Source organism: Paraburkholderia sp. SECH2, assembly GCF_030464795.1.
Taxonomy (GTDB): Bacteria; Pseudomonadota; Gammaproteobacteria; order Burkholderiales; family Burkholderiaceae; genus Paraburkholderia; species Paraburkholderia aspalathi.
On sequence record NZ_JALPRH010000001.1, the window covers coordinates 55,798 to 940,953 of the forward strand.

Genomic DNA, 885,156 nt, shown 5'->3' on the forward strand with positions numbered 1-885,156 from the left:
TCCTGACGATCCCGTTCGGCGAGACGCGCAGCTACTCGGACATCGCGACGCAAATCGGAAACATCAACGCGGTGCGCGCCGTGGGCGCGGCGAACGGCAAAAATCCGATCTCGATCGTGGCGCCGTGTCATCGCGTGATCGGCGCGTCCGGCGATCTGACCGGCTTTGCCGGCGGACTCGTGAACAAGATGTTTCTTCTGTCGCTGGAAGCCGGGCAGACCTCGCTGGAAGCGGCTGCGGATTCGAATGACGCTGCGGCTACTGCAACGGCTGCGACTTCAAGCGCGACTCCGGGAACTGGCGTCAGAGAAACGGCTGTGAAACCAGCACGCCCGGCGCCAAGCCGTGGGACCCAGCACTCGTTGTTCGGCAACTGAGCGGGTTGGATGCAACGGTCGTGACATTACGAGGCGGCGTTCAACGCCGCCTAACGCACCACATCACCAATGCAACAGGTTCTGCTCGCACATACGCTCATCGGCGATATCATTTCAACAATACTTGAAATATGAAAACGATGGGCGTATCGTTCGGCCATGGACTCGAACCTTGTTGTACGCGCCCTTGGCGCGCTCGCTCATGAATCGCGGCTGGCGATCTTCCGTTTGCTGGTCGTCGCGGGGCCGGATGGCATCGCCGCCGGTGAAATCGCGCAGCAGCTCGGACTGTCCCCATCGAGCCTCTCCTTTCACCTCAAAGACCTGTCGCATGCCGGGTTGGTGACACCCCGGCAGGACGGGCGCTTCATCATCTATTCGGCGAATTTCGACGCGATGACGGGCCTGATCGGCTTCCTGACCGAAAACTGCTGCGCCGGCGCACCGTGCGCCGCGAGCGACCTCCCCGGCTGCTGCGAAAAATGAGCACCGGTAGCACAGTGGCGCGTGGCGCACGGCCGGCGATCGGATTCTTCGAGCGCTATATGACCGTCTGGGTAGCGCTGTGCATCGTAGTCGGCATCCTGGTCGGGCAACTGCTTCCGCAACTCTTCCAGGCGATCGGCCTGTTTGGATTTCATTCGGGTGCAGCGCTTGCCACGGTGGTCGGCGTGCTGATCGAAGTGCCGGTGATGCTGTTAGTGGTCAGCGTCGTCAATCGTTCGCAGCATTGGTACGAGGCAAAAACACAGCGTTAAAGGACAATGAGGACAACGTGTATGAGCGTTACGATCTATCACAACCCCGACTGCGGCACCTCGCGCAATACGCTTGCAATGATTCGCAATGCCGGCATCGAGCCGGAGGTCATCGAGTATCTGAAGAACCCACCTGATCGGGCCACACTGAAGGACCTGATCGAACGCGCCGGGCTCACCGTGCGCGCCACGCTGCGCGAGAAAGGCACGCCATATGCCGAACTCGGTCTCGCGGACGCATCCTTGAGCGATGAACAATTGCTCGATGCGATGCTGGCGCATCCGATCCTCATCAATCGCCCCATTGTGGTCACCCCGCTCGGCGTACGCCTATGCAGACCGTCCGAGGTGGTCCTCGATATCCTGCCCGCAGCGCAACAGGGGGCGTTTATCAAAGAGGACGGCGAGCATGTGATCGACAGCGCGGGACGGAGGGTTCGTTGATGTTCGGGAATCTGCCTAACATCAGCGCCCCACATTTCCACGCGCCGGATCCGCAAAAACTCGAACCGCACGCGATTTCGCAACACGCCCCGCGAATTCTGCTGCTGTACGGGTCGTTGCGTCCCACTTCATTCAGCAAACTGCTTACTTTCGAAGCCGAACGCATCCTGCGCCAATTCGGCGCCGAAACACGCATCTTCGATCCGCACGGCCTGCCGATCACGGACAGCGTAGCGGCCGATCATCCGAAGGTCGTCGAACTACGCAAACTGTCGGAATGGTCGGAGGGACAGGTGTGGTGCAGCCCGGAGCGTCACGGTACGCTCACGGCGGTGTTCAAGAATCAGATCGACTGGCTGCCGCTCGAAAGCGGTGGCGTGCGCCCCACACAAGGACGCACGCTCGCGGTGATGCAGGTATGCGGCGGATCGCAATCGTTCAACGCCGTCAACGCCTTGCGCGTGCTGGGCCGATGGATGCGCATGGTGACGATCCCCAATCAGTCGTCGGTGGCAAAGGCGTATCAGGAATTCGACGCCGACGGCCGGATGAAACCCTCCGCCTACTACGATCGCGTCGTTGACGTGATGGAGGAGTTGTACAAGTTCACGTTGCTGGTACGCGACCGTTCAGATTACCTGACCAATCGCTACAGCGAACGCAAGGAAGCGCATCCGGAACTGGCGAGCGCGTTGGCGGCCAACGCGATGGTTCATGAAACAGCGAGCGCCAATGCAAACAGCAACGACAGCGACGATAGCGAAACAGAATGACGACGACGGCACTCGGCAGTGCTAACCCTGGCGCTCGCAGCGCATAAAGCTCCTATCCTTAAGATGCCCTTTGGGCATCAACCAGGAGGATGACATGCGCATGCTACTCAACATACGTATTCCGCACGAACCGTTCAACACGCTAGTGCGCGATGGCACTGTCGGCGAAGTGATAGGGCGAATACTTGAAGACATCAAACCAGAAGCTGCCTACTTCACCGAGCAGAACGGAACACGTGGCGCGGTACTCATCGTGAACCTCGATGAACCATCGGGAATTCCCGCACTCGCAGAACCATTTTTTCTGAAGCTTAACGCCGACTGCGAGTTTCGCGTCGTCATGTTGCCGCAGGACCTCATGAAAGCCGGACTGGAGAATCTCGGCTCAAAATGGAAGTAGCGCATACGTTCGTATCAAACGATGAACTTGCCGTCTGCGGTTCATAAGACGCACCCCAGACGGCATCGCGCGCAAAGGCGCAGACGTGTGCTCCGCTCACCCGAGTTCGAATGAGGTCACGCCAAATACGCGTTCGATTTGAATAGCAGGCGAGTCCTGTGTATACATCCGCGCGGTTTCAAAAACGCTTGTCATGCCATGCCGTTCCGCCAGCGCGACGGCAGCGGGATTAGTCTCCGGCACATCGAGCACGATGACCTCGTCCGGCATGCGCGCCACCAACGCATCGAACAGATCGCTCGCGATCTCGTCGCTATCAGCAAAGAGCGGACCGACCTTGCAACCCGTTCTGCAACGACGCACTACGCCGCAGCCCGCAACCTGACCGTCACGAACTACGGCCAGCGCCGTGGCGTCACGCTGGCCGAGCCAAGTCGCGAGAAAACGCTCACGCGCGGCGGGAAAGCACTGGCGATCGTAGTCGAGTAGTTGCTCGAACGGCAGCGCCGACGCATTCAAAATGTTCGAACGGATGTTCGAACCCGTCACGTTTTGGGCGGATGCCTGAACGACACCCTGAAAGCGAATGTTGCGATACGCAAGCCGAAAGCCGGACTTCCTGTAATTCGCCTGCTGAGCGACAACGCCGTCCAATCCGACATTGCGCTTACCCAGATAGTCCATGCCGTGCTGCCAGACGCGCATACCGAAGCCTTTGCCGCGAAACGCCGGCTTCACGATATATAGACCGATAAAGCCGAAGTGCTCGCCGTACGCGATCGCGGAAATGCAGGCAACCGGTTCGCCGCGCCACTCTCCGATAAAAAACCCGTTAGGGTCGCCGGCGCGAAAGCATTCGGCATCGTGCAGGCCGGGGTTCCATCCTTCCGCTGCGGCCCATTCGACCGCCAACGCCACATCGTTGGCCGACATGGTGCGCACGATAAAGTCACGGTGCTCGTCCGGGTTCATCACGATCGCCTCGCCCACTGCGCCTGAAGCATAGCGGCCGCCGCAGTAGCCGCCACCTGGTTTCGTTTGATGTTTGCCTATGCCGGCGGCATGTTTGCCGACATGCATCGACAGATTACACGGCCCGGCGACGGACGATTCTGTCAATCGCTTCCGCCCGCCCCTAAGCTTCTCCTAAGCCTGGCCCGCTAAGATTGGGGGCACGATTCATCACACGCCCCTCAAAAACCTCACCGCATGAATACACTCGAAGCGTTCAATCAGGCGCTCTTTCTGATGATCAACGCCACGCCATCGACACCCGCCTGGCAAATCGACATGGCGCGAATGATTGCCGATTACGTCATTTATCTCGTGCCGCTGTCGCTGATCGCGATATGGCTCTTCGGCGATGCGCGTCAGCGTGAAGTCGCCGTGCGCGCATTTTGCGTAGCCATGCTCGCCCTCGGGATCAGTCAGATTATCGGTCTGGTTTGGCCGCACCCTCGGCCATTCGTGATCGGAATCGGCCATACGTTCCTGGAGCATGCGCCCGACTCGTCGTTCCCCAGCGACCACGGGACCCTCTTCGCCACCATCGCGCTGACCTTGTTGCTGGGCGGAGTAAGGCGGTACGGCATGGCGATCCTGCTGTCCGGACTTGCCGTGGCTTGGGCGCGCGTGTTTGTCGGCGTCCACTTCCCGCTTGACATGGTTGGCGCCGTCGCCGTGGCGTGCGTGGCGTTCCTGCTGATCGCGCCGCTGTGGCGGCTGGGCGGCGCCACGGTGACAGGCAGCCTTGTCAAGGTGTACCGCAAGCTGCTGGCGTGGCCAATCGAGCGCGGCTGGTTGTCCTCATAGGGCTTTGCGAAACCGCGTCTACCGGGTCAACGCCCGAAAATCACTCGGCGACATCTCGTACGCACGACGAAACGCGCGATTGAAATCCGACGCGCTATTGAAGCCCACGCCATAAGCGATTTCGACGATCGCCTTCTCCGGATAGCGATGCAGTTCATCTGCCGCCTCACGCAGCCGCCGGTTGCGAATATAGGCGACCAGTCCGCCTTCGGGTTCGAAGAGACGATACAACGTGGGCCGCGAAAGTTGCGACGCGGCGAGCACGCTCTCCGGCGTGAGATCCGCCTGCCCCAGATTGGCTTCGATATAGCGGCGCGCCGTCGCGAACATAGCGGTACGAGCGGCCGCGCGTGCGTTGCCGGTCAGACGCGCCTCCTTGCCGAAGGCCGCCGCAATCAACAACGCACAGGTGCGCATCGCGCGATACGCTTCCTGCCCATTCATCTTGTGCAGGTTCTGGGTAAGGTCGGCGAGATGGCCCGGAATCATACGCGCGAGCGGCGAGTCGTATTCGATCGCGCTGCCATGAATCGACTCCGCTTCCGGCAAGACGGATTCAACCAGCGCACGCGGCAGGAAAAAAGCCTGCACTCGGCACGCACTACGCACCATCTGCATCGGCTGGTTCATATCCAGCGCGAGAATGCCCGGCCTCGTTTGCAGCGCTTTGCGCTTCGGATACAGACCCGTCCCGGTCTCGATGCTGCCCTCCACGGCGACATGAAAGACGAACTGGCGGACCGAATCGGTGGAAATGCGAGCGACGGATCGCGCCTGCGAAACCGGGTCCGTGCGGCAATCCATGAATGTCAGATCGGCGGCCTTGTAGCTGTCGATCGTGCCGCTAAAGCCATCGGCCAGTTGCCAGCGCGAGATCGGCACGTCGAGAAAGTGGCCGAGCCGGTCCCGCCATGCGGGCAGTTGCTCGCGCGGCGCTTCGCGGTGCGTATCAAAGTGACTGTAAATGCACGCCGAAGGCGCCGCGTCCCTAGGCACGGAATCGGTGGTCAAAGCTTTCCCCTGCGCAGTCTCGTTGTCTGCGCATGATAGCCGCAGATGCCAGCGCTCAAAAGTTCGTGAAGAAGGCCCGGGCGGCGACCATGCAGAACGACGCCACCAGTTCTCCGTGATAGGCCTGAAGCACAGCCGAGGCGCCGCCGTCAGTCGCGCCGCCCGCTACAGCCTGATTCGCGAGCGTCGCCTTCGCGCTCGCGAAACCCTGCTTGATGGGCGCGTACGGATCGTTGGGCCCGGAGATCGGAGAGTCCACGTCCAGCACTGACGTGAGCCCTGCCGGCACTTTGGCGTTCTGCCAGTAGGCCTGCTCGATGCGCGCGTTGAAGAAAAACACGGTGGGATCCGAGCCGCCGCCGCACAGCAGAACCGGCGCGCGCGGCAGCCAGTTGCGCAAGTCATTGCGCTTGAACGCCTGGCGCAACGGATGCATCGGATTCGCGGCCGGCGTCAAGGCCACCGTGCTGTTGGGAAACGCGCCATCGGGATTGGCGGAAGCATCTTCCAGAAGACTCAGCCGATAGGCGTTGCGCACGAGATTGGCGTTGCCGAATCCGGCAGCAAACACTGGCGTCAGCGAGGGCGGGGTGAGGGGCGGCGAAGTCGGCGGTGTCATCGAAGCATATTGCGGCGCGGGCGGAACGCTGCTGAAGAGTTGCGTCGAGGGCAGTTTCCCATTCGAAAATAGCGTATTGAGCGGCTGCAGGCTCGGCAGGAGATTCTCGATGCCCGGGGCATAGGCCGCTTCATAGAAGTCGCCGGGCTTGCGGTAGATGTTCTCGTAGGCATGCTGGTAGCCCGTCACGATCAAGGTCGTGAACAGCGTCGACCCCAGGTTCACCTCGCCTTCGATGAGCGCGTCCGCAGTGGCGGCAAGCGCATACGGACCCGATCCCGGCGCGGATGCCGTGACCTTGACACCGGCCGCCTGCAAAGCACGATGCGTCGCGAGAGCCACGAAGCCGCCTTGCGAATAGCCGGTAACGAAGAGTTTGCCGTTCTCACGAGTCTTTCTCTCCGCTTTCACTGCACTCAGTGCGGTCCGCGCCGCCCGCAGCGAATCGATCACATCGGCGGATTGCTGGTCGGCGTTCAGGTACGGGTGATACGTAAGGTCGGAGCCGGCATAGCCCGCGTAGTTGGTCGCCACCACGATATACCCCTGAGCCGCATACATGGCGGCCACGCTGATGCCCTCCCCGGCGCCGTCGCCGTTGCCCGGATCGGTTTGCGTGATATCGGCAATGTTGTAGTTGCGGTACGCGGTCGTGCCGTGCGCGTAGAGCATCAGCGGACGCGGCCCGCTACATGCCGCCGACCGTCCGCCCGGAATCATCAGCGCGCCACTGGAGGTGGTAGGCTCGCCCGCGCCGCCGATGGTGCGGTAGCGGAAGGTCACGATCTCCACCCCGCAAGCGGGCGCACCGGCGATCTGCGCGAGTTGCTGACCGGATGCGTTCGATGCAAGCAGTTTCGAAAACGCCGCGGCGCTGAGCCGTAGCGTGACGCGCTGTTCGAGTAGCTGGCCGCGGGCCTTGCATCCCTCATCGCAGCCGGAGCCGGCCTGCACATAAGCACTGCCGTCCAACGTGAAACATGTCAGCAGCACGAGGGCCGCGTTCCGCATCGCTACAGGCATGTGAGGCTCCGTCTTGTTGGCTTTTGTTTGCGCTTGTTGGTATTACGGCGACTGGGCTGCCTTACAGAGTGAGGGGAGTATAGGTAAACAGATTGGCGCGCCGCCACCCTCATCCTTCACGAGTTTTGCAATGGAATACTTCATGAGGTGTCCGGCCGCGAGAGCCGGTCGGCATAAGAAACGCCGACCGGGCTCGCTGCTGGCTGACGGGATCAGGTCGCGGCTTGCGTCCACCTTTCAATGCGGGTCCGCGCTTGCCGCTTACTTCCAGAGCGTGCGGCCGAAGAAGGTCAGCGTGCGGTCCCAGGCCTGCTGCGCCCAGACCGGATCGAACTGGGTCCTGGAGATGCGGCCCGGCCCGACTGCCGTTTCGTTCGCGAACGCGTGGTACGCAAGATAGCGATGGAACTCGACGTCGACATTGGCCGCGCTGAGCTTGGACTCCAATGCGTCGACCGTTTCAGCCGGGAAGAATTCGTCTTGCGTCGCCCAGTGACCGAGCACCGGAACCTTGATTTTCGATGCGTCGATGTACTCGAGCGGAGGGAAGCCGTACCACACCACCCCGGCCGATACTTCAGGGATATTGCATAGCGCGAGCCAAGTCAGCGCGCCGCCCATGCAATAGCCGGTCACGCCGACATTTGCCGAGTGCTGCTTCAGATACTGGACGGCGCCCCGCACGTCCTGTGTCGCGGCATCGCCGAAATCGAGTGCGCTCAGCAAATGGTTCGCCTCAGCCTCTTCAACCGTCGACTTGCCGCGGAAGAGATCGGGCACCAGCGCCAGATAGCCGGCCTGCGCAAGCCGGTCCGCCACGCCGCGAATCTGGTCGTTCAAGCCCCACCATTCCTGAATCACGACGATGGCAGGCGCGCCTTCCAGCTTCTGCGGCTTGGCCAGATAACCCTGAACGTCTTTGCCGTCAGGGCGGTTAAACGTGATCATCGATCCTGCAGTCCGTTGCATCATTGCTCCTCGAAGTAGCCGAAGCCGCTAGCATAGCGCCAGAGTGGCAAGGTCTGCTGGGCCCCCGGCAACCCGATCAATACGACCTGTGCACCCCGACTTTGTGGCGACGATCCTGTTCATCACCTCATTGCGATCGATGGCCCAGTTCCTTATTGAATTTGGCCAAAGCCGCCCCTCGAACCCATACTGCGGCTTACCCGTCGTTTCCGGTTCAGGCTACTCATGTCCGTCCTCGATCACATTGATGGAATCCGCCGCGCCAGATTCCGCGGACGCTTCAAACCATCAGTGGTGCTCCCCCTCATTGCCGGCGCCTTATTGAGCCCGGCCTTCGGCAGCGCCGGCTCGCCCGTCCCGTCGACCGCCGTCGTCACTCATGTGCGAATTCTTCGCCTATCCGGGGACGTGGTGAGGGAGGGCCGCTGGGCCTTTCTTATCTCCGCGCTGAACCACACCGTAGCGGCCTACGGCCCGTACATCATCGACGCCTATTTTTCACCGATGTCGGCCCAGCGCGAGATCGACGAGGTGATATCGGGCCGCCTGATCAACGTCCTGGCAAGCGAGCCCGGACACCCGGAACTCGACGCCTCGGCAATTCCGGTGCCGATTCCCATCGACCGGGGCCTGCTCGGCTATCGCGTGGCGCTGATCAATCAAGGCGAGCAGGCTAAGCTCGACAGCATCCACGACCTCCAGGGTCTTCGCACACTCAGCGTTGGCCAGGGCCAGGGTTGGGGCGATGTCCCGATCTACCGCGCGGCCGGCGTTCCACTCGTCACTGCCAGCCGTTACGATCTGCTTTTTCCGATGCTGGCTGACCACCGCTTCGACATGTTCCCGCGCGGCGTAGTCGAGATCACGCGTGAAATCAAAGCCTTTCAGCCGAGTTACCCTAATATGAGGATCGACTCCCACCTGCTCATCCGCTACCCGTACGCGCAGTTCTTCTATGTCAGCCAAAGCGAGCCGTTGCTGGCGCAGCGGATTCGCGACGGCCTCGAAGCCATGCTGAAGGACGGGAGTTTCGAGGCGCTATTCCGCGAACACTTCGCGCAAGGCATCGCCGATCTGCACCTCGAGCGCCGCGTGCTGATCGATTTGAAGAATCCACTGCTGCCGTCATGGGTGCCTCTCGATCGCAAAGAACTCTGGCTCGATCCGTTCGACGGCAAGAAACGGCATTGATGCGCGGGACGATAGGCGTTAAGGATTTCCTGACCCAAAAATCAGGAAACCACCAGCCTATAGTCCGGACTACCTGACGGCGACACTCAAGCGCTGAGTTTAAAGTGGTTCTTTACATACCATCGCCGGATCACCGTTATGAACGACTACTTTTTGCCGAGCGAGAAAACAGTCGAACGCATTGACGAGCTGTGCGTACGTCTATTCGAGCTTTGGTGTGAAGAAAGAAAACTGGTACCGCTCGCCTATCTTTTGCATTGCTGGCCGTTGACCGGTCACGATACGGTTGTGGTCAAGCGTCTGGCTGACGCCATGTCGGATCTGTGCCAGTTCCAGGCGGCGAAACTCAGTGCTCGTGAGTCGACCTTGGTGCGCGAAATCATCGGCAACGCCCGCGAAATCATCGGCGAGCCATTGCCGCGCGGCGCCACTGCCGCGAACGGTGCCGGCATTATGTGGGCGCGAGTGCGGCTCGCGAAGGCAGCGGGTCAAGTGCCGGCATTTGCCGCGGCGGACTTCCTCGACGGCCCCTTATAGACCGCAATTCGGCGACGAGTGCAGAATACCCAAACAAGAATCACAGCACTCGCGGGGAAATATGCTGGCGAATAGCGTTGGTTCAATCTTTGTCTCGCCCGGCCGATTCAGGCACAGCGTGGTTTTCCGCCTGCTGGCCACCGTGCTGCTGTTCAGTTGCGCGGTCACGTTATTGCTCACCGCACTACAGCTCTATCGCGACTATAGCCGCGGCGTCGAACTGATCGAAACACGTTTATCCGATATTGACCGAAGCAATCGCGACAGCCTCGGCGAAGGTCTGTGGCAGCTCAACCGCACAGAACTCCAGCTTCAACTGAACGGCATCCTGAGGCTCGCCGACATGTGCGCCGCCGAGGTACGAGAGACCGGCGCGAGCGCGACGCCATTGGTGGTGACGGCAGGCGAGCGCAGGACAGGCGCCGTGATATCCCGCGAATTTCCGATCTTTTATCGCATCCACGGCGCCCAGCAGAAGATCGGCACCCTCTATGTGCAAGCGACGCTTGCCAATCTCTATCAGGCGCTAGCGCAAACCGCGCTGGTCATTCTGATCAGTCAGGCTACCTATACGTTCATCGTGGCGCTGTTCACCATCTACATCTTCTCGCGCCTCGTTACGCGGCATCTCGCCACGATTGCCCGACTCGTCGGCGAATACGACTTCCGTGCGGCGCCGAAGCCGTTCGTCCTGCCGCGCCGCCAGCCGCGCTGGCCAGACGAACTCGATCGCGTGGTCGCCGCGTTCAACAGCATGGGCGCGCGGCTGCATGACGCCTATCTCGCCGAGCGTGACGCCACTGCGCAGCGGGAAGCGCGGTACCTTGCCGAAGCCGCCAACCGGGCCAAGAGCGAGTTCCTCGCGAACATGAGCCACGAGCTGCGCACGCCGCTGAACGGCATCCTCGGCTATACGCAGATTCTGCTGCGCGACGGCAGCCAGAGCGAGCGCCAACGCAACGCGGTCGAAGTGATTCACCGTAGCGGCGAGCATCTACTGACGCTGATCGACGACACACTCGATTTCGCGCGCATCGAGGCTGGCAAAATGCGCATCGAAATGGCCGACGTATCGCTGCCGGGCGTCCTCGATACAATCCGCGACATCATCAGTGTGAAGGCGGAGCAAAAACGCCTGCGATTCCTATGCGAGCTGGCCCCCGACCTGGGCTGCGCCGTGCGGGCGGACGAGCGCCGCTTACGGCAGGTGCTGCTTAATCTGCTGGCGAACGCCGTCAGATTCACGGACACAGGCTGCGTCAGCCTGCAAGTCAGCCGTGCGCCCTCCGGCGCCGTGCGCTTCTGCGTGCGTGACTCGGGAATCGGCATCGCGGCCGACAAGCTCGGCGCGATTTTCGAGCCTTTCGAGCAGGCCGGCGCCCCCGAACGACGCGCCGGCGGCGCCGGGCTCGGTCTTGCGATCAGCCAGCAGTTCGTGCGCGCAATGGGTAGCGAAATCCACGCGGAAAGCACGGTCGCGCATGGGAGCGTCTTCTGGTTCGATCTTGCTCCGGCCGTCGCCGATGCGTCCGCGGCGCGCACCGACCCGGTAACGCCGGCCGCGCCGCGCGTGACGGGCTACACCGGTCCGCGCCACAAAGTGCTGGTGATCGACGACGAGCCCGTCAATCGGGCGGTCCTGGTCGAGCTTCTGGATCAACTGGGCTTCGACACCATCGAGGCCGCCAGCGGCCATGAGGGGCTCGCAAAGGCGCGCAGCGAGGCGCCGTCGCTCATCATGACCGACATCCTGATGCCGGAAATGGACGGACTCGAAACAACACGCAGATTGCGCCGCTTGCCGGGACACAGCGATATTCCGATCATTGCCGTGTCGGCGAATCCTTCCTGGAGCGATGCGAAACGAAGCACCGACGCAGGCGCGAATGCCTTCCTGCCCAAGCCGGTCGACTTCGAACGGCTGCAAGCCCATCTGGCGGATTTGCTGGCGCTCAAGTGGACTGACTCGCCGGCGACTCACTCGCCGCATCCTGACGCATCGCGCACGCACGCCCCCGTGTTGCCCGATGACGAACTCGACAAGCTGCATCGTCTCGCCCGTCTCGGCGACATGCGTGCCATCGCCGAATGGGCCGACAGGATGGCGGCCCTCGACGAGCGCAATCTGGTATTCACAACAGAGTTGCGTGCACTCGTGAAAGGCTATCAGTCAAAGGCCATCCTGCTGCTCGCGGAGGAATATCTCGAGAGGAAGGCCAGCCATGAATGACATAACGAGCCCGGCAGAGCCGGCCACCATTCTGGTTGTGGACGACGCGCCGATCAACATCGGTGTCGTGGCCGATAGTCTCGAGGACAAGGGCTTTCGCGTGTTCGTTGCACTCGACGGCGAGGAGGCGCTCGAACGGGCGCAATTTTCGCAGCCTGACCTGATCCTCCTCGACGTGAAAATGCCGGGCATAGACGGCTTCGAAACCTGTCGCCGGCTCAAGCGCAATGAGTTGACCCGCGAAATTCCGGTGATCTTCATGACGTCGCTCGCCGATCCTGACGACCTCGTCGAAGGATTCTCGGCGGGTGGCATCGACTACGTCACCAAGCCGTTTCAGATCGCCGAAATGTTGGCGCGCATTCGCACCCACCTCGCGCTGCGTGCCATGCACAAGGCACTTCGTTCGCAAAACGAAAGTCTCTCGAGCGAGGTGGCGGTTCGCCAGCAGGCGCAAGAAGCCCTCTCTCGCGTGCGCGACGAACTCGAAGACCGCGTCGCCGAACGAACCGGCCAGCTCGCGCGCGCGAATGCGAGTCTGCTGGTCGAAATCGACGAACGCATACGGACCGAAACGAAACTCGTGGCGAGCGAAGCGCGCTTTCGCACGATCGTCGAGACGAGCCCGGTGCCGTTGTGTATTACGTCCATGGACGACGGGCAGGTCCTCTACATGAACGGGCCGTTCCGCTGGCTGTTCGGCTTCGGCGTGGACGATTGCGGCACCACCTACATGAGCGACTTCTATGTCGACCCGACGGAGCGCGACAGAGCGGTCGAACTTCTGCGCCACGAAGGCGGATTCACCAACAACGAGATCCAGTTCAGGAATTCGGAAGGCGAGCATTTCTGGGCCGTGGCGACCGCTCGCATCGCGACGTTCGCCGACGCCCCGGCAATCTATGTCGGTCTTAACGACGTCACCGCGCGCAAACAGGCAGAAGAGAAATTGCGCGCCAGCGAAGCCAGTCTGGCGAACGCTCAGCGGCTGGCCAAGCTTGGCGACTGGGAATGGACCGCGGCCGCCGGCGTGACGCACTGGTCGTATGAGATGTACCGGATCCTCGGTTTGGAGCCGAACGGCGTGCGGCCCAGCTATCGCACACTGCGCGCGGCGATTCACCCTGAAGATCGGGCCGCTGTACGGCGGGCCGTGCGCGCGGTGCTCGCTGACCGGCAGCCGCACTTTCTCGATTGCCGCCTGACCGGTGGAGACGGCGCGCCACGCATCGTACAGCTTCACGCCGAAGCGGCACACGAAGGGCCTGGCCATCCGCTCAAGCTGGTCGGTACGATTCAGGACATGACGGAACGTAAGCGGGTCGAACAGGAACTGCTCGAATCGCGCGAGCGTTTGCGCGAATTGTCCGCGTACATGGAGGCGGTTCGCGAAGAAGAGCGAAAGTGGATCGCCATGGAAATTCACGACGAACTCGGGCAATTGCTGACCGCACTGAAAATGGACGTGTCGTTGTTGCGGATGCGGCTCGACAGCGATTCGGAAGCAGCCAGAAAAACCGAGGACATGCGTGAGTTGGTCGAGAAGACCATCTGGATGGTCCGCAACGTGGCCAGCCACCTCAGGCCGGCTGCGCTAAACTTTGGCATCCTGTCGGCACTCGAGTGGCTCGTGGACGACTTCGTTCGACGTAATCGCATGCCGTGCCAGTTGTCGATCCATGGCAGCGAACCGGTTCTGCCGGATGCGCATGCAACGGCCGTGTTCCGTATCGCGCAGGCCTCGTTGACCAATGTTGCGCGCCACGCCGACGCTTCGCGCGTCGACGTCACGCTCGCCGCGAGCAACGGCTCATTGACACTCCATATCAGCGACAACGGATGCGGCTTCGATCTGCCCGCGGCGCGCCGGCGCTATTCCTATGGATTACTAGGCATGAGCGAACGCGCGCGGCTGATTGGCGGCACGTTGCAGATCGAAAGCACGCCCGGCGCGGGCACAACCGTCTCTATTCACATCCCGCTCAGGACCGACGAGAAAAGCACATGATAAAGATCCTCATTGCAGACGACCATGCGATCGTGCGAGGTGGGCTGAAGCAGATCATCGCGACCACCACCGACCTGATCGTAGCCGACGAGGCGGCCGAAGGCGCCGAAGTACTCGAGAAACTACGCGCCCGGTGTCCCGACCTGTTGCTGCTCGACATGACCATGCCGGGCATTAGCGGCATCGATCTGATCCGGCGCATCAGGGCCGAGTACACCGCCCTCCCCGTGCTCGTGCTGAGCATTCACAACGAGGCCCAGGTCGTCTCGCGTGCGCTGCGGGCCGGCGCAACCGGCTATCTCACCAAAGACAGCGACCCGGAGATCCTGCTGGCCGCGATCCGCAAGCTGGCCGAAGGCGGCAGATTCATCGATCCGAAACTGGTGGACTCGATGATCTTCGGCACTCACTCCGGCGACACCCCGCCGCACGACATGCTGTCCGATCGCGAATTCCAGGTGTTACAAGCTTTGGCCGCCGGAAAGAGCATCAACGATATTGCTGAAGCGTTCGCGCTCAGTGCGAAGACTATCAGCACACATAAAATGCGCCTCATGCAAAAACTGGGGATCACTAATAATTCAGAATTGATTCGCTATGCGATCAGGCATCACATTAGTACGGAATAAATTCAATTAAGGAAATCCCTACACGGACATCCGCATTCCCCGATGTCGGATTGGGCGAAGGCCGATCGACAAATTTTTTTGACGTCCTTATGCTTGGCCAAAGCTTTTCGTTTATGATCACTCCCCAGTGAAGTCGGCACGCTAAAATAACCCTGTTCTGAGAAAACACGCCGCCCAATTGTTAAATCCTGGTATGTGGCAATAATGCCCGCACCCAGTACCGTGATCCGTAAAATTGACTGATTAACGTCTCTCAGGTTCTGGCATGCATTCCTCGGACGCCAGAGTCTTTCCGGCCGACACAATGTGTCGGCCTTTTTTTGCCGATTACTTATTGAAATAGAAATCCGGCCGATTCCCAAGTCATTAATTCAATAGAGAATTTAATTCTTTCGCAAACCTTTGCTGAATTAAACCCTTTGCGAAAAATCGCCGTTAGACAGACCAGATAGCTGATCCTGCCATGACAGACAGAACGAGGTGCCGGAATTGAGAGAAAAGATCATTAACTCTCTCGTATAAGATATCCGAAATCTATTTGTATGAACAATATCCGGATGTCGGCAAAACAGTATGCGACGCAGCCGTCGCGCTGCCGGTGCCCGGCGGTATCAAAAGGAACCAGCCGCACGTTTTACCGGCCATCGCTATACTGATCCAGTCCCTTGGAAATCCCGTTGTCCGATCGATTCGATGCGATTTCGCCCGCGTTCTTTCGCGCGATATAACGCTCGATCCGCAGCCTCAACGATCTGGTGCACGGATCCCGTACCGGCCGATCCGAAAACAGCGATCCCGATACTCACCGTCACAAAGTCGCCAAGCGACGTCTCATTCCTGATATGCATCGAGCTGACGGCAGCCAGCATTTTCGCTGCCACCAGACGTGCTCCGTCTTCGTCCGTCGCAGGCAGAATCGCAGCGAACTCTTCGCCACCATAGCGTGCAAGCAGATCGCCACTGCGCGGCAGAGCCGCTTGCAAAGCGCTTGCAACCGCAACGAGACACTTGTCTCCCGTTGGGTGGCCGTAGCGGTCGTTTAACTTCTTGAAGTGGTCGATATCGATAAGCAGCAAGCCAAGCGGAAGCTGGTTGCGAGCCGCGCGGTTCCATTCAAGTGCGAGCCTTTGGTCGAAGCAACGACGATTCGCCGCATTAGTCAACGCGTCCGTGAGTGCAATCTTCTCGAGGCGGTCTCTTGCATCGCGCAACTCATGCTGAGTCCGCAACAACCGGCTTTGCAAAGCTGCCGTCCGTATGGTGTGCACGACTAATGCGGTGACTATGCCAACCGTCCCGACATAAAAGTGTTCGCGCATCAGCGGAATGCTCAACGCGAGCAATGCCAACGTATAAAAAATTGGACTACCGTTCTCAATGACAACGGCGAGGGGCGGCTTCTCTTCATCGAGATCGGCTTCACTCTCTTGCGGTGAGCGCATCATGCACGCCACGCCCAATAGCAGAAAAGGAACGTCGACTATCACGTCGATCACAGCATGACCGTCTGAAGAGGCGGCCCAACTGTTGTACACGCCGGCCACGATTGCATAGATCCACAAGTAGCCGCATAGGAGTTTGTAAAATCCGCGGTCCTTTTCTCGTGGCAAAAGACGGAGACGCAGCGTCGCCGCCATAGCAAGAACAACGTTCTCGACGTTGTAGGTCAGCAATAGGACCGAAGCCGAGATTGGCTTGAGCGCAGTGTCGGAAAACGGCACTACGGTAAATATGGTGATGTAGGCAAGATAGGCGGTCAATACTGCCTGGATGCCATCCATCCACACGAAGAGCGGAATTCGCTGCCTGCTTGAAACGGACGAGACGGCGAGAAGTATCGGCACGCCATAGAGAAAAAAGCAAAAGTCGGAGAACCACGCAATGCCCACCGGCATCTGTTGAAACAGATCTTCCCAGGCGCTGAGACCAATGCCGCAGGTCCACAAAAACAGGCCGGCAGCGAGCAGAATCCATGGCGTGCGTGATTGCCGCTCCACGGCGCGGGCGCGCCAGCAAGTGGCCGCAAACGCGAACGACGGAGCAAGTATGAGGAACGGATAAGTGACCAGCGTCGCCCGGGATCGAAACAGCATCAGGCAAACTGCATGCACGCCCAGGAAAGACAAGGCGAACCATGCGAGATGTATCGATTTTGGCGAGCGGTGCAAGATTTCACCCCGAACTTGAGGAAGCCAGGTGAAAGCCATCGTGAAGCCGATGGCGGTTCAGCTTCTCTTGTGTAAGCCGACAATGTCGATAATCTTAGCTGATGGCATGTCAGGCGAACACCCGAAAGTGATCAGGGTTCGCCCCCTTTCACTAGTGGCGGCAAATGGGCGGCAATTCAGGCACTGACCAACGGAGGTACGTTGGACCGCATCAGAAATTGCGGGTCTCTGCGCCACTGGGTCGCCTGCTCGAACGCATAACCCAATGCCAATAACCGCGCTTCAGTCCAGGCGGGCCCAACAAACGACAAACCGACCGGCAAACCGCGCACTTGCCCGGCCGGCACCGTCAGATGCGGATACCCGGCCACGGCTGCCGGCGTCGAGAAGCCGCCATTACTGCTGTCGCCGTTGATAAAGTCGGTCAGCCATGCGGTCCCGCCCGTCGGCGCGACGATCGCATCCAGACCATGCTGAACGAGTACGCGGTCCAATCCTTCGTCGCGAGATTGCGTACGGCACGTTGCCAACGCGCGCTTATACGCATCGCTATCGAGATCACCCAGCGCCTGGGCTTGAGTGAAAAGTTCCTGGCCGAAGTAAGGCTGCTCGAGATTGCGATGCGCGTTGTTGAAAGCCATCACATCGGCAAGATTACGAACCTGTGCATGCGGCGCGAACGTATCGAGCCACAGCGGTAGGTCGTGTTTGAATTCATGCAGCAATACGGAGAGCTCTTCCTTGTCGTAACTGACTCGCGGTAAATCGACGGGATCAATCACGTCCGCGCCGAGCAGCCGCAGTTGCGCAATAGCCAGCTCTATCTGCCGGTCGACTTCGTCGTGGCCCGTGAAAAACTCTCGTGCGACGCCAATCCGGGCGCCCTTCAACGCGTCTTTGTTCAACGTGCGCAGGTAGTCGTCCGGTGCGGGCGCCGCCGACGTTTGCGGATCGTGCGAGTCCACGCCGGCAATCGCCGAAAGCAGCAACGCCGCGTCGTGGACCGATCGGGTAATGGGACCGGGCGTGTCCTGCGTGTGTGAAATCGGAATGATGCCGTCACGGCTTACCCGTCCGACAGTCGGCTTGAGTCCGACCAACCCGCAGATCGATGCAGGAGACACAATCGACCCGTCTGTCTCAGTACCGATCGCCATGGCCACCAACCCCGCGGCGACCGCCGCCGCCGAGCCGGAGCTCGACCCGCTCGTGTTCCGGTCTAGCGCATAAGGGTTGCGCGTCAGGCCACCGCGCGCGCTCCAGCCGCTAGTCGCGCGCGTGGAGCGGATGTTCGCCCATTCGCTCAAATTCGTCTTGCCGATGATGACCGCGCCGGCTTCACGCAGGCGGCGCACGAGGTCGGCATCGCGGGTTGCGCGAATGCCGTCGAGGGCAAGCGAACCTGCCGTTGTTGCCATTCTGTCGCCGGTCGCGATGTTGTCCTTGATAACGACGGGCACGCCATGCAATAGGCCGCGGCGCTTACCCTCGCGGCGCTCGGCATCCAGCGCGGCCGCGATCTGCATGGCGTCGGGATTCAGTTCGATCATGCTGCGCAACCGCGGGCCACGCCGGTCGATCGCTTCGATGCGGCCTAGAGCGTGACGCACGGCCTGCGTGGCGCTTGCCTCGCCGGCCGGTTTGAACGGCGGGTGTCCGGCAGGCACCGATGTCGGCGAAGCGGCGCTGGCGCCTTTTGACAATAACCCGGCTGCTAGTAAACCAACTGATTCAAAGAATCTGCGTCGTCGCATGGAGTAATTTGAATTGACGTTTGCTGTAGCGATCCGCGAGGCATGACACGTTGGCGAGGCGGTCCGAAGGTGGCGAGATTATCCCGCCAAAATTCTTTGAGATGTTCGCGTTCCGATCTTTCAAACTCACGCCGGGGCTCGTTGCAGGGTAACGCGAATTGCGCCTGGACCTCGCATGAAGTCGACAAAGCGCGCGCACTCTCCCAGCCGCTCACATCTTGTGCGTCGATAGGAAGATGCTCGTCTCGGTACTCGCGATTCCGTCGATCAAGCGAATCGCACCGAGCACCCGATCGAAGTTCTCCAGCGAGTCCGCCCTCAACTCCGCGACAAGGTCCCACCTGCCATTGGTGCTGTGAATCGTCGCGACATTGGGATGGCCACGCAGCACCTTGAGCACGTCAGCCGCGCGGTTGCCTTCTACAGCAATCGACATCAGCGCCCGAATCCGATGCGCCTCGGCGGCCGGTTTCAGCCGCACCGTATAGCCGACGATCACGCCACTTTCTTCGAGGCGGGTGAGCCGGTTCTGCACCGTTGCACGCGCCACGCGCAGTTGCTTCGCCAGTGTCACCACCGACATGCGTGCGTTGTCACGCAACAGCGAAATGAGCTGCCTGTCGATGTCATCGAGATTGATCATGGTGGTTACCTGAGTGGCGGGCGACGGTGCTCCGCCGTTCGCACGTTACCTGGCGAGGCCTTCATGCGGAACTATACAAAATGCCATTTCAACTGCGCATTTTGCCATCTTATCTGTGAAATTTGTGATGTTTGCTGTCTTTTTGTTGGCGCGGGCCAAAGGAATAATTCCGTCATTGCTCCCACACGGGAGCCCACGTGAATCACGGAGACATGACCATGACCCGCTTTCTCGACGTACCCGCCACGTACCGACTCGTCGCCGATATCGGCGTACCGCGATTCCTGAGCGAACTCGCCGACACCATCCGGGCGGACTATCTTCGATGGCGCGAATTCGACAAGTCGCCACGCATTGCATGCCACTCCCTGGTAGGCGTCATCGAATTGATGCCAGTCGCCGATTCGAACCTGTTCGCCTTCAAATACGTAAACGGCCATCCGATCAACGCCGAACGCGGCATTCACACCGTGATGGCGTTCGGTGCGCTCGCATCCGTCGATACCGGCTACCCGTTGTTCCTCTCCGAACTCACGCTGACCACTGCCCTGCGCACCGCGGCAACGTCCGCACTCGTCGCACGCAGCCTGGCCCGTCCCGACTCGCGACGCATGGCCTTGATCGGCAACGGCGCGCAAAGCGAATTTCAGGCGATCGCGTTTCACACACTGCTCGGCATCAATGAGATTCGCGTGTTCGATGTCGATGCGCGCGCAACCGATAAACTGGCGCGCAATCTTGCCGGGTGGCCAGCCCTGCGTATCGTCCGCGCGGCATCGACAGCCGACGCGGTACGCAGCGCCGATATCGTCACGACCGTCACCGCCGACAAAGCCTATGCAACGATCGTCACGCCGGACATGATCGAGCCCGGCATGCATCTGAACGCAGTCGGCGGCGACTGCCCCGGCAAGACCGAGTTGCATGCGGACGTGCTGCGTATGAGCCGCGTGATTGTCGAATATGAGCCGCAGACGCGCATCGAAGGTGACATCCAGCAACTCCCGGTCGATTCGCCCGTCACCGAACTGTGGCGCGTGCTTGCCGGAGAGGTTGCGGGCCGGGAAAGCGCGGAGCAGGTCACCGTGTTCGACTCCGTCGGCTTCGCACTCGAGGACTACTCGGCGCTGCGCTACCTCCACGCACTGGCACAGCGCCACGACGCGGGCATCGACGTCGCACTGATCCCGACAGTCAGTGATCCCAAAGACCTGTTTGGCGGCCTGATAGAGACAGCAATCACACCGGCCGCCTTCACCCCGGCACCCGCCGACGCATTCGCCTTCGCGCGCTGATCGAGTCCGCCATCCGGCCATTTCGTCCCATCTTTCCGCAACCCGCTAACGAACCCCATGAGCCTTATGTCGATGCAGGCGCCCGCCGCCGTTGTCATGATTCGCCCTCACCGCTTTCATCCGAATCCGGAAACGGCTGCCGACAACGCCTTCCAGCGTGCCGGCCACACCCTTAATCTCACAGAAGCGACGGCGCTCGCCGCCGCAGCACGTGACGAAGTCAGTGCTGCGGCCGTCAGCCTGGAAGCGGCCGGCGTACGCGTTCATGTGTTCGACGATTGCGGGAAGAACGAGACACCCGATTCGGTTTTTCCGAACAACTGGTTCTCGACGCACGCGGGCGGCCACGTGGCGCTCTTTCCGATGCACTCGGTCAACCGCCGACGCGAGCGCAGGCTCGACGTGGTCGAGATGCTCAAGACCGCGTACCGCGTGCAGGACGTGATCGACTATTCCGGGCTGGAGCAAGACGAAGTCTTTCTGGAAGGCACGGGGGCCATGGTGCTCGACCACGTCGCACGCGTTGCGTATACGGCGCGTTCGCATCGCGCCGACCCAGTGGCGCTCGAGCGCTTCTGTACGCATTTCAACTTCGAACCAATGTGCTTCGATACCGCCGACGCGGACGGCCGTGCGGTCTACCACACCAACGTCATGATGAGCGTTGCAACCGAATTTTCATTGATCGGGCTGGACCTTATTCGCGACGAACGACGCCGCGGCGAGGTACACACACGCCTGCTCGAGAGCGGCCGGACTGTTATCGCGCTCACGCATGCGCAGATCGGCAATTTTGCCGGGAATGCACTGGAATTGTCGGGGAAGGATGGCCGCGTTCTAGCGTTGTCTGAACGGGCGATGTCGTGCCTGACGGCACAACAGAAAACGCTCATTGAGCGTTCCGCGCAGTTGCTGCCGCTGCGCGTGCCGACCATCGAGCTGGCTGGCGGCTCGGTGCGTTGCATGCTCGCCGGGATCCACCTGGCCCGACGTTAAGACAATCGTTGCCGCAAAGCCGGAGATAACCTTGCGCTTGCTGATCGTTGCGTTCACAACGGGTTAAGCGTCCGGCTTCTGACCGGGCAACGGCAAGAACGGGTTGATCGACGCGCCGCTGCTCTCATCAGCGGCGCGTCGGTACGACTCGGGCCTTATTGGCCCGTATACCCGACCGGAACAGTCGCATTGGCCTTGGCGACCGTTGCGTTGTTCGAGACGATGTACTGCGGCACCTCGGTGAGGGTCAGCGTGACTTTACCGTTGGTGTAAGCAAGCGTGCTGGTATTGCCGTAACCATCGATCTTCGTCACATTGCCCGACGTACCGGCACCGTCGACCTGAAGCGAATAGCTCGTCGAGTAGGTCTGGCTATAGAGACCACTGCTCGCGGGCCACTGCGCGTTGCTGTGCGCCCATGCGGCAGTCACCACCTTGCCGTTGCCAAGCTGCTGGAACGCATATGCAAACGTTCCAGACGGCGTACCCGTAACCCGGCCCAATGTGTTCGTGCCGTCCAGCACACGTGTCATCGTCGCGAAGGCCATCGCTTCAGGTTTCGGCGAGAGGTTCGTCGCGCCGTAGGCCCCTTGCGCGTCATTCAGATCGAAGAACGAGCCGTATCCCACTTCGCCCGGATAGTCAGGACCATAGAAAAGCGTCGTCAACTGTGCGCCACCGCCAAGCACAATGATGTGCGACCGCACGCCAACCGCAGCGTGGGCGAACAACTGGTTCTGCGACGGCACCGTGGGGCCGTAGTTGAGACCCGGATCGTAGCTCGTGCCTGCTTCGGTGAAGAAGAGTTTCATGTTCGGCTTACCCGCCTGCATCACCGAACGCAATTGCGTCATCTGGTTGTCGAGCGCGTTCGCCTGGTTCGCCGGATCCGGATCGGAGTCCTGCAATTCCGGCGGATGGGCCGGATAGGTGCCCGCATTCCAGTAGCCATGCGTCGAGACTGCGTCGATGTAATTCCACAGGCCAAGCGCACCGAACTTCTGCAGATAGCCGGTGGTGCAGGTGTCGCAATTCGAAGGGAACGGGTTGCCGGTTCCCATCACAATGGCATTCGGATCGGTCGAGTGAATGCCCTGATACGCGGCCTTATACATCGCGACGAAGTTCGCGTCGCTATCCGCCCAGCCCAGGCTCGGTTCCCACGTCACCTGATAATAGTTGCTTTGCTGGTTCGGATAGTTGGCAGCGCGAATCAGGCTCGTATCGGTACCGACTTTGGCCATGAAGCTCTGGAACTCAGGCATGTTCGACGGCGCATAGTAGCTGTCGTTGAATTGCCCCGTCTTCGAATCCCATGCAGGCAGTCCATCGAGACGCACAATGCGCATCTGATCAGGGTTGGCCTTGTAGAACGGATCGAGGTCGTTCACGTTCGGCGTGTAGGTGTTGGGGCCATTGGGTTCCATGGCCGATACCTCACGGTCGTCAATGGTCCACGAGATGCCCAGATCATGCAGCGCCGCGATGTTGCCGTTGAAGCCCTGCATGCCGAAGCGGTGCTGATCCTGATGGGCATACGTTACGGTACCCAGTACCGACGTCAGGTTCGGCAACACGCCGAACGTTGCAATGCCCACCGGACGCGTACCGGTGTTGGGCAACGTGCCGCCGTTCGAGCGCAACGTCGCCGTCAGCGCGCCATAGCCTGACCACGTCGACGTACATGGAATCGAGTTGGTCTGCACACCGCTGCTAACCGCAAAGCTGCCCTGCGCCTTGATCGCGCCGGTCGAGTCCGCCACGGACCAGACGACCGTATCCGCGCTCGGCGCGTTCGTCGTAATCGCGAGCTTGAACGCCGCGTTGTTCTGGAAAATGCGCATGCCGTCGGTGGTGGGCGTGTCGGCGCTGATCACGCCATTGGCGGTTCCGCCGGCTGTGTGTGTGGGCGTGCCGCACGAGAGGGTCGAACTGGACGGTGACGGAGTGGGAGCTGGCGTCGGAGTCGGAGTCGGAGTCGGAGCAGGAGTTGGCGTCGGGGTCGGAGCTGGTGTCGGAGCAGGTGTCGGAGCAGGTGTCGGAGTCGGAGTCGGAGTCGGAGTCGGAGTTGGAGTCGGAGTTGGAGTTGGAGTCGGAGTTGGAGTTGGAGTCGGAGTTGGCGTTGGTGCCGGCGTTGGCGTGGGCGTCGGAGCCGGAGTTGGGCTCGCGGCAACCGCCTTCACCCAACATGATTTGCCGTAACCGTATGCGGGATCTGTCTGCGAAACCGCGCCGACATAGCATCCGACGCCGTTGCTAAAGGTTGCTGGGGCCGTAAGCATAACCGACGGCGAGGTGGGCGGCACTGCACCGAACACCACCGAGCCAGTTCCGAGGAATTTGCAGGTGCCGTTCTCTTGTGCGCACAACTTGTATTGCTGTCCTGCGACGGTGATGGTGCTCGTAGCAGCCTGCGCGTTCTCCGCACCAAACCATGCAAACACTGTTGCTGCCGCAACTCCCAAAAGTTTGAAGTTTCTCGTCATTGTCCGTATGTATCCCTAAAAATCAGGTTGTCCCCGAGGATTGAGCAAGATCGATCTAAGCCGTCCCGCTTTGGCGTTCTTTGAGTACTGAGAGAGTTGAAGCGGCGAACGCGACGATCGCGGTCATTGCTGATGAAACTGGCGCTTCCGATGTGCCGGTAGCCGCTCGCAGATACCGTTACGCATTCGAACGCACACCGAGCGCCGCCTGGCGGCAGTACGCCCAGCATCTTGATCTGTCACCCTTCAACAGATAATAATTACGTCATCCTTACTATTAACCAAGAATGTTTGCGTGATGAGGTTCTATCAGTGATTGACGGCGCACCCGGCATCCTCGATGTCAGTCGAGTCAAATCCAGGGCGTGACAAGGCCCGTCCGGAACCTAAATCTAATTAGGTTTCGAGCCCAATTCCCGAAAAGGAAAAGCTATGAAAACCGCTGACAGGTAGCGTTAAAGTCGCTCGACTCCTTCGCAACCCATTCGTATGAGAGACGCTGGTCCAGCGCCTTTAAACCGCCTACCCGCGCAAGCTTTACTTGATTGATGCCGTTCCCGGCACGTGCCCGGCATTACTTACAGCCAGTGTTTTGGCAGACGAATTATAAACGTTTCATCTGTGTAACGTGGGCACGACCAGGGACGATAAGTAGTAGTTCAAAGAATCTTTCTGGAAACGCTCCCGATGGTTTTCCAAAGCAGTGGAAATGGAAAATCTCTGCCTCACCGGGGGCGGAAAACGCAGGTCTTTGACTTTCCCTCGAAGAAAAATAAATCGACCGGAGCAAAGAATAACGCGGGCCGTTTTTATATTATTAATATCAATACGCCCGCGTATCAAATGCGTAGGCGGAGAGAACTGAACGATGCGAATTCAACGAGGCGTAGAACGCGCACCGCATGTTTTCTCGTCTGATCATAGACTCAAAGTAAACCGATCAAGGCGTCCAGCGATAAACAATAATGCTGGAGCCGTTGTAGTTGTCTTTCGTGATCACGTACTCGCCGGCCGCTCTCAGGTATGCCCTCAGGCCATACATCGAATCCACGTCGTTGCCCACATCCACCGCGCCCGCACTCGAGTTGATCAAGGTCGTATCGAGGTTACCCGTGGTGAGATTGAAGGCGTCGATGTTGGGCACCGTATGCACATAGCCGACGAACAAATAATTGCCCACGGCCGTGATTGACTTCGGATTGGCGCTAGTGAGGTTGATCACCGGATTGGGCTTCGTGGTGTTGCCCGCGCTCCAGCCGTGATACACCTCGATCCTCGATTGAATCGCCGTCCAGTCCCAGCTCCCGGCGATGCCTTGCGCGAGAATCATGGTATCGCTCTCCGGCAGATAGATGATGCGTGTCAACGGACGGATGCTCTGCGGAATGGAGATGGCGATGCCCGGTCCCCATGTCGGCTTACCGCTGCCGTCGAAGCTGATCAGCGGGTAATGATAGATGTGATTCGTTCTGTCCAGACCGGCCCATACGTCTCCCCTGCTATCGATGCAGAATCCGCCCGTGATCTGTAGCGTCGTATTGAACGCAGTGCCTGGAATCGACGCATCCGGAATCGCGATATAGCCGCTCGCCGGATTGAAATGGTAGAAATAAAAGATGCCAGGGTTCTGACCGGACGCGACGAGGATCCGGTTTCCACCCACGCTAACGAACTGACCGAAATGCTCGTCGCGCTCCGTATCGTTCATGTTGAGACGTGGATCGGACGGGTAAGTAAACGGGTCGACGGTATTCGCGACGAAGGTGCCGCCCGCAGTGCCGGTGTAAATGTTGGTGCCACCATAGAAGTAGGCGCCGTCCGTAACCGGGTCTGGTGCGGCGACCGCCTCGAAGTTGAGCGACTGAAGTTTCCATTGCAGATTGCCGGCACTGTCATACGCGTGAATGTCGGTGCTGCCGTTGCGGCCGAGGTCCCAGCCGCCTCCCCACGGATTGTTGAGCACATACAGGGTGCCGGTTGCATCTTTGCCGATGCCGACAACACGGGTGAAGCGCTTGTCGCCAACCTGGCCTTTGATGCCTGTGGTGCTGTCGAGATAGCCGCCCTGAATGCCGAATGTGCCGACCAGAGTCGGCGTGCCCGAGATGTTGTAGAGCTTGATATTCATGTCGGGACCTTGGTCGCCGACCATGAGCTGTCCTGATGACGCGTCGAAATACAGCGCGGACGGTCGTGACGTCGCGGGCATCTGGATCGTGTTCAGCGGAGCGCCGGCCGGACTGAATTCAACGATCGTGGCCGCGCTTTGCTGCGCTACCCAGAGATTTCCCGCGCCATCCAACGCGAGTGCGCCGGGACCGGAGATGTTGATGTCCTGCTGCCACACGCCGTCGGTGGTGTAGACACGGACGCGATTGCCCGGGAAATCGCTCGCATAAAGGAGCGTGCCGGTCGTGGCGAGCCCGGTGATGACATCGGCGTGCTTGACCGCGTTCCAGACGCTCACGGGGATGAGGACATCGCGTTTCTGGGTCGCTCTGTTATATCGCCCTACCGCCCCGCTGCCGTACACGGTGCTGTACTGCAAGGCGGCGAAAATCGATGTGGCATTACCCGTTATCGCCCCACCCTGAAACTCGCTGTTAATTCCAATAGAACCGATGCTCTTGCCGTTCTGATAGATCGCGACGCCACCCTCGTTTTCATCCCATAGGGAAGCCGTATAGATCACGCCTTCAGGCGCGACCCACATCGAACGCGCTCCGTTGCCCACATGCGTGGCAAGCGTTCCGAATGTGTTCGCCAGCCAGTCGGTGGTGTATTGCGCCTGACACGCCGGCGCAATCACGGTGATCAGTGCGCCAAGCAGTGCAGCACGTATTCGTTTTTTAAACATGGGCGATGCTCTCCTGACGATTATCCCTCGTTAACATAAATCACCGTAAATCACCCTAAATCATTGAATAAAACGTAATAAATTCAGCAAGCATATTTATTACCGGTCATTCGCAAATTCGCGAGTATCGCTCAAGTTGATGTCATTAAGGATCGCATACGCATAAGACCAGCGAGCATGACTAAAGGCGGAAGAAAGATGTGCGTGGCGCCAGCGTGTTTGGTGAGCTTCTGCGCGCTTGCCCTGTTCAAACAACAGCCATCAGAACCTGACTGAGTCGGGTTTCAGCATGTCCATAAACGCGCGCACCTTCGCGCTCAGCAAACGGCGCGAACTATAGAGCGCCCAGATTTCCACCGGCGGCCCTGCCTCTGCGCCCCAACAAACCAGCCGCCCCGTCGCCACATCCTGTTCGACCAGCAGGCGAGGCAGGAGCGCCGCACCCACACCTTGCAGCACGGCCTCGCGCACCATCAGCAGCGATGACATCCGCAACATCGGCGTCGGCTTGATGACCCTCACGCCGTCTTCCGTGCGCATGTTCCAGAGCAAGTCGGCATGGGCCGCTATCGACACGACCGCCGGTACCTGCAGCTCGTCGGCTTCGCTTGCGGGCATCGACGGTATCGACAAAGTCGGCGCAGCGACCACCAGGCGCTCGTCACCGAGAATGCGCCGCCCGACGAGCTGCTCGTCATGCGGTGGATTGATGCGGACCACCAGGTCGTAACCGTCCTCTACCGGATCCGCGACGCGGTCTTCCGCGATGATTTCGAGCTCGACCTGCGGATAGGCCAGCGCAAAGCGCGCAGCGATCTGGCATAACAAGACATGCGCGAACACGACCGGCGCGCTGATGCGCAAGCGCCCGCGCGGCACCGGCGCACGCGACGCGACCGCTTCCCCCGCCTCCTGAATCTCCGTCATGAGCCCCCGCGTGCGCTCGTGGAGTGCGAGACCTTCCTCGGTCAAACGCAGCCTGCGGGCGCCCCGCTCGATCAGCCGCACGCCGAGGTCTTCTTCCAGCTCGGCCACGCGCCGCGACAGCGTGGCCTTGGGACGGTCGAGCGCGCGACTGGCCGGCCCGAAACCGCCATGCAGTGCAACGGCGTTGAAATCCGCCAGTGACGTCAAATCCATGATCGTTCCATATACGAGACGAGATGTCTCGATTCTGGCACTTTCGGTCACCCAGTGGAACGACTATTGTTCGTCTCACGGACTCACGCAGTCCATTCAACCCCAGGAGAAAATCATGGCAATCCTCGTAACTGGCAGCACAGGCGTAGTCGGCAAGCAGGTTCTCGACCATCTGAACGGCAGCGGCGTCGAAGTGCGGGCACTGACCCGCTCGCCGGAAAAAGCGCAATTCCCCGCTGGCGTCACCGCGGTCAAGGGCGACCTGTCCGACATCGATGCAGTGCGGCACGCACTGAGCGGCGTCAGCACGGTGTTCCTGCTGGCCCCCAACGCCGCGGACGAACTGACACAGGCACTGCAGACGCTGAGCATCGCGCGGGAGGCCGGTGTGAAAGGCATTGTTTATCTGTCGGTTTTCAAGGGCGCGGAGTATGTCGACGTGCCTCACTTCACCGGCAAGCACACGGTCGAGCGCATGATCGAACACTGCGATCTGCCCGCGACGGTGCTGCGCCCCGCCTATTTCATCCAGAACGACGTCAGGCAGAAAGACCCGTTACTGACGCACGGTGTCTACGGCATGCCGATTGGCAGCAAAGGTATTTCAATGGTCGATGTCCGCGATATCGGCGAAGCCGCGGCACGCGAACTCCTGCGCCGCGAGCGCGCCGCCAATGCGCTACCGCGTGAAACATACGAACTCGTCGGTCCTGACGCGCTGACTTCGGAGAGCATCGCTGCGATCTGGGCCGAAGCGCTGGGACGTCCGGTTCGCTACGGCGGCGACGATCTCGACACCCTCGAACAGCGTCTCAAGGCGGTCGCACCGGGTTGGCTCGCCTACGATATGCGCCTGATGATGCAGCGGTATCAACAGGACGGCGCGGTCGCTTCGAAAGCGGAAGTCGATCGCCTGGCTACGCTGCTCGGGCGGCAGCCGCGATCCTACCGGGACTTCGCGGTTGCCATGGCCGCTGCGTGGGCGAAAGGTTGATCGAACAGGCTGGGGAAAATAGAAGGATGCGCGTTCAACGAATGTGGCTTCCGAACAGCCCCAGCAGTCCAATCACGATCAGATAGATCGCGACGATGTAGTTCAAGAGGCGCGGCACGACAAGAATCAGAATGCCTGCGATCAATGAAACCAGCGGACCGGCATTGGTGAGCATATGCATGATTGTCTCCTCGCTTCTCGTGCGCACGCAGCACAGCCGTCAATGCCCATTGCAGAAGACGGCTGTGAGAAAAAGTGGAACGACGTCGCGAATGGCCGCATCGCTGCCGGCCCGCCGTACGCTTGCCTCAACCGCTGCGGCAGAGCCGGTCACCACCACGCCGTATGTCGGGGGCGTAACCGGTTGGCCGGTGCCTTGTTTGAAGATGGGATCGTTTTGCTCATACCCGAAGACGGCATAGACATGAAAGCCGAATGCCGTCAGGTTACTGCCGCGCGTGGGACGAAATGCGTTGACCGAATTTGCTTCAATGCGCATTGGCTTGGCATCGATCGACTGCTCGTCCAGAAGCGGAGCGATGAAATCATGCGGGCTCGACTGGCAGTCCAGTTTTGCATCGAGCGCATAAGCATTGCAAACGGCTGCAGAGAATCCCACGCCCAGCGACGGAATGGCGATCAGCATGCGGAGAACGGACAGTTTCATCGTAGTAGCGCGATCGTTCTGCTGGATTGCCCGCAAAGCCCGAGGACATGAGGCAGCAGATCGTTGAGATCCCAGAATCGTACGGCTGACCCGGCAAGTCTGTACGGTGACGCTCAGATCAGTCAAAGCATAAACGCACTGCACACGGTGTCCCGTATGCCTCGACGCCACGTGGCGTTCACTGGAGCAGATAATAAATCACAACGAAAATCCGCATACGGCTGCACAACAACTGTGCAAGTCGAAACACAGGCGGGTAAAGGTAGTCATGCCGCTTAAATCCGCTGCGAAGCGCCTCCCCTATCGCAGCGTTCAGCAACGTCCAGCACTGCCCAGACCGGCAGCGCCCCGCTCCCTGCTATGCTTCACACGAAGTCAGCCCGCCACGCCGGGCCAGGACCCGACGCGCAGGCTATCGACTTCCAATCGCGCTAAACGCCATACACCCATGACCAGTTCCTCTCACTACGACCTGCAATCGCTGCGCCTTTTCATCGTCGTAGCAGAACTCGGCAGCCTGACGAAAGCGGCTGAGCGTACTTGCATGACGTTGTCAGCGGTCAGCAAACGCATGGCCGACCTGGAGCGCAGCATCGATTGCACGCTCATGCTGCGGCAGCCGCGTGGCATCGAGCTGACGGCCGCCGGCAAGGGCCTGCTCGCGCATGCCCGGCAAGTCGCCGACCGCGTGAACCGCATGGCCAACGAGATGAGCGACTACGCCGCCGGCGTGCGCGGCCACGTGCGAGTCTGGGCCAACACTTCATCGATCATCCAGTTCCTGCCTCACGACGTGCAGGCTTTTCTCTCCGACAACCCCAGCGTAAAGATATCGCTCGAAGAGCGCCTGAGCGACGAAGTCGTCGCGGCTATCCGCAGCGGCACCGCCGACATCGGCATCTTTGCGGACAACGTGCTGGCACCTGGTATCGAGAAGGCGGTCTATCGTCAGGACAAGCTCGTGCTGCTGGTGCCGCAAGACCATCCCCTCGCGTCCCTCGAAGAAGTCGCCTTCGCCGATACGCTCGACTTCGAGTACGTCGGCCTGAACGAAGGCAGTTCACTGCTCGCGCGGCTGCTCGATGCCGCATTCAGCGCGGACCGGGCCCTCAAGCTACGCATCCAGGTGCACAGCTTCGACGGCATCTGCCGGATGATCGAGCACGGGCTCGGCATCGGCATATTGCCCGAGGGCGCCGTGCGCACCGAAATTCTCGCGACCGGCCTGCGCGCCGTGAACCTCACCGACGCGTGGGCGCAGCGCACCTTGTGGATCGGTACACTCTCGCGCGAAACACTGTCGCCCGAAGCGTTGCGTCTCCTCGACTTCATGTCCGGCCGAACAGACGGCACCGACAGTTAAGCGCGCCGACCCTTTCCAGAACGGAAAGGGTCGTTGAGAATCCATTGATTTTCAGCACGTGCGGGTTGTCGCAAAGTAAGCGTCAAGAGAACGACGTTTGCAAGGAGACAACCATGACGAAGCCGCTGGAAGGCGTTCGCGTGCTTGAAATGGGCCAGCTCATCGCCGGTCCCTTCGCTGGAAAAATGCTCGCCGAGTTCGGTGCGCATGTCATCAAGATCGAACCACCCGGCACAGGCGACCCGCTGCGCAAATGGCGTCTGCTGCATGAAGGCACGTCCGTCTGGTGGGCAGCGCAATCGCGCAACAAGGAATCCGTCACGCTCGATCTTCGCTCGCCCGAAGGCCAGGACGTGGTTCGCCAGCTGGTCGCGCAAAGCGATGTGCTGATCGAAAACTTTCGTCCCGGCACGCTCGAGAAATGGGGCCTCGGCTGGGAAGAATTGCATGCCTTAAATCCGGGCCTCGTAATGCTGCGCGTGTCCGGCTATGGGCAGACCGGCCCCTACCGCGACCGCCCTGGCTTCGGCGTCATCGGCGAAGCGATGGGCGGCTTGCGACATCTGAGTGGCGAAACCGACCGCACCCCCGTGCGCGTGGGCATCTCCATCGGCGATTCCCTCTCGGCTTTGCACGGCGTGATCGGCATCCTGCTCGCGCTGCGCCATCGAGATCAGAACGGCGGTGCGGGCCAGATGATCGACGTCGCGCTCTACGAGTCGGTCTTCAACATGATGGAAAGCCTGCTGCCCGAGTACTCCGCGTTCGGCGCCGTGCGTCAACCGGCGGGCAGCAGCTTGCCCGGGATCGCGCCATCGAATGCGTATCGCTGCAGCGACGGCAAATATGCGCTGATCGCGGGCAATGGCGACAGCATCTTCCGGCGTCTGATGGAACTGATCGGCCGTCAGGATCTGGCCGACGATCCCGCACTCGCTCAAAACGATGGCCGCGTAAAGAACGTCGAGCAGCTGGACGCCGCGATCGCCGAATGGACTCTTCGCCACACGCTCGACGACGTGCTCGCTGCGCTCAACGAAGCCCGCATTCCCGCCGGAAAAATCTACGACGTCGCCGACATTGCGAGCGACCCGCATTACCACGCACGCGACATGATTCTTGACGGCCAGCTCCCCGACGGTACGCCCGTGCAACTGCCCGGCATCGTCCCGAAGCTGAGCGCGACGCCGGGTACGGTGAACACCCAGGCGCCCACGCTCGGCCAGCACACCGACGAAGTGCTTGAAAACCTCGGCATCGACACGACGACCCGCGACGCCTGGCGCGCACGCGGCATCATCTGAACAGGAGCACGACATGAGCAGCAAGCGTCTGTACATCCAGGAGGTCGCCACCCGCGACGGCTTCCAGAACGAGGCCCGCTTCATCGACACCGACGCCAAGATCGAACTGATCGATCGTCTGAGTGCGTGCGGTTACGCCAAGATCGAAGTGACCTCGTTCACGTCGCCGAAAGCGATTCCCGCCTTGCGTGACGCCGAAGCAGTGATGCAACGGATCGTGCGACGTGAAGGCGTCGTCTATACCGTGCTCGTTCCGAATCTGCGCGGCGCAGAGCGCGCGCTGTCGTGCGGCGTCGATGAAGTCAATCTCGTGATGTCGGTCAGCGAAAGTCACAACCGCGCGAACTTGCGCATGAGCCGCGAGCAGTCGTTCGCCCAGTTACGCGACGTGATCGGCGTGGTCAGTCAAACGAAGGTGGCGATCAACGTGTCGCTGTCCACGGCGATGGGCTGCCCCATGGAAGGCGATATCGACCAGGCTGAAGTGCTGGAGTGGATGCAGCGCTTCGCGGATCTGGGCGTGCATGGCGTGACGTTGTGCGACACCACCGGCATGGCTTACCCGTCGCAGGTCGGCGGGCTGTGCGCCGCCGCGCGCGAGCGCTTCGCCGCGCTCGAACTCACGCTGCATTTTCATAACACGCGTGGCATGGCGCTCGCCAACACGCTCGCCGCGCTGGATGCCGGCATCGACCGCTTCGACGCATCGCTCGGCGGTCTCGGCGGATGCCCCTACGCGCCAGGTGCAACGGGCAACGTCTGCACCGAGGAACTGGTGCACATGCTCGAGCTCGACGGCTACGACACCGGCGTGGATCTCGCTGCCGTGCTATCCGCCTCCGCCCTGCTTCCTGGACTGATCGGCCACGACGTACCGAGCCAGTTGCTGAAGGCAGGACGGCGCCTGGATCTGCATTCGATGCCTTGCAGCACCGCTGACGGCCTGCCGGAACAACACGCATTTTCATAAGGAGCAGGACGTGGCATTCATCGACCACCTTGATCACCTCGTACTCACTTGCGTCGATTTCGCTGCGACGAAGCGGTTCTATACCGAGGTCATGCAGATGCAACTCGAGACGTTTGGCGAAGGACGTATTGCATTTCGTTTCGGCAATCAGAAGATCAACGTCCATGTGCGTGGCGCTGAGTTTGAGCCGAAGGCCCACGTTCCCGTGCCGGGCGCGCTCGACCTGTGCTTCATCGCCACGGTACCGCTCGACGAAGTAATTGCGCATCTGGCCCGTTGCGAATGGCCAATTGTCGAAGGCCCAGTTGCGCGCACCGGTGCCACGCAGAAGATTCGTTCGGTGTATGTGCGGGACCCCGACCTGAATCTGATCGAGATATCCGAACTGATGGCTTGATGGAATGACACCCTGCTATCCAAGATCCGGCGATTTATACGCGCCGATCAACGTGGTGAACGGCGCATAAGCCGACCCGAAAGCGAAGAAACGGAGACAAACATGAACACCAGAAATCTGCACGTGAGCGGCAATGCGACCGCTCATTCGCGCATTGCTTCACCCGAACCGAGCGCGGCCGACGATACACACGCCCTTCATGCCAAAGCCACGACGCTGGGCGGCTGGATGGATAACATGCCTGCGGGTTCGCTGCATCGATTTGTGGTGTGGGTGATCGGCATAGGCTTGTTCTTCGACATGTTCGAGATTTTCCTTGTCAGCTCGATCGGCACGGCGTTGCAGGGGGAATACGGTATCGACAGACACAGCATGGCCCTCAAGCTGCTGCTTGCCTCAGCATTTATCGGCATGTTCTTTGGTTCGTTTTTTCTCGGCAGCATGGCCGACCGAATTGGGCGGCGCAAAGCCTTCCTGTTCAACCTGATCTGGTACAGCGCCTTTTCGCTGATCGGCGCATTCTCGGTCAACGCCGAGATGCTGGTGATCTGCCGCTTCCTCACCGGCATTGGCGTAGGTGCGATCTACCCCGTTGCCGATAGCTTTCTGTCCGAGATTCTGCCCAAGGAACGTCGCGGGCGAATGGCCGCATGGGCGTACACCACGTCGTATGTCGCCGTGCCACTGGTCGGATTCCTGGCGCTTTGGCTCAACCCTCTGCACTTCGGCGCCGTGGCAGGCTGGCGCGTTATTCTGGTGATCGGCAGCCTGGGCGCGGTACTGGTTCTGCTCGTGCAACATAAGTTGCCCGAAAGCCCGCGCTGGCTACTGGCTCAGGGCCGCGTCGAAGAGGCTCATGCGATGCTTCGGCGCTTTGCCGCCAGTGCAGGAGTGACGGTATCGGTCATCTCACCTGAAGCCAACGTCAAGCGGAATCCCATGACGTTGGCCGAGCGTATTGCACTGCTGCGCCGCCCTCCCTATGACAAGCGCTACCTGATGTTGACCATCTTCCATCTGCTTCAGGGATTTGGCTACTATGGTTTCGGCACGCTCGCCAGCACCGTGGTGAAAAGCCGTGGTTTTGACGTGACGGACGGCACGCTTTTTATCGCTCTGTCGTTTCTCGGCTACCCGGTTGGATCCCTGCTTTCTATTCCGCTGCTCAACTGGATTGAACGCCGCACACTGGTGATCGGCGCCATATTGTCCATTGCGGTTTTTGGCCTGGGTTTTGCCTATTCCAACAGCTCGGCGCTGATCGTTCTCTTTGGTGTGTTGACAACATGCGCTTCGAACGTATTCAGCAACGCGTATCACGTCTACCAGTCTGAGATCTTTCCGGCGAGTGTGCGCTCAACCGCAATCGGCAGTACATACTCGTTGTCCCGCATCGTTAGTGGCATGCTGCCTTTCGTATTGCTCCCCGTGTTGAACCAGCAAGGAGCAGGCGCTATGTTCGGCATCATCGCCGCTGCGCTGATCGTCGTGGCTATCACAGTGCGAGTCTTTGGACCTCGCACTACGCGCCGCAGCCAGGATGAAATCAATCCGGGTTGAGCCGCTCATCGACGCGCGTCGCGACCCTAGCCAGTGCTCCTGGCATTGGAACGAAGGGACGACGCGCATCGACCACACACCGACTTCAGGAAAGGTGATGCACTTCCTGCAGGCCATAAACCGGCGTCGCAATTCCCTCCATGCGTGCCTTCAATTGCAGAGATAAATACTGCGAGTAGTGGCGCGACTGATGCAGGTTACCGCCATGGAACCACAAGGCCGGTTGCTGCGTGGGCTTCCACATGTTGCGTTGCTCGCCTTCCCACGGCCCCGGGTCCTTCGTCGTATTCGAGCCCAGCCCCCACACCTTGCCCACTCTATCCGCCACTTCACGCGAGATGAGATCGGCGGCCCAGCCGTTCATCGATCCGTAACCGGTTGCATAGACGACGAGATCCGCCTCCAACTCGGTGCCGTCGCTTAGCAGGACAGAGTGCTCTTTCAGTTCGACCACATCGACACCGCTCTTCAGCTTGATCTTGCCATCCGCTACAAGATCGGCGGCGCCAACATCAATGTAGTAACCCGACCCGCGCCGGAGATACTTCATGAAGAGCCCTGAGTCGTCATCCCCGAAGTCGAGCATGAAGCCGCGCTTTTCCAGACGCTGGTAGAACTCCGCGTCGCGCTCTCTGATCGCGTCGCATACGGGCTTTTGAAACGTGTGCAGGATTTTGTACGGAATCGATGCAAACGTCAGATCAGCCTTCGACGTCGTCATACCAGAGGCTACCGCGCGCTCAGAATAGAGATCTCCAAGAGCAAGTTCCATCAGCGAATCTGACTTCACGATATGCGTGGACGACCGTTGAACCATCGTGACGTCGACGCCCGCTTCCCACAACGCCGCGCAAATATCATGCGCCGAATTGTTCGCACCGATCACGACCACTTTCTTGCCCTTATACGCATCGGGTCCCGGATGTTTCGACGAATGATGCTGCTCGCCCTTGAACACATCCATGCCTTTGAATGATGGGATATTCGGCTTACCCGACATGCCCGTGGCAAGCACAAGCTGCTTTGGCCGCAGCGTCAGCGTTTCGCCGTCGTGCTCGACCTCGACCACCCATTCCGCCTTCGCTTCGTCATAGCGCGCGGACTTGCAAGTAGTCGATCCCCAATAGTTCAACTCCATGACCTTGGTGTACATCTCGAGCCAGTCGCCGATCTTGTCCTTGGGCGTGAAAACCGGCCAGTTATCCGGGAACGGCAAGTAAGGCATATGGTCGTACCACACCGGATCATGCAGACAAAGTGACTTGTAGCGGTTGCGCCACTGGTCGCCAGGACGCGGATTCTTATCGACGATGATCGTCGGCACACCCAGTTGCCGCAAACGCGCGCCCAGTCCAATCCCACCCTGCCCGCCGCCCACGATCAAGCAGTAGGGTTGCTCCGCGCGGCCCAACGCCTGCGCTTCGGCTTCCCGACGTTCCTTCCAGCTCGTTCGGTCCATACGTGCGCCATGTTCCGCACCCATCGGACGACGGTTGCCCTTGGGTTCCTCATGGCCTTTCAGCTCACCCATGGTGGTCAGCAAAGTCCAGATCAGGCCATCCTTCACGCGGATAAAACCGCTGCCGCGGGCAACTTCCGTTTCGAAGGTGATCCACGCCTGCGCCAAACCGTCGGCTTCAGTCGGTACTTCATTTTCGGCGATCCGCAGTCTGGTCGGCTTGATGGCGCCGAGTTGTGCGTCGAGCATGGCGCCGATCTGGTCCCGGCCCTCCATGGTTTTGATATTCCAGGTGAACGCAACCAGATCGCGCCAATAACACTCAGGCTGAAACAACGCGACGGCCGCGGCGGTATCACCGCGTTTAAGCGCCGATTCCAGAGATTCCAGAACATTTCCAATAATCTTGCTTGCATTATTTTCAGGCATGGTTGCTCCTCCATTCGATACGGATTGGTAAAACGTCGAAGTAATACGCGGGTTCTTTGCCCGCTGGATAAGCGTGGACCGCTAGCGCCGGTGCGGCGGGACTATGCCGAACTTCGCGATCCGTCTGTAAAGCGTCGCACGTGAGATGCCCAAGGTTCTGGCCGTCTCGTCCGGATGCCATTTCGCATCCGTCAGAGCGGCGACGATGCGGTCACGCTCCAGGGCGTCGATATCAGTGAGTGTGGGTTGCGCCTGAGGCGCGGGGTTGCGAGGCTTCGATACAGCTCGCCGTTGCGCACGAATGACGGGCGGACGAACGCGAGCATAAAGCGGTGAGCCGTTGCCCGCGAGTTTGATCGAAACCATGTCGCGGCCTGGCCTGACATCCAGAAGACGCTCAGCGCGTACATCGAATAGCTCTGAGACAGATCGCGGCAGCCGATCGAGGCCAGGCACGCACTCTTTTGCCCGGCGATTTGCCGCGACTGCGTTGCCGTGCGCATCGAAGGCGATCAGAATCTCCGGCTGGGCCTCCACGTAGTGGCGATTGCGGTGCGCCAGCAAAACCCAGTAATGCGTGGTCGCGTTGAGAAAGAAGCTGTCCTCGATCAACATCGCACTATGACGCACGATGTGGTTGACCAGACGCTGGCTTTCGCGCTCGTCAGGCGAGCGAATCGCCGATGCGTCCAGCACGCCGATCAGTTCGCCTTCCAGCCCGAAGATGGGCGAGGCGCTGCAGGTCAACGTGGTGAAGGCGGCACGAAAATGATCGGTCTTATGAACCGTGATCGGTTGCGAATCGAGCAGCACGGTCGCGACGCCGCAGGTTCCCTCTTCCTCCTCGGACCAGCACGAGCCTAAATACAATCCCGCTCGTTTGAAGTCGTGGCGCCGATCCCTGTCAACGCGATAATCGATCGTCACGCCCTGCGCATCGGTGAGCATCACGCAGTAGTCCGCTTCGCGAACCGTCTCATGCAGACGCGAAAGACATTCTCCCGACGCCCGCAAAACCGATTCTTCCCGATGCTGTACGTCACGCAGTTCCGGCGCGCTCAGAATCCGCGGCCCCTTTGTCAGGCCAGGATCGAGATGATATTGCTCGAGCGAGCGCCAATACGATGAAGTCAGCCGCGTGGCATCACCGCCGCGATCAGGCGTTCGGCCTTCGATCAACCTGCGGATCCGATCGATGTGTCTCACTTGCGGAACATAGGGCATGAATGTCTCCGGTCGGCTCGGCGCGCATCATCATTCAGTGGCACGCTTAGGATGACTTTTAGCATGCGGGTTCCAGAACAGCACATTGCAGTGCACCATCATTCCGGATGAGACTTTTGTCTCAGTCTTTTTTATTGTTGTGGGGCCTGAGCGCAACTCGATTTCCTGAGCGAGGAAAACGCGGATGCGTTACGCCCACTGCTAGAATACTTGCCTTTTTCCTTGGAGACGCACATGTCCTGGTTCATCTATGAAGTGCCCGAGTACAACGAAGACGGGGCGCGCATCGAACCGTTCAGCGACCTGCGTAGCCGCGTGCTGAAAGTAAGTGGTCAGGCAATGGTCGACGAACTGGAAAGCGTCCGCGAGAACGCCGCGACGACGGCGAACACGCCCGCCCACCCGCTGCGCACGGCGGAAAATCCTCAGGTATTCCCGATCCCGTATGCCGACTCCATGATTCTGGTCGGATTCATCTTCGAGCTGAAACGGGAATCCCGGCATCTCGTGGTGTCGCCCGTGGAAATGCCCTGGCTGAAAGACGCGTAAGACGGGTTATTGGGGTTAGAAACGGGTTAAAAACAGACGCGGTCAGGTGCGTTTAGCCAGATACGCGTCGACCAGCTCAAGCAGTCGTTCCCGCCCGAAGCTCCCGTCGTGCCCGGCGTGAACTACTTGCACGGGCAATTCGCGCAGCCGCTTCATGGTGCGCACATAGGTCGGAATATCCGCGCCTCCAATCTCATCCAGCAGCGGGCCGTCGTAAATCGCATCGCCCGAAAACAGCGTGCCGGATGCCGCTTCCCATAGGCCAATGCTGCCCGGTGAGTGGCCGGGCAGATGCAGCACCTCAAAATGCCGGTTGCCGAGATCGACGATGTTCCCTTCCTTGACGATCTCCGTGACCGTTGCGGCCCGCACGTGATAGTCGGACATCGAGTAATCGGCGCTAGGTAGCGCCGTGATCAGATCGCCGTCGAACGGATAGCCGACTTCACGATACCGGCGAATGGCCGCCTCGCCCAATACCGATGCCAGCAGGGTGCCTCGCTCACGTGGCGCACGCAGGTTATCCGCCTCCAGTTCGTGGACCAGCGTGTGTTCGAACTCATGATGTCCGCCGATATGGTCCGAGTGCGTATGCGTCGCAACGGCGGTGACGTTCTTCTGCAGCAGGTGCTTCGCGGCATCCTGAAGACTGGCAATGCCCATCCCCGTGTCGATCATCAGATCCCGGTCACGGCCACGCACATGCCAGATATTGCAACGCATCAGCGGGACAACATGAGGCTCCCAAAGCAGCGTGATGTCGTCGCTGATGCGTTTGAGTTCGAACCATCGGTCGGCAATTGGTAAGGTAGTCATGCGCGCGCTCCACGAGTGAGAGTCGTTACTCTGACATACTCTGCGTCAATGGGCGACATGAGCGCCTCCGTCCCACGTCGCTTACCCTTTCTTTTCAATGCGTCCGGCCATGTCGAATTTGCAGTACTGGCGCGCCTGGCGTAACCGGCAACAAGTGAATTCATGACCATAATGAAATTCGATACCGTCGTGCTCGGCGCGGGCATTATCGGCGTGAGCGTTGCCGTGCATCTCCAGAAACGCGGCCGCAGCGTCGCCCTGGTGGACCGCAAGCAACCCGGCAACGAAACGTCGTTCGGTAACGCAGGGTTGATCCAGCGCGAAGGCGTGTATCCCCATGCCTTTCCTCGCGACTTCGGCACCTTGCTTCGGTACGCGCGCAACCAGTCGCCGGACGTTCGCTACCATGCCGACGCCATACTCAAGGCCGCACCATTTCTTTGGCAATACTGGCGCAATTCTCATCCAGCCAAACACGCGGCCATCGCGAAGTCGTACGCGACGCTGATCGAGCATTGCCTGGACGAGCATCGCGCGCTGGCCGCCGCGGCCGGTGCGAGCGCGTTATTTCGCCCCACCGGGTGGATCAAGGTGTTTCGCACCGAAAAAGCATGGGACGCGGAAACCCGGCTCGCCGAACGGTGGCTTCAGGAATATGGTGTCGAGTCCGAATCGCTGGATGCGGGCCGCCTGCAACAGAAGGAGCCCGATCTCGACAAGGCGCTGCTGGGCGGTTTGCGCTATCTGGCATCCAATTCCGTGAGTGACCCTAACGCGCTCGTCACCGCCTACGCGAAATATTTCGAAGCGCTCGGCGGACGGTTTTTCATCGGCGATGCGGACTCGTTTCGTGAGGGTTGGGCGGTCGATACGCAAGCGGGAACGATCACGGCTTCATCAGCGGTCGTCGCATTAGGGCCGTGGTCGGATCGCGTAACTTCGCGACTCGGTTATCGCTTGCCGCTCGCCGTGAAACGCGGCTACCACATGCACTACGCGCCCGAGACAGGGGCTCGCCTGAATCATCCGATTCTGGACGTCGAGAAGGGCTACGTGCTGGCTCCCATGGCAAAAGGCATCCGCTTGACCACGGGAGCGGAAATCGCCCACTGCGATGCGCCCAAAACACCCACGCAGCTCGCCGCGGTCGAGCCGATTGCGCGCACGCTGTTTCCATTGGGCAAGCGTCTCGACGCTGAGCCCTGGATGGGACGGCGCCCCTGTACGCCCGACATGATGCCGATCATCGGCCCCGCGCCACATCACAAAGACTTGTGGTTCGCGTTTGGCCACGCGCACCACGGGCTGACACTCGGCCCGGTGACGGGCCGGCTGATCGCCGAGATGATGACCCACGAGGAAACGCTCGTGGACCCCCAGCCGTTCCGGGTGGAGCGGTTCTAGCGCCTGACCGCGCAGCGAGCGGCCGATATCACCGTCTTCGGACCGAACACGCCCGCCACCGGCGTAGCAACGCCTTTTTTTCCTGCGCCCACAATATTCCTGATCCTGAACCGTCTACAGACGTATGGAACCGCCGCGCACCCCGAAATCGATGATCGAACGAGACACGGACATCACTGCAACTGTGTTGCGTGAGCGTACGAAGCTCGGGAATTTCATCCGGCGTCGCGTGCACGATCAGGGCGACGCTGAAGACATCTTGCAGGATGTCTTCCACGAGTTCGTGCAAGCCTACCGTCTCCCTGCGCCGATCGAACAGGTTAGCGCGTGGCTGTTCCGCGTGGCGCGAAACCGCATCATCGACCGCTTTCGCAAGCGCCGCGAGCAGCCGCTGGCCGAAATAGCCGACGACTCCGATGACGTCGAGTATCGACTGGATCTCGCCCTCCCGGCAACGGACGCCGGCCCGGAAGCCCTCTATGCAAGGTCGGTGCTGCTGGAAGCCCTGCAAGAGGCGCTCAACGAATTGCCGGCGGATCAGCGCGACGTGTTTGTCGCTCATGAACTGGAAGGGCGCAGCTTCAAGGAGCTCGCAGCCGAGAGCGGTGTCGGCGTGAACACGTTATTGGCACGCAAGCGTTACGCGGTTCTGCATCTGCGCGTTCGCTTGCAAGCCGTGTATGACGAACTGGATATCTAAAGGAGCAGATAGATGAGATTCAAACTGAGATGCTTCGGCATGGCACTGCTGGTTCTGGTGGGCATTGTCGTGCTGGGATGGATGGTGATGACGCTATGGAATTGGGTTATCCCGGCGCTGTTCATCGGTGGCCGTGCGATCGATTTTCCGCACGCATTGGGCCTGTTGATTCTGAGCCGGATTCTGTTTGGCGGATTCCGAGGGCGCGGCGGTTGCCACGGACGCCGGCATTGGCGCCGGTGGGAACGGATGACGCCCGAGGAGCGCGAAAATTTCCAGAAGAACCGGTCGTCCGGTGACGGCAAGCGTCCGGAGGATCTCGCATGAGCACCGCTTCGACATCCGCATGCAAACAGGCCCCGGGCGTGATTGTTCCCGTGGTCAATCTGAAACGGTGCGAAGGCAAAGGCGATTGTGCGGTAGTCTGTCCCGAGAATGTTTTCGACATCCGCCGGATCGATACGGCCGACTACCAGCAATTGGGCGCGCTGAACAAATTCAAGCTGCGCGTGCACGGAATGAAAGTCGCATACACGCCGAACGCCGATGCGTGTCGGGCATGTGGCTTGTGCGTGACTGCATGCCCCGAGCGTGCCATTACGTTAGCCAGGATCGGGGCGCAATAAAGTAGCGTATTGCTTCGCATCGATCGGACAGACGCACAACGTTTTCGCCCACGTTGCCCATGGACTAACGTTGTGTGTCATACAGCCGGTCTGGAATAAAAAACGCGGTAACGCCGCTTAGAAAGAAAACCCCACCAACCACCAGAAATCCGATACCGATAGAGAACTGGGTGGCAATGTAGCCAATAATAATGGGCGCGGCGCCCGAGCAGAAACGACCGATGTTATAGGATCCGCCCACGGCGGTTCCACGGATGGCGGTAGCGAAACTCTCGGACATGAAGGTGCCGATCGTCCCCAGCGGCACACCATACAAAAACCCGAAGGCAAGCATCAGGTACACGATGTTGTCGCGCGTATGCCAGAAAATGATCGCAGGCAAAAAGAGCGCGGCGCCCACACAGCCAAGCACATAAACACCACGCCGACTCCAGCGGTCACCCAGCCATCCCGCAAAGATCTTGCCAATGAATGCGACCACGTACGTGCCAATCATGTACCCGGCCATTGCACCGAATTTGATGTGCAGTTCCTTTTCCAGGTAAGTCGGCAACCAGTTGTTCAAACCGTAAAAGCCGGACAGCGCGAATAACGAGGCCAAGGTCCACAGAATGAATAAGGTTCGCGACTGCCGGTTACTGAAAATCTGATAGTAGCGGTTGGTGCGATGCCCACGTTCGCCCTTGCGGCTGGCTGCGCGGCTTGCCTGCCATGCTGCCGGTTCGGGCACGGCAAATTTTATCGCCAGCGCCAGCAACACAGGAATTGCCGACACGTAGTAGAGCGTGCGCCAGCCGTAGTGCGGCAAAATCCAATTGCTGAGCGAAATGACAACGATATAGCCCGCGGAAATGCCGGTTTGCAATACGCCCAGAATCAGTGAACGCCGCTCCGTGGGTACGTATTCGGCAACCAGCGTGGTGACCAGCACCATGCAACCGATGCCCATCGAACTGATAAACCGCACGACCGCAAATTCCAGAAAACTGTGAGTGAGACCCAGCAGCCCTGCTCCGAGCGAAAACAGAGCCAATGCCCAGACCACGACCCGCACCCGCCCCAGGCGATCGCTGGCCCAGCCGCCGAGAATGCCGCCAATGGCCATGCCAACCAGAGTCAAGCTGCCCAACGCCCCCGCTTCGACATTGCTCAAACCGAATTCGTCCTTGATTCGCGTGAGCGTCAGGCCGTACATCATCACGTCCGCGCCATCGGCCAGTAATGCAAGGTAGCCGAGGATGAAGACAAGCACCCAGGTGTTTTGGGACTCAGCGGATCGGGTCAAAGTTGTTCTTGTATTCATTTGATCGTAGTGACGTCAGAGACGCGTTGCGCTATCGGCGTGCATCATGTTGCACCTGATGAGCGCGGGTGCGAGGAAGGCGCCAATCAGCACGCCCATTTCCTCGTGCCTGCCCGTGTACCAGCCTTCCTTGTGTGTCATGTTCATCGTGCCGACGCATACCCCGTCGTACGCAACCGGAATGTTCAGTATCGATCCGAGCCCCATGCCGGTCATCACCGCGTGGTCGTCGAACGCCTCGCGGATGCCTTGCGTCGTTTCAGCGCGAAATGGCTTGAGATCCTGCAATACCTGATTTGCCCACGCAGTGCCGCGTTTTTCCTTACGACCTCCAATTGGGTACACCTCCGGCATGTTTGTATAAACACGCTCGACCTCCTCGCGTTGCGCGTCATAGGACATGATCGTGAAGAGGCCAAAACCTATCGCGCTCGCAGCCAACGCGTGAACCGCACGGAAAATCTCGTCGGGCTGATTTCTCAGCCGCATGACTATTGCTAGTCGTTCGAGGTCTGAAATATCCAACGCTTGCAGGACTGGATCGATCGGATTGCCTGGCATTATCTGTCTGTGTAGTTGGGACATCATGCACGCTCAGCCGCGCATTTCGGTCGAGCTGAGCGGGACGCGCAGGTCCTGGGGCTGGCCGGCGCCGCCCTCCTCGATATCTTCTAGCGACCGGTTGCGAGTCTCGACACCCAGGAAGAACACCACGCAGGCCCCCACCAGCAAGACCGTGGTGGTCATTGCAAACACGCCGAGAAATCCGAGCACCGGATAGACAAGGCCGACCAGAATGGGGGCGCTCACCGAACCAATCCGGCCGAAAGACGAGGACGATCCAGTGCCGGTTGCTCGCACTGCGGTCGGAAAAACTTCAGGGGTATACGCATACACGCCTGCGAACGCGCCATTCATGAAGAACGACAGGCAAATGCCTGCGGCCATGATCTGCAAACCGGTATGAGAAAACGCCAGCGTGATCGCGGCAATCCCGCCCAACAGCATGTACGAGGCCACCACGCCCTTTCGGCCGAGTCGTTCATTGAGCCATGCCGCCGTGAAGTATCCGGGGATCTGCGCCCCATAAATTGCGATCGAATAACCAAAGCTTTTCGTCATGGTGAGCCCCTCCTTGAGGAGCAGGCTCGGAATCCAGGAGAAAAACGAGTAATACGCGAACGCGACCGAGAACCACATCAGCCAACTCACTGCCGTCGTACGCGCCAGCCGCGGCGACCACAGCGTCAGCACGTTCTGTAACGCGTTGCCCTTGGCAGGCGCCGATGCAGATGCAGACATGGCGCCGAGCGATGCAACTGGCGCCAGGCTGATGCCCTTGCCTGCGAACCACGACTCGATTGCGCTCACGATGCCCTCCGCTTCAGAGGCTCGCCCCTGGCTCTCAAGCCAGCGCGGCGACTCGGGCAAGGTTCTTCGCCACCAGAGGAGCATGACAACGGGCAATGACGTCGCCACCGCCAGATATCGCCAGCCTTCGGCAAAGTTACGCACAACGGTGAAACCGAGAATCGATGAACCCAGATAGCCGAACGACATGAAGCCGACCAGTGCGCCGCAAAAGATGCCCCGGTAACGCCGTGGCACGAACTCAGCCAGAAACGGCGCGATCACCACGGTTTCGGCGCCGGATCCAAAACCTGCGACGATACGCAACGCGAAAAACGTGTGCCAGTCGGTGGCGGTGGCGCTCGCAAGTGATGCGCAGCAATAGATTGCAAGCGCGCTCATCATGATGCGACGACGCCCGATCACATCCGCGAGCACACCCGACAGAAAGGCCCCGAAAAAATAGCCGATGTAGGTGCTGCTCGCGACGAGACCCGTCTCGGCACTCGTCAGGTGCCATAGCTTGCTCACGACGGGCAGCAGGAATGCAAGCGACGACGAATCGAGTCCGTCGAACATGTACCCCAACCCGCCGATCAGCAGGAGCTTGCGATGGAAACCTGATAACGGCAGTCGCTCGAGTCGGGCGGCAATAGCAGACACGGCATGTTCTCCCTGACGGAAATGGATACGGTTTCTGGGCGGCGAAACTTATCGCCCGATTGCGTATGCCTGCATTTGACGAGGTGTTGCTGCGCCACGCATCAGACCGTTTCTGATCCCAACCGCGCAGACGCGTCCCAGCGACCAGGGTTCGGCCACGGTCAGGTCATGTCCACGCGCACGTAACGCGGCAAGCGTGTGTTCCGGAAAATTGGACTCGGCGGACATCTTGCCCAGTTGCATCGAACGCGGGTAAAACGAGCCGGGGAAATGCGCCGTCTGGAACGAGGGCGAATCCACCGCGGCCTGGAAGTTCATGCCGGCATGCACGTGCCGGAGAAACAGCTGGATCGACCACTGATCCTGCTGGTCGCCACCCGGCGTGCCGAATGCCGCATAGGGTCTGCCATCGCGGGTAACGAGCGTGGGCGAGAGCGTCGTGCGGGGGCGGCGCCCCGGGCCGAGCGAGGACGGCAGCCCCTCCTCCATCCAGAACATCTGCGCGCGCGTGGTCACGTTAAAGCCGAGACCGGGCACGGCCGGCGAGGCCTGCAGCCATCCACCCGACGGTGTTGCTGAAACCATATTGCCCCAGCGATCGACCACGTCGAGATGAACCGTATCGCCGCGCAGTTCAGGCAGCGGCGCAAACGTCGGCTCACCCTGGCCGAAGCCGCCGGACTGCTGCCTTCCCGCATTGGCCATGATCAGCGCGGCACGCTGTTCACTGTCGCCCAACATGCCGGGACGGAATTCGAACGACGCATGACCGGGATCGATCAGCCGGCGACGTTCGTCGTTGTAGGCGTCGCTCAGCAGCACATCCATGGGCACATGTGCAAACGCGGGGTCGCCGTAAAACACCTCGCGATCGGCGAACGCGAGCTTCGAGCATTCGATTATCGTGTGCACGAAATCGGGGCCCATCGGGTCCATCGCACTGAGATCGAAACCCTTAAGGAGCGCGAGCTGCTGCAGGAACATCGGTCCCTGGCCCCAAGGACCCGTCTTGTGAACGCGGAAACCCTCATAGTCGTATGAAACCGGGTCTTCATAGGACGGCTCCCAACGCGCGAGATCATCCGCGTTGAGCAGACCGTAGTTGCGCTGACCGGAAGTATCGAGAACGGCAGTTGAGCGGAAGTACTTATCAATCGCTTCGGCCACGAATCCACGATAAAAGACCTTGCGGGCAACTTCGCACTGCTCCGCACGATCACTCTGGGTATTCGCCTCCGCGAGGATGCGCCTGTACGACTGCGCAATCGCCGGATTGGCGAACAGCTGGTTCGGCATCGGTGCGTCGCCGTTGCGCAGCCATTGCTCAGCCGACGTGGGCCATTCAGTCTTGAAGAAATCCTTGATTGCGAGGATCGACGACGTCATGCGCGGGAGTACCGGATAGCCGTTCTCCGCATAACCGATCGCGTAGCTCAGGACGTCTTCGAGCGGCAGTTGGCCATAGTCGCGCAGCATGGCCATCCAGGCGCCAAATGCGCCAGGTACTACGGCCGGCAGCAAGCCCGTGCCGGGAACGACTTCGAGACCCAGCTCACGCATGCGCGCTATCGTCATTCCCGCCGGCGTCACGCCCTGCCCGCACAGAACGCGAACGCGTTCTTCGCGCGCACAGTAGAACACAACCGGCAACTCGCCGCCCAGACCATTCAGATGCGGCTCAACGATCTGCAGAACAAAGCCGGCAGCGGCTGCCGCATCGAACGCATTGCCCCCTTTCTCCAGTACGGCCATCGCCGACGCGCTCGCCAGCCAGTGCGTGGAGGCCACCATGCCGAATGTGCCAATCAGCTCCGGGCGGGTTGTAAACGACATGCGTGACTCCTTTTGCGATGACCAATGATTGGTTTCTTATGAACCAATAAGTATTGGTACAAAATCTATAAGCTAAGAGATTACGGCGAACATTGCCCGGTTGCACCAAGCGTTAACCCGAAATTTCGCACACAATAGCAGATCAAAAAAAGCTGTGAATCTCACCCCAGTTGATTTGACTATGGTAGATTTTGAACCAATGAGTATTGGTTCACGAAAAAGACAATGGAAAATTCGATACTGGACAGGCTGCTGGACTACATTGCCGAGCATCAACTCAAGGACGGCGACGCACTGCCTCCTGAAAGAACGCTCGCCGAAGCCCTCAATGTCAGTCGAAGGGAACTGCGTTCGTCGCTTGCTTCGCTGGAGGCATCAGGACGTGTATGGCGCGGCGTCGGTCGCGGCACCTATCTAGGCGCGAGACCATTGAAGTTCGCCCCGACGCTACGCGGACTTCGAGCGGGAGCCAGTCCGGCAGACATCGCGGAAATGCGCCTGTTGTTCGAGCCCGCGCTCGCACAGCTAGCCGCGACGAAAGCCAGTCGGGACGATTTGCTGGAACTTGAAAAGTGCGCGCGGAAGAACGCCGCGGCAAAAAACGACGAAGAGTGGCAACAATGGGATCATCGATTCCATTTGCTGATCGGACAGGCCACCCGCAATCCCGCGCTCATCTCCCTTATGGAGGTGATCAACGGGATGCGCGTCAAACCCGACGTACGCGAGAAGACGTCAGCGCAGGAAACACGCAGCTATTTCGCCGCGCAGCACCAGGAGATCGTCAGCGCCATGAAGGCACGTGATGGCGAAGCCGCGGCTCGGTGTATGCGCGAGCACCTGCTCAGCGTTCAGTGGCGCGCATCAGCCAAAAGCGACGAAGCGGCCCTTCGTCACGAGTGAGGAGCATGCACGTCTGTCTTCGATACCGATTGATCAGCTTACCGTACCCGAACCGACGTTTCTCTCGTCGCTCCCCGTCGACCGAACGTCTCTCCGGCTCCGCGAACTGAACAGGCTCACAAACTGTTCAAAACCCTGAATCGGCAGCGGCTTGCAAAAGAGGAAACCTTGATAGGCGTGGCACCCTGCTACGGCAAGGAAATCTCGCTGCGCTTCAGTTTCGACGCCCTCGGCAATGACACCCAGGTTAAAACTTCGGGCGAGCGCCACGATCGTTCTCGCGATGTCGGCGTCGTTGGAGTCGACCAGGATGTCGCGCACAAACGACCGATCAATCTTCAACTGGTCCAACGGCAATCGTTTCAGGTAAGACAGCGAAGAGTAGCCAGTGCCGAAGTCATCCAGCGAGAAAGTCACGCCTCGAGCGCGAAGGGCGGTCATCTTTTCGATAATGTCCTGCACGTTCTCAACGAGAACGCTCTCGGTGAGCTCGAGCTTCAACCTGTCCGCCCTCGCCCCAGTCCGGTTGATGACCTCAAGCACACTGTCCACGAAGTCCGGCTCGCGAAATTGCCTGGCACTCACGTTCACAGCCATCGACAGATGCGCCATCGATGGCCGCGTCGCCCATACGGCCAACTGGGTGCATGCGGACGCCAGCACCGTTCGCCCCATCTCGAGAATCAGCCCAGACTCCTCAGCGAGCGGAATAAACTCTCCGGGCGGTATCAGGCCGCGCTCGGGATGCTCCCAGCGCACCAGCGCTTCCGCACCGGTTATGTGATTGCCGTCGACGACCTGCGCCTGATAGTGCAGAACAAACCGGTTCTGCTCGATAGCGTTGCGCAGCCCCACCTCCAGTTCGGCACGCTTGAGCACTGCCGTCTGCATCGCAGGATCGAAGAAACACATGGCATTGCGGCCACGCTCCTTCGATTTATACATGGCGAGATCGGCCTGTTTGAAAAGCTCGTCGGTGGACGTCTGCTCCCCATTGAATACGGTGACCCCTATGCTGGCGGTGCTGCGAAACTGAACACCGTTGAGCTCGTAAGCGTTCCCCAGCACGGCGAGAATTTTTTCTCCCACCGCCACGGTTTCCATGGTCGCATCAGCCACGTCCAGACTCAGATTGCCCACCACTACAACGAACTCGTCACCACCGACCCGGGCAACCGTGTCGCCCTCATTGACACTACTCGACAGGCGATACGCGACCTGTCGCAGGAGCAGATCGCCCTTGTCGTGCCCAAGCGTATCGTTCAGCGTTTTGAAGTGGTCGAGATCGATGAACATGAGGGCGGCGCAGACCTTGTTCTGCCGGCTGGCCACCATTGACTGCCTCAGCCGATCCAGAAGCAGCGCGCGATTAGGCAGGCGCGTTAGCGTGTCATAGAAGGCAAGTTCCCGGATCTTCTCCTCCGACTTCTTGCGCTCGGTGATATCGCGGCCGCTGGTCCGAAAACCGATGAAGTCGCCCCTCTGATTGCTGATCGGCACCCAGGAGATCGAGAGCCAGAGGAGCGATCCATCCTTGCGCACGCAACGAAACTCGAGATCGTCGCCGCGAGAACCCTGAAGCCCCTTTTTAAATTCCGGCGCAACGCGCGGGATGTCTTCCGGGTGGATGAGCGTGCGGGCGAAATCAGGCATTGCCATGCATTCGGCAACTGTATAGCCCGTGTAGTACTCAACCGAGGGATTGATCCAGCGCGGTTGGCCGTCCGGTCCCCACCAGATTTCCAGGTTCACCGTGCAGTCGGCAATGGCGCGAAATTTCTCCTCGTTCTCGCGCAACTCCCGCGTCATTGCCGAGGCGAGGCGCATGGCACGCTCCCGCCCTGTCATCATGAGCCAGGTCAGAAGCGCCAGCAGGAGACTCAACCCCGTGCCAGTTCCTGCGATTAACACCTCGGCATTACGCCCCATCCGGGATCGAAACTCGTCGGAGGCGCTCATCGACAGCATCCAGTCGTGTCCGTCCACAACCAGATATTCGTTTGCGGAGATGAGCGCCGGCGCATGCCGGTTGTTTGCATCTGACGTGCGATGCAACAGCGCGGCCTCCAAGGGCTCGACGCCATCGTAAATGGCAAGCGAAATGCCGGGGGGCTGTTCGCCGTAGAGACTGGCCATCACATCGTGCATACGGAACGATGCATAGACCCAACCAACAATGTTCGCTCGACGCTGCGCAACATTGTCCTGCGGTCTGCCGGCAGCGTAGATCGGCAGATACAGGATGAAGCCCGGCCGGGGGTCCGCATCCATGTCGACCGACAGGCGCACCTTTCCCGAGAGAACCGCGAGGCCAGAGTCGCGGGCTTTCTCCAACGCCGAGCGACGCACCGGTTCGTTCCAGGCGTCAAAACCGGGCGAGCTGCGTGCAAGGCCAACAAAGGGCTCGCGCTGAACGATCGGGGCATATTCCCCGCGCAACCCGTCGGGATGAATCGTGTAGCCTGGAACGCCGCCCTCGCGCATGTCCGCTATGTGGGCCGCTTTACGCGCCGCGGGCACCCATTCGACCACACCCACGGCGTGGACCCCGGAAAAGTTCGCATCAAGATTGAGCGCGCTTACGTAGCGCCGGAACCTGCCGCGATCGAACTCTCCGTTCGCGGCAAACATGCTCTGCACGCCTCGCAGCATCAGCTCGTAGGTCGCCATCCGCTGTTCGATGCGGCCTACCGCGTCACTCAGGGTGTAATCGAACTGCGTCTGAAACTCCTTGCGTGTCGCCTGACGTTCGTGATCCCACACTACCCAGGTCACGCCAAGCGACGCGGATAACACCAGCAACGGCAGCAGGACGGAGCGCAGCCGGATCACGGTGACGCCTTGAAGTTGACCATGGCATCGGCCAGATCCGGCCTGAAGTACTTTTCGAAGATCCGGCGCACCGTTCCGTCAGCACGCATTTCGTCCACCAGCGCCCGCCACTTCTCCCGCTCGGCGGCCGGAAGCGCTTTCTTCGACATGATCAGACCGTGCGGTACCGAAGGATCGTTAAACTCAACGATCGTTGTGACGTCGCGGATCTTTTTCTCATCCAGCGCGGGGTAATCGAAGGGCTCGATAATCATGCCCTGAATCTGTCGAAGAATCAGCGCCTGGTAGAGCGGTTCGAGCCCGCCCGCGAGGCTCACCCGGTTTTCCGACGTCAGTCTGTCGACCAGTTCGTTGGCCGAGGTGCTGTAGCGGAAACTGCGGATCACGCCGAGCTGCGCGTGTTTACTGTTTTCGAAGTCCGCGACGTTCTGGATGCCGGCATCCTTGCGCACGAGCAGATAGTATTTATTGCTGAAGTACCACGCGAACGAAGCATATTGATTGCGTTCGTCATTTGCGATTCCAGAAAGACTGAAGTCGAGCGCGCCTGACTCGATCAGTTTCCAGATACGCGCGCGTGACATCAGACTGACCTTGATCTGGCAACCGCTACGCCGGATCAACTCGTCGGCGAAGTCCTTGTCGATACCGCTATCGGTATCGAGCGAATAGAGCAGCCCGTGGTCGTGCAATCCAAGCGTAAACGGCCGGGAACAATCCGGTCCGCCCGCGAACGCATTGCTGATGGAACACACTGCAAACAGCACCCCGGTAAGCCAGCTTCGAATCACAACGCCTCCGTAGCGGAACGACGCCCAGTTAAATTCTTATCAGTGATCACAATCTGACGGCCTGTTCAGACAGGCTTTTTTTAAATATCTGACTTTTATCACAGATTCCGGGAAATTTTCCCGCTTCGACGCGTCGCCGATGTGCTGCGAGCCCGCAAGATTTTCTTCCGCAAAACTTCCGTACGCATTGTCGAGACTATGTCGTCGTTTTTGAAGGCCTCCTGCCGGCGTCTCGAGATCGGTCGAGAATAGTTTCTCTTAAGGGAAAACCCGTATAATCGCTCGACGAGAGGTCAGACAACTATAGGACACAATAGTGGTCGAGACCCTGGCCGCGCCCTGCCGCGCAGCGCCTACCCTGACAAGCCCTTCTTTCCCAGCCCCGTGAATCCGACTGCGACTGCCCTGCCTTTCCGAAACGCCCTCTTCGCGATGCTCGGCATCGGCCTCGTCAACATGCTGGTCGCACTCGACCAGACCGTCGTCAGCACCGCGTTGCCCTCGATTGTCGCCGAACTGCATGGCTTCGAGTACTACGCATGGATTGCCAGCGCGTACCTGTTGGCGTCGGTGGTGACGGTTCCCGTGTTCGGCCGTCTCGGCGATTATTTCGGCCGCAAGCGTTTCGTGATCGCCGCGGTCATCACGTTCACGGTGGCGTCGGTGCTTTGCGGCGTGGCGAACGACATGCTGTTCCTCGTCATCGCGCGCGGCCTGCAAGGGGTCGGCGGCGGGATGATGGTGGGCACGGCGTTCGCGTCGATCCCGGATCTTTTCCCCGATCCGCGCGCACGGGTGCGCTGGCAAGTGGTGATGGCGGCTGCCTACGGAATCGGCACCGCGGCGGGTCCGTCGCTGGGTGGCTGGATGAGTGAGCATTGGGGCTGGCGCTCCACCTTCCTGATCAACCTGCCGGTGGGCGCCGCAGCGCTCTATTTTATCTGGGCGCATCTGCCCAACTTCCAGCGTCCGCACGAGGGTGAGGTCAAGATCGACTGGCTCGGCGCGGCGCTGGTCGCCGCCGTGTTGGGCGGCCTGCAGGCTTTTATCGAAGCCGTGCCGAAAGACGGCCTGACACCCGGCAACCTGGCGCTGGCGGCCTTCGTGATCGTGGGGGCCGTTGCGTTGCTGGTGTGCGAGAAACGCGCCACGCATCCGATCATTCCGCTCGACCTGTTCAAGGACGCGCAACTCGTCACGCTCTTCGTACTCGGCTTCCTGTCCGGCTTCGTGATGTTCTCGCTGATCTTCTTCGCACCGCTGCTGTTGCAAGGCGGTTTCGGACTCTCGCCGCAACAGGCCGGTCTGCTCGCGACGCCGATCGCCGCCTGCATCGCGCTCGGCAGCCTGCTGAATACGCGCATCGTCATTCATCTGAAGAAGCCCACGCGGATTCTGTCGATCGGATTCGCGCTGCTGCTGTTCGCATCGATCGCATTGGCGTTTGCCAATCCGGAGACACCGCACGTATGGATCGAATTGCCGATGGCGGCCGTCGGCATCGGCCTGGGTTTCATCCTGAACAATCTGAATGTGTTCGGCCAGGAGATTGCCGGGCGTGAACGCTTCGGCATCACGACCGCACTGCTGCAGTCCACGCGCATGGTGGGTGGGATGCTCGGCACCAGCATTGTGGCAACCGTCGTGCAGCACCACTACCGCAACGTGGTCACGCGCACGATGAGCGTGCTCGGCGAGCCGGCAGTATCGCAATGGCAGCCGCGTTTTGTCGATCTACGCATCCTGATCGACGAAACGGTGCGCCTGAAACTGATTGCGGATATGAAGACGTCGGGGCTCAATACACTGGCGTTGATCGACACGGCACGCGATGCGCTGGTGCAGTCGATTCATATCGGGGTGTGGCTGACGGCAGTGGCGGCACTTGCGGCCGCACTGCTCGTACAACGCATCTCGCACGTTGTGTTTCGCCGGAGTTGAGGTGAGGGCGGCGAAACCGCCGCCACTACCTGCACCACTTATTACGCTACTTATTGCGCGCCGAGCTTCTTGATCAGCACGTCGAGTTGCGCCATTTCTTCTGCGGTCAGATCGGTCAGCGGTGCGCGCACCGGACCTGCGCTGCGGCCGACCAGCTTCGCGCCAGCCTTCACGATACTCACCGCATAACCCTGACGACGATTGCGGATCGCCAGATACGGCAGGAAGAATTCGTCGATCAGCTTGCCGACGGTCGCATGATCATCCGCGGCAATCGCGCGATAAAACTCCATTGCCGTCTTCGGAATGAAGTTGAACACGGCCGACGAATACACGGGCACACCCAGCGCCTTATATGCCGCGGCGTAAACTTCCGCGGTCGGCAGGCCGCCGAGATACGAGAAGCGGTCGCCGAGACGGCGGCGAATCGTCACCATCGCCTCGATTTCACCCACGCCGTCCTTGAAGCCGATCAGGTTCGGGCAACTGTCAGCAAGGCGTTCGAGCATGTCCGCATTCAGCTTCGAGTTCGCGCGGTTATAAACGATCACGCCGATGTTCTTCACGGCCTTGCAGACCTGTTCGACGTGCGCGGCAATCCCTTCCTGCGACGCCTCGGTCAGATAGTGCGGCATCAGCAGCACGCCGCTCGCGCCCAGGCGCTCGGCTTCCTGTGCGTAGTCGATCGCCACGCGCGTCGGACCACCCGCGCCGGCAAGAATCGGCACCTTGCCCCGGCAGGTCTCGGTCGCCGTGCGAATCACGTTCGTGTAGTCGCTTTTGGTCAGCGAGAAAAATTCGCCCGTGCCACCGGCCGCAAACAGCGCGGTCGCTCCATAGGGGGCGAGCCATTCGAGGCGCGCAGCATAGGTATCGGCGCGGAAATCGCCTTGTTCGTCGAAGTCGGTCACCGGAAAGGACAGCAGGCCTTCAGAAACGATCGCTTTGAGTTCTTGAGGTGAGGTCATAGCGTGACAGCGTGAATGGTGGGTAAAAGCGGGCGGCCGCACGAAGCGCCGCTCAGATCAGGAGGAAACTCAGCGCACCAGACACGGACGCTTGTTATCGAACTTCCAGTTCGGAATCAGGTACTGCATGGCCACGCCGTCGTCGCGCGCGCCGAGGCCATGTTGCAGATACAGCGCGTGCGCCTTCTCGATCTCGTCCATATCCAGCTCGACACCGAGGCCGGCGGCCTGAGGCACCTTGACCTTGCCGCCCACGATCTGCAGCGGCTCGCGCGTCAGGCGCTGACCGTCCTGCCAGATCCAGTGCGTGTCGATCGCCGTGATCTTGCCCGGCGCCGCTGCCGCGACATGCGTGAACATCGCGAGCGAAATGTCGAAGTGATTGTTCGAATGCGAGCCCCAGGTCAGGCCCCACTCGTTGCACATCTGCGCCACGCGCACCGAGCCCTGCATGGTCCAGAAGTGTGGATCGGCAAGCGGAATATCCACGGACTGCAACTGGATCGCGTGACCCATCTGACGCCAGTCGGTCGCGATCATGTTGGTCGCCGTCGCCAAACCGGTCGCACGGCGGAATTCGGCCATCACCTCGCGGCCCGAGTAGCCGTTTTCCGCGCCGCACGGATCTTCTGCGTAAGCCAGCACGTCGTGTTGGTCGCGGCACAGGCGCACCGCTTCCGCGAGCGACCATGCGCCGTTCGGGTCGAGCGTGACGCGGGCATTGGGAAAGCGTTCGGCGAGCGCCGTCACCGCTTCGATTTCGGCGTCGCCGGCCAGCACGCCGCCCTTGAGCTTGAAATCGTTGAATCCATAGCGTGCTTGCGCTGCCTCGGCAAGCCGCACTACCGCCTCGGGTGTCATCGCTTCTTCGGTACGCACGCGCTCCCAGTCGTCGCGCCCTTCCGCGCCACTGTCATAGGGCAGATCGGTTTTCTTGCGGTCGCCGATATAGAACAGATAACCGAGCATTTCCACTTCGTCGCGTTGCTGGCCTTCGCCGAGCAGTGCCGCAACAGGGACACCCAGATGCTGTCCGAGCAGATCGAGCAGCGCGGCTTCGAGTGCGGTCACTGCGTGAATGGTGGTGCGCAGATCGAAAGTCTGCAGGCCGCGACCGCCGGCGTCGCGGTCGGCGAACTGCGTACGCGCCTTGTTCAGGATAGCCTGGAGATTGCCGATCGACTGACCGACAACCAGCGGACGCGCGTCGTCGATCGTCTTGCGGATGCTCTCGCCGCCCGGCACTTCGCCGACACCGGTGTGTCCCGCGCTGTCGCGCAGAATGACGATATTGCGCGTGAAGAACGGGCCATGCGCGCCGCTCAGATTCATCAGCATGCTGTCACGGCCGGCGACGGGCACGACGCGCAGCTCGGTCACGATCGGCGTGGCGTTCGATTGGGGTGAGTTCGTGGACATGATAGTGGGACCAGGTAAGTGAATAAGCCGACTGGCGGCGGTCGATCGAAATTCAATGCGCTTTGCTATGGAGTGGCTCAGGCAACGCGTCGCGGTTCACACGGCGATTGCGGGTCAGGAAGCCGGCCGCCGCCGCGATCAGCGAAGCCACGCCCAAGGCGTACAGACCACCGGTGATCGAGCCGGTGTGCTGCTGCAGATAGCCGAAAGCAGCCGGCGCGAAGAACCCGCCCAAGTTGCCGATCGAATTGATCAGCGCGATGACGGCAGCGGCCACGCGTGCGTCCAGATAACCCTGCGGGATCGGCCAGAAGAGCGAAGACGCGGCCTTGAAACCGATCGCTGAGAAGCAGATTGCCACAAACGACAGCACCGGATTACCCGACGTCGAAGCGAACAGCCCGCACGCTGCGATAACAAGCGCTACCGCCAGCCACGCTTGCTGAAAACGCCATTTCGCGGACAACACCGCGAAGCAGTACATCGCGACCATGGCGATGAGCCACGGGATGGTATTGAACATGCCGACTTCGAAGTCCGAGAGTCCGCCCATCTTGCGGATGATCGTCGGCAGCCAGAAAGTGGCCGCGTAAATGGTCAATTGAATCGCGAAGTACAGGAAGCAGAACAGCAGGATCTGCGGGTCCTTCAGCAGCTTCACGGCCGGTAGATGCGCGCCGCCGTGCGCCACGCGTTCGGCCTGTTCCGCCGCGATCGCGCTTTCGAGAACGGTCTGCTCTTCAGCCGTCAGCCAGGAGGCATCGCGAATGCGCGACTTCAGCAGCAGCCAGCTCACACCGCACAGCAGGATCGAGAAGCCGCCCTCAATGAGAAACATCCATTGCCAGCCGTGCAGGCCAAGACCGCGAATCGACAACAGACTGCCTGTGATCGGACCGGACAGCACCGACGCAAGCGCGGAACCCGAGAGAAAAACCGCCACAGCCTTGCCGCGCTCTTTCTGCGGCAGCCATTGAGTGAAGTAAAACACTACACCCGGGAAGAAGCCGGCTTCGGCGATACCGAGCAGGAATCGCAGCACATAGAAGGACGTATCGTTCCAGACGAACGCCATGGCCGCCGCGACCAACCCCCAGGTGCCCATGATGCGGGTCAGCCAGGCGCGCGCGCCGTACTTCTGCATCAACACGTTCGACGGCACCTCGAACAACGCGTAGCCGACAAAGAACAACCCGCTCCCGAGGCCATAGGCGGCAGCGCCGATGCCGAGGTCCGTCTGCATGTGGGAATTGACGAAGCCGATGTTCACGCGATCGATGTAGTTCGCAATGAACATGATCAGGAAAAGCGGCAGCACGTGCCGCTTGACCTTCGAGACCGCGGACTCTAACGGGTCAGCAGCGGCGGTGAGAGCAGATGTCAAGGTTGTCTCCAGTTCCGGTCACTCCGGCGGCCTGATCGAACGCACGCGGCACATTCGAGCAGGCCGGGCGATTCGGTCCTAAAATGCGTGATACGTTGTCTGACGACAGTCTACCCCGTTCCAATCACCGATTCCAATGGGGTGTTTACCCTGCCATGCACACCATATACGCTGGGATGCGGACGCCACGATACCGCTGTAGCCGTTGAAACTGTAGAATCGAATTAAGACGTCTGATGACATGATAAAAGACTGGCGAGCTATGCAGGCCATGTTCGGTCAACGAGCCGTCGTCGTATGCATCGGCAGCAAGAGATTCAAATCGGCGCCTTTCGGACAGACGCTATGATGGCTATGTCGAGACGACACGCGATGTCACTCGCCCACGCAACGTGTAAATTTCCAGCCGATTAGTCAATAAGCAACAGAGATGAGCAGCCTAACTGAGAAGGTGGTGGCCACCCTTTCCGATGAAATCCGCCGCGGCAGCCTGCGGCCCGGAGACCGTATCCCGACTGAAGTCGCGATGATGAAGCAGCTCTCGGTGAGCCGCTCCGTGGTCCGCGAGGCCATCTCGCGCCTGCAGGCGGCCAAAGTGGTCGAGACGCGTCACGGCATCGGCACGTTCGTTCTGGAGCCGGCCACGGAACAGTCCATGCAGCTGCCCGCCGCCGACCTCTCCAGCATGCTGGACGTCATGGCGATCATCGAATTCCGCATCGACGTCGAAGCGGCCTCGGCCGCGCTCGCGGCAGCGCGACGCACCGAGCAGAATCTCAAGCAGATTCGCGCCGCACTGGAGCGCTTTGAATCCGAACTCGAACGGGGAAGCACCGACACGTTGGCGCACGACATCGAGTTTCATCTGCAGATCGCGCGCGCCAGCGGCAACCGCTACTTCTTCGATGTGCTCAGCCAACTCGGCCGCGCGGTGAGCCCGCGCACGCGGCTCGGCACCGCCGAGATCGCGGAGCTCGACCATATCGAGATCCTGCGCAATGTGCTCAGCGAGCATCAGATGATCTATCGGGCCATTGAACGCCAGGACGCGGACGATGCGCGCGCCGCGATGCGCATGCATTTGAGCAACAGCCGCGAGAGACTTCGGCGCGCGCATGAGTTGAGCAAGGCGAGCGGCTGAGCCGGATAACCGGCGAGCTCTCTTAGCTTCACGCTTCGGGCTGCCTTACAGCACCAGCTAACAAGAACAAGAAGCCGGCTAAGGGACCGCAGCCGGATCCTCCACCTCCAGCCCCATCAAAGCCGAACTCAACGATTTGCCGTGCGCGTCGAGCGCAAGCGAGCGCGTCACGCCCCCGCCGAGCGCATGGCCGAGCACGAAGTTGAATGCGGCGATGCCAGGCAGTTCATAACGCACGACTTCGCCGCGCACTACGTCGTTCAGATGCGCCTTGACCCGCTCCACGGTCAACACCGCCCGCAGATGCTCATAGTGCTTCGCGTCATAACAGATGACGGAGATATTCAGCGTATTGCCTTTGTCGCCGGTCCGCGAATGAGCAAGCTCACGTAGTTTCATGTCACGCCTCCACCAGCGAGAATGCCGGCTTGACATGCGCGCGCGGCAACAAGACCGATTGCACCGCGACGACTTCGCGCGCTGACTTGGTCACGCCGCCACCGCCCGCCGGGCCGTTCGTGTAAAGCGTCTCTACCTCGTTGCCGATCTTCACTGCTTGCGCCAACGATTCAGTGCGCCCCGCGACCCGTACTCGCACTTCATAAGGCTCAGCGTGACCGGCAGCCGCCGCATCGCCATGCAATGCGTTCACACCGATCAGATCGAAGCGTAGTTCACGCGTTTTGACGCCCGTCAGGGCAAGCCTTTCCCGCACGATATCGAGTGCAAGCCGGGCACGCGCCAGCGCGCCGGGACCGCCGTATGAAATCTGCCCTTCGCCGATATAGCCATCGAAGTAAGCGACCGACACCTTCAACGTATCGGTACGCGGCGTGCCGCGCCCGCCGCTCACGCGAATGCGATCCGGCGCTTCCTGCATGACACGAACTTGCGTGAAATCGGCGACCACGTCCGGTTGCAGATAACGCTGCGGATCGTGAATCTCATACATCAGTTGCTCTTTGCAGGTTGCTTCGGTTACCCGGCCACCGGCCTGTGGGAGCTTGGTGATGAGCACCGTGCCATCCGCCGCGACTTCGGCGATTGGAAAGCCGAGCCTCGCGAGATTGGGCACGTCCTTGAAACCCGGATCGGCAAAATACCCGCCGGTGATCTGTCCAGCGCATTCGAGCAGATGGCCGGTCACAGTCGCCTGGCCAAGGGTCTGCCAGTCGTCCATCTGCCAGCCGAATTCGTGGATCAGTGGCGCGACGAACAGCGACGGATCGGCGACACGTCCGGTCAAGACGATTTGCGCGCCGGCCGCAAGCGCCTCGACAATCGCCGCCGCGCCAAGGTAGGCGTTCGCGGACACGAGGCGATCACTATACGAAGCAACGCTTTCCCCGGACTCTTCGAAACGGAAATTGCCCTGCCGCACGACGTCGAGTACATCGTCGCCGGTGACGGCAGCAATCTTCACGTCGCCGAGACCGAGCGAGCGCGCGATCTCGGCAGTCTTTCGCGCCGCAGCAAGCGGATTGGCCGCGCCCATGTTCGAAATGATCCGCACGCCGTTGCGAATCGCTGCGGGAAGCACGGCCGCCATGCGTGTTTCGAGCAACGGGTCGTAGCCCAGTTCCGAGTCTTTGCTGCGCGCCTGCTGCGCGATCGCAATGGTGCGTTCGGCGAGGCACTCGAACACGAGGTAATCGAGCGCGCCGTGTTCCGCCAGTTCGACCGCGGGTTCAATACGGTCGCCGGAATATCCCGCGCCCGCGCCGATTCGGACCGGCTGCCTATGTGGAGTCGCTATCATGCTGGTCGCTTCCATTCAGTCAAACAGTCAAGCTCACAACGAGAATATCCCCAGCACGACGCAGGCGATCGTCATGACGATCGACGCGCCGAACAGCAGGGGGAACGTGAATTTTTGGTGATCGGCGAGATCGATACCGCACAGGCCAACCACAAGGAAAGTCGCCGGCGTCAGCGGGCTGACCGGAAAGCCGGTGGTCATCTGGCCAAGCAGCGCGGCCTGGCCGACATGCACGGCGGGCACGCCGAGTTGGCCGGCCACTTCGGCAATCACCGGCAGCACGCCAAAGTAAAACGAGTCCGGATCGAACAGCATGCTCAACGGCATCGACACCAACCCGAGCGCGACGGGAATGTGGCCCGCCATGGCGGGCGGCACGAAGCCGACTGCCGCCTGCGCCATGGCTTTCAGCATACCGCTGCCCTGCATCACGCCGGTGAACACGCCGGCCGCCAGCAGAATGCCGGCCATCATCAACGCGGCGCGCGCGTGAGCGTCGATCCGCTTACGCTGCATGTCGACGTTCGGATAGTTCACCATCAACGCGATGCATAGTCCGACCATGAACATGATGGCCGGCGGAATCTTCTCGCCCATCACGACCATCGTGCCGAGCACGACGAGCGTCAGGACGATGTTGAACCAGAAGTTTTTCGGCCGGCGCAAGGCTTGCTCTTCGGGCGTCAATTCGCGTTTTGGCATCGGCGCGGAACCGTTCGCGGCGGTGAGGCCGAGCCGCTTTTCTTCGCGCCGCCCAAGCCAGAACGCCACGCTGAAGACGAACACCAGGCCGATCAATTGCACGGGAATCAGCGGATTGAACAACGCCGAAATCGGCAGATGCAGCGAGGCCGACGCGCGGATCATCGGCCCCGTCCACGGCAGAAAATTGATGCCGGCGGCCATCGAAACGGCCGCGGCCAGCACGCGCCGGTCCATCTTCAGACGATCGTAGAGCGGCAGCATCGCGGGAATCGTGACAAGAAAGCACACCGCGCCGGAACCGTCGAGGTGAATCAGCAGCGCAAGCAACGTGGTACCCATCACGATCCGCGTGGGCCGCGTGCCGACAGCACGCAGAATGCGGTCGATGATCGGATCGAGCGTGCCGGCATCGGTGATCGTGCCGAAGTAGAGAATCGCAAACACGAACATGCCGACGACGGGCGCGAGGCTCTTGAGCCCGTCGATCACGAATTTGCTTGTCTGAAAACCGAACCCGCCGATCAGCGACGCGGCGAGCGGCACGATGATGAGCGCCACCAGTGGCGACATCCGTTTCGACAGAATCGCGCCAAGTAGCACGACGATGGTGGCTAGCCCCAGCAATGGCAGCATGTCCTTGTCTCCGATGTTGTTTTTTACTGTGATCCAGCGTAAGTTCGAGGCGGCGATAAATCAATTGAAATGAATTGATCGCAGCTATTACAAACCATCATGGATCTGAACCTTCGGGACATTCGCGCGTTTATCGCCGTGGCGCAAACCGGCAGTTTCACGCGCGCGGCCACGCGCCTGCATCTCTCTCAACCGGCCTTGACGGTGCAAATACGCCGCCTCGAGGAGACGGTCGGGCTGCGCCTGTTCGATCGCAACAGCCGCAACGTCGCACTCACGCCGACCGGCCGCGAACTGTTGCCGCTCCTGCAAAAGTCCCTGCATGACATGGAGCACGTGCTGATCGACGCACGTGCGCTCGGTGAGGGCTCGAGCGGCACGGTCCGGATCGCGTGCTTGCCCACTTTCGCGGCGAGCGTATTGCCGGAACTCGTGCAGGACGTGAAGAAGACCGTGCCGCGCGTGAGCTTTCATGTGCGCGACGTGGTCGCCAGCATGGTCAACACGCTGGTGCGCAACGAAGAAGTGGATATCGGCCTGACCGGCGGCGAACTGGGCGACGCCAGCTTCGAGGTGCTGCATGCGGGCATCGACCGGTTGGTGGCGGTGTTTCCGAAACGCCATGCACTGGCGCGCCGCAAGCGCATCACGCTGGCCGACCTTGCCAGTGTCCCGCTCGTGCTCACCGCGCAGGGCACGAGCGTGCGGGCGGTAGTCGACAGCGCGTTTGCCGACGCGCAGGCCATGCCGGAGATCGCGTGCGAGCCGACCTACATGATGAGTGCGGTCGCAATGGTCCGCGCGGGGCTCGGTGTGACCATCCTGCCGGCGTCGGCCCGCGAGGTCAGAGCGGAACCTGAACTGATCGTCCGACCCATCGACGATCCCGCGTTCACCCGCCCTATCGCCCTTATCAAGAAGCGCGGCAGGACCCTGCCGCCTGTCACGGAAACCTTCGTTGCGGTGCTGATCGAAAAGCTCGGCAGGATTGAAGTGGGCGGCCAGGCTTGAGATTACGCGTATTCAATGATTCAATCGACAGCACAACCAGACAGAGACAAAGTCTAGCGCCGCATGCCGGATAAAGCGGCCACACTGGGGAGTCAGGCACGTGTCGAAAGGACAGGTTCTTACCTTGCGCTACCGGTTGGGCAGACGGCTAGCCGGGATCCGAATATCAGCGCGGCGTGGTCACGCAGGCCATTGATTATCTATCGCGCATTAGCTTTCAATTTCAAATAGAACCCGATTCGCCTCGCTATTCATCTGATTTAATCAAAGAGCAGCGCGCTAGTATTTACATCGCGTGGGCGCGAGGAAACGTTCGCGCGTATTTTCCAAAAACGTCGAAAACCAAAAAATGATAATCAGCCAATTTCGAATGCTCGTGGTGGCTGCGGCCTCGGTCGCCACGATTGCTCCGGCGTATGCAGGATTAGGCGGCGCACCGACCTACCCCGTGACCGCCAGCAGTACCAGCGCAGGGGCGGCCAGCCAGGGCGGCACTGCCGTGGCCCGCTTTGCCGCCAGCGGCAATGCAGCTTCGTCCACTTACACCGTGAGTCAGACCACGCTTGCGTCGGGCACGGTCGTGAACGAGTACATCACGGCAGGCAACACCGTGTTCGCGTTGAGCTGGGAAGGCCCTACCATGCCGCCGCTCAACACGCTGCTCGCCACTTACTTCCCGTCTTACGTGCAGGGACTCACTGACGCGCACGCAGCGCAAGGCGGCGGCTATGGCTCAGCGGTCGTGCGTCAGTCGGCTCTGGTCGTTGAAACGGGCGGCCATATGGGCGCCTTCGCGGGTCGAGCCTACCTGCCGCAAGCGTTGCCGCAAGGCGTTAGCGCTGACGACATCAAGTAAGTCTTTAAAAATCAATCGAGAGAATAAAAGTGCGCAAAATCGCATGGATCATTGCCGCAGCGCTCGGCCTGAGTCTGGCTGGCTGCGGTGGCGGTAGCGGGGGCAGCAACAGTGGAACCAACAGCAACACATCGATAAACGCACCAGGGGGTTCGCCGGCGACACCGAGTGGAACGAGTTCGTCGTCCAACGTCCTCGCGGTGGACGCTTCGGCGGTGCCTACTGCGGTCGGTCCTGGCAATACGATGGCCGTGACGGTCAGCAAAACGGGCATCCACAATCAGCCCATGGTCAGCGTCACGATCTGCGCCCCAGGATCTAGCGCCGGCACCAGCTGCTCGACGATCCCGAACGTGATCGTCGATACCGAATCGTTCGGGCTGCGTCTGGTTCGCTCAGCGATTCCGGCCGCCACCTTCAGCGCGCTGACAGCCGAAACCGCCCAGTCGGGAGGTCTCCCGCTCGCCGAATGCGCATTGTTCGGCAGCGGCTATGCATGGGGTTCCGTCCATCTTGCGGACATTGCGATGTCGGGTGAGGTTGCCTCGAGCGTGCCGATCCACGTGATCGGCGATTCGGACCTGACCGTGGCTGCGCCGACGGAGTGCCAGGTTGGCCGCTCATTGACCACCACGACCGATCTCGGCGCAAACGGCATTCTCGGCATCGGTGTGAGCCCGAATGACTGCGGCTCGGCATGCGCGAATGCGGCGGTGTCGACGTTCTACTACACCAACGCGGGCGTGGGCACCTCGGTGCCCGTAAGCGGACAGATCACCAATCCGGTCACCAAGTTCGCGCTGGATAACAACGGTGTCATTCTGGAGATGGCGCAGGTTTCCGACAGCGGCAGCGCGACGGCTCAGGGCACGCTGGTGTTCGGAATCGACACGCAGACCAACAATACGTTGTCAGGCACGGGCGCCACGCTGATCAGGACGAACGGGAACGGCGACTTCGCGTCGACCTACGGTGGCTCGACGCTGACGAAGACGTTCTTCGATTCCGGATCGACGGTGCTGTTCTTCCCTGACTTGACGATCCCGGTTGATAGCGCGACCGGCTACTACATCCCGACGGCCACAGTGGGGCGGACGTCGACGCTGGTGGCAACCAGTCCGGCGAGTGTCTCACTCGGCTTCAATATCGCGAATGGGGCGACACTGAACGCGTCGGGGAATTCCGCGTTCAACAACCTCGGCATTTATATCTCGCGGCAGTTCGACTTTGGTATGCCGTTCTTCTACGGCCGGCACGTGTACTACGGCATTTCGGGTAAGACGTCCACGGGTGGGGGTACGGGGCCTTATGTGGCTTATGTTTCGAGTTGAGGGGTAGTGGTTCTGTAAACAAGCCCGGCCTGTGCGCCGGGTTTGTTTTTAGTAGCGTCGATCGTGTTGATGCTGGTCGTATTTCCCGCGCCGAGGAGAGAAGTCGCGCCACCCACCCACCATCCCAGGCGCGAAAATTCGTAGCTTTGTTGATTTTCTGGTGGCGGCGCCGGCAACCTGGTGGATCCTTGCATTACTGAGCTCACCAGGAAGGCACCCCTCATGCAATCCCACGACGACGACCTCACCCATTTCGCAGCCCACGGCGCAGCCCCGCTGCCTGTCCCGAACGACCACGGCTACGTCGAGCACGATGGCGCTCGAATCTGGTACGCGTCATATGGAACAGGCAAACCGGTGATCCTGCTGCACGGCGGCCTGGGGCACAGCGGCAACTGGGGCTATCAGGTCCCTGCGCTGGTCGGCTCGGGGCATCGCGTGATAGTCATCGACAGCCGCGGCCATGGCCGCAGCACCCGCGACGCGCGTCCCTATATGTATGAGCTGATGGCCTCCGACGTGCTGGCCGTGATGGACACACTGCAGCTCGACCGCGCCGCAATAGCCGGTTGGAGCGACGGCGCGTGCGTCGCCCTGGTGCTGGGCCGCCAGGTCCCTGAGCGGGTTGCAGGCGTGTTTTTCTTCGGCTGCAATATGGATCCGAGCGGGACGAAGGAATTCGTGCCGACGCCGATCATCGATCGCTGCTTCGGACGGCATGCCAAAGACTACGCGCAACTCTCGGCAACGCCCGACGACTTCGACGCATTTGTCGGCGCGGTCAGCGAAATGATGAGAACCCAGCCCAACTACTCCGCGCGCGATCTGGCCGGGATTCGAGTGCCGGTTGCGATCGTCCAGAGCGAGCACGACGAATTCATCAAGCCGGAACACGCCGACTACCTCGCCCGCACCATTCCCGGCGCGAAGTTGATTCTTTTGCCTGGCGTGAGCCATTTCGCCCCGCTGCAACGGCCGGACGAATTCAACCGCGTGTTGTTGGCGTTCCTAGGCCAGGTTCTTTCCTGAACAGAACGCTCACGGGCGAAGCCGCGCTCCGCCCTGAATGCACCCCGCCCCACTATTTGGCCGATCCGCCAAAATTTCACGATGTGGAACGAGTCCTTGCTTCGTAAAAAATCGTGGTGCGTGGCACAAATTCGCCATTTCGCAATGCCGCCCCACGTTGCACATCGCAAAATGACGGCGACAAGTCTTTATTTTTAAACGATATTTTTTGATCGAATGAACTGTCTAACAGCCCCTTGCGCCGAGACCCGCTGACGTAGACTCTTTTACAAGAGCCGGCGCTTCATGTGGTGCAGCGAAATAGACGGGACGAAAACGCAGTCGCAGTATGTCCTCCGCTCCATGCATGAAGCCATCGCGGCACAGCGGTTTTTAAATGGCAATTGGGAGACTAAAAATGAAAGGCTTTCGCTTTGGATCGACCCAGGGAGCGTTCTACATTTTGCCGGGCCAGGGCGGTTGGGAGGCAACCTACGGCAACGAGACGCTCGGTGAATTTTCCAGCCCGCAACAGGCAGCCGATGAAGTCGCACGCGGCCTGACCTGCCCGCAGTTGACCGAAGTCGACACGTCGACGCTCGAAATTCCAGAAAAACTCAGCGATTGGGAAATCGTTCACGTGTGAGGGCGAGGCATGACCGCCACCCACGTAAGCGTAGAAACGACGATGGCGCTCCTCGGGAGCGCCATCGTTTTGTTTGCTGCTTACTTCGGTGCCTGCTTCGGTACTTTCAGGAACGGCCTAAGTACCTCATTCGGCACGTCACTCAGCACGTCATTCCAACCATTAAGCGACCGCGTCCACAATCTTGTTCAGCGTCGCGCTCGGGCGCATGGCCTTGCTCGTCAGTTCGACATTCGGACGGTAGTAACCGCCGATATCCACCGGCTTGCCTTGCGCTGCACCCAGCTCTTCGATGATCTTCGCTTCGTTGTCGGCCATCGCCTTCGCCACGCCAGCAAACTGCGCCTGCAAGGCAGCGTCGTCGGTTTGCGCAGCCAGAGCTTCCGCCCAGTACATCGCCAGATAGAAGTGGCTACCGCGGTTGTCGATACCGCCAATCTTGCGCGCCGGCGACTTGTCGTTGTCGAGGAACTTGCCCGTTGCCTGATCCAGCGTCTTGGCCAGAACCTGCGCCTTCGGGTTGTGATACGCGCCGCTCAGGTGTTCGAGCGAAGCCGCCAACGCCAGGAATTCGCCGAGCGAGTCCCAACGCAGGAAACCTTCTTCGACCAATTGCTGAACGTGCTTCGGCGCCGAACCGCCCGCGCCCGTTTCGAACATGCCGCCACCTGCCATCAGCGGAACGATCGACAGCATCTTCGCGCTGGTGCCCAGCTCCATGATCGGGAACAGGTCGGTCAGGTAGTCGCGCAGCACGTTGCCGGTGACCGAGATGGTGTCCTTGCCGGCGCGGATGCGCTCGATCGAGAACTTGGTCGCTTCAACCGGCGTCATGACGCGGATATCCAGACCGTTGGTGTCGTGGTCCTTCAGGTATTGCTCGACCTTTTTGATGATCTGGGCGTCGTGCGCACGTGCCGCGTCCAGCCAGAAAATAGCCGGCGTGTTGGTGGCGCGTGCGCGGTTCACCGCGAGCTTGACCCAATCCTGGACCGGCGCATCTTTGGTCTGGCACATGCGCCAGATGTCGCCCGCTTCAACCGCCTGCTCGATCAGCACCGTACCGGCTGCGTCGGTCACGCGAACCACGCCGTTTGCCGGGATCTGGAACGTCTTGTCATGTGAACCGTATTCTTCAGCGGCTTGTGCCATCAGGCCGACGTTCGGCACCGTGCCCATGGTGACCGGGTCGAATGCACCGTTCTTCTTGCAGTCTTCGATCACTGCCTGGTAGACGCCGGCGTAGCAACGGTCCGGAATCACTGCCTTGGCGTCGTGCAGTGCACCGTCCGCGCCCCACATCTTGCCCGACTCGCGAATCATGGCCGGCATGGAAGCGTCGACGATCACGTCGCTCGGCACGTGCAGGCTGGTGATGCCCTTGTCCGAGTTGACCATGGCCAGTTGCGGGCGTTGCGCGTATTGAGCCTTGATGTCGGCTTCAATCGCTTCGCGCGTTTCAGTCGGCAAATCCTTCAGGCGCGCGTACAGGTCGCCGATACCGTTGTTCGGGTTGAAGCCGGCTTGCGCCAGCGCGTCGGCGTGCTTGGTCAGCACGTCTTTGTAGAACACCGAGACCACGTGACCGAAGATGATCGGATCCGACACCTTCATCATGGTGGCCTTCAGGTGCACCGAGAACAGCACGCCCTTCGCTTTCGCATCGGCGATTTCTGCTTCGATGAAGCTGCGCAGCGCGTTCTTCGAGAGCACCGAAGCGTCGATGATCTCGCCCGCTTGCACGGCCGTCTTTTCTTTCAGGACCTTCGCCGAACCGTCGGCGGCGATCAGTTCGATTTTCACGGCGCCGGCTGCTGCGATCAGCGCCGATTTTTCGCTGCCGTAGAAATCGCCGCCGCTCATATGCGCCACGTGCGACTTCGAGTCCGCGCTCCACGCGCCCATCTTGTGCGGGTGCTTGCGTGCGTAGTTCTTCACCGACAACGGCGCGCGGCGATCCGAATTGCCTTCGCGCAGCACCGGGTTCACCGCGCTGCCCTTGATCTTGTCGTAACGCGCCTTGACGTCTTTTTCAGTGTCGGTATTCGCCACGTCCGGATACGGCGGCAGTTTGAAACCCTGATCGCGCAGCTCGGTAATCGCGGCCTTCAGTTGCGGCACCGACGCGCTGATGTTCGGCAGCTTGATGATGTTCGCTTCCGGACGCGTGGTGAGTCCACCCAGTTCCGCCAGATCGTCGGAGCCCTTCTGTTCCGCGGTCAGGTAGTCGGGAAATGCAGCGATGATCCGGCCGGCGAGCGAGATATCGCGCGTTTCAACGATCACGTCGGACGAGCGCGTGAACGCCTTGACGATCGGCAGCAGCGAATAAGTCGCCAGAGCAGGCGCTTCGTCGGTCAGGGTGTAGATGATCTTCGGCGATGTGGACATGTTTGATGCTTTGCTAGGTGAAGTGTTAGACAGAGCGTTGGTGGCGCTGAGCCACAAGGTGGCGACAGAGCAGCAAGAACGCAGCGCGACCCACGGCACTACTTTTTACGGCACGGACGTGAGTATATGCGTGTTTTCCAGTACTCGCTGCTAAACAAACATGCCGCCGTGACGCCCCACAGAGGGGCAAGCCCCGCCAGATAAGGCTTTTAGCCGATTGCCCTATGTCTTAAGACAGATGTCTTATAGATGACTTACCGTTTGAAATTAACGATTGTGAATGCGAATCAGATGCATTAACATTCGTAAGCTTTGTAGGTTGAACCGTCCGCTTAATCACCACTCGCTCGACCGACGCCATCCCGCACTTTTTGGTGCGCGGCGTCGTGCTGCCTAATTCAAACAACATGCAGAATTCATCTATCACCGGACGCCCAGCGCACCCAATCGTTTTGCGCGGCCACCGCCGTACCCCGTCGTTACTCAGTGCAGGGCTCCTCGTCAGCGTCGGCTTATCGTTGTCGACTTTGTCATCATCGGGATGGGCGCAAGTCGCGGCAAGCGATACGGCCGCCACGCTGCCCGCGGTGAGTGTGTCGGCCACGAAAGATACGACCGTGGCGCAGGCCGACACCGTCAGCGCCGGCGCGCTAGGTTCGCGCAAGCAGGTGGACACGCCGTTTTCGACACGCGTAGTCACGAGCGACGAAGCGCAGGACCTGATGGCGGCAACCGCCAACGATCTGTTCAAGTACGACCCGGCGGTATCGGCCATCAGCGAAAACGGGATCAGCGAAAACTCCATGTTCACCGTGCGCGGCATGCCGATCGACACGCTGAACAGCATCAAGGTGGATGGCCAGACCTTCCCCTCGTGGGACACCGATCTCTCGCTCGAACCATTTGAGCAGGTCGAATTGCTCAAGGGTCTGTCCGGTTTCATGTACGGCTTCGGTTCGCCGGGCGGCATCGTCAACTACGTGCTGAAGCGCCCGACCGACGATCCCTACCGCAGCATCTCGATCGGCTACAAGTCAGCTGGCGTGTTCAGCGAAGCGGTCGATTTGGGTGGCCGCTTTGGCAATGACAATCGCTTCGGCTACCGCCTGAACCTCGTCAACGAAGACGGCAATACTGCTGAGGACCACGGCCACATCCGCCGCAAGGTGGCCTCGCTTGCGTTCGACTTCCGCATTACGCCGGACCTGACCTTTACCGCCGACGCCTTCTATCAGAAGCGCAAAACCAACGGCACGCTATTCGGCCTGATGTTCGGCAGCGGACTCAGCATTCCCGACGCAAGCACCGTCACCCACGCGCTGACGCAACCGCAGAATTACTACCAGACCGAGATGGCCTCGTTCGGCACGGGCCTGGATTACCGCCTCTCCGAGAACTGGCATGCGAGCGTGAAGTACCGCTTCGCGAAGGAAAACCGCACCAATTCGGACAGCTTCCTGTATGTCACCGATAGCGCGGGTAACTACTCGAACACGCTCTACGCAGCGATGACGCGTTACTTCTATCAGAACGTCGACGTGATGGTGCAGGGCAAATTCAACACCGGCAGCATCAAGCACGACGTCGTGGTCGGCGCGGGTTTCCAGACGCAAACCAGCGAGTACAGCAACAGCGAAGGCTGGAATAGCGGCTACTTCCTCGGCAACGGCAATCTGTACAACAGCACGCTGTTGACCAATGCTGAGGTCAGCATCGGCTCAGACCTGTATCGTCAGCAGCGCACCACGCAGGCCGCCCTGTACGCGAGCGATACGGTGCAACTCACGTCGCGTCTGTCCGCCCTGGTTGGCGTGCGTTACACGCAATATCGCGAGCACGTGTACAACACGAGCGGCGCCGTCTCGTCACAGTACAGCGCGGATCCGGTCACGCCGACCTTCGCGCTGATGTTCAAGACCGACCCGTATTCGACGGTATACGCGAGCTATGTCGAATCGTTGGAACAGGGCGGCGCGGCATCGAACACCAACCTCAATTACCCGGACACGTTCGGTCCGCTGAAGAGCAAGCAGTACGAAGTCGGCTTCAAAACGGACCACAGCAAGTGGGGCGCCAATCTTGCGCTGTTCCGTGTCGATCAGGGCTACAACTATACGAACTCGGCCAACATCTTCGTGCAGGACGGCACGAAGCGCTATACCGGCGTCGATGCGAGCGGCTGGCTTGCGCTGACGAGCGAATGGCGCGTGATGGGCGGCGTGATGTGGCTCGACGCAAAGGCGGTCGATGTGGACGACGCCAGCGTCGAAGGCAAGCGTGTGTATGGCGCGCCGAGATTCACCGTGACTGGCCGGATCGAATACAACCCGTCGTATCTGCGTCCGCTGACGCTGGCGTTCGGCGGCAAGTACGTCGGCAACCAGGCGGTCGACGCGGCCAACACGCAGTTCGTGCCGGCTTATGTCACGTACGATCTGAGTGGCCGCTACGAGACGAAAATCGCCGGCAAGGACGTGACGTTCCGTGCGGGGATCAACAATCTGTTCAACCGCCGCTACTGGACCACGGCATGGGGCTACTACGTGGCGCCGTCGCCGACACGGACTGCCGTGGCGAGCGCTACGTTGCAGTTCTAAGCATTACGTAGGAACGGAAGCGCGCCCACCGTAGCAGCGGGGGCACGCCTCCTCATCAGTTCGCTGGGGGCGCTCCAAGCATCCCAGGAATCTCGGCAACGAGCGCATCAATCGCGCAGCGCGTCTTCAACGCGAGATACCGGCTCTTCGGCCACACGACGTTGATCTCCTGTGAAGGTCGAAAACAGTTCTCCATCACGGTCTGCAACTGACCTGTTGCCTCAAAACGCGTGAGCAGCCAGCTTGGTAGCCACGCCAGCCCGAAGCCCGCAATCGCGGCATCCACGATCCCCTGCATATCGTCAAAGCTAAGCTGCGGCACGACATCCGCGCGGCGGATTTGCCCATCGACATCGAGCACATTCCACGGCTCGATAACCCCGTTGCGTGAATAAGCAATGATCGTGTGCCCGTGGAATTCAGCCACGCGGCCCGGCGTGCCGCAGCGCGCGAGATACGCCGGCGCGGCGCCAATACTTGCGTACTGAACACCGAGCCGCCGCGCCGCGAGACTCACGCTATCGACCAGTGGACCAATCCGCACGACGAGATCGAAGCCCTCTTCCACGACATCCACAAAGCGGTCCGTGACCGAAATGTCGATCTTCAATTGCGGATGCCTGCGCGCAAGCCCGAGCAGCACCGGCGCCACGCAATGATGGCCGAAGGCCTGTGGCACGCTTACCCGCAGACGTCCTTTCGGCTCGCGCCGCCCCGAGTCCAGATCGGCTTCGGCGGCCTCGAGTTCAGCCAACGCGCGCACGCAACGGTCGTAGTACGCTTGCCCGGCCTCGGTGAGACTCTGGCTGCGCGTCGTGCGATTGAGCAGGCGTACACCAAGACGCTTTTCGAGCCGCACGATGACCTTGCCGACCGCCGAGCGTGTCACGTCCATGCGCTCGGCAGCCAACGCGAAACTGCCGGTCTCAACCACCCGCACGAACGTTGTCACGCCGTCGAGAATGTCGCTCATACCCTTACCTTATTGGTTCCGTACAGGACGCATTTCTGGGATTTGCTCGCGTCAATCGGGACTTTAATTCCCTCTATATTACACAGTCCATGGTGGCCAAAGCCATCGACTATCGAGGTGAATTCCTATGTCCAGGTCCAGAAACGCGCCGCCGTCCTACGACGAAGGCTCGCAGGCGGTTATTGCGGAAGAACATCCATCAAGCTCGTCGGACACGCGAGCAGCAGACGCCCCTTCGAGCGGCGCCGCGCAACCGACCACTCGCTTCTCCATCAGCAAGAACACCTTGGCCTTGGGCGCCGTGTGCCTGGCTTCGCTGATGTTCGGCCTCGAAATCTCCAGCGTGCCGGTGATCCTGCCGACGCTCGAGCGCGTCCTGCACGGCGACTTCAAGGGCATGCAGTGGATCATGAATGCCTACACACTCGGCGTGACTACGGTGCTGATGGCAACCGGCGCGCTGGCGGACCGCTTCGGCCGCAGACGTATTTTTGTCGTCGGGATCGCGCTGTTCGGCCTCACCTCGCTGATCTGCGGTTTCGCGCAGAGCGTGCCGACGTTGATCGTCGCGCGCCTGCTGCAAGGCGCGAGTGGCGGTGCGATGCTGATATGCCAGGTCGCCGTGCTCTCGCATCAATTTAACGAGGGACCTGAGCGCGTCCGGGCCTTCAGCGCGTGGGGCATCATTCTCGGCATCGGGCTTGGTTTTGGACCGATCATCGGCGGGATGATCGTTGCGGTATCGGGGTGGCAATGGGTCTTCTGGATTCACGCGCTGCTTGCCGCCATCACGTTGACACTCGTTTTCGGCGGCGTCCAGGAATCGCGCGATCCGCACGCACACACGCTCGATGTTGCCGGCATCGTCACGCTTTCGCTGGCGGTGTTCGGACTCACGTACTACATCACACAGGGCTCGGATCTTGGTTTCGCGAGTCTTCGCGCGATCCTGATTCTGGTGGCAACGGTCGTCGCCTTCGTGGCTTTTCTATGCGCTGAGCGACTCAGTGCGCGCCCGATGTTCGACTTCTCCGTATTCAGGATCCGGAAATTTTCCGGCGCGTTGATGGGTTCCGCGGGCATGAACTTCAGCTTCTGGCCGTTCATGATCTATCTGCCGATCTATTTCCAGATCGGCCTCGGCTACGACAGCGTGAACGCCGGTCTTGCGCTGCTCGCATACACGCTGCCGACACTGTTATTTCCGCCGCTCGGTGAACGTCTTGCGTTGCGTTACGGATCAGGAATCGCGATACCTGCAGGCCTGTTTACGATCGGCCTCGGCTTCATGTTGATGAAATACGGCAGTCACGTCCCGCATCCCGGCGTGTGGACGATGCTGCCCGGTTGCATCCTCGCCGGCGCCGGCCTCGGCCTCACCAACACGCCTGTCACCAATACGACGACCGGTGCGGTTCCGGCGGAGCGGGCGGGCATGGCATCCGGGATCGATATGAGCGCGCGCATGATTACGCTTGCGATCAACATCGCGTTGATGGGCGCGATCCTGGTTGGTGGCATCCTCGTCAATCTGAGGGCGCGACTGCCTGCGACGCTCGACACCGCCCCACTCGGACGACTGGCGGAGAAGATTGCCGCAGGAGACGTCGAAGCGGTCAGACAGGGAATCCCAGCACTAGCCACACTCGACCCATCCGGAACCGCCGTTCACGCCGCGCTAATAGACGGCTTTGGCTGGGTGATGCTCTATGGCGGCGTCGGGGTCTGGGTACTCGCCGCGTTGAGTTTTGTGATTTCGGGAAGCGCTTCGAGAAGGCTGAGGAAAATAGAAACGGCCCCAACACCGCACGCCGTTCGATGCGATTCCTGCTAAATGCCAACGGCCATTTGACGTTCGATGCGCATTTTTTTGCCTCCGGCGTCAAAGTGCGCCGCTGGCACCTTGATAAGGTCGAGAAGCAGTTCGCAACGCTCAGCGCAACCGCAAAGCGGTTTTGCATTTCCACAAGGCCACAAGACTCAGCGCACCGAGAAATGCCAGGTACAACGCAGGCGAAAGCTTGTTGCCGGTGAGTTGAATTAGCGAATCAACGATCAACGGCGCGAACCCGCCGAAGACCGTTACACCAATGTTGTAGCTGACTGCCATGCCGGTAGCGCGCGTCTCTTTCGGAAAGGCGTCTGCCATCAACGCGGGCAGCGCCCCAAAATACACGGCCTTCAGCAGACCGATCCACGCCATCATTGCCATTAACGCGCCCAGGCTCGGATGACGGATCAATGCGGCAAATACCGGGTAGATCGACAACGTGAAGATCACGCCAGAGGCCGCCATCAAGCGAATTCGGCCCACCCGATCGGAGAGGAGACCAATGAACGGCGGTACGAACATCAGAATTGCACCCGTCAATACGGTCGCGGTGAATCCGAAACTCGCCGGCATATGAAGCTGCTTGACCGCGTAGGTCGGGATATAAAGAATCACGTAGCTCGTGCCAGTTGACACGGCCAACACGCCGATCGAAAGCAGCATGCGCAGCTTCTGTTGCGCGAGAACAGTCCTGACAGGCGTAAGCGCGACAGGCGATTTGCCCAGGGTATGAAGGTCATGCTCCTCCTTCATCTGTCTGCGAAGGTACAGCCCGATTGGCCCGATCAGAATTCCAAAGAAAAACGGAACGCGCCAGCCCCATGATTCCATGGATGCCGTGTCCAGGGTGCTGGTCAGCACCGCACCGAACGCAGCGGCCAGTAGATAACTGAGCCCCTGACTCGCGAACTGGAAGCTCGCCATGAAGCCGCTTCTGTGCGGCGCCTGCTCGACCAGAAACGCGGTCGTGCTGCCAAACTCGCCGCCTGCGGAAAAGCCCTGCAACAGCCGTGCAGCAAGCACGGCGATAGGCGCAGCCATGCCGATTGACGCGTATGACGGCATGACGGCGATCGTGAGTGTGCCGACCATCATCATCATGATCGATACCAGCATCGACGCTTTCCGGCCGTGCCGGTCGGCGTAGGAGCCGAGTGCCAGAGCACCAATGGGTCGCACAAGATAGGAAATACCGAAGGTGCCAAGCGTGACCAACAGCGATACCGCGGGACTGGATGCTGGAAAGAACGTCTTCGCAATGGTTGTGGCAAAGAATCCATAGATCAGGATATCAAACCATTCCAAAGCGTTTCCGATAGTCGCGGCAAATATGGTGAGATAGAAGCGGGTCCTCTTCGGCTGGGAAAGGAGATTGGCGCTCACACTTGCGGATGTATCCATGACATGCTCCATAAGGGCTTAGCAGTGAACCTGCGGGCCATACACCCGATGTGGTCAATAACCGGTCGCTACGTTGCGTAGGACGACTGCGCGGAGAACAGCAAAGACTCGCTCGATCCCGATCGGTACTGCCGACGCCTCGTCCGTATCGATTCGATAGCGCATGTGCAAGACGGACTGCCCGTGAACACCGCCGAGCCAATCCAGTTCCTCCGGCACGCTGGACCAAAGCAACAGTTGCACGGCCCGGGATAACTGCCGCATCGATTTTTCGGCATCCCCCGTCACCGTGGCCCCGGAGAATGTCTCGCGTTCGCTGGATTCGATCCATGCTCGATGCAGAGACACAGGCTCGGGAATTCGCAGCATCGAGACCTGAGACACGGCGGTGAAGCGCTTCGCCAGCGCGTGTGCAACCGAAGTCGGAATGCTCCCGTCGACGACGATGCACAGTTGCGTGAATTCCGATGCCCGCAGTATCCAATCCCAATCCGCGCTCGACACATCATGCGAATCCAGGCTACCCATTGCACCCTCCGGAAAGGTCAACGTCGCTTCAAAACACCAGACAAGCCTGACCCGCGCTCTGATTCAAATTCTAAAGAATTTGATCCGAAATCAAATTGCGAAGAAAATTTCCCGTACTTACTTTAAGAAATATCGTCGCGGTGTTTATGCGTGAGAATTTTGTATAGGCCCATATTGGCGCAATAAAAAGACACGAGCCCCTGGACCCGTGCCACTCACACATGCCCGCATGCGGTTTCGCGCGACGGTCGTCGCATCTCCCTCAACCCAGCGACATGGCGAGACTCGCGCCGCCGTCGAGCTTGAAGATCGAGACGACTTGCACCAGTTCGTGGGACTGGTTGCGCAGACTGTTGGCCGCGGCGGTCATTTGTTCCACCAGCGCGGCGTTCTGCTGGGTGGTCTCGTCCATCTGGGTGACAGCCTCACCGACCTGAGCCACGCCCAGGGATTGTTCGTTGCTGGCAGCGCTGATCTCGCCCATGGTGTCGGTGACGCGGCGGATGGAGCGAACAACTTCTGTCATGGCGACGCCGGCCTGCTCGACCTGGGCCGAACCCTGAGCGACGCGTTCCACGCTGGCGCTGATGAGTTTTTTAATTTCCTTGGCTGCATCAGCGGAACGTGCGGCCAGACTGCGCACTTCATTGGCCACCACCGCGAAGCCGCGGCCCTGTTCACCGGCACGGGCTGATTCCACCGCAGCGTTCAAGGCGAGGATGTTGGTCTGGAAGGCGATGCCGTCGATGACACCAATGATGTCGGCGATTTTCCTGGAGCTGTCGTTGATGCCCTTCATGGTTTCCACGACCTGATTGACGACTTCACCACACTGGATGGCGACCTCAGACGTGTTCATGGCCAACTGGTTCGCCTGGCGGGCATTGTCGGCGTTCTGACGCACGGTGGAGCTTAGCTCTTCCATGGAGGCGGCGGTTTCTTCCAGGGCACTGGCCTGGCTTTCTGTGCGGGCGCTGAGATCGTCGTTACCCTGGGCGATTTCGGCACTGGCGGTGGCCACGTTTTCCGAGCCGGAACGTACGTTGGAGACAACGCGCACGAGGCTGGTCTGCATGTCTCTCAGGCTGTTGAGCAACTGGCCGACTTCGTCGGTGTGGCGGTTATCGATACGGGCGGTCAAATCGCCTTCGGCGACCTGGCGGGCTACCCCGGTGGCTTTGACCAGCGGCCTCGTGATGCTGCCGGAGATCAGCCACGCACACACCACGCTCAGCAGCAGGCTGACCACGCCAAGAGCGATCATCAGCGTGCGGCTGTATTCGTAGTTGGCCTCAATCTGCGTGGCCACCCTGTCGATTTCTTCGCGCTGCTGCTTCACTAAAGCGTCGACCTTCGCCACGAAGAGTCTGGAAGCGGGGATGAACTGTTGCTCCAGCAACTGGTTCGCCTCCTCGGCTTTACCCGACTTTTTCAGTGCATAAATCTGGTCGCGGGTAGCGATAAAAGCTTTGCGCTGTTCACCGATTGCGGCAAACAAGGATTTTTCCTCGTCAGAGGTCATCAATGCTTCGATCGACTTTTGCAACGCTCCCGACACCTTGGACGAAGCCACGGCTTCTTCCACAAAGTAACTGGCAAGGCCAGGGTCAGCGCTCTTGGCAATCGCGGTCGTGCGGGTGACTGCGGTATTGATATTGCGCGACCAGTCGTTGACAAGACGCTCAGTCTGGATTGGATTGGCAACCAGATTGCGGGTTGCCTGCGCTACAGAGGACAGGCGCGCAAGCCCTATGACGATGCTGATCATCGACATGATCAATACCAGAACAAAGCCCGCCCCCAGTCGCTTGGCGATGGGCAGATTGGAAATAAACGTTGGCATAGTCGGTTTCTTCAATAACCAAAGGGAAAAATACCCGCTGACAATACGGACTATCGGAGTTCGCTCACTACACGTATACGGCTGCGAACGCCAACCCTGAAGACGCTATTCCGTGGGCCATTCCTGAAACAGAGGTAGGGATATCCTTATAAGATGTCTGCCTGTCCGCCCGCGATAGCGAATGGTGGAGTCCGGACTCCGAACGTTGGAAGTACCGATCTTGCTGGCGTAATCAATGACCAGTACCGACCTGCAGGTGAAAAGATGAACGCATTCCAGTTTCAAACCGTGCCGACGATGGTCGTTGAATTTGGCGCAGCGCGCCGTCTCGGCGCTTTGCTGCGCGCGCAATTTCCGTTGCTTACACGCCTGTGCGTGGTGACGGATGGGTTTCTTCACCAGAGTGGCCTGCTGAATCCGGCGCTCGCCGATCTCGCGGCGCACGGCTGGAACGCCACCGTGATCGACGATGTGATCGCCGATCCGCCCGAGCACATCGTGCTCGAGGCGACCTCGCGCGCGCGTGAGGCCGGCGCTGAGATCGTGCTGGGGCTCGGCGGCGGTTCGTCGATGGACGTGGCCAAGTTGATCGCCGTACTGGCGCCGCAGGATCAACAAGCGCTCAGCGAGATGTACGGTGTGAACAAGGTGACGGTGTCGCGCCTGCCGCTCGTGCAGATGCCGACCACCGCGGGCACCGGCTCGGAAGTCACGGCCGTATCGATCGTGACGGTGGGCGAGGCGAAGAAGATGGGCGTGGTCGCGCCGCAACTGGTCGCCGATCTGGCGATTCTCGACGCGGAACTCACGCTCGGACTACCGGTTGCCGCAACCGCTGCAACCGGCGTCGACGCGATGGTTCACGCGATCGAGGCGTACACGTCCGCGCATTTGAAAAACCCGGTGTCCGACATGCTGGCGGTGAAGGCGCTAGAACTTCTGTCGCGCAATCTGTTGCCCGCGTGTGAGAACGGCCAGAACCGCGCGGCGCGCGAAGCGATGTTGCTCGGCGCGGCGTTCGCTGGCCAGGCGTTCGCCAATTCACCGGTGGCCGCCGTGCATGCGCTCGCCTATCCGATCGGTGGCATCTATCACGTCCCGCACGGTCTTTCGAATGCGCTCGTGCTGCCGCACGTGTTGCGGTTCAACGCCGAGGCGGCGGCGCATCTGTACGCGGAACTCGCGGACGTAGTCGTGCCTGGCATCACGGGCAGCGCCGAAAGCCGGACGCAGGCGTTGATCGAACGGCTCGAACAGATGATTGCCGCGACCGCGATTCCGGCCAGGTTGCGCGATGTCGGCATTGAACGTAGTGGGCTCGAACGGATGGCGAGCGACGCGATGCTGCAAACGCGGCTTCTGGTGAACAACCCGCGGCCTGTTACCGAGGCCGATGCATTGGCGATTTATAGCGCTGCGTTTTAATCGGCGACGCGCGTAATTGAGGGCGGGAGTCGCCGAGATGTTTGGCGACGACTCCGCGCCGTTACGGCCGGCGGACACGTTACGTAGCATGCTACGTGGAACACGGCATCGCGCCTTTAGACAGAATCGCGTTTATGACGCGATAAATTCTTCATATCATAGTTTCTTTAACCACTTATGCGCTGAATTACTGAGATGAAGCGATAAATGGCATTTGGCGTGCAACTTGCAGTGTTGGCCCCACCAATAGTCGTTCAACGGGGACCATCATGCAAAAATTCGCCGGTCGGACAGCCATCGCTGTTGCGACATCCGCATTACTCGCGCTCTACGGTTGTGGAACCAGTAACATCGGTACTCCCAAAACCGGGCTTAGTGGCGGTGGGCTAGGCGGCACTTCGGGCTCTAGCTCGGGTAGCTCCGGCAGTTCGGGTAGCTCTGGTAGCTCGGGCAGCTCTGGTAGCTCGGGCACTTCAGGTAGCTCTGGTTCTAGCAGCTCCGGTACTAGCTCTGGTACTAGCTCTGGTACCAGCTCTGGTACTAGCTCTGGTACCAGCTCCGGTACGAGCTCTGGTACAAGCTCAGGCACTAGCTCAGGCACTAGCTCAGGCACGAGCTCCGGTACCAGCTCAGGTACCAGCTCAGGTACCAGCTCAGGCACGAGCTCCGGTACCAGCTCAGGCACCAGCTCCGGTACGAGCTCAGGCACCAGCTCCGGCACCAGTTCCGGTACGAGCTCTGGTACCAGTTCCGGTACGAGCTCTGGTACCAGTTCCGGTACGAGCTCCGGCACCAGCTCCGGCACCAGTTCCGGTACGAGCTCCGGTACGAGCTCCGGTACGAGCTCCGGCACCTCAGGCACCTCCTCCACCCCTATCGGCAACATCGTCACGCAAGGCGGCAACCTCATCACTGCCGTGGGCACGACCGTCGCTGATACGGGTTCCAAGATCACCGGCACTTCAGTCCCTGGCGTCAACGGCGCAACGACTGCGAATCTCGGCGCCGCGATCACCGATCTCGGCAACGGCGTCAAGGTACTCGGCAACGGCACGGCCGCAGGCCTCGGCACGCTGGGCAGTTCGACCAATCCGCTTGGCCCGACCCTGACCTCCACATCGGGCCTCGTTACTAATGCAGGCGCGGCCGTTACGGCGGTGGGCGGTGTGGTGACAAGTCTCGGAACCGGGCCGCTTGCGCCGCTCGCACCCGTCACGTCGACGGTGGGTACCGTTGTCGCCGGTGTGGGCGCCGGCGTCATCAAAGTGGGCGCGGGATTGAACTCGGCGCTGACCAGCTCGCCGGTTCAACAGGTCGAGACCCAACTGAGCACGGTCATCAACCCGATCACCCTCGTCGTCTCGAATACGACGCAGACCATCGGCAACACCACGGGTCTCGGCGCGCCGCTCAACGGCTTGCTGAGCACCATCGGCAACGGACTCGATTCGGCCGGCCAGAAGGTGTCCGGCGCGACGGGTGATCAGGTCGGCAAAGATATCGGCGGCGTAGTGAGCCAGCTTGGCAAGACGGTCACGAGCACCGGCGGACTGCTGACGGGCGCGACGACCAACCCGCTGGCGCCGATCGCCGGCCTGGTGGGCCCGCTCGGAGGACTGGGCGGATCGACTGGATCGGGTGGCGGCCTCAGCATCCCGCCGCTGACCGGCCTGATCGGCAACCTGGGTTCGCTCGGTGGGACCGGTAGCAGCGGTAATCCGCTCGCGCCGATCACCGGACTCCTCGGCGGCCTGGGTTCGCTCGGTGGCACCTCGGGCGGCAATGGCGGCCCGCTCGCACCGGTCACCGGACTTCTCGGCAACCTGGGTTCGCTCGGCGGCACTTCCGGCGGCAACGGCGGCCCGCTCGCACCGGTCACGGGTCTTGTCACGACGTTGACCTCGACGCTGGGCGGCGCCGCAGGCCAAAGCTCACCGCTCGCGCCCGTCACCGGTCTCGTCACGACGCTGACTTCGACGCTGAGCGGCGCATCGTCCGGTAAAGCCTCGCCGCTCGCGCCAGTCACTGGCCTCGTGAGCGGCCTGACCGGTGGCGCGGGCAGTGCCGGGAGTGGTTCGTCCAGCACGAATCCGCTGGCGCCGGTGACGAACCTTGTCACCGGATTGCTGGGTGGCGTCGCAGGTAAATAAGCGGTAATCAGCACAGCGGCCGGGACTTAAAAAATCAAAAGCCCGGCCGCTATCAATGTCATGACTACGAGGATGACATGAACTCCACTCTGGATAACGTGGCGCACGTGCAGGAGCAGCGGCCGCGTTCGGCGACGCCGTTTTCCGTCGGCCTGCTTGGCATCGCCGTCGGCCTTCTAACACTCTGGCTGCTGCGCGACAGTACCGCGCTGGATGGCGCGCGCCGCAGCACCGCCGCCTGCCTCGCGATCATCGCAACGATCGCTCTATACGAACTGTTCGTCGCACGCGTGTATCTACGCCCAAGCGCCGGCCTTACGGGTCAGGCGGTTCGACCACTCAGCATCGCGCGTGTAGGCTTGCGTCTTGCCGCGCTGGCTTCCGTGTATGTCAGCATCGGTGTGCTCTACTGGCTCTTGCCCGAGTATCACGGCACCTTCTATAACCCCTTCTGGTCTCTGATCCGCACGCTCGCACCGTACCTGATCGTGGCCGCGCCGTTTTACTTTGCGTGGATGGACAGACGTCAACGCGAAGTCGACGATGCCTATATGTTGTGGGGCCGCCTCGTATTCCTCGGGCAGCGTCCAGGCAACTGGAAGCCGGTGCGTGAAATGCTCGCCGGATGGATGGTGAAAGCGTTCTTCCTGCCGCTGATGATCACCTATCTTTCCACCGATGCGGACCATATCGGCGCCTCGCTTGCGACCGCCATGAACGCGCCGTTCTCGCTTGCGACGTTCAGGTTCATGTACGACCTGTCCTTCACGATGGACCTGATGTTCGGCACGGTGGGTTATCTGTGCACACTGCGCATTCTCGATACCCACGTGCGTAGCGCGGAGCCGACCACGCTCGGCTGGCTGGTTGCACTTCTCTGTTATCAGCCGTTCTGGTCGGTGATCTCGGCCCAGTACATGCACTACCAGGGCGCGATGTTCTGGGACAGCTGGTTGATATCCGTGCCCATTGTTCGAATCATCTGGGGCACCGTGATTATCGCGTTGGTCTTCTGCTACGCGCTTTCCACCATCGCGTTCGGATTGCGGTTTTCGAACCTGACCAATCGCGGCATCATCACGTCAGGCCCTTATCGCTTCACGAAGCATCCCGCCTACATCACGAAGAATCTCTCGTTCTGGATGGTCTCGGTGCCGTTCATCGAACCCATGGGCTGGCAAGTCGGGCTCACGCACTGCTTCGCGCTGGCGTGCGTCAATCTGCTGTATTTCATGCGCGCTAAAACCGAGGAGCGGCATCTGATGAACGATCCCGACTACCGGGCGTACGCAGAATGGATCGCGAGGAACGGGCTGTTCGCCAGGATCACACGTGCGTTTGAATGAGATGTTTATGCTACGAACGCGGCCGAGTGCATTTATTGCAGCGCACCATTCTTTAGCGGCGTGAAGATGGTGATGAGTATCTTTGACCGCCTGTAGGCAGTCACCGGTGGATGCAGACGAGCGCGCCCGTTGCCAATTTTCCGCGAGCAGTGGGTGCGCGTCTCAATGACATCGCAGGCAGGACGTTACGTAACGTCCTCTGCCGTGTTCACGACTCGCAGCTTGGCGCCAGCACATTGGCCAGCCCGGCCTTCGGGCGAGAGAACAGAAAGCCTTGCACCAACGCTTGCGGCCATGACGCGCTCAACCATTGCAACTGTGCTTTGGTCTCGACGCCATTCACCACGATCTGCACGTCGAGCGCATGAAGCAGATCCAGCAACGCCGACATCACTACGCAGGCACGAGGATCGCGTGGAACCGCTGCCATCAACTCAGGCGCAATCGTGAAGGTGTCCACGTCGAGCGCGCCGAGCAGTGCGAGCGAAGACGCGCCATTGCCCCACTTGCCCAGCGAGACGCCGGTTCCCGCAGACCGAAGGCCAGCCGTCAAAGTACGCAAAGACAAGAGACGTGCTGCATCTGCGCTATCGGGCACTTCGATTTCAAGCAGGTTGCCCGGCACGCCATACGATCGCGCGATGCGCGTGAGGTCGTCGGCAAACGATTCGAGCACGGCTACCTGCGCCGGCACCGTGATCGCGACCGGCAGCAACGCCATCTTCGACGACAGGCAATCGCGCAGTTCACGGCACACGCCATCGATGACGAACAAGGCCATCTCCAGCGCAACCTGCGGGTGCTCGAGCGGCATCATGAAAATACCGGGTAGCAGCAACCCGTAGTCGGGATGCGTCCATCGAACCTGCGCTTCGAGGCGAGCCAGCGCGCCACCTGCCGCGCGATAAGCCCCCTGAAACACGAGATGAAATTCACCCGCGTGCAGACCCTGGTGGACGCGGCTTTCGAGTTCGCTCAGTTCCATGGGATCGTCGCGTGAGTCATCCCAATTGGTCTGTTCAACGCAAACGTTACGCATGCCGAATGTCGTTGCGAGCGATACAGGCTTGTCATAGTCGAGCGATAGCATGGCGTAGGCGCAATTTTTTAACCTGACTAACGCATGCACATGTCGTGCCAAGCGGCACGTTCACTGCGCGACTATCCGCGGCCTTGGCCAACAAGCCCTTTAGTTCAATGGTTTACGGCCATCCGATCAAATCTGTCGAAGCGTAATTTCAATCGCCAAACGTTTGTATGAACGCGGATGTTACGTAGCGTTTCGCATCGACGTTACGGGGCCGCACAAAACGTCGAACGCGCCGGCTACCACAAGTCCATCGCTTCAAACGGCGAAACCATGTCATGCGTCGTGAATAAGATCGCTAAACAACAAGCGATAAATGAAGGCGTCGCACCGCAACAATAAAATTTGACCGAGAAAAAAAGATTTACTAGTATCGGCAGCAAACGCAGCATGTAACGACTGCGCATTCCCTACACAGTCATTCAAGGCGGCAGATGCTTCAGATCCCCCTCACCGACGCCGATTGGGCGCGTGTTCAGAGTCTTTTTCCCGTGGTTTCGTCAGGGCGCGGGCGCCCTCGCCGCAGTGATCGCGAGATCCTCAACGCGATACTCTGGGTGCTGCAGACGAAAGAAAAGTGGCACAGGCTGCCGGCCACTTTTCCGCCGCAACAGACTTGTTATCTTCGATACATGGCTTGGAAAAAAACGGGCGTTCTTGACCAGGTGAACGAGCGCCTGCCACTGTGCGACCACGAGCTTTCAACTTGCTGAATCAGCGGTAATAATTGTTTTGCATACCGTATCGATTCAAAGGCGAACATGTGTTTCACAGATGGTCGCAGTGATCGCTCGCACCCTTCAGCGCGTCAGGCCTTCCCATTCATTCGATCCATCACCGCCAGCAGATCAGCGAGCGCCTGCTTGCATTCCGCTGCGTTCGGCGTGCCGGCGCGCAACGCACTCAGCGCGCGGTCGATCGCTTTGTCGACGGTATGCCAGTCAGCTGCGGCTCGAGGCTTCAGCGAAGGCTCGGCGTCGTCCCATGCGAGTTCCAGATCCTTGATGCGCGCCTTACCGCCCGCGAGATTGCCTTGGTCGACGAGTACCGCGGTGTCAGCGGCGATCTTGCGGAACGGCGAGAGGTCGCCGAGCTTTGATGCCTTGACGGGCTCGGCAGCCGCAGCCGACGGAAAGCCGATCCCACCTGCCTCGCGATGCCCGAAGCTAACGGCGCTGAGGGCAATGAAAGAAGCGATGACGGCTTTGTTGAGCGTGCGTTGGTTCATGATTGTTCACTTCCGTTTGATTCAACATACGATTGAAAAGGGCTACGTCTACGACCTGTCGAGCGACACGCGCTCAAGGCTCACGTGTGGCGATCGCGCGCGTGGAGCGCTGTTCGACTGCGCTCGCGAAGACGACCAGAACGACAATGGCACTCAGAAAGAGCACGCTCGTATTGATCGTGCCGAGGCCGATACCGCCGTATGCGCGTGACTGCGAGAGCAGATCGCCGAACGAGGCGCCCAACGGCCGCGTCAGAATGTAGGCGAGCCAGAACGTCAGCACCGGATTCCCGCCGACGTAGTAGATGGCGCACACCAATGCGATTAGCGCGCCGAATACCACCACGCCGATCATGAAGCCGAGTCCCAACGCTTCTGTCGCGAGATCACCGGCAGCGGTGCCCAGCGCGAAGGTGAACAACACGGCGGCCCAATAGAAAAGCTCCCGCCGCGTCGTGTAGATGGTGTGAATCGACAGTGTCCGTTCACTGCGATACCAGAGCGCGAACACCACAGCCAGCGCGAGTGCAAACGCGATCGTGCTGGCATAGAGACTGATGCCGAGCTTGTCGGTCAGCGCATCGGTAATCTGCGTGCCGACCACACTGACCAGCACCACGGTCAGCCAGTAAATCCACGGCACGTACTTGCGCATGCGAAGCTGCACGGCCAACGCGGCAATCAGCAACGTGAGCATCATTGCGCCGGTGAGCGCGGTGCCGAGCCCCACGTGAACGGCCAGATAGTCCGCGCCGGTCTCGCCGACGGTGGTCGCCATGATCTTGATCGCCCAGAAGACAAGTGTTGCCTCGGGCACTTTGTTGCGCATCTCGGCAACACGATAAGTCGAGGTCTCTAGCAAGCGGGTTCTCCCATCAATAGGCATTCAATTCGACGTTGCGAGCAGGCGCGCTTGCGCTCGCTCGATGCGGCGAATAGTGCAATGGGGAACCTTAGGAAAGCCTTACGGAGTGATCTGCTGCGCTATAACGACTCGGCAAACGCTTCGCACGGCACTTCTTCGCGCAGGATGTAGCCAAGCCCGCGCAAGGTCATGATCTTCGCGCTGGAACTCGCCAGATGTTTGCGCAGGCGGTGAATGTAAATGTCGATGGCATCGGCGCTGGGTTCGTCGTCGAGCGTGAACACCTTGTCCATCAGGGTGGACTTCGAGACGGTCTTGCCCTGCTTCAGCATTAGCGTTTCGAGGATGGCGTGTTCGCGCCGCCGTAACGGCAAGGGCTCGTTTTGCAAGACGAATTCGCGGGAATCGAACAGATAGCGCAGATCGCCGCAGTCGATCGACTGACCCTTATCGCCGGCCGCCTGACGGCGGATCAGCGCCTTGATGCGCGCCACCAACTCGCGCGCATCGAAAGGTTTGACGACGTAATCGTCCGCGCCGGCCGAGAAGCAGGCCACTTTGTCGTCGGTCGAGCCGTTGGCGGTGAGCATCAGCACCGGCACGTTGTCGCGTTTACGCCGTAGACGCGCCAGCACGTCCTTGCCGCCAATGCCGGGCAAGCGCAGATCGAGCAACACTGCGTCGTAGCACCGCATGCCGAGCAGCGTCTCCGCACGCTCGCCGTCCTGCGCCCAGTCAACCACGAAATTCTCGACCTGCATCAGGTTCATCACCCAGCGCGCGAGGTCAGCGTCGTCTTCAACGAGCAGCAGTTTCATAGGTTTCCCCTGATTTGGCGGCGCATCACACCACCGCCGACCATAGTCGCATCTCGACGGTGGCGACCAGGCCGACACCGCCCTCACCCGGCTCGAGCGTAACCGTGCCGCCTTGCCGGCAGGCGATCTCGCGCACGATCGGCAAACCGAGCCCGGTTCCGTCAGCGTGGCTCGACGCGCGATAGAAACGTTCGAACACACGCACTCTCGCCTCGGCTTTGATACCTGGCCCGTTGTCGATCACCCGCACGATCGCCCTGTCATTACCGCGCTGCGTGTGCACAGTGACGCGACCACCGGGTTGCGTATAGCGCAGCGCGTTATCGACGAGATTGGTCACCAACGCCGCGGTCAGCGCCTCGTCGCCGGTTACGTACAGACCGTCTTCCAACTCGGCGCCCAGGTCGATTTCACGCGACTGCGCGAACGCTATCAACTCCTCCAGCACCCCCGCGATCAACGCGCTCAGATCGACCCGTTCGCGCGTACTGGAAGGCGCGGCGGATTCGGCTTGAGCGAGCAGCAACAGTTTGTTGGTCAAGGTGGTCAGCTTGCGGCTGCTTTTATGCATGCCGGCCAGTGCCTCGCTGAGCGGCGCGTCCCGATTCTCACGTTGCCGCGCGAACTGGATCTGCGCCACCAGCAGCGCGAGCGGTGTACGCAACTGATGCGCCGCGTCGGAGATGAATTGCCGCTGCGTCGCGGCCTGCTGGCCCATGCGCGCGATGCACTGGTTGATCGCTTCGACAATGGGTCTTAATTCGACATGCAAGCGCGCCACGCGTATCGGTTCAAGTTGCGACGCGTTACGATCGGCGACGTCGTCTTTCACCTTCATCAACGGCCGCAATTCGAAAGTCAGCCCGAGATAGACGAACACCATCGCGAGCACCAGCGTGAGCACTTCGCCGAACAGTTGCGGCCGCAGCAGGCGCCACACCATGGCGTCGCGCGAACCTTCCGTTTTCGCGACCGCGACGACAACTTCTTCGGTGCGGCCCGAGTCGTATAGCTGCCGCACGTAAGTAGCCGCGCGCACGGCACGGCCGTCTTCGAGATGGGTGGAATAGAGCATCGGCACGTCGCTCACGCCGCGCGGCAACGGTAACTCGGGACTGCCGGCCAGCAGGCGGTGGCCGCTTGCTTCGACGCGATAGAACACACTGTCCTGTTCCGGCGACTCGAACAGCTCGAGCGCGGCCGGCGGAATCTGGACCGACACGTTGCCGTTATCCCAGTCGATGTCCTCGCCAATGATGCGTATCGACGATAGCAACGCGTTATTCTGAACCAGGTCGGCCGTGGTCTGCGCGTTGCGATACGAAATCATGCCTGAAATGGAAACGAACGCCGCCAGCGGCAGCAAGAGCCACCACAACAAGCGTCCGCGCAGACTGCCTGAAAACACGATTCTTCGTTCCTCTCTGCTGGATGTCTCCGCTATGTCCCGCGTGCGCGGTTGGCGTTCGATGAATCGCCTGCTTCAAATTCTAGGGGTACAAATCCTTCTACAGGCTTTCGATCACGCGTTTCCTGTGCCGATTGCGGGTTTGTCCCGAGTACTTTTGAAGCTGCCGATTTGAAGCGGCCGAGTTAACCGGCCTGAGATTCTTCCGTCGGTGCGCGCGGAAACGAGACGGTCACATGCACGCCTTTACCGCCCTCACCCGGCTTAAGCACAATCTCCCCATGATGGGCGTCCGCGATTTCACGCACGATGGCGAGGCCCAGCCCGGTCCCTTCAGTATCTGTCGACGCCCGAAAGAACGGCTCGAACACGCGGGTGCGCGATTCGGCGGGAATGCCGGGACCATCGTCCAGCACCGTCACGGTAACTGTATCGGCTTGACCGCTGACCGCCACCGTGACGTGGCCGCCGCTGCCGGTATAGCGGATCGCGTTCTCCGCAAGGTTGGCGATCAACGCCTGAAGCAAGCCGCGATGCCCTGCCACCGGCGCGGGGCCGTTCAGTTCCGCGCCCAGATCGATGTCCCGGGCCTGCGCGAGCAACGCCAGATCCTCCACCACTTCCATCGCCAGCGGCACCAGATCGACCGTTTCCACCGCCAGTTGCTTGTTGTCGGCAGCCTCGGCCTGCGCGAGCAACAGCAGCTTGTTCGTGAGTCCGACCATCGAACGATTACTGCGGTGCATCGCGGCGAGCGCCTCGTCGAGCGCGGGATTCAGGCCGTCCTGCTGGCGTGCAAACTGCAACTGCGTGCCGAGCAGCGTGAGCGGCGTGCGCAACTGGTGCGCGGCGTCGGCGATAAAACGCCGCTGTGCGGCCACCTGCACGCCGAGCCGCGCGATACATTGATTGATCGCTTCGACGATCGGCCGCAACTCGGTATGCAGGCGCTCGACGCGAATCGGTTCGAGCTGCATGGGGTCACGGTCGGCGACCTCTTCCTTCACTTTCATCAGCGGCCGCAATTCGAAGGTAAGGCCGATGCAGGCCAGCGCGACCGCCAGCACGATCATCTCGATCTGCCGCACGAGTTGCGGTTGCCACAATTGCTGAGCCATCGCGTCGCGCGAGCGTACGGTCTTGCCCACCGTCACGCGTACGCGGCGCGTCGCACCGTTGTCGTACATCAGGCGCACGAGGCCGACCGCGCGTACGGGTTGCCCGTGGAGTTCGGTGTCGTAGTGATCGGCCGTGTCGGGCGAGCGCGCCGAGCGCTGCGGAAAATCCGGCGTGCCCGCCAGCAGGCGGCCATCGTCGACCAGCACGCTGTAGAACACCTGATCGCGATAGGGTGACACGAACACTTCAAGCGCGGCGGGTGGCACATCCACGCGCAGAAACCCATCTACCCACTCCACTTCACCGGCGATCATCCGCGCCGATGAGATAAGTTGATTGTCCTGCACCAGGTCCGCCGTGCGCCGCGCGTTGTCGTATTCCGCTTTGCCCGTGACGAACACGTACAACGCAAGCGGCACCAGCAGCCACCACAGCAGACGCATGCGCAGGCTATTGGTCATCTTCTTTCTTGCGCAGCAGATAACCGAGTCCGCGCAACGTGACGATCGCGGCCGAGCTGCCGTCGAGTTTCTTACGCAGCCGCGAAATGTAGATTTCGACCGCGTCCTCGCTCGGCTCGTCCGCGAGCGTGAAGATCGCATCGACCAGGGCGGGCTTGGTTACCGTCTTGCCCAAACGCAGGATCAGCGTTTCGAGCACCGAGCGCTCGCGCGGCGTCACGTTCAGCGGCGCGCCCTTCAGCGTGAACTGGCGCGTGTCGATGTCGAACGCGAGATCGCCGCACACCACCTCGCTCGCCTTCGAGGGCGACTGGCGGCGGATCGCCACCTTGATGCGCGCGATCAGCTCGCGTACTTCAAAAGGCTTGACCAGGTAGTCGTCCGCGCCGGCGCCGAGCAGTTCCACTTTTTCGTCGATCGAACCGCTCGCCGTCAGGATCAGCACCGGCGTGGCGTCACCGCGCTGGCGCAAACGGCGCAGCACGTTCTTGCCCGACAGCTTCGGCAGATTCAGGTCGAGCAGGATCACGTCGTAGTGATTGGTGCGCAGCAAGCGGTCGGCGGCGTCGCCGTCCTGCACGGCGTCGAGCGCGAACGCCTCCTGCTCCAGCATCTTCGCGAGCCAGTGCGCCAGCGTGGGGTTGTCTTCGATGAGCAGCAGCTTCATGGGGAGAACGGCGAAATAGGCAACTTAATGCGCGGCAAAAGTCAGGACGCCGATTGTGCCGTAAAACAAGGGCTTTGCGCGCGGCTTGGGTGCTTTGTGGCGCACGTTATGGGGTTTGCCAGGGGGCGCCCCAAAGATTACGGAGGATTTTCGGGTTAACACCCATGATTTGCTCGCAGCCCCGAAAGCTGCCAGAAGGTTTCAGATTTCTATAATCGCCGTCATTCGTCCAGAAAGCGCCGTATCCGCACAGGGCGGCGAATAAACCTCAGGAGACTGCTTCATGCGTACCTTGCGCCAGATTGCCGCCGTGTCAGGTGTTGCGTTTACCCTTGCCGCCGCTTCGGCCGCGGCCCATGCGGAGAAGCTGACGATCATGGTCGGCGGCGCCACCAAGATCATCTATCTGCCGGCCAAGCTCACGGAGCAGCTCGGCTACTTCAAGGACGAAGGCCTCGACGTCGAAATCCTTTCGCAACCGGCCGGCGTGGATGCGGAAAACGAACTGCTGGCGGGCGCGGTGCAAGGCGTGGTGGGCTTCTACGACCACACCATCGACTTGCAGAGCAAGGGCAAGGAAGTCCAGGCGCTGGTGATTTTCGGCCAGGTGCCGGGTGAAGTGGAAATGGTCGCCACCAAATCGGCCGAGACCTTCAAGAGCATGGCCGACTCGAAGGGCAAGACGCTCGGCGTGACCGGCCTCGGCTCGTCGACCAGCTTCCTCACGCAATACCTCGCGCAACGCGCGGGCGTGCCGTCTACGCAGTACACGCTGCTGCCGGTTGGCGCGGACAACAGCTTTATCGCCGCCATCAAGCAGAACCGTATCGACGCGGGCATGACTACCGAGCCGACCGTCTCGCAGTTGCTGAAGACGGGCGATGCCAAGGTGCTGGTTGATATGCGCACGCTGGAAGGCACGCGCGCTGCGCTCGGCGGCACATATCCGGCTTCGAGCTTCTACGTGCAGCGCGCATGGGCCGAGTCGCATAAGGATGACGCCACGAAGCTCTCGCACGCCTTCGCGAAGACGCTGAACTTCATCGCGACCCACAGCGCGGAAGAGATCGCCGCGAAGATGCCGAAGGACTACTACGGCAACAACAAGGATCTGTACGTCGGCGCGCTGAAAGCGTCGCTGCCGATGTTCACGAAGGACGGCAAGATGCCCGCCGACGGCCCGGAAACTGTCCTGAAGGTGCTGTCGGCGTTCAATCCTTCGGTGAAGGGCAAGCATATCGACCTCGCCAAGACCTACAGCAACGACTACGTGTCGGCACCGGTCAAGACCGCGGCGAAGTAACGCCCTCGAAGCAAAGCCCTTTCAACATCAAGAGAACTGCGAGGCACCAGCCGATGAATCAACCTATGTCACGCGATACGCCCGCCATCGAGATGCGCAACGTATCGTGCCGTTTCATCTCTCCGGATGGCAAAGCGACGATCGCGTTGCGCGACTTCAGCATGTCGGTGGCGCGCGGCGAGTTCGTCGCGGTTGTCGGCCCGACGGGTTGCGGCAAGTCGACCACGCTCAGCATGATCACCGGCTTGCTGAAGCCCACCACCGGCGAAGTGCGCGTAATGGGCGCACCGGTAGACGGCATCGACCCGCGCATCGGCTTCGTGTTTCAGGCGGACGCCGTGTTTCCGTGGCGCTCGGTCATCGACAACGTGGCGGCCGGCCCGCTCTATCGCGGCCGCTCGAAATCCGCCGCGTACGACGAAGCCAACGAATGGCTGCGCCGCGTGGGCCTCGACAAGTTCGGCAAGCACTACCCGCATCAACTGTCCGGCGGTATGAGAAAGCGCGTAGCGCTGGCGCAGACCTTCATCAACAAGCCGGAAATCCTGCTGATGGACGAGCCCTTCTCGGCGCTCGACATGCAGACGCGCACGCTGATGCAGGACGAACTGCTGCAGCTGTGGGGCGGCGCCGGTTCGGTGGTGTTCGTCACGCATGATCTGGAAGAAGCGATTGCGCTTGCGGATCGCGTGTTCGTGCTGACCGCGCGTCCGGCGACGCTGAAGAAGGTGTACGAAATCGATCTGCCGCGTCCGCGCGTCACGTCGGAAGTTCGCTACGACCCACGCTTTATCGAAATCTCGCGCGACATCTGGCACGACCTGCGCGAAGAAGTGCAGATCGGATAACCCAAGGAACGGCAAACATGTCTACTACCCCTCAACAGACGATGCCTTCGGGCATCGATCCCGCGTCGCTCGCGCAAGTCGAACGCGTCGCGCAAAAACGTATCCGCCAACGTCATGCGCTGGTGATCACGCTGCGTATTGTCGTGCTGGTGGTTGTGCTCGGCGGATGGGAATTGTCCGCGCGCCTGAAGTGGATCGATCCGTTCTTCTTTTCGATGCCGAGTGCGATCTTCGATCAGATCATCGACTGGTTCGTGAACGGCACGTCGCAAGGACCGCTCCTGACGCAGGTGTGGGTCACGCTCGAAGAAACCGGGCTCGGCTTCATTATCGGTTCGGTGGCGGGCGTGTTCTGCGGCATCGTGCTCGGGCGCAACAAGCTGCTCTCCGATGTGTTCAGCCTCTACATCAAGATCGCCAACTCGATTCCGCGCGTGGTGCTCGGCTCGGTATTCGTGATTGCGCTCGGTCTTGGCATGGCTTCGAAGGTGGCGCTGGCGGTGGTGATGGTGTTCTTCGTCGTGTTCGCCAATGCGTTCCAGGGTGTGCGTGAAGCTGACCGCTACATGATCGCGAATGCGCAGATTCTGGGTGCGTCGCGCCGTCAGGTGACGACCTCGGTGGTGATCCCGTCGGCATTGAGCTGGATTCTCGCCAGCTTGCACGTGAGCTTCGGCTTTGCGCTGGTCGGCGCGGTGGTGGGCGAGTTCCTCGGCTCGAAGCAAGGTATCGGTCTCTTGATCTCCACTGCGCAAGGCGCGTTCAACGCAAGCGGCGTGTTCGCGGCGATGATCGTGTTGGCGGTGGTCGCGCTGGCCGCAGACTACCTGCTGACTGCGGTCGAACAGCGGCTGTTGAAGTGGCGGCCCGCAGCGGTTTGAGTTGAACGTCAGGTCGTAAAGGGAGAAAGGGCGCCGTCGGCGCCCTTTTTTTCGCGATGCGCACAAGAGCGCATTAACCAAAGCACTCTTCTTTTGTTGCAAATCTCGCAACAAACATTAGCTGAATTGATGATTACTCCGGTCAGATCGCAAAACTACAATGGAATCACTGACTACGAACAACACCGCTCGTAGCAAGATAAAGACCGAACTGGAGGTAGTTCATCATGAAATCGCTCATTCAAGCCGTTGTTGTCGCCGCTGTGCTGGCCGCTCCTGTTGCCTCGTTTGCGCAGTCCAACCAGCCCGTGACCCGCGCCGAAGTCCGCGCGCAACTGATTCAACTCGAAAAAGCCGGCTACCAGCCGGGCCGTTCCGACCCGTACTACCCGGCTGACATCCAGGCTGCGCAAGCCCGTGTCGCCCAGCAAAACGGTACCGCAGAAAGCAGCTACGGCGGTGTGGCGAACGGCTCGTCGCAGTCGAGCCAGCCGGTTCCGATGAGCGGTTCGAAGTCGGTTTATTTCGGTAACTAAGCTGGTAACTGAGTTGCCAACCAGGCCGTCCAGCGGATCGAGGCAGAGGCCACGCCGTCTGCCCTGATCGACCGCTAAGCCCGCAACACAGCCGCACGCTCTGATTCAAACGAACTGGCCCGCGACCGAGTATCCCCGATCGCGGGCCAGTTCTGTATTCGATACCTCCGTCATCGGGCTCCCGATGACTTCGCCTGGACCTTCAAGGTCTGGGCGCTTTTTGTTTATGTCGTGCTACGTCTGGCCTGAGCCTTAGCGGCGCCAGGCTGCTTGCGTTATTCGCGAGCGATCAGATCGCCCACCTGGCCACGACCCGTGACGAGACAACTCGACAGGAAATTTTCACCCTGGCTGCTGGCCCCGGCGTCACCGAAACCCTTTTTCAACGCATTCGCTTTGACCAGCTCCGCGCCCTGGTGGCACGTAATTGTCCCCATCTCTCCGGCTTGGGCGCGCATTAGCGCTCTATCCGCCATCAAATAGCCAAGCAACAACACCACTGCAATATTGAACGCTTGTCTCATGAATCGTCTCCTCTTTTGAAGAGACTAACGCGAACCATCAATGCAGGGTGCCAGGGGTTTCCCGATTGCTGGCGATTCAATAATGCGGATTAAGTTGAAAGGCAATGCCGCGTAAATCGGCTATGCGGCATGACTGAATCCACGTTAAAACCATCGCAACCCGCGCTCAGAATCGAGCTTCGATTTGCTTGATCCGCTTTTCAACCGACGCCCGCACCAGACCATTCGAAGGCACCAGCAGCAGTGAAGACGCAATGATTTGATACACCTGATTGCGCCGCACTTTAGAGACCTTGGCCGGGTCGAGCCAGTCATTGTTATCCACCAGCAACAGCAGCGTGTCGAGGCCAATCAGGATCGGCCACAAGCAGGCGAGGCGCAAACGCACTGAAAACGCGGGAATCGCCAGCGTGTAGTCCAACGCTTCGCGAAAATGATCCAGCGACTTGCGCACGAGTTCGACCATCAGCGGCCGGGCGCGAACGGAATTTGCCGGCTGCAGGAGGTCTTGTGCGCTCAGACCAGATTGATCGAGCATCGTCTGCGGAAGGTAGCAGCGGCCGATCCGCAGATCCTTGCCGCAATCGCGCAGCACGTTGGTCATCTGCAGCGCTTTGCCGAAACGCACGCCGCGGCGCGCCATGATCTCAGGCCGCTCTTTCAGTGTGCCGGGCATGTGCGCGTAGGTCATGGTGGTCCAGAATTCGCCGACGCAGCCGGCCACCAGGTAGGTATAGCGGTCGAGTTCTTCGTACTCGCAGAGCGCGGCGATCTGGCCGGAACGTTCGTCGGGGAACGTGCGAAGGTCGAATTCCATGCCCTCGGTCAGCGTCGACACGATCTCGCGCACGGCCTTACGGTCGGACTCGCTCAGTTGCGACAGCACCTCGAGCGCAGGTCCTAGCGACTCGAGCAGCACCTTTTCATCGGACTGGATCTGTTGGCCCGCCACTTCAGTGGCCATGCGCTGGAGCAGCGCGCCGTCGTTCGGGGCGCCGTTGATCTGGTCGCGCAGCGACAGCAGCATTGCAAGGCGTTGCTCGGGCGAGATCAGCGAGGTATCCGCAATCGTGTCGGCCGCGCGCGCGAGCAGGTACGCGAGGCCGATCGGATCGCGCATCCCCGCGGGCAGCACGCGCAGGGTGAGATAGAAGGAGCGTGAAACGCCTTTCAGGAGCGGGCCGAGAAGAAAGGCCCGGGTCGGATTCGGCATGAGTGGGATTAGGTCAGTATTGGGCAAGAATCAGGCGCTGCCGAATTGTATACGGCGAAGCGCCTTTGCCGTGCGACGAGAGACCCAGGGTTAGCGAACGATGCGTGCCTTACGTCGCGCCACACGCAGCCGCGTAAATCACGGCGGGGTCGCGCTGTGCCGCGTCGTACATCGCTTCGACGAGCGCCGCCCGATGCGTGAGCACCGCGCGCTGATTGATCGACCCTTTGTCGGTGATCTCGCCGAGATCGAGCGAAGGGGCGACGTCCATCAGCCGGATACGGGCGATCGTCGTCGCGCCGCCAGTCGCACCGCGATTGAGCGTTGCCAACAAGGCTGCAAAATGCGCGCGCACGGCGGGTGCTTCGATCACCTCACGCGCGCTGGCCGACAAAGGCAAACCAGCCAGTCGCCGGCAATCGTCGAGCCGCGGAAACACCAGCAAACCCACGTCGTCGCGATTCATCCCGGTAACGACCACGTCCTGCACGTACGGCGCGCCTTCGGAAATCACGCGAGCCCGCATCGGGCCGACGCTGACGAAGGTGCCTGAACTCAGCTTGAAGTCCTCGGCGATGCGACCGTCGAACAGCAGCCCGAGTTCCGGTCGTTCGATATCGACAAAGCGCAACGCGTCGCCGCTGCAAAAGTAGCCTTCTTCGTCGAAGACGCTGTCCAACTCCGCGGAATTCGCGCGCCAATAGCCGGCCATCACATGCGGTCCGCGATAACGCGCTTCCAGTTTGTCGCCGACCGGCGCGAGTTTGACCTCACAGCCAGGCGCCGGTGAGCCGACATAGCCGGCGCGCATGATCGGACCTGTGGTGAACAGACAAGACGGCGAGGTCTCGGTCATGCCGAGTCCGGCCATGATGCGAATGCGCTCGCCGCAATATTGTTCGGTGACGCGTTCGAGCCGGTCCCACGCCGCCTGCGAAAGCCCCGCGCCCGCGAAGAAATACACCTTCACGCGCGAGAAAAACGTCTCACGCAATTGCGCGTCCTGCTCCAGCGCGATGGCCAGTTCTTCCCAGCCCTTCGGCACGTTGAAGTAGATCGTCGGTGCGATTTCACGCAGGTTGCGCAGCGTTTCTTCGAACTTGCCGTTAACCGGTTTGCCGTCGTCGATATAGAGCGTGCCGCCGTTGTAGAGCGCGATGCCCGCATTATGGCTGCCGCCGAAGGTGTGATTCCACGGCAACCAGTCAACCAGCACCGGCGGCACGTTCGCGAACTCAGGAAACGTTTCGAGCAGCATCTGCTGGTTGCTGCACAGCATGCGGTGCGTGGTCGGCACGGCCTTAGGCAGTTTGGTCGAGCCTGACGTGAACAGAAACTTGGCGATGGCGTCCGGACTCAACGCCGCCTGAACGGAATCGACTGTGGTGGGCGTTGTATTCAGCAGGTCGCCGAATGAAGTCACGCTGCGCGCCGCCTGCGGTTCTTTGGGTTCTGTTGCAGCGACGACTTCGACGTCGGCTGGCACCACGGCATCGATCGCCCTCGCAAAGGTGTCGTAGCCCGTTGCGAAGACCAGGCCCGGCGTCAGCAGATCGATCGTATGGCGCAGCTTGCCGAAGTCGCCGGAAGCGAGCGCATACGCCGGGGAGATTGCCGCATACGGAATGCCGGCCCACATCGCGCCGAGCGCCAGTTGCAGATGCTCGAGATCGTTGCCCGAGAGAATCACGACCGGACGCTCAACGGAGAGATCACGCGCCAGCAGCGCTTGCCCAATCGCGCGAGCACTTTGCAGCGCCTTCGCGTAGCTCAGGCCGATCCATTGACCGTCACTGCCGCGTCGCGCCGCCAGCCAGCGCTCCGGATGTTCGCGCGCGCCGCTCGCGAGCCGGTCGGTCATTCGTTGTGGGTGTTCGCCGAGCGGCTCGGCAGCGCGCAAATACCACGTGTCGCCGTGCCGTTGCGCGTGCAACGATGACGCGCCGATCGTCGTCGCGCGGTAATGCGTCGACGCGTTGTCGTGCGCGATGGAAGTGTTCGGTTGTCTCGGCTCGGAATGCAACGCCTGTCTCCATGGAAAGCAGTCTGCGCCCCGTTCTCTGTGGCGGCGCGACCTTCCTTTAACGCTCCAACGCGGTCATTCGACCGCGCACAATCAAATCGGATAGTGCCGCGGGCCGGTCTGAATCGTGATCCAGCGCAGGTCAGTGAACTCGGCGATCGACGCCTTGCTGCCAAAGCGCCCATAGCCGCTCTTCTTCACGCCGCCGAACGGCATCTGCGCTTCGTCGTGCACAGTCGGCCCGTTGATATGGCAGATACCCGATTCGATGCGTTTCGCCACATTCAACGCGCGCGATATATCGCGGCTGAATACTGCCGCGGAGAGACCGTATTCGCTATCGTTGGCGACCTGAATCGCTTCCTCGTTACTGTCCACGCGCTGCACCGTTACCACCGGGCCGAAGGATTCCTCGACATAGAGCAACATGTCCCGCGTCACGCCGTCGACAATCACCGGTTGCATCACGGCGCCTTCAACCGAGCAGCCGACCGGTAGCTTCGCGCCCTTCTCATGCGCGTCTTCAACGAGCGCCCTGATGCGCCGCGCGGCCGCCACGCTTTCGAGTACGCCGAGCACCGAATCGGCCGCAGCGGGATCGCCCGCCTTCAGGGTTCGCGCTTTGGCCGCGAGCTTCTCGACCAGCACGTCGGCGATTTTGCGGTCGACGATCAGCCGCTCCGTCGACATGCAAATCTGCCCCTGGTTAAAGAACGCGCCAAACGCGATGCCGTCCACCGCCGCATCCAGATCGGCATCGTCGAGCACCACCACAGGCGCCTTGCCGCCGAGCTCGAGCAACGCCGGCTTCAGATGCTGCGCGGCATGTTGCGCGACGATGCGCCCAACTCGCGTCGACCCGGTGAAATTGACCCGCCGCACCGCCGGATGCGCGATCAACCTTTCGACGATCGCCGGCGCATCTTCAGCTGAATGTGTGATGACGTTCACCACGCCGTCTCCGAGGCCGGCTTCCTGCAACACACTGCCGATCAGTCGATGCACACCGGGACAGCCTTCGGAAGCCTTAAGCACGACTGTGTTGCCGCACGCGAGCGGCATGGCAATTGCCCGTGTGCCGAGAATCGCCGGCGCATTCCACGGCGCCATGCCGAGCACCACACCACACGGCTGGCGCACGGCCATCGCGAGACTGCCCGGCACATCCGACGGAATCACGTCGCCGTCGATCTGCGTGGTCATCGCAGCAGCTTCGCGCAGCATATTGGCGGCCAGCATCACATTGAAGCCGTACCAGTTCGGCATGGCGCCGGTTTCTGCCACACCGGTTTCGATGAACTGCGCGGTGCGCGCATCCATCAGATCCGCTGCAGCCAATAGACGTTTGCGACGTTCGGTCGGCGCCAACGCGGACCATGCCGGGAACGCGCGCGCAGCGGATTCGACCGCCGCATCGGCGTCGGCCAACGTGGCGGCAGCCGCACGCGAAGCCGCCACGCCGCTCGCGGGATTGATCCGCTCGAAGGTTCTGCCGTCCGATGCGCCACGGCTCTCGCCGCCGATCAACAATGTCACTTCATGCATGTGTCTCGTCTCCTCGCTATATCTCTCGTCCCGCCAGTCTTCCTGCGCGTGTATCTGCCTGACGCTACCTTAGCGCCGGCGATCGCTCAGCGCTTGTAGGTTTGCAGACCCGGCTTGATCGCCTTCTCGTCGAGGAACTGCTTCAGGCCCTGCTCGCGGCCGCCTTCGGGATCGCGCAGTTGTGCCTGATCCAGCTTGGCGTACAGGTAATCCTCGTTCTGATCCCAGGTCAGTTCACGGCAACGCTTGAAGCCATGCTTGGCCGCGCGCAGCACCACCGGATTCTTCTGCAACAGCTTGCCTGCGAGAACACGCGTCGCCTCGCGCAGTTCGGCACGCGGCACGCTGTTGTTGACGAGACCCATCCGCGCGGCTTCCTGCCCCGTGAACGTCTCGCCGGTCATGATGTAGTAAAGCGCCTGACGATGCCCCACGGTATCCGCCATCGCCTTGCTCACCAGGTTGCCCGGCGGAATGCCCCAGTTGATTTCGGAGAGGCCGAACACGGCTTCGTCAGCGGCGATTGCGAGATCGCACGCCACCAGCGGCGAGAAGCCGCCACCGAAGCACCAGCCGTTGACCATCGCGATGGTCGGCTTCGCGTACATGCGCAGCAACTGCCATTGCCAGCGGCATGCATCGCGGCGAATCTTTTCTTGCAGGATTTCCGGGCCTGCGTCCACTTCACGGAAATATTCCTTCAGATCCATGCCGGCGGTCCACGCGTCGCCCTCGCCCGTCAGCACGAGAACCTGCGCTTCGGCGTCCAGTTCGACTGCCTCGAGGACCTCGATCATTTCCTTGTTCAAAGTCGGGCTCATCGCATTGCGCTTCTCCGGGCGATTGAACGTAACCCATGCGATGCCCTCTGCCACATCGACCTTGACGGTTTTCCAACGACCTTCGTAACTCATCTACTTTCTCCGTGAATGTTGACCCCTGCAGCGGCCCGATGAGTGCATTTAATATCAGGCTACCTGATATGTAAAGCGGAATTTCGCTGACTCGGTGCAAACCCCTATCGGTCGAATTAACGCAGAGGCGCGCTAAGATGCAGGCTAGACCGGACCTCCAGCCCACCATGAGCAAAAATCCAGATTCGCCCGCCGAACCCACCACTACGCGTACCCGTCGCCCGCATCTGCGGTTGGCCTACGTGATCGGAAGTCTCGACCGCATCCTGCGGCGCCGCATGACCGAAGCACTCGCACCACTCGGTCTCACGCTTTCGCAATTCACCGCGCTTTCGGTGCTAGACGCAAAGGGGCAGGCGTCCAATGCGCAAGTGGCCGAACGCTCCTTCATCACGCCGCAATCGGCCAATGAAGTGATGAACGCCATGGCGAGCCGGAACTGGGTCAGCCGCGAGCCGGACCCGACGCACGGCCGCATCGTGCTGCTGCAACTGACCGATGAAGGGCGGGCCGTGCTGCGCGAATGCGAGCAAGCGGTGAAGACGATCGAGAAACAGATGATGGAAGGTCTCGAGCTCGACACGGCCGGCGTCGTACAAACTCACCTCGAAACTTTCGTGCGCAACCTGCGCGACTAACTTCTCCGTCTTTGCAAATTGCTAGGTGTTTTCACCGAAGCATTTGCACTTGTATTATCAGTCTACCTGATATTAAATCCTATCCACGATGCAGCGTGTGGAGACGCGTTGCATCGCGTCGAATCAAACGGACAGCAACGCAGACATCGAACCGATGTGCTGTGCGCTGCGGCTTTCGCCGGGCGGTTCTTAAACATTCCTCGATGACCTCGACGGCGGTCTGAGTCCCGTTTCATCGAGCCGGTCTGGAACACCGGACCGCCCCGGCATTGAGCAAACGCAACCGTCTCTGCGCCAAGCCGGCACACCAGACGGCGGCTCCGCACCTGTCGCTCTTCATCGACGCCGGAAAACCACGCATTTTAATAAGGATCACTAACGTGAAAAGAGCCGGAATACTACCCTCGACAGAGAGCCTTGCAGGACGGGCGACGTCCAGCCGGACAAGCGCCTTTGTCACACTCGGATTGTGTTTTGCCGTCGCGTTGCTCGAAGGGCTCGATCTGCAGTCAGTCGGCATCGCCGCGCCACGGATGGCGCGCGAGTTCGGTCTCTCGGTCGGGCAAATGGGTCTCGCGTTCAGCGCCGGGACCTTCGGCTTGCTGCCGGGTGCGATGTTCGGCGGACGGCTTGCCGATCGGATCGGCCGCAAGCGCGTGCTGGTGATTTCCGCATGCCTGTTCGGCTTGCTGTCGATCGCAACCGCGCTAGTAAGCGACTTTCACACGCTGGTGATCGTGCGGGTGCTGACGGGCATTGGTCTTGGCGGTGCATTGCCTAACCTGATCGCGTTGTCGTCAGAAGCGGTCGAGCCGCGCTCGCGCAGCACCGCCGTGAGCGTAATGTATTGCGGCATTCCGTTCGGCGGCGTGATCGCTTCGATGATCGGCGTGTTGAGCGCGGGCGACACCGAGTGGCGGCACATCTTCTATGTCGGCGGCGCAGGGCCGCTCGTGCTAGTGCCGCTGTTGCTCGTGTTTCTCGCGGATTCGAAGGCATTCACTCAAGCCTCCCGAGACGGTCAGGCGAAGCCCGCGCCGGTGGGCGAAATCCTGTTCGGCGGTACACGCGGCCTCTCGACCGTGCAGATCTGGGTCAGCTATTTCTGCACGCTGATCGTCCTCTACTTCCTGCTCAACTGGCTGCCTTCGTTGATGGCCGCAAGCGGTCTGTCACGCGCACAAGTGGGCTATGTGCAGATTTTCTTCAACATCGGCGGCGGCATCGGCGCGTTGTGCATCGGCATGTTGATGGACCGGATGCGTTCGGGTCTCGTCGTGGCGGGCATGTATGTCGGGATCATCGCGTCGCTCGCGGCGCTCTCGATGGCGCCCGGTTTCGGCGCGCTCGCCACCTCCGCTTTCTTCGCGGGGATGTTCGTGATCGGCGGGCAATCGGTGCTGTACGCACTCTCGGCCGCGTTCTATCCGACTGCCATGCGCGGCACCGGCGTCGGCGCGGCAGTGGCGGTGGGCCGTATCGGCTCGGTGGTCGGACCGCTGGCAGCAGGTCAATTGCTGGCGATGGGGCGCAGTTCGTCGACGGTGATCGGCGCGAGCATTCCCGTCACGCTGATCGCCGCCGCGGCTGCGCTGTTGTTGCTACGCCGTCCGCGTGCTGACGACTGACCGGACCAGGCAAGAAGACTCAAGAAGATTCAAGAAAACCCACCAACAACAACCACATTCGATCAACGGTTTGGAGACACCCAGCATGCAAGCATCCACACGCATTCTTCTTTGCAGCGCATTGTGCGCCGTCAGCGGCGCCGCGGCGGCTCAATCGAGCGTAACGCTCTACGGCATCATCGACACCGGCATCGAATACGTATCGCACGCAAACGCCGCGGGCAAAAGCGTCTTTCGCATGCCGTCGGTCACCGGCGAACTGCCTTCGCGTTGGGGCCTGCGCGGTAATGAAGATCTGGGCGGCGGCTATAGCGCGGTATTCACGCTGGAAAGCGGTTTCAACGTGCGCGCCGGCGATCTCGGTCAGGGCGGCCGATTGTTCGGACGTCAGGCATTCGTCGGCATCAAGAGTCCGTACGGCACCGTTTCGTTCGGGCGACAGTACACGATGACGTATCTCGCGCTGATGGGCGCGGACCTGATTGGTCCGGACATCTACGGGCTGGGCTCGCTCGACGCCTACGTGCCGAACGCCCGCGCCGACAATTCGGTGAGCTACCTCGGCACTTATGCGGGCGTGACGCTTGGCGCGAACTATTCATTCGGCCGCGACGCAGCAGGCACCGGCAACTCGCCGGGCCAGGGCACCTGCATCGGCTCTGTCGCCGGGCATGCAACGGAATGCCGTGAGTGGTCGGTGATGTTGAAGTACGACGCGCCGCTGTTCGGCGTTGCGGCGTCGTATGAAGAGCAACGCGGCGGGAGCACTGCTGCGGCGAACTTCTTCGACGGCGTTGCGCCCATTCCGCTCACCAATGCCACCGACAAAGACATTCGCACCCACGTCAGCGCGTACGCCAATATCGGCAAGGCAAAGATCGGCGCGGGCTGGCTCAATCGCCGGGTCGAACCGTCGGCCGTCACGATTGCAGCCGTGCGCTCGAATCTGTTCTTCGTGGGCGCCTCGTACTTCGTGACGCCGGCTTTCATCGTCGACGGCGAGGTCTATCACATCACCAATAGCGAGCACGACACGCGCGCCACGATGGGCACGCTGCGCACCACCTATCTGCTGTCGAAACGCACCGCCGTCTACGCGCAGGGCTCGTATCTCGCCAACAGTGCGAAGGCCCGCTACTCGGTCAGCGCCGGTGGCGGCGGCACGACACCCACGGCGGGCACCGGCCAGACCGGCGTAATGCTCGGCATTCGTCACTCGTTCTAGGGGATACCGCATGAAGCACACATCCATCGCACTGGCTGCAGCAGCGGCACTGACTCTCGCCGCGTGTGGCGGCAATGATGTCAGCGACCCGGCCACCACGAGCACGAATGCCCTGCCACAACTGAATGCGGCGACTCCCGGCACACTCGCCGGCAATTGCGCCGCGCTCGCCGCGAAACTCACGTTCACCAACACCGTCTTCACCTCCGTGTCAGACGTCGCGGCCGGCACGCTCAAGGTGGCCGGCAAACCGATCGCCGAGCACTGCCTGATCCAGGGCAGCATGAATCAACGCGTGAGCGGCCTCGATGGCAAGACGTACGCCATCGGCTTCGAGATGCGCCTGCCGCTGGCATGGAACGGGCGCTTCTTCTATCAGGCCAATGGCGGACTTGATGGGAATGTGGTGACCGCTACCGGTGAAATCGGCGGCGGCGGCCCGACCAACGACGCGCTCAACATGGGCTTCGCTGTAATCAGTTCGGACGCAGGCCACAGCGCGTCGCAGAATCCGCTGTTCGGCCTCGACCCGCAAGCACGCCTCGACTACGGCTACAACGCGGTCGCCACGCTCACGCCGATGGCCAAGCAGGTGATCAAACTCGCCTACGGCAAGGGGCCGGACCGCAGTTATTTCGAGGGCTGCTCCAACGGTGGCCGTCATGCCTTGGTCGCGGCGGCACGTTCTTCGGCGCTATACGACGGGATCATTGCCGGCGACCCGGGCTTCCACTTGCCGAAGGCGGCAATCGGCGAAATGTGGAGCGCGCAGCAATTGGCCAAGGTGGCGACCGCCGCAACCACGAACGGCCTGCCCGACATCACGACCGGCTTTACCGCAGCGGAACGTCAGATGGTGGCCTCGAAGATACTGGCCAAATGCGATTCACTCGACGGCGCCAGCGACGGCCTCATTCAGGATATCAAGGCATGCCAGGCAAATTTCAGCCTGGCGACAGACGTACCCATCTGCACGAACAACGTGCGCGACGGAACCTGTCTGACGAGCGCGCAGAAGGACGCGATCGGCAACGTCTTCTCAGGCGCACGCAACAGCGCCGGCACGGCCTTGTATTCGAGCTTTCCATACGACGCCGGGCTCGGCCCGGGCTGGTCGGCATGGAAGCAGGCGAACTCGATCACCCTTGATCCCGCCGCAGCGGCATTCACGTTCACCACGCCGCCACAGAGCGCATCGGTGTTGAGCCAGTTGTCGGCCTACGCGCTGAACTTCAGCATGGATACCGACGCGCCGAAGATCTTCGCCACGAGTGGCGTGTATAGCGAGTCCGCCTGGTCGTTCATGACGCCACCCGACGAGACCAACCTCAGTGCGTTGAAGCAACGCGGTGCAAAGCTCATGGTTTATCACGGCACGAGCGACCCGGTGTTTTCGTCGAACGATACGACCGACTGGTACCAGCGGCTCACGGCAGCCAATGGCGGCGACGCCTCGAACTTCGCCCGTCTCTACACGATCGCCGGCATGAACCACTGCTCCGGCGGTCCGAGCACCGACCAGTTCGACATGCTCACGCCGATGATCGCCTGGGTCGAACAGGGCAAGGCGCCGGACAGCGTGGTCGCCACCGCGCGCGATGCGAGCAATGTCGTGCCGAACACGGACGTGCCGGCCGATTGGGGTGCGGGACGCACGCGGCCGCTCTGTGCGTATCCGAAAGTCGCCCGTTATCAAGGCGGCGATATTAATGCCGCGAGCAGTTTCGCGTGTAGCTAAGGCGCAACTGGCTCATTGCCGCGCCATTACCGACCGAGCAGAAAACGCCTCATCCTCGCGCATGACGGGCACTTTGCATGCGCGAGGGATATCTCGTCTCCTCCATTGCCGTGCCCCCTTCGTTGCATCGATTTGAAAAAAACACCGCCACGCTTCCACTGCACCACCCTGTAAGCCACCCTCTCCCGCGCCTCTTGCGCACGCTACGCGCTGGCCTCTCCCTTGCTGCTCACCAAGCGGGAGGCGGCTCCAGCCAGGTTCCCCCTCACCGAATGCCGACACGCTTAGCGCCGCCCACGACCAGGAACGCGAATTGCTGGCGCGGTTAGGTTGAGCGACGCACCTCCGCTTGATTTCATTTGCAAGCTGTCGCTCCTCCGTACTTTGAACGACATATCGACAATGACTATCCACGAATCTCAGACACCTTCCCGCTCCAACATCGAAACAGGTGTCCCCGGTTTCGACGAGATCCTGGGCGGAGGTCTGGTCAGCGGCGGCGTCTATCTGCTGGAAGGCATGGCCGGTGCAGGCAAAACGATTCTGTCGAGCCAGATCGGCTTTCATCGTGTCAGCAAGGGCGAAAAAGTGCTCTACGTGACCCTGATCGCCGAGTCGCACGACAAGTTGCTGGCGCACCTCAAAGGCCTGAGCTTCTTCGACGAAACCGCCGTCGCGCAGCAAATGCTGTTCGTGTCCGGCTATCACGAGCTGATGCAGGACGGTCTCGATGGCTTCCTCAAGCTGATTGCGTCGAGCATTTACGACCATCGGCCGAGCCTCATGATCATCGACGGCTTTCGCAGCGCACGCGAATTCAGCGAAACCGAATTGTCGCTATCGAAGTTCATCCACGAACTGAACGCACTGGCCGCGGCAATGGATTGCACCACGCTGTTGCTCGCGCCGCTCTCCGGCAACGAACCGCACCCTGAGCACACGCTGGTTGACGGCCTGATCGAGCTGAACCGCTATAACGACGGCATGCGCCGTGGACGCGAAATCGAAGTGCACAAGATGCGGGCGCGCAACCATCTGATGGGCAAGCATTTCTTTCGCATCGCCGAAAGCGGGCTTCTGATGTTCCCGCGCCTGGAATCGCAATGCGCCGCGCAACCGGGCCCGGTCGATCTGAAAACACGGCTCGGCTTCGGTCTCCCGCATCTCGACAATCTGCTCGGCGGCGGTTTTGCTCAAGGTTCCACGACCACGCTGATCGGGCCGTCAGGTGTCGGCAAGACCCTGCTCTGCCTGCAGTTTCTCGCGGCCGGCGTGGCGCGCGGCGAACGCTGCGCGTACCTGGGATTTTACGAAGGGCCGCAGCGGCTGGTCGGCAAAGCCGAGGCCGTCTCGATCGATCTCGCCGACGCGTACGACGACGGCCGCCTCATGATTCAATGGCAACCCGCCATAGAACTGGCGATCGACGAACTCGCGGCGGTTGCGCTTGCCACGGTCAAGCAGAGCGGTGCGAAGCGGATCGTGATCGACGGCGTGGAAGGCTTTCGCGATTCCGCCTTGCGAACCGAACGCTTCGGCCTGTTCCTGAATGCCTTGCTTCATCAACTGAGGGAAGCCTGCGTCACCACGATACTGACTGAGGAGTTGCCGCTTTACGCCGATCCCGGACACGCGAAGAGCGTGCGGGTCTCCGCCTTGACCGAAAACCTTGTGCTGCTGCGCTACGCCGAAACGGACACGGGTTTGCGACGCATGATTTCGGTGGTCAAGCAACGCGAAAGCGCGCACGACACGTCGCTGCGCGAGCTCCTCATTTCGTCTCAGGGCCTCGACGTGATCGAAAGCCCGCTCAGCCCCGCCAACGTGGTTTCAGCGCAAGGCCTGTCGGCCACGCTGACGCCGCGACGAGAAACGTAGCCACCCATGAAAACCATTCTGGTCGTGGACGACGAGTTCGACATCCTCACGGTCTGGCGACTGTTGCTGGAGCGGCATGGCTATGCCGTATTGACGGCCTCCAACGGGGCGGCCGCGCTTGAACAGATCAACAAGACCCGGCCCGACATCATCGTGTCGGACTGCATGATGCCGGTCATGTCGGGGCTGCAACTGTGCGCCGCGCTTTACAACGACCCCAATCTGCGCGCGATTCCGATCATCCTGTGCAGCGCGGCCGCGGATATCCCCGTGCAACCGAATCCCAGCATCGCATACGCGCGCAAGCCGCTTTCCTTCGACGCCCTTCTCGCGATGTTGCAGCGAATGGGCGTTTGACGGCTAGGTAAAACCCCGATTCCTGGCAGACGCCACACGGACTAATCTCGGCACACCCATTAAATAGAACGTCGTTCTGTTAGACAGAACGATACAGCGAGAGACTCCTAGGAGGATTCCATGGCAAGCCTGCCGATCGAAGCACCCGGCGCGTCGCCCGATTCAAGCGCCGGTGCGCAGGGACTTACGACCGGCATCAACGCGCGCATCGACCGACTTCCCGCGACGCGCACGGTATGGATGCTGGTATTCCTGCTGTCGATCGGCGGCTGGTTCGAGTTCTACGATCTGTTTTTTACGGCCTATGTCGGCCCGGGCCTCGTCAAAAGCGGGCTCTACGCGACGACCACCGCGTCGTTCTTCGGCGTGGCCGGGCTGGGCGCTTTTGTAGCGGCGTCGTTCGCGGGACTCTTCATCGGCACGTTCTTTTTCGCGGGCATGGCGGACCGCTATGGCCGCAGAACCGTGTTTACCGTTTCGCTCCTGTGGTATTCCGCGGCCACACTGATCATGGCGCTGCAAACCAGCGCGCCGGCTATCAACCTGTGGCGCCTGATCGCGGGCATCGGCGTGGGCGTCGAACTGGTGACGATCGACACGTACGTCAGCGAACTCGTGCCGAAACATCTGCGCGGCCGCGCGTTCGCTTTCGTTCATCTGGTGCAGTACACCGCCGTGCCGTCGGTCGCCCTGCTTGCATGGTGGCTGGTGCCGCAAACGCCGTACGGCGTCGACGGCTGGCGCTGGGTCGTGATCATCGGCGCGCTCGGCGCGGTCGTGGTGTGGGCCATTCGCCGGCGCGTGCCGGAAAGCCCGCGTTGGCTCGCGCAGCAAGGCCGCGCCGCCGAAGCGGAACAGGTCCTGCAGGCGATTGAAGCGAAAGTCGCGAAGCAATACGGCAAGCCATTGCCCGCCCCTGTCCCAACAGTCGAGCCCGCCACCACGAAGGCGGCCTTCCGTGAAATCTGGCAGCCGCCGTATCGCAAACGCGCGATCACGATGCTCGTGTTCAACCTGTTCCAGGCGATCGGCTTCTACGGTTTCGCGTCATGGGTGCCGACTTTGTTGGTTTCCAAAGGCATAACCATCACGCACAGCCTGATGTACTCGTTCGTGATTGCAGCTTCGAATCCATTCGGACCGCTGATCGGCATGGCGATCGCGGACCGCATTGAACGTAAGACCTTGATCGTGTTGTCGGCACTCGGTATCGCCGTGTTCGGCAGTCTGTTCGCGACGCAAACCTCGCCCGCCATGCTGATGACGCTCGGTGTGTTGATCACCCTTAGCGGCACACTGCTCTCGGTCGGCTATCACGCGTATCAGACCGAACTGTTCCCCACGCGCTTGCGGGCCCGCGCCGTCGGTTTCGTTTATTCGATGTCGCGTTTATCCGCGATGTTTTCCGGCTTCATGATCGCCTTCGCGCTGCGCCACTTCCAGGTGCCGGGCGTGTTCGCGTTGATCACTGTGTCGATGGTGATGGTGATGGGCGCGATCGGCATCTTCGGGCCGCGTACCAACAATCGCAATCTCGACGAAATTTCGCATTGAACGCATTGAACAAGAGGCTTCAAAGATGACGCTGCCGTTGGCTGGAATACGGGTACTGGATTTATCGAATGTGTTGGCGGGACCGTTTTGCGCATATCAACTTGCGCTGCTCGGCGCCGACGTGATCAAGGTCGAACACCCCGAAGGCGGCGATCTTGCGCGGCGTTTAGGCGCCGACAAGGAAGCGTCGATGCGCAACATGGGCGCCTCGTTCGTCGCGGTGAATGCGGGCAAGCAGTCCATCACGCTCAATCTGAAAGACCCGCGCGGCAAGGCCATTTTGCGCGAGCTCGTCAAAACTGCGGACGTGTTGGTCGAAAACTTCCGGCCCGGTGTGATGACGCGGCTCGGCCTCGATTTCGACGCCCTGCGTGAAGTGAATCCCAAGCTCGTGTATTGCGCGATCTCGGGCTTCGGCATGAACGGCGAGTTTTCGAAACGCCCGGCCTACGATCAGATCATTCAGGGCATCTCGGGCGTGATGAGCGTGACCGGCGATGCCGACAGCGCACCATTGCGCGTCGGCTATCCGGTGTCGGATACCGTGGGCGGTCTCACGGCAGCGTTCGGCATCTGCGCCGCGTTGGTCGATGCCCGCGCGAACGGACAGGGCCGCATGCTCGACGTCTCGATGCTGGAAGCCACGCTGGCGACGATGGGCTGGGTCGTATCGAACTATCTGAATGCCGGCGTCACGCCCGAACCGATGGGCAACGAGAACTTCACCGCCGCGCCCTCGGGCACCTTCAAAACCGGCGACGGCCCCCTCAATATCGCCGCAAACGAGAACAAGCAGTTCGCGAGCCTCTGCCACCTGATCGGCCGTGCGGATCTGCTCGATGACGCGCGCTTCTCCGAGCGCAACGCGCGCAAAGCGAATCGCGCAGCATTGAAAGCCGAAATCGAAGCGGCGTTGGCAAGCGACAGCGCGACGAACTGGGAAGCCAAATTCTTCGAAGCAGGCGTGCCGGCCGGGCGCGTGATGTCGGTGCCGGAGATTCTCGCGCACCCGCATCTGGAATCGCGCGAGTTCATCCGCGAATTTGCCGGCGACGGCGCCACTGAGCGGCAACGCGTCACCCGTGCGGGCTTTCGCCTCTCCGATGCCGACACAGCGCCGACCGCACCCGCGCCGGTTCTATCGGCTCACACGCGCGAGCATCTCGCCTCGCTCGGTTACGACGACGCGCAAATCGACCACCTACGCTCCGAAGGAGTGATCTGAACATGACGCAAGCATTCGACGCCGCCAAGCTCGCCGCCGAGTACTGGAGCACCTCGATCATCGATATCCATCCCGGCTCGATCAAGGTGCGCGGTTTCCCGATTCAGGAGTTGATCGGCAACGTCAGCTTTCCGCAGATGATCTGGCTGATGCTGCGCGGCGAACTGCCCGATGCCGCGCAAGCGCGCTTGTTCGAAGCGGCGTTGGTGGCATCGGTCGATCATGGTCCGCATGCACCGTCGATTGCCATCTCGCGGATGGCGACCAGCTGCGGTTTGCCGTTGAACGGCGCGATGGCCTCGGCGATCAATGCGCTGGACGATGTGCATGGCGGCGCTGGTCAGCAGGCGGTCGAACTGTACGATTCCATCGCCGAACGCATGCAAGCAGGTGCCACGTTGGAAGATGCGGTCGAACAAGGTGTCGATGCTTTTACCGCCGAACATGGCAAGTATTTGCCCGGCTTTGGGCACCGTTTTCATCCGGTCGATCCGCGCGCCATCCGGCTTCTTTCGCTCGTGGACGAAAGCGTCGAACAGCAAAGTATCAGCGGACGATACGCCGCTATCGCGCGCGGCATTGAAGCCTTGCTCAAGCAGCGCAAGAACAAACCTGTGCCGATGAATATCGACGGCGCTACCGCCGTGATCTACGCGGAACTCGGCTTTGCGCCGGAGCTGGCACGCGGGGTGTTCTGCCTGTCACGCGCGGTCGGCATTCTGTCACATGCATGGGAGCAACGCGGACGCAACGAGCGCAACAAAGGCCCGATGCCGCGCCAGATGAGCTACACGTACACGGGCAAGCCCGAGCGTCACCTGTCCTGAACTTCGGCCGCGCGCCGCTGCGCGTTGCGCATTGCGCGCGAGTCGCCGCCTAATGCATCCGTTGCGCGTGCGGCGCAATCGAACAGCGCGCCGAGATTGCTCTCGAGGAACGCCTGATCGATGCGAGAACTCGGGCCAGCAAGCGTCAGCACGCCACGCAAACTTTGCCGCACACCGAACACCGGCATCGACACCCCCGCCGTCTCGCGGTCACGCTCGCCGATCGACACACAGTAGAAATCCTCGCGGATCTTCTCGTACGGCTCGCCCGGCTTGCCGCCGAACGCCAGCAATGCAAGACCGCCCGAGCCGCTTTCCAGCGGCAGCACGTCACCTTCGCGCACGTGAAATCGCACCGCATGCGTCGAGTCCACACGATGCAGACACACACGCACCGCCTCGTCGCGCACATAAAAGGAGACGCTTTCGCCGCTCGTTTCAGCGAGTTCACGCATCAGCGGCACCACAATGTCGCCGACGTTCAGGCTGCGCTGATACAACGCGCCGAGCATGAAGGTGGCGGAGCCGAGTTGATAGCGGCCGTCGTCTAGTCGCAGCAGCAGGCGGTGCTGAATCAGCGAACCCGCCAGCCGCAGCAGCGTGCTCTTGTAGAGGCCCGTGCGAGCCGCAAGCTCGGCGAGCGTGAGCGCGTCGTCGTCCGGCCTGAAGGCGAACAGAATCGCGCAAGCACGATCGATGACGGCAACGCCCTCGCTTTCCTTTGAGTTTGATTTGTCCGCAGGCGTTGGCATGAGTTAGCGTAAATGACGTTACTTCATATCGAAGTTGAAATTTTACGCCATGACGCGGGGCTGTCATACCAGGCAGTGGTTCTTCGGGGCCGAAACAGCCGGAAATCAGCGCCTGGGCGGCGAAAACCGGCGGAACGTGGCGCAACTGGGGCAAAGCACGCGCTGTGAATGCACGTTGAGACGATCGCGCCATTTGTTGAGCCGCCCCAGCATTCAGCGTTTTGCCGCCCCCCTCTACAGTACGTTATCGAACGCGCAACGCTGGAGCACCGTAGCGCGTCGCAACGTTTCGGAGGATCAGAGATGAACAGCAATCGTGGCACGATTCCAGTTTCTTTCTTCGGGATCGCGGTGGGCGCGCTGGCGTTCGCCAACTTGTGGCGTGTGGCGATCAGGGTGTGGCATCTGCCCACCATCGCGGGAGACGTGTTGAGCGTCGCAGCGCTTGCGGTGTGGGTTGTCGTTCTGCTCGCATACGGGCATAAATGGCTGACGCACGCAGCTGAAGCTCGTGCGGAAATGCAGCATCCGGTGCAATCGTCGTTTGCGGCGCTTGTGCCGGTTTCGAGTTTGCTGGCCGCACAGATCTTGCAGCCTTATGCGCATTCGGTTGCGCTTGCACTGTTCGGCGTGGCCGTGGTCGCGCAATTGGTGCTCGGCGTGTACCTGCATGGACGGCTGTGGCAAGGTGGCCGCAAGCCTGAACTGATCACGGCGGCCATTTATCTGCCAACCGTCGCGTCGAGTTTTGTCGCGGGGACTGCAGCGGCTACCTTTGGTTTTCATCAGCTGGGCGGGCTGTTCTTCGGCGCCGGCGTGCTGTCCTGGCTCGCGATCGAATCGATGATTCTGCACCGCGCCGCCGTGCACGAACCACTGCCCGAAGCATTGCGTCCGGTCCTCGGCATTCAACTCGCGCCGCCGGTGGTGGGCGGTGTGACGTATCTGAGCTTAAGCAGTGGTACGCCTGATCTGATCGCGCTGATGCTGCTCGGTTATGGGCTCTACCAGGCGTTGATGCTGTTGCGTCTGCTGCCGTGGATTCGTCAGCAAGCATTCGTACCGGGATACTGGGCGTTCAGCTTCGGTGTAGCCGCATTGCCGACGATGGCGATTCGCATGGTCGAACGAGGCGCAACGGGTCCGCTCGAATGGATCGCGCCGGTTTTGTTCATCGCGGCGAATGTGGTGATTGGAATTCTGGTGGTGAAGACGCTCGGGTTGCTGGTGCGAGGGAAGTTGATTCCGGCTGTTGTTGAGGCACGGCCCGCGCCTCGGATTCCCGTTGACTCTCGGACGGCGAGCATCAGCTAGGAACCCTACGTTTTTTCGGAAGGCAGGGTGCGGTCGTGTCCGAACATACTATAAAGAGATGCCTTTTGCTTTGACGGGGCGGATAAAATTCCGATCTTCTCCGATGCCTGTCAGGCAAAAATACAAGGGCATTAATGAGCAGATTTGTACGATTCGATCTGTCAGTAGAGTTGACAACAGAGTTGCTGCGAAGGCACCAAACAGGTCGCCTCGCGGACAGCGACTACCGTCACCAAGTGCTCATCGGCCGTTTCACGAAGGAGGCGCTGACGGTGATCAACATCCCTGATCGCGCCGTTGTTACGTCAGTCCGCCTTCTTGTCAAAATCATGGAGAAGCATGGCCTGCCTCCCGAAACGGTTGCCTCGCTACGAGAACTGATCCTCAAACCCGTCGCTGTGTATGAGTCAGCCACTGAGCGCGATAGCATCGTGGTGGTTACGATTGAAATGCCCGACGGTATCAATCCGCTGCTTGTCGCGATCCGTGTCGACGTGCCAGACTCAGCGAACAAACCGAACATGCATTGGATGGTGAGCGCCTATGCGAAAAACGATCCCGAGATCGTCAAGCGCTGGGAGGCAAATGGGCTTCTGATTTGGAAGCACGAGCCGGTGGTTGAAGTCACCATCGAACCGGCAGCCAAGGTGGAAGAGACTGCGACCGCCGAGTCCAATACCTAAGCCGAAAATGAAAAAAGACCGCGACGCGGCCTAGAAATGAAAATGCCTAAGTCCACGGATAGCCGACCGTCTGCTGCTAGTCAGGTATTTATCGTAGCCCTTAGGCAAAGCTGATTATGCGCGTCGATGGGTATTTTGTCAAACGGCACCAATGACTTCCGCACACTGATGCGGACAAAAACTCACTTAAGTCAACGCAACGCCATCACGATCACCACAGCGCCAACGATCGCCACCGCGTCTTCGATCAACGCGGCCGGCAAGTCACGGCCGAATGTGCGCGCCAACGCAGCTCTCACTCTCGCGCCACCCAAAGTGCCGATCACCGCACCCACCACCCCGGCAATCAAACCACCCACCAAGCCGCCATGTGCGGCCCCGATCGCCGCGCCACTCAACCCACCCAGGACGATACGCGCGCCGAATTGCATCGGCACGGTACGGCTAGGTGTCTTGGGCAATTGGTCGGTAATCAGTTCGACGATCGCCAGCACAGTGAAGATATACGGTGTGGCAGCAAAGCCGAGAAATGCCAGCGGCGTGTCCTGCAGCGGCAACCACCCCAGATGCGCCGCCCAACTGATGGCCGCGGGAGCGGTCATCGCGCGGAGTCCGGCCACTACACCGATTAGCAATGCAACGACATAGAGAGGCATAGGAGACTCCGAACCAAGACCAATACTGCGCGGTTGGACAAGCCGACGGCTTACCTGGACGAACGTCGGCGGGAGGGGTCACGCAATCACTTGCACAATCAACTTCTCACCGCGTAAGTCGAGGCCGATCCCCAGTTGTCGGTTCAGTTGCCAAATTCGTCGCCCCCTTCGGTGTGGCCCTAGTGTCGCACGATTCGTCTTTCAACCGTCAGCGAAGGACGCGTGCCGTTTTTTCCCACGAACGGTCCGCCTTTCTCCCGTGGTCAGCGCGTTTGCACACGAACCGGTTCATGCGCTGAACGTGCTCACACCATCAAACCGACGCCACGATCAACGCCCCGACGTTGGCAATCGCCGCATTGCTGCGCGCCGCATCACCGCTCGTCTCGGTGAGGTAGACCGTCACGAGAATCGGCCCGCGTCCTGGCGGCCACAGAATCGCAACGTCGTTTGCCGTGCCGTGATCGCCCGTGCCGGTTTTATCGCCGACGCCCCAATCCTTCGGCAGCTTCGCGCGAATCCGTTCGCCACCGGTCTGGTTGGCGGCAAGCCAGGCCAGCAGTTGCGCACGCGACGGCGAAGACAAACGCTCGCCCAGCAGCAGCTCACGCAGATTGCCGAGCATGGCGTTGGGCGTGGTGGTGTCGCGCGGATCGCCGGGCGTCGCTTCGTTCAGCGTCGGCTCATTGCGGTCCAGGCGCGTGATGCCATCGCCAATACTGCGCGCGAACGCGGTCAAAGCTGCGGGGCCGCCAAAACTCGCCAGCAGCAGATTCGCCGCCGTGTTGTCGCTGAGCGTAATGGCCGCCTTGCACAAATCGGCGACGCTCATCCCCGCGTCGCCAGTGCGCTCGCGAGTGTGCTGGCTGGTAGCGGGCGAGTACGACACAAGATCGCTTTTGGAAAACACGATGCGCCGTTCCAGGTCTTCTTGCCCGCGATCCACTCGCGTCAGCACGAAACCCGCCGCCAGCAGTTTGAACGTGCTGCACATCGGAAACCGCTCGTCCGTCCGCAAACCGGCGTGCAATCCGGAGGTCGTGTCGACGATCGAAACGCCCAGTCGCCCACCGCTTTCCGCTTCGATCTGCGCGAGCCGTTGACGAATGGCGTCCGCCTTGGCCACGCTGCCGCCCGGCTTTGCTGTGCCCGCCTTCACCGCTTTTCCGAACGCGCCACCACTGCCAACCGCAACCCCAGCTATCGAAACGCCGAGCATCGCGCCCGCGAATTTCCGTCTTGTGATCATCGCCGCTCCTTATGTGAAGCCGCAACTATCGGTTTTTCGGCGCCCGCTGGCAAACGATGATAAGTTAGTCGATCCCCTAGAAAATCTTATGCCTCTGCCATGAGACCGTATCTCCCGTTGAATGCGCTGCGCGCCTTCGAATCGTCCGCACGGCATCTGAGCTTCACGCGCGCCGCGCTCGAATTGAACGTCACCCAGGCGGCCGTGAGTCAGCAGGTCAGAACGCTGGAGGAGCGGCTGGGCACCGCACTCTTCAAACGTCTGCCCCGCGGGCTGGCCATGACCGACGAAGGCCTCGCGCTACGTCCTGTCCTCACGGACGCATTCGATCGCATCGAAGCCGTACTCAAACAGTTCGACGGCGGCCACTTTCACGAAGTGTTGACGGTCGGGGTGGTAGGCACTTTCGCGGTGGGCTGGCTGATGTCGCGGCTCAAGTCGTTTCGCGACGCGCATCCGTTTGTCGAGCTGCGGCTGCTGACGAACAACAATCTGGTCGATCTCGCCACCGAGGGCCTCGACTTCGCAATTCGCTTCGGCGACGGCACCTGGCCAGGCTCGCTCGCCACCCGGCTGCTCGACGCACCGCTCGCCATTCTGTGTGCGCCCGAGATCGCCGAGCGTCTGTCCGAGCCAACGGATCTCGCCAACGAAACGTTGCTGCGTTCCTATCGCGTCGACGACTGGATGAGCTGGTTCACGGCCGCCGGCATCTCGCCGCGGCCGATTCGCGGCCCGGTGTTCGATTCATCGCGACTGATGGTGGAAGCGGCCATGCAGGGTGCGGGTATCGCGCTGGCGCCGGCGCTGATGTTCGATCACGAGATCAACACGGGCCGGCTGGTGCGGCCGTTCGAAGTGGAAGTTCACGCCGGCAGCTACTGGCTGACGTGGTTGAAGGGCAAGCCGATGACGTCGGCGATGCTGCTGTTCAGTCAGTGGATCGTCAAGGAAGCGGCCGCGCACACACAAAGCTAGCAAACCGCCGCGCGTCGATGGCCGTTCATGGCGGGCCGCTCGGCTTGCGGCGGGAACACGTTCCACGAGCCGTCGTCATGACGGAAGAAGAAGATCGACAACAAACCGCTCGGCCGCAGAGCTTCCACACAAACGTAACGCTGATGCTGCGACGCGCGGTGGCAAAACTGCACGACACGTGCGGGCATCGAGGGGGTCGGTGCAAGCCATTTATCGACGGCCCAGTGCAAAGTCTTTTCTGCGGCAACCATGATGCTCTCCTCGATCCTTGATTCCCTGAATTGCTGAACTCGTTACTGCCCGCTCAGGCGAGTTGGGCGGCAACCTGTCCATTCTTCGCGGTGCGTTCGACAAACGCCTTCACCAGACACACCAGCGTGAGAACGCCAGCACGGGGATGCGTCAGGCAGCAATGCACCTGTTCGCTGCGGCTTTCGCCAAGCAGGCACCATGCGCAGAAGTGCTCGCAGTTATTCGTCAGCAGGCGGTAGTGGTTTTCGCCAAGGCGGGAGCGCGCACGGCGCACGGCTTCATCTCCGACGTAGCGGGCGCTCGGGGTTGGGCGGATCGTCAAGGGATGACCGGCGGCGAAGTTGGTTAATTCCACTTCTTCCACCGGACCGCGATGTGCCGAGCTCGCAAAACCGGCGTAATGAACCACCCGGCCATTGCCGACATAAATGCCGTGGTGTTCGTAGCCGCGCCGTTGCGTAACGAGATGCGCGCCGATCGGCAGGTCGATGGTCGACGTTTCATTGCAGCGTTCGTCTTGATCTTCGCTGCTCGTCGGGAGGTGGTTCGTGTTCATGGCTGGTCTCGCTTCAATATCCAACACTGTTGCGAGATCTTTTGCATCATCCGGGCCATGTGGCGAAAAGCCTTTATTTAAAGGGCTGGCAGGAATTGGGAGGCATTTTGAGTGCCGCATGTGTGCGTCGGGAGCCGACACAAATCGAGCCGATCTGTTGGCAGACGTCGATCATTTGGCGTGTTGGCCGAGCCGCAGCGAGTGCGTTCGCGAGGGGCCGGGAGTCCGGCCAATGTGTTGGGTCCTGCACCGGTGTGCGCGCCCGGATGTTGGCTGCATCCCGACCTCTTCGGCGCCGCACGAACAAGCGCTGGCAGCCAGTCGCGCGGAATCGCCCACCAATCAACGCGCTACGAGAAAGCGCCCGCTCGAGCCGCAAATTGGCATGGCACTTGCACCATCACGTTCAATTCCTTTTCAACCGCGCGCCCGACGCACGCGGCCAACCGGAGAACGATATGGCTTCCATCACAGTAAACGACCTCTCGCTGAACCTGGCGCTCGACCGTAAAGCAATGGCCGCGATCCGCGGCGGCGGCGGCGCGCCGTGGGTGTACGGCTGGATTCAGCCCTATGTGCGGGAAACGCCGAGCATCGGTCCGGTAGTGAACCTGTACGACATCTCGAACAACTTCTATGCTAACCAGATGATCAACACGTTCCAGTCGGTTGACGTACGCAACACCGGTGCGAACTCGAACATCAACGTCTCCCCCGACGCACGCAGTAGAAACGATATGGTGTAGCGCTTGTGACCTGTCCTAGCCAATTTCGATGGACGTCGTCCGCGCGGTCCGACGCAGGACGCGTCCGTGAAATCAACGAAGATGCCTGCCTCGCCCAATCCGAACCCGGACGCTGGGCGGTCGCCGATGGCATGGGCGGGCACGCGGTCGGCGATCTGGCGAGCCGGCTGGTGATCGATGCGCTGAGCCGCCTCGCGCCGCCGCTCGCGATGAAAACCTGTATCGCCGACGCGCGAGCACGGTTGCAAAAGGCCAACCGCCAACTGCGGGACGAGGCCGCGCGCCGCCAGGTGCAACGGATCGGAAGCACCGTCATTGTGCTGCTCGCGTGCGACCGCTTCTGCGGCTACCTATGGGCCGGCGACAGTCGGCTCTATCTGTATCGCGAAGGGCAATTGCGGCAACTCACGCGCGATCATAGTCAGGTGGAAGAACTCAAGTCGCTCGGCGTGATTACCGACGAAGAGGCGCGGCATCATCCGGCGCAGCACATGATCACGCGCGCGGTGGGCGCCACGGACGTGCTCGAACTCGACGACGATGCGATCGAAGTCGCGGACGGTGACGTCTTTCTGCTTTGCAGCGACGGCTTGAGCAACGAAATCAGTGACGAAGAAATACTGGGCGTGCTGACCACGGTGACGTGCGAGCGCGCGTCTGATGAACTGGTCGACCTGGCCATTGCGCGCGGCGGACGCGATAATGTCACCGCCGTAGTCGTGCATGCCGAAGATCCGTATGCGTCCGACAAAACCTTGCTGAATCCAGCACCTTGAAAACACAGGTTTGATTGCTGGCGCGTCCGCCGGATGGCCTGGTCCAATCGCAGATTCTTGGCTCTATCGACCAGGCCGTGCGCCAGGTATCGTGAGCGTCGTTCCCTATGGAGACGCTCATGCCTGCCCCGCTTCGCTTCGTTCACCTCGACACGCCCGAATCGCTGCTGCCCGCATTCGTTGTCATGCGTCAGTTGCGCCCGCATCTGACGGACGCGCACTCGTTCGCCGCGCAGGTGGCAAAACAGCATGCTGAAGGCTATCGCCTGCTCGCTGCGTGCGACGCGGGCAGCGTCGTCGGCCTCGCCGGTTATCGCACGCTGACCAATCTGCTGTATGGCCGCTTCGTCTACGTCGACGATCTGGTTGTAGATGACAGGTTGCAGCGTGGCGGCATCGGCGCGCAACTGCTCGACGCGGTACGGCAGATTGCGCGCGAAGCGGGCTGCGTGCACTTCGTACTCGATACGGGCCTGCACATGCCGCTTGCGCAGCGCTTCTATTTCCGCAATGGGTTGCTCGCTCGCGGCATGCACTTCGTCGAACCCCTCGCTCCCCTTGCCCATTCCGCGACGGTTACGTCATGAAAATTCTACTGATCAACGCCAGCCCACACGGCGAGGCAAGCCACGGCTACCGTTTTGCCGACGAGATCGTCGGCGTACTGCGGGAGCACACCGCACCCGCTGCAGCGGACATCGAAGTTATCGAACGCGATCTGGCAGCTGCGCCACTGCCGCCCGTCGCCCGCGACTATGCGCGCGCCGTCACATCGCGCACGCCGGATAAGGCTCTGTTCGACGTCTCCGAACAACTGATCGATGAAATCGAAACGACGGATGCGCTCATTATCAACACGCCGATGCACAACTTCATGGTGCCGGCAGCGCTCAAGCTGTGGATCGATTACACGTTGCGCATTCATCGGACGTTTGCCTCGACACCGGAAGGCAAGGTTGGGCTGATGCGCGACCGGCCGACCATCGTGATCGTCGGTTCCGGCGGCATCCATAGCGGCGAACACGCGCGGCAGCCGGACTTTCTGACGCCGTATCTGCGCTATGCACTCGGAACGATCGGCATCCACAGCGTGCAGTTTCTTCTCCTGCAGGGGCTTGTGATGGGCGAAGCGGCCGTAGCCGAGGCGCTCGATGCGGCACGTGCGCAACTTACCGGCGATGCGGTGTTCGCCTCGCTTGCCGCGCAGGCAACCCGCAGCGCGAGCATGGCGGCGGGTGCGGCCCAGCGGAGCGCATAAAGCGCGTCAACCGTCCAGACACGCGCGTAACGTTCGCGCGAGACGGCCTGCCTCACGCGCATCGGCGACGTTCGCGAAGCCCATCACCAGGCCGCGCGGCGTGCGCCGCGCGCGGCCATTCGCGTACCAGATCGAAAGCGCCAGCACCCCGAGCCCCGCCTCGCGGGCGCGCGCGGCGACGGCGACGTCGTCGACCGGGCCATCGGGGCCTTCGGCGAACCGCACCGCGAACTGAATTCCACCTGGCGGCAAATCGACAATCAGCCGGTCGCCAAACGCCTGCTCCAGCGCGTTCACAATCAGCACGCGCCGCTCGCCGTACAACGCACGCATGCGCTTCAGATGCCGCGCAAAATGCCCCTGCCCAATGAAATCCGCCACGGCCGCCTGCAAAAGCGTCGGCGATCCGGCATTCATGCTGTGCGCTACCCGCTCGACACGCTCGACTGCCCGCTCCGGCATCACCGCATACGCGAGCCGCAACCCGGGAAACATCACCTTGCTAAACGTGCCGGAATAGATCACGCGATCGCGCCGGTCGAGGCTCTTTAAAGCAGGCAATGGCCGGCCCAGATAACGGAACTCGCTGTCGTAGTCGTCCTCGATGATCCAGCGGGACGCTTTCTCTGCCGAGTCCAGCAGCGCCATGCGTCGTGCGAGCGATAGCGTTTGCCCGAGCGGACTCTGATGCGAGGGCGTGACCACGGCGAAGCGCGCCTCTGCATCCAGCACCGTGCCGCGTTCAACGTCGATTCCTTCACTATCCACGGGCACAGGCACGAGCTGCACGCCGGTCTCTGCCAGATAACCTCGCGCGAGCAGATAGCCGGGATCCTCGAACCACATGCGATCGTTCGGGCGGGCGAGACTGCGCAACACGAGTTCGAGCGTCGCACGGTAGCCGCCGGTCACGAAGACCTGTTCCGGCAGGCAGGTCACACCACGCGAGAGCCCGAGGTACGTGGCGATATGTTCGCGCAACGGCCGGTACCCGGACGGATCCGGGTACGCGAGCATCGCGCGGTCGCCGCTGCGCGCGCGGCGCGATACGAGCCGGTTCCATAGCTTGTTCGGAAATGCGTCGAGCGCGGGCAGCCCTGGTTGCAACGGCCGCGGCGCGCCGCTCATGGCGACGGCGAGGGCCTGCTGACGTGGCGCCGCTTGACCACTGCGCGACTCGCCCGGCGTCTGCGGCGTGCCCGCTCCTCCGTTACTCTGCTTGCCGCGTGCGTCCTGAACGCCTGGCGCACGCGACGAGCGCGTCACCGATGCCGGCAGCGACGACGATACGAACGTGCCCGCCGCGCCGCGCATCTGCAGGTAGCCCTCGTCGACGAGGATCGTGTAGGCGAGCTCGACCGTGCCACGCGCCGTGCTTAACTGCGTGGCGAGGCCGCGCAGCGCAGGCACGCGATCGCCGGGACGCAGATGCCCCGCGGCGATCGCTGTCCTGAAGCGTTCGCAAATCTGCAGATAGATCGGCAACGGTTGCTGCCGATCGATTTCGATGGTTAATGCGGGCGTTGCTACGGGCATGGCGGTCTCGCGGGCAAGGGGAGCGGCAACTGACATGGACTAGTCGGATCGACAATTCTTGTCACTTTTCGATAGAGCATGATTCTTCCACAATAGCCTCACGCGATGCGACTGCGGCGAACACTTTCACGCAATACAACGCCCGCCCGCCGCCACCCGCGTCCATTTACTCTCATCTGGAGAATCTGCCATGAAAATCGTCGTAATCGGTGGTTCCGGCCTGATCGGATCGCGTCTCGTCACGCTGCTCAATAACGCGGGTCATGAGGCGCTTGCCGCGTCGCCGCGCACCGGCGTGAACGCCGTTACGGGTGAAGGCCTGAGCAACGCGCTCGTGGGCGCGGACGTCGTCGTGGATGTGACGAACGCGCCGTCCTGGGAGCCGCAGGCGGTGCTCGATTTTTTCCGCACCTCGGCGCGTAACCTCGGCAAAGCCGAAGTAGCCGCAGGCGTGCGCCATCACGTCGCGCTATCAATCGTCGGCTGTGATCGCACACCGGAGAACGCGTATTTCGTTGCCAAGGTCGCGCAGGAAGAGGTGATCGAAGCAGCGGGCGTGCCGTACACGATCGTGCGCGCGACTCAGTTCATGGAGTTCATCGGCGGGATCGCGGATTACGGCACGGTCGACGGCGCGGTGCGCATCAGCGACGGCCTGTTTCAGCCGATCGCCGCCGACGATGTCGCGGCGAGCCTCGCGCAGGTCGCGCTCGCAGCCCCACTGAACGGCACGGTCGATATTGCCGGACCAGATCGCGCGCCCTTCGCGGAGATCGTTAGCCGCTATCTGAAATCGGTAGGCGACGCGCGCCCGGTGGTGACGGATCGCGATGCGCCGTACTACGGCGGCCGTGTCGAGGAACAATCGCTCGTGCCGCTCGGCGACGCGCGGATCGGGCGCATCGGTCTCGACCAGTGGCTGGCGGAGGCCAAAAAGGGTTGATTGCAGTACGAACGCGGCAAGCCTCAACTATCGCTGTCTTCTTCGTCGTGCTCGTCAGCGCCGTTTCTGCCCGTCGACGGCGCATTGCGATTGCGAAAATCTTTCGAATGCAGGCCATGCTTCTTCAGGAGCATTTGCAGATGTGAGCGGTTCATATCGATGCGCCGCGCCAGTTCCGCAACGGTGCCGCTCACTTCGCGCAGGCCGCGCTCCAGGAAGGCTTTTTCCGCGTCGTCGCTCGCGGCGCGCTTCGCGTCGCTCAGCGACATCAGATTCGCCACGCTGATTGGCTCCTGTCCCGTCGCAGTGGCTACATTCGACGCTGCCGCGGCTGATCCGGGCGCGGCCGGCCGCATATCCACGGGCAGATGATCGACATCCGCCATGTCGCCAGCCAGGCACGACACGCGATACATCACGTTGCGCAGTTCACGAATATTGCCCGGGTACGCATAGTTCAGCAGAAAGTCCCGCAGACGCGGCGTCAATCTGACGGGTCTGCGCTTTAGCGTTCCGGCGGCTTCATCGCCGAACCAGGCAATCAGCAGCGGTATCTCATCGCGCCTCTCGCGCAGCGGCGGCAACGTGACATGAATCACGCTGAGACGGTAGAACAGGTCCTCGCGAAACTTGCCCTCTTCGCTGAGTTGCCGCAGATTGCGATTAGTCGCCGCAACAATGCGTGTATCGACAGCAATCGTTTCATCGGAACCCACGCGTTGAATTTCGTGTGCTTCCAGCACCCGCAACAGCTTCACCTGGCCGGCCAGGGGCAACTCGCCGATTTCGTCGAGAAAGATCGTGCCGGTATGTGCGCTTTCGAATTTTCCCTTGCGGTCATTCGAAGCGCCCGTGAACGCGCCTTTGCGATGGCCGAACAATTCCGACTCCAGCAGATTGTCCGGAATCGCGCCGCAATTCACGGAGATAAAAGGTTTGTCCGAGCGCGAGCCATTCGCGTGAATCACCTTCGCCATCAGCTCCTTGCCGGTGCCGCTTTCGCCGTCGATCAACACCGGTAAATCGGTCGGCGCCGCCTTCTCGGCGATTTCAAGCGATTCGAGCAAACGCGGATTGTCGCCGAATGTCCCTTCGAAAATGAAACTGCGCTCGATCAACGCCTTTCTACGCGCACCACGAGATTGATCCGCCGACGCAGCAGGCTCAGCGGACGTTGCGGCCTGCACGAAGCGCTCCTTGTGCGAGAGCTGCATGACCTCGTCGCGCAACGAGGTGGCCTGCCGGAGCAGCTTATCGATATCGGCGCGCTCGAGCCGGGACGACCAACGCAGCGTCGAGCGCAATATCTCGATGCGTTCGATCAAACCCGCGTATGAAATCGCAGGGCTGAGCTCTTCTACCTGGTCGAGTATCTTCATCACGCACTCAACTGTTTCTGGACCAGCTGGTAATACATACCGCCGCGCTGGATCAGTTCATCGTGACGGCCCTGTTCGACAATCGCCCCTTCATACAGCACCAGAATCTTGTCCGCACGCATGATGGTGCTGAGCCGATGCGCAATGATCACCGCCGTTCGGCCCTTCAGAATGTCGTGCATATTGCCGAGGATATTGCTCTCCGATTGCGAATCCAATGCTGAAGTCGCCTCGTCGAAAACCAGCAGACGAGGATCGTGATACAGCGCCCGCGCGATACAGAGCCGCTGGATCTGCCCACCCGATAGGCCTATGCCGCGTTCGCCGACAATCTGTTCATAGCCGAGTGGCATCTTGCTGATGAACGCGTGCGCGTCGGCCATTTTCGCGACTTCCTCGATGCGGCGCCGTTCGGGCGCATCGTCGCCGCTGGCAATGTTCTCGGCAATCGTGCCGGAAAACAGCAGATTGCTCTGCATCACATAGCCGATCTGCGCGCGATAATAGGCTTTATCGACCACGCCGAGGTCGTAGCCGTCGATGGTCATCTTGCCCTCGGTTGGCGCATAAAAACCGACCAGCAGCTTGGCGAGGGTTGTCTTGCCGGAACCGCTACGGCCCACAATCGCCACCAGTTCGCCGGGCTTGATGTCGAAGCTGATATTTTCCAGTACATACGCCGAGTCGTCCTCGCCGTAGCGGAAGTAGACACCGCTAAAACTGATTTCGCCTTGCAGCTCCGGCAGCATCACGCGCGAAGGCAAATCCTGCGGCTTCTGTTCCGGTTCGATATCGAGCACGTCGCCGAGGCGCTCCATCGCCACGCCCGCGTCGTTCAACATGCTCCATAAGCCGACCAGGCCCATCAGCGGACCCAACACGCTGCCCATGAACGCATTGAACGCAATCAACTGACCGATGGTCATTTCGCGCGCCAGCACCAGATTCGCGCCGACCCAAAGGATAGCGATCGTTGTCGCCGCGTTCAGCAACTGGCTGCCAAGCCCGATGAGAATGTTGAAGGCGTGCGCCCGGTATTGCACTTCGAGCGCCTTCGCGTACTTCTTCTCCCAGCGCAACCGCACCGGCCGTTCGATGCCCATACCCTTGATGGTCTCGACACCGGCGAGCGCTTCCATCAGAAATGACTTCGACTCGGTCGAGGCTGTGAACACCTCACGCGCATAGTTCTTGATCTTCGGCGTGGCCAGCGCAGTCAACGCCATGATGGGTATCACGAACGCGATCAGTACCAGTGTCATCTTCACGTTGTAGACGAACATGATCGTGAAGTAGATGAACACCATCAGCAGATTCAATGCTGTGGTCACCGTGGATTCGGTGAGGAAGGCCCGGATTGTCTGGTTCTCCTGGAAGCGCGCGAAGATGTCGCCGGTCTTCCGCTTGGCGAAAAACGAGAACGGCAGCGACATGGTGTGCTTGAAGAACTGCGACATCATCGCGAAGTCCATGTTGCGCACCATGAAATTCGCCAGATACGCGCGAATCGTCGACATCAATTGCGAAAACACATTGGCGATAATCAGGCCGCCGATCAGCAGATGCAGCAGGCTGACGTTCTGATGCACGATCACGCCGTCGAGAATGTTCTGGATGATCAGCGGCGGAATCACGCCGAGTACCTGAATCACGAACGTGGCGAGAAACAGGTGACCGAGAATCTTCTTGTACGGCCTGAGGTAGCCGACAAAGCGTATCCACGGCGAACGCGCGGCCGACATCTGCATGAGATTCGGTCCACCGGTAAAGAGCAGACACGTGCCGCTCCAGCCGCGTTCGAAATCCTCAACCGTCATTTTCCGGAAGCCGAGTGCCGGGTCGGCGACCCACACGTAGTCCTTCGAGAGTCCGTACACCACTACATAGTGGTAGCCCTCCCAATGCACGATGAAGGGCAGGTCGAAACCGCGCAATGAATCGAACGTGCATTGCACGCCGCGTGCGGTGAAGCCGAGAGACTCGCCGGCGCGCGCGAGACTGTCGAGCGTGGCGCCTTGTGTCGTGACGTTGGCGAGTTCGCGCAGTTTGCCGAGCGTCATCGGGATGCTGTAGTGGCGGCAGACCATGGCGAGGCACGCGGCGCCACAGTCCATTTCTTCGGCCTGTTCGACCAGCGCAAAGCGCTTGATAACCTTTTCGCCGAATTCGGGCTTGGTCTGCAGGTCGAGCATCAAGGGCAATTTGCGCCGCTGCTCGAGGCGCTTTTGCCGTTGCAATTCACGGTCGCCGTAACGAATCCGCTCGTCCAGGACTTCGCGCAGCTTCGGATTGCGCTCCAGAATGAAATGGACGGTGCGCTCCGGTATCACCAGCAGCCGCGTATCGGTCGTCGCTACCACCGACGCCATTTGCTCCTGCCGCATCAAACACGCCTTTTCGCCGAAGATTTCGCCTTCGCCTAAGGTCGCCAGCGTGTAGTCGTGGCCTTCCTCATGACGGACGATGCGCACGCCGCCTTGCCGCACCACATAGAGCCGCCGGTCATCGCGCCCATCCTGCTTGAGAATTTCCTTGCCCTCGGCCACCCGCTTCACGCCGACGCTGCGCACATATTCTTCGAGTTCCGCCTTGTTGAGCTTGCCGCGCAGATCGAACAACTGCGCGACGAAACCGCCGGCTGAATTGATCGCCACATAGCTCGCGACAAATGCCAACGCGGCCTGATTGCCGGTGATCACCGGTTCGATCGCGGCGCGGGGAATGAACAGCAGTTCGGTTTTCGCGGACGCCCGTACCGACGCCTCATGCACGTACGCGCGCAACATCGCAATGTCGGCGAAAATCTCGCCGGTTTTGCGCACACCCATGCTGGTTTCCTTGCCGTGCTCCTCGGTGAAGATACGGACCGAGCCCGAGCGAACCACGTAAAGACCGTCAGCCGTCTCACCCGCCGAGCACACCGTTTCGCCGAACGAATAGAAGCGTGCCTGCGCATATTCGGCAAGACGATCGATCTCGTCGCGCGAAAACGGCGAGAGAATTTCCACCGAGGTGAGAAACTCGGCAGCGGAGGGCGTGGTCTGGGGTGCATCCATGGGCTTGCGGACCTCGGTTCGGCTAGCGTGCTTCGATCACATGTTCCTGCGAGCGGGCAATCAGCCAGCTCTCGCGCAGCAGACGTCTCACTTCAGAGGCGACATCCGCATCGAGCACCGCCGGATATTTCGCGGTCACGGCGAAAATCTCGAAGCACGAACGGTCCGCCGACGGAAACGGTCCAAGCAGATCACCCACCGCCGCGTTGAAAATCTTCGCCTCGATGTCCGGCTTCAACGATCCACGCAACACTTTGCCGATCACGCCGCCGGCTTCGCGCGTATCCGCAATCGAATGCTCGCGCGCCATGTCGGCGAAACTGTCGGGATCGTCGTGCAGGTACGAGATCATTTCCTTCGCCTTGCCTTCGCTGTCGAGCACGATATGGCTCACCTCGATCGCGTCGAACTTCGGCGAATTCAGTGCGAAGTAGTCCTTGATCGCCGCCTCGTTGCCGACCACCTCAAGCATCTTCTCCTGATACAGACCGTCGGTAATGAAGGCCTCGAACTCGTCGAGGCTCACGCCGAGCGCATCGAGGTACTGATTCATATCCGTCGCGCGATGCAAGCCGCGCACGCGGCGGAACTGATCGGCGCGCTGCTGGATGTCGTCGGCGCTAACGGTGATGCCCTGCTTCCTGGCCGCATGCACCGTGAGCTTGTCGCGCACAATCTGCTCGATCAGGCTATCAAACTGGCCGGTCAGTTTCAGAAGACGAATGAACTCGGAAACGTCCACGACTTCGTCATCGATTCGCACTATCGCGGTCATGTCATCCGCTCCTTTAATTGACGTGTGTTCGGCGCGCTCATCCCGCCACCTGTCTGAATGGATCGAGCCCCAGATCGATCAGGCGCCGTTCGCGCACCACGATCTCCGCGCTCGCCGTCATGCCGTAGCGCAGCGGATAGCGGGTGTCCGCGATCTGGTAGTAGTTCTTGTCTAGCGTGACGCGGCCTTCGTACACCGGCTGCTTGTCCTGCAAGGACGGCTTGGTGGCCGGCGAAATATAGGCGAGCGTGCCGTTGATCAGCCCGTAGCGCTGATACGGGAACGCGTTGAATTTCAGCTTCACCGGCTGGCCCTCGTGCAGAAAAGCACGATCGTGTTCGGCGATTTCGATCTTCAGCACGGGCTTCGCATCTTTGGGCGCGATGCCGCCGAGCGGCGCGTTCGCCTGGATCTTGTCGCCGCGCTGTGTGGAGGTCACGTCGGTGATGACGCCGGAGACCGGCGCGAGGATCAGCAGGAAGTTGTCTTTGTCGATGTTCTCAAAACGGATCCGCGCGGCGGCTTCGGATACGAGGCGCGCGGTCTGAAGTTGCAGACGCAGTTTGTCTTCGGCGTCGGTGATGTCGCGGACCGCCGAGTCGTACTGGAGTTGCAGGTCGGTGGTCTGCTGCCCGCTGGTTTCGAGTTGCGCATTGGCCTGCGCGTATTCATGGCTCAGGCGGAAATCCAGTTCCGCGAGTTTCGATTGTGCGACGCGGTAGGCGTTATCCGCTTCCATCGCGGCGGTTCGCTTCTGCTCAACCTGCAACTCGGCGATGCCGCCGCCACCCGGCTGCGCGAACAGCCGCGAGTAACGATCCAGCTCCTGACGCGCCGCCTCACGCGTGCGGCGCGCATTGTCGAGCACGCTGCGAGCTTCGTCGAGTTCGGCCTTCTGACCTTCGGCGAGCTTGGTTGTGCCCTCGGAGACGCGATTTTCGTGCAGGCGCGCTTCCACTTCCATCTGCGCCTTCAGCGCAGCCGCCTTGCGCTCCATGAGCGCCTTCTTCTCGGGGAACTGCTTCCAGTCGCGCTCGGCGTCTTCGAGTTTGAGCTGCGCCTGCAGCGCGTTACTCGCCGCCTCGATCGCGCCGCGGGCATTCAGCCGCGCCAGCACGTCGCCCTTCGATACCGGCTGCCCCTCGGCGATGTACAGATCGGCGAGCTCACCGTCGATCGGCGCATAGATGCGGCGCACCTCGGATTCCGGCGAGAGCGTGCCTTGCGCGCTGACGATTACATCCGCGCGCCCCACGAACGACCACAGCAAGCCGGCCAGCACCAGCGCGACCATCGCCCAGATCAGCGCGCGCGCAAGCCGCACCGGCTCGGCGGTCAGAATCGCGATGCCTTCGACGCTGTGATCCTCCAGCGCCTCCGACAACGGCCTAGGGTGATTGTCGCGCTTCACTCTGCTCGCCTCCGATCAACGCCAGCTTCGCCTTCAGGAGCCCGGGGTCCAGCACCATGCGCAACTCGGTCAGCGAGCGGCGCTGCAAATCCGCTTCGGCCTGGATATCCGTGAGCAGGCGGTCGAAGTCGGCGGGATGATCCGCCTTCAGTTGCGTATAGATGCGCATGCCTTGTTGCGCGGAGGACTGTGCATCGGAAAGCAAACGCGCCTCGCTGCGAAAGCCGGGCGAAATTCCCGCTTCCAGCCGCTGCGTGCCGCCGATGGGGCCGCTCGCCCGATATTGTTTCCACAGGCTCTGCGCACGCAGCATCAAATCCTGGGCGCGCGCCAACGCTTTATCGTGCAACGCGGCGACGTCTTTCTGGATCGATTGCACGAACCACACGTCCGCCACCGGATCGAGACTGGCGTAGAACGACAGCAGGCGCTCGTCATAATCCTTGCCGCCGCGCGTCTTCTGCAAGTCGGCGAACTGGTCAAGCTGCGCTTTCTTGTGCGCCAGTTCTGTGGCGATCACGTCGGACCACGGCCCGGCAGGCATGGCCTGTAAATCCGCCAGCGCCTGCTGGGTGTCGCCGCGCTGCCAGGCAGCACTCGCATCGTTATGACGCTGGATAACGTCCGTGGACGGCAAACGGCTTGCCGACAACTGCTGAAACTGCGCCTGAAACGGCGGCGTGTTGAAACGCACCGTCTTCAGCAAGGCAAGCAATGGCGTCAATTGACGGCTGAGCGCCGCGTTCAGCACATCGGTGTAGTGGCGCAAATCTTCCCGCACACGATCGAGGCCGGCGAGGCGCGGATAGCGCTGCGCGTAATCGTCGAGCACGGCAGGCAGCGCGTCCGGTTTGTCGCGCGCCAGTTCGGTACGAATGGTGCCGTTCAGGCGATCGATGGCGGCGAGATAGACCGAGTCGTCGCTTTCCAGTTTGCGCAGATGGCTCAGCGCCCTCGCGTACGGTTCCGCAAAAACGGGCACATACGAGGCGATGCGGTCGAGTGCCCGCTGATGGCTCCTGGCGTCGTCGTCCCAGCGTTGCAGCAGACCGCTGATGGTCGCCTCGTCCGCGTACATGCGGATGGGTGCGTCCACTCCGCCACGTCCCGCCACGAAGCGCTCCAGATCGCCCACCCACTGCAATTCGCCGACCAGAGAAGTGGCGTCAGAATTGTTCGCACTCAACGCTCTCATCTCCTTGAGCAGCGTATCGGCCTGGTCGAACTGCGCTTTTTGCAGCGTATTCAGCCAGTCGGGGAGTTTCGCCTTCAGTAGTGCCTCGCTCGCCAGCGCGCTCACTTTCGCGTCGGCGGGGTGCTTCTCCAGATAGCCGTTTGCCGCCGTCACCGCGCTGGTGTAGTCGCCGCTCGCCAGCAGGTTTCGCAATTCGCGCTCCGACGAGCCGCGCAAGTAGAGCGTCAGCGCAATGGCCACCAGAATGACGCAGGCCGCGCCACTCCACCACACCGCGCGACGCGACATGGTGTGATCGCCGCCCGCAAAGGCCTTGCTGAGTTCTCCCGCGAGCAGACGCCAACGCTGCGGCCGGCTCTTTGCTGCGTTCGTGCCATGAGCGCCGTTTGCGCTTTGCTTGTCATGCGTGCCGTTCGCTCTGTTTGTGCCGTTCGTGCCACTCGTACCGTTCGGACCGCCTGTCAGCGTGTCGCGCTTCGCGTGCGCAGATGCGGCCTGCGCCGCTTCGTTGACTTCGTCTTCTCGTTGTAGCCCCGGGTCCACGCAAAAGATATCGAGGAACGAATGTGCGGCGCCGACGAACGTGGTCTTGTCGGCATCGACAGCCTCGTCGGCAGCGGGATTGAGGAATAGCTGGGTCACGGTCGGCTCAACTTCAGGGGGTTTCTGCAGCGTCACCCTGTAGACGAAGTGGTCGCCGCCAAATGCAAGGAGGTCCCCCTCCACAAGCGGCACCGCGGTTTCGTCGAGCCGTTTTCCGCCGACGAATGTGCCGTTGGTGCTGCCTAGATCTTCGAGGTAGAGCTCACCGCCCTTCAGAAAGATGTGGGCATGACGCCGTGAGATGTAGTTGACCTGATGCGGATAGCGATCCTTGTAGCGCGAGAAAACCTCGTCCGCCTTGCTGATGAGAAAGGGGAACGCCTGCACGTCGATCGGCTGAAGCTCGAGGTCGTCGCGCTGCGGCACCAGCAGCAGGCCGGGTGCGGGCGCCGTACGCGCAACGACGATCCGCGCGCGCGGTTCGATACTCACGCGATAGCAAAGCTCGCCGCCGAAGCACAATTCGTCGCCGGCACGCAGCCGCGCGGGGGCTTGCCGCACCGCATTACCGTTGAGCGTCGTGCCGTTCTTGCTGCCGAGATCGGCGACATAAACGGCGCCGTGCTCCGTGAAAACCCGCGCATGGCGGCGCGACAGGCGGGTAATGCGTTCGGCGGGATACTCGGAGAATGGTGCTTCGCTGCGGCCGATCGCGAACAGGTTGTCGACGATCCGGATCGCGTCGAGTGCGGGACGCTGCGCGGACGCAACCGGCGACAGCACCACGTCGAACGCGGTGTCCTGTGTCGCGCGCATCTCAGCAATCGGGGCTTCGCCGGCGGTCATTTTATCTGGATCACTAATCGTTTACCCGCTGCGGCGAGAGCGCAACGGGAACGGACAGAAGAACTACGGCGAATTTCGAATGTTTTTAGTGAGCCGGGCAAAACCGGTCTCCTTACAAATTTTAAGTCACGCATGGCAAGTGTCAATTTTCTGATCGTCGGTTGAAAAGGCCATTCATGCGTCATATGCAGCCGAATTGCGCCACGCCACGCGTCATGCCTCGGATTAGCTCAGTGTTCCTTTACTTCCGCTTGCACATCCACGCTCGGCCAACCGCCGCCCAGCGCCTTATAAAGCAACACCGTGTCGGACAGAATCAGCTGGTGGTTAGCGAGCAGGTCCTGCTGCGCTTCCAGCAAGGTCCGTTCAGTTTCGAAGACTTCCAGCTGCGACACCACACCGAGGCGCAATTGCGACTGAATCTGATCGGCGACGATCTGTAAGCGCGATACCTGCTGCTGCAATTCCACTCGCTGTTCCTTGTGCGAATTCAGATTGACCAGCGCGTTCTCCACTTCCTCGAACGCGCCCATGACGGCCACGCGGTACTGTTGTTCGGCAACCGTCGATTGCGCTTTCGTGACCTTCACGTGAGCCCGCACGCCGGGATCGAGCAGCGGAATGTTGATGCTGGGCATGAATCCGTAGGTGAACGACTTCAGCAAATCGGTCAGCGCGAAACTCGCCGTGCCGCCGTGGCCAGTGAGACTGATGGTGGGCAATTGCGCGAGCTTGGCCTGGCCGACCAGATCGTAGGCTTCCAGCACTCTGAACTCGGCCGCCACCACGTCAGGCCGGCGCGCAAGGAGTTGCGCAGGCAAGCCGTCCGGCACCGCGGGCAGTTGTACGCGTTGCTGCAAATGTCCTTTAGGCAACTGGAACTCGCCCGCCGGCACGCCAAGCAGCGTGCACAACGCGTTGTTCGCGACAGCGCGCGAGCGGCGCAGTTCGAGTAACTGATTGGTTAGACGGTTGATCTCGGCCTGTTGGCGCAATACCTGAGTCTGCGGCACGAGACCGTTGCGGCGTTGGCCGTCGTAGATCGTGAGAATCTGCCGGTTAGTGACCAGCGTTTGTTGCTGCTGGTCGATCTGGTCGTCGAATTGCAGGATCTGAAAGTAGGTACTCGAGACGTTCGCCACCAGTTCCAGATAACCGGCGCGCCAATCCGCCTCGCTTGCGTGGAACTCGGCCTTTTGCGCCTGCACGCCCTTCTCTACTTTGCCCCAGATATCGATGTCCCAGTTCACCTGCGTCGCGACGTTGTACTGCTTGGCAAACGTCTGACCGGTACTCTTTTCGAAATCGGCGCCGGCGCCGAGATCCATGGTCGGCAATGCGCCGGCTTTGGCTTCGCCGATTTGCGTGGAGGCCACGTCGATACGTGCGGCCAGCACCTTGATATCGAAGTTGTTCGCGATCGCCTTAGCGATCAGCGTGTCCAGATACGGATCGTGGAAGCCTTTCCACCAGTCCGGCTCGATGGTCGCGGCCGCCGATACCGGCGAGCCTTTCTGATCGGACCACGAGGCCTTGGCGGGCGTATCCGGCCGCTTGTAGTCGGGCATGCTGACATCGACACACGCACTCAGCGACAGTGCGCAGACTGTCGCGGCGCCGAGTCCGCGCAGCGCCGTGGCCATGTGGCTCGCACTCGCCGGCCGGCGGCCGGGACGGCACCGCGCTGTGGCGTTGAAAAAGCGCTGACGAAGCATTGAATCAAGCAACGCTGACACGATTGTCTCCGATGACACCCGCTACGCTGCACGAGAAGAACGCGCTATTTAAGTAAAGCATGTCCTGCCCGGCTTCACCATTGAAGCAGTGCAAGAAGGTCGGCGCGGGGATCGAGCGGTGACGCTGGGGTCGTGTGGAAAGAACGATTGGATGCGAATTCTTTTTGACGCGCTGGGGTTGCCCGAGCTTGCGCGTCCCGCGGAGGCCTGAGAGCCTCCGCGGCGGCCTGCGCCGTTCAATACACGTTGATGTTGTTGCTCGAGGTCACGTGCGGGTCGATCGTGGTGGTGACACCGGCGACGAACGCTGCGTTGTTGCCGTTGGCGTTCTGGATGTTCATTTCGTTGCTGATCAACTGCGTGGCGCTGACGCTCTTGCTGTTGTTCGGTGCATACACCGGCGAGTAGTTGAAGAACGACGACGACGGATAGCCGTAGCCGAAGCCGCCACGCACGGCGCTCATGGCCTTGCTGTCGAGTTGAGCGGTGATGGACAGGTCTTTGATCATCAGCGTGTTCATGGTAAATCTCCTGGAAGGGAAAAAGCACAGTGTTGCGGTTGGGTTCGAGCATCTTGTCTGCTCGAGTGTCACTAATGCATGGGCTGTGCCAGTTTTGCTTTCCGATCCTAATAAATTTTGCGAATGGCCGTAGATAAAGGGTTTCGGGGGTGGGATGCCGCTAGTGGCAGTGCAACGGCGGGGATGCGGCTGGTTGATGCTGGTGGATCACAACCAACAACGCCCGCAACTGTGTTGGCTGTGACGTGACACTGAAGCACCGTGTCAGCGCGCAATCACGGTGATCTTCTTTGAGTACACCGGCGGGTTGTGCGGTATATGCATGTCGTCGCCCATCAGCAGCTGCAACGTATGCTTGCCGGGCGGGAGTTGAATCATCGTTTCTGTTTCGCCCGCGCCGAAATGCAGATGGTTGCGGTCCGATGGAATTTCCTGGTCCATCGGCGGCAGGTCCGTGTCGATCAGCAGATGGTGGTGCCCGGTGTTCGGATACTTGACGCCTTTCGGCGCCACGCCCATATAGCGCAAGCCGAACCACACCCGAAACGGTTTGTTGGCCTGCACCACCTGGCCATCGTTCGGATAGCCGATATAGGCATGCGCGCCGGCCGGCGACGGCGTCGTGCCGGCCGTGGCGAGATTCGGCGAGGCCAGTGACACCAATGTCGCAAGTGCCACGAACGCCGCGAGCGCGATGATCTTGTACATGTTGGTCTCTCCGTCCTGACGGACCCGCTTTGAATGAACGGGACGCGCTAGTCTTTTAGCACGGTGATGGTGATCTTCTTCGAATACACGGGCGGCACATGCGGCACGTGGTTCTGGTCGCCGAGAATGAGCTGCAAGGTGTGCTTGCCCGGCGGCAATTCGATGCGCGCGTCGGTCTCACCTGCGCCGAAATGCAGGTGATTGCGGTCCGATGGAATTTCCTGGTCGAGCGCCGGCAGATCCGTATCGATCAGCAGATGGTGATGCCCGGTGTTCGGAACCGCCACACCCTTCGGGCACACACCCATGTTGCGCAGCCCCATGCGCACCCACAGCTTGCCGCCGTGAATCACGGTGCCGTCCGACGGCCAGATGATGTATTCCTCAGCGCCCGGCGGCGAAGGCGTTTGTTCGGCGCGCGCGGACTCAGACGTGAACGCGATACCAAGCATGAGCGACAAGGCGGCGCACGAAGCCGTGCAGAGCGTTACAAGGCTCGCCTTCGTTCCACGACGTATGTCGAGCACGCCAGGTGTGAGGGTTCTTCGCATTGCGCACTCTCCCGAAGAGAATAGCCGTCTCCGCTCCGGCTGCGCGAAGCGCAGGCCGGAGGCTCCGACTGGATGTCGCGGGCGCTCGCGTAGTTGCACGTGGGTTCACGTGACGGGTCGATGTCGACGTCGATGAGCAGCCGCTCTATTAAAACGGCCGTACAGCGCTACTTTGTGAATTAGCTTAGGACGTAACTTGCCAAAAAGATACGCCATACTCGTTAACCGTATAACGCACTAACGATGCGCGGACCATTGTCACGCGCAAACCGCGTGCTATCGTTGTTCATAGGTTGTCGATGGAGAGTCGATCACGGCATCGATGCTGCGATCGATTCGCGCCAAAGCCTGATGCGGGCGTCGCGGTCATCGGAACTCTATGTTCTGTCCGGAACAAACAGGATACGAATATGTGGCGAACATTCCTGCTGGTGTGCATGGTCGGGGCGACTCAGGCGTACGGGAGCAGTGTTTATGCCGCGGCGCAGCGTGACGGCACAGAGCACGACGCTGCCGCTATGCGTACGGCGACTACATCCAGCGCGCCGCTCACACCGCAACAGAACAATCCGCAAGCGGCACGTATCGCCTTGGTGATCGGCAACGGCGCGTACGGCGATCATGCAGACCCGCTTCGTGGCAATGCGCCGCGCGACGCTGAAGCCATGCGCGACACGCTGCGTGCGCACGGCTTCGACGTCATCATGCGCATCGATGCGACGCCGCAGCAAATGCAGCAAGCCATAGGCGAATTCCGCCAACGTCTACATGATGGCGGAATTGGACTGTTCTATTTCGCGGGCCACGGCATGCAAATCGGACGGCAGACGCTGCTCGTGCCCGCCGGTCTCGACGCGCGCGCGCCGGCACGACTGGTTAGCGAAGGCGTCGATTTGAATACCGTATTGCAGGCTATGCGCGCACCGCGTTCCGACGCGCTCAATTTCGTGATTCTCGATACTTGCCTGAACAACCCGTTCTCCTCCGACGCGTCGGTCGAGACAGCCTCGTTGCCCGTCAATACTCTGGTTGCCTACGCAACAACACCGGGCGGCTTTGCAGCAGACGGCGTGCGGCACGGCGTCTATACGGGCGCATTGCTGCGCGAGTTAAACGAGGCTTCTTCGTCACAAGAACCTGCGGGCTTGTTTCAACGTATCGCGGCGAGAGTCAGCGAGGCTACCAGCGGCGAACAAACACCGTGGATCGCCTCTTCGCTTGCCAACAACGCGAGCGCTGCACTAGCGGCGATATCTCGCGGCACTAGTGCAGCGCCCCTCTCCACTGCCAGCGACGACGCCATTGTCGCGCTGCACAGTAGAGGCATTCTGCCGAAGGACAGCAGCGAGCAGTACGAGATCACCTTCTGGAACTCCATCAAGGACAGTAACTACCCGAGCGATTACGAGGCCTATTTGAAGGCCTATCCGAACGGCCGCTTCGCTGCGCTCGCCCACGCGCGTATCGACCGGCTACGCGCTGCTGGAGCGGCGAGCGCGCCGTCTGCTGCAGCGCCGGCTGCACCATCGCCACAAGCCGCGCGGCCTGCCGCACCGGCCAGCGCCGCGCCGCAAGACCACCCGCACGCCGCCACGCCGACGCCAACTACGCCACCTGCAACGACCTCCCCACCCGCGGCACCTGCCGCGCAAGCAGCGGCACAAAAGCCCGCGACGCATCCGCCAAGCGCCGGCGAAAGCCGTGACTGCGCCACCTGCCCGATCATGATCGCCTTGCCTGCGGGCTCGTTTTCGATGGGCAGCAGCACCGACGACCCCTCCGAAAAACCCGTCCATCACGTGACCATCGGCGCGCCGTTCGCGATCGGCAAATACGAAGTGACCGTCGAGCAATGGAATGCGTGCGTCGCAGCAAACGCCTGTCAGAAGCTGACGCCCGAGAGCAATACAAACAAAGCTGCGCCGGCACGCGATCTCAGTTGGGAGGACGCACAACAGTACGTGAAGTGGTTGAGCAAAACGACCGGCAAATCGTACCGCTTGCCCTCGGAGGCCGAATGGGAATACGCGGACCGCGGCGGCACCACGACGGCGTACTGGTGGGGTGATCAGATGCGCAAGGGCAACGCCAATTGCAAGGACTGCGGCGATCCGTGGCATAAGGAAGGACCCGAAGTCGCTGGTTCGTTCGCGCCGAATCCGGTGGGCCTGTATGACATGAACGGCAGCGTTTGGGAGTGGGTCGCCGATTGCTGGCACAACTCCTACCAGGGTGCGCCCGCCGACGGCCATGCATGGGACAGCCCCACCTGCGACATGCGGGTGATTCGCGGCGGTTCGTGGCGTGAAGGCGGGGGCTATATGCTGAGCGCGACACGATTCAAGTACAGCGCGAGCGTGCGCCAGTCGCAGGATGGTTTCAGGGTAGTGAAGGATCTTAAGTAAAGCTTGTGGGCGATCCTAACGCATTACCTAAGGCGTACGCGGCTTCGTCGTGATCGGCGCGAAGTCCGCGACGATATGATCCTGACCGTACTTGCCGGCGATCTGCCCGAGTCGCGTCTCCAGCGCGCGCAGATAATCCGCACGTGATTCGCTTTCTGGCCGCGGCTTGTCGAATAGCTGCGTCGGCGTAATCAACAGCACCACCATCTCCGATCCAAACGGCTTCGAAATGATCCAGTCACCCGCGCTGCCGATCGTGGCAGCATAGTGCGGGGGCGCCTGATTGTCCTTCGCGCGCGGACTCGGCACCATGTGCACGACGCTACCGTCGAGCTGGTAGTAATCGAGGTTCACGTACGAGTCGTAAGCGGGCGTAGTGACGTCCACCACAAGCGGATCGCCTTCGCTCAACAGGCCACCGGGTGGCCGCACATGCAGCGACGCAACGTGGCCCGCTTGCCAGTTGCGGGTCCAGTAGGATGCGAGCGCTTTGATGGTGTCGCATTTGTCGTCGGCGATTGTCTCGACCTGGAGCGCGAGCGTATCGACGCCCGGCAACGCCGTCAGCGTGTCCTTCAGACGTGCTGCGCCGTAGCGTTGCGAGACGTAGCCGCGCACCGTCAACGAATGGTCTTGTGTCGATGCAGACAGCGCCGAGCACGGCACTTGCGCCAAAACCGGTGTGACGGCCGCTAAGGTCAAAGCGGGTTTGGGCGCGGGCGGCGCAGGAGGCTGCACGGGCGGTGGTGCCGCAGACGCAGCGGGCGTCGGCGCTGTGGTTATCACGGCAGATGAGCCCGCAGATGAGCCCGCGGCCGACTTTGCGGCGCCTCCGGCGACTGGTCCGGCAGTTGCGGATGATTCAGACGCATTCGTCGCCGCCGAAGCCGTTTGATCCGCCGACGCCTCCGAAACCGCCGCAGCCGGCTGCTGGCTATCCTGACGATTCGGAGCCGAACGGAAAGCAAACACACCGACAGCCGCGGCACACACCACCGCAAAACTCGCGAATGCCGCCTTGACCAACGTCCCGGACTTCTCCGCGCGTGCTTCGTTATCGAACTCGGCGATGAAACGCACGACACTCGGCATGCGCGTGTTGCGATCAAACGAAAGCGCGGCCCGCAACGCGCGCCACTGCTTCGCATCGAGATTGGGCGGACGCTGCGGCTTGAAGTCCGAATTGCGAGCTTGTGTCGCCGACAATCGGTCGAACGGATGGTGGCCCGTCAACAGCTCGTAGGTAATGCAACCGAGCGCGTAGATGTCGTCGCGCGGGTCCGGCTCGCGATGCTCGATCATTTCCGGACTCGCATACGCGGGCGTCAACGCACCGAGACTGCCGGGATCGAAGACGGTTGCGTCACTCTCCTCCTCCGGCCGCTGGAACACGCGGGCAATGCCGAAGTCGATGACCTTCACTTCGGCATTCGTCGTGAGAAAAACGTTGGCCGGTTTGAAATCGCAATGCACGAAGCCGTGCTCATGCGCATAGGCGAGCGCATTGCACATGCCGCGCACAATCGGCAGCGCGGCGCGAACCGGCATGCCCTTGTAGCCCGGCGTGCGCAATAGTTGGCTCAGCGGCTTGCCGGTCAGGTACTCCATCGTCAGGTAGACGATCGGTCCGTCCCGGTCGAAGTCGTACACCGTGATGATGTTGCGGTGCGCGAGCACCTGCGCCTTGCGCGCCTCGCGTTGCAGTGCGACGAGCGAATTCGGATTGCCGCGGAACTGAACGTTGAGCACCTTGATCGCGAGATACGGTTTGCGGTCCGACGCCTCGAGCTTGCGCAAATCGAGCGCCTTATACACTGTGCCCATCCCGCCGACGCCCAGACATTCCTCGAGGACGAAGCGGTTATTCAGCGTGTCGCCAGTACCTTTGATCTGATCATGTCCCGGCACACCAGCGGCGCTCGGTGCGCCTGTCGAGCTTGCGGCGTTGGCCGCACTGGCAGAGCGTACTGACGGTATCTCGACGGTGGTCCGCATGCCGGTTTCGTCGCCGCCCGCCGCCACGTTCGAGACGCGCAGCTGTTCGATGCGCCGCCGCACTTCGGCGTAGAGATCCTCGGGGAGAGCGGCTTTGCGATGCGCTGCGCCGAGCATTTCCAGCAGCTGCGTGCGATCGAGTCCATCGGTCGTCAACGTGCTGTCGAGCTGAGCCACGAACTCGTCGCGTGACAGCTCGCCGCTCTGATAGTCGCGAATCACATGCGCAAGGCTAGCCATTTGTGCGAAGCGCCCCCGCTGCCGTTGGGCCGGATCGCATGCGACCGGAGCCTTTCGGGCTGATAGAAAACCTGTCGTAATCAGTTACATGTGCCGCTTCGATACTAGCTCCCGACCCGGTCTTTCGCAAACCAGGATTGCCCCGCTGCGTGCACGGCCGGCGAGTGTCTTGCGACATCCAACAGAATCCGTTGCGTTGTTGGGTACGCGCCATCAGCAGCGAGTCGTCCTCTAGCGAGCTCGTTGCCGCTTCGATGCGGCGACATGACGTGAAAGCCTTGTGCATCAGGCGATCGTCAACTTTCTTAGGATAGGGGAGTAAAACTGGCACAGCCCATGCGTTAGTGACACTCGAGCAGACAAGATGCTCGAACCCAACCGCAACACTGTGATGTTCCCTTCCAGGAGATTTACCATGAACACGCTGATGATCAAAGACCTGTCCATCACCGAACAACTCGACAGCAAGGCCATGCGCGCCGTACGTGGCGGCCTCGGCTTCGGCTTTGGCTACCCCAGCACGTCGTACACCAACATCAGCCCGGTCTTCGCGCCGAACAACAGCAAGCAGGTTAGCGCTACGCAGTTGATCAGCAACGAAATGAACATCCAGAACGCCAACGGCAACAACGTCGCGTTCGCTGCCGGCCTCACTTCGTCGATCAACCCCTGCGTCACGTCGAGCAACAACATCCACGTCTGACGCCTGATTCGGCGAAGCGGAGAGGCCTTCGGCAATTTCCGCTTCGCTCCGATCACGCCCGTCTTCCGCGCACCTTTGGAGAAGCACCATGTCATCCCTCATGATTCGCGATCTATCCCGCACCCGCGAGCTCGACCGCCGGGCAATGTCCGCGGTGGCCGGCGGCACCGGCAGCAGCGTGCCCGGCCTGCCCTCGATTGCCGGCCTTAGCGGCATCGCCAATGTCAACGTCTCGGTGAACCAGAATCTCAGCCAGATTCAAACCGTCAATGTTGCCGCTCTCAACAACATCGGCGTGATCGGCGCCGGTTTCGTGCCGTTGCATCTGAATGTCAGCCCGTCGCTGTGGGCCGCCAATTACGCCAACGTTTAACGGCATGCAGTAGCGAAGGACCGGGGGCTTCCCTACTGCTGCCTGCTCATATCGGGCAGGCGAGCTGCAAGCAGATTTCCTATACTGATAGTGCGACGAGACCTCAGCACACTTAAAGACAGTCCCGAGCGACGGCTGGCCAATCGCACCAGCCGCCAGCTCGATCGCTTCCCTGGAGCCACCATGGCAAAGCTCGCTATCAAAGACCTGACTGACAGCGTCGAACTCGACCGCCAGGCGATGGCCGCCATTGTTGGCGGCGCACGCATTGGTGCACGTGCGAGCATCGCCGTGCAGGTGGTACCTAGATCTACACGCGTCGTCGACTATCCGCCGGGTTTTCCCGCAGCGCACCAGGCCATTGTCGATGTGTCCGCTGGTGCGATACCGCGCAATTTGTCGCGTAGCTAGGCCTCCGATCAGACACTCGCAGCAACGGCACGCGCCTGACGCGCGTGCCGTTTGCGTTTGATGCATCGGCGTTTGTTCGGCGCGCCGCTCGCACGTGTGCCGGTGCTGCCGGCACACTGCATGGTCCGCTTCGAAATAGATCGATACCGACATCTTCGCCAGCCGCATTAAAAGGTCCTTCTTATAGGACGCACGAGAGGTCCGCAATTGGAAACGAGCGCGACCGCCAAGCTATTCCTGCGACGGATGAATTTGTTCGATTAACCTGGTGAATGTCCGCACGCGGCGACGTTAGCGATCGTGCACTCACCTATGATGCTTAGGATGCCACGTGGTTTTATGCCGTTCGCCAATAGCAAGCGCTATCCGGACAGCATCCGGGCTTAGAAGCGTTGGAGGCGCGAGGCATGCGAAAGCGTCGCTCAGCGCGAACGGCGATCACGACCTGCCACGAGCCGGCATCGCCAAACCATATTGGAGACACGCAATGAAATTCATCGTGCAATGGAATGGCCTGCCGACTGCGGAAAACTCCGTCATCGAGCGCTTCATGAAAACCGGCGGCCGGGCGCCTGAAGGTGTCAAATTGCTGGGACGCTGGCATGCGATCGGCGGATTGCATGGCTTTGCAGTCGTCGAGGCGGACGATTCGCGCGGACTGTCGGCGCTGGCGCTCGAATGGGGCGATTTGCTGACCATGAGCATCTTCCCCGCGGCGACGGACGAGGACCTCGGCGCGGCATTGGGTGCGCATCAGGCCACGCGAAAATAAGTGCGCAAGCAAGACCGTCATGACGCCCGACCTCGACACGCCCCTACCCACCGGACAACTGCTGCCGTTTCGCGAGTCGCTGCTGGCGATGCTTGGCGTTGCATTCGTCTCGATGCTGGTGGCGCTCGATCAAACCATTGTCGGCACCGCGCTGCCGCGCATCGTCGCCGATCTGAAGGGCTTCGATCTGTACGCATGGGTCGCGACTGCGTACATGTTGGCTTCAGTGATCACCATTCCGATCTTTGGGCGGCTAGGTGATCTGTTCGGCCGCAAGCCGTTTCTGGTCGCCGCGATTCTGTTGTTTACCGGCGCGTCGATACTGTGCGGATTCGCTACCAGTATGCTGTTGCTGGTGATTTCGCGCGGTTTGCAGGGGATAGGCGGCGGCATTCTGATCGGCACGGTGTTCGCTACCGTCGCCGATCTGTTCCCCAATCCGAAACTACGGCTGCGCTGGCTCGTGTTCGTCACGTCTGCGTTCGGGGTGGCGAATATGGTCGGACCGACGCTTGGAGGCATGCTCACACAATACGGCGGCTGGCGGCTGGTGTTTTTCGTCAACGTGCCGGTCGGTATCGTCTCGCTACTGTTCGTGCTGCGGTTTTTGCCACCCCTACGTCATCTGCGACACAAAGGCCCCGTGCGACTCGACTGGCTCGGCGCGTTCGTGGTCGCAGTCACGTTCGGTTCATTGCAATTGCTGATCGAACTGTTTCCGAGGTACGGCGTCGACACGATAACGATCGTGCTGGCCGTCGTTGCGGTGAGTTTTGCAATGACGCTGTGGCTATGGGAGCGGAGGATGAAGTATCCGATCATTCCGGTGGATATGCTGATGGACCGTAAGCTGTCGGCGCTCTTCGCGATGTCGGTGCTTGGCGGTTTCGCGCTGTTTTCGCTGGTGTTTTATGTGCCGCTGCTGTTTCAGGGCGGCTATGCGATGTCCGCGCACGACTCCGGCATGCTGATCACGCCGCTGCTGCTCGGCACGACGGTCGGCAGCGTGGTGAACAATCGTATCGTCACACGGATCCGTCGTGCGAACGGCATTATGTATGTCGGTTTCGCGCTGTCCGCGTTGGCGTGTCTGGGCGTAATCGTACTCAGAGGTACCGAGCCGCATCTGGTGTGGATGTCGTGCATGGGCATCAGCGGGCTCGGGCTCGGTCTGGTGGCGACCAGTTTGACGGTCTGTTCGCAGCAGATCGTCGCGCGTGACCAACTCGGTGCGGCAACGGCGTTGCTGCAATCGTTGCGTACTTTCGGTGGGATGCTGGGCACAGTGATGACCGGTGCGTTGCTTGGGCATCTCTATACGCAGGGGGTGCATCGCTCGCTTGCTTCGTATCAGGCGACGCAGTGGTTCAAATCGTTTGCGAGTCCCGAACTGCTGGTGGATCGCGCGGAGCAGGCGGCGTTGATCAATCGTCTGGTGAGCGCCGGGCATGCGGGCGATGCGATGATGAATTCTGCGCGGGATGCGCTCGTGCAGTCGATTCATATCGGCATTCTGGTGGCCGGTGCGGCGGCGTTGATTGGGTTGTGTCTTGCGTGGTTTGTGCCGCCGGTGAGGATTAGCTATTCGGAGGCGGAGTTGGTGGTGGGTGGGCCGGCGCAAGCGGATGCGATTCCGCCGCGGGGGAATGCGCTTTAGGTTGTGGTGGAGTTGGGCTCTGTGTCTGATTTCAGCAGCTTGCCTGCTTCTTGAGGTTTGGAGGCACTAACTTTTGCCGTTTGACTGTGTCACGCCGAAGCGAAACCGCGAGTAAAAGCCTCCATATTTGAGGCACGGCATGTACCTCTTGAAATTCATCCGTAATCGAAATAGCCCTCAAATCAAGGGACATTCGACGCATTTCTCGAACGAATGATCGTAGGAAAGCTTGACCGAACGATTGCGATTTCTTAACATGGACGTCGCCGCTTGCACACTTAAGACCAACTCGTTTCCAACCAGGCGCGCGCATAGAACAAGGCCAAAACTAAACAACGAGGTCTTCCGGGGTTCTTGCATGACAATGGATGAAGACATCGCGCACGTAGCGCGAGTGATGGCGCCGTCGTTGCGCGCCTTTCGCGGGGAACCTGTGCTGCCACCAGCGTATTGGCGAAAACGACTACTGCGCATACAGGATGAATTCCCTCTGACCGAGTTGCAAACGTTTCAGATTGAGCGGTTGCTGGGGGAGTTGGATCGATTTGAGGCGGAGCGGGGGGCGGCTTCGGGAGACGAGAACGGCCGCGTATCGCGAAAGATTTTCTCAAAGAAACAATGCGACTGAAGCGTTTCTTGCACGCATCTGGCGATTCTGGTTTCTGACCTCGAGTCTCGACGTTTGCGCGGCGATTACAAACTCGCTCTCATCAAATGCGCGAACATAAAGAACCAAAGACAGACGGCTGCGCCTCTTTGGCATCTCTGCAAGTTCAATTTGAAACCGACGATCCGCCAAAGTAGTTGAACGCGCCGCTAAAGTCGCTTGTACGGATAGACTCCTCGCCCATTTTGTCGGCGATTGTCTTTCCATTCCGAATCAGTGTGAATCGCGGCGCGCCCGGTATTGACGGCACGGCGACTTCACTGACGCCGGTCGGCAGATCGTGCGTCGTTCGCGCGTTGCCTTGAACGATGGTGAGGATTGCGGGTTCGGTCAAAAACGCCGTTACGTGAATTTGCGCGGTCAGCGGTGTGGAGGAGCGTGGTGCGGTTGCGTTGCCGACCGACGCGCCAACGCTCGCTATTGCGCCCTCCGCTACTGGATGTAGGCGATAGAAGTAGTAGAACTTGTCCTGGGTAATCACCGGTGCGGTGCCATGCTTGAACCATTCGATAAAATAGCGGCTCGCGTCGAGATACGCACTGTGGCTCAGCAACGCACCGAAGCGCGGGTTATAGACCTGCGCACGCGTGCTGCTTCCGATCGGCGCCACATACGTTGATTCGGCCCAATCGTTCCACGTGACGATCTGCACCCAATCGACATTGGCGTGAATCGCGGCGAGCCATTCGGTCGCCATGCCGGAGAATCCGTTGCTTTCGAATGCGCGGTAATTCGTGCCACTTGCAAGGCCACGGTAGTACGGTGTGACGGGTGCCATGAACAGCTTGTGGGCAGACTTGAGCGCTGTAGCCAGATGTTCGATGGAGCGCGCTAGCGAATCTGGTGCGCCGGCCGCACCGAAATAGAAATAGCCCTGCGCCGCACGGCAGCGATTCCCAACTTCGCTCGCAACGGCACCGCCGATTTCTGCTTCACCTGTCGAAGGCGTGAAGTGTGGAACAAAGTACGCGCCCAGCGATTCCGCTTGCGCAATCAGCGCTTCGCAACGCGCTGTATCCTTGCCGCCCAATGCATACGCCGAGACCAACGGCTTCCCGTCGACCATCAACTGCGCCGGAAGACCGCCGGTCGAATGCACGATATCATCGAGTTCATCCTGCGCTTTGCCGTCCGCCGATACGAACAGCTTGAAACCGCTGCCGAACTGTTCGGCGGCACGATACATCGTCAGCACGCGTGCACGATAAAGCGGCTCGTTGCGGTTCCAGCCGCCGCAGTTCAGTGCGAAACCGTCGATTCCTCGCTGATGCGCGTCGTGGAACTCCGCGATGTAATCGTCGATGCCGGCATTCGGGCCGCCGCGCGGCCACGCGACCATGTAGTGCGCAAACACCTGCTTGCCATCCTGCGGCGCAGCCGCTTGCGCCACAGCAGCCGACGCCCGCGTGGCCATCCACACGGGCGGCACTCCAACACATCCCAAAAGCAGCGTTCTACGCTTCATTCCTGCATGCTCCCACGCAACCTGCCGATGACCGACGAATCGGCCGTCTGTATGGACGCGAGCGAGCGCCGCGCCGCACGTCGGCTGATAGTCAATGACAGTACCAGCACGAGTACGCCCGCAATCACGATGCCGGTTACCGCGCCGATCAGCCCGAATTCATACGACAACACAGAAACGAACAGCAGCGATGCACCGACTTCGAGGGTCGAAATCGTGACGAAGGATGCACGATTCGCTGAGAAAACCAGCAGCGACAGCACGCGGCAGACGAAGATCAGCATGGCGCCGAGGAAAGCGACGAACATGAAACCAAACTGCATCGCGTAGGGGCCAAGCACGGCAATCGGAAACAGGTGAACGCGGCACGCGAGCCAGCTTGCGAGCGACACCAGCGCAAAAAGAGAGACTGCGCCTGTCGCCATCGCGCGACCATGCGGAAGCCGCAGGAGCGCATCCATGACCCGCTTGAAGCGTCCACTCAGCACAAGCGCCACCCCTTGTCCACAATTGAACGCAAGGTTATGCACGCTCTTTATACCTCGATACAGTGATCCCGCCGCAGGCCCGACGATAAACGTGACGATCATAATGTCAACGTGCTTCGCGCCGGAGAAGATTGCGTTCCCGTACCAGCTGCCGAGAATCTCTTTTCGGTTCTGTACGAAAAACGCTTTATAGTCGAAGGTACGGAAGTTGAATCTCTCTGCTTCAGGACGGAAGAATTCAGAGTCGCGCGGCAACCCTCGACGCAGCGAGTGCAGATACGCGACAAGCAGCATCACGCCATACAAGGCCTCGACAAGTAGCAGCATGTCGGGCAGGTACGCATCGAGCGAGCGCCGTTCGATCAGCAGCACGAGGATCAACACACGGCTAAGCGCGGATACCGACGAAATCGCGCAAATCGTGCCGCTGCGCCCATAAAAACGCAACACGCCTAGCGAGAAATGCGACAGTCCATAGGCCATCGGCGCAAGCACCATCACCACACCGAACTGCGTGCTCGCAAACACGCCATAATTTCCAAGCAATGTGCCGACGGTCGCGAACACCACCGTCGAGCCGAGCGCGCTCAGACAATCGAGGAAGATCAGCGTCGATACGTGCGAGCGCACTCTCTCGATAGTGAAGATGCGCGGTGAGCCGAAATTGAACAGATCGATTGCAACGAAGAAGAATGCGACCAGCGCATACGACTTACCCAGCCACACTGCGTCCAGATAGCGCAGCGCAAGCGCGACCGCAACAAAATTGCCGAAGGCCGGCAACGCGGATGCAAGCATGACGTAGACGACATCCCGCTTCATGTCAGCCATATGCTTTCAACGCCTCACAATAGCGACGGTACTGGGCCTGCAGATCCGAATAGCGGAAACGGCGCGCCGCTTCGTGCTGGCACTGCTTCTGCTGATCGCGCCACTGCCCATCGGCGGCAATACGCGCGATCTTCTCGCTTAACGCATCAACATCGCCGGGCGGCACAAGGCTCGCCAGTTCAAGCACTTCCGCGATGCCGCCCACATGCGTCGCGATGACCGGAATGCCTAGAGCCATTGCTTCAAGCAGTGCTCGTGGCATGCCCTCCTGTAGCGAAGGCAGCACGAAGAGCGCATGCTGGCTCACCGTGCGAAGCACGTCGTCCCCGCTCAATGCACCCGTGAAGCGGACGTCGTCGCCAAGTCCAAGTCGCGCTGAGAGTCGTTCGAGTTCCGCCCGTAGCACTCCGTCTCCGATAAGCGTGAGTTTGACGCTGAGCCCACGTTCACGCAGCGCAGCCACAGCGTGCAGCAGGATGCCGTGGCCCTTGCTTTCATTGTGCATCATCGCAACGTTGACGATGCGAAGCACGCCAACATCTGCATCACGCTTGACGCGCGCATCATCGCAACGGTCGAACAACTCGTCGGGCAAATACGCATCGCTGAAGCCAAACGAATGCGCGTACGCGCGCGGCGGGTAAGCAGCCTGCAACGCGCCGGCTGTCACATAGCGCACGGTTCGACCGTGTTTCGCCGCATGACGCGTAGCCCAGCAGTGCACGTGGCGAGCGATGTGCCGCAACGGATGACGGGACGCCGCATCGCTGAAATAGTCAGCGGGATCAGCAACGATCTCCGCTGAGAACGGCTTGCCCGTCGCGCGACACAGCAACATGCCGATGAGCGTAAGGTTGCCGGGAAAACGCAGCAACAACAGGTCCGCATCGTGAATCACACGCCAGATGCGCCACACCAGTCGGGGCAAATTCCTGATCAATGCCCTCACCCCGCGGGACGCGCCGAGGTCGATGAATTGCGTGTACTCGCCAGTAACCAATTCGCCATGCGCGAGTTGCACCGGAAATGATCGGGCTGCGATGCGTACGCGCGCGAAGCTTTCCGTGAAGCGGGCCGCGAACTTGCGATGCCCCATGTGTGGACTAAATATCTGGTCCCCTACCTTCAAAAAATTACCGTCGATCAAAAGCGTGATCGAGGGATTGGTTTCAGCTCTGCACAACTCGACCAGTTCTGCATAGCGATTCACAGATAGACAGGCCAACTTCTGCCAGAACGGTGCGGGGTCGCGCCTGAGATTTTCGATTGCAGCAGCAACCGCGTCGGGATCAAAGCTTTCCGCGTGAAACGCGTATTCGGACAATCCGAGGTCCCCATACGCAGCCTGCCCCTTGCGCTCGTAAGCGATGTGAATGCTGGGCAACCCGCCCAGTACGCTTTCAAGACTGCCATGCAGTCGCACCGACACGACGATCGCATCCTCGGACCGGATCACATCACGCAGCGCTGGCGCCGAGTCGACGCCGAACACTCGCTGATAGAATACGTCGTCGCTGTTGCCGCGTCCGGCGCTCTGTACCGCGAGACTCGCATCCGGAGTCAGTTCAACCAGCCGCCGCAGCTTCGCAATGTAGGTGTCCGCGTACGGCTTCTCACTCAGGTCGCGAAACACGAAATACACCTTGCGTCGCCGATCGTGCCTAGAGGAATCGTTGGGCGCGAGTTGCGGCGCGTGCGGCCGTTTGCTGATTTCCAGAACGACCAGATCACCGATCCGCACTGCGTGCCCATGATTCAGCTCGCGCACGCTCTTGTCGTCGCGCAGAAAAATCGTATCGACATGGTGACGCACTAGCCATTTGAGCACACGGCCCAGCACCGTCGAAAACGGCCCGACGCTTTGCGGCAGATAGATTCGCGAGCGCGGCCCCCAGAGCGACGCGCACACGATCTGCAAGCCATGCGCAACCAGAGTCTTGCAGCCTTCCTTCCATGTTCCAGCGCGCAAATAGCCGCCGCCCACACCGAAGAACACTGGCGCGCGCCGGTGCCACGCATGCGCGAACGTCCTGGCGACGAACTGCCAAAGCGAGATCAGTTCGACTTGCGGGTCATCAAGATAGCCGACGAACGACGCAGGATCCAGACAGACGACGGTGATGCACTGGTTGAAGCCGGCTTCGCGAATCGCACGCAGGCTCAGCTTGACTAGTAACCCGTCGCCGCTGTTGCGTGAGCTGTAGGCGTGTAGAAGAAAGACGTCAGGCGTTTTCATAGCAGTTCATCAGCGACTTGAAGAATTTATCGGCGTTGAACGCTTGATCGAACACGTGACGCGAGTTCGCACCCATGCGGCGGCATTCGTCAATGGACAGCGAGTTGAGCTGCTCAGCGAGGCACTCTCCCGTGAGCTGGCGCAGAATCAGCCCGTTATAGCCATGAATGACCTGCTCCGGCAGCGAGCTTTCGCTCGATACAACCAGAACTTTGCCGGCTCGCATCGCTTCGATCGGTACGAGTGCGAAACCTTCCCAGCGCGACGGGACCACGATCACGTCCATGCTGTGCATCGCGCGTTTCGTTTCTTCGGGGCCAACCCAACCGTGATACGAGATGCGCGACGCTTCGCCCGGCATCGCCGCGCCTCCGCGTACTGCCACCCCAAACACGTGCACATGCAGGTTGTCCTTCAGTAGCGGCAATGCATCGACGAGAATGTCGAACCCCTTCTGATAGTCGAGCCGACCGAAATAGCCGATCTGAATCTGTTGCGAAGGCTGGGCGGCTGCTTCCGTTTCATCGGTGATCCGCTCGGCCGCAGCGTCTGTCGGAATGCCCGTGTAGACAAGCTCGATCTTGTCGGGCGCGATACCATGCCTGCGCGCGGCGCGCACTTCGTCGAACGACATACAGAGAATGCGCGTACAACGCCGCGCCAGCCATTTCTCCACCAATGCGAAGACCAGCGCGGCCGCACGCGAGATGTCCTTCTTCATGAACGACCACGCGTGCGGCGTGTACAGCACTTTCTCATCATCGAAGCGGCTGAGGCGCACGTAAACGCCCGGATAGGTACTGTGGCAATGAATCACGTCGGCACGTAGCGGCTTGACGAGCGTTCGAACTTCGCGTGCGATCGTTATGAACCTGAGTGGACTGCGGCTCGACCGGTACGGCACAACATGAATGCCGTCGACATCCAGCTTCGCGACGTCCATCGTGCGCGGATCGCATACAAGCACAACGTCGTGCCCGCGATTGCGCTGCTCGATCATCAGCCCTGTCACATAATTGGCGATGCCACCGATCCATGTTTCAACTACGTGGACTATTCTCATTACGCACCCCAGCGTTTCGATGAAAAAGGCGCCAGCTGCGTTTTTTTTGTCTCAGCAATAGCGCCATCGGCAAAGCGAACAGCACGATCCAGCGTATCCCGTAGTAAGCGAGGACGTTCGAATCGAACAAGAAAAACAGGAACGGCAACGGGTACGACACCACCTTTACGAGCAGCCATCGCCAGCTCGTGCCGAGGCCCATCAGGCTGATCCGCGCGATCAACCACGCCACCACTACAAACGACAGCAGATAACCGAACACACCGAAATTGACGAGAAATTCACCAGGCATACCGAACAGCAGCGTCGTCTCATCGGACTCGTTGGTCTCGGTTTCTCGAACGATGTCGCTCTTCTCGCGGGCAAAAGTTTCTGGCTTGTCTTTCCAGATCGCCTTCGGCACGACAGCCGCCACCGCGCCGACGAAGCTGCGACCCAAGCCGAGCGTGTAGGCTGGTTTCGACACCGAGTCGAGCGCCTGTACCTGGACATCGAAGCGCGACAAGTCGCGAAACAGGAAGAAACTTAGCGGCCCCATCGACAATTGCAGCATCCGCTGATCTGCAAAATTTTTAGACAGATTGCCGATTTCTGAATAGTCGATGCCAAACTTGAGCGGAATCATCGCGAGGCCACCGACGGCGACACAGATGCCGACGATCTTCGCCGCTCGCCGGCTGATGCGCGCAACAAACGCGTGGTAGATGAGGCACGCGAACAGCACGACGAATACGATCCCCTGCCGATTGCCGAATACGCCGGACGACAGCCATCCAAGCACGACCAGCTGGGCAAAGGCCGCAAACCTCATCACGCGACTGCGCCACGGCCGGAGCATCACGCATGCGAAAACCCAGAGCGGGGCTGTATTGGCGAGCGCCTGCACGACACCGAGCCCTTCCAGCGGGTCGTTTTGAGTGACCGACGTTTCGAGGCGATCCGCATAGAGTTGTGCGATCTGTCGGTAGCCGCCCAGCTTCACGTAGATGAGCGCGAGCGCCGCCAAAGCCAGCAGCGCGAACGCATAGACCCAGCGGCTCACGACGACGGTCCCTTGCATGTCCGACATCGCGGCTGGCGCCGCGCGCTTGTTGCGCATTGCGATGAGGGTAAAGTTCATCGCCCAGATGCCGACAATGTTCAGCATGAACCACGCGATCGTCGCAGGGTTCTGCTCGGGCAAGAGCGTTAGATAGATCTCGTCGCGCGCGATCAGTTGACCGGCTGGCAGCACGCAGAAATATGCGAGCGCGAACAGCCGCCAAAGCCGCATCAATTCGTTATCTGCCTTGATGCACCAGATGCTCACCGCCCCAAGCAGCAACAAACAAGCCGTCAGCGTATTGGTGCCGCCAAGACAGAGCGCCGCGAAGAGGCCCGCCATCGCGGAACCGCCGGATAGCAGCCAGAGAAACGGCAGCTTGTCGCGTTTTCGCGGCGGCCGGCGCAATGTTGCCCGCGCCGCACTCATTTCGCCAGCCTCTTCTGGTTCTCATATTGATAGGCAACGTAACGGTACGCGCCATATTTCGACCGATAGCCGAATGCGCGCGCGTCGACACCGTTGAAGATCACGCCTTTGAGCGGCGCGTTCGCGCGTTGCAGTTGCCGCGCGCTTTCGGTGATCTCTCCAATCGCCGTCTGTTGAAAACGCGCGACGAGGAACACCGTTCCCGCGATGGTCGCCATCACCGGCGCATCGGAGACCGCCAACACTGGCGGTGTATCGATAACCACCATGTCATAACGCTCACTCAGCGATTCCATCAATCGGCTCATGCTATCGCTGAGCAAAAGCTCCGACGCATTGGGCGGAATGCTGCCGGTCGTCATCAGGTCGAGCCCCGGCGACACCTCGTGCTGAATCGCGGCCTCGACCGTCGCTTGGCCTGCAAGAACGTTGGACAGACCTTGACCACGTGCGCGGCCGAAGTACTGATGCAAGTGGCCGCGCCGCATGTCCGCATCAATGAGCAGCACGCGCTTACTGCCACCGCACAACACGGCGGCGAGGTTGGCAGAGATGAACGACTTGCCGACGCCCGGCGCGGGGCCGGTCAGCAGCAATCGATTGTTCGGTGCCTCGAGCATCGCGAAGCTCAGCGCGGTGCGCAAGCTGCGCAGGCTCTCGATCGATGGGTCGGTCGGATTCGATTCCGCGAGAAGGTACCTGGCCGTCTTGCCCGTTTGCATGCTCGTGTTCAGCGACTTCTGTATCTGCGAAAGCGGAATCGTGCCGTACACATTGAGACCTGCGTAGCGCTCGATGTCCTGCGCGTCCGTCACGCCTCCGTACAACATTTCCCGGGCGAACGCGGTGCCGATGCCGAGTATGAGGCCGGCGATCGCCGCCAGGCCGATTACGAGTGGCTTCTTCGGCCATACCGCCTCTTCCGGCAGGCGTGCGTCGTCCACCTGACGAACGTTACCGACCTTGCCCGCTGCGACAAGCTTAAGCTGCTGGATGTTGTTCAGTGTACCGACGTAGATGTCCTGGCCGACCTGTACGTCGCGCATCAAAGACACGGTATCCTGCTCAAGGTTCGGTAGGCGTTTCACACGACTGTTCACGTCGCCAAGCTTGGCCTTCATCGCGTCAATCTGCTGATCGAGCGCAACGATCGCTGGATGACCCGGTGCATAGCGCGTCGCAAGATCGGCGCGCCTCTGCTGCAGGTCAAGCAGGCCGCTTTGCGTCGCGACGCTTTCCTGCAGGAACGTTTGCGCTTCGAGGCTCACGTCGAACGTTCCGCGCCGGTCGCGCATCGCGTTGTAGCGCTTTTCCGCGACCTCAAGGTCATGCTTGAGGCCCGGCAGCAAGCTCTCGAGGAATTGCGACGACTTCTCTGCTTCGGCGGCCTTGCGCTTTACGTTCTGCGCGACATACGCCTCGCCAATCTGGTTAAGGATTGCCGAGATCTGCTTCGGATCGCCACCACGTAGCGCGCCGGTGATGATGTCGCTTTGCTTGCCCTTTTGCTGCATGTTGAGCTTTTCTTGCAGATCAGTCAGCGTCTTGAGCTTCGGCTCGCGTATCAGGTTGAACGCAGCACCCGGCTTCGCGTGCACGTCAGCCACAAGCAGGTGAATATGACCGGCACTCTGATCGACGTCGACCGGTTTGCCGATCGTGCCTTCGATCGGCGCGTCGAGATCGGACTGACTCAGTCGGAAGCGATGGTTGTCGAGCAGTGTCAACTTGAAGCGCTCGTCTTCGAGATCCTTCGGTACGTCGAATTCGCGCACGTCGATCGATTCCGTGCCCCAGCAAAAACCGCCCCAACCGAGAAGGCCGGGATCTGACAGCGACTTCGCGCTGTCGGCGATGCGCCATCCGATAAGCGGAAAATAGCGCGGACGCGCGTCGATATAGAGACGCAGGTTGTTCACCGCCTGATCGACGACCAGTCGCGATCGCAGGATCTCGAGCTCGCCTTCGGCTTCCGTCTTCACGTCGAACAGTGACGACACGTTACCAAGCAGCGAACTCGCACTCGTCGGATTGTCTTCTTCGACCTGGATCATGATGTCCGCTTCGTACGTCGGCTTCGCCAGAAACGCATATGCGGCCCCCAACAGCATGACGACCGCGAAGATGCTCGCGATGAGCCAGCGGTTCGCGATCACGATGTCCAGATAACGGATGAGGTCGCTGTCCTCTTCGGCGCGATCCTCGACCATCAGGTCTAATCTGTTGTTCATGTTGTTCTCTCGTTAGGCCATTGCTTTTATACGTGGCGCCCATGCGTAGACGCCCTGTCGGATCAGCTCGAATGCATCGTGAAAATGCGCAATCGGCTTTGTGTACGGATCCGGTACATCGAAGCGTCCGATTTCTCCAAGCCGGAACACCTTGCCCGACGCGCCCGGATGCCGGCGCATGATCTCGTGCTTATGCGCTGCCTCCATCGCAAGAATCAGATCGGCACCGCTGACGAGACTCACATTCAGCTGTTGCGCACGATGCGCGGTGATGTCGAGCCCAGATTCTGCGGTGACGCGGATCGCCAGTGGATCGGGTCCTGAACCCACAACCGCATCGAGCCCGGCCGACAGCACATTGACGCCGTTGAGTTCACGTTCGATCAGGTATTGCGCCATCGGGCTGCGACAGATATTTCCGACGCACACGACCAATATCGTCTTGATCATTTGGTCACAATCGCCCCGGTTAGCGCCGCGTTGACGGCAGGCAGCAGAAGACTCAGCACGCGGGAGAAGCGCACGAGGCCATTGCCGTCGACATAGACGATGTCGCGTGGATTCATCTCGAACTGATTCGCGAGCAGCATTGACACCGGCGAGCGCGCCGCGAGGTGATAGACCTGAGGGTGCGGCCCGAGTGAATTGCGGATCACGTAGACTTCGGATGCATCGGCGGTATTGCTGTTCAGGCTCCCCGCCTGCGAGATGGCTTCGCTCAGGGTGAGCCTGCCGTTACGCAGCGGTATCGCCGTTATCGGCTTGTTGACTTCACCCATCACGTACACGCCGTTCTCGTCGCGCGCCAGTACGCGCAGCAGATCGCCGTCGCGCAACACGATCTTCGCGGGATTGGCACCCGCGTCAAGCATGTCAGTGAGGCTGATCGGATACGAACGTCCGTCACGCACGAGCACGAGGCGGCTCTGGTCGGCGGTGTCGCTGAAGCCACCCGCGCGATTAATCGCGTCATAGAGCGTCATCGGAATGTCGTTGAGCGGCAGCGCGCCCGGCGTATGCACCTGGCCATCAACGAACACCTGTTTCGCGCGGAACGATGCGACGCGCACCGTCACCTGCGGCTTGATGAATGCGTTGGCAAGACGCGTCGTCAGTTCTCGCTGAACTTCCGCGGGCTTGAACCCCTCGACGTGCAGGCTACCGACATAGGGAAACTGCAGGTTGCCGTCCTCGTCAATTACAAAGCCGGGCACGGGATCGGACGCGCGCGTCGCGGTCTGACCGGATGGCGCCTGTGCCGCAGCCAGTTCCGGGTGGTCCCACACCGTGATCTGCAGCACGTCACCCTTGCCGAGCCTATATGCGGAGGGAGCAGACATGAGGTCCCGAAGCTGATCGGAGCGCGCCTGCGCGAGTTGGCTTTGCATCTGCGCGATCAGCGTGACGTTAATGTCTTCGACCTGTACCGGCAGACTTGTGGGCGGCGTCTGCGCATCTCCGCTTGTCACCTGGAGCGCCGCCGGTGTACTCATCTTCATGCCCGGCGCGGCCGTGCACGCAACCAAACCAGTGCACGCGGCGACGACGCACAAGCCACGCGCGATCCTCAGGCTTTTTCCGATCGCTTTAACATCCACTCTCATCTCACTGCTCCGTAAAACTTGTTGGCCAGTAACGTGCTTGACGCCGTCGCTTACAAATTCCTGCGGCGGCTGTCGCACGTTTTGTGTTGGTCGAACCCTGTACTTCTGACGCCGTGCTCTCATCAGGCGCCCGCGTCGGTCAAGCCTATGCAGCATCCGCACGGTGATGCGGACTGGCGGGAGCGCGCAGCCTCCCGCCGCGTCGCTTACTTCGTCGTCGTCCCCGTCCCCCCACTCCCCCCCGTCCCACCCGTCGCCCCACCACTCCCACTCCCAATCGGCGCCGCTGCCCCTGCCGCCTGCGCAGCCGCAGCCAAAGAAGCGGCCGGCTGCCCGTTACTCGTAATCGCGCCAGCCGCCAGCAACGTATCGAGATCCGCATCCGCACCCGGAGCGCCCGGCGTAAACGAAACCGTCAAGAACGACGAAGAAGAAAGCGTGATCCCATACGTGTCCTTGATCAGCTTCACAACCGCAGCCTGAGCATTCGCAATCACCGTGCTATTCGACAGCGCGCTCTGATACGAAGAATTAGAAGTAATCCCGGCGAGCAACCCACTAACCGTCGTACCCAACTGTCCCGCAAGGTAGTCCAGCAGCAATTCGGTCAGCGGAGTCACGTTGTACGTACCCGCCCCTGCCGCAAACGAATGAATAGTGACCGCACCACCTGTCGCCGTAATCGCGCAAGGACCATCAAACGCGAACGTCGCCGTATAAGCACCATTGGCATTTGCCGTCGCACTACCCGAACCGTTCTTGCAAGTCAGCGTGATGCTCGCGTTAGCCAGTGCCGCGCCGACGGCGGCCGTACCGCCCACCGTCCCGACCGGCGAGCCGCCGCTACTGGTTCCACCACCGCACGCAACCAGCGCACTGGTCGCAAGCACTATCGATCCGAACTGCAGCGTGCGCAGCGTGGCGCCGTTTAGAAGCTTCATCGCCTATCTCCAAAGAAAGTCATTCACAATTGACCGGCACCAGTGCCCGTCCGTCGCTTACACCCTGCAAACCGTTTCCGCAGACGCCATGTGAAAGCACCGCGCCCGTCGTTACAGCAGGCACACTCACTTGCGGTTTCGGCTTCGTTCCGTCACTACCAGGACGTCCGTAACGCAGATACGCATCACGCATCCGATAGAGCTGAGTCGAGAAGTACTCACCGCTAAAGCGGCCCTGATTCAGCAAGTACTGCTGCGTGCTATACGGGAAGGTCATGTTCTCGGCCGCATTGGCTGACAGATAGTTCGTCGATCCCACCCGCGTGCGGAAATCAAGCCCGAACTCTTCGGAGCCGTACACCTGACTGATCCCCGGCTTCATCCCTTGACGCAGCGTCAGCGGGAAGCTGATTGCAGCGCCCACAAACGTGCCCTGTCCGCTATGCTCGCCATGCACGCTCACCGAAACGTCGTCGAACCAGCGCGTCAGCGTCGCGACCGGTCCCTTGTCTCCCCCCACAAAGCGCGCCACGCCCGCTTCGATCCACAACTTCCAGGACGGCTGCACCCAGCGGTAAGTCAGCTCGGCATTCTTCTCACTCGGCAATTCGTCATGGCCCGGCTCATGGTGCAAATAGGCAAGTCGCAAGCGAATCAGGTCGGGGCGACCCGGCACGAACACCGTTGTTTCGTTTTGCACGCCGACATACGAGTAATCGAACTTGCCGACCGATGCCACGTTGAATACTTGCGGCACGATCCAGAAGCTTTGTGCCAATGCGACCGCATTCAGGCCGCCACGCAGGCGGTAATCGCTGAACACGCGGCCTTGGTCCATGTTCTTCGTGTTGTAGATCGGCGCGATATAACTCGCGTACAACTCAGCACCGCGCCACAACGGCACAAACCCTTCAATGTTGGCGCCGAGAGAAATGTCGAAGTTGCCGTACTCAGTGCCGTACAGGTAACTGACGATTGGTTCGATCTGAATCCGCGTCAGCCCATGGGTGTGCTCGTTGCCATGCCATGCGATCGAATCCGCGTCGTAAGTCGGACGCGTGCGCATCGTCATTGACGCGCTTGCAGCCGTCGGCGCACCACCCGCAACGAACTGCGCAAACGCATCGCGATCGACAATGACTTCGCCTAACGGCTCATTGGCCTTCTTGATCACCACATGAATCTTGTCCGTGCCGTGCGGTGCATTCACACTCGCCACCCCAAGCACAATGCCGAGCGCGTCGGCTTCGTTCTGGTTGTATCGGTGGTTCTCGTACTCAACCACCAGATCGCGACCGCTCATCCCGACACGCACACGCTCGAGGCCGGCTGCAAAGAGTTGCGCGGCGATTTCGTCGAGCGCGGAGGTGTCCAGCGCTTCCGGAATGGCCGGTGACTGCGCATCCGACGATTTGGCCGCCGTCACATCACTCAACATCACAGACGCATACGACTGCAGCGGCGGCACATACGTAATCGGCGCTGCGGCCAGCGGGTTGTTGTTAGCGGCAGCGGCACGCATGTCCACCGGTTGCAGGCTGGCGAGGCGAATCGGACCGTCATCGTCGGCGTCCGCAGTCTGCGCGACCGGCACTTGTGGGCCCGCGCACAAACCATCAGCACAACGCGCACTGCTAAAGCGTTTTCCCAACGGAATCTGAATGCCCACGGAGAACGACGTGCGCGGCGACACACCATCCGTCGAGCGAATCGAACGCGTGAACGTACCAATCACATTCGCATCGGCTAGCCAGCTAATCCGCGGAGACTGATAGCGCACGCCGGCATAGGGCGTCTTCGAATCGTCTTCTGCAAGCAGCGACAAGCCCGTGTTCCACAGCGAGACCTGCGCGCCACCGAACAAACCATCGAGGCGATCGCCCTGGCCGTAACCGGCGGTCAACGTCACCGGTCCAAATGCTTGCGACACCACGCCGTATTTCGAACGGAAGAAGTGCGTCTGGCCGCCAATGTCGCTAATGCCGAATGCGATGCTCGGTTGATATTTAAAGAACTTCGGTACTTCTAGCTTGACGTCGCCCATCAGGTGACGAAACAGGAAGTGGTCGGCGTTGCTGAATGGCGCGTGGACATCAGCCGGATAATTGGCGAGTCCACCGGACAACTCCACATAAGGCAGCAACCCCACCGCGCCCCAATACATTTGCGCGTCCGTCGCTTTCTTGCCGTAGCGCGGATCGATGTAGTTGTTGTACTGGGCCTCCACCGTCCCCTCGGGCAGTGCAAACGCATACGGAATCACCAAACCACCCGCCTCACCGAGCGCATTGAGCGCTGGGTCGGCCGCGTGCGCCGAAGCGGAAAACGCTAAGGCTGCAGCAAGCGTCAGCGCGTTCGGCGCCGATCGGGGTTGTTGTCCGCGTAATTTCATGGCCATGTATTTTTTATTGTGTGCAGGTGTCAGTACGCGTTGCTATGAACCAGACCCTTCGCTATCGTCGCCGCGACAATCCTCATGTCGAGCCCGAACGACCAATTGCGCAGGTAATACAGATCGTGTTCGACGCGTCCTTGCATCTTCTCGATCTGGTCTGTCTCTCCCCTGAAGCCGTTGATCTGCGCCCAACCTGTGATCCCCGGCTTTATCCGGTACCGGTGGATGTAGCCATTCACCACTTTCTGATAAAGCTCGTCATGTTCAATCGCATGAGGCCGTGGCCCCACTACCGACATATCGCCACGCAGTACATTGAAGAACTGCGGCAACTCATCCAGGCTAGTACGCCTGAGAAACGCACCCACTCGCGTAATACGCGGATCCCCTCGCGTGGCCTGTTTCACCACACCTGTTTCCACAGCGTGAGGACGCATCGAACGAAACTTGTAGATCTTGAAGATGCGTCCATCCGCACCCTTGCGTTTCTGCGTGAAGAACACCGGTCCACGCGAAGACAGCTTGACGGCGAACGCAATCGCAATCAGAAGTGGGGCAAGCGCAGCCAGCGCGCAAGCGGCGAACGCACGATCGAAAACCTCTTTCTTCACCAAAGCGCGAGCCGGCACCGGCGATGCAACCAGGTTGATCGCAGGCATACCGATCAAATCGATCATGCCGCTATCGAACAGCGCAACGCTGCGCATATCAGGTACAAAGCGCACGTTCACGAGGTCGTCGCGAAACTCAGCCACAAAGCGCGACAGCGTGCGTTCTTCAGAGAGCGGCAACGCGAGCCACAACTCCTGCACATCGTGAGATCTCACGTAGGCGGCGAACTTGACGATGTCGTCGTACACCGGCACGCCTGAACCTATCGTTCCCGTCACCGGCCGCACATCAAAGGCCGCCACTGCACGAAATCCACTGGTCGTTGAACCTTCGATATTGCGCACGACCTGGTGGCAATGCGACCCACACCCCACCACTGCAACTCGGCGGAGATTCATTCCTGCGTGGCGCACTCGTGCGAGCACGGCGTGCACAGCCAGACGCGACGCAATCAGCGCGCCGCCCGTTATTGCCATCCAGTAGGCAAACCAAAGACGCGAGATGAAATCCGTGCGATGCAGTGAGAACATCAGCGCGAGACCGCAGCCTTGAACCACGAACCACGCAAGCGACACCTGACCGGCCATGCGCAGCATTGCCCGCCCACGCCATGAGCCGTACACACCGAATGCAGGGAATAGAACCAGCGTAAAAGCCGCGGCAAACGCAACGAAGGCCGTATCGATACGGCTTTGCATGAGGTCTTCAAATCTCACTTGCGAAGCGGCCACCGCCCCGAGAACGACGAGCATCACATCGAGCAAACGTGCGATCAGGCTTTGCAACCCCGGTATCGTTCTTCTTTGCTGCGCAAAATTCGCCGTATCCATTCTTATCCCCCGCGCTGGTCTCTCGCGCCAAACGTTCTTGTCGAGCTGCTCAACTTGTGTTCGCTTCAACAGCTCATGTCTCTCGTACTTCCACCACCACGCTCTTCGCGACAACAACACCGCCCCGGCACGCGAAGAAGCGCGCAATACAACACAACCTGGATTTCATCCATCCAGCGCGAAGCAAAACGACTGGACGTTCCTGGAACAACGATGGGGGATTGACTACAAGCCGCTCGCACCCGCACAACCTGGGCACTCAGGCAAAACGCCGCCACGACGAATCCGAACAAAAGATCACACCGCTTGTGCGTTGAGGAGACTGACCTGATACCCCCGACCAGGCCAGTCGTTGATTCGAACTTCACCAACATGTACTGCTTGTCTTGTCTATCTTGTGCACCGCGCAACCTATAAAGCAGCAAGCATGCCAATCGTTAGATTTCTTTCACAATTGGTCGGCACGTGTCGGGCAAACCCTTGTTAGATATAAGTTTTTATCCGACGCGGTCTCTCAGGAAGCCCTCGAAAAAAGACGCGAAATCGTGTGCGGTAACGCGCCCGTTACGTAACACCGCCCGTAACGGTCTCGATCGAGCGGGGGACGTCCGTGGGACATCACCAGGCGCGGTAAATGTCTGAAGAAAGGAGAGTGGAGAGAAGTTTTTGTGCAGCGCGAGCAGCGCTCCAAATATGAACCGAATCGCTTCGACGATTGATTCAGATCAGCACGCGTCAATACGAACGCAAGTAAGCAACGATCGTTTCAAACAATTCGCTGCAGAACTTCTGCTTTGGGCACACGGCTTGCTGGACCCCAAGACATCGATACGGCCTTTTCGCAAGCTCGCCTAAACCGCGTGCTCCATGGCTGTCCTGACAGGCGGGTCCTGTGAACCTAAGCGGAGGTTATTAATATGTTGGGAACTATTCTTCTGATTGTGCTGATCCTTATCCTCATCGGTGCGTTTCCGACGTGGCCGCATAGCCGTTCATGGGGTTACGCGCCGACCGGTGGCATTGGCATCGTGTTGATCGTCGTGATCGTGCTGCTCGTCGCCGGCGTGATATAGCCGAATTGAGGTAATCAGATCAGCAGCTCAAACCAGTCCAGCCGCCGGATATCGATGCAGCAAACTGCATGGATATCCGGCGGCATTCTTATGTCGATTGTTGATACACGTTCGCGTTGTCACGCTAGCTTTACCGATAACGCTCAGACGTTAGCGCATTCATCTTTTGAATCGAACAGTTTGGAGTGCTGGGCATCCGGCCGGACGACGACGGCATCCGAATAGCAGGTCGGGCACGCCGGATGCTGAGTCACCATCGTATTCAAACGTTGATACGAAAGGAGATCACATCATGCCTTACCTTCTTGGCTGGCTTCTTGGCGTCCCGTTGATCGTACTGGTTATCCTGTACCTCATTTTCCACTAACCCCATGCAGCAGACGCTGTTCACCTGAAGGTCGTTCCGCGCGGCCCTGCCTACCCCGGCGGCCGCGCGCCCCAAGATCCTCGAACCCTCGGTATCCCCTCCTTCCGTCAGCGCAAAGTCACGCGTCGGCGCATCTGCCTTTTCACTTGCGCTGTACAAAAACTGTGCGTAAAACTAGGCCTATTAGCCCGCGCAAAATGCCATATCTGCACACGTACGCACAAACTGCGTACGAGCAAGGAGGGACCGATGGCACACGACGAATACACGCTGTCACACCAGGACGTGGTGAAGGCGGTGATCATTCATCAGAACATTCATGAGGGCTTCTGGACGCTGAACATCAATTTCAACGTCGCCGCCACGCATGGTCCGCTCGTGCCGGACCCCTGTCTCGCCGTCACGATCAAGGGCATCGGCATCATGCGAGCCTCGCCTACCGATCCACTTGCCGTCGACGCCACCCTCATCAATCCACCGATGCCTGAACCTGTTGTGAGCGCCGTACATATAGCGGCCGCCGTCAATGGCGCGCATGAAGGCGGCATGCAATTCTGTCGTGACGTGTATCGCAATGTCGCAGTACAAAGCGCGACCAAAGCGCCGACCAAGACAAGGTGAAGTTCAGGAGAAGTTTGTGATTCGCCGGCGGTGCGTGCCGCCGCCGAGACACGCGAAGATCGTTCAAGGAACGTGTACGGACAGTTGGTGCCGGCAAACATGCCGGTTAAGAAAATGCACCATGCCCGGCGAGCGCGTCTTCCGGCGCGGGTAACACTGGAATACGCCTGCGATGCTGTCTTCCTGTGAAGGCAGCGAGACACCAGATGGCAGCTTGTGGCCGCGCAAGACCGCAGACCCGAGGCCAGCGGCCCGGACGGTTGTCCCGGGCATGAATGCACCCTGAAAATATACCCGGACGCCGGCTGGATATGCTTCCTAAAGCGATGCGCCCACCCGCCGACCGCAGGACATCCTTCCGCTAAACTTGAATTCTCATGAACAAAATTCCGAGAATGATCAGAACTTGTGACGGATACCCGTGACGGCAATAAATTGCGTGTGGCTACTCGACGGCCCGGATGCCCCCTCGATCTGCGCCACTGCGTTCGTGGCGCGCTGATACAGCAAATCGATGTAGACGTCAGTCGATTTGGAGAGGAAGTATTGAAGCCCTGCGGTCGTCTGCCAGTAGTGCCACGAGTCCACCTTCCCGTTCGTCGAAACATTGGTATAGGTCTCGCCGAGCGCCGCATGCACGGTGGGTGTGACGCGGTAGCGCAAGCTCGCTTCAGCGTTCTGATAGGTCTGGTACTGGCTCGCGGGTGTCAACTCGAAACGCGTGTTCGTGTACATCAACCCGACACTTGCATTGCCGATGTCGTACAGTCCGCCCGCGCCGTAAATGCGCTGCTTGCTGATGCCTTTGAGAAACGTGAAGTAGTTATCGGATGGAATCGCGCCGGTTGTGTCGGTGGCCGGATGATCCAGCATCACGTAGGCCGCACCCAGATGCCATGGACCATTCGCGTAGGTCGCGCCAACGCTGTATGAACGGTTCGTAGCGAAATTGCCCGCATTGCCCGATAGCGCATACATCGTGTTGATCTGCAGACCGTAGAAAGTCGGCGTCACGTATTTGATCGAGTTGTCAGTGCGAAACGTGTTGTTGATATCGTCGACATCGAATGGATGCGTGCCGTACTGAACGGTATCGGTGGCGACTTGCAGCGGCTCCAGCGAATCCTGCGAAGCGTTGTACTGACGGCCGAACGTCAACGTGCCGTAGCGATCGCTCGACAAACCGACCCATGCCTGGCGTCCGAAGATACGACCGTTCGCGCTGGCCGTGCCATTCATCACATTGAAGCCGTTCTCGAGGCGGAATACTGCGTGATTGCCGCCGCCGAGGTCTTCGCTGCCGAGCAGACCCCAGCGCGAGCCCTGTTCGTTGCCAGACGTCGCCTGATAATTCGACTTGCCGCCCTGATTGCTGGTGTAGGTGAAACCAGCGTCGACGATGCCGTACAGCGTGACGCTCGACTGTGCGTGTGCCGCGCCAGCCGATAGGCCGATGCCGCCGATGGCGAGCAGCGTCGCTGGAAGTGTCTGTTTGCGCATGGTGCTTTTTCCTCTTGGAGTGGGACTTGCTGTTGAAAATCGGCGTGCAACGAACGGAAAGCTGTCGTGCTGTTTCGGGTCGCGTCGGGGCGTTCGCAAAAAATTCGAGCAAAAAGGGGCCTCGGACGTCGCGCTGAACGCGACGCCTCAATGACCGGCAATGGAGTGATGCGGAAGTGCCGCTAGCTTCTTCTAGCTAGCGTTGCAGTTATCCGCCGGGATTCGGCGGCATTGCTTCGAGCGAAGCCGCCGGGACAAGCGGCAGCACGACATGGGACGCCTGACCGGCGCCGAAATGCACATGGTTCACCGCGACGCGTGGCGTGCGCGCCAGCGCGGGCGCCTCGCCGCTATTCGGATTGACATCGAAGTGCGGGAAGTTGCTGCTTGAAACATCGAGACGGATGCGATGGCCGCGTCTGAACAGATTCGCCGTGGCGAACGGTTCGATTTCGATCGCGTAGACGCGGCCCTTTTCGAGCATGTGCGGCTCGGTCCACGATTCGTGAAAGCGGCAACGAAAAATGCCGTCAGTCAGGTTCATCGCGTAGCCATGCGGATAATCTGCATTGGGCGGATAGACGTCGATCAGCTTCGCGGTGAAATCGGTATCGGGCGCGTCGGACGAAATCCAGAGCTTCACGACAATAGGTCCGACCACGGCGACGTCCTCTTCGAGCGCCTCCGTCTGGAACACGAGAACGTCGGAGCGAGCCGAGAGCGGCATGCCCGCGTACCGCGTGCCGAAGAAGCACGGGTCTTCGCGCTGGTCGAACGCGCCGCCCTCGAAAACCGGCGCGCCCGAGGTCAGCGCGCCGCCGATCGTCGGCACCGGATTCGACGGATCGAACGCATACGCGGTTGCAGCGGGCTCCCTATGCAATGCGTCGTCCGAGGCTGAAAGCGAGCCGTTCGCGCTCAGGTAAAACGGCGTGAAGCGCGTACCGGGCAGCGGCCATTGCGATGAACTAACCCAGCGTCCGCCGTGCTCCATGCGGCCCTGTTGGTTACGCGCCCCGCTACCGCCGCCCATCACGAAGATGCGCGCGACGGCATCGGCGGATTCATGCGACACCTCTTGCGGTTTCAGCCAGCGGTCGAACCAGTCGGCGCGGAACGCCAGCCAGTCTTTCGCAATCTGGCCTTCGATCACCGCGTCCGGTCCGAATTCAACGTCGCCGCTATATGACAGGTTGCGGTCGCCATGCAGCCACGGGCCCATGATCAGATACGCAGGAGCACCCGGCGTGCCGGAGAGCGCGGCGAAGTTATCCAGCGTGCTGCGCACGTACGCGTCGTACCAGCTCGACATCAGCACCGTGGGCACACGCGTCATGGTGTCGTAGTAGCCCTCGGCATAGATGCCGGGCTGTTTCCAGTAGTCGTCGAATACGTCACGCGTCCATTGCTCGAACAGATAGCTCTCGTATTCCGGCACTGTCGCGAGCGGCGAATGACCGGGCCGCCACGGCATCCGTGCAAACCATTGGCGCAGATCGCTCGCGTCCAGCGCCGCCGCGACGAGCGGATTCTCAGCGGCCGCGGCACTGTTTTTCGCGCGGTTGAACGCCCACGTTGCCTGCTTAAGTTCGAAGGCGCCACCCTGGCGGATGCCGCAGCGATACCCGTTAGCGAAGCCACCCGAGTCGAGCACCATGCACGCGAGCCCCGGCGGATTCAGGCAGGCTGCCGCAAGCTGCGTGTGGGCCGCGTACGACAGTCCCATCGTGCCGACCTTGCCGTTTGACCACGGCTGTTGCGTGATCCATTCGATCGTGTCGAAGCCGTCCGGCCCTTCGGCGACGTATTTTGTGAACGTGCCCTCGGAGTTGTAGCGCCCGCGGCAGTCCTGCAGCACGACCGCGTAGCCGCGCGCGGCGAAATAGCGGGCAACGTCGGCGCGATTCGCAGGCGGCTCGCCGTGATGGATTTCCGAGCGCGAGATATCGGATTTGCCATACGGTGTGCGTTCGAGAATCGCAGGCAGCGGCGCGTCTATGCCGGCGCGGTAACCAGCGGGGAAGTAGACATCGGTAGCGAGGCGTACGCCATCACGCATTGGCACCATCGCGTCACAAAGCGGGTTGAACGTCGAATCAGCGGCAAGCGCTCCGCTACGGGAAAAAGCATCAGTCATGGTTGAGTCTCGATGAAGAGCAGCGAGGTGCGTTCAGATTTGTTCGGATGGAAGATCACGCCCTTGCGTGTCGCCCAATAGTCCACCGGGAAATAGAGCGGCACGATGCCGTAGTCGCCGAATCCCGCACGCGCCGCCTGTTGAAGCAACTCGTTGCGGCGCGCCGGATCGAAGCTTGCCGCGGCTTCGCGCAACAGCCGGTCGAGCGTCGGGTTCGAGTAGCGCGTGCGGTTGAAGGCGCCCGTGCCGCTCTCGCGTGAATAGCTTTCGAGCACGTTGGTCAGCGCAATTGCGGAATCGCTCGTCGTATTGCCGAAACTGAAGATGAATGCGCTGTAGCTGCGCCGTGCGGCCGCGCCTGCATACACGTTGTAGGGCTGCGTGACGACGTCGTTCACGGCAATGCCGCCGCGCGCCAGCATCTGGCCGAGCGCCTGACCGAGATCGCCGTCGCTGGCGAAGCGGTCGTTCGACGAATGGATCGTCAGCCGGAAACCGTCTGGATACCCAGCGGCAGTAAGCAGGCGTCGCGCGCCGACGGGGTCGTACCGGTCCGGTTGAAGCTGTGGGTCATAACCGCCCATGCCCGGCGGCACGATTTGCGCAGCCGGTAGTCCGGCACCGTTGAGCAGATGCTGGGTAATCGCATCGCGGTCGATCATCTTCGAGATGGCTTCGCGCACGCGCACGTCGCGCAGCGGATTGCGCGCGATCGTCGAGCCGTCGGCAGCCGCGACAAATGGCGAAGCGTCGCGCGACGAATCGAGCGCGAGATAGATGAGCCGTGCGGACGGACCGGAAAACAGCGTCACGTTAGGTTCGCGGCGCAGGCGGCCGATCGTGACAGGCGGTACGTTGTCGATCAGATCAACTGAGCCGGAGAGCAACGCCGACAGCCGTGCGGCATCGTTCGACACGAAGCGGATGGTGCACGTGTCGAAAATAGGCCGCTTGCCCCAGTAATGCTCGTTGCGCACGAGCTCAAGACGGTCGCCCGGAATCCAGCGCGCAAGACGATACGGACCGGTGCCGACCGCGACGGCGGGCAGACGGTAGTCGTTGCTCGCGTGCCCCGCCGTCGCCTGCTGCGAGACGATATAAACGAGCCCGATCTGTTCGACGAAGGCGGGTGACGGCGTCTTCGTCACAATGCGCAGCGTGAGCGGGTCGACGACCTCGATGCGCTCGATGTTCGCAACCGCGCCCGAATATGGCGCGGGGCTGTTCGGCACGGACCGCGCGCGGCGCAACGAATACGCGACGTCGGCGGCGGTCATCGGCGAGTTGTCCGAGAAGCGCACGTTCGGGCGCAAATGGAATTCCCATGTCAGCGGATCGACCGCGCGCCACGACACCGCAAGACCTGGCCGGACCTGCAGATTGTCGTCCTGTTCGATCAGCCGCTCGAACATGTTTTCGGCGGTCTGCATATTGTTCTGCGTCCGCGAGAACAGCGGATCGAGTGATTGCGGCTCGGAGGCGAGCGCCATCGTCAGCGAGCGCGCCTGCGCGCTGGTGGTCACGCCGGCAAAGCTCAACCCGCACGCGAGCGCGAGCGCGAGTGCCGCCGTGCGTTTGAGGGCGCGTTTGAGGCCACGTCGGCGCATGGATGAAATCACCGCCGTCATTGCACCTCCACCAGATGACACGCGACTTGATGAGCGAGGCCGCTTGGATGCAACAGGGGGCGCTCGGTGCGGCAACGTTGCGTTGCGTGGGGACAGCGCGGATGGAAATGACAGCCGTCAGGGGGCGCGAGCGGCGACGGAATTTCGCCTTGAATCGATTCGAACTGCCGTTTGCGGTTCGACAGGCGCGGCACCTGCGCAAGGAGCGCAATCGTGTAAGGATGCTGCGGATTGGCAAACAACTCGACGGTCGGCGCGGTTTCGACAATACGGCCCAGATACATGATGGCGACGCGATCGCTGATGTGTTCGACCACGCCGAGATCGTGACTGATGAACAGATAGGTGAGACCGAGATCGCGGCGCAGTTGCATGAAGAGATTGATGATCTGCGCCTGGATCGATACGTCGAGCGCCGCAATCGATTCGTCGCAGATCAGGAAATCCGGCTTGACCGCCAGCGCGCGTCCAATGCCGACGCGCTGACGCTGGCCGCCGGAAAACTGATGTGGAAAGCGTGTGCGGAAATCAGGGTTCAGGCCAACGCGCTCCATCACGTCGACGACATAGGCATCCAGTTGTTTGCGCTCCACGATTCCGTGCACGAGCGGTGCCTCGCCAATGATGTCGCGCACCCGTTTGCGAGGATTCAGCGACGACAGCGGGTCCTGGAAGATCATCTGGGTGGCAAGCCGGTGGCGCGGCGTGCGCTGTGCACCGTGTTCACTGCCCGGCGATGGCTCAGCGGTCTTCTCGATGGTGCGGATCGAGCCGCTCGACGGCGCCACGATCCCGGCCAGCATCCGGCCGAGCGTCGACTTCCCACAGCCGGACTCGCCGACAAGGCCGACCACTTCGCCGCGATGAACGGTCAGGCTGACATCGTCCACTGCATGCACGATCTGTTCTTCTGCGCGCGCGCCGAGCCAGCCGGCGATCCGCTCGGCGTAGTTCAGGCGGCGAACGAAGCGGCGCGACACGTGATCGACTTCGACCAGCGGCGCCATGACATGGGGTGCGTTCATGCTGGCGCTCCGGAACGTGGGTGGAAGCAACGGTACAGATGCGTACCGTCACCAGTGACGGGGGGTTCGGCACTCCGGCACAACGAGGTGGCGTACGCGCAGCGTGGTGCGAACGCGCAGCCCACCGGCAGCTTGAGTGCGCTCGGCGCGATACCCGGAATCTGTTTGAGCGGTTCGCCGCGTCGGGCCTTTTCGGGCACGGAGTCGATCAGCCCGATCGTGTAGGGGTGGCGCGGTCGTTCGAGAATCTCGTCGACACTGCCTGTTTCGACGACCCGGCCGGCGTACATCACGCAAATGCGGTCCGCCAGCCCCGCCACCACCGCGAGATCGTGACTGACCCACACCATCGACGTATTCGAGCGGGCGCACAGCTTCTGCATTTCCGCGAGAATCTGCGCCTGGATCGTGACGTCGAGCGCGGTGGTCGGTTCGTCGGCGATGATCAGTTCCGGGTCGTGCAGCAGCGCGATCGCAATCGCCACACGCTGCCGCATGCCGCCCGACAACTGGTGCGGATAGGCACGCAAGCGTTCGTCCGGCGACGGAATGCCGACCGACGCGAGGGCGTCGCGCGCCCGTTGCCGCGCCGCGTGCTTCGATACGCGCGCATGAGCCTGGACCGCCTCGATCATCTGTGTGTCGATACGCAGTACCGGGTTCAGCGTCATCATCGGATCCTGAAAGATCATCGCGATGCGGTTGCCACGCAGCCGGCGCAGCGCTTCAGGCGTGAGCATCGTCAGGTCTTCGCCTTTGAACAGCACGCGCCCGCCGACGATGCGTCCCGGCGTGTCGATCAAGCCGAGCACGGAGAAGCCCGTAATCGATTTGCCTGAACCGGATTCACCGACGAGGCCAACGATCTCGCCAGGCGCCACGTCGAAGCTCGCGTCGTCGACTGCCTTCGCGACGCCCGCACCGGTAAAGAAATGCGTGCGCAGATTCTGCACGGACAAGGTAGGGGTGGACATGCGGAATCCTATTTCTGCAGACGCGGGTTCAATGCTTCGCGCAGACTGTCGCCGACTATATTCATGCTGAACACGAGCACGAGCAGCAACAGGCCGGGAAAAACACTGATCCAGTAAAAGCCCGCGATCAATTGCTGATAGCCGTTCGCGATCAGCAGACCCAGCGAGGGCTGCGTGACCGGCAGGCCGATACCGAGAAAGCTCAAAGTTGCTTCGGCTGAAATGGCGGCGGCAATCTGTACGAGGGCAATCACGATGACGGGCGGAAGGCAGTTCGGCAGCAACTGGCTGAACAACGCGCGCCGGTGGCTCAAGCCGAGGCACAGCGCGGCCTCCATATACTCCTTACGGCGTTCAACGGCGGCGACTGCTCGCACGGTGCGGGCAAAATAGGCCCACTGCACGACTACCAGCGCGAGGATCACCTTGTCGACGCCCTGGCCGAGAATCGCGAGCATCATCAGCGCGACGAGAATCGTCGGAAAGCCGAGCATCAAATCGACGGCGCGCATGATGAGCGTATCGACGTAACGGCCGAAGTACGCGGCGACGAGGCCGAGCGTCGTGCCGAGCGTCATCGCGAAGACGCCGCTCAGCAGGCCCACACCGAGGCTGATACGCAGCCCGTACATCATCGCGGCGAACATGTCGCGCCCGAGCGCATCGCTGCCAAGCAGGTACAGATGACCATTCACGCCACGCGCGCCGGGTGGAAGGCGGCCATCGACGATATTGAGCGCGGCGAGATCATAGGGATTCTGCGGCGCGATCCACGGCGCAAGCAGCGCGATCACAACGAGCACCAGACATACACAGGTCGCGACGGCGACGGCCGGCTTGCCGAACAGGCTGCGCAGCACGATGCCCAACGTCGTATTGCGATCAACCTGCCACGCAGAAAAACTTGCGCTGCTTCTCATGCCGCCTCCAGCCGCACGCGCGGATCGAGCAGCGAATAGATGATGTCGACGGCGAGATTAAGTAGAGTGAACATCGCGACCACGATCAGCAGATAGGCAACGATCACCGGACGGTCGAGCTTCGTGATGCTGTCAATGATCAGCTTGCCGACGCCAGGCCACGCGAAGATCGTCTCCGTCACGGTGGCGAATGCGATCAACGAGCCGAATTCCATACCCACAACCGTGACGATGGGAATCAGGATGTTCTTCAGGACATGCACGAAGATCACGCGCCGCTCGCGCAGGCCTTTGGCTCGGGCGAATTTCACGTAGTCGAGCGGCAGCGTTTCGCGCACGCCAGCGCGCGTGAGGCGCGTGACGAGCGACATCTTGAAGAGCGACAGATTGAGCGCGGGCAGCAGCAGATGCCGCAGGCCGTCCCACGTCGCGAGGCTGGTGTGGATGCCGAATAGCATGCCGGGTTGGCCACGGCCGGCCGACGGCAGCCAGCCCAGCGTGACCGAAAAGATCAGCACGAGCATGATGCCTTGCCAGAAGTTCGGCAGGCTAAAGCCGAGGATCGAGCCCGTCATCACCGTGCGGTCGAGCACCGATCCCGCCTTCAGCCCAGCGATCAGGCCGAGCGGCAGACCGACTATCAGCGCAAGCACCAGCGCCACGAGCGCGAGTTCCAGCGTTGCCGGCAGGCGTTCAAGAATCAGCTGGATCGATGGCTGGTTGAACACGAAGGAGCGCCCGAGATCGCCGTGCAGTGCTAGTCCGATGAAATGCAGATACTGTTGCCAGAGCGGCTGGTCGAGTCCGAGCGATTGCACGGCCTGGGCGATTTCGGCCGGGGTCGCGTCCGCCGGGACGAGAATCGCGATCGGGTCGCCGATGGCGAACACGCCGCAGAAGACGAGCACGGACGTGAGCAGCAACACGCCGATGCTCTGGATGAGCCGCCGGATGATGAAGGCGATCATTGCGTGTGAAACCTCAAATGATGAAAATGCGGGGGGTCCGGTGGCGCAAACGGCACCGGGCTCATGCAACGCCCCGATCATTCGACGGCAAAAAACTGTCCGCAACCTTATGTCGAATCAACATAACCCTATGCAGAACCTGAAATGAACCTTAAGCAACTCGAAGCTTTTGTGGCGATTTCGACGCTGCATACGACTACGGCAGCCGCGCAACGGCTGGGATGCTCGCAGTCGGCGGTGAGTCGCCTGCTGAGCCAGTTGGAGGAGGATCTCGGCCTGAGCCTGTTTGTGCGCGAACAGGGCCGCCTGACGCCAACGCGTGAGGGCGACGCGCTGGTGCAGGAAGTGGAGACGATCGTCGAAGCGGCGCGGTGCCTCGAACGGCATGCCCAGCAACTGCGACTGGCCGGCACGCAGCGCAAGCTCGTGCGCATCATGGTTCCGAATACCTTTGCCCAGTTCCTGCTGCCCGCTGTGATGCAGCATTTCTACGAAACGCATCGCGACGCGGTATTGGAAGTGTTTTCGGGTACTTACGACGCTTCAGAACGCGCATTGCTGAGCCGGGAGGTCGATCTGGCGTTCGTTCGACTACCGACGCGCCTGTCCGGCTTTTTAGTCAAATGGCGGTTCAACAGTGAATCGGTGTGCGTGATACCACGCTCGCATCCGCTCGCCCGGAACGCGACCGTCACCGCGCGCGATCTGGACGGCGTACCGCTCGTGCTGCTATGGCGTCAGAGCGCGCTTCGTCACGAAGTGGACGCGGCGTTCCGCAGCGCGCGGGTCACGCCCAATGTGGTCGCAGAGGTGCATTCGGTGAGCGTGGCGTGCGCGATGGCGGCACGTGGGGTCGGTGCGGCGATCGTCAACCGGTTGATCGCACAATGCTGCGACACGGAACAGTTCGTGATGAGGCCATTCGTGCCGACGATCAGCTTCGAGACAGGGATAGCATCTCTCGAATCCGATCCGATCAGCGGAACTTGCCATGCATTTGCCGCGTGCCTCGCCGAAGCGTTGGACAATCTCCATGCCCTGCGCGAGGCTGACTAGTTTTACTGCGCGCCGCTATCACTTGAGGCTTCAATCCCTTTGGTGGGACCCGGTTTTTCCATTGCCTCATGTGCATCGCCCACACACGGCATGTTCGACGCAGTTCGTTGAACTGGCCGAGCGAAGGACAATCTTCCGCTAGAATGGCATTTATCTGAATAAACTTCCGAGAATGCCATGACCACCCGAAATCGCCCACTGGACAACCAGGATCGGAAGATCATGCGCGAGTTGCAGAAGAACGCGCGCCTGAGCAACGCCGAACTCGCTGAACTGGTCGGCATGTCGACCACGGCCTGCTGGAATCGCACGCGTCAGTTGGAGACGGAGGGATACATCCGCGGCTACGTCGCGTTGCTCGATCAGCAGAAGCTCGGTTTCGCCGACGTGGTGCTGCTCGAAGTCACGCTCGACCGTCACGACGACGACGCCCTCGCCCGCTTCGGCGCCGAACTGGCAACGTTGAGCGAAGTGCTGGAGGCGTATCTGGTGTCAGGCGATTACGACTACCTGGTCAAAGTCGCAGTCGACGGGACGGCGGGCTACGAGCGGTTTCTGCGCGAGAAGCTCTATAAAATCGCGGGCATCCGCCATAGCCGCTCGATGTTTGCCCTGCGCTGCATGAAGAGCATTCCGTCGATTGCGATCTAGTAGACGTCACGTTGCGCCATTCAGTGCTTATGGTGCAGCCAGTCCTTGATCGGATGCGCGTGCAGCCAGCGGGCAACCGGCTGGTCGTTGTGTTCCCGCCTGTAACGTATCGCGGTAAATATCACGATGCATAACACCACCGCGATTCCCACTACAAAACTGGTCATCGACTCGGTCATGGCAACCTCCTTTGAGGTCAGAACCATGCCTGTATTTTAGGTGACCAGAGAAATAGCGACTGCCGTTCTCATTCATCTGCGGAGACCGCAACTCGTTGCAGCACGGTCATCGGACCGAGCCTCTTGATGACGTTCATCTGGGCGGCGTCCCGCACGAAGAGCGATCCCGCGAAACCCAGTGCATTCACCGAAATTCCCTCGACACGTTCCGAAGACCGTGGCACGAGCAGCATCCATCGAGGCGCGACAAGCAGGTTGTATGGCGCCGACGGGTGCAGTTCGCCGTTCACTTCGATCGCTAGCAGGCCAACCGCTTCGAGCAACGCGTGGTAGCAATCGAGCGCGGCGTGTGCGGCGTGCGCTGAGGCGGCAGGCGCCAGTTCCAGACGGGCGAACGCGTGCTTGAAAGGCAGACCGTCTACCGTGCCAACAATCGCATCGTCCATACACGCGGACTCGAGAACGGACTCAATAGGGACCGGCGGACCTGATTCTCCAAACGGCAGCGGCACGATCTGCAGATGCTTGTGAAGTTGACTCGCGCCGGCCTCCACGCCGCCGTTGTAGAAACCCAGACCATCGAACTCAGTCATGCACGCGACCAATGCAGCAAAGTCCGTCAGGTCGAGCAGCGTGTCCTGCGATTTGAAGCTGCGCGTGACGATCAGGAGATGATGGTCGATGACGTTGAACTTGTTGAGCAACGCAACGTGAGTGTCCGAGATATCGGCCACAAAAAGGTCTGGGTCATAAGGAAGGAACGGATTGAACGTCCCGGCGTTGAGCTTAGGCGCTTGTCGAGCTTCCTCCTTGCGCGTGAGGCTTGAGACCTGGCGGACAAGGAAGCTCACGCCACCTTCTTCGATCAGCGCCTGGTTTGTCTCGATCGGTCGTAACGCGCCAGAACGCAGCGCATGCTCAGTCTGGCGCAGGATGGCCGGCCACAGGGTGCCGGGCTGGAGATGTAGAGGCTCCATGGATCAGGCCGACCGGCGTGCATCTCGCGAACGCGCACGCCGCGGAATAAGCGTAACCACACCTACGCTTTGTAACCAATCGCACGTAACAGATCCTTGCGCCATTGAACGTCCTCCTCGTTTTCCACACCGAGCGGTGGGAACCCGTCGACCACACCCAGGATACCGCGCCCCTGGTCTGTCTCGGCAACCAGAATCTGCGTGGGATTCGCCGTCGCACAGAATATCCGGCATACCTCCGGCACAGCCTTTATTGCGTTCAGAACATTGACCGGGAAAAAGCCATCGCCCAAAAAGACCAGGAAGCTGTGGCCTGCCGCGATAGCCATGGCATTCCGGCACGCCAACTCGATCAGTTCGGCGTCGGTGCCGGACCGGCGCACGAGGCGCTTGCCCGATGCTTCACAAAAGGCCAAACCAAACTTGATGCCCGGAACTGTACCGACCAGTGCCTCGTGCAGATCCTCGACAGACTTGATGAAGTGGCTTTGCCCCAGGATGAAGTTCGTCGCCTCGGGTTTGTCGATTGTTACCGTAAGCATTTGCATATCGGACCTCGCTGTGTGGCGCCAGAAACACCAGGGGAAGGTTGCTTTCGTCAGCAAATGTCAGCTCATCAAATTTCGCGAGCCGGCGACTGCCTTCCACGATCAAGCCTAGTACGAACCCGTCGTCAGCGGAAGCGTGAGGCGCGGGTGGCCTCGTCATCACCAGCGCGCACTGGCTACGATGAGACGCATGACTGCGCATTTGCTGCACTAGAATTAATTTTCAGACTACCAGAAAGCGCTGGCGAGCCGTAGCTGGTCAACGCAGTTGGGAATCGTGTTGGAGAAGCGCAATGCCGACGTACCAATATCGTTGCGAGAAATGTGGCGAGTTGTTCGAACACGCTGAACATCTCGCGGAACATGAGGTCGCCCATCCGCGATGCCCGAAATGCGGAAGCGAGACGTGTCAGCACGTACCGACACCATTTGTCGCCAAGACGTCGAGAAAGAGCTGAGACCTGCTCCTTGAGCCCCCGTCAACGCTGGATGATTTTCGTTGCGAGCACAGGCGGCGCGCTCGAGGTATTCGATTACGCCGTCTATGGATTTTTCGCACAAAGCATTGGCCGCGAATTCTTCCCGGCACGAATAGGCCTGCCCGCAGAAACACTGTCGTTCGCGGTCCTGGCAGCCGGTTCCATGTCGAGGCTCGTGGGCGGCATCTTCCTCGGCCGGCTAGGCGACAAGTACGGCCGGCGCATTGTGTTCACCTCGTCGGCAATGGTCGCTGCTGTGTCGACCTTGCTCATCGCAATACTTCCTTCATACGAATCACTGGGCGTTGGCGCGCCAATGCTCCTGGTTCTGCTGCGAATCACACAAGGTTTGTGCCTGGGCGGCGAATTGCCGGGTGCAGTGATCTATGCCGTTGAAACAGCACACGCGAAACCCGGGATCTTATGCGGCATGGTGTTTCTCGCTGTCAATATTGCGCTCATGCTTGCCATCAGCATCAATCTCGGCGTGCAGATGATTCTCACGTCGGATCAGGTCCGCGCATTCGGTTGGCGGATCGGCTTTCTGGTTGGCGGTATTCTAGGTCTGCTGAGTTTCGTCGTACGGCGCACGTTGGCGGAAACCGACGAATATGCGCGGGGAGTGAGCGCCCGGCACCGCGAGCCGCTCGCTGTTCTGTTCCGTAAGCATGCCGCGTCCGTGCTGACGGGCGTCGCTGCGGCGTCACTGGTGGGGGCGTCCAGTGGTCTCTTCGTGGCGCACATGCCGGCCTATCTCCAGACGCTGCACTATGCCCCGCGGAAGATTGCGAGCGCTCAGTTCCTGTATGTGGCCGCCATCTCGGGCTGCATCCTCGTCACAGCGTACTTCGGCGAGCTGCTGTCGCGACGTTATGTCTTCATGTCGGGGGCCGTACTGTCAGCGCTGTTCGCTCCTTTCTTTTACGTTGCGGTGACTCGGCATCAGGTCAGCTTGCCGCTGCTGTTTCTGATGGCCGGTGTCGTCGCTTCGTTTGCAAATGGAACCTACGCGTGCGCGATTGCGGAGATGTTTCCCGTCGACGTGCGATTCAGCGGCCTCGCCACCGCCATGAATGTCGGTCTCGCCGCGCCGATGGCAATAGCGCCGCTCGCCGCAAGCATTCTTGCATCCACAACAAACTGGACATTTTCACCTGCGCTTGTCGTGGTGCTTTGCGCGACATTCGCATTCGTTGCGTCGTTCCGAATGAAGCGTCACCGCGAGGAGGCTGTAAGCGTCAAAATGGGCAACGAGTCGCTGTTCCAGGAGCGCAAATGAATCCTCAGGAGTTCGTCAGGATCGGAGACACCGAACTCGATATCCAGCGCTACGAATTGCGTCGGGCTGGACAGCAGATTCCTCTTGAGCGCCTGCCGATGGAGTTGCTGATCCTGATGGCGTCCCGCGATGGACAACTCGTAACGCGCGCAGACATCGTCAGGGCGCTATGGGGCGGTAACGCTTTCCGCGAAACGGACAACAGCATTAACACAGCAATTAGAAAAATCCGGATCGCACTAGATGAAAATCCCGACCACCCATTGCATCTGACTACAGTCAAGGGGAAGGGGTATCGTCTAAACGGCACGAGGACGTTCTCCGAGGAGCCTTTGCAAATTCCCGCGGAAGCGGTTCGCGTGCTGGTTTTGCCCTTCGAAAACAACACCGGCGACTCAAGCGAGGACAGTCTCTGCGACGCGCTTGCGGACGAGACCTCCGCGAACATCGGGGTACTCAATCCCGAGCGGATTCTCGTTATTGCCAGGACAACGGCCGCCCGCTACCGGCGGGTGAATAAGAGCATCGCGGAGATAGCGCACGAACTGTCAGTCGACTATGTGCTCGAAGGTTCGCTAACACGGGACGGAGGAAGGGTTCGCATCCTGGCGCATCTGATCCGCTGTGTCGATCAGGTGCAGATCTGGAGCCGTGCACATGAGCCGATGACACGCGGTGCACTGGATATCCAGAAAGAGGTTGGAACGGCCCTTGCGCAGGAAGTCTCGCCGGCGCTTGCGCAACAGCAGCAACACATGCTCGCAAGACGTCTGCCGGTCGATCCGATGGCGCACGATGCCTACCTGCGTGGCCGATACTACTGGACTCGGCGCGTTCATTTCGATGCGGGATTCGCCGCACATCATGCGTTAAATGACGAGGACTTCATTCGCGCGCGGAGCTACTTCGAAAGTGCTGTCGATCGCGACCCGACTTACGCGCTCGGCTACGTCGGCTTGTCGAATATCTTCGGATCGACCGCCACGCATGGGTTCTACGCGCCGTCGCACGGCTACCCCAAAGCGCGCGAATCGGCACTTCGTGCCCTCGCGCTCGATGCGAGTCTTCCAGAGGCTCACCAGGCGCTTGCCGGTGTGCACTACTTCTACGACTGGGATTGGCAACGCGCGGAAGCCGAGTTTCTGAAGGCGTTGCGGCTCAACCCGAGCCATGCGGAAACCAGCCGCCTGTACGGACGTCTTCTACTGGTGCTCGGGCGAGAAGCGGAGGGACGAGCGCAGTTCGAGCTCGCCGAAAGTGTGGACCCACTGGGATTCGAAGGTTCGCGCGTATTCGGGCTCATACAGTCGGGCAGATACGAGGAGGTGATCCGCGAGTATCTCAACAGCGGGCACGGGAATAGATCGCCGTTGATCTACCAGTTGCTGGCTACTGCATTCGAAGTCCAGGGGCTATACGAAGAGGCGATCGAAGCGACCGTCGATGCATTGACACGGTGCAACGAGTTTGCCCGCGCGGCGTCCATTCGAGCGATCTGGGACTCGGGTGGCTATCAGAAGGTTCTGCAGTGGTATCTGCAGGATCTACAGACAAGGAGCCGAAAGCGCTATACATCGCCGCTCCTGTTTGCGGAATTGTACGCACGCCTCGCACAAGCAGACGAGATGTTTCACTGGCTCGAGGTCGCGGTTGCCGAGCGCTCGCCACGGTTATGTGAACTGCGCACTAACCCATGGTTCCAGCACTATCGGTCAACAGGACGGTTCCGGAAAGTCGAAAAGCAAGTTGGTTACTGATTAGGCGGTCGGGGCAAAGCCCGGAGGTAATCAATGCAGTGGCTTGTCGACTGGGTCCCGTTGAGCCTCCACACGCACCGTCATACGTTGCGCGTATTAAGTCCTTTCGACGTGAAGGCCGACTCGGGATGCAGGGCACCGGTTCGTCATTTGCCGCGGTAGAACTCGCTCCGCAAGCGGCTTTGTTCTCCGCTTTGCTGTGCACGAATGAGATCCTGGTAAACCTGTTGCCGCGAGAGCATCGCTGTGGATCCGGATTCGCCTGTCGACGCGCTGACTGTGCCGCCGACGTCCTGAGCGGCAGGTGGTGTTGCAGACTGCACCGGGTTGTCTTGCGCCCACACTTGTCCAAAAGAGAGGGAGGCGGCGCATATCGCCACGAGTCGAAGTGTTTTCATGTTGACTGACTCCAGCAAGGTAATGCGAACACGGTCAACACATGAACAGACGGTTGGCCGCAATGGCGTTTCGAACGACGTCGCACTTGGCGTCTCGTTCGTAGCGCTTGCCTCATGTTGCGGTCGGACTGCAGAAATCACTATCGAGGCAATATGAAGAAATCGTTAACTTGCACGGGCCCACGCACACGCGTGGCGGTAGGAGCAAAGCGTGCCGGCGAAGCGCAGTCGTAAGCATGTGCTGAGGACATAGTAAACTGCGTCAATCAGGAAGTGATCCTTGTCCGGCACAGCTGACCGCGCCGGATACCGTATGTGTACGCAACAACACAAGGACCTCATGAGTCGTCTCGTCGTCGTTTCAAATCGCACTGCCGACCCTCGCAAGCCTGCAGCCGGCGGACTCGCCGTCGCTGTACGCGAAAGCCTGCAACAAACTGGCGGCCTCTGGTTCGGCTGGAGCGGCAAGATCCGCGAAGCCGCGGATGGCACGCAATCCGGCCAGGGGGAAGTTCATGTCCAAACGGCCGGCAACGTCACGCTCGCGACGCTCGATCTGAGCCGCGAGGATCACGACACGTACTACCTCGGTTACTCCAACGATGTCTTGTGGCCGGTATTCCACTACCGGCTGGATCTGGCCAATTTCGACACGCGATTCGCCGCGGGCTATCGCAGGGTCAACCAGTTATTCGCGCAGAAGCTGCTGCCGCTCCTCAAACCGGACGACCTCATCTGGGTTCACGATTACCAGTTGATCCCGCTCGCGGCCGAGTTGCGCGCCATGGGATGCACCAACCGCATTGGCTTCTTCCTGCATATTCCGATGCCGCCACCGCTGATCATGGCCGCGATTCCGGAACACGAATGGCTGATGCGCTCGCTCTTTGCATACGATCTGGTGGGCTTCCAGAGCGAAGCTGACCTGAGGCATTTTTCTCACTACGTCGAATCGGAAGCGCACGCGGAACGCTTGAGTCCGGATCGCCTTCGCGCATTCAATCGAACGCTGCGGGTCGGCGCCTATCCGATCGGTATCGACGTCGACGATTTCAAGCGTCTTGCCGATTCGAAGGAAGGGCGCGACATGTTCGTCCGGATGCGCGACGAGTATTCGCGGCGGCGTTTGCTGGTAGGCGTCGACCGGCTGGACTATTCAAAGGGACTGCCGCAACGCGTGCATGCGTTCCGCGAACTGCTGACCTACTACCCGGAAAACCGCGATAGCGCGACGCTGATCCAGATCGCGTCGCCTAGCCGCGAGGACGTCGGTGCCTACGACAATCTGCGGCGTCAAATGGATAGCCTGTGCGGCGCGATCAATGGCGACTTTGGCGAACTCGACTGGATGCCGGTGCGCTACATACATCGGAACGTGGCCCGTAAGCGGCTGCCAGGTCTTTTTCGCGCGAGTCGAGTGGCGCTCGTCACACCGTTGCGGGACGGCATGAATCTGGTCGCAAAGGAATTCATCGCCGCACAGGACGCTGCGGACCCGGGCATGCTGGTGCTCTCGCGTTTTGCCGGAGCCGCCGAGCAATTGAAGGAAGCGCTGCTGGTCAATCCCTACGACACGCAAGGAACGGCGCAGGCCATTCAACGGGCGCTAACCATGTCGCTTGACGAGCGGATCAACCGGCACGAAGCGCTGCTTAACCGCATCCGCAAGTTCGATGTGCACTGGTGGAGTTCGACGTTTCTGCAAGCGTTGGAAGACTGCGAGCCGAATGAAGCGGCGGCGAGCGGCACCAGCTGAACATCTGGCTGAACGGCATCAACCTCGAGACGCCAGGCGTCGCGCCTGGCGTCTATCACCACCGCCTGTCAGGCAGCAGGATCCGCTCGTCCACCTGACGGACGTCAGTGTGGCCGCAAAAGGCCATGGTGATGTCCAGTTCCTTCTGGATGATCTGCAGGCACTTGGTGACACCCTCCTCGCCCATTGCGCCCAGCCCATAGAGAAAGCTGCGGCCGATCAGCGTGCCTTTCGCACCGAGCGCAACGGCCTTCAGCACATCCTGTCCGCTGCGGATGCCGCCATCCATCCACACTTCAATGCGCGAACCGACCTCGCGTGCGATCTCGGGGAGCGCGGAGATCGAAGAAGGCGCGCCATCGAGTTGCCGGCCACCATGGTTGGAGACGATCAACGCGTCAGCGCCGCTGTCGGCGGCAAGGCGCGCATCTTCTGCATCCATGATGCCTTTGAGAATGAGTTTGCCGCCCCACATCTTCTTGACCCACTCGACGTCTGCCCAGCTCAGCGCCGGATCGAACTGCTCGGCGGTCCACGAGCTCAGCGACGACAGATCGCCCACGCCCTTCGCATGACCGACGATGTTGCCGAAAGTACGCCGCTTGGTGCCGAGCATGCCGAGGCACCAGCGCGGTTTGGTCGCGAGGTTGATGAGGTTCGCCGGGGTCAATTTGGGCGGCGCCGACAACCCGTTCTTGATGTCCTTGTGGCGTTGGCCGAGGATCTGCAGGTCCAACGTCAGCATCAAGGCGCTGCACCGTGCCGCTCGAGCGCGCTCGATCAGCCGCATGATGAAATCGCGGTCACGCATCATGTAAAGCTGGAACCAGAACGGTTGAGTGGTCTGGGCGGCCACGTCCTCGATCGAGCAGATGCTCATCGTCGACAAAGTGAACGGCACGCCAAACTTCTCCGCCGCGCGCGCCGCCAGGATTTCACCGTCGGCATGCTGCATGCCGGTCAACCCCGTCGGTGCGAGCGCCACGGGCATGGCGGCCGTCTGACCGATCATTTCCGTGCGCGTGCTGCGGCCCGCCATGTTCACCGCCACACGCTGGCGCAACTTCAGGCGTTGGAAGTCGCTTTCATTGGCACGGTAGGTACTTTCGGTCCACGAGCCGCTGTCGGCGTAGTCGTAGAACATGCGCGGCACACGCCGCTCGGCAAGCACGCGTAAATCTTCTATGCAGGTGATGACAGGCACGGTTTCTCTCAGCGCAGGGAACAAGCGATGAGTGTACGTGCTTAAGACAGTCGTCCGGTACTCCGGGAATACCTGGGGATCATTCAGTCAGGCTCTGCGTAACGGCTTCTGGCAAGCCGCCAGCACCGCGCCGGCTGCGAGCAGCAAGGCGGAATAGACCAGCCCACGTGCGAGACCCGCGCCGTCCGAGACCCAGCCGATGATCATCGGCCCGACGATCTGTCCGAACGCGAACACGATCGTGAATGCGCTAATGCCCTTGCCCCAGTGGCTCGCCGGCAGATTGTGGCGCACGAAAGCCGTGGTCGATGCAACGGCCGAGAGAAACGTCGCGCCGAACAGCACGCCGGAGACAAACGCGACCCACGGTTGCGTGAACAACGCGGGCAACAGCGTCGCCACGGCGAGCAACGCGTTGAGTATGGCGAGCGCGTGACCGCCGCGCATGCGGTCGAGCAGACTGGACCACAAGCGTGCCGACACGACCGTCGCCACACCGAGCAACAGGTAGAAGCCCGTCACCACCGCCGCGCTCATGCCCGCGTTGCGCAGCAGTGCGACGATGAACGTCATGTAGCCGATATAGCCTACGCCGAACAGTCCATAGCCCGCCAGTGCGGGGCTGAAACGCGGCCAGGGTGGCGCGTCGGCGGTATCGGAAGCATCCGCGGTCGAGGACCGAGTTGTGTGCACGCTTTCAATTTTTCTAGCGGCGCCGATGGCAATCGCGGAGAACGCCGCGCACGCGACGGCCAGTGCGAACCAGGCAAACTGCCAGCCATGCACGACGTTGAAAATCGTCAATGGCACCAGCACCGACGAAGCGACGATGCCCCACCCCGTCCCGCCGTAATACAGGCCGAGCACAAGCCCTGCATCGTGCGGTCTCGCCGACGCCAGCCGCGCCGCCAGCACGCCGCCGCTGACGAAAACCGCCGCACTGCTCACGCCGGTGATCACGCGCAGCACGAGTAGCGAATGCGTGTCGTCCAGCAAACCGCTGATGGCCATCAGCAGCGCAGTGGCCACGCAGCCCGCGCCGAACAATACGCCGGCCGACCAGCGGCGTGCGAGCCGCGGATAAGCTAGCGCGCCCAGCAGATAGCCCAGCGCGTTGGCGGTATTCATCGCGCCGGCTTGAGCAAAGCTCCAGCCGAGGTCGAGTTTCATCGACGGCAACAGCAACGCGTAAGCGAAGCGCGCGAGGCCCAGCGCGATCGCGCTGCCTAGCGACAGGCCGGCTGCCAGCATCAAGGTGGGGAGGCGCTGCGCCGCTTCGGTGGGCGTGGCGGTCGATGCGGCGTCGAGAGATTTTGTTGGCATTGGCTAGCGTGAGTAGACAAGGATGCGGCAGGCTTGCTGCGGCATTTCGCCATCATATCTGGGGGCGCTCCGTTCGGCTGACGGTTAGTTGCGGATCAGACGCCCAACGCTTGGCTGCAAGGCCTTCTGGCCGGGCGCAGCCAGTACCAAGCCTCGGTTCAAAGCCCTGTCCAATTCATTTTCTAAATGCGAATGATTTGCATTTACGATGAAATTGGCCCATCATTCAGTCCATGCCATCAGACGAATGCCGAAATCATGATCACAGCCGACCTCAGCCGCCCCGAAACCGAAAGCAAACGCGCAGCCGCCGCGACGCCTGACACCGCCGCTGGGTCGAAGGCAGCGGCCGCGCTTGAAGTGCTGCTGTCGCGCCAGTCCCACTGGCCGCTCACCGAGCCGGCCCCGGCCGACGCCGAGCTCGATCTGATCTTCGATGCCGCCTTGCGCGCGCCCGATCACGGCAATTTGCGGCCGTGGCGCTTCGTCACGATCCGCGGCGACGCACGCGGCCCGCTCGGCGACGTGCTGGTCGACCTCGCCTGTGCCCGTTCGTCGGGCGAGCCGCGCTCCGCGCATGCGCATCGGCGGCAGAAGGCCTACGCGGCGCCGATCGTGATCGCGCTCGGCGCGGCAGTTTCGTCCCAATCGACCGTGCCCGAGACCGAGCAATTGCTGGCGGTCGGCGCGGCGGCGATGAACATGCTGAATGCGATCCACGCGCTGGGCTACGGCGGCTTCTGGGCCACGGGCGCCGACAGCTATGAAGCGCAATTGCACGACGCGCTGGGTTTCGCGCCGAATGAGCGATTGCTCGGCTTCCTCTTTGTCGGCACGCCGAAAAACCCCGGGCAAGCAACAGCACGCCCAGCACGCAGCGAACACGTGCGTGAATGGCTGCCGCCGCAGCCGGCTAAAAATTGAAGCAAGCATCCGGCGCAAGCACTGCGTCACCGCCTATCCGTCGCGAGCGACAAGCGCTGGCCTGCGACGTGGCCTCCTCCGATCAGGCCGGCGCGACTCATTGGACCGTGTCCATTCAGGAGCCTCGATGAACTTCCGCTCTCAATACAGCAGCCGTCCCGAACTGGTCGACGATCACGTCACGGATTCCACCGACGCGCCCGATCGCACGGTTCTCAGCGCAGTGCGCACCTGGCTGCGGCCGGCGTGTGAAACCGTGCGCGGCGGGGTGCACTGGCGCGACATCCTGATCGGCGTGGGCTTGCGGCAAGACGGTATCGAACATTTCGATCTGCTGATGCGTTCGCTGATGCACGTGTCCTATCGTCCGCTCGACATGCGATGCCGCTGCGCCAGCGATCTCGGCAAGGACGAAGCCGTGATCCTGCAAACCATCGCGCTGCTGCAAAAGACGCACAGCGGCGCTGCGTTGCGCATGCTGAGCGAATGGCTGCCGGCGCCGGCCGTGAGTGGCGTGTTGAAGCTGATCCGCTGGTTCGCCATCGATCTGCTCGACGCCGGTGTCGAACTCGACGTGCAAGCGCGCCGCGTCACCTATATGCATTGAGGACCCGAGCGTATGCCGTCGGAACTCGCTTATCTCGCGCCCTCGCGTGTACGTGACAGCATCGACTCGCAGGCGACGAATAGCGCTAATGCGTTGCAAGCCGATCACCCTGCTTCACCGGTTCAACCTGCTCGAACCGCACACGCGATCGTCAGCGCGGCCGCGCCGCAATTCGTCTCGCATCCGCTAACGCGCCACTATCCGCAGCGCGTCGCCGCGCTACGCGCGGGTGAATTGCATCTGTGGCGATTCCGCTGCGAATGGCTGCCGGTACCGGTGCAGGAAGGCGAAACGTGGATTTCGAAGGGAGAGCGCGAACGCGCAAAGCTTCACCCGAACTCGGCGCTACGCAAACGCTTTATCAGCGCACGCGTGGTAACGCGCTGGATCGTCGCGAATCTGTTCGACTGCGAGCCGCATGAGGTTGATCTGCAAGACGACGGGAACGAGAAACTGCGCGCGCGAAATCCGCACGACGGTCGGGGCATCACGATTGATATCGCTTACGCCGGTATCTGGATCGTGATCGGCATTGCGTCGACAACACTAGGTCTTAGCGTCGTCGTCCCTTCGCCTGGCGCTGCGCTTGACGAGGCTCAGGAAAACTCACGTCAACGGGCGCGTTACGGCAGCTTGTGCAATGCGTTGCGCTATGCGCCTGTCGATGTCGATCTGGATCTGCTCTCGAGCAACACCGCATCCTGTGCGTTCGATCTTGCCGAACATGGCCGCTGGCATGTGCTCGATCTGCCGATGTCGGGCAAGATTCGCGCAGCGGTTGCAATCGCCCAGCCGGTCACGCAGGTGCATGCGGTTGGATGGCCGAAGGCGTTGGTGTTTGGCGAACGAAAAGTTTAGCGAGTGAATGTTTTCGTCGACCACGCCACACATGCTGCGTAGGCTTCAGGCGCTGCGATCCAGCACGCGGCGATCTCGCGCATGTCATCCGGAATCTCATTGCGTAGCGTCACCTCGGCGCTGTCACGCGGCAGCACTGTCAGATGCTGCAAGCCACGCGTGATGCCCACGCCCGTCGTTTTGACGAGCGATTCTTTGGCGACCCATGCGTCGTAAAACGCGGCGTGCTGCTCTTCCACGTCGAGGTTGTCGATCCACGCCGCTTCGCTCGCGTCGAGCGTCAATGTCACGATCGAATGCCAATCGAAGCTGTCGCTGCGATGTTCGATATCAACACCGACACGCCGCTTAGGCGACATCGCGATGAGCCCATGCGAGCCTGCATGCGATACGTTGAAATCGAGTGTGTTGGAATCGGCTAGATGCGGGCGATGGTTTTCGTCTAGCGTGAATCGGACAGCGTGTGCCGCAATGCCGAGATGCCGCGCGAGTTGCTCTCGCAGCGCCACACGCACGGAAGCGAAACGCAGCGCATCTTCATGGCGATGAAATTTGCCGGCTCTCGCGCGTTCGTTGTCGCTGAGTGCGGCGAAGGCGGCATCCTCCAACGATGCGTCGAAAGCGAAATCGACCCGCCACAACAAAACGTCAGACGGGCCGTCATGCGGCAAGGGAACAGGTTCGATTGAAGACATCGCGAAGGTTCGAACGCAAGTGATAAGGTCGCAAGGAAATATTCGCGACTCTACCCGATATGACGATCGAATCGGCTCTATCTCCTGCCCCGTCGGTGTGTATAGTCAATTTTTTACAAGCGCGTTCTGATGGAATGGATCAGAGTATTGGTCACATTGCGCTAAGAAGCTCGGCTGGGACACGCCGGTTTGCGGGCGCTCTTCACTAAACCAGTCTGGAGGTTGCAAGACATGAAGGCCGCACACTATGCCTCAAAAGGCTCCGCTAGAGACGTTCTGGTGGTTGACGAGCAGCCTGATCCGGCCCCTGAAGCGGGCGAAGTCCTGGTGCGTATCGCGCACTCAGGCGTGAACCCTTCAGACGTCAAATCGCGCTCGGGCCTCACCAGCCCCGCAATGGATTTTCAGCGCGTTATTCCTCACAGCGATGGCGCCGGCGTCGTCGAGGCAGTTGGGGAAGGCGTGTCGAAACAGTGGATCGGACAGCGAGTCTGGACGATCAACGGCCAGTGGCAGCGGCCATTCGGTACCGCATCCGAATTGATCGCGTTGCCCGAAAGCCAGGTTGCGCGGCTCCCCGACAATGTGTCGACCGAGACGGGCGCCTCACTCGGGATTCCGCTTTTGACGGCCTGGTACGCGGTGCATGTTTGCGGAGAACTTCTCGGCAAGACGGTTCTTGTCTACGGCGCCACGGGCGCGGTAGGCGGCTACGCCGTGCAATTGGCCGCGCTCTCGGGCGCCAGAGTGATTGGCGTGGCCGGCAGCCGGGAGAAGTGCGAGCTCGCTTCTCGCCTGGGCGCCGAGTGGGTCATCAATCGCAACGAGCAGGACGTGGTGGCTTCGGTACGTGAGATCACCGCGGGCAAAGGTGTGGACGCCATCATCGAAGTCGACGCAGCAGCCAATGCCGGCAAATATGGCGAGCTGCTGAAGTTTGGCGGTGACGTGATCATCTATGGTTCGGGGGCTGCATTGATCGAGGTCCCCTTCAGATCGATGATTGTTGGCTTCGCGAATCTGCGATTCTTTATCGTGTATAAATTGCCCGTTGAGGTAAGGAAAGCCGCCATCGATGTGCTCACCCCGTTGCTGGAACGCGGGGCGCTGCAACATCCTCAGGTCGAGGTTTTTCCTTTGTCGGAAATCGCGAAGGCCCACGAACGCGTCGAGTCGGGCGCGACTGCCAAGATCCTCGTCGATACGCGCAGATAGGCGAACACCGCAGGAGGCCCTGATGAAGGATCGCGTCGAGTACAAACGCAGCAAGGAGATTCCAGGTCTCGTGCTGAGCGAGGCGCGCTTCTCCGAATTCCGCTTCGATCGTCACTACCATCTGGACTACCACATCGCGCTGGTAACCGAGGGGGTTCAGCGGCAGGGATTCCATGGCGAAACGCTGCTACTGACACCGGGCAGCATCCAGTTAATGCCACCCGGCGAAGTACATGACGGCAACAGCGCTGGGGACGAGTCGTACACACTCAAGACATTTCGCCTCTCACCCGAGTTACTGAACGGACTCGGTGAGGAGATCTCGGCGCAGAATCGTTTCCCTGCACTGGGCGGCGCGGTCCTTCAGGATTCGTCGCTTGCCGGCCATCTGTCGCGATTGCACGATGCACTGCGAGCGGCTCGGGCGGGTTCCGAGCCCCTGGCAGAACAGTCTGAATGGCTGACGCTACTTGACCGCCTGTTCGTCCAGACACGCATGGTCAAACCGCAGTTTGTCAAAGGCACACTCACCTCGGTGCAGTGGCGGCGCATCAAAGAGTATTGCGATGTCCACCTCGCCGAAAAAATCACGCTCGAAGAGCTTGCGGCCCTCTGCAACCTCGAGCGCTTCCATTTCCTCAAGCTTTTCAAGCAAACAGTCGGCATGACGCCACACGCCTGGGTCGTACGACTGAGGCTGGAACGCGCGTGCTCTTTGCTGAGTCACACTGACCACGGTCTGTCGCGGGTGGCTAACGAAGTCGGCTTTTACGATCATAGCCACTTCAGTCGTGCGTTCCGGCAAGCCTTTGGTGTATCGCCGTCGAAGTATTGACAGACCCGATCGCGGCAGACCGCGCAGCCCAAGCGCCGCACCCTCCATCACTCCCGCACCACTCGGACGAAGCTGCGTCAACACAACATTGACGCGCCACTAACGTCACGCTGCGCGTCCCGCGGACGACTGAACCCCACAAGCGAAAACCCTCAACTTTTTACAAGCGGGGCAGGTGCACGTCCTTTAACTTTGAGTCATGCGGAAAGTACGTTGTCTTTCCTGATGGCCGCACTGTACGAATCGCCCTGGAACACGAAATGACGAAACTCAGATACTACGACAGCGACGAACTGACGATGAACGCGCAGGTACTCGACTGCTCGCCCGCCGACGATGGCAAGTTCCGTGTGACGCTGGCCGAGACCCTGTTCCATCCGCAAGGTGGAGGTCAGCTCTCAGACCAAGGGACTATCGCTGGCGTAAGAATCGAGCGCGTGATTCACGAGGGCGACAAGGTGATTCACATCGCCGACCAGGAAGTCGCCATCGGCGATGCGCTGATTGAAGTATCGCCTGAGATCCGCATGCTGCACGCACGGCTCCACTCTGCCGGCCACCTGATTTCCGGCGTCGTGGAGCAGATGGGTTGGTACGCGAGCAAAGGTCACCACTGGCCCGGTGAAGGACGAGTCGTTTTTGAGCCACGCGACAACCCGCAGCCGCTGACTGTCGAGGGCGTGGAGCAGACCGTCAACCAACTCATCGCAGATGATGTACCGCGCCATCTTGCCGAAAAGGATGGCATCAGGTCGGTGTGCTTCGGTGACCAGCCGATGCATGGCTGTGGCGGCACTCATGTCAGCTCCGCTGGACAGATCGGCCGTATCAGGATCCTGAAGATCAAAGAGAAGAAAGGACAGCTCTCGATCCAGTACGACATCGAATCCTGATTCCCCAAATTTCACTTGTGCCGTGTGCGTCACGCGCCGGCACCTATTTCATACTCAAGGAGATCTCATGAACCGCGCTGAACTGGATGCCCGTCTCGCAGAACTCGGCATCGAACTGCAACCGCCGAAGGCGGCGATCGCCAACTATGTACCCACCGTTCTGGCAGATAGCTTCCTGCACATTTCCGGACAGGTCGCCTTCAAGGACGGCAAGCCGTTTGCGCTCGGCCAGGTCGGCCAAGAAGTGAGTATCGAGCAGGCGAAAGAAGCCGCACGGTTGAGCGGCATGGCGATTTTGTCGCAACTTCGTTCGCAACTGACGGACGACCTGAGCGTAATCCGCGTCTGCTCGGTGACAGGCTACGTGCACGCAGCCACGGAATTTACCGAGCACCCGGAAGTCATCAATGGCGCCTCGGAGGTTCTCGTTGAAGTCCTCGGTGAAAAGGGAAGGCACAGCCGCGCCGCCGTAGGCGTATCGAGCCTGCCGTTTCGTTGCCCGGTTGAGGTTTCCGCTGTCATCCAGCTCGGCAAACGATAACGCCTTTCACAGACGAAGTCCTGCTATGACACTGCATATCGAAACACCGCTAATCAAGTCGCGCGCGCTCTCACTCAAGACCGGCAAAACCGTTCTCCTGAAGCTTGAAGGGCTGCAACCGAGTGGTTCATTCAAGCTGCGAGGCGTTGGTTTCGCCTGCGAAGAACACAAACGCCGCGGTGCGCTCCGCTTCGTCGCTGCGTCAGGCGGTAACGCGGGGTACGCGGTTGCCTATGCGGGCCGGGAGCTTGGCGTTCCAGTGACGGTCGTCGTGCCGCAGACGACATCTGAGCGAGCCAAGGCGCTTATTCGTGGTGAAGAAGCAGAGGTCGTGGTTCATGGGGCATCGTTCGCTGAATCCAACGCCTATGCGCTTTCGATTCTGGGCGATGGCGACGCGTACCTCCATGCGTTCGACGACCCGCTGCTGTGGGAAGGCCACGCGACGATGATCGAGGAGATCGCCCGGCAAACCGAACGCCCCGACCTGCTGGTTTGCTCGGTCGGCGGTGGCGGTCTGCTGGCAGGCGTCGTTGAAGGACTGCAGCGAATCGGCTGGGGCGACATTCCGGTGTTGGCCGTCGAGACCGACGGCGCGAGTTCCTTCCATGCGGCGCTCAAGGCGGGTGCGCCAGTCGCATTGCCGAAGATTCAGTCCGTGGCGACCTCGCTGGGCGCCAACAAGGTCGCCGCACGCATCGTAGCGCTCGCCAAGGAACATCCGATCCGGAACTGCCTCGTGACTGACGCGGAAGCGATTCAAGGCAGCGTGACCCTGCTCGAAGAACTTCGCCTTCTGACCGAGCCGGCCTGCGGTGCATCGGTGGCCGCACTTGCCCACGTTCCCGAGTATTTCCCGGACGCGCAGCGCATCGTGGTCATCGCCTGCGGTGGCGTAGGCACGACAAGCCAGCAGTTGCTGGAGTGGTCCGATTTTTACAGGCTGGAGGGCGAGCAGGTCGCCGCCAGTCATTCCGATGAGGTGCATTCGTCCGAGAGCCCGCAACGATGAACGACGCGCTGATCCATTCGCTTGGCGACGAGCTGTACACCGCAGCAAAAGACTGTCGCGCGCTCGACCCGCTCACCACCCGCCACACCGATCTGACGATCGACGACGCGTACCGCATCCAGCAACGTGTGAACGCCCGCCGCACTGAAGCGGGGGAACGCATCATCGGCAAGAAGATCGGCGTGACCTCGCAGGTCGTGATGGACATGCTCGGAGTCTATCAACCCGATTTCGGCATGCTCACCGACGCGATGCTTTACGAGGCAGGCGACGCGATTCCGATCGCTTCCCTGATCCAGCCCAAAGCCGAGGGAGAAATTGCCTTTGTGCTCAAGCACGATCTGCGGGGACCTGGCGTGACTGCGGTGGATGTCCTCGCCGCCACCGCAGGCGTGATGGCTTGCTTTGAGATCGTCGATTCGCGCATCCGCGACTGGAAAATCCGCATCGAAGACACGGTGGCCGACAACGCGTCGTGCGGTGTCTTCGTGCTGGGCAAGCGCGTTGTCGATCCGCGCGAGGTCGACCTGGTCGGATGCGCGATGAAGCTGGAGAAGAACGGTGAGGTGGTCACTACCGGCTCAGGTGCCGCTGCGCTTGGTAACCCGCTTGAAGCAGTGGCGTGGCTGGCCAACACATTGGGCGAACTGGACGAGTCATTGAAGGCCGGTGAAGTCGTGCTGTCCGGCTCGCTGGCGGCGATGGTTCCCGTCGCAGCCGGCGACAGCCTCAATGCTTCCATTGACGGCATCGGCAGTTGCTCGGTGCGATTCGTTTGACCCGAAGGAGGAGACATGGCGAAGAACAAGGTGAAATGCGCATTGATCGGACCTGGCAACATCGGCACGGATCTGTTGGCAAAGCTGCAACGCAGTGACGTGCTCGAACCCGTGTGGATGGTGGGCATCGACCCCGAGTCCGATGGCCTGAAAAAGGCGCGAGAGTTTGGCCTGAAAACCACGTCGGAAGGTGTAGACGGCTTGCTGCCTCATGTAAAAGCTGACGACATCCAGATCGCATTCGACGCGACGAGTGCATACGTGCATGCGGAAAACTCGCGCAAGCTCAATGAACTGGGTGTGATGATGATCGATCTCACGCCGGCGGCCATTGGTCCGTATTGCGTGCCGCCCGTCAATCTGCAACAGCACGTCGGCCACGGCGAGATGAACGTCAACATGGTGACTTGCGGCGGCCAGGCGACGATCCCCATGGTGTATGCGGTGTCGCGCGTGCAGCCCGTGCGCTACGCCGAAATCGTCGCAACCGTGTCCAGCCGATCGGCCGGTCCAGGAACGCGCAAGAACATCGACGAGTTCACGCGAACGACAGCCGGTGCAATCTCGAAGGTAGGCGGCGCAAAGGAAGGCAAGGCGATCATCATCATCAACCCCGCCGATCCGCCACTCATGATGCGCGACACCGTGCATTGCCTCGTAGAAGGCACGCCCGATACCGCCGCGATCGAGAAGTCCGTACACGACATGATCGAACAGGTACGCAAATACGTGCCCGGCTACAGGCTCGCCAATGGCCCCGTGTTCGACGGCGATCGAGTCTCGATCTACCTGGAGGTCGAAGGCCTGGGCGACTATCTGCCGAAATATGCCGGCAACCTCGACATCATGACGGCCGCCGCCGCGCGCACCGCCGAGATGTTCGCCGAACAGATCCTGAGCGGCTCGCTCAAGCTCGAACCCGCCGCTCATTAAGGAGGAATCGGACATGAACTTCAAAGGCAAGAAGGTCGTGGTGCATGACATGACGCTGCGCGACGGCATGCATCCGAAACGTCACCAGATGACGCTGGACCAGATGAAGGAGATCGCGCAAGGTCTGGACGAAGCGGGCGTGCCGCTGATCGAAGTCACGCACGGCGATGGCCTGGGCGGCAGCTCCGTGAACTACGGCTTTCCCGCCCACACTGACGAGGCCTACCTCTCCGTCGTCATCCCCCTCATGAAGCAGGCGCGCGTCTCGGCGTTGCTGATTCCGGGCATTGGCACGGTGGACCATCTGAAAATGGCACACGAGCTTGGTGTGAACACGATCCGCGTGGCCACGCACTGCACGGAAGCCGACGTCTCTGAACAGCACATCACGCTCGCGCGCAAGCTCGGTATGGATACCGTCGGCTTTCTGATGATGGCGCACATGAATACGCCCGAGGGTCTCGTGAAGCAGGCGAGGCTAATGGAAAGCTATGGTGCGAACTGCGTCTACGTGACCGACTCCGCCGGATATATGCTGCCCGAGGACGTCAAGGCCCGTCTTGCCGCTGTCCGGGCGGCGCTGGAACCGGAGACCGAACTCGGCTTCCATGGTCACCATAACCTCGCCATGGGAGTTGCGAACTCCATCGCCGCCATCGAGGTTGGCGCCACCCGAATCGATGCAGCCGCCGCGGGTTTGGGCGCGGGCGCCGGTAACACGCCGATGGAAGTACTCGTCGCGGTGTGCGATCGCATGGGCATTCAGACGGGCGTCGACGTCTGGAAGATTCAGGACGTGGCCGAGGACCTGGTCGTGCCGATCATGGACTTTCCGATACGCGTCGATCGCGATGCGCTCACGCTTGGTTATGCAGGCGTGTACGGTTCCTTCCTCCTGTTTGCAAAGCGCGCAGGACAAAAGTACGGCGTACCGGCTCGTGATATCCTGGTCGAACTGGGGCGCCGTGGCATGGTAGGCGGCCAGGAGGACATGATCGAGGACACTGCGCTCACCCTGGCCAAGGAGAGATGATGCGACTAAGTGATTTTTTGGATGTCCACCCGGAAGTCGCTGCGGCGTTGGACGCAGAGCGACCGGTTGTGGCACTGGAGTCGTCGATCATCTCGCATGGCGCCCCTTGGCCAAAGAACGCCGAAACTGCGCTTGTGCTCGAAGCCGAAGTCCGTGCCCACGGCGCGATACCTGCCGCCTGCGCGATTCTGGACGGCCGTATCAAGGTCGGACTCACACGTGAGGAGATTGAGCGCCTCGCTCGCGGCGGCCGCGATGTGGCCAAGGTCAGCCGACGCGATATTCCGATTCTGGTTGCGTGTGGCGCAGATGGCGCGACGACGATCTCGGCGACGATGATCATCGCCGACCTGGTGAAGATCCGTGTATTCGCCGCTGGCGGTCTCGGCGGCGTACATCGGGGCGCGCAGGAAAGCTTCGACATCTCAGCTGATCTGCAGGAGCTCGCCCGCACGCCGGTCGCATTGGTGTGTGCCGGCATCAAATCGATCCTCGACGTCCAGCTCACGCTGGAATACCTGGAGACGCATGGCGTACCGGTGATCGGCTACGGCACCGACAGTCTTCCCGGGTTCTTTACGCGCGATAGCGAGTTCGGTGTCGATGTGCGCCTCGACAATCCTCAACAGATAGCGCGTGTCATGAAAGCCAACTGGGCGCTAGGCCTGAACAACGGCCTTGTGGTTGCCAATCCGATTCCCGAGCCATTCGCCTTACCACGTGAGGACATCGATCTCGCAATTGAGCAGGCACTGGCGGAAGCAGATGCGGAAGGTATCACCGGCAAGGGCGTGACACCGTTCCTTATTTCCCGTGTAAATGCATTGACCGACGGCGCGAGCGCGGAATGCAGCGTTCAGATCGGTCTCAACAACGCCAAGCTGGCGGCTGCGATAGCTGTCGCTTATGCGGCGCTTTAGAGCGGTACCGATCCAGACATCATCAACGCGTGTTTGATCAGCGGCCCGCACACGTCTTAGATCCGCTTCGTTTCCTTCGGTACGCCAATCAGCAACGCCACGCCGCTGACGAACAGCAGCGCGGTCAGCAAATATAACGCATTGTCCATGCTGCCCGTGTGCGTCTTGATCAGACCGATCACCCACGGGCTGACAATCCCGCTCGTAATACCGATGCTGCTGATGAGTGCAATTCCGGCCGCCACCGCAGTGCCCGATAGATAGCCCGACGGCACGGTCCAGAAAATCGGCAACGCCGCGAAGATCAGCACGGCCGCCACCGAGAGAATCGCAAGCATCGCTGGGAAGCTGCTCAGATGCAGCGTCAGCAGAGACAGTGCGATGCCGCCGCCGATCGTGCAAACCGCAAAGTGCCTGCGCCGTTCGCCACGACGATCCGAGTGCCGCGCAATCAGAATCAGGCCCACTGCGCCGACCGCATTCGGAATCACGGTGTACAGGCTGATCGCAAGCACATCGTGAACGCCGAAGTCGCGAATCATTAGCGGCATCCAGAAGCTCAGCGTCAGCGACGCGCAGGTCAGCGAAAAATAGATGAACGCGAACAGATACACCCGCGGGTTACGCAACGCTTGCATGACAGAGCGCGATGAATGCGCGTCCGATGAAACGCGGCGGTCTTCATCGCGCTGCGCGATCAGTTGTGCCTTCTCAGCGTCGTTGAGCCACGTTGCATGCTGCGGACCGTCAACCAGATAAAACGCGGCAAGCAGGCCAAGTACGATGGCCGGCGCACCTTCGATCACGAACATCCACTGCCAGCCGAACAGCCCCATCACGCCGCCCATATCGCGCATGATCCAGCCGGACACCAGGCCGCCGAGTACACCCGCCACTGCGACGCCTGCGAAGAAAATCGACAGCACGGCTGCGCGCCGCCGGGCCGGATACCAGTAGGTCAGATACAGCACGATGCCGGGAAAGAACCCCGCTTCGAACACGCCGAGCATGAAACGCAGCACGTAAAAGTGCGTGGGTTTCGACACCAGCATCATGCCGACCGATGCGATACCCCACAGCAGCATGATCCGCGTGAACGTGCGGCGCGCGCCGAAGCGCGCGAGCAGCATGTTGCTCGGCACTTCACACAACACGTAGCCGATATAGAAGACCGCCGCGCCCAAACCATACATGGCGTCGCTGAAACCAAGGTCGTGCTTCATCTGCAATTGCGCGAAGCCGATATTAATGCGGTCGAGAAACGACACCACGTAACACAGAAAAAGAAACGGAATGATCCGCATCGAAACCTTGCGATACAACAGGTCGTCGTGCGCAACGGCGGACGCGCCCAGCGCGGGGGCGAGGGATTGGCTCATCGGTTATCTCCAAACGTGAGGGTCCAGCGGACCCGCTGGGTCCGGCGTCTTGATGCGCCGCGTTTCGGTTTTCTACTGGGACGGCATGCGGCGGTATCGATGCGCCGCGCGCCGTGGTGAATTGCACGCGGCTCGAACGGCCACGCGCGTGCAGCGTTATATCGTTACCGCTTGTCGTGATTCATGTTCAGGCAACCAGCGAATGGGTCTGTGCACCTTGCCCCGAAACATCGGTCACACCTTCACGTGCGTGCCGCATCGCTTCGAGTAACGTCGCGTGATCGCCGATATGGTTGGCTAGCAACAAGATCAGTTGCGCGTTGGCTGACTGACTCTGCGCATCGTCCAGATCGCGATGCATGTCGATCAGCGCCTCGTAGAAATCGTCGGGGCGGGCGAGATTGGGTTGCGTGTTCAATGCCATCACTGTCTCCTGCTATTTTCTTTTGCCGATGTGCCGCGTTTGCCCTGCCTTCAGGCCGTACCCTCAACGCACAACGCTCGCTTCAACGCATCTTCCACAAAGCTCGCGTCGAGTTGCCGACGACGCGCACACACATGCTGGTCCGGCCGGATCAAATAGAACGTGCCCGGTTTGCCGTCGTAACGAGCGGCGGCAAGACCGTCGACGTCGTGCACCACCTTTGCACCCGAAGGCACAGCGACCTGGACATTTTTACTCGTCACCACAACGACGAGCTTCAGCGGAATCGGCCCACTTTGCAATGCATCCAGCGCAGCTTGCGTCGCCTGATCGATACCTTCCGAGCCGCAGAACAACACGCCTGTGAACTGCTGACCGAGTTGCTGTAACAACCATGCGGATTCCCCGGCGACATGAACCGGCGCATCGACGCACGATGCCCCCGGCACCATCAGACCTTCAAAGCTGTCGCTGTCCGCCGTATTCAACGGGGAATCACGCAACACCGCCGGCACCGACAAGCGGCCGCTATTCGTCAACTGCCGCGCAAACGGGTGATGCCGCGCGAGCTTCAACACAGCATCGCGGAATACGCGGCTAACCGGGCTCTTCGGCGTGATGAAATCGGTCGAACGCGTGGAGTTGCGGATGTTTTCATCAGCGGCGAATTCGCGCTCGCTTGCATACGTATCGAGCAAGGCATCGGACGCTTTACCTTCGAGCACCATCGCCAGTTTCCATGCGAGGTTTTCCGCGTCCTGCATGCCGCTATTCGCGCCACGTGCGCCGAACGGCGACACGCCATGCGCGGAATCGCCCGCGAACAACACGTTGCCGTGCCGGAAACGATCCATGCGCAAACACGAAAACGTATAGACGCTGACCCATTCCAGCTCGAACTTTGCATCCGGTCCGAGCAACGCACGCACGCGCGGGATCACGCGTTCCGGCGTTTTTTCCAGCACCGGGTCAGCGTCCCAGCCCAACTGAAAATCGATCCGCCACACGTTATCCGGCTGACGATGCAACAGCACCGATTGATTCGGATGGAACGGCGGATCGAACCAGAACCAACGCTCGGTTGGAAACTCCGCTTCCATCTTCACGTCCGCGATCAGGAAGCGATCTTTGAACGTCACGCCGTGGCTGTCGAGTCCCATCAGATTGCGCATCGGGCTGCGTGAGCCATCGGCGGCCACCACATAGCGGCCGCGTAACAGGTACTGACCGTTCGGTGTATCGACCGTCAGCGTCACACTGGCTTGAGCACTACCAGCCGTGCCGTTCTGCTGCACGCCGACCACTTTGCTCTTCCAGCGGATCTGGAGATTCGGCATCTCCTGCGCGCGTTCGAGCAGAAAGCCTTCGACGTAGTACTGCTGCAGGTTGATGAACGCGGGCCGATTGTGGCCCGCTTCCGGTTGCAGATTGAACGTGTACACCAGTTCATCTTTCAGGAACACCTTGCCGACATTCCAGCTGATGCCCTTGTCTACCATGCGCTGCCCGCAGCCGAGCCGGTCGAAAATATCGAGCGAGCGCTTTGAGAAGCAGATCGCCCGCGAACCGGTGGACAGCGAACAGTCGTCGTCGACCAATACGACCGGCACGCCCTGTTGCGCGATATCGATCGCGGTAGCGAGGCCCACCGGCCCCGCGCCGACCACGATCACGGGATAGGCCACCTGTTCCGCGTCGCCCTGCTCCGCCTGCTCCCGGCACGGCTTATAGTCGAACGACAGCGTCTGGTAGTTGATGCTCATCTTGTGTCTCCGTCCTTCTCTGCTCTGCTTGACGCTTTCCGGCGTTTCTATGCTCTTATCAGGCTTGCAGCGCGTCCCACATTTCCTTGTCGCGTTGCGCGGTCCAGATGCGCGGATGCGTGATGCCGCTCGCTTCGTCGAAGGCACGCGAGACGTCGAACGGCAGGCAGTGTTCGTAGATGAATACGTGGCCGAACTTCGGATCCATTGCCTTGCGCGTGTGCGCCATCGCGGCCTTCAGGTCGAGCTTCTGTTCGACGGCTTCGCGGCCTTGCTGCAACAGCGTGGTGACGAAGTCTTTCGTGTAATCGAGGCCCTTGTTGACGTCTTCCGGCGTGGTCAATGCGGGACCGCGGCCCGGCACCAGCTTCTCGGCCTTCAACGCGCGCAGCGCTTCGAGCGTGGCCGGCCATTGTTCCAGTTGAGCATCGCCGCAATAGCAGGCTGCGTCGTATTCGACCAGGTCGCCGGAGAACAGTACCTTCTGCGAAGGCAGCCACACCACCGTATCGCCCTTCGTGTGGCCCGCGCCCAGATGCGCGATGCGCACTTCGAGCTTGCCTAGGAACAGCGTCATTTCTTTTTCGAACACGAGCGTGGGCCACGTCAGGCCCGGCACCGTTTCGACACCGGCGAAGAGACGCGGGAAGCGCTCGATTTCCGACTTCATGTCTGCTTCGCCGCGCTCGACAATCATCTCGTACGTGCCGCGGCTCGCGATCACCTGTTGTGCGCCTTCTTCGAAATACGCCGACGCACCGAGCACGCGCACCGCGTGGTAGTGCGACAGCACGACGTATTTGATCGGTTTATCGGTGACGCTGCGAATCTTCGCGATGAGGTCTTGCGCCATGGCCGGCGTGGCGGTGGTGTCGACGATCAGCACGCCGTCGTCACCGATGATCACGCCCGAGTTCGGATCGCCTTCAGCGGTGTACGCGTAGGCGTTCTCGGATAGCTTGGTCCACGTGACTTTCTTGACTTCCAGATCGGCCTGGGATGCGAATGCCTTTGCCATGCTTGTCTCCCTCAAAAGTTGGACGTGAGGCGAGACGGCCGGCTGCGCGTTCCGATTTCAGAGGCGCGGGCTGACGGTATTGGGGGTTGTCTCGCCCCGTTTTGACTCTGTGACTGCACCGGTATGTCGGGGTGAATGCATCTTATGGCCGGGCCAGTTTATTTGTCAATAGCGAAATGTATCGCTATACGCAAATAACAGAACGCCTAAGATAAGGGCAGGAAGGCGCGGCTTTCGCGCAGGGCTTCGGCTAACATGGACCCTTTTTACGGACGAGCGCAGGTGTGAGCAAAGCAGCGAAATCGGCCACCGACAAAGGCGCGGGCGGCAGCGAGACGGCGGATGGCGGCAAGACGCAGCGCGGGATTCAGAGCGTTGAAGTGGGCGGCCGCGTGTTGCTGGCGCTCGCGCAGGCGCGCAGCCCGCTGGCTTTGTCCGATCTCGCCACTGCCGCGCAGATCGCGCCGGGGCAAGCGCATGCCTATCTGGTGAGCTTGAGCCGCTTAGGTCTGATCAAACGTGACGAACTGTCGGGCCGTTATGAACCCGGTCCGCTGTCGTTGCGGCTTGGGTTAATGCATCTGGAGAATCAGCCGGCGTTTCGCGCCGCCGTGCCACGCGTCGCCGCTTTGGCCGAGGCGATCGGGTTCAGCGTCGCGATCTGTATCGCGGGGCCGCAAGGGCCGACCATCGTCCGCTATGAGCATGCGGGCTTTCCGTTGCATGTGAATCTGCACGTGGGCACGGTGATGTCGCTGCCGGCGACGTCGACGGGTCGCGTGTTTTGCGCTTATCTGCCACGCGAGGCGTTGGCGGGGATGTGGGCGAATCAGTCGGGCTCGCTGGATAGCGCGATGACGCCGGCTGATGAACGTGCCGCGTTCGAAGCAGCTTTAGATGCTATCCGTGCACGCACGTTGGAATGCAGCGTCGATGCGCCGAGCCCGGGCATCAGCAGTTTGAGTGCACCGGTGCTCGATGCGGACGGCCGCTTGTGCCTCGCGCTGACGGTGATCGGCTCGACGGGCGTGATCGACGTTGCCGCCGATGGTCCGACGGCTCGCGCGCTGCTTGCCGCGGCTCATGACATTAGCGCTGAACTTGCGGCAGCGCCTTCCTTGTTAGCTTCTTCCGCATCGTGACCGATTCTCTCGACCTCTCCTACGCTTCCGCCGCTTCCGCCGCTTCTGCCGATGCGAAGCCGCAGCGCGGTATCCAATCGCTCGACAGCACGGGCGAATTGCTCGGCGCGCTGGTTGCGGCTGCGCGGCCGTTGAGCTTGCGCGATCTTGCGGCCGCTGCGGGCATGCCGCCGGCCAAAGCGTTTCCGCATCTGGTGAGTCTGCTCAAGATCGGTTTGCTGAACCGCGATGCTGCAGGTTGTTTCGAAGCCGGGCCTTTAGCGCTTGAGCTTGGGCTGATCGGCTTGCAGCGTTTGTCGCCGACTCGGGAAGCTGAGCCGGAAGTGGTCGAACTGGCGGTATCGACGGGAATGAGTGTCGCGATGGCGGTGCTCGGGCCGCTCGGGCCGACCGTCGTGCGACTGGAAGAATCGGCGCGGCCGCTGCATGTGAGCTTGCGGGTCGGCACGGTGATGTCGCTCGTGAATACGGCGATTGGGCGGGTGTTTGCTGCTTATGTCGCGGACGATGTGCGTACTGGGCTGCTAGCGCAGGATCATTTGCGGTTGGCAGGGGCTGAGGCGGGGGAGATTTTTGCGGGGACGGCACCGTCACCGCAGCAGCTGACAAAAGCCTACGCGCAGCGGCTCGCGCAAATCCGCGCGGATGGTATCGATACCGCGTTGAGCAAGCCCGTGCCGGGTATCAATACCTTGGCCGCGCCGGTGCTGGACCATACCGGCAGCATCTGTTTGGTGCTCGCGGTGATGGGGCCGAGCGGTAGCTTTGATAGCGAGCTCACGGGCGGCCCCGCGCAGACTTTGCGCGCGGCGACGTTGAGGTTGTCGCGACGGTTTGGGTGGATGACGGTAGCGTCGTAAAGCGTCGGCAATTCAAAGCTTGAGCGCGCCGAAGTCATTTCAGCAAGACAAGGCGCCATCTCGTAATCGTTTTGCGAGAAAACAGGCCGTTTGTAATCGTTTTGCGAGCGAAGTAATCGAAACATTGAAAAAATGCCGCGCTGTAACTATTCGATTGACTCGGCCCCAAGGGCCAACTCCATGATGTGAGTGGTCAGCAAACGAAGAGGTGACTCATGCGTTGTTCCACTCCATTCTTAAGTGCTTCCGAAGCAGCGAGACAGCTCGGCGTCTCGACCAAGGCCCTGCGACTCTATGAACAGCGAGGCTTGGTGGCGCCGGCACGCACGGTCGCCGGGTATCGTACCTACGGTCCCGAGGAAATGAATCGTGCGGCGGAAATCGTGGCCTTGCGCGCGCTTGGCCTCAGCCTCGCCCAAGTGGCACAGGTGTTGAAAGGCGACCCGCAGAGTCTGGAACCCGCGTTGGCTGCCCACGAGGCGGCGCTTGAAGCTGGAATTCGGGAGCTCGTGGAAACGATAGCCAAGGTCCGAGGGCTTCGTGCTGATCTTGCCCGAGGTCAGGCGCCTGCCGATGGAGAGCTGGCACGCTTGCTCAAACCTTCCTCGGAATTCACCACAGCTTTTGATCTCCCGTGGCCATGGGGTGGAGAACGATTCGAACTTCGCGACATCCGGCCGCTGAACTACATCATCGGTCCGTTGGGGAGCGGCAAGACACGACTGGCGAAATGCCTGGCTGAGAACATACCGAATGCCGCATTCCTGGGTCTTGAACGGCTACAGGATGGAAATGCCGTGACCGTAGGCCGCCTTGAAGCGGATGCGGCTCTCAAATCGCGAGTGGATCAGACTCTGGCGTGGCTCATTGGAGAAGGCGCGGCAGAATCGGAAGCGTTAATTGCTCTGCTCGTCGAACTGGAATCCGAAGGCCCAGCCGCCCTCGTCGTCGACATGGTGGAGCAAGGCTTAGATCAGGCGACGCAGGAAGCATTGATCATCCATCTTCGCCAACGCGCCAAAGTGGGTGGACGTCCGCTGTTTCTGATGACGCGTTCGTCGGCGATCCTGGATCTGGCGGCAATCGGCCCTGACGAATCAATTATTCTGTGCCCGGCCAATCACAGCCCGCCCACGCTAGTCGCCCCCTATCCAGGCACGCCGGGATACGAGGCCGTTGCGACCTGCTTAGCCTCGCCGGAGGTTCGCGCACGGACGGCGGGCATGATCGCCTGGCGTCCTCAAGCAGCGTGACTGTTCGCGCGTTCGTCGCAGGGCTGAAGAAGCGGGCCATCCTTCCCCGTCAATCCCCCGCCGCTTCCGGCTCATGCGACGACAACCGCGCCTTCGCGTGCCGCATCTTTTCAAGCGTCTTGGGCCGCGCCTTCAACGCGACGCCGATCGCCAGCGCATCCATGATGCACAGATGCACGAGCCGGGACACACCTGGCGTATTCGGATCGATCGGACTTGGCACGCGCAGCAGCAGCGGAATATCGACCAACCACGCTAACCGCGAGCCGACATTCGTCAGCGCAATCGTAGTAGCGCCACGCTCCTTCGCGATCTGAATACTTTCATTCACTTCGACGCTGCGGCCCGAATGAGAAATCGCAAACGCCACATCCCCCGGTTCCATCAGCCCCGCGTAAAGCCGTTGCAAATGACCATCAGTAAACGCAGTAGCCGCAATATCCAGCCGCAAAAACCTCAAAGCCGCATCTTGCGCAACAAGCCCCGAACCCGACCCAACACCAAAGAAGAAAACCCGCCCCGCGCTCGACAACGCCGCAATCGCACTCTCAACCACCGCCGGATCCAACGCAGCACACGCATGCGTGATCCCATCGACTGCTGCCTCACCCACCTTGTCCATCAACGTCTGCACGTCATCGTCACGCGCAACCGCCGTCGACGCATACTGCACCCCGCCCGCCACGCTCTGCGCCAATTGCATCTTGAAGTCGCGCAGACCATGCGCGCCGATCGCGCGGCAAAAGCGCGTGACGGAAGGCTCGGACACGTCCGCACGCTGGGCGAGCTCGGTGATGCTCGCGCGCATCGCAAAGTCGACGTCGCTCAGCACCATCTCGGCAACCTTGCGCTCGGCGGGCCGCAGATTGGCCAGCGCGCCGCGGATGTGGGGAATCAAGTTCGGTGCGGACACCCGGTGTTCCTTAAGGGTTAATTGAATCCGCGTCGCATCGCAGCTTCAGTCAGCTTGAATCAGCCTCAAGCGGCAACACGCGGTTCAGACCAGCCTGCGTCCACTCTCCGTATCGAACAGATGAATATGCTCAGCCGGCAGACGCAGCGTGACGCGCTGACCGGGCTCGACTTTCGAGCGCTGGCGAGTTGTCACGCACCACGTGTTGCCGCCTATTTTCCCGTACAAATGGGTCTCGGCGCCAGTCGGCTCGACCACTTCGACTTCCATCGTGGTGTCCGGCTTGTCAGCCATCGTTTCAATGTGTTCGGGACGCACACCAAGCGTGATTTTTGCGCCGACCACCGCCGAGTCCGGCGTGCCTTCCAGCACGACCTCGCCACCGTCGGTGAGTTTTAACGCGAAACCCTGTCCATCCGTGCGATTGACCAACACGCCTTCCGCAAAATTCATCGACGGCGAGCCGAGGAAACTCGCGACGAACAAATTCGCCGGACGGTCGTACAAATCAAGCGGACGACCGACCTGCTCGATCCGCCCCGCATTCATCACGACGATGCGGTCGGCCATGGTCATCGCTTCGATCTGATCGTGCGTGACGTAGATCACCGTATTCTTCAGACGCTGATGCAGCGCCTTGATTTCCGTGCGCATCTGCACGCGCAGTTTGGCGTCGAGATTGGACAGCGGTTCGTCGAACAGAAACAGCGAAGGCTCGCGCACCACCGCGCGGCCCATTGCCACCCGCTGACGTTGCCCACCCGACAGCGCGCGCGGCAAACGATCCAGATAACTGCCGAGGTTCAGCATCTTCGCCGCAGCTTCGATTCTCGGCTTGAAACTCGCCGACGATTCCTTGCGAATCCGCGGTCCGAACGCGATGTTTTCGTAGACCGACAGATGCGGATAGAGCGCGTAGCTCTGGAACACCATCGAGATATTGCGCTGCTGCGGTGCGAGCGTATTCGCGCGCGTGCCGCCAATCATCAGATCGCCGCCGCTGATTTCCTCCAACCCGGCCACCATGCGCATCAGCGTGCTCTTGCCGCAACCCGACGGGCCGACCAGCACGACGAACTCGCCGTCGTCGATGTTGAGATCGATGCCGTGCACCACTTGCGTGTCGCCATAGCGTTTGAAGATGCCGCTTAGTTGCACTGCTGCCATGCTGTCCTCATCGTCGTGCTGTCATGCGAACGTGTTGCCTTGCTTCATCGAGCAAAGAACACGCCGCGCTATCGGGTCAAAGCAGTTCAAAGCGAATCCAATCCATTCAAAGCGATTCGAGCGTCAACTCTTCCGCCATCAAACGGTTGCCGGCCATCAGCCCACCGTCCACCGGCAACGCGACACCGGTAATCACGCGCGCCATCGGCGATGAGAGGAACAGCACCGCATCGGCGATGTCGTCCGGTGTCGCAAAGTCGCGCAACGGGTACCACTTTTTCAGATCCTCGAAGACCTGCGGATTCTTGTCGACGCGCGCCTGCCACGCCTGCGTCTTCACCGTGCCCGGACAGACGATGTTCGCGCGGATGCCATAGCGGCCCAGTTCGATCGCCAGCGCTTTTGTGTAGCTGATGAGACCCGCTTTCGCCGCGCTATACGCCGGATGCCCGAGCGCGGCCATGCCGTTTACCGAGCCGATCAGCACCAGCACGCCCTTCTGCCGTTCGATCATCGACGCGCGCACCGCTTCCACCGAGTGATACGTGCCGTTCAGATTCAGATGAATGTCGCGCTGCCAGCTGGCGGCATCCGTCGTGGCGAGCGTCAAACCTTTGGCGGCACCCGCGTTGGCGACCAGCACGTCCACCGGGCCGCGCGTTTTCACCGCTTCGGCAACCGCTTGCTGCACTGCGGCAGCGTCACCCAGGTCGACCGCGATCGGCGTGACATGCGCGGCGCCGAGTTGCGCAACCAATCCGTGCAGCGCGACCGCGTCGACATCGAGCGCCAGCACGGTGTCGCCCTGCTCCACGAAACGCTTGCACAACACGCTGCCGATCCCACCGCAAGCGCCCGTCACCAACACCACACGATTCATGTCTGCCCTCGCCCCTCAAGCTCGTTGCAGTGCCGGTTTAGCGTGTAAATTTCCTACAAAACCGGCATCGAACAGTTGTCTAGTCATCCCGAAGATTGGGTATCCGTGACTTCGCGTTACGCAGAATACCCCTGCTTTACAGCATCTTATGCACAAAACTGACTGAGAAAAAATATGGCAGACCCTACGTGACAAGCTATTTTGCGTCATGTAGGATTTTTTCAAACAATTTAACCCAAAGCGGCCGGCGACGGCAGCAGACCACCCCCCACCATCATCGGATGGGACCGGAGCAAGCGCCAAAACGCTAACTCCGATCGACACAGGAGAGAGAAATGTCGTTGCATGCCCGTGCTTCCCTCGCGCTAGGCAAAGTTGCCGTGGCGCTCGCGTTTGCAGGTATCGCCGTCGCGGCTCACGCCGACACGGTTCGCGTGACGGTCGCGCATTACAGCGATGCGACCGCACCGTACTTCGAAAAGATGGCCCGTAACTTCGAGAAGGCCAATCCCGGCACCACGATCAAGATCGAAGACGTGAACTGGGACACGCTGCAACAGAAACTGCAAACGGACATCTCCGGCGGCGCCAACGCCGACCTGGCGATTGTCGGCACGCGCTGGCTGCTCGACTTCGTGAAGGACGACGTCGCCGAACCGCTCGACGGCTACATGGACGCCAGCTTCAAGGGCCGCTTCATCGGCCCGTTCCTCGCACCGGGCGAGATCAACGGCAAGGTGTACGGCCTGCCGATCGCCGCTTCCGCACGCGCGCTCTACTACAACAAGGATCTGCTCGCGAAGGTCGGTTACCCCGACGGCCCGAAAACGTGGAATGACGTGATCGATGCGTCGAAGAAACTGAAGGCGCAGGGCATTGCCGGCTTCGGTCTGCAAGGCAAGGAAATCGAAACCGACGTCTACTATTACTACGCCCTGTGGACTAACGGCGGCGACGTCGTAGGCAAGGACGGCAAGGCGGCGTTCAATTCGCCGGCCGGCATCAAGGCGGCCACGCTGTACAAGACGATGATCGACGACGGCCTGACGCAGCCTGGCGTAACCGGCTACAGCCGCGAAGACGTACAGAACCTGTTCAAGCAGGGCCGTGTTGCGATGATGATCTCCGCACCGTTCCTCGCCAAGCAGATCAAGAAGGAAGCGCCGAACCTGAAGTACGGCATCGATCCGATCCCGATGGGCACGACGCACGCCACCTACGCGGTGACCGACTCGATCGTGATGTTCAAGAACTCGAAGGTGAAGAAGTCGGCCTGGAAGTTCCTGGACTATCTGTTCACGAAGGAACCGCGCGTCGAGTTCACGACGACCGAAGGCTTCCTGCCGACCACCAAGGCTGAGGCGACCGATCCGGCGTTCAACGATCCGGATACCAAAGCTTTCGTCGCGCTGCTGCCGACGGCTCATTTCGCGCCGACTGTGACCGGTTGGGAAGACACCGCGAAGGCCGTGACCGATGCAATGCAATCGATCTACCTGGGCAAGGCGAAGCCGGCGGACGCGTTGAATGCCGCAGCGACGCAAGCGAACAAGTCGCTCGGTAAGTAATCGCGTAGTCTCGTAGTGATTTGCTGAATACGGAACGCGCGCCGCCGTTGCGAAGGCGGCGCGCGTTTCGGCTGTTATGTCCGTAGTGCACTATCCGGCCCATCCCGTCGCGTCCGCTTTTTAATGTGAACGCGTCTTACGATCGAGCACGCATGAGCCGTTCCGCTTCTTCGCGCCTCCAGGCGCCCTGGTTGCTGATTGCGCCGAGTCTGGTGTTGGCGCTTTTCATCATCAGCTATCCGATTTTCAACATCGTGTGGCAATCGCTGCACGAGGTCTCGCGCTTCGGCGCGATCCGCGATTTCACCGGTCTGCAGAACTTCTATACGATTTTCACGGACCCCTCGTTTCTCGCCGCGGCTAAGCGGACGATTGTCTGGACCGTGTGCGTGGTGGGCGGCACGGTGCTGATTTCGGTGCCGGTCGCGCTGATCCTGAATCAGGATTTCTATGGACGCGGCGTGGCGCGCACGATTGTGATGCTGCCGTGGTCCGTCTCGCTGACGATGACCGCCGTGGTGTGGCGCTGGGCCTTCAACGATGACTACGGCATGGTCAACGTCACGTTGCAGCGGCTTGGCTTGATCAACGGCCCGATACATTGGCTCGCGACGCCGGAGCTCGCGTTTCCGGTGGAGATCGCCGTCGGTATTCTCGTGTCGATTCCATTTACGGTGACGATTCTGCTGGGCGGATTGTCGTCGGTGCCGGGTGACATTTATGAAGCGGCGCGGATGGATGGCGCCAGTGCGTGGCAGCAGTTTCGCAAGCTGACGATGCCACTCTTGCGGCCGTTCATCAACATGACGATTCTGTTGAACGTGATCTACGTGTTCAATTCTTTCCCGATCATCTGGGTGATGACGCAAGGCGGGCCGGATAACGGCACGCATATTCTCGTTACGTATCTCTATGAGCTTGGGTTCCGGCTGGGACGTCCCGGCGAAGCCGCGGCGGTGTCGCTGATCATGCTCGTCATGCTGTTCGTTTTCTCGATCGCCTATCTGCGCCTGCAGCCCGCGAAAGAAGGAGAGACATCATGAGTCTCAGCGTCAAGATGAAGCGCTCGCTGTGGTGCTGGTTGGCACTTTCGCCGCTGATTGTGGCCGTGCTGTTTCCGTTTGCTGTGATGTTGTTTACTGCGTTGAAGCCGGCTACGGAGATCTTTGTTTATCCGGCGCGGTGGTTGCCGGTGCATTGGCAGTGGAGCAACTTTTCGGATATGTGGGTTGCGGCTAACTTCGGCGTGGCGCTGAGGAATAGTTGTGTGATTAGCTTTTTGTCGACTGCGTTGGCGTTGGCAGTGAGCTTGCCGGCGGCTTATGCGTTGGCCAGATTTCCGTTTCGTGGGAAGGGGCTGTATTCGCAGTTTCTGCTGGTGACGCAGATGTTGTCGCCGATCTTGCTGGTTGTTGGGTTGTTCCGGCTCGCAGCGATGATTCCTTATGGGGATGGGAATCTGGTTGACTCCAAGATTGGCGTCATCGTTTCTTATGCTGCGTTCAATATCGCGTTTGCGGTTTGGATGTTGTCTTCTTACTTTCAGACGGTGCCGAGGGATCTGGAGGAGTCGGCCTGGTTGGAGGGGTGTGGGAGGACGAGGGCTGTTTTTAAGGTTTTCTTGCCGTTGGCTGTGCCTGCGATTGTTGTTACGGCGATCTTTACCTTCATTAATGCTTGGAATGAGTTTGCGGTGGTCTACACGTTGATTCGATCGCCGGAGAATAAGACTTTGACCGTGCAGGTTACGGATATGGTGGCTGGGAAGTATGTTGTGGAGTGGCATTTGGTGATGGCTGCTACTCTTTGTGCGACGCTGCCGGTTTCTATTGTGTTTGCTTGGTTGCAGCGGTTCTTGGTTAAGGGGTTGGCGTTGGGGGCGGTGAAGTAGCTCTTATGAGGCGTGGCGGATCCTATCCTGCCGCGCTTAGGCTTCTCCGGAGCACCTGCATTTCTGTCCCACGCCAGTTAGGCACCACTGACAGGACAGATGCCTCGGGTGATTTAAGTTTGACCAAAATATCCGTAAGAGCCTAGCTAGCCAGTCGGCCCCCGTGCCTTCGATAAATTCCACACGAGGTTCGCCAGCCCTTTCCAGTCCGTCGGAGATAACTCGCATAAAAGTCCAAGCCCCAGTCCTCCATCCCGCGATATGACGAGACGCGAAGTGTCCGGCCGAAAAGCTACGCCACAAGATGTTATTGAAGTGATCAAATTTTTAATTTTTATTCTGTACTTTCAAAAACTGACGCCTTTCTTCGTCGGAGAGATCAAAGATGCTCCGGTACTCTCTCGGTAAGATCTGACAAATCTCTTCTGCGTACTGATATCTACCCAATAATTCTTGCACAACGTCGGAGGCCACACGGTTAAATTTTGCCCTATTTGTTCCATCCACATAAATAAAATATTCCGGCGGAAATGACTTCACCAGCTTTGATACTTCATCAGTATCGAATGCAGTCCCGTCCCACTTATGAGCAAATTCATTTCTTATTCTTGCCAACACTTTGATAGCCTTGTATTCTCGCTCCCTCAGCAGGGAAAGCGCGAAGGCGACATTTGCCCTGTGCATTATTGTGCTCAAGCAACCGTCCAAGTCGCCGAGAAGTTTTTTGGAATGGCTCTTATTTGGAAAGTATGAAATCAATATATTAATTAGCAATTCGTCAATAAAAGATACAATCGTAAGGACTACCCCTCTAGGGGATTCACTTTCAACCTCATTAATGAATCGCCCTTGCCACGCTGCGTCTTCTTCACTTTTTGGAGCACTCATGAAGGCGAAACTTTCAGACCATTGCAATTTTTCTTTCAATTCATCCCCCGTTAAAATTGAATATCTTGACGTGCGTTTAGAGAATCGGTAGATCAATCGGGTAGGGTTCGACAGTCGTGCCGCGTCGACGGCCGATGATCAATTTTGAGCCACCGCTAGGCGAAAAAATCGCACTCAGCAACAAACTGATAAAATCGGGCCTCTCTCAGGAAGTACGATTGCGTTTTATATCTTGTACTATTGCTCGCTCGCGAGATAATTCCCCTAGACCCCAATTAAAATCCGAAAGGCTGAAACTGAAGAGGTCACCTTGCCTTTTGGCGTATTGAGAAAACCAGATACGATCATTTCGCGCAAAAGCTTGGTATCCTTTTTATTGCATAAATCGCGGTTTCTGCTCAAGCAGTTTGAAATGAGCATCGTTTCCAAAAATTCAATGTCACGATGTGAGCTTCCCGTCGGGCAGACAAGTCTTCCATTTGGCGTATATTTTGGAATTAGTGTCAGCAATGGAGTGCCCTTTCGTCCCGCAACGGAGTTGTTATAATGCAAAAGTTTGTGACTCGTAAAGCATTCCTTGCGAAACGACTGTTTCATAGCGAGGCCAACATACCATGGCAGCACGCCCTTTCCAGCCCTAATTGAAAAGATGTAACAGCCGATGGCACCCGAAAGCCCATTTTCAATCTCGTTGTCAACGTATTCCCAAAAATTGGCTTGAGATTGTTTGTCTGCAGCAATAAGTCCGTTCGGATTTCTAGGTATCTTAACGGAAATGTGAGGAAAGAAATTCAACGTGCCCCCGCCTTAGAATTTAACAAAATTTCTATCTGATCAAAAGGAGTGCAATGATGCCGATCTTAAGGCTCACCCTGAATCCCTGAACTATACCAAAAGCAAAATCTCTGAACTGACGGAGTTTTGCGAAATGATGTGGATGAGAAACCGGCGGACGGGATTTGCACCAAAGGCGGACACTTGACAGGACCGCAGGCGGGAAATATCGAGTGTGCCGGCGAACAGCCGCTTACAAGACTGATTGACATATCGCCGCGATCGCGAATGAAGGACGTACACATCAGCAGTTTTTTTTGTTGGGTCGGGCGGCCATGGATGCTACGAATGCCGACGTCGCTAAGGGCGCTGCAGCAGATAAAGCGCCCTTGCGCACAGTTGCACAGAGCGAGCGAAAAAATCGCCCGCTAAAGGGCGAGCTTAACGTCTTGCCCATGAACGATAAGTGATCTGAATTGAGGGGGGCCGATGAGTCTGCAAGCTCCACTAGAAGCCTGAAGTTCTAGCTGTAGGGGTCGTCGAATCTCGAGAGACGAACTGGCTGCCTGAACGTCTTTGTGTAATCGCTCGTCTCGAACATGGATATCTCGCCAACAACTTGACGCGAAAACACGTTCATCGGCCCCGGCGCGTAGTAGGCGACACCTACGTTCATGATAAGAATCGCATCCGCCCCTTCGTATTTCGGCCCGACGAGCTCAGCCGTAGCGCCCTTCATTACAACTTTCGGCATACCGTCCTGCGAAAGATCCACCTCGCTCACAACGTACCCTTGGTTGCGAAGCTCTGCTTCGATACCGTCAACGAAACGACGATAAAGGTGTGTGTCTCCAACCTTCGCCGTAACGAGATCGTTAAAGGTTGCGGCGTGTTTGTTAGTCGATGCGTTGATGCTCCCCGATACCGCCCCGCCTATCGCTGCCGCGAGTATTCCACCGCCGGGGATAATGAGCGGGCCGCTGCTCGTACCTACTGAGTACACCGTCTTGTGAGGCGCCGAAACAGCCACCGTTTTTATTCGCGCGAGCTTTTGCACATCGACATCAGCGTGTGGTGCGGCAGCACAGCCAGTCAGCAAGAAAGCCATGACGAGACAGCATGCGCTGCGATACTTCTGGAGCGGATTCGGCACCGTTTTCAGTTTCATTTTTTCAAATCTAAAGATGGGTTAATGGTTTATCGGCCACAAAATCGCATTCTTTAGATCCAATATACGAAATCGCAAATCACTCGGCAGCGGTAGTGTTGAAAATTGGCCCGATAGCGGCCCGGTTTCCAGTTGCCGCTCAGCAATCTATAAAATCCACCCGCGGCCACACCGGCAAACGATGAAGCAACCAAAACAAAGTGGACATCGTGGCTAAAGTCATCCGTAGAAAAGCCGATATCAAGTAATGGAAGCGAGCAGACGGTTGACGCGCGCGTGAAATAAGTGCGATTTGATGCTTATCGCTTAGCGCGAAACGTATCCGGGCGATATGACGGACTGCTGGGTGCATGAGGCATTTCCCCAAACCCCATGCCGATTGGCCCTGATGTTTAAGCGCCAGCCCGCTAAAGACTCATATTCCACAACAGAAAAAGGAGAAAAAAGAAATGCAATTGAAGAAATTGATTCCACTCGGTGTCTCGTTGCTGGTTATGGCAGGTTGCGCGTCCGTACCGATGGGCGATCCGCAGAAGGACGCTGCGCTGAAGACCTTCAATGCCCCGCAGAACAAAGCGGCGATCTATGTGTATCGGAACGAAAGCATGGGCGGTGCAGTGAAGATGCCGGTGACGATTGATGGCCAGGTTCTCGGCGAGACGATGGCCAAAACGTATCTGTATACCGAAGTCGAACCGGGTTCGCATGAACTAGTGTCTAAAGCTGAAAACGATTCAACGCTTAAAGTTGACACGGAAGCCGGCAAGAACTACTACGTCTGGCAAGAGGTCAAGATGGGTATCCTGTATGCGCGCAACAAGCTGCAATTGGTCGACGATAAAACTGGTCAGGATGGCGTGAAGGAATCGAAGTTGACAGTTGCGCCGACGGCTCAAGCCACCGCGGCCAAGTGATGCTGATTTGTTGAGTATCGCAGCGGATTCCGATTAGCAACGCCCACATATCTGTATGAGCTTGGGTTCCGGCTAGGGCGTCCCGGCGAATCATTGGCAGTGAGGCAATTTCTCGGATATGCGGGTTGCGGCTACCGTCTGGGCGACGTTGCCGGTTTCAATTGTGTTTGCGTGGTTGCAGCGCTCCCTAGTCAAGGGGTTGGTGTTGGGGGGCGGTGAAGTAGGTCTGGTGAGGCGCGGCAGAGGTCCCATCCTGCCGCGCTCAAGCTTCTCCGGAGCACCCGGATTTCTGTCAGCTAGCCGTTAGACATAGTTGCAAGGACAGTCATGCGGGTAGCTTCCGCGTGACAGAAACTCGAACTAAGCCGACATTCGTGTATCGACCCAGATATGCATGCTAAATACTACAGAACGGTCGCTGTTGACTTCAGCGAATGCGTACTTTCAACCCTGAAGATACGTTCGAACACTCCCAGAACGGTACGTTCGCGAATTTCCCATCTTGTGTCCCTTCGCAACCCTCATAGAGACTCGGTCACGCACTGAATGGTGACGCTTTGCCAAAAGTTTCTAGCACAGCGAAATCGGGAACAGTAGAATCGATACACGGCAAGAAATCGCCATAAATTGAACGTTTTTGTTACCTCCTATCTAGAAAAAGCAAAAATGAATGAACAACTTCGCGGCGTTGATGGCGCACTTGCGGCCATTGAAGAGCTTCGCATAGATTCAAAACTCGGAAAAAGCAAGCACTTTAATGCTAGCGAAAGGAAACTTCGATATCACTGGCTTTTTGGTGTACCGGTGATCGTTGCGAATCTTCTAGTTGGCGTCGTGCTCGTTGGCTTTCAGAAGATGTCGGCGGATCCTCGCCAAGCAATCGACGGCGCTGCATTAGCTTCCTCAGCGATAGCCGCCAAGGCGCCCCTAGCAGCCTCATATATAGGCGGAAGCTGGATCACTGTTGCCTCCATACTCTTGGCGTTCGGAGCCGCACTATTTAGCGCGATACAGACGCTGTTCAATTTTCATAAATCGTCGGAAGGACATCGCAGCATCGGCAATCGATATGTTCACGTCTCCCGCCAATGCAAAGAACTTCAGCAGCGACATCGCGATATTCCTTTTACGCCAGAAGAGCTTTGGGAAAAGTACCATGCGCTTGCTTCCCCAAGTTTGCCGCGCACACCGCCAAATCGCATGCGAGTTGACTCCACCCAGTCGGCCCCGTCGCCAGCGAAGTCAAACTACTTAGAATTTCTGCGATAACTGCTGTGTCGGTGAAAGCGACAGAGATGTCGTAGCTGGAAAAACCCGAGCTCAGCCAGTTGCAAGAACCAACTATTCCGACCCATCCCCCTTCATTGTTATCCGCTGCCAAAAGCTTCGCATGGGAATTAGTCGAAAAAGTGTGTAAGCGAACCCGCTCCACGACGTCCTCGTCGCGAATGGAGGCCCTGCATCGCTCAACTTGTTCCGCCACAACATTGGTCCTGTCTTTTGTATCGGATTTCCCCCAGAGAATATCAATCCGCACGCCTCGCCTCGCCGCAGCTTCGAACAGCGGATACAAATCTTTGAAACGATCTGCTTCTACGAACGTGGAGTGAATAATGACCCAGGACTTCGCATTTTTTAGGAGGCGTTCAATTGCCCGTCGGTGAGCGTTGCCGCCTTGCAGAAGCTGCTTCCCGTCGGGTGCAATTCGGAAAGAGCGCGAATGGCTCGACGGAGCGGGAAAGCTTGGCGGCTTGTCCAGCGAGTGACCGGCCGTCGACTGCTGCTTAGCAATGGAAAGTATCCTCGCGCTTAGATGGTTTGAAGCACCCGGCAACCCGTTGACCAGTTGCCAAGATCAGATAAAAAGAATCTTCTGTCTGCCCTGAATCCAACAAGGGGACTATTGTGTCTCGCGCGCCCGGGCAGCCCGCTATCCGGTGCAGATGCCTAATCTCTTGTCGCCATATTTCGCGTAAAGCCGTATCGACAGTTGAAGCGTCTCGCCGCCACTGTTTTACTACTACCCGGTCCCCCGTCTCAAGGCTTGACGCACCCACCATTTTCGGGCGCCCCGTCTTTGCATCGCCCCGCTGAATTACACGACTGTCCAGGCGAAACTGGCCAGCGAAGTTAAGTTTTCCAGTCTTTAGCGTTATACGCGTCATATTCTCAAGGGCTAAGAAGTCGGTGGCCCGTTTCGAGACGGACAGATCTCACCAAGGTGAAGGGCAGCAAGGTGAGAGTGGGCCTCGAGCCGATTTTTAATTTTTGCAAGGGGAATTATTTCCGAAACGCAGAATTTTTGCGACCGATTTATTCAAATCTTTGGTTGGGAATTCTGACTCGGCCCGCTGCCGGCACGTCAATCATATAGCCGGTTCAGCAACCGCGGCCCAAGCCCACCGATTCACTCATCCGGAAAATACGGTTTCTTGAGACTTTCTCAATGGTAACTATGCCAATCCGAGTACATCATTTCAGGGTTTACGCGCAACCGGAGGTTTCTGACTACCGCATCTAACTAGAACAATCAGATGCTGCCGCCGCATGCTCGTTCAGTAGCGCGATCCCTGCCCGCCGCGCTCATATCGCACGGCCAGCCTTGCGACCTTTGTTCAGCAGGCTCCAACGCTCATTAAATTTCTTTGGCCGATAAACGGGTCGGACCGACCATGCAAGGTAAGCGCGATGGCTAAGCGTTACCCAACCTCTCATATAGTAGAGTCTTGCCGATTGCGGCCCACAAAAGGCTGCTTGGTGACAGTGACTACTTCGCGAAGCTACGGGACTACCAAGAGGAGGACTGGCCTAACAACATCACAACACGCTAAACGCTCATGCTTGGCGCATGTTACGGTTGTCCTAGTTACTTTTGGTTGAAGGACAAAATCAGCGTGTTGATATTTCTGCGCAAGCAAGGCGACGACTGGAAGATCACCAATGTCGATGACACGCTGAACTACCAATAGGCCATCGGACACTGGACGGTAAGCCGCCGATTTGCCAAATGCAACTTCAAGGTGCACCCACCTCCGCAAGTTGCTCTATCTATGTCTATCGGCAACGGCTGAAACTGACTCGAGGCCGTCGACAAGGCGTCATCATCCGTCATCCGGACCCGAGCGCCCCGCCAAGTAATCGCAGGCAGGCTTCCATTCAGCCTACAAAGTTCGCAAGATGTGTCGATGCCCAAAGAAGCCTTATCCAATCAGCCAAACGCAAACACTTAGCCTACCTGGTTGACCGCTACGCTGCTGCCTTGATTTATAATCATCAAGCCGTCGGGAAACACCCGGCGGTCAGGTGTGGAAGCCTGTGATCGTAACCGCACCCCCGCTCAGGCGGGGCGTGCGTCTACCTCTGCACGTCTATATTTCTATGGGCGGGCTGTGGTGGGGGAGCCGCAAGGCTCGCCGGTTCGTTACGATCCCGGTCTTCCAAACCCGCCACGTGCCCGCTCACCCACTTCCCCAAGCGTGTGTCGGGCGATCCAGGAAGTACCAGGGAGGTCGCACCATGAGCAGCAAACCTACAAAACAATCTCAACCCGCTTCACGCCCGCCTGTCGACGCGCTCCAGTACGAAAAACTTGCGCTCTCCACCTTCGATCTATGCAACCGGCAGTTGAGCCAACTCAACACATTGATCACACTTGCGTCCTCAATGTGTAGGAATCCTGCCATCACGAGCGACGAAAGACGACGTCAACAGACCATGCTTGAATTGCTTGTCGACACAGCAGAGCAATATCAGCGAGAGCTCGAGTGTGACCGTGAGCTGTATCAGGTGATCGCGCTCGATGCGAAGGGCATCCCGCAAAGCCGCATCACCGCGAGCCGTGCAGCACGCCTTCTCGCAGAGGCATCACAAATAGCGACGAAGGAAACACCAGCAGCCACGAAGCCGAGCCCGAGCAAACAAACGTCAGCCGAATCCGCGACAGACGAAGAAGCAGACGCTTCCCAACAGCCGGCTCCGACGCAGCACTAACCATCAAGAAGGCGAGCGACTTCAGTCGTTCAGATTTGTAGGATGCCTGCCCTCAGTCACGAGCATGTGCGAGCACCACAAGCAAATGTGGGCAGGCGTCGTATAAACCTAAACACGTTCAGACGTTCAACATCGGTGCAAAGATCGCCGACAATCGATAGCACGCCTCGACGCCGCTGTTGGCACAAACAGCGTCCGAAAGAAACCGTCAATCCTTCCCTTACGGCATGGCGCACGAATATCTCGTCATTCAGGAGCCGCTGCCGAATCCATTTTTCTCGAACACGACGGGAGGCATCGCCGCTTCGTTGACATGCAGACGGAAGATATCCGGACGCGAGTAGTGACCCGCGACGTCAAAGTCATATTTCGCTCGGGCAAGGTCGTTGAGGTCGAGGTCGGCCACGAGCAACGCGTCTTGCTCAAAGATGGGACCGGTAATGAGCTGGCCAAGCGGGCCGACGATGCAGCTTCCACCGCTCATCAGCACAGTGGCCGGATCGTTACCCTGGATTGCGGCATAGTCGGTTGGACAATCCGATCGGCGCAGGTGCTGGCAGGCCGACAACACAAAACAGCGCCCCTCCAGGGCAACGTGCTGCATGGAGGAAGCCCATGTCGGTCGACTGTCAGCGGTGGGCGCACAGTAAATCTGAACACCCTTGGCGTACATCGCCATACGCATTAATGGCATGTAGTTTTCCCAGCAGATGACTGCGCCGAGCCTGCCGAACGGTGTGTCGAAAACCGGGAGCGTCGATCCATCGCCATAGCCCCAGATCAGCCTCTCGCCGGCAGTCGGCATCAGCTTGCGATGTTTGCCGAGCAGCGTACCGTCCGGACCAAGAAACAACGCAGTGCAATACAACGTGCCATGGTCCCGTTCGATTACGCCGATCACAACATATTGTTTGTGGTCGGCTGCAAGCTCACCCAACCGCTGAGCGCCGGGACCTGGTACCTCGACCGCGCTGTCGTAGTAACGCCGATAGTCTTCGCGCCCAGCAGCGGTTCTCCCGCCAATTGTCGAGCCGAAATCGAGCCCCTTAGGATAGGCTGAGACGAATGCTTCGGGAAATACGATGAGTTGAGTGCCTTGTCGCGCGGCGTCGGCGATGAACGTCGCGACTTTATCGATGGTTCTGTCCGCATCGAAGACGACGGATCCCGATTGCACAACCGCAGCACGTAATCTCTGTTGCATCAGAATGCTCCATTAGATGTAAGGGCTTGCAATCGAAACGCTTAGGTTCGCTCGCAGATAACGTGTGCCCACGGCCGTGGATTGCAAGCCGATCTCGCTCATCGCAAGCTCAATCGCAACTAATTCGAGCTGGAAAATTCGTTGATTGCGAACACGGTCGCCGAGGATCGCGGCCACTACGAGTATAGGTCGCCAGCCGGTAGAGCTTGCTGCCTGTTCGTCGGGATAGAGCGAAACGTTCGACGATTGGTTGTTCAGGCCCCAGCGGGAGTTCGCAGTCGCGAGGTTGAGCGGCCGCTTTATCGGCAGGGTTGGGACCTTCGGAGAAGCTCACTGAAGGGCGGCAAGCCGCGCACGAGGTCAAGGCACGGTAACCGTCGCATTACGGCTTACCAGTGTGCACCCGCAAGTTGCATGATGTCCGTGCAGGGCAGTCGGGGCTCCGCCAATCATGCTGTTCCCGTCACCTTCCGCTATGGTCTGTGTTCCGTGTTCCTTGCATTCAACCGTGTCACCCTTGCGGGCAACCGGCTTGCCGTCCACGGTGTCGGCGTTCGAACCAGTTGTAACAGAGCCGCCGTGCGGGGCCAGCGTATCGCCTACTACAATGACCTGACGAGCCATCCGTTCACTCCACGAAAAATACCCGGCTCATGATGCAATGCCGTTTCTGAAACCCGCTGGCGGTCATTCGATCAACCGCACGACCCTAAACATTGGACCGAAGATAGTGCGATAACGAAATACGCTAACCACGTACCGCCTGTCGCTGCGACAATAATCACGACTATGCTGACCACGCGCGGTATGCGTTTGCGTAGGAGCCAGCTTGCAGCGGCCACGCCGATAAACGGGAGGAGAAGAATGACCAGTTTGACGATCATCGGCGCCTCAAATGACGCGTGCCATCAGGCTGTCTACAAGACTATCTCGCGTATGCCGGGCATGCCAGTTTCCGCGTTCGGGCTGCCCAGATATGTCCATTGCAGGTCGTGGGCGGCGACGTCGATGAACTGCGCCCCGGGCTGCGGAAACGCGTGATCCTTCTCGACGAACGCCTGGCGGTCCCACCGGTTGTACAGCGTGGCCATCGGATGATCATCGGCTATACGACCTTCCCATATTCCGGTTTGCGGGCAACGCTGCTGGCCGTCGCACCGGACAGGCAAAGTCTGCTCAGGGACCTCGCGCAGAAACCCGGTATCGATCATCTGCTTCAGAAAATCGTACCGCTGCGGGGGCAAGGCATAGGCTTCGCCAAGGTAGTGCCATTGCACATGGTCGGCGGTGAGCCATTCGAATGACGGCGCCTCGAAGCGCTCGCCAGCCTGGTAGCGTTCAGGTGTGTTTCGCCGGGCGGGAGTCAGCTGGGTTTTTGCAGCAGATACCGGACCGTAGAGAGCAAGCCAATAGCCGTCACGCGGCACAATCTGGTTACCCATGATCGCCATCGTGCTTTGTTCCAGCGGTGGCACCGCGTACCCGTGCGAGACGAATTCACGTCCTTGAAGCGCCGCGCCCTGCTGCGCCTTGGGCGTCGCCGTGACGGCCTTTGCAGCGTCGATCAGCGCTTGCACATCGCCGTTCCATTTAGGTAGCGGCGCCGGGGGTAGCGGCAATACCTTGTCTAGGTTTGGCAGTTTCAGCCGCCCGTCATAGAGCTTCAGGACATCGGCAATCTTGCGGTATCGTTGGGCACGTGCCTTGTCGATATGACCAACCAGGTTGGTCCCGTTGTCGAGGTCCATGCCGTTAAACTCCGGAACCAGACTGCTGGCACACTTTGCACTTCCCAGCTTTACGCCCTCGTGCAAGATGTTCAGCGCTCGGAGTTTTGCCTCACCCGTGTTTGCGCGGGCGTAAATTAGGCCCAGCTTTTCGGCTGCGTCTCCATACCCCTGAGCAAAAGCACATTCGAGCATCTTGGTACCGACTGGTAGATTGCCCCAAAAACCTTCACTGGGGTTGTCGTAGGTTGCTGCCAGCTTGTAACCTAGAAAAGTCATTGCTGCTGGACTTCCCATATCCGCCGCGCGCTGGAAGAACGCGTAGGCACTCGTGGCGTCACCGCCCTTGACCAGCCTGTTGAGGTGATACACACCCATCCGATCGTAGGCATCGGGAATACCCAGCTTCATTGCTTTCTCGACCCACTGGATTGCGGCTTCCGGATCCTGCTCCGGCACCCCAGGGCGTTTGCTCAGGATCAGTGACGCGAGATTGAGCATCGCTTTCCAGTGGTTTCGATCAGCGGCCTGCAAATAGAGCTGATACATCTTTGCGTAGTCGATCCTGTCGATAGGGACGTTCGGATCATCCAGCGCCATTGCCTCCTGAAACCACATCTCGGCCTGCGGATCGAGGGACGGCACTTGTTGTGCCTCATATACGCAGGTGAAGTCCTTGCGATGCGGGTCGAAGAGCGGGAGTTTTTCGTAACGTGGCAGGTCAGACATGGCAGTGGTCAGCTTGTTACCCAGGGAGGTCAGGGCGCCTGCGTGAGCCGGGGCTACCAGCAGCAGCAAGGCAGAGGTGGCAATACGCAACGCATAGAGAAGTGCTTTCATGCGGGGCCCGATTAGGCAGGGACGGGATCGTTTGAGGACGGTACGGAGATTGAGCCGTACAGCGTGGTGGTCGAACGGTGATCTTCAAACGGGAGCAGGAAACCAGTCATCTGCTGCGTACCTGCCTGCTGGGCATCCTGATTCTTGTTCATTCGGCGGTTCCAACTGTCAAATGCATCGGGCAGATCTTTCGCATCACCACTGTATTTGATATCGCCACCGTAGTGCAGCGCAAATACGCGCTGACGCAGGTCAGCGGCGTACAGTGCTCCGGTCGCAGCAATATTGATCTCGCTGTCGGCCGACATACTGCGCTGATTCAGGTTGGCGCTGCCTACGGTAATGAATACGTCATCGATGATCATCAGCTTCGAGTGGATGTAGATTTCGCGATAAGCCATGTTGTGGTCTGCATCAGCGCCACTTGTGCGCAGGCGCGCGACACTCACCTCAAGGCCTAGAGTCCGTTCAAGCTCTTCCGCACTCGGACGGTCAAGCACCTCGCCGCGACCTCGGGTAGTTTTGCCATAGACGGAATCAAGCTTGCCGTTATCCGCCAGATCTCCTTGTTCAGCCATCGATGTACCGGCTCCGAGCAAGGTCAGCGCATCGTAGGTACGCGGCACCATTTCTCCGCGCTCCGGATGTGGAATCACAATGAACAGGTGCAGCTTCGGCATCTCGGTGACCGGTTTTTGTGACGTTTTCATCCAGTCGTTGCAATGCTTCTGTCGCGTCTTGATCAGATTCCGCGCAAACTCCGGGTAAAAGAAGTACTGGTTTTCGATGTAAATATAGTTGCGGGCGCTACTGGTTGCCTGGAAATAGACCTCCTTGATGGACTTCTCCCGCTCATGGGGCTGCGTGCGCAGGATCTGGACAAGATGCGCCGGATTTCCCGCCACCTTCGGCATCTTCGCCGGTGGCTCTGGTGGCGTCTGGAACGGAAGCGACTGACCGAGTGCCGCCGCCCATCCGTTCTCGAAGTTGAAGTGCAGTTGCGCAAGCGCCGGCCCTACCACCCGGCATGCGTAGTCCTGATAGGGACGACCATGCACATAGTGTTCGTGACCTTCCCCGTGTGGTGCTTCCTGTTTCGACACGCTGTTTTTCACGCCATGGTAAAGCCTGGTGGCCAGGTTGTCCTTGGTCGGCGCTTGCTGCGTTGATAGTTCACGGACCAACTCGTCGCTGATCTGTTTATCCGAGAGGACCTCACGTTTCGGGTCATCGATCGCATGAGCAGTCCGGTCCCAGTAGTCCGTCACCGAATTCAGGCCCATGACGTAGCCCACCGCCTTGCTGCCGCTGTCGTAGGCGTAGTCGATCAGGACCGGTTTCTGGTGGTGTGTTGCAAATTTTTCCAGCTGGCTTTTCTCGTCGGTTACGCTGAGCGTGCTGCTGACGGGCTGGTCCTCTTCAGCCGGTGCGACCGCCCGCAAGGCGGTCGCATCGGCTTGCGAGACACCACGAAGGACAACCTGCAACCGCGGATTCGTGCCGCTGCCACTCTTGCCGCCCGGTAAGTTCACGTTCCACCAGTCGATGCAGTATTGATTGCGCGTTGAATCCTTGTACGGTGGGTCCTGCTGCAACCCGTACCGCTGGATCGGGTGCCCCAGGCGGGAGACTGGGACGTCGGTCAATCCGGGCATGTTGTTCTGGACCTTGGATCCATCGTCGTCGTACCAGATCAGCAGGCGCACCGTGACCGGACTCTCCTTACGCTTCGTGATTTCGTCGAGCAGCTCGCCATAACGGATGCCGCGCGGCCAAGTGTCGCTGTCCCGCTCAAGCTCCATGCCTGGATCGAAACCCCAGCAGACGATGTCCGCCGACTGCTTGGCTTCCCGTAGGTCTTTGGCGATCTGCTTGAATCCATCTTCACCGCAGATCATGAAGCTCAGGGTGTTACCCCTGGTGATCGGGCTCGTACCGTCGCCCTGTCTCTCTTTGATGTCCCTGTGCTCAACGAGAAACTGAAGCGCACTCTTCGCCTGCCGGGTCTGCTCGTCGATGGCGACCTTTGCGTGCGTGTGAGTCTTGAGTGGAAACTGGGCCACGTCTACGTCCTCTTTGATAAATAGGGTGAGCGTCGCGCTCAGCTATACCGTTCGCCCATGTTGGTGCGCTGGTCAACGTGATCAGGATCAGATTCGAGCGCGTCTTTCACGTTCAAATCATATTCCGCGCCGTTGCTCAGTCGGGCCGTGTAGGCCGGTGTGCCGGCCTGGTGATCCTTCACGACAATCCGGCCAAACTCATCTGTCACACCTTCACCGATCTTTGCGCTGCCTTTGTACAGCTCGTACGGCTCGCTGACAATCTGATGCCCTTCGCCCTGCAGCGCCTGTAACGCGAAGTGCAGTTGCTCCTTCTCAGGCGGCAACGCAGGAATGGCCGGTGTGCTCACGCTGTCAGGTCCAACAAACGTCCGGTTTGCCGAGTGCACCTCGAAGCCGCCCGACGTACCGTGCTTGATCTGCCCAGAAGTCCAGCGGGTGTAGCTGCCGCCGCCGTTGACCTCGACCTCCTGCTGCGCGCTGATCGTGATCTTATTCGCAGTCACAGTCACGTTGAGCTTCGCCAGGAGATTGATGCTGTCCTTGAGCGCCTTGACATCGATGTCGCCTGCCGCAGCAACGAGCCGCATACCCGCCTCGGCGACGAACAGGCGAAATGCTTTTCGCGCGCTGGCGAAGAAGCCACCGCCCGTGCTGATCGATACGTGCTCGCCGGTCGTGACCGAGGTGGTCTTGCCGCTGCTCAGGTGAATCTGCTCCGACGTGCTGGTGGCGACACCAGCGGGACTCGCCAGCACGAGATGCGGCTGCTCGAACTGCTTCAGCGCACCGCCGCCCTGGATAGCTTTTGCTTGAGCTTTCAAGGTACTGGCGACTGCCTTCTGTTCGCCATCCTGTGCCCCTGCTGTCTGAGCCGACTGCGCGAGGCTCGCTGCCGTATCCTGGGCGCTCGCCAACTGGAGGTTTACCTCATCAACGCTGAACGCGTCTCCGGTTGCGCCCGAGCGCGGATGGGTTGTCAGCAGCAGCCCCCGCGCGCCACGCACGGCCGCATTCCCGTCGGTGCGCAGCTCCACACCTTCACCGCGCTTCTCGCCGCGACCGGACGGCTCACTTACCCGCGTGATATAGCCCGCGTGCAGGCCCGATTCGAGGTGATCGCTGCGTATCTGCGTTTGCACCTGCCCTGTGGTGTCGTCCTTCAACCAGACGTTGTTCTGGCTACCGCCGATTTCCTTGCTGACGAACCCCGACAGCATGTGCTGGTCGGGCAAGTTCCACTGCGGCCGGTTCGCGCCGTTGCCCACGCGCGCAGTGATGAGCGGCCGGTCTGGATCGCCGTCGAGAAACGATACGACCGCCTCGTCGCCAATTCTCGGCAGCTGGATACCGCCAAAGCCGCCGCTTGCCCACGGCTGCGCGACGCGCACCCAGCACGAACTCCGGTCATCGCGCTGGCCGATGCGGTCCCAGTGAAACTGCACTTTCACGCGGCCCAGTTCGTCCGTATAGACCTCCTGTCCGCCCGGTCCCACCACGGTCACCGTCTGCAACTGCATGACGGGCTTCTGATGTTCAAACGGACTGCGGAACGACACGGACTTACGCTGGACCTCTATCTCGACGCGGAAAAAACCACCCGAGCCGTCCGCGTGCGGCACGATGGAAGCCGGGCTGTCCTGGGCGCTTTCGCGCGCCTGGGCTAACCGGTTTTGCAGGCTGTGCGGGAAGTTCGCATGATGACTCGATGCCGGAATGTTGTTCTCAATCAGCCATACCGTTTCGATGATCGCGAACTGCCGCCTGTCGGCAGCGTCGGGGTCGTGCTCGGGATGCCCGGTGAGTTCGAACCAGCGACCGGCGTCGATGCCGCGCACACCGCCGACACCGTAAAACCGCTTCGCCTCCGACTCCCATTGCTCCATGCGAATCTTCGACAGGTGCTCGCCGCGTTCCTGTTTCAGATAACTATAGGGTCCTGTGTATTCGTAGACTTCCAGCTCGTCCGGCAATTCGTGCGACACGGTGGGGATGCTGGTGCCTTTCGGATTGGCGAGCGACGACGGGCTTTTATAGTCGGCTGTGCGGGTTGTCAGCACCGCGCTGTGCAGCGTACGTTCGCTCGACCAGTGAACCAGCGCGTCCAGTTCGCTGCTCGTACCGTAGCGGGAAAACTGCACCGTCTGCGGGGCGAGCGGTTCAAACGTGTCAAGCCGGTCCGTAATCGTCAGCGTATGAGACTTACCGTCCTCGCCCTGTGTCCAGAAGCCGAACAGTCCTTCCTCTTCGATCAGCCGATGAGCAAAATTCCAGTCGTCTTCATATTGCGTGCAATAAGACCTCGGCGGTAACGGTGTCGAGAGTTTGAACTGAAACTGGCCTTTCGCCTGGGGGTGGGCATTGAACACATCGGTCAGGATGACGTCGGCGGACTTATCCTGCCAGATGCGCTGGTCGCGGCGGAATTTGAGGAAATTCATCCACGAGGCAAAACGGATCGAATAGCTGGTTAATCCGCCATCTGATCCCAGTCTCCGCACGCCGAATACATAGCCGTGAAAGGGACGATAGGATTTATCCGCCTGCTGAAGCCACAGGGTCACCGGCTGGCCGATTAGTTTTTTAAGCTTGATATTGCCGTTTGTCGACTGGACGTCGAGCGTGAATTCGAAATGTCGCCCGATTCGCGACCAGCCCACCGCCCGCTGCGGTAACAGCACACTGCTTCCAAGCGGCGTATCCAGTTTCAGCAAACGGTCCTGCTGGATCAGCCCGCTCTGAGTGGCTCTAACAATATCCTGCGCATCCATTTCCACCCCAGATTACTTTTTACGTGCTTATTGTCGTGAGCGAGAGAAAACTTTTAGCGGCCCGGTAGTCGATCGATTGACCGGTAAAGCCTGCATTCCGACAGGAGATTCGATACCGCTAACACGCGCGGGCCGTGTCGTTGGCACTATAAAATGCGTAAGGACCATCCCTTAAACCAATCTGACGCGAAAGGGGGAGGGTTTCATCTGATCATATCAGGCCCGCATAATTTCAAGGCAGATTGGTGACATGAATTAACAGTTTTGATGCTAAATGGATCGATTCCACTCGCCTTGGCGAGCGTATCGTCCCGCTCGTGCGGAGTTGGAGATGCTTCCCTGTTACACGCGCCGTGGGTTTGCGGGCTTGGAGGGGCTCATTGCTCTATATCGCGACTATCGTCACGTCACGGATAGTTTGTTTGAGAAACTTCCAGTCGCCAAGGTTGCGATTGAGAACTCGGAGAGGGACTGGCCAGCCTATGAAAGGAGCATTCCGCAGGCTTTACGATTGTTGCCCTGTTGCGCCAGTTGATTGAGAAACGGTATCGATCAAGGATTGATGTCCGTGTGCTCCGATTTCCTTTTTCCGCTTCCGATTAGTTCCTATGCGCGAACGTCCATCGGCCAGACTATTGATCACCACCCCGGAGCGGCGAGTGCTCCTGTTTCGGTTCGTGCACAGGACGGGTGTGTTAGCGGGCAAAGTCTACTGGGCCACGCCGGGCGGAAGTGTTGAGCACGGAGAGACGTTTGCAGAAGCAGCTTTACGAGAGCTTCGTGAAGAAACTGGCATTTGCGAGGCGCAGATATCCGGGCCGGCCAGTCGGCGCGAAGTTGCTTTGCAGTTACCTGATGGCGAGCGCGTTCTCGCGGTTGAACAATATTTCGCCGTTCAAACGGACACGGAGTCCATTTCACATGAAGGTTGGACGGCGCAAGAGTGTGAAGTGATGGCCGATCACCGGTGGTGGAGCCGGGAGGAATTGTCCGCAACAACCGAGACTATCTATCCGGATAAGCTGATCGAGATGCTCGACGAGATAGGCGTTTTTGGCAATTGAGTGGCCGCTCTGGAGCGAACTGAGAGACCGCAACGCGTCGAAAGCTGTCGACCGCAACCTCGCGAGATTCGGGTGGCGACGCACGGTTCAGAGCCACGCCAAGCCCGCCCGGACCTGCGCGTGAGCGTTGTCCGTCAGCGGCTCGCCATGCGCCAGTACGACTTGCTCGAACGGCCAGGCGAGCAGCTGATCCACGCAGGCGCGAGCCCGCTTGCGGTCGCGATAGACCAGACGCAGGAGGGGATGCCAGCCGACGTGGCCGAGCACGCCACCCAGGCGCAAATAGTTGCGCGTTAGCCAATGCGGCGACGCTCGAAAGTTCTCAACCAGATCGCAGGTGATCAGTGTGCGCGTTGCCGGGTGATAGAACACCGTCTCGCCGAGCATGGAGCCTTCAATCGTCAGCAGTTCGAGATCGTCACGCCATTCGGGATGCGGCTGGTCCGTCAGCGTCGCGCCGAAACGCAGGTCCCGGCGCTTGCGTTGCAAGGCGGCTGGACCGTGCAGCAGTGCCTGTGGATACGTGGCCGCCGCTTCGGACGCGTACATGTGGTGAAACAGGTTTGGACAGACGATATGCGCGACTGGCCCGAGCGCGTCGATCTCACTGCGAAGCTGCTCCGGGAGCGCGACGGGCGAATGCAGCAGCAGCTTGCCCGATGACAGGCGAATCACAGTCATTCGCGTGCCAACGTGCAAACCGATGAAAGAATGATGAACCGAAGCGGTCCAAATATTCTTCGCCAATTCCTGAAGCACCGGGATCCTCCCGACAATGTGTAAATCTGAACATTCTCGACCGTTACTTTCGCTACCGTCAAACGAGTACTAACCCGAGTGATCAAGAGTCTGCACGCTACCATCACGGCGATTTGCTGCGTGCGCTGTTGGAGTCGGGCCTTCTGATCCCCGTCTGATGCGTTCTTTGCACCAGTGAGATTGCCCGCAGCCCTGTTCTTCGGGATCGGCTTAATGACGAGATAGATCCCCTGGTTTTCGTGATCGGCGCGTCACGACTTGAAAAGCCGACCACCAACATCTAACGTTCTTCGCAGGATCCCGAGGAGACAGCCATGGCAAGGATCGAAGCAAAGCTGGCGGAAATGGGATTGACGTTACCGCAGACGCTACAGATGCCTGCAAACGTAAACATGTCATTGCCCTTTGCATGGGTGCGCGTGAGCGGCACGCGGGCTTTTGTCTCAGGACACGTGCCGCTCAACCTCGACGGGACAATTGCGCAACCGGTCGGAAAAGTCGGCGCGGAGGTTTCGCCAGACGAAGGCTACGCAGCAGCACGCCTTGTGGCGCTTGCACAGTTGGCGAGTCTTCAGAAGGCGCTCGGGGACCTGGATCGCATTACGGCCTGGGTGCGCGTCTTTGCAATGGTCAACGTAGCGCCAGGGTTCGACCAGATGCCACGGATCGCAAATGGCTTCTCGGATTTGATCCTTGAACTATTCGGACCAGGCATTGGAATGCATGCGCGATCAGCCGTCGGCGTCGCGCTCCCTCTAAACGTACCCATCGAATGCGAAGCGGAGGTTGAGATTGACGGACGGCGCCTGTAATCCAGGATTGCCGCTGAGCCCAGACCCCATAAGCACGTGTAGGTGCCATCGTCTCGATGTGTGCAGACCTTTCCCATATTTAAGCGCCGAAACGTAGCCCCACGCGGCCAAAGCCGAATATTTTCAATGCTTGCATATACGGCCATGACTTCATTTGCGAGCTATGACCTATCCTCAACAAGAGCGTTCTTCACGCCCATTGTCTTCGCGCGGTGGCATGCGAAGCGGAGGAAGATATGTCGGAGCTTCGACTGGGCGCGAACGAGATTCTTCGTACTGTCGCCGATCTACCATGCCCGCAAGGTCTGCCCTTCCTGGGAAATCTGTTCCAGATGCCACCGGCGAAACTTCACCTGGTTTTGGAGCAGTGGGCGAAGCGATTTGGTTCGCCATTCAGGGTTCAGCTCGGCACGATTCCTGTCACAGTGTGGACCCAGGCGGAACTGTTCCAGACCGTCATGCGCGAACGTCCGCACCTCTATCGACGTTTTGCGCCAATTGAATCCGTTATGGCGGAGCTTGGCGGAAACGGTCTATTCGCTGCGGAAGGCTTGGCTTGGGAGCCGCAGCGTCGGCTCGTCATGCGGGCACTGTCTTTTTCCAACGTTAAAGCGTTTTATCCGACGCTTGCGGCCATTACTGGGCGTTTTCTCGCTCGCCTGCAAGAGGCGGCGAGGGAACATAGAACGCTCGAAATGACAGAAGAGCTTAAACGCTACACGGTTGACGTGACCAGTACGCTGGCCTTCGGCGAGGACCCGCATACGCTCGAGCACGAACGGGGGGTAATTCAGGAACAGCTTGGCCTGATACCGCCGGCACTGATGAGGCGCGTCACCGCCCTCTTTCCCTATTGGCATTACGTCACGCTTCCTCAGGACCGACGACTCGCGCAGGCAATGACGGAGGTCCATAGCTACATTCAGAAAATGATTGAACGGGCACGCGAGCGCATGAGCCAGTCGCCTGATGCACCTCCGCACAACCTGCTGGAAGCGATGCTCGCGGCGCGCAACGAACCCGACTCGATGGTTACCGACGAACAGATCTCGGCGAACGTCCTGACGCTTCTTGTCGCAGGTGAAGACACGACGGCCAACGCAATTGCCTGGGGGTTGATGTACGTCGCTATGGATTCGCATCTGCAAAACCGGGTATTCGAACAGTCGCGTGTGGCGCTCGGCGATTCGAGGGTGTGCCCAGACTACGACGCATTGAAGCACCTCGACCTATGCGAGGCGGTATGCAGTGAGGCACTGCGACTGCGGCCCGTTGCTGCAATACAGACGTTCGAGCCCTTGACCGACGTGTGCCTTGGAGGGGTAGCCATACCTGCAGGAACACGCATGTTGTTTCTCACGCGTCCAGGCATGCTGGACCCGCGGAATTTTGTGCGCCCGGAAACATTTGACCCTGACCGTTGGAGGCATCCGCGGGACCCATCGGAAGGTGCGCATGACCAGAAGGCATACCTGACATTCGGCGCGGGGCCGAGAGTGTGCCCGGGTCGTTACCTCGCAGCAGTCGAGATGAGGCTGGTTATATCGATGTTGATGAGGAGCTTCAAGATTGAACTGACAATCGACCCTTCTGAAATCGAAGAAGTTTCAGCATTCACGATGGTGCCGAACCAAATGCCTATACGACTTACGCCACGAGCATGATTTGCCGGCTTGCCAGCTGCCGCACTCATGGCGAACTCCGAGCGTGATGCTGGAGATCTACTCCAGGTATCTCGACCATATTGGCATGCCGCCGTGAACGATGATGCACGCGTCGATGTCGCGCGGCGTTAGAGCGTAGTACTCTTTACTTCGCAGTCTCAGGCGCAGGTAGCTGCTTTGACCCCGTGGTTTCAAGGCCGGTGGCGTGCTGGCTTGGCGTTGCTCCACCCGCATGGTTGTCCGCCCGGTTCTCGACATTCTTGGCGTTCATGGGGCTGACGACCAGTTTCTGGGCTGCGACTTCGCTGTCTGTCGGCGCAAAGACATTGACCTCTTCTTGCGAGTAGGCGTTCGCAAGCGTGCTATACATCAATGCCGCGGCCACTATCGGCAACACAATGACGAGTTGCATATCACCTCCACTCCACGTACATCGCCATAGCCTCAGTTGTTACATTGAGGCCACCAGTAGAAAAATAGCGCGGGAGTGAGTACCGGGCGATGCAGGACGGTGCGCAATAGATGCGCCGGCGACAAGGACGGTAGGTCTGTTATCCAGGATCGTGCTACAGCTATGTTATAGGTCTCCCGGTCGGCGATTGACAGCACAATCGCCAAGGATAGTCTGGCCGAATGTTCGGTGGCGTTCCGGTCTCTGGCACACGCCTGCTCCGCAAAAAAACATACCGCGGCTGCACAAGAGGGCTGTGCGGCAAATGGACATTTCAATGCTCAATTGTACGAAGTTTAGGCGCGTTGGATGGTCGATTTCGGGTTGACGAACGAGCAAGGCAATCATGGCGAGGATGTGAAGTAGCTTTACTTCTATCTCGACGGCACGTCGACGCATTCGTACATGAAGATTCTGTACAAGTATCCTCACGACGCGTACCCGTACCAGGATCTGATCGATGAAAATCTGCAGCGCGGCGCCGATCAGCCCGAATACGAAATTCTCGACACGGATTTATCGCTACAACTGAGACGAAAGATGAAGAAGCTATTGACCCTGGCCGTGTCGGTACTACTGCTGGTTGGCGGGTTGCTTTTCCAGCAAGGGGCGTTCGCGGATAGCACGACTCCTGACGCAAGCGCGAAAGCGTTTTACGCCTGGTATATCAAGCTGGAATCCAAAGAGACCTATCCTTTGCTGGACAAGGGCATCTATGCCTACGTGACCAAAGCAACGGTCGACAAACTCCGAAGTGCTTACCGCCATAACAGGCTGCCAGGAGACGCCGACTATTTCACGAAGGTCCAGGAATACGACGAACAGGACTGGTCGAACAACATCGCAACACACAACGCGATCATGCTCGACGACGTTGCGGTTGTTCCGGTTACCTTCGGCTCGAAAGACAAAATCAGTGTGCTGGTGTTTCTGCGCAAGCTGGGCGACAGCTGGAAGATCACCAAAGTTGATGACACGCTCGATTATCAATAGTCGAGTCTAATGTCGGCGGTTACGTTGTCGAACTGCTGACGCAGGTTCAAGCCCTAGCCGCGCCAGAGATCAGAATAACCATGCGCATCCTCTATGCACGCAACAAGCTGCAATTGGTCGACGATAAAACCGGTCAGGATGGCGTGAAGGGATCGAAGTTGACAGTTGCGCCGACGGCTCAAGCCACCGCGGCCAAGTGATTCTGATTTGCTGAGTATCGCAGCGGATTCCGATTAGCAACGCCCGCACAAGGCGGGCGTTGCTGCATCGAAGCCAACTGTTATGCCAGAGCCGCCCCTGCGCTCCATCTCAGACTATTACGGCGTGCGCGGAAACTCGAACGCCTCGAACAGATCGTCGATTGCAGGCGCATTAACCGGCACATACGGATGCGTCTGCAACTGGATCGGATTCGGCAGATTGTCGCGGCTTCTATGCGTGATCGGCTTCAGACGCCAGTTGCGATCGATGAACTTCACGATCGAAGCATGATCCCCGTACTGATGCACGACACGTCCACCGCGGGAGTACGGCGACACGACGATCATCGGAATGCGCGGGCCGTCGCCGAAATAATCGAGCGGCTGGATGTAGCCTGAGTCGTAGTAGCCGCCACCTTCGTCAGTCGTGACAAGAATCGCTGTCGAGGCCCACAAACTCGGGTCACGCTGTACCGTATCGACCAGCTTGTGCACGAACGATTCAAAGAGTCCGAACTTAGATGACTCCGGATGCCCGTCGAGCAGACCGCCCGGCTTCACGAAAGAAACCGCAGGCAGCGTGCCGTTCGCAATGTCCGCGTACAGATCGGTCGTGTCCTGCAGGTGCGCTTTGACGAGCGCGGGGTTCGTCATGATCGCGGTTTCATACAGGAACGGGTTGCAGATATTGCAGTAGACACTCGTGGCCGGCGTAGTCACAAAGGTATTCCAGCCTTCGCCGTAATACTTCCACGAGATGTTCTTCTCGATCAGCGTATCGGCGATCGTCCGCACCGGCGACGGCGGGATCGTGAACGTACTCGTATTGACCGTGCCGTCCCCGTTGTAGCCCGGGTTGTAGTTGTTCAGCAGGTAGTACGTGTTCGGCGCGCACTTCGCGTCCGGCTTGTACGGCAGGCGGTTCAGATACTGCCGCAGTGCGCCGGGCCCGGGCTGATGACCATCCGAGCAGTTGCTGTACGAACCGCCTGAATAGCCGTCCTGCGTGTACCAGTTGTTGGTGTTCGCCAGCGGCAGCGGATTTTCGATCTGATCAGCCGGCGGCTTCGCGGCATTGCCGTTGCCGTCTGTGTAGTAGAGCGCATCGGCGGTGCCTATCATGATGCTGTTTGCGCCCGTGCCGCCCATCACCGGCTGGTGATAGTTGTCGCTGATCGTGAATTCACGCGCGAGATGTGTGAAATACGGCATGTCGCCGGTATTCACGTTGTAATAGCCGAGCGCGGTCGCTCCTTCGCCGGTTGTCTCGTCGTTGAAGTTCGCGGGCCGCGGCTGGCCGTTCGAACCGGCGCCCACCGACGTCTCCACCCACGCGAACAGATCCATCTGACAACCGCTCGGATTATCGAGCGTGGCGTGATCGAGACTGCAATCGGCCTCTTGCCAGTTCTGGTAGAAGCGGTGAACCGGACTATTGATGTATTGGTCATAGTCGGGACCGACGCGCGAGATCTGATACGGCCCGTTCGGCAGGTTATACGTGTTCGAGCCGAAGCGCGTATCGACGCTATGCGTCGGCAAGCCGCTCGCACCGGTGGTCAAATGCACGACGTCCCAAGGCTCCATCATCGCGCCCTCGGTTGCCTGCGCCGCTGCGAGCGTAGCGAATGGCGGTGGACTGGTATCGCTCGGTGTGCTTGCCGTAGAGCCGGTATTGGGCGCCGGCAGCACTGTATATAGCTGCTTGCCGCCAGGCGCCATTTCGAAGCGGTTTGGGTCCGTCGCACTGGCCGTGTATTGCGCGGCCAGCGCGAAGTTCGGACCCGGGTGGCCGTCGGCCGTGATGATGCCCTTCGACAGCAGGTTCGCCACCGTCTGCCCCTGGCGTGGCGTGTACGCGCCGAATACGTGATCGAACGTGCGGTTCTCGCCGACCACTACGATGACATGCTTGATCGGCGACGCGGTGTTCACTGTCGCGACCGCTATCGCGGCCTGCTGCTGGCTTTGTGCGACGGTCGGCCAGATAGCCGCGGCAAGCGCGACGGAAACGGCGCCGCAAAGCAAGCCGCTTCTAAATATTGGGGTACTAATTACATTGGCAATTTTTTTCACGAACGCCTCCATGACGTTACTCGGACGAGCAAGCGGTAATGTGGCGTGTGGAAACGACGGGCAGCCCCTACGTGGGGATGCTGCCTCTATTACAAAGCGTTACGAAGGAAAGAAATTATCGGGAGGGAATGACAATACGGGGACGAAAAAAAGTCGATAGTGTGTGAATCTTCTAACGAATCACTTTCATCGCGATTCACTTTGCATAATTCGCTCGCAGATCCAGACTGGACAACGATGATGCGCTCACAGCAAAGGCCGCGCCGGGGTGCTGCCGAACATCGACGCAATGAGTACTGCCGCGTACATTCGCTGGCAGGGATGGGCCGTGTTGATCGCATACTTCCTGCTGCTTCGCTTAGTCACTCTGCGTTTTCAACCTGGTCTTCATTCTTTCGCGTTCGCCTTGCTGGTCGCGTTGTTGAGCCTTGCCCTTGTGGCCGTATGCTGATTGAAGGGAGAACCGCCATCGCTGGCGATGGGGCAATGACTAAGCCCATCAATTAGCTGCGGGCTCGATATCGCACGCGACACCCCAATGTCCGCATCGGCGGGTAGGCGCTCCGGCCGCTGCCGTTCACACCGCGGCGATTCGCGGAATCGTGCGATCGAATATCGTGGCGACAAACAGGCAGGCGCTCAACACACCCATCACGATGGCCAGGCTGTGCAGGCCGTGATCGCTCGCAGTTTTGCCATATAAGGCGCCAAGGAGGCTGGTCGCCGCGATTGCACCCAGATATCCAGCGGTGCGCTGGAGTCCCGCTGCAGTGCCGATCTCGTCGGCCGGCGCCTGCAGATAGACGGCAGTCTGGGTGGCTGTGGAAAACATGCCTTGCGGCACACCGAAGCACATAACCGCGGCAGCGATGATCCATGCGGACTTGCTGCTGTCGATAAAAAACAGGCAGATGCATCCGGCCAGCGCTGCGCCAATGCTGACGATAAACGGCCCTCGAATGCCTTTTGTGCGCCCGCCTGTCACAGAGGAGACGGCGGCGAGCAGCGACATCGGCATGGTGATGAGGCCCGCTTGACTAGTGGAGAAGCCGGCGCCACTTTCGAGCCACTGAGCGAATCCGTAGAGGATGCAATACACGATCATCAGGACCGCCCCTGCGCGTAGATAGGTTACCGTCAACGGTCGGTTGCGGGCCAACATCCGCACATCGATAAACGGCTGCTTGCGTCGCGCCGAGTGGAGCACGAGCGCAACACCGAGAACGGCGGCGATAGGCAGCATGCTCCAGACTGGGCGGTCGAGATTCATCAGGAAAATCATCAGGCCGAGCAAGAAGCCAGTGAACAGCAGGATGCCCACCACGTCGAGCTCTGCCATCAGACGCGCAAAGCTGCCGTCGCGCGGCTGATCCTTTGGCACCCACAAAAAAACCAGCAGCGCAGCGAGCAGCGCGAGCGGCGTGTTCACGGCAAAGATCGAGTGCCAGCCGAAAGCGCCTGTCAGCACGCCACCCAGCAAGGGGCCGATGGCCAGGGTGGAGACCCCCGCCAGCGAGAGAATGCTCATGGCGACGCGTGGCGGCGCCGCACCGAGCCGATCTGCCTGGACGCGGAAGATGCGCATGGCCGACGGATAGGCGCCAGCGGTGCCGATTCCTAGTGCCACCCGCACCGCGATCAAGACGCCGAGCGTGGGAGCAAACCGGCCGACCAGCGCGGATATCGCGACGATGAAGAGAGAGATCAGGTAAATCCGGCGTGGGCCGAATAGATCCGCCAGTCGCCCCATGGTCGGCTGGGCCACGGCGCTTGCCAGGTAGAGCCCGGCAATAAGCCATCCAGCCTCCGCGACGCTTGCATGGAAGTCGGTCGCAATTGGCACCAACGCGGTAGAGATCATGGTCGAATTGATCGGATTCAGTACGGCGCCGAGCGCTAGCGGTGCAATGAAACGGAAGCCGAAACCCGCCTGTTGTTCGTTCGGGCGAGCGGGATCGGCGCCGGTTGTCAGCGGATTGCTTTGCATTTTGCGTGGCTCAGTTCTTCAGATCGATGTCATCAGACTTCACCACGCGTGCAAGTAGCGGAAAGATGTTGTCGACTGCAAACGCGTGCATGTCATGAGACAGCCCCGTCGTCGCATCTTCGGCGATCACGACGTCGTAGCCATGCTCGTAGGCCTGGCGCGCGGTGGATTCGACGCCCATATTGGTGGCGATGCCGGCGAGCACCACCGTTTTGACGTTCCGGCGCCGCAACTGCACATCGAGATCGGTGCCGTAGAACGCGCCCCATTGATGTTTCGTCACGAGGATGTCGGACGCGTGAGCGAGTTCTTCGACGAGCTGGCTGAAGTTCGCCGGAAAGCCCCCTTCCGGACGCGGAAAAGGACGGTCCACGGGCTGTTTCAGCACATCACCGAAGTCCGCCGCGAAGGCGACGTTGACCAGTACGACCGGTGCCCCGGCAGTCCGGAAACGCGCTGCTAGCCGGCCACCGGTTACTGCCACCTGAACGCCGGGGCGAGGTGCCAGAGCGGGGATCGACACGATGCCTTGCTGGAGATCGACGAGAATGAGTGCGGTTGTAGTCGCGGGAAGAGCGAGCATGATGGGAGCCTTACGGTAGATTCGAGGAGGTAACTGACACCCAAGCATAACTCTATTTGAGTATTTGCTCAAATAGAGTTATGTGGCCGAGGGCCACCGTAACTGGCAAACTGACGGCATGTCTTCGACTCCCGCCAAAACTAAAACTCAATCTGCTGCTCCGCGGCCCAATCGTGAACGGTCAGCGCTTGCGCCGCAGCGTGGTGTCGGCCGTGAGCGCGTCGCCACGTTGATGGCCGCTGCGTCGAAGGTTATTCAGGAGCGTGGTTTTGATGCCGCAACCATGGCCGAGATCGCGGCGCGCGCGGACACAAAAATCGGTTCGCTCTATCGTTTCTTTCCGAACAAGGAAGTGCTGGCCGATGCACTGATGCAGCGCTACAGCGAGTTGCGTGATGCCCAATGGGACGAAATCGATGCCCGTGCCCGAGTGGTGTCGATAGACGAGTTGGCCGATTTGCTGGTCGACTCCATTGCGGAGATCCACGACGAGAGCAAGGCGCTCGTCGCTTTGCTGGATGCCCGTTCCGAATGGTCGGGCAAGCGACTCGAGTATCGCGAGAAGGCGCTCAAGCGGATTGTTGGCACGCTGCGGCTCAGGGCGCCGACATTGCCGGGAGAGACCGCCGAAGACATGGCGGTGGTATTGCTCAACAACATGAAGACGATGGTGGCGATGACGCTCGACAGGTCGGCTCCGACCAGCCCGGGCGGCCCCGCCGAGTTGCGTCTAATGAACCGGCTGTATCTCGCCAGCAAGCTCGCTGGCCACGAACTGCCCGCGGCTCAGGCCGGGGCGCCACCATCAATCCGGTAGCGGCCGTTCCAACAAGTCACCGCTTTCGTCGCAGCACTGGTTCGTGCCGGTCAGTTACGGCTGGGCTCAGGGGTTGGCGAACACCGGCTGGTTCCGGACGCTCTGACGCTCCAACATTCTCGCGTACCAGGCGTGAAGTGCCTTACAGTCCTCAGGCACCGGCAGCTTCACAAGCATCGCAAAGATCAAACCACCGATGACAGTGATGTCGGCCATCGAGAAAGTTTCGCCCGCGACATACGGTTGCCTTTGCAGAACTGCATCAAAGTAGCGCATACCCCTCATCGCTTTGTCGCGTTGACGGAACCCCCACTCCGGGTTTTGATACGTCTCGACGTCGGGGCCAAGTCCCGGTGTGCCGTGATGGAAGTAGACGCTGATGGCGTCGAGCAGTTCCAACTCGGCGCGCTTGCTCATCATGTGGATGATGCCTTTTTCGCGCGGTGTACTACCCGTGAGCGTGGGTACGCCATCGAGCGCGTCGAGGTATTCGGTAATGGCGGTGCACTCGGCAATACAGGTTCCATCATTGAGTTCCAGCACCGGCAGCGTACCCGAATAATTCTTGCCAGCGATGAACTCGGGCTTTTTATGCTCGCCTTTGTAAAGATCGACCATCACGAACTGGACGCGCGATTCCAGCCCTTTTTCAGCCAGAGCGATGCGGACGCGTGTCGGATAGGGCCCTGTCGGGAAGTCGTAGACCTTCATCACAGGCAGTTGCGCTGCGTCGAAATTGACGGTATTGGAAGTCATTGCGGGGACGCTCCGTAGTCGGTTGCATTGGATCGGGCGACGTGAAAACACGTCGCCCACGTAATCTACCTAACGTTTGTTAGGTTAACCATATAAGGTACAATCCGAGGTGTCAACACCCATTTCCTTTTTGCGGAGGCTGAAGCGGTGAGGAATGACGCGAGCTCAAATTCGAGAGAGAGAATTTTGATAGCCGCCACGAGGCTCGCGCAGACGCACGGCTACGGTGGGTTGAATTATCGTGATCTCGCGGACGAGGTTGGTATCAAGGCCGCGAGCATCTACCACCACTTCGAAAGCAAAGCCGATCTCGGTGCTGCGGTAGCAAGGCGTTATTGGGAAGATTCAGCGGCGGCTCTGGATGACATGCTGGCCCGATCGCACGATCCGCTGTACTGCCTGCGTCACTATCCGGATACATTCCGCAAGGCGCTTGAGACCGGCAATCGCATATGCCTTTGCAGCTTCATGGCCGCCGAAACCGACGACCTGCCGGAAGTCGTGATGAAAGAAGTCCTGACCTTCGCTGATGTGAATGTGGCGTGGCTGAGCAAGGTTCTGTCCGCAGCCGCAGTGGTCGGCTCTCGTGAAAGCAAACACCGGGCTCGCGCAATCTTCGCCGCCATCGCCGGCGCTCAGCTCATCGCGCGGAGCCGTTCCGATCTCTCCCTCTATGACGCACTAATCGAAAATTACCGTAAAGCGGGCCTTTTGCCCGCATAGCGGTGTAACGGTCAGTGAAACGCCCATTGGAAGGGATGCACTAGGCGCGCGACCCGCACGACAAATCAGGTGAGACGACCGTTTGATCCCGGTAACCAGTCGTTCGCTGCGCGTAACGACGACCGCCCACTCCGGGTCGACTCCGGTCCCACGTCTCGCTCGGAAGTTGACATTCGCTGAATGCTGAAACGACGGATCTCAGATGACTGCAATGGATGATAACGCCGTGAATGAGACTGATGCGATAAACGACTTCGGCGTATAGGGCCTAAAATTAAAAATAGCGCCAGTCCCTTTGTGTGGGGCGGCTCGCCCTATTCTCTTCTGTCCACGGCAGGCGGCGATGAACACTCACAATGCGCATTTTGTTCGCCCGGTGCTGGCTGCTCTTTGCGCGGCTTCGCTCGCCACACTCGCCGCGTGCGGCGGAAGCGCCTGCTTCAGCTTCGACGGCTGTAGCGGCGGAAACGGGACACCGAACGTCGCCGTATCCGGCACGGCAGCCACCGGCAAGGCGCTCGCCAGCGCGACGGTTAACCTCAGTTGTGCGTCGGGTTCGGGCTCCACCTTGTCAGACGGCGGTGGACACTACAGCACGACCCTCAACGCCACGCTTCCCTGCATCCTCACCGTGACCGCCGGCGGCACGACCCTGCATTCGCTGGCATTTGCCGGTGGCACTTTCAATACGACGCCTGAGACCGAACTGATGCTCGTCTATCTCGCTTCGCAACTTGGCACAAACGAAACCAATCTGATTGCGAACTTCCAGAACAATTCACAGTTCCAGCGGGTGCTGGAAAATCAGACCGATGTACTGGCTGCGCAAACGGCAGTTGTCGCGAATCTGCAGCAGCAATATGCGGTCACGCTGACGGCACCGGCGTTTCTGACGACGTCGTTTGTCGTCGGGCAAGCAGGGGTGGACAGCGATCTCGGCGCGCTGGCGACAGCAGGCGCCATCGACGTCAATGGCATGCCCAATCCGGCTGCCGTCTCGCTGCTGTCCGCGGCGGGTCTCGCCCATCCGCTCACAACGACGTCCACACCTTGATCAGGCACTGGCGGAACAGGAAACGCCCGCGGCGGCAGGAGATCCGCTAGATGATTTTCAATCCTGCACGCATCAAATTCCGATCTCGAGACCGGATGCGACACTATCGCCTTGCCCGAGGGCTCCCACTCACCAGGCGTACAATCCTCTGACCATATCGGGTGCCACGTCCATTTTTGGGAGAGTCGTCAATGGCGGCTGACGATGCACGCCCTGAGAACCGCCAACCCATAGGCCCGGCGATTTCGTGGCCGGCAGCGGAGAACGAGCCACATGCCCGCTCAGATAACGCCCAATCAACTCGTTCAATTGATCATCCCAGGTATCACGGCCGTCTTTTCGCTCGGTTTTGCCTGTGCATGGCTCTACGATAGACGACTGCACTATCTGCGCTTTCTCTCCGCTTCATTTGTCGCTTTCGCACTCGGCTCGGCAGTGCAGATCTGTCACCTGCCGGATGAATGGCGATTGAACGCGCTTATATCGGCAACGTTTTACGTGTTAAGCATTCAACTGTTGGCGGAAGGTGTTTTGCGCAGAGCAGGGCTTCACTTGCGGCTCGCGACGCATGCGTCGATGTTCGCGCTCGTGCTGGGCGGCATGTATTACTTCTCCTTCGTGACGTCAAACCTGCTCGTGCGCGTCTACATTCTGAATCTCAGCGCCGGGCTGTTGATGGTGTTTACCGCGATCCGTTTCAGGAAACGCTGCAATGGCCGCACCGTCAACCACGTTCTTCTCTGGGTGCTGCTGATCTTCGGCGCCAGTTTTTTCATCAGGACGCCGCTCACTACGATCCAACCCTTGCCGCATAGCACTGCGCCGTTCGCGGGAACCATTTTCTGGGTCTTGCTGCAGTTGTCGCTCGCCCTGATGGGCGCTGTGTTGGGGCTCGTGCTGCTGGCCGCCGCGATGTCGGACGTGATCGACCGGCTGACTCTCGAACGCGATCTCGACTCGCTCACCGAAACGTTGAACCGGCGCGCGTTTGAACGCATGGCGGGCCGCCGCGTCGCGGACAAGCGAAGCTATCCGCTCGCGCTGATCGCTTTCGACATCGACAACTTCAAATCCATCAACGACCGTTATGGGCATGCGGCCGGCGACGCGGTGCTGCGCCAGTTCGCCGCAATCCTGCGCGCCGCGGTGCGCGAGAAAGACGTGGTGGCGCGCATCGGCGGCGAGGAGTTCGTGCTTCTGCTGCCGGGCGCTGACGACAAATTCGCGTATCAGATCGCCGAGCGCTTGCGCACCGTGCTGGAGTCTTCACGCTTCAATGACATCGAGGCTACGCTGTGCGTTACGACGAGTGCCGGCATTGCCCGGTATCGGCCTGGCGAGGCGGTCGGAGCGTTGCTGGCGCGCGCCGATCACCTGCTCTATGCGGCGAAGCGCGCGGGGAGGAACCGGGTGGTCACGGAGCCATTAGGTCAGACGTGGAGTGCCCCCGAGCTTGATATCGTGTGATCGCCCGAAGGCCGGCAAGCACTCATCGGGACCAGTAGAAATCCACGGGGATAAGCTCGACGACCCATCCACCTTCTTCGCCCAGCGTGGCCGCCGGGTGCATGGAGGCGATGCGCAACGCCTCGTCATGGGTATCCGCCTCGATGATGAACAGGCCGCCCACGACTTCCTTCGACTCGGTATAGGGCCCATCGGTGACGTGCGTCTTGCCACTGCGCGGGCGGAGCGTCCTCCAGTTGTCCAGATCGCCAAGCGATGCGGAAATAAGTACCTTGTCGGTAGCCCGCATCTTGTCATCCAATGGGGGACATTGGCTCACCAATTTCTTGACGTCGTCTGGCGCCATCGCGGCGAATTTATCGGGGGTGAAGTAGGCCAAGCCGAGGTATTTCATGGGAGATCCTTTGGGTGTGAATAACCTGACGACGAAGCTGATGATCGAAAATCGACAATCTTCTGAAAAAGTTTGTAGCGGGCCTCGCCAGACTGTCCGCTTTTGGGGGCGCGCGGTGCCGACCGCCGGGCTCGTGCTGCACATGCGGATCGCGTGAGGCAGAGGTCGGCCATGAAGAGGCATTCGACATCGATGCGGAGATCGTCGACAATTGGTACCTGCCCTTATCCTTGCGTCTCGATCAGAAACTCGTGCGATGCACTTTACAGAAACGGCGCGCTGCGACGCGCCGCGAGTTGTCGCGCGTAAGCAATGCCATGTCGTATTACTGCTTCGAGCCGGAGAACTTTGAATTCTTCGCTCGAGCTAGTGTGGGATCTTCTGCCCCTAGCGCCCTAGCTGTCCATCTTTAGTATCCAAGCCAAAGCACCATGGCTTACCTGATTAGTTATTCCACACCGCTTCACTCTGAAAGCCGTTGCGCCAGCATCGTGTTATGTTCTCGCACGCCTCCGGAGATGCAGAATACGTCGACAAAGAGCCACCCGTATAGCGCCAGCAACAGGAACACGCCGATGTAGGCGAATGCCGTGGTCCAACCGAAGATGAACAGCAGCAATTGAAGGACAGCAGTACCGGTGAAGCCGAGATAAAACCGGTGCGCGCCAAGGCTACCGAGAAAGAGCCAAAGCAGAAAGGCCACCACGCCACTCTTTTTCTGAGCTTCGTACATCATCATGCTGCGTGTCGAGTCGTTCATTTTCAGGATTTCCGAAAGGTTTTGGGGAGGCGAGCGGGCAATGACCTCGGAGTGCGACGCGGGCCGTGTTCTACAGCCGGCCAGACGAGGACCAACTGCGTCGAGCTGTCAACGATCGAAGCGCAACCGCCAGGGGATAGCAGTCCCTGTAGCACCCATGTCGATTTCATAGATTTCCCCGTTTTGTTGTGCTTGCCTCGGATGGGCCGTCCCTTCGCTGTCAAGGAGCGATTTGTTACGCTGCGATTGGTTGGCCTTTGATTCCGTCTTCGCTGAGTTGCCGTGCGGAGCACACATGCACTAAACATGCCATCACCTTCAAGTCGCTGTCGCCATTGGCCGACAGGCTGGATAGGTTTTGGGGAGTGCAGATGCCGTGCCGAAGTGATTCAGGTTTGAACGGCGATCCTTGATAACGAAACGATTTCCTCGTTCGTCCCGCCCGCGCAGTCTTTTCTTGTTGTCCCGTTCTTGCAGAACGTAACAGCGCTGTGGCGCCGCTTATGTGGAAGTCCCCGCTGCGCGTCGAGGGATTTGTGGGGTGTCGTCGGACGAGTACTTGCGCCAATTCAGCCAATACAGGCTTTCTTATCGGTCCGGTTTGTCACAAAACTGAATACCATCTCCCCACGGCGGGAAGCTGCGGTGCGCCCATACGCGAAGTCAGGACGCGCCGGTCTGCTGGCTCAGTTGATGTAATACGCCGTCAACACCATATGAGCTCCCATATCGAGTGGGAGCTTCGCCTCGTCGGTTCGGTCGCCCACGCCTTAGGCGCGAATTACCTGCTCGTGCAATCCGCAAACAGGCGGCGAAAAAGATGCCGCCGCACGTGACATGCAGCGGCATTCACAAGCCGCAAGTAACGGGAATCACCGTCGCTTACTACGTCGATAACGGCAGCGGCGGCGAAAGCCTGAACCCTCCTGAACCCTACAAAGACAATCTGTTCGCGAAGAAGTCGTTTGCTTCTCGGTAAATGTCAGCTTCGGGCCATCAATCGGGCCGAGCCCAATCTGCGCGCATCAAGGAGCGTAGTAGTTCAATTCATCGATCCGCGCACGGATCGCGTCCACATTGAGTGCCTCGATGTCGGCGCTCGCCATCGACCGCCGGTCGTTTCGCCATGGACCGTTATCGGCTTGACGCTGCGCGTCGCGATAGGCCAGCCATTGACGTTGAGCGTTGCGGATCAGCATGCGCGATTGCGGATCGGCGTTGCGCATGGTCCGTTGATACACGTCGTTCATGCGTCTGTCATACGCAAGGTAGGCCTTGTGTGAACAGTCGGTCATGCCCGCCGTCGTCTGCCCCGCCGGCGTGCCGAGACATGCCTCGACCTGGGCCTCGATCGGATCGACTTTCTTTTGTGCCGATGCGATGGGCGCAGCAAGGACCATCAGGATCAAGGGATCTAGAAGAAATCTCCGGCCCGAACCACCGCATGGCGCTCCAATCGTTCGCCATACCAGCATCCCGACAAAACTGACTTTTTGCTCAGCCCGACGCATGACCGGCAAAGCATGAAAGTTGCTGAACGGTAAGAACGCTGACAAACCGTAATTGCGCAGACAGTCGGGTGCAATTCGAACGCCCCCAGGCTTGTCCAAGCAATGTGGCCCTGCTATCGAGGCGCCGGCATGGCCGGGACGAATACCGCAGTTCATGCATGGGCCGCTCTTTCCTAGGGAGGAATCGTGCAAAAGAAAATCGTCATTCGAGCCATCGCGGGAGGCGTCTGCCTGATGGCGCTGTCCGGCGCTGCGTTCGCTCAATCGCCGGCGTATACGAATCAGCCCGTGGACGTTTATGCGGGTCCGTCCGGGGATTATCCGGTGGTCGCACAAGTGCCGCCGAGCGCGCAGCTTACGGTGTACGGCTGCGTTTCCGATTACAGCTGGTGCGACGTCGAAGCGCCCGGACTGCGCGGCTGGGTCTACGGCGAATATCTCGACTATCCGTACCAGGGTACCGAGGTGCCGATCATGACTTACGGCTTGCAGATCGGACTGCCGGTCGTGGTGTTCTCGTTCGGAACTTACTGGGATCACTACTATCGCGGCCAGCCTTGGTATCACGACCGGGACCGATGGGCGAATCGTCCGCCGCCGATGCGAGGCGATCCGCCGCCGCATGGTGGCCAGCCGGCGGCGGGCGGTCCGGCTATGAACCCGAGGCCGGTCGTGCACGGCGGCCCGCAGCCGCAGCCTCAGCCTCAGCCCCAGCAGGGGTACGCTCATGGGTCGATGCAGCCGCAGCCGGGATATCCGCGCGGGCCTGCGCAACCGCCTGGGCAAATGACGGGCGGTCATCAGGGGCAGCCTGCCGTGCACCCGGGTGGTCAGTCCGGTGAACACGGCGGCGAGGCGCGCGGCGGCAATGAAGACCGCAATCATCCGCAGGATAACCATTAGCGATTGAACGCTTTTCCCCCGCCACCGCTTCGCGATCGCATGGCAACGCGCCTCGCGCCCATGCCACTCAATTCGACGGATGATCGTCGGCGTGATCGTGAAGCGGGTCCGGGCTCTTTTGCGTCGAGCGCAACACGCCTGCGTCGTCGAAATAGAAGTAAGTGGATCTGTCGCGTCAGGAAAAAACGCTCAGGATTGGATAAATAATCGGCAGTACAAAGGACGTCAGAATGCCGTTCAGGCCCATCCCGAGGCCTGCAAATGCACCGGCTTCTTCACTCATCTGCAACGCACGAGCAGTGCCGATTCCATGGGACGCCACACCCAGTGCGAAGCCACCCAGGTCATGCCTCGACACGTGAATCAACTTCAAAAGTCCACTGCCAATCACCGCGCCAGTGATGCCGGTCATGATCACAATGACGGCCGTCAGCGACGGCAACCCGCCGATTTTCTCGGAGATACGGATAGCAATTCCTGCCGTCACGCTCTTCGGAGCAATCGTGGCAAGTATTTGACCCGTGGCCCCCAGGAGCCTTGGGATCAAAATGGCTGATGAGATGCCCGTCGCACAGCCCGCCACAAGTGCGCCAGCCAACTGCAGGGCTAGCCGGCGCAATTTAGGCAATTGTCGGTGCATCGGTATAGCGAGCGCGACGATAGCAGGTCCAAGCAAAAAATGAATGGGCTGGGCGCTTTGCATGTAAGTGACATACGACGTGTTCGATTCACGCAAGGCAAATATCAAAAGCGCCACTGCAATTAATACGGGATTCGCGAGCGCACTTTTTCCTAGCGAACCGTGAACGACCTGCGCGATTGCGTAGGCGAGGAACGTGAGGGTCAGCCAAAGAAGCGGTGTTGTTCCGAGAAATGCCCACGCGGACGCGATGTTCTGATGAACGTTCACGGTGTATCAACCTTCTCAATGTTGACAGCCGCGGGCGCGGTGTTTCCGTCGGCATGGAGCGGCGATGCAAACGGTGTTGTCGGGGCTGCGAGCGATGCAGCGCGCGCGGGCCATAAAGCGCACAAGCCTTGGCCAACAAGCGCGGTAACGACGATTGTCAGCGCCGTACACACAACAACGGACACAGCTATCGGGAGCAGGTCATGAGCCACGCGGCCGGCGAAGGCCATGATGCCAACTCCTGCTGGAACGAACAAAAGAGGCAGAAACCTAAGCAGGGCAAGAGCGTCGCTCTCAATGGCGGATGCAAGGCCGGGGCGGAGACTCAGTGAGGCTAACAACAGGATCATCCCTATAACCGCGCCGGGAATCGGCAGGTTCCCGGCGTAGGCTATTAATTCGCCAAGGCACTGGTAGGCCAGAAGGACCGTGAACGTCTTGATCATCGGGTCACCTTCGATTCGGACGCGCACACGTTGAGCCACCAGCAGAGCACGACAACGTGGGTTAAAGCCGTCATGCCAGATCTTATTCACCCGTTCGCAACAGTCATCATTGCGGTGAGCAAAAAGCGTCGCGCATCCCGTGCATCCGCTCACTGCCCGCCGTAGAGCGCGTTCAAGCGATCCATCGTGCCGTCCTGCTGGGCGCGCTGCAATTCCTGTTTGACCTCCGCGCGAGTCTTGCCATGGAGGGCACCGCTATCGCTACTGCCCATGGACATACCGCCGACAGCGTCCGTCGTCATCGCTGCATTGCTGTCGGTGGCCGTCCTAGACGTGTCAGTGTTGTCAGCCGCATAGGCGAGCGTGGTGCACAACGTCAATGCGGCAATAGGGATCAAAGTCAGAGCTTTCATCATATTCTCCAGCATGGTGCATGACATGCCCGACGCCAATCGAATCACGCGGTTTGCGCCGGGATTTCGTGCCGCTTCGAAAAGCATCAAAGGTTCTCGCAAGGACTCGGCACGCTCTTGCAATACCCGGGAAGAATTTCCTTTATTCCCGCGTCATCTTCCTTATTTGTGTCGCGACCGCTCCAGGATAGGACCGGGCACCCAGCCTGGATCTATTTTCATCACCTGCCACTTGGCGGCGATCCTCGTGGAGTTGCTGGGTTTGAACTGCCCACCCCGTCCACGGGTTGCGGCATGCCGGCAGGTACCACTGCACTGTATGCGCTGACCCCATGCGCATGAATAAGGCACTTTTCCTAAACGAAGCTAGGGGATTGCCTTATTCAGTGACTGGGCGTCGCTCTATTGGCTCTCGATCCACTGAATTGCAAAGCGCATCAGCTCGTTGCCGCTCCGGATATTCAACTTTTCTTTGATGTTGGCCCGGTGTGCCTCGATGGTCTTGACGCTCCGATTCAGTTTCGTGGCGATTTCGCGGGTACCGAAGCCGAGTCCGATCAGATGCAGGACCTCGAATTCCCGTACCGAAAGGCTCGCAATTGGCCCTGCCGGCGTTTTTCTGGGACCCGCAAGGGCTCGCGCCAGGTTTTCATGCATGGCGGCACTCAAATAAATATTGCCTGCCAGCACTTCGCGGATGGCGCTCACGACATGCTCTGTGGCCTCGAGTTTCATCAGATATCCGTTTGCCCCGGCCCGTAGTGCGCGTTCGGCAAACAGGCCTTCGTCGTGCATGCTGAGGACAAGGATTGCCAATTTTGGGTAGCGGTGGCGGAGGGTCTTGACAAGATCCAAGCCAGAGTCCGATTGCAGACTGATGTCCACAATGGCCATGTCGGGCAGGCAGGCCATTTCCGCCAGGGCTTCTTCGGCGCTGCCGGCCGCGCAGCAGACGTGCAGATCCTCTTGCAGATTCAGCAAGTGTGTCATCCCCTCCCGGATGATGGGGTGGTCATCCACGATCAGGATTTGAGTCGCGCGGCCTGGGCTAGACGGCTTCCCGTGCATGGTCTGGGCGCTCCGGTATCGGATAGCTGATGGCGACCGTAGTGCCACCCAAAGCATTGCGGGTCACGGTGCAAGCGCCGCCCAGAAGACTCGCCCGGTGACGCAGGTTTTGGAGTCCCAGTCCTGAGGCACGCTCCATTTGTTCCGGGCCGACGCCCACCCCGTCGTCACTGATTGAGAGCGTCTGGAAACCGCCTACGCGGTCCAGGTCGATCCAGATGTGGCGGCCTTCGCTATATTTCAGCGCGTTGTTGACTGCTTCCTGTGCCGCACGATACAGGTTGATCTGAGTAGGCTGATCCAGTAAGTCTACATCTGGCTGGATCCGGAGCATGCAGTCTATGCCATCAAGCGTACGAGCCGTTTCCGCGAGCGCATGTAGTGCGGCTGCAAGGCCACCATATTCAATGGCGACCGGGTCCAGGCCATGAGCAATCCTGCGGGTCATCAAGGACGACTGCTTCACCAATCCGACGATCGTAGCGGCGTCGGCGGCGGCTGGATGGCCCTGCGTCTGCAGTTTCTGATTCAAGGCGGCGCAGTACAGACCCAGGCTGGTCAGGTGTTGCCCAAGTCCATCATGCAGTTCCCGGCCGAAGAGTCTTTGCTGCTGATCGCCGATCTGGATCAGTTCTTCTTCCAACAGACGGCGTTGCGCGATCTCCTCCTTGAGTTCGCTGTTTGTCTTCTCCAGGTCTTCGGTTCGCTCCTCTACGCGCCGTTCCAATTCGATGTAGGAGGACTGCAGCAGGCGATGAACGCGCTGCTCCTGAGCACGTGCCGCCACCAGCAGCAGTCCGGTTATCGCCACGACGTTCGCGAAGGTGCACCATCTCACGAGGCTATCCACCGGAGAATTGGCGGCGAAGGGGCCCGTGCCGTGGGTGGTACACCAGATAGCCACGACTGAAACCATCAAGGTCGCGAGACTGGTGCCCAGGTGATCGAAGCGCAGAGCCGCCCAGATGATGAACGGAAAGATCGCCAAGGCTGCAGGATAGTAGCCGTGTCCGGCAAGTTGCGGAGCGCCGAAGATGAGGTAGCTCACCCAGACGGTCGCAATGGTCAGTCCGCACGCCTCCACGGCCTGCTCCACCGAGCGGATGGGATTCGGATACACGAGCAGGCTGAGCAGGGGCGGAGCCACCACGAGCACGCCCATCATGTCGCCGAGCCACCATTTCAGAAAGGCTGCGCCGTACTCGGCGGCCGGCATCAAGCCCCCTCCGAATACGGCGGTCGCACCGATCAGCGCACTCACTGCCGTGCTGAGCACCGCAGCGAGAGCAATGAGGGCTAACACGTCCTTGATGCGGTCGAGGGTGATCTGGAATCGGGCTACGCGGTTCAACAGTATTGCCGCCGTCAAGGCTGCAACTATCGCGCCAACACTGATCACAGCGGCCACTGGCAAGGGCACGCCCACCGACACGTTGGCGAGGAAAGAGCCAATGACGATTCCGGGGGCAACTTCGAAGCCTAGAGCGAGCAGTGCAACAAGGGCGATGCCACTGGAGGGCCACACCAGAGACACTGCGCCGCCCACTATCGCATAAGCAAGCCCTACTTTTGCGCCTGCGTAGTAAGCCAATGCCACAAGCCCGGTGAGCAGGAAGAGCCTGAACCTGGAATCGCACCGAATAATGGCCATGGTTCGCTTCACCCCTCATGCGAGCGATGCCCCACACGTCCCGGCTCAGCCCGCAAACAGCATGCGACATGGGGCCGTAACACGTTAGCACACAGGACTACCGTTCGATATTGATGGGTGCGCGCTCGCATCGCCCGCCAAAACACAGGTTCCAACTGGCGGAACTCCGTTCGGCCTCCGGCCGGGGTCTATGCTTGAATGGCGCATTCGCACTATATGACCAAGGAGGCGTGTCATGAAACCCGCGCTATGTGTCGCCGTCGTCAGTATGCTGTTCGGGGTCCAACTGGCGCACGCCGCCTGCCCCACCGACGCCGTCTTCCTCATTCTCGGTGATCAGATTCGCGGTTACTCCTTGCGCGCCAACGGAGCCACCGAGCCCTGCCAGGTGCTGCAAGGGTCGCTCACCACTCTCATGACAGCTGGAGCGACAGTGATCGACAAGAAGGACTCCTTTCACGTCGCGCAGTTTCTTACCAACAGCACCGTCGACATCTTTCCGCGGAAGGCCGAAGGAAATGAGGCACCCGGTCGGTCGTTCATGTTGACGATGACAAATGACCTGCTCAGCATCGCGGTGGATTCCCACCTCAACGACTTCGTCCTGACCGTTCGCCCCGCGGAAGCGGGAGTGCTGGTCGCTCCCGCCAACAGCTCCGGGCCTGTAACCAATCCGATTCACATCACCGATCCGAATATCGTCCAGTACGTGAGCATTGCGATCGACAGCGACGACAATCTGCTGATTGCGGGTTATGACGTACGGGGGGCAGCGATCATCGACACGTTTGGCACGCGTCGGAGCATGACCTCGCCGCCGCTCCTGCGCAGCCTCACGGGTAGCAAAACCGGCCTGCTGCCGGGGGCCGGACTTTTTGCAAGGAACAACATGACGATCGCTGTCGATCCGCGTACGGACGAGCTATTCGTCTACAACCAAACCGCGGACGTGATGCAGATCCAGGTGAGCGTTTTCGCCGCCAAGGCGAACGGCGACGTGCCGCCGCTACGGACAATCAGCGGTCCCGCCACGGGAATCACTGGCTCCGGCTTGCCGGGAAACAAGATCGCCGTCTCCTCGGACGGGCGGCTCTTTGATGCCGAGCCGAACCTGCGCATTCTCGCGTTCGCGCCGGGGGCAAGGGGCAATGTGGCGCCGTCTCAGATCATCGAGGACTCCACCCCCGGTCCGGTCACCCTGGGCGGGATCGCGGTCCGGTCGAGAGGAGGCCGGCAACATGATGGAAATGACGATGCCCAATGAAACGGACGACATTGGAAAATCCGTTAATCAGCTAACTAACGGGACGGTCGGGGATGTCGGCTATCGTCGTTCGCTGCAGGTGCCAACGCCAGCGCCAGCCTTGCCCCCACCTCGGCATTGTGTTTCACGAGCGCGATGTTTGTTGCCAGGCTGCGTCCGCTCGTCAGTGCCTTGATGCGAGCTAGCAGGAAGGGGGTCACGGCCTTGCCGGTGATTCCCTTCGCAGTGGCCTCGGCGAGCGCCTGCTGAGTCAGCGCGTCGATCTCTTCGAAGCTCATCGCTGCCGCTTCCGGCACCGGCGTGCTCAACACCACGCCGCCCACGAGGCCCAAGTCCCACTTGGTGCGGATGAAGCGTGCCTGCTGTGCCGCGTCGTCCAGCCTGAAGTCCGCGCGAAAACCGCTGTCGCGCGTGTAAAACGCAGCGAAATTGTCTTGCTCGCAACTGAGCACCGGCACGCCGTGTGTTTCCAGGTATTCCAGCGTGAGCCCGATGTCCAGGATGGATTTCGCACCGGCACAGACCACCACCACCGAGGTCTTTGCCAATTCCTGCAGGTCGGCCGAAATGTCGAAGGTTTCGGGCGCGCCCCGGTGCACACCGCCAATGCCTCCGGTAACGAAGACCTCGATGCCGGCGAGAGCGGCACATATCATCGTGCCAGCCACTGTCGTGGCGCCAAGCCCGCCGTCGGCCAGCACTGCCGGCAAGTCGCGGCGGCTGACCTTGTGTACCTGGTCCGAGCGGCCGAGCAGTTCCAGTTCGTCGTCCGAAAGGCCGATGCGGATTCGCCCGCCGATCAGTGCAATAGTCGCGGGTTCGGCGCCCAGGTCACGGATCAAGGCCTCCACTTCACGCGCAGTGCGAACGTTCTCTGGATAGGGCATGCCGTGAGCGATGATGGTCGATTCCAGCGCCACAAGCGGGCGGCCGGCGGCCTGTGCAGCGGCCACGGGTGCGCTGCATGTCAACCACGAGTGTGCAAGGTCCGCAACCATGTCGATGTATCCGGTGATGTCATTCACTTAAGTATGCAACACAAGACTACTCCACGAGTCGCCTGCTGCAGCGCGATGACGCCTATCATTAACGCACCGCAGAGAGGATGTTAAGCGCCTGATGTGCATCGCACACACGGCGCTCGTGATGGAAAGGAAACGACATTCACGCCCTGAGCGCGTTGGATGGTCGATTTCAGGTTGGGAGGGTCCATGCCACCGCTACGCGCAATCAATCTGCTCCAGTCGAAGGAAGGTGCCCGTCTCCATGGTCCGGAACTCGACCGCTGGCGCCGCTGGGGGCCTTATCTAAGCGACCGGCAATGGGGCACCGTTCGCGAAGACTACAGCGAATACGGCACCGCATGGGACTACTTTCCGCACGACCATGCGCGCAGCCGCATGTACCGCTGGGGTGAGGACGGCATTGCCGGATTCGGCAACGATCCGCTCGACTGGTGCGTATCGCTCGCGCTCTGGAACGGGCACGATCCGATCATCAAGGAACGGCTCTTCGGGTTGACGAACGAGCAAGGCAATCACGGCGAGGACGTGAAGGAGCTTTACTTCTATCTCGACGGCACGCCGACGCATTCGTACATGAAGATGCTGTACAAGTATCCTCACGACGCGTACCCGTACCAGGATCTGATCGATGAAAATCTGCGGCGCGGCGCCGATCAGCCCGAATATGAAATTCTCGATACGGGCGTGTTCGACGATAACCGCTACTTCGACGTCTGCGTCGAGTATGCGAAGCACACGCCGGACGATATCGTGATGCGCGTTAGCGTCGAAAACCGCGCTGATCAGCGCGCGGCGCTTCACCTGTTGCCGCAATTCTGGGCGCGCAACCGGTGGGCGTGGTCGGGCAAGCCCGGCAAGCCGTCGCTCACGCTCGAACCGGATACTGAGGAAGGCGCCCGCGTCGTCGCGCACAATCCCGCGCTCGGCACGATGATCGTGACGGCGTCGGCGCAACAGCCGGTCGAGTGGCTCTTCTGTGAAAACGAAACGAATGTGCGCCGCATTTTCGGCTTCGAAGGAACGGGGCCGTTCAAAGACGGCTTCAATGACTACCTCGTTGACGGCGACGAGCAGGCAATTCGGCGCGACAAGGGCACCCGCGCCGCCGCGCATGTGTATCTACAGTTCGCGCCTCATGAGCGCTCGGTGCTGTATCTGCGCTGGCGTCCAGAATCGTCCCCGGCTGCAGCTTCGGATGCCGTGACGCTCGACATGGAAGAACTCTTCACGCGCCGGCAAGCGGAGGCCGACGAATTCTATGCGGCGCTTCAGCACGACATCCCTGACGCCGATGCACGGCTCGTGCAGCGTCAGGCGCTCGCCGGCATGCTGTGGTCGAAGCAGTACTACCAGTTCGACGTGACGCGCTGGCACGACGGCGACCCCGGCCAACCGACGCCACCGAGAGCACGGAGGCGCGGCCGCAACGCGGACTGGCGGCACATGTGCAATGGCGACGTCGTGTCGATGCCCGACAAGTGGGAGTATCCGTGGTACGCATCGTGGGACCTCGCGTTTCATGCGGTCGCATTCGCCATGATCGATCCCGACTTCGCGAAGAAGCAATTGCTGCTGCTCGTGAAGGAGCGCTATATGCATCCGAACGGGCAATTGCCTGCCTACGAGTGGGCGTTCGGCGATGCGAATCCGCCCGTTCATGCGTGGGCAACATGGCGTGTGTATGAACTCGACCGCGAGGTGACGGGCATAGGCGATCATCAGTTTCTCGAAGTCATGTTCCACAAGCTGCTGCTCAATTTCTCGTGGTGGGTAAACAGGAAGGACGCCGATGACCGCAACATCTTTCAGGGCGGCTTTCTTGGACTCGACAATGTTGGCATCTTCGACCGGTCTTCGCCGCTGCCGACCGGCGGCCGCATCGATCAGGCCGATGGCACTGCATGGATGGCCTCGTACGCGCTTGACTTGATGCAGATCGGCCTCGAACTGGCGATGACGAACAACGCGTATGTCGAAATCGCCGTGAAGTTCTTCGAGCACTTTCTGTATATCGCGGAAGCGGTCAGTTGCAGCGAAGGCTGCAGAACAGGGTTATGGGACGGACAAGACGAATTCTTCTACGACGTACTGCACCTTCCGGACGGAACCCGTGTGCCAATGCGCATTCGTTCAATCGTCGGACTGATTCCGCTGTTCGCCGTTCACGTGCTCGAGGATCGGGTGTACGGTCATCTGCCGGGATTGCGCGAACGGCTGGCGTGGTTTCTCGATCATCGGCCCAATCTGGCAAAGCTGGTGTCGCGCTGGACCGAACCCGGCACGGGTAACACCACGCTGCTGTCGTTGTTGCGCGGACAGCGGATGACAGCGCTGTTGCGCCGCGCGCTCGATGAAAACGAATTTCTCTCCGAGCACGGCGTGCGGGCGCTTTCCCGTGTGCATCGGGATGCACCGTACGTCTTCGACCATGATGGCGTGAGCCTCCGCGTTCAATACCAGCCAGCCGAATCGGACTCGCGTGTTTTTGGCGGCAATTCGAACTGGCGCGGGCCGATCTGGATACCCGTCAACTACTTGCTGATCGAATCGCTGTATGAGTTCTATCGCTACTACGGTGATGAGTTTCGCATCGAATATCCGACGGGATCGGGCAACCGTGCTTCGCTGAGCGGGATTGCCGACGACCTCGCACGGCGGCTCACCACGCTCTTTCTCAAAGATGCACAAGGCGTGCGGCCCGTGATGGCCGCTTATCCGATGCTGCAAGCCGACCCGCGCTCGCAGGATCTCGTACTGTTCCATGAGTACTTTCACGGCGACAATGGACGCGGGGTCGGCGCTTCGCATCAGACCGGCTGGAGCGGGCTCGTCGCGCTGCTGCTCCAGCCACGCATGATGAAGCTGGCCCATGTAGCGCCCGAGGCAGCGCCTGATGTTGCGTCGGTGGCCGAGGACACCGCACCAGCCATGGCCCGGTAGCGTTTCGCTGCCGAAAGGCCAATGACGCACAAGGCTGGCAGAACGTGTCGCCGGCTCTCACGCGTGGCGCGAAGCGTGACGTTGCCTGGGCGGAATGCGTCCCGCACTTCGTGTATAAAGGAGGAAGCCTGAACTACGTGAGCCCGCCGTGCCCGAAATCCCGCCGTCAACCACGAACTCAAGCGCTGAAGGTCCGAACACGTCCTTGCCGCGAATCATCAAGCCATGGGCCATCGGCGGCGCAATTGTGCTGTTGCTCGGCATTTTGCTGCTGATCTTCAACCCGTTCCACAAGAGCCCGGACGAACGGGCGCTGAGCGAACTGGGATTCCTCAAAGGCACCTGCAACGACAGCCACGCGTCGACAGCCACACCCGACTCGGAATGCCTGGCGTTGCGGGCGAAACCGACAATGACGGCATCTCAGCTCGCGGCCGCTTTGCCACATCTAAAGAATTCCGACCGCAAGATTGAACTGAATCTGGCAGGCACCCAGATCGATAACCTCGATTCGCTGAAGGAACTGGACGATCTGGAATCGCTTGACCTGACAGACACGCCCGTCTGGAACATCGACGCCCTGAAGGACGTGCATTCGCTGAAAAGGCTCGTGCTCCATCGCACCGAAGTCGAAAACATCGCCGCGCTAAAAGGGCTGACCGGTCTGCAATCGCTGAACCTCTGGGATACCCGCGTCTCGAATCTCGACGCGCTCAAGAACCTGCGCGATCTGCGAGAACTCGACCTGCGGGATACACAGGTTCGCGATCTCAATCCGCTCGAAGATTTGCCTCATCTGGCAACGCTCAAACTCGGGGGTGCGAGGAACGTCCGGAACGTCGACGCGCTCAGCCAGCTCGCCTCCTTGCAGACGCTCGACCTCAACGAAACCCAGGTCGACAGCATCAGTGAGTTGAAAAAGCTCTCCGGTCTTCAAGCGCTCTATCTAGCGAACACGCCGCTGCGAGACATCGACGCACTAAAAGGAATGTCCTCGCTCAGGACGCTCGTGCTGGACGGCGCGAAGGTCGATGATATCGACGCGGCGCAAGGCATGCTTCAGCTGAACACGCTGGTGCTCGCTCGCACGCAAGTGACGAACATCGATGCATTGAAGGGGCTCACCGGCCTGCAAAGGCTCAATCTCGCCGACACCCGGGTCGAGAACATCGAGGCGCTGACAGACCTGAAAAGCCTGCGAATGCTCAATCTCTTTCGCACCAGGGTTCGAAACATCGATCCACTGCGAGGTTTGACCGGTTTGCAGGAACTCTATCTTGCGAACACCCCTGTCGAAGACGTCGACGCGCTGAAAGGGCTCACTGGCCTGCGAGAGCTCGTTCTGTATGGCACCCAGGCCAGGAACGTCGACGATCTCAAAGCGGCGCTTCCAAAAACGCGAATCGTGTGGTGATCATTCGACAGTTTTTCAACAGGTAAGCGAGGCTGGCGTCAGCCATCGTGGCTCCCGTGCCGCATCAAACCAGTAAGGCAAGGGAAGCAAATCGACATCGATATCGTCGCCATCTTCCTTGCGTATAGCGTTTCTTCTACGGTTAAATAAACCCACCTTAGCGCGTTGATTTCAATGCGCTGAGGCACAGTGCATTTCTTCCAAAAAGGCAACCGGAGGCCCGCTCTAACCAGCGGGCTTTTGGCTTTCTTACGCCCGCTAAAAGTAGTCACACGTATTCGATATCTGATTCGGCTGGGTGCTAAATCCTTACCAAATTTCAGAGGTCACATTCGACAGAACAGATCGCAAATAGCACGGACGTACGCATAGAATCAGCACTGCCTATTCAGCAAAGGCAGCAAAAACAGTAAAGACAGAGGAGATAAGATGAAGCAGATAAAGGCATTCGGCGTGGCTGCCGCATTGTTAGTGAGTACGGCCGTCCACGCGCAGAGCGCCGGCGATATCGTTGCAGGCTTCGGCTGGTTTCATCTCGCGCCGCAGGACTCGAGCAAACCGCTGACGGTCAACGCGCTTGGCACGAGCGTAACGGAGACCGGCACGGGCGCGACAGTCGATGATTCGGATACCTTCGGTCTGACAGCCACCTATTTCATCACCGATCACATTGCCACGACCGCCGTGCTCGGCATACCGCCGAAGTTCCATCTAACCGGCACCGGGTCGCTCTCCGCGCTTGGCCAGATCGGCTCCGCTTACGAATGGAGCCCGACGCTGCTCCTGAAGTACTACTTCAACGATGCAAAGAGTAACTTCCGTCCTTACGTTGGCGCGGGCGCATCGTACGTGTGGTATAGCGGCATTAAATTGAGCTCAGCAGTATCGAGCGGCAGTTTCTTGTATTCGCAAACCTATGGCACCGCGCTAGAAGGGGCGACAACCGCGAAGTTGAGCAACTCGTTTGCGCCGGTCATCAATGCCGGCTTTGCCTATAACATTGACAAGCACTGGTCGGTCGATGTCTCGCTGTCGTATATGCAGTTGTCGACGCGTGCCACGCTGACTACCAAGTCCCAGGTAGGAACGGTGACCAGTAGCACAAAGCTCAAGCTGAACCCGATCATTTCTTATGTTTCTATCGGGTATCGTTTCTAACCGAGCTCCGCATTGCGCCGATGCAATGCGGAACCCAGCGTGATAAGTGCCTTCAACCAGCCGTTAGTCAATGACGTTCACTTCAACGGCTTTTGGATCGGTCAGTTCGAATGTACGAATCCGGCCGGCGCGGACGTCGAGTACCAGCCGGTCTATCGATTCGATTTCGAGCATTTCCCTTTCGACGTTGTCGTCCGCGGCGGTCGCAATCTTTCCCTGCCAGCCACGGCGGTGATATAGCAACATAATCACGGCGCTGCCGCGCCGCATAAAGAACCGTTCCATTCCCCGCGTCCGTGAGTCTTGAATGTCCGTTTCTCATTTCCGGACAGACCATAGCACGCGGGTATCGCCGACTGCGGGGCCGCAAAGAACGTGAAAGAAAGTCGATGCTTGAGCGGAGGCGGCCTCCGCACCGCCTCCGCTCGGCGTAGTGACGCCGTTGTCTCTTGACGTGAAACGCGCGTAAATCAGCGCTCTACCTTCGACATAACCGCCGTCGTCGGGTCATACCGATAGCCCTTCTGCGAAAGCCGCTCAGCCATCGTCGCCCCGATCAGCTTTTGCTGCGTGTCCCGGGAGACCAACTCACTATCAGGCTTAAGCCGCTCAAGTTCAGACGAGAGCTTGCGGATGAGCGCCACTTCTCCTGTGCTGCGTGAGTCGACGAACAGAAGCTTCTCGTTTGCAGAAGCGAGACGTTCCTTCAGGTCCTTGGCATGCTCCACCCATTGTTCAGCAATCGTGCGAAGCTCGTTAAAGGCCTTCTCATGCGCTCTGGCCTGAGCCGATATCTGCCGCTGCAACTCGGCAACTTCTTCCGCCTTCGCAGAGTCGCCCGCTTGAAGGGCAAGTTGATGGCTACGTCGCGCTTCTTCCGCGCGAGCCTTCTCGGCATCCCCAAGGCGCTGCGCCAATGTCGCCGCATGCTGTTCGGCGGCCTCTGCCCGCTCCTTCGCGGACGACGCATCCTGCGAAACCTGAGCCAGTTCAGCGATCGCGGCCGCTTTCGCCTCAGTCATTGCGGTGACCTGCTCCCGCGCCGCCTCGAGTTCTCGGGTGACGCTTTCCAGTTGCTCGTGCTGAATCGACGCTGCCCCGCTCCGCTCTGCGTTTGTCTGCCGCTCTGCTTCGAGTGCGATCCGAGCGTCTTCAAGTTCTCGGGTGACGCGTTGTAGTTCGTTGAGCTGGCCCGATGCTTCCTCGCCACGGGCTGCGCTTGTCTGGCGCTCAGCAGCAAGCGCAGTGTGCGCCTCATTGAGTTCAGCCTCGATCGCAGCAATCCGCGTGAGGCTCTCGCTCACCTGTGCCGTAGCAGCTTCTGCGCGTGATGAAGCCGCACTGGATTCCTGCGACCATCGTTCCGCTTCAGCGGACTTCGCCTGTTCAACTTCTGCAAGACGCTGCTGCAACGTCACCGCATGCTGCTCCGCGAACTCTGCCCGCTCCTTCACGGCAGACGCGTCGTGCGAAACCTGGAGCAATTCAGCGGTTGCGGCCGCGTTCGCTTCAGTCATGGCGCTGACCTGCTGTCGCGCCGCCTCGAGTTCCTGAGTGACGCGCTGCAGATCGTTGAACTGACCCGACGCTTCCTCGCTCCGCGCTGCGCTCGCCTGACGCTCCGCAGCAAGCGCGGCATGCGCCTCATCCCGTTCAGCCTCCAGCGCGGCGACCCGCGCGAGGCTCTCATTCGCCTGCGCCGTAGCGGCTTCTGCACGCGCCGAATGCGCGCTAGATTCCTGCGCCCATCGCTCAGCTTCGGACGACTTCGCCTGCTCGACTTCCTCGAGGCGCTGCTGCAATGTCGCTGCATGCTGCTCGGCGAACTCTGCCCGCTCCTTCGCGGCAGACGCGTCCTGCGAGACCCGAGCCAGTTCATCCCGCGTGACAGACGCATCGTGCGAAACCTGAGCCAGCTCAGCGCTCACAGCCGCCTGCGTCGCACTCATCGCGCTAACCTGCTCCCGCGCCGCCTCCAGTTCCCGTCCGACGCGCTGCAATTCATCGAACTGAATCAATGCTTCTTCGCTCCGCGCCGCGCTTGTCTGGCGCTCTGCTTCGAGCGCAAAGCGCGCCTCATCCCGCTCAGCCTCCAGTCCAGCGACCCGCGCGAGACCCTCGTTCATCTGCGCCGTGGCAGCTTCTGCGCGCGCCGAAGCATCGCTGGCCTCCTCCAACGCTCGATCCGCTTCGGCCGACTTCGCCTGACAGTCGTAGCCCATCGCGGTCACCTCCTGCCGCGCCTCGTCGACCTCCTGCTTCATCTGTGCGATCTGATCGTTGTGGCTGGCAGCAGCAGCGGCCAACTCCCCACGCGCGTGACGCTCCTGGTCGAGTTCTGCCCTCGTGTGTTCCAGCGCGGCCTCTTCCACCGACACACGCTGCGCCAGCTCTTCGGCCCGAGCCTCGGCGGCCTCAGCGCGCCCCGTCGCGGCTGCGAGTTCTGCCGCGAGACGCGTGGACGTATCTTCGGCGATGCTCAGCGCGCTCGTCAGCGCACTATGCCGCTCACGCCCGGCTTCGACTTCCGCCGTCGTCCTCTGATACTCGGCAAGCGCCTCGTCCCGTTCCGAGCGGGCGGCGTCGAGGTGCTGGTGCACGGCACTCAGGTGCTGACTGACCGCCCGGTCAGCTTCGCCTTGGGCGGCCATCCAGAGCCGCTCAGCGGCACTCGTCATGGTCTCGGCAATGTGCTCCGGCAACCCGGCCTGGACCTGCACATGCGGGGTGAAAGGCTGTCGCGCTTCGCGCCAGCGCTGCAAAGCTGCCGCAATGGCAACGATCGAACCGCCGGGAATCTCCGGCCAAATGGTCACCGGGGACACCTTCCGGCCCTCTTCGACCATGCGATCCGCGATTCCGGCGACGAGTTCGTCCGTGATTGTGTCTGCGTCCGTAGACATAAGCGCCTCAAAGCTCATTTTGGCCTGACGAAAAATTGAGTCCCCAATACGTTACTCCAACCCAGCAATAATCCCGATGAAAGGAATGCCGGTTGGCTCATACCGCGCGATTCGCCGTTCACTGAAAAAGCGGCGACGCGGTGACCGACGTCATCCGCGCGGTAAAGCGCGAGATCGATATTATGGGCGATATCGTGGCAGCTTCGGACGAGCTGACGCGTGGGGTCAAACTGGCCAATGTTTAAGGCGATCTGTTCGACGTTTTTCCTATTTCTTATTCGCCGAGATGCAGCGCGGCGTATTCCAGCTTCCGGTTGCCCGAATGTTCGGCTCGACGAGACCTGGATGATGTACAACGCCGCATTCGAAAAAATCGGCTGAGTGTCAGCCGTAGGCGATCACACGCCGGACAGCAACGCCCCCGCACCAGGCACGATCGGCTCGAGCTTAAGATGATCCAGCATGCGCCGAACAGTGCATACCGCAGTCGAAACGGTGCGGATTCCCAGCATGTCTTCAATGCGCTGAATCGCCGGCAACGAAGGCATCTGGACGCAAGCGGACGCCACCACAACGTCCGCGCCTTCCGTGTTCAGGTCGCGCACGTCGTTCACAAGTTGCATCGGGTCACGCAGACCAACTTCAAGGTTGTCGGGAATCTCGAAGCAGAGGGAATCGATGACCTCAATGCCTTCGTTCTCGATATAAGCGACGACAAGGTCAGTCAAGGGCCGCATGTACGGCGCCATCAGCGAAATCCGCCGAGCGCCCATGATCTTCAGGCCTTCTACCAACGCGCCCGCGGAAGTCATAACGTGCGCCAGGCAATGATTGGCGCGCGCAACTTCCAACAGTTCACGTTCGGTTTGCCGATGATATCCGGGCCCCATCGCCATGATCGCGACCAGGCACGCCGTGCTCATGACATCGACACGCGCGTCGGCGAGTTCCGCCGCACAGCGCAGGCCTTCCTTGTTCATTGCGACCAGTTCTTCCTTCGTGACCTTGTGCATTCTCATCCGGCTCGAATGGAATGTGAACCGCTCGGGGCGGATCGCTTCACGGGCACGCAGCATGGCGGGAATTTCCGTTTCCATGGTTGTATTCGAGCTTGGAACGATCTGTCCAATACGAAAATTTTGAGGCATCTTTCTCTCCAAAATAGAATTAGGCATCCAAAGTTATTAACCGACTCAATCCGGCATGCCTGTGCCACGCGTTTCCGGCAAAAACCACGGAACCACAATACCGAGCAGATACACAGAACCGAGTGCCAACGCAGCTTGAGACACACCACCGAATGATTTGATCATGCTGCCCGCAATGATCGGAAACACCCACGCGATCAGACGCGCTGCATTGAACACGAAGCTAATCGCGGTGGAACGCACGCTGGAGCCAAAGAGTTCGCATGGATAGATCGCCATCCAGACATAGGCACAGCCCAGTGTGAAGAAGCCATTGATCGGCGCCACGACCATCATCGCTTCGACGCTTGTCGTCAGCTTGTACGTGACGATCGTCGTGAGCAGCGCACCGACGAAAGTAAGTGACAGGAACGCTCGCCGGCCGATTGCATCCACCACGAAGCCCGCGACCATGTAGGCCACAATCGCGCCGATGGTGTACACGATCGATACCTTCGAGCCCCACGACAAGGCATCGGGGATGCCTTCGGCTTTAGCGAGCGCTACGGTAAAGGTCGGCAGCCAACTGGAAATGGCCCACCAGCCAACGGTCGTAACGATCGACAGCACGAGCAGAAGCAGCGTGCGGCGTAGCGCTTCAGGTTCGCTGAACAGTTGCGTGAGCGTGAAAGGACGCTTGTCGGAGGCAGGCGCGTCTCCCGCAACCGGCTGCGTACTCGTCGCGCTCCAGCGTTTTTCGCGCACCGCGCGTTGCCATTTCTCCGACTCGTTGACCCCGCGGCGGATGTACAGCACAAAAAGCGCGGGCACTGCGCCAAGCACGAACATCAACCGCCAGGTTTCGGCGCCGAGTGGATGCGCCGTCGACAGCGCGTACCACACAACTGCCGCGATCAACGTGCCCCAACCGAAGCCCGATTGCAGAAAACCCGCTCCTTTCGCACGCGCCCGCTCAGGCCAGGTTTCCGACAGCAGCGCGACGCCCGTGCTCCATTCGCTGCCCATGGCGAGGCCCGTCAGAAAACGCAGCCCGCACAATACCCAGAAGGTTTGCGAGAACGCGGTCAACCCCGAAAACACCGCATAGAGGAACACGGACCAGAGCATCATCCGCTTGCGTCCGACATAGTCGGCGAGAATCCCGCCGATCAGACCGCCCGCCCCCCAGCCAAGCAACGTAATGCCGATGACCAGACCCGCGTATGTCGTGGGCGACGCGGCTTGTGCCGGCGAGAGCACCGAATGCAGCATCGGCCCAAGCACGACGACGAGCGCCAGTGCCTCATAACCGTCGAAAATCCAGCCGAGAAAGCTGGCCTTCAGGACACGCCAGTGCATGGCCGTGAGCCCCTCGTACCAGCGCGTTCGCGCGCTCAGGGCAAGGTGTTTGTGTTCCATCTTTTCGTCTCCTTCATGTTTTCAACCGATTTTTCCTGCGTGCCGGCCGTCCGCCGGCTTGTGCTTCTGAAAAGGCTGATGGGCCGGCGTCCAGGACAACCGCGCCGCCGCGACATAGAATCGCGAGGCACAGTGCCCGGTCTCGCGCCTCGACCGATCGTCCTGCGAGGATTGAGCCCTATGGAACATAGGATGCCGGTCACGAGGCGGATTGAAAACTTCTCAATGTTCAATAGAGGCATCGCCAACCGCGATGGGTGCGAGGCGCCCGGATAGCCAACCCGAAGGAGTAAGGATGCGTGTTTCAGCAGATCGGCCGTTGCGCCTCGACATGGAGTCCCTGCGCATTTTTGTGGCCGTCATCGAGGAGGGCAGCATTGCCGCGGCGGCGGCCCGCACGCATATCGTGGCGTCGGCCGTCAGTAAGCGCGTATCGGATCTCGAAGAGGACGCCGGCACGCCGCTGCTATATCGGCACAGTCGCGGCGTGCAACCCACGCCGGCCGGCGAAGCGCTCTATCACCACGCGAAGCGGCTGAGTGAGCACCTGCAGCAAATTTCGGACGAATTGTCTGAGTATTCGGCGGGGTTGAGGGGCCATACCCGGATTTATGTGAACTTTACGGCCATGGTCCAGTATCTGCCGGGTGTGCTGCGCACCTTCCTGCGCACCAACCCGAAGGTGCGGATCGATATGGCCGAGAAGTCGAGCGATGAAGTCGTGCAGGCAATCGCAAGCGGTGTCGCCGATCTCGGCATCTGCGCGGCTACCAGGGACACCCTCGGCGATCTGCAGTGGCGTCCATACAGCGTCGATAAGCTGGTCGTGATCGTGCCGTCGGATCATCGGCTCGCCGAGCGCGCGAGCGTGACCTTCGCGGAAGTTCTGGAGGACGACTTCGTCAGCATGCCGTATGGCACGTCCATTTCGAAGTTGTGTCGCGCCGCCGCTGAGCGTGCCGGCATGCGGCTTCGCGTGCGTATCGAGGTGACCAGTTTCGAGGGCGTGCGCAACATGGTCAGCGCGGGTCTCGGCATTGGCGTGCTCCCCAAGGGAAGCGTGACGCCTTATATGCAGTCGGTGCCGTTTCGCGTCGTTGAGCTTGATGAACCGTGGTCGCAGCGGCCTCTGGTGATCATCGCCCGCAACTTTGAGACGCTGCCGCTGCCTGCGCGCATGCTGGTCGACCACCTCAACAAGCACCGGGACAACGAGTCATGAGGATGGTGAGCCATCGCGGCTCGCGATGGGTGGCGTCGTTACATATTGATTTACGTGACGAGCCGGGATTCTTAGCATTCGGTTAGCAGCAACCGTATATAACTCATGGAGCGCGCAACATGAACCCCAAACTCCCGATCAAGGTCGCCGTCCTCGACGACTATCAGAACGTCGCGCTGAGCGTGGCGGACTGGTCGCCCCTTAAGGACCTGGCAGACGTGACGGTGTTCAACGATCACGTCGCTGATATCGGGAGCCTGATTCAACGCCTGCAACCATTCGACGTCGTATGCGTGATGCGGGAACGCACACCGCTGTCCCGCGTGGTTATCGAGAGCCTGCCGAACTTGAAGCTGATTGCTTCGACCGGCCCGGGGAATGTGTCGATCGATCAGGAGGCGGCTGCGGAACGCGGCATCGAAATTCGTCATACGGGCTATTCGTCCACGCCGACGATCGAGATGACGTGGGCGCTGATTCTCGCGATGGCCCGCAATATTCCGCTCGAGACTCAGTCAGTGCGTGAGGGAGGCTGGCAGCTTTCGCTAGGCGAGCAACTCGCGGGCAAGACGCTCGGCGTGCTTGGTCTTGGCCATATCGGTTCGGCTGTCGGCGTCATCGGGCGGGCATTCAGAATGAACGTCATCGCGTGGAGTGAGAACCTTACCGAGGAACGCGCTGCGGAGAAAGGCGTGCAGCGAGTCAGCAAGGATGTGCTGTTCTCCACTTCCGATTTCCTGTCGATTCACTTGCGGTTTAGCGAGCGAACCCGAGGTTTGGTCGGCGCGACAGAACTCGCGCAGATGAAATCCACGAGCCGGCTGATCAATACGTCGCGTGGAGCGATCGTCGACAATGCCGCCCTGCTTCGGGCACTCACGACCGGTCAGATTGCCGGCGCGGCACTGGACGTGTACGAGGTCGAACCGCTCGAGAATCCGCACCCGCTGCGCCAATTGCCTAACGTGCTCGCGACGCCTCATATCGGCTATGTGTCGAAGGAGTTGTATCGCACCTTCTATGGCGATACGGTGCAGAACATCGTTAAGTGGCTTGAGGAAACCGGACGTTCTGCGTAAGGGTAGCGGTCACGACGGACGTGTGTCTGCCACGGTGTGCTCGTGCTCGTCCGCACGTGCAATATCGAGCGTCTCCTGGTGGAACGCCGCAAGCGACCCGCGGTGCGTGACACTGACAATCGCCGCTTTCGGCAATCGCTCGATCAACAGGCCATACAGATACGCTTCGTTCTCGGTATCGACCGCACTCGTTGCTTCGTCGAGAAACACATAGTCAGGCTCGTGCATCAGCACACGCGCGACTGCCAGCCGCTGTTGCTCGCCGGGAGAAAGAATGCTCCACCAGTGCAGAGATTCGTGCAATCGGTCGACGTAGCCCTCAAGCCGGCACAGACGTAGCGCCTCGCAACATTCCTCGTCGCTGAAATTGGTGGCAGCCGTGGGATAAGCGAGCCCAGTCTTCAAGGTGCCAACCGGCAGGTAGCTCTGCTGCGGGACGAACATCATGCGCGCATTCACAGGTGCATCGATCGAGCCGTTTCCGAACGGCCAGAGACCCGCCAGCGCGCGCAACAGCGTGCTTTTTCCCGAGCCGGAAGGTCCACGCACGAGCCAGCGCGAACCTGGCTTGACGGCAATGTCGCGCACACTCGCGAGCGTCTCGCCGTTGGGCAGCGCAAGCGTGAGCTTGTGCGTGGTGAGCTGGTTCTCGTCGACGTAGTGCAGATTGATGCCGCCATGCTCGGTGGCGGGCGACACCGACTCCTTCAGATGAGGTAGATGCATGACGCGTTTGAACTCGCGCAGACGGTTAACGGTTGCGCGCCATTGGACGAGCGTGTCGTAATTGTTGATGAACCACGAAAGCGAATCGCTAACCGAACTGAATGCGTCGCCGATTTGCATCAGTGTCCCGAAGCTCATCAACCCTGCGAAGTAACGCGGCGACGCTACGACGATCGGGAATATCTCGGCAATCTGAGCGTAGAAATTGAGCACGAAGCTATAGCGCCGCGTGTACTTCATCACGCGCCACCAGTTTTCGCGAATCCGGCCGAACAGGTCTTGGGCCGTCGACTCCTCGACACGCATCCCATCATAGAACGCAATCTGTTCGGCGTTTTCGCGCAGGCGGATCAGCCCAAACCGGAAATCCGCCTCGACGCGCTGCATCTGGTAGTTGATCGACACCAGCGGATGACCGACCTTGTTGGTCAGGAGTGAGCCAACAATCGCATAGACAATGGCCGCCCACAGCATGTAGCCCGGAATCTGGACGGGCGTGCCGCCAAGCTCGATTGCCAGCACGCCCGCCGTGCTCCATAGAACGGTCGAGAACCACACGAGTGTTTCGAGTGTCGAGAGCAGATCGAGCGTGAGCGAAAGTGTGGTGTTGGCGAATGATGCAAGATCGACAGCGACCCGTTGGTCAGGGTTGTCGGCGAGGCGGTCGCGCTCGATGCGATAGAAGGTGCCGTCGCCCAGCCATTCCTGCAGATAGTGTGTGGTCAGCCACTGGCGCCATCGGAAGCCAAGCATCTGCCTCAGATAGCGGTTATAGACGGAGATCCCGACGAACGCGAACGCAAGCGCGCTGAAAAGCAGCATCAGCTGCGGGAATTCATGGACCTTCCTGCCTTCCAGTGCGTTGTAGAAATCACGGTTCCACGTATTCAAGCGGGCGTTGATGCCGACCAGAACCAGGTCCATGACGATGATCGTGATCAGCAGACCCCACGCGGTCTTGCGTTCCTCAGAGACCCAGTACGGTCTGATCAGGCTCCAGGCTGAGACACGGTCCGCTTGCCCGGACGCAAGGCCGGAAGATTGGTCGCTCATGAACGCCCCTTAACGCGCAGTGAATACGGACCGAGTGCACGGGGGTGATTGTAGGGTGTGACCTGTCCTGCCGTCGACGCGACTTTAATCTTCGCCAGTCATGGCTTAGATATGATCGATTTCGACATCCGTGACGAAGACCAGTACCCGGCGGGCGCTAGTGCGGGCCCGGTTCGCCGACAAGTCATGGTTACTCGACGAAGCAATGATAAGTCCGGTGTTGATGCTACTGGCCAAGGCACGGCGTGGCACGCCGATTTCGAGCACGATTTGGCGACCGGAGTGTTCGGCGTCAGCTCCGTTTAGTTCGGTTGCGTTATATGGCCGTAGAGCCGGACCGGGGTCCGGCAGCCACGATAGCGCCCTCCTCTCAACCCTTGGCGAACTCGAGCACCACGCGCGATGGGACATCGCCGTGCGCGAGGCGATGGAACACGCTGTTGATCGCCGAGAGCGGCTGCAACTCGATATCGGCCTTGACCTTGCCGTCAGCGGCGAAGGCAAGCGCTTCGGCCATGTCCCGGCGATTGCCGACAAACGAGCCGCGAATCGTGATGCAGTTCGCCACGACGTCGAACAGGGGGGTCGGAAACTCGCCCGGCGGCAGCCCAACCAGCACACAGGTCCCGCATTTGCGCGTCATGCCCACACCTTGCTTGAATGCGCCCAACGACGGCGCTGTAATCAGCACGCCATGCGCACCGCCCCCCGTAGCCTTTCTGACGGCAGCAACCGCATCGCCGTCCTTTGCGTTCACCATGGCATCGGCGCCAAGGCGTTTGGCATGCGCGAGCTTGCCGTCATCGATATCCACTGCGCACACATGCAGGCCCATTGCCTTGGCGTACTGAATGCCAAGGTGTCCGAGGCCACCGACGCCAGAGACCACGACCCATTCACCCGGGCGTGCCTGGGTCTCCTTGATGCCTTTGTACGAGGTGATCCCGGCACAGATGAGGGGCGCCGCGTCGCGGGCCGCCAGATGGGCTGGGATATGGGCCACATAGTTCGGATCGGCGACGATGTATTCGGCGAACCCACCGTTCTTCGTATAACCGCCGAACTGCGCTTCGGCACATACGGGCTCGCGTGCCGCGAGGCAAAACTCGCAGTGTCCGCAAGCGGAGTAGAGCCACGGTACGCCGACCCGGTCGCCTTCCTTCACGGCCGTTACACCCGCACCAAGGGCGGCGACGATACCGATGCCTTCATGGCCCGGTATGAATGGCAACGTGGGCTTTAACGGCCAGTCCCCGCTCGCGGCATGCAAATCGGTGTGGCATACGCCGCACGCTTCGGTCTTCACCAGGATCTGGCCTGGACCGGGCTCGGGAATATCCAGTTCCTTTAGCACCAGTGGCTTGCCGAACTGTTCGACGACGGCAGCTTGCATTTTCGATGTCATGGCTTGTTCCTCGGTTGCGATGAATTCAGCGCGCTAGGCAACAGCGGGCAATCCAAGCCCTCTGACCGCTTCACTCATCTTGATGAGCACGGTCTGGGCGTCGCCATAGACCATGTTGCAGTTGTCTGCGTAAAAGAGTTCATTGACGATGCCGGCGTAGCCCTTGCCTTCCCCGCGCTTGATCACAAACACCTGCTTGGCGTGATCGGCGTTGAGAATCGGCATGCCGTAAATGGCCGACGATTTGTCGGTGCGCGCGGCCGGGTTGACCACGTCGTTGGCGCCGATCACTAGCGCAACATCCGTCGTGGCGAACTGGTCGTTGATGTCCTCGAGTTGGAAGATCACGTCGTAGGGGACGCCAGCTTCGGCCAGCAGCACGTCCATCTGGCCCGGCATGCGGCCAGCCACAGGGTGCACCGCAAACTTCACCGACACGCCGCCCGCCTGAAGCAGCTTGACGAATTCGTACAGCTTGCCTTGCCCCTGCGAGACCGCGAGACCGTAACCCGGGACGATAATCACCGAGGCCGCATAGCGCATCGCGATGCCGGCGTCGCCTGGCTGCGTCGGCTTCAGGCTGCCCTTGATCTTCCCCTGCTTGCGCGTGGCGACCTCACCAAAGTTGGTGAAGATCACATTGCTCACGGAACGGTTCATGGCCTTGGCCATCAGCAGCGTCAGCAACATGCCGGCTGCACCGACCACCATACCGGCGATCATCAGTGCGGGGTTCTGCAACACGTAGCCTTCAATGCCGACCGCGAGGCCGGTAAAGGCGTTAAAGATCGAAATCACCACCGGCATATCGGCGCCACCGATCGGCAGCGTCATCAGGATGCCGAGCGCCAGCGCACAACCGAAGAACAGATAGATCCAGGTCGGCATCGTCAATATCAGCGCAGCGTTATCCGCGCTTGCGACGACGATGTAGCCGCCAACCACGAAGGTAGCCAGCAGCACCAGTCCATTGAACACCTGCTGCCCTTTCACTCGTACGGGCTTGTTGATGACCCCATCGAGCTTGGCCCAGGCGATCAGCGAACCCGACAGCGACACCGCGCCGATCAGCGCGCCCAGCAAGGTCATGATGAGCGCGGTCGCGCCCTGCGCCTTGTTGCCGAACAGTTCCACCGCGGCAATCGCACCGGCCGCTCCGCCACCCATGCCGTTGTAAATCGCCACCATCTGCGGCATGGCGGTCATCGCCACCTTGCGGCCGCCCCACCAGGCCAACCCGCCGCCCAGCGCCAAAGCAACGACGGCAAGCCCCAGGTTGACCGGCAGGTTGGGCCGGGCCGCCGCGCTAACGTCGAAGGCGTAGAGGAAGCTCGCGAGCACGGCCACGGCCATGCCGAAACCGGCGACGAAAATGCCCGAAGGTGCCGTAACAGGCGAAGACATGCGGTGCAGGCCGTAGAGAAAGAGAAAGGCAGCGGCGAGATCGACCACGCCGATGCCGAGTTGGGGGATCAGGGTCAACATGGCGGCGTCCTCAATGCTTCTTTGCGTGGATGGACTTCACGGTGCCGGACTTGCTATGCGCACCGTGCGTGCCGTGCGCCGCGGGATGAACGGTGGTCTTGAACATGGCGAGCATGCGATCGGTGACGGCATAACCCCCTGCGGCATTGCCCGCGCCGAGCAACACAGCCACGAAGCCGATGACTTGCTCCTGGACCGTACTCGCGTTCAGGAGCGCATAGATGCCGCCCACCACGACAATGCCGTGTACGAAATTCGAGCCCGACATCAACGGGGTATGCAGAATGGCCGGCACGTGTCCGATGATCACCCAGCCAGCGAAAGCGGCCAGCATGAAGATGTAAATCGCGACGAAGCCGGAAATGCTGATCTGGAAGTCCATCACTTGGTCCTTGGTCAGAGCGTGTTTGTGCCGGTGTTGATACAGGCGCTGATACCCGCGCTCATGCCGGCGTAACAGGTTCGGCTTTCGCGGGGGGCTTCTTCGCGGCGGCAACAGGCTTGGCCGCCGCGTCGCTCGCCTCAGCCTTGTTCTCGCCTGCGTGGGTGAGCACCGTTTTGGCGAGCACTTCGTCGCTCCAGTCGATCTCGATGACGTTGTTTTTCATGATCAACGCGAGCAGGTTGTACTGATTCTTCGCGTACAGTTCGCTCGCGTCCTCGCCGAGCAGCGAGGGCACATTCAGCGGCGCGACGATCGTCACGTTGCCGATCCGCGTGGTCTCGCCAGGCCGCGTGTCTTCGCAGTTGCCGCCGCCCTCAGCCGACAGATCGACGATCACCGAGCCCGCCTTCATGCCGGCCACCTGTGCGTGGCTGATGAGCTTAGGCGAGGCCTTACCGGGAATCGCGGCGGTTGTGATGATCAGATCGGCGCTCTCAATGTGCTTCGTCAGCACGTCCGCGACCCGGGTCTTTTCCTCGGCGCTCAGCTCACGGGCATAGCCGCCTTTACCACGCGCATCGATACCGGTATCGACAAAGGTGGCGCCCAGCGAGAGCGCCTGCTCCCGAGTTTCCGGCCGCACGTCATAGCCCTCGACGACGGCCCCAAGGCGGTGCGCCGTCGCGATCGCCTCCAGCCCTGCCACACCGAGCCCCATCACCAGAACGTGAGCCGGTCCGATCGAGCCTGCCGCGCTGGTAATCTTGGGCACCACGCGAGCGAGATGGGTCGAGCCCAGTTGCACCGCGTAGTAGCCTGCAAGCGCGGACTGGCTCGATAACGCGTCCATGGACTGGGCACGCGTAATGCGTGGCACCCGCTCCATTGCGAAGCAGGTGATCTTCTTGTCGAGCAGGCGCTTCACCAGCGCGGGCTCGTTGTGCGCATAGATGAACGAAACGAGGATCGCGCCCTCCTTCATCGCGTTGACCACCTCGAGCGCGGGAGGCTGAACGGCAAGCACGACATCGGCGTCTTTCACCAGCGCCGTGCGATCCGCTATAAAGGCGACGTTCTCGAACGCGGCGTCATCCAGATGAATCGCCGCGCCCGCCCCCGGCTGCATATGCAGCCGGGCACCCAGTTTGACCAGTTTCTGGACCACGGACGGCACGAGCGCCACACGGCGTTCATGGGCCCGGGTCTCCGTCAGAACGGCAACGTTGACATACATGGCGGGCTTTCCTTGTGGAGATCAGGCCGGTGCATCGAGGCGGGCGGTACGGACCAGCTTCGTATTGACGAACTCCTGGATGCCCATGTTGCCGAGCTCACGGCCGTAGCCGGAATCCTTGATGCCGCCAAACGGCAGTTCCGCATCGGACCAGTCGATGTTGTTGATGAACATCATCCCGGTCTCGACCCCGCTCGCCACGCGCTTGCCGCGCGCTTCGTCTTTCGTGAAGACCGAACCACCGAGGCCGAAGTCCGAATCGTTGGCTAGCGCGATGGCCGCGGCTTCGTCCTTGACGCGGAAGAACGACACCACCGGACCGAAGAATTCGTCGCGGAAAGCCGGATTGTCCGGTTTGATATCCGTGAGGATCGTCGTTTCCATGAACGAGCCGGGTCGGTCAATGCGTTTGCCGCCCATCACCAGCGTGGCGCCATGTGCCACTGCATCGTCGACCTGCTTGAGCAGTTGAACCAACGCCCCCTCGGTGGACAAGGGGCCGTGCGTCGTCTTCTCGTCCATCGGATCGCCTGCCTTCAATTCGGAGAGCGCGGTCTTGAACTTCGCAAGAAATTTGTCGGCAATCGAATCGAGAACGATGAATCGCTTCGCCGCGCAACAGGTCTGGCCGGCGTTATACATCCGCCCCCATACAGCCCACGGAACGGTCTTTTCCAGGTCGGCATCATCGAGCACGATGAACGCATCGCTGCCACCCAGCTCCATCGAAGTCTTCTTGAGGTTCTGCCCCGCTCGCGCCGCAATACTTCTGCCGGCCTCGACGCTGCCCGTCAATGCCACACCCTTGATGCGCGGGTCGTCGATGATTCGCTCGGACTGCTCGTGCGAGATCAACAAATTGGTGTAGGCCCCCTTAGGTGCGCCGGCGTCGAGCAGGAGTTTCTCGAAGGCAATCGCGCATTGCGGTACGCAGCCTGCATGCTTGACCACCAGTACGTTACCCGCCATCAGTTGCGGGCCCGCGACGCGTGCAAGTTGGTAGTACGGGAAATTCCACGGCTCCACGCAGAAGAGCACACCGAATGGACTATTTTCCATATGCGCCTCACCGACTTTCGGATTCAGTTTGGTCGGTGCCAGGAAAGTTTTCGCGTGCTCAGCGTAATAAGCAAGAATGTCGGCGCTGAACCTGACTTCGCCACGCGCTTCGTCGATGCGCTTGCCCATTTCAAGAGTCGCCAGTTTGGCAAATTCATCGACGTTCTTACGCATCAGTGTTGCGGCCTTATCCACGATTTCGGCACGCTGGGCGTAGGTCGTGTGCTTCCACGTCTGGAAACAGGTCTCGGCGGCAGCGATCGACTTTTCAAGTTGCTCATCGGTCAGTTTTTCGAAGCTCTTCAGGACCTTGCCGGTGTTAGGGTTGACACTTTGATAAGCCATGATTTGTGTTCTCTTTAAATGGAGGTTGGCTTGAGTCCCGGGGCGGAACGTCAAGCACGTGTCGAACACCAGTACGTCTTGTGTTCGACATCCTAAATATTAGATTTCGAATGATCGTAATTCGGACGCCACTTGCGTGCCTGACCTCAGGCGCCTTGCTTCTTCATTGCGGCCTTCGACTCTTTCACGTCCTGCTCAGTCCTTGGACCGAAATCACGCAAAATGATCTGTCTTGCCGCGCCATTGCATAGCAGCGACTGCCTCCGCCATGAGCGCGGCGGAAAGAAATAGTGTTTTCGGATTGTGAGCATGATGGCCACTCCTTGCTGGAGGGGGCGGCCCGGGCGAGCGATTGAAGAAAATCATACTGCGCGAGGGTGTTTCGAGCGCCTTTGGATGAAAGACACAAGGCACGTGTAACCACGGTGCGCTTAACCTCGGTGGAGGTCGGTACGGTGCCGTACAAGTGCGGACCCGGCCCCAATGAGCACGAAACGAAGTCTCGATGTCCGTCGCAGTACCGTTCAGGACGGTTCGCCTGCTCCAGACCCTCCGGGTGCTGTTGCCGGCGCAGTCAGGTCTTCGTCTGAGTGCCGGTATGCCGTCCCCTTGCCACCCGGCAACCCACTTGATTCGGCGATTTCAACCCGCAGGCTGCCTTGATTGTTCCAATACGCCCAGGTGGCGTCGTTGGCAAAGCAATACAGGTAACCCGAGTAAGGCGCCTTGATCTCCATCTCTCTGCCGATTCTGAAGTAAAAGGGTTGAGGTGATACGCCTGCTTCGCTCGGTTCCCCTGGGTATGAGATCGCACCGCAGAGCTCGAACCAGTTCGCTCCTCTAACCCGCTTGGACCATGCAAACAGGCGCTGCATCCAGTTACCAGGCGTGCCCTCCGCGCCCGATACGCTGTCCCCATCCAGCCATGTTTGACCTTCAAGCACCTTGAACCGGTAGCTCACCCCCTCCTTCATGAAAATGCCGGTCCAGTTCCACAACGTGCTGGCGAAGACCCGCACCTGCACCCCCTTCCCTGGATCGATGTTCGGTCGATAGGGAGCCTGAAAGATTGGCGGACTGGCCTGCCGTGCCAATGCTAGATCCGATATCGATTCGGAGCATATGCGTGAATCCTTCGCCAGATACGGAAAGGACCGGGGACGAAATCCGATCCTCCTGTAAAAGCCTGTGAGTGAGTTGTGCAGGACGCCATGTACCGCGGATGGCGACAACTGGCCCGCATCGGCTATCTGGTCCAACATCTTCGGTTCAAACACCGCACCGCACTGCGCGGCCTCGGCAATCATCCATTTGAGCGTGGCGTCAGAAAGCCCGGTCTCCTTGTAGCCGCCCCCAACGTCCGCGTGCACACCAGGGAACCACACTTGCGTCACGCGTGCCGGGTCGCAACCATCGGCATCTGTCCACAACGTTGGAAAGAAAGTGTTCCGCTGCTCGTCAATGGCAAGGGCTTGTACCGCGCGTTCAACTTCTGGCGAAAGCCTCGTGTCATGGAATTCGAGGCGCTGTCTCCCTAAGCCGAATAGATTCGCAATTTCAGGAATACCGAGAGCGCCCACCGTCTCCCACACGCCCAGGAAGCGAATGGGAGGCGGTTTGCCATTCTCGATGCAGAACCGTTCCTGCAGGCTGGTGTTTTCCGGTGTTGCTGGATCGAGCCGGTACAGGTTCCATGCCTGTTTGACTAGCGCCCAGCTTGCCTCGCCAGGAAGTCCACAACGGTGGAGCATGCCCACCAGGCTTCGCGCCGTGAACGCGCCACGCGAAAAGCCAATGATGAAGATTTCAGAACCTTCCTCGTAGTGGTCGGACAGCCACTTGTACGCAGTTCGAATGTCTCGCGAGAGACCCAATCCCAACGCACCGTCTACGAGGCGACGAACCCGGCCTTCATTAGCGCCAATGCCGACGTGGTAGTAGCGGAGTTGTTCGACGCCATCTTCGCCGTGTTCACTCAACGCGTTGAAAAAGCGAACGACATTGGTCGGAACGGGCACCCCCTGAAACTCGTCGCTATCCGAGTTCCATGTGCCGTCGCAGCAAACGAAAAGTCTCTTCATGTTTGCGGGTTCTACCTTATAGGTCCTACCTCATATTTCGACGCGCGAGCCCAGCTCGATCACCCGGTTTGAGCTCAGTTTGAAATAAGCCGCAGGGTTGCCGATATTGTGCGCCATCACGCTGAACAATCGTTCGCGCCACACCGGCATGCCCTTGCCTCCGGTCGCCACTACGGTGGCATGACTGAGGAAATAGGAGACCTTCGCCGGATCGACCACCAGGCCCTTCGGCTCGCAGTCGCGCAGCGCTTGCGGCAAACTGGCCACGTCCTTGAAGCCGTATGTCACGAGGATGCTGTGGCAGTTGTGGCCCAGCGGCGTGATCGCCACGCGCTGCTCGCGCGGCACATAGGGCACATCCAGGTTGGTCACGTGCACGAACAGCACACGCTCGTGCAGCACGTGGTTATGCGCCAGGTTGTTGACCAGCGCGTGCGGCACGGTGCTGGGGTCGATGGTCAGGAACGCGGCCGTGCCGGGCACGCGTATCGTTTCCTGCGCGAACAGGCTGTCGAGGTACCTGGCCAGCGGCAGCGCGCCGGCATGGATGCTGGCCTCTTCGATCATCAGCGCACGGCCGCGGTGCCAGGTGGACATCACGGTGAACATGATGGCGCCCAAGAGCAGCGGGAACCATCCGCCATCCACGAACTTGAGCAGGTTGGCCGAGAAGAACGCCAGATCGATGACGAAGAAGAACCCGGTGGCCAGCACGCACAGCAACCAGTTGTAGTGCCAGGCGTAGCGCACCACGTAGAACGTGAGGAAGGTGGTGATCATCATCGTGCCCGTTACCGCGATACCGTAGGCCGAACCCAGCGCCGTAGAGGAACCGAAGCCCAGCACCGCCCCCACCACCGCGATCAGCAGCAGCCAGTTGATGGCAGGCACATAGATCTGGCCGACTTCGCGTTCGGACGTATAGACGATGCCCATGCGCGGCATGAAGCCGAGTTGCATGGCCTGCTTGGTCATCGAAAACGCGCCGCTGATCACTGCCTGCGACGCGATCACAGTCGCCACCGTGGCCAGCACCACCATCGGGAACAACGCCACCGACGGGAAGAGGTGGAAGAAGGGGTTATCCACGGCCTTGGGATCCGACAATAGCAGCGCGCCCTGGCCCAGGTAGTTGAGCGCCAGCGCGGGTAGCACGAGTGCGAACCACGACAGGCGGATCGGCGGCGCGCCGAAGTGGCCCATGTCGGCATAAAGCGCCTCAGCGCCGGTCAGCGCCAACACCACCGCGCCGAGCGAGACGAAGGCCCGCCAGCCGTTGCGCATCAGGAATTCGAGGCCCACGAACGGGTTGAAAGCGACCAGGATGGCCGGCGCGCGGCCGATGCTGAGCAGTCCCGACACCGCAATCACGACAAACCACAGCACCATCACCGGCCCGAACACAGCGCCGATGCCGGCCGTGCCGCGCCGCTGCACGAGGAACAAAGCGATCAGCACGACGAGTGCGATCGACACCACGAAGGGCTTGAGCTGCGGTTCCGCCACTTCCAGTCCTTCCACCGCGCTGAGCACCGAGATGGCCGGCGTGATGACGCCGTCGCCATAGAACAGCGCCGCGCCGAATACACCGGCGAGTAGCAGCCCGTTGCGCAGGCGGGGCCGGTCCATTACAGAACTGGAAGCCAGCGCCAGCAGCGCCATGATGCCGCCCTCACCGTGGTTGTGGGCGCGCATGATCAGCGTCACGTACTTCAGCGTCACCACAATGATCAGCGACCAGATGATGAGCGACACCACGCCCAGCACATTGAAGCGATCGAGCACCAGCCCGTGACCCGAGTCGAATACCGTGCTCATGGTGTAGAGCGGACTGGTGCCGATGTCGCCGAACACGATGCCGATGGCGGCCAGCGCCAGCTTGGGCATCGACCCGTGGCGGGTTTCCTCGACGTGGCCGGCAGGGGCGCCCGGTTGTTGGCCTGAAGACGATTCCATGAATGGCTCCTTCTCAGTGGGTGGGGCCCCCGGCCAACGAACGGTGCGCCGGCGCTCAAGCGCCTGGCGGCCCGTCTGGTCACGCTGATTTTGCTGCAATGGACTGATCAGCGGACGGCCTGTCGGTGACAGCCTACAGAAGAAAGGGCGCGGTTCAAAGCCAGGCATCTCCTTAGGATCACCCAGCAGAACCGGTTCGCCTCAGTTGGTCTCCGGGTCTTCATCCATGATGAGCAGAAAGAGTGTCGCTTGAGAGGAGATGTTCAGCTTCTTGTAAAGATTGCGTCGGTGAACTTTGGCGGTAGCGGGTGACACGCCGAGCAGCCTTGCCATATTCTTGGTCGAATGACCGGCAAGAATCATCAGCGCGATTTCAATTTCGCGGTTGGTCAACGATGTGTTGGAGCGCTTGCGCAACGCCTGTTCGAAGTGAAGGCGTCGATCACCTCCGGCGGGTGAACTTACCGGCGGCGGGAGCACGGCTGTTTGTGCTACCAAGGCGTGGCACATCAACGGAAGCAACCATGCGCCGTAAAGACAGAGGGTTCCGATTTCAGTCGAGCTAAAGCGGCGTTCACTGCCCATCGATACGGACAGCGTTCCGCCCGCAGGCAGCGGGGCCAGCAACTGCACCTCATCTTCCAGCACGTTGACCGAAAAATAGCGGCGAAAATATTCGGTTTCCCGGAAGTGATCGGGCGCGACTTCGTCCAGACAATACACACCCGGACTGATCTCGCCCAGGCTGAATTGATAGAAAGGGTCCAGCAAATAGACGCTGTTCAAATACCCCTTGAACAGTTCGTCGTTCGGCGTGCGCGACTGGATCTCCGCAATCAACTGGGGTTTCCCGTTGGGCCAGAAGATCACCACCACCCAGTTGTCAAAGTGGACCACTTTGCGCAACAGGTCGATCAGCGCATGCCAGAACTGTTTGTCGTCGAGCTTCTCGACCAGACGTCCAAGCCGCTGATGAAAGGCAACGTCCGATACATCAAGCTGCATGTCAGTTTCCCCCACTACCCCTTAAAGGGTAGGTCGTCCCATCGTTCTAGCCCTTCGGCCTGATTTTCACGCGTCGTTCCCCACCCTACCATCTCTGTACCCCGTCGCATGCGCGTCGGCAGGCTTGCTCGCAGCGAGCAATACAGGAGAAAAGTATGGGTATCAGAGACATCGGTGTTCGAGTTGGCCACGGCACGCCCGGTCCGTTTAACAGCATCACCGACGTGCAAGGCGTAAGAGTCGGTCATCGTACCCTGGTCGAAAACCGCGCAGAAGCTTCGATTCGAACCGGCGTGACGATCATCGAACCGCGCGCCGGCATGGCACGGCTCGACCCATGTTTTGCTGGCTGTCACGTGCTCAACGGAAACGGCGATGCCACCGGCCTGGAATGGATACGCGAATCAGGATTGCTCACTACGCCTATCGCCTACACCAACACGCACAGCGTCGGCGTGGTTCGCGATGCTCTGGTCGCCGCCGAACGCGCGTGGGTCGGCAATAGCCAGTACTGGTGCATGCCGGTGGTGCTGGAAACGTTTGATGGATTGCTGAACGACATCTGGGGGCAGCATGTCACCGCCGCGCACGTTCACGAAGCGCTGGCCGACGCTCGCAGTGGACCGGTGGCCGAGGGCTCGGTTGGCGGTGGTACCGGCATGATTTGTCATGAGTTCAAAGGCGGCATTGGAACAGCCTCACGCAGGCTCGCGGCAGCGGACGGTGGCTGGACCGTCGGCGCGCTAGTCCAGGCGAACTACGGCCGTCGCGACGCGCTGCGCGTGGCCGGTTATCCGGTGGGCGAAGTGCTGCGAGGTCTGCCGTCGCCATTCGACCGACGTCGTGCGGGTGTCCCCGGAATGGGATCGATCGTGGTGACGCTTGCGACCGACGCGCCGCTTCTTCCGCATCAGTGCGAGCAGATTGCACGGCGCGCGAGCATTGGATTAGCCCGCGTGGGCGGTGGCACCGAATACTCCAGTGGCGACATCTTCATTGCCTTCTCGGTGGGTAACCGCGGCATACCGCCGGCGGATTACGGCAAGGCGATCGAGCCTGTCATCAGCGTGCGCTGCGTCATTCACGATTTCATTTCTCCGCTATTCGTCGCGGCTGCGGAAGCGGTCGAAGAAGCCATTCTCAACGCCCTCGTTGCTGCCGAAGATATGGACGGCCAAGGCGTTCATGTCCACGCGCTCGGCGCCGCCCGTCTGCTGAAAGCACTGGAACAAGTTGGTTGGCGCCGCGACCGCCCGATTGCTGACTGACGCTTCTTCCCCTTCGCACGAGTTCCTTCATTAACACGGAAATGCCGCTATGACACCCCGCCATCTCATCACTGTCGTCACGGGACTCCTCGCAGTTGCGGGGACGTTGGTTGCGACCGCAAATCATGCTCAAGCCGAAGAGCTGAATGTCTACAACTGGTCGGACAATATCGCCGACGACACCGTCTCTGGCTTCGAAAGGGAAACCGGCATTCACACGCGATACGACGTGTATGACGGCGACGACACCTTGCAGGCAAAGTTGCTAAGCGGGTCATCGGGCTATGACGTTGTCGTGCCGTCATCCAGTTATGCCGGCAAGCAGATTGAAGCAGGGGTTTATCGGAAGCTCGACAAGAGCAAGATTCCAAACCTGGCCAATCTGGATCCCGTGCTCATGAAGATGCTTGCGTCAGCCGATCCGGGCAATCAATACACCGTGCCATGGTCATGGGGAACAGATGGCATCGGTTACAACGTCACGAAGGTAATGCAGATATTAGGCAAGGATGCCCCCTACGATAGTTGGGATTTGCTGTTCGATCCGCAATACGTTTCGAAGCTGAAAACCTGCGGCGTTTCCGTGCTCGACTCCGCGGAGGACGCATTCTCGGTTGGGTTGATCTACCTGCATAAGGATCCCAACAGTAAGAACCCCGCCGATTATCAGGACGTGTTCAAGCTGCTCAAAACGATTCGCCCGTACATCACCCAGTTCAATTCTTCCGGCTACATCAACGATCTCGCCAACAACGATGTCTGCATCGCGCTAGCGTGGTCGGGCGACGTCGGAATCGCAAAGCGGCGTGCAGAAGAGGCCCATCGCTCGTACGAGATTCGCTACGTCATTCCTAAGGGCGATGGAGTGTTGTGGTTCGATCTGATGGGCGTTCCTAAAGATGCGCCACACCCGGAAGCTGCAATGCAATGGATCAATTACATCCTTCAGCCGAAGGTGAGCGCGGCGATCACCAATCAGGTTTTCTATCCGAACGCTAACGCTTCGGCGCGTGCCTTTGTGAAGCCGGCGATCCTCGAGAATGAAGCGGTTTATCCTCGCGGTGAAAAGATGAAATCGCTCACGCTGTCATTGCCTTTGCCGGCCGATATCCTGCGCCTTGAAAACAGGCTGTGGACACAGCTTAAGGCCGGGCGCTGAGGTTGAGGCGGATCGACGTATTGCGTCAGCGTTGGATTGGCCGGCCGGCATCGGGATCATCCTGTTAGTTCTTTTCATAGGATGACGTCACCACTTCAACAGAACGGGAAATGGTCAGATAGTCGCAGTGACAATCACGGAGGTTTCACTATGCGTATCTTTCTGACGGGCGCGACAGGCTTCATCGGTGCGGCCATCGTTCCCGAACTCATCAACGCGGGTCATCATGTGATCGGTATGACGCGTTCGGACGCGGGAGCGCAAGCGCTTATCGATGCAGGTGCGGAAGTGCATCGCGGAACCCTGGAGGATCCGGAGAGCCTGCGCAGCGGCGCCGCAAAAGCAGATGCCGTCATTCACACAGCGTTCGATCACGATTTCTCAAGATTCGTGGAGAACTGCGAAAAAGACAAGCGTGCGATCGCAGCACTCGGTTCCGTGCTCGCCGGCTCCGACCGTCCTCTGATCATCACCTCGGGAACCGGCATGGGTAGTGGTGAGCACGGTCAACTGGCGACTGAAGATGTCTTTAATGTCAGCCATCCCAATCCGCGGATCGCATCCGAGGTTGCTGGGAATGCTCTCCTGGAGGCGGGAATCAACGTGTCGGTGGTGCGCTTGCCTCAGGTTCACAACCCGTTCAAGCAGGGTCTCATCTCGCCGCTCGTTGCTATCGCTCGGGAGAAAGGCGTCAGCGCCTTCGTCGGCGAGGGTCGTAACCGCTGGCCGGCCGGCCATCTCTCCGATGTGGCGCGTCTCTATCGGCTCGCCGTAGAAAAGCGCCAACAGGAGGCTCGATATCATGCGGTCGGCGAAGAAGGGATCAGTAGCCGCGAAATCGCAGAGGCGCTTGGCCGGGGTCTGAACTTGCCCGTCGTTTCGATCAGCCCGGACGAAGCGGCGTCGCATTTTGGATGGATGGCAATGTTCGTCGGCCTGGATATGCCGGCCTCCAGTGTTCAGACCCAAGCTCGGCTGGACTGGCATCCAACAGGTCCGACGCTCATCGCCGATCTCAACGAAGCGCGGTATGTCTAGTCACTTTTGTTGATCAGCCCGCGGCGGAGCGGAATCAATCTACGCCGCGGCATCAATGCGGCTCCACCGAAGTCAAAACAAAATAATTTGTAAAGTACGCTACATACGTGTAGTTTACTTTACATGAATGCTCTAACCACCTGGTCTGTCCTCGTTCTGACGTTCCCCACCGTGAACGCCACCGCGCGCATGCGGGCGTGGCGGGCGCTGAAGGCGAAGGGGTGCGCTGTCCTGCGCGACGGCATCTACCTGTTACCCCAAACCGCGGAGCGCGAGGACATGCTGCGCGAACTTGCCGGCAGCATTGACGAAGCCGGCGGCACCGCCCATCTGCTACGGGCGCAAAGCCTGGACGCGTCGCAAGAAGAGGACTTCCGCGCACTGTTCGATCGGAACGACGACTACGCAACCTTTGTCGCGGCACTGGGCGCGGCGCGCAAAACGCTGGGCGGTATGCTGCCGGCTGACGTCACCCGTTTGCTGCGTCGCTTGCGCAAGGACTACGACGCGATCCGGACGATCGACTACTTTCCGGGCGCCGCATCGACCGATGCCGAAGTTGCCTTGGAAGATTTTCTGGCGCTCGCGGATACGGTTGTGTCACCGGGCGAACCGCATGCGGCTGAACGAGCTATCCGGCCCCTGCGGCGCGACGACTATCTCGCCCGAACGTGGGCGACCCGGCAACGGCTATGGGTCGACCGCGTCGCAAGCGCATGGTTGATCCGTCGCTTCATCGATCCGCAGGCACGCTTTCTTTGGCTCGTGTCGCCGGAAGACTGCCCTACGGACGCCCTTGGCTTCGACTTCGACGGCGCCGCCTTTACGCACGTGGGCGAGCGCGTGACGTTTGAGGTGCTGGTTGTGAGTTTCGGCCTCGACGAAGACTCAGCGCTTCTGCGGCTCGGTGAAATGGTGCACACGCTCGACGTCGGCGGCGCACCTGTGCCAGAAGCGATCGGCTTCGAGGCGGTGATGGCCGGCGCGCGGCAACGCGCGTTGGACGACGATCAACTGCTCGACGAGATGGGTCGGGTGCTCGATTCGATTTACGCGCACTTCGCAACGAACAAGAAAAATGACAGTGCGGAAGGCCGTTCATGAACACCACGACGGCGATCTCGCCCGGCTACACGCTCGGCCAGATGATCCTCTACATGCTGCGGCTCGGCACCTTTGGGTTTGGCGGTCCGGTGGCGTTGGTCGGCTACATGCACCGCGACCTCGTCGAGCGCCGGCGTTGGATCAGCGAGCAGGACTACAAGGAAGGACTGGCGCTGGCTCAAATGATGCCAGGTCCTCTCGCCGCACAACTCGGCATTTATCTCGGCTACGTTCATTACCGCGTCGTCGGTGCAACGGCGGCCGGTATCGCTTTTGTCCTGCCGTCGTTCCTGATGGTTGTGGCGCTCGGCTGGGCCTACGCGCAGTTTGGCGGCCTCTCCTGGATGCAGGCAGTCTTCTATGGCGTAGGCGCCGCGGTGGTCGGAATCATCGCGATGAGCGCGTACAAACTGACCAGAAAGACCGTCGGCAAAGACAAACTACTGTGGGCGATATTCCTGGTGCTCGCGGTCGTCACCGTGGTCACTGAATCCGAGATCGCGTGGCTGTTTATCGGAGGCGGTCTGCTCAACTGGTTCTGGCGCGCGCCCCCGAAATGGCTTGGCAAGGGCGGATTGAATGCACTTGCCGTGGCGCAGGCGCCGGGTGTGAGCGGTGTCCTCAGTGGCCTTGACTTGCCGCTGCTCGGCCAGATCGGTCTGTTCTTCGCCAAGGCCGGTGCGTTCGTGTTCGGCTCGGGACTCGCAATCGTGCCCTTCCTCTACGGCGGTGTCGTGACCGAACATCACTGGCTCAACGACAAACAGTTTGTCGATGCGGTGGCCGTCGCGATGATCACTCCGGGGCCGGTCGTCATTACGGTCGGCTTCATCGGCTATCTCGTTGCGGGATTTTCGGGCGCCTGCGTCGCCGCGCTCGGGACGTTTCTTCCCTGCTACCTGTTCACCGTGCTGCCGGCACCGTACTTCAAGAAATACGGCAAGCTCCCCGCCGTCAAGGCGTTCGTTGATGGCATTACTGCGGCGGCCGTGGGCGCGATCACGGGCTCAGTCATCGTTATCGCGAGGCGCTCGATCGTCGACTGGCCGACTGTCGTGCTTGCTCTTGTGACGGTCGTGTTGCTCTGGCGATTCAAGAAGCTGCAGGAGCCGGTGATTGTCGTTGCGGCTGCCCTATTTGGTCTAACTGTCTATCCACTTATCCATTCGCACGCCATCTGAAGGCACGCGTGCGCGTGCATTCTACGAGGATCGTATTCATGGCTACACGTCGTACCTTCCTGCAAGACACCGCTGCTATCGGTGCTGGAATCATGCTGGCTCAGGCACAAACGGCACGTGCCGCAGAAGAGTCCGGTTACACCGACAAGCTCACAGACGCGGACGGCAAATATGCCGCTGGACCGCTGCCGTTTGCCTACGACGCGCTTGAACCCGTTATCGATGCGCGCACCGTCGAACTGCACTATAACTTTCACCACAAGCCCGCGGTGGCTGCCGCGAACAAGGCTGAAGATGGCCTCGCGAAAGCCCGGGACTCAAACGACTTTGCGCTAGTGAAGTTCTACGAGAAAGAACTCGCGTTCCAGCTATCGAGCCACATCCTGCACACCATTTACTGGACCAGCATCTCCGGCAAAGGCGGTGAACCGAAGGGCGAACTGGCAAAAGCGATCGACAGGAATTTCGGTTCCTATGCGAAGTTCAAGGCGCAACTGCTTGCCGCGACGATTGCTGTGGAAGCATCCGGCTGGGGAGTCGTTGGCTACCACCCTGCGACGGGTAAGCTCATGATCCTGCAATGCGAGAACCATCAGAAGCTGACCGCCTGGGGCATCCAGCCCATCCTCATCCTCGACGTTTTTGAGCACGCTTACTACCTGAAGTATCAGAACAGGCGCAACGAATACGTCAACCAGATTTTTAGCCTTATCAACTGGGACAACGCCGCCATGCGGATGCAGGCAGCGTTGCCTGCGCGGAGGATGACGTGAACCGGATGATCGATGTTCAAAGCCGACGCCGGCATCGTGTCGAAGATCGGCGACGGCCGCATCGACTCTAACTGTTCGGACGATTTGCGTCCTGAGCGATCGTGAGTGCTTGTGGCCGCACGTAGTCCATTGAACTCATTGTGCCGACACTCACTGAAACGATTAACCCCCGGCGCGCTTCGCGCTGTGGCCGTACTTCTTGAGCGCTTCGATGACCCGCTCGCAATGGTCACCCTGCACTTCAATCACGCCATCCTTGACCGTTCCACCAGAACCGCAGGCCGTGCGCAATTGCTTGCCTAACACGGCCAACGCAAGAGGATCGAGCGCCAACCCCTTAACGATCGTCACGCTTTTCCCGCCTCGGCCCTTGGTCTCGCGTGACACTCGCACGACGCCATCGCCTACCGGTAATGCCCTGGCAACTGTCTTGCAGATACATTCCGCGAGCGCCTTTCTGCATTCGGGACACATCCGTCCGCCGTCGGTGGAATAGACGAGGCCGCCTTTTGAACTATCTTTCATGATTGGTTTACTCAAAGACACTACTTGGCTGCGAAACGCTGGCTCGAGCATGCAGGCATTACCTGCGTCGCTCGACGCCCCGCATCCGCAAACATCTCACGCAGCCGTTGTCGTTCATCGTCAGTGAGATGTGAAGCCGCAGCCGGCATCGCGAGCACCAATTGCAGCGTCAGGTCGCCGCGAAAGCCGTTGCGGTCCGTGAGTCCATGTCCGCGTAGACGAATCGTGCTGCCCTGTTGCGCGTTCGGCGGAATCGTCATCTGATGCGCACGGCCCAGGATCTGCGCTTCGAAGTTACCTCCGAGCGTAGCTGTCACGAAGTCAACCTGAATCTCGCTTGCGAGATTCAGGCCGTCACGACGAAAGGCCGCGCTGCACACAATCGCGACCGAGAAGATCGCGTCACCAGACGGACCGCCATTCGTCCCGGGATGACCACCACCTTCGACGACAAGACGCTGGCCATCCCACACACCCGCTGGAACCTTCACAGTCTCGAACTTCCGCCAGGTTCTGATACCTGTGCCGAGACACGCTTGACACCGGTCACTCGCCGGCGGCCGACCAGTTCCTCCACAGGCGACGCAGTGCATGCCCGAGACCGACAGACCGCTGCCGTTGCAGCTCGCGCACTGGGCACCGCGTTCTTGACATGGGTGACACGGTCCCCTCACCGCATAGCTCGCTTCGACCTCGCCGCCATGAATCGCGGCTTCGAGCGGAACGAAAAGTTCGACCAGGCAGTTCGCGCCGCGCATCGGAGGCGAGCTGCGGTGTTCGCGTGAGTGGGCTGGCTTGTCACGGCGCTCAGTCGATGCCGCCGCCTGACTGAGTACGGGCGGTTGACGCTCGCCTGTCAAAATCTCAAACGCCTCCTGAATGCGCTTGAACACCGGCTCGACTGTCGATTCGCGCCCCTTGTTGCGATCGGGGTGGTACTTCGCTCTTAGCCGTCGGTACGCGCGCTTGACGTCTGCCGGCGACGCAGTGTCCGGCAACTTCAGCCGCCTATAGTATTCGTCAAGACTCACGCATTTCCCCCGCATCTCTTTCCGTACGCGCAAGTCTATCAAGACGCGATGAACGGACTGCCAGTTGTCGAAACGTCATCTCATCTGCAGCGCTCAGTCGCTGGACCTTCGGCATTCGTCTTCGCTCCAAACCTTACAAAGTAATAACTTGGAAGCATAAAAATACGATAAATTTGCGCGTAAACGATAATTGGTATGAAGAATAGATTGTGCCTGCCGTTAACTGAATACATGGAGCACTTGCCGCACCCCTGGGACGGCATTGCCGACTATCCGGCGACGCGCGAGCGTCGTTGGATCTATTTCTTTGTTCCAATTTTTTCACGTTGACGAAGCAAGCTATGAATATCGGCAATATGAAGCTCGGCGCCAAACTAATCAGCGCCTTTATCCTCGTATCAGTCATCAGTGCCATCGTCAGTGTGATCGGTGTCCGCAGCATGGGACAGATCAGCGACAACGCGGACACGACCTATCGAATGGATCTCGTGGGGCTTAACCAGATCCAGCAAGCGAACGCCGATGTGCTGAGAGTCGGTACCTATCTACGCAACGCCATTCTGGCTTCCACTGCCGAGCAGCGGACTGCCTCGCTAGGCCAAGCCGAAAAAGCCCTGGCCTCGGCGCGCGAGCACCTCAATCAAGCCGAGCCCCTCGTCTACACCGACAAAGGGAAGGCGACCTTCGCCGATCTCGATCAGGGCTGGCACGACTACATACAGGCCTTCGATGAAATGAAAGGCCGGATTAACGCCGCTGGACTACAGGATCAAGCTGCCCTGACTGCCTATCTGTTGGGCGAATACCATGAGAAGGGGTTCAAGACCCTGGTCCTGATGGGCACGCTGGTTAATGTGAAACAGAGCGACGCCCAAGCGACGGCCGGATCTAACGACAAGGTCTACGAGAACGGCCGCAATCTGATGCTCGTTCTGGTGGTCTTGTCTGTATTGATCGGTTGGGGCATCGGCGTCTGGATGGCCCGCAATCTGACACGGCAACTGGGCACTGAGCCGGCGACAGCCGCCAACCTCGCCAGAAGCGTGGCGGCGGGCGATCTCAGCGTAAGCATCGACCTCCGGCCCGGCGATACGACCAGCCTCATGGCATCGCTGAAAGCAATGCGCGATGCGCTCGCGCAGGTCGTGGCGGAAGTCCGCGAGAACGCCGAAGGCGTGGCGACGGCAAGTGCGCAGATCGCACAAGGGAATCTGGATCTGTCGAGCCGCACAGAGGAGCAGGCAGCATCGCTCGAAGAAACCGCCTCGAGCATCGAAGAACTGACCGCTGCGGTCCGTCACAACACGGATAACGCGAAGCAGGCAGCAACGCTCGCCGGTACGGCCTCCGGCATCGCACAGCAAGGCGGCGACGTCGTCGGGCAGGTGGTCGAAACGATGCGCGATATCTCCGCCAGTTCGACCAAAATGTCCGAGATCATCAGTGTGATCGAGGGTATTGCCTTCCAGACCAACATCCTCGCGCTCAACGCGGCGGTCGAGGCGGCTCGTGCCGGCGAGCAGGGTCGCGGCTTCGCCGTCGTTGCCGGCGAAGTGCGCGCGCTTGCGCAGCGTAGTGCCAGCGCCGCAAAGGAAATCAAGGATTTGATCGCCGATTCGGTCAATCGGGTAGAGGTGGGCTCGAATCTTGTCGAGCAGGCGGGCGGCACGATCAATGAGATCGTCGCGTCGGTGAAGCGTGTCACCGATATCGTGGGCGAAATCTCGTCGGCGTCGCAAGAACAGAGCACCGGCATCGAGCAGGTCAATCAGGCAGTCAACCAGATGGACCAGGTCACCCAGCAGAACGCCGCGCTGGTGGAAGAAGCTTCGGCGGCGGCCCAGTCGATGGCGCAGCAGGCCCAGGGTCTGCGTGCAGCGGTGGCGTTCTTCAAGATCGACGTCAGGCGCGTATCTATGTCACCTGTGAACGCAGCTCGGAAGGAACCGCATCGCAAGCCGCAGGTGGCATCCCCGGCAAAGTTGGCAAAGCCCGCGGCGACGCCACGTTTAACAAGCAGTGCAAGCACCGCGGCCGCAGCCGCGACCAGTGCAAATGAAGCTGCCGACTGGCAGACATTCTGAACGGGGCAACGCGTTCAAGCTGAACGTCTACCTGTAGTCGAACGGACCGAGGTTCGCGATTCTCGCGCGCCGCATGGTCGATAACACCTCGCAGCGCTCGCCTCCATTGAGGCAGTGCATGCGAGCGACGTCGTAGTCGAGAAAGAGTACTCACGGATGGAGACACGGGTCCGTTTCAGGCGGGCTCGATGCAGCAGCACGGGACGCGATTGCAGCCGGTGTGCAACGCGTTCAGGGCCGTCTCGCTGTCTCCACATACCGGCGTTGTGCCGCCGGCTTCGTCACGTTGCTCTTTCGAGGGCCACGCGCGACGTCCGGATGAGGGATAGCGAGATCCGATTATTGGTTTCTACTCGGATCGTACTCAAAAAATATGGAATCACACGCTCCTCTCAATGTATCGACAACGGTCGTGAAGTCGTTGGAAGTCGCGAAAATCGACCACGTCTTCCTCGTGCCGGGGAAGATGATCTACCCACTGCTGGATGCAATCGACAAATCGCCATCGATCCGCGGCATTGTTTGCGCGCATGAGACCAGCAGTGCTTTCATGGCCGATGGTTATGCGCGGGCCAGCCGAAAATTCGGCGTGTGCGTGGGGATTTCCGGACCGGGCACCATGAATTTCGTGCCCGGTATGGCGGCCGCTCACGCAGACCGGATTCCCATGCTCTATATCGCCGGAGGGGTTTCGTCGCGTGCGGAAGGCAAAGGTGCGTTCCAGGATGCTACGCAGAGCGGCATTTTTGAAAGCGGCGTGGTAAGGAGCCTGGTCGAAAATGTTGTTGAACTGAAGAACAAAGACAATCTTCAGGCCGAGATGCGCCGCGCGACAGATGGGTTGAACTGGATGCGTCGAGCGCAGTCTTTCGTGAGCATCCCTGTCGACGTTCAGCGGCAGGAAGTGCTGCCCGGCCACAATGCATCACGGCAACCATACGATCATGACGAGTTCAACGCCTGCGAGGTCCCCGCGAACCGCGCTGCGTTGGAGGCCTTGTGCAACCGGTATCTGCTCAAATCGAAGAGAGTCGCTTTTCTGATCGGCAGTCGCGGCAATGACCCGGAAACCGCGAAGGTCCTGCTCGACGTAGCCGAAAAATTTTGCATTCCGGTTGCGACCACGCTATCGGGAAAGGGCGCGTTTCCTGAGGACCATATCCTTTCGCTCGGCGTGTACGGATTCTCGGGCCACTCGCGGGCCGTCCGCGTCATCAACTCGGACGAGCTTGACGTCCTCGTCGTATTCGGCAGCGACCTGAATCAGCGCGACAGCATGAACTGGACGGAGAAGCTCTCCGCCTGGAAGGAACTGATCATCTTCGACGACAGCTTCGACGCACCCGCGACGGGGCATGTCGCGCGCGGCAGAGTTTTCTCCGGGATTGGCGCCACATTCCGCTTGCTGTCCCAGATGGACACGGACCGCAGCGCCGACTTTCACACGGTGTTGGAAAGAAGAAAAGCATGGGTCGCCGAGGTCAACGAAACTCCTTTGTACGACTATAAGTTCGAGCAACCCGGCGTGCGGGGTTCAGATGGCGATCAAGCGCTCTATACAGGAGACGTCGTCAAGCAACTGTGTCAACTCCTGCCCAAGGATGCAAACGTTGTCGTGGATTCCGGCGCCCACCGGATATTCATGGCTCACTACTGGCTCTCGTCGGGCATTGGCAACTATTTCTCATCCAGCTCCCTCGCGCCGATGGGTTGGGCAGTCGCCGCTGGGATCGGCGTCAAGCTTGCGGCTCCGGAGCGCCCGTGTGTCGTCGTGACCGGAGACGGATGCATGCTTATGCACGGCATGGAGATCCAGACCGCAGCCCGATACGGCGTAAAGGTGCTTTATGTCGTGTTGAACAATGCTGCGCATGGCGCGGTCCATATCGACGCAATCAGCAATGGCTCTATTCCGGCGCAGTTCAGCGAGTTGCCGAGTCATGACTGGGCTGCTTTTGCCGCTTCGCTCGGTGTCGCGTCGCGCAGAGTTGAGCACCTCGATGATCTGGCAGATGCGCTGAGCGATGCGTCACAGCTTAACGGTCCATTCCTGATCGAGGTGATGACCGGCGTTTTTCCGGCACCGAACCGGTACTACGCGGAATGCGCGGCTTGAACAGCAGCTATCAAGGTGCAGCGGTCGTTTGCGCAGTCAGGTCGGCTGTCTAGCGACAGCAGCCGCAGCCACCTTGATGCCTGAAGCCATAAGCCCCTTCTTCCGCCGGCATGGTCTCGCCGCGTTGCGCCAGCAACACCGTCGCACCGCTGGCGATGCGCGGCGACAGCAGGCCGCACTCCGGGCACGGCGTTCGCTCATCACGCCTCGCGACCGGGCGGATGGAATCGAACGTCCCGCATGCGTCGCAGGCATATTCATAGATTGGCATGACGCTCTACCAGTGACCGCCCAGTTCGCCGCGCGTGACAAACTGTCCCTGACCGGTCCGTCCGACCCAGTCGCCGTTGTCAATCAGCAACTCACCCCGTAGCAGCACTTTCTTCACCCGGCCCGTAACTGCGTGGCCTTCGAACAACGTAAAGTCGCAATCGCCGTGCTGCGTGTCCGCGCTGATCGTATGCGACTCGTTCGGATCGAAAAGGACGATGTCGGCGTCGCTGCCGATCGCTAACGTTCCCTTCTTCGGGAACAGGCCGAAGAGCTTGGCAGGCGCAGTCGACATCAATTCGACGAAGCGATTCAGCGAAATGCGGCCGCCGCGTACGCCACCGTCGTAGACCACCGTCATGCGCGTTTCAACGCCAGGCACGCCATTCGGAATCTTCGAAAAATCGTCGCGTCCAAGCGGCTTCTGGTTGACGTTGCCGCGATGCCCCTCCTTCATGCAATACGGACAGTGATCGGTCGAGATCAGTTGCAGATCGTCGGTCTTGAGCGCGGTCCAGAGCGCGTTCTGCGCTTCCTTCGAGCGCAGTGGCGGACTCATCACGTAACGCGCGAGCTCGAAGCTGTCGTCTGCGTATGCAGATTCATCGAAGAACAGATAGTGTGGACAGGTCTCCGCAAACACCGGAATGCCCAGGTCGCGCGCTTCGATCACATGCTTCAGTGCCTCTTTCGCCGAAAGGTGCACGAAGTAAACCGGCGCTTCAGCGAGTTCGGCAAGCTTGATGCCGCGATGCGTCGCTTCGCCCTCCATGATCGCGGGCCGCGTCAGCGCGTGATAACGCGGCGCGGTATGGCCTTGCGCGAGCGCCTCGCGAATCAGCAGGTCGATGACCGTACCGTTCTCGGCATGCAACGCGATCATGCCGCCGTGCTGGCCGACCATTCGCATTGCCTGAAAAATCGCGGCGTCGTCCGACATGACCGTGCCGGGATAGGCCATGAACATCTTGAAGCTCGAGACACCTTCGTGACGAATCGCGTATTGCATGTCGCCGAGCACGCGCTCGTCCACCTGCGTCACGATCACATGAAACCCGTAATCGATGCTCGCGGCCGATGCGGCTTTCGATTGCGCCCTCGAGATCGCATCGAGCGGACTCGTGCCGGCGGTTTGCAACGCGAAGTCGATGATCGTCGTCGTTCCGCCGAAGGCGGCCGAGCGTGTGCCCGACGCAAAGTTGTCGCAGGTCACCGAGGCCCCGAAGGTGTTCTCCATATGCGTGTGGCAATCGACGCCACCAGGAAACACCAGCAGTCCTGCCGCGTCGATCACCCGTGCATCCGGTCCTCCGTCGAGATTCAGTCCGATACTGACGATGCGCTCGCCTTCCACGAGGATGTCGGCGACGTAGTCGTCAACGGCCGTAATGATGCGGCCGCCTTTGATGAGGGTTGGGGTCGAACTCATAAACCACTCCGTTGAGTGTCGGTTGCGATGGCGAGCGCGTCTTCGAGACGCATCAGCTCTGCATGGGAAAGCGGTGGGATCGGCGGGCGCATCGACGGATGCGGAAAATGGCCCAGCAAGTGCAGGCAGGCTTTCAGGCGCGCATTGGCGTACGAGCCCGGCGCGGTTCCGTAGATAGCCTTCGCAAGCGGATAGATGCGCTCGTGAAGCTGCTGCGCGCGGCCGAGATCACCGTGTTCGATAGCGCGATACAGTGCCACGACCAGTTCGGGCACAACAGCCGCAAGGCTGACGAGGCTGCCTTCGGTGCCGATCGCAAAACAGGTGAACAGGTGTTCGTCGCCGGATGCCATCACGGCCACATGCGGCGCGATCGATTTAACGAGCCGGCGGTTTGCTTCGTACGCGGCCGTCTCCCAACTGCCTTCCTTGATGGCTACGACCTCGGGCAAGCCGACGAGCGCGGCAAGCATCTGCGGCGTGTAGGCCATGCCGCCCGTGGCAACGCCGGCCTGGTAAAGCATCATGGGCAGGCGGGCCTCGGCGTTGGCAATGCGGTGATGCGTCAGAACGGTGTCGAGATCGGTCGACAGCGCCCAGGAGAACGGCGGAAACAGTAGCATGGCGTCGGCGCCGGCCTGTCTTGCGTCGTTTGCGTGGGCCTGCGCTTCGTAACTGTCTTCGGCATTCACGCCGGCTACGATGATCGAGCGATCGCCGCAGACGGCATGCGCAATTTCCACGACACGCCGCTTGTCCGCCGCCGAGAGCGTGAAGTTCTCGCCGGCGTGGCCGTTCACCAGCAGCCCGACAATGCCGTCGACGCTCGCCACCGCTTCGATATGCCGCTCGAGCGCCGCTTCGTCCAAGTGTCGACCATCCGCGTCGAGGGGGCACAGCGTAGCGGCATAGACGCCGTTGAATGGGTCGGCATGCGTAGGGATCATTCTGTCTTTTCCCGATGAAGTTGGGCGGGCACATCGTCATGAACGACAAGCCGCGCCGGATCGAACAAGGGCAGCTCGGGTTCTTCGCCGAGCATGGCCTGGGCAAGCAGCTTGCCCATGTAGGGACCGCTGGTGTAACCGGAATGCACGCAACCGATTACCCACGCATCGGGGGAACCGGGGAGCGCACCGATCATCGGCATGGCGTCGGCGGTTTCGGCTTCGAGGCCGAGCCAGATGCGGGCCACGCGCGCTTTGGCTAGCGCGGGGATCACATGCTGCGCGAGCCGGAGATTGCCGATCAGGTTGTCCGGCACGGTCTCCACGCCGCCCCGCTCGCGATCGCCGATGCCTTGCCAGCCACCGCCTATCAGGACACTGCCGTTGGCGAACTGCTTCATCGACAGCAGCCCGTTTGCGATGCTCAGCACCGACTTCATCACGGGCGGCATGCGTTCAGTGACGATCAACTGATTGACGAGCGTCTTGACGGGGATGCGGATGCCGAGCATCGCGAGCAGGGGCTCCAGCCACACGCCGCCCGCCATCACCAGACGCGTCGCGTCGATACGGATAGCGTCGTTCGGGCCGTACACCTGATACATTCCCGCGACGCGCTCGATGCGCGTGACAGGTGTCTGCTCGAAAATGTGTACACCCGCTTCGCGCAATGCCGCATGGAAAGCACGGCCAGTAAGATAGGCGCTCGCGAAGCCATCGGTTGCGCAGTACGCGGCTTGCAGCATTGCGGGATTCAGGCCTGGCTCGACGGCGAGCGCGGCATCCCGGTCGAGCAGATCGATCTGCGCGCCGTACTCGCGCCTCGCCGCCGCGCGTTGCTGCAGCAGCACTTTCTCGGATTCGGTGAAGGCGAGCGAAAGGCCGGGCGCCGACGTCGCAAGCACGCCGTGGCCTAGCCACGTGTCGGTGTTCATCCACATTTTCCACGCGCGAATCGCGTAGGGAACGAGCGCGGCACGCGTCATATGCAGCGTCAGCGTGCCGGCGTTGACGCCCGACGCGCCACGGCACAGCGCATCGCGCTCGATCACCGCCACTCGCATGCCGGCCCGCGCCAGAAATAGTGCGGTCGTGCAGCCCATCACGCCGCCGCCAAGCACGGCGACGTCGAACGCTGTTGTCGTCGGCTGGCTCATAGCGGCGCAGCCTTCGGGATCGGAATGTCGTCGTAGCTGAACTCGCCAGTCAGCGCTTCCACCGTCACGGGCCGCAACGGCGGGCGGGCGGAAAAACAGCCCACGCGTTCGCGCGAGCCGCCGCATGCGCGTGCGGCAAGCAGTTCCGCCGCCACGTCCCCGCATGTGCGGCCCTGGCACGGTCCCATGCCGCAGCGCGTCCAGGCCTTGAGCTGGTTCACGTCGTGCGCGCCGGCGTCGCAGGCGGCATCGATCTCGGCGCGCGTCACGTCTTCGCATCGGCAGACGATGGTTTGCGGCCCAATGCCGTCGGGATGGCCGGCTCGTAGCGCCATCAATTGCGCCATCGAGCGACCGAAGCGCGCCGCCTTGAGATGCGCCCGACGCACGGATGACAGTCGCGACCGGAGCCCGGCAATGTCCGGGCCGCCAAGTTCGATGGCGCAGGCGAGTCCCGCGAGCGTGCCATGATGGCCCGCGGCGGCCGCGCCGGCGATGCCTGCGCCGTCGCCCGCCACGTAGAGCCGCGGGCGCGAGGTGCGGCAGTTCTCGTCGGTGACGGCGATCCATCCGCCCGCCTGCCGCGAGTACCGATGCTCCGCCCGCAGGAGACGCGTGATTTCGGTTGACGGGGTCAGCCCATGACCGACCGCGATGCAGTCCGCGACCACGCTGCGGTGTTCTCCGGAGACGGGCCGCCCCGCTGCATCACACGGCGCCAGAATCGCACGCAGCCGATCGCCGGCGGGCTCGACTTTGACTATCGTGTGCCGCGAATGAATCGGCACGCCTGCGCGGCGAATCTCGCGCCACCAGTGGAAGCCGTCGCGCATCAGATCCGGGCGCGACACCATGGCGGGGAGCGCGCGGGCCCAGTCACCAACGCCCGCGATATCCGCAATTGCTTCGACCTTGCCGCCGCTTTCTATCGTCTTCGCGGCAACGGCCGCAAGCAGCGGCCCGCAGCCTGCGACTAATGTCGAGCGGCCCGGCAGGATGGCTTGCGATTTGAGGAGGATCGTTGCGGCGGCCAGCCCGATGACGCCGGGCGTGGTCCACCCGTCGAAGGGAACGACACGTTCCGTGGTTCCCGCTGCGACGATCAGCGCACGCCCAATGCAATGCACGGGGCCGGCCGGACCCACGGCATCGACGCGATAGTCGGCGGTGACCGCCCAGACCACGTGATCGAAGCAGGTGGTGACCTTACTTCCGGCGAGTTCGCGCCGTAGCGCGTCGCCCGCTTGCTGGTCCGCACTCGATGGAACAGCGGCGCTGACCGGTGCGCGGTAGACCTGCCCACCGGCCGCCGGGTTCTCATCGAACAGCGCGACCTTGAGACCTGCTGCCGACGCAGCCAGCGCCGCGTTCACGCCGGCAGGGCCGCCGCCGAGTACAAGGACATCGAACTCAGATATCAAGGCCGATCTCCGGTACTTTGTCGACGCGCATTCCTTCAATGACCGTTGTCCGGCATGCAAGCGCGCGGCGACCATCGACTACGACCAGACACTCCTGACAAGACCCCATCAAACAGAACATGCCGCGTGGTGCGCCATTGCGCGGACTCGCCCGCAAGGTCTTCGTACCCGAGGCGAACAACGCCGCCGCCACGCTTTCGCCCTGGCGCGCCCGCACCGGCCGGCCGTCGAAGAGAAACCTCACTGTAGCCGCGCCGCCTGCCTTCTCGATGCGCATGGTCTTCTCATCCAGCATGGGGCATGGCTCCCTTGACAACTAATTTCGTCGATGTTTTTATCTTATCGTATACGTTTCGTATACGCAAAATGGCCAAAATAAAGGCGGTCCTGGAGACGCCCGAACCACGCGCCAGAAAGGTCAGCATTCGCCCCCGAACCTATTACGGAGTTGCAGCATGAAATCCTTTACCCTCCTCACCCGCATGCTCGCCGCGGGTGTTGCCGCCTGCGCGTTGCTCGGCTCGTTGGACGTCAGCGCCCGCACGCTCGACGAAATCATCGCGTCGAAGAAGATCGTGTTCGGCATCAACCCGAACCTGCCACCCCTCGGCATTTACGATGCGAAAAACAACATCGACGGCTTCGATGTCAGTATTGCTAAGAAGATTGCCGACTCGCTCGGCGTGAAGCTGGAAATCGTTCCGGTGGGCTCGAACGATCGCGTGCCGTTTCTGATGACCGACAAGATCGACGCGGTGATGGGCGGCATGACGCGCAACGCGGACCGCCTGAAGGTGATCGACTTCACCGACCCGGTCAACACCGAAGTGCTAGGTGTCCTGACGACACAGGCAACGTCCTATTCAGACTGGACCCAGCTGAACGATCCGGCGGTACGCCTCGTTCAGGTACGCGGCACGACGCCTATCCAGCTGATTCATGACAAACTGCCCAAGGCGCAGCTTCTGATTCTCGACAACTATCCGGATGCGGTTCGCGCGATCGCTCAGGGCCGCGCCGACGCATTGATCGACGTGCTCGACTTCATGCTGAGCTACACAAAGAACTATCCGACGAAATGGCGTGTGGTGGATGCGCCGATCGAAGTGGACTACGACTGCATCGGCGTGCAAAAGGGTAATGTGGCACTGACGCAGCGTCTGAACAAGGAAATCGGCGCGTTGCAGAAGAACGGCTTTGTCGCCGCAAGCTGGAAGAAGTGGTTCGGCAGCGCCATGCTGCACGATCCGACCGCCTCACCTACACCTGTTGCAGCCGCGCAGTAAGGGAAACTGGCGACAGCGCTCGTCGCCGTAACGGACGAGCACTTCGCATCCGGCGGGAGCCACTATTCGATGACCCTACATTTCGAACCCATCCTCCAGCAGTGGCCTTATCTGCTTGCCGGCGCATGGCTCAGCCTGCAGATCGCCGTGCTCGCGTTTGGGTTCGGCATGATCATCGGCCTCATCTGTGCTTCGGTGTTGCGCTACGGGCCGGCGCTTCTGCGCAAAGCGGTGATGGCTTATGTGGTGTTCGCGACCAATACGCCGCAACTCGTGCAGATCTTTTTCCTGTTCTTCGCACTGCCTGAGATCGGCGTGACCCTGTCGCCGTTTACAGCGGTGCTGATCGGGGCGACGTTCAATGCGGGCGCGTATCTGTGCGAGATCCAGCGCGCAGGGTTCAATTCGGTCCGGCTGATGGAAATCGAGGCTGCCGAAGTACTCGGCTTCTCCACGCCGCAGATCGTGCGGCATGTGATCTTTCCACACGTACTGAAGGTGATGTTCCCGCCGCTGTCGAATCAGTTCATCGTCATGACGCTCGGCACGTCGATGGCGTCGATCTTCGGCGTCGAGGAACTGACGGGGCGCACGTACAACCTCAGTTCACAAACCTACCTTTCGGTCGAAGCGTTCAGCGTGGCCGCCGTTCTGTATGTCGCCGTCACATTGATCGCTACGTTCGCGCTGGCGATGATCGGGCGTCATGTCTGCCGCGCCAAAATCAAGGTGTTCTGATGTTCGCTTCCTCACACGCCGAAATCGCACAACTGTTTTCTTTCTACAACCTGCTGTTGCTAGTGGAAGGGTTCGCCGCAACCTTCGTGCTATCGGCTGCCGGCTGCTTTACGGGCTTTCTCGCGGGCTTTGTCATAGCGATTGTCCGCGTCACGCATTCCCGCACGATGGCGCCTTTGCGCGCCCTCGCCTTTGTCTATTGCTTCCTGTTTCGCCGCATCCCGTTTCTGGTCACGCTGATGCTCGTGTTCTTCGCGAGCCAAACGTCGAAAGCGAATCTCTCGACGTTCGCCGTCGCGTCGCTGAGCGTCTGCCTGATCGCGTCCGCGTACCTTGGCGAGATCATTCGAAGCGGACTCGAATCGGTCCATAAAAATCAGTGGGAAGCCGCGCAAACGCTGAATTTCTCGTACTTCGAATCGCTGCGCTTCGTCATCGTGCCGCAAGCGTGGCGCGTGATCGTGCCGCCCACGTTCGGGTTCTTCGTCATGTTCATCAAGGACACGGCGCTCGCCTCGCAGATCGGCGTGATGGAACTGACGTCCGCCGGCAAGGTGCTCACCAACAAGGGGTTTTCCTCGTGGCTCGTGTATGGAACGGTGTTGGTGCTTTATTTTGTAATGTCGTACCCGTTGTCGCGCTTGGGTAAGCGCCTGGAGAAGAAACTTGCCGCAACTCGAAATCGTTGATCTGAAGGCGTCGTATGGGCCGCACACGGTCCTCGAACGCATCAACCTGTCGGTCGAGAAAGGTGAAATCGTCAGCCTGATCGGGCCGTCCGGATCGGGCAAGAGCACGTTGCTACGCGTTCTGCTGGGGCTGTTGCCCCCGGAGCACGGCAGCGTCCGGCTTAACGGTGATCTCGTGAACTATGCGGACAAGGCGGCCGTGCGGTCGTTGCGCTCGGAAATCGCGATCGTTTTCCAGCAATACAACCTGTTCCAGAACATGACTGTGCTGGACAACGTGATGATCACGCCTACCCGGATCAAGGGGTGGCCGCGCAAGCAGGTGGAAGACGATGCCATCCGGTTGCTCACGCGCGTGGGCCTCGAACACAGGCTGAAAGCGTATCCGGACGAGTTGTCGGGCGGTCAGCAGCAACGTGTGGCGATCGCTCGCGCGCTGGCGTTAAAGCCAAACGTGCTCTTTCTTGATGAAGTCACCGCCGCGCTCGACCCCGAACTCGTCACCGAGGTGCTCGATACGATTCGCGCTCTGGCGCTGGAGGGCATCACCATGTTCATCGTGTCGCACGAGATGAGCTTCGTGCGCGAGGTGTCGTCGAAAGTCGTGTTCATGGCCGGTGGCCATGTGATCGAAACAGGCTCGCCGCAGCAGATTTTCGATGCCCCGCAGGAAGCGCGCACGCGTGAATTCGTCGGCAAGATCCTGCGCCACTGATGGAGTCGCTGGGGCCGCTAGCCGCTAGTCGCTAGCGGGTCAATCCGGCTCAGGGACCGCTGCCTCCACTCAGACGGTTAAGCACGAAACTGCGCAGATTCTGTAAGTGCGTGCGAACGGCAGCGCGTGCAGCTTCCGCGTCGTCGGCAGCATACGCTTCGAGGATCGCAAGGTGTTCGGCGCGATCCTCCTCGATTCGATTGAAAGGTGTCGTGAGTTCAAACAACCGGCTGTTCGTGCGCACCACTTCGATCGTCCGCGCGAGCACGTCGTTGCCGCTCGCATGCGCCATCATCGTATGAACCTGGTCGTCGATCTGCCAGTGTTCCTGCTCCTGCTGACCACTGCGCAGAGCCTTGATTTTCTTTACTAGTTGCTGGATCTGCTTCTTGTCGATCTTGCCGATGGCAAGGCCGACGGCCTCCGCTTCGAGAAGCTCGCGCACCTTCATCGCCTGCAAATATTCCTGCGCGCTGACGAAGCGCACCGAATAAGAGCGGGCCCCGGCGCGCGTCAACAGCCCCTCGCCCTCAAGCCGCAGCAACGCTTCGCGCATGGGCGTGCGGGAAATGTTGAGTTCCTCGGCCAGCCGCCCTTCAACGACGGCGCCGCCGCTGCGTAATGCCTTGTCGAGGATCATTCGCCGCAAAGTCTGATAGGCCAGTTCCCCCAGTTTTTCCGGGGTTGTCAGGGAAGATGCTGTCACGTCGTCTCGCTCAATTCGGATGCACGGTATACGTATTGTATGCGATCGAATGTCCACATTGATACGCCGTCGAACGACTGAGACTGGCCGTCATGCCAGCCGCGATACTACAAATCGCGTCAGTAACACTCAACGATCTTCCGAACCCCTGCGGGGGAAAATTCCAGCTGTTGCAGTCTCCCCGTCGCCGCATCCACATCGCCCCGTTCAAGCAGCGTGGCGACCGACAGCAATTCGCCGAGTACGCCACCGCCGTTAAGGATCGCCAGCCGGATGGAATCGGAAACGGGTAGCTCGTCGACGAAGCTGCGTAGTTCCATGTGGTACGCGACATGCAGAAGCGACAGCATGCCCGTCAGATAGCCTGCAGACGCCAGCGAGCGCGAGCCGTCCGGCATCGCGTCGATCGCTTCTTCCATGAAATGTGCGCGTCGCTGTGCAAGCAGTACAAGCGGATCATCCTCGATGGGAAGTCCGTCGCGGCCGACGTAAAGCAGAAGTCCGCACCAATGCAAAAGTCTGCGGCTTCCGGCGATCGAGAGCGCCTGTTTGAGCGACGAAATGCGCTCGGATTTGCCGTTAGGCTGCTCGCTGCTGTTTGCAAGCCGTAAGAGTTGGGCAACCAGCATTGGCGTTTCTTTTAGCGCTCGCGCAATACTGCCCAACGGCGCATCGCTTCCGACCAGGTCGAACACGTGAAGAATCGCCTTGACTGGCGGCATCGCGCGCTTGCCTGACAAAATTTGCGGTTTGGCGAAATAGTAGCCCTGCAGCAGATCGCAACCCAGTTGCCGGGCGTGCTCCGCGTCCTCCGCAGTTTCGATTTTCTCGGCGAGTACGACCTTTCCCGCCCGTTTGAACTGGCTGACCAGTTCCGGTAACTCCTCACGTTCAACAAACGGCCAGTCGATCTTGACGATGTCGACGGAAGGAAGAAACCATCGGACCTCGTCAGTCATGCTCCTGACGTCGTCCAGTGCTATCTGGAAGCCCGCGCCTCGCAACTCGCTGCACCGTCGCGAGAGATCCGCTGTCAGCTCGACAGACTCCAGAATCTCCAGAACGAAACGTGACGCCGGCAGCACATACGGGTAGTCCGAAAACAAAAAATCACGTGGGCAGTTCAGGAAGCACGCTTTGCTCCCCGCAAGCCGTTCGAGACCGATCGAGCCCACTGCGCGTTCAATCACCGCCGTGGTGCAGCGCAGTTCGTCGCCGATCCGCGCTCCTCCGGTGGGACCGTCTCTGAAAAGAAGCTCGTATGCGACAACGCGACCAGCCCGATCCATGACTGGTTGACGTGCCACAAACACGTCCGCATCGCTCGGCGCGACGGCCTCAATTGAAACGCTGTTCACGACTACCCCTGGCTTAAAGGCTTAACAATATGCAAAATGGTTATGCATCGCCTTTCGTCACACGCCTTCGACGAGAACGGCGCGATAGCGCGCACCCTTGAACCGGTGCTGCGCGACCTCCTGATATGCCGGGCTGTCGTACCACGCGCGCGCGGCCGCCGTCGTCGGAAACTCCACGATCACGACGCCCTCTGGCGCGTCGCCCTCGAGGACCTGCTGAGGTCCGTAAGCAGCGAGAATTTTGACGGGATGACCTTTAAAGGTCGCGCCAACCGTGCTTTGGTAGATGTCGAGCTCCCCCTGATCCTGCGTGCTTTCCTTTGTGAAAACAATGTAAGTCGCCATGGTGTGCGTTCCCGCGGTGGTGTGAAGGTGCACACGATAATGCCATGAAACCGCGTTGGACCTCATCACCTGTACGGCGCCAGGACGCCTGACTCAAACCTCATACAGGCGGGCGGGGCTGCCTGCGCACGCCCCGCAGACTGATGCGATAAAAATTGTCAGCGCGTCTGCCCATCGATCTGCTGCCGTAGACGCTTTTCCTGCTCCTGAAGCTCAGGAGTAAAGGCCTCACCAAAATCCGCAGGCTCAAAGAAAGGCCGAATCTCGATCTCCGAATCACTCACCATCGGATTCGGGCAGCGCTTGACCCATTCAATCGCTTCGTCCATCGATTGAACTTGCCAGAGCCAGTATCCGGCGATCAATTCCTTGGTCTCTGCAAACGGGCCGTCAACGACGGTTCGATCCTTCCCTGAAAACCTCACACGTACGCCTGCCGAACTCGGCTTCAGCCCGTCGCCGCCTTGCATGATCCCAGCCTTCACCAGTTCCTCGTTATATTTGCCCATCGCCGCGATGAGCTCCATGCTTGGCATCTGCCCGGCTTCGGATTCGGGCGTTGCCTTAACCATGACCATTACACGCATTTGGGTTTCTCCTTTGAAGACGATAGTGTTCGGAGGCAAAAGCGCCTCCTGTGAATACGACGAATGATCGCGGGAGAAATCGACAAGCGCAAGACACGGCTTTGCGGTTTTTTCAGAGCGCGGCGAGGCGCTAATTGGACGCGACGAAAACGATTCGAGTCGCCGCGCCCGCATTGCGAAGTTCAACCGACCACGAGGGTCGATTTCAGAACGACAGCGTTCGCCAGATTGTAGACGTTGGGGGAAGTTGCCATTACCGCATCATGGACTTCAGCGAATTGCTGGCTGGTCCCGCTGCCCTTGATACGAACGGTGTAACGCAGGCTCTCATAGCCGTTTGCCACTTTCGGGTCGATCCCAAGAAAACCCCTGAGGTCGATTTCACCCTCGGTCTCAATCTGCAGGGACTCGAGCGTAATCCCGCGGACGGCGCATTGCGCCACGTAACCCACCGCTATACAAGCATTTAGCGCGGCGATCAGATGCTCCTGAGGATTGGCAAACTGATTCGAGCCACCGAGTTCGCAGGGTTCATCGATATCGATCGTGAACCGGCGCGACACATTCTGGCCGCCGATCGAGAACCCCTCTACCTCGGCGCGAGTTCGAGTCTGGCCCTGCCAGCTCGTCGCTACGCGCCAGTTGGTGGTGGCTTTCGAAGCATCGCCCTTGACGCCCTCAATCAGGGCGAAAAGGTCGTCGACGTTAAGACCGTTAACAATGTTGGGTTCGTTGACCTGTGCGTTCGCATTCATGTTCCATCTCCTTCAACATACGTGGATTGTCCAGCTTCGGTAAATCTCATTGCAGTGTGGCGAGCGCAGCATGGATGCGCTTGCGCTGGTCTTCGGAAATGAGGCTATAAAGCACTTCGCCGAAATGGGGATGACGCACACCCGAGTGGATGTATTGCCACCGGTAAGCCTCGAGGAAATTCGCTTCGATCGACTGGGCTTCCGTCTCGTCGACTGCGCGGCCGCAGTTCGCCTTGAAATAACGCGCGTCGGATGCTGCCTGTGCCTGCAGAATGCCGTCGATTGCGGCGACCAATTCGATGAATTCGTCAACAGCCTTGTTGCGATCACTATCCGTCATGGTGGCGTCGTGACGGACCCATTCGAGCTCGTCCAGGATGGCGTGCTGGCTCTCTTCCTTCCAGTGGTAGAGGAACACGCTCTTGAATAGCTCCGATAGCTGATCGTCTGGCGCGATACTCTGGCGGTAGTGGAGTTGGCTGAACAGTTCGATATGCAGCGTCAGCGCCAATACGGCCCACGTGCTTTTCCCGAGAACTGCAGAGGCAACGACATTCGGGTCGACGTCGAAGCGATAGCCCGCGGGAAGGGTCTCACTGATCATCTCGTCGATGCGACGAAATAACGCCTGATGCTTGAGCTCTTCTTCGCTGAATCGGACCAGCGCCTCAAGCGCAATCTGGTCGCCGAGCCAATGATCACGGCTGACTTCCAGCACCTTGGCGTTGATGAAGCGCTCTACCAGCCCGAACACGTTGGCATACGTGCGTCCTTGAATCTGGCTGACGAAACGCTTTTCGTGCTCGGAGAGCGTGAAGAAATTCGGAGCCAGTGAGAGCCCATCGGGAAGATATTTCTGCGACGTGTCAAAGGTGCGGCCTCCAATCACGTCACGTTCGATATCCCAACTGACCATCTTTGAAGCGCGAATGCAACGGGCGTAACGATCGCGGTTGGAGAGTCGCGATACTGCGTTCATAGCATTTCTCCCAATATGAACCGACATGCGGTCGAGCTGTGAATGCTCATCTACCGGTCAGAACCAGATGGTTGATCTGGCATCCGGTACGCTCGAATGTACGATTGGGAGACGCGAGGTTCTATGGCCGGGCCACCGGGAGATATGGCCGAAACGCCGGGTCAGCTTTGACGCGTGCGAGTGAATGTTGCTTCGGGTATGGCAGTCGACGTCACTGATCTAGTGGTGGCGTGATGCCAGTGGCAGCGGGCGCGGCCTGCGCAGATTCGGCAGCGCCGTTCATCTTTCCTTTGCTCTTGCGCCAGCCTGCCGGCGGCATTCCAAATTCCCGCCTGAAGGCCCGACTGAATGCCGCCTCAGACTCATAACCAATCTGCTCCGCTACAGCGGCGAGGGACTTTCTGCCGACGAGAAGTTCCTGTGCCGCGATCTGCATCCGCCATCGCGCCAGGTACTGCATGGGCGGTTGTCCAAGGAGATCGGTGAAGCGTTGCGCCAACGCGGAGCGCGATAGCCCTACCTTGCGCGCAAGCTCGTCGACAGTCCAGGGGTGGACTGCTTGAGCGTGGAGCAACGAAAGCGCACGTCCCACGTAACGATCGCGCACGCCGGCCAGCCACCCGGTCTCATGGGCAGGAAGCGCTTCAATACAGCTACGCACCGCCTCGACAAACAGTAGTTCGGACAGTCTGGCGAGGACAATCGTACCGCCCGCCCGCGAACTCGCAGCTTCGCTGGCTGCAAACTTGAGAGAGGACTCAAGCCATGCTGCTCGCGGATCATGCCGCATATCAACCTTGAAGAGTCGCGGCAGCGATGAAAGCAGTGGATTGCTCAGGGTATCGTCGCAGGCCAGAAAACCGCAGACGATGCGAGTCGTAGGTCCTCCGCCTCCGTAAGACACCGTCATCACCTCACCTGGTTCTACCGCCATCTGGCCGGCCAATAGCACTTCGGTTGGCGTGGGCGCAAGATCCACAGCACTACCTATCAAATGCGTTTCGCCTTGCGGCACCACCAGCAGTTCGCCGGCATTGAGATGAATAGCGGAAGCGGGGTCGTCTGCCAGTTGAGCCCAGCAGTTGCCTTCTATGATCAGATGATATGAGACGACACGCTCGGATTGCGGCAGATAGGCCGCGCAGAGCGCAGCATCCGTGCGGCCTATCACGCACCACGGTGCCGTGAAGGTCCCAGTCAGATACACCGCGCCGCTTAGGCGCACAGCGCGCAGGACGTCAGAAACTGCATCCATGAAGAGCTCGCGTGATATGCGATTTCCCGGGTAAGAAACCGGGGAGGCCGGTCATTCTTCAAATTGACCGAGGGGTTCATGTTATACCCGCCGCCGCGGAAGATGACAAATGGCTTACCGATTTTCGGTGCGCTCGATGCATCGCTGCGTAACTTAAACGCGTGCAACAAACTCGCCTTTTCGCAGGAGGGACGGACAATCCATCTGGACGTTCTGCAATGGTCAGGAGAACCATCGGCAAGACTTGGACGATGGAGCAAAAAACATCGACGCACGGGCAGGACGGCAACAGGTTGCGAGCGGCAAAGTTGATCGCAGGACGGGACGTGACAGATCAGTGTCATCCGTACTTCGCAGCCAAACCTTCCACGGATTCCGGAAGCCTGGCACGCCACGAAACTTGCGCAGATCGGTTCACGCACAGTGACTTACCGGTTCGGGCAAACGAAACCGCGTGAGACGCCGATGAAACGCCTGATAAACCGCGCGATGTACCACCCGCTCATCGCGTTAGCCATGTTCTATTTAATCGACCTGATGTTCAACGTCGACTACAGCGTCTCTGGCGCGCTGCTCGTTCTGGCAGCGAAATCTATGTCTCGTGTTGTGAGCCTGTTCAATAAGGGGTAGTGGTGTAGGTTGGTGGGTGGGTCGGCGATCGCTATTCAACGTGCACCCTGCTCCAACAACTGCCCCCAAAGACGCTGCGCAATGGGACCGTGCGCGGCATCGCGAAGCCGCGCCGCGTAGTGTTTGAGCGTCGCGCCTTGCAAGTGCCGCCCCTCCAGTGACACGAGCCGCTTTTTCTCGAGGTCGCCCGCAACCAAGTGATAAGGCATGTGCCCCCACGCAAGCCCCTGCACGATCAACTCGCGCTTCATCAACTGGTCGGGCACGGTGCAGGTTGGCGCACCGTCGATCAGATAGTAGTTGGCGTCCGACGACTGCTTGCTCGTATCGCGGATGATGCACTGAACATAGTGCCTCAAATCGGTTGGCGTGAGCGATTCGACTGACAGTGGCTTGATATACCCAGGGGCCGCGACCGGAACCAGCCTGACCTCGAACAACTCAACCGATTCGATCGCCGGCGACGGTTTGTCGAGGTGATGAAATATCAGGTCACACTCGCCGCTCCGCAGCCGTTCCCAAGGGCCGCTAATCGCCTCGAACAGAAGCGTAAGACGCGTGCCGCTGCTCGTCTCGAAGAACCGTTTGAGCGTGCGGAGGGTTTCGGGCAATGGACACAGGTCGCCGACTACGACGCGCAACTCTGCCTCCTGGCCAGCAGCAAGCTGAGCCGCTTCGCGCTGCAAATTTTCATATTGACGAAGAAACTGCATCACGCGCTCGTGATACGCCGTGCCTTCTGCAGTCAGCGTGACACGGTATCCGGCCCGGTCCAGCAGAGCCATTCCCACTTGAGCTTCAAGCGCCCTCACCGCTGCATGGACCGTTGGATGCGTTCGGTTTAACCGTGCAGCGGCCGCGGCAAAGCTACCTTCGGCAACCAGTGCTTCAAAGCACTGCAACTGTAAAAGTGTGGGCTCGTTCATTGTAGAGATGGCCTTCAGTCTTTGTCGAAAGAGAGTAATTTCTCTCGACGAAGATCGATCCTACCATTCAGTCTCCCAATGAGGAGATCGACATGAAAGCAATCGTGAGAAACAGGTTTGGTGGTCCTGATGTGCTTCAAATCGTTGAGAGGCCACGTCCCGTCCTCAAACCCGGCTGTGTCCTGATTCGCGTTCGGGCGTTTGGTCTGAACCGCGCCGAACTCTATATGCGGCGAGGATTATGGGGAGAGGCGGCGGAAGTAAGCGGCATCGAATGTGTTGGGTCTGTGGTATCGGATGCAGCCGGGATACTGCATGAGGGCCAGACGGTCGTTGCGCTGATGGGCGGAATGGGGCGAACGATCGACGGCAGCTATGCAGAATACGTCGTTGTACCCGCCACCAATGTTGTGGCCGTTGAAACGACCCTCGACTGGGCAGAACTCGCCACGCTGCCGGAAGCTTACGCAGTCGCCTGGACGTGTCTTCACAGAAACCTCGAAGTAAAGTCCGGGCAGCGACTCGTCGTGCGAGGGGGGACGTCGAGCCTTGGGCTGGCTGCGATCGATATCGCCGTCCAACTCGGTGCGGAGGTGATTGCGACCACACGTCGGCCGGATTGCGAAGTCATGTTGCGCGCGCGGGGAGCCGCACATGTGGTGACGAGCGCTGGTGAGTTATGTGCAGCGCCGGGATGGCCGGGCGATAAGGCCGATGCAGTGCTTGATCTGATCGGAAACAGCACCGTCCTCGACTCGCTGCGCGCGGCACGTCGTGGCGGCCGTGTGTGCCTGGCCGGATTTCTGGGTGGGCTCACGCCGCTCGCCGAGTTCGATCCGCTCGGCCAGATGGCAAGCGGTGTTCATCTGAGTTTCTTCGGGAGTTTCGTGTTTGGGACTCCGGATTTCCTGCTGTCGGATGTACCAATGCAGAAAATTGTAGAGCTGGCCGCAGGCGGTTTTTATCAATGTCGACCCGCGCGTATCTTCGGCCTGTCCGAAGTACCGGTTGCTCATGAATTGATGGAGCGTAATGAGGCCGTGGGGAAGTTTGTCGTCGTAGTTTAGGTTGGCAGTAGGAACGGCGAACGTCGGCGACGGGCATTATTCGACTTATCCCGCCGCAACGCGTCGCCTCACTCGCCCTGCTGAACCCATTGACTCCTCCAACCCGGCGCCTTGAAAGGATCCGAAAAATACTGGGTCTCGTGAACAACCTTGCCGTTGCGGAACTCCATAATGCTTACCGTGTAAGCCGCTCGCCCCTGATAGTTGATGGAGTATTCCGTGACCCAGAGATTACCTTCTCCCTGAATTCGCCTGACCTCGAAGCCTGATGGTTTGCCTGGATGATGCCCTCGCAGCGCCTGCAAATTAGCTCGCCCGAGGATTCGTTCACCTGACTGGGGATACTCACAGATGGCGTCGTCATCGTAAATATCGTGTTCTGCGTTGAGATCGCCGGCGGCCGACGCGCGCCAGTGGGCATTCAGTGCGTCACGTAACTGTTCTTCATGCATGGCTTGCCTCCGGATACCGTTCACGTCGATCTATTGACCGCCTCCATGATTGAGCACCAACTTTTTGCTCCGGAAATCGGAAGACTCAATCACAGCGACACCTCCGCGCTATTTCATGCCCTACGACGACGGGTCGGCGCTCAGGCTTGCAATTGTGGTGCCAGGTGTATGAACAGAAAATGTCACCGCACTCGAGTCGCTACTCGGCAGCCGCCATCAGGGGCAAACCGAGCACCAATCAGGTTTGCTCCTTGATCGAGTGTAGCAAGTAAATTACTGGGCGGCGGCGGAGGGTTTCTGAAAGGTTCAACCTAGCGCGGGGTTAATCTCTTTGCGCGTGTGGCCCGCGACTCGTCGAAGTCGGAGATCCAGAGAGAAGTTTTTTGCCTCGGTACAATCAAGCGCAATATTGCATATCAAGGGCGATGGCCTAATGGAAAATGCAGCAAATCATCCAGACGAAGGACTAACCACCGAACGCGTGATACTGCGAGCCGTCAGCGAGAACGACGCGAACGCGCTGCAGACGTACTACGCAGCCAATCGAAAGCATCTTCAGCCTTGGGAGCCTGCGCGACAGGAAAGTTTCTTTAACCTGGATGGCATCGCTGAAAGGCTACGCGCAATGGCTCATCAAACCGCAACAGGAAACGCTCTTCATCTCGCGCTGTTTGAACGCGAAGGCGGTCAGTTAATCGGAGAGTGCAACTTCACCAATATCGTTAGGGGACCATTCCAAGCATGTCACCTTGGATTCTCTCTTGCGAAAGTGGTCGAAGGAAAAGGGCTAATGCGAGAGAGTCTAAAGGTGGCCATCCGGCATGTGTTCAGAGATATCGGCTTGCATCGCATCATGGCCAACTATCGCCCGGAGAACACCCGCAGCGCTCACCTACTGGCTAGCCTTGGTTTCGAGAAGGAAGGCCTGGCTCGGTCGTACTTGAAGATCAACGGTTCCTGGGCCGATCACGTACTTACATCGTTGCTCAATCCAGACGATCTTGCCGATCCCGCATCCAACTCACGTATGCTGTGAATGGAACAACAATGCGGTCTTCATTCAGAATGCGCGATCAGAAATCAACGCGAGCAACGCCCTTAACCTGCTCCACTAACAGGCTTTGGAAACTGTTGCGTAGATTCGCGGCCCCAATTTGCGCATTCGCCTGCACACTCCTAACCGCAATTCCAGCGTATTCCGGTGAACTCCTGCAAGTCCCAGTACGAGGACAACAAACCCAGGCCATCTTCATCGAACAGCCAGCAAGCGCGCCGCCGTGGGTCATCGTATTGTTTGCCGGAGATGACGGTGCAATCGCCCTCGGCGAAACTGGCCCAACGACAATGAGGGCAAATTTCCTCCTCCGGACCGCCGGCTACTGGACTTCTGCGGGCGATGCGATCGCTATCGTCGATGCGCCATCGGATCAATCATCCGGCATGAATGACGCATTCCGTTTGAGCGAAACTCACGCTCAAGACTTGCACGTCATCGTCGCGGCGCTGAGGCAACGCTTTCCAGCCGCAAAAATCGCCCTCGTGGGTACCAGCCGGGGCACGATTTCGGTTGGCAATGTGCTCCAACGGGAACCACGGCTGGCCGACGCGTATGTACTGACTTCGCCCGTCACGATCGGTATGCGTGGCGAGGCCGGGCTTTCGGGCATGCACTGGGACGTCAGCACGACTCCAGTGCTGGTAGTGTCGAACGAAAATGACGGATGTCGAGTTTCACCGTTTAGCGCGGCCCACACGCTCGCGAAGGACAACCGGTTCCAGTTCCTGGCGGTGTCAAGCAGCGAGCGCGGCGGGAACGGCGCGAGTGAATGCGGGGCGAAATCGCCACATGGCTTTCTTGGCATCGAGACACAGGTGCTGTCGGCGGTCTCACGATGGCTGGAAGAACCGGGAACCGTGCCGCGCTAGCAGCTTGTCTCGATGCGGCTGCACGCGGCAGGCAGAACCCGGCCCGATTGAGCGCTCAGGCAACGGCAATCACCAGGCGCGGGTCCTGCGTTCTATCGGAACTGCAGCGGTATAAACAAGCTTATGCCAGGTGCCGACTCCGGAGCATAGACCACGGGTGGCGGCGCATACACATAGTCCTGGTTGTCGTAATAGTCGCCGCGACGGTGGTCATTGCCGGGATGTTGATAGGCGTGCCGGTTGCCATGGTCCGACTGATGCCCTTGGTTATGCTGATAGTTGTTATTCGCGCCATGCTGCTCCTGGCCCTCGTGATTACCGTTTCCGTTTCCGTTGCCGTAGCCTTCGCCAAAAGCGGGCGCCATGGACATGCCGCCAATGGCCAACGCCAGACCAACTGCAATCGTGATTCCGGTCTTCACCGAGCCCCTGCAAGCGGCTCTCACTCTTTGGATCTTCATGATGTACTCCTGTCTGCGATCCGGGACCTTACTGAGGTACCAGTCCGCTTCCCGTTGCGGGTGTCTTGAGATCACCCTTTCTTTGCGGCGTGGTGGTGGTCAGTCTGGAAAATCAGATCAGCGTTCTTCTTCTGAACGTCCGACATGCTGTCGTAGAGTGCCTGAAACGCCGGAGTGAGCTTTCTGATGCCGTCCGCATGGGCATCGGCAATCTGGCCATAGGACTTGAGATCGTCGACAGCGCTCATGCTGTTGGCCTGACTGGTTCGTGCCTGTCTGAGCGAGTCCATCGTTCCCGCATTGTCACGCATGACCTGTGCGACTTTTTGCCAAAGTTCTTCCTGCGCCGCGGTGATCTGAAGCCTCGTGTGGAGTCCACTGATACGCGTATCGATCTGGCTGTGGGCCGCAACGGTCATCACGCTTGCACGTGGTTGAGTCTGGGTGGGAGTGGCAGCGCTCGCCGGATTGGCGAATGCCGTTATCGCGAGAAAAACCGCTATCGCGAACGCCGGCGCGGGTCGCCGTTGGAATGGGGTGGCAACGAGTCTCATGATCGGTCTCCAAAGGAGTTCGATGGACTCGCGAAGGGATTATCGTCAGTGCGGCGAATTCGATCGAACAGATCATTTGTGCGCTGACTCCCGACGGGCGTCTGTCCGGTGCCGTACCGACTCCTTCCTCCATTGAGGTCATGCTGTCGCGATGGAAGCAGCGCTCAAGGAGCGAGGTGATGAACAAAGACCAGATGCAGGGATGGATAAGAGAGATCACAGGCAAGCTGCGTACCGGCCTCGGCAAGACTATCGGAAACCGGAGGGTCGCGTGGAGGGGGCGCGTCGAGCAGGTCGTCGGCAAGACGCAGGCATCGTATGGCGATGCCAAGGCGCGCTTCAGGAAACGCTAATAGTCGACCGATGCGCCGCATGTTGCAGTACGTTAGCGCCCCGCTCCTCAACCCCGCTTAAAGCCTGGCGACGTCAACGATGGCATCGGCAAATGCCTTCGGCGCTTCCTGCGGCAGGTTATGTCCGATGCCGCCGTCGATCGTCCGGTGCTGATACTTGCCGGTGAATTTCTTCGCGTAGGCTGCCGGCTCGGGATGCGGTGCGCCGTTGGCGTCGCCCTCCATCGTGATGGTCGGAACCGAAATGGTCGGCCCTTTCGCGAGCCGCGCTTCGAGTTCGTCGTATTGCGGCTCGCCCTTGACCAGACCCAGACGCCAGCGATAGTTGTGAATCACCACCGCGACGTGATCGGGATTCTTGAAGGACTCAGCCGAGCGGTCGTACGTCGCATCGTCGAAATTCCATTTCGGCGACGCGAGACGCCAGATCAGCTTGTTGAAGTCGTGGCGGTTCGCTTCGTAACCTGCACGGCCACGCTCCGTGGCGAAATAGAATTGATACCACCAGGCCAGCTCAGCCTTCGGCGGCAGCGGCGCCCGGTTGGCTTCCTGACTGCCGATCAGATAACCGCTGCCCGACACCATCGCCTGGCATCGCTGCGGCCACAGCGCAGCGATAATATTCGCCGTACGCGCGCCCCAATCGAAAGCGCCAAAGATGGCTTTGTCGATCTTCAATGCATCCATCAACGCGATGATGTCGACGGCAACCACCGCTTGCTGACCGTTGCGCAGCGTATCCGCGGATAAAAACCGTGTCGACCCATAGCCCCGCAGATACGGCACGATGACGCGGTAGCCAGCGGCTGCCAGCAACGGTGTGACTTCGGCGAAGCTGTAGATATCGTAGGGCCAGCCGTGCAGCAGGATCACCACCGGTCCATTCTGCGGACCCGCTTCTGCATAACCCACGTTGAGGGTTCCGGCGTTGACCTGGCGAATGTTGTCGAACGAAACGACACGCGTTGCAGGGTTCGTACTGGTCGACTGCGCCTTGGCGAGTCCGCTCAAACCTAACTCCATCAAGCTGATACCAGCAACTGTCGTCCCAAGCAGACGACGACGTCGAGTATTGATCTGATCCGGCATCGCGGATTCTCCTCAAAGGTTAGCTACAGAAGCGCAGGACATGTCGAGCCTGCGAAGCCAGACTATCTGGCCTGGAATCATTAAAGCCCGTGGACGTATCTGGCGTGTGTCTGCGAAAAGCGCCAGTGAAACGCTATGTATTTACCGACGGTGCAGATACGTTGAGATACAGAGACGGGGGGCAGAAGTCAAAGCTCATCGACGAAAAAGTACGGCATACAACGCGATCGGCGAGCGATCGGAATCTAGCCGACGCCTTTCAACACAAGCGTGGCTTCAAGGCCGCCATCGGGCCGGTTCTGCAACGACAATGTCGCGTCCATCGCCAAAGCGAGTTGCCGCGCAATCGCGAGGCCCAAGCCGGTACCGCCGGTTCCGCGGTTGCGCGATCCTTCCAGCCGATAGAACGGCTCGAACACTGCTTCGAGCGACTCGTCCGGAATGCCCGGCCCACGATCGAGCACGGAGACCCTCACGCGCCCGTCCTGAGAGGCAACCCTGATCTCGGCAGCACCACCGAACTTCAGCGCGTTATCGACGAGATTGCCCACGATCCGGCGCAACGCCTGAGGACGCGTCACCAGTGCAGCGTCGATTCGACCGTGCAGCGAAACGTCCTTGCCGGCATCCATGTAGTCGAGCACCAGGCTGTCGAATAGCGCGTCGGGATCGATACGCAGGGGCGCCTCGCTGGCGCCGTGCATGGTGCGCGCATACGTGACGCCTTCCTTGACCATGGTTTCCATTTCCTGCAGGTCCTGCTGCAGCTTGGCGCCCTCTGGGCTCTCGTCCATCACATCGACACGCAAACGCATGCGGGTAATCGGCGTTTGCAGGTCGTGCGAAATCGCCGCGAGGATCTGCAAACGCTCGGTCATGTACAGCCTGATGCGGTCCTGCATGGCGTTGAACGCTTTCGCCGCCCGCGCCACTTCGTCCGGGCCGTCTTCGGGCAGGCGCTCCACCTTCAGATCGGGGCCCAACGCATCGGCCACTCGCGCCAGGTGGCTCAACGGGCGCGTTGCCAACCGTACCGCCAGCCAGCAACACGCGGCCAACACCACCAGTTGCAGCACCAGCAACCACGACAACCACGGCGACAGCGGCGCGCCCGGCATGGGGCGATAGTCGATCGTCAACGGCGTGCCGTCACTCAACTGTAGATGGACCTGCAGGCGGTCCGGATCGCCGGGGACGGCGTTGGCCGTGAGCGCATAGCGCTTGCCGATGCCGTCGGCGATAGATTGAGCCACTCTCGCTGAGAGCTTCGCATCCGGCGGTGCGCCGGCGACGCCGGGCCCGAGATTGAAGGTATAGGTCCGCCGCGCCAGCCTCGGCAGCCATTCGGCGCGCTCGTTAGCGGGCAAATGATCGAGTAACGCGACGGAGCTGGTGACCTCGCGTTCGATGTAACCCATCATCACGTTCGTCATGGTCTGGTCCCGCTCCGTCATGGTGAGCCAGACCGACAGCGTTTGCACCAGCGCAAGGCTGACAAAGAGAATCAGGGCAAGCCGCGCGAACAGCGTGCGCGGCCAACGCAGCAATGTATTCAGCTTCATGACGTGCCTTCGATCATCGTCACAGCCGCCGAAAACACATAACCCTCGCTACGCAGCGTCTTGATGTAACGGGGCTCACGCGCAGTGTCCTGCAAGCGCTGCCGCAAACGGCTAACCAGCAGATCGATCGAGCGGTCGAACGCGTCGGCCTGGCGACCTTGAGTCAGATTGAGCAACTGATCCCGTGTGAGCACGCGCTGGGGATGATCGAGGAACACGCGCAGCAAGCGATACTCCGCGCCGCTCAGGGCAACCATGGTGCCTTCAGCGTCGAGCAAATGACGCGCCGTGGTGTCGAGACGCCAGTCGCCGAAAGCGATCATCGGTGCAGTTTCCGTCACCTGCATGCCGGGCGGCAGCATCCGCGCGCGGCGCAGCACGGAGCGGATACGCGCCAGCAGTTCACGCACCGCAAACGGTTTGGAGAGGTAATCGTCCGCGCCCATTTCCAACCCGACGATGCGATCCGTCTCCTCGCTGCGGGCGGTCAGCATCAAGACCGGCACCGCGCGAAACTTGCCGGCGCGCAATTCCCGGCACAGCACGAGACCGTCTTCGCCAGGCATCATCAGATCGAGCACGATCAGATCAGGCGCGCCCTGCTCGAGGACCGTGCGCATCTGCCGGCCGTTGGCGGCCAGTGAAACACGCATGCCGTTCTTCTCGAGATACGTGGCGAGTAATTCGCGGATGCCGCGATCGTCGTCGACGATCAGGACGTGGTCGGTGGTTTCCATCAACGGATCAATCCTTTCGACGATTGACGCGCACCCGGTTCACGTTGATCAGCGAACAGTGCACGGGGTGCGCCAGTTCCGCCGCCAATCCGCCCGCGAGGAAAGCGAGAATTGTCATGAGTTTTCTCATGCATCCTCCACGACGGACAGGCTGGCGCCATTGGCTACGCTCGCCTCCAGCGTATACGGGTCGACACCCTCCAGGCAACCGATGTTGACCCGCCACAGCTGCGGATCTCTACGCGTCTGATGGAATGGATAAATACCGCAGTGCTTGCAGAAATAGTGCTTCGCCGTGCGCGTATTGAACTGATAAAGCGTCAGCGCTTCCTCACCCTTCAGGATTTTCAGTTCACCCGCGGCAAACGGCGGTGTCATCAGCGCGCCCTTGCGCCGGCACAGGCTGCAATTGCAACGCCCAGCAGGCTGGACATCGGTACGGACTTCAAATTTCACGGTCCCGCAATGACAGGATCCTTGCAGCAGTTCGGTACTCATGTGGCTTCTCCACGGTAGGAATGGCTGCTTTATAGCCTGGTACGCGCGACGCTTTGTATCCCAATGTATCTGGGCGTTCCCCTGACACAAAACATTGCACCCACACCGCTCCGGCGACACAAGCCAGATACGAACGGGCGTTCAAATGCACCCATGCCAACCACTGGAATGCCTGAGGCGGCGTACGGGCCCATGCCCGGATCGCCGCTCTGCTCTCCACTCTGAAAAGGACGCTGACATGCTCTCCCGACTCAAAACCACCGCTACCGTCGCCCTATTCGCCGCCACCGTGGCAGCCGGCGCCGCCGCAATCGCAACGCTCGTTGCAAGTCCCACGGCCAGCGCTGCTGCCGGTCCTGTTGCAAACCAGCTCGACAACAACGCTGCCGCGCCGGAATTTACCGGCATCGATAAATGGCTCAATAGCGATCCCCTGACCTTGCAACAGTTGCGGGGCAAGGTTGTGCTGGTCGACTTCTGGACCTACACCTGCATCAACTGCATTCATGTGCTGCCCTACGTCAAGACCTGGAATCAGAAATACAAGGACCAGGGCCTGGCGGTGGTCGGCGTCCACACACCCGAGTATCCATTCGAGCGCAGCACGGACAACGTCAAATCGGCGATCAAGCGCTTCGGCATTACGTTCCCGGTCGCGCAGGACAATAACTACGCAACATGGCGCGCCTACGACAACCAGTATTGGCCCGCGTTCTATCTGGTCGACAAAAAAGGGCACGTGGCCTACACGCACTTCGGCGAAGGCGACTACGAACAGACCGAAGCGAAGATCAAGGCCTTGCTCGCGGAAAACCCGTGATTCGCATCGCAATGTGCCTGGGCTGATCAATCAGTCACGTCCGCCCGGCACGATCTCGCGGCTGAACGCATCCACCGCGCGAATCAGGCTCTGGGCGGCCAGCTTCACTAGCGCGCCGCCCTTCTCCTGAGATGCCTGAGCTGGATCCGAGCCCATCCGTCCATCGGGATAGCGCGCGCGGAAATCGAGTGCCTCGCGAATCGGCCCGGACGGTGCGATCTGCGGGGCGTAGCGAGCTGTTTTGATCGTCTCGGGAAGCGCCCACTGAGTGATGGCAATCTCGGAGGGCGTCGCGTGCACGCCATGCCCTTCGGGAAACTGCTCGCGCGCCAACTCGTCGACGCCTTCGAGATCCCACCAGTTGCATAGCTTCAGTGCGAACCCCAAGCGGCGCCGCGCGAAACTCGCTTCGGCATAAATCTCGGAGAAAGCAGCTTCAATCGACGCGATGTTGCCGCCGTGACCGTTCAGAAACAGGATTTTCTCGAAGCCATGAACCACAAGCGAGCGCGTCCAGTCGCCAATGGCCGCAATGAAAGTTGATGGCCGCAACGAGATGGTTCCCGGAAAGCCCAGGTGATGTTGCGCCATGCCGATATTGAAGGTCGGCGCAATCAGGATGTCCGCGCTCTTCTCGGCTTCATGCGCAATGATTTCCGGGCACAGCCAGTCGGTGCCCAGAAGACCGGTGGGGCCATGCTGCTCGTTCGAGCCGATAGGAACGACGATCGAACGGCTTCGCTCCAGGTATTGCCCCACTTCGGCCCATGTCGACAGGTGTAAAAGCATTTGAAGTCCTCTGCTTCGCCGTGTCCCGCAGGAACGCGGCTCATTGGGTTGACTGCTGCTCCTCGACGACGCCTGCGGGTGTCTATGGAAGAGCGTCCCTATCCGGATCCGGGCGTGCCCAGATCGCTATTCTGACGGTAATCTGTTCGCGACGAGCAGCGCGGAGCCGCATAGCGCCAGGCCGGCAATTATCAGGAGTCCAAGATGCAAGTTGCCAGTTGCCGTCTTCGCCCAACCGATGATGGCGGGCCCCCAGAATCCACCGGACAAACCGATCGTATTGATCAAGGCAATACCGCCCGCTGCCGCATCGCCCTTGATGTATTCAGAGGGGATGGCCCAAAACACCGTGTACGCCATCCACAACATCGTCGTGGTAAGCGTCAACAGGACGAGCGTCGCGACGAGGTTACCGTCCATCAAAACCGACAGGGACAGCAAGACCGCGGCGAGCAGCGCCGGCACCGAGCTGTGATAGCGCCGTTCGCCACGTGTGTCCGATCTGCGGCCGATGAAATACATGCCGAAGGCGGCCCCAACGTACGGAATCGCCGAGTACCAGCCAAGCCGGATCGTATCGTTGACGCCTTGCGACTTCACGATGGTCGGCAGCCAGAAGCTCATGGCATAGATCGACGCGATGATGCAGAAGTACGCGCACGCCAGCAGATAGACCTTAGGGTTGCGCAAGACAGCCTTGAACGAGTGATCTCCAGCCGGTGTCGCCACGAGCTCGGCCTCGAGCAGGCGCTTCTCGTCATCGCTCAGCCAGTTGGCCTGCGCGGGCCGATCTGACAGAACAAACAGCGTCAGCACGCCCAGCACAATGCACGGCAAGCCTTCGGCGAGAAACATCCACTGCCAGCCGGCGAGACCCGCTGTACCGGCGAAGGTAGTCATCAGCCAGGCCGAGACGGGGCCGCCGACAATACCGCCGATTGGCCCGGCGAGAAAAACGATCGCGATGGCCCGAGCCATACGCGAGGGACCGTACCAGCGCGACAGGTAAAAGATCATGCCCGGTGCGAAACCCGCTTCGAAGATGCCGAGCAGAAAGCGCATTCCGTAGAACATATGCAAGTTGCGCACGAACAGCATGCAAGCCGATGTGATGCCCCACAACACCAGGATGCGGCAAAAGGTTTTCCGTGCGCCGACTCTCGGCAGCATGAGGTTGCTCGGCAGCTCGAACAGCACGTAGCCCAGAAAGAAGATACCGGCGCCCACACCGTAAGCGGCATCGGAAAAACCAAGATCGCTTTGCATCTGCAGCTTGGCGAAACCGACGTTGACTCGATCCAGATAAGCGAACAGATAACAGATCAGAAGAAACGGCAATAGCCGCCAGTTCAGCCTGTCATAGAGCGCGGAAACATCGTCCCCGTCGATGGTGGTTTGAATTGCTGCCATGCCTGTCTCCCTGTTCACCGTTCTGTTCGGCTCGCCTTCCGGATGAATAGTGGCGACGCCCAGCCGAACTAGCAACAGCAACTAAGTTCACGTATCGTTGCTCACAGGGCAACGACAGCCATGAAAGGACAGCCGACATGCGAGAAATCAACCAGCAACGCCTCCGGTATTTCCATGAAGTGCTGGCGCACGGCACGATCCGTGGCGCCGCGGATAGCCTCAACACGTCCCCCTCCGTTATTACGCGGCAGATCAAGCTGCTGGAAGACGAACTCGGCGTGATGCTGTTCGAGCGCCAGGCCCGCGGCGTCAAGCCCACTGAGTCGGCGGCGCATCTGCTCGAGTTCTGGAGAGGGTACCGGTCACAGCAGGAGAAACTGGAAGACCAGCTTCATGCTTTGCAGGGCCTCCAGCAAGGCCATGTTCAACTGGCCATCAGTGAGGGCTATGTCGATGCGCTGGTCGACGAAGTGCTCACCCCGTTTTGTGCGCGCTATCCCAAGCTGGACATCGGCGTGGAGATCCTGGCGGTCGACGATGTGCTGAATGAAGTGGCCGAAAGCCGCGCGCATATCGGTCTTGCCTATAATCCGCCGCCGCATTCGCGCATCGAATATCGCGCAAGTTCAGCGCAACCTGTCGTTCTGCTGGTTCGCCCGGAGCATCCGCTGGCCGTGAGAGGCGGCCCGGCAAGCATCGAAGACGTGCTCGCCTACCCGCTTGCGTTGATGCCGGCCACCTTCGGAATCGGCCACGCGGCAAAGATGTTGGCGTTCACCGAGAACATCGAGATTCGTGCGACGCTCACTACGAATTCGCTAAGCGCGCTCAAGCGCTTCGTCGCGTCAGAAGACTTCGTGACGCTCGTTGGCGAATTCGCCGCGTATCGGGAGATTGCGGCGGGCGAATTGACCGTCGTGCCGATCGACCATCCCCTGTTCCGCGGTATCAAGGCGCGGCTGCTCGTCAAATCCGGCAGGCCGCTCGCGGCCGCCCCGCAGGAGATGCTCGAATGGATCCTGCGCCACATGACCATGTTCGCGGAGCCGGATAACGTCTAGCGCGTCGACGCATTCGCATCTGGCCCTGCTCGCGGAAAACCCGTGATTCGTATCGCAATGTATCTGGGCCTCCAGGTGATACAGAACATTGCAATTTCCCCGGTTTCTCGACACAAGTCAGATACGTCGGGACGTTCTAATGCATCAACGCCGGATGCAAGACACAAGCAAATCGCAGATGACTGATCGAATTGCTGCCCTTGCTGCTGACATCGCGGCGCCTTCCTTTTAATTGATTGGTTCACGGAGAATGATATGAAAACCTCAATGATCGCTTTGGCATTCGCTGCATTCGCTACCGCTGGCTTCGCTCACGCATCCGAAGCTCCTGCAACAACCAGTGCTCAATCGGCCGCCCCGCAAGTGCAGCAATGGAACCCGAGCCAAACTGGCGCAACGCAGAAGACCCGCGCAGAGGTCCGCCACGAACTGGTGCAAGCCCAGCAGGATGGTCAGCTCGCGCAGCTCAGCAGCTTGTATCGCGGCAGCTGATTATCTGAGCGCCGTCGGATTGAACTATGCTTCCAATACGGTAAGCAATCCTCTTGGTTCAAGATCCTTCGTACGATCCACAACGCCCACACTGAGCACGCTCGGCGTGGGCGTATCGCGTTCAATCGCTCGTAGGACCACGCTGCCATTGATCGGGAACCTCGCTTTGTCGCCCATCGGAAATGCCATGTCAGACACCATCCTTCCCCAATCGCCGTCTCGCCGTCGTTTTGTTAGTGTGGCAGCGGCGGCCGTTGCCGCGGGCTCGCTGAGTCAGCTCGCTTTTGCAGAAACGAATCAAGCGATTACTGAAATTGCCAAGCCGGCCGGCGGCGACAAGACCGCTATTCGTCCACTTCGCGTGCATGTGCCGGAATCGCAACTGATCGACTTGCGCAGGCGCATCAAAGCCACAAGGTGGCCTGACCGCGAAACCGTTACGGATGACTCGCAAGGCGTGCCGCTCGCGATGATTCAGGAATTCGCGCGCCATTGGGCGACCGATTACGATTGGCGCAAGTGCGAGGCGAAGCTGAATTCGCTGCCGAATTTCGTGACCGAGATCGACGGACTGGACATTCATTTCATCCACGTTCGCTCGAAACATGAAAATGCGATGCCGCTCATCGTCACGCACGGATGGCCCGGCTCGATCATCGAGATGTTGAAGGTTATCGATCCGCTGACCAATCCCACCGCATACGGCGCGAGCGCGTCGGATGCTTTTCATCTGGTCATTCCGTCTTTGCCGGGCTACGGATTTTCCGGAAAACCCAGCACGACCGGCTGGGGTCCTGAGCGCACCGCCCGTGCCTGGGTCGTACTCATGAAGCGCCTTGGATACGAGAAATTTGCGGCGCAAGGCGGCGATCTGGGTGGCGTCGTCGCGAATGTGATGGGTAAGCAGGCGCCGCCGGAATTGCTGGGCATCCACGTCAACTTCCCTGCGACCGTTCCGCCCGAGATTGCAAAGGCGCTCGCCGCCGGCGATCCGCCGCCATCCGGTCTCTCGGACGATGAAAAGCACGCTTACGAGCAGCTAAGCAGCGCGGCCAAGAAACGGCGTGCCTATGCGTTGGAGATGGGAACACGCCCACAAACGCTCTACGGACTGGCGGACTCGCCGGTTGGACTGGCAAGCTGGCTGCTCGATCACGGCGACGGGTATGTTCAGCCGGCGGCGGCGCTGACTTCGGCCGTGTTCGGGCGACCCGTCAATGGAGAATCCGCAGGCGATCTGACACGGAACGATCTCCTCGACGACATCACGCTCTACTGGCTGACGAACACGGGGATTTCCGCGGCGCGCTTCTATTGGGAGTCCCACTTCAACTTCCTCGCCGCCGCCGATGTATCCGTGCCGGCAGCCGTGAGCGTCTTTCCCCGCGAGAACTATCAGGCCCCGCGAAGCTGGACGGAGCGGGCGTATCACAACCTTATCTATTACAACAGGCTCGATAAAGGCGGACACTTTGCGGCATGGGAACAGCCGCAATTATTTGCCGAAGAGGTTCGTGCCGGTTTGAGAACGCTGCGCAACTAGCGGATCATTCCCCGCTTTGGACCGACTTGATCCGGTTGTTGCGCAGCGTGACGATCGCCTCAGTGCGGGCCCTCGCCGGCTTCCGGTTGCGATCCTCGGTCTTCCGTACGCATCAATACCGAACACTGCTTGCGGTGACCAGGGGCAACGCTTGCGTCGGCTGTCCGTCGACCGTGGCGCCGGCAAAGATAAAACTCGGCGAAAGATGAGCATTGATATCCGCGGGGAAGTTGAGCGCGGGCTTCGACACTTCGTCGAGCATCGCGATCTGCGCAGCACTGAGCTCGAGGTCCAGCGCAGTCAAGTTGGTCCGCAGTTGATCGATACGTCGTGCGCCGACGATCGTCGAGGTCACGCCGCGCCGTTGGTGAACCCATGCGAGCGCGACCGCAGCGGGGCTCACCTGAAGTTCAGCGGCGACCGCCACAAGCACGTCGATCACCGGAAACTCCTTGTCACCCGGCACACCGACAAGCGCCGAGCGTTCCGACTTCACGGCTTGGGTGTTTTCGCGCGTGTATTTGCCCGACAACCAGCCGTTCTTCAGCGGACTCCACGGCATGACGCCAATGCCGAGTTCTTCGGCCATCGGTATCAGTTCGCCTTCGGCCGTCCTCTCCAGCAGCGAATACTCGACCTGCATCGCAATGATCCGGTTCCAGCCGCGAAACTGCGCCATAGTCTGCGCTTGCGCGACCTTCCAGGCCGGTGTGTCTGAGATTCCGATGTAACGAATCTTTCCGGAGACAACCAGATCGTCGAGTGCGCGCATCGTCTCGTCGATCGGCGTGGTCCTGTCCCAGTTGTGAATCCAGTAGAGGTCGATGTAATCCGTCTGCAGGCGGCGCAACGACGCTTCGCATTGTTCGACCATCGCCTTGCGTCTGGCGCCTCCACCGTTCGGATCGCCAACGTGCAGGTTGCCGACAAACTTCGTCGCAATGACGCTGCGATGGCGACGGTCCTTGCGTGCCGCAAAGAAGTCTCCGATGATTTTTTCCGAGTGGCCCAACGTATAGATGTTGGCCGTATCGATGAAATTCCCACCGCGCTCCAGGTACTCCGAAAGTATGGCTTCGGATTCGGCGGGGCTCGTACCCCAACCCCAATCTTCACCGAAGGTCATCGTCCCAAGACAAAAGGGACTCACGCGCAGACCCGAGGATCCGAGCGTGACGTATGAATCGAGCGACATAAAGTTTCTCCTGGAAAATGAGCCGACTGGCTAGCTCCAATGAGACCATCGCACGAGTGCGGCACGGTAGACCGAAACGCGCAAGCTCTTGCACAATCCTCTCAGATTGGATCGATTCGGGCAGATCCGCTTGCGCTTTCATCGCTCGCCAGGATACGTTTGAGTTATGGATACGCTCGCTGAACTTCGCACCCTGATTGGCCGCCATGCTGTCGACGACGTGACGGCAACAAGCCTGCCCGGGGTCATCGTGTCGGTGTCGACCGCACAAACGCATTCGGTTCATCGCATCTACGAGCCAGTCTTCGCTCTGGTCGCCCAGGGCGCAAAGCGCGCGACCCTCGGCGATCAGATCCTCGAATATCACGCGGGACAATGTCTGGTCGTGACCGTCGATCTCCCGATGTCCGGACACGTGATCGAAGCGAGCGCGAAAAAGCCGTTTCTGGCAGTGGGCCTGAAGTTGAAACCCGCGATTATCGCTTCATTGCTGCTCGACACCGCTTCGGACGCACCTGTGATGATGAACCCGTTCGGCGCAGCTGTCGCCGAAGCGACGCCCGAACTGCTTGATCCATTTGTTCGGCTGCTGCGGTTGCTTGAGCATCCGGAAGACGTGCCCGTTCTCGCGCCGATGATCGAGCGCGAAATCTTGTGGCGGATACTCACAGGAAGCCAGGGTGCGCTGCTGCGGCAGGTCGGCCTTGCCGACAGCCGCCTGTCGCACGTCGGGCGCGCGATTCGCTGGATCCGCATGCACTACGCGGAGATGCTTCACACTGAAGAGCTCGCGGAGCTGGCGGCGATGAGCGTGTCCTCATTCCATCGGCACTTTCGCGCCGTCACCGCCATGAGCCCGCTGCAGTATCAGAAGCAGATCAGGCTTCAGGAAGCCCGCACACAACTGCTGACCACGTCGAAGGACATCGCCAGCGTGGGGATGAGCGTTGGTTATGACAGCGCCTCCCAATTCAGCCGTGAGTACAGCCGGCTGTTCGGAAGACCTCCGGGACGGGATGCGGAGCGGCTGCGATCATCGGCCATGCAGGGAGGTGGTGCAACTGCGTGATCGTGAGTGACTTCAACGTCGATTTCTAATAATCATCACTTTTTGGTCGGTTAACCGCGAAAATTCAACGTAAACGGCAAAAATTTGCCTGTTAACTGCGACTTGCCTTGCCGCACTGAACATCAACCGGTAAAATATCACCGTTTATCGGTGAATTTAAAGGATAACCGGCGAAATGTTGCTCTTTGATCTCGCTACCGCAGATGAAATTGCGCTTGAGCTGGGTCACCGGCTACGCGCGCAGCGCCTCGCCCAGAATCTGCAGCAGAGTGAACTGGCCTCCCGTGCAGGGGTGTCGGAACGCGTGGTACGTAACCTCGAGCGTACCGGGAAGGCAACGCTTGAGAGTCTTCTCCGGGTAGCTATGGCGCTTGGGCTGACCGGCTCGCTGTCGCCTCTATTCGAATACAAACCGAACTCCATTCGCGCGATGGAGCAGGCGAGCGCCACGCGCGAACGAGCTTCCCGGAGGTGACGATGAAAAAACTGAGCGTCGTCTACGCCGGCTGGAGCGAGCGCTTCGAACTGGGCAAGCTCGGGGACGACGGAACAAACCTGATATTCGAGTACTCTTCCGAAGCGCTGCAACGCGGTCTCGAGCTTTCGCCCTTGCATCTGGCATTGCGTCAGCAGGCCTACGATAGTTTCCCGGACTACCAGTTCCGCTTGCCAGGGCTCGTTTCTGATGCCCTGCCCGACGGCTGGGGCATGCTACTAATGGACCGTCTCTTTCGGCAGCGGGGTTGGGAGCCTGCGCGGATGTCCCCGCTCGACCGTCTTGCGTTCATTGGCGAGAAGGCAATGGGTGCTCTTGTTTTTGAGCCGACTCAGGGAGACGATCTTCAACCTTCAGATGTGCAACTGATCGAGCTTGCCCGGGAGGTCCGGGAAGTGATGACGGACGGCAGTACCGAGTTGCTGCGTGAACTCGTCCTGATGGGCGGTTCACCTCACGGCGCCCACCCTAAAGTGCTGGTCAACTTCGACCCGCACAGTGGCCGCATGTCGAATTCGGAGCAGAGTGCCGGCACGCCCTGGCTGGTCAAATTTCCTGCCCAGTACGACCACAAGGAAGTGTGCGCAGTCGAGGCGCTGTATGCCGTGCTTGCGCAAGCGTGTGAAATTCCGGTGCCGGCAACAAGGTACTTTGACCTCGGCCCCCGTCTTTCAGCATTCGGCATCGAGCGTTTCGACCGGTCTGGCGCTCAGCGCGTGCCAATGCACACCGCTGCCGGCGCGCTGAACGCCAACTTCCGATATCCATCGATTGACTATGGTTCGCTTCTGAAATTGACTCGCTTCATTACGCGGGACGAGCGTGAAGTGTTGCGGGCCTTTGAACGCTGTGTGTTTAATGTGGTGTTCAACAATCGGGACGACCACACAAAAAACTTTTCGTTCCGCCTGTCTGCGCAGGGGCAGTGGCAATTCTCACCGGCTTACGACTTGACCTTCAACGAAGGGCCGGGTGGCGAGCATCAAATGGACGTGTGCGGCGAGAGCCGTGAGCCGGCACGTAAGCATCTATTGCAGCTTGCCAACCTGACGGGTGTACCGGCCCGTGCCGCGGAGGCGGTCATTGAACGCACTGCGGATGTGGCCAGCCGGTTTCGGGATCAAGCGAAGAGTTTTTCCATTCGGCGCGCAACGGTAAGCCTGATCGCAGGCAAGATAGAAACGAACCGCTCGCGCATGCTGTGAGGCGAGATCGATGATCAAGCACACTGACAGCACTCGCACTCGCCGCACACATCGGACCCGACATGGAAATCAAGTGGATTGAGGACTTCATCGCGCTCTCCCAGTATCAGAGCTTCTCGCGGGCGGCGGAATTTCGGAATGTCACCCAGTCGGGCTTCAGCAGGCGCATTCAGTCGCTTGAGCAGTGGGTGGGCGCGGACCTCATCGACCGAAGCAGCTTCCCTCCCACGCTGACGCCTGCCGGACAACTGTTTCGCGAGGCAGCGGTAGATATTCTTGGGAAGCTATTCGATACGCGAGCCATCATTCGCATCGACCAACGTATGGCGGGCAAAGGCTTGCAGATTGCAGCAGGCCACACGATCGCGCTAAGTTTCCTGCCTGCCTGGTTAAAAGCGCTCACTGCCCGTTTCGGCGAGGTACGTGCCCGGGTAATACCCACCAATGTCCACGACTCCATCCTGATGCTCGTGAACGGCAACTGCGAATTGATGTTTGCCTATCATCACCCGGAACTGCCTCTCCATCTCGACCCGATCAGGTACGAGCATCTCACCGTAGGTGTCGACGTACTGATGCCGGTCTGCCGGCCGAATCCGCGTGGCGCGCCGATATTCCGGTTGCCGGGCACGGCCGCGCGTCCCTTGCCGTTGATTACGTACACGGAAACCAGCTATTTCGGCCGCTGCCTCGCACTCCTCCTCGGCCGGGTCGACGCAACCCCAGCTTTGCGGCCTCACTACGAATCCGACATGGCCGAGGTCCTCAAGAAACTGGTCCTCGAAGGCGAAGGCGTTGCCTGGCTGCCAAAAAGCTCGATCGGCGCCGAGCTCGAGGCGGGCGAACTCGTCCCTGCCGGCCGGGATACGTGGCATCTCGAGGTTGAACTTCGCGTCTACCGGGATGCCTCGAATCGCAGTGAGTTTCTGGACACGCTCTGGCGGCACCTTCGCGCCGAATCGCAGGCTGTCGATTAAGGGTAATCCCGCGTTATGCGAGTCTCGCATATCCCCATGCAGGACCCGCATTGAGTCTTTTTTGATCATCTCTATCATCCGTCCATACACAGAAACGTCGCTCCTCTAGCGGCGTTTTTGCCTCCTGCCAGCGTACGGTGGTCGCGTCAGACCGTTGTGCGCCTTCTCGGACTGATGGAAATGAAAAACCGCCTAACGTTCTATATTGTGGTCGGCATGGTGCTCGGCGTGATTGTCGGTTACGTGTGCCATCGGACCGTAGCCGATGCTGCGGAAGCCAAGACAATCTCCGGCTACTTCTCAATCATTACCGACATCTTCTTGCGCCTCGTGAAGATGATTATCGCGCCGCTCGTCTTCGCTACGTTGGTGTCCGGACTCGCCGGAATGGAAGGGACGAGCGACGTGCGCAGAATTGGCTTCAGGTCGGTGGGATGGTTCGTGTGCGCGTCGCTCTTCTCGCTCGCGCTTGGCCTCGTCCTGGCGAACGCGCTGCAGCCCGGCGCCGGCTTGCATATGACGCAGACCAGTTCCGATGTCGCCACCGGCCTCAACACCGCGGGGCTGAACTTCAAGGACTTCGTCACGCACGCGTTCCCTTCCAGCATCATCGATGCGATGGCTCGGAATGACATTCTTCAAATCCTCGTCTTTTCCGTGCTGTTTGGTGTGGTGCTGAGTGCCATCAAAACGGACCCGCGCGTCACGCCGTTGATCGCCGGCATCGATGCACTCGTCCCCGCGATGCTGAAACTGACCGACTATGTGATGCGGCTCGCTCCGATTGGTGTCTTCGGCGCGCTTGCCTCCGCGATTACGGTGCACGGCCTGGACGTGCTGACCACCTACGGCAAGCTCGTCGGAAGCTTCTATCTCGGTCTCGTCCTGCTGTGGGCTGTGCTCATCCTCGTTGGTCATGTTTTTCTGGGCAAATCGATCTGGAAGTTGTTGAAAGCGGTCCGGGAACCCGCGATGCTCGCCTTCTCTACTGCAAGCAGTGAAGCTGCTTATCCGCGTCTGACCGAGAAGCTTGAACAGTTCGGTATCGACAAGAAGGTCGTCGGCTTCACCTTGCCACTCGGCTACGCGTTCAACCTCGACGGATCGATGATGTACCAGGCGTTTGCCGCGATCTTTATCGCGCAAGCCTTCGGCATCGACATGCCGCTCAGCGCTCAAATCATGATGTTGCTGGTGCTTATGTTGAGCAGCAAGGGAATGGCCGGTGTCGCAAGAGGTTCCGTGGTGGTGGTTGCGGCCGTTGCCCCGATGTTTCATCTGCCGCCGTCCGGCGTGGTGTTGATCCTCGCCATCGATCAGATTCTCGATATGGGGCGAACCGCCACGAACGTGATCGGTAACAGCATCGCGACGGCCGTGATTGCGAAGTGGGAGGCCAAGCGGGTTGCCAGGCAGAACGACGCAGAGAACAACGTTGTCCTGGGCCAACTGCAAGGCGAAGCAAAATGATCAGCGCAAACGTGCTGAGCGGGAAAAAGTTCGGTGTGGTGGGCGGCCTGGGTCCACTGGCGAGCGCGGATGTCTTTTTCAAGCTCGTCAAATCGACGCCCGCCTCGAGCGATGCCGAACACGTCGATGTCATTTTCGAGCAGCATCCCTTCCGAAGCGCGGCCATAGGCAGTGAAGCGACGACTCAACGAAAACTGTACATTTTCGACATGATTAGCGGTTTCGAGAAGAGGGGTGTGACGACCGTCGTACTGCCCTGCTTTCTCAGCCACACGTTTATCGACGAGTTGAAGGCTAACTCGCCCTTGCAGATTGTCGATATGGTGGAAGCCGTCCGCAGCCATGTCCGAAGAAAATTTCCCGCCGCACGACGAATCGGCGTGCTGACCTCGGACTACACCCATCGAAAGGGGTTATTCGAGAAGTATTTCGCGGAGCCGGAATTTGAAGTCATTCATCCCCGCCCGCGCGACAGTGTCGACCTCATCACCGAAGCCGTCTACGGCGCGAACGGCATCAAGAGCGGAAATCTGTCTGGCCGGCCCGTCGCGCTTCTGCGCGAGGCGTGCGAGGACCTCATCGCGCAAGGCGCACAAATCATCGTGCCGGGTCTGACGGAGATTGCGCTCGTGGCGGAGGAAATGGGCTCATTTCGAGTACCGCTGATCGATTCGAATCTTGCGTATGCGCAGTATGTGATCGCGGGTGAATACAGTTTGCCCGAATCCATTTTCAAAGTGGGCGTGGTCGGTGGAGTTGGGCCTGCAGCGACTGTGGACTTCATGCAGAAGATCGTACGCAATACGCCGGCGAATCGGGATCAGGACCATATCAGGCTTCTGATCGAACAGAATCCGCAGATTCCAGACCGCACAGAAAACCTGATCGGTGACGGGCCCGACCCGACTATTTCGCTTTACGCGACCTGCAAGAAGCTCGAGTCGGGCGACGCGGACCTCATCGCGATTCCGTGTAACACCGCTCACGCATTTGTCGAACGTATTCAACCGTATCTGGGCATACCGATCGTCAACATGCTGACGGTGACGGTCCGCCATCTGCGCGAAACGTTTCCGTTGCTGCGCTCCGTTGGCGTGCTGGCCACCTCCGGCACTATCGCGAGCGGCGTCTATGAAAAAGCCCTCGAATCGCAGGGTTTGCGGCAAATCGTTCCGACTGCGGAATTGCAGGCCCGCGTGATGGATGCGATCTACGGCAAGGAAGGGGTAAAAGCCGGATTCACTACCGGGCAATGCCTCGATGACATTGCCGCTGCCATTGATGGGCTTATAGCGGAAGGCGTCGAGGTCATCGTCCTGGGATGTACAGAGTTGCCGCTTTTATTGCCACAGACGAGTTTCGTGGGCATGACTGGCGCACGCGTGAGTCTTGTCGATCCAACCGATGTCCTTGCACAGCAATGCGTAGCCCTGGCGACGGCGGCTGCGGAACGCCCTGTTTCTTTGCGCTGTTAAATCCTTGTAGGAGACCACCCTATTGCCGATGGAGCAAACGGCATCACTAACCCAGGCAAGGTTCAGCAGGCCTTTTCGGCTACCTTTTGACCGGGGCCCGGCACGTTCTGATTAGCTACGCGGCGAGCGCAGCGTCCACCGCAGGCAGATAGCTATCGAAGCCGGCTTCCACGAGGGCTGCACGCACACGCTCTAGTTCGTGCTGTATTTCTTCACCGGCGTGGTCTTGCTGCGCGCGAGCGAGAACACGGCCGCGCGCCACAAACAGGTCCGCCCACGGCAGCGGTTCGGCGCGCGTATAGCCTTCGAGGGCTGCGACATAGCGCAGTGCGCCAGCCGAGTCGCCGGCGGACAGCATCGCTTCGATGGCGTCACGATAGAACCACAGATGATTGTGACCCACCGCGCCGCGCTCCAACATGTCGGCACCTTCGGCGAGCAGACGCGCGCGTTCGCCGTCGTCCTCGACGGCACGGCTCAGTGCGCCCACCGCCTTGGGCGCACTGAACTGCGTGCCCACCTCGCGGCACAGCGCCAGCGCTTCACGCAACAACGCCGTGGCCTCACGCCGATGGTCGGTCGCTAGTAGCACGCGTGCCCGCATTTCCATATTTTGTGCCTCGAAGCGGCGAGCGCCCAGTTGACGGATGATCAGCGTCTCGCGCTCGAGATGGGCGAGCGTAGCCTGCATGTCGCCCAATTCGTAGCTTGCAAAGACACCCAGCGTTTCGCACAGCATCTGTGCACGTGGCTGCCCGACCAGCGCGGCGGTGCGTGCAGCGCCGCTGACGTCCTCGTGCGCCAGACGTGCCTCGTTAAGATAGATCCTGCTAAAGCCCGCCATCGAACGATTCGCGACCTCGATGCGGCCGAAGCCGTGTTCGCGGCTTAGCGCAACGCACCGGCTGAAGTGCTCGAAAGCAGTGCGCATGCGCCCTTGCGCGTAGGCCGCATCCGCAAGGCCGCCAAGCGCGCGCGCCTCCGCTTCCGGCGCGCCGAGGCGCTGGGCATAGGCGAGCCCGCGCTCATGTTCGGTACGACAATCGTCGATCCTGCCGAGCGGAAAGAAGATGTTGCCGCGCAGGTGATGCAGGCGCGCGAGTTCAGGTACCTGATCCAGGCGTTGCGCCACTTGCTGGGCCGCATCGAGCAGTGCGAGGGCTTCGGCGAGGCCTTCGCTCACCCGCAGACCTTCGGCGAGCCCAAGCTGGGACTGGCAGAGACTCGCTTCGTCTGGAGCGGCAGCCACCGCCGCACGGTACGTCGCGATCGATGCGGCGATGTCGCCGAGATCTCGCTGGAGTTCGCCCCTGAAACAGATCAGTGCATGGCGATCCTTATCCGCTTGCGCGATTTGCAGACCGCGCTCGACGAGCCGCAATGCCGCGTCGGCAAAGTAGGCCGCGCGTTGTGCGATCGCGGCGTCGAGGTAGGCCCGCGGTGCACGCTCGTCCTCGGCCCGGTCGAGATGCTGGGCGCGCAGTACGGGGTCCGTCGCCGCAAACCAGTCAGCGGCGAGGCGATGCAACTCGCGCCGGCGCGCCCGCAGCAGTGTCGAGTACGCGCTCTCCTGGATGAGCGCGTGAGCAAACAGAAAATCTTCGCCCTCAGGTAAGACGAGCGCGTTGGCGACAAGCCCGTGACAGACGTACTCCGGTGCGTCGATCAGCTGCCGCAGCAACGCGAGGCCAAAGCGCTGCCCGATGACCGCGGCAGCCTGGAAGGCCTCGCGGTCGCGCGCAGTCAACCGGTCCATGCGCGCCAGCACGAGGCTCTGGATCGTCGCGGGGACCGCCTCCTCACTCCCTTCTTCGGCGTTATGCAGGAGCTGTTCGAGGAACAGCGGATTGCCGCCGGCTCGCTCGATGCAGGCACGCGCGATACGTTCGGTCGCATCGATAAAGCTGCCGGCAAGATTCAGCGCCTCGTCGCGGCGCAATGGGCCAAGGTCGATCGTGGCGAAGGGCGTGCCGCGGCAACCTGCCCGCCATGCCGCGTCGAGCGGATCGCCGTCCACGCGCGAAGTCATCACCAGCAGGCCCGGGCCGTTCGCGATCGCTACGGCGAAGGCGGCCAGGTAAGCGAGCACCTGCGGGTCCGCCCAATGAAGGTCTTCCACGACAATCATGGTCGGCCCGCGCCGGCAGGCATCCTGCGCGATCGCCGCGGCAACCGTGCGCTTGCCGCGCGTCCGGGCGGTGTTGTCCATCGCGTTGTACAGCGTGCGCCATTCGCCGGTTTGCGCAAGATCGAGGAGGTCGTGGAGGAACATCAACTGATCGGGACCGACGGCGCCGGACGCGGCAAACCGCTCGGCTGCCGCGCGCCGCTCGTCGGAGCCGGCCGCGGGCGGCAAGCCCAGCAGACTGCCGACAATGGTGCGAATCGGGTCCTGGCCTTTGCCTACGCCGAAATCCAGCACGAGGCCGCGGTGGCCGCCAAAGCCCAGCGTTTCGACGAAACAGCGCATTTCGTCGACGAGCCGCGTCTTGCCGATGCCCGCCTCACCGCGCACATAAACAACGTGGCCGGCTCGCTGCTCGAGACATGTGCGGGCAACGCCCTTGAACTGCTCGAGTTCAGCCTTGCGGCCGACAAACACGCTGCGGCTCGCCATGACGGGTTCAAAGGAGAGACCGCGCAGACGCCACACCTGCACCGGCGAGTCGATCCCCTTGAAACGCATTGCGCCGACGGCGTCGCTCATCACGCCATCGCCCAGCGCGCGATGCACGCTATCGGAGAGCAGCGTTTCACCGGGGCCGGCGGCGGCAACGAGCCGGGCGGCGAGATTCACGGAGTCGCCGAGCACCGTGTAGTCCTGAACATCCGCGCGCTCGAGCGGCCCCGCGACCACCTCGCCGCTGGCGATGCCCACATGCGCCCTCAACGGAGGCGCGCCCTGCTCGCCCAGTCCGTTAAGTGCCTCATGAATCTCCAGCGCGGCACGCGCCGCGCGCAGCGGATCAGTATCGTGTGCGCGCGGTGCACCGAAGATAGCCATCACGGCATCGCCGATGTGCTTGTCGATCGTGCCGCCGTAACCGAGGACGATCCCATCGACGAGCGCGGTGTAACGACCTGTCAACTCGCGCAATTCTTCAGGATCGAGCGTCTGCGACAGCGCAGTGAAACCACACAGATCGGCGAAGAGGATGCTGACTTGCCGGCGCTCGCTGGCGGGTGCATTCACGGCGGGCGGCGCTGTGCACAATGCAGCGCCGCGCTGCTCGGCAATCGCCGCCAGCAGGCGCTTGCGGTGGCCGAGCGAGAGGACGCCGAGCTCTTTCAGGTCCGCGTCGTCGAGCTGTGCCAGCATCGCGAGATCGATGTCGTTCCCGGCAAATGCGGGTGCGTATTGCTCAAGCCCCAATGCATGCAGCCACTGATCGATATCCATCACCGCCGCCCAATCCGGTGCGTGTGCGAACACGCATGCTGCGTCGCAACTCATTGCGGTGCGGGTCGTCGAACCGTATGCCCGAACCGGGCCGCGTGGCACGAACAATCATACGAATCGGCGCACCCCCTGGTGCCGCGCTGCGACTGGCGCAACGTACTCCGTGTTCAAGTCCTTCCCGCCTAAAATACAGTGTACGTCCAGCGTGAAGCAAACGGCTACCGGGCGAGATTCCATCCGCCCTCACCGGGAGGCACCGTGAAGCCAGCTACCACAGGTTCCTCGCCTGTTGCCCGCTCCGCGCCACGCATCACGGGCCTGGTCGGAGACCTGTCGGCCGGCATGGTGTCGACCTTGGTCATGCTCTGCTACGCAATGAGCCTGGGCACCCTGATCTTCAGCGCGGATCTCGCCCGTTACGCCGAGCTTGGCGTACCCACCGCCTTCATCAGTTGCGTCGTGACCGCGCTGGTGATCGCCTTGACGAGTTCGATGCGCATGAATATCGCCGGACCCGACGGCAACGCGACGGCGTTTCTTGCCGGTGTGGCGGCCGGCGTCGCGAGCAGCGTGCGCGCTAATGGCGGTACGCCGCAGACAATTCTGCTGACGGTGCTGATCGCCATCGCGCTGTGTTCCGTGGTGACAGGCGTCATTCTGTATGCGGTCGGTTCGTCGAAGCGCAGCCGTTCCCTGCAATTCCTGCCTTATCCGGTCGTAGGCGGCTTCCTGGCCGGCACGGGCTTTCTCCTGCTAGCCGGCGCGTTTCGGGTCGTGACCGGCGAGCCCTTGAACTGGCACACATTGGCGCTGGTGACGCATCTGAACTGGCTGGCATGGGCACCCGCTGTGGTGGTGTGCGCGTTAGCCACGCTCCTGTCGCGCACATGGAAACACGCTGCGGCGCTGCCTATCACGCTTGCATTCGGCGTCGCACTGTTTTACGTGCTCCTGCTTGCAGAAGGCTTGTCGATCGACGACGCTCGCAACACGGGATTATTGCTTCCGCGCGCGGCGCTGCACGCGATGCGGATTCCAGAGCTGCATCTGCCGGCATCGCTGGCGCACGGGAGCGTCGACTGGTCGGCCATCGCTGCGCACTTGCCGGAGACACTCATGGTCACGTCGATCTCGGCAATCACGATCCTGATGAATTCGACGGCGATTGGCGCGGCCACGGGCGAAGACATCGATCTGAACCGCGAAATGCGGGCGGCCGGCATCGCCAACATCGCGAGCGGGATGTTAGGCGGAATGGTCGGCTATCAGTCGTACAACCGATCGATGCTCAACGCACGCGCGGGTGCGACAAGCCGTATGGCGGGCGTATTCGCCTCCCTCGCGTGTCTGTTCGTACTGGCCGTCTCGCCGGACCTGGTGGCGCTATTTCCGGTGCCGGTGCTGGTCGGGCTGCAGCTCTTCATGGGACTACGCCTGTTGATCCAGTGGCTAGTGGGCGCATATCGCCAGCTCAACTGGTATGAGTATCTGCTTGTACCGCTGATTCTGGGCGCCATTGCGTTCTACGGTGTGGTCCCGGGCGTGGTGGCCGGCGTCATCGCCGCCTGTGTGATGTTCGCCCTGCTGTACGGCCGTATCAGTTGCGTCCGGATGGAGTTCGATGGCAGTACGCGCACATCGAATGTCGAGCGCAGTATCGAGGCAACCGGACGGCTTCACGAACTAGGCGCACAGGTGTGCGGAACGTGTTTGCAGGGCTTCCTCTTCTTCGGCACCGCCAATTCGATCTTGCAGCGCGTGCGCGAACGGCTAACCCAGCACGGGCCGGTACCCGTCCGCTTTGTCGTGCTCGACTTCGCTTCGACCAACGGGTTGGACGCGTCGGTATCGGTCAGCTTCGTCAAGCTTAGGCAACTGTGCGCAACGCTTGACGCAGACCTGGTGTTGACGGGGCTGCCGGCACGCTCGCGTGACCTGCTCCTGAAGACCGGCACGCTGAACCTCCGGATTCACGAGTTCGCTACGCTGGACGCCGGGCTGGAATGGGTTGAAGACACAGTTCTCGCGTCGGACTCACGCGCGCTGCCGCGCGGCGAAGAGGATTTCCAGGCGATGCTCGCGCCGCATTTCACGTCGTGCGCGCTTGAAAGGCTGCTGGCCCTTCTGGAAGTGCGCGAGCTTGGCGCGGGGCAGCCGGTGTTCCGTCACGGCGAACCAGGGGACGCCATGTACTTCGTCGAGCGCGGGCGTGTCACCGTCTTACTGCCGCTCGCGGACGGCAGGTCCTTCAGATTACGTTCGTTTGGGCCTGGTACCATCGTCGGTGAAATGGCGGTGTACACGCGACAAGTGCGCAGCGCGGACGTGCTTGCTGAGGGTCCCGCGCGTGTCCGGCGTTTGACGCTCGAGTCGTTACGTGCGCTTGAACAGGACGATCCCGAGACCGCGCAGCAAGTTCATCGATTTGTCGTCAAGGTCATGGCGTCACGGCTAGCTCTCGCTGACGAGGCGTTGCGCGCGGCGCATTGAGATTGCCATTGGAAGTAAAGCAACCATCCGCACAGCAGCCCTAGCTAGCGTCCGTATATTCAAGCCGCGCGCGCAACCAGGCTATGAACTCGTTGAGGTCCTTCGGCGAGGTTCGCCCTGCGGCAGGCAAGGCCATCAATCCAAACGGAAGCTGAACAAATCCCCAAGGCGCCACCAGAAGCCCTTCGTCCAGCTCCCGTCTTACAAGCCGTTTCTCGATGAGCGCCACGCCCAGACCGGACAGTGCCGCCTCGATGCAAAGGTGTGTATGGGGAAACGTGATCCGGCCACCGGTTCCAATTCTGGTGCCCGTCTGTGCCTCCCAATGCGTCCACGCACTCGATGTGAAGTCGTGCGCGATACGCGTCCCCTTTGCTGCCGAGCGCCTGTTGCCCGGTGTACATACAGGCCCGAAAGCGACAGGTGCCAGCGGAATTGCACGGGCACGGTCCGCCTCGGGATACGAAGTGAGATCCCACGCAATGACAAGATCAGCGCCTTCCGTCCTGATCTCTCGAGCCGAAGTCATGGACAGGCGGATCCGGATGTCCGGACGCGCGCGATAGAAATCGGCAAGGTTCGGCACCAGCCAACGCATCGCAAACGTCGCGCTGCATGCCACATGCAAGCCTGAGCCCTGCACCTGAGCCTGCAGCCTGGCATAGCCGTGCTCGAGTTGCTCGAACACTGAGCTGACGAGCACATAGAGGTCCTGCCCGTGCTGATTCAGCTTCAACCCTGTGCCTTCCTTGTCGAAAAGCGCTGAGCCGACGTGCTCCTGAAGCAGCTTCAACTGACGGCTGACCGCACCGTGGGTTCGAAACAGCTCTTCGGCCGCCTTGGTCACGGAACCGTTTCTGGCCGTTGCTTCGAACGCGCGCAACAAAGATAGCGGGGGAAGTGTACGCACCGGAAAGATCCCTTCGTTAAAAAAACTGACCAACTTCGCAATAAAACTCGGTTTTCGAATGCTACACGAGTGCGTATCTTCACGTTCATTGGAAGTTGGTCGGACAGTTTTTCTATCGTAGAGGAGGTCAAAAAATGAGCCGGATCGCGCAGGTCGTGGGTTACGAAGTCCTGGACAGCCGAGGCAATCCCACGGTTGAAGTCGAGATCACGTTGGACGATGGTTCGAAAGGCCGGGCAACGGTGCCGTCTGGCGCTTCAACTGGAGAACGCGAGGCCGTCGAGTTGCGCGACAACGACCCAGGCCGGTATCTGGGTAAAGGCGTCAGCGTGGCAGTCAATGCGGTCAACACCGATCTGCAGGACACGCTGATTGGCATGGACGCCACGGCCCAACGTGACATCGATCAAGCCATGATCGAACTCGACGGCACCGAAAACAAGCAACATCTCGGCGCGAACGCGATTCTCGGTTGCTCGATGGCCGCAGCGAACGCCGCGGCCGCGTTCAGCCGGACCTCGCTGTTTCGTTATCTTGGCGGGGTGCAGGCGTCTGTGCTGCCGGTTCCGATGATCAACATCATCAATGGCGGCGCACATGCCGACAATCCGCTCGATTTCCAGGAATTCATGATCTTGCCGACAGGCGCAACATCGTTTGCCGACAGTGTGCGCATGGGGGCCGAGGTCTTTCATACGCTTCGTGGCGCGCTCAAGCGTGGGGGGTTCAATACGAATGTTGGAGATGAAGGCGGCTTCGCCCCTCCGTTGCGCACCGCTGAGGAAGCGCTCGATCTGATCGTCGCCGCAGTCGAGGAGGCGGGGTATAGACTCGGCGTCGATATCGCGCTGGCGATAGACCCGGCGTCCAGCGAGTTCTTCAGGGACGGACGCTATGTCTATCGTGGCGAAGGCACTGAGCGCAGCATCGAAGAACAAGTCGACTATCTGGCCCGACTGGTGGCCGCGTACCCCATCGTTTCTATCGAAGACGGTGTCGCCGAGAACGATTACGCCGGCTGGAAATTGCTGACGTCCCGGCTCGGCAGCCAATGCCAGCTCGTTGGCGACGACATCTTCTGCACCAACGAACGGCTGCTTCAGGATGGTATCGACGCATCCATGGGGAACTCGATACTCGTCAAGATGAATCAGATCGGCACGCTCAGCGAAACGCTGGCTACTATCAGAGCGGCCCATCGCGCCTCTTACAGCGCGGTGATTTCACATCGTTCGGGAGAAACCGAAGACGTTAGCATTGCGGATATCGCCGTCGCGACCAACTGCGGCCAGATCAAGACAGGCTCGCTTTCTCGCACGGACCGGACCGCAAAGTACAATCAGTTGATCCGTATCGAGCGCGAATTGGGTTCGCAGGCAACGTTTGCTGGCGCGACACCGTTCGCGGCTCGCTCGCTGCGCGGCACGCAAGTCGCATGACGTGCCGCGCAACATGCCAGTAACAACCTGAGCCACGCCCTACAACGTAGCAGTCACGCCGCCATCCACGTAAAGGATATGGCCGTTCACGAAGTTCGACGCGTCGCTCGCCAGAAACACGGCAGCACCGACGAGATCTTCCACATCGCCCCAGCGTCGCGATGGCGTGCGTCCAATCAGCCAGTTGCTGAACGTTTCGTCCTTGACGAGCGCTTCGGTTAGCTCCGTCTTGAAGTAGCCCGGCCCAAGTCCATTGACCTGGATGCCATGTTGTCCCCAGTCGATTGCCATGCCCTTCGTCAGCATCTTCACCGCGCCTTTGCTCGCGGTGTAGGCCGCGATGTTGGGGCGGCCCAGTTCGCTTTGTACCGAACAGATGTTGACGATCTTGCCGCGCTTGCGAGCGATCATGTGCCGCGCGACCGCCTGACCGACCAGGAACACGCTGTCGACATTGGTCTTCATCAGCTCTTCCCATTGAGCATGGGAAAACTGTTCGAGCGGCGCACGGCGTTGCATGCCGGCGTTGTTGACGAGAATGTCGATCGCACCGATTTCGCGTTCGATATCGGCGATTGCCGCGTCGACCTCCGTGGCCGACGTCACATCGAAACTCGCGGCATGAACAGTCGCGCCCTCATCGCGCAAACGGCTGACAGCCTCTGCGAGCCTGGCCCCATTGCGGCCATTCAGAATCACTTCAGCGCCGGCACCTGCCAATCCTTTGGCCAGCGCATAACCGATACCCGTACTCGACCCGGTAACCAGAGCACGACGCCCCGACAGATCGAACATCTTCAGATTGTTGTTCAACTCAACTCCTCTTCAACGCTAATTCGTCCGACTTCCATCCAGCACCGTCCGGCGCGCCCAGCCATTGCATGACCTCCCTCAGACCGCACGCACTGTGCAGCGAAGCGGAAAGGTGGAGCACACCCTCTTCACCGACAGGCGACTCGAGCGTTGCGAATTGATTCGCCACCAATGTCGCTGGAAACTCATGATCCAGGCGCCTGGAAACCCGTGCAACCGCTGCGGCCAAGGTGATGTCGAGAAACACGAATCTCAGCCCGGCGACACGCGCGCGCATGCGCTCCCGATAGCAACGTCTCAACGCGGAACAGGACAGTACGGCCGTTCCATGCGTATCATCCACCAGCTCGGCGAGGCGGTCCAGCCACGGCTCGCGGTCACTGTCGCACAACGCGATTCCGCGACACATCTTGTCGCGGCTTTCCGCCGAGTGATGCTCGTCTCCTTCGATGAAAACGCCCTGCAGCGCCACGGCCAACTCACGTGCAAGTGTCGACTTACCCGAGCCCGACACGCCCATCACCACTATTTTATGTGTCACGTTGCAAAATCCAGCTACGTCGTCGCGGCACGCCATCCAAAGAATCGCGCCGGCCATTCAACCGGCAGCGGCGCGCGGATGAAAGCGCACCCCTGCATCACACACTTTCCGCCTCAGGACACCGGCGTGAACTTGAGCTGGTCGATCGGCGTGACCTTGTCGGTCCGGGTCAGGCCATAAGGCGTCTTCGGTCCGAGCCACTTGTCGAAGATACCGCTCATCTCGCCGCTCTGCTCCATCGAAGCCAGGGCCTTGTTGACCGCGCTCAGCATGGCCGGCTCGTTCTGGCGCAAGCCCACTGCGATCGGCTCGATCAGCATCGGTTCCGATGCGATCGCCACCGCGCCGTCCGTGCCATCCACCTGCTTCGCGATCTTCGTGGCGGTCATCTGATTGGTCACGAAGCCTTTGACCTTGTTCTGCTCGAGTGCGAGAAACGCCGAGCTGGTATCGTGAAAGGTCACCGCCTGGCCATCCTTGATCGAAATTGGAATCGACTGAGCGGATGTCGAGCCGTCGGCAGCGCTGATTTTCTGGCCTGCGAAATCGGTCAGCTTCTTGCTAGCATCGGCCTTCTTCACGACAAGAACTTCCTTGGTGGAGTAGTACGAGTCGCTAAAGGCAATCTGCGTGGCGCGAGTTTTGGTGTAGGCCAGGTTGGCGACCACAATGTCGACGCGCCCCAGCTTCAATTGCGGAATGCGCGCCTCGACAGCCAACGGTTCGAGCTTCGCCTTCACGCCCAACTGTTTCGCCACCGCGTTGCACAGGTCCACATCCATGCCTTCGAGCTGGCGCGTCTGCGCGTTCGGATACGAGAACGGCTCAACGTTCGAATACACACCGCAGCTCAACTCGCCGCGGCCCTTGATATCGGCCAATTGATCAGCATGTGCCGGGGCAATCGATGCAACCGCGCCGCCAACGACCAACATCCCCGCGAAAATCTTCTTTACCTGCATCGTGATGCTCCTGAAGTTTATGTGTAAAGCAATCGACTGCTGATCAACGGTGGTCAAACCGAATCTGAATCTGAATCTGAATCTGTGCCGCGAAGGCCATACCGCCTTGCTTGCCTCAATGCGAGCGAAGATCGGACAGGAATCGCTGCGCCCGCTCGTGTTTCGGGCGCAAGAAAAATTCCTCCGGCTCAGCCGTTTCGAGAATCTTCCCTGCGTCCATAAACCAGACTCGATCGGCAACCTCGCGTGCAAACCCCATCTCATGCGTGACGCACATCATCGTCATGCCTTCCTGTGCGAGGCTCTTCATCACGTTCAACACTTCGCCGACCATCTCCGGATCGAGCGCACTGGTGGGCTCGTCGAACAACATTGCCGGCGGATCCATCGCCAGTGCTCTCGCAATCGCAACACGCTGCTGCTGGCCACCGGACAATTGCGGCGGAAACGCACTGGCCTTGTTCGACAGACCAACGCGTGCGAGCAGATCAGCCGCTTTACGTTCCGCATCCGCGCGCTTGAGGCCGTGCACGCGCATCGGCGAAAGCGTGATGTTGTCCAGCACCGACAGATGCGGAAACAGATTGAATTGCTGAAACACGAAGCCGACACGGCTGCGGTAAGCATTCAGACCCAGCTTCTTGTCGTGAATGTTTTGACCGTCGAAGAAGATCTGCCCACGGTTAATCTCCTCGAGCCGGTTGACGGTGCGAATCAGTGTCGACTTACCCGATCCTGATGGTCCGCAGACCACCACGACTTCGCCTTTGCGAACTTCGGCGTTCACGTCCACGAGAGCGTGATATTCGCCGTACCATTTGTTGACGCTGGAAAACTTGATCATGCGAAATACCTCGAAGTGATTGGGCGCCTAGTTCTCGGTGGGCAGCGGATCGGTCAGCGCAACGTTGGCCGCCTTCTGGGTCCGCGATGCGACACCGGCCCGCTTGCGCGTCACGCGCCGCTCCAGATACTGCGCAAGCTGTGTGAGCGCGTAACACAGCGCGAAGTAACTCAAGGCAAGAATCAGGTACACGGGAAAGGGCTTCGTCAGCAGCCGGTTGTTGATCTGATCCGCCGCGAAGGAGATTTCCTGGACGTTGATGATGTAACCCAGCGAGGTTTCCTTTATCGTCGATACGAACTGCGTGACCATGCTCGGTACCACGTTGTAAAGCGCTTGCGGCAGAATGACCGCGCGCATGGTCTTCATGTAGCTCATGCCGAGCGCTCTCGAGGCCTCCGTCTGCCCTTTCGGCAGCCCCTCGATGCCCGCACGGATGATTTCCCCGAGATAGGCCGAGTCATAGATAACGAGCGCGCACAGCATCGTGACAAACCCGGTGACCGGATAACCGGTCAGAACAGGCACGAGAAAGTACACCCAGAAAATCACCATCAGGAGCGGGATGCCCCGCACCATGTAGACGAGACCTGTAGCCGGCGCCCGCAAAAACCGGAAAGGGCTGATGCGTGCCAGGGCGACCAGGATACCCAGGGGAAATGCGATGACGAGCGCTGAAAGCGACAGCAAGATCGTCAGTACGATGCCGCCTAGCGGGCCATGCGGATACTGCCCGATGAGCAGCAGTGTCCAGTTGTCGCGCAGGATATCGAACATGTCACTTCACTCCCGGAATGCGGTAGTGCATCGCGATTTTGGCGCCGCACAGCATGATGACGAGGGAGAGGCCGAGATACACCGCCGTGGCGATGAAATACGATTCGAAAGACAGGAAGGTTTCGTTCTCGATCTGCCGGGTGACATAGGTCAGTTCCGCCGCGCCGATCGCCATTGCGAGACTCGTGTTCTTGAACAGCAGGACGGCGTGATTGACCATCGGCGGAATTGCATTGCGCAGCGCTTGCGGAAGCACGACGAAACGCATGACGTTCAGGAAGTTCAGACCCAGTGCTCGCGACGCTTCGTACTGACCGTAGGGAATCGCACGCAATCCGCTGCGGATATCTTCGGAGAGATAGGCTGCGCTGCACAGGCCGATCGCCACGACCGCAAAAATGAACTGACCGTTGTAGTGGTTCAGCACGGTCTGCACCGATTCCGGCAGGACGTTCGAAATGCCGAAGTACCAGAACAGGATTTGGACCAGCATCGGCACATTGCGATGGTAGGCCACGAATGACGCGACAAACGCCGTCGCGAGGCGATTGTTGGTCAGGCGGATCAGCGTGAGAAGAATGCCCACCACCAGTGACAGTATCCACGCCAGCGCGGCCATCGCGAGGGTGAGTTCGATCCCATGGAGAAACAGCGCCCCATAGTCGCCTCGCAGCACCGTCGCCAGGTCAAAATGAAGTTTCATGTTGCACGTCCCAATGATTCGGATCGAAGCGATGATCCCGGTCTGACTCGACCCGCGGCACCATCGTCATTCCCCCGGAAGCCGTCATTGACTTCCGTGTTGAATTGATACTAGCTCGCGAAAAAAGGCTGTTGCAGAGGCCTTTCTTCTGGTGCAATAAGTTTCGGGAATGATGAATCGGAACGGCGTGCGGCAATGCGACAGGCGTGGTTGTGCATGGTGTTTGTCTCCAGTATGTAGCGCCTCTGCGGGCGCCTCATCGTCAGTGGCGCGCCCCTTTGTCGGAGCGCTCACGCTTGAGAAACAACGGCGGTACTACACCGGCGCAGCATGCTGCGCCTGTCATCGCTCAGGCTGCGGCTGTCGGGCGCGCCAGTACCTGCGGGTTCACCGGTGTCGGCGGCTTGCCGGCCGCTGCGCCGTGCCCTAGAGCGGCGATCAAATTGTCTGCGCAAAGCGCGGCCATCGCGCGCCGCGTGCTGACAGACGCACTGCCGATATGCGGCGTGAGCACCACATTCTTTTGCGCAAGAAGCGCCGGGCAGATAACCGGTTCACCTTCGAATACATCCAGACCGGCCGCCGCAATGCTGCCTTCGTTCAGCGCCACCGCCAAAGCGGCATCGTCCACTACGCCGCCGCGTGCGATGTTGGTCAGCGTGGCCGACGATTTCATCTGCTTGAGCTCCGCGGCGCCAATCGCGTGATGCGAGCTGGCCGAGTAAGGCACCACGACGATCAGGTGATCCGACTCGCGCAACAGCGTTTCCTTGTCGACATAGCGCGCCTTGCAGCTCTCTTCGACATCGGGCGCCAGTTGCGAGCGATTGTGATAGATCACGCGCATGCCGAAGCCGAATGCACCACGTCGCGCAATGGCCTGCCCGATACGTCCCATGCCGAGAATACCGAGCGTCGAACCATGCACGTCGTTGCCGACGAACATGTCGAAGCGTCCGGTTTTGGTCCATTCGCCGGCCCGCAGGAAATGTTCCGACTCGGTGATGCGGCGCGCCGTTGCCATCATCAGCGCGAAGCCGAAGTCGGCGGTGGTATCCGTCAGGACGTCCGGCGTATTCGTGACCAGCACGCCGCGCGCGGTACAGGCTTCCACGTCGACGTTGTTGTAGCCCACGCCAATATTGCATACCGCCTTCAACTGCGGGCAAGCGTCGAGCAGGGTCGCGTCGATGCGGTCGCTACCGGCCGTCATGGCCCCCACCTTGCCTTGCAGCCTGGCAATCAGCTCTGGTTGCGTCCAGATCGTGTCGTCAGGGTTGTCGGTCACGTCGAAGTTCGCACGCAGGCGATCGACGATGTCCGGAAATGACGCACGGGTAACCAGTACCGATGCACGCATGGAAAACCTCCTAGTTGAACTCTGGATTGCACTTACTCGTTGTGACCAGCGGGATCGCGTTTGATCGTCGTCAGCCCGCCCGGCACCTGCAGCGTGGGCAGAATTTCCATATTGCTGATGTTGACCGCGAGCGGCGCGGCGATCGCAAAGGCGATGGCGTCGGCAATATCGGACGGCAGCGGCAGCTCGAAGCCGTCGATGAACTGCTTGCGCGCCGCCTCGATGTCGCCATGCACGTGGCCAAAAATATCGGTGGCGACACGGCCCGGACAGATCTCCGTCACGCGTACGCGTCTGCCGGTCGCATCCACTCGCAACTGGCGCGACAACGCATGGATGCCTGCCTTCGTCGCGGAGTAAATGGAGTTGCCGTTGAAGTTGTAGATCCCTGCGATCGAGCTGATGTTGACGATGTGACCGCGATCGCGGGCAACCATACCCGGCATGGTGAGCCGCACGATATGCAGAACGGCTTGCAGGTTGACTTCCACTTGAAGGTCGATGTCTGCGGCAGCGGCATCCAGAATCGAGCCTTTGGTCGATATGCCGGCGTTATTCACGACGATATCGAACTGCACGTCCTGCGTCAGCTTCGTGACGGCCGGCAGATCGCACACGTCGATCGCGTGCGGGATGCAACCGGTTCGCTCCGCCAGCTCATTCAGACGTTCCGCGTTGCGAGCGAGCGCATGCACTTCGAGTCCTTCACGGCAGAAGCGCTCGACGATCGCAGCGCCCATTCCGGTCGAAGCGCCCGTCACCAGCGCGGTCTTGTAGTCTGAAAACGGCATGAATGACCTCTATCTGTAGTTCTGAACTGTCGCCCTTTGAGGCGTGCGATAAGCCTGTTACCAATGTATACGCCGTGAAAACGCGGGGCAAAGACGGATTGGCTTTGTGGCGATAAGACTGGCTTATGGTTGGTCAATTCGAGTTGACCGATGCAGGTTGGCCTGCTCGCGCCTATCGCACGAGCTTCGACACCGGCACGACGCGCCCGCCCGCCGATTCGATCACGCCGCGCACCGTGCGCGCGAGTTCGACCGCACCTGGCGTATCACCGTGCAGCAGGATCGATTGGACGGCGATCTTGAGCTTGTTGCCTGTGATCGTCGTGATCGTGCCGTCTTCGAGCAGTTCCTTGACGCGTGCCAGGACGGCCGCGCGGTCCTTGATGACCGCGCCTTCCAGCTTGCGCGAGACGAGCGCGCCCTGATCGTCGTAGGCACGGTCGGCGAGAAACGTGTTGGCCGTGCGCATCCCGATGTGATCGGCGGCCCGTTCGATTTCCGTGTTCGTCGAAACGCTGATGATCAGATCGCGATCGAATTCGGCGAGCGCCCGCACCAGCGGCTCGGCCAGTTCATACGACGCCGCAGCCATGTTGCCCAACGCGCCGTGAAAGCTCATGTGCGTGACGCGATGTCCGGCCCGCTTCGCGATGCCCGCCAGCGCGCCCATCTGATACACCACGTAATTCGCCAGTTCAAGCGGGTCCGCCTGAATCTGCCGCCGGCCGAAGCCCATCATGTCGGGAAAGCCGACATGCGCGCCGACGTCGATCTGACGCGCGAGAGCCATCCGCACCGTCTTGTCCATGATGACGGGGTCGCCCGCGTGATAGCCGCATGCGACGTTGGCGGACGAGACGATGTCGAGCATCGCTTCGTCTTCGCCCATTTGATAGGGTCCAAAGCCTTCGCCCAGGTCCGCGTTCAGGTCGATTTCCACTATCCAATCTCCATTCTTTAAGCGGTCTGTGCCGGGCTATCCGCAGCGGACCACACCGACTCAGTGTCTATCTATCGATATACGTCTACGCCGACGGCGAAAGTTCGAGCAAGGGCGTTCCGTAACCGACCATTGCGCCATGCGCGACGCACAAGCGCATGACCATGCCATCCGCCGACGCGACCACAGGCACGCACAATTGCGCGATCTGCAGCAAGCCGACAATGTCGCCCGGTTTGACGTGATCGCCCGCGCTCACTAACGGCGTTGAGCGTGCCGGATGCGTCGACAGAAAGATGCCGGCCGACTTCGCGGTGATACTGACAGCCTGCGTCTGCGCCGTGTCCGCTACGCGCGCGAGTCCGCCAGGAACCACAGCCGAAACCGCCTGCGCCGACGCCGGCGCATCCGCACCGATCGAGCAAGGCGCCTGCTCCATCGTCAATCGAACCGTCGCCCCGGGCTTGCTGATTTCGATGAACTCGATATCGACTTCTGCAAGCCACGACGTGATCTGCCGAAGCTCGCCGATATCCACTTCGATTTTTTGTGTCATGTGTCAGTGTCGGGAAGGGCAAAACAGTGCAACGAGATTGCGCACCCTGACGAGATAACTGTCCAGTTCTTCCAGCGCCGTGACGGCTTCCGCGTACGTCGTCTGAGCAAAGCGAATCTTCGTACCAATACGCGCCTGCGCGAGCCGCCACAAATCGGCTTCGATCACGGTGCCGATCTTCGGATAGCCACCCGAGGGCTGCGCATCCCGCAACTGAATGATCGGCTGGCCGCTATGCGGCACCTGGATCACGCCCGGCACGATGCCGTGCGAGCGCTTTTCGATCGAATGCGTCGCGACCAGGGTCGGACCGGCGAGGCGATATCCATAGCGATCGCTCTGCGGCGTCACCTTCCACCCATCGCGCCAGAACGCTTCGAGCGATTCCGGCTCGTAGCAGTCGTATTCCGCGGCGGGCAGTACGCGCACCACGGTTTCGCCTGCGTCGGCTGCCGGCAGGGGTAGCGGTGCGGGCAACGAGTACTCAGGCGGCACCGTGCCGAAACCCGCGGCGAGCACCGCATCTTGCGGCACGACGCGCTCGGCGAGACCCACTGCCTTCACCACATCGCCCTTCTGCAACTGACGACCGTTGAAGCCGCCGAACTGGCCGCGCAACTGCGTGCTGCGAGAGCCAAGCACCACCGGTACGTCCACGCCACCTGCGAGCGACAGGTAGCAGCGTGTGCCGCTGGTCGGCACGCCGATCGTCAGCACGTCGCCCTGTTTCGCATGCACGGTCCACCACGGCAGCACCGGCCGGTCGCCCAAGCGCGCCGAACAATCGGCACCGGTGATGGCGAACGAAAGATCTTCAAGGAAGCGGATGCGGAAGGGAAACATCGGAATTTCGATGCCGGCCGCGTCGTCCGGATTGCCGAGCAGCAGATTGCCGACCGCGAGCGCCAACCGGTCCATCGCGCCGGCCGTGCCGACGCCGTAGCGCAGATAGCCTTCACGCCCCTGGTCCTGCACCGTCGCGAGCGCGGACGAAGACAGTATCTCGATCATGAAACAATCCTCTCGACGCGAAAACGGATCATGTCGCCAGGTGCGAGCGTGGCCGGGTTATCGCGCGTGGGGTCGAAGAACGACATCGATGTATGACCGATCGTGTTCCAGCCGCTCGGTCCCGTCGATGCCGAGACTCCGGTCTGCACCCCGCCGATCGACACCGCGCCGCCAGGCAAGCCCAGCACCGGCACCTTGCGCCGCGGCGTGGCGATACGCGGGTCCATACCGCCCAGATAGCAGTAGCCCGGATGGCTGCCGAGCGCATAGACCGTGTAGAGCGGCGCGCAGTGCAATTGCACGACCTCATCGATAGAGAGGCCGGTGTGATTCACCACGTCCTGCAAATGCGGCCCGAACTCGCCGCCGTATTCCACCGGCAAGTCCACCACCCGCCCTTCGATCTGCAACTCGCCCGCCGCGGCCCACGCGTCGCGCAACGCGGCGCCGAGCGAGTCCGGGTCTGCGGGCGGCGTGGAAAACGTCAGCATCAGATTGGTCACGCCTGGCACTGCTTCGCGCACGCCCGGCCATGATTCGACCTCGCGGGCGAGCGTCCAGATGCGGCGTTGCGCATGCAGATCGAGCGCGCCCGGCGCTTCGAACAGCATGGCCGTCGTCCCCAGCATGCTGATGCAAAGCGCCTGCTCCGATTCATCCTGTTTCATTGCAAGGACAGTCCTCTGTGAATCCGGACGCAGCCGTTCGACTACATCCCCGTGCGCAATCGACGCATGCTCAACAGTCAGCGTCATGTCTGTTTCCTCTTTGCGAGCCAACGCTCCAGATGATGAATATCGACGCCGCCCTCACCGAACCCTGCGTCCTCGAGCATGGCCTGATGCAATGGTACGTTGGTACGAATGCCTTCGATGCGCATCTCCGAGAGCGCGATGCGCATGCGCGCCAGCGCCTCTTCACGGGTTGCGCCGTGGGTGATCACCTTGGCGATCAGCGAGTCGTAATACGGCGGCACGACCGCGCCGCCACTCATGTGCGAGTCCACCCGCACGCCGTTGCCACCCGGCAGTTCCCAAACGGAAATCTTCCCCGGACATGGGGCGAAGGTGAACGGGTCCTCAGCGTTGATCCGGCATTCCAGCGAATGACCAAGCGTGCGAATGTCCGGCTGACGAATCGTCAACGCGTGCCCTTGGGCGATCCGGATCTGTTCCCGCACGATGTCGACGCCCGAGGTCATTTCCGTCACGGGATGCTCGACCTGCAGCCGCGTATTCATTTCGATGAAGTAGAACTGGCCGTTCTCGAACAGGAATTCGAAAGTGCCGGCGCCACGGTAATTCGTCTGCCGGCAGGCCTCGACGCAGCGCTCGCCCACTTGCCCGATCAATTCTGGGTCGATGCCGGGTGCGGGCGCCTCTTCGAGGACCTTCTGATGCCGCCGTTGCAGCGAACAGTCGCGCGAACCGAGCCAGAGGGCATTGCCGTGCGTATCGCACAACACCTGAATTTCGACGTGACGCGGATGCTCGAGAAACTTCTCGACATAGAGTTCGGGCTTGCCGAAGGCGCGGCGTGCTTCTTCGCGCGTCACCGACACGGCTTCTAGCAACTGCTCGGGTCCCGGCACGACGCGCATGCCTCGCCCGCCTCCGCCGCCCGCCGCCTTGACGATCACCGGATAGCCGATCTCCTGCGCGACCCGCAGAATCTCCGTGGGGTCGTCCGGCAGACCGCCGTCCGGGCCCGGCACGCAGGGCACGCCGGCAGCGCGCATGGCCCGTTTGGCGGCGACCTTGTCGCCCATCGTTCGGATGGAGTCGGGCTCGGGACCGATGAAGGCCATGCCGGCAGCCTCGACCTGCGCCGCAAAATCCGCGTTCTCCGACAGGAAGCCGTAGCCGGGGTGAACCGCTTGCGCGCCACTCACGTGCGCCGCGAACAGGATCGCGGCCCGGTTCAGATAGCTTTGTCCCGGCGCGGCGGGACCGATGCACAGCGCCTCGTCGGCGAGCCGCACATAGCGCGCATCGGCGTCTGCCTCGGAATGGACGGCGACGGTTTTCAGACCGAGTTCACGGCAGGCGCGCTGGATTCGAAGCGCGATCTCGCCGCGGTTGGCAATCAGTACTTTGTTGAACATGGTCGATCAGCCGATCCGGAACAGCGGCTGCCCGGATTCCACTTCGCTGCCCGGAGCCACAAGAATCTCCAGCACGGCGCCGCTGAGTTCGGACTCGATCGCGTTGAACATCTTCATTGCCTCGATCGTGCAGAGCACCTGCCCTTCCTTGATCGTGTCGCCGGTATTCACGAAGGGCGCTTCGCCCGGCGCCGGCGTCAGATGAACGACACCGAACATGGGCGCACGAACGAGTTGCGGCTCGCTGGCGGTTGCAGGGGCTGCATTGGGGGTATCGAAGGATTGAGCAGGCTCAGCGTGCGGTGATTGAGCCCCCTGGCTCCCTTGGGTGTCCGGGGTGGACGCCACGGCTACACGTTCATCGCCCGAAGGCGCCTCAGCCCGCTTGCCGCGCCGTTTCGCCTTCACAAGCTTGACCCGTTCCTCGCCCTCGATGACTTCGAGCTTGGCCAGCGGAGAGTCCGCCAACAGGTCGATAAGCACCTTAATCTTCTGGAGATCCATCTTTGAGTCCGTAGCCGGTTGGACGCGCGCCGGTCGATTGGCGTGCGCGAAGCACCGCTGGGGCTGTACGGCAACCCGATTCAATCTCCGGTTGTCCCGCCCGCGTGACGGCTAGCCTCGTCGCGCCGGCTCACTGCGAACCGGGGCGATCGACGATGGACTCAATGTATCCGGCGCATAAAAAATGCGCCAAGAGGGTTTGGCTTTGTAGCGATAAGGCGCGCTTATGTATCGGCGCCGGACTCGAAACGCACGTCGAGCGCAAGGTCGCCGGCCAGTTCCAGCAAGATATCCTTGACGGCCGCGGCGGGCTCGGAAAGCGGCAAATGGTCGGACAGACAGACCGAAAGCGGAATCTTGATGACGGGTGAAACGATCCGGCATTGCACGACGTCGCCCGCCGCGGCCACGACCCGTGCTGTGGAATCGGGCAGGATGGTCGCACCGATCCCGGCGCTCACGGCGGCCGACAACGTCGACGCGGATTCGATTTCGGCCACGACCTTGGGGATCATCTGCACGCGCGCGAAACCCTCGTCGACGTACTTGCGCAGATAGTTGTATGGACGCGGCAGCAGCAAAGGCACGTCGCGCAACGCCGTCACGGCGATCTGTTCCTGCGTGATCCCCATGCTGCGCGGCGCCACGAGGAACAATTCCTCGTTCATCAGAAGCTGGAACGACAGGCCATGGACGGGCTTATCGCCATACAGCACAGCCATGTCCATACGCCCGTTCATGATCAGCTCGCTGAGCGTCGTGCCGAAATTCTCGTTGATGTAGAGCAGGATGTCCGGATGGCGGGCGCGCACGGTCCGCAACAGCGGCAGCGACAGCGCCGACGCGCCGGTGCCGGGCGCAAGCCCTACCGAAACCTGGCCTGACAGCGTCTGGCCGGCGCTCTTCACGTCGGCCTGAGCCTGTTCGTACTGGCGCAGGATCAACTGCGCGTGGCGATACAGCGTGGCGCCCGCCTCAGTGGCCGTGACGCCCCGCTTGGTGCGCACGAGCAGCTGCTGCTGGAACTCGTCTTCGAGCGTAATCAACTGCTGGCTCAGCGCCGGCTGGGCGATATGAAGCACTTCGGCGGCCTGCGTCAGGCTGCCGATATCGACGATCTTCACGAAGTACTTCAAACGCCGCAGGTTCACGGTAGTCGCGTCTCAACGTTAAGTGATGGCAACAATGATAGGGCAAGCGCCGCCCCGCGCACAGTGCTTAAAAAACCCCGCTCCCGCTCCTGCAACGCTAAAAGCGTGGCCTGTCAGCGTATTCCCGCATGGACCCCGATCGGTAAATGCCGGACGCGCACGCGTACCGTCGTGTCATAAGTGGATGTTATTGCGCCAGCGGAAAGACGTCTTGGCTTGAACTTTTTCGCGCGCTTAAGGTGAAGCCTCATCAAATGCCGTTGAGGAGTCAAGTGTGAGTGCATCGCGAATTGCCGCCCGCGTCCAGCGAATCAAACCTTCGCCGAGCAGCGCCGCGGCGGACCGGGCCGCGGAACTGCGGCGGCAGGGGAAAACCATCGTCAACCTCGTGGTTGGCGAACCCGATTTCGACACACCCGCGCACATTCGCCAGGCCGCTTTCGACGCGATGGAGCGCGGCGAAACGCGCTATACGCAAACCGCGGGCACGCCGGCGCTGCGCGCCGCCATCGCGGCGAAACTGCAACGCGAGAACGGTCTTTCGTACGATCCCAAACACATCATCGTGACGTGCGGCGCCAAACACGCGATCTTCAACGCGCTCGCCATCACCGTTGAAGCCGGCAATGAAGTCCTGATTCCCGCTCCCTACTGGGTGTCCTACCCGGACATGGTGCTCGCCTGTGACGGCGTGCCGGTCGTCGTGCCCTGCACCGAAGCAGACAGCTTCAAGCTCACGCCCGCCACCCTCGAAGCGGCGATCACGCCCAACACGCGCTGGCTGATCATCAATTCGCCGACCAATCCCACGGGCGCAACGTATAGCGCCGCAGAACTGCGCGCATTGGCGGATGTGCTGTTGCGCCACCCGCAGGTACTGGTGATGATGGACGACATCTACGAACACATCCGGTTCGAAGGCGAGGCATCAGAGCACCTCCTGTCGATTGAACCCGAACTCAGCTCGCGCACCCTGGTTGTCAACGGCGTGTCCAAGACCTACGCGATGACCGGCTGGCGCATCGGCTACGCCGCCGGCCCCGCCGACCTGATCGCGGCCATGGACACGCTCCAGTCCCAATCCACCAGCAACGCCAGTTCGATCAGCCAGGCCGCGGCGCTCGCGGCGCTGAACGGCGACCAAACATTCGTGCAGCAATCCGTGCGGACTTATAAAGAACGCCGCGACCACGCACTCGAAGCGCTTAACGCGATTCCCGGCATCAGCTGCAAAACGCCGGGCGGCGCTTTCTATCTGTATGTCAATTGCGGCGGCATGATCGGCCGCACCACGCCGCAAGGCAAGCGTATCGAGGGCGACGTGGATGTCGTTCTGTATCTGCTCGAGCACGCCGGCGTCGCACTGGTTGCCGGATCGGCGTATGGCGTTTCCCCTTTCTTCCGGATGTCGATCGCGACAAGCATCGACATTATCGATGAGGGCTGCCGGAAGATTGCCGCCGCGGTCGCCGCACTGAACTGAGAGTACGGCGACGACGTGAATACGTCGCGTCGTCGCTTTGTAAAAAAGACATGCCGCGCCGAGAGGACGTGGCAGTCGGTTTGGAGTTTTCCATTTTTCGTCAATCTGCAAGGGGATCTACTCGTGAAAAAGCATACATTAGGCATACTAACTGGATTAGGACTGGCAGTTTCTGGGATCGCGCACGCGCAGTCGAGCGTCACCCTGTACGGCATCATCGACGAAGCGGTGCGCTATGACACCCACCAGAACAAATCCGGCGGGAAGCTTTTCACGATGGGTAGCGGCGGCGAGATTCAGGGTAGCCGCTGGGGTCTGCAGGGCACCGAGGATCTCGGTGGCGGCTTGTCCGCGATCTTCCAGCTCGAAGGCGGCTTTACACCGAATACCGGCGTGACGCAGCAATCCACGCCGTCCGGCACCGCCCGCCTGTTCGGCCGCACCGCGCTGGTGGGCCTGAGCAGCACGTCCTACGGCACGCTGACGATGGGCCGCCAATACACGCTGGTGCATGAAATGGGCTGGACGCACGATATCTATGCGTTCGCCAATTACACCGGCACGGTCGGCTTTCAGGGCGCCGGTCTGACTGGCGGCGGCCGTCTGGACAATTCCGTGCGATATACCTCGCCGACGCTTGCCGGTTTTACCCTCAAGGGCTCGTATACGTTTGGCGGTGTAGCGGGAAATACTCACCAGAACTCGTCGCCGGCCGTCAGCCTTTCTTACGACCACGGCCCCTTGAGCGTTGGCGCGGCCTATCAGATCGTCAACGACATTGGCGGCCTGACGCCTGCAACCAGCACCTATGGCAGCACGTACTTCGGCGTGACGATTCCGGACAGCTCGCAAAAGATCTTCACCGCGGGCGCAACGTATAAGTTCGGCGCGGCGAAGGTGTTCGGCTCGTACATCTACAGTCACGTCTATCCGGCTGACTATCGCAACGACTCCTTCTCCACCGCGGTCCAGTACTTCATCACGCCGTCGCTCGTGCTCGATCTGCCGTTCTACATCGACTTCGTCCATCACGCAGGCCAGAGCGGCACGCGTATCACGACCGGTCCGACGTTCGACTATTTCCTCAGCAAGCGCACCGACGTCTATGTCGGCGTGGACTACAACCACCTGACCGGCGCATGGACGACCCTCGCCGCCGCCTCCGGTTCGAATCAGCCGTTCTACGGCTTCAACTCGCTGTTCGAAGCCACGATCGGTCTGCGTCACAAGTTCTAAGGTTTGCAGTGTGGCACGTCTGTTCGGTGTCGCTCGACGCCGGCAGACCTCTCCGAAGGCCGAACGACATCGGGACGCGAAGTCTTGTCCCGATCGTCAACAATGTGATCGAGAACATGCCCAAGGCGCTCGAATAAGCATCCATAAGCGTCGACTATCGGCCCAGACAACTTTGATCTTTGTCGACTGGGCCTCGAGGCGGTACCGTATAGCGTGCTGATCCCGCATTCACCGTTATAGGCCCTCACCATGCATGCACTTGTCATTCACGCCCCGCTCGATCTGCGCATCGAGGACGTTCCCACGCCTGAACCGGAAGCCAACCAGTTGCTCGTGCGGGTTCGGGCCGGCGGTATCTGCGGTTCGGATCTTCACTACTTCAACCATGGTGGTTTCGGCACGATTCGCATCAAGGAGCCCATGGTGCTCGGTCATGAAGTCTCGGGTGCCGTCGCGCGCGTGGGATCTGGTGTGACAGATATGCCGGTCGGCACCCGGATCTCCATCAGCCCGAGCCGGCCGTGTGGCCTGTGTCAATACTGTCAGCAAGGGCTGCAGAACCACTGCCTGGATATGCGCTACTACGGCAGCGCGATGCGCACGCCGCACGTGCAGGGCGCATTCCGCCAGGAGATCGTGATCGACCGCTCACAGGCGCACGTTGTGGCGGACTCGTTGAGCGATGCGGAAGCCGCGATGGCCGAACCGCTTTCGGTCGCCCTTCACGCCGTTCGGCGCGCGGGTCCGCTGCTCGGCAAGCGGGTGCTCGTCACAGGATGCGGGCCGATCGGCGCGTTGATCGTGGCGGCCGCGCGCAGAGCCGGTGCGGCGATGATCGTGGCAACTGACGTGAATACGCTGCCGCTCGACAGCGCGAAAAAGGTTGGCGCCGACCTCGCGTTCAACATCGCGGAGACGCCGGACGCGCTCCAGCCGTTCGCCGTCGACAAGGGTAGCTTCGACGTTCTGTTCGAAGCAAGCGGCAACGCAGCGGCATTGCGCGGTGCGTTCGACGTGCTCAAACCGCGTGGCGTGATCGTGCAGGTCGGCCTCGGTGGCGACATCTCGTTGCCGATCAATGTGATCGTCGCCAAGGAATTCGATCTGCGCGGCGCGTTCCGCTTTCACGAAGAGTTCGCCGTTGCCGTCGAACTGCTGAACAAGGGGTTGATCGACGTGAAGCCTTTGATCTCGGGTATTTTCCCGTATCAGGATTCGGTCAAGGCGTTCCAGACAGCGGGCGATCGCTCAAAATCGATGAAGGTGCTGGTGAGCTTCGATTGATTGATCCCGCATGTATGGCGACGAAGACGCGGCAAGCTGCGTTCTCGTCGCCATACATAAAGCGCCCATAAAAAAGCCGACGTCGTGATGCAGACGTCGGCTTTTTCCTTCCCGTTGCGCGGTGCTTAGTTATTGCATCGTGCTTCGAGCGCATCGATAAACGCGCGGTTCCAGCGGCCTTCCTTCATCGCCCGCATCGTCTCAGCCTCTGCTTCCAGAACGGCCAGCGCTTTTTCGATGACAAACTCGGCATCCTCCTGTGGAATGGCCAGCAAGCCATCCTGATCGCCGACAACGATATCCCCCGGATTGACCACCATTCCGCCGACCGATACCGGCACATTGATTTCACCCGGACCGTCTTTATACGGCCCCCGGTGCGTGACCCCACGGGCGTAAACCGGAAAATCGCGATCGCGGATCTCCGCGACATCGCGGATCGCGCCGTCGATGACCAGACCGACAACGCCTATATTTGCTGCGTAGAAAGACAGAATGCCGCCGACCACGGCGTTGTTGAGATCGCCACCCGCGTCCACAACCAGCACGTCCCCAGGACGGCAAAACTCCAGGGCGCGCAGGTAAGTCAGGTTATCCCCGCCACGCGAGCGCACGGTGACCGCAGTGCCGGCCATCGTCTTCTTGCCGGGCCGCTGATACGGATGCAGACCCACGCTGCCGATGTTGCGATGCATGTTGTCGCTGAGCGCGGAGACGGGAATGTCGCGCAATGCGCTAAGGATGGTATCGGCAGCCTGAGCCGCCGACGGGTTCTTCCTGATGGCTTTGTACATGGTCGATCTTCGCTTCCGGATGTAAGGGGGAGCGGCTCATGCAGATCAGGAACGAGTAGGCACGACACCGCTGCAACACGGATATAACGGTATATCGCCCCCACAAATCGCGCCAAGACGGGTTCGTTCTTGCGCGATAGGAAACGCTTATGAACCGCAATTGCCGGGCGGCGCGGCGCTGAGATACGTGGAGGTCGGCTCTCGACGATCAGCTATAGGCAGCGAAAGCAGACATTGGTTAACATCGCTCATCGCCCCCTGGATTTCACACCGATGCCCTCTTCCATCCGTAACTCGCTCGTCTGGATCTTCGACGCATTCGAGCGCGACGCCACCTATATTCGCAAACGGATGTTCGGCAGCGATGCTGCCTATATCGACGGCCTGCTGTGCCTGATTGCCGCCGATCGCGACAAGCCGTGGAATGGCCTGCTGGTGTGCACTTCGCACGAACGTCACGCCGCGCTCATTGAAGAAGTACCCGCTTTGCGGCCGCATCCGGTGCTTGGGAAATGGCTTTATGTGCCGCAAGACGATCCGGCATTCGAAACTACCGTCGAAACGATGACCGCGCTCGTGCTCGCGCGCGACCCGCGCGTGGGTGTCGAACCGAAGCCACGCAAACGGAGCGGCAAATCCACGTTGCCGAAGACATAAGAGATCGCTACCGGCCGCCTCGCCGACTCATCGAACCTGACACGCTCAACGCGCCGCACGAAGCTCAGACGGCTCGAGATAGAAATTCCGGTTCCCCGCGAGGCGCTCGACCATAAAGTCGATGAACGCCCTCACGCGCAGCGGTTGCTCGGTTCGATGGCGATAGTAGACGTAGATGGCCTCACGCTGCGTGACATGCCTGACGAGCAGCGGAACAAGTTCGCCACGTTTGATAGGCAAGGTTGCCGAAAAGCCGCCGAGTTGCCCGATGGCGAGTCCCGCCAGCACGGCCTGGGTCTCCGCCTCCGTGTCATTGACGCATAAGCTGGCTGCGACGTCGCGATAGACGATCTCGTCATCGATCAGAAATTCCCACGGAGACTGCTTGCCGGTATTCGCCCGCCGATAGCCGGTGCAACGGTGCCCATCGAGCTCGTCGATGGTCCGCGGCGCGCCATAACGCTCGATATAGGCAGGCGACGCACAGACAATCAGTTGGATCGGCAGCAACCGTCTCGCGATCGTGCCGCCCGACGGCGGCGAACCGCCGCGAAAGCCCACGTCGGCGCGATCGCTGACGAGGTCGGTGAAATGATCGTCGAACTGCACATCCAGTTGCACATTCGGGTGCAATTCGGCGAATTCGAGGAAATACGGCCATAGCACGGTGCGCGAGAACGCGCTTGGCGCGCTCACCCGCAGCGGCCCGGCGATCGCGTCTTTCGATCGCCGCGCGTCGTCGAGCGCCGAGGACAGTATGGCCAACGCAGGTCTCACGCTGTCGAGGAGCCCCTGCCCCTCCTCGGTCAGGCTCAACTTGCGTGTGGTTCGGTGGAAAAGCCGGACCCCCAGCTCCTTTTCCAGCTGCATGACCGCGTGGCTCGCGGCCTGCGGCGAGATGCCCTGATCCACGGCGGCCTTGCGCAGGCTTCCCAGCGCCGCGGCCCGGACGAATATCGTGATCGCGCGTACTTCGTTCATGGCCGCCCGGATTAGCAAATAAAAGTTGATTTTCAGTCTACCAACCACCGTCTAGTTTGTGCCAATCGACACGCCTACTATTCGTTCACTCTCACCCGAATCGTAGGAGAAACATCATGGCTAACAACACGAACAATGGCTTCAAGCGCGTCTGGTTTATCACCGGCGCGACGCGCGGCCTGGGCGCCCTGATCGCCGAGGCCGCTCTCGCTGACGGCAATGCGGTCGTTGCCACCGGCCGCAATATCGCAGCGATCACCGAGCGCTTCGGTCACTCGGCGGCCCTCCTTCCCGTCGCGCTGGACGTGACCGACGAAGCCCAGGCGAAGGCCGCGGCTCAAGCCGCAGTTGAACGGTTCGGCCGGATCGACGTTCTGGTCAACAACGCGGGCTTCGGCTTGCTTGGCGCCATCGAGGAGTCGAGCGATGCCGATGTGCGCCGCATGTACGACACGAACGTATTCGGCTTGCTGAATATCACACGCGCCGTTCTGCCGGTGATGCGCGCGCAGCGGGCCGGTCACGTCATCAATATGTCGTCGATCGGCGGTTATCGGGCAGCCGCCGGGTTCGGCGCCTATTCTTCGACCAAGTTCGCCGTTGAAGGCTTGACTGAAGCATTGCGCGCCGAACTGAAGCCGCTCGGTATTCACGCAACGGTCGTGGAGCCTGGTTACTTCCGTACGGACTTCCTCGACGCGACATCGCTTGTGGTTGCCGGGAACGTGATTGCCGACTATGACGAGACGTCAGGAGAGGTTCGCCGGCGTGCTACCCACATGAATCACAACCAGCCGGGCAACCCGGAGAAGCTCGCAGCCGCCATGGTCGAATTGGTCGACGCACAAACACCGCCGCTGCGCCTGCCGCTTGGCACCGACACGCTGAAGGCCATCGCTGAGAAGAATGCGTATGTTACGCAGGAAACCGAAACATGGAAGGCATTGTCGGCATCGACTGACTTTTCTGAATAAATGCTGACACCATCCGCTTCCCGTTTGCATTGTGTAATGGGAAGCGGATAGGCCGATACGCAATGGGGGTTTGCACCGAAGTCGCCGCCACTAATCCTTCATCATGCGTTGATACGGTAACCGGGTTGTACGTGCTAGTCCGTCTGAAAAGAACTTCTACTTCCCCACCCGGAACCAACAGATGAAAACGACTCCCGTCTGCAACGCGACACGCCGCCTGTCATTTCCCCGACCGGCTTCCACGGTAGCACTCGTGCTATGCGCCGCCGCCCTCAACGCCCATGCCGAACAGTCCGATTTCCGCGGCGAAAGTCGCTTCGAGCCAGGCTTACTGGTTGTAAGTCGAAGCGTGTACGACAACCTGTCGAGCAACGTTCAGGTTGGCGCGATCCTACCGCCGAATTGCGGAGCCACTCAGGGCGGTTGTAGCGCGGCAACTGGCGCGCCGAGCGACGGTACCTATCCGTTTGTTTGGAACAACGATGGTTACGACGCCAGCTTCGGCATCACGTCGCGGATCTTTCTCGATCAGCTCACGCCGTCAGGCGAGTGGGTCAGCTCGCTCGAAGTGCCCAACAGTTTGCAGAAAACGCCGCGACGCGACCAACTCGTCACCAGCTTCAGTTCCAAATCGGAACTCGGCCTGCACCTTTCGCTCGACGGCCAGTACCTGACCTTTATGGGGTATGTCGCGCCGGTGAATACGGTGGATGTCTCCAATTCGAACACGCCAGGTGTAGTCGATCCCACTAATCCGGTGGGGCAGAATTACTATCGGGCAGTCGCTCGCGTCGACCGTGATGGGCACTTCCGCATCACCGAGACGAATGCATATAGCGGCAACAACGGCCGTTCGGCGATTCTGAATAACCGCGATGGCGAAGATTTCTTCTACACAGCCGGCAACGCGGGTAACGGTGCGAACCCTCAACCGGCCGGAGTGGTCATCGGCGCCGGCGCACAATTCATCGACGCCACGAAAAAGCATGAGGCGCAGCAGGACCCGGGCGCACCGACTCCGCTCGCCAGCTTTTCGGTCACTGAACTTGGCGGCTCGGCAGACAAGATCGGCAAGGACGATAACTTCCGTGGCATGACCGTATTCAACAACGTCCTCTACTTTACGAAGGGTAGCGGCAGCAACGGCGTGAACACAGTGTATTTTGTGGACACCACGGGGAAAGCCTGCCCGTCTGGCACAGGTGTGCCGGCTACGAATGCGGCACTGCCCAGCAAGGCGCTTGCTTACGATTCCGCAACGGTCCAAACCAACGGACTGCCAAACAATATGTGCGTGCTGGCCGGTTTCCCTTCGACGCCCAACAAGACCGCGACTACGCTCTCCTTTCCGTTTGGCCTCTGGTTCGCCAACGCGACGACGCTCTATGTCGCGGACGAGGGCGATGGCTACACGGGCGGCCCCGATCTGTACACGCACGCGGCCGCGCAGACTGGCGCGGGTTTGCAGAAGTGGGTGTATAACGCTGGCGCGAAAAAGTGGACGCTCGCCTACACCCTGCAAGCGGGTCTGAACCTGGGGCAGCAATACACGGTTTCCGGATATCCGACCGGCTCCAATGCGGCAACTGGATTGCCGTGGGCACCGGCGACGGATGGGCTGCGCAACCTGACCGGTCGCGTCGAAAATGACGGCACAGTCACGCTCTGGGCAATGACGTCGACCATCAGCGGCAATGGCGATGTGGGCGCCGATCCGAACAAGCTGGTCGCCATTCGCGATCTGCTCGCGAATACGACTGCGACCGGTGCTGCTCGCGAGAAATTCGTCGCGTTGCGAAGTGCGGGCTTTGGCGAGGTATTGCGCGGCGTCTCGTTCACGCCGGGTACTGATCCGGACCACCGTTTCTGACGCGCTGACAACCGGGTGAAGCCACGCCGCGGCGCATTCAAGCGTGCGTGGCTCACCCGGTTTGCACGACCCGTCAACGCATCACGCCGTGTGGCCCTTACTTCCCTGCTCGCTGTCGAGATGCGCCATCTGCGCCGCTGCGTAACGTTCACCTGCGGCGGCCCCATGCGGCACTGCCTGCGCGATCGCGGCCAGATCCTCAGCGCTGAGCGTCACGTCAACCGCACCGAGTGCTTCGGCGAGACGATCACGCCGACGCGCGCCAACCAGCGGCACGATATCGCTGCCCTGCGCCGCAACCCACGCAATCGCGATCTGCGCAACCGAGACGCCTTTAGCATCGGCCACCTTGCGCAACGCATCCACCAGCGCGAGATTGTGATCGACGTTGTCTCCCTGAAAGCGCGGACTCATGGCGCGGAAATCGCCTTTCCCCGCGGCGTCCTTGCTCCAGTGGCCGCTGATCAAACCGCGGGATAGCACGCCGTACGCCGTCACGCCGATCCCGAGTTCGCGGCAGGTCGGCAGGATTTCGTCTTCAATGCCACGGGAAATCAGCGAGTACTCGATCTGCAGGTCGCTCACCGGGTGCACCGCTGCCGCACGGCGAATGGTCGTGGCGCCTACTTCGGACAAGCCGACGTGCCGCACATAGCCGGCCTTGATCATGTCGGCAATTGCCCCGACCGTGTCTTCGATCGGCACGTTGGGATCGAGCCGCGCGGGACGGTAGATGTCGATATGATCGACGCCCAGGCGCTGCAGCGAATAGGCGAGAAAGTTTTTGACCGCCGCGGGACGCGCGTCGTAGAGCGACCAGCCACCTGCGGGGTCGCGCATGGCGCCGAACTTCACGCTGATGATCGCCGAGTCGCGGCGTGACGGCGGCGCACTTTTCAGGGCCTCGCCGATCAGGATTTCGTTGTGGCCGGAGCCGTAGAAATCGCCGGTATCGAGCAACGTGATGCCGGCTTCGAGCGCGGCGTGGATCGTAGCGATGCTTTCAGCGCGGTCAGACGGACCGTACATGCCCGACATGCCCATGCAGCCAAGACCGATGGCGGAGCTTTGCGGGCCCGTCTTACCCAATTGAAGTTGCTTCATGATGTCCTCAGTAGGTGCGCCGCAAGAAAGGCGCTTGCGCTGAAGTATCGGTCGATTTCCAGCGTGCGATAATCCACCCCAATCTGGATGACCCGTGCGGAAAAGCGAACAATGCAGGAACCCGACCTGTCCGATTTGAAAGCATTCGTCGCCGTCACACGGGCACGCGGATTCCGCCATGCCGCACTGACGGGCGGCGTGTCAGCCTCATCGCTTAGCGAGGCGGTTCGAAGGCTTGAACAACAGCTTGGCGTCAGACTGCTCAACCGCACGACGCGCAGCGTTACACCAACGGAAGCCGGGCAGCGTCTATTTGAGCGGCTCGCGCCGGCCTTTGGGGAAATCACCATCGCGCTGGACGCGGTGAACCTCTTTCGCGAGAGTCCGACTGGAACCTTGAGATTAAACGTTCCGTCGATCGCGGCAAGAGAAATCCTGCCCGCTCTCCTCTCCCGCTTCCTCGCCGCTCATCCGGGCATCACGGTGGACGTCGGCACCAACGACACCTTCATCGATATCCTCGCGGCGGGCTTCGATGCCGGCATCCGCTATGACGAACGCCTCGAGCGCGACATGATCGCCGTGCCGATCGGCCCGCGCGTTCAACATTTCGTCGCGGCGGCCGCGCCGTCCTACCTCGCGGCCCGCGGCATACCGCAACATCCGGGTGAACTGCTGAACCACGCGTGTATCGGACACCGCTTCGACAGCGGCGTGCTCGCGACATGGGAATTCAAGCGAGGAGACGAGGTCGTGCGGATCGAGCCAAACGGACCGATGATCGCCTCAATAATCGAACTGGAGCGAGGCGCGGCCATCGCAGGATTGGGAATCGTCTACTCGTTCGATGAATTTCTACGGCCGGCGATAGAGCAAGGTGCGCTCGCACCGGTGCTCGGTGAGTGGTGTCAAACCTTCACTGGACCGTTTCTGTACTACCCGAGCCGGACGCATATGCCGGCTCCGCTCCGGGCGTTCGTTGACTTTATTCTTGCCGGTGAAGAGTCAGGTAGTCATCCGTAGGCAGGGTGTCACGATGAACCGATATGGGATACGGCGCGGACCGGTGTCACGCGATCCACGCCGTGCCATGCAACAGCAGCGCGCTCAGCCCGCTGCGACGACGTCGATGTGCAACGCTTCCCCACCGGCCACAATCGCGAGCAGATGGTCGACGTTCGGGTGTGCACCCGGACGGTTGCGCGCGTCGGCCGTATGCTCGGCGAACACCGCGAGACCATGTTCGGCCGCCTTGGCGTCCAGCGTGCCGAAAGCCTGCTGCAGATAGTTGTACACCGCGAGCGAGCCCTGCTTGCCCGGCTTGTTCTCGATGCTGGCCACCACGGCGCCCTTGCCGTCGAGCAGATCGATACGTTCGATAGCGTCGATGGCCGGCAGCTGGGCGAGGTTGTCCTTGAACACGTTGCTCGGTTGAATCACTGAAAACACTCCTTCTATTCGGAAAAATGCGGCGAGCCGTATCTTATCCGATAGGGTGTTTTGCATCGTGCTGAACGAGGAGATCTCATGCAGTTCATTGCGGAAGCTTCGGTTTTTCCGAACCTTAGCTCCCGGATTAGCAGATTTATCCGTTCCCCAACCTGACGCAGACTGAGGTTCACCACCACTGCGGACATCGTCCGCGCCAGGAGCCCAAACATGCGTACCTATCCGCGCAACAGTCCTCAAGCCGCCGCACGTATCGTCGCGTTGGCACTCACTTCCGACGGACACGTCAGCAGTTCGGAAGAGCTCGCCCTCGAAAGCCTGGATATAGCGGGCCAACTCGGTCTCGCACCAGAGCAATTCGCGCAGATTGTGCAAACGCTTTGCGAGGATCAATCGGTCGCGAACACGCCGTTCGCGCCGCCAGTCGGCCAGATCGGCGCGGCCTTGCTCACCACCTTGTTAGATGAGATCGACGACCCCGCGCTGCGTCGCAAGGTAATGCGCCTGTGTATCGCCGTCGCGATCGCGGACAACTATCTGGCGGATGGTGAAATTGCCTTGCTGGCTGCTGTGTTCAACGCATGGGGGCCTAAGCCAAACCAGATGGCAAGCCGGCACATCCCGTTGCCGGACACGCCGTACACTCACGCACGCCCGGCAGCGACCACCTGAGAAGCGAGCGCATGATGTTGTCCGCGTCGCGAGCGGATTGCGTGGATTTCTTCGACCACGCCTTCCGCTCGACCGAGCCAGCGCAGTCCGCGCAGCAGCGCCACATCCCCCGCGCCCAGTTCCGCGAGCGGAAACACGCCGAGGCCACGCGCGGCGAACACCGCCATCAGCGCGCTGTCTTCGAACTCTCCAACGATCCGCGGCCGGATTCCTTCGGTTTCGAACCATCGGTCTATCCGCGCACGCAACGCGCCGTGCCCGGTGGGCAGAAGCACGGGCAGCTCGGCCAGGCACTGCGGAAAACCGGTACGGGCGGCCTTGCGGATGATCTCCGCGGGGCCATACCAGTCGACCGGCGAACCGACGAGGCGCTGGCTCACGACGCGCAGATCCGCATTGTGCGGCGCAGGCTGGCACGCCAGCACGAGATCGAGCCGATGGAGCGCGAGCTCCGACAGCAACTGCGCATGTTCGCCCTCGTGGCAGAGCAGCCTGAGCGACGGCGTTTCAAGCACTGGCGCGAGCAGCGCGTGCGCGGCCAGCTTTGAGATGCCGTCGGAAAGACCCACTGCAAGCCGGGCAACACGCTCGCCGCCCGCCTCGCGCATCTCATCGAGCAGCGCTTCGCCGATTTGAAAAATCTGTTCCGCGCGATTGAAAGCCGTCTCGCCGGCTTCAGTCATCGTAACGCCGCGCCCTGCCGGTTTGAGCAACTGGCGCCCGATCGATTTTTCCAGCTCACGCACCTGCGCGCTGATCGTCTGAACCGCCATGTCGAGACGCTCGGCCGCACGCGCGAAGCCGCCCTCTTTCACGACGATCCAGAAATAGTAGAGATGGCGATAGTTAAGCATGTTGGCGACACTTCGAAAAAATCGATATATCGCTCAGATTATCACTGATTTATCCGAACCATGAAGACGGCGATGATAACGGCATACCGACGTTGCCTGTCACCCTTTGCTTACGGACCCCATGGACTCTTTACTCACACTCGCCGCCGACCCCGCCGCATGGGCCGCTCTCCTCACGCTGGTCGTGATGGAAATCGTGCTCGGCATCGACAACCTGATCTTCATCTCGATCCTCAGCAACAAGCTGCCGGAAGCGCAGCGCGCTCGCGTTCAGCGCATGGGCATCATGCTTGCGCTCGTGCTGCGGCTCGCCCTGCTCGGCACCGTCGCGTGGATTGCGCAACTGACCGCGCCTGCCGTGACGCTGTTCGGCCACGCGTTTTCATGGCGCGATCTGATCCTGCTCGGCGGCGGCCTGTTCCTCGTCTGGAAGGCAACGAGCGAAATTCGCCACCACGTCGTTCATGCGGAAGAAGTACGCGACAAGGCCAGCACGACCGTGCAGTTGACCGCGATGGCTGCAATTGGACAGATCCTTGTGCTCGATATCGTGTTCTCGGTCGACAGCATCATCACTGCCGTTGGGATGACCGAGCACATGCCGATCATGTTCGTTGCCGTGATTGCTGCAGTCACCGTGATGCTGTTCGCCGCCAATCCGCTGTCGCGCTTCATTGACCGTAATCCGACCATCGTCATGCTCGCGCTCGGTTTCCTGCTCGTGATCGGCATGACGCTCATCGCAGAAGGTTTTGGTTCACACGTGCCGAAGGCTTACATCTACGCGGCTATGGCGTTCTCCGCGTTTGTCGAGGCACTCAACATGCTCGTGCGCCGGGCGAATTCGAAGCGGATGGTTAGCGCGGAGTAACGAGCGCTAGATGAATTTTTTATTCTTAAGGAGCAACGAAATGAAATGTCCCGTTTGCAAGACCACTGACCTGCTGATGACCGAGCGACGCTCGATCGAAATCGACTACTGCCCGGTCTGCCGGGGCGTCTGGCTCGATCGCGGCGAACTCGACAAGCTGATTGCGCAGGACGCCGGCGGCGATGACGCGCAGGCTAACGCTACCGCACGCACGAGCCGCGACAGCTATCCGGATCGGGATCGAGATCGGGAACGGCATCGTGACCACGCGTACGACAACAACCGCACGTATGACAATCACCGGACGGATTATCGGGGACACAAGAAGAAGCGCTCGCTTTTCGACATGTTCGATTTCGATTGAAGGTGTCCGCGGGAGAAGAACCAGGCAGCAGTTATCAGATCAAAGGCGCGCGCTGTTATCAGACAGCCGCGCCTTTTTCATTTTCCCCTCTGACGTTGCCTCAGCCAGCGTCGAACCCTTCATACAAATAACAACGTGTCGCGTGTCATCGACAGAGCGAAGTGGTGCGTTAAGCCGTTAACGGTTTGAGCGCGCGGCCCAAGCACGATCCACGCGCTGAATCCCCTGCGCCCGCCGCCATGATGTTCCCCCAAATTGTTTTCCTGCCCGTCTATCGTTCAGATGCCACTTTCTATCGTTTCGATTACAAAGACCTGCGCGCTTGCCGCGCTAACGTATTGCACGCTAACCATGGCGATGCCGGCGCAGGCAGCCGACAACGTGATCGTGCTCGACTCCGGCGAAGCCCAACTGACGCTGATCGATCCCGCTACGCATAAGGTGATCGGCACGGAGCCGACCGGCAAGGAACCGCACCATCTGATGATTACGCCCGACGGCCACTCGCTGATCGTCGCGGATTCGATCTCGAACGATCTGATGTTTCTCGATCCGCACACCGGGAAGGTGCAGCGCAAGGTCGACGATATTGAAGATCCCTATCAGCTCGGTTTCTCGCCCGATCACAAATGGTTCGTGACGGCAGGTCTGCGACTGGATCGCGTCGACGTGTACCACTACGACGGCCAGAACATGACGCTCGCCAAACGCGTCCCGCTCTCGAAGACGCCGAGCCACATGACGTTCTCGTCCGACAGCAAGACCGTCTTCGTCACACTGCAAGACACCGGCGAGGTGGCCGCGATCGATCTGGCGACGCAGACGGTGCTGTGGAAACTGCATGTGGGCAACACACCCGCCGGCCTCTGGATGACGCCAGGCGACCGCTATCTGTTGATCGGCATGACGGGCGAAGACGATGTGGCCGTGGTCGACTGGCACAAACAACAAGTCGTGAAAAGAATTCAGACCGGGCGCGGCGCGCACAACTTCCGCAACCTCGACGACGGCCAGCACATAGCGCTCACGAACCGCGTGGAAAGCACAATCAGCATTCTCGATTACAACACGCTGACGAAGACTGCCGACATCACCGGACTCATGCCCGGCCCTGACGACATGGAACTGTCTTCGGATCGCCGCTACCTGTGGGTCACATTCCGTTTTTCGCGGCATGTCGGCATCATTGATCTGACGACATATAAACTTATCGACACGATCGCGGTCGGACGTTCACCGCATGGTTTGTATTTCGCCAATCGTGCGCCCGTCTATGCGCCCAATCCAGACTGAACAGGCTTTCGTTTTGATGACAGCACCCGCAATTTCACGAGATTTCCGATGATCCACGAAATCCTCGCGCTACTCGACAACGGCATCTCGACGTTGCAGACGCTCCTGTACGTCGACGTCGTGCAGCCGTTTTTCTATCGCTTCGGGCTGATGGGATACGACGAGGACACCTACGATGCGCTCTACTGGGTGATCGTCGGCGTGCTGGAAATCCTGGTCACGTATATCGCCCTGCGGCCGCTGGAAGCGCTGCGGCCCGTCGAGGCGTGGTCCGATCGAAAAGCGCTGCGCGCCGATGTGATCTACACGTGGATCGCCAAGCTTGGCATCATGAACATCGCCTTCTTCTTCATGCTGCAGCCGCTGTTCAATCACTGGCAGAGTTTGATGGCGATCTACAACGTGCCGAACATCGACATCGACGGACTGTGGCCGGGCGTCACCGATCAGCCGGTTGTTTCGTTCCTCATCTACCTGATCGTGCTCGATTTCTTCGGGTACTGGTATCACCGCTGGCAGCATCGCTTCGGCGTGTGGTGGGAACTGCACGCGGTGCACCACAGCCAGCAGCAGATGTCGTTGTGGGCCGACGACCGCAATCACTTTCTCGACGACATCATTCAGGCCGCGTTCTTCGCAGCGATTTCGCTGTTCATCGGTGTGCAGCCGACGCAGTTCGTCGTGCTGGTTGCGGTCGGCAACTTCATGCAGAGCGTGCAGCACGTGAACGCGCGCTTGCCGTATGGATGGCTGCTCGAACGCACGATCGTAAGCCCGATTTTTCATCGGCGTCATCATGCAATTGGCTACGGCCATGAAGGCACGCGCTACGGCTGTAACTTCGGCGTGCTGTTTCCGTGGTGGGACATGATGTTCAGGACCGCGTCGTGGGACCGTACTGTCGAGCCGACCGGCATCCGTGACCAGTTGCCCGTGCCGCACGGCGCAGCGCGTTCCTATGGCGACGGGTTGATCGCACAGCAATGGCGCGCCTTTGGCCGCATCGCGATGCGGCTGCGGGGACAACGCAATTACGGTGGCGTGACGGACTGATTGTCATCGGCATGCGGCGGGTGACTCATCCCAAGCCTATGGCTCGTGCGATCAGCAACACGCCTGCGCCGACGATACCAACTCCGACCAAGCGCGCCGCCCGCTCGCCACGCGGCGCAAGACGTTCAACGGTGATGGCCGCCGTCACAGCGGCCATCACACGCAAATCCATGACCCCGGCAACGAGCAGGACCGTCGTCAGGCCGGCGCAGCAGTAGCTGCACTGCAAGCCCAAGTGCAGGCCGTGGCGCCATGCCGTGGTGACGTCCGCTGACAACGCGGGCAACATGAGGCAGCGACCAGGTGTTGTGCGGCAGCAGGCAAGACGCCGGGCCTTCCACGCCGTGAACTGCAGCGCCCCGGCGATCAGCACAATCACACCCATTGCGAACGGAACGGCGCGCGCCAGCGCCGGCTGTTGCATTTCGAGCGCCGCCAGCGCAGCACCGAGCGGAAATGCGGCCATGCCGAACGCGGTCCACACGAAGAAATACCCCGCGCCCACCACCACCGTCAGCCAGCCCAAACCTGTTACGCCCGCCCCGCCGACGGCCTCGCGATAGCGCAACAGCATGGGGACGAGCGATGGCAGCATCATCGCGACCATCATCACCACCCACATGCCAAGGAACGACGCCGCGAGGCCAGACCACGTTTGTCCGCACATCGGCATCCACGCCGCCGACATCGTCCAGCCGCCGGGCATCGGCATCTCACCCATCGCTGACATGGACGCAGCGCCGACGATCGTCACCGCCGTGCTGACGGCGAAGAGTAAGGCCGAGACGCCAAAGAAAGCCCGCTGCGAAGCGCGCGCTTCGATCGAGTGCGCCGGCATCTCCCGTCCTCCGGTTGCGCTGGCGTGTTCCATCGCCAGGCTCAGCGCGTCGTCTCGTACTCGTCGTGACGCTTCCACCAGACGCCCGTCTCGTTGCGCCCCTTCGGCGCGCGGTCCAGCCACTGGTACATGCCCCAGATGCCGTCCACGCCGCGCGCATAGGTGGAATACGTGTGATAGACGACGCCGTCCTCGAGTACGAATGCGCTCAGACCCGGCCTGTCGCGCGTGTATGTCGCCGCGTCGGTTCCGCATGTAGCCGCGAACTGGGCGACCGGCTCCGGGACGACCTGGGTTTCGTCCATCGCGTGGCCGCCACGCTCGTAGTTGTATTCGATGCTTCCTTCGCGCTGCTGCGCCTCCGTGAACGCGATGTTGAAGTCAAAGTTAAAGTCGCTGCCAGCCGAGGAAGCCCACGGGAACGTCCAGCCCATCCGGCGCTGATACGCCTGCAGCTTCTCCAACGGCGCCCGCGATACCGCCGACAACGTGACGTCGTGATTCGCCAGATGAACGACGAAGCCGTCGAACCCATCGGCGATCGATGAGCACGACGGGCAGCCGGCCTTGTAGTCGGGTCCGAACATGAAGTGGTACACGAGAAGTTGCGAGCGCCCTTTGAAGAGGTCCGCCAACGAGGCGCGTCCCGCAGCAGTTTCGAATGTGTACGCCTTGTCGATTCGCACCCAGGGCAGTGCCTGCCGTTGCTGCACCAGCGCGTCGCTCTGCCGCGTGAGCGCCTTCTCCGCCTTGAGCAGTTCGATCCGCGCTGCCAGCCACTCGTCACGCGTCCCGGTTTGATGTGTCGTGGTCATGCTTCCCTCCTTGGGAGTCCTTCGTCGTTCGTTCAGTTGTCGATACGACGAACTGGTTGGTGGTCGTGCTAGATTAGCCACGGGCACCCGAACGGTGGGAGTGACAAGTGTGGCGGGATTCGAATAGACCATGGACTCACCAGTAACGGCCGCGGCGCGTGCGCTCGCGGCGGGCGACCCGCTCGGCGCGCTGAACCGGATCGCCTTGCGAGACGACGCGGCTGCACTCGCGCTGCGAGGCATCGCGATGGCGCAGCTCGGCGATCTCGTTCGGGCGAAAGCGCTGGTGCGAAGCGCGGCGCGCGCCTTCGGCCCGAAAGCGCCCGTAGCCCGCGCACGGTGCGTGGTCGCCGAAGCCGAAATCGCACTCGCCTCGCGCGATCTGGGCTGGCCCGCAAAGGCGCTCGACGCCGCGCGGGCAACGCTCGAAGCCCACGGCGACCGGCTGAACGCCGCGCATGCGCGGTATCTCGAAGTCCGGCGCCTCCTTCTGATCGGACGCCTCGACGAGGCCGAGCCCCTGCTCGCCCACCTCGATCCCACGCCCTTCCCGCCCGCGCTGCGCGCCGCCCACGAGCTGGTCGTCGCGGGAATCGCGATGCGCCGTCTCCAGACGAAAACAGCGCGCGCTGCGCTCGCGAAAGCCGAGCAGGCCGCACGTCACGCAGGTATCCCGTCGCTGACGGCAGAGGTCGAGAGCGCACGCCTTCTGCTGGACACGCCCGCGGCTCGTCTGATTGCACATGGCGAAGAGCGTCTGCTCGTGCTCGAGGAAGTTGAGGCGTTACTCGCGTCGAAGGCGCTCGTGGTGGACGCGTGCCGTTACGTCATACGTGAAGCAAACATCGTGGTTCCGCTTGCGAGGCGTCCCGTGTTGTTCGCGCTAGCCCGCGCACTGGCTGAAGCATGGCCCGAAGACGTATCGAGGGACACCCTCATCGCGCGCGCATTCCGGACGAAGCATGCCGATGAATCGCATCGCGCGCGGCTGCGCGTCGAAGTCGGACGGCTTCGCGCATTGCTTGGGCCGCTGGCCGGCGTGAGCGCGACGAAGCGCGGTTTTGCATTAGTGCCGCACGGCGCGCGCGAGGTCGTCGTGCTTGCACGGCCGGTCGAAGAGCCGCATGCGATGGTGCTCGCCTTCCTCGCCGACGGTGAGTCGTGGTCGAGCTCGGCGCTCGCGATTGCGCTGGACGCCAGTCAGCGCACCATGCAGCGAGCACTCGATTCGCTGGCGGCAGCCGGCAAGGTTCAGTCGTTCGGCCGCGGGCGCGCACGACGCTGGATGACGCCGCCAATGCCCGGATTCACGACCACTTTGTTACTCCCCGCTCCCCCTACCGAGTGATTAGGATCGAAACATGAACAAATCAACCGCCAAAATCATCCGTGAATATGGGCCCTTTCCGGGCGTCAATCAGGTGGGGGGCGTCACGTACGACGGTCAGCGTGTCTGGATTGCCGCCGGAGACAAGCTGAACGCCTTCGATCCGGTAAGCGGAGAAACGCTGTGCTCGTTCAACGTCGCCGCGCAGGCTGGCACGGCCTTCGACGGCCACCACCTGTTCCAGATCGCCGACGATCGCATCCAGAAGATCGATCCGGATACCGGTCGCGTGCTCGCCACGATTCCTGCACCCGGCGGCGGTGGCAACTCGGGGCTCGCGTGGGCCGAAGGCACGCTCTGGGTGGGGCGGTATCAGGACCGGAAGATCCACCAGCTCGATCCCCAAACCGGGGCGATTCTGCGCACGATCGAGTCCAACCGCTTCGTCACCGGCGTCACCTGGAGCAACGGAGAGCTCTGGCACGGCACCTGGGAAGACGACGCGAGCGAGTTGCGGCGCGTCGATCCTGGTACGGGAGAAGTGCTGGAGAGCCTGGAGATGCCGCCCGGCCTCACCGTGTCGGGGCTGGAAGCCGACGGCGGCGATCTGTTCTTCTGTGGTGGCGGAAACAGCGGCAAGGTGCGAGCCGTACGCCGCCCCGCGCGAAACGCCGAGGTCCCAGTCGAGTCCGCGAGCGAGTAATTTACCGCTTGCTTACCCAGTCGCGCACCGCTTGCGCGAACAATCTCAGTGCGATCGGCGGATGACGGTTCGCGGGGTAATAGAGGCACAAACCGGCGAAAGTCGGACTCCATTCAGGCAGCAAGTGGATGAGGCGCCCCGACGCCAGATGCTCCGATACATGATATTCCGGAACCCAGGCAATGCCGATACCGGCGAGGGCGGCCTCGATCACCAGATTGAGATTGCCGAGCGTCATCGGCCCAGCAACATCGATATTCGCTCTTTTGCCCCGATGTTCGAGATCCCACCGGGGAAGTACGCCGCTATCAAAGCGGAAGCGGATGCACCGGTGCTGCATCAGGTCGTGCGGCGCTTTCGGCGGTACGTGATGCGCGAGATAGTCCGGCGAAGCTACCGCTGCGAAACGCATGTCGCCCCCGAAGCGGACTGCGATCATATCGCGCGGCACGTCGTCATAGACGCGTATGCCGGCGTCGAAGCCATCGGCCACGATATCCACAAGCCGTGTGTCCACGACGAACTCGACGTGAATGTCGGGATATGCCGCGAGGAAGTCAGGAAGAACATGGCGGATCAGCGGTCTCACTGACGCCTCCGACGCACTGATCCGGATCGAGCCCGACGGCCGGTCGTGTTCCGACGCGACCTGATTCACCGCCTCTTCCAGATCCGCGATGGCGGGCCGCACCCGCCGCAGGAGCTGTTCACCCGCCTCGGTGAGCGCGACGGATCGCGTCGTGCGATTAAGCAGCCGCACCGCCAGCCGAGCCTCCAGACCCCGCATTGAATGACTCAGCGCCGAGGGCGAGACCCCCAGCGTACGCGCCGCCGCGCGAAAGCTTCGCTGGTCGGCAATGGCGACGAATGCAGTTAGTTCGGACAGACCGGCGCGCGCCATAGATGAATTTTCCTCAATGCCCTGTGCAATTCTAGCTAGATTGTTGAGCCAATCACAACAGCATAAGATCGTTGGCGTCAACCGACATCGCACGGAAGGAGCAAGAACATGCAACATCGCAAGCTTGGAAACAGCGGTCTCGACGTATCGGCGCTTGGCCTCGGCTGCATGGGTTTGAGCTATGGCTATGGCCCCGCGACCGAAAAGTCCGAAGGCATCAAACTGATCCGGTCCGCTTTCGAACAGGGTGTGACGTTCTTCGATACCGCAGAAGCCTACGGACCGTTTTTTAACGAGGAACTCGTCGGCGAGGCGCTAGCGCCGTTTCGCGATCAGGTGGTGATCGCCACCAAGTTCGGTTTCAAGGACGGCGACGTGAGCCAGGGTCTGGACAGCCGGCCCGAGCGCATTCGTGCGGTCGTCGAGGCTTCGTTGAAGCGCCTGAACACCGATCGCATCGACCTTTTCTACCAGCATCGCGTCGACCCGAACGTGCCGATCGAAGACGTCGCCGGCGCCGTCAAGGAGTTGATCCAGCAGGGCAAGGTGAAGCACTTCGGTCTCTCCGAAGCCGGCGCGAATTCGATTCGTCGTGCCCATGCCGTGCAACCCGTGGCGGCACTGCAAAGCGAGTACTCGATGTGGTGGCGCGAGCCGGAAGAAACGGTGCTCCCCACGCTGGAGGAACTGGGCATCGGCTTCGTGCCGTTCAGCCCGCTCGGCAAGGGTTTCCTCACTGGCGCCATCGACGCGAACACCGCGTTCGACAAAACCGATTTCCGCAGTATCGTGCCGCGCTTCTCGGAGGAGAACCGCAAGGCCAATGCGGGCCTCGTCGAAGTGCTGGGCCGGATCGCGGACGGCAAAGGTGCTACCCGCGCCCAGATCGCTCTCGCCTGGCTGCTGGCGCAGAAGCCGTGGATTGTGCCGATTCCGGGTACGACCAAGCTTCATCGACTGACAGAGAACATCGGTGCGGCCGCAGTCGAACTGTCGGCTGACGATCTGTCGGCCATCGAAGCAGCCTTGCATGAGGTCAAGGTGGTCGGCGACCGGTATCCGGCCCATCTGCAGCAACGCGTCGATCGCTAATGCGCCTGGCGCGCCTGATCTCTACCTGACAGCGGGTTGGGCACAACGCGTGGTAGGGGTATGCACGGTACCCCGTGCCGTGCACACGATGCTACGCTTGGAGTTCTTTGCGCACGATACTAACTAAACGTAGATTTCAGCCAAACATCGCACAACTCGTCTAGCCGCCACGGAATACATGACGTGTGTCTTTGGCACTCCACAAAGTCGATAGCGAACTGAAAAAGCGGCGCAAGCAACCGAATATCCGTTCAGGAGACTTCGATGAAGACAGCGGCTTCCACCCCTCTACCGCCGGATCAGGCGAAGAAGCAGGCCTTCTGGCCCCAAGGATGGTGGAGGCTGATGGAAATCCGCATCGGCATCATTCCGCTGCCGATCTACATCATTGCCGGCGCGCTCATCGCAGTGCTTGTCTATATCGACAAGCTGCCGAATGAGATCTCGCTCGTGATTGTCATGTTTGCGTTCTTCGGTTTCACGCTGGCCGAAATCGGTAAGCGCATTCCGGGTATTCGCGCCATCGGCGCCGCTGCCATCTTTGCGACCTTTATCCCGTCCGCGCTGGTGTACTACAAGTTGCTGCCTGTGCAGATCGTGAAGGTCACAATCGAGTTCACCAAGTCCACCAATTTTCTTTACCTGTTTATTGCGTCCATTATTGTGGGCAGCATTCTGAGCATGGACCGGCAGGTGCTGATCAAGGGCTTCCTCAAGATCTTCGTGCCGCTCGGTATCGGAACGATCGTGGCCGGCGCCGTTGGTACAGCCGTCGGCACCGCGCTGGGACTTGGCGCCTATCACACGTTCTTTTTTATCGTCGTACCGATCATGGCTGGCGGAGTCGGCGAAGGGGCCATTCCGCTGACCGTCGGATACGCCGGAATCCTGCATCAGGATCCAGGTGTGCTGTTTGCGACCGTTCTGCCTCCTGTCATGCTCGGCAGCCTGGCGGCGATCATTTTCGCCGGCACGTTGAACTTCGTCGGCAAGCGATACCCTCGTTTCACCGGCGAAGGGCGTTTGCAGCCAGGCGAGCACGACGAGATGGACCCTGCCCAGCAAGAAATCTCGGGGCATATGGATGTGACCCATATCGCCGCGGCGGGGATCACCGCACTGACGCTCTACGTTGTAGGCATCTTGTGCCAGCGGCTGTTCGGCCTGCCGGCGCCGGTCGCGATGCTTTTTATCGCGGTGGTCGTGAAACTCACGCAGGCGGTGTCTCCCCAGTTGCAGCAGGGCGCATACATCGTGTACAAGTTTTTTTCCACCGCGGTCACCTACCCGCTGCTGTTCGCCATTGGCGTGTCGCTGACGCCATGGGACAAGCTGATGGCTTCCTTCACCCTGCCGACCCTCATCACCATCGTGTCAACCGTCGCCACCCTGATGGCAGTCGGCGCTCTGGTGGGGTACTGGATGAAGATGTATCCGATCGACGCGGCCATCGTGAACGCCTGCCACAGCGGCCAGGGCGGCACGGGCGACGTCGCCATCCTGACTGCCGCCAATCGCATGACGCTGATGCCGTTCGCGCAGATCGCGACGCGGATCGGCGGTGCGATTACGGTGACGACCGTGCTAATTGTGCTGTCGCGGGTTACCTAGGCAGTATCTCTCCACTGCGAGTGGCACCATGCAAGTCACAGGTGCCGCGGTCGCAACATGGACACGCGCGCGCCGCGTCTAGACACCCGCGAGCGCCGGCAGCTCCATCTCATACGACACGCGCTCGCGCCAGCTGCTCATCTGCGGCTGATGTACCACGCGGGCCGGATGCTGCGCGCTTTCGACGTGAATCGATACGCGCGCCGGATAGCGCGCCTTTTTCCGCTCGAGAATGGCCCGGCTCAGAAACCCGACGCTATACGCTTTCAGCAAGTGCGGATGATGAGCTTCGATGTACGCGGCAATCTGCGCCTCCTCGTCGTCGATCGTGGCTAGCAACGCCAGCGTGCGCGCATCCCAACGGAAGCGCAGGCCGAGTTCATCGAAAGCACTGTTATAGGCGCACAGTTGCGCCTCTACTTCAGCATCGTGCGCGTTGTCGCGGGCGTCGAACTGGGACCGGTTCATGGTCGTCTCCTTCAGGCAGGTTGGCATGACGAAGAATAGGAGCGCGCATAGATAAACAACAGTTAAAGTTTTTTCGAAAAACTATAACGTTTTACTTATATATAGATTCCTCTGCCGATCCGTAAACGCACCGGAAAGCATCCGTTTGTTCTTGCAGTGCACCACATCCCTGCTCAGTCGACGCAGAGCCTCGTTGCTCATGACCCGCAATCAGAACCGGCATACCCATCCATTCGGTATGCCTAATGCTAACCATAAAATGTTTTAACTTTTACTTATCGCTGTTCGCGCGCAGCATCCTTCAGACGCGCTCCACGCGAAACGCCTTTTACCCAGTTGTTGTGAGATCGACGGGCAAGGGTTTTCGTCAGTGCAATTCCCTCTGGCCGACCAATGGCGCTTGATTGCCAACAGACAAACCGGCGATGAAGCGATTCGATCACGTAGGTCCAACGCGCCGCTCGAGCGCGACGGAATATACAGGAGACGAAGGACATGGGACATACCAACGTATCCGGGACAGGCAGTACGCCGTTCCGGCAAAACCGCTGGGTGCAGCTAGCAATCGGCATCGTATGCATGGGGCTGGTCGCGAATCTTCAATACGCCTGGACGCTGTTCGTCGTCCCGATGGACAACGCCCATCACTGGGGCCAGGCAGCCATTCAGACCGCCTTCACGGTCTTCATCGTCACTGAAACCTGGCTCGTACCTATCGAAGGCTGGCTCGTCGACAAGTTCGGGCCGCGCCCGGTTGTGATCGGCGGTTCGGTGTGCGCGGCGCTCGGCTGGATCATCGACGCGCATGCGAGCAGTCTCGTCGCGCTCTACATCGCGGCTGTGATCGCCGGTATCGGCGCGGGATGCGTGTATGGCACCTGCGTCGGCACGGCGCTCAAATGGTTTCCGGACAAGCGCGGTCTCGCTGCCGGCCTGACCGCGGCAGGTTTCGGCGCCGGCGCGGCCGTCACCGTGATTCCCATCGCCAACATGATCCAGCGCTCGGGTTACGAGCACACGTTCATGTTCTTCGGCATTTTCCAGGGCGTCTGCATTCTGCTGCTCGCCACCATGCTGGTACGGCCGAAACCTCCTGCATTCGCGGTCGCGGCCAAACGTGTGGTTGCAAGCAAGATCGACTACACGCCTGGCGAGATGATCCGTTCGCCGCTCTTCTGGGTGCTGTATCTGATGTTCGTGTTCGTCGCAGCCGGCGGCATTATTGCCACCGCCCAGCTTGGGCCGATTGCGAAGGAATTCGGCTTCGCCAAGCTGCCGGTGAACCTGATGGGCATCACGCTGCCGCTGCTCACGATGACGCTCTCGATCGACAACCTGTGCAACGGCTTTACGCGTCCGTTGTGCGGGTTTCTGTCGGATCGCATCGGCCGTGAAAACACGATGTTCATGATCTTTCTCGGTGAAGGCGTCGCGCTGCTCGGGCTCATGCAGTTCGGCCACAACCCGTACGCCTTCATGTTCTTCGCCGCCGCCGTATTCCTGTGCTGGGGCGAAATCTTCTCGATCTTCCCAGCGACCTGCGCGGACACGTTCGGCAGCAAATACGCCGCGGCCAATGCCGGCACGCTTTATACGGCGAAGGGCACCGCCTCGATGCTGGTGCCGCTCGCCTCGGTGCTGTCGGCCAGCGGCGGGTGGAGCACCGTGTTCATTTCGGCAGCGGTGGTGTCGATCGCGGCAGCAGTATCCGCGAAATTCATCCTCGCCCCCATGAGAAAACGCTGGATCGAAAACTCAGGCGCGCCGGCTGGCGTAGTGATCGCCGAAGCGCGCCTGCGGCCGTCGCCAGGCGGCTCACCTGAATGAACAACAACGTGAACTCGCCACTCACGACAAATCCATAACGTCCCGCGACCAAGGAGCAGCATCATGGCAGAAGCCGACCGGCAAACAGTAGAAGAGACTTCGACACAACAAGCGGCCGAGACGACCGACGGGTTTCATCTCGTCATCGACGCGCTGAAACTGAACGACATCAGCACCATCTTTGGACTGGTCGGCATCCCGATTACCGACCTCGCGCGGCTTGCACAAGCGGAAGGGATGCGTTTCATCGGTTTTCGTCACGAGCAGCACGCGGGCAATGCAGCGGCGATTAGCGGTTTCATGACGCAAAAGCCGGGTATCTGCCTGACCGTGTCGGCGCCCGGCTTTCTGAACGGCCTGACCGCGCTCGCCAACGCGACCACCAACTGCTTCCCGATGATCCTGATCAGCGGTTCGAGCGAGCGTGAAATCGTCGATCTGCAGCAGGGCGATTACGAAGAAATGGATCAGTTGAATGCGGCCAAACCGTACGCGAAGGCCGCGTATCGCGTGCTGCATGCCGAAGACATCGGCATCGGCGTGGCGCGTGCGATTCGCGCCGCGGTGTCGGGGCGTCCGGGCGGCGTGTATCTGGACTTGCCGGCCAAGCTGCTCGCGCAAACGCTGGACGCCGTGAAGGCGCAGCAATCGCTGGTAAAAGTGGTCGATGCCGCGCCGCGTCAGTTGCCCGCGCCGGAATCGGTCAAGCGTGCAATCGATGTGCTGAAGAGCGCCAAGCGTCCGCTGATCCTGCTCGGCAAGGGGGCGGCTTACGCGCAGGCTGATGCGGAGATCCGCGCATTCGTCGAGCAAAGCGGCATTCCGTATCTGCCGATGTCGATGGCCAAGGGCCTGTTGCCCGATACGCACGAGCAATCGGCGTCGGCGGCACGTTCGTTCGTGCTGCAGGAAGCCGACGTGGTCGTGTTGATCGGCGCGCGTCTGAACTGGCTGCTCTCGCACGGCAAGGGCAAGACGTGGGGCGCGGAGCCGAAGAAGTTCGTCCAGGTCGATATTTCGCCGACCGAGATCGACAGCAACGTCGCGATCGCCGCGCCGGTGATCGGCGATATCGGCTCGTGCGTGGCGGCATTGCGTGCCGGTCTGGATGCGGGATTCGCAAAGCCGAGCGCTGAGTGGACCGGCGCGATCGCCGAGCGCAAGAGCAAGAACCTCGCGAAGATGGCCGCGACGCTCGACAAGAACCCGTCGCCGATGAATTTCCACAGCGCATTGCGTGCAATCCGCGACGTGCTGAAGACACGCCCGGACATCAACGTCGTCAACGAAGGCGCGAACACGCTCGACTACGCGCGCAGCATCATCGACATGTACGAGCCGCGCAAACGCTTCGATTCGGGCACGTGGGGAATCATGGGCATCGGCATGGGCTTCGCGATCGGCGCGGCGGTGACGAGCGGCAAACCGGTTGTCGCGATCGAAGGTGACAGCGCGTTCGGCTTCAGCGGCATGGAACTCGAAACCATCTGCCGCTACGACCTGCCGGTTTGCACCATCGTCTTCAACAACAACGGCGTATATCGCGGCACCGACGTGAATCCGACGGGCGGCAAGGATGTCGCGCCGACCGTGTTCGTGAAGGGCGCGCGCTACGACAAGATGATCGAGGCATTCGGCGGTGTCGGCTACAACGCGACGACACCGGAAGAACTGACGAAGGCGCTGCTCGAAGCGATCGCCTCAGGCAAGCCGACCTTGATCAATGCCGTCATCGACGAAGCGGCGGGCACCGAAAGCGGCCGCCTGACCAATCTGAATCCGCAAAGCGCGGCAATGAAAAAGTGATCCAGCGTAACCACGGAGATATCAAATGACCAAACCACTCGAAGGCATCAAGATCATCGACTTCACCCACGTTCAGGCCGGCCCTGCGTGCACCCAGTTGCTCGCCTGGTTCGGCGCCGACGTGATCAAGGTCGAAAGACCGGGTTCGGGCGACGTGACGCGCAACCAGTTGCGCGACATCCCCGACGCCGACGCGCTTTACTTCACGATGCTCAACAGCAACAAGAAGTCGCTCACGTTGGACACGAAAAAGCCCGAGGGCAAGGAAGTACTGGAAAAGCTGATTCGCGAATCCGACGTGCTGGTCGAAAATTTTGGGCCGGGCGCGCTGGACCGGATGGGCTTTTCATGGGAACGCCTGAATGAACTCAATCCGAAGATGATCGTCGCTTCGGTGAAGGGCTTCAGCGACGGCCATCACTACGACGACCTGAAGGTCTACGAAAACGTCGCGCAATGCGCGGGCGGCGCGGCCTCCACCACCGGCTTCTGGGACGGCCCGCCGACCATCAGCGCCGCGGCGCTCGGCGACAGCAACACCGGCATGCATCTGGCGATCGGCATTCTGACAGCACTGATTGGACGCGACAAAACCGGCAAGGGCCAGAAAGTCGCGGTGTCGATGCAGGACAGCGTGCTGAACCTGTGCCGCGTGAAGCTGCGCGACCAGCAGCGGCTGGAACGCGTCGGCTATCTCGAGGAATATCCGCAGTATCCGCACGGCGAATTCAGCGACGTGGTGCCGCGCGGCGGCAATGCGGGCGGTGGCGGTCAGCCGGGCTGGGTGCTGAAGTGCAAGGGCTGGGAAACGGATCCGAACGCGTACATCTATTTCACGATCCAGGGCCATGCATGGGAGCCGATCTGCAAGGCGCTCGGCAAGCCCGAGTGGATCGATGATCCCGCCTACAAGACCGCTGAAGCACGTCAACCGCATATCTTCGAGATCTTCGGCACCATCGAAGGCTGGCTCGCCGACAAGACCAAGTTCGAAGCGGTCGACATCCTGCGCAAGTTCGACATTCCGTGCGCGCCGGTGCTGACAATGAAGGAGTTGGCCAATGATCCGTCATTGCGCGCGAGCGGCACGATCGTCGAAGTGCCGCACAAGAAACGCGGCACGTATCTGACGGTCGGCAGTCCGATCAAGTTTTCGGACATGAAGCCGGAAGTGACCGCGTCGCCGCTGCTCGGTGAACACACGGATGAAGTGCTGGCGAGCCTCGGCTACAGCCGGCAGGACATCTTCAACCTGCACGAAATCAAAGCGGTTTAATAGTGTTACTTACGCTACGGGCCTGGCGTAGGCTCGGGCCTGTGAATACGGCGCCCCTCAGCGGGCGCCGTATCCAATTCAAGGATCTGCGGTTTTACTTCCGGGGAGCGCCATGCAAAGCGCTATCGACTTCGAGCAACTCGTCAACATAATCGGCGACGCGATCATCATTTCCGATGCCGCCGGCAGCATCACGTTATGGAACCCTGGCGCTGAGCGCATGTTCGGCTTTACGCAGGACGAGGCACTGGGAAAGTCGCTGGACCTGATCATTCCGGAACGTTTGCGCGGCCGCCATTGGGACGGTTATCACAAGACCATGGCAACGGGCGAAACCCGTTATGGCAACGACGTGCTGCGTGTTCCTGCCGTCCATAAGGACGGGCGGTCACTGTCGATTGCCTTTACGGTCGCGTTGCTGCATTCGCCGCAGAACGAGCTCACCGGCATCGTCGCCGTGATCCGCGACGAAACCAGCCGCTTCCAGGAGGATCGCCTGCTGCGCAAGCGTCTTGCAGAACTGGAAGCGTCCGCCGGCGCGTGAACGTGAGCGTCATGAATAGCGCGCAAGAAACATATCGGCCGCAGATTCCGCGACGTGCCTTTGCTCATCCGCGCTGAGGGGTGGCTGCCCCATCGTCACCTGCGGCCAGAACGCGAACGCTTTCACGAGAGCCTGCAACTGCTGTGAGGCAAACATCGGGTCCGATGTCTTGAGGCGGCCATCAGCAGCGGCTGCGCGAATCCACACTGTCAGGTCTTCTTCGCGCTCGCCCATGCGAGCGACCATGTCGCGCGCGCGTTCCTGCGAATGAATGCCCGCCGCGATCGCAACGCGCGCCAGCGACAGAAACGCCTCGTTATTCAGAAGGGCCAGCTTTTTAAACAGAAGCTGGAGCAACTGCGCACGCAACGGATGCACGGCCGAATAAGCCGTCACCTCGCCCGTGTCGCTCGACTCCCACAACTGCCCCAGGATCGCCGCAAACAGCGCTTCCTTGCTCGGAAAATGGTTGTAGACCGTCCGCTTCGAGACGCCCGCGCGTGCGGCGATTCGGTCCATGCTGGTCGCGTCGAAGCCGGCCGCGAGAAATTCTTCGATCGCCGCCCCAATGACGGCGGCGCGCTTGCGGTCGGTCAGGCGGAGGATGGGTTCACTGGTGCTCATCACTAAATTTTACACCGGGCAGTTTACTTTTCTCGAAAATAAACTACACTGAGCAGTCTACTTTCCGCTTCGAGGCTGCCCGCATGACATCGTTTACCGGTTCTATTCGCCGCGCCTTGGGGCTGACGGCTGCGCAACGGGGGCGTGAATCGTTCGATATGTCGGCTCAGCACGACGGCGAGCGCTTTCGTAACGTCAAACCGCGTCCTGTCGAAGGACTCGGCAAGACCTTGAGCATCGTCTGGAATATTTTGCTCAACAAGCCGGCCGGCACGACGCCGGCGGGCGCCCTGCCCGTCGATGCCCTGACGCCTGAACAACTCCAGGCCGCACCGGACCGGAGCCTGTATCGCCTCGGGCATTCCACCATGCTGATCAAGCTGCGGGGCCAGTTCTGGTTGACCGACCCGGTCTTCGCGGAACGGGCATCGCCGTTCCGGCGCTTCGGTCCGAAGCGCTTTCACGCGCCGCCCATTGCCCTCGAAGACTTGCCGGCGTTGCGCGGCGTAATTCTGTCGCACGACCACTACGACCACCTGGACCGCGAGACCGTGTTGGCACTCGCTGCGAAGACAGGCGTATTCCTGACGCCGCTGGGCGTCGGCGACCGTCTGATCGAGTGGGGTATCGAGGCGTCGAAGGTCCGCCAGTTCGACTGGTGGCAGGGTGTCGAAATCGACGGCCTGGCGTTCACGGCAACCCCGGCGCAGCATTTCTCCGGCCGCAGCCTGTTCGACGGCAACAGCACCTTGTGGGCTTCGTGGGTCATCGTCGATGACGCGCTACGCGTGTTCTTCAGCGGCGACACGGGGTACTTCGACGGATTCAAGGCCATTGGCGAACGGCTGGGTCCCTTCGACGTGACGCTGCTCGAAACCGGCGCCTACGACGCGCAATGGCCGTACGTCCACATGCAGCCCGACGAGACCGTCCAGGCCCACGTCGATCTGCGTGGCCGCTGGCTGGTGCCCGTTCACAACGGCACGTTCGATCTGGCCATGCATCGCTGGCAGGAACCGTACGAGCGCGTGATCGGGCTCACCGCCGCGCGCGGCATTCCGCTGTCGACGCCCCGCATGGGCGAGCGGCTGGACCTGGCCTCGCCGCACCGCGGCGAGAAGTGGTGGCGCGAGGTCGCCGAGATCGAGAGTGCGCGAGCGTCCACGACACCGCTGCGCCGGTTCTTCTGCCGCCAGACCCGGCAAGCGAATTCGTGAGGTCGACGACCTCGCGCAGCGTCGTCTCGGCCGGTTTGATTAGATGCCCGCGCGCAACGTTTTAGCTGCCGCAACCATGTTCTTCAATGCAGGAATGACTTCTTCCCACGCACGCGTCTTCAGGCCGCAATCGGGGTTCACCCACAAGCGCTCAGCCGGAATCCGCTCGGCCGCCTTGCGCATCAGATTCACGATGTGCTCCTGGCTGGGGATATTCGGCGAGTGGATGTCGTAGACGCCCGGCCCGATTTCGTTCGGATAATTGAAGTGGTCGAAGGCGTCCAGCAATTCCATGTCCGAGCGCGACGTCTCGATCGTGATGACGTCAGCGTCCATATCGGCGATCGAAGCGATGATGTCGTTGAACTCGGAGTAGCACATGTGCGTGTGGATCTGCGTCTCGTCCTGCACGCCATTTGCCGTGATGCGGAAGGATTCCACCGCCCACTGCAAGTAGTTGTTCCACTGCGACTTGCGCAACGGCAGACCTTCACGCAGCGCCGCTTCGTCAATCTGAATCACGCGTACACCTGCCTTCTCCAGGTCCAGCACTTCCTCGCGGATCGCCAGCGCCAGTTGATAGCAGGAAACCGAACGCGGCTGATCGTCACGCACGAACGACCAGTTCAGGATCGTGACCGGGCCGGTCAACATGCCCTTCATCGGCTTGGCGGTCTGCGATTGCGCATACGTGATCCACTCGACCGTCATCGCCTTGGGACGGCTGATGTCGCCGAACAAAATGGGCGGCTTCACGCACCGCGAGCCATACGACTGCACCCAGCCGAACTGACTGAACGCATAACCGTCGAGTTGTTCGCCGAAGTATTCGACCATGTCGTTACGCTCGGCTTCGCCATGCACGAGCACGTCGAGACCCAGCGCTTCCTGTTCCTGCACGCTGCGCGCAATTTCGTGCTGCATCACCGTCGTGTAGCTGGCCTCGTCCAGTTCACCGCTCTTGAACTGGCTGCGCGCCTGGCGAATTTCGGCGGTTTGCGGGAATGATCCGATGGTGGTGGTCGGGTAAGCCGGCAGGTTCAACAACGCGGACTGCCGGGCGGCGCGTTGCGGATAGGCGCTGGCGCGACGGCCCAGCGCGGCATCGATCTTCGCGATCGCGTCTTTGACCGCCGGGTTGTGCACGCGCGGCGACGTGCGACGGCTCTGGATGGCGGCCTGGTTTTCCGCAAGCGCGGCTCGCACCGACTCGCGCCCGTCGTTCAGCGCCTTCGCGATGATCTTCAGTTCATCGAGCTTCTGCAGGGCAAACGCGAGCCACGAACGGATTTCGTGATCGAGCTTCTGTTCGCTGTTCAGGTCGACCGGAACATGCAGCAATGAACACGACGGCGCGATCCACAGGCGAGCCTGCAAGGTCTGATGAATCGGTGTCAACCATTCCAGCACCGCGCTCAGGTCGGTCTTCCAGATGTTGCGGCCATTGATAACGCCAAGCGACAGAATCTTGTCGGCGGGCAAGCGTGCGACGACTTGCTCAACCTCGCTACGGCCGTTGACCGCATCGACATGCAGACCTTGAACCGGCAATCCGCAAGCAAGCGCGAGGTTGTCGAGCAGCTCACCGAAATAGGTTGCCAGCAGCAGCTTCACGCGGGTGGTCTTCAACGCGTCGTACGCCGTGACGAAAGCGCGTTGCCATGCCGGCTCGAGTTCGGTGACCAGCGCCGGCTCATCGATCTGCACCCACTCCACGCCTTGCGCCACCAGGTGTTCGAGCAGAGCCGCGTACACAGGCAACAGACGCGGCAGCAGCGCAAGCTTGTCCGAATCGTCCTTCGCCTTGCCGAGCCATAGATATGTCACCGGTCCGATGATGACCGGCTTGGCTTTGACGCCAAGCGCGCGAGCCTGGGCGAGTTGATCGAGGAGGCGCGAAGCATCGAGCGCAAACTCGGTCGACGCGCTGAATTCCGGCACGATGTAGTGGTAGTTCGTATCGAACCACTTGGTCATCTCGCCTGCCTGCACGCCGCAACTGCAGGCGGAATCATGCGCGGAGCGGCCACGTGCAACGCGAAAGTAATTGTCGAGCGCGTCACCCTCGAAACCCCGGACCCGTTCCGGGATATTGCCCAGCATGAAGCTCGTGTCGAGCACCTGGTCATAGAACGAGAAGTCGCCAACCGGAACCTGATCGAGGCCGGACTGGTTCTCCCAGTGGCGCTGACGCAGTTGCGCGCCCAGGCTTTTCAGTTCGTCGCGCGACGACTGGCCTTTCCAGTACTGCTCCTGAGCGAACTTCAGCTCACGCTTTGCGCCGATGCGAGGGAAACCCAGATTGTGTGTCGTAACCATGGTGATGAGCTGCTCCGAAAATGAACGGCTCGATCATAGGGTGGATAGCTCATGAAATATAATGGCATTATTTCATTGATCAATTAGTTTTCTTCATGGACTCGCCATGCTTGAACGAACCCATCTGACAATCATTCGGGAAGTGGACCGGCAAGGCTCCCTGACCGCGGCGGCCAACGTGCTGTGCCTGACGCAATCGGCGCTGAGTCACACCGTCAAGAAGATGGAGCAACACCTGGGCACCGCCGTGTGGGATCGCGAGGGCCGAAACCTGCGTCTGACCCAGGCAGGGCAATATCTGCTGGCGCTTGCCAACCGCGTGCTGCCGCAAATGGAACACGCGGAAGAACGGATGAAGCAATACGCCCAGGGGCAGCGCGGCACGCTGCGTATTGGAATGGAATGCCACCCCTGCTATCAGTGGCTGCTCAAGGTGGTCTCGCCGTATCTCGCGCGCTGGCCGGACGTGGATGTCGACGTCAAACAGAAATTCCAGTTTGGCGGCATTGGTGCGCTGTTCGGTTACGACATCGACATTCTGGTCACGCCGGACCCGTTGAGAAAACCCGGTCTACGCTTCGAGCCGGTGTTCGATTACGAGCAGGTGCTGGTGGTCGGCCCCGGGCACCGACTCGCGCAGTTGCCCTTTATTCCACCCGAGGAACTGGCGGATGAAGTCCTCATTACGTATCCGGTGGAAATCGATCGGCTGGATATCTATAACCAGTTTCTGATGCCGGCGAACGTCATGCCGAAACGCCACAAGGTCATTGAAACCACCGACATCATGTTGCAGATGGTGGCGAGTGGACGGGGCGTCGCCGCGCTGCCGCGCTGGCTGGTGGAAGAGTACGCCGGCAAGGTCGCCATCAGTCCGGTCAGACTGGGCAAGCGAGGCATTGCCAAGCAGATTTTTCTCGGCGTGCGCGAGACAGACGCGGCGATCGATTATCTGAAAGCGTTCGTCGAACTCGCGCGCGAATCGGACTGGAACGCGGCACAAAAAGCCGGCTGAACGGTGAACGTATCTGGAGAATTCGATGCGTTGATGGGCGGCCGTAGTGCGTGACGGCACATCGCTGATGGCCGTTTCACTTCGCCGCCCGGAGTCTCGACGGATTTACTCCGGTGACTCCATTGCCGATTGCTGATAGTTCTGAATCCCCACCTTGTCGATCAGCTCCAGATTGGTTTCGAGCCAGTCGATATGTTCCTCGGTGTCGTCGAGAATATGGGTAAGGATCGCGCGTGAGACGTAATCGCTAACCGTCTCGCAGTAGGCGATGGCTTCCTTGCACGTTGCCTGCGACATCCGCTCGAGCTTGAGGTCGCACTCAAGAATTTCCTGCGTCTCCTCGCCGATCAGCAATTTGTGGAGGTCCTGCAAATTCGGCAAACCGTCCAGCACGAAGATGCGCTCGATCAGCAGATCGGCGTGCTTCATCTCGCCGATTGATTCGTCGTACTCGTGTTTGCCGAGACCTTTCAGGCCCCAATGACCATACATTCTCGCATGCAGAAAGTACTGGTTGATTGCGGTCAGCTCATTCTTCAATTGCGCGTTCAGGTATTCGAGTACCTTGGCATCTCCTTGCATACCGCCTCCTCTATTCGCTACGCCACGTCGCTCAGGCAACGCACTTCGCGTGATGCCGTTTGGTGCATGGCATCACGCTGATCATGTGCGCACCCGTTAGCGCAGCATAGTGCATGGCACGCCCGACCGCACGAATGAGAATTGGTATTGCTTCAGAACTCACCAAACCAAACGCGCAAACGGTCACTGGATTGCCAACTTGCGGATTCCATCCAGCAGTCTGTCAATTTCCGCCTCGGTAGTCAGATAGCTGACCGACGCGCGCGCGATCTGCTTAAGTCCTCTGGATTCCATATCAAGAGGCGTGTACGGGACACCGTTACTGCCGATTGAGATACCCTGGTCCGCCAGACTGTGCTGCACCGACGCAGCCTCCAGACCCGCTATGTTGAACGCCACCAGACCGGATTGCTCGCGGCCTTGGTCCAGCACCGTCACACCGGGAATCTCCGCGAGTTGCCCGCGCAACGCGCGTGCCACGCTGTCGATCCGCGCGCGAATATTTTCAACGCCGATCTCCAACGCCTCTTCCAACGCGTTAGCCAGGCCGCAATGCAGCGCTGGCGCGGCTTCCGCCGCCTCGAAACGCACCGCGTCGTCGCGCAAGACGGGCTCTCCGTCTGCACCCAGCGGCGCGGATCGTATGTCGACGAAAGCCGGAGTCAAGCGGGACAGAAACTCCTTCCGCACATACAACAGGCCCGTGCCTCTCGGACCACGCAGCGCCTTGCGGCACGGAGCGGTGAGGACATCGCAACCCACCTTGGCGACGTCGATGGGGAGTTGTCCAATCGCCTGGGCGGCATCGACGAAGTAGGGGATGCCGTGGCGGCGTGCGACCTGCCCGATCGCCGCAGCCGGATTGATCAGCCCGCCGTTCGCCGGCAACCAGGTCAGCGCAATCAGGCGCACACGGTCGTCAAGCATGGCCTCCAGCGCCTGCGGATCCACGGCGCCGCTGGAATCGGACGGAATGACTTCGATCGACGCCCCTGCGCGCTGGGCCGACAGGCGCATGGCAGCCAGATTCCCGCCCCACTCGTGACGCCCGACCAGGATCCGTTCGCCGGATTGCCACGGTCCTAGCGCGGCGAATGCGCGCCCCCACCCTGCCGAGTTGCCGCTTGTCAGGGCGATCTCCGCCGGACGGGCGTTCAGCAGTCGCGCAGCCAGCAAGCGAGCGCGCTCAGACTGCTCACGCCCGGCGATGCCGGCTTCCATCGGACCCATCGTGGCTTCGAGCCTAAGGTGGGCGCGCATCGCCTCCAGCGTGGCGGACGACGGCAGCGAGGCTCCCGCGTGATTGAAATGCGTGGTGCTTTGAGCACCGGGCGTAAGGGCGCGCAACGCATCGACGGCAGAAGGCGAAAGAGGAGAAGGCATGATCGGTCCAATAACGCGCGGTGGGTTCACGCTTGAGTCAGGGAGATAGCGGCTTATGTCCGAGGATCGGCGCGGGCATCGAAGAGGTCATATCACGCGTGTCCGATCGTAAGGGACTCCCGATCCTATTTGCTAGACCAGCGAGTGGCAAATCAGTTTTTCCACTCGATGCATGAGCGAAACTAATGCGTGCGGTCCAACGAGTCTTGCGCCGCTGTCTGCGTGATCCACGCGCGGAATGCAGACGCCGGGTCGCCCAACGTCCCCTTGGGCATCACGAGCCACCAACCAATGCGAGGGTCGTCGAGCACCGCGTCGGGCAACACCTCGACCAGTGCCTTGCTCGCCAGTTGCTGGGCAATCAGCCGGTGACGGCCCATGGCGATGCCCTGCCCGGCGAGGGCCGCTTCAACGACGATATTGTAGTCATGCAGTTGCACGCGCTGCGCCCGGGCCAGGTCCAGCCCGAAGCGATGCGCCCAGACTTCCCACTCGAACGAATGTTTCGAATACGACGCCAGCAGTGGAAAGCGCAGCAGGTCCTGCGGCTTGCGCGGACGGCTCTTTCCGTCGACGAGGGACGGGATGCAAACCAGTGACAGACGCTCCGGCATGAGCTGCTGCGAACGCACGCCCGGCCAGCCGCCGCGGCCGTAACGGATCGCCACGTCGACCTCGCCGCCAGACACGTCGGCAAGCGCGATCTCCGGACGCAATTGCAAGTCGATACCGGGATGGGCGGCCGAGAACGCATGCAGGCGCGGCGCCAGCCAGCGCGTAGCAAAAGACGCCAACAACCCGACCGTCAACGTGACGCGCTCGTCGGCGTGGGCGCGAACCTCGCTGGTGCCGGCCCGCAGGAGTTCGAATGCCGCGTGCACCTTTTCGTAGTACGCCCTTCCCTCCGGCGTGAGTTCGATGGCGCGCGTGCGTCGTTCGAACAACGCGACGCCCAGGTCGGCTTCCAGCTTCTGGATCTGGTGGCTGATGGCGCTTTGGGTCACGAAGAGTTCCTGAGCCGCATGGCTGAAACTCAGACGCCTCGCGGCTGCTTCAAAGGCTCGTAACGACAGCAAAGGCGGTAATGGGCGAGTCGGATGCATCGGGCATGGACGATAGGCGCGAGGAGTTTGCCATGCTACGCCACCTTGCCAGGGAAGACGCGGGCCTGGCGCCCTCGATGGGCTCCACGACGCTTAAAAAAAGCCGGCATTCAGCGACGGATTCCCACAGGTTGCTCCGTTAAAGCAGCTGAAGCACAACGTTCGCGGAGTCACGAGCAGCCTGACGACACTGAAAGCTGGCGCGGCAAACCAGCAGTCGTGACGTGGCGGCCAACGTTATTGCACCCCCTGCTTGCCGGCCTATGCGTTCGATTTCCCTACTATGACAACTCAAATTCTGGTCGTTGACGACGATGTCGAACTACTCGGGTCGCTGGCCGACTTTCTCGGACGAGAAGGCATGGCGGTCTCCGTATTGCACGAGGTGAAGTCGCTCGGGGAACACATCGAACGGAATCCACCTGATCTGATCGTCCTCGACCAGATCATGCACGGTGTGAATGGCCTCGCCGCGCTGAGCACGCTACGCGCCGCGGGCAACACCGTCCCCGTGATTCTGGCCTCGGGACCCGACGACATGGACCGGATCGTGGGGCTCGAAATGGGCGCGGACGACTGCATCGGCAAACCCTTCAATCCGCGCGAACTCCTTGCCCGCATGCGTGCCGTATTGCGACGACGAACCCTGTCTGCCTCGACCGCCGCGCGGGAAAAACACGAAGTCCTCGGATTCGGCCCGTTCACGCTGGACCTTCAGTTGCGCACGCTCAAGACGGAGAGCAACCGGCTCACGCTATCGGCGGGAGAATTCGCGCTGCTTAAGATCTTCGTCAGTCACCCCATGCGCACGCTTACCCGTGAGCGCCTGCTTGAATTGCTGCACGGCCCGGAGGACGATCATACCGACCGCGGGGTCGATGTTCAGGTGTGGCGGTTGCGCAGGCTTCTCGAAGCGGACCCTTCCGCGCCGAGGTTCATCCAGACCGTCCGCAGTCATGGTTATGTATTTGTGCCGGACGGCGCGCAACCGTCCTCGACGCACTGAGTCTTCACGCGCTACGGCAATCGCAAGCTCGAGTGCGGATATGGACAAGGCGTGCACGGCACTGCATTATCCATGCTGGCTGTCAGACACCACCCGCGCGCGAGAGGCGAACAATGCCCAGGCACAACCCAGCGCTTCATCGCAACGAAAAACGCCCTATGACACCGGGTCGCCGGCGGCTTCTCATCGCCGGCGTGATCGCACTGATCGCCGCGCTTGGTTGGGGGCTTTGGGTCATACTCGAGCCCGCCTTCCGGCACACCATCGTCATCACAACCGGCGCAGACAACGGGATCTATCGCGGCTTTGCGGATCGCTATGCACCGATCCTGAAGCGTGATGGCATCAAGCTCGATATCCGCAGTTCGTCGGGGTCCAGTGAAAACTATCAGCGGCTGAGTGACCCCAACAGCGAATACGAGGTGGGCTTCATCCAGTCCGGCACTACCAGCCCGAAAGATACCGATCACCTGCAGACGATCGCCGCCGTCTCCTATGAACCGATCTGGGTGTTCTACCGTGGTGACTCCACCATCAACCGTCTGGCACAACTGCGTGGCAAGAGAGTTTCAGTCGGTGTTCCCGGCAGTGGCCTGCTGAACGTCTCGCAGGTATTGCTCGGGTACAGCGGCGTCACACGGGACAATACGACGCTGCTCGAGATGGATGCGGTCAAATCCTATCAAGCCCTCGAAAACGGTCAGCTGGATGCAGCATTCTTTATCGGCAGGCCCGATGCGCCCATGCAGACCACACTGCTGAACAGCGATCTCAAGCTGATGAGTTTTGTACAGGCCGATGCGCTGATACAGAAATTCCCATCGCTATCCAAGGTTATTTTTCCACGCGCCGCGACCAGCATCGTCAACGATCTGCCGCAAGCGGACGTTACGCTGCTCGCCGCCACCGCCTTGCTCGTCGCCAAAGACACGCTGCACCCTGCACTCGTCTACCTGTTGCTGGACGCTGCTAAAACCGTCCACGGCGGCGAAGATTACTTCACGCCGCTTGGCGTGTTTCCCAATCTGAATACCGCGGACTTTCCTGTTGCCGAAGAGAGCGAGCGCTACTTCAAAACGGGCCGCCCCTTCCTGCAACGCTACCTGCCATTCTGGCTGGCCAGCTTTATCGAACGACGTCTGCTGATCCTGCTCCCCTTCATGGCTTTATTGCTCGGCCTGCTGCAGGCGTTGCCGCGCATGGCGGAGGCGCGCATAAAGAAACGCCTGGTTGTCTGGTATCGCGAGATCAAGGCGCTCGAAGACGAAATATGGAAAACCAGCCATCCAACGCCGGACCAGATTGCACAATGGCAGGACGAGATCGAGCACATCGATGCCAATGCCAATCAGATCCGGATGCCGCAGCGTTATTTCCAGGACGTGTATGCACTTAAGCAGGCGATTGCCGTAGTACGGAACCGGATTTCCCGCGTTGCGGGGGAACAATAGCTGCGCGGCGTGCACCGCGTTTCACTCGAGGGGATACCCATGCTCAGGAAAGTTTCACAAGCAAGCTTCGCAACCATCGCCGTATCCCTGCTGGCCGCGTGTGCAACGCCGCCAGCAAGTCCCCCGAGCACATCCATCGATCCACCTCAAGCCGAGCGCGTGATGACGCTCACCGCATCCGGCGTACAGAACTATTCGTGTGAATTCGACGCGCAGCATCAGCTGGGATGGGTGTTCAAGAGTCCGCTGGCAACGCTCTACGACGCGAGCGGCCAAGCTACGGTCCGGCACGGCGCGGGGCCGTCCTGGGAAACGGAAGATGGCAGCCGGATAGTCGGCCACGTGCTGGCACAGCGGCCCAGCGAAACACGGGCGAGCATTCCCCAGCTATTGCTCGAAACGCATAGCACGGCCGGCAGCGGCCCACTGTCAGCAGTGCGGTATGTGCAGCGCTTGCATACCGTCGGCGGGCTAGCGCCGACAGCGCCGTGCTCAACAGAACATCAAGCCGGAAGCTCGCCCTATCTCGCGGACTACGTGTTCTACCGGTAGCCGCTCAAGCTTCGCATCGCGCGCCTACTTCATGTCGGACTGATTCGGCGGCGGCAGTGACGGATCGAGTTTCGCAGACTCCCGCACCAATTGGTCAGTCATTGCGGCCGCAACCGGGTTCGAGCCAGTACGATACGAGTCGTCATGACTGGCTTGGACTTGGACTTGGGCCGGCGGCGGCAAACCCGGATCGAGTTTCGCGGACTCCTTGACCAACTGATCCGTGATCGCGGCCGCGACCGGATGCGGGCCATGGCGACGCAGACTGTCACGCGTGCCATCGGTTCGCAACACGGGGTTGGTCTTCGACTCGACATAAGCACGAACGGCGACCGGTTCGCGTGGTCGCGTGTTCGCCCGCGGCAATGGCACGACGTCGTCCACTGGCGAGCCGGATACGGTCACCACTGTCCCGTTTGTAGACTGCTTGGGGTCAGTCACCGTGTTGCCGGAAAGAGGCGCCGCACCGATCACACTTCCCGCCGTCACATGGGTGTCACCCAATGGGGGCGAAGTCGCGGCCAATTCCGTCGAACCGCTTGTCGCAGCGTCGGGGTCGACTGTCGAGCGATGGCTTTTTTGTAGCAGTAGAAAAGCACCGAACACCAACTCGAGGAGAAGCACTCCGACAATAAATGATGTACGTACATTCCTCATATTAACCAACGATTCGTTCAATCGAGACGATTGGATTGATGATGGCCGATGGCTCGAAGAGCATGCCGAACGGCAAGTTCGCAGCGTGAGCCTGCGATGAGTTGATGTGGGGATAATTTGCGCGACCCGCACACGTTGATTGTCCGGTGGCAATGGTCCGGTGATTCCCTCCACCGAACGGCACGGGACATCTCTCGTATGCTAATGCGAAAAAATAACCTGTGGTGACCCGTCACGAAGTCGGGGCAAGATCGTCAGAAACGCGCAGGCATTCTCTACACCCGCGTCCATGGGGGACTACAGGTCGATTTGATGGACCATACGGTTGGCGAGAGGTAATTTTCTCGTCCGGAGTAGTCAGATTTTTGTCGGCAACGAACTAGTTCTGTTTGCGATCGATGCGCACGCGATTTGTCGGACGATCCGCACGCAGCGTGACGCCGCGTGCGCTGTCAATCAATATGCCCCTTGCACCAGATTGGTCGGCACACCGTTGACGAAGTTTTCAATGTTGTCCATTAATTGATCGGCAAGACACTGTTGCGCCTCGTCCGACGCCCACGCAACATGCGGCGTCAGAATGACGTTCGGGCGAGCCGCCGCGCGCATCAGCGGATTGTCCTCAGGAGGCGGTTCGCTTGTGGTCACATCGAAGCCCGCACCGCTGATCAAACCTTCGTCGAGTGCCTGCACCAATGCAGCTTCATCGACCAGGCCGCCGCGCGCCGTGTTGATGATCAAAGGCTTTCTTTTCATCGCGCGGAACTCAGGCATGGCCAGCATGTTTCGCGTGTTCGGTGTGAGCGGACTGTGCACAGTGATGATGTCGCTGGTCGCGAGCACTTCGTCCCACGGCGTGTAAAGCGGACCCAGACCGTCACGTCCCTTGTGCGCGGCGAACATCGGTTGCATGCCGAAGGCTTTGCCAAGTTCCGCGACACGCTGACCGAGCACGCCTTCACCGATGATGCCAAGACGCGCGCCGGCCAGATCGTGAATCGCGTGCGTGAAGAAACAGAATTGCCCCGACTTCTGCCACTCGCCGGCGAGCACGTCTTCGCGATACGCGATCAGATTGCGCCGCAGCGCGAGTATCAGTGCGAAGGTGTGCTCGGGCACCGTGTTGATTGCATAGCCGCGAATATTGCACACGGCGATGCCGAGCCGCTGGCAAGCCGCTTTATCGACGCAATCGGTGCCCGTGGCCGCGATGGCGACAAGCTTCAGATCGGGCAATTGAGCGAGCACGTCCTGCGTCAGCGCCACCTTGTTGATGATCGCGATCGACACGCCGGCGAGCCGCTGCAACACCTGCTCAGACGACGTGTTTTCATACTCGATCAACTGATGATCGAAGCGCGGTTCGCGCAACATGATTTGCGGCGCAAGTGTGGCGCGGTCGAGAAAGGCGATCTTATGCATGCTCATGTCCTTGTTGATTTACAGATGCCGCTTTGCTTCGGCCACGACATGCTGCGTGGTGATACCGAAGTGCTCGTATAACGTCTCCGCGGAAGCCGAAGCACCGAAGCCCGTCATCCCGACAAAACCACCGCGCTCGCCCAGATAGCGGTCCCAGCCGAAACGCAGTGCCGCCTCGATACCGACGCGCACCGTGTTCGGACCCAAAACCGCGGCGCGATAGTCGGCGTCCTGTTCATCGAAAATTTCCCAGCACGGCATCGACACCACGGCGGTCGCAATGCCCTCTTCCTGTAACTGAAGGCGTGCCTGCAACGCCAGCGCGACCTCGGAGCCGGTGGCCAGCAACGTGACGATACGCGCACCGCCCTCCGCTTCGGCCAGCACATAAGCACCGCGTCGCGACAACGACTCGGCGCTATATTCGCGGCGCACCAGCGGCAACGCCTGCCTTGCAAAAATCAACGTGCTCGGCCCGTGCCGATGTTCGAGCGCGAGCGCCCAGCACTCGGCGGCCTCCACCGCATCTGCGGGACGCAGCACGCGCATATTCGGCATGGCGCGTAACGAAGCAAGTATCTCCACAGGTTGATGCGTCGGCCCGTTTTTGCCGACGCCGATCGAGTCGTGGCTGAACACGTAGTGCACCGGCAGACCCATCAGCGCGGCCATGCGCATCGCCGGGCGCTGATAGTCGGAGAACGCCAGATACGTGACGCTGGTCGCGACGATGCCGCCGTGCGCAGCCATGCCGTTGGCCATCGCACCCATCAAATGCTCGCGCACACCGCAGTGGACGTATGCGCCGCTGTGATCGTCCGCGGTGAAGGCGTGCAACTGGCGTTTGTGGCCCGTAGGCGCTTCGAGATCGGCGCAACCCACCATGCGTTCAGGCAGCAGCGGCGCGAACAGATCGCTGATCTCGCCGGACACGGTGATGCCAGGCTGCGGCTCGTCGCGTTCCACCGCACGCTTGCGGTAAGCGTCGAGCACGTCACGCCAGCCTTCCGGCAAGCCACCCGCCATGACCCGTTCGAACTCGGCGCACTGCGCGTCCGGTAGCGCGGCGAGGCGTGCATGCCAGGCGTTGTATTCCTCGCTACTGCGCCGGCCCGCTTCGCGCCACGCGCCGAGGACATCGGCGGGCACGTCGAACGGTGCGTGCGGCCAGCCGAGTTGTGCGCGCGCCGCGTCGGCATCCGCCTGGAACAGCTTGCCGCTATGGCCGCCGCGCTGTCCTTGCAAGCGTGCGATACCGCGGCCGATAACCGTCTTGCACGCGATCATCGAGGGCCGCGGATCGGCGCGCGCAATCGTCAACGCCGCACTGACCGCTTCGAGATCGTGGCCGTCGACTTCAATCACCTGCCAACCGGCGACACGAAATCGCGCGCAGACGTCCTCGCTGATGGAGAGTGAAGTGCCGCCGTCGTCGGTGATCTGGTTGTCATCCCAGCAGAGAATCAGTTTGCCGAGCCGCAGATGGCCGGCCAGCGAAATCATTTCCTGACCAATACCCTCCTGAAGACAGCCATCGCCGACGAATGCATACGTGTAGTGATCGACGAGCTCGCGGCCGAAATTCGCCGCGAGATACGCTTCGGCGATGGCCATGCCGAACGCGTTGGCAATGCCTTGCCCCAATGGACCAGTGGTCGCCTCGATACCATGCGCCGGCTCATACTCGGGGTGCCCCGCGCAATGCGAACCGAGTTCGCGGAAGGTCTTGAGCTGGTCGAGCCCGATCGCCGCATAGCCGGTCAGATACAGCAGCGAATACAGCAGCAACGAACCGTGGCCGTTGGATAGCACGAAGCGATCGCGGTCGGGCCAGGTTGGATCAGCGGGATTAAATTTCAGGTGCCGGGTGAACAACGCCGTCGCGATTTCGGCCATGCCGAGCGGCACCCCCTGATGGCCTTCACCGGCGCGCAGAATTGAATCGATGGAGAGGAAGCGGATCGCGTCGGCCAACGGCAATTGGGGCGCTTGCTCACGAGATTGCGTTTGCGTCGCTGCGGCCGATATCGAAGTCGATGGCGTAAGCGAAGCAATCGATGCAGCAGACTGAGCTTCAGTGGTGGACATGGCAAAAGGCTCCTCTACGCCGCCCCGACACGCAGGGCGGTGGCAATCAAAACGAAACAGATCGGATCAGGCGGAAGAACTTCGTATGAGGCGGCACCGCGCAGCCTCATACGTCAGCGGGTCAATGCAGGAAACCTGTCGAAATCCACGGCACCGCAGCGACGATGATCAACCCGACCATCAACGCAGCGATATAACCAAGAATCGGCTTCATGCCTTCGTCGGGATGAATGCGGCTCACCGCGCAAGCCGAGTAATAACCCACGCCGAACGGCGGTGCGAACAGGCCCACGCCCATCGAGAGGATCACCACCATCGCGTAGTGCACGTCGTGAATGCCCATCTGCCGCGCGATCGGGAACATCAGCGGGCCGAACAGCACGATCGCCGGAATGCCCTCGAGCACGCTGCCGAGAATCACGAATACGCAGATGGATGCCGCCATGAACATCGCCGCGCCGCCAGGCAGAGCGCCGAGCGTCTGCGCGAGCTGTCCGGAGAAGCCCGATTGCGTCAACGCCCACGCCATGCTCGTCGCCGCGCCGATGATCAGCAGAATCGCGCCGGACAACGTTGCGGTATCGATCAGCATCGGCTTGAGCCGCTTCCACTCGAAACGGCGATAGATCAGCAAGCCCGCCAGCACCGCATATGCAATGCCGATGGTCGAGACTTCGGTCGCCGTTGCAATACCTTCGACCACCGCGGCGCGAATCACGAACGGCAAGGCGATCGCAGGAAACGCGATGACGAACTTGCGCAGAATCTCGACGCCCGTCGCACGCTTGACGCCCGACATGTCTTCGCGCCGATAACGCCACTGCACCACGATGCACAAGGTGATCGCCAGCACGATGCCCGGCAGCATGCCGCCCGTGAAGAGCGCCGAGATCGACACGCCAGTCACGGAACCGAGCGTAATCAGCACGAGGCTCGGTGGAATCGTCTCGGTCTGCGCGCCGGTCGCGGCCAGCAGCGCGACCAGATCGCCCGGCTTCGCACCACGCGCTTTCATCTCGGGGAACAGCACGGGCGCGACCGCCGCCATGTCCGCGGCTTTCGAGCCCGAAATACCCGACACCAGATACATCGCGCCGACCAGCACGTACGACAGTCCGCCGCGCACGTGACCCAGCAGGCTCGCGAGAAACGCGATCATCGCCGCGGCCATGCCGGTCATCTCGATCAACTGGCCGAGAAACACAAAGAGCGGCACCGAAAGCAGGATCAGATGCGACATGCCCTCGTCCATCCGGCCGACTACCACCGGCATCGGCGTATTCGTGGTCAGCGCAAGATAGCCGAAGGTCGCGAGTCCGAACGAGAAGGCAATCGGCACCCCGCTCAACACACCGAGCGCGACCAGGCCGACAAAGAAGATCAGCAGGTTGATATTGCCGAGATCGCGCAGCAACGGACCGAGTGCAATGAAGATGCCGGCCAGCGCGCCGACCGTTGCGATTGCGGCGAGCGTCAGGCGCCAGTTGCCCTTGCGGGCGAGCCGTACCACGGCCACCAGCAGCATCAGCGCCGAACCAACCGGCAAGGCAGCCGCGCGCCACGAGTTCGACAATTCGAGTGCCGGCGTGGTGATGAACGATTCGTCCTGCGCGAAGCTGATCGCCGGGCCGATCACCATCGCGAGGAATGCGATCGGCGCCGCGATCGCGACCACGTCGAGAAAGGCGCGCACACCTGGCGGCGCCATGCCGACCAGCGCCGTCATCCGCATATGCTCGCCGCGCCGCAACGCGATCACGGCACCAAGCATGGCGAGCCACAGGAACAGCATCGACGCGAGTTCATCGGACCACACCAGCGGCGCGTGCAGCAGATAGCGGCTCGTCACGCCAGCCAGCAGCACGACGATTTCCGCGAGCACCAGCAACGCAGCGGGAATCTCCACCAGATGGCCGAGAGTGGAGTCGAGCGCACAGGCGAACCGATGCTGCCGCTCGTGCGAATAGGAGATTGAGATCATCGCATTACCCCAGTTTTCCGACGGACTTCTCCATCAGTCCCCACGCCTCGTCGCCGTACTTGGCTTTCCAGTCGTGATAGAAGCTCGTCTTGGCCAGCGCGCCACGGAACGCGTCCCGGTCGACATCGATAAAGGTAATGCCCTTCTTTTTCAGATCGTCGCGCAGCGAGAGGCTGAGCCTGGCGATATCCGCGCGTTGCAGCATCGCTGCGCTTTCGAATTCACGCGTGACGATCGCGCGAATGTCCGCAGGCAGGCGCTCCCACGCGGCGCGATTACCGAGAATCCAGTACCCGTCCCACACGTGCGACGTGAGGCTGATGTACTTCTGCACTTCATAGAGCTTGGCCGTCGCGATGATCGGCAGCGGGTTTTCCTGACCTTCCACCACGCCGGTTTGCAAGGCCGAATACAGCTCGTTGAAATTGATCGGCGCGGGGCCGGCGTCGAGCGCCTTGAACAGCGAGGTCAGCATCGGCGCTTGCGGCACGCGAATCTTGAAGCCTTTCAGGTCAGCCGGTGCGCGCAATGCCCGCGTCGATGAACTGATCTGCCGGAAGCCGTTGTCCCACACCTTGCTCACCGATACGAGGCCCGACTTGCCGATCTGCGCGCGGATGTAGTTGCCGAGATCGCCGTCCATCGCCTTCCAGACCGCGTCGTAGTCCTTGAACGCGAAGCCGGTGTTGACGATGCCGGCGGCAGGCGTCAGCGTCGCCAGAATCGACGACGCCTGGTTGAAGAACTCGACGCCGCCATTGCGCACCTGCGACAGCAGATCGGTGTCGGAGCCAAGCTGATTCTGCGGAAAGAGCTTGATGTCGAGGCGGCCCTTGGTCGCTTCGCGAATACGATTGATCGCCTCCTGCGCGCGGATGTTGACCGGATGTGTCGGGTCCTGGCCGGTGGCGAGTTTGTACGAAAACTCGGGGGCCGCCATCGCGCTTCGCGAGATGCTCCATAACGGCGCGGCGGCGGATAAGGTCGCACCGGCCTTCAGAAAGGTGCGGCGGCTGATGCCCTGCGGGGCGTTCGAACGGGTTGTCATGGTGTCTTCCTCCAATGCTGGATCGCGCGTCGTTATGGTTTTGGAATCTGAACCGCGGCGGCTGCACGTGTTGCTCGCCGCGGTCGTCTGTTCTCTACTACGTGGTCCCCATCGCCGCCGGCCCCCCGCCTGACGGCCCGTCCTGCCGTTAGGCGTCAGCCGTGAATCAGCATGCCGCCGTTCACATCGATCACCGCGCCGGTGATATACGACGACAGGTTCGACGCGAGGAACAGGAAGGCGCCGGCCACATCGTCCGGTACGCCCAGACGATTGAGCGGAATGCCCGCGAGAATTTCGCCACGCTTGTCGTCGCTGATCTTGCCTGCGTTGATGTCGGTCTGAATCAGCCCCGGCGTCACGCAGTTCACGCGGATGCCGTCGTTGCCGAGTTCGCGCGCCATCGCTTTGGCAAGGCCCAGCACGCCGGCCTTCGCCGCCGAGTAATGCGGGCCGCCGAGAATGCCGCCGCCGCGCTGCGCCGATACCGACGACATGCAGCCGATCGAGCCGCTCTTCTGCTTCTTCATCTGCGGGACGACCGCTTGCGACAGATACAACACGCCGCGCAGATTGACGTCGAGAATACGGTCCCAGCTTTCCGGATCGATCTCGAGCAGCTTGGCAGCCTGCGTAATGCCGGCATTGTTGATCAGGATATCGATCGAACCAAAATCGGCGACGGTGCGTTCGACAGCAGCCTGGCAGGCGCCACGGTCGGTCACATTGCAAACGTAGCCGCGATGTTCGGGCCCAATCGACGCAGCGGCTTCGACCGCGGCATTTTCGTCGAGATCGAAAATGGCGATGCGTGCGCCGTGCGCCGCGAACATGCGGGCGGTCGCCATACCGATGCCGCGCGGCGACGCGCCGCCGGAAATGACGGCGACCTTGCCGTCGAGTAGACGTGACTCTGACATGATGCGGATCTCCTGAATATGAAGCTTATGGTTTGCTGAATTGTTTGCTATTGGTAAGTGCGCGTATGTGCGGCACTTACCCGCCTTGATGAACCTTTACCGCAGCCAGCCTTTGATCGTGTCGCACATCGCCTCGGTCGAAATGCCGTAGCGGTCGTGCAAGGTCGGCAGCGCACCCGCGTCGAGAAACGCGTCGGGCAAACCGATCTGACGGAACGGCGGTGTGACGCCATTGGTCAGCAGCACGGCGGCCACCGCTTCGCCCAGACCGCCGATCACCGTATGGTTCTCCGCCACCACGACAAGTCGGCCGGAGCGGCGCGCTTCGCGCAGCAGCGTGGCGGTGTCGAGCGGCTTGATGGTCGGCACGTGCAACACGCCTACGTCGATGCGATCGGCGGCCAGTGCCTTCGCCGTTTCCAGCGCACGCATCGTCATGATCCCGGACGAGATGATCAGCACCTCGTTGCCGTCGCGCAGCAGCTTCGCTTTGCCGAGTTCGAACTGGTAGTCGTATTCGTCGAGCACGACCGGCACGTTGCCGCGCAACAGCCGCGCATATACGGGCCCGCGATGGTCGGCGATGGCAGGCACCATCTGCTCGATTTCGATGGCGTCGCACGGGTCGATCACCGTGAGGTTCGGCATCGCGCGGAACAGCGCGAGGTCTTCCGCCGCCTGGTGGCTCGGGCCGTAGCCGGTCGTGAGACCCGGCAAGGCGCAGACGATCTTGACGTCGAGGTTGTCCTCGGCAATCGCCTGATGGATGAAGTCGTAGGCACGGCGCGCGGCGAACACGGCGTAGGTGGTGACGAACGGCTGCGCGCCTTCGTGCGCCATGCCGGCCGCGGCGCCCATCAGCAGCTGTTCGGCCATGCCCATCTGGTAGTAGCGCTCCGGATATTCCTTTGCGAACAGATGCAGGTCGGTGTACTTGCCGAGATCGGCGGTCATGCCGACCACTTCGGGCCGGTTGCGCGCCAGTTCGACCAGGGCGTGGCCGAACGGGGCCGAGCGGGTGATCTGCCCTTCACCGGCGATCGAGGCGATCATCGCCGACGTTTTCAGACGGGGTTTCGGTACGGCGGCGCTCATACGGTTCTCCCGGCTTCCAGTGCCTGCAGCGCGAGTTGCCACTCGTGGGCATCGACGCGGATAAAGTGATTTTTCTCGCGCGCTTCGAGGAACGGCACGCCACACCCCATCCGCGTATCGCAGACGATGATTCGCGGTTGCGCTTCCGGATGCGCGTGTGCCGCATCGAACGCGGCGACGACGGCTGCGAGATCGTTGCCGTCCACGCGTTGCACGAACCAGCCGAACGCCTGGAGTTTGTCGACCAGCGGCTCGAACGCCATGACGCTCGACGACGGGCCGTCGGCCTGCTGGTTGTTGACGTCGACCATTGCGATCAGGTTGTCGAGCTTCCAGTGGGCGGCCGACATCAACCCTTCCCAGATCGCGCCTTCATCGAGTTCGCCGTCGGAGAACAACGTGTAGACGCGGGCATCCGAGCCTTTGCGCTTCAGGCCCAGGCAGCGGCCCACCGCGATCGTCAGTCCCTGCCCGAGCGAGCCGCCGGACATCTCCATGCCGGGCGTATAGCTCGCCATACCGGACATCGGCAGACGGCTGTCGTCGCTGCCATAGGTTTCCAGTTCTTCGTCGGCGATGATGCGGGCTTCGATCAGCGCGGCGTACAGCGCGATGGCGTAGTGACCGTTCGATAGCAGAAAGCGGTCGCGGCCTTCCCATTCGGGATCGTCGGCGCGAAAGCGCATGGCGCGGAAGTAGGCAACGGCGAGGACATCGGCAATATCGAGCGCCTGGCCGATATAACCCTGCCCCTGCACTTCGCCCATGCGCAGCGCGTTGCGGCGAATCTGATAGGCGTGCTCCGCGAGTTGGGCGTACGGCGCGGTTTCGCTAGTGGTCACTGTTTGTCTCCTTGGGGATCGCTTCGCAGGGGCCGCTGTGATGCCGATCCCAGTGACTCAAGCGTAATCTCGCGCTCACACGCGCTCAAACGAATTAAGATGGACCAATGGATGAATTCAATTCACCTTGATGCTGCCATGCACAATCGCGTCACCTTCAAGTCGATACAGGCATTCGAGGCCGCTGCGCGGCTCTCTTCGTTTGCGCTCGCAGCAGACGAACTGTTTGTCACGCCCTCGGCCGTGAGCCATCAAATCAAGCTGCTGGAAGATCAATTGAGTATTCGTCTGTTCCATCGGCTGCACCGCACGGTGATCCTGACGGACTACGGGCGGCAATACGCTGAGGAAATCACCGCAGCGTTCGCGCGAATCGATTCAGCCACGCGCGAGATCGGGCGCGCCGCCAAGAGCGACATCCTCACGATCCACTGCACGCCCAGTTTTGCGACTCAATGGCTAATGCCGCGCATCGCGCGTTTCAGCGCGGCGCATCCGGATATCGACGTGCGCTTGAATGCCTCTTCAGAGGCGGTTGATCTGATCTCGGAAGCGGTAGATATCGACATCCGCTACGGCCCGAGAAAGTTGCAGCCGGCCGGCACGATGGTGCTCGAGTTGCCGCCCGAGACGATCGTGCCGTTGTGCTCGCCCGCGCTGATGACCGGAGAACATCCGCTGCGCAGCGTCGCGGATTTACCGCACCATGCGCTGATTCATAGCGAGGGGTGTCTGGTCGGATGGAGAGACTGGATGCGTCTATATCGCAAGACGCGGCTCGATATTGGACGCGGTCCGCGTTTCGATCGATCGTTCATGGCGATCAGCGCGGCGGTGGACGGCTTGGGCGTCTGCCTCGAAAGCCTGCTTCTGGCGCAGCGTGAACTGGAAACGGGGCGACTAGTGGCACCGTTCGGTCTGGAAGGACTTCCGGTAAATGGCTATACGCTGAACCTGTTGAAATCTCGCGCCGAATTGCCGAAGCTGCATAGCTTTCAGGATTGGCTGTTTGCGGAACTTCAGAAGTGATGCGCGTGCGGCACTGGTCCGGTCATGCGCAATGCGCTGCCGGAGACAGTGCCGACTACCGGCCTTTAAGATTTGCCTTTGAGGGTGAACGGTGCAAGCAGTGACCGTACATCGACCTGCTGCCCCTGGAGCAGAAGCAGCCTCGCGTGAAGCACCGTATTCTCGAGAACGAGCTTGGCGGTGCTCAGCAGATACAGCGCGTGGATATCGGAGATCGACATGTTGCCTGCTTCGACCTGGTGGTGACGCTCGACCAGCGAACTCATGACGAGCCGCCTGAGTTCCTGTTCTCCGAATGGAAGGTCCGCGTAGTCGATCGGGTCGTCGGCCTCTACTTCCCGCAGCAGTTCCACCAGCGTTTCAGTGCTCACGTCCATGTGCAGGCTCCACGTTGTCGTTCAAGACCAGCATAGCCAAACAGAGTCACCAGCACTGACAGCCTACCGTTTCTATTTAAGGGAGTCTAGTCTGCAGGTGACACTGCCCGGCTTCAAATCACGACACGTGAAATCGCGTTGAGCTTTACCCTCGACGCTTCTTCTTCAACTCGATCGTTTCGAACAACTCGTAGTTCTGCGTCGGTGTCTGGTCCGCACCCGGCGCGTGGTAGTAGTTCATCGTGATCGTGGTCTCGCCACCCGGATGGCCCGGATCATGGTCGAACACCGCGATACCGTAGCCCGTGCCCGTATCCCGCTGCGCCGACCACACCGCATCTTCAACGGCATCCGCACCGGCACGCACGAACGTACCCGCGGTCGTTCCGGCAACCGGACGATTCGGCCGCGTGAAAATACGCGCCTGCGGCAAGCCGGTACCGAGATCCACCCCATACACGTCGAGCGGCGCACTCGTGCCGCCACCGCCGAGAATCAGGTGAATCGTGCCGTGACTCGTATCGAACGTCGATGCGCCCGACGATACTGCCGACATCACCGGCCGCGGCTGCAGCGTATCGACTACGCGCCCTGTGGCGATATCGGTGCCCTTGTTGTGATTGCAGCCGCGCACGGGATAGCTGCGCTCGTAATCATGGTCATGCCCGCACAGCACCAGATCGACGCCATAGCGGTCGAACAGCGGCAGCCACGCCTCGCGGATGCCCTTGTCGGAGCCATTGCCGGTCTTCGATGAACTCAGCGCGTCCTGATGCATCTGCACGACGATCCAGTCGACTTCGCCGTCTTCCGCCGCCCGGCGCAATGTCCTCTCGAGCCAGCGGGTCTGCTCGCCCTCGCTATAGCCGCGCACATAGAGCGACGTGCCCGGCTGAATCGGCGGATTGCCGGTGCTCGCCACCGGCACCAGGGGAGCCGGGCCGCCCACGAACGCAGCCGCGTCCTGATAGACCACGTCATCCGCATCGAGCGAAATGAAGAGCACCGAGCTCACGCGGAAGCTGTACCAGCGACCCTGGAAGCGCGTGTGATTCTCCGGCAACGTGTAGCGCGAGAGATACGAGGCGAGGCCCTGTTCGCCATTGTGAAATTCGAGCTCGTGATTGCCCGGACAGGGCATCCACGGACGGTTCGACGCCGAAGTCTGGCAGTTGTTGCCAAAATCGCGCCACACGTCGGGCTGGCTCATCGGGTTCAGATTGGCGTAGCAGAGATCGCCGTTGAGCAGGTGGAACAGCGGCTGAAATCGCTCGACGGCCTGAACCGCAAAACGGCTCTGCGGCGACGACAGGACCCAGCCGGTGTTGGGCGTCGCGAGATCACCGTAGCTGGTCCAGCGAAATGGCGCGCGGCCGCGCGGCGCCGTGCGGAAGCTCGCGGTGAAAGGCTGAGCCGCGTTGCTGTCGTTGTCGGCGCTCACCTCGTACTCGTAGCTCGTGTCTGCCTTCAGGCCACGCAGACGCGCGTGATAGGTGAACACGACCTCGCCGTTGATACCATCGGTATAGGTACTTTGCACGCCATGCACCGTTACTCTCGCCCCACCTCCGCCGCTTAAGCGCACCAGCGGATTGACCGCCGGCGCCGGCGATGCCCATGACACGATCACCTCGCTCGTCGGATCGTTGCCCCAGGTCAGGTGGACCTGCTCCGGCGTACCGTCGGGCGCGCCGTTCGCGGCCCGCGCCGCCGACGCGAGCGTGCCCGCAGCCGTCGCGAGGCTCGATGCGCCTGCAAACTTCAGAAAGCCACGGCGCGAGACGATGCTAGCGCCCTGATCGGTCGGCAAATCCTTGTCGATTTTCTTGTTCGTCATGTCGAGTTTTTGTATGGGGGTGGAAGGTCGGCAACGCGGACGGCGAGCGCACGGCGCGATATGCGCCGCGAGTGCCGTGCCGGACCAGGGTGCGACAGAAGTGACAGGGCATCCTAGTCGCGAAGCTATGACAGGCAGATGAAATGGCTGGACGTGGGCGGCGCCGTGCCAGCTCTTTCGGGAGAAACTACACCGCGTCGGCGCGGTGCATCGCGCCACCCGATCGCCGTGACCGTTCAGTCGATAGACGGTGTAGAAGCCGCCCAATTAACCTCGTAAAAACCCTCATGGAGGCCCAAATCATCGCATCGCGATCGGCCTGTTGGCCGCGCTGAAACCCCTCGCTTGCCCCGCCCGTTCATTAAGGGGCTGCATCCCTCACCCCGCCGCCGTGTAAACTGCTGACTTTTTTGACTCTGGTGGTATGGTGCAAGCCCCACAGCGCACAGCTTTCAGTGGCCCGGCGCTCATTCGTTTACTTGCTCGCCTGACGGACGTCGATGTTCCCGAATCCAGCCAGTCGCTTTCGGACCGGCTAAGCCAATGGCTCGGCTGGACCGACGCGATCGCGTTGTCCTCGGCGCTGAGCAACGCTCCGCCTGCCGTCGCCGGCGGCGCGCGCGCCTTCAGTGACGCTGAAGAGAGCGAGTGCGCCCGCGTGCGCGCGTCGTTGGCGGACGCCATCGTCGGCGATAGCGTGTTTGCCGTCGCGAGGCGTCGCGGGTCGGCAGCGCAGGCGCTCCCGCAAGGCGCCCCGGCGGATGCGCCGGTCGATTACGCGGTTTTTCGTCAGCGCTACCTCTCCTTGCAGCAGTCGATGGAGACGGGCATCGGCACCCTGCGCGGCCGCCTGCGGGCCATGCTGGCCGCCAGAACGCCCGCCATGGCCCGGCTCGCGGTGGTGGACGCCGTGATGGAGCGCGCGCTCAGCGAGCGCGAGCGGAGTCTGCTGGCCGCCGTGCCCGGCTTGCTCAAGGGGCACTTCGACCGCTTGCGCGAGGCGGAGCAACAAACGCTGGCCGACGCGGAAGCCTCGGGGGACGCCGCAACCGTCCCACCCGCCACACCCGCCATACCCGCCATACCCGGCACGTGGCTGAACACGTTCCGCAAGGATATGCAGAGCGTGTTGCTGGCCGAATTGGATGTTCGTTTACAACCGGTCGAGGGGCTGCTCGCCGCCCTTCGCACCTGCTAACTGGGACACTATGTCCAGATATCTCAATCTCGTTGTTTTTCTGGTAGGTCTGGCCGCGGTGTGCTGGATCGGTGGCGGCTACGTCGGCTCGAATGTGCTGGCGTTGGCGGTCACACTGTTGATTGGCGTCTGCTACGTGGCAGGCGCGCTCGAGCTGCGACGCTACAGCCAGGCCACGTCCACGCTGGCGCGTGCGGTTGCGGACCTGTCCGGGCCGCCGGCCAGCCTGGGCGCCTGGCTCGAGCCCCTGCATCCCAGCCTGCGCAATGCGGTGCGCCTGCGCGTTGAGGGTGAGCGGGTGGCCTTGCCGGGCCCGGCGCTGACGCCGTATCTGGTCGGTCTGCTCGTCCTGCTGGGCATGCTCGGCACGCTCCTCGGCATGGTGGCGACCCTGCGCGGCACCGGCATGGCGCTGGAAAGCGCGACAGACCTTCAAGCTATCCGCGATTCGCTCGGCGCACCGGTCAAAGGACTGGGCTTCGCGTTCGGCACGTCGATTGCGGGCGTGGCCACGTCAGCAATGCTGGGACTGCTTTCGGCGTTGTGCCGGCGCGAACGGATCGATGCCGCTCAATTGCTCGACGTGAAGATCGCGACGACCTTGCGCATCTACTCGCAGACGCATCAGCGCGAGGAAAGCTTCAAGCTCCTGCAGCGGCAGGCCGAGGTGATGCCCACGCTGGTCGAGCGTCTGCAGGCAATGATGACAGCCATCGAACAACAGAGCCTCGCCTTGAACGAGCGGCAGCTCGCCAGCCAGGACGCTTTCCATAACAGGGCCGAGGCCACCTATACGCGCCTTGCTGCGTCTGTTGAGCAGTCGTTGAAGGAGAGCGTCGCCGAAAGCACCCGCGCCGCCAGCGCGGCGCTTCAGCCGGTCATGGCGGCCACGTTGGCGGGTCTCGCGCGCGAGACGGCCGCGATGCACGACACCGTCACGCACGCCGTCCAGCAGCAGTTGGATGGACTCTCGACTGGATTCGAGGCAAGCACCGCCACCGTCGCGGGCATCTGGAACAAGGCGCTCGAGGGGCAGCAACGATCGAACGAGGCGCTCACGCAGCAGTTGGGCACGTCGCTGGATCGATTCACCGAGACCTTCGAGCAACGCTCGGCCGGCCTGTTGGAAGGCGTCTCCGCGCGACTGGAAGCGACGGCGGGCAACGTGTCGGCAGCGTGGAACGAGGCGCTGTCACGGCAAGAACAGGTCGGCGAAAAACTGGCGGGACACAATCAGCAAGCTTTGGCGGCGGCCGCTGCAACCTTCGAGCAGCACTCGGCGTCACTGCTCGCCGCGGTGGGCCAATCGCATACGGACATGCAGACGGAATTGGCCTCGCGAGATCAGCAACGATTGGCAGTCTGGACCGAGACGCTCGGTTCGATGGCCGCAACGTTGAACAAGGAGTGGGAGCAGGCGGGCACGCTTAGCGCGAGCCGGCAGCAGGAGATCTGCGACGTGCTGGCGCAAACCGCGCGCGACATCTCCGCTCAAACTCAGGCACATGCGAGCAGCACGATTGCTGAGATCGACCGGCTCGTGCAAGTGGCTGCGGATGCGCCCAAAGCCGCAGCAAACCTGCAGGCGGAACTCGCCGCACGAGATCAGCAGCGGCTGGAGGCCTGGACCGCGGCACTCAGTTCAATGGCCGCTACATTGAGCAAGGAGTGGGAGCAGGCAGGGACGCTTAGCGCGAGCCGGCAGCAGGAAATCTGCGACGTACTCGCACAGACCGCGCGCGACATCTCGGCCCAAACACAAGCACACGCGAGCAGCACGATCGCCGAGATCGACCGGCTCGTGCAAGTGGCTGCGGACGCCCCCAAGGCCGCCGCAAACCTGCAGGCGGAACTCGCCGCACGTGACCAGCAGCGGCTGGCCGCCTGGACCGAGACACTCGGCTCCATGGCCACCACGCTGAGCAAGGAATGGGAGCAGGTTGGCACGCGCAGCGCGACCCGCCAGCAGGAGATCTGCGACACGCTGGCACAAACCGCACGCGACATCTCCGCTCAAACTCAGGCGCACGCGAGCAGCACGATCGCCGAGATCGGCCAGCTTGTGCAAGCCGCGTCGGAAGCGCCCAAGGCAGCGGCGGAAGTCGTCGCAGAATTGCGTCAGAAGCTCTCCGACAGCATGGTCCGCGACACCGCGATGCTGGACGAGCGCAGCCGCCTGCTGGCAACGCTGGAAACCCTGCTCGATGCCGTCAACCATGCATCCACCGAACAGCGCACGGCCGTCGACGCGCTCGTCGCCACGTCAGCGGATCTGCTGGATCGTGTCAGCACCCGTTTCACTGACAAGGTCGAACTCGAGACCGGAAAGCTGGGCGCGGTGGCCGCGCAGGTCACCGGCAGCGCCGTCGAAGTAGCAAGCCTAGGCGAAGCATTCGGCGCGGCCGTCCAGGTGTTCGGCGAGTCGAATACCACGCTGGTCGCACATCTGCAGCGTATCGAAGCCGCGTTGGACAAGTCCCTCGCGCGCAGCGATGAGCAGCTGGCCTATTACGTCGCCCAGGCGCGAGAAGTCATCGACCTGAGCATGATGTCGCAGAAGCAGATCGTCGAAGACCTGCAGCACCTCGCCGGCAAGCGGGCGTCTGTCGGAGCTGAAGCGGCATGAGCGAGGAAATCGACGGCGGCGTGGAGACCACGGCGCCCATCTGGCCAGTCTTCGGCGACCTGATGTCGGTGTTGCTGGGCGCGTTCGTGCTGATCCTGGTGGGTGTCATCGGTGTGCAGCTGGAACTCTCGACAAGGTTGGAGCAAGAGGTCAAGCAGCGTCAGATGGAAACGCAGCGCCGCAAGACCCTGGAGCAGGCGCTGGCAGGACCGCTGGCCGCGGGCCGGGTGACACTGGTCAACGGACGCATCGGCATCAACGGCAGCGTGTTGTTCGCACTGAACTCCGATCAGTTGCAGCCGGAGGGCCGGGACGTCCTGAAGAGCCTGGCGGGGCCGCTGTCCGCTTACCTCCGGGCCAATGACGAGATCCTGATGGTGAGCGGCTTTACCGATGACCGGCAGGTGCGGGAGGCTAACCGTCGCTTTGCCGACAACTGGGAGCTCTCGGCCCAACGCGCGCTGACGGTGACCCGTTCGTTGATCGATGCAGGCGTGCCCGCCTCGTCCGTATTCGCTGCCGCGTTCGGCTCGCAGCAGCCCGTCAGCACGAATGCCGATGACCAGGGCCGCGCCAAAAACCGGCGCGTGGAAATAGCACCGGTCCCGAGGCCTTCGAGCGCAACGGTGAAGCCTCGTGAGTAGTGTCAGTCGTACGAGTAGTGGCGCTAGCGAGGTGACAGGCGGCGCCCGGGCAACGCTCGACGCATGGCGCGAGCGTGGCGCCGATCGCATGGATCCCATTCGCTTTCATTTCATCGAGGCGCTGGATCGGCGGGCAGCCAGTCATAGCGGCGAGGCGCGGCGTCTGCTGGATGAGAGGCTATCCAAACTGATCGAGGCGTATGCGGTCGATCTCGAGCGCGCTGCATCCGAGGCTGGCGATGCGGACACCAAAGCATCATCCGGTGATCCCACTCGCGGAGCGCTGGCTGGATTGATCGACTACATCGCCAATCATGCGCCTGCAGACGATGACGGCCTCACAGCGGGCAGCGCCACGCCTCGGCCATCGTCCTATCCGGAACTGGAGGCGCTCGATTACTTCAGGGAAACCTGGTCCAAGGTCCGATCCGAGAAACAGCTGCGGCAGTCGCTGAAGAAAGCGCCGGGCAATGCCGGTCCGCTCAACTCGAGCAGCCTTGTTCATCGATCGCTCTCGCTGATGCGCGAGTTGTCGCCGGGGTATCTCCAGCAGTTCCTGTCGTACGTCGACGCCTTGTCGTGGATGGAGCAGATGAACGGCGGCAGTGCCTTGCCGGCTAAAGAGACACCTCGCGCCACAAGCGCCAAAAAGAATACCAGGGGCAAATCGCGTTAGCGCGAGGGCCGATCAGTCGAGCCCCTGGACCACCACAATCCAGCCAAAAGCAATCCTCCGGTTTGCGCCGCTTTAACGTCCGAAATCGCAATTTAGAAGACGGCCTCTACTGGGATAATCAGCTTGTACTGGCTGGTTAAAATCTGAAAATGTTCGAATCCCCGCTGTCTGATGAAGATTGGCAACGCATCGCCCACCTGTTCCACCACGACACCACACCGAGAGTTGGCCGACCACGGCGAGATCCGCGCGAGATCGTCAACGCCATACTGTGGATCGTTCGCAATAACGAAAAGTGGCAGCGCCTCCCCGCAAGCTTTCCGCCATCGCAAACCTGCTACATCAAATGGCTGGAGTGGCGACGCGCCGGCATGATGTCGAAGGTTTTCGCCGAACTTGGCATGAGCGAGCAGTTGGGGTGTTCAAACGGCACGCGATGTTGAAGTGGTGAAACAGGACAGGAAGAATCGGGACGCCGCGGATCACATCTATGCGCGGGTTGCGCGGGTCGACGCGCGTCATGCCCGATCCGTTGTCCACTTCACGAACACTGCACCGACCTCCCGCAAGACAGCCTCCCGAGCTGGCATGTCAAGCACGGGCGCATCGTAATAGGCTGCGATCAAAAGCGGTGCGCGTCCGGGTGGACGAACGATCGCATAGTCGTTGGTTTCTTCTTCCACGCTGGTTCCGGGCCTGTCACCCGCTATCCAGTCCGGCGGTAACGCAGCGCGGAGCCGGTTCAAACCCGGCTTGCAGGCAAGCATCCAGTTTTCCAGCTGCGTACGCGATTGGGGACTCAGAACATTTCCCAAGAGAATTTTGCTCGCCGAGTTGGTGATCGAACGAGGCGTAGTGGTATCGAGCACACCGCCATATTTGTTCGACTCGGGTTCGTACCGATCGGAACGCGTCACGGCATCGCCGAGACCGCGAACGAATTGAGTCAAAGCGGCGGGACCACCGGCGCTTCTCATCAACAACACGGCCGCTGTGTTGTCGCTCACTTCGACAATCGCCTGGCACAGTGCGCCCACCGACATCGCGCCTTCTGCAACGTGTGCCTTCGTCACGGGCGACGTAAAGATCAGGTCCTTCCCGGTGTACTTCACAAGACGGGCAAGATCCTCCTTGCCGGCATCCACGCGCGATAGCACCTGCGCGGCGAGCAGTCCCTTAAACGTGCTGCACATCAGAAAGCGTTCGTCAGCGCGATGCGCCAAGGTTCGGCCCGAACCGGTATCGATAGCGAACACACCAAGGCGTCCGCCATTGCGGCGTTCGATGTCGGCTAATGGGGATGCGTTTGCGGCCAGTGTGGGAGTAACGCGAAGGCCGAGGAGCAGCGGCAACCCAAGCGTCAGATTCCTGCGTGTCGCAGAGATGGTCAAAGAGTCGTCCTCAAATCAATTCGCTCACAACAAGCACACGACGGATGGCAACGACCAGGCATATCACGTCCCGGCTCACCATAAAAAACGGGCCAGTCCTAAGTAGAACTGGCCCGCTCACAGCGAAAAAATCACGTCTGAGGATTCGTACCGTCTGCAGCCTGAGCGTTGTCGGCGTCGTCCTGCTTCTCGCCGTCTTTTTTCTCGACCAATCCCTCCAATGCACCTGCGCCTTCAAAGCCTGCAATCGCTGCAACGCCTTTCGTTAGCAGACCTGCGTCCGGATCGACTTTTTCTGCTGCTTCAACGGCCGCTACCGCACCAGCGATCTTGCCTACTTCGTCCAAGAGTCCCATTTCGCCCTCCGCGAGAAAAAGTGAAATGCCATCCTCTCACGAACTTCGCGCCTTGTCGCCAAATGTAAAATTGACTTACCACTTTGCCGCCGACCCGAAATGACATTGAAAGAAATGTCCACTCTGTACGCCTAAATCGCCTTCGTCACCGGCGCAGTGGCAGCAGGATCGGTGATGCTGGCGTGGCCTGTTTCCACGTGACCTGCTATGCGCCGCAACCAGCCCGCATTGCCTGCGACCGTCAATTGAAAGTCATACCACTGACTGCTGCATGACAAGTCCCAATGCGCCTCCACACTGCTTGCCGCAGGCACGGTCAACGTGCGCGGCGCCTGTCCATAGACGACGTCGCTTACGGTGACCGTGAGTGACTTGGTCCCAGCATTGGACACTGTCACGTAGACGTTGCCGTTGGCCACGTCGTAACAGGTCACGACATCCGGCTTGGCTGCAGCATCCGCCGTGGACGAACCCGCGAAGCGCCGGAAGTAACCGTTCGGGCCATAGACGTTCACCAGATAATTACCGTTCGCATCGAGTGCCCACGTATCGGTCAATTGCTTGCCGGCCTCGACGGTATAGCGGCGCGGCATCGCGGTCGGGTCACCCGTGTACACCCAGAAATGCGCGCCCTGCGTGCCGGTGTTCGCAAACGTCAGCGCATACCCTTGCGACTGCAACTTCCCGTTCACATGCAACTCGTACGGCAGCGCCCGCGCGGGCCGCGTGCCCGCTTCCTGCGCCGTCACCAATTGCTGAGCCGTGCTGGCCGGCGCAGCTTGCGCCGTGGAACGCGCGCATTGCAGATCGGCCTGTGCAACATAGGTTTGCGTGCTCGGCAGCGGCGGCACGGCCGCATCCGATTTCGAAAAGTCGAGCGCCGTGGTCAGGTCGCCGCAAACGGCACGGCGCCACGGCGAGATATTGGTCTCGACTACGCCGAAACGCTTTTCGATGAATTGCAGCACCGACGTGTGATCGAACACCTGCGAGCAGACAAAACCACCCTTCGACCACGGCGACACGACCGTCATCGGTACACGCGGCCCAAGGCCGTACGGCAGATTGTCGGCGGTATACGTGCCGGCCTGCGAGGCGGTCACGACGTTGTGCCGTTCGAGCGAGATGTCCACGGTGCTCATGCCGGAGCCGGGCACTGTAGGCGCCTGCGGCGGCACCACGTGGTCGAAGAAGCCGTCGTTCTCGTCGTACATGATGAACAGGACGGTCTTGCTCCACACATCGGGATTCGACGTCAGCGCGTCAAGGATCGTCGAGATGTAATTAGCGCCGTAGAGCGGCGTGAACTTCGGATGCTCCGAATACGCGGCGGGCGGCAACAGCCAGGACACTTGTGGCAATGCGCCGGCCTGCACGTCAGCCTTCAACTGTGTCAGCGTGCGCGTGCTCATCCCGCGGTTTTGCAGCGACGAACCCGCCGGTGCGTTCACGAAATTCTGGAACGAGGCCAGCATGTTCGTGCCGTAGTTGCCGGTGAAATTGTCGAAACCGGTGCCCTGCTGATAAATCTGCCAGGAGATGCCGGCCGTTTCCAGCCGCTCGGGATACGTGGTCCAGTTGAAGGGCTGCAGTTTGATCGTATCGAACTGGTTGTCGATGTAGTCGGTGTTGTCGAGTAGCGGCCCGCCACCCGTGGCAAGCGGGTCGACCATCCCCGTCATCAAATACATGCGGTTCGGATGCGTGTTACCCGGAATTGAACAGAAGTAGTTGTCGCACACCGTGAAGGCGTCGGCGAGCGCGTAGTGGAACGGAATGTCCTCGCGCACGTGATAGCCCATCGTCATGTTGGTCTTCTGCACGGCCCACTTGTCGGCGCGGCCGCTGTCGATCGCACCGTGCGTGGTGGCCCACGTATGCGGCAGGCCGCCGATACATTGCGCGTTGACGTTCGGATTGGTCGTGTCGTAGCGGAACGGCGCGATCACCTTCGTCTGATCTTCCTGACGCGGCTGGAACCATACCGGCTGGCCGTTCGGCAGCGTCACAGGGAAACGGTCGTTATACCCGCGCACGCCACTCAGGTGACCGAGATAGTGGTCGAACGAGCGGTTCTCCTGCATGAACACGACAATGTGCTGCACGTCCTGGATCGTGCCCGTGACCGAACTCGGCTCGATCGCCAACGCCTTGCGAATCGATTCGGGAAACAGGGTGGTGGCGGCAGTCGCGCCCGCCAGTCCGGCGGACAGCTTCAGAAAATCTCGACGAGTTTTGGTGACCATGCGATGGACCTAATTTGAATTCTGGACTCAGGAAGCAGGCGGGACGAAGCCCGGCGGGCAGCTCATGCGGGCGTTCACAACGGTGGCGTTGCCGCATGCTGCCTTGACCGGCGTGGACGATACGCCGTCGCTGCATGCGCCAAGCAGCGCTGCCGCAGCAACAGAACAGATGAGCGCAAAAAGCCGGAATGCCGACGTCGGCATGGAGGTCTCCGTGGAAATGAATGACTGACGGACGCGATCGCGCGTCGGCAACCGCCGCGCTCTGGCGCAAGCGGTGCCGAGACAATAGTTTCGATTTATTACACGCGAGTGTCGTGAAAAAAAGCAGATGAACTACGTGTAACCGCTAGCGCCTGGGTGGCTGCGGGTTATCCGCGGGATTCGTATCGAACCGGGCGACGCTTTTAATGCCATCGTCACTGGCGAGTGCCCTCAATTCAGCTTGCAACACGTCGGTGATTTCCTTGCCATATATCTCTTCGCCATTCACGTAGACAGTGAATGATTGCAAGTACTTCGCTTTCTTCTCCGGGTTCTCAATTGTCTGCCGGGTCCATTGATAAAGCGGATAGTTTTCCAAGCCCTGCTTTTCCGCTTCATTCACGTAGTCTGCGAAAGCGTCGAATTGACATTTCAAAGTCGCGTTGTGCTTGCCCAGCACATTGCGAAGCGCAGCATGCGAGGCACCGGCCGGGTCTGTGCGCAGATCGTTTGCAAGTTCGGGTGAGACGGTGATTCTTAGCTGGAATTGCCAGGTGGGTTCCATGTGGACCTCGTTATCGAATCATGAGCGCACGCTCGTGGATATTCAGGAAGGTAGCATGGCCGTGATCCAACGTATCCAGTCCAAACTGCTGTCAGACAAGCAGCCCATCAGCACACTGCTCGCAATCCAGCAGCCTGAAACTCCGATATCGTCTATCGAGGGGCAAGGCAGGACGCCCGCCTCGATGGCATAGCTCGTGCTTTGTAGTCCATATGGTCAAGAGCGCAATCGCTCTGCCTTACTCCACCAATCGACTTAAGAGCAAGCGCATGACATCACAAAACCCGCGTGAAAAACACCCGCTTTCGTACGGCACAGACTACGAACAGTTGGCTGCCAGGTTCAGGCCGATCTTCAACCGGATCGCGGAAGGCGCGCTCGAACGCGAACGTACTCGTGCGCTGCCGTACGAGCAGATTGTCTGGTTGAAGGAAGCGGGGTTCGGCGCAGTCAGAGTGCCGCGCGAATACGGCGGCGCCGGCGCGTCGCTTCCGCAACTCGTGCAGCTTCTGATCGAACTGGCCGAGGCCGATTCGAGTTTGCCGCAAGCGTTGCGCGGCCATTTCGCCTTCGTCGAAGACAGAATCAACGCAGCACCCGGCGCCGCACAGGACAAATGGCTGCAACGCTTCGTGGCGGGTGAGATCGTCGGTAACGCGTGGACCGAAGTCGGTGCGGTCAAGATCGGCGACGTGATCACGCGTGTCTCGCGCCACGGCAACCAGTGGGTCGTCAACGGAACCAAGTACTACAGCACAGGCAGCATCTTTGCCGACTGGATCGACGTCTATGCGCAGCGCGACGATAACGGCGCGGACGTCATCGCAGCAGTGAGCACGCATCAGACAGGCGTCAAACAAAGCGACGACTGGGATGGCTTCGGTCAACGCACCACTGGAAGCGGGACGTCCGTATTCGAAAATGCCGTGGTCGAAGAAGAGAACATCATCGACTTCGCCACGCGCTTCAAATACCAGACTGCGTTCTATCAACTCGTGCTGATTGCCGTAATTGCAGGTACAGGGCGTGCCGCCTTGCGCGACATCTCGCATGAAGTACGCAAACGCACGCGGGTTTACAGCCACGGCAACGCGCCACGCGTCAGTGAAGACGCGCAGGTGCAACAGGTGGTGGGTCAAATCGCGGCACGCGTGTATGCGGCGGAAGCTGCGGCTGTGCGAGCAGCCGAGCCTTCACAGAGAGCGTACGAAACGCGCTTCGGTGCGGACCGTGATGCAGAACATGCGGCGAACGTGGCGGCCGAAATCGAATCGGCAAAAGCCCAGGTCGCCGTGGCCGGTCTGATTTTGCAGGCGACCACGGACCTGTTCAATGCGCTCGGTGCTTCGGGCACCAGCGAAAACAAACTATTGGACCGCCACTGGCGAAACGCGCGGACCGCTGCGTCACATAATCCGCTGATCTATAAGGAACGGATCGTGGGAGATTGGGAAATCAACGGCAAGGAGCCGCCCTTCGTCTGGCAGATTGGCAATAGCCGAATTACGGCATAGTCTGCTACCGCAGCGGCATGCGGACCGGTCTCGCGGCCGGTCCGCTTCAACCTCCAAAGGCATGCAACGCAAATGAGCCTACTTCTGCGCGGAAATCTGCTTCGCCCGGATCAAGCGCGCCCGCAACACATTGCGACTAATGCCCAGCAGCCTCGCCGCCTGAATCTGATTCCGGTAGCAGAAGTCGAACGCCACACGCATCACCGTGTCTTCGATCTGCTCGAACAGGTTGCCTTCGGCGTGATCGAACAGATGACGCAGCGCCCCTTCGAGCCCTTCCAACGGTGTAGACGCAACGGGTTCGACAGCCGCTCGTCGCGCGGCATGAATCCCGAACGACGACATCTGCAGATCGCCCTCGCCTAACGAATCGCTGCGGCACACCAGCAACGCGTAGTGAATGACGTTCTCAAGCTCGCGGATATTGCCGGGCCAACTATGTTCCAGCAGCTTTCGCTCCGCGCGCGACTCGATGTCGACGGGACCGTAGCCCAGCCGGTTCCGGTACTCTTCAATGAAGTAGCGGGCCAGCGGCAATATATCGCCGGGCCGATCGCGCAACGTCGGCACAGCCAGATGCACGACATTCAGGCGATAAAACAGGTCCTCGCGGAAATGGCCTGCCGCCACCGCATCCTGCAGATGCACATTGGTAGCCGCCAGCACGCGCACGTCGATCGGAATGCTCCGGCGCGAGCCGAGCCGCACGATCTCGCGTTCCTGCAATACGCGCAGCAGCTTGACCTGCATCGATAGCGGCAGATCGCCTATCTCGTCGAGAAACAGCGTCCCGCCATTGGCCGCTTCGAACCAGCCAGGCTTGGCGCAGAACGCACCGGTAAACGCGCCCTTCTCATGCCCGAATAACTCGCTCTCCACCAGCGACTCGGAGAACGCCCCGCAATTGACCGCCACAAACGGGCCGTCCTTGCGAGCACTCAGGTTATGCACATGACGCGCGACCAGTTCCTTACCCGTCCCTGTCTCGCCGATCACGAGCACGTTAGCGTCGCTCGGCGCCACCATGCGAATACGCTCGAGCAAGGCCAGCGATTGCGGGTCCGAGAAGACCTGCGCGGTCGCGCGAATCGAAGTGGTCAGCGTGCGCTTGTCGGGCATCGTCAACAAAGGCGGCACTTCCGTTCGCGCGACGGCAGGCCGGTCCGGTAACACGTGATGGAGTGAATAGTTCATGAGTAGAAGCTCGGCGTCGGATATCGTTGCGTCAGAGCCCATTCGCCGATTTCTCGAAGCTTATAGGCAAGCGGATCGTGAAGCGTATGCGTGCGCAAATTTCGCCAGTGACGGTCTAGCCTCAACGCGCCATGCGTCGCACGCGCGCCGGCCACGTCAAACATACGGGTACAGATGGTGAGCCCGATTTCTGTGGCCGCAACTTTGGCCGTTGCAACCGCCAACGCCACGTCGCCGCGCTCGGCGTCGGTCAGCGCATCCGCTCGAATCCATGCCGCATCGAAACGATCGGCCGCGCGGTCGGTCAACAGCCGCGCCGCCTCGAGGCCCGCCCAGAACTCGCCATACTGGCCCAGGATATAAGGATCCGCGGCCGTGGTTTGCACGCCGGACGTATGCCACGGACGCGCCTCATGAAGCGTGTAATGACGGGCGTCGTTGAACGCACTTTCGCCGATGCTGAGGTACACATTCGTCAGGATCAGCTGAGCGAGTAAGGGCCGCAGACACGCAAAAGGCGTCGACAGCGGCCCTGGGTCGGTCAGAATCTCGTGGTTCTCCACTCGCACCTTTTCCAGCGTCACCGTACCGCTATCCGTTTGGCGCTGACCGATGTTGTTCCAATCCTCCGCGACGGAAATGCCCGTGCGCCCGGTGGGTACCGCCGCGATTAGCAACGCCCCCGTATCGGCGTCTCGCGCAGACGCGATCAGCATTTCGGAATCGAGCGCGCCGGAACAGAAGCTCTTCTGCCCGCTGAACTCGCGCCAATCCGCGTGCGAGTAGCTCACGGCCCGTTCATCGAGCGGGTTTAACGCATTGCCCCAGAACCATTGACGGCGCGCAGTCTGCTCGAACCAGGCGCGCCACTGCGCCGACGAACCGAACAACCGCACCGTCGCCAGCATCAGATGATGGAAGCCGAATACATGTCCGAGCGAACTGTCGGCCCGGCCAAGCGTGCGCACGACATCCAGCGTCTGCCGCCAGTTCGCCCCGAGACCGCCGTGCGCCTCCGGAATGCTCATCGCCAGAAGACCACTGGCGCGCAATGCGTCCCGCTCCGCTTTCGGCGTCCCACCTCGCGCGTCGCGTTCGGCGGCGGTTAGCGCAAATAGGGTCGCGAGCCGCTGCGCGATCTGCAGCGGCGTTTCACTGACCGATGCTGTCTCCGCGTCCGGTAGCAGACAAGCCGGCGCGTCCGGCAGTACGTAGGTCGAATTCATATGGGCAAGGACACTCACTCCGCTACACGCGGGCGTGGACCGTCATCTGTTGGCTGACGGGCGTTGAACGGCACTGATCAGGGTTGCTTCCTCAGAAGCGTATTCTGACCATCTACCGCGACTTCCGATGCATTTTGTTGTGGTATCCAAAGTCGAATTGCTGCTTACGCAGCAGCATCGGTATGGATGCTGCCTCTGCACCAGCACCGCTCTCACACATTGCCTTCCAGGCAGCAGGCCCGTTGGAATACTGAAAGCTCTCGCGTCCCTCTCCAACACCCGGCGCTGCTTCTCCAGCAGCAGCGCCGAGGCCATCTTGCTTCGCCAGCTTCATACGTCAGCCTGCAATGGTTCCATGCCACCGCGATATGCGCGGCAGCAAAAACCGCAAACGGTTATGCCATTTGACTTGGCGCGCGATCGGCGTTGGCTCGCACATTCGTCCTCGCCCCGTCTTGTCACGCGAAGCCGGATGGCACGGTATTCGCTAAATAAGCGGCACTCCCGATTAATTTGCTTTCGCCTGAAAGGATCGTTCGAATGAGTAAGAGATTGAAAGTAGTCGCCGTTTCCGGTGGATTGCAACGGCCGTCGCGCACCCTCGTGGTGGTCGAACGCCTGCTTGCCGCGCTCGGCGACGCGCTGCCGATCGACACGCATCTCGTCGAACTGGGGCAGATCGCCTCCAGCCTAGCCGGTGCGGTTCAGCGCTCGCAGGTCCCTGCCGACGTGGCCGCGCACATCGAGGCCATTGAATCGGCGGACCTGCTGATCGTTGCGAGCCCGGTGTATCGCGGATCGTATACGGGACTCTTCAAGCATCTGTTCGATCTCGTGCATCACGAGGCACTGGTCGACGTGCCGGTTCTGCTCGCCGCAACGGGCGGCAGCGATCGCCACGCGCTCGTCATCGATCATCAATTGCGTCCGCTGTTCAGCTTCTTTCAAACTCGCACGCTACCGATTGGCGTGTATGCGTCTGAAGCGGATTTCAACGGCTATGCGATCTCTAACCCGGCACTGGAGGAACGCGTTGCACTGGCTGTGACACGCGCGCTCCCATGGCTGCATGCCGGACGCCTACCCACCTCTTTCCCGCAAGCCGCAACGCTGGCTGCCTAAGTCTCTTCATTCAATCATCAGGAATACCATGAGCCAGAACCATTCTCACGACGACGCCGTCAAGTTCGCCTACTGGGTGCCCAATGTCAGCGGCGGTTTGGTTGTCAGCACAATCGAGCAGCGCACGGACTGGAGTCTCGAGTACAACCAGAAACTCGCACTCACCGCGGAGAAGGCGGGTTTCGAATACGCGCTGAGCCAGATCCGCTTTACCGCCGGATACGGTGCGGAATATCAGCATGAGTCGGTGTCGTTTAGCCAGGCCCTGTTGCACGCCACAACCAAACTCAAGGTGCTGGCGGCGATTCTGCCAGGTCCGTGGCACCCCGCCGTTGTCGCCAAACAGATTGCCACCATCGACCATATTTCCAACGGCCGTATTGGGATCAACGTGGTGAGTGGCTGGTTCAAGGGTGAATTCACCGCGCTCGGCGAACCGTGGCTCGAACACGACGAACGCTATCGCCGCTCGCACGAATTCATCGAGGCACTCAAGGGCATCTGGACACAGGACAATTTCACCTTCAAGGGTGACTTCTACCGCTTCAACAATTACACGCTGAGCCCCAAGCCCGTGCAGAAGCCGCATCCGGAGATCTTCCAGGGCGGCAGTTCACGCGCCGCACGCGACAACGCTGCGAGCGTTTCCGATTGGTATTTCACCAACGGCAACACGCCGGAGAACCTGAAGGCACAGATCGACGATATTCAGACCAAGGCAGCAAAAAACAATCACAAGGTGCGCATCGGCGTGAATGCCTTCGTGATCGCCCGCGATACCGAAGAAGAAGCCAAGGCCGTGCTCGCCGACATCATCAAACACGCGCACGTCGAAGCCGTGCATGCGTTCGGCGACGCCGTCAAACAGGCCGGCAAGGCTTCGCCGGAAGGCGAAGGCAACTGGGCCAAGTCGAGCTTCGAAGACCTCGTGCAATACAACGACGGCTTCCGCACCAATCTCATCGGTACACCACAGCAGATTGCCGAGCGCATCGTCGAACTAAAATCGATCGGCGTGGACCTCGTGCTGACCGGTTTTCTCCATTTCATCGAAGAGGTGGAGTATTTCGGCAAGCGGGTCCTGCCGTTGGTGCGTGAGCTCGAACTCAAGCAGCAGGCCAAGGCCGCCTGATCATGACAAACGCACAGCCGTCGACGCTGCCGGACTGGCTGCGCCATCAGGCGCAGCAACGGCCGCACGCTATCGCATTGCGGCACAAGCGGCTGGGCACGTGGCACGCGTTGTCGTGGCAAGACGTCGCCACGGCGGTCGAGCAGTTGGCCGCCGGTCTCGCGCAGCAAGGCTTCGCGGCGGGTGACGCGCTGCTGCTCGTCAGCCATCCGCGCGAGGAAGCGCTGCTACTGTCGCTGGCCGCACAATGGAACGGTGGCATCGCGATACCGCTCGACCCGCAACTCACCGACGACGCGTTGCGCTCAGTGCTCACGCATATCGCGCCGCGCTTCGTGTTCGCCGAAGACGACAGCCAGATCGATCGCCTGCTGACGTATGAAGGTCTGCGCGTGATCGATGCCAACCCACGCAATCTGGCGTCGCATCCGCATGCCGCGGTGACTGACTATCGAGCGTTGTCGTTGTCGGTCCACAACGAGGGCGGCTTTGCTTCCGCTGCTCGCCCCCATGACGACGCGTTCGCCTTCGTGCGCCTCGATGCCGATGGGCAACTCGTCGAACAGCGTTTCCCGCATGCGACGCTGGTGCGTGAAGCACAGCAACTCGTCGCCGCCGAGAAACTGAACGCGAGCGACGAAGCGTTTGCAGCACGCGCATTCGCCGCCGCATCCCAGGCGCGTTACCTGATCGCGCCGTGGGTACTGAGCGGCTTTCGCCTGAATTTTCCGGAGTCGCTCGCGACCCGCGACAACGACCGCCGCGAACTCGCGCCCACCCTCGTAGCAGGCACGCGCGAAACCTACGCCCGGGTGGCACAACTAGTCGACGACCGTTTGCCCGGTGCACGCTCATGGCAACGCCGTCTGATCAACCGTGCGCAGCGCAAACAGGGCGGCCCACTTGCTCGTGCGCTGACCTGGTGGCTCATCGCCCGTCCGTTACGCGAAGTGATCGGTTTTTCGCGCACGCATGCCGCGCTCGTCATCGGGCCGCCGCTCGATGAAAAAACCGCTGCGCTGTTCGAAGCAATACGCGTCGATGTGCGCGCCTGGCCCGATACCGGCGACTGGCGGCGTGTCGAACCTAAACGTCAGGCCGTGGCGCCGCAGCACTATGCGACAGACGGCGCATCAGAACAGCCGGCCTATTGACGCATGACTCAACGTCCAATGACTTCATCCTCAAACGCTCTGCTCTCGCTCGACCATATCTCGCTGTCGTTCAAGGGCGTGAAAGCGGTCACCGATATCAGCTTCGCCGTGCACACGGGTGAGATCTGCGCACTGATCGGCCCGAACGGCGCGGGTAAAAGCTCGCTACTCAACGTGATCAACGGCGTTTATCAACCGCAGCAAGGCAGCGTGAATTTCGACGGCCGTATCTATCGGCGCATGAATCCGTATCACGCGGCGCACAGCGGCATTGCCCGCACGTTTCAGAACATCGCACTGTTTCGACGGATGAGCGTGCTGGACAACGTGCTCACCGGCCGCAATCTGCATCGGCGCAGCACATGGCTTGAACAGACTTTGAGCATTGGCCGTGCGCGCCGCGATGAGACGGTGCAACGCCGTTATGCCGAAGTCGTGATCGAAGCGCTCGATTTGCAGCGCTACCGCCATACCACCGTCGGCACCCTGCCGTACGGCGTGCAAAAGCGCGTTGAACTGGCCCGCGCACTCGCCGCCGAGCCACGTCTCTTACTGCTCGACGAACCGATGGCCGGCATGAACGCAGACGAAAAACGTGCAATGGCCGGTTATGTACTCGACGCCAACACGCAATTCGGCGTGACTGTCGTGCTGATCGAGCACGACATCGGTGTCGTGATGGACCTGTCGGATCACGTGGTGGTGCTCGATTACGGCAAGAAAATCGCAGACGGCGCCCCTGCCGACGTGCGCACCAACCCGGACGTACTGGCCGCTTATCTCGGCACCCGTCACTGAGAGATTGAACGACATGGGATTTTTCCTCGAAGTACTCGTCGGCGGATTGCTGGCGGGCGTGATGTATTCGATGGTCGCGATCGGCTTCGTGCTGATCTACAAAGCGTCCGGCGTGTTCAATTTCGCACAGGGTTCGATGGTGCTGTTTGGTGCGCTTACGTACGTGAGCCTCGTCGAGCGGCACATGCACCCCGTGCTGGCATTTGCGATCACGTTAGCGGCCCTGGTGCTGATTGCGTTGCTGATCGGCCGGCTCGTGTTAAGGCCGCTGGTGAATCGCCCGCCCATTGTGCTGTTCATGGCGACGCTCGGCTTGAGCTTCATTCTCGAAGGCGCCGCGCAATTATTCTGGGGCGCCCAGGTGCACGGTCTGGACCTCGGCATCGACGACAAACCGCTGAACGTGGCCGGCGTCATGATCAGCCAGTTCGACGTCTTTGCCGCGGCGACCGCCGGCGTGCTGGTAATCGGCCTGTCGCTTCTGACCCAGCGCACGCGGCTCGGGCTGTCGCTGCGCGCAGTCGCCGACGATCCGCTCGCCGCGCTCGCTATCGGCATACGGCTGCCGCGCGTGTGGGCGATCGTATGGGCTCTCGCCGGCTTTGTCAGCCTCGTGGCGGGGCTCCTGTGGGGCGCTCGGCTCGGTGTGCAGTTCTCGCTCTCGCTGGTGGTGCTGAAGGCGCTGCCGGTGCTGATCATCGGCGGGTTTTCGTCGATCGGCGGGGCGATTGTCGGTGGCCTGCTGATTGGCGCGTCGGAAAAGCTTGCCGAGGTTTATGTCGGCAGCCTGCTCGGCGGCGGGATTGAAAACTGGTTTCCCTATCTGCTCGCGATGCTATTCCTGCTCGCGCGGCCAGTCGGTCTGTTCGGCGAACCCGCCGTTGAACGCGTGTGAGGCCCGCTATGTCATCTCTTCACACCACGCAGAACACGCTACGTCGGATCAAACCGTACCCGGTGCAATTGCCGGGGCTGAAGCTATGGTTCGCGGCGATTCTCGCGCTGATTGCGTTCGTCGCCGTGCCGATACTCGGCAACGACTACTGGCTCAATGCCATTCTGATTCCGTTCCTCGTGCTATCGCTTGCGGGACTCGGGCTGAACCTGGTTACGGGCTACGCGGGCCAGCTCTCGCTCGGCTCCGCGGCGTTCATGTCGGTCGGCGCCTATGCCACCTACAACCTCATGGTGCGGGTGCCGGGGTTGCCGCTGGTCGTCGACCTATTGCTCGGGGGATTGATCACTGCCGCCGTGGGCGCGGTGTTCGGTTTGCCGAGTCTGCGTATCAAAGGCTTCTACCTGATCGTCTCGACACTGGCTGCGCAGTTCTTTGTCGAATGGATCTTCACGCGAGTCAGCTGGTTTTCCAACAACGACACCTCGGGCGTACTCAGCGCGCCCCGCCTGACGGCATTCGGCTGGAAAATCGACACGCCGGCCGCACGCTATCTGCTCGTACTCGGCGTCACCACCGTCCTGTTCATTCTTGCGACCCGCCTCGTACGCAGCGAACTCGGCCGACGCTGGATGGCCGTGCGCGATATGGACACGGCCGCACGCGTGATCGGCATCCCGACCGGCCGCACCAAGTTGCTCGCATTCGCGCTGAGTTCATTTGTGATCGGCATTGCCGGCGCGTTGTGGGCATTTGCCTATCTGGGCACGGTCGAGCCGCACGGCTTCGATCTCAATCTGTCGTTTCAGGTGCTGTTCATCATCATCATTGGCGGCATGGGGAGCATCGGCGGGAATTTTCTCGGGGCGGCCTTCATCGTGCTGCTGCCCATTCTTCTCTCCAATGCCGCAGGCGCGCTGGCCAGCATCGGCATTGAAGCCGGTCAGTTGCAGAACCTGCAGAAAATCCTCTTCGGCACGTTGATCATCGTTTTTCTCATCAAGGAACCGGACGGACTCGCAAGACTGGTTCAGACCGCGTGGAATCGTCTGCATGACTGGCCGCTGCGCCCATGACTTCGCTTTCACGCATCACCCTTTAATCCATCGTTTATCCATTCAAGGTCCATCCAGTATGAATTTCATCGACTCCTTCAAAAGGCGCGGGACAGTCTCGCGCGTCGCCGCTGCCGCGAGCCTGATGCTTGCCCTTAGCGCCGCATTTGCGCCCACCGCGCAAGCTGCGGGCGAAGAATACTTCCCGCTGCAAAGCTATCGCGTCGGGCCGTATGCGGCGGGCGGCAGTGGCTTCTTCGGCGGCTTTATCGACTATATGAACCTCATCAATAAACGCGATGGCGGCGTCAATGGGGTCAAGCTGACGTGGAGCGAATGCGAAACCGAATACGTCGTGGAAAAAGGCGTGGAGTGCTACGAGCGGCTCAAGAGCGGCCTGAACGGCGCGCCGGCTGCGGCGACCAATCCGCTCTCGGTCGGGATCGCCTATGCGACGCTCGATCGTTCGACCGTCGACAAGATCCCGCTGGTCACGATCAATCACGGCCGCACGGATTCCACGGACGGTGCAGTATTTCCGTACGTGTTTCCGCTTCAACTCAACCCGTATAGCGAAGTCTCGGCGATCGTCAATTACATCGGCCAGCAGTCAGGCGGATTGAATCAGCTGAAAGGCAAGAAGATCGTGGTGCTCTACCATGGTTCCCCTTATGGCCGCGAGACGATTCCCGTGCTCGATGCGCTCTCCAAGAAGTACGGCTTCGAACTCACGCAGATCGAAGTCCCGCATCCGGGTAACGAACAAGGCTCGCAGTGGCTCACTATCCACCGGATCAATCCGGACTGGGTGATTCTGCGTGGCTGGGGCGTGATGAATCCGGTCGCGTTGAAGTCCGCGCAAAAGGTCGGCTTCCCGGCGAATCACATCATCGGCAACATCTGGAGTAATTCGGAGGAAGATGCACGTCCGGCAGGCGACGCCGCGAAGGGCTTCATTTCGATTACCACGCATCCCTCCGGAACCGACTTTCCGGTACTTCAGGCGATCAATCAATATGTGATCAAACCCGGCAACGGCAACCTGAAGGACCCGGCGCGCTTCGGTACGGTGTATTACAACCTGGGCGTCGTCAACGGTATTCTCAACGTCGAAGCGCTGCGCGTGGCTCAGGCCAGGTTCGGCGACAAACCGCTTACGGGCGAACAGGTGCGCTGGGGGTTTGAGCACTTGAATCTCGACGACGCGCGTCTGAAGCAGTTGGGTGCGTACGGCCTGGTTCAACCGCTGAAGCTCTCATGCTCCGATCACGAAGGCGGCGGCGCCGTCCGCTTCCAGCAATGGGACGGTCAGCAATGGAAGGTGATTAGCGGCTGGGTTCAGGCCGATCGTGCACTGTTGCGCCCGATCATCGAGAAATCGGCGAACGCGTATGCCAAGGAAAAGGGCATTACGCCGCGCGATTGCAGCAAGGATCTCTGAGCATGAGCGCAGCCCCGATTCTGCAGGTCGAGGACATCGCCGTGACCTACAGCCGGCTCATTCCGGCATTGCGCGGCGTTTCGCTGACCGTGCCGTCCGGCGCCATCGTCGCCTTGCTGGGCGGCAATGGCGCGGGAAAAACGACCACGCTGAAGGCCATCTCGAGCCTGATTCGCGCGGAACGGGGCGAGCTCACGTCGGGCCGCATCGCGTATCGCGGCGATGCGATTACCGATGCGGACCCGTGGACGCTCGCCGAACGCGGCCTCGTCCAGGTGCTGGAGGGACGGCGCTGCTTTGCGCATTTGTCCGTGGAGGAGAATCTTCGGCTCGGCGCGTTCGTGCGACGACCTGCCCGCGCTGATCTCGAGGTGGATCTCGAACGTATCTACGGCACCTTCCCGCGACTCAAGGAGCGTCGTAAGGCGCTTGCAGGCTATACGTCCGGCGGCGAACAGCAGATGGTCGCGATCGGCCGCGCGTTGATGGCGCGGCCTTCCCTGGTGTTGCTCGACGAACCGTCGATGGGGCTCGCCCCGCAAGTCGTCGAAGAGATCTTCGAGACGGTGGCAGCACTCAATCGCGACGACGGCGTCAGCTTCCTGCTGGCAGAGCAGAATGCAGCGATCGCGCTGCAGTATGCGCAGTCCGGGTATGTGCTCGAAGGCGGCCGCGTGGTTGCGCATGGGACGGCAGAGGCGTTGCTGGAACTGGATACGTTGCGCGACGCCTATCTTGGACGTGGCCAATCCGCCACGAGCGGCACGCGCAGAGGGTCGCGCCACTCTGTCCTGTGACTGGTCGGCCAACGCCGCGGAAACTAATATCATGCCGGTCGATAAAATCTCTCACTCCTTATCCGCGGAATGCGCAGCCAGCCTTTTTTCGAGGTGCGGGATCTCTTCACTCCGGACCGGTTTGCCCAGAAGAAAACCCTGAGCGTGCGTGCATCCGCAGACGCGCACGAAATTCAACTGCTCCTGCGTCTCAATGCCTTCCGCTGTAGTGGGCATGCCGATCTCTCGTGCCAACGCCACAATCCCGCGAACCACGGCCGCGGATTCGCGTCGATGCACGGACTCTTTTACGAACGAGCTGTCGATCTTCAGCTTGTCGAATGAGAAGCGCACAAGCGTCGACATGGTTGAGAATCCTGTGCCGAAATCGTCGAGCGCGAGGCCGATTCCCAATGCGCGAAGGTTCTCGACGTTGTGCCGGGTGACGATATCGTCGCTCAACAATACCGTTTCCGTGACTTCGATATTCAGGCGCGCGGGCGGCAATCCCGTCTTGCTGAGGATCGCCGCAACCGTCGACGCGAACGATTCCTCCCGCAATTGCACCGGCGAAACATTCACGGCGACGCTCACTGCATCACGCCATGTGACAGCTTCCGTACAGGATTGCAGCAACGCCCACTCACCGAGTGCGAGGATAAGGCCCGTACGTTCGGCCGTCGGAATGAACGAGGATGGGGAAAGCTCACCGCGCGTCGGGTGTGTCCAGCGAAGCAGCGCCTCACGGCCGGAAATCGTATCGTCGGCGAGATCGACGATCGGCTGATACTCCATGCGCAGATCGCTATAAGACTGCATCGCGCCTTCCAGATCGCTTCGCAGAAGGCTCAAACTTTCGTCAGATGCGTGCCTGACGGCATCGAAGATAGAGAAGGCACTTTTGCCACTGCGCTTGACGGCGTACAACGCGCGGTCCGCGCAGATCAGCAATTGTGGTCCCGTCTTTGCGTGCTCCGGATAGAGCGAGACGCCCACGCTCGCGCCGATATGCACCAACGCTTCGCTGAGTGTGAAAGGTCGCGCGAGCGTTTTGACGATACGGTCTGCCAGCAAATGGACGTCGCGGGTCAACGCCGTGCCGTCGGTAATGGCAACAAACTCGTCGCCGGCGAGGCGTCCGACCAGATCGCCAGTCGGCAATACTTCACGCAATCGAATCGCCGCTTCCTGAAGGATCTGATCGCCGGCGGCGTGACCGAGGCTGTCATTGATCGCCTTGAAGCCGTCAAGGTCGATTAGTAGAACGGCAAATCGATGATTCTGCCGTAACGAGCCTGCCGCCGTACGTTCCAGCAGCAGCTCGGTAATGCGGGCGCGGTTAGGCAGGCCTGTGAGACTGTCCTGGTGAGCCAACCGATGACTGCTTTCACGCGCCAGCAGTAACGCAACGGTGTCGCGATTGCTGCGCAATGCCACGGTAAAGAAGCCTGCCGCGCAAAACGGCGCCTGAAACAGCAGCACGAGCTTGCCGGAGCCGGGAGAAAGCGCCGCCCCGCAACCCAACAGCCCGAGAATGAACGAAATCTGGAGAAGCACCAGCCTGGGTGTGCCTGCATTGCGCCCGGCTAGTCCGCCGATCACACCCACGGCGCAAACGTTGCCGAGCAGAAAAAGCGTCTGATTTCCGCTGGTATTGCACAAAAAAGTGCCATAGCCGAACAGGACCGCCCAGAGAAGACTGGCAAAGAGAAAAGCTGAGGTAGGGGTTGGCAGATTGCGGGCACTGCGCTCGCAGCACAGCCAGATCAACGCGAGACGCGTTATCAGCAGCGCAACCACGGCGCCGCCCCACCACGCGTAAAGGGCTCTGGGATAAAGGTAGTAAGCGGTTGCGCAGACACTGATTTCGCAGATCGACGCAAAGACAATCGACGCGGTTCGAGTGAACAGGTTGGCAAGCAATATTTGCCGATTGTCAGCGCTCAGGTTCTGAGCGGAGGACACCACCCACTTGAAAAATGGAGACCTTGGTTCGCTGAAAGCCATGACCTGCGCATTTTTAATGGTTAATGGGTCGACTCGGACACGCCTCGCAATTATTACGTAAACACCCACTGTCCGTTACAACGCAATTGCGCTGGCTTATTAGACACCCTCATTGGACACCCTCATTAGACACCATTACGCCTGTCCTACAGGCAATGCGGCGGCGCCTCCCGTCCGAAGACGCGAGCATCCCTTGCGGATTGCTTCACGCTCCGGCGAGAGATGCGGTCATTCAGGCTATTTCTACAGGCACCCGCTTTGCCAAAGCGCACATCAGCTCGTACCCGATCGTTCCGGATGCGTGAGCGACGTCATCGATCTTGACCTGGTCGCCCCACAGTTCGACCTTGGAACCGATCTGCGCATGCGGGCACGGCGTCAGATCGACCGTGAGCATGTCCATCGAAACACGGCCCACTACCTGCGTCATGACGCCGTCGATAGCGATGGGCGTACCCGTCGACGCGTGCCGCGGGTATCCGTCCGCATACCCGCATGCGACCACACCAATACGCATCTCGCGGTTCGCGGCGAAGGCGCGGCCGTACCCAACCGTTTCCTCCGCCGACAACGACTGCACACCGATCACTTCGCTCCGAAGTGTCATCGAAGCGCGCAAGCCCACGTCGTCGATGTGGCGCGACTGACCGGTGGGCGAACCGCCGTACAGCACGACACCTGGCCGCACCCAATCTCGATGCGCCTGGGGATGCCACAGAACGGCCGCTGAATTCGCGAGGCTTCGTTGACCCGGTATGTCTTGAGTCACCGCATCGAAGCGATCCATCTGCCATGCCACATCGCCATCATCAGCATTCGCGAAATGGCTCATCAACGTGATGTCCGCAATGCCCGCAATCGATCTGGCCTGCTCCCACGCGGCACGATACGCATCGGGCCGGAATCCGAGTCGGTTCATCCCGGAGTTCATCTTCAGATGCACGTTGACGCGTTCATGCGACGGCGACAGGCGCAACAGATCGAGTTGCTCACGGCAATGCACGGCCATGGAAAGATCGAACTGTTGGGCGATTTGCACGTCACCTGGCTTGAACACGCCTTCCAGAAGAAGGATCGGCTTGGTCCAACCCAACTCGCGCACACGGACTGCTTCGTCGAGATCGAGTAACGCAATGCCGTCGGCATTCGCGAGTGCCGGGAAAACGCGATCGATTCCGTGTCCGTATGCGTTGGCTTTGACCACGGCCCAAGCCCGTGATCGAGAAGCCCTTTGCTTGACGATGGAGAGGTTGTGGCTGACTGCGGCGGGATGAATCTGTGCAACGATCGGGCGTGGCATAGGAGGCGTTGAGGGCTAGTTTGGAAAGGGAATGAATGCCCGTTGGTAAAGACTGGCTTTGCGGCCTACAGGCAGATTTTTCCACTATCGTATCCAGCTCAAGCCAGTTTTTGTCACTGTATTGTTTGGATTTTTGGGTTTATCTATTGGCTGCTCGTTGCTGCTTGAAACCCTTCCCGGCGGTTCCGGAGATCGGTCCGCCGGGAGGGTCCATCACCTCACAAACGCGATACTGACAGGAGCAGGTATGTCAACCGATTGCCCGGTATCCGACACCCTGCCTGACGCAGGGTCGATGCTGAACACATTCACTTTGCCGCTGCGTTGGTTGGCGACCAGTATCCATTTTCCCGACGGGTGGATTGCAAATCCCCATGGCCTCTCACCGCCCGAGGACGTGCGCTGAACCAGCGAAAGCTCTCCCGAATCGGGGCTAACGCGATAGACAACTAGCGCGTTTTCTCCACGGTCTTCGACATAGACAAAACGCCCGTCGTGGCTGACCGCGACCTCGGCGCCGCTTTTCACACCCTGAAATTGCGGGCTGCTTGTCGGCACCGATTGCACGAGCGTCAAACGTCCTTGCGACGCATCCCAACGTAGCACCATGATTTCGGCAGTCAGTTCGGTCAGCAGATAAACGAACTGACCGCTCACTCCGAAAGCCAGATGGCGGGGGCCACTGCCCGGCGGGGCAATGAAAGACCGTGAATGCGTCCCGTCGTCCGGCGACAACGTATGGGTGACCCTGTCAAAGCCGTAAACGAACACGCGATCAGCACCCAGATCGGGAACGAGTGCGTATCGGCCGGACGGATCGACTGCGGCGCTGTGGGCATGCGCGCTCGCCTGCCGCCGGTTCGGCCCGGAACCTGCCTCCTTGATCGTGGACGCGAGTGAGCCCAGGCTTCCGTCGCCGTTGACCGCGATGCTCGATACAGACCCACCGCCGTAATTGGCAGCGAGTAAGGTCATGGAGGGTATGTCCAAGCCCAGATTCGTGGTTCCGCTACCGCCTGTGGCGACCTCGTTCAATCTGGTGAGCGCGCCGGTCCCGCGATCCACGGCATATGCGGTGACACTTCCCTCTCTCGTATTGTCATCGTCGACCGCATAGAGGATCGGCAAGCGAGGATGCGCAGCGACCCATGTGGATTTCAGCCCCTCAGCAACCGGGCCGATGACGGTCAGTTTGCCGGTGGACGCGTCGAAGCGCAGCGCGTGAATCTGCCGCTCCTGTGTTCCCACGTAGACGAGTTCCGTTTGTGCATGTTCCAGTAACGTAGCGGCACTGTTGTGGCCGCTGTGCATTCCGGCTAACAACGTAAGCGTTATAAATACCGCCACAGCTCCGTACCGCATCAACCTGTTTCTCTGGTGGGGCCGTGTCATAGTCCGCTAGCTTGGAGGTCAGATAGTGTGGGAAGAATGCACACGCAGTCTGGCTCCATATTGCTCAAGGAATGCGTGCGGGCAATCATCCGTCATTCCCGGCCCCGGCTCACCACGACGCAATGTCGGTGAAAGCGATCAACGGTCTCAGCATTGTCAACGGGGTGAACGGGCTGGCTAAGCGTATTCGATTCGCCACCGCGCGTCCCTGCACAAAAATCAGATTCACTGGTATTTTTCGATCGCGCCTATTGCACATTCAGGGTCCATCCGAATCACAGACCCACCTATTGCGACAGGACCTTGCGCTGAGCCTGCTGTCGAGCAGCGAGGCGAAACTGGCTTGGCGCTTGACCGACTTCTCTCCGGAAGAAACGCGTAAAGTACGCGGCGTCTGCAAAACCAAGCCAAAAGGCGATCTGCTCCACCGACATGTCGCCAAAAATGAGGTTGCGCTTTGCCTCAGTGATAATGCGTGCGTGAATCATTTTTGTAGGGCTTTGCTCCGCAGCGGAGGCACAGGCCGCACGCAGTTGCACCAAGGAGATGGCCATCATTGACGCATAGTCCTGAAGCGGTAAGTTCTCCCGGTAATGTTCGTCAATCAACTTACGGAAGCGATCAACCTGGCGAACATCGTTGCGTGTTGCACCGTCATTGCCAGTCTGGTCCAAACGTGTTTCACGAACCAGCATGAGCAGAAGCGTCGTAAGCAGTGCTTCTGTACCGACCACATGGCCGACAGCATCTGACTCGACCTCCTGCTTAAGGCTCTCGATCAAGCCGGCAAACTCCATTCCCGCCTCGGCGGAATAGGAGAGTGGGATCATTCGGGGCAACGCCCAGAGCGCGATGAACTCACGGAGTTTGGCGTTAACCTGCGTCAGATAGGCTACCTCGATCGTCACGACCCATCTGTCAGCGTCGATCTCATAGTCGAGACCGTGAACGCATTCGGTCGGCAACAGCAAGGCACACGGACCCTCGAATGGCACACTGCTACCCTCGAGATTCATTACACCGCGCCCGCTACGAACGAATATCACCTGGCCATAGGCAGGATGCGCGTGAGGTTCGGTGCGCCAGCGGCCCCGGTCGGTGACATGCCCAACGTGCACAAACCAGTTTTCATCCTCAGGGCGTTCAACGTACAAACGGACCTTTGGAACGGTTGTCAGCATTGTTTTGGGGATCGATTTGGGCTGGTACTTTGCCACGGCACTATGTGTCATAAAGTCTCCTTGGCCGCCGAATCGATTGGGTAGCGGCCGTCATTGACATTCCGGCCTTACGCAGAAGACTTCTGGCGCTGATTCCGCGCGGTCCTTATTTTTTCGATTCCATCATAACCCTCTCATGGAGTCGCGGAAACAGTCCATATTTTTCCATACATTTCGGCGAGGCATGACCTGCGATTTACCCGAACGATGGCATCGATCTCCCGGCAGCGATGCCGTCACCATCAGAATCTATGCAACATTCCAACGATGATGCCGCGCGTGTCAGCGCCCGGCGCGACCGCAATACCGGTATACCCGGTGCCGTTGAGCGTGAATTGCGCGCGATTCCGATTCTGGATAAACCCAGTAGAGCCATATAGAGTGGTCAGCTTGGAAAGGGAGTAGGAATAGGTCAAGCCCACTTGCTGTGCGTTGTTCCCCTTGCCTGTTTGATCATGCGCATAACCATACATAAGCGAAAGCTGGTCAGCGGAACTAAACGAGTACGAACCCGATGCTTCGTAGACGTCACGCTTCACGCTGTTATCGGTCTGATGCTCCGTATGGTATGCCAGATAGAACCGGGCAGCCCCCACCCCGACAGAGCCCCCTGCATTGAAAATCTTCAGGATTGAGGTTCCGGCCGCATTGGCCGCCTGTTCATATCCTGCAGCCGCACGAAAGGACCCGTTCGCATAGCGGACTGCCGCGTTCTTGACCTGACGCATCGACGCAAGCGCATGCGTCTCGATGAGATGGAGTCCATGGCGCGCGTGGACTCGATTCGTGTGCGCTGTTTGCGCCGCGCGCACGGATCCGGGCCACGTACCACTGCATATGTATTTTCTGGGCGACGTGGCACGGTCCGATTGCCGGACCGTGTATTCATCCTGCGCGTTCGCCATCGCGCGTCGACGATTCGAAGAAGGCTCCAGTCACCGGACGCACTGGCTTCGAAGTAAGAATATCGGATGTGCGATCGCACGTCCCTACACAAAAACTAGATTCACTGGCATTTTTTCGAGCAATCCAGCGAAAAGGTCTTTCGCCGACGAATTCAATGACCGGCTCCCGCCGTCGCATCGCGTTCACCGCACAGTTCACTTCGCCGACGATCTGCCGCAGACACCCCCTCCACCACACGACAAAAAAATGCCAGCGAATCTAACTTTTGTGTAGAGGCAGCCGATCGGGCGTCCCATACCATTCGTTACAACCGCGACAGAATGATCTGCGTTGAATTGCTCAGCCAGTTGCTGACGGTGCGGCCGCAATAAGAAAATCTATATGGACGGAGACATGACGAAAATATCAGTCGCTTTGCGCAAGCCGCTTCTCGGTGTGGCCATGTTCTGCTGTTTGAGCGAGTTCGGTTACGCGGAGGTGTACACCGCACCTAGTGAATCGGCTCCATCGCAGACCCAGCAGACCCAGACGAACAGTGCCGTGCCCCTCACTGCACCGGACTTGAAATCGGGGGAAGTCACCGGCGCGCCGCCTGTATCGTGGAACGATACGTATATCGGCTACCGCTACGGCAGTGATTTTCACTACCCTGGCGTTCCCGACAAAGTTGCCCAGAACATTGGTTATCTCACGACGACCGGTGGTTTCAGGTTCGGTAGTTACGCATTCAACGTGGATTACCTCGTCTCGAACTCCGCGAACCCGGAGGCTGGTGGTCCCTCCTCAGGTGGAGCGCAGGAGGTGTATAGCGTTGGCCGAATCGAGTTGAGTGCTGGAAAGATTCTTGGGCGGCCGGTGGGCATCGGCATCATTCGGGACGTCGGCCTGACCGGCGGCTTTGAATTCGGCACCAAGAACGACGCCTACGGAGAGCGTGCGCGCATGCTCGTTTTCGGTCCGACTATCGAGTTCGCGTTGCCGCGCGGGTTCCTGAATCTCACTGCGGGTCTTCGAACTGAGAGCAACCATAACGGCATTACCGGCGTCGACGTACGCTTCAATACCGCGTGGCACATCGAGAGCTCATGGCTCTTCCCGTTCCGGGTGGGACCGTTGCCGCTGGTATTGCGCGGGTTTGCCAGCCTGACCGGGCCGAAAGGAAAGGACGGTTTCGGTGTTGAGACGACGACGGAATTTCTCACACGCGTATCACTGCTAGCCGATTTGGGTTCATTCGCCGGTCATCCGCGCGCGGTGTATGCGGGCGTCGGTTACGAGTACTGGCATCACATGTACGGCACGCCGACTAGCGAAACGGTCGGCACGATAACGTCCGTCCCCATGCTGATGGCCGAAATTCACTTCTAATCAGCGACCCTCGTGAGCGTGATCATTGGCGACTCGTCATGCGGGTTGCCAATCGTTGTTTGACGGAGTTCATCGACGTCGCTCTTCCTCCATCGAGAAACGCTAGCCCTTCACCACGTCCGTAGGCTACGCTGCCATGGATCGTTTCCTTCGGCCAGTTGCGCTTCAAAGTGCTCCCGCGTGGTTGGCTGTGCGCGCTGGATGGCCTTGCTGATAACATCGGACAAACGTTCGTAGCCGATCACCTTACGAACTGGAAGAGACTTCGGCGTCTCCGAACTCTCTTCACGACAAGAGAGAACACAATGGAGACAAATCTAACTAAGCGATCAGCGCCCGAGAATCCCTGGAGCATTCTCGTTCTCCTCGCGCTCGGGCTGCTGATTTCGTTTGTTGATCGCACGAGTCTGTCTTCCGCGCTAGCGGACAAGAGCTTCGTTCGAGAATTTTCACTGACGAGCGTCGAGCGTGGCTGGCTCAATTCGGCCGTCTTCTGGTCCTATGGTCTCGTTCAGATGCCTATGGGTTGGCTGGTTGATCGCTATGGCGTGAAATGGCCTTACTCGATCTGTTTCGTGCTGTGGTGCATTGCGGCGGCGGCCACAGGCATGGTGACGACGCTGTCCGCCCTGATCGTCATGCGTCTGCTCATCGGCGTGGCCGAAGCTGTCGTGGTCCCGGCCACCTATCGCTATCTCGCCAACAACTTCGAGGAGACCCAAAAAGGCACAGCACTCGGTATCTTTTCGATTGGCGGCAAGATGGGGCCTGCACTCGGCGCGCCGATTGCAGCCTGGATGATCGTCACGTATTCCTGGAAGATGATGTTCATTGCGACTGGGCTGGTCGGACTGATCTGGCTGGTGCCATGGCTGCTGATGGTGAGGAACGACTATCCCTCCAGAGGGCAACTTGCGGCGGCGATACACCTAGCCTCCTCGGTGCCGCTCAGAAACTTGCTGTCGAGTCCGGTCGTCTGGGGCGGGCTGATCAATAACTTCTGCTACAGCTATTTCGCCTTCTATTGCATGACCTGGATGCCAGCCTATCTGGTCGAGCAACGCGGCCTTTCTCTCGAGAAATCCGGGCTCTACACCTTCTTCAGCTTTGTGGGCATCGCCATCGTCGCCGCGATCGCGGGATGGGCCGCGGACCGGATTATCGCCCGCGGCAACGATGCCGTTGTCGTGCGTAAATGCTTCATCGTTGCCGGCTTTATTGGCGGAACAACCGTTCTGCTCGGCGCCTACGCCCCTTCGCTCGAGATGGCACTGTTCTGGAACGTGCTCTCACTCTCGTTGCTTGGCCTTGTCACCGCGAATAACCTGGCGCTGTGTAAACTAACCTTGATCCCCAGGCAGGCGGTCGGCTTGAACACAGGACTCCAACAGGTCGCCACCAGTCTCGCGGGCGGTATCTCAGCCAGCCTTTCAGGCTGGTTGCTCCATCTTGGCGGCAGCTACACACTACCCATGATGGCGATCTTCGCGTTCCTGCTGATTGGTGCAACGAGCACCGTGGTTCTGCTTCAGCGCAAATGGGCACCAAAAGTCAACGACATTGCTCACGAACCTCCGCACGCAGAAACGCAGACCTCTGCTTAGGTGCAGGGTAACGCTGTTGAGTAAAGAACACTCCGAATAGAAAGCGCTGTGCGAAAGCACAGCGCTTTTTTCATGCCGCTGCGAGGACCGGATTACGGGTTGGGAACGTACAACGGCATCGCCTCTTCCCACAAGGTATCCGTGATCGGATGCTGATCCGTCCCATCCGCATTCATCACCCAGTTCTGGCCGTCAGGTTGGAAGCTGTTGTCGTACAGCGCGAGTTCGTCCCTGAAGCCATAGGTGCCTGAGCTGTACGCGAGCCGGCCATCCCAGGTCCAGACGGCATGGCCCTGGTTCGATCCATCCGAAGTCAGGCGCGTCAGACCCGTGCCATCGGGTTTGATCGTGAACACGTCATAGTTGAATTTGTTCGGATCGGTTGGGTCGATCAGCTTGCGGGTGAACACGATCTTGCTGCCATCCGGCGACCAGCCCGGCAGGTTGTCTGCCTCGCTGGTCAGAACGGTGGTGGCGCGTGTATCCAGATCGAGAATGCGCAGCCCCTGCACCTTGGGACTCCATACGCGGTAGACGATCTTCTTCCCGTCCGGCGAGTAGCTCGGGTAGCCCGAATTGATGGAACCGTCGGTCAAGGCCTCCGCGTGGCCGTTCATGCTGCCGTCGGCCTTGATACGCATGATCCGGCCTGGGCCGGCAGCACGCGTAAAGAACCATTGGCCCACGCCGAACGCCACCCACTGCCGATCCGGTGACCAGGTGGGCTGAAATGCGCCGGCCAGGCCCTTCTTGATCATGTCCTGATCGAGACCACTGGTGGCTGGGTCGTAAATTCGCGTATAGCCAGAGAAGTCCGGATTGATGATGGCAATGGAAGAGTTGATCGCCTTCTCTGTGTACACCAATTTCTGGCGATCCACTGACAGCTGCGGGAAGACGTCGATGTAGGTGTACTTCCACGCAGGATCGAAGCTGAACAGCGCCGTGCCATTTGCATGCGCGGGTCGAAGCGATATTTTTTCGTAGACCATCTTGCTGCCGTCCGACGAATAGCGTGGCGAGCGAATGCCCGTGTTGCTCGTGGATCGGAACATGCCAGCCGTGGTGTAGATACCCTCAGTGTCGCCGCCCTTGACGTGATACGCGACGTTGGTCTCACCCAGATACTGCGGGAATACCTTGAAGCCGGGCGTCGACGTCAAAGTCGTCCTGGCAAGGTCGGACAAATCCACCGACACCAGTTGCGAGCTGACTTTATTGATCAACTCCGGACGGTGCGCGCCCCAAGTCGACTCCACGGGCGTTTCATAAAACACGACACGCTTGCCGTCCGGTGACCAGGATGGCGACCCTTCGTCAAAGCCTGGATTGCCGGCAATTTTCTTCCAGCCGGAGCCGTCGGGTCTGATGAGATAGATGCTGCTTTCCTGCGTGCGTTCCCAGCCAACCGGCAGATTGTGGCCGCGCCAATCGCTGCCCGTATCGGAAGAAACGGCAAGCCATTTGCCGTCTGGGGACCAGGAAGGTCTGAAATAGCTATGCGGTTTGGTGGGATCGAATTTCAGCGCACCCGTGACGTTTTTCAGCGCACCAGTCGCAATGTTCAGTGTCCAGATATTGGTGGTTCCGAAATCGCTCGCGCCCCTGCGTGACGAGACGAATGCAATGAGGTTAGAGTCGGTGGGCGAAAAAGCGGCGGCATCGTCAACGGCAATGTGATTGGTGAGCTGTTGCAGGCCCGTACCATCCACTTTGACGCGATAGAGATTTGACTCGCCCAGTCCGTCACGCTCCGAGGTGAACACGATCCATTGCCCGTCTTTCGAGAACGCCGCGTGATAATCAAAACCCGCGGTCGGAATCAGCTTGTGTTCATCTGTCCCGTCTGCATTGGACACATACAGCTCGGAAGTCACCGGACCGACGCGGTTGAGCAACAAGGTTCCATTTTGCGCGGCACCTGCTCCCGCTGAAATGAAAATCCAGGCGCCCCCGATTGCCGTACAAGCCAGGAGTTTCTTCAAAGACGAAGTTAAATACACAGCGTAATGCCTCCATTAATTATGCGTAGGTGAGCGGCGTAACACCGCTCAACCGCTCCTGCACCGCCACTTTCGTCGACGCATCGTGCTTCCGTTTCCTGCCGCTCCTTTCCGTGTTCCGTCATTGCTCAGCGAGCATTCAGCCCAGATTTCCCGTGACGTCATCGAACAGTTCGTCGACCGACAGGCGATGTGGAATGATCTTCTGGTCCAGCGCCCAATCGATTGCCAATTGAAGTCCTTTGCGGTTCTCTTCCAGTCCGATCGGCGGAAAGATGGCCGGCACGCCGCCTTCAGTCAATGCGCGGCTTTCGACGATCATCCGATACAGCTCGCGAACGATGTCCGGCCGCTGCTTCGACACGTCCTCATGCACCACGAACATGTGGTTGATCGGCACAACGCCTTCCCGCGCAAACCAGTCTTTGGCCGCGGCCTGCGCATCGGGAACGAGCGTGCGCACACGCGGGTCTTTCGGCATATCTTCACCGAGCAAGGCCGCGCTCAACTCGCCATCTAGCATCATCTGCGGGATCGAGGATCCCGCGGGCAGGCGCACGCAGTTATCCGGATCGCGATATTCGGCGAGATGCCCGTCGCCGAGTGTCATCCAGGTCACCTTGTCCAGATCGACACCGTATTCGTGACGCAGAATGCCCCGGATCCAGAGCGCAGTCGTTTGTGTATAGGTGCGAACGCCGACCTTCTTGCCTTCGATATCCTTCGGGTCGAGGTGGCCAAAGTCGATGTTGAAGCCGGCGCAATGATGCTGGAAGCGTCCCGATATCGGCGTCGGCAGCATGACGTAAGGCTTGCCATAGGCCTTGGCCTGCAAAAAGGTGACGATCGCGAGCTCGCCCGCGTCGAAGGCGTTTTCTCGAACCATTGCCTTGAAGCCGTTATGTGCCGGAGTCGGTCCGCAATAGTCGAGCTTGACGATGTCCGAGTTCACCCGCCCGCCCTTCATCGCCTTCGTGACCGGATAGTCGGCCAGATTGGTGCGTAATGTTGGCACCTCTGTGGGCACCCTGTTCAGTGTCGTTGTCATTGATGTTCGTCCTTAGGCTTGAATGGGTTTACAGCCGTACCTCGATGAGACACGGGCCAGGCTCGTGCACCGAGTCGGCCATGGCCTTGTGGAAAGCTTCGGCTGTGTCCACGGCGACGGCGGGAACGCCCATGCTTTTCGCCATGGCCAGCCAGTCGATACGCGGACGATCGATATCGATCATGGCCAGCGCGCGCGCCCCTGGCGCACCGGCGCCCATGTTGGCGTACTCGGCCTTCAGGATGGCGTAGCTGTTGTTGGCAAAGATGATGGTCGTGATGTTCAGGCCCTCGCGTGCCTGCGTCCACAGCGACTGGATGGTGTACATGGCGCTGCCATCACCGACCATGCAGAACACACGCCGGTCGGGGCAGGCCAGCGCGGCGCCGGTGGCGACCGGCGTGCCATAGCCGATCGAGCCGCCCATGTTGTTGATGAGGTCATGAGGGGCAGCGCCAACGGTCAGCCCCATCGTCTCGCGGCCAGTGGTCAGCGATTCGTCGACGAGAATGCAGTTTTCGGGCAGCGCGGCGGCGAGCGCCTGGGCAATGCTGGCGGCCCCCAGAGCGCCGGTCGGCGGCGTCGCATCCGAACGCTGCTGGAGGACGCCTGCCGTGTTCGTCGCGCCGAGCGCCTGAACCAGCATGTCGAGGCCGGCGGCGCTATCCTCGCCCATCTCGACCAGCGCATGAACACTGGTGCCGGGTGACTTGAGCAAGCTCGGTTTGTCTGGGTAGCTAAAGAAAGCGATCGGCTCGGTCGTCTCGACCGTGATGATGTGTTTGAAGCTGTTCAGATACTCGACGGCTTGCCCGACTGCATAAGGAATACGTTCGAGCGTGACCCGCCCTGCCCCGCGTTCGATCCGCGCACTAAAGAATTGCGTCGCGATGCGACAGCCGGTCGCCGCCTTGATCTTGCCCGCCAGTTCGAGCGCGCGACCGCGTGTCGAGTGGCCGGCGAGGACCATGAGCGTGGGCTCGCCCGAACGCAGCACCTGCGCAATGTGCTCGATGCGCGCAACGTCTGGAGTCTTCGCTGCGGCGGCTACGGTGCTCGGCGGCGCGACCTGCTCGCCCGCCTCCTGCCACGAGGTATCACCAGGCAGGATGAGCGTTGCAATCTGCCCCACGTGTTCGCTCGCCTTGCTCACCGCGGTTGCAACGTCCCAAGCCACCGCGCGCGGCGATTCGACGCGGCGCACCCAATGACTCAGCGGCCGTGCAAGGCCTTCGATGTCGGACATAAGCGGAGGGTCGTACTTCAGGTGCGCGGCCGAATGCTCACCCACGATGTTGACCATACCCGACGATGCCCGTTTGGCATTGTGGATATTGGCGAGCCCATTCGCGAGTCCCGGCCCGAGGTGCAGGAGTGTGGATGCCGGCGTCTCTTTCATCCGGTAATAGCCGTCCGCGGCGCCCGTGCAGACACCTTCAAAAAGACACAGGACGCTGCGCATGCGTGGATTCTCGAGCGCCTTCAGAAAGTGCATCTCCGAGGTACCCGGGTTCGCGAAGCAGATGTCGACGCCCTGATCGGTGAGCGTCTGAACCAGACTTTCGGCTCCGTTCATTCAATACCCCGCCATCTCGCGCGCCATGCCGACCACGCCATAGCTTTTCAGCGGAGCCGACATCAGGAAGCGGTAACCCTCTTCGAGCAGCCGCTTGTGATTCTTGGCGTTGACATGGGGATTGCCAACGACCACCTTGTGCTTGTGGCAGGTCTCGACGATCTGCCGCATGGCATCGGCTACAACCGGGTGCTCGTAATCGCGCGGATGGCCCAGTTGCTGGCTGAGATCGCCCTCGCCAATGAGGATGAAGCCGATACCCGGCACATTCGCAAGAATGTCATCGAGGTTTTCAATCGCCTCCGTGCTTTCGCACATCAACCCGACCAGAATTTCGCCCTCGGGGGCCAATGGCCAGACATCTGCCTTCTTGTAGTAATCGGCCATGCTCAAACCCCAGTAGCGTGCCGCGTTGGCGGGGCCGTCACCGCGGATTCCCTTGGGCTCGTACAGCGGTGCGCCCTTGGGCCGGGCGTAACGGCACGACGCGACAGCGTTATAGGCTTGCTCCACCGTCGACACATGCGGCCACACCACGCCATAGGCGCCGCGATCGAGCACCTGCTTGGCAAAGGACTGATTCATTTCCGCGCCGTTGGCGGGAATACGCGCAATTGGCGTAACGCGCGGCGCGACCGAGCCGGATTCGGCAATCTGCTTCCGGTTCAGCATGTACTGCATCGCATCACCCAGCGCCGATACGTCGTAGGGGTTATGTTCCATCTCGAAGACGATGCCGTCATAAGGCGCGTCGCTCATCTCGATGGCGGACTGCTTGTCCAGCTTGGAAAACGCGGCGAAGGCCGGCTTACCGGATTCGAAAGCGCGAATAATGCTATTGAGGCGGGTGTCGCTCATGGTCTTTCTCTCTCGGTGATTGGGTCCATAGGGGTTGCATGAAGCCGCATCAGTCGGCCGCTTTCCAGTACATGAAACCCATCCCCTCGCCGGTGCCGGCAGGCGTGCGCCAACAGGGGACGTAGTCGACCAGCGTCATCTCGGCGCCCGTTTCCTGAACCGCCTTCATCACGCTCACGTAGAGCTTGATTTCGGAAGTGCCCGACTGATACGAGCGGTCATCCACGGCGGCCAGGCCGTCATAGTCGTAGTCGGCCAGCATCTTCATGATGCTGTGGTCGAACTCCTCGTCGTTGACGAAGTGGGACAAACCGCCCGAGGCGAAAATGCCGACCCGCACATCGTCAGGCCATGCATTGATCGCATCGCGCAGCACCCGTCCAAATTCGATGCAGCGCGACATCGAAGGCTGCGTCGGCGGATAGAAGCAATTCATGATGATTGGCACATGCGGCGGCGGGTTGTCGCCCATGATCTGGTGATAAACGAAGCTGTAGGCATGTGGTACCACCGGATACTCAGGCAGCGGTTTCATCCACACGTTGTCGGGCCACGCAAAAAGATCGGTCAGATCGAAACCTTCGCCCTGGAAATGCTCGATGAGATACGCGGCCAGCTTCGGATGACACTTGTGTGTGACGTGGTGGTCGGGTGCATAGACAGCGCGCTGCGGTGGCCCGTTGTGAACTTCTTCGCCGCTGTAGATCGCGATCGATGGCGAGAAATCGGTGAAGATTTCCTTCTGGTCTTTGCCCAGAATGATCGCGACGTCGATGTTGGCGTCGCGGTAGGCGGCGGCCATCGCATCGAGCGCGGTACGGCAGCGCGTGGCGCGCGCAGTGCGCTCCTCGAGCGTCAGGAATTTCTCGAACGCTGCTTCGCGGTGCGCTTCCAGCTCGGGGTAGGTCCAGGTCCGGTTGCGGTACCACAACTCCGGATTGTTGCGGTCCCGTTCCCCGTTCTTCAGCCAGTCCTCCGGTGCTTGACCGAGCATGCCGCTATGCGGCACTGCCATCCCGAATACGATCTTCGCCATATATGGTTTCTCAATGAATTAATGTGTGCATCAAGGCCGGCTGGTCCGGCCATGCCCTGCGTTCTAGGCTTGCCGCAGCGAGCCGTGCGTTTCGGTTACCTTGGGCGCCCATTCGGGACGGAACAGGATCATCGTGGTCAACGCGCCGATCAGCAGGAAGACCAGGATCATGAGCATCGGCAGGTCATAGCTTCCACTGACGTGGAGCAACCAACCCGACAGACTTGCCGCCCCCCCCCCCCCCCCCCCCCCCCCCCCCCCCCCCCCCCCCCCCCCCCCCCCCCCGCTTCGGAATCAAGGTCAGGCGCGACAGCACGAGATTGTTCGCGGTGGTCAAGCCGAGCAGCGAGAGCGAGAGCACATTCCAGAACAGCGCCATCTCAAGTGAATGGGCATAGGCGCCGAGCAGAACCGTGCATCCGCCCACGAAGCCCGCGATAGTGAAAGCCTTGCGCACCCGAATCGGGTCGCCTCCCCGGGCGATGATCCGGTCCGCTGCCCATCCCGCGATCGCCGCGACGATCGCGATTCCGGCGAAGCTGAAGAACGTATAGAGCCCGGACCTTGAAATCGACAGGCCGCGTTGCTCGACCAGATAGGCGGGCATCCACGTCATGCAATAGAACGTGAAATAGCCGTAGCAAAAGTTCGTGATCATTCCGCCCCACACCACCGGGCTGGACAGGATGCTGCCGAGACTGACTGTACGGGCGCTTCGATTCGCCGCCGTGAGCTGCGTTCTGGAGGGAAGGTCGTTCCTGACCAGCAGAAGCCACGGAGCCAACCAGATCAACCCGACAAGACCCGTCGCGATGAACATGACTTGCCACGAATAATTGACGATGAACCAGGCGCCCACCGGCGCGCCGAGTGCGGGACCAAACTTGTTCCCCATTGCGAGGAGGCCTACAGCCAGGCCGTTCTGACTTTCGTCGAAATTGTTGCGAATCCAGCGATAGCTCGCAGGAATCACGATCGCTTCGGCCATGCCGATGATCAGACGCATGACGACCAGGCTCGCGAGCGCCGTCACCGCCCCCATGAGCGCGGTCGCGATACACCACAGCGCAAAGCTGATTGCGTAAGGCCACTTCACGCCGTAGCGGTCAGCCACATAGCCCATCGGCACCTGGAACAGACCATACGACCAGAAGAAAGCCGAGTTGATCCAGCCGCGATCGACGTTCGTCAGCGAAAAATGTCGAACGAAGCCTGCGTCCGCCAGTGTCGAAGAAATGCTGGTGCGATCGACAAAGGAAATCAGCACACCGATCGCAAGGAGCGCGAGGACAGCCCAGCGGCTCGCGATCCCGGGTCGTCCAGGTTTGCTTGTCTCCATCTGCTCTTTCTCTTTAGTGTGATTGGTTCTGCGTGCCGGCCACCGCAAACCATCTTGGGTCGCCGGCATGGAGGCGACGCAACGTCAGGCCAGGGCCGGATATAGTCGCTGCGCGGTCTTGCCGAAAATCCACGCGCGGTCTTCGTCGCTCAGACATGCCAGACCCGCCCGGGCCGTCGCGAGGATTTCCGGGAGCGTACCGGGCGAGGTCGGATAATTGGAGCCCCATGCCATCCGTTTTGCACCAAAGGCTTCCACCACGCGCGGGAAGAATGTTTCGGCGCTCGCCTTTTCCTTCTTCACATCGCCAAAGATGCGCGGCGTGAGCTTCAGGTAGATGTTGTCGAGCGACGCCAGGTCGAACAGGCTGCGCGCCGCGGCATAGGGCGCACCATCGGCTACTTCGGGGCGCCCCAGGTGATCGAGGATGATGGGCACCTTAGGGAAACGCCGTGCAAGCGCCGTGACCTGCGGCAGTCCGATCGGCCCCGTCTGGATGCACATCGTCAGGCCGAGTTCTCCGCACAGTTCCCACGCTGGGAACGCACGCGGATCGTCGAGTTCGCTCGGATCGAACTCCTTGGTGCTGCCGCCGGTGAACAAACGCAGACCCGCTAGACCGAGCCCGACCCATTCCCGAATGCGTTCCGGTGCATCCGGCTGCAGTACGTCAACGGAGCCGACGGCAACCAGCCGGTCTGAATATTTGCTGCAACCTTCAACGACATAGCGATTGTCGAAACCGTAGGTCGTCGAAGAATGAACCACCGCGGCCTTGGCGACGCCGGCCGCGTCCATCGCCGCGATCAACGTCTCAACGGTAGTGGGGCGCTCCTTCGACCAATCCGAGCGCTTTCCGAACAACGGCGCCGGTGGATAGCGGCTCTCGTCATCGGAAATGATGTGGGGATGGATATCAACGATTGCGGAAGTCATGAGTGTCTCTGTGCGTGTTTCATTGCATATGGCTCGCGCCAACGTTAGTTGCCGCGCGCTTTCAGGCGCGCATCGAGGCGCGGGTAGACGCGCCGCGCATTGCCCTCGAAAATCTTGTAGCGATCCTCGTCCGTCAACGCAGTACACGCGTCGATATAGCGCTTGGTGTCGTCGAAGTACTGGCCGGTTGCCGGATCTTTGCCCCGTACGGCACCGATCATTTCCGATCCGAACAGCACGTTGTCGGTTGGCACCACCTTGGTCAGCAACTCGACGCCCGGCTTGTGGTAGACACAGGAGTCGAAAAAGATGTTGTTCAGCAGCCCTTCGAGCGGGCGCTCGCACATTTCAAGCGACATGCCGCGATAGCGCCCCCAGTGATAAGGCACCGCGCCGCCGCCGTGTGGAATCACGAGGCGCAGTGTCGGGAAATCCTTGAACACATCGGACTGCAGCAGTTGCATGAACACCGAGGTGTCGGCGTTCAGGTAGTGGGCGCCGGTGCCGTGGAAGCACGGATTGCACGAAGCCGCCACGTGGATCATCGCGGGCACATCCAGATCGACCAGCGCTTCGTAGATCGGATACCACTCGCGATCGGACATCGGTTTGCCGGTCCAGTAGCCGCCGCTCGGATCGGGGTTCAGGTTGCACCCGACAAAGCCCATTTGTTCGACGCAGCGTCGCAACTCGGGGATGGAATTCGCGGGCGCCACGCCCGGCGATTGAGGCAACTGGCATACCGGCGCGAAGTTGTCCGGATAGAGTTCCGTCACGCGGTGCACGAGGTCGTTCGATACTTCGGCCCATTCCAGGCTCGTGCGCTCATTGCCCAGATGGTGGCTCATCAATCCGGCGATCGGCGAGAACAGCGTCAGGTCGCTGCCGCGCTCGCGCTGCAGCTTGAGTTGACCATTGCCTATCGCTTCGCGAATCTCGTCGTCGCTCACATGCGCGGCGGCACGCGACGGCGCGTTGACCGGGTCGTTCGCGAATTCGACCTGTTTGGCTCGCCAGTTACGGAATGAAGCGGGTACGGTCGTGAAATGACCGTGGCAATCGATAATCATGTCGTCTCCTGTCGACCAGAGTTGGCGCTTCAGCGCCTTACTCTGGTCCCATGCAATCTGCGGTCGACCAGAGTTGGCGCTTTAGCGCTTTACTCAGGTCCCATGCAAGATCAGTTGCGTGCGGGTCAGCGGGCCAATGGGTCCACAAACAGTTCGTCAATGGACATACGGCGCGGCGTGAGACCCTGCTTGAACGCGGTGGCTTCCAGTGTTTCGATCGTCTTGAGGTTTTCCTGCAGACCGTACGGCAGCGGATCGTGTCCGACGATCTTGCGCAGTTCGAGATACTTCTTGTCGCTGACGCTCGTCGCCTCGCCGGCATCGAGGCGCGCCAGCCATTCCTTTTTCGCCTGTGCGAAGGCGTCGAAAATCGATTTCGCGATCCACGGATGCTCGGCGAGCACCGCGTCCTTAACGACGATAGTGCCGTGCATCGGGTAGACCCCGGTGCGGGCGAAGTACTCGCTTTCGAGCTCGGTCGCATTGGGCAACAGATCGGGATAGTCGGCCTCGACCTCCTTCCATCCACCCGTGGGCGCGCCGGTGCGGCCGATACCCGCGGCGGCGGCAAAACCCGCCGACAATTCGCCTGTCGCCATCATTTCCGCCAACGAGCTTCCAGCCGGAGCATGGATGACGTTCGACGGCAGCTTGAGCTGCGTAACATGCTCCTCATCATCGACAACCCAGGTCACCCTGGAAGAATCGAGGCCGAACTCGTCGATCAGGACCTGGCGCGTCCACACGCCGGTCGTGACCGAATAGGCGCGCACGCCGACCTTCTTACCTTCCAGGTCCTTGGGGGTCTTGATCCCGGCGTCCGGGCGCACCAGCAAGCCGCCGTGGTGAAAACGCCGCACGACAAAAATCGGCAATCCGACGAACGGCGCACCATAGGCGCGGGCGATGATGTAGGTTGTCGGCGCCAACTCGCAAACGTCGAATTCGACGTCGCGCACCATCCGGCGAAATGCGCCAATTTGCGGCTGGACTGTGATGAACTCGGCATCCACACCCTCGATGGAAATGGATCCGTTACGAATGGCCGATGTGTGGGGGTGCTCAGCGATTGCAATCTTGAGCGGGACTTTCCTGGTCAACTTCCTCTCCTATGTTGACCGGAGTTGGCGCTTTAGAGCTCACTCCGGTCCCATGCAAAATGATTGCGGACTTGTCGTCGCCGGCGGCTGGATGGAATCCGCGCAGGACGTATCGACTCGATGGAGTAAGAATATTTGACGACGGAGCGCGCGTCCCTACACAAAAGTCAGATTCAATGGCACTTTTGTTGATGGATGGCGGGGGCGCCCAAGGACGCAGTTCGCCCTCGCCGGACCGAGTTGTTGCCTCACTTGCGCGAAGCGTTCTTGAGCTGCCACACCAGGTTGGCAAACGGCATGTCGAGATCGGCGTACACCTGCTGCGCCTTCGGGTCGTCGTTGCCGTGCAGCATTTCCACACCAGCCGTGGCGTAATCGGTCACCGGGATGCCGGCGCCTGCCAGACGCTGCAGCCCCACCGTGCGCTTGGTATCGCTAAACGTACCCGATGCGTCGAGCACCACGCGGGGATCGTAGCCTGCAGCCTTGAGCGACAGCGCCGGGAACGTGGCACACACTTCCAGCGAAACACCGGCGATCAGAATCTGTTTGCGGCCGGTCTTCTCGATCGCGGCGCGCACATTCGGATCGTCCCATGCATTGATCGAGGTCCGGCTGATCACCGGCACACCCGGAAGCGCGGCAGTCAGTTCAGGGATCGTGGGACCCCACATGCCGTCAGGCATCGTAGCGGTGACAATGACCGGGATGCCGAGCGTCTTCGCGGCTTTGGCCAAGGCCACAACGTTATGCTTGAGCTCACCGGTATCGATGTCGCGTACGCCGGTGAACAGGCCAACCTGGTGGTCAACCAGTACGAGTACCGTGTTGTCCCGCGACAGCAATGAGTACGGTGCGCCAGACGGAGCGACCGCGTTCGTCGCAGGCGCTGCGCTGGCCGTCTGGATTGTGGCGGCAGAGGTAGTGACGATCGCCAGGGGGAGAACGACAGCTTTCAGGAGCTTAAGGATTTTCATGGTCTTGATTAACGTTGGCATTTTCGATGTGGCAACGACGTAGCGACGTCCTGCCGGACCGTCCGGTGCACATCTGCGCCGGGTTGAGAGGAATCGTATTTCCGCAACGACGATCGATAAATATGGTATTTCTCAACCTATCGTTTCCCACAGGAAACGATCGATAGACCAACCCAACGACTACCGGACGTCGGATGACCCCCGTCTCTTCTGACCTGAACGATCTCTATCTCTTTGCTCAGGTGATCGAGCACCACGGTTTTACCGCCGCGGGAGAGGCGCTTGGCGTAAGCAAATCCCATATCTCCCGCCGGATCACCGATCTGGAAGCCAAGCTCGGCGTTCGGCTGCTTCACCGAACCTCACGCCGGCTTAGCCTGACCGACGCCGGCGAAGAGTTGTACGCACATTGCCGGGCCATGATTGCCGAAGCGCAGGCTGGTGAGGAAGCGGTTCGGCGGCGGACTGCCGAGCCCTCGGGGCTGGTGCGGGCCAGCATGTCCGTCGCGATTACAGACATCCTGCTGGCCAGGCTGCTGCCCCGCTTCATGTTGCGCTACCCGAAGGTCCGGCTGGCTATCGAGGCAAGTAATCGACAGGTCGACCTTCTTGAAGAACATGTCGATGTGGTGATACGAGGTCTAGGTTTTGACGTCGAGCTTTCCAGCCTGGTTCAGGCGCCGCTGGGCACGGTGCGCTGGGGGTTGGTGGCCAGTCCTGTGTATCTGGCGAAGACCGGGACGATTGGTACGCCTGATGCGCTACCTCGCGACGATCTGTTGATCTACGAATCGATCAGTAGGCCAGTGACCGTATTGCGCCTGATCGGCGCGAATGGCGATGTCTCCATGCAGACGATTCAGCCCCGCCTGCAGAGCGACAATATCGCGGCGCTGAAGGAAGCCGCGTTGGCAGGAATGGGCATCGCCAGCCTGCCTCTCTATGCCTGCACGCGGGAGATCGAGATGGGGACTTTGAGCCTCGTACTGCCGGAATTTCGCTCGCGGGAGGGACGATTGGCCGTGCTGTTTCCGACGCGCCGCGGCATGATGCCTGCGGTACGCGCCTTCGTCGATTTCCTGAAGGACGAATTGCCGCCGCTCCTGGGTTAGTACCAGCGCGGCTCCTTCACCGTCGAAGGCGAAGACGTGGTCCACGGCCTCTCCTTCTATCGGAGTGCATTCAGATACCGATTGACCTCGGTTAAGAGCGACGAGTGATATTTTTCCGGTAAGCACCGGTCGTCGCTGAGGCTCATCAAATCTTCAATCCTGCCGCGGAACGAGGCGGCAATGTCGGACCGCATGGCGTTGGGCAAGTGCGTCAGCAAGGAAACCAGCAATTCGCCGATGACTGCAAGGCGCGCATCATGCTGAACAACAGTAAGGCCATTTACTTTCGATAGCGCAGTGAGGGCGTTGAGTAACGCGTGGTCACTCTCCTTGCGGATTTGAACTGCCAGGGCAAGTGGCGATTGTTCTGCCGACGCGGCGTCGGCTTGTTGTGCATCGTCGCTCTGCATTTTGGAGTCGTTATACATAGGTTTGGGTTCAGGTCAGAAGGTTTGCCAGTCCGAGCCGGCCGTATCCACGGCGACCATTGCCGGTTTGTCGGCAATAGTGACGGGCGCAATCCTCGGCTTCGCGGGCTGTGCGCGACGCGTCGTTTGAGCATTCGACGCAGGCAGTCGAGGCCTGCTCTGCGGCAGAACCACTCGCGGCTCAATGTGAGCTGCGCCGCCGGCCACCTCAAACACCGAGACTGCATCCTTCAATCTGGTTGCCTGTTCCTCAAGTGATTTTGCGCCGGCTGCTGCCTGCTCGACGAGCGCCGCGTTCTGTTGTGTGACTTCGTCCATCTGGCCGACCGCCTGATTCACCTGTTCAATGCCACGGCTTTGCTCTTCGGACGCTGCAGCGATCTCGCCGACAATATCGGAAACCTGCTTGATCGCCTGCTTGACCTTTCCCATGGTCGAACTGACTTCCACGGCTTGCATGGAGCCGTCCTGAATCGTTGCCACCGAGGAGCCGATCAATTCCTTGATTTCTTTCGCAGCGGCGGCAGAGCGCTGAGCCAGACTGCGAACTTCACTGGCGACGACGGCGAAACCACGTCCCTGTTCACCCGCACGCGCAGCCTCCACCGCTGCATTCAGCGCCAGAATGTTGGTCTGGAACGCGATGCCTTCAATGACACCGGTAATCTCCGAGATCTTGCTCGAACTCGCACTGATTTTCTCGATCGTTCCTACCATGCCTTGTACGGTTTCATTGCCTGCGTCAGCTATGTCGGTAGCGCGCGTTGCCAGCGCATTAGCCTGGCGGGCATTGTCGGCATTCTGTTTTACCGTCTCGGTCAACTGCGTCATGCTCGCTGCCGTTTCCTCCAGCGATGCGGCCTGTTGCCCGGTACGGGCCGCCAAATCGGTGTTACCGCTAGCGATTTCCCGCGACGCCACCGTGACCGATTCTGCGGAGATCTTGATCCCGTGAATCGTATCGCTCAGCTGCTGATCCATTTTCTTGAGGGACGAGAGAAGTTGCCCGAACTCGTCTTGCGATTGGTTCGGGATGTCGTTCCCGAGCTTCCCAGTTGCGATCCGCTCGGCAATGCTAACTGACGTGTTCAACGGTATCAGGATTGCACGCAGCAAATAGATCAAGGCGCCAACAGCGAAAAGTACGGCACAGGCGATCACGCCAAAAGAAATGTAGCGCGTAGTCACAATAGCAACTTGCTGTGCAGCGAAACGCGCCTGAGCCGTCGTGCGCAAATCCTGTTTCATTTTGGCAAGAATGCCGAAAACGTGGTTCGCGTTATCCTTGACTTCCAGCCTGTTCACTTCGGCACCGCCTTTCACATCCCCGGCCTCAATACGCTCCACCTGATGCTTCATCCCGGCCTGCATTTTCTGGTAGGCGTCCTGTAGCCCCTTGACCACCTCCAGTTTTTCTCCATCGCGATGGCTTGCCAGTTCGCTTATCACTTTGTCGACCTGGCTAAACCGCTCTGTATTTTCCTGCTTCCATCCGGCAATAGAGGCAGGGTCCCCAATCGCGATCATCCGGAGAATGTTGATGTCGCTCCGAGTGAGTAGTCCATCGATCTCGCTAACGGACGCCGCATCAGAAAAATCCGCCCTGTACATCGATTCCAATTCATTTCCAGCGGCACTGAGACGCATGAGAAAGAAGGTGCTCAAGGCGAGCGTGATGAGCACGAGGCTCGTGACAATGGCGATGAGCCGGTTTCGAATGCTTAAGTTCACTGATTGTTCCTATCCGTGGTACGCGTAGCGCGAGTTGATGGCATTCCCGGCGCCAGCGGGAGCACATTGATCTCCACCAGGGCTTGCCGAATACCGCAACAAGACCTTCCACTTGCTGACGCGAGTTGTATAGGAAGTAACGGCAACGTATACGGGGTCTGAATAGCTAATCCTAGCCATGCGGGACGTGTTTTATCGCATCGGGGTAACCGCCTTAGGACGGAAACACAATGGATGACGTGTCCGGTAGATACGCTTTGTCGGCCCTGGTGTTGTGGCTCGCCTTGAGCACGGCGAGTCCAATGCCGGCGCGAGAATCGATCGCGAGTTTTTCAAGTATTCGGCCGACATGAATGCGCACAGTCCAGTAGCTGATCTTCAGGATGGCTGCTATCTGTTTGTCGGCCAAACCCTTGAGTAGCAAGGGGCAAATTTCGCCTTCACGAAGAGTGAGGTCAAAGTGTTGCTGAAACCAGGACCCCGAACCGACCGTACGCGCCAACAGATAAACCATGTACGCACGTCCCTTCTTGCGTTCATCGGCAGCGTACTCGACGCAAAGGTCAAAACCGTTCCATTGCGCAGTCGCAGATGGGTCATACGGTATCCGGGATATCAGACGGCACAACGCCTCCCGTTCAGCCGGTTGCAAACCAGCCAGAAGCTTATGAGCCTTTTGATTGGGTTTCGGTTTTTCTGATTCCTGAACCAGGAAGCTCGCGTAATTTTCTATGGCTGTATCCGTCTGGTTGTTGGTGCGCGCTACGTGGCGTAATTGGTATTCGTTGATCAGGTAAGGACGCAGCATATTGAGCAAAGCAACTTCGCGCTCTCCGAAGCGCTTTTTCTGATTGCTAGTCCAAAACCGATAGTTAAACTGAACGTGCCCGACTTCGTGCGGGTACAGGTCGACGCCGGAATACACCCGGTAACGTGAAAGAAAGTCACTGAAATATTCTGTGTTACGGAAAGTTCGTCGATCGATCAAACTGTCGCTTAGAACCGCGTCCTCGCGCCCAATTAGCAAGGGGGAAATTGGATCAAGAAACTGAAAGTGCTGTTCGTATTCCACAGCCATGTGAGCGTCGCGGCCCCAGTGAGTGGCCTGTTCGAATTGACCATTGTCGCGACTCCAAATGGCGTGTCCGATAAAGTCTGCGTGGAATAGAGACGCAAGTTTCTGAATTACGTCTGGGCGATCGATAAGATTCTCGGGCGAGGGCCTGCCGAGTAGTTCGACCAGCTCCAGCACGAGACGAAGATCTTCGGCAGTAAAGTGCATCGTATGCAGAACGAGTGATTGATAATTCACCGATGGGACCGTACCCATGTGGTCCCAGACAGGAGAACGATCGGCGTTCACCGGCTTGAGCCAAGCCATCCGGCTCAAGGACCGAGACGGCTTCATGTAACAAGCGCGATTGATGTTCAACACTCTGAGCCGCTGCGGCACTTTCCTCCACCAATGCGGCGTTTTGCTGTGCGGTGGGGCGCGAAGACCGGGGAGAAATGGTTTCGGCTTAAGCGCGTTGCCCGACCGGCTGGCACACCGGCGAACGCGCCATGACCGCAACCTCAACCTGACTGTGTGTCAGCGCGGACAGCACCGTGTGGTCATGAAAGCGGAACGAGCAAAGTATCTGCGAAGTAGAGGCGAGCCTCTCGATCTCTTCGGGCGAAAGCGCCATCAGAACATCGGCCACCTCCGGCAGCACACCGAGACTGCTCATGCCCGAAGCTTTGTCTTCCACGAGTAGGCGCCGGGTCAGGAGAAGATAGGAAAGATTTATCTCGTGTATCAGACGGTGCGCGTCGTGTTCCATTTCAACTCCCCCCGCAATACCGACCGGATCGTCCCTGCTGCGAAGGCCCCGCGCAGCGCACAGACGCAACAAACGTCACCGTATGTAGATGGTAGATCCGCGGCGGGTGCCGCGCAGTCAGGACTCGCGGAAACTTCGCTAGGTTGATACGGAAATTTCCGTAGGGAACTCCCTACATGCACTGCGCCGCCCTGGCGCGAATCCAAATCCTGACCGATCAGACAACTTTGGCATGGTTCCTGCATTTACTCGCGGCCTGCGTGGATATTGGCGTTTAAAGCTGACTGACCGGTCAACATTGGGGCATCAGTGCACGCAGAACATGCGGTCTGCAGTTTAGCGGTGCTCCTGCCAAGGTTTGGAGAGATTCACACAGCAGTGGCTCATCGAAAATATTAACAACAGTAAGGATTCGATCCGATGACTAACATTAGGTATCCAAAAGAAATGGACGGAAAGAAATGGATGGCTCGCGCAAGGCGCTGTGGCGCGCTTGCGACCTGGATCGGTATGGCGATGTCGGTCAGCCTGCTGGTCGCGCAAACGGCCTGGGCCGACGGTTCCACTGACTCGACGCTTGCGGAAAGCGGTGCTGTCGTGACTAATCCGACGCCGCAAACGACGGCTTCTCCTTATGTGTCGAGCTGGTTTCACCAGAGTCTGGGCGTGATTGGCTCGAAAGACATTCGCTTCGGTCCGTACAAGACCAACGACGTGTACCTGGAGTATGAATACTTCGGCCGCAAGGGTCCGTTCGACCTGTACGGTTACGTGGATGCGCCGAAGGTCTTCGGCGTGGGCAGTACGCATGACTCCGGCGTGTGGGATAGAGGGTCACCTGTCTTCAGCGAGCAGGAGCCGCGCGTATCGATCGACGACCTCGTTGGCAAGCACCTTGGCTTTGGCCCATTCAAGGAATGGTATCTGGCGTTCGACTGGATTTACGACCAGGGCTATAACATCGGTGGCCGCCAGAACACCCTGTACAGCGGCATCGGCACGGATATCGACACACACACCCCACTAATTCTGTCCGCTAATTTGTATGTGAAGCGTCAATGGGAAAACTACGGCGCGGCGAACGAGAACTCGTGGGACGGCTATCGCGCCCAGATGAAATACATCTATCCGCTTGGTACGTTCCACGGTGGCAATCTGACCTACGTCGGCTTCTTCAACTATGACTTCGGCTCCCGGCTGCGCGAAAAGACGGGTGACGATACCCGGACCGATACGGCCTTCGTCGCAACAAACGTGCTGATCTACTCGTTTACGCATTGGCGCTTCTGGACCGCTGCCCGCTACTTCCACAACGGCGGTCAATGGGCTGGCGGAGACCTCAACTTTGGCGATGGTCCGTTTGCAAACCGTTCGACCGGTTGGGGCTATTACGCCAGCGTCGGTTACCAGTTCTGATCGCATAGACAACACAAACCAGATCAAACCTCACAAACGATCAGGGACACCGATTTCATGTTAAAGCAAAAATTTTGGCGAATGCTTGCGGGATTGGGACTCGCGGTTTCGCTGGTAACCAGCGCCCATTCCGCGGGTGACGCCACACAACGTCCGCGGCCTGTGAAGGTCCTCATCATCAGCATGTTCGGGCCGGAAGGCAAAGTGTGGCTGGACCACCTGGGTCCGATGGAACACGTCAAGGTACCGGGTCTGTCCGCGGACTATCCCGACGTCCAGTGCAACCACGACAGCGTGTGTGTCCTGACGACCGGCATGGGCCACACGAACGCGGCGGCCTCGATGTCCGCTTTGGTGTATTCGAGAAAATTCGATTTACGCAAGACGTACTTCCTCGTATCGGGCATCGCCGGCATCGACCCGGCACAGGGAACGCTTGGCTCAGCCGCCTGGGCGCGCTATCTGGTGGATTTCGGCATCCAGTGGGAATTGGATGCGCGTGAGATTCCGGCGGGATGGAAATCCGGCTATCTCGGCATCAACACAAAGAGCGAAAACGAAAAACCGCCGCTGGATTACCGCACCGAAGTGTTTCAACTGAACGAGGCGCTGCTGCAAAAGGCCTACGGTCTTTCGCGCGACGTGACGCTGACCGACAGCCCGCAGGCAGTCGCCTATCGCGCGAAATATCAGAGCGCGCCGGCCAATCAGCGTCCGACCGTCATTCAGTGCGACACCCTCGCGGGCGATACGTGGTTCTCGGGCAATGCCTTAGGGCAGCGCGCCCGCGACTGGACCCGGCTTCTGACCGACGGCAAGGGCGTGTACTGCACGACGCAGCAGGAAGACAACGCGACCTTCGAGGTCATCAAGCGTGCGCAGGCGGCGGGCCTCGCCGATACGCAGCGCGTAGCGGTGTTGCGTGCCGGTTCGGACTTCGATCGTCCGCCACAAGGCGTCTCGAACGTCGACAACCTGCTCGATTACCAGAATCAAGGTGGCTTTGTCCCGGCGCTCAACAACCTCTATCTGACCGGCTCGCCGCTCGTGGCTGCGATCGTCAAGGACTGGAAGCACTGGAAAGACGGCGTACCGGCCAATTAAACACACCGTGTTGATTCTCACGACCGGTGGAAAAGATGCCCGCCTCCGGTCGTGCCGTCCGCCTCAATCCGGGGCGGTCTTATTTCCCTAACTTCGAAGGGGAACTACGTGGATATCGTGCGCAGCCTTTGCGGCATGTTGATACTGCTGTTGATTGCCTATTTGCTATCGAACAACCGTGGCGCGGTACGGCCCCGGACCCTTTTCGCCGCGCTTGCGACACAGTTGGCAATCGGCGCGCTCGTGCTGTTCGTCCCGTTCGGACGTAGCGCGCTCGCGGTCGTTGCCACCGCTGTCAACCGTGTGCTCGAAATGGGCAACCACGGTGTGTCGTTTATCTTCGGCGGGCTGGTCGACAGCAAGATGTTCGAGCTTTTCGGTGCGGGCGGTTTTGTGTTCGGCCTGCGTGTGCTGCCTATGATCATCTTCGTGACCGCGCTGATCGCGGTACTCTATTACGTCGGCATCATGAAGTGGATCGTCACCATCGTCGGTATGGCGCTGGAAAAATTGCTGGCAGTAAGCCGCATTGAAGCGTGCTCGGCAGTCGCAACCATCTTCCTCGGTCAAAGCGAAATGCCGGCCCTCGTGAAACCGTTCGTGCGGCAAATGACCAGCGCGGAGATCTTTGCCGTGATGTCAAGCGGGATGGCTTCGGTAGCAGGGTCCGTGCTTGCTGCCTATGCCGGCCTTGGCGTGAAAATGGAGTATCTGCTGGCTGCATCGTTCATGGCCGTGCCGGGCGGCCTGCTGTTCGGCAAGCTGCTGTATCCGACTGTTGAGCCAACCCAGATGAATATCGACGGGCTGGATTTCGACGAGAAGGGTTCAGCCAATGTCATCGAGGCGGCCGCCTCGGGCGCGATGATCGGACTGAAGATCGCCATCAATGTGGGGGCGATGCTGATTGCCTTCATCGGTCTCATTGCGCTCGTCAATACGGGCGTGGGTGGCATTGCCGCATTGTTCGGCTTTGCGAACGTCACGCTGCAGGGGCTGCTGGGCGGCTTGTTGGCGCCGCTTGCCTGGATGATAGGCGTGCCGTGGCACGATGCGTCGCTAGCCGGCAACTTCATCGGCGAGAAGCTGATTCTCAACGAGTTCGTCGCCTACGGAGACCTGTCGCCGTACCTGAAGGACACCGCGCAGGTCGCCGCGGCGGGACTGCAGGTTCTTGATCCCAAGACGATTGCGATCGTATCGTTTGCGCTGTGCGGCTTCGCGAATTTTTCGTCGATCGCGATTCTGGCCGGCGGATTCAGTGCTGTAGCGCCGGAGCGTCGCTCGGAAGTGGCGCGCCACGGTCTGCGCGCGCTGACGGCCAGCACGCTGTCGAATCTGATGAGCGCGGCGATTGCCGGTCTCTTCTTTTCCTTGCATTGATATTGAAGGAGTCGTCATGTTCCTGCCCCAGGAATTCATTCGCAAGAAACGTGACCGGCAGCCACTCGAGCGGGACGAAATTGCAGCGTTCGTTCGCGGCGTGGTGGATGGCAGCGTCACCGAGGGGCAGGTATCAGCATTCGCGATGGCAGTCTATTTCAACGACCTGAGCGTCGACGAACGCGTCGCGCTCACGCTTGCGCAACGCGACTCGGGGCAGGTACTCGACTGGCATGCGTTGAACCTGAATGGACCGATCGTCGACAAACACTCGACCGGTGGCGTCGGCGATCTGACCTCGTTGTTGATCGGTCCGATGGTTGCCGCTTGTGGGGCTTATGTGCCGATGATTTCCGGACGCGGGCTCGGACATACGGGCGGCACGCTCGACAAGCTGAATTCGATCCCGGGCTATAACGTGACGCCCGATACAAACGAATTTCAGCACGCAGTACGCGACGTCGGCGTGGCGATCATCGGCCAGACTGCGCAGCTCGTGCCCGCCGACAGGCGCATCTATGCGATCCGGGGCAACACGGCGACGATCGAATCCGTCGCGATGATCACTGCGTCGATCCTGTCGAAGAAGCTTGCAGCAGGGCTTGAAGGTCTCGTGATGGACGTCAAGGTAGGCTCGGGCGCGTTTATGCCGACTCCGGAAAAATCGCTCGAACTCGCGAGGAGCATCGTCGACGTCGGCAACGGCGCAGGCATGAAGACCACGGCGCTGCTGACCGACATGAACCAGTCGCTCGCGCCGTGCGCGGGCAATGCGCTGGAAGTGGCGTGCGCAATCGATTATTTGACAGGTAAGTCGCGTCCAGATCGTCTGCACGACGTCACGATAGCGCTCGCCGCGCAGATGCTGATCAACGGCGGCATTGCTACCGACCACGCGCAGGCGCGAATCAAGTTGCAGGCGGTCCTCGACTCCGGTGCGGCTGCGGAGCGCTTCGCGAAAATGGTGGCGGCGCTGGGCGGCCCCATCGACTTGATCGACGCGCCAGCGCGTTATCTGGCCAAAGCGCAGATCAGGATTCCGGTTCCTGCACCGGGGGCGGGACAGGTAGAGCGGATCGACTGCCGCGCGCTCGGCGTCGCCGTCGTGGAACTGGGTGGAGGCAGGGTGCGGGCGGAAGATTCGATCGACTACGCTGTCGGCCTATCGGAACTCGTACCGCTTGGACAACACGTGGACGTCGGGCAGCCACTTGGCTTCGTGCACGCACGCAGCGCCCGGGAAGCGGCGCATGCGGTGGCGGAGGTGCAGCGCGCATACACGCTTTCCGCGGCAGGCGAAACGCTACCGCCAACCATCTATCGAATCGTTCAGTAGAGCCGACCGGGGAGTCGAGCACCGTGCGTGCCGTAGTTCTGGTTCCCGACACGGATGCGCAATCGGAAACGCACATGCGATGCGGCCGCCGAATCACGACCAGCACGTCCTACGGCGATGCCGCTTTTGTTCTATCCGCAGATTTTGGACTTTGATGTACTGACGATCAATCTCATTGGTCGGCGAGGCATGCACTATGAGGCTTACCAAGGCTGCCTTCGTCCTTCTTGGCTTCATCTGGGGATCGAACTTTATCTACATGAAGTGGGCGGTGACCCTGATCAGCCCAATGCAGATCGCGTTTTTACGGGTACTTTTCGGCTTCCTGCCACTGGCACTCGCCGCCTGGCATCAGGGAGTGATCAACCGTAGCCAGGTGCGTCATCTGCCTCACTTCTTCGTCATGGCCTCTGTGGCGACAGCTTTCTACTATGTTGCCATCGTAAAAGGCACTGCGCTGCTTCCTTCGGGCACCGCAGGCGTTTTGGGCGGCTCCATTGCCATATTCACTGCTATCTCCTCACTATTGCTCCTGCGAACCGAGAAGGTGAACGGGTTGATGGTGGCAGGCGTGGTTCTGGGATTTGCCGGCATCGTTCTGATTGCGCGGCCTTGGGAAGGTGCAGACAACCCCATCGATCTTGCCGGCGTTTTCTGGATGTTGGCAGGTGCGATCACCCTCGGGCTGTCGTATGTTTACGTCCGCCGTTTTCTGTCGCCATTCAACCTCCCGCCCTTGGCGTTGGTCACGTGGCAAATGGGGCTGGCCCTGCTCATACTGACCTTGCTCACAGACTTCACCGGGATGCGGCACATACTGCAGGATTGGCGGGCGGCCACCGGTGTCGTGGTCGGACTTGGTGTCCTGGGAACCGGCATTGCCTTTCTGATCTACTACTTCCTGCTGCAGGAGCTCGGCGCAGTTGCCGCTTCGGGCTCAACCTACATTACACCTACCGTTGCGCTTCTGATTGGTTGGGTCGCCGGGGAAAGGGTTGGCGCATTGGAAGTGGCCGCCATCGCCCTGATTCTTGCCAGTATCGCGATGTTGCAGATTGGACGGCAACGAGCATAGACGCCCTCCGACAATTTACTTGACATCTAAACTATCGACGCCTAAATTACCCTCCAGAGCAGGTTCACATGGAGAGTCAACATGCGCATCGTATGTATCGGCGGCGGCCCGGCGGGCTTGTACTTCGGCCTGTTAATGAAGGGCCGGAACCCGGCATATGACGTCACGGTGGTGGAGCGCAACCGGCCCTATGACACCTTCGGCTGGGGCGTGGTGTTCTCCGACCAGACGCTCGGCAACCTGCGCGCCGCCGACGCCCCCAGCGCGGACGCGATTCTCGACGCCTTCAACCACTGGGACGACATCGAGATCAATTTCCGCGGCAGGCAGGTTCGCTCGTCGGGCCACGGCTTCTGCGGCATCGGCCGCAAACGTCTGCTGAATATCCTGCAGGCGCGCTGCGAAGAACTGGGCGTCAAACTGGTTTTCGAAACTCAGGTCACGGACGACACCGTCTACGAAGCCGACCTGATCATCGCCTGTGACGGCGCCAACAGCGCCATCCGTCAGAAGTACACCGCCACCTATAAGCCCGCGATCGACATGCGCGATTGCCGCTTTGTTTGGCTCGGCACCAAAAAGCTCTTCGACGCCTTCACATTCGCTTTCGAAGAAACCGAGTTTGGCTGGTTCCAGGCCCATGCCTACCGCTTCGACGATCAGACCTCGACGTTTATTGTGGAAACGCCGGAGCGCGTGTGGCGCGCCGCCGGTCTCGACGAAATGAGCAAGGAAGACAGCATCGCGTTCTGCGAGAAGCTGTTCGCCAAGTATCTGGACGGCAACCCGTTGCTGTCGAACGCCGCGCATTTGCGTGGGTCGTCGCAGTGGATTCGTTTCCCACGCGTCGTCAATGAGGAATGGGTGCATTGGCGCGGCAACGCCGACGGCTCGCAAACGCCGATCGTGCTGATGGGCGACGCGGCGCACACCGCACATTTCTCGATCGGCTCGGGCACCAAGCTCGCGCTCGAAGATTCGATCGAACTCGCCAACAGTATCGGCACGCATCCGGGTGATCTGCCCGCTGCGTTGCAGCACTACACGGATGTCCGCAGTATCGACGTATTGCGTATCCAGAACGCCGCGCGCAATTCGACGGAGTGGTTCGAGCATGTCGACCGCTATACGTCGTTCGAGCCGGAACAGTTCGCGTATTCGCTGCTCACACGCTCGCAGCGCATCTCGCATGAGAACTTGCGGGAGCGTGACGCAACCTATCTCTCGACGTTCGAAGACTGGCTCGCACACCGCTCAGGCATTGATCGCGCGCCTGAAAAGCACTCTGTTCCGCCGATGTTCACGCCTTTCACGTTGCGTGGCGTCACGCTGAAAAACCGCGTAGTCGTCTCACCGATGGCGCAATACTCGGCCGTCGACGGCATCGCCGGTGACTATCACCTGATGCATCTTGGTGCCCGCGCCATGGGCGGCGCCGGGCTGGTCATGACGGAAATGACCTGCGTGTCGCCCGAAGCGCGGATCACGCCCGCTTGTCCCGGCATGTACTCGCCCGAGCATCTCACGGCGTGGAAACGCATCGTGGATCTCGTGCACGCTCAGTCGGACGCCAAGATCGGCATTCAGCTGGGGCACTCCGGCGCAAAAGGTTCGACGCGCGTTGCGTGGGAAGGCATCGACCAGCCGCTTGACGAAGGCAACTGGCCGCTGGTGTCCGCTTCACCGCAGCAATATTTAAGCGGCGTCAGTCAGACCTCGCATGAAGCCACACGAGACGAACTTAAAGAAATCGAAGCGCAATTCGTACGCGCCACGCAAATGTCCGCCGAGGCAGGCTTCGATTGGCTCGAACTGCACTGCGCACACGGCTATTTCCTCTCGAGCTTCCTGTCGCCGCTGACCAACCAGCGCACGGACGAATATGGCGGCTCGCTCGAAAATCGTCTGCGCTACCCGTTGCAGGTCTTCAAGGCGATCCGCGCCGTCTGGCCGCAAGACAAACCGATTTCAGTGCGTATTTCCGCTAACGATTGGGTCGAAGGCGGCACCACGCCCGACGACGCCGTGGAAATCGCCCGCGCCTTCAAGGCGGCAGGCGCCGACATGATCGACGTCTCGTCGGGCCAGGTCAGCAAGCAGGAAAAGCCCGTGTTTGGCCGCATGTTCCAGACGCCATTCGCCGACCGCGTGCGCAACGAAGCCGGCATCGCAACCATCGCCGTTGGCGCGATCTCGGAAGCGGACCACGTGAACAGCATCATCGCGGCGGGCCGCGCCGATCTCTGTGCGATCGCGCGGCCGCATCTGGCCAATCCGTCGTGGACGTTGAATGAAGCCGCAAAAATCGGCTATCTGGACGTGACGTGGCCGAAACCATACACGGCAGCCAAGTCGCAACTCGAGCGCAATCTCGAACGTGAACGTGCACAGGCCGCCGCAAACGCAGGCTTGTCGCCGCAAGAGCGCGCGCAACGCGCTGAAGGAACCACGTGAATACGCCCAACACGACCCTCGCAGGACAGCACGCTGTCGTCACAGGCGGCGGCAGCGGCATCGGCGCAGCCGTGGCCGAAGCGCTGCTGCGTGCCGGTGCGCGCGTCACCTTGATGGGACGCAACGCGCAACGTCTCGATGCGCAGCGGGAAAGTTTCAACGGACTCGGCGACGTCGCCTGCATCAGCGTCGACGTCACAAGCGAAGAATCGGTCGAGAAGGCATTCGCACAAGCCGGCGCAATCGATATCCTCGTCAACAACGCCGGCCAGGCGCAAGCCGCGCCCTTCACCCACACCGACATGGCGCTCTGGCAGCGCATGCTCGATGTGAACCTTACCGGGGTCTTCCTCGGTACGCGCGCCGTGTTGCCCGGCATGCTCGAGCGCGGCCACGGCCGCATCGTCAATGTCGCGAGCACGGCGGGGCAAATCGGCTACGCCTATGTCGCCGCTTACTGCGCCGCGAAACATGGCGTGATCGGCCTGACGCGCTCACTCGCACTGGAAGTCGCGACGAAAGGCGTCACCGTCAACGCCGTATGCCCCGGCTACACGGAAACCGAACTGCTGCACACGTCGCTTGAACAGATCACCAGCAAGACCTCGCGCACCGAACAGCAGGCGCGCGAAACCTTGCTGCGCACGAATCCGCAGCGTCGCTTCGTAAGCCCGGAACAGGTCGCCAACGCGGTGCTTTGGCTCAGCCAACCCGGCTCGGACGCGATCACGGGGCAATCCATTTCCATCTCCGGTGGAGAAGTAATGTGACCAAGTTATCGAACCTTAAAAAGACTACGACGGCTGACGCAAAGCCGCCGCGCAAAGGCGTCGCCAAACCAGCGGAGAACGTCGTGGATCTGGAAATGAGTACCGGCGCCGATAGCCACATGGGCCTGCGTTTGTGGCTGCGCATGTTGACCACGACCAATCTCGTGCAGGCCGAACTGCGCAAGCGCCTGCGCAATGAATTCGACACCACGTTGCCGCGTTTCGACTTGATGGCGCAACTCGAACGTCATCCGGAAGGCCTGAAGATGACTGAGCTGTCGCGCCGTTTGATGGTGACGGGCGGCAACGTGACCGGCATTACCGATCAGCTCGAGAAAGAAGGTCTGGTTTCGCGCGGCACCGATCCCAACGATCGTCGCTCGATCAGCGTGTGCCTCACGCCCGCGGGCCGCAAGGCGTTCGACAAGATGGCCATTGCGCATGAGCAATGGGTGGTCGAACTGTTCGGCGGCTTGAGCCTCGACGAAAAATCGCGCACCCATCAGCGCCTCGGCAAACTCAAACAACATCTGCTCGACAGTCTGAAAGACTGATTTGCACGGAACCCAGCCTTGCACCGGAGACACTCATGACACGATCCAACGCCGACGCCCTACTGGCCGGCAACCGCCTGACGCTCGCCGGTTACGAGGCGCGGCACTTTGGCTGGTCGGTCGCCCACAAGGTCGCGACGATCACGCTGAACCGGCCCGAACGTAAAAACCCACTGACGTTCGAATCGTATGCGGAGTTGCGTGATCTGTTCCGGCAACTCACGTACGCGACCGACGTGAAGGCAATCGTGATTCACGGCGCAGGCGAGAACTTCTGCTCCGGCGGCGACGTGCACGACATCATCGCCCCGCTAATCGATCTGCCGATGCCGGAACTGCTGCTGTTCACGCGCATGACCGGCGATCTGGTCAAAGCGATGCGCCACTGCCCGCAACCCATCATCGCCGCGGTCGACGGCGTCTGCGCCGGCGCCGGTGCGATCCTGGCGATGTCGTCCGACATGCGGCTCGGCACCGCGCGCAGCAAGCTCGCGTTTCTGTTCTCTCGCGTCGGCCTCGCCGGTTGCGATATGGGCGCTTGCGCGATCCTGCCGCGCATCATCGGCCAAGGCCGCGCCGCCGAATTGCTGTTCACCGGCCGCTCAGCGAGTGGCGAGGAAGGCCACGCATGGGGTTTCTATAACCGCCTGTGCGAACCGGCAGCGCTCATCGCAGACGCACAGAAGCTCGCCGCCGATCTCGTCGCCGGTCCGACCTTCGCGCACGGCATCACGAAGAAGATGCTGCACCAGGAATGGAGCATGAGCATCGACGAAGCGATCGAATCGGAAGCGCAAGCACAGGCGATCTGCATGAGCACACGCGATTTCGAACGTGCGTATAGCGCGTTTGCCGCGAAGTCGCGCCCTGTCTTCGAGGGAGATTGAATTGAGCACCAACAGCGATCTGGATCTGCACAGCGCACTGGCCTGGCCGTTTTTCGAACCACGCCATCGCGAACTGGCCGCGGGTATCGAAGCATGGTGCCGCGCGAATCTCTCGCACGTAGAGCATGACGACGTCGATGCAACCTGCCGCCGTCTGGTGCGCGAACTCGGTTCGGCGGGCTGGTTGAAATACGGTGTCGGCGGCGTTGCCTATGGCGGGAATGGCGACACGATCGACACACGCGCCGTGTGTCTGCTGCGCGAGACGCTCGCCAAACATTCCGGTCTCGCGGATTTCGCTTTGGGGATGCAAGGCCTCGGCTCCGGCGCGATCTCGCTCGGCGGCACGCATGAGCAAAAGACGCGGTACTTGCCGCGTGTGGCGAACGGTACCGCTATCGCCGCCTTCGCCTTGTCGGAGCCGGAAGCGGGATCCGACGTCGCTGCGATGTCCCTCTCAGCACGCGAAGACGGCGGCGTCTACGTACTCGACGGCGACAAGACGTGGATCTCCAACGGCGGCATCGCCGATTTCTACGTGGTGTTCGCCAGAACCGGCGAAGCACCAGGTGCACGCGGCATCACCGCCTTCATCGTCGATGCCGACACGCCGGGTCTGGAAATCGCCGAACGCATCGACGTGATCGCGCCGCATCCGCTAGCACGTTTGCACTTTGCCGGCGCACGCGTACCGCGCAGCCAGATGCTCGGCGCACCCGGCGAAGGGTTCAAACTCGCGATGCGTACGCTGGATATTTTCCGTACGTCGGTCGCGGCAGCGTCGTTGGGCTTCGCGCGGCATGCAATGGCCGAAGGTCTTTCACGCGCATCGTCGCGCAAGATGTTCGGACAGACGCTCGGCGATTTTCAGCTGACGCAAGCCAAGCTCGCACAGATGGCATTGACGATCGACAGCAGTGCATTGCTGGTCTATCGCGCAGCCTGGTTGCGCGATCAGGGTGAACAGGTCACGCGTGAAGCCGCAATGGCCAAGTGGCACGCAAGCGAAGGCGCGCAACAGGTGATCGACGCCGCCGTACAACTTTATGGCGGTATGGGCGTGCAAAGCGGCACCGCCGTCGAGATGCTGTACCGCGAAATTCGTGCGTTGCGGATCTATGAAGGCGCGACTGAAGTGCAACAGCTGATTGTCGGCCGCGACCTTCTGAAGGCGCACGCCGCGGAAGCCATCAAGGACGCAGCGAAATGAACGCGACCTTCGAACGGCCTGTCCGCATCCGCTTCCAGCACTGCGATCCGGCCGGCATCGTGTTCTTTCCGCAATATCTGGTGATGACCAACGCGTTGGTCGAAGACTGGTTCAACGAAGGCATGCAGATCGACTATGCGCAGATGATCGCGCAACGCCGGGTCGGTTTGCCGATCGTCAAACTCGATTGCGAGTTTTCGCGGCCGAGCCAGATGGGCGAAACGATCACGCTGTCACTCAGCGTCACGAAGGTCGGGCGCCGCTCGATCAGTATCGAGATCGTCGGCCGGCACGGCGGCGAAATCCGCTTCAGCGCGAAACAGGTGCTCGTGACCACATCGCTCGAAAGCGGCACATCCATCGACATTCCCGCAGACATCGCGAGCGCGCTCGCGGCGTTTGTCCCACAACCTGAATCCATCGAGGCGCATCGCTCATGAAAAAAGCTCTCCTTCCCGCCGGTTGGATCAAGCCGCGCGGCTACGCGAACGGCGTTGCAGCAGCCGGCACACAAGTATTCATCGCCGGCCAGATCGGCTGGGACGAACAGGCGCGTTTTCAGACCACCGACTTCGCACAGCAGGCGATTCAGGCGCTCAAGAACATCCTCGCCGTCCTGCACGAAGCGGGCGGCAGGCCCGAGCATCTGGTCCGCCTGACCTGGTACGTCACCGACAAACGCGAATACCTCGCCTCGCTGAAAGATATCGGCCGTGCGTTTCGCGAGCTGATCGGCGACTACGACATCGCGATGAGCGCGATACAGGTCGTCGCGTTGATCGAAGACGAGGCGAAAGTCGAGATCGAAGCCACGGCCGTGGTTCCCCAGTAAGCGCACGAAATACGAAGCACGAAGCAACATAACCCACCAAGCCAACCGAAGCGCATTCAGCCGGCTCAACGCCCGGGAGACCATGATGGAACCGTCAGCACACGTCGATACCTTCGCGCGCGACAATCTTCCGCCGCAGGATCAATGGCCTGTCTTTCTGCTCGACAACCCGGACGTGGCTTACCCGGCGCGCTTCAATTGCGCGACGGAATTGCTCGACAGAACCATCGAAGCGGGGCATCGCGACCGTCCGGCGATCTGGTCGGACGTGGATGGGAAACCGCGGGCGACCACGTATGGCGAGTTGCTGGCCTTGGTGAATCGCAGCGCGCATGTGCTGGTCGGCGAAATGGGTTTGCAGCCGGGCAACCGCGTGCTGCTGCGTGGACCGAACAGCCTGCACATGGCGGTGACGGCGCTCGCGGCGCTGAAGGCCGGCCTGGTCGTAGTGCCAACCATGCCGCTGCTGCGCGCGAAAGAACTCAAGCAGATCATCGAGAAGGCGCAAGTCAGCGCCGCGCTATGTGACTCGCGCCTGACTGCTGAACTCGCGCGCTGCAACGATCTCAAGGACGAGTTCTACTGCGCGGGTTTGAAACAAACGCGTCTGTTTCATGATGATTCCGCCGATTCGCTCGACAGCCTCGCGATCAACAAACCGGACCACTTCACCGCTTGCGACACCGCAGCTGACGACGTCTGCCTGATCGCCTTCACCAGTGGCACGACGGGCGCGCCGAAGGGTTGCATGCACTTTCATCGTGACGTCCTCGCGATGTGCGATCTGTTTCCGCGTCATGTTCTGAAACCTTCATCGAGCGATGTGTTTTGCGGCACACCGCCGCTCGCCTTCACATTCGGCCTCGGTGGTTTGCTGTGCTTTCCGCTGCGAGTGGGTGCGTCGACGGTATTGATCGAGAAGCTCACGCCCGAGACCTTGCTGCAAACCGTCGAGCGTTTTCACGCGACGATCATGTTCACCGCGCCGACGTTCTATCGGCAGATGGCTCCGCTCGTTGCGCATCACGACATTTCAAGCTTGAAGAAAACGGTCTCGGCGGGAGAAGCGTTGCCGGATTCGACGCGCCGCCTATGGCACGACGCAAGCGGCATCGAGATGATCGACGGCATCGGCGGTACAGAATTGATCCATATTTTCATCTCGGCGCAAGGCGATGCGATCCGCCCGCATGCCATCGGTCGCGCGGTGCCGGGTTACGTCGTGCAGGCCGTGGACGACGCCATGCAACCGGTGCCGGCAGGCACAATCGGCAAACTCGCGGTGCGCGGGCCGACGGGCTGCCGCTATCTCGCCGACGAACGGCAAGCGAAGTTCGTTCGCGACGGCTGGAACCTTCCCGGTGACTCGGTTTATCTCGACGAAGACGGCTACGTGTTCTATCAGGCCCGCGCCGACGACATGATCGTCTCTGCCGGCTACAACATCTCCGGCCCGGAAGTGGAAAGCGTGTTGATGCAACACGACGCGGTGGCCGAATGCGGCGTGATCGGCGTGCCCGACGAGACGCGCGGACAGATCGTCAAGGCCTTCGTGGTGCTGAACCCAGGTTATGCGCCTGACGACAAAATGGTCGCGCAACTGCAGGATTTCGTGAAAAATAGCGTGGCGCCGTATAAATACCCGCGCGTTATCGCCTTCATCGAGGCGCTGCCGCGTACCGAAACCGGCAAGATCAAACGCTTCGAGTTGCGTACGCTCGGGTAGCCCATTATGTAGTCCCTCTTTCCTGTCGGAGACACACCGCATGGCCGCCTCTTTCATCGAAGTCGTCGCCCAGGATGGCGGCCGTTTCAACGCCTACGTCGCGCGTCCGGCGCAAGGCTCGGGCCCGGGGCTCGTGCTCCTGCAGGAAATCTTCGGTATCAACGACTACATGAAATCGATGGCCGACCGCTTCGCAGAAGAAGGTTATGTCGTGCTGGTGCCGGATCTGTTCTGGCGGATCAAGCCAGGCATCTCGCTCGGCTATGGCGAGGCGGATATGAAGCAGGCGCTCGACTATCTCGGGAGCTTCGACGTCGATCTCGCCGTCGACGATATCGCGGCAACGGTCGCCACATTGCGCACGTTGCCCGAACAGGCCGGCAAGGTAGGCACGGTCGGCTACTGTCTCGGCGGCAAACTCGCGTTCCTGAGCGCGGCACGCACCGACGTGGACTGCGCGATCAGCTACTACGGCGTTGGCCTCGAAGCGTATCTGGATGAAGTGCCGGCCGTGCGCTGCCCGATGGTGTTTCACTTCCCTGAAAACGATGCACATTGCCCGCCCGAAACGCGCGAACGAATCAGCGCCGCATTGCGCACGCGCCCGCAGATCGAGCAATACGTGTACCCCGGTTGCGATCATGCATTCGCCGCACCATCGCGTCCGCAGTACGACAAACCCGCCGCGATGATGGCCTATTCGCGCACGCTTGCCCTGCTCCGTAAGGTGCTGGGTCCGGTCTACGATCTGAACGCGTTGTGGGAAGCGCATTGCTATTACGAGTTCGCCACGCGCGACGTCGACGCCGTCATGCCGACCATGGTCGCGCAACCTTACGTCAACCACGTCCCCACCATGACCGGCGGCGTGGGCCATGACAAGCTCAAGCGTTTCTACACGCATCACTTCGTCAATTCGAATCCTGCCGATACGAAGCTGATTCCGATTTCGCGCACGATCGGCGCGGATCGCATCGTCGATGAATTCATTTTCAGTTGCACGCATAGCTGCGAGATCGATTGGCTGCTACCTGGCGTCGCGCCAACCGGTAAATATTTCGAAGTACCGATGCTGGCCGTGGTGTGCTTTCGCGGCGACAAGCTGTACAACGAGCACATCTATTGGGATCAGGCATCGGTGCTGGTGCAGGTCGGCTTGCTGAATCCCGAGGGACTGCCGGTGGCTGGCATAGAAAGCGCGCGCAAGCTGCTCGATGAAACCTTGCCGTCGAACCAGTTGATGGGCGCAAAGTCGCGCGTGTGAGGGGTGGCCGGGGGGCGAGGACGGAGACAAGCAAATAGAGCCCCGCCTCGGCTCAACACCCCTATGATGTGACGCTTCACCGGCCAACCTCCCTCGACCCATGCTGACCGTCCATCATCTGAACAACTCCCGCTCGCAACGCGTGTTGTGGCTGCTCGAAGAACTCGGCGTGCCCTACGAGATCAAGCGCTACGAGCGCGACCCGAACACGATGCTGGCGCCACCCGAGTTGCGCGCGGTGCATCCGCTCGGCAAGTCGCCCGTCATTACGGACGATGGCCAGACCCTCGCCGAATCCGGCGCAATCATCGAGTATCTGGTCGATAAGTACGGTCAAGGCCGCTTCGCGCCCGCAGCGGGCACACCGGAGCGGCTGCGCTACACGTACTGGATGCACTATGCGGAAGGCTCGGCCATGCCACCGCTGCTGCTGAAACTGATCGCCCTGCGCATCGCCAGCGCGCCGATGCCGTTCTTCGCCAAGCCCATCGCCCGCAAGATCGCATGGACGCTCCAATCGAGCTTCATCGATCCGCAGTTGAAGCTGCACCTCGGTTTCATCAACAAGGAATTGAGCGCGACTGGCTGGTTCGTCGGCAACGACTTCACGGCGGCCGACGTTCAGATGAGCTTTCCGCTCGAAGCCGCCACCGCACGCGGCGGCATGGAAGGGCAGATTCCCGCCGTCGTCGATTTCCTGAAACGCATTCACGCGCGGCCGGCCTATCAGCGGGCGCTGGAGCGCGGCGGCAAATACGAACTGCTGGGCGGCGATTGACGGCCAACCCCGCCCAGGAATTCGTAGTTGTGGCTTAAAACTCGCGGGTGCTAGACTAAAAATCCCCATTGCCATCAACGGGTTGCCGACCGGGCTTTGAATTCGTGCCGGGCGGCGGAACGTCCGGCATTCGCTTGCATCCGCTGGCGCCCGCTTGAGCCTGCTTGAGCTTGATAGACCACGGCAAAGGAGCCCCTGCATGACCCATTCCATCCACGGCAACAAACGCTGGCTGGCGCTGATCGTTCTGTGCCTCGGCGTGCTGATGATCGTGCTCGATACGACCATCGTGAACGTTGCCCTGCCGTCGATCGCCGCGGACCTCGGCTTTAGCGAAACCTCGCTGGTGTGGGTGGTCAATGCGTACATGCTTACCTTCGGCGGCTGCCTGCTGCTCGGCGGACGGCTGGGCGATCTCTACGGCCATCGCAAGCTGTTCCTCGGCGGCATCACGCTGTTCACGCTGGCGTCGCTCGCGTGCGGCCTGGCGAATTCGCAAATCCTGCTGGTCTGCGCGCGTGCCGTGCAGGGTTTGGGCGGCGCAGTCGTCTCCGCTGTTTCGCTGTCGCTGATCATGAATCTGTTCACCGAACCGGGCGAACGGGCGAAAGCGATGGGTATCTACGGTTTCGTCTGCGCAGGCGGTGGCAGCATCGGCGTGTTGCTCGGCGGTCTGCTGACCAACCTGCTGAGCTGGCACTGGATCTTTCTCGTCAACCTGCCGATTGGTATCGCTGTCTACGGGCTGTGCGTGGCGCTCCTACCGTCGGCACGCGGTCATGCTCATGGCGAACGGCTCGACGTGGCCGGTGCCGTAACGGTCACCGCTTCGCTGATGCTGGCCGTGTACGCGGTCGTGAACGGCAATGAAGCCGGCTGGACCTCGGCGCAGACGCTCGGCCTGCTGTTCGCTGCGCTGGCGCTACTGGCCGTGTTTCTCGTGATCGAGGCGCGCGTGCAGCATCCGTTGATGCCGCTCGGTCTGTTCCGCCTGCGCAATGTCGCGACTGCTAATGTGGTCGGCGTACTGTGGGCAGCGGCGATGTTCGCGTGGTTCTTCATCTCCGCGTTGTATCTGCAGCGCGTGCTCGGTTACCGGCCCTTGCAGGTCGGGCTCGCGTTTTTGCCGGCCAATCTGATCATGGCGTTCTTCTCGTTGGGCCTGTCGGCACGCGTGGTGATGCGCTTCGGCCTGCGCGCGCCGCTTGCCGCCGGGTTGCTGGTCGCGGCGATTGGCCTCGCGCTGTTTGCACGCGCGCCCGTCAACGGCAGCTTCGTGCTCGACGTGCTGCCCGGCATGATCCTGCTCGGCTTCGGCGCGGGCATCGCATTCAATCCCCTGCTGCTGGCCGCCATGAGCGACGTCGATCCAAGCGATTCGGGCCTTGCGTCCGGGATCGTCAATACGTCGTTCATGATGGGGGGAGCGCTCGGTCTCGCGGTGCTCGCAAGTCTGGCGGCAGCGCGCAGTGACGCAATGCAAGCGTCTGAAAACGCGGTAGCAGCGCTCAATAGCGGCTATCACGTGGCGTTCCTGTTCGGTGCGATCTTCGCGGCGGCGGCGGGTGTATTGGGCGGTTTGCTGCTGCGACCGGGGCAACCCGGTGGCGCGAACGCGAACGCGCACGAGGATGCACACGGTGACCGCGGGTCCACTGCAGCACAGTCGCATGGCGCTGGTAACGCGGCAGCGACCGAAAACTACTGACCTCCCCGATCTGAAACCAGGCCGATCGCGGTCAGTCAGTCGCCCACCGCAAAACCGCAAGCGCGATCAAATGCGCCGCATCGCGCCTGGCTATGCTGGCTTCATGCTGACGTGAGAGCCAATATGAACCCCGTTGGAAAAGCGCTCTGGTTTATCGAAAGCCACTTTGCGCGCGAGTTGACGCTCGACGACATCGCCAACTGTGGATGCGTGTCGCGCTTTCACCTGGCGCGTGCTTTCGAAGCGGCCACGGGGCTTTCGGTCATGCGCTATGTTCGCGCGCGCCGCTTGAGCGAAGCGGCACGACGCCTCGCCGACGGTGCACCCGATATTCTGACCGTCGCCATCGAGGCCGGTTACGGTTCTCACGAAGCATTCACGCGCGCGTTTCGCGAGCAATTCGGACTGACGCCCGAAGCGCTGCGCACGCGTGGTCACCTCGACAACATTGCTATCGTGGAGCCGATCAAAATGGACGAAACCCTTCTCACGCATCTCGAACCGCCGCGTTTCGAAGACGGCAAACCGTTTCTCGTCGCGGGCCTGAGCGAGCGCTATACAAGCGAAACCTGCGCCGCGATTCCTTCGCAGTGGCAGCGCTTCGGCGAATACTTCGGCAGAGTGCCGGGCCAGCTCGGCAACGTGGCGTATGGCGTCTGCTACAACGCCGACGACACCGGCAATATCGACTATCTGTGCGGTGTCGAAGTCAGCGACTTTTCGGCATTGCCTGCCGAACTGAGCCGCTTGCGTATTTCCCCGCAACGCTACGCAGTGTTCAGCCACCGCGAGCACATCTCGACCATACGGCGCACCTGGAACACGATCTGGAATCAGTGGCTGCCGGCATCGGGACACATTCCCGCCGATGCGCCCAACTTCGAGCGCTACGACGAGAAGTTCGATCCGGTCAGCGGCATGGGTGGACTCGAAATCTGGCTACCGTTGAAGGCTTGATTCGAGCGTTGAGCGGCTCGCTCCAGAAACTAGCCGCTCACTTTGAGCAGCACCGGATCGTTGCGATACAGATCGGGAAACATGCGTTTCAGTCCGCTCACCTTCGGCAGATCGTTGATCACGATGTACGGGTAGTCAGGATGCAACGCGAGGAAATTCTGGTGATAGCTTTCCGCCGGATAGAAGCCCTTGAAATCCTCCACGCGCGTGACGATCGGCCCTGAAAACACGTGCGCCTTGTCGAGCTGCGCAATGTATGACTGCGCGACGCTACGCTGCTCAGGATTGGCTGGAAAGATCGCCGAGCGGTATTGCGTGCCGTGATCGGGGCCCTGGTAGTTCAGCTCGGTGGGGTCGTGTGCGACCGAGAAGAAAATCTGCAGCAAACGTCCGTAGGTTATCTGCGTCGGGTCATAGGTGACCTGCACCGATTCGGCATGCCCAGTATCGCCCTCGCTGACGGTTTCATATTGCGCGGTGCCGGCCGCGCCGCCCGTGTATCCCGAGGCGACCTGCTTCACGCCGCGCACGTGTTCGAATACACCCTGAACGCCCCAGAAGCAACCGCCCGCGAACACAGCGGTTTCGCTGTGCACAGCGCCGACGCTCTCGTCATGGGCAGGCGGTGGAATCTTCGTCATTGATTCGGCTGAGTTCGCGATGCGCTGCGCGGCGAAGACGCCCGCCGCAATGGCGACGCAACCCGCGAGCCGGAAAAACGACGAACGCCTGCGCTGGGAAACCTTGCTAGTAGAGGTTGTTTGCATGATGTCAGTCTTTCAATGAGTGGTTGAGTCACGCCGTCAGGCTCGGCTTAGCCAAACGTAAAGGCATACGCTTGCACGCCCGGATCCAGAAACTCGATCGAGAACGTGTGATCCGTAACATCGCCGGTTTGCCGCACGAGTTGATAAAGACGCTGTTCGGTAACGGTGCCGGTACCGTCGGCGGCGACGTCCGTTCCGTGCGCAGCGCCCGGTGCGGCGCCGTCCACGCTTACGCGGAAGCGAACCGGCTTGCCGTCCTTGCCCGGACCGAGCACCAGATGCAGATCACGCGCATGGAAGCGATAGATGATGCGTCCGGAGGCCGCCTCGAGCGTCGCGTGTTCGGCGCCCACATTCCACGCGCCGGCGAGCCCCCAATCGTTGACAGCGGGCTGTAACGGCGCCTTATAGGTATGGACCTTGTCCTCCGCTGCGCCGCCGGGCGACGTGAAATTCTCGGCACGCTCGTATCCGATATAGGTTTCCGGCGATTGCATGTCGGCGCTGTCGGCCGCTGCCTGCACGCCTTGCGCGCCCGTGCCGGTAATGCCGATTGCGACCTTCGACGCATTCGCATGCCCTGCCTCAGTCAGCAATTCCTGAATCACCTTTTCCGATTCCGCATAGTCGCCTTCGCCGAAGTGGTGATAGCGAATCTGCCCTTTACCATCGACGAAATAATGGGCCGGCCAGTACTGATTGTTCAGCGCACGCCAGATCGCGTAGTTGTTGTCGATCGCGACGGGATAGTCGACGCCGAGATCGTGGACAGCCTTCTTCACGTTGTCGACATTGCGTTCGAACGCGAATTCCGGTGCATGCACGCCGATGACGACGAGCCCCTGGTCCTTGTACTTCTGCGCCCACGCTTTCACGTACGGCAGCGAACGCAGGCAGTTGATGCAGGAGTACGTCCAGAAATCGACCAGCACAACTTTGCCGCGCAGGTCCTGAACCGTCAGCGGCGGTGAATTCAGCCACTGAACAGCGCCGTTCAAGGTCGGCAGCACACCTTCGACGGGCAACGCAGCCGCGCCGCCTGACGCGCCTTGCGAAGCGCGCATCATCGCGCCGGCGTCGCTTGCATCGGCGGTGGGGTTGGCCGTCATCACGGCGTCGCTACCTGAAGCATTGGCTGGTGCATTGGTCTTATTACCCGCCGCCACCGGATTAGCCGGCGTCGCGCCGGGCGAGAGCTTGTCGACCAGTTTCTGTTCAAGGCCACCGGTAGCGATGGTCGATACACGTGCCAGCACGCCGGTGTCGAGCCCGAGCGAAATCGCCACCACGCCGCACAGCATCGCCGCGCCGATCCCGCGACGGATCCACTCGCCCGCGCCCAGCGAGCGCTTCATCGCCGTGAACACCCGGCCGCCGATCAGCAGCGCCACTGCGAGCGAAGTCGCCGCGCCGGCCGCGTAGGCAACCAGCAGTAGCGTGGTACCGACGCTCGCGCCCCGCAATGCCGCGCCGGTCAGCACCAGGCCGAGAATCGGACCGGCGCACGGCGCCCACAGCAAGCCGGTCGCGATGCCCAGCAGAAAGGACGATCCCGCGCGAACCTGCTGACCGTCGCCCTGCGCGAAATTCGACAGGCGATTGCCGGCGCTCACCAGCGGACGCATCAGATGATCGGCGAAACGCGGCAGCAACAGCGTCAGTCCGAAGATGGCGAGCAAGGCAATTGCAAGCCAGCGGCCATACTGGTTAGCCTGCGTGACCCAACCGCCGCCCACGGCGGCGAGGGTCGCGACGATGGCGAAAGTCAGCGCCATGCCGGCCAGCAATGGCAGCCCGCTGCGCACGAAAGGCTGATCGGCGCGCGCGAAGACAAAGGGCAGCACCGGCAGGATGCACGGACTGAGGATCGTCAGAGCGCCGCCAAGATAGGCAAGAACGATGAGTAGCATGTCGGTTCCGGGCGATGTTTTGTGTCAGTTAGGATGGTTACGCGGCTTGGGTACGCTGCAGATCAGCGGAAAGTGCCCACATCCTAGGGCGCGAAGGGTGTCAAAGTCCTCACGAAAAGTTAAATTAAATGTGATAACTCGCCGCCCGGAAATTTTGCACAATGGCGCAACGGCCCGTTTTTGCGGGCGCCCTGTCTTTCCACCGCCCTGAACCACGCCCCGAACCACACCCTTACCCGCGGCCAAAGCCCTCCATGGACCCATTGAAGCGCATCCTGATCGTTGAAGACGACGTCGACATCGCCAACGTGCTGAGCCTTCATCTGCGCGACGAGCGCTACGAAGTCGTGCACAGCGCCGACGGCAGCGAAGGGCTGCGCCTGCTGGAGCAAGGCGGCTGGGACGCGCTGATCCTCGACCTGATGCTGCCCGGCGTCGACGGTCTGGAAATCTGCCGGCGCGCCCGCGCGATGACGCGCTATACGCCGATCATCATCACCAGCGCGCGGTCGAGCGAAGTGCACCGGATCCTCGGCCTCGAACTCGGCGCCGACGACTACCTGGCCAAGCCGTTCTCCGTGCTCGAGCTGGTTGCGCGCGTCAAAGCTTTGCTGCGGCGCGTCGAAGCCATGGCAAAAGACTCGCGCATCGACGCGGGCAGTCTGCAACTCGCCGGGCTCACGATCGATCCGCTGACGCGCGAGGCGACAGTGGACGGCAAGCCGATTGAACTGACGCCGCGTGAATTCGACCTGCTGTATTACTTCGCGCAGCATCCCGGCAAAGTGTTCTCGCGGATGGATCTGCTCAACGCTGTATGGGGCTATCAGCACGAGGGCTACGAACACACCGTCAACACCCACATCAACCGCCTGCGCGCGAAGATCGAGACCGACCCCGCCCAACCCGAGCGCATCCTGACCGTCTGGGGACGCGGCTACAAGCTGGCTATGCCTGGCAATCCAGGCGACGGGCCCACGCCCGCCGGCGCACCTCAGGACGCGCCGTGAACCTGACACTAACCCAGCGGCTCTCGATCGTCTTCTCAGCATTGCTGCTGGCGTGCTGCGGCGCGTCGGCGTGGCTGCAGATCCGTTCGAGCGACCTGCACGAAAAGGAAGTCGTGCAGCGCCTGTCAAAGGATCTCGCCAACCATATCGCGCATCGCACCACGCTGATGGACGCGAACGGCCTGCGGCCCGACGCGGTGCGCCAGCTGTTCGGCCAGTTGATGATGGTGAATCCGAGCGTCGAGGTGTATCTGCTTGACAATCAGGGGCGCATCGAGGGCGACGACGCCCCCGTGGGCCACGTCAAGCGCGCTCAGGTGGATCTCGCGCCCGTCCGGCAATTCATCGCCGGGGACGCGTTGCCGATCCTCGGCGACGACCCGCGCAGCGTCGACGGGAAAAAAGTGTTTAGCGCCGCGCCGCTGCAACTGAACGGGCAGCCGCCCTCCGGTTATATCTACGTGGTCCTGCTCGGCGAGGAACACGACGCGCTCGCCGCACGCGTCGCCGCCAGCTCGGTGCTGCGTACCACGCTCTGGTCGATGGCGCTGGTCGCGCTGCTGGGATTGCTTGCGGGGTTGACGGCATTCGGCCTGATCACGCGGCCGCTACGCCGCCTCACCGACGCCATGCGCCGTTTCGATGCCGATGGCGAGCCGGACACTCAGCCGGCGGTGCCACGCTCGTCGCCTGCCGGACGGCGCGACGAAATCGGCGTACTCGAAGCGACGTTCGCGCAGATGGCCAACCGCATCGGCGAGCAGTGGCGCGCGCTGACGCGCCAGGATCAGCAACGGCGCGAACTGATCGCCAATATTTCGCACGACCTGCGCACGCCGCTGACCTCGCTGCATGGATACCTCGAGACGCTGTCGCTCAAAGCCGAGACGCTCGGCGAAACCGAGCGCAAACGCTATCTGGCGATTGCGCTTGCGCAGAGCGTCAAGGTCGGGCGGCTCGCGCAGGCGCTATTCGAACTGGCCCGGCTCGAACACGGGAACGTACAACCCGCACTCGAGCCGTTCTCGCTGGTCGATCTGGTCCAGGACGTCTTCCAGAAATTCGAGTTGCCGGCCGAGGCGCGGCACATCCAGTTGCGCGCCGATTTTCCCCCTCGTCTGCCGGCGGTCTACGCCGACCTGGGGATGATCGAGCGTGTGCTGACGAACCTGCTCGACAACGCGATTCGCCACACGCCCGCCGGCGGGTCGATCGACATCGATCTCGCGCACAAGGACGGCAAGGTATCGGTCACGGTGAGCGACACGGGTCCCGGCATTCCAGCGGAGCAGCGCGAAGGGCTGTTCGAACGTCCGTTCAGTTCAGGTGGCGCGCATCGCGGCGGCGGACTCGGTCTGCTGATCGTGCAGCGCATGCTGCAGTTGCATCACAGCCAGATACGCCTGCTCGAACGTGAGGGAACGGGCACGGCATTCTGTTTCGAGCTGGCGACCACCGAAAAGCCGGCTGTCGCCGGTATCCCGCTCTGACTTTTTTGTTATACGCTATAGGAGCGACCCGCAGCGCGTCCCGATGTCTTTCCTGCATCCCGGCTATTTGGGAGCGTCTCTGAATCTGCTGCGCCCGCAGACGGTCCTCCGGTGCAATACGGTGTAAGCGGCCGAAGGGTAGTCTCTAGTCAGACCAATTGCCACTCAACACCCAGGCAGCCCAGGGGACGTCACGCCGACCGCGGCACGGGTACCTCGGTGCACTCACCTATGGAGACTGATGATGTCGATTCGACTAGGAGAAAACGCTCCCGATTTCACTGCTGAAACCACCGAAGGGACGATCCATTTTCACGAATGGATCGGAGACCATTGGGCGATCCTGTTTTCGCATCCGAAGGATTTCACCCCGGTTTGTACGACGGAACTCGGCTACCTGGCGGGTCTCAAGCCAGAATTCGATAAGCGCAACACAAAAATTATCGGGCTCAGCATCGATCCCGTCGGCGATCACAAGGAGTGGGTCAAGGATATCGCGGAGACGCAGGGCCACGCGGTCAACTACCCGTTGATCGGCGACTCGGACCTGACGGTCGCGAAGCTCTACGACATGATTCATCCCGAAGCGAGCGGCGGCGGCCCGCGCACCGCGGTGGACAACGCGACCGTTCGCTCCGTGTTTATCATCGGGCCCGACAAGAAGGTCAAAGCCATGCTCGTCTATCCGATGAGTGCAGGCCGCAATTTCGACGAAGTGCTGCGGTTGCTCGACGCCCTGCAACTCAACGCGAAACATACGGTGGCGACGCCGGTAAACTGGAAGCCGGGTGAAGACGTGATCATTCCAACGTCCGTTTCCAACGATGCCGCAATGCAAAAATATCCTGAGGGTTTCAAAACCGTGAAGCCTTATCTGCGATACGTTACGCAACCGAAGTAAAAGCGCTCATTGATTGGAGCGACGAGCGCCAGATAGTGTCGAAGTGCGGCGGCCGATGCGAGTCCGGGTGCATCCACGCGCCCGGCCCGCCGAACGGGGTGCGTCCAAATCGACTGCCTGCGGTACGGTTTGGCGACACTCCATGAGCCGCGATCCTTAACCGCTCGCAAAAGCGGGCCACGGGGTGAAATCGTGTTGATCTTCCGGCAGCTATTCGATCAGCAATCCTCAACCTACACGTATCTTCTTGCCGATAGCGCAACGCGAGAGGCCGTGCTGGTCGATCCGGTATTCGAACAGGTGCGCCGGGACGCTGCCCTGATCGAAGAACTTGGATTGCATCTGCTTTACACCATCGACACTCACGTCCACGCCGATCACGTGACCGGTGCATGGATGTTGAATCGCCGCACAGGTAGCCGGATTGCGATCTCGGCCGCAAGCGGCGCCGAAGGTGCGGACCGCTATCTGAGCCATGGCGACAAGGTCGAGTTCGGCGCAAGGTACTTGTCCATACGCGCCACGCCGGGTCATACCGATGGATGCATCACACTCGTACTCGACAACGAGACCATGGCGTTTACCGGCGACTGCCTGTTGATCAGAGGCACGGGTCGAACGGATTTCCAGCGCGGTGACGCGCACGCCATGTTTCGCGCGGTCCACAACAACATCTTTACGCTGCCCGCCGCGTGCCTGCTCTACCCGGCCCACGACTATCGCGGTTTAACGGTCACCAGCGTGGATGAGGAGCGACGCTTCAATCCGCGTCTTGGCGGTGAATTGTGTGAAGACGATTTCGCCGGATACATGACGAACCTGCGCCTGCCGCATCCGAAGCAGATCGACGTGGCGGTACCCGCAAACCTGAAATGCGGCCTGGCGGCAAGCTACCCCGCGCAGATGGCGGAGCCCGATTGGGCGCCACTGACATGCAGCTTTGCGGGCATCTGGGAAATCAACGCCCAGTGGCTCGAGGAAAATCTGCGGGCAGTCGAGGTCGTCGACGTGCGCGAGCCCGACGAGTTCAGCGGGCCACTGGGGCGCATCCCGGTTGCGAAGCTCATTCCATTGGGTGAGCTCGCCGGGCGTATCGCCGAACTCACGAAGGAACGCCCGATCGTGACCGTCTGCCGGGCCGGCGGACGGTCGGCACAAGCCACGATCATGCTGCGGCAAGCCGGATTCGAGCAGGTTGCCAACCTGCCCGGCGGCATGCTCCGCTGGCGCGCGGAGGGCCGCGTCGTTGAAAACGCCAGCATGTGACGGAATCGTCAATCGTCGGCTGATGGCGATCCATCGGCCACGCCGCGTCTGATTTAACGCTTCACGCGTGCTCCTGCTTCCATTGCCGATAACGCCGCGTCAGGCGGCGCGTGCGCAGTTGATCCATGATCAACGTTAAGACCGCGGAATACTGAGCGGGCGCAGTACGTCCCGTGCCGAGCGAACGCAGACGGCGTTTGACGAGCGCCATGCGCGCGATTGCCGCAAGTGCCCGGTCGCGCCACTCGACCGGCTGCATGTGCGCCCCCAGATCGGCGCCTGCCTGCCAGCGTGCCGGCAGATCGGGCATCACGGCAAGCGCCGTGGCCATGCCGACGACGGCGACACCACTGTTCAGCACCTGCTCGGCCACAGCGCGGCGCCGGATGCCACCGGTGGTCATGACAGGCATCGTGGCGACACCGGCCAGATCCTTGGCGAATTCGAGGAAATAGGCTTCGCGCGCGAGGGTGCGCCCGTCGGCAGTGTCGCCCTGCATCGCAGGGCTTTCGTAGCTGCCGCCGGATAGCTCGACCAGGTCGACCGACAGGTCATTCAGCCACAGCACGACTTGCCGGGCGTCCTCTTCCGAAAAGCCACCGCGCTGAAAATCAGCGGAGTTCAGTTTGACGGCCACGCAAAAACCCGGCGGAACCCTTGCGCGTACCGCACGCACCACGTCCAGCAACAGACGGGCACGGTTGGCAAGATTGCCGCCCCAACGGTCGGAGCGGCGATTGGTCAGCGGCGAAAGGAATTGCGAAATCAAATAGCCATGTGCGGCGTGAATTTCCACGCCCGTAAACCCCGCCTGCTCGGCAGCGTGCGCCGTCGCCGCAAAGCGGCCGATGGTCTCGCTTATCTCAGCCTCGCTCATGGCGCTCGGCTGCGCGAACAGCTTGCTGTGTTTGCCGAGCGCCATCGGCACAGCCGAAGGCGCCCACGCCGTGCCGCCCATTGCCGCGAGCACCTGCCGGCCCGGATGATTGATCTGCATCCACACCTGGGCACCACGGCTGCGGGCCGCTTGTGACCACTGCGTGAAGGGTGCGAGAGGCGTATTGGCCTCAAGCACAATCCCGCCTGGCCCGGTTAGCGCCCGGCCGTCGATCATCACGTTGCCCGTGACGATAAGACCTGCGCCGCCTTCGGCCCACGAACGGTATAGGCGATGGATCGTCTCGCCAGGCAGTTGCCCCGCGTCGGCAAGATTCTCTTCCATCGCCGCTTTGGCGAGACGGTTTGGCAGCCAGCTGCCGTTGGGTAACTGCACGGGCGTGAACAACGATGTAGTCATGGCAAAGTCAGCATACGAAAGGAGCGATGCCGCTATACTAAGATTCAAGTCAACTTGAAGGTCAAGCGTTATGAGAATCGGCGAACTCGCGGAAAAAACCGGCCTCGCACCGTCCGCCATCCGCTTTTACGAGCAGAGCGGCTTGCTGCCCGAGCCGGAGCGCAGTCCCAACGGTTATCGCGTCTACTCTGAGCAGGCCATTGGGCGCCTGCGCGTGGTGCAATTGGCGCAGAACCTGGGCTTTCCGCTCGACAGGCTGCGCGAGGCCTTCTCTGGTGACGAGCTTTATCCGAAAGAGGATTTGCTGCACAAACTCGATACGCGGCTCGAGGAGATCGAGCAACTCATGACCGCCCTGCGTCTGCAGCGAAAGACGCTACGCACGCTTCGCACCACGCTCAGCGAAGCGTGGGCTCAAGGAAAGTGTGTCGATGGCGAGGAATTGGCCAATCAGCTCCTGGCACAACAGCAGGAACCGTCGCGCCGGTCAAAGACCCGACACGAATGAAGCAGGCCGCGCGCGCACCACGATCAAAGCTTATTTGTTGAACGGCGCCTTTTCCGGTTCAGCTGCGTACTTGTCGCGGATGGCGTTCACGCAGTGCGTGAAGCGCGTGCGGAAACCCACGGGGTCGGTGCTCGGCGGTGTGAGTCCGTCCGAAGTCACGCTCCATCCGTCGGACGTACGGATGACATCAAGATCGAAGGACGGACCCGGCTCGTTCTCGAGAATCACCGTTTCGCGCACATCCCGGCCCCCCGCGCGGATGATCGCCATACACCCCTGGCGGAGCCCGCCCGAAGCATGCGTGTTGCCGCTACCCGGAGCGGGGTTGTCCGGCGCTGCGCCGTACATCCGCATTGATTCGAATTGGGGCGGCGTCCCGGTGGTAACGAATGCGGCGTCGGCCTCGGATATCCCGTCACTACAGCCGGTTACCAAGGTAGAGATCGTAGCCAACATGACGCCGGCGGAAGCGCGTCGGAGACTCGATGTGGCGTAGCGTGGCATGGTTGGTCTTGGAATTTATAGTACGTAACGGTAAGCGGCATTTTAGGGCAAGTCGGCGTTCGTCAGCACAACCACTCGTCTCTCAAGATCCGCCGACGCATCGTCATCGGCGCGAGCGCGGCCAAGAATCACGAACACCGCAATCGCGCACAGCAGCGTAACGGCAGTCAAGCCTCCGAGCACAAGACCGAACGCGTCGGTGTAGATGTGCAGCAATGTCGCTCGTGCGACGTCCGGAAGAAGCGCCGACGCGCGATCGAGATCGCCGGCAGCCAGTCGCGCGGCGGCTTCGGACACTTCGGCGGATCGGGCATGGGATCCCAGGGTTGCCAGCACGCGTGCCTGCGTGATCGCGGCCAGAATTGCGCTGACCGTTGCGAGTGCAATGCATTCGCCGGCAACGCGCGTGGTGCTGAAGATACCCGTCGCCATCCCGGCACGCTCCTTCGGCACGACGCTGACCGACAGTCCGTCCATCAATCCCCAGGGCATCCCAGCGCCAACACCGATTGTGAGCAAGGGTGCAATCGCCACATTGCTCGCGCCGTCGTGGAACACATGGGTCAGCCAGTACAGGCCGGCCGCGGCGATCAACAAGCCGATACCCGAGATGACGCCGGCAGACATCCAGCGCGTGAGCGTCGCCGCGAGGAACGGCACGACGAGCATAGGCGCGGACAGCGCGAGCATCAACCAGCCAGCGTCGATCTCGCTGCAGCCGTCTGCACCGACGAAACGCAGCGGCAATACGACAAGCAGCACGATGTAGCAGTAGCAGGTCGCGATCGGCAGCACTTGCACTCCGACAAAACGCGGATAGCGGAACAAGGACAGATCGAGCATGGGCCGCGCGACTCGCGTTTCGATTGCCCAGAACGCGGCGCTAAGCAGTGCCGCACCCAACAACGATCCGACGACCAACGGGTTCGACCAGCCGCTCTCCGAAGACTGGATCACGCCGAACGTAAAGCACGACAACGCGCCGGTGAACGTTGCGATTCCCGCCCAGTCGATATGCCGCGCGTCCGGATCGCGCGATTCACGCATCTGTGGCACGCCGAACAGCAGCGACAGGACACCCGCAATGGCCCCTGTCGCGAAGATCGCTCGCCAACCGAAGCGCTCGATCATGAAACCCGCCAGCACAGGCCCGAGTGCGAGTCCAAGCCCGAAGGTCGTGCCGAGCAGACTGAACGCGCGGGTGCGCGCGCGGCCATCGAACTCCTGCGCGAGGGCCGCCGTTCCACCCGCCAGCGCGGCCGCCGCGGCAACGCCCTGCATCGCGCGCAGCAAATCGACCACGAGGATCGACGGCGCGAGGCCAAGCAAAAGCGAAACAAGCGTGAATCCACTTACACCGATCGAGAATAAGCGCTTGCGTCCAAACCGGTCTGCGAGTGTCCCCGCCGCCATCAGCAGGCTGCCAAAGGTCAGCATGAACGCATTCGTGATCCAGTTCATCTCGACCGGACTACCCGCAAGCTCCCGGCCGATCGCGGGCGTTGCCAGCGCACCCGCCGAAAAACTGAGCGGCAACGCGAGCGCCGCGAGACAAACGGCCGTGAGAATGGCGACTGAACGCCCCAATGAAACGGAAGAAAAAGTGTTGCTCATCGACGCTCCCCCAACGGAAGCCGGTCTGCGCTACGCCTCCTCGGCGCGCACTCCCGGCAGAGCGATCAACGATAATTCGGATTCAATCAGTTAAAAACTACGTAGAGTTCCGTTAATAAAGGAGTTAAATTCCTTAATCCAATCGACTTTAGGGGCGTCGGAGATTGATGGACAACCTCAACGGAATCGTCGCGTTTGTGAGCACGGCAGAAGCGCTTAGCTTCGTCGCTGCTGGCCGCAAGCTTGGCATCTCAGCGTCGGCGGTCGGCAAGACGATTGCAAAACTGGAACAGGCGCTCGGCGTGCGGCTCTTTCATCGCACGACACGAAAGGTCACCCTCACCGATGAGGGACGTCACTTCTACGACCGCTGTCGCCAGATACTGGAAGATCTACGCGATGCCCAGGCCGTGCTGTCGGAGGCCGCGCAAACGCCACGCGGCAAGCTGCGCGTCAGCCTCCCCGCGATCGGCTATCGATTCCTGTTCCCCGTGCTGCCGGAATTCACGCGCCGCTATCCCGATGTCGAACTTGATCTGGATTTCAACGACCGGCTCGTGGATGTCGTCGAAGGCGGTTTCGATGCGGTCATCCGTAGCGGCGCGCTAATGGATTCGAGTCTGATGTCGCGTCGTCTCGGCGCTTTCTGCTTCGTGCTGTGCGCGTCGCCTCGCTATCTCGCGCAGGCGGGCGTGCCGCGCACGCTGCACGACCTGGAAGCGCACGCGTGCGTGCGATACCGGTTTCCAACAACGGGCAAGCTCCAGCCGTGGGGACTGTTGGCGAATGGCAGTGAGCCTGCGAATCTGCGCACGGCGATGACCTTCAACAACATGGAAGCACTGCGCGAGGCAGTCATCGCGGATTTCGGCATTGGGTATATGCCGGACTTTCTGGTACGCGACGCGCTCGCGACAGGCATGCTCACGACGGTGCTCGACGAGCTGCGGATCGCACCAGGACAATTCTCGATCCTATGGCCATCGAGCCGGCAATTGTCGCCGAAGCTTCGAGTGTTCGTCGATTTCATGTGCGCGAAGCTGTTCAAGGCTTCGTGAATCGACGGTTCAAAATAGCCACACCCCACCGCGTCACCAGATCACGCAATGCTTAAGAAAACCTTATGCAATACAAACTATTACGTGATTTGCTCACCGTTGCATAAATCGTCAGTGCGTTATGGAATCGAAAGCGTCGGTTCATCCAGGCGACTCAATTCCACTGCACATTCATCTCCGCTTACCAAATGTTTCGCAACAACCAAAAGGACGAGAGATGAAGACGATCAGGAGATGGAAGCGTACACAAAGCGCCATTGGCGCGAGCGTTGCCTTGCTGGCCGGACTGTATTCGCTGGGTGCAGCGGCAAGCGATGAACACGATCACGAGCATGAGTCAGTGAAACATGTGCTCCTGATTAGCTTCGACGGCTTGCATGAGCAGGACGTCGCACGCTGTATCGGTTCGAATGCATGCCCCAATCTTGCGTTGCTGGCCAAGTCGGGCACGACTTACACCAACGCGCACACGCCACATCTTTCGGATTCGTTCCCGGGCCTCGCGGCGCTCGTCACCGGTGGCTCGCCCAAATCCGCGGGCCTCTTCTACGACGTATCGTATGACCGCACGCTCTACGCGCCGTCCGATAGCAGTTGCACCGGCAAGCAAGGCTGGAACGTCGTATTCGACGAGACCACTGGCATCGACGGCGAGAACGGCGGCGCTCTGACCCATCTCAACGGTGGCGGCACGTTCAATCCGCAAGCCATCCCGCATGCGTTGGTCAATGGCGTCTGTACGCCCGTCTATCCGCACAATTATGTGAAGACCAACACGATCTTCGAAGTGGTCAAACAAAACGTGAAAGGCGCTCGCACCGCATGGGCGGACAAACATGCGTGGGGCTACGACTGGCTCAATGGCCCGTCCGGCACAGGCGTCGACGATCTTTCGCGCACCGAGATCAACTCGATTGATCCGGCTACCAATACGAACTACATCGACATCTACACGCACACGGAAAAGTTCGACAATCTGCACGTGCAGTCGCTGATCAATGAAATTGACGGTAAGGATTCGACTGGCCAATCCAGCGCCGACATACCGACGGTGTTCGGCACCAACTTCCAGACACTGAGCGTCGCCCAGAAGGCAACGGTCGCAAATGGCGGCGGCTATCTGGATGCGAGCTTCACGCCGGGCCCGCAGGTAAGCGGCGCGATTGCTTATCTGGACAACGCGTTGGGTCGCATCGTGTCCGAACTCAAGCAGCACAACCTTTATTCGTCGACGGCGATCATCGTCACGGCGAAGCATGGGCAGTCGCCGACCGATCATTCGAAGCTGGTCAAGAACGGCGACACGCTTTCGAAACTGCTTGAAGCAAACAACTATCTGGACCCGAACGGCAACTTCGGGCAGAACAGTACGAAAAGCGGCAACCTCAATGACGGAACGGGGCTCGTCGATACGGGTTTCGTGCAGACCGACGACGTCGGCCTGATCTGGTTGCGCGATCAAAGCCAATTGCCGGCAGTCGTGAAGACCCTGAAAGACAACCTGAGCTGCAACGCGCCCGGCATCTGTGCGGACGGTCCGCAGGCGTACATTCTGTACGGCCCGCAGTTGAACGGGTGGTTTGGCGATCCGGCACGCGGACGCACGCCTGACATCGTCGTCCAGCCGAACCCGGGGGTCATCTATACCTCGAGTACGGCTAAAGACGAAGAGCACGGCGGCAACGCGCCCGACGACAGCCATCTTGGTCTCGTGGTCTACGTGCCTCACGCCCATCACGCTGGCCGGACCAACGACGAGCGTGTATCGACCACGCAGGTCGCACCGACGATCCTGCGTTTGCTCGACCTGGAACCTGAACTGCTGCACTCGGTCGCTGTTGAAGGAACGCGTGCGCTACCGGGCTACGATCGCGAGCGCTTCTAGGCGATTGGAAGCGAGTGCGCGGCTAGTACCGCGCACTCGCTTCACCGACGATGCCGTTTTTAACTACTCGAAGTCGTTTCTGACGGCGTCGCCGGGGACGTAGACAGCACCTTGATCGACTCCCAACGCGGATGCAGGAGCCGCAACATAGCGAGAATCGCGCTCTTGGTATCTTCTGACACGGTTAGCACGTCACTTCCTGTCTGAACCGCTTTCTTGCCATGTTGGCAATACTGATACTCCACGCGAACCGTTACTGACATGATTACGATTTCCTTCCTGTTAAGACTGATATCTGGTGAGTGATCGACGGTTGATCGCTATCAGTCATTCCCGGTTCGACTCGATTCGATTGACGAATCCGCAATCCAGCAAGATCTGACACAAGTCTTCGGGCGAGCAGGATGATCCCGCCACTTCGCTCATCCGCGCGAGAACATCAGAGAACGAAGCAAGTACGCGCCAACTGTCATAGTAAGCATGCAGTTGCGGCACGACCTCGTTGCCCAGTTTTTCCCAGCGGACGGAAAGCATGCCGACCGTTCCGCCGCCCTCCACCCGGTAGAGACCGAAGGTGACGGCCGAGACAACGGACATCACCCGGCAATAGGAAGCCGGGTTCACATAGAATTCACGCCGAAGACGCTCATCGTTGCTCATCGCCGTTCTCCCCCGAGTTTTTACGGTTGTAACCCGTATAACGGCGCGCAGATGTCGAAGCTTGAGTCTTGCAGGCGTCATTTGCCTCGCAACGTGAACACAATCAATAATCAGACGAGAAGCCACACCGGGATGACCAGTGCGGCTACCATTCTCTATCGCTAGCGTTCAATGTCGTTGCACTGCAGCACGAAGCTTTGTTCATGCAAGATCGCGTCCCAACTACGCCCTGCTTTGGAGCAAAAGTAAATGCGAAGCCGCGCAATCAGCATTGCTCGTCAATTCAACGCCCGATATCGGCTCTTTAATTGCCTGGATCTCTTCAAAGAAGGCATCCCGAACATCAGATGCCACCAAGAGATTTACGTCCGCGTAATCGATGCGCCGCCATCGACGAGCGAAGCAGTACCGGTCACGAAGGACGAGTCATCCGACGCGAGATACAGCACCGAACGGGCGAGTTCTTCCGGCCGTGCGACGCGCTTGAGCGCATGCAAGCCGGTCACGAAGGCTTGCGACTCGGCGGTGTCGTTCATGTCGCGATACATCGGCGTGTCCACGGCACCAGGCAGAATGGCGTTGACGCGCACACCTTGCGGGCCATACTCGGCAGCCAGCGCTTGCGTCAGCCCAATCAAACCGGCCTTGCTCGCGGCGTATGCCGCGGTGCCCGGGAAAGCGAATGAGTAGCCAACGAACGTCGACGTGAAGATAACCGACCCGCCACCGTGCTTCACCATCTCGGGGATCTGGTGCTTCGCACCCAAAAAGGCGCTCGTCAGATTGGTCGCCAAAGCAGCCGACCAGCCCGCTTCCGACACGCCCGAAGTCGGGCCCATTTCGCCCAGCGTGCCGGCGTTGTTATAGGCAATGTCGAGCCGGCCGAAGCGGCTCACGGCGAGCGCGACCAGCGCTTTCGCGTAGTCCTCTGACTGCACGTCGCCCGCCAGAAACGCGGCCTCGCCGCCTTCGCTGGCAATTTCGGCTGCGAGCGTTTCAAGTTCAGCTTCGCGGCGCGCCGCGATCACCACTTTTGCGCCTTCCGCGGCGAACAGTTTTGCGGTGGCACGGCCAATTCCCGCGCTGGCGCCGGTCACGATCGCGACTTTTCCTGATAAGCGTTGCATGTTCAATCTCCTGCTGCAGTGTGTTGACCAGTGCCCAGTGCCTTGGTCCGTGAGAAGCAATATAGGCTTCAGTCACTATCGCAGGAAGGCTCAAAACATGGGTATATCATTCAGCATTTGTGAATGATCGGGGAAAGACATGGACCGGCTGCGTGCTTATGAAGTCTTCGTGACCGTGGTGAGCCGCGGCAGCTTCACGCGCGCCGCCGATGCGCTCGAGACGTCGCCCGCCAACGTGACCCGCTACGTGAATGAGCTGGAAGCGCACCTGGGCACACGTCTGCTGAATCGCACTTCGCGCAGGCTTTCGCTGACCGAGGGCGGCGAGACGCTTTACGCTCGCTGCAAATCGATTCTCGACGATGTCGCCGAGACTGAGGGGCTTGTGTCATCGGCGTCGGTCGAACCGCGCGGCCGATTGCGCATCAATGCGCCTGTGAGCTTCGGCATTCTGCATCTGGCGCCGCTATGGCCCGAGTTCTTGCGGAAATATCCCGGCGTGGAACTCGATGTCGCGCTGATTGACCGCGTCGTCGATATCGTCGAGGAAGGCTACGACCTCGCCATCCGCATCTCACGCGCCGGTTCGACCAGCCACGCGGCACGCAAGCTGGCGACATCGAGAAACATTCTGTGTGCGTCGCCGGAGTACCTGGCGCGTTGCGGATACCCTGCTGAGCCAGCCGACTTGATCGAGCATCAATGCATCGGCTACTCGTACGCCGCCACCGGTGACGAGTGGCAACTGATGGACAGTGAGCGCAAAGCGCACACCGTGAAGGTCAACTGCCACATGCATACCAACAACGGCGATACCGCACGTGCGGCTGCGCTCGCCGGGCAAGGCGTGATCTGGCAACCCACCTTTCTTATCGGCAATGACCTGCGCACCGGCAAGCTGGTTCAGGTATTGCCTGACTATCGCTTGCCTGACATCGACGTGCTCGCGTTGTATCCGAGCCGTCGGCATCTGAGTGCAAAGATACGCGCGGTGGTCGATTTTCTGGTCGAGGCGTTCGGCGGCGTGCCGCCGTGGGATCGGGATGACGGAGGTTGAACGAAGGTCACGTCGCCTCCGCTCACGATTTGCCACTACCCGGCGCGGCTGAAGCTCGATGCTGCTGCCACCGGATACGCGCCGATTTGCCTGCGACGCGTATCCGGCAAGCAGTCACTCACCCACCGAACACTTCCATCATCTGCGCATTGAAGTTATTGACGAAGGCGTGCTCTCCGGGTCCCGGGTTCGCGCGGAACGCCTTCGCCCCTTCGACCAGAACCTCATCCGCGTCCGTTCCGAGGACAGCGATCGTTTCGTCGATGAAGGCGTCAAGCGGCATTGCCTGTTCGGCCTCGCGGCTGTTCATGAGGTCCGTGCGCACCCAGGGCGGTGCAATTTCGAGCACGCGAACCTCCGTGTCCCGCAACATGAAGCGTTGCGAGAGGACGTACGAATGCAGCGCCGCCTTGGTCGACGAATACACCGACGTCACGGCCAACGGAACGAAAGCGAGGACCGAGCTTGTATAGGCGACGACAGCGTCGTTCCGGGTCTTGAGATGATCGAGCAGCGCCGACGTCATGCGGATCGGCCCGATGAGATTGGTCGTGACGGTGGACACCAGCAGCGCGTCGTCGATGTGGCCGCCCGCCTGGTCGGGCTCCATGATCCCAGCGTTGTTGATCAGCACGTTGAGGTCGGGATAGTCCGCAATCAGTTGCGCCGCTACCTTCTCGATGCTGGCCGGATCGGCAATGTCGAGCTCGATTGCAGACATGCCGGGATTCGCTGCCACTACCTCGTCGAGATGTCCGCGCCGGCGGCCGCTGATGATGACCTTGTTGCCGCGCTTGTGGAGTGCTTCGGCAAGCCCGCGGCCAATGCCCGAACCGCCGCCCGTGATGAAGATCGTGTTCCCGGTGAGTTTCATGATCGTATTCCTGATGAAGTTGATTTGCTGTAGATGAGGTTGGCGTAGTCAGGCAGGGAAGCTGTCGCCGAACATCGGCAGACCGCTCGCTGATTCGGCCCGGATCGCTTCGTCCTGAAGCACGTCCCAGTGCTCGGCGAGCTTGCCGTTTTCAAAACGGACGACGTCGGCTGCTATCCACGCAGCGGGCCGGCCGTGTCCCGAGAAGCGCCCATGTGCAATGACGTAGTCGCCTTCGGCCAGAATCAGTTGGTTCTCATAGCGCAAGGTGTCGGGCAGCGTGCGAATCAGGTCGAACAGGCCATCCCGTCCTGGCGCGATATGAGCGCTATGTTGGACGTAGCGATCGGACCAAAAGCGCTCAGCGGCTGCGTAGTCGCGCTTGTTGAACAGGGTGTCGAATGCTTCCAGCACGAGCGCCTTGTTCTGTTCAGGGGTTGTCTTCGTCATGGTGATGCCCTCTTTCAAGAGTGAGGTGACGACGCGTTCAGGCGTCGAATAACCGTGGTGCCTCCTGTTGCCTGGACACTCAGGTAAAGAAGGCTATACTTAAGACAATGGTGAATGACATTGTCATTGAAGTGGATTGTGGGCGGCCATCGTGACGATGTCAATGGTGATCACCATTGTATTTTTTGATGAGTCTTATTGGGTCGCTATCGACCAAAGGGGGGAAAGTGGGTGTTTCCAGACAGCAAGCGATGGAAAACCGGCACGCAATCGTGGCCGCGGCTGAAAAGCTGTTTCGCGAGCGTGGCGTCGATGCGGTCGGTCTCGCCGAGTTGATGAAGGCGGCGGGCTTTACGCAGGGCGGTTTCTACAACCACTTCAAATCGAAAGACGCGCTGGTCGCCGCGGTGATGGAAAAGGCGATGGATGAAGGGGGAGAGGCTTATGCCGCCCTGATCGACGGCGCGAGGTCATCTGGCGCTGACCCGGTCAAGTACAACATTGAGTGGTACCTGTCGCCCGAGCATCGCGCGAATATTGAGGCGGGGTGCCCCTGGTCGGGTTTTGTAGGCGACGCCCGCCGATTCGACGACGTCGCACGCGGCGCTTACGCAGAGGGGCTCGCGGTGAACCTCGACCGATTCGCCAAGGTTATCGAAGAGACCGAGGGGATCAGCGAAGGCGGTCGCAGCAAGGCGATCACTTTGTTTAGTCAGATGGTCGGTGCGCTACTGCTTTCGCGTGCTGTTGCAGATGTTGATCCGGCGCTTGCGGATGAAATTCTTGACGAGGGTCGCCAGCATCTGCTCGCTGCGGTGGAGACGCAGGCTGAAACTCAATCGCGGGGACGTTCGCGGCGGCGGTAAGCCAATGTGCCGTTCGGCGGTGTGCCTCAGTCATCGATATCGACAGGCACGCCCAATCCAACCTTCACGCGGCTCATGCTCACGAGCGTCTTGAAGCGCTTCACATTGTTATTGGAAAAGAACAACTGCCGGGTCAGGTCGTTGTATTGCTCCATGTCCCGCACTGTGAAGATCAAGACGAAATCCCATTCCCCCGCGACGTAGTAGCACTGCTGGATCTGCGGGCATTGCTCAAAGGTTCGCTTCATGGAATCGAGCAGGTCGATCTGTTCGCTCTCGACTTCCACCATTGAAACGATGGTGAGAGGACAACCCACCTTTTCGGGCGCGACGATCGCTGTGTACCGGTCAATCACGCCGTCTTCGGCGAGGCGGCGCAAACGGCGGTTCACCGCGGCAGTTGAGAGGTTAACCCGGGCGCCAAGTTCGTTTTGCGGGAGTTGAGCGTCCTGCTGGACCTCGGCTAACAGCTTGCGATCGAAAGCGTCGAGAGTGATAGCCATGAGGCGGGTCCTTGTAGGAAAGCGAGAAATTATTGCGCCGGGACCCCAGATTTAGGGATTAATTTGAGCACGTCAAGCAATATTATTTTGGCATTGGCTGACGTATCGATTCCCAGCGGCGGGGAATCTGATGGTCCTGCCCGACATTCATTCACAGGAGCCACACCGCAATGCTGATCGCGAACGAGCGCGCGTCGCACACCGACTACCCGAACGAGCTGAAGGTAATTCTCAATGTGGAGGCCGCCGAACAGAGCCGCGCATGGCTAAAGAACTGGGCGCTTCTCGGTTCCTCCGCTACGCCGCTATGGGATCTTCCCGATGCGGCGGCGCGATTTGGCGTGGCGCGTCTGTGCATCAAAGACGAATCCGTCCGCTCTCCACTCGGTAGCTTCAAGGCGCTGGGCGCGCCTATTGCGCTCGTGCGCCTGATTTTGCGTTTGTGGCCCGAGCACAATCTCGACCCGAAGGGGTTGATCCAGGGACGCTACAAGGACATGCTCACAAACTTCGTCGTGATCAGCGCGACCGACGGCAACCATGGCAAAGCCCTGGCCTCCGCGGCACAAACAATCGGATGCAACTGCGTGATCGTCCTGCACGCCAACGTGAGCGCTGAACGCGAGCAGGCCATCGCTGCATACGGTGCGCAGATCATTCGTATCAAGGGCAACTACGACGAGTCGGTGGAAGAAGCTGCGCGCCTTGCAAAAGACAACGCTTGGCATGTGGTCTCAGACACATCCTATGAAGGATATGAAGCCATTCCTCGCGACGTCATGCAGGGCTACGGTGCGATCGCGGCCGAGATCGTTGAGCAATCCGAAAGTCATGCTGACGAATGCGCTTTTACCCATGTATTTCTCCAAGGCGGTGTCGGCGGTCTTGCTGCCGGGGTCGCCAGCTATCTTTGGGAAATTCACGGCAGCAAACGTCCCCGCTTCGTTGTCGTCGAGCCGCAACAGGCAGATTGCCTGTATCAAAGCGCGCGCGAAGGCCGAGCGACGAAAGCAACCGGCTCCGTCGATTCAATCATGGCGGGCCTTGCATGCGGCGAAGCTTCACCGCTCGCGTGGAAAATCCTCGAGTTGTGCGTGGACGATTTCATGACGATCAGCGACGAAGACGCGATTACCGCGATGCGCACGCTCGCAGTTGGAACGGGTGCGGACGTTCCGCTGGTAGTCGGTGAATCCGGCGCAGCGGGCTACGCGGGCCTCGAAGTCCTCATGCAGGATTCGCAACTGGCACGCGCCGCCGGCCTGAACAAAGATTCGCGCGTTCTGGTGATCAGCACTGAGGGAGCGACGGCGCCGTCGGTCTACCGTGAATGTGTGGGTGAAACGGCCGACTCGGTGCTTTCACGTCAGGCTCAATGGCTCGAAGCCGCGGTTCGATAAGACAACCTGAATGGCTATCGGAAAGGGATAGACGTTATGGAAATCGCCTTGCAATCGCAGTTGAAGAATTGGCGTCAGCATCTGCACCAGAACCCGGAAACCGGCTTCGAGGAAGTCGCGACTTCGGACTATGTCGCGCGCGCCTTGAAGGCCCTCGGCCTCGACGTGCACCGAGGAATCGGCGGCACCGGACTCGTCGCCAATCTTACGGTTGGCAACGGCCGAGGTGTGATTGGTCTGCGCGCCGACATGGATGCACTGAATATCGCGGAGAACGCACCGGACCGCCCGTATGCCTCGCGAACGCAAGGCAAGATGCACGCCTGCGGACACGACGGACATATGTCGATGATTCTCGGCGCGGCGCGCCTGCTTGCCGAAAAGAAGAATTTCAACGGCACCGTACGATTCATTTTTCAACCGGCCGAAGAACATGGCCGCGGTGCGAAAGCGATGATGAACGACGGGCTTTTCGAGCGATATCCTGTCGACGCGATCTTTGGCGCGCACAACATGCCCGGTATGGCCGCCGGAACCTTCGCGACACGCGCGGGCGGCATTATGGCCAGCGAAGACAATTTCGTCATCCATATCAAAGCCTGTGGCACGCATGCAGCGAGACCGCACATGGGCGTCGATCCGATTGTGATCGCGTCGCAAATCGTGCTGGCATTGCAGACAATCGTGTCCCGCAACCTCGATCCAAGCCTGCAGGCGGTGATCTCCTGCACGGAGTTCATTACGGATGGCATCCGCAACGTCATCCCGTCGAACGTAACGATCAAGGGCGACACACGCAGCTACATTCCCGAAGTCCGGACCATGCTGGCAAACCGCATGCTAGAAATCAGCGAAGGGATCTGCCACGCGCACGGGGCTGAATGTGCGTTCGAATACACGCACGAATTCGCGCCTACGGTGAATTCACCGGAATATGTGGACCTTGCCGTTTCGGCCGCGCGCAATATCGTAGGCGCAGATAACGTCGACGCCAGCGTACAACCCATGATGATCTCCGAGGATTTCGGCGCGTTCCTTCAGGCGGTGCCGGGCAACTTCATATTCATCGGCAATGGTGAGACGGGGAAGGAAGGGAGTACTCCGCTCCACAACGCCACCTACGATTTCAACGACGAGATCTTGCTCACCGGTGCGCGATATTTTGCTGAAATCGCGCGGCTCGCGCTCCCTTCTGCCTGAGCTACGTCCCCTTCCTGCCCGGCATCAGAGACCGGCGCTGGCCGCGGTTTTTGATGAGCGTCAGGCGGGGGAATCACCCGCCTTCGCAGCCTTTATCGCGGCGCACTCAAGCATGGCTTCGCCGATCACGTTTTCTCCCCGCTCGTTGAGAGCAGCGCCCGCCCCTTCGATATCCCGCACTTCCTTGTTCTGGCCGAGCTTGATCTTCCCGACCAGGCGCGTGATTTCGATCTCAACGCCGACAATCGCCTTGAGCATCATATCGATGTAGTCGGCGGTGCTGTCCGTCATCTTCCACGGACGAGTCTGGGAGGCTTCATGAGTCCGCGTGAGGCGAGCGACCAGCCCGCGAACATAGCGTTCGTCATCGCGGATGGTCACCCGGCCGTGCGCGTGGACCACCCTGTAGTTCCATGTCGGCACCTGCTTGTGCAACTCGTGCTTGCTCGGATACCAGTTGGGCGAGATGTAAGCGTCGCCCGCGCGAAACACGACCAGTACCTCGTCCCCGTTGGCCACGTCCTGCCAGACCGGATTGGCGCGAGCCACGTGAGCATGAAGGACGCCGTACGCGCCCTCGCCGGCTTTCAGATCAAACGGAATGTGGTTGGCGTCCAGACCACTTTTGCCATGCGTGATCAGCGTGCCGAACGGATTCTCTGTGATCAGCGAGTGCAGCACCTCGGTGCGCGGTTCATCAAAATGAGTGGGTACGTACATAGGGGCTCCGTGATGAGTGCAGCGATGCGCTAACCCTCATTGCAGGCAACGCCGGTGCGGCAGGCCTGGAAAGAATTGTGGCGGCAAACTGGTTTATATTGTAGAACCAGTTTGGATCATTTTCTTTGGACCAGAAAGCCATGGCTCGCAAACCGAAAGCGGTGGAAGTTCCGGCGATCGGCATGCTGGATCGAGCTGCGGGCCATTTGGGCCGCCAGCTCGCCCAGGCACTCCGCGAGGCCGTCCGCCGTGGCGACCTCAAACCCGGTGAAGTGCTCCCCTCCACGCGCACCTTAGCTGCGTCCTTGCATGTTGCACGGGGAACCGTCGTCGAGGCATTCGAGCAACTGATCGCCGAAGGCTTTCTGCAATCGCAGCCTGGCTCCGACACGCGCGTGGCGCAATCATTGACGCTCCCTGCCGATGTCCGAGGGCGGTCCTCATCCGTTGAAACTGCCCCGCTTCCAGAACGCGCCCATCTTTTCGCACAGGTTGCACGTCAGTTTTCTGCCGTACCGCAGGCGCCTTTCGCCGTTTCGGTACCCATTGGCCCTGCCGCTCCAGATGATGTCTGGCGCCGGCTCGGCAACCGGCTGCGCGCCCGCGGACCCGGCGCTCCGGCCGGGTATGGCGACCCGCAAGGGGCGCTGGCGCTGCGCGCAGCGGTGGCCGACTATGTCAGGAAATCGCGCTCGGTTCGTTGCGAGGCGGACCAGGTGATCATCACGAGCGGCACTCAACAAGGCCTTTACCTGTCATGCCAGGTGCTACTCGATGGCGACGCGTCGGCGTGGGTGGAGGACCCGGCGTATCGGGGCATTACGGCTATTCTGGAAAGCACCGGTCGCCCGGAACGCATGATCCGGGTACCCGTTGATGCGGAGGGCCTCAACGTCGATGAGGGTATCAAGCTGGCACCACACGCACGGGCGGCATTCGTCACGTCGTCGCACCAATATCCTCTCGGAATGCCATTGAGTATGGCGCGGCGCAACGCGCTGTTGGCGTGGGCCCGCGCGAACAACGCCTGGGTGGTCGAAGACGACTACGACAGCGAACTGCGTTATGCGGGACATCCGTTTCCGTCACTCCAGGGGCTCGACCCTAACCGGGTGGTCTATCTCGGCACCTTTAGCAAGATCCTGTTTCCATCATTGCGGCTCGGCTATGCGGTTGTCCCGCAGAACCTCGTGGAGGCATTCTGCGGCGCGCGCGTGCTCATGGATCGCAATCCCCCGAACGCAGATCAGCATGTACTGGCGGCTTTCATCGCTGAAGGCCATCTGGATCGTCACATCCGGCGTATTCGTGGCGTCTATGCGGATCGCCGCGCATGCATCATCGAGACGCTCGAGCGACTGCTGCCGAAAGAGGTCGCCTGGTTGCAGCCGAGCGATCAGGGCATGCACCTTGTGCTTTGGCTTGGTGGGGGCGTCGACGATAAATTGGTGGCGTCGTTGGCAGGCGAAAGTGGGGTTGCTGTACGAGCGGTGTCACCCATGTATTCAGGTGGAAAAGGTCCGATGGGTCTGATACTGGGTCTCGGCGGTTTCAGCGACGCCGAAATTGAAATTGCTACTCAACGTCTCGCCGCGTGTATCGCGGCTGCGGCAAAAGCGGCGCACCGTGCGAATCCGCAGGGCGCCGCTACCGTTAAAGCGTAACCCGCGCACTAGCCTTGCTGCGCTTGCCAGCCGATGCCAAGACTCTTCTGCAGTGACACAAAGTCCTTGAGCAATTCGGCCTGTCCCGCGACCACATTCTGCTGCGCGGTGAATTCTTCGCGTTGCGTGTCGAGCAGATCGATCAGCGTGGCGACACCGGCGGAATAGCGCTGCCGCATCAGCGTGGCCGAGTGGCTTGCTGAGGTTTCCACCTTTTGCAGCGTGACGACATGATCGCGCTGATGCCCATAGCGCGAGAGCGACGAGTTCGCGTCCTGCAGCGCACCGAGCACGGCCTTCGTATAACGCGCCTCGGCTTCGTCGCGCGATGCCTCGGCTGCGTGCACGCTGCCCAGTGTGCGGCCAAAATCGAACGCGTTCCATTGCAGATACGGCGCGGTGATCCAACTGAAATTGTTCTTGCGCACGAGATGCCCCGGATCGCCCGCGCTGAAGCCGATATCGCCGAGCAACGTCACCTTCGGGAAAAAATCCGCGATGTGTTCGCCGATCTGCGCATTGCTCGACGCAAGCCGCCGCTCCGCCGCGCGAATGTCGGGACGCTGCTGCAACATCGCCGACGGATCGCCGATCGCCACTGTCCCGGGCAACGCCGGCAGCGGCCGTGTACCTGCGAGTTGCTGGTCTAGCGCGCCGGGCTCACGGCCGGTCAGTACGGCGAGACGATCGAGCGAATCGGTCAGTTGCGCGTCAAGCGGAATCAGCGTTGCGCGTGTGTTTTCAACCTGCGTGCTCAGGCGTTCCACATCGAGGTCTGCTGCCGTGCCACGCTCCCGGCGCTGCTGCGTGAGCGTCAACATCTTCTGTTCGGTCTCTGCCTGACGCCGCGCGAGTTCAAGCCGCGTCTGCTGGTCGCGCAGTTCGATGTAGACCTGCGCAACCTCAGCCGCGAGCGACACCTGGGTGTCCGCGAGATCGGCGTCGACGGCTTCCGCATCCGCGGACGCCGCTTCGATAGCGCGCCGCGTGCCGCCAAACAGATCGATTTCCCACGTGGCGTCGAAGCCTGCGGTGTAGAGCTGCAACGGGCCGCGACCCGACGATGTGCTACTGCCTGAGCTGAGCGAACTCAGATCAGGCGAGCGCATGCGCAGCGCTGCAGCATCGCCGGAGATTTTCGGCAATTCGTTCGCACGTTGCTTCTGCAGTTGTGAACGCGATTCCCGCAAGCGGGCCTGCGCAATATGCACGTCGGGACTATGCGCAAAGGCCGCGGCGATGAGATCGTTCAGCTGCGGATCGTTGAATGCGAGCCACCACTGGTTCGGCGCGGGCGTCGCGGTCGTACCGGCAGCCGGCGCACGCACGAAGGTCGCGCTGCTGCGGGCGTCCTGCGCAACCGGCGGCGCGCCGTGATAATCCGGGCCGACCGTGCAACCCGACAAGGCGGACAAAAGCACGACGGCGACCAGTGCGATAGACGAGGGACGGTTGAACATCATGGTGTGATGAAAAGACATTAGTGTCCGGCGGAAGAAGGCGGCGGTGCGTTCCGGCTGGGTGTTTTCAGAAGCAGCGCAAGCGGAATGCAGGCGATCAGCGCGATGCCGAGCAGATAGAAGGTCTCCGAATAGGTCATCACGATGGCCTGCTGCTGGATTTGCGCGCCGAGTTGCCCAAGCGCGCGCACCTGCGAGTACGCCATGTCGCCCGTATGGGCGAACCAGTTCGCCGCGTTCGCCGTCAGGCTCTCCTGCCCGATCAGCGAATTGGCACTGACCGACTCGCGGATCATCGCGGTATGAAAGGTCGTGCGCCGGTCGATCACGGTCCCGATGATCGCAAGGCCGATCGATCCGCCTAGGTTGCGCGCCATGTTGTAGAGACCGGCGGCGTCGCCGGAATCTTCGCGCGACACGGCCGCCATCGACGCTTGATTGAGCGGCATCATCGCGAGCATCTGGGCGGTGCCGCGTATCAGTTGCGACCAGATGAAATCGTGCCCGACGCTCTGCGCCGTCAACTCAATGTCGATCATGCAGCTGATTGCGTACAACACCAGCCCGGTAATCACCAGCACGCGGAAATCGACCTTGCCGAGCAGCCGCGGCAGGATCGGCATGATCATGAAGGCGGGCAGCCCGGAAAGCAGCATGATCGCGCCGGACTGTTCCGCGTTGTAGCCCGCGACCACCCCGAGAAACTGCGGCAGCAGATACGACACACCATAAAGCGCTGCGCCGACCGCGGACACAATCACGATCACGCTCGCGTAATTCGGGTTGCGCATCAGACCCAGGCGCACGATCGGCTTCTTTGCGGTCATTTGCGAGGCGGCGATCAGGATCATGCCGAAGAGCGACACGCAGGTGAGCGACACAATCATCGACGATTCGAACCAGCGCTCGCGCTGGCCTTCCTCGAGCACGACCGTGAGCGAACTGAGGCCGATCGCCAGACCGACGATGCCAAGCCAATCCGCCTTGAAAAACGCCTCCCAGTGCGGCCGGTCTGACGGCAGGCCGACGATCAACAGCGTCATCAGCGCAAGGCAGATCGGCAGATTCATGAAGAAGCACCAGCTCCAGCTGATGTTCTCCGCGAGCCAGCCACCGACGACCGGTCCAAGCAGCGGCCCGAGCAATACGATCAAGCCGAACATGGTCATGCCGACCGGCATCTGCGATAGCGGCAAGCGTGTGCGGATGATGGTCTGCGCCGTCGGAATCAGCGCGCCGCCCGTGAAGCCCTGGCCGATTCGGCCGGCGATCATCATGGGTAAGGTGTGCGACCAGCCGCACATCATCGAAAAGGCAATGAAAAGCGCCGCATTGGTGAGCAGAAAGTTGCGCAGGCCGAACACGCGAGTAAGCCACGCCGCCAGCGGAATCATCACGATTTCCGACATCAGATAGCCGGTCGAAATCCAGGTGCCTTCCGTACCGGTGGCGCCGATTTCGCCCTGGATCTGCGGCAGCGCGGAGTTCGTGATCGAGATGTCGAGCGTCGCCATCAGGGCGCCGAGCGCGCCCGCGGCGACGGCGATCCAGTCGCCGACGCTGGCTCGCTCTTCCCCGCGCGGTGCGGCGGCGGGAGTTGCGGTTCCCGATTCAGCCACGATGGTTCTCGCTGTCGATACGTGCGTCACGATCGCGCGCCGAACGTGTGTCGACATCCACGGTTACTGACAGCCCCGGCAAGAGCACGCTGCGCGTCTCCGTGCCCGTGTCGATGCGAATCCGCACGGGCACGCGCTGCACGATCTTGGTGAAGTTGCCCGTGGCATTTTCCGGCGGCAGCAATGCGAATTGCGAACCCGTGCCTGGCGAGAAACTGTCGATCACGCCGTGCAGCGTATGACCGGGCAACGCGTCTACATGCATTTCCACCGGCTGACCCACGCGCATCCCGCCCACCTGCGTTTCCTTGAAATTCGCTAGCAAATAGGTGCTTTGGACCGGCACGACCGTCAGCATCCGCGTGCCAGGTTGCACGTACTGACCCACGCGCACGGTGCGATCGCCGACCTTGCCGCCAAGGACACTGCGCACCACAGTGTTGTCGAGATCGAGTTGCGATTGCTGCGCGCTGGCCTGAGCGGCTTCGAGCTGCGCGCGCGCCTGCGCGAGCTGTGCGGTAGCCGAACCGATCTGCGAGCGTGCGGCCTCGACCGCCGCCGCATTCGCGGCGAGCGTGGCGTTCGCCTGATCGCGGCTGCTGGTCAATTCCGCCAACCGTTCGCTGCTTTCAGCGCCGGTGGCGACGAGCGGCGCGTAGCGCCGCACTTCGTCGCTCGCATGCTGCGCACTCACGCGCGCCACCTGCTGCTGCGCCTGGGCCTGCGCAATGTTGGACTGCTGCTGTTTGATGTCCGCCTGCGCGCGTTCGATGTCGGCCTTGCGGGCATCGATCGTGGCCCGCGCCTGGTCGAGCGCGACCTGATACTGGCGGGCGTCGAGATGAACAAGCGGATCGCCCGGCTTCACGACCTGGTTGTCCGCGACGTAAACTTCCGTAACGTAACCGGCAATCTTGGGCGCCACGGTGACGCTGTCGGCCTGCAGATAGGCGTCGTCGGTGCTTTCGATGAAGCGGCCCACGGTCCACCAGCGGGCGAGCCAGACGGCGCCGACGATCAGCGCGACCACGCCGAGCGCGATCAGCACCGTGCGCCGGCTGGGACGCCTCGCGCCTGCTGCGGGCGAATCTTCGGCGGGTATCGGGCGGGAGGGAGAGCCTGCAGTCGCTGACATCGTATCGGTCCAATTGTTTCCACGTGGCACAATTATTCCAGTTGATCAAATTGTGTCAAGTGATATATTTCTTACGAATTCCCGCACTACGCGTAATGGAGAAAGATGCATGAGCACCGCAAAGAAGCTGCGCCGCTCGCCGGAAGGCGGCTATGCACGCGGCGACGAAACGCGGCACCGGATCATCGAGGCGGCGATCGAACTGTTTGGTGAACATGGTTTCGAGGGCGCGTCGACACGCGACATCGCGGCCCGCGCCGGCGTCAACGCGCCCGCGCTGCAGTACTACTTCGAGAATAAGGAAGGGGTGTATCGCGCCTGCGTCGAGATGCTCGCTGACGACGCATGGGAGACATTCGGCCCGGCCATCGAACATGCGCAGGAAGCGCTGCGTGAAAACGCCGACACGCCGGCGTTGATCGACGCCTTCATCGGCATTCAGACAGCGATCGCGCACGGCGCTTTCGTCAAGGCAAGCAAGCCCGGCCGGCGGATGTTCTTCGCACGCGAGCAGGCGGGACATGAACCTCAGAGCGCCATGCAGATTTTCGGCTGCAGGATCCGCCAGCCGCTCAACGACGTCAGCGTGGCGCTAGTGGCGCGAATTTCCGGGCGCGCTGTCGACGATCCGGTCATCTTGATCCGCACCTTCAGCCTGCATGGACAACTGGTGATTTTTCACCTCGCGCATCCGTCCAAACTGTCGATGCTCGGCTGGAAGAGCATCGACGCAGAGAAGGCGGCACTGCTCACGGCGACCGTCCGCGATCAGAGTCGCACGCTGCTCGAGCATTGGAGCCGGGAACGTGACGAGGCGCACACGCCTCCCGCGCAAACCACGCAAACGACGAGCAAAGGAAAGCCGCGCAAGCAGCAGTGATCTCAGGCCGGCGCACGGATCAACGCTTCCGGACCCGTTGGGCAAGATGCCATTACAATCCAGCACTTCGAACCGACAACGGTGATTTGCGCCATGACATATCCCCTTGCATTGACACTCGCCGCGGTCATTGCAACCGCCAGCACGATCGCGACCGCCCAAACCTCCGGAGGCAGCGATACACCCAAACTGCAGTGCGCCATCGGGTATGTCACCGGCGTCGGCGGATCGGCGCAGAGTTTTCGTGAATATCTTGCGACCCCCGACCGGGACAAGTACCGCTACGTTGCTGATAACCCGATTCAATGCAAAATCTCAGACGAAGGTCGCGCGTCAGCCTGTACCGGCGTGACAAACCTTCGGAATGAAAAAGTCAGTGTGTACGACGACGTCGACAATGCGACGATGGCCGTGGTCGCGCGCGTGGAACTCGAGCACGGGACCTACCCGGTGATCATCGTCGTGCGACGGCAGGATGTGAAGTGCGAGGAGTGAGCGCTGTCTGGCGCGTCATTGATGATCGCCGGCCGGGCACGAACAACAACCCAGCCGGCGAAGAGATGATTACGACTCGAAGACGCCGTTGTGATCAACGGCGTTTCATTTTGATCACGCGCGAAATCTGACCCAGCGTAAATCCGGTGTTCTGCACATATTTGGCATAGTCGAGCGGCGCAGTGAACGATTCATCGGTAACGTACTCGCCCATGTAACGGAATCGGTCAGTTGCTGTTCGGACAAAAACAGGAAGCGGCTCTGTCTGTCGCGCGAGCGTGCGGCCGGCCGCACGTGCAGCAGCGCTGCTATCGCAGACGATCACATCCGGGGCATACGGGTTGAGGTCCTGACGCAATCGCGCAGCGACGACCTTGCCGCCCTTCGTAGGCAAGAATGCCTGCTTGCATCCGCCCGTCACCCTGTGAATGTCTTCCCGGGAATACTCTTTTCCAATTTCAAACATGATTTTTCTCCGAAGAATGACGCCTGGCTGTAGAGCAGCGGCGTCAAGCGGAGCGATGATATCGAGCTGTGTCTAAAGCCGTTGTATAAAGAGCGAGCTTCTTGATAAAGAAGGTAGGTGGGTCGAGCACAATAGCGAAACGTGCGCTTGGATATGCTGAATTTACGGCACACGCCCCTCGGTTTTATAAATTCGTTATACCGTTGATGACAGAATTTCGAGGTCGCAGAGCGAGGGTCTAAATGATTCGGCCGGAATCCCCCTCTCTGTCTCCGCAGTCATACCGTTCGCGTTCTTTCGTAGACGGTTGCCGCAAGCGCTTGTAGGAACACGCCGAGGTGTTTGGGGGCGAAAATCGCACGACGTGCATGGATCGGCCATACGCCAAGGATCTGTTTCTACGAGTGCTTGCGACAGCGTTGCGCTACTCGCGACGAAGGAATCTGCTCAGTATCAAGTTACCCCGACGATTCAATGCATGTGGGACCGAACAACGGCGTCTTTCGGAGGTGTCCGATCCACCGGCACCTCGTCGGCGGACTCCAACGCATCGATGCTCGAGTCAGTGCGGTTGAGCATCGCGCGCCCCCCCCCCCCCCCCCCCCCCCCCCCCCCCCCCCCCCCCCCCCCCCCCCCCCCCACCCCGTTGCCGATCAGGTTCGTAACGGCACGAGCTTCGTTGAGGAAGCGATCGACGCCTAGCAGCAGCACCAGTCCAGACACAGGGATTTTGTGCATCGAGGCCAGCGTGGCAGCCAGCGCGACGAATCCGGCTCCCGCCACACCCGCAGACCCTTTGGACGTCAGCAGCAATACACCAAGGAGCAGCAACTGATCCCCGATCGTCAAGTGGATATTCATCGCTTGCGCAACGAACATCGAGGCCATGGTCAGATAGATCGCCGTGCCATCGGCGTTAAAGGTGTAGCCCGTAGGCAGCACCATCCCGACCACGGGGCGTGAACACCCCAACTTTTCCATTTTGATGAGCATCTGCGGGAGCACCGCTTCAGTCGACGCTGTACCGAGGGTAATGAAGATCTCGTCCTTGATGTAGCGAAGATACTTCCACAGCGACAGTCCGCTCATCCGCATGACAGCACCAAGTACAACGACCACGAAGAAGATCGAGGTCAGGTAGAGGCACAGCATCAGTTGGCCGAACGATGCCAGCGTGCCAATTCCGTACTTCGCAATGGTAAATGCCATGCCGCCAAAGGCGCCGATGGGCGCGACATACATCACGATTCGCACGACACCGAACATGCCCTGAAGGAACATGTCGAGCATATCGACGAACGGCGCGGTGCGAGGACCAAGCCTGGCGAGGGAGATGGCGAGCAGGAGCGAAAAGAAGATGATGGGCAGGATATCCCCATTTGCGAACGCTCCGACAATGCTGTTCGGAACGATGCTCATGAAGAAATCGAGCATGCCGTGCTGCTGCGCCGCATGGGTGTAGCTGGAAATAGCCGAACTGTCGATATGCGCGGGGTCAATGTTCATACCGCTGCCCGGCTTGATGACGTTCACGATTACAAGGCCAACAGCGAGCGCAATCGTCGATGCAATTTCGAAGTAGACGACCGCCTTGACGCCAACGCGACCGGCCGCGTGAAGATCATTCATGCGTGCAATGCCGACCACAACGGACGCGAAAATGATCGGCGCAAGCAGCATCCGGATCAGCTTGATGAACAGATCGCCGAGAGGTTTGAGCTGAGAACCGATGTCAGGGTAGAAATGGCCGACGAGGACACCGGCAACAATGCCAATCAGAACCTGTACGTAGAGCTTGGAAAGAGCTTTTCCGATCTTTGAAACCCGCATGACTGTCTCCTATGCGTGGCATCTTTTAATGAAAGTCAGGACCAGTCGCCGCAGCGGGATCTACCGCAGCGGCGAGCACGAACTGACTTCGCGTGCGTTCGTTTTGTCTATTCTTATGAACGCTGCGCCGGCGCTTTTGTCGGCGCGTTTTGCCGTTTGAAGGCTTATGCGGACAGCTTTTGCATTTCGGCGAAAAGATCCGCTTTTCCTTCGAAGCCGATGCCGGGCAGATCCGGCATGGTGATGAAGCCGTTCTCCACCTTCACGCCGTCGGGAAAGCCGCCATAAGGCTGGAACAGGTCCGGATACGATTCATTGCCACCTAGACCGAGTCCAGCCGCAATGTTCAACGACATCTGGTGTCCGCCGTGCGGAATACAGCGGCTCGGCGACCAGCCGTGCTGACGCAGCATGTCGAGCGTGCGCAGATACTCCACCAGGCCATAGCTCAGCGCGCAGTCGAACTGCAACCAGTCCCGATCCGGACGCATCCCGCCGTAACGGATCAGGTTGCGTGCGTCCTGCATCGAGAACAGGTCTTCGCCAGTCGCCATCGGCTTGTCGTAGTAGTTGCGCAGCGTAGCCTGCAACTCGTAGTCGAGCGGGTCGCCCGGTTCTTCGTACCAGAACAGGTCGTATTGCGACAGCGCCTTCGCGTACTGGATCGCGGTGTCGAGGTCGAAGCGGCCATTGGCATCGACAGCGAGTTTCTGACCATCACCGAGTACGCTCAGGATCGAGTCGATGCGGCGCAGATCTTCATCGAGCGAAGCGCCGCCGATCTTCTTCTTCACCACCGTATAGCCTCGGTCGATGTAGCTGCGCATTTCGTCTTTCAGCTTCTCGTGATCCTGGCCCGGGTAGTAGTAACCACCGGCCGCGTACACGAAGATCTTGCGATCGGGTTGGCCATTGCCGTAACGGTCGGCCAATAACTGGAACAGCGGCTTGCCTTCGATCTTCGCCACCGCATCCCAGATCGCCATGTCGATCGTGCCGATGGCGACCGAGCGCTCGCCATGACCGCCCGGCTTTTCGTTCGTGAACATGGTCGCCCAGATCTTGTGCGGATCGAGGTTGTCGCCGGCATCGTTGACGAGCGTGGCGGGATCGGCTTCGAGAATGCGCGGAATGAAACGCTCGCGCATCAGCTTGCCCTGGCCGTAGCGGCCGTTGGAGTTGAAGCCGTAACCCACAACCGGCTTTCCGTCCCGGATGACATCCGTCACCACGGCGACGAGACTCAGCGTCATCTTGCTGAAGTCAATATAGGCATTCCGGATCGGGGAACTGATCGGAACGGTTTTTTCGCGGATTTCAACGATTCTCATGACGGTGTCTCCTGAGTTTTGGGCACGTTTTGCATGCGTCCGGCTGCAATGGAAACTAGCTTATCCGCGAAAGGAGAGATTAGAATTCACTTCAATTCATTTCATTTTTTACTTTAGGTGAACAACTGAAGTGACAACTGACTCAGCCTCCGACTTCGAGTTTTTCATCCTCCTCGCCAGACTCAAGAGCTTGTCGGGCGCGGCGCGGGCGCTCGATCTCACCCCGCCGGCCGCGACCAAACGCCTGGGGCTGATGGAACAAAGACTGGGGGCGCGCTTAGTCAACCGGACAACGCGGAGTGTCAGCCTGACGCCCGAGGGCGAGACCTATCTGCGCTACGCGACACAGATCGTCGGGCAGGTCCGGCAGATGGAGGACGAGATATCGGGGGCTCGATCCGATCCCCACGGACTGTTACGCGTCAATGCGACGCTCGGCTTCGGGCGCACGACCATCGCGCCGCTTGTGTCCGAATTCGCGAAGCGCTTTCCCAACGTGGAGATCCAGTTCGAAGTGACCGACCGGCCTATCGATCTGGTGGAGGAAGCGTTCGATATGGCGATCCGTTTTGGCGAACTCCCCGACAGCCGGCTTAGCGCCCGGCGCATCATGAGCAATCGTCGTTTTCTTTGCGCCTCCCCGAAATACCTGGAGCGTTTCGGGACACCGGAGCGCGTAGAAGATCTCGTTCGGCACCGTTGCATCATTCATCGGCAGAACGATGATGCCTATGGCGTGTGGCGGTATATGCAGGGGGACCATACCGAGGCGTTGAAAGTCAAAGGCGCGCTATCGAGTAATGATGGCGATATTGTGCTGAGGTGGGCGCTCGACGGGCATGGGATATTGATTCGTTCCGAATGGGATCTCGCCAAGTACGTCCAAAGTGGGCGGCTCAAACTGGTCTTGCCGGAAACGGTGCTGCCCTCAGCGGACCTCTTCGTCTACTATCCGAGCCAGCGAAACCAGACGGCCCGCGCCCGCGCATTCATCGACTTTCTGATCGATCGGTTTCAAGCACCGTTTATACCTGTCGAAACTGGCGCTTCGATCTACGATCAGAAAAAGAAAGCGGGCCGCAAGCCATAAGTCACGCAGACGCGAACAATGCAGCGGCCCAATCGGCAAACACCCTCACCTTGGTGCTATATCGTCGGCTAGGCGGATACGCGATATAGATCTCAAGCGGGTCCGGTCGCCATCGCGTGAGAATGGGTACAAGTTTCTTCTGCTTGATGAACGGGCGAGCCATGAAGTCCAATGTGTGCACGATCCCCAAACCAGCCAGTGCAGTTGCAATGTGTGAATTGCTCTCGCTGACAAGAACGTCATTGCGTACACGGCCAAGCGTGATCGTGTCCTCGTCCTTGCAAAATACAAGGGGCTGCGTCACACCCGTACTGGCAGAAAAATATCCAGCAACAGGCAGCTTGTTATCCACGATTTCCTGAGGATGTTTCGGTGTGCCGTACTTCGCGAGATACGCGGGACTCGCACATGTGGTCCACGCAAGCTTCCCGATTGGGTGCGTCACGAGATCCGGATCGTCGGCTGTACTGCGAATTGCACAGTCTATGTTTTCGGCGACAAGATCCGCGGTACGGTCAGTGACGCTTAGTTGAACCTGTATGTCCGGATAACGTTCGAGAAAGGTCGGCAACGCGGGAATGAGAATGCCGCTTGCTGTCGATCCGCCAGCGTCGACTCTGAGCACACCACGTGGGCTCGCCTCCTCCCGACCGAGCGTCGCCTCGATGTCATCGAGCTCGCTGAGAAGTTGCCGCATGCGCTCATAGTAAGCCGCGCCATAGGTCGTCACACTGACGCGCCGCGTATTGCGCTCCAGCAGCTTTACGCCAAGGTGCGCTTCCAGTGACTGGACCCATTTGCTTGCCGTGGCGTTGGGCATATTCAGAGAAAGGGCCGCCCGCCCAAAGCCTCCTGTCTCGACAACGCGAACAAAAATACGGATGGCCTGCAGATGATCCATGGATCTACCTCGTAGATTATCCATCCAGATGAATAGATAAACCACAATATACATATTTATCTGCATGGGTGTTTAAACTAAGCTGGGCTCACTGATCCACGTAACCGATCCACGTAACTGAACCACACAGCTCAAGCAGGAGCCCTGAAATGACAACGTCTCTCTACGACAACATCCATTCGACCAAGCATGCGGGAAAGGTGGCGCTCGTGACCGGCGGCAGCACCGGAATCGGCCTCGCCACCGCCAAACGCCTCGCTCGCGAAGGTGCAACGGTGTTTATCACTGGTCGACGCCAGGCGGAATTAGACGCTGCGGTATCTGAAATCGGGCACGGGGCACGCGCGATTCGTGGCGACATTTCGTCGGCCGAAGACCTTAAGAAAGTCGTCGACACGGTGTCCGCGGAACATCAACGGATAGACATTCTCTTTGCCAATGCGGGCGGCGGCGAGTTCTCCCCGCTTGGACAGATCACCGAAGCGCAATTCGACAAGTACTTCGACATCAATGTGAAAGGCACCTTGCAAACCGTGCAGAGCGCATTGCCGCTTATGCGGGCCGGCAGCGCCATCGTGATCACAGGATCGATCACATCGATACAAGGGGTACCGGCATTCGGTGTCTATGCCGCCACCAAGGCTGCCTTGCGCTCCTTCGCACGCACCTGGGCATCGGATCTCAAAGGCCGCGACATCCGCGTCAATGTGGTCGCGCCAGGTGTCGTCGTCACGCCTGCGTACAAGACCGAACTCAAGCTGAGCGACGAACAGATCGAAGCCTATTGCAAGGAGGTTGCCGAAACGACACCGCTTGGCCGTGTCGGCAGCACCGATGAAATCGCCAAGGCGGTTTCCTTTCTCGCCTCCGACGATGCCAGCTATATCACCGGGATAGAACTGTTCGTTGATGGCGGACGCGTGCAAGTCTGATTTGTTCAGCGCCGTATTGATGGCGGCTGGACATTAGAAACCATCTGGCTGTCTGAGGGTGTCTTCGTCGATCCGGACGGTGAGAAACGCCGCAGGCGCGGCCAGTCCGCGCGACCTAAGCCGCCGGATCGCCCGAATTCGCCCGCTGCATACCTGCCTCGCGTGCCGCACGCCGTTGCCGGCGCTCCAGCCGATCCTCCTGCAACACCCGCCGCCCAGTGCGCGAAGCGAGCACCAGCGTGATCGCTAGCAACCCCGTACCGAGCAGGTAGCTCGGCGGAATGAAGTGCCCGTCCGTGAAACGCGCCACCAGCGAGATATAGAACGGCGCCAACCCGCCAAACAGCATGACCGAGGTGTTATACGAAATAGCCACGCCGGTGGAGCGCCCCTGCACGGTGAAAATCTTGACCAGCATCCCTGGATGCGCGGCGCCTTGCAGCGTCAGGAATAGGATGCCGACAACCCGTACGATCATCAGACGGTTCTCGGTGGGGTCGGCCAGTAAGTACGCGAACAACGGAAAGACGCAGATCAGCCAGCCCACGATAAAGAAAAAGAACAGCCGATACGCGCCGACACGGTCCGCCACCATGCCGAATACCGGCGACAGAACGCACATCACGATACTCGTGACGAATATCCCCTGCAGCGACGAACTGAGTGACAGATGCAACTGAACCTGCGCGTAGGTCGGCAGATAGGCATTCCACACATAATTCAGCGACGTGCCGGCGATCATCACGCCCATCGCGCACACTACGGCATCGCCGTTCTCGCGCACAAAGTCACGTAACCGCTCGCCCATGGGCGCCCGTGCCGCGGGGCGTGCCTGCAAGCGGTTGAATTCATCCGATTCGGCGACATGATGGCGGATGTAGAAGCCGATTGGCCCGACCAGCGCGCCGATCATGAACGGCACGCGCCATCCCCAACTATCCAGTTCCGCATGCGACAGGTGACGCGACAGCAGGTAACTGCATCCCGAAGACAACATCGCGGCGATCCCGATCGACAGCATATTGAAGCTGCCGTAAAACATCTTCCGGTTGGGCGGCGCGACCTCGTAAATCGTCACCGACGACAGCGCGAATTGCGCGCCCACCGCGAAGCCTTGCACCAGGCGGCCGATCACCACCAGTAGAGGCGCGACGAGCCCAAGGGTCGCGAAGCCCGGGGTCAGCCCCAGGATCAGCGAGCCCACCGACATCAGCACCATGATCCACGACAGCACCCTCACCCGCCCGACCCGGTCCGCGGCCATGCCCATCGCCACGCCGCCGATCGGACGGACCAGGAAACCGACCGCGAAGGTCGCGAACGTTAGCAGCAATGCACTGCTGCGATCGACGTTAGGAAAAAACACCCGCGCGATTGTGCTCGAAAAATAGGAGTACACCATGAAGTCGAACCACTCGAAGGTGCCTCCTATCACCGTCGATACGATGGTTTTCCAGACCTTCCCTGAGTCGCTTTGGGCGTTCATGTGTTTATCCTCCGGCCCGCAGGGTGCGCAACGTCTGCGCAAAGAACTCCTGAACCACCTCGACGACCTGCATGCCGTTGTGGGCGATATTCGCCATCTCATCGAAACGCACGCGAATGCCGGCGGCCTCGAACGACGCCTTCAGCGTACGCAGCCGTTCCGGGCGCGTCGCGCCGGCATCGTTGATACCTGGCATATACATCGGGCTATCTTCGGATACCGTGATTTCCCAGGTTTCCAGATCTGCACGGCCCACCACCATCTGCACCGGCACACGTTGCAAGGTGGCCAGATCGAACGGCTTGCCGAAATGGCGCTCGAAACCGCCCGTGCCTAGCCACCAGTCTTTCGTGTCATCGAGCACGGTGACGTTGCCCGGTGCGCCGATCGACGCGGCCCAGAGCCGCTCCGGATGCGCGTACGCAAAGCGGTTCACGTACTGGCCGCCACCCGAATAGCCGAACAGTGCGAACTTGTCGAAGCGCTTGCCATAACGCTCGCCCACTTCGGTCACCATGTCGAGCAGCACTTTGTCGTAGCGGATATCGCCTTCGATCAGACGCTTGAAGCCGCTACGCTCGCCATCGCCGCGCACGCCCACCGGAAACAGCGGACACAGCACGATGCATCGGTTCCAACGGCCGAACGGCGCGAACGCATCGCGATACTGCGTGAACTGACGTCCCGTGCCATGCATCACGACGACCAGTTCAACGTCGTTGCCGGGTGTTAGGACTTCAGGCGGCACGTACAGCACGTACGGAAAGCGCGGATCGTGGCGACTCGCGTACACGGTGGTCGAGCCCAGGTCGTACAGCGCCTGCGCTTTCTCATGACCCGGAGCGGATCGCGTCTCTGCTTCGAACATCTGTCATTCCTCTCTGACGATTTCAGCGGTGTCGTGTATGCCTCGCGCTGCGAGGCACGCGTGTTTATTCACAGCTCAAGCCGCTTCGGCGAGCGGCTCGTGGTGCAGGCTGTAACGGGTGAAGACCCGGTTGAGCGCGGGCATCGGTGCGACATCCATTTCCCCAGCGGCCGGCACCATGACGATCATCGCGACCGTCGCGGTCATCGTGTGACGCGTACCCGGGCGCGGCGGACGGCACACCGAAAACGGCGTGGCGAACGCGTCGAACAGCGCGGTCTTGACCGCGTCGCGATCCACCTTCGGTGCGGCCTTCAGCAACTGACGCACGCGCCAGTCGCGGTAATAGCTGTCCGGCGAGCTCTCGCAACCGGTATCCAGCAGCTTGGTGCGAGCGACCGGGCTGATCCAATGGTTCGCATGCACGATCATCTGGTCGTCGTCCGGATAGATCGGGAAGGCTTCGTTCGGCGCGCATTCGAAATCGATGCCGAAGCCCTCGGCCATCCCGAGCATGATGTTGTTCGAACACGATTTCGGCGTGGTGGCGATCACCCGCAACGCGTTCGCAAACACCGGCTCTTCCAGCACGCGCCGACGCAGCAGCGACAGCGGCACGCCCAGTTGCATGAAGTCGCGCTCGGACTCGAGATAGTTCGCGGTGATCGACACGCCCGCGGCATTGAACCCGCTGCGTGCGAGGCCGCCCGCTTCAACGAAGGTCAGGAAATCGGGGCCGTTATCGTTGCGTACGCGCAAGACGATGCCGGTATCGACGCAATCGGCCTTCCAGTCCCAGTTCTGTGCATGGATCAACTGCCCGGTCGACGTGCGCGACGGCAGCACGAGCACGCCGGTACAGCCGTCTTCGTCGTCGGCCTGCAGCGCCATTTCGGCTCGCGCCTTGGCCAGCACCTCGGTACGGGCATTGATCATCACGATGTCTTCGAACAGCACTTCCGCACCGGTGGCGATGCCGCGCATCTCGTCCAGGTACTCCGGTTGAAATTCGCCGATGACCTGTTCGAGCGAGCGGATCAGCGCCGTCTGCGACGCTTCGCTGTAGCCGAGATTGCGCAGCGTCTGGCCGTAGCGGGATGCGCTCAGGCGCACCCGCGCCGCCGCCGCACGGCCATATTGCAAACCGCGCTCATACGGTTTGCCGGACACGCTGACGAATGGAAACTGCTGGATTTGCGACATGTGTGGGACTCCTCACCCTGGCTGCCACCGACGACATGAAGCAGAACTAAGCCCGCGCTGACGCCATCGGCCTGATTTGTGACAGATCGATTTTCATTGGCCACAAACAAAATAAAAAGCGTTATTTTCTTTACCAAAAGGAAAGAAAAATTTTCGTTTCGTGAGATCATGCAACGCGCGGAGACGGGAAAAAATCGTGCAATCCGAGCACATCCCGAGGGCCCTGAAGGAGATCCCGCATGAGTGAAATTCGAATGCTGCGGACGTTTCTCGCCATCGAGAAACACGGCACCATGGCGGCGGCTGCCGATCGCATGGCGCTCACGCACGCCGCGGTCGGCGCGCAGATGCGTACGCTGGAGCGCGTGTGTCAGCGGCAGTTGTTCGACCGCAGCGGGCGCAGCATCCAGTTGAACGATGCCGGCCGTTCGATCATCGAGCAGGCGCGCATGGTGGTGGCCGCGTACGACTCGCTGTTGCGCGGCGTGGCCGACAAACTCAACATCGAAGGTTCGATCACGATCGGCTCGACCGCGTCGTCAATGGGGTTTCTGGCGGCCAACGTGATCCACCTGAGGGTTTCCTACCCTGGCCTGAAGGTACGTCTCACGCACGGCGACAGCGCCGAATTGGGGCGCCAGGTGCGCGCCGGGGAAATCGATGCGGCGGTGATCGTCAGCGAACCCCGGGTGACCACGCTACCCGAGTTGTGGGAGCGCCTTTACGACGAACCATTGGTATTGCTGGTCAATCCGGCGATCGCCGCCGACGATGCGTCGGTGACCTCACTGCTTAAGCGTCATCCGTTCATCGGCTTCGAAGCCGCATCGCTGACAGGCACCCATGTGGCGAGCCTGCTTCGGCGGCTGCGCGCCGAGGTCAACCCTATTCTGGAAATGAATTCGATCGCCGCGATCGCGGATCTGGTGCGGCAGAACGTGGGCGTGTCGATCGTGCCGCGTTTGCGGCACGCCGCCTGGGACGAAGATCCGCTGCTATCGGTGAGGCCGATTCCGGGCACGGCGTGGCGCCGGCATATCGGATGGTATGAATTCGGGCGGCAGCCACTGGCCACCGCGATCGTCAAGAATCAATTGCTCGCGGCGCTGGCCGAATAGCGGCTCAGCGCCCGAGTTGCGACACGCCGCTCAGATGGCGTCATTCGGCCGATGCTCATCCGTATCCACGCAGCACACCAACACCTCCGCATCTTCCTTGCCGAGGCTCAGGTAAACATGCCCAATCGAGCTGTCGAAATACAGGCTATCGCCCGGCATCAACTTGAACGACTTGCCCTTTTCAAAGCGCAATTCCAGTTGGCCTGCCAGCACAAAGACGAACTCCTCGCCTGAATGCCGGATGTACTCCGGGAAGTCCGAGACGGCGCGGGCGCGAATGTGCGCGCGCATCGGCACCATCCGCTTGCCGGTCAGATTGTTGGCGAGCATGCCGTACTCGTAGTTCGGCGTGTCGTAGATCTCCTGTTTGCCGTTCGCCGTAAAGGACGGTTTCATCACGCGCGCCGGCTGATTGAGTTTGCGGCTGCGCCTGAAAATCGCGTCGAACTCCAGTTCAAGCGAATGTGCCAGCGCCGCAAACTTGTCGTAGGTCAGCGCGATATCGCCGCGCTCGGCCTTTGAGATCGTCGACACGGCGATGCCGGAGCGCTCGGACAATTCCGTCAGCGTCAGCCCGCGCGCCTTGCGCGCCTGCCGCAAATGGCCGCCTACGAGTTTGTGGTCGAGCGCAGGCGGCGCCTCATGCACCTCGTGCCTCTCATGCGGCGCCTCGGCCTGGTTGTCCCTCACTGCTGCTTTGGCCATTTCACTCACTTCCACAGAAAATTTTCTCACATACGAGAATTTATTTTTTCTCGTATATGATAACTCACGTCGATTCCACCCTTCCTGTGGGAACCCTATCGTGTCTACCCTTGCTCTGAGTAAGTCCGGTCTGACGAAAACCCACGTTATCACCGCCACCACGATCGGCACAGCGCTCGAATTCTACGACTTCACGATCTACAGTTTTTTCGCGATCCAGATCGGGCAACTGTTCTTTCCGGGCGCTTCGCCGGTCAATCAGTTCCTGCTGTCGATCGGCGTGTTCGGCGTAGGTTTCGTGGTGCGGCCGCTGGGCGGAATCGTGATCGGCGCCTACGCGGACCGCGCGGGCCGCAAGAAGGCGATGGTCCTCACCATCATGCTGATGGCGCTCAGTTGCGCGATGATCGCTTGTGCGCCGACCTACGCCGTGGCAGGGCTCGCCGCGCCGTTGATCGTGCTGAGCGCGCGCCTGATCCAGGGCTTCGCCGCAGGCGGCGAGTTCGGCCCGGGCACCACCCTGCTGGTCGAATATGCGACCGACAACACGCGCGCCTTCTTCGCCAGCTGGAACTTCGCGGCCACTGCGGCCGGTCTAGTGCTCGGGGCGCTAGTAGCCACGCTGATCAACGCCACGCTGCCCAAACAGGCGATCCTCGACTGGGGCTGGCGGATTCCTTTCCTGCTCGGCATCGTCGCCGCGCCGGCCGGCATGCTGATCCGCAAGCGGCTCGAAGAAACGCTCGCCGAGCGCAAGCCAGGCGAAGCGCCGCCGCGCGGCGCGCTAAAAGCGGCGCTGACCACGCATCTGAACCTCACCATACTCGGCACGTTTGCTGAACTGGGCGGCTCCGTGTCTGTCTACATCACGGCGTTTTTCCTGCCGAGCCACGCGGTGCGTACATTGCATCTCTCCTCCACCGCGGCTGTCACGTCGGGCATTGTCAGCTCGCTTGTATTGTTCGCGGCGGCGCCGCTGGCCGGCATGCTCGCGGACCGCTTCAGCCGCAAGCGCGTACTGGTTATTTCGCGCGTCGTGATGCTGCTGCTCGTCTATCCAGCCTTTGCCTTCCTCAGCGCGCATCCGTCGATGACCGCGCTGTGCATCGTATCGGCCGTACTCGCCGTGTTTGTCGCGGGGCAGATCGTGCCGGTGCTCGTGATGATCCCGGAACTCTTTCCAAAGCATGTCCGCGCAACGGGTATTGCGCTGACCTACGTAGTGAGCGCATCGTTCTTTGGCGGCTTCTCGCCGTTCATCGCAAGCTGGCTGGTCGCGCAAACCGGCAACCCGCTCGCGCCGGCCTGGTATGTGGCCGCCGCGTGCGCCATCTCGCTGGTGCCGGTAATCTGGCTGAAGGACCGTACGGGCGAAGCGCTCGCCTGATGAATCGAGGATGCAATGAGTCACGATAATGAACTGGTTGGACGCAGCGCCGTTGAGCTGCGCCGCATGATCGGCGCGAAAGAGATTTCGCCGGTCGAACTGCTCGACGCCTGCATTGCGCGTATCGAGGCAATCAATCCCGCAGTCAATGCCGTGACCGCGACGGACTTCCCGGCCGCGCGAGAAGCCGCGAAGCGCGCCGAAAAGCAGGTGCTCGACGGCGAAGCGCTCGGTTTGCTGCATGGCTTGCCGCTCGGCGTCAAAGACCTCGAAAATACAGCCGGTCTGCTGACGACTTATGGCTCGCCCATGTCGCGCGGCAACGTTCCCACGCAAGACGTGGTGCTGGTGGAGCGCCTGCGCGCCGCCGGCGCGATCGTCACCGCGAAGACCAACGTGCCGGAGCTCGGCGCGGGCGCCAACACGCGCAATCCGGTATGGGGCGCAACGGGCAATCCTTTCAACACCACACTGAACGCGGGAGGCTCGTCAGGCGGTTCGGCCGCCGCGCTCGCGTGCGACATGCTGCCGGTCTGCACCGGTTCCGATACCGGCGGATCCTTGCGGATTCCGGCGTCGAAATGCGGCGTGGTGGGTTTTCGTCCGACGCCCGGCCTCGTGCCGAATTCGCGCAAGCTGGTCGGCTGGTCGCCGATCTCGGTGGTCGGGCCGATGGGCCGTACCGTCGCCGAGGCCTGCCTGCAGCTCGCGGCAACCGCGGGCATCTCTGCCGGCGATCCGCTCAGCTTTCACGTCGATCCGCTGGCCTTCGCGCGGCCTGACGATATCGACCTCGGCTCGCTGCGAGTCGGCTGGACTGAAGACTTCGGCAGTTGCGACGTCGACGACGAAATCCGCAAAGTGTTCCGCGAGCGCATCGCGCTGATCGCGCCGTCATTCCGCTCCTGCGAGCAGGTGAGCTTCGATCTCGGCGACGTACACCGTTGCTTCGACGTGATCCGCGCGGAGAGCTTCGTCGCCGGCTTGCACGATGCCTATACGCGCGATCCGAACCTGCTCGGACCCAACACGCGGGCGAACTACGAAATGGGCGCGAGCATGAGCCTCGGCGACAGCGCCTGGGCCCAAGCCGAGCAGACCCGCATCTTCAAACGCTTCCAGAGTGCGTTCGAACAGTACGACGTGATCCTCTCGCCCACCACGCCGGTTTCACCGTTCCCCTGGCAACAACTGTACGCAGCGCAGATCGATGGACGCGAACAGGACAACTACTATCGCTGGCTCGCGCTGACCTACGTCGTCACGCTCACGACGCATCCCGCCGTGTCGCTGCCCTGCGGTGTCGATCATGCGGGCATGCCGTTCGGCTTGCAGATCGTCGGCCCGTTTCATGGCGATCGCAAAACGCTCGCCGTCGCGCACGCCTTGGAACAGGTCTTCGATCAATCGCCGGTCTTGCGCCGGCCACGTCCCGATCTGTCGAAGCTCACGCAGGCTGATCCGTCGCTGAAGTCGATCGTGACGGCTCCGCCTCTTTTCAACGAGTCCGGCCCGAATGGCGCCGGCATTTCAACGGTCTAAACACATCACATGTCGAACCCAATCAAACGTCTGCAAACGAACGCGCGCATGAGCCAGGTGGTGATCGCCAACGGCGTGGTGTATCTGGCCGGCCAGGTGCCTGACACGGCCAACGTCTCCGTGACCGAACAGGCCAACGAAATCCTCGCGCGTATTGACACGCTGCTCGAAGCGGCCGGCGTTGACCGGACGCGCCTGCTGTCCGCGAATATCTGGCTGAGCGACCCGAAGCACTTCGCCGAATTCAACGCGGTGTGGGACGCCTGGGTGCCTGCCGGCCATGCGCCGACCCGCGCCTGCGTCCAGGCGCTGCTGATGAAACCGGGTTGCGATGTCGAAGTCGCGGTGACGGCACTGTCGGCGTAATCGTCAGTCTGTGAGCTCATGAGCATGATGAAATTCGATACCGTCGTACTGGGCGCGGGCATCGTCGGCGTGTGCGTCGCCGTCCATCTTCAGAAGCGCGGCCAGCGGGTTGCGCTGGTCGATCGCAAGCCGCCCGGCAACGAGACATCGTTTGGCAACGCGGGGCTGATCCAGCGCGAGGGCGTGTATCCGTATGCGTTTCCGCGCGAACTCGGCACGTTGATGCGATACGCGCGCAACCGGTCGCCGGAGGTTCGATTTCACGCCAACGCGATGCTCAAGGCCGCACCGTTCCTGTGGCAATACTGGCGCAATTCTCATCCGGTGAAGCATGCGGCGATCGCGAGGTCCTATTCGACGCTGATCGAACATTGCGTGAGCGAGCACCGCGCATTAGCCGCCGATGCCGGCGCGAGCGCACTATTGCGTCCGATCGGCTGGATGAAGGTATTCCGCACCGAAGCGGTTCGCGACAGTGAAACGCGGCTTGTCGAGCAGTGGCATCGCGAATACGGCGTCGAATTCGAATCGCTCGACGCGGCGAGTCTGCAACAGATGGAGCCCGATCTCGACCGCAGCCTGATCGGCGCGTTGCGCTACACGGCATCCGATTCCGTCAGTGACCCGAACGCGCTCGTCACGGCTTACGCAGAATACTTCGAGCAGCTAGGCGGGCGTTATTTCATCGGCGATGCGAATACGTTGCGCGATCATTGGGCGGTAGATACATCGGCGGGCACCATCGTGGCATCGTCGGCGGTGGTCGCGTTGGGCCCGTGGTCGGATCAACTCAGTTCACGGCTGGGCTATCGCCTGCCGCTCGGCACCAAGCGCGGGTATCACATGCACTATGGCGCGCAGCCAGGCGCGCGTCTGAATCACCCGGTCCTCGATGTCGAACGCGGTTACCTGCTGGCGCCGATGGCCAAAGGTATCCGACTGACAACCGGCGCCGAAATCGCGCTGCACGACGCACCGAAGACGCCCAACCAGCTTGACGCAGTCGAGCCCTCGGCCCGCACGCTGTTCCCGCTCGCTGGACGTCTGGACGCCGAACCGTGGATGGGCCGCCGCCCATGTACGCCGGACATGATGCCGATCATCGGACCGGCGGCAAACCACAAGGGTCTGTGGTTTGCATTTGGTCATGCGCATCACGGGCTGACGCTGGGTCCTGTGACAGGACGGCTGATCGCGGAGATGATGACCGGCGAGGAGACCCTTGTAGATACCCGGCCGTTCAGGGCGGACCGGTTCTAGCCGCCGGCACCAGCCCGTACCTCGACATGACATCGATAAGCTTTGAGCGGTCGGGCGGGCCGCCTGCGCTTACGATTGCTCCGACATCACGAAAATACTGAGCGCCTATATCGGGCGTAAGGACGATCAGCGCGCGGGCCGTGTCATTGTGCGGGTTGCTGAAGTGATGAACCGACCCACGCGGAGTAAACATCCATTCTCCTGGTACCAGGTCTCGGACTACTCCGTCGACCGAGTATCGAAGCATGCCCTCCAGCACGTAGACGCACTCTTCGTTGCGCGTGTGGCTATGTGGCGGTGGGACTTGTGAACCCGGTCCCACAGTCAGTTCGAAAACACCCATCCCGCCCGTAGCAGTTCCGTCAATCAGGTACTGAATCTTCAATTGACCAATGTTGATTGGTTCGATCGGAGTTGCGCCGTTAAGTGTCATTTTCGAACTCCTTTGGATTCAGGATTCTCGTCAGTCCACTAGCGTTGCAGGTAAGGGGCGTGCAGCTTGCGGCGCGTCCGCCGACGAACAGAACGCAATTCATCCAGGATTATGCGCCTATCAAGGACATATTTTGTCCCGGAGCAGCGACAGACCGTAACCAGCGGGACAGGATCTGGATCCCGGGCATACTGGCCGATGTGTTGCCCGCAGGGGATTAACCCAGCAAAATCGAGCAGACCTCAACCAAAAATATCAGGAGAAACAGAACCATGAGTGATCAGCCGTTCGGACGTTCCCGTCGTGATTTCATGCGTATTGCCGTGACAGCCGGCACGACTGCGGCGCTGCCGTGGATGCAGGACGCCCACGCGCAGTCACCGGCCAACTCCTCAACCACGGCACCCGCTGCGGGACATTCGACAAAAGGCACACAACTGATTCTGCTTGGCACCAAGGGAGGCCCTACGCCTTCTGACCTGCGCGCGGCGCCGGCGAACGTGCTGGTGGTCGATGGTCAGCCCTACGTGGTCGATTGCGGCAACGGCGTCGCGCTGCAGTTGACCAAAGCCGGCATCAAGCTGCCGGGCATCCGCGACATCTTTCTGACCCACCATCATTCGGATCACAACGCCGACCTCGGCAACCTCGTGTTCCTCGCCTGGGCCACCGGCCTGCACACACCCGTCAATCTGTACGGGCCGCCACGCATGACAAAGATGATCGACGACTTTGTCGACATGAACGCGATCGACCTCGACGTGCGCATACGCGAAGAAGGTCGCCCGCCGTTCCGCCCACTGATCAACATCCATGAATTCGACGGCCCGCGCCTCGTGATGGAAGACGACCGCGTGCGCGTCACCTCGACACTGGTCGACCACTACACGATCAAGCCGGCATTCGCTTACCGCTTCGAGACACGGGACCGCACCGTCGTCTTCTCCGGCGACACGACCTACTACCCGGCGCTTGCCGAGTTCGCGAAAGGCGCCGACGTCCTGGTGCATGAAGTGATGTACCTGCCTGCGCTCGAAAAGCTGATGAAGACCGTCGACAACGCACCGACGCTGCTCGATCACCTCATGAAGAGCCACACCAGCACTGAGCAGGTCGGCAAGATCGCCGCGGCGGCGGGCGTCAAGACGCTGGTGCTGAGCCATTTCGTGCCGGGCGGCGACCCCGCGATTACCGACGAGATGTGGGCCGCCGATGCGCGCAAGCATTTCGACGGACAGATCATCGTCGGCAAAGACCTGCAGGTTATTTGAGTGTCGGGAAAAGCTGCCATGCAATCTGCTGCGATTCCCTTGACGTTGCTGACGGGCTTTCTCGGTTCGGGTAAGACCACGTTGCTTAATCGCCTGCTGCCGCAACCCGCGCTGGGCCGTTGTGCGGTGGTGATCAATGAACTGGGCGCGATCGGTCTCGATCATCTGTTCGTCAGCACCTCGCGCGACGAGACCATCGCCCTGCTGGAAAACGGCTGCCTGTGCTGCGGTGTGCGCGACGAACTGGCTGCGACCGTAACCGATCTGCTGCAGCGCCGCACGCGCGGCGAGATTCCCACTTTCGAGCGGATTCTGATCGAGACCACGGGGCTGGCGCGGCCCGGCCCGGTGATCTCGTTGCTGCTGGGTGACCCGGCGCTTGAAGGTCGTTTGCAGCTCGATGGCATCGTGACGACCGTCGATGCGAAACACGGCGCCGCGCAACTTGCCCGGCATGAGGAGTCGCGTCAGCAGGTGGCCGTGGCCGACCGGCTGTTGCTGACTAAAGCTGAACTGGTCGATGCGGCTGCGCTGGCAGACCTCGAGGCGGCGCTTGAGGCGCTGAATCCGGGTGCGCCACGCATTCCGGTGCGCAACGGCGAGATTGACGCGCAACAGCTGCTCGACATCCTGACGCCGCGTGCCTTGCGGCCCTGGTTGCGCGCCGAGCCTGCGCCGCGCAAGTTGCTGATGCGTGGCGCGACGGCGTCACGCGTGGCCCATCCGGACATCGACAGCTTCTGCCTGACTTACTCGCAAGCATTGCCGATGCAGGCATTCGAAACCGCGTTGACCGTGCTGCTCGGCTATCACGGCGAACGGATCCTGCGGGTTAAGGGAATCGGCAATTTCATCGGCGAATCCCGGCCTGTCGTGTTCCATGGTGTGCAGCAGTTGCTGCATGAACCATTGCGGCTCGAAGCGTGGCCTGACGACGATCACACGACACGGCTCGTGTTCATCGTGCAGGGTCTCGCCAGGTCGGTGATCGAGGAGACGATCACGCATTTTCTGCGCGAAGCCGGAGTGGAGGCAGCGGCAAGCTGTTAACCGAGGGTTTCACTGGACGAAACTTTCGCTCGTATCAGCCGATAACTCGAGCAGGAACCACCTGGACGACCGCCGGACAGCTCGCCGGCGCCATCTGGCGCGCCCATTCACGTGCCACTTCGCGCGGCAGCCCTGCGCGATTTCCATTCGTTTGCTCGAGGACTCAGGATGCACAAGCTCAGTTTTAAGCAGAAGCTGTGGCTGCCGCTGATCATCAGCCTCGTCGCGTTGCTCGCCGTCTCCGTATCGGCGGCGTGGCAGTCGCGCGAGACGCGGATCGAGGAACGTCAGCACGACCTTACTAACATCGCGCACGTCGGACTCAGTATCGTGACGGAGTATGCGGCGCTGGCGCAAAGCGGCACGCTACCGGAGGCCGATGCCCGCAAGCAGGCACTCGAACGACTGCGCGGCGTCCGCTACGGCGAAGACGGCTACTTCCTCGTGATCAACTCGAAGCCGCAGATGGTGATGCATCCGATCAAGCCGGCACTCGAAGGCAAGGATCTCGCGGGCAGCGCCGATGCCGACGGCCGCCACCATTACGTGACGTTCGCGTCGGCCGCTCAGGCGCCGGACGGCGGCTTCGTCGACTACGTGTTCCCGCATTCGGGCGCGGCGTCGACACAGGCGGTCGGCAAGATCGGCTACGTGGTGCGCTATGCGCCGTGGGACTGGATCATCGCGACCGGTGCCTATGTCGACGACATCGACGCTGCGTTCATGGCGTCGCTGTGGCTGATCGGCGCGATCTTCCTGGCGGTGTCGGCGGTGCTCGTGACGCTCGTCGCGGTGACGAACCGCAGCATCGCGCGCACGGTCGGCGGCGATCCGGCCTATGCGGCGAATGTGGCGGACGCGATCGCATCGGGCGACCTGACCGTGGCGATCCGCACGCGCGACGGCGACACGTCCAGCCTGCTGCACGTGATGCAGCGAATGCGTGACGCGCTGACCAGCACCATCTGTCAGATCAAGCATGCTTCCGACAACGTCGCGTGCGGCGCGAACGAGATTGCGAACGGCAATGCGGATCTGTCGTCGCGCACCGAGAACCAGGCGGCCTCCTTGCAGGAAACGGCGTCGAGCATGGAGCAGATGACGGCGATGGTCCGCCAGACTGCGGACAACGCGCGCACCGCCAGCGAGCTTGCGGCCGGCGCCGCGAAAATCGCGAACCGCGGCGGCGACATGATCACGCAGGCCGTCGCGGCGATGAAGGGCATCTCGAACGAATCGGGCCGCATGGTCGAGATCATCGCGACGATCGAAGGCATCGCGTTCCAGACCAACATCCTCGCGCTGAATGCAGCGGTCGAAGCGGCACGCGCGGGCGAGCAGGGTCGCGGCTTCGCGGTCGTCGCGAGCGAGGTGCGCAGCCTCGCGCAGCGTAGCGCGACCGCGGCGAAGGAAATCCGCGAGCTGATCAGTCATGCGGTGGGCAGCGTCGGCAGTGGTGCAACGCTGGTCGAAAACACCGGTTCGACGATCGACGAAGCGCGCGACGCGATCATGCGTGTGACCGGTGTCGTGCAGGAGATCGCGGCGGCCGCGGCGGAACAGAGCGCCGGCATCGATCAGGTGAATCTCGCGGTCACGCAGATGGACAGCATGACGCAGCAGAACGCGGCGCTCGTCGAGCAGGCGGCGGCCGCGGCGCAGTCGCTGAAGGAGCAGGCGATGAGCCTGCAACGCGCCGCCGCTGCATTCCAGGTGAACGAGGCTGAAGCTAGCGGCGGTACACCGTTCGCGTCGGCCTCGGTTTCGGCTTCGGCGTCGACCTCGGCGTCGCGCCGCGTGACGTTCGCGTAAGGGCGGCCCGCTCCCCGCAGCCGCGGGATTTTCCGGACACTGCGCCTGACGACGGTATAGACTCAAATCTATGCACATTGGTTGATCCGCCGCGTGGCGCTGGACCACCGCGTGAGGTGCACATAGCAGGTGACCTGTGCCATTTGCGTTGCGATGCGGCAAGGCGCCTGTTTGCGGCCGGATGCGCCCAGCAATGACGGAGACATTCAAATGTGTGATGTCTGTGGTGATGCGCAGCACGAGCCTCAAGTATCGCGCCGGGATTTCCTGAAGACTGGCGCACTCGCGGCACTCCTGCCGTGGAGCGTGAGCGCCGCCCTCGCGGCCGAGCCGCCGGCACCCGGCGCATCGCCACCGCCAAACTCGATCCCGCCTGCGGACGCGTTGAAGCGAATCATGGATGGCAACGCGCGCTACGCCGCCAACGCGCCGAACGAGCGCGACTTTTCATCAGGTCGTGCCGCCCGTGTGCAAGCACAGTATCCGATCGCCACGATCCTGAGTTGCGCCGACTCGCGCGTAGCGCCGGAGTTCGCGTTCGATCAGGGGCCGGGCGATCTCTTCGTTTTACGCGTCGCGGGCAATGTCGTGAACCCGGATCTGCTTGCCTCTCTTGAATACGGCGCGCAGTTCCTGGGGGTGCCGCTCATCATGGTGCTGGGCCACACCGGATGCGGTGCGGTCGATGCCGCAATCAAAGTGTTGAAGGCCAAAGCGGTCCTTCCCGGCCATTTGCCGGGACTCATCTCAGCGATCAAGCCTGCCGTCATCGCCGCCGAGAAAACGAAGACCGGCAACTTGCTGGACAACGCGGCCGCCGAGAACGTGCGACGGCAAATGGCTCGACTGAAGCGCTCACCGCCGATCGTCCAGCAACTTTACGAGAGCAAGAAGATCGACATTGTCGGCGGCATGTACGACCTCGCCACCGGCAAAATTGCGCTCGTCTAAAGGAGTGGGTTTATCCTTCCGCGGGTGGCCAATGCTGATGCCCCCGTATGAAACGCCCGGAGGAAAAATCCATGACCGACCCGACCTATCACGCGCCCGACTTTCGACAGCAGCGCAGCGTCGGTATTGTCGGCATCGCAGTCGCGTCGCTGTTTGCCTCGGGGCTCTGGTTCGGCATCGATCTTTTGATGTCGCCGCCGCCGGGCATGGACAGCCTCGGCGCGCGGATGCTTCTGACGCTCAAATGCTGCTGTGTCGCGGTGCTGTTCTGCCTGGTGACGGGCATCGAAGCCGTGGCGCACGAACGATTGACCTCGCCCGCATTCGATCCGCTGGCGGGCTTCGAGACACGCAGGTTGCGCGTCAATCAACGATACCTGCAGAACACGGTTGAGCAGATCATCGTGTTCGCAGCGGCGCTGTTCGGCTTGGCAGCCTACTGCCCCGATGGTTCGTCCATGCGCGCGGTCGTGGCGACGACTGTGGTCTGGATCGTCGCGCGAGGCGCATTCTGGCTCGGCTACCATCGCAGCGCTGCTTTGCGCGGACTCGGAGCGCCGGGCATGGCGATCAGCATGATCGTGTTGCTGTACGTGACGAGCCGATTCGGGCGTGAGATCGCGGGGACGGTGGGCGCGATTGTGCCGGTCGTTGCATTTTTCGCGATCGAGGTGGTGTTGTTTTGGGGGACGCGGCCGGTGAAAGCGGATTGATTCAATGAAGCCGATCAACCCGGCCAGCGCGATCATTTCAAATGGCGGTTGCGCCAGTCACGCGGCGTCACACCAAAGCGTGAACTAAACCAATTTGTGAAAGAGCCCTGCTGCGAATAACCAAGCAGTGCGGAAACTCGCCCGATGGGATAGCGTGGGTTGCTCATATAGCGCACGGCAAGCTCGCCCCTGACTTCCTCGACCAGACGCGAGAAGCTGGTATGCGCAAGTTCAAGTTGGCGCTGCATGGTGCGAACGCTCAGACGTAAATGGCGGGCAACCAGTTCGACGCTGGCCTGCTCGACGGGCAGCAACAAGTAGATCGCCTTGCGCACTTCCAGCGCGGTCGAATCGACACCGGTCACATTGAGTGAATCCGCGAGGCTCTCGGCATATCGCACCAGTTCCGGGTCAGCGGCCGGATTCGGGTAGTCGAGATCGGCGGCCGCACACACGAAGCCGTTGAAATCGCTGCCGAACTCCAGTGGACAGCCAAAGAACCGTCGATGAAACGTCAGGTCTTTCGGTCCCTGATGAACAAAATGGACCGAGCGTGGTTTCCAGTGATCGCCAAGCAGAGCGCTGGAGTGGCGCCAGAGGACACCGACCGCGAGCTCGATCGCCTGATTCGTCGGGGTACCCGGTTCGACGACCAGTTCTTCGCGGATGGTAACCGTTTCGCCCACGTCCTCGACATACACAGCCAGGGCTTCGTTCAACAGATGCCGGTATTCAGCCGTGGCCAGCAATACCTCGCGCAGCGTGCGCTTGTGCGCGAGCAGGACGTTGATCACACCGGTACCGAACTTCTGCCGGGTCTCGGCCATCTGCAGCGCGAAAGTTGGGCATGACGCCTTTTCGGCCGTCAGTTCCAGCAGCCGGCACGCGGCGGTTGCCGGAATGCGGTCGTCCGGATTCGCAAGCGCCGCAGTATCGATCCCGACCTGCTGTGCAAGCTCGACCGGGTTCAGTCCGACCCGCCGCGTCACATCGAAATAGCCGCTCATGGCTACCGAGCGCAACATCGTTTCCATCGCTTTGTCTCCGCGTACGCCTCGCAGGCGGCCTTCCTGCGTCTGATATTGAGGTGTCTGCCGCACGCACCGGTGTTAACGCGTAGTGGCATGAAAAGCTAAAAGAATGGCGCCATATCACAAAAGTGTAGCGCAGGATTGCCGTATCGTGGGATCTCAACGGTTCATCATGTTCCGACCAGTTTTCATGCGGCCAGCCGTGTCGCGAGCGTCGGAACACCGTACTCATATTGGAGAACACGATGCAATTCCTCGACGATTCGCTGCACCCTGAAAACCAGGACAAGGTTGTCATCACAACCGCTCCGTACGGCCCGGAATGGATGCCCGAGGACTTTCCTGAAGACATTCCGGTAACGATGCAGGAGCAGATCCAGAAGGCCGTCGACTGCTACGAGGCCGGCGCGACCGTGCTGCACCTGCATGTGCGCGAACTGGATGGCAAGGGCTCCAAGCGCCTGTCGAAGTTCAACGAACTGATCGCCGGTGTGCGCGCGGCCGTGCCGGACATGATCATCCAGGTGGGTGGCTCGATCTCGTTTGCACCGGAAGACGACGGCCAGGCCGCGAAGTGGCTGTCCGACGACACGCGTCACATGCTAGCCGATCTCGACCCGAAGCCCGATCAGGTGACGGTCGCGATCAACACCACGCAGATGAACATCATGGAGCTGCTCTATCCGGAGTACCTGGAAGGCACGTCGCTGTCCAATCCTGCGCTCATGGCCGCCTACAGCGAAATGACGGTGCCCGCGGGTCCGGCCTGGGTTGAGGAGCATCTGCGCCGCCTGCAGGCCTCGGGCATCCAGCCGCACTTCCAGCTTACTGGTATCCATGCGCTCGAAACGCTCGACCGCCTGGTGCGCAAGGGCGTCTACAAGGGGCCGCTGAACCTGACGTGGATCGGCATCGGCGGCGGCTTCGACGGTCCGAACCCGCACAACTTCTTCAACTTCGTCCACCGTGCGCCGGACGGTGGCACGATCACAGCCGAGTCGTTGCTGAAGAACGTGCTGCCGTTCAACATGATGGCGATGGCCATGGGCCTGCATCCGCGCTGCGGCATCGAGGACACGATCATTGACCAGCACGGCAATCGCATGAGCTCGGTGCAACAGATCGAGCAGTGTGTGCGCGTGGCGCGCGAACTGGGTCGTGAAATCGCGAGCGGCAAGGAAGCGCGAGAGATCTACAAGATTGGCGTGCAGTACAAGACGGTCGACGAGACGCTCGCGGCCAACGGCATGGCGCCGAATCGCAAGGCCGGTGTGAAGAACCTTCCGCTGCGCGCGGCGTAAGGATTTGACGCGCGGCTGACGTTTCGCGGACGCCGCGCTTCAAAGGCAGGACTCGCCGGCCAGGCCGGGGAGAGTTTTACAGTATCCATAAAGGCTGCCTTTGAGCTGAACGGCAAAGGCGGTCGCCAACGAGCTGGACACGAAGGAGACAACTCATGTTCACGCATGCCGAGCCCATGACGGGCGATATTTCGACAACGCAAAAAGGCGTGCCCGCGTATGCGTGGGTGGTATTCGTCCTGACGGTGGGGTTGCTGCTATCCGACTACATGTCGCGGCAGGTGTTGAATGCGGTGTTTCCGATGCTCAAGGCGGCATGGAACCTTTCCGACACCCGGCTTGGTTCGCTGAGCAGCGTGGTTGCGCTGATGGTCGGCGTGCTCACCTTTCCGCTGTCGGTACTCGCCGACCGCTGGGGCCGCGTGAAGAGCATTGTCCTGATGGCGGCGATGTGGAGTCTCGCGACGCTCGGCTGCGCGCTCGCGACGAACTATGGCGAGATGCTACTCGCGCGCGCCTTCGTCGGTATCGGTGAAGCCGCCTACGGCAGCGTCGGCATCGCGGTCGTCCTCAGCATCTTTCCGGCGCGACTGCGCGCCACGCTCACAGCCGCCTTCATGGCTGGCGGGGCGTTTGGTTCAGTGCTGGGCATGGCGCTAGGCGGTGCCGTCGCGGCTCACTTCGGCTGGCGCGCGGCGTTCGGCGCAATGGCGGCGCTTGGCATCATGCTGGTCGTTTTCTACCGGTTTGCCATCACCGAAAAGCGACTCGCGCCGCTGCAGCCGGCTAACGTGGGTCGTCAGGCACAGAGCGCCGGTGTGTGCATGAGCTTGCGCACGTTGATGCAAGGACTCTTTTCAACAAAGTCGGTCGTGTGTGCCTACGTCGGCAGCGGCATCCATCTGCTGGTTCCGGCGGCTGTGTGGGCGTGGATGCCCAGTTTCCTGAACCGCTACTACGGCATGCCTGCCGGCAAAGCGGCCATGGGCGCGGCCGTGTTCGTGCTGGCCACCGCGTTCGGCATGGTGGTGTGCGGAAACCTGGCCGACCGGCTCAGCAAGCATGCACGGGAAAGGAAGTGGAGCACCGCCGTCGCCTTCTGCCTGATCTGCTTCGTGCTGCTCACAATCGGCTTCCGCATGCCGGCGGGGTCGGCACAGCTCGTCGTGATCGGTGCCGGCATGTTCTTCTGCGCCGGCGCGACCGGCCCCTCGGGAGCGATGGTGGCGAACCTCACCCCGCCATCGATCCACGCATCGGCGTTTGCCACCCTGACGTTGGCGAACAACCTGCTGGGGTTGGCACCTGCTGCGGTCCTGACGGGCATCGTGGCCGACCGGATCGGGCTGCTCGGCGCGTTGCAACTCGTGCCGTTCGCACCTCTGGTCGCGGCAATCGCCTTCTTCATCGGTAAGCGGAATTATGGTGTCGACCTCGATCGCTTGAGTGCCCTGCGTGAGCAGGCCGGGAGCTGACTCGACGGTCACCCGCGAGCTTTAGACCTGGCAAGTGCGCCCGAGAGCAAATTGGGCAGCCCTTCACAGGCGAAATAAATTTGCAGTTCGAGTAATGAATAGGAGATTTGACATGGCAAAAGCAGTGCGCTTCCATGAAACCGGCGGTCCCGAAGTCTTGCGCTATGAAAACGTTGAAGTGGGCGACCCCGGTCCCGCACAGGTTCGCTTGCGCCATGAGGCAGTGGGCTTGAATTTCGCCGACACCTACTTCCGCTCCGGCCTGTACCCCGTACCACTGCCCGCGGGCATGGGTGTCGAGGCTGCAGGTGTGGTCGAGGCCATCGGCGCCGACGTGACCAACGTCGCCGTCGGCGATCGCGTGACCTACACCGGCTTTCTCAACACGCTAGGCGCTTACAGTACAGAACGCCTGATTCCGGCCGCGCCGCTCATCAAGCTGCCTGATGCGATCTCCTGCGAAACAGCTGCCGGCATGACGATGCGAGGCCTGACCTCCTCGTACCTGATGCGCCGCATTCACGACTTCAAGGCGGGCGACACCATCCTGCTGCATGCCGCCGCCGGCGGTGTCGGTCTGATCGTGTCGCAATGGGCGAAATTGTTGGGTCTCACCGTGATCGGCACGGTGTCGAACGAGGCCAAGGGCGAGGTGGCCCGCGCGCATGGCTGCGATCACATCATCTACTACAGCCGGGAAGATGTCGCGAAGCGTGTGCGCGAACTGACCAATGGTGTGGGCGTGGACGTCGTGTTCGACAGCGTCGGCAAGGATACCTTCGAGGCGTCGCTCGATTCGCTCAGGCGCCGTGGCCTGATGGTATGCGTCGGCACGGCGTCCGGGCCCATCCCGCCGTTCAATCCGCAGATGCTGGCGATGAAGGGCTCGCTCTACCTGACGCGGCCCGCGCTGGCGGACTACATTGCCGACCCCGTTGAGAAGAACGAACTTGCCGGCGAACTCTTCGGGCATGTCGCCGCGGGCCGCATCAAGATCGAACTCAACCAGCGTTACGCACTGGAGGACGCGGCGCGGGCCCACCGCGACCTCGAATCGCGCAAGACGACCGGCTCGTCGGTCTTCGTTATCTGAGGAGCAGGTCATGCGAGTCGAACAATTGACGTGTGCAATCGGTGCCGAACTGGTCGGGGTGAATCTCGCCGATGCCATTCACGATGACAGCCTGTTTGCCGAAATCCGGGCGGCGCTGCTGGAGCACAGGGTGCTGTTCCTGCGCGATCAGGACATTTCGCGCGGCGAGCACGTCGCATTCGCTCGCCGTTTCGGCGCGCTGGAAGACCATCCCGTCGCCGGCAGCGACCCGGAACATCCGGGCCTCGTGCGCATCTACAAGAACCCGGACCAGCCCAACGACCGGTATGAAAACGCGTGGCACGCGGACGCCACCTGGCGCGAGGCGCCGCAGTTCGGCGCTGTCCTGCGCTGCGTGGAGTGTCCGCCAGTCGGCGGCGACACGATGTGGGCAAACATGGTCCTCGCCTACGAGAACCTGCCGGACCACGTCAAGACCCAGATCGCGGACCTGCGCGCCCGCCACAGCATCGAGGCGAGCTTCGGCGCCGCAATGCCGATCGAAAAACGTCTCGCTCTTAAAGCGCAATTCCCTGACGCGGAGCATCCGGTCGTGCGCACGCATCCGGAGACCGGCGAGAAGGTGTTGTTCGTGAACGCCTTCACCACCCATTTCACCAATTACCACACGCCGACGCGCGTGCGCTTCGGGCAGGACGCCAATCCGGGTGCGGGTGAACTGCTTCGCTATCTCATCAGCCAGGCCTACATCCCGGAGTACCAGGTCCGCTGGCGCTGGAAACCCAACAGCATCGCGATCTGGGACAACCGCAGCACGCAGCACTATGCAGTGATGGACTACCCGCCGTGTCACCGCAAGATGGAGCGCGCCGGAATTATCGGCGACAAGCCGTACTGATCGGACCGCAACCACCTGCATGGGATCGCTTCATGACTCTCGATACGACGCCGACCATTCTGATGGTGCCCGGCTTGCGCGACCATGTCGCGGAGCACTGGCAAACACTGCTGGAGCGGAAGTTGCCCAAGGCCACCTCGGTGCCACCGCTCGAGCACGACAAACTCAGTTGCGCTGCGCGCGTTGCGGCGCTCGATGCCGCTCTCGCGAAAATCGATGGCCCGGTGATCCTGGTCGCGCACAGTGCGGGCGTGATGATTACGGTGCACTGGGCCGAACAGCACAGCCGCAAGATTCACGGTGCGCTGCTCGCCGCTCCCGCCGACCTCGAGACGCCGCTGCCGGCGGGCTATCCGGACATCGATGCGCTGGCCGGGAACGGCTGGCATCCGGTTCCACGAAAGCCGCTGCCGTTCCCGAGCATCGTCGGCGCGAGCCGCAACGATCCGCTCGCGCAGTTCGAGCGTGTGGCGGCGATGGCGAAACACTGGGGTAGCCGTCTTGTCGACCTTGGCGAAGTCGGTCACCTGAATCCGGCCGCAGGGTTTGGTGAATGGCCCATGGCGGAGACACTGATCCATGAACTCGTCTGATCAGATACCGGTTGGTGCGGTCGATGAACTCGGACCAGGCCAGCGAAAACTCGCCTTCATCAATGGCCGCGGCGTTGTCCTTTTTAACATCGACGGCACGATCCACGCGATTGACAACGCGTGTCCCCACCAGGGAGCCTCGGTCGCAAACGGCCATCTCGACGGGTGCGTGCTGAGCTGCCCGGCGCACGGTCTGCGCTTCGACCTCCGCACCGGTTGCATGCCGGGTGCAAGTGGGTTGAGCCTGACGACATTCCCAGTCCGGACCATCGACGGAAAGCTGTTCGTGAGTCTCGAGGATCCAGTCGCCAGTCCCGCGCCGGCACCGGCGTGCAATGCGGCATCGTGATCCGGGCCGCGCGGGAACACACAGCCATTCAGGGGAACAAGGATGCAAGGTTTGATGATGCAACAACCGCTGCTGGTCGCTTCGCTGCTCACGCATGCTGAACGCCATCACGGCGAACAGGAAATCGTGTCGCGACGGGTCGAAGGCGACATTCACCGGTATCGGTATAGGGATCTTGCGCAACGCGCGCGCCGCATGGCAAACGCGCTGGCAGGCCTCGGCATCAAGCCCGGTGAGCGGGTTGGGACGCTGGCATGGAACGGCTACCGGCACATGGAGCTGTACTTCGCGGTCTCTGGGTCCGGATCCGTGTTGCACACGCTCAACCCGCGGCTCCACGTCGACCAGCTCGCGTACATCATCGAACATGCGGAAGATCGCGTGGTGTTCTTTGACCTGACGTTTCTGCCGCTGATCGAGAACGTCGCGCCGCGGGTCAGGAGCCCAAAGGTCTTCGTTGCAATGACCGATCGCGCACACATGCCGCGAGACCATGGCCTGTCGGCGACACTGCTGTGCTACGACGATCTCGTCGACGGTCACAGTGACGCATTCGACTGGCCGTTGCTGGACGAAAACAGCGCCTCGTCGCTGTGCTACACGTCCGGTACGACAGGCAATCCTAAAGGGGTGCTATACAGCCACCGCTCGACCCTGCTCCACACCTACGCCGCGGCGCTGCCGGATTCGCTGAATTGTTCGGCCCGCGATGTGATCCTCCCCGTCGTGCCAATGTTCCATGTGAACGCGTGGGGATTGCCTTATATCGCCTGCATGGTCGGTGCGAAGCTGGTGTTTCCAGGGCCGGCGCTGGACGGCAAGTCGCTCCATGAGCTGATCGAGAATGAACAGGTCACGCTGTCGGCCGGCGTGCCGACAGTCTGGCAGGGACTGCTTGCACATGTCGACGCGATCACGGGTTCGTTTTCGTCAATGAAGCGCACGATTATCGGCGGCGCGCCCTGCCCGACAGCGATGACGACAGCGTTCCAGGAGCGCTATGGCGTCAATGTCGTGCACGCATGGGGCATGACGGAATTGAGCCCGGTCGGAACGATCTGCAGTTTCAAGGCACATCAGGCGTCTCTGCCGGTGGAAGAGCGCTACGCACTTCAAGCGAAGCAGGGTCGCCCGGTATTCGGCATGGACATGAAAATCGTCGACCTGGAAGGCGAGGCATTGCCATGGGACGGCGCCGCAACGGGCGACCTTCTCGTGCGCGGTCATTGGGTCACGCGGGAATATTTCGGCAGTGACGACGCACCGCCGCTGCGCGACGGCTGGTTCCCGACCGGCGACGTGGCCAGGATCGATCCCGACGGCTTCATGCAGATTACAGATCGCAGCAAGGACGTCATCAAGTCCGGTGGCGAATGGATCAGTTCGACTGACATCGAAAACATCGCGTACCTGCACCCCGAAGTCACGACGGCGGTATGCATCGCCGCGCGGCATCCGAAGTGGGACGAGCGGCCCCTGCTGCTGATCGTGAAGAAGCCTGGCAGCGCGCTCCTCACGAACGAACTGCTCACGTTTTTCGACGGCCGGCTTGCGAAGTGGTGGAAGCCCGATGCCGTTGTGTTTGTCGACTCGGTTCCGCTCGGTGCAACGGGCAAGGTGCTCAAGAACCGGTTGCGGGATCAGTTCGGCGATTACTACCTGTCGGCCTGAAACACTGGCACGGCAGCAACACAGTTTCATTCGAGTAACAAACCATAAACTGCCGGGTCCACCCGGCACGCCTCAAACCAGGAGGAGACACAATGAAATTGAAATCAAGCAGCCTGGCAGTGCTGATAGTTTTTTCCAGCGCGGTCCACGCCCAGTCTTCAGTCACGCTCTATGGCGTACTCGACAGCGGACTCCTGTATCAAAGCACCTCGGCGGCAACGTTCCAGCCGACCGCGCGAAACCAGGGGCATTCCTATCAACTCAAGGACGGTGGTATCTATTCCAGCTACTGGGGTCTGAAAGGAAGCGAGGACATCGGCGCTGGCTACAAGATCACCTTCAAGCTGCAAGGCACGTTTAACACCACGAACGGCAAGTCCGGGCTGTCTGATACGCCGGGCACGACCGCAATCTTCAACCAGTTCGCAACGATCGGGGCAACCGGGCCGTTTGGCACGTTCGACGCCGGCCGGCAGATCATCCCGATGATCTACGCAATGGCGGAAACCGACGTACGCGGCGCACAGTATTTCGGCAGCATCCTGACTGCGTGGCTCGGCATCAACCAGGCGGCCGGCTGGCCCGGCACCAGCACGAACGCTCCAATCGGCGCCCTCTATGACAGCAACGCGCTGGTCTACAATTCGCCGAAATTCTATGGTGCATCGCTTGCGCTTGAGTACGCGCCGGGTGGCGTCGCGGGACAGTTCCAGGGCGGCACGCGTGAGTCGGCTGTGCTCAAGTATTCGAACTACGGACTGAACCTGTCCGCTGTGTACTACAACGGACATGACACCAACCCGTTCCCGCTGACCTATCCGGCGGCGCCGGCTATGCCTGCGACAGGCCAGAGCAACAATCGCTTCTACTATTTCGGTGCGATGTACACGATCAGTGGATTTTCTATGTCCGCCTCGTACGGCATCGGCAAAAACCCGGCGAAGAGCAACACTGCTGACTTCGAAATGGTGTCGGGTGGCCTCGGCTACCAGTTCAATCCGCAACTCAAGATCACGTCCGGCTACTACTACCTGAAGGACCGAAATCATTCAGCGAATCACTCGAGCGAAATCGCAGTGGGTGCCGAATACAACCTGTCCCCACGGACCAAGGTATACGCGCAAGTCGGCTACGTCGACAACAAGGGGACGATGAACCAGACGATCATCTATGGGGCACCGGTTGCGCCGGGCATGTCCACCACTGCCGCGATGATCGGCCTCCGCCATAACTTCTGATTCCGTCACACTCTTCAAGCGGAGCAATCCATGAAAACAATCAAGACTCTTGGGCTGGCTGTCGCCGCATTGTTCGTTGCAATGTCCGCGACCACGTGGTGCCATGCCGATGAAGCAGCCAGTAGCCCTTCCAGCGCGCAAGGTGCGTCCACGACGGCGGGATCAGGCGCAGTGGCAACCACGGGCAGGAAAGCGGATCGCGCCCTGCGCCGGAAGGTTTATGCTGCCATCGGCAAATACAAGGAGATCAACGCCGGAGACATCAGCGTCATTGCGAAAGACGGCGCGGTGACACTGAATGGCACGGTCACGGAAGCTACCCAGATCAGCAAGGTCGAGGCGATCGCTCGAGGCGTTCCCGGCGTGACGTCAGTGACCAACAAGCTGACGGTGAAGAAGCCATTTGGCGGCATGTAATCCGCCGTAGTCAGAAACGGAGTGGGCGAGGCCGAAGACAACTGGCCACGCCAACTTCCACCCATCAGTGGCGGCGCCCAATGTGTCGGTCGCGCGCGGCCGACACCTATCCCCCAGGAACGGGCCTTGCTGACCAATGCGACGTGCAACGTCCGATGGTTATGCCCAATGAAACCAACCCGCGCCCTGGAAGCACTGAATTTCTTCGCTACTGTGGGTGTCGTACGCACGGCAACCTCGATAGCAACACCGTTGACGCACGCCCCGCCGAGTCTTGATTGCCTTTTGTTTACCAATGTCAATCATGGTCGCCATTTGACCGCCGGTCCGACGAACGTTTCAGATCTTCATCCCCTGATTTCCGCGTTCGATGCAGCGAGTGTCCGATCTGTCCGGCGACATCCTGGATAGACGAACGCATGTACCAGGGCCACCAGGCCAGATGCCAGAACCACAGGCATGCCCCGCGGTATCCCCGGAGCCACCTGCGGTTTATGCCAGTCACAGGGAAGCTTTCAAGGCTGCGATGGCCGAGCGCCATCACACCAATCGTCATCCAGACAACGGCGATCACGAGAGTCGGAAGCGACAGAACGCATGCGGTGACAAATATCGCAAGCGGCAAACAGATAGTGAGTGGCGAGCGGGTTTTCATTTTGCTTTCGCCCCCTTTATAACGGATCTTATTATTTTAGATTAGCGTATTTTGGAGGTATTAACCGATAGGGTTTTGTACCATCGCTTGAACCCTAACACTGACCATCAAAGCGCAGGTTATTCGGCGGTTTGAACACCCAACGCGTGATTCATAATTAGGCCCTTGGTCACGAAGTGCCAATGCTTACATGGAAAGCATGAAAGATAGATCGACAGTCGTATGCGTCCGGAATGGCAAAATCCTTCTCGTTGCCCGCACGCGCTCGCGGTGGTCTTTACCAGGTGGCACGATCCGGAGATCCGAGTCGCCGCAGGACGCCGCCTTGCGCGAACTGGAAGAAGAGACTTCGCTAGTTGGAGTGGAACTTACGTACCTGTTCCAGTTTGGCGGCCTCAGCAAACACCACCATGTTTTCCGCGCCGATGTTCCTCAGGACGCGGTCCCCGAAGCGCGTAACGAAATTTCGCGTTGCCGGTGGTTCAACCCGGCCAAAATTTCAACGCTAGTCGCAAGCATACCGACGCGGGAAATCGTCGATCTTTTTTGTAAGCACGAAAATCGCGCCGAAATGCCGCCGGCTGTCATCGGCAAACCGGATGGGAGCATTAAACTGGTGGCCCAACCGTATGCCCATGTCGCCGACACGGCTGCGCCGCCGGCTTAACATCGAAACTTGCTGGGAACGCGATGAGTGACACTATGCAGCCACCTTTTTCCGTTCTCTTCGTCGACGACGACGAGATGTCGCGCAATCACTTCGCACGCGCGATCCGTAAAGAATACTGTGTGCATGTCGCTCAAGGCGTAGACGAAGCGATGGCTATGCTAAGTGAATACGGAGCGGAGATTGCCGTACTGGTCACTGATTTCCGCATGCCAAAACGCGACGGAGACGATCTGCTGCGTCAGGTGGCGCGGGAGTATCCGCAAATCGTGCGGATACTTGTCACCGCGTATGCTGATAAAGACATGCTGTTGCAGACAGTCAATACCGGTGACGTATTCCGAATCCTCGAAAAGCCGCTTCGGGCCGAAACGGTGCGCGAAGTTCTGCAACTGGCAACCGCACGCTACGCTGAGCGGGAAGCGCGTCAACAGCGCCTGTTGGCGATGGATGAGACGCTTGCTTTCCTCGCCCACGAGCTGAACACGCCGCTGGCAACGATCTCCCTTTTTGCACGCAGCGTCGAAACCGACGTTGCTGAGCAATACGATCCGGAGCGTCAAATGGCGATCGGCCAGGCGGCAGCGTCAATGCTTAATAATGCACAGTACTGCCTGACGCTGATCTCGTCCTTCTGGGCGGCGGTGCACAAGAACGGAGGCCAACAGGCCGCGTCGGGCATTGGAACCCACGAGATCCGCGCGACGCGATTGATCGCTACCTTGCTCGATACCTATCCGTTTGCCGCCTCGCAGCGCGACTGGATACAGGTCGACGTGCAAGGGGATTTTACCGTGCACGCCATGCCCAATTGCGTGGCGCTCGTCATCTCTTCGCTGTTATCCAACGCGTTGCGTGCGCTCGACGGTACGCCCTCGCCTTCGTTGCGCCTCGAAGTCGTGGACACCCCCGAACCTGAGATCCGTATTCACGACAACGGTCCGGGGATTGCACCGGAGATAAAAGCGCGTCTGTTGCTGGACCCCGTCACGACTTACGCAGGATCCGGCGGGCACGGTATGGGCATGATCTTTTGCAACCGCATCATGCAGTCTCTCGGTGGGTGCCTCCGTATCGAATCCACCCTGGGTGTGGGCACGACCGTGACGATGGGGTTTCCCAGTTTCAGAAATCAAATGAATGCGCATCACTGACACCGGGTAGCCGTCAGGCGGTTACCCATCGCTGAGCACGTCCCGATGATCGCGACGTGCTTTGGCCGAATCGAAATACGTCTCCAGCGCGTTAGCTGAACGCTCACCCAACACGCAAATCCGCGCAAGCCAGTCAGCCTCCGAAGGCCATGCGCCTTCTACCACTCGCGGATAAATCTGCCTCGTGAATTGGTGCAGCCCCTTTGCTCCGATATTGCCGCTGACGCCAAGAAGGAGGTGTAATACGCCGCGCGCCGATGGAAGGTCACGAGCCGTCACACTGATAGTAAGTTGCGCCATAAGCACGCGAATCTGCTCGATGCCGTTGAGGAACGACTGATCCAGCAAATCAAGCGCCATAAGCTCTTCGAGGTGTTTCTTGTCAAGCAGATCGCCTTCCGCGACAGCGGCGGGCTTGCCGATTGGGCTGGCCAATGTTTGAGATAAATCTGCCTTCGCCGGCGCATGCAAGGTTCGTTGCTGGGCAAACTGTCTTGCGAGGGAGGCATACAGGGAACCGACCTGTACGGGTTTTATCATGACCTCGTTCATGCCTGCAGCGAGACATGCCTGTACGGCTTCCATATCGGATTGGCTGGTCAAGGCAATGATCGGTACGTGGGCATACGCATCGGTACGGGCGCGAATCAACGTGGTCGTTTCCACGCCGCCCATTCCTGGCATATTCAGGTCCATCACGATGGCATCGATAGTGTCGTCTTCCTGCAGCCTCGCCAGCACAGCCAGCCCATGTTCGGCCTCGACGACGCTCGCGCCGCATCGCTCCAGATAACTTTTGGCAACCAGCCCGCTGTAGGTGTCGTCGTCCGCCACCAGGATCGTTTTGCCGGCGAACCCGTCGAAGCTCTGTTTCGAATGATGCTGCTTGCCGTTTTCGAAGATCGTCTGCAAAGTGCCAACCAATTCCACCACCCCGCAGGATTTGCTGATGAGTCCGTCCATACCGGCTTGCCGTGCAAGGACGCGCGCCACATTGCTTGGCTCTGCCGTATAAGCGACGATCAGGACATTCCAGTTAGGTTCTTGACGGCCAGCGCGGATTTTCTCGGTGGTCGTGTAGCCGTCCAGACCCGGCATGTTGATGTCCATCAGCACAAGGTCCCACGGCGTTGCCTGTCGAAGCATGTTCAGCGCCGTCTCGCCGTCTGCGGCTTCGCTCACGTCCGCGCCGACCTTCGACAGCGCACGACGGGTTCTCGCCCGCTGACCGGCATCGTCGTCCACGACAAGAATGCGTTTCTCCCTGAAAAATGGCGTAGCGTGGTCGAGAATCTTCTGCTCATGGCTCGCGACTTCGCTTTCAGAAACGACCGGAAATTGCAGCGTGAACTGCGTAAATTTTCCGACTTCGGACCGGCAGGCGATAGTGCCGCCGAAGGCGCGCATCGCGCGCTGGCAGTACGCGAGCCCGAGCCCAGTACCCGCCGAATTGCCAGCAGTGCGGAAAGGCTCGAACAGATGCGGCAGAATCTCGGGCGCAATACCCGGGCCTGTGTCGTGAACGATCACCGTTTGCCGCTCGACCGTGAGTGTGAGCGTCGCTAGAGGATGCGCGGCAATGTGATGGAGCGCGTTCTTGATCAGATTGAACAGTGTGAACAGATAGACGGTTTCGTCGACCTTGAAGGTGAAATCCTCCAGCACCACGAGTCTGACTTTGCTGCGCTCCTTCTGATCGCTGAAACCGTATTCGTCCAGCGCTTTGCGTGTGGTACTCGCCGCGCTCAGATAGGTCAGATAGTCGGAGCGGATGGGTTTGGCGCTGACTTCGTCCAGTGTCATCGCGATGATACGCAGGCCTCGCTCAATCGACAGTTGTCCGTGGGCGAGATGACGATAAAGCAACGCCGCCCCGTCCTGCGACAACGCCGGCGACGGAGTGGATTCAGTCCTCGCAGGCAGCGCATCTTCCACGCGATCCAGAACGTGCTTCAGCTGGCTGAGGGGGTTACGCATTTCATGGGCGATCGAGCCCGCAAGGGCCTGCAATGCTCGATTTCTTTCGACAAAGATGCGCCCTTTGCTGATCGCATAGCTGAAAGCCATGCTGCACAAGACCACGACGGGCAGCACGGCGAGATCCGACCGGTTGGCCGCGCTTAGAACGATCGGAGCCGGTGAGCTGACCACCGCAGCCAGCGAACCGGAAAGAATGCCGATGCCTATGCAGCCCATCAGCAAAAGCGGGTTGTCGATACACAGCGCCATGATGAAAAGCATCATGACCTCGGTCATCATCCACATAGTGGAGAATGAATTTCTGATCGCGAGGAAAGTACAAACGAATGGCAATACGTAGATCAGGCAGCAATGCCAGTAGATCAGCAGGTAATTGTTAAATCGCCTCGGCCAACGCGCCTGAAAGATCAAGGGAATGCAGATGACAGCCGCACTCAACCGGAGGAAAAGGTTGTCGTACGGCTGCGGCAGGACATAGGTCCAGACGACGTAGTAAATGGGGTGGCACAGGAGGCCAAGTATGCCTCCCCATCGAATTGCAAGCCGGCTTCGTTCCAGCAAATCCCGCATGCTCTCGCGCGGCATCACCATCTGGCCTCCAATGACGTTCACGACCCTATCAGTTCGTGTTTGCCACGACGCTGGGTACTCTGGATGATCGCCGAACCGTCTTTACCGTGAAAAGGTCCGACCGAAAACCCGTACTTCTTCAGAAGACCGTGAGTATATGAAACGGACCACACAGGAGGGCTGCCGATGATGAAATCGGAAGCAATGCCTTCCTGCCAGGCTGCGTAGCCTTCGGCGAAACAGGTATAGCAATCGCGGGTGGTCGGCAGTCTGAACGGAAACACGGTGTTGAGTCCGGCAGGGCCACGGGCGAAACACTCAATATATAGCGTGTGGGCCCGCGACGCGAGTTCAGCCTCGACGCTCGCTGCCCTGGGATGAGAATCATCGATCCAGAACTGCGCCCGTTTGAGGTCAGAAGACGTGAGGTAGGGAACGCTGGTACTGCTGACGAGGATTGCGCCATCGAACTGCGGCAACGGCGTGTCCGGACTGAAGGTGTGTACCGAAATCCGGGTTCGTCCCAGCAGATCAGTTGCCAGCAGTTCTTTTGCTTGCTCCTTGAGCAGATTCACCTTGTCCGGCAAATCGATCAGAACAAGCTCTTTCGGTGCATCTTTGTAAAGCAGGTATTTAGCCGCCGTGACGCCGAGCCGCCCAGCGGCGCCGAATAGAGCGAGCTTCGTCTTGCCGAATTCGAGATCAAGTTCGTTGCAGCAGTGGATGGCCCAGTCTTTCAGCATCGAGGCCGTGGCGGCATGACCCGTGGTGATGTGGGGCGGCTTCGTATGCCGGGGGAGTGCGCCATAGTTGCAGGCATAGGGCGTGGACGCGCCCATCGCCACCATACTCAATCCCGCTTGCCTTGCCAGTTCCAGAGCCGGAAAAAATTGCGTCTCCCGAAACCGCTTGATACCGCGCGGGCTTCCAAGCCACAACTCGAGAGGAACTGGACACGCAATATTGGCCCCTATGACCTGAGATCCCGAATAGATAGGCGATGCGATAAAAGGCTTTGCTTTCCAAAGCTCTTCTTCAAATGACGCATTTCTGCGTTTCACATTATGAAATGAAAATGAAAGCGTATCCCAGTCCGTAGCGTGAAACAGAAACCCAATGCCACCTTGGCCCGCTGACAGGTTGTCCCTTATCTCTTCTGGGTGAATGATGTGTTTGAGCGTCAAAGGCGCACTATTGGGGTGCAGACTGGAGTTGGCCTGCTCATCGAAATCGATCGTAATTTCCTGTTGAGGAGACGTTCTCATTTGGGTTCCCTTAGGTTGAACTTACGCTGGAAAGTCAGCGCAGCATCGTCAGTCAGGATTGACTGCCGACATTCAACTCTAGAGAAATCCTGCGCGGTGTGTCCGTCTGTTCGGTCGCATCGCGAAAGTTGCGGGACTTACCGGAAATTGCGGCTGGGGGTGGGGTGAGGCTGGCGGCGGGTGGATTCGAAGCAACAAGCGTCGGCGTATCGGAGTTCTGATTGAAAGTTAGTCCGTCGATTTCTCATCATTTGAGAACTCTGACGACGTCTCTCAACCAATCAGACTCGCAACGTCGTCCCACGCAAAGACGATGTTTTCCGATCGCCACATCGGTCCCGGATCGATGTACTCGCCTGCCGGCCGGCCATTTAGCGTCTCGTAAAAGGCGATCGCGGATTCGTTTCCCTTGACGACGCTTAAAGCGGCTCCTTGGTAGTGCATTTTCCTCAAATGAGTTGCAAGTTGTGCAAGCAACTCGCGGCCGATGCCGCGGCGCTTGAAGTCAGGATCGACATAAAGGAATTTGATCTCGCCGCGACCGTCGAATATCGATTCTGAAGGCCTCCCGGCGGCTCCGATGCCAACGGTTCTACCGTCGATCTCAGCAATGAGCACGACCTGGCTGCTGTCATTCGCGGACAGTTTTTCCTTCCACTGCTTGCCACGATATTGCTCGTCGAGGACGGCATATGCTTCCGCTGGCGCAAGCTCCTGGTAGGTCTGCCTCCAGACCTTCACATGAAAATCGGCGATCATTTGAGCATCGTCGATATTTGCGGTTCTGATGAATATTCCCGTCATTTAAGGCTCTTTTGGATGCGGAACTGCGCCGTGGGCGCGCGCGTAAGAGATTGTGAGCGATCTGGGCGGAGGTGTCGACGACCGGTTGTGGCCGAGTTTCGCACAGGCACCTCGCATTCATTTGCGGCTGACTCTTGTCGTATCACTCGGCACGGGTGACTGACCGCACGCACTCGGTGATGAGCCGACAGAAGCTCTCAAACTCACGATCACTACGAAACCGGTATCGTTGAAATTCATAGGGCCGCCCCTGAAACGTGAAACCGATCGTCTCCCGCGCCTTGGAAGAATAGCTCCCGCGCCGTGTCAGCGAAGGCTGCTGGTAACGCCGCAGATTGCCAATCGCGGGATACGGAATCAACATCGGAGGTTTTGACAGGATAGGCGGCTCAACGATGGTTAGCCCCTGCGCTGTCACCAGAATTCGACGCGCAAGCCACGGCCCTAAAAAGCACCAGCCGAAACAGGCGACGGCGATCACTGCAAAAAACACCCCATACAAGGCTTCGCGCGTCCGGTAACTCACGCCAGCCGCATGCCATGCCCACCCCGAGTTTCCGATCCACGGCCTCCCTCCGTGCATCAGCATATACGCCGCCCCACATGTGCAAATGACGCCTACCAGCGCGCCAAGCCAGAATCGGCCGATCAACGGAAACTCGGTCACTGGTGTTTTATCGTTTTCCATATGACTTATATTTTCTTATCGGCAAACGCTTGACGGCACGCGATCGTCTATAGCTGTACACCGGAGGAAGCACCAGTCATCTTCTGCTTTCAAGCACCAGTCCACCCTCTCCGTTTGGACGCCATACCTCGCCTTTGTCAGAACTAACATTGAAGAACCCAACGTTATGCCTTGCCGCGAGCGTGAACATTGTTTTATACGCATCCTCAGCGATAGACCACGCGAATGCCGCATAGATGATTTCCCGACCAACACTGTAGTCTGTAAGACGCGGGTCATCTTCGGGTAGCGGTTGCGGCGCAAGCGGTCCGTTCATCGACGGATACGTCTGAATCATTTCCGTGAACCAGGCCCGCAGGTTTGGAGTAGACACCTCTGGATCATGATACGAATGCCCTTCGCCCCAACGGGTCTGTACCCGGTACCATTCAAGAAAGGCAGCTTCCCCTTTGGGCGCAACCTCAGGGGCGAATACCATCAAGTCATAGCTCATCTCGTTGGTTCCTATGTCGTCACGAAAGGCGCAAATTCATGGCGTTAGTCAATCCCAACGTCCGCCGACGACAGCGATCAGCGACCGATACGGAAAGCGCTGCTTCGTTGACCACAAAAAGTACGGCTATGACCCACAGAAAGGGCCTTGCTCACTCATCGCGCGCTTCCAGGTGTGTTCCGTACTGGGAACCGGCGCCGGGGAAGCGAGTGGCGCCGCCGGAGTACCTGTGTCGTTCAGATCGATATGACAGCGACCGTCGGTCACCGCGAGAAGAGCGACATAGCGGTGGGTGGCTTCCGGTGTGAACGTAAGGGTGTCGACGCAGAATTTCTCGACCACCAGCATATTCTTTGTGTAGACCATGGAGAAAGACAATGGCGCGTTTGGTGTAACTTTGCGCGCGATCTCCTTCTCAGCATCCATTACGGGAAGATGATGCCGCTCGGTACATTCAGCCGCGCCTCCATAAATAAATGCTTGTGCTGTGAAATCGCCTGTTTTGCGAAAAACTATAGTAGCAGCGTCTGCTTGAGATGGTTCCTGATAGGTTGCCGCGCAACCCGTGATGGCGAGCGCGCATGCACCCAGCATAAGTGTTTGGCTAAATTTCATAATTATTGATTAGGGGTATGTGCAGATTAGAATTCACACGCAGTCGCGCTCAAAACGCAAGCGCGCCTAATCATCCTTTACGGCACCCGGCAAAATATCTTGAGAGATTGTGCGTTCCGCAGGTGAGTGAAAATCACAGCCTGTCAGTGATTTGCATGCTGACGTTATATGACCGTAAACGGAAAAGCGAGACGGCAAATGTTGAGCGGAAAGCGAATTTCAATGGTGGCGGCCATGGCCGCGAATCGGGTGATCGGTGCGGCTAACGACATTCCATGGAGAGTGCCCGGAGAGCAGCAGCGGTTTCGTCAATTGACCGAGGGGCACCTGGTCGTGATGGGACGACGCACATACGAGTCAATAGGTAGACCACTGCCAAATCGCGATGTGCTTGTGATTGGCAAGCATGCTGTCGCCGCCGAACGAGCGTCGACTTGCAGTACGCTGCAAGAAGCGATCGAAATCATCGCGAACGATCCGCGTGAAGAGATTTTTATCGCGGGCGGCGAACAGATTTACCGTCTGTTTTTGCCTTACGCGGATACGGTCTACCTCACAGAAATCGATTTGGAGCCGGCGGGCGACACCAGGTTTCCAGATCTGCCTGCCGACTTTCATTGCACAGAAAAGGTCGACGTCAGCGGCCCTCCACGTTATACATTTTCTACCTATCGCCGCACCTCCGGTCACGAGGGCAATCTGTATTGAGAGCTAGATGTCGTGCATTTTCAGCCACGTGGCACGGCACAAACGCTCGACACTAAAGCGCCGATTGCACTAAGCCATAGAATGATGCCCGCACCGCGCTACCAGTGATCCCATTTGAAATGCTACGCTGTCGAAGCACGATCTTGAGGGACCATAAAAAAATCCCCAGACCGCCAGCGGCGATCATCGCCAGTATCCCGACCGCTGCGCCGTGAGTCTCCAGACACCACCAAGTCAGCCATGCCGCGCCAAAGACAGCAAAGAACATAGCGCCGCGCGCTCGACTCGACGATGCAGATTGAATGGAATCCATGCACGTACTCATCGTTGGAGAAAGGGCAGAAATAATCATGTTCGGTGCCAACTGTCATCGATCTGGGCATCGACCGTTTACTACGAGGCGTCGGGGTGATCCCGACTAACAAGATTCAGATATTCGCCTAGTCCGGCTTCGCCCAGCGGCTTGACCATGACCCGGACGGTCTGGATGGCATCTCTCATCACGACGCCATACCGGCGGCGCGTTTCAAGGTAGCCATTCCGCTCCCAAAAGCGTTCCGCGCGCGTATTGCCGGCAATGACGCCAAGGCGCAACCACTTCGCTCCTGACGCCTTCAGCCAATGCTCAAGGCCTTCGTACAAGTCACGGGCTACACCTTGGCCGTGTTTGTCAGTTGACACGATCAACAATCCTATATGCCACACACCGCCGGTGAAGAGGTCCGAAACGATCGTGGCAAACCCGGTCACCTCTTCACTCGCGTCGACAAATCCAATCGCATACTTGCTAGTGAATGCCCATGCCTCCGGCAGTTCACTTTCGAACTCCTCCTTGGCTTGACTATCTGTCGGTGGACAACCTTCTGCCGACAGGAAGTATTCCGGATTGTTCTCCAAAAATGTTTGAATGATCGGGATGTCGTCATCAACAAGTTCGATGGCACGATAGCCGTCCACTTCGAACAGTATTGGCTCCATTCCAGAAAGCATCGCTATCCTCAGTACCGGTTATAGAGTTTGATCCACCAGGATACTTCAAGAAGTCGATATGACTTCACGCGCGACGACCTCGACCAATTCGAAATGCAGCGTCACCAGTTCGAAATGGTCATGCAAGTCTACGTGTGGCATGCACCTGATATGGCACTCCCGAAATTCTTCCGCACTGGAGAATGTCTCGCCACGCCAGACTTCTTCCGGGATGTTCCAGAATTCGATCGTATATACCTTTGTTGCCCTAATGATGCAGCGAAGCCGCTTCTTCAAATCGTAGACTTCGATAATGTCGCCCGGCGCGTAGCTGCCGTCGCCATATTCTCCGTATGGTTTGTAATAATCTGCGACCGTGTCGGCAGTGACCGTCTTGCGCCCGTCCATGACGGCGCGCGGAAGACTATCGTCGTTTTCGTCAGCCCCCCAAAAGGTCAGTCGCTTTCTTCTGTTCATCACGTATCACATCACAGTTGAAGCTGCGCACGAAATAACGGGGGGAGTTCCCGATAGGTCTCCAGGTACCTGATCGAATCGGTATGTCGAGATGCGCGCGGGGCGAACGGTGGAATCTGACCGTGGCGCGCCGGTGATCTAGCCGAAAATCCTGCTTCTTAGTCGATGGGCTCAACAAGATGCGCTCTATTGGCCGGCGCAGCATATGGCTCGGGCCAATATTCGACAATTTTAGTAATCTTTCCAGACTCGACTGAGAAGAATGATATGGCTCGCGCCGTCAAGGCACCATCGGTAATGGTCACATCGGATACCGCTTCCTGAGTAGTGTTGGCGACGATTCTGTTCACCGTGAAGCGCCACGGTCCTTGCGCCGGATTCTCTGAGTTCATTTGTGCAAAGCGCGTCGCGCCCCTGATGCGCTCGTTCGACTGTGGCCACTCCAGGATGAACTGCTCACTTAGCACCGACTGTACTGACTCAAAGTCGTTTGAAGCCATCAGTGTCCAAAATTCCTGAACCAGCGCCGTGATATCAGCAACAACTGCTGTCATAGATCTTCCGTGTTGGCCCAAAGTAAAAGAAATTCGGAGATTGATCTTCAACGGTTCGGCCAGTCGATATCCACGGCAGTGATCCGAGCCGCCCGCTCACGTCGACAAGATATCCTTTGACTGAATCCGCTTTACGCCCACGCGATCCATGTTTTTTCGCGCAGCCGCAAGTGAGCCGTTGAGGTCAATCGGACGCGTTGCGTCTTCGATGACATAAGCTTTGAACCCTGCCTTGCGGGCGTCCATTGCTGTCCATGCAACGCAGAAGTCAGTCGCCAGTCCGGTCACAAACACGGTGTCGATATGCCGCTGCTTCAGATATCCCGAGAGGCCGGTTTCTGTCTTGTGATCGGCTTCCTCAAACGCGGAATAACTGTCCATGTCCTTGTGAAAGCCCTTGCGTATGATGACTTGCGCAGTCGGCAGTTTAAGGTCCTTGTCGAGCGCGGCGTCGTCAGTGCCTTGCACGCAATGATCCGGCCACAAGACCTGCGTACCGTACGACAACTGCGCCGTCTCGAACGGCTTCTTACCAGGATGGGAACTGGCGAACGACGCGTGTCCCGGCGTGTGCCAGTCCTGCGTAATGACAATGTTCTCGAACTTGCCAGCCAACTCGTTGATAAGTGGCACGACTTCGGCGCCGCCTTTCACCGGCAGCGTTCCGCCATCGATGAAACAATTTTGCACGTCCACGACGATCAATGCGGATTTGCTGCCGGGCGTGATGTGTTTGCCTGATGCAGCCGACGCTGCCAAAGCGCTCAGGCTTCCAAGGCCACAAAGATGAAACAGACCGAGCGCGGCGGTCGACTTGATGAGTGCCCTACGACGGTTTTCTCCCACGGCGAATCCCCTTTTCGATTGAAGCCACAATCATAGAGGCGCCAAATTTATTTCAGACTACGTCTCGAGGCACCTGTCTTTCTGAAAGCCACCGCATAAATAATCGCACAAAAATTCGCTAAATGGTTTGATGTCCGGGGAATTTGCCGACTATTCCAGCAATCTCGATGCCGCGACTCCTGCGAGGCAGAAAAATCGAGCCTGGGCGCGGCGGCCATCAAGGTTTGCGTATACGGATGGCGTGGCGCAGAGAAAACGCGCGCAAGTCTCCAGTAACGGTCGTGCAACTGCACGACCGTCATTCGGTGAAAGAGCGATACGGGAAGGTTTTCCGGACGCTGTTACCGAATCGACACGGCTCCGAAGTTCACCCGGCCGAACGGACTGACGTGATAGCCATCAATGTTCGGACGCGTGATCGCGGCCACCAATGGATGCGCAAGCGGAATCCAGAGCGCCTGATCGTGCGCGATCTTCACGGCACGGTCGTAGTCCTGCGCGCGAACCGACGCGGTGCTGGTCGCTTTCCCGCTCGCGATCGACGCATCCAGCGACGCATCGCAGTAACGCTGGAAGTTGGTACCGCCCTTCACAGCGTCACATGAGAATAGCGGCGACAGGAAGTTATCCGGATCGCCGTTGTCGCCGGCCCATCCCATGAACAGCAGGTCATATTGCCCCTGCTTGATTTCGTGAAGCAACTCGCCCCACTCCAGGGTCTTGATCCGTGCGTCGATGCCGACCTTGGTGAGGTCAGCCTGAAGCAGTTCGGCGCCCACCTTCGGATTCGGATTGAGCGTGCTGCCGGTCGAGCGGGTCCAGATCGTCAGGCTCAATCCATTCGCCATGCCCGCCTGGGCCAGCAGCTTTTTCGCGAGCGCCGGATCGTACGCATAGCCGGTCTTCGCCTCCGTGCTGCTGGGATACGGATCCGTCGCGGGAACTGCGCTGGTGCCGAACAACGTCTTCACGTACGTATCGCGATCGAAGGCCAGATTGATCGCGCGGCGCACCACCTGACTATCGAGACCGTGACGCTGCGTATTGAGCGCGACGAACGCCGTCATGAAACCGGGCACGTCGAGTACTTTCAACGACGGGTCCCGGCGCGCCGATGCAATGTCGTCCGGCTTCGGCGCGAGAGCGATATCGCATTCGCCGGCCTTGACCCGTTGAGCTCGCACGGTCGGATCGGGCGTAATCGCGTAGATCAGTCCATCGACCTTGGGCTTCGGCCCCCAGTAGTCCGGGTTCACCGTGTAGCGGATCGTCGCGTCCGGACGATAGCTCTTGAGAACGAACGGACCCGTCGATACCGGCTTGGCGTTCAGGTCTGCGATCGCGTTAGTCTTCAGCAGTTGCGCAAGATATTCGCTCGAATAGATCGAGGCGAAACTCATCGTCAGGATCGGCAGCAAGGTGGCGTCCGGATGATTGAGAACGATGCGGACCGTCAGCGGGTCGACCTTGTCGACCGACTTGATCAGCTTCGTGATCTGCATCGACTGTACGTTCGGCATCACCACGGTCGGCAACGCCTTGCGCCATGCGTTGTCCGGATTCAGCATGCGGTCGAACGTGGCGATTACGTCGTCGGCATCGAACGTCCGGGTCGGTTTGAAGTAATCGGTCGTCTGGAAATGGACGTTGGGACGCAAATGGAACGTGTAGACCGCGCCGGCCTGACTGACGTCCCAACTCTGCGCGAGCGCTGGCTGCACGGTGCCGGTGGCATCGTCGTACGTGACGAGCCCGTTGAAAATAACGTCGGCAGACGCATTAGTGATGGTCAGCGTGCTGTAACGCACCGGGTCGAATCCTTCCGGACTGGCTTCGGTGCAGACGACCAACGGCTTCGCAAAGGCACTCGCAAGCGGTAAAACCATGAGCAACGCAATAGCGGCGAATCGCAGTTTCATTGGATGTTTCTCGTTTGACTTGATCCCGGCCGCGGCATGCGTGCCACGGCCGGGATCCAGCACAGGGTCACTCAGAAGTTCAGAAGTTGTGGGCGATACCAACGCGCACGTTGGCTTGTGTCTGCGTGCTCGACGGGGTGAATGCATAGCCGATCACCGCGTTCACGCCGCTCGATGCGCGGAGGTAACCCGCCGACGTGTAGATCCGCGTACTCTTCGACAGACTCTCGTAGAGACCGACCGACAGTTCGTTCCAGTGGTGATGCTCGAAGGTCGTGTACTGGTAGCCCGAACGGAGCGCCAACGCAGGTGAGAGCTGATACGCGCCGCCAGCTTCGTACACGTGCATGAAAGACGACACATTGCCATCGGCCGACGTGATCTTGGTCAGGGTCGTGTTGGCCTTGATCGTGAGCTTGTCGAAGCTGTAGCTTGCGCCGATCCCGCCCGTATCGAGGTGGCTCACAGTCAGTCCGGTGCTCGAATACAGCGACGTGAGCTGGCCGGTCGAACTGCTGACCCTGGCGGTCGTGGTGCCCAGGAACGACGACAGGCCGAGCGCGTTGTACGGATCAATTGTCGTGCTGTTCAGCTGCGAGTATGCCGCTGCCGCACTGAACGCGCCCGCGGTGTAAAGCACGCCGGCACTCCACGCTGAACCTGTATGGAAACTGCCGGCCGTATTGCTGAACGAATACATCGCGCCCGCGCTCAGACCGTTGAAACTCTTGCTTGCGAACTTGACCGAGTTGATCATTGTGTCGCCGCTCATGCGGTCGAGGTCGCCGAGGTGAATCGCATAGCCGTCGCCGTCCTGACTGATGTTATAGCGAGACGTGTAGTCGTTGATGAAGTCGTATTGCCTGCCGAGCGTCAGCGTGCCGAGCCAGTTGCTCAGTCCCACCAGTGCAGTTTTGCCGAACATATAGCCGCTGCTGGGCTTCGAACTACCATCGGTCACACGAAAGCCTGAGCGAAGGTCGAATACGGCCTGTGTGCCGCCACCAAGATCTTCCGTGCCGCGCAGCCCCCAGTAGTTGCTGTACACAACACCGCTGTCCATCTTGTATTGGTGTTGCCCACCCGTGTCCGTTATATAGCTCACCCCGTTGTCCATCCGCCCATAGAGCGTCACGCTGTTGTCCGCTCGCGCCGCCGATGTTGCCAGCATCGCAGTCATCCCTAAAACTCCAAACCCGAAAAAGAATCTTGATTTCATGTGCGATATTTTTGTGTGGATCCCATAGAAGCCAGACCGGAACCCGCGTGATGCCGCAATGCGCTGCACACCGGGTTCGGAGCTGCATTCCCGTCCATCGGGGAACGGGAATCACTGTATCGCGGGGCCGGGAGAAGAAAAAACTAAAACCCTTCGTTCAAATAGATCAATTTGAAATAACGTTCTATTTTGAAGACTAATTAGGAAAGGTAGCATTCGTTTATCGTTTCGAATGCAATAGTTAATTCTTACCGCCCATTACATAACTTTACCCATGTGCCAACTCCTTGCTCTCAGTTGTGCTGAGCCGACCGATGTGACCTTTTCATTCACGGGATTTGCGGCGCGAGGCGGTCTGACCGATCACCATGTGGATGGATGGGGAATCGCGTTTTATGAGGAGCGGGCATGCCGCTTATTCATCGACGACAAACCTGCTTGCCGTTCGCCCATGGCTGAATTTGTGAAGCGTTATCCGATCAAATCGCGCAATGTCATCGCGCACATCCGGAAAGCGACGCAAGGTGGCGCCAGCGCCGAGAATTGCCATCCCTTCATGCGCGAACATAACGGACAGCAATGGGTGTTCGCACATAACGGTGACCTGCGGGAGCGAAACTGGTGGGTGTCCGGTCCTTACGCGCCGGTGGGAACAACCGATAGCGAAACGGCCTTTTGCACGATCATGAATGTGATCCACAAGCGTGGCGTCGATAGGGATACCACGCCGGACGAGCTGTTCAATGTCGTAGAGGACATTACTCGCAACCTGAACCACTATGGAATTTTCAACTTCCTGCTGTCGAACGGACAGTCGCAGTTTGCCTACTGCTCCACGCGGCTGGCCTACGTGATGCGTCGCTGGCCGTTCTCAAGCGCGAGACTCGTCGATGCCGATATGTCGGTCGACTTCTCCGCCTATGCGACCTCGGAAGACTGCACGGCAGTGATCGCGACGACACCACTCACCGATGAAGCATGGACCACGTGCCAGCCGGGCGATCTGCTCATGTTTCGCGCAGGATCCCTGGTCAGACGCGCACACGTCCCTGTGCCGCCTCAGGTACTTGCTACCGCGCGATATGCACCTTCCGAGACATCGGGCACACCGGTTGTCTCGATGGGATGATTTGGCGTTGCGCCCTGGAAGCTGTCGACCAGCACTTCAGCGTCGCGCCGACCACCTTCGACTAACGCAAGGGATTCTTGATCGAGACGCCAGGAACACGAAGGTGACATTGGCTGGGACAGGCGCCTTATTTTTGGGTATAAGCTCTTCTATCACTCTATTGCTCTGGACAAGCACGGCTGGCTTCCTTTCGCGCACTTACAAAACATCAAGTCTCGCGCGATGGTCCCGATAACTCGATTGCACGTCGCTACCGTGCATTCGATTTTCGACCGTCTCGCCAAGCGCGGGACAAAGGAAGCGTCAGCCCATGTCGCCTGATCCGATCAACACGAACACGTCAGTCACCACACCGCCACCACCCGAGCCTCCTCCATCAAAGGATGCATCGTCGACAGCCAGCACGTCCGACCGCAGCAACGATGCACTGATAACAGCACTCAAGCAGACGTTGACGCGGCTCGGCATCGATGCATCAACGGGCTTAGCCATCAGCGACAGCACCAACGACGACTCCGACGCCTTGTTGCACAGGCGTGTGAGTGCCTCGAGCACGTCACTGGTCGCGGCGCTCTATCAGGCGCTCGAGCTGCAGCGGTCAATTGCCGTGGCTAACGGCCTGAGCACGTCGGGTAAGGAAACGAAAGACGCGCTTTCCCCCGCAACAGATATCCAGCCATCCAGTTCGGCCGTAAGCGGCTATCGCGATCTCGGCGCTCAGATTGCCGATCTGGCGAAGACGTCCCGCACGGTAGTAAGCGACGACGATAACGATACGGACGAATGGGATTTCGATATCGACGATTTCGAAAACACACCGAGCGCCGTCACAGAGTCAGGCGACCCGATGACAGCCGCAATCGGACAATTGAATCAGGCGTTACGGGATCACGTCACGACGCTCGCGCAGGATGCGAACGCGAAAGTCTCGCTAGTTGCGGTGCTCGACGGATTGTCAGACGAGACGAAGGGGGTTCAATGGCGGCCGCTCGGTGTGTTGATCGACGTGCAGGCGTAATGCGCGATCGACGTCGTCACGTCAATCGCGCATCCACCGCTTTTCCACCAGTCATGCGTTCATCTGCAGCGATCAGGCCGTGCCCCCGGGGTTTGGGAGAACCTGGCCAATATCGATGCGATTCCCATCAGGATCTGCCAGCACGAAACACCTGAGCCCGAAGTCAGCATCGCGCAAGGCCTTGATGATCCGAACGTTGTGGGTCGTGCAGTGCTCATAAAGGACAGTTGCGTCTTCGACCATGAGGTGGGCTACGTTATTTAGCGATGCTTTATGGTTCTTGTTCTGCGACAGATGCAGTTCAGCTTTGTCCTTCTTCAGAATGACGAACCCGACCGGATTCCCGTTTTCGAACACTTTGTTAAACCCAAGCACACCGCAGTAGAACTGGAGGCTCCGGTTGATATCTTGAACTCCGAGACCTGGTGCGAGTCTTCCGAAACTGACGCCATGCGGCGAAGACAACGTGGTTTCCATATCGACGCTCCATCGAATGAGCCAGAGGCAGCCTGCAAGGCGGTGCTTATCGACAGCATGCGTGGTCTCGTTAGGCGGAGCGGTGTCCGCACGTGGTGCCGCGCAGCGTGGTGTGTGGCACGCTCAAAACAATATCAGAAAGTCGAAGCGCGCCCAAAAGCTTCGAGATATCTTCGGCTAACGACTATTCAATGCGAATATGCAGGAAGCTCGCCCGCCGTCCCGACGCGCGTCGATTAGTGCCGGCAGCCGAATGGCGTGTTCGCGATGATGACCGATCACTGTCAGATGCCGAGTGGACGAATGAGTTATCGTAGCTCGATCTGCATCTGGATTCGGCCTGAGCGACGACAACAAAGGAGACAACTGTGAAATTGATGGCCATGATCGCCATCCTTTTGGCCCTTGTTGCCGCGCCGGCCCTCGCCGCCGATGTCGGCTTCGAGGAGGTCAAGATATCGAACGGTGCGGAGCGGCCGCTAACTGCCGGAATCTGGTACCCGACTAACGCGCCGGCGACACCGCACGCCTTGGGCAATTTCACCCAAATTGTGGCGCCGGACGCTCCGATCATCGGCCAACAACTGCCGCTGGTGGTGATGTCGCATGGCGGCGCAGGGTGGTATGGCGGCCATTACGACACGGCTCTCGCCTTGGCTCACGCGGGCTTCGTGGTGGCGGCGGTCAGTCACGCCGGCGACACTTTCGATGACCAGAGCGGCGTCTTGCAGTTGTGGCGCCGTCCCGCCCAGCTTCGCCGGCTGGTTGACTACATGCTCGACGAGTGGCGTTGGCGCGGGCGGCTGGACGCGGCCCGCATTGGCGCGTTCGGCTTTTCCAACGGCGGCTTCACCGTGCTCGTGGCCGCAGGCGGGGTCCCGGACCTGTCGGAGATCGCCCCATATTGCGAGGCACACGCTGATCATGATCTGTGCGCTGCTCTGAAGCATGCCGGCGTCGATCCGCATGTCGGCGCGGATGTTCCCGCAAGCGCCTGGGTCCATGACTCGCGCATCAAGGCTGTGGTCATCGCCGCGCCCGCGTTCGGCTTCGCGTTCGGCCGCGCAGGGTTAAGCAGCGTGCGCGCTCCGATCCAGCTCTGGCGCGCCGCCGAGGATCGTCATCAGCCGCACCCGTACTACGATGAGGCCATACGCGCCGACCTGCCCCGAACGCCCGAATATCACGTGGTCGCCAACGCAGGCCATTACGACTTCCTGCCACCCTGTGACGCGGGTCTGTCCCGGAAGAAGCCAGAAGTCTGCGACAGCCTGCCGGGCTTCGACCGCGCGGCGTTCCATGAGCAATTCAACGCAGATGTGGTGCAGTTTTTCCAGGCAAGGTTGCGATAGAAAACTTCTCGTCTTTCGTGCGCCGACACCGCGAGTCATAAGGTCATTGATCGTCGCCCTTCGAGATTCGCGTCAACGGTTGGCTGACGGCTCTGGACTCCCATCGGCAGCATGCCAAACGATACGGTTGTCCAGCGCATAAATGAAACATTCCGTCTTCGCCAATATCTGGCAAATGGAAATTGCACGCTGCTCTGCGGCCCGCTTATCACCAGAAACCTCAGCTGCATCCGCCGAATATCCCCAGTGACCGTCGGTCGATATCGCGAACGCTCGATGCAACCCACCGGCTAACCATTTACGGTAGCCATCCTGCCCTCGCGTATCAATGTAGGGGACCGGGCCCTGGGGGATGGTTGTTTTTTCTTCTGGCACGACGGGCTGCGACTGCGTCACCACGGGCTGCTGCGGGGACGCGGTGGCAAACTGTTGTCGTGCTCCAAGGACTAATCCATTCTTCTCAAGGTCGTCAAAGATTCTGGAGATGAGTTTCCTCACCGTATCGCTATCAAATGCCGGATCCCATGGCGTTAGCGTACTGACCTTTACCCGGTAGTCCGCATGCCAATACTCGGTGCCTGGCGGGGTATCGCGAAAAATTGCGTGGAACACAAACTGGACATCGGCCGAATTTTGCGTTGACCGCCCACCGCTGACAAACAGCACGAGTTCCTTGCCGCTCTCCCGGGAAGCGTAGGGATTCGCACCAACCCCACTCGTATGATTGTTCCGCCGAATATCGGCGTCCGAGACGGTGACGTCTGCTTCGAGGCCTCTGTCACTTGCAACTTCCGGGGCGATGACTCTTATCTCATTGCCGAGGTCATAGTAACCATCTCTCTCAAGTAGTGCGGACGGCGAATATGCGATGCCGGGCATGCGTGAGTTTGTCGCTCGCAACGAATTCTGAATGTATCGAACACTCACGACTGATGCCGGTGCAGACGGCCGGCTGTTGAGGCTGGAAGTACTGGAGATAGAAGTGCATCCCGACAGAACCGCGAGGAGAAAGACGGTCCAGCGAAAAGAGCTCAACGACATCGATGTTCCCCGAATTTATTAGCTGCCGCTAAATTTCATGGTTATTGATTAGGGATATGTGCAGATCAAAATCACGTAACCGCGCTCGAACACGCAAGCGCGTCTAATCATCCTTTACGGCACTCGGCAAGATATCTTGAGAGATTGCGCAGAAGATCATCCAGTCAGAAAAGACCGTCAAGCTGGTGCGGCATTGGTGATAAATTTCTGGGTTTCGAAACGTCCCAATGTGATTTCCATGATTCTGACCGGCCCTGAAGTTGCCTTTGCACTAGAGAATGCCGAGGCCCGGCATTTGGCGCTGCAAGTCGAAGCTTACCGTGGACTGACGAAGCGTAAGGACATCCGTACGCTCGAGGTTTGCGGAGGTATTGCAGCGCTGACTGACAATGTCTTCGGGAGAAAGCTGAATCACGTCACGGGCCTTGGTATGGGTACGCCGGTCAGCGCGGACGCTGTGGAGCGGCTTGAAACGGCTTATAACGAGCGGGCGCTCGATGTAGAGATCGATCTCTGCCCGCATGCAGATGACACTGCGCTCGCCGTGCTGACAGCGCGTGGATACGCGGCCAATGCATTCAGCAACACCTACGTCCGGATGCTTCTGGATGAGGATCTCACAGCACGGCCGCCTGACGGGATCGAGATCGTGACCGATCGCGCTGTCGTCGAGGACGTCTTTGCGGCACATTCGATTGCAGGGGTTGAAATACAGGCGGTACGTCGATCGCCAATCCTACTTGAAGCACTGGCGAAGATCGCCGTTGCGAGAACGGATACTACGCTGTTTGCAGCAAAGCTAAACGGCTCTCTCGCGGGCACCGGAGGCATGAGCGTCATTGAAACGCCCGTGGGAAAAATCGCGCATCTCTACATTGCCAGCACGCATCCTGCCCATCGTGGTCGCGGAATTCAACTCGCACTAATCCGGGCGAGACTGGCCGCAGCACAGCAAGCGGGCTGCGCAATGGCGAGCATTACCGCTCGGCCTTACAACACTAGCGCTCGCAATACTGAACGGGCCGGGTTTGGTCTTGCTTATACGAAAGTAACGCTTGTTAAGCGGTTCTCCCAAGCTGTACTCCGGTGATTCTTTTGCATCAGTCGTTGAGCATCTGGTCCAATTGCTGGTGAGACTCTCGCAGCGGGAGGCGATAGTAAGCACCGCCGGGTAGTTCCACAGGAAGAAGCGAGGACGGATCCTCTGCATGGTTGCCGCGGTTTCGATTGAACGAGACAATCGATCAGCGGATTGTGGCCGAGCGCTCCCGGATCGCACACCAGCCACAAAAATTTGAGGCAAGTGCGTAGGCCGGCACAAGAGTGACGGCCGCTTGAGTTTCCCGGCGACTCAGTGATGCGCGACGCTGTAAACGTCCCAACGCGGATCCTGATAACGTGCCCTTATGCCCTGTTCCAATTCAACCGTGCTGCTATATTGGAACAGACCCTCCTCGATGTCGTAGAAGTCCAGCCGCCCGACGCGCGTGTCCACCGCCATCACGTGGGTATCGTTGGTGATCAGGTACACCCCTGGTGTGGCCAAGACGATTCCGAACAATGCCGTGAGCGACACCTGATCGCCCACCTGAGCACCCTGCAGATCTGCCTGCTGCAGGAGGTCGAGCGTCGCCTCTCGTTCGGTTCCCACGTTCCAGCGGTACTTCACTTGCAAGATGCCTGTGCGCAACTTGTCCGGATTGGAGTCCTTAGGTGCGACGGCAGGGTCGAGCGCGTTCTTCGTCCACAGCACGCTGGCCGCCGCACACCAGCCATAACGGCGAAGAATTCTGCGGTCGCCGGCCTCGGTTTGCGAACTGTAGTAGTCGTTGCGCGATGCGAAGAGTTGGATTTCTGACATGATATGAGCCCCAATCGACATACGTGAAGCATTGGGCGACATGCGGCCCAATGCACCCCGGACCACCCGGGACGAGACCAGTCTATGGGGCGCCCTCAAGGCACGATATCCAACGGATGGGCCAAACGTAGACAAGGGGCTTATGGCATAGGCCCTTCCTCCTGTATTGCCGGCAGCCAAGCGCCAAAGGCAGTTAACGCTCCTTCTTTTTCGCCTGTGCAGCGACCATCCAACAGACCACCGCACCCGCAGCCCAACCGCATGCGAACATCAGTTCGAGATCGAGCAAGCCTTGAAAATTCTCCGCATTTTCGTAGCTGCATGTCTGATGAGTTTGGAACTGGATGCAACCAGTTTGCATGTCTTGAAAGACCACAAACAGTTTATACAGACCGAATGCCGTGAATGCCACGGCAATAAGAGCGAACTTCTTCGAGTTGTTCATCGCACGCTCCGTTGCTTCGTTTTAACACGATACCAATCGTCAACGATCCATGTACCTAGGTCGAGTATCCCTTCCTGACCGGTTCGCGTCCGTCGGTGACTTTCTTGATTCTCTATTCGAACAAACTGAACACCATGTGCTAGCTGTTACGCGACGCCACCATCCGTCTGCAATTGATGAAGTACATGCATCGCCGTCTGTGCCGATTCGAGAGGAACAAAAATATGATCGTGGTATGCGCCCGCTACCACGTTACAACTGATGCCGGATCGCCCCAATGCAGTGGCGAATGCTGCGGTCAATCCGACCGCCTCCAAGGCTGAATTCACGGTCAACGTAATCCAGGCACATTTGAACAACGGATTCAAGCCGCTGATCGCCGCGTCTGTCTCACTCATAATGACCGACAAGCCCTCCGGCTCCCGGATTGACGCCACGATGACGGCTGGGTCAATGGCATGACCGTCCTTGACCGAAGCAAACACAAACACGCCCGGGTTAAGCGCCGGCTCCAAGGTTTTCAGTAAAACAGAAAGATCGGAAACTGGGTTCATGTAATCTCCTGTGCAGCATTGTTCTGAGCCACTCGGGCTTCGTTTAGCTTAGGGGCCGTCGTTTAAACCGCACCGGACAAAGGTTCAGGCGATCGATTGTGTCAGGACATCACGCAACGCGGTGTCTCGGGCAGCACACCACCTGCGCGTACCGATTAAACATCGCCGTGCGCTGTCGCCTCCGCGCGAAGAAACTCGATCAAGGTATCAAGCATTCGATGCCTGCGCGTTGGCCCGCGACGCAAGACGAAGCGCCAGGAAGCCGGTCGGGACAGAACAGGAAAGAGGCGTACCAGACGCCCACTGCGCAGTTCCGGGTCAATCAGCGGCGAGCGTCCGAGCGCAAGTCCAGCGCCTCCGACTGCCGCACCAATCACCTGGCTGAAGCTGCTATAGCGGACGATCTTCGTTTCAAAATCGTCCGGCAGACCGAACTCCCCCGACCAGCTACGCCAATCGATTTCAGGGGCATTCTCGTGCACCTCCTGAAGCAGGCGACAACGACAAACCGCCTTGGATGCGAATGGGTGCAGCTCAGGACTGCACACCGGAAACACATCCTCCCGTAAAAGGACGACGTCATCCGGACGCAGCGCGCGTTCAGGTACGTGCACGACGGCGAGGTCGATGGCGTGTCCTGCGAAATCTGGTTCGCCATCCTGAATGATGGCGTTCAATGGCGTGTCCGGATGGCTGGCGGAAAACTCGGCAAGACGGCGAGCGAGCCACATCGTCGAGAACGACACATTTGCCGACACGGTCAGCCGTCTGGCGACGCCTTTGATCTGCGCACAGGCCTCTTCCAGCAGCGAAAGCGCGCCGCTCGCCGCCGGCAACAGGCTGGCCCCGGCCGGTGTCAGGCGAATGCCGCCGAGGCCCGTGCTGCGCTCCAACAGGCGCGCGCCGAGCGACTCTTCCAGCCCGCGGATCTGATGGCTCACGGCGCTGGTTGAGACATTCAACTCGGCCGCCGCGCGGGCGAAGCCGCCGAGCCGCACCGCCGCCTCGAAGGCGCGCAACGCTGTGAGTGGAGGGATATTGGACATAGGGAGGTATTGTAGGATATTCAACACCCCTTGAAAAACCATCTTTTGCCTGTCCCTGTCGCGCGAGGTAACGTCGCATAACGCCGATATGGCGCTAATCCGACCGGAGGCAGGAATGTATTTCGACAGCAGGCTATGGATGATGATGGCGGGGCTGCGGCTGCGCGTTGCCGGCGCAGTAGCCCTGGGCCTGATCGCCATGGGCTTCGGCGTTCTGCGCTTCGTGTTCCTCGGTCGAGTTCTCGCGCTGGCGTTCGAAGGCGCGCCGCCGCATCAGATTGCGCTTGCCGCAGCCGGCACGGTCGCCTGCATGTTGCTGCGGGCCGCGCTCGACCATCGCCGGGTCGTCCTCGCGCAGGGCACAGCGGGGCGCGTTCAGTCGGTGTTGCGCGCGCGCCTGTTCGACCGCATCGCCGAACTTGGCCCCGCCTGGTTCGGCGCCGAGCGGACCGGCGGCGTGATGCTTGCCGTCATCGACGGCGTGGAGCAGTTGCAGACCTTCTTCGGCGCTTACGTGCCGCAGCTCATCATCGCCGCCTGCGCGCCGGTGGTGATCTTCGCCGTGCTGGCATGGTGGGACGTGCCGACCGCCGCGGTACTGCTGGTCGCCGCGCTCGCGACGCTCGCGCTACCGATGCTGGTCCACAACGCCGACAAGCACGCGGCGATCGCCCGCGCGGCCGCGTTCAAGGCGTTCGGCGAAGAGTTCCTCGACGCGGTGCAGGGTCTGCCGACGCTCAAGGCCTTCGGCCAGAGCGACGCCTTCGCGCACAAGCTTGCCGAACGTGCGCGAGCCCTGTCCGGCAGCACCTTCTGGGTTCTCGCGCTGGGTCTGCTAACGCGCTTCTTCACCGACCTCGGCACCGGGCTCGGCGCCGCGGCCGCGATTGCGGTGGGTGCATGGCGGGTGCAGCACGGCGAAATGAGTCTGGAAGCCTTGTTGATCATCCTGATGGCCGGCACCGAGATCTTTCGGCCGTTGCGCGATCTGCGCTCGGTGCTGCATCAGGGCATGATCGGCCAGTCGGCGGCGAACGCCATCCATACGCTGCTGGAAGCCCGCAGCGACGCCCCGGCCGGCGGCGCGGCGCACGTGCCGGACCTGACACCGAGTATCGCGTTCGACAACGTCGGTTTTGCCTATCCGGGCCGCCGCGCGGACGCCCATGCCGGGTTGAGCTTTGAGATTGCCGCCGGCGAGACGGTGGGGATCGTCGGACCGAGCGGCGCGGGGAAATCGACCATCCTGCGCCTGCTGTTGCGGCAGCACGATGCGCAGGCCGGTTCGATCAACATTGGCGGTCACGATATCCGCACGCTCGACCCCGATCAGGTGCGCGGCATGATCGCGATCGTCGCGCAGGACACCACGCTGTTCGACGGCACGATCGCCGACAATCTGCGGCTCGGCCGGCATGACGCCAGCGACGCCGACATGGTTGCCGCGGCCGGCGCGGCCAATATCCACGACTTTATTAGCGCGCTGCCCGATGGTTATGCGACGCGCATCGGCGAACGCGGCGCCACGCTCTCCGGCGGCCAGCGTCAGCGCATCGCGATTGCCCGCGCACTGCTGCGCGACGCGCCGATCCTCGTGCTGGACGAAGCGCTCTCCGCCGTCGATGCTGAGAACGAAGCGGTCATCCAGCAAGCGCTGGACCGGTTGATGCGAGGCCGCACCACCTTGATCCTGGCACACCGCCTATCGAGCGTAATCGGCGCCGACCGGATCCTCGTGCTGGAACAGGGACGCGTGGTCGAGAGCGGCACGCATGCCGAATTGATCGCCCGTCCGGGCGCGTATCGCCGCCTGATGGGACCGCAGGTCGCCGCAGCAGGCGAACGCCCGGCGGTAATCGAACCGGCGCGCGCCGCGGCAGTGTCGTCGGGGCCGCAAGTGCGGCCGCTCTCCGAAGACGCCGCCGCGATCGGCTGGGGCGATACATTGCGCACCTTGTTGCGCTTCGTCAGGCCATGGCGAATGAAGCTGACGCTGACCGTGCTGTGCGGCATCGGCCGGGTGCTGAGCTTCGTCGGAGTCGGCGTGCTGGGCGCGCTCATCGTTGCCGGCGTCGCCTCGGGACGGCCGGTCCTGGGGTTGATCGTCGGGCTGTTGTGCGCGGCCCCGGTCGCGGCAACGCTGCACTGGCTGGAATCCTGGCTCGCCCATGACATGGCTTACCGCCTGCTGGCGGAAATGCGCATCGCCCTGTTCGCCAAGCTCGAGCGTCTCGCGCCTGCCTATCTGCTGCGCCGCCGTTCCGGCGACCTGGTGGCGCTGGCCACCCAGGACGTGGAGACGGTCGAGTATTTCTACGCGCATACCGTGGCCCCGGCTTTCGTCGCGGTGCTGATTCCCGCCAGCGTGCTGGCGCTGCTGGCATGGGCGGCCTGGCCGCTCGCGCTGGTGCTGCTGCCCTTCCTCGCCTGGGCCGGTCTGACGCCGGTGTTCGCACGCAGCAAGATCGACCGTCTCGGCGGCCTCGCACGCGCTGCATTGGGGCAGCTTGGCGCGCATCTCACGGAGACGATCCAGGGCCTCGCCGAACTCGCCGCCTTCCAGGCAACGGGGCGACGCCGCGCCGTATTCCTCGCCGATATAGCGGCTTACCAGAAGCAGCGCTCGGCGCTGCTGGACGACCTGTCGCGGCAGAGCGCCGCCCTCGAGGTGGCGACCGGCCTGGGGGGGCTTGCGGTCGCCTTACTGGGCGCGGTGCTCGCCTCGCGCGGCTGGTTTGCCCACGAATGGCTGCCGTTGCTGGTGCTCGTCGCCGTCGCCGCCTTCATGCCCGTTGCGGAGATTGGCCAGGTGGCGCGCCAGTTGGCCGATACGATCGCCTCCACGCGCCGGTTGCATGTCGTCGAAGCGGAGGCCGAGCCGGTGACCGATGGCGACCTGCCGGTGCCCGCGAATCCGCAAGTGCAGCTCCATTCGGTGAGCTTCGCCTACCCGGGCCGCAGCGCCCCGGCGTTGGACCGGGTGAGCTTTGCCGTGCGTCCCGGCAGCACCGTGGCGCTGGTCGGCGCCTCGGGCGCGGGCAAGTCGACGGTCGCCAATCTGCTGCTGCGCTTCTGGGATCCGCAGCAAGGCGCGATCAAGCTGGGCGGCATCGATTTGCGCAGACTGCGCCTCGCCGACCTGCGCAACCATATCGCGCTGGTCGCGCAGGATACCTACCTATTCAACGACACGCTGGAGGCAAACATCCGCCTCGCCGGGCGCGACGTGTCCGATGCAGATGTCCGCCGCGCCCTGGACCGGGCCGCGCTGAGCGAGTTCGTCGACCGTTTGCCGGACGGCCTCGCCACTCGGGTCGGCGAACGCGGCGTGCAGTTGTCAGGCGGGCAGCGTCAGCGGGTGGCGATTGCACGCGCCTTCCTTAAGGATGCGCCGATCCTGATCATGGATGAAGCGACCTCGCATCTCGACACGATCAGCGAGCAACAGATCCGCGCCGCGCTCGACGAATTGATGGCGGAGCGCACCTCGATCATCATCGCGCACCGTCTTTCAACGGTTCAGAACGCCGACACGATTCTGGTCATGGATGCCGGGCGTGTCATCGAGGCGGGCTCGCATGACGCGTTGTTGAGTGCCGGAGGAGTCTATGCGCGCCTCGTTGCGCATCAGTCCGGCGTGGTTGCCGCGTAGCGGATCTCATGCTCCCTTCTTATAGAGGGCTTTCAACTGCGACAACTCTTCCATAAATTTATTCTTAAGTTCCTGCGGCCCTACGATTTTCAAATTTGAACCGTATTCCAGCAGCTTCCGCGCGCCGTGCTCGATGGATTCGATGGGCATTAAAAACTCTTTCCATCCTGATGGCACCTCCGCACTACCTGCACCCTGCAAAACCGGAGCGGTTTTAATACGTGCGTTGGCCAACCAGTTCTCGCCGCGCGGCGACACGGCGATATGTGCCGTCAGCCGATAAAGATCAGTCTCGTACCGGTTCATGGCGTCACGCCAGTGCTTCGCCAGATCAAATCGCGCAGGACGCTTGAAACGACGGCGGGAGGTCTTGAGTTCATTAATATTCGCTAGCCGAAAGGTCAGTGCGCCGGGCTTGCCCACCATCTTGGCAATCAGGTACCAGGTACCTCCCTTGAGCACCAAACCAAGCGGTTCAAGTTCGCGGCTGGATAAACCTTGCCAACTCTCGTACTTCACTTCGATACGGTACGAGCCCCAAACGGCATTGGCGACTTCACGCAGAAATAACGGCGTTTCTTGCGCACGGTACCAATCCACCGTGTCAATGTGCAGTCGGCTGGCGACACGATCAGCCTGCTCGCGCGAGTCTGGAGACAGGCTGGCAATCATCTTTAGCCGCGCCGAGCTTGCCATGCCGTCCAAGCCCAGTTCTGTCGCAGGCCCAGGCAAACCTGCCAGAAACAGCGCGTGCGCTTCGTGCTCCGTGAGCCCTGTGAGATCGGTACTCCAACCCTCGCGCAATTGAAATCCCCCGTTGCGACCTCGATCCCCCCAAATGGGCACGCCAGCAGTGGAGAGCTGATCGATATCGCGCAAGATCGTGCGCTCGGAAACCTCCAGTGCTTCAGCCAAAGCCGGTGCGGTCATACGCCCGCGCGCTTGCAGCATCATCATGATCGACAAAAGGCGGCTGGCTTTCATAAACGACACCTACCTAAAAATACATGACATAAGGTGTCATGTTAACGGACTTATTATCTGCCACACCCCTAATCTGCTCGATCATCAAATCAATTGAAGAGAGACAAATGAAAATAATTTCCGGACCCCTGAGCATGTTCGGCGCCAAGGTCGAGATCGCGGCGCATGAGAAGGGCATCGACTTCGAGCTGGTGATGGCGCCGTTTGACCAGCTGCGCGGTTACAACCCCAAACATCCAGATGTATTGCGCGTCAATCCGAAGCATCAGGTGCCGGTACTGATCGACGGCAACCTGGAGATTTTCGATTCCACGCAAATATTCGAGTATCTTGAGGACCTGATGCCCAGTCCCGCCTTATGGCCGGCGCATCCAAAGGCGCGCGCCATCGCGCGTCAGCTCGAACACTGCAGCGATGAAATCTATTTCCCTCACATTGTCCGGCTGATGGGTCTTGAAGATGCGCCGGATGATCCTGCGGCGCAGACCGCGCGCAACGAAGCGTTGCAATATTATCGACGCATGGAACGAGTTCTCGCGAATCGAGAATTTCTGGCCGAGACCTATTCCTATGCCGACATTGCGTTTTACATGGCGCAGTTGTTCGGCGCGCGCAAGGGCGCGCCGATGACAGGAGAAACGCCCAACCTGCTGGCTTGGCGTGAACGGATGACCGCACGTCCTGCCGTACGAAAAGTTGCCGGTGCTATGGCGGGATATCTTGCCTCGATTGAAAACGCGGTCCCCGATTTCCTTCAAGGACTTAACTAGCAGCCTGTTGAAAAACCTCGTGCTATTCAGGGCGTCCACCGATAGACAGTAATACTGGACCCCTTAACGTTGTTCTTCGTCACCACGTATTCACCCGTCGATCGAAGGTATGCCCTGACGCCGTACATCGAATCGATAGCACTGCTGGCGTCGACTTTACCGGTATTGGTGTTGACCAGCGTGGCGTCGAGATTGCCTGTAGCGAGATTGAACGCATCGATGTTCGGCAAAGCTTGTCCGGTGCCGAACCAGTAGCCGACGAAGAGATAGCTGCCGGCCGCGTCAATCGACTTGGCGCCGACATGGGGGAGCTTGATCACCGGATTAGGCGTCGTGGTGTTGCCCGCGCTCCAGCCGTGATACACCTCGATCCGCGTGCCTATCGCCGTCCAGTCCGTCCCCCCAACAACGCCCTGTCCGAGAATCATCGTGTCGCTGTCCGCGAGGTAGACGATTCGCGTCAACGGCTTGATGCTATCGGGAATGCGAATAGGGACACCGGGTCCCCATGTTGGCTTGCCGCTAGCGTCGAAGCCGATCAACGGGTAGTGGTAGATGTAACCAGTCTTGTCGAGGCCGGCCCACACGCCTCCTTTGCTGTCGATGCAGAATCCGTCCCTGACCGATGCGGTCGTCTTGAACGCCGGACCGGGAAGCGTGGCGTCCGGTATTGCAATGTAGCCATTCGCAGCATTGAAGTGGAAGAAGTAGTAGATATCGGGATTCTGGCCGGACGCTACAAGGATTCGGTTGGCGCCGACGGTGGCAAGTTGACCGAAGTGCTCATCTCGTGAGCGATCGTTGATGTTGATGCGCGGATCGGATGGATAGGCGATCGGATCGACAGTGTTCGCTACGAAGGTTCCCCCAGCGGTGCCGGTGTAGATGTTGGTGCCGCCATAAAAATAGACGCCGTCGGTACCCGGGTCCGGAGCGGCGATCCCCTCAAAGTTGAGAGACTGAAGCTTCCACTGCAGACGACCAGAACCGTTGTAGGAGTGAATGTCGGTGCCGCCGTCGCGGCCGAGGTCCCAGCTTCCGCCCCACGGGTTGTTGAGCACATAGAGGTTGCCTGCGGTGTCCTTGCCGATGCCAACGACGCGTGTGAAGCGCTTGTCACCAACCTGCCCTTTGATTCCCGTCGTGGTGTCGAGATAACCGCCCTGAATGCCGAACGTGCCGGCCAGCGTCGGTGTGCCCGAAACTTTGTAGCGCTTGATATTCATATCGGGACCTTCGTCGCCGACCATGAGCTGCCCCGACGACGCATCGAAATAGAGCGCCGATGGCAGCGACCCACTTGGCATACGGATGGTGTTCAACAGGGCGCCGGTTGGACTGAACCCGACAATCGAGCCCTCACTTTTCTGCGCAACCCAAACATTGCCTGCGCCATCCAGTGCGAGAGCACCCGGGCCCGTGATGTTGATGTCCCGCTGCCAGACACCGCCGGTAGTGAAGATCCGGACGCGGTTGCCATAGAAGTCGCTCGCATAGAGGAGCGAGCCCGCCGTGGCGAGTCCAGTGACGACGTCGACCCGAGGCTGATTGTTCGACGCGCTGATCTGAATCAATAGATCACGAGCCTTGGTGGTGCGGTTGTATCGTCCCACCGCGCCGCTTCCGTACGTCCCACCGGGCTGCAGTGCCACGAAGATCGATGTCGCGTTGCCCGTGATCGCACTGCCCTGAAACTCACCATGCGCGCCCATCGAGCCGAGGCTCTTGCCAGCCTGGTAGATAGCGACGCCACCCTCGTACTCATCCCACATGGAGGCCGTATAGATCACGCCTTCCGGCGCGACCCACATGGAACGCGCAGTGTTACCCACATGGGCTGCGAGGGTGCCATAGGTGTTCGCCAGCCAGTCGGTGGTGTTTTCCGCCTGACACGCCGGCGCAATCGTCGCAATCGTGGTGATCGCTGCGGCGAGTAGCACAGCATGAATTCGTTTTTTCTCAATCATGACTGATGCTCTCCAGAACGTAGTGATCATTCACGTGAATAGTCGGCCAGTCAGATTTCAAATTCGTGATCGGTGACCCACGTATGACCATACGCAACGCATTGCGCCTTTACAAGCCGCACTACGACTTTGCATGCCGATGTGAATTGATCTCCCCTCTCCTTCTCGCGCAACAGGTAATATTTCGCCTTGTCCCGGCGTATCGCTATGCATAGCGAATGAATCAGGGCGTTTTGACCGTTACCAAAAAACATAGGGGTGGAGTCGATGAATCGAAAAGAAATCAAAGCGCAGGTCGTGCAGCTTCTATCGAACGGCGTTGCGAAATCCGAAGTGTTCACCAGGTTGACGGGACAAGGCGTCAAGGATCGTCTGCTTGCCTATTTCATCGCAGCGCACGCAGATCCTGAACGATGCCGTGCAAACCGCGGCCATCTGATTGCCGTTCGGGTCATCGCGTGGTTGCAGGTCATTGTTGGCTTGTTGGCGGGATACGCCGTTGGCAGCGAGATATCTGCCGTGGCGGGGTTGATCGTCGCGGCGGTGGCTGTGGCGATTTCCCTGTTGTTCGTCTGGGGTTTTACGAAGAACAATGTCGGCGCCTACAACGCCTATCTGATTTTGGCGATTTCGCAATTGCCAAGGCAGTTCACGGACTTTGCGGAACATCCCATGTCAACCTTGATTGGTTGTCTGATCGGGGTGGGGTTGTTCGCCTACATCTGGTACGTCAGAACCCGGATCTTTCCTGATTTCAATTTCATTGCACCTAAAAAATTGAATGGGAAGTACGTCTTCTCGGAGTAACCCATCGGGTAGTGACAGTAACCGCGAGACGCCGTCTTTTTGGACGGCGAAATTTCTACCGATATGTGACGCGTTTCATTCGTCTCGGAACGGTCGATTTTGCAAATGGTCGAATTCGATTCGCGCCTGTTCAACCCGAATCCGTCAACATGAAGGGTAGACATGAAAGCAATCGAAAGCAAGCGCTCTTCCATGCGTATTGGCTCGCGGGCGGTCGCGTGCCTGCTGGCGGCGGGGTTTGCCGCTTCAACCACTTCGGCGGCCAGCGCGGCCGATTCCGTCCTTCTGCCTCAGGATGCGCCGCACTACAGGACCGGAGACAACTGGACCTATGTGTGGTCCGACTTGCTGTCAGGAAAGAGTAGGACCATCACGCAAACCGTGACGTCCGTCAATGCGGATGGGAGTGCATCTCTTCAGATAGGGTCCGGAAGCGGGCATGTAGAGCTGACCTCTGAAGCAAACGTGATTCCCAACGCGGCCGCCCAGCACGCCTGCGGTATCGCGCTTCATTTTCCGCTGCGGGCCGGAACGCGCTACGAAGCGGACTGCCAGGCCGCCGGCGAAGCGAGCACGACTGTGCTGCGGCGCGCCCAGTGCGAAGTGCAAGGTGTGGAAGAGATCAAGACAAGGGCCGGCTCGTTCTCCGCGATCAAGATCAGGATGACGGGAGTCTGGACGCCGCAATCTGGCTTTGGGGGTGGACCGATGGAGGAGACACTGTGGTATGCCCCAACCGTCAAGCGCATTGTCCGTGAGGAGTTTCAAAGCCGCATGGCGGGAAAGGGCGTACCCGCGACGACCTCAACTGAGTTGGTGCGTTACGCGGTGAGACAGTAGCGCGTCGTCGGCTGTGTCAACCATCGAAATTGGAGCGTCAGCGCGCGGGTGAACGGACTTTGCCGTCCACCACTAATGTGCGTTTGTCTGGTGTGACGTCGTATTCGACCGTTTGCGCCGGTGTAACGGCACCATAGGAAACACCGTTCACATAGACGATCCCGCCCTTCAGTTCAATCGTGTCGCCGCCGACCCGCGCGGTGCCCTGTTCGCCCTGTAAAACCGCGCCGGCGCAACCCTGACTTGTAAAACTGCGGACTGACGTAGTCGGCTTCACAGGATTCCCTTGCTGGTCCGGAAAGAAAAAATGCGGGACAAAAGGGCCATGTAGAGCGGCATTTGCCGCGCTGCATGGCGGTGCATCCTTGCTGTCGGCGCCGTGGGCAGTTCCGAAACTGATCATGCACCCGGCAAGCGTGGCAATCGTCGGGGGCAACAGTTTGTTCATGCTGATATCCGTTATGTCGTGAGTCCCTTAGACCGGAAATCGATTGCCGAATAGCGCGGTGTCCGCGTCTGGCTGAAGCATGACGTCTCAGCATGGGGCGCGCCGCTAGTCATCGGCCGCCTCGTCTTCCTCCATTGTGTCGATCGTGTCGTCATCCTCGGAACGCGTCAGGACAAACTCAGCAATCGCATCCCAGTGCCGCAACGCCTTGACGCGATCACCGTCCATTACAAACTCGAACGTCGTCTCCGGGCTCAGGTAACTGCGGAACTGCAGGTCTTTGAACGGCACCAGAACTTCAGTAGGCCCGTTTGGAAAGCGCAGAGTGAGCTTCTGTTCACGGTTCAGCCGCACCGCGGCTTTGATCCCAATCGCCGTTACGTAGGTGCCCGTGATTTTGTCGATGACGGACTGGGGCACCGTATCGGGTGTCCGCTTGAATATCGCCTCGGCCTGATCAAGCCACAGCACCGCCCGGTCGATGTCACCCAGCGAACTCGTCTGGAACAGGACGGACCATGCGCCGTCGACTTCGTCATCGGGGGTGTCGAAACGGTCGTAATGGAAATGGTTCAGCGGAAGACAGGTCTGGCGGAATGCCAACTGCAGCTGATTATTCTCGAGCGAGATCGTCAATGGCCCATACGCCGGGTGTTCGTATCGACCGACATAGCCGGCCAGATCATGCGACGGGCATGTATTCGGTACGGGGTTCGGCACAACCCTTTGGCGAGCTTCCCTAAGGCTGTTCCTCGCCCGCCTGGTGAAATCGAAAAGCCGCTGAGTCCAGTCCGTTGGCGGCAGACCCAGCAGACGGTCATAGATTTCGTAGCCCACGGCGTTGCGCAGGATCGCGCAATGGTCGCCGATAACAAAGACGTTTACGCCGATCTTCTCGTTCGGTAAATACGAAACTTGCGAATGGAACGCGCGAAGATCTCCACCGTGACTTGCTAACAGGTGCCCTCTGTACGACGCCGTTTGTCGACCCATGCCATAGATGCCATTCAGTTCCGGCGTGAATCCCAGAACTTCATTCATCGCGTCAGGAACTGCAACGCCTGGTGCCAGCGTTGCCTTGAGAATACGCTCGGGAATCACCTGCTTGCCGGCCACCCGGCCTTTATTCATCAACATCAGCAACCAGCGGGACATGTCATCCATTGTGGCGACAATGCTGCCGGCGGGGCTCGACTCGTCGGCGTCCATGTACGGCGGCTGCCACAGTTCATCGCTGTCGCGCTTCTCCAGAAACGGCACCGCAGGTTCTGCTCGCGTGAGCATGTCGGCTATGGTGAATGCCGTGTCAGTCATGCCAAGCGGCGTAAGTATCTCGTCCCGCACGAAGTGGTCCCAGCGCTTCCCGCTCAACAATTCTATGATGTGGCCAACCGCCTCATACATCATGTTGTTGTAGATGAATTTCGAGCGCAGCGGCGCAGTCGGCTTCATGAAACGAATTCGCTCGAACAATTCCGCCAGCGAGAGGCGTGCCTCGTACCAGATCATGTCGTGCCGCGGTACGCCCGTCCGATGACTCAGCATATCGCGCAGCGTGACGGCCTCGTCGAGCGCCTTGTCATAAAAGCGCAGGCTGGGGACGAATTCGCGGATCGGCCGATCAAAACTGAGCAGGCCGCGATCGACGAGGAGGCCCGCCGCCACAGCCGTAAACAACTTCGTATTCGATGCAATTGGGAACCACGTTGCCGCGGTGTACGGCAGCTTGCTGGCATGGTCGCGATACCCATAGCCCTTCGAGAGCACGACCTCGTCGTCCTTGGCAATGCTTACGCCGATGCCCGGCACGTTCCAGTCGCTTATCAATTTCTCCATGAAACCGTCAAAATCACCCAGTTCTCTCAGCATCGAATTTGTCCTTTAACGGCAAGTTGATCGTCGGAAAACGTTTATTCCGGCTTTCTAAGGCATTCGGGATGAAACCGATGGAGATCGTAAAGCAGAAAGGGGAAGTAAAGCAGAGTTGCCTGACACATGACTTTCATATGTCAAAGCAGGCGGGCAGTCACTCAAATTGTTGAACCGGTAGGTCGTTCGGAGGATGACGCGCCGTTCATTTCAGAGTTTTTTAGCGCTTTAGATGCGTTCGGCATAACCCCGATGCCGCTCGGCAGGTGGTTTCGTCAAGCCCTTTCACATCCTGTGAGCTGATGAAGTCTGAGCGGTTGATTTCTTTCAGCGCAGCCACCGTTTGCGAGAGACGATGGCGAAGCTCACGGCGATCGCGCCCGTCTGAACCTGGCGATCATCTGCCGAAGATACGCCGGCGAAGCGAGGGCGACGCGGGCCGCGCTTCCTACCAATCAAAGGATCCGGCGCCGGTTCAGGTTCGCTGGCGCGATCGTCAACCGAGACCTCTGTGCGGCCCAGCCGGTGTGGATGAAACTTAGGGCTCGTCGAGGCCATGGGTAATCTCGTGTGAAAGGACATACCCGTATTGAACGACTCGACCATCGATTAGTAAAATGAATGATTTGATTGATACGATAACGAGCCGGAATGGAACTCAAACTACTGAGAACGTTTTTGTCGGTCGTCGAACTGCGTCATTTCGGGCGGGCGGCGGACGCTCTGCACATGAGTCAGCCGGCGTTGAGCAAACAGGTCGGCGCGCTAGAGGCTAGCCTAGGCGCGAAGCTGTTCGAGCGGGGTCGACATGGCGCGGAGCTGACGCGGTTCGGGGAAATTTTCCTGCCCGATGCGCAAGCGCTCGTCCACGATGCGGACGAGATTCTCGCGCGTGCGCGGGAGGCCGGCAGCGGCAGGCGTGGGCATTTGCGGATCGGCATTTGTTTGTCCGTGCTGACGATCGCGCCGCAAATCATTGCCGACTTCCGTCAGCAGTATCCGGGCATTGCCGTCGCGTTGAGCGACCTGTCTTCCGCTGAGCAGACGCGCCGCCTTCTGGCGGGGAAGCTGGATGTGGGCTTTATGCGGGCGCCCTCGGTCGACGGCCTCTCGTCGCTTCGTGTGATGGAGGAGACACTGGCGCTGGCGTTGCCCCCACGCCTTGAGCACGTGCGTATTCCCTCCGATTTTGCCAAGCTAAATGAAATAGGTTTTCTGGCCTTGCGGCGTGCGCGTGGGCCCGGCCTCGCTGCTCAAGTCGAAAGCTGGTGTCGCGAACAGGGCTTTGTACCAAACGTGACTCAACAGGCTGATGATGTGCAGTCTGTCCTGGCATCTGTCGCTGCTGGAGTCGGCGTCGCGTTCGTTCCCTCGCGTGCGCAACATCTTCTTCGGGACGCTACCGTCCTGCCACTTCGCGGAAAACACGCGAAGTGGCGCGTAGGACTTGTGTGGGCGGATGCGCAGAAGAATCCGGTTACTTCACGGTTTGTTGCGTTTGTGCGCGCTGCGTTGAAAGGTGTCTGATTCTTCTTTTCGGCGACAACTTACCTGAGGGACGAGTCGCAGTCGGCGTGCCAACGATTCGGACGCACCACGCTACTACTCGCCCGCCCTTCTTGATCGCCTAGTGTTGCGCGACGACCGGTTGCTGAGCCGTGTCGGCTCTTAGCGCTGCGGCAGTTTTCTCTGCCGGGCTTTGGCGTTGCGGCTCATTTGCGGTGGCTATCGGCTCGCCTGCTCGCTGCGCCACCTCTTCTGCAAGCAGGTTCGCTGCGTGGCGTGCTGTGATGCGGCTTTGCGGAACACCCTTCGCATCGAGCGCAATCACCTTGTACAACTCGCGGTCGCATTCGAGTTCCTGCTGATATTGCTCAGCCTTGTCCACCAGCAATTCAAGAAGCGTCTGACGACGCCTTCTTTCCTCCAGCGTGATGGAAGGATTCCTACATATCGAGGACGCAAGTGTGATCAAGGTATCCAGTTGAGCCAGGTGCCGGTCGCATAAATCGAAAGCCGACAGGGCAAGCTTTTCGTATTGGATTGCGTCGACAGCCGGACGTGATGCGGGTTGATTTTTGTTGGGCTTGCTCATGGTGACGATCTCCCTGTTACTTCTTGGATCGCCCGACACTCGCTTGGGAAGGGGGTGAGCGGGCACGTAGCAGGTTAGCAGACCGGGTCGAAAACAAACCGGCGAGCCTTGCGGCTCCCCACCACGGCCCGCCCATAGAAATATAGACGTGCAGAGGTAGACGCACGACCCGCCTGAGCGGGTGTGCGGTTTTCGACTACAGGCTGCTAAACCCGGCCGCCGGGTGTTTCCCAACGACCTGGCAATTATAAATCAGGTGGCGTGGATTGCCTTCAACCTTGTAGGCCAAATGTTTGATTTTGGCCAAACGGATAAGGGATGCTAGGACGAAGGGGCGTGTGTTTGGCCGGTGCTTCGATTCGCCGCACGAATACCCGATCCCAACTTCAGCGAATGCGCATTTTCGATCCGCTTGAGTCACTCAGAACTCGCTTCCCGCTGTTCGTTTTCGCAGCGGCATGAGACCTCCGCCGAAGACTCATCGGCTCCGCACGGCGCCACAGGGACTTTAGGAACAACGTCCACCGCATGCGAGGAGAGTTCTGCTTCGACAGGTTCGATGATGGCAACCAGACCAGCCTCCAATCTGACATGGCGTTCGAACAAGGCGAGAAGTTCAGGGCGCAGTCCGTCGCCGCGTTGTGCTGCAAGAGCGTGAAGCGAGAGAAAGGGCAACATGGTCAAACTCCAGTCGATGAAAGACAGGCGAGCGCGATGACGATGAAAGAATTGGCATGTCGGACGCCTGCGAGATCAGTGTGGTTCGGACGCGCCGCGCGTCGTCCGCCGACCTCGGCTAATGCGGGATCGAATGCTCAAGCTAGCGCAGCAGATCGGTACGGGCACTCCGTTTCTTGCTGTTCAATTGAGATGAACGTCTTCGAGTATTGCAGCAAGAAACGGGGGGCCGCTGACCGCTCGCGCCAATATTGTTCAGGCAGAGAGGAGCGATCGTGCATCTCTCTTTCAACCACAGTCAATGAGGAATTCACCATGTCCAAGGAAGATGACAACAAGGCCATCGTGGGCCGCTGGTTCACCGATTTCTGGGGCAAGACCTGCAACCTCGAAATCGTCGACGAGCTTGCCGCTCCCGACATGCTTCTGCGCTACTCGCTGCACGAGCCGCGCCGTGGTCGCGAGGACATCAAGGCATTCATGAGCGACTTCCGCGAAGCATTCCCGGATCTCAACTTCTGGGGTGCCGCCGATCTCATCGCCGAGGGGGACTATGTAGTCGGTCGATGGGAAGGTGGCGGCACGCATACCGGTCCGGCATTCAGCGATTTCCTCGTAGGATCGTTGCCGGCTGCGACCGGACGGAAAATGCGCTTCACCGGTACGACCGTGCTCCAGCTAAAAGACGGCAGGATCATTGAAGAAATCGGCCTGGACGACGGCGTGACCGCTCTGCAGCAACTCGGGCTCATCAAAACAGCGTGACCGAAGGCACGATGCGTCCGATATGTTTGCGTGACGCCATGTGCATCTAACGCTACAACGGGTCGGGTGTACCCCTGCTCGTTGTAGCCCGTGACGCCAATCGCGAAGGTCAAGCCTGTGGCCAGCAAGAGTTATTCGAAGAGACAGCGTCGGCCGTCGTTTCCTGGCCGGTTGCTGCCTGACGCGGTCGGCTCACTTCGACCCCGAGAGGACATTCGTATGCCCCCATAGCGGCCGTTTGACTCTTCCGTTCAACCGCCAAAACGCGAAACTACTTGCGCCTCAAATGTACCAGTTGGCGCTCGCATGCAGCACGTGAATATGGTTGATGCTCGACATCGCTCTTAACGACGTACCTTTCGTAGGAAGCGAATTCGTAGTAGAGGGTCATGGTTTCAGCGTGGGAACGCGCCCAGAACGTCCAGACCCATTCACTACCCGGCTCGTTAAGAGCACGCGCGGCGTCTCCGTCCGGCCCATGTGGGATGCACGCGGGCAATAAGTTGCCGCGCTCGTCTGGACATAGCCATACGTCATGCAGGTAGCCAAGGGTTACTCTCATCTGAGCAGGTCTTTAAACCGTGACTTCGTCTTCAAACATCGTCAAGCGCTGGCTGCAGTGTGCCATGTGCCAGACGATTGAGCGTTGCTGCAGCATCGGGATCGAGGTAATAAAGCACCATCGCCTGTCCGTTGTCTTTGGAATAAAATCGGCGCCCGTCAAGCTGCTGAATATCGCGCATGACATGAGAAACGGCTTGTGGATCCGCCCAAGTCCCCGTTACCTTTGCCGACAAATTGCGCTCGACGTCCCCGACCCGATACTTCAACCAAGCTTTGGCGCGTTGTAGATCAACAAAATCTCTAACATCGTTCAAACCGTCGGGCATTCCGGCAACCTGGCACAATCGTTTTACGATCCGCGTGTAGTCGCCCGTTGAAGTAATGCACTCCAAGTCGAAGTTCCACACCCGCGAACAAAATGGACGGTTCCACGGCTCACGCTCCACTTCGATCCCGAGCACAAAGAGAACTAAATCAAAGGGGCGCTTCTCGTATTCCTCGCGTGAGAATGAATAGAGCATATCTTCGATCGTAATGCCGTTGTCAAGGTTGATGCCACAATCCGAAAGCGTTGCAAGTTGCTGCTCTAGTGTCATGACGGCACTTTCCTTTGCCAATTGAGAGTTCTATTTGAGGGCTCTAGTGTCGACGATCTACGCCATGAGGTCGAACGTCCGAAACTGGCCGAGGGTGTGTGAAAACGCATTGATCGCCTAAACTGAATCAACGTACTGAGACCGGGTGATTCATGAAGCGATTCGTTGAAGGCGATGACCGCAAGCAGGTCGCACTGCTGCCCGAATGCATAGATGACTACATCGGGCAGGACAATCCGGTCAGGGTCATCGATGCCTTCGTCGACGAACTGGACCTGACGGACCTTGGTTTCGACGGTACCACACCGGCGCTCACGGGCCGCCCGTCCTATCACCCAGGCGTGATGCTCAAGATCTATATCTACGGGTATCTGAACCGCGTACCCTCCAGCCGGCGTCTTGAGCGCGAATGCCAGCGCAATGTCGAGCTGATGTGGCTGACGGGACGTCTGGCGCCAGACTTCAAGACAATCGCCGACTTTCGCCGCGACAACGGCCCAGCCATTCGCAACGTATGCCGTCGTTTCGTCGAACTGTGTCGCGGACTGAAGCTGCTATCCGGCGACATGGTGGCAATCGACGGCAGTAAGTTCAAGGCTGTGAACAGCCGTGACAGGAACTACACCGCAGGGAAGATCGACAAGCGTCAGCAGCAGATCGAGGAAAGCGTTCAGCGATATCTCGACATGATTGAAACCGCAGACCGGACCAGTCCGACAGGTTTCGATGTGAAGACCGTGCACCTGTACGAGAAGATCGCGCTGTTGCGCCGGCGGATGCGTGAGCTCGAGCAGATCAAAAAGCAACTGAAGACGCAACCGGACAGACAGCTATCGCTGACTGACCCGGATTCCCGCTCCATGACCAGCGGCGGCAAGAGAACCGGCACCGTCGGCTACAACGTGCAGACCGCCGTGGATACGAAGCACCATCTGATCGTGGAACACGAGGTGACGAATATCGGGGGCGATCACGGACAACTCAGCAGGATTGCGAGTTCTGCGAAGAGCGCGATGGGCAAGCTAAAGCTGAAGGTGCTGGCTGACCGCGGCTACTTCAGTGGTCCGGACATCCGTGCCTGTGAACTGGCCGGGATCACTACGTATGTCCCGAAACCACTCACCTCAGCGTCAAGGAAGAAAGGGCTCTTTACCAAACGCGACTTCATCTACGTTGCCAGGAACGATGAGTATCGATGCCCCGCCGGCGAGCGCGCAATTCTTCGATTCAAGACCGTTGAGAATGGCATGAATCTGAACGTGTACTGGCCCAGCGCATGCCCGCGTTGCCATCTCAAGGAGCGATGTTCACCCAGTGACTATCGCCGCATCCGACGATGGGAGCACGAACATGTACTGGAAGCCATGCAGCGTCGACTCGACCGGAAGCCCGATGCGATGACCATCCGAAGAAGCACCGTTGAACACGTCTTCGGCACGCTCAAGCATTGGATGGGTGCCACACACTTCCAGACCCGGACGCTCGGGAGGGTGAGCACCGAAATGAGCCTTCAGGTACTGGCATACAACCTCAAGCGAGTCATGAATATACTTGGTGTTGCGAGGACAATGAAGGCAATGAGGATGGCTGGAAGCTGAGGCCCTGAAGGGCTTCTTGCGCTCGCATTGCTCGAATAGCGCAAGCTCGACGCATCTAACTTGATTGACCTAACCGGCAACCTCACCCTCAGCGGAAAAAATGGAGTTTCCACACGCCCTCGGCCGAACCCGGCTGTTCCCGCAGGAAACACGGTGCCTGGGAGACTACGTGTGCCGTCCCATTAGGGCTGGTGACGATGAAGGAGCAAGCACCAAAGTGGAGACCTTGCCGTCGTTTTCGATTTCGACAAAACCGATTCTGCTGTACCAGTCATAGGCAATTCGGTTGCATACGAAGACATTCAAGTACAGCGGCTTGTGTAAGTAACTGGACAATGATATGACCTTGGCAATCGCTGCACTTCCGATCGACTTGTTTTGCATCTCCGGCGCGATACAAAGCATCCTCAACCATACGAGATCCGGTTCGACGTCCCAGTGCACAAACCCGCATCGGCCACCTTCCCACATAACTGTTTGACAAGTGCCCTGGCGAAGGCTTTTTGCAAAACCCGCTTGCTGCAAGTCGTCATCCCAGCCATACGCTGAGGTAACGAAACCTTTCATCGTTCGCCGGTATGTGTCAAATAACCATTCCGAGTCTCCGGGTACGGCCAGCCGAAAATCTAGATTCATCAAAACCGCCGATCGCGATATGCATGTCTTCGCCAGAGTACTGGATAAGGCGAGTCGGCATCAATCGGTTGAGGCCGGCGAACGCCGACAGATGCGGAATACCACTCACCGGACAACTGAGTTACCGAACCGCTGCTGGCCGAGCCTGGGCTCCCGACGAACCGCCGAAATCGACCCCGAAGGGACATTTGTTTCGTTCGAAAGGAGACGTTCAGCGCGTCGAGCCCGTGCCACAATGCGCGTGTTTTGTTACCGATGTTCGGGGTTGCCAATGGCTGGGAACGACGAAGGCAAAATAAGCGCGATTGAGAAAGGCGCATTGAACACGCTGGCGATTGGCGTCGGGATTCTCGTGGCGCTAATTACCTGGGGCGCACTGTTTAACTTGCTCATGTACCACAGCCTCTTCCAGCCACAGCATCCCGTGGCTGACGGCGGCGATCTTAGCGGTGGATTTGTGCTGCTCGCGACGCTTCCGGCTCTGTTTATTTTGCTACCTATATGCGTGATCGCAAGTCTCCGGCTCTTTCGAAAGTTGCGATGACAAGGATAGCCGGATGCGCGCCGCGGTCGGCCAAAGGTAGACTTTCGACGATTTCCAGAACGTTTTCGGATAACCGCTTCATGGCCGAACTCGGTCTGATGCTGAACGAATAAACACGGCGTCGTTGCGCAGCCTGCGTTCGGCTCAATTCGGCCCGATACGGATCGTCGACCCAGCGCGGCGTCTCCTTCGGCTTTCAAGGTACAACGGCCGTTCGTCGCCCCGCATAGGGAGCCAGGAGTTCGGCCTTATGGAAAGCTTCGCATAAGACCGATGAAGGAGCGCTGAAGCAGGCAAGCGCGATCGTCAGTCCCAATACATCCACGTCGTCCACCGCCCTCTTACGCCCGCCTGCCGTGCTGGGTTCCCCGACGCACCACAACCAGGGCAATACCTCCGAGGATTGCTGCCGAGGCCAACACGATTCGGATGGTCACGCTCTCTCCAAGAAATACGACTGCGCCAAGCGTCGCGATGACCGGCACGCTCAACTGCACCGTGGCCGCATTGCCGGCTTTCAAACCAGGTAACGCCGCGTACCAGATGGCGTAGCCAATGCCGGAGGCCAGCGCGCCGGAACCCGTTGCGTACCAGAAACCGGCGCTATCAATCGAAGCGTGGGCGGACATGGCGGCGCTGAGCGCTGCGGCAAGTGGGACTGCGCGCAGGAAGTTGCCGGCCGTCACCGCGGTGGGATTTCCCGTGCCCTTGCCGCGCAACGAATAGACGCCCCAAGCGACGCCGGCGCAGAGCATAAGGACCGCACCTCCGAGCGGTGGCGCCGAGAGGCCGGGAAGCAGCAGCCCGGCAAGGCCTGCCAACGCGCATGTCAATCCGATCCATTGCTGACTTTCGAAGCGTTCACCCTTTCGGATGCCGTAGCCGATCATGGTCGTTTGCACAGCGCCGAACAGAAGTAGGGCTCCAGTGGACGCCGGCAGGCTCAGGTATGCGAACGAGAAGGCGGCAGCATAGGCGAACAGCGCCAGCGCCGACAGCCAGTTTCCGGCGCCGCTCACCCTGCAGCCCCGGAGCCGCACTATCAGCGAGAGCGAGAGGGCGCCCGACGCGATACGGATCGACGTAAAGGTCGCTGCATCGATCCCGGTGCCTTTGAGGGCTAGCCGGCATAGCAATGAATTCGCTGCAAACGCGACCATTGCAAGCAGCGTCAGCACAGTGACACGCACGGGTGACACGGAAATCCCCCAAAAAACCTGAATCTTCCGCCAGTATCCGGCCATTGCGCTGCCAGTACGAGCGATGATGGTGGCGGAGCGATCCACATCGACGGTTGGAGCGACTGATTGTGTTTAGAAAGACGGCACTAAATGCGCGCTGATCGACCAGCGGTCATTGATGGGCGTCAGTGACCAGTCGTCTCTGGCCCGAACGCGGCCTTTTGCAATCGGCTCATGCCGACCCAAAGGAACGCAATCCGCCCGAAGCCGTACATCTGTTTAAAACGCGCTGGCCCCCGGGGCGACAGAAATCCGCTTTTGACCAATACATCAGGGGGTGGATTTCGCCTTGTACGTTAGCTATGCTGAACAACACCAGTTCACCCACCATGGCACCTGGCCCTTCACCACACGTCCGCTCTGGGAGTAGTTTATGCAAAGCACACCAAACGCGGGTCGGCAGGAATCAGGCGCTAACGGCGCGTCCCAGCCCGAACTCACGCCTGAGCGATTACTCCAACTGGGCATGGGATTCTGGGCGTCCAAGACATTGCTTTCCGCTGTCGAACTCGGCGTGTTCACGCGCCTGGCGAGCGGTCCTCACAATGCGGCGGAACTCACTGAAGCGCTCGGACTGCATCCGAGATCGGTTCTCGATTTCCTCGACGCGCTGGTCGCATTGAATTTGCTGGAACGTGAAAACGGGACCTACCGCAATACGCCGGACTCTGACCTGTTTCTCGACATGGCCAAGCCCAGCTATGTGGGTGGATTACTGGAAATGGCCAACGCCCGGCTATATCCATTCTGGGGCTCGCTGACCGAAGCGCTTCGCACCGGACAGCCACAGAACGAGGCGAAACAGGGTGGTAACCTCTTCGACTCGATTTATCACGACGAACACACGCTGCGAAGTTTCCTGCGAGCGATGAGCGGGGTCAGTCTGGGTGCAGCCAAGGCGATTGCGCAAAAATTCCCCTGGCAGAATTACGGCACCTTCATCGACATCGGCACGGCACAAGGTGCCTTACCTGTGCAGGTCGCGCTCGCCCATCCCCACCTACGCGGCGGTGGCTTCGATCTGCCGGTGGTGGGCCCCGTGTTTGACGAGTACGTGACGTCGCACGGCCTGCAGGAGCGGCTCCTTTTTCATCCGGGCGACTTTTTCAAGGATTCCTGCCCCTCGGCCGACGTGCTCGTTATGGGACACATCCTCCATGACTGGGACCTTGAACAGAAGCTAGTACTCCTGGCGAAGTGCTACGCGGCACTGCCTCCTGGAGGTTGCCTGATCGTCTACGATGCGGTGATTGACGATGACCGCAGGCGGAATGCCTTCGGCCTTCTGATGAGCCTGAACATGCTTATTGAGACGTCCGGTGGCTTCGACTATACCGGCGCGCAGTGCTGCACATGGATGAAGGAAGTCGGCTTCACGCAGATACGTGTCGAGCCTCTTGCCGGCCCGGACTCGATGGTGATAGGAATCAGATAGAAGCGGGGCGGCAGCACCTCAGCATCCTCCGCTGCGGACGTCGACGCCACGCTGTCAACGAGCCATTGCGCGCATTCCGTGACCGTCCGCAACGGCCGGCGAGTGTAGTTGTCGAACGAAGGTCCGCTTGCCGGACGGGAAGCCGACGTTTGAATGTCCATCCGAGAGCGCCGGCCAGCGGCCGTAGATGGCCGAACTCAGCCGGATGATGAGAGACTCAGTTCGACCCCGAGCAACTCTCTCCGAGCGACTCGAACATGCCCGCCTCAGTGGCGATAACAGCCCCATGTTCACCGCAAGGCCACTGTTGCCAACCGATAAAGCGGCTCGCCAAACCGCACGCCATATCGTCGCGGTTACCTGCAACTTCTCGTTGACTATGTCGACGCCCAAGGATGCGATCGATCAATCAGCCACGAAGTGCACGTGGACTGAAGCGGACCTGCTGGCCGGCGCGGCGTGCAGCATCTATCAGGGCCATGCTGGCGGGCGAGTCTGAGCGAGGAAACGCGTAGAAACGTGCAACCGGCAACTTGGGTAATCCTTGTTCGCGACCCATCACGCACAGGCCTTCGACTCGCTGACTTTCGGCGATGACCGTAACAGCAAAACCCGAGCGCGCCGCCGACAGGCAGCCCGCCATGCTGCTGCTCTCGAACACCAACCGCCACGCCCGGCCCGCCTTGTTCAGTGCTGTAATCGCAGACTCCCGATAGATGCATGGATCGGGAAAGACGGCCAGCGGCAGCGGCTGGTCAGGATCCAGTGGTTGATCCTCCGAGAACACCCAGATTAGCGGCTCTTCCCACAGCAGTTCGCCGCCTTTTTCGACGCGGTTGCATTGCTTGCCGAACACAAGATCCAGACGACCGCGCTCTTGCTGGCGCAATAGATCGGCCGTGACGCCGACTTTCAGATCGATCGTCGCCTCAGGGTGCCATTGGCGAAAACGCTGCAATACCTTAGGTAGCCACGTTCCAGCAAAGTCTTCCGATGCACCGACCCGCAGCAGCCCGCGCAACGGCGCGCCGCGCAGTTTCGCGCGGACCTCGCGCTCCAGATCCAGGATATTGCGGCCGTAGGCGTACAAGGTGTCACCGCCCTGCGTCAACTCAAGGCGGCGAGTCGTGCGTGTCAGCAGGCCAACCCCGACGATCAGTTCCAGACGCTTGATATGTCCGCTTACGGCCGACGGCGTCAGCGCCAGACGCTCGGCGGCCATGGCAAAGCTGCCGCTGTCCACGACTTCGAGAAAGGTGCGCAGTAACACGGTATCGAGCGGAACACCGTCGGCGGCAGTCAGAATGACCATCAAATCATTCGACACGAGAAGTCGAGCTATCGTGGTACATCCCTGATTGCACGAGGAACGCCATGCACACCTATCGCCACGCCGCTACTGAGCGGCTCGACATCGCTTATCTCGAATGGAACCCACAGGGGCCGCGCACAGCAGTGTTGGTGCATGGCTGGCCGGACAGCCCGCAGTGCTGGAAGAGCGTAGCGCCGATACTGGCCAGCTCGGGTTACCGTGTGCTCGCGCCGGCGCTGCGAGGCTTCGCGCCCACCCGGTTCCGCGATACGGCCACGCCTCGAAGCGGCCAGTTGTCCGCGCTGGGCCGCGATCTGCTGGATTTCCTGGACGTGCTGGGTCTGGAGCGGCCGGTTTTAGTCGGTCATGATTGGGGCGCACGCGCGGTCGCAAATGCTTGCGGCTTGCGAGACGGCGTGGCTTCATATCTGGCGATGCTATCTGTGGGATACGGTACCAACGCCCCGGACCAGTTGTTGACCCTGCAGCAGGCACGCAATTACTGGTACCACTGGTTTATGGCCACGCCGCGCGGCGCGCGCGTAGTGCGGAACGAACGTAAGGCCTTCGCCCGACAGATGTGGGACACCTGGGCACCGGCCGGCTGGTATGCGGAGGCCGACTTCGACGAGGCAGCGCAGGCATTCGAGGGCGACGATTGGGCCGAGATCGTGCTCCATTCTTACCGCCACCGTTGGGGTTTTGTCGACGGCGATCCGGCCTATGCCGAGGACGAGACACGTCTGAATCCCGCGCCGGGGCTATCGGTTGCAACGCTGGTGCTGCACGGCGGGGCGGACACCTGCAACCATCCCGATAGTTCCAAGGGACGGGAGGCTTTCTTCCTCGGGCGCTATGAGCGAAAGGTGCTCGATGGAGTGGGACACTTCCCGCAGCGCGAAGCGCCGCAGGAAGTTGCCGATGCCATTCTGCAGTTCTGTCGATAGGAGACGGCGAACGTCCGCATGTAATCTGCTGAGAGAACATTCGCGGCAGTTGCGGCGCTCGAGGTATAGATTCAGGACGCAACCTATCACCCGAAAGGTCTCACGAAATCAGCCGGGTAAGTTCGTCGTGGAGTTCCGTTGAAAGCGACACGCCGTGCTCGATGCTACGCTGTCGCGCATCGAATCGTCGCTGGGAAGGCAGACGTGCGCCCTGACCCACGATTCCTTCAAACAGAGTCTCAGCGCGCTGCAGGTTGTCTGCAGGGGCAGCGCCAGCGAAGACCGCAGGGTCGAACGCGATGACAATTTCACCATGGCAAGGGGCCGCTCCTACGCCTTCGTCAAAAGCCAGCGACTCCGGGCTGAGCATATCGCTGATCAACGGCCCAGCCAGCAATTCAACCATCGCTGAAAGCGCGGAACCCTTATAGCCTCCGAATGTAAGCATGGCCCCCCTCAATGCTTTGTCGGGGTCGTCGGTAGCTTGACCGTTTTCGTCGATCGCCCAATCGTTCGGGATCCTGGAGCCGGACCGCTTGTGCAGTTCGATGTCGCCACGAGCGATTCTGCTTGTAGCCATGTCGAACACAAACGGAAAGGCGCCTGGACGTGGCCAGGCGAACGCGATCGGGTTGGTTCCAAATAGCGGCTTGTTTCCGCCAGCAGGTGCTACACAGCTATGGGTAGGCGTCATGGCCAGTGCGGCTACGCCTTCAGCAGCAATGGCCTCAACCTCCGGCCACAAAGCGCTGAAGTGAAAGCAGTTGTTGATTGCCAGGGCGGCGATACCCGATTTTTTCGCCTTTTCAACGAGTACTCGACTCCCCAATTCAAACGCAAGCGGAGAGAATCCGAACCGGGCATCGACCTTAACAAGCGAAGGCGAGACATCGTTTATCTGCGGTTCAGCATCAGCATTGATTTTGCCCAACTTCAGTGTTTTTACGCACCCAATAAGGCGCCATACACCGTGTGAGTGGCAATCGTCCCGCTGGCCCGCAACGAGCACCTTCGCCATCGCGTCCGACTGACGGGCACTTAGACCATTGGATGCCAATACGTCAAAGGCCAACTTGTGCAAGCGATCAAGTGAAAGAACTATTTCTGCCATATCTTCTGAAGTCCGTCTCTCAATAGTAGCCGCGCGGCCATGCGCGTTCGATTTGTATCCAGAGTCTGGTGATGATCGGCGGGGACATCGCCGCGGCGATCGCTTTGTCGACGATGGTGGAGTGTTCGCGGCCAGCTAATTGATCAAGCCGGCTCTACTTGGGCGCAATATCTCGCCGCACCCGCTTGATATGCTGCTCCACGTAGAACCCTGCTGCGTCAGCATCACCGCTCACGATCGACTCGTAAATAAGCCGATGCTCGGACGCATACAGACGTATCCGTAAGGGATCGAAGATTCCGTCGTCTTTGAGCCTTTTCCACAACGGTTGATCCATTGTTTTCGCTACTTCGTCTGCGATCTTGACGAGCAAAGCGTCACCGGTCATTACCGCTAGTTGGCGGTGGAACATTCTGTCGCTGTTGTTCCAAAGTGCGCGCTGCTCAGGATTGTCAATATCCTGAATCGTCTCCATCTCCGCAAGGTATTGCTCAGCGAGGCGGTCGCGCTTGCCTCGTGCGGCGGCTCGTCGTGCGATTGCCGGTTCGAGGATGAATCGCGTTTCGAGCGTTCCCGTTGGACTAAAATCTGGTTCCGCGTTCTGAGCGCCATGATTGCCGTCGTCATTAAGTAAACGCTCAGAGGCCGCAGAGGACACGTAGGTACCAGAATTCCGTTTCGTCACAACGAGACCTTCATTCTGAAGAGCCCCTATTGCCTCTCGAACAGCAGGTCGGCCGACACCATAGAGCGCCGCAAGTTCGCGTTCCGATGGCAGGCGGGACTCGGCCGCGAACCGTCCCGTGCGGATTTCCTCCTTGATCTTCTCTTCGACCTGCTCATAAATCTGCAGTGGTCTGAAATTCGATTCGAGATCCTGCCGTGTCGTACCCATCTCACTTCCTTTCATTTCCTGACGCCCGATGCGAGGGAGTTCACCTGTCATTGACGGATAATTATCATACGTCGTGGCGACATGATGCCACCTCCTGATGCGGCCACGCGCGAAGTGTTCCCCGTGGCTCACACAAGGCAAAAAGCGCGGCGGCATCCCATTTCAGAATGCGCCGCGAAGGCACCAAGGAGATGGGCCAAAAGGTGTCACGTCAGTGCGGCGGTTGCCGTCGAAGTGAGCTTGGAATCTGCCCTCTCTACCGCACCAGGAACCCGTAGGTCAAAGGATCGCGCTCGTCGATCAACCACGTCCCGTAGCCGCAGATAAACGCATTCCCTTCGATCTCTGGAATCACTGCGTCGAATTCACCGCATTTCGTCTCACCAAGCACGCGGCCTCTGAAGATCGTTCCGATAATCGACTCGTTCACGAGCGTTCCATCCGAGGGTAGCTTGCCACGCTGGTAGAGCTGAGCGACGCGTCCTGCCGTGCCGGACCCTGTTGGCGATCGGTCAACCTCGCGATCGGCGAAGATACAGCAGTTCGCCTGAGTCGATCCCGGATGACGGGGCGTATTCGAAATGATCGTGCCGTAGAGCCCTCTGATTTCCGGAATCTCTGGATGAACGATGTCAAACGCTGCGTTGGTTGCCTGTGTGATCTCGTCGCCGAACTGCTTCAGTCGATCAACGTTGCTTTCGCCTACCGCCATATCGTACTGCGCACCGTCGACGTAGAAATAGAACGCGCCTCCGTAAGCGATGTCTCCGGACACGGGGCCGAACGTTGGCGTATTGACGGTGACGTCCTTTTTCCAGACGAACGACGGCACGTTCACAAAACGCACATTCCCTGCATTTTCGCCGTCCCACTGGACGAAAGCTTCGAGGAATCCGCAAGGCGCGTCGATGCCGACGCGCGTTTCCGGCGACGTGCGCTCAATCCACCCCAATTCAACCGCTGCGGTGGCCAGCGCAATCGTCCCATGGCCGCAATGGGGACTGTAGTCTTTATTCTGCGTAAAGATGATGCCGAAATCCGCGCCTTCGGTTACCGGCTCAGTGAGGAAGCCTCCGTACATATCGGCATGGCCTCGAGGCTCCAGCATCATGGCGCTCCGCAACTCATCCGCATGCTTCTGGATCCACTCCCGCCGCTCCACGATGGTTTTCCCCGCGAGACGCGGGAAACCATTGGTGATGATGCGAAACGGCTCTCCACCGGTGTGCATTTCGATCGTGTTAAGTGTCCTGGTAATTCGCATAGATACTCCGCCTTGCTTACTATTTTCGTTGAGACCTTAGTTGCCGTAAGTTACGACAGCGCCGTCCTTGAATGTGTACACGGTCGTCGCCGAGCTTTTCAGATCATGATGTACGTCGAACGAGTACTCGCCGGCCACGCCGGTGTAGGCGGACTTGGCGAGTTGCGCACCAATTTTGGCGCGGTCGGATGTCGTGCCAGCCTTCACCATCGCGTCGGCCAACAGCTTCATGCCGTCGTAATAGCTCACGCCGTACACCTGCGTATCGACGTTGAAGGTTGTCTTGTACTTTTTCAGGAACGCGCTACCTGCCGGCGTCTTGTCCAGCGAGACTCCACCTTGTGAACAATACGCATTCGTCGCTGCGGGACCTGCGATTTTGGCCATATCAGACGTACAGATTCCGTCGCCGCCCAGCAGCTTCGCCCGCAATCCGAGCTGACGCATCTGTTTGACTAGCGGGCCGCTTTGCGACGCGTAACCACCATAGAAGATGACGTCGGGATTCGTCGCCTTGATCTGGGAGAGGACGCCCTTGAAATCGACGGCCTGACCATTCGTGTATTGCTGGTCGATAATCTTCAGCCCGCGTGCCTTGGCCACGCTCATGAACTCCTCAGCCACGCCCTGTCCGTAGGCCGACCGGTCGTCCATGACTGCCGCTGTTTTCGCTTTAAGCTTATCGATGGCGAAATTAGCCATCGCTCCGCCGAGTTGCCCGTCACTAGCGCCGATACGAAATACCTCGTTGAAACCTTGAAGAGTCAGCGCCGGGTTCGACGCAACCGAAAGCATCGGAATGCCGGCGTTCTGGTAGAGCCGCGAGGCTGGGATTGCGACTCCAGAATTGTATGGACCAAGAACGGCAGCCACCTTGGCGTCGACCAGTTTTTGCGCGACCTGCACGCCAATCCGGGGATCCGCCTGGTCATCTTGCGATACCAATTTGAATGTTATGTTTTTACCGGCGATCGTCGTCCCGGCGCTATTTAGCTCGTCAACCGCCATGCGTGCGCCATTTTCGTTGTCTTTCCCTTCTGACGCTTGGGGACCGGTCAACGGCCCAGAAACCCCAACAAGAACAACCTCTTGAGCGCTCGCACTACCTAAGGCGAGAAGTGCAGCAACCGCCATTACCGAAGAGACAAATTTTTTCATCGCACACCCCAGTGGTTAAAGTACACTGGATTCGATAGTGACCACTTTTGGTTCTATTTGCAACCATTGCAAAATAAAATCTCACAGGGGGTTTCCCTGGGCGTAGGTGGTCGCAGAACAGCGTCTGGGATCACCACCAAGAATGATTGATCATTTGACTATGACTACTTCAGACTCCCAAATTCCCGCGATCATCGGCTATGTGACCCCGTGGAGCGCACACGCTGGTCAGGAACTGGCGTTCAAAATCAGTTCGCGCGGCGATCGCGCTTTTACGGCAACGGTTGAGCGCATAGATTGTTGTGACCCAAACCCTGACGGGCCCGGGATGAAACTGGTCCCGATTGATGTCCAGTTGGAAAGCACCTACCCAGGAGAGGAGCAGCCAGTGTTTCCCGGCTCCTGCGCCTACGGCCCAATGCCGGTTCTGGAGGGCATTCAGCACGTCAAGCTTGACCTGACGGTTCAGCCCACACTTGAGGACGCCACCCTTCAGACATTGGTCGCCCTCCAGAACCATGATGGGACGCATGGTGTAGCGATTGCTCTCAATCGCGGCGAACTCGTTTTCCAGAGCCTCGCAGCAGGGGAACAGATCACAACTGGCTTAGCCGTCGCCGCCGATTTATGGACAAACTTGCAGATATCGATCGACCGTGACGGGCATGTTCAAGCAATCAGCTCAGGCACGAACGCGCGCGAAGAGGTGTTCAGGAACGTGGCAGACTTTGAAGCGCCGTTCTCTGCTGCCGCGTTTGACGGTTCGACGGTGTGCTTTGCGGCTATCTGGAGAGGACACCCAGAGCATGCCTTCAACGGCTTCATCGAAAGCCCGGCATTGCGTGCGCCCGGCAGCGATGCACGCGGCGATCAGCGCGAGGACAACGTGTTGGCACATTGGGACTTCACGCCGACGCTCGTCCACACGAATGTACCGAACAGGCTTGATAGCGACGCCCCGTTGACGCTTGTGAACGCTCCAATGAGGGCAGTTCGGTCATCAAGGTGGACCGGACATGAACTGGACTGGAAGCATGCGCCAGAGGAATACGCCGCGATTCGGTTCCACGCTGACGACCTGTCGGACTGTGGCTGGCAAACGTCCATACATCTAAAAATTCCGGCCGACATGGCATCGGGTGTCTATGGACTGCGCGTGGACAATGGCGAAGGCGTCGATACGATCCCGTTTTACGTCACGGTTGCGTCGGGAGGGGAGCACGCGCGCATTGCGTACCTTGCGCCCACACTGACTTACCTGGCCTACGCCAACAACGCCCGTGGAAATTTTTCGGGGGCGCTTGCTGCTCGCGTTGAAGCATGGGGGGCGTATCCGCACAATCCGGACGTCGTCACTTCATTCGGCACATCAACGTACAACTATCACAGCGATGGTTCGGGCATAAGCCTCTCCTCCCGCTTGCGCCCGGTTCTCACCATGCGTCCAGGCTATCTGACGTTCATTGACGAGCATGGCTCGGGTCTGCGCCACTTTTCCGCGGACTCTCATCTGACCAACTGGTTAAGGGAAAAGGGATTTGAATTTGACGTCGTTACCGACGAGGATCTTGATGAGCGAGGCGTCGACGCGTTGAAGCACTACGACGTTGTCCTGACCGGATCGCACCCGGAATACCATACACGCCGAATGCTGGACGCGCTTCTGGCCTATCGGTCTGCGGGCGGAAGCCTGATGTATCTTGGTGGAAACGGTTTCTACTGGAAAATCGGGCGCGCCGTATCAGCGCCACATTTGCTTGAGATTCGTCGAGCCGAGGCGGGCATGCGGGTATGGGAAAGTCAGCCCGGTGAGTACTACAACCAGTTGGATGGCGAGTATGGGGGGATGTGGCGTCGAAACGGATTGCCGCCGCAAAAAGTTGCGGGAATCGGGTTTACAGCGGAGGGAGACTTTCGGGGCACATTCTATCGGCGCACGCCGGCCTCGTTTACCACCGAACATGCCTGGCTGTTCGCGGGGGTTAAAGCAGGAGCAGGAGAGCCACTTGGAAACTTCGGGTTGTCGGGCGGCGGCGCTGCAGGCTTCGAAATTGACCAAACTGCTGCCGATCTCGGCACGCCCGCCTACGTGACAGTGGTCGCGTACTCCGACAATCACGACGCCAGTTTCGTGACCGTTCCCGAGGAGCTACTCTTCAATCGAATGGTCGGCAAACCGAGAGTGCATAGCGGCATTCGAGCCCACATGATCTGCGGCTTCAGCCCGAGCGGCGGCGGACTATTCGCAGTCGGCTCAATCTCCTTTCTCGGAAGTCTTTACTGCGCCGGTTACGACAACGACATTTCAAAAATTGTCGAGAACTGTTTGCGCCGCTTTCTAGCCGTCTCCCTCACCTCCAACTCGAGCAAGTTGCCCGTATAGGAAGTGTGCTTGGAGGCGAGGTCATCAATGAAGGTCATTCCGTGACGCTGGCGTGCACAAGGTCTGGGGATCATCGATTCATGACAGCGCGCAATCGGAAATAGGCATTACACGCCCGCAACGGCTGTTGCGCGCCGAGCGCCAGACATCCTGGCGTCGGTCACGAAGGTCACTAAATGGCCGACGGCCGTCTTATGCCCGACGGACGAGAGCAGGATCAATGAGATCCGGCGCTGCTTGAATCAGAGTCCTTGCCACGTAAAGGACTCTCCCGATTGAACGTCGACGCCTATCGGACCGGCCTGGGAGTGGTGACTGAACACGATCGCGCGTGAGTGTGCCCCAGACAACCTTAAGAACGTAAGAATTGCATCGCGCTGCTGCTTGCCACGATAAGGAGAAATCTTCATCTTCTGTTCGTCTGACCGCACGATTACCACGTCGTTATGCTTAACAAGTCTCTCGATTTCATCGAATCTGAACGATGCCACGTTGACCCTCCATTAGCTGCAATCAGCCACATGAATGATCGCTATATCGGTCACCGCTCCAATCAGCTTGAGCAATCGAAAGTTGCCGTAATGATGTTCTCCGAGGAAATATTCGGACGATCGCGATGGCTTTTTCACGTCCGCGATACCGGGACGCGAGGTGATCCGCAGACCGAGGTTGAAATCCTGCCCAAGGTTGCATGCCACGGCCGCCATACTAGATCGAATTATTCTCGGGGTCGTCGTTCCCCAACTTCCCGATTCTCCGTCACGACTCGGCGAACGGCTTCCAAAAAATCGGGGCGCGCCTCGGGGTCAGGGACTTCGATCAGCTTACGCGGAGCCTTGGCTTGGGGCTTCAGTGTCACACCGTAAAGTTTTTGCGGCGCAGTCATAGTTCGTCTCCGGCTTCGATCACAGCTAATTCGGACGGCAGGCTCGATCTTGCTTCTGGTTTCCGAAAATCAGGCTTTCGGAACTTTACTGAGTTGGGGACTGTGGACTCCGTGCGTCGTGCGTCTCCAGGCTTCGTCGGCACGTTGCTGGGCTGATTTGACGGTATATGCGACCCCTTGCTTGCCCTTCGGACCTGGCGAAAACGCCGAAGTCAGACCGGAAAATGTCCGGCGGACGGTCTTGGTGACCATGGCGCACTCCGCGTTTGTGTCGGAGTTACAAGTCTAGGTCTTTACGTGCAACCCGCGATACTGTACGTTTACACAGTACTTTGGCGAGCCCACCATCGGCGCGAGACGACGTCTCGAGCGAAACAGCGCCCGTACGATCACTCCGCGCCAGGTGACTCAGCGCCAATCCACTACACCCTTAAGAGAGTGCTAATGGAAATCAGAGAAGCGCGCCGGATTATCCGCAGCCTTTGGCATCAGCAACGAGCGCCAAGGCGCACCGGAGTCGCTGGAGCGAGTCCAGTACGAACAGGATGCGTTCGTCCGTCAGGAGGATTGCAATGACAGATGACCTGCGGCGACAACTCTGCGAAGTTGAGCAAGCCTTGGTGGCACTTGAGGGCGTGATTGCAGTGCGACGGGAGTACATCTCGCTGCTTCAGCGTTTGGGAACTCGTGACAAGGAGCTAGCGTCTCTCGACGCGCTTATAACTGCCTGGTCACGTCTGCAGTCGCAGCGAGACCGCCTCGCCGCAGCTATCGCCAACGGGGCGCAATGATAGCGTTGGGGAATGAGGCGATCTACCGACGTTTGTGGAAGAGTTCGCGCCCCGCGTAGACGGCAGAAAACAGGCCGACGATGACGGCCGCTACGGCCAACGATTCATCTTGTCGCCCAGAGGAGGCCGGCGACGTCGCATAAAACCAGAGGCCCATTCCGATTGCCGTCATGAACATGCCAAAGACAAGCCCCCACACCGGCCCCGCCGTATCGGAGCTTCCTAATCTGTGAGACATTTTCATCGCTATACTCCCCGTCCCGCACCGACATTTGCTGATTGCCGCAGCCTGCGAGTTCCGCATTGGCAAGATTTTACGGTAGCGTACGCGACCAAAAAGACGTCATCAACAAGCTAAATAATGATTGAGGTCTTTCAAAGTCTTGCGATCAAACGGACAGACATCCATATTAGCCGCCGCCCAAGGCCTCGGATTGGAGTCGACCGTTATCGTTCGGATACCTACTGATTGAATTCGCAAACCACATTACGCTGGGCTTTGACCGGTTCAGGTGAAATGCGAATGGAGACCATGGCGCTTCGACCGCCGCTCCGTCGTGCTACTCGATGTATTGGTGCCGGATGACGCGCAGGCAAAGCGTCTGGAGGCGTATAGCGCGGCGCTGCTATTCAGCGGTGGCATAAATCAGATGTTTGTAGCGGTCGGCAAATCAGTGAAAAGAGGCCAGAAAAAAGGCCTGTTCGCGATGCAGACGCACGCATATGACCGATAGAATTTCACCCTATACACACGTGACGCAATGTCGCGCGTTCGAGATCTGTCGGATCGCTTTCTCACATCGGATTTCCGGTAATTCAGCATGGCACGGCTTGCACGGCATTACGTCCCAGAACAACCTCAGCACGTTATCTTGCAGGGGCTCACGGGGCCCGCATTCCTGGACGAAGGAGACTACCTGTACTTCCTCGCCTGCCTGGCAGACGCAGCGCGCGTCGCCGATCTGGCAGTCCACGCATGGGTGCTCATGCCTGACGCGATACAGTTCCTCGTCACGCCTTCATACGAGTCGAGCGTGCCCGTGGCGATGCAGGCGGTCGGCCGTCGCTATGTCGAGACCTTCAACCGCCGCCATGGACGCCGCGGCGCGGTGTGGCGTGGCGAGTACCGGGCAACAGTGATTGAGCCCGATCGATATTTCCTGCTCGCGAGCCAGGTCATCGATCATGCGCCGGTGCGCAACCGCCTTGTAGCCGAGGCTGGAAACTATCAATGGTCTAGCTACACGCACCACATCGGGCTGCGTGTCGATAACTTCATCAAGGACCATCCACTCTACCGAGCGCTCGGCAATACGCCGTTCGAGCGCCAGCAGGCTTACCGCGATTTGGGCGCACAGCTTCTTGATGAACGCGAGGTCAATGACCTGATGCAGTCGACGCTCAAGGGCTGGGTGCTCGGCAGCGCCGCGTATTGCGAGTGGGCGGCCCAGACAGCCAACCGGCGTTTGATGCCCCTGCTGCTGCGCGACCGGCCGCCCCAAGGTTTGCACGACACGCCCCCTCGCACACGTGGGCTAACCAAAAGATAAACAAGCAAGGGAACCTTGCTCGGATGCCAGATCGCAGCATTGGGAAGAAGTGGACATTCGGATGGGCTACAAGATCGTCGCATTCTCGTCGCCCCGGCGACGTTGAGTCGGTGGTCGGCTAAGCGCTTGGACAGATTTTCTCGCCCAGCAAAGCTCGTGGCGCCAGAGTGAGTTAGCCGGGACGCTTCTCAAGCACATCCCTCACAACTGGAAGCGCCGTAAAAACATTCGGCCAACCCGCATAGAACGCCAGTTGCGTCATGACTTCGGACGCCTGTGCCTTGGACAGTCCGTTATCCATTGCCCGGTTCAGGTGATAGGTCAGTTGCGCGACCTGTCCAGTGGCGACCAACGCGCTGACCGTGACGAGACTACGATCGCGAGGCGCAAGACCAGGCCGCAGCCACAGGTCGTTGAACAGCGCATCTCGGGTGAATTGAACAACCCCGGGCGAAACGGCGCCGAAGTTTTGCTGAACTGTGCTTTCGCGCTGGGCTTCGGCCGCCTTGTCGAGCGGCAAAAGGTCAACTGCTGCTGGCGGGAGTTGCGTCGCCATAATCCCATGTCTCTCGAAAACGGCATTCGTCACCTTCACAGCCGCGGTCGCGTTGGCCCAACCGGAGTAGAAAGCAAGATGCGTGATGATTTCCGAAATCTCGCCGGGCTTGAGGCCACTCTTGAGCGCGAGATCGAGATAGAACGGCAACTCCGTGCTCTGATTGCGCGCAATCAATACTGAGAGCGTGACCACGCTGCGATCCCGTGCGGACAACTGCGGACGTTTCCACAGGTCGCCCAACACCACATCGTTCGTATAGCGCTCAAGAGCGGGTGAAACGGTGTCCATCCCGGTGAGCAAGTTGCTGGAGGACGCGCGATCCAGGCTTTCCATATCAGTTTTCCTTTTGAACTGCGAACAGGCCGCGGTACCGAGCGCAAGCGACATCATCGCGACAATGAATATCCTCATCGGCAGTTTCCTCGATAGCGCCTGACCGCATTGAAATGAGTCGATATCCGGAATCTAACGTGCGCACTCATGCGCGACTAGGCGCTAGAATCGGCAAACACCTATGAAAAGAGTTCATCAATGCGTCGCGAGAGCTACAACGACCTGCTTGCACTGATCGCCGTCGCGCGCGAGCGCAGCTTCACCCGCGCCGCCGCGCAACTCGGCGTATCGCAATCAGCCTTGAGCCATACCATCCGGGCACTCGAAACCCGGCTCGGCATGCGACTCCTGACCCGAACCACGCGCAGCGTCGCGCCGACGGAGGCTGGCGAGCGCCTCATTCGGACCATCACACCCCGTTTTGAAGAGATCGATTCCGAACTGGCGGCCGTGACGGAGTTTCGGGACAAACCTGCGGGCACGATCCGCATCACCGCGACCGATTACGCGACCGAGACAGTCCTGTGGCCCAGGTTATCGCCGGTCCTGCATGAATATCCTGACCTCAAGGTGGAGATCATCACCGACTACGGTCTCTCAGATATCGTGGCAGATCGGTACGACATCGGCGTTCGCCACGGCGATCAGGTAGCCAGGGACATGATTGCGGTCCGCCTCGCGCCCGAAATGCGCATGGCGATCGTTGGGACACCGGAGTACCTGAAGACGCGTGCGTTGCCAAGGAAGCCCCAGGATCTGACCGCGCACAACTGCATCAATCTTCGTTTGCCGACGTTGGGCGGCTTTTATCCATGGGAGTTAAAGAAGGGCAGTCGGGAGGTGCAGGTCCGTGTCGACGGACAACTCGCTTTCAACGGGACCTACCCGATGCTGGCTGCCGCGTTGTCGGGATACGGCCTGGCTTACATTCCGGCTGACCTCGCCCAGTCTCATGTCGAAGCGGGTCGCCTCGTGAAGGTATTGGAAGAATGGTGCCCCACCTTTCCAGGGCTGCACGCCTGCTATGCGACCCGACGTGAGTTCTCGCGGGCGATGACCGTGGTGATCGATGCAATCCGTTATCGCAAGGAATAGCCCAGGAACTGGAATGAGATTCATGAATACAGTTCATGATGGTTTGCTGTTTTACTGGCTTTATCACTAGATACCATCGACCTATCATCCTCCATACAGACGGCGATGAAAGCGCCCGCTGATGCGCCTTTCCGGCGTGCACGTTCTGTTAACCGCAGGCGCGGCCTGCATGGAGATGATGAGAGTGGACTATGGATATCTGGGGCGCAGCGCCCTCAAGGTTTCGCCCCTGTGCCTGGGTGCAATGATGTTTGGCGGCGAAACGGATGAAGCGACCTCGCGCCGGATTATCGACAAGGCTTTCGACCAGGGCATCAATTTCCTCGACACTGCCGATGTGTACCACGCTGGCCGATCTGAAGAAATCGTCGGGCGGGCAATTGCGGATCGACGGGATGACTGGGTCGTGGCAACCAAGTTCGGCTATCCGGCTTCAGTTAGCGCCCGCCCGAACGAACAGGGCCAGTCACGCAAATGGATCTACCAGACGGTCGACGCCAGCCTGAAGCGCCTTGGCACCGACTACATCGACATTCTCTACTTCCACCGGTCGCTTGTTGACGCGCCGCTCGAGGAAGGGGTTCGTGCCATCGGCGACCTCATTCGTCAGGGTAAGGTGCGCTACTTCGGTCTGTCCAACTTCCGCGCCTGGCGTATTGCGGAGATCGTGCGCCTTGCCGATCAGTTGGGCATCGATCGCCCCGTTGCGATCGAACCGGTCTACAACATGGTCGACCGTACCGCCGAGGTGGAGTTGATGCCGGCGGCTGGACACTACGGCATTGGCGTCGTGCCCTACAGCCCGCTCGCCAGAGGTGTATTGACCGGCAAATATGCACCCAACGGTGCGCCTCCTGCCGACTCCCGTGTTGCACGCGGTGACAAGCGCATCCAGCAGACCGAGTGGCGTCCGGAATCTCTCGCCATCGCACAGAAGGTCGCGGCATACGCCGCTGAACGCGGCACCACCTCGATAGCGTTCGCCATTGCGTGGGTGCTCAGGAACAAGCTTGTGAGTTCCGCTATCGCTGGGCCACGCACGGAAGCGCACTGGGACAGCTACATCGACGCATTGACGCTGCAACTGGGACCGGACGACGAAAAGTTTGTCGACAGTCTGGTGCCTGCCGGGCATGCATCGACGGCCGGCTATACCGATCCGAACTATCCGGTTGAAGGCCGCCGCGTGACCGGTTGATCTGCCGGCAGAGAGCACAGCTGACTACCGTACCTGTACGAGTTGAGGGAATTGATTGTGAATATAACTTTTGAGAACAAGGTTGCACTCGTCACGGGTGCAGGTTCTGGCCTTGGTTTGGCGACGGCGAAAGCATTTGCCTTGGCAGGGGCTTCCGTCGTGCTGGCAGACTGGGATAGAGAGAGCGTGGAGTCGGCGGCCGACGAACTGAAGGACCAAGGTTGTGCGGTCCTCGCTGTGCAGTGCGACGTTGCCGACGATGCACAGGTAGAGGCAATGGTCGCGCAAACCGTGTCGACCTTTGGAAGATTGGATATCGCCTACAACAACGCTGGCGTCCAGAATGTCCTTGCTGAAACAGCCGATTCGACTCGAGACGACTACGACCGCGTGATGTCAATCAATCTGGACGGTGTCTGGAGTTGCATGAAATTCGAATTGCAACAGATGCGCCGGCAGGGCAACGGTGCGATCGTCAACTGCTCGTCTTTGGGCGGCCTCGTCGGCGGCGCGGAGCGTGGCACCTATCACGCTGCGAAGCATGGTGTACTGGGGCTGACCAAGAGTGCTGCCCTTGAGTATGCGGCACGAGGTATCCGGATCAACGCGATCTGCCCGGGTCTGTTCTGGACGCCGATGTCCGAGCAGATGGCAGCCTCCGGCCAGAGCGAAGCGCTCGATGCACTGTTGAAGACGGTTCCGATGGGCAGATATGGGAAACCAGAAGAGATCGCCGACGTCGTTCTCTGGCTTTGCAGCGATGCTTCGAGCTATGTCACCGGTCAGTCCATTTCCGTCGACGGTGGCTTCATCATGCGATGAGCGAGGGGCAGCGCTTCAAAGCGAGTAGCTTGAAGGTGATCGGCAGCACGCGCCCCTGAGCAGGTGGCCGTGCTGCCAGGAAAGTCGGTTACTTTACTTAGGCGGCGGCAGCGAAGGATCGAGCTTCGCCGATTCCTTGACGAGCTGTTCCGTCATCGCGGCCGCAACCGGATTCGAGCCCTTGCCAGGCTTCGTGCTACTTTGGTCCGTGGCGACGCGAGCGGCCGACATATCCGGCGGAGGCAACGATGGATCGAGCTTCGCCGATTCCCTGACCAGTTCGTCCGTTTCCGGTGTCGCGCCTCGAGTCGTTATCGCGCGATGGTCCACGCCGTCTTGTCCACGCTGGGCGCGCTGCGCCGGAGTCACCTTCGGCGCACCCGAGTCCTGTACGTTCACCGACGCGACTGCCGTCGATGGCGCCTGCTTCGGTCGTGCTTCAGGTTTCGGTTGCGCAGTAACTTGTGCGGCGGCCGGGCCGGATGCGGGTGCTACTGCCAAAGCAGGAGCAGGAGCGGGAACCACCGGCTCCTGCGCATTGGCAGTGCTTTTTGTGATCGAACCGGACGGCTGCGATTGGTCGATGCTGCCGGCCGTCACATGATCGCCTGGGCGCGAATCGACGACGGCAGGGGGTGCGGACTCATGCATGGCGCCCGTGAGTTCTGCCATTGAGCGGCGGTCCGCCTGAAGGAGCATCAGGTACGTGACCCCTACTGCTACGAGCAGGAGCCCTCCAACGATCATCAAAATCTTTCGGGTATTCATCATACTTACTGACCGAGCCTGCAAACGACGTGAGATGGTCATGGTAAACCATTGATCGTAGCATTTGTCAGACGAATCAACGTACGAGGAATCCATACTTGAGCGGATCGCGCTCGTCGATGATCCAGTTGGCGAATCCACAAACGTAGGCTGAGCCTTCGATCTCGGGGATCACGGCGGGGAATTCACCGAGCTGCGTTTCACCGACAACACGCGCACGAAACACCGTGCCGATGATCGATTCATTCACGAGTACGTCGTCTCGCCCAATCTCGCCACGCAGATACAGTTGCGCCACGCGGCCTGCGCTGCCCGAACCCGTCGGAGAACGGTCCACTTCCCGATCCGCGAAAATGCAGCAGTTCGCCTGAGTGGATTCGGGAAATCTCGGCGCGCCGTGAATAATGGTGCCGTAGATATGATTGATTTCCGGAATCTGCGGATGCACGAGGGAAAACGCGCGATTAGCGGCGATCTTCACTTCCGCACCGAATTGCTTGAGCGCTTCGACCGACGACTCACGAATCGCGAGGCCGTGCGGTGCGCCGTCCGTGTAGAAATAGAACGCCCCACCGAACGCGATATCTCCCGTCACCGTTCCGTAGGTCGGCGTCTCCACACTCACGTCGCGCTTGTAAATGAACGATGGCACGTTAATGAATCGCACACCGTTGGCGTGCATGCCGTCCCACTTGACGAACGCTTCGATAAAACCACACGGTGCGTCGATGCCGACGCGCGTCTCGGGTGATTCGCGCTGCACCCAGCCGAGCTCCACCGCAGCCGTTGCCAGTGCCATCACACCATGTCCGCAGTGGTCGCTATATCCTTCGTTGTGCAGGAAGATGACGCCGAAATCAGCTGTGGGTGAAACGGGCGGCGTCAGATAGCCCCCGTACATATCCGCGTGTCCGCGGGGTTCGAACATAAGGGCCTGGCGAATATTGTCCGCATGTTCGCGTACCCAGGCACGGCGCTCCACGATCGAGTTGCCCTGCAGGCGGGGAAGACCCGAGGTGACGATCCGGAACGGCTCTCCGCCGGTATGGACTTCGACGGTACTAATTGTGCGAGTGACCTGCATATCCTTTATCCTCCACGTGATGTCTGCGCGCCGCTACGAACGCGCGTGCCGTGCGTTATGCTGCCACGGGCTCGTACGGTTTGCGCTGCCGTCGCAAATCATTCAGTTGGATTTCGCAAATGCTCGTTCGATCCCGTCACGCTCACTTGCGCGGTTTCGCGCTCCCCTCATACTTTTTCCAGTATTGAAACTCCTCTTCGTGCACCTCGAAATCTAGCTCCGAGACACGCTGCAGGAGTTGCTCCTGCGCGTCAGCCACGGCGTTGTTGTAGATACTCGGGCCAATTTCTTCCAGGAAGAAACCGAGAAGCGCGCCAGCAGCGATGTTGCCGATAGGCTCCTCCATATTCTTCTCGAAGTACCGCTGAATGGATGCAATCGCATCGGCTCGAACTTCCTTGGTCAATTCAATTGTCATGGAGGTTATGTCCGGTGAAATTTCCGTGAAAAAGGCGGGTTTAACATTCCGACAAGCGCCGATCGCCGGCAATGTAGGCCACATGGTCGAGCCTCCCTTCATGGCCGCGCACTGCCCTGCAAACCGCTCTGCGGCGCGATCTCCCTCGGTCCCGATCGACAACACATACGCGCCCCCCGCTCTAGTCACGCGACAATCTACGTGATTTGTCTCGATTCGGGCACTCTAGGTGCTTCGAATGCATGGGGATATTCGTGACGAAACCAGTCTTTCACCTGATCGTGATTGAGCTCAAAGAATTCGCGCGATCGCGGTATCAAAACGAAACCGAAAGCGAGCAGACAGGTAGCGAGACCGAAGCATGTATATACTTGGCCCACCGCCCAGTGCGTGAGTGCCGTACCTGCGATCATCGGTCCAAGAATGCCGGCGATCTGCGTAGTCATCATGCTGGCAGCGAGAATGCGTACGCGGAAATTCTGCGGGATGGCCAATGAACGATGAGTCGCGCCAACGAGCCCCATCGATGCATTGGCGAAACCCACACAGGTAAGCGTCAACACGAGAACGATAGGTGAATGGGCCCAGCCGGAAGCAGCAAGTGCCAGCCCTTCACACATCGCAGCCCCCACCCGGACATTGAACCGGCCGAAGCGACTTACCAATGCGTCAGAACCACGAAAGCTGCCGAGTAGTAAACCTATAGATAAGGCCGCTTCGCAACCACCGAGCCAGAGCCCCGACAGCCCCAGTGATTGAACTTTGAGCGGAATCAGCATGCCGACTGCAGGGCCCTGGAATATCCAGACGAGGAAATTGACAAGTGTCCAGCCGCGCTCCAACGGGACGATCCATTTAGCATGCAGTCCGGCGCGCAGGTCTTCCCACCAACGGGCCAAACCGCGAGGATGTTCACGATGCTGAGACCGGGATGGAAGCTGCAAGGTCACGTACGCAGCAACGCCAAGCAGAATGCCGTTCATCCAGAAGGTTGCAGCAATACCACCCAAAGCCAATGCCGCGCCAGCCAGTGCCGGCCCTAAGGCACGTCCAGCCGCTTGCGTCGATTTACGAAGACGAAGCGCTTCGGCCAAACGATTCGCGGGAACAAGTTCGGCCGAAATAGTGGAACTGGCCGGATCGATGAAAGCTTTCGCAATAACAGTGACTACGCCTATGCAGATGATGAGCGTAAGCCGGTAGTCGGACAGCGAGGCGAGCGTAGCGAGGGTAAAGGCGACGACCATTAAGGCGCAGATACCCCATACAATCTGCGGTCTCTTTGCGTACCGATCCCCGAGTGGCGAAAGCAGCGGCATTGCGAAGATCGTGGTGACGGCAATGCTTACGCCGTAGATCGCGAGGTGATGTGCGCCGCCCTGATGAACGATCCACCAAGGGAGCGTGATATAGCCAACCATGTCTGCCAGGATCGTAAAAAGATCGCTGAGAAGCAGACAGGCAAGAGAGGGGGCGATTGCGTTTATGCGAGATTTGATTCCCCAAAGCACCGGTTTCCCCCTGTTGAGTTCGATGATGCTACCTCAACATTTCTCCCACAACTTAGGTGAATGTTTCCAGACATCGTCGTTTCATCAGCCGAGATCCGTGCATCTGATCTTCGAAAGAAAGGCTGCAACGTTGGCCAAATTCTTTCCCTTATCACCACTGCTGTCGGCCATGCACCAACTTATCGATCAATCGCATCGACGAATCGACCCAACAACCTTCGTCATGTGATCAGTTTCCGCAGTCTGGCAAGCGGCAATTTCCATCGGCAAGATGGAACCCCCTCCGTATTTTGCCTCGGCGGACTTCTTGCAACTCGCATCGCGTCGCTTCTTCCACCCCGCGATTTTCTTCTCCAAGCGCGCTTTGCAGCTAGGGAATTTTGCGGACTTATCTTCGACGACGTCCTGCAGCTTTTGCTCGGCAACCACCCTGTCGCGCCATGCACAGAAGTTCAGGCTCATCTGGTTCGCGTCGCAGTTCGCGAGCATGCCTCGCACCTCGCTCGCAGGCAGTCCGCTCTGCTGCGAGATGACGTCAGCGGGATCCGGGGCGCCAGCAAATGCGGGCGAGCACGCGAGTGCAAGAAGTACGAGGAGAGCGCGGTGGACGAAGTGCACCCGGCAAATTGGTTTGAATGCAGATCGCATAATGATCCCCTTTCGCGGGAACAAATCAACGTACCGGGTCGCATTTTCATGCGAGCGCGCCACCGTTCTACCGCCACCCGCAAGCGCGTCACCGCATCGCGGTCTAACTCCGTCGGCGCACTAATCCGTAAATGATCAGCAGAACGATAGCGCCAATCACCGACGCAATCCAACCTGCCGCCTGGCCTGGTTGATACCAGCCCAGCGCACGCCCCACATAGCCCGCAATCAGCGAGCCGGCAACACCGAGGACGATGGTCATAATGAGCCCCATGCTGTCGTCTCCTGGCTTCACTGCCCGTGCAATCAATCCGACGACCAGCCCTACAATTACCGTACCGATGAATGAAAGCATGCTGACCTCCCGAGAGTGTGAGTGCTACGGTTTTCTTTTACTACTGGCTACTGCTCCACTGCGACGCTTTTCGAAGCATACGCGCTAAATGTGGCAGTCGGCCAGTCCCGCATTAGCTCCGCCAGATATCCAGATGCGCATCGATATAGACTCGTTGCAGTACTTCTTTCGTGGCCAGATAGTCCTGCAAAGCCCAATCTGAATAGAGCGCTGCCGCAATACTCGATCTGCCTGGATGCTTCGATACCTCTGCGGCAAGTGTCCCCGCACGTATGCCGGATTCAATCGCGAACCGAAGGCCATCTCCTGAGGCGGGATCGAGATATCCCGCAGCATCACCGCATACGAAATAGCCAGGACCGGCGGCCTGATGAAGATGCCGCCAGCGCCGGCATTGTTGCCACACAGTTCCAATGACGGATATGCCTGAACGCAAGCCGATATGCGTGTTCCGTTGCACGGACAACGAAGTCCACATGTATTGCGCTGATGTCGGCCGTAGCCAGAGCCAGCCGCCCCGCGCGATCTGCCAATAGGTGTCACGCTGCGACGAACATCCGCTCGCGAAACCGCGACGAAGCCAGATGGGTGACGAGTCGACGGTTTCGTCGAGTGAAAGTGCGCGACGCAGGCAGCCGGTGATTCCCGTCGCGTCTATGACGATGCTCGCCCTGCACTCATCGCTTCCGCACGTCACACCGACGACATGTCCGCTTTCAATGCGAGGCAAAAGCGGATACAGACATTTGCGCGCATAGGCTACCCCAGCCGCCGAAACATCGACGCGCAAACGGTCGTCGAGTCGGTTGCGTACAACCGCGCGGCCCGGACTAGATTCGGAATCGATATCGAGCCATACATCCGACTGCGCGATCACTGCGGGAGCCAGCAACGCGAGTAACTTCAATGCGTTGTTCGATACACACTCCGGCGCCGCATGCGACAGGCCGCGACCCAACATCGTGACATCGCATCCTGCGTTGGCGGCGACAATTGCCGCCGCGCACCCGGCAGGACCATCGCCAATAACCAGAACGTCACACGGACTCATGCCTTGAGTAAAGCCGAAGTGCCTCAGGTCCGGGTGGGCATCGTTGAACGGGCCCTTTCAGCATCGAATCGGTCACGTTACAACTGATCGCCTCGCCGTATCGAATGCGCAAGCGTCCAGGCACATGCTGCACCGGTTTCGCACCGTCTTCGGGAAGAACGAACAGGAAGTGATAGGCCTTGGTCGCGCCTGCCGGTTGATCGAGTTCCGTTGCCGATACAAGCCACAATTGGGTCTTTGCGGGAGTCTGCGTTGGATCGCACGCTGCCACGGCGAGGCGCAACGCCTTGATCCTGCGAATGAGTTCGGCTGCGTCGACATGTTCGAAGGCGCCATACAGCATATTGCCGCCCAGCGCATTCGCGACGTAATCCGATCGCTCGATATCTGCGTAATCAACCGTGCCCGCGGCCGTAATAAAAGGACCGTACTCGCCGTCCCATCCGGCGCGCGTGTTATGTACAAGGCCGCCTTGCACCAAAGGATGTTGCGGATGAAATCCAAGTTCGCTGTCCAGCATTGGAATGGCCGTTGGTGCATCGCTCCGGTTGAAGGTTCGCGAAGCATCCGGGCTTACGGCAGGCCAGAAACTGTTCGACGCTGCGCACAACTTGATGTCTTCTGCGAATGGACTGCCTAGGCCAAACGTTGCGAGATAGATCCCTTTACGATGTCCCCCCGCATAGGTCACGTCCCAGCCCGGTGCAAAAACACTGGATGATGCATCTGATAGAAACGACACCATGCGAGGCAAATGCGCCTTCTCGTGAGACTCTTTTGATGCGCGTGGTGCAAGACTAAATGAAACGGAAATCGTATCTTCGCTGGTCGAAAACGCCTCTTTCTCGCTGAACGAATCGACGTGATGCGGATTGACGGGAAGCCGCTCAGCGCTGAGCGATATAGGTGAGCCGTTTCTAAACTGAGTCTTGGGATCGATGTGATCTTCTTTGAACCAGCGCTGCAATTCGGACTGGTCCGCATAAGGGAAAAAATCCGGCGCCGCCACGATCGAATAAGCGGGCAACACGCGTCGATTCACCAGCTCCTTGATTCTGATCGTGACTGCGCCTTCGACACAGTGATCAAGAAACAGTTGTGCATCGTAACCGCCTTTGATCACCTTCTCGACGAATGCCGATTGGCGGATCGGATGCGTACGCATGTCGGCATACGTACCGTTCTTGTCCCTCATATGGCGGATATTCATGTATTCCGGCGAGTTGCGCGGTTCCGGAAAACGCAGCCAGAACCAGTTCTTTGCGATCGTTGGGAAAAACATTTCATGTATCTGCGCAACGAACGCAAGAAACAACCTGTATAGATCCGTGAACAGACGCATAGTCGTATAGCGCCGATTGACGATGTGTATGAGGCGCCATCGCGCCGGCACTGAGAACCCGCCAACGTTATAGTTCGCCGACGTCACAGGTTCAATGAGGGGCCGCGCCGCAGGCATCAACAGTACGCTTTCGCCACAATGCTTGAGCACGATTGATGGAACGCCCGTCGCGGCCGGCTGCGCCAAGTCCGGATACCGGCATACGATCGAATACGGTGGACGGTCGAGATCTCCCAATGGGACCGGAGAAATGCCCCATCGTGCCTTGACGGCGCGCTTCAGTTTTTCGCCGATATGCCAATGGCCGTAGTCCAGATTCAACGTCATGTTTGGCAGGCATTCGGCGGAAAACAGCTTGCGCACCGGCTGAATGAATGCACGATGTCCGTCGTCACGTTGTTTTCCCTCGATCAACGCAAGTCCGTCTGGTCCGGATACACGCCGCACAAGAAACGCTCCATACCGCGCCGGCAACACCCGCACATGCTCGATTTCGTTCTCGACGTGCGGAACGTAGCTCCGTGTCCGCGCGTCGTAGAGTGCTTCCGTGTCGCCATTTCGCGCGATGCCGAGCCGCGAGAAAACCATGTCCGCGTGCTGCTGATGTCCGGTACGGCGCGCGGGACGGTACTGGTAGGCCAGCACGGCAATGTCGAGTGTCGACCAGTCGGAAGGCAAAGCTGCAAGCGAGTAGATATAGTTTTCGAGTAGATCTATATCTTCCAGGCTTATTCCGCCATCGGGCGATGGACACTCGGATAGCGCAAGCATGTGATAAAGCAGGCTCCGCGCGGGGTCGCCCGGTTCTATCGCGCGTTCGGTGCTTCGGCAAAGATCTTCAACGCGCCGATCTTGCCAGTCTATTTTCAGTCCTTCACTCAGCAAAACTGCAGTACGTTGCGGCGAATCCGAAGACGAGAGATCGAGACCATGTCGGTTCAGCACGTCCTTCCACGGCGTCGACAATTTGCCAACCAACGTGTGGATTTCATCGATCAGCATCTACCACCTCCCAATGAGTGGCTCACCCAAGGCTGCGCGGAAATGACTTGTCTGCTGCTTGCGTGCTTTCCCTGGGTCTACTGGCGATTGCTGTGTTTTCAGCGATCGCTCCACTTGCCTGTTGCATTTCGGGTTCGCAATCGCCAAATCCAGTGACTAATATAGGTGATTCGAGAAGAAGAAAAGCGTTCGTTTTGTTTGAAGCAACTCACATCTCTATCGTGAGCAACGCAAGATCCCGGCTTCGGCCTTCGCCGACCTCAATACGCTGTAAGAACATACGGTGGACGATGTCATGCTGGCGCGGCGAACCTTTCTTCTGGGTGGTGCCAGTGTGGCGGGCTTGGGTGTGCTCGCGATCGGATGGTCAGTATCTCCGTCAGACGACAGGCTCGTCCCCAAGACGCCACTCGATACACCTGGCAGCAATGCAGCGCTCAACGGCTGGCTGATGATCGATACCGGCAACAACGTCACGATCGTCATGAGCAAAGCTGAAATGGGCCAGGGCATCCACACGGGCGCTGCGATGTTGCTGGCGGAAGAACTCGGCGCGGACTGGTCGCAAGTCCGCATCGTCGATTCCCCTATCGATACGATCTACACAAACCGCGAAAATCTGTCGCGCTCGCTTGCTATCCGTCCTGACGATCACAGCTGGGAAGCGACGACTAAAGAAGATTTCGCGCGGTTGATTGCCCGCCTGCTAGGCACCATGGTGACAGGCGGATCGACAAGCATCGTCGATCTCTGGAAGCCGATGCGCGAAGCCGGCGCATCGGCGCGCATGATGCTATGCAGCGCGGCGGCAAAGCAGTGGAAAGTATCGGTCAGTCAATGCAAAGCACGCTCGGGCCGCATTATTTGTGGTCCCGAACAGTCGGTGACGTTCGGCGAACTTGTCGATGCGGCGAAGCTCGAACCGCGCCCCACCCATGTCACGCTCAAAGACAAATCCAGCTTCACCATTATTGGTCAGCGATTCAAGCGCATCGAGGCACAATCGAAGATTAATGGGAAAGCGATGTTCGGAATCGATGCACAGCCGCGCGACCTGCTATATGCGAGCGTCACGATGTGCCCGACGCTCGGAGGCACCGCGACCGGCTACGATTCTTCGAACGTGAAGAATAAAGAAGGCGTGCACGCTATTTTCAAATTCGATCCATACAACGGCGGTACCGGCGGAGTCGCAGTCATTGCCGAAAACCCCTTTATCGCAATGCGCACGCTCTGCCAGTTGTCGTACACATGGGACCACGGGCCGGCGGCGAAAGTAAGCGATGCAGACATTAGCGCCACCTTGATCAAGGCGCTCGATGACAACACTCATCCCCAGTCTTTCTACAAGACAGGTAGCGTCGATGAGGTTCTGAAGGAATCGAAACCTCTGGAAATGCAGTACAAAGTGCCATACCTCGCGCACGGAACGCTCGAACCCGTCAACTGTACGGCGCAAGTGACGGATGGCGGAGCGACGATCTGGGTGTCCACGCAAATTCCAATGGCGGCCCGCAAGGCAGTGGCAAAGTCCCTGAATCTGAGTGAGGACAAAGTACAGGTGCATCGGTACCTGTTAGGCGGCGGCTTTGGCCGTCGGCTCGAAGTCGACTACATCGTGCAGGCGGTTGCGATCGCAGGTCATGCCAAAGGACGTCCAGTGCAGACCATCTGGCCGCGTGCGCAGGATATGACACACGACTTCTACCGCCCCGCGTGTGTGTCGCGATTCAAAGGTGCGCTTGATTCCGACGGCAACCTGATCGCCTGGAAGAACGAGTCGGCCAGCCAGTCGATCAACGTGGAAGCGCTGCCCCGTGCATTCGGCTCCCCAAAGATTGTCTTCGAGGTTCTCAAGGACATCACGACCGCGGAGGGTGCGTTCGATCAGCCATACGAATGCAAAAATATTTCCGTCACGCACAATACGGCCTCACTACCTATCCCGGTTGGTAACTGGCGCTCGGTTGGGCATTCCTACCATGCGTTTTTTGTCGAAAGCTTTATCGACGAAATGGCGACGGCCGCTCACAAAGACCCCATCCAGTTCCGGCTCGATATGCTGAAGAAGCCGGAACATCAACGGCATGCCGAAGTACTCCGGCAACTCATCGATTTTTCCGGCTGGTATACGCCACTGAAGCGAGACGGGAAGACCGCGAGAGGCGTAGCGATGCACGAATCATTCGGCAGCATCGTCGCGCAGGTTGCGGAAGTGCAGAAGCATGGTGACAGTTTCCGCGTCACGCGCGTGTTCTGCGTGATTGATTGTGGCATTGCAATCAATCCGAATCTCGTAGAACAGCAGATGGAAAGCGGCATTATTTTCGGCCTCTCGGCCGCATTGCAGCAACAGATCACGATCGTGCAAGGTCAGGTTCAGCAGAAGTACTTCTCTGACTTCCCTCTCGTCAATATGTCGACCTGTCCTGAGATTTGCACGAGAGTGATCCAGAGCGGCACTGAACCTCAAGGTGTCGGCGAAGCCGGTACGCCGCCCATTGCGCCTGCTCTGGCGAATGCGCTTTTTGCACTCACGGGAACCCGGTTTCGCAGCCTTCCACTCATGCAGCCGCCTGTGCCTTGCGGAGGTGACATATGGTGTCAATCAGTGTTAACGGGAAAACCGTCGTCATGCATTCCGCCCCCGACACGCCCCTGCTCTGGGTACTCCGGTGCGAACACCAACTGACGGGTACCAAATTCGGTTGCGGTATCGGCGTTTGCGGCGCCTGCACTGTCCTGCTCGATAACACCGCCAGGCCGGCTTGCCAGATACCGATATCCACGATTCTCAAATCGCGTGTCGTCACCATCGAGGGACTGGACAGCACAGAGGCTCGCGCGTTGAAAAAGGCCTGGATCGAATGCGATGTCGTGCAGTGCGGCTACTGTCAAAGCGCTCAACTGATCGCGGCAACAGCGTTGCTTTATTGCCATCGTCATCCGACCGATTCCGATATCGACGAGGCCATGAGCGACATCGCATGCCGCTGCGGCACTTTTCCCCGCATCCGCAAAGCCATTCACCAGGCGGCCCGGTCGCTGCGCCCATAAACAAAGGCTGAGCAGCACGCCCAGCGATTGATCCGCACGCTCGCGGACTCGCAGGCTCTCGGGCAGGAAAAACCGGAAAAAACAATTTTCTCTGATTAAACAAAACTCATCGCTTATAAAAGCAAACTAAAAAAGCGAGGTAAAAAATCCGGCTTTAGTAAAACTAAACCCGGAACTCAAATCAAATCGTTTGTGCGTCACCCCCGTCGCCGCTACTCTGCCCAGCAATGATCTCAGGCAAACATCGCGCTTTGAAGCGGATTTTGCCTCCCACTTCATTTCATGCATTCGACAGAGGACATTCAGAATGAGTCTGGCGCACACCGAATCTCGACCCAGCAAGATATCCGACGTTCAGCTCGGGGAATCCGATATTTCAATCGAGCAATTCATTGCCGTAGCCCGACATGGCGCACAGATAAAGTTTTCTTCCGTGTATCGCGAGCGCGTGTTGAATTCGCGCCGCCTGGTCGACCTGTTTCTGAGCCAGAACCGGCTCGTCTATGGGGTGACGTCTGGCTTCGGCGCTAATTCGACACGCGTTATCAGCCCGGACGACGCCGAGCAGCTTCAGCGAAATATCGTGCGCTCACATGCTGTCTCGGTCGGCGAACCGCTACCGCGTGAAGTAGTTCGAGCCACGCTGCTAATGATGCTGATCAGCCTCGGCAAAGGTTATTCCGGCGTCAGCCTCGAATTGCTGCAGCAAATCGCCGGGCTACTGAACAACGACATCACGCCGTTCGCGCCGGGCGATGGCTCGGTCGGTTATCTCGCGCCCGAGGCACATATGGCGCTCGTGCTGATCGGCGAGGGAGAAGCGTTCTACCAAGGTGAACGCATGCGCGGCGCCGAAGCATTGGAGCGAGCAGGGCTGAAGCCACACTCGCTGCGCTGCAAGGAGGGGCTTTCGCTCACCAACGGCACCACCTCGGTAACCGCGATCGGGATGTTGGCGCTTTACAACGCGCTCGAGCTTTCGAAGGTTGCCGACATTGCCGCATCGATGTCTCTACAGCCGCTTAAGGCCACCACGCGCTCACTGGACGCCCGGTATCACTCCGTCAAGAAACATGTCGATCAGAGGAACACGGCCGATAACCTGCGGCGGCTGCTGGCCGGCAGTGCGCTATGCGAGCGCTTTGTCGATTACAGACTGCAGGACGCTTACAGCCTTCGCGGCATTGCCCAGGTACATGGGGCATCCAAGCGGGCGATCAAGAACGCGTACGACTCGATTCTCGATGAAGTGGGATCGTCCGGCGACAACCCCATCATCCATCCCGAAGGCGAGGACGGTATCGCGATATCCGGTGCCAACTTCGACGGTACGTTCGTCGGCATCGGGTGCGATCTCCTCTGCATCGCCATGACCACGCTCGCGAAAATCTCGGAGCGCCGGACAGACCGCCTCGTCAACCCGTACCTCAGCGAACTGCCCGCGTTCCTCGCAAAGGATCCCGGGCTGAACAGCGGTTACATGATCATTCAGTACACGGCGGCCGGATTGCTGGGCGAGATGCGCACCCTTGCTCAACCCGCGAGCGTCGATAGCGTGCCGACGAGCGGCAACCAGGAAGACCCCGTGAGCTTCGCCTATCACGCAGCGCGAAAAGCCTACACAACTTCACAGAAGTTGCAGCACGTGCTGGCGATCGAGCTGCTCACCGCCGCTCAGGCGCTGGACTTCTTCGATCCCGCCGACGCATCACCCGCAACCGCTGCGGTGTATGCGCGGATTCGGCAGGTTGCCCCGACAGCAGAAGGCGATCGGTTCTTCTATCCGGACATGATGGGTGTCCACCGCCTCGTCGAACAGGGCGACCTGCTGAGCATCGTAGAAAACATCGCCGGCACCTTGCACAGCTGAAGCCGGTAACGCCAGCAATGCCGCGAACTGTGGCGAGCCGAGCATTTCCAATCCAAGCATAACCTTGATTCGACACTATAGAGGTGTAATGTGAATGCGATTTCAACAAGAGTCCTGAAGACTTCTCTCGTCACTTTTCTCGGCATGCTGGCACTGGTAGGAACCGGCGCTCAGGCAAAGGAATGGAAGACCGTAAAGGTCGCCCTGGAAGGCAGTTACGCTCCGTGGAATCTGACCTTGCCGAACGGAAAGATCTCCGGGTTCGAACCGGAATTACTCGACAATCTGTGCAAGCGGGCCAACCTGCAATGCGAGCCAGTCGCCCAGGACTTTGACGGCCTCATTACCGGCCTGCAGGCCGGCAAATTCGATGCCGTGATGGATGCCCTTGCAATTACACCCGAACGTCAACAGGCCATTGCGTTCTCCAAGCCCTATGCTGCAACGCCGGCCGCGTTCGCGACGGTAGATGGGCATGGACTGGCGAACACGACAGGAAAGCCCTCTTCCCTCAAGCTGACTGGCGACCCGAAAACCGACGGCCCTTTGATCGCCCCACTGCGCGATCAACTGAAAGGGAAATCGATCGGCATTCAATCCGGCACGGTGTACACCAAGTTCATCAACGACAACTTCAAGGACATCACGTCCGTACGCCTCTACAAGACCTCGGCCGAACGTGACCTCGACCTGGTCAACGGACGCGTCGACATCGCCTTCGACGACGTCACCTACTACGCTGGAATCGCCGACAACAAAGACACCGCCCGAATCCGGGTCGCCGGACCCACCATCGGCGGCGCAGTTTGGGGACCGGGAGAAGGTCTTGGCTTTCGCAAACAGGATGCGGATCTGAAAGCAAAATTTGATGCGGCCATCACGGCAGCACTCGCGGACGGTACCGTGACGCGCTTGTCGGAAAAGTGGTTCAAGACCGACGTGAAACCGTAAGCGTGCGGCATTGCATGACGCCGTTGCGCGTCGAGGCGGCGATCAGTCTTTGCTAGACTGGCTTCACGATGGCATTTGCCAGGTCAACGACATGAACCGCCTTCCTCCTCTTCGAGCCTTGCAGATATTCGACGCCGTCATTCGTTACGGGGGCGTCGTAGCCGCTGCCGAGGCGCTTTACGTAACGCCCGGTGCGATTAGTCAGCAGATTCGCGTCCTTGAGGAGTTTCTCGGGGTCACGCTTTTCGAGCGGGAGAACACGGGCCTGCGACCGACTCCGCTTTGCGAGTTGTACCACTCGCACATCTCCCGGGGGTTCGAGTGCTTTCATAGCGCTCAGGCGGCGCTCAAGGCGCAGACGGGCCCCCGGCTCACCCTGATGACATTCCCGTCGGTCGCGACCCATTGGCTCGCGTCCAGATTGGACAAGTGGCACACCATCTGCCCTCACGTGCAGGTCCATGTCGAAGTCGTCGATCACGAAACCAGTATCGCTGCGAGAAGTGCTGACGTGCGGCTAACGTATGGGACACTACCCAGCGACGGAACACCCTATCACGTCGTCTTTACGGACAAGGTTGCGCCCGTCTTCGCACCCTCGCTGTTGCACGCGGAAAAGCCGCTCGCGCAACCGGCGGATATCTTGCGGTACCCGCTGATTCACGTCGAATGGGGATGGGCAAACTTGTCACCGCCGACGTGGGGACACTGGTTGCATGCGGTTGGCGTGCCTCTACCCGAAGGTCTGGCGCCACTCACCTACTCCGTTTCCGGCATGGCGATCGACGCGGCAATTCGGGGAAGAGGCATTTCGTTGGGACAGGGCTTTTTTGCCATCGATAGCATCAAGCGACACGAACTCATCGCGCCGTTCAAGGTCGCGCTGCCCATGCCTTTCCCCTACTTCATTTGCTGGAAGCGAACGGCCGCAGACTCCCCCGCAACGAGGCAATTTCTCGACTGGCTAATTGAGGAAGCCGAGCAGACGGGACGCGACATTAAAGCCATGTTTGGTGAGTGAGGCGTCGGTCCTCGCCGGGCAACGGCAGCACCGCTCAGCTAACCGGCGATGAGTCGCGACTCATAACCAGAGCGAGCGACTCGGAGAGAATCGATTTCGCCAGTTTGTCGTCGTCAACGACGCGCGCAAGCGTAATGGCCCCCACGATGGTCGCGACGATACCTAAGCCAGCCTCTTTGCTATCACTGGATATAGCGTGCGCTATTCGTGACGCCAGTTTGCGCACGTAATCCGTGAGCTGTTCCCTGACATCCGGATTTGCATGCCGCGCCTCCCCGGCGAGCGCACACAGCGCACATCCATTGCCGGGATTCTTCACGTGACGCTCATTGAGGAAAGCTTCGGCAATAGCCTGTAGAGGCGTTTCCCCACGCTTTGCCGCACCGCTTGCGATAGAAGCCATGCGCTTCTCGCTCTGACTCACCGCGTGCTCGAGCGCCTCCAGGATCAACGCATCACGCGACGAAAAATGGCCATAAAACGCACCGTGCGTCAGCCCCGCGCTGCGCATGCACTCGGCGACGCCGAGCGCCTCGATGCCGTTTTCGCGAATCTGCCGTGACGCGTTCTCCAGAACCCGCTGCCTGCTCTCAGCCTTTTGTGCCTGCGAATAACCCATTTTTCCGCCTCATCACGCTTGACAAACTGCATGATGAGCATAATACTGAATTTCTGCATGATGATCAACATACAGAATGAGATGTTGAGGACGTTCATGCCAGCTTGGATGCAGCGGCAATCCTGCGCTGCTTAACAGAGATTTTGCGAAGTTTTTGCTCCGCCAGCACGTGCGACTTGGAACGTGATCTCGCGGCGCAATACATAGGAGAAGGAAATGCGTTTTACTGGAAAGACAGCGCTCGTCACTGGCGGCAACAGCGGCATTGGCTTTACGACAGCGAAGCTTTTGATCGCCGAAGGCGCCCGTGTTGCCATCACCGGCCGCGATCGCGCAAAACTGGATCAGGCCGTATCCGAGCTGGGCGAAAACGCGCTCGGCATTCAGGCCAATCTCGACGATGAAAGCGCGATCGAGTCGACCTTCAAGCAGATCCAGGCAGCCTTCGGGTCGCTCGACATCGTGTTCGCCAACGCCGGAATCTCCGGTCCGACACCGCTCGGCGGCACGACCGCTGCTGCATTCGAGGCGATTCTTCGTACCAATCTCACCGGTGTTTTTCTCACGGTTCAAGCGGCCCTGCCGCTGATGAGCGCCGGAGGCTCGATCGTCTTGAACGGTTCCGTGATGCGCGAACTGGGCTCGCCCGGATCGGCCGCTTATTCCGCAACGAAGGCGGGCGTCACCGGCATGGCGAAGGTGTTTGCGTCCGAACTCGTGCGGCGTGGCATTCGCGTCAACACCGTGATTCCCGGCGGCACACGCACACCGATCTGGACGCGCGGCGCACGGGCCGGCGCAACGCTCGACGCGACCGAAGACGCGTTGGCACCGGGCATTCCGATGGCTCGCCTCGCGGAACCTGAAGAAGTTGCCAAGGCCGTGCTTTTCCTCGCGTCCGACGATGCGTCGGGAATCACGGCGGCCGAGATCGTTGTCGACGGCGGCACGATCGGCGCGCCGTGGGGAGCGCCGGTATTCCGCAAGGGGTGAAGGCACTCGAGTTTCCAGTAGCGGGTCGACCAGCTTAGGGCCGCAACGCGCAGTCCTAAGCTGCCGGCAAGTTCGCTACTGCCAGATCGAAGGCTCGTTCCGGCGGACCTCCTTTGGGCGCCCCTTTCCAAAGGCTACACGGATGGACGAGCGCCCTCCCAGGCACGCTGTAGCAGTGCTCTAAGCGGCTCCTCCTCAATCGGCCGCGGATTCCAGTATGGATTCGACAATGCCACCTTGCATGCGTGATCAAGGTCGGCTTCGCCCAACCCAATCTCGCGAAGCCCTCGCGGAACGCCAAGTGCTTCGTTGAGCTGGTAAAGACCGTCTGGCGCTGAGTCAACGTTCAACGCCCTGGCGATTCGGCCCATCGCCTCATCCGCAACGGTACTGTTATAAGCGAGAGAATGCGGCAGAACGATTGCGTGCGTCTCAGCATGAGGGAGGTTAAATGTTCCACCCAAGGTGTGGCACAGCTTGTGATGAAGCGCCATGCCAACATTGCCGAGCACCATTCCGCACAGCCACGCACCATAGAGGCACTCGCTGCGCGCCGCTTTGTCCTTGCTGTTCTTCTTCACGCCACGCAGGCCGTTGGCAAGTGAGCGAATACCCTCCTCCGCCATGAGCGACATGACGGGGTTTCCGTCCTGTGCGTACAGCCCCTCGGCAGCATGAGCGATAGCGTTGAGGCCGCTGACAATCGAGAGACGGACCGGGAGCCCGATGGTCAACTCCGGGTCGTACAGGACCGTCTTGGGGATGACTTTGACATCGCGACCGGTTTTCTTCAGGCCGTTTTCAGTTATGCCGTAGATGGGAGTCATCTCCGACCCGGCATACGTCGTAGGTATTGCGATAATCGGCAACGACGATTCGAGCGCAATCGCTTTGCCGAGCCCAATCGTCGAACCGCCACCAATAGCCACTGCGCAGTCTGCGTCCACCGACTTCGCGTGTTCGCGCGCGCGGCGAGCGTTCTCGATAGGAACGTGCATCTGGGCGCCGTCGAACACGCCTGCGCTCGCAGGTCCAAGAAGCGACGAAACCACTTCGGCCTGAGCCTTTTGCTCGGGCGTGCAAAGAACCAGCGCCCGGCGAGCACCCAACGTCTCCACTTCCTGTTGAATCAGCTTCATGCTTCCAGCACCGAATACGACTCTCGACGCCTGCGTGGTATAGGTAAACTCATACATGAGATTAGCTCCCTGTGTGGTCAAACGGTACGGCTCGCTTAGACGTAGTCGACCTGGTGGCGAGCGATACGAATGTCACCCACGATCTGCTTCACTCGCAGATGCTCAGGGTGCGACGCATACGCGTCGAGCGACTCCTGGCTTTCGAACTCTGTGTACAAAACCACATCGCAGGCGTAATCCACGGCGCTTACATCCAGCCCGACCTCCAGCCTGGTAAGTCCGGGAATCTTTCCGCTCAGACTCTCGAACGCAGTCTTTACGAGCACAGCGGATTCCTTCTTTTGCTCGGGAGTCTCACCGCGAACGTTCCACATCACGATATGCTTGACCATATTCGATTCCATTAGTGTTGCTTATTACCAGGCCAAATGTTCGAGATGCAATCTCATGACTCAAGTATGCATGTCAGTCGAGCCTCGCCACGCACCAGGCCCAGCTGAGTTCTAAATCCGGTCTGCCATAGGAAAGTAGCTACGCTTTGTTCTTGTTGTACACGTCGACGAACACGGCCGCGAGCAGAACGATGCCTTTGATAACCTGCTGATAATCCACGCCGATGCCCATAATGGACATGCCGTTGTTCATCACGCCCATGATAAAGGCGCCCACAACTGCTCCGACGACCTTCCCGACACCACCGGAGGCGGAAGCGCCGCCGATGAAACACGCTGCGATGACGTCGAGCTCGAATCCCGTGCCAGCCTTCGGCGTTCCACTATTCAGACGTGCGGCGAAAATCAGACCTGCCAGCGCAGCAAGGACACCCATGTTCACAAAGGTCAGGAAGCTCACTGCCGGAACGCTGACACCCGACAATCTCGCTGCCTTTGCATTGCCACCAACCGCGTAGATACGTCGACCGATCGTGGTGCGATTCATGATGAACGTGTACACACCAATCAGCACAGCCATGATGACGAGCACGGTAGGCAGGCCACGATAGGATGCAAGCAGGTAGCAGAAGAACACAATCAGTGCCGTCAGGACGAGATTCTTCGCCACGAACATCGAGAACGAGCCACTCTCGACACCATGTTTCGCCGCGCCGGCGCGATGCCGAAGCTCAATCGCGAAGAAAAGCGCACCGACAAACGCACCGAGGACAATCGACGTGATGTGAAGCGTCTGTCCGTGAAAAAGGTCAGGGATAAAACCCGAGCTCACGGCGCCGAATGCATCAGGGAACGGGCCGATGGACTGGCCTTGCAGAACGAGGTTTGTCATGCCACGGAAAACCAGCATGCCGGCCAGCGTCACGATGAACGAAGGCATCCGCCAGAACGCAATCCAGTAGCCTTGCAAGGCGCCAATCAGCGCGCCGGCCAGAATACAGATGATGGTTGCCCAGACGTAGTTGACCTCGAACTGCACCATCAATACTGCCGCCAACGCGCCCACCAAACCGGCCGTTGAGCCGACGGACAAGTCGATGTGGCCTGAAACAATCACCATGAGCATGCCAAGGGCCATGATGACAATGTAGCTGTTCTGAAGCACCAGATTGGTGAGATTGAGCGGTTGCATCAGTACGCCGCTCGTCGAGACCTGGAAGAAGGCCATGATGATGACGAGCGAAATGAGCAGTCCATACTCGCTGCCAATACGCTTCACCACACCCAAAACTTCGCTTTTCTTAACCTCGGCGCCTTCGGCGACGACTGGAGAGAGTGCCTTACGCATTTTCGATGCCTCCATTTCGCATAATCGCCCGCATAATCTTTTCCTGCGAGACTTCTTCTGCGGTGAATTCGCCGACAAACCGGCCCTCGTTCATGACGTACACGCGGTCGCACATGCCAAGCAGTTCGGGCATTTCTGAGGAAATCATGACCACACACTTACCTGCCGCAACCACCTGATTGATGATGTTGTAAATCTCGTACTTCGCTCCCACATCGATACCTCGCGTGGGCTCGTCGAGAATCAGTACCTCGGGTTCAGAAAACAGCCACTTGCTCAGCACCACCTTCTGCTGGTTGCCACCCGACAGGTTGCCAACGACGTGGGTAACGCCTTGAGCACGGATCCGGAGCTTCTTTAGAAAATCGGTCGCAACCTTTATCTCCTCGTGCTCATCGACGACGCCAAATCTCGACACTCCAATCAGGTTCGCCAGCGTGATGTTTCGTTTGATGTTGTCGTCAAGGAGCAGACCGTTGCCTTTCCGGTCTTCTGTCACGTAGGCGATGCCCGCCTTGATGGCCTTCTGTACCGATGAAACGTCGACCTGCTTTCCGTGCATCAGCACCTGGCCCGTGATGTCCTGACCATACGTGCCGCCGAAGACGCTCATGGCGAGCTCCGTACGCCCAGAACCCATCAGCCCTGCGATGCCAACGATTTCGCCCTTGCGCGCTTCCAGATTGACGCCTTTGATGACGGCACGGTCCCTCTGCGTGGGATGCTGGACACGCCAATCCTTCACTTCAAAAATGACTTCGCCGATGTCCGGCGTACGTGGCGGGTACCGGTCGGACATCTCACGGCCGACCATCGCCTTGATGATGCGGTCTTCGCTCACGCTCTCGGCTTTGCAGTCGAGGGCGTCGACCGTCGAGCCGTCACGGATCACGGTGATTCCATCCGCGACACGCGAAATCTCATTCAGCTTGTGCGAAATGATGATTGACGTCACACCGCGCGACTTGAGTTCGAGCAGAAGACTAAGCAGTGTGTCGCTGTCTTTTTCATTCAGGCTTGCGGTAGGCTCGTCGAGAATCAACAGGCGAACCTCTTTAGACAATGCCTTTGCAATCTCGATGAGTTGCTGCTTGCCGATCCCAAGCGTGCCGACCGGTGAATCTGGCGAGTCAGAGAGGCCGACTTTCGCCAGCAACGCCTTTGCCTTCGCGCGCGACACTTGCCAATCGATGACGCCGCGCTTCGACTGCTCGTTACCCAGATAGATATTCTCGGTAATCGAGAGCATCGGTACGAGGGCTAGCTCCTGGTGGATGATGATGATTCCGACTGCCTCGCTATCGGAAATATCGGCGAATGCCCGCTCCTGACCGTCGTAAAGGACGTCGCCAGAATAAGAGCCGTGCGGATAGACCCCACTGAGGATCTTCATCAGGGTCGATTTTCCCGCGCCGTTTTCTCCGCAAATGGCGTGAATCTCGCCCTGACGGACCTTCAGATTGACGTTATTCAGGGCTTTGACAGCGCCAAAGCTTTTCTGAATTCCGCGCATCTCCAGAATGGTATCCATGGTCAAATTCCTCTGATTGGTCACGCTCGCGAGCGTGCCTGCGTGAAGCGAGGCGCTGGTGGGCGCCTCGTCACGCGGACGTTCAGATGCCTTACTTGATCTGGGCCTGCGTGTAGTAACCGCTGGTCACCAACTCCGACTGGTAATTGGCCTTGTCGACCAGGATTGGCTTCACGAGATAAGTCGGAACGATCTTCGTTCCGTTGTTGTAGCTCTTCGTGTCGTTGACAGGCACCTGCTTGCCGCTCAGCGCGTTGTCGACCATTTCGGCGGTCACGCCGGCAAGCTTGCGAGTGTCCTTGAACACGGTCGAGGTCTGGTCGCCGCGAACAATGTTCTTGACGTTCTGGATGTCCGCGTCCTGTCCCGTGACAATGGGCATGGTTTGCTGGGCCGAACCGTATCCGATGCCCTTAAGCGACGAGATAACGCCAACTGCGATTGCGTCATTGGGCGTCCAGACCGCGTCGAGGTGGTCCTTGCCGTAGAAAGCGCTCAGCAGGTTGTCCATCCGGGCCTGAGCCGTCGCGCCATCCCAATTGCGCGTCGCGACTTTATCGAAGGCAATCTGTTTGCTCCGAACCACGAATTTGCCGCTGTCAATGTACGGTTTGATAACTGACATACCGCCCGCGTAGACCATATGGGCGTTGTTATCGTCCGATGAACCACCGAACACTTCGATATTGAACGGGGTTTTGCTGCCGGCCTTCTGCCAAGCGCTGACGATGCTCTGCCCTTGAAGAACGCCCACGCCATAGTTGTCGAAGGTTGCGTAGTAGTCGACATCCTTGGTCTGGCTAATCAGACGGTCGTACGAGATGACCTTGATGCCTTTCTTCTGCGCGAGCGCCAGAGCGTCAGAAAAGGTCTTGCCGTCGATCGGTGCGATGACCAGTGCTTTGACACCCTTCGCAAGCATGTTCTCGACCTGGTTCACCTGCGTCGGAACGTCGTAGTTTGCGTACTGCAGGTCGGCCGAATAGCCTTTCGCCTTCAGTGCATCGACCATGCTTTTACCATCGGTAATCCAGCGGGATTCCGTCTTGTCGGGCAGCGAAATGCCAATAACACCCTTATCCTGGGCGAAAGCAGCGCCAGACATGGCCGAGAAAGCTGCCGAAGCAGCCAGGATGACCGCGACACTCTTCAGAATTTTCATGACTTCGTCTCCTATTTAGGAATGCGTATTTGTGTTGCCGGTTTATGAATTACGGAATCCCAGGCCGACGCCCGAAGACGTCAGCCATTCAAACGCTCAACCGATAAAGACCTCTGCACCCGCTTCTTTGGACGAAGCAAACATGGCCTCGATGACACGGCTAATGTTGTACGCCTGCGTAGCCGGCACAACCGACTGCGTGCCGTTGCGCAACGCGTCGAAGAACGCGTTCGACTCCCGGTCGAAGTACACCGGGTTGCCGATTTCGGCGATATCGGGCGAATACTCCGTCTTTTTTGTTGCCCAGATTTCCGGGAAACTGGTCTCTTGCCACTCGGTCCATCCCTCCGGATGGTCGCCTTTGCCCGCGTCATAAATCTTGTAACTCGCGGGCAGCGAGCGGGAAGACATAATGCCTTCCGTTCCGTAGGCGGTGATGTCCCAGCTCTCGGTCCACGGCAGGACGTCCCACGACATGAAGTCGACCGTGACAATCTTGTCTTCGTAGTTCAGGACCGCGCCTGCTGCGTCTTCACGCGATTCGTCACCGTGGAAGTTCGGAAACTTCGTGATACGCGCGTTGACCGAGCGGGGCAAGCCGAAGTGCAGAAGGATGCGGTCCACCAGGTGACATCCAATAACGAATACCGCGCCGCCAATATCGCCTGGCTGGGTCATATGCGGCGTTCCGGCCTCGTCGTGCGAGCAGCCGCCGTGGGCGCGCACCTGAACGACTTTGCCGAGGCGTCCGCTCTTGAGTGCCGCCTGCATGGCATCGACCGATGGTGCGAAACGCCAGCAATAGCCGACTTGCACGAGTCCGCCGGTACGCTCCACAGCCTCGACGATGCGCTTGGCGTCGACGGAACTGCGGCCAGCAGGTTTCTCGCACAACACTGCCTTGCCCGCTTCGAGCGCTTCAATGGTCAGATCGGCCATCTTCTCGCTCTTGGAGTGGACGAGCACGACATGAACATTCTCGTCCGCCAGGATGTCTTCCTTCGAGCGTGCCTCGAGACCGAGAGCGTCGACGAACGGTGTGAGCAGCGGGCTTTTGTCCCACGCGCCGAGCATCTTTGCGTCGGTGCGACGCTGGATTGCCTTGACCCGCCCCGACGTATGGGGGTGAGTGATGCCAAGACATGCTACGCCGAGCGTTTCGTTGGGACCGATCTTTCGCGTCATGACTTATCTCCTCCAGATTTCCCGTTACACCTTGACGGTTTTGCCCGACAACGCCGACTCGAGCGCGCAGTCCGCCAGACGCAGCGCCTTCAGCCCATCCTGAACGGAGGTCGGCAAAGGCGAATTGGCGTTCAGTGCGTCGACGAAGGCTTCAAGTTCGGCCTTGTATGCAGCCTCGTAGCGCTCGAGGAAGAAGTTGAGCAGCGGCTCGCGGACATCAGTCGCTTCCTTGGACCAGCGTCGAATCGTCGAAGGACGCAGATTTTCTTGCAGGAGCATTCCCTTCGAACCCGACACTTCCATGCGCTGGTCGTAGCCGTACACCGCTTCGCGACAGCAGTTGATGTGGCATTGCTTGCCCGAAGCTGTTCGCAACTGCACCATCACCGTATCGAAGTCAGTCAGCCTCTCAAGCGACTCGTCGACGAGACGGCTGGCCATGGCCATTACCTCGACCGGTTCTTCGCCGAGCAGCCAGCGAGCCATGTCCAGGTCGTGGATCACCATGTCGCGGAAGATGCCGCCCGAGTGTTCGACATAGTCACGCGGAGGCATGCCCGGGTCACGGCTCGAAATGATGACCTGGCGCACTTCGCCGACGTCGCCTGCGTCGATCGCTTTGCGGAAGGCTTGCGATGTCGGGTCGAAACGTCGATTGAACGCGAGCATGACGCGACCGCCCAGTCGCTCGACTTCGTTTGCCGCGGCTAGCGACTTCTCCATGTCGAGATCGATGGGCTTCTCGCACAGAACAGCCTTGCCGCGCTTGACGGCTTCGAGCATGAACGTGATGTGCGTATCCGTCGGCGTACCGATGACCACTGCGTCGATGTCGTTGCGCTCGAGGACTGCTGCAGCGTCCGTCGAGGCCTCGCAGCCCAAACGGCTAGCCAGCGACTTAGCCGCACTTTCAACAGGGTCTGCCACCACGACCAGCTTTGCGTTCGGGCTCGCGGCGACGTTGCCGGCGTGAATGCGACCAATGCGGCCGGCGCCGAGTACGGCGATTCGAATCATGTGAGTCTCCAGGAATACGTTGTCGGTTAAGGTCAAGAGCTTCAGGCGGAAGTCGCGGTTTTTGCCGAGAACTGCGCGATGGTGGTGTCGTAAGCGCGCTTTGCCATCTCGTCGAGCGGAAATTTCCGGTGCACCTCGGAGATGAGTTCCACGCCGTAGTACGGCAGCGTGCAGCCTGCTTGTTCAAGGGCATCGACGAAGGCGGGGCAGTCACCTGCACCTTCGCCACAAAGCTGGCGGTTAAAGGTCGAGTCGTCGAACAACGATCCCTTGACCTGCGCGCCGACGTCATCCATCTCCACGCCCTTGATGAAGCGCGCGGGGATCTGGGCGACTTCGCTATAGGGGCTACCGCCGCGTGCGACGTGCCAGTGGTCAACCATCAGGCCGCCATTGGGTTGGTTTGCGCCTTGAGCAACCTGCAGCGCTTCCGCGATGTTTCGAATGGGAGAGAAAGGCATGAACTCGATTGCAACCGTGGCGTCAACCATCGCCACGTCCTGGCAAAGCTTCCCGAATTCGTCGGTCATGCGGGGGAAGTCGGCCGGATTCTTGTCGAACGGACTCGCGCCGATTTTCAGATTGCGCATGCCCAGTTCGCCGCCCAGTTCGATGAGACGGCGACGGTAATCGTCCGACTTGGCACGCACCTCGCCGTCGAAGTACCAGTCCATGAGGATCTCGAGCTCGAAGTACTTCATACCCGTGTCGTCCAGAATCTTCTTGACGCCGGACACGCCGTACTTCCCGATGCTGTACTCGAGATCATCGAGAATGAGGCCGATACCGCTCCAGCCGGCACGCGAAGCTGCTTCGCAGCGATCGCGCAGCGGGAACGGGCTGATTTCGTTCGGTGCACACGGATAGACGTCGCCAGCGAGTGTCCAGTACGCAGCCAGCAATTCTTTCTTCGCGCTCATAGGTAGTACTCCTGTATCTCTCAATGTCATCAGTTTTTTGGGCGGCACGCTCCCGCGCACCAAACGACTACGGGATTGCCCGGGTGGGCTTCGTGGACGTCGCGAGGGTGAAGTCCCACGACACAGACCAAAACGGTGATAAGACTCCGACGCGCTCACCCGCTTCCGGGTCGTCAATCTTGTTGAATTCAGCGATGAGTTCACGCTTGACGCCGAAGACCGCGTCTTCAGGAAGATAGGGGCAGTCAGGTGTGAAAATGTGAGTGATGACCGGGTCAAAGCCAGGCGCGGTCACGATGAAGTGCAGATGAGCAGCTCGGTTCGGATGTCGACCTATTGCGGCGAGGAGCTTGCCAACCGGACCGTCTGAAGGAATCGGATAGTGACGCGGCTTGACAGACTTGAACCAGTAGCGGCCTTCAGCATCCGACGTAAAAACGCCGCGAAGATTTGAGTCAGGCTGAATGCCCTTCTGCTGCACGTCATAGAAGCCGTCGTCGTTCGTCTGCCAGACCTCGAGCTTCGCGTCAGGAATCGGGTTTCCCTTGATATCGGCAACCCGGCCTTCAACAACCATGGGCTCGCCCTTTCCGTCCAGGCAGATGTTCGCGCCGTTCGGATATTCAGGTGCGTTGGCGACGTAGAAGGGACCCAGAATCGTGTTCGGCGTAGCACCGCTCGGACGACGATGATTGATTGCATCAACGAGCATCGAGACGCCCAGGACGTCGGAGAGCAGGATGTACTCTTGCCGCCAGTCCGTGCACATTTGACCCGTCTCGGTCAGGAAGCGAATGGCGGTGAACCACTCTTCATGCGTCGGCTCAATTTCCTTGACCGCAGCATGAAGATGCTTGACCAGAACGGACATCACCTGACGCAGGCGAGCGTCGGCATCTTCGCTCATACGGGCGTTGACGACTTCGGCCGAGCGAGCCTCATCGAAATAAGGCGATGCGGACGGAACTGCAGAGGTTGCGCTTTGCATTGCGTGTCTCCATCAATCTCTTCTGTAGCTTTGAGACGAGTCTATATTCGTCGTGACTGGCAAAACAGAGCTAGAAAGGGAAAGTCTTTCGCGCTAAGTGGGAAGAAACCCCAAATGCGATGAGCGCAAGCTCACGCTGTCCAATGACGTTCGTATTCGTTGTGGTGAAACCGCTCGACGAGCGCATCAATGAACAGGCGTACCTTTACAGGTAGGTGTGAGCGAGTCTGAAACGCGATGTTCATGGTTAGGCGAGGAAGGTCCCAGTCGTCGAGCACAGGGACAAGTCGGCCTGCTTCGAGATCGTCGTAGATGATGTATTTGGGCTGCACCAGAATGCCCATGCCGTCTAGCGCGGCGATGCGCAATATTTGGCCGTCATTCGACTCCACTAACGGCTTCACTTTGACCACGACGTTCTCGCCACCACGTGTGAAGGAAAGCTCGCGTGGATTGTCGGCGAGTTGATAGTTCAGCAGTCTGTGCTTCGCGAGCTCCGCCGGGAAGCGAGGGCGTCCGTTCGCCTCGATGTAGCCGGGCGATGCGGCCAATATGCGGCGTGTCGAAGCCAGTCTTCTAATGGTTATGTTGCTATCTGGCTCAAGGACTTTCGTACGAATCGCGACGTCGATGCCGTTCTCGATGATGTCGCAGTAACGGTTAGCCGCTACCACGTCCACTGTAATGTCAGGGTAGCGCGCCGTGAAATCAGGAAGCATCGGCGCGATGTGAAGCATGCAGAACGATAACGAGGCGGTGACGCGAAGGATCCCGCTTGGCCGCACAACCGCTTCCTTGGTGACAGCCTCTGCTTCGCCAAGATCGGCGAGGATGGATTTGCAACGTCGATGAAACTCGGCGCCCGCCTCAGTCAGGTAAAGGTTGCGAGTCGTCCTGCGCACCAGTTGGACGCCAAGTCTCGCCTCCAACGAAATCAAATACCGACTTGCGGCCGAGATGGAAAGCTCGACAGCTTCCGCAGCACGGCTGATGCTGCCCGTCTCGGCCACCTCGACGAATAGTTGTAGTTCCTTGAACTGATCCATGCCCTTGCACCATTACGCCTCGTTCGCCCACAGCCGAGCCGGATGCGGGAGCACGCGCGACTTCGCTGAGTCATTTCGTGTGTCGCGTCGGCATCATGATAGTGCTGTAGCTCTATCTTTTAGTCACAAAAACACATCAATAATCTATCAGTTCAGTGGATTCGCCATGCCCTTGACGCCAGGCATGCTTTGCGAGGGCTCGCGAAAACTCGGCCGGCTCCCAGTCCTCCCGAAGCGCTCTGAGCATCATCTCGCCTTGGCTCTCCGGCGCGAGTCCCCCGGCGGGCGGATCCCTGTCGAGGTTTGTCGGGAACGCATAGCCTTCGGCGCACGAGGCAATCACCGAAAGCGCCTCGAGCCCGCTTATCTTGCCGGTCTTAAATCTGTCCCGAAGGACTGGGTAGAGAGTCTCGGACATGCGCGTTCGATCCACGGCTTCCATCGCCCGACCATAAGCCGACGAGATTTGAAGCAGGTTTGCCATGCGCTGAACGTGGCTCGTTCGATTCGACCCGGCTGCGTGAAATAGCGCCGGATTGAAGAAGATGGCATCGCCCTTGGCAAGCGGCACCTGAACGAAGTTGTTCTCGAAATACTCGCGGAAATCAGATCTACGCCAAGCCACATAGCCTTGAGCGTATCGCTGCGAGTAAGGCAGGAGTTTGGTCGGACCGCTCTCAACTGGCATGTCGCTGTGCGCAACAGCCCCTTGCAGCGTGAGAAAAGGCGACATCCTATGCACGTGCGCTGGAAAAGACGACGCCATCTCAGCCGTCTGGAAGCCCAGATGGTAGTCACGATGGGCTTGCTGTGCCTCGCCGCCGGGTCTGACAACATTGACCTGCGACGTAACCTGAAAGCACGGGCCAAGCCATGCCTCGGCGGCCGCCGGCAGCCAAGGGTTCGAAAAGTATCTGGCGAAGACATCAGGTGCCGCAAGGCAGAGTTTTTCCTGCGCGTTCCAGATACGATCGTTTGCGCCTGCTTTCGCGAAATGGTCAGCCTTCGAGCCCGATTTCTTCTCGGCTTCAATAATCGATTCGAAGATGGCCGTCGCCTCATCCACGCACCCGGTGTCGGCAAAAGCGCGCTTGAGCACAAAGACGCCCGCTCCATCTCGCAGGACTTCGGCCCACTCCGACAGTAGCTGAAGCCTTTCCGTTTCAGACGAGCGCACTTCTTCCAGCTCGCGGCATTCGTATACAGGAATCGCTTGAACCGACGTTGTCGCGTAGCGTAGCCCGCGCTCCCCTGTCGCGTTGAGCGCTCTCACGAAATCGCTCAAGCTGCAGTCGCTTTCGCGATACCAGTTGGTTCGCTCAGCGAGATAGTCTCCGCGTCGGTCGTCCATACGTGCCTCCTATATTCGATGTAGGATAGCTCGCAAAGCACAGATCGAATTATCAGAAACACATCAAAAAACTATCAACGATGGAGGGTCGGATTGGCTCACCGCTTCTTGATCAAGGAAATTGCCCTTCAGGCAGGGCTTGGAGTGGCAACTGTTGATAGGGTGCTGAACGGACGCGCGAACGTCCGGGAGCACACTCGCAATCGGGTTGAGCAGGCGATAAAAGAACTTGAGAAACAGGAGCTAAACCTGGCGACCACGGGGCGCAAGCTCATGGTCGACGTGGTAGTGGAAGCACCAGCGCGGTTCAGCGACGAGATAAAGAATGCGCTCGAAGCGGAACTCGCGTTGATGCACCCGGCGGTTGTTCGTCCGCGCTTCCTGTTGCGGGAGACGATGACGACGCCCGAAGTCGTGGATGCTCTTCGATCTATCGCCCGCAGAGGCAGCCATGGTGTTTTTCTGAAAGCCCGCGACGTTCCCGAGATTGCCGAGGTGGTCCGCGAACTCCAGCATCACGGCATTCCCGTCGTCACCGTCTTCACCGACATACCGCTGTCGGGACGCATCGCCTACGCCGGGCTCGACAATCGCGTCGCTGGGGCCACGGCGGCCTACCTTCTGGGCCTTTTGCTGGGCCCCCAGGCGGCTAATGTGTTGATAACGATGAGCGACGAGCATTTTCGGGGCGAGGAGGAGCGCGAGATAAGCTTTCGTCGAGCATTGCGCAAGCACCACCCCCAACTCAGGCTGATCGATGCAAGCGGCGGACATGGCCTTGATTTACCGACTGAAGAGCGAGTCCGAAGCGTTCTCAACGATGGTACTTGTATCGCTGCCGTGTACTCCATGGGCGGGGGTAATGTCGCGATTCTTCGCGCGCTGGAAGCGCAGCAGCAAGCTCCGGTCTGCTTCATCGGTCACGATCTGGACAAGGATAATGTGCAGCTTCTACGCACTGGAAGGATTCAGGCCATTCTGCATCATGATCTCCGACAGGACATGCGCTCCGCGTGTCATCACGTCATGCACTTCCACAAGCTCCTGCCAGCATCCTCTGTCGCGTCATCTTCTTCGGTCGTGGTCGTGACGCCAGAGAATATTCCGGACCACATCGCCAGTCGTTTCCGCGATTGAATCGACCACTCGCGTTCCTGAGAGGTCCGGGAATCAATCGTCACCCGGACCTCTCGACAGCATCAGAACTTCGTCGCCAACCCTGCAATAACGCCAAACTGGCTTTTGCCATAGTTGGGGTTGGTGCTCGAGGTGCTCCCGTTGACGGGGTCGTTGTTGATATTCGCGCCATACAGACCACTGTCGAGGCTGATGTTAGACGACGAGCTGTTTCTCACATACGCCAGTTCCGTGTACAGGAGCGTTCGTTTGGATAGCGAATAGTTCGCCCCCAACGTGTAGAGGGTTGCGTTCCCGTTCCCATTGTTTGCATTCGCGTGATAGACGGCGCCGGTGATAGCAAGCGCAGGCGTCGTTTGCCAGATCGCGCCAATCCACTCATGATTAACGGCTGTCGGGAGGCTCGTTCCTGCCGGCAACGCTGACGGGGTCGCCGTGCCGAAATAGCCCGCATTCGATGCGTTCGGAGCGCTCAGATGCTGGTAGCCAATGTATCCAGTCACAGGACCGAATGCGTACGTCAAGCCCGTGAGAATCGAGCGGGAAGCAAGGTACACGTTGCTGAATTGGCCGTTTCCGTCGCGAACTTCGTCATAGGTCGCCTGCCAGAAAAGGCCCTTGTTCGCGTAAGAGAGTTTGATACCATCCGAGCGCCCCTGCGAGCTTCCGAGTCCGCTAGAAGTACCGAGTTGACCAGGTGCGCTTCCAGGATTTCCCGCGTTCCACGTCGACGAATTCGTCAAATCATACTGGCCTTGCAGGGTAAAGCCGCCAATCGTCGGCGACAGGTACTCCGCGCCGTTCGCTGCCTGCGAAAAGATGCGGCCGCGTACCAGCGTTCCAATCGCATACTTCTTTGTTTGCTGGGGGTCGACGTCGCCCGAGTATTGACTTATCTCAGCCGAACCCATGTTGCCGAACTTGATTTGCCCCCAGGTGTCATTCTGCAGGCCTACGGTCGCCTGCCCCTCAAAGAAACTTCCGTTCGCGAAAGCCCCGGTCATGGTATTCAGTCGGGACTCGAGCGTGAAAATTGCATGGGTGCCGCCGCCGAGGTCCTCACTGCCTTTGAGACCAAATCTCGATTGCGCCCAGCCTCCACTTTGCGCACCGAATACATGCCCCTTCGGTTGATTGGTCTCGTATGCGATACCGTTGTCCACGATGCCGTATAACGTGACGCTGCTCTGAGCCATCGCGGTTGCCGTCGCAGACAATGCGAACATGCCGAACAGAAGTTTCTTCATTGCTATCTCCGTTAATATAGTTGTACTACGTACTTCCCCTGATACAGCAGGAGCTCACATCTTTCCCAGCGCCCGTCAATCGTTGATCAAATGCGACACGCCTGAAGGGCGTGGAGTCTCAGAGACGCTCGCAAGGAAGGAAATGAGAAGAAAAAACAAGCACTGGAGTGAGGCTTAGGCGGAGGGTAATAACTTCCGTGGGGCACGTCTCCTGAACTGCGCTTGTATTTTTGCCCGAGTGTATATTCCCCATCCACTCGAACAAAGAGCAGAAAGGGGAATCTCTTTCGTGAAATCAGGGAAAATCCGCGTTAGAGCAAGTGCGCAAAAGCCTTTCAGCGTTATGCCTCCTCGCCTCCTCGCGGTTAACCCCTGTATCCCTGTCGACGTCTCATCGATTACGGTTCGAGCGTTCCCCATGCGAAGAGACACGTTCTTCTCAGGAACCAACCCAAATGGACCGTGAGCAGTCTCACGCCGCCTAACGCACCCATACGGAGATACGTATGAAGTTCAAGCAACTGTCTGTTTTTGTTGTTTCAGCAGGTATGGCTTTGAGTCTCCTCTCACTTCCGACGTTGCAAGCTCATGCAGCGACAAGCGATGCCGGCGCCTCCGATAGTGCGATGTCGAAGCAGGAGATGAAGGCGCAAAAGAAGGCCGACCGCAAGGCGCGCCGCGCGAAGAAAAATGCCGAGCTCAGTAAGTTGGAAAAGAACGGGTATAACCCGGCGGGCGATCAAACGAACTATCCGCAGAATCTGCAGAATGCCCAGCAGAAGGCGAATGGTCAAAAGCCTACCAACGCTCCTGCGGTCGCACCTTGACGCTTTACGCGTACTGAATCGCACGCGTGGTCAAGCTGATGATGGCTCGAGTCGCGCGGGCGATCGAACACGATCGTGGGTAGCCTGCCGTCGTGTAACAGCCGCCACCTCTGCCCACAAAAAGAAGACTACGTAAGCGCCATCCCTCCTTCGGCCTCACTCCACTTCGCAACCCATCCGGGCAACTCTGGCGACGGCTGCGTAATCTCCGACAGCTCCAGCAACTCGGCAGTCGTCACAACGCCGCCACTTCGCTTCAGGAACCGTGCTCGCACAACGGCCAATGCAACCCGCACGTCATCACGCACGAACGCTTGCTCGATGAAAATGTGCTTCTCATCCCAACCGATAACGCGAGTCTGGACGTTATAGCGGTCGCCAAGCTCGAGCGACCGATGAAAACGCATCGTTTCCAGTGTGACGACTGGATACCAGCCTTGTGCCTTCAATTGCCGCCACAGACCACTACGCATCATCAGATCGACGCGCGCCAGATCGAGGATCGTAAAGTAGCGGCCGTTGTTCATATGGAGCAAGACATCGAGGTCATTGAGCCACACTCGAAACGGCGTGACACACGTGTCGAGCACCTGCAGCCGGCTCCGGCCACGACTGGTGATTAACAAAAGCAGCAAACGAATTAGTAGGCTCATGCGAAAACCCGGTGGTAGGAACGCGCCGCGCGCGGCACAAAAGCGTGAATGGTAGTCGCGCAGATAAAATCCGGGATGCAGAGGGCGAGGCAAATCTGTAGAACATTCCCTCGAAAAGATGCGGCATGCAGTGGTGAATCACGACGTAGGGATATGTTGCCGGCGCACGCGCTTCGCCAAATGCCCGGATAATATCGCTCTGGCACGCTAATCAAGGGCACTCCAAGATGACAAAGCCTTCAATCGCAAAACGCCGTAACGGCATGGTCAAAACATTGGCGGCCTTGATGGCGTCAAGTGCGGTCTTGTCCGTGCCCGTTCCCACGCCCGCTGTCGCGCAAACGAAAGACGCCGGCGCATCGATGGCAAGCGTGTTCGCGCCGAGCGGCACGCTGCGCGCGTCGATCAATCTCGGCAATCCGATTCTGGCCAATCTTGATCCGGCAACGGGCAAACCGGTCGGCGTGTCTGTCGATCTCGCTACCGAGCTCGCCAAACGACTTGGCGTACCGCTGCAACTGATCGCGGTCAAGTCAGCGGGTGAATCGGTTGAGAACGTGAATCAGGACAAGGCAGACATCGGGTTCTTCGCCGTCGATCCGAAGCGCGGACAGGAAATCGCCTTCACCAAACCGTACGTGCTGATCGAAGGCTTTTATCTCGTACGCGACACCTCGCCGATCACCACCAACGAGGCTGTCGATCAACCCGGCGTGACGGTCGCGGTCGGCAAGGGTAGCGCCTACGATCTGTTTCTGACGCGCGAACTCCATCACGCGACAATCGTCCGGATTCCAACTTCACCGGCGGTTGTGCAGGGATTTCTGGATCAGCATCTGGACGTGGCTGCAGGCGTCAAGCAACAGCTCGAAAAAGACGCCGCTAAAGCGGGCGGATTGCGGTTACTGGACCAGCGCTTCATGGTGATCCGTCAGGCGATGGGCGTGCCAAAGGCCAAGGGCGATGAAGCGGCCACGTATCTGTCGAAGTTCGTTGAAGATATGAAAGCCTCGGGCTTCGTCGCGGCGTCATTGGCGCGGCATCACATCGCCGGTGCGGAAGTCGCAGGCAACGACGAGTAGCGCCCCCCATCCTATTCGTTCGCGACGTCCGGCATGACCTGTCCCATCTCCATCGCCTGACTGGCCGGTACGTCCTGAATGCCGATGACAATCTGGTCATCGGGCGCTCCCGTCGCGGTCTGAAACAGTTTCCAAAGACGCTGTATCAGTTCCCGCTTATATTCAGGTGGCCGCCCGGCCCGCATCAAAAGCGTGAGCGCGGCGGTCGCCGCCGGTTCTCCGGCGGTGAACCCGCTGCCCGGCGCATAGTCCTGAAACACAATATGCACCCAGTTTTTAGGCACGCCCGCAAATTCGGAATGCAATGTCGTCAGTTCCATCGCGAGCTTGGCCTTGGCGTCACTGCTTAGTGCGCCGTTCTGAGTAGTCAAGGTGTAGAGCGGCATGGGAGCGACTCCTGGACTGATGTTTCACGGGCGCTCGCATCGAAGAAAGCGCCTCTCGTAACCGGACCCTCTGCCAACGCATAGGGGCACCCAGACGATCACTCGACGTAGTTCTTCAGAATGCGCAGGTCGGTCACGGAGTACGCCATACCGAGCCGATAGCCCCGTCCGACGCGCACGGGCGCAATCAGGTTCATGTCCTCACCGGCGACTTCGGGAATCTTCAGCTCCGCCGACCCGGCCCAGACATCCACGATCGCAAGATTATCCGTGAGCGACATAGTCAATTCATCGACCGGCGGCTTCTCCTGAAGTCCCGCGGCGAGTTGAGGAAAGTAACGGCGCATCGTCGTTGGCCGGTTGAACACGGTCGTCGGGTCAGCAACAGGTTCCTCGAGCTGGATGCGGGCGGTCGCCAGCCGCTCTCCATGCGCTGACACACTCGCGCCGAAGCGGCTTCCTTTAGCAAGCGGCGCCGCTGCCAGACTGGGCGCGGAGAAACTGCGAGTCTGGTAGACGCTGGCGAGTTTCTTTGGAAAGCCCTGCGCCCATCCGCGGGCGATGGCGGCGTCGTTATCGACGAAGATGTACGGGCAGTAGTTGACCGGAACACCGTCGAAGACCGCCTCGACCAGAACGAAAGCCTCGCGGTATTGATAGCGTGCCGGGTCCGTCACCTCGTCATTGGAACCCGTGAACTGCCAATCCAGAAACCAGAAGAAGGCCCGGCCGCCGGATTTCTCGTCCACCGTGACGCCCGGCGGGAGGAGCGCCGCGATCGCTTTCTGATCGGTCCAGTATTCAATGGCGATACAGTCGCTGGAATAGTGCCAAGGCGGCAGCGTCGCCAGTGCGGACTTTCCTTGCGGAGTGATAGGGACCGAAAACGCTTTAGGCATCTCGCTTCTCCTTGATCGGCGCGACGAAAGTCGCTATACGTGGAATCCATGCGTGTCCTCCGGACGCCGCGTATCAGTTGACGCAGACCGTTCGAGGACACAACGCGCGGTCAGAATGCGATCCGCCGTAGCGCTCGATCCGGCGCGCCGCGCGAGAGCTAATAGTGCCGTGTCCCGCCTGCTACCGCTTTCGAAATCGCACGGCCGCGCAGCAGTTGTGCCCGCTCTCAGGATCAGTTCACGTCGTGCTCGACAAGGAATATCGACATTGCCTCACGCAAAGTCCGCGCTTTCTCCCGCAAACTGGCCGACGCCGAAGCGACGCCCTTCACGTGTTCGACATCGCGCTCCAGCATCGCGTCCATCTCGCCCATGCCTTGACTGAACCGATCGACATCGTGGCTCTGGGCATCACTCGACGCGCTGATGTGCTCGATCAACTTGGCCACGTCTCCCACATTGCCGACAACGTGTTGCATGGCCGTGCCGGCGCGTGTCGCGAGCGTCGAGCCGTGCTCGACACGCTGTAAAGAATCGCCAATCAGGCCTTTGATTTCACGCGCAGCGCTCGCGCTCCGATGCGCGAGCGTACGGACCTCTTCGGCCACCACCGAGAAACCCCGTCCGTGGCTGCCCGCACGGGCCGCTTCGACCGACGCATTGAGCGCGAGAAGATTTGTCTGAAACGCGATGCTCTCGATCATCGTGATCATGTCGCCCATTCGATGCACGGCGTCATTAATCTCAGTCATCTTATCGACGACTTCGCTGACAACCTGTTCGCTTTGCCGTGCTGCGGCTGAAGTTTGCCGCGCGAGGCTGTTTGCCGATGCCGCATGTTCCGCGCTTTCCCTCACCCGTTGCGCGATCTGCTCCATCGCCGTGTTGGTCGCGTTGAGCGTTTCAGCTTGCGTGCTGAATTGCTGCGACAAGGTGTGGTTTTCGGAAGCGATGTCGTCCGATGAAACAGCCATCTGGTCGATCGTCGTGGTGATGCCTCGCATCGCATCGTGGATGGCGTTGAGTGTGTCCTTGAAGGTGCGGCTGCTGGTGCCGTTGAGCTTCATCGGCGGAAGACGCAGGTCGAATTTGCCCTCTTGCTGTGAAAGGTTTTCGCCAAGAACGGCCAGTTCCCGGCCCGTCTGTGCATCGGCTTTCATATGCCATGCAATGAAAATCAGCAACCCGGCCTGGACGACTACATAGGCTGCATGCGTCAGCACGGTCGACCACGCTGGCTCGGTGAAGCAATAGACGTCCAATCCGGCAAGCTGGAGATAGTTGAACGAGAAGTGGTGCACCGCGATGACGCCGGCGGCGCAGAGAATCGGTCGCCAGTCCCGATAGGCCAGCAGGAACGACATCAGCACAAAGACGCCAAAGTGCAATTCAGTCAGACCGTGCACCTGATGAATCTGCAACGCAGCGAATGTCATCAGACTGGCCGCGAGGAAGAGACGCGTCACGAGTGCGCCTGCGCGCCAGTAAGTTAGCGTCGAGGCGATCACGACGGTAGGCAATCCGACCCACAGTACGGCGCGCAAGTTGTAGTCGCGTATCGCCAACAAGCAGGAGATCGCGAACAGGGCCCATACGACAACGAGCATGAGCCTGTCGGCCTTCACGTAAACCGTGTGCAACAACTCGTCTGGCTGTTTCATGCGGGTCTCTCAGTATCTATTTTTATTGGCCTGGTGCGGCCGCGCGCTCGCCGAATATTCTGCGGACAACGGCTTGAGCGCGCGATTGTTGACGTGGGGCCTCGTCCACGCACAATGCACCTGCATAACGGCATGCGTGACCGATTCTTTAGATCAATGGAAACCGTACTCTGGGTTACGTCGGTCGAAAATCGAATCGCTCCAGTGGTGAGGGACGACGTCTTCGAAACGGATCATCTCCACCTGGTCGCCGCGTTCGTTCCATGCAGCTTCACCACTGGGCCAGGAGTGCTGCAGATCGAATAGCAGTCTCACGCGCTGCGCATAATGCGCTGGCGGCCCCAACGGTGCCGTCCATGTCCATGCAAGGAAGCGTGCGCCGTGCACGTTCATGAGTTCGATGCGGGTCGGTTTTTCAGTCAGGCCTTCTTCACGAAAGCTATGGGCATCGTGCTCGATGGTGCGCGCAATGTACTGCAGGCCGAGATCGCGGACACTATGGCGGGACTGGGTGTGCGCGAACGCGCCGTCGACGGCGACCTTGCCCGAGACGATACGCAGCGCGCCGCCCAGATGGGCGACGATGCTATCGGGATCCCTTGTTTCGTCGTAGAGAATCTCCTGTCCTGCATGGGCGCCGTCGGGTAGCCATTTTGCGTAGACTTTTCGAGGGGTGTCCTGGTAGCGGACAACCATGTGATCGGGCCGATCGGACCATCTTCCGGATATCCGCTCCTGGCGGAACATCCTGTATTCGCAGGCGTCGCCGGGAACCATGTCGGACCTCGCGTACTCGACGAAGGCATCCGGCTTCATTGCATCCATCAGCGAAAGGATCTGAGCGTCGGTGAGGGGCAGAAGCGAGCGGCTTTCAATCCACGTTCGCAACGAAGCCGCCTGATCGCGAGCTGCGAGACACCGGAACCGGTTGACGTCCATACTCACGGTATCCGGCGTGGCAACATCGGCGCATCCCGCCGACGCGCGGGATGAAGCCAGTGAAATCGGGCTATTAGATTGGGCGTGAATGTCCGTTGAGACAAACAGGCATGTCAACGCGAACGCGCACAGCAAGGTCCGCACGGTTGCCTGCCAACCTGCGGCAAGCACCGAGCTTCGGCTTGCTGGGTGGTCTGAAATACGCGCTCCGCAAAACATCATGGGTTCAAACCGCCGCTGGTTTCCCGGCTTCTGAACGCCCGCCCGAGCATGCTGCATGCGTCGACCGCCATGGATCGCAATTGCACCTCTGAGACGAGGCCAGTCAGCGCGCATCCCGTCCCCTGACTCTCCCAGTAGAACGTGCTGCGATTACCGTCACGAAACAGGCGGAACGCCGTCGCGTCCTTTGGAACCCCTGCAACGTACATCGTGAGCCGGGCGCCTGCCGTGCTCTGATACATGAACTGCGCGGCAGGGCCGGATTCGCCGGGCAGCAAACGGCCGCCAATCAGCGAAAAGCCGTATTCCCGAAGCGAAGGCACCGACAAGCGCTGACCGAGGCGCCGTGACAGCCAGTCGACCAGTTGATCGCGTTGCGGCGCCGCTACTTCTACGGGGTGGCGTTGCTCAGGCGCGTACACCGCGAAAGCGATGTCGGCGCGCTTCGCGAACACGGGTGAATCAGCCGCGATATTCGTCGACATCCAGCCTGGTACTGAGCCGAGCGCCACGCCCATCGCCACGCACGATGCCGCCACGCCGGCCTGCTGCCACCATGACGCACGTTGGCGCACGACGATACAGCGCGCATCGTCGTGCGGTTCTCCGAACAGTGCTGTCAGCGCGGCTTTTTGCGCGCGGTAGTTCGCCACGCGCTCGGCCGCCCGAGGGTTGGTCGTCAGCCGAACGAGCGTGGTCTCGTGCTCCCTGGCGGACAGTTCGTCGTCGGCAAACGCCGATAGCGGCCGCAAATCCGGGTCGCCCAGGCCTCGCCTCGTTCGGTCTCCATGGTCGTTCATGGTTCGTTTCAAACTTCCCCCAAGCGGATGCCGCGTGATGATGGAATGTCGCGCAGAGCGCCATGCATCATTTCTAGCGTCGACACCCCGAATAAACGTACGGCGGGGCCGCTATATTCCATCAGGAACTGCGCGCAAGGTGGAATAGACGCCCCTGCAAAATCGTTTAGACGACATACGAACCACCGGCAGACTTCGATGAGCACTCGACAACAGCACGTCATCCGTTCTGTCAGCGCGGGGCTGCTAATTGCATCCGTTGCGTTGTTCGCTGGCTGCGGCGGCGGAGGCGGTGGAAGTAGCGCAAGCAGCGTGTCGATGGTTTCGATCGCCGGTACGGCGGCAACCGGCAAGGCGCTCGCGAACGCGACGATCAGCATCAACTGCGCGCGGGGCTCGATGTCGGTCACAGCAGATGCGAGCGGAAACTACCACGCGGCATTCAGCGCAGCGATGCCGTGCATGATCACTGCGACTTCGGGCGGGACGACGCTGCACTCCGCAACGTTCGCCGGCGGCACGTTCAACGTCACGCCGGAGACTGATCTGATGTTGTCGTATCTGGCGGCGCAACTCGGTACGAATGAAAGCGGGCTGATCGCCGGCTTCGCGACGAACACGCAATTTCAGCAGACGCTGCAGAATCAGACGAACGTTCTGACTGCGCAGGCCGCTGTCGTCCAGAACCTGCAGCAAAAGTACAGTGTTACGCTTTCCACCGCCAATTTTCTGACCACCGCATTCACTGTCGGTCAGCCAGGCGAGGACAGCGATCTCGAAGCGCTCCTATCTCTTGGCGCAATCGACGCCAATGGAGAACCGGACGCGGCCGCCGTCTCACTTATCGCGACGACGGGGGCCGCACATCCGATTGCCACATCGCCAAATACCGGCACAAACGGGACCGGTGGAACCGGGGTAGGCGGCACGGGAAGCATGGGCGGAATGATGTGAGGCAACACGACACACGCTCAACCGACACCACTCACGCATAGGTCAGGTCAATTCCACGGTGAAGTCACCCGCAGAATGGCTGCGGCTGGAATCGGGTGAACTCGTGCGAAACAGCGCGGTGAACTCCTCCGCAGGCAGAGGCCGTGAGAAGAGATAGCCCTGTCCCGCCTGGCACGACCATTCCCGAAGCAGTCTTGCCTGCTCACTCGTTTCAATCCCCTCGGCCGTGACGGACAGTCCAAGAGACTGCGCCATGGAAATCACAGCACGAACGATCGCATCGTCTTCCGCACTCGTGCCAATGCCCTGAACAAAGGATCGATCGATTTTCAGCACATCCAGCGGCAGCCTGCGAAGATAACTGAGCGATGAATAGCCCGTACCAAAGTCGTCGATTGCGATTGTGACGCCAAAGTCTTTCAGCTTCTGGAGCGTCTCGATACTCTTTTCGGTATCCCGCATGATCAGACCCTCCGTAACCTCCAGTTTCAGCGAGGCTGCCTCGATGCGAGCGTTGGAGAGCGCCGCAGCCACGTCGGCAACGAGGTGGGGATCATCGAACTGCCGAGGCGAGAGATTGACGCTAATCTGCAGCGGCGGTTCTGTTGGGAACTCCCGTTGCCAGCGGGCGACTTGCAGGCACGCCTCTTCCAGTACGTATCGTCCGAGCGGAATGATCAGGCCGCTCTCTTCTGCAATCGCAATGAACTCGGACGGCGGCAACAAACCTCGCGTGGGGTGCTGCCACCGCACGAGCGCTTCCATTTCCCGGAACCCTGCCTCCTGAAGCTGCATGATGGGCTGGAAATACACGCGTAGATCGCGATGCTCGATCGCGTAACGCAGGTCCGTTTCAATCTCCAGCTTCTTGACTGCTTCAGCGTGCATGTTCTCTTCGAAAACCACGTAACGACCCTTTCCGCCGTTCTTGGCCCGGTACATCGCAACGTCGGCGTCCCGCAACAACGTGTCAGCATCGCCGCGGCCGCGCCCCGCGTGCGCGAATGCCAACCCGACGCTCGCGCTGACGATGTACTGCTTGTTGTCGAGATCGAACGGCTGACTGAATTGCGCAAGAATGTTGTCTGCGACCAGGGTGCCTTCGCTCGTCGCTTCGCTGCCCAAGTGTTCCAGCAGGATGACGAACTCGTCTCCGCCCAGTCGTGCGACTGTGTCAGTCGGACGAACACATCCTTCGAGACGCTTGGCCGCTGCGATCAGCAGCCGGTCTCCCACATGATGTCCAAGACTGTCGTTCACCCGCTTGAAGTTGTCCAGGTCGATGAAAACGACGCCGATCATCGCGTTACGCTCACGAGCGCGAGCTTCGGCCTGGCTAATACGATCCAGCAGCAGTGCGCGGTTCGGTAACGAGGTGAGCGTATCGTAGAACGCCCGTCGCGCGAGCTGCTCCTCGAAGTTCTTTCTTTCGGTGGTGTCGCTCGCGGTCGCCACGATTGCGCCGACGGCCGGTTCGTCCAAAAGGTTCGTCAAGGTAAGCTGAATATAGCGCCACGCGTTGCCTTCGCCTCGAGTACGGATCTCGATGGATTTCGTGGATCGAGCCGTCGACGATACGGTCTCCAACAGGCCCTGCAGCGTGGGACGGTCGATGGGATGAATCGGATCGAGCAGACTGGTGCCGACGAGCTGGCCCATGTTCTTCAAGGGGTCCGGTCGTCGCGTCGGCGCCTCGTAAGTCACAGTCCCGTTGACGTTGGAAACGAGTATCGCATCCGACGTGTTGGCGACAAGCGCCTGCAATCTCTGTTCGCTCGTGCGCAGCGCGTTCTGAGCCGCCGCGTCCACGTTCTTGCGAATGCGCCGCAGCATCTGAAGAAACAGCAGCGCGAGCCCCACGCCAATCGCCAGCACTACAGGGGTCGATATCAGGACGACCCGTTGTACGGCAACGAGCCGTTCGAGTTGCTTCGTCGCATCGTCGCGGTGCTGTGCTGCTGCTGCGAGAACCTTTTGCTCGATATCGTCGAAGAGCGGATCGGCCGAGTCCTCGTCGATCTCATTGGCTCTGGCGATATCGTGATCGTCGACGGCCTTGAACATCGGCTTGGCGAACGATCGATACTTCGCGTGCTTCTCCAGCAGGCCGCGCAGCATCACGCTGCTGTCGGGCTCAAGTGTCATTGCCTTCTTTAGCGCCGCGTCGAGTGCTTCACCGGCCTCGCGGTGCTCGCGAAGAACCTCCGGGCGTGGGTCCTGGAAGTACTTGCGCTCGGCCGATTCCTCCCACGCAACGCTATAGCGGGCTTCCTCGAAAGCGTTATCCGCCTCGTTGGCGGCTTGCGCGGCGAAACCGGCACTCAAACTTTCATACGCGCCCCAGAAGGCCAGGAGCGGCACACTCAACAGAACGAGGACGAGACCAAATACTGCCGTGCGGCGCGCGGGGGGCACGTTCGACGACGTCTGCTCAACTTGGTCTTCTGCTGCGTTGCGTCGCCATAGATATCGACGCCTTTGGGTGCCCTTCTGTCTGATCACGATTGCTCCGATGTGGAACGGCACGTCGACCAGGTGACCTGTTCGAGCAGGTTGGGCGGAAGGAAACTGAAAGTGTCAGTCCGCCCGTAGACGACGTGCGCATCCGGAAGTCGTGATCCGACGCACCGCTCGGTTCGTTCGTTGACTCCGAACCGAGCAAATGACGGACGACTCCGATCCCGGTCCACGTTATGTCGGACCACCGCTTATTAACGGCACGCTCCGGTTTTTTCTAAAGGTCTCGCGTGGGTGGACTGCAGTGCGCGCGTCAGTCGCGAACTAGAACAGCGGATGCGCTTGCGGATACAGCGCGGTCCTGAGGGCGAGGCCACCAAGGACAACGAAGATGATCGCGGCCAGAATGTGGACCGCCTTTGTTGGCAGGCGATCCGCAAATTTGTGTCCAAGGTAGATGACGGGCACATTTGCCAACATCATGCCGAGCGTCGTGCCGGCAACCACACCGAAAAACTCGTGAAAGCGCGCCGCCAGAGCAATCGTGACGATTTGGGTTTTATCGCCCATCTCGGCGAGAAAGAATGTGAGTGCGGTTGTGCCGAACACGCCCATCGAATTTTTCGTCAGAACCGCGTCGGCGTCGTCCAGCTTGTCCGGAACGAGAATCCACACCGCCATCACGGCGAACGACGCGACAACCGCCCAATTCAGAATGCCTGGACTCAGAACGCTCGCAAGCCACGCGCCGAGTGCGCCAGATGCACCATGGTTGATGAGCGTAGCGGCAAAAACACCAAGGATGATGGGGATGGGCTTGCGATATCGCGCTGCCAGAACCAGGGACAGAAGCTGAGTCTTGTCGCCGATTTCAGCAAGGCCGACCACACTGGTCGAAATGAGGAAGGATTGCATGGGGGTTGTTGTATCCGGGCCGCGCAGAAAAAACGCGATGACGCGCATTCCGGCGACCCGGTTAGGTCGGAATGCGAGTCATCGGTCTTGCCAGGCATTTAGCTGCACACGCCATAGCGGGTCTTTCGACTCGCCAAGTATGTTGACGTGCGCCCTCGAACATGGCGTTCGAGGCGGCTACTCCCCAATGAGCAGGCGCGATTCTATCGCGCCATGTGTCGCAGAAGCAAGTCGCCACAATAGCGCTTTTCGCGGTTGAACGTTGCTCCGCGCGCCTATTATTACGAATGCCTTTCGTGCGCGATATGTTCGCCTCTTTCTTTGGGGAGTCGTCCGCTCCTACCCAGAAGCGCCCGCGCCAACATCTATTCGACGGCGGCAGCGATCGGTCTTTCGGTTCTCTTCGCTGCTGCTGTGTTGGCGAGCGGGCAACTGAAATCATCTCAGGTGATGGTCGTTAGCCCACCGCGCCTCACTCCAATGTCGTTGGATCGACGAGCCAGCGTGAACCAGCGTGGACTACGCGCGATGGCACAACATATGCGTCGATTCGTACAAGCGTCCGGCCGCTCGTCCAGTCCTTATCCTCTACTCACCCAAGGAGCGCATCATGAAAGCACTAACGATCATGGACCTTTCCACGTCCATTGACCTGGACCGCGAGGCGATGGCCGAGATTCACGGAGGCCGCATGAAGATCATCGGCCAACATGCCAACGGCGCAATATTGACGTCGGCCGACGGCGAGCCCGTCAGCGTCTACGTCGATGGCGTGCTGCAGAATTCTGTTGGCGACGGCTTTTACCACGTTTGATATGGCCAGGTGAGGCGCGCACTCTGTGGCGCGCCCCGTCGACGTTGCCCGGTACTCGTGTCCTATAGTCCACCGGGCACATCACGGGCGAGCGTTGCAAATCGACCCTGAGCCGTCATTCGGATCACCATGTCGGCAACGACCGCTTCTCGGTCCGATCACCAGCACGCGTTTAGCGAAGCGCGTGGCCGCTGTGACTTCGTCGTGAGGCGCCGCTATTTGAACTTGACGAGGTCCTTGAAGATCAGTTGACCCCAGGTATTCCCTCTGCCTTGGACAAGCAAGCCGCCATCCTTGAGCGGTCCTAGCGCAATCGGCGCGAAACCGAGTTGTTCGGCCAAAGCAGCGACCGGTGCCACCGCATTTTCGTCATCGCTCGACAAAAACACGACGCGGCTGCCGCCATTCAGGCTCGGATCAGCGGCCAGAACGGCAGCGGGCAGATGGTTAAAGCCCTTTACGAACCTTGCGCCGGTAAACGCTTTGGCGACAACCGCAGCCGACGGCTGACCTTCCAGATCTTCAACGGGAACACCGAAACCATTTGTCGTGTCGATGATCGTCTTGCCCTGCCAGGTTGGGATCTGCTTCGCGACTTCGCGATGTTCCCAAAACGGAACCGCGAGGAAGATCGTGTCGGACGCGATTGCATCCTGCAGCGTCGCGGGGACAACGGTGGGGCCGATCGCTCGTGCCTGTTGCATCAACGCCTCGGGAGGGCGCCGGCTGGCGACGATCACATCGATGTTCTTTCTTGCAAACGCTCGGGCGAGTGCCTGGCCTATCGCGCCAAAGCCAATAATCGAATAGTTCATGCGGACTCTCCATTCAGTACTGTAAGGAATCCAAATTTATCGACACAAATCAGATCATCTTTGTCGAGTTGAAAGGTCCTTCTACGCGCCTTTCGGCGCGATTTCAGATGGCCGAGAAGCCGCCGTCGACAGACAACTCCACCCCATTCACGAAGCTCGAATCGTCTGACGCAAGAAACAGCGCGACCGTCGCAATTTCCTCAGGACGCCCCATCTTTCCCCGCGGGATCAGGGATTCGAACATGCGCTTCGCCTCCTCGGTGAGAACCTGGTCCTGCATCGGTGTGGCGATCGGCCCCGGGCTCAGCACGTTCACCCGGATATTCCTGCCCCTCAGTTCGTTAAGCCAAGTGCGTGCGAATGAGCGCAACGCCGCCTTGCTCGCCGCATACACGCCATAACCAGGGAAACCTTTCACCGAAGCAACTGACCCGGTCATGAAGATCGACCCGCCATCGTTAAACAGCGGCAACGCCTTCTGAACCGTAAACAGCGTTCCGCGCGTATTCAGACCGAAGGTCGCATCGAAGTGCTGCTCGGTAATCTCGCCCAGTGGGACGGCTTCGCCCGTGCCTGCGCTCGCGAACAGGATGTCGATCTTGCCCTTTTCCCGCTTGACTGTATCGAACAGGCGATCGAGGTCATCCAGATTGGCCCCGTCGCCGCGCACGCCGGTCACGTTCCGGCCAATCAGTTTGACGGCTTCGTCGAGCGCCTCCTGCCTCCGGCCCGTGATGAAGACATAGGCGCCTTCTTCAACGAACCGCTTGGCGCTCGCCAGCGCCATGCCGCTTGATCCACCCGTGATGACTGCAACCTTACCCTCGAGCTTTCGCATGACATCTCCTTTCGTGGTGTCGTACTGCGCGTCTGTTCCCATCTGCACGAATGTGCTGTATCTTGTGGATCACTGATCCGGATACAGGTTCATTATATTCGGATCACTGATCCGTTTGTCAAGGCAATTTATGCGAGCTGACGCCAGAAAGAATTACGACCATCTCATTGCAGTCGCGCGTGACGTCGTCACCGAGCATGGTGCCGATGCATCCATGCGAGATATCGCCCGCCGGGCCGACGTCGGGTTGGCGACACTATTTCGCCATTTCCCGACACGAGAAGCCTTGTTCGAAGCGTTGCTGCGCATGAAAGTGGACGAACTGATACAGCAGGCAGCCGAACTCGAAACGTCGAATCCACCTGACGAAGCGCTGGTGTCCTGGTTTCGCGAAGGGGTTGCATTCGTTCGTACCTATAACGGTATCTGCGCCTTGTTTGCGACCGCGCACGCGGATCCGGACTCCGCGCTTCACGCTTCGAGCACAGCGCTGCGTTCAGCGGGCGCGCGACTACTGCTCCGCGCTCAAGCCGAGGGAACGGCGCGCGCCGATATCGATGGAGTCGACCTGTTCGCCCTGATGTCGGCGTTCGGCTGGCTCGTCGGCCAGCCTGGATTCGCGCCACGGGGGGATCATCTCTTTCACGTTATTACGGGCGCCATCCTGGCAAATCGGCCTGGCAACGATATCAAGAAGGCAGCGTTCTAGCGGCCCTCCTGTCACGCTGGTGACTTAAGGTCCGCTTACATTCGTGGCTCACATTTAATCCCAAAGAGGACACAATCCGTGAACCACTCCTACCGCACTACGGCGGTAGGCTGCTGTCTGGCCGTCTGCGCCAGCCTGTCTGCCTACGCACATGCCGACGAATCACCCGCCATTTCCGGCTCGTCTGTCACGCTCTACGGTATCGTCGATACCGGTCTTGAATATCTCACCAGCGCATCGTCGTCGAAAGGCGAGACGCATAGCATCACCCGTCTGACGTCCGGCGATATGTCCGGCTCGCGCTGGGGCATCACCGGCACCGAGGATCTCGGCGGCGGCTCACGCACCTTCTTCCTGCTCGAAAGCGGCATCAACGTCGATCGCGGCGCCCTGCTGCAAGGCGGCCGCGAGTTCGGCCGGCTCGCCTATGTAGGCATCGCGAACGACACCTGGGGTTCGTTCTCGCTGGGCCGCCAGGGCGGCCTGTTCCTCGACTGGGTCAGCGAATACAACCCGCTGAAGAACGCGGTCTATGCCATCAAGATGCAAGACCCGGCATTCTCGGACCGGCTCGACAACACCGTTCGCTATGAAAAACGCTTCGGCGAACTGACTGCGATCGTGCAATACAGCTTCGGCTACGACGCGGTCACGTATGGCCCGCAGCCGGCTGGCGACACGCGTTTCGCCCGGGTGATCGAAGGCGGCCTGCGTTATAAGCACGGCCCGTTCAGCGCGACACTCGTGTACGACCAGAAGAATGGCGGCAGCACGAGTCCCACAGCCGCGCATACGTCGAAGGTCGGCGGCTACGAAGGCGATACGGATCGCCGCGTATCGTTCGCAGCAAGCTACAAAATTTCCACGGTCACGACTTACACCGGCTACCGCTACCTCGATTCGCATGCGGTGCACCTGAGCACGCTGAGCACATCGCCCGTTGAAGCAACCAGCCTCTACTGGCTCGGCGCCACCTGGCTCGCACAGCCCAACTTCGCGCTCTCCAGCACGGCGATGTACCAGAACTTCTATGGCACGTCGCGCGACCCATGGTCGTTCCAGGTTGATGCGGACTACTTCCTGTCCAAGCGCACCGACCTGTATCTGAACCTCGCGTACGCGCTGAACCGCAACGGCTCGAACCTGGGTCTGAACGGCTTCGGCACGGACGTCGTGGCCGGCAAGAACCAGTTCGGTCTGATGGCCGGCATCCGCCACAAGTTCTAAGCATGCAGATGAACGACGCGAGCGTATCGATCCACTTGCGCGGACTTCGTCAGCGTTTCGGTGAGCACACCGTGCTCGACGGCATCGATCTCGACGTGCCGGCGGGCACGACGCTCGCGCTGCTCGGGCCATCCGGCTGCGGCAAGAGCACCCTGCTCAAGCTGTTGGCCGGGCTGCTGCGTCCGGACGAGGGCTGCGTGATGTTCGGCGGCGAGACCGTCGCCGATCCATCGCACTGTGTGCCGCCGGAAGCACGCGACCTCGGCATGGTGTTCCAGGACTACGCGCTCTGGCCACACATGACGGTAGCGGGCAACGTGTCGTTTCCGCTGGAAATGCGTGGCGTGCCGCGCGCCGAGCGGATTGCTGCGGTCGCACAAGCGCTGGCGCGCGTCGGTCTCGAACAGATGGCCGCGCGCCGCCCGTCGGCGCTCTCCGGTGGCCAGCAGCAGCGCGTCGCGCTGGCACGCGCGATCGTCGCGCGTCCACGCGTGTTGCTGTTCGACGAACCGCTCTCGAATCTCGACACGCAATTACGCGCCACCCTCTGCGACGACATTCGCACCGTCCTCGCGCAACTCGGCACGACCGCCGTGTACGTGACCCACGATCGCAGCGACGCCGATGCGCTCGCGCACACGATCGTGACGCTTGCGCAAGGACGTGTAGCGCAGACTGTCCATCGATAACGGAATCGCTACAATGTATAAGCTACTTTCTTCTATCGTTTGTTCCCTTTCCCTTGCCTTCGGGCCGATTACTTCCGTGCAAGCGCTTACTGTCTACACTGCCGGTCCCGGCAATCTCAGCAAAAAACTCGTGCAAGGTTTCGAGCGCAAAACCGGCGTCAAAGTCGACCTGTTTCAGGCCACGACCGGCAAGGTGATGGCGCGCATCGAGGCGGAATCGAGCAATCCGCACGCAGACGTCCTGATTTCCGCATCTTGGGATACGGCCCAAGATCTCGAGCGACGTGGCTGGCTTGCCCCCTACACGAGCCCGAATGCGGCACACGTGCCGCCCATGTTCAAGGCGCCGTCTTACGTCGCGCAAGGTATCTCGGCGCTTGGCATCGTCTGGAATACGCGCGCCGGCAAGCCTGAGCCGCACGACTGGCGCGATCTCGCCGCGCCCGAATATCGCAATCAGGTGACCACGCCGAATCCTGCGCTGTCGGGTGCATCGCTAGATCTGCTGTTGGGCCTGCAGGACCGGCTCGGCGAAGCCGCATGGACACTATTCGACAGCCTGCACAAGAACGGCATGCTCGTGCTCGGGCCGAATGCGCAGGCGATCAATCCGGTGCTTCAAGGGGCAAAATCAGCCGTGTTCGGCGCGGTCGATTACGTCGCGTACGGCGCGGCGGCCAGCGGCGAATCGGTCAAGGTGATTTTCCCGAGCAGCGGCACGGTGATCGCGCCGCGTCCGATGATGATCCTCAAATCGTCGCATGCTCAGGCGGACGCCCGGGCATTCGTGGACTACGTGCTGTCCGACGAGGGTCAGCAACTGGTCGCCGCCGCCTACCTGATTCCAGCGCGCGAAGACATCGATTCGCCGCGGCCGCGTTTGAAAGACCTGAAGCTCCTGCCACAAGACGATGGCAGCAATACGAAGTCGCGAGCCGAGGTTCTGTCACGCTTTAACGCGCTGTTCGGCGAACACTGATGGCCAGCGTGATCGCGCAACGCGGCCTCGCGCGACGCGGGTGGCGGTCGGGGCGCGTCGGGCGCACCGCCGCGCTTGGCATGCTGTTCGTCGCATTGGGGCTGCTGGTTGCGTTGCCTACCGCCTTCGTCGCGTTGCAGGCGATCTTTCCGCAGTTGAATCACGGCTCCTTTGCGCATCCCCTTGCGGCGATCCGTTCGACGCTTACGCAATCCGACACGTGGCCGCTGCTCGGCAACACGTTGCGTTTCGGCGTTGCCGTCGCGCTGGCGAGTATCGCTTTGGGCGTGCCGCTCGGCGCGCTGCGTGGCTTGACGCGATTGCCAGCCGCGCGGCTATGGGATTTGCTGTTTCTCGCGCCGTTTCTGATTCCGCCGTATCTCGCGGCACTGGGCTGGATGTTGCTGCTGCAGCCGCATGGCTATCTCCAGCAACTGGCCGGTTTCGATCTCGGCGGTTATCTGTTTTCGTTCGCAGGCATTGCGCTCACGATGACACTGAGCGTGTTTCCAGTGGTGTATTTCGCGGTCTCGCGCGCGTTGATGTCGACCGGCGGCCGGCTCGCACAGGTCGCTCGGGTATGCGGCGCCACGCCATGGCGTGCGTTCGTGCGCATCACGCTGCCGCTCGCCGCACCGGCGATTGCCGCGAGCACCCTGCTCGCGTTCACCATGGCGATCGAAGAATTCGGCATTCCGTCCGCACTTGGCGCGCGTGCCGGCTTCAGTTTGCTGGTGACATCGATCGAAGCGCGTTTCTCCGATTGGCCGATCGATCTGTCCGGCGCAGCGGTGCTCTCTGCGTTGCTCGCGCTCACCGCGCTTGCGGCCTTCATGGCGCAACGGCGTCTGCTCGCCGGCCGCGACTTCGATACGCAAACGGGCAAGCCGGTCGCCAGCGATCCGTTCGAACTCGGTCGCTGGCGGTGGCCGGTTTTGTTGCTGTTCGGCGCGGCGGCGTTCTGTACGACGATTGCGCCGCTCGGCGCGATCGTGGCGACGTCTTTCGTGCGTACGCTGTCGGGCGGCTTGAGCGTGTCCAATCTGACGCTCGCGCATTTCGCAGCGATCGCCTCGGTGGGCGAAGGCGCCGGCGCCCTGTTCACGAGTCTCGGTCTGGCCGCAGCGACCGCCGTGTTGACAGGGACACTGGGGTTTCTGGCTGCGTGGATCATCATCAAAACGCGCACGCCTGGACGCGCTGCGCTCGACGGCCTCACGCTGCTGCCCCATGCGATGCCCGGCATCGTGGTCGGCGTCGGTTTGATCCTCGCTTGGAATCTGCCCTTCTGGCCCATCACGCCGTACAACACGTGGGCCATTCTCCTGCTGTCGTATAGCTGCCTGCTGCTGCCCTATCCGGTGCGTTATGCGAGTGCGGCGCTGCGGCAGATCGGCGGCAGCCTCGAGGCCGCGGCACGCGTGCATGGCGCAACTGAAGCCCGCGTGCTGTGGCGCATCGTCTTACCGCTGGTGGCCCCGCCGCTCGCGGCGTCGATGATGATCGTCTTCGCGGTGGCATCGCGCGAACTCGTGACCTCGCTGCTGCTCTCGCCAAGCGGCGTGCAAACCGCGTCCGTATTCATCTGGCAGCAGTTCGAGCAGGGTTCGATCGGCGACGGCATGGCGATGGGCACGTTGATGCTGGTGATCAGCGGCACCGTGCTTGCGCTGGCATCGCTTTGGACACGACGTCTGGATGTGCTGCCTTGAATTGCGCCGCGCCGACGACTGAGTTAAGTCGGCGCGGCAGAACTGCGATTGTTACTGGCTACAGAAGGTCGGCTGATACTTGTAGACCCACGCGGTCTTCGTCGAACTCGGCGATTGCACCCAGTTCGTCATGCCCTGGATCGTATTGAAGATCAGTTGCGAGCGCGAAGTGACCTTGTCGGTGAAAACGCCGTTGTCGTTAACGTCGACTTCGAAGGAGATTTCCGCGAGCGCCGGCGTGCTCGAACCGTTGGCGTACCAGACGGTCATCGTGAAGTCAGCGTCTTCCTGACCGAGATCGCTGGTCGGGCCGTCAAAGGTCAGCTCATGAATCGACAGACCGCTCACCGGCGCGAGCGACTGGCTGCTGATGCTGTCGAATACGTGGGTGGTAGGGAACAGGTCGTTGATGTCGCTCAGGTGGTTGATGTTCTTGGAGTTGGAGAGCGGTTCGTTCGTCGAATGCGAGTACGTTTGATTCGAAGGCGGTGTGATGTCGTCTTCGAGCTTGCTGCTGGCCTTGGACGAACTGCCGCTGACATCCGTATTCGCCGAGGTGGTTTCGTTTGCTGAGCCGAACTTCAACTCGATATTGCGACCGCTGCTGTCATCGCGTTCGCGCATCGAGTAGCCGGCCTGCTTAACGGCGCAGGTTCCCGGCGAGTCGTAGTACAGCACGGTGCGATCGTTGTCGGCGCTAAAAGTCTTCTTGACCGTGCTATCGAAGCCGTTTGCCGCGAGACTCGCCTGAAGATCCGTCAAAAAACGATTGGCTGTATCGACGGGCGAACTGTCGAACGCAACGGGATTGAGCAACACTTTGTATTCGCGGCTGCCTACGCTCGGCGTGCCAGCGTGAGCCACTTGGGACGCCGCGAAAAACGCGAGCGCTGCTGCATGATTCCATTTGATCTTTGTCATTTCGGTTCTCATGGTTGAAGGGGTACTGCAACCGTGACATTAGTTATCCGAAGTGACGTTGATGTGAAGTTTCTGAAAAATAGCGGCAGTGAGCGCGACGTCACAGACTCGTCGCGCAATCACGCCTTATTCAAGTTGCTAATCGGCGACCGCTCCTTTGAAACAGCGGAGCGGAACCGGTCAGTGATTGTTCACGCAGCGACTTTCCGTTCCGCTCCGAGGGGCAGTTCTGGCATGTCACGATCGGACTGCGGCACAGCGCCAGGCCGGCGATGCACGTCATGCGTCACGAAACCCTGTTCGCGGCTCGGCACATCGAACCACTCCCGATGCGCAAACGAATCGCGAATGTCTTCAAGGCCACTTTCCCAATGCTCGTGCATTGTGTCGACGCTGAACTCGTAGTCCTTGTAATGCCCTTCATACGGCTTGTTCTTGTAGATCAGGTGGACCACATTGATCGCGCTCCCATCGGCTGCTTCTTCAGCGAGACGGAATAGCGGATCGGTCCTGCGCAGATCCGGTGGAACATGCGCGAGCAACTCCTTGATGAAACGTGCATGCTTCTGACGATCTGCCAGCATGCTGGTTACCGCTCGCGTACGGCTGGAGTACTGGATATCTTTGGCGCGCTCGGACACGTCGAGAAAATCTCCGGGCGCATTACCTCGCGCGCTCCACAGATCGACCTGGAAAACCAACGTATCTTTGTGGTCCGCATCGCGAAGCACTTCGGTCAGCGGCGTGTTGGAAACCAGCCCGCCGTCCCAGTAGTACTCGCCGTCGATCTCCACCGCCGGAAAGCCTGGCGGCAACGCCCCTGACGCCATGAAATGCTCCGGCTCCAGACGCATTTTCGTGTTGTCGAAGTACACCAGGTTGCCGGTCCGCACGTTCACCGCCCCCACTGAAACGCGAATGTCGCCATCGTTGATTCGATCGAAATCGGCGAACTTCAACAACGTTTCCCTCAAGGCGGCCGTGTCGTAATAGCTGACCGCGTTGGGGTTTTGCTTGCCGAAACCTGCCATTGGCAATGGGTTGCGCGGCGAGAAGAAACCTGGCTGCCCCTCTGTCAACGCGCGGCTGGCTGCCCACAAACTCGCCCACTTGCGCGACAGGTCCTGCGCGCCGAAGCCGGGCAGCATCCATGCGCCCAGACCACCGACCCAGTCGAGCGGATGGCAGATCGAATCCCAGAAACCGCGTAACGCTTCCACGCGGTTTTCGGGCGCATTGCCGGCAATGATGGCGGTGTTAAGCGCGCCGATCGAGACACCGGCAATCCAGTTCGGTTGCACACCGGTCTCGGCCAGGCCTTCGTAGACGCCGGCCTGGTAAGACCCGAGCGCGCCGCCACCTTGAAGCACCAGGGCGATCTCGTCATAGCGCGGCAGCACAAACGCATCCGGCTGCCCGTTGATTTTTTTTGTGCTGCTGCGCATACGCGACCCCTTATTGCATTGACCAGCCGTGGCTAACGATCACCGACTGCCCGGTGAGCGCAGACGATTCGAAGCCTGCAAGGAACGCGACCGTATTGGCGACGTCCTCAACGGTGGTGAATTCACCGTCGACGGTTTCCTTGAGCATCACGTTCTTCACCACTTCGGCCTCGGAGATACCGAGCGCCTTGGCCTGCTCGGGAATCTGCTTGTCGACGAGCGGAGTACGCACAAAGCCCGGACACACGACATTCGCCCGCACGCCGCGCGGTCCACCTTCCTTCGCAACCACTCGGGCCAGTCCCAGCAAGCCGTGCTTGGCGGTCACATAGGCGGACTTCAGCTTCGACGCCTCGTGTGAATGCACCGAACCCATGTAGACGATCGAGCCGCCTTTGCCGCCCGCGTACATGTGCTTGATTGCCGCCTTAGTGGTGAGGAAGGCACCGTCCAGATGGATGGCCAGCATTTTCTTCCAGTCGGAAAACGCATACTCCTCGATTGGAGCGACGATCTGGATACCCGCGTTCGACACGAGCACATCAATGCTGCCGAGCTCCTGCACCGCACGTTCAATGCCGCTATTGACTGCTTCTTCATTCGTCACATCCATTGCGACCGCCAGCGCCTTGCCGCCCGCGGCGACGATGCTGTTGGCCACTTTCTGCGCGTTCTCGAGATTCAGGTCGGCAATCACCACTGCAGCACCGAGGCTAGCGAGTTTGCGTGCGCACTGCTCACCAATACCGCTTGCTGCACCCGTCACAAGCGCGACTTTATTGTTCAACGACATGTTGCGTTCCTTATCGGTTCACGGACCGTTATTGATTGACTGCGAGCTTCACGCTCTCGGTTGTGGCGAGATAATCGAGCGCAACCTCGCCGATATCCAGTGTTAGATTGGCGATCACATGCCGTGCGCCGACCACCCGCTTCACCGGCAGATCGGCGACGGGCGCCAATGCGTGCGGATGCAGTTCGAGCGCGGCGGGACCGGACCACGCACCCAGCACGCTCACGTCGCGCAGATAGAAACGCACGAGTTCGCACACGCGCGCCGAACCATCAACGTGCGGGATCACTTTGAGCAGGTAATTCGGTGTGTCCGCAAGCTTCTTGCGTTCAACCTCGATGTCGAGCGGCACATGCTTGAAGCCCATCGTGCCGGTTGCGATACGTTGTGTGCCGTAGTCGAGTGTGCCGAGCAGTGTGTCATTGCCATCGACGCTTAAGGTCGGCTTAGCCAGCTTCTTCGGAAAGCCCCAGATCTCGCGGCCGCCGGCGATCGGGCCTTCGTCGTCGAGGTACATCGAATGCGTGTAGTTGCCGAGGCGTCCTTGCTGGTCTCGCACCGAGATGACCTGGCCGCTTTCGGTGTAGTCACCGAAGCCCGACGAATCCGGCATGCGAATGAATTCGTAATGTACGAGATCGTTTTCCGGATGCAACGGCTCCGGCACGATGGCGCGCAGCGCATCGAAATCGGTCTCATACGAAATGATGAAGTATTCCCGATTGATGAAGCGGTACGGCGGCCGAGGGTAGGCTGGATTGTGAACGGGCATCGCAAAGGCGTCTTTGCGGATCGAAGCGAGGTTCATGAGACTCCTTTATGACTGGCACATGCAGCACCGGTGCAATGGTAGAGGCAAACCTCACGCGATAAGACCCATCATTCGTCAATAGACCGTTAACCACACTGCAACACTGCCGCTGGAACTTTGGCCGCGTCATGCAAATCAGTGCATGTCTAAACACGCCAGAAAGGAGCGAAGCACACCGGCCCCAAAAAAGGTCGCACGAGTGCGATCCGATGCATAGCACCGGGCGCCCGCCTCATTTTGAGGTCAGTGAGAAGCAGAGAACGCGTCGAACGTCGCAGCCGGAGATAGCGCGAACGATGCCCGCATATCTCGAGCCTCATCGACCGGTGAACGTCCGAAGAAACGCTTGAATTCGCGGCTGAATTGCGAGGGACTTTCATAACCGACACGCGCCGAAGCAGAGGCTGCCGTCAAACCGTCGCGAATCATCAGCAGCCTCGCCTGATGCAAACGCGTCGACTTGATGTATTGGATCGGCGAGGTGAGCGTGACGGTTTTGAAGTTGACATGAAACGCGGGAACGCTCATCCCCGCCTCTTCCGCGAGACGACTGACATCCAACGGCTGCGCGTAGTCAGTGTGAATTCGCCGCAGCGCTTTCGCGACCCTGCCGAAGCGCCCCTGATGCGCGAGCGCAGCCCTCATCGCTGCGCCTCGCTCCCCGATCAATACCCGGTAGCAGATTTCCCGCACGATTGCGGGCCCCAGCACCTCCGCGTCCAGAGGTGACGTCAGGGCTTGCAGCAGGCGCAAGGCCGCTTCGGCGAGGTCTCCCTCGAGCGGCGTCGATACGATCCCTAGCGGCGTGCCTTCCTGATGGCTTCCGCTGCGATCGATCGCCAGTATCAGATCCGTCAATTCGATCAGATCGAGGCGCAGCGTCACAGCCAGCATTGGCTCGGCCTCGCTCGCTTCGGTTTCAGTCGAGAACGGCAGCGGCACGGACAGGATCAGATAGTGCTGGGCGTCGTAGACATACACCTCCTCGCCCAGAAACCCCAGCTTGCGCCCCTGGCACACGATCACGATGCTGGGCTCGTACAGCACGGGCGTGCGCCCCAGCGGCCGGTCCGACCGCATGAACCGCACGCCCTCCAGCGCGGACTGCGTGTACCCCTCATTCGGAGCCAGACGCTCGAGCAGGCTCACCATCTTTGCGGAAACCGGGTTGTCGGCAACTGTCACGAAGACTCCTCTTTCGCCAGATCGGGTGAATAAATTCTACCGGATACGCTCGGCGGCCCGCATCCACTTCAATAGGAATAGGCAATACCGCGATTGTCACGTGTATTCGCGTGCAGGAGCTCGGCTCATAAGATGGGTTATCGGCTGCACGGTGTGGCCGAAGCGCTCGGGAGACCGCGCCGCGATTGCTTTGCCGCCTCGTGCGCAGACTTCGTAGCCTCTCCCTCTGACAAACCTGCACAGCTTATTGGCACGGAGAACGCAACATGACAACGCAAACCCATCAACCCAAAGTCATCCTTATCACCGGGGCAAGCAGCGGTATCGGCGAAGCAGCGGTCCGGCTGCTCGCCGCCCAAGGTCACCAGCTCGTGATCGGCGCGCGGCGCACGGAACGACTCGCGGCGCTGGCCGAAGAAATTCAAGCAAGCGGCGGCTCGGTTCGTTACAAGGCACTCGACGTCACGTCCGCCGACGACGTCAACGCATTCGCCCAGTCCGCACTGGACGCCTTCGGCCGCATCGACGTGATCGTCAACAACGCCGGCGTGATGCCTTTGTCGCCCTTGAGCGCGACAAAGGTGGACGAATGGAATCGCATGATCGACGTGAATATTCGCGGCGTGCTGCACGGCATCGCTGCGGTCCTGCCGACCATGGAGCGCCAGGGGTTTGGCCAGGTCATCAATATCTCCTCGATCGGCGGCCTCTCTGTCTCGCCGACGGCCGCCGTGTATTGCGCGACCAAGTTCGCCGTGCGCGCTATCTCGGACGGTCTGCGTCAGGAAACCGACAAGATTCGCGTGACCGTGATCTGCCCGGGCGTCGTGGAATCAGAATTGGCCGATTCGATCTCCGACGACACCGCGCGCGCTGCGATGCAGGACTTCCGCCGCGTGGCGCTTACGTCAGACGCTATTGCACGTTCGATCGCCTACGCAATCGAGCAGCCGGCGGACGTGGATGTCAGCGAAATCGTTGTGCGCCCAACGGCGAGCCCTTTCTAACAAGTCTCATCTCTTGATCCTCATTTCTTTGGAGCAATTCATCATGACTTCACAAGCATCCACCTACCGACCGTTCGCCGGCAAGGTTGCCATCGTCACCGGTGCGGCAAGCGGTATCGGACTCGCCACCACCGAACTGTTGCACTCCCAAGGCGCGAGCGTGATCGCCGTTGGACGCGGCAGCAACGTCGAAGCATTGGCCCGGCCCGGGATCGTTCCGCTCATCGCCGACGTCGCGCATGAGGAAAGTGCAGTGCGCGCGGTGGCCGCTGCGATGGAACACTTCGGCAAGCTGGACATTCTGGTCAACAACGCCGCGATCATCATCAACAAGCCGGTCATCGAGATGACGCTCGACGACTGGAACGGTATCCAGGCGGTCAACTCCACCGGCGCATTCCTGTTCTCGCGTGAAGCCATGCGCGCGATGATGCCGGCGAAGACCGGCGCAATCGTCAACGTGGGTTCATACGCGTGCTATCAGGCATTTCCGCTGATCGCCGCCTATGCGGCCTCGAAAGGCGCACTCGCTCAGTTGACGCGCGCCATGTCGCTCGAGGCGATCGATCACGGCATTCGTGTCAATGCGGTGGGATCCGGCGATGCCGTGACGAACATCACGAACCATCTTCACGACGACGGCCCGGCCTTCCTCGCCGAGCACGGTAAGAATGCGCCGATCAAACGGGCAGCCGATCCGCGTGAAATTGCTGAAGTAATCGCCTTTCTGGCTTCTGAGAAAGCGAGCTACATCGTCGGCGCAGTCGTAATGGCTGACGGTGGAATGAGCGTGGCACTCAAGTAAGACTCTGACCACATTCTTTTGAAACGTCGTTGAAATTTTATTTCGTATTCCATATCTCCTAAGGAAATTATCATGAACAAGTCTGCAAAAATCTGGTTTGTCACTGGCGCATCGAAAGGCGTCGGCCAACGGCTCATACGGCAACTCCTCGCGCGTGGCGATTACGTCGCCGCGACTTCGCGAACCGTGGCGTCGCTGACGGAAGCGATCGGCCCCGCATCGGAGCAATTTCTTCCTCTGCAAGTGGATCTGACCAACGATCAGAGCGTGCACTCCGCCATCGCGCAAACGGTCAAGACGTTCGGCAAGGTCGACGTGATCGTCAATAACGCCGGCTACGCACAACAGGGCACCGTCGAGGCGCTTTCGGACGAGGAGCTTCGGCAGAATTTCGAAGTCAACCTGTTCGCACCGTTGTTGGTACTGCGCCACGCGCTCCCGCATCTGCGCGAGCAGCGCGGTGGGCATGTTATCAACCTCTCCTCGATTGTCGGCTATCAAGGAGGCTACGCTGGTTGGGGCAGCTATGTGGCGAGCAAGTTCGCGCTCGCGGGCCTGACCGAGTCGCTCGCGGCCGAGGTGGCTGAGTTCGGTATCAAGGCGACGGTCGTCTACCCTGGGCCGGTGCGCACGGAGTTTTTGTCGAGCGGCGCGCTGGCGGTGGCCAAACGACAGATCGATGAATACACCGAAGCCAAGGCATCGCTCGATCTGCACCTGGGCACGCTGCACGGTCATCAGGCCGGCGATCCGGACAAGTTGGCCATGCTGATCATGCAGGCTGTTGATGTCGCCGAACCGCCGTTGCACCTGTTCGCCGGCAAGATCGCCAATGAACTGGCGGCGCAAAAAGCCGCGGCGGTCCAACGCGATCTTGAAGCGTGGAAGGGCTCATCCGAAGCGACGGACTTCGCCGAGTAATTTTGAAATCAGGCAGCGTCCAGTGATGGGCGCTGCCTGGCGGGAGAATTCCAATGTTGGCGATCGGTTGAGTCACTTCTTCCCCTCCGACCGCCCCCCACCCAGCGCCTCAAGCAGTGGCCGCAGCGCATCCAATTCCACACCAAACCCACTCCAGTCCCCCGCCTTCAATCGCTCGATCGCACGGTCATAGTGTGCAAGCGCCTCACGCGCACGCGCATCCGCTGTCCCCTGAGGCTGCGACGCGAGCGGACCACTTTCCTTGAAAAGCGCCGCCAACGCCTCACCCAACGTTTCCCTCATCACCACTCGATCCCCATACGCAGCAATCACCCGCTTCAACTCAGGTAACTGCCCCGACTCCGCACGCAGGTAGAGCGGCGAGATATAGAGAATCGAATTCTCAATCGGCACAACAAGAAGATGGCCGCGAATGACACGCGAACCCATCTGGTTCCACAGCGAAATCTGCTGCGAAATCTCAGTGTTCTGCTGGATGCGCGCCTCAATCTGGAACGGCCCATAGACGAGCTTATCCTTCGGAAACGAGTAGACGACAAGCTTGCCGTAGTTAGGCGGATCGCAACGCGCGGCGAGCCACGCGATCATATTGTCGCGCTGGCTGGGCACCATCGGCAGCATTAGGACGAACTCCTCGCGCGGTTCCCCCGGCAGCCGCATGATCATGTAGTAAGGCGCCATCGGCGTGCCGGGACTATTCCCGCCATCAACGCCGATCAATTCCCGTGGGAACTGCCAAAGATCCTCGCGATTGTAGAAAACCTCCGGCGCATCCATGTGATAGGCCCGATAAAGTTGCGCCTGGATCTGGAACAGCTCTTCCGGATAGCGGATATGTTGCTGAAGATCTTGCGGCATCGTCGCGAGCGGCTTGAACAGACCCGGGAAAATGCGCTGATACGTTCGCATGATCGGATCGTTCGGATCGCTCACATAGAAATCGACCGTACCGTTATATGCGTCGACCACAACCTTGACTGCGTTGCGGATGTAGTTGGCGCCATCGTCGAAGCCCGGCTGCGCATAGGGGAACCAACTGCTCGTCGTATACGCGTCCTGCATCCAGAAAAGGCGTCCGTTGCTTGTGACGAGGTAGGGATCATGATCGAGCCTAAGGAACGGGGCGATCGTGCGCACGCGATCCTGAATGTTACGGTGCAGCAGAATGCGGCTACTGTTCGTGATGTAGTCGGTTAGCAGAATGTTCGGATCGTTGAACTGCCACGCGAAGAGGCTGCGGCGCGCGCTGCTGCCGAGGCCAATACCATCGCTCCCGCTGTAAGCGGTATAGACGTTGTCCTTCCCCTTGGGATAGTCGAACTCGGGGACGCTGCCTTTCACAATGACGTAACCCTCACCCCCTTCACCAAAATACAGACGCGGCTCGCGAATGGCCGGCCCGCCGTGCGCGACAGGCGGAATATCCTGCAGATAGAAGGACGGCAACCCTTCCGTCGATTTTTCAGTGACGGGCGACATCACCACGCCGTTGCCATGCGTGAACAGGAGGTGCAAGTTCACCCAGGTCTGAGCGTTGGCGGGGAGCATGGAAGGCTCCAGTTCGCGGGCCGACAACATCACCTGCCGATATCCAGCTTCCAACCGATAGCGATCAATGTCGACGGAGAAAAATTTGTAGTACGTCCTGATCTCCTGCAACTGCGCATAGGTATCCATCAGCGGCTGCACATCCCACAGCCGAATGTTGTCGATGGTCGCGCGATTGGCCTCGAGCGAGGCGAGATTCAATTCCTGATCAGCCGGAAACGGTTTTACCGCGATCTGGTTGAGGCCGTAGGCCATTCGCGTTAGCGCGATATTGTGTTTGATATAGGGCATCTCCAGTTGCAGCTCGCTCGGCTTGACATAGAGGCGCTGGAACAGCGCCGGGTAGATCAAAGCGAACACGAACGAGGTGCCGAACACCAGCAACACCGAGGCAACAGGAATTCGATAGCCCTTCCGGCGCATATTGACCCAGCACGCGACGGCTGCAACAACCGCAAGGCCAACGAGTACCCACAAAACCGGCAGCTCGACGTGGATGTCGGTATAACCGGCGCCGACCACGACGCCGTTATCGCCGTAGAGCAGCAGGAAGCGGTCGAGTGTGTAGGACCAGGCCTTCAGGAGAAAGAACGCACCGAGCAGCGCTGAAGCGTGAGCAATGGCAGCGGGAGAGAGTACACGCGGTGCCCGATCGAACGTGATGTCGCCGCGAACTCCATACACCGCGGCTGCAACGAGCGCACTGCAGAAGATCAGCTGCAGCAGCCAGTTCTTGAACGCAAGATAGGCGGGCAGCGAGAACAGATAAAAGCTGATGTCCTGGCCAAAAACCGGATCGCGGTCGCCATAGGGCACCTGATGCAGGAAACGCAACACCAGATCCCAGTTCGAGATTGCGCCGCCAGCGATGATCAGCGCCAGGACAATAGCGCTGCCCACAATGCTGGCGCGCCATGGAATGCGCGGTGCGAGCTGGTCTGCCAGTTCACTGATGAACTCCGGCGTACCTGACAGACGGGCCGTTTCAACTTGCCAGCTACCGGGACGCCGCGCGTAACGATGCGCAAGAAACCCCGATGCAGCAATTACGCTCGCCGACACTACGAACACGGCGGCAAAGAGGAGTGCCTTGGCGGAGAGAGTCGTCCAGAAAACGTCGACGTAACCGATTGAAGCAAACCACAGCCAGTCGACCACGACGCCAGTGAGACGCCCGGCAACGATCAGAGCGCCCACAACGACCGCAACCATCATTGCGATGCGTTTAACGTTCACGCCGGAGCTTGGTTGCCAATGCATCGCCCCTCCTTTGCCGGGACGCCACTTGTGGCTGACTGCGATCAGGTCTGCTTAAACCGCTAACCTGCAGCGAACCTGATTGACCGGATTATCGACGCGCAGTCAATGAATGATTAGGGTCACATAACTGATTGTAGTCCGGCGAGGCAACGCACGTACGCTCACCCAGTCCGCGCACGGATGAACGGACAAGCTCCTACCGCGCAACGTTAGAAACGCTCGATCATGCCGAACTGCACGCCCCGCACAGAAGCCCCTGGCCACGACGGCGTGAGCCCCGTCACATTCACCCCGCGCAACGTGAACTCACCCTGCCCGCGATTGCGCAACCAGCCAGCGCTCGCATAGAGCAGAGATCGCTTGGAGAGGTCGTACTCGCATGCCGCGCTGAACTGATCGGCGTTGTTGTCACCACCTGAGCGATCACGCAGATAGGTGTAGCCGAGTGAGGCACGAAAGTGCGAATTCACGGCATAGCGCGCGGAGACGGCTACACCGTCGTTGTGATATCGCGGCGTACCGCCATCGCCATTGAAGAACGATAGAAACCCCGTGACCGGGCCATAGATGTACGAGACGCCACCCAGGTTAGCGCGCAACGCGCCGTCGCCATGCGTCTGTTGATGCGCGTACGAAATGCGGAACGGTCCCTCGCGCCATGCGAAGGTTTCGATGTGACCGGCGAGCCCGTTGCCATCATTGCTGGCGTCGCCGTCGCGCAGCGCTGCCATGATGGTTGTGGAAAAGCCGTGGAATTCCGGCGAAAGATAGGTGATCGCATTGCTCTCGTAGGGCGTGATCTTGGAGAGGTTGTCGAGACCGGAAGCGATCGTGCCGGCGTCGAACGCATCGAGGCCGCCCTTGAACGGAATATAGATCGGCGAGTACTGACGGCCGACGCGCACGGTGCCGTAAAGCGTATCCACTCCGACCCAGGCCTGCCGGTTGAAGATCGTGTTCGCGACGGCAAAGGTGCCGTCAGCTGAACTGAAACCGTTCTCCAAAGTGAACAGAATCTTGATGCCGTCGCCGATATCCTCGACGCCGCGCAAGCCGACGCGCGATCCCCGATAAGCACCGGAATCCATGCGAGCAACGTAGCCCGCACCCGGATTGGTGATTTCAATGCTCGTATCGAGTGCGCCGTAGAGCGTGACCGAACTTTGCGCATGCGCAAGCGTGGCGTGCACCGCGATCAAGGCCAACACGACACAGGCTCGCGACGCAAAGCGTGAATGGTTCATTCGACAATATAAAGAGCGGCGCATTCAATGCGCCGCGTAAGGACGGGAAAAACCGCATGCGCGGCGCGTGCCGCTTACCGCGCTGGTAACGCGTAGGCAATCACATAGTCGCCGAGCTTGGTGCCGAACGAGCCATGCCCGCCCGCCGCGATCACAACGTACTGACGGCCATCGATCGAATAGCTCATCGGCGTGGCCTGACCGCCTGCGGGCAGACGTTCCTCCCAGATCTGCTCGCCGTTGTTCACGTTGAACGCGCGGATGTAGTTGTCCGCCGTTGCGCCAATGAACGCGACGCCGCCCGCCGTGACGATCGGACCACCCAGCATCGGCATGCCCATCTTGAACGGCAGAGGAATCGGCGAACTGTCGCGCACGGTGCCGATGCGCTTCTTCCACACAATCTCATTGGTCTTGAGATCGATCGCCGAGATGTAGCCCCATGCCGGTTGCTTGCACGGCAAGCCCAGCGGCGAGAGGAACGGATTGATCGTCACGCCGTACGGCACACCGTACTGCGGCTGGACGCCTGATTCCGTGCCGCTGCCCTTGGCGCCCTCCACCGGTTCCAGCGGGTTGCCCGGTCCGCGCGGGATCAGACGCGAGACGAACGGCAAGCCGATCGGGTTCGCGACGGCAATCTGGCGGTCGGTGTCGACGGCAAGACCGCCCCACTCAAACACGCCCAGGTTGCCCGGAAACACGAGCGTGCCCTGTAGCGACGGCGGCGTGAACGTGCCCTCGTAGCGCAGCTGGTGGAACATCACACGGCATATAAGCTGGTCGAACATCGTGGCGCCCCACATGTCGGCGTCGGTCAGGTTCTTCGACGGACGATACGTGAGCTGTGAGAACGGCTGTGTCGGCTCAACGTGGTCGCCGGGCGCCGCGCCCTGCGGCACGGGCGTTTCGGGCGCCGGCACGACCGGCACGCCGGTGCGGCGGTCGAGCACGAACAGGTTGCCGGTCTTGGCCGGCGCGTACACGATCGGCACGGTCTTACCATCCTTGCCGGTGATGTCGGCGATGGTGGGCTGCGACGGCTGGTCCATGTCCCACAGATCGTGGTGCACGCTCTGGTAGAACCAGGCGAGCTTGCCGGTCGAGGCGTTGAGTGCGAGCAGCCCGGTGGCGTATTTCTCCAGCTCCGGCGTGCGGTCGCCGCCCCAGATATCCGGCGTCTTCACGCCCATCGGCAGATAGACAATGTCGAGCTTCGCGTCGTAGGCGGCAGGCGCCCACGAGTTGGGCGAATTCCACGAGTAGTGTTCGCCTGGGCCCGGAATGTGATTCGGGTCCTTCGCGCCCGGATCGAACGCCCAGAGCAATTCGCCCGTGCGCACATCGAAGCCGCGGATCACGCCCGACGGCTCACGGTTCGAGAAGTTGTCCTCCACCGCACCCGCCACGACGATCACCTTGCTGGTGATGATCGACGGCGAGGTGGGCTCGTACATGCCCGGCGTTGTGACCGGTTGAGCGTGTTGAAGGTCGAGGTCGCCGTTGTTGCCGAAGCCCGCGCAACGTTCACCCGTCAGCGCGTCGAGGGCGTAGAGGTGGCCGTCGTTGACCGGCAGGAAGATGCGGCGCGTACAGGCGGCCGTAGCGGGCCCTGAGGCGTCTGCGACTGCAGCGCCCGAGGCAGGCGTGGCAGCAGCGCCCGAGGCGTCTGCGGGGGCTGCTGCGGCATCGCTCGCCGGCGTCGCAGCGGGTGCGGCCGCCGGGGCACTGGTCGACAGATCGACATACGACACGCCGCGGCACGTCACGTGCTGGAACGACGGATCGTTCTTCAGTCGCGGATCGAACTTCCACTTGAGCGTACCCGTCTTCGCGTCGAGCGCGAACAGGATCTGATGCGGCGAGCATAGGTAAAGCAGATCGCCGATCTTGATCGGCGTGACTTCGTTGGTAATCTCGACAGGATCGTTGGGCCCCTTCATGTCACCGGTGCGGAAGGTCCAGGCCACCTGGAGATTCTTCACATTGTCAGGTGTGATCTGCTGCAACGGCGAGTAGCGCGTGCCTTCCTGGGTGCGCCCATAGGCGGGCCAGTCGGAGGGGTCGATCCCAGTGCTGGCGACGCTCGCGGGCGCGGAAGCGTTCAGTGTGCCGTTGACCTGTTGCGGATCGTTGAAGTTGGCGTACACGAGTATGCCGGCCCATGCCACGAGCGCGACGACGAGCGACGCGACACCCAGCTTGCGCTCGCCCTCCAGCCGCCCGCTCACGAGCAGCAGCAACCATACGCCGAAGATAGCGAGTACACCGGAGCGTGGTGCGAGTGCCCAGAAGTCGGGACCCGACTCGAAGAGTGCCCAGATCGCCGTGCCGATCAGCACGAGTGCATAAAGCAGGAGCGCGGCGGGACTGCGCCGCCAAAGCAGCCAGGCCACGCCCAACAGCACGATGCCTGTGATGACGTAGTACGGCGAGCCGCCGACCGCCAGCAGCCATACGCCACCGATCAACAGATAGAGCGCGGTCAGCACCGTAAAGAGCAAGGTGATGCCGCCGATCACGCCCCGCGAATTCGATTGACTGGTCATGATGAGATCTACCCTCTTGAGTGGATACCGCCTGCCAGTGGTACCGACATCGAATTCGCATGCCGGCGCACGGTAAAAAGGATATCAGAACGCTAACTACACATATTAGGAGACGTAGCGGCCATCTGAAATGACATATTCGTCGTAAAGCCGGCTACTGCGCTTCGTGTCGCCCGATCAGATGCGCCGCGAGCTGGATGGCATAAACGGCAGAACCCGTTACCACGCCTGTTATCAACACGCCGAGCAGTCCAAGCAGAACCGCGATGATGAGGCCCGGTGTGGTGGTCGGCACCACGTCGCCGTAGCCGATGGTCAGCGCCGTGACCGCGCAAAAATAGAAGGTGTGGCCTAGCGATGAGGGCGTGCGTGTGGCTACATCGACGGCCCCGCCAACGTAATACATGGCGACCGTCAAAATGAAGAAAAGGATAAGCAGCATCGCCAGAATGGCGCGCAGATGCCAGAGGACCCTGGCAAACTCGGCAATTGCCCGTTGCGGCTGGATTCGGGTGCGAGCAGCGTTTTCGGCGGCATTGTCCATGTCATGAACCTCAGAGATGCGCGCCGCTTTGCGCGACACGGCATCCGCTGCTTGCACTCGAAATAGCGCGTGATGACGCGCGGCTTAGACCAGCGTCAGCTTGACGTCGATGTTGTTGCGTGTGGCGTTCGAATAAGGACAGACGATGTGCGCCTTGGCGATCAGCGCTTCCGCCTCTGCGCGGTCCATGCCCGGCAGCGAGATTTTCAGTTCGACTTCGATGCCGAAGCCATTGGGGATCTGTCCGATGCCGACATTGCCATCAATGGCGACGTCCTTTGGCAGCGCGATCTTGTCACGCGCGCTAACGAACTTCATTGCCCCGATGAAGCATGCGCTATATCCCGCCGCGAAGAGTTGCTCGGGGTTCGTTCCGTCGCCGCCTCCGCCGCCGAGCTCCTTCGGCGTGGTCAGCTTGAGATCGAGGTGGCTGTCGGGAATGGTCGCGCGTCCGTCGCGACCGCCGGTGACGTGTGCGTGAGCACGATACAAGACTTGTTCAATCGACATTCAAGACTCCTTTGTGTGCCAGGATGATCGACGCCTTACGCCGCCCTTTCTGTTCACGTTCTGCGACATGAAGGTCTCGAGAAGTTGATGCCAAAGCTAACACGCATAGTAGTCGGGTCAACTCAGACCGGCAACCGGGACGGAGGTTCTTTCGCCTACTTTAAGCGGTCTGTTGGCGGATTGATATGACATATTCCAGGTAGGTGCGGTGCTATGCGGGTGGGGTTGTGCCGTGTGACATGGGTTGCCGATGGTATGGGTTATGTGACAGCACTGAGACGGGCGATGGCCGTCTCAGTGTGGGCGGTTTCCCAACGATTCTTCGGCTGTACCGCCTTGTCAGCCGATGGCCGTTCTTGATCGTCTAGTGTTGCGCGACGACTGGTTGCTGGGCTGCGTCGGTTCTTAACGTTGCGGCAGTTTTCTCTGATGAGCTTTGGCGCTGTGGCTCGTTTGCGGTGGCTGTCGGTTCGCCTGCTCGTTGCGCCACCTCTTCTGCAAGCAGGTTCGCTGCGTGGCGCGCCGTGATGCGGCTTTGCGGAACGCCCTTCGCATCGAGCGCAATCACCTTGTACAACTCGCGGTCGCATTCGAGTTCCTGCTGATATTGCTCTGCCGTGTCCACCAGCAATTCAAGAAGCGTCTGACGACGCCGTCTTTCCTCCAGTGTGATGGAAGGATTCCTACATATCGAGGACGCAAGTGTGATCAAGGTATCCAGTTGAGCCAGATGCCGGTCGCATAAATCGAAGGCCGACAGGGCAAGCTTTTCGTACTGGATTGCGTCGACAGACGGACGTGAAGTGGGTTGGTTTTTGTTGGACTTGCTCATGGTGACGATCTCCCTGTTACTTCTTGGATCGCCCGACACTCGCTGGAAACGTGGGTGAGCGGGCACGAAGTAGGGTTGACAGACCGGGTCAGAAACATGCCGGCGAGCCTTGCGGCTCCCCTACCAAGGCCCGCCCATTGAAATATAGACGTGCGAAGGTAGACGCACGACCCGCCTGAGCGGGTGTGCGGTTTCTGACTACAGGCTGTCAAACCTGATCGCCGGGTGTTGCCCGACGACTTGGCAATTATAAGGGAGGCGACCGAGATTGACTTCAATCTTGTAGGCTAAATGTTTGATTTGGCCGAACGGATAAGGAGAGATAGGACGAGGGTCGACGGTCTTCCGCCAAGGCCGTCTTCGGCCCATTGGCGTTGATAGACCGAGGCTCAACTACGCGCGAATCGCAGCACTCGATACGTTGCGTCGCGAGCAATACTGACCGGCCATCGGTGCTGAAGCTGAGGCACACATGCTGTCGCCGAGGTCCACTCCATCACGTGTCGCATGAACTGGGCCAGTGTAATATCCTTGTGTCAACAATAACTCCATCGTGGCATGCGCAAGATCAATTCGGACGAACTGGGCGACAAAGGCGAAAACCGCTTCCAGGAGCTGTGCAGCGATGCGAGGCTGACCTGTAACAAAGCATCGCGCGATCGAACCGGGTGGGACTTTATCGTTGAGTTACCGATAGACGAGAGTGATGTTTCGCTAGATCGCCGCCCTCCTTCGTGGACATGCTATGTGCAGCTTAAGACCATATGGGACGACAACGATGCGATCGCAGTTAACCTGAAGATGGCAGAACGTTTGGCCAAACAACCAAACCCATCCTTTATCCTTGTACTTAAGGTCGACAATGACCTCAATTTCACTTCTGCTTATCTGCTGCACATGTCGGGCGCAAACCTCGCGAAGATCCTTAAACGACTTCGTCAGGAGGACGCAAAGGGCGATCGTCAAACTCTGACCCGAAGGAAGATAACTTTTTTACCGCAGAAAGAAGAGGCGATTGCCGTTTCAGGATCGGCCTTCTTGGAACGCATGCGTTCAAAGCTTGGTGCAGATGTGTTTTCAGACATTAGCGGAAGACAAAAAGAGCAAAGCGAGCTAGGGTACGAGGCAACTCCATACGAGGTAACAACGACGTTTCCGCAGATGGACGTTGACAAATTGCTCGACATTTTTCTCGGTGTCGAACAACAGTTTGAGATAGAACGCGTTGAGGTATCTGAGACTCGGTTTGGGATCACTCTACCGTTTGGCGAGCCTTCGTCAGCAAAGATCACGATTCAACCTAACCCAGTAAGCTGCGTGGTCAGCTTCGTAGATGAGTCTGGCCGTGCCCCTGCAATGTTCCAAGGGGGAATCATCAGCACCCCGGAGGTCATTAACGGACGAAAGCGAACGCACGTACGGACACCGGCACTCACCGTGTGCATCGACTCTCAAAAGGGGAAGGTTTCAAAGTTGAATCTAAAGACGAGCTTTCATGGTCAGCACTCGCCTTCGGTGTGGGCCAATACATGGAAGGCGGTTAGCATACTAAGAAATGGAAAATGCCGGATGCGAGTGGTCCAGAGAGGCAACGAAACCGCTGAACTCAACATTGAAAGTAACGGCTTTCAAAATGTACCCGACCTTGAAAACTGCCGTTTATATCAAGAAGCCGCAATTGCACTTGTCGAGATTTGCGGGGCAGCGTCTCTCGTTCCCGAGCCAGAGTTCGATTTCGGTCATGTCGGACATGCTGCACACTCAATTTTTGCGCTCAAAGCAATTATCGACGGTAACACACCGGCTATAAAGCGTTCCGCTACCTGCTCCGATGAAGACTGGGAGTACCTGAAATTTATCGATAAACTGATCTGCGCCCACAGGTTCGAAGTCGGCGAAATCTGTTTCGCTTACTACATTACCGGTACGCTCTGCAAAGCTTTGGCTAGCGACGCAGTGGAGATACCGTTCGAACACTCGACGTTGCGCCACGTGGAAACGATCGACACAAGTGCAGACGCCTTCTCGTCCTTTGTTGAGCGGGCAAGAGCACGCGAAGGTACGCTTGTATGCGGAACGCAACATTCGAGACTCTCGATGTGCGAATGTAAGGCAAACGACCGGTAACCGCCTCACCAACGTCGATGCCCGAATATCGGTTTCGGCTGATCAACCGCCTGTCAGTTCGCGTCAGGGATTGGCAGATCGTCGGCCTTAGCGGTCGCTTAATCGATGAGTGTCCAGACGGGCCTCCGATGTCCGGTTTTGACGGACACGATCAACCGTAGTCGACCCCGAAGGAGCCGGTCGGTAGGCTGACTGGAGCGCCCGACACCGGTCGTTCGACAAAAGCCTGCTCGGATTTCCGTTTCGAACACTGCGTGGCGGACATAAGCCGCTTGCCGCCTTAGGACCGGTGCCGACCCGAAGCAGGGGAAGTACACAGCGCGTAATAGATCTACGGAAAGCCGACATTGACGGCTACCGTCAGGTCGACTGTTCCTGATGATGCTAACTAGTTCCGCTCCACCCTGCGTCTTCCTCGACATGTGCAAATTATTTCAGCCTACCTAACGACGGCTATAAAACGTTTCATGGCCGCGTCCACGTAATTGTTGTCAATGAATTTTCGAGCACTTGTGACGAATTCCGGAGCAAGAGAATAGTGAATGTCGCTGGCTTTTTCGGCTTTGATAACTATGAATTCTGGTATCAACTTATCGAAATGTTTGGCTCGAAGCCCACGCACCTTACTCGAAAAATGTAACCAACTCTGCTTAGGGTCGTATGACACGCCAGACTTGAAGAATCCGCGCAGGAAAGTCAGACATTCGCTTTCTACGATCTGTTCTTCTAGTGACTGATTCGATTTGGCCGCCGAAACCAGCGCTGCGACGTCGCCCAAAGTGCAATTTGGGTCAAACTCTGCCAGGTGAATTGAGGATCCCGTAGCGTTATCGCCCGCGCAGTTCTCAAAAATACACGAAATAAATTTGGCGTCAACAAATTTAGACCGAGAGAAGTTTTTGTAGTCTAAAAACTTCGAATTGAAAATTGTTTTTCCGTTGAAATCCATCGGCGGAAATTCACCGTAAATCGATAGTCCATCGATCGATTGATTTCCAGAGTAACCAGGCAATAGCTCGACGATCTTGTCACTCATCTTCGTGCCAGTGAAATTTCGGGTCTCGAGGTAGATTTTCAAAACCCCTGAAATGGCGCGTCGACCTAGTTCGAGACGCTTGTGCTCGGAATTGTTTCTTACATACTCTCGGAGCTTCGGAACCAAGATATGAAGTTGGCTTTCGAGTTGCTCGATGCGACCTTCGTAATACTTCCTAAGGTATGCAACCTCAGGGCTCTCGGAGGCATTCGACTTCGCGTATGCGTTCAACGCTTCCGGAGAGTGCAAGTTGCGGGCGAGGCATTCAATAAGAAAGAGTGCACGGAAGTATGATTGCAGGAAGTCATACCTGAGCCGAATGGTCGTCTGCAGAACCTGAAAAAAAGGATTTAAGCTTATTTTTTGAAGAAGCGCTTCAGCTCTAGTTTCATAGTATAAATCCAGCAAATGTTTTAATGATGCCGTACTAAAACTGTCACCCTGCTCGGACACGAGTTCTGAGACCAGAGAAATCAGCTGACCAGCGTCCAGGTCAATCGTTTGCCTACGGATTTCTCGCCGAAACACCGAGTGGACTACGTGATCCGTAATTTCATTATTGGACGCATAGGGCGTTGAATCTTCTACAAATTCAAAGACCTCCCTGGAGTCGACTTTCGTTTCATCCTCAAACATCGTACAAAGAACATCGACGAAGAAGGGCACTACCCGTCCCCCTTCATCTTTAAGGCGAGACGAGGATAACGTTGAATTCAAACGATTTACGATCTCCGTGCTATTCGGATGATTTTTGAAACGCCGCCTTGCATATCGCATCCAGTCTGTGCTGTTAAACCCGAGTAGTTCGTAGCGCGCAATTCCAAATTCAATCGATGCGTCAGCGTCAACGAGCAGGCTATCCCGCGTAGTTATGAGGATGTGGCTGCTCGAAAGGCTCGAACTGAGTGCGACAATGGAACCGAGAAATTTGTTTAGATCAAAGCGCTCTTGCAGCACCGTTGCAAGTTCATCGAGACCGTCGATGACGAGAACGATATTTCCAGCGATAACAGCAAGTTCAAAGGTGCCTCTGTCGTATAAGCGCTCGCTTTTCTGAGAATGCGCGTGGAGCTCGTAGAGATCAAATACTGATGAAACTTGAACATGTGCGGAGCCAACTTCTTGAACGTAATTGCGCAGATTTTCCGCTTGAATAAGAACGACAAGATTTTTATCCGATACACCCGAGATGATCTCAGAAGCGATACTTCGGCAAAGCCAAGTTTTTCCCATGCCTCCGGCAGCCAGTACAAGATGAGCATTGTACTCGGGCTTACCACGTAATTTTTCTAGGATTAGCTCTCGAGCTGTGGTTCCTTCAACGCTACTGCTGTTAACAGCGATCGCTTGGTCAACATAGTTGAGCGGAGGTTCAGCGCTAAGTGACGTCTTGAACTGCTCGTCAATGCCGAATTCCCAAAGATATTCCTTAAGTGTGTAGTCGTGAACAAACGAGGCAATGCCTTCACTTGTAACAATTTTCTGGATATACTGAGGCTCGCTAGCGTCTCTGCGAAGAACAAAAAGTGTTCTTGGGACTTCCAATGCCAGTGTTGCTAGTAATTTGGCAAATCGCTTTAACGTCTGCTTCAAATTGCTGGAATGATGTATAAATAAAAAATATGCTGGCTGTGGAGAAAATGTAGCCCAATATTCGAATTTAATCTTCTGACCACGTGAATAATCTGTACTGGCCGACTTATCGATAAGCAGCTGTCGACGACGCGCCGTAAGCGATAGCAAATCCTCGAATCTTTCAAAGCCAGCGGCCTGAGAGTCCCTGTTAAGAAACAATGTGCGAGCCTTTTCGCCTCGCGGAGATGTTTTTGGGGCGGGCAAGATCTGAATTGTTGACTCTGCGGCAGCTCTTTCCGCGACTCCTTCAAGGAGTGATATAAACCGCTCTGCAGTAGCCTTCCAGTTGAAATTCGCAACTTCTGACGCAAGTTTCCTAGCATTCGCCTTTTGTACATCTTGATCAGTTAAACATTGCTGAAGCTGCGCTGCAATAACGGCTTCGTCAAAAGGTAGTACGCCGGAGATCTCAACGCTAGCAACCAGTTCTGATAGGCCTTTGCCTTTAAGGAACTCGAAGAAACCGCTGGATCGACTAATCAGGACAGGAATTCCCAGACAAGCGGCTTCCCATGCGACCAACCCAAAACCCTCCTTCACAGAGGGCATCAGGACGAGATCGGAATCCTGCAACTCAGTGAAGTAGTCAGCGCGCCTAGAAATATACGGCACAGAATTGATAGCAACCGAATTGTCGCGGCCTAAACGTGCCACATTGATGTCTGTCGGAAGAGCACCAATCAGGGTGATACTGCCTCTGCGATTCTCCAGTTGCGCAAGACAACTATGTGCTGCTTTGACAGCCGCTGTGAGATTCTTGACTTTATCTTCAGCGGGATCGAGCCTGCCACAGATCGCAATACGGTAGTCGAATTGACGTGGTTGAAGTCTTGCTGGAATCTCAGGAACTCCCGGCATGATTTCATATGTTTCTAGGTGACTCGCGCGGAGATGCCTCGCGTTCTGAAATAGTCGCGGCCCAACTCCGAAGACAATGTCTGCATTTTTTATCAAATGTTTTTGCGTCTGGATTTTCTCGCTTACTTCCTGGTGCTTCAGGTAATAGTAATTAGAGTAGTCCATGTGATGGAAGACTGCCGCTCGCCCACCCAAACTATTTTTGGCAAATAGGGCTGCACCGCCTGAAATCGCGTCGTGCCCGACCCATATAGTCTCTGAGAATTCGGGGACGATTGATGAAATGAATTTCACAGATTGCTGATCGAAGCTCGCAAACAACGTCGGGAGTTCATGAACCTTGATATTGGGCGGAGCTGATTGGTCCTTGCTCGCTCCACGCTCGATAAAGACATCTATAGATTGCCCAATAGAGGCGATGGCGGTGCACAAGTCTAGATTGAACGAGTTGATGCCACCGTTCACGGCGGACCATGCCGTCGCAAAAAACACATATCTATTCGCCATACCACCTGCCCCCGAAGTAATTCTCTGTGAATCTATTGGAAATCGGCAATCACCATCGCGATGCCGTTGTGCCATATTATAATGGCGCGTTCGAGTAAGGACGAGTCCGATTTGCGCTTCATTATCGGCACCTTCTCGAGGAGCACCGTGGAGCGTTAGCGAATCGAAGTACTGTACTTCATCGCACCCAGCCGCAAACGAATGACTGCCACGGCGCGATACTATCGAAACAGTTGCTGGCCGTCGCTGTCGCGAAGTTTTCTGGGCTTTTCTTGCCTTGACCGCATCGCGCGAGCGATCAGGCCGATCTGAGAAGTCGATGTTCGCGCGGGAGAATAGAAAAACCCTCGCGGCGACTTCCTCAGCAGATCGCTCGATGACAGACTTCCGGGGCGAGCGCCCGATGTCCGCTGGCGGCGGGAGCCGCCCCCCTCGCCGTAGAGCCGATACCCGTGCTTTTGGCCTCAAAAGCAGCCGTAAAGCGGACTGTCGCGAATGACCGGAAATGGCTTGCTTCGGCTTGATGTGGAGCTAGCCGAGAACGGACGTTCATCGACAATATCACGGCCTCACGAACGACCGAAGGCCGATCAACCGTCCTTCACGTCACGCCCTTGATCGCCAGGTCGTCGGCCGGCGCGGCCATTCAACTCGGTGCGTCATAACAATGGGGCGCTCATTCACCTCAGCAAACTCACCCGCCTTCCGACGATACCAATCAGTCGGCATTCTCACGGATGATCCGCTCGAGAATCGCGGGTTCCTCCGCCTCGCCCTCCGGCCCCTTGAATACACATACCTCCGTGCACCCGTTGCGGAATACATCGACCTCAACGCGCATCCCGACAACTGCGATTGACACCAGGACGGCATCGGGTCGATTGCGACTCAATGTGTAGTGAATTTTCGCTGCGTCGAGCCTATCGAGCAGATCGAACAAAGCTGTTGCCACGGCTTTGCCTATTTCTTAAGACGATAAGGTTTCCTGAGTTTTTACAAAATACCAATCCGCATCCCCCCACACCAACGTCAATTCCCCCGCACCCCCATCCCACCATTTGCAACACGATACCAGGGGAAAAACCTAATGTCTGACAAATCCTTACGCGTGCATATTTGAACTATATATTCATTAGTGGATTCAGCATAAATTCCCAGCAGGAGACACGATGAAGATTTCCATCAGTCAAAAGCGTCGCGAGTTGCTGAAGTCAGGCAGTGCTGCTGGCATCCCATCGGTTGCAGCACCTGCCCTCGCTGCAACCCTCCTAGCCCGGCGCAACCGGCAATCCCCCTTCCCTTCCACCTAACCCTTTCAATCCAGCCAACGCCTCGCCGCAGGCGAATCAAATCCCGCGCGAGCAAACCTAAGGCGCTCTATCTAAACGAAATCACGTTGCGCTCGGCCAGCAAGACCAATGTCGACCTGGCCGACACAACGCCAAGAAAGAGCACCTACCCAGAAGTCCCAGTTTCATTTTTCAGCAAAGGAAAATCATGAAGATCCTGGGTGGTACACAGGTGTATCTGTTCTTCGCGAGCATCGTGATGGCTTTCGTTTTGTCCGGCTGCGGAGGCGACCAGCAAGGGTCGTCCAACGCCGCGAGCGTCGCGCAGGTCGCGGCCAACTCTGCAAACGTTTCCGCCCAAGACGCGTCATCGCAAACTCAGGCCCGAGGGTCGGTTGCATCGATTGCACTACCGCCTATGGGTTGGGCCTCGTGGAATGCGTACGGCTGCAACATCACCGAGGATCTGGTGAAAACGGCCGCGGACGTTATCTCCGACGGCCTGAAGAAAGATGGTCCGTTGATGAAAGCGGGCTACAGCTATATCAACGTCGACGACTGCTGGTTCGCGCCATCCCGCGATGCGCAAGGCAACCTGGTCGCCGACCCCGTGAAGTTTCCCAGCGGCATCAAAGCGCTGGCCGACTACGTTCACGCCAGAGGTCTGAAGTTCGGCATGTATGAAGTGCCCGCAGCCGAAACCTGTGCTCAGCGCAACAATCTGTACCCTGGACACACCAACCCGATGGGCAGCCTTGGTCACGAAGTTCAGGATGCCAATACATTCGTTGCATGGGGCGTCGACTACGTGAAGTACGACTGGTGCTCACCAGATGGCACCGTCGACGATCAGGTGGCCGGTTTCCAGAAGATGCGCGATGCGCTGAACAGTGCGGGTGCTGCCGTGAATCGGCAGATCGTCTACAGCATCAATCCAAACAGTTTCCACACCGACAAGACCGGCAGATCGTATGACTGGGGGCAAGTCGCGGATCTGTGGAGAACGACCGAGGACATCACGTATGACACCGGCACGCCGGGTCATCAAAGCACGCCTGATTTTTCCAGAATCGTGAACCAGAATTTCTACGGCAATCTGTTTCCGGAAGCTCAACATACGGGCGTCTATAACGATGCGGACATGATGCTTGCCGGATTCGGTCTGACCGCCGCGCAGGATCAGACGCACATGAGCCTGTGGGCCATTTCCGGCGCGCCGCTTATCCTGGGTCTCGATGTCACGACGCCGATCAGCGCGGCAACGATGTCGACGCTGACCAATCCGGAGGTGCTCGCCGTCGATCAGGACCCGCGTGGCCTTCAGGCGATCCGGGTGGCGGTGCCGCAGAACGGTTTGGGCGTGTGGGCCAAGCTGCTCGTCGGTCAAGGTCGCCGTGCGGTAGTGCTGCTCAACACAACTGGATCGGCCGCTCCGATCACGGTGAACTGGAAGGATCTCGGGCTAGACCCCGCTGCTTCGGCCAGCGTGCGGGATATCTGGGCGCACAAGGATCTGGGTTCGCACAGGTCCGGGTACACGGTGTCCGCTGTTCCGGCTGGCGGCTCCGTCATGCTGACCATCGCCGGCGTGGACGATGCATCGAAAATCCACCCAGCCAAACCAGGCAGACATGAAGATGGCGCAGCACGCTATACGGTGAATGCAACCACGGGCGGCTACATCGACGTGACATACCGGAACGAAGGAACGTCTTCGTTGAAGGTGCCGTTGACGCTCAACGACAACGTACTCACAACGATCCAGCTGCCCGTTACCACCGGGCGTGGCCAAGGCACCGTCACGCTGTACATGCCGTTCGTGCCGGGAAGCAACACGCTGAGTTTCGCTCTTCCGGACAAGGGCCACCACGCTCCGTCGATCGAGAAGATGACGCTGATCGCCGCTCCGCAACCCGCGTTGCCGCCTGTCGCCTATCAAGCGGAAAGCGCCACCAACATCATTCAGGATGCGGCAGTCCAGGCATGCAACATATGCAGCGGCCACGAAAAGGTCGGCAATTTTGTGAACGCGGATTCGAGCCTCCAGTTCAACGGAATCGCGGTGCCTGTCGATGGCGAGTATGCAGTCCCCGTGGTGTATATCAGCGCGGACGACGGTGGTGGTTCGCCTCGTGCACTGAGCGTGAGCGTCAACAATGGCCCACCGGTTCCCGTGCAGTTTCCTGGTGAAGGCACCTGGGACTTTCCGATCCTGTCGAGTGCTCAGGTCACGGTTCCGCTGAAAGCCGGTGCGGCCAACACCGTCAAGTTCTCTGTGATTTCCGGCAACTACGGTCCCGACATCGACGGCTTGGGCCAACCAATCAGCCAGCCGGTCAAACAGTGAACCGGCGATCCTAGGAGACAGGCATGAAGAATTTCTTGATGCGGATTGCGCTGCCGCTCGTGTTGGCTGCGAGCGGGGTGCAGGTATCCGTTGCCGCCGACGCGACGGCCCAACCGAATGCCGCAGCGGCAGAATCGTGGAACAAAGGAGCCCGCTTCCGGCACGACGAAGTGGCGGTCCTGTTCGTGATGGGACAGAGCAACAGTGCCGGTCTTAACGGCCTGCCCGCGAATCTGACGTTGTCGGGAGCCTCGGGTGCAGGCGCGGGCAGCGGCGGGATGCCGGCACCCAATGTATGGGGCATCCGCAACGACGGCTGGAGCAACATCGCAGGTAACGCCGATGGATCGGGTGCGCCATTTACCCAGCCGATATCCGCGATCGATCACGTGTCGTGGGTGAACTGGTCGGACAGCACCTCGTCCGACATGAATCTCGGCTACTACGGCGGCAGCGGAAATGCCGCCAATTTCGCCGCGTATGCGTGGCAGTCGGCGATCAATGCAGGCGAGCCGCTGCCCGATCTGTACATCATTCATATCGGCTGGGGCAGCCAGGGCGTGGACGTCGCAGACGATGCGTTCAGCGGCTGCTGCGGCTGGACGGTGCATGGCGTGAATCTCTGGCAACCCATGCTCGATGCAAGCAAGACGCCGACGTATGCCCTCGCACCGTTCGCGCGACGCATGATGTATCTGGGACTGAAGCAGATTCTGGCCACCGGAAAGAAGCCGCGCATCCTCGGCCTGGAGTGGAACCAGTGGGAGGCAGAAGCGGCACCGCTGAATTCGGCCGGCAACGCAACGACGATTCGTCGCGCGCCGCAGAATTACGCTTACCTCTTCAGCAGTTTCTTTGCCGCGGTGGGTTCGACCTTCCCGGTGCTGATCGTGAAGCCGTTGTCGACCGCTTACGACAACGTCACCAACGCAGTCGCGCCTTATAACCCCGCCGCGCTTGCGTCGATGCAGAAAGTGTTCGGCGGCTTCGTCGACGCGAATCCTCACATCTTCAGTTTCGCCGATGCATCGCAGTCGCCGGACTGGAATGGACAGCCGCCCGGCTTCGGTATTTTCCAGGGCGGTACGTTAGGCGGTGGCGACGGCAGCGTGCACTACAACCTAGACACGCAGAAATGGTTCGGTGAGCAGGCGCTTGCATCGTGCCTCGGGAACGCCCGATCCTGCGGGCCGCGCATCACGGATCTTCCGAGGCGTACGCCGAATTAACGAACGGATCGCTCCGCGGCCTCCGTTCTCGTTTGTTCATTGGAGCGGAGTAACGCGGGCGACAGGAAGCAGCCCATGACCGCAGACAGAATAATGAAAATCGAGGCCGCATCGACGAGCAACCCAAAGCGGATAAAAACAAAGTAGCAGCACAGAAGATTCAGCAGATGCAAGCTGATACCCACAGCGGCGACACCCTTCGGGACAACTCTGATGAACGTCGCGAACCGGGATTGGGGGCGAGGCACGTACCAGATGATCAGCAGCCCGAACGTCATGATGAAGGCGCATTCCGCCCATTTCAGCCAGGTAGGACGGCGCAGAAACCGTCCCTCGACAATCGTCTCGATGACCTGCGCCTGAATCTCTATACCCGGCACCAGTTCCCCCAGCGCCGTCGTGCGCATGTCAGTCACGCCGGCACCGGTTAGTCCGACCAGCACCAGTTTGTCCCGGATCCGTTCCGGATCGACTATGCCCTGCATGACGTCGCGTGCCGACACGTAGCGGCTCAGCGTCGACCGAATGGACGCGAAGTGCAACCAGATGTCCCCTCCGGGCTGCGTGGGCACCAGCACATCGGCGACACCCACCGCTTGCACGCCCGAGGTATCCGCAAAGACGTCAATCGCCGATGAATCCGTGGCAACGCGGAGCATTTCCATCGGCAGACTGGGGACCAGTTTCTCCCTCAACCCCGTGATGAGCGGAATATGCCGGACTACGCCTTGTTCGAGCGCTACGCTCAGCATCGCCTGCCCGCGGGCCGCCGCCTGCAGTTCCGGCAGGCTGCCGAGAACATAGTCGAAACGCGGCACGTAGCCCAGCGGGTCGGTGCCATGAACGCGGATCGGTGCGCTTCGCAGATCGGTGCGGGTGCCGAACGCAGCATGATCGAGCGCCGCGGCGCCCAGTATGGTCGGCGCTGCGCGCAACGATCTCGCAAGAATGGCTTCGTGACTCGGTAGGGCTCGCAAACCGGCGGCCAGCGCCGCAGCCGTTTCCGGCAGATTGCCCGCCACCTTGTCGGGAGAAGTCTGATCCGGCTCCGGCATGTAAATGTCGAGACCGATCGCCAGCGGTTTCAGCGCCGCGATGGCATCGATCAGGTTCGCGAGTCGATTTCGCGGCCAGGGCCATTGGCCGACGGTTGCGAGCGTCTCCTCATCTATCTCGACAATGGTCACCGGCTGAGCCGTCGGAACCCGTGGGTAGTGACGTTGATACTGATCGAACAGAATTTGCCGGGCTGTTTTAAAGGAGTCGGGAAGCGTTTCATCGAGCGTGTCGACGAAAGCTGGACGTGCTATATCGCTCGGCCATTCGCTGCACAGGTTGAGCAGGCTCAGGCCGAACAACACCGCCAGTGCCACCGGACGCCCCTGGGCCACCCTCAGCAGATTCCTGATCCGGGCGTGCCATGGGTCGAAATAGCGTTTCATCGACGGAAAGCCATTCAGCGCCGATGACTGGCGCGGGTCATTGGATTGTGATGACTGCGCGCCGGTTCATGCGATTGGGAACACCATCTGCCGTGGGCACCAGTGGCTCGCGCTTGCCCCGGGCCGCGGTCTCTATTTGCTGGGCAGGGATGCCTTGCTTGATCAGGAACGCTGCAACCGTCTTCGCCCGCTGCATGGAAAGTTGGTCATTGAATTCCTGAGAGCCCGCCAGATCAGTATGACCGACCACCACGAGCTGCGGCGCGGGCCACGTCGCCAGGACGGCTTTGAGCTGTTTAACCGTGGCCGTCGACTCAGGGGCCAACTCAGTGGCGGAATCAAAGAGAAAAAAGATCGTGAATGCCTGGGGACGAGGCGGCCGGGCCGCAAGCAGCGCGCCATATCGTGTCTCCACGGTGGCTTGGCTATCCATCGTTTTTTCGATGGCGCCGCCCTTGGTGACGTCGGCCTCGGCGTAGGCCTTGTCTATTTTCTGTTCCCCGGTTGCGCTGTGGACAATGACCGCTCCGACTTTGCCATCGGGATCCGGCAATAGAATAATTTTGTCCGGCGTGCTGCACGCGGCGAGGAACGGCAGCAGGACGCACGCTGCGGCAAAGGCCAGCCCGTAATGTCGAATTGCAGCCTTCAACGCGCCCCCCTTATTTATCGCCGACTTCGATGATGAATTCGGTGCCGCGCACGCCCAGCGTGGTAGTCGGCGTGCTGAAGCGGACCGCATCCGGATTCGCCTTCGCCAACTTCCCCGAAATCACAGCCAGGGAACCGCGTTTGATGGAGGCGTCGAGCACCCCGTCATGGGTGGTGGTGTTGAACGCGAATTTGTTGAGCTCGAGGATGGTATTGGCGCCGGCCGAGAGTTGGGTGGCGTCACGCAGCGTGATACCGACGGAAGATTCCGGGCCGGTCACGATGCGATCGCTGCCGAAAACCTCGCTGCCGATGGCCGCACCCGAATTCCCTCCAGCCCGCTCGATCTGCACCGTACCCTTAAGGGTCTTCACGACGCCGGCAGCATCGGCGGCAAGCACATTCGCGACAGCCGTGCATCCGCAGGCAAGAATCAAGGCATATCTGATGGTTCGAAGACGCATCGGTGGCACCTGATTGCGTAAAGTTGCTTTCCGCGGAATAGTGCGGGGGCCCCGATGTCGACCTGGTGTTGTGCGCGATCATTCCCCATTGCTCGTCGAGCTGGGGCTTTTGAAGGACATGCAGAAATACGGCGCTGGATGTCCGGTGGAGATCTGTCTGCTGCACCGAACAGAGTATGGACCTGATTCAAATCACTCTGTGCGCTTCCGCGCATTTCGTCAGACACTTCTCAGCGCAGGTCTTTGACCTGGCTCGGCGTGACGTCTCCGGCAAATCGATTGCCGAAGTGGGTTCTCGTGTAATTGACGACAGCGGCGACCTGATCGTCATTCATCTCGTCGCCAAAGGATGGCATCGCCTTTCGGCCGTGCAGTACGTTGATGATGATGTAGGGCGCGGCTCCGACCGCCGGGTTGTCAGCGAGCGCCGGGTAGTGACCCGCGCCCTGGGCGCCTTTTCCATCGGGCATATGGCATCCCGCGCAGGTCGCGTTGTAGAGCGTTTCGCCGCTTTTTTCGGTGAAGCGATAGCCCGGCGAAATCGTGAAGGCGTGTGGGGCGTCCTGTGCCGCAGTCTGAGCCGACACCGTCGCGGCACCCGACAGCCAGGCCATCAGCATCACGCGGAGGATCCGCGTCGGCCTATCCATTGACGATTCTCCGATGCAAGCGAGTGATCGCATCCAGCGACGACAGCACGGCGCCTTCCTGCCATGCCGGGACATGGGAAGCGTGCTCTCCGGCAAGGACGATCCGTCCGTCGATCTGGCAGAGATTCGCGTAATGCGCTTCTCTCAACGCCTCCGTCCATGCGGCGAAGCAGCCATTTGTGAACGGCGATCGGCTCCAGCTCATCGCGAAACCGTTCTGATACTCGCGCGCGTACTGCGGATGAATCTGGCTGCCCTGGCTCAATGCCACCGCGATCCGTTCCGCAGGAGGCAGCGCACCCATCTCATAGCTGGCGGGCCCCCACATGTAGGCGCCGAGCAGCACCGCAGGACCGGGCGATCCGTAACCTGTTGCCGGATAGCCGATCGTTGAGATCGGCAGGTTCGTATACGTAATGCCGCCGTAGATCTGCTCGTCTTCCTCCCAGAATCGCCGGCCGAATTGCAAGCCGATTTTCACGGATGTCTCGTAGGGCACTGCGTCGATCGCGGCGCGCATGGCCGGGCCGACCGCAATGTCGATCTGACTCAGAATCGAGAGCGGGATGGTGCACACCAGCCAATCCGCGTGCGCGTTCCGTTCGGTTCGGGTGGTCGTATCGGTGTAGCGCACGGTGACGCCTTGCTCGTTCTGCAAGATGGCCGTGACTCTGGCGTTGAACGTTACGGCGCTCGCGACCTGCGAATAAAGCGCGTGGGCAATCCTGTCCATCCCGCCGACGGGCTGAAAAATGCTGCTCTGGAAATCCTGCTCGTTCCCAGACGAGAGCCAATGCCACAAACGCGATGCAAGCAAAGGGTCGCGCGGGAGCAGATTCGACGGCACGGCATTGGGCATCAGGCCGCCGCCATCCGCGGTCGCGAATCCACGGCGTTCACTGCTTCGCAGGCCCGCCTGGTAGCTCCCATCCCGACCGAGTGCACCCCATTGGCGCAGGGATTCGAGTAGCAGATGTGCATCGTTGGCTGACAACGCATCATCGAGTGCGTCCTTGCGGATTGCTTTGGAAAGGAGCTCGGCGATATAGCCTTGATAGTCGGTCTGCACCGCCCGGAATCGTTGCGGCTTGCCGTCGAAGGCCTCCGTCGAATGCAGATAGGCGTTGTAATTGACCTGGATGAACGGCTCGAGCGGCACCTTCAGGCGCTTTGCGTAGTCGAGTACGCCCTGGTGGTGATATGGAATGCGCCACGGCCCTGGGTTCAGATAAAGCCCGTCAGCGAACTCGCAGTTCTGGGTGGCACCGCCGAGTTCGGTATAACGATCACCGCCCCTGACAGTCCAGGCCCGACCACCTGCGCGGTTGTTGTACTCGAGCACCTGCACGTGGTAGCCCGCGTTCCTCAACTCAAAGGCCGCGACGAGGCCGGCCATGCCCGCGCCGAGCACGAGAATTCGCGTTCCTTTGGGTGCGCCATCGAGTCTGATCGGTCCGGCGTAGGTCGAGGGAGCGGCAAACCCCAACGTGCCCATGCCTTGCATCATGGCGGCCGCGCCAAGGTTCTTGCCGATCAGCGTCAGCAGGTGCCGGCGGCTCATCGCATTGGTGGTCATTCTCGACATAAGGACGTGGTGCCCCGACTGGAGAGAAACGATAGCGAATGAAATCAGATGGCGTCCCAAATTGCAAAGGCCAGAGTCATCTGGATTTGTATGTCTGGGGATTGCGTTTGGGCGTGTTGCGGCGGACTAGTTCATTCTATGCGATCGCCCGTGCGACTGCCCGTTACCAGGACGGCAGACTGCGACCTGTCGGTCGGGCTCGCCCGGAAGCGTGAAACGGTAGCCGGCCAAGTACTGACATTTGGAAAATTCGGTCGAACGTCCGCTCACTGACTGACAGGAGTCATCGGGCTTCAACAGCTTGACGCACTTCCGTAACGATGCCTTCATGGACTCTGCGTCACGTCCCGCCCGGAGGTATGAGATAGAAGCCCAAAAACATACTTTCCGTTGATATAAATTAGTACAACGAGTAACGCGAATACGTCTCTATCGGGATGATCGCTTGGGCGGGAACCGGTCGGGCTTCACAAGCACTTATCAAGTGCTCGACAGCTGTTCGCAGCATGAGTCGAAGGTCCTGAGTCAGCAAATAGTCAATCGCGTCGGCCCGCAAGAGCGGCTCCGTGATGCGGTTAACTTCGTGAGTCACGTAGACCGTCTGGCCCGCCAGGCTGTATTCCCGCAGCGCGGCCGCCAGCCCTTCGTTGCCACCCGCGACGTTGTAGATGCCATCGAGCTTGCCGTGCTCGTCCAGAAAGCGCCGGGTTGCCTCATAGGTCGCAGCGCCCGAATCAGCGCCCTTGATGACCTCCACGAGGTTCACGTTCGGGAACCGCTGCCTGATCAGAGAACGGAAACCGATCTCGCGGTCCTCGTGGCAGGTATAGGAAAACGTTGCGACGACCACGGCGACGTCGGGCGATGGGTGCGCCTGCAAATGCCGGCCGATGAGAAACGCCGCGGACTGCCCTGCAGCGCGGTTATTGACACCAACATAGGTGTGACGGGCATCGGCATCGACATCCGTTACCAGCGTCACGACCGACTTGCCAGCGGCCATACATTTGCGCAGGGCTGCGGTTGTGGCCGCCGTGTTCGTGCAGATGATTGCAATACCGTCCGCCTCATCAGCCGCGACGCTCACTTGCGCTGCCACGTCGTTATCGGAAACACCCACGCAGTTCACGACCTCAAGCCGCGCTCCTGCCGCGGCGAAGTCATCTTCGAGTTCGGCCGCGCATCGCATCAGTTCCTCTGTGAAAGCGTCCCCGGCCTGCGCGAGCAACCTGAAGGCGTAATCCCGCTGCGCGACAGGAATCGCCAAATGTGCCGGGGATCCAGCATCCAGTTGCCGCAGCGCGGCGTCGACAGCGCTGCGTGTACGTGGGTGCACTCCCGGTCGGTTGTTCAGCGCGCGATCGATCGTCGCCCGGCTGAGCTGCGTCATCTCCATCAGTTGTTTGAGGGTCGGCTTGCCTTTCATCGTGCATTCCCATGGGTCGAAGCGCGGAACCAGCGCATGGCTGGCATTTTGCCTCAAAAAATGAGTCTTCATGAGACATGACGTGAGTCAATGCTACCCAATCAGGCAGCCAGGCGAATACAGTCGGCAGGGCGGGGACTGTGGAATACCCTAAATGGCTCAATATGAGGCATATTAGTCTTTGACGATGGCTCATAAAGAGCCTTAAATGAGCTCAATTGTGATCAATGCTTCATCTCACATCTCATCGTCAAACCGATTTCTCGTATAGGGTGCGACTCATGTCCGACCAGCAAGACAGCAGGAAAACGATCACCATGGACGACTGGTATAAATGCCGGCTCGACAGAAAGGTGCTCAAGGACGTCACACGACGCAACGACTCCGCCGCGCTGCTTCGTTTTAGCGGATTCATTGGGCTGGTGGTGGCAAGCGGCGCGCTCGCATGGTTCTCGCTCGGTTCGCTCTGGTGCATACCGGCGTTTCTTCTCTACGGCACGCTGTATGCATTCGCCGAGGCGATGGAACACGAACTGCGCCATCGCACGCCATTCAAAAGCGAATGGCTGAACGAGTCGGTGCATTGGCTGATCTGCTTCATGACTTGGCGTGAGCAGATTTATAGCCGCTGGTCGCATGCGCAACATCACACTTACACGCATCTCACCGCAACGCTCCCCGCCGACGTTGAAATTGCGGTCAAGCGGCCACCGAATTACCTGAAGCTCGCCACAGATTTTCTGCGTGTTTCGCACGGCATTCATCACCTGGGCAACATCGTCCTGCATAGCTTCGGCGTCGTATCGAAGAGCGCCAGGGCCGTTGTTCCGCCCACCGAATTTCGTGCAATGTTCCGCAATTCGCGTGTGATTCTGGCGCTGTACATTGCCGTCGCCGCGTGGGCGATCGTGGCCCACAGCTGGTTGCCGGTCATTTTCCTGCTGCTGCCTCGCTCCTATGGCGCCTGGCTGCACGAACTGCTGGCCATTACGCAGCACACGGGATTACGTGAGAACGAACTCGACCACCGCTTCTCGACACGAACGATCAAACTCAATCGCGCTCTGCAGTTCCTCTACTGGAACATGAACTACCACGTCGAGCATCACATGTTCCCCAACGTGCCTTTCCACGCGCTGCCGAAACTGCGCAAAGCGATCGAGGCCGATCTGCCGCCGGCATACGAAGGGCTCTTGAACGCTTGGGGCGAAATCTTCCACGTCTTCCGGATGCAACGACACGATCCGGACTACATGATTACGCCGTGCGTACCGGGCAAGTCGCCGTACGTCGCGGCAGAACACGACACCGCCGCGCCGCTTGCGGCCCAGGCACGCTAACTGGGAACAGATGCAATGAATATCCTGCAATGGCATCAGGTCTGCACGTGCGATGACATCGACGAAGAGGACGTCATCGAGTTTCGTCATGACGACAAGCTGTATGCGATCTATCACACGCTGAGCGGCTTTTACGCAACCGCCGGCCTTTGTACCCACGAGACGGCGCGCCTCACCGAAGGTCTCGTGTTCGGCGAGATCATCGAATGTCCGATGCACATGGGCCGTTTTCACATTCCGTCGGGCGCGGCAAAAGGCGCGCCCGTCTGCGTGAATCTGCTTACTCATCCAGTGAAGATCGAGGACAACAAGGTCTTCATCGGGTTGGCAGGCGATTGACCGCCGCGCCTCGGTTGAGAGGCGCGGCTCCCCCTGGCCCGTATCGTCATACCGGCCAACAGAACGATATATACGGAGACAGCTATGCAATCCACCATAGGGAAGGCGCTTTGTCTGACCGCCACAGTGTTGAGCCTGGGACTATGTACCGGCGCTTTCGCGGACCCCGTCGCTCATTTTGATTTCATCACGCACGCGCCGGATTCGGATGCGTGGTGGAACACGGTCAAGAATGGCATCAGACAGGCCGATCAGGATTTCAACGTACAGACCGACTACCGGAATCCGCCAAACGGGGACATCGCCGACATGGTGCAACTGGTCAACCAGGCGGCCGCGCGCAACTACGATGGCGTGGTGTTGACGATTGCCGACTACGACCTTCTCAAAGGAGCCGTCACGAAGCTGAAGGCGAAGAATATCCCGTTCATTACCTCCAATACCGGTACGGAGCAGCAGAGTGCCGATCTCGGCGCCATCATGCATGTGGGTCAGCCGGAATACCTGGCAGGCAAGGAAGCGGGGCTGCGTGCGAAGGCGGCCGGCATCAAGACGTTTCTGTGTGTGAACCACTATGCGACTAATCCGCTCTCGTTCGAGCGCTGCCGCGGATTCGGAGAAGCCATCGGTGCGGACACGAAGGCATCTTCGCTTGATGTCGGCACCGATCCAACCGGTATCGAAGCCAAAGTGAGTGCCTATTTGCGTGCTCACCCGGATACGCAGGCCGTGTTGACGCTGGGACCGACGTCCGCCGACCCCACCATTCGCGCCGTGACCAAAATGGGGCTCGCCGGCAAGATCTGGTTTGCGACGTTCGACATTGATCCTGACGTTGCCAAGGCGATCAAGGACGGCACCATCAAGTTCTGCACCGATCAGCAACCCTATCTGCAGGGCTACATTCCCATCGCAATGCTGGCGATCATGCACAAGAATCACAACACGAATGTCGTAGCCGCCCGTACGGAGCTCGAAAAGGATCCGAAGTTCATGAAGCGCCTGGAGTCCTATGGACTCAAGCCGGTCTACGAGGCGCGCAATATCAGCTCGGGACCTGGCTTCATTACGCCGCAGAACATTGAGAAGGTGTCGGCGCTGGCTGGCAGCTACCGTTAAGCCCAGTTGCTCGCCGAGGAGGTCCAATGAGTCAACGCCTGCTGGTGTTTCAGTCAGTGTGGGCGATGGAGCGTCGCCATACCGACGGCTACGAACGCACGCTTGAAGAGAGCCTGCGAATGATTGCCGATGCGGGCTTCGATGGCGTGAGTGCGCACTATACCGACCGGGCGTCTGTTCAGCGGCTGGCGCAGTTGCGCGGGCCGCATGGACTGCATGCAGAAGGCCAGTGCTTTCCACGGACGGTGGACGACTTGCAGCCCGTGCTCGAAAATGCCGCCGAGTTTGAGGTTCACCACATTGATCTGCAGCCCGACGTGCGTCCTCGCACAGTCGCAGAATGCGTGACGCTGCTCGATGGGTGGCAGCGGCTGGCGGAACAGGTCAACTTCCCGGTCTACATTGAAACGCACCGCGACCGGATGACCACGGACTTGCATTTCACGCTCGATCTGCTCGACGCGCGGCCCGATCTTAAGTTGCTGGGTGACATTTCGCATTACCTCGTGGGGCGTGAATTTGCGTGGCCCGTGTCCGACGAAAACCACGCGCTGATGCACCGCATCCTCGACAGCTCATGGGCATTTCACGGACGCGTCGCGAGCCGTGAGCAGGTGCAGATCGAGCTGTCGTTCGAACCGCATCGGATGTGGGTCGACCTGTTTCTCGACTGGTGGCGCTATGGCTTTGCATCGTGGCGCCGGCGAGCGGGTCCTGACGACACGCTGGCGTTCACCTGTGAGCTCGGTCCCAAACCGTACGCGATTATCGGGCGCGATGGCAACGACACGACCGACCGGTGGGCAGAGTCACTGCTGCTGCGCGACTGGATACGCGAGGTATGGGAAGAATTGCAGCTCGCTGCAACGCTCACGGGCAGCGCAATCCCCGAATAACAACTGCATCACTAGAGGACGGTAGGATGAAAACCAAGGCAGCAATCGCATGGAAAGCCGGCGCCCCGTTGACGATCGAAGAAGTGGATCTGGAAGGTCCGCGCGCCGGTGAAGTCCTGATTGAAGTGAAAGCGACGGGTATCTGCCACACCGACTACTACACGCTCTCGGGCGCCGATCCGGAAGGCACCTTCCCGGCGATTCTCGGCCACGAAGGCGCGGGCGTGATCGTCGATGTCGGTCCGGGTGTCGGCACGTTGAAGAAGGGCGACCACGTCATTCCGCTGTACACGCCGGAATGCCGTCAGTGCAAATTCTGTCTGTCGCGCAAGACCAATCTTTGCCAGGCGATCCGTTCGACGCAAGGCAAGGGCCTGATGCCCGACGCCACGTCGCGTTTCTCGCTGGATGGCAAGCCGCTGTTTCACTACATGGGCACGTCCACGTTTTCGAACTACATCGTCGTGCCGGAAATCGCGGTGGCGAAGGTGCGTGAAGACGCGCCGTTCGACAAGATCTGCTACATCGGCTGCGGTGTGACGACGGGCGTCGGCGCTGTTGTGTATTCGGCGAAGGTCGAAGCGGGTGCGAACGTCGTGGTGTTTGGTCTCGGCGGCATTGGGTTGAATGTGATCCAGGGCGCGAAGATGGTTGGCGCGGACAAGATCATCGGCGTCGATATCAACCCGGGCCGCATTGAACTGGCGAAGAAGTTCGGCATGACTCACTTCATCAACCCGAACGAAGTCGAGAACGTGGTCGACCATATCGTGCAACTCACCGACGGCGGCGCGGACTACTCATTCGAATGCATCGGCAACACCAAGGTGATGCGTCAGGCGCTGGAGTGCACGCACAAGGGCTGGGGCCAGTCGTTCATCATCGGCGTGGCGGCGGCGGGCGAAGAGATCAGCACGCGTCCGTTCCAGTTGGTGACGGGCCGCGAGTGGAAGGGTTCGGCATTCGGCGGCGCGCGCGGCCGCACGGATGTGCCGAAGATCGTCGACTGGTATATGGAAGGCAAGATCAATATCGACGACCTGATCACACATCGTCTGCCGCTCGAGCGCATCAACGAAGGCTTCGATCTGATGAAGAAGGGTGAATCGATCCGCTCAGTCGTTCTTTACTAGCAGTAGGCGGTCACTCGATCACTTTCGTTCAGGTAAGGACTGTGTCTGACGTTGGCGGAGCAGAACACGCGAAACTCGACTGGTTCGGCCCGGGGTGCCGTATCGACGATACCGCACGCATGGAGGGCATGCTGCAATGCCGCGATCACCTGTCCGTCCGGATCCTGGTCAATCGCGATATCCATGCTGCCCGCCTTGATGAAGTCGCGATGCAGATCGAGCATTTCATGACCGACCCACACCACCTCATTTGCCGCGCCGAACTTGCGCAATGCCGCTTCGATACCCGCCGAGCCGTAGCCGCTGTTGTAGATCGCGCTGAGACCGCCTTGTTCGAGCGCTTTAGCCACGGCGTAATAGCAGCGGTCGTCATCGTCTTGCGTCTCGATCGGCTCGGGTTCACATGTCAGATGGGCAAACGCTTCGTCGATCTGTGCACGGCAGCCGCCAATGCGATCGAGATGCGCCCGGTAGTCCATACGGCCGCACAGCAGCAACACCCGGCCCGGTTGCCTCACCAGCCGACCGATGTAATAGCCGGCGGTGCGGCCCGCGCACACGTTGTCGATGCCGGCGTAGTGAAGTCTTCCGGTATCGGGAATGTCCGTGACCATGGTGACCACCTGTTCCCCGCGCGCGATCGCCGATCTGAGTGCGTCGCGCACCGGCGTCGTATCGTGTGTCGTGATGATGAGCGCCGCGCGTTGACGACGGGACGGGCCGATCGCCTTCGTGATCACGTCGTCGTCGGCGGCCGACAGTACCATGCGATGCACGACAACGCGGCGATCCAGCATCTGCATGGCGCGTTGCAGCGCCTGATTCAGACGGTTGAAGAACGGCGCCTCGCTGTCGGGCAGCAGCACGTCGACATGGATAAGTCCGTGACGGGTCTCAGGCAACAGGCGCGGCACGGCCAACTCCCGAGCGGCCGCCACGACGCGCTTGCGTGCTGCATCCGATACGCTGCCGCGCTCGTTCAGGACACGGTCAACGGTGGACGGACTGACGCCGGCAAGTTGTGCGATCTCGATGAACCGCGCAGAGCGCTTACGCCGAGGGGGGGCTGCGCTATTTGCCACGCTTGTCTCCTTGTGCTGTTCATTATTTTCATCGCCATTTTCCTACGCTAGAAGGTTGACGATAAATCGTCAACCTTTCCGTTGAGCGATGCACGAATAGGGCTTATTTTTGATTCATAGACTCTCTGCATCATGCAGAGAAGGACATAACGGAGACAGACTTGGCAAACATGACCGACCGTGCGCGCAAAGCTTCCTCGTCCGCACGACACGAGGAGTATCGGCTTGTCGGCGGAGCGGGTGAGCGCGCGCAGGCTGCCGGTCTAGTCAATGCGGAGTGGTACAAATGTTCGGTACCCCGCCCGGTGATGAAGCAGTTGATGCAGCGCAGTGATGCCCGTGCGATTCGCGACACGCTCATCTGGTACGCCGCCATAATCGCCAGCGGCGTGCTTGCCGGGTTCGCGTGGCACGTTCACTCGCTGTGGGCGATTCCAGCCTTTTTTCTCTATGGCACGCTCTACTGCAGCCCGGCCGATTCGCGTTGGCATGAAGCCGGGCATGGAACGGCATTCAAGACGCGGTGGATGAATAACGTGCTGTATCAGGCGGCGTCGTTTCAGGTGTTCCGTCGTGCGACGGTATGGCGTTGGAGTCACGCCCGTCATCACACGGACACCCTCGTGGTCGGACGTGATCCCGAGATCGCAGCGCCCCGGCCAACCGATTGGCTGGGCCTGGCACTGAGTATCTTCGCGCTAAAACACGTCTGGAATGAACTGCCAAAGATGATTGCCGCGGCGTTTGGCCGGATTAATGAGGAAGACCGGACTTTCGTGCCGGCGTCGGAATGGCCGAAAGTGTTCCGCGAGGCCCGAATCTCTCTGGCCATTTACGTCGTAGTGATTGGTGCAAGTGTCTATTTCCGCACAATCCTGCCGCTCCTCTATATCGGACTTCCGAGCCTGTACGGGGGCTGGCTCTACCTGTACTTTGGTCTTACCCAGCATGCGGGGATGCCGGAAAATGTGCTGGACCACCGTCAGAACTGCCGCACCGTTTTGATGAATCCGGTTTTCCGGTTCCTGTACTGGAACATGAATTACCACGCCGAGCATCACATGTTCCCGATGGTTCCGTTCCATGCATTACCGCAGCTACACGATACGGTAAAGAGTGATATGCCGCCGCCATATCGCAGCAGTCTTGCCGCCTACGCTGAGATCATTCCGGCACTCGTACGACAGACCCGCGATCCGTCGTATCACATCGTGCGTCCGGTTCCAGCCGTCAAGCGGGCCTGAGAGAAATCAATACAAAACCTGGAGACAACCGCCATGTCACAATGGGTCGAAGCTGCCGCGCTGGGCGATATCGAAGACGAAGACGTGATGCGTTTCGATCACGCGGGACATACCTACGCAATTTATCGCGTCAACGATAACGTCTATGCGAGCGACGGATTGTGCACGCATGAACATGTGCACCTGAGCGATGGGCTCGTGATGGACCATGTGATCGAATGTCCGAAGCACAATGGCCGCTTTGACATCCGCGATGGCCGCCCGCTTTGCGCACCCGTGTGCGAAAAGCTCAAGACCTACCCGGCGAAGATCGAAGCCGGCCGCATCCTGATCGAGGTCTGACGCGATGACAACCGATCGTGTCATGGCAATCGTCGGCGCGGGTCACGTCGGTGGCCGCGCTGCCCAGGCGCTGCGAGAATCCGGCTGGCGGGGTGTCATCGCGCTAATCGGCGCCGAGTCACACTTGCCGTACGAGCGGCCGCCCCTCTCGAAGGGATTGCTGACGGGCGAGCGGGAAGCGGCGCAATGTCAGCTCCGAACACGCGACGCATGGCAGCAGGACAACGTCGAACACATCGTCGCCACGGTCAAAGCAATCGCGCCAGATACCCGCGAAATTCAGCTTGCAGATGGCAGGATCATTCCCTACGAGGCGTTGCTGCTTGCCACCGGAGGTCACGTCCGGCGTCTCGCGATTCCGGGTGCCGAACTCGACGGGGTATCGACCCTGCGCACACTCAACGACGCGGCGGCGATCGCACCAAGGCTGGTGCCTGATGCTCGCGTAGTGATAATTGGCGGCGGATTTATCGGCCTCGAAGTCGCGGCTTCGGCACGTCAGCGTGGCTGCCATGTTTGCGTGCTCGAAGGCGCACCGCGTTTGCTTGGGCGTGCAGTGCCTGTAACCATTGCCGCACGGGTGCACGCATTGCATGAGAGCAGGGGCGTCGAGGTTCGCGTCAACACGGCACCGACGGCGATCGAACGTACTCCGGAAGGAGCGTTGGCTGTTACGCTCGCAAATGACGACGTGTTGATAGCAGACACAGTCATCATCGGCATCGGGATTGATCCGGCGGACGAGTTGGCGCGAGAGGCCGGACTTAAGGTGCAACGTGGTGTAGTCGTCAATGCTGAGCTCGAGACGTCGGCGCCTGGGATCTACGCGGCGGGTGACGTCGCCATCTTTCCTAGCCGCCTCTCAGGTCAACTGATCCGGCAAGAAACATGGCACAACGCGGAGACGCAAGCGCGTATTGCAGCTCGCAACATGTTGGGCGCCCAGGAAAAGTATCAGAACCTTCCGTGGTTCTGGTCCGACCAATACGATCATCAACTACAGGTGGCTGGCGAGCCGGTGCTTGGAGAGCAATGCGTGACCAGGGCACTTCCCGGTGCGGCGGAGATTCACTTCAATCTGGATGCTAACGGTCGGCTCGTTGGAGCGAGTGGTTTCGGGCCCGTAAGCGGTTTTGTGAAAGAGATGAAACTCGCACGCATGCTGGTCGATCGAGGCGCAACACCGGCACCCGAAACGCTCTCCGATTTGAACTTCAAGTTGAAGTCACTTCTGTAAAGGAATGAGAGTACGCACCGATTCGTTTTGTGGCGCTTCGCCAACGGACACTTGTCTGCCACTTCCCGACCACCGGAGGCGTTCGGTAATCGGGCTCGCCCTCGCATTCGCACACCGTCTCGCGCCCCTGTGAGCTGACTGCGTATCGGCCGAACCCCGGCTTGCCTTTACCTCCCGGATACGCGACATTTCTGGAACCACCTCGCTGACAGTAGCGAAGCAGAACACCCTGATCCAGGACGGCTCGTCACTTCTGCACCCAGGAACAATGCGCATCCCTCCACTTAAAGCCATCGTCGCGTTCGAGAGTGTCGCCCGGACAAAGAGCGTCAATCGGGCGGCTGACGAATTAGGGTTAACGCCATCGGCGGTCAGCCACCAAATTGCCAACCTCGAATCCATGGTGGGAAGACCCTTGTTCACAAGAGTGGGACGGGGACTCGTGTTGACGCCAACGGGGCAGCAATATCTGGCGGATGTCACCGGATCACTCGCCGACCTGAGCCGGGCGACGGAGCGAGCATCGAGCAAGTCGGGCGTTGAGATTCTTCGCATTCACTCGAGTCCCAGCTTTGGGTTGATGTGGCTGCTGCCGAGGCTGGCTTTGTTCCAGGAAGCGAACGGTGACATTCAGTTGAATCTCGCGTGCTCGTACGAGGATGTGTCGTTCACCTCCGGCTTCTATGACGTCGACATACGGCATGGCTACGCCCATTGGACCGATGGCGAGATCAAAACGCTACGCAACGAGTTCATCGCGCCTCTTGCTTCGGAGGAATACCTGCAAAGACACCCGGTGCGTACCCCCGAGGATCTGCTCGAGCGGCGCCTGATCTTCTCCGAAACGCCTCTCGTGCAGTGGAAGCAATGGTTCGGCAAGTTCGGCGTCGCCGTGTCGCGCAAGGCATACGATTTCGCGTTCGACCGCTCGTACATGTCGCTCGAGGCGGCGGCATTGGGACACGGCATCGCGCTCGAAAGCACAATGCTCGCATCGGTCCATCTAAAACGAGGTTCGCTCGTACCGGTCTTCGATCGCACGTATGCGGTGGAGGTCGGAGCTCATCACCTCGTTTACCCTTCCCAGAACGCGGACTTGCCGCGCGTGGCCAAGTTTTTGGCCTGGGTCGAACAAGAGATCAGCCGCGACACCTGAAAATTCTTCAGCAATAGTTGAGCCGAACTGCATTGATCGAGAGGGTTGAAGCGCTGAAACTGCGTCTACCAACTAACGTGATCGATGGAGACAAACATGTTGCTCGACAGCAAAGTGGTAATCGTAACCGGCGCAGCCTCGCCGCGTGGCATTGGCAAGGCAACCGCAAAAGCGCTTGCTGCGCAAGGCGCGCGAGTGGTGATTCTGGACCTTCGCAAGGAAGACGCAGAGAGTGCCGCGCGTGACCTCGGCGAAGAACATCTCGGCCTCGCCTGCGATGTGACCGACAAGGCCGCATGCATGGCTGCCGCCAAAGCGGTCATCGAGAAGTACGGTCGTGTCGACGGATTGATCAACAACGCGGGTATCACCCAGCCGTTGAAGACGATGGACATCGGAGCCGACAACTTCGATGCGGTCATCGACGTGAACCTACGCGGTACGCTCTACATGTCGCAGGCGGTCATTCCGCAAATGAGAGAGCAAAAGAGCGGCAGCATCGTCTGCATGTCATCCGTTTCCGCGCAACGCGGCGGCGGCATCTTCGGCGGTCCTCACTACAGCGCTGCAAAAGCGGGCGTACTCGGTCTCGCTCGTGCGATGGCGCGTGAACTCGGGGCGGACAACATCCGCGTCAACTCGATCACACCGGGCCTGATCCAGACCGATATTACCGGCGACAAGCTCACGACGGAAATGCGCGCCGACATCATCAAGGGCATCCCGCTCGGTCGACTCGGCGATGCGGCCGACGTCGCGAACGCCTGTCTGTTCCTCTCGAGCGACCTGTCGGCCTATCTCACCGGCATCACGCTCGACGTCAACGGCGGCATGTTGATCCACTAAGTACGACATCCGTCGCGATTGCGGCGGATGGGTCAATGCACCCGGCGGTAAAACCCGGGGCGATATGGTAGGAGACAACCATGAAAACGAAGGCCACTGCGCCGTCAATGACGGGCGATGTGACATCGCTCGCCGATCCGGCGAGCTTCGAATCAAAAACGTATGCGAAGGTGGGACGGCGCTTGATACCGTTCCTGATGCTGTGCTATCTGGGCGCTTATCTCGATCGGGTCAATGTGGGCTTCGCAAAACTACAGATGCTCAACGACCTGCGATTCAGCGAAACCGTGTATGGCTTCGGCGCCGGCATTTTCTTCCTCGGTTATTTTCTCTTCGAGGTACCGAGTAATCTCATGTTGCACAAAGTGGGCGCACGAAACTGGCTCGCTCGCATCATGCTGACGTGGGCGGTGATCTCAGCCTGCTTCGTCTTCGTCAAGTCGCCCACCACCTTCTATGTTCTCCGCTTTCTATTGGGCGTGGCCGAGGCAGGGTTCGCGCCGGGCGTCATCCTGTATCTGACTTACTGGTTTCCTTCTGCGCGGCGCGCCAAGGCGCTCTCTCTCTTCTTCATGGCGATTCCACTTGCCGGCATTGTCGGTGGGCCGCTGTCCGGTTACATCCTGCATGCGTTCCAGGGCGTACACGGTCTCGCTGGCTGGAAGTGGCTGTTCATCCTCGAAGCGCTGCCGTCGCTGCTCCTTGGCGTCGCCATCCTGCTCTACCTCGACAACGGTATCGCTGCCGCCAAATGGCTCACTGATCCGGAGAAGGCGCTCCTCGCTCGCAACGTGGCGAACGACAACGCCCACAAGATCGCCCATGTGTCGATCAGGTCTTTCATCGGCGATCGTCGTCTGTGGTTGATGGCTGCCATCTACTTCTGTGTCGTGCTCGGTCAGTATGGGCTGACGTTCTGGCTGCCGACGATCATCCGCAAATCCGGCGTGGCCGACCCGCTGTGGGTGGGCATCTTTACGGCCGTACCGTACCTGTGCGCCATCATTGCGCTGCCGCTGGTGGGCGCAAGCGCTGACCGCCACCGCGAGCGTCGTCTGCATCTTGCGATCCCAATGCTCGTCTCGGCGGCAGGCTTTGCAACGCTGCCGATGCTGGGCGGAGTCGGCGCGTCGCTGGTGTGTGTCAGCGTGGCTGCCGCCGGCATCCTCGCCTCGTCGTCGCAGTTCTGGTCACTGCCGACAGCGCTTCTCGGCGGCATGTCCGCTGCAGCGGGTATCGCCGCGGTGAACTGTTTCGCCAATCTCGCAGGCTTCTTCTCGCCGGCCATCGTGGGCTGGTTGAACGACCTGACCGGTAAATCGACGGCTGGGCTCATCTTTATCTCTGTGGCGATCGTCATCGGTGCCGCGCTTGTGTTCCTCGTGCCAGCCAAATCGGTCAATCGCTGACACCGTTTGCCGCAAAGACTCATTTTTTAATCAAGGAGACATCATGAACAGTCCGTCATCAGATGCAGTGACGCTCGCCGAGCGCGCCTATCGGATTCGCAGAAACGCCTTGCTGATGGGCGAAGTACAGGGCCAGGGCTATATCGGCCAGGCACTTGATATCGCCGATGTACTCGCGGTTGCCTACTTCGGTGCGATGCGCTACCAACCCGACAACCCCGACTGGGAAGGCCGCGACCGCTTCCTGCTGTCCAACGGCCACTATGCGATCGCGCTTTACGCCGCGCTGTTCGAAGCCGGCTTCCTGCCACCGGAAGAACTCGAAACCTACGGCAGCGACGACAGCCGGCTGCCGATGTCCGGCATGGAGATGTCCGGTGGCTCGCTCGGCCACGGTCTCACGATCGCGGTGGGCCGCTGCCTGGGACTGAAGCGCAAGGGCTCAAACGCCTTCGTCTACACGCTCTTCTCCGACGGTGAACTCGATGAAGGCGCGATCTGGGAGGGCCTGATGTCGGCCGCTCACTGGAAGCTGGACAACCTGATCGCCATGGTGGATGTCAACAACCAGCAAGCAGATGGTCCCTCCTCGAAGATCATGGCGTTCGAGCCGCTCGTCGAGAAGCTCGAAGCATTTGGCTGGTTCACGCAGCGCGTGGACGGCAATGACATCGACGCAGTGAAGGCGGCCTTCGATGCTGCACGCGACCATCCGAAAGAGCAGCCCCGGATTATCGTTTGTGATACCCGCATGGGCTGCGGCGTGCCGTTTCTCGAAGAACGGGAAAAGAACCATTTCATCCGCGTCGATGCCCATGAGTGGCAACTGGCGCTCGCAGCACTCGAAGCAGGGAGACAAGCATGAGCGACACCACTCTTACCCAGAAGCCGCGCCTGAAGACCTCGGCGATGATCGCTTCTATTGCCGGCGAAGGACAAGTCACGCGTTCCGCGCCGTTCGGCCATGCATTGGCCCAACTGGCCCGGGAGAAGACGAACGTGATCGGCATGACCGCCGACCTCGGCAAGTACACCGACCTGCATATCTTCGGAAAGGAATTCCCTGAGCGCTACTATCAGATGGGCATGGCCGAGCAGTTGTTGATGGGCGCGGCCGCCGGTATGGCGCATGAAGGGGCCCAGCCGTTCGTCACGACGTACGCCGTATTCGCAACCCGTCGCGCGTATGACTTCATGCACCAGGCCATCGCCGAAGACAACCTCGACGTGAAGATCATCTGCGCGCTGCCGGGGCTAACGACCGGCTACGGTCCGAGCCATCAGGCAGCCGAGGATCTTGCGCTCATGCGCGCAATGCCGAACATGACGGTCATTGATCCGTGCGACGCGCTCGATACCGAGCAGATGGTGTCCGCGATCGCCGCGCATAACGGCCCGGTGTATGCGCGCCTTCTGCGTGGCAACGTTCCGGCCGTGCTCGATGAATACGACTATCAGTTCGAACTGGGCAAGGCGAAGCTGCTTCGCGACGGCGCCGAGGTGCTGATCATCTCGTCGGGCATCATGACCATGCGCTCGCTGGAGGTGGCGAAGTTGCTGGAAGCGGACAACGTGGGAGTTGGCGTACTGCACGTGCCGACCATCAAGCCGCTCGATACTGAGACGATTTTGCGCGAAGCGCGGCGCACGGGTCGCATGGTGGTGGTCGCCGAGAATCATTCGGTGATCGGCGGCCTCGGCGAAGCGGTCGCGACCACGCTGCTCACGGCCGGTGTCACGCCGATGTATCGTCAAATCGCACTGCCCGATGAGTTTCTCGGTGCGGGCGCGCTACCGACCTTGCACGATCGCTATGGCATTTCGACCAACGTCATGGCAGATACGATCAAGGGCTGGCTTGGATGAGCCCACGGGGGTCATCCAGACGCTGCTGCACGACAGACATCGCTCCGTCTGAGTGTGATACGAGTTGTGCGCTAGTTTGGGGAGACGGTGCGTCAGTTCCAACGACGCACCGTTACTGACAAAGCAGAACGCTGATATTTTTTAAGCGAAGCGTGTCCGGCTGAAGAAGATAGCCGAGCGACCGCTTGCCGCTTGTCTTCGGCCGCTCGGAATGAGCGAGTGACTGCCAGCAAGGGGGGCGACCTGAGCCGATCGTCATCCAGTTCAGTGCGGCCATGAACCCCGGGCGCGAAACTTCCCGCGCCCGGGTACGTGACGGGAGTATGAGGTTTAGCTCCCTTGCAGCCGAATATCACGCGACGACGCCCCGACGTACACCGTCCCGCCAGGCACATACCGCCAGCCATTGCGCGACGTATCCCACACGCTTTGCATGCGCGGTGTGACCGTGATACGGACGTGGCGTGCATCGCCGGGGTTCAGGCCGATCTTCTCCCAGCCGACCAGACGCCGCGGCGGCTCGTCGCGGTAGGGCACACCGAGATACACCTGCGGCACTTCCGCGCCCGCCATGCGGCCATCGTTGCGCACGGTGAACGACACGTCGATCGCGCCGTCAGGGCGATGCTTCACCGAAAGCCCCGAGTACGAGAAATGCGTGTACGACAGCCCATATCCGAACTCGAACATCGGGGTGATGTTTTTCGCGTCGTACCAGCGGTAGCCCATGTTCAGCTTCTCTGCGTAGACAGGGTCCGGCTCGAACGCGCCGCTTTGCCCCCACGTCGGCGTATCCTGATCGCGCACAGGGAAGGTGACGGGCAACTTGCCGGAAGGATTGACCTTGCCGAACAGCACGTTCGCGATCGCATTGCCGCCGCCTTCACCCGGATACCAGGCTTCCACGATTGCCGCCACGCGATCCTTCCACGGCATCAGCACCGGGTTGCCGCTTTCCACAACAACGATCGTGCGGGGATTGGCGTGCGCGACCGCGTCGACGAGCGCATCCTGGTTCGACGGATTCGCAAGGCTCAGACTTTGCAAATCGCCGAAGTCTTCACCCGCCGGCTGCGCGACGACGACAATTGCGACATCCGAGCGAGCCGCGAGCGCCGCCGCCTGGTCGATCTCCTGTTGCGTGTATGCGCGAAACGGCGTTTGCTGATCGCTGTTGCCCGCAAAGCTCACCTGTGCCGACGGTGCGAGCGCGCGAATCGCGGCAACAATGGGTGTGTTCAGCTTCAGCCACGGATTGGTCCACCAACTGCATCCAGTCGATGTGCCGAACGTCAAGCCGCCGCAACCCGCGAATGCCCCTGTGACCGGGTCACGCGTATTGCCTGACCCGCCGCCCGTCAGCACGGCTGCATCCGCGTGTCCGCCAATCACTGCAATCCGTGAGAGCGAGGCTCCGGAGAGCGGCAACTGGTTGCTGTCGTTCTTGAGCAAGACCATCGACTGCTCGGAGACCGCCTGTGCGAATGCGTTCGCGCCAGCGAAGTTGATCGTGGCGCCCCCCTTCGCAGGATCATCCATCACACCGACGCGAATCATCACGTACAGCTTGCGACGAACCATGTCGTCGAGACGCGCGGTCGATACCGACCCGTTCGCGATCGCCTGCCGAACTGCCGTAGGTGTCAGATAGACCGTGCTGCCGACGTCCTCTTCCTCGTCGAGGCCCGCGTTGATCGCGTTTGCTGTGCTATGCGTCGCCCCCCAATCCGACTGGACCTGTCCTTCAAAGCGCCAATCGTTCTTTAGCACGTCGTTCAGCAGATGCGCGTTCTCACACGCATAGTCGCCATTGAGCCGGTTATAGCTGCACATCACGCTGCCTGGCTGCGCGCGCTTTGCGGCAATTTCAAACGGCAATAGATAGAGCTCGCGCAGCGTGCGCTCGTCGATCTGGCTGTTACCGCCCCCGCGGTTATGTTCCTGCTCGTTGCCGGCGTAGTGCTTGATCGTGGCGATGACCTTCTCACTCTGCGTGCCGTCCGTGCGCTCGGCGAGCATCTCGCCGGCGAGCACTGGATCTTCGCCGAGGTACTCAAACAGCCGGCCACCGCGCGGCTCGCGCGCGAGATTCGTGCCGCCGCCAAGTCCCATTCCGAAGCCCTGTGCACGCAGTTCTATCGCAACCTGTCGGCCGAAATTGGAAGACAGGCGGCGATCCCAGCTTGCTGCAAGCGCGATCGTTGCCGGGAAGGTCGTGCTGGCCTGCGACGTGCTGCCGGAGCCCGTCGCGGAGTCGACCATGTTCAGATCAGGAATGCCGAGACGCGGTACCCCTTGAATGTAGCCTGCACCACCTCCCGGCACGGCAGACATTGCGTATTCCGAATGAATAAATTGCAGCTTTTCGTCGAGCGTCATCTTGCTGACGAGGGTGTCGGCGCGCCGATGCGCGGCGGCCGATCCGAACGCGTTCATCGCAGCTGAAGTGGGCGCGAAATCAAGTGAAAAGTCGGGTACATCCGCACGGGCAGCGACGCACACGGCCGCCGCTAACGCGACTGCTGGCCATAGTTTCTTCTGCATAGTTGTCTCTCCGAGATTCTGCTTTTGTTGGAATGCGGAAGCGGAGCGAGTCCGACAGGTTCACAGCGGACACGAAGGCTGGCGACGCAGGATGGCTGCGCAAACGTTTGCCTGCCCGAGCGGAATCGGGACCATCGGATTGACTGTAGCGACTCTCCGTGCAACGTAATGTAAGAATGTAGTCTGACTACAGCATCAGTACTTGTACTAATACGATGCGTTTTTATGCTGAATGAGGGTCGCCCGGTAAAAATTAACAGCGATTAAATGCATTGAGCACGTAAATCCAATGCATTCAGCACGACGAGTTCTGCCCAGTGCGGCTAAGCTTCAATTTCACGAAATGAAATATATCGGTCTATTTTGGTGTCAACGATTATTTTCATTCAAATTGCAGGCGGTTGTCCAATTCCAATGAACTCTGGCGTTCGCCGGCTCTGGATCTCCATCGAATATGTACTCCGTGATCTGGACCGTCACATGGACATTCGTGCGACTACCCCGTTTTCTGAGCGGCCGTGTCGATCACAACGACGCGTGATTCATGGATGTTTGAGCGCAATGTTCGCCAGCGTGCGCAGTTCGTCGAACTGCGTAACGAGTTCGAGGCAGAGAATAAAGGCCAGCGCCGCTGAAGGTCCCGAGTAGCGTTCTATCCATCGCAGCGCCGGAGTCGCGTAGCGCACGCGGATCACACGTCGCGTCATGACATAAGTAATTCCGATTCCCACAGCGGCGCCCACCAGCAAATCGGTTGGGTAGTGAAAGCCGAGATAGGCGCGCGGAACGCAAATGAACAGCACGGTATAGAGAATCGCCAGTACACCGATGCCACGCGACACGAGGAAGATGCCGGTGGCGACCGCCATCCATAGCATCGCGTGATCGCTAGGGAACGAACTCCAACTTGTCAGCAGTGCTTCCTTGATATTGCTACCGGCAAACTGCAGATGCAGTTCGGCGCTATAGACGGGGCGCACTCTGAACGGCAACCAGTGAGTCAGCAGTCTTCCGACGAAGAGCGCCACGAGGCCACTGAGAAGCGTCGCGAGAACCATTTCTCGTCGCCATTCGCGGCGCTCGTCCTTCTGAAACCACATCCACCACAGCACGGGAATGAGTACGAGGCCTTTGAAGGTGTAAAGGTCGGCGATGCTTTCTATGGATTGGGTCGCGAAATGGCCGAAGTGTACGTTGGACAGATATATTTCTATAGACGAATCGAAGCTATTCATCATTTTTTATGAAACTTGGCTAGTCGCATCGAGGCTAGCATAGCCCACTGAATGCGCTGCATTTATTGGTGCTTTCCTTCACTGGCTGCACTCCGAGACGCGCCGCACAGTTCGCAAGATGGCAACCATCGCCAGGTGATGCAGGCGAACGTCAAACAAAGCGCGATGGAGGGAATCGCGGAGTCCTTCGCTGCGGTCGGACTCTTGCGCCGCTACAGCGACTGAAGAAGCTGGCGTGGTTCATCAAGCGCTGGCTCCGGCTCACATGAGAATCGCCAGTGCAGCGCTGCGAAAGGTATTCGGCGTTTCGGGCTTAGCCTTTGATTGAACCACGCCGTTTTTTAATCAACGTTCAGTCATGGTGACGATGTTTGTGATGGCGCTTGTTCGGTCGGTAGCCGCGGGCGTAGTCGTCCGAGTACGAATTGGACCGCGACATGTTGCCGCCAAGCGCTGAACCCGCGCCGCCGCCCACAGCCGCGCCGACGAGGCCGCCCGTGCGGCCGCCCATCGCATTGCCTGCCGCTGTGCCGGCACCGCCGCCGAGCGCACCACCGATGATGGCGCCCGTGCGTTCCCTGCGGTTTGACGTGACTGCGCCGCCGGCGCCGCCGCCAATTGCACCGCCAATGACGGAACCGGTGCTGCCGCCTACTGCGCCACCCAGGGCAGCACCGGCTACGCCGCCGAGCGCGCCGCCAAGGGCATTGTTCATATCGCCGGCCACCGCGGGTAACGACGCTGCAGTGGTGAGCGCTGCAATGGCCACAATCTGGAAAATTCTCTTCGACATAAAAAGGTCTTTAGTTTTAGGGACGGCGCCGAGTATAACCGCCCTACGAAAGCATTTTGTAACCTACCAGTTGGGGCCTCGGTAAGAGGTGTAACAAAATGATCCGATGGCTTTTTAGTGGAACGCTTTCGGCGCCATTGGCGTCAGGCGGCCGCGAAGGTAGGGAGTAGTCGGCCGGAATCGAGTCGTGAAAGATGTAGACGCTCCTGATCTGGCAGGCACATCCGGAACGCTACATTTGTGTGTATGACCCTGGAAGACGCCCTGCTATCCTGTTTGAACTACACGCTGCCCTATCCGCGGGCAGCGAATTTCCTGATCGAGCGCCGTCATGAGATCGTCAGGCCTCAGGGTGCGCAGGTTCAGCTCGGCGGCTCAGGAACGCGCGTTCCGGATGGACTATGCGCGGCGCTTCTTCGGACAGCGCAGGCTCGCCATCACAATCTTCACCGCGTTGTGGGTCGTGTTTTCGATCCACGATTTCGGGCGGTTAGACGTACTCGATCCCTCCCATCTGCACCACAACGAGCTCATTCTCCTGAGAGTCGCCGGGGCAATCGGCATGACGGTGTCCGTGCTGTTGTGGAGCCGACGCGCACTCGATGAACGTTGGGCCGTCGGGCTGCTCAGTGCCTGGACGATCAGTTGCTGGTTCGCGGTCCTGAGAATGGTGCAGATCTATCCGGACAACCTGGCCTGGCGGGAAGCTTATCCGGTCCTGACGTTTGCCCTTTTCATGATATTCATGGCGCTCCGGCTTCGAGTGAGTACGGCGGCGTGGCTGATCGGGCTTTGCATCGTCAGTTACCTGGTCATGCTCTATCTCAGACCCAGTGGCCAGAGCGTCAACGCGCGCATGGAGTCAGTGATTGCGCACGCCACGATGGTGCCGATGATGTATATCGTCGGTGTGCTCGTCAGCATCCCGCTCGAACGTGCCGCGAGGCGTGAATTCATATACCGGCGCACCTTGCGTGCGGCCAAGGCGCGCGTCGAAGCGGCGTCGCGCGCGGTCAACGAGCAAAACAAACGCATGCAGGAGCTCGTCAAGGAGAAAGAACGGTTCTTTTCATCGGCGTATCACGACATCCAGCAGCCTCTCGCCGCCATCAACCTTTTCATCCGAAGCGCCCGGACGAGGATCAAGGACGGCTACGCCGTGGATCGCGAGCTCGATGTCATCGAGGAGACCGCGTCCGACATCCTCGACATGTTCAAGGATATTCAGGACTACAGCGAGCTGGGTTCATATGTTCCCCATGTCGTACCTGTCGATACCCGCGGCCTGTTGACCGAGGTCTTCGAGCAATACCGGGAGACGGCGCGATTGCGTGGCATCGATCTAAGAATTGCGGGGCGACGACGGTACCCGCCGTCCATCGAAACCGACCGATCGCTCTTCAAGCGGTCCGTGTCAAATCTCGTATCGAACGCGATCAAGAACACGTCATCGGGTGGCGTTGTGCTTGGCTGGGTGCAACTGAATGAACGGCTGCGCGTCGATGTATGGGATACCGGCATCGGTATTGCACCCGCCCATCGGGAGGCGATTTTCTCCGAGTACTATCAGATCAACAATCCGGGTCGCGACCGTTCGAAAGGGTTGGGGCTGGGGCTTTCGATTGTGCATCGTGCGATCCATATTCTGCCGGGACACAGCATGAGTTTCGCCTCCGTGGAAGGGCGCGGATCACGCTTTTCCCTTTACGCGACGGTTTCGGCATCAACCCCGATCGTCGGGGCACATGCTCAGGATAGCGACGTCTACACACCCGATCTCACCGGCACGTTCATGCTGCTGTGCGACGATGAGCCTACTGTCCTCGAGGGCCTGAGGCGTCTTTTCTCAAGCGCGGGCGCGCTCGTGTACGCCGCCGATTCGATGGCTGGATTCGAAGCCATCCTTGCCGATGACAGCCGTATTCCCGATCTCATCGTCGCCGATATCCGCCTGCGCGACGGAGCCACCGGCAAGGAGGTTGCCAGTCGGATCAGGCGTCATTTCGCATGGGCGGGCGTTATTCCCGTCGCATTTATCACCGGCGAACTGCTGTCCGATCACGTCCTTCGCGACTTCCCCAAACCGTTCGTGCTATTGCGCAAGTCCTCCGCCCCTAAAGACCTGCTGGCGGAGATCAGCCGGTACGTGAGCGCTCAGCGGAAGATGAAATTCGATCTCGCGAACGATCAGTGATTGAAAGCGTCCCGGGCGCGGTGGTTCTTCGAGTACGCTTGATTCGTCTAATGATGGGCGAAAACCGCCACTTTTCAGGCGACGCCATTTAGATCAGCCGCCACTGTGTACTATCTGACCTGAATACATCGGACGATCACTACTGGTCTAGCCATCTTCCGATGTGTAATTGCAGCTCGGCTCGAAGCAGTTCCAGGAGACGATGGGATGCGCGTACTGATCGTCGACGACCATGAACTGTTCAGAGCCGGATTGGCGCTTCTGCTGACGGAGCTCTTTCCGGACATCGAGTTGCTGCACGCGAGCACATTGTCGCAGGGGATGAATCATGCGCTTGGCGAGCTCCTGAACATCGTTTTTCTCGATCTCGACCTGCCCGATGGCAACGGTTGCAATGCGCTTGCCGAATTGAAGGAGTCGCGACCGTCGTTACCGGTGATCGTGATATCGGCCGATGAGCGAGTGGAAACCATCAGTCGATGCATCCAGCTCCGCGCCATGGGATACGTGCCCAAATCGTCGCCGCCTGAAGCGCTTCGTGCGGCGATAAGCGCGGTGCTTGCCGGGGGCGTGTTCCTGCCAGCCTCTAGCATCGCCAGTCTCAGTCGTGACATGGACACTGACAAAGCTCCGGCAAATGGACCTGAAGATAAACAGCCGCGCGTTAAATCGGACACGAGCAATGCGTCCGAGCTGGGGCTCACACCGAGAGAGTTCGAAACGTTGGCGTGGCTGGTGCGCGGACTTCCGTCCAAGGCCATTGCCGTGAGAATGGGGCTCGAGGACATTACGGTACGGAAATACATCAGTCATCTGCTTGCGCATTTCAATCTGCGGCGCCGTACGGAACTCATCGTCATGCTGGCGGATAGAGGGGTCAGGCTGGGTGTCCCGCCGGTTACGGATCCGGCGCTTGACCGAAGCCTGCCGGCTGATGGCGGGCACCCAACCGCCTGACTATCAGATTGACAAGTCTGGTCGCGAACGATCGTAGTGCATACATCTTTCGCCGACGTTTGCTGTCCACCACCTACGCATGTGCGTTGCGACGGCACTTCCCCTGACCAAGAATGAATATGACAGCAACGCTGTGGGTGCATTCGTCGAGTGCACCCGGAGCGGTTGGTCGTCGTGATGAGCTGATATGGAAAACTCAACGCAGATAAAGGACCCAACATGAAATCACCACTGATAGTCGTATCCGCTGCCGTGCTGTTTGTTGTGGCCGGTGCTGCGCATTCGCAAGGCACGCCGCAAACCTCTCAGCCCGTCCCGCAAGAAAACGCCGCGACACAAGCCAATGACCCGAGCGCGGGCATGGAAGCATACGGCGGCACGCCCGACACACGAGTACAAGGCGGTACAAAAAATGTCAGACCGTGCCGGATGGATCCTCAATGCAACGTTTTTTTCGGAGGGAGCTAACAGGCGCGCGAGGCGAGACGATTTCAAGAGCTAGCGGAATGGGCGTCGCTAACGCAACCCGTTGATGACGAAAGGTGAAGAAATGAAAGTGCAACCCTCGGCCGTAACCGTCGTGCTTTTCCTGCTCACCGCGGCCGGCGCTTCCGACGCTCAGGAAACGCAACCGTCAGATGCCGTTAGCCAATCATCCAGTCAGCAGTCGATAAATTCATCGCAGCGGGCAATGCCGATGGGCGGCGACAGCACGTGGGACTATGGGGCCCAACCGGGCGGACGAAATGGCTACGGCAAAACCCGAGACGGTCAAGCGTGCGTGGTGGGGCTGTCGTGCGATATCTATCAGGGTAGTTAGCCCGCCATCTCAAACGGCGTATCCCTCAACCTCTTCCCCGTTAACCTGAACACCGCATTCGCCACTGCCGGAGCCACCGAAGGACTCGACAACTCGCCAACGCCTCCGGGTTTCGACATGTCCCCCTGCACAATTAAAATATCGACCTCCGGCATATCACTCATCCGCATCACGCGATACGTATCGAAGTTCTTCTGCTCCACCTGCCCATGCCGAATATCGATCCGATCCGCCGTCGCATGACCTAACCCCCACATCAACCCGCCATACAGTTGTTCTTCAACCCCACCCGGCGACACAGCCAACCCGCAATCCGCCACACAGGTCAGCTTCTCAACCACCACCGCATCACCCTTCCTCACAACCCGCGCCACTACCGCAACGTAGCTGCTATACGCCTGATTCGTTCCAACACCCAATGCCGTCCCCACAGGCAACGCCTTCCCCCACCCCGCCCGCTCCGCCGCCTCGCGCAACACCGCCTTATGCCGCGGGTCCTTCATATACGCTAGCCGGAACTCAATCGGATCGCGCCGCGCGGCATGCGCGGCCTCATCCATGAACGACTCCACTGCGAACACGTTCGGGATATAACTCACCGCGCGATACCAACCGGTCGGCACACCGGTCTCGTGACGTACCCAACCAATATCGACGTGCGGCGCATCGTAAGCGAACTCGTATTTGCTGATCGCTTCGGTGGTGCTGTAGTCCATCCGATCCGGACGATCGAAATAACCCGGCTCCCATTGTTCCGGCGATGCGGGCATCACGGCACGCAATTGCAACGTGGTGAGATTGCCATGCGCATCGAATGCGGCTTTCGCACGGTGATAACTCGCCGAGTGATAAAAGAGCGCACGCATTTCATCTTCGCGACTGTTCATCAGCTTGACCGGTTTGCCGACTTTCAACGCAAGCCATGTCACTTCGAACAACCAGTACTTCGATTCACGCGAACCGAAGCTGCCACCCGATACAAGCTCATGCAATACAACGCGCTCAGCAGGAATCCCGCCGATCACCTCGGCGGCTTCCTGCACTGTGGAAGGCACTTGCAAACCACCCCAGTATTCAATACGCCCGTCTTTCGCCCACGCAGTGACATTGATCGGCTCAAGCGCGTTTTGCGCCTTATAGGGCATCGAATACGACGCCTCGATCACGCGTGCACCATGTGGCCATGCAGTCTTCGCGTCACCGGTTTGAATCGTCGGCACAACATGCGCGACAGGATCGTCAAGCCAGGCAGCCTGACGTGCGGCGAGCGTACTGCTGTCGAAGGTTTCCAGCGGACTGTCTTCCCACTCGACCTTCAGCGCCGCCTGGCCTTGATGCGCCGACCAGTAATCATCGGCCAACACAGCAACGCCCGCCTGATTGCCGCCAAGAAGGTCGGGGCGGCCAGGAATCTGCAACACCTGCCGCACACCCGGCACGGCTAACGCCGCTTTAGCATCGACGCTCCGCACACGCGCATCGATCACCGGCGCACGCGTGACAACCGCTACCAGCATCCCTGGCAACGACACATCGATGCTGTACGGGAACGCCCCTCTCGCTTTGAGATCGGCACCGCGCTTCTTCTGCAGCTTGCCGATGTATTTGAACTGCGACAGGTCTTTCAACGCGACCTCTTTCGGTACGGGCAATTGCGCAGCCACGCTCGCCAACGATCCATAGTTCGCGCGCTTGCCACTTGCCTTATCGATAACAAAGCCGTTTTCCGTCGAACACGCGGACGGCGCCACGTTCCATTGTTTCGCTGCGGCTTCGATCAACATGGCACGTGCGGTTGCACCTGCGCGCCGCAAGCGATCGTACTCAAGCGAAACGCTGGTACTGCCACCTGTCGAGAACACTTTCCACAGCGGATGAATGTAGTCTCCGTAAAACGGATTCTCCGGCGTGATCACTTCCACGCGAAACGGATCGACGTCGAGTTCCTCGGCGACAACCGCCGCCAGCGCCGTACGCGTCCCGGTGCCTGAGTCGTGCTTATGGACCACCAGTTTGATCGTGTCGTCAGGCAGCACGCGCACCCATGCGTTCGGCTCGAACTCGCCTGCCTGTGGTTTAGGGTCCCCGCTTACGTTGGCGTCTTTGGCGAAAGCCTCGGGCAATTGAAAACCGATCGCGAGGCCCGAAGCCAACAATGCCGAACTCTGTTTGATAAAACGCCGACGCGCCGCGCCGTGTGCGCCGTTCAGCGCTTGCTTGTCGTTGCGCATTCAAGCCTCCTCTTTCGCGGAGGTGCACACGGAAGCGCAGATGGACTCGCCCCATGTGACCGACGCGAGTGCTGGATCACCGGAAGCGGCGCGTTTAATCGCCTTGCGAATGCGTGAATAAGTCCCGCAGCGGCAGACGTTGCCGGACATGGCCGTGGCGATGGTTTCATCGTTGACCGTCGGCTTGTTCTTCAGAAACGAGGCCGCCTGCATCAACTGACCCGACTGACAGTAGCCGCACTGCGGCACGTCTTCCGCCACCCACGCGAGTTGCAGCGGATGCCTGCCGTCTTTCGACAGACCTTCGATCGTCGTGATGCGTTTGCCTGCCACCGCAGCAATCGGCAACAAACAGGAGCGCACGGCCTCGCCTTCCAGATGCACCGTACACGCGCCGCAAAAGCCGCCGCCGCAGCCGAATTTCGTCCCGGTCAATTTGAGCCGGTCGCGCAACACCCACAACAGGGGCATGTCTTCCGGTACATTGTCGAGCGAGTGCCGCGTGTCGTTGACCACGATCTCGATCATGCGCTGTCTCCTGAATGGTGTTGTGCAGCGCGGCGCATGATTCAAAGGGTCCGCGTGCTTGCGGCCATTATTGAAAGCCGTTAAGCACAACGCCAGCGACGATTTCTTCCATCACCGGTAAGTCCGGCTAACACCCATGTTGAAACGCTACCCTTCCATTCAGTCGATGCAGGCCTTTCTGCAAGCGGCACGCGTCGGCAGCTTTTCGAGCGCGGCGCGCCAGCTATCGCTCACGCATAGCGCGATCAGCCAGCAGATCCGTACGCTCGAAGAGTTCGTCGGGCAGCCGTTGTTCGTGCGCGAAAGCGGCCGCGTGGTGCTGACGGATGCGGGCGTGCTGTTTGCGAATCAACTGGCGGATGGCTTCGAACAGATCGATCGCGCGTTGTCGTCGGTGAAAGAGCGCGCGGTCAAGCAGTCGATCACGCTCGACGTCGATCCCGAACTCGCACAGAGCTGGCTGGTCACGCGCTTGCCCGCTTTACTCGATGCATTGACCGGCACGTCGTTGACGGTACTGTCCACGCCGCGGCATGAACGTAGCGCGTTCGAGCGCATCGATATTGCGTTGCGGTATGGGTATGGAGAATGGGAAGGTTTCGAAAACGCGCTGATTTGCGGCGACCGATTGACTGCCATGGGTTCGCCCGCGCTTCTTGAAGCGCGCGGGCTGAGCCTGCCGCTCACGCCCGAACAGGTGCTCGAATTGCCCTTGCTCGGCTACACGAAACGCTCGTGGATTCCATGGCTTTCCGCGGCAGGCATGCCCGAGGTCGAACCGGATGCAGTCGCCGTGTTCGACAATGCCGCCGGACTGATTGCAGCGGCCAGCGCAGGCGTGGGCGCGGGTTTAGCGCGCGGCCTGCTCGCAGCGGATGCAAAACGCGAGGGACGTCTGGTCGAACTCACTCAGGTAGAAATTCCGACGCATTACAACCTGTATGCCGTATGGCCGCGCGAGAAAGCGGCCCGTGTTGCGCCCTTGACCGAGGTTATTCGCGAGTTGGTCGCGCAAACGGTCAGCCCATGCTAGCAGCCACTTCGCGCACCGTATCGAGAAACAACGACAACACCGGCGACGGATCCTCAGCACGATAGCGCGCATGCAGCGACACCTCGGGACGCGGCGCAGCCAGCGGCACGAACGCGACACCACCAGTCGTCAACTGGCGCGCCGAAGAAGGCAGCAACGCCACGCCCAGCCCTTCGCGCACGAGACACAGCAGCGTATGCACCTCGACCACCTCCTGATCGATCTGCGGTGTAAACCCTGCCTCGACACAACAGTCCTGCAGAAAGCGCGCAAGCTGCGACTGCTGCAAACCGAACGACACAAAGCGCTCCGCCTCCAACTCGCGCAACGCGATCTCATCGCGCGCGGCAAGCGTGTGCCCTAACGGCAGCGCCACCACCGCCGATTCGCGCATCACCACTTCACTACGAATCTCCGGGTCCTCATGCGATACCCGGAAGAAGCACACATCCAAGCGCCGCTCCTTGAGCGCGAGAATCTGCGCGGCGGGTGTCATCTCGTGCAGCGTCCACTGCACTTGCGGATGCTTCTCCGCAAATACCCGCAGCGCGCGCGGAATCGGATCGACCATCGCCGAGCTAATGATGCCGATCTCGAGACTTCCCACTTCGCCACGCCCCGCGCAACGCGTCAGGTCGATCGCGCGTTCGAACTGCGCGAAGATCAGCGGCACCTGCTCTTTAAGTGTTTTCCCTGCATCAGTGAGTTCGACACGGTGTTGCGAACGCGTGAACAACGCGGTGCCCATCTCCTCTTCAAGGATGCGAATCTGCTGACTCAAAGGCGGCTGCGAAATGTGCAGCCGTGCGGCTGCCCGGCCGAAATGCAGTTCGTCGGCAAGTACCGCGAAGTAACGCAACAGCCGGATGTCCATATCGAGAACGTATCAAGATCGTGGTTAAAAAATATTGTACAGAGCGTTTTTATCTTGTGAGACTGCATCGCAAGCAGCAGTGCACATCAGTGTGACACTCGATGCCGGCGAGGGGAAGGCGCACAAAAATGGCGCCTTGCAAAGGGCCGCATGGGCAAGCCTGTCTGGGCTCCGTTCCATCGATGCGCCTGCCCGCGATCCGGCAACTGGATACACCAGTTCCTCTCAAGGAGATCGAGTACATGATCATCGACACCAGCTGTTACCCGACCAATCTGGTCGACCTCGCCTGGCGCCACGACGGCGAGCCATTTACCGGTGAGCGTCTGATCGCAACGATGGACGGCCCGTACCTCATCAACGGCAAGCCGCGCCGCATCGACAAGGCCTTCATTCAACCGCCGCAAGGCAACACCATTTATACGTGGACCGACGGCAATCGTTCGGGCCGCGAATCGATCGACGATTACATGGCGTACACCGTCGAAATGACGCAGAAGTACCCGGATCGTCTGATCGGTTGCTTCGTGTACAACCCGCGTTGCGGTCCTGAGAACGGTGCCGAAGCGATCGAGTTCTATGCGAAGGAACACGGCTTCAAGATGGTGCAGTTGCAGGCCAATATGCATGCGTACCGTCCCGATCGCGCGCTCGACTGGCTCCGTCCTGCATTGCGTAAATGCGCGGATCTCGGCCTGCTCGTGAAGCTGCACACCGGCGATGGGCCTTACAGCATTCCGAGCGAGTGGTATCCGCTGATCCGCGAATTCCCGTCGGTAAATTTCATCATGGCGCACTTTGGCGTGCAGACGGGGGGCGTGTATTGCTTCGAGCCGTATCAAATGGCGCTCGATACGCCGAACGTCTACTGCGAATCGAGCTGGTGCCTGCAATCGCGGATCGTCGAATTCGCGAAGGTGCTGCCGACGCACAAGATTCTCTACGGCTCGGACACGCCGCCGAATGAACCCGGCATGTGGCTGCGCTTGCTCGAAGTGTTGTGCCACGAGCCGCCGCAAGGCCTGAATCTCGACGAAGACACGCTCGAGGATTACCTCGGCAACAACCTCGCCCGCATGATCGGCATCGAGCCGAGCGCGCCGCCGAGAAGCATCGAGGAAGCGCAAGCCTATCTGAAACAGCATGCCGGCGCGTCGCAGAAGCACGCCGCTCAGGCATCGCAAGCAGCCTACGCTGGAGCCCGCTGATGATCATCGATACCCATCTGCACCCGACCAACCTCGTCGACGAAGCGTGGCGCCATACCGGCGAGCCGTTCACCGGCGAACGCCTGCTGAAGATGATGGACGGTCCGTACATCATCAACGGCAAGCCGCGCCGTATCGACATGGGCTTCATCCAGCCGCCGCCTGGCAACACAGGCTATCGCGACGGCAATCGCCGCGGCCGTGAAGGCATTCGCGACTACATGGCGTATATCGCCGAGCTGACGCAGAAGTACCCGGATCGCTTTATCGGCAACTTCACGTACAACCCGCGTTGGGGTCCGGAGAACGGCGCCGCCGAACTCGAATTCCACGTGAAAGAGTACGGTTTCAAGATGCTCAAGCTGCACGCGAACATGCACGGCTATCGCCCGGATCGCGCGCTCGACTGGTTGCGTCCGGCGATGAAGAAGTGCGCGGAGCTCGGCGTGGTGGTGCTGATTCACACCGGCGACGGACCGTACACGATCCCGACGCAGTTCTATCCGATCATCCGCGAATTCCCGATGGTGAATTTCATCATCGGTCACTTCGGGATTCAAACAGGCGGCAACTACTCGTTCGAATCGTTCTGGATGGCGATGGATACGCCAAACGTGTATTGCGAATCGGGTTGGTGCTATCAATCGCGCATCGTCGAATTCGCTCGTGAGCTGCCGCGCAACAAGATCGTGTTCGGTACTGATTCGCCACCAAACGAACCGGGCATGTGGCTGCGCGAACTCGAAATGCTATGCGGTCCCGCGCCGCAGGGCATGGATCTGGATGAAGACGGTCTCGAAGACTATATGGGCAACAACATCGCCCGTCTGGTCGGCATCGAACCGACCAAGCCGCCGAAGGATCTGGCCGAAGCAGAGAAGCGTTTGAAGGCGACCTACGTGAATGACGTAACGCAGCCGGCTTAACGCGTTTAGCGCTTGATGATGGACAGGCGCGGCCAACGGTTGGTGCCGCGCCTGCCTCGCCCGACAGTCCGCTTTCGTTATCGCTTTCGACGGAGTTCCCTATGGCGGATAACCTCTTCCGCGCCACGCAGGATTTTCATCGCTTTGCTCTGGCGTACCGCGAGCAGTTTCCCGACGATGTATTGACCATCAAGCAGCCGGTGTCTGCGGATCAGGACGTCACTGCTATCGTGGCTGAACTGGCCGCACGCGGACGGCATGACATGTTGATCTGCGAAAAGGTCGACGGCATTGCGACACCGCTGGTTACCAATTTCTTTGCTTCACGTACACGCATTGGGCGTTTGTTCGACGTCGATGCCTCGGGTTTGTTCGACGCTTACCAACAGCGTGCGAATACCCCTATCGCGCCGGTCTTCGTTCCCACCGGTCCGGTTCTCGATCAGGTTATCGAAGGCGATGCTGTCGATCTCGCGCAACTGCCGATGATCCGCCACTTCGATACCGATCGCGGTCCGTACATCACCAACGCGGTGATCGTTGCCGAAGATCCGGTGACGGGCGTCGCGAATCTCAGCTATCACCGTTCGATGCGGCATGCGCGCAATGCGCTCGCCACCAGCCTGCATTCACGCGGTCACCTCTGGCGCATGCTGCAAACCGCGCAAGCGCGCGGCGACACGTTGAAAGTCGCGATGGTGATCGGTGCGCATCCGTTGTTCATGCTGGCCGCTGCGGCACGCGTGCCTTTCGGTACTGATGAACGCGCAATTGCAGGGGGACTGTTCGGCGCGCCGCTGGAATTGGTACGCACGCCGCGATACGGAATCGGCGTTCCCGCTTCCGCTGAGTTTGTCCTTGAAGGCACGATCGATCCGGACGCCCACGCTGAAGAAGGCCCGTTCGGCGAATTCACCGGCTATTCATCGGATCGCTCGACCAACAATGTGCTGCGCGTCGACACCATGATGCGGCGTAACGATGCATGGCTTGTCGATGTCGTCGGCGGCCCGTATGCCGAGCATCTGACGCTGGCTCGCTTGCCACGCGAAGCGGAAATGAGCGAGAAGCTGAAGGCGCGCTTTCCTTCCGTCACCGCGCTGCATTATCCGAACTCCGGCACGCACTTTCATTGCTACGTCGCGTTGAATCAGACACGCGACGGCGAAGCGCGCCAGATCATGCTCGCGCTGCTCGGCTGGGACCCGTATCTGAAGAACGTGGTGGCGGTGGATAGCGATATCGACATCACCAACGATTCGCAAGTGTTGTGGGCCATCGCCACGCATTTCCAACCGCATCAGGACGTCTTCATCGTCGATGGCTTGCCGGGTAGTCCGCTCGATCCGTCATCGTCCGCGGCGGGCACCACGTCGCGCATGGGTATCGATGCGACACGCGGGTCTCACTTCGACGGCATCCGCGCCAAGATCAGCGAGCGCGCTACGCAACAAGCGGTTGAGGTTCTGAACCGCGCCGCCGCCGGAGCCCAGCAATGACCCCGCGGCGACTCGTAGTCGGCATCAGCGGCGCGTCCGGCTTCACGTACGGCGTGCGCCTACTGCAATTACTGCGTGAGCTCGGTATCGAAACGCATCTGACCGTCTCGCGCAGCGCGCTGCTGACGATGACGCATGAAACCGACTACAAGTTCGCCGAAGTCAGCGCCCTCGCCAGCTTCACTTACCGTTGCGACGACATGGCCGCGGCCATTTCCAGCGGCTCGTTCCGCTCGCTAGGCATGATCGTCGCCCCCTGTTCGATGAAGACGCTTGCCGAAATTGCCAGCGGCATGTCGTCGAGCCTGATCTCGCGCGCCGCCGACGTCACGTTGAAAGAGCGCCGCCCCCTGGTGTTGTTGGCGCGTGAAACCCCCTACACGCTGGCGCATCTGCGCAACATGATCGCCGTCACCGAAATGGGCGCCATCGTCGCACCACCGGTACCGGCGTTCTACTCGCGCCCTGCTTCACTCGATCAGATGATCGACCACACCCTAGGCCGCGTGCTCGATCTGTTCGGTCTCGAAGCTGGCACAGTCAAACGCTGGCGAGATGGCAAGGCAGAAACCGCATTACAAGAAGCGACACAAGTACCCCATGTCGCCTGACCAGCCGAACCGCACCAACCGCAGCACGAACGAAGAAACGGAGACGAGCCATGAATCACATTCACACCACTCACAATGAAATCGAGAAAATTCCCGTCACCGTGCTGACCGGCTTTCTCGGCGCCGGCAAAACGACGCTGCTCAACTATATCCTGCGCGAGAAGCACGGCCGCAAGATCGCGGTGATCGAAAACGAGTTCGGCGAAATCGGTATCGACGGTGGTCTCGTGCTCGAATCGACCGAAGAGATCTACGAGATGACGAACGGTTGCGTGTGCTGCGTCGGCGCGGTGCGTGAAGACCTCGTGCGGATCGTACGGATGTTGGTGGAAAGGCCTGACCGGCTCGATCACATCATCGTCGAAACGAGTGGGCTCGCTGATCCGTATCCGGTCGCACAGACTTTCTTCCTTGATGACCCGATCGCGAAGCAGGTGACGCTGGATGCGGTCGTCACGATGGTGGATGCGAAGCATATCGCCGCACACCTGGACGACCTGGTGCTCGACGGCAGTGACAACCAGGCGGTCGATCAGATCGTCTGCGCGGACCGTATCGTGATCAACAAGGTCGATCTGGTGACTGCTGAAGATATCGCTTCACTGACGCAGCGTATTCGCGGGTTGAACGCCACAGCAGAGATCGTCGAATCGAGCTACGCCCAGATTGATCTCGACAAGATTCTCGGCGTCGGTGCGAACGAGTTTTCGCAGATTCTCGTCGAGACGGATGGCTTGCATGAAGAAGCGCACGAACACGAGGATCACCACGACGCGCACGAAGCCCATCACGATCATGAGCATGCCCATCATGACGACGACCACGCCGACCACCAGCACGACGAAAGCGTGTCCTCGGTGGGCATCGAAGTCGATGCAGACATCGATCTCGACGCGCTGCAAGTCTGGCTCAACGAACTGCGCCAGTCCGACGCCACCAACCTGTTCCGTATGAAAGGCATTCTCGCTTTGCAGGGCCAATCGCACCGCTATGTGCTGCAAGGCGTGCACAACGTGATCGAACTTCGCGCGGCGCAGGTGTGGGGCAGTGAACCACGCTCGTGCCGCATTGTATTCATCGGACGCGATCTCGATCGCGCCGCGCTGACCGACCGCTTCCATGCCTGTCTTGCCGTGCCAATTGCGGCCTGACGGGAGACTTGGCCGGCGCGCGAAGTGATGCTGCACGGCAAAGCCGTGTGGTGCGTTCCGGCCAGAAACCGAAAATCGCTGTGCTGAGACTGGAGTAAACGCCAAGGCACCCACTCCGGCCGGCAGCTTTGCGTGACAAAGGAGACACGTCATGAACACCGCCATACATCCCGTCGATCGGATTCTGCCGAAGCGCCAGATGATCACGCTCGGTTTGCAGCACATGCTCGTGGCTTATATCGGCGCGATCGCAGTCCCGTTGATCGTCGCGTCGGCACTGAAGATGTCGCCGGCCGACACGACCGTGCTCATCAGCACCGCTCTGTTTTGCTCAGGCATCTCGACGATCCTGCAGACCGTCGGCGTCTGGAAGTTCGGCGTGCGGCTGCCGATTCTGCAAGGCGTCGCGTTCAGCAGCGTCGGGCCGGTCATTGCGATTGGTTTGAGTCCGGGCGTCGGTTTCGCAGGCGTGTGTGGCGCGGTGATTGGCGCGGGTCTCTTCACGATGTTTGCCGCGCCCTTGGTCGGACGCTTACGAAGATTCTTCCCACCTGTGGTGACCGGCTGCATCGTCACGGTAATTGGTTTGCAGCTGTTTCCCGTTGCGTACCAATGGGCCGGTGGTGGTGAGGCCGCGCAGCAGCAGTTCGGTGCACTGCCCTTCCTGAGCGTCACGCTGTTCGTCGCGCTGGTGATTCTCGCGATCAACCGCTTTGCTGGCCCGTTCCTGCGCAATCTCTCGGTGCTGATCGGATTGATCGCAGGCGGCATTCTGGCGTGCTCGCTCGGCATGGGCAATTTCACCAGCGTGAGCGCCGCGCCGTGGTTCACGCTGCCGATGCCGTTCCACTTCGGCACGCCCGTGTTCTCGCTGGTGCCGGTGCTGACGATGATCGTCGTGATGGTGGTGCAGATGGTCGAATCGATGGGGCTGTTCGTCGCCATCGGTGACATCGTCGGCAAAGACGTGAGCGAGGAAGACGTGGTGCGCGGCATGCGTGCGAATGGTCTCGCCAGCGCGATCGCCGGCATGTTCGCGGCGTTCCCCTTCATCGCCTTCATGGAAAACGTCGGCCTCGTGATCCTGACCGGCGTGCGCAGCCGCTGGGTGGTTGCGATCAGCGGCGTGCTGATGTGCGTCGTGGCGCTGGTGCCGAAGATCGGCGCGGTAGTCGCATCAACACCTGCCGCGGCGCTGGGTGGTGCAGGCATCGCAATGTTCGGCGTGGTGGTCGCAGCCGGCGTGCAGACCCTGGCGAAGGTCGACTTCGAGCGCAATCGCTACAACGTGCTGATCGTCGGCTTTACGATCGCCACTGCGCTGATTCCGGTGATGGCGCCACAAGTCTTCAAACACATGCCCGACTGGACGCAGCCCTTCCTGCATAGCGGTGTGGTGCTCGCGTGCCTGGTGTCGGTCGTGCTGAACGCGGTGTTGAACGGCGCGCACGAAGAAGAAAAAATCGTCGAGGCGCACAGCAACCTGGTGCGCGAATCCTAGTACGCGAATTAGCGACCGAGGCAGCAGGACGGGCGCGGCCGTTGTATCTCCATGGACCGGCGGCCGCTTCGAAGTATCCGAAAGGACATTGAATCGTGAGCATGCAAACTGAAGCGTTGCTGATCAAGAACCCTGTCGCGGTGATGAGCGGCCGAAGCGGCGATAACGCCCGCCTGGGCCAAGTCGATCTGCGCATTCGCAACGGCCGTATAGAAGCCATCGCGCCCAACCTCGAACCGCGTGCTGACGAGCGGGTGATCGACGCGCGTTCATGCGTCGTTTATCCGGGCTGGGTGAACACGCACCATCATCTGTTCCAGAACCTGCTGAAGGCGGTGCCGTCCGGCATCAACGCCGATTTGCAGGAGTGGCTGGCCGCCGTGCCGTATCCGCGTCTCGCACGCTTTACACCGGACTTGGCGCGTGTCGCTGCACGTCTGGGTCTTGCCGAACTGCTGTTGTCCGGCGTGACGACCTGTGCCGATCATCACTACCTCTATCACGCGGACGGCACCACTGAAACCGGCGATCTGCTATTCGACGAAGCAGCGTCGTTCGGCATGCGCTTTGTGCTGTGCCGTGGCGGCGCATTGCAGGCGGCGGGGGACCATCCGGGTTTTTCCAAAGTGGCGTTGAAACCCGAGACGCTCGATCAGATGCTTGCCGATGTGGAGCGCTTGAAGTCGCGCTATCACGATTCGGGAGCGGCTTCCATGCGTCGCGTGGTGGTTGCACCGACCACGCCGACATTTTCACTGCCGCCAGAACTGCTGCCTGAAGTCGCTCGCGCGGCGCGGCGCATGGGTCTGAGGCTGCACACGCATCTTTCCGAAACGACCCGTTACGTCGATTTCTGCAAAGAGCGCTTCAACAAACTGCCGGTCGAGTTCGTCGCCGATCACGAGTGGCTCGGGCCGGACGTCTGGTTCGCTCACCTCGTGCATTTACAGCCGAGCGAGATCACGATGCTTGCGGAAACCGGCAGCGGCTGCTCGCACTGTCCGGTCAGCAATGCACGTTTGGGCAGCGGCATTGCGCCGGCACCGCAGATGGCGGCGGCGGGCGTGCCGATGTCGCTGGCCGTAGACGGCGTCGCCTCGAACGAGTCCGGCAGCATGACCAACGAAGCGCACTTCGCGTGGTTGGTGCATCGGGCGGCGCAAGGCGCGTCGGCTACCACCGTCGAAGAGACGATTCATTGGGGCAGCGCGGGCGGCGCAGGTGTGCTCGGCCTCGATGCGGTCGGCACGCTCGAAGTCGGCAAGGCAGCGGATTTCGTGCTTTATGACGTCAGCGATCTGCGCTTCAACGGCTTCCATGACGTGGCAGTGGCGCCGGTGACGGCGGGTGAGCCGGCTCGGGTTCGCTACAACGTAGTGAATGGTCGGGTCGTGGTGGACAACGGTGTGATTCCGGGCCTCGATCTCGATCAGCTTCGCTATGAAGCCGCTGAGGGCGTGAAGCTGTTGCTCGCCGACTAACCCCATCGAAGCACTCAAGCACCCAAGGGGCACACCACGATGCAACACGGGAGAATCCGGCTCGGCATCCTCACGCCGTCGTCGAACACGGCGTTGGAGCCGATTACTGCTGCCATGCTCAGCGAACTGCCGCACGTCAGCGCACACTTTGCGCGCTTCACGGTCACGGAGATCGCGTTGTCGGAGCAGGCACTCGGCCAGTTCGACGCGAGCCGGATTCTCGCAGCGGCGTGTCAGTTGGCCGATGCACGTGTCGACGTGATCGGCTGGAGCGGCACGTCGGCCGGTTGGCTCGGCTTTGAGCGCGACCAGGCGTTGTGCCGCCAGATCACCGAGGCGACCGGCATTCCCGCAACGACCTCGGTACTGGCGCTCAACGAGATTTTCGCCAAGACAGGCGTGCGACGGTTCGGTTTGGTGTCGCCGTATATCGACGAGGTTCAGCAGCGGATCGTGCGCAACTACGAGAAGCTCGGCATCGAATGCGTTTCTGAACGACACCTCGGCTTGCAGGACAATTTCAGTTTTGCCGAGGTGCCGGATACGCAACTGGCGATCATGATGCGTGAGGCCGCGTTTGCAAGGCCGGATGCGGTGACAACGTTCTGCACGAATCTGCACGCGGCGCATCTGGTGCGGGCGTTTGAGATGGCGACGGATATTCCCGTGTATGACACGGTGGCCACCGTCGTTTGGAAGGCTTTAAGGATGTTGGGCGTGGACACCAGGCCGCTTGGGAGTTGGGGCAGATTGTTTGAGGAGGTGGATTGAGCGCGGCCGCAGGGGGTGTAGTAAGCAGACTGGATGAGTCCGGTTTGCAATGACATTGAACGGTTGAGCAAGAACGATAGCTTAAAGGCACAGGTCCGTGCGCCTTTAAGCCGGTGATGCTGTCATTGCTTCATTGCGTGCAAGGCGGCAACGCACACAGTCGCAAATGCTCGACGCCCTCGGCGAGCGCAAGCGTCGACTGCTGCCCGTCGCGCATGCGAATGCTGATCGTCCGATCGCGCTCATCGCGCGAACCGACTGCGACGAAAATCGGCACCTGCTTTTCTCTTGCATCGACGATCTTCTTCTCCAATCGCTCCGGTCGGCCATCGAGCAGTGCTCTGATGCCGGCGTCGTCAAGCGCTTGCATCACTTCTTGCGCGTAGGCCGCGTTCGCGTCGCTGATCGTCGCGACCACGACCTGTTCTGGCGCGAGCCACATCGGCAACCACCCTTCGTGATGCTCGAGCAGCATCGCGATGAAGCGCTCCATGCTACCGAGCACCGCATGATGAATCATCACCGGCCGCCCACGTTCGTTGCGCTCGTTGACGAACTCGGCGTCAAGCCGATCGGGCAGTACGAAATCGAGCTGGATCGTGCCGCATTGCCAGCTACGTTCACGACTGTCCGTTAGATGAAACTCCAGTTTCGGCCCGTAAAAAGCGCCCTCTCCTTCGAGTATGTCGAATTCAAGGCCTGCTGCACGCGCGGCATTGGCCAGCGCCTCCTCCGCGCGATCCCACGTTTGATCGTTGCCCGCGCGCATCGCAGGCCGTGTAGCGAGCGCCACTTTGAAGTCCGGGAAACCAAGATCCGCATAGACAACACGCAACAGAGAACAGAAGCGACCCACTTCGGCTTCGATATGCGCCTCCGTGCAGAACACATGCGCATCGTCCTGCACGAACGCACGCGTACGCTTCAGCCCTTCAAGCGATCCTGACGGTTCGTCACGATGACACGCGCCGAACTCGCTATAACGAACCGGCAGCTCGCGATACGACCGCACACGCTGGTTAAATATCTGTACGTGACACGGACAACTCATCGGCTTCAAACACAGCGCGCGCCCTTCTTCCGCGTCTGCCAGCGAATACATCGCCGCGCCGAACTTCTCCCAATGGCCGCTTTTCTCCCACAACGAGCGCGCCAGCAGTTGCGGCGTGCGAATCTCGCGAAAGCCCGCACGCCGCATGTGGGCGCGAACGTAGTCTTCCAGCACGCGGTACAGCTCCCAGCCGCGTGGGTGCCAGAAAACCATGCCGGCGCCTTCTTCCTGCTGATGAAAAAGGTCGAGTTTGTTGCCCAGTACACGATGGTCGATATCGTTCACGATGACACTCCGTTTGATTTGATCTTGCAGAGACTGAGGATCGATGCCGCAAACGGAGGTCCAGAAACGCCAAAGGCCCCGTCCGTTTCCGGCGGGGCCTTTGGTGGTCTGCCACAGCTTTCTTACTTCTAGCGTGCGCAACCTCCAGACGACCCGCCTGTGAAGGTGGTCGTCGTGGTGGTGACGGCAGCGAAGGGAATCGAGTGGAAGTCCATGGATCGACAGTAAACGATTTTGTGGCGATGCGTCAATCGCAATCTGGATAAGCGATACGATGGATGTTTGATCCGGAGCCGCCGCATCTTCGCTAAACTTCGATCGACCTTCCAACAAACCGAGCACCTCACCTTGACCATCCACATCCGCCCCGCCCACGCAGCCGACGCCGCTCTGATTCTCCGCTTCATCACCGAACTCGCGGTGTATGAGAAAGCGGAGCACGAAGTTGTCGCGACCGTCGAAGACATCGAAACGAGCCTGTTCTCCGCTACGTCCACCGCGAAGGCTTTGATCTGCGAAATGAACGGCCAGCCGATCGGTTTTTGCGTTTACTTCTTCTCCTATTCGACGTGGCTCGGCAAACAGGGGCTCTATCTGGAAGACCTGTACATATCGCCGACATCGCGTGGCAGTGGCGCGGGCAAACAAATGCTTCGCCATCTTGCGCAAATTGCCTGCGAAACGGGCTGTGGGCGCTTCGAATGGAGTGTGCTCGACTGGAACGAACCCGCGATCGGCTTCTATGAATCGATCGGCGCGAGCGCGCAAAGCGAATGGGTTCGCTATCGGCTGGCGGGCGAGGCCCTTACGGCGTTCGCCGATGGCAATTCGTGAGACACGCTTGCCCCCGGACAGAAACGTAGCCGCTAGCCGATTAATCCCCCGCGCCGCTCGCCACCGGCGCGACTTCAAACGCATCGCCCGTGGCGAAGAACGTCCCGCCCGCCACGTAATGGCATGTGCGCAGATCCGGATCATCGCCAAAGTGCCAGCGGTTGTTCGAATACACGCGGCTGTCCGCATAGGCGGCGACCACTTCGCCAATGATCAGATCGTGCCGTTGGCTATCGTCCGGAATCACCTTGCATTCCATCCACGTGATGCAGCCCGCCAGCATCGGCACATCGATTTCTTGTGCCGGGAAAGTCTCAAGGTTGAAGGCTGCGAACTTGTCGAGTTCCGCGCCTGGGTTCGTTCCCACTGCCAGCGTCTGCGCGGCAAATCCGCGGCTCGGCAGTTGCAGCCCGAACACGCCGCTCGCTTCGATCAGTTGTCGCGTGAGCGTGCGGCTGTCCACCACGACGACAACCTTCGGAGGGGTGAAATCGAGCGGCATCGCCCACGATGCCGCCATCACATTCGAGCGGCCGCCGTGCGCGCTGGTGATGATCGTGACAGGTCCATGATTCAGTAACTGCGTGGCCCGCGACAATGCGACGGGTTCCCGGGTGACTTTCATACGTGCTCTTCCGCGTCAAATGGATCAGGCAGATTGTAGCGGGGACACGTAAAACGGGTGCAGCGTGTCGCATGAAACGGAAAGTGAAAACTGCGCCAGGTCGGTGAGAAACTGCTGATGCAGTTTCTTCCTCGACTAGCCGCTGTGACATCAGAATAAGACGGCCCCAGCCAAGGAATGCAATCAAGTCTCCTGCTGAATCGATGCGACAACATCACCTGCGGAGACGACAGCGTTCCTTCCACTTCTTTTGGCCGCGTACAGCGCCATATCAGCTGAATTAGTCAATTCATCCAGCGACAAGGAACGTGAGCGTCGACCGGTCGCGCATCCAATACTCACTGTGAAGGGCGAAATTTTCGCAGAAGCCACAGCCTGTCGCCCATGCTCGACTTCACGACGTATTGCTTCAGCAATCTGAACCGCACCCGCTTCATCCGTGTCGGGTAACACCACAACAAATTCTTCTCCACCATATCGTGCCGCGACATCGCCACGACGACGCGCGTGACGATTGATGCACTCCGCGAGATGTTGTAATGCTATATCGCCCTGAGCATGGCCGTGGCTGTCATTGTATTTCTTGAAGTTATCCGCATCGACGAACAGCAGTGACAGGTAACCATCATGGCGCTGAAGTCTGCCCCACTCGTTTTCGAGCACTTCGTCGAGGGCACGGCGGTTCTTGAGCCCTGTCAACGCGTCGGTTTGCGTCAGCTCTGTAAGCAGCACCTGAGTCTGTACCTGGTCCCGCAGTGCGAACGCAAGCAACCAGACCGCTGCACAGAACGCGAAGCTAACGGACGATGCGGAAATCCCGACTATCCATGACAACTGCTTCCAGGAGGCCAGTACGTCGCTTTCCGCCGGCGCGACGACGGCGATGAGTGGCGTGCCGGGAATGCGCTGGAATGTATACAGACGAAGTACGCCGTCCGAGATCGATCGAGCAGCATAGAACCCGGAATCATGGTTCACCATCCGCGGAAACACTGGAGATGTACCCACATTGACCTGCCCAGCCCGGCTGCTTGGGGGATTTCTGGCCACCAGCGTGCCGTCCGTCCGTACGATCGCAGTGATACCCTTTGGCCCCACGTCCAGTTTTGTAAGGAGTTGCCTGAAATACTCGACGTCAATAGCGACAATCGCTACCCCACCGAATGACCCGTCGGGCCGGTTCATCCTTCTCGAGATCGCGATTGACTGCGCGCCTGGCCGCGACCGCGCCCGGTAGACTGATGACACATAGAGTCCGACATTCGCCGACTGGCGATGAACTATGAAATAGTCCCGATCGCTGAAATCCCATGTATGGGAGCTGGAACAGCAGCCGTCGACAAGACGACCTTGATCGTCCGTGACTCCCATCCCAGTGACGTACTTGGCCGCGGTCTGGTCAAACAGCAATTCGTGACGCAAGTCAGGATCCATGCTTTGGACCACAGGCTTGTCCAGCGCCGAAATCAAGGCGAGAAGCGAGTTATTTGACGTTTCAATCGTCCTCGCGATATTGCTGACCAACACGGCAGTGACGTTTCTGGACGTTTCATGGGCATGTTCGACGGCGGCCTCACGGGAGGCCAGAAGCGTGATCAGACTGATCGCCAACACGCCCAATGACATCAAACTACCGAGCATGCCGACGATCAAAGGATGGCGGCCGGCGAGAACAGCCAGTTTTCCGGTGGTCATGGAAAGAGACACGGTAACGCTTTAATGGTTGCACCCGGTCCTAACAACGTTATCCCGCAGTCGCAGCGGTAGAGTCGGGTTGGGGTAAACGGATTCAGCGGCGAAGGATTGCCAAGGTTTCGCGGATAGCCGATGACCCGGTTAACGGCAGCGTCCAAAAAAAATGGACCCTCGGGTCCATTCGGTGGGCAATTTTCCTGCTGCACCTGAAGCACGGTCCTTCTTCCGAACGACGGGGTAGTTTGGCGCCTCGCGCGGTCCTCCGGCTAAGGCACGTCTCGGACTCCAGCTCGTGGAGCATGGCCAGAAACTTTGCCCTTACGCCGAAAGAAAACGTGGCATTTGATGATTGGCGGCGGATGCCCGTCCATCTAGTACCAGCGAACCGGAACTGGCATCCAGACGAAAGAACGAAATAGCCTGATTAAGTTGCCGCCCCTGGTCTTCGAGCGACTTGGATGCGGCCGCCGCTTCCTCCACCAGCGCAGCGTTCTGCTGCGTGACCTCGTCCATCTGCGTGATCGACTGGTTGACCTGTTCGATGCCCCTGCTTTGTTCCGTCGACGCGGCGGCGATTTCGCCCATGATGTCGGTCACCCGCGCGACGGCCTGCGTGACCTCCGACATCGTCTTTCCCGCCTGATTCGCAAGCAATGATCCATCATGGATTTTCTGGACGGACGCGTTGATCAGATCCTTGATTTCCTTCGCCGCGCTCGACGAACGCTGCGCAAGGCTGCGCACCTCGCTTGCAACCACTGCGAACCCGCGGCCCTGCTCCCCTGCCCGCGCCGCTTCCACCGCAGCGTTCAGCGCCAGGATATTGGTCTGGAACGCGATTCCTTCAATAATTCCCGTGATCTCCGCGATCTTGGTCGAACTCGTGCTGATCTCGCCCATCGTACCGACGACCTGACTCACTACCTCGTTGCCCTTTAGCGCCACTTCGGACGCGTTGGCGGAGAGCGAGCTTGCCTGCTGAGCGTTTTCGGCGTTCTGCTTCACTGTCGAAGTCAGCTCTTCCATGCTTGACGCGGTTTCCTGCAGCGATGCGGCCTGCTGTTCGGTGCGGGACGAAAGATCGACGTTGCCCGAAGCAATCTGGCTGGAGCCGGTCGCGATACTGTCTGCGGCGGTACGCACCTGACCAATCAGGCTGACGAGACTTGCCTGCATTTCACCCATTGACGCGAGCACGCTCCCTCCCGGCGCATTCTTCGCGCCTGCGACGGGACTCAGATCGCCAGCGGCTACGCGCCGTGTGACCTCACCGAGGGCCACAGGCTCAGCGCCGAGTGCACGCAGCAATCCTCGCGTGATAACCATGCCCGCCACGACCGCCAACGCAACAGCGGCGAGACAGATCGCCATCAGCAGATTCCGCTGCGTTGCATAATGTTCCTCGGACTGTCGAACGAGTTCCTCTTCACGGCCGCGCGTGTATTGCGCGTAGTCGTCCGTTGCCTTGACCAGGGCGGCGAGCAGCGGACGACAATCGTCGTCAATTTTCTTCACCGCCTCGTCGCGCTTGCCTCCAACGGCGAGAGCAACGATTGCTTGGGCGACAGGTGCATACACGGCCTCAATCCGGTTGATTTCGCCCACAAGGCTGCGGGTCTTTTCCGTCGCGTCGGTCGCGGACGAAACCATCTGGGTCAGTTTCGCGATGTTCGACTGGACATCCATCTGGGCCTGCGCTTCAGCAGCCTTTTCCATCTCGAAATCGCCTGGCGTGGTCACGAGCGCCATGTTGCGTGCGGCAATCGCACGTCGGTCAACTGCGGTTCGAACCTGCTCAGCCATAGTGGCGCGGGCATTGACGCCCGACACGAAATTTGCGAATCGGTCGTTGGCATCGTTCAGTGACTTCAGCGAAATGCCTGACACGATAAGGACAGTGGCGGCAAGCACGCCAAAGGTCCCCGTGAGTCTTGCCTTAACTGACAGATTGCTGAGATTCATATTTCAACTCCAGTTGCCAATCGGTGGTGCACAAAAAAAGAAATTCGAGGCGTCGAGTAGACCAGAAGACGTGCGGGCTCCGAATGCACGAGCTTCAGCTGCATGCATCTGACTTTACGGCGTGCTGTCGCATTGCTAGAGGGGCACAAACACTGCGCGACCGGACGCAAAGGTTTGCGCCCAATTGAATTTATATATGGCTAGATCAATGCCATTTGTCAGAGGATTGTTGGCACTGAACATGCTGGCCGTGTCGGGCAATGGATAGATCCGCGCACTGTTCATCACGCTCCTCCTTCAGGTTCTCTCAATGTCCGGTCAAAAGCCGTGCGGCCATCGCCAGCACGAGCGCAGGCAGCATCACGACCATGCCGATCCTGCAAAACTGCATGAAGCTCACCTCTTCGCCTTCGCGGCGGATCGAAAGCAGCCACAGAATGGTCGCGAGCGAGCCGGTGATCGACAGGTTCGGGCCGAGATCCACGCCGACCAGCATGGCGTCGATGACCCGCTCGGGGCTATGCGCCTGCAATGCGGTCGCGCTGGCGATCAGCCCTGCCGGAAGGTTGTTGATCGCGTTGCTGCCCAGCGCGACGATGAGCCCCGATGTCGCGGCCGCAGCCAGTTGACTCTGCTGCGTCGCCTGCGCGAGCAGCCGCGACAGTTGAGCGATAACGCCCGTGTGCGCGAGCATCTCCACCAGCACGAAGAGTCCCGCCACGAGCGGCAGCACGCTCCATGAGATGCCGCTAATTAGTTCCGCCGGCGACTTGCGTTCCTTGACGAGCACCACCAGTGTCGTGAGGATGCCGAGCACGGCGGTCGGCAGGCCGAGCTGCAGATCGAGGGCGGAGACGACAAGCAACGCGATCGCCGTCACGCCGATGCCCGCCAGCGCCACCTTGCCGTTCGCGCTGAGCGTGTCCACCGGCAGACCGGAGGCGCACTCCCCTTGCAGATCCTGACGTTGCGTCCAGCGCAGCATGAAGAACGTCACGACGATCGACAGCACCGACGGCACGGCGAAGCGCGCCAACCACAAGTCCAGTGCCGGCGTGTGATTCGCGTAAAGCACGAGATTGGCGGGATTCGAGATTGGCAGGACGAAACTCGCCGCATTGGCGATGAACGCGCACACGAACAACAAAGGCAACGGCTTCGTATTCGCCTTCTTCGCGGCGGCAAACACGGCGGGTGTCAGCACGACGGCAGCGGCATCGTTCGACAGAAACGTCGTCACCACGACGCCGACCAGGTACACCAGCAGAAAGAGCCTGCGCGGCGAGCCCTTCGCGTGGTTCACGGCAAGCACTGCGATCCAGTCGAACAGTCCTTCACGGCGACCTAGCTCCGACAGCAACATCATGCCGATGAGGAACAGATAGACGTCGGTGCCTTCTGCGACCGCCTGCAGCGCGAGGCTGACAGGAAGCAGCCCGAGCGCGACGAGCAGCACCGCGCCTGTCACTGCCCAGATCGCTTCCGGCCATCGGAAGGGACGCAAGATAACGCCAGCGGTAGCGGCAAACGCGATACCCCAGGAGAGGAAAGTCGGATTCATGTAACGAGCGGATTCTGGTTGGCGAGATCGTTGTGAATGCCACAGGCCTTTTTCAGGAAGGTGCCGAACAGCAGCCACAGCGCAAGCGAGCTCACCGACACGGCGCCCAGCACGAGAAAGGCCGCCGCATAGCCGAAGTGTTGCGCGAGGACACCGCCGAGTGCAGGACTCAGCGCTGCGCCTACACCCTGCACGGTCATCACCACGCCCTGTCCGACGTTGACACGCCCGGTGCCCTGCAGGAGCCGCACGATGAGCGCTGGAACGGCCACGCTTTGCAGCCCCGCGCCGATGCCATCGAGCGCCTGCACGGGCCATACCCCCCAGGCCGAGATGAACAGCGCCGCGACTAGCCCGCGCAGCGGCAGCGCAAGAAAGGTGATGAGGATCACACCCCAGTATCCAACGCGCTGGATCAACCGGTTCGCGAAGCACGCTGCGAAGACCATCACCAGTTGCGCGACAACGATCGTCTGCGCGGTGAACGCGCTCGGGTCGCCCTTATGCGCGGCGACAACTGCGAGGCCGTAGAGCGGCAGCATCGCGGCATTACCGAGGTGAAACATCGCGAGCGCGGCGGACAACAGCAACAGCGGGCGGCACGTCAGCAGCACACGAATGCCGCTCGCCTGTTCGTGCTCATGCGTGGAAGGGGCGGCGGCCAGGCCCCGTGCGCGGTCGTGATCGATTGAATCAGCTCGGATCAGCAACGTCGAGACAACCGACAGCGCGCCGAAGACACCTGCGAGCGCGAACACCGCGCCGAAACCATAGCGCGAGCCAAGCCAGCCCGACAGCGCCGCGCCAACCACGTTGCCAGCGTGATTGGCCACCTGGTTGCGGCTAAACTGCCGGTCGAAGCCGCGCTCGTGGACAATGCCGAGCGTCACGCCCGCCACGGCCGGCCCGAGCGCGGCGCCTGTCACCGCCGTGAGGATCTGCGACGCCGCGACCATCCAGTACGTATGTGCGACCCATAGCACGAGCGAGGCGAGCGTCGTCATCACACCTGCCGCGACAATCAAGCCGCGCTTGTGACGAGTTGCATCGACGAGCGCGCCGGACGGCGAAGTCGCGAGCATGCCCGCTATGCCACCGAGCGTCATCACCGTGCCGATCGCGTCGGGGTGCCAGCCCTGTGCCTGCAGAAAGACGCCGAGAAACGGCCCGATGCCCGCCTGGACATCGGCCATGAAAAAGTTGAGCCCTTCGAGCGCGTATTGGGGATTCATCGGTCGAAAACCGTTTGCAGGTGATCGATGCTTCGATAGCCGTCATCGGACGAAGCGTGCAGATCCCCGAAGTGCACCCAGCTCAACATGTCGCTTTCTCCCTGTAGGGCCGGACCTGCTTCAGGCGGCGGTTTCTGCGTCGATGAGTTCGGCGATCTCGTCCACTTCAACGGTTCGCCCGTGCCGGTTCCTGATGCCATGTCCCCAGGCATGGACATGAGCCCCAGGCGCCAGGTACGACGCCAGCTCGGCGGCGGCATGCGGTGGCATGCGCAACGACGTGCCATCGTCCAGCAGCGCTCCGCGCAACTCGCCCTTCGGACCGAACAGTGACAGCAGCACTTCGCCGCTCGCCTCCATGGGGCTGCGCTCAGCGTCAGGATGATGATGTTTCTCGCCGTCGCGATGCGGGCCTTCGTCGAGAATGACCTTGCCTGTCTTCAACGTGAGCGAGACGGCTGCGATCATGTCTGCGCCGCGCGGCTTGACGCCACGTACGCGCACCGCGTCGCCCACCGCCACGAGCCGCGCGACCTGCCGCGACAGATGGGGCGGGAAATGGACTTGCTGCAACTGACGCGCGCCGAGCACGAAGCCATCCAGTTCGCCGTGCGGATTCAAAAGAAAACGCGTTACCGTGCCGCGCGTTTCGGGAAGACTGTCGGGATCGATCCAATGCATGGTCGTGGTCCTTTTTTTCGATGATGGTTGAACGGGTGAATGTCAGGTGCGGTTGTCGGGCGCGCTCAAGGGGCCGGTGGCGCGCGATCGTAGAGCCGGGTCAGATTGCCGGGCGATCCGAACGCCGTCGCCTGCAGTGCCGTGCCGTACTGGGTGCGCGTGCCGTAGCCTTGCGCCGAGACCTTCGCGCCGGTTTGCACGAGCGTCGGAAACTGCTGGGCGATCGGCGGCGTCAGCCGGATCACGGTGCCGTCGGCCAGGATCACGCCGTCCGGCTCGCCGCGTGGCGCGGTCGTGACGTGCGCCACCTGGCCCTGCACGCTGAGACGCGACAGCGCGACGCCGCGTAGCTCACGCGGCAGCCGCTGGGTGCCCGGCAGTGGCGGCTGATCTTCCAGTTGCTGGCCGCTGCGCGTGTCGGTGATGCGCTGCGCCGCGAGCGCGCCGCCGGCATCGCGCCTCCCGCTCACCTGCACGTTGTCACCCGGACGAACCATCGACGTAAGCTGCGGACCCATGTGCGGCGGGACATGCACGAGCACGCCGTCGCTCGTCAACAAGCCGTCGACGTCGCCATCCGGATTGGTGAGAAAACGCGCGACGGTGCCCTGCGCGGTCGCGAGATCTCCGGCATCGATGAGCGGCGCCGGGCCGCCGACCGGCGGCGGGGGCGGCGCCATGGCAGCGACGCCAGGCGGAGGCACGGGTGGTGTCGCGCCGGTCGCGACCGGTGGCGGCGGAGGCGCGGTTTGCGGCTCAGGTTGAGTCTGGGCGGCACATACGGTGCTCGCCGCCATGAGCGCCGCGAGGCTCATCGCGCTCAAGACGCGCGTAGCGATGCTGCTAAGCGGGTAATTCGGAATCGCTTGCATGGTCCACTCCTTCGTAAGACGAGGAGCTTTCTGCAAGGCCTATGCCATCGGCCAGAAATCCCATGCGGCCAGGCAGCAACGCAACGAAGCAGGGCCGCGGTGTCCATTAACCTGACAGCTGCTGTCCGGTTAATGGACACCTTGGACACCTTCGAACGGTCAGGAGTCGGACAGGCCGAGATTCGCCAGACGCGTATAGAGCGACTGGCGGCTGATGCCGAGCCTGCGCGCCGCTTCAGCGCGATTGCCATCGGCGAGCGCAAGCGCCCGGACGATGAGGGCGCGTTCGAGTTGTGCGAGGGCGTCGTTCAGCGGAAGGTCGATGAGGCCCGCGGGAATCGCATAGGCGTCGTTCGCGGCCGGATCGAACAGGAAGGTGAAATCTTCGCGGGTCAGCAGCGCGGCAGGCGCAAGCGCGCTCGCGCGTTCGATGGCGTTGGCGAGTTCCCGCACGTTGCCGGGCCAACTGAAGCCGACGAGCAGGCGCTGGGCGTCCGCGGAGAGGTGCTTGCGCGCCGCTTCGGAGGGACCAGCGACGGCCGCGAGGAAATGCTCCGCCAGCGGCAGAATGTCGGCTACGCGCTCGCGCAGAGGCGGTATGTGCAGCGGAATCACGCTGAGCCGATACGATAGATCCTGCCGGAACGTGCCCGCTGCGATCATCGCCGGCAGGTCGCGATGCGTCGCGGCCACCACGCGTACATCGACAGCAAGCGGCCTGTTGGTTCCGAGCGGCGTGATCTGCCGCTCTTGCAGCACGCGCAGCAGCTTCGCCTGCATCGCGAGCGGCATGTCGCCGATCTCGTCGAGAAAGAGTGTGCCGCCATGCGCTTCTTCGAAGCGACCGCGCCGCTCTGCATGTGCACCGGTGAATGCGCCCCTGGCGTGGCCGAAGAGTTCGCTCTCGAGCAGGTCTTCCGGGATCGCCGCACAGTTCACGGCGACGAACGGTCCGCCCACACGCGCCGACGCACGATGCAGCACGCTCGCCGCCACTTCCTTGCCGGTGCCCGTCTCACCGGTAATCAACACCGTCGAGTTGGTGCCGGCCGCGCGGCCGAGGCGCTTCTGTACGTCGCGCATGGCTTCGCTGATGCCGAGCAACTGCGGTTCGCGCGAGGGTGTTTCGTCCGCGAAACTGTGGATCGCCTGTGGCGCGGGCGTATTCGTGCGGGTTGCGAGAATGCGCGCGAGGAGCGTGGCGATCTCGTCTCGGCCAACCGGTTTGGTCAGATGCTCGAAGGCGCCGAGCCGCATCGCGCCGATCGTGTTGTCGCTGGTCGCGTACGCGGTCAGCATCACGACCGGCACGTCCTGCAGACCAGCCGTCCCGCGCAGCGTTTCGAGCACGGAAAGGCCGTCCGCGCCCGGCAGCCGGAAGTCGAGAAAGATGCAGTCGGGCGACGCCTCCTCGCGCAGACGTTCGATCGCTTCTTCGCCCGAACGTGCCTCGAGCGGCGTGTATCCAAGGTCCTGGATGGTTTCCGCAAGGCCGTCACGGAAGGCGTCGTCGTCGTCGATGATCAGGATGGTCGCCATGGCATATCGATTACAAAACAGGTCAATTCCGGATTGTCCTCAAGCCACGCGCGGCCGCCATGCGCCGATGCGATCTCGCGCACGACAGCGAGGCCCAGACCCGACCCGTCGGGCCGGCCTGTGACGAACGGCTCGAAGATACGTTCGCGCTCGCCCGCACTCACGCCGGGGCCATCGTCGATCACTTCGAGACGGAGCCGCTCGCCTCCATCCTCCGACATGGCGCGCGCCTTGACCGTGACGTGTCCGCCGGACGGTGCGTGACGCAGCGCGTTGACGATCAGGTTATCGAGTGCGCGCGCCAGTTGCGCCGAATCGAAGACCGGCTGCGTCGCGCAGGACGCAGCTTCGGCCTGCAAGGTTACGTGCCGGCTTTCCGCCCGAGATTCGTGCGTACGGACCAGTCCGGCAAGCCACGCCCGCAGGTCGACTTCCTGCGCGCGGACGGTGACGGGCTGGGTAAGCGCGAGCAGGCTCGACAACTGCGACTCGATGCGCCCCACCTGCTCGATGATGATCTTCAGCGCGGATTCGCGCCGGGCGGCGTCGCCCGCCAGCGCATTTTCCGCTTTGAGCCGCATGGCGCCCACCGGATTGCGGATTTCATGGGCGATCTGTGCGGCCATCTTCCCAAGCGCGCCGAAACGTTCCGCCTGCCCGAGTTTCGCGGTCAACTCGTTCGCCTCGCGTTGCAGGTGCTCTGCGCGTTCGACATAACGATTCAGCGCATCGACGATATGGTCCAGATCGCGCTCGCCAAGTCGATCGATCCGCCTGCCCTGCTCGAGTCGACCGTCTGGCGCAAGCGCCTGTTCGAGCCGCGTGAGGTTGCGCTTCCAGCGTCTGAGCGCCATCGCGAGCAGCAGCGCCAGCGCCACGATGATCGCTAGCACGCCGGCGAGGAACGTCGCGGCCCGCTGCCCATACGGCCCAAGCGGCGGCCGCGCGCGCGTGAGCGTCCAGGCGAGCAGGCCGGCATGACGCGGAACCGGACAGGCGACGGCGACTATCGCATCGGCGCCTCCAGCGACGACGTCGGCGCGCATCTGGCCGGTGCTGACCACGTTTCGCAGCGTGCGAAGAATGAGCGGTGTCTCAGCCTCGGGTATATCGCGTTTGACACCGCTACCTTCGTAGGTGGGAAACGCGTAGGCGAGAAAACCGCTCGGTGCGCTGGGCACGGGTGCGGAAGTCCAGAAGCCGCCTTCGATACCCTCCGTGCGGACCAGGACGAGATCGAGCACGGCGTGCATAAGATCGACATTCGTTTCGCCCGGCCGCTGCACCGACATGTCGTAGCGCGACGCGACCGCCGCGCAGGCCGTGGCGGCCTGCTGCTTCGCATCCGCGACACGCTCCCCGAGCGCCGACGACAGCATCACCCACACGGTTACGGTCAGCAGGCAGCACAGTACGGCGATAAGGATCCACAGCGCGTAAAGCTGGGTGGAAAACGAAGGTCTCGGCATGATGAGCCTGCAAGGGAACTGGAGCGGAACTTCAGACGCAAAATTCCTGCCTGCACATAGGGACGAGCGACGGTACTCGCGGCGCCAGACGGCCCCGGCGATGCGACGGTCGGCCGCTTCATCGTATCGACTGTTTTCAACCAGCAACTGCAGCTCGTTCCAGATTGATATGCCCGATCAGAGGTCGCGCGTGCGCGGGATGACAACCGCCTGGCCGTGCAGTTTGCCGTCCATGTCGAGAAGCTGCCACAGCGTGGCTTCCTCGATCATGAAGCGCTGGCCCGACTTGGTGATACGCACACCCTTGTAGCCCGCCTCGTAGCCGAGCCGCTGTACGCGTGCGAGAAATTGCTGCCGCTCCTCGCGGTTCGGAGCCTCGGCCGAGAGTCGGGACGGCAGTCGAGTGATTTCAGCCCAGCTATATCCGAAGCGGCGCTGCGCGGCCTTGTTGCCGTATACAAAGAGCGGGTCGGGATCGGTGTTATGCGCGAGTACCGCGAACGGGGCATGCTCATAGAGCCATTCGGTAGCTTCGGCCACGGGCATGGCCTGGTGCACCAGGGGCCGACCAAGTAGCCGGGCATAGCTGTCGGCAAGGAGCTGATAGAAAGCTGGATCGCTGTGGAGTGGAATCATCTGGGGCATTTCGACGGAGATCGTGGGGCCTGTGCGACGGCGGTGGCGCTCACGATACAACATTGGCCGTGAAGGTTTCCAGCTTACCGGCGCACTGTGTTGCTGGTCGAGACTACTTATCGCGAGACGTGAAGTCTCGCTCCCAATGACTCAACAGACCTGTCCGTTCCCCGCGACCGACAACAGCGATCCATCGCGAACTCACAATCCGCCGCGCCACTCACTGATCACCGCCACCATCGATTGATCTGTTTTTTTGATGCTCAGGTCAAAAATATATCGGTAGTCGAGCATTTCTGTCGTATCTAGACTTGGCTCCATAGCGTGAAGTAACGATTGCATGTCACAGCAACGGCACACCACGCAGGCTGCAAGCACACGCAGATCGATAACCCCACTGAGATTCAGTCATCCCATGGACGCCACCACCAACATTCCCCCTTTCCATCTCGCCTTTCCGGTTCACAGCATCGCGTCGGCCCGGGAGTTCTACGGCGAACTGCTCGGCTGCCCTGAAGGACGTAGCGCCGAAGACTGGGTGGACTTCAACTTCTACGGTCATCAAATTGTCGCTCACCTCGCGCCGGAAGAAGTCGGCCACGTCAAGACCAGCGCCGTTGACGGTGATGCCGTGCCAGTGCGCCACTTCGGCGTCGTGCTGCCGATGAAGCAATGGTCCGAAATGGCCGGGAAGCTCACAGCGGCACACACGAAGTTCATCATCGAGCCGCACATCCGCTTCAAGGGTGAGGTCGGCGAGCAGGCGACGATGTTCTTCCTCGACCCGTCGGGCAATGCACTCGAGTTGAAGGCGTTTGCGAACATGGCTGCACTGTTCGCCAAGTAAGTCGTCTGCTCCGTCGCGCTGCGCGCGCCGTTCCCTCTTCGACATCATCGCCCTCTATCGTCATGAAACGGACTCTGGTTGCCAATCGCGACGAAATGCCGTCGTGGACAATCCACCCATCAGGAGAACGGCTGCTCATCGTCGAACTCGCGGGCGGCGACACCGCGCAGGCCAACCGGATGGCGCGCGCCTTCGCTGCGCGGATCGTGTCGTCACGGCCAGATTACGTCACGGACATCGTTCCGTCCTTGACGACTGTCGGCATCCACTACGACCCGGCACGCGTGCCGCGCGATGCTACCCGGCGGATGCCGTTCGACACGATCCGCGACGCGCTCGGCGCGCTGCTGCAAAGCGTCGATATCGTGCAGCCCGCGGCGACCCGTATTGTCGAAATTCCCGTGTGCTACGGCGACGAACACGGCCCCGATCTCGACGAAGCCGCCTGCGCATGCGATCTGTCGTCGACCGAACTCATCGAGCGTCACAGCCGCGCACCCGTGGACGTGATGATGCTCGGCTTTGCGCCGGGACATCCGTATATCGGCCTGTTCGACGAAACGCTTTCGCTGCCGAGGCGCGCAACACCCCGCACGGCTGTCCCGCCAGGCTCGATCGGCCTCGCGAACCGGCAAACAGTTATCTATCCGCTGACGTTGCCGGGCGGCTGGAATCTGATCGGCCGTACGCCGCTGTCGCTGTTCGCACCAGCGCGCGCCGAACCGTGCCTCGTGCAGGCGGGCGATCAGGTCCGCTTCGTGCCGATCAGCGCGGCTCAATTCGACGCGCTCAACGAACACCCGGGAGCCTCGCGATGAACATCGAAGTGATCAAGCCCGGCGCATTGAGCACCTTTCAGGATCTCGGCCGCGTTGGCTTTCAGCATCTCGGGATTCCGGCAAACGGCGCCATGGACGAACGTGCCCACCGCATTGCCAACGCGTTGGTCGGCAATGCGGCGACGAACGCAACGCTTGAAATTACGCTGATGGGACCGACGCTGAGATTCCTGCACGACACAGTGATCGCGCTGAGCGGCGCCGATCTCGACGCGAAGCTCGACGCTACGCCGGTCCCGCTCGATCGGGCGACGATGGTGCCTGCCGGCAGCGAGCTTTCTTTCGGCAAGCGCCGCAGCGGCCTGCGCGCGTATCTCGCGGTGCGCGGCGGCTTCCGCTTCGATCCGGTGATGGGCAGCGCCAGCACCTACACGCGAGGCGGCTACGGCGGTCACGCGGGACGCCCATTGAAGAAAGGCGATCTGCTCGCCGCTCACGCGCCGACTCGACCTGTACCGCACCATCCGGACCGGACACTATTCGACGAAAACGTTCTGAGCGCGCCGGACGCGCCGATCCGCGTACTGCCAGGCCGCGAATGGCAATACTTTTCGATGCAGGCGCAACAGACATTTCTGCGCGAACCTTACCGGCTCGCGCCGCAATCGGACCGCATGGGCTATCGCCTCGAAGGCGAGCGGCTCGATTTGAGCGCACCACGCGACGTCGCCTCCGAAGCGGTCGGCTTCGGTGCTATCCAGGTACCGGCGGACGGCCAGCCCATCATCCTGATGGCGGATCGGCAGACCACCGGCGGCTATCCAAAGATCGGTCACGTTTGCGCGGTCGATCTGCCCCGGCTCGCCCAGAAAATGCCTGGCGAATCCGTGCACTTCACCCGTGTCGATCTGGAAACCGCGCAACGGCTTCTGCTGTTGCAGGAGGACTGTTTCGCCGCACTGGAACAACACGGTCATGGTTGAAATCGACTTCAACAGCGATCTCGGCGAAAGCTTCGGCGTGTATCGCCTCGGCTGTGACGACGCAATACTTCAGCACGTAACGTCGGCCAACATCGCCTGCGGTTTTCATGCGGGCGATGCGCAGACGATCGCGGCCATCTTCGCCCGGCAGATCCGCGACGCGTTGACCCGCGCGGGTGTTCTCGTTACGGCGCCGAGCTGTTCGTGCTCGAATCGATGAAGATGGAAATTCGGGTCGAGGCGGACGTATCGGGCCACATCGGGTCGTATCTCGTCGCAGAAGGAGAAGTTGTCGAGGAAGGTCAGACTGTAGCTCGCTTCATTCCGGACTGAGCCGGTCGATCCTGTCACACCCGGGTATCCGTACTTATATTCGGCATGCTTATCAATCGCGAGGTTATTTCCTCGCTGTTTTTTCAGTCCCGGCCCGTGCTGAACGCATCCGGCCAACCCTAGCTGGGTGAACCGAAGCCACCGATCGTGCGTCGACCTCGCATCGAAGGAATCGGACGCTCTTTCTATCTCGTCCTAGTGTTACCGTCACGTGGGAATCATCATGTCGAATGCCTCAGCTGCAGAGTTCGATGTCGAAACGACGCCATCTTCGTCCGTACCCGGCACGACCGCCCGCAAAGCCGCCATCGCTGCAACCGCCGGCACCGCGATCGAGTACTACGAATTCGGTGTGTACGGTTATATGGCCGCGATCATCGGACCGCTATTCTTTCCTGCCGACAACGCCACCGCGTCACTGCTATCGGTACTGGCCGTGTTCGGCAGCGCGTTCCTGATGCGCCCGATAGGCGGCATCGTGCTCGGCCGGATCGGGGACAGAATCGGACGCCGCTCGGTCCTGCTCGTCACGGTGATCGGCATGGGCATCGCAACCGCTGCGGTAGGCATGTTGCCAGTCGCCTCCACAGCGGGTGTCCTCGCACCCGTTGCGCTGCTAGCCGTACGGCTCGTTCAGGGTTTCTTTTCCGGTGCCGAAGTGACCGGCGCCGCGGCCTACGTTGCGGAATCGGCGCCGCGCGGCAAACGCGGCCTGTTTGGTTCCGCAACGCCGGTCGGTGTCGCGATCGGCGGTTCGCTTGCAGCGGCAGTCTGCGGACTGACGACTGCATCGGTCAATAGTGCCGCACTGCATGACTGGGGCTGGCGCATCCCGTTTCTCATGGCGGTGCCGCTCGTCGTGATTGCTGCGTATATGCGCCGGCGTATTGACGAATCGCTCGCGTTCAAGAAGGTCCTCGAAGCAAGTGAGCCCGTCAAGGCACCGTTGCGTGAAGTCCTCGCCCATCATCGTGGTGCGATGCTCAGGGTATTTCTGGTGTCGTTCGGACAGAATGCCGGGTACTGGGTCGGCTTCGTGTTCATGAGCATCTATATGATCACGTACCTGAAGTACGACAAGACCAGTGTCTTCTGGATGATGTCGTTCGTGAGCATGACGATGGCCGCATTGATGCCGCTCTGGGGCGCGCTGTCCGATCGGATCGGACGCCGCAGAGTGCTCGCGATCGGCTTCGCTTCGTACGCGGTCCTCGTGATCCCGATGATGATGCTGATGAACCATCACAATATGCCGCTGGCGTTTCTCGCGATGTTCATCGTCGCGTTGCCGATGCCGATCGTGCAGTCGGTCGGTTACCCGACCTACACCGAGCAGTTCCCGACGCGCGTGCGCTACACCGGCATGGCGTTCAGCTTCAACTTCGGCGCGATCCTCGGCGGCGGTGTCACGCCGTATCTCGCCACCGCGCTGATCGGCCACACCGGCAATCTGCTGAGTCCCGCCTTCCTCCTTGTCGGCGCCGCGGTGGTCGCGCTCGTGACCCTCGCTGGCATCCGGGAAACGGCCGACACATCGCTCGCCTGACACCAACACACGCAGCGCTTACTTCGCCCCTCAACACGGACACCTGGCATGACGCAAACCACTACAGTCCGCATCGACGTTGACGCTCAAGCCGCGCTCGCGCCAACGCCCTGGACCGAGCGCGCGAGAATACGGGCAGGCTTCAGCGGCAACACCAGCGGCATGGCGCCTGGCTACGCGCAAGGCAACCTCGTTGTGTTGCCGAAGGCGTGGGCGGACGATTTCGCCGCCTATTGCCGCGCCAATCCGACACCTTGTCCGTTGATCGGCATGACCGAACCCGGCAGCAGCCTCGTGCCGATGCTCGGCGACAACATCGATCTGCGCACCGACCTGCCCCGCTATCGCGTGTGGCGCGACGGCGAACTGGTCGAGGAACTCGACGATGTCTCGGCGTTGTGGCAAGCGGATTGGGTCGGCTTCGTGATCGGCTGCTCGCTGTCGTTCGAACACGCTTTGCAAGTTGCCGGTCTGAACGTGCGTCACGTCGACGAACAGAAAGTGGTGCCGATGTACCGCACGTCGATTCAGACGCGGCAGGTGGGCGCTTTCCGCGGGCCGATGGTGGTGTCGATGCGGCCTTACACGCCGGAGCATGCAGCGATCGCGTATGCAGTCTGCGAGAAGCTGCCAGGCGCGCATGGTGCGCCCGTTCATATCGGCGATCCGGCCGCGATCGGCATCAGCAACGTCAACGTGCCCGACGAAGGCGAGCCGACCGCGATTCTCGACGGCGAAACACCGGTGTTCTGGGGCTGCGGTGTCACACCGCAAGCCGCAGTGATCGAAGCACGCCCGCCGATCTGCATCACGCATGCGCCCGGTCACATGCTGATCTGCGATGTCCGGACCGACGACCTGAAGCTGCTTTGACTTCGCTCGCGGCAGCCTGCACTCAATGCCTGGTGCGGGCGGTACAAGCGGTCTGTTTTTTTGCGCCGCCGCTTTGTGATGAAATACACGCCACACCAACGCCAGCGGCCATCCCACCGCCCCAGACGCCATGATGCGCGAACTCAAGACGTTCCTCGCCGTAGTCCGCTTCGGCACCTTCGGCAATGCCGGCTCGCATATCGGTCTGACGCAATCGGCGGTGAGCGCGCAAATCAAACGGCTGGAAGAAGATCTAGGGTTTCCGCTCTTCGATCGGACCGGACGCTCCGCAACACTCAACGAAGCCGGCATCAGAACTGCTGCCGTCGCCGAAGACCTGCTTCGGCAATACGCGACGCTCTCCGCTCAGGCCGGCGACTCGAGCGCAACCGGCTTTCTTCGCATTGGCGCCATTGCGTCGGCCCAGGCTTCGCTGCTGGTATCCGCGATTCAAAGGTTTCGTGTGAGCTCGCCGGGTTGGCACGTACGCGTCGTGCCTGGCGTATCGCTGAATCTGCTGGCACAGGTCGACTCCGGCGACGTGGATGCCGCGCTCATCATCAAACCGCCGTTCGCGTTGCCAGCCGAATTGAAGTGGCACCTCCTCTGCGCCGAGCCCTTCGTTCTACTCGTGCCTAAGAAGCTCGCAAAGACGCCCTGGCGCGAATTGCTCGCATCGGAGCCGTTTATTCGCTACGACCGGAACTCGTTTGGCGGCCGTCTCGTCGAGCGCTTTCTGCGCAGGATACGCGTGCGCGTACATGACGTCGTCGAACTCGACGAGTTGCAAGGTATCGTCGGCCTCGTCGAACAAGGCGTAGGCATTGCGTTGATACCGAACGCGGCATCGCTGCATATTCCACGAGGTCTCGATAAGCTGTCGCTCGGCGAGCATACATTCAGCCGCGAGATCGGGCTGGTCGAGCGCGGCGGGCAAACTCAACGGACGGCGATTGCCGAGTTCAATCGCTGCGTCGTCGAGGCGGCGCCGGGCGGCAGAGCTTCGTCCACGACGATGACACAACGCTCCGGCTCGGCCGGGGCTTGAATGGCGTTAGCGCCGCCTCATTTGCAGCGGACACCATCATTTGATGCGATGGCCAGGTGGTTTCCAACCCATCAGTGTCTCTGCGCTCCATTCCACTGCGGCAAGTCTGGAGATGAAGAAATCAGCCAACGCACTAACCTTCGCTGGCCGCGCGCGGGCAGTAGGGGTAACAAAATACAGACCACCTTCGGGTAGTCGCCAATCAGTCAGAATCGGTTCAAGCTGTTTGTCCGCGAAATACTGTGTCGCGACAAACTCGGGAAGCTCCGCAATGGCAAGTCCTGCGATGAGCATGGGCAGTAACGCTTCTACGCTTGTTACTCGCAATGCCCCAGTTGGTGTGATCGTGCATTCCTCGCCACCTTGGTGGGTAAAGCGCCAAACGTCGCGCTTGCTCCTGTTGGCGTAGGTCAGGCACTGGTGGGCGCCAAGATCGTGTGGGTGCTGCGGTCGACCACAGCGCAACAGATAGGCTGGAGATGCCACGACAAACCGGCGCACGGGTGCAATGAGACGTGCAGCGAGTGACGAGTCTTCCATGATCGCGATACGAAGCGCGGCGTCGAAGCCGTCTCCGATCAGATCGGCATGGACATCCGTGAGATGAAGATCCACGGCAATATCCGGATAGGTCCGGAAGAACTCAGGCAGCAGTGGGGCAACCCAGCGAGCACCGAAGGACAGTGGTGCGGCGAGCTTTACCAGACCACGCGGCCGGCTCGAGGTCTCACGCGCGAAATCCTCGGCCTCCTCGGCGTCAGCGTAGATTTTCGCCGCTCGCTCGGCAAGCGTATGGCCGTAGTCCGTGAGTGCAAGTCGTCGGGAGGTACGGTTAAAAAGCCTCCCCCCGAGTCGCTCTTCCAGGCGGGTGACCGCCCGGGAAACCGTGGCGACAGAGACGCCCATTGCCGCCGCCGCGGCTGCAAACGAACCTTCTTCAGCGACCTTCGCGAACATCGCGAATCCTTCAAAGTCCGGTAGTTTTGACATCGGCAATTCTGCAACGATGGTTTTCAATCATTTCTATTTCGAAAAGTAGCACGCTGCCATAGATTTGTCTCATCGCACAGGAGATAAATCATGGAACGAAAGAGGACACCAGGGCTTGTCGATCTCGCCGGCCCCGATGCCACGCAACAACAGAGCATGCTCGAAGTTCATGCTTTCGCCACGCCCAACAGCATCAAAGTTCCCATCGCACTGGAAGAGATGGGGCTCGACTATCGGCTGGTTCCCGTCAATCTGCGCCAGGGCGAGCAGAAGACCGACGCCTTCAAGGCAATGAATCCCAACGCGAAAGTCCCGGTTCTCATCGACCGATCGGTTCCTGGGGATGGCGACGTGATACTCAGCGAGTCTGCCGCGATCCTCGTGTACCTCGCAGAGAAGACCGGGCAGCTTCTTCCGAAAGACGGCCCCCCACGCGGCAAGGTCTTCGAGCAACTTTTCTTCCACGCATCCGGCCTCAGCCCGGCGTTCCTGCAGTCATTCCAGGTCGCGATCCAGGCGTCGCCGCAACCCGAGGCAAAAGCGCGGGCGCTGGCGGAGGTCGATCGGACGCTGGGCGTGCTCAACCAGATTCTCGCGCGTCATCCATACGCTGCTGGCGTCGAGTACAGCATCGCAGACATTGCCCATTTCGGGTGGGTATGGCGCCATCAGGCGATCGGAGCGGCCCTCGACAAATTTCCGTTCGTCGCTCGCTGGTACGAAGAGATCTCGACGCGACCGGCTGTCGTCGCGGCCATCGCAAAGACCGTGGCGCTCGCTCAGTAATGCGATGCAACCTCCAATTCCCCGGACTTCTACACATCGTGACATGGCTCTGTCCACAGTCAATCACCAAGGAGAATCGCAATGAACGACCGTATTCATGAACTGCTTTATCGTAACCTTCAGGAGGTCTTTGGCGAAGGTGACGCAGCGCGTCGTCGCGCTGCCATCGAGGAGCTTTATACCGAAGATTGCGTGCTCTACGTGCCTCCGGGTACGTTCGTCGGGCACGACGCGCTCGACAAATTCGCGGGAGATCTTCGGGCGACACACCCGCATTTTGTTTATGCGCCGCACGGTGAAGCGCAGGCCCTCCACAATGCTGGTCGCCTCGCATGGGGTTCCGGTCTGCGTGATGAAGTACCCGACTATACGGGCGTGGATGTCATCATCGTTCGCGACGGGAGGATCGAAGCACTCTACGTCTTTCTGGATTCTGTGCCGTCGTAGCCACGCCATGATCCACTTGGCTTCACATTATTTCGTAACGAAATCACCGCGCAAAGCGAACAAACCCAGCGGCAGATTCCTAAACGCGAAAACGCGCAGATTTATCTGCGCGTCTCTACGTCATTCCATCAACAAACCAAGGACGTCCAGGCAGCACTCAGTCAACGACACAAGGCCGCAATCAATCCGGTCAATTTATGCGCCGCCGAAAAACACAGGCTTCATTCCATCATTCGGGTCCGGGCGAACAGAGCCTTGAATTTTATGTCCCAGGTGGGAGACAGCGGTGCCGAACGAACGCAGCTCATGATGGCCGCCCGACGCTGAAGTACCGTCAGCAACACCGCCAAAACCGGTCGCAGCGCTAGTTTGTGCGGCCGGAGCGACCGCTTCGTTGGATTGAGCAAAAGATGAGACAGCCGGAATTGCAAGAGCAGCTGCGACGATGAGCGATTGAACGAGTTTCATGATACTTACCTCCAGACTTCGTTTGTTCCGCAAACGCCCGTTTGCGTTTCAGTGCTTGCAGTCTAGGCTTGGGTCTGCTCGCAATTAAGTACCTGCGGAACAAAACAATGTTGAAAAAATAAGTACAAACCCTTAGAACCGAGCGTCGCGCATGCAGCATGCTTGCGTTTGCCTTGCCATCTACACCACCATGACCTCAGTTCGCGCCCCAATCAAACAGCAGAAATCCTGCGAGTCGAGCGCTCAAACGCGAGCGAGCGTTTGACCCGCTATCAAGCAAAGGCAAGTCATCGTAATTTTGCATTGTCATTAATTTGCCTCGCTATTTAATAAGTTGAAACAAGGCATTCCATAGACTAGAGTGGTCGGTAACTTCTATCTGCCTACATATTCGAATCTCCGACACGGAAAGCGGATAACAGGCTATCTCGTCATTGATCACGGTGACCCATGGTGGATCATCGGTAGCGTCTTGGTTGTACCAGCCAGCAATCCTAACTAACCGTGCCCGCTTTCCGATGAAAGCCAGCGCAATTTATCCCGCTATAGACGCGCGAACGGCATATATAGCAAATTTTCGTTTTGCAAAGAGACTCGACTTTTTTTCGATCTGCGCCTATTTCGAAACGCAAGGTGTACCCCGTTGTGCCGCATTTGAATTTATCGCGATCCGGGTTTTATTCCAGGAAAGGGGATCACTATGCAATCCGCATGCAAGATGATTGGCAATGTGCGCTATGTTCGCCGCGCCCTGATTGTTTTCACTCTGATCGCGGTCGCTGCATTCCAGCCTGCCGCAGGCCAAAGTCTCACCATCAAAGATCTCGGCGCGCTCCCCGGTGAATTTAACTACAGCAACGCGCTCGGGATCAACGAGCGCGACCAGGTGATCGGCTACTCGATCACAGCGGGCGGCAACACGCACGCTTGTCTGTTTGAAAACGGCGTGGTGACCGACTTGGGCACGCTCCCCGGTGGCAGCTACAGCTCGGCTAGCGCGATCAACAATCGCGGCCAGGTGGTCGGTTCCTCGAGCACCGCGCGTGGGAATTCGCACGCCTTTCTGTTCGAACACGGGGCGATGACCGACCTGGGTACGCTCCCCGGCGGCGACTTCAGCGGAGCTAACGGTATCAACGAGCGCGGCCAGGCGGTTGGTTTAGCGTCCAACCTACGCGGGTACGTTCACGCTGCCCTGTTTGAAAACGGTGTGGTGACCGACTTGGGCACGCTCCCCGGTGGCAGCGATAGCGGAGCTTTGGGGATCAACAATCGCGGCCAGGTGGTCGGCTATTCGTCCATCGCAGGTGGGTACGCGCACGCCTTTCTGTATGAACACGGGGTGATGACTGACCTGGGCACGCTCCAGGGTAGTAACGGCAGCAGCCATGCTCAGGCGATCAACAATCGCGGCCAGGTGATCGGCATATCGTCTACCGCAAGCGGGGACGTGCACGGCTTTCTGTTTGAAAACGGAGTGATGACTGACCTGGGTACGCTCCCCGGTCGCAACGACAGCAACGCTTTTGGGATCAACAATCGTGGCCAGGTGGTCGGCGAGTCGGACGCCGGAACCAACCCGTACTTGCCGCACGCGTTTCTGTTTGAACACGGGGCGATGACCGACCTGGGCACGCTCCCCGGGGACAACTTCAGCGAAGGTGTCGGGATCAACGAGCACGGCGATATCGCGGGTAACTCCACGTTGCACGCTATCCTTTGGACACGAAAAAAATGATTGGCAGTCTCTAGTGGCCCACAAGTCATGTTGACATTGCGGGACGAGCATAGCCAACGGCACGGTTCAGCGAACCGTCCGCTGCAGCCGATTGTTAGGCACCCTCACTGACGCACATAGCGCAAGTGTGTGGCAGCCGGACCATCGAGAACCCTGTCAATGCGAAACTGCGGCCCGGGCTCGCGCAGGTTCTCGAAGAGACGCCGCCCACTGCCGAACAACACGGGTGACAAGGCAATTTCCAGTTCGTCAACGACACCCATGGTCAGGTACTGCTGGATCACATCGGCTCCACCCGCGATACGAACATCACGACTGCCTGCGGATTCCCGAGCCAGCTCAAGGGCACGCTCCGGCCCGTCATTGATGAAGTGGAAGGTCGTGCCACCCGGGCGCACCCAAGGTTCGCGTTTCTCATGGGTAAGAACGTATACCGGTGTGTGAAACGGAGCCTCCTCTGGCCAGGCGCGCTCGCCTTGCTCGAACATTCGCTTGCCCATAATGTTGGCACCGATGCGCTCCGTGGTGCTGCGAAGCAGGTCATTGACCGGGCCGGTCTCTCCCCCTGGTCCGAGCTTGAGGTTCTCGCGGAAGTACTGTTGATTGAAGATCCAGGCCATCAGCGCACCCCACTTGGCACCCCAGTTCTTGTACTCAGGCGTGTCCCAATTCTCCATGGTCATTCCTTCCGGTGCCATGTAGCCATCGAGGCTAAGTCCAATGTTGACGAATACTTTGCTCATGATTGTCCTCTCGCATGTTCGGATGTCGCCTAACTTTGATATGAGGCGACAGTTTTGCGCCCCAATTTCGAAGACTGCCGGTTCAGGAAGTACAGCTTTGTACTTGCTCGAACGCGGCTTTGAGAAATGCCGCGACGTCCGCGGGAGATTGCTCCTGTGCTTGCAGAACACCCCCTAATGTGATGCCCCTGGTCAGGCAACGCTTCGACTCAGCCACGGCGGCGGGGCCAGAGAGCGTCGGCCATCTCGGACCATTGTGAACCTCCTGCTGTCAAGATCATAGGAGCCCACCGCAGGCATTAGCAGCTAACCCTCCCCACCGTCCTCACCGAATCAAACCGCGGGTCGAGCGATCAAGGAAATCGTAAAAAGGCTTAACCTCGGCATGGGCTGTTGCAATCTCAGCAATCTCCGGCTTCGCTTGGTCAAGCGTCTTCCCGCTACGGTAAAGCAGCTTGTAGGCGTTCCGGATAGCTTGTATCGCCTCCTTGCTGAAACCACGGCGTTGTAGCCCCGTGGTATTCACTCCGACAGGTGAAGCATGATTGCCTTGAGCAATAACAAACGGCGGCACATCTTGCGCGACACCAGAACAACCCCCCACCATAACGTGCGCTCCGATGACGCAGAATTGATGGACTGCGCACATTCCGCCGATGATCACGTGATCATCCACGATAACGTGACCGCCTAGCGTTGCGTTGTTTGCCAGAATGCAATGGTCACCAACAATGCAATCGTGGGCAACGTGAGCATTGACCATCAGAAGGTTGTCGTTTCCAACCTTGGTGATACCGCCTCCTTGGACCGTGCCGCGATGGATCGTGACACTCTCGCGGATTCTGTTGCGATCACCCACTTCCACGACGGTTGGCTCCCCAGCGTACTTCAAGTCCTGGTTGTCTTCTCCAATCGTGGCGAAAGGATAGATTGTGTTGTCTCGGCCAATGCGGGTGTGCCCGCTTACGACAACGTGCGACTTAAGGACGGTGCCTTCGCCAATCTCGACGTCACCGCCTATACAGCAGTAGGGACCAATGCGAACGCGAGCCCCAATGACGGCACCTTCTTCAATAACTGCGGTGGGGTGGATGACAGCCGTTTCGTCGATCACAAATGTAGCCTCTCGGGAATGTCAGCATTAGACTTTAGCTCAAATTAAATGCTTGAGCAGCAAGCTGCGATTCGCTTTCCGCCGTACCCTCAGAATTTGTGTACGATCCCAACCCCGATGCCGCGCGTGTCAGTGCCGGGCGTGATCGTCAAGCCCGAATATGCCGTGCCGGCCAGCGTATAGGCCGCCTGATTCCTGTTCTGGATAAAACCGGCGGCGGTGTAGAGCTCGGTCGCCTTGGACAGGGCGTATTCGAAAAGCAGGCCCAGTTCCTGCGCATTGTTGCCCCCTCCCGTGCGGTCGTGCACGTAACCGTACATCAGCGAACATAAAGCATAGGGCGAGACCTGATACGAGTCCGAGATCTGGTAGACGTCGTGCTGCATGTATTTTGGCGTGTTGGTCAGGTTCTCCGTGTGATAGGCCAGCCAGATGCGATTGGCCCCGATCGCATACGAAGCACCGGCGTTGAACACGCTAAACACCGCGCCAGGACCCGCGGCAGCACCGCCCGCCAACGTATAGCTACCACCCGCTCCGACGGCGGGCTCATCTCCTCGTTCGTAACCAGCCGCTACATTCAACGGCCCGTTGATGTACTGGACGACAACGTTGTAGAACCCTACGCCGCTGCCCGACCCGGTACTCGGATCACGCAACGCCACCATAAATTTGGCATTCAGCCCGCCAAACGTAGGCGTGTAATAGGAGATGCCATTGTTCGCGCGGATGATCAGGCCGTTAAAATTATTCATTGGCGACGCGATGCTTTTAACCCAGGAAGGGTCCATCGCTGCCTGAAGAACGTCGTATTGCGGCGAGTTTTGCAAACCAAAACGGACTTCTCCGAATCCGCCGGACAGGCCGACGAACGCGAGACGATTAAAGGCTTCGGCCGCATTTGTCGCAGCACCTGTCTGACCGGAGAAGGCTTGCTCCAACTGGAAATTGACGTGTAGGCCGCCGCCAATATCCTCGCTGCCCTTAAAGCCGAAACGTGTCGCGAACAGCCCGCCAGGCACCGCGCGAATCGCCGAATTGTCGCCGCCCGAACTTTGATAGACGAAGCCATTGTCGAGCACGCCATAGAGCGTGACCGACGACTGAGCGAACGCGGAGGAGGCGGACACGCACGACAAGACTGCGCCGGACGCGAGAGTGATAAACCTTTTCATGCGGTGTCTCCATTTTTATCCGCATCGGCACGCCGATGCTTTTATAAATATCTATTTTGTTTGTACAGCTAATATAAAAGTCATGCGATGAGCACTCGAACGTCCCAGATACGCCCGGGTATGTCAGGGTTATGGAGGGGTCGTCGATTCCGGCGAACGGCGCACTGAAATTCATCTGGCAAGGTTAGTCGCGCGAACGGCGATGGGTCCATGGATAAAACTTAGATTGGTTGGCATTTTTCTTATATGAACCGGACGGGGTAAACCAGTATCGATGCCGTGGGTCGCGCGCACTTGCGGAGTTCGTCGAATGGTCAATGCGTGGAAAAAAACGAGCCCTCGAAGGATGGCCGCCTTGAGGACAAAAAGTAAGCACATGCCGCACGCGATCAAATTGGAGTTGCTCCAATGCCGCTATCCATGTGCGTATTTCAAGCACATGCAGCGCGGATTGCCCGCGCGGGCTGTTGGCGTCTAAGGCTCACTCGCCTGGTGGCGAGCAAGCCTCAACCGCGTAGCGCCACAGTAGCCACCACGAGAGCGGAGAAGACCAGCGCCGGGGCGAGATGCCCGAACGGCTCCCGGTTTCGTAGCAACGTGATGAGCGCGGCGACCATGATCGCACCGGCCAGCGTTAGGCCCAAAACTCTGGTTTGTTGTCCAAAAAGAAGTGCCGCAGACAACAGCTCAAGCGCGCCACAGAGAAAACGAAACCACGCCGGGTAACCCCAGCGTGCGAAGTCGCGCTTCACCGCGCCGAGTCCTATGAGATTGACCACCCCAGCAACCGCGAACAGGACCGCTACGATCATCGCGAGAATCGATTCGAAAGATGCACTACTCCACGCCATCGTCATGCTCCGTTGAGTTGCTGAAAGTGCGTTTGCACAGAGAGGTCCGCAATCAGGCCGGGGCCTTGGGGCTTCCACGCAAGAACTTGCCGGGCGTGCTGGCCGCTTACTACCTGGTCGAGCGCCAGTGCGTCAGCGAACGGTCCAAGCGAATTGCGAGCATCGTCGAGCGGCCAGAGTTCGACGCGATCGGCGCCGACCGAGGCCCGAATCGCTTCACCCATTTCGGCAACGGCAACGGCATCTTCCGCGACCACGTTGAAGATCTGTCCCGCGACTCGACCGTCCTCACTTGCCGCCCGCTCCACCGCACTCAGGTAGGCCGTGGCGAGATCATCGACGTGAACGGCAGGCCAGTGGTTGCGACCGTCACCGACGATCCTCACACCGCCGGTCTGACGGACCATGCCGGCAAGCATGCCGAAGACGCCGCCGCCGTAGCCGTGCACCATCGCCGGCCTGAGGACCACTGCAGCAATCGAGCGGCGTGCTGCTAGCGCCAGCACCTGTTGCTCCACTGCGGGCCGCCAGGCGATGAGTGGTGTCGGGTTAAGCGCCGATGCTTCAGTCGCGGGCTCCCCCTCCGTATTGCCGTAGACCCAGGTGCCCGACGTGTAGACAAACGCCGCGCCCGGACGCAAATGCGAAAGCATCGCTACAGCCGCGGCCTCATCAGCGGCACCAGCGGAGGCATCGTTGGTCGACGCGGCGTGCACCACGCCGTCAGCGGCGCCAGCAGTCGCAGCGAAAGATTGTGGCTCGCGCAGGTCGCCGGAATGCAGTGTCACACCGAGGCGTGCCAGCGCGCTGGCGGCCGCCGAGCTGTCCTGGCGCACGAGCGCCGTTACCTGATGACCGAGGCTGATCGCCTTGCGTGCGACCGCTTGCCCGATGAAGCCAGTACCACCTGTCATGAACAGTTTCAAAGCGTTCTCCAATGATTGGCTGCGAAGTTGAAAAGCCATACAACGAGACTTGCCGGTCTCGTTTTGTCAAATCTAAACGAGACTGGCCAGTCTTGTCAACTACTCAACGATCTGTTATTTATCTGGGATGGACACTTCTTCTCTCCCCGGCCTGAGCCCGCTGCAATGTCGCAAGCGGTCTGCAATCCTCGACGGCGCAAGAACCGTTTTCTTACGCGAAGGTTTCGGTTTGGCAACGATGGACGACGTCGCCTCGGCCGCCGGCGTCGGCAAACAGACGGTCTACCGCCACTTCAAATCGAAGGAGGCGCTCTTTGTTGGTCTGGTGAGCGCGATGTGCGCTCAGGTGGGCGCGGTGCTTGCGAGCGCTCAGGGCGAGCAATCCGATGGCGCACCCGAAGTCGAGTTGCGCGAGTTGGGATGGGTGCTGGCACGAAGCCTTATTACGCCGGATAGTCTGGGGCTTTACCGGGCCATCGTTGCCGAGGCCGCGCGTTTTCCGGAACTCGGCCAGGTGTTTTACGAAAATGGTGCGAAGGTCGTGCGCGCCTTCGCCGCAAAAATTCTGCGAAAGCGATTTGACGAATCGACCGCTGCATTGCGGGCAGCGACATTCGTTCAGTTGGTGTTAGGCGACGCGCATCTGGAACTGACACTTGGCTACACGGTGCCCGATGTTGATGCGCGCTTTGCGCTGCAGATTGATGAGGCGGTAGCGGCTGCACTTCGCTAAGGAGCGGCACATAGCATGCGGAATGCAACAACGTGTGGCGCGAGAAACATTTCCATCCCGCCCGCGGTCACGCGATGCCGCTAGCTTTAGTCAGCAGTTCGCCGAGGTGTATTGAAACCGGGTCTTCGGGCGAACGCCGTGCTAGAAAGCGGATCAGGTCCTTTTCACTGCTGGGGCGACTGAGGAAAGTGAGGAATTGCTTGATCAAGGCAAACCCACCGCTGAGCACTAGCCGTATATATGTCTAGCATCGGCTTAAAGTCAGAAGTGTCATCTAGCGAGGGAAATCGGATAGAAGTGACTTGTGGATAAACTGAGCTTTGCGTGAACAAGGGGGTTCCGCAGTCAGGGCAAAAACTACGGGTTGTGAGGCCACCGCTGCTTGCAGGAACTGCATATGTTTTCGGCTTACCACTGATCTCAAGGTCGGCAGTCTTGACGATGACGCCTGACGCGAAAGGAGCGCCACTTGAGATCTGACAGTCTCTGCAATGGCAGTTGACCATGGCTAAGGGCTCCTGCACACATGCATAGCGAACCGATCCGCATGCGCACCCGCCTGAAAATGGAATAGTCATATTGCGCTCGTCAATCGATAGCTAGATTGACCGCGAGTCTACAACTTTTTGTAATAGCCGCTTCTGGCCGAATTCAGCCTGATGCGGTCGGCTCAGTTCGACCCGCAAGCAATGGAGAGCGAACGAATAGCGAGCATCGCACGACATACCGACCCAACACGCCACCTGCGCATCCACTCACAACAAAATCAGGATATCCCTACAAGCCTTCCCCTGTGCCAACTCTAAGCGGGCGCCGTTTACCTGTCGAGAACGTGAAAAAGTACAGGACCCGCCATGCGTAGCACCACACGAACATTCCTCCTGTGGCTAAAAATCCGCCGCTATCGCCAAGCCTCCGAGCTGGGTTTCTCCCACCTTGCCGAGAACGCTTCGCTGTACATCTGCCGCTACGATCGCCACGGCCGCTTTCTCTACGTAAGCCCGAGCATGGCGAAGGCTTTGAACGTCGGCCCGCACGACCTGATTGGAAAAATCTCGACCGCCACGCGCTATCCTGACGGCCGCTTCGACACTTACCATGACGCGCTCCACCAGGTTCTCGCGACCGGCGAACCGATGGAGTTAGAGCTTACCGTCCCCTTGCCCGACGGAAACACGGCGATTCATCACGTACGGCTGGTGGCGGAGCACGATTGGCTGGGACGGCTGGCAGGCGCGCTCTGCGTCGGCCGCGACATCACTGAGACGAGGCTAGTCGAAAGGTCGCTTCGTGAGCAGGAGGCGGAGCTTCGCTCGTTGACGGAAGGCTGCCCCGACAACGTCGTCCGCTACGACCGCGAATGCCGCATCACCTTCGCGAACCGCAACCTGATGCAGCGCGTGAACGTGCCCGTGGCGCCGGTCGTCGGACAGCGGTCACAGGACATCAGCTGGGGTGAAACGCTCGCTGCAGAAAAACGCCGCTACCGCGAAACACTCGAGCGCGTGATTCGAACCGGCGACGCGGAGACCGTCGAAGTCCTGATCGGGGCGCCCGATTCGAACGAGCTGCGCCTGCACCACATCAAGATGGTGGCCGAGCGCGATCAGGACCAGCAGATCAAGGGTGCCCTCGTGTTCGGCCGGGACATTACCGAACGCAAGCGCATGGAGGAACTGCTGGCCGCCCACGAGCGCGAGTTTCGCTCCCTCGCCGAAAACCTGCCAGACATCATCGTCCGCTTCGATTGCGAAGGCCGCCGCACGTACGTCAACGGTGCTCACGGGCGCTTCACCGGCAGGCCGCCGGAGACGTTTCTCGGCAAGACGGTGCTAGAGATTTCAGCGTTTTCAGTGGAGCAGCACACGTACCACGAGCAAATCCGCCAGGCCATCGAAACGGGCCGAGACTCCGACGTCGAATGGAAAGCGCGCGGCTCGGACGGCATCGAGCAAACTTTCCACACGCGGCTGCGACTCGAGCGCGACGCCAACGGCAAAGTGCTGGGCCTGCTCGCTGTCGCGCGCGACATGACCGAAGTCTACGAGTACCGGAGCAAGATCCATCAGCTCGCGTATTTCGACACGCTGACTGGGCTTGCCAATCGCGCCCAGTTCAACGAGCGCATTTTGCAGGAGTTGCAGCAGGCCGCCCAGGAAGGCAGCAAGGTCGGCGTCCTGATGATGGACCTCGACCGCTTCAAGACCATCAATGACACGCTCGGCCACGTCGCCGGCGATCAATTGCTGTGCGAGGTCGCGCGGCGGCTCGAAGCGAGCGTGCGCGCCACGGACACCGTGGCTCGTCTCGGCGGCGACGAATTCATCATCGTCGCGCCGCACGTCCGCGACGCCGTGGAACTGCGCGGCCTCGCCGACCGCATACTATCGACCGTGGCCGCTCCGATGCAGCTCGAGGGCCGGGCGCTCGTGGTCCAGGCGAGCATCGGCATTGCCGTCTATCCCGATCATGGCGACGCCACGGAACAACTCGTGCGCTATGCCGACGGCGCCCTCTATCACGCCAAGGAGACCGGGCGCAACAACGTGCAGTTCTATACGCGCGACATCACGGACAACGCCACCGAACGCTTGCGTCTCGAAGCGGACTTGCGCCGCGGCATCGCCCGCGGTGAACTCGATGTCCACTACCAGCCACAGATCGACCTCGCGACCGGCTGCATCGTCGGCGCGGAGGCACTGTTGCGCTGGCTGCATCCTGAACTCGGCTGGATACCACCGTCCGATTTCATCGGCATCGCCGAGGAGACGGGTTTGATCGTGCCGATCGCCGAGCAGGTCATGCGCAAGGCATGCAGCGTCGTTTGCCGATGGAATTCGTGGCAGGAGGGCCAGCGACACATCGCCGTCAACCTGTCGCCGAGCCAGTTTCACCTGAGCCACCTGCCGACCGTCGTGCAGCGGGTCCTACACGACACCGGCTGCCGGCCGGAATGGCTTGAACTGGAGATCACCGAGGGGCTGCTGCTCGTCAACCATGCGACCACGCTCGACACGCTAAACGCCTTGAACCAGATGGGCGTACGCATCGCCATCGACGATTTCGGCACCGGCTACTCGGCGCTCAGCTACCTCACGCGCTTTCCCTTTGCTACGTTGAAGATCGACCGCTCGTTCACGCAGTCGGCCACCGGTTGCCCAAAAAACCGCGTGCTCGTGGAAGCCATCGTCGCGATGGCTCACGGCGTGGGGCTCACAGTGGTGGCCGAAGGCGTCGAGACGCGCGAGCTGGCCGACTGGCTTGCCGGCATCGGCTGCGACATGGGGCAGGGCTATCTGTGGTCCAGCGCGGTTCCGGCGGACATGCTTCTCGAGATGGAAACGCACGCGGGTGGCTCTCTTGCGAGTTGCCACGATGTCGTGCCGGCGCAGTCTTATGCGGCTCGCAAGAGTGGGTAATGTCTCCCCAAAGCGCTACGTTGGGCGACAGGAATTCAGGTTGGCTTGCGTCATCATTTGCCTGTCGTAAGAGAGGCACTGCATTAGGCGCGCGATCAGTTATCGCTCCGCCTGTTGCTCTCTCTGACGTCGAATCAGCACTGACGCCAGGCAGACAATGACTGTCGCCACAACGAAGCTCATGACGAGTAACGCGCCGAGCAATACGTTTTCTTCGCCCTCAGAACCGACGACACCAAATAGGTGAAACACCGGCGTCAGCGCAGTCCACACGGCATCACTACCCACCCAACGCGCAAGCGGGTCGATACGAGAAAGGCCGAAGAATACGAGCGGCGTAAGTAGGATGGCAAGGCCGGTATGCAGAAGCACTTTCATCCTAAATGTACATTGCGCTGGCATGCCGATCCTTTGAGCCTGTGACTGCCGCAACGTATGACAAGCTAAGCGGTTTGCGCAATCGATGTGGCGTCGCGGTGCGCGAGAATATGCGGCGCGCATTGATAATCTAGCGTTATAGGGCTACGCATGCGAGCGGCGCTCTCAAGCTGTCCGGCTGATTAATGCAAGCACCAATCTTCGCAGTTGCTCACGACTCTGTCCGGGACATGCTGTCGCGGGTGGCGAAGCGTTGCCACCAGTAGATCAATTTTTCGCAACTGTCCATTAGTGAAGCAGCTTCAGGTGCCTGCATGAAGCACGCGAAGATTGGAGCGGCGTACAGATCAGCAAGCGTCACGCTCCCGCCGATCAGGAACCCCGCTTCGTCGGACAAACGGTCCAACTCAGATAAACATACAGCGGCGTGCGGCAACGCGGCGGCGATCTTCTGCTCATTTGCTAACCGGCCTTCGCGGGCCGATACCACGCGCTCAACGTATATGTCCCAAACGAGCGTTCGATATGCATAGGCGTCCAGTATCCCAACCATCTGGTTCATTTTGGCGCGAGCTTTCGGATCTGTCGGCTGCAGTCTGCATCCGGGGAAAGCGTCGTCGATGTAGCGCACAATCGCGCCTGTTTCGTAAAGATGGAAATCGCCATGCTCGAAGGTCGGAATGCGGCCAAACGGGTGACGCTTCAAATGCTCCTGCGGAACACCATTTTCCGCAAATACATCTACCTCGACCAAGCGGTAATTGACCTGTTTTTCTTCCAGCGCAAGCCGGGCGATCCGCACATACACACTCCATGCGGCACCATATAGATTCACCACTTCAGTTGTTTGCACAAGATCGCCCAATCGCGCGGAGAAGCGCGGACTCGACAGTTTAGATTGGAGAAGGCAGAGACATCCAATTCGACTCTCTCTGCTCTCTGCATCACCTCAATTACGCGGCTCCTGGCACAAGCTTGCGACACGCCCTTGCAGCTGGAAACCCATTGCCTCGTATAGCGCTCCGGCATGGTAACTTTCGTCTGCAACCATGACGAGCCGGTCCGATTGTCCGGCCGTCAGTTTGATAACCTCGCTCACCAAGGTCTTACAAACATTTCGGTTTCGATGCTGTTCCGCGGTAAGAACCGATTGGAACCGCCCAATGCCGCCGAGGAAGAATAAGCCCAGACTTCCCACCTGTTCATCATTGATAAACGCTCCCCACCAGTTTCCAAGACCCCGGGCAATTAGAGTCCTGTAGGCGGTCTGTTGATGTGCCATGTACCGCTGTGAGGTAATGTTCGACGGATTGGGCATGTCGGCGAGCTGCATTCGAGACCAATCGTCCCAATCCTTCTGCGTCCCAAACTTGCGGACGTCGACCAATGAGTTTGTCGCAACTGGTCGTATGTCATCTGGATGCGCAGCCAGCACACGACAAACCGTTGCGTCGTAACCTTGCTCAACAAACGCGTCGAGATTCACAACACTGTCTGCTCTTTCCGGCCAGGCAAACGTGCGGTGTGCGATCAGCGGTGGGATCCCGACAAATTGGGCAAAATCGGCCTCCAGCCGTTTTAGATCGGTTCCCGAAGGTCGTTGCTCCAGGACGAGCATGTTGCCAAAAAAATATTCTGGTGCGTCCGGTGTCCGGACGACGACGTAGTCATCCTGCGACTCGACCATACCGGTTTCTGCGTGCAGTAATAGATCAGTAGCTAGACCCAGGTTATCGGAAAAATTGAGCATTTCAGTATCGTTATCTACAAGGTGCAACGGTTTGAGCCTACAGGGACGACTGTCGATGATCTAGGCACCGATCGAATGCCGTCATCCGGCACGACGCGCGGCCATTTCCAGGCGAGAATACAAAACCACCACAACCCGTTGGAGAAACAGTGCGTATCGTCTGCTTGCACACCGCTGACAGCAACATCGCCTTGTTTGATGCCGCGGCCCGCGCCGCCGGATTCGAAGCACTCGAGTTGACGCACGTGGTCCGCGCCGACTTGCTCGCGGCCGCCGAGCAGGCCGGCGGCTTGACCGAGGCGATCGCATCGCAAACCCGCGAGGTGCTCCTCACGCTAACGGACAATGCGCACGCCGTGTTGCTCAACTGCTCGACGCTCAGCCCATCAGTGAACGACGCCCTCGCCGCGCAAGCCTCCCCGGTACCTATTTTACGGGCCGATGCCGCGTTGGCTCAGCGCGCGGTGGAAAAAGGCGGCAAGGTTGTCGTGCTATGCACCGTATCCACCACACTCGAGCCGACCACCCGCGTGTTCGCTCAAGCCGCCACGCACACCGCCGCGGAAGTCGAGGTTAAGTTGGTAAGCGGCGCATGGGACCGTTTCAGAGCAGACGACACGGCGGGCTACCTGTCCATGATCGCCAGCGCTGCGGATGCAGCCTACGAAAACGGCGCGGACGTCGTAGCGTTCGCACAAACATCGATGGCCGGCGCGGCTTACCTGGTCAAGAGCGGAGCGAAGCCTCTCGCCACACCGGCCATCGCCCTCGCCGCCGCAGTCCACGCAGCCACACTCGCAGCCTGACGCGCGATGTTCGCCGAGTACCTCGTCAAATGGGACTTGCTGCCTGACGGCGAGCCGATTCGCACGCATAGCAGCCGACTGCTGCCGGTGCGCCAGCATGGCGTCGCCGCGATGCTGAAAGTTGCGCAGGAACCCGAAGAGAAATTCGGCGCGCAACTGATGGTGTGGTGGGACGGCGACGGCGCAGCCCGCGTACTCGCCCATGATGCCGACGCCCTGCTATTGGAGCGCGCCCAAAGCAATCACGCGTTAGCGGACCAGGCCCGCACAGGCGACGATGAAGCAGACGACCGCGCCATCGACATCCTCTGCGCCGCCGCGGCACGACTCCACGCACCACGTCACAAACCGCTGCCCGAACTGATCGGCTTGCCACGCTGGTTCCAGAGTCTCTGGCCCGCAGCGCAGCAATACGGCGGCTGGCTCTCCGACAGTGCCGCGACAGCACAAGCCCTACTCGCCGCGCCGCAAGACCCGGTTGCGTTGCACGGCGATATTCATCACGGCAACGTCCTCGATTTCGCCGCGCGTGGTTGGCTGGCGATCGACCCGAAAGGTCTCTACGGCGAACGCGGCTTCGACTACGCGAACATCTTCTGCAATCCAGACGAGGCGTCCGCGCTAGCACCTGGACGGATCGAGCGTCGCGTCGAACGCGTGGCGCACATCGCCGGGCTCGACAGACACCGTCTGCTGCAATGGATTCTCGCCTGGTCGGGATTGTCAGCGGCGTGGATTCTCGAAACGGGCGAGACGCCAAACATCGATATAGACATCGGCAGAATGGCGGCCGAAGCGTTGAAGCGGAAGTGAGAGCTGAGAGCTGAGAGCTGAAGAGAAAACTGCCTTGGGCAGCAGCCCGCAAGCCGCCGCCCAAGCCCTACGTCAATTAATGCGGAGCCTTACCGTTGGGCAAAGCGTCCAGCGGTTTGTGCTGCTCTTCGCCGAGTCCCGGGAAGAACGCGTTCCATGCGGCGCGCACGCCCTGAGCCGCGGTGGCCTCCGCGCCAATCGATTCTGCCTCGCCGTCCGCAGCTTTCGAAGGGTCAGAGGAAAGGCCGCGCCAGTGCGTGAACACCAGCAGCGGTTTCTCGGTCCATACGCCCTCGCCATATTTCGCAAATGCCGTGTCGCCGCTCGTCAACTGCACCTCGTACCAGCCCTCATGGACAGGCGTATGGGCAGCAAGCTCAAACCAGGCGGTCGGTTCGATTTCCTTCATGTCGTCTCCGGTCGGATAAATCGTCAAAGATAACCACAAGCAAGGCATTCTTCATGCCCGAACCCGCTGGCGGCCCGGCAGGCGCGCGCCGCATGTCACGCGGTGCTGCAGGGCGGTGCGCTGGGCATGACCTGCGGGCGATTCGTCGACGTCGCGCACTTCGAATTCGCCGCGCATAGACGACACGATAGCGCGACATGGGCCGCGCGGACAGACGTAAAAAGTTACACAGCGCGTCGGGTTGTCGACCGGCTACCCGACTCAACCGCCATCTCCCGCACCAGCGTGGCCAATACGCGGACAGCGAGCGCCAATTGTTCGGCTGACGTGCTGCCGTAGCCGATCACCAGCCCGTTGGTTTCCTCGCGCTGCTGCAATGCAAAACCCGACAACGGACGCGGATTGAGCCGCCTGGCGTGCGCGCGTTCGGCGAGGGTCCGATCGGAAATATGCGGCGGTAAGCGCAGCGTCAGATGCATGCCGCAATTGCCGCCCAGAATCTGCGACGGCGCGAAATGCATAGTGAGCGCATCGCGCAGCGCCTGCTGGCGCTCCCGATACAAACGCCGCATGCGGCCCAGATGCCGCCCGAATTCGCCGCTATCGATGAAATGCGCGAGCGCCAGCTGCTCCAGACGATGCCCGCCGCGCAGCATCTCCTGCAACGCGACGGCTGTGTGCGCGGCGATCACGCGCGGCAACACCACGAAGCCGATACGCAGCGCCGGAAACATCGTTTTGCTGAATGAGCCGACGTACAGAACCGGCGCGTCCTCGACCAGCCCTTGCATGCTGGCGATCGGCTCGCCGGTATGGCGGAATTCGCCGTCGTAGTCGTCCTCGATCAGCCACGCGCCGCAGCGGCGCGCCTGCGCGATCAGTTCAAGCCGGCGCGCCACCGACAACACCGCACCGGTCGGATACTGATGCGCGGGCGACGTGTAGATCAGCTTGGGAGGATGCGCGCGCCACGCGTCGGGCGGCACCGCGATGCCTTCGGGATCGACCGGCATCGGCAGCATGCTCAGATCGCCGAGGTTGAAAGCGGCCTTCGCGCCGCGATAGCCCGGATCTTCAACCCATGCGATGTCGCCCGGATTGGTGAACAGCCGCACGCACAGGTTCAGCGCTTCCTGCGCGCCCTCGGTGATGACCACCTGCGAACCCTCGCAGCGCACGCCGCGCGCCATCCGCAAATGCGCGGCGATCGCGTCGCGCAGGGCCGGTTCGCCCGCCGGGTCGCCGTAGCCGAGCGCAAACGGCAACGCGCGCTCCATCGAACGTTCGAGCGCGCGCCGCCAGGCGGCCAGGGGAAAGCGGTCCAGCGCAGGCGTGCCCGGTGTCAGCGGTAAGGTGTTGTCGGCATGGGTGCGCGTCGCCGAGAATTGCTCGACGCGCGCCGCGTAGGCGACCTCCGGCGCGGCCGACGATGTCCGCGTTTCACCGCGTGCCGAAGGGCTGGAGAGCGGACTCACACGCGTGCCCTTTTTGTCGGCCACCACATAGCCCACCGCGGCCAGATGCTCGTACGCGATCACCACCGTGTTGCGCGATACGCCCATCTCCGCCGCCAGCAAGCGCGACGACGGCAGTAGCGACCCCGCCGGCAAGCGCCCCGTGAGGATCGCCTGTTGCAAGCGTTCGATCAGTTGCTTTTGCAGCGGCACGGATTTTTCACCGTTGCCGCTGGTGGTCGTGACGGCCGGGTTGGTGAGCGGACCAATGATTTCGATCATCCTGGCTGGACCTATCAAATGCTGTTCTGCTGGATCTTTTTAACATACCACGTTTGCCGTATCGTTCTCCATAAGCATCGACCATCCAACTATCGACAGGAGAGCAGACATGGAACCCAGACGTAACGCGTTCGATCAGCCGATTGGCTTCCCCGTGCCGGATTGGAAAGGCGCCCAGGCGCCCGGCCGCGAGCCGCTGGTGGGCAGCTATTGCCGGATCGAGCCGGTGGACGTCGAACGCCATGCGGAGGACCTGTACGAGGCCTACAGCTCGGCGCCCGATGGCCGCGACTGGACCTATCTTTCGGTCGGTCCGTTCGAGAGCCTTGCGGCGTATCGCGAGCACCTGACGCGCATGGCGGAATCGCCCGATCCGCTGCACTACGCGGTGATCGATCTGACTACCGGCAAGGCGGTCGGCACGCTCGCGCTGATGCGCATCGACCGCGCGAACGGCGTGATCGAAGTCGGGCACGTCACCTATTCGCAGCGCCTGAAACGCACGCGCATCGCCACCGAAGCGATGTTCCTGCTCATGAACCATGTGTTCGACGACCTCGGGTATCGCCGCTTCGAATGGAAGTGCGATTCGCTTAACGGACCATCGCGTACGGCGGCGTTGCGCTATGGCTTTACGTTCGAAGGAATCTTCCGGCAGGCGATCGTGTATCGCGAACGCAATCGCGATACCGCGTGGTTTTCGACCATCGACAGCGAATGGCCTGCGCTGCGTCCGAGCTATGCACGCTGGCTCGATGCCGGCAATTTCGATGCGCAGGGCAAGCAGGTTGAACGGCTGGTGGACTTGATCGCGCGGCAGCGGGAAGCGGCCGGCAAAAGCGGTCAATAAGGCGGCCCGTTGCGGGCTGGTTGCGAGCCGGCCAGAAGGCCGGCTCGGGCCGAGTCGTCGATCCCGAGACTGCAGAGACTAAATAGACTTCCGGCGAGTGCCGCGCGGCGGCTCAAGCAACGCCCGCCGTTCGCCGCAGCAGGATGGTGGGGTTGCCTTTGTACGTCGTGCGGAGTTGCTCACGGTAACCGCACTTGCGCGCGACGTTCAGCGAAGGCTGGTTTTCCGGGGCGATGATGCAGGCCGTCTCGCCGTCAGGCCAATTCGCGTCGGCCCAATCGAGCGCAGCGCGCACGGCCTCGGTCGCATAGCCGCGGTTGTGGACGGCAGGATCCAGCGCCCAACCTATTTCCGGTGTGTCCAGCAAGGAAGGTTCGATCTCGCGGTGGTAGTCGGCAAAGCCGACTTCGCCCAGGAACCGGCCGCTGTCCTTTTCCCGCACCACCCAATAGCCGTATCCCAGCATCGCCCAATGCCCGGCGTAGCGCAGCAGGCGCGCCCAGACTTCTTCGCGCGTAAACGGCTTGCCGCCGATGTAGCGGATCACTTCGGGATCGGACCACATCGCATAGCTCTCGAGGAAATCGTCGCGTGCGTGCGGACGCATGATCAGGCGGTCGGTGGTGAGAAGCGTGGGGCGGTTGGACATAGGCGGGCAGGTGGTTGGCGTGGAGGCTCGGAAAGCCGTGTGTTTGATGATCGCAGATTCTAGCAATGCTGTTGTTGTCTCGTCGCGCAAAAAACGACGCCAAGGAAAGGCTCGGCGACAAGGCAAAGCTCATCCGCTCGTGGCACAACTCCCATCACTACATCCCATTAATATGGCTCCCTAATTAATGGTATCTTTACAATCCTATTCTTGAAGAGGCGAGGCACCTCGTTCAAGGACAGTTCAGTCAAAATAGTCCGCAACAACTTCCCGCAAGCAATCGTCTTGTAGGGGAACACCTGCTTGCGACAACACGCTGGGAGGCCGCGCACCAAGATGATCGTCGAAAAACACACCATTGAGATTCTGGATCGCTATAGCGACGTTGCTCCATTTGTAGATTCAGTCAACGAGGCAGCAGACAGCGATAAAAATGCCCTTGGATTCTTCCCGTCGCGTGTCTTTGAAGACTTTGCGCGGAAGGAGCAACTCTTCGTAGCGGTCGAACGTCATGCAAAGGGCATGTCGTATGCAGGCCACTTACTATTTGAAGCCAGGCACCCGAAGGGACGAGTCCGACAGATTTTCGTCGCGCCTGCGCTCAGAAAACATGGGATAGCCACTCGCCTATTGCAACACCTCAAGAAACATCTAACAGACCATGCTTTCATTTCCATGTATGCACGCGTGGCGGAGGACCTCACTCAGGCCAACAAATTCTGGGAAGAACAAGGCTTCTACGTGCAGCGCGTCGAAAGAGGTGGTGAAACGAGAAACCGGACGATCGTTGTTCGCAGTCACGAGCTAGATACACCGCAATTGTTCGCGCCAAGCGGGCTCAACGCCGCCGACCCCTTGGGCTTGAATTCCACATTTGGCGCGTCCACTCCTCTCTTCCTTCTGGACCTGAACGTACTGTTCGATCTTGGTCCACGCAGACGCAGAAACGAAGAAGTCCTTGATCTGTTTCGAATTGAAAGAGCCGGTTCCTGCCAGTTAGCCTTGAGCACAGAGATTACGGACGAACTCGCCCGAACGGCAAGCGTTGGCGTAACGGACCCGATGTTGGCTTATGCTCGCATATTCCCCTCTTTTCCGACCCCGAGTGCAGAGGAGTGGAATGTACTCAAGCCGGAATTGGCATCCATAGTATTTCCGGAACGCCATCGAGCCGATGCATTGAGCAGCAACGACCTTTCCGACCTACGACATTTGGCCACTGCCATTCAGAACGGGCTCGCCGGTCTAATCACAAATGATTCTTCGATACTCAACGCGGCTGCGAGACTATACGACCGGTGCGGAATCCAGGTTATTTCGCCCGGCGCTTTTAAAGCGTTGAATGCTGGCGAAACAGGAGAAGAAGTATTTCAGACCGGAGGGGATAACGCACTCTCGATAGCATCCATTACGCAGGCGGACGAAGTCGAAGTCCATCGGCTTTTATCCCAGCTCGGAATTCCGGTCGCGGCCATCGTCGCCGCGTGGGCCGCAATCGACTCGAACGAGCGAGTCTGCAACCGTCACGGTGTCTGGTCCGATGACGTTCTGGTGGGATATCTGATGTGGCCCAGGACGATCACTGGCGTCGATCTCAATGCACGCGTCGCAATTGATGAAACTCAACCTGCTGCGATGCATGCAGCCCGTCTCCTGCTTGGATACCTGATAGAGCAAGCCACGGCAGAAGGACCGATCCAAATCAGGCTGACATTTCCTGCCCAGCAAGCGCAAATCCGCGAGGTAGCGTCCGCGCTCGGCTTTGGCGGATTGACGGGCCAAACATCGCTGGCCAAGATTGCCGTCGGACGCGTCGTCACGACATCGAATTGGGCAGACTGCAAGGATCATCTCTTTCGGGCGGCCCGCTTGGGCCTGCCAGACGCGCCACCGGTCTACAGAGACGTCGACCAACAGGTTCGCCTCGTCAGGCCTGATGGAAACGTGGGATATGTCTCCTTGATGACTCTGGAAACGCTGTTTTCGCCAGCGCTCTTTTGCCTGTCCGGACGAGCGGCCGTGATTTCTCCGGTGCGGCACGAGTTTGCAGAGGACTTACTGGCACACTCCCCCCAGAAAAGCCTCCTTCCGCACGCCCGGGCCAGACTGTATAAAGAGCGTCACTATTTGAGCGGCGCCAACACGCTTAGACACTTTAAGCGTGGTAACCTGATCTTGTTCTACGAATCCGCGAAGAACAAAGGTCTCGGCGCAATTGTCGCGATCGCGCGCGTACAGCACGCGTATTTGAAATCCCAAGAGGCGATGGAGAATTCGGACCTCGATCCGTCAGTTCTTGACTCGGTAGGACTCGAAGCGATTGGTCGATCCAAGACGAAAACCGTGACGGTGTTCGACAACATTATCTGCCTTGAACGTCCAGTTCCGCTCGCCACACTGCAGCGGTTGGGCTGCGGCAGTCCGCAAGACCTGCTTACCACGCATGCAATCAACAACGCACAGCTTCAAGGAATCCTCCGGGAAGGGTTTGTCCATGGAACACCCAGAGCACGTACTCATATCGCTTGAAGAGCGGCACGCTGAAAACATACTTGCGGGCACCAAGCATGTGGAACTTCGGCGTCGTGCGATGAACGTGAAAGCCGGTACTGTCGTCTGGATTTATGTGAAATTACCGGTTGGCCGCGTGGTCGGTTGCGCCAAGGTGAGCGCTGCCCATTCGCTTGCGCCCACCACGTTGTGGCGGCGATTCGCGAATGTGTGTGGCATCACTCGAAGCGAATTCTTCGACTACTTCGATGGTCTATCCAAGGGCTTTGCTTTGGGCTTGCATGAACCGGAACGACTCTCTGGCACCATTTCGTTAACGGAGTTAAGAGCTGTATCGGCCGGCTTTCAACCTCCGCAGTTCTTTATTCGCATTGCACCTGACAGCCCGCTCCTTCACGCCATCGAAGGCAAGCGCACGTAGGCAGCACTTATCGCGACCGCGCACGATGAAAGCCCGCTTGCGTTACCTCTCCGCGCTGGTCGTGAACGTCGCCTTTCCCTGGCTCGCCTACCGGCTTGCGTTCCCTCACTACGGCCAGCTCGGCGCGCTGGTTGCATCGGCACTCCCCTTGATCGCGTGGATGAGCTGGGACCTTGTCCGCTATCGCCATTTCGACGCGCTCAGTGCCATCGTGCTGGTCGGCATCGTGCTGTCGCTGCTTGCAATGGCCACCGGGGGCAGCGCGCACATGCGCGCGCTGGAAGATCCAATGGTCTCAGGGATGATCGGCGCGTCGTTCCTCGTCTCCCTGGCGTTACCGCGCCCGCTCGTGTACTACCTCGGCCGTTCGACGAGGGCGCGCGAAGATCATCGCAGCGTCGAAAGCTACGAAAAGCATTGGCGCGAACGCCCTGCGCTCGTCGCCTATGTCCGGTTGATGACGCTGGTGTGGGGCCTCGGTATGACCGGGGAGAACCTCTTGCGCAGCCTGATTATCTGGCAGCGGCCGAACGGTCCGCACTCGGAGCTAGCCTCCGACATACTGCGTTACGGCGTCTATGCTGGCTTAACAGCATGGACGTTCTGGTGCCGACAGCGCCTCAAGCAGGACGCCATGCGCTATCCAGCCGATCCTGCCGACCCTGCGAACGCCACCGACCGTCTGGCGAATTCATGAGCCGCCCCTCACGCCATCTCGAGAAACCGCGCCAGACACGGATTGCGATTAGCTGGCGACCACGCCAGCACCTGCTCGATCAGCGGCGCGTCGACTAGCGGCCGGAACACCACGCCCGCGAGTTGCGCTTTACGCATCGAGGCCGGCACCAGCGCCACCCCTACTCCTTCATCGACGAGACTGAGCACCGTCTGCTGCAACTGCACTTCGAAGCGGATATCCGGTTCGAAGCCGCCTGAGCGGCAATGCTCGAGAATGGCCGTGCGCAAGCTCGGCGCGACTTCCTCGGACGCCAGCACGAATGGCTCGCCCGCCAGTTGCGCGATCTTCAGACGCCGGGCGCGGGCGCGTGGATGGCTGCGTGACAAGGCCACGCACAAAGGCTCGCGAAGAATCGTCCGGATCGCGATGCCCTTGTCGGGCACGCCTGGAAACATGATCGCGGCGTCAATCTGGCCGGCCAGCACTTGTGCAGCCAGATCGTTCGATACGACCTCGCGCAGGTTCAAGGCGACCTCGGGAAACGCGGCGCCGAACGTGCGCGCATAGCCGGGCACGACGCTGTACGCAGCGCACATCGTGAAGCCGATGGCGAGCTTGCCGGCGTCGCCATGCGCCGCCGCCTGGGCATTGCTGACGGCTTGCTCCACGGACGCAAGGATCGCCTTCGCATCGGCGTAAAAGCGCTCGCCCGCCGCGGTCAATGTGACGCTTCGCGGACTGCGCTCCAGCAGCGTCACACCCAGGTTCGCCTCCAGCGCCGCCAGTTGCCGACTCAACGGCGGTTGCGACAGATTCAGGCGCGCCGCTGCGCGGCCGAAATGCCGCGTCTCAGCGAGAGTCACGAAGTAGCGTAACGGCTTGATATCGATCACGACGCCCTCGCGCTGAATGACGATGCAGAAAAGGTATTGTTGACGGCAGAAAACAGTATTGGATTGTATCAACGCAAGCCACTACGCTGGCGCATCGCTCCCTGCGCCCACGCTTTCTATTTAATCGATGTTAGCTACTCTCGAGATTCTGCTTCCCGTGTTCGGCCTGATTTTCGCGGGCTTTGCATGCCGCCGGCGCGGCGTGCTCGGACCGAACTCCGCGTCCGAACTGAACCGCTTCGTCGTCTGGCTGGCGCTGCCGGCGCTGCTGTTCGACACGATGGCGCATGCCACGTGGCAACAGCTTTATCAGCCGGCCTTCGTCGCGGCGTTTTCGATCGGGTGCCTCGGTGCGTTTCTGCCGATTCTCGCCATGCGGATGATCGGGGGCCGGCATCTGGCCGACGCGAGCGTCGATGCGATTGCGGCGTCGTATCCGAACACCGGCTACATCGGCTTTCCGCTTGGCATGATCGCGTTCGGCTCGGCCAGCCTGACACCGACCACGATCGCCACGATCCTCGTCGCGTGCGTGCTTTTTGCGCTTGCCATCGTGCTGATCGAAATCGGCCTGCAGACCGAACGCGCGCCGCACAAGCTGGGGTTGAAAGTGTTGGGATCTCTGGCGCGCAATCCGTTGATCGTGTCGCCAATCCTGGGCGTGCTGTTGGCGAGCACCCATGTCGCGTTGCCGCAAAGCGCGGAGACGTTTCTGAAGCTGCTGAGCGGCGCTGCCAGTCCGTGTGCATTGGTCAGCCTTGGCTTGTTCCTCGCTGAAAAGCGTCCGTCCGAGGCGGGCGCGGGCGGCATCTCGCTGCTGCTGACCGGCGTCAAGCTGGTGGGGCAGCCGGCGCTGACCTGGTGGCTCGCGGCGCGCGTGTTCGGGCTCTCATCCACACTGGTCGAGATGGCTGTTGTGCTCGCCGCGCTGCCCACCGGCACCGGTCCATTCATGCTGGCCGAGTTCTACCGACGCGAGGCGCACATCACCTCGCGCACGATTTTGCTGTCGACGGTGGGATCAGTCGTGACCCTTTCGTTGCTGCTGCTGGTGATGGGGCATCGTACGTAAGCGGAACGGGAGAACATCCGCCGCGCTACGCCTCGCGCTATGCTTCGCACACGGACCATCAAGGTCCGCGCTCTCCATCCACAAAGAGCGAACAGCAAACAGCGAACCGAACTGCCGTGCCCAAAGCCCGCCCACCCGAACTTCACGACGACGCCGACGCCCGCTCCCTCGCGCGGCGCTATCCGCGTGGGCTGCGCATCGATCCGCATTCGCACACGTGGGCGCAGGTGCTGTATGCGGTATCGGGCGTGATGTGGGTGGAAGTCGGCCGCGAGGCGCTGGTGGTGCCGCCGCAGCGCGCGGTCTGGTTGCCGGCCGGCACGGTCCACTCCATCCACATGATGAGCGAGGTGGAGATGCGCAATATCTATCTGCACGAACGCAACGTCGGCCATCTGAGCCGGCGCAGCGACGTGTTCGAGATCAACGGCCTGCTGCGCGAACTCATCACGTCGATTGCGGAACACGAGCGTACCCATGCTCGCGACGAAACCTATCTGGAAGCCGCCTATCGTCTCGCGATGCTGGAGCTGGGGCATGCCCCTCGCTCATCGCTGCGCATCGCGCTGCCCGATGCGTCGGACCGGCGGCTCGATGCGTTGTGCCGCGCGGTGATCGACAACCCTTCGATCGCGATCAGCTTCGAACAGCACGCGGCCTCCGTCGGCGCGAGCGTGCGGACCTTGGCTCGCCTCTTCACGCGTGAGTTGGGCGTGGGCTTTGCCGAATGGCGGCGTCAGGTGCAACTTGCGGTGGCCGTGTCAGGTCTCGCCGAAGGTCGCTCGGTCAGCAGCATTGCGCGCTCGCTGGGCTTCCAGCCGAGCAGCTTCAGCGACATGTTCCGGCGCGAGTTAGGCGCGCCGCCGACCGGCTTCGATCCGAGCGGCACACTCAGCGAGGCTGCTTCTGAAGCTTCGCCGGAGCAGGCCCAAGACAAGCTGTCCACTGACGGGTAAGTTATACGCACTGACGGCAGCGAGATTCGCCCTTGCAGCTAAGCCAGCGCTCGCCGGCGACCTAACGAACCCGCGCTGACATCCACGCCCTCCACCGTCAGCCAAGCCGTTGCGCTGCCGGCCCAACGACGCCCAGCCTGCCCTGTAGGCCGCCATACAGCACGCCTTGTCCGAAATTCGAAAGTCTTTGTCTCAACGCCTTTGTACCGGTCATCTAGACTACGCTCATCGACTGCACGACGCAGCGCACGACCTGACAGGAGTGACACGCAATGAAAGCGATTCAGTTCAAGACTTTTGGTAATCCCGAGGTGCTCGAATACGTCGATCTGCCGACGCCCCGAGCCGACGCGGACAGCGCCGTCGTGCAGGTCAAGGCGGCCTCGGTAAATCCGAGCGACGTCAAGAACGTGTCCGGCCATTTTGAACACACCGTTCTGCCGCGCACGCCCGGCCGCGACTTCAGCGGCGTCGTGACAGCCGGTCCTGCCGAATGGCTCGGCGCCGAAGTCTGGGGCACGGGCGGCGATATCGGCTTCACACGCGACGGCACCCACGCCGAGTTCATCAAGATTCCGCTCGCCGCGTTGTCGCGCAAACCCACCACGCTCAGCCACACGGAGGCCGCCGCGATCGGCGTGAACTTCGTGGTCGCGTGGCTCGGCACGGTCGAGTACGCACACCTCCAAGCAGGCGAGACGATCGCCGTGATCGGCGCAGGTGGCGGCGTCGGCGGCGCGGTAGTGCAGATCGCGAAAGCGCGGGGCGCGCGCGTGATTGGAGTCGACCGTCATCCGCTTTCCGCCGACACGCCTGCAGGCCGACTGATCGACGACTACGTTCCGTTCGACGAAAACGCAACCGCGGCTATCAAACTGCTGACCGGCGGCGCCGGCGCGGACGTGGTGTACGACACGGTCGGCGGCGTCGCCTTCGAGACCGCACTGAGTCTCGTCAAGCGCCGCGGCCGGGTGCTGGAAATCAGCGCCACGGGCAAACGCCGCGTGGAATTCGACCTGATCGATTTCTATCACAACGAGACGCAACTGCTCGGCGTGGACAGCGCCAAGCTGGGCGTCGCCGAATCGGCGCCGTTGATGACGGCGCTGGTAGAAGGCTTCGAGAGCGGCAAGCTGCAAGGGCCGGCCATCGCGCAGGAATTCCCGCTCGAACGGGCACGCGAGGCCTACGAATCGGTGGCCGCCGGCACGCGCGGCCGGGTCGTCATCACGATGTAATTGCCGACATGACCGGCGGGCGTGGCTGCCCGCATTTCAGATGGGTATGAACAACATGAAAGCGTATTTGGTCTCGCTCGCGGCCGGCGTCGTAGTCGGTTTGATCTACAGCGTGATGCAGGTGAAGTCGCCCGCGCCGCCGACCATCGCCCTGGTCGGGTTGCTCGGCATGCTAGCCGGCGAGCACGCAATCCCGTTAGTGCGGACGTGGCTGTCCGTCGGTATTCACTGACGCCCACCCACTAACGTCATCCCACTAACGTCAGTCATCGACCTCTCTTCGCGCCGATAGCTTTTCCGCCACCGGCCGCAGCACGCTAAGATGGAGCCCGCCGGGTCGGCGAGCCGCGCTTGCAGCTTCGCCCGCGCATGTGCCACCGACATGCGCGCCACCCGGAGACCACAAGAAAAGCCTGGCTCGGAGAATCAGATGTCTGAAGAATATGAAGTGCATGGTCCGCACGACCATGCGGTTGAACACGCTGGCCACCATGACTCGGACCCGTTTGCGAGCCGCATGGCCGTGATGACGGCGATCCTCGCGACGATCGGCGCACTGTGTGCCTACCAGAGCGGCAACAGCGAAAATCTGGCGCTGTACTACAAGAACGAAGCCGCCATTAAAAAGACCGAAGCGTCGAATCAATGGAACTACTACCAGGCCAAGGGCGAGAAAGAGAATCTCGCTGAACTCGGCGCGGCGCTGTCGCTCGGCAATACCGATGCGCACGCGAAGTTCGCCGCCGACGTCGACAAATACAAGCAGCAGAAAGAGCCGATCCGCGCGAAGGCTGAAGCAATCGAAAAGGAAGTCGTGGACAACGACGCTAAAAGCGAAGCGTTGCTGCATGGCCATCATCGCTGGGCGCAGGCCACGACCTTGATTCAGGTGGCCATCGCCCTCTGCGCGATCACGTTGCTGACCCGCAAGAAATGGCTACGCAATCTGTCGTTCGGGATTGCGGCTGCGGGTGTGGTCACTGCCGCTGTGGCCTTCTTTTCGGCGTGATTTCGCAAATGACGTTTGCCGCGATGCTCGGCATGGCGTGCGTCAGTTGATCCGGTAAGTTACCTACGTACGGTTCAATGCGCGCGGCCGCGCGCGGCACGCTCGAGCAACAGTTCGCGCTCGCGAGCATTGCGCGTCATGCCGGCAGCGCGTTCGAATTCGGCGCACGCCTCTTCCACGCGGCCGAGTTTCTCCAGCAGATCGCCGCGCACGCTCGGCAACCAGTGATAGTTCGCGAGCGCAGCATCGGCGGCGAGCGCGTCGACGATTTCCAGACCGGCAGCCGGTCCGAATGCCATGCCGACTGCCACCGCCCGATTCAACTCCACCACCGGCGAAGGCGTCACCTGCGCCAGCGCGTCGTACAACGCGACGATCTGCGCCCAATCGGTCTCTTCGGCACGGCGGGCACGCGCGTGGCACGCGGCCAGCGCAGCCTGCAGCGCATAGGGACCGCTCGCGCCGCCCAACGCGTGCGCGGTGCCGAGCGCGGTCAGCCCACGGCGGATCAGCAGCGGGTCCCAGCGGCTGCGGTCCTGGTCGAGCAGCAGCACCGGTCGGCCCTCGGCATCGGTGCGCGCATGCGTACGCGACGCCTGGATTTCCATCAACGCGACGAGGCCATGCACTTCGCTTTCGTCCGGCACGAGTCCGCTCAGCACACGCCCCAGCCGCAGCGCTTCCGCGCACAACGCCGGACGCATCCAGTCGTCGCCGGTTGTGGCCGAATAGCCTTCGTTGAAAATCAGATAGATCACCTGCAGCACCGACGCGAGCCGCGGCGCACGCGCATCCGCCTGCGGCACCTCGAACGGCACTTTGGCCGCAGACAACGTGCGTTTGGCTCGCACGATGCGCTGCGCGATGGTCGGCTCGGGCACGAGAAACGCGCGCGCGATTTCGTCAGTGGTGAGGCCGCCGAGCAGGCGCAACGTCAGCGCGACGCGTGCGTCGGTGGACAACACCGGGTGGCACGCCGTGAACACCAGGCGCAGCAGGTCGTCGCCGATATCGTCGGCGCGTGCGGCATCGAGGGTATCGACGAAATCCGGCACGAGGTGCGCCTCCATTGCGTCGAGATCGTGTCCCAACTCTTCACGCTTGCGAGCATGCAGCGCTTCCTGGCGCAAGCGGTCGAGGGCGCGGTTCTTCGCGGTCGCCATCAGCCACGCTCCCGGGTTGTCGGGCACGCCCGCGTCAGGCCAATGTTCGAGCGCCGCCACCAGCGCGTCCTGCGCCAGCTCTTCGGCGAGCCCCACGTCACGCACGATCCGCGCGACGTGGGCGATGACCTTGGCGGATTCGATCCGCCAGACTGCCTCGATGGCACGATGGGTGGCCGGTTTTGTCACGGGATCAGCCCGCTGCCTTGGCGTTCGGATCCATGTAGATCAGCTCCCAGATGTGTCCGTCGATATCTTCGAAGCCGTGCCCGTACATGAAACCGTAGTCCTGCGGCGCGCGCGGCACCGTGCCGCCAGCGGCAAGCGCCTTCGCGACCAGCGCATCCACCTCGCCCCGGCTCTCGCACGAGAGACCCACCAACGCCTCGGTGCTTTCCTTCGGATTGCAAAGCGACTTGCGCGTGAAGGACTTGAACAGGTCCTTGACCAGCAGCATCGCGTAGAGGTTCTCGCCGAGAATCAGACACGCGGCCTGCCCATTGGTGAATTGCGCCTCAAAGCTGAAACCGATCGTGCTGAAAAATGCCTTCGACCGTTCGAGATCGTCGACAGCGAGATTGACGTAGATCTGCTTATGCATGATGAAATCCAGTGATCGGGTTGTGGGCTCGCCGGGGCGTCGCAGCGCACCGCACTGCCCCACGCATGCAGCGTTCCCGCGTACTCAGCTCGCCTCGGCCAGCGTTTTCAGATTGCTCAGGCCATCTTCGAAATCCTTGCCGACCATGCGGTCCATGCTGACGAACACCTGCATCAGCTTCGACAGAAACGGCGCTGGCCCATACATCGCCCAGGTGACCTGAGTCGCGCCGGCCTCCGGCTTCAACGTGAAATCGGCCATGTTATGGGCCTCGAACGGCTTGATAAAATCGAGGTTCATCGTCACGTTCGCCGGCGCCGCCGTGTCGACGATCTCCATCTGCCCCACCCCAACCTTTTCGCCTTGCCACGCATAGCGCGCACCCTTGCCGCTCGGCGTGCCGCTGTAAGTGCCCTGCGCCGCGGGATCTTTGCGCAGGAACGGATTCCAGCGATTGAACTGATGCAGGTCGTCGATCAAGCCGTAGACCCGCTCGGGCGGCGCCTCGATGCGCACACTGCGTTCGATCCGAAAATTGTCCGGCCGCGTCGCCGCGTAGATGAGCAGCAGACCCACCGCCGCAACGACGGTGATCAGAATAACTTTGAGCATGATGAATCCTCTCGATGTGGCCGGATCGGCGCCTCGTCTGGCGGTCGGATCGGCGTCGCGATTAATGTTTGGCCGCGTCCAGCTTGCGGAAGCGGTCCACTTCCGGGCTCGGCTCGAAGTCCTCGAGTTCATATAGCTGCCGCACTTCGATTTCGCCTTCGGCATCCTCGCCGAACGGCGCCGGGAAGCGCCGCGCCCATTCCATGGCTTCTTCGCGGGAGCGAACCTGAATCAGGGTGTAGCCGGCGATCAGTTCCTTGGTTTCCGCGAACGGACCGTCGATCACCGTGCGCTTGCCCCCGCTGTAGTGGATACGCCAGCCTTTAGAACTCGGCTTCAGACCGGTTGCGTCGAGGAGCACACCGGCCTTGGCCAGTTCTTCATGGTAGGCGCCCATCGCCGCCATCAGGGCTTCGTCCGGCTGGCCGCCGGCTTCGCTGACGGCCGTCGCCTTCACTATGATCATGAATCGCATCGCAATCGCTCCTGGGGTGGTGTGTAGTTGGTGGAGAGCCGTTATCTGTTTGCTGGCTCCTTATTCACACGACGAGCGATGCGTGGCCAGATCGACATGTTTGTCGTTAGCCTAGGGAAAACCCCCAGAAAATAGTTACGAATGGGCAAACCCGCTTATAGGAAACAAGGCCCGAGCTTGCGGACTTCGACAGTGCACCACGAGGCCGCCGGGCAGGCTTGCGCGATCGCCACCGCTTCTTCGCGGGTTTCAACATCGAGCAGGTAGAAGCCGCCGATCATTTCCTTGGCTTCGGCGAACGGACCATCGAGCAGTTTCGCTTGACCGTCGCGCACCTGCACGCGCACGGCGTCATTCGTGGAGGTCAGCGCTTCGGCTGCGACCAGCTTGCCGCGCTCTTTGAGTCCGGTAGCGAAACGCACCATCTGGTCATAAACCTCGCGCCCCGCCTGCTCACCGCGTTCGACGCGTTGATTCGGGGGTTCGACGATAAGCAGCATGTAAGACATGGCGTCTCCGATTGATCGCGCCGCGCAGTGAACACCAGCGAGGCGTACCACGGCAAGAGCGCGCTTACAGTTGGGTTGCGAAAGCCAGTCTAGCAAGCGCGGATGACTCCAGCAAACCCGTTTCACTGCCCGGGCACCCGCGGACCGCAAGCCCTACGGACACTCGTAATACAGTTGCGGCACATGGATTGCTGCTTCGGTTGCATCGATACACATCCGAGGTGACATCATGCGAAATCGATCTGGTCTGGGCGTTATTGCGATGGTATTGGCGCTACTGACATTGATGGCCGGCTGTACCCTTGGCGGTGCGGCAGCAGGCGGCGTGATCGGTAACGAGGCGACCAATCACAGCGCGGTCGGCACAGTCGGCGGCGCAGTAGCCGGCGGCATTATCGGACACGAATTGGGCAAATAATTAGCGCCTGAACTGTCTGAAGCAATTCGTTCAGAGAATATGGCGGGTCCGCAAACGCGACTACCCTTCATATTCTCCTATTCAGTCGTTCTCCCACGCGACACAACAACACCACTTTGAAGTATTCTCCCAACGCTTAAGCGCGCGTCGCGAACGCATTGTGTGTGGATTAAAGGCAGCAAATAATCTGCTTTCAATTCGATAAACCGACGCGGCAAATGCAATCGAATTTATCGGCATAATCTGCCGGCATAACAAACTAATCATAGAAACAGGGCATCGGGGAAATTCATGCATCGATCGTTAGTGCGTAGCGGCGTCGCGGCCGCAGTGGCCTTTGCGTTGTTCCAACTCAGCGGTTGTGGCGGCGGCGGTTCCAGTTCAACGTCGTCGAGCACGTCGACGGTCACGGCCACCTCGGTGAACGGCACGGTCGCCGCCGGCAGCGCCGTAGTGGGCGCAACCGTCACGCTGACCGATGCGACCGGCGCTCAAGCCACGACAACCACCAACACCCAGGGCGCGTACACGATCTCGGTGAAGGGCATGACCGCGCCGTTCCTCATCGTCGCCACCGACGCCGCCGGCATCTCCGCCCCGCTCGTCTCCGTGCTCGCCAAACTGCCGAATGGCACGGCGCCGGCTGTCGCCAACGTCACCACGCTGACCACCGCGATTGCCGCCATGCTGACAGCCTCGGGCAACCCGCTCGACCTCGCGTCCACTACGGCACTGGCCAAGGTGACGCTGCCGTCCGTGCAGATCGCCACCATCACGCTCGACACGATGCTGACGAAAATCCTCACGCAGAACGGCATACTGACGGCGGGCTTCGATCCAATCGGTACGGCCTTTACGCCGAACCACACCGGCGCCGATGCGGTGATCGATACGGTGTCGGTCGTGTCGGCGGCCAACGGCGGCCTGTTGCTGCTATCGAATGCGGCGCCGGGCACGACCATCGCGCTAAACAACCAGACTGCCCAATCGATCGCACTGGCAGCGCCGTCCACGGCGGCCAACTATCTGGAGCCGCTTGCGTCTCTGCTGACGGCCTGCGCGGCGACCGGCACGCTCAACACGTCATGCTCGCCGGCCATCGACTCCGCTTACCTCGAAAGCGGCTCGACCGATCTGGCCGTAGCCCACAGCCTGACGGAAGCGACCTTAACGGGTGCGGTGTTCGGTTCGCCGAAGACGCTCGCCTTCTTCACCCGCAATGGCAAGCAGCTCGCGCTCGTGCAGTTGCCGGTCACGCTGGCGAGCGGCACGCCAACTGCGCTCTACACCATCGCGCAACAGCTCTCCACGCCCGTCACGCTCGCCAGCGGCACACAACTCGGCTGGGATCTGATCGGCAATCAGTCGCAATTCGCTGTGGCGATCATGTCGCAAATCCAGCGTCGCACATTCCTCGATTCGAAGCTGAACGACGTGAACCGGTACGAGTCGGGTCTTAAGATTTCGATTCCGACTACTTCGAATCCGACGGTGTATTCGGCTTCCGTCACGGGACCTGGCCTCGCTGCGCCGATCTGGCTGATGCAACGCAATGCGCTCGGTATCAGCTCGCTGGGTCTCTCGGACCAGCCGTTGAGCGCGGCGCCGGTTTCGCCCGCGACAACCAGCAGCAATACGGAGCTGTATCGCTGGTCATGGCAATCGCTGTCGTCGACCGCGAACTTCACGCCGGCGGCGTCGAGCGGCTACTACTCGGCTCAATCGATCGACGCGAGCACCGTGCCGCTCTACTCGACGTACACCGTGACGTTCTACGACCAGAACGGCGCGCAACTCGGCCAGTCGTCGATCATCAATCCGGGCAGCCCGTTGAACGCGGCGGCGGGTAGCACGGTTGCCTGGCCGACGCTGCTGCCGGACTTCGCGACCCAGTTCCTCACGCCGGCCGGATCGCTGGCCAGCGTGCAGTACGCGATGAGCGTGACGTGGTCGAGCCTCGTGAATGGACAGAATCTCGCGTATCCGGTGACGTCCGTGCAGATTCAGGCCTCCCCTGGAACGGGCACCGGCTCGACGACTGCAATCGATGGTTTCTCGATTGGTGCGCCGAACAACACCACGGTCGGTCAGTATCAAACCACCGTCTTTGCAGGGGTCAATGCCGCGGGCGTGCAGACTTGCACGAATTGCCCATTCCCGTCGTTGACGTCCGGTGGTTCGCGGCTCGTGCAGTTGGGTGGCGGACGGAGTGGAATCACGTACTACGACATGACGCAGTACAACGATTAGAGCCGGACAAACGAGAAACGCCGGCCCATCGCAGCGGCTTTCACGTAGCTGGCAACAGCGACCGGGCTTGCTCGAGAAGTGCGTGGGACGCAGCAAACTCGTTGCGTCCCGCCATCGTCAGTGCGGCGTGGCCGGTGCTCGCGAACAGTTCGTCGTTGGACGTTACGACTGCATTCGAACCGGAACCGGGCTGGTCGTAGCGGCGAAAGAACGCGAGCATCTGGAACGCGTCGAGTCGCCACTCCTCTGGACCGACCTTGGCCAGAAGCTCGGCTGCGGCTGCCAGTTGCCGCGTGACTGCGAGGAATTCAGAGCGTTCCATGACACCTGTCTCCTTGTGGGTCGCCGTCACCGGGCGTTCTGAGAGTTTAGCGCAGGACTTCATAGGCCATCGACCCAGCCGTAGTCTTGCAAACTCGCAGGCCCAAGCAACAAGCCCGCGAGTTTGCATCAACTACGCGTCACGACGCTTTTTCCAGCTTCACGATGGTCATCGTGCCGTCGACGTCTTCAACGCGCACCTTCACCTTGTCGCCTTCGTGAATCTGCTTGATCATCGCGGCGTCCTTCGCCTTGAAGGCCATGGTCATGGCCGGCATCCCAACGTTCTGCAGCGCGCCGTGTTTCAGCGTGACCATGCCGGAGGCCGGGTCCACCTTTCTCACCACCGCGTCCGTGAGGGCCGCATTCGGCGAGTCCTTTGAAGCCGTCGGCTTCATGGACATGTTCATCCCTGCCATATCGTCGCCCGCAAACGCGGGGGCCGCAGCAATGCTACCGAAAGCAGCAAACGCAACAATCCATTTCTTCATTGAAGTTCTCCAGTTTGAGTAGTTGGCACGGTTGTGCCGGAAGGTACTGCATGAGAAAGCCGCACGTCGGGCAGACGCTTCGCGCGGCGGCGTTGCAGCAGGAACCACGCTGCGGGAATAACCAACATCGAAAGGATGGGCGCCGTGATCATCCCGCCCACCATAGGCGCGGCGATGCGCTGCATGACTTCGGAGCCGGCGCCGTGCCCGACCATGATGGGTATGAGACCGGCAAGCACGACCGCGACCGTCATCGCCTTGGGACGCACACGCTGCACGGCCCCCTCTCGAATCGCATCGAGAAGCAGCGTTTCGGTCAGCGGTTCGCCTGCGTCGAGTCTGCGATTCAGCGCACCCTTCAGGTAAAGCAGCATCACGACACCGAACTCCGCGGCCACGCCAGCGAGCGCAATGAATCCCACGGCGGTCGCGACAGATACGGCATGCCCCAGCATCCAGATAAACCAGAAGCCGCCGACCAGCGCGAAGGGCACCGTCGACATCAATAGCAACGCGTCACCCACAGAGTTGAACGTCAGAAAAAGCAGCACGAAAATGACCACCAGCGTCACGGGAATCACCGTGCGCAACTTCGCCGCTGCTCGCTCCAGATATTCGAACTGACCGGACCACGCAATCGAATAGCCCGCGGGCAGCGTTACTTTCTCTGCGACCGCGCGCTGCATGGCCTGCACGGCCGAATGCAGGTCCGTATCGCGGATATCGACGTACACGTAACCGGCGAGCCGCGCGTTCTCACTGCGAATCATCGGCGGGCCGTCGGCAATCGTGATGTGCGCCACGTCCGCCAGCTGGATTTGCGCGCCACGCTCAGTCACGACTGGCAGCTCACGCAGCTTCTCGAGCGAATCGCGGATCTCGCGTGGATAGCGGATGTTGATCGGAAAGCGCTCCCGGCCGGCAATGACCTCGCCGACGTTCTCGCCGCCGACTGCGGTAGATACGATCGACTGGATGTCCGCAACTGCGAGGCCGTAACGTGCCGCTGCCAGCCGGTCGATATCGACGTCGATGTATCGCCCGCCGTTCAGGCGCTCGGCAAGTGCGGACGTCACACCGGGCACGGTCTTGACCGCTGCTTCGACCTGCGTTGCGACCTTGTCGATTTGCCCGAGGTCGGGGCCCGAAATCTTGACGCCGACCGGCGTCTTGATACCCGTCGACAGCATGTCCAAGCGATTGCGGATAGGAGGGACCCACACGTTCGAAAGCCCCGGCACTTTGACGGTGCGGTCCAGTTCGTCGACCAGTTTCTCCGGCGTCATACCCGGCCGCCACTCGCTGCGCGGTTTGAACTGAATCGTGGTCTCGAACATCTCGAGCGGTGCGGGGTCGGTCGCCGAGTCAGCGCGGCCGGACTTGCCGAACACGGTCTGCACCTCCGGGACGGTCTTGATGAGCCGGTCGGTCTGCTGCAGCAGTTCACTCGCTTTCTCCGTCGAGATGCCCGGCAGCGCGGTCGGCATATACAGCAGATCGCCTTCGTCGAGCGGCGGCATGAATTCGCCGCCGAGCCGCGAAAGCGGAATCGCCGACGCTGCGAGCGCAACCACCGCCAGACCGATCGCGACCCACGGGCGACGCAATGTCGCCTCCAGCACCGGGCGATAGAGCCGGATCAGCACGCGGTTGATCGGGTTCGCGTTCTCGTGCGGGATGCGGCCGCGGATCAGCAAACCCATCAACACCGGCACCAACGTCACCGACAATCCCGCCGCAGCTGCAATCGTGTAGGTCTTTGTGAACGCCAGTGGGGAAAACAGCTTGCCTTCCTGGCCTTCGAGCGAAAACACCGGGATGAACGACAACGTGATGACGAGCAACGAGAAAAACAGCGCCGGCCCGACCTCCGCGGCCGACGTCGCGATGAGTTCCCAACGTTCAGCCGAACTGATCGCCTTACCGGGATGCGCGTGCTCGTACGCTTCGAGATGTTTGTGCGCGTTCTCGATCATCACGATGGCCGCGTCGATCATCGCGCCGATGGCAATCGCAATGCCGCCCAACGACATCAGATTCGCGTTGACGCCTTGATACCGCATCACGATAAAGGCGGCCAGCACGCCCAGGGGCAAGGACAGGATCGCGACAAACGCACTACGCAGATGGAATAGAAAGACCGCGCAGACGAGACCGACGATGATGAATTCCTCGACGAGCTTGTCCTTCAGGTTATCCACGGCGCGTTCGATCAGTTGTGAGCGGTCGTACGTCGTCACGACTTCCACGCCCGCGGGCAGCGAACGCTTCAGCTCGGCGAGCTTTGCCTTCACCGCATCGATCGTCGTCAACGCGTTCTTGCCGGAACGCATCACGATGACACCGCCCGCCACTTCGCCCTGACCGTTCAGTTCAGCGATACCGCGCCGCATCTCGGGTCCGATCTGAATACGCGCGACATCACCCAGCAGCACGGGCGTACCGGCTTCGTTCGTACGCAGGACGACGTTGCGAAAGTCGTCGAGCGTGCGCAGGTAACCGGACGAGCGCACCATGTATTCGGACTCCGCCATCTCGACGACTGATCCGCCCGATTCCTGATTCGCCTTGCCTAACGCGTCGGCGACCATCGCCTGTGTAATGCCGTAAGCGCGCAGTTTGTCCGGGTCGAGAACGATCTGATATTGACGCACCATGCCGCCAATGCTCGCGACCTCGGACACATCCGGTACCGACTTCAGTTCGAATTTGAGGAACCAGTCGTTCAGGGCGCGAAGCTGTCCCAGGTCGTGCTGTCCGCTCCGGTCGACGAGTGCATATTCGTAGACCCAGCCGACACCGGTCGCATCCGGTCCGAGCGATACCGTCGCGCCAGGAGGCAACCTGCTTTGCACCTGGTTCAGATACTCGAGTACACGGGAACGGGCCCAATACTGGTCGGTTTTGTCGTCGAACAGGACGTAGACGAACGCATCGCCGAATGACGAATACGCGCGAATGGTTTTCGCGCCCGGTACGCCCAGCAGCGTCGTGGTGAGGGGATAGGTGACCTGGTCCTCGACGACCTGCGGCGCCTTGCCCGGGTACGACGCCTTGATGATGACCTGCGTGTCGGACAAGTCAGGCAGCGCGTCGAGCGGCGTTTGCATCACCGAGTAGACGCCCCACGCCGTGACGAGCACGGTGGCAAGCAGCACCAGAAAGCGGTTGTAAATCGACCACCTGATAAGACGCGCGATCATTTGGCGCCTCCCACCGGTTCGACTGTCGTCAACTGGTAGCCGCTGTCCGTCTGCCGGAATGCGAAGTGCAGTACGTCACCGGGTTTTGCGTCAGGAAAGGCCGTGGGCGATGGTTTGCCGAATGCCATTGTCATCTTGCCCCAGCCCAAAGCCGGGACCGGCTGGTGGGAGAACGTGATGTCTTCAGCAGTCACCTTTTCGACCCTGCCGGTGGTCTCGTACGTTTGGGATGCACCGGTCGCAGCGGATGCGGGTGCTGGCGCGAGTGCGCTCGGGCCTCCGTTGGCGCTCCCCGCGAGGCGAGGAAGGACCGATTTGAGGCTGGCTTCCGAATCGATCAGAAACTGGCCGGACGCCACAACCTGATCGCCATCGTTCAAACCGCTCAACACTTCGGTTTCGTCGCCTGCATCTTTGCCGACGGTGACATTCACCGGCTGCAAACGGCCATCGCCGTTCCTGACGATAACCACGGTACGCTTGCCGGTCGTGATGACCGCTTCGGACGGAACAAGCAGACGCGAGGCCGGTTTCCGCGCGCCGACCCGCACGCGCATCAACATGCCCGGCGTCAGCTTGAACGCTGCGTTGTCGATCTCGAGACGAGCCTGCAACGTACGGCTGCCAGCGTTGATACCCGGCAAGATTTCGCGGATCTGCCCTTTGAAGTGCTGAGTGGGATCGCCCGCGAATGCCGCGTCCACGGTCATGCCGGGCTGCACGGTTAGCGCAAGGGATTCCGGTATTTCGACGATGAGCCACAACGTCGAAAGCCCGGCGATCTTGGCGAGCGTCTGCCCGGGCGTCACCATCGCGCCATCGCGAACGTTAAGCTCGCTGACCACGCCCGTTTCCGGCGAGGTCAGCACGACATGCGTCTGCGCCTTTCCGCTCCGGTCGAGATTCGCAACGACGCCGTCAGGGATCGACATCGCCCGCATGCGCACGCGAGCCGCGTCGAGCATGCTGCTGTCCATACCGCTGCGTTTGAGCGCGAGGTACTCTTCCTGCGGCGCCAGCCAGTCCGGCACGAAGAGCGACGCGATCGGCGCGCCCTTCGCTATCCGTTGCATCGGTGCGTCCGCGTACAAGTGGTCGATGTAGCCCGTGACGCGCGACTGCACCACGTCGGCGCGCGATTCGTCGAATTGCGTGGTCCCGACGGCATCGAAGCCTTCGGTCACTTCCTGCCGTCGCGCCGTTGCGTAGCGGATGCCGAGGTTCTGCTGCAAGCCTGGATCGATTTTGACGCCACTCGTGCCCGCGTCATCGGCGAAGACGGGTTCGAGCTGCATGTCCATGAAAGGCGACTTGCCCGGTTTGTCGAAATGCTGATTCGGCACCATCGGATCGTGCCAGTACAGGACCTTGTGGCCCGTCTTCGGGTCGATCTTGTCGCCTGCCGCAGATGTCGCGGCGGGCATCGTGGCGGCAGAAGCCGAATCCGCCTGCGTGGAATGACGTGCGCCGGCCACGTAGCCTGCGCCCAACAAAGCGGCGGCGGCGAACGCAATGAGAACCGCGCGTGCCAGTTGTTTCTTTTGCATGGTGTTCTCCTTCACTGGCTGATGGACATCGACGCGGGCACGACCTGGTATTCGAGCTGGGCCCATGTCTGGGACACCTCGCGCCGAAGGTCGAGCACCTGTAGCTGGGCGTCGAGCAATGCACGTCGGGCAGCAAACGCGTCCGCAAGCGACCCGCTACCCGCCCGATAGGCAGCGGCAGCGAGCTGGACGCGCCGGTCTGCAGCGGGCAGCAGGGAGTCGGTGAGATGGACGATGCGCTCGCGGCCGCTGGCAAGCGTCGCCGACTGCGTGCGGATATCCGCTTCGACTTGCCGCTGCGCGTCTTCGTACATCAGCCGCGCTTTGGTGCCGAGTTCGGCCTTCTCGTCGGCGTCGCGGTTCTGGCGATTCTTGCGATTGATCGGCAGCGGAATGCTGACGCCGACCGAAACCATGTTCGAGTACTGCCCGCCACGCTGCTGATAAGAGACTTCCCACGTCCAGTTGGGACTGCGGTCGCTGTTGGCGACAGCCGTATCGGCATCGGCGACGGCGATGTCCCGCGCGGCGGCCACGAGTACCGGCTGAACGTCGCGAAGCTCGTCGGGTGGCAGAGACGACACATACGATTGCGGCGCGGGCGGATCGCCGCTCACATCGAGAACAGGCGTAGTAGTCCAGCGGGACAGTCCGATCAGTGCGGTTTGAAACGTCTGTTGTGCTTTGAGCAGTTGATCCTGCGTCTGCGCGAGCATCGCCTGCGCTTGCACGACGTCGGCTGCGCTTGCCTTGGCTCCCCGGTAAGACGCTTTCGTCGCATCCAGTTCGTGACCCATATGACGCACCAGCTCCTGCTGCAACGCGAGCGCCTGCTTTGCGTAGATAGCGCTCAACCACGCAGACGCGGTTTGTTGCCGTGTGTTCACGAGCTGTAGCAGATAGCCGGCTCGCTCGCGGTCCACCACATCGTTCGCCCGCGCGGAGAGCAGGCGGCGTTTGTCACCTGATACCCATTCCTGCTCGATGCCGATACGGCGCATCGTCATGAAGTCCTGACCGATGGTGAACCGTTGCGATCCGTTCACCGGCAGGTTGTCGATACCCGCTTTGAGTAGCGGGTCGGGCAACTGCCCGGCCCGAACCGCAGCATCGGAGCTGGCGCGCACGGAGGCCTGTGCGGCTCCCATGGCGGAAGAGCGGTCGGTCGCGGCCTGAAGCGCCGCATCGAGCGTGTAGCTTGCTTGCTGAGCGTGTGCCGCGCCGCTCGCGAGAATCAGCGCGGCGAAAAGCGAACGCGCGCGCAGTGGTGCACGCCGGGCTAACGGCGTGCGAAAAATGAATGGCATGTTCTAACCCCAACGGCGAACTCCCAAACGGAGTCCACGTCCTGGACGCAGGACGACCTCACCGCAAATGCGGTGAACCTGTCAGCAAGGGATTAGATGGCGCGAGGAGGTCGCCACGGTCCGGTCGGCTCACGGACCGGCAGTGATTGCGCGTAGTGGAAAACAACGGTGCTCGACAACCCGGCAGGCCGGGTTATGCCGGTCGGAGAGACCGGGTGATACAGACTGCCGATCTGGCATTGAGCCATTACCTTGCAGAAAAAGCCCTTGGCTTTTTCGGGCTGCGATGATGATTGCATGGACTCGCAGCCGGGCATGTCAGCCGACATCGCATCGCTCTCGTCGGCACTCATGCTCATCTGCATTGGACATTCTCCCGTCAAGCCGCTAGCCGCCAGCCCACTAATGGGCAGCGCAGCGCATAGCAACAAGAGGAGCAACGTCCGCAGAAATTTCATGCCGGAGATTATAGCCGCAGTAATTTAACCGGGTGCATCGGATTGGCTATCAACAGCAGGATCGCCGCTGATGCGAAAAAACGCCCCATGCGGGACGTTTTTCGTTTGGGCGTTAGCTTGCTTGCGACGGAGCGGGATGTTGCTTAAACGGTCGCTTCGACAATCGCTTGCGTATGGGCCGATCTCATCAGCCCCTCGATCATCTTCGCTTCCGCGTTCGCGATCTCGCTCAGCGATGCGATCGACAGTTGCCCATCGAGAATCGCCAGCGCCGAGCAAAGACGGGCGTATTCGCTGTCTTCGAGCACCCAGGCGCCGTCTTGATGCTCACGCGCGTCGAGCTGCACCATCGCCGCGTGCGCGCTTTCGATATCGGCAATGACGTCTTCGCCGAGACCAAGACGCGCCAATTCTTGCGACACCAGCAAATGCCGGCTCAAGGTCAGGTGTAAATCCCGCGTGCCCCGACCGCGCCGGAATGCATCCAGGGCGGTGTAGCACTGCAGGAGCATCGCCTCGGTGACCGGCTCGTGGGCGGTGCGGCTATAGGTCAGCGCGCGCAGCAGCGGGGACATGGCCGGCTGGGTGTGCTTGCGGACTCGCGATTTACTGGACATATCGATTCAACCTCCTTCGCTAACTCTCGGCTTTGCCACCGAATGCTGTGCTCTCCGGTGGCAAACGCCGCCGATGCGCCGGCGGCTTGACAGGCCCTTAATGTGAGTCTGTGCAGCCATCATGGCAAGCAACTATTAAGACAGACTTAAACAACTCAAAGTCTCGAATGTGCTCGGCGTCTCACCGCGCGAGCAGATTTTCCGCTACGGCTGGCCGGAAATGCAACGCTGCCATATAGGTTCGGATCGAATAAATACAAGTCACATCGGCCGCATCGACGAAAAAAAAGCCCTGTTCCCGCGAGGGAACAGGGCCGGACAGGATGGAAGAGTCGTACAGGCGCGTGGATGCTTGCCGACTTTTATAACCATCACAAACTACCAAAGCTGTTGCTACCAGAACTGCTACTACGTTATTGCGGTACTGCTTTACTGCGGTGTTGCCGTGTCGCTTTACTGCGGTATAGCGGTGTTGCGTTACAGCTCGGTCCCTCGCCATCAACATCGCCTCGCTGCAACCCCCTGCTGAGCCGTGCGCGTGACTGCTGCGATTGCGCACTATTTGCATTGCTTCGACTTCCTACTGCTTTACTGCCCTGCCACGTCGGTCAAACGCGGCAAACTGCCATCAACGGTACGGTTCAAAACAACGCGGGGGAAGACCGCGTCGATGGGCTCGGTGACTTGTCGCTCCATGGAAAACAGTTTATGTGAACACACGAAAATGCAATTGCGCGAAACGAGGGGAATTGGCAGGCCAGTTTGCCGAATCGCCGCGGTGTGGCGATTTCCTCAGACTTGAGCCGCGAGATGAAGCGCCCGGAACACAAACGCGCGGCCTGTACGAACGCCTGGGCTTCGAAATCGTCGCCGAAGAGGAAATAGAGTTTCTGATGCGGCGCGCGCCGCACGCGTCTGCGCAAATTCGAGCAGAATGACCGTCTGACAAAGACGGAACGAAACCCGCCATGACCTTTCGCGATACCTCGGCCATCGAGAGCTGGCACGCCCACGTTTACTTCGATTCAGGTAGCCGCGACGCCGCGTGGACCTTTCGCGAGCAAATCGAAGCTCATTGGAACGGCAAACTGCAAATGGGCCGCTTTCACGAACGCCCGGTCGGACCGCACCCGATGTGGTCGTATCAGCTCGCATTCGCGCAGGAGCAGTTCGCCGAGCTCGTCGGCTGGCTCACGCTGAATCACGGCGCACTCGATATCTTTCTGCACCCGAATACCGGCGACGCCTTGCGCGACCACCGCGACGCGGCGCTGTGGATCGGCCGTTCGCATGAGCTCGTACTGAGCGCTTTCAACTAGGCGCCAAGGCATCCGCAGCGGCGCACGGCCGCTAGCCCAGTCACATATTCGAGTATGAGTTGCACCATCCACGCGCGGCGACCTGCTTGTCGCCGAACAGCGTGCAGCCACCGTAGGTGTCGGTAGGCTTACCCTGGAATAGCGAACAGTTGGCGCAGGTTTGTCCAGCAGCGTAGCTGGGGAACTTCGCCTTGTCGACCTTTGCCGCGTCCTCTTTATAGCCGACGGCCTGCGCCTTCGGATCGGCTTCGCTTAGTGCATTCGCGGTGTCAGCGAACGCGACGCGGGACAGCATGAGCGATGAGCTCACGCCCACACTCAGCATCAGAAAATGACGGCGTGAGGTTTTCATCATGGTCCGAGGGGAAGATTGGAAAGTGGGGATGCCCGTGGATCGGGTTCAATCGAGAAATCGCGTGAACCGTTCAACCGGCTCGCGATCCGTGCGTAACGTATTGACCAGCGCGTTTTCGTCGGCGAAACCGAGCGACATGCCGCATACCAGTTGCTCTTCGGCCGGCAGGCCGAGATGCTCGGCAATCAGCCGGTGAAACTGCGTAAAGGCCGCCTGCGGACAGGTATCGAGGCCGCGCCCGCGTGCCGCCGTCATGATCGCTTGCAGGAACATGCCGTAATCGAGCCAGCTGCCGAGCTCCATTACCCGCTCGATCGTGAAGAACAGGCCAACCGGCGCGCCGAAGAACCGGAAGTTCTGCGCATGCTGTTCATGCATGCGCGTCTTGTCGCCCTTCTCGATACCTAGCAAGCCGTACAGATCCCAGCCGATCTTGCGGCGGCGATCGATGTAGGGCGACACCCATTGGTGCGGATAGTAGCGATACTCTTCCTGATACAGCGCATCGCGTTGAGGGTCGTCATAGGCGGCGACCAGAGTCTCCGACAGGCGCGCGAGCGACTCGCCCGTCACCACATAGACTTTCCACGGCTGAGTATTGGTGCCCGAGGGAGCGCGGCTGGCCGCTTCGAGAACCGCCTCAATATCGGCGCGCGCAACCGGCGTGGGCAGAAAGGCGCGGATCGACCGCCGCGATATCAACGCGGCGTCGACCTGGTTGGGGGACGTGGTCATCGGCAGAAATCCGGCAGGGCCAACGGTTTTGGCGGTCTGCGACGATTCTAGCGCGAGCGCCCACTTTTCCGCTGGCGGGCGTGCAGGGTTCCGGGCGGGCGCGTCACTGCTGCGACGCTGCGCCCTCAGAGTCGGCTAAAGCAGCCCCATACACACGGCTGCAACGATCGACCCGATCACCAACACCGCGCCGACGGTTTTGCGTTTGTTCAACTCCGTCCAAAGCAGGACGCCGGTGAGCGACAGCAGAATGATGCTGCCCGCCAGCGTATCGATCAGCAGCACCCAGCCGACGCTCAAGCCGACGCCCTTGTGCAGATTCGTGAGCGTCGCGAGAAACGAGTTTTCACTGCGCTTGACCGTCACATAGCCATTGCCGACCCAATACTCCGCGGCGGTGTTTTCGTGCGGCGACGAAAAGGTGAGCTGCCAGTGCTCGGGCTGAAGCACGCTGCGATCGCCCCACGCAACCGGATGTGCGGGCTCTTTCTGCGCGCGTCCCGGGGTACCGGCCAGTTTCAGTTCCTGCTTGAGCCACTTGCCGAGTTCGCGCGGCGTTTCCGGCGCCGGTTGCGGCACCGGCACCTGCACGACCGACACCTGCGGCTCGCCGGTCGACACCTTGAGCGGCCCGCCACGATGATTCAACAGAAAACCCGTGGTGCCGAACAGCAAACCCAGCGCAGCGCCCCACAACCCGATCCAGCCATGCACTTTGCGCAGCCATTTAACGAAGGTGGCACGGCGCGAACGCTGCTGCCGGGCCTTCAGTTCGTCGCGGTCGAGCCGCTGCGGTTCGACCGCCTCAGCGTCGATGGCCTCAGCCGGTCGGAATTCAATAGCCTCGGGTACGCTCACGTTTCACTCCAGGTGCGCAACAGGTTGTGATAGCAACCGACGAGGCTGCGGCGCGCGGCATCGTCGGCATGCGTGGCGTTCAGACGTTGAATCGCCGTGTCCATATCGAACAGCAAAGCGCGCTGCGTGTCGCTGCGCACGAGGCTTTGCACCCAGAAGAAGCTGGCGAGGCGCGCACCGCGCGTGACCGGCGTGACCTGATGCAGACTGGTGGCGGGATAGACGATCATGTCGCCCGCCGGCAGCTTGACCTGCTGCACGCCATAGGTGTCTTCGACAACGAGTTCGCCGCCGTCGTATTCGGCGGGTTCGGACAGGAACAGCGTCACCGACACATCCGTGCGCAGCTTCACGCCGTTGGGCAGCACCCGCACTGCACCGTCCACATGGCTGCCGAATTCCATACCGCCTTCGTAGCGATTGAAGAGCGGTGGGTAGACCTGATTCGGCAGCGCCGCGCTAATGAAGAGCGGGTTGCGCTCGATCGACGCGAGAATCACGTCGCCGAGTTCACGCGCGATCGGTGAATGCTCGGCGATCTGCTGATTGCGTTTGACCGGCGCACCTTGATAACCGGCGGTTGCGCGGCCATCGACCCATGCGTCGCCGGCGCTATCGAGCCGCTCGCGCACAAAGCGCAACTGCTCGGCGTTCAGTACATTCGGAATGTGCAGCAGCATCTTGAGTTTCCTTGGCCTCGTTACGTCGGCCTGCCGTTTGCGAGAACGGCAAGCCTACCGTATCAATGAGGCACGCTTCAGAACCGGTAGTCGAACGTCGCCAGCAGCGTGCGTCCAATCCCCGGCACCGAACGGCCACCGTCCGACTGGATGAGCGCGTCGTAGTACATCTTGTTCGTCAGGTTCAGCAGATTCAGCCGAACGTCGTATTTCTTCGCGTGATAGGCGGCAGTCGCATCCCAGCGCGTGTAGCCCGGCACCTGCACGTAGTTCGTGTTCGACGCGTAGCGCGGCGACATGTAAGTCGGGCCGCCGCCGATTTCCCAGTGCGGCGTGAGCGCGTAGGTGGTCCAGAACGTCAGCGTATTGCGCGGCGTGTTGGCCGGCGTGTGCCCTTGGGTGCCGTCGAGCGCCTTCAGGACGATGGCGTCCATGTAGGTGTAGCCACCGAACACTTGCCACTTGTCGGTAATGTGGCCCGTCACGCCGGCCTGGAAACCGTCGACGCGGATGTCGCCGTCGAGTTCATATTCGGTCGGTGAGACTTGCGTACGGGCGTTAGTCATTTCCTCGCGGAAGAACGCGGAGTTCACCGAAATATTGCCGCCCAGCAGATCCCACTTGCCGCCGATTTCATACGACCTGGTGGATTCCGGTGCGAGATTCTGCGTCAGGTTGGTGACCGTCAGCGCTTCGAGAGACGGATCGAACGACGTGCCGTACGACACGTAGTACGACTGCCAGTCGGTCGGCTGATAAATCACGCCGGCGCGAACGCTGGTGAAGAAGTTCGTTTGCGTCGCGTAGCCCGGCAGGCTGATCGTGTTGTGGATCTGCGCCTGGAAGCGATCCCAACGCAAACCGCCAATCACCTTCCAGTGCTGACCGAGCGACACCGTATCGTTCACGTACGCGCCAATTTCGTTCGAACCAGAATCGGCGCGGTTGCCGACCGTGGTGGTCACACCGGCAGGCGAAGACAGATACGCCGGGTTCACCATCGAAACAACCGGCAAGTTGTTGCGCGTGTAGGCCTGATTCGAATAGCTGTCGTGACCCAGGTCGACCCCGGCAATCAACTCATGCTTGATCGGCCCAGTGTCGAATTTGTACTGAAGCGAAGTGTCGTTGTACAGCGAGTGGTTTTCGATTACACGGTCATGGCTTTGCAACTTGATGAACAGTTGCGACGGCGACAGCGTCGTGAAATTGCCATTGGTCAGCGCCGTGCTGGTCGCAAGCGGCCCCGTCAACACAGCTTGCGGCGCAGTTTCGCGCGCATCGGTCATCGAGTGCGAGAACTGCGTCTGGTTGGTCAGCGTGAGCTGGTCCGAGAACTTGTGTTTGATCACGGCGGTGAACGTCTGCACGTCCTGAATCGTGCGATCGGTGGTCAAGCCATAAAACGTGTTCTTCGGTACCGGCGACGGACGGCCGTTCAACGCCTGCACGCCGTAGTCAGGCATGTCGTAGTTGTGCTGGATCAGTGCGGAGATCGTGACTTCAGTCGGCGTGCCGATGCCGAAGCGCACTTCCGGCGCGATACCGTAGTCCTTGTTCTTCATCTCGTCGCGCGTCGAACCGAGGCTTTGGCCGAATGCGTTCAGTCGAATCGCGGAGGTGTCCGTCAGCTTATGGTTCACGTCGACGGTGCTGCGATAGCGGTCGTCGGTGCCGATCATGCCCGTGACTTCCGCCGAGTCTTTCAGGTTCGCCTTCTTGCTGACCTGGTTGATCACGCCACCCGTCGAGCCACGGCCGAACAACATCGACGACGGACCGTACAGCACTTCGAGTTCTTCGAGGTCGAAAGTGTCGCGATAGTACTGGTTGCGATCGCGGAAGCCGTCCAGATAGATGTCGTTCTGCGCGGTGAAGCCGCGCAAGTTAATGTTATTGCCGATCTGGCCGCCTTCGGCCCCGCCGATCGTCACGCCCGGCGCATTGCGCAGCGCGTCCTGGAACGACGTGGCGCCTTGGGAGGCGAGCACCGCCTTGTTGATCACCGTCACCGTCTGCGGAATGTCGCGCAATGCGGTGGGCGTCTTGGCGCCGACCGTCGAGCGTTCTGCCTGAAAGTCCTGTTGTTCAGCCTGCGCCGCGACGCCGATGGTCGGCAAGGTCGCGTTGTCGGCCGCTGCGGGCGACGGCGCGTTTTGCGCCGACGGCTGCGACGCAGCTTGCGGTGCGGTCTGCGCGACGACGGGCGTCGCAAATGGAACGGCAAAAGCTAGCGCTAACGCAGTCGCAAGCGGCGTGTGATTGAACATGGGAAATCCCGTCGGAAGTGCGCTTGCCCGATCCGCATGCTCGACATGGAATCAATGACAAAACCGCAATTGGCTGGCTGCCGGTCTCCTGCTTGGAGCAGGAACGACGGGATGGCTGGCTAGTTGTTAAATGAGAATCGATATCATTCCATACGCATAAAGACGCATCAATCGCGGCGAACCTTACCTGATGTAATGGAATTGTTTCTAATTTTTACCAACGTATGGAATACGTAATTTTCGAAGTTTCGCGGCCAGCTAAAAATTACTTCTTTGTAATGTTAAGCAGCCCGACTGATGGCAGCTCCGAATATTTGTTAGACGAATATTCAGAGATGCGTATATCTTCGATAAACACACCAACTTCTCTCAACGCTCAGCAGAGCGGATCTGAATGACCCGAGTGATAACGCTCGGCAATGAAAGCACGTGTCACTTGCGCGAATCAGTTGGGTCGCGCGGAAAGCTTTCTAAAAGCTAACGGTTAGCCACGCTTGCATGTGCCGCCGGCCAAACGAGAAATCGCCACACCGTTTATCCTTTTTACAACACCGCATACCGCAGCTGTCCCGTCCATCTTCGGAGTTGACCATGCAATACCGCAAATTCGGCCGCACCGGCCTGACCGTTTCGCGCCTGTGTCTCGGCACGATGACCTTTGGCCTGCAGACTGAAGAAGACGTTTCGCGGCGAATTCTCGACACGGCGGCGGACGCCGGCGTGAACTTCATTGATACCGCCGACGTTTATCCGCTCGGCGCCGGTGAAAGTATTGCTGGACGCACGGAGGAGATCGTCGGACGGTGGCTGAAGGGCAAACGCGACCGCTTCATTCTGGCGACAAAGGCGGTGGGCAAAATGGGGCCGTCGGCCTGGGATCAAGGCGCGTCGCGCAAACATCTGCTGGATGCGATCGATGCATCGCTGCGGCGGCTCGGCACGGACTACGTGGACCTGTACCAGCTCCATTCCGACGACGCGAACACCCCGTTCGACGAGACGCTCGAAGCACTGGACGTGATCGTGCGATCCGGCAAGGCGCGGTATATCGGCGTGTCGAATTTCCTGGCGTATCGGCTGGCGCGGGCGCTGGGTCGCGCCGATGTGCTGCGCGTGGCTCGGTTTGTCTCGGTGCAGCCCCGCTATAACCTGTTGTTCCGGCAGATCGAGCGAGAATTGTTGCCCTTGGCGGATGAAGAGCAACTAGCCGTGATGCCCTATAACCCGCTGGCAGGTGGTTTGCTGACTGGTAAGCATCGGGTGGATGCTGCGCCCACATCCGGGCGATTCACCGAAACCGTCGGGAAAGCGGGAGCCGTCTATCAGGAGCGGTACTGGCATCAGCGTGAGTTCGAAACGATCGAGAAACTGAAGGCGATCGCCGCGCCGACGGGCGAATCTTTGACTCGGATTTCTCTCGCGTGGGTGCTGGCGAATCCGCTCATTACGTCCGCGATTATTGGCGCCAGTAGCGCCGAGCAGTTGAGCGACACGCTATCGACTTCGGAGCTTGTGCTCGATGCACAGGTTAAGACACAGCTTGATGAGGTGAGTCACGAATATCGATGGGGTGATGCGGCTAGGTAGTGGGATGCCTTTGACGGCGGCGCCGGTTGCCGGCCCGCCGCCATCGAAGGCACAGAATTTACCGTCCGTATCGAAGCACCGTACTCGCCGCAGCGAGCACATGGTCCTTCATCGCCGCCAGCAACGCGTCGCGCGTCAATCCTGCCGGCAATGCGTCCGGCGCTAAATCAAGCGCATAAACCTGCGCAACGTAGTGATGCGGGATGTCCCCAACCGGCGGGCAGGGTCCGTAATAGCCAGGGCCACCCGTCCGGTTCGTGCCGGCCACGCTACCGGCCGGCGTCACGCCTGCACCAAGCCCGGTCGCCGACGGCGCAACGCCATACATCACCCAATGGACAATGCCCAGACCCTTCGCGCCGTCCGGATCGAAAATAGTAATGGCGTAACTCTTCGTGCCGGCAGGCGTGTTCCGCCATTGCAAGGCCGGCGACACATTTCCGCCACCGCAATTATTCGCGCTCGCCGCATGGCTCGAATCCAGCGTGCCGCCGTCGGCCAAACCCGGCGACGACAACGCAAATGCATCGGCCGCGCGGACATTCACTGCAGCAAAAGTCAGCGCGGCGCACATGCTGGCAAATAACAGGCGTCGTGCAACGCCAGCGGTATGGCTTCGAATCATTGTTGGCTTCCCCGGGTATAAGTTAGCTAAGCTGAAAGAGGTCGTGCCGCAACAAACGCGTGTCACGGCCACCGGTGACAAACGTATCGATCGGTCGCTTTATTCCGTCGACACGCTACGAATTCATCCGTAAATCGCGCCTCACTTGAACCGGCCCGTCCGCTCATTCGCCTCCGGCAACTGCCGCGTCTCACGCAGTGACTTCGGGTGCCACAAGCGCGCGCCGCCTTCGATCCCAGCATCGTTCGAAACAGTTGCGACGTTCGCGGGCAACTTGAACGTCAGCCGCGCCGCGTTGCCACCGCCGATCCACAGCTTGTCGTAGTTCACCAGCGAATTGAGAATGCCGATTATCTTCTCGACCCGGCGATTCCAGCGCTTGTTTCCCGCCTTCTCGCGCGCCGCGTCGCCGATGTATTCGTCGTACGCCGCCCCCTTCTTGCTGACCGGATGATGTGCGAGCTCGAGGTGAGGCATCAACTCGCCATCGCGGAACAGCGCCGTGCCCGCGCCCGTGCCAAGCGTCAGTACGAGCTCGATCCCATGACCTTCGATCGCGGCAAAGCCCTGCATCTCCGCGTCGTTGATCATGCGCACCGGCAGACCGCCGAGGCGCTGCGCCAGCGAATCCGCGAGCGGAATATCATGCCAGCCTTCGACGCCAAAATGCGGCGCCGTCAGAATGCGGTTGTTGCGCACCACGCCCGGGAAGCCAATTGACATCAGTGTGGGCGGCTCTTTTTCGACTAGCGGCTCGACCAGCTTCACCAGCGCATCCACCAGTTGATCCGGCGTGCACGGATGCGGCGTCGGCACACGCAGACGGTCGGTTTTCATCTTACCGTCCGCATCGATGATCGCGGCTTTCAAGCCGGTGCCACCGACATCGATCGCCAGAATCCGCTCGGTACTGCTTTTTACTTTCGTCTTACGTGTGGCCACGGTGTCCCCCGATTGTGTTGGTGCGCCTCATGGAATTACTTCTTTTCGACTGCATCCTGCTTCAAAGGACGCCATGCGTGGCCGTCGCGTGCGAGCAGTGCGTCTGCTTCGGCAGGCCCCTCGCTGCCGGCTGCGTAACCATGCACCGGAATCGCGCCGCCGGTTTTCGGGTGCAGCACGTCGTCCACCGCGCACCAGCTCGTTTCGATGCTGTCGGCGCGCTGGAACAGCGTCTCGTCACCCAGCATGCAGTCGTACAGCAAGGTCTCGTAGCCGACGTTGGCCCGTTCGGCGAAGAAGTCCGCGTAGTCGAACGACGACTGCACCGCGCCGATCTGCATCACCGGCCCTGGCGTCTTCACATTGAAATCGAAACTCGTGCCGTGCGCGGGATCGATGCGCAAGGTCAGCACATTCGGCGTGAGCGCGTCGACCGGCGTATCGCGGAACAGACGGAACGGGACCGGCTTCAGTTGCACCGAGATCTCCGTACGGCGCGCAGCGAGCCGCTTACCGGTGCGCAGATAGAACGGCACACCCGCCCAGCGCCAGTTCTCCACATACACGCGGGCGGCGGCGTAGGTTTCGGTCGTGCTGTCCGGTGCGACGTCCGGTTCCTCGCGATAGCCGATGCCCGCCGGACCCCTTTCGTATTGACCGAAGACGACGTCGTCAGCAGTCAACGGCTGGATCGCGTCGGAGATTTCGGCCTTCTTGTCGCGCACGGCTTCGGCGTCGAACGAATTGGGCGGTTCCATTGCGACCATGCCGAGCAGTTGGAACAGGTGGTTCGGCAGCATGTCGCGGAACGCGCCGGTCTGCTCGTAAAACTTGCCGCGTCCCTCCACGCCGATCGTTTCGGCCGCGGTGATCTGCACGCTGTCGATATATTCGCGCCGCCAGATCGGCTCGAACAACGCATTCGCAAAGCGCACCGCGAGAATGCTCTGCACGGTGTCCTTGCCGAGAAAGTGATCGATGCGATACACCTGCGACTCGTCCGCGTACGACAGAATGTGCGCGTTCAGATCGCGCGCCGAAGCGAGATCGGTGCCGAATGGCTTCTCGATCACGATGCGGCGGAAGCCGCCCGCATCGCCCTCACCTTCTTTCAGCAAACCCGCTTTGCCGAGATGCTCGACGATCGGCTTGAAGAAACGCGCAGTGACCGCCAGGTAGAAAATCACGTTGCCACCCGGCGATTGATCGAGCTTTTGCTTGAGCTTCGCGAACGTGTCGTCGGTTTCGAATTCACCGGCCATGTATTCGAGCCGTTGCGCGACCCAGTCCCACGCTTTGTCGTCGAGCTTGCCGGCGTGGAACGTGCTGGCCTTGTCGGCGGCGAACTGTTGCAGCGACTTATGCAAGTCTTCGCGCCATACGCTCGTCTCGCGTTCGCCGTGATTCACGCCGATGATCTTCATGCCGCCATCGAGCAGACCGTCCACTGCGAGGTTGTACAGCGCGGGCATCAGCAAGCGTTTGGTCAGGTCACCGCCCGCGCCGAAGATCACCAGCGTGCAAGGCGGCGCAGGCCGTTTGCCGGCCGGCGACGATGGCGCGTCATGCGGACCCGCGCTGACTTTGCAACTGGGTTCACGAGCGGCGGAAGTTGGGGTGTTCGGAGTAGTCGACATGGGATTCGCTTATGGAAGCTACTTGGTTACCGCCGTTACCAGCGCGGGCGCAGGTTCGGGCGCGGACTCAGTTGGGCAGGCGGGAGCCGGCGCCGAAGTCGACGTGGGGATCGGCGCCCGATCCGGTTCGCCAGCCAAGGGCACATTGCCGGATGCGCCCATCGCCCTCGGTTGCAGCAGCAGCGCCACCAGGCCGCTCCAGCCGGTTTGATGCGAAGCACCCACACCGCGTCCGTTGTCGCCGTGGAAATACTCATGGAACAGCACGAGATCGCGCGACCGCGGGTCAGCCTGCAATAGCGGATATGCACCCATCACCGGACGTTCGCCGTTGTTGTCCTTCAGGAACAGAGTGGTCGCGCGGCGCGCCAGTTCGTCGCCGATTTCGCTGAGCGAAAACTTCTGCCCTGAGCCGGTTGGATATTCGACGCGGAAGCCATCGCCGTAGTAGCGATGAAATTCGTACAGCGATTCAATCAGCAGATAGTTCACCGGCATCCACACCGGTCCGCGCCAGTTCGAATTGCCGCCGAACACGCGGGTGTCGGACTCGGCCGGCAGATACTTGACCGTCACGCTGGTGCCGTTGTGGTTGAACTCGAACGGATGGTCGCGATGGAATCGCGACAGCGCCCGCACGCCGTGATCGGAGAGAAATTCGCTTTCGTCGAGCGCCCGGCGCAGCAACGCTTTCATCCGATGCCCGCGCAGAAGCGAGAGCAGTAACGCATTGCCCTTGCCAGGCTCGTTCCAGCGCGAAACCAGCTTCGCCAGATCGGGGCGATGCTCGAGGAACCAGACGAGCCGCTCGCGCAGACCCGGCAAGTGACCATGCAAACGTTCTTCAAGCACATGCACGGCGAAAAGCGGAATCAGGCCGACGATCGAGCGCAGGCGCATCGGAATATTGCTGCCGTCGGGCAGGCGCAATTTGTCGTAGAAGAATTCGTCTTCGCTGTCCCATAGACCGGTATCGCAACCGTCGTCGCAACTCACGGCCTCGGCGATATACAGGAAGTGCTCGAAAAACTTCACGCCGATGTCGACGAACACGTGGTTCGCATACGCGAGTTCAAGCGCGATCCGCATCAGGTCGAGCGCGTATGCCGCCATCCAAGCAGTGCCGTCGGACTGATCGATGTGACCGCCCGTCGGCAGCGGCGACGAGCGGTCGAAGATACCGACGTTGTCCAACCCGAGAAAACCGCCCTGGAAAACGTTACGGCCATCCGCGTCCTTGCGGTTCACCCACCACGTGAAGTTCAGCAAAAGCTTGTGAAACACGAGTTCCAGAAAATCCCGATCCGCCTTGCCGGTCAGCGCGCGGTCGATTTCATAGACGCGCCACGCCGCCCAGGCATGCACGGGCGGATTCGCGTCGCCGAGCGCCCACTCGTAGGCCGGCAGTTGGCCATTCGGATGCTGATAACGGTCTTTCACCAGCAGCAACAATTGCCGCTTGGCAAACGCGGGATCGATCAGCGCGAATGCGGCCGCATGAAACGCCAGGTCCCATGACGCGTACCACGGGTACTCCCACTTGTCGGGCATCGACACGATGTCCGCGTTGCACAGATGCCGCCAGTCCACATTGCGGCCGCGTTTGCGCGACGCAGGCGGAGTGGGTTGCAGCGGATCGCCTTCGAGCCAGCGTTGCACGTCGTACTGGTAGTACTGCTTGGACCACAGCATGCCGGCGAGCGCCTGGCGCTGCACGAGGCGCGCGTCGGGATCGGTGATCTCGTGTTGCAGTGCGCCATAGAATTCATCGGCCTCGGCGATGCGGTGAGCGAACACTGCATCCGCGTCGAGTTGCGCGTCATCCGGCGCCGACTGCGGACGCCAGCGCATATACACCACGGCGCGGCCATGCGGGCCGAGTTCAATCGATGCGTGCGCGCCCGCCTTGGTGCCGGCGTTGCGGCGGACCGCCTGTTCGTCGCCGTGGACGAGGTAATCGTTGAAGCCGTCCTTGAACGGCCCCGCGCCATCCATGTTGAACAGGCGCTTGACGTTGGTATCGTTCTCGCAGAACAGCCACGCCATCTGCGGCGCGTCTTTCGACCACGCTGTCACGACGATCGGATCATGGCCATGCTGCTTGCCGATCAAATGGACATCACCGTTATGGTCCTTGCCGGCGACCAGCGACGGCTTGTCCTTGTTCTCCTTCCACGACCACGAATTGCGCGCCCAGATCTGCGGCAGCACGTCGAGCGAAGCTGCCTCGTCCGCGCGATTTTCGATCGTCACGCGCATCAGAATGTCGTCGGGCGCATGCTTCGCGTATTCGACCTGCACGTCGAAGTAACGGCAATCGTCGAACACACCGGTGTCGAGAATTTCGTATTCCGGCATGTCACCATCACGTCGCGCGTTTTCCTGCACGAGGTCGTCGTACGGAAAGGCCGCATGCGGGTACTTGTAGAGCATCCGCATGTACGAATGCGTGGGCGTGCCGTCGACGTAGAAGTACAGCTCCTTCACGTCCTCGCCGTGATTGCCCTGCGCATTGGTGAGGCCGAACAGACGTTCCTTCAGGATCGGGTCTTTGCGGTTCCACAACGCGAGCGACACGCACCAGCTGAGTTTGTCGTCGCCGAAACCGGCGATGCCGTCTTCGCCCCAACGGTAAGCGCGGCTGCGTGCGTGGTCGTGGGGGAAAGAATCCCAGGCGGTGCCGTCCGCGCTGTAATCCTCGCGGACCGTGCCCCACTGACGCTCGCTGAGATACGGCCCCCAGCGTTGCCAATGGGCACAGTCGGCGGAGTGCAGGCGGGAACCTTCGATCGTGTCGAGCAGATTGGCAGCGCGCAGCGGTGGCATGACTACGTCCTTGCGTCGGGCCTGGCGGTGGGACTCACATCGTAGCGCGGTTTAAGGGGCGATGGACTCCAATCGGGCAAGCAGGGTTTCGAGGCGCAGCAACTCCCCCAGCGACCACGCCTGAAACGGCGTGCCGGCGGGCGTGTGCGGCGCGTCGCCGTCGGCGATTTCGGAGAGATGGTCGAAGCCCGCGTGATCAAGATGCGCGTACAGCGGGTCGAGAAAGCGCGCTTTGGCTTGGGTACGGGCATCCGGCTCTGCGCCGTGGACCCGCAGCCAGGCTTCGACGAATGCGCCTAGCAGCCATGGCCAAACTGTCCCCTGATGATAGGCACCATCGCGCTCCAGCGGCGTGCCGCCGTAGTGTCCGCGGTAGGCAGGATCGGACGGGGCGAGTGTTCTGAGGCCAAGCGGCGTGAGCAATTGCGCTTCGACCTGATCGACCACCGCGCGCGCCGCCGCGCCTTCGAGTAAGGGAAATGGCAGGCCACCTACGGCAAAGATCTGATTTGGGCGGATCGAGCGGTCAACGGCGCCTTTCACGAAATCCACGTCGACGTTATCGACGAGCGCTTGCGTCGACGGATCGGTAAAACGTTCACGAAACGCTTGCAGCGCTCGGTCCGCAGCTTGCTGCCATTGCCGATTCCACGTTGCTGCAATGCGCAATGCGTTGATCCAGAGCGCCTGCACTTCCACGGGTTTGCCGATGCGTGGCGTGACCACCCAGTCGCCGACCTTTGCGTCCATCCACGTGAGTTGCACGCCGGGTACGCCGGCGCTCAGCAGGTTGTCGTCGGTAGAGGCTTTGATGTTGAAGCGCGTGCCGTTCGTGTAGCCCGTGAGGATGGTCTCGACCGCCTGCTGCAACCGTGTTCGGGTGTCGGCTTTTGCGTGGTTCGTTGCCAGATAGTCGTGAACGGCGATGGCGAACCATAGCGATGCATCGACGGAGTTGTATTCCGGGGTGTCGCCGTAGTCGGGAAAGCGATTCGGCAGCATGCCTTCGGACAAGGTGCCCGACCATTCAAGCAGGATCGCTTCGGCTTCGTCGAGGCGCTCCGTTGCGATCAGCAAGCCGCGCATGGCGATGAACGTGTCGCGGCCCCAATCGGTGAACCAGGGAAAGCCGGCGAGGATCGTGCGGCCTTCGTTACGGGCTACGAGGTAGGCATCGGCGGAACGGTGCAGGCGTGAGCCGAGTGCGCTGCGGCGCTGCTGTTCGATGTGTGCGAGTTCCGTTGCGTGGGAGGCGGCTGGTTTGGTACTTGCCGGCACCGCCGCCGAGGACGCGATCGACGCGCTGAGGATCATCACCGCTTCGCCGTCGGCGAGATTGAAGCTGAACACGCCTGGCGTAGCGAGGTCTTCGCTGAAGTCGAGGCCACGCTCGCGCTCGCGAACGTAGCAGAAGTTCCGATACCAATCCGGTGCGTGCGTGTAGGCGCCATTGGTCGCCGCACTGATGACCGGCAGGTCGCCATAAGGTTGCCAATTCACGCACGCCTGATCGCTGCTTATCTGCGCGTTGAAATTGAACGCGGAGTTTTCGTGGTGCAGTGCATGGTAATCGCGCCCGGAGAGCAAGGGGCGGACTTTCAGGTTGAACGCGCCTGCGCCAGAAGCCGCTACTGCGCCTTCCAGCCGCCAACGCAAAACCGTTTCGCGCGTCACCTTGCTCACGAACACTTCCGCTATCAGCGTCACGTGCGGATCGAGTTGAAAACGCCATGTCGGCCACGGGTCGGTATCGAACACGAGAAGGCTCGCCGTCGGGTCGGGATAGATCACGTCCGGCATGTATCGCTGCATGCTTAGCGGGTAACGCTGGCCGTTCGCTTCGAGCCACGCTTCCACCCCGTTCACAAGCACCACGCGCCCGCCAGGCGCGCGCATGGCCGTGAGCAGCAAGGCCTGATAGCGGCGCGTGCGCAGCGTGCCGACAGTTCCCGAAGCGAAGCCGCCGAAGCCGTCAGCCTCGAGCCATTCATCTTCGAGACGCGTGATGTCGAAAGGTCTTTCGATGCGTGTCATGGACCTGCCAAAGTATGCGAAGCGCAAATCGTTCGGTGTGCCAGGGCTTCAGCCGTGTGGCGCTAACGTGACCATTCTCCTGCTTATTGCTTTCCAACTCCTTTCTAATAGCCGACATTGCGGCCTAAGTCTATCCACTCGCAAACGTTTCACAATTATTTCTCGAAAGGAATGGAGACTGCATCCGCCGCTATAAATTGGATGCAGACATGAGAACAAACACTCGCCTTGCCAGCGCCGCCTTCGTTGCACTCGCAACTTTCGCGTTGGGCGGTTGTGGCGCCGATGACTCCGGCTCGGCCTCGACGTCTTCATCGCCAACCGCCGAGAACAACGCTGTCGCGCAAAGCGCCACGACGGCCCCAGCAGCGGCAATGCTCAACGCATCAGCGCCACTCGCAGCCGACCCTGCCGCTGCGTCCGATCCGATCACACAAAACATGCAAGCGAGCCTCGCTGCCGACAGCCAGCAAGTCACGCCCGTGATGCATTACGCACCGGGCGACAACGCCAACAGCAACTGATCCGACTCCACCGGCGCGCTCGAGGCGCGCTATTCTTTCCCCACCCGCAGAAGGTGATATTCGATGACATCAAATAGCCGTCGCCGTTTCCTGCAGACCGTGGCTTCATCCGCCGGCGCTGCCGCCGCGCTGACCGCGCTGCCCGAGTCCATTCGCAATGCGCTCGCCGTGCCCGCGTTTTCGCGCACCGGCACGATCCGCGATGTCGAGCACATCGTCGTGTTCATGCAGGAGAACCGTTCGTTCGACCACTACTTCGGCCATATGCGCGGCGTACGTGGTTACAACGACCGCTTCCCGATTCCGCTGCCGGGTGGCAAGCGACCCGTGTGGTACCAGCCGTCGAAGGAGAACGCCGCGCAACCGGTGCTGCCGTTCCATCTGAACACAGCGACAACCAGTGCGCAATGTATCGGCGACCTCGACCACTCGTGGTACCCGACGCACTACGCGATGAACAACGGAGCGTACAACCAGTGGCCCCAGTACAAGACGGACATGACGATGGGCTACTACCTGCGTAGCGACATCCCGTTCCACTATGCACTGGCCGATGCGTTCACCGTGTGCGATGCCTATTTCTGCTCGCTGCCGGGACCGACGCACCCGAACCGGTCGTACCTGATGACCGGCATGGTCGATCCGACCGGCACCATGGGCGGCCCGCTGCTCGACAACAACGATTTCGTCGACAACGACGGTCCGCCGGCTTATCAGCTGCTCTCGTGGACCACGTATCCGGAACGCCTGCAAGCCGCGGGGATTACGTGGCAGGTGTATCAGCAGGGTCTGACCGGCGCCGATCCGTTGAACGGCAACTACGGCACAAACGTGCTGCAGAACTTCGCGAATTTCATCAACGCGCAGCCGGGCAGCGCCTTGTACGAGCGCGCGCAGACGGTGCGCACGATTGCGGACCTGAAGAACGACGTGCTCGCGGGCAATCTGCCGCAGGTGTCGTGGTTGTGCCCGCCGGCTGCGTACTCCGAGCACCCGAGCTATACGCCCGCATACGGCGCGGAATACACGTCGCAGATTCTCGATGCGCTGACGTCGAATCCCGAAGTGTGGAGCAAGACCGTGCTGTTCATCATGTACGACGAGAACGACGGCTTCTTCGATCACCTCGTGCCGCCGCAACCGGCGACGACGCCGGCCCAGGGACAGTCGACCGTCAGCACCGACGGTGAGATTCACAACGTGGTGAATCCCGGCCGTGGCGGCAGCTACACCGCGGACGGTTTGCCGTATGGCCTCGGCCCGCGCGTACCGATGACGATCGTGTCGCCGTGGAGCAAGGGAGGTTTTGTGTGCTCGCAGGTGTTCGATCACACCTCGGCGATTCGCTTCATCGAAACGCGTTTTGGCGTCTATGAGCCGAACATCACCGCATGGCGCCGTGCCGTGTGCGGCGACCTGACCACCGCATTTGACTTCCGCACGCCGGACTCCTCCGTACCTGCGCTCCCGGACACGAGCAACTACCAGCAGATCGCCAACGAGTGCTCGTCGCAGCCGAAGCCCACGGTGCCCACCACGCCAGTGGCATTCGACCCGCAGGAAAGCGGCATCCGTTTCGCCCGTGCGTTGCCGTACGAGTTGCACGTGAACGGTCACGCGGACGTGAAGAAGAACACGTTTGACATCGCGTTTGCCAATAGCGGCAATCAAGGCGCGCATTTCTACGTGTACTCGACGAATCGCACGGATGGTCCGTGGCGCTATACCGTCGAAGCCGGCAAGTCGCTCAACGAGAGCTTCGATCTGACGACGACGAACGGTGTGTACGCGTTTGAAGTGTTTGGGCCGAATGGTTTCGTGCGTAAGTTTGCGGGTAATACGCAGACGGCGACGGCGCAGACTGCGCAGGCAGCCTTTGGCGGACATGGCAACAACAAACCCGCCCAGCCGGAAATCAAGGTGCAATACGACGTTGCGAACGGCAATGTGTTTATCAAGTTCAGCAACAAGGGCGGCGGTATTGCCCGCCTGACGGTGACGGACAACGCGTATGGAGCGCGCACGCGTCCGGTGCTGGTGCCGGCGGGCGCGCACATCGAAGAAGCCTGGGTGCTGGCGTCGAGCCACCACTGGTACGACTTGACGGTGACGAGTAACGACGACGCCAGCTTCTCGGTTCGTCTGGCTGGGCACGTTGAGAATGGCCGGCCGAGTATTAGTGACCCGGCGGCTGTGGCGCCGGTGTTGGTGGTGAATTAAAGCAAGGTGATGATGGACAGGCTTCGGTTTGGTGGCTGCTTTGTTGGGTTGCCTGATCGAAGCTCAGTTGCTCCGGTCTATTACGGCGAAAGAAAATTAGAACGGCCTTAGGCCGATTAGCCAAATCTAGATAGTTAGCTTAGCAAAGTGAATTTTAAGAAAGTGGCGCGCTTATACTTTCGTCTGCTGTTGAAGCGCTTTCGACAGCCGGGTTTGACAGCCTGAATGCTGGCTCCCGCACGACCTGTTCCGCAGGCAGTGTGTGAGCTTCTGCACGCCCTTTCAACGGGTGGGCCGTAGCGAGGGAGCCGCAAGGCTCGCCGGTTTGAGCTAGCGCCGGCCTGTCAACCTCGCTACGTGCCCGCCCACCCGTTTGCAGCGAGTGTCGGGCGATTTCGAGAATCAACCGGAAATCGCGCCATGAACAAACCCGCTGAAGCTCCATTCATGAACCCTCGTCTTTCGGTGAAGCCCGCTGAATATAAGCGACTTGCCGGCGAGGTACTGGAAGCAACCCGCACGTATGTGGAACGACTTTCATCGCTGGCTATGCTGGCGCGGACGCTGCGCAAAGGTATCGCGATGAATCATTGCGACCGTCGCGACCAGATGTTGCTTGCGGAGTTGCTGGAGCGTACGGCACAGCAGTACGAAACCGAGGCGAACATCGAGCGAGGAAAGATCTCAGTCGTGATGGCCGATGCGGAGGAAGCGGAATTGAATGCTGCGCGCCGCAGGAAAGGGTTGGGTGAATCAGTGGCGCCGCGCACGAGAACGCGCAGGAAGGTCGGCTCAGGTGTAACGGCACCGGCATAACACAGGGCTGCGCGCTGCACGAATTGGCGGATAGCGTTACAGTAAATCTTCGCAACTGCTAGCCGCTGAGGGCGCCATGGACCGCAAAGCATTCACTGAAAGCCTGACGAAAGAAGGCTTCCCCGAGGCCGTCGTTGTGACGCGGGAGGCGAACATCACGATGGACGTACACGAGCATCCCTTCGAGGCGAAGGCGTTGATTCTGGACGGCGAGTTGCACATACGCGTGGGCGACACGGAGCAGGCATATAAAGTCGGCGACGTCTTTCACTTGCCCGCGAACAAACCGCATGCAGAGCATTACGGTCCGAATGGTGTGACGTATCTGGTGGGAAGGAAGTAGGAGGCGCGCGTGTAGGCGGAGTGCCTCGATCTGCATGCTCCTACGCAAGCAAAGGGGCCTCCGATGCGGTTACGATAGCCCCCCAGTTCAGTGCGGCTGCAAACCGCGCGCTCCCCGTGGCACGCACCTGACTATTGCTGTGGAACCTGTTCCGTACGCAGATCTCCGGCATCCAGGCGTCCCATCTTCGCGGCTAACTGAAGCCGCGCCGCGCGCCAGTCTGTTAGCGCCTGGATGCGTTGCTGCTTTGCCTCCGAAAGCGACTTCTGTGCGTTCAGCAGTTCCAGAATGTTTCCCACACCCGCCGTGTACCGATGGTTTGCGACGTCAAATGACCGCTGCGCAATCCACTTCAACGTAGCCGTGTTCCCCACATTCTGTATGTTCGTCTGCAGTACCTGATAGCTTTTCCAGACATCGAGCCCGACCTGCTGGCGAGCTTCATCGAGCGTGTTCTCCTGGACCTCCACTTGAGCATGTGCTCCACGCACCTTGTACGTCCGGCTCAACCCTTCGAACAACGGGATCTGCACCTGTACGCCAACATACCAGTCGTGCCCTGTCGCGGCCAATTGAGGCTGGCCCAGCCCCAGACTGGCGGGCTGGTTGTTCTGGCTGTACTTCGCGATCAGACTGAAGTTGGGCAACCCTTCGGCACGTGTCTGCTGCTCGCTCGCCATTGCCGCGTCAAGCTTCGCCCTGGCGGCAGCGATAACCGGGTGGGCGCTTTGCGCTTGCTCGATCATCCCGGCGACCGACGCTGTGAAATCCTGGTCTGGCACCACGCCATCTTCAGCGTCCGGCATCTTGATTGGTTGATCCGGGCTGAGGCTCATGTCAAAGGCGAGCGTGCCGAGAGCGGCATGCAAGTCGCCTTCGGCCTTCGCCCGGTTGAACGTCGCCTGCGCATATGAAGTCTGAGCCTGCAACTGGTCGGAAATCGCTGCGACGCCGCGGGTCACGCGTGTCGACGCCGCGACAAAGCTGTCACGCGCGATACTTTCCGTTTCCTTCGTCAGGGCCAGCTTGCCGGTTGCCGCCTGCGCTGCGTAGTAGTCTGTTGCCACAGTGGAAAAGGCGGTCTGCAGAGCGGCATCCTGGTTGGCCCGCGCAGCCGCGAGCAAAGCCTGTGCATTTGCAAGCGCAGCCTTCCTGCCACCAAAGTCGTACAGCACCCAGTTCGCCGAGACCGAGCCGGAAAAAACCGTCGAGCGGTTCGCTGAGCTCAGGCGCGGATAACCTTTCACGTCCGTCACGGAGTCTTCGCGCACGTCCTGCAGGTTGGCCGTCAAGTTCGGCAGATAGGCTGACTTTGCCACGCCAACCGCCGCGGCCTGCACCTTTACATTCGCCCAGGCTTCCCGCGTTTTCGGGTTTCCGCACAAGGCGCGATTCACCGCCTCCGCCAGAAGAAGCGGCGCCTCCAGCGGCCCGAACTGACAGGGATGCGCGGCGTCAATATCTGAAAACGCGTTCGCAGGTGTTCGGGAGACTAAGGCGTCGGTGCCGAACACATCGACTGCTCCCGCGATACCCGGAGTGGCGCCCAATACCGATAGCCACAGCGCCGTCCTCAGCGTGCGAGCGTAACCGGGCCCCTTGCCATTGACCCGTTCAACGTTCACGCAGGCTCTCCCCGGTTGTCTGCATCAGCGGATCAAGGAAATATCCGGCAACACTGCGCCGCCCGGTCCTGATTTCCGCCGTCACCTCCATGCCCGGAGTGAGATTGATTGATTTGTTATTGATCTGCATCTGATTGGTCGGCAGCCGAATGCGCGCCGTAAACGTCAGGCCCAGCTTCCGGTTCCTGTCCTGCATTGCGTCGTTCGATACTGACGTGATCTTGCCGATCAGGTAACCGTACCGGGTATACGGGAACGCTTCGATCTTGACGATGGCGTCCTGCCCGACATTGACGAAGCCCACGTCCTTGTTCTCAATGCTTGCTTCGACTTCCACCGCGTCGTCCGGCACGATCTCCATGATCGATTGTGCCGTTGTGACAACTCCGCCGAGCGTATGTACGGCCAGTTGCTCGACCGTTCCCGAAACCGGTGCGTAAAGTGTCATCAGTTCCTGTCGCGTCACGGCCTTGGTTTCGTCAGCGCGGTTCTGCGCAAACTGCTGTTTTGCCTTCTCGAGTGCATCAAGCTGCTCCCGAGAGAATTGCGAGGTTGTTACCTGGATCGCCGCCTGCTGTTCCGCTACAGAAGCGGCAAGTTCGCGAGCGTGACTCTGCTGCGCGGCGAGTTCATGCTCCTGTTCGAGCGCGGCCTGCTCCTTGCCGAGATAGTCATGCTGCGCGACGTATTGGTCGCGTGCCAACGCACGGTAATCCTCGGCTGCGCTACGCGCCAGTGGCGCAGTTGCACGCAGTTTGGCCACTTGCTGTCGGGTCGTCGAGAGTTCGGCTTCCCGCTTAAGAAGCTCGGCTTGCGACGCGGCGAGCTTGTCCGCGTATTCTCGGTAAAGCCCTTCGGCGAAATTCTGCGCCTGGACCTGTTGCTCGGACGATGCGCCATCCACGGCAACCAGTGGCGGGACGTGCCCGGTTTTGACCGCATCCAGCAGTGCGGCCGCCCTGGCGGACGCGAGTGCTGCATCGATCCGCGATGAACGGGCCTTGTCCGCGTCAGCCGCTGCCTGTGTCGCGTCCAGGACCAGCAATGCCTGTCCCGCATTGACGCGCTGACTGTCACGAACCAGAATCTGCCGCACCACGCCGGTTATCGCCGGCTGGATGATCTTGACGCGCTCGTTGGGAACAAACTTGCCCTTTGCCGTCACGACGATATCAAGCCGACCAATGATGCCGATCAGCAGGATCAGCACTGACAGGATCACCAGAATGCGCATTGCCCACCGAGGCGCAGGATGAACAGGTGTTTCAACCAGTTCGAGCTGGGCCGGCTGGAAAGCCAGTTCGTAACTGAGCTTTTCGGGAGCATCAAGCTGGTCGCGGATTGACCACCCGGCCCGCCATATACTCGCGTACCGACGCATCAGATCAGCGAATGCCTGCAGATGGAAACGCATCATCAACTGTTCTGCAGAGAAATAAGGTGGGCGTAATAGCCGCCATGCGCGAGCAGCGCGTCGTGTGTCCCACGCTCCACAATCCGCCCCTTGTCCATCGCGATGATCTGCGTCGCATGACGCACGGCGCTCAGGCGGTGGGCGATGATGATCACGGTTCGTCCCGCGCAGATGGCTCGCATGTTGTTCTGGATAACGCGCTCGGTTTCGAAGTCGAGCGCGCTGGTCGCCTCGTCGAAGATCAGGATGCGTGGATTGGTGAGCAGCGCCCGTGCAATCGCCAGTCGCTGGCGCTGGCCGCCTGACAGATTGCCGCCGTGCTCTTCGACAGGCGTGTCGTAGGCCTGCGGCAGTTCGCAGATGAAATCATGCGCGCCGGCCAGTTTTGCGGCCCGCATCACAAGTTCAAGTGGCGCGCCTGGATCGGTTAGCGCAATGTTCTCGCGGACCGTACGGTTAAAGAGCGCGTTCTCCTGCAGTACAACGCCCACCTGTCGGCGCAACCACGCAGGATCGGCGAGAGCAAGGTCGATGCCGTCGATGCGTACAGTGCCCTGCTCAGGCAAGTAAAGTCTCTGCAGCAGCTTCGTGAGTGTGCTCTTGCCAGAGCCTGAACGGCCAACAATGCCAATCACTTCGCCCGCGCGCACGTCCAGGGATATGTCATTGAGAATCGGTGGGCCGTCCGCCCGGTACCGGAAACGGATATTCTCAAACCGGATGTCGCCATGCACCGCAGGCAGTGCCTGCCGGCTATGCGGCAATTCATTTCGCGTGTTGAGAATGTCGCCCAGTCGTCCCATTGAGATGCCAATCTGCTGGAAATCCTGCCATAGCTGGGCAAGACGCAGGATCGGCGAGGCGACGTGCTGCGACATCATGTTGAACGCAATCAGTTGCCCGACAGTCAGCCGACCGTCAATGACCAGCTTCGCGCCCAGCAGCAGCGTCGCGAGCGTGACCAGCTTGCCGACAAACTGGATAAGCTGCTGGCCCACATTTCCAAGCGTCGTCACGCGGAAGCCCGATGCGACGTAGGCCGCGAGTTGCGTTTCCCATCTTTTGATGAACTGCGGCTCGACGGCCATTGCCTTGACCGTTTCGATGCTGGAAACGGTTTCGACCAGAAACGACTGGTTGTCCGCGCCGCGTGCGAATTTCTCGTTCAGACGCCGACGCAAAGCGGGCACAAGCGTGGCTGAAATGACGGCGTAGAGCGGCAACGACGCGACGACGATGAGCGTGAGCCACACGCTGTAGAGGCACATCACTCCGATGAAAACGAACGAGAACACAAGATCGATAACGGCAGTCAGCGCCTGACCTGTCAGGAAGTTTCGGATGTTCTCCAGTTCTCGTACGCGAGCTACGGTATCGCCCACGCGCCGGGCCGCAAAATAGGGTAACGGCAGTGCCACCAGATGGCGGAACAGACGCGCGCCCAGTTCCACGTCGATCCGGTTGGTGGTGTGCGAGAAAGTGAAGTTGCGCAGACCCGTGAGAAGCACCTCGAAAGTGGAGCTGACGAAAAGCGCAATGCCAACAACGATAAGGGTGTTGTAGGCGCGGTTCACGAGCACCTTGTCCATCACTACCTGAAACATCAGTGGCGAGACGAGCCCGAAGATCTGCAGGACCAGCGACACGCCGAGCACTTCCAGCAATAGTCGCCGGTATTTGATGATCGCCGGAATGAACCACGAAAAATCGAACCGCGCGAGTTCACCGGCCAGCGAGGCTCTCGATGTGAATAGCAGCATCCGGCCAGTCGTACGGACCGCCAGCGTGTCGAGTGGCATCACAGTAGGAGCGAGAGCCTCCGCTTCAAGAACAAAGACCGTCTTGCCGTCGCAGCGCGCAATGATGAAATGCTTGCCGTCCTTGTCAAAAGCAAGTGCGGGCAAAGGCGTGCGATCAAGCCGGTCGATTCGCAGCGGCGCTGGCGACGCCTTCAAACCAATCGAGCGAGCGCCCAGAACGAGCGCGTCACTGTCGAAGCGCTCATTGCTGCGCGCCGCGGCATGACGTAACTGCGCAGCGTCTGCGGCAACGCCATGAAATCGCGCGATGACGACAAGGCATGCTAGTGCCGGATCGTGAACGGGCTTGTCGTGGGGAGCAGTATCAGAAGCTGGGTCGGACGCGGAAGGCACCGACTGGTTGAATTCAGGAGCGTTCAAGGATTATTGACTTTTTCGGTACGGCACTTGCGAGTCAGTTACAGCATGGAGAACTATGCCGCGGATAGACACGCGGGCATCCGTGACGCAAAGCACCGCGGATGCCTGAACAGCAGATGAAGGAAGTGTTAGTACAGGTTGGCCGCGAGCATCGCTTGCGGTTGCTGCTGGATCGCAGCCAGCGTCTGCGAATTAGCAGCCGATTGCGCGCCGTAAAATGCCATGCCCGCAATCAGGTTGTTGACTTGCCGATCGGCGAGGCTCACCGTGCCAGTCGCCATTTGGAGCAGTTGCTGCCTGTTCCATGTCGTGCCATCGGCAAACTGCACCTCTTGCACCCCCCAAGCGCTGCCGTTCATAAACGAATCCAGCGTGATCTGGTCACCCGCGATGCCATCCGTCAGCACAATGCCGGAATTGCTCGTGGTCTTCACCGTGACTGATGACGCGCTGATTCCCGCACCCAGTTGCAGCACGTTATGGGGCGTCTTGCTTGAGTCCAGTTCCGAAATCTCCAGTTTCCCGTAGCCCGCATTGAAGATGAACGTGTCGCCACCGCCTTGACTCTGGATATAGTCATTGCCGCCCTTGCCGTCGAATACTAGCCCGTTGGATGCTCCATAGATTTTGTCGTCGCCCGCCGTACCGGTTGCCGCCATCTGGAGCAGTTGCTGTCTGTTCCATGTCGTCCCATCGGCGAATTGCACCTCTTGCACTCCCCAGGATCTGCCGCTCATAAACGAATCCAGCGTGATCTGGTCGCCCGCGATGCCGTCCGTCAGCACAATGCCGGAATTGCCCGTGCTCCTCACCGCGACTGATGACGCACTGATTCCCGTACCCAGTTGGAGCACGTTATGCGGCGCGCTGGCGGAATCATATTCACTAATCTCAAGTTTTCCGTAGCCCGCATTAAAGATGAACGTATCGCCACCGCCGCCACCCACGACGTAGTCATTGCCGCCCTTTCCGTCGAATACCTCGGCGTTGCCAGTTCCATAGAGCGTGTCATTACCCGCCGTGCCCGTAGTGGCCATCTGAATTAGCTGCTGACGCGTCCAGATTGTGTTGTCAGAGAACCGTACCGCCTGCACTCCCATTGAATCAAAGAGCATTGCCGAGTCCAGGGTGATCTGATCCCCCGCGATACCGTCCGTTAGCACCAGATTGCCACTGCTTGTCCCCCGTACCGTGACCGACGATTTGTTGATTCCAGGGCCAAGCTGAAGAACGTTGTAGGGACTGTTGCTCTTGTCCGATTCGTAAATTTCCAGTTTTCCGTACCCCGCGTTGAAGATGAACGTATCTCCACCGCCACCGCCCTGGACATAATCGTTGCCGCCTTTGCCATCGAATACTTCCGCGCTGGCAGTCCCGTAGAGCTTGTCATTACCCGATGTTCCACAGAGTGCGGCAACCTGAATCAACTGATACCTCGTCCATGTTGTGCCATCTGCAAACTGCACAAACTGGACGCCCCCGCCGCTGTCGCGTAGTTCCCCTACCAGCGTAATCTGGTCGCCTGTGACGCCGTCGGTCAGCACCATGTCGCCGTTGCTCAGGACCCTGGCTTTGATCGATGAGGGGTCGATCCCCGAACCGAAGCTCAGTGTGTTGGCAGCCGCGCTGGAGTTTGGGTCACTTTCGCGAATTTCCACGACGCCATCACCGGCGGAGTAGTGGAATACATCGTGACCCGGCAACTGGATGCTTGGGTCGTTGCCAGCGCGCTCACCGATCAGCACACTAACTCCCGGACCAGCATAGAAATCGTGATAGATCGTGCTGCCGGTTTCCTGGATGCGCCCCGATCCGTCGATGCTGATCTGGAGGCCCGAGGCAATGGCGTTCGCAATCGATGCGACGGTGTCGTTCGTCGCAGCGGCAACGTATTTCTCGAACACCGAGTTGGACATCCCCATGTCAAATCGCGCTGCGTCTGCGACGCGTAACAGCAGATCCCACGAAGCAAGATTTGCGGCGTTAATCGTGCCGAGACGCTGGAAGGCTGCGGCTAGTGCCGGTGCGAACGTAGCAGTCGCCTGGACCGTATCGGTGGCGGCGTCGTACCTGAATTCGGGCGCCATGCTCGCACCCAGAGGCGATTGCAAGACGAGGCGTGCCAACGCCGCGTCGTACAGATCATTCCAGGATTGTTGCAAGTAGGCAGCCGCCCTGATTCCCGGGTTGGCACCGTCACCGGTTGTATTGAACGGCCGGCCCAGGTACTGTTCTACGAAGCTAAGTTGCCGTGCGTCAATCGAGCCACCACGCGACGTGGGCGCCACTTGAGTAACCCCCGCCCACTGGAAAAGAATCGCTTGCGCAGCCGACTCCAAGCTGGAGGGGCTGGTGCCAGGCGGTTGCTTCACAAAGATCTGCACGAGATTCTGCAAATCTGGATCGAGCGTCATGGCCGAGCGCAGGTCGCGCAATATCCCTGCGCCTGCCAATTGAGGGAGCGCCGCCGCAGTTGCTGTCACATCGACTGGCGTAAGCGGTTTGGTGTTCATCGTGCTGTTGGCGAACCATGCATCGACAATTTCGCGAGTGGTGCCGTCCGCCAGCGTATAACTGCTAATCGAACTTATTTTGTTGCCTGCGATCGTCTCATTTACCTCAGTGGCATTCAGGTTGATAGAAACGATGCCGAGCTGACTGAGTGTGTAGAGTTCACCTGAATCGGAAGCACCGTTCCCGTTGGCATCGACCCACACCCGCAGGCTTGCGAATTCGGGATCGGATGCGTCGATAACATTGTCATGATTGGCGTCGAGCTTACGCAGGATATCGAATCCGTCAGTCGTTTCGTTGCCGAATAGCTGGGTGATATTCGTGATGTTCTGGTCGTTCGGATCGAAACAAAGCAATCCCATACCGGCACCAACCCAGCCGGTTTGGCGGGCGAAACCATTGTTGGTTAAGTCGAAGTACGGAGAACTTGTGTTCAGCGGAGTCAGGTTGATTCCCGAACCAGTCAGGTCGAGGACAAGTGGGCTGATTAGGGGATACGTTTCCTGATATTTGCCCATTGCGGCGCCGCCAGCACCGGATTCTGGCCCGGTCCCACCAGCACCAGGCGCTCCCGTCTGACCGGAATCCGGCGAGCCTGTACCCAGCTGTGAATCAATGTTGTTGAGTAGCTGATTAATATCGCGTGCGGCTGCTTTTACTGCGTCTGTAACGGCGTTACTTGCGGTCATCGCCAACAATCCCGCCGCAGCCGAAATCGCCAGGCCGAGACTGGCAAGGGGAGCCAACGCTGCCGATCCGGCCGGACCAGCCGCCGCTAGCGCACCAGCAACACCCGCGATCACTGACCCAATGGTGTTGACCACGGTCGATACGGAACTTGTCACTGCTAGGCCAGCAGCGCTTATTGAACCCTGATTACCAGACGCTACTGCCTCGTTGTATGCAGTCAGCGAACCGGACACTGTGTCAATCTGCTTCCCGAGTTTGTCGAACGCCGTCGCAATCCCATAACCCGTGCCGACTATTGAGTTAAGCGTCCCTAGAGTTGTGCTGTCGGTGAGAGTTGCTTTGGCACCAGCAATTACGGTGCCAATGCCCACGGCTGTCCCTGTCATGTCACCCCCGACCGCTGTCTGGGCGATGCCAGCAATCGACGCAGCGGTATCGAAATAGGGGCCAAGATAGTCAGGTATTGAATAGGTTATCATTACGCGGCAGTCTCGCTTAAAGTCATTTAAAATTTAATCAAAGCATCGCTACTTTTAATTGGGGTTTTACTTATATAAATATATATTAGAATTTCTCGTTGCCCTCTTTTCCTGTGAGAAGCATCCTTGCCATATATCCCCGATAAGGCTCGGGCAGAGCGTTCCCTTTGGAGTAGAGTGTTCGAACTGTCGCGCAAGCATCCTCATCGTTCGCTGTCTTCAAGCTAGTCAACCCGGAAATAAATGCCGTGGATTCCGGCTCATACATCGATCTTGCGATTTTTAGAACGCCCCGCGTTGCGTCTTCAGTTGACAGCACGATAAGCGGCGACCCATCCAGTTGTGCCTCAATGGCAGCTTTGTTAATAGCGAACCATGCTTTCGCTTCGTCGTCGCTAAACGATTCCATGACTGAAGAAGCTTGGACCGTGAACTCCATGGCGTTGAGTCCGCCTTTTAGAAACGTGCTGCACATATGGGTGTCCAGCGATGGCAATATCCTGGTGACAGCGGACAGTCGCTGCTCAAGTAGATCAGTGGATAGTCGAGGCAATCCCTTTACTGCTAGCTGGCCGGACAGCCTCAACAGATGACCGGGACCTGCCGAGTCGCTAAGAGCCGCCAGTTTCTTGTTATTCAGCACCCAATTGCGGAATTCATTGAACTCACCGTGTATCGGTGACGACGCCGGATATGGATTCATCGATACAGTAGGATCGTTGCCGTTTGAGTTGGCATTGATGATCCTTGCATCACCTCCCGCCACCGCACCGGCCGTAGTCTTTTCTGTATCTTGCTTCTTTATAAAAAAGCACCCCAGAGAAAACGCTAGTAGGGAAATGATGATCAAGGCGGCAATGCCCAGGTATTTTCTTGTGCAATTCATTTATCTTATTCCGGTGCTGTCCTGACCATGTGTCGGAGCGGTGAACAGGTGCTGGCGCAGCGGGCTTTTCTCGCTCGGGCACTTTTTAGCGTGCCTCGCAATCATCGAAGAAACGATCTGCACGCGTCTAGCAGAAATTTCTGCATTGGTGCCGGGAATGGTCAGACACATCGAAGAAAGCGGCTATCGATCGGCTATCTGTGTTGCTTGGGCAGGTAGGCGGATTGGCGCTGGCGAAGTGCGGACCGCGACACAATGCTAGTGCGTGATAATGGAATGTGACCGAATGAATTGCTGGTCTTCCAGATGGGACAGACGCTATACGCGGGGGTCGACTATGCGCACGTGTTCGGACCTAGCTCCTAGCTTGGCCGTCCTAGCGGGGATGCAACTGACGGGTGCGATATGGCATTCCGTCACGGTTCGTGGGAGTCTCGTATGAGCTGTCCGCGGGGACGCCGATATATAGACCGGCTGGGTTCCAATTGTGCCGGTGACAGATGGGGCTCCAGATGACTCTGGAGCCTCCTCGAATTGGATCGTACCAGTCAGTGTTTCAAATTCTTCAGGGTCATCGGATCCAACTGAAAAAGGCAGGCCATACCTTTGCTGTCCGGCACGGCATTTGCCTCGCCTTTTGCCGCGAGACCAGCGTTGTAAGCACACGGCAAGGAAACTCCTCTGCCCTAACAGCCTCAGACAAAATCGCTACAAAAGGCAAAGACTCTCACGCCCCCAACAAGACCCCGGTCCTGAACGCCTTCTTTCCAGTCACCCTCCCCAAGGGCGCCCCGGCCGTCACAAACCGAATCGCGCGCCGCATATAAAACACACCCTCGGTATTGCTAACGAGCGTAGTCGTCTCATCCGTCAACGGATCGACGATATCGAACAAGGGCTGGCCAACTCGAATCGTGTCCCCGATCTTCGCGCGATGAATCAGAATCCCGCTAACAGGCGCATAGAACTGCTCGCTGCCAGCAAGAGGTGTAGCAGGTGCAAGCAACTCGGGCAAAGGCTTCGCATCAAGCTTAATAGCCTTCCGCCAAACCAGATAATCGACCAACGCGTCCGCATCCTCCTGGGCAACTTCATAAGACACATCCCGCTGCCCACGGCATTCCACCGTCACAGCAATCGCCCCATTGGGTACCGGCTTATCAGCAGGCATAGCTTGCTGCAGTTGCCACCACAACAAGCTGTGCGTCTCATCAAACGACTCCCCGCCCGAGTTAGTCGCGAGCAACGAAGCCTGCGCGCCCAGATACCGTGACAGAGGTTCAAACTCGGGCCACGCCGCCTCACTGGTATAGAGATGCATTGCCGCTTCCAACGAGCAATGCAAATCGATCACCACATCTGCATCGAACGAGAGCTTCAGCAGCGCCAATTGCAGCGACTCAAACTCAGTCAACGGTTTCTGCTCGGCGAGTTCAGCCGCGATCAGTTCACGAACAATCCGCCGATTCTCCGCAGCATCCGAACCCAAGGCATCCTTAGCCCGCTCTACCAGCTTCGAAAACTGCATGAAGTGTCGATTGAAGTTCTTGCCGCTGCCCAGATCGAAGCGCCCAAGAAACTGCCCGAGTACGTACTGCCCAAGCCCAACCGGATTCGCCACCGGCACCAGTACGATTTCCGCGTTCAACGCACCATGCTTCTCCAGTTGAAGCAACCGACGCTTAAGCAAGACCGTCGTCAGCATCGCCGGCGTTTCATCTGCATGCAGGGACGACTGGATATAAATCTTCTGTCCGCTATCCGCAGGACCAAAATGAAACGACACCAGTTCGCGGTGCGTGCCGATAGCCGGCGACAGAAGCGGAATCGATTGCTTATTCATGAGCGCAAGAAGTCTGGAGAAGAATAGGAAGTGAGTAAATCAGTTACCGTACGGATCGAAGTCAAAGTACTTCTTCGCGATCTGCGCGTACGTACCGTCCTTGCGCATCGAAGCAATCGCCTCGTTAATGGACGCCTGCACCGCAGTCTCATCCTTGCGCAGACCGATACCTACGCCGCGATCACCCATCGAAAGCGGCTCGCCGACAAACGCAAACCCCTTCCCCGCCGGCGTGCGCAAAAAGCCGTAGTCGGCTTCAACAGAACCGAGCAACGCGCCGTCGAGACGACCGTTCTGCAAGTCGGCGAACACCTCATCCTGACTCTTGTACGCAACCACGTGCACACCAAGCGGCGCCCAATTCTTCAGGGCGTAACCCTCGAACTGCGTCCCCGACTGCACACCGATCTGCTTGCCAGCCAACGCATTCAAACCGCCCGCGAGCGCCGAACCTTGTCGCGCGATCAGCCGCGATTTGAACTGGAACAGCTTCGACGAAAACAGAATCTGTTGCTCACGTTTCTCCGTGATCGCCATCGACGAAAGGATCGCGTCGATCTTGCGCGCCTGCAGCGCCGGAATCATCCCCGAGAACTCGAGCTCGACCCACTGGCAATGCGCATGGATGCGCCGGCAGATTTCGTTGCCGAGATCGACGTCGAAACCTTTGAAGCTGCCGTCGGGCGCCTTGGAGTCCATCGGCGGATAGGTCGGATCGATACCGAGGCGCAGCGTGGCGGGGTCGGCGGCAAACGCAACACTGCTGAAAGCCAGCGCGGCGCTCAGGATCATCAGCGGAATTTTCATGGGAGGCGGGTGTGGGTTGGGCGGATTACTACTGGGCCATCCTATGCCGCCGTTGCGCCTCAAAGAAGTCCCGAAAGTAATATCATGATCACTTTTACCGATCACAGAGACTTCTCATGGCGCTGACGATCTCCCAGCTACGCGCGTTCACCGCCGTTGCCGAGCACGGCAGCATTCGCGCGGCGTCGCGGGCGCTCGGCATCGCCCAGAGCGGCATCACGCAGCAGTTGCAGAACCTCGAATCGATGCTGGGCGCGACGTTATTCACCCGCACGAACCGCGGCATCGCGCTGACCGCGCTCGGCCAGCGGCTCTTGCAGCGCGCCGGCGCGATTCTCGGCGAATGCGAGCGGGCCGAGCAGGAAGTGCAGCAGTTGCGTGGCGACTACGCGGGCGAGGTCACGTTCGGCATGACCACCGAGCCGCTCATCGACGCCTTCGCGCCGGTCCTGATGGAATTCCGCGCGCGCTTCGAGCGGGTCGCCGTGCATTTGCGCACCGGCACCTCGCGGATGATGATTTCGTGGATTCGAGAGGGCAGGCTCGATTTCGCCGTCGCGCTAGTGTCGAAGCACACCGATACGGCCGATCTATCCGTGACGCCGCTCTATCCGTCCGATCCTGTGGTGGTCTGCCGTCGCGGTCATCCGAAAGCGGGTGCCACCTCGATTGCCGATCTCGCCGATTGCACTTGGGTGGCGACGCCCTCGCCGAATCTCACTGACGATCCGCAGGTCAATCGGCTGAACCATCTGTTTGAGAGCCACAGTCTGCCGCCGCCGAAGATCATCGCGACGGTGGAAGGTCTGTACGAGACGCTGCATCTGGTTGGCGCGACGGACTGCCTGTCGCTGGAGTCGTCGATTGTCGTCAAACGCGGACCGTTTGCGAGCACGCTCACGTTGATCAATGTGCGCGAACGGGCGGTCGAACAGAACGTCTGCCTGTTGCAGCGCGCGGCGATTCCCGTCACGCCAGCCGCACAGGAACTCGCGACGATGATTGCGTCGTACATGCGCACTGTGCGGGCGCGATGAGCGTTGGAGCATAAAGAGCCCAACGAGCGCTCGCAGCAACCACGCTCGACAAAATCAATCTGGCGTTTCGAGCGCGATCAACTCCTCGATAGTTTGCCTGCGCCGAATCAACCGCGGCGTGCCGTTCTCCAGCAACACCTCAGGCGCCAGTGGCCGGCTGTTGTAGTTCGATGACATCGACGCGCCGTATGCCCCGGTGTCATGAAACACGACGAAGTCCCCTACTTCAGGAGCCGGCATGGAGCGGCTCGTGACGACACCGCCCGCCTCCTGCGTGAACACATCGCCCGCTTCACACAACGGCCCGGCCACCGCGAAAGAGCCAGCCGGTGCTTCGCTCGGCATGCCATTACCCTTCACCACCGTCATCTCATGATGGCTGCCGTAAAACGATGGCCTCACCAGATCATTGAATCCCGCATCCACCAAGGCGAACTGCCGGTTCGGCCGCCGGTTCAGCGCGTGCACCTCGGCAACCAGCACACCCGCTTCGGCGACCAGAAAACGCCCCGGCTCGATTTCGAGTCTCACGCGATGCCCAAGATGCGCTTCGATCTGCCGCCGCGCCGAATCCCAAAGACGGAAATAATGTTCGACGTCGATCCGCGGTTCGCCTTCGCTGTACGGCACCGACAAACCGCCGCCGGCCGAAATCGCTTCGATATCGTGGCCCAAGCCTTGCACCGCTTCGACCATCGCATCGCATACGCGCGATAGATGCGTGTAGTCGACGCCGGAGCCGATATGCATGTGCAGCCCGACCAACTTCAGACCGTAACGCCGCACCATGGCAATTGCCAGCGGCACATCATCTAGCCAGATCCCGTGCTTGCTATGCTCGCCGCCCGTGTTGGTCTTGTTGCTGTGTCCATGCCCGAAACCGGGGTTGATTCGCAGCCACACACGATGACCTTCAGGCGCATGCTGTCCAATACGTTCGAGCATATCGAGCGACCCAGCGTTGACCGTGATGCGATGCTCGATCACTGCAGCCAGCGTTGCGTGATCGACGAGGTCAGCCGTAAAAACCACGCCCTCTGGATCGCCATCCGGCGTGAAACCCGCCGCGAGACTGCGCGAGATTTCGCCCAAAGACACCGCGTCGACCATCGCCCCTTCGTCCCGCATCAGCTTCAGGATGTGCACGTTCGAACACGCCTTCTGCGCATAGCGGATCAAGTCGAAGCTGCGCAATTCGGCAATACGCTGGCGGATCACGTCGGCGTCGTAGACCCAAAGGGGCGTGCCGTACTGACGCGCAAGTTCGACGAGTTGTGGTGGATTGAATGTGGTCACGGTTCGCGGCTCTCTATCTCGAAGCATTAGTGAGCAACATGATGCTGAGAACCGGTCATTCAGTAAAATACCTATTCTTTGTGAATCCATTCATTCTTGATATACACATCATGGCGCTCACTCATCGACATATCGAAGTCTTCCGCGCGTTGATGACAGCAGGCAGCGTCACCAAAGCGGCCGAGATGCTCTTCACCTCGCAGCCCACGGTAAGCCGCGAGCTGGCACGCATGGAACAGAGCGTCGGCTTTGCCTTGTTCGAACGCGTGCATGGGCGGCTACGTCCAACCATGTCCGCGTTGACGCTGTTCGATGAAATCAAGCGCACGTATATCGGGCTCGAAAGGGTGGCGTCCACGGCGGCAAGTCTGCGCGAATTCCAGGGCGGCCAGCTTTCCATCATCGCGTTGCCCGCGTTTTCGCACTCGATCCTGCCAGGCGCGGCGAAGCGTTTTCACGATGTACAGCCCGGCGTCAGTCTCTCGATCGCAACACAGGAATCACCGTTTCTCGAAGAATGGCTGACCGCGCAGCGTTATGACCTCGGCTTGACCGAACATGGCGCGCCGCCTGCTGGAACACGCCTGACGCCCTTGCTCGAAGTGGACGAAGTTTGCGTGTTGCCCGATGGGCATCCATTGCTCGCCAAGCGCGTGATCGAATTGAAGAACTTCGCGAATCAGCCCTTCATCAGCCTGTCGTCGAACGATCCGTACCGGATTCAGATCGACGAAGCCTTCACGCAAGCAGGCATCGCGCGCCGCCAGATGATCGAGACGCCCACCGCCGTCTCCGTGTGCAGTTTCGTGCGGCAAGGTCTCGGCGTGGCCATCGTCAATCCGCTTACGGCGCTGGATTTCGCGGGCCGCAATTTGCATATCCGGCCGCTCGCTGTGTCATTGCCGTTTCGAGTGAGTGTGGTTCATCCAGAGCATCGCCCAAGCCATCCGCTGGCCGGTGCGTTCGTCGACGCGCTGCAAAGCGAGGCCGCCGTGTTAAGAATACAATTAAAAACCCACTCGAAACGCAAGCAGCAATAAGGGCGCTATTCGACCAACAACCCGCGCCACGTTCGCCCATCAACCGGAGTTTCCCAAATGATGAATCGAGACAATCCCGTCTGGCTGATTACAGGCTGTTCCACCGGCTTCGGCCGCGAGTTGGCGAAGTTGGTGCTGGAGCGCGGCTGGCGTGCGGTGGTCACCGCACGCGACGCGTCGAAAGTGAAAGATATCGCCGAAGCGCACGGCGACCGCGCGTTAGTTCTACCGCTCGACGTGACGAACCGCAAGCAGATCGCGGACGTGGTCGCGCAGGCCAAGCAGCGTTTCGGGCGCATCGACGCGCTCGTCAATAACGCGGGATACGGCTATCTGGCCGCGATCGAAGAAGGCGAGGACGACGAAGTCCGCGCCATGTTCGAGACCAACGTGTTCGGTCTGGTCGACATAACGAAGGCGGTGTTGCCGATCATGCGTGAGCAGCACAGTGGCTTGATTGTGAATGTGTCGTCGATTGGCGGCATCACGAGTTTCGCCGCGACCGGTTATTACCACGCCACCAAATACGCGGTGGAAGGTTTGTCCGAGTCGCTCGCGACGGAAGTGAAGCCGCTCGGCATCGACGTGCTGATCGTCGAACCCGGCCCGTTCCGCACGAACTGGGCGGGTCCGTCGATCAAGCAATCAGCGACGGAGATCGACGACTATGCGGCCACGGCCGGTGAGCGCCGCAAACAGACCGAGGCGCGCAGCGGCAAGCAGGCGGGTGATCCGGTGCGCGCCGCCCAGGCAATCATCGACGCCGCGCTGTCAGACAAGCCACCGCTGCGTTTGCTGCTCGGCAAGGCCGCGCTCGAACTGGCGCGCAAGAAGCTCGACTTCATGCGCGGCGACTTCGATGCGTGGGAGGCCACGACGGTCGGCGCGGATTTTCCGGCTTAAAACTCGACCAACGCAAAATCTTCCTTGCCCACGTCGCACAGTGGGCAACGCCAGTCGGCCGGGACCTCTGCCCAGCGGGTGCCCGGCGCGATACCTTCTTCCGGCAAGCCGGCGGCTTCGTCGTAGATCCAGCCGCAGATCACGCAAACCCATTGTTTGAAGTCGTCCGCAGGCGCCGCGCTTTCTTCCGCGGCATGTGGCGCATCGACCGCGCGCGACGCCGCCGTCGTCTCGTCAAGGCTCACAACCAAAGGCGCGACGGTACCCGCACTACTTTCAGCCAGGCGTGCCTGCAGGCTTTCCAACAGCCGTTGCGCTTCGACCTGCGTCAAATCGATCCAGTACGGATCGCCGGCGCCGTCGTTGAGCCGTTCGGGAGAAAACTGGATTTCTACAGCGACGCCCTTCTTGTACATGGCAAATCGGAATATCGATGAAGCCGGCGACGAGCGCCGGCATAGGGTCGGATGCTTGAAGGGAGGGCTTCGTGGCGGGGTCAGGCGAACTGGTTCAGCGCAATCGCTGCGATCAGGCCGGCGGCGCCGATGAGGCCCAGCAGTTGCAGCAGAGTGAGGGATTTGCGGGATGCGGTGGGGATGTGTTGCGTAGTCACGAGGCGTTCTTAAAGATTGGAAAAAGCGAAATGGTACACGGGTCGGAGGTCAGCGCATCTCGATTGGCGCAAACCTCGGCGTGTCAGATGTCATTATCGCTGCTCGATCGGCCTGAATTCCCTACCGGGTGGAGATGGATTCGTTCTCCACCGGGCGGAAAGCCGACTTACGAAAGCGCCACCTCGCCAGCATGCTCAGAAACCGCCGCCACGATCGCGGCAACGGCCGAAGCCCCAAAAAAAACTCGAATATCAAGTATTCGACAATGGGTTGCCGTGACGCGAATCCCAGAAGCGGATCACCGCGGCGCCACCCGTGCCGGCGCCCACCACCTGATCCGGCGCGCCGCTTTCGCGCAACAAGGCGCGTAGTTCGTTGATGACCGGAAACACCTCGTGATTCCAGTCCGCGCCCTGCGAATCATGCGCACGCTGTTCCGCTTCGACGATCTCGCGGTCTTCCTTGAAAATGCGTTCGGTGAACCACACGAGCAGCGGCCACGCGAGATTCAGCACGCCGGGAATGCCCGGTTTGCGAATCGACAGCAGGCCAAAGGTGCGGTTCGTGCGCTGCTCACGATCGAGCGGCACGTAGACGATCCACAAATCCATCACCAGCGTCTGATCGGACGTGCGGATCTGCAGCGTCTGATACGGATACTCGGTGCGGATCGTCATCACGTCCTTGTCGTTGTCGCCGCCGGTCTTGCGGCTCTGGCCAAACACGATCGCTTCGCCGATCGGCTGCTGGCCGGCCATGCGCGCAAACGTGTAATCGACTTCGACCCAGCCCTCGCCGCGCCGCCGGCCCAGCGAACGTGCGCGCATCTGACCCATCTGGCGGCGATGCAGGAACTGATGGTTCATATCCATCAGATTCTCGTGCATGAACGAATAGTGGCAATTCACCGGACGGCCGAAACGGCGCGTCTTGTACTTTTTGTCGGATACGGAGCTGAACGCGGGTAGCGGCCGTTCTTCGGCCAACTCGGCATTGCCGGGAAACACAAAAATCAGGCCTTCGACTTCGCGGCACGGATAAGAACGCACGCCATTGGGCAGCCGGTCGCGGCCCAGATACGGCACGTCGATGCAGGTGCCGGAGCAGTCGTAGGTCCAGCCGTGATAGCCGCAGCGGATCGACTCGCCGTCCACCACGCCCTGATGCAACGGTACCTGGCGATGCGCGCAGCGGTCTTCGAGCGCGAACACCTTGCCGGACTCCGTACGCGCCAGCACGATCGGCTCACCCGCGAACGTCACACCATGCGTCTTGCCCCGCTTCACCTCATGCGACCACGCGAGCGGATACCAGTAATCAGGGTGAATACCTACGCGCCGCAGATCGCGCACTGGGGCGTCGTTGGCGGCCTGATCCGGCGCGTGGGGTTTCGCGCCTGTTGAGGCGTTGGTTTGCGCGGCTGTATGAGCAGGCGACGCATCGACCGGCGCATCGACGGTGTCTTGTTCGAGCGGGGGAACAGCATGCATAGGTGGAGCCTCCGTGCACGAGCGGATAGAAGGTGGTCGCCCTGCAATTCGCGGGCCGACATCGCCGTACAGTCTACTCGAACCCGAAGCGGCATGGTTCCCCCGCCTGCGTGCCGTGTCCGGCTCGCCGCCCGTTGGGTTGGCGAGCCATTCTTCCTCTCCATATGCCTTTGGTCAGATGATCGGCGGCTAGCTTTCGTCGCGCGTCACGAGCCCGGAGCGGCGTTGCACGCCCCACGAGCGTCCGCCGCGCAGGAAATGCAGCCAGCCGAGCAGAGCGCCGACGTGTCGCACGAGCTGGAATGTGAATGGCTCGGCGATCGCCGCCAGCACCGCCATCCACAAACTGGAGCCGGTGCGATGGCCAGTCCAGCGGCGATACAGATGGATACACCAGAGATAAAACGCGAGGTCGATCGCCGTTTTAAGGCCGATCACGCTGAAAATCGACACGACGATCGCGCCATGCCCGCCGAACAGAAAGCCGAGCAGCAACGCGAAGGCGGTCAACCCGTAGATCGGCTGCATCGTATCGATGGCCTTGACCGGCAGCATCAGCATGCCCATCTTGCCGTAGCGCGGGTTGCCGGTCATGTCGCGGTTCCAGTATTGCGTTTGCAGGAAACCCGCAAACCAGCGGCGGCGCTGCCGCAGGAAACTGCCGAGGTTGTCCGGCGCGTCGGTGTGCGCATGGGCATCGCCGACCACACGCACGTCCCAGCCGAGATCATGATCGACCGAATAGCGGCGCAGCCGATGAATCAGTTCGTAGTCTTCGACCAGGCACTGCGGATCGAAACCGCCCACGTCGACCAGCGCGTCACGCCTGAACGACGCGAAGGCGCCGGAAATCAGCAGCAGACTGTCGGCGCGCATCCACGCAAAACGGGCGATGAAGTTGCGCATGTACTCGTAGGTCTGGAACCACTGGAACACGCGGCCCGACACCGATTTGCCGCACACCGGCACCAGAATGCCGGCCGCCGCGACCAGCTTCGGTTCACTCGCGAAGGCGGCGCGCATCGCGTAAGTAGCGTCGTCGTCGAGCAGCGTGTCGGCGTCGACGGTCATCACGGTCTCGGTGGTCATGACCATGATGGCGGCGTTCAGCGCTCGCGCCTTGCCGCCGTGCGGCACGCGCAGCCAGTACAGATTCGGGTACAGCGAACTCGGCGCGCTCAGCACGCCGTCAGCGGCGGCAGTGAGGCCAAAGCGTTCGGTGAGCAGCGTGTGGGTGGCATCGGTGGAACCGTCGTCGGCGATCACAATTTGCGCCGGGCCATGCGTCTGGCGCAGCAGCGCGGCGAGCGTCACCGGCAATACCGTTGCCTCGTTATGCGACGCGACAATCACACCCATGTCCGGCAAGTTGCGCGCATCGAAGTCCGGCTCGAGCGGCGGCGTGGGCTGCATCAGCGGCAGCGTTTTCCAGGTGACGAACGCAAGCAGCAAGGTGTCGTACACGACATACGCGATGCCGGTCGACCACGCCACCACACCTTGCAGAAAGAATGCGCGGGCGAACAGCAGCAACCACAGCACGACGACGCTGAAATGAATCAGCGTGCTGAGCAGCGTAGTGGGACGCGGCAGTATGCGCGGCGATGCGAGGGCGAGCGCCTGTTCCAGAGTTTTCTTCAAAATGACTGCCGAGTTCGTCGTTGGTGGTTATTAGATAGAAAGCAGCGTGGCGATGCTTACGGCACCATGCGTTTCAGAACCGACTTGCGATCAATCCATTGATGCTTCAGCGCGCCGCCGATATGCATTGCCAGCAACGCATACAGCGCGTAGCCGAGCCACGTATGCAAGGCGCCGAAGCGGTCGTGCAGTGTCTCCTTGAGCACCGGGTCGAGATTCATCACATAGCCGATGCGCGGCCAGGGAAACAGGTTGAACAGATGCATGGGATGTGTGGCAGCATCTTTCCACGCGGAATCGTGCAGCCAGCCGGATAGCGGCAGCGCGATCATCAGCAGGTACAGCAAGAAATGGGCAACGTGTGCGGCGATTTTTTCCCACGACGGAAACTCACGCGGCAACGGCGGCGGCTTGTGCGTCACGCGCCACAAGATGCGCATCAACGCGAGACCGAGCACGGTGATGCCGATCGACTTATGCGTGTCGACCACCGGACGCACCCAGTCGTCAGGCCATGATTCGGCGGTCAGGCCGAGTACCACATTGCCGATCATCAGCAGCGCAATCAGCCAGTGCAGCGTTATCGCCGTGCGGGTATAGCGCGACGCCAGCGGCGTGCCGGTTGAATCGGTCAAGGAGTCGGCGTGAGTATTCATCGGTCGTTCCGTCTGCAAATGGTTTTCTAGCGAAAGCTGTTTGAAAATTCGGCCGTGCCGCAGCAGGCCTGATCTCGCCGCCGGTATGAAGCAAACGCATCAGTTTGCCGTTTTATTCCGTCAATCGCTTAATTGTGTGTTTCCGATTGTTTCGACGTATTTCGACGGCGCGAGGCGGGTCATTCCTCGAGCGCCGCACCAACCCGCGCCCGCAAAGTCGGCAATACGTCTGCTTCGAACCAGGGATTGCGCTTGAACCACGCGATATTGCGCGGCGAGGGGTGCGGGAGCGGTATTACGTGCGGGCCGTAATCACGCCAGCGCAGCAGCGTATCGGTCAGCGTCGGCCCGAATGCGTCGCCGAGGCCAAAACGCTGCGCGTATTGGCCAATCAACACCGTGAGCCGCACCTCGCGCAACTGGGCCAGTAAGGCCTGATGCCAGAGCGCGGCGCATTCGGGCCGCGGCGGCAAATCGCCACTCGTGCCTCTGCCCGGAAAGCAGAAACCCATCGGCACGATGGCAAATTTCGAGGCGTCGTAAAAGGTTTCGTCGGAGACTTCGAGCCAGCTGCGCAAGCGTGCGCCACTGGCGTCGCTCCATGGAATGCCCGAAGCATGCACGCGCGCACCGGGCGCCTGGCCGATGATCAGAATGCGCGAATCAGCCGACGCCACGACGACCGGACGCGGCGCATGCGGCAGCACCGGCGCGCATACCGTACAGGCGCGAATGTCGTGCAACAACGTGTTCAGTGAAATGGGTTTCCTTGCGGTCATACCGAGGCGCGGATCAGGATTCGGTTTAGCGTTTTACAAACCGATAGTGTCCCACGCCCCACTCATTCCCGTTGGCGTAGCCGAACAACTCGGCCACGGCCATATAGAACATGCGCCAGCGCTGAAACCATACAGCCACATCGCGCGCGCCATATGTATGGACCAGCATCGGCATCACGCGGTCACGCGCTGCGTCGAGCGCGGCGAGCCAGTGATTCGCCGTGCGCTCGTAGTGCGCGCCGCTCACCCACCACTGCCGCTCCATCCGCAGATCGTCCTGGAAGTTCAGCAGGAGCGCTTCGGAGGGCATCGTGCCGCCAGTGAAAAAGTACTTCGACATCCAGTCGTTGCCGTCCTGCACCTGAAAGTGATAGGCAAGCGTGCGATGCACGAAGATATGCACGAACAGCTTCGCGTCGTCGCGCATCCAGCGTGAAATCTTGGCGAGCAGCAGCCCGTAGTTCTTCATGTGCTCGAACATCTCGATCGACACCACGCGATCGAAGCCGCCGCCAAGCTGCGCTTCGTCGAATTCGAAATCGACGACATTGCCCGTGACCACCGAGAGGTTGTGCAAACCGAACTCCGCCGCGCGCGCTTCGATGAACACGCGTTGCCCATGCGAATTCGACAGCGCGACGATCTGCGCGTTTGGATAATGCGCCGCCAGCCACAACGACAACGAACCCCATCCGCAACCGAGATCGAGAATCCGCTGACCGTCGGCCAGTTCCGCGCGTTCGGCGTAGCGCTCTAGCATCGCGGCTTCGGCTTGCACGAGCGTCTCATTGCCGGTTGGGTACAGACAGCACGAATACTTGAGATGCGGTCCGAGATGCGCGTGGAAGAACGACGCCGGCACCTCGTAATGTTGCGTGTTGGCGGCCTGCGTTTCGATGGCGATCGGACTTGAACGCAAGTCGTCCAGCAGACCGTTGAGCCGTTGTGCGCGCACCTCGCCGTTGTCGATCGCTTCGTCGCGCAAACGCTGGCGCATCAGCTGACGCATGCCGAAACGGATCACGCTGTCGGGCAGCCAGCCGCGTTCGCAGCTCTGAATCAGCCAGCCGTCGCTCGGCTCGGCGGGCGACGAAGGCGGCATTGTATGGTCGGTGGTGGAAAGGCTCATGAGGCTGACTCCCTATCGTCTTGTCTGGACTTTTGTGTCGTAGCCGGCTCGTCTCAATCCCGTGGCGGCCACGGAATGAGCGCACTGGTGGTGCGCATGTAATCGGCGTAACCGGCGCGCCTTTTCGCCATGCTTTCTTCGAGCAGCGGGATGCCGGAGAGCTTGAGCAATAGAAACGCCATCAGCACCGGTGGCAACAACGTGAACCAACCCCAAGGCGTGCCGATCGACAGCGCGATGTAAGCAAGCCAATGCACGCATTCAAAGAAGTAGTTCGGATGCCGCGAATAGCGCCACAAGCCAACGCGGCACACGGTGGTGTGATTGGCCGGATCCTGCGTGAAGTGCTTGAGTTGACGGTCCGCGATGCCTTCGCCGACTACCGATGCGATCCACACCACCACCGCCAGCACGATCCACCCGATGGCCGGTGCGCTGCTCCGGTACGACGGCACCAGAAATGCGATCGACAGCAGCATCGAAATCACGACTTGCACCTGGAAAAACCAGAACATCTTGCTGGCTGCCTTGTCGCCCCATTCTTCACGGAAGCGCCGATAGCGCGCGTCTTCCGGTTTGCCGAAATTGCGTTTCCACAGATGCGTGCCGAGTCGCACGCCCCAAACCAGGCCACCCAGCGCGGTCAGTGCACGCGACACCGGATCGCCGTTGCCGAGCACGGCGTAGAGCACCGCGACCAGGCCGAGCGAATAGGCCCAAACCGGATCGACCATGCCGGCGTTCCCGATCTTCAACTGCCATGCCCACACGGCGCTGAAGATCGCGATGAGCCCAATCAGGGCGATCACGGCGGCGGCAAATGGCGGCATGGGGGCCTCTTTCGATGGCGATGCGGGTTATACGCTGTGAGGGCGCGATCGGATGCGCGCGAGCGGGATTTCCAGCCCGATCGCCTGTTCGGTGGAGTTAGGCGTCCACGGCCCGATAGCGGTATCGTGTCGGCAACGCCTGCTCCATCCGAATCTCCCGCCCATGCCGACCCGCTTCAACGCCGCTTTCACCGCTCTGCTCGCCGCCGCCTTGTTCGGCGCGACCACGCCGCTCGCCAAGGCGCTGCTCGGCTCGCTGTCGCCGTTTCTGCTGGCCGGACTGTTCTACCTCGGCAGCGGCACGGGCCTTGCCGCCGTGATTCTGGCGCGCCGCCTGAAAGGTCAAGCGGAGGGGCAGCCGGTCAGTCACCACCGCTTCCCGGTGCGCGAAGCGCCGTGGCTCGCCGGCGCAATCGTGGCAGGCGGTGTCGCGGGGCCGGCGCTGCTAATGCTGGGTCTGAAAACGACGCCGGCCGCCACCGGCTCGCTGCTATTGAATCTCGAGGGCGTACTCACCGCGCTGATCGCGTGGATCGTGTTTCGCGAGAACGTCGACATTCAGGTGTTCCTGGGCATGGCCGCGATCGTCGCGGGCGGCGTGGCATTGTCGTGGCAGCCCGGCGCGGCCGGCCTGCCGCCCGGCACCCTGCTGCTGGTCGGCGCCTGCGCGTGCTGGGCAGTCGACAACAATCTCACGCGCAAGGTGTCGACTCACGACGCCATGTTCATCGCCTGCGTAAAGGGGCTCGTGGCCGGATCAGTCAACGTCACGCTCGCGCTCACTTTTGGTGCAGCGTGGCCCAAGGCCACGACCGTCGCGCTCGCCATGCTGACGGGTTTCGCGGGCTACGGCGTGAGTCTCGTGCTGTTCGTCGTCGCGCTGCGCAATCTCGGCACCGCGCGTACCGGCGCCTATTTCTCGGTCGCACCACTATTTGGTGTGACCTTATCGTGGCTGCTGTGGCCAGAGATGCCGCCGCTCCTATTCTGGGTGGCCGCTGCCCTCATGACGCTGGGTGTCTGGCTGCACATCCGCGAACGTCACGAGCATCCGCACACGCATGCCCCGCTGGATCACACGCATCGTCACCGGCACGACGCGCATCACCAGCACGAACATGATTTCGCGTGGGACGGCCACGAGCCGCACACGCATCCGCATTCCCACGCGCCGATCACGCATGCGCACGCGCATTTCCCAGATATTCACCATCGGCATACACATTGATTTTCCGCATCCCCGCATGGCGCGGGCGCTTGCTGCAGTGCAAGACAAAAATCTCTGTGGAGCGAGTCATTCGATAGACCAATTCAATTGGCATCGTGGCCAAACGCATCCTCTAATGAACTCCTGTCGTGCGCCCGTTCCCGGCGACCCGCCGGTCCATCCCGCTTGCCCCGGAGAGTTCCATGTCCCAACCCGAGCCAAATGTCGACGAAGTGGTGAGAAGCATCGCAGAGGAAACCGACACCCCGACGGAAACGGTTTCGAAGATGTACGCAGACACCCTGGCTGACTACCGGCACGAAGCGCGTGTATTCGATTACGTACCGCTGTTCGCCGCGAAGAAAGTACGCGACAAGCTGCGCCATCCGTCGAAACAGAAACACTGACACGGCGGCGCGAGGAGACCACCCCCTGCCTGGTAGCACGCTGGATCGCCCCTGTTGGCTCGCGCGGCGATTCGCTAAAACACATACCGAATTATTTTTCGCGTTGCCAGAACGCGTACCTGTTTATTTTTCCCACTGCTAGACTCTGACCCGGATACATCGACTCGGGGGAAGATGGCATGCGGGTGACAATCGTAGGCGCGGGCATTGCCGGCTTGAGCACAGCGTGGTCGCTTGCCAAGTTGGGACACGACATCACTCTGATCGAGCAGGGCTCGATTCCGAACCCACTCGCCGCCTCGGGCGACCGGAGTCGCATGATCCGTCGAGCGTATGGCGATGCTGACGGCTACGCACGCACCATCGCCGAGGCATTCGATAGTTGGGATCTGCTGTGGAATGATCTCGGCGTATCCCACTATGCGAACTGCGGCGTGCTCGGCATTTCGCAACACGCAGGCGATGGCGCCGAGCAATTTCGCGCCGGTCTCGACCGCATGAAATTCGAGTACGAACAGCTCGACCCGCGCGAAGCGGCCGAGCGTTATCCGTTTCTCGACCCTGCCACGTTTCGCTACGCCTACCTCGATCAGGATGGCGGCGCACTATTTAGCGAACGCATCGCTCGCGACATGAAAGCGTGGCTCAAGATGCGCGGCGCCGAAATTCGCACCCATACCAAGGTACTCGCAGTCGATGCGCATGCGGCCTCCGTACGCATCGAAGACGACACGATCATCCGCGCCGACCGGCTCGTAGTCACCGCCGGCGCGTGGACGCTGCAACTGTTCCCCTCGCTCGCCGAAAACCTGATGACGTATCGCAACGTGGTCGCCTATCTCGAGTCACCCGCGGATCTGGCGGAAGCGTGGTCGAATGCGCCCGCTATCGTCGATATTGGCGGCGCCAGCAGCGGTTACGTGCTGCCGCCAATCGACGATGTCGGCCTGAAGTTCGGCGCCAGTGTGCACAAATCACGTGCACCTGACCCTGACGCCAATCGCGTCGCGGCACCCGGAGAAGGCGACAGTCTGCGTCGCTTGTTTTCACCGCCGTTCAGCCGCATCGACGAATATACGGTTACCGAAGTGAAAACCTGCGCTTACACGTTCACTGCGGATGAACGCTTTTTTTCGAAGCGCATCGGCAACACACTGGTGGTATCGGCATGCTCGGGCCACGGTTATAAGTTCGGCGCGGCAGTCGGGCGCCGGGTCGCACAGGCGCTGGATACCGATGACGACGCCGGGCTCGCGCGTTGGCTCAGGGCGGAAGCGGTCTAGTTCTCTTTCGTCACAACAATACGATGTTCGTTCGCGATCTAGCGTAGCCCACGCACCACGGCGGCGAGTCGCGCCACCAATGCGTCGGCTTCGTGCGGTTTGACGCCCGCGTAGCCGAGCATGAATCCGTTATAGCGTGCGGCGTCTTTAGCAGGCGGCTGACAAAACGCACTGAGCGCAGCGATATGCAAACCGTGCTCACGTGTCACTGCGCTCACGTCCTGATCGCGCAGCGGCACATCGAGTCGCATCGTCAGATGCATGCCGCCGCCGTCGGATGACACCGTCACCAGGTCGCCCATATGCCGCTCGATCGCGTTCACCAATGCGGAGCGGCGCTGCTGGTACAACCGCCGCATACGTCGCAGATGCCGCGCATATTTCCCACTATCGATGAAATCCGCCAACGCGATCTGCTCAGCCACGCGCCCTTGTCGTGCGATCTCGCTGAGCGCCTCGTCGATGTCAGCGACAAGGTGCGCCGGCACGACCATGAAGCCCATCCGCAGCGCCGGAAACATCGTCTTGCTGAAGGTGCCGAGGTAAATCACCGGCGTGTCGGCCGCGAGGCCCTGGATCGACGGCAACGGCGGACCGCTATGGCGCAGTTCGCTGTCGTAGTCGTCTTCGATGATCCAGGCGCCGCGCGCCACTGCGTTCTCGATGATCGACCAGCGCCGCTCGAGGCTCAGCACGCTGCCGAGCGGATATTGATGCGACGGCGTGATGTACATCAGGCGTGGCGGTGTCTGTTCCCAGTGATCGGGCGTCGGCGCCATGCCGGCGGCGTCGACGGGAATCGGCACCAGTTGCAAACCAGCGGCCTGGAATGCAGCCTTTGCGCCGTGATAGCCGGGATCCTCAGCCCAGACACTGTCGCCGGGGTCCGCCAGCATGCAGGCGCATAGATCGAGACTCGCCTGCGTGCCCGAGGTGATAAACACCTGCTCCGCCGAACATCGCACACCACGCGACACGCGCACGTATTCCGCAATCGAGCGGCGCAATGCGGGGTGCCCAGCATTGTTGCCGTAACCGAGTTCCCGCGGTTCGACCGTGCGCCATGCGCGCTCCATCGAGGCACGCCATTGCGCAAGCGGAAATTCATCGAGTGCGGGCACGCCGGGACGAAACGGCGTGGGGTCGTCGGGATTCGTGCGCTCGCGCGGCAGATCGGCGACACGGCGTGACAGGTGGTTTTCAGGCGTCTGCACACTGCCGCTTGCTGCGGAGATCGAGGCGCCTGAACCGCTCACCATGCTGACGATGGAACCATGCCGGCTCGCCGTGATGAAGCCCTCGTCGGTGAGCCGCTCGTATGCGTAGAGGACAGAGTTGCGCGCAATGCCCAACTGTTCGGCAAGTGCTCGCGTGGCAAGAAGACGGCTGCCGTGACGGATATCGCCATCGAGAATCGCGCGACGCAGACTCTCGTAGAGCAAGTCCTGCTGCGTAAGCTTGCGTCCACCCATTGCGCGCTCGACGTTCGACATCAACAGGCCGTAGTCCAATTCCGTGGCTCCAAATTCTGGTCGCATTGTGGAGCTAACAATGGTGCCACAAATTTCTTATGCTGACGGTTCTGGAGTCGCTGAATACTGCGGGAGAGGCCGTTGCGATGAACACGCATGCACGTCACGCCGTTACCGCACGCCTGAGCTATGGCGCCGCGGTGAAGTGGTGCGTGGCGCTGGCGTGCGCGGCTTATGCCTACGGGCTGCTCGAGCCGGCGGCAACGGCACGCGCAAGGTTGGATGCCTGCGTGAATCAAAATCTGGAGCAGCGCGGTAGCGCAACCGGCGCAGCTTCAGCACCGTCCGCAACGCCTACTGCCGCAGAAGAGCGCGAGCAGGCGTTCAGCGCAGCCGTCTATGCTTGTTCGACTCAGCCTTAGCGGCCGCGACGTACTCGCCCTCAACCATCACAACACAAGGAGCCACACCCATGTCCGACGCGATTCAAATCCGCCCCGTCACGCCCGCCGACTTCGACGCCTGGCTGCCGCTGTGGGACGCCTACAACGCGTTCTACGGCCGCTCGGGTGAAACGGCATTGCCGCGCGAGATCACGCAAGTCACGTGGGGCCGTTTCTTCCACGCTTACGAGCCGATGCACGCAATGGTCGCCGAACGCAACGGCCAGTTGCTTGGCCTCGTGCACTTCCTGTATCACCGTCACACGACCATGGTCGCGCCGACCTGCTATCTGCAAGATCTCTACACGCTGGAAGCGGAGCGCGGCAAAGGTGTCGGCCGGGCGTTGATCGAAGCCGTGTATGCACGCGCCAAAGCCGACGGTTTGCAACGGGTCTACTGGCAAACGCATGAGACGAATCACACGGCAATGAAGCTGTACGACAAGGTCGCGGATCACTCCGGTTTCGTGGTGTACCGCAAGGCGTTGTGACGTTGTGATACAGCACAGCAGGCTCGCCTGACGGGCTTTGCGTCCCCGCTTCGCATCCCCTTCTCGCGTCGCCATTCTTGCGCGGCCACACATCGCATTCGCATGGCCGGCGGCCCATCCAGCCGGCATGCGTAGCGCATCGCCCTCATCGACACACACCGCATTCGTTCCCCGCGCCGCTCAAGTTTGCAGGCAGCCTGCCGTTATCGCCATTGGACGGAGCGCCATCTAGCTCCCACGCGACCTTGGGCGATCTCCTCACGAAGGGGCGCAAAACGAATCGGAAACTGTACATGCCTTCGATCATCGGCATCGATCTTGGAACCACGCATAGTCTTGCGGCCGTCTGGCGCAATAACGAGGCTGCCCTCATCCCGAACGCACTGGGCGATGTGCTGACGCCGTCGTGCGTCTCGATCGATGACGACGGCTCGATCCTCGTCGGCCGCCCCGCCCATGACCGGTTGCATACGCATCCCGAACGCACCGCCGCCAACTTCAAGCGCTACATGGGCACGAATCGCAACGTGTCGCTTGGCGTGCAGACATTGCGTCCGGAGGAACTGTCTTCGCTGGTGCTCAAATCGCTGAAAGCCGATGCCGAGGCATTCCTCGGCGAAACGGTAAGCGACGCCGTGATCGCCGTGCCCGCCTATTTCAGCGACGCGCAACGCAAAGCCACGCGCATCGCCGGCGAACTGGCTGGGCTCAATGTGCTGCGTCTTGTCAATGAACCGACCGCGGCCTCGCTCGCGTACGGCGTGCATCAGCGCGACAGTGAACGCAAGTTCCTGATCTTCGATCTGGGCGGCGGCACGTTCGACGTCTCCGTGCTCGACTTCTTCGAAGGCGTGATGGAAGTGCGCGCCAGCACCGGCGACAACTTTTTGGGTGGCGAAGATTTCACGGAAGCGCTCGTCGATCTGTTCTGCCAGCGCAATCGCCTTCAAGTCAATTCGCTTACGCCGATTGCTGCACAACGTCTGCATCAGCAGGCCGAACATGCGAAGCGTCTGTTCACGCAGAGCGGTGCCGATAGCGTCACGCTCAAGCTCACGGTTGGCGATAACGAGCACAGCCTCGAACTCGATGCGGCGGCTGCGGAACGGACTTGCGAGCATCTGCTGCAACGTCTGCGCAAACCTGTCGAGCGAGCGTTGCGCGATTCGAAGATCGCTGTGGATGCGCTCGACGAAATCATCCTCGTCGGCGGCGCCTCGCGTATGCCGATGGTGCGCAAGCTGGTCTCGAAGATGTTCGGCCGTTTGCCCGCCGCGAATATGAACCCGGATGAAGTCGTCGCGCTCGGCGCTGCTGTGCAAGCGGGGCTTGTCACGCGGGACGCAGGTCTCGACGAAATGGTGCTGACTGATGTCGCGCCGTATAGCCTCGGCATCGATACTGCGATGCAGGTCAGTGCCAATCAATATGTGCCGGGACATTTTCTACCGATCATCGAGCGCAATACGATCGTGCCGGTGAGCCGCATGCAGCGCATCTTTACGGTCAGCGACCGTCAGCGCATGTTGAGCATCAAGGTGTTCCAGGGCGAAGCGCGTTTGACCGTCGACAACGTGGCGCTCGGCGAATTCACGCTTGAAGTGCCGGTCAAGCCGGCCGGCCAGGCCGGGGCGGATGTACGCTTCACCTACGACGTCAACGGCGTGCTGGAAGTGGAAGCTACTGCGTTTCCCGGCGGCGTGAAGCGCGCGATGGTGATCGAAGAAAACCCAGGTGTGCTGACGCCGGAAGAAATCAGCGAACGGCTCGCGGCCTTGGCTGCGTTGAAGATCCATCCGCGCGAACAGTTGGAAAATCGCACGCTGCTCACGCGCGCTGATCGTGTCTATGAGGAAACGCTGGGGGAGCATCGGCAATATCTGGCTGCGCATATCGCGCGCTTCCAGTCGCTGCTCGAGCGGCAGAACGCCGAGGAAATCGCCCATGCACGCAGCGAACTGAGCGCGTTGCTGGATCGCTTCGATGTGCATGTGACGTACTGACCGGCTATGGATACGACCTCTGCTCACCACTGGCCGTGGGATGTGCTCGGCATTGCGGCAAACGCCGACGAGCGTACCGTGCGCCGCGCTTATGCGCGTCTCTTGAAACAGCAACGCCCGGATGAGGACGCTGAGGCGTTTCAGCGGCTTCGGTATGCGTATGAGTCGGCTTTGCAGATGGCGAGCGGCGGCGGCGTAGCGGCGACGATAGCCGCGGTGTCGGCTTCGGTACCGGTACCTGTGTCGGTACCCAGCCCGCCACCTGAGGCTCACCACCTTCCCGAACACGACGCCTTCGAAAGCGCTGTGCAATTGTGGCAGCACTTCGTCTCGCAACGGGATCAGCTCGAGTCGCGTCGTTCGCTGCAGGATCTATTCGCAGCCGTCGTCAATATTCAGATGCGCGACGAACTCGAATGGCAAGCGCTGGTTCATTGTTTGAACGAGGATGCGCCGGCCACGCTGCGTATGAACCTGAGTGCGGTCCTGGGATGGCGGGACAACGCCGCGCATCTGCGGCGGCGCAACGCGGCCATCGCGACCCTCGCGCTAGACCGTGTATTCGCTGACGAGGACTACAACGCGTTGCGCCTGCGCTTCACAAATGCAATGGCGCTGCTCGAAGGGCCTCAACCTCCATTGGCGGCCGGCGCACACGCACTGCTGCGCGCTGGCGTGCGAACCGAGATGGAACAATTGTTGACCGCGCTCGCTCGTTATCATCCGAATGTCGTGCGCCTACGGCTCGACAGCGAGAAGGTCGAATTCTGGACCCGCTGCCTGTCGTTTCGGATTGGCGCAGGACGCCTGTTCGGGCCGGCGCTCGCGCTGAGCGCCTGGTGTGGCTTGCTGTTCGCCAATGCGTCGATGAACCTGAATAGCAATCGGTGGTTCGATCAATGGACGCTTGCTCAGCTGGCTGTGCTTCTGGCCACGCTGATGGTGACGCTGGTCACCAGCGCCGCGACAACTGTGCTGCTGTCCGAACCGCAGCAACAGCGGCTGCGGACGCTGCGCTCGATTGGCTGGCTGCGTTACGGATGGATTCCGGTGTGGCTTGGCGCGACCGCCGCCGCGTTGTGCGACGCAGGTAGCGGGCGCTTGACGTCGATCGCAATGAACACACTTGGGATCTGCACGATGTGGGCCGCGCTGATCTATGGATGGCCGCGCATCAAACAACTCGCGATACTCGCCGCCGTCGGAGCGATCGGGTTCGGCTTCGCCGGCCATTGGCTCTCCACCGACGCTCGCGCGTGGCAGATGCCGTTCGCGCACGGCGTGCTGTTCGCTTTTTTCTTCTCTTTCGCGCAACAGGAGTGTCGCGGCTGGCTCGCACGTCGGCCGCGCCTTGCGTGGTTTGTAGCGACGATGTGGTTTGCGGGCTTCGCCACGTTGATCGTTTTGCTGTTGCAACGGGAAGAGCGTTCGACGCAATTCGCGTGGGCGCTTTTTACGGTGATGGCCGCAGCGGGTGGTGTGTTGGCGACGACGCGTTGGACCGATTTGCGCGGGGCCGTGCCGCCCTTTTTCCGCGGCTACGTGCACCTCGTATGGTTGGCGATTGCTGTCTCCAAGCCGGACATCATCGCTTGCGTGAGCGCGGGGTTGATGAGTGTCTGGATTATTGAGGAGCTGAAACAGCGGCGTTTACCCCAGCGGGCAGCGCAATAGCCGTGCATCTGACCACCTGTACACAGGGTCGCCCATCTATTCGTGGATGAAGCTTCCGGGACGATGGATCGAGACCGCCTGCTTTGAACCCGGAAACAGGTCCGTCCGGGACGTGGATTTTTCCTCTTCACTGAAGCTCAGGATTGACTTCGTAGAAATGTCCCATCCGGGTTAACCGCTTCTTCGTCCTTGCGACCAGGGTAGAAATTTTTCTTCTCGTCCAACTCGTAGAAAATTATCCCGTGTATGCCTTGAGCGTCCACTTTCCTTATGCGGCGACGCCAAATTCTCTTAAATGCCTCGTCGAGTTCGTCAACGTCACCCGACTGATAAATCTCATCAATGAATGCCACGTCCTGACCAGACGGAAAAATCAGGTCGAACTCTTCGTCGGTCGCCGAAAATATGTCGTACACGCAATTAACCGCACCATCAATAATCTGTACATTTTTCACAGTTACTTCCAGTTCAGCAGAGTGCAAATCCACCGAAGAGCCGCTCAGCTTTGCGGCCCTTCGTCGCATCACAACCCCACAACCGCTACTCGTCTTCTGGCGGGTCAAACCACAAATCAAAGTGCAATTCCATATCCATCGCTGCCAATGCAGCCATCTGCCGTGGCATAAGCGCCGGACCACCATTTCCCGATACGGAGGACCAGAAACAATATATTCGGTACCAGCAGCCCATCCGCTTTATTTTTTTCATGTCGACGTGACACGTCTCCAGTTCCCGGAGCAAAAGATCCAGATGATCCGAAACATCGATAGAATCAAGCTCTTTGGTGTCGAAGAACCAGCCAAGGAGGCCGTCCTTATTGGTGGTTCTGGTCGGCGAGATTTTGATCTCGTCCGCCATGCGATTCATCGTTTCCGCATCAGAACCATAAATGCAAAGCGTTACATAGGTCCGCGCGCAAGCTGACATGTTTCACCCATTAAGTCAATACCGCGACTGGCCGCCTCTTCCGCTCTTGCCACCTTTCCCAACTGGGCAACCTTCGCCGTTCCACTGCGTCCACAAATCGTCAAGCATGGGTTTGGTGAAATTGACGGAACCCGGAATAGCCATGCCCTGCTTTTCAAAATGCACCCAATCGCGGAAATTCTTGTCGTTGTACCCGTACCATTGGTCGCCCTTATGCAAACCCTCGGGGTCCGTGAACTGCACCGGATTGCCATTGACATAGGCATACGCATTCGTCTGCCCACTCGCCCACCCAATCGGATCCTCACTGATGAACCGTGCTGTAGCCGGGCTGTAATACCGGTTCCGATAGTAGTACAACCGGTACTGCGGGACACCCAACTGTTTGCACTTAGGTGGTCGCGTCGTAGCAGCATTTCTCGAACAGACCTAACAACAGGGTTCGGCCGGAATGTGGATTTCCCTCTTCACTGCAAGTCAGGATTGACTTCGTAGAAATGTTCCATCCGGGTTAATCGCTTCTTCGTCCTTGCGAGTAGGGTAGAAATTTTTCTTCTCTTCCAACTCGTAGAAAATTATTCCATGTATGCCTTGAGCGTCCACTTTCCTTATCCGGCGGCGCCAAATTCTCTTAAATGCCTCGTCGAGTTCGTCAGGGTCACCCGATTGATATATCTCATCAATGAATGCCACGTCCTGACCAGACGGAAAAATCAGGTCGAACTCTTCGTCTGTCGCCGAAAATATGTCGTACACGCAATTAACCGCACCATCAATGATCTGTATATTTTTCACAATTACTCCCAGTTCAGCAGAGTGCAAACCTGCCACTATTCGTGTTCGCACTCCGACGCGCGACGGGTACTTATAAAGATCGCTGACTAATTTCCGGGTCTGTATTTCCCACCGGGGTACATGTTCCCATACTTACCACCCGGTCCTTGTATGTCCCAATGTGGATCGCCGTGCGCCCGGCCGCCCTGTCCAGTCGGACACCAGACGTTCCCATCGGCATCTTCCCATCCCCATGCAGAGCCTCCCCGTCCTGGATTCGGATTGGGTACCCAATTTTCACCACCCTTGGGGTCTTGAAATCCATCCGCCGCTGAGGGCCTACCAGGCGCCTTCGGTCCGTTCGGATCGTAGGCATTTGCCGGCGGCTTGATCGACGTAATTCCGTTGACCAGATCGTTGAACCATGGAGGAACACCACCACCCGTCCTTGGCCCCATCCCCGGCACTGGGGGAGGTGTAATCGGAAAAGCCCACTGCAACCCGGCCGGATCCGCGAACTGCACCGGATTGCCGTTGACATAAGCATACGCATTCGTCTGCCCACTCGCCCAGCCAATAGGGTCTTCGCTGATGAACCGTCCCGTTGCGGGGTGGTAGTACCTATTGCGATAGTAGACAAACGGTACTGCGCCGACACTCATCGGTTTGCAGTTGGGCAAGCGCGTCGTAGCTGCATTCGTTGAACGTACCTACCTCCGGTTGGCTGTGACCGCCCAAAGCCCACTGCTCCGCCCGAGCAAGAGTAGATAAACGAAGGGCCGCTCAAACGCGGCCCTTCTGGTGCCTGACTGTTGATAGCCTCAAAGCTAGGGACTAGCCTGTGCCACCCCCCTCGTTCTCAGCAAAGTAGCGCTTGCCCAGTTCGATGTCAGCAGGCAAGAACCGAAGCTCAGGCATCTCCATACAATTCTTTAAGTGCTTTTCAAATCGAACACGAACAGCAGCTTCCCTAAGATCGACCGGCCTTATTCGACTGACACACAACGCGGCTTCGTGCAACACACCGAAGATTGAGTTGTGTAGGTTACGCAAGATAATTTCCTCTGTCGAACCAATATAGTGCGCCTCCCTCGCATCAGACAAATCGTACAAGCCTTTAACTGAATGGCGATCCGATAGCGGATCGCGTCGAACCAGTACGCTCAGGTCGACTACCTCGGGCCATTCGAGAAGAGCGTGTCTTAGCAAGTCATTGAATTTGAACGACACCGTTACGACCTCACTCATTTTCGAACGCGTCCATCCCCTTCCTCTGTCTGACTGTTTGATAGCCTCAGAGCGAACTGGGACGAACCTACCCCTCCGTGCCGTTCTCCGCAAAGTAGCGCTTGCCTAGTGCAATAGCGTCTGGCGGATAGCCCAAGTCCGGCATTTCCATACAATCTCGAACATTTCTATCAAGCTTCTGCCGAACCGTTTCTGGCCTTAATTCAGACACCTTGATCCGGATAACATACGCCGCAGCAGCGTGTACCACCTCGTAAATTACGCAATGCAGATTCCGCATGATGATTTCATCAACCACACCGATATGCTGCGCTTCTATTGCATCTGATATCTCAGCCAGCCCACGAACGGTATACCCGGTCGACGTCGGAGAGCTTCGCACTAGATGCTTCAGATCAATCTCGGCCGGCCACTCCTGTAGCGCCCTGGCCAGAAGATCACCAAACTTGAGTGACATACCTCTCTCCATTCTCTATTTCCGGATGCGCCCATCGGGCCAGATGCTCTGAGGAGTACGATCGTTTTCCCATGATTTCCTGTTCGGCCAGCGCTTCCATTGAGATCCATCACCGTCTCGATTGCCGTGGCCAGAGATATCCTTCTCCCACACAGAACCGTCGAGGCATTGTTTCCCTGGAGTGCCATTGATTGGTCTGAATCTTTCTTTTGCCTTATCCGGATAAACAACAGGATCATCAGCGTTGCTGTCCGCAAAGGTTCCGCCAGAGGGGTTGCTTAACCAGTCGTCAAGCCCCTGCGAACCAGACCCAGGCGTCCTCGGTCTGAACCCGCCACCTGGTACATATGGGCCCGGCGTAAGAGAACCGCCGCCAGCAAACTGCAACCCCGACGGATCGCTAAACTGGACCGGATTCCCGCCTACATAAGCATACGCATTCGTCTGCCCACTCGCCCAGCCAACCGGATCCTCACTGATGAACCTTGCTGTGGCCGGACTGTAATACCGGTTCCGATAGTAATACATCGGTACCGCAGCCCTACTCCGCGGTTTGCAGTTGGGTGGTCGCGTCGTAGCTGCATTTAGATGATCGTATCTATGCTCACTTGGCCATGACCACCTCGAGTTCACTACTCCGCCCAATCGGGGCTAGACAAACGAAAGGCCGCTCGCGCGACCCTTCTGTTGTCCAACTATTTGACCGCCCAGACGAACGAACTGGAAAGAACCTAAGCATCCCTCCTGTTCTCAGCAAAGTAGCGCTTGCCTAACTCGATATCCTGGGGACTACAATCATCAGGCGCAGCTAGGTATTCTCGAAGACGTCGCTCCAGCCGAGCCTGGACAGCTTCGGCTCGCAAATCAGATAGCTTGATTCGTATCACATAGGCGGCGACCCCATGCAGAACCTCATAGAGCGCTGTATGCAAATTGCGCATGATCGTCTCTTCAGAGGAGCCAATATACCGACTCTCACGTTCATCGGCCACGTCATAGAGTCCATCAACGGAATATCGATCCGATCCAGATTTGCTTGTCGAGAGAGAACGCAAGTCAATTTCGGCAGGCCACTCAGAAATTGCACGGGAGAACAAATTGCTGAATTCGAGCGACATGTTTTTTCCTTCAGTCATCATTTTCGTATGCGCCCGTCGGGCCAGACGCTTTGGGGAGTTTGCTTCTTTTCCCACGATTTCCGATTCGGCCAGCGTTTCCACTGATCGCCGCCATGACTGGACGTGTCCTTCTCCCAGACAGAGCCGTCGAGACATTGCTTTCCGCGACTACCCGTGATATTGCCGAACTTCTCCGGTGATCCTTTTGGATTGTCAGGATAAACAACAGGATCATCAGCGTTGCTGTCCGCAAAAGTTCCGCCAGAGGGGTTGCTCAGCCAGTCATCAAGTCCCTGCGAACCAGACCCAGGCGGCCTCGGTCCAAACCCGCCGCCAGGCATCGGACCTGCTGGGACCGGAAATCCCATTGCTTGCAATCCGGACGAATCGCTGAACTGGACCGGGTTCCCGCCTACATAAGCATACGCATTCGTCTGCCCACTCGCCCAGCCAACCGGATCCTCACTGATGAACCTTGCTGTGGCCGGACTGTAATACCGGTTCCGATAGTAATACAGCCCCGTCCCGTCGTTCTCCCGCCCAGTGTACTGCTGTGGGTTCGGGTCCGCCGCGCCAGCTTGCGTAGTCTTGCCATAGGGCTCATATCGGTACTGCGTCTGGCTCTGCTGGTTCGCATCCGTCAGCGCAACCACATTGTTGTTCGCGTCGCGCAGAACATAGCGGTCCTGACTCGCATCGTCCCCAATACGCCGGTACGTCAGTTCATCCAGTCCGCTCTCCGGATACGGCGAGAATTGACGGACACGGTGCGCGTAATCGTTGTCGACAATCGTGAAGTTCAGTTCGTCGCCAATCCAGAACGACTGCGTCCGATGACCATCAACCGTCTGCTCCCGGCGATTGCCGTACATGTCATATCTGAAGCTCGCCGTGACTCCTCCAGTAATCCCGGCCAGCAGATCCTGCTCGTTCCAGCTGTACTGGTTCGTACCGTCGCTGGCCAGGTTGCCGTTCAGGTCGTAGCTGTATGTCCTGCCGCTCCAGCGAGTGATCTGGTTCGCCAGGTTGTACTGCGCGTCGTTCACCGCCTGCGGCAGGTCCACTTTCGCCAGACTTCCGCCCGCCTTCGTGCGACGGCCGCCCAGATCATACCCGTACGTCAGGTCGCCCAGCACGCTGCCATCGGCGCGTTTGTATGTGATGCCAGTCAGCTGACTGGCGGCATCCCACGTGTAGACCGCCGTGATGCCGTTAGCGAGTGTCGCCTGACTGCGCCGGCCTAGGGCATCGTAGCTGTAGCCGAACGTGCGCGGCGCCTCCCCGTTCACCTGGTACTGGATCTGCGTGATCCGATGCTCAGCGTCGCGGCTGTAGTCCACCGTCGCGTCGTTCAACTCGATGCGCGCCAGATCCCGGCTGTCAGCCGCGTAGCGCAACCACCAGCGCCCCTGCTGGCTGCTCGTCTCAAACCACCCATTGAAGTAACCCGTCACACTGTCGTAGTAGCGATAGCTCGCCGCAGGGGGCTGATTCACGCCGGCATCAGACGTCGTCTGCAGCCTGCCGAACTTATCCCAGCCGTAGCTCCAGTTACGAACAGGCTTGGAGTTGGGCTTGCCCGTCGGCGTGAAGTAGACCGTCTGCAGGTGACCAGCCGCGTCGTAACCATACGTCCTCGTCTGGTCCATGCGGTCAGTTACTGTCGCCAGTTGCCCCGCGCTGTTCCACGTGTACGTCTCGCTGTGACCCAACGGATCGGTTTTACTCACAGGACGGCCAATCGCGTTGTACGTGTATCGCGTTGTGACACCCTTCGGATCGGCCTGACTAAGCAGGCGTCCATTGCGGTCCCACGTGAAGCGGGTCACGCCGCCCAGTGCGTCGGTCACGTCGGTGGTACGGTTCAGAGCATCGAGCGTGCGTTTCGTCCTGTTGCCCTGCGGATCCTGCACCGCCGTCACGCGACCGGCCGCGTCCGTTGTGTACTCCGTGCTGCGGTTCAGCGGATCGGTGACGCTTATCAGATCCGCGCCGGTCCAGGTGAACTTCGTCACGCCCTTGAGCGCGTCTGTCACCGTCAGCGGGCGGCCCTGGCTGTCGTTCGTAAGTGTTGTGCGGTTGCCCACGCGGTCCGTGACCGTGAGCAGGTTGCCCTTCGGGTCGTACGTGTAGACGGTCGCCACGCCCCGCTGCGGGTCGCCCGCCTGCGCTTCGGTCAGCAACTGGCTATAGCTGTCAAACGTACGCGTGACCAGCGTGCCGGATTGATCAGCCTCGCTCGTGCGGTTGCCGTTAGCGTCGTAGGTATAGGCGTACTGGCGATCACCCGCAGTGAGATTCGTCACGCGACCGTTGCCGTCGTATGTGTACGTCTGCACCTGCTGGATCGATTGCCCTGCCGGATACGTGTTGCGCACCACCCGCCCGCTTACATCGAACTCGAGCCGGCGGATGCTGCCCCGGCGGTCAGTCACTTCGGTCTTCGTCACCTTGCCGTCAGTGATCGTATAGGCGAAGCCGAAGGTGCTGCCATCCGCGAGGTTCTGGGCAACCATGCGGTCGTTGTCGTCGTAGGTATTGGTGACCTGAACGTTACTTTCCGGATCCGTGACCGTCACCAGCCGTGATTTGCTGTCCCAGCCGTATTTCCATACGCCGCCGCCGGCGTCCGTGACCTGCGTGAGGCGGTCCTGGCTGTCGTAGGTATAGCTGACCTGACGATTCAGCGGGTCGACCACGCGCGAGATGAGCGGCGTGCCCCGTGCGCCCATGATCGACGTGAACGTAAGCACGCGGCCATTCGGACCACTGATGCTGGTGACCGCACCGGTTACGCTATTGCGGGTAATCGTCACCGTATTGCCGTTGCGGTCCTGCACACTGCTGAGCCGGTAGATTCCCGCGACCATCGTGAAGCGCAGCACGCGGCCATCGCGCAGGGTCAGCACCCTGATGCTGCCGCTTCCATTGCCATTGCTCACTGTGGCTTTGTAATACTCACCCGGGCTCGTCAGGTCATCCCAAATCGCGCTGCTGCCCGCACGCAATGCGAATGGCACGCGGATGCCACTCGGCAGGTACAGCTCGACCCGTTGCCGCATGCCATTGCTATCCTCCGCACTGATTGCGAGATAACTGTCGTAGTTGAACGTCGTACCGATGCCGAACGCGCCGGCCATCGGCCTGCCCGAGGTGTCGTAGGCGCTGCTGCGGTACACCCGTGCCAGATCTAGTGCGATCGTGTCGGCGACATGCAGGTCATGGGCAACCAGATGGAACTGGCCCGTGTACAACCTGACCGGGTCGCCTCCCGAGGAGCTGCTCCCGCAGCCCGCCGTTGCATCAGACGCACAGCCGCCCGCGCCGCCAGGGTTGCCGTCCACACCGTCACCGTCCAGGACCACGGCTTCGTCAGGCGACTGCGGTTCGACCGTGGTGCCTCCGGAAGAACCGCCACAATAGGCGGCGAACGTAAACGGCTCGCCGCAGGCATAGCCGGATTTATAGCTGGCGCTCGCCGCGAGCAGTTTGCAACTCGGGTTGGTCGGATAGGCACCGTTTGCTGCATAGTCGTCGGCGCATTCGGCATACGCATGTGGCGCGACAAACCATGACATCAGCACGAAGAAGAACAGCACGAGCGGGCGCAAAAGGACCCGACGCGCCGCGAGGGTATCGATGAAGTGCATAAAGGTCTGAAAGAGACTGAGGAAGGGAGGGCGTCGCGAACCTACCGCGCGCTGGCCTGAGTCAAGGCCCGCGACGATGCCGATTTGCCGGCATCAGATACAGGCGAAGGACCTACGTCGTTCACCGGCGACATCGAAGACGCCACCCCCTGCCGCCGAATCGCCGTGATGTTGCCCGCGGCGTCGTAGTCGTAATACGCAGTCGCGCCCGCGACAGTCACCGAGGTGAGGCGGCCCAGCGCGTCGTATCCGTAGGTGACGTCATCGGCTTGGGCAGACGTCACAGACATGAGTAAGCAAACCACAGCGCAACAACTCGCTACGCGCCCGACTGGCACCCAGTGACTTTCTCGGCAAGTCTTCGCACCGGAACGCAAGCGCCTAGATGGATCAAACATCGACATCCTCCAACCATATTTATAGGTTTACTAATTGATTGGACGATATTCAAAAGCGAATCGAATTTATAGAGGATGATTCTCTAATTGTGTAGTGACTTTCTTACACGGCGGTCGAACTTTGCGGGAACTATGCGCCAGCGCAAAGTGAGCCCGCCAAATACGCCGATCGCGCTGATCAATGAACTCGTCGACGCGTCCATACCGCTTGCCCAAAAAAACAAAGGGCGCACCACCCAGTGCGCCCTTCGCCTTCCTGCCATTGCGGTACAACATCAACCGCCCACCAAACCCATCACACGCTAAAGGCATCAAGCCTCGAGCTGCTCCAGCACCTTTCCCTTGGTCTCAATCCCAAGAAAGTGCACCGCGATTGCCGCAATGAACGGCACAGCCGCGAGAATATAAAACGCCACCTCCAGATTACCGCCGATCATCGTCTTCGACACGATCGCCGGCGCGAAGATCGCCGCTACCTTCAGCCATGCGCCGCCCACACCGCAGCCCATCGCACGGATACTCGTCGGGTACAGTTCCGGCGTGTACACGTAAGCCGTGATAAAGCCGCAAGCCAGGAAGCCGAGCGAAAACGCGCAACACGTCGCCACCACATACACCGACGAATTGTGGAACACCCCCGCCAGCAGCAACGACAACGCACACGCCACGAACGACAGGTTGATGATCGGCTTACGCCCCACCTTGTCAACCAGCAACGCACAGGTCAGCGAACCCACCACGCCCAGCACCGAAGCCGCCACCGCCAGATTCAACGCCAACTGCAGCGGCGCGTGATAAACCGTGCGATAGATCGTCGGCAGCCAGGTCGACAAACCGTACTGAATGAAGCCGCACGTAATCCACAGCATCGCGACAGCCATCGTGCGCTTCAGATACGCCGGTCCGAACAGATCGCTCATACGGCGCTTCGGATGGCGATTGGCCATCGCGTCAAACTCGGCCGCATTGGCAACCGGCGGAAGCGGACCTTTCACGGCGCGTTCGAAAGCATGCACCGCGGTATCGGCATCGGCCATCCGTTCGCGTTCGGCCAGCCAACGCGGCGATTCCGGCACCAGTTTGCGCAGCACGAAGAACAGAATCAACGGCATGCCGCCGATGAAGTACATCGCCTGCCAACCGAAACGTGGCACGATCCACGCACCCAATGCGTTCGATGCGAGCAAGCCAACCGGAAAAACGATTTCATACAAGAGCACGAAACGGCCGCGGCCGTGCGCACGGCTGATCTCGTTGATATAGGTCGCGGCCACCGGCAATTCGCCACCCAGCCCAAGCCCCTGAATCACACGCAGCACGACAAACGCCGCGAAGGTCGGCGCAAAGCCGCACGCAATACTCGTAATGCCGATGATCCCCGAGCTCAACGCAATCGCCTTCACACGGCCTTTGCGTTCCGCGTACCAGGGGAACACGAACGCGCCGATCAGCTGGCCGACCGAGCCGGAGCCAATCAGGAAGCCGATTTCCCACGGCGTCAGATGCCACTTCGCAATCAGGATCGGCAGCGTGGCCGCAATTGCGATCACGTCGAAACCGTCGAAGAACGTCGCGAGGCCGATCAGTATGCGCGCGCGCACCTGCATCGCATTCTTCGGCAAGCGCTCGAGACGCGCGATGATCGAGCCCCGGGTCACGGGGCCTGAGACACCGGCGCTGCTGCGGTCCCCCATGGTGTTGTCGATGGTTCTCATGCCGTGGTGCCGTCCGTAGGTGTGGTTAGGCAAGCGCCGTTGAGGCGTCGGTCAGGGTGGCAAGGTCGATAGTCCGGCCCTGGTTCATCCATTTGCGCGACAGTTTCAGTTCGCGCGGCGTGTTGATGGCGATGACACCGCGAATCGCGCTGTCTTCCAGATGAAAGAGCGTGGCGCGTTTGCCAGGCAAATCGCCGCGTACAGCGAGCTGCGCATCGCCCGGAATGTCGCCGAGGATTTGCAGATTGACGTCGTATTGATCGGACCAGAACCACGGAATGTCCGCGTACGGTTCAAACTTGCCGAGTAAGGCTTTTGCCGTCGAGATCGCCTGGTTTTGCGCGTTGGCCCACGATTCCAACCGGACGCGGCGCTTCAACCAGGCACTCGGATGGTTCGCCACGTCACCGCAAGCGAAGATGCGCGGGTCATCGGTCGCGCCGAAATGATCGACGACAATGCCGTCTTCCACCTTGATGCCCGCCGCTTCCGCCAGTGCCGTATGCGGCGTGAGGCCGATGCCGGCGACGGCGAAGTCGGCGTCCAATGAGGAACCGTTAGCGAACGTTGCGCGGATACGGTTGGCGTCGTTCGGATGATCCGCAATCGACACGAGCGATGCATTCAACCGCACATCCACGCCGTTCGCACGATGCAGTTGCAACAGGAAATCCGACACCATCGGCGGCAGCGAGCGGGCGCACAGACGTGGCGCGCCCTCCACTACCGTCGCGTCCACACCGAGCTTGCGCGCAGTAGCTGCGACTTCGAGACCGATCCACCCGCCGCCAACCACCAGCACGCGCTTGCTTGCGCGCAGACGTTCGCCGAGAACGACCGCTTCATCGAGCGTACGCAAATAGGTAATGTGCGAGGTCTTCACCAGCGCGTCCGGCAAACGACGCGCTGCGCCGCCGGTTGCAATCACGAGGCGGTCGTATTGCACTTCACGGCCCGACTGCGTGCGCACGATGCGCTGTTCACGATCGATCGACGTCGCGCAATCCGGTTGCCATGCTTCGACATTCAGCGCGTCGAAATCGTCAGGCTTCACGAGGCGCACGGTTTCGATATCGGCTTCACCGGAGAGCACGGCCTTCGACAGCGGCGGGCGCTCGTACGGCAAATGGATCTCATCGGCGATCATCACCAGGCGGCCATCGAAGCCTTCCTTGCGCAACGTCTTCACGACCCAACCCGCCGCCTGGCCACCGCCGATCACGACGATCGTGCGCGGCGCTTCGAGTCCGGCGTGTGCAGCTTGAGCCTTTTCAGCAGCAGCGTCAGTCATTTTTCCGCTCCGTCATGAACTTGCCTTCCGGCGCCTTCGCGTTTTTCTGGCGACGTGTATTGCCGTCGATGCCGCCGTCGATCGCCCATTCGGCGAACACGGTCGGACCCGGTTCGAAATCGCGCGGTTGCCATTCGGGCGTGAGCTGGTCTTCGTCGGCGTAGTACTCGATCAGGCCACCGGCCGGATTCTGGAAATACCAGAAGTACGCCGACGACACCGGATGACGTCCCGGACCGAGTTGCGTATCCCAACCACAGCGGCTGATATGCATGCCGCCGCCAAACACTTCGTGGATATCGCGCACGGTGAACGCGACGTGATTCAGACCGCGCTTACCACCCGGTAACGCCAGCAGGAAAATGTCGTGATGGCCACCGTGCGGTGCGCAGCGCATGAACGCGCCGCGGCCCGGATAACGGTCCGACATTTCGAAGCCGAGCAGTTCCTGGTAGAACTTCTCTTGTGCCGCGAGTTGGTTCGTAAAGAACACCACGTGGCCCACTTCAACCGGTTCGGCACGTTCGTAAATCGGCGACGGTTGATCGACGCGCAGCGTCTGGCCCCACACGTTCGACGGCGAACCGTGAATGTCGAGCGCACGCTTGCGAGTCACTTCAACGCGAATCGCCATACCGTTCGGATCGATACAACCCACAGCATCTTCCGTTTCGAAGTGGCCCGGCTGACCGGCAAAGCGGCCGCGCAGTTCGTCGAGTTCCGCTTTCGTTGCCACACCCCACGTCACTTCACGCAGCGTCGGACCTTCTTCGAATGCGGGCGGCAGCGACGGGTCGGTTGCATCGACGACGAGAATCGTGCAGCCGTTCAGTGTTTCAAAACGTGCGTGCGTTTCGTCATGCGCGACTTCTTTCAAACCCCAGTCCGCGAAAAAGCGGCGACAGGTGGCGAGATCCGTCACGCCGTAAATAATCTGTTCAATGCCGAGAATCGTCATAACGTGCCTCTTGCGTATTTCGCGTATTAGTTCGCCCACGCCAGCGGCGCGTCGTTCAAGCCCCAGTAGAGGCTCTTCTGCTGCATGTATTCGCGGATGCCGAGTCGGCCCTTCTCGCGTCCCATGCCGCTCTCTTTCCAGCCGCTGAACGGCGTCGAGATCGAGAACAGCTTGTAGGTGTTGATCCACACGGTGCCGGTTTCGAGCGCACGGGCGATCCGGTAAGCGCGTTTGTAATCGCGCGTCCAGATGCCGGCGGCGAGGCCGAACACACTGTTGTTGGCTTCTTTCAGCAGCGAGGCTTCGTCGTCGAACGGCATGGCGACCAGCACCGGGCCGAAGATTTCTTCCTGGCAGATGCGGGCGTCGTTCGTAAGACCTTCGAGGATCGTTGGCTGGAAATAGGTACCCTGCTCGCGGCCATCGCCAACTGGACGTTCGCCGCCGCACAGCAAGCGGCCGCCCTCTTCCAGGCCCAATGCGACGTAACGTTCGACTGTATCGCGATGCGCCGCGGTGATCAGCGGGCCCATCTGCGTTTCAGTACGCGACGGATCGCCGACGCGCAGCTTGCGTGCACCTTCCGCGAGACGCTTCATGAACGCGTCATAAATCGAGCGCTGCACGAATAGGCGCGAGCCCGCGATGCATGCTTCTCCCGACGAACTGAAAATGCCGTACAGCACACCATTCACTGCGTGATCGAGATCGGCGTCATCGAACACGATGGTCGGCGATTTACCGCCGAGTTCGAGCGAGACCGGCATCAGCTTGTCCGCAGCAATGCGCGCGATGCCGCGGCCGACTTCGGTGCCGCCCGTGAACGACACTTTCTTCACCAACGGATGACGCACCAGCACGTCGCCGATTACCGAGCCTTTACCCGGCACCACACTCAGAACACCCTTCGGCACGCCGGCTTCTTCACAGATACGGGCCAACGCAAGCGAGACCAAAGGCGTGACTTCAGCCGGCTTCAACACCACGGCGTTACCGCCCGCCAATGCCGGCGCCAGCTTCTGTGCATCCGAAGCAATCGGCGAATTCCACGGCGTAATCGCCGCGATCACACCGATCGGCTCGTAGATGCTCATCGTTAGATAGTCGCCACGCGAGGGCGTTACCTCTTCATCGAGCGTTTCGAGGCACGCCGCGAAATAGCGGAAGGTGTTCGCAGCGCTCGCCACCAGCACGCGCGTTTCGCCAATCGGCTTACCGTTGTCACGGCGCTGCAATTGCGCAAGCGCTTCGTGACGCGCCATGATCAGATCGGCGATGCGATACAGAATCAGCGCGCGTTGATGCGGCTTCAAACCGGACCAATCCGCCTTGCGCCATGCGAAATCCGCGGCTTCCACGGCTTCGCGGGCGTCGTCTGCGGTGGCTGTCGAGATTTCCATGTTGACCGACTGATCCGCCGGATACAGGCTTTTGTACGGGTTGCCACGCCCTTGCCGCCATTCGCCGCCGATGAAAATATCGCCGGTGGGCACGAGGCTGGTATCGAAGTGAGTCATGTCGGTCGTTCCGGTTTGCTTCAGCTAATCAGCGAATGTCTTAAATCACGCAGCGGGCCGCGCGATTGCGTAGCGCACGAATCGCGCTATACGCAGTCAGTGCGGACGTCTTGGGGTTGTCCGGCAGCGGCTTGCCGCACATTTCCAGCGACATCTCGCCGAACGCGCCGCGCGCCACGATGCGGTGCACATTGCGCGACACGTTCGGGTCCGCAATCAGACGGACCATGGTGTGGTCCAAACCCAGGCCAGCCAGCGCGATCGTCGCGGCAACGTTGGCGTTCTTCGGATACAGGCGCGCCGCTTCGCGCGCGCTGCCTTCGAAAATCACGGTCTCTTCGTTCAGCGTGTGCAGATTGCAGAGCTGTTCCGCGGGCGTGCCGAGCCAGCCCGAAGGCGGCTTGCGGCCCGTGTACAGCACTTCGTCGAGGCCGCCGAGCTTGGCGGCAGACAACGCATCCACGCCGCCGATTGCGCCCGACAACAGCGTCAACGTTGCGTCGCCTTCATCGGCCGCAGCGGAGAGCGCGTCCAGCAGCATCATGTCGGACAGCGCGCCGATCGATGCGACCGCGCAATCCGTACCGGCTTTCAGCAAGGGCACCACGTGATCGACCAGTGCGCTGTGCCCCGCGCATTCCAGCGCGAAATGCGGCTGGCTGCTCAACGCGGAAACGGAGGCCACCACATCGACCGATGCGCCCACCACCTCGCGCACCGACGCCATATGGCGCTCCGGCACGATCACGTGCGACACGCGCACCGTCGGATCCGACTCGACCGAGCGATACACCGCCTGGCCGATCGCGCCGAAGCCGATCATCGCGACGTCGACGGGTGCGTGATGCCCCGCGTAGCCGGTCTCACGCATGTTCCGGCTCCTTTTCCTTGACCGGCGGGCCCGCGAACGCCGTGGCGAACGAGCCGACCGACAGCATGTCCACTTCAACCAGCACGGGGCCCGTCTTCGCCATGCCTTCGCGGATGATCTCCTCGGCCTGGTCGAGCGATTTGATGCGGTAGTGCGTGAGCTTCAAGCTCTCGCAGAACTGCGCGAAATCCGGCTGGTGCAGATCGACGTAGCAGCGGCGGCCGCCGTATTGCGCGTCCTGAATGTTGCGGATCACGCCGTAGCACTGATCGTTCATCAGCACGATCATCACGTTGGCGTTTTCCTGCACGGCTGTTGCGAGTTCGCCGACGTTGACCATCAGGCCGCCGTCGCCAACCAGGCACACCGTCTTCGCGGCATTGCCCGCGAGCGCTGCGCCAATCCCCATCTGCATGCCCTGGCCGATACCGCCGCCGAGTGCATGAACGCCCGCGCGCGGCGAGAAGATCTTCAGCATGCGGTTACCCCACGTGCTGTTCGAGATCGTGACGTCGCGCACCCAGTTGTAATCGCGGCCCACGGCCTGCTGCAGGGCGTCGACAAGGCGCTTGTACGGGCCGAGGCCCTTGCCCACATCGGCGACGGCGCTTTCGCGCGCGGCAACCAGATCCGGTGCGAACGTCGGATCGACCTTCAGTCGGCCTTCGAGCAGCGTCGCAAGTTCTTCGAGAACGGCCGATGCATCGCCGTGAATGAACATGTCGTTGCGATAGCCACGGTTGTCGGCGAGTGCGTCGGCGTCGATGCGATACAGCGGTTGCGGCAGCGCCAGCTTGTACTTCAGCGTTTCATTGCCACGCAGACGCGAACCGACCACCACCAGCGCATCGCACGTCTTGTAGAAGCTCTCGACAGCGGCATGCACGTTGAACGCGCCGAGCGTCGCCGGATGATCTTCAGGCAACACGCCACGACCCTGCACGCTGGTCACCACACCGAAGCCCAAGGCCACGAGACGTTCAACCGCAGCACGTGCATGACGCGTGCCGCCACCGAGCCACAACAGCGGACGCTTCGCATTCGCCAGTTGATCCGCGAGTTGCACGACACGCTGGCTGCAATGTGTGAGCGTGGTGACGTGCGGCGCGGCCAGATCGGCAGGCCATTCGATTTCGGCCGCTTGAATGTCGATCGGAATTTCGACGCTGACCGGGCCGCTCGGCGCGGTTTGCGCGACACGCACGGCTTCGCGGATGGTCGGCAATGCGGTTTCGACCGAGCGCACGCGGAACGCGGCCTTCGAGATCGACGACAGCATCGACAATTGATCCGGCGCCTCGTGGATATAGGCGAGATCCTTGTCGAGGTATTCGGTTTCGATCTGGCCCGTCACATGCAGCAGCGCGGTGCCCGCGGTCAGCGCTTCGACCATCGCGCCGGCAGCATTACCCGCAGCAGTGCCGGTGCTGGTGAATGCCACGCCAAGGCCGCCGGAGACGCGCGCCAGGCCATCAGCCATGTTCACCGCGCCCGCTTCGCCACGTGCGCCGACGTAGCGAATCTTGCCGCGGTTGTGGATCGCGTCGAGGATCGGCATGTTGTGGATCGAGATCACGCCGAATGCGGTTTGAACGCCGCATTGCTCGAGAAAAGCGGCGATCAGTTCGCCAACGGTGGTTTTATTAGACATGTCGTGCAACGCCTCCAGAAACATCGATGTGACTGCCCGTCGTATAGGACGACAGCGTCGTAGCCAGATAAAAGAGCGCTTGAGCGGCTTCTTCGGGTTTGCCGAAGCGGCCTAGCGGAATGTTTTTCTTGCGCGCCAGTTCGGCGGTCCAGTCTTCCCAGCTCTGGCCCGGCTGCGCTTCTTTCGCGTAACGGCGGCGCCACTGACCCGATTCGACGATGCCGATCAGAATCGAATTCACGCGAATGCGTTGCGGTGCGAGTTCAGCCGCAAGCGACTTGATGAGGCTCAGCACGCCGGCACGTGCCGACGAAGTCGCCACCATGTGCGGCTCGGGTTGCAGGGCGAGCAGCGAGTTCACGCAGACCACCGCGGGGTTTGCTGCGTCGCGCAACATCGGCAAGAAGGCGCGGGTCGGGCGGATCACGCTGAAGTACTTCAGGTCGAGTTCTTCGCGCCAGGCGTCGTCGGTGGTGTCGGCGAACGTCGACACGCGACCCTGGCCGGCGTTGTTCACCAGCATGTCGGTGCGGCCGAAACGCGCTTGCACTGCTTGCGCGAATGCTGCGACCTCGTCCGCGTCCAGCACGTCGCAGGTTTGCGCCAGCAATTGCGCTTGCGGAAACTGTGCCTTCAGCGAAGCTTCCGCTTGCGCGAGACGTTCGCTGTCGCGGCCGCAGATCGCGACAGAAGCGCCTGCTCGCAGAAACAGTTCGGCAGTCGCAAGGCCGATGCCGGACGAACCGCCCGTCACCACCGCTACCTGTCCGGTCAAGTCGATTTGAATCATTTGAGCCCCAATGCCTTAAAGTATTTCGCGCCCGAGTTCGCGCTACCCGTCGGCCGATAGTTGAGCCGCTGCGAGAGTTCGTCAGCCGCGCGGCGGACCTTGTCGATCAGGCCGCTATCGAGCAGGGACGCATCGATCTCGTGGCGCGGAATCGTCGTCGTAATCACGGCGACGATGCGGCCCGTGTCGTTGCGCACCGGCGCACTCACCACCGAAATGCCGCGTTCGAACGACGACTCGCTGATCGCGTAGCCGCGCTTGGCGTCATCGCGAATGCGTTCGTACAAGTCGTCGATGGTGGCCGGCGTTTGTTTCGTGAAGCGTTCGAGTTCCGGCTCCGGATAGAGCTTCTTCAAGTCGTCGAGCGTCATGTCGCCCATCAGCACCTGGCCGTGCGTCGTTGCATGGGCCGGCAGGCGCGTGCCGACATTCACCTTCACCGAACTGAAAATCGGCGCATGGCTTTGCGCTTTGGCAACGAACACCACATCACGTCCGTCGCGAATCACGATGTGGCTGGTGAGGCCTGTGTCGTTACGCAGCGCTTCGATGATCGGCAAACCGAGGTCCGTCAATTCAAGCGAGCTCAGATATTCGAAACCGAGTCGCAGCACCGCAACGCCGAGGCGATAGTTGCGGTCTTTATCGGCGCGCTCGAGAAAGCCGAGCGATTCGAGCGTTTGCAGCAGACGGAACACCGTCGTGCGGGGAATCTTCAGGCGCTTCGATAATTCCGGTGCGCCTAGAACCGGCTCGCGTGGCGAGAACTCCGTCAGAATCTTCAGACCGCGTTCCAGACCCGGCACGCGATAGCTGATATCGCTGCTCGTGTCTGCGTCGTTGCGGTCGTCGTCCGCGTCGCGCTCGGCGCTAACCATGTCATGCGTGTCGGACGTCATTCATTGGCTCCGTTGTCCGTCGCTTGCGCGGCAGAACGTGTCGATGATCGCGGTGTACGCGGCGGGTGCTTCGATATAGCCTGCGTGCCCGGCGCGCGGCACGACCTGCAGTGTGGTGCCGGCGGCGAGAGCAAGTCGCTCGCAGGTTTCGGGAAGCGTAATGGTGTCTTCAGCGCCTACCGCGACGCTGATGCGGCCTTTGTAGCGTGAGAGGTCGCTGGCGAGATCGGCGTTGGCGAGAAGATGCGTCGCTTGCGCATAGCCGTGCGGAATCACACGCGACATGTTCCAGCGCACCCATGCGTGGGCTTCGGCGCTCGCGTGGGTTGACAACATGTTGGTGCTGCGTTTTTCGGCGAGACCTTGCGGGCCCAACTCTTTCAGCATGGCCAGACGTTGATCGCGTTTTGTTTCACGCACTTCCGCCGCGGAAGCGCCGTAACCGCCAGCCGGCGACAACAACAGCAAACCGGTCACGCGCTGCGGATTCGTCACGGCGAATGCACCAGCGATGATCGCGCCAAGCGAATGACCCAACAGCACGCAACGTTCAATACCGAGCGCGTCGAGCCATTCCTTTAATACTGTTGCGTAATCGCTTGCTGCGGGGGAATCGGCGTCTACGGGTGTTGATGCGCCATAACCCGGCGCATCCCACGCCAGCACACGGCGCTTGTCACCCAGCACTTCAAACTGCTGCACCCACGAAGCCGCACCCGAACCGATACCGTGGAGCAGCACCAAAGGCAGCGCTTCACTTTCGGCGCTATCCGCGTCGCGATAGCTCACCGCGCGTTGCGAAGCCAGCCAGATCTGCTGCGCGGGAAAGCGTGCAAGGCGCGCTTCGAGCGTAGCGTTCTGATCAGCGGTAGCGGACGGGACTGCGGACATGATTTCCTTCGCGGGTGTTTTTAAAGCAATACCGGTGTCTAAAGGCTTAGCGCTTGAGCTTGGCCAACGGCGAATCCGGCGGATACGTCGGCGTAATCGGTTTGGCCGCACCGAGCATCACGCACATCAACGCATCTTCTTCACCGATATTCACTTCCGTGCGATACACGCCCGGCGGCACCGAAATCAGATCGCGTTCACCGAGTACCGCTTCCCACGTTTCGCCGTCTTTCTCGCAGATCACTTTCATCTTGCCCCGCAGCACGAAGAAGATTTCTTCGACATCCATATGGATATGGCTCGGACCGATGTTGCCGGCCGGGATCACCATCGTCGAAAACGTGAAGCCGCCTGCGGGCACCGTGTTCATGTCCTTCGCGACGCCCGTGCCGCCCGTGCCGACATAGCGCATTTGCGCGCGACGATATTTCGGGTCGTAGTCGGCCTGGAACTTCAGCGCGTCCCAGTCGTAACGACGCGTTTCCAGGCGCGCGACGCGGCTGTCCAACCATTGTGCAAAGCTCGCGTCCGCGGGTTGTTCCCACGATTTGCGTTCGAGTTCGGCGTCCGCCATCTCTTTCTCCTTTCGATTCGACAAGATCAATTCATCACGAAGCCGCCGTTGACCGGCAGCAACTGGCCAGTCACGAAGCGCGCGGCATCGGACAACAGGAACAGCACCGGCCCGGTGACGTCGTCGGGCACTTGCGCGCGTGTGAGCGCGCGGCCTTGCAGGTAATACTGGTGACGTTCGGCAGGTACGTAGGCGGTGGCCTCGACTTCAGTGAGGCCGGGTGCGATGGCGTTGACTGTCACTTGATGTGCGCCAAATTCACGCGCCAGCGAGCGGGTCATCGAAATCACCGCGCCCTTGCTCGCGACATACGCGAGCAACTTCGGCGCGCCCCACATCGCTGTATCCGACGCGATGTTGACGATGCTGCCGCGGCCCGAATCACGCAGATACGGCAATGCGGCGGTGCTCATCAACCACGTGCCGCGCACGTTGACGTTCATCACGGCGTCCCATGTCTCGATCGACAACTCATCGGCGAACTTGCCGCCCGAGTTGGTGATCGCCGCGTTGTTGATCAGCGCGTCCAGTCCACCGAGTTGCACTGCGGCCCGATCGGCAAACTGCTTGATGCTGGCGGGGTCGGCAAGATCGAGCGGCAGATACGTCACTGCGTGACCTTGCTCGACCAGTGACGCCGCAAGCGCCCGGCCTTCGTCATGCAGCACATCGCCGAACACGACTTGCGCACCGGCTTGCGCCAGCGAGCGAACGAACGCTGCGCCAAGGCCGCGCGCGCCGCCCGTCACGAGGACGCGCCTGCCATGGAGTGCAGCCAATGCCGGAGACGCTTCGTTATGCATGGCTGTGGCCTGCTGCTTCGGTTTGCGCGGTGCCGGCCTGAGCGGCTTGAGCGTGATAGGCATCCAGCTCAGCGAAATGCTGCTGCGCGCGCTGACGGAACATGCGGCGCACACGCGTCATGCCGACGTCGTGCTGATAGAGGAATTCGTGCTCGCGTGCATTCGGCGCCATGCTTTCGAGAACATAGCGGTCCTGTTCCAGCACGGCCCAGTGCAGACCTTCCAGACGGTTGCGATACATGAAGCGCCATGCGTCGCGCTGCCAGCCCGACACCTTGCGCGTGCGCCAGAAGTAAACCTGGCAGTTGTTTTCGTCGACCGGCGTAGCAAAGCCGATGATCCCGAAGTTGCCGCCGGGGCCGAACTTCTTCTTGTACGGAATCGCGAGGCGCATCCACAGCGCGCCGGTTTCGCCGAGCTCAACCCAGTCGAAATTCACGTCGCGCTGGCCGACCTTTTCAAACATCAGACCGGTTTCGGTCTTGCGCACGCGCATGTCGGCCTGCTTGTCGCCTTCGGCCATTGAATGTGACGTTGCGTGCAGATACGCGCCGTGCATCGGGTCCATCACGTTGTCGATCGCGTATTGGTAATTGCACTTCCAGTTCGACATGCACAGGAAGTTCGCGTACTCGTCGCCTACCAGTTCTTCCGGCAACACTAGTGGCGTGGGTTCTTTATGGGCGTCGTCGCCGAACCACAGGAAGATCGCGCCGGCGTGCTCTTCGACCGGATACGACTTCACGCACTTCTGGCCTTCCAGCGGGCAGTTCGAGACAGCCGGCACCTTCGTGACCGTGCCGCCGCCGTCGATTTCAATGCCGTGGTACCAGCACGCGACGCTGCCACCGAGGTTCCAGCCGAGCGACAGACGCGCACCGCGGTGCGGGCAGCGATCTTCAAGCGCGCGGACTTTGCCTTCCTTGTCGCGCCACAGCACGATCTGATCGCCGAGGCGCGTGACGCCGACCGGCGCGTCGCCGACTTGCCAGCTCGGTGCAACGGGATACCAGTAATTACGCAGGCCGCGGTTCAGATAAGACTGGATAGGGTCGGCCGCGCCTTGAGTCGTTGTATTGGGGGACGTCATGAAAAGACTCCGGATGCGAAAGCGAAGAGACGTGTGCGGGAGAGCGCGCTTATTCAGCGAGCAGGCGGAATTCGGCGGCAAGGCGATCGGCGTTCCACGCATTGCCTTCCGGAGTACGGAAGCCCACGCGGTTCAAACCGTCAACGACTTCCTGCAACTCATTCGCGCCGGCTTCGAAAACCTTTTCCAGCGCATCGCCGAAGTCGTTTTCGTACTGGGTCGGCTCAGCCTTGCGCGTTTGCCAGATGAAGTTTTCGGTCTCACCCGGCTTTTCGATCACGCCCTTGCCGGCAACGTTGTTCGGCTGCGGCGCGAGCCACGGCTTCAGGAAGGGATTGAAGTTCACGATGTGTTCTGACATGTCATTCCACCTTGATCTGGATTTCTTCGCCGGCGAGACGTACCGAGTACATCTTCAGGTCGCGGCCGCCCGGCTCTTTCAGGCATTTGCCGGTCGGGATATGGAACACGGCTTCGTGCAGCGGGCATTCGACGGTGTCGCCGTCGACAAAGCCCTGCGTCAGCAGCGCGTACGCATGGGGGCAGACGTTTTCCAGCGCGTACAGCGCATCGCCCACCTTGTAGATGCCGATTTCCGTGCCGTCGAGTTTGAACTCGAGCGGCGCGTCGTCGGACAGGTCGCCGGCATGGCCGGCGCAGCGCCATTGTTCAGTCATTTCTCGCCTTCTCCTGAAGCCTTATGTTCCATACAAGGAACATCAGTTCGTGTATGGATAATTATAGGAGTGGCTTTGGCTCGAGAAAATAAAAATCTGGGCTGGTAGGGGAAAACACCGACTGTGGCATTCGCAACACAGCTTTGTGTGAACTGACGTGAACGGCAGTTTTCGCTTGATAGCCTCTCTGGGCGTGGGTTTGCCCATAATTTTCAGACAAATGCTGTGGCCCTCATGCGGGTTTGTACGGGGTCCGAAAATTTATTTTGACCACTTCCAGACTCACTATAATTTTCCATAGGCGATACAGACGCCCATAGGTGGAACATAAAGCGGAGCAGTTTTGGCGCATAAACCCGAAACTGCATTCAACCCAAAGCAAGGATCAGGGACGACGAAATCGGCGCGAGCTATCCGTCGTGTGATCAGGAGAACCAACGGTGAAGCACATCATTGCGGCGGCCGGCTTGACGGCAATCTGCGCAACGACCGGCGCCTGGGCGCAAAGCAGCGTGACGCTCTATGGCAGCCTGGATGCCGGTATTGCGTACATCAGCAATGCGGGTGGCCATTCGAAGTGGATCGAGGAGCAGGGCAACATGCAGCCGGACCGCTGGGGCCTGAAGGGCGTCGAGGATCTGGGCGGTGGTCTGAAGACGGTTTTCCAGTTGGAAAACGGTTTCTATACCAACACGGGAGCATTCGCCAGAGCGGGCACGCTGTTCAATCGCCAGGCTTTTGTCGGATTGAGTTCGGACCAGGTCGGCACGGTGACGCTCGGCCATCAGACGCCGTTCAGCTTCGACGTGCTGGGTCCGCTGAGCACGGCTTATCTGGCCGCGAGCTGGTACGCATTCCACCCGGGCAACATCGACGAACTCGCCGACACCGGCGTGGTGCCGTTCGACAACTCGGTGAAGTTCCGCTCGGCGAGTTTCGCCGGTTTCTCGGTCGGCGCGATGATGGGTCTCGGCAACACGACCAACTTCTCGACCGGCAAGACACTGAGCTTTGCGCTTAGCTATGCCAACGGTCCGTTCAAGGCGGGCGCGACTTATGCGAATGAGCACGATCGTACGCCGTCGATCGTGACAACGGGCATCACCAGCTTCCAGGGTGTCGCGGCGGCTAACTACACGGCGGCCAAGGTCGAGAACATGGGCGCGGGCGCGTCATACCAGTTCGGCAAGCTGCTGGTGCACGGTTTGTACACGCGTGTGAAGCTGGAATCGTCCGGCCATTCGGATACGTATCAGAGCTACGACGTGGGCGCGAATTATCAGTTCACGCCGTTCAACAGCGTCGCCGGCGGCGCCGCGACCACGACGATGGCCGGCCATCGCTGGACGCAGTTCGAGATCGGCGACATCTACGCGCTATCGAAATCGACGCAGTTGTATGTGAATGCGCTGTATGAGCGCGCGGGTTCGAATACGGACGCCGCGTTCTTTACGGCGGGTGTGTCGAGCGGCCGGAACCAGACGATTTTCCTGACCGGTATCCACCACTCGTTCTGACGTCAGTTCGCCGCAACCGATCTGCGACGCGCTTGAGCCGCGGTCGGATCATCCGGCCGCGGACGATAGCTGAGCCGCTCGGACAATTCGAGCGCAGCCTGGCAAACCGCGATGATGAGCGGTTCGCGTTCTTCCGCTTCGCCGATATCGGAACGGGGAATGGTGACCGTCAACGCGGCCGCGATCTTGCCGCTTTGGTCGCGCACCGGCGCGCTCACTACTGAAATGCCACGTTCAAAAGACGCTTCGCTCAGCGCGTAGCCGAGCGCCGCGCTTTCGCGCACTCTTCCGTACAGTTCTTCGACGGTCGCCGGCGTGCGTTCGGTGAAGCGTTCGAGCTGCGGCTCGGGATACAACTGACGCAATTCTTCGAAACTCAAATCGCCCATCAGCACTTGGCCGTGCACCGTGGCATGCGCGGGCAAACGCGTGCCGACATGCACCTTCACCGAACTGAACATTGGCTCATGGGTTTGCGCTTTGGCGACGAACACCACGTCACGCTGATCGCGGATCAGCAGATGCGTGCTGAGGCTAGTCGCGTCGCGCAAACGTTCGAGAATCGGCGTGCCAACGTCGGTCAGTTCGAGCGAGCTTAGATATTCGAAACCGAGCCGCAGTACTGCGACGCTCAACCGGAAATAGCGATCGCCGTTCACCCGCTCGAGAAAGCCTAAAGCTTCGAGCGTTTGCAGCAGACGAAATGTGGTGGTGCGCGGAATGCCGATGCGCTTCGACAATTCGGGCGCACCCAGAATCGGCTCGCGCGCGCTGAATTCGGCGAGGATGCGCAGGCCGCGCTCCAGCCCAGGCACGAGATAAGTCGATCCGCCGCTGCTCTCTTCATCGGTGGAATCGGGGGAATCGGCGCTGTCCGCCAGGGATCGCGCCGCCTCGTCTCGCGGAGTCGAAACTGTCGCGCCGCGTGGCCTCGCGTGCTTGCGTCCCGCTCCTGTCTGCTCTTCTTTTGCCATCTTGGCTGCCGTCTTTGCCGTTGTCTCTGCTGTTCATCGGATACAGATCAACATGATAGCGCGAAGCACACGGCGGTCATTTTCGTTTCGCGCGGTGCTATGCTTTGATGCGGTCCATCGCGCGAGGTCTCACTGCCGCGCATTGGCTCGCGCCAGGCGTCCGGAGGCCACGCTCATGTCCGATTCCGTACAGATCCAGGTTGCCGACTCACATCTTTATCCGGGCTGCGCAGTGCAAATCGCGCACCTGCCCGAGCCGGCCCGCGCGGCGGCAGCCATAGTCGAATTCGCAGACGGCTCCGGCGCGCATGCCACTTGCCATCGGCGGACTTTCGACGAACTCGAATTGACCGTTGACCGTTACGCTACGCAGCGGCGTCATCCAGTGGACGCCAAACATTGGCTTCTATTCGCCGTCGACTCGACGCACAACAGTTGGCGCGTGAAGCGACGATTACCCTAGCCGTGCCGGACCTTCCGGCTACCTCGATTTTGAACCCGGTGCCGCGCGCACGCCGCCCCGAGCGCTAGCTTTCTGGCGGTGAAGCACCCGTCACGCAAACTCCGAGAGATACCGATGACAGACAACGACTCCACCCTGCCACCGAACCCCGACGACACCCCCGACGATCCTGAACGCCGCCGTGTCCTGACCGGACTCGCGGCAGTCGGTATCGGGCTGGCGCTAACCGGGTGCAAAACTGACCAGAGTACCGCGAGCGACATGGCGCCGCGCAGTGCCGCCGACATGCGGCTCGACGCCGCGCTACACGACCAGGTCAAGCAGATCGTGGTGATCTACGCCGAGAACCGCAGCTTCGCGAATCTGTACGGCAACTTTCCGGGTGTCCAGCATCCGCTCGATGCGGTGAGCGCCGAGCGTTATCTGCAACTCGACCGCGACGGCAAGACGCCGCTGCCGCGCCTGCCGGCAATCTGGGGTGGCCTCGTGCCGCAAGCGCAGGAGGTGGACGGCAAGCGCTACATGATCGGTCAGAAGGATATTGCCAACCTGCGCAACGGCCCGTTCCACATTACCGACGCGCAAGGCGCACCGTTGCCGAATGGCGTCATCACGCGCGATCTGGTGCATCGCTTCTATCAGAACCAGATGCAGATCAACGCCGGGCGCAACAACCAGTTCGCCGCATGGGGCGACTCCGGCGGCCTGGTAATGGGACACTACCGCAATTCCGCCGACACGCTGCGTCTGTGGAACCTCGCGCAGCAATACACGCTGTGCGACAACTTCTTCATGGCGGCTTTCGGCGGATCGTGGCTGAACCACATCTTCCTGATCTCGGCGCAGGCACCGTTCTATCCCGACATCCACAACAGTCCGGCGAAGAAGATGGTTTCGGTGGTGGACGGCGACGATCCGACCGGCGTGCGGCTGAAACTGGCGCCCGATTCGCCGGCGTCCGCGCTCGACGGTCCGCCGAAGTTCGTCAACGATGGCGCGTTTACCGCCGACGGCTACGCCGTCAACACGATGGCGCCGCCCTACCAACCAAGCAGCGTGCGTCCGGCCGAAGGCGGCAATCCCGCGCTCGCCGACCCGTCGAATCCGCGCGTGATGCCGCCGCAAAACTACGCGACGATCGGCGACCGGCTGACGGACAAGGGCGTCGACTGGGCGTGGTACAGCGGTGCGTGGCAGTACGCGTTGGAGCATCAGGACACGGGTGCCGTGCCTGATTTCCAGTACCACCACCAGCCGTTCAACTACTTCACTAATTACGCGCCGGGCACCGCCGCGCGGCGCAAGTATCTGCGCGATGCGGGCCTCGGCGACGATGCGTCTACCAATCGGCTGATTGCCGACATCGATGCAGGACGTTTGCCGGCCGTCACGTTCTACAAACCGCAGGGCGATCTGAACATGCACGCGGGGTATGCGGATGTCGCATCGGGGGATCGTCACGTCGCAAATGTGATCGAGCATATTCAGCGCGGCCCGCAATGGGCCAATACGGTCGTAGTCGTCACGGTCGATGAAAACGGCGGCTGGTGGGACCCGGTCTCGCCGCCGAAGGGCGATCGCTGGGGGCCGGGATCGCGGGTTCCAGCGTTAGTGATTTCGCCGTTGGCGAAGAAGGGCTATGTCGATCATACGGTGTACGACACCAATTCGATTCTTCGCCTGATTAGCCGGGTGCATGGGCTGGCGCCGCTCGATGGGGTTGTCGCACGTGATCGGGCTTTTGCGCAGAATGGCCTGGCGCCGCTTGGTGATTTGACCGGTACGCTGGATCTGGCCTGAACGGCTTGCCCATTGCGTCGGGGTGGGCAGCAGTGCATCAATCACTGCGCCACCCCGTGCAGCTTGGCAATCACTGCATCTGAGATCTGCTGCGCTGTCTTCCCGATCGTCTTCTTCTCGTCGCCGCTCGCCATCACGAACTTCGCCGCGATTACGTACGGATTGAGTTTGATCGCCGCGCCTGGCTTTCCCTTGCTGTCGGCTTCTTCGACGGCCTCATAGAGCGGCGGCAAATCAGCCGTCGCGAGGCTATCGCACGACACCGCCACCTGAATATTGTTCTGACCCGCACCAAAACCGACCATTGCACGTCTTAGACGATTGCCGTCGTCGACGCTCAGAAACACGCCGCGCACCTGCCAACCCGTTGCAGGTAACGGCTGCCCAGGCGCAATACGGCGCGCGTCGACACCGCCTTTTTTCAGGTCCGCAGTCAGCGCGTCGCCCATCTCGTTCACGATGTCCTTGGCGTGGTCCTGCGGATTCTTGTCCTTGCCCATCGGTCCCGGACCGCTCGGCAACAGACCGCGCAGGCGGCGCACGCGTTGCCCCGGTCCGCTGTCAGGCGTCACGTTGGCCACGTCGAGGTCGAAGTCGGATACATAGACGATCGGCGCGGGCGCGGCGAAGGGGGTGCTGTCCGCGGCTGCACTGAGCGTCGATATCGCGCCGAGGCACCCTGCCATCATCGTGAGTTGCAGCAATCGACGCAGCATGGCTCGCCTCCGCGAATGTCTTTCCGACGCGGCTATCGTACAGCCGTGCGCGCCGGGCGTAAGTTTTTTTCGTGCCCGATCGCCGTACCTTTTCGCCTTGCATAACACGCGTCGCGACATAGACTGATAAGGCATTACTTCGCAATTTGTACGGAGCTGCCATGCGCCTGACCATCCTCATCAACGGCTCCGATCCCACCGTCAGCCACGACTACGCTGTGTTATGGCTCGACACCGACGAACATCGGTGGTCGAGGGAAGCGCATCAAGGGATCGATCTGCCCCCGTGGGGCGAGTTACACGACGACAATGGCGTGACGACCCTCTGTGCACCGAGCACGGATGCGCCGCTGTGCACGTTGCGCGGATTGCATGTCGATCGCAAACAACGCGTGAGCGCGGCGCAAGGTGCCGCAGCGTGGACAGCCTTGCCGACACGCGCGCCGGCCAGCGGTTTCTGGCGCTTGCAAGCTGTCGATCGGCAGAACGTGCACGCCGAACACAGTGTTTTCGGCAATTAGGTTTCGGCGCTTTTTTTTCGTCGGTCGAAATTTCCACTCATCCAAAACACGCCGCCTGCGGGCGTGGTGGGTGGATTCGTGTGCGCGTTCGACCGTCGGTCCACGCTTTCGCACTCCGCGTTCCGCGCTTAAGTCCGTCTTAAGTTTGCGTGAGTAGAGTTTGAATTCCACGCATTAGGGTCGCTGCAAAGCGGCCCGTTTTTTTTGGTGCAGCGGTTTTTGCTGTGCTTCTTCGGCTTCTTCCGCTCGCTGCATTTTCATCGCTGCGGGCACTGCGAAAAAGCCACTTCCTTCCCTCAAGTTCTTCTGCATTCCACCTCGCTCGACACCGGCTCGCGACGCTATACTTGCGCCCCCGATCCCTCAACTGACCCACCCATGAAGAAGTGGTTTGCCTGTCTGTTGTTCGCCGTTGCCGCTCACGCGAGTGCGGCGCCTTCCTGCACCCAGTTCACCCCGAATGCGCAATGGCCTGTTCTGACCAATCAGAAGATGGCGCCGAAAACGCGCATGCTTTGCTATAGCGATTTCGCGGTGCTGCATTCGGGTATCACGCATGGTCCGCTATGGTCTTCGGAGCATCTGACGCGTGACCATATCGAAGCCGCGAAAGACATGGTGCGTACCAACAAGTTCTTCGAAGACGCGCGTTTGCCCGACGGTGAAGGTGCGACGCTCGCGGACTATAAACGCAGCGGCTTCGATCGCGGTCATATGAGTCCGGCAGGCAATCGCTGGAATCAGGAAGCGATGGCACAATCGTTTTCGCTGGCCAACGTCGTGCCGCAAAATCGCGAGAACAATCAGCGCTTGTGGGCGCGTATCGAAACGTCGGTGCGTAAGATCGCGATGTCGTACAACGATACCTATGTCGTCACCGGGCCGATTTTCAGTGGCCAGCAATTGCAGACGATTGGACCGACGCGCGTCTTCGTGCCGACGCAATTGTTCAAGGTGGTCTACGTGCCGTCGCGGCAGATGGCGTTCGCGGTGGTGGTGGACAACGTCTCGACCAACCGCTACGACATCAGGACGATTCACGAACTCGAGGCAGCGTCGGGCATCCGTTTTCCGGGCATTCCGGAGAACCTCAAAGATCAGCGACCGGGAGGACTAAAAGGTGTTTAAACCCTATTCGAACGATGACGACGTGCTCAACATCCAGGGCGATGCACTCACCGTCAGCAACGGCACCACGCGCGTGGTGCTGAACGGTACGCTGGAGTTGACGCAAGACCAACGCGGACTGAAGGCGGCACTCGCACTGAAGGAAGCGATCGATGCGGTAGTGGCCGCGCTGCAGGCACAGACCAATCTGCCGGCGAAAGTGAAGGACGAGCCGGATACGAAGCCGGGCGTCGTGCAGAATCCGTTTCAATAGTGCGTTCGCGCAATCGCTCAGGCGCGAAGGTACGGCTTTCCCCGCTATCTTCGCGGCTGAAACACGAAACCGCTTCGGGTTGATTCAGGACCCCGATATGTATCCGCCGTTACGTTTTGTCACCAGAGCATCGTCAACTGCTGTCTTCCCGCCAACGTTAAACCGGCAGCGCTGAAACATTTCAGCCGCGACACAAAGAACAACCGGTTTAACCAGGAGTTACATCATGAAGACGCTTTTCGCTGCTCTCGCTTCCGCTCTCGTCGTGTCGACCGCATTCGCACAAACCGCAGCACCGGCGGCCGCGCAACCTGCGCAAACGCAACCCGCCGGTCAAGCGAACCTGAAGGCGAGCACCGCCGTGCAAACGGGCGCCACGGACCAAGGCGCCGCCACGACCAAAGCGCCGACGAAGGCCGCGACGAAAGCGCATGTGAAAAAGGCTTCCGCCAGCCACACGGCAAAGACCCATAAGGCCGCCAAGAAGACTGCAGTAGATACAAGCGCAAGCAAGACAAAGACGGAGAGCGCGAAAGAGGCCAGCAATGCCCCGGCAAAAGCCGACGGCGCAAAGACCGACACGACTAAAACGCAATAACACGTGATCGGTATTCGGCATGCACCGGCCAGGCATCTGTAGTTAATCGAAGCCGAACTCTGCCGTTCAGGGAGGGCGAGTCTCACGACTCGCCTTTTTTTATGGGCGTGTCATATGGACAGGGTTGAAGCCCACGCACAGTTAAATTACCAGCACGGCTGCTGGCTGATGCAATTCGAGCAACTCGTCTAGTCCCCGTGATTTTTTCAGCGGATACCCCAATTTTTGCACTGCGTTTACCCGTAGACGTCTAATCTCGAACTGTCTTGATCAACCATGGCGTCAATGAACGCCGCATCAAATGGCACTCACGCAATCAATCGACAAATTCGAAACGCAGCCGCTTAGCGCGCCGCCGGTCCAGCGCAACAATGTCATCCCCTTCCCCGCGGCTCGCGCCCGCTTGCAGATCACTCTGCCTCATCCCCCGCACGATCTTCCTGGCACCCAGCTCCGCACACTGCTTCATTCGCCGCTCGGCGTGTATGTGGTCAGCACGGAGGCCGTGCGCGAAGAAGTGCGCGTGCAACTCGACATTGCGCTCGACGACCTCGACTTCACCTTGCATACGCTGATCTCGACACTCCCAGCAGCACTCATCGGACCATTGAAGCGCCGCCATGCCGTCGCAAAGGCGCGCTAATCATGTTCTCAGGAATCTGGCTGCCCATCGTCACCCCGTTTCGCAACGGTGAAGTCGACGTCGACGCGTTGCAGCGCCTCGCGGACTATTACCTGCGCACGGAGATCAGCGGTTTTGTCGCCTTGAGCACGACGGGCGAAGCCGCTTTGTTACAGGAATCCGAACGCCTCACCGTCTTGCAGGCGCTGACCGATGTAATCGGTTCGCGTCTGCCGATGCTGATCGGCGTCGGCGGCGCCAACACGCGTGACGTCCTGCACGATATTCAGCGCTACGAGCGCTGGGACTGCGCGGGCTATCTCGTGTCTCCACCCTCGTACGTATGTCCGGATCAAGCCGGCGTGCAATGGCATTTCGAACAGGCCGCACTCGCCACCGAACGCCCTATCGTTCTGTACGACGTGCCGCATCGAACCGGTGTGGCGGTCGCGCCTGAAACGGTTGCGCGTTTGGTCGAATACAGCAACATCGTCGCGATCAAGGAATGCGTGAAGGACCATTTCAGCAAGCTGCGCGGCCTGCCGATCAGCGTGCTATGCGGCACCGACGAAGCATTGGACGACTGTCTGCACAGCGGCGGCACCGGTGGCATTCTGGCGAGCGCACATGTTTGCGCGGACCTGCTGGTTGCCGTACAGGAATTGATCCGCGTCGATCGCGACCTGGACGAGCGTAATCTGTTCGCCAGCTTACTGCCCGTGTTGCGTCTGCTGTTCGCCGCACCCAATCCGTCCGCGATCAAGGCGATGCTGGCATTCGATCATTCAATGACAGACGAAACACGTATGCCGATTACGCGCGCGTCGGCACAACTCGTCGAACGTCTCGGCACCGCGCGCGACAGGCTGCAGGATCTGCGCGCCGAGTTTGCCGGAGCGATGAGCTAAAGCGCTAAAGAGCTGGAGCGACGACAAGAGGGCCCGAGGAGGAATGCGCCGCGAATGAGTTCGTCATTCGTGGCGCAAACTTGCGTCCAGACGCTGCATCCGTAGCACGACGCGTTGCGCGTAACCGCGGCCACCGCCGCTGTAGCGAACGAGCGCGGCGTCGAGATCGCCGCCGCTTTGATCGAGGTAGCCGCGCAAAATAGTCGAGCCGATCCGCACATTGATTGCCGGATCGGATAAGTCAGTTGTGCCCGCAATCAATTGCGGATGCGCAGCGGGCAAGACCTGCATCAGCCCTCGCGCGCCCGCGATGCTGACCGCGTGGCGATCGAAACTCGACTCGACCGACATCACGGCAAGCAGCAAGACCGGCGAGATGGCTTGACGCTCGGCTTCGATCAATACCGCGCGAGCGATCTTCATGGATTCCAATGGCGCAACGCGAAACTGCGCGCGCAGCATGGCGGTGATATCGCTGAGCGCCGGCAAGCCGGCATCAGGCGCTGCGTCGCTCGCGACAATTGGAGTGGCTAACGGCAATGGCAACGCCGACTGCGCGTCGGCGGCGTGCGCTGCCGCTGCGAACGAGAAGACGATCGCCGCGAACATCACCTTCAGGCCGGCTTTGCGGCGAAGATTTCGTTGTACCTGGACACCATCCAGCGCGCTATTTCCATGCATAGGTTCGCTTCCTGACCGGGGTACATCGACCTTACCGGGCTTGGTGTAGCGAATCGCCAAAGAAATAGGGCTGCGCCGTAAAATGCTTATAAAGATGCAGCGGCGTTTGAGTGGACGTGTAGGGGATGCAAGGCCGCGCTTTGCGCGTAAATCGAGGCGATCAGTTCGCGGCCGGATTCAGATCAGCCAGCGCCCTGAGCTTTTGCACGTCGGTGATTTCGATTTCCGCATAGCCGAGCTTCAACGCACCCTGCGTCTCGAACTGCTTGAGCACCTGATTGATCGTCTGCCGCGACAGCGCCAGCATCATCGCGAGATCCTCCTGCGGCACTTTGAGTACGCGCCGCAATGCGCCGGGCTCGCCATAGCCGCCTGCCATCAACAACAGGCGCCGCGCCACGCGCGGTGCGGCGGGCAGCAAGGCCGCTTCTTCAATGGCGTCGAAAGCGAGGCGCAGCTTTTGCGTCAACAGCAAACCGAAGACATGCCAATACTCGGGCGCGCGTTCGAGCAGTGCGGCAAGCGCCGCGCGCGACACATGAAACAGTTCGGAATCGCGTTCGGCATACGCGTCGTGGGTTCGCGGCCGATTATCGAACAGCGCGATCTCGCCGAACCAGTTGACCGGCTCGATGACCGCGAGCAACGCCTCTTTGCCGGCCGAGCTGGCCGCGCCGATTCTCACGAGACCGTCGAGCACGCAGTAGAGGCCGTCGTCGGAATCGCCGCGCGTGAACAGCCGTTCACCGGCCGCGAGGCGCTCGACACGCCCCGCTTCGATCAGCTGAGCCCGCATGGCAGCGGGCGCCGAGCGAAACCACGCGCTGCGTTCAAGCAGCACGGCAAGCTCATTCGATGAAAAACTCGCAGTCATAGAACGGTATCCGTGCCCGATTGTCGGCTACCCGATGGTTTCAAATTCCGCTGCCCGCGATTATGCTGGCTTTGATTGAGGAGCGGCATCCATGAGAACGCTGACGCAACAGCTTACGCAATACGCGGCCTACCATCGAGACCGGCGCAATATCGCCACGCATTTCATCGGCATTCCGATGATCGTGCTCGCGCTGGCGGTGTTGTTGAGCCGGCCTGCTTTCAGCTTCGGCGCGCTGCCATTTGCCTTATCGCCCGCATGGGTATTGTTTGCTGCGGCGACCGTTTATTACCTCGTACTCGATGTGCCGCTCGGCGTGATGATGGCAGTCGTATCGGTACTATGCGTTGCGTGCGGACAGTGGCTCGCCGCGCAAACTACCTTCACCTGGCTCGCCTCCGGCATCGGACTCTTTATAGTCGGCTGGGTATTTCAGTTCATCGGCCACGTCGCCTACGAGCATCGCAAGCCGGCATTTGTCGACGATGTGATCGGTCTGCTGATCGGCCCGCTATTCGTTCTCGCTGAAGCGTTGTTCGGTTTTGGCTGGCGGCCGGCGCTGCGCGAAGCGATGGAGGCACAGGTCGGCGCAACGCGTACCAATGCGGATCGTGCGGCAGCGCATCGCTGAACCGCGGCATGTGATCCAGTGGCCGAAACTCAACGCGGCGCAAACCGAATGAGCCGCACGCTATGCAAAGCCGTCAGCGCAACCGCCATCCAGATCGGAACATACGTGGCTAACTGCGCGGCGCTGAGCGTCTCGCCAAGCAGCGTGATCGAGACAAACACCAGCAACACCGGTTCGACATAGCCAAGAATGCCGAACAAAGCGACCGGCAATAAACGGCTTGCCTTCAGGTACGAAGCCAGCGCGATGGTGCTGAGCGCGCCGAGTCCCGGCAACAATAAGCACCACATGTCGATACGGCCACCGATCATCGTCAACGAACCACCGATGACGATGAACACCGCCGCCGCGGGCAACAGCAGCGCCATTTCGACGGTGAACATGGCGAGCGAATCCTGGTTGATTTTGCGGCGCAGCACGAAATACGGCGGATAGCCGAGTGCGACGAGCAAGGTGGGCCACGAAAAGGCACCCGTCATCCACAGTTCATGCACAACCCCCAACGCCGCGCAGATAACAGCGAGCCACTGCAGACCGTCGAGGCTCTCGCGATAGTAGAAGCGGCCCACCAACACCATCACCAGCGGCAGCAGAAAATAGCCGAGCGAGACTTCGAGCATGCGCCCGTGCAGCGGCGCCCAAAGGAACACCCACAGTTGCGCGCCAAGCAACGCCGCGCTGACAACCATCGCCGCGCCGAGCGTCGGCTCCGTCACCATGCGGTAAAGAAGTTGCCGGAGAATCGGCAGGCGTTTGCGCAACACGATCAGCAATAGCGCCCCGGGGACAGTCCACACAATACGCCACGCGAAAATGTCGAGACCGCTCAACGGCGCAAGCAGCTTGGCGTAAGCGGACAGTAAAGCAAACATCGCCGACGCGCCGACCGACAACGCGATACCGCGCTTTGGGTCATACTGGTTCATCGCGCGGCCCGTGGCGCAATCGCTTTGAGATGCAGTGCAGGTGTGTGCGGCGCAGCATACGGCTGCGTGCCTCGAGTTATTGTCATTGGAAGTAAAGTCTCACAAGCAGGCAGTACGGCGGGCAGTGCGTATCAAGCGCTGCATTTTTATCTTCGATATGCGATGCAAGCCGGCATTCTAGACGGGTTCCCGAACAACATGCCCGTTCGTTCCTTGCAGTCAATAGCAATTTTTCCCGTGCGCATCGCGCGCCGATGCACTAGAACATAACTTCACGCGCGACAGGCGAATCCGCAGTTGCAACGCCGGCAAGTTTCAGCGCAGTCGCGCAAGCGCGAATCTTGCTATGAAGTCTAGCGGCATCGTTTGCAACGTCATCTGAGACATCTTGGATATCCGTCGCAAGCGTCATTTTCAACTGTCATCACTGCATCAATGAGCCGGGCCGGCATAGGCAGTCCATACGGACCGAGCCCGCCCTTCTTTCCCGCGGCATACGGCAACTGCGCGCAACTGCAAGCAACTGCGCTCCGTTGCACCTGCCGCCGCCCGGCCAGCAATCCCGCTCATCGAATGTGACTACTGGAGCCAGCATGACCCAGCCAGCCCTATCGCACGACGCATCGCCCGACCTACTCCGCGCCACGTTTGCCGCCGAGGTACGCGCCGGACTCACGCATACGCCGCAAAAAGAATTGCCGTCGAAGTATCTGTATGACGAAGTGGGTTCTGCGCTGTTTGAAGTGATCACCGTACTGCCCGAATACGGCGTGACACGCGCCGAGGAACGCCTGCTCGCGAAGCACGCAGCGGACATCGTCGCGCATCTGCCGCACGACGTGACCGTCGCTGAACTGGGCAGCGGCAGCGGTCGCAAAACGCGGCGCATTCTGGAAGCGCTGTGTAAAAAGCGCCCCACTTCGTACTTCCCGATTGAAATTTCGCGCAGCGCGTTGCAGTTGTGCAGACGCGAACTTGGCGACATCGAGCGGATTTCGATCGTCGGTTACGAGCGCGATTACCTGGCCGGACTCGCCGAGGTGAGCCAGGACCGCGCGGCGGACGAACGCTTACTCGTGCTGTTTCTTGGCAGCACGATCGGCAATTTCGGCCGGCTCGCTGCCACGCGTTTTCTGCGCGATATCCGCAACATGCTTGCGCCCGGCGACGCGTTGCTGCTCGGCACGGATCTGATCAAGCCGATACCGGTGCTGGTGGCCGCCTACGACGATTCGGTCGGCGTGACCGCGTCGTTCAATCTGAATCTGCTGGCGCGTGTCAACCGGGAGCTCGACGGCGACTTTCCGCTCGATGCGTTCGAACACGTCGCGCGCTTCAATCCGGACGCGCGCAGCATCGAGATGCATTTGCGTGCGAAGCGCGATGTCACCGCGCATGTGGGCGCCGCGCAATTGACCGTCTCGCTCAAGGCAGGCGAAACGATCTGGACCGAGAGCAGCCACAAATATCGCGCGGACGAGGTGCCCGCGATCGCCGACGATGCGGGCTTCGTGTGCAGCCATCAATGGATCGAAGATGGATGGGGCTTCGCTGAGAGTTTGCTGGTGGCGCGCTAGGTGTAAAGCGTTATCGGCTGGCTAATCGGACAAACACGACGCGCAAACGACAAGGCGGCGCGCCATCGAGGTGATGGCGCGCCGCCTTTTTTGCGTGAAGCTCAAGTGCTCAGTGCTGCTCGAACCGCTCGAAACGCTTTTCGGTCGCGCGCTCTTCGCCGGTCACTTCGGTGACGCGCGCCGCCGGCGGCCCGTGACGCAGCCACGACAGCATCCGGTCGACCTGGTTGGCCGAGCCCTGCAACATAGCTTCGACGGAACCGTCGTCGAGATTCGCCACCCATCCCTTGATACCGAGCGCGTGAGCCTGCCGCACGGTGGCGTGGCGAAAGCCCACGCCCTGCACGGTGCCGCGCACTCGCACGTAATATGTTTCGATCCGCTGGTCCAGATCCAGGGCCATGCCGTCCTCTCGTCGCAATCTTTCAAGCCGGCATTCTAGACGTCTCGCGGCAACATTGCTCGGTGGTCTCTCTGAGTTCCCCTGCACGCCTGAGCCGCACGGCGCGACACGTGGCCCGCGCGACACGTACAATCCGTCGACTGTCACGCAGGGAATCAAACAGAATGACCGAACAGAATCGCGATCTCGTGCTCGTGACCGGCGCATCCGGCTTCGTCGGCTCGTCGGTGGCGCGCATCGCGCAACAGAAGGGTTTCAAGGTGCGTGTGCTGGTACGCGCCACCAGTCCGCGCAAAAACGTCGAGGCGCTGGATGCGGAAATCGTCGTGGGCGATATGCGCGACGAAGCGTCGATGCGCAACGCGCTGCGCGGCGTGCGCTATCTGCTGCACGTCGCTGCCGACTATCGGCTGTGGGCGCCGGACCCGAGCGAAATCGAGCGCTCGAATCTCGAAGGCACCGAGGCGACCATGCGCGCGGCGCTGAAGGAAGGCGTCGAACGCATCGTCTACACGAGCAGCGTGGCCACGCTGAAGGTCACCAGTTCCGGCCAGTCCGCTGACGAAACCTCGCCGCTCAAAGCCGATCAGGCGATCGGCGTGTACAAGCGCAGCAAGGTGCTGGCCGAACGCGCGGTGGAGCGCATGATCGCCGAAGACGGTCTGCCGGCCGTGATCGTCAATCCGTCCACGCCGATCGGTCCGCGCGACGTCAAGCCGACTCCGACTGGGCGCATCATCGTCGAAGCAGCGCTCGGCAAGATTCCCGCGTTCGTCGACACGGGGCTCAATCTCGTGCACGTGGACGACGTGGCCGACGGCCATTTTCTCGCGCTCGAACGCGGCAAGATCGGCGAGCGCTACATTCTCGGCGGCGAAAATCTGCCGCTGCAACAGATGCTCGCGGATATCGCGGCGCTGACCGGCCGCAAGGCGCCGACGCTAAGTTTGCCGCGCTGGCCGCTTTATCCGCTCGCCGCGGGCGCAGAAGCCGTCGCCAAGATCACCAAGCGTGAACCGTTCCTCACCGTCGACGGTCTGAAGATGTCGAAGAACAAGATGTACTTCACTTCGGCGAAGGCGGAACGCGAGCTCGGCTATCGTGCCCGGCCCTATCGCGAGGGCTTGAGCGATGCGATCGAATGGTTCAGGCAAGCCGGGTATTTAAAGGCTTGATAAAAGCGCTGACGCAGGTCGCGCCGATCCGGCGCGGCCTGCACGCACTTTGTTACAACGTCACTGTGTTTGCGGCAGGTAAAAGCCTACGCGCAGCAGTTAAAATCGTGGGTCTTACCAGAGAAAGCTCGCATGAATCTTCACGAACAGCTCGGCGCGCTGGAAATGGGCGTCGATCAGCTCATCCAGGCTGTCGTGGCCCCGCAGGCCGAAAACATCCCCGAGACACCCGCACACGCTGCAAACACCGCAGAGGTGGCGGCGCAGGAAACGCCAGCGGCGAATCACGCCTCATCGGAATCAGAAACGCAAACTGTTGCGTCTGAGGCAACGACGGCGGCAATAGCGGCGGAAGCAGCGGCGTCCGACAAAGAGCCGGCCGCCCAGGTGCAGCCCACGCTCGAAATCAACCGCCCCGCGCAAAACGAAATCACCATGACGATCGGCGGCCAGATGGTCGCGCTGCGTGCCGAGCAGATCGGGCAGCTGATCGAGGAATTGTCGAACGCGCGCGCCTCGATGACGCCGGAACCGCCGCCGGGCATTCCGCCGGGCTGGCGTTTCGTGTCGACGAAGAACCCCGTCATGGCCGTGCAGAAACAGTCGAATGGCGACCGCCTACTGGTCATGCGCCACACCGGTCACGGCTGGGTGCCGTTCACGTTCTCGCCCGACATGGTGATCCAGATGTACATGATGCTCACCAAGGGCTGAAGCAAAGGTCGATATAAAAAAACGGCGCCCGAGGGCGCCGTTTTTTGTCTGATCAATCCCTGTGCACGCGCGTCTCAACGCTCCTGCACCGGCGCCTGCACTCGCGCCTTCCATTGGCCGCCTTTGCCGCGCCAGTAGCGCACCGCCGACGCAAACGTCGCCCCGACATAGAACAAGGCCACCAGCGGCAGAAACGGAGCCCACAGCGGCGAGCGACGGTAGTAGCTGAGCATCGGCGCATACGCGCAGCACATGGCCGCCCAGGCGAGCCACGCGGGCGCGCCCTGAGGTCCGAGCACCAGCGCGGCCGCCGGCGGCACCAGGTAGATGATCGTCATGCCCAACAGCGTGCCGGCCAGCAGCAGCGGCGAGTAATGCAGCTGCGTAAAGGCCGTGCGCGCGATCATGTTCCAGATCTCACGCCAGCTATCGTAAGGACGCAACGACACGCTGCGCGCCGCCACATCGAGGCGGATCGGATGACGCCCCGTGCCGCGATGCTTGATACGCGCAGCAAGGCTGCAATCGTCGATCAACTCGGCGCGAATCGACTCGATGCCACCCGCCTCTTCGAGCGCGCTGCGCCGCACCAGCATGCAGCCGCCCGCCGCCGCGGCCGTTCGGTTGCGCGGGTTGTTGACCCACGAAAACGGATACAGCTTGGCGAAGAAGAACACGAAGGCCGGGATCAGCGCCTTCTCCCAGAACGAATCGCAGCGCAGACGGACCATCAGCGAGACGAGGTCGCGCTTTTCCGCATCCGCACGGGCGACGAGTTGCGCGACGGCGTCGGCGGGATGGCCGATGTCGGCATCGGTGAGCAGCAGGAATTCGGCCGACAGGCCGAGCGTGCGCACCGCCTCGATACCTTGCGACTGCGCCCACACCTTGCCGGACCAGCCCGGCGGCAGGGGCTTCGCACTCAGCACCGTCAGACGATCGGGACATTGCAGTTGCAACGCGGCCGCGCGAGCGGCGTCGGCGGTGCCATCGGTGCTGTGGTCGTCGACCACGATCACGTGAAATTCGCCCGGATAGTCCTGCTCGAGCAACGTGGTGACCGCTTGCGCGATCACATCGACTTCATTGCGTGCCGGCACCACGGCGGCGACCGCCGGCCATGTTTCGCGCGATTCAAGCGTGAGCGGCGCGGCGGGCCGCGCCCGCCAGAAACCGCCGCGCGCAAACAGCAACACACACCAGATCAGCAGGGAAAGACACGAAAGGAGAAACAGAACCACCGCCATTAAGCATTACCCTCGAGTGAACCGGCTTCTACGCCGACGCGCCGCGACAGGCGCATCACCACAGTGCGTACCGCGACGACGCACCAGTCAAATGTGTTGAGTACCGGCCGCTCGCGAAACACGTCGTAGCCGGCTTTTTCGATCCGTTCGAGGATCCGCAAACCACCGTGGATGGCGCCGCACAGCTCGATTCCCAAGCGCCCTGGAATCCGCAACGCGAGCGGCGCGCCACGTACCAGCGTGGTTCGCACGAACGAAATTTCGTAGGCCATCAGCTTCGTCCAGGCATCGTCGACGACACCTCGCGCGATCTGCGCCTCGGTCACGTTGAAGCGCCGCATATCCGCGAGCGGCAGATACACGCGGTCTTTTTCCCAGTCGGCGGCGACGTCCTGCCAGAAGCTGATCAGTTGCGAAGCCGTGCAGATCGCGTCGGCGTCGGCGAGATTCTCCGGCGTGGCGGCGCCCACCAGATGCAACATCAACTGCCCGATCGGGCTGGCCGAGTGGCGGCAATAGTCGAGCAAGGCGGAGCGGTCCGCGTAACGGCGGGTGTCGATGTCCTGACCGCAGGCGTGGAGCAGATCGTAGAACGGCGCAAGCGGCAGTTTATACTGCGCGATCACGCCGGCGAGCTTGCCGAACAGGAGCGGGTGCACGGGCGCCGCGCGCCCCTCCGCTACCGCGTCGAGCCCGGCGCGGAAGTCGGCGAGGCGGGCATGCCGCTCGGCCGGGCTCCAGTCGCCCTCATCGGCGATGTCGCCGGCGGTGCGGACAACCTGATAGATAATGCCGATAGGCGCGCGCAGCGCCTTTGGCAGCAGCACGCTCGCGACCGGAAAGTTTTCGTATTGATCGACGTCCATCCAGCGAGCCTCGAAACCTTTTTGTAATGCGGCAGCCGATACGTGCCGCAGGACCACGTAGTTTAAGGGTTCCGCCAAACCGGTGCAGAGTGTAATCATTGCCACCTGCGCCACGCGGGCGGCGCCGGGCCGCAGCCCGCAGTGCGGCGCGGTCCCAACACCCTGGCGGGTACGCCAAAGCAAAGCCGGCCTGATAGCGTTAGAATGCGCGTTTGGTTTTGCTGTACCGGCTGGCAGCCGGGGCTCAAGACGTCAACTAAATAGATGATCGCGGCGATAAAGTCATAATTACCGACTTCTTCGAAACCCGCGTCAGTCGGAGTTCGCCAATTTATGCGAGTCATCCTTGCTCAGCCCCGCGGCTTTTGTGCGGGTGTTGTACGTGCAATCGAGATCGTCGATCGCGCGTTACAGCAACACGGCGCGCCCGTGTATGTCCGCCACGAGATTGTTCACAATCGCCACGTGGTGGATAACCTGCGCCAGAAAGGCGCGCGCTTTGTCGAAGAACTCGATGAGGTGCCGCACGGCGCCGTGGCGATTTTCAGCGCGCATGGTGTCGCGCAAACCGTCGAGCGCGACGCGGAGCAGCGCGGCCTCGACGTGCTCGACGCGACCTGCCCGCTCGTGACCAAGGTCCACGTGCAAGGGCGCCAATATGTGGCGGCGGGTCGTACCCTGATCCTGATCGGCCACGCGGGCCATCCGGAAGTGGAAGGCACGATCGGCCAGATTCCAGGCAAGGTGCTGCTGGTGCAAAGCGAGGCTGAAGTCGCGCTTCTGGACCTGCCGCTCGATACGCCGCTTGCGTACGTCACGCAGACCACGCTGTCGGTCGACGACACACGTGGCATTATCGATGCCCTGCTGCGCCGTTTCACCGACATCGTCGGTCCCGACACGCGCGACATCTGCTACGCCACGCAAAACCGTCAGGCGGCGGTGCGCGAACTGAGCAAAGAGGTCGAGGTGCTGCTGGTGGTAGGCGCAACCAACAGTTCGAACTCGAACCGGCTGCGTGAGATCGGCAGCGAAACCGGCGTGGCGAGTTATCTCGTCGCCGACGGTTCGGAAGTGAAGCCGGAGTGGTTTGCGAACGTGCAGACCGTCGGCATCACGGCTGGTGCTTCAGCACCGGAAGAGATGGTAATGAACGTAATCGATGCGCTGCGCGCATTGGGGCCCGTCGATGTCACGACGATGGCGGGCCGTGAAGAGAAAGTCGAATTCAAGTTGCCATCGAAACTGATGCAACCACTCGCTGCACGCGAAGTTTAAGGAGGACGTCTTGTCTATTCCGCTGCTACAGAAAGTCCGGGTTGGCGCGTACATCATGCGTCAGCATCTCTCTGGCAACAAACGCTACCCGCTCGCCTTGATGCTGGAGCCGCTGTTCCGCTGCAATCTTGCCTGTAATGGCTGCGGCAAGATCGATTATCCGGATCCCATCCTGAATCAGCGTCTGTCGCTCGAAGAATGCCTTGGCGCAGTCGACGAATGCGGCGCACCGGTCGTTTCGATTGCAGGCGGCGAGCCGCTCCTGCACAAGGAAATGCCGCAGATCGTGAAGGGCATCATCGCGCGCAAGAAGTTCGTGTACCTGTGCACGAATGCGCTGCTGATGGAAAAGAAGATGGACGACTACGAGCCGAATCCGTACTTCGTCTGGTCGGTTCACCTCGACGGCGATCAACAAGCGCACGATCACTCGGTATCGCAGGAAGGCGTGTACGACAAGGCTGTCGCCGCCATCAAGGAAGCGAAGCGCCGCGGTTTCCGCGTGAACATCAACTGCACGTTGTTCAACGACGCTGTGCCGGAACGCGTCGCCGCGTTCTTCGACACGCTCGGCCCGATGGGTGTGGACGGCATCACCGTCTCGCCGGGTTATGCGTATGAACGCGCGCCGGATCAGCAGCACTTCCTGAACCGCGACAAGACCAAGCAACTGTTCCGCGAGATTTTCAAGCGCGGCAACAACGGCAAGAACTGGTCGTTCAGCCAGTCGGGCATGTTCCTCGACTTCCTGGCCGGCAATCAGACGTACGAGTGCACGCCTTGGGGCAACCCGGCGCGTACGGTGTTCGGCTGGCAGAAGCCGTGCTACCTGGTCGGCGAAGGCTACGTGAAGACTTTCAAGGAATTGATGGAAACCACGGAGTGGGAAAAGTACGGTACGGGCAACTACGAGAAGTGCGCGGATTGCATGGTGCACTGCGGCTTTGAAGCGACTGCGGTGATGGATACGGTGGCGCACCCGTTGAAGGCGTTGAAGGTCAGCCTGCGCGGCCCGAAAACGTCCGGTGCCTTCACCAAAGATATTGCTTTGGATAAGCAGCGTCCGGCTGAGTACGTGTTCTCGCGGCACGTCGAGATCAAGCTCGAGGAAATCGGGCGCGCTGGAACGGGTAAGAAGGTGCAGACGGCGGCTTCCGCTTCCGCACACTAAGCGCTGTGCCTGGGGCGGCTTAGGGCCGTTTTATCCGCCCCATGAAGTACACCTTAGGTAGAAAAAAAGCGCGGTGGCCTGATTGCCACCGCGCTTTTTCTTTTTTGCGCTGCTATATGTCAGCCCGTGGTCAGCCCGCGCTTCGTGCGTTATGCGCAGTCAGGAACTTGATCAGCCCATCCACGCCGCCCTTGGAAATCTGATCGGCGAACTGCGTCTGATACACCTGGATCAACCAGGCGCCCATCATGTTGATGTCGTAAATCTTCCAGCCGTTAGCGCCCTTGGTCAGCCGGTAATCGATGGCATCGTCGCCGCCATTACTGAGTACGTGCGACTGCACGACCAGGTCCTTGGAGCCGGCCGGCACATTGACCGGCAAGAACTTGAACTTCACGTCCTGATCCCGCAACTGCGACAGCGAGGCGGCGTAGGTGCGCACCAGCAGCAGCGTAAACTGGTCATAGAGCTGCTTCTGCTGCTCGGGGGTCGCCGTACTCCATGCCTTCCCTACCGCGATCCGGGTGGTTCGCTGAAAATCGGTAGCCGGTACGAAGCGCGTTTGAACCAGCTCGGTGATCTTCGCCATATCGCCACCGCGCGCCTGCGGATCGGCCTTCATCGCGGCCACCGTGCCTTCGACGGCACCCTTCACCACCGCATCAGGCGCGCTTTGCGCATAGGCCGCAGTGGACACCACGGCCGCAGCCAGAAAAGCAGACAGATAACGTTTCATACGCTCGCCAAAACCCCAGGAAGTAAGCGCCGGCAGGCTCGCAAGCCCGCAGCCAAAGCAAGATAGACCAGTATACCGATATTGCGTTCCCGCCCCCAGCCGCGCCGCCCGGGTGTCGTACTTGCTACCGAAGTGGAGCCGAGTCGCTCCGGCTCTGTATACTTGTGCACTTTCGTCAAAAACACCACTCGTGATAAGGCCACCTCCGCCTACATGCTGAAGTCATCTATCGTCCGTCTCGTCGCCTATTCGGTGCGTCATCCGTTACGGATCATCGCTCTGTCGCTCGTGCTCGCCGTTTTGAGCGGCTTCTACGTTGCCCATAATTTCAAGATCAACACCGACATCAGCAAGCTCGTCGAGACCGACAAGCAATGGTCCTCGCTCGAAAATGCGATGGACGCGGCCTTCCCGGATCGCGGTCAAACCGTGCTGGTGGTCGTCGAAGCGCGTGCCCCGGAGTTTGCCGACGCCGCCGCCAATGCCCTGACCGCCGCGCTCAAAGCCGATCCGAAGGAATTCGTCGCCGTCTCGCAGCCCGCTGGCGGGCCGTTCTTCGAACACAATGGACTGCTGTTCCCGTCCACCAATGAGGTGCTGTCCACCACCTCGCAGCTCGTTCAGTCCCGCCCGCTCGTCAATGCCCTTGCGCACGATCCGAGCCTGACCGGCCTCGCCGGCACACTCACCACAAGCCTGTTGCTGCCGCTGCAACTGGGTCAGGTGAAGCTGGCCGATATGAGTCATTTGCTGTCGCAAAGCGCAACCACGCTCGATCGCGTGCTGGCCGGCCAGCCGGCAGCGTTCTCGTGGCGCGCGCTGGTCGACAAGAGCGCCGCCACGGAGCCGGCGCGTGCTTTCGTCACGGTGCAGCCGGTCGTAGACTACGACGCGCTGGAGCCGGGCGCCACCGCATCGAAAGCGATCCGCGCCACGGCCGCATCGCTGCACCTCGATGCGCGCTATGGCGCCACGGTCCGTCTGACAGGCGAACAGCCGCTCGCGGACGAAGAATTCGCATCGGTCAAGGACGGCGCCGTGCTCAACGGTATCGGCACCTTCATCGTCGTGCTGGTGATTCTGTGGCTGGCACTGCGTTCGGGCCGCATGATCGTCGCCGTGTTCATCACGCTGTTCGTCGGGCTCGCGATCACCGCGGCGCTCGGCCTGTTGCTGGTGGGCGCGCTCAACATGATTTCGGTCGCCTTCATGGTGCTGTTCGTCGGGCTCGGGGTCGATTTCGGCGTGCAGTTCGGCGTCAAATATCGTGAGGAGCGAACTCGCGACAACCGTCTTTCCGCCGCCCTCATGCATACCGCGCACAGCATTGGCGTGCCGCTGACGCTCGCGGCTGTGGCGGTCGCGTTGAGCTTCTTCTCGTTCCTGCCGACGGCTTACCGTGGCGTGTCGGAATTGGGCGAGATCGCCGGCGTCGGCATGTTCGTCGCGTACTTCACCAACATGACGCTGCTGCCGGCGCTGTTGAAAATCTTCAAACCGCCGGTTGAAGCCGTTTCGCCCGGCTTCAAGCAACTCGCCCCCGTCGACGATTTCCTCGATCATCACCGCAAACCGGTGCTGATCGGCACGCTCATCGTCGTGATTGGCGCGACACCTTTGCTGACGCATTTGCGCTTCGACTTCAACCCGCTGCATCTGAAAGACCCGCATACGGAATCGATGGCCACGCTGCTGTCGTTGAAGGATTCGCCGGAAGCCGCGGTCAACAACGTGCATGTGCTGGCGCCCACGCTTGCCGACGCGGACCAGAAGGCCGCGCATCTGCGCGCGCTGCCGGAAGTGGGTCGTGTGACCACGCTGAGCACCTTCATTCCGACTGAGCAGCAGCAAAAGCTAATGCTGGTTGCAAGTGCTGCGCAGCAGCTGTTGCCCGCGCTGCAGCAGCAGCCCGCGCCTCAAGCCACAGACGTGGTACGCGTCGCCGCGTTGAAGCGCGCCTCGAACCAGCTCTCGCTCGCCGCGGACGACCACCCGGGACCGGGCGCCGCCGAAGCCCAGCACCTGTCCACGACGCTGCAAAAGCTGGCCGCCGCCGACGCCGCCACGCGCGATCGCGCCGAAACCGCAATGTCCGAGCCGCTGCGCATCGCGCTGAAGCAACTGGCAGATCTGCTGCAGCCGACCGAGATTACGCGCGACGACCTGCCCAAGGAGATTTCCACGAGTTGGGTTTCGAAAGACGGCCGCGCGCTGGTCGACATCGCGCCGAAGGTCAAACCCGGTACCGATCCAAACGACGACGCCATGCTCGCCCACTTCGTTCACTCGGTGAAGAAAGCGGAGCCGGACGCGATCGGCGGCCCGATTTCGATCCTGAATTCCGCGGACACGATCATCAAGGCGTTCCTGCAGGCCGCGGGCTACGCGTTGCTGTCGATTGCAGTCCTGCTGTGGATTGCGCTGCGACGGGTCAGCGATATGCTGCGCACCCTGGTTCCGCTGCTGGTATCGGCGCTGGTGACATTGGAGTTGTGTGTGGTATTCGGCATGCCGCTGAACTTCGCGAATATCATTGCGCTGCCGCTGATGCTCGGCGTCGGCGTAGCATTCAAGATTTACTTTGTGATGGCGTGGCGCAACGGACAGACTGGCCTTTTGCAGTCGAGCCTCACGCATGCCGTGTTGTTCAGCGCGGCGACCACGGCGACGGCGTTCGGGAGCCTCTGGCTGTCGCATCATCCGGGGACGTCGAGTATGGGACGCTTGCTGGCACTCTCGTTGTTTTGCACCCTGATCGGCGCGGTGGTATTCCAACCCGTACTGATGGGCAAGCCGCGTCAACGTCGCGCGAAGCGTAAAGGAATATAAGTATGAAGCTGCGAAACACCGTGCTGGCGCTGGCCGCCACCGGTCTGATCTCTGGCTGCGCGACCGGCCCCGACCGCAAGCCTGGCGATCCGTTCGAGCCGGCAAACCGCGTGATTTTCAATTTCAACGACGGTGTGGACCGCTTCATCGCCGTCCCGGTCGCCAAGGGTTACCAGAAGGTGACACCACAGCCGTTGCGTACGGCGGTGAGCAACTTCTTCTCGAATCTGGGCGACCTGACCAACGCCGCCAATAACCTGTTGCAGTTGAAGATCACCGACGCGACCGAAGACTTCGTACGCTTCGCGTTCAACTCGACCTTCGGGCTCGGCGGCCTGCTCGACTGGGCGACGCCGGCCGGCTTGCCGAAGCACCACCAGGACTTCGGTCTGACTCTGGGCCACTGGGGCGTTCCGTCGGGCCCGTACCTTGTCTTGCCGCTATTCGGCCCGAGCACGGTGCGTGACAGCATGGGGCTCGTGGTGGACGTGAAGTTCAACCCCTTGAACTACATTGAGCCGGCAGTTCGCAATCCGCTGTACGTGCTGCAGTTCGTGAGCGTGCGTTCCGATCTGCTGGGCGCATCCAGCCTGCTGCAACAGGCCGCGCTCGACAAGTATTCGTTCGTGCGCGACGCCTACACGCAGCAGCGTAAGGCACGCCTGCGCGGCACCGGCGACAACGCCGCACCGCTCCCGACCTACGACGACCAGGACGACTCCGGCGCCGCCGCCCCCGCCAAGGGCGCATCGGGAGCAGCGGCAGGCGCCCCAGCGGGCGTCCCGAACTACACCGACCCGGGCGACGCACCAGAAGCCCCGAACGCCGCCTCAGGAAGCGCCACAGGCGCCCCGGCAGGCGTCCCGAACTACACCGACCCAGGCGACACACCGAGCGCCCCAGCAGCAGCGCCTGCTGCCGCGTCGGGCGCAACGACGCCGGCACCGCAAACGGCGCCGACGGACAAGAAACCGCCGGAAGCAACGCCAGCGGTCCAATAAGGGATGTGAGTCAGATCCCCGGCGCGCTTTGCGCGCGTCGGGCAGCGAAGAACACGCAGACAACTCGCCTGAAAAAACCAGACGGTTTTATGAATTACGCTTCGGCGCGCGGAGCGCCGCCGGAAGTATGACGCCCTTGTCACAAGCACGTGCAGCGGCACGAACACAGATTCCAGTCGCACCACTACCCGCAGCAGACCACGGTGCCCACTTAGCAGGGGCT

General features: G+C 60.3%; 808 protein-coding genes, 5 pseudogenes and 1 riboswitch (1 of these 814 only partly in view). Of the genes and pseudogenes, 374 read left to right on the forward strand and 439 right to left on the reverse strand.

The window, feature by feature from the left end; translation table 11 throughout:
- From M0D66_RS00290 to M0D66_RS00315, 6 genes are all read left to right on the forward strand, one after another.
- On the forward strand, nucleotides 1-377 hold the 3' portion of the coding sequence (locus M0D66_RS00290; RefSeq protein ID WP_244863958.1) for a methylated-DNA--[protein]-cysteine S-methyltransferase. The gene continues 262 nt to the left of window position 1, outside the view; 377 of the gene's 639 nt are visible here — the last part of the coding sequence; its start codon lies off the left edge, out of view; it ends in the stop codon at nucleotides 375-377.
- A gap of 159 nt (nucleotides 378-536) precedes the next feature.
- A complete protein-coding gene (locus M0D66_RS00295) occupies nucleotides 537-863 on the forward strand; it encodes a helix-turn-helix transcriptional regulator (RefSeq protein ID WP_211700330.1) in 327 nt (108 codons plus the stop codon).
- The gene (locus tag M0D66_RS00300; protein ID WP_280530024.1) at nucleotides 860-1,135 is read left to right on the forward strand and encodes a hypothetical protein; all 276 of its coding nucleotides are present in this window, start codon (nucleotides 860-862) and stop codon (nucleotides 1,133-1,135) included. Before M0D66_RS00295 ends, M0D66_RS00300 begins: the two co-directional genes overlap by 4 nt.
- A gap of 21 nt (nucleotides 1,136-1,156) precedes the next feature.
- Entirely contained in the window at nucleotides 1,157-1,579 is a 423-nt protein-coding gene (gene arsC, locus M0D66_RS00305) for an arsenate reductase (glutaredoxin) (protein WP_200619546.1), read from the forward strand.
- Entirely contained in the window at nucleotides 1,579-2,352 is a 774-nt protein-coding gene (gene arsH, locus M0D66_RS00310; RefSeq protein ID WP_211705894.1) for an arsenical resistance protein ArsH, read from the forward strand. Before arsC ends, arsH begins: the two co-directional genes overlap by 1 nt.
- A gap of 94 nt (nucleotides 2,353-2,446) precedes the next feature.
- Nucleotides 2,447-2,752: a panthothenate synthetase gene (locus M0D66_RS00315; protein WP_211705895.1), complete on the forward strand. Its 306-nt coding sequence runs from the start codon at nucleotides 2,447-2,449 to the stop codon at nucleotides 2,750-2,752.
- A gap of 96 nt (nucleotides 2,753-2,848) precedes the next feature.
- Here M0D66_RS00315 and M0D66_RS00320 read toward each other — a convergent pair whose 3' ends face one another.
- Nucleotides 2,849-3,724, reverse strand: coding sequence for a GNAT family N-acetyltransferase (locus M0D66_RS00320; RefSeq protein WP_200652103.1), 876 nt, complete (start codon nucleotides 3,722-3,724; stop codon nucleotides 2,849-2,851).
- Between the two features lie 237 nt (nucleotides 3,725-3,961).
- On the opposite strand from M0D66_RS00320, the gene M0D66_RS00325 reads away from it, so the two are divergent.
- A complete protein-coding gene (locus M0D66_RS00325; RefSeq protein WP_200619548.1) occupies nucleotides 3,962-4,564 on the forward strand; it encodes a phosphatase PAP2 family protein in 603 nt (200 codons plus the stop codon).
- Between the two features lie 18 nt (nucleotides 4,565-4,582).
- Here M0D66_RS00325 and M0D66_RS00330 read toward each other — a convergent pair whose 3' ends face one another.
- The 3 genes from M0D66_RS00330 to M0D66_RS00340 all read right to left on the reverse strand — a co-directional run bounded on the left by M0D66_RS00330 (nucleotide 4,583) and on the right by M0D66_RS00340 (nucleotide 8,186).
- Nucleotides 4,583-5,575, reverse strand: a complete 993-nt coding sequence (locus M0D66_RS00330) for a helix-turn-helix domain-containing protein (RefSeq protein ID WP_211705896.1) — start codon at nucleotides 5,573-5,575, stop codon at nucleotides 4,583-4,585.
- A 55-nt stretch (nucleotides 5,576-5,630) separates the two neighbouring features.
- Entirely contained in the window at nucleotides 5,631-7,217 is a 1,587-nt protein-coding gene (locus M0D66_RS00335) for a S9 family peptidase (protein WP_211705897.1), read from the reverse strand.
- Nucleotides 7,218-7,478: 261 nt separating this feature from the next.
- Nucleotides 7,479-8,186, reverse strand: a complete 708-nt coding sequence (locus tag M0D66_RS00340; RefSeq protein WP_093637782.1) for a dienelactone hydrolase family protein — start codon at nucleotides 8,184-8,186, stop codon at nucleotides 7,479-7,481.
- 225 nt (nucleotides 8,187-8,411) lie between these two features.
- Here M0D66_RS00340 and M0D66_RS00345 point away from each other — a divergent pair, with 225 nt between their 5' ends.
- The 5 genes from M0D66_RS00345 to M0D66_RS00365 all read left to right on the forward strand — a co-directional run bounded on the left by M0D66_RS00345 (nucleotide 8,412) and on the right by M0D66_RS00365 (nucleotide 14,781).
- On the forward strand, nucleotides 8,412-9,377 hold the full coding sequence (locus tag M0D66_RS00345; protein ID WP_200652079.1) for a hypothetical protein: 966 nt from the start codon (nucleotides 8,412-8,414) through the stop codon (nucleotides 9,375-9,377).
- 138 nt (nucleotides 9,378-9,515) lie between these two features.
- Nucleotides 9,516-9,914 (forward strand): hypothetical protein, encoded by a 399-nt coding sequence (locus M0D66_RS00350; RefSeq protein ID WP_093637376.1) that lies wholly within the window; start codon nucleotides 9,516-9,518, stop codon nucleotides 9,912-9,914.
- Between the two features lie 118 nt (nucleotides 9,915-10,032).
- Nucleotides 10,033-12,144, forward strand: coding sequence for a response regulator (locus tag M0D66_RS00355; protein WP_307857187.1), 2,112 nt, complete (start codon nucleotides 10,033-10,035; stop codon nucleotides 12,142-12,144).
- Nucleotides 12,137-14,152: a response regulator gene (locus M0D66_RS00360; RefSeq protein WP_093637384.1), complete on the forward strand. Its 2,016-nt coding sequence runs from the start codon at nucleotides 12,137-12,139 to the stop codon at nucleotides 14,150-14,152. Before M0D66_RS00355 ends, M0D66_RS00360 begins: the two co-directional genes overlap by 8 nt.
- A complete protein-coding gene (locus M0D66_RS00365) occupies nucleotides 14,149-14,781 on the forward strand; it encodes a response regulator transcription factor (protein ID WP_211705899.1) in 633 nt (210 codons plus the stop codon). The genes M0D66_RS00360 and M0D66_RS00365 overlap by 4 nt, the downstream gene beginning before the upstream one ends.
- A 647-nt stretch (nucleotides 14,782-15,428) precedes the next feature.
- On the opposite strand, the gene M0D66_RS00370 is transcribed toward M0D66_RS00365, so the two are convergent.
- From M0D66_RS00370 to M0D66_RS00380, 3 genes are all read right to left on the reverse strand, one after another.
- Nucleotides 15,429-16,988 carry a GGDEF domain-containing protein gene (locus tag M0D66_RS00370; protein WP_211705900.1) on the reverse strand — a complete coding sequence of 520 codons (1,560 nt, stop codon included), beginning with the start codon at nucleotides 16,986-16,988 and terminating at the stop codon, nucleotides 15,429-15,431.
- Nucleotides 16,989-17,125: 137 nt separating this feature from the next.
- Nucleotides 17,126-18,703, reverse strand: coding sequence for an amidase (locus M0D66_RS00375; protein WP_211705901.1), 1,578 nt, complete (start codon nucleotides 18,701-18,703; stop codon nucleotides 17,126-17,128).
- 211 nt (nucleotides 18,704-18,914) lie between these two features.
- Nucleotides 18,915-19,346, reverse strand: a complete 432-nt coding sequence (locus tag M0D66_RS00380) for an Lrp/AsnC family transcriptional regulator (protein ID WP_054040707.1) — start codon at nucleotides 19,344-19,346, stop codon at nucleotides 18,915-18,917.
- A gap of 218 nt (nucleotides 19,347-19,564) precedes the next feature.
- Here M0D66_RS00380 and M0D66_RS00385 point away from each other — a divergent pair, with 218 nt between their 5' ends.
- Both M0D66_RS00385 and ctlX read left to right on the forward strand, forming a co-directional pair.
- Nucleotides 19,565-20,641 carry an ornithine cyclodeaminase gene (locus M0D66_RS00385; protein ID WP_211705902.1) on the forward strand — a complete coding sequence of 359 codons (1,077 nt, stop codon included), beginning with the start codon at nucleotides 19,565-19,567 and terminating at the stop codon, nucleotides 20,639-20,641.
- A gap of 57 nt (nucleotides 20,642-20,698) precedes the next feature.
- Entirely contained in the window at nucleotides 20,699-21,637 is a 939-nt protein-coding gene (ctlX, locus tag M0D66_RS00390) for a citrulline utilization hydrolase CtlX (RefSeq protein WP_211705903.1), read from the forward strand.
- 155 nt (nucleotides 21,638-21,792) lie between these two features.
- On the opposite strand, the gene M0D66_RS00395 is transcribed toward ctlX, so the two are convergent.
- Complete coding sequence (locus M0D66_RS00395; protein WP_244869715.1) at nucleotides 21,793-23,514, reverse strand: hypothetical protein; 1,722 nt, start codon at nucleotides 23,512-23,514, stop codon at nucleotides 21,793-21,795.
- Between the two features lie 62 nt (nucleotides 23,515-23,576).
- Between M0D66_RS00395 and M0D66_RS00400 the strand changes: the two genes are divergently transcribed.
- Nucleotides 23,577-23,897, forward strand: coding sequence for a hypothetical protein (locus M0D66_RS00400; RefSeq protein WP_266208842.1), 321 nt, complete (start codon nucleotides 23,577-23,579; stop codon nucleotides 23,895-23,897).
- A gap of 1,166 nt (nucleotides 23,898-25,063) precedes the next feature.
- Here M0D66_RS00400 and M0D66_RS00405 read toward each other — a convergent pair.
- Both M0D66_RS00405 and M0D66_RS00410 read right to left on the reverse strand, forming a co-directional pair.
- Nucleotides 25,064-26,980 carry an SMP-30/gluconolactonase/LRE family protein gene (locus M0D66_RS00405; RefSeq protein WP_211705905.1) on the reverse strand — a complete coding sequence of 639 codons (1,917 nt, stop codon included), beginning with the start codon at nucleotides 26,978-26,980 and terminating at the stop codon, nucleotides 25,064-25,066.
- A 261-nt stretch (nucleotides 26,981-27,241) separates the two neighbouring features.
- Nucleotides 27,242-28,120: a LysR family transcriptional regulator gene (locus M0D66_RS00410; RefSeq protein WP_211705906.1), complete on the reverse strand. Its 879-nt coding sequence runs from the start codon at nucleotides 28,118-28,120 to the stop codon at nucleotides 27,242-27,244.
- Nucleotides 28,121-28,235: 115 nt separating this feature from the next.
- On the opposite strand from M0D66_RS00410, the gene M0D66_RS00415 reads away from it, so the two are divergent.
- Nucleotides 28,236-29,114: an NmrA/HSCARG family protein gene (locus M0D66_RS00415; RefSeq protein ID WP_211705907.1), complete on the forward strand. Its 879-nt coding sequence runs from the start codon at nucleotides 28,236-28,238 to the stop codon at nucleotides 29,112-29,114.
- 34 nt (nucleotides 29,115-29,148) lie between these two features.
- Here the strand turns inward: M0D66_RS00415 and M0D66_RS00420 are convergent, their stop codons facing one another.
- On the reverse strand, nucleotides 29,149-29,295 hold the full coding sequence (locus M0D66_RS00420) for a DUF3096 domain-containing protein (protein ID WP_093637406.1): 147 nt from the start codon (nucleotides 29,293-29,295) through the stop codon (nucleotides 29,149-29,151).
- A 39-nt stretch (nucleotides 29,296-29,334) separates the two neighbouring features.
- Entirely contained in the window at nucleotides 29,335-29,781 is a 447-nt protein-coding gene (locus M0D66_RS00425; protein ID WP_054035492.1) for a hypothetical protein, read from the reverse strand.
- A gap of 448 nt (nucleotides 29,782-30,229) precedes the next feature.
- Between M0D66_RS00425 and M0D66_RS00430 the strand changes: the two genes are divergently transcribed.
- The 5 genes from M0D66_RS00430 (at nucleotide 30,230) to M0D66_RS00450 (ending at nucleotide 35,375) form a co-directional block, all read left to right on the forward strand.
- Complete coding sequence (locus tag M0D66_RS00430; protein ID WP_200619561.1) at nucleotides 30,230-31,144, forward strand: LysR family transcriptional regulator; 915 nt, start codon at nucleotides 30,230-30,232, stop codon at nucleotides 31,142-31,144.
- Nucleotides 31,145-31,257: 113 nt separating this feature from the next.
- A complete protein-coding gene (locus M0D66_RS00435) occupies nucleotides 31,258-32,448 on the forward strand; it encodes a CaiB/BaiF CoA-transferase family protein (RefSeq protein WP_211705908.1) in 1,191 nt (396 codons plus the stop codon).
- Nucleotides 32,449-32,461: 13 nt separating this feature from the next.
- On the forward strand, nucleotides 32,462-33,418 hold the full coding sequence (locus M0D66_RS00440; protein WP_211705909.1) for a hydroxymethylglutaryl-CoA lyase: 957 nt from the start codon (nucleotides 32,462-32,464) through the stop codon (nucleotides 33,416-33,418).
- Nucleotides 33,419-33,428: 10 nt separating this feature from the next.
- The gene (locus tag M0D66_RS00445; RefSeq protein WP_200619563.1) at nucleotides 33,429-33,815 is read left to right on the forward strand and encodes a VOC family protein; all 387 of its coding nucleotides are present in this window, start codon (nucleotides 33,429-33,431) and stop codon (nucleotides 33,813-33,815) included.
- A gap of 102 nt (nucleotides 33,816-33,917) precedes the next feature.
- Nucleotides 33,918-35,375, forward strand: a complete 1,458-nt coding sequence (locus tag M0D66_RS00450; RefSeq protein WP_211705910.1) for an MFS transporter — start codon at nucleotides 33,918-33,920, stop codon at nucleotides 35,373-35,375.
- Between the two features lie 85 nt (nucleotides 35,376-35,460).
- Here the strand turns inward: M0D66_RS00450 and M0D66_RS00455 are convergent, their stop codons facing one another.
- The gene (locus tag M0D66_RS00455; protein WP_211705911.1) at nucleotides 35,461-37,263 is read right to left on the reverse strand and encodes an NAD(P)/FAD-dependent oxidoreductase; all 1,803 of its coding nucleotides are present in this window, start codon (nucleotides 37,261-37,263) and stop codon (nucleotides 35,461-35,463) included.
- Nucleotides 37,264-37,344: 81 nt separating this feature from the next.
- Nucleotides 37,345-38,487 (reverse strand): sigma-54-dependent Fis family transcriptional regulator, encoded by a 1,143-nt coding sequence (locus tag M0D66_RS00460; protein ID WP_200652093.1) that lies wholly within the window; start codon nucleotides 38,485-38,487, stop codon nucleotides 37,345-37,347.
- A 234-nt stretch (nucleotides 38,488-38,721) separates the two neighbouring features.
- Here M0D66_RS00460 and M0D66_RS00465 point away from each other — a divergent pair, with 234 nt between their 5' ends.
- Nucleotides 38,722-39,036: a helicase gene (locus M0D66_RS00465; protein ID WP_093637433.1), complete on the forward strand. Its 315-nt coding sequence runs from the start codon at nucleotides 38,722-38,724 to the stop codon at nucleotides 39,034-39,036.
- A gap of 42 nt (nucleotides 39,037-39,078) precedes the next feature.
- Here M0D66_RS00465 and M0D66_RS00470 read toward each other — a convergent pair whose 3' ends face one another.
- A complete protein-coding gene (locus M0D66_RS00470) occupies nucleotides 39,079-39,852 on the reverse strand; it encodes an MBL fold metallo-hydrolase (protein ID WP_093637437.1) in 774 nt (257 codons plus the stop codon).
- A 171-nt stretch (nucleotides 39,853-40,023) separates the two neighbouring features.
- On the opposite strand from M0D66_RS00470, the gene M0D66_RS00475 reads away from it, so the two are divergent.
- The 4 genes from M0D66_RS00475 (at nucleotide 40,024) to M0D66_RS00490 (ending at nucleotide 42,582) form a co-directional block, all read left to right on the forward strand.
- Entirely contained in the window at nucleotides 40,024-41,256 is a 1,233-nt protein-coding gene (locus M0D66_RS00475; RefSeq protein ID WP_211705986.1) for an FAD-binding oxidoreductase, read from the forward strand.
- Between the two features lie 124 nt (nucleotides 41,257-41,380).
- Nucleotides 41,381-41,956: an RNA polymerase sigma factor gene (locus tag M0D66_RS00480; RefSeq protein WP_093637440.1), complete on the forward strand. Its 576-nt coding sequence runs from the start codon at nucleotides 41,381-41,383 to the stop codon at nucleotides 41,954-41,956.
- 12 nt (nucleotides 41,957-41,968) lie between these two features.
- Nucleotides 41,969-42,283, forward strand: a complete 315-nt coding sequence (locus M0D66_RS00485) for a hypothetical protein (protein WP_211700315.1) — start codon at nucleotides 41,969-41,971, stop codon at nucleotides 42,281-42,283.
- A complete protein-coding gene (locus M0D66_RS00490; RefSeq protein WP_200619570.1) occupies nucleotides 42,280-42,582 on the forward strand; it encodes a 4Fe-4S dicluster domain-containing protein in 303 nt (100 codons plus the stop codon). The genes M0D66_RS00485 and M0D66_RS00490 overlap by 4 nt, the downstream gene beginning before the upstream one ends.
- Nucleotides 42,583-42,646: 64 nt before the next feature.
- On the opposite strand, the gene M0D66_RS00495 is transcribed toward M0D66_RS00490, so the two are convergent.
- The 4 genes from M0D66_RS00495 to M0D66_RS00510 all read right to left on the reverse strand — a co-directional run bounded on the left by M0D66_RS00495 (nucleotide 42,647) and on the right by M0D66_RS00510 (nucleotide 47,731).
- On the reverse strand, nucleotides 42,647-43,885 hold the full coding sequence (locus M0D66_RS00495; RefSeq protein ID WP_211705912.1) for an MFS transporter: 1,239 nt from the start codon (nucleotides 43,883-43,885) through the stop codon (nucleotides 42,647-42,649).
- Between the two features lie 15 nt (nucleotides 43,886-43,900).
- Nucleotides 43,901-44,374, reverse strand: a complete 474-nt coding sequence (locus tag M0D66_RS00500; RefSeq protein ID WP_244869717.1) for a GAF domain-containing protein — start codon at nucleotides 44,372-44,374, stop codon at nucleotides 43,901-43,903.
- 105 nt (nucleotides 44,375-44,479) lie between these two features.
- Nucleotides 44,480-45,898 (reverse strand): MFS transporter, encoded by a 1,419-nt coding sequence (locus tag M0D66_RS00505; RefSeq protein WP_211705914.1) that lies wholly within the window; start codon nucleotides 45,896-45,898, stop codon nucleotides 44,480-44,482.
- Between the two features lie 48 nt (nucleotides 45,899-45,946).
- Nucleotides 45,947-47,731 (reverse strand): gamma-glutamyltransferase family protein, encoded by a 1,785-nt coding sequence (locus tag M0D66_RS00510; protein ID WP_211705915.1) that lies wholly within the window; start codon nucleotides 47,729-47,731, stop codon nucleotides 45,947-45,949.
- 225 nt (nucleotides 47,732-47,956) lie between these two features.
- On the opposite strand from M0D66_RS00510, the gene M0D66_RS00515 reads away from it, so the two are divergent.
- Entirely contained in the window at nucleotides 47,957-48,634 is a 678-nt protein-coding gene (locus tag M0D66_RS00515; RefSeq protein ID WP_093637468.1) for a FadR/GntR family transcriptional regulator, read from the forward strand.
- A gap of 33 nt (nucleotides 48,635-48,667) precedes the next feature.
- Here the strand turns inward: M0D66_RS00515 and M0D66_RS00520 are convergent, their stop codons facing one another.
- Together M0D66_RS00520 and M0D66_RS00525 are read right to left on the reverse strand one after the other, a co-directional pair.
- Nucleotides 48,668-51,466, reverse strand: a complete 2,799-nt coding sequence (locus tag M0D66_RS00520; RefSeq protein WP_211705916.1) for an EAL domain-containing protein — start codon at nucleotides 51,464-51,466, stop codon at nucleotides 48,668-48,670.
- Nucleotides 51,463-52,257, reverse strand: coding sequence for an ABC transporter substrate-binding protein (locus M0D66_RS00525; RefSeq protein ID WP_211705917.1), 795 nt, complete (start codon nucleotides 52,255-52,257; stop codon nucleotides 51,463-51,465). The genes M0D66_RS00520 and M0D66_RS00525 overlap by 4 nt, the downstream gene beginning before the upstream one ends.
- A 432-nt stretch (nucleotides 52,258-52,689) precedes the next feature.
- Between M0D66_RS00525 and M0D66_RS00530 the strand changes: the two genes are divergently transcribed.
- The gene (locus M0D66_RS00530; protein ID WP_200652098.1) at nucleotides 52,690-54,198 is read left to right on the forward strand and encodes an MFS transporter; all 1,509 of its coding nucleotides are present in this window, start codon (nucleotides 52,690-52,692) and stop codon (nucleotides 54,196-54,198) included.
- A 50-nt stretch (nucleotides 54,199-54,248) separates the two neighbouring features.
- On the opposite strand, the gene kdgD is transcribed toward M0D66_RS00530, so the two are convergent.
- The 3 genes from kdgD to M0D66_RS00545 form a co-directional block, all read right to left on the reverse strand.
- Nucleotides 54,249-55,166, reverse strand: coding sequence for a 5-dehydro-4-deoxyglucarate dehydratase (kdgD, locus tag M0D66_RS00535; RefSeq protein WP_093637486.1), 918 nt, complete (start codon nucleotides 55,164-55,166; stop codon nucleotides 54,249-54,251).
- A 69-nt stretch (nucleotides 55,167-55,235) separates the two neighbouring features.
- Nucleotides 55,236-56,585, reverse strand: a complete 1,350-nt coding sequence (gene gudD, locus M0D66_RS00540) for a glucarate dehydratase (protein ID WP_211705918.1) — start codon at nucleotides 56,583-56,585, stop codon at nucleotides 55,236-55,238.
- A 52-nt stretch (nucleotides 56,586-56,637) separates the two neighbouring features.
- On the reverse strand, nucleotides 56,638-57,969 hold the full coding sequence (locus M0D66_RS00545; protein WP_211705919.1) for an MFS transporter: 1,332 nt from the start codon (nucleotides 57,967-57,969) through the stop codon (nucleotides 56,638-56,640).
- A gap of 430 nt (nucleotides 57,970-58,399) precedes the next feature.
- Here M0D66_RS00545 and M0D66_RS00550 point away from each other — a divergent pair, with 430 nt between their 5' ends.
- A complete protein-coding gene (locus M0D66_RS00550) occupies nucleotides 58,400-59,110 on the forward strand; it encodes a FadR/GntR family transcriptional regulator (RefSeq protein ID WP_054035508.1) in 711 nt (236 codons plus the stop codon).
- Between the two features lie 78 nt (nucleotides 59,111-59,188).
- Here the strand turns inward: M0D66_RS00550 and M0D66_RS00555 are convergent, their stop codons facing one another.
- From M0D66_RS00555 to M0D66_RS00565, 3 genes are read right to left on the reverse strand one after another with little or no spacing between them, the layout of a single operon-like run.
- Nucleotides 59,189-59,509, reverse strand: coding sequence for a hypothetical protein (locus M0D66_RS00555; RefSeq protein ID WP_093637499.1), 321 nt, complete (start codon nucleotides 59,507-59,509; stop codon nucleotides 59,189-59,191).
- A gap of 1 nt (nucleotide 59,510) precedes the next feature.
- The gene (locus M0D66_RS00560; RefSeq protein ID WP_211705920.1) at nucleotides 59,511-60,869 is read right to left on the reverse strand and encodes an acyclic terpene utilization AtuA family protein; all 1,359 of its coding nucleotides are present in this window, start codon (nucleotides 60,867-60,869) and stop codon (nucleotides 59,511-59,513) included.
- A 33-nt stretch (nucleotides 60,870-60,902) separates the two neighbouring features.
- Nucleotides 60,903-62,207, reverse strand: coding sequence for a CitMHS family transporter (locus M0D66_RS00565; protein ID WP_093637506.1), 1,305 nt, complete (start codon nucleotides 62,205-62,207; stop codon nucleotides 60,903-60,905).
- Between the two features lie 99 nt (nucleotides 62,208-62,306).
- On the opposite strand from M0D66_RS00565, the gene M0D66_RS00570 reads away from it, so the two are divergent.
- The 5 genes from M0D66_RS00570 to M0D66_RS00590 all read left to right on the forward strand — a co-directional run bounded on the left by M0D66_RS00570 (nucleotide 62,307) and on the right by M0D66_RS00590 (nucleotide 67,059).
- Nucleotides 62,307-63,218, forward strand: a complete 912-nt coding sequence (locus M0D66_RS00570) for a LysR family transcriptional regulator (protein WP_093637510.1) — start codon at nucleotides 62,307-62,309, stop codon at nucleotides 63,216-63,218.
- 349 nt (nucleotides 63,219-63,567) lie between these two features.
- Complete coding sequence (locus tag M0D66_RS00575; protein ID WP_234487007.1) at nucleotides 63,568-64,074, forward strand: DUF2844 domain-containing protein; 507 nt, start codon at nucleotides 63,568-63,570, stop codon at nucleotides 64,072-64,074.
- Between the two features lie 29 nt (nucleotides 64,075-64,103).
- A complete protein-coding gene (locus M0D66_RS00580) occupies nucleotides 64,104-65,405 on the forward strand; it encodes a DUF3443 family protein (protein WP_200621413.1) in 1,302 nt (433 codons plus the stop codon).
- Between the two features lie 222 nt (nucleotides 65,406-65,627).
- Nucleotides 65,628-66,434, forward strand: a complete 807-nt coding sequence (locus tag M0D66_RS00585; RefSeq protein WP_200653517.1) for an alpha/beta fold hydrolase — start codon at nucleotides 65,628-65,630, stop codon at nucleotides 66,432-66,434.
- 397 nt (nucleotides 66,435-66,831) lie between these two features.
- Entirely contained in the window at nucleotides 66,832-67,059 is a 228-nt protein-coding gene (locus M0D66_RS00590; RefSeq protein ID WP_093637525.1) for a hypothetical protein, read from the forward strand.
- 162 nt (nucleotides 67,060-67,221) lie between these two features.
- On the opposite strand, the gene M0D66_RS00595 is transcribed toward M0D66_RS00590, so the two are convergent.
- Entirely contained in the window at nucleotides 67,222-69,450 is a 2,229-nt protein-coding gene (locus M0D66_RS00595; protein ID WP_211705921.1) for an NADP-dependent isocitrate dehydrogenase, read from the reverse strand.
- Nucleotides 69,451-69,857: 407 nt separating this feature from the next.
- Between M0D66_RS00595 and M0D66_RS00600 the strand changes: the two genes are divergently transcribed.
- A complete protein-coding gene (locus M0D66_RS00600; protein WP_211705922.1) occupies nucleotides 69,858-72,047 on the forward strand; it encodes a TonB-dependent siderophore receptor in 2,190 nt (729 codons plus the stop codon).
- A 55-nt stretch (nucleotides 72,048-72,102) separates the two neighbouring features.
- Here the strand turns inward: M0D66_RS00600 and M0D66_RS00605 are convergent, their stop codons facing one another.
- A complete protein-coding gene (locus tag M0D66_RS00605) occupies nucleotides 72,103-73,020 on the reverse strand; it encodes a LysR family transcriptional regulator (RefSeq protein WP_093637532.1) in 918 nt (305 codons plus the stop codon).
- Between the two features lie 127 nt (nucleotides 73,021-73,147).
- On the opposite strand from M0D66_RS00605, the gene M0D66_RS00610 reads away from it, so the two are divergent.
- A complete protein-coding gene (locus tag M0D66_RS00610) occupies nucleotides 73,148-74,854 on the forward strand; it encodes an MFS transporter (RefSeq protein ID WP_211705923.1) in 1,707 nt (568 codons plus the stop codon).
- A gap of 99 nt (nucleotides 74,855-74,953) precedes the next feature.
- On the opposite strand, the gene M0D66_RS00615 is transcribed toward M0D66_RS00610, so the two are convergent.
- The 3 genes from M0D66_RS00615 to M0D66_RS00625 all read right to left on the reverse strand — a co-directional run bounded on the left by M0D66_RS00615 (nucleotide 74,954) and on the right by M0D66_RS00625 (nucleotide 78,623).
- The gene (locus tag M0D66_RS00615) at nucleotides 74,954-76,252 is read right to left on the reverse strand and encodes an MFS transporter (RefSeq protein ID WP_211705924.1); all 1,299 of its coding nucleotides are present in this window, start codon (nucleotides 76,250-76,252) and stop codon (nucleotides 74,954-74,956) included.
- 54 nt (nucleotides 76,253-76,306) lie between these two features.
- The gene (locus M0D66_RS00620; RefSeq protein ID WP_266208843.1) at nucleotides 76,307-76,801 is read right to left on the reverse strand and encodes a hypothetical protein; all 495 of its coding nucleotides are present in this window, start codon (nucleotides 76,799-76,801) and stop codon (nucleotides 76,307-76,309) included.
- A gap of 241 nt (nucleotides 76,802-77,042) precedes the next feature.
- Nucleotides 77,043-78,623: a methyl-accepting chemotaxis protein gene (locus M0D66_RS00625; RefSeq protein WP_211705926.1), complete on the reverse strand. Its 1,581-nt coding sequence runs from the start codon at nucleotides 78,621-78,623 to the stop codon at nucleotides 77,043-77,045.
- Between the two features lie 264 nt (nucleotides 78,624-78,887).
- On the opposite strand from M0D66_RS00625, the gene M0D66_RS00630 reads away from it, so the two are divergent.
- The 3 genes from M0D66_RS00630 to M0D66_RS00645 all read left to right on the forward strand — a co-directional run bounded on the left by M0D66_RS00630 (nucleotide 78,888) and on the right by M0D66_RS00645 (nucleotide 83,544).
- Nucleotides 78,888-80,048 carry an iron-containing alcohol dehydrogenase gene (locus M0D66_RS00630; RefSeq protein WP_211705927.1) on the forward strand — a complete coding sequence of 387 codons (1,161 nt, stop codon included), beginning with the start codon at nucleotides 78,888-78,890 and terminating at the stop codon, nucleotides 80,046-80,048.
- 269 nt (nucleotides 80,049-80,317) lie between these two features.
- The gene (locus tag M0D66_RS00640) at nucleotides 80,318-82,198 is read left to right on the forward strand and encodes a collagen-like triple helix repeat-containing protein (RefSeq protein ID WP_308112668.1); all 1,881 of its coding nucleotides are present in this window, start codon (nucleotides 80,318-80,320) and stop codon (nucleotides 82,196-82,198) included.
- Nucleotides 82,199-82,275: 77 nt separating this feature from the next.
- Entirely contained in the window at nucleotides 82,276-83,544 is a 1,269-nt protein-coding gene (locus tag M0D66_RS00645) for an isoprenylcysteine carboxylmethyltransferase family protein (protein WP_211705929.1), read from the forward strand.
- 208 nt (nucleotides 83,545-83,752) lie between these two features.
- Here the strand turns inward: M0D66_RS00645 and M0D66_RS00650 are convergent, their stop codons facing one another.
- Nucleotides 83,753-84,529, reverse strand: a complete 777-nt coding sequence (locus M0D66_RS00650) for an EAL domain-containing protein (protein ID WP_266208844.1) — start codon at nucleotides 84,527-84,529, stop codon at nucleotides 83,753-83,755.
- Nucleotides 84,530-85,065: 536 nt separating this feature from the next.
- On the opposite strand from M0D66_RS00650, the gene M0D66_RS37910 reads away from it, so the two are divergent.
- Entirely contained in the window at nucleotides 85,066-85,344 is a 279-nt protein-coding gene (locus tag M0D66_RS37910; protein WP_093637563.1) for a transposase, read from the forward strand.
- Between the two features lie 95 nt (nucleotides 85,345-85,439).
- Here the strand turns inward: M0D66_RS37910 and M0D66_RS00655 are convergent, their stop codons facing one another.
- The 6 genes from M0D66_RS00655 to M0D66_RS00680 all read right to left on the reverse strand — a co-directional run bounded on the left by M0D66_RS00655 (nucleotide 85,440) and on the right by M0D66_RS00680 (nucleotide 91,197).
- Nucleotides 85,440-85,859: a histidine kinase gene (locus M0D66_RS00655; protein ID WP_208620684.1), complete on the reverse strand. Its 420-nt coding sequence runs from the start codon at nucleotides 85,857-85,859 to the stop codon at nucleotides 85,440-85,442.
- Between the two features lie 73 nt (nucleotides 85,860-85,932).
- Nucleotides 85,933-86,688, reverse strand: coding sequence for a hypothetical protein (locus M0D66_RS00660; protein WP_200653535.1), 756 nt, complete (start codon nucleotides 86,686-86,688; stop codon nucleotides 85,933-85,935).
- A 155-nt stretch (nucleotides 86,689-86,843) separates the two neighbouring features.
- Nucleotides 86,844-87,542, reverse strand: a complete 699-nt coding sequence (locus M0D66_RS00665) for a response regulator (RefSeq protein WP_211705930.1) — start codon at nucleotides 87,540-87,542, stop codon at nucleotides 86,844-86,846.
- A gap of 25 nt (nucleotides 87,543-87,567) precedes the next feature.
- Nucleotides 87,568-88,950, reverse strand: coding sequence for a sensor histidine kinase (locus M0D66_RS00670; protein WP_093637570.1), 1,383 nt, complete (start codon nucleotides 88,948-88,950; stop codon nucleotides 87,568-87,570).
- Between the two features lie 185 nt (nucleotides 88,951-89,135).
- Nucleotides 89,136-90,530: a sensor histidine kinase gene (locus tag M0D66_RS00675; RefSeq protein WP_211705931.1), complete on the reverse strand. Its 1,395-nt coding sequence runs from the start codon at nucleotides 90,528-90,530 to the stop codon at nucleotides 89,136-89,138.
- Nucleotides 90,520-91,197, reverse strand: a complete 678-nt coding sequence (locus tag M0D66_RS00680) for a response regulator (protein WP_027778124.1) — start codon at nucleotides 91,195-91,197, stop codon at nucleotides 90,520-90,522. Before M0D66_RS00680 ends, M0D66_RS00675 begins: the two co-directional genes overlap by 11 nt.
- A 283-nt stretch (nucleotides 91,198-91,480) precedes the next feature.
- On the opposite strand from M0D66_RS00680, the gene M0D66_RS00685 reads away from it, so the two are divergent.
- The 4 genes from M0D66_RS00685 to M0D66_RS00700 all read left to right on the forward strand — a co-directional run bounded on the left by M0D66_RS00685 (nucleotide 91,481) and on the right by M0D66_RS00700 (nucleotide 94,765).
- A complete protein-coding gene (locus tag M0D66_RS00685; RefSeq protein ID WP_093637576.1) occupies nucleotides 91,481-92,500 on the forward strand; it encodes an ABC transporter substrate-binding protein in 1,020 nt (339 codons plus the stop codon).
- 53 nt (nucleotides 92,501-92,553) lie between these two features.
- Nucleotides 92,554-93,348: an ABC transporter ATP-binding protein gene (locus tag M0D66_RS00690; RefSeq protein WP_097395642.1), complete on the forward strand. Its 795-nt coding sequence runs from the start codon at nucleotides 92,554-92,556 to the stop codon at nucleotides 93,346-93,348.
- Nucleotides 93,349-93,365: 17 nt separating this feature from the next.
- Nucleotides 93,366-94,229 carry an ABC transporter permease gene (locus M0D66_RS00695; RefSeq protein ID WP_054035533.1) on the forward strand — a complete coding sequence of 288 codons (864 nt, stop codon included), beginning with the start codon at nucleotides 93,366-93,368 and terminating at the stop codon, nucleotides 94,227-94,229.
- A gap of 227 nt (nucleotides 94,230-94,456) precedes the next feature.
- Nucleotides 94,457-94,765, forward strand: coding sequence for a DUF4148 domain-containing protein (locus M0D66_RS00700; RefSeq protein ID WP_211705932.1), 309 nt, complete (start codon nucleotides 94,457-94,459; stop codon nucleotides 94,763-94,765).
- Between the two features lie 275 nt (nucleotides 94,766-95,040).
- Here M0D66_RS00700 and M0D66_RS00705 read toward each other — a convergent pair whose 3' ends face one another.
- The 5 genes from M0D66_RS00705 to M0D66_RS00725 form a co-directional block, all read right to left on the reverse strand.
- Nucleotides 95,041-95,289, reverse strand: a complete 249-nt coding sequence (locus tag M0D66_RS00705) for a hypothetical protein (RefSeq protein WP_093637584.1) — start codon at nucleotides 95,287-95,289, stop codon at nucleotides 95,041-95,043.
- A 166-nt stretch (nucleotides 95,290-95,455) separates the two neighbouring features.
- Nucleotides 95,456-96,502 (reverse strand): phytoene/squalene synthase family protein, encoded by a 1,047-nt coding sequence (locus M0D66_RS00710; RefSeq protein WP_211705933.1) that lies wholly within the window; start codon nucleotides 96,500-96,502, stop codon nucleotides 95,456-95,458.
- A 109-nt stretch (nucleotides 96,503-96,611) separates the two neighbouring features.
- On the reverse strand, nucleotides 96,612-98,450 hold the full coding sequence (locus M0D66_RS00715; RefSeq protein WP_244869728.1) for a feruloyl-CoA synthase: 1,839 nt from the start codon (nucleotides 98,448-98,450) through the stop codon (nucleotides 96,612-96,614).
- Between the two features lie 168 nt (nucleotides 98,451-98,618).
- Nucleotides 98,619-100,070, reverse strand: coding sequence for an aldehyde dehydrogenase (locus tag M0D66_RS00720; protein WP_266208845.1), 1,452 nt, complete (start codon nucleotides 100,068-100,070; stop codon nucleotides 98,619-98,621).
- Between the two features lie 86 nt (nucleotides 100,071-100,156).
- Nucleotides 100,157-100,984, reverse strand: coding sequence for a p-hydroxycinnamoyl CoA hydratase/lyase (locus M0D66_RS00725; RefSeq protein WP_093637597.1), 828 nt, complete (start codon nucleotides 100,982-100,984; stop codon nucleotides 100,157-100,159).
- A 167-nt stretch (nucleotides 100,985-101,151) separates the two neighbouring features.
- Between M0D66_RS00725 and M0D66_RS00730 the strand changes: the two genes are divergently transcribed.
- The 9 genes from M0D66_RS00730 to M0D66_RS00770 all read left to right on the forward strand — a co-directional run bounded on the left by M0D66_RS00730 (nucleotide 101,152) and on the right by M0D66_RS00770 (nucleotide 112,054).
- Nucleotides 101,152-101,622, forward strand: coding sequence for a MarR family winged helix-turn-helix transcriptional regulator (locus tag M0D66_RS00730; protein ID WP_175049047.1), 471 nt, complete (start codon nucleotides 101,152-101,154; stop codon nucleotides 101,620-101,622).
- A gap of 380 nt (nucleotides 101,623-102,002) precedes the next feature.
- Complete coding sequence (gene mhpT, locus M0D66_RS00735; protein ID WP_211705935.1) at nucleotides 102,003-103,250, forward strand: 3-(3-hydroxy-phenyl)propionate transporter MhpT; 1,248 nt, start codon at nucleotides 102,003-102,005, stop codon at nucleotides 103,248-103,250.
- An 85-nt stretch (nucleotides 103,251-103,335) separates the two neighbouring features.
- A complete protein-coding gene (locus M0D66_RS00740) occupies nucleotides 103,336-104,475 on the forward strand; it encodes a porin (protein WP_211705936.1) in 1,140 nt (379 codons plus the stop codon).
- A gap of 10 nt (nucleotides 104,476-104,485) precedes the next feature.
- A complete protein-coding gene (locus M0D66_RS00745; protein ID WP_211705937.1) occupies nucleotides 104,486-106,213 on the forward strand; it encodes a tannase/feruloyl esterase family alpha/beta hydrolase in 1,728 nt (575 codons plus the stop codon).
- A 402-nt stretch (nucleotides 106,214-106,615) separates the two neighbouring features.
- The gene (locus M0D66_RS00750) at nucleotides 106,616-108,091 is read left to right on the forward strand and encodes an ATPase domain-containing protein (protein ID WP_093637615.1); all 1,476 of its coding nucleotides are present in this window, start codon (nucleotides 106,616-106,618) and stop codon (nucleotides 108,089-108,091) included.
- Nucleotides 108,092-108,097: 6 nt separating this feature from the next.
- On the forward strand, nucleotides 108,098-108,448 hold the full coding sequence (locus M0D66_RS00755) for a response regulator (protein ID WP_093637618.1): 351 nt from the start codon (nucleotides 108,098-108,100) through the stop codon (nucleotides 108,446-108,448).
- Nucleotides 108,449-108,568: 120 nt separating this feature from the next.
- Nucleotides 108,569-110,002: an MFS transporter gene (locus tag M0D66_RS00760; protein WP_093637622.1), complete on the forward strand. Its 1,434-nt coding sequence runs from the start codon at nucleotides 108,569-108,571 to the stop codon at nucleotides 110,000-110,002.
- Between the two features lie 25 nt (nucleotides 110,003-110,027).
- Nucleotides 110,028-111,227 (forward strand): CaiB/BaiF CoA-transferase family protein, encoded by a 1,200-nt coding sequence (locus M0D66_RS00765; RefSeq protein ID WP_211705938.1) that lies wholly within the window; start codon nucleotides 110,028-110,030, stop codon nucleotides 111,225-111,227.
- 2 nt (nucleotides 111,228-111,229) lie between these two features.
- Nucleotides 111,230-112,054, forward strand: a complete 825-nt coding sequence (locus tag M0D66_RS00770; protein WP_200653959.1) for a citryl-CoA lyase — start codon at nucleotides 111,230-111,232, stop codon at nucleotides 112,052-112,054.
- Here M0D66_RS00770 and M0D66_RS00775 read toward each other — a convergent pair.
- The gene (locus M0D66_RS00775) at nucleotides 112,042-112,806 is read right to left on the reverse strand and encodes an IclR family transcriptional regulator (RefSeq protein WP_200621458.1); all 765 of its coding nucleotides are present in this window, start codon (nucleotides 112,804-112,806) and stop codon (nucleotides 112,042-112,044) included. The two genes, M0D66_RS00770 and M0D66_RS00775, sit on opposite strands and share 13 nt — an antisense overlap.
- A 303-nt stretch (nucleotides 112,807-113,109) precedes the next feature.
- Between M0D66_RS00775 and tehA the strand changes: the two genes are divergently transcribed.
- Both tehA and M0D66_RS00785 read left to right on the forward strand, forming a co-directional pair.
- Nucleotides 113,110-114,120: a dicarboxylate transporter/tellurite-resistance protein TehA gene (tehA, locus tag M0D66_RS00780; RefSeq protein WP_211705939.1), complete on the forward strand. Its 1,011-nt coding sequence runs from the start codon at nucleotides 113,110-113,112 to the stop codon at nucleotides 114,118-114,120.
- A gap of 134 nt (nucleotides 114,121-114,254) precedes the next feature.
- Nucleotides 114,255-114,803, forward strand: coding sequence for a hypothetical protein (locus M0D66_RS00785; RefSeq protein WP_211704167.1), 549 nt, complete (start codon nucleotides 114,255-114,257; stop codon nucleotides 114,801-114,803).
- Between the two features lie 191 nt (nucleotides 114,804-114,994).
- Here the strand turns inward: M0D66_RS00785 and M0D66_RS00790 are convergent, their stop codons facing one another.
- Together M0D66_RS00790 and bla (M0D66_RS00795) are read right to left on the reverse strand one after the other, a co-directional pair.
- Complete coding sequence (locus M0D66_RS00790) at nucleotides 114,995-115,459, reverse strand: hypothetical protein (protein WP_054035548.1); 465 nt, start codon at nucleotides 115,457-115,459, stop codon at nucleotides 114,995-114,997.
- A gap of 313 nt (nucleotides 115,460-115,772) precedes the next feature.
- The gene (bla, locus tag M0D66_RS00795) at nucleotides 115,773-116,708 is read right to left on the reverse strand and encodes a class A beta-lactamase (protein ID WP_211700285.1); all 936 of its coding nucleotides are present in this window, start codon (nucleotides 116,706-116,708) and stop codon (nucleotides 115,773-115,775) included.
- A gap of 99 nt (nucleotides 116,709-116,807) precedes the next feature.
- Here bla (M0D66_RS00795) and M0D66_RS00800 point away from each other — a divergent pair, with 99 nt between their 5' ends.
- Nucleotides 116,808-117,686 (forward strand): LysR family transcriptional regulator, encoded by an 879-nt coding sequence (locus M0D66_RS00800; protein WP_093637648.1) that lies wholly within the window; start codon nucleotides 116,808-116,810, stop codon nucleotides 117,684-117,686.
- Here M0D66_RS00800 and M0D66_RS00805 read toward each other — a convergent pair.
- Entirely contained in the window at nucleotides 117,683-117,937 is a 255-nt protein-coding gene (locus tag M0D66_RS00805) for a hypothetical protein (RefSeq protein ID WP_093637652.1), read from the reverse strand. The genes M0D66_RS00800 and M0D66_RS00805 overlap by 4 nt on opposite strands.
- A 53-nt stretch (nucleotides 117,938-117,990) precedes the next feature.
- On the reverse strand, nucleotides 117,991-118,494 hold the full coding sequence (locus M0D66_RS00810) for a lecithin retinol acyltransferase family protein (protein ID WP_093637657.1): 504 nt from the start codon (nucleotides 118,492-118,494) through the stop codon (nucleotides 117,991-117,993).
- 458 nt (nucleotides 118,495-118,952) lie between these two features.
- Here M0D66_RS00810 and M0D66_RS00815 point away from each other — a divergent pair, with 458 nt between their 5' ends.
- From M0D66_RS00815 to M0D66_RS00830, 4 genes are all read left to right on the forward strand, one after another.
- Entirely contained in the window at nucleotides 118,953-119,240 is a 288-nt protein-coding gene (locus M0D66_RS00815) for a hypothetical protein (RefSeq protein WP_093637794.1), read from the forward strand.
- 5 nt (nucleotides 119,241-119,245) lie between these two features.
- Nucleotides 119,246-120,016: a PP2C family serine/threonine-protein phosphatase gene (locus tag M0D66_RS00820; RefSeq protein WP_200653953.1), complete on the forward strand. Its 771-nt coding sequence runs from the start codon at nucleotides 119,246-119,248 to the stop codon at nucleotides 120,014-120,016.
- Between the two features lie 119 nt (nucleotides 120,017-120,135).
- Nucleotides 120,136-120,603, forward strand: coding sequence for a GNAT family N-acetyltransferase (locus M0D66_RS00825; RefSeq protein WP_211705941.1), 468 nt, complete (start codon nucleotides 120,136-120,138; stop codon nucleotides 120,601-120,603).
- The gene (locus M0D66_RS00830) at nucleotides 120,600-121,274 is read left to right on the forward strand and encodes an FMN-dependent NADH-azoreductase (RefSeq protein ID WP_211705942.1); all 675 of its coding nucleotides are present in this window, start codon (nucleotides 120,600-120,602) and stop codon (nucleotides 121,272-121,274) included. Before M0D66_RS00825 ends, M0D66_RS00830 begins: the two co-directional genes overlap by 4 nt.
- A 6-nt stretch (nucleotides 121,275-121,280) precedes the next feature.
- Here the strand turns inward: M0D66_RS00830 and M0D66_RS00835 are convergent, their stop codons facing one another.
- On the reverse strand, nucleotides 121,281-122,810 hold the full coding sequence (locus M0D66_RS00835; protein ID WP_211705943.1) for a PLP-dependent aminotransferase family protein: 1,530 nt from the start codon (nucleotides 122,808-122,810) through the stop codon (nucleotides 121,281-121,283).
- Between the two features lie 190 nt (nucleotides 122,811-123,000).
- Here M0D66_RS00835 and M0D66_RS00840 point away from each other — a divergent pair, with 190 nt between their 5' ends.
- Nucleotides 123,001-123,753, forward strand: coding sequence for an SDR family oxidoreductase (locus tag M0D66_RS00840; protein ID WP_093637676.1), 753 nt, complete (start codon nucleotides 123,001-123,003; stop codon nucleotides 123,751-123,753).
- Between the two features lie 23 nt (nucleotides 123,754-123,776).
- Here the strand turns inward: M0D66_RS00840 and M0D66_RS00845 are convergent, their stop codons facing one another.
- The 9 genes from M0D66_RS00845 to M0D66_RS00885 all read right to left on the reverse strand — a co-directional run bounded on the left by M0D66_RS00845 (nucleotide 123,777) and on the right by M0D66_RS00885 (nucleotide 136,375).
- A complete protein-coding gene (locus M0D66_RS00845) occupies nucleotides 123,777-125,135 on the reverse strand; it encodes a sigma-54-dependent Fis family transcriptional regulator (protein WP_211705944.1) in 1,359 nt (452 codons plus the stop codon).
- Nucleotides 125,132-128,188, reverse strand: coding sequence for a peptidase domain-containing ABC transporter (locus M0D66_RS00850; RefSeq protein WP_200621467.1), 3,057 nt, complete (start codon nucleotides 128,186-128,188; stop codon nucleotides 125,132-125,134). The genes M0D66_RS00845 and M0D66_RS00850 overlap by 4 nt, the downstream gene beginning before the upstream one ends.
- A gap of 22 nt (nucleotides 128,189-128,210) precedes the next feature.
- Nucleotides 128,211-128,963 (reverse strand): peptidylprolyl isomerase, encoded by a 753-nt coding sequence (locus M0D66_RS00855; protein ID WP_093637686.1) that lies wholly within the window; start codon nucleotides 128,961-128,963, stop codon nucleotides 128,211-128,213.
- Nucleotides 128,964-129,000: 37 nt separating this feature from the next.
- Nucleotides 129,001-130,374: an HlyD family efflux transporter periplasmic adaptor subunit gene (locus M0D66_RS00860; RefSeq protein ID WP_200621469.1), complete on the reverse strand. Its 1,374-nt coding sequence runs from the start codon at nucleotides 130,372-130,374 to the stop codon at nucleotides 129,001-129,003.
- Nucleotides 130,352-132,958: an FHA domain-containing protein gene (locus M0D66_RS00865; RefSeq protein ID WP_211705945.1), complete on the reverse strand. Its 2,607-nt coding sequence runs from the start codon at nucleotides 132,956-132,958 to the stop codon at nucleotides 130,352-130,354. Before M0D66_RS00865 ends, M0D66_RS00860 begins: the two co-directional genes overlap by 23 nt.
- Nucleotides 132,959-133,188: 230 nt before the next feature.
- Nucleotides 133,189-134,601 carry an efflux transporter outer membrane subunit gene (locus M0D66_RS00870; protein WP_266209127.1) on the reverse strand — a complete coding sequence of 471 codons (1,413 nt, stop codon included), beginning with the start codon at nucleotides 134,599-134,601 and terminating at the stop codon, nucleotides 133,189-133,191.
- Nucleotides 134,602-134,930: 329 nt separating this feature from the next.
- The gene (locus M0D66_RS00875) at nucleotides 134,931-135,215 is read right to left on the reverse strand and encodes a hypothetical protein (RefSeq protein ID WP_054035557.1); all 285 of its coding nucleotides are present in this window, start codon (nucleotides 135,213-135,215) and stop codon (nucleotides 134,931-134,933) included.
- A 264-nt stretch (nucleotides 135,216-135,479) separates the two neighbouring features.
- Nucleotides 135,480-135,923, reverse strand: a complete 444-nt coding sequence (locus M0D66_RS00880) for a DUF4399 domain-containing protein (protein ID WP_200621471.1) — start codon at nucleotides 135,921-135,923, stop codon at nucleotides 135,480-135,482.
- Nucleotides 135,924-135,970: 47 nt separating this feature from the next.
- Nucleotides 135,971-136,375 (reverse strand): DUF4399 domain-containing protein, encoded by a 405-nt coding sequence (locus M0D66_RS00885; RefSeq protein WP_234487025.1) that lies wholly within the window; start codon nucleotides 136,373-136,375, stop codon nucleotides 135,971-135,973.
- 509 nt (nucleotides 136,376-136,884) lie between these two features.
- Between M0D66_RS00885 and M0D66_RS00890 the strand changes: the two genes are divergently transcribed.
- Nucleotides 136,885-138,879, forward strand: coding sequence for an SUMF1/EgtB/PvdO family nonheme iron enzyme (locus M0D66_RS00890; RefSeq protein ID WP_211705946.1), 1,995 nt, complete (start codon nucleotides 136,885-136,887; stop codon nucleotides 138,877-138,879).
- Nucleotides 138,880-138,906: 27 nt separating this feature from the next.
- Here the strand turns inward: M0D66_RS00890 and M0D66_RS00895 are convergent, their stop codons facing one another.
- Complete coding sequence (locus tag M0D66_RS00895) at nucleotides 138,907-141,114, reverse strand: serine/threonine protein kinase (protein WP_266208846.1); 2,208 nt, start codon at nucleotides 141,112-141,114, stop codon at nucleotides 138,907-138,909.
- 415 nt (nucleotides 141,115-141,529) lie between these two features.
- Between M0D66_RS00895 and M0D66_RS00900 the strand changes: the two genes are divergently transcribed.
- The 5 genes from M0D66_RS00900 to M0D66_RS00920 all read left to right on the forward strand — a co-directional run bounded on the left by M0D66_RS00900 (nucleotide 141,530) and on the right by M0D66_RS00920 (nucleotide 145,030).
- Entirely contained in the window at nucleotides 141,530-141,817 is a 288-nt protein-coding gene (locus M0D66_RS00900) for a hypothetical protein (RefSeq protein WP_093637712.1), read from the forward strand.
- Between the two features lie 88 nt (nucleotides 141,818-141,905).
- On the forward strand, nucleotides 141,906-142,190 hold the full coding sequence (locus M0D66_RS00905; RefSeq protein ID WP_093637715.1) for a hypothetical protein: 285 nt from the start codon (nucleotides 141,906-141,908) through the stop codon (nucleotides 142,188-142,190).
- Nucleotides 142,191-142,373: 183 nt separating this feature from the next.
- A complete protein-coding gene (locus M0D66_RS00910) occupies nucleotides 142,374-142,601 on the forward strand; it encodes a hypothetical protein (RefSeq protein ID WP_211700277.1) in 228 nt (75 codons plus the stop codon).
- Between the two features lie 487 nt (nucleotides 142,602-143,088).
- Nucleotides 143,089-143,373, forward strand: coding sequence for a DUF3303 domain-containing protein (locus tag M0D66_RS00915; RefSeq protein ID WP_211700276.1), 285 nt, complete (start codon nucleotides 143,089-143,091; stop codon nucleotides 143,371-143,373).
- A gap of 19 nt (nucleotides 143,374-143,392) precedes the next feature.
- Nucleotides 143,393-145,030 carry an MFS transporter gene (locus tag M0D66_RS00920; RefSeq protein ID WP_211705948.1) on the forward strand — a complete coding sequence of 546 codons (1,638 nt, stop codon included), beginning with the start codon at nucleotides 143,393-143,395 and terminating at the stop codon, nucleotides 145,028-145,030.
- A gap of 773 nt (nucleotides 145,031-145,803) precedes the next feature.
- Here the strand turns inward: M0D66_RS00920 and M0D66_RS00925 are convergent.
- From M0D66_RS00925 to M0D66_RS00975, 11 genes are all read right to left on the reverse strand, one after another.
- Entirely contained in the window at nucleotides 145,804-147,162 is a 1,359-nt protein-coding gene (locus tag M0D66_RS00925) for an endo-1,3-alpha-glucanase family glycosylhydrolase (RefSeq protein ID WP_266208847.1), read from the reverse strand.
- Entirely contained in the window at nucleotides 147,159-148,481 is a 1,323-nt protein-coding gene (locus M0D66_RS00930) for a hypothetical protein (protein WP_244869721.1), read from the reverse strand. Before M0D66_RS00930 ends, M0D66_RS00925 begins: the two co-directional genes overlap by 4 nt.
- On the reverse strand, nucleotides 148,474-150,717 hold the full coding sequence (locus M0D66_RS00935) for a glycosyltransferase (RefSeq protein WP_244869722.1): 2,244 nt from the start codon (nucleotides 150,715-150,717) through the stop codon (nucleotides 148,474-148,476). Before M0D66_RS00935 ends, M0D66_RS00930 begins: the two co-directional genes overlap by 8 nt.
- Nucleotides 150,704-151,780 (reverse strand): glycosyltransferase, encoded by a 1,077-nt coding sequence (locus M0D66_RS00940; RefSeq protein WP_211705949.1) that lies wholly within the window; start codon nucleotides 151,778-151,780, stop codon nucleotides 150,704-150,706. The genes M0D66_RS00935 and M0D66_RS00940 overlap by 14 nt, the downstream gene beginning before the upstream one ends.
- Nucleotides 151,758-153,251, reverse strand: a complete 1,494-nt coding sequence (locus M0D66_RS00945; RefSeq protein ID WP_211705950.1) for a hypothetical protein — start codon at nucleotides 153,249-153,251, stop codon at nucleotides 151,758-151,760. The genes M0D66_RS00940 and M0D66_RS00945 overlap by 23 nt, the downstream gene beginning before the upstream one ends.
- Entirely contained in the window at nucleotides 153,248-155,482 is a 2,235-nt protein-coding gene (locus tag M0D66_RS00950) for a polysaccharide biosynthesis tyrosine autokinase (RefSeq protein WP_211705951.1), read from the reverse strand. The genes M0D66_RS00945 and M0D66_RS00950 overlap by 4 nt, the downstream gene beginning before the upstream one ends.
- Nucleotides 155,483-155,494: 12 nt before the next feature.
- Nucleotides 155,495-155,932, reverse strand: a complete 438-nt coding sequence (locus tag M0D66_RS00955) for a low molecular weight protein-tyrosine-phosphatase (RefSeq protein ID WP_211705952.1) — start codon at nucleotides 155,930-155,932, stop codon at nucleotides 155,495-155,497.
- A complete protein-coding gene (locus tag M0D66_RS00960; RefSeq protein WP_211705953.1) occupies nucleotides 155,929-157,086 on the reverse strand; it encodes a polysaccharide biosynthesis/export family protein in 1,158 nt (385 codons plus the stop codon). The genes M0D66_RS00955 and M0D66_RS00960 overlap by 4 nt, the downstream gene beginning before the upstream one ends.
- 206 nt (nucleotides 157,087-157,292) lie before the next feature.
- Nucleotides 157,293-158,027, reverse strand: a complete 735-nt coding sequence (locus tag M0D66_RS00965) for a carboxypeptidase regulatory-like domain-containing protein (protein ID WP_211705954.1) — start codon at nucleotides 158,025-158,027, stop codon at nucleotides 157,293-157,295.
- A 19-nt stretch (nucleotides 158,028-158,046) separates the two neighbouring features.
- Nucleotides 158,047-160,425, reverse strand: coding sequence for a YjbH domain-containing protein (locus tag M0D66_RS00970; RefSeq protein ID WP_211705955.1), 2,379 nt, complete (start codon nucleotides 160,423-160,425; stop codon nucleotides 158,047-158,049).
- Between the two features lie 23 nt (nucleotides 160,426-160,448).
- Nucleotides 160,449-161,828 carry an undecaprenyl-phosphate glucose phosphotransferase gene (locus tag M0D66_RS00975; protein WP_244869603.1) on the reverse strand — a complete coding sequence of 460 codons (1,380 nt, stop codon included), beginning with the start codon at nucleotides 161,826-161,828 and terminating at the stop codon, nucleotides 160,449-160,451.
- A 953-nt stretch (nucleotides 161,829-162,781) separates the two neighbouring features.
- Here M0D66_RS00975 and M0D66_RS00980 point away from each other — a divergent pair.
- Entirely contained in the window at nucleotides 162,782-162,937 is a 156-nt protein-coding gene (locus tag M0D66_RS00980) for a DUF3309 family protein (RefSeq protein WP_093642071.1), read from the forward strand.
- A 616-nt stretch (nucleotides 162,938-163,553) separates the two neighbouring features.
- Nucleotides 163,554-163,925 carry a hypothetical protein gene (locus M0D66_RS00985; protein WP_211700260.1) on the forward strand — a complete coding sequence of 124 codons (372 nt, stop codon included), beginning with the start codon at nucleotides 163,554-163,556 and terminating at the stop codon, nucleotides 163,923-163,925.
- Between the two features lie 399 nt (nucleotides 163,926-164,324).
- Here M0D66_RS00985 and M0D66_RS00990 read toward each other — a convergent pair whose 3' ends face one another.
- The 7 genes from M0D66_RS00990 to M0D66_RS01020 all read right to left on the reverse strand — a co-directional run bounded on the left by M0D66_RS00990 (nucleotide 164,325) and on the right by M0D66_RS01020 (nucleotide 173,077).
- Nucleotides 164,325-165,425 (reverse strand): porin, encoded by a 1,101-nt coding sequence (locus tag M0D66_RS00990; RefSeq protein WP_211705956.1) that lies wholly within the window; start codon nucleotides 165,423-165,425, stop codon nucleotides 164,325-164,327.
- Nucleotides 165,426-165,633: 208 nt separating this feature from the next.
- Nucleotides 165,634-167,562: a CocE/NonD family hydrolase gene (locus M0D66_RS00995; RefSeq protein ID WP_200653897.1), complete on the reverse strand. Its 1,929-nt coding sequence runs from the start codon at nucleotides 167,560-167,562 to the stop codon at nucleotides 165,634-165,636.
- Nucleotides 167,559-169,190, reverse strand: a complete 1,632-nt coding sequence (locus M0D66_RS01000) for an ABC transporter substrate-binding protein (protein WP_211705958.1) — start codon at nucleotides 169,188-169,190, stop codon at nucleotides 167,559-167,561. The genes M0D66_RS00995 and M0D66_RS01000 overlap by 4 nt, the downstream gene beginning before the upstream one ends.
- Complete coding sequence (locus M0D66_RS01005) at nucleotides 169,187-170,215, reverse strand: ABC transporter ATP-binding protein (protein ID WP_093642053.1); 1,029 nt, start codon at nucleotides 170,213-170,215, stop codon at nucleotides 169,187-169,189. Before M0D66_RS01005 ends, M0D66_RS01000 begins: the two co-directional genes overlap by 4 nt.
- Nucleotides 170,212-171,189 (reverse strand): ABC transporter ATP-binding protein, encoded by a 978-nt coding sequence (locus M0D66_RS01010; RefSeq protein WP_093642050.1) that lies wholly within the window; start codon nucleotides 171,187-171,189, stop codon nucleotides 170,212-170,214. The genes M0D66_RS01005 and M0D66_RS01010 overlap by 4 nt, the downstream gene beginning before the upstream one ends.
- An 8-nt stretch (nucleotides 171,190-171,197) precedes the next feature.
- On the reverse strand, nucleotides 171,198-172,109 hold the full coding sequence (locus M0D66_RS01015; RefSeq protein ID WP_200653894.1) for an ABC transporter permease: 912 nt from the start codon (nucleotides 172,107-172,109) through the stop codon (nucleotides 171,198-171,200).
- Nucleotides 172,106-173,077, reverse strand: coding sequence for an ABC transporter permease (locus M0D66_RS01020; RefSeq protein WP_211705959.1), 972 nt, complete (start codon nucleotides 173,075-173,077; stop codon nucleotides 172,106-172,108). The genes M0D66_RS01015 and M0D66_RS01020 overlap by 4 nt, the downstream gene beginning before the upstream one ends.
- Before the next feature lie 144 nt (nucleotides 173,078-173,221).
- Between M0D66_RS01020 and M0D66_RS01025 the strand changes: the two genes are divergently transcribed.
- Both M0D66_RS01025 and M0D66_RS01030 read left to right on the forward strand, forming a co-directional pair.
- Nucleotides 173,222-174,133, forward strand: a complete 912-nt coding sequence (locus tag M0D66_RS01025; protein ID WP_211705960.1) for a LysR family transcriptional regulator — start codon at nucleotides 173,222-173,224, stop codon at nucleotides 174,131-174,133.
- A gap of 177 nt (nucleotides 174,134-174,310) precedes the next feature.
- Nucleotides 174,311-174,784 carry an Lrp/AsnC family transcriptional regulator gene (locus M0D66_RS01030; protein ID WP_054035587.1) on the forward strand — a complete coding sequence of 158 codons (474 nt, stop codon included), beginning with the start codon at nucleotides 174,311-174,313 and terminating at the stop codon, nucleotides 174,782-174,784.
- 20 nt (nucleotides 174,785-174,804) lie between these two features.
- Here the strand turns inward: M0D66_RS01030 and M0D66_RS01035 are convergent, their stop codons facing one another.
- The 3 genes from M0D66_RS01035 to M0D66_RS01045 form a co-directional block, all read right to left on the reverse strand.
- Nucleotides 174,805-174,963, reverse strand: coding sequence for a hypothetical protein (locus M0D66_RS01035; protein ID WP_211705961.1), 159 nt, complete (start codon nucleotides 174,961-174,963; stop codon nucleotides 174,805-174,807).
- 68 nt (nucleotides 174,964-175,031) lie between these two features.
- Nucleotides 175,032-175,940 (reverse strand): phosphorylase, encoded by a 909-nt coding sequence (locus tag M0D66_RS01040; RefSeq protein WP_211705962.1) that lies wholly within the window; start codon nucleotides 175,938-175,940, stop codon nucleotides 175,032-175,034.
- Nucleotides 175,941-176,002: 62 nt separating this feature from the next.
- Complete coding sequence (locus M0D66_RS01045; RefSeq protein ID WP_211705963.1) at nucleotides 176,003-176,488, reverse strand: adenosine-specific kinase; 486 nt, start codon at nucleotides 176,486-176,488, stop codon at nucleotides 176,003-176,005.
- Between the two features lie 293 nt (nucleotides 176,489-176,781).
- On the opposite strand from M0D66_RS01045, the gene M0D66_RS01050 reads away from it, so the two are divergent.
- From M0D66_RS01050 to M0D66_RS01060, 3 genes are read left to right on the forward strand one after another with little or no spacing between them, the layout of a single operon-like run.
- The gene (locus M0D66_RS01050; protein WP_093642035.1) at nucleotides 176,782-176,946 is read left to right on the forward strand and encodes an FmdB family zinc ribbon protein; all 165 of its coding nucleotides are present in this window, start codon (nucleotides 176,782-176,784) and stop codon (nucleotides 176,944-176,946) included.
- Nucleotides 176,947-176,956: 10 nt separating this feature from the next.
- Nucleotides 176,957-178,246, forward strand: coding sequence for an MFS transporter (locus M0D66_RS01055; RefSeq protein WP_211705992.1), 1,290 nt, complete (start codon nucleotides 176,957-176,959; stop codon nucleotides 178,244-178,246).
- Complete coding sequence (locus M0D66_RS01060; protein ID WP_093642029.1) at nucleotides 178,243-180,003, forward strand: winged helix-turn-helix domain-containing protein; 1,761 nt, start codon at nucleotides 178,243-178,245, stop codon at nucleotides 180,001-180,003. The genes M0D66_RS01055 and M0D66_RS01060 overlap by 4 nt, the downstream gene beginning before the upstream one ends.
- A gap of 146 nt (nucleotides 180,004-180,149) precedes the next feature.
- Here M0D66_RS01060 and M0D66_RS01065 read toward each other — a convergent pair whose 3' ends face one another.
- The gene (locus tag M0D66_RS01065; RefSeq protein WP_266208849.1) at nucleotides 180,150-180,401 is read right to left on the reverse strand and encodes a hypothetical protein; all 252 of its coding nucleotides are present in this window, start codon (nucleotides 180,399-180,401) and stop codon (nucleotides 180,150-180,152) included.
- A 340-nt stretch (nucleotides 180,402-180,741) separates the two neighbouring features.
- Here M0D66_RS01065 and otsA point away from each other — a divergent pair, with 340 nt between their 5' ends.
- Nucleotides 180,742-182,157 (forward strand): alpha,alpha-trehalose-phosphate synthase (UDP-forming), encoded by a 1,416-nt coding sequence (gene otsA, locus M0D66_RS01070; protein WP_211705964.1) that lies wholly within the window; start codon nucleotides 180,742-180,744, stop codon nucleotides 182,155-182,157.
- Nucleotides 182,158-182,212: 55 nt separating this feature from the next.
- Here the strand turns inward: otsA and M0D66_RS01075 are convergent, their stop codons facing one another.
- Both M0D66_RS01075 and M0D66_RS01080 read right to left on the reverse strand, forming a co-directional pair.
- Nucleotides 182,213-183,361: an alpha-hydroxy acid oxidase gene (locus tag M0D66_RS01075; protein WP_211705965.1), complete on the reverse strand. Its 1,149-nt coding sequence runs from the start codon at nucleotides 183,359-183,361 to the stop codon at nucleotides 182,213-182,215.
- Between the two features lie 87 nt (nucleotides 183,362-183,448).
- Nucleotides 183,449-184,684 (reverse strand): YbfB/YjiJ family MFS transporter, encoded by a 1,236-nt coding sequence (locus M0D66_RS01080; protein WP_211705966.1) that lies wholly within the window; start codon nucleotides 184,682-184,684, stop codon nucleotides 183,449-183,451.
- A 258-nt stretch (nucleotides 184,685-184,942) separates the two neighbouring features.
- Here M0D66_RS01080 and M0D66_RS01085 point away from each other — a divergent pair, with 258 nt between their 5' ends.
- From M0D66_RS01085 to M0D66_RS01095, 3 genes are all read left to right on the forward strand, one after another.
- Nucleotides 184,943-185,608 carry a nitroreductase gene (locus M0D66_RS01085; RefSeq protein ID WP_211705967.1) on the forward strand — a complete coding sequence of 222 codons (666 nt, stop codon included), beginning with the start codon at nucleotides 184,943-184,945 and terminating at the stop codon, nucleotides 185,606-185,608.
- 127 nt (nucleotides 185,609-185,735) lie between these two features.
- The gene (locus M0D66_RS01090) at nucleotides 185,736-186,215 is read left to right on the forward strand and encodes a hypothetical protein (RefSeq protein WP_154562377.1); all 480 of its coding nucleotides are present in this window, start codon (nucleotides 185,736-185,738) and stop codon (nucleotides 186,213-186,215) included.
- Between the two features lie 12 nt (nucleotides 186,216-186,227).
- Nucleotides 186,228-187,073 (forward strand): hypothetical protein, encoded by an 846-nt coding sequence (locus M0D66_RS01095; RefSeq protein ID WP_244869723.1) that lies wholly within the window; start codon nucleotides 186,228-186,230, stop codon nucleotides 187,071-187,073.
- Here the strand turns inward: M0D66_RS01095 and M0D66_RS01100 are convergent.
- Nucleotides 187,070-187,768: a 4'-phosphopantetheinyl transferase superfamily protein gene (locus M0D66_RS01100; RefSeq protein WP_211705968.1), complete on the reverse strand. Its 699-nt coding sequence runs from the start codon at nucleotides 187,766-187,768 to the stop codon at nucleotides 187,070-187,072. The genes M0D66_RS01095 and M0D66_RS01100 overlap by 4 nt on opposite strands.
- A gap of 231 nt (nucleotides 187,769-187,999) precedes the next feature.
- Here M0D66_RS01100 and M0D66_RS01105 point away from each other — a divergent pair, with 231 nt between their 5' ends.
- The 9 genes from M0D66_RS01105 (at nucleotide 188,000) to M0D66_RS01145 (ending at nucleotide 195,929) form a co-directional block, all read left to right on the forward strand.
- Complete coding sequence (locus M0D66_RS01105; protein WP_093642006.1) at nucleotides 188,000-188,983, forward strand: NADPH:quinone reductase; 984 nt, start codon at nucleotides 188,000-188,002, stop codon at nucleotides 188,981-188,983.
- Nucleotides 188,984-189,005: 22 nt separating this feature from the next.
- The gene (locus M0D66_RS01110) at nucleotides 189,006-189,818 is read left to right on the forward strand and encodes an AraC family transcriptional regulator (protein ID WP_093642003.1); all 813 of its coding nucleotides are present in this window, start codon (nucleotides 189,006-189,008) and stop codon (nucleotides 189,816-189,818) included.
- 260 nt (nucleotides 189,819-190,078) lie between these two features.
- Complete coding sequence (locus M0D66_RS01115) at nucleotides 190,079-190,711, forward strand: alanyl-tRNA editing protein (RefSeq protein WP_211705969.1); 633 nt, start codon at nucleotides 190,079-190,081, stop codon at nucleotides 190,709-190,711.
- A 67-nt stretch (nucleotides 190,712-190,778) separates the two neighbouring features.
- Nucleotides 190,779-191,252, forward strand: a complete 474-nt coding sequence (locus M0D66_RS01120; protein WP_211705970.1) for a RidA family protein — start codon at nucleotides 190,779-190,781, stop codon at nucleotides 191,250-191,252.
- A 25-nt stretch (nucleotides 191,253-191,277) separates the two neighbouring features.
- Complete coding sequence (locus M0D66_RS01125) at nucleotides 191,278-192,264, forward strand: pyridoxal-phosphate dependent enzyme (protein WP_211700248.1); 987 nt, start codon at nucleotides 191,278-191,280, stop codon at nucleotides 192,262-192,264.
- Nucleotides 192,261-193,043, forward strand: a complete 783-nt coding sequence (dmpE, locus tag M0D66_RS01130) for a 2-oxopent-4-enoate hydratase (protein WP_211705971.1) — start codon at nucleotides 192,261-192,263, stop codon at nucleotides 193,041-193,043. The genes M0D66_RS01125 and dmpE overlap by 4 nt, the downstream gene beginning before the upstream one ends.
- 15 nt (nucleotides 193,044-193,058) lie before the next feature.
- On the forward strand, nucleotides 193,059-193,976 hold the full coding sequence (locus M0D66_RS01135) for an acetaldehyde dehydrogenase (acetylating) (RefSeq protein ID WP_211705972.1): 918 nt from the start codon (nucleotides 193,059-193,061) through the stop codon (nucleotides 193,974-193,976).
- A gap of 13 nt (nucleotides 193,977-193,989) precedes the next feature.
- On the forward strand, nucleotides 193,990-195,009 hold the full coding sequence (gene dmpG, locus M0D66_RS01140; protein ID WP_211705973.1) for a 4-hydroxy-2-oxovalerate aldolase: 1,020 nt from the start codon (nucleotides 193,990-193,992) through the stop codon (nucleotides 195,007-195,009).
- A complete protein-coding gene (locus tag M0D66_RS01145; protein WP_301772624.1) occupies nucleotides 195,009-195,929 on the forward strand; it encodes a pseudouridine-5'-phosphate glycosidase in 921 nt (306 codons plus the stop codon). Before dmpG ends, M0D66_RS01145 begins: the two co-directional genes overlap by 1 nt.
- A 56-nt stretch (nucleotides 195,930-195,985) precedes the next feature.
- Here the strand turns inward: M0D66_RS01145 and M0D66_RS01150 are convergent, their stop codons facing one another.
- The 4 genes from M0D66_RS01150 to M0D66_RS01165 form a co-directional block, all read right to left on the reverse strand.
- A complete protein-coding gene (locus M0D66_RS01150; RefSeq protein ID WP_211705975.1) occupies nucleotides 195,986-197,308 on the reverse strand; it encodes an MFS transporter in 1,323 nt (440 codons plus the stop codon).
- A 187-nt stretch (nucleotides 197,309-197,495) separates the two neighbouring features.
- The gene (locus M0D66_RS01155; RefSeq protein WP_211705976.1) at nucleotides 197,496-197,732 is read right to left on the reverse strand and encodes a DUF2783 domain-containing protein; all 237 of its coding nucleotides are present in this window, start codon (nucleotides 197,730-197,732) and stop codon (nucleotides 197,496-197,498) included.
- Nucleotides 197,733-197,782: 50 nt separating this feature from the next.
- Complete coding sequence (locus M0D66_RS01160) at nucleotides 197,783-199,495, reverse strand: FAD-dependent oxidoreductase (RefSeq protein ID WP_211705977.1); 1,713 nt, start codon at nucleotides 199,493-199,495, stop codon at nucleotides 197,783-197,785.
- A gap of 58 nt (nucleotides 199,496-199,553) precedes the next feature.
- Nucleotides 199,554-200,513: an MBL fold metallo-hydrolase gene (locus tag M0D66_RS01165; protein WP_201082675.1), complete on the reverse strand. Its 960-nt coding sequence runs from the start codon at nucleotides 200,511-200,513 to the stop codon at nucleotides 199,554-199,556.
- Nucleotides 200,514-200,797: 284 nt separating this feature from the next.
- On the opposite strand from M0D66_RS01165, the gene M0D66_RS01170 reads away from it, so the two are divergent.
- From M0D66_RS01170 to M0D66_RS01180, 3 genes are all read left to right on the forward strand, one after another.
- Nucleotides 200,798-201,655 (forward strand): IclR family transcriptional regulator, encoded by an 858-nt coding sequence (locus M0D66_RS01170; RefSeq protein ID WP_211705978.1) that lies wholly within the window; start codon nucleotides 200,798-200,800, stop codon nucleotides 201,653-201,655.
- On the forward strand, nucleotides 201,652-202,515 hold the full coding sequence (locus M0D66_RS01175; RefSeq protein ID WP_211705979.1) for an IclR family transcriptional regulator: 864 nt from the start codon (nucleotides 201,652-201,654) through the stop codon (nucleotides 202,513-202,515). Before M0D66_RS01170 ends, M0D66_RS01175 begins: the two co-directional genes overlap by 4 nt.
- Before the next feature lie 215 nt (nucleotides 202,516-202,730).
- Nucleotides 202,731-203,768: a MerR family transcriptional regulator gene (locus M0D66_RS01180; protein WP_211705980.1), complete on the forward strand. Its 1,038-nt coding sequence runs from the start codon at nucleotides 202,731-202,733 to the stop codon at nucleotides 203,766-203,768.
- Between the two features lie 49 nt (nucleotides 203,769-203,817).
- On the opposite strand, the gene M0D66_RS01185 is transcribed toward M0D66_RS01180, so the two are convergent.
- The 3 genes from M0D66_RS01185 to M0D66_RS01195 all read right to left on the reverse strand — a co-directional run bounded on the left by M0D66_RS01185 (nucleotide 203,818) and on the right by M0D66_RS01195 (nucleotide 206,728).
- A complete protein-coding gene (locus tag M0D66_RS01185) occupies nucleotides 203,818-204,681 on the reverse strand; it encodes a MurR/RpiR family transcriptional regulator (RefSeq protein WP_211705981.1) in 864 nt (287 codons plus the stop codon).
- An 84-nt stretch (nucleotides 204,682-204,765) separates the two neighbouring features.
- Complete coding sequence (locus M0D66_RS01190; protein ID WP_211705982.1) at nucleotides 204,766-205,848, reverse strand: ABC transporter ATP-binding protein; 1,083 nt, start codon at nucleotides 205,846-205,848, stop codon at nucleotides 204,766-204,768.
- A 106-nt stretch (nucleotides 205,849-205,954) separates the two neighbouring features.
- Entirely contained in the window at nucleotides 205,955-206,728 is a 774-nt protein-coding gene (locus M0D66_RS01195) for an SDR family oxidoreductase (protein WP_200576451.1), read from the reverse strand.
- Between the two features lie 335 nt (nucleotides 206,729-207,063).
- On the opposite strand from M0D66_RS01195, the gene M0D66_RS01200 reads away from it, so the two are divergent.
- The 3 genes from M0D66_RS01200 (at nucleotide 207,064) to M0D66_RS01210 (ending at nucleotide 210,187) form a co-directional block, all read left to right on the forward strand.
- Nucleotides 207,064-208,296 carry a sugar ABC transporter substrate-binding protein gene (locus tag M0D66_RS01200; RefSeq protein WP_200621736.1) on the forward strand — a complete coding sequence of 411 codons (1,233 nt, stop codon included), beginning with the start codon at nucleotides 207,064-207,066 and terminating at the stop codon, nucleotides 208,294-208,296.
- A gap of 152 nt (nucleotides 208,297-208,448) precedes the next feature.
- Entirely contained in the window at nucleotides 208,449-209,339 is an 891-nt protein-coding gene (locus M0D66_RS01205) for a carbohydrate ABC transporter permease (protein ID WP_054035601.1), read from the forward strand.
- Nucleotides 209,336-210,187 carry a carbohydrate ABC transporter permease gene (locus M0D66_RS01210; RefSeq protein ID WP_097395558.1) on the forward strand — a complete coding sequence of 284 codons (852 nt, stop codon included), beginning with the start codon at nucleotides 209,336-209,338 and terminating at the stop codon, nucleotides 210,185-210,187. The genes M0D66_RS01205 and M0D66_RS01210 overlap by 4 nt, the downstream gene beginning before the upstream one ends.
- Before the next feature lie 327 nt (nucleotides 210,188-210,514).
- On the opposite strand, the gene M0D66_RS01215 is transcribed toward M0D66_RS01210, so the two are convergent.
- The 3 genes from M0D66_RS01215 to M0D66_RS01225 all read right to left on the reverse strand — a co-directional run bounded on the left by M0D66_RS01215 (nucleotide 210,515) and on the right by M0D66_RS01225 (nucleotide 213,017).
- Nucleotides 210,515-211,114, reverse strand: coding sequence for a hypothetical protein (locus tag M0D66_RS01215; protein ID WP_211705983.1), 600 nt, complete (start codon nucleotides 211,112-211,114; stop codon nucleotides 210,515-210,517).
- Between the two features lie 225 nt (nucleotides 211,115-211,339).
- Complete coding sequence (locus M0D66_RS01220) at nucleotides 211,340-211,870, reverse strand: hypothetical protein (protein ID WP_266208850.1); 531 nt, start codon at nucleotides 211,868-211,870, stop codon at nucleotides 211,340-211,342.
- Nucleotides 211,871-212,372: 502 nt separating this feature from the next.
- Nucleotides 212,373-213,017: a hypothetical protein gene (locus M0D66_RS01225; RefSeq protein WP_266208851.1), complete on the reverse strand. Its 645-nt coding sequence runs from the start codon at nucleotides 213,015-213,017 to the stop codon at nucleotides 212,373-212,375.
- 449 nt (nucleotides 213,018-213,466) lie between these two features.
- Here M0D66_RS01225 and M0D66_RS01230 point away from each other — a divergent pair, with 449 nt between their 5' ends.
- Nucleotides 213,467-213,931 carry a DUF2846 domain-containing protein gene (locus tag M0D66_RS01230; protein ID WP_211709150.1) on the forward strand — a complete coding sequence of 155 codons (465 nt, stop codon included), beginning with the start codon at nucleotides 213,467-213,469 and terminating at the stop codon, nucleotides 213,929-213,931.
- A gap of 627 nt (nucleotides 213,932-214,558) precedes the next feature.
- On the forward strand, nucleotides 214,559-215,200 hold the full coding sequence (locus M0D66_RS01235; protein ID WP_266208852.1) for an SLATT domain-containing protein: 642 nt from the start codon (nucleotides 214,559-214,561) through the stop codon (nucleotides 215,198-215,200).
- 37 nt (nucleotides 215,201-215,237) lie between these two features.
- Here M0D66_RS01235 and M0D66_RS37915 read toward each other — a convergent pair.
- Nucleotides 215,238-215,765, reverse strand: a pseudogene (locus tag M0D66_RS37915) (phospholipase D-like domain-containing protein); the annotation flags it as partial.
- Nucleotides 215,766-217,447: 1,682 nt separating this feature from the next.
- Here M0D66_RS37915 and M0D66_RS01240 point away from each other — a divergent pair.
- Entirely contained in the window at nucleotides 217,448-217,921 is a 474-nt protein-coding gene (locus M0D66_RS01240) for a hypothetical protein (protein WP_211707889.1), read from the forward strand.
- 250 nt (nucleotides 217,922-218,171) lie between these two features.
- Here M0D66_RS01240 and M0D66_RS01245 read toward each other — a convergent pair whose 3' ends face one another.
- The 5 genes from M0D66_RS01245 to M0D66_RS01265 form a co-directional block, all read right to left on the reverse strand.
- On the reverse strand, nucleotides 218,172-219,125 hold the full coding sequence (locus M0D66_RS01245) for a carbon-nitrogen hydrolase family protein (RefSeq protein ID WP_211707888.1): 954 nt from the start codon (nucleotides 219,123-219,125) through the stop codon (nucleotides 218,172-218,174).
- Nucleotides 219,126-219,485: 360 nt separating this feature from the next.
- Nucleotides 219,486-219,749: a PAAR domain-containing protein gene (locus M0D66_RS01250; RefSeq protein ID WP_211707887.1), complete on the reverse strand. Its 264-nt coding sequence runs from the start codon at nucleotides 219,747-219,749 to the stop codon at nucleotides 219,486-219,488.
- Between the two features lie 293 nt (nucleotides 219,750-220,042).
- A complete protein-coding gene (locus M0D66_RS01255) occupies nucleotides 220,043-221,692 on the reverse strand; it encodes a tetratricopeptide repeat protein (protein ID WP_244869854.1) in 1,650 nt (549 codons plus the stop codon).
- An 11-nt stretch (nucleotides 221,693-221,703) separates the two neighbouring features.
- The gene (locus M0D66_RS01260) at nucleotides 221,704-223,755 is read right to left on the reverse strand and encodes a phospholipase D-like domain-containing protein (RefSeq protein WP_211707886.1); all 2,052 of its coding nucleotides are present in this window, start codon (nucleotides 223,753-223,755) and stop codon (nucleotides 221,704-221,706) included.
- Between the two features lie 38 nt (nucleotides 223,756-223,793).
- Nucleotides 223,794-226,526: a type VI secretion system Vgr family protein gene (locus M0D66_RS01265; protein ID WP_211707885.1), complete on the reverse strand. Its 2,733-nt coding sequence runs from the start codon at nucleotides 226,524-226,526 to the stop codon at nucleotides 223,794-223,796.
- Between the two features lie 608 nt (nucleotides 226,527-227,134).
- Between M0D66_RS01265 and M0D66_RS01270 the strand changes: the two genes are divergently transcribed.
- Nucleotides 227,135-227,590, forward strand: coding sequence for an NUDIX hydrolase (locus M0D66_RS01270; protein WP_211707884.1), 456 nt, complete (start codon nucleotides 227,135-227,137; stop codon nucleotides 227,588-227,590).
- 87 nt (nucleotides 227,591-227,677) lie between these two features.
- Here the strand turns inward: M0D66_RS01270 and M0D66_RS01275 are convergent, their stop codons facing one another.
- Complete coding sequence (locus M0D66_RS01275) at nucleotides 227,678-228,349, reverse strand: DUF4336 domain-containing protein (RefSeq protein WP_266208853.1); 672 nt, start codon at nucleotides 228,347-228,349, stop codon at nucleotides 227,678-227,680.
- Nucleotides 228,350-228,663: 314 nt separating this feature from the next.
- On the opposite strand from M0D66_RS01275, the gene M0D66_RS01280 reads away from it, so the two are divergent.
- A complete protein-coding gene (locus tag M0D66_RS01280) occupies nucleotides 228,664-229,161 on the forward strand; it encodes a RidA family protein (RefSeq protein WP_200567850.1) in 498 nt (165 codons plus the stop codon).
- Nucleotides 229,162-229,397: 236 nt separating this feature from the next.
- The gene (locus tag M0D66_RS01285) at nucleotides 229,398-230,825 is read left to right on the forward strand and encodes a cytochrome P450 (protein WP_211700226.1); all 1,428 of its coding nucleotides are present in this window, start codon (nucleotides 229,398-229,400) and stop codon (nucleotides 230,823-230,825) included.
- 145 nt (nucleotides 230,826-230,970) lie between these two features.
- Here M0D66_RS01285 and M0D66_RS01290 read toward each other — a convergent pair whose 3' ends face one another.
- Nucleotides 230,971-231,237 (reverse strand): hypothetical protein, encoded by a 267-nt coding sequence (locus tag M0D66_RS01290; RefSeq protein ID WP_200622412.1) that lies wholly within the window; start codon nucleotides 231,235-231,237, stop codon nucleotides 230,971-230,973.
- Between the two features lie 357 nt (nucleotides 231,238-231,594).
- Between M0D66_RS01290 and M0D66_RS37920 the strand changes: the two are divergent.
- Nucleotides 231,595-231,789: pseudogene (locus M0D66_RS37920) on the forward strand (hypothetical protein); the annotation flags it as partial.
- A gap of 27 nt (nucleotides 231,790-231,816) precedes the next feature.
- Nucleotides 231,817-232,269, forward strand: coding sequence for a DUF3828 domain-containing protein (locus tag M0D66_RS01295; RefSeq protein WP_211707893.1), 453 nt, complete (start codon nucleotides 231,817-231,819; stop codon nucleotides 232,267-232,269).
- Between the two features lie 317 nt (nucleotides 232,270-232,586).
- Here M0D66_RS01295 and M0D66_RS01300 read toward each other — a convergent pair whose 3' ends face one another.
- From M0D66_RS01300 to M0D66_RS01310, 3 genes are all read right to left on the reverse strand, one after another.
- A complete protein-coding gene (locus M0D66_RS01300; protein WP_211707883.1) occupies nucleotides 232,587-234,557 on the reverse strand; it encodes an alkaline phosphatase family protein in 1,971 nt (656 codons plus the stop codon).
- A 565-nt stretch (nucleotides 234,558-235,122) separates the two neighbouring features.
- Nucleotides 235,123-236,532: an MFS transporter gene (locus M0D66_RS01305; protein ID WP_093641884.1), complete on the reverse strand. Its 1,410-nt coding sequence runs from the start codon at nucleotides 236,530-236,532 to the stop codon at nucleotides 235,123-235,125.
- Nucleotides 236,533-236,542: 10 nt separating this feature from the next.
- On the reverse strand, nucleotides 236,543-237,115 hold the full coding sequence (locus M0D66_RS01310) for a hydrolase (protein ID WP_093641880.1): 573 nt from the start codon (nucleotides 237,113-237,115) through the stop codon (nucleotides 236,543-236,545).
- A 232-nt stretch (nucleotides 237,116-237,347) separates the two neighbouring features.
- Between M0D66_RS01310 and M0D66_RS01315 the strand changes: the two genes are divergently transcribed.
- Nucleotides 237,348-237,932: a TetR/AcrR family transcriptional regulator gene (locus M0D66_RS01315; RefSeq protein WP_211707882.1), complete on the forward strand. Its 585-nt coding sequence runs from the start codon at nucleotides 237,348-237,350 to the stop codon at nucleotides 237,930-237,932.
- Nucleotides 237,933-237,998: 66 nt separating this feature from the next.
- Here M0D66_RS01315 and M0D66_RS01320 read toward each other — a convergent pair whose 3' ends face one another.
- Nucleotides 237,999-238,688 carry a glutathione S-transferase gene (locus tag M0D66_RS01320; RefSeq protein ID WP_211707881.1) on the reverse strand — a complete coding sequence of 230 codons (690 nt, stop codon included), beginning with the start codon at nucleotides 238,686-238,688 and terminating at the stop codon, nucleotides 237,999-238,001.
- Between the two features lie 147 nt (nucleotides 238,689-238,835).
- Between M0D66_RS01320 and M0D66_RS01325 the strand changes: the two genes are divergently transcribed.
- The 3 genes from M0D66_RS01325 (at nucleotide 238,836) to M0D66_RS01335 (ending at nucleotide 241,932) form a co-directional block, all read left to right on the forward strand.
- Nucleotides 238,836-239,411: a TetR/AcrR family transcriptional regulator gene (locus tag M0D66_RS01325; RefSeq protein ID WP_211707880.1), complete on the forward strand. Its 576-nt coding sequence runs from the start codon at nucleotides 238,836-238,838 to the stop codon at nucleotides 239,409-239,411.
- 343 nt (nucleotides 239,412-239,754) lie between these two features.
- Nucleotides 239,755-240,465, forward strand: coding sequence for a hypothetical protein (locus M0D66_RS01330; RefSeq protein WP_211700220.1), 711 nt, complete (start codon nucleotides 239,755-239,757; stop codon nucleotides 240,463-240,465).
- Nucleotides 240,466-240,738: 273 nt separating this feature from the next.
- Nucleotides 240,739-241,932, forward strand: coding sequence for a GGDEF domain-containing protein (locus M0D66_RS01335; RefSeq protein WP_211707879.1), 1,194 nt, complete (start codon nucleotides 240,739-240,741; stop codon nucleotides 241,930-241,932).
- Between the two features lie 22 nt (nucleotides 241,933-241,954).
- Here the strand turns inward: M0D66_RS01335 and M0D66_RS01340 are convergent, their stop codons facing one another.
- The gene (locus M0D66_RS01340) at nucleotides 241,955-242,326 is read right to left on the reverse strand and encodes a YciI family protein (RefSeq protein WP_211707878.1); all 372 of its coding nucleotides are present in this window, start codon (nucleotides 242,324-242,326) and stop codon (nucleotides 241,955-241,957) included.
- On the opposite strand from M0D66_RS01340, the gene M0D66_RS01345 reads away from it, so the two are divergent.
- A complete protein-coding gene (locus M0D66_RS01345) occupies nucleotides 242,325-242,483 on the forward strand; it encodes a hypothetical protein (RefSeq protein ID WP_211707877.1) in 159 nt (52 codons plus the stop codon). The genes M0D66_RS01340 and M0D66_RS01345 overlap by 2 nt on opposite strands.
- 306 nt (nucleotides 242,484-242,789) lie before the next feature.
- Here the strand turns inward: M0D66_RS01345 and M0D66_RS01350 are convergent, their stop codons facing one another.
- The gene (locus M0D66_RS01350) at nucleotides 242,790-243,086 is read right to left on the reverse strand and encodes a TM2 domain-containing protein (RefSeq protein ID WP_093641855.1); all 297 of its coding nucleotides are present in this window, start codon (nucleotides 243,084-243,086) and stop codon (nucleotides 242,790-242,792) included.
- Nucleotides 243,087-243,906: 820 nt separating this feature from the next.
- On the opposite strand from M0D66_RS01350, the gene M0D66_RS01355 reads away from it, so the two are divergent.
- The gene (locus M0D66_RS01355) at nucleotides 243,907-244,065 is read left to right on the forward strand and encodes a hypothetical protein (RefSeq protein WP_167378480.1); all 159 of its coding nucleotides are present in this window, start codon (nucleotides 243,907-243,909) and stop codon (nucleotides 244,063-244,065) included.
- Between the two features lie 46 nt (nucleotides 244,066-244,111).
- Here M0D66_RS01355 and M0D66_RS01360 read toward each other — a convergent pair whose 3' ends face one another.
- Nucleotides 244,112-244,753 carry a lysozyme inhibitor LprI family protein gene (locus M0D66_RS01360; RefSeq protein ID WP_244869851.1) on the reverse strand — a complete coding sequence of 214 codons (642 nt, stop codon included), beginning with the start codon at nucleotides 244,751-244,753 and terminating at the stop codon, nucleotides 244,112-244,114.
- A gap of 30 nt (nucleotides 244,754-244,783) precedes the next feature.
- Here M0D66_RS01360 and M0D66_RS01365 point away from each other — a divergent pair, with 30 nt between their 5' ends.
- Nucleotides 244,784-245,500, forward strand: coding sequence for an SH3 domain-containing protein (locus tag M0D66_RS01365; RefSeq protein WP_244869850.1), 717 nt, complete (start codon nucleotides 244,784-244,786; stop codon nucleotides 245,498-245,500).
- A gap of 175 nt (nucleotides 245,501-245,675) precedes the next feature.
- Here the strand turns inward: M0D66_RS01365 and M0D66_RS01370 are convergent, their stop codons facing one another.
- The 5 genes and pseudogenes from M0D66_RS01370 to M0D66_RS01390 all read right to left on the reverse strand — a co-directional run bounded on the left by M0D66_RS01370 (nucleotide 245,676) and on the right by M0D66_RS01390 (nucleotide 249,988).
- Nucleotides 245,676-246,410, reverse strand: coding sequence for an LrgB family protein (locus M0D66_RS01370; RefSeq protein ID WP_200620972.1), 735 nt, complete (start codon nucleotides 246,408-246,410; stop codon nucleotides 245,676-245,678).
- Between the two features lie 122 nt (nucleotides 246,411-246,532).
- Nucleotides 246,533-246,856, reverse strand: a pseudogene (locus M0D66_RS01375) (CidA/LrgA family protein); the annotation flags it as partial.
- Nucleotides 246,857-247,005: 149 nt separating this feature from the next.
- Complete coding sequence (locus M0D66_RS01380) at nucleotides 247,006-247,269, reverse strand: DUF4148 domain-containing protein (protein ID WP_266208854.1); 264 nt, start codon at nucleotides 247,267-247,269, stop codon at nucleotides 247,006-247,008.
- 402 nt (nucleotides 247,270-247,671) lie between these two features.
- On the reverse strand, nucleotides 247,672-248,394 hold the full coding sequence (locus M0D66_RS01385) for a response regulator transcription factor (RefSeq protein ID WP_308112669.1): 723 nt from the start codon (nucleotides 248,392-248,394) through the stop codon (nucleotides 247,672-247,674).
- Nucleotides 248,318-249,988 (reverse strand): MASE1 domain-containing protein, encoded by a 1,671-nt coding sequence (locus M0D66_RS01390; protein WP_211707875.1) that lies wholly within the window; start codon nucleotides 249,986-249,988, stop codon nucleotides 248,318-248,320. Before M0D66_RS01390 ends, M0D66_RS01385 begins: the two co-directional genes overlap by 77 nt.
- Nucleotides 249,989-250,223: 235 nt before the next feature.
- Between M0D66_RS01390 and M0D66_RS01395 the strand changes: the two genes are divergently transcribed.
- Complete coding sequence (locus tag M0D66_RS01395) at nucleotides 250,224-251,252, forward strand: hypothetical protein (RefSeq protein WP_211707874.1); 1,029 nt, start codon at nucleotides 250,224-250,226, stop codon at nucleotides 251,250-251,252.
- A gap of 35 nt (nucleotides 251,253-251,287) precedes the next feature.
- Here the strand turns inward: M0D66_RS01395 and M0D66_RS01400 are convergent, their stop codons facing one another.
- Entirely contained in the window at nucleotides 251,288-252,250 is a 963-nt protein-coding gene (locus M0D66_RS01400) for a pseudouridine-5'-phosphate glycosidase (protein ID WP_211707890.1), read from the reverse strand.
- 213 nt (nucleotides 252,251-252,463) lie between these two features.
- On the opposite strand from M0D66_RS01400, the gene M0D66_RS01405 reads away from it, so the two are divergent.
- The 3 genes from M0D66_RS01405 to M0D66_RS01415 all read left to right on the forward strand — a co-directional run bounded on the left by M0D66_RS01405 (nucleotide 252,464) and on the right by M0D66_RS01415 (nucleotide 257,789).
- Nucleotides 252,464-255,217 carry a glucosidase gene (locus tag M0D66_RS01405; protein ID WP_211707873.1) on the forward strand — a complete coding sequence of 918 codons (2,754 nt, stop codon included), beginning with the start codon at nucleotides 252,464-252,466 and terminating at the stop codon, nucleotides 255,215-255,217.
- A gap of 148 nt (nucleotides 255,218-255,365) precedes the next feature.
- Complete coding sequence (locus M0D66_RS01410; protein ID WP_211707872.1) at nucleotides 255,366-256,631, forward strand: leucine-rich repeat domain-containing protein; 1,266 nt, start codon at nucleotides 255,366-255,368, stop codon at nucleotides 256,629-256,631.
- A 429-nt stretch (nucleotides 256,632-257,060) separates the two neighbouring features.
- Nucleotides 257,061-257,789 carry an OmpW family protein gene (locus M0D66_RS01415; protein ID WP_211707871.1) on the forward strand — a complete coding sequence of 243 codons (729 nt, stop codon included), beginning with the start codon at nucleotides 257,061-257,063 and terminating at the stop codon, nucleotides 257,787-257,789.
- A 63-nt stretch (nucleotides 257,790-257,852) separates the two neighbouring features.
- Here M0D66_RS01415 and M0D66_RS01420 read toward each other — a convergent pair whose 3' ends face one another.
- The 4 genes from M0D66_RS01420 to M0D66_RS01435 form a co-directional block, all read right to left on the reverse strand.
- Nucleotides 257,853-258,059, reverse strand: coding sequence for a hypothetical protein (locus M0D66_RS01420; protein WP_211700210.1), 207 nt, complete (start codon nucleotides 258,057-258,059; stop codon nucleotides 257,853-257,855).
- Nucleotides 258,060-258,259: 200 nt separating this feature from the next.
- Complete coding sequence (locus tag M0D66_RS01425) at nucleotides 258,260-260,692, reverse strand: DNA-binding protein (protein WP_211707870.1); 2,433 nt, start codon at nucleotides 260,690-260,692, stop codon at nucleotides 258,260-258,262.
- 398 nt (nucleotides 260,693-261,090) lie between these two features.
- Nucleotides 261,091-261,840, reverse strand: a complete 750-nt coding sequence (locus M0D66_RS01430) for an Asp/Glu racemase (RefSeq protein ID WP_211707869.1) — start codon at nucleotides 261,838-261,840, stop codon at nucleotides 261,091-261,093.
- A 45-nt stretch (nucleotides 261,841-261,885) separates the two neighbouring features.
- Nucleotides 261,886-263,238 carry an MFS transporter gene (locus M0D66_RS01435; RefSeq protein ID WP_211700208.1) on the reverse strand — a complete coding sequence of 451 codons (1,353 nt, stop codon included), beginning with the start codon at nucleotides 263,236-263,238 and terminating at the stop codon, nucleotides 261,886-261,888.
- A 295-nt stretch (nucleotides 263,239-263,533) separates the two neighbouring features.
- Between M0D66_RS01435 and M0D66_RS01440 the strand changes: the two genes are divergently transcribed.
- Together M0D66_RS01440 and M0D66_RS01445 are read left to right on the forward strand one after the other, a co-directional pair.
- Nucleotides 263,534-264,460: a LysR family transcriptional regulator gene (locus tag M0D66_RS01440; RefSeq protein WP_244179482.1), complete on the forward strand. Its 927-nt coding sequence runs from the start codon at nucleotides 263,534-263,536 to the stop codon at nucleotides 264,458-264,460.
- Nucleotides 264,461-264,579: 119 nt separating this feature from the next.
- Nucleotides 264,580-265,539, forward strand: a complete 960-nt coding sequence (locus tag M0D66_RS01445) for a D-2-hydroxyacid dehydrogenase family protein (RefSeq protein WP_211707868.1) — start codon at nucleotides 264,580-264,582, stop codon at nucleotides 265,537-265,539.
- A gap of 9 nt (nucleotides 265,540-265,548) precedes the next feature.
- Here the strand turns inward: M0D66_RS01445 and M0D66_RS01450 are convergent, their stop codons facing one another.
- The 9 genes from M0D66_RS01450 to M0D66_RS01490 form a co-directional block, all read right to left on the reverse strand.
- Nucleotides 265,549-267,318 (reverse strand): ABC transporter ATP-binding protein/permease, encoded by a 1,770-nt coding sequence (locus M0D66_RS01450; RefSeq protein ID WP_266208855.1) that lies wholly within the window; start codon nucleotides 267,316-267,318, stop codon nucleotides 265,549-265,551.
- A gap of 370 nt (nucleotides 267,319-267,688) precedes the next feature.
- Nucleotides 267,689-268,723 carry a zinc-dependent alcohol dehydrogenase gene (locus tag M0D66_RS01455; RefSeq protein WP_200620960.1) on the reverse strand — a complete coding sequence of 345 codons (1,035 nt, stop codon included), beginning with the start codon at nucleotides 268,721-268,723 and terminating at the stop codon, nucleotides 267,689-267,691.
- Nucleotides 268,724-268,756: 33 nt separating this feature from the next.
- Entirely contained in the window at nucleotides 268,757-270,208 is a 1,452-nt protein-coding gene (locus M0D66_RS01460; protein WP_211707866.1) for an NAD(P)(+) transhydrogenase (Re/Si-specific) subunit beta, read from the reverse strand.
- A 10-nt stretch (nucleotides 270,209-270,218) separates the two neighbouring features.
- A complete protein-coding gene (locus M0D66_RS01465; RefSeq protein WP_200620958.1) occupies nucleotides 270,219-270,590 on the reverse strand; it encodes an NAD(P) transhydrogenase subunit alpha in 372 nt (123 codons plus the stop codon).
- A 61-nt stretch (nucleotides 270,591-270,651) separates the two neighbouring features.
- Nucleotides 270,652-271,827, reverse strand: a complete 1,176-nt coding sequence (locus M0D66_RS01470) for an NAD(P) transhydrogenase subunit alpha (protein WP_234486940.1) — start codon at nucleotides 271,825-271,827, stop codon at nucleotides 270,652-270,654.
- Between the two features lie 21 nt (nucleotides 271,828-271,848).
- The gene (locus M0D66_RS01475; RefSeq protein WP_093641770.1) at nucleotides 271,849-273,231 is read right to left on the reverse strand and encodes an NAD-dependent succinate-semialdehyde dehydrogenase; all 1,383 of its coding nucleotides are present in this window, start codon (nucleotides 273,229-273,231) and stop codon (nucleotides 271,849-271,851) included.
- A gap of 524 nt (nucleotides 273,232-273,755) precedes the next feature.
- On the reverse strand, nucleotides 273,756-275,312 hold the full coding sequence (locus M0D66_RS01480; RefSeq protein WP_211707865.1) for a DUF2235 domain-containing protein: 1,557 nt from the start codon (nucleotides 275,310-275,312) through the stop codon (nucleotides 273,756-273,758).
- A 30-nt stretch (nucleotides 275,313-275,342) separates the two neighbouring features.
- Complete coding sequence (locus M0D66_RS01485; protein WP_200620982.1) at nucleotides 275,343-277,199, reverse strand: potassium transporter Kup; 1,857 nt, start codon at nucleotides 277,197-277,199, stop codon at nucleotides 275,343-275,345.
- Nucleotides 277,200-277,469: 270 nt separating this feature from the next.
- Nucleotides 277,470-278,273, reverse strand: coding sequence for a helix-turn-helix transcriptional regulator (locus M0D66_RS01490; RefSeq protein WP_200620956.1), 804 nt, complete (start codon nucleotides 278,271-278,273; stop codon nucleotides 277,470-277,472).
- 155 nt (nucleotides 278,274-278,428) lie between these two features.
- Here M0D66_RS01490 and M0D66_RS01495 point away from each other — a divergent pair, with 155 nt between their 5' ends.
- The 6 genes from M0D66_RS01495 (at nucleotide 278,429) to M0D66_RS01520 (ending at nucleotide 284,796) form a co-directional block, all read left to right on the forward strand.
- The gene (locus tag M0D66_RS01495) at nucleotides 278,429-279,541 is read left to right on the forward strand and encodes a P1 family peptidase (protein ID WP_200623115.1); all 1,113 of its coding nucleotides are present in this window, start codon (nucleotides 278,429-278,431) and stop codon (nucleotides 279,539-279,541) included.
- 49 nt (nucleotides 279,542-279,590) lie between these two features.
- Nucleotides 279,591-280,700 (forward strand): polyamine ABC transporter substrate-binding protein, encoded by a 1,110-nt coding sequence (locus M0D66_RS01500; RefSeq protein ID WP_200650840.1) that lies wholly within the window; start codon nucleotides 279,591-279,593, stop codon nucleotides 280,698-280,700.
- 150 nt (nucleotides 280,701-280,850) lie between these two features.
- A complete protein-coding gene (locus tag M0D66_RS01505) occupies nucleotides 280,851-281,738 on the forward strand; it encodes an SDR family oxidoreductase (RefSeq protein WP_266208856.1) in 888 nt (295 codons plus the stop codon).
- A gap of 123 nt (nucleotides 281,739-281,861) precedes the next feature.
- Nucleotides 281,862-282,842 carry a chromate resistance protein ChrB domain-containing protein gene (locus M0D66_RS01510; RefSeq protein WP_211709129.1) on the forward strand — a complete coding sequence of 327 codons (981 nt, stop codon included), beginning with the start codon at nucleotides 281,862-281,864 and terminating at the stop codon, nucleotides 282,840-282,842.
- Nucleotides 282,839-284,023, forward strand: coding sequence for a chromate transporter (locus M0D66_RS01515; protein WP_200619722.1), 1,185 nt, complete (start codon nucleotides 282,839-282,841; stop codon nucleotides 284,021-284,023). Before M0D66_RS01510 ends, M0D66_RS01515 begins: the two co-directional genes overlap by 4 nt.
- Nucleotides 284,024-284,061: 38 nt before the next feature.
- Complete coding sequence (locus tag M0D66_RS01520; RefSeq protein WP_234486743.1) at nucleotides 284,062-284,796, forward strand: superoxide dismutase; 735 nt, start codon at nucleotides 284,062-284,064, stop codon at nucleotides 284,794-284,796.
- Nucleotides 284,797-284,958: 162 nt separating this feature from the next.
- Here M0D66_RS01520 and M0D66_RS01525 read toward each other — a convergent pair whose 3' ends face one another.
- Both M0D66_RS01525 and M0D66_RS01530 read right to left on the reverse strand, forming a co-directional pair.
- Nucleotides 284,959-285,321 (reverse strand): translation initiation factor Sui1, encoded by a 363-nt coding sequence (locus tag M0D66_RS01525; protein WP_211709130.1) that lies wholly within the window; start codon nucleotides 285,319-285,321, stop codon nucleotides 284,959-284,961.
- 20 nt (nucleotides 285,322-285,341) lie between these two features.
- Entirely contained in the window at nucleotides 285,342-286,352 is a 1,011-nt protein-coding gene (locus M0D66_RS01530; RefSeq protein ID WP_266208857.1) for a DnaJ C-terminal domain-containing protein, read from the reverse strand.
- A gap of 195 nt (nucleotides 286,353-286,547) precedes the next feature.
- On the opposite strand from M0D66_RS01530, the gene M0D66_RS01535 reads away from it, so the two are divergent.
- The 3 genes from M0D66_RS01535 (at nucleotide 286,548) to M0D66_RS01545 (ending at nucleotide 290,552) form a co-directional block, all read left to right on the forward strand.
- The gene (locus M0D66_RS01535) at nucleotides 286,548-286,682 is read left to right on the forward strand and encodes a hypothetical protein (RefSeq protein ID WP_266208858.1); all 135 of its coding nucleotides are present in this window, start codon (nucleotides 286,548-286,550) and stop codon (nucleotides 286,680-286,682) included.
- Between the two features lie 11 nt (nucleotides 286,683-286,693).
- The gene (locus tag M0D66_RS01540) at nucleotides 286,694-288,436 is read left to right on the forward strand and encodes a methyl-accepting chemotaxis protein (RefSeq protein ID WP_211708694.1); all 1,743 of its coding nucleotides are present in this window, start codon (nucleotides 286,694-286,696) and stop codon (nucleotides 288,434-288,436) included.
- 373 nt (nucleotides 288,437-288,809) lie between these two features.
- Nucleotides 288,810-290,552, forward strand: coding sequence for a thiamine pyrophosphate-binding protein (locus M0D66_RS01545; RefSeq protein ID WP_211708695.1), 1,743 nt, complete (start codon nucleotides 288,810-288,812; stop codon nucleotides 290,550-290,552).
- Nucleotides 290,553-290,601: 49 nt separating this feature from the next.
- On the opposite strand, the gene M0D66_RS01550 is transcribed toward M0D66_RS01545, so the two are convergent.
- The 6 genes from M0D66_RS01550 to M0D66_RS01575 are packed head-to-tail and all read right to left on the reverse strand — an operon-like array spanning nucleotide 290,602 to nucleotide 296,071.
- The gene (locus M0D66_RS01550; protein WP_211700193.1) at nucleotides 290,602-290,823 is read right to left on the reverse strand and encodes an FmdB family zinc ribbon protein; all 222 of its coding nucleotides are present in this window, start codon (nucleotides 290,821-290,823) and stop codon (nucleotides 290,602-290,604) included.
- A gap of 6 nt (nucleotides 290,824-290,829) precedes the next feature.
- Nucleotides 290,830-292,251, reverse strand: coding sequence for a dihydropyrimidinase (gene hydA / locus M0D66_RS01555; RefSeq protein ID WP_054033454.1), 1,422 nt, complete (start codon nucleotides 292,249-292,251; stop codon nucleotides 290,830-290,832).
- The gene (locus tag M0D66_RS01560) at nucleotides 292,248-293,198 is read right to left on the reverse strand and encodes a dihydrodipicolinate synthase family protein (RefSeq protein WP_256456960.1); all 951 of its coding nucleotides are present in this window, start codon (nucleotides 293,196-293,198) and stop codon (nucleotides 292,248-292,250) included. The genes hydA and M0D66_RS01560 overlap by 4 nt, the downstream gene beginning before the upstream one ends.
- The gene (locus M0D66_RS01565; protein WP_093641737.1) at nucleotides 293,195-294,355 is read right to left on the reverse strand and encodes an FAD-binding oxidoreductase; all 1,161 of its coding nucleotides are present in this window, start codon (nucleotides 294,353-294,355) and stop codon (nucleotides 293,195-293,197) included. Before M0D66_RS01565 ends, M0D66_RS01560 begins: the two co-directional genes overlap by 4 nt.
- A complete protein-coding gene (locus M0D66_RS01570) occupies nucleotides 294,352-295,776 on the reverse strand; it encodes an NAD(P)/FAD-dependent oxidoreductase (RefSeq protein WP_244869942.1) in 1,425 nt (474 codons plus the stop codon). The genes M0D66_RS01565 and M0D66_RS01570 overlap by 4 nt, the downstream gene beginning before the upstream one ends.
- The gene (locus M0D66_RS01575; RefSeq protein WP_234487551.1) at nucleotides 295,766-296,071 is read right to left on the reverse strand and encodes a (2Fe-2S)-binding protein; all 306 of its coding nucleotides are present in this window, start codon (nucleotides 296,069-296,071) and stop codon (nucleotides 295,766-295,768) included. The genes M0D66_RS01570 and M0D66_RS01575 overlap by 11 nt, the downstream gene beginning before the upstream one ends.
- A 160-nt stretch (nucleotides 296,072-296,231) precedes the next feature.
- Between M0D66_RS01575 and M0D66_RS01580 the strand changes: the two genes are divergently transcribed.
- The 4 genes from M0D66_RS01580 (at nucleotide 296,232) to M0D66_RS01595 (ending at nucleotide 299,204) form a co-directional block, all read left to right on the forward strand.
- Nucleotides 296,232-297,062, forward strand: a complete 831-nt coding sequence (locus M0D66_RS01580; protein ID WP_266208859.1) for a transporter substrate-binding domain-containing protein — start codon at nucleotides 296,232-296,234, stop codon at nucleotides 297,060-297,062.
- Between the two features lie 69 nt (nucleotides 297,063-297,131).
- Nucleotides 297,132-297,800, forward strand: coding sequence for an amino acid ABC transporter permease (locus M0D66_RS01585; protein WP_211708698.1), 669 nt, complete (start codon nucleotides 297,132-297,134; stop codon nucleotides 297,798-297,800).
- Nucleotides 297,800-298,489, forward strand: a complete 690-nt coding sequence (locus tag M0D66_RS01590; RefSeq protein WP_054033465.1) for an amino acid ABC transporter permease — start codon at nucleotides 297,800-297,802, stop codon at nucleotides 298,487-298,489. The genes M0D66_RS01585 and M0D66_RS01590 overlap by 1 nt, the downstream gene beginning before the upstream one ends.
- Nucleotides 298,467-299,204 carry an amino acid ABC transporter ATP-binding protein gene (locus M0D66_RS01595; RefSeq protein WP_211708699.1) on the forward strand — a complete coding sequence of 246 codons (738 nt, stop codon included), beginning with the start codon at nucleotides 298,467-298,469 and terminating at the stop codon, nucleotides 299,202-299,204. The genes M0D66_RS01590 and M0D66_RS01595 overlap by 23 nt, the downstream gene beginning before the upstream one ends.
- Before the next feature lie 49 nt (nucleotides 299,205-299,253).
- Here the strand turns inward: M0D66_RS01595 and M0D66_RS01600 are convergent, their stop codons facing one another.
- The 7 genes from M0D66_RS01600 to M0D66_RS01630 all read right to left on the reverse strand — a co-directional run bounded on the left by M0D66_RS01600 (nucleotide 299,254) and on the right by M0D66_RS01630 (nucleotide 305,189).
- Nucleotides 299,254-299,844: a GntR family transcriptional regulator gene (locus tag M0D66_RS01600; protein ID WP_211708706.1), complete on the reverse strand. Its 591-nt coding sequence runs from the start codon at nucleotides 299,842-299,844 to the stop codon at nucleotides 299,254-299,256.
- Between the two features lie 185 nt (nucleotides 299,845-300,029).
- Nucleotides 300,030-301,268, reverse strand: coding sequence for an EAL and HDOD domain-containing protein (locus M0D66_RS01605; protein ID WP_211708700.1), 1,239 nt, complete (start codon nucleotides 301,266-301,268; stop codon nucleotides 300,030-300,032).
- Between the two features lie 57 nt (nucleotides 301,269-301,325).
- Nucleotides 301,326-301,613, reverse strand: a complete 288-nt coding sequence (locus M0D66_RS01610) for a DUF1330 domain-containing protein (RefSeq protein WP_093641713.1) — start codon at nucleotides 301,611-301,613, stop codon at nucleotides 301,326-301,328.
- A gap of 158 nt (nucleotides 301,614-301,771) precedes the next feature.
- Complete coding sequence (locus M0D66_RS01615; protein ID WP_093641710.1) at nucleotides 301,772-302,200, reverse strand: YciI family protein; 429 nt, start codon at nucleotides 302,198-302,200, stop codon at nucleotides 301,772-301,774.
- A 182-nt stretch (nucleotides 302,201-302,382) separates the two neighbouring features.
- Nucleotides 302,383-302,955, reverse strand: coding sequence for an OsmC family protein (locus tag M0D66_RS01620; protein ID WP_211700187.1), 573 nt, complete (start codon nucleotides 302,953-302,955; stop codon nucleotides 302,383-302,385).
- 46 nt (nucleotides 302,956-303,001) lie between these two features.
- Nucleotides 303,002-303,934 carry a hypothetical protein gene (locus tag M0D66_RS01625; RefSeq protein WP_211708701.1) on the reverse strand — a complete coding sequence of 311 codons (933 nt, stop codon included), beginning with the start codon at nucleotides 303,932-303,934 and terminating at the stop codon, nucleotides 303,002-303,004.
- 211 nt (nucleotides 303,935-304,145) lie between these two features.
- Complete coding sequence (locus tag M0D66_RS01630; RefSeq protein WP_211708702.1) at nucleotides 304,146-305,189, reverse strand: AraC family transcriptional regulator; 1,044 nt, start codon at nucleotides 305,187-305,189, stop codon at nucleotides 304,146-304,148.
- Between the two features lie 465 nt (nucleotides 305,190-305,654).
- Here M0D66_RS01630 and M0D66_RS01635 point away from each other — a divergent pair, with 465 nt between their 5' ends.
- On the forward strand, nucleotides 305,655-305,819 hold the full coding sequence (locus tag M0D66_RS01635) for a hypothetical protein (RefSeq protein WP_200619709.1): 165 nt from the start codon (nucleotides 305,655-305,657) through the stop codon (nucleotides 305,817-305,819).
- A 35-nt stretch (nucleotides 305,820-305,854) separates the two neighbouring features.
- Here the strand turns inward: M0D66_RS01635 and M0D66_RS01640 are convergent, their stop codons facing one another.
- Nucleotides 305,855-306,745: a LysR family transcriptional regulator gene (locus M0D66_RS01640; protein WP_211708703.1), complete on the reverse strand. Its 891-nt coding sequence runs from the start codon at nucleotides 306,743-306,745 to the stop codon at nucleotides 305,855-305,857.
- A 92-nt stretch (nucleotides 306,746-306,837) separates the two neighbouring features.
- On the opposite strand from M0D66_RS01640, the gene M0D66_RS01645 reads away from it, so the two are divergent.
- Nucleotides 306,838-307,812: a zinc-binding dehydrogenase gene (locus M0D66_RS01645; protein WP_211708704.1), complete on the forward strand. Its 975-nt coding sequence runs from the start codon at nucleotides 306,838-306,840 to the stop codon at nucleotides 307,810-307,812.
- Between the two features lie 68 nt (nucleotides 307,813-307,880).
- Here M0D66_RS01645 and M0D66_RS01650 read toward each other — a convergent pair whose 3' ends face one another.
- The gene (locus tag M0D66_RS01650; protein WP_093641686.1) at nucleotides 307,881-308,264 is read right to left on the reverse strand and encodes a nuclear transport factor 2 family protein; all 384 of its coding nucleotides are present in this window, start codon (nucleotides 308,262-308,264) and stop codon (nucleotides 307,881-307,883) included.
- A 433-nt stretch (nucleotides 308,265-308,697) separates the two neighbouring features.
- Between M0D66_RS01650 and rimJ the strand changes: the two genes are divergently transcribed.
- Together rimJ and M0D66_RS01660 are read left to right on the forward strand one after the other, a co-directional pair.
- A complete protein-coding gene (rimJ, locus tag M0D66_RS01655; protein WP_093641677.1) occupies nucleotides 308,698-309,300 on the forward strand; it encodes a ribosomal protein S5-alanine N-acetyltransferase in 603 nt (200 codons plus the stop codon).
- Nucleotides 309,301-309,311: 11 nt separating this feature from the next.
- Nucleotides 309,312-310,190, forward strand: a complete 879-nt coding sequence (locus tag M0D66_RS01660) for a S9 family peptidase (RefSeq protein WP_211708061.1) — start codon at nucleotides 309,312-309,314, stop codon at nucleotides 310,188-310,190.
- 92 nt (nucleotides 310,191-310,282) lie between these two features.
- On the opposite strand, the gene M0D66_RS01665 is transcribed toward M0D66_RS01660, so the two are convergent.
- Together M0D66_RS01665 and M0D66_RS01670 are read right to left on the reverse strand one after the other, a co-directional pair.
- The gene (locus M0D66_RS01665) at nucleotides 310,283-310,651 is read right to left on the reverse strand and encodes a hypothetical protein (RefSeq protein ID WP_211708060.1); all 369 of its coding nucleotides are present in this window, start codon (nucleotides 310,649-310,651) and stop codon (nucleotides 310,283-310,285) included.
- A gap of 71 nt (nucleotides 310,652-310,722) precedes the next feature.
- A complete protein-coding gene (locus M0D66_RS01670; RefSeq protein WP_266208860.1) occupies nucleotides 310,723-311,205 on the reverse strand; it encodes a Spy/CpxP family protein refolding chaperone in 483 nt (160 codons plus the stop codon).
- Nucleotides 311,206-311,384: 179 nt separating this feature from the next.
- Here M0D66_RS01670 and M0D66_RS01675 point away from each other — a divergent pair, with 179 nt between their 5' ends.
- Nucleotides 311,385-311,558, forward strand: a complete 174-nt coding sequence (locus M0D66_RS01675; protein ID WP_093641666.1) for a general stress protein CsbD — start codon at nucleotides 311,385-311,387, stop codon at nucleotides 311,556-311,558.
- Between the two features lie 57 nt (nucleotides 311,559-311,615).
- Here M0D66_RS01675 and M0D66_RS01680 read toward each other — a convergent pair whose 3' ends face one another.
- From M0D66_RS01680 to M0D66_RS01695, 4 genes are all read right to left on the reverse strand, one after another.
- Nucleotides 311,616-312,647 carry an alpha/beta fold hydrolase gene (locus tag M0D66_RS01680; protein ID WP_211708059.1) on the reverse strand — a complete coding sequence of 344 codons (1,032 nt, stop codon included), beginning with the start codon at nucleotides 312,645-312,647 and terminating at the stop codon, nucleotides 311,616-311,618.
- 245 nt (nucleotides 312,648-312,892) lie between these two features.
- Nucleotides 312,893-314,209 (reverse strand): HAMP domain-containing sensor histidine kinase, encoded by a 1,317-nt coding sequence (locus M0D66_RS01685; RefSeq protein ID WP_211708058.1) that lies wholly within the window; start codon nucleotides 314,207-314,209, stop codon nucleotides 312,893-312,895.
- Nucleotides 314,206-314,946, reverse strand: a complete 741-nt coding sequence (locus tag M0D66_RS01690) for a response regulator (RefSeq protein ID WP_093641654.1) — start codon at nucleotides 314,944-314,946, stop codon at nucleotides 314,206-314,208. The genes M0D66_RS01685 and M0D66_RS01690 overlap by 4 nt, the downstream gene beginning before the upstream one ends.
- Nucleotides 314,947-315,072: 126 nt before the next feature.
- Complete coding sequence (locus M0D66_RS01695; RefSeq protein WP_054033507.1) at nucleotides 315,073-315,444, reverse strand: GFA family protein; 372 nt, start codon at nucleotides 315,442-315,444, stop codon at nucleotides 315,073-315,075.
- A 238-nt stretch (nucleotides 315,445-315,682) separates the two neighbouring features.
- Here M0D66_RS01695 and M0D66_RS01700 point away from each other — a divergent pair, with 238 nt between their 5' ends.
- On the forward strand, nucleotides 315,683-316,264 hold the full coding sequence (locus M0D66_RS01700; RefSeq protein ID WP_093641648.1) for a thioredoxin family protein: 582 nt from the start codon (nucleotides 315,683-315,685) through the stop codon (nucleotides 316,262-316,264).
- A 30-nt stretch (nucleotides 316,265-316,294) separates the two neighbouring features.
- Here the strand turns inward: M0D66_RS01700 and M0D66_RS01705 are convergent, their stop codons facing one another.
- A complete protein-coding gene (locus tag M0D66_RS01705; protein ID WP_211708057.1) occupies nucleotides 316,295-317,053 on the reverse strand; it encodes a creatininase family protein in 759 nt (252 codons plus the stop codon).
- Nucleotides 317,054-317,179: 126 nt separating this feature from the next.
- The gene (locus M0D66_RS01710) at nucleotides 317,180-318,463 is read right to left on the reverse strand and encodes an MFS transporter (protein WP_211708056.1); all 1,284 of its coding nucleotides are present in this window, start codon (nucleotides 318,461-318,463) and stop codon (nucleotides 317,180-317,182) included.
- Between the two features lie 137 nt (nucleotides 318,464-318,600).
- Here M0D66_RS01710 and M0D66_RS01715 point away from each other — a divergent pair, with 137 nt between their 5' ends.
- From M0D66_RS01715 to M0D66_RS01725, 3 genes are all read left to right on the forward strand, one after another.
- Nucleotides 318,601-319,524, forward strand: a complete 924-nt coding sequence (locus M0D66_RS01715) for a LysR family transcriptional regulator (RefSeq protein WP_211708055.1) — start codon at nucleotides 318,601-318,603, stop codon at nucleotides 319,522-319,524.
- A gap of 255 nt (nucleotides 319,525-319,779) precedes the next feature.
- Nucleotides 319,780-320,016 (forward strand): DUF4148 domain-containing protein, encoded by a 237-nt coding sequence (locus M0D66_RS01720; protein WP_093641636.1) that lies wholly within the window; start codon nucleotides 319,780-319,782, stop codon nucleotides 320,014-320,016.
- 187 nt (nucleotides 320,017-320,203) lie between these two features.
- A complete protein-coding gene (locus M0D66_RS01725) occupies nucleotides 320,204-321,559 on the forward strand; it encodes an epoxide hydrolase family protein (RefSeq protein WP_211708054.1) in 1,356 nt (451 codons plus the stop codon).
- A 112-nt stretch (nucleotides 321,560-321,671) separates the two neighbouring features.
- On the opposite strand, the gene M0D66_RS01730 is transcribed toward M0D66_RS01725, so the two are convergent.
- Nucleotides 321,672-322,754: an aldo/keto reductase gene (locus tag M0D66_RS01730; protein ID WP_266208861.1), complete on the reverse strand. Its 1,083-nt coding sequence runs from the start codon at nucleotides 322,752-322,754 to the stop codon at nucleotides 321,672-321,674.
- A gap of 166 nt (nucleotides 322,755-322,920) precedes the next feature.
- Between M0D66_RS01730 and M0D66_RS01735 the strand changes: the two genes are divergently transcribed.
- From M0D66_RS01735 to M0D66_RS01760, 6 genes are all read left to right on the forward strand, one after another.
- Nucleotides 322,921-323,823 (forward strand): AraC family transcriptional regulator, encoded by a 903-nt coding sequence (locus M0D66_RS01735; protein WP_211708053.1) that lies wholly within the window; start codon nucleotides 322,921-322,923, stop codon nucleotides 323,821-323,823.
- A gap of 175 nt (nucleotides 323,824-323,998) precedes the next feature.
- Entirely contained in the window at nucleotides 323,999-324,298 is a 300-nt protein-coding gene (locus M0D66_RS01740; RefSeq protein ID WP_234486737.1) for a helix-turn-helix domain-containing protein, read from the forward strand.
- 2 nt (nucleotides 324,299-324,300) lie between these two features.
- Nucleotides 324,301-325,524: a type II toxin-antitoxin system HipA family toxin gene (locus M0D66_RS01745; RefSeq protein ID WP_211708052.1), complete on the forward strand. Its 1,224-nt coding sequence runs from the start codon at nucleotides 324,301-324,303 to the stop codon at nucleotides 325,522-325,524.
- 62 nt (nucleotides 325,525-325,586) lie between these two features.
- Nucleotides 325,587-326,501 (forward strand): LysR substrate-binding domain-containing protein, encoded by a 915-nt coding sequence (locus M0D66_RS01750; protein WP_200619695.1) that lies wholly within the window; start codon nucleotides 325,587-325,589, stop codon nucleotides 326,499-326,501.
- Between the two features lie 180 nt (nucleotides 326,502-326,681).
- Nucleotides 326,682-327,971: a dicarboxylate/amino acid:cation symporter gene (locus M0D66_RS01755; protein ID WP_211700170.1), complete on the forward strand. Its 1,290-nt coding sequence runs from the start codon at nucleotides 326,682-326,684 to the stop codon at nucleotides 327,969-327,971.
- The gene (locus tag M0D66_RS01760; RefSeq protein WP_211708051.1) at nucleotides 327,968-329,446 is read left to right on the forward strand and encodes an aspartate/glutamate racemase family protein; all 1,479 of its coding nucleotides are present in this window, start codon (nucleotides 327,968-327,970) and stop codon (nucleotides 329,444-329,446) included. The genes M0D66_RS01755 and M0D66_RS01760 overlap by 4 nt, the downstream gene beginning before the upstream one ends.
- Nucleotides 329,447-329,561: 115 nt before the next feature.
- Here the strand turns inward: M0D66_RS01760 and M0D66_RS01765 are convergent, their stop codons facing one another.
- Nucleotides 329,562-332,900 (reverse strand): adenylate/guanylate cyclase domain-containing protein, encoded by a 3,339-nt coding sequence (locus M0D66_RS01765; protein ID WP_244869871.1) that lies wholly within the window; start codon nucleotides 332,898-332,900, stop codon nucleotides 329,562-329,564.
- A 204-nt stretch (nucleotides 332,901-333,104) separates the two neighbouring features.
- Here M0D66_RS01765 and M0D66_RS01770 point away from each other — a divergent pair, with 204 nt between their 5' ends.
- Nucleotides 333,105-335,336: a SulP family inorganic anion transporter gene (locus tag M0D66_RS01770; RefSeq protein WP_266208862.1), complete on the forward strand. Its 2,232-nt coding sequence runs from the start codon at nucleotides 333,105-333,107 to the stop codon at nucleotides 335,334-335,336.
- Between the two features lie 40 nt (nucleotides 335,337-335,376).
- Here M0D66_RS01770 and M0D66_RS01775 read toward each other — a convergent pair whose 3' ends face one another.
- Nucleotides 335,377-336,246 carry a LysR substrate-binding domain-containing protein gene (locus M0D66_RS01775; RefSeq protein WP_093641609.1) on the reverse strand — a complete coding sequence of 290 codons (870 nt, stop codon included), beginning with the start codon at nucleotides 336,244-336,246 and terminating at the stop codon, nucleotides 335,377-335,379.
- 134 nt (nucleotides 336,247-336,380) lie between these two features.
- On the opposite strand from M0D66_RS01775, the gene eno reads away from it, so the two are divergent.
- A complete protein-coding gene (eno, locus tag M0D66_RS01780; protein ID WP_211708049.1) occupies nucleotides 336,381-337,685 on the forward strand; it encodes a phosphopyruvate hydratase in 1,305 nt (434 codons plus the stop codon).
- Nucleotides 337,686-337,724: 39 nt separating this feature from the next.
- On the opposite strand, the gene M0D66_RS01785 is transcribed toward eno, so the two are convergent.
- The 15 genes from M0D66_RS01785 to nac all read right to left on the reverse strand — a co-directional run bounded on the left by M0D66_RS01785 (nucleotide 337,725) and on the right by nac (nucleotide 350,742).
- Nucleotides 337,725-338,480: a glucose 1-dehydrogenase gene (locus tag M0D66_RS01785; protein ID WP_211708063.1), complete on the reverse strand. Its 756-nt coding sequence runs from the start codon at nucleotides 338,478-338,480 to the stop codon at nucleotides 337,725-337,727.
- Between the two features lie 19 nt (nucleotides 338,481-338,499).
- The gene (locus tag M0D66_RS01790) at nucleotides 338,500-339,096 is read right to left on the reverse strand and encodes a gluconokinase (protein WP_256456985.1); all 597 of its coding nucleotides are present in this window, start codon (nucleotides 339,094-339,096) and stop codon (nucleotides 338,500-338,502) included.
- A gap of 56 nt (nucleotides 339,097-339,152) precedes the next feature.
- Nucleotides 339,153-340,001, reverse strand: a complete 849-nt coding sequence (locus M0D66_RS01795) for a transporter substrate-binding domain-containing protein (protein WP_093641600.1) — start codon at nucleotides 339,999-340,001, stop codon at nucleotides 339,153-339,155.
- A gap of 115 nt (nucleotides 340,002-340,116) precedes the next feature.
- Nucleotides 340,117-340,845 (reverse strand): amino acid ABC transporter ATP-binding protein, encoded by a 729-nt coding sequence (locus M0D66_RS01800; RefSeq protein WP_054033538.1) that lies wholly within the window; start codon nucleotides 340,843-340,845, stop codon nucleotides 340,117-340,119.
- A 27-nt stretch (nucleotides 340,846-340,872) separates the two neighbouring features.
- Nucleotides 340,873-341,622 (reverse strand): amino acid ABC transporter permease, encoded by a 750-nt coding sequence (locus M0D66_RS01805; RefSeq protein ID WP_154559404.1) that lies wholly within the window; start codon nucleotides 341,620-341,622, stop codon nucleotides 340,873-340,875.
- 1 nt (nucleotide 341,623) lies between these two features.
- A complete protein-coding gene (locus M0D66_RS01810) occupies nucleotides 341,624-342,325 on the reverse strand; it encodes an amino acid ABC transporter permease (RefSeq protein WP_200619689.1) in 702 nt (233 codons plus the stop codon).
- Nucleotides 342,326-342,674: 349 nt separating this feature from the next.
- Nucleotides 342,675-343,685, reverse strand: a complete 1,011-nt coding sequence (locus tag M0D66_RS01815) for a D-glycerate dehydrogenase (protein ID WP_211708048.1) — start codon at nucleotides 343,683-343,685, stop codon at nucleotides 342,675-342,677.
- A 32-nt stretch (nucleotides 343,686-343,717) separates the two neighbouring features.
- Entirely contained in the window at nucleotides 343,718-344,476 is a 759-nt protein-coding gene (locus M0D66_RS01820; protein ID WP_211708047.1) for an SDR family oxidoreductase, read from the reverse strand.
- 172 nt (nucleotides 344,477-344,648) lie between these two features.
- Complete coding sequence (locus M0D66_RS01825; protein WP_200619686.1) at nucleotides 344,649-345,416, reverse strand: LamB/YcsF family protein; 768 nt, start codon at nucleotides 345,414-345,416, stop codon at nucleotides 344,649-344,651.
- A gap of 85 nt (nucleotides 345,417-345,501) precedes the next feature.
- Entirely contained in the window at nucleotides 345,502-345,972 is a 471-nt protein-coding gene (locus tag M0D66_RS01830; RefSeq protein ID WP_211708046.1) for an acetyl-CoA carboxylase biotin carboxyl carrier protein subunit, read from the reverse strand.
- Nucleotides 345,973-345,975: 3 nt separating this feature from the next.
- Nucleotides 345,976-346,983, reverse strand: coding sequence for a biotin-dependent carboxyltransferase family protein (locus tag M0D66_RS01835; protein WP_200650813.1), 1,008 nt, complete (start codon nucleotides 346,981-346,983; stop codon nucleotides 345,976-345,978).
- The gene (pxpB, locus tag M0D66_RS01840; protein WP_054033551.1) at nucleotides 346,980-347,651 is read right to left on the reverse strand and encodes a 5-oxoprolinase subunit PxpB; all 672 of its coding nucleotides are present in this window, start codon (nucleotides 347,649-347,651) and stop codon (nucleotides 346,980-346,982) included. The genes M0D66_RS01835 and pxpB (M0D66_RS01840) overlap by 4 nt, the downstream gene beginning before the upstream one ends.
- 83 nt (nucleotides 347,652-347,734) lie before the next feature.
- Nucleotides 347,735-349,087, reverse strand: a complete 1,353-nt coding sequence (accC, locus tag M0D66_RS01845) for an acetyl-CoA carboxylase biotin carboxylase subunit (protein ID WP_211708045.1) — start codon at nucleotides 349,085-349,087, stop codon at nucleotides 347,735-347,737.
- A gap of 6 nt (nucleotides 349,088-349,093) precedes the next feature.
- A complete protein-coding gene (gene accB / locus M0D66_RS01850; protein WP_266208863.1) occupies nucleotides 349,094-349,591 on the reverse strand; it encodes an acetyl-CoA carboxylase biotin carboxyl carrier protein in 498 nt (165 codons plus the stop codon).
- Between the two features lie 224 nt (nucleotides 349,592-349,815).
- A complete protein-coding gene (gene nac, locus M0D66_RS01855) occupies nucleotides 349,816-350,742 on the reverse strand; it encodes a nitrogen assimilation transcriptional regulator NAC (protein ID WP_054033557.1) in 927 nt (308 codons plus the stop codon).
- A gap of 274 nt (nucleotides 350,743-351,016) precedes the next feature.
- Here nac and M0D66_RS01860 point away from each other — a divergent pair, with 274 nt between their 5' ends.
- The 3 genes from M0D66_RS01860 (at nucleotide 351,017) to M0D66_RS01870 (ending at nucleotide 354,745) form a co-directional block, all read left to right on the forward strand.
- The gene (locus tag M0D66_RS01860; protein WP_093647925.1) at nucleotides 351,017-352,225 is read left to right on the forward strand and encodes an aspartate transaminase; all 1,209 of its coding nucleotides are present in this window, start codon (nucleotides 351,017-351,019) and stop codon (nucleotides 352,223-352,225) included.
- Nucleotides 352,226-352,348: 123 nt separating this feature from the next.
- Nucleotides 352,349-353,461: a porin gene (locus M0D66_RS01865; RefSeq protein ID WP_244869519.1), complete on the forward strand. Its 1,113-nt coding sequence runs from the start codon at nucleotides 352,349-352,351 to the stop codon at nucleotides 353,459-353,461.
- Nucleotides 353,462-353,710: 249 nt separating this feature from the next.
- Nucleotides 353,711-354,745: an L-idonate 5-dehydrogenase gene (locus M0D66_RS01870; protein ID WP_200619678.1), complete on the forward strand. Its 1,035-nt coding sequence runs from the start codon at nucleotides 353,711-353,713 to the stop codon at nucleotides 354,743-354,745.
- A 125-nt stretch (nucleotides 354,746-354,870) separates the two neighbouring features.
- Here the strand turns inward: M0D66_RS01870 and M0D66_RS01875 are convergent, their stop codons facing one another.
- Complete coding sequence (locus M0D66_RS01875) at nucleotides 354,871-355,539, reverse strand: RraA family protein (protein WP_211708043.1); 669 nt, start codon at nucleotides 355,537-355,539, stop codon at nucleotides 354,871-354,873.
- Between the two features lie 273 nt (nucleotides 355,540-355,812).
- On the opposite strand from M0D66_RS01875, the gene M0D66_RS01880 reads away from it, so the two are divergent.
- The gene (locus M0D66_RS01880; protein ID WP_154559415.1) at nucleotides 355,813-356,196 is read left to right on the forward strand and encodes a hypothetical protein; all 384 of its coding nucleotides are present in this window, start codon (nucleotides 355,813-355,815) and stop codon (nucleotides 356,194-356,196) included.
- Nucleotides 356,197-356,241: 45 nt separating this feature from the next.
- Here M0D66_RS01880 and M0D66_RS01885 read toward each other — a convergent pair whose 3' ends face one another.
- Nucleotides 356,242-357,177 (reverse strand): LysR family transcriptional regulator, encoded by a 936-nt coding sequence (locus M0D66_RS01885; protein ID WP_200619675.1) that lies wholly within the window; start codon nucleotides 357,175-357,177, stop codon nucleotides 356,242-356,244.
- Between the two features lie 116 nt (nucleotides 357,178-357,293).
- On the opposite strand from M0D66_RS01885, the gene M0D66_RS01890 reads away from it, so the two are divergent.
- On the forward strand, nucleotides 357,294-358,151 hold the full coding sequence (locus tag M0D66_RS01890; RefSeq protein ID WP_200619674.1) for an oxidoreductase: 858 nt from the start codon (nucleotides 357,294-357,296) through the stop codon (nucleotides 358,149-358,151).
- Nucleotides 358,152-358,332: 181 nt separating this feature from the next.
- Entirely contained in the window at nucleotides 358,333-360,021 is a 1,689-nt protein-coding gene (locus M0D66_RS01895; protein ID WP_266208864.1) for a hypothetical protein, read from the forward strand.
- 81 nt (nucleotides 360,022-360,102) lie between these two features.
- On the opposite strand, the gene M0D66_RS01900 is transcribed toward M0D66_RS01895, so the two are convergent.
- Nucleotides 360,103-361,125 (reverse strand): aldo/keto reductase, encoded by a 1,023-nt coding sequence (locus tag M0D66_RS01900; protein WP_200619672.1) that lies wholly within the window; start codon nucleotides 361,123-361,125, stop codon nucleotides 360,103-360,105.
- A 111-nt stretch (nucleotides 361,126-361,236) separates the two neighbouring features.
- Between M0D66_RS01900 and M0D66_RS01905 the strand changes: the two genes are divergently transcribed.
- Nucleotides 361,237-362,148, forward strand: coding sequence for a LysR substrate-binding domain-containing protein (locus tag M0D66_RS01905; RefSeq protein WP_211707539.1), 912 nt, complete (start codon nucleotides 361,237-361,239; stop codon nucleotides 362,146-362,148).
- Nucleotides 362,149-362,232: 84 nt separating this feature from the next.
- On the opposite strand, the gene M0D66_RS01910 is transcribed toward M0D66_RS01905, so the two are convergent.
- Nucleotides 362,233-362,565 (reverse strand): DUF2322 family protein, encoded by a 333-nt coding sequence (locus M0D66_RS01910; RefSeq protein WP_211707538.1) that lies wholly within the window; start codon nucleotides 362,563-362,565, stop codon nucleotides 362,233-362,235.
- 219 nt (nucleotides 362,566-362,784) lie between these two features.
- On the opposite strand from M0D66_RS01910, the gene M0D66_RS01915 reads away from it, so the two are divergent.
- On the forward strand, nucleotides 362,785-363,246 hold the full coding sequence (locus M0D66_RS01915) for a TerB family tellurite resistance protein (RefSeq protein WP_093637135.1): 462 nt from the start codon (nucleotides 362,785-362,787) through the stop codon (nucleotides 363,244-363,246).
- Here M0D66_RS01915 and M0D66_RS01920 read toward each other — a convergent pair.
- Nucleotides 363,219-364,100, reverse strand: a complete 882-nt coding sequence (locus M0D66_RS01920; RefSeq protein WP_211707537.1) for a LysR family transcriptional regulator — start codon at nucleotides 364,098-364,100, stop codon at nucleotides 363,219-363,221. The two genes, M0D66_RS01915 and M0D66_RS01920, sit on opposite strands and share 28 nt — an antisense overlap.
- 121 nt (nucleotides 364,101-364,221) lie before the next feature.
- On the opposite strand from M0D66_RS01920, the gene M0D66_RS01925 reads away from it, so the two are divergent.
- The 4 genes from M0D66_RS01925 to M0D66_RS01940 all read left to right on the forward strand — a co-directional run bounded on the left by M0D66_RS01925 (nucleotide 364,222) and on the right by M0D66_RS01940 (nucleotide 367,681).
- Nucleotides 364,222-364,971, forward strand: coding sequence for a TerC family protein (locus M0D66_RS01925; RefSeq protein WP_093637129.1), 750 nt, complete (start codon nucleotides 364,222-364,224; stop codon nucleotides 364,969-364,971).
- Between the two features lie 40 nt (nucleotides 364,972-365,011).
- Nucleotides 365,012-365,335 (forward strand): zf-TFIIB domain-containing protein, encoded by a 324-nt coding sequence (locus M0D66_RS01930; RefSeq protein WP_093637126.1) that lies wholly within the window; start codon nucleotides 365,012-365,014, stop codon nucleotides 365,333-365,335.
- Between the two features lie 351 nt (nucleotides 365,336-365,686).
- Nucleotides 365,687-366,628, forward strand: coding sequence for a beta-propeller fold lactonase family protein (locus M0D66_RS01935; RefSeq protein ID WP_244863990.1), 942 nt, complete (start codon nucleotides 365,687-365,689; stop codon nucleotides 366,626-366,628).
- A gap of 48 nt (nucleotides 366,629-366,676) precedes the next feature.
- The gene (locus tag M0D66_RS01940) at nucleotides 366,677-367,681 is read left to right on the forward strand and encodes a sterol desaturase family protein (protein ID WP_266208865.1); all 1,005 of its coding nucleotides are present in this window, start codon (nucleotides 366,677-366,679) and stop codon (nucleotides 367,679-367,681) included.
- Nucleotides 367,682-367,706: 25 nt separating this feature from the next.
- On the opposite strand, the gene M0D66_RS01945 is transcribed toward M0D66_RS01940, so the two are convergent.
- Together M0D66_RS01945 and M0D66_RS01950 are read right to left on the reverse strand one after the other, a co-directional pair.
- Nucleotides 367,707-368,552: a DUF2182 domain-containing protein gene (locus M0D66_RS01945; RefSeq protein ID WP_211707535.1), complete on the reverse strand. Its 846-nt coding sequence runs from the start codon at nucleotides 368,550-368,552 to the stop codon at nucleotides 367,707-367,709.
- Between the two features lie 8 nt (nucleotides 368,553-368,560).
- The gene (locus tag M0D66_RS01950) at nucleotides 368,561-369,334 is read right to left on the reverse strand and encodes a DUF899 domain-containing protein (protein ID WP_200620637.1); all 774 of its coding nucleotides are present in this window, start codon (nucleotides 369,332-369,334) and stop codon (nucleotides 368,561-368,563) included.
- Nucleotides 369,335-369,464: 130 nt separating this feature from the next.
- Between M0D66_RS01950 and M0D66_RS01955 the strand changes: the two genes are divergently transcribed.
- Nucleotides 369,465-370,682, forward strand: coding sequence for a helix-turn-helix domain-containing protein (locus tag M0D66_RS01955; RefSeq protein ID WP_211707534.1), 1,218 nt, complete (start codon nucleotides 369,465-369,467; stop codon nucleotides 370,680-370,682).
- Between the two features lie 13 nt (nucleotides 370,683-370,695).
- Nucleotides 370,696-371,364 (forward strand): glutamine cyclotransferase, encoded by a 669-nt coding sequence (locus M0D66_RS01960; RefSeq protein ID WP_211707533.1) that lies wholly within the window; start codon nucleotides 370,696-370,698, stop codon nucleotides 371,362-371,364.
- A gap of 1 nt (nucleotide 371,365) precedes the next feature.
- Here M0D66_RS01960 and M0D66_RS01965 read toward each other — a convergent pair whose 3' ends face one another.
- Nucleotides 371,366-372,265 (reverse strand): LysR family transcriptional regulator, encoded by a 900-nt coding sequence (locus M0D66_RS01965; protein ID WP_200650798.1) that lies wholly within the window; start codon nucleotides 372,263-372,265, stop codon nucleotides 371,366-371,368.
- Nucleotides 372,266-372,373: 108 nt separating this feature from the next.
- Here M0D66_RS01965 and M0D66_RS01970 point away from each other — a divergent pair, with 108 nt between their 5' ends.
- Both M0D66_RS01970 and M0D66_RS01975 read left to right on the forward strand, forming a co-directional pair.
- Nucleotides 372,374-373,357, forward strand: coding sequence for an aldo/keto reductase (locus M0D66_RS01970; RefSeq protein ID WP_200571745.1), 984 nt, complete (start codon nucleotides 372,374-372,376; stop codon nucleotides 373,355-373,357).
- A 264-nt stretch (nucleotides 373,358-373,621) separates the two neighbouring features.
- Nucleotides 373,622-374,968 carry a 2-hydroxycarboxylate transporter family protein gene (locus M0D66_RS01975; RefSeq protein ID WP_093637099.1) on the forward strand — a complete coding sequence of 449 codons (1,347 nt, stop codon included), beginning with the start codon at nucleotides 373,622-373,624 and terminating at the stop codon, nucleotides 374,966-374,968.
- 78 nt (nucleotides 374,969-375,046) lie between these two features.
- On the opposite strand, the gene M0D66_RS01980 is transcribed toward M0D66_RS01975, so the two are convergent.
- Entirely contained in the window at nucleotides 375,047-375,436 is a 390-nt protein-coding gene (locus M0D66_RS01980; RefSeq protein WP_266208866.1) for a hypothetical protein, read from the reverse strand.
- A 495-nt stretch (nucleotides 375,437-375,931) separates the two neighbouring features.
- Between M0D66_RS01980 and oxlT the strand changes: the two genes are divergently transcribed.
- The 4 genes from oxlT to M0D66_RS02000 all read left to right on the forward strand — a co-directional run bounded on the left by oxlT (nucleotide 375,932) and on the right by M0D66_RS02000 (nucleotide 380,889).
- Nucleotides 375,932-377,263 (forward strand): oxalate/formate MFS antiporter, encoded by a 1,332-nt coding sequence (gene oxlT, locus M0D66_RS01985; protein WP_211707531.1) that lies wholly within the window; start codon nucleotides 375,932-375,934, stop codon nucleotides 377,261-377,263.
- Nucleotides 377,264-377,326: 63 nt separating this feature from the next.
- Nucleotides 377,327-379,069 (forward strand): oxalyl-CoA decarboxylase, encoded by a 1,743-nt coding sequence (gene oxc, locus M0D66_RS01990; protein ID WP_093637090.1) that lies wholly within the window; start codon nucleotides 377,327-377,329, stop codon nucleotides 379,067-379,069.
- A gap of 25 nt (nucleotides 379,070-379,094) precedes the next feature.
- Nucleotides 379,095-380,345, forward strand: a complete 1,251-nt coding sequence (gene frc, locus M0D66_RS01995; protein WP_200650793.1) for a formyl-CoA transferase — start codon at nucleotides 379,095-379,097, stop codon at nucleotides 380,343-380,345.
- Nucleotides 380,346-380,457: 112 nt separating this feature from the next.
- Nucleotides 380,458-380,889: a PAS domain S-box protein gene (locus tag M0D66_RS02000; protein WP_211707530.1), complete on the forward strand. Its 432-nt coding sequence runs from the start codon at nucleotides 380,458-380,460 to the stop codon at nucleotides 380,887-380,889.
- A gap of 9 nt (nucleotides 380,890-380,898) precedes the next feature.
- Here M0D66_RS02000 and M0D66_RS02005 read toward each other — a convergent pair whose 3' ends face one another.
- Nucleotides 380,899-381,513: a TetR/AcrR family transcriptional regulator gene (locus M0D66_RS02005; protein WP_211707529.1), complete on the reverse strand. Its 615-nt coding sequence runs from the start codon at nucleotides 381,511-381,513 to the stop codon at nucleotides 380,899-380,901.
- A gap of 83 nt (nucleotides 381,514-381,596) precedes the next feature.
- On the opposite strand from M0D66_RS02005, the gene M0D66_RS02010 reads away from it, so the two are divergent.
- Complete coding sequence (locus tag M0D66_RS02010; protein WP_211707528.1) at nucleotides 381,597-382,730, forward strand: MBL fold metallo-hydrolase; 1,134 nt, start codon at nucleotides 381,597-381,599, stop codon at nucleotides 382,728-382,730.
- Nucleotides 382,731-382,769: 39 nt separating this feature from the next.
- Here the strand turns inward: M0D66_RS02010 and metE are convergent, their stop codons facing one another.
- Nucleotides 382,770-385,049 (reverse strand): 5-methyltetrahydropteroyltriglutamate--homocysteine S-methyltransferase, encoded by a 2,280-nt coding sequence (gene metE, locus M0D66_RS02015; protein WP_211707527.1) that lies wholly within the window; start codon nucleotides 385,047-385,049, stop codon nucleotides 382,770-382,772.
- Between the two features lie 106 nt (nucleotides 385,050-385,155).
- On the opposite strand from metE, the gene M0D66_RS02020 reads away from it, so the two are divergent.
- Nucleotides 385,156-386,064 carry a LysR family transcriptional regulator gene (locus M0D66_RS02020; RefSeq protein WP_200571728.1) on the forward strand — a complete coding sequence of 303 codons (909 nt, stop codon included), beginning with the start codon at nucleotides 385,156-385,158 and terminating at the stop codon, nucleotides 386,062-386,064.
- A gap of 105 nt (nucleotides 386,065-386,169) precedes the next feature.
- Here M0D66_RS02020 and bfr read toward each other — a convergent pair whose 3' ends face one another.
- The 3 genes from bfr to gcvA (M0D66_RS02035) all read right to left on the reverse strand — a co-directional run bounded on the left by bfr (nucleotide 386,170) and on the right by gcvA (M0D66_RS02035) (nucleotide 389,132).
- Nucleotides 386,170-386,646, reverse strand: coding sequence for a bacterioferritin (gene bfr, locus M0D66_RS02025; RefSeq protein ID WP_054033607.1), 477 nt, complete (start codon nucleotides 386,644-386,646; stop codon nucleotides 386,170-386,172).
- A gap of 183 nt (nucleotides 386,647-386,829) precedes the next feature.
- Nucleotides 386,830-388,029 carry an aminotransferase class V-fold PLP-dependent enzyme gene (locus tag M0D66_RS02030; RefSeq protein ID WP_211707526.1) on the reverse strand — a complete coding sequence of 400 codons (1,200 nt, stop codon included), beginning with the start codon at nucleotides 388,027-388,029 and terminating at the stop codon, nucleotides 386,830-386,832.
- A gap of 182 nt (nucleotides 388,030-388,211) precedes the next feature.
- Complete coding sequence (gene gcvA, locus M0D66_RS02035) at nucleotides 388,212-389,132, reverse strand: transcriptional regulator GcvA (RefSeq protein WP_211707525.1); 921 nt, start codon at nucleotides 389,130-389,132, stop codon at nucleotides 388,212-388,214.
- 283 nt (nucleotides 389,133-389,415) lie between these two features.
- Between gcvA (M0D66_RS02035) and M0D66_RS02040 the strand changes: the two genes are divergently transcribed.
- The 3 genes from M0D66_RS02040 (at nucleotide 389,416) to M0D66_RS02050 (ending at nucleotide 392,141) form a co-directional block, all read left to right on the forward strand.
- The gene (locus M0D66_RS02040; RefSeq protein ID WP_093637067.1) at nucleotides 389,416-390,138 is read left to right on the forward strand and encodes a response regulator; all 723 of its coding nucleotides are present in this window, start codon (nucleotides 389,416-389,418) and stop codon (nucleotides 390,136-390,138) included.
- Nucleotides 390,139-390,296: 158 nt separating this feature from the next.
- Entirely contained in the window at nucleotides 390,297-391,589 is a 1,293-nt protein-coding gene (locus M0D66_RS02045) for a TAXI family TRAP transporter solute-binding subunit (RefSeq protein WP_234487547.1), read from the forward strand.
- A 39-nt stretch (nucleotides 391,590-391,628) separates the two neighbouring features.
- Complete coding sequence (locus M0D66_RS02050) at nucleotides 391,629-392,141, forward strand: DUF3455 domain-containing protein (RefSeq protein WP_200650784.1); 513 nt, start codon at nucleotides 391,629-391,631, stop codon at nucleotides 392,139-392,141.
- A 24-nt stretch (nucleotides 392,142-392,165) separates the two neighbouring features.
- Here M0D66_RS02050 and M0D66_RS02055 read toward each other — a convergent pair whose 3' ends face one another.
- The 8 genes from M0D66_RS02055 to M0D66_RS02090 form a co-directional block, all read right to left on the reverse strand.
- Nucleotides 392,166-392,582, reverse strand: a complete 417-nt coding sequence (locus M0D66_RS02055) for a hypothetical protein (RefSeq protein WP_211704133.1) — start codon at nucleotides 392,580-392,582, stop codon at nucleotides 392,166-392,168.
- 672 nt (nucleotides 392,583-393,254) lie between these two features.
- A complete protein-coding gene (locus M0D66_RS02060; RefSeq protein ID WP_200650782.1) occupies nucleotides 393,255-394,220 on the reverse strand; it encodes a D-2-hydroxyacid dehydrogenase in 966 nt (321 codons plus the stop codon).
- An 18-nt stretch (nucleotides 394,221-394,238) separates the two neighbouring features.
- Nucleotides 394,239-396,308 carry a transketolase gene (gene tkt, locus M0D66_RS02065; RefSeq protein WP_211707524.1) on the reverse strand — a complete coding sequence of 690 codons (2,070 nt, stop codon included), beginning with the start codon at nucleotides 396,306-396,308 and terminating at the stop codon, nucleotides 394,239-394,241.
- 121 nt (nucleotides 396,309-396,429) lie between these two features.
- Nucleotides 396,430-398,289 carry a TRAP transporter large permease subunit gene (locus M0D66_RS02070; RefSeq protein WP_266208867.1) on the reverse strand — a complete coding sequence of 620 codons (1,860 nt, stop codon included), beginning with the start codon at nucleotides 398,287-398,289 and terminating at the stop codon, nucleotides 396,430-396,432.
- A 4-nt stretch (nucleotides 398,290-398,293) separates the two neighbouring features.
- Nucleotides 398,294-399,337, reverse strand: a complete 1,044-nt coding sequence (locus M0D66_RS02075; RefSeq protein ID WP_054034227.1) for a TRAP transporter substrate-binding protein — start codon at nucleotides 399,335-399,337, stop codon at nucleotides 398,294-398,296.
- A 155-nt stretch (nucleotides 399,338-399,492) separates the two neighbouring features.
- Nucleotides 399,493-400,257, reverse strand: coding sequence for an SDR family NAD(P)-dependent oxidoreductase (locus M0D66_RS02080; protein ID WP_054033623.1), 765 nt, complete (start codon nucleotides 400,255-400,257; stop codon nucleotides 399,493-399,495).
- Nucleotides 400,258-400,353: 96 nt separating this feature from the next.
- Nucleotides 400,354-401,352, reverse strand: coding sequence for a transketolase family protein (locus M0D66_RS02085; RefSeq protein WP_211707523.1), 999 nt, complete (start codon nucleotides 401,350-401,352; stop codon nucleotides 400,354-400,356).
- A complete protein-coding gene (locus tag M0D66_RS02090; protein WP_093637042.1) occupies nucleotides 401,349-402,194 on the reverse strand; it encodes a transketolase in 846 nt (281 codons plus the stop codon). The genes M0D66_RS02085 and M0D66_RS02090 overlap by 4 nt, the downstream gene beginning before the upstream one ends.
- Before the next feature lie 111 nt (nucleotides 402,195-402,305).
- On the opposite strand from M0D66_RS02090, the gene gcvA (M0D66_RS02095) reads away from it, so the two are divergent.
- Nucleotides 402,306-403,223, forward strand: a complete 918-nt coding sequence (gcvA, locus tag M0D66_RS02095; RefSeq protein WP_244869821.1) for a transcriptional regulator GcvA — start codon at nucleotides 402,306-402,308, stop codon at nucleotides 403,221-403,223.
- Nucleotides 403,224-403,288: 65 nt separating this feature from the next.
- On the opposite strand, the gene M0D66_RS02100 is transcribed toward gcvA (M0D66_RS02095), so the two are convergent.
- Both M0D66_RS02100 and M0D66_RS02105 read right to left on the reverse strand, forming a co-directional pair.
- Nucleotides 403,289-403,600: a hypothetical protein gene (locus M0D66_RS02100; protein ID WP_054033629.1), complete on the reverse strand. Its 312-nt coding sequence runs from the start codon at nucleotides 403,598-403,600 to the stop codon at nucleotides 403,289-403,291.
- Between the two features lie 145 nt (nucleotides 403,601-403,745).
- Nucleotides 403,746-405,437: a metallophosphoesterase family protein gene (locus M0D66_RS02105; RefSeq protein WP_211707522.1), complete on the reverse strand. Its 1,692-nt coding sequence runs from the start codon at nucleotides 405,435-405,437 to the stop codon at nucleotides 403,746-403,748.
- 424 nt (nucleotides 405,438-405,861) lie between these two features.
- Here M0D66_RS02105 and M0D66_RS02110 point away from each other — a divergent pair, with 424 nt between their 5' ends.
- From M0D66_RS02110 to M0D66_RS02130, 5 genes are all read left to right on the forward strand, one after another.
- Nucleotides 405,862-406,635 (forward strand): DUF3348 domain-containing protein, encoded by a 774-nt coding sequence (locus M0D66_RS02110; RefSeq protein WP_211700138.1) that lies wholly within the window; start codon nucleotides 405,862-405,864, stop codon nucleotides 406,633-406,635.
- A gap of 10 nt (nucleotides 406,636-406,645) precedes the next feature.
- The gene (locus M0D66_RS02115) at nucleotides 406,646-409,261 is read left to right on the forward strand and encodes a DUF802 domain-containing protein (RefSeq protein ID WP_211707520.1); all 2,616 of its coding nucleotides are present in this window, start codon (nucleotides 406,646-406,648) and stop codon (nucleotides 409,259-409,261) included.
- A complete protein-coding gene (locus M0D66_RS02120) occupies nucleotides 409,258-409,905 on the forward strand; it encodes an OmpA family protein (RefSeq protein ID WP_200620657.1) in 648 nt (215 codons plus the stop codon). The genes M0D66_RS02115 and M0D66_RS02120 overlap by 4 nt, the downstream gene beginning before the upstream one ends.
- Nucleotides 409,898-410,581, forward strand: a complete 684-nt coding sequence (locus tag M0D66_RS02125; RefSeq protein ID WP_244869820.1) for a DUF2894 domain-containing protein — start codon at nucleotides 409,898-409,900, stop codon at nucleotides 410,579-410,581. Before M0D66_RS02120 ends, M0D66_RS02125 begins: the two co-directional genes overlap by 8 nt.
- Before the next feature lie 149 nt (nucleotides 410,582-410,730).
- Nucleotides 410,731-411,024: a transposase gene (locus M0D66_RS02130; RefSeq protein ID WP_211707519.1), complete on the forward strand. Its 294-nt coding sequence runs from the start codon at nucleotides 410,731-410,733 to the stop codon at nucleotides 411,022-411,024.
- Between the two features lie 75 nt (nucleotides 411,025-411,099).
- Here M0D66_RS02130 and bla (M0D66_RS02135) read toward each other — a convergent pair whose 3' ends face one another.
- From bla (M0D66_RS02135) to M0D66_RS02145, 3 genes are all read right to left on the reverse strand, one after another.
- Nucleotides 411,100-411,972, reverse strand: coding sequence for a class A beta-lactamase (gene bla, locus M0D66_RS02135; RefSeq protein WP_211707518.1), 873 nt, complete (start codon nucleotides 411,970-411,972; stop codon nucleotides 411,100-411,102).
- A 131-nt stretch (nucleotides 411,973-412,103) separates the two neighbouring features.
- Nucleotides 412,104-412,328 (reverse strand): hypothetical protein, encoded by a 225-nt coding sequence (locus M0D66_RS02140; RefSeq protein ID WP_093637023.1) that lies wholly within the window; start codon nucleotides 412,326-412,328, stop codon nucleotides 412,104-412,106.
- Nucleotides 412,329-412,459: 131 nt separating this feature from the next.
- A complete protein-coding gene (locus M0D66_RS02145; protein ID WP_211707517.1) occupies nucleotides 412,460-414,574 on the reverse strand; it encodes a phosphocholine-specific phospholipase C in 2,115 nt (704 codons plus the stop codon).
- Between the two features lie 64 nt (nucleotides 414,575-414,638).
- Here M0D66_RS02145 and M0D66_RS02150 point away from each other — a divergent pair, with 64 nt between their 5' ends.
- Nucleotides 414,639-414,806 carry a hypothetical protein gene (locus M0D66_RS02150; RefSeq protein WP_200650773.1) on the forward strand — a complete coding sequence of 56 codons (168 nt, stop codon included), beginning with the start codon at nucleotides 414,639-414,641 and terminating at the stop codon, nucleotides 414,804-414,806.
- 117 nt (nucleotides 414,807-414,923) lie between these two features.
- Here M0D66_RS02150 and M0D66_RS02155 read toward each other — a convergent pair whose 3' ends face one another.
- Complete coding sequence (locus M0D66_RS02155) at nucleotides 414,924-415,343, reverse strand: hypothetical protein (protein ID WP_211707516.1); 420 nt, start codon at nucleotides 415,341-415,343, stop codon at nucleotides 414,924-414,926.
- Nucleotides 415,344-415,612: 269 nt separating this feature from the next.
- On the opposite strand from M0D66_RS02155, the gene M0D66_RS02160 reads away from it, so the two are divergent.
- Nucleotides 415,613-416,857: an acyl-CoA dehydrogenase family protein gene (locus tag M0D66_RS02160; RefSeq protein ID WP_211707515.1), complete on the forward strand. Its 1,245-nt coding sequence runs from the start codon at nucleotides 415,613-415,615 to the stop codon at nucleotides 416,855-416,857.
- A gap of 78 nt (nucleotides 416,858-416,935) precedes the next feature.
- Here the strand turns inward: M0D66_RS02160 and M0D66_RS02165 are convergent, their stop codons facing one another.
- Both M0D66_RS02165 and M0D66_RS02170 read right to left on the reverse strand, forming a co-directional pair.
- On the reverse strand, nucleotides 416,936-417,976 hold the full coding sequence (locus tag M0D66_RS02165; RefSeq protein WP_244869823.1) for a sigma-54-dependent Fis family transcriptional regulator: 1,041 nt from the start codon (nucleotides 417,974-417,976) through the stop codon (nucleotides 416,936-416,938).
- Nucleotides 417,977-418,047: 71 nt separating this feature from the next.
- Entirely contained in the window at nucleotides 418,048-419,277 is a 1,230-nt protein-coding gene (locus M0D66_RS02170) for an acyl-CoA dehydrogenase family protein (RefSeq protein WP_200650769.1), read from the reverse strand.
- A gap of 540 nt (nucleotides 419,278-419,817) precedes the next feature.
- Between M0D66_RS02170 and msuE the strand changes: the two genes are divergently transcribed.
- The 8 genes from msuE (at nucleotide 419,818) to M0D66_RS02210 (ending at nucleotide 427,671) form a co-directional block, all read left to right on the forward strand.
- Nucleotides 419,818-420,399: an FMN reductase gene (gene msuE, locus M0D66_RS02175; RefSeq protein WP_211707513.1), complete on the forward strand. Its 582-nt coding sequence runs from the start codon at nucleotides 419,818-419,820 to the stop codon at nucleotides 420,397-420,399.
- A 28-nt stretch (nucleotides 420,400-420,427) separates the two neighbouring features.
- Nucleotides 420,428-421,531, forward strand: coding sequence for a dimethylsulfone monooxygenase SfnG (gene sfnG, locus M0D66_RS02180; protein WP_093636999.1), 1,104 nt, complete (start codon nucleotides 420,428-420,430; stop codon nucleotides 421,529-421,531).
- A 2-nt stretch (nucleotides 421,532-421,533) separates the two neighbouring features.
- Complete coding sequence (locus M0D66_RS02185) at nucleotides 421,534-422,685, forward strand: AMP-binding protein (protein WP_211707512.1); 1,152 nt, start codon at nucleotides 421,534-421,536, stop codon at nucleotides 422,683-422,685.
- Between the two features lie 18 nt (nucleotides 422,686-422,703).
- Nucleotides 422,704-423,483: an ABC transporter ATP-binding protein gene (locus M0D66_RS02190; RefSeq protein ID WP_093636993.1), complete on the forward strand. Its 780-nt coding sequence runs from the start codon at nucleotides 422,704-422,706 to the stop codon at nucleotides 423,481-423,483.
- 13 nt (nucleotides 423,484-423,496) lie between these two features.
- Entirely contained in the window at nucleotides 423,497-424,378 is an 882-nt protein-coding gene (locus M0D66_RS02195) for a branched-chain amino acid ABC transporter permease (protein WP_266208868.1), read from the forward strand.
- An 8-nt stretch (nucleotides 424,379-424,386) separates the two neighbouring features.
- Nucleotides 424,387-425,454, forward strand: a complete 1,068-nt coding sequence (locus M0D66_RS02200) for a branched-chain amino acid ABC transporter permease (RefSeq protein ID WP_211707511.1) — start codon at nucleotides 424,387-424,389, stop codon at nucleotides 425,452-425,454.
- Between the two features lie 124 nt (nucleotides 425,455-425,578).
- The gene (locus tag M0D66_RS02205; RefSeq protein ID WP_234486631.1) at nucleotides 425,579-426,874 is read left to right on the forward strand and encodes an ABC transporter substrate-binding protein; all 1,296 of its coding nucleotides are present in this window, start codon (nucleotides 425,579-425,581) and stop codon (nucleotides 426,872-426,874) included.
- A gap of 2 nt (nucleotides 426,875-426,876) precedes the next feature.
- The gene (locus tag M0D66_RS02210) at nucleotides 426,877-427,671 is read left to right on the forward strand and encodes an ABC transporter ATP-binding protein (RefSeq protein WP_266208869.1); all 795 of its coding nucleotides are present in this window, start codon (nucleotides 426,877-426,879) and stop codon (nucleotides 427,669-427,671) included.
- 51 nt (nucleotides 427,672-427,722) lie between these two features.
- On the opposite strand, the gene M0D66_RS02215 is transcribed toward M0D66_RS02210, so the two are convergent.
- From M0D66_RS02215 to M0D66_RS02235, 5 genes are all read right to left on the reverse strand, one after another.
- Nucleotides 427,723-429,657, reverse strand: coding sequence for a bifunctional diguanylate cyclase/phosphodiesterase (locus M0D66_RS02215; protein WP_266208870.1), 1,935 nt, complete (start codon nucleotides 429,655-429,657; stop codon nucleotides 427,723-427,725).
- Between the two features lie 232 nt (nucleotides 429,658-429,889).
- Nucleotides 429,890-430,957 (reverse strand): alanine racemase, encoded by a 1,068-nt coding sequence (gene alr / locus M0D66_RS02220; RefSeq protein WP_211707508.1) that lies wholly within the window; start codon nucleotides 430,955-430,957, stop codon nucleotides 429,890-429,892.
- 213 nt (nucleotides 430,958-431,170) lie between these two features.
- On the reverse strand, nucleotides 431,171-432,304 hold the full coding sequence (locus tag M0D66_RS02225) for a lactonase family protein (RefSeq protein ID WP_266208871.1): 1,134 nt from the start codon (nucleotides 432,302-432,304) through the stop codon (nucleotides 431,171-431,173).
- Between the two features lie 332 nt (nucleotides 432,305-432,636).
- Nucleotides 432,637-433,581, reverse strand: coding sequence for a helix-turn-helix domain-containing protein (locus tag M0D66_RS02230; RefSeq protein WP_200651765.1), 945 nt, complete (start codon nucleotides 433,579-433,581; stop codon nucleotides 432,637-432,639).
- Nucleotides 433,582-433,811: 230 nt separating this feature from the next.
- Complete coding sequence (locus M0D66_RS02235; RefSeq protein ID WP_244869879.1) at nucleotides 433,812-434,297, reverse strand: porin; 486 nt, start codon at nucleotides 434,295-434,297, stop codon at nucleotides 433,812-433,814.
- Between the two features lie 571 nt (nucleotides 434,298-434,868).
- Here M0D66_RS02235 and M0D66_RS02240 point away from each other — a divergent pair.
- Together M0D66_RS02240 and M0D66_RS02245 are read left to right on the forward strand one after the other, a co-directional pair.
- The gene (locus M0D66_RS02240) at nucleotides 434,869-435,843 is read left to right on the forward strand and encodes a hypothetical protein (RefSeq protein ID WP_266208872.1); all 975 of its coding nucleotides are present in this window, start codon (nucleotides 434,869-434,871) and stop codon (nucleotides 435,841-435,843) included.
- Between the two features lie 305 nt (nucleotides 435,844-436,148).
- Complete coding sequence (locus M0D66_RS02245; protein ID WP_200619012.1) at nucleotides 436,149-437,447, forward strand: MFS transporter; 1,299 nt, start codon at nucleotides 436,149-436,151, stop codon at nucleotides 437,445-437,447.
- 92 nt (nucleotides 437,448-437,539) lie between these two features.
- Here M0D66_RS02245 and M0D66_RS02250 read toward each other — a convergent pair whose 3' ends face one another.
- The 10 genes from M0D66_RS02250 to M0D66_RS02295 form a co-directional block, all read right to left on the reverse strand.
- Nucleotides 437,540-439,306 carry a hypothetical protein gene (locus tag M0D66_RS02250; RefSeq protein WP_266208873.1) on the reverse strand — a complete coding sequence of 589 codons (1,767 nt, stop codon included), beginning with the start codon at nucleotides 439,304-439,306 and terminating at the stop codon, nucleotides 437,540-437,542.
- Between the two features lie 283 nt (nucleotides 439,307-439,589).
- Nucleotides 439,590-440,498, reverse strand: coding sequence for a phosphate ABC transporter substrate-binding protein (locus tag M0D66_RS02255; protein WP_093636960.1), 909 nt, complete (start codon nucleotides 440,496-440,498; stop codon nucleotides 439,590-439,592).
- Nucleotides 440,499-440,526: 28 nt separating this feature from the next.
- Entirely contained in the window at nucleotides 440,527-442,074 is a 1,548-nt protein-coding gene (locus M0D66_RS02260) for an acetolactate synthase large subunit (RefSeq protein WP_266208874.1), read from the reverse strand.
- Nucleotides 442,075-442,932 carry an HpcH/HpaI aldolase/citrate lyase family protein gene (locus tag M0D66_RS02265; RefSeq protein WP_211700119.1) on the reverse strand — a complete coding sequence of 286 codons (858 nt, stop codon included), beginning with the start codon at nucleotides 442,930-442,932 and terminating at the stop codon, nucleotides 442,075-442,077. It lies immediately after the preceding gene.
- Nucleotides 442,933-442,981: 49 nt separating this feature from the next.
- Nucleotides 442,982-443,968 carry a protocatechuate 3,4-dioxygenase gene (locus tag M0D66_RS02270; RefSeq protein WP_200651770.1) on the reverse strand — a complete coding sequence of 329 codons (987 nt, stop codon included), beginning with the start codon at nucleotides 443,966-443,968 and terminating at the stop codon, nucleotides 442,982-442,984.
- A gap of 184 nt (nucleotides 443,969-444,152) precedes the next feature.
- Complete coding sequence (locus tag M0D66_RS02275; protein ID WP_266208875.1) at nucleotides 444,153-445,307, reverse strand: MFS transporter; 1,155 nt, start codon at nucleotides 445,305-445,307, stop codon at nucleotides 444,153-444,155.
- A gap of 84 nt (nucleotides 445,308-445,391) precedes the next feature.
- Nucleotides 445,392-446,243, reverse strand: a complete 852-nt coding sequence (locus M0D66_RS02280; RefSeq protein WP_093636945.1) for an amidohydrolase — start codon at nucleotides 446,241-446,243, stop codon at nucleotides 445,392-445,394.
- A gap of 44 nt (nucleotides 446,244-446,287) precedes the next feature.
- Entirely contained in the window at nucleotides 446,288-447,313 is a 1,026-nt protein-coding gene (locus M0D66_RS02285) for an amidohydrolase family protein (RefSeq protein ID WP_266208876.1), read from the reverse strand.
- 125 nt (nucleotides 447,314-447,438) lie between these two features.
- Entirely contained in the window at nucleotides 447,439-448,413 is a 975-nt protein-coding gene (locus tag M0D66_RS02290) for an ABC transporter substrate-binding protein (protein ID WP_266208877.1), read from the reverse strand.
- Nucleotides 448,414-448,661: 248 nt separating this feature from the next.
- Complete coding sequence (locus tag M0D66_RS02295) at nucleotides 448,662-449,390, reverse strand: isochorismatase family protein (protein ID WP_200619004.1); 729 nt, start codon at nucleotides 449,388-449,390, stop codon at nucleotides 448,662-448,664.
- A gap of 194 nt (nucleotides 449,391-449,584) precedes the next feature.
- Here M0D66_RS02295 and M0D66_RS02300 point away from each other — a divergent pair, with 194 nt between their 5' ends.
- Nucleotides 449,585-450,502 (forward strand): LysR substrate-binding domain-containing protein, encoded by a 918-nt coding sequence (locus M0D66_RS02300; RefSeq protein WP_093636934.1) that lies wholly within the window; start codon nucleotides 449,585-449,587, stop codon nucleotides 450,500-450,502.
- A gap of 56 nt (nucleotides 450,503-450,558) precedes the next feature.
- On the opposite strand, the gene M0D66_RS02305 is transcribed toward M0D66_RS02300, so the two are convergent.
- From M0D66_RS02305 to M0D66_RS02320, 4 genes are all read right to left on the reverse strand, one after another.
- Nucleotides 450,559-450,912: a hypothetical protein gene (locus M0D66_RS02305; RefSeq protein ID WP_143131731.1), complete on the reverse strand. Its 354-nt coding sequence runs from the start codon at nucleotides 450,910-450,912 to the stop codon at nucleotides 450,559-450,561.
- 33 nt (nucleotides 450,913-450,945) lie between these two features.
- Complete coding sequence (locus tag M0D66_RS02310) at nucleotides 450,946-452,661, reverse strand: methyl-accepting chemotaxis protein (protein WP_266208878.1); 1,716 nt, start codon at nucleotides 452,659-452,661, stop codon at nucleotides 450,946-450,948.
- Nucleotides 452,662-452,875: 214 nt separating this feature from the next.
- Nucleotides 452,876-454,042, reverse strand: coding sequence for a helix-turn-helix transcriptional regulator (locus tag M0D66_RS02315; RefSeq protein WP_244869876.1), 1,167 nt, complete (start codon nucleotides 454,040-454,042; stop codon nucleotides 452,876-452,878).
- A gap of 139 nt (nucleotides 454,043-454,181) precedes the next feature.
- Complete coding sequence (locus tag M0D66_RS02320; RefSeq protein ID WP_200651776.1) at nucleotides 454,182-454,484, reverse strand: flagellar transcriptional regulator FlhD; 303 nt, start codon at nucleotides 454,482-454,484, stop codon at nucleotides 454,182-454,184.
- Between the two features lie 465 nt (nucleotides 454,485-454,949).
- On the opposite strand from M0D66_RS02320, the gene M0D66_RS02325 reads away from it, so the two are divergent.
- The 17 genes from M0D66_RS02325 to M0D66_RS02405 all read left to right on the forward strand — a co-directional run bounded on the left by M0D66_RS02325 (nucleotide 454,950) and on the right by M0D66_RS02405 (nucleotide 473,938).
- Nucleotides 454,950-455,900, forward strand: a complete 951-nt coding sequence (locus M0D66_RS02325; RefSeq protein ID WP_266208879.1) for a nucleoside-specific channel-forming protein Tsx — start codon at nucleotides 454,950-454,952, stop codon at nucleotides 455,898-455,900.
- A gap of 57 nt (nucleotides 455,901-455,957) precedes the next feature.
- Nucleotides 455,958-457,004 carry a purine nucleoside permease gene (locus M0D66_RS02330; RefSeq protein ID WP_266208880.1) on the forward strand — a complete coding sequence of 349 codons (1,047 nt, stop codon included), beginning with the start codon at nucleotides 455,958-455,960 and terminating at the stop codon, nucleotides 457,002-457,004.
- Between the two features lie 108 nt (nucleotides 457,005-457,112).
- Nucleotides 457,113-458,387 (forward strand): NupC/NupG family nucleoside CNT transporter, encoded by a 1,275-nt coding sequence (locus tag M0D66_RS02335; protein WP_093636918.1) that lies wholly within the window; start codon nucleotides 457,113-457,115, stop codon nucleotides 458,385-458,387.
- Between the two features lie 16 nt (nucleotides 458,388-458,403).
- Complete coding sequence (gene deoA, locus M0D66_RS02340) at nucleotides 458,404-459,723, forward strand: thymidine phosphorylase (protein ID WP_266208881.1); 1,320 nt, start codon at nucleotides 458,404-458,406, stop codon at nucleotides 459,721-459,723.
- A gap of 196 nt (nucleotides 459,724-459,919) precedes the next feature.
- Nucleotides 459,920-460,798, forward strand: a complete 879-nt coding sequence (locus M0D66_RS02345) for a DMT family transporter (RefSeq protein WP_266208882.1) — start codon at nucleotides 459,920-459,922, stop codon at nucleotides 460,796-460,798.
- Between the two features lie 81 nt (nucleotides 460,799-460,879).
- Entirely contained in the window at nucleotides 460,880-463,252 is a 2,373-nt protein-coding gene (locus tag M0D66_RS02350) for a bifunctional salicylyl-CoA 5-hydroxylase/oxidoreductase (RefSeq protein ID WP_266208883.1), read from the forward strand.
- Nucleotides 463,249-464,022: an SDR family NAD(P)-dependent oxidoreductase gene (locus tag M0D66_RS02355; protein WP_266208884.1), complete on the forward strand. Its 774-nt coding sequence runs from the start codon at nucleotides 463,249-463,251 to the stop codon at nucleotides 464,020-464,022. The genes M0D66_RS02350 and M0D66_RS02355 overlap by 4 nt, the downstream gene beginning before the upstream one ends.
- Complete coding sequence (locus M0D66_RS02360) at nucleotides 464,019-464,576, forward strand: MarR family winged helix-turn-helix transcriptional regulator (protein WP_054033708.1); 558 nt, start codon at nucleotides 464,019-464,021, stop codon at nucleotides 464,574-464,576. Before M0D66_RS02355 ends, M0D66_RS02360 begins: the two co-directional genes overlap by 4 nt.
- 35 nt (nucleotides 464,577-464,611) lie before the next feature.
- On the forward strand, nucleotides 464,612-465,463 hold the full coding sequence (locus tag M0D66_RS02365; protein ID WP_200651781.1) for an enoyl-CoA hydratase family protein: 852 nt from the start codon (nucleotides 464,612-464,614) through the stop codon (nucleotides 465,461-465,463).
- A gap of 1 nt (nucleotide 465,464) precedes the next feature.
- The gene (locus tag M0D66_RS02370) at nucleotides 465,465-466,673 is read left to right on the forward strand and encodes an acyl-CoA dehydrogenase family protein (protein ID WP_266208885.1); all 1,209 of its coding nucleotides are present in this window, start codon (nucleotides 465,465-465,467) and stop codon (nucleotides 466,671-466,673) included.
- The gene (locus M0D66_RS02375) at nucleotides 466,670-467,113 is read left to right on the forward strand and encodes a thioesterase family protein (RefSeq protein ID WP_200618994.1); all 444 of its coding nucleotides are present in this window, start codon (nucleotides 466,670-466,672) and stop codon (nucleotides 467,111-467,113) included. The genes M0D66_RS02370 and M0D66_RS02375 overlap by 4 nt, the downstream gene beginning before the upstream one ends.
- Nucleotides 467,110-467,505 carry a RidA family protein gene (locus tag M0D66_RS02380; RefSeq protein WP_093636895.1) on the forward strand — a complete coding sequence of 132 codons (396 nt, stop codon included), beginning with the start codon at nucleotides 467,110-467,112 and terminating at the stop codon, nucleotides 467,503-467,505. The genes M0D66_RS02375 and M0D66_RS02380 overlap by 4 nt, the downstream gene beginning before the upstream one ends.
- A gap of 85 nt (nucleotides 467,506-467,590) precedes the next feature.
- Nucleotides 467,591-469,231 (forward strand): AMP-binding protein, encoded by a 1,641-nt coding sequence (locus M0D66_RS02385; protein WP_200619036.1) that lies wholly within the window; start codon nucleotides 467,591-467,593, stop codon nucleotides 469,229-469,231.
- A 40-nt stretch (nucleotides 469,232-469,271) separates the two neighbouring features.
- On the forward strand, nucleotides 469,272-470,495 hold the full coding sequence (locus M0D66_RS02390) for a dienelactone hydrolase family protein (RefSeq protein ID WP_256457043.1): 1,224 nt from the start codon (nucleotides 469,272-469,274) through the stop codon (nucleotides 470,493-470,495).
- A 100-nt stretch (nucleotides 470,496-470,595) separates the two neighbouring features.
- Nucleotides 470,596-471,273, forward strand: coding sequence for a glutathione S-transferase family protein (locus tag M0D66_RS02395; protein ID WP_093636887.1), 678 nt, complete (start codon nucleotides 470,596-470,598; stop codon nucleotides 471,271-471,273).
- Nucleotides 471,274-471,472: 199 nt separating this feature from the next.
- On the forward strand, nucleotides 471,473-472,981 hold the full coding sequence (locus M0D66_RS02400) for a DHA2 family efflux MFS transporter permease subunit (RefSeq protein ID WP_266208886.1): 1,509 nt from the start codon (nucleotides 471,473-471,475) through the stop codon (nucleotides 472,979-472,981).
- Nucleotides 472,982-473,104: 123 nt separating this feature from the next.
- Nucleotides 473,105-473,938, forward strand: coding sequence for an AraC family transcriptional regulator (locus M0D66_RS02405; RefSeq protein WP_266208887.1), 834 nt, complete (start codon nucleotides 473,105-473,107; stop codon nucleotides 473,936-473,938).
- 29 nt (nucleotides 473,939-473,967) lie between these two features.
- On the opposite strand, the gene msrA is transcribed toward M0D66_RS02405, so the two are convergent.
- Together msrA and M0D66_RS02415 are read right to left on the reverse strand one after the other, a co-directional pair.
- The gene (gene msrA / locus M0D66_RS02410; RefSeq protein ID WP_200571610.1) at nucleotides 473,968-474,705 is read right to left on the reverse strand and encodes a peptide-methionine (S)-S-oxide reductase MsrA; all 738 of its coding nucleotides are present in this window, start codon (nucleotides 474,703-474,705) and stop codon (nucleotides 473,968-473,970) included.
- Between the two features lie 47 nt (nucleotides 474,706-474,752).
- Complete coding sequence (locus M0D66_RS02415) at nucleotides 474,753-476,615, reverse strand: cytochrome c biogenesis protein DipZ (RefSeq protein WP_266208888.1); 1,863 nt, start codon at nucleotides 476,613-476,615, stop codon at nucleotides 474,753-474,755.
- Between the two features lie 254 nt (nucleotides 476,616-476,869).
- On the opposite strand from M0D66_RS02415, the gene M0D66_RS02420 reads away from it, so the two are divergent.
- From M0D66_RS02420 to M0D66_RS02435, 4 genes are all read left to right on the forward strand, one after another.
- Nucleotides 476,870-477,625, forward strand: a complete 756-nt coding sequence (locus M0D66_RS02420; protein WP_054033720.1) for a response regulator transcription factor — start codon at nucleotides 476,870-476,872, stop codon at nucleotides 477,623-477,625.
- Entirely contained in the window at nucleotides 477,622-479,115 is a 1,494-nt protein-coding gene (locus M0D66_RS02425; protein ID WP_266208889.1) for a HAMP domain-containing sensor histidine kinase, read from the forward strand. The genes M0D66_RS02420 and M0D66_RS02425 overlap by 4 nt, the downstream gene beginning before the upstream one ends.
- 244 nt (nucleotides 479,116-479,359) lie before the next feature.
- Complete coding sequence (locus M0D66_RS02430; RefSeq protein ID WP_200619035.1) at nucleotides 479,360-480,016, forward strand: peroxiredoxin; 657 nt, start codon at nucleotides 479,360-479,362, stop codon at nucleotides 480,014-480,016.
- A gap of 195 nt (nucleotides 480,017-480,211) precedes the next feature.
- Nucleotides 480,212-481,282: a rhodanese-like domain-containing protein gene (locus M0D66_RS02435; protein ID WP_211707929.1), complete on the forward strand. Its 1,071-nt coding sequence runs from the start codon at nucleotides 480,212-480,214 to the stop codon at nucleotides 481,280-481,282.
- A 61-nt stretch (nucleotides 481,283-481,343) separates the two neighbouring features.
- On the opposite strand, the gene M0D66_RS02440 is transcribed toward M0D66_RS02435, so the two are convergent.
- Entirely contained in the window at nucleotides 481,344-482,579 is a 1,236-nt protein-coding gene (locus tag M0D66_RS02440) for an NADH:flavin oxidoreductase/NADH oxidase family protein (protein WP_211707922.1), read from the reverse strand.
- A gap of 70 nt (nucleotides 482,580-482,649) precedes the next feature.
- Between M0D66_RS02440 and M0D66_RS02445 the strand changes: the two genes are divergently transcribed.
- Nucleotides 482,650-483,087 carry a MerR family transcriptional regulator gene (locus M0D66_RS02445; RefSeq protein WP_093636851.1) on the forward strand — a complete coding sequence of 146 codons (438 nt, stop codon included), beginning with the start codon at nucleotides 482,650-482,652 and terminating at the stop codon, nucleotides 483,085-483,087.
- A gap of 30 nt (nucleotides 483,088-483,117) precedes the next feature.
- On the opposite strand, the gene M0D66_RS02450 is transcribed toward M0D66_RS02445, so the two are convergent.
- Both M0D66_RS02450 and M0D66_RS02455 read right to left on the reverse strand, forming a co-directional pair.
- Nucleotides 483,118-483,357: a hypothetical protein gene (locus tag M0D66_RS02450; RefSeq protein WP_200618985.1), complete on the reverse strand. Its 240-nt coding sequence runs from the start codon at nucleotides 483,355-483,357 to the stop codon at nucleotides 483,118-483,120.
- A 276-nt stretch (nucleotides 483,358-483,633) separates the two neighbouring features.
- Nucleotides 483,634-485,205 carry an MFS transporter gene (locus M0D66_RS02455; protein ID WP_266208890.1) on the reverse strand — a complete coding sequence of 524 codons (1,572 nt, stop codon included), beginning with the start codon at nucleotides 485,203-485,205 and terminating at the stop codon, nucleotides 483,634-483,636.
- A gap of 167 nt (nucleotides 485,206-485,372) precedes the next feature.
- On the opposite strand from M0D66_RS02455, the gene M0D66_RS02460 reads away from it, so the two are divergent.
- Both M0D66_RS02460 and M0D66_RS02465 read left to right on the forward strand, forming a co-directional pair.
- Complete coding sequence (locus M0D66_RS02460; RefSeq protein ID WP_200651791.1) at nucleotides 485,373-486,263, forward strand: LysR family transcriptional regulator; 891 nt, start codon at nucleotides 485,373-485,375, stop codon at nucleotides 486,261-486,263.
- 217 nt (nucleotides 486,264-486,480) lie between these two features.
- A complete protein-coding gene (locus M0D66_RS02465; RefSeq protein ID WP_266208891.1) occupies nucleotides 486,481-488,148 on the forward strand; it encodes an alkaline phosphatase family protein in 1,668 nt (555 codons plus the stop codon).
- A gap of 327 nt (nucleotides 488,149-488,475) precedes the next feature.
- Here M0D66_RS02465 and M0D66_RS02470 read toward each other — a convergent pair whose 3' ends face one another.
- Together M0D66_RS02470 and M0D66_RS02475 are read right to left on the reverse strand one after the other, a co-directional pair.
- On the reverse strand, nucleotides 488,476-488,808 hold the full coding sequence (locus M0D66_RS02470) for a hypothetical protein (RefSeq protein ID WP_093636838.1): 333 nt from the start codon (nucleotides 488,806-488,808) through the stop codon (nucleotides 488,476-488,478).
- 362 nt (nucleotides 488,809-489,170) lie between these two features.
- Nucleotides 489,171-489,935, reverse strand: a complete 765-nt coding sequence (locus M0D66_RS02475; protein WP_200565100.1) for an SDR family oxidoreductase — start codon at nucleotides 489,933-489,935, stop codon at nucleotides 489,171-489,173.
- Nucleotides 489,936-490,074: 139 nt separating this feature from the next.
- On the opposite strand from M0D66_RS02475, the gene M0D66_RS02480 reads away from it, so the two are divergent.
- On the forward strand, nucleotides 490,075-490,992 hold the full coding sequence (locus M0D66_RS02480; RefSeq protein ID WP_266208892.1) for a LysR family transcriptional regulator: 918 nt from the start codon (nucleotides 490,075-490,077) through the stop codon (nucleotides 490,990-490,992).
- A 118-nt stretch (nucleotides 490,993-491,110) separates the two neighbouring features.
- Here M0D66_RS02480 and M0D66_RS02485 read toward each other — a convergent pair whose 3' ends face one another.
- Both M0D66_RS02485 and M0D66_RS02490 read right to left on the reverse strand, forming a co-directional pair.
- Complete coding sequence (locus M0D66_RS02485) at nucleotides 491,111-491,866, reverse strand: SDR family oxidoreductase (RefSeq protein ID WP_266208893.1); 756 nt, start codon at nucleotides 491,864-491,866, stop codon at nucleotides 491,111-491,113.
- Between the two features lie 48 nt (nucleotides 491,867-491,914).
- The gene (locus M0D66_RS02490; protein ID WP_266208894.1) at nucleotides 491,915-492,316 is read right to left on the reverse strand and encodes a nuclear transport factor 2 family protein; all 402 of its coding nucleotides are present in this window, start codon (nucleotides 492,314-492,316) and stop codon (nucleotides 491,915-491,917) included.
- 227 nt (nucleotides 492,317-492,543) lie between these two features.
- Here M0D66_RS02490 and M0D66_RS02495 point away from each other — a divergent pair, with 227 nt between their 5' ends.
- Nucleotides 492,544-493,182, forward strand: a complete 639-nt coding sequence (locus M0D66_RS02495) for a TetR/AcrR family transcriptional regulator (RefSeq protein WP_266209129.1) — start codon at nucleotides 492,544-492,546, stop codon at nucleotides 493,180-493,182.
- Nucleotides 493,183-493,208: 26 nt separating this feature from the next.
- Here M0D66_RS02495 and M0D66_RS02500 read toward each other — a convergent pair whose 3' ends face one another.
- On the reverse strand, nucleotides 493,209-493,685 hold the full coding sequence (locus M0D66_RS02500; RefSeq protein WP_093636822.1) for an Lrp/AsnC family transcriptional regulator: 477 nt from the start codon (nucleotides 493,683-493,685) through the stop codon (nucleotides 493,209-493,211).
- A gap of 170 nt (nucleotides 493,686-493,855) precedes the next feature.
- On the opposite strand from M0D66_RS02500, the gene M0D66_RS02505 reads away from it, so the two are divergent.
- Together M0D66_RS02505 and M0D66_RS02510 are read left to right on the forward strand one after the other, a co-directional pair.
- A complete protein-coding gene (locus tag M0D66_RS02505; RefSeq protein WP_266208895.1) occupies nucleotides 493,856-495,085 on the forward strand; it encodes a diaminopropionate ammonia-lyase in 1,230 nt (409 codons plus the stop codon).
- Nucleotides 495,086-495,121: 36 nt separating this feature from the next.
- Nucleotides 495,122-496,285, forward strand: coding sequence for a M20 aminoacylase family protein (locus M0D66_RS02510; protein ID WP_266208896.1), 1,164 nt, complete (start codon nucleotides 495,122-495,124; stop codon nucleotides 496,283-496,285).
- Nucleotides 496,286-496,345: 60 nt separating this feature from the next.
- Here the strand turns inward: M0D66_RS02510 and M0D66_RS02515 are convergent, their stop codons facing one another.
- Complete coding sequence (locus M0D66_RS02515) at nucleotides 496,346-497,005, reverse strand: FMN-binding negative transcriptional regulator (protein ID WP_093636816.1); 660 nt, start codon at nucleotides 497,003-497,005, stop codon at nucleotides 496,346-496,348.
- 140 nt (nucleotides 497,006-497,145) lie between these two features.
- Between M0D66_RS02515 and M0D66_RS02520 the strand changes: the two genes are divergently transcribed.
- Nucleotides 497,146-498,669: a PLP-dependent aminotransferase family protein gene (locus tag M0D66_RS02520; RefSeq protein WP_266208897.1), complete on the forward strand. Its 1,524-nt coding sequence runs from the start codon at nucleotides 497,146-497,148 to the stop codon at nucleotides 498,667-498,669.
- 8 nt (nucleotides 498,670-498,677) lie between these two features.
- Here the strand turns inward: M0D66_RS02520 and M0D66_RS02525 are convergent, their stop codons facing one another.
- Genes M0D66_RS02525 through M0D66_RS02535 form a run of 3 tightly spaced genes read right to left on the reverse strand, consistent with a single transcriptional unit; the run spans nucleotide 498,678 to nucleotide 502,883 of the window.
- Nucleotides 498,678-500,132, reverse strand: a complete 1,455-nt coding sequence (locus tag M0D66_RS02525; RefSeq protein WP_200651822.1) for an efflux transporter outer membrane subunit — start codon at nucleotides 500,130-500,132, stop codon at nucleotides 498,678-498,680.
- A gap of 17 nt (nucleotides 500,133-500,149) precedes the next feature.
- Nucleotides 500,150-501,748, reverse strand: a complete 1,599-nt coding sequence (locus tag M0D66_RS02530; RefSeq protein WP_200618975.1) for an MDR family MFS transporter — start codon at nucleotides 501,746-501,748, stop codon at nucleotides 500,150-500,152.
- Nucleotides 501,741-502,883, reverse strand: coding sequence for an HlyD family secretion protein (locus M0D66_RS02535; protein WP_234486619.1), 1,143 nt, complete (start codon nucleotides 502,881-502,883; stop codon nucleotides 501,741-501,743). The genes M0D66_RS02530 and M0D66_RS02535 overlap by 8 nt, the downstream gene beginning before the upstream one ends.
- Nucleotides 502,884-502,992: 109 nt before the next feature.
- On the opposite strand from M0D66_RS02535, the gene M0D66_RS02540 reads away from it, so the two are divergent.
- Both M0D66_RS02540 and M0D66_RS02545 read left to right on the forward strand, forming a co-directional pair.
- Nucleotides 502,993-503,763, forward strand: coding sequence for a CerR family C-terminal domain-containing protein (locus M0D66_RS02540; RefSeq protein WP_256457056.1), 771 nt, complete (start codon nucleotides 502,993-502,995; stop codon nucleotides 503,761-503,763).
- Nucleotides 503,764-503,856: 93 nt separating this feature from the next.
- Nucleotides 503,857-504,258: a hypothetical protein gene (locus M0D66_RS02545; protein ID WP_266208898.1), complete on the forward strand. Its 402-nt coding sequence runs from the start codon at nucleotides 503,857-503,859 to the stop codon at nucleotides 504,256-504,258.
- 94 nt (nucleotides 504,259-504,352) lie between these two features.
- Here M0D66_RS02545 and M0D66_RS02550 read toward each other — a convergent pair whose 3' ends face one another.
- Nucleotides 504,353-504,724 carry a hypothetical protein gene (locus tag M0D66_RS02550; protein WP_054033757.1) on the reverse strand — a complete coding sequence of 124 codons (372 nt, stop codon included), beginning with the start codon at nucleotides 504,722-504,724 and terminating at the stop codon, nucleotides 504,353-504,355.
- 471 nt (nucleotides 504,725-505,195) lie between these two features.
- Nucleotides 505,196-506,554, reverse strand: coding sequence for a C4-dicarboxylate transporter DctA (dctA, locus tag M0D66_RS02555; RefSeq protein ID WP_266208899.1), 1,359 nt, complete (start codon nucleotides 506,552-506,554; stop codon nucleotides 505,196-505,198).
- On the opposite strand from dctA, the gene M0D66_RS02560 reads away from it, so the two are divergent.
- A complete protein-coding gene (locus tag M0D66_RS02560) occupies nucleotides 506,553-506,714 on the forward strand; it encodes a hypothetical protein (RefSeq protein WP_211700096.1) in 162 nt (53 codons plus the stop codon). The two genes, dctA and M0D66_RS02560, sit on opposite strands and share 2 nt — an antisense overlap.
- 4 nt (nucleotides 506,715-506,718) lie before the next feature.
- Here M0D66_RS02560 and M0D66_RS02565 read toward each other — a convergent pair whose 3' ends face one another.
- Nucleotides 506,719-507,885 (reverse strand): mandelate racemase/muconate lactonizing enzyme family protein, encoded by a 1,167-nt coding sequence (locus tag M0D66_RS02565; RefSeq protein ID WP_054033760.1) that lies wholly within the window; start codon nucleotides 507,883-507,885, stop codon nucleotides 506,719-506,721.
- Nucleotides 507,886-508,015: 130 nt separating this feature from the next.
- Here M0D66_RS02565 and M0D66_RS02570 point away from each other — a divergent pair, with 130 nt between their 5' ends.
- On the forward strand, nucleotides 508,016-508,975 hold the full coding sequence (locus M0D66_RS02570; protein WP_093636796.1) for a LysR family transcriptional regulator: 960 nt from the start codon (nucleotides 508,016-508,018) through the stop codon (nucleotides 508,973-508,975).
- Nucleotide 508,976: 1 nt separating this feature from the next.
- On the opposite strand, the gene M0D66_RS02575 is transcribed toward M0D66_RS02570, so the two are convergent.
- On the reverse strand, nucleotides 508,977-509,876 hold the full coding sequence (locus tag M0D66_RS02575) for a LysR family transcriptional regulator (protein WP_266208900.1): 900 nt from the start codon (nucleotides 509,874-509,876) through the stop codon (nucleotides 508,977-508,979).
- A 149-nt stretch (nucleotides 509,877-510,025) separates the two neighbouring features.
- On the opposite strand from M0D66_RS02575, the gene M0D66_RS02580 reads away from it, so the two are divergent.
- Nucleotides 510,026-510,808 carry an SDR family NAD(P)-dependent oxidoreductase gene (locus M0D66_RS02580; RefSeq protein ID WP_266208901.1) on the forward strand — a complete coding sequence of 261 codons (783 nt, stop codon included), beginning with the start codon at nucleotides 510,026-510,028 and terminating at the stop codon, nucleotides 510,806-510,808.
- A 115-nt stretch (nucleotides 510,809-510,923) separates the two neighbouring features.
- On the opposite strand, the gene M0D66_RS02585 is transcribed toward M0D66_RS02580, so the two are convergent.
- The 3 genes from M0D66_RS02585 to M0D66_RS02595 all read right to left on the reverse strand — a co-directional run bounded on the left by M0D66_RS02585 (nucleotide 510,924) and on the right by M0D66_RS02595 (nucleotide 514,365).
- The gene (locus tag M0D66_RS02585) at nucleotides 510,924-512,294 is read right to left on the reverse strand and encodes an MFS transporter (protein WP_266208902.1); all 1,371 of its coding nucleotides are present in this window, start codon (nucleotides 512,292-512,294) and stop codon (nucleotides 510,924-510,926) included.
- Between the two features lie 4 nt (nucleotides 512,295-512,298).
- Complete coding sequence (locus tag M0D66_RS02590) at nucleotides 512,299-513,051, reverse strand: alpha/beta hydrolase (RefSeq protein WP_200619028.1); 753 nt, start codon at nucleotides 513,049-513,051, stop codon at nucleotides 512,299-512,301.
- Nucleotides 513,052-513,237: 186 nt separating this feature from the next.
- Nucleotides 513,238-514,365, reverse strand: coding sequence for a C45 family peptidase (locus M0D66_RS02595; RefSeq protein ID WP_256457062.1), 1,128 nt, complete (start codon nucleotides 514,363-514,365; stop codon nucleotides 513,238-513,240).
- Nucleotides 514,366-514,604: 239 nt separating this feature from the next.
- Between M0D66_RS02595 and M0D66_RS02600 the strand changes: the two genes are divergently transcribed.
- Nucleotides 514,605-515,483: a LysR family transcriptional regulator gene (locus M0D66_RS02600; protein ID WP_234487679.1), complete on the forward strand. Its 879-nt coding sequence runs from the start codon at nucleotides 514,605-514,607 to the stop codon at nucleotides 515,481-515,483.
- A 30-nt stretch (nucleotides 515,484-515,513) separates the two neighbouring features.
- On the opposite strand, the gene M0D66_RS02605 is transcribed toward M0D66_RS02600, so the two are convergent.
- Nucleotides 515,514-516,188, reverse strand: a complete 675-nt coding sequence (locus M0D66_RS02605; RefSeq protein ID WP_200618967.1) for a helix-turn-helix domain-containing protein — start codon at nucleotides 516,186-516,188, stop codon at nucleotides 515,514-515,516.
- Between the two features lie 100 nt (nucleotides 516,189-516,288).
- Between M0D66_RS02605 and M0D66_RS02610 the strand changes: the two genes are divergently transcribed.
- Genes M0D66_RS02610 through M0D66_RS02625 form a run of 4 tightly spaced genes read left to right on the forward strand, consistent with a single transcriptional unit; the run spans nucleotide 516,289 to nucleotide 520,743 of the window.
- Nucleotides 516,289-517,575, forward strand: coding sequence for an MFS transporter (locus tag M0D66_RS02610; protein WP_093636779.1), 1,287 nt, complete (start codon nucleotides 516,289-516,291; stop codon nucleotides 517,573-517,575).
- Nucleotides 517,576-517,590: 15 nt separating this feature from the next.
- Nucleotides 517,591-519,117, forward strand: a complete 1,527-nt coding sequence (locus M0D66_RS02615; RefSeq protein WP_266208903.1) for an amidase — start codon at nucleotides 517,591-517,593, stop codon at nucleotides 519,115-519,117.
- A gap of 9 nt (nucleotides 519,118-519,126) precedes the next feature.
- Nucleotides 519,127-519,483 carry a RidA family protein gene (locus M0D66_RS02620; RefSeq protein WP_256457064.1) on the forward strand — a complete coding sequence of 119 codons (357 nt, stop codon included), beginning with the start codon at nucleotides 519,127-519,129 and terminating at the stop codon, nucleotides 519,481-519,483.
- 27 nt (nucleotides 519,484-519,510) lie between these two features.
- Entirely contained in the window at nucleotides 519,511-520,743 is a 1,233-nt protein-coding gene (locus M0D66_RS02625) for an FAD-binding oxidoreductase (RefSeq protein WP_266209130.1), read from the forward strand.
- On the opposite strand, the gene M0D66_RS02630 is transcribed toward M0D66_RS02625, so the two are convergent.
- On the reverse strand, nucleotides 520,724-521,176 hold the full coding sequence (locus tag M0D66_RS02630) for a cupin domain-containing protein (protein ID WP_211700089.1): 453 nt from the start codon (nucleotides 521,174-521,176) through the stop codon (nucleotides 520,724-520,726). The two genes, M0D66_RS02625 and M0D66_RS02630, sit on opposite strands and share 20 nt — an antisense overlap.
- 272 nt (nucleotides 521,177-521,448) lie before the next feature.
- Between M0D66_RS02630 and M0D66_RS02635 the strand changes: the two genes are divergently transcribed.
- The 5 genes from M0D66_RS02635 (at nucleotide 521,449) to M0D66_RS02655 (ending at nucleotide 526,973) form a co-directional block, all read left to right on the forward strand.
- Nucleotides 521,449-522,447 (forward strand): MBL fold metallo-hydrolase, encoded by a 999-nt coding sequence (locus tag M0D66_RS02635; protein WP_266208904.1) that lies wholly within the window; start codon nucleotides 521,449-521,451, stop codon nucleotides 522,445-522,447.
- Between the two features lie 18 nt (nucleotides 522,448-522,465).
- Nucleotides 522,466-523,497, forward strand: coding sequence for a GTP-binding protein (locus tag M0D66_RS02640; RefSeq protein ID WP_266208905.1), 1,032 nt, complete (start codon nucleotides 522,466-522,468; stop codon nucleotides 523,495-523,497).
- A 168-nt stretch (nucleotides 523,498-523,665) separates the two neighbouring features.
- Nucleotides 523,666-525,309 (forward strand): methyl-accepting chemotaxis protein, encoded by a 1,644-nt coding sequence (locus tag M0D66_RS02645; protein ID WP_266208906.1) that lies wholly within the window; start codon nucleotides 523,666-523,668, stop codon nucleotides 525,307-525,309.
- A gap of 153 nt (nucleotides 525,310-525,462) precedes the next feature.
- Complete coding sequence (locus M0D66_RS02650) at nucleotides 525,463-526,260, forward strand: carbonic anhydrase (protein ID WP_266208907.1); 798 nt, start codon at nucleotides 525,463-525,465, stop codon at nucleotides 526,258-526,260.
- Between the two features lie 71 nt (nucleotides 526,261-526,331).
- Nucleotides 526,332-526,973 carry an MAPEG family protein gene (locus tag M0D66_RS02655; RefSeq protein WP_266208908.1) on the forward strand — a complete coding sequence of 214 codons (642 nt, stop codon included), beginning with the start codon at nucleotides 526,332-526,334 and terminating at the stop codon, nucleotides 526,971-526,973.
- A 32-nt stretch (nucleotides 526,974-527,005) separates the two neighbouring features.
- On the opposite strand, the gene M0D66_RS02660 is transcribed toward M0D66_RS02655, so the two are convergent.
- The gene (locus M0D66_RS02660; protein WP_266208909.1) at nucleotides 527,006-528,007 is read right to left on the reverse strand and encodes an AraC family transcriptional regulator; all 1,002 of its coding nucleotides are present in this window, start codon (nucleotides 528,005-528,007) and stop codon (nucleotides 527,006-527,008) included.
- A 242-nt stretch (nucleotides 528,008-528,249) separates the two neighbouring features.
- Between M0D66_RS02660 and M0D66_RS02665 the strand changes: the two genes are divergently transcribed.
- The 9 genes from M0D66_RS02665 (at nucleotide 528,250) to M0D66_RS02705 (ending at nucleotide 537,000) form a co-directional block, all read left to right on the forward strand.
- Nucleotides 528,250-529,305 (forward strand): 3-keto-5-aminohexanoate cleavage protein, encoded by a 1,056-nt coding sequence (locus M0D66_RS02665; RefSeq protein WP_211700083.1) that lies wholly within the window; start codon nucleotides 528,250-528,252, stop codon nucleotides 529,303-529,305.
- 155 nt (nucleotides 529,306-529,460) lie between these two features.
- Nucleotides 529,461-530,780 (forward strand): MFS transporter, encoded by a 1,320-nt coding sequence (locus M0D66_RS02670; RefSeq protein WP_266208910.1) that lies wholly within the window; start codon nucleotides 529,461-529,463, stop codon nucleotides 530,778-530,780.
- Nucleotides 530,781-530,892: 112 nt separating this feature from the next.
- Entirely contained in the window at nucleotides 530,893-531,873 is a 981-nt protein-coding gene (locus M0D66_RS02675; RefSeq protein ID WP_266208911.1) for a quinone oxidoreductase, read from the forward strand.
- A 10-nt stretch (nucleotides 531,874-531,883) separates the two neighbouring features.
- Nucleotides 531,884-532,732 carry a TauD/TfdA family dioxygenase gene (locus M0D66_RS02680; RefSeq protein ID WP_266208912.1) on the forward strand — a complete coding sequence of 283 codons (849 nt, stop codon included), beginning with the start codon at nucleotides 531,884-531,886 and terminating at the stop codon, nucleotides 532,730-532,732.
- A gap of 32 nt (nucleotides 532,733-532,764) precedes the next feature.
- Nucleotides 532,765-533,325 (forward strand): alpha/beta hydrolase, encoded by a 561-nt coding sequence (locus tag M0D66_RS02685; RefSeq protein WP_200618957.1) that lies wholly within the window; start codon nucleotides 532,765-532,767, stop codon nucleotides 533,323-533,325.
- On the forward strand, nucleotides 533,312-533,674 hold the full coding sequence (locus tag M0D66_RS02690; RefSeq protein WP_266208913.1) for a Rieske 2Fe-2S domain-containing protein: 363 nt from the start codon (nucleotides 533,312-533,314) through the stop codon (nucleotides 533,672-533,674). The genes M0D66_RS02685 and M0D66_RS02690 overlap by 14 nt, the downstream gene beginning before the upstream one ends.
- A 42-nt stretch (nucleotides 533,675-533,716) precedes the next feature.
- The gene (locus M0D66_RS02695; protein WP_266208914.1) at nucleotides 533,717-535,345 is read left to right on the forward strand and encodes a 3-(methylthio)propionyl-CoA ligase; all 1,629 of its coding nucleotides are present in this window, start codon (nucleotides 533,717-533,719) and stop codon (nucleotides 535,343-535,345) included.
- Nucleotides 535,346-535,437: 92 nt separating this feature from the next.
- Nucleotides 535,438-536,583: a porin gene (locus M0D66_RS02700; protein WP_266208915.1), complete on the forward strand. Its 1,146-nt coding sequence runs from the start codon at nucleotides 535,438-535,440 to the stop codon at nucleotides 536,581-536,583.
- A gap of 30 nt (nucleotides 536,584-536,613) precedes the next feature.
- Nucleotides 536,614-537,000, forward strand: coding sequence for a BON domain-containing protein (locus M0D66_RS02705; RefSeq protein WP_266208916.1), 387 nt, complete (start codon nucleotides 536,614-536,616; stop codon nucleotides 536,998-537,000).
- A 298-nt stretch (nucleotides 537,001-537,298) separates the two neighbouring features.
- Here M0D66_RS02705 and M0D66_RS02710 read toward each other — a convergent pair whose 3' ends face one another.
- Nucleotides 537,299-537,655: a hypothetical protein gene (locus M0D66_RS02710; RefSeq protein ID WP_266208917.1), complete on the reverse strand. Its 357-nt coding sequence runs from the start codon at nucleotides 537,653-537,655 to the stop codon at nucleotides 537,299-537,301.
- Between the two features lie 199 nt (nucleotides 537,656-537,854).
- Between M0D66_RS02710 and M0D66_RS02715 the strand changes: the two genes are divergently transcribed.
- Nucleotides 537,855-538,322: an NUDIX hydrolase gene (locus M0D66_RS02715; RefSeq protein ID WP_200652928.1), complete on the forward strand. Its 468-nt coding sequence runs from the start codon at nucleotides 537,855-537,857 to the stop codon at nucleotides 538,320-538,322.
- A gap of 23 nt (nucleotides 538,323-538,345) precedes the next feature.
- Nucleotides 538,346-539,476: a hybrid sensor histidine kinase/response regulator gene (locus tag M0D66_RS02720; RefSeq protein ID WP_093636721.1), complete on the forward strand. Its 1,131-nt coding sequence runs from the start codon at nucleotides 538,346-538,348 to the stop codon at nucleotides 539,474-539,476.
- 21 nt (nucleotides 539,477-539,497) lie between these two features.
- Here the strand turns inward: M0D66_RS02720 and M0D66_RS02725 are convergent, their stop codons facing one another.
- From M0D66_RS02725 to M0D66_RS02750, 6 genes are all read right to left on the reverse strand, one after another.
- Nucleotides 539,498-542,047: a hybrid sensor histidine kinase/response regulator gene (locus tag M0D66_RS02725; RefSeq protein WP_266209131.1), complete on the reverse strand. Its 2,550-nt coding sequence runs from the start codon at nucleotides 542,045-542,047 to the stop codon at nucleotides 539,498-539,500.
- Nucleotides 542,048-542,064: 17 nt separating this feature from the next.
- Nucleotides 542,065-543,291, reverse strand: coding sequence for a hypothetical protein (locus M0D66_RS02730; RefSeq protein WP_093636715.1), 1,227 nt, complete (start codon nucleotides 543,289-543,291; stop codon nucleotides 542,065-542,067).
- Between the two features lie 273 nt (nucleotides 543,292-543,564).
- A complete protein-coding gene (locus tag M0D66_RS02735) occupies nucleotides 543,565-544,095 on the reverse strand; it encodes a GNAT family N-acetyltransferase (protein ID WP_093636711.1) in 531 nt (176 codons plus the stop codon).
- 142 nt (nucleotides 544,096-544,237) lie between these two features.
- Nucleotides 544,238-544,783 carry a hypothetical protein gene (locus M0D66_RS02740; RefSeq protein ID WP_266208918.1) on the reverse strand — a complete coding sequence of 182 codons (546 nt, stop codon included), beginning with the start codon at nucleotides 544,781-544,783 and terminating at the stop codon, nucleotides 544,238-544,240.
- 76 nt (nucleotides 544,784-544,859) lie between these two features.
- Entirely contained in the window at nucleotides 544,860-545,276 is a 417-nt protein-coding gene (locus M0D66_RS02745; RefSeq protein WP_256457078.1) for a hypothetical protein, read from the reverse strand.
- Nucleotides 545,277-545,402: 126 nt separating this feature from the next.
- Nucleotides 545,403-545,891 carry a hypothetical protein gene (locus M0D66_RS02750; RefSeq protein WP_143131728.1) on the reverse strand — a complete coding sequence of 163 codons (489 nt, stop codon included), beginning with the start codon at nucleotides 545,889-545,891 and terminating at the stop codon, nucleotides 545,403-545,405.
- Between the two features lie 198 nt (nucleotides 545,892-546,089).
- Here M0D66_RS02750 and M0D66_RS02755 point away from each other — a divergent pair, with 198 nt between their 5' ends.
- Nucleotides 546,090-546,599, forward strand: coding sequence for a dihydrofolate reductase (locus M0D66_RS02755; protein WP_200565110.1), 510 nt, complete (start codon nucleotides 546,090-546,092; stop codon nucleotides 546,597-546,599).
- A 52-nt stretch (nucleotides 546,600-546,651) separates the two neighbouring features.
- Here M0D66_RS02755 and M0D66_RS02760 read toward each other — a convergent pair whose 3' ends face one another.
- The 8 genes from M0D66_RS02760 to M0D66_RS02790 all read right to left on the reverse strand — a co-directional run bounded on the left by M0D66_RS02760 (nucleotide 546,652) and on the right by M0D66_RS02790 (nucleotide 552,544).
- Nucleotides 546,652-546,912, reverse strand: a complete 261-nt coding sequence (locus M0D66_RS02760; protein WP_266208919.1) for a hypothetical protein — start codon at nucleotides 546,910-546,912, stop codon at nucleotides 546,652-546,654.
- Nucleotides 546,913-546,992: 80 nt separating this feature from the next.
- Nucleotides 546,993-547,589 (reverse strand): N-acetyltransferase, encoded by a 597-nt coding sequence (locus tag M0D66_RS02765; protein WP_266208920.1) that lies wholly within the window; start codon nucleotides 547,587-547,589, stop codon nucleotides 546,993-546,995.
- Between the two features lie 45 nt (nucleotides 547,590-547,634).
- Nucleotides 547,635-548,045: an ASCH domain-containing protein gene (locus tag M0D66_RS02770; RefSeq protein WP_234487866.1), complete on the reverse strand. Its 411-nt coding sequence runs from the start codon at nucleotides 548,043-548,045 to the stop codon at nucleotides 547,635-547,637.
- Nucleotides 548,046-548,203: 158 nt separating this feature from the next.
- On the reverse strand, nucleotides 548,204-548,599 hold the full coding sequence (locus tag M0D66_RS02775) for a nuclear transport factor 2 family protein (RefSeq protein WP_266208921.1): 396 nt from the start codon (nucleotides 548,597-548,599) through the stop codon (nucleotides 548,204-548,206).
- Nucleotides 548,600-548,695: 96 nt separating this feature from the next.
- A complete protein-coding gene (locus tag M0D66_RS02780; RefSeq protein ID WP_211708596.1) occupies nucleotides 548,696-549,445 on the reverse strand; it encodes a nicotinamidase in 750 nt (249 codons plus the stop codon).
- A gap of 47 nt (nucleotides 549,446-549,492) precedes the next feature.
- On the reverse strand, nucleotides 549,493-549,747 hold the full coding sequence (locus M0D66_RS37925) for a hypothetical protein (RefSeq protein ID WP_367619533.1): 255 nt from the start codon (nucleotides 549,745-549,747) through the stop codon (nucleotides 549,493-549,495).
- 39 nt (nucleotides 549,748-549,786) lie between these two features.
- A complete protein-coding gene (locus tag M0D66_RS02785; RefSeq protein ID WP_266208922.1) occupies nucleotides 549,787-551,364 on the reverse strand; it encodes an ABC transporter substrate-binding protein in 1,578 nt (525 codons plus the stop codon).
- A gap of 79 nt (nucleotides 551,365-551,443) precedes the next feature.
- Complete coding sequence (locus M0D66_RS02790; RefSeq protein ID WP_234475210.1) at nucleotides 551,444-552,544, reverse strand: porin; 1,101 nt, start codon at nucleotides 552,542-552,544, stop codon at nucleotides 551,444-551,446.
- Nucleotides 552,545-552,857: 313 nt separating this feature from the next.
- On the opposite strand from M0D66_RS02790, the gene M0D66_RS02795 reads away from it, so the two are divergent.
- Nucleotides 552,858-553,712 carry a class II glutamine amidotransferase gene (locus M0D66_RS02795; protein WP_093636687.1) on the forward strand — a complete coding sequence of 285 codons (855 nt, stop codon included), beginning with the start codon at nucleotides 552,858-552,860 and terminating at the stop codon, nucleotides 553,710-553,712.
- 310 nt (nucleotides 553,713-554,022) lie between these two features.
- On the forward strand, nucleotides 554,023-554,730 hold the full coding sequence (locus M0D66_RS02800) for a hypothetical protein (protein WP_093636684.1): 708 nt from the start codon (nucleotides 554,023-554,025) through the stop codon (nucleotides 554,728-554,730).
- 72 nt (nucleotides 554,731-554,802) lie between these two features.
- Here the strand turns inward: M0D66_RS02800 and M0D66_RS02805 are convergent, their stop codons facing one another.
- Complete coding sequence (locus M0D66_RS02805) at nucleotides 554,803-555,207, reverse strand: VOC family protein (protein ID WP_266208923.1); 405 nt, start codon at nucleotides 555,205-555,207, stop codon at nucleotides 554,803-554,805.
- 377 nt (nucleotides 555,208-555,584) lie between these two features.
- Between M0D66_RS02805 and M0D66_RS02810 the strand changes: the two genes are divergently transcribed.
- Nucleotides 555,585-556,559 (forward strand): dienelactone hydrolase, encoded by a 975-nt coding sequence (locus M0D66_RS02810; protein WP_266209132.1) that lies wholly within the window; start codon nucleotides 555,585-555,587, stop codon nucleotides 556,557-556,559.
- A gap of 72 nt (nucleotides 556,560-556,631) precedes the next feature.
- On the opposite strand, the gene M0D66_RS02815 is transcribed toward M0D66_RS02810, so the two are convergent.
- Complete coding sequence (locus M0D66_RS02815; RefSeq protein ID WP_266208924.1) at nucleotides 556,632-557,438, reverse strand: hypothetical protein; 807 nt, start codon at nucleotides 557,436-557,438, stop codon at nucleotides 556,632-556,634.
- Between the two features lie 298 nt (nucleotides 557,439-557,736).
- On the opposite strand from M0D66_RS02815, the gene M0D66_RS02820 reads away from it, so the two are divergent.
- The gene (locus tag M0D66_RS02820; RefSeq protein ID WP_266208925.1) at nucleotides 557,737-558,690 is read left to right on the forward strand and encodes a GNAT family N-acetyltransferase; all 954 of its coding nucleotides are present in this window, start codon (nucleotides 557,737-557,739) and stop codon (nucleotides 558,688-558,690) included.
- 261 nt (nucleotides 558,691-558,951) lie between these two features.
- Here the strand turns inward: M0D66_RS02820 and M0D66_RS02825 are convergent, their stop codons facing one another.
- From M0D66_RS02825 to M0D66_RS02840, 4 genes are all read right to left on the reverse strand, one after another.
- Nucleotides 558,952-559,461 (reverse strand): hypothetical protein, encoded by a 510-nt coding sequence (locus M0D66_RS02825; protein ID WP_266208926.1) that lies wholly within the window; start codon nucleotides 559,459-559,461, stop codon nucleotides 558,952-558,954.
- Between the two features lie 193 nt (nucleotides 559,462-559,654).
- A complete protein-coding gene (locus M0D66_RS02830; RefSeq protein ID WP_093636678.1) occupies nucleotides 559,655-559,906 on the reverse strand; it encodes a hypothetical protein in 252 nt (83 codons plus the stop codon).
- A gap of 146 nt (nucleotides 559,907-560,052) precedes the next feature.
- Nucleotides 560,053-560,460, reverse strand: coding sequence for an ACT domain-containing protein (locus M0D66_RS02835; RefSeq protein ID WP_256457087.1), 408 nt, complete (start codon nucleotides 560,458-560,460; stop codon nucleotides 560,053-560,055).
- Nucleotides 560,461-560,615: 155 nt separating this feature from the next.
- Entirely contained in the window at nucleotides 560,616-561,506 is an 891-nt protein-coding gene (locus tag M0D66_RS02840; protein WP_266208927.1) for a LysR family transcriptional regulator, read from the reverse strand.
- A 115-nt stretch (nucleotides 561,507-561,621) separates the two neighbouring features.
- On the opposite strand from M0D66_RS02840, the gene M0D66_RS02845 reads away from it, so the two are divergent.
- The gene (locus tag M0D66_RS02845; protein WP_266208928.1) at nucleotides 561,622-565,158 is read left to right on the forward strand and encodes an ABC transporter ATP-binding protein; all 3,537 of its coding nucleotides are present in this window, start codon (nucleotides 561,622-561,624) and stop codon (nucleotides 565,156-565,158) included.
- A 6-nt stretch (nucleotides 565,159-565,164) separates the two neighbouring features.
- On the opposite strand, the gene M0D66_RS02850 is transcribed toward M0D66_RS02845, so the two are convergent.
- Entirely contained in the window at nucleotides 565,165-566,142 is a 978-nt protein-coding gene (locus tag M0D66_RS02850) for a YafY family protein (RefSeq protein ID WP_266208929.1), read from the reverse strand.
- Between the two features lie 107 nt (nucleotides 566,143-566,249).
- Between M0D66_RS02850 and M0D66_RS02855 the strand changes: the two genes are divergently transcribed.
- Nucleotides 566,250-566,912 carry a glutathione S-transferase family protein gene (locus M0D66_RS02855; protein WP_266208930.1) on the forward strand — a complete coding sequence of 221 codons (663 nt, stop codon included), beginning with the start codon at nucleotides 566,250-566,252 and terminating at the stop codon, nucleotides 566,910-566,912.
- A 26-nt stretch (nucleotides 566,913-566,938) separates the two neighbouring features.
- Here M0D66_RS02855 and M0D66_RS02860 read toward each other — a convergent pair whose 3' ends face one another.
- The gene (locus M0D66_RS02860; RefSeq protein WP_266208931.1) at nucleotides 566,939-568,879 is read right to left on the reverse strand and encodes an SMP-30/gluconolaconase/LRE-like region family protein; all 1,941 of its coding nucleotides are present in this window, start codon (nucleotides 568,877-568,879) and stop codon (nucleotides 566,939-566,941) included.
- Between the two features lie 267 nt (nucleotides 568,880-569,146).
- Here M0D66_RS02860 and M0D66_RS02865 point away from each other — a divergent pair, with 267 nt between their 5' ends.
- Nucleotides 569,147-569,686: a hypothetical protein gene (locus M0D66_RS02865; RefSeq protein ID WP_200621752.1), complete on the forward strand. Its 540-nt coding sequence runs from the start codon at nucleotides 569,147-569,149 to the stop codon at nucleotides 569,684-569,686.
- 162 nt (nucleotides 569,687-569,848) lie between these two features.
- On the forward strand, nucleotides 569,849-570,526 hold the full coding sequence (locus M0D66_RS02870) for a hypothetical protein (RefSeq protein WP_266208932.1): 678 nt from the start codon (nucleotides 569,849-569,851) through the stop codon (nucleotides 570,524-570,526).
- Between the two features lie 37 nt (nucleotides 570,527-570,563).
- Here M0D66_RS02870 and M0D66_RS02875 read toward each other — a convergent pair whose 3' ends face one another.
- Together M0D66_RS02875 and M0D66_RS02880 are read right to left on the reverse strand one after the other, a co-directional pair.
- Complete coding sequence (locus tag M0D66_RS02875) at nucleotides 570,564-570,974, reverse strand: sugar ABC transporter ATPase (RefSeq protein ID WP_266208933.1); 411 nt, start codon at nucleotides 570,972-570,974, stop codon at nucleotides 570,564-570,566.
- Nucleotides 570,975-571,079: 105 nt separating this feature from the next.
- On the reverse strand, nucleotides 571,080-572,843 hold the full coding sequence (locus tag M0D66_RS02880; RefSeq protein WP_093636649.1) for a serine hydrolase: 1,764 nt from the start codon (nucleotides 572,841-572,843) through the stop codon (nucleotides 571,080-571,082).
- 651 nt (nucleotides 572,844-573,494) lie between these two features.
- Between M0D66_RS02880 and M0D66_RS02885 the strand changes: the two genes are divergently transcribed.
- On the forward strand, nucleotides 573,495-574,370 hold the full coding sequence (locus M0D66_RS02885) for a LysR family transcriptional regulator (protein WP_266208935.1): 876 nt from the start codon (nucleotides 573,495-573,497) through the stop codon (nucleotides 574,368-574,370).
- A gap of 100 nt (nucleotides 574,371-574,470) precedes the next feature.
- On the opposite strand, the gene M0D66_RS02890 is transcribed toward M0D66_RS02885, so the two are convergent.
- Together M0D66_RS02890 and M0D66_RS02895 are read right to left on the reverse strand one after the other, a co-directional pair.
- Entirely contained in the window at nucleotides 574,471-574,938 is a 468-nt protein-coding gene (locus tag M0D66_RS02890) for a hypothetical protein (RefSeq protein WP_093636644.1), read from the reverse strand.
- Nucleotides 574,939-575,355: 417 nt separating this feature from the next.
- Nucleotides 575,356-575,616 carry a hypothetical protein gene (locus tag M0D66_RS02895; protein WP_093636641.1) on the reverse strand — a complete coding sequence of 87 codons (261 nt, stop codon included), beginning with the start codon at nucleotides 575,614-575,616 and terminating at the stop codon, nucleotides 575,356-575,358.
- A gap of 315 nt (nucleotides 575,617-575,931) precedes the next feature.
- Between M0D66_RS02895 and M0D66_RS02900 the strand changes: the two genes are divergently transcribed.
- On the forward strand, nucleotides 575,932-576,381 hold the full coding sequence (locus tag M0D66_RS02900; RefSeq protein ID WP_266208936.1) for an ester cyclase: 450 nt from the start codon (nucleotides 575,932-575,934) through the stop codon (nucleotides 576,379-576,381).
- A gap of 593 nt (nucleotides 576,382-576,974) precedes the next feature.
- Here the strand turns inward: M0D66_RS02900 and M0D66_RS02905 are convergent.
- Complete coding sequence (locus M0D66_RS02905) at nucleotides 576,975-577,541, reverse strand: hypothetical protein (RefSeq protein WP_256457097.1); 567 nt, start codon at nucleotides 577,539-577,541, stop codon at nucleotides 576,975-576,977.
- Between the two features lie 152 nt (nucleotides 577,542-577,693).
- Between M0D66_RS02905 and M0D66_RS02910 the strand changes: the two genes are divergently transcribed.
- The gene (locus M0D66_RS02910) at nucleotides 577,694-579,139 is read left to right on the forward strand and encodes an IS1182 family transposase (protein ID WP_266208937.1); all 1,446 of its coding nucleotides are present in this window, start codon (nucleotides 577,694-577,696) and stop codon (nucleotides 579,137-579,139) included.
- Between the two features lie 165 nt (nucleotides 579,140-579,304).
- On the opposite strand, the gene M0D66_RS02915 is transcribed toward M0D66_RS02910, so the two are convergent.
- Nucleotides 579,305-579,706: an N-acetyltransferase gene (locus M0D66_RS02915; protein WP_256457099.1), complete on the reverse strand. Its 402-nt coding sequence runs from the start codon at nucleotides 579,704-579,706 to the stop codon at nucleotides 579,305-579,307.
- Between the two features lie 340 nt (nucleotides 579,707-580,046).
- Between M0D66_RS02915 and M0D66_RS02920 the strand changes: the two genes are divergently transcribed.
- Nucleotides 580,047-580,319, forward strand: coding sequence for a hypothetical protein (locus M0D66_RS02920; RefSeq protein WP_266208938.1), 273 nt, complete (start codon nucleotides 580,047-580,049; stop codon nucleotides 580,317-580,319).
- A gap of 341 nt (nucleotides 580,320-580,660) precedes the next feature.
- Here the strand turns inward: M0D66_RS02920 and M0D66_RS02925 are convergent, their stop codons facing one another.
- A complete protein-coding gene (locus M0D66_RS02925; RefSeq protein WP_266208939.1) occupies nucleotides 580,661-581,518 on the reverse strand; it encodes a DMT family transporter in 858 nt (285 codons plus the stop codon).
- A gap of 415 nt (nucleotides 581,519-581,933) precedes the next feature.
- On the opposite strand from M0D66_RS02925, the gene M0D66_RS02930 reads away from it, so the two are divergent.
- The gene (locus M0D66_RS02930) at nucleotides 581,934-582,995 is read left to right on the forward strand and encodes a methyltransferase (RefSeq protein WP_093634088.1); all 1,062 of its coding nucleotides are present in this window, start codon (nucleotides 581,934-581,936) and stop codon (nucleotides 582,993-582,995) included.
- A gap of 409 nt (nucleotides 582,996-583,404) precedes the next feature.
- On the opposite strand, the gene M0D66_RS02935 is transcribed toward M0D66_RS02930, so the two are convergent.
- The gene (locus M0D66_RS02935) at nucleotides 583,405-584,307 is read right to left on the reverse strand and encodes a LysR substrate-binding domain-containing protein (RefSeq protein WP_266208940.1); all 903 of its coding nucleotides are present in this window, start codon (nucleotides 584,305-584,307) and stop codon (nucleotides 583,405-583,407) included.
- Between the two features lie 62 nt (nucleotides 584,308-584,369).
- Here M0D66_RS02935 and M0D66_RS02940 point away from each other — a divergent pair, with 62 nt between their 5' ends.
- Nucleotides 584,370-585,254 carry an alpha/beta fold hydrolase gene (locus M0D66_RS02940; protein ID WP_266208941.1) on the forward strand — a complete coding sequence of 295 codons (885 nt, stop codon included), beginning with the start codon at nucleotides 584,370-584,372 and terminating at the stop codon, nucleotides 585,252-585,254.
- A gap of 100 nt (nucleotides 585,255-585,354) precedes the next feature.
- Here M0D66_RS02940 and M0D66_RS02945 read toward each other — a convergent pair whose 3' ends face one another.
- The 4 genes from M0D66_RS02945 to M0D66_RS02960 form a co-directional block, all read right to left on the reverse strand.
- Entirely contained in the window at nucleotides 585,355-586,365 is a 1,011-nt protein-coding gene (locus M0D66_RS02945; protein ID WP_266208942.1) for an Ldh family oxidoreductase, read from the reverse strand.
- 154 nt (nucleotides 586,366-586,519) lie between these two features.
- The gene (locus M0D66_RS02950; RefSeq protein WP_093634092.1) at nucleotides 586,520-587,260 is read right to left on the reverse strand and encodes a FadR/GntR family transcriptional regulator; all 741 of its coding nucleotides are present in this window, start codon (nucleotides 587,258-587,260) and stop codon (nucleotides 586,520-586,522) included.
- 256 nt (nucleotides 587,261-587,516) lie between these two features.
- Entirely contained in the window at nucleotides 587,517-588,524 is a 1,008-nt protein-coding gene (gene lhpH, locus M0D66_RS02955; RefSeq protein WP_200621739.1) for a trans-3-hydroxy-L-proline dehydratase, read from the reverse strand.
- A 36-nt stretch (nucleotides 588,525-588,560) separates the two neighbouring features.
- Complete coding sequence (locus tag M0D66_RS02960) at nucleotides 588,561-589,682, reverse strand: branched-chain amino acid ABC transporter substrate-binding protein (protein ID WP_256457104.1); 1,122 nt, start codon at nucleotides 589,680-589,682, stop codon at nucleotides 588,561-588,563.
- Nucleotides 589,683-589,842: 160 nt separating this feature from the next.
- Between M0D66_RS02960 and M0D66_RS02965 the strand changes: the two genes are divergently transcribed.
- Entirely contained in the window at nucleotides 589,843-592,065 is a 2,223-nt protein-coding gene (locus M0D66_RS02965) for a N,N-dimethylformamidase beta subunit family domain-containing protein (protein ID WP_266208943.1), read from the forward strand.
- Nucleotides 592,066-592,568: 503 nt separating this feature from the next.
- On the opposite strand, the gene M0D66_RS02970 is transcribed toward M0D66_RS02965, so the two are convergent.
- Nucleotides 592,569-592,772, reverse strand: a complete 204-nt coding sequence (locus tag M0D66_RS02970; protein ID WP_266208944.1) for a hypothetical protein — start codon at nucleotides 592,770-592,772, stop codon at nucleotides 592,569-592,571.
- Between the two features lie 751 nt (nucleotides 592,773-593,523).
- Here M0D66_RS02970 and M0D66_RS02975 point away from each other — a divergent pair.
- A complete protein-coding gene (locus tag M0D66_RS02975) occupies nucleotides 593,524-593,742 on the forward strand; it encodes a hypothetical protein (RefSeq protein WP_200652976.1) in 219 nt (72 codons plus the stop codon).
- Nucleotides 593,743-594,563: 821 nt separating this feature from the next.
- A pseudogene (locus tag M0D66_RS02980) lies at nucleotides 594,564-595,281 on the forward strand (transposase).
- Between the two features lie 183 nt (nucleotides 595,282-595,464).
- On the opposite strand, the gene M0D66_RS02985 reads toward M0D66_RS02980, so the two are convergent.
- A complete protein-coding gene (locus tag M0D66_RS02985; protein ID WP_266209133.1) occupies nucleotides 595,465-596,184 on the reverse strand; it encodes a carboxymuconolactone decarboxylase family protein in 720 nt (239 codons plus the stop codon).
- A gap of 198 nt (nucleotides 596,185-596,382) precedes the next feature.
- On the opposite strand from M0D66_RS02985, the gene M0D66_RS02990 reads away from it, so the two are divergent.
- From M0D66_RS02990 to M0D66_RS03000, 3 genes are all read left to right on the forward strand, one after another.
- The gene (locus tag M0D66_RS02990; protein WP_266208945.1) at nucleotides 596,383-597,279 is read left to right on the forward strand and encodes a LysR family transcriptional regulator; all 897 of its coding nucleotides are present in this window, start codon (nucleotides 596,383-596,385) and stop codon (nucleotides 597,277-597,279) included.
- Between the two features lie 184 nt (nucleotides 597,280-597,463).
- The gene (locus tag M0D66_RS02995; protein WP_266209134.1) at nucleotides 597,464-598,477 is read left to right on the forward strand and encodes an aldo/keto reductase; all 1,014 of its coding nucleotides are present in this window, start codon (nucleotides 597,464-597,466) and stop codon (nucleotides 598,475-598,477) included.
- Nucleotides 598,478-598,534: 57 nt separating this feature from the next.
- The gene (locus M0D66_RS03000) at nucleotides 598,535-599,299 is read left to right on the forward strand and encodes an SDR family NAD(P)-dependent oxidoreductase (RefSeq protein WP_266209135.1); all 765 of its coding nucleotides are present in this window, start codon (nucleotides 598,535-598,537) and stop codon (nucleotides 599,297-599,299) included.
- A 93-nt stretch (nucleotides 599,300-599,392) separates the two neighbouring features.
- Here M0D66_RS03000 and M0D66_RS03005 read toward each other — a convergent pair whose 3' ends face one another.
- The 8 genes from M0D66_RS03005 to M0D66_RS03040 all read right to left on the reverse strand — a co-directional run bounded on the left by M0D66_RS03005 (nucleotide 599,393) and on the right by M0D66_RS03040 (nucleotide 607,478).
- Nucleotides 599,393-599,971 carry a hypothetical protein gene (locus M0D66_RS03005; RefSeq protein WP_234487135.1) on the reverse strand — a complete coding sequence of 193 codons (579 nt, stop codon included), beginning with the start codon at nucleotides 599,969-599,971 and terminating at the stop codon, nucleotides 599,393-599,395.
- A gap of 172 nt (nucleotides 599,972-600,143) precedes the next feature.
- Entirely contained in the window at nucleotides 600,144-601,151 is a 1,008-nt protein-coding gene (gene lhpH, locus M0D66_RS03010; protein WP_200652981.1) for a trans-3-hydroxy-L-proline dehydratase, read from the reverse strand.
- 142 nt (nucleotides 601,152-601,293) lie between these two features.
- The gene (locus M0D66_RS03015; protein ID WP_266208946.1) at nucleotides 601,294-601,569 is read right to left on the reverse strand and encodes a DUF2164 domain-containing protein; all 276 of its coding nucleotides are present in this window, start codon (nucleotides 601,567-601,569) and stop codon (nucleotides 601,294-601,296) included.
- Nucleotides 601,570-601,766: 197 nt separating this feature from the next.
- Complete coding sequence (locus tag M0D66_RS03020) at nucleotides 601,767-603,080, reverse strand: MFS transporter (protein ID WP_266208947.1); 1,314 nt, start codon at nucleotides 603,078-603,080, stop codon at nucleotides 601,767-601,769.
- 186 nt (nucleotides 603,081-603,266) lie between these two features.
- Entirely contained in the window at nucleotides 603,267-603,542 is a 276-nt protein-coding gene (locus M0D66_RS03025) for a lysozyme inhibitor LprI family protein (RefSeq protein WP_244869562.1), read from the reverse strand.
- 289 nt (nucleotides 603,543-603,831) lie between these two features.
- Nucleotides 603,832-604,083, reverse strand: coding sequence for a GlsB/YeaQ/YmgE family stress response membrane protein (locus M0D66_RS03030; RefSeq protein WP_093634115.1), 252 nt, complete (start codon nucleotides 604,081-604,083; stop codon nucleotides 603,832-603,834).
- A 112-nt stretch (nucleotides 604,084-604,195) separates the two neighbouring features.
- Entirely contained in the window at nucleotides 604,196-605,134 is a 939-nt protein-coding gene (locus M0D66_RS03035) for an NAD(P)/FAD-dependent oxidoreductase (protein WP_200652985.1), read from the reverse strand.
- Complete coding sequence (locus tag M0D66_RS03040) at nucleotides 605,121-607,478, reverse strand: hypothetical protein (protein WP_266208951.1); 2,358 nt, start codon at nucleotides 607,476-607,478, stop codon at nucleotides 605,121-605,123. The genes M0D66_RS03035 and M0D66_RS03040 overlap by 14 nt, the downstream gene beginning before the upstream one ends.
- Before the next feature lie 295 nt (nucleotides 607,479-607,773).
- Between M0D66_RS03040 and M0D66_RS03045 the strand changes: the two genes are divergently transcribed.
- The 5 genes from M0D66_RS03045 (at nucleotide 607,774) to M0D66_RS03065 (ending at nucleotide 614,377) form a co-directional block, all read left to right on the forward strand.
- Nucleotides 607,774-610,170 carry a molybdopterin cofactor-binding domain-containing protein gene (locus M0D66_RS03045; RefSeq protein WP_266209136.1) on the forward strand — a complete coding sequence of 799 codons (2,397 nt, stop codon included), beginning with the start codon at nucleotides 607,774-607,776 and terminating at the stop codon, nucleotides 610,168-610,170.
- Nucleotides 610,077-610,535: a (2Fe-2S)-binding protein gene (locus tag M0D66_RS03050; protein WP_266208952.1), complete on the forward strand. Its 459-nt coding sequence runs from the start codon at nucleotides 610,077-610,079 to the stop codon at nucleotides 610,533-610,535. Before M0D66_RS03045 ends, M0D66_RS03050 begins: the two co-directional genes overlap by 94 nt.
- A 190-nt stretch (nucleotides 610,536-610,725) precedes the next feature.
- Nucleotides 610,726-612,405, forward strand: coding sequence for a histidine ammonia-lyase (gene hutH, locus M0D66_RS03055; protein ID WP_266208953.1), 1,680 nt, complete (start codon nucleotides 610,726-610,728; stop codon nucleotides 612,403-612,405).
- Nucleotides 612,406-612,549: 144 nt separating this feature from the next.
- Nucleotides 612,550-613,356, forward strand: coding sequence for a transporter substrate-binding domain-containing protein (locus M0D66_RS03060; protein ID WP_266209137.1), 807 nt, complete (start codon nucleotides 612,550-612,552; stop codon nucleotides 613,354-613,356).
- Nucleotides 613,357-613,447: 91 nt separating this feature from the next.
- Complete coding sequence (locus tag M0D66_RS03065) at nucleotides 613,448-614,377, forward strand: LysR substrate-binding domain-containing protein (protein ID WP_266208954.1); 930 nt, start codon at nucleotides 613,448-613,450, stop codon at nucleotides 614,375-614,377.
- 34 nt (nucleotides 614,378-614,411) lie between these two features.
- Here the strand turns inward: M0D66_RS03065 and M0D66_RS03070 are convergent, their stop codons facing one another.
- Entirely contained in the window at nucleotides 614,412-614,996 is a 585-nt protein-coding gene (locus M0D66_RS03070) for a TetR/AcrR family transcriptional regulator (protein ID WP_266208955.1), read from the reverse strand.
- Nucleotides 614,997-615,212: 216 nt separating this feature from the next.
- Here M0D66_RS03070 and M0D66_RS03075 point away from each other — a divergent pair, with 216 nt between their 5' ends.
- Complete coding sequence (locus tag M0D66_RS03075) at nucleotides 615,213-615,989, forward strand: SDR family NAD(P)-dependent oxidoreductase (RefSeq protein ID WP_211707717.1); 777 nt, start codon at nucleotides 615,213-615,215, stop codon at nucleotides 615,987-615,989.
- Between the two features lie 134 nt (nucleotides 615,990-616,123).
- Here M0D66_RS03075 and M0D66_RS03080 read toward each other — a convergent pair whose 3' ends face one another.
- The 11 genes from M0D66_RS03080 to M0D66_RS03130 all read right to left on the reverse strand — a co-directional run bounded on the left by M0D66_RS03080 (nucleotide 616,124) and on the right by M0D66_RS03130 (nucleotide 628,068).
- Nucleotides 616,124-617,185: a maleylacetate reductase gene (locus tag M0D66_RS03080; protein ID WP_266208956.1), complete on the reverse strand. Its 1,062-nt coding sequence runs from the start codon at nucleotides 617,183-617,185 to the stop codon at nucleotides 616,124-616,126.
- A gap of 38 nt (nucleotides 617,186-617,223) precedes the next feature.
- The gene (locus M0D66_RS03085; RefSeq protein ID WP_093634124.1) at nucleotides 617,224-617,520 is read right to left on the reverse strand and encodes a Dabb family protein; all 297 of its coding nucleotides are present in this window, start codon (nucleotides 617,518-617,520) and stop codon (nucleotides 617,224-617,226) included.
- A gap of 139 nt (nucleotides 617,521-617,659) precedes the next feature.
- Entirely contained in the window at nucleotides 617,660-618,868 is a 1,209-nt protein-coding gene (gene mmsB / locus M0D66_RS03090; RefSeq protein WP_301772688.1) for a multiple monosaccharide ABC transporter permease, read from the reverse strand.
- Nucleotides 618,861-620,399, reverse strand: a complete 1,539-nt coding sequence (mmsA, locus tag M0D66_RS03095) for a multiple monosaccharide ABC transporter ATP-binding protein (protein WP_200652988.1) — start codon at nucleotides 620,397-620,399, stop codon at nucleotides 618,861-618,863. Before mmsA ends, mmsB begins: the two co-directional genes overlap by 8 nt.
- 91 nt (nucleotides 620,400-620,490) lie before the next feature.
- Entirely contained in the window at nucleotides 620,491-621,561 is a 1,071-nt protein-coding gene (chvE, locus tag M0D66_RS03100; RefSeq protein WP_301772689.1) for a multiple monosaccharide ABC transporter substrate-binding protein, read from the reverse strand.
- 96 nt (nucleotides 621,562-621,657) lie between these two features.
- Nucleotides 621,658-622,746, reverse strand: coding sequence for a Gfo/Idh/MocA family protein (locus tag M0D66_RS03105; RefSeq protein ID WP_093634128.1), 1,089 nt, complete (start codon nucleotides 622,744-622,746; stop codon nucleotides 621,658-621,660).
- Nucleotides 622,747-622,770: 24 nt separating this feature from the next.
- Nucleotides 622,771-623,763 carry an inositol 2-dehydrogenase gene (iolG, locus tag M0D66_RS03110; RefSeq protein WP_266208957.1) on the reverse strand — a complete coding sequence of 331 codons (993 nt, stop codon included), beginning with the start codon at nucleotides 623,761-623,763 and terminating at the stop codon, nucleotides 622,771-622,773.
- A gap of 41 nt (nucleotides 623,764-623,804) precedes the next feature.
- A complete protein-coding gene (locus M0D66_RS03115) occupies nucleotides 623,805-624,683 on the reverse strand; it encodes a sugar phosphate isomerase/epimerase (protein ID WP_266208958.1) in 879 nt (292 codons plus the stop codon).
- A 67-nt stretch (nucleotides 624,684-624,750) separates the two neighbouring features.
- Nucleotides 624,751-625,671 carry an intradiol ring-cleavage dioxygenase gene (locus M0D66_RS03120; protein WP_266208959.1) on the reverse strand — a complete coding sequence of 307 codons (921 nt, stop codon included), beginning with the start codon at nucleotides 625,669-625,671 and terminating at the stop codon, nucleotides 624,751-624,753.
- Nucleotides 625,672-625,802: 131 nt separating this feature from the next.
- On the reverse strand, nucleotides 625,803-626,717 hold the full coding sequence (locus M0D66_RS03125) for a LysR family transcriptional regulator (RefSeq protein ID WP_266208960.1): 915 nt from the start codon (nucleotides 626,715-626,717) through the stop codon (nucleotides 625,803-625,805).
- 136 nt (nucleotides 626,718-626,853) lie between these two features.
- A complete protein-coding gene (locus tag M0D66_RS03130) occupies nucleotides 626,854-628,068 on the reverse strand; it encodes a phytanoyl-CoA dioxygenase family protein (RefSeq protein ID WP_266208961.1) in 1,215 nt (404 codons plus the stop codon).
- A 93-nt stretch (nucleotides 628,069-628,161) separates the two neighbouring features.
- Between M0D66_RS03130 and M0D66_RS03135 the strand changes: the two genes are divergently transcribed.
- Nucleotides 628,162-629,205, forward strand: coding sequence for a LacI family DNA-binding transcriptional regulator (locus M0D66_RS03135; protein WP_054033920.1), 1,044 nt, complete (start codon nucleotides 628,162-628,164; stop codon nucleotides 629,203-629,205).
- 62 nt (nucleotides 629,206-629,267) lie between these two features.
- Here M0D66_RS03135 and M0D66_RS03140 read toward each other — a convergent pair whose 3' ends face one another.
- Entirely contained in the window at nucleotides 629,268-630,452 is a 1,185-nt protein-coding gene (locus tag M0D66_RS03140; protein ID WP_266208962.1) for a porin, read from the reverse strand.
- Between the two features lie 506 nt (nucleotides 630,453-630,958).
- Here M0D66_RS03140 and M0D66_RS03145 point away from each other — a divergent pair.
- The gene (locus M0D66_RS03145) at nucleotides 630,959-631,279 is read left to right on the forward strand and encodes a DUF4148 domain-containing protein (RefSeq protein ID WP_093634135.1); all 321 of its coding nucleotides are present in this window, start codon (nucleotides 630,959-630,961) and stop codon (nucleotides 631,277-631,279) included.
- A gap of 128 nt (nucleotides 631,280-631,407) precedes the next feature.
- On the opposite strand, the gene M0D66_RS03150 is transcribed toward M0D66_RS03145, so the two are convergent.
- On the reverse strand, nucleotides 631,408-631,932 hold the full coding sequence (locus tag M0D66_RS03150) for a thioesterase family protein (protein ID WP_266208963.1): 525 nt from the start codon (nucleotides 631,930-631,932) through the stop codon (nucleotides 631,408-631,410).
- Between the two features lie 362 nt (nucleotides 631,933-632,294).
- Here M0D66_RS03150 and M0D66_RS03155 point away from each other — a divergent pair, with 362 nt between their 5' ends.
- Nucleotides 632,295-633,014, forward strand: coding sequence for an ABC transporter substrate-binding protein (locus M0D66_RS03155; protein WP_266209142.1), 720 nt, complete (start codon nucleotides 632,295-632,297; stop codon nucleotides 633,012-633,014).
- A gap of 11 nt (nucleotides 633,015-633,025) precedes the next feature.
- Here M0D66_RS03155 and M0D66_RS03160 read toward each other — a convergent pair whose 3' ends face one another.
- The 5 genes from M0D66_RS03160 to M0D66_RS03180 all read right to left on the reverse strand — a co-directional run bounded on the left by M0D66_RS03160 (nucleotide 633,026) and on the right by M0D66_RS03180 (nucleotide 637,921).
- The gene (locus M0D66_RS03160; protein WP_266208964.1) at nucleotides 633,026-633,400 is read right to left on the reverse strand and encodes a tautomerase family protein; all 375 of its coding nucleotides are present in this window, start codon (nucleotides 633,398-633,400) and stop codon (nucleotides 633,026-633,028) included.
- A gap of 98 nt (nucleotides 633,401-633,498) precedes the next feature.
- Nucleotides 633,499-634,299, reverse strand: coding sequence for an acetoacetate decarboxylase family protein (locus M0D66_RS03165; protein ID WP_200653004.1), 801 nt, complete (start codon nucleotides 634,297-634,299; stop codon nucleotides 633,499-633,501).
- A gap of 233 nt (nucleotides 634,300-634,532) precedes the next feature.
- Nucleotides 634,533-635,960, reverse strand: coding sequence for a methyl-accepting chemotaxis protein (locus M0D66_RS03170; RefSeq protein WP_266208965.1), 1,428 nt, complete (start codon nucleotides 635,958-635,960; stop codon nucleotides 634,533-634,535).
- A 153-nt stretch (nucleotides 635,961-636,113) separates the two neighbouring features.
- Entirely contained in the window at nucleotides 636,114-636,899 is a 786-nt protein-coding gene (locus M0D66_RS03175; protein WP_266208966.1) for a DUF1571 domain-containing protein, read from the reverse strand.
- A gap of 218 nt (nucleotides 636,900-637,117) precedes the next feature.
- Nucleotides 637,118-637,921, reverse strand: a complete 804-nt coding sequence (locus M0D66_RS03180) for an anti-sigma factor (RefSeq protein WP_266208967.1) — start codon at nucleotides 637,919-637,921, stop codon at nucleotides 637,118-637,120.
- Between the two features lie 198 nt (nucleotides 637,922-638,119).
- Between M0D66_RS03180 and M0D66_RS03185 the strand changes: the two genes are divergently transcribed.
- Nucleotides 638,120-638,875 (forward strand): hypothetical protein, encoded by a 756-nt coding sequence (locus M0D66_RS03185; protein WP_266208968.1) that lies wholly within the window; start codon nucleotides 638,120-638,122, stop codon nucleotides 638,873-638,875.
- A gap of 42 nt (nucleotides 638,876-638,917) precedes the next feature.
- Here the strand turns inward: M0D66_RS03185 and M0D66_RS03190 are convergent, their stop codons facing one another.
- Both M0D66_RS03190 and M0D66_RS03195 read right to left on the reverse strand, forming a co-directional pair.
- Nucleotides 638,918-640,939: a bifunctional diguanylate cyclase/phosphodiesterase gene (locus M0D66_RS03190; protein WP_301772690.1), complete on the reverse strand. Its 2,022-nt coding sequence runs from the start codon at nucleotides 640,937-640,939 to the stop codon at nucleotides 638,918-638,920.
- A gap of 717 nt (nucleotides 640,940-641,656) precedes the next feature.
- Nucleotides 641,657-642,247, reverse strand: a complete 591-nt coding sequence (locus M0D66_RS03195; protein WP_093634427.1) for a TMEM165/GDT1 family protein — start codon at nucleotides 642,245-642,247, stop codon at nucleotides 641,657-641,659.
- An 11-nt stretch (nucleotides 642,248-642,258) separates the two neighbouring features.
- Nucleotides 642,259-642,445, reverse strand: a riboswitch (yybP-ykoY riboswitch).
- 412 nt (nucleotides 642,446-642,857) lie between these two features.
- On the opposite strand from M0D66_RS03195, the gene M0D66_RS03200 reads away from it, so the two are divergent.
- Entirely contained in the window at nucleotides 642,858-643,061 is a 204-nt protein-coding gene (locus M0D66_RS03200) for a hypothetical protein (protein ID WP_266208971.1), read from the forward strand.
- 215 nt (nucleotides 643,062-643,276) lie between these two features.
- On the opposite strand, the gene M0D66_RS03205 is transcribed toward M0D66_RS03200, so the two are convergent.
- Both M0D66_RS03205 and M0D66_RS03210 read right to left on the reverse strand, forming a co-directional pair.
- Entirely contained in the window at nucleotides 643,277-643,876 is a 600-nt protein-coding gene (locus tag M0D66_RS03205) for an NADPH-dependent F420 reductase (RefSeq protein ID WP_266208972.1), read from the reverse strand.
- A gap of 103 nt (nucleotides 643,877-643,979) precedes the next feature.
- Complete coding sequence (locus M0D66_RS03210) at nucleotides 643,980-644,714, reverse strand: SDR family NAD(P)-dependent oxidoreductase (RefSeq protein WP_266208973.1); 735 nt, start codon at nucleotides 644,712-644,714, stop codon at nucleotides 643,980-643,982.
- A gap of 130 nt (nucleotides 644,715-644,844) precedes the next feature.
- On the opposite strand from M0D66_RS03210, the gene M0D66_RS03215 reads away from it, so the two are divergent.
- The 5 genes from M0D66_RS03215 (at nucleotide 644,845) to M0D66_RS03235 (ending at nucleotide 650,030) form a co-directional block, all read left to right on the forward strand.
- Entirely contained in the window at nucleotides 644,845-645,423 is a 579-nt protein-coding gene (locus tag M0D66_RS03215; protein ID WP_211707725.1) for a TetR/AcrR family transcriptional regulator, read from the forward strand.
- 78 nt (nucleotides 645,424-645,501) lie between these two features.
- Nucleotides 645,502-646,650 carry a porin gene (locus M0D66_RS03220; protein ID WP_266208974.1) on the forward strand — a complete coding sequence of 383 codons (1,149 nt, stop codon included), beginning with the start codon at nucleotides 645,502-645,504 and terminating at the stop codon, nucleotides 646,648-646,650.
- Between the two features lie 2 nt (nucleotides 646,651-646,652).
- Nucleotides 646,653-647,339: an ABC transporter ATP-binding protein gene (locus M0D66_RS03225; protein ID WP_266208975.1), complete on the forward strand. Its 687-nt coding sequence runs from the start codon at nucleotides 646,653-646,655 to the stop codon at nucleotides 647,337-647,339.
- A 13-nt stretch (nucleotides 647,340-647,352) separates the two neighbouring features.
- Nucleotides 647,353-648,318, forward strand: a complete 966-nt coding sequence (locus M0D66_RS03230) for an ABC transporter substrate-binding protein (RefSeq protein WP_200621008.1) — start codon at nucleotides 647,353-647,355, stop codon at nucleotides 648,316-648,318.
- The gene (locus M0D66_RS03235) at nucleotides 648,318-650,030 is read left to right on the forward strand and encodes an iron ABC transporter permease (RefSeq protein WP_266208976.1); all 1,713 of its coding nucleotides are present in this window, start codon (nucleotides 648,318-648,320) and stop codon (nucleotides 650,028-650,030) included. The genes M0D66_RS03230 and M0D66_RS03235 overlap by 1 nt, the downstream gene beginning before the upstream one ends.
- A 51-nt stretch (nucleotides 650,031-650,081) precedes the next feature.
- Here the strand turns inward: M0D66_RS03235 and M0D66_RS03240 are convergent, their stop codons facing one another.
- From M0D66_RS03240 to M0D66_RS03260, 5 genes are all read right to left on the reverse strand, one after another.
- Nucleotides 650,082-650,951, reverse strand: coding sequence for a hypothetical protein (locus tag M0D66_RS03240; protein WP_200622516.1), 870 nt, complete (start codon nucleotides 650,949-650,951; stop codon nucleotides 650,082-650,084).
- A 191-nt stretch (nucleotides 650,952-651,142) separates the two neighbouring features.
- The gene (locus M0D66_RS03245; protein WP_266208977.1) at nucleotides 651,143-652,396 is read right to left on the reverse strand and encodes a patatin-like phospholipase family protein; all 1,254 of its coding nucleotides are present in this window, start codon (nucleotides 652,394-652,396) and stop codon (nucleotides 651,143-651,145) included.
- Between the two features lie 10 nt (nucleotides 652,397-652,406).
- On the reverse strand, nucleotides 652,407-653,189 hold the full coding sequence (locus M0D66_RS03250; RefSeq protein WP_200560971.1) for a 3-hydroxybutyrate dehydrogenase: 783 nt from the start codon (nucleotides 653,187-653,189) through the stop codon (nucleotides 652,407-652,409).
- A gap of 28 nt (nucleotides 653,190-653,217) precedes the next feature.
- On the reverse strand, nucleotides 653,218-653,997 hold the full coding sequence (locus tag M0D66_RS03255; RefSeq protein ID WP_054033950.1) for an acetoacetate decarboxylase: 780 nt from the start codon (nucleotides 653,995-653,997) through the stop codon (nucleotides 653,218-653,220).
- Nucleotides 653,998-654,243: 246 nt separating this feature from the next.
- On the reverse strand, nucleotides 654,244-655,152 hold the full coding sequence (locus M0D66_RS03260) for an AraC family transcriptional regulator (RefSeq protein WP_200622523.1): 909 nt from the start codon (nucleotides 655,150-655,152) through the stop codon (nucleotides 654,244-654,246).
- A 299-nt stretch (nucleotides 655,153-655,451) separates the two neighbouring features.
- Between M0D66_RS03260 and M0D66_RS03265 the strand changes: the two genes are divergently transcribed.
- The 3 genes from M0D66_RS03265 to M0D66_RS03275 all read left to right on the forward strand — a co-directional run bounded on the left by M0D66_RS03265 (nucleotide 655,452) and on the right by M0D66_RS03275 (nucleotide 657,918).
- Nucleotides 655,452-656,192 (forward strand): SDR family oxidoreductase, encoded by a 741-nt coding sequence (locus M0D66_RS03265; RefSeq protein WP_266208978.1) that lies wholly within the window; start codon nucleotides 655,452-655,454, stop codon nucleotides 656,190-656,192.
- A gap of 43 nt (nucleotides 656,193-656,235) precedes the next feature.
- Complete coding sequence (locus tag M0D66_RS03270; protein ID WP_266208979.1) at nucleotides 656,236-656,997, forward strand: SDR family NAD(P)-dependent oxidoreductase; 762 nt, start codon at nucleotides 656,236-656,238, stop codon at nucleotides 656,995-656,997.
- A gap of 72 nt (nucleotides 656,998-657,069) precedes the next feature.
- Nucleotides 657,070-657,918: an SDR family oxidoreductase gene (locus tag M0D66_RS03275; RefSeq protein WP_266208980.1), complete on the forward strand. Its 849-nt coding sequence runs from the start codon at nucleotides 657,070-657,072 to the stop codon at nucleotides 657,916-657,918.
- A 72-nt stretch (nucleotides 657,919-657,990) separates the two neighbouring features.
- Here M0D66_RS03275 and M0D66_RS03280 read toward each other — a convergent pair whose 3' ends face one another.
- The 6 genes from M0D66_RS03280 to M0D66_RS03305 all read right to left on the reverse strand — a co-directional run bounded on the left by M0D66_RS03280 (nucleotide 657,991) and on the right by M0D66_RS03305 (nucleotide 666,426).
- The gene (locus tag M0D66_RS03280) at nucleotides 657,991-660,747 is read right to left on the reverse strand and encodes a UPF0182 family protein (protein WP_266208981.1); all 2,757 of its coding nucleotides are present in this window, start codon (nucleotides 660,745-660,747) and stop codon (nucleotides 657,991-657,993) included.
- Between the two features lie 209 nt (nucleotides 660,748-660,956).
- Nucleotides 660,957-661,955, reverse strand: coding sequence for a porin (locus M0D66_RS03285; protein WP_266208982.1), 999 nt, complete (start codon nucleotides 661,953-661,955; stop codon nucleotides 660,957-660,959).
- A gap of 110 nt (nucleotides 661,956-662,065) precedes the next feature.
- Nucleotides 662,066-664,540, reverse strand: coding sequence for a glucose/quinate/shikimate family membrane-bound PQQ-dependent dehydrogenase (locus M0D66_RS03290; RefSeq protein WP_301772692.1), 2,475 nt, complete (start codon nucleotides 664,538-664,540; stop codon nucleotides 662,066-662,068).
- A 154-nt stretch (nucleotides 664,541-664,694) separates the two neighbouring features.
- Nucleotides 664,695-665,084 carry an ion channel gene (locus M0D66_RS03295; protein WP_200654016.1) on the reverse strand — a complete coding sequence of 130 codons (390 nt, stop codon included), beginning with the start codon at nucleotides 665,082-665,084 and terminating at the stop codon, nucleotides 664,695-664,697.
- 84 nt (nucleotides 665,085-665,168) lie between these two features.
- Nucleotides 665,169-665,594, reverse strand: a complete 426-nt coding sequence (locus M0D66_RS03300) for an organic hydroperoxide resistance protein (RefSeq protein ID WP_054033960.1) — start codon at nucleotides 665,592-665,594, stop codon at nucleotides 665,169-665,171.
- A gap of 364 nt (nucleotides 665,595-665,958) precedes the next feature.
- On the reverse strand, nucleotides 665,959-666,426 hold the full coding sequence (locus M0D66_RS03305; RefSeq protein WP_266208983.1) for a hypothetical protein: 468 nt from the start codon (nucleotides 666,424-666,426) through the stop codon (nucleotides 665,959-665,961).
- Between the two features lie 558 nt (nucleotides 666,427-666,984).
- Here M0D66_RS03305 and M0D66_RS03310 point away from each other — a divergent pair.
- On the forward strand, nucleotides 666,985-668,553 hold the full coding sequence (locus M0D66_RS03310; RefSeq protein WP_266208984.1) for a hypothetical protein: 1,569 nt from the start codon (nucleotides 666,985-666,987) through the stop codon (nucleotides 668,551-668,553).
- Between the two features lie 439 nt (nucleotides 668,554-668,992).
- On the opposite strand, the gene M0D66_RS03315 is transcribed toward M0D66_RS03310, so the two are convergent.
- Both M0D66_RS03315 and M0D66_RS03320 read right to left on the reverse strand, forming a co-directional pair.
- The gene (locus M0D66_RS03315) at nucleotides 668,993-672,589 is read right to left on the reverse strand and encodes a glycosyltransferase family 4 protein (RefSeq protein WP_266208985.1); all 3,597 of its coding nucleotides are present in this window, start codon (nucleotides 672,587-672,589) and stop codon (nucleotides 668,993-668,995) included.
- A 718-nt stretch (nucleotides 672,590-673,307) separates the two neighbouring features.
- On the reverse strand, nucleotides 673,308-673,541 hold the full coding sequence (locus M0D66_RS03320; protein WP_266208986.1) for a hypothetical protein: 234 nt from the start codon (nucleotides 673,539-673,541) through the stop codon (nucleotides 673,308-673,310).
- A gap of 217 nt (nucleotides 673,542-673,758) precedes the next feature.
- Here M0D66_RS03320 and M0D66_RS03325 point away from each other — a divergent pair, with 217 nt between their 5' ends.
- The 3 genes from M0D66_RS03325 (at nucleotide 673,759) to M0D66_RS03335 (ending at nucleotide 677,454) form a co-directional block, all read left to right on the forward strand.
- Nucleotides 673,759-673,899 carry a hypothetical protein gene (locus M0D66_RS03325; RefSeq protein WP_266208987.1) on the forward strand — a complete coding sequence of 47 codons (141 nt, stop codon included), beginning with the start codon at nucleotides 673,759-673,761 and terminating at the stop codon, nucleotides 673,897-673,899.
- Nucleotides 673,900-674,086: 187 nt separating this feature from the next.
- Nucleotides 674,087-676,225: an alpha-galactosidase gene (locus tag M0D66_RS03330; protein WP_266208989.1), complete on the forward strand. Its 2,139-nt coding sequence runs from the start codon at nucleotides 674,087-674,089 to the stop codon at nucleotides 676,223-676,225.
- Between the two features lie 23 nt (nucleotides 676,226-676,248).
- Nucleotides 676,249-677,454 carry a hypothetical protein gene (locus tag M0D66_RS03335; protein ID WP_266208990.1) on the forward strand — a complete coding sequence of 402 codons (1,206 nt, stop codon included), beginning with the start codon at nucleotides 676,249-676,251 and terminating at the stop codon, nucleotides 677,452-677,454.
- Here the strand turns inward: M0D66_RS03335 and M0D66_RS03340 are convergent.
- From M0D66_RS03340 to M0D66_RS03365, 6 genes are all read right to left on the reverse strand, one after another.
- The gene (locus tag M0D66_RS03340) at nucleotides 677,451-678,896 is read right to left on the reverse strand and encodes a CHASE2 domain-containing protein (protein WP_211699990.1); all 1,446 of its coding nucleotides are present in this window, start codon (nucleotides 678,894-678,896) and stop codon (nucleotides 677,451-677,453) included. The two genes, M0D66_RS03335 and M0D66_RS03340, sit on opposite strands and share 4 nt — an antisense overlap.
- A 37-nt stretch (nucleotides 678,897-678,933) precedes the next feature.
- Complete coding sequence (locus tag M0D66_RS03345; protein WP_234487793.1) at nucleotides 678,934-679,548, reverse strand: OmpA family protein; 615 nt, start codon at nucleotides 679,546-679,548, stop codon at nucleotides 678,934-678,936.
- Between the two features lie 10 nt (nucleotides 679,549-679,558).
- Nucleotides 679,559-679,948 (reverse strand): FecR domain-containing protein, encoded by a 390-nt coding sequence (locus tag M0D66_RS03350; protein WP_301772693.1) that lies wholly within the window; start codon nucleotides 679,946-679,948, stop codon nucleotides 679,559-679,561.
- A 293-nt stretch (nucleotides 679,949-680,241) separates the two neighbouring features.
- Nucleotides 680,242-680,631 (reverse strand): cytochrome c, encoded by a 390-nt coding sequence (locus M0D66_RS03355; RefSeq protein WP_266209144.1) that lies wholly within the window; start codon nucleotides 680,629-680,631, stop codon nucleotides 680,242-680,244.
- 22 nt (nucleotides 680,632-680,653) lie between these two features.
- Nucleotides 680,654-682,246, reverse strand: a complete 1,593-nt coding sequence (locus M0D66_RS03360; protein WP_266208992.1) for a flavin monoamine oxidase family protein — start codon at nucleotides 682,244-682,246, stop codon at nucleotides 680,654-680,656.
- 400 nt (nucleotides 682,247-682,646) lie between these two features.
- Nucleotides 682,647-683,744, reverse strand: a complete 1,098-nt coding sequence (locus tag M0D66_RS03365) for a LacI family DNA-binding transcriptional regulator (protein ID WP_266208993.1) — start codon at nucleotides 683,742-683,744, stop codon at nucleotides 682,647-682,649.
- Between the two features lie 209 nt (nucleotides 683,745-683,953).
- Here M0D66_RS03365 and M0D66_RS03370 point away from each other — a divergent pair, with 209 nt between their 5' ends.
- From M0D66_RS03370 to M0D66_RS03390, 5 genes are all read left to right on the forward strand, one after another.
- Nucleotides 683,954-685,012, forward strand: a complete 1,059-nt coding sequence (locus M0D66_RS03370) for a fatty acid desaturase (RefSeq protein ID WP_266208994.1) — start codon at nucleotides 683,954-683,956, stop codon at nucleotides 685,010-685,012.
- Nucleotides 685,013-685,027: 15 nt separating this feature from the next.
- Nucleotides 685,028-685,351, forward strand: a complete 324-nt coding sequence (locus M0D66_RS03375; protein ID WP_266208995.1) for a non-heme iron oxygenase ferredoxin subunit — start codon at nucleotides 685,028-685,030, stop codon at nucleotides 685,349-685,351.
- A gap of 84 nt (nucleotides 685,352-685,435) precedes the next feature.
- Nucleotides 685,436-686,470, forward strand: a complete 1,035-nt coding sequence (locus M0D66_RS03380; protein ID WP_211699984.1) for a sugar ABC transporter substrate-binding protein — start codon at nucleotides 685,436-685,438, stop codon at nucleotides 686,468-686,470.
- Nucleotides 686,471-686,496: 26 nt separating this feature from the next.
- Nucleotides 686,497-687,366 (forward strand): sugar phosphate isomerase/epimerase, encoded by an 870-nt coding sequence (locus M0D66_RS03385; RefSeq protein ID WP_266208996.1) that lies wholly within the window; start codon nucleotides 686,497-686,499, stop codon nucleotides 687,364-687,366.
- Between the two features lie 26 nt (nucleotides 687,367-687,392).
- A complete protein-coding gene (locus M0D66_RS03390) occupies nucleotides 687,393-688,499 on the forward strand; it encodes an S-(hydroxymethyl)glutathione dehydrogenase/class III alcohol dehydrogenase (protein ID WP_266208997.1) in 1,107 nt (368 codons plus the stop codon).
- Here the strand turns inward: M0D66_RS03390 and M0D66_RS03395 are convergent.
- Nucleotides 688,496-689,581: a LacI family DNA-binding transcriptional regulator gene (locus M0D66_RS03395; RefSeq protein WP_266208998.1), complete on the reverse strand. Its 1,086-nt coding sequence runs from the start codon at nucleotides 689,579-689,581 to the stop codon at nucleotides 688,496-688,498. The two genes, M0D66_RS03390 and M0D66_RS03395, sit on opposite strands and share 4 nt — an antisense overlap.
- A gap of 161 nt (nucleotides 689,582-689,742) precedes the next feature.
- Between M0D66_RS03395 and M0D66_RS03400 the strand changes: the two genes are divergently transcribed.
- From M0D66_RS03400 to M0D66_RS03435, 8 genes are all read left to right on the forward strand, one after another.
- Nucleotides 689,743-690,825, forward strand: coding sequence for a fatty acid desaturase family protein (locus tag M0D66_RS03400; protein ID WP_244869832.1), 1,083 nt, complete (start codon nucleotides 689,743-689,745; stop codon nucleotides 690,823-690,825).
- Between the two features lie 33 nt (nucleotides 690,826-690,858).
- Nucleotides 690,859-691,167, forward strand: a complete 309-nt coding sequence (locus tag M0D66_RS03405) for a non-heme iron oxygenase ferredoxin subunit (protein WP_211699980.1) — start codon at nucleotides 690,859-690,861, stop codon at nucleotides 691,165-691,167.
- A 4-nt stretch (nucleotides 691,168-691,171) separates the two neighbouring features.
- On the forward strand, nucleotides 691,172-692,404 hold the full coding sequence (locus tag M0D66_RS03410) for an NAD(P)/FAD-dependent oxidoreductase (RefSeq protein WP_266209001.1): 1,233 nt from the start codon (nucleotides 691,172-691,174) through the stop codon (nucleotides 692,402-692,404).
- Between the two features lie 268 nt (nucleotides 692,405-692,672).
- Nucleotides 692,673-693,560, forward strand: coding sequence for a LysR substrate-binding domain-containing protein (locus tag M0D66_RS03415; RefSeq protein ID WP_266209002.1), 888 nt, complete (start codon nucleotides 692,673-692,675; stop codon nucleotides 693,558-693,560).
- A 96-nt stretch (nucleotides 693,561-693,656) separates the two neighbouring features.
- Nucleotides 693,657-694,406 (forward strand): SDR family NAD(P)-dependent oxidoreductase, encoded by a 750-nt coding sequence (locus M0D66_RS03420; RefSeq protein WP_266209003.1) that lies wholly within the window; start codon nucleotides 693,657-693,659, stop codon nucleotides 694,404-694,406.
- Nucleotides 694,407-694,486: 80 nt separating this feature from the next.
- Nucleotides 694,487-695,815 (forward strand): MFS transporter, encoded by a 1,329-nt coding sequence (locus M0D66_RS03425; protein ID WP_211699976.1) that lies wholly within the window; start codon nucleotides 694,487-694,489, stop codon nucleotides 695,813-695,815.
- A gap of 43 nt (nucleotides 695,816-695,858) precedes the next feature.
- Nucleotides 695,859-696,680: a transketolase gene (locus M0D66_RS03430; RefSeq protein ID WP_266209004.1), complete on the forward strand. Its 822-nt coding sequence runs from the start codon at nucleotides 695,859-695,861 to the stop codon at nucleotides 696,678-696,680.
- Nucleotides 696,677-697,681 (forward strand): transketolase family protein, encoded by a 1,005-nt coding sequence (locus tag M0D66_RS03435; RefSeq protein WP_211699974.1) that lies wholly within the window; start codon nucleotides 696,677-696,679, stop codon nucleotides 697,679-697,681. Before M0D66_RS03430 ends, M0D66_RS03435 begins: the two co-directional genes overlap by 4 nt.
- A gap of 330 nt (nucleotides 697,682-698,011) precedes the next feature.
- Here M0D66_RS03435 and M0D66_RS03440 read toward each other — a convergent pair whose 3' ends face one another.
- The 3 genes from M0D66_RS03440 to M0D66_RS03450 form a co-directional block, all read right to left on the reverse strand.
- Nucleotides 698,012-700,225, reverse strand: coding sequence for a beta-glucosidase (locus M0D66_RS03440; RefSeq protein WP_266209005.1), 2,214 nt, complete (start codon nucleotides 700,223-700,225; stop codon nucleotides 698,012-698,014).
- Nucleotides 700,226-700,767: 542 nt separating this feature from the next.
- The gene (locus M0D66_RS03445; protein WP_266209145.1) at nucleotides 700,768-701,460 is read right to left on the reverse strand and encodes a phosphatase PAP2 family protein; all 693 of its coding nucleotides are present in this window, start codon (nucleotides 701,458-701,460) and stop codon (nucleotides 700,768-700,770) included.
- A gap of 352 nt (nucleotides 701,461-701,812) precedes the next feature.
- Nucleotides 701,813-702,253, reverse strand: coding sequence for a hypothetical protein (locus tag M0D66_RS03450; protein ID WP_093634175.1), 441 nt, complete (start codon nucleotides 702,251-702,253; stop codon nucleotides 701,813-701,815).
- A gap of 331 nt (nucleotides 702,254-702,584) precedes the next feature.
- Between M0D66_RS03450 and M0D66_RS03455 the strand changes: the two genes are divergently transcribed.
- The 4 genes from M0D66_RS03455 to M0D66_RS03470 all read left to right on the forward strand — a co-directional run bounded on the left by M0D66_RS03455 (nucleotide 702,585) and on the right by M0D66_RS03470 (nucleotide 706,224).
- Nucleotides 702,585-704,447 carry a hybrid sensor histidine kinase/response regulator gene (locus tag M0D66_RS03455; protein WP_266209006.1) on the forward strand — a complete coding sequence of 621 codons (1,863 nt, stop codon included), beginning with the start codon at nucleotides 702,585-702,587 and terminating at the stop codon, nucleotides 704,445-704,447.
- A 207-nt stretch (nucleotides 704,448-704,654) separates the two neighbouring features.
- The gene (locus M0D66_RS03460) at nucleotides 704,655-705,404 is read left to right on the forward strand and encodes a response regulator transcription factor (protein WP_211707632.1); all 750 of its coding nucleotides are present in this window, start codon (nucleotides 704,655-704,657) and stop codon (nucleotides 705,402-705,404) included.
- A gap of 219 nt (nucleotides 705,405-705,623) precedes the next feature.
- The gene (locus M0D66_RS03465; protein ID WP_200618648.1) at nucleotides 705,624-705,872 is read left to right on the forward strand and encodes a hypothetical protein; all 249 of its coding nucleotides are present in this window, start codon (nucleotides 705,624-705,626) and stop codon (nucleotides 705,870-705,872) included.
- 82 nt (nucleotides 705,873-705,954) lie between these two features.
- Nucleotides 705,955-706,224, forward strand: a complete 270-nt coding sequence (locus tag M0D66_RS03470; protein WP_266209007.1) for a hypothetical protein — start codon at nucleotides 705,955-705,957, stop codon at nucleotides 706,222-706,224.
- Here the strand turns inward: M0D66_RS03470 and M0D66_RS03475 are convergent.
- Both M0D66_RS03475 and M0D66_RS03480 read right to left on the reverse strand, forming a co-directional pair.
- The gene (locus M0D66_RS03475) at nucleotides 706,221-708,455 is read right to left on the reverse strand and encodes a xanthine dehydrogenase family protein molybdopterin-binding subunit (RefSeq protein WP_266209008.1); all 2,235 of its coding nucleotides are present in this window, start codon (nucleotides 708,453-708,455) and stop codon (nucleotides 706,221-706,223) included. The two genes, M0D66_RS03470 and M0D66_RS03475, sit on opposite strands and share 4 nt — an antisense overlap.
- Nucleotides 708,456-708,983 carry a (2Fe-2S)-binding protein gene (locus tag M0D66_RS03480; protein ID WP_266209009.1) on the reverse strand — a complete coding sequence of 176 codons (528 nt, stop codon included), beginning with the start codon at nucleotides 708,981-708,983 and terminating at the stop codon, nucleotides 708,456-708,458.
- Between the two features lie 136 nt (nucleotides 708,984-709,119).
- On the opposite strand from M0D66_RS03480, the gene M0D66_RS03485 reads away from it, so the two are divergent.
- Nucleotides 709,120-710,016: a LysR substrate-binding domain-containing protein gene (locus M0D66_RS03485; protein WP_266209011.1), complete on the forward strand. Its 897-nt coding sequence runs from the start codon at nucleotides 709,120-709,122 to the stop codon at nucleotides 710,014-710,016.
- Here M0D66_RS03485 and M0D66_RS03490 read toward each other — a convergent pair.
- The gene (locus M0D66_RS03490) at nucleotides 710,003-710,890 is read right to left on the reverse strand and encodes a LysR substrate-binding domain-containing protein (protein WP_211699969.1); all 888 of its coding nucleotides are present in this window, start codon (nucleotides 710,888-710,890) and stop codon (nucleotides 710,003-710,005) included. The genes M0D66_RS03485 and M0D66_RS03490 overlap by 14 nt on opposite strands.
- 242 nt (nucleotides 710,891-711,132) lie before the next feature.
- Between M0D66_RS03490 and M0D66_RS03495 the strand changes: the two genes are divergently transcribed.
- The 8 genes from M0D66_RS03495 to M0D66_RS03530 all read left to right on the forward strand — a co-directional run bounded on the left by M0D66_RS03495 (nucleotide 711,133) and on the right by M0D66_RS03530 (nucleotide 720,038).
- Nucleotides 711,133-712,098, forward strand: a complete 966-nt coding sequence (locus M0D66_RS03495) for an amidohydrolase family protein (RefSeq protein WP_266209012.1) — start codon at nucleotides 711,133-711,135, stop codon at nucleotides 712,096-712,098.
- On the forward strand, nucleotides 712,098-713,024 hold the full coding sequence (locus tag M0D66_RS03500) for an amidohydrolase family protein (RefSeq protein ID WP_074289307.1): 927 nt from the start codon (nucleotides 712,098-712,100) through the stop codon (nucleotides 713,022-713,024). The genes M0D66_RS03495 and M0D66_RS03500 overlap by 1 nt, the downstream gene beginning before the upstream one ends.
- A gap of 101 nt (nucleotides 713,025-713,125) precedes the next feature.
- A complete protein-coding gene (locus tag M0D66_RS03505; protein WP_266209019.1) occupies nucleotides 713,126-714,523 on the forward strand; it encodes a UbiD family decarboxylase in 1,398 nt (465 codons plus the stop codon).
- Nucleotides 714,520-715,134 (forward strand): UbiX family flavin prenyltransferase, encoded by a 615-nt coding sequence (locus tag M0D66_RS03510; RefSeq protein WP_093634185.1) that lies wholly within the window; start codon nucleotides 714,520-714,522, stop codon nucleotides 715,132-715,134. The genes M0D66_RS03505 and M0D66_RS03510 overlap by 4 nt, the downstream gene beginning before the upstream one ends.
- Nucleotides 715,135-715,184: 50 nt before the next feature.
- The gene (locus M0D66_RS03515) at nucleotides 715,185-716,285 is read left to right on the forward strand and encodes a GTP-binding protein (protein ID WP_093634186.1); all 1,101 of its coding nucleotides are present in this window, start codon (nucleotides 715,185-715,187) and stop codon (nucleotides 716,283-716,285) included.
- 151 nt (nucleotides 716,286-716,436) lie between these two features.
- Nucleotides 716,437-717,786, forward strand: coding sequence for a nucleobase:cation symporter-2 family protein (locus tag M0D66_RS03520; protein WP_266209020.1), 1,350 nt, complete (start codon nucleotides 716,437-716,439; stop codon nucleotides 717,784-717,786).
- A 95-nt stretch (nucleotides 717,787-717,881) separates the two neighbouring features.
- The gene (locus M0D66_RS03525; protein ID WP_266209021.1) at nucleotides 717,882-719,267 is read left to right on the forward strand and encodes an amidohydrolase family protein; all 1,386 of its coding nucleotides are present in this window, start codon (nucleotides 717,882-717,884) and stop codon (nucleotides 719,265-719,267) included.
- A gap of 39 nt (nucleotides 719,268-719,306) precedes the next feature.
- Nucleotides 719,307-720,038 carry an aspartate/glutamate racemase family protein gene (locus tag M0D66_RS03530; RefSeq protein WP_266209022.1) on the forward strand — a complete coding sequence of 244 codons (732 nt, stop codon included), beginning with the start codon at nucleotides 719,307-719,309 and terminating at the stop codon, nucleotides 720,036-720,038.
- 130 nt (nucleotides 720,039-720,168) lie between these two features.
- Here M0D66_RS03530 and thrS read toward each other — a convergent pair whose 3' ends face one another.
- Entirely contained in the window at nucleotides 720,169-721,374 is a 1,206-nt protein-coding gene (thrS, locus tag M0D66_RS03535) for a threonine--tRNA ligase (protein ID WP_301772696.1), read from the reverse strand.
- A 348-nt stretch (nucleotides 721,375-721,722) separates the two neighbouring features.
- Between thrS and M0D66_RS03540 the strand changes: the two genes are divergently transcribed.
- Nucleotides 721,723-722,208 (forward strand): GNAT family N-acetyltransferase, encoded by a 486-nt coding sequence (locus M0D66_RS03540; RefSeq protein WP_093634191.1) that lies wholly within the window; start codon nucleotides 721,723-721,725, stop codon nucleotides 722,206-722,208.
- Nucleotides 722,209-722,248: 40 nt separating this feature from the next.
- Here the strand turns inward: M0D66_RS03540 and M0D66_RS03545 are convergent, their stop codons facing one another.
- From M0D66_RS03545 to M0D66_RS03590, 10 genes are all read right to left on the reverse strand, one after another.
- Complete coding sequence (locus tag M0D66_RS03545; RefSeq protein ID WP_200618651.1) at nucleotides 722,249-722,833, reverse strand: flavin reductase family protein; 585 nt, start codon at nucleotides 722,831-722,833, stop codon at nucleotides 722,249-722,251.
- Nucleotides 722,834-723,016: 183 nt separating this feature from the next.
- Entirely contained in the window at nucleotides 723,017-724,528 is a 1,512-nt protein-coding gene (locus M0D66_RS03550) for a diguanylate cyclase (RefSeq protein WP_266209024.1), read from the reverse strand.
- 318 nt (nucleotides 724,529-724,846) lie between these two features.
- Nucleotides 724,847-726,490, reverse strand: a complete 1,644-nt coding sequence (locus M0D66_RS03555; protein WP_266209025.1) for a methyl-accepting chemotaxis protein — start codon at nucleotides 726,488-726,490, stop codon at nucleotides 724,847-724,849.
- Nucleotides 726,491-726,797: 307 nt separating this feature from the next.
- Nucleotides 726,798-728,051 (reverse strand): arsenic transporter, encoded by a 1,254-nt coding sequence (locus M0D66_RS03560; protein WP_093634195.1) that lies wholly within the window; start codon nucleotides 728,049-728,051, stop codon nucleotides 726,798-726,800.
- A complete protein-coding gene (locus tag M0D66_RS03565) occupies nucleotides 728,048-729,283 on the reverse strand; it encodes an MFS transporter (protein ID WP_093634196.1) in 1,236 nt (411 codons plus the stop codon). Before M0D66_RS03565 ends, M0D66_RS03560 begins: the two co-directional genes overlap by 4 nt.
- 120 nt (nucleotides 729,284-729,403) lie before the next feature.
- On the reverse strand, nucleotides 729,404-729,964 hold the full coding sequence (locus tag M0D66_RS03570) for a hypothetical protein (protein ID WP_266209026.1): 561 nt from the start codon (nucleotides 729,962-729,964) through the stop codon (nucleotides 729,404-729,406).
- A gap of 65 nt (nucleotides 729,965-730,029) precedes the next feature.
- A complete protein-coding gene (locus tag M0D66_RS03575; protein WP_266209027.1) occupies nucleotides 730,030-730,836 on the reverse strand; it encodes a hypothetical protein in 807 nt (268 codons plus the stop codon).
- A 159-nt stretch (nucleotides 730,837-730,995) separates the two neighbouring features.
- Complete coding sequence (locus M0D66_RS03580; RefSeq protein WP_266209028.1) at nucleotides 730,996-732,375, reverse strand: sigma-54 dependent transcriptional regulator; 1,380 nt, start codon at nucleotides 732,373-732,375, stop codon at nucleotides 730,996-730,998.
- The gene (locus M0D66_RS03585) at nucleotides 732,360-733,844 is read right to left on the reverse strand and encodes a PAS domain-containing sensor histidine kinase (protein WP_211707614.1); all 1,485 of its coding nucleotides are present in this window, start codon (nucleotides 733,842-733,844) and stop codon (nucleotides 732,360-732,362) included. Before M0D66_RS03585 ends, M0D66_RS03580 begins: the two co-directional genes overlap by 16 nt.
- 177 nt (nucleotides 733,845-734,021) lie before the next feature.
- Entirely contained in the window at nucleotides 734,022-734,480 is a 459-nt protein-coding gene (locus M0D66_RS03590; protein ID WP_200618726.1) for an MEKHLA domain-containing protein, read from the reverse strand.
- A gap of 415 nt (nucleotides 734,481-734,895) precedes the next feature.
- Here M0D66_RS03590 and M0D66_RS03595 point away from each other — a divergent pair, with 415 nt between their 5' ends.
- The 8 genes and pseudogenes from M0D66_RS03595 (at nucleotide 734,896) to M0D66_RS03625 (ending at nucleotide 740,889) form a co-directional block, all read left to right on the forward strand.
- Nucleotides 734,896-735,327 (forward strand): VOC family protein, encoded by a 432-nt coding sequence (locus tag M0D66_RS03595; RefSeq protein WP_266209029.1) that lies wholly within the window; start codon nucleotides 734,896-734,898, stop codon nucleotides 735,325-735,327.
- A gap of 62 nt (nucleotides 735,328-735,389) precedes the next feature.
- Nucleotides 735,390-736,145, forward strand: coding sequence for a 5-oxoprolinase subunit PxpB (pxpB, locus tag M0D66_RS03600; protein ID WP_266209030.1), 756 nt, complete (start codon nucleotides 735,390-735,392; stop codon nucleotides 736,143-736,145).
- Nucleotides 736,142-737,089 (forward strand): biotin-dependent carboxyltransferase family protein, encoded by a 948-nt coding sequence (locus tag M0D66_RS03605; RefSeq protein ID WP_266209031.1) that lies wholly within the window; start codon nucleotides 736,142-736,144, stop codon nucleotides 737,087-737,089. The genes pxpB (M0D66_RS03600) and M0D66_RS03605 overlap by 4 nt, the downstream gene beginning before the upstream one ends.
- Nucleotides 737,082-737,225, forward strand: a pseudogene (locus tag M0D66_RS03610) (LamB/YcsF family protein); the annotation flags it as partial. The gene M0D66_RS03605 and the pseudogene M0D66_RS03610, both read left to right, overlap by 8 nt.
- An 86-nt stretch (nucleotides 737,226-737,311) precedes the next feature.
- Nucleotides 737,312-737,422, forward strand: coding sequence for a hypothetical protein (locus M0D66_RS37930; protein WP_367619536.1), 111 nt, complete (start codon nucleotides 737,312-737,314; stop codon nucleotides 737,420-737,422).
- A 223-nt stretch (nucleotides 737,423-737,645) separates the two neighbouring features.
- Nucleotides 737,646-738,968 (forward strand): MFS transporter, encoded by a 1,323-nt coding sequence (locus tag M0D66_RS03615; RefSeq protein WP_200676362.1) that lies wholly within the window; start codon nucleotides 737,646-737,648, stop codon nucleotides 738,966-738,968.
- 48 nt (nucleotides 738,969-739,016) lie between these two features.
- The gene (locus M0D66_RS03620; RefSeq protein ID WP_266209032.1) at nucleotides 739,017-739,841 is read left to right on the forward strand and encodes a putative hydro-lyase; all 825 of its coding nucleotides are present in this window, start codon (nucleotides 739,017-739,019) and stop codon (nucleotides 739,839-739,841) included.
- Between the two features lie 130 nt (nucleotides 739,842-739,971).
- Nucleotides 739,972-740,889: a LysR family transcriptional regulator gene (locus M0D66_RS03625; protein ID WP_200618662.1), complete on the forward strand. Its 918-nt coding sequence runs from the start codon at nucleotides 739,972-739,974 to the stop codon at nucleotides 740,887-740,889.
- A 36-nt stretch (nucleotides 740,890-740,925) separates the two neighbouring features.
- On the opposite strand, the gene M0D66_RS03630 is transcribed toward M0D66_RS03625, so the two are convergent.
- On the reverse strand, nucleotides 740,926-741,879 hold the full coding sequence (locus tag M0D66_RS03630) for a LysR family transcriptional regulator (RefSeq protein WP_266209146.1): 954 nt from the start codon (nucleotides 741,877-741,879) through the stop codon (nucleotides 740,926-740,928).
- A gap of 90 nt (nucleotides 741,880-741,969) precedes the next feature.
- Between M0D66_RS03630 and M0D66_RS03635 the strand changes: the two genes are divergently transcribed.
- The gene (locus M0D66_RS03635) at nucleotides 741,970-742,665 is read left to right on the forward strand and encodes a glutathione S-transferase family protein (RefSeq protein WP_266209033.1); all 696 of its coding nucleotides are present in this window, start codon (nucleotides 741,970-741,972) and stop codon (nucleotides 742,663-742,665) included.
- A gap of 81 nt (nucleotides 742,666-742,746) precedes the next feature.
- Nucleotides 742,747-743,112: a nuclear transport factor 2 family protein gene (locus M0D66_RS03640; protein WP_266209034.1), complete on the forward strand. Its 366-nt coding sequence runs from the start codon at nucleotides 742,747-742,749 to the stop codon at nucleotides 743,110-743,112.
- A 195-nt stretch (nucleotides 743,113-743,307) separates the two neighbouring features.
- On the opposite strand, the gene M0D66_RS03645 is transcribed toward M0D66_RS03640, so the two are convergent.
- Nucleotides 743,308-743,580, reverse strand: coding sequence for a hypothetical protein (locus M0D66_RS03645; RefSeq protein ID WP_200618665.1), 273 nt, complete (start codon nucleotides 743,578-743,580; stop codon nucleotides 743,308-743,310).
- A 700-nt stretch (nucleotides 743,581-744,280) separates the two neighbouring features.
- On the opposite strand from M0D66_RS03645, the gene M0D66_RS03650 reads away from it, so the two are divergent.
- A complete protein-coding gene (locus M0D66_RS03650) occupies nucleotides 744,281-745,318 on the forward strand; it encodes an HAF repeat-containing protein (protein WP_266209035.1) in 1,038 nt (345 codons plus the stop codon).
- Nucleotides 745,319-745,422: 104 nt separating this feature from the next.
- On the opposite strand, the gene M0D66_RS03655 is transcribed toward M0D66_RS03650, so the two are convergent.
- The 5 genes from M0D66_RS03655 to M0D66_RS03675 all read right to left on the reverse strand — a co-directional run bounded on the left by M0D66_RS03655 (nucleotide 745,423) and on the right by M0D66_RS03675 (nucleotide 750,115).
- Nucleotides 745,423-746,061, reverse strand: coding sequence for a dihydrofolate reductase family protein (locus M0D66_RS03655; RefSeq protein WP_093634211.1), 639 nt, complete (start codon nucleotides 746,059-746,061; stop codon nucleotides 745,423-745,425).
- 325 nt (nucleotides 746,062-746,386) lie between these two features.
- Nucleotides 746,387-747,175, reverse strand: a complete 789-nt coding sequence (lpxA, locus tag M0D66_RS03660) for an acyl-ACP--UDP-N-acetylglucosamine O-acyltransferase (RefSeq protein WP_093634212.1) — start codon at nucleotides 747,173-747,175, stop codon at nucleotides 746,387-746,389.
- A gap of 89 nt (nucleotides 747,176-747,264) precedes the next feature.
- On the reverse strand, nucleotides 747,265-748,350 hold the full coding sequence (locus M0D66_RS03665) for a porin (RefSeq protein WP_266209036.1): 1,086 nt from the start codon (nucleotides 748,348-748,350) through the stop codon (nucleotides 747,265-747,267).
- A 506-nt stretch (nucleotides 748,351-748,856) separates the two neighbouring features.
- Nucleotides 748,857-749,207: a DoxX family protein gene (locus M0D66_RS03670; RefSeq protein ID WP_234486582.1), complete on the reverse strand. Its 351-nt coding sequence runs from the start codon at nucleotides 749,205-749,207 to the stop codon at nucleotides 748,857-748,859.
- Nucleotides 749,204-750,115 (reverse strand): NAD-dependent epimerase/dehydratase family protein, encoded by a 912-nt coding sequence (locus M0D66_RS03675; RefSeq protein WP_266209039.1) that lies wholly within the window; start codon nucleotides 750,113-750,115, stop codon nucleotides 749,204-749,206. The genes M0D66_RS03670 and M0D66_RS03675 overlap by 4 nt, the downstream gene beginning before the upstream one ends.
- Nucleotides 750,116-750,254: 139 nt before the next feature.
- Here M0D66_RS03675 and M0D66_RS03680 point away from each other — a divergent pair, with 139 nt between their 5' ends.
- Nucleotides 750,255-750,860 carry a TetR/AcrR family transcriptional regulator gene (locus tag M0D66_RS03680; protein WP_093634215.1) on the forward strand — a complete coding sequence of 202 codons (606 nt, stop codon included), beginning with the start codon at nucleotides 750,255-750,257 and terminating at the stop codon, nucleotides 750,858-750,860.
- A gap of 164 nt (nucleotides 750,861-751,024) precedes the next feature.
- On the opposite strand, the gene M0D66_RS37935 is transcribed toward M0D66_RS03680, so the two are convergent.
- Complete coding sequence (locus M0D66_RS37935) at nucleotides 751,025-751,438, reverse strand: GFA family protein (protein WP_093634216.1); 414 nt, start codon at nucleotides 751,436-751,438, stop codon at nucleotides 751,025-751,027.
- 276 nt (nucleotides 751,439-751,714) lie between these two features.
- Here M0D66_RS37935 and M0D66_RS03685 point away from each other — a divergent pair, with 276 nt between their 5' ends.
- Entirely contained in the window at nucleotides 751,715-754,279 is a 2,565-nt protein-coding gene (locus M0D66_RS03685) for a bifunctional diguanylate cyclase/phosphodiesterase (protein ID WP_266209040.1), read from the forward strand.
- 99 nt (nucleotides 754,280-754,378) lie between these two features.
- On the opposite strand, the gene M0D66_RS03690 is transcribed toward M0D66_RS03685, so the two are convergent.
- The 3 genes from M0D66_RS03690 to M0D66_RS03700 form a co-directional block, all read right to left on the reverse strand.
- Nucleotides 754,379-754,657, reverse strand: coding sequence for a hypothetical protein (locus M0D66_RS03690; protein ID WP_200618670.1), 279 nt, complete (start codon nucleotides 754,655-754,657; stop codon nucleotides 754,379-754,381).
- Nucleotides 754,658-754,868: 211 nt separating this feature from the next.
- Complete coding sequence (locus M0D66_RS03695; RefSeq protein ID WP_167378365.1) at nucleotides 754,869-755,510, reverse strand: glutathione S-transferase family protein; 642 nt, start codon at nucleotides 755,508-755,510, stop codon at nucleotides 754,869-754,871.
- 96 nt (nucleotides 755,511-755,606) lie between these two features.
- Nucleotides 755,607-756,407, reverse strand: a complete 801-nt coding sequence (locus M0D66_RS03700) for a GNAT family N-acetyltransferase (protein WP_266209041.1) — start codon at nucleotides 756,405-756,407, stop codon at nucleotides 755,607-755,609.
- Between the two features lie 149 nt (nucleotides 756,408-756,556).
- Here M0D66_RS03700 and M0D66_RS03705 point away from each other — a divergent pair, with 149 nt between their 5' ends.
- Both M0D66_RS03705 and M0D66_RS03710 read left to right on the forward strand, forming a co-directional pair.
- The gene (locus M0D66_RS03705) at nucleotides 756,557-757,213 is read left to right on the forward strand and encodes an aspartate/glutamate racemase family protein (RefSeq protein ID WP_266209042.1); all 657 of its coding nucleotides are present in this window, start codon (nucleotides 756,557-756,559) and stop codon (nucleotides 757,211-757,213) included.
- Nucleotides 757,214-757,219: 6 nt separating this feature from the next.
- A complete protein-coding gene (locus M0D66_RS03710; protein ID WP_266209043.1) occupies nucleotides 757,220-758,026 on the forward strand; it encodes an aminoglycoside phosphotransferase family protein in 807 nt (268 codons plus the stop codon).
- A 76-nt stretch (nucleotides 758,027-758,102) separates the two neighbouring features.
- Here M0D66_RS03710 and M0D66_RS03715 read toward each other — a convergent pair whose 3' ends face one another.
- Entirely contained in the window at nucleotides 758,103-758,435 is a 333-nt protein-coding gene (locus M0D66_RS03715; protein WP_093634223.1) for a hypothetical protein, read from the reverse strand.
- Between the two features lie 224 nt (nucleotides 758,436-758,659).
- Nucleotides 758,660-760,171 (reverse strand): PLP-dependent aminotransferase family protein, encoded by a 1,512-nt coding sequence (locus M0D66_RS03720; protein ID WP_266209045.1) that lies wholly within the window; start codon nucleotides 760,169-760,171, stop codon nucleotides 758,660-758,662.
- Between the two features lie 109 nt (nucleotides 760,172-760,280).
- On the opposite strand from M0D66_RS03720, the gene M0D66_RS03725 reads away from it, so the two are divergent.
- Nucleotides 760,281-761,021, forward strand: a complete 741-nt coding sequence (locus tag M0D66_RS03725) for a GNAT family N-acetyltransferase (protein WP_200651532.1) — start codon at nucleotides 760,281-760,283, stop codon at nucleotides 761,019-761,021.
- Nucleotides 761,022-761,133: 112 nt separating this feature from the next.
- Here the strand turns inward: M0D66_RS03725 and M0D66_RS03730 are convergent, their stop codons facing one another.
- Entirely contained in the window at nucleotides 761,134-761,670 is a 537-nt protein-coding gene (locus M0D66_RS03730; protein WP_093634226.1) for a GNAT family N-acetyltransferase, read from the reverse strand.
- A 336-nt stretch (nucleotides 761,671-762,006) separates the two neighbouring features.
- On the opposite strand from M0D66_RS03730, the gene M0D66_RS03735 reads away from it, so the two are divergent.
- The 3 genes from M0D66_RS03735 to M0D66_RS03745 are packed head-to-tail and all read left to right on the forward strand — an operon-like array spanning nucleotide 762,007 to nucleotide 765,299.
- Nucleotides 762,007-764,199, forward strand: a complete 2,193-nt coding sequence (locus tag M0D66_RS03735; protein WP_200651531.1) for a GNAT family N-acetyltransferase — start codon at nucleotides 762,007-762,009, stop codon at nucleotides 764,197-764,199.
- Entirely contained in the window at nucleotides 764,165-764,602 is a 438-nt protein-coding gene (locus M0D66_RS03740; protein WP_093634229.1) for a transcriptional regulator, read from the forward strand. The genes M0D66_RS03735 and M0D66_RS03740 overlap by 35 nt, the downstream gene beginning before the upstream one ends.
- Nucleotides 764,603-764,627: 25 nt before the next feature.
- Nucleotides 764,628-765,299 carry a VC0807 family protein gene (locus M0D66_RS03745; RefSeq protein WP_266209046.1) on the forward strand — a complete coding sequence of 224 codons (672 nt, stop codon included), beginning with the start codon at nucleotides 764,628-764,630 and terminating at the stop codon, nucleotides 765,297-765,299.
- An 8-nt stretch (nucleotides 765,300-765,307) separates the two neighbouring features.
- Here M0D66_RS03745 and M0D66_RS03750 read toward each other — a convergent pair whose 3' ends face one another.
- Nucleotides 765,308-766,174 (reverse strand): LysR family transcriptional regulator, encoded by an 867-nt coding sequence (locus M0D66_RS03750; protein ID WP_093634438.1) that lies wholly within the window; start codon nucleotides 766,172-766,174, stop codon nucleotides 765,308-765,310.
- Nucleotides 766,175-766,301: 127 nt separating this feature from the next.
- Between M0D66_RS03750 and M0D66_RS03755 the strand changes: the two genes are divergently transcribed.
- From M0D66_RS03755 to M0D66_RS03775, 5 genes are all read left to right on the forward strand, one after another.
- Nucleotides 766,302-767,246, forward strand: a complete 945-nt coding sequence (locus M0D66_RS03755; RefSeq protein WP_266209048.1) for an AEC family transporter — start codon at nucleotides 766,302-766,304, stop codon at nucleotides 767,244-767,246.
- Nucleotides 767,247-767,362: 116 nt separating this feature from the next.
- The gene (locus tag M0D66_RS03760) at nucleotides 767,363-768,202 is read left to right on the forward strand and encodes a helix-turn-helix domain-containing protein (protein ID WP_200651529.1); all 840 of its coding nucleotides are present in this window, start codon (nucleotides 767,363-767,365) and stop codon (nucleotides 768,200-768,202) included.
- A gap of 272 nt (nucleotides 768,203-768,474) precedes the next feature.
- Nucleotides 768,475-769,440: a zinc-binding alcohol dehydrogenase family protein gene (locus tag M0D66_RS03765; protein WP_266209049.1), complete on the forward strand. Its 966-nt coding sequence runs from the start codon at nucleotides 768,475-768,477 to the stop codon at nucleotides 769,438-769,440.
- Between the two features lie 55 nt (nucleotides 769,441-769,495).
- On the forward strand, nucleotides 769,496-769,672 hold the full coding sequence (locus M0D66_RS03770; protein WP_093634439.1) for a DUF1427 family protein: 177 nt from the start codon (nucleotides 769,496-769,498) through the stop codon (nucleotides 769,670-769,672).
- Nucleotides 769,673-769,870: 198 nt separating this feature from the next.
- Entirely contained in the window at nucleotides 769,871-770,449 is a 579-nt protein-coding gene (locus tag M0D66_RS03775; protein WP_200651527.1) for a DUF4337 domain-containing protein, read from the forward strand.
- Nucleotides 770,450-770,523: 74 nt separating this feature from the next.
- On the opposite strand, the gene M0D66_RS03780 is transcribed toward M0D66_RS03775, so the two are convergent.
- The 5 genes from M0D66_RS03780 to M0D66_RS03800 all read right to left on the reverse strand — a co-directional run bounded on the left by M0D66_RS03780 (nucleotide 770,524) and on the right by M0D66_RS03800 (nucleotide 773,809).
- Nucleotides 770,524-771,801 carry an RNA polymerase sigma factor gene (locus M0D66_RS03780; protein WP_200618680.1) on the reverse strand — a complete coding sequence of 426 codons (1,278 nt, stop codon included), beginning with the start codon at nucleotides 771,799-771,801 and terminating at the stop codon, nucleotides 770,524-770,526.
- A gap of 4 nt (nucleotides 771,802-771,805) precedes the next feature.
- Complete coding sequence (locus tag M0D66_RS03785) at nucleotides 771,806-772,213, reverse strand: VOC family protein (RefSeq protein WP_093634236.1); 408 nt, start codon at nucleotides 772,211-772,213, stop codon at nucleotides 771,806-771,808.
- Nucleotides 772,214-772,297: 84 nt separating this feature from the next.
- Nucleotides 772,298-772,825: an SRPBCC family protein gene (locus tag M0D66_RS03790; protein WP_093634237.1), complete on the reverse strand. Its 528-nt coding sequence runs from the start codon at nucleotides 772,823-772,825 to the stop codon at nucleotides 772,298-772,300.
- Nucleotides 772,826-772,886: 61 nt separating this feature from the next.
- A complete protein-coding gene (locus M0D66_RS03795; RefSeq protein WP_093634238.1) occupies nucleotides 772,887-773,300 on the reverse strand; it encodes a YciI family protein in 414 nt (137 codons plus the stop codon).
- Nucleotides 773,301-773,455: 155 nt separating this feature from the next.
- On the reverse strand, nucleotides 773,456-773,809 hold the full coding sequence (locus M0D66_RS03800; RefSeq protein ID WP_093634239.1) for a YciI family protein: 354 nt from the start codon (nucleotides 773,807-773,809) through the stop codon (nucleotides 773,456-773,458).
- A gap of 229 nt (nucleotides 773,810-774,038) precedes the next feature.
- Between M0D66_RS03800 and M0D66_RS03805 the strand changes: the two genes are divergently transcribed.
- Nucleotides 774,039-774,227 carry a glycine zipper 2TM domain-containing protein gene (locus tag M0D66_RS03805; RefSeq protein ID WP_093634240.1) on the forward strand — a complete coding sequence of 63 codons (189 nt, stop codon included), beginning with the start codon at nucleotides 774,039-774,041 and terminating at the stop codon, nucleotides 774,225-774,227.
- A gap of 291 nt (nucleotides 774,228-774,518) precedes the next feature.
- Nucleotides 774,519-776,477: a hypothetical protein gene (locus tag M0D66_RS03810; protein WP_266209050.1), complete on the forward strand. Its 1,959-nt coding sequence runs from the start codon at nucleotides 774,519-774,521 to the stop codon at nucleotides 776,475-776,477.
- Between the two features lie 40 nt (nucleotides 776,478-776,517).
- Here M0D66_RS03810 and M0D66_RS03815 read toward each other — a convergent pair whose 3' ends face one another.
- The 8 genes from M0D66_RS03815 to M0D66_RS03850 all read right to left on the reverse strand — a co-directional run bounded on the left by M0D66_RS03815 (nucleotide 776,518) and on the right by M0D66_RS03850 (nucleotide 784,989).
- Nucleotides 776,518-776,799: a hypothetical protein gene (locus M0D66_RS03815; RefSeq protein ID WP_266209051.1), complete on the reverse strand. Its 282-nt coding sequence runs from the start codon at nucleotides 776,797-776,799 to the stop codon at nucleotides 776,518-776,520.
- Nucleotides 776,800-776,938: 139 nt separating this feature from the next.
- Nucleotides 776,939-777,289 carry a copper-binding protein gene (locus M0D66_RS03820; protein ID WP_266209052.1) on the reverse strand — a complete coding sequence of 117 codons (351 nt, stop codon included), beginning with the start codon at nucleotides 777,287-777,289 and terminating at the stop codon, nucleotides 776,939-776,941.
- Complete coding sequence (locus tag M0D66_RS03825) at nucleotides 777,286-780,492, reverse strand: efflux RND transporter permease subunit (protein ID WP_266209053.1); 3,207 nt, start codon at nucleotides 780,490-780,492, stop codon at nucleotides 777,286-777,288. The genes M0D66_RS03820 and M0D66_RS03825 overlap by 4 nt, the downstream gene beginning before the upstream one ends.
- On the reverse strand, nucleotides 780,489-782,039 hold the full coding sequence (locus M0D66_RS03830; protein ID WP_266209054.1) for an efflux RND transporter periplasmic adaptor subunit: 1,551 nt from the start codon (nucleotides 782,037-782,039) through the stop codon (nucleotides 780,489-780,491). The genes M0D66_RS03825 and M0D66_RS03830 overlap by 4 nt, the downstream gene beginning before the upstream one ends.
- A gap of 11 nt (nucleotides 782,040-782,050) precedes the next feature.
- Nucleotides 782,051-783,346: a TolC family protein gene (locus M0D66_RS03835; RefSeq protein WP_266209055.1), complete on the reverse strand. Its 1,296-nt coding sequence runs from the start codon at nucleotides 783,344-783,346 to the stop codon at nucleotides 782,051-782,053.
- 92 nt (nucleotides 783,347-783,438) lie between these two features.
- Nucleotides 783,439-783,804 carry a hypothetical protein gene (locus M0D66_RS03840; RefSeq protein WP_200651517.1) on the reverse strand — a complete coding sequence of 122 codons (366 nt, stop codon included), beginning with the start codon at nucleotides 783,802-783,804 and terminating at the stop codon, nucleotides 783,439-783,441.
- A 143-nt stretch (nucleotides 783,805-783,947) separates the two neighbouring features.
- Entirely contained in the window at nucleotides 783,948-784,421 is a 474-nt protein-coding gene (locus M0D66_RS03845; RefSeq protein WP_093634248.1) for a hypothetical protein, read from the reverse strand.
- Nucleotides 784,422-784,602: 181 nt separating this feature from the next.
- Complete coding sequence (locus M0D66_RS03850) at nucleotides 784,603-784,989, reverse strand: hypothetical protein (protein WP_301772708.1); 387 nt, start codon at nucleotides 784,987-784,989, stop codon at nucleotides 784,603-784,605.
- Between the two features lie 181 nt (nucleotides 784,990-785,170).
- Here M0D66_RS03850 and M0D66_RS03855 point away from each other — a divergent pair, with 181 nt between their 5' ends.
- Both M0D66_RS03855 and M0D66_RS03860 read left to right on the forward strand, forming a co-directional pair.
- Nucleotides 785,171-785,359, forward strand: coding sequence for a hypothetical protein (locus M0D66_RS03855; protein WP_256457202.1), 189 nt, complete (start codon nucleotides 785,171-785,173; stop codon nucleotides 785,357-785,359).
- Between the two features lie 30 nt (nucleotides 785,360-785,389).
- On the forward strand, nucleotides 785,390-785,740 hold the full coding sequence (locus M0D66_RS03860) for a DOPA 4,5-dioxygenase family protein (protein ID WP_093634249.1): 351 nt from the start codon (nucleotides 785,390-785,392) through the stop codon (nucleotides 785,738-785,740).
- Between the two features lie 40 nt (nucleotides 785,741-785,780).
- Here M0D66_RS03860 and M0D66_RS03865 read toward each other — a convergent pair whose 3' ends face one another.
- From M0D66_RS03865 to M0D66_RS03885, 5 genes are all read right to left on the reverse strand, one after another.
- Nucleotides 785,781-786,092, reverse strand: coding sequence for a high-potential iron-sulfur protein (locus tag M0D66_RS03865; protein WP_266209057.1), 312 nt, complete (start codon nucleotides 786,090-786,092; stop codon nucleotides 785,781-785,783).
- Nucleotides 786,093-786,140: 48 nt separating this feature from the next.
- On the reverse strand, nucleotides 786,141-786,830 hold the full coding sequence (locus M0D66_RS03870; protein ID WP_266209058.1) for a nitroreductase: 690 nt from the start codon (nucleotides 786,828-786,830) through the stop codon (nucleotides 786,141-786,143).
- Between the two features lie 135 nt (nucleotides 786,831-786,965).
- On the reverse strand, nucleotides 786,966-787,688 hold the full coding sequence (locus M0D66_RS03875) for a PepSY-associated TM helix domain-containing protein (protein WP_266209059.1): 723 nt from the start codon (nucleotides 787,686-787,688) through the stop codon (nucleotides 786,966-786,968).
- On the reverse strand, nucleotides 787,685-788,368 hold the full coding sequence (locus tag M0D66_RS03880) for a Fe2+-dependent dioxygenase (RefSeq protein WP_200618692.1): 684 nt from the start codon (nucleotides 788,366-788,368) through the stop codon (nucleotides 787,685-787,687). Before M0D66_RS03880 ends, M0D66_RS03875 begins: the two co-directional genes overlap by 4 nt.
- Before the next feature lie 77 nt (nucleotides 788,369-788,445).
- Nucleotides 788,446-790,638, reverse strand: a complete 2,193-nt coding sequence (locus M0D66_RS03885; protein WP_266209061.1) for a TonB-dependent siderophore receptor — start codon at nucleotides 790,636-790,638, stop codon at nucleotides 788,446-788,448.
- 591 nt (nucleotides 790,639-791,229) lie between these two features.
- Here M0D66_RS03885 and M0D66_RS03890 point away from each other — a divergent pair.
- Nucleotides 791,230-792,225 carry an aldo/keto reductase gene (locus tag M0D66_RS03890; protein WP_266209147.1) on the forward strand — a complete coding sequence of 332 codons (996 nt, stop codon included), beginning with the start codon at nucleotides 791,230-791,232 and terminating at the stop codon, nucleotides 792,223-792,225.
- Nucleotides 792,226-792,283: 58 nt separating this feature from the next.
- Here the strand turns inward: M0D66_RS03890 and M0D66_RS03895 are convergent, their stop codons facing one another.
- The 5 genes from M0D66_RS03895 to M0D66_RS03915 form a co-directional block, all read right to left on the reverse strand.
- Nucleotides 792,284-792,850 carry a YbhB/YbcL family Raf kinase inhibitor-like protein gene (locus M0D66_RS03895; protein WP_200618695.1) on the reverse strand — a complete coding sequence of 189 codons (567 nt, stop codon included), beginning with the start codon at nucleotides 792,848-792,850 and terminating at the stop codon, nucleotides 792,284-792,286.
- Nucleotides 792,851-792,991: 141 nt separating this feature from the next.
- A complete protein-coding gene (locus tag M0D66_RS03900; protein WP_266209062.1) occupies nucleotides 792,992-793,792 on the reverse strand; it encodes an ROK family protein in 801 nt (266 codons plus the stop codon).
- A 35-nt stretch (nucleotides 793,793-793,827) separates the two neighbouring features.
- The gene (gene zwf, locus M0D66_RS03905) at nucleotides 793,828-795,429 is read right to left on the reverse strand and encodes a glucose-6-phosphate dehydrogenase (RefSeq protein ID WP_266209063.1); all 1,602 of its coding nucleotides are present in this window, start codon (nucleotides 795,427-795,429) and stop codon (nucleotides 793,828-793,830) included.
- Nucleotides 795,430-795,447: 18 nt separating this feature from the next.
- Nucleotides 795,448-798,255 carry a glucosidase gene (locus tag M0D66_RS03910; protein ID WP_266209064.1) on the reverse strand — a complete coding sequence of 936 codons (2,808 nt, stop codon included), beginning with the start codon at nucleotides 798,253-798,255 and terminating at the stop codon, nucleotides 795,448-795,450.
- Nucleotides 798,256-798,306: 51 nt separating this feature from the next.
- Nucleotides 798,307-800,289, reverse strand: coding sequence for an amylo-alpha-1,6-glucosidase (locus M0D66_RS03915; RefSeq protein ID WP_266209065.1), 1,983 nt, complete (start codon nucleotides 800,287-800,289; stop codon nucleotides 798,307-798,309).
- A gap of 209 nt (nucleotides 800,290-800,498) precedes the next feature.
- On the opposite strand from M0D66_RS03915, the gene M0D66_RS03920 reads away from it, so the two are divergent.
- From M0D66_RS03920 to M0D66_RS03935, 4 genes are all read left to right on the forward strand, one after another.
- The gene (locus M0D66_RS03920) at nucleotides 800,499-800,813 is read left to right on the forward strand and encodes a hypothetical protein (RefSeq protein WP_266209066.1); all 315 of its coding nucleotides are present in this window, start codon (nucleotides 800,499-800,501) and stop codon (nucleotides 800,811-800,813) included.
- Nucleotides 800,814-800,876: 63 nt separating this feature from the next.
- The gene (locus M0D66_RS03925; RefSeq protein ID WP_266209068.1) at nucleotides 800,877-803,033 is read left to right on the forward strand and encodes a phosphocholine-specific phospholipase C; all 2,157 of its coding nucleotides are present in this window, start codon (nucleotides 800,877-800,879) and stop codon (nucleotides 803,031-803,033) included.
- 420 nt (nucleotides 803,034-803,453) lie between these two features.
- Entirely contained in the window at nucleotides 803,454-803,849 is a 396-nt protein-coding gene (locus M0D66_RS03930) for a hypothetical protein (protein WP_200561044.1), read from the forward strand.
- Between the two features lie 76 nt (nucleotides 803,850-803,925).
- Complete coding sequence (locus M0D66_RS03935; protein WP_266209071.1) at nucleotides 803,926-804,192, forward strand: cupin domain-containing protein; 267 nt, start codon at nucleotides 803,926-803,928, stop codon at nucleotides 804,190-804,192.
- A 131-nt stretch (nucleotides 804,193-804,323) separates the two neighbouring features.
- Here M0D66_RS03935 and M0D66_RS03940 read toward each other — a convergent pair whose 3' ends face one another.
- The 7 genes from M0D66_RS03940 to M0D66_RS03970 form a co-directional block, all read right to left on the reverse strand.
- The gene (locus M0D66_RS03940; RefSeq protein ID WP_266209072.1) at nucleotides 804,324-805,817 is read right to left on the reverse strand and encodes a TolC family protein; all 1,494 of its coding nucleotides are present in this window, start codon (nucleotides 805,815-805,817) and stop codon (nucleotides 804,324-804,326) included.
- The gene (locus M0D66_RS03945; protein WP_266209073.1) at nucleotides 805,807-807,234 is read right to left on the reverse strand and encodes an HlyD family type I secretion periplasmic adaptor subunit; all 1,428 of its coding nucleotides are present in this window, start codon (nucleotides 807,232-807,234) and stop codon (nucleotides 805,807-805,809) included. Before M0D66_RS03945 ends, M0D66_RS03940 begins: the two co-directional genes overlap by 11 nt.
- A complete protein-coding gene (locus M0D66_RS03950; protein WP_266209148.1) occupies nucleotides 807,234-809,384 on the reverse strand; it encodes a type I secretion system permease/ATPase in 2,151 nt (716 codons plus the stop codon). The genes M0D66_RS03945 and M0D66_RS03950 overlap by 1 nt, the downstream gene beginning before the upstream one ends.
- A gap of 155 nt (nucleotides 809,385-809,539) precedes the next feature.
- Nucleotides 809,540-813,094, reverse strand: a complete 3,555-nt coding sequence (locus M0D66_RS03955) for a calcium-binding protein (RefSeq protein ID WP_266209074.1) — start codon at nucleotides 813,092-813,094, stop codon at nucleotides 809,540-809,542.
- Between the two features lie 85 nt (nucleotides 813,095-813,179).
- Entirely contained in the window at nucleotides 813,180-813,980 is an 801-nt protein-coding gene (locus M0D66_RS03960) for a hypothetical protein (RefSeq protein WP_266209075.1), read from the reverse strand.
- 727 nt (nucleotides 813,981-814,707) lie between these two features.
- On the reverse strand, nucleotides 814,708-815,823 hold the full coding sequence (locus M0D66_RS03965; protein ID WP_266209076.1) for a succinylglutamate desuccinylase/aspartoacylase family protein: 1,116 nt from the start codon (nucleotides 815,821-815,823) through the stop codon (nucleotides 814,708-814,710).
- A 39-nt stretch (nucleotides 815,824-815,862) separates the two neighbouring features.
- A complete protein-coding gene (locus M0D66_RS03970; RefSeq protein ID WP_266209077.1) occupies nucleotides 815,863-816,630 on the reverse strand; it encodes a transporter substrate-binding domain-containing protein in 768 nt (255 codons plus the stop codon).
- 116 nt (nucleotides 816,631-816,746) lie between these two features.
- Between M0D66_RS03970 and M0D66_RS03975 the strand changes: the two genes are divergently transcribed.
- On the forward strand, nucleotides 816,747-817,667 hold the full coding sequence (locus M0D66_RS03975; protein ID WP_266209078.1) for a LysR substrate-binding domain-containing protein: 921 nt from the start codon (nucleotides 816,747-816,749) through the stop codon (nucleotides 817,665-817,667).
- A 54-nt stretch (nucleotides 817,668-817,721) separates the two neighbouring features.
- On the opposite strand, the gene lysA is transcribed toward M0D66_RS03975, so the two are convergent.
- A complete protein-coding gene (gene lysA, locus M0D66_RS03980; RefSeq protein ID WP_266209079.1) occupies nucleotides 817,722-818,963 on the reverse strand; it encodes a diaminopimelate decarboxylase in 1,242 nt (413 codons plus the stop codon).
- Nucleotides 818,964-819,073: 110 nt separating this feature from the next.
- Here lysA and M0D66_RS03985 point away from each other — a divergent pair, with 110 nt between their 5' ends.
- Nucleotides 819,074-820,003 carry a LysR family transcriptional regulator gene (locus M0D66_RS03985; protein WP_211706744.1) on the forward strand — a complete coding sequence of 310 codons (930 nt, stop codon included), beginning with the start codon at nucleotides 819,074-819,076 and terminating at the stop codon, nucleotides 820,001-820,003.
- A 57-nt stretch (nucleotides 820,004-820,060) separates the two neighbouring features.
- Entirely contained in the window at nucleotides 820,061-820,906 is an 846-nt protein-coding gene (locus tag M0D66_RS03990) for an oxidoreductase (protein WP_093634269.1), read from the forward strand.
- Here the strand turns inward: M0D66_RS03990 and M0D66_RS03995 are convergent.
- The 7 genes from M0D66_RS03995 to M0D66_RS04025 all read right to left on the reverse strand — a co-directional run bounded on the left by M0D66_RS03995 (nucleotide 820,903) and on the right by M0D66_RS04025 (nucleotide 828,045).
- Entirely contained in the window at nucleotides 820,903-821,322 is a 420-nt protein-coding gene (locus M0D66_RS03995; RefSeq protein ID WP_301772710.1) for a rubredoxin, read from the reverse strand. The two genes, M0D66_RS03990 and M0D66_RS03995, sit on opposite strands and share 4 nt — an antisense overlap.
- A gap of 449 nt (nucleotides 821,323-821,771) precedes the next feature.
- Nucleotides 821,772-823,010: an aromatic ring-hydroxylating dioxygenase subunit alpha gene (locus M0D66_RS04000; RefSeq protein WP_093634271.1), complete on the reverse strand. Its 1,239-nt coding sequence runs from the start codon at nucleotides 823,008-823,010 to the stop codon at nucleotides 821,772-821,774.
- A 189-nt stretch (nucleotides 823,011-823,199) separates the two neighbouring features.
- The gene (locus M0D66_RS04005; RefSeq protein WP_266209083.1) at nucleotides 823,200-824,651 is read right to left on the reverse strand and encodes a glycosyltransferase family 2 protein; all 1,452 of its coding nucleotides are present in this window, start codon (nucleotides 824,649-824,651) and stop codon (nucleotides 823,200-823,202) included.
- A 56-nt stretch (nucleotides 824,652-824,707) separates the two neighbouring features.
- Nucleotides 824,708-825,307: a cytochrome b gene (locus M0D66_RS04010; protein ID WP_093634273.1), complete on the reverse strand. Its 600-nt coding sequence runs from the start codon at nucleotides 825,305-825,307 to the stop codon at nucleotides 824,708-824,710.
- 179 nt (nucleotides 825,308-825,486) lie between these two features.
- Nucleotides 825,487-826,086: a uracil-DNA glycosylase family protein gene (locus tag M0D66_RS04015; RefSeq protein WP_200618709.1), complete on the reverse strand. Its 600-nt coding sequence runs from the start codon at nucleotides 826,084-826,086 to the stop codon at nucleotides 825,487-825,489.
- Nucleotides 826,087-826,111: 25 nt separating this feature from the next.
- On the reverse strand, nucleotides 826,112-827,215 hold the full coding sequence (locus M0D66_RS04020; RefSeq protein ID WP_266209084.1) for a cyclopropane-fatty-acyl-phospholipid synthase family protein: 1,104 nt from the start codon (nucleotides 827,213-827,215) through the stop codon (nucleotides 826,112-826,114).
- A 53-nt stretch (nucleotides 827,216-827,268) separates the two neighbouring features.
- A complete protein-coding gene (locus M0D66_RS04025; RefSeq protein ID WP_266209085.1) occupies nucleotides 827,269-828,045 on the reverse strand; it encodes a DUF1295 domain-containing protein in 777 nt (258 codons plus the stop codon).
- A gap of 163 nt (nucleotides 828,046-828,208) precedes the next feature.
- Between M0D66_RS04025 and M0D66_RS04030 the strand changes: the two genes are divergently transcribed.
- From M0D66_RS04030 to M0D66_RS04040, 3 genes are all read left to right on the forward strand, one after another.
- Nucleotides 828,209-829,273, forward strand: coding sequence for a DMT family transporter (locus tag M0D66_RS04030; RefSeq protein WP_266209086.1), 1,065 nt, complete (start codon nucleotides 828,209-828,211; stop codon nucleotides 829,271-829,273).
- Between the two features lie 182 nt (nucleotides 829,274-829,455).
- On the forward strand, nucleotides 829,456-829,659 hold the full coding sequence (locus M0D66_RS04035) for a DUF3562 domain-containing protein (protein ID WP_093634278.1): 204 nt from the start codon (nucleotides 829,456-829,458) through the stop codon (nucleotides 829,657-829,659).
- A 179-nt stretch (nucleotides 829,660-829,838) separates the two neighbouring features.
- Complete coding sequence (locus M0D66_RS04040) at nucleotides 829,839-830,942, forward strand: FAD-binding oxidoreductase (protein ID WP_266209087.1); 1,104 nt, start codon at nucleotides 829,839-829,841, stop codon at nucleotides 830,940-830,942.
- Between the two features lie 38 nt (nucleotides 830,943-830,980).
- Here M0D66_RS04040 and M0D66_RS04045 read toward each other — a convergent pair whose 3' ends face one another.
- The gene (locus M0D66_RS04045) at nucleotides 830,981-832,453 is read right to left on the reverse strand and encodes a PLP-dependent aminotransferase family protein (RefSeq protein WP_266209088.1); all 1,473 of its coding nucleotides are present in this window, start codon (nucleotides 832,451-832,453) and stop codon (nucleotides 830,981-830,983) included.
- A 107-nt stretch (nucleotides 832,454-832,560) separates the two neighbouring features.
- Here M0D66_RS04045 and M0D66_RS04050 point away from each other — a divergent pair, with 107 nt between their 5' ends.
- The 4 genes from M0D66_RS04050 to M0D66_RS04065 all read left to right on the forward strand — a co-directional run bounded on the left by M0D66_RS04050 (nucleotide 832,561) and on the right by M0D66_RS04065 (nucleotide 837,025).
- A complete protein-coding gene (locus tag M0D66_RS04050; protein WP_266209089.1) occupies nucleotides 832,561-832,836 on the forward strand; it encodes a hypothetical protein in 276 nt (91 codons plus the stop codon).
- 50 nt (nucleotides 832,837-832,886) lie between these two features.
- Complete coding sequence (locus M0D66_RS04055) at nucleotides 832,887-833,348, forward strand: GNAT family N-acetyltransferase (protein ID WP_266209091.1); 462 nt, start codon at nucleotides 832,887-832,889, stop codon at nucleotides 833,346-833,348.
- A 293-nt stretch (nucleotides 833,349-833,641) separates the two neighbouring features.
- Nucleotides 833,642-835,351: a molecular chaperone HscC gene (locus M0D66_RS04060; RefSeq protein ID WP_266209093.1), complete on the forward strand. Its 1,710-nt coding sequence runs from the start codon at nucleotides 833,642-833,644 to the stop codon at nucleotides 835,349-835,351.
- 6 nt (nucleotides 835,352-835,357) lie between these two features.
- Nucleotides 835,358-837,025 (forward strand): J domain-containing protein, encoded by a 1,668-nt coding sequence (locus tag M0D66_RS04065; RefSeq protein ID WP_266209094.1) that lies wholly within the window; start codon nucleotides 835,358-835,360, stop codon nucleotides 837,023-837,025.
- Nucleotides 837,026-837,162: 137 nt separating this feature from the next.
- Here the strand turns inward: M0D66_RS04065 and M0D66_RS04070 are convergent, their stop codons facing one another.
- The 25 genes from M0D66_RS04070 to M0D66_RS04185 form a co-directional block, all read right to left on the reverse strand.
- The gene (locus M0D66_RS04070) at nucleotides 837,163-837,588 is read right to left on the reverse strand and encodes a hypothetical protein (protein WP_266209095.1); all 426 of its coding nucleotides are present in this window, start codon (nucleotides 837,586-837,588) and stop codon (nucleotides 837,163-837,165) included.
- Complete coding sequence (locus M0D66_RS04075) at nucleotides 837,566-837,883, reverse strand: DUF4279 domain-containing protein (RefSeq protein WP_266209096.1); 318 nt, start codon at nucleotides 837,881-837,883, stop codon at nucleotides 837,566-837,568. Before M0D66_RS04075 ends, M0D66_RS04070 begins: the two co-directional genes overlap by 23 nt.
- A gap of 84 nt (nucleotides 837,884-837,967) precedes the next feature.
- A complete protein-coding gene (locus M0D66_RS04080) occupies nucleotides 837,968-838,312 on the reverse strand; it encodes an RHS repeat-associated core domain-containing protein (RefSeq protein ID WP_266209097.1) in 345 nt (114 codons plus the stop codon).
- 117 nt (nucleotides 838,313-838,429) lie between these two features.
- Nucleotides 838,430-838,747 carry a hypothetical protein gene (locus tag M0D66_RS04085; protein WP_120305136.1) on the reverse strand — a complete coding sequence of 106 codons (318 nt, stop codon included), beginning with the start codon at nucleotides 838,745-838,747 and terminating at the stop codon, nucleotides 838,430-838,432.
- Nucleotides 838,748-838,833: 86 nt separating this feature from the next.
- Nucleotides 838,834-839,388 carry an RHS repeat-associated core domain-containing protein gene (locus M0D66_RS04090; protein ID WP_266209099.1) on the reverse strand — a complete coding sequence of 185 codons (555 nt, stop codon included), beginning with the start codon at nucleotides 839,386-839,388 and terminating at the stop codon, nucleotides 838,834-838,836.
- 172 nt (nucleotides 839,389-839,560) lie between these two features.
- A complete protein-coding gene (locus M0D66_RS04095) occupies nucleotides 839,561-839,974 on the reverse strand; it encodes a hypothetical protein (protein WP_266209100.1) in 414 nt (137 codons plus the stop codon).
- Nucleotides 839,975-840,041: 67 nt separating this feature from the next.
- Nucleotides 840,042-840,431 carry a hypothetical protein gene (locus M0D66_RS04100; protein ID WP_200561101.1) on the reverse strand — a complete coding sequence of 130 codons (390 nt, stop codon included), beginning with the start codon at nucleotides 840,429-840,431 and terminating at the stop codon, nucleotides 840,042-840,044.
- Between the two features lie 15 nt (nucleotides 840,432-840,446).
- A complete protein-coding gene (locus tag M0D66_RS37940) occupies nucleotides 840,447-840,959 on the reverse strand; it encodes an RHS repeat-associated core domain-containing protein (protein ID WP_367619535.1) in 513 nt (170 codons plus the stop codon).
- 203 nt (nucleotides 840,960-841,162) lie between these two features.
- On the reverse strand, nucleotides 841,163-841,549 hold the full coding sequence (locus M0D66_RS04105; RefSeq protein ID WP_266209101.1) for a hypothetical protein: 387 nt from the start codon (nucleotides 841,547-841,549) through the stop codon (nucleotides 841,163-841,165).
- A 17-nt stretch (nucleotides 841,550-841,566) separates the two neighbouring features.
- Nucleotides 841,567-845,199, reverse strand: a complete 3,633-nt coding sequence (locus M0D66_RS04110; protein WP_266209102.1) for an RHS repeat-associated core domain-containing protein — start codon at nucleotides 845,197-845,199, stop codon at nucleotides 841,567-841,569.
- Between the two features lie 41 nt (nucleotides 845,200-845,240).
- Complete coding sequence (locus M0D66_RS04115; protein ID WP_234480339.1) at nucleotides 845,241-845,489, reverse strand: RHS repeat domain-containing protein; 249 nt, start codon at nucleotides 845,487-845,489, stop codon at nucleotides 845,241-845,243.
- 419 nt (nucleotides 845,490-845,908) lie between these two features.
- Complete coding sequence (locus M0D66_RS04120) at nucleotides 845,909-847,312, reverse strand: MFS transporter (protein WP_093634284.1); 1,404 nt, start codon at nucleotides 847,310-847,312, stop codon at nucleotides 845,909-845,911.
- Nucleotides 847,313-847,337: 25 nt separating this feature from the next.
- The gene (locus M0D66_RS04125; RefSeq protein ID WP_093634285.1) at nucleotides 847,338-848,603 is read right to left on the reverse strand and encodes an NAD(P)/FAD-dependent oxidoreductase; all 1,266 of its coding nucleotides are present in this window, start codon (nucleotides 848,601-848,603) and stop codon (nucleotides 847,338-847,340) included.
- Entirely contained in the window at nucleotides 848,596-849,561 is a 966-nt protein-coding gene (locus tag M0D66_RS04130; protein WP_093634286.1) for a VOC family protein, read from the reverse strand. The genes M0D66_RS04125 and M0D66_RS04130 overlap by 8 nt, the downstream gene beginning before the upstream one ends.
- Before the next feature lie 26 nt (nucleotides 849,562-849,587).
- On the reverse strand, nucleotides 849,588-851,078 hold the full coding sequence (locus tag M0D66_RS04135; RefSeq protein WP_266209104.1) for an aldehyde dehydrogenase: 1,491 nt from the start codon (nucleotides 851,076-851,078) through the stop codon (nucleotides 849,588-849,590).
- Nucleotides 851,079-851,118: 40 nt separating this feature from the next.
- Nucleotides 851,119-851,949: an aspartate dehydrogenase gene (locus M0D66_RS04140; protein WP_211706758.1), complete on the reverse strand. Its 831-nt coding sequence runs from the start codon at nucleotides 851,947-851,949 to the stop codon at nucleotides 851,119-851,121.
- On the reverse strand, nucleotides 851,942-853,600 hold the full coding sequence (locus M0D66_RS04145) for a thiamine pyrophosphate-binding protein (RefSeq protein WP_266209106.1): 1,659 nt from the start codon (nucleotides 853,598-853,600) through the stop codon (nucleotides 851,942-851,944). The genes M0D66_RS04140 and M0D66_RS04145 overlap by 8 nt, the downstream gene beginning before the upstream one ends.
- The gene (locus M0D66_RS04150; RefSeq protein WP_266209107.1) at nucleotides 853,593-854,390 is read right to left on the reverse strand and encodes an SDR family oxidoreductase; all 798 of its coding nucleotides are present in this window, start codon (nucleotides 854,388-854,390) and stop codon (nucleotides 853,593-853,595) included. The genes M0D66_RS04145 and M0D66_RS04150 overlap by 8 nt, the downstream gene beginning before the upstream one ends.
- The gene (locus M0D66_RS04155; protein ID WP_200651484.1) at nucleotides 854,387-855,289 is read right to left on the reverse strand and encodes an IclR family transcriptional regulator; all 903 of its coding nucleotides are present in this window, start codon (nucleotides 855,287-855,289) and stop codon (nucleotides 854,387-854,389) included. Before M0D66_RS04155 ends, M0D66_RS04150 begins: the two co-directional genes overlap by 4 nt.
- On the reverse strand, nucleotides 855,290-856,180 hold the full coding sequence (locus M0D66_RS04160) for an alpha/beta fold hydrolase (protein ID WP_266209109.1): 891 nt from the start codon (nucleotides 856,178-856,180) through the stop codon (nucleotides 855,290-855,292). It lies immediately after the preceding gene.
- Between the two features lie 46 nt (nucleotides 856,181-856,226).
- The gene (locus tag M0D66_RS04165) at nucleotides 856,227-856,754 is read right to left on the reverse strand and encodes a cupin domain-containing protein (protein WP_074289220.1); all 528 of its coding nucleotides are present in this window, start codon (nucleotides 856,752-856,754) and stop codon (nucleotides 856,227-856,229) included.
- 26 nt (nucleotides 856,755-856,780) lie between these two features.
- The gene (locus M0D66_RS04170; RefSeq protein ID WP_200651481.1) at nucleotides 856,781-857,557 is read right to left on the reverse strand and encodes an SDR family oxidoreductase; all 777 of its coding nucleotides are present in this window, start codon (nucleotides 857,555-857,557) and stop codon (nucleotides 856,781-856,783) included.
- Nucleotides 857,550-858,647, reverse strand: a complete 1,098-nt coding sequence (locus tag M0D66_RS04175) for an aromatic ring-hydroxylating dioxygenase subunit alpha (RefSeq protein WP_093634294.1) — start codon at nucleotides 858,645-858,647, stop codon at nucleotides 857,550-857,552. Before M0D66_RS04175 ends, M0D66_RS04170 begins: the two co-directional genes overlap by 8 nt.
- A 49-nt stretch (nucleotides 858,648-858,696) precedes the next feature.
- Entirely contained in the window at nucleotides 858,697-859,008 is a 312-nt protein-coding gene (locus tag M0D66_RS04180; RefSeq protein ID WP_200620633.1) for a recombinase-like helix-turn-helix domain-containing protein, read from the reverse strand.
- A gap of 1 nt (nucleotide 859,009) precedes the next feature.
- A complete protein-coding gene (locus M0D66_RS04185; RefSeq protein ID WP_074289216.1) occupies nucleotides 859,010-859,324 on the reverse strand; it encodes a non-heme iron oxygenase ferredoxin subunit in 315 nt (104 codons plus the stop codon).
- Between the two features lie 440 nt (nucleotides 859,325-859,764).
- On the opposite strand from M0D66_RS04185, the gene M0D66_RS04190 reads away from it, so the two are divergent.
- Nucleotides 859,765-860,841, forward strand: a complete 1,077-nt coding sequence (locus M0D66_RS04190) for a porin (RefSeq protein ID WP_266209112.1) — start codon at nucleotides 859,765-859,767, stop codon at nucleotides 860,839-860,841.
- 2 nt (nucleotides 860,842-860,843) lie between these two features.
- Here the strand turns inward: M0D66_RS04190 and M0D66_RS04195 are convergent, their stop codons facing one another.
- Complete coding sequence (locus M0D66_RS04195; RefSeq protein WP_266209113.1) at nucleotides 860,844-861,815, reverse strand: IclR family transcriptional regulator; 972 nt, start codon at nucleotides 861,813-861,815, stop codon at nucleotides 860,844-860,846.
- Between the two features lie 175 nt (nucleotides 861,816-861,990).
- On the opposite strand from M0D66_RS04195, the gene M0D66_RS04200 reads away from it, so the two are divergent.
- Together M0D66_RS04200 and M0D66_RS04205 are read left to right on the forward strand one after the other, a co-directional pair.
- Nucleotides 861,991-862,278, forward strand: coding sequence for a hypothetical protein (locus M0D66_RS04200; protein WP_266209114.1), 288 nt, complete (start codon nucleotides 861,991-861,993; stop codon nucleotides 862,276-862,278).
- A 114-nt stretch (nucleotides 862,279-862,392) separates the two neighbouring features.
- On the forward strand, nucleotides 862,393-864,078 hold the full coding sequence (locus M0D66_RS04205; RefSeq protein ID WP_200651479.1) for an acid phosphatase: 1,686 nt from the start codon (nucleotides 862,393-862,395) through the stop codon (nucleotides 864,076-864,078).
- A gap of 41 nt (nucleotides 864,079-864,119) precedes the next feature.
- Here the strand turns inward: M0D66_RS04205 and M0D66_RS04210 are convergent, their stop codons facing one another.
- The gene (locus M0D66_RS04210; RefSeq protein WP_211706765.1) at nucleotides 864,120-864,794 is read right to left on the reverse strand and encodes a DUF4410 domain-containing protein; all 675 of its coding nucleotides are present in this window, start codon (nucleotides 864,792-864,794) and stop codon (nucleotides 864,120-864,122) included.
- A gap of 161 nt (nucleotides 864,795-864,955) precedes the next feature.
- Here M0D66_RS04210 and M0D66_RS04215 point away from each other — a divergent pair, with 161 nt between their 5' ends.
- Nucleotides 864,956-865,315 (forward strand): DUF3564 domain-containing protein, encoded by a 360-nt coding sequence (locus tag M0D66_RS04215; protein WP_054034144.1) that lies wholly within the window; start codon nucleotides 864,956-864,958, stop codon nucleotides 865,313-865,315.
- Between the two features lie 174 nt (nucleotides 865,316-865,489).
- Here M0D66_RS04215 and M0D66_RS04220 read toward each other — a convergent pair whose 3' ends face one another.
- A complete protein-coding gene (locus M0D66_RS04220) occupies nucleotides 865,490-865,627 on the reverse strand; it encodes a hypothetical protein (RefSeq protein ID WP_266209115.1) in 138 nt (45 codons plus the stop codon).
- A gap of 66 nt (nucleotides 865,628-865,693) precedes the next feature.
- Here M0D66_RS04220 and M0D66_RS04225 point away from each other — a divergent pair, with 66 nt between their 5' ends.
- The 5 genes from M0D66_RS04225 to M0D66_RS04245 all read left to right on the forward strand — a co-directional run bounded on the left by M0D66_RS04225 (nucleotide 865,694) and on the right by M0D66_RS04245 (nucleotide 868,824).
- The gene (locus tag M0D66_RS04225) at nucleotides 865,694-866,443 is read left to right on the forward strand and encodes a DNA/RNA non-specific endonuclease (protein ID WP_200620628.1); all 750 of its coding nucleotides are present in this window, start codon (nucleotides 865,694-865,696) and stop codon (nucleotides 866,441-866,443) included.
- Nucleotides 866,436-866,696 (forward strand): hypothetical protein, encoded by a 261-nt coding sequence (locus M0D66_RS04230; protein ID WP_093634302.1) that lies wholly within the window; start codon nucleotides 866,436-866,438, stop codon nucleotides 866,694-866,696. Before M0D66_RS04225 ends, M0D66_RS04230 begins: the two co-directional genes overlap by 8 nt.
- A 226-nt stretch (nucleotides 866,697-866,922) precedes the next feature.
- A complete protein-coding gene (locus tag M0D66_RS04235) occupies nucleotides 866,923-867,294 on the forward strand; it encodes a hypothetical protein (protein ID WP_200620627.1) in 372 nt (123 codons plus the stop codon).
- A 301-nt stretch (nucleotides 867,295-867,595) separates the two neighbouring features.
- Nucleotides 867,596-867,937: a hypothetical protein gene (locus M0D66_RS04240; RefSeq protein ID WP_093634304.1), complete on the forward strand. Its 342-nt coding sequence runs from the start codon at nucleotides 867,596-867,598 to the stop codon at nucleotides 867,935-867,937.
- Between the two features lie 2 nt (nucleotides 867,938-867,939).
- A complete protein-coding gene (locus M0D66_RS04245) occupies nucleotides 867,940-868,824 on the forward strand; it encodes a 4-hydroxy-tetrahydrodipicolinate synthase (RefSeq protein WP_266209116.1) in 885 nt (294 codons plus the stop codon).
- Between the two features lie 63 nt (nucleotides 868,825-868,887).
- On the opposite strand, the gene M0D66_RS04250 is transcribed toward M0D66_RS04245, so the two are convergent.
- Together M0D66_RS04250 and M0D66_RS04255 are read right to left on the reverse strand one after the other, a co-directional pair.
- Nucleotides 868,888-869,505 (reverse strand): lytic transglycosylase domain-containing protein, encoded by a 618-nt coding sequence (locus tag M0D66_RS04250; protein ID WP_266209117.1) that lies wholly within the window; start codon nucleotides 869,503-869,505, stop codon nucleotides 868,888-868,890.
- A 160-nt stretch (nucleotides 869,506-869,665) separates the two neighbouring features.
- Nucleotides 869,666-870,379 (reverse strand): Crp/Fnr family transcriptional regulator, encoded by a 714-nt coding sequence (locus M0D66_RS04255; RefSeq protein WP_266209119.1) that lies wholly within the window; start codon nucleotides 870,377-870,379, stop codon nucleotides 869,666-869,668.
- A 91-nt stretch (nucleotides 870,380-870,470) separates the two neighbouring features.
- Between M0D66_RS04255 and M0D66_RS04260 the strand changes: the two genes are divergently transcribed.
- Complete coding sequence (locus M0D66_RS04260) at nucleotides 870,471-871,010, forward strand: DUF962 domain-containing protein (RefSeq protein ID WP_266209120.1); 540 nt, start codon at nucleotides 870,471-870,473, stop codon at nucleotides 871,008-871,010.
- 29 nt (nucleotides 871,011-871,039) lie between these two features.
- Here the strand turns inward: M0D66_RS04260 and rarD are convergent, their stop codons facing one another.
- The gene (rarD, locus tag M0D66_RS04265) at nucleotides 871,040-871,936 is read right to left on the reverse strand and encodes an EamA family transporter RarD (RefSeq protein WP_200651472.1); all 897 of its coding nucleotides are present in this window, start codon (nucleotides 871,934-871,936) and stop codon (nucleotides 871,040-871,042) included.
- Nucleotides 871,937-872,529: 593 nt separating this feature from the next.
- On the opposite strand from rarD, the gene egtD reads away from it, so the two are divergent.
- A complete protein-coding gene (gene egtD / locus M0D66_RS04270) occupies nucleotides 872,530-873,513 on the forward strand; it encodes an L-histidine N(alpha)-methyltransferase (protein ID WP_154562956.1) in 984 nt (327 codons plus the stop codon).
- A 109-nt stretch (nucleotides 873,514-873,622) separates the two neighbouring features.
- Here the strand turns inward: egtD and M0D66_RS04275 are convergent, their stop codons facing one another.
- Nucleotides 873,623-873,916, reverse strand: a complete 294-nt coding sequence (locus tag M0D66_RS04275; protein ID WP_266209122.1) for an acylphosphatase — start codon at nucleotides 873,914-873,916, stop codon at nucleotides 873,623-873,625.
- 164 nt (nucleotides 873,917-874,080) lie between these two features.
- Here M0D66_RS04275 and hpnA point away from each other — a divergent pair, with 164 nt between their 5' ends.
- Nucleotides 874,081-875,091 (forward strand): hopanoid-associated sugar epimerase, encoded by a 1,011-nt coding sequence (hpnA, locus tag M0D66_RS04280; RefSeq protein WP_266209123.1) that lies wholly within the window; start codon nucleotides 874,081-874,083, stop codon nucleotides 875,089-875,091.
- Nucleotides 875,092-875,223: 132 nt separating this feature from the next.
- Nucleotides 875,224-875,805 (forward strand): hypothetical protein, encoded by a 582-nt coding sequence (locus tag M0D66_RS04285; RefSeq protein ID WP_093634313.1) that lies wholly within the window; start codon nucleotides 875,224-875,226, stop codon nucleotides 875,803-875,805.
- Between the two features lie 74 nt (nucleotides 875,806-875,879).
- On the opposite strand, the gene M0D66_RS04290 is transcribed toward M0D66_RS04285, so the two are convergent.
- Nucleotides 875,880-877,052 (reverse strand): glycosyltransferase, encoded by a 1,173-nt coding sequence (locus tag M0D66_RS04290; RefSeq protein WP_266209125.1) that lies wholly within the window; start codon nucleotides 877,050-877,052, stop codon nucleotides 875,880-875,882.
- Nucleotides 877,052-877,918 carry a squalene synthase HpnC gene (gene hpnC / locus M0D66_RS04295; RefSeq protein ID WP_211699868.1) on the reverse strand — a complete coding sequence of 289 codons (867 nt, stop codon included), beginning with the start codon at nucleotides 877,916-877,918 and terminating at the stop codon, nucleotides 877,052-877,054. The genes M0D66_RS04290 and hpnC overlap by 1 nt, the downstream gene beginning before the upstream one ends.
- Before the next feature lie 333 nt (nucleotides 877,919-878,251).
- On the opposite strand from hpnC, the gene ispH reads away from it, so the two are divergent.
- Nucleotides 878,252-879,196: a 4-hydroxy-3-methylbut-2-enyl diphosphate reductase gene (gene ispH / locus M0D66_RS04300; protein ID WP_093634316.1), complete on the forward strand. Its 945-nt coding sequence runs from the start codon at nucleotides 878,252-878,254 to the stop codon at nucleotides 879,194-879,196.
- A 10-nt stretch (nucleotides 879,197-879,206) separates the two neighbouring features.
- A complete protein-coding gene (gene hpnH, locus M0D66_RS04305; protein WP_093634317.1) occupies nucleotides 879,207-880,367 on the forward strand; it encodes an adenosyl-hopene transferase HpnH in 1,161 nt (386 codons plus the stop codon).
- Nucleotides 880,368-880,497: 130 nt separating this feature from the next.
- On the opposite strand, the gene M0D66_RS04310 is transcribed toward hpnH, so the two are convergent.
- Nucleotides 880,498-881,103: a phospholipid-binding protein MlaC gene (locus tag M0D66_RS04310; RefSeq protein ID WP_093634318.1), complete on the reverse strand. Its 606-nt coding sequence runs from the start codon at nucleotides 881,101-881,103 to the stop codon at nucleotides 880,498-880,500.
- A gap of 213 nt (nucleotides 881,104-881,316) precedes the next feature.
- Here M0D66_RS04310 and M0D66_RS04315 point away from each other — a divergent pair, with 213 nt between their 5' ends.
- Entirely contained in the window at nucleotides 881,317-883,932 is a 2,616-nt protein-coding gene (locus tag M0D66_RS04315) for an MMPL family transporter (RefSeq protein ID WP_211706775.1), read from the forward strand.
- Nucleotides 883,933-883,934: 2 nt separating this feature from the next.
- On the forward strand, nucleotides 883,935-884,933 hold the full coding sequence (locus M0D66_RS04320; protein WP_211706776.1) for a VacJ family lipoprotein: 999 nt from the start codon (nucleotides 883,935-883,937) through the stop codon (nucleotides 884,931-884,933).
- Nucleotides 884,934-885,156 lie beyond the last annotated feature (223 nt).

What these genes read in the sequence shown, in the direction of transcription:
- M0D66_RS00295 (WP_211700330.1), top strand. Translation starts at nt 537, where the DNA reads ATGGACTCGAACCTTGTTGTACGCGCCCTTGGCGCGCTCGCTCATGAA.
- M0D66_RS00300 (WP_280530024.1), top strand. Translation starts at nt 860, where the DNA reads ATGAGCACCGGTAGCACAGTGGCGCGTGGCGCACGGCCGGCGATCGGA.
- arsC (WP_200619546.1), top strand. Translation starts at nt 1,157, where the DNA reads ATGAGCGTTACGATCTATCACAACCCCGACTGCGGCACCTCGCGCAAT.
- arsH (WP_211705894.1), top strand. Translation starts at nt 1,579, where the DNA reads ATGTTCGGGAATCTGCCTAACATCAGCGCCCCACATTTCCACGCGCCG.
- M0D66_RS00315 (WP_211705895.1), top strand. Translation starts at nt 2,447, where the DNA reads ATGCGCATGCTACTCAACATACGTATTCCGCACGAACCGTTCAACACG.
- M0D66_RS00320 (WP_200652103.1), bottom strand. Translation starts at nt 3,724, where the DNA reads ATGAACCCGGACGAGCACCGTGACTTTATCGTGCGCACCATGTCGGCC.
- M0D66_RS00325 (WP_200619548.1), top strand. Translation starts at nt 3,962, where the DNA reads ATGAATACACTCGAAGCGTTCAATCAGGCGCTCTTTCTGATGATCAAC.
- M0D66_RS00335 (WP_211705897.1), bottom strand. Translation starts at nt 7,217, where the DNA reads ATGCCTGTAGCGATGCGGAACGCGGCCCTCGTGCTGCTGACATGTTTC.
- M0D66_RS00340 (WP_093637782.1), bottom strand. Translation starts at nt 8,186, where the DNA reads ATGCAACGGACTGCAGGATCGATGATCACGTTTAACCGCCCTGACGGC.
- M0D66_RS00345 (WP_200652079.1), top strand. Translation starts at nt 8,412, where the DNA reads ATGTCCGTCCTCGATCACATTGATGGAATCCGCCGCGCCAGATTCCGC.
- M0D66_RS00350 (WP_093637376.1), top strand. Translation starts at nt 9,516, where the DNA reads ATGAACGACTACTTTTTGCCGAGCGAGAAAACAGTCGAACGCATTGAC.
- M0D66_RS00360 (WP_093637384.1), top strand. Translation starts at nt 12,137, where the DNA reads ATGAATGACATAACGAGCCCGGCAGAGCCGGCCACCATTCTGGTTGTG.
- M0D66_RS00365 (WP_211705899.1), top strand. Translation starts at nt 14,149, where the DNA reads ATGATAAAGATCCTCATTGCAGACGACCATGCGATCGTGCGAGGTGGG.
- M0D66_RS00370 (WP_211705900.1), bottom strand. Translation starts at nt 16,988, where the DNA reads ATGGCTTTCACCTGGCTTCCTCAAGTTCGGGGTGAAATCTTGCACCGC.
- M0D66_RS00375 (WP_211705901.1), bottom strand. Translation starts at nt 18,703, where the DNA reads ATGCGACGACGCAGATTCTTTGAATCAGTTGGTTTACTAGCAGCCGGG.
- M0D66_RS00380 (WP_054040707.1), bottom strand. Translation starts at nt 19,346, where the DNA reads ATGATCAATCTCGATGACATCGACAGGCAGCTCATTTCGCTGTTGCGT.
- M0D66_RS00385 (WP_211705902.1), top strand. Translation starts at nt 19,565, where the DNA reads ATGACCCGCTTTCTCGACGTACCCGCCACGTACCGACTCGTCGCCGAT.
- ctlX (WP_211705903.1), top strand. Translation starts at nt 20,699, where the DNA reads ATGAGCCTTATGTCGATGCAGGCGCCCGCCGCCGTTGTCATGATTCGC.
- M0D66_RS00405 (WP_211705905.1), bottom strand. Translation starts at nt 26,980, where the DNA reads ATGTTTAAAAAACGAATACGTGCTGCACTGCTTGGCGCACTGATCACC.
- M0D66_RS00410 (WP_211705906.1), bottom strand. Translation starts at nt 28,120, where the DNA reads ATGGATTTGACGTCACTGGCGGATTTCAACGCCGTTGCACTGCATGGC.
- M0D66_RS00415 (WP_211705907.1), top strand. Translation starts at nt 28,236, where the DNA reads ATGGCAATCCTCGTAACTGGCAGCACAGGCGTAGTCGGCAAGCAGGTT.
- M0D66_RS00420 (WP_093637406.1), bottom strand. Translation starts at nt 29,295, where the DNA reads ATGCATATGCTCACCAATGCCGGTCCGCTGGTTTCATTGATCGCAGGC.
- M0D66_RS00425 (WP_054035492.1), bottom strand. Translation starts at nt 29,781, where the DNA reads ATGAAACTGTCCGTTCTCCGCATGCTGATCGCCATTCCGTCGCTGGGC.
- M0D66_RS00430 (WP_200619561.1), top strand. Translation starts at nt 30,230, where the DNA reads ATGACCAGTTCCTCTCACTACGACCTGCAATCGCTGCGCCTTTTCATC.
- M0D66_RS00435 (WP_211705908.1), top strand. Translation starts at nt 31,258, where the DNA reads ATGACGAAGCCGCTGGAAGGCGTTCGCGTGCTTGAAATGGGCCAGCTC.
- M0D66_RS00440 (WP_211705909.1), top strand. Translation starts at nt 32,462, where the DNA reads ATGAGCAGCAAGCGTCTGTACATCCAGGAGGTCGCCACCCGCGACGGC.
- M0D66_RS00450 (WP_211705910.1), top strand. Translation starts at nt 33,918, where the DNA reads ATGAACACCAGAAATCTGCACGTGAGCGGCAATGCGACCGCTCATTCG.
- M0D66_RS00455 (WP_211705911.1), bottom strand. Translation starts at nt 37,263, where the DNA reads ATGCCTGAAAATAATGCAAGCAAGATTATTGGAAATGTTCTGGAATCT.
- M0D66_RS00460 (WP_200652093.1), bottom strand. Translation starts at nt 38,487, where the DNA reads ATGCCCTATGTTCCGCAAGTGAGACACATCGATCGGATCCGCAGGTTG.
- M0D66_RS00465 (WP_093637433.1), top strand. Translation starts at nt 38,722, where the DNA reads ATGTCCTGGTTCATCTATGAAGTGCCCGAGTACAACGAAGACGGGGCG.
- M0D66_RS00470 (WP_093637437.1), bottom strand. Translation starts at nt 39,852, where the DNA reads ATGACTACCTTACCAATTGCCGACCGATGGTTCGAACTCAAACGCATC.
- M0D66_RS00475 (WP_211705986.1), top strand. Translation starts at nt 40,024, where the DNA reads ATGAAATTCGATACCGTCGTGCTCGGCGCGGGCATTATCGGCGTGAGC.
- M0D66_RS00480 (WP_093637440.1), top strand. Translation starts at nt 41,381, where the DNA reads ATGGAACCGCCGCGCACCCCGAAATCGATGATCGAACGAGACACGGAC.
- M0D66_RS00485 (WP_211700315.1), top strand. Translation starts at nt 41,969, where the DNA reads ATGAGATTCAAACTGAGATGCTTCGGCATGGCACTGCTGGTTCTGGTG.
- M0D66_RS00490 (WP_200619570.1), top strand. Translation starts at nt 42,280, where the DNA reads ATGAGCACCGCTTCGACATCCGCATGCAAACAGGCCCCGGGCGTGATT.
- M0D66_RS00495 (WP_211705912.1), bottom strand. Translation starts at nt 43,885, where the DNA reads ATGAATACAAGAACAACTTTGACCCGATCCGCTGAGTCCCAAAACACC.
- M0D66_RS00500 (WP_244869717.1), bottom strand. Translation starts at nt 44,374, where the DNA reads ATGCGGCTGAGAAATCAGCCCGACGAGATTTTCCGTGCGGTTCACGCG.
- M0D66_RS00510 (WP_211705915.1), bottom strand. Translation starts at nt 47,731, where the DNA reads ATGTCGTTTACAACCCGCCCGGAGCTGATTGGCACATTCGGCATGGTG.
- M0D66_RS00515 (WP_093637468.1), top strand. Translation starts at nt 47,957, where the DNA reads ATGGAAAATTCGATACTGGACAGGCTGCTGGACTACATTGCCGAGCAT.
- M0D66_RS00530 (WP_200652098.1), top strand. Translation starts at nt 52,690, where the DNA reads ATGCTCGGCATCGGCCTCGTCAACATGCTGGTCGCACTCGACCAGACC.
- kdgD (WP_093637486.1), bottom strand. Translation starts at nt 55,166, where the DNA reads ATGACCTCACCTCAAGAACTCAAAGCGATCGTTTCTGAAGGCCTGCTG.
- gudD (WP_211705918.1), bottom strand. Translation starts at nt 56,585, where the DNA reads ATGTCCACGAACTCACCCCAATCGAACGCCACGCCGATCGTGACCGAG.
- M0D66_RS00550 (WP_054035508.1), top strand. Translation starts at nt 58,400, where the DNA reads ATGAGCAGCCTAACTGAGAAGGTGGTGGCCACCCTTTCCGATGAAATC.
- M0D66_RS00555 (WP_093637499.1), bottom strand. Translation starts at nt 59,509, where the DNA reads ATGAAACTACGTGAGCTTGCTCATTCGCGGACCGGCGACAAAGGCAAT.
- M0D66_RS00560 (WP_211705920.1), bottom strand. Translation starts at nt 60,869, where the DNA reads ATGATAGCGACTCCACATAGGCAGCCGGTCCGAATCGGCGCGGGCGCG.
- M0D66_RS00565 (WP_093637506.1), bottom strand. Translation starts at nt 62,207, where the DNA reads ATGCTGCCATTGCTGGGGCTAGCCACCATCGTCGTGCTACTTGGCGCG.
- M0D66_RS00570 (WP_093637510.1), top strand. Translation starts at nt 62,307, where the DNA reads ATGGATCTGAACCTTCGGGACATTCGCGCGTTTATCGCCGTGGCGCAA.
- M0D66_RS00575 (WP_234487007.1), top strand. Translation starts at nt 63,568, where the DNA reads ATGATAATCAGCCAATTTCGAATGCTCGTGGTGGCTGCGGCCTCGGTC.
- M0D66_RS00585 (WP_200653517.1), top strand. Translation starts at nt 65,628, where the DNA reads ATGCAATCCCACGACGACGACCTCACCCATTTCGCAGCCCACGGCGCA.
- M0D66_RS00590 (WP_093637525.1), top strand. Translation starts at nt 66,832, where the DNA reads ATGAAAGGCTTTCGCTTTGGATCGACCCAGGGAGCGTTCTACATTTTG.
- M0D66_RS00595 (WP_211705921.1), bottom strand. Translation starts at nt 69,450, where the DNA reads ATGTCCACATCGCCGAAGATCATCTACACCCTGACCGACGAAGCGCCT.
- M0D66_RS00600 (WP_211705922.1), top strand. Translation starts at nt 69,858, where the DNA reads ATGCAGAATTCATCTATCACCGGACGCCCAGCGCACCCAATCGTTTTG.
- M0D66_RS00605 (WP_093637532.1), bottom strand. Translation starts at nt 73,020, where the DNA reads ATGAGCGACATTCTCGACGGCGTGACAACGTTCGTGCGGGTGGTTGAG.
- M0D66_RS00610 (WP_211705923.1), top strand. Translation starts at nt 73,148, where the DNA reads ATGTCCAGGTCCAGAAACGCGCCGCCGTCCTACGACGAAGGCTCGCAG.
- M0D66_RS00615 (WP_211705924.1), bottom strand. Translation starts at nt 76,252, where the DNA reads ATGGATACATCCGCAAGTGTGAGCGCCAATCTCCTTTCCCAGCCGAAG.
- M0D66_RS00625 (WP_211705926.1), bottom strand. Translation starts at nt 78,623, where the DNA reads ATGCCAACGTTTATTTCCAATCTGCCCATCGCCAAGCGACTGGGGGCG.
- M0D66_RS00630 (WP_211705927.1), top strand. Translation starts at nt 78,888, where the DNA reads ATGAACGCATTCCAGTTTCAAACCGTGCCGACGATGGTCGTTGAATTT.
- M0D66_RS00640 (WP_308112668.1), top strand. Translation starts at nt 80,318, where the DNA reads ATGCAAAAATTCGCCGGTCGGACAGCCATCGCTGTTGCGACATCCGCA.
- M0D66_RS00645 (WP_211705929.1), top strand. Translation starts at nt 82,276, where the DNA reads ATGAACTCCACTCTGGATAACGTGGCGCACGTGCAGGAGCAGCGGCCG.
- M0D66_RS00650 (WP_266208844.1), bottom strand. Translation starts at nt 84,529, where the DNA reads ATGGAACTGAGCGAACTCGAAAGCCGCGTCCACCAGGGTCTGCACGCG.
- M0D66_RS37910 (WP_093637563.1), top strand. Translation starts at nt 85,066, where the DNA reads ATGCTTCAGATCCCCCTCACCGACGCCGATTGGGCGCGTGTTCAGAGT.
- M0D66_RS00655 (WP_208620684.1), bottom strand. Translation starts at nt 85,859, where the DNA reads ATGAACCAACGCACGCTCAACAAAGCCGTCATCGCTTCTTTCATTGCC.
- M0D66_RS00660 (WP_200653535.1), bottom strand. Translation starts at nt 86,688, where the DNA reads ATGCGCAACAAAGTGCCCGAGGCAACACTTGTCTTCTGGGCGATCAAG.
- M0D66_RS00665 (WP_211705930.1), bottom strand. Translation starts at nt 87,542, where the DNA reads ATGAAACTGCTGCTCGTTGAAGACGACGCTGACCTCGCGCGCTGGGTG.
- M0D66_RS00675 (WP_211705931.1), bottom strand. Translation starts at nt 90,530, where the DNA reads ATGACCAATAGCCTGCGCATGCGTCTGCTGTGGTGGCTGCTGGTGCCG.
- M0D66_RS00680 (WP_027778124.1), bottom strand. Translation starts at nt 91,197, where the DNA reads ATGAAGCTGCTGCTCATCGAAGACAACCCCACGCTGGCGCACTGGCTC.
- M0D66_RS00685 (WP_093637576.1), top strand. Translation starts at nt 91,481, where the DNA reads ATGCGTACCTTGCGCCAGATTGCCGCCGTGTCAGGTGTTGCGTTTACC.
- M0D66_RS00690 (WP_097395642.1), top strand. Translation starts at nt 92,554, where the DNA reads ATGAATCAACCTATGTCACGCGATACGCCCGCCATCGAGATGCGCAAC.
- M0D66_RS00695 (WP_054035533.1), top strand. Translation starts at nt 93,366, where the DNA reads ATGTCTACTACCCCTCAACAGACGATGCCTTCGGGCATCGATCCCGCG.
- M0D66_RS00700 (WP_211705932.1), top strand. Translation starts at nt 94,457, where the DNA reads ATGAAATCGCTCATTCAAGCCGTTGTTGTCGCCGCTGTGCTGGCCGCT.
- M0D66_RS00705 (WP_093637584.1), bottom strand. Translation starts at nt 95,289, where the DNA reads ATGAGACAAGCGTTCAATATTGCAGTGGTGTTGTTGCTTGGCTATTTG.
- M0D66_RS00710 (WP_211705933.1), bottom strand. Translation starts at nt 96,502, where the DNA reads ATGCCGAATCCGACCCGGGCCTTTCTTCTCGGCCCGCTCCTGAAAGGC.
- M0D66_RS00720 (WP_266208845.1), bottom strand. Translation starts at nt 100,070, where the DNA reads ATGCATGAAGTGACATTGTTGATCGGCGGCGAGAGCCGTGGCGCATCG.
- M0D66_RS00725 (WP_093637597.1), bottom strand. Translation starts at nt 100,984, where the DNA reads ATGAGTTACGAAGGTCGTTGGAAAACCGTCAAGGTCGATGTGGCAGAG.
- M0D66_RS00730 (WP_175049047.1), top strand. Translation starts at nt 101,152, where the DNA reads ATGAGCAAAAATCCAGATTCGCCCGCCGAACCCACCACTACGCGTACC.
- M0D66_RS00740 (WP_211705936.1), top strand. Translation starts at nt 103,336, where the DNA reads ATGCAAGCATCCACACGCATTCTTCTTTGCAGCGCATTGTGCGCCGTC.
- M0D66_RS00745 (WP_211705937.1), top strand. Translation starts at nt 104,486, where the DNA reads ATGAAGCACACATCCATCGCACTGGCTGCAGCAGCGGCACTGACTCTC.
- M0D66_RS00750 (WP_093637615.1), top strand. Translation starts at nt 106,616, where the DNA reads ATGACTATCCACGAATCTCAGACACCTTCCCGCTCCAACATCGAAACA.
- M0D66_RS00755 (WP_093637618.1), top strand. Translation starts at nt 108,098, where the DNA reads ATGAAAACCATTCTGGTCGTGGACGACGAGTTCGACATCCTCACGGTC.
- M0D66_RS00760 (WP_093637622.1), top strand. Translation starts at nt 108,569, where the DNA reads ATGGCAAGCCTGCCGATCGAAGCACCCGGCGCGTCGCCCGATTCAAGC.
- M0D66_RS00765 (WP_211705938.1), top strand. Translation starts at nt 110,028, where the DNA reads ATGACGCTGCCGTTGGCTGGAATACGGGTACTGGATTTATCGAATGTG.
- M0D66_RS00770 (WP_200653959.1), top strand. Translation starts at nt 111,230, where the DNA reads ATGACGCAAGCATTCGACGCCGCCAAGCTCGCCGCCGAGTACTGGAGC.
- M0D66_RS00775 (WP_200621458.1), bottom strand. Translation starts at nt 112,806, where the DNA reads ATGCCAACGCCTGCGGACAAATCAAACTCAAAGGAAAGCGAGGGCGTT.
- tehA (WP_211705939.1), top strand. Translation starts at nt 113,110, where the DNA reads ATGAACAGCAATCGTGGCACGATTCCAGTTTCTTTCTTCGGGATCGCG.
- M0D66_RS00785 (WP_211704167.1), top strand. Translation starts at nt 114,255, where the DNA reads ATGAGCAGATTTGTACGATTCGATCTGTCAGTAGAGTTGACAACAGAG.
- M0D66_RS00790 (WP_054035548.1), bottom strand. Translation starts at nt 115,459, where the DNA reads ATGCCTCTCTATGTCGTTGCATTGCTAATCGGTGTAGTGGCCGGACTC.
- bla (WP_211700285.1), bottom strand. Translation starts at nt 116,708, where the DNA reads ATGATCACAAGACGGAAATTCGCGGGCGCGATGCTCGGCGTTTCGATA.
- M0D66_RS00800 (WP_093637648.1), top strand. Translation starts at nt 116,808, where the DNA reads ATGAGACCGTATCTCCCGTTGAATGCGCTGCGCGCCTTCGAATCGTCC.
- M0D66_RS00805 (WP_093637652.1), bottom strand. Translation starts at nt 117,937, where the DNA reads ATGGTTGCCGCAGAAAAGACTTTGCACTGGGCCGTCGATAAATGGCTT.
- M0D66_RS00810 (WP_093637657.1), bottom strand. Translation starts at nt 118,494, where the DNA reads ATGAACACGAACCACCTCCCGACGAGCAGCGAAGATCAAGACGAACGC.
- M0D66_RS00815 (WP_093637794.1), top strand. Translation starts at nt 118,953, where the DNA reads ATGGCTTCCATCACAGTAAACGACCTCTCGCTGAACCTGGCGCTCGAC.
- M0D66_RS00825 (WP_211705941.1), top strand. Translation starts at nt 120,136, where the DNA reads ATGCCTGCCCCGCTTCGCTTCGTTCACCTCGACACGCCCGAATCGCTG.
- M0D66_RS00830 (WP_211705942.1), top strand. Translation starts at nt 120,600, where the DNA reads ATGAAAATTCTACTGATCAACGCCAGCCCACACGGCGAGGCAAGCCAC.
- M0D66_RS00835 (WP_211705943.1), bottom strand. Translation starts at nt 122,810, where the DNA reads ATGCCCGTAGCAACGCCCGCATTAACCATCGAAATCGATCGGCAGCAA.
- M0D66_RS00840 (WP_093637676.1), top strand. Translation starts at nt 123,001, where the DNA reads ATGAAAATCGTCGTAATCGGTGGTTCCGGCCTGATCGGATCGCGTCTC.
- M0D66_RS00850 (WP_200621467.1), bottom strand. Translation starts at nt 128,188, where the DNA reads ATGGATGCACCCCAGACCACGCCCTCCGCTGCCGAGTTTCTCACCTCG.
- M0D66_RS00855 (WP_093637686.1), bottom strand. Translation starts at nt 128,963, where the DNA reads ATGACCGCGATAGTGCGAATCGATGACGAAGTCGTGGACGTTTCCGAG.
- M0D66_RS00865 (WP_211705945.1), bottom strand. Translation starts at nt 132,958, where the DNA reads ATGACCGCCGGCGAAGCCCCGATTGCTGAGATGCGCGCGACACAGGAC.
- M0D66_RS00870 (WP_266209127.1), bottom strand. Translation starts at nt 134,601, where the DNA reads ATGGCCACGGCGCTGCGCGGACTCGGCGCCGCGACAGTCTGCGCACTG.
- M0D66_RS00875 (WP_054035557.1), bottom strand. Translation starts at nt 135,215, where the DNA reads ATGAACACGCTGATGATCAAAGACCTGTCCATCACCGCTCAACTCGAC.
- M0D66_RS00880 (WP_200621471.1), bottom strand. Translation starts at nt 135,923, where the DNA reads ATGTACAAGATCATCGCGCTCGCGGCGTTCGTGGCACTTGCGACATTG.
- M0D66_RS00885 (WP_234487025.1), bottom strand. Translation starts at nt 136,375, where the DNA reads ATGCTTGGTATCGCGTTCACGTCTGAGTCCGCGCGCGCCGAACAAACG.
- M0D66_RS00890 (WP_211705946.1), top strand. Translation starts at nt 136,885, where the DNA reads ATGTGGCGAACATTCCTGCTGGTGTGCATGGTCGGGGCGACTCAGGCG.
- M0D66_RS00895 (WP_266208846.1), bottom strand. Translation starts at nt 141,114, where the DNA reads ATGGCTAGCCTTGCGCATGTGATTCGCGACTATCAGAGCGGCGAGCTG.
- M0D66_RS00900 (WP_093637712.1), top strand. Translation starts at nt 141,530, where the DNA reads ATGAACACGCTGATGATCAAAGACCTGTCCATCACCGAACAACTCGAC.
- M0D66_RS00905 (WP_093637715.1), top strand. Translation starts at nt 141,906, where the DNA reads ATGTCATCCCTCATGATTCGCGATCTATCCCGCACCCGCGAGCTCGAC.
- M0D66_RS00910 (WP_211700277.1), top strand. Translation starts at nt 142,374, where the DNA reads ATGGCAAAGCTCGCTATCAAAGACCTGACTGACAGCGTCGAACTCGAC.
- M0D66_RS00915 (WP_211700276.1), top strand. Translation starts at nt 143,089, where the DNA reads ATGAAATTCATCGTGCAATGGAATGGCCTGCCGACTGCGGAAAACTCC.
- M0D66_RS00920 (WP_211705948.1), top strand. Translation starts at nt 143,393, where the DNA reads ATGACGCCCGACCTCGACACGCCCCTACCCACCGGACAACTGCTGCCG.
- M0D66_RS00925 (WP_266208847.1), bottom strand. Translation starts at nt 147,162, where the DNA reads ATGAAGCGTAGAACGCTGCTTTTGGGATGTGTTGGAGTGCCGCCCGTG.
- M0D66_RS00930 (WP_244869721.1), bottom strand. Translation starts at nt 148,481, where the DNA reads ATGGCTGACATGAAGCGGGATGTCGTCTACGTCATGCTTGCATCCGCG.
- M0D66_RS00935 (WP_244869722.1), bottom strand. Translation starts at nt 150,717, where the DNA reads ATGAAAACGCCTGACGTCTTTCTTCTACACGCCTACAGCTCACGCAAC.
- M0D66_RS00940 (WP_211705949.1), bottom strand. Translation starts at nt 151,780, where the DNA reads ATGAGAATAGTCCACGTAGTTGAAACATGGATCGGTGGCATCGCCAAT.
- M0D66_RS00945 (WP_211705950.1), bottom strand. Translation starts at nt 153,251, where the DNA reads ATGAGTGCGGCGCGGGCAACATTGCGCCGGCCGCCGCGAAAACGCGAC.
- M0D66_RS00950 (WP_211705951.1), bottom strand. Translation starts at nt 155,482, where the DNA reads ATGAACAACAGATTAGACCTGATGGTCGAGGATCGCGCCGAAGAGGAC.
- M0D66_RS00955 (WP_211705952.1), bottom strand. Translation starts at nt 155,932, where the DNA reads ATGATCAAGACGATATTGGTCGTGTGCGTCGGAAATATCTGTCGCAGC.
- M0D66_RS00960 (WP_211705953.1), bottom strand. Translation starts at nt 157,086, where the DNA reads ATGAGAGTGGATGTTAAAGCGATCGGAAAAAGCCTGAGGATCGCGCGT.
- M0D66_RS00965 (WP_211705954.1), bottom strand. Translation starts at nt 158,027, where the DNA reads ATGAAGCTTCTAAACGGCGCCACGCTGCGCACGCTGCAGTTCGGATCG.
- M0D66_RS00970 (WP_211705955.1), bottom strand. Translation starts at nt 160,425, where the DNA reads ATGGCCATGAAATTACGCGGACAACAACCCCGATCGGCGCCGAACGCG.
- M0D66_RS00980 (WP_093642071.1), top strand. Translation starts at nt 162,782, where the DNA reads ATGTTGGGAACTATTCTTCTGATTGTGCTGATCCTTATCCTCATCGGT.
- M0D66_RS00985 (WP_211700260.1), top strand. Translation starts at nt 163,554, where the DNA reads ATGGCACACGACGAATACACGCTGTCACACCAGGACGTGGTGAAGGCG.
- M0D66_RS00990 (WP_211705956.1), bottom strand. Translation starts at nt 165,425, where the DNA reads ATGCGCAAACAGACACTTCCAGCGACGCTGCTCGCCATCGGCGGCATC.
- M0D66_RS00995 (WP_200653897.1), bottom strand. Translation starts at nt 167,562, where the DNA reads ATGACTGATGCTTTTTCCCGTAGCGGAGCGCTTGCCGCTGATTCGACG.
- M0D66_RS01000 (WP_211705958.1), bottom strand. Translation starts at nt 169,190, where the DNA reads ATGACGGCGGTGATTTCATCCATGCGCCGACGTGGCCTCAAACGCGCC.
- M0D66_RS01005 (WP_093642053.1), bottom strand. Translation starts at nt 170,215, where the DNA reads ATGAACGCACCCCATGTCATGGCGCCGCTGGTCGAAGTCGATCACGTG.
- M0D66_RS01010 (WP_093642050.1), bottom strand. Translation starts at nt 171,189, where the DNA reads ATGTCCACCCCTACCTTGTCCGTGCAGAATCTGCGCACGCATTTCTTT.
- M0D66_RS01015 (WP_200653894.1), bottom strand. Translation starts at nt 172,109, where the DNA reads ATGAGAAGCAGCGCAAGTTTTTCTGCGTGGCAGGTTGATCGCAATACG.
- M0D66_RS01020 (WP_211705959.1), bottom strand. Translation starts at nt 173,077, where the DNA reads ATGATCGCCTTCATCATCCGGCGGCTCATCCAGAGCATCGGCGTGTTG.
- M0D66_RS01025 (WP_211705960.1), top strand. Translation starts at nt 173,222, where the DNA reads ATGAACCTTAAGCAACTCGAAGCTTTTGTGGCGATTTCGACGCTGCAT.
- M0D66_RS01030 (WP_054035587.1), top strand. Translation starts at nt 174,311, where the DNA reads ATGACCACCCGAAATCGCCCACTGGACAACCAGGATCGGAAGATCATG.
- M0D66_RS01035 (WP_211705961.1), bottom strand. Translation starts at nt 174,963, where the DNA reads ATGACCGAGTCGATGACCAGTTTTGTAGTGGGAATCGCGGTGGTGTTA.
- M0D66_RS01040 (WP_211705962.1), bottom strand. Translation starts at nt 175,940, where the DNA reads ATGGAGCCTCTACATCTCCAGCCCGGCACCCTGTGGCCGGCCATCCTG.
- M0D66_RS01045 (WP_211705963.1), bottom strand. Translation starts at nt 176,488, where the DNA reads ATGCAAATGCTTACGGTAACAATCGACAAACCCGAGGCGACGAACTTC.
- M0D66_RS01050 (WP_093642035.1), top strand. Translation starts at nt 176,782, where the DNA reads ATGCCGACGTACCAATATCGTTGCGAGAAATGTGGCGAGTTGTTCGAA.
- M0D66_RS01060 (WP_093642029.1), top strand. Translation starts at nt 178,243, where the DNA reads ATGAATCCTCAGGAGTTCGTCAGGATCGGAGACACCGAACTCGATATC.
- M0D66_RS01065 (WP_266208849.1), bottom strand. Translation starts at nt 180,401, where the DNA reads ATGAAAACACTTCGACTCGTGGCGATATGCGCCGCCTCCCTCTCTTTT.
- otsA (WP_211705964.1), top strand. Translation starts at nt 180,742, where the DNA reads ATGAGTCGTCTCGTCGTCGTTTCAAATCGCACTGCCGACCCTCGCAAG.
- M0D66_RS01080 (WP_211705966.1), bottom strand. Translation starts at nt 184,684, where the DNA reads ATGCCAACAAAATCTCTCGACGCCGCATCGACCGCCACGCCCACCGAA.
- M0D66_RS01085 (WP_211705967.1), top strand. Translation starts at nt 184,943, where the DNA reads ATGATCACAGCCGACCTCAGCCGCCCCGAAACCGAAAGCAAACGCGCA.
- M0D66_RS01090 (WP_154562377.1), top strand. Translation starts at nt 185,736, where the DNA reads ATGAACTTCCGCTCTCAATACAGCAGCCGTCCCGAACTGGTCGACGAT.
- M0D66_RS01095 (WP_244869723.1), top strand. Translation starts at nt 186,228, where the DNA reads ATGCCGTCGGAACTCGCTTATCTCGCGCCCTCGCGTGTACGTGACAGC.
- M0D66_RS01100 (WP_211705968.1), bottom strand. Translation starts at nt 187,768, where the DNA reads ATGTCTTCAATCGAACCTGTTCCCTTGCCGCATGACGGCCCGTCTGAC.
- M0D66_RS01105 (WP_093642006.1), top strand. Translation starts at nt 188,000, where the DNA reads ATGAAGGCCGCACACTATGCCTCAAAAGGCTCCGCTAGAGACGTTCTG.
- M0D66_RS01110 (WP_093642003.1), top strand. Translation starts at nt 189,006, where the DNA reads ATGAAGGATCGCGTCGAGTACAAACGCAGCAAGGAGATTCCAGGTCTC.
- M0D66_RS01115 (WP_211705969.1), top strand. Translation starts at nt 190,079, where the DNA reads ATGACGAAACTCAGATACTACGACAGCGACGAACTGACGATGAACGCG.
- M0D66_RS01120 (WP_211705970.1), top strand. Translation starts at nt 190,779, where the DNA reads ATGAACCGCGCTGAACTGGATGCCCGTCTCGCAGAACTCGGCATCGAA.
- M0D66_RS01125 (WP_211700248.1), top strand. Translation starts at nt 191,278, where the DNA reads ATGACACTGCATATCGAAACACCGCTAATCAAGTCGCGCGCGCTCTCA.
- dmpE (WP_211705971.1), top strand. Translation starts at nt 192,261, where the DNA reads ATGAACGACGCGCTGATCCATTCGCTTGGCGACGAGCTGTACACCGCA.
- M0D66_RS01135 (WP_211705972.1), top strand. Translation starts at nt 193,059, where the DNA reads ATGGCGAAGAACAAGGTGAAATGCGCATTGATCGGACCTGGCAACATC.
- dmpG (WP_211705973.1), top strand. Translation starts at nt 193,990, where the DNA reads ATGAACTTCAAAGGCAAGAAGGTCGTGGTGCATGACATGACGCTGCGC.
- M0D66_RS01145 (WP_301772624.1), top strand. Translation starts at nt 195,009, where the DNA reads ATGCGACTAAGTGATTTTTTGGATGTCCACCCGGAAGTCGCTGCGGCG.
- M0D66_RS01150 (WP_211705975.1), bottom strand. Translation starts at nt 197,308, where the DNA reads ATGAGCCAATCCCTCGCCCCCGCGCTGGGCGCGTCCGCCGTTGCGCAC.
- M0D66_RS01155 (WP_211705976.1), bottom strand. Translation starts at nt 197,732, where the DNA reads ATGGCATTGAACACGCAACCCAATCTCGCCCGCCCCGACGATTTCTAC.
- M0D66_RS01160 (WP_211705977.1), bottom strand. Translation starts at nt 199,495, where the DNA reads ATGAGCATCAACTACCAGACGCTGTCGTTCGACTATAAGCCGTGCCGG.
- M0D66_RS01165 (WP_201082675.1), bottom strand. Translation starts at nt 200,513, where the DNA reads ATGGCAAAGGCATTCGCATCCCAGGCCGATCTGGAAGTCAAGAAAGTC.
- M0D66_RS01180 (WP_211705980.1), top strand. Translation starts at nt 202,731, where the DNA reads ATGCGTTGTTCCACTCCATTCTTAAGTGCTTCCGAAGCAGCGAGACAG.
- M0D66_RS01190 (WP_211705982.1), bottom strand. Translation starts at nt 205,848, where the DNA reads ATGGCAGCAGTGCAACTAAGCGGCATCTTCAAACGCTATGGCGACACG.
- M0D66_RS01195 (WP_200576451.1), bottom strand. Translation starts at nt 206,728, where the DNA reads ATGAATCGTGTGGTGTTGGTGACGGGCGCTTGCGGTGGGATCGGCAGC.
- M0D66_RS01200 (WP_200621736.1), top strand. Translation starts at nt 207,064, where the DNA reads ATGTCGTTGCATGCCCGTGCTTCCCTCGCGCTAGGCAAAGTTGCCGTG.
- M0D66_RS01205 (WP_054035601.1), top strand. Translation starts at nt 208,449, where the DNA reads ATGAGCCGTTCCGCTTCTTCGCGCCTCCAGGCGCCCTGGTTGCTGATT.
- M0D66_RS01210 (WP_097395558.1), top strand. Translation starts at nt 209,336, where the DNA reads ATGAGTCTCAGCGTCAAGATGAAGCGCTCGCTGTGGTGCTGGTTGGCA.
- M0D66_RS01225 (WP_266208851.1), bottom strand. Translation starts at nt 213,017, where the DNA reads ATGAAACTGAAAACGGTGCCGAATCCGCTCCAGAAGTATCGCAGCGCA.
- M0D66_RS01230 (WP_211709150.1), top strand. Translation starts at nt 213,467, where the DNA reads ATGCAATTGAAGAAATTGATTCCACTCGGTGTCTCGTTGCTGGTTATG.
- M0D66_RS01240 (WP_211707889.1), top strand. Translation starts at nt 217,448, where the DNA reads ATGAGCAGCAAACCTACAAAACAATCTCAACCCGCTTCACGCCCGCCT.
- M0D66_RS01245 (WP_211707888.1), bottom strand. Translation starts at nt 219,125, where the DNA reads ATGCAACAGAGATTACGTGCTGCGGTTGTGCAATCGGGATCCGTCGTC.
- M0D66_RS01250 (WP_211707887.1), bottom strand. Translation starts at nt 219,749, where the DNA reads ATGGCTCGTCAGGTCATTGTAGTAGGCGATACGCTGGCCCCGCACGGC.
- M0D66_RS01255 (WP_244869854.1), bottom strand. Translation starts at nt 221,692, where the DNA reads ATGAAAGCACTTCTCTATGCGTTGCGTATTGCCACCTCTGCCTTGCTG.
- M0D66_RS01265 (WP_211707885.1), bottom strand. Translation starts at nt 226,526, where the DNA reads ATGGATGCGCAGGATATTGTTAGAGCCACTCAGAGCGGGCTGATCCAG.
- M0D66_RS01270 (WP_211707884.1), top strand. Translation starts at nt 227,135, where the DNA reads ATGCGCGAACGTCCATCGGCCAGACTATTGATCACCACCCCGGAGCGG.
- M0D66_RS01280 (WP_200567850.1), top strand. Translation starts at nt 228,664, where the DNA reads ATGGCAAGGATCGAAGCAAAGCTGGCGGAAATGGGATTGACGTTACCG.
- M0D66_RS01285 (WP_211700226.1), top strand. Translation starts at nt 229,398, where the DNA reads ATGTCGGAGCTTCGACTGGGCGCGAACGAGATTCTTCGTACTGTCGCC.
- M0D66_RS01290 (WP_200622412.1), bottom strand. Translation starts at nt 231,237, where the DNA reads ATGCAACTCGTCATTGTGTTGCCGATAGTGGCCGCGGCATTGATGTAT.
- M0D66_RS01295 (WP_211707893.1), top strand. Translation starts at nt 231,817, where the DNA reads ATGAAGAAGCTATTGACCCTGGCCGTGTCGGTACTACTGCTGGTTGGC.
- M0D66_RS01300 (WP_211707883.1), bottom strand. Translation starts at nt 234,557, where the DNA reads ATGGAGGCGTTCGTGAAAAAAATTGCCAATGTAATTAGTACCCCAATA.
- M0D66_RS01305 (WP_093641884.1), bottom strand. Translation starts at nt 236,532, where the DNA reads ATGCAAAGCAATCCGCTGACAACCGGCGCCGATCCCGCTCGCCCGAAC.
- M0D66_RS01310 (WP_093641880.1), bottom strand. Translation starts at nt 237,115, where the DNA reads ATGCTCGCTCTTCCCGCGACTACAACCGCACTCATTCTCGTCGATCTC.
- M0D66_RS01315 (WP_211707882.1), top strand. Translation starts at nt 237,348, where the DNA reads ATGGCCGCTGCGTCGAAGGTTATTCAGGAGCGTGGTTTTGATGCCGCA.
- M0D66_RS01320 (WP_211707881.1), bottom strand. Translation starts at nt 238,688, where the DNA reads ATGACTTCCAATACCGTCAATTTCGACGCAGCGCAACTGCCTGTGATG.
- M0D66_RS01330 (WP_211700220.1), top strand. Translation starts at nt 239,755, where the DNA reads ATGAACACTCACAATGCGCATTTTGTTCGCCCGGTGCTGGCTGCTCTT.
- M0D66_RS01335 (WP_211707879.1), top strand. Translation starts at nt 240,739, where the DNA reads ATGCCCGCTCAGATAACGCCCAATCAACTCGTTCAATTGATCATCCCA.
- M0D66_RS01345 (WP_211707877.1), top strand. Translation starts at nt 242,325, where the DNA reads ATGGGAGATCCTTTGGGTGTGAATAACCTGACGACGAAGCTGATGATC.
- M0D66_RS01340 (WP_211707878.1), bottom strand. Translation starts at nt 242,326, where the DNA reads ATGAAATACCTCGGCTTGGCCTACTTCACCCCCGATAAATTCGCCGCG.
- M0D66_RS01350 (WP_093641855.1), bottom strand. Translation starts at nt 243,086, where the DNA reads ATGAACGACTCGACACGCAGCATGATGATGTACGAAGCTCAGAAAAAG.
- M0D66_RS01355 (WP_167378480.1), top strand. Translation starts at nt 243,907, where the DNA reads ATGCCGCCGCACGTGACATGCAGCGGCATTCACAAGCCGCAAGTAACG.
- M0D66_RS01360 (WP_244869851.1), bottom strand. Translation starts at nt 244,753, where the DNA reads ATGAACTGCGGTATTCGTCCCGGCCATGCCGGCGCCTCGATAGCAGGG.
- M0D66_RS01380 (WP_266208854.1), bottom strand. Translation starts at nt 247,269, where the DNA reads ATGAAAGCTCTGACTTTGATCCCTATTGCCGCATTGACGTTGTGCACC.
- M0D66_RS01385 (WP_308112669.1), bottom strand. Translation starts at nt 248,394, where the DNA reads ATGCTTTGGGTGGCACTACGGTCGCCATCAGCTATCCGATACCGGAGC.
- M0D66_RS01390 (WP_211707875.1), bottom strand. Translation starts at nt 249,988, where the DNA reads ATGGCCATTATTCGGTGCGATTCCAGGTTCAGGCTCTTCCTGCTCACC.
- M0D66_RS01395 (WP_211707874.1), top strand. Translation starts at nt 250,224, where the DNA reads ATGAAACCCGCGCTATGTGTCGCCGTCGTCAGTATGCTGTTCGGGGTC.
- M0D66_RS01400 (WP_211707890.1), bottom strand. Translation starts at nt 252,250, where the DNA reads ATGGTTGCGGACCTTGCACACTCGTGGTTGACATGCAGCGCACCCGTG.
- M0D66_RS01405 (WP_211707873.1), top strand. Translation starts at nt 252,464, where the DNA reads ATGCCACCGCTACGCGCAATCAATCTGCTCCAGTCGAAGGAAGGTGCC.
- M0D66_RS01415 (WP_211707871.1), top strand. Translation starts at nt 257,061, where the DNA reads ATGAAGCAGATAAAGGCATTCGGCGTGGCTGCCGCATTGTTAGTGAGT.
- M0D66_RS01420 (WP_211700210.1), bottom strand. Translation starts at nt 258,059, where the DNA reads ATGCGGCGCGGCAGCGCCGTGATTATGTTGCTATATCACCGCCGTGGC.
- M0D66_RS01425 (WP_211707870.1), bottom strand. Translation starts at nt 260,692, where the DNA reads ATGTCTACGGACGCAGACACAATCACGGACGAACTCGTCGCCGGAATC.
- M0D66_RS01430 (WP_211707869.1), bottom strand. Translation starts at nt 261,840, where the DNA reads ATGCCTCAAAATTTTCGTATTGGACAGATCGTTCCAAGCTCGAATACA.
- M0D66_RS01435 (WP_211700208.1), bottom strand. Translation starts at nt 263,238, where the DNA reads ATGGAACACAAACACCTTGCCCTGAGCGCGCGAACGCGCTGGTACGAG.
- M0D66_RS01440 (WP_244179482.1), top strand. Translation starts at nt 263,534, where the DNA reads ATGCGTGTTTCAGCAGATCGGCCGTTGCGCCTCGACATGGAGTCCCTG.
- M0D66_RS01445 (WP_211707868.1), top strand. Translation starts at nt 264,580, where the DNA reads ATGAACCCCAAACTCCCGATCAAGGTCGCCGTCCTCGACGACTATCAG.
- M0D66_RS01450 (WP_266208855.1), bottom strand. Translation starts at nt 267,318, where the DNA reads ATGAGCGACCAATCTTCCGGCCTTGCGTCCGGGCAAGCGGACCGTGTC.
- M0D66_RS01455 (WP_200620960.1), bottom strand. Translation starts at nt 268,723, where the DNA reads ATGACATCGAAAATGCAAGCTGCCGTCGTCGAACAGTTCGGCAAGCCA.
- M0D66_RS01460 (WP_211707866.1), bottom strand. Translation starts at nt 270,208, where the DNA reads ATGTTGACCCTGATCCCCCAACTCGGCATCGGCGTGGTCGATCTCGCC.
- M0D66_RS01465 (WP_200620958.1), bottom strand. Translation starts at nt 270,590, where the DNA reads ATGGACTTCCAGATCAGCATTTCCGGCTTCGTCGCGATTTACATCTTC.
- M0D66_RS01470 (WP_234486940.1), bottom strand. Translation starts at nt 271,827, where the DNA reads ATGTATGTCAACGTTGCCGTTCTGACGGAGACCCGGGCCCATGAACGC.
- M0D66_RS01475 (WP_093641770.1), bottom strand. Translation starts at nt 273,231, where the DNA reads ATGGCTTATCAAAGTGTCAACCCTAACACCGGCAAGGTCCTGAAGAGC.
- M0D66_RS01480 (WP_211707865.1), bottom strand. Translation starts at nt 275,312, where the DNA reads ATGAAGAGACTTTTCGTTTGCTGCGACGGCACATGGAACTCGGATAGC.
- M0D66_RS01485 (WP_200620982.1), bottom strand. Translation starts at nt 277,199, where the DNA reads ATGCCCAAGCTGGCGCTGGCCGCCATCGGCATCGTGTTCGGCGACATC.
- M0D66_RS01490 (WP_200620956.1), bottom strand. Translation starts at nt 278,273, where the DNA reads ATGCAGCTTGATGTATCGGACGTTGCCTTTCATCAGCGGCTTGGACGT.
- M0D66_RS01495 (WP_200623115.1), top strand. Translation starts at nt 278,429, where the DNA reads ATGGGTATCAGAGACATCGGTGTTCGAGTTGGCCACGGCACGCCCGGT.
- M0D66_RS01500 (WP_200650840.1), top strand. Translation starts at nt 279,591, where the DNA reads ATGACACCCCGCCATCTCATCACTGTCGTCACGGGACTCCTCGCAGTT.
- M0D66_RS01505 (WP_266208856.1), top strand. Translation starts at nt 280,851, where the DNA reads ATGCGTATCTTTCTGACGGGCGCGACAGGCTTCATCGGTGCGGCCATC.
- M0D66_RS01510 (WP_211709129.1), top strand. Translation starts at nt 281,862, where the DNA reads ATGAATGCTCTAACCACCTGGTCTGTCCTCGTTCTGACGTTCCCCACC.
- M0D66_RS01515 (WP_200619722.1), top strand. Translation starts at nt 282,839, where the DNA reads ATGAACACCACGACGGCGATCTCGCCCGGCTACACGCTCGGCCAGATG.
- M0D66_RS01520 (WP_234486743.1), top strand. Translation starts at nt 284,062, where the DNA reads ATGGCTACACGTCGTACCTTCCTGCAAGACACCGCTGCTATCGGTGCT.
- M0D66_RS01525 (WP_211709130.1), bottom strand. Translation starts at nt 285,321, where the DNA reads ATGAAAGATAGTTCAAAAGGCGGCCTCGTCTATTCCACCGACGGCGGA.
- M0D66_RS01535 (WP_266208858.1), top strand. Translation starts at nt 286,548, where the DNA reads ATGAAGAATAGATTGTGCCTGCCGTTAACTGAATACATGGAGCACTTG.
- M0D66_RS01540 (WP_211708694.1), top strand. Translation starts at nt 286,694, where the DNA reads ATGAATATCGGCAATATGAAGCTCGGCGCCAAACTAATCAGCGCCTTT.
- M0D66_RS01545 (WP_211708695.1), top strand. Translation starts at nt 288,810, where the DNA reads ATGGAATCACACGCTCCTCTCAATGTATCGACAACGGTCGTGAAGTCG.
- M0D66_RS01550 (WP_211700193.1), bottom strand. Translation starts at nt 290,823, where the DNA reads ATGCCAATCTATGAATATGCCTGCGACGCATGCGGGACGTTCGATTCC.
- hydA (WP_054033454.1), bottom strand. Translation starts at nt 292,251, where the DNA reads ATGAGTTCGACCCCAACCCTCATCAAAGGCGGCCGCATCATTACGGCC.
- M0D66_RS01560 (WP_256456960.1), bottom strand. Translation starts at nt 293,198, where the DNA reads ATGATCCCTACGCATGCCGACCCATTCAACGGCGTCTATGCCGCTACG.
- M0D66_RS01565 (WP_093641737.1), bottom strand. Translation starts at nt 294,355, where the DNA reads ATGAGCCAGCCGACGACAACAGCGTTCGACGTCGCCGTGCTTGGCGGC.
- M0D66_RS01575 (WP_234487551.1), bottom strand. Translation starts at nt 296,071, where the DNA reads ATGCTGGATGAGAAGACCATGCGCATCGAGAAGGCAGGCGGCGCGGCT.
- M0D66_RS01580 (WP_266208859.1), top strand. Translation starts at nt 296,232, where the DNA reads ATGAAATCCTTTACCCTCCTCACCCGCATGCTCGCCGCGGGTGTTGCC.
- M0D66_RS01585 (WP_211708698.1), top strand. Translation starts at nt 297,132, where the DNA reads ATGACCCTACATTTCGAACCCATCCTCCAGCAGTGGCCTTATCTGCTT.
- M0D66_RS01590 (WP_054033465.1), top strand. Translation starts at nt 297,800, where the DNA reads ATGTTCGCTTCCTCACACGCCGAAATCGCACAACTGTTTTCTTTCTAC.
- M0D66_RS01600 (WP_211708706.1), bottom strand. Translation starts at nt 299,844, where the DNA reads ATGATCCTCGACAAGGCATTACGCAGCGGCGGCGCCGTCGTTGAAGGG.
- M0D66_RS01610 (WP_093641713.1), bottom strand. Translation starts at nt 301,613, where the DNA reads ATGGCGACTTACATTGTTTTCACAAAGGAAAGCACGCAGGATCAGGGG.
- M0D66_RS01615 (WP_093641710.1), bottom strand. Translation starts at nt 302,200, where the DNA reads ATGCGTGTAATGGTCATGGTTAAGGCAACGCCCGAATCCGAAGCCGGG.
- M0D66_RS01620 (WP_211700187.1), bottom strand. Translation starts at nt 302,955, where the DNA reads ATGAATGCGAACGCACAGGTCAACGAACCCAACATTGTTAACGGTCTT.
- M0D66_RS01625 (WP_211708701.1), bottom strand. Translation starts at nt 303,934, where the DNA reads ATGAACGCAGTATCGCGACTCTCCAACCGCGATCGTTACGCCCGTTGC.
- M0D66_RS01630 (WP_211708702.1), bottom strand. Translation starts at nt 305,189, where the DNA reads ATGGATGCAGTTTCTGACGTCCTGCGCGCTGTGCGCCTAAGCGGCGCG.
- M0D66_RS01635 (WP_200619709.1), top strand. Translation starts at nt 305,655, where the DNA reads ATGAAACGCCTGATAAACCGCGCGATGTACCACCCGCTCATCGCGTTA.
- M0D66_RS01640 (WP_211708703.1), bottom strand. Translation starts at nt 306,745, where the DNA reads ATGAACGAGCCCACACTTTTACAGTTGCAGTGCTTTGAAGCACTGGTT.
- M0D66_RS01645 (WP_211708704.1), top strand. Translation starts at nt 306,838, where the DNA reads ATGAAAGCAATCGTGAGAAACAGGTTTGGTGGTCCTGATGTGCTTCAA.
- M0D66_RS01650 (WP_093641686.1), bottom strand. Translation starts at nt 308,264, where the DNA reads ATGCATGAAGAACAGTTACGTGACGCACTGAATGCCCACTGGCGCGCG.
- rimJ (WP_093641677.1), top strand. Translation starts at nt 308,698, where the DNA reads ATGGAAAATGCAGCAAATCATCCAGACGAAGGACTAACCACCGAACGC.
- M0D66_RS01660 (WP_211708061.1), top strand. Translation starts at nt 309,312, where the DNA reads ATGCGGTCTTCATTCAGAATGCGCGATCAGAAATCAACGCGAGCAACG.
- M0D66_RS01665 (WP_211708060.1), bottom strand. Translation starts at nt 310,651, where the DNA reads ATGAAGATCCAAAGAGTGAGAGCCGCTTGCAGGGGCTCGGTGAAGACC.
- M0D66_RS01670 (WP_266208860.1), bottom strand. Translation starts at nt 311,205, where the DNA reads ATGAGACTCGTTGCCACCCCATTCCAACGGCGACCCGCGCCGGCGTTC.
- M0D66_RS01675 (WP_093641666.1), top strand. Translation starts at nt 311,385, where the DNA reads ATGAACAAAGACCAGATGCAGGGATGGATAAGAGAGATCACAGGCAAG.
- M0D66_RS01680 (WP_211708059.1), bottom strand. Translation starts at nt 312,647, where the DNA reads ATGCCGGATCAGATCAATACTCGACGTCGTCGTCTGCTTGGGACGACA.
- M0D66_RS01685 (WP_211708058.1), bottom strand. Translation starts at nt 314,209, where the DNA reads ATGAAGCTGAATACATTGCTGCGTTGGCCGCGCACGCTGTTCGCGCGG.
- M0D66_RS01690 (WP_093641654.1), bottom strand. Translation starts at nt 314,946, where the DNA reads ATGGAAACCACCGACCACGTCCTGATCGTCGACGACGATCGCGGCATC.
- M0D66_RS01695 (WP_054033507.1), bottom strand. Translation starts at nt 315,444, where the DNA reads ATGAGTACCGAACTGCTGCAAGGATCCTGTCATTGCGGGACCGTGAAA.
- M0D66_RS01700 (WP_093641648.1), top strand. Translation starts at nt 315,683, where the DNA reads ATGCTCTCCCGACTCAAAACCACCGCTACCGTCGCCCTATTCGCCGCC.
- M0D66_RS01705 (WP_211708057.1), bottom strand. Translation starts at nt 317,053, where the DNA reads ATGCTTTTACACCTGTCGACATGGGCCGAAGTGGGGCAATACCTGGAG.
- M0D66_RS01710 (WP_211708056.1), bottom strand. Translation starts at nt 318,463, where the DNA reads ATGGCAGCAATTCAAACCACCATCGACGGGGACGATGTTTCCGCGCTC.
- M0D66_RS01715 (WP_211708055.1), top strand. Translation starts at nt 318,601, where the DNA reads ATGCGAGAAATCAACCAGCAACGCCTCCGGTATTTCCATGAAGTGCTG.
- M0D66_RS01720 (WP_093641636.1), top strand. Translation starts at nt 319,780, where the DNA reads ATGAAAACCTCAATGATCGCTTTGGCATTCGCTGCATTCGCTACCGCT.
- M0D66_RS01725 (WP_211708054.1), top strand. Translation starts at nt 320,204, where the DNA reads ATGTCAGACACCATCCTTCCCCAATCGCCGTCTCGCCGTCGTTTTGTT.
- M0D66_RS01730 (WP_266208861.1), bottom strand. Translation starts at nt 322,754, where the DNA reads ATGTCGCTCGATTCATACGTCACGCTCGGATCCTCGGGTCTGCGCGTG.
- M0D66_RS01735 (WP_211708053.1), top strand. Translation starts at nt 322,921, where the DNA reads ATGGATACGCTCGCTGAACTTCGCACCCTGATTGGCCGCCATGCTGTC.
- M0D66_RS01740 (WP_234486737.1), top strand. Translation starts at nt 323,999, where the DNA reads ATGTTGCTCTTTGATCTCGCTACCGCAGATGAAATTGCGCTTGAGCTG.
- M0D66_RS01745 (WP_211708052.1), top strand. Translation starts at nt 324,301, where the DNA reads ATGAAAAAACTGAGCGTCGTCTACGCCGGCTGGAGCGAGCGCTTCGAA.
- M0D66_RS01750 (WP_200619695.1), top strand. Translation starts at nt 325,587, where the DNA reads ATGGAAATCAAGTGGATTGAGGACTTCATCGCGCTCTCCCAGTATCAG.
- M0D66_RS01755 (WP_211700170.1), top strand. Translation starts at nt 326,682, where the DNA reads ATGAAAAACCGCCTAACGTTCTATATTGTGGTCGGCATGGTGCTCGGC.
- M0D66_RS01760 (WP_211708051.1), top strand. Translation starts at nt 327,968, where the DNA reads ATGATCAGCGCAAACGTGCTGAGCGGGAAAAAGTTCGGTGTGGTGGGC.
- M0D66_RS01765 (WP_244869871.1), bottom strand. Translation starts at nt 332,900, where the DNA reads ATGAGTTGCGACGCAGCATGCGTGTTCGCACACGCACCGGATTGGGCG.
- eno (WP_211708049.1), top strand. Translation starts at nt 336,381, where the DNA reads ATGAGCCGGATCGCGCAGGTCGTGGGTTACGAAGTCCTGGACAGCCGA.
- M0D66_RS01785 (WP_211708063.1), bottom strand. Translation starts at nt 338,480, where the DNA reads ATGTTCGATCTGTCGGGGCGTCGTGCTCTGGTTACCGGGTCGAGTACG.
- M0D66_RS01790 (WP_256456985.1), bottom strand. Translation starts at nt 339,096, where the DNA reads ATGGCCGGCGCGATTCTTTGGATGGCGTGCCGCGACGACGTAGCTGGA.
- M0D66_RS01795 (WP_093641600.1), bottom strand. Translation starts at nt 340,001, where the DNA reads ATGCAGGTAAAGAAGATTTTCGCGGGGATGTTGGTCGTTGGCGGCGCG.
- M0D66_RS01800 (WP_054033538.1), bottom strand. Translation starts at nt 340,845, where the DNA reads ATGATCAAGTTTTCCAGCGTCAACAAATGGTACGGCGAATATCACGCT.
- M0D66_RS01805 (WP_154559404.1), bottom strand. Translation starts at nt 341,622, where the DNA reads ATGTTCGATATCCTGCGCGACAACTGGACACTGCTGCTCATCGGGCAG.
- M0D66_RS01810 (WP_200619689.1), bottom strand. Translation starts at nt 342,325, where the DNA reads ATGAAACTTCATTTTGACCTGGCGACGGTGCTGCGAGGCGACTATGGG.
- M0D66_RS01815 (WP_211708048.1), bottom strand. Translation starts at nt 343,685, where the DNA reads ATGCGTGCATCGGTACTGGTTACCCGTGCGTCATTTCCGGACATCGTC.
- M0D66_RS01820 (WP_211708047.1), bottom strand. Translation starts at nt 344,476, where the DNA reads ATGCCGTTTTCAGACTACAAGACCGCGCTGGTGACGGGCGCTTCGACC.
- M0D66_RS01830 (WP_211708046.1), bottom strand. Translation starts at nt 345,972, where the DNA reads ATGACACAAAAAATCGAAGTGGATATCGGCGAGCTTCGGCAGATCACG.
- M0D66_RS01835 (WP_200650813.1), bottom strand. Translation starts at nt 346,983, where the DNA reads ATGATCGAGATACTGTCTTCGTCCGCGCTCGCGACGGTGCAGGACCAG.
- pxpB (WP_054033551.1), bottom strand. Translation starts at nt 347,651, where the DNA reads ATGAAACAGGATGAATCGGAGCAGGCGCTTTGCATCAGCATGCTGGGG.
- accC (WP_211708045.1), bottom strand. Translation starts at nt 349,087, where the DNA reads ATGTTCAACAAAGTACTGATTGCCAACCGCGGCGAGATCGCGCTTCGA.
- accB (WP_266208863.1), bottom strand. Translation starts at nt 349,591, where the DNA reads ATGGATCTCCAGAAGATTAAGGTGCTTATCGACCTGTTGGCGGACTCT.
- M0D66_RS01870 (WP_200619678.1), top strand. Translation starts at nt 353,711, where the DNA reads ATGCATGCACTTGTCATTCACGCCCCGCTCGATCTGCGCATCGAGGAC.
- M0D66_RS01875 (WP_211708043.1), bottom strand. Translation starts at nt 355,539, where the DNA reads ATGTACAAAGCCATCAGGAAGAACCCGTCGGCGGCTCAGGCTGCCGAT.
- M0D66_RS01880 (WP_154559415.1), top strand. Translation starts at nt 355,813, where the DNA reads ATGCCCTCTTCCATCCGTAACTCGCTCGTCTGGATCTTCGACGCATTC.
- M0D66_RS01885 (WP_200619675.1), bottom strand. Translation starts at nt 357,177, where the DNA reads ATGAACGAAGTACGCGCGATCACGATATTCGTCCGGGCCGCGGCGCTG.
- M0D66_RS01890 (WP_200619674.1), top strand. Translation starts at nt 357,294, where the DNA reads ATGGCTAACAACACGAACAATGGCTTCAAGCGCGTCTGGTTTATCACC.
- M0D66_RS01895 (WP_266208864.1), top strand. Translation starts at nt 358,333, where the DNA reads ATGAAAACGACTCCCGTCTGCAACGCGACACGCCGCCTGTCATTTCCC.
- M0D66_RS01900 (WP_200619672.1), bottom strand. Translation starts at nt 361,125, where the DNA reads ATGAAGCAACTTCAATTGGGTAAGACGGGCCCGCAAAGCTCCGCCATC.
- M0D66_RS01905 (WP_211707539.1), top strand. Translation starts at nt 361,237, where the DNA reads ATGCAGGAACCCGACCTGTCCGATTTGAAAGCATTCGTCGCCGTCACA.
- M0D66_RS01915 (WP_093637135.1), top strand. Translation starts at nt 362,785, where the DNA reads ATGCGTACCTATCCGCGCAACAGTCCTCAAGCCGCCGCACGTATCGTC.
- M0D66_RS01920 (WP_211707537.1), bottom strand. Translation starts at nt 364,100, where the DNA reads ATGCTTAACTATCGCCATCTCTACTATTTCTGGATCGTCGTGAAAGAG.
- M0D66_RS01925 (WP_093637129.1), top strand. Translation starts at nt 364,222, where the DNA reads ATGGACTCTTTACTCACACTCGCCGCCGACCCCGCCGCATGGGCCGCT.
- M0D66_RS01930 (WP_093637126.1), top strand. Translation starts at nt 365,012, where the DNA reads ATGAAATGTCCCGTTTGCAAGACCACTGACCTGCTGATGACCGAGCGA.
- M0D66_RS01935 (WP_244863990.1), top strand. Translation starts at nt 365,687, where the DNA reads ATGGCGATGCCGGCGCAGGCAGCCGACAACGTGATCGTGCTCGACTCC.
- M0D66_RS01940 (WP_266208865.1), top strand. Translation starts at nt 366,677, where the DNA reads ATGATCCACGAAATCCTCGCGCTACTCGACAACGGCATCTCGACGTTG.
- M0D66_RS01945 (WP_211707535.1), bottom strand. Translation starts at nt 368,552, where the DNA reads ATGGAACACGCCAGCGCAACCGGAGGACGGGAGATGCCGGCGCACTCG.
- M0D66_RS01950 (WP_200620637.1), bottom strand. Translation starts at nt 369,334, where the DNA reads ATGACCACGACACATCAAACCGGGACGCGTGACGAGTGGCTGGCAGCG.
- M0D66_RS01955 (WP_211707534.1), top strand. Translation starts at nt 369,465, where the DNA reads ATGGACTCACCAGTAACGGCCGCGGCGCGTGCGCTCGCGGCGGGCGAC.
- M0D66_RS01960 (WP_211707533.1), top strand. Translation starts at nt 370,696, where the DNA reads ATGAACAAATCAACCGCCAAAATCATCCGTGAATATGGGCCCTTTCCG.
- M0D66_RS01965 (WP_200650798.1), bottom strand. Translation starts at nt 372,265, where the DNA reads ATGGCGCGCGCCGGTCTGTCCGAACTAACTGCATTCGTCGCCATTGCC.
- M0D66_RS01970 (WP_200571745.1), top strand. Translation starts at nt 372,374, where the DNA reads ATGCAACATCGCAAGCTTGGAAACAGCGGTCTCGACGTATCGGCGCTT.
- M0D66_RS01975 (WP_093637099.1), top strand. Translation starts at nt 373,622, where the DNA reads ATGAAGACAGCGGCTTCCACCCCTCTACCGCCGGATCAGGCGAAGAAG.
- M0D66_RS01980 (WP_266208866.1), bottom strand. Translation starts at nt 375,436, where the DNA reads ATGAACCGGTCCCAGTTCGACGCCCGCGACAACGCGCACGATGCTGAA.
- oxlT (WP_211707531.1), top strand. Translation starts at nt 375,932, where the DNA reads ATGGGACATACCAACGTATCCGGGACAGGCAGTACGCCGTTCCGGCAA.
- oxc (WP_093637090.1), top strand. Translation starts at nt 377,327, where the DNA reads ATGGCAGAAGCCGACCGGCAAACAGTAGAAGAGACTTCGACACAACAA.
- frc (WP_200650793.1), top strand. Translation starts at nt 379,095, where the DNA reads ATGACCAAACCACTCGAAGGCATCAAGATCATCGACTTCACCCACGTT.
- M0D66_RS02000 (WP_211707530.1), top strand. Translation starts at nt 380,458, where the DNA reads ATGCAAAGCGCTATCGACTTCGAGCAACTCGTCAACATAATCGGCGAC.
- M0D66_RS02005 (WP_211707529.1), bottom strand. Translation starts at nt 381,513, where the DNA reads ATGAGCACCAGTGAACCCATCCTCCGCCTGACCGACCGCAAGCGCGCC.
- M0D66_RS02010 (WP_211707528.1), top strand. Translation starts at nt 381,597, where the DNA reads ATGACATCGTTTACCGGTTCTATTCGCCGCGCCTTGGGGCTGACGGCT.
- metE (WP_211707527.1), bottom strand. Translation starts at nt 385,049, where the DNA reads ATGGTTACGACACACAATCTGGGTTTCCCTCGCATCGGCGCAAAGCGT.
- M0D66_RS02020 (WP_200571728.1), top strand. Translation starts at nt 385,156, where the DNA reads ATGCTTGAACGAACCCATCTGACAATCATTCGGGAAGTGGACCGGCAA.
- bfr (WP_054033607.1), bottom strand. Translation starts at nt 386,646, where the DNA reads ATGCAAGGAGATGCCAAGGTACTCGAATACCTGAACGCGCAATTGAAG.
- M0D66_RS02030 (WP_211707526.1), bottom strand. Translation starts at nt 388,029, where the DNA reads ATGCCTTCTCCTCTTTCGCCTTCTGCCGTCGATGCGTTGCGCGCCCTT.
- gcvA (WP_211707525.1), bottom strand. Translation starts at nt 389,132, where the DNA reads ATGCATCCGACTCGCCCATTACCGCCTTTGCTGTCGTTACGAGCCTTT.
- M0D66_RS02040 (WP_093637067.1), top strand. Translation starts at nt 389,416, where the DNA reads ATGACAACTCAAATTCTGGTCGTTGACGACGATGTCGAACTACTCGGG.
- M0D66_RS02045 (WP_234487547.1), top strand. Translation starts at nt 390,297, where the DNA reads ATGACACCGGGTCGCCGGCGGCTTCTCATCGCCGGCGTGATCGCACTG.
- M0D66_RS02050 (WP_200650784.1), top strand. Translation starts at nt 391,629, where the DNA reads ATGCTCAGGAAAGTTTCACAAGCAAGCTTCGCAACCATCGCCGTATCC.
- M0D66_RS02060 (WP_200650782.1), bottom strand. Translation starts at nt 394,220, where the DNA reads ATGCATAAGATCGCCTTTCTCGACCGCGCCACACTTGCGCCGCAAATC.
- tkt (WP_211707524.1), bottom strand. Translation starts at nt 396,308, where the DNA reads ATGTCCACCACTGAAGCTCAGTCTGCTGCATCGATTGCTTCGCTTACG.
- M0D66_RS02070 (WP_266208867.1), bottom strand. Translation starts at nt 398,289, where the DNA reads ATGATCTCAATCTCCTATTCGCACGAGCGGCAGCATCGGTTCGCCTGT.
- M0D66_RS02075 (WP_054034227.1), bottom strand. Translation starts at nt 399,337, where the DNA reads ATGACAACCCGTTCGAACGCCCCGCAGGGCATCAGCCGCCGCACCTTT.
- M0D66_RS02080 (WP_054033623.1), bottom strand. Translation starts at nt 400,257, where the DNA reads ATGTCAGAGTCACGTCTACTCGACGGCAAGGTCGCCGTCATTTCCGGC.
- M0D66_RS02085 (WP_211707523.1), bottom strand. Translation starts at nt 401,352, where the DNA reads ATGAGCGCCGCCGTACCGAAACCCCGTCTGAAAACGTCGGCGATGATC.
- gcvA (WP_244869821.1), top strand. Translation starts at nt 402,306, where the DNA reads ATGAATTCAATTCACCTTGATGCTGCCATGCACAATCGCGTCACCTTC.
- M0D66_RS02100 (WP_054033629.1), bottom strand. Translation starts at nt 403,600, where the DNA reads ATGGACGTGAGCACTGAAACGCTGGTGGAACTGCTGCGGGAAGTAGAG.
- M0D66_RS02105 (WP_211707522.1), bottom strand. Translation starts at nt 405,437, where the DNA reads ATGACGAACAAGAAAATCGACAAGGATTTGCCGACCGATCAGGGCGCT.
- M0D66_RS02110 (WP_211700138.1), top strand. Translation starts at nt 405,862, where the DNA reads ATGGTGCAAGCCCCACAGCGCACAGCTTTCAGTGGCCCGGCGCTCATT.
- M0D66_RS02115 (WP_211707520.1), top strand. Translation starts at nt 406,646, where the DNA reads ATGTCCAGATATCTCAATCTCGTTGTTTTTCTGGTAGGTCTGGCCGCG.
- M0D66_RS02120 (WP_200620657.1), top strand. Translation starts at nt 409,258, where the DNA reads ATGAGCGAGGAAATCGACGGCGGCGTGGAGACCACGGCGCCCATCTGG.
- M0D66_RS02130 (WP_211707519.1), top strand. Translation starts at nt 410,731, where the DNA reads ATGTTCGAATCCCCGCTGTCTGATGAAGATTGGCAACGCATCGCCCAC.
- M0D66_RS02140 (WP_093637023.1), bottom strand. Translation starts at nt 412,328, where the DNA reads ATGGGACTCTTGGACGAAGTAGGCAAGATCGCTGGTGCGGTAGCGGCC.
- M0D66_RS02145 (WP_211707517.1), bottom strand. Translation starts at nt 414,574, where the DNA reads ATGGTCACCAAAACTCGTCGAGATTTTCTGAAGCTGTCCGCCGGACTG.
- M0D66_RS02150 (WP_200650773.1), top strand. Translation starts at nt 414,639, where the DNA reads ATGCGGGCGTTCACAACGGTGGCGTTGCCGCATGCTGCCTTGACCGGC.
- M0D66_RS02155 (WP_211707516.1), bottom strand. Translation starts at nt 415,343, where the DNA reads ATGGAACCCACCTGGCAATTCCAGCTAAGAATCACCGTCTCACCCGAA.
- M0D66_RS02160 (WP_211707515.1), top strand. Translation starts at nt 415,613, where the DNA reads ATGACATCACAAAACCCGCGTGAAAAACACCCGCTTTCGTACGGCACA.
- M0D66_RS02165 (WP_244869823.1), bottom strand. Translation starts at nt 417,976, where the DNA reads ATGCCCGACAAGCGCACGCTGACCACTTCGATTCGCGCGACCGCGCAG.
- M0D66_RS02170 (WP_200650769.1), bottom strand. Translation starts at nt 419,277, where the DNA reads ATGAATTCGACCTACGTACTGCCGGACGCGCCGGCTTGTCTGCTACCG.
- msuE (WP_211707513.1), top strand. Translation starts at nt 419,818, where the DNA reads ATGAGTAAGAGATTGAAAGTAGTCGCCGTTTCCGGTGGATTGCAACGG.
- sfnG (WP_093636999.1), top strand. Translation starts at nt 420,428, where the DNA reads ATGAGCCAGAACCATTCTCACGACGACGCCGTCAAGTTCGCCTACTGG.
- M0D66_RS02185 (WP_211707512.1), top strand. Translation starts at nt 421,534, where the DNA reads ATGACAAACGCACAGCCGTCGACGCTGCCGGACTGGCTGCGCCATCAG.
- M0D66_RS02190 (WP_093636993.1), top strand. Translation starts at nt 422,704, where the DNA reads ATGACTTCATCCTCAAACGCTCTGCTCTCGCTCGACCATATCTCGCTG.
- M0D66_RS02195 (WP_266208868.1), top strand. Translation starts at nt 423,497, where the DNA reads ATGGGATTTTTCCTCGAAGTACTCGTCGGCGGATTGCTGGCGGGCGTG.
- M0D66_RS02200 (WP_211707511.1), top strand. Translation starts at nt 424,387, where the DNA reads ATGTCATCTCTTCACACCACGCAGAACACGCTACGTCGGATCAAACCG.
- M0D66_RS02205 (WP_234486631.1), top strand. Translation starts at nt 425,579, where the DNA reads ATGCTTGCCCTTAGCGCCGCATTTGCGCCCACCGCGCAAGCTGCGGGC.
- M0D66_RS02210 (WP_266208869.1), top strand. Translation starts at nt 426,877, where the DNA reads ATGAGCGCAGCCCCGATTCTGCAGGTCGAGGACATCGCCGTGACCTAC.
- M0D66_RS02215 (WP_266208870.1), bottom strand. Translation starts at nt 429,657, where the DNA reads ATGGCTTTCAGCGAACCAAGGTCTCCATTTTTCAAGTGGGTGGTGTCC.
- alr (WP_211707508.1), bottom strand. Translation starts at nt 430,957, where the DNA reads ATGCCACGCCCGATCGTTGCACAGATTCATCCCGCCGCAGTCAGCCAC.
- M0D66_RS02230 (WP_200651765.1), bottom strand. Translation starts at nt 433,581, where the DNA reads ATGACACATAGTGCCGTGGCAAAGTACCAGCCCAAATCGATCCCCAAA.
- M0D66_RS02235 (WP_244869879.1), bottom strand. Translation starts at nt 434,297, where the DNA reads ATGCGTCAGGTCAAGAACGCGGCAGTCCGCTATGCGAACGGGTCCTTT.
- M0D66_RS02240 (WP_266208872.1), top strand. Translation starts at nt 434,869, where the DNA reads ATGACGAAAATATCAGTCGCTTTGCGCAAGCCGCTTCTCGGTGTGGCC.
- M0D66_RS02245 (WP_200619012.1), top strand. Translation starts at nt 436,149, where the DNA reads ATGGAGACAAATCTAACTAAGCGATCAGCGCCCGAGAATCCCTGGAGC.
- M0D66_RS02255 (WP_093636960.1), bottom strand. Translation starts at nt 440,498, where the DNA reads ATGACAACGACACTGAACAGGGTGCCCACAGAGGTGCCAACATTACGC.
- M0D66_RS02260 (WP_266208874.1), bottom strand. Translation starts at nt 442,074, where the DNA reads ATGAACGGAGCCGAAAGTCTGGTTCAGACGCTCACCGATCAGGGCGTC.
- M0D66_RS02265 (WP_211700119.1), bottom strand. Translation starts at nt 442,932, where the DNA reads ATGAGCGACACCCGCCTCAATAGCATTATTCGCGCTTTCGAATCCGGT.
- M0D66_RS02270 (WP_200651770.1), bottom strand. Translation starts at nt 443,968, where the DNA reads ATGGCGAAGATCGTATTCGGGATGGCAGTGCCGCATAGCGGCATGCTC.
- M0D66_RS02275 (WP_266208875.1), bottom strand. Translation starts at nt 445,307, where the DNA reads ATGGAGACAAGCAAACCTGGACGACCCGGGATCGCGAGCCGCTGGGCT.
- M0D66_RS02280 (WP_093636945.1), bottom strand. Translation starts at nt 446,243, where the DNA reads ATGACTTCCGCAATCGTTGATATCCATCCCCACATCATTTCCGATGAC.
- M0D66_RS02285 (WP_266208876.1), bottom strand. Translation starts at nt 447,313, where the DNA reads ATGATTATCGATTGCCACGGTCATTTCACGACCGTACCCGCTTCATTC.
- M0D66_RS02295 (WP_200619004.1), bottom strand. Translation starts at nt 449,390, where the DNA reads ATGAAAATCCTTAAGCTCCTGAAAGCTGTCGTTCTCCCCCTGGCGATC.
- M0D66_RS02300 (WP_093636934.1), top strand. Translation starts at nt 449,585, where the DNA reads ATGACCCCCGTCTCTTCTGACCTGAACGATCTCTATCTCTTTGCTCAG.
- M0D66_RS02305 (WP_143131731.1), bottom strand. Translation starts at nt 450,912, where the DNA reads ATGCAGAGCGACGATGCACAACAAGCCGACGCCGCGTCGGCAGAACAA.
- M0D66_RS02315 (WP_244869876.1), bottom strand. Translation starts at nt 454,042, where the DNA reads ATGGCTTGGCTCAAGCCGGTGAACGCCGATCGTTCTCCTGTCTGGGAC.
- M0D66_RS02320 (WP_200651776.1), bottom strand. Translation starts at nt 454,484, where the DNA reads ATGGAACACGACGCGCACCGTCTGATACACGAGATAAATCTTTCCTAT.
- M0D66_RS02325 (WP_266208879.1), top strand. Translation starts at nt 454,950, where the DNA reads ATGGCTCGCGCAAGGCGCTGTGGCGCGCTTGCGACCTGGATCGGTATG.
- M0D66_RS02330 (WP_266208880.1), top strand. Translation starts at nt 455,958, where the DNA reads ATGTTAAAGCAAAAATTTTGGCGAATGCTTGCGGGATTGGGACTCGCG.
- deoA (WP_266208881.1), top strand. Translation starts at nt 458,404, where the DNA reads ATGTTCCTGCCCCAGGAATTCATTCGCAAGAAACGTGACCGGCAGCCA.
- M0D66_RS02345 (WP_266208882.1), top strand. Translation starts at nt 459,920, where the DNA reads ATGAGGCTTACCAAGGCTGCCTTCGTCCTTCTTGGCTTCATCTGGGGA.
- M0D66_RS02350 (WP_266208883.1), top strand. Translation starts at nt 460,880, where the DNA reads ATGCGCATCGTATGTATCGGCGGCGGCCCGGCGGGCTTGTACTTCGGC.
- M0D66_RS02365 (WP_200651781.1), top strand. Translation starts at nt 464,612, where the DNA reads ATGACACGATCCAACGCCGACGCCCTACTGGCCGGCAACCGCCTGACG.
- M0D66_RS02375 (WP_200618994.1), top strand. Translation starts at nt 466,670, where the DNA reads ATGAACGCGACCTTCGAACGGCCTGTCCGCATCCGCTTCCAGCACTGC.
- M0D66_RS02380 (WP_093636895.1), top strand. Translation starts at nt 467,110, where the DNA reads ATGAAAAAAGCTCTCCTTCCCGCCGGTTGGATCAAGCCGCGCGGCTAC.
- M0D66_RS02385 (WP_200619036.1), top strand. Translation starts at nt 467,591, where the DNA reads ATGGAACCGTCAGCACACGTCGATACCTTCGCGCGCGACAATCTTCCG.
- M0D66_RS02390 (WP_256457043.1), top strand. Translation starts at nt 469,272, where the DNA reads ATGGCCGCCTCTTTCATCGAAGTCGTCGCCCAGGATGGCGGCCGTTTC.
- M0D66_RS02395 (WP_093636887.1), top strand. Translation starts at nt 470,596, where the DNA reads ATGCTGACCGTCCATCATCTGAACAACTCCCGCTCGCAACGCGTGTTG.
- M0D66_RS02400 (WP_266208886.1), top strand. Translation starts at nt 471,473, where the DNA reads ATGACCCATTCCATCCACGGCAACAAACGCTGGCTGGCGCTGATCGTT.
- M0D66_RS02405 (WP_266208887.1), top strand. Translation starts at nt 473,105, where the DNA reads ATGAACCCCGTTGGAAAAGCGCTCTGGTTTATCGAAAGCCACTTTGCG.
- msrA (WP_200571610.1), bottom strand. Translation starts at nt 474,705, where the DNA reads ATGCAAACAACCTCTACTAGCAAGGTTTCCCAGCGCAGGCGTTCGTCG.
- M0D66_RS02415 (WP_266208888.1), bottom strand. Translation starts at nt 476,615, where the DNA reads ATGCTACTCATCGTTCTTGCCTATCTTGGCGGCGCTCTGACGATCCTC.
- M0D66_RS02420 (WP_054033720.1), top strand. Translation starts at nt 476,870, where the DNA reads ATGGACCCATTGAAGCGCATCCTGATCGTTGAAGACGACGTCGACATC.
- M0D66_RS02430 (WP_200619035.1), top strand. Translation starts at nt 479,360, where the DNA reads ATGTCGATTCGACTAGGAGAAAACGCTCCCGATTTCACTGCTGAAACC.
- M0D66_RS02440 (WP_211707922.1), bottom strand. Translation starts at nt 482,579, where the DNA reads ATGACTACATCGTTGTTCACGCCCGTGCAGTTACCCAACGGCAGCTGG.
- M0D66_RS02445 (WP_093636851.1), top strand. Translation starts at nt 482,650, where the DNA reads ATGAGAATCGGCGAACTCGCGGAAAAAACCGGCCTCGCACCGTCCGCC.
- M0D66_RS02450 (WP_200618985.1), bottom strand. Translation starts at nt 483,357, where the DNA reads ATGGCGATCATCCGCGCGGGGGGCCGGGATGTGCGCGAAACGGTGATT.
- M0D66_RS02455 (WP_266208890.1), bottom strand. Translation starts at nt 485,205, where the DNA reads ATGAGCAACACTTTTTCTTCCGTTTCATTGGGGCGTTCAGTCGCCATT.
- M0D66_RS02460 (WP_200651791.1), top strand. Translation starts at nt 485,373, where the DNA reads ATGGACAACCTCAACGGAATCGTCGCGTTTGTGAGCACGGCAGAAGCG.
- M0D66_RS02465 (WP_266208891.1), top strand. Translation starts at nt 486,481, where the DNA reads ATGAAGACGATCAGGAGATGGAAGCGTACACAAAGCGCCATTGGCGCG.
- M0D66_RS02470 (WP_093636838.1), bottom strand. Translation starts at nt 488,808, where the DNA reads ATGAGCAACGATGAGCGTCTTCGGCGTGAATTCTATGTGAACCCGGCT.
- M0D66_RS02475 (WP_200565100.1), bottom strand. Translation starts at nt 489,935, where the DNA reads ATGCAACGCTTATCAGGAAAAGTCGCGATCGTGACCGGCGCCAGCGCG.
- M0D66_RS02480 (WP_266208892.1), top strand. Translation starts at nt 490,075, where the DNA reads ATGGACCGGCTGCGTGCTTATGAAGTCTTCGTGACCGTGGTGAGCCGC.
- M0D66_RS02485 (WP_266208893.1), bottom strand. Translation starts at nt 491,866, where the DNA reads ATGAAACTCACCGGGAACACGATCTTCATCACGGGCGGCGGTTCGGGC.
- M0D66_RS02490 (WP_266208894.1), bottom strand. Translation starts at nt 492,316, where the DNA reads ATGACGAAGACAACCCCTGAACAGAACAAGGCGCTCGTGCTGGAAGCA.
- M0D66_RS02500 (WP_093636822.1), bottom strand. Translation starts at nt 493,685, where the DNA reads ATGGCTATCACTCTCGACGCTTTCGATCGCAAGCTGTTAGCCGAGGTC.
- M0D66_RS02505 (WP_266208895.1), top strand. Translation starts at nt 493,856, where the DNA reads ATGCTGATCGCGAACGAGCGCGCGTCGCACACCGACTACCCGAACGAG.
- M0D66_RS02510 (WP_266208896.1), top strand. Translation starts at nt 495,122, where the DNA reads ATGGAAATCGCCTTGCAATCGCAGTTGAAGAATTGGCGTCAGCATCTG.
- M0D66_RS02515 (WP_093636816.1), bottom strand. Translation starts at nt 497,005, where the DNA reads ATGTACGTACCCACTCATTTTGATGAACCGCGCACCGAGGTGCTGCAC.
- M0D66_RS02520 (WP_266208897.1), top strand. Translation starts at nt 497,146, where the DNA reads ATGGCTCGCAAACCGAAAGCGGTGGAAGTTCCGGCGATCGGCATGCTG.
- M0D66_RS02525 (WP_200651822.1), bottom strand. Translation starts at nt 500,132, where the DNA reads ATGATGTTCAACCGTCCCTCGTCTATCGCACTGGTCGCCGTCGTGCTT.
- M0D66_RS02535 (WP_234486619.1), bottom strand. Translation starts at nt 502,883, where the DNA reads ATGTCAGCGACTGCAGGCTCTCCCTCCCGCCCGATACCCGCCGAAGAT.
- M0D66_RS02540 (WP_256457056.1), top strand. Translation starts at nt 502,993, where the DNA reads ATGAGCACCGCAAAGAAGCTGCGCCGCTCGCCGGAAGGCGGCTATGCA.
- M0D66_RS02545 (WP_266208898.1), top strand. Translation starts at nt 503,857, where the DNA reads ATGACATATCCCCTTGCATTGACACTCGCCGCGGTCATTGCAACCGCC.
- M0D66_RS02550 (WP_054033757.1), bottom strand. Translation starts at nt 504,724, where the DNA reads ATGTTTGAAATTGGAAAAGAGTATTCCCGGGAAGACATTCACAGGGTG.
- M0D66_RS02560 (WP_211700096.1), top strand. Translation starts at nt 506,553, where the DNA reads ATGACTGTCTCCTATGCGTGGCATCTTTTAATGAAAGTCAGGACCAGT.
- dctA (WP_266208899.1), bottom strand. Translation starts at nt 506,554, where the DNA reads ATGCGGGTTTCAAAGATCGGAAAAGCTCTTTCCAAGCTCTACGTACAG.
- M0D66_RS02565 (WP_054033760.1), bottom strand. Translation starts at nt 507,885, where the DNA reads ATGAGAATCGTTGAAATCCGCGAAAAAACCGTTCCGATCAGTTCCCCG.
- M0D66_RS02575 (WP_266208900.1), bottom strand. Translation starts at nt 509,876, where the DNA reads ATGGATCATCTGCAGGCCATCCGTATTTTTGTTCGCGTTGTCGAGACA.
- M0D66_RS02580 (WP_266208901.1), top strand. Translation starts at nt 510,026, where the DNA reads ATGACAACGTCTCTCTACGACAACATCCATTCGACCAAGCATGCGGGA.
- M0D66_RS02585 (WP_266208902.1), bottom strand. Translation starts at nt 512,294, where the DNA reads ATGAACGCCCAAAGCGACTCAGGGAAGGTCTGGAAAACCATCGTATCG.
- M0D66_RS02595 (WP_256457062.1), bottom strand. Translation starts at nt 514,365, where the DNA reads ATGTCGCAAATCCAGCAGTTTCCATTCGTCAGCGTGTCCGGCAAACCG.
- M0D66_RS02600 (WP_234487679.1), top strand. Translation starts at nt 514,605, where the DNA reads ATGAGTGAAATTCGAATGCTGCGGACGTTTCTCGCCATCGAGAAACAC.
- M0D66_RS02605 (WP_200618967.1), bottom strand. Translation starts at nt 516,188, where the DNA reads ATGGCCAAAGCAGCAGTGAGGGACAACCAGGCCGAGGCGCCGCATGAG.
- M0D66_RS02615 (WP_266208903.1), top strand. Translation starts at nt 517,591, where the DNA reads ATGAGTCACGATAATGAACTGGTTGGACGCAGCGCCGTTGAGCTGCGC.
- M0D66_RS02620 (WP_256457064.1), top strand. Translation starts at nt 519,127, where the DNA reads ATGTCGAACCCAATCAAACGTCTGCAAACGAACGCGCGCATGAGCCAG.
- M0D66_RS02625 (WP_266209130.1), top strand. Translation starts at nt 519,511, where the DNA reads ATGAAATTCGATACCGTCGTACTGGGCGCGGGCATCGTCGGCGTGTGC.
- M0D66_RS02630 (WP_211700089.1), bottom strand. Translation starts at nt 521,176, where the DNA reads ATGACACTTAACGGCGCAACTCCGATCGAACCAATCAACATTGGTCAA.
- M0D66_RS02635 (WP_266208904.1), top strand. Translation starts at nt 521,449, where the DNA reads ATGAGTGATCAGCCGTTCGGACGTTCCCGTCGTGATTTCATGCGTATT.
- M0D66_RS02640 (WP_266208905.1), top strand. Translation starts at nt 522,466, where the DNA reads ATGCAATCTGCTGCGATTCCCTTGACGTTGCTGACGGGCTTTCTCGGT.
- M0D66_RS02645 (WP_266208906.1), top strand. Translation starts at nt 523,666, where the DNA reads ATGCACAAGCTCAGTTTTAAGCAGAAGCTGTGGCTGCCGCTGATCATC.
- M0D66_RS02650 (WP_266208907.1), top strand. Translation starts at nt 525,463, where the DNA reads ATGCGGCAAGGCGCCTGTTTGCGGCCGGATGCGCCCAGCAATGACGGA.
- M0D66_RS02655 (WP_266208908.1), top strand. Translation starts at nt 526,332, where the DNA reads ATGACCGACCCGACCTATCACGCGCCCGACTTTCGACAGCAGCGCAGC.
- M0D66_RS02660 (WP_266208909.1), bottom strand. Translation starts at nt 528,007, where the DNA reads ATGGAAACGATGTTGCGCTCGGTAGCCATGAGCGGCTATTTCGATGTG.
- M0D66_RS02665 (WP_211700083.1), top strand. Translation starts at nt 528,250, where the DNA reads ATGCAATTCCTCGACGATTCGCTGCACCCTGAAAACCAGGACAAGGTT.
- M0D66_RS02670 (WP_266208910.1), top strand. Translation starts at nt 529,461, where the DNA reads ATGTTCACGCATGCCGAGCCCATGACGGGCGATATTTCGACAACGCAA.
- M0D66_RS02675 (WP_266208911.1), top strand. Translation starts at nt 530,893, where the DNA reads ATGGCAAAAGCAGTGCGCTTCCATGAAACCGGCGGTCCCGAAGTCTTG.
- M0D66_RS02680 (WP_266208912.1), top strand. Translation starts at nt 531,884, where the DNA reads ATGCGAGTCGAACAATTGACGTGTGCAATCGGTGCCGAACTGGTCGGG.
- M0D66_RS02685 (WP_200618957.1), top strand. Translation starts at nt 532,765, where the DNA reads ATGACTCTCGATACGACGCCGACCATTCTGATGGTGCCCGGCTTGCGC.
- M0D66_RS02690 (WP_266208913.1), top strand. Translation starts at nt 533,312, where the DNA reads ATGAACTCGTCTGATCAGATACCGGTTGGTGCGGTCGATGAACTCGGA.
- M0D66_RS02695 (WP_266208914.1), top strand. Translation starts at nt 533,717, where the DNA reads ATGCAAGGTTTGATGATGCAACAACCGCTGCTGGTCGCTTCGCTGCTC.
- M0D66_RS02700 (WP_266208915.1), top strand. Translation starts at nt 535,438, where the DNA reads ATGAAATTGAAATCAAGCAGCCTGGCAGTGCTGATAGTTTTTTCCAGC.
- M0D66_RS02705 (WP_266208916.1), top strand. Translation starts at nt 536,614, where the DNA reads ATGAAAACAATCAAGACTCTTGGGCTGGCTGTCGCCGCATTGTTCGTT.
- M0D66_RS02710 (WP_266208917.1), bottom strand. Translation starts at nt 537,655, where the DNA reads ATGAAAACCCGCTCGCCACTCACTATCTGTTTGCCGCTTGCGATATTT.
- M0D66_RS02715 (WP_200652928.1), top strand. Translation starts at nt 537,855, where the DNA reads ATGAAAGATAGATCGACAGTCGTATGCGTCCGGAATGGCAAAATCCTT.
- M0D66_RS02720 (WP_093636721.1), top strand. Translation starts at nt 538,346, where the DNA reads ATGAGTGACACTATGCAGCCACCTTTTTCCGTTCTCTTCGTCGACGAC.
- M0D66_RS02725 (WP_266209131.1), bottom strand. Translation starts at nt 542,047, where the DNA reads ATGGTGATGCCGCGCGAGAGCATGCGGGATTTGCTGGAACGAAGCCGG.
- M0D66_RS02730 (WP_093636715.1), bottom strand. Translation starts at nt 543,291, where the DNA reads ATGAGAACGTCTCCTCAACAGGAAATTACGATCGATTTCGATGAGCAG.
- M0D66_RS02735 (WP_093636711.1), bottom strand. Translation starts at nt 544,095, where the DNA reads ATGACGGGAATATTCATCAGAACCGCAAATATCGACGATGCTCAAATG.
- M0D66_RS02740 (WP_266208918.1), bottom strand. Translation starts at nt 544,783, where the DNA reads ATGGAAAACGATAAAACACCAGTGACCGAGTTTCCGTTGATCGGCCGA.
- M0D66_RS02745 (WP_256457078.1), bottom strand. Translation starts at nt 545,276, where the DNA reads ATGAGCTATGACTTGATGGTATTCGCCCCTGAGGTTGCGCCCAAAGGG.
- M0D66_RS02750 (WP_143131728.1), bottom strand. Translation starts at nt 545,891, where the DNA reads ATGAAATTTAGCCAAACACTTATGCTGGGTGCATGCGCGCTCGCCATC.
- M0D66_RS02755 (WP_200565110.1), top strand. Translation starts at nt 546,090, where the DNA reads ATGTTGAGCGGAAAGCGAATTTCAATGGTGGCGGCCATGGCCGCGAAT.
- M0D66_RS02760 (WP_266208919.1), bottom strand. Translation starts at nt 546,912, where the DNA reads ATGGATTCCATTCAATCTGCATCGTCGAGTCGAGCGCGCGGCGCTATG.
- M0D66_RS02765 (WP_266208920.1), bottom strand. Translation starts at nt 547,589, where the DNA reads ATGCTTTCTGGAATGGAGCCAATACTGTTCGAAGTGGACGGCTATCGT.
- M0D66_RS02770 (WP_234487866.1), bottom strand. Translation starts at nt 548,045, where the DNA reads ATGAACAGAAGAAAGCGACTGACCTTTTGGGGGGCTGACGAAAACGAC.
- M0D66_RS02775 (WP_266208921.1), bottom strand. Translation starts at nt 548,599, where the DNA reads ATGACAGCAGTTGTTGCTGATATCACGGCGCTGGTTCAGGAATTTTGG.
- M0D66_RS37925 (WP_367619533.1), bottom strand. Translation starts at nt 549,747, where the DNA reads ATGACGGTCGTGCAGTTGCACGACCGTTACTGGAGACTTGCGCGCGTT.
- M0D66_RS02785 (WP_266208922.1), bottom strand. Translation starts at nt 551,364, where the DNA reads ATGAAACTGCGATTCGCCGCTATTGCGTTGCTCATGGTTTTACCGCTT.
- M0D66_RS02790 (WP_234475210.1), bottom strand. Translation starts at nt 552,544, where the DNA reads ATGACTGCGATGCTGGCAACATCGGCGGCGCGAGCGGACAACAGCGTG.
- M0D66_RS02795 (WP_093636687.1), top strand. Translation starts at nt 552,858, where the DNA reads ATGTGCCAACTCCTTGCTCTCAGTTGTGCTGAGCCGACCGATGTGACC.
- M0D66_RS02800 (WP_093636684.1), top strand. Translation starts at nt 554,023, where the DNA reads ATGTCGCCTGATCCGATCAACACGAACACGTCAGTCACCACACCGCCA.
- M0D66_RS02805 (WP_266208923.1), bottom strand. Translation starts at nt 555,207, where the DNA reads ATGGAAACCACGTTGTCTTCGCCGCATGGCGTCAGTTTCGGAAGACTC.
- M0D66_RS02810 (WP_266209132.1), top strand. Translation starts at nt 555,585, where the DNA reads ATGGCCATGATCGCCATCCTTTTGGCCCTTGTTGCCGCGCCGGCCCTC.
- M0D66_RS02815 (WP_266208924.1), bottom strand. Translation starts at nt 557,438, where the DNA reads ATGCCCGGCATCGCATATTCGCCGTCCGCACTACTTGAGAGAGATGGT.
- M0D66_RS02825 (WP_266208926.1), bottom strand. Translation starts at nt 559,461, where the DNA reads ATGTCAGAAATCCAACTCTTCGCATCGCGCAACGACTACTACAGTTCG.
- M0D66_RS02830 (WP_093636678.1), bottom strand. Translation starts at nt 559,906, where the DNA reads ATGAACAACTCGAAGAAGTTCGCTCTTATTGCCGTGGCATTCACGGCA.
- M0D66_RS02835 (WP_256457087.1), bottom strand. Translation starts at nt 560,460, where the DNA reads ATGAACCCAGTTTCCGATCTTTCTGTTTTACTGAAAACCTTGGAGCCG.
- M0D66_RS02840 (WP_266208927.1), bottom strand. Translation starts at nt 561,506, where the DNA reads ATGTCCAATATCCCTCCACTCACAGCGTTGCGCGCCTTCGAGGCGGCG.
- M0D66_RS02845 (WP_266208928.1), top strand. Translation starts at nt 561,622, where the DNA reads ATGTATTTCGACAGCAGGCTATGGATGATGATGGCGGGGCTGCGGCTG.
- M0D66_RS02850 (WP_266208929.1), bottom strand. Translation starts at nt 566,142, where the DNA reads ATGAAAGCCAGCCGCCTTTTGTCGATCATGATGATGCTGCAAGCGCGC.
- M0D66_RS02855 (WP_266208930.1), top strand. Translation starts at nt 566,250, where the DNA reads ATGAAAATAATTTCCGGACCCCTGAGCATGTTCGGCGCCAAGGTCGAG.
- M0D66_RS02860 (WP_266208931.1), bottom strand. Translation starts at nt 568,879, where the DNA reads ATGATTGAGAAAAAACGAATTCATGCTGTGCTACTCGCCGCAGCGATC.
- M0D66_RS02865 (WP_200621752.1), top strand. Translation starts at nt 569,147, where the DNA reads ATGAATCGAAAAGAAATCAAAGCGCAGGTCGTGCAGCTTCTATCGAAC.
- M0D66_RS02870 (WP_266208932.1), top strand. Translation starts at nt 569,849, where the DNA reads ATGAAAGCAATCGAAAGCAAGCGCTCTTCCATGCGTATTGGCTCGCGG.
- M0D66_RS02875 (WP_266208933.1), bottom strand. Translation starts at nt 570,974, where the DNA reads ATGAACAAACTGTTGCCCCCGACGATTGCCACGCTTGCCGGGTGCATG.
- M0D66_RS02880 (WP_093636649.1), bottom strand. Translation starts at nt 572,843, where the DNA reads ATGCTGAGAGAACTGGGTGATTTTGACGGTTTCATGGAGAAATTGATA.
- M0D66_RS02885 (WP_266208935.1), top strand. Translation starts at nt 573,495, where the DNA reads ATGGAACTCAAACTACTGAGAACGTTTTTGTCGGTCGTCGAACTGCGT.
- M0D66_RS02890 (WP_093636644.1), bottom strand. Translation starts at nt 574,938, where the DNA reads ATGAGCAAGCCCAACAAAAATCAACCCGCATCACGTCCGGCTGTCGAC.
- M0D66_RS02895 (WP_093636641.1), bottom strand. Translation starts at nt 575,616, where the DNA reads ATGTTGCCCTTTCTCTCGCTTCACGCTCTTGCAGCACAACGCGGCGAC.
- M0D66_RS02900 (WP_266208936.1), top strand. Translation starts at nt 575,932, where the DNA reads ATGTCCAAGGAAGATGACAACAAGGCCATCGTGGGCCGCTGGTTCACC.
- M0D66_RS02905 (WP_256457097.1), bottom strand. Translation starts at nt 577,541, where the DNA reads ATGACACTAGAGCAGCAACTTGCAACGCTTTCGGATTGTGGCATCAAC.
- M0D66_RS02910 (WP_266208937.1), top strand. Translation starts at nt 577,694, where the DNA reads ATGAAGCGATTCGTTGAAGGCGATGACCGCAAGCAGGTCGCACTGCTG.
- M0D66_RS02915 (WP_256457099.1), bottom strand. Translation starts at nt 579,706, where the DNA reads ATGAAAGGTTTCGTTACCTCAGCGTATGGCTGGGATGACGACTTGCAG.
- M0D66_RS02920 (WP_266208938.1), top strand. Translation starts at nt 580,047, where the DNA reads ATGGCTGGGAACGACGAAGGCAAAATAAGCGCGATTGAGAAAGGCGCA.
- M0D66_RS02930 (WP_093634088.1), top strand. Translation starts at nt 581,934, where the DNA reads ATGCAAAGCACACCAAACGCGGGTCGGCAGGAATCAGGCGCTAACGGC.
- M0D66_RS02935 (WP_266208940.1), bottom strand. Translation starts at nt 584,307, where the DNA reads ATGGTCATTCTGACTGCCGCCGACGGTGTTCCGCTCGATACCGTGTTA.
- M0D66_RS02940 (WP_266208941.1), top strand. Translation starts at nt 584,370, where the DNA reads ATGCACACCTATCGCCACGCCGCTACTGAGCGGCTCGACATCGCTTAT.
- M0D66_RS02945 (WP_266208942.1), bottom strand. Translation starts at nt 586,365, where the DNA reads ATGGCAGAAATAGTTCTTTCACTTGATCGCTTGCACAAGTTGGCCTTT.
- M0D66_RS02950 (WP_093634092.1), bottom strand. Translation starts at nt 587,260, where the DNA reads ATGGGTACGACACGGCAGGATCTCGAATCGAATTTCAGACCACTGCAG.
- lhpH (WP_200621739.1), bottom strand. Translation starts at nt 588,524, where the DNA reads ATGCGAATTACCAGGACACTTAACACGATCGAAATGCACACCGGTGGA.
- M0D66_RS02960 (WP_256457104.1), bottom strand. Translation starts at nt 589,682, where the DNA reads ATGAAAAAATTTGTCTCTTCGGTAATGGCGGTTGCTGCACTTCTCGCC.
- M0D66_RS02965 (WP_266208943.1), top strand. Translation starts at nt 589,843, where the DNA reads ATGACTACTTCAGACTCCCAAATTCCCGCGATCATCGGCTATGTGACC.
- M0D66_RS02970 (WP_266208944.1), bottom strand. Translation starts at nt 592,772, where the DNA reads ATGGCGGCCGTGGCATGCAACCTTGGGCAGGATTTCAACCTCGGTCTG.
- M0D66_RS02975 (WP_200652976.1), top strand. Translation starts at nt 593,524, where the DNA reads ATGACAGATGACCTGCGGCGACAACTCTGCGAAGTTGAGCAAGCCTTG.
- M0D66_RS02985 (WP_266209133.1), bottom strand. Translation starts at nt 596,184, where the DNA reads ATGGAAAGCCTGGATCGCGCGTCCTCCAGCAACTTGCTCACCGGGATG.
- M0D66_RS02990 (WP_266208945.1), top strand. Translation starts at nt 596,383, where the DNA reads ATGCGTCGCGAGAGCTACAACGACCTGCTTGCACTGATCGCCGTCGCG.
- M0D66_RS03005 (WP_234487135.1), bottom strand. Translation starts at nt 599,971, where the DNA reads ATGGCAGAACTCACGGGCGCCATGCATGAGTCCGCACCCCCTGCCGTC.
- lhpH (WP_200652981.1), bottom strand. Translation starts at nt 601,151, where the DNA reads ATGCAGGTCACTCGCACAATTAGTACCGTCGAAGTCCATACCGGCGGA.
- M0D66_RS03015 (WP_266208946.1), bottom strand. Translation starts at nt 601,569, where the DNA reads ATGACAATTGAATTGACCAAGGAAGTTCGAGCCGATGCGATTGCATCC.
- M0D66_RS03025 (WP_244869562.1), bottom strand. Translation starts at nt 603,542, where the DNA reads ATGAGCCTGAACTTCTGTGCATGGCGCGACAGGGTGGTTGCCGAGCAA.
- M0D66_RS03030 (WP_093634115.1), bottom strand. Translation starts at nt 604,083, where the DNA reads ATGCTTTCATTCATCGGTACGGTAATTGTAGGGCTGGTCGTCGGATTG.
- M0D66_RS03035 (WP_200652985.1), bottom strand. Translation starts at nt 605,134, where the DNA reads ATGAGTCCGTGTGACGTTCTGGTTATTGGCGATGGTCCTGCCGGGTGC.
- M0D66_RS03040 (WP_266208951.1), bottom strand. Translation starts at nt 607,478, where the DNA reads ATGCTGATCGATGAAATCCACACGTTGGTTGGCAAATTGTCGACGCCG.
- M0D66_RS03045 (WP_266209136.1), top strand. Translation starts at nt 607,774, where the DNA reads ATGCTGGCGCGGCGAACCTTTCTTCTGGGTGGTGCCAGTGTGGCGGGC.
- M0D66_RS03050 (WP_266208952.1), top strand. Translation starts at nt 610,077, where the DNA reads ATGGTGTCAATCAGTGTTAACGGGAAAACCGTCGTCATGCATTCCGCC.
- M0D66_RS03060 (WP_266209137.1), top strand. Translation starts at nt 612,550, where the DNA reads ATGCTGGCACTGGTAGGAACCGGCGCTCAGGCAAAGGAATGGAAGACC.
- M0D66_RS03065 (WP_266208954.1), top strand. Translation starts at nt 613,448, where the DNA reads ATGAACCGCCTTCCTCCTCTTCGAGCCTTGCAGATATTCGACGCCGTC.
- M0D66_RS03070 (WP_266208955.1), bottom strand. Translation starts at nt 614,996, where the DNA reads ATGGGTTATTCGCAGGCACAAAAGGCTGAGAGCAGGCAGCGGGTTCTG.
- M0D66_RS03075 (WP_211707717.1), top strand. Translation starts at nt 615,213, where the DNA reads ATGCGTTTTACTGGAAAGACAGCGCTCGTCACTGGCGGCAACAGCGGC.
- M0D66_RS03080 (WP_266208956.1), bottom strand. Translation starts at nt 617,185, where the DNA reads ATGTATGAGTTTACCTATACCACGCAGGCGTCGAGAGTCGTATTCGGT.
- M0D66_RS03085 (WP_093634124.1), bottom strand. Translation starts at nt 617,520, where the DNA reads ATGGTCAAGCATATCGTGATGTGGAACGTTCGCGGTGAGACTCCCGAG.
- mmsB (WP_301772688.1), bottom strand. Translation starts at nt 618,868, where the DNA reads ATGCGTAAGGCACTCTCTCCAGTCGTCGCCGAAGGCGCCGAGGTTAAG.
- mmsA (WP_200652988.1), bottom strand. Translation starts at nt 620,399, where the DNA reads ATGGATACCATTCTGGAGATGCGCGGAATTCAGAAAAGCTTTGGCGCT.
- chvE (WP_301772689.1), bottom strand. Translation starts at nt 621,561, where the DNA reads ATGAAAATTCTGAAGAGTGTCGCGGTCATCCTGGCTGCTTCGGCAGCT.
- M0D66_RS03105 (WP_093634128.1), bottom strand. Translation starts at nt 622,746, where the DNA reads ATGACGCGAAAGATCGGTCCCAACGAAACGCTCGGCGTAGCATGTCTT.
- iolG (WP_266208957.1), bottom strand. Translation starts at nt 623,763, where the DNA reads ATGATTCGAATCGCCGTACTCGGCGCCGGCCGCATTGGTCGCATTCAC.
- M0D66_RS03115 (WP_266208958.1), bottom strand. Translation starts at nt 624,683, where the DNA reads ATGAGCGCGAAGAAAGAATTGCTGGCTGCGTACTGGACACTCGCTGGC.
- M0D66_RS03120 (WP_266208959.1), bottom strand. Translation starts at nt 625,671, where the DNA reads ATGCAAAGCGCAACCTCTGCAGTTCCGTCCGCATCGCCTTATTTCGAT.
- M0D66_RS03125 (WP_266208960.1), bottom strand. Translation starts at nt 626,717, where the DNA reads ATGGATCAGTTCAAGGAACTACAACTATTCGTCGAGGTGGCCGAGACG.
- M0D66_RS03130 (WP_266208961.1), bottom strand. Translation starts at nt 628,068, where the DNA reads ATGGACGACCGACGCGGAGACTATCTCGCTGAGCGAACCAACTGGTAT.
- M0D66_RS03140 (WP_266208962.1), bottom strand. Translation starts at nt 630,452, where the DNA reads ATGAAGAAACTTCTGTTCGGCATGTTCGCATTGTCTGCGACGGCAACC.
- M0D66_RS03145 (WP_093634135.1), top strand. Translation starts at nt 630,959, where the DNA reads ATGAAGTTCAAGCAACTGTCTGTTTTTGTTGTTTCAGCAGGTATGGCT.
- M0D66_RS03150 (WP_266208963.1), bottom strand. Translation starts at nt 631,932, where the DNA reads ATGAGCCTACTAATTCGTTTGCTGCTTTTGTTAATCACCAGTCGTGGC.
- M0D66_RS03155 (WP_266209142.1), top strand. Translation starts at nt 632,295, where the DNA reads ATGGCAAGCGTGTTCGCGCCGAGCGGCACGCTGCGCGCGTCGATCAAT.
- M0D66_RS03160 (WP_266208964.1), bottom strand. Translation starts at nt 633,400, where the DNA reads ATGCCGCTCTACACCTTGACTACTCAGAACGGCGCACTAAGCAGTGAC.
- M0D66_RS03165 (WP_200653004.1), bottom strand. Translation starts at nt 634,299, where the DNA reads ATGCCTAAAGCGTTTTCGGTCCCTATCACTCCGCAAGGAAAGTCCGCA.
- M0D66_RS03170 (WP_266208965.1), bottom strand. Translation starts at nt 635,960, where the DNA reads ATGAAACAGCCAGACGAGTTGTTGCACACGGTTTACGTGAAGGCCGAC.
- M0D66_RS03175 (WP_266208966.1), bottom strand. Translation starts at nt 636,899, where the DNA reads ATGGACGTCAACCGGTTCCGGTGTCTCGCAGCTCGCGATCAGGCGGCT.
- M0D66_RS03180 (WP_266208967.1), bottom strand. Translation starts at nt 637,921, where the DNA reads ATGAACGACCATGGAGACCGAACGAGGCGAGGCCTGGGCGACCCGGAT.
- M0D66_RS03185 (WP_266208968.1), top strand. Translation starts at nt 638,120, where the DNA reads ATGAGCACTCGACAACAGCACGTCATCCGTTCTGTCAGCGCGGGGCTG.
- M0D66_RS03190 (WP_301772690.1), bottom strand. Translation starts at nt 640,939, where the DNA reads ATGTTCAAGGCCGTCGACGATCACGATATCGCCAGAGCCAATGAGATC.
- M0D66_RS03195 (WP_093634427.1), bottom strand. Translation starts at nt 642,247, where the DNA reads ATGCAATCCTTCCTCATTTCGACCAGTGTGGTCGGCCTTGCTGAAATC.
- M0D66_RS03200 (WP_266208971.1), top strand. Translation starts at nt 642,858, where the DNA reads ATGAAAGCACTAACGATCATGGACCTTTCCACGTCCATTGACCTGGAC.
- M0D66_RS03205 (WP_266208972.1), bottom strand. Translation starts at nt 643,876, where the DNA reads ATGAACTATTCGATTATTGGCTTTGGCGCGATAGGCCAGGCACTCGCC.
- M0D66_RS03210 (WP_266208973.1), bottom strand. Translation starts at nt 644,714, where the DNA reads ATGCGAAAGCTCGAGGGTAAGGTTGCAGTCATCACGGGTGGATCAAGC.
- M0D66_RS03215 (WP_211707725.1), top strand. Translation starts at nt 644,845, where the DNA reads ATGCGAGCTGACGCCAGAAAGAATTACGACCATCTCATTGCAGTCGCG.
- M0D66_RS03225 (WP_266208975.1), top strand. Translation starts at nt 646,653, where the DNA reads ATGCAGATGAACGACGCGAGCGTATCGATCCACTTGCGCGGACTTCGT.
- M0D66_RS03230 (WP_200621008.1), top strand. Translation starts at nt 647,353, where the DNA reads ATGTATAAGCTACTTTCTTCTATCGTTTGTTCCCTTTCCCTTGCCTTC.
- M0D66_RS03235 (WP_266208976.1), top strand. Translation starts at nt 648,318, where the DNA reads ATGGCCAGCGTGATCGCGCAACGCGGCCTCGCGCGACGCGGGTGGCGG.
- M0D66_RS03240 (WP_200622516.1), bottom strand. Translation starts at nt 650,951, where the DNA reads ATGACAAAGATCAAATGGAATCATGCAGCAGCGCTCGCGTTTTTCGCG.
- M0D66_RS03245 (WP_266208977.1), bottom strand. Translation starts at nt 652,396, where the DNA reads ATGCGCAGCAGCACAAAAAAAATCAACGGGCAGCCGGATGCGTTTGTG.
- M0D66_RS03250 (WP_200560971.1), bottom strand. Translation starts at nt 653,189, where the DNA reads ATGTCGTTGAACAATAAAGTCGCGCTTGTGACGGGTGCAGCAAGCGGT.
- M0D66_RS03255 (WP_054033950.1), bottom strand. Translation starts at nt 653,997, where the DNA reads ATGAACCTCGCTTCGATCCGCAAAGACGCCTTTGCGATGCCCGTTCAC.
- M0D66_RS03260 (WP_200622523.1), bottom strand. Translation starts at nt 655,152, where the DNA reads ATGGTGAGCCTGCTCGAGCGTCTGGCTCCGAATGAGGGGTACACGCAG.
- M0D66_RS03265 (WP_266208978.1), top strand. Translation starts at nt 655,452, where the DNA reads ATGACAACGCAAACCCATCAACCCAAAGTCATCCTTATCACCGGGGCA.
- M0D66_RS03270 (WP_266208979.1), top strand. Translation starts at nt 656,236, where the DNA reads ATGACTTCACAAGCATCCACCTACCGACCGTTCGCCGGCAAGGTTGCC.
- M0D66_RS03275 (WP_266208980.1), top strand. Translation starts at nt 657,070, where the DNA reads ATGAACAAGTCTGCAAAAATCTGGTTTGTCACTGGCGCATCGAAAGGC.
- M0D66_RS03280 (WP_266208981.1), bottom strand. Translation starts at nt 660,747, where the DNA reads ATGCATTGGCAACCAAGCTCCGGCGTGAACGTTAAACGCATCGCAATG.
- M0D66_RS03290 (WP_301772692.1), bottom strand. Translation starts at nt 664,540, where the DNA reads ATGACCAGTCAATCGAATTCGCGGGGCGTGATCGGCGGCATCACCTTG.
- M0D66_RS03295 (WP_200654016.1), bottom strand. Translation starts at nt 665,084, where the DNA reads ATGGACAATGCCGCCGAAAACGCTGCTCGCACCCGAATCCAGCCGCAA.
- M0D66_RS03300 (WP_054033960.1), bottom strand. Translation starts at nt 665,594, where the DNA reads ATGTCGATTGAACAAGTCTTGTATCGTGCTCACGCACACGTCACCGGC.
- M0D66_RS03305 (WP_266208983.1), bottom strand. Translation starts at nt 666,426, where the DNA reads ATGAGCAAGTCCAACAAAAACCAACCCACTTCACGTCCGTCTGTCGAC.
- M0D66_RS03310 (WP_266208984.1), top strand. Translation starts at nt 666,985, where the DNA reads ATGCGCAAGATCAATTCGGACGAACTGGGCGACAAAGGCGAAAACCGC.
- M0D66_RS03315 (WP_266208985.1), bottom strand. Translation starts at nt 672,589, where the DNA reads ATGGCGAATAGATATGTGTTTTTTGCGACGGCATGGTCCGCCGTGAAC.
- M0D66_RS03325 (WP_266208987.1), top strand. Translation starts at nt 673,759, where the DNA reads ATGAAGATTTCCATCAGTCAAAAGCGTCGCGAGTTGCTGAAGTCAGGC.
- M0D66_RS03330 (WP_266208989.1), top strand. Translation starts at nt 674,087, where the DNA reads ATGAAGATCCTGGGTGGTACACAGGTGTATCTGTTCTTCGCGAGCATC.
- M0D66_RS03335 (WP_266208990.1), top strand. Translation starts at nt 676,249, where the DNA reads ATGAAGAATTTCTTGATGCGGATTGCGCTGCCGCTCGTGTTGGCTGCG.
- M0D66_RS03340 (WP_211699990.1), bottom strand. Translation starts at nt 678,896, where the DNA reads ATGAAACGCTATTTCGACCCATGGCACGCCCGGATCAGGAATCTGCTG.
- M0D66_RS03355 (WP_266209144.1), bottom strand. Translation starts at nt 680,631, where the DNA reads ATGCTGATGGCCTGGCTGTCGGGTGCCGCGACGGTGTCGGCTCAGACT.
- M0D66_RS03360 (WP_266208992.1), bottom strand. Translation starts at nt 682,246, where the DNA reads ATGTCGAGAATGACCACCAATGCGATGAGCCGCCGGCACCTGCTGACG.
- M0D66_RS03365 (WP_266208993.1), bottom strand. Translation starts at nt 683,744, where the DNA reads ATGAAGACTCATTTTTTGAGGCAAAATGCCAGCCATGCGCTGGTTCCG.
- M0D66_RS03370 (WP_266208994.1), top strand. Translation starts at nt 683,954, where the DNA reads ATGTCCGACCAGCAAGACAGCAGGAAAACGATCACCATGGACGACTGG.
- M0D66_RS03375 (WP_266208995.1), top strand. Translation starts at nt 685,028, where the DNA reads ATGAATATCCTGCAATGGCATCAGGTCTGCACGTGCGATGACATCGAC.
- M0D66_RS03380 (WP_211699984.1), top strand. Translation starts at nt 685,436, where the DNA reads ATGCAATCCACCATAGGGAAGGCGCTTTGTCTGACCGCCACAGTGTTG.
- M0D66_RS03385 (WP_266208996.1), top strand. Translation starts at nt 686,497, where the DNA reads ATGAGTCAACGCCTGCTGGTGTTTCAGTCAGTGTGGGCGATGGAGCGT.
- M0D66_RS03390 (WP_266208997.1), top strand. Translation starts at nt 687,393, where the DNA reads ATGAAAACCAAGGCAGCAATCGCATGGAAAGCCGGCGCCCCGTTGACG.
- M0D66_RS03405 (WP_211699980.1), top strand. Translation starts at nt 690,859, where the DNA reads ATGTCACAATGGGTCGAAGCTGCCGCGCTGGGCGATATCGAAGACGAA.
- M0D66_RS03410 (WP_266209001.1), top strand. Translation starts at nt 691,172, where the DNA reads ATGACAACCGATCGTGTCATGGCAATCGTCGGCGCGGGTCACGTCGGT.
- M0D66_RS03415 (WP_266209002.1), top strand. Translation starts at nt 692,673, where the DNA reads ATGCGCATCCCTCCACTTAAAGCCATCGTCGCGTTCGAGAGTGTCGCC.
- M0D66_RS03420 (WP_266209003.1), top strand. Translation starts at nt 693,657, where the DNA reads ATGTTGCTCGACAGCAAAGTGGTAATCGTAACCGGCGCAGCCTCGCCG.
- M0D66_RS03425 (WP_211699976.1), top strand. Translation starts at nt 694,487, where the DNA reads ATGAAAACGAAGGCCACTGCGCCGTCAATGACGGGCGATGTGACATCG.
- M0D66_RS03430 (WP_266209004.1), top strand. Translation starts at nt 695,859, where the DNA reads ATGAACAGTCCGTCATCAGATGCAGTGACGCTCGCCGAGCGCGCCTAT.
- M0D66_RS03435 (WP_211699974.1), top strand. Translation starts at nt 696,677, where the DNA reads ATGAGCGACACCACTCTTACCCAGAAGCCGCGCCTGAAGACCTCGGCG.
- M0D66_RS03440 (WP_266209005.1), bottom strand. Translation starts at nt 700,225, where the DNA reads ATGCAGAAGAAACTATGGCCAGCAGTCGCGTTAGCGGCGGCCGTGTGC.
- M0D66_RS03445 (WP_266209145.1), bottom strand. Translation starts at nt 701,460, where the DNA reads ATGAATAGCTTCGATTCGTCTATAGAAATATATCTGTCCAACGTACAC.
- M0D66_RS03450 (WP_093634175.1), bottom strand. Translation starts at nt 702,253, where the DNA reads ATGTCGAAGAGAATTTTCCAGATTGTGGCCATTGCAGCGCTCACCACT.
- M0D66_RS03455 (WP_266209006.1), top strand. Translation starts at nt 702,585, where the DNA reads ATGAGATCGTCAGGCCTCAGGGTGCGCAGGTTCAGCTCGGCGGCTCAG.
- M0D66_RS03460 (WP_211707632.1), top strand. Translation starts at nt 704,655, where the DNA reads ATGCGCGTACTGATCGTCGACGACCATGAACTGTTCAGAGCCGGATTG.
- M0D66_RS03465 (WP_200618648.1), top strand. Translation starts at nt 705,624, where the DNA reads ATGAAATCACCACTGATAGTCGTATCCGCTGCCGTGCTGTTTGTTGTG.
- M0D66_RS03470 (WP_266209007.1), top strand. Translation starts at nt 705,955, where the DNA reads ATGAAAGTGCAACCCTCGGCCGTAACCGTCGTGCTTTTCCTGCTCACC.
- M0D66_RS03475 (WP_266209008.1), bottom strand. Translation starts at nt 708,455, where the DNA reads ATGCGCAACGACAAGCAAGCGCTGAACGGCGCACACGGCGCGGCGCGT.
- M0D66_RS03480 (WP_266209009.1), bottom strand. Translation starts at nt 708,983, where the DNA reads ATGATCGAGATCGTGGTCAACGACACGCGGCACTCGCTCGACAATGTA.
- M0D66_RS03485 (WP_266209011.1), top strand. Translation starts at nt 709,120, where the DNA reads ATGTTGAAACGCTACCCTTCCATTCAGTCGATGCAGGCCTTTCTGCAA.
- M0D66_RS03490 (WP_211699969.1), bottom strand. Translation starts at nt 710,890, where the DNA reads ATGGACATCCGGCTGTTGCGTTACTTCGCGGTACTTGCCGACGAACTG.
- M0D66_RS03495 (WP_266209012.1), top strand. Translation starts at nt 711,133, where the DNA reads ATGATCATCGACACCAGCTGTTACCCGACCAATCTGGTCGACCTCGCC.
- M0D66_RS03500 (WP_074289307.1), top strand. Translation starts at nt 712,098, where the DNA reads ATGATCATCGATACCCATCTGCACCCGACCAACCTCGTCGACGAAGCG.
- M0D66_RS03505 (WP_266209019.1), top strand. Translation starts at nt 713,126, where the DNA reads ATGGCGGATAACCTCTTCCGCGCCACGCAGGATTTTCATCGCTTTGCT.
- M0D66_RS03510 (WP_093634185.1), top strand. Translation starts at nt 714,520, where the DNA reads ATGACCCCGCGGCGACTCGTAGTCGGCATCAGCGGCGCGTCCGGCTTC.
- M0D66_RS03515 (WP_093634186.1), top strand. Translation starts at nt 715,185, where the DNA reads ATGAATCACATTCACACCACTCACAATGAAATCGAGAAAATTCCCGTC.
- M0D66_RS03520 (WP_266209020.1), top strand. Translation starts at nt 716,437, where the DNA reads ATGAACACCGCCATACATCCCGTCGATCGGATTCTGCCGAAGCGCCAG.
- M0D66_RS03530 (WP_266209022.1), top strand. Translation starts at nt 719,307, where the DNA reads ATGCAACACGGGAGAATCCGGCTCGGCATCCTCACGCCGTCGTCGAAC.
- M0D66_RS03545 (WP_200618651.1), bottom strand. Translation starts at nt 722,833, where the DNA reads ATGAAAGTCACCCGGGAACCCGTCGCATTGTCGCGGGCCACGCAGTTA.
- M0D66_RS03550 (WP_266209024.1), bottom strand. Translation starts at nt 724,528, where the DNA reads ATGACCACCGGAAAACTGGCTGTTCTCGCCGGCCGCCATCCTTTGATC.
- M0D66_RS03555 (WP_266209025.1), bottom strand. Translation starts at nt 726,490, where the DNA reads ATGAATCTCAGCAATCTGTCAGTTAAGGCAAGACTCACGGGGACCTTT.
- M0D66_RS03560 (WP_093634195.1), bottom strand. Translation starts at nt 728,051, where the DNA reads ATGAATCCGACTTTCCTCTCCTGGGGTATCGCGTTTGCCGCTACCGCT.
- M0D66_RS03565 (WP_093634196.1), bottom strand. Translation starts at nt 729,283, where the DNA reads ATGAATCCCCAATACGCGCTCGAAGGGCTCAACTTTTTCATGGCCGAT.
- M0D66_RS03570 (WP_266209026.1), bottom strand. Translation starts at nt 729,964, where the DNA reads ATGCATTGGATCGATCCCGACAGTCTTCCCGAAACGCGCGGCACGGTA.
- M0D66_RS03575 (WP_266209027.1), bottom strand. Translation starts at nt 730,836, where the DNA reads ATGCAAGCGATTCCGAATTACCCGCTTAGCAGCATCGCTACGCGCGTC.
- M0D66_RS03580 (WP_266209028.1), bottom strand. Translation starts at nt 732,375, where the DNA reads ATGGCGACCATCCTGATCATCGACGACGACGACGCCTTCCGTGACGGC.
- M0D66_RS03585 (WP_211707614.1), bottom strand. Translation starts at nt 733,844, where the DNA reads ATGCCGAGACCTTCGTTTTCCACCCAGCTTTACGCGCTGTGGATCCTT.
- M0D66_RS03590 (WP_200618726.1), bottom strand. Translation starts at nt 734,480, where the DNA reads ATGATTCCACTCCACAGCGATCCAGCTTTCTATCAGCTCCTTGCCGAC.
- M0D66_RS03595 (WP_266209029.1), top strand. Translation starts at nt 734,896, where the DNA reads ATGGACGCCACCACCAACATTCCCCCTTTCCATCTCGCCTTTCCGGTT.
- pxpB (WP_266209030.1), top strand. Translation starts at nt 735,390, where the DNA reads ATGAAACGGACTCTGGTTGCCAATCGCGACGAAATGCCGTCGTGGACA.
- M0D66_RS03605 (WP_266209031.1), top strand. Translation starts at nt 736,142, where the DNA reads ATGAACATCGAAGTGATCAAGCCCGGCGCATTGAGCACCTTTCAGGAT.
- M0D66_RS37930 (WP_367619536.1), top strand. Translation starts at nt 737,312, where the DNA reads ATGGAAATTCGGGTCGAGGCGGACGTATCGGGCCACATCGGGTCGTAT.
- M0D66_RS03615 (WP_200676362.1), top strand. Translation starts at nt 737,646, where the DNA reads ATGTCGAATGCCTCAGCTGCAGAGTTCGATGTCGAAACGACGCCATCT.
- M0D66_RS03620 (WP_266209032.1), top strand. Translation starts at nt 739,017, where the DNA reads ATGACGCAAACCACTACAGTCCGCATCGACGTTGACGCTCAAGCCGCG.
- M0D66_RS03625 (WP_200618662.1), top strand. Translation starts at nt 739,972, where the DNA reads ATGATGCGCGAACTCAAGACGTTCCTCGCCGTAGTCCGCTTCGGCACC.
- M0D66_RS03630 (WP_266209146.1), bottom strand. Translation starts at nt 741,879, where the DNA reads ATGTCAAAACTACCGGACTTTGAAGGATTCGCGATGTTCGCGAAGGTC.
- M0D66_RS03635 (WP_266209033.1), top strand. Translation starts at nt 741,970, where the DNA reads ATGGAACGAAAGAGGACACCAGGGCTTGTCGATCTCGCCGGCCCCGAT.
- M0D66_RS03640 (WP_266209034.1), top strand. Translation starts at nt 742,747, where the DNA reads ATGAACGACCGTATTCATGAACTGCTTTATCGTAACCTTCAGGAGGTC.
- M0D66_RS03645 (WP_200618665.1), bottom strand. Translation starts at nt 743,580, where the DNA reads ATGAAACTCGTTCAATCGCTCATCGTCGCAGCTGCTCTTGCAATTCCG.
- M0D66_RS03650 (WP_266209035.1), top strand. Translation starts at nt 744,281, where the DNA reads ATGCAATCCGCATGCAAGATGATTGGCAATGTGCGCTATGTTCGCCGC.
- M0D66_RS03655 (WP_093634211.1), bottom strand. Translation starts at nt 746,061, where the DNA reads ATGAGCAAAGTATTCGTCAACATTGGACTTAGCCTCGATGGCTACATG.
- M0D66_RS03665 (WP_266209036.1), bottom strand. Translation starts at nt 748,350, where the DNA reads ATGAAAAGGTTTATCACTCTCGCGTCCGGCGCAGTCTTGTCGTGCGTG.
- M0D66_RS03670 (WP_234486582.1), bottom strand. Translation starts at nt 749,207, where the DNA reads ATGACGATGGCGTGGAGTAGTGCATCTTTCGAATCGATTCTCGCGATG.
- M0D66_RS03675 (WP_266209039.1), bottom strand. Translation starts at nt 750,115, where the DNA reads ATGACAGGTGGTACTGGCTTCATCGGGCAAGCGGTCGCACGCAAGGCG.
- M0D66_RS03680 (WP_093634215.1), top strand. Translation starts at nt 750,255, where the DNA reads ATGGACACTTCTTCTCTCCCCGGCCTGAGCCCGCTGCAATGTCGCAAG.
- M0D66_RS37935 (WP_093634216.1), bottom strand. Translation starts at nt 751,438, where the DNA reads ATGACTATTCCATTTTCAGGCGGGTGCGCATGCGGATCGGTTCGCTAT.
- M0D66_RS03685 (WP_266209040.1), top strand. Translation starts at nt 751,715, where the DNA reads ATGCGTAGCACCACACGAACATTCCTCCTGTGGCTAAAAATCCGCCGC.
- M0D66_RS03690 (WP_200618670.1), bottom strand. Translation starts at nt 754,657, where the DNA reads ATGAAAGTGCTTCTGCATACCGGCCTTGCCATCCTACTTACGCCGCTC.
- M0D66_RS03700 (WP_266209041.1), bottom strand. Translation starts at nt 756,407, where the DNA reads ATGCTCAATTTTTCCGATAACCTGGGTCTAGCTACTGATCTATTACTG.
- M0D66_RS03710 (WP_266209043.1), top strand. Translation starts at nt 757,220, where the DNA reads ATGTTCGCCGAGTACCTCGTCAAATGGGACTTGCTGCCTGACGGCGAG.
- M0D66_RS03715 (WP_093634223.1), bottom strand. Translation starts at nt 758,435, where the DNA reads ATGAAGGAAATCGAACCGACCGCCTGGTTTGAGCTTGCTGCCCATACG.
- M0D66_RS03720 (WP_266209045.1), bottom strand. Translation starts at nt 760,171, where the DNA reads ATGATCGAAATCATTGGTCCGCTCACCAACCCGGCCGTCACGACCACC.
- M0D66_RS03725 (WP_200651532.1), top strand. Translation starts at nt 760,281, where the DNA reads ATGGAACCCAGACGTAACGCGTTCGATCAGCCGATTGGCTTCCCCGTG.
- M0D66_RS03730 (WP_093634226.1), bottom strand. Translation starts at nt 761,670, where the DNA reads ATGTCCAACCGCCCCACGCTTCTCACCACCGACCGCCTGATCATGCGT.
- M0D66_RS03735 (WP_200651531.1), top strand. Translation starts at nt 762,007, where the DNA reads ATGATCGTCGAAAAACACACCATTGAGATTCTGGATCGCTATAGCGAC.
- M0D66_RS03740 (WP_093634229.1), top strand. Translation starts at nt 764,165, where the DNA reads ATGGAACACCCAGAGCACGTACTCATATCGCTTGAAGAGCGGCACGCT.
- M0D66_RS03745 (WP_266209046.1), top strand. Translation starts at nt 764,628, where the DNA reads ATGAAAGCCCGCTTGCGTTACCTCTCCGCGCTGGTCGTGAACGTCGCC.
- M0D66_RS03755 (WP_266209048.1), top strand. Translation starts at nt 766,302, where the DNA reads ATGTTAGCTACTCTCGAGATTCTGCTTCCCGTGTTCGGCCTGATTTTC.
- M0D66_RS03765 (WP_266209049.1), top strand. Translation starts at nt 768,475, where the DNA reads ATGAAAGCGATTCAGTTCAAGACTTTTGGTAATCCCGAGGTGCTCGAA.
- M0D66_RS03770 (WP_093634439.1), top strand. Translation starts at nt 769,496, where the DNA reads ATGAAAGCGTATTTGGTCTCGCTCGCGGCCGGCGTCGTAGTCGGTTTG.
- M0D66_RS03775 (WP_200651527.1), top strand. Translation starts at nt 769,871, where the DNA reads ATGTCTGAAGAATATGAAGTGCATGGTCCGCACGACCATGCGGTTGAA.
- M0D66_RS03785 (WP_093634236.1), bottom strand. Translation starts at nt 772,213, where the DNA reads ATGCATAAGCAGATCTACGTCAATCTCGCTGTCGACGATCTCGAACGG.
- M0D66_RS03790 (WP_093634237.1), bottom strand. Translation starts at nt 772,825, where the DNA reads ATGCTCAAAGTTATTCTGATCACCGTCGTTGCGGCGGTGGGTCTGCTG.
- M0D66_RS03795 (WP_093634238.1), bottom strand. Translation starts at nt 773,300, where the DNA reads ATGCGATTCATGATCATAGTGAAGGCGACGGCCGTCAGCGAAGCCGGC.
- M0D66_RS03800 (WP_093634239.1), bottom strand. Translation starts at nt 773,809, where the DNA reads ATGTCTTACATGCTGCTTATCGTCGAACCCCCGAATCAACGCGTCGAA.
- M0D66_RS03805 (WP_093634240.1), top strand. Translation starts at nt 774,039, where the DNA reads ATGCGAAATCGATCTGGTCTGGGCGTTATTGCGATGGTATTGGCGCTA.
- M0D66_RS03810 (WP_266209050.1), top strand. Translation starts at nt 774,519, where the DNA reads ATGCATCGATCGTTAGTGCGTAGCGGCGTCGCGGCCGCAGTGGCCTTT.
- M0D66_RS03815 (WP_266209051.1), bottom strand. Translation starts at nt 776,799, where the DNA reads ATGGAACGCTCTGAATTCCTCGCAGTCACGCGGCAACTGGCAGCCGCA.
- M0D66_RS03820 (WP_266209052.1), bottom strand. Translation starts at nt 777,289, where the DNA reads ATGAAGAAATGGATTGTTGCGTTTGCTGCTTTCGGTAGCATTGCTGCG.
- M0D66_RS03825 (WP_266209053.1), bottom strand. Translation starts at nt 780,492, where the DNA reads ATGATCGCGCGTCTTATCAGGTGGTCGATTTACAACCGCTTTCTGGTG.
- M0D66_RS03830 (WP_266209054.1), bottom strand. Translation starts at nt 782,039, where the DNA reads ATGCAAAAGAAACAACTGGCACGCGCGGTTCTCATTGCGTTCGCCGCC.
- M0D66_RS03835 (WP_266209055.1), bottom strand. Translation starts at nt 783,346, where the DNA reads ATGCCATTCATTTTTCGCACGCCGTTAGCCCGGCGTGCACCACTGCGC.
- M0D66_RS03840 (WP_200651517.1), bottom strand. Translation starts at nt 783,804, where the DNA reads ATGAAATTTCTGCGGACGTTGCTCCTCTTGTTGCTATGCGCTGCGCTG.
- M0D66_RS03845 (WP_093634248.1), bottom strand. Translation starts at nt 784,421, where the DNA reads ATGTCCAGTAAATCGCGAGTCCGCAAGCACACCCAGCCGGCCATGTCC.
- M0D66_RS03850 (WP_301772708.1), bottom strand. Translation starts at nt 784,989, where the DNA reads ATGCAAATAGTGCGCAATCGCAGCAGTCACGCGCACGGCTCAGCAGGG.
- M0D66_RS03860 (WP_093634249.1), top strand. Translation starts at nt 785,390, where the DNA reads ATGACCTTTCGCGATACCTCGGCCATCGAGAGCTGGCACGCCCACGTT.
- M0D66_RS03865 (WP_266209057.1), bottom strand. Translation starts at nt 786,092, where the DNA reads ATGAAAACCTCACGCCGTCATTTTCTGATGCTGAGTGTGGGCGTGAGC.
- M0D66_RS03870 (WP_266209058.1), bottom strand. Translation starts at nt 786,830, where the DNA reads ATGACCACGTCCCCCAACCAGGTCGACGCCGCGTTGATATCGCGGCGG.
- M0D66_RS03880 (WP_200618692.1), bottom strand. Translation starts at nt 788,368, where the DNA reads ATGCTGCTGCACATTCCGAATGTACTGAACGCCGAGCAGTTGCGCTTT.
- M0D66_RS03885 (WP_266209061.1), bottom strand. Translation starts at nt 790,638, where the DNA reads ATGTTCAATCACACGCCGCTTGCGACTGCGTTAGCGCTAGCTTTTGCC.
- M0D66_RS03890 (WP_266209147.1), top strand. Translation starts at nt 791,230, where the DNA reads ATGCAATACCGCAAATTCGGCCGCACCGGCCTGACCGTTTCGCGCCTG.
- M0D66_RS03895 (WP_200618695.1), bottom strand. Translation starts at nt 792,850, where the DNA reads ATGATTCGAAGCCATACCGCTGGCGTTGCACGACGCCTGTTATTTGCC.
- zwf (WP_266209063.1), bottom strand. Translation starts at nt 795,429, where the DNA reads ATGTCGACTACTCCGAACACCCCAACTTCCGCCGCTCGTGAACCCAGT.
- M0D66_RS03910 (WP_266209064.1), bottom strand. Translation starts at nt 798,255, where the DNA reads ATGCCACCGCTGCGCGCTGCCAATCTGCTCGACACGATCGAAGGTTCC.
- M0D66_RS03915 (WP_266209065.1), bottom strand. Translation starts at nt 800,289, where the DNA reads ATGACACGCATCGAAAGACCTTTCGACATCACGCGTCTCGAAGATGAA.
- M0D66_RS03920 (WP_266209066.1), top strand. Translation starts at nt 800,499, where the DNA reads ATGAGAACAAACACTCGCCTTGCCAGCGCCGCCTTCGTTGCACTCGCA.
- M0D66_RS03925 (WP_266209068.1), top strand. Translation starts at nt 800,877, where the DNA reads ATGACATCAAATAGCCGTCGCCGTTTCCTGCAGACCGTGGCTTCATCC.
- M0D66_RS03930 (WP_200561044.1), top strand. Translation starts at nt 803,454, where the DNA reads ATGAACAAACCCGCTGAAGCTCCATTCATGAACCCTCGTCTTTCGGTG.
- M0D66_RS03935 (WP_266209071.1), top strand. Translation starts at nt 803,926, where the DNA reads ATGGACCGCAAAGCATTCACTGAAAGCCTGACGAAAGAAGGCTTCCCC.
- M0D66_RS03945 (WP_266209073.1), bottom strand. Translation starts at nt 807,234, where the DNA reads ATGATGCGTTTCCATCTGCAGGCATTCGCTGATCTGATGCGTCGGTAC.
- M0D66_RS03955 (WP_266209074.1), bottom strand. Translation starts at nt 813,094, where the DNA reads ATGATAACCTATTCAATACCTGACTATCTTGGCCCCTATTTCGATACC.
- M0D66_RS03960 (WP_266209075.1), bottom strand. Translation starts at nt 813,980, where the DNA reads ATGAATTGCACAAGAAAATACCTGGGCATTGCCGCCTTGATCATCATT.
- M0D66_RS03965 (WP_266209076.1), bottom strand. Translation starts at nt 815,823, where the DNA reads ATGAATAAGCAATCGATTCCGCTTCTGTCGCCGGCTATCGGCACGCAC.
- M0D66_RS03970 (WP_266209077.1), bottom strand. Translation starts at nt 816,630, where the DNA reads ATGAAAATTCCGCTGATGATCCTGAGCGCCGCGCTGGCTTTCAGCAGT.
- M0D66_RS03975 (WP_266209078.1), top strand. Translation starts at nt 816,747, where the DNA reads ATGGCGCTGACGATCTCCCAGCTACGCGCGTTCACCGCCGTTGCCGAG.
- M0D66_RS03985 (WP_211706744.1), top strand. Translation starts at nt 819,074, where the DNA reads ATGGCGCTCACTCATCGACATATCGAAGTCTTCCGCGCGTTGATGACA.
- M0D66_RS03990 (WP_093634269.1), top strand. Translation starts at nt 820,061, where the DNA reads ATGATGAATCGAGACAATCCCGTCTGGCTGATTACAGGCTGTTCCACC.
- M0D66_RS03995 (WP_301772710.1), bottom strand. Translation starts at nt 821,322, where the DNA reads ATGTACAAGAAGGGCGTCGCTGTAGAAATCCAGTTTTCTCCCGAACGG.
- M0D66_RS04000 (WP_093634271.1), bottom strand. Translation starts at nt 823,010, where the DNA reads ATGCATGCTGTTCCCCCGCTCGAACAAGACACCGTCGATGCGCCGGTC.
- M0D66_RS04010 (WP_093634273.1), bottom strand. Translation starts at nt 825,307, where the DNA reads ATGAATACTCACGCCGACTCCTTGACCGATTCAACCGGCACGCCGCTG.
- M0D66_RS04015 (WP_200618709.1), bottom strand. Translation starts at nt 826,086, where the DNA reads ATGACCGCAAGGAAACCCATTTCACTGAACACGTTGTTGCACGACATT.
- M0D66_RS04020 (WP_266209084.1), bottom strand. Translation starts at nt 827,215, where the DNA reads ATGAGCCTTTCCACCACCGACCATACAATGCCGCCTTCGTCGCCCGCC.
- M0D66_RS04025 (WP_266209085.1), bottom strand. Translation starts at nt 828,045, where the DNA reads ATGCCGCCATTTGCCGCCGCCGTGATCGCCCTGATTGGGCTCATCGCG.
- M0D66_RS04030 (WP_266209086.1), top strand. Translation starts at nt 828,209, where the DNA reads ATGCCGACCCGCTTCAACGCCGCTTTCACCGCTCTGCTCGCCGCCGCC.
- M0D66_RS04035 (WP_093634278.1), top strand. Translation starts at nt 829,456, where the DNA reads ATGTCCCAACCCGAGCCAAATGTCGACGAAGTGGTGAGAAGCATCGCA.
- M0D66_RS04040 (WP_266209087.1), top strand. Translation starts at nt 829,839, where the DNA reads ATGCGGGTGACAATCGTAGGCGCGGGCATTGCCGGCTTGAGCACAGCG.
- M0D66_RS04050 (WP_266209089.1), top strand. Translation starts at nt 832,561, where the DNA reads ATGAACACGCATGCACGTCACGCCGTTACCGCACGCCTGAGCTATGGC.
- M0D66_RS04055 (WP_266209091.1), top strand. Translation starts at nt 832,887, where the DNA reads ATGTCCGACGCGATTCAAATCCGCCCCGTCACGCCCGCCGACTTCGAC.
- M0D66_RS04060 (WP_266209093.1), top strand. Translation starts at nt 833,642, where the DNA reads ATGCCTTCGATCATCGGCATCGATCTTGGAACCACGCATAGTCTTGCG.
- M0D66_RS04065 (WP_266209094.1), top strand. Translation starts at nt 835,358, where the DNA reads ATGGATACGACCTCTGCTCACCACTGGCCGTGGGATGTGCTCGGCATT.
- M0D66_RS04075 (WP_266209096.1), bottom strand. Translation starts at nt 837,883, where the DNA reads ATGGCGGACGAGATCAAAATCTCGCCGACCAGAACCACCAATAAGGAC.
- M0D66_RS04090 (WP_266209099.1), bottom strand. Translation starts at nt 839,388, where the DNA reads ATGAGTGTCGGCGCAGTACCGTTTGTCTACTATCGCAATAGGTACTAC.
- M0D66_RS04095 (WP_266209100.1), bottom strand. Translation starts at nt 839,974, where the DNA reads ATGAGTGAGGTCGTAACGGTGTCGTTCAAATTCAATGACTTGCTAAGA.
- M0D66_RS04100 (WP_200561101.1), bottom strand. Translation starts at nt 840,431, where the DNA reads ATGTCACTCAAGTTTGGTGATCTTCTGGCCAGGGCGCTACAGGAGTGG.
- M0D66_RS37940 (WP_367619535.1), bottom strand. Translation starts at nt 840,959, where the DNA reads ATGTATTACTATCGGAACCGGTATTACAGTCCGGCCACAGCAAGGTTC.
- M0D66_RS04105 (WP_266209101.1), bottom strand. Translation starts at nt 841,549, where the DNA reads ATGTCGCTCGAATTCAGCAATTTGTTCTCCCGTGCAATTTCTGAGTGG.
- M0D66_RS04110 (WP_266209102.1), bottom strand. Translation starts at nt 845,199, where the DNA reads ATGCACTTCATCGATACCCTCGCGGCGCGTCGGGTCCTTTTGCGCCCG.
- M0D66_RS04115 (WP_234480339.1), bottom strand. Translation starts at nt 845,489, where the DNA reads ATGTCTGTGACGTCTGCCCAAGCCGATGACGTCACCTACGGATACGAC.
- M0D66_RS04120 (WP_093634284.1), bottom strand. Translation starts at nt 847,312, where the DNA reads ATGAGAACCATCGACAACACCATGGGGGACCGCAGCAGCGCCGGTGTC.
- M0D66_RS04125 (WP_093634285.1), bottom strand. Translation starts at nt 848,603, where the DNA reads ATGACTGACGCTGCTGCTGAAAAGGCTCAAGCTGCACACGCCGGACTC.
- M0D66_RS04130 (WP_093634286.1), bottom strand. Translation starts at nt 849,561, where the DNA reads ATGACGATTCTCGGCATTGAACAGATTATTTACGGCGTGACGGATCTC.
- M0D66_RS04135 (WP_266209104.1), bottom strand. Translation starts at nt 851,078, where the DNA reads ATGACTCACTTCGATACCAGCCTCGTGCCCACCGGCGATATTTTCATC.
- M0D66_RS04140 (WP_211706758.1), bottom strand. Translation starts at nt 851,949, where the DNA reads ATGCGTGAGACCGGCTACGCGGGGCATCACGCACCCGTCGACGTCGCG.
- M0D66_RS04145 (WP_266209106.1), bottom strand. Translation starts at nt 853,600, where the DNA reads ATGTCTAATAAAACCACCGTTGGCGAACTGATCGCCGCTTTTCTCGAG.
- M0D66_RS04150 (WP_266209107.1), bottom strand. Translation starts at nt 854,390, where the DNA reads ATGATTCAAATCGACTTGACCGGACAGGTAGCGGTGGTGACGGGCGGT.
- M0D66_RS04155 (WP_200651484.1), bottom strand. Translation starts at nt 855,289, where the DNA reads ATGACGTCCGACACGCATGACATGGTTAGCGCCGAGCGCGACGCGGAC.
- M0D66_RS04160 (WP_266209109.1), bottom strand. Translation starts at nt 856,180, where the DNA reads ATGTCCGCAGTCCCGTCCGCTACCGCTGATCAGAACGCTACGCTCGAA.
- M0D66_RS04165 (WP_074289220.1), bottom strand. Translation starts at nt 856,754, where the DNA reads ATGGCGGACGCCGAACTCGAACGCAAATCGTGGGAACAACCCGCGGAC.
- M0D66_RS04170 (WP_200651481.1), bottom strand. Translation starts at nt 857,557, where the DNA reads ATGCATAACGAAGCGTCTCCGGCATTGGCTGCACTCCATGGCAGGCGC.
- M0D66_RS04175 (WP_093634294.1), bottom strand. Translation starts at nt 858,647, where the DNA reads ATGACGTCCCCCAATACAACGACTCAAGGCGCGGCCGACCCTATCCAG.
- M0D66_RS04180 (WP_200620633.1), bottom strand. Translation starts at nt 859,008, where the DNA reads ATGTCAGAACACATCGTGAACTTCAATCCCTTCCTGAAGCCGTGGCTC.
- M0D66_RS04185 (WP_074289216.1), bottom strand. Translation starts at nt 859,324, where the DNA reads ATGACTGAACAATGGCGCTGCGCCGGCCATGCCGGCGACCTGTCCGAC.
- M0D66_RS04195 (WP_266209113.1), bottom strand. Translation starts at nt 861,815, where the DNA reads ATGGCAAAAGAAGAGCAGACAGGAGCGGGACGCAAGCACGCGAGGCCA.
- M0D66_RS04200 (WP_266209114.1), top strand. Translation starts at nt 861,991, where the DNA reads ATGTCCGATTCCGTACAGATCCAGGTTGCCGACTCACATCTTTATCCG.
- M0D66_RS04205 (WP_200651479.1), top strand. Translation starts at nt 862,393, where the DNA reads ATGACAGACAACGACTCCACCCTGCCACCGAACCCCGACGACACCCCC.
- M0D66_RS04210 (WP_211706765.1), bottom strand. Translation starts at nt 864,794, where the DNA reads ATGCTGCGTCGATTGCTGCAACTCACGATGATGGCAGGGTGCCTCGGC.
- M0D66_RS04215 (WP_054034144.1), top strand. Translation starts at nt 864,956, where the DNA reads ATGCGCCTGACCATCCTCATCAACGGCTCCGATCCCACCGTCAGCCAC.
- M0D66_RS04220 (WP_266209115.1), bottom strand. Translation starts at nt 865,627, where the DNA reads ATGCAGAAGAACTTGAGGGAAGGAAGTGGCTTTTTCGCAGTGCCCGCA.
- M0D66_RS04225 (WP_200620628.1), top strand. Translation starts at nt 865,694, where the DNA reads ATGAAGAAGTGGTTTGCCTGTCTGTTGTTCGCCGTTGCCGCTCACGCG.
- M0D66_RS04235 (WP_200620627.1), top strand. Translation starts at nt 866,923, where the DNA reads ATGAAGACGCTTTTCGCTGCTCTCGCTTCCGCTCTCGTCGTGTCGACC.
- M0D66_RS04240 (WP_093634304.1), top strand. Translation starts at nt 867,596, where the DNA reads ATGGCACTCACGCAATCAATCGACAAATTCGAAACGCAGCCGCTTAGC.
- M0D66_RS04245 (WP_266209116.1), top strand. Translation starts at nt 867,940, where the DNA reads ATGTTCTCAGGAATCTGGCTGCCCATCGTCACCCCGTTTCGCAACGGT.
- M0D66_RS04250 (WP_266209117.1), bottom strand. Translation starts at nt 869,505, where the DNA reads ATGCATGGAAATAGCGCGCTGGATGGTGTCCAGGTACAACGAAATCTT.
- M0D66_RS04255 (WP_266209119.1), bottom strand. Translation starts at nt 870,379, where the DNA reads ATGACTGCGAGTTTTTCATCGAATGAGCTTGCCGTGCTGCTTGAACGC.
- M0D66_RS04260 (WP_266209120.1), top strand. Translation starts at nt 870,471, where the DNA reads ATGAGAACGCTGACGCAACAGCTTACGCAATACGCGGCCTACCATCGA.
- rarD (WP_200651472.1), bottom strand. Translation starts at nt 871,936, where the DNA reads ATGAACCAGTATGACCCAAAGCGCGGTATCGCGTTGTCGGTCGGCGCG.
- egtD (WP_154562956.1), top strand. Translation starts at nt 872,530, where the DNA reads ATGACCCAGCCAGCCCTATCGCACGACGCATCGCCCGACCTACTCCGC.
- M0D66_RS04275 (WP_266209122.1), bottom strand. Translation starts at nt 873,916, where the DNA reads ATGGCCCTGGATCTGGACCAGCGGATCGAAACATATTACGTGCGAGTG.
- hpnA (WP_266209123.1), top strand. Translation starts at nt 874,081, where the DNA reads ATGACCGAACAGAATCGCGATCTCGTGCTCGTGACCGGCGCATCCGGC.
- M0D66_RS04285 (WP_093634313.1), top strand. Translation starts at nt 875,224, where the DNA reads ATGAATCTTCACGAACAGCTCGGCGCGCTGGAAATGGGCGTCGATCAG.
- M0D66_RS04290 (WP_266209125.1), bottom strand. Translation starts at nt 877,052, where the DNA reads ATGGCGGTGGTTCTGTTTCTCCTTTCGTGTCTTTCCCTGCTGATCTGG.
- hpnC (WP_211699868.1), bottom strand. Translation starts at nt 877,918, where the DNA reads ATGGACGTCGATCAATACGAAAACTTTCCGGTCGCGAGCGTGCTGCTG.
- ispH (WP_093634316.1), top strand. Translation starts at nt 878,252, where the DNA reads ATGCGAGTCATCCTTGCTCAGCCCCGCGGCTTTTGTGCGGGTGTTGTA.
- M0D66_RS04310 (WP_093634318.1), bottom strand. Translation starts at nt 881,103, where the DNA reads ATGAAACGTTATCTGTCTGCTTTTCTGGCTGCGGCCGTGGTGTCCACT.
- M0D66_RS04315 (WP_211706775.1), top strand. Translation starts at nt 881,317, where the DNA reads ATGCTGAAGTCATCTATCGTCCGTCTCGTCGCCTATTCGGTGCGTCAT.
- M0D66_RS04320 (WP_211706776.1), top strand. Translation starts at nt 883,935, where the DNA reads ATGAAGCTGCGAAACACCGTGCTGGCGCTGGCCGCCACCGGTCTGATC.